Source organism: Paenibacillus sp. FSL R7-0198, assembly GCF_038000415.1.
Classification (GTDB): Bacteria; Bacillota; Bacilli; order Paenibacillales; family Paenibacillaceae; genus Paenibacillus.
The window spans coordinates 4,267,687-5,190,432 of record NZ_JBBOCB010000001.1 but is presented as its reverse complement, the minus strand read 5'-3'; the positions used below and the strand labels follow the sequence as shown (position 1 = coordinate 5,190,432).

The window sequence follows — 922,746 nt, the reverse complement described above, 5'->3', positions numbered from 1 at the left end:
AACACAAAACCTTTGGCCGACTCTGCCTTGGTCAGATATTGGTATACCGGGTCCGCCACAAAAAATCCTGCAATCAGTCCCAGCACAAAAATACTTAATACGTAGATCAGCCGCTTCCGCAGCTCACTCAGATGTTCCGTAATCGACATTTCTTCCATTTGCTGCGTCATGCCTGCCCCCCATTATTGCCAGCTTAAAATACAAAACCCTTCCGGCAGGAAGGGATTTCTCTTTCATTGCCGTCAAGATTATTCCGGCAGGCGTTTATCAGCAGGCTTGTCTGCAGGTGTGCTCTCAGCCGCCAGCGGTTTCGCCTTCTCCTGCTCTTTGCGATTGGACGAGTCATCCTCAGAGATAATCTCGCGAGCGCCCTCTTTGAATTCACGGAAGGTACGCCCAACTGCACGTCCCAGTTCCGGAAGTTTGTTGGGTCCAAACAACAACAATGCAATCACGGCCAGCAAAATAAAACCCGTTGGTCCAATGGAACTAAACATTGATATTCCTCCTCGTCTCAAGCTTCGAAGATGCGCATACTCGGCCAGATGTTCATAGATGTCTCTGCTGCGTTCTTAATTTAAGCCCATCATACCATAGATGTAACCACTTACATAACCCGCAAAATTCACAAATAAGAGATGTCACTAGAACAATCTAACAACAGTCATGGCGAATCGGATATCTTGCCCAGAGTCCATGCTCGATTATTGCTTGAACTGACCCGTAACCATCAGCAGCGCTTCCGGAAGCTGATCCATAATGGCAGCCAGATGTTCGTGCACACCCTTTGGCGTACCTGGCAGATTAACAATCAGCGTGCGTCCACGAATGCCACATACCCCACGGAACAGCATTGCAGAACGGTTTTTGCTCATTACACTGTACCGCATGGCCTCTGCCATCCCGGGAACTTCCCGCTCAATTACGCGCCGGGTCGCTTCCGGAGTAATATCACGAATGGCCAGCTCCGTGCCACCGGTAGTCAGCACCAGATCGGCGTGAAAATAATCCGTCATCTCAATCAAAGCCGCAATAATCTCATCGGGTTCATCCGGAACGATACGGTACTCCACGATTTGACCACCCAGCTCTTCTTCCACCAGCTCCCGAATGACTTGTGCACTCGTATCCTCACGTTCCCCGCGGGCTCCTTTGTCACTGGCTGTCAGGATTGCTGTTCTCCACACCATAAAGATCACCCTTCTCCTCTATGAAAATAAATATTGCCTATCGGCTGTAATCACCGTTTTTGCCACCACTCTTGGAATTCAGCATGGTTGGACCGATAATCATATCTTTTTGCATGGCCTTGCACATGTCATAGACCGTCAGTGCTGCAGCTGAGGCAGCCGTGAGCGCCTCCATCTCAACACCCGTTTTGCCTTCGGTTTTGACAGTGACTTCAATGTGTAATTCATCCACTCCGTTATCATGAAAACGAATATCCACACCCGTCAGTGCCAGCGGATGGCACATCGGAATCCAGTCCGACGTTTTCTTCGCGCCTTGAATCCCGGCAATCTGAGCCACAGCCAGAACATCACCTTTACCGATTCGGCCCTCCCGAATCGCTTCCAGTGTATCTGGATTCATCGTCACCTTGGTTACGGCCACAGCCGTACGTACGGTAATTTCCTTACCCGAAATATCAACCATCCGGGCCCGCCCCTGTTCATTAAAATGGGTCAGTTTGCCACCCGAAGACTGGCCGTTGTTCACTTCTGAACTCAATCACATCACAACCCTTTATTCGATATGTAATATACCTTCGGTTGTTATCAACAGATCAATCCGCAGATCGAGCAGGTCCATCGGGATCTCCTCTTGTAGCTGACCCGGCAATACCATCGCAGCCATCAACGGTTTCTTGCCCGTCATCACACATGTTGCTGCAAGCGTCTCGGCAAAACGATCATAATAACCGCCACCATAACCAATACGCCCGCCATGAAGATCATAACCAAGCCCCGGTACCAATACGAGATCGATATCAGGCCAATCTTCAGACGTCAGGACTTCACAGGAATCCTTAGGTTCGGGTATCCCCCATATGCCTGGCTCCAGATCCTGTTCTCCGGTCACTCGCCGTAGCTCCATTCGGGGTGGATTCGCCAATACTTTTGGTGCAAGCATCACATCTCCATGTTTCCAGCCCTCTTGAAACAGAAAAGCTGTAGATGCTTCGCTTCCATAGGACAAATAACTGAATATAACGAGTGGTCTGTTCACGACCTTACTCTTGGCCTGTCTAAGGCGCTCCAGCTCCCGCTTCACTCCAGCGTTAATCTTAGTCATTGCCTGCTGACGCATGCTTACATCCATCAAATCACGGCTCTGTCTCAGTCTGGATCGAAGCTGACTTTTCAGTTCCGCATGATCCTGCATATCCTTGAATAACCTCCTGTTGATAGGGAAGGTAGAAAAAAGCTCTCATTAAAAACAATTTATATGTTATGACCAGTTGTCATCTTGTTGAAATGGTTAAAATGATTCATTTTCTGCAAAATCCTCATGTAATAACATGCCTTCTTTCAGTTTATCATTGATTGATCAAAAAGACTACATGCCCCATGCGTTCCCAATCGGTGCAATTGCTCTGTATTTCATGTAAACTGGGATATAGTTGTCATATCAAGAACTGGACCTATGGAGGAACTTAATTTTATGCTGCTGCAAGTATCCGGAATTATCAAACGTTTTGGTGTCGATCCAATCCTGGACGGCGTGAACTTACAAATATTAGAACGCGAGCGCATCGGCCTCGTTGGTGTAAACGGTGCAGGAAAATCCACTTTGCTCAAAATTGTGGCGGGTGAAATGTCCTATGACGGGGGACAGATTTTCAAATCCAAAGAAACGACGCTCGGTTACCTGGCTCAGAACAGCGGGCTGCAATCCGACCGCACCATCTGGGAAGAAATGATGAACGTGTTTGCTCACCTGACACAGGCTGAAGCCGATTTACGTCAGATGGAACGCGACATTGCCGACCCTGCCCAGATGGATGACGAGAAAAAGTACGCGGACCTGCTGGAACGTTATGCGAAACGCTCCGACTGGTTCAAGGACCATGGCGGTTATGAGATGGAAACCCGCATTCGCAGCGTACTGCACGGGATGGGATTCGGCGAATTTTCGCCAGACACCCCCATAGCTACTCTGAGCGGCGGGCAGAAGACACGCCTTGCGCTAGCTCGTATTTTGCTTCAGGCACCTGATCTGCTCATGCTGGACGAGCCTACCAACTATCTCGATATCGCCACCCTTACTTGGTTGGAAGATTATCTAAGAGGTTATTCAGGCGCACTGCTCGTGGTATCCCATGACCGGTACTTCCTTGATCGACTCGTAACAACCATCGTTGAGATCGAACGGCACCGCTCCAAAAAATATACGGGCAATTACAGCCGTTATATGGAACTCAAAGCTGCCGAATATGAGACTCAGATGAAGCAATATGAGAAACAACAGGGCGAAATCTCGAAGATGGAAGATTTTGTTCAGAAAAATATCGTACGTGCTTCGACAACCAAACGGGCGCAAAGCCGCCGCAAAGCCCTCGACAAAATGGAGCGGCTTGATAAACCGATGGGAGATCTGAAAAAAGCCCATTTCTCCTTCGAAACCGCCGTTATGTCCGGCAAGGAAGTGCTTCGAGTGGATCAGCTGTCTGTCGCTTATGATGAGGCTTCTCCATTGTTCCGCAACGTCTCCTTCGATCTGCGGCGCGGGGAAACCGTTGCTCTGATTGGACCAAACGGTATTGGTAAATCCACCATGCTGAAGTGTCTGACCGGAAGTTTACGTCCGGTACATGGAGATATCCAATGGGGAACAAAAGTGCAGATTGGCTATTATGATCAGGAACAGACTGGCCTCAATCCGTCCAACACGGTTCTGGAAGAACTGTGGAGTGCCTATCCCGGGATGGAAGAAGCACGCATTCGGACCGTACTGGGGAACTTTTTGTTCAGCGGTGACGATGTACTCAAGAAGATCTCCTCCCTCAGCGGGGGTGAGAAGGCACGTGTGTCTCTCTCCAAGCTGATGCTGAAGGAAGCCAACATGCTCATTCTGGATGAGCCTACGAACCATCTCGACCTGTTTGCCAAAGAAGTGCTGGAAGCGGCATTAATGGATTATGAAGGCACCCTGCTGTTCATCTCCCATGACCGGTACTTCCTCAATAAAATGGCTGAACGGATAGTCGAGCTTCATCCAGGCGGCACGGAGCACTATCTCGGTAATTATGATGATTATGTGGAGAAAAAACAGGAGCTTGAGGACATCGCACGTGAAGCTGCTGAGGCACGTCAGGCTTCGGCCAAGAACTCGTCCAAATCCGATCTGAACACAGTCACAACCGAAAAATCCGGAGCGGCTTCATTCGAAGCGGAAAAACAGGCGAAGCGTGAAGAGCGTAACCGGCAACGCAAGCAAGAAGCTCTGGAACAACAGATTGCGGAGTTGGAAACGAAGATTACAGAGCTTGAGTCACAGATGGCTCTGCCTGAAATCTATCAGGATTACATGAAGCTGCAAGAACTCCAGCAACAATCGGAGGAACACAAAGCAGAACTCACCAAGGCATACGAGGACTGGGAAGAACTAGCTATGGAATAGTACGAATAGTACAGACTCAGACCATGGCTTGATCACTCCAATACAAGTATAGTTGTACCACCGGCTGATTCCTTATTGGGATCAGCTTTTTGTTTGTTGAGGACGAGTATTGAAGCCATGCACCTTATGTTCTGTATGTTCCTTGAGATTGAACTCTAACCTACGAAGGTTAGGAAGCTGTTTTGGCTTTTGTCAAATTTACTCGAATGAAGAGAAATATTTTTATCCCCCTTTTCCTCACACTTATCCACAAGAAAGCAAGATAGCAAGCACATTAATAAGCTTAATTATACAGCGGTAGAATAGCCTTTTACACACAAAAACCATATTTATCCACCAAGTTATCCACTTTATCCACAACTTTGTGGATAGTAAGGAGTCATTCTATCCCCTAAACCCTTTTCCTTTCGAAAACTATACTGGTTTGACTTTGCGGTAGTTACCCACAAATTACACTGGATATGTGGATAACTATAGTCACACCTTGACAAATGCATTCTCCTGCTACTCAATGCACCTCCATAATAAGACAAAAGCAGACCTTTGTTGTTCAAGGCCTGCCCGTCATTTATTTACTATATGCCATGCATATTTACATCGAATTGCAATTGCTACTATTGTCGCTGTAGATGCGATCTGGCAAAGATGTTTTACGCATGTGCTTCTTGTTCATGATGTTCGGAAGATTCCGCCTTCAGCCCAGCAGCATTACAAGCCGCTACATAAGCAAGACCGGCAGCCATGACGATATCATTATGTGTTGCCGTCCCCCGGAACTCACGCCCTGCACGCTCCACGGTAACTACAGCTTCTGCACTTGCACCTTCTCCCCCACTCAATGCATGCATCTCCATATCAACAAATGCAATATCATCGGAAATGCTCTGACCAATCGCACGAATGGTCGCATCCACGGGTCCACCGCCAACAGCGGAGTAAGATTGTTCTCCAGCGCTTGTGCGAATACGTACAGCGGCCATTCGATCCGTCATGCTGCCCGCCGTCACCTGCAATTCAACCAGTTCATAGTCCTGTGCAGGAATATTCATGGTCTGGCTAACCATCTGTAATAACTGGTCGTCACTGACCACTTTTTGCTGGTCTGCGGTTTCTTTGAACACCTCATACAATTGCTCCATCTGTTGCTCATCCGGCTCAAAACCATATTTGCGAACCCGATCCTTCAGGGCGTGACGACCGGAGTGTTTGCCCAAAATAATCATGCTGCGCGGAATACCCAGCGCTTCCGGGTCCATAATCTCATAGGTGTTCCGATTCTTCAGCAGACCATCCTGATGGATGCCAGATTCATGCTGGAACGCATTACGTCCCACCACTGGTTTGTTGTACGCAATCGGGAAGTGCATCGCCCGGCTAATCTGACGTGAAGTCTCATACAGCTGATTCAGCTTAATGTTCGTCGTTGCACCAATTGCGTCTCCCCGAGTCTCCAGCGCCATAATCAGCTCTTCCAGTGCACAGTTCCCCGTCCGTTCTCCGATACCATTGATGGTCACTTCAATCTGGGTAGCTCCATTGGCAATCGCAGCCAAGCTATTGGCTACGGCCAGGCCCAGATCATTGTGACAGTGGGCACTATAGCGAACCTGATCGCCACCTCTTGCACCCTCACGTACCCGGCGGAACATCTCGCCATACTCATGTGGCAGAGCATAACCAACGGTATCCGGCAGATTGATAATGGTGGCCCCTGCTTCAATGGCGACTTCAACCATTTCAATCAGATCATCCATCTTGGTGCGAGCAGCGTCCATGGCTGTGAACTCTACGATGTCCGTGAACTGTCGTGCATAAGACACCATCTCACGGGCCGTAGCCACTACTTCACTACGTGGACGACGCAGCTGATGCTCAATATGAATATCCGAAGAAGAGATAAACAGGTGAATTCGGCGCCGTGCTGCATCCGCTGTTGCTTGAACTGCAGCATCGATATCCCCTTTGACCGCCCGCGCGAATCCACAGATCTCCACGTTCTGCAACTGTCTCGAAATCGCCTGAACCGCCGCGAACTCACCTGGACTGGAGATCGGGAATCCAGGCTCAATGACGTCGATACCCAGAGAAGCCAGTTGGTGTGCCAGTTCAATCTTTTGCTCGGGTTGCAGACTTGCTCCTGGTGCCTGTTCTCCATCGCGCAGCGTTGTATCAAAAATCTCAATCATGCGTTTGTTATTAGTTGTTGTCATGTCCATCAACCTCCATCAAATTTTTATAAATATTTTCGTTACGATCCATGAGCCACAGAACACCCGCTAATCGCCGTCACTGTTGTTATATATTTTGTTTGTAAACGCGTATGTCGTTTGTAGCTTAGTCCTTGGTGATCACTAATGCCTGTTGAATATTTAGTGTCTATACTTGATGTTACATGTTCATTGCTCGTTCGATGCATATCCTGCTTACCCTCATGACAGGGTGTACGTCGACTTACACCCTGACCTTCTCACTTTTCAATCTCCATATGGTTCATTCCCATGCCCACCCTGCTGCCGGCAGCAAACACAAATAACCCGCCATCTCATATAAGAGACGGCGGGTTATTATCCCCTCCGCGGTACCACTCTTGCTTGATGGGCCAGGCTTGCGCCAGACTCCATCCACCTCGTCGTCTCCGAGATCCAATGGATTGTGCATGTGCACACGACACCACTGGAATTCGGAGAAACACCCTATAACGGGGGTTAACCGTTGCTATATAACACATGTTGTTGTCCATCAGGACAACTGGGCGATTGATATCGTCCCCACGCTTCCACAGCTCCGTTCCCGGGCGAGATTCGAATGATTCCAGCCACTGCGTCGCACCACCCCGCAGCTCTCTGAGCGCTTTATCGTTCTACTGCTCCCGTTCATCACATTTATAATATGACCTAACTTCATTCATCCTTATTTTGAAAATCAAAAAAAGCCTGCCACCTCATGCAATAATGCAAGAGACGACAGGCTGTTCACCTTCGCGGTACCACTCTTGTTGACTTCCTTCCTGTTCATTCAAGACAACCCCTGAATGCTTTCGCATATCCGGATCACTTGAAGCAGCCTGAAAGCCCCCTCAGTTATCGTCAGTTGATCCTTATAATACGGTCCTACCGACAACGGCCCATTCACGGAGGCAACCCGTAACCATGTACTTTGGGCCATAATCGGCCTTCGGATTCTCCCGGGGAGTCACCGTGTTCCATCGTTCCGCTTCCAGGTGAGTTTCAGGTTTCCTTCGACTGCGTTGCACCATACCGCAGCTCTCTAAGACCGGGATTGACCTTACTATTCCTGTTCATCGCGTTTATCAGTTCAGGAATCTGAATTCCTGTTTAAATTTGTAACTAAATATACATTCTTTACATCCCAGCTGTCAACTCTTAATCTCAAACTGCCTTACTATACAGATTGAACGGACCATTCCTCCAGAGAAAGTCCAGGATCAGCTTTGGCATCAAATTCAGCAATTTCTCCCCGCTGCCATTTCAGATACGCAGCCGCTCCAATCATGGCCGCATTATCTGTACAATATTCCATTGGCGGGATTAACAGTTCAAGCCCTTCCTTCGTACATCGCTCCTGTAATGCCGAGCGTAACCCCCGGTTAGCTGCAACACCACCGCATAATAACAGTTGACGTGAACCATACTCACGAACTGCTCTTACCGCTTTCTCCACCAGCACTTCTACGACAGATTCCTGGAAACCACGTGCAACCGCAGACGGCTCCAAGGTTTCTCCGCGCATTTTAGCCTGATTGAGCGCATTCAGTACAGCAGACTTCAGGCCACTGAGACTGAAATCATACGAACCTGCTTCCAGCCATACCCGTGGTAGTGGCACCACGTTCTCCGCTTCAGACGCCATCCGGTCCACATGCGGACCTCCCGGATAAGGACAACCCAGTGCACGTGCTACTTTGTCATACGCCTCACCTACGGCATCATCTCGCGTACGACCAATCAGTTTGAACTTGCCTTCGGATTCCATATGCACGAGTTCTGTATGTCCACCGGATACGACTAATGCCATCGCTGGATATTTCAGTTCATGAGTAAGTCGGTTGGCATAGATATGCCCGGCAATATGATGTGTACCAATAAGCGGTTTGCCCAGTGCCATCGCCAGCGTTTTGGCCGCAACGATGCCTACCAGCAATGCCCCAACCAGTCCCGGGCCTTGCGTCACAGCAATCGCACTCAGATCACGCGGACGAATGCCGGACTGCTCGATCGCCTGTTCCAGCATCAACGTAATGACTTCAACGTGTTTGCGTGAAGCCACTTCAGGTACAACGCCGCCGAATGCCTTGTGCGTCTCGATCTGACTTGAGATCAGATTGGACAGCACTTCCCGTCCGTCCTTAACTACAGCTACCGATGTCTCATCACAGCTTGTCTCCACCGCCAAAATGTATGATGGTGCAGAATTTATTTTTTCATTGAGTTCGTTCATGAATCCAGTACGCTTCCTTCCTCTTCGCCGCTCCGGCCTGCAGACGGCAAGTTCGCCCACATAATCATCGCATCTTCCCCATTATCGGAGTAATACCCTTTACGAAGACCTGCCGATTCAAACCCTTTTTTCTGATATAAACGCTGAGCTATGCTGTTCGAAACTCTGACCTCCAGCGTCATTCGTTCCATCCCGAGATAAGCCGCTGTACTCATTAATTCATCCAGTAACTTTTCACCAAGCTTGCGTCCACGATACGCGCCTCTGACTGCAATATTGGTAATATGGGCTTCATCCATAATCGTCCACATCCCGGCATAACCAATGGCTTTGCCTTCCAATTCCATCACCATATATTTAGCAAAATGATTGTGTGTCAATTCATTTTGAAATGCTTCTTCCGTCCAGGGCAGGGTAAAGGCCTCATGTTCAATCTCCATCACATCGGGAATATCCGCGAGTGTCATGAACCTGAACTGAAGCGTTGCTTCCTGCTTATTATTCGCCACGTTGTCCATCTGCTTTCCCCTCCCCCTTCAGCTTTTGCGCAGAAGATTGGCTTCCGCTTCAGAGAGCTGAGTGTAGTTCGGCACCAGCGCATGCACGTCATCACGCTGACCTGCAAGCAGCGCGGCGGCGCCAAGGCGCCCAACCCAGCGGCCTTCCAGCTCATAAGGTACGAGCTGGAGCGCCGTTCCTGCGGGGCAGCGAAGCTCCGCCGCTGCCACAGCATGAGGGCCCGTCTCGCCGACGATCCAGACGGCTGCGGGCCGCTCTTCCGGCGCCGCCTCCGCCATGCGGGCGGCGAGGGCTTCCAGCCATCCGTCCATCTTGCGGATGGCATCAGGCGCCAGACGCCGGGGCGCATCGCTCCCGGCGGAGGCAAACAGCGCGGTGCACGCTTGACCGCGCCGTGCATCCACAAGCGGAACGATCCAGTGGACAGGGGCAGCACCTGTGCTGCCCTGGTCCGCGGATGGCGTTCCGCCAGCCCCTGCTGCGGCATCCTCTGCCGCAGCTTCTGCCTTGGCGGCAAGGCCGCTGTGCCAGCCGCCCCAGGCGATGGCCTGAAGGCTGGACACCCCGGCTACGGGGATGTCCCATGCCCAGGCCAGTGTCTTCGCCGCGGTCACCGCAATGCGGATGCCCGTGTACGAGCCTGGGCCAACGCCAACGGCAATGCCGTCCAGTTGGCCAGGCTGTGTGTTGCTGGCGGCCAGCAGCTGCTCCATCACCGGTACAACATGTACCGAATGGTTGCGCTCAGCCCGTTCATTGCGCTCTTCCAGTAGCGCATGACCTTCCATCATCGCCGCTGCCATCACTGCGGTGGATGTATCCAACGCCAAAAACCGCTGACGCGGCTCTTTTTGTAAATCTTCCATCATCATTTGACTCCATTCTGTCTGAACTGTCGGCACATGGCTGCATAAGTCTCGCCGTACCCATCCAGTGTAATCGTTCGATCCTCCAGGCCCGTTGTTTCAATCTGCACATGCAAGTGCTCTTGCGGCAGCAATTCGGGAATGATACTTGACCACTCCACCAGACTGACTCCGGCTCCATAAAAATATTCATCAAGTCCAAGCTCATCCGCTTCTTCCAGCGAAATGCGATATACATCCATGTGATATAAAGGCAAACGCCCTTCGTACTCCTTGATTAACGTGAATGTGGGACTGCTTACCACATCACGCACACCCAAATGCCAGGCAAATTTCTGTGAAAATGCCGTTTTTCCCGCGCCCAAATCACCATCCAAAGCAATCACCATACCTTCGTTTGCCTGTCTGGCGAGTACGGAAGCAAGTGCTTCTGTATCTGCAATGCCATGGGATTGATACACCCACTGCTCGTGCGTCTGATTCAATATTCGCCCCACCTTTGGCGGTCCAGCCGCCTGAGTTCACTTTGAACCTTATTATATCGGTCCCTTTCTTCCCCCGCAACATCCAAGGAGGCAAGCCGAAATATAAACATGCATGATTAGACGTGTCTCAAAACTCCCTTTCTTCGAAGTTTTCAGACACCCACCAGGAAAAACCAAAAACCGGCACCTTTCGGTACCGGCCATGCAAGGCATATATTTCAGCTTTTATTCATTCTCCAAATCCTCAATCATGTTACCTCTATCTACTCCTCCAAACGATCCACACGTACCGTCTGGGTATTTCCCGGTCTGCTGCCAACCTGAACGGTTGCCATGCCATTCGCTTCATCCACATTCTCGATCCAGACTGGATCTCCCTCCAGCGTAACGGCAATGGTATCCTTCGAATCATATATCGCTTTGGCGCGCTTTGCATCCATCATCTTATTCATACTCCCCTTCCGGATCATCATGTGATTCTCGAACCATGCTATCTGTTGTACTTTCACCAATATATCCGTTATCTTCCGTAACCTGTCCCCCACCTAACCCTTCATTCACCATCCGGTCAATGTCAAGCATGAAGGACTCCCGATCAAGGGGCAATTCTTCAGAAGTGACCGCTTCCCAATTCACATCTGTTGCTGGTGTATAAAATTCTTCAGCGCTTTCGGCTTCCCCAAGAGGATACGGAGAAAATGCATGCTTGTGTGCTTCTTCCTCATCACGTCTGTTCTTCAATATTGCACCTCCCGGCATATGCCCTGCGAGAATAACTACCTATCCCATGCCCATCTTCCCGTAGGAATTCAAGCATGTTTCTGTTATCATCCCCGAGTCTCGCCGAACCATACGAATTCGTTCGTCCATTAGACGATTATCCCTTGCGCCAGATGCCCATACTATTAAATATAAATCCGTGTTCAAAAAGTCCGGTTTCAGTACCGAGAAGATGGAATTTTTGAACAACCTCTAAAAGGTACCTCAATGAAAGGAGCCGATCTATGCATACCGTCTGGAAAGGTGCAATCAGTTTTGGCCTTGTGCATGTCCCTGTCAAAATGTTCTCGGCTACCGAAGACAAAGACATCTCCATGCGATACATCCATAAAGTCTGCGGCAGCCCGCTCGCTTATGTTCGTCAATGTCCATCCTGTGAAGTGGACGTCAAGTGGGAAGAGATTACCAAAGGCTATGAATATGAAAAAGGAAAGTTTGTACTCTTCGAGAAAGATGAATTGGAAGCGTTAAATGATTCCACCAGCAAAACCATTACCATACTGGATTTTGTCGACTTGACTGAGATTGACCCGATCTATTTTCAGAAAACATATTACCTATCGCCCGATCAGGCTGGGGGAAATGCCTACCAACTGTTGATGAACGCGATGCGGGATACCGGTAAAATTGGCATCGCCAAAATCTCCATTCGCTCGAAGAGCAGTCTGGCTGCCATACGCGTGCTGGAAGATTGCCTCTCCATGGAGACAATTTTCTATCCGGACGAGATTCGTCCTGTCTCCCAGGTGCCCAACTTGCCGGAAGTGCAGAACGTGAATGAAAAGGAACTTACGATGGCAAAGTTGCTGATTGATCAATTGTCCACGCCTTTTGAACCCGGTAAATACACCGATGACTATCGCAGCAAACTGCTGGATCTTATCCAGCACAAAGTGGCAGGCGAAGAAATTAAGATTGCTCCAGCCAAACCTGAAGCCAATGTGATGGATTTGATGGCTGCCTTGCAGGCAAGCATCGAGGCCGTGAAGCCTATTCCGGCTGACCCTGGAACAACAACGGCCAAGCCTAAGAAACGTGCACCGCGAAAAACGCCTGCTCAAGCGGTTGCCGGAGGTGAATCCGATACACCTGCTGCACCAACCAAAAGAAAAAAGGCCACACCCAAACCAAAAGTTTGACTGTCGCCCAGGCAAGACCGATTCCGTTATATAACTCATGTCATGATGTTTACTCCGATCCGGCTTCACAGTCGGATTTTTTTGTTTTACAGAACTATCGAAGCAGTTCTTGTCAATACAACTACAGCTATAATTGCAAAATACGATTGACGAAAGCTGATTTATATTTTATATTAACTTATGAAAAGTAACTTATTTATGAATATACAGTCACCCTGTAATTCTGCTTCAACAGTATGCAATTAAATAATCCGTTTTCAACGCATATACACAATCAAACGAGAACCCATATTATCTATTCTCAGGAGGAAACAATCATGAATACAACGTATCAAATCCCTGCGACAACCCATCTGGGTGAAGTGAGTCTGCGAATTATGAACCTAGAGCGTTCAATTAAGTTCTATACCGATGTCGTTGGATTGAAATTACTGGACCGTAGTGGCAAAGTGGCCACGTTGACAGCCGACGGAAAACAGTCCCTGCTGCGATTGGAAGAGCTCACCGATGGAATTACCCTGCCGGAACGCTCACACGCTGGCTTGTATCATTTCGCCATCCTGCTGCCTGACCGCAAGTCCCTGGGTCTATCTCTTCGTAATCTGGCTGCATCCGGTATCGATATCGGCCAAGGCGATCACTTGGTCAGCGAAGCCTTCTATATCTCCGATCCCGATCAGAACGGGATTGAGATCTACGCTGACCGTGCACGTGATACGTGGAAACGGGATAGCGACAATAACTACGTGATGGCAAGTGATCCTGTTGATGTGGAAAGCTTGTTTGCCATATCGGAGAATGAACCTTGGCAGGGGCTGCCTGCTGGCACCGTTATTGGTCACGTACATTTCCACGTCCGCAGCCTGGAAGAAGCCCGCAACTATTACACCGGCATACTCGGTTTTGATATCGTGGGTAACTTCGCGAACATGTCAGCACTATTTGTATCCGCAGGCGGTTATCATCATCATCTGGGACTTAATATCTGGGCAGGAGTGAATGCACCTGTTAATCCAGATAACGCTACAGGAATTGACTACTTCACCATTGTGTACGCCACAAACGAACAATTGGATCAGGCACTTGAACAATTGCGCCAATCCGGTGCAGTCGTTACACAAGTGGAGGGTAAATGGTTTACGGTAGACCCACAAAATATTCGTATCCGTCTGACAACTGCGAACTGATTTTGTTTAGGCGTTACCATATGTTTGCTTAACCTCATTTTATTAAGCCCGGGTAACTGATTTCTCTACATCACAGAGAGATCGGTAGCACGGGCTTTTTGAGTTGGCTTTTATAAAACTGGCACAATTGGTGCATTCTAACCAATACATAGACAAGATATGTTAAGGAGATACCTCATGATCGAAAAGGGACGTTTGACTGTTAGACAGCTCGCTTCACTCATGTTCCTGTGCACAATTGGGGAGCAGATTCTGGTCTTCCCTTCCATGATCACATCCTACGCTCATCAGGATGCCTGGTTATCAGCCTTGTTGGGAGTCGCAGGGGGCCTTGGCATACTCTTCATTATGCTTGTTGCCTACAAACTGCATCCCCGGTTGAATCTGATTCAAAATGCCCTTCGAACACTGGGACCCTGGATCGGAACCTTGTTTGGCTCTTTTTATCTCTTTTATTTCCTGCTTAGTACCTCAACGTTCATTAGGGAGATTGGCGATTTTATGTCTACCCAGATCTTGCCGGAATCTCCATTACTGATTCTGCATTTGGTTTTTATGTGTGCGCTTGTCTGGGGGCTTCTGTCTGGTCTGGAGAGCATTGGTAAAACTGCTGAGGTCTTTCTTCCTCTGATCGTGTTGTTTCTGCTTATTCTGACGGTATGTCTAATCCCCCATGTACATTTGGCCAACATCCAACCTGTGCTTGCACAAGGATTTCTTGATCCATTCAAAGGTTTTGTTGCTGTACTCACATATCCCTACTGTGAACTATGCATCTTTATGATGCTTTTTCCCTACACAAAAAAAGAGCCCCATCTGGAGAAGGACATCCTGTTAGCAGGAATGATTGGCGGATTGTTACTCACACTGACGCTCAGTATGTGTCTGCTCGTTATGGGACCATGGATGACCCAGCATCACTGGTTCGCTTCATTCATTCTTTCACAGAAAATCAATATCGGAAACTTTATGCAACGCATCGAAGCCTTCATAGCATCGGTCTGGATTATCGCTGTTTTCTTCAAAGCCGCTCTGTTCTTCTATGGTTTTGTCCTGGGCGTCGCTCACCTGTTTCGCTTGTCCAGTCACCGTTCTCTGATCCTGCCGGGTGCCATGCTTATTCTCGCCATGTCTATTCTAATCTCTCCGAACGAGAACTTTTATCTCAAGGTCGTTATTCCCTATTGGATTGATTGGGATCTGACCTGTGGCATAGCACTTCCGTTACTTCTAATTCTGGTGCAACATATGAAGTCCCGCTTCAAAAAATATAGTAAAATTCCGAATTAACCTGCGCTAATTGGTGTACGAGAGAGGAGTTCCCCATGTTCAAACCGTTGATTCCGTTCGAACCTATCTCCAGAGATACTTTGCCCACAGGTCCGCAATGGATTGCCCAGGTTAAGTGGGATGGAGTCCGCATGCTTGCCTATGAGGACGGGCATGAGCTGCGCCTGGTGAATCGAAGATTACATGATCGAACCGCACAGTATCCCGAGCTGGTAACACCACGTAATTTATGTTCAGGCTCCTCTTACATCTTGGATGGAGAAGTTATTGCGCTGGACCCGGACACCGGAAAACCTTCGTTTTATCACGTTCTGCGGCGGGATCGGATGAGCAGACCCGAAGGCATCGCCCAAGCCATACATCAGATTCCAGTCACATATATGGTATTTGATATCCTGCTCTATGAGGGGAAATGGGTGACGGATCAGCCTTTGGCAGATCGACAGCGCCTGTTGCACGAGGTTCTTAACACCGCTCCCCATGTTCAGGAGGTCACCAATACGCTTGATGCTGCTTCCCTGCTTACGGTCATGAGACAACATCAGATGGAAGGCATTGTCTGCAAGGATCTCACCAGCAGTTATGGCATACAGGGCAAGGACCAGCGCTGGCAGAAGGTCAAAATTATGCATGATGTATATGCCATGATCGGGGGAGTCACGTACCGGAGCGGTATTGTAAATGCCGTCGCGGTTGGTGTATATGATGGGCCTGATTTTGTCTATATTGGTCATGTTGGGACTGGCAAACTGAACTCCAATACGTGGCGGGAACTCACACATCAAGTCGAGCCTCTGATCAGGCAGGACAGGCCGTTCCATAATGTACCCGAGCGCAGTGCAGAGACCACCTGGGTCGAACCACGAATAGGAGTCAAAGTGCAATATATGGAGCTAACTCATCATAATACTCTACGCCATCCCAGTATTCAGACCTTCGCGGATGTAACCCGTGAGGATTGTCTGGCGAACCAGCTTCTTCAATGAATCAGTCCAAGATTGATTACACGTATAGGAGGTATTCCATATGGCCCCCAAGATCCAGGGAACCATCATAATAGAAGGCATAGAACTGACGGTCACGAACCCAGACAAGCTGTTATGGCCGGATGCGGGTGTCACCAAAGCCATCTATCTGCAAAAGCTGGCCGCTCTGGCTCCTTATCTGCTCACGTATACGAGCAATCGACTTCTCACCACAATAAGGTATCCTCACGGTGCTGGAGGGACATTTTTCTATCAAAAGAATGCCCCTGAGCCTGTACCAGATTATGTGCGGACTGAAGTTCACGACGGCATCCGCTATGTAGTCATGAATGGACTTCCCGAATTGTTATGGCTTGGCAATCTGGCCGCACTTGAATTTCATCCTTCACTGCATGCTGTGGGGAGCCATCTTCCCAGTGAATGGATGATTGATCTGGACCCCTCTCAGGAACATGAACCCCGGATCATGCAAGCTGCACTCATCGTTGGCGAAACCCTGACTTCCCTTGGTCTGAGGTCGATTCCCAAAACTTCGGGCGCAACAGGCGTTCAGATCATTGTTCCGATTATTCAAGGTGTAACCTTTGATGAATTACGAGATATCGGTTATTTTGTGGGCAAATATGTCACTCAAAAGCACCCGGATCTGTTCACACTGGAACGACTTAAAAAGGACCGTGGAGACCGCATTTATTTTGACTACCTCCAGCATTACGGTGGCAAGACCCTTGCCGCTCCCTATACACCACGTGCCAAATCCGGCGCCACTGTCTCTACACCTCTTACCTGGGAAGAGGTTAGAAGTAACGTCTCCATCCAGGATTACCATCTGATGAACATTATTGAACGTTTGAACAAAACCGGTGATTTAATCGCAGCTGTTGAACCCCAACCGGTAGAGCTCATTCTCAAACATTTGAAGAAAAAATAGCCGACTCCCTCATCACAAGGGTGTCGGCTATTATCATTCATGCGTATATAATTCGCTAATGGATACCTTTTTTCTTGAAACGTCCGCCCTTCACGTCATGAATGTTACCGATAGCTACAAAGGCTTGCGGGTCCCAATCTTCAACGATGGTCTTCAGCTTCGCTTCTTCCAAACGGGTGATCACGACAAAAATGATCTTTTTCTCGTCCCCGCTGAATCCGCCCTCTCCATCCAGGAAAGTTACACCACGACCAAGACGGTCTGTCAAGGCTGAACCGATATCACGATATTTCTCACTAATGATCCATACCGATTTGGACTGGTCAAGTCCTTCATTCACAATATCAATCATCTTCATCGCAATATAATATGCAATCATGGAATACAGGGCATTCGGCCAGCCGAATACAAATCCTGCACCTGCGAAAATAAACACGTTAATGAACAATACGATCTGTCCTACAGACAAAGGTGACTTCTCACTAAGCAAGATGGCCACAATCTCCGTACCATCCAGTGAACCGCCAGACCGAATGACAAGTCCAACACCCACACCCAGGATCAATCCGCCAAATACAGCTCCGAGCAAAGGCTCCCCTGGTGTTAATGCAGGAACATGGTGCAATAATGATGTCCCGATGGACATGACCACAATCCCCAGCAGCGTGGATAACGCAAATGTTTTACCAATCTGCTTGTAACCCAGAATCAGGAAAGGCAAGTTGAGCAAGGTCAGGAATACTCCGAGTGGCAAATTTGTAAGTTCTGACACCATAATTGAAATCCCCGTAATCCCACCATCAATAACACCATTCGGTACGAGAAACACTTCAAGCGATACAGCCATTAGTGCAGCACCGATCAGAATCATCACAATACGTTGCAGCAGCTTTAATGTAAACACCGAGCTTTTGACCCCGCGGTCAGCTTGCTTGGCTGTTAGTTCTTTCACTGTTACATTGGACATGGTATCCCCCCCGTTAAATCAATGTGTGAATCCATTTTATAAATCATTTAAATACTCAGGGTGAATCTACATATGGAGAACAGCAAACTGCGTTCTATATGTACCCTGGCTATACAGCGCAAGCATCTAAAGGCGATATAAAATGGATTCAAAATGTTATTCATCCCGGTTTGCACTTTCAAAAGAGAGCAAAAGGGAGCCTGTTTTCCCGCAGACTCCCCTCCTTCGCCAAGACATGATTTATATATCTATTATATCATAAAAGATCAAATTTGCGCAAAATACTTAGCAAAAAGAAGATAAATTCACAAAAAGTGAACTTATCTTCAGAAATCTGCCCTAAATCGGCTAAAGAAGCGGTGAAAGCATCCGAGAAAGCATTTCTGCACCTTTTTGCCGTCGTGAACGCTTCTGAAATACCTCCCCATCGATCTGACTGCACTCCCCGAGATCACGTTCAAAGTCAGTGATCAAACGACGAATCGGAGAGGACTCGAACAGGACAGCCGTCAACTCAAAATTGCAAAAAAAACTGCGCATATCCATATTGGCCGTGCCTACCGTTGCAAGCAACTCATCCACAATCATCACTTTGGCATGTACAAAACCTTTGCGATATTGGAAAAACTCAACACCTGCTCGCAGTAACTCCTCTACGTATGAAAGGGACGCCAAATGAACAAGCTTTGAATCGGATTGATACGGAATGATAATTTTCACATCAACACCACTGACAGCAGCTGTTTTGAGTGCCTCATACAGGGCAGGATCAGGAATAAAATAAGGTGTGGTAATGTAAATCCGGTCACAGGCTACCGAAATGGCCCCAAAACACATTTCCTGAATGGCATCCCAGTCCTGATCCGGCCCACTGGCCAGAATCTGAATTCGTTCTTCCCCGCTACAGATATGAGGTGGAAACAATTCCGCAAGCTGGGGTTCGGTAATTCGCTCACCGGAAGCCAATTTCCAGTCGTTCAGGAACGTACTTTGCAGGAAGTACACGGCATCTCCCTCGATCTGCACATGTGTATCCCGCCAGAAACCCACCTCCGGATATTGTCCAAGGTAATCATCGCCTACATTAATGCCACCCACGAAGCCAACCTGTCCATCCACAACGACTATTTTACGGTGATTCCGGTAGTTGACTCTTCGGTCAATCGTGGCAATCAGTGGCGGTAGAAAATAATGAAACTCCACACCTGCATCCTGCAGTTTGCGGATAAAACTCCAGCTCATCTTGTGACTGCCGAGACCGTCACATATAAACCGAACCTTCACGCCCTCCTGTGCCTTGCGAATCATGACATCCTGAAACTTCGTACTGATCACATCATCACGGAAAATGTAAAATTCCACATGCAGATGGTGCTTTGCTTTTTCCATTTCCCTCAGCATTGCCGCAAATGCCTCTTCACCATTTGTGAGCACCGTACTGTGGTTACAACCTGTAATCGGGCTCTCCGACAGATGAGATAACAGGTTAAACAATCGATGCTGGTGACTGAAACGATCGCCCGGCATCTGTTCGACATCTCCAATGATTTGGGCTTGTTCCCAGATCGTTTCCTTCATTTCACGGAAGATGCGCGATCCACCCTTGCGGAGCTTTTTTCGTTTGTTATAATCCTGCGCTACGAAATAGTACACTACAAAACCGATCAAAGGCACGCAGAACAAAATAAACAGCCAAGCCACAGCTTTAGCCGGATTACGAAATTCCAGCAAAAGAATTGTGGCTGCCTGGAAAATAAATACGAGTAATATAATGACCAGCCAGAACATTCGGCTTCCTCCTCAAGTGGCAAGCTTCATGACCTTGCCTTTCTCTCACCTACACATCTTTGACGATTATGTATACAGCTAATCATAGATACCCAATGTACCCCCTATTCGTAACGTTTGCTTAGATAAAACTTTACATAAGCAGACGGAATACTTCATTCTGGAAATTCAAATTTCTACTTTGTTCATTGTATATTCTGACTGTGTTACCTTCTACATATCAGTTTAATGATGGAGCAGATTCGCATTGTGACGCCAATCTGCTCATTCCACCTTCCAGACTCTTCCTCATTTCTTTGTCTGGAGGTGGTCTTCTTACGTAAAATTAGATATAATAATCGTTAAAAACTTATTACTTAAAGGAGAACAGTAGTGAATGGACAGTGAGAGGTATGCGTTAAATTTAGTATTGGTTGCGATTTTGATAGGACTTTCGGCGTTTTTTGTCGCAGTGGAATTCGCTCTGGTACGGGTTAGACCGAGCCGGATCGACCAAATGATTGCAGAAGGAAACAAGCGTGCGCTGGCTGTTAAACAAGCCGTTGCCAATCTGGACGGATATTTGTCTGCCTGCCAGCTTGGAATCACGATCACATCTCTGGGACTGGGCTGGCTGGGAGAACCAACGGTAGAGAAGATTCTCCACCCTGTGTTCGAAAGCATGCAAATTCCTGAGGCGGTTTCTTCATTCTTATCGTTTGTTATTGCGTTTGCTTCCATCACGTATCTGCATGTTGTGGTTGGTGAACTCGCTCCAAAAACGATTGCAATCCGGAAAGCCGAGACTGTTGCACTGCTGACGTCTACACCTATCATCTGGTTTAACCGAATTATGTATCCTTTTATCTGGCTGTTAAACGGCTCAGCGAACCAACTGGTAAAACTGTTCGGAATCAAACCTGCTTCTGAACATGAAGATGCACACTCCGAAGAAGAGTTGCAGATCATCATTAATGAAAGCTTTGAAAGTGGTAAAATCAACCAAGCCGAGTTCGGTTATGTAAGCCGGATCTTTGCTTTTGATGAGATGTTAGCCAAAGAAATTATGGTACCCCGGACCGATATGGTCTGCCTTTATGTGAATAGAACAAACGAGGAAAACCTGGAGATCATTCGTGAAGAACAATATACACGTTTTCCAGTAGTGAATGAGAGTAAAGACGATATCATCGGTATCATTAATACGAAACAATTCTTCCTGGAACTATACGGAAACGATGAACCTGTCGATCTATCCTCCCTGATTCAGCCTGTATCGGCTGTTCACGAAACAACTCCTGTGAAGGACTTGCTCAAGAAAATGCAGAAGGATGGCGTACATATCGCCGTACTTGTCGACGAATATGGAGGAACTTCCGGAATTGTAACCATTGAGGATGTGCTTGAGCAGATTGTTGGTGAGATTCGCGACGAGTTCGACGCAGACGAAGTGGAAGATATTCAAGTCATCAATGAGAACTATGTCATTATGGATGGCAAGGTTTCCTTATCGAAGGTGAACGACATGTTTATGTCCAGCCTGGATGCAGATGAGTGGGACACCATTGGTGGATGGCTCTACAGCCATCGTCCCGAGATGAACGAACAGGAAGAATATGAGTTCGAGAATCTGATCTTTGTTTTGCTGGAAAAAGACAAGAATCGGTTCTACAAAGTGGCCGTTGTTCCCAAGGAACCACTGACCATGTCTGATTATACCGATGAAGACGAGAAAGAGTCCAATTGGTCTAAATAAAGCAACCTTAACAATAAAAAGAAGAGCACTTGCCTATAATGGTAAGTGCTCCTTTTCTTATCTCGCCCCATGTGTCACTTCCCCATGTTATCACTCAACCAAGATTGGAACTCCCGTTTTAGTTTGATTTTAATACCCACTTCGCAATATCATCGATAATGGCTTTGGAGACATTAGATGGCTCAGCGTACTCTTGACCGATTGAAAGTCCATCATAGCTGGATAACAGATGATTTACCTTTGGATAGCTATTGTACGTTACATTGGAATGACCTTGAAGAGACGATTTCCAGGTTTGGAATTGATTCATAGACACTTGCACATCGTTTTCGCCTTGTATAACAAGCATAGGTGTATTTTGTGTTTTAGCCAGTTCCGCAGGTACATAATCTCTCTGCTCAAACCACCAATAAGCAGGTTGAAGTGGAAACGCCTCAGGAAGATGATCTACAGAATATTTTGGATCTTTAACCATCGCAGCTACATTTTTATAAAAATCAGCTTGCCCTTGAATGACATCTGTGTCTAAACCAAGCTGCTTCATCCGCTCTACCAATTCGTCCTGCTGCTCGGTAAGCACATCCGCAAAGCTACTACTTGGTGCAGCAAGTAGAATACTTCCTGCAATATCATGTTGTTTATCCTCAGCAATGATTAACGGCATTGCAAACCCGCCTTGACTATGTCCAGCTACAAAAATCGCTGTAGAATCAATATGTGCATTCTTTTTAAGCAATTCCACTGCATCGTTTACCTGATCTACGCTCTCTTGTTTTAATGTGAATTTAGGCTGTGAAGCCACCTTATAGGTATGCTCATACGTAACCTTATCGTATCTTAATACGGCAACTCCTTGTGAAGCCAAACCTACCGCAAGATCGCGAAACGGTTTTGCACCACCAATGGCAGCATCTTGATTGCTAGGCCCAGATCCGTGTACCAGAATGACAACCGGGAAAGGTCCCTCTCCCTTGGGCAAAGTTAATGTCCCTGGCAAAGCTAAATCACCCTGACCAACCGTAATATCTTGTTCTGTATAGGCAGATGGGTCATCGTAACTTGGTTTTTGATACACATCTGGCGTAGCTGCGGCAATATGCAAATCATCCACAAGTCCGTTATGATTCATTCTGACCGTAATATTTAAACGAGTCAGCTCTGTTTTGAACGTATAGGTGACATTGCGATGCACTGTGTTATTTTCTACGTGTTTAGCTATGGCTTCACTTGTAATTTTGCCATTTTGTCCTTCTAAAGCTCCCCACAGCTGACTCAACAACGTGGGTGACAACACTCCCCACTCACAGAGGTATGAACATACTTGGCAGCCTCCTTGCCATCGCCCTCACTAATAAGGGAAATGAATATATCCTCAGGTTCTGCCTTCAGCGTCTCGGAAAGAAATGTCCCATCCATATAGGTAACTCCTTTCGTTAACTGAACAGGATTGTCTAAGGATATGGCTTGCCCATTCACCATCGCCTGTTTCTCTCCTACCTTAACTACAATCGTAAGCTCACTTTTTCGTATTGTGATTTCTCCTGTCTTTTGTTGCCAAGATACCTCTGCCCCATTCTTTTCTGCAATCTCACGAATAGGAACAAGATTTTCACTACCAGCGGATTTTTCAGCAGCTTCTGAGATGGATGTTACCGGAAGGATGAGACCTACGAAAGTAAGAGAAAGTAATAGCTTTTTCCAATTGTTCATTGTAATTAACTCCTCCTAATAATTAATTTCATCTATTATATGCATAGCATTATGAGCCTTTATTGGCTTAGGACTATGCTTATAACAACAATAGCAATGATGAATAACAGCAGGACCCAAGATAGTGGACGAGCGAAGTTAATCGTCCAGCCTATTCCATAACGCTTTTCTATGGTTAAAGAAGGATCATTGGCATTGAAGTAAATAAAACCAAGCTTCCAATGATCATCGTCATTCACAGGCTGTTCTTTGGATCGTTCGCGATCTTCCTGATGATTCCGAATTTTCCCGCCGCCTTGTCTGCCTGTGAGAGACAGCCATACAACACCTAACACGATCACCACAGGAGTGATGAAGCTAATAGCTGTTAACAAGACCAGATTAGAGACGAACATATTGATCTGAATGAAGGCAAATAAAATGGTAAGAAGTAAGCCTGTTACAAGCGTAAACAGGGACCATTTACGGCGGAATTGAATATTTTCAGCAGCAAATTGGCCCGGATTAGACGTAGTAAGCTGTTGTTTGCTTGATTTAATACTCCAGTTAACCAACATCATAAGTGCAATGATTCCTAGCTGTACAAGATTAATAGCCAGTACCGAGAGATAGGTTTTAGGCACACTGGAAGTGACATGGCCCTGAAGATCATATTTTATTGGAATGACGTTAGGGAGTGCCTTATAATTCAGGATCGAAATGATCGCAACGGCTGCAATAATAGCAATGTGAATGAGAAACCAATAGTTGGAATAGGTGAGTTTATTTTGGCGGAAGGTGGTATCGATTTTAACTCTTTGAGGTGCTTCTACAGTTGTAAGTGATCCTTTTATCTTTTTCATCTTGAAATGAAATAATATCTGTAGTGCTGCCCAGTACAGAATAAATATCATTGTGCTAACACCGGTAATTATTGCGGTAGAATCTTCATTAGCAGATCGGAGAAAATACAGACAGACAAGTATAATCATCCCGTTTCCGATCAGACTTACTGTAGCAAATGTACTCCTTAGCTTACGTAAGATGGGTGTGTAGTAATTATATTGACTTACCGTAACCCCAAAGCTAATGGTTTCCCTTGTCACATATGGTGCAAAGGATAGAAGTAAGGCTAATGGAGCAAAGATTAAAATGATAGGTAATATACTAAATAGTTGCATACATAACACACTCCCTTGATTCGTTATTCTCTGTTGTGACCCATCTTCACATCATCATACATTTGGTCTAACACCGCAGATAGTTCCTCTTTGGTCATTCCGCGACAGATCGCTTCGGCAATAATCGGTCTTAATTCGCTTTGCTGCTTTTTCAAAAAATCATCCGTTAAACCAGGCATTCCATCAGGGTTCACTACAACTCCCTTTTGTCTATGAACCAGGATGTATCCATCTTGCTTGAGTAATGTATAAGCCTTGTTGACGGTGTGAAGGTTAACACCGATATCTGCGGCCAAATTCCGAACTGAAGGTAACGCCTCACCTAGCTGTAACTCACCACTAGCAATGCCTTCAATAATTTGATAAACAAGTTGCGAATAGATAGGAAGTTCGGATTGCATATCCAGTTGAATAATCAAGAGTTCACCTTCTTTTTGTTATCTGTTATATATCAAGTATAACAGCTATAACATAAGTGAGCAATATGTATGAGAAAAAAGCCGCATAACAATGGCGAGGGCAAACTTACCTGACCCTTCACCATTGATATGCGGCTTATCCTGTTGAGCTTATCGATGTGATTCAAGAACAAATATTAGTAGTGGTACATGACAGCGTTGTATTTCAAATTCCATTTAAGTTTCAGTCTTATCTTCGACAATCCGATAATGGATTTTGCGAACTATAATTTTCAGAATCATATATAGGGGAATCACGATGATCATACCCAAGATATTTCCCAAGTCAGCACCCACGAGCAAAAGGATAACGGTAGTCAGTGGATGAATATCGAGCTGTTTGCCATAGACATAAGGTGAGATCAGGTTATCCTGAATTTGCTGTGCGATTACAATGATGACCAGTGACCAGATCGCCATCGAAGGTGATTCGATAAACGCAACAATGACAACCGGAATAGCTGCCAGCAAAGCACCCACATAAGGGATGAAGTTCAGAATAATCGATACAACAGTCAGCAGCAATGCGTAAGGCAAACCTAAAATGAGAAAACCGATGTACATCAGAATCCCCAAGGCTACATTAACAATAACCCGGCCAACAATATAGTTGCTTAGTGCTTCATCGATCTCATGGACGGTTTCTTCCCCATCCTTTCGATAATGCCTTGGCAACAATAAGGTCAGATTCGTTCCAAACTTGCTGCCTTCCTTGAGCATGTAATACAACATGATCGGGAACGTTGCCAGAATAATAACCAGATTGGATACCACGGAGAATAACCCGGAGACATAATTGGTTACTTGAGTGATCCCTTGGCTCAGAACATCGGATAATCGTGAGAATAGATTGGAATCATCAGGCAGGTATCTGGATACAACATTGCTCTTTTCAAGTGCATTCAACTGATCGCTGAGTGAAGTAACCAACGCTGGAGCATTCTCCACGAAATTCATTAATTGTTCACGCAGGGAAGGCCATACAAGCACACTAAAACCTGCAAGTATTAATGCAATTACGACGTAAATAATCAGAACTGATAATGCACGCTTGATCTTATGCCTTTCCATATAATCGACGAGCGGACGCAGCAGATAATAGAAGAAACCGGCAATCAGCAGCGGAATGATGATGATGTGAATCAGTGAGGTCAGGGGGCTGAAAATAAAGTTCACTTTTTCCCCCAGATACACGATGAGCAGCAGCAGAATAATCGCTGTGCATATGCGGTAGAACTTGTTATTTATCAAGAAACGTGATCCCTCCATGCGCTGCTCTGCCAAAGTGACTGCGGCGTTCATATGTATATCTAGTCATTTACTTATGATACTAAGTACCCTTAAATGACAGTCATGCCACAGGCGATGTTGAATATACCCTTTTTTCTTTCCAAAACAGCATTAGAGCAAAAAAAAGAAGCAGGCGTTAGCCTGCCACATCTCTTTTGCTGAATACAACCCAGGAAATCACCATGAAAATAACGTAATACACCGCCAGAACTGCAATAGAGAATCCCAGTGTCATTCCTGCACTTGGACCACCCATTAACGCAAAATCCGCCCCGGAGGTCATGTATTTGCTAAGATCCATGTTGTTGAATAGAACATACTTGGCCCACTCATAACGGACCGGATTGAATATGAGTGAGAAGATACTCTGTGAGAACATAATGAACAGGGACAATCCAATCGCAAGTGCACCTGAACGAAATACGGAGGACACCATAAAGGCAATCGCAAGCGTAATGAACAGATCAACGTACAAATATCCCCATAACGTCAGAGCATTCGTAGCCGGACTACTGCTTCCTCCCGGCGCATCATGCGAGAAAAGGATATAAGACGTTAGCATGGCCATCACGATGACCAGCAATGTACTGACAATACTGAAGCCAATGACGGTCAGATATTTGGAAGCGAGAACTTTGCTTCGTGACCATGGACGGATCAGCAATAGCTTAATGGTTCCCCAGGTAAATTCGCCCGCGACCGATTCCGCTGCAATCACGACACAGAAGATCGTGTTCAGGAAAAACGTAATCTGGATGGTCGTTACAGCCGCTTCCCAGTACAACACTTCATTGGACCCCATGCCTTCTCGCAGTAACACTGGCATTAATAGCGAGATCAGCGCCAGAATCGATAACATAATCCAGGTACGGGGACGACGGAAAATTTTCATATTCTCATTCAATATCAGATTACCAAAACTACCCAATGCCTCCACCCCCAGTGACTTGCAAGAATTGTTCTTCCAGGGTGTGAGTCACGTTACGAATACCGTATACCTGAAACCCTTCGCTAACCAGCTTGGCATTGATATCCGGAATCTGCTCACGAGACACCCGCATCACCAGGACATTGCCCTGTACGACAGCACCCTGAATCAGATCCGCAGCGCGGTCTGCATCATTCAGCTCAAAAGCAACTTCGATTAATGCATCCGAACCAGCTTCAGCCCGAAGGTTTCTTACATCAATCAACTTGCCATTCTGGATGATGGCCACCGTATCACACATCAGCTCCATCTCTGACAACAAATGACTGGATACAAAGACCGTAATACCTTCCTCTTGGGTGAGCTGACGCAAATAATCTCTCAGTTCCCGTATACCCTGTGGGTCCAGACCATTAGTCGGCTCATCCAGTACAAGCAGCTTCGGTTTATGTAATATCGCTTGCGCGACACCCAGACGCTGGCGCATGCCCAGTGAATAGGTTTTGACCTTATCGTGAATACGAGCCGTAAGCCCCACACGCTCAATCGTTTCCGCAATGCGTTCTTTTGTAACTCCCGGCGACATGCGGGCAAAGTGAACGAGATTCTGGTACCCGGTCAGAAACTTGTACATTTCCGGATTTTCCACAATAGCTCCTACCTGGGCTACCGCCTTCTCAAATTCATTCTTCACACTGTGTCCCGAGATGAAAATATCACCTTTACTGATGGACATCAGTCCAACCATCATCCGAATCGTTGTTGTTTTCCCCGCGCCATTAGGTCCTAAAAAACCAAAAACCTGCCCCGGAGAAATATCCAGAGTCAGGTCGCTGACCAATGATCGGGAGGATATGATTTTGCTGACGCCCTGAATCCGGACGACCGGCTCCTGCTGCATTCAATCCCCTCCTTCATGGACGAGCATATACTTCATGCCCGTTTCTCATATGCACATAGTGTATCATAATCTTTAGTATATTGTCCCGCAAACTGGGATTTCCCCTGACGTTTCGCTTCAACTACACACGCTTCACAGCATCCAAGCGGCATTTCACTCCGGTAGAATCCGGTGCGAAATACGTGATTGCCTCCATTGCCCTCTTCCTTCATTTCGACAGAGCTTCTAGCGACCGACACAATCATCCCACAACTGACACAGTAAAAGCGGCCCGTTTCGATCAATGATATTCCTTCCCCTCACAAGGAGCTTAGAAGTCCTTGTTATTTGTCGTTAGACGCTGAAAATTGATACATTTTGTATCTATCTCGTAATTTACTTGACACCGGGACTGTTGTCAAGGCTTTACAGGCATAAAAACAAGAAAAACACAAAAAAAGCTCCATAAATGCGACAAAAGTCTCGCATTTACAGAGCTTCATGTAAGGTAAATGATACAATTCGGTGCAACGTATGGGTTAATATTATTTCCTGATCAGTCACTATTGTCGACCTGCGAGGTATCCTCATTTTTCTGATTTGGATAATACCAGAGTAATGTCCACTCATCGCCATCCTCTACAAGATAACAGGTCTGCACAATATCGAATTGGCCAAAGGTACCTGAGTACTTCTGGGTGACCTGGATTCTGTAGGCTTCAGAAAATGGCTTAACGCCATCGATCACCGTTACATCAAACTCGCGCTCCGGCTTTTCCATCTCCAGCTCAAACGTTTCCACGCCAAAGTGCTGCATAAATATATGTGCTCTGTTCTGTACGTAAGCACTCTTGGGAAACCGCTCTTTCATTATGGGATGAAAGAGTTCCCACGAACTGCCGAAGTCACCCGTCTGCTCGTATTTGTAAAACTCTTCGGCAACAGCTGCAGCTTCATCCGGTGTATCTGCACGAAATAAATACGGAATGGTTCTGCCGATCAACCATAGTAATATTAGAATGATCGCGATGAAGCCAATCTTCTTGAGCAAAGCATTCCTGTTCCTTCTTCGCAGCATGTCTTCGCCCTCCTTGTCCTACTCCATACTTATGATGGTTGGAAGACAAGTAGAAGCAGGTTCTGAAGACAGCATTTCCTGGGAAATCACTTATCCTGAATTGAAGCACGCCTTTTCTTTAAGATCCTGCGGATAATGAACTGAAGTCCTGCATATATGGCAATTCCACAGCAACCGCCAAGCAAGTCCACACCAACATCACGTATTGTGCTTGTCCGGTTCGGGCTGAACTGCTGAATATACTCATCAATGGATGCGATGATAAGCACCATAGCGAGAGCAACAACAATACAAGTCATGATGCGGATTCTCCTGTATCGCAGCCCGCCATACACAAGCATGGCGAGCACAGCGTATACAAATAAGTGCGCACTCTTGCGAAAGATGAACTCAGCAAAATCATACGGTCGCTGCTTCAGGGAATACTCATACTCCCCATATGTGAATTGAATATCAGGAAGTACGAAGCCAATCTGCACTCTTTGGGACCATTTATGAAGCCAAGGCTGAATGTCCTGCTGCTGAGAAGATTGGGTAGACATCGACCAGATGACCAGAATCCAGATCACAATCAGTAACAGAGCTATAAGAAATCCGTACGTTCTTCGTACATGCTTTTGTCTCGTGCGCCCGGAGCCCTCCTCCATCATTTTGATCTTCACCACTTTCATATCTCTCTCGTTATTCTATGGATCCAACGTACATGCCTCTGCCATTTGTACCTACATATACCTGACCATAGATTTGGCGGTCTGCCGCCATAATTTGCGGTTCATTACCTAACCCGATTCCAGCCCCTAAAGGACCTATATTGTTCCAGGTGGCCCCCATATCATCTGAACGGAAGAATCCATGCACGTTATTTACGGTTCCATATACATAGACAGCTGGAACAAAATTACCAGGCTTAGCTTTTCCAAAAGCAAATAATTTGGAATTCTGCACACCCTGGACCTTGGAAAATGTATTTCCCGAGTTCGTCGATGCATATAATCCATCGGTTCCCAAACTTACCCATACGGCATTCGCTACGCCAGGTGCAGCCTCAACTTTAATAAAGCTCGTATTGATATCCGTATTATATGGAAGTCGAATTGCATTCGCTTTGGACCAGTTGGCCCCTGCATCTGTTGAGCGATATAGATAACCGGCAGCATACATATAAAATTTATATCCATTGATACGATCGGCAGCCAGTGGATGATTATAAGAGAAGACCATATTCCCCCCAATGGCCTGAAAAGGGGCACCATTCATATTTTGCCATGTTGCGCCACGATTCGTGCTTCTGACCGGATTACCCGTCTGAGGGTAATAGACAATTACATTCGGATTAATGGCCGAGTAAGCGACCCTCCCCAGGATGGAGCCAGCCGGAACATTCATTGGAGTTACGGTAACTCCGTTATTGGAAGAGACAAATAAGCGTGTGGTCGTACCATACCAGTCACTGCTTCCGAGAAATATCATGTAATTCGGATTTGCCTCATGATAGTCAATACTCACAATTTCTCGCATACCTGCGAGCGGAATTTTATTAAGAGGAACATTATTTACATTGTCATGTCTAAATCCAACCTGATCCGTTAGACCACTAAAGAATGAAACACCCTGAGGCGGTGTAGATGCAGTGAGTGCGACAACTTCTTCATGACCATCGGTAATGGCTTCCCAAGTACTCGCCGTATTACCAGTCAATCCATTGGTACCATTGATATTTTCCGTCTTGTACACGCCAAACCAGTCTGTAGCGTATACGGTGCCCGGGTTATGTGGATCGAACTTGATACTGGATGTTGCTGAGAAAAACATATTGGGTGTCCACCATGTCGGTTTGGATACCAGCGTTTTGCTCACTGTTGTCCAACTCTGTCCGCCATTAACGGAACGATACAGTGGCAGATTATCTCCGCCTGTTCGAACGGCTGCCAAGATATGATTATCGTTAGTGGGATCGATGGTGATCCCATAATAAGAAGAGTAACTGGAACTTGGCGTGATATTCGTCCACTGCACACCATTGAACTTGTAGACACCCTGATTATCAGTGGTGACATATAACGTTCCGTTCTTCGCCACAGTCATACGGGCAGGATATTCGGGACTTCTCCCGGTAAGCTGCCAAGTGGTTTGCCCATTGCTTCTTGGCGCTTTGCTATAGACACCAATCCCGCGAACCCCTGCATAGACAACCTGACCTTGCTTTGTCACGGGATTCAATCCATAGGCTACACTCCGTATACCCTCACCGGACAAACCATTCGGTACATCCCACACCTTGCTCCACGTGGCTGCACCGTCACTGGAGGTGTATAATCCATCATATCGTGTACCGACATGCAGATAATTAGAGTTCGTTGGGTTAACGGCGATGCTCTCTCCCATGGCTCGATGGATATTTCCATTCGATTCATTCCGAAGATTCAGTCCGGTTCGAATCCAGGTCTCTCCTCGATCTGTGGATTTCAGGATATCGCTTGGCCCCACATTCCCGTACTTACCTGCCGCGATATACACGACATTGGGATTTTGCTGATCCAGCGCAATGCCATCCACACCGTACAGATTGCTGTCCTCATCGTCAAAATGATCAAGTAGCGGGATCCAATCTCCTGAGGCTGCATCCAATCGGTAGGCTCCTCCAACGTCAGTTCGAGCGTAAACCAGATCAGGCTCAGTCGGATGAATGACCACGCCTGTAACGTACCCCCCACCACCAATGGGTATATTTTTCCATTGATAGTTTTGAGCTGATTGAACAACGTTTGTACTTGCGGGTATCATGAGCATATACATGAGTAGCACAATCAGGGATAATTTCAATAGCCTGGAGATACGCATCTGGTTCACCGCCCTATCTAATCATTTTAAATGTTCTTCAATCAACTGATGTATCCTGTCTCGTTCCGATTGTTCCACGATATAGTAGTACACTCCGTCTATTTTCTTGCCCGTGCCCTTGATCTCAACAGACTCAATATGATCCAGTACCGAGCGGTAATTGGAAAACATCTGCTTCATTTCATCAAAGGTAACGTCGGTTCTCACATGTGCACTGACTTCGTCCAGCAATGTCTCCAACTGCAACACGTTGGATACTTGAACCGTATTCTTCAGCACTTGTTTGATAATCTCCCGCTGACGGTCATTACGCCCGAGATCTCCCTTCGGATCATCATAACGCATTCGCGAAAATCCCAAAGCTGCTGCACCATCCAGATGAATATTTCCTTGCGCAAACTGATACCCCTCATAGTCGAATGCGAACGGATTATTCACATCCACTCCACCAACCATGTCAATGACCTGTGCAAAGCCCTCCATATTTACTTTCATGTAGTAATGTATGGGAACGCCAAGCAATTGTTCCACGGTTTGCACAGACATGTTAACGCCACCAAATGCATAAGCGTGGTTGATCTTATCCTCCGTACCATGCCCTACAATACTTGTTCTGGTATCTCGGGGGATGTTAAACATGAGGACAGAATGCTTTGCAGGGTTAACACTTAATACAATCATGGTGTCAGAGCGTCCCCGATCATTGGATCGTTCATCCACACCCAGAATCAAAGCATTGAAAGGTTCCTCATTCTCCATGTCCACAGGGAAATCTCCCCCGCCCCTCTGGTCAACAATAGATACCTGCTTGATGGGTTCCCGGGGTTCATACATTTGATCTGCCGCTGATTTAACATGCAGATACAGATACACAGAATATCCAATCATGACAACTGCAACAAGGGAAATGGCACCTAATGTTATTTTGATCCCGCGTCTCATGGTATAGGCCTCCGTTAGATGACTGCCGTTTTTCTTCCATCTATATTGGTTAAACCCGGACGACCAACGGAGTAGTATTGGAAGGACGTAGCTTGGATCTGATCTTCTCCGTAGATGTTTCTTCCATCAATCAGGATGGGTTGATTCATATGGGCTGCCAACTCGGTCAGATTGACCTCCATGAACTCTTTCCATTCGGTCAGAACACAGAGTGCATCTGCGCCTTCTGCCGCATTCAAGGCACGCTCTTCCCACGTTATGGATGGGGAATCCACCTCTTTGCGGAAGTTCTCGGTAGCAATGGGGTCATACGCACGAATCACTGCTCCCTGCTCAAGCAAACGCTGAATGATCTCAATGGCCGGAGCATCACGAACATCATCGGTATCCGGCTTGAAGGCGAGCCCCCAGATCGCAATCTCCTTGCCTTCGAGTGAGCCCAACGCGTCTTCCAGTTTGCGAATGACGTTGAAGCGTTGATCCTTGTTCACTTCCACTACGGATTTCAACAGTTTGAAGTCATAATCCACATTACCTGCAATTTGAATTAGAGCTTGTGTATCCTTAGGGAAACAGGATCCTCCATAACCAATGCCTGCCTTGAGGAAGGAAGCACCGATTCGTTTGTCATATCCCATCCCCTCAGCAACGCGGCTAACATCTGCGCCTACTTTTTCACAGATGTTAGAGATTTCGTTGATAAATGAGATCTTGGTTGCCAGGAACGCGTTGGATGCATATTTAATCATTTCTGCCGAGCGGATATCCGTAACGATAATCTGATCGGTTAATGGCTGGTGCAGCTCCTTCAGTGTGGCAACCGCCCGTTCGCTATGTGTGCCAATGACTATCCGGTCAGGATACAGTGTGTCCTGCACAGCAGTACCTTCCCGCAGGAACTCAGGTACCGATGCCATATCGAATGGATGATTCGTCAAACTGCTGATCCATTCCTGAATCCGATCGTTGGTTCCGACAGGAACAGTGCTTTTAGTCATTATTATTTTATAATTATCCATATAAGAACCAATTTCTCGCGCGACAAGCTCAATATAGCTCAAATTCGCTTCGCCATTCGGCAGGGACGGCGTTCCGACCGCGATGATAATAATATCCGAACGACTGATGGCATCCTGAATGTTGGTCGTGAAGGTCAGCCTTCCTGCTTTCATATTGGCATTCATAATGTCCTTCAGGCCTGGTTCATAGATCGGCACGTGACCATCCGTCAGCATATTCACTTTTTCCACATTATTGTCGACACAGATCACGTTATTTCCCAGTTCCGAAAAACATACGCCTGATACCAATCCCACATACCCTGTGCCAATCACCGTAATATTCATTCCATAATCTCCCCCATGTCCTAATGTGTTGGTTACGCGTGCTTCACATATGTCTGAACAATGTCCTGCCATTCGGTAGACACTCTAACGATATCTTCCTCGATCAGCTGGCTGCCGATCTGCACTTCGATGATGTCGAGCTCCGTAACGGCTCTGACGGAATGAAGCATACTGCGGTCAATGACGACCGTATCTCCCTGCCCGATCATTCGGCTCTGTCCATCCAGAATCAATTCCCCTGTTCCCGATACAACCGTCCATACCTCATTGCGGAGCAGGTGATATTGATAACTCAGGTTTTTCCCGGCACTGATGCAGATTCGTTTGGTGAGCACCTCGCCGCCGGCTTCGTTTCTTGTATAATCCAGAACTCGGTAGCACCCCCACCTACGCTCTTCATACATGGGACGTTGATCCTCGTTCTTCAAGATTTCCTTGATGCGTGGACTAGCCTCTTTGTCACTAACCAGAATGCCATCCGGACTTACGGCCACCACCACATCTGACAGGCCCAATATCGCGACCGGAATGTTCAATTCATTGACCAGGTGAGTATTCAGGGAATCTCCGGTGATCCAACCTTTTCCCACAACCGAGGTTCCCATCTCTTCCGTAAGTGTGTTCCATGTGCCCAGATCTTTCCAAAATCCGTCATAAGGAATGGCAATAATCTGATTCGCCTTCTCGACAACCTGGTAATCAAAGCTGATCTTATTCAACCTTCCGTATTGCTTCAACATCTCGTCATACTGGATCGGTAGTTCCATCTCAATCAGCAGATTGATCAAATAACCCAGCTTAAAAGCAAAAACCCCGCAATTCCATAATGCGGCCTGCTCCATCATGAGGACCGCATCGGATTCGCAGGGTTTCTCCTGGAACTTCGCTACATTCACGTATTCATTGTTATTTTCACTGGAAGTTTGGGATTGTGGGATGATGTATCCGTACTTCTCTGACGGATACGTCGGCACAACGCCCATTAAGGCCAGATCGGCACCTGACTTATCGAGCATCTCCGGCAAGGTTGCCAGCACTTCGAAGAATTCTTTTTCAACAAAGGGATCTACCGGCAACACTGCAATCGTCTCATTCAAACTCACACTCTCTACGGAATACAGATAGGAGGCTGCCAGTGCAATGGCAGGAAACGTATCTCTGCGCTCAGGCTCCACGACCAGTCTCACATCGTCTCCCAGCTGAGAAGTCAGAATCTCGACCTGTGGCAAACTGGTTGCAATCAGTGCCTCTGATGCAAGTCCCGCATGATTCAGCTGTCGCCATACCCGCTGTACCATGGATTCGGGACTTCCTTCTGGTCCATGAAGCACTTTGAGAAATTGCTTGGACCTGGAATCATTGGATAACGGCCAGAGACGCTTGCCAGAACCGCCGGATAACAGAATGCTTCTCATAAGGCTGCACCATCCGACAATACGACCTTGCTTGCTGCCTTGCCGGTCTCCGTTTGCTTGGTATAGGTGCTGGTCTGATTGGATTCGAGTTTGCCTGCTGGATTGCTCTTGGTCCAGGCTGCATAATAATTCGAGTTCTTGCCATATGAATTATCCAGCAGGATATTCGGTTGATCCAGAAGACAGGCCAGAATATGTCCATGCAGACGGGATGTTGTGATGGTTTGGTATTTATTGAATTCCTTAATGGCCGTATGTACCATCCGATCAGAGTATTTGTACCACAACCAGCGGGCGAAAGAGCTGCCTTTCCCTGACTTCAACCGGGATGTAATCATGCGAATGATCTTCCGGTCTACCCGGTTGTACAATGTCTCCCAGTCTTTAAACGTAGCCTTGGGTCCACTGACGGATTCGTAATGCACCTGATTCTGAGTCTTCTCAATGTCTTTACGGAAGAAATATAACATCTCCGCAGTAGGCTTGCTTTTGGACTTCAGAGGCCACAATTGATGCGCCATATCCGGGGATAGATACACATTGGTTTGTTGAAATTCTTTACTGGCTATCTCATAAGATAAGGTATCCCGGACAAAAAAGTGCACATCCTTATGACGGCTAAATACCTGGGCTGTCTTTTTCAATTCAATATCACTTTTATAAAACATCGTCTGAGGCAGAATCACAATCCGGTGATTTGGATGCTGGGCAATCATTCGTTCTCTCAGTTTCTGATGGGCAGGGTACAGATCACCAAAGTTACCTCCACCGTGCAACACAATTGTGATGCCTTCCGGAACCTTGAGAGACAAAGGGCAATCCAGAATGCTGTATCTGGCACGTACTTGAATATCATTGTCCCGGAAGAAAGCTTCAGTACCTTTCATAATCAACAAGTCGCCACCATTGCTATGCACCGGGTAATCCAGATAATAGATCTCGGTACGCGGTGGAATGACCTTCAAAATCTGACGTAAATGTCCCTTCAACTCTTCCATTGGATGAATAGTGTTAGTGCCCAGCATCTCCATCTCCTCCTTGGGTGACTCTTCTTCTTTTTTTGTTTAACCGTTCATAGAGAAACGGCAGATCTTCCTTGTCATAGAACATGGCGGCGAACTTCACCTTGAATACAATCTTCATCGCGGCCACAGTGACTACCATGCGTACAATGGACCCGATCAATAAAGCAATCGCAATTCCGTTAAGCCCCCATAGCGGGGTGAACACAAAGAACAAGGCCACCGTCACCGAGAGTGCAATGAGCTGTCTGATCATCACCAGCCCTGGCCGACCAAGTGCATTGAATGCAGATGCCAGAATCCATGAACCCCCACCAATAATGCATTCCACAGCCAAAATATAAAATGCGACACTCGCTTCCAGGAATTCGGAGCCAAACAGAAGACCCATCAGGTAGTTCCCCACAAACATGGTGGGTATCACAATGATCATCATGACCATAAGCGAGATGCGGAAGGCTCTGCCGACCGTTCGAATAATCTGCTCTTGGGGCAATCCGGTCACTTTCGGGAAAACCACATTGCTAATCGCTGTTTGAACAGCATTGTAGATTCTTGATAACGCAAATACGACGGAATACAATCCAAAATCACGCGGGGTGAGCAAAGCCAAAATAATGATTTTATCGAACTGGGTATACAGCGTTCCTAACAATTCAACACCATACACCTTGCTGCCATAACCAAAAAGCTTCTTGGCTGAACTCTTGTCCACCCGATCCTTGAACCATCTCAGTCTCAATTCATTGCGATTGGCATAGATAGCCCATGCCACCACGGAGAAGCTGGTTACAAAATAGATTGCAGCCGCGAGCTGAATGCTCAGCATGCCCAGGCCCCATAACACAAAAAGCCCGCCTACATTAAACAGGGGGATCATTAATCGAATGCCATTATAGACAGCGAATTTCTCCCGACTCTGCGAGAGAGCTGATATGAGGTTTATGACAATAAGAACCGGAACGGTAGCAATCGTATACCATCTGGAGATCTGCACAACCTCCGGCGGGAAGCTGGAGAGCCAGAAGGGTAAGCCAAACCAGGCCACGATACCAATGATGATGCACACCGGAACCTGAAAAAGAAAGCTTAACCGAACATACTGTGCACTCTTCTCGGTTGCGCTCTGTTTGATGTTATAAATGATAGACGTGGGTAGTCCGAAACCGACCAATCCGGTTAATAGCGCAGGCCAGAACAGGATGGCCGAGAATGCGCCCTTTCCCTCTACACCGAACATGCGTGACGTCAAAATGGAAGACAGCATCGTCAGTGTCATGACCAGCAGATTGGTTCCACTTGTCTGAAATATGGCACTCATTAAGCCGTTTCCTCTGAATACTTTGCGAAGTGCAACTTGCGCCATAGCGATCCTCATCCCTTACTGTTTTGACGAAGCGACCCGACGATCATGCCGTTTCGATAACATACTTTGGCGAGCTGACGTGTGAAGCGATCTGCATTATAAATGTAGATCAGCGCCGTAGTGATCCCTTGCGCCAGCTTAATGCCATGTTTGGCTGTCCGCACAACACCACGATCCTGATCACGAATGGCATCACTCACACCCTGCCAATAGATTCGGCGCAGAAACCAGTTCTTCGTCGTTCGCTCTTTGGCTACTTTATGTTGTACAGCGCCATACGGCGTGTAATATACCTTGAACTTTGTTCGGATTCTTGCAATTAACTCACTCTCTTCACTGGAGAGAAGATTGTTTCCCACTCTGCCAAGGTCTTCACGGAAGGGTGCCAATTGATCAAAGACGGATAAACGAAAAGCCACATTCGCACCAAATGGAATATACGGGCTTTTCATTTCAGTGACTTCATCTGCAAAATCCAGAATGGTGAACAGTGACCTGTTCTCAGGTGGAATCCACATCGGCTCAGGCACTTCCCAGATCGGATCAATCTTGCCACCGACACACCCGATATTTTCATTCATCTCAAATACGCTAACGATCTGGCGAATCCAGTCTCTGCAAGCAAAGGCATCGTCGTCAAGAAACAGGATATACTCGCCGCGTGCCTCGTGAATGGCCCGGTTACGGGCTACCGACAAGCCTTGCTTTTCTTCCAACACATACCGGATCGAATGGTTCTCATGCTGCAAGATGGTTTGCAGTACGATTTCCCGTGTGTTGTCTTTCGAATTGTTATCAATGAGTATGATCTCATAGTCGCTGCTTGCGTAATTCTGTTGTATTGCACTTCGTATCGCCTCTACCGCATCATATGCACGGTTATACGTACAGATCGCCACGGTTACCTTCATCATTTCATCCCCATATTTTTCAATTAGGTCCACCCTTTGATCTGCACTAACTGGAGTACAGGGTAAGTGTCCTTTGGGCAATCACTGGCCAATCCAACCGCTCTAACGCTTTGACAAAACCACTGCCTTCCTGAAACTCCGATTGTTTCAAACGAATCATATTCATTGCTTTAAGCAATCCATCCGGGTCCGAAGGTTCATAGAGTACTGCACAATCTTCGGGCAGGTATTCCTCCAACAAGCCAATCCGTGGTGCCACCACCGGTTTGCTGAAGGTCAATGCCAGAATGGCACTACCCGAAGTTGCAATTTGCTTGTATGGAAGAATGATCGAATCGACCGCATCAAAATAGTCCGAATATTCATCATCTTCAATAAAATGAAAATGGGTATGAATATGTCCGCTCTCGAGAAATTCTTCACCGAGATCGTAGTCCTTCACTTTTTTACCGGCAATCAACAGATGGGCCTGATCTGATTCCAGCTCCTTGAATGCCTCCAGCAAATCATCCACACCCTTGTACGGCGACACCTGACCGAAGAACGCATACACATAACTATCCTCCGGGATGCCAAACCGGGAGCGGATATTCACGCCTTTCCCCTGATACACACCCTTGTAATGCCCATGCGGAATAACCTCGATCCGGCTGGAATCAATCCCGAACGTTGAACAGATCTCAGAGATCAGGGGTTTGCCCATGACAATCAGCTTGGAGCAATTTCGGACCAGTATTTTTCTCATCCAGTAATCGAACCGCGTTTTACCGCTGTTGTGAGGCCAGATGTTGTGCACCGTCCAGAACAATTTGACCCCGCGCAAGCGTGCAAAGGCAATCATCAACACATATAAAATGGATTTGATTACGGTTGACAGCACGGATGAACCTCTGTAATAGAAGCTGGGCCAATGAAAATGCAGCACATCATTTTTTCTCAGTTTGAGCAGATCTTTTTTGGTAAACTGCTTTACTTCCCATCCCTTGTTCTCAATGGAATCGGATAACAGCTCATTGAATTTATTGTTCTCAATCATCTTGGGCAGCATATACACCGTCGGATTTTCCATCCAGGCACCTCTTACTTTAGTTTCATTCGCACAGGTTCCTCTGTATACGTTCCCACTGCGCGTCTTGCATGAAATCTCATTAGAAATCCTTGCATCATAATTTTGGTATTACGCTTGAACAGCACCCAATCTTTCCACCAGGGATACAGCGACAATGCTTTTTTCAGATAAACATTATTGCGAAGTGTATTTCTCGACCATTCGAGCATTCGATAATGGTGTAATTGACGGCGCTTCTGTTCCTTGGACATATCGTTGTAGTATTTCAAAATAATCTTGCGTTGGCCTTTGTACTTGGCTGTTGTAGAGGTTGAAATGCGCGGTCCACTATGGATATTGATATCCACCAGCGGTTCTTTCACATTCACGGCGATGTAGCCTCGCTTCAATATGCGCAGATAGAAGTCATAATCCTGGGCGGATGTCAGATTCTCGTCGAATCGAACTTCACGGGCAAGAGAAGTAAGCACCATGATTTTGGACGTTTCCCCGATCCAGTTGAATGTAAGCAGATCCTCATACCGCACAACATCTCGAGGTTCTACCGACAATTTGCGTTTGACCACCTGATGCTGCTCATTCGTATATGCGAGATACTTGCTGCAAAAGGTAAATGATTCCTTTGTTCGTTCTAGCACTTCCGCTTGGGTTTTGATTTTGTCGGCCATCCATTCATCGTCATCATCCAAGAATGCAATGTACTTGCCATTGGCATGGGATATCCCCACATTCCGTGCATGATTGGCTCCTTTCGGATACGGAACCCGGATGTACCTAATCCGCGAATCTTCCCGTGTCCAAGCCTGACAGATTTCCGGCGTCTGATCTTCTGAACCATCATCTACTATGAAAATTTCCAGATACGGATGTGTTTGCTCACGTACACTTCTCAACGCATTTTTCAATAACTCGGCCCGATTATGGGTCGTAATGATGCAAGATACCAAGGGGTTCATTTCATCACCTTTTCCTGTTCACTAGGATACCTTCACTTGAAGTGCATCATATATTCCTGACAATCTGCCTACGAGAAGATTCATATCGAACTTATCCGATATAATCTCTCTGTTATGTGAACCCATTCCCGCTCTAACCTCTTCATCCATGATGAGATATTCCAGCGCTGATGTCAGCCCGTGCACATCTCCCGGCTCGATTAACAGCCCATTATGACCGGATGTAATCACTTCGGGGATGCCTCCGACGGTGGTCGATATAATGGGCAAGCCACAATTCATTGCTTCAAGTATGGCCATAGGTAATCCCTCATGATAAGAAGGCAGGACCAGTAGATCCGCTTCCCGCATCAGCTTTTCCTTTTGCTCTCCGTTAATCCAGCCGAGTACATTGACACGATCCTCTATTCCATACTGCTGCACGATTGCTTTGACCTCTTCGACTTCACCATCCCCTGCCAGATTAAAGGTAGCTGTAACGCCCAGCGCCTTCAATTGCTGAATGGACTGAAGCAGATCGTAGACTCCTTTTCGCTCACCGAGTCTGCCCATGAAGAGAGCATTAACGGCTGCCTGTTGTTCTCTCACAAACGGTTCTTTGACAAAGACCCCGTTATAAAGAACCTCAATCGCTGTCTCCGGCACAATCGTAGCAAAGTATTCTTTCCACGTCTGGGACAAGACAATCAACTTATCTGCCTGATTCAGAATGTAGTGACAATACTTGCGCTGCAGAGCAAATTGATTGTAGAAATCATCAAAGCTGGCCGCATGAATATGCAGAATAACTGACTTTCGAAACAACTTTCGTGCCGTTAGCAGAAATAGAGACTTCCGATAAAAGCTCCCGTTGTTCGCCATATGAATATGCACGATATCCGGCTTAAACGTGTACAGCTTCATCCAGAATTGAATGAATCCCCGTATAAAAATAAGCAGCCTTGAGAATACGCTGCCCGTGATATACGTTTCGACCCGCTGCATAGCATACATTTCCGAGATCGAAGAATCCTCAATGTTTTTGATGACACTCACAATTCCGCCCATATCCTTCAAGGATGATCCAACAACCAATACTTTTGGTTTCATGATAGACTCCTTTTTTTCATGGTTAATCTTCATACCTCTTACAGACTGTTCACGTAATTTTTAATGGATGAGATCAGATCAGACTGTTTTCTCACATAGGGCTGGAACGTCAGCTCCTCTATGCAAGGAACCAAGTTTTGTAATTCAGCCTGACTCTCCGCGACGGCCACATAGCCGTTATCCTGAAAAACTTTGGAGATCTCAAGCTGATGGTCATCCACATGCTCGCCCCATTCTTTCCGGCGTGGAATGACAATAACCGGCTTGCCACGTTCAAGACAATTTGTAATGGAGCCAACACCCGCATGAGAGATAATGCATCTGCTGCGCTCCACATATTCATTCATCTCTTCCTGCGTGAGGAAAGGAATCACAGTGAAATTTCGCGGCTGATATTCGGTATATCCAGATTGGGCAATAACCTCTTCTTCAATAATTCCTGCCTCAATCGCCTTATCAATAAGCTCAAACATCCGATTGAAGGGAAAACGCTGGGTTCCAACGATAGCAAATATCAAAATAAAGCCCCCCTGTATTTCGCATTGGGATAGCTATCCTGCAACGTTTCCCATTGGATGAAGAACTCATCCGAGATTTTGTACATCAATCTCCCGGTTGCACTGGAGGAATAGATTTTGGCATAACTTTCGATATAAATCAGCTTGGCACCGAAGATTTTACCGATGAGGCAAAAAGGGTAGGTAGCTCCCGCCCCTGTTGTAATGATCACCTTTGGACGCTCGCGCAGATATAAAAAGAATGATTTGAAAATGTTAGCCATAAAAATCAGCAAAAACATCGCATTCTTACGCTCTTGCTGCATTAAAAAGTATACTTTACCCTGAGACGAATCTACTTTTCTGCTTTTGTTCTTCTCGGTAATCAGGAAATAATCATGTTCTTCAACCGCAGGAATAATTTTGGTTAATTCATCAAAATGACCGCCTGTAGAACTGATCAAACAGACCTTCATGTTCTAATCTCCTTTGAAAAGGATACGTCCTTGGCTCGCTGTATCTGTATATCCACTTCTGCTTCAGCCCCTGACTTGGAATGAACTCCATTTCCCGTAGCATATAACGCGTTCAGGAAGATACAGAATGGAGCAATCAGATGAACCGTGGACAGGGTATTGTCAAAAAAGGAATAGGTCAGGAAACCGATAATCATTCCGGCAAAATACAACCGGATCATGCCGCTCAACCGGAAGTACACGGCCCGGAACACCAGCAGCAGCGATAGAAACAACAGGATGGCTCCAACTAACCCGCCATCGTAATAAAAACGAATGTATTCATTATGCGGAACGACGAATCCAGAAAAGATACTTCCATCATTCGCTACGAGGGTTGAGCCGAGTCCGCGTCCAAATATCGGATACTCATTTGCTTTGCCAATAAAATAATTCCAGGCTACATCCCTTCCCGACAAGCCTTTGCTCTCTGACCTCATCTCATAATTGTCCCACTGCGCTATCACCATATAGGCCACAGCGACAACAAACAGAATGAGAGGAATAATGGCACTGACTCTGCCTTTGATGAAGGCTTTCAGTTGATCAAAAAGATAGACCAGTATAATCGGAATAAGCGCAATAAGCGGCCCCCTTGTTCCCGTCTGGACCAGAATGACCAGATGTGTCAAGGTAAGCATGTAATACAGAACAACCTGATGGCCTTGCTTGATCTGAATCAGACAGACGCAGATTGAGATAAAACACAACATGGCCAGATGCGCGGCGATGTTAGCTCCCTGTAACCGGGTTACACCCGACATCTCCAGGTTAGTAATGGACAATATGCCGGCGAGTTGCAGAATATAACCACCAGCAAGACTGAATAGTGGCAACCATGCGAGTACACGTATAATACGTTGACTGATCTCTCTTGAAAAATGGGGCATCAGCAACAAAAAAGGAACAATGACTCCCAGAAATGCCTTGAATGGATCGAGCGGACTAACCTTACTGGGCAGATCAGATAGAAAATAACTTTCCACAAATAAAAACCCAATCGCCAGTGCAGGATAGATCAGATCTTTGCGAATACCAAAGCGTAAAAAAAGAGAGACCACAAAACCCAGAATCGCCAGCTTGTAGAAGGACAGCGAATCCAGTCCTGCCAGATGAATGCTAAATATTTTATCAATGGACAATGAAAAACTTACAATGAGAATCATAAAAATCCAGCTGGGCTGTTTAATATAAACGCCCAGCAGAATCACAGCTATGAGTGCAACAACCGAGACTAGCGGAAGATAGATTGCTGCGAAGACAATTACCAGCGAAAAAAGAATGATATTAAACGACTTCATATTCAATGCAGCAAGTATACCGGTCTTTTGCATATCTGCTATGCCACCTCAAAGCCAGAATCGTGTTTCAAAACGCATCCTTCGAACCTATCAGCACCTTGAACGTTCTGAAGATAATTTTGATATCCACCATCATGCTGCGCTCACGGGCATACGTCAGATCCAGCTCCACCATTTCCTCAAAACCAACACTATTTCGACCGCTGACTTGCCATAATCCCGTACATCCCGGGATCATCTGAAGGCGTTGTCTGTCATAGGAAGTGTAGTTCTTCACTTCTCTGGGCAGAGCCGGTCTGGGTCCAACGAGACTCATCTCTCCTCTGAACACGTTCCACAACTGAGGCAGCTCATCCAGACTGGTTTTCCGAATGAACTTGCCAATTCGGGTAATGCGGGGATCATTTTTCATTTTGAACATATTCCCGTTCACTTCATTCTGATCAATCAGTTGTTCCAACAGATCTTCTGCATTCGCAACCATGGACCTGAATTTGTACATGTGAAACTCTTTTCCATTCTGTCCGACCCGTACCTGACGAAAAAAAACAGACCCCTGCGGGGCCTCGATTTTGATCAGTAATCCGATGACCGCAAACAAGGGGCACAAAATGATCAAACCTATGAAAGAACCCAGCAAATCGAGCATTCTTTTCATAAATAGATACACTTTATCCGCATTTTGTCCTGACATCGTTGATGCATTGTACCCCAGACTTGGGTCCATAACAATCTCCGCTTCCTTCGATTGGGGAGATGGACTCATTCAAACTCCCCCCCGGCTGCATGTTCTACCGACTCTTTTTCCAGAATCTGTTGCAGAGCTTGCAGCATTGGAATTCTAAGTTCCTGTTTTTGCAGAGCGAAGTCGATGGTTGTCAAAATGAATCCCAGTTTCTCGCCCACGTCATAACGCACTCCCTCGAAATCGTAAGCATACACTCCTTGTGTCTCATTTAAACGCTGAATCGCATCTGTTAATTGAATCTCTCCCCCTTGACCAATCTCTTGTTGCTCCAGATGTTCGAAAATCTCTGGACTCAGTACGTATCTCCCCATAATCGCCAGGTTGGAAGGCGCTGTGCCTTGGGCAGGTTTCTCTACGAACCTGAGAACCTCTGTCAAACGGCCATCCGATTGAAGCGGGTCCACAATGCCGTATCTGTCTGTTTGTTCAGCAAGTACGGTCTGTACGCCAACAATGGAATGTTGAACCTGATCATATTGATCAATCAATTGTTTGGTGCATGGAACTTCCGATACGACGATATCATCTCCGAGCAACACGGCAAAAGGTTCGTCACCGATAAAGTTACGTGCACACCAGACAGCATGACCAAGTCCTTTGGCCTCTTTTTGTCTTATGTAGTGGATATCCACGTTAGAGGATTTGCGAACCTCTTCAAGCAGGCCCAGTTTCCCTTTTTCCAGCAAGTTGTGCTCCAGTTCAAAAGCGTTGTCGAAATGATCTTCAATTGCCCGCTTCCCTTTACCGGTTACGATGATGATGTCTTCGATTCCAGAGGCAATGGCTTCCTCAACGATATATTGTATAGTTGGTTTGTCCACAATAGGGAGCATTTCTTTGGGCATCGCTTTTGTGGCTGGCAAAAATCGTGTACCTAGTCCAGCTGCAGGAATGATTGCTTTTCTCACTTTTTTCATAAATACCACCCTATCCTCTTTTTTTTTAGTTTGATAAAAGTTGAACCAGGGCATCTAACCCGTCCTCACGTCATACCTTCGACGATTAACGTCTAAGGTTCATTGAACCCACAGCATGACCGAGTGCCTACAGTGATAAAGGTGCAGTAGACATTACCTGTTTACTTGGGAGCATTGGATGGAAGGTTTACTTCTCTCCGTAACCCACCGGAACTGCAACGTTTTTGATATTGTTCAGGATTGCGCCCAGGATTCGTGCATTCACATGCTCCAGAGCAGCCTTGGTCTTCTTCACCAGTTCCTTCTTGACCTTGCCCGAGTTCACAACCAGCAGCACACCATCACACAGCGAACTCACAATGAGTGCATCCGTTACAGCGAGCACCGGCGGTGTATCAAACATGATGACATCATATTGATCCTCTAACTTCTCAATCAGCCTTTTCATCCGGTTGGAACCGATCATCTCGGAAGGGTTCGGCGGAATTGGGCCAGAAGTGAATAATTGGAGATTGTCGATGTAACTCTCTCTAAGCACGTCTTCCACACTGTACTGATTAGACAGCACACTGCTCAGACCGATATGATTCGGTACGGAAAACACCTGGTGCAAGGAAGGATTACGCAGATCCGCATCGATCAGCAGAACTTTCTTGCCTTCCTGGGCATAGGTTACCGCCAGGTTGCTAATGGTCGTTGTTTTGCCTTCGCCGGATTCAGCCGAAGCCACCATGATTTTTTTGATATGACTGTCGATTGAGGAGAACTGAATGTTCGTCCGTAATTTACGGTATCCCTCCGAGATCTGAGATTTGGAGTTAAAATAGGTCACCAGACTGTTATTTTCATTGGTTAGCCGCGACATATTTGCCATCCCCCACTTTCTGTTGAGATACGTAATTTTTCGTATTTTTCAGATCATCTTTTTTCATTTTGGATATCACTGTAAGCACAGGCAGGCCCAGCTCTTTTTCAAGTTCAGTTTCGGATTTGAATGTGTCATCCAGATAATCCATCAGGAATACAAGTGCAATCGCGAGCACAAGACCTGCGAACAGACTGACAATGATGCTTAATGTGGTTTTCATATTGATTGGAGATGCGTTACTATCCACTTTTGCTTCACTGAGGATAGCCACATTATCGATTTTCATGATTAGGGGGATTTGAGATTGGAACACGTTGGAGATGGCATTGACCGTTTTTGCGGCTTTTTCGTAGGTAGTCCCTTGTACAGTTATGCTCATCACTTGGGATTCGCTGGCTGTAGAGACGGAGGTGCTATTCATGAGCTGAGCAGAGGTTAAGCCTAGGTCTGGATACGTGGTAGCGACTTTATCCATAATGGCGGAAGATTTAATAATTTCTCTGTATGAGTTAATGAGTTTGATATTGGTTTGAATCATGCTGAAGTCCATCATCGCCTGGCCTTGAACGTTAGAGGTCTGGTTCACGATCAGTTTGGAACTTGCCTCATAGATGGGCTGGGTGAAGAAAATGCTTTTGACCCCTGCACCCACACCGGCTATCAAAGCAATTGCAACAATCAACCACAGTTTCTTTTGTAAGAGTCGAAAATATCCTTTCAGTTCCACTTTCATTCCTCCTATACGTTGTGATCTATCTATGTAACTACCAGATGGACAGCAGCCATTTGCGAGGTTTCCAGCGTTCTGTGACCAGACACGAATTCGATAGAATGTGCGACGCATTCTCTGCCAGCCTTTTAACGGCTTCGGCTCCAAATCGACGCTCGATGGCCCGCTCTCCTTCACTTATGGCAAATGTCCTTTTGCACGTATCATGTGCATCTGATGAAATGAAATGAAACCCGTTTTCTTTGCAAAAATGAAAACACCACTGCCGAACTTTCCATCCGAAAAGCCCAGTGAAAGATTGAGCTGTGAGCTGACATAGCCCGCCTTGACTCAAGTAATCAGCCAACAACTTTGGCTTCTTCAAAATGACACGATTGCGTTCCGGATGAGCAATAATAGGGGTAATTCCCGCTATTCGTAATTCATGCAGTATCCTGGGGAACTGTGAGGGAATATGACCAAAGGGCAGTTCCAGCAACATGTAACGACTTCCGGCGAGTGTGCAGCACTTTCCTGCATATAAGTCTCCAATCAGGTTGTCATGCACCCTGATTTCCTGTCCGGGACGGATCTCCAGGCGAATGTTGCGTTTGCGAAGTTCTGCATGGAGCAGGTTCACGGCCTGATTGACCACCATCGGTTCATTGTTGTATTGCCCGTTCAGGTGATGCGGAGTAGCAATAATGGAGGTAATTCCTGAGGCTGCCGCCTTCTCAGCCATCGCAACGGACTGCTCCATTCGAACAGGACCATCATCCAGGCCGGATAATATGTGGCAGTGCATTTCAACCATATCCAAACTTCCTGAAATAGTATGAGCCCCCTCGCCCCTTTATTCATTGCGCAAATGCTTTTGGTGTTAAAGAACTAATGCATAACGCTATGAAATATAGTAAAATGGCGTTAAGTACATGTTTTGTTCAGAAAATGTTAAGAATCGACTTGGAATTATATGGTGAAATCAATGTAATGATAGGGTTCCTGCTGAGTCTTTTGCTCTGTTGCCTTTTCATACTGAAAACGGGAAACCGCGGGAAACTGAACTTCAGTAAGCATTGTGTTTAACTGTCCAGTTATATATAGTTTCTGTTCGTGCTGAATATGCAAGTTTGAATGATACATTGTGAGCTCTCCGAAGGGCTGTTTCCATTGCAACCTTGCGTGAAGTCTTACACATACATGATGATCTTCAACATCCAAACCAATGAGCATTTCTGATGATACCGGCAAGTTCAGGTCGCTCAGGAAGGTGATTGCTTGAGTGTCCATTCCAAGTAACAGAACAGGGCGTCTTTTGCGGTCTACCATTTTCCCATGAAACTCCTGAATGTACATATGGACATTTAATTTCATATCAGCCCATTCCTGAATTATTGAATACATGGTTTCATTCCTTTAGAATGGATTAGCCTACATGGACTGCCTCTACTTCCTTCTCACAGGTATATGGTCCAGGCAACAAGGAGATACTTAAAATATTCCAAATGATACATTTTGTAACTCCATACGTCCAATTTACGATACAATACGTATCATGTCAAGCGGTATTTGGACATGGTTCTTTTGATTTACGACAATTTGAGATGTCCTTAGACAGACCTATTTACAAATGGAAATGGGTTAAAGGAAACACATGAGGAGTTACTCTTTTGCAGGAAAGCTGCCCTGATCAAACACTTGGCTCAGGATTGTTTCAATATATATTTGATGTCGTTCAGGGGGAAATAGCTTATGAGCTACGGAAATCGCATTGCTGAATTACGGGAACAGCGGGGACTTACTCAAGAAGAACTTGCGAGCTCCATTCATATCACCAGAGCTGCTCTCTCCCACTACGAAAAGAACCGTCGTAAACCGGATTTCGAAGTGTTAACGAGACTTGCTGACATCTTTGAGGTGTCTATTGATTATCTTATAGGACGTACGAAGCAAAGCGATGTCGTGATGGATGAAGACGTACGTGAATTCGTTGATACCTTGGAGTTATCGGATAAGGAAGTGTTGGAACGCTTCGATCTGATGATTGATGGGAAGTCCTTAACAGAAGAAGAGGCACGTCGTTTTATTGCGTTTGTCCGAATGGAACGCAGTATGGACTAAACCCGAAAAGAGGACCCAGTTCCCGAGAGATAACCTCTCTGGCTTCTGGGCTTTTTTTGTGTCTTAATTCCCTTTCATTCCATGCTTGTCTATTGTGTCAAGGACGCTTGTTGTTGACGGAGGATACGAAATGGGTCCAACGCTCCGGGTCGATTCCGCATTGCAGTAAAACTTTCATGATGTCCATCTGGGTTGCTTCGACTGGTTTACCTGTCGGCCTACGATCGTCCCTGTTTGGATGCTTCATATTCATTCCGCTAACCTCTCTTATCTTTATACTTTCCCTGCCCTCCAAAACTAGCCTTATTATACTTGAGAACGTTCTTCGATGTTGTCGTCTCATGGCGATAACGTTTTTTGAAGGGGTTCTAATTTTGTCGAAAGCAAAATAGGAGCAATATGGTGCCGGAATGGCAACCACATTGCTCCTATTATTCTTAATACAACCTGTTCATGCACTTATACCTTTGAACAAGGAAGTTATTAACCTCCAGTACGTGCAAGTTCGCGCATATTCGCTTCAAATGCTGCAAGCAGCGCTGCTTCTCCCGTCAAACCTGTTGCCTGAATCCGTTCGATCTGTTCTGTCATACGTTTGAAGTCCTTCGGAATAACCCGAACGAACTGATTCAGCGCATCTTGCCAGTTATCCAGAACGCGCTGACCGACAGCACTTCCTGTATTGGCAACATGACGTTGAATCATGCCTCGCAGATCTGCACTTTCGGCCACATCTTCGATACGCTCCAAAAGAACCATTTCCAGATTACAACGTTTCAGGAATGTGCCTTCCGGATCATACACATAGGCAATACCTCCGGACATCCCTGCTGCAAAGTTACGACCTGTATCGCCCAGTACAACGACACGTCCACCTGTCATATACTCACAACCATGGTCGCCTACACCTTCAACGACGACTTTGGCGCCCGAGTTACGTACAGCAAATCGCTCACCCGCAATACCACGGATATACGCTTCGCCGCTTGTTGCTCCGTAGAGAGCCGTGTTACCGATAATGATGTTATCTTCCGCCTCAAACGTTGCTTTCGGAGAAGGCATCACGATCAGTTTACCTCCGGACAGTCCTTTACCTACGTAGTCATTGGAATCCCCTTCAACGGTCAAGGTCATACCTTTAGGTACAAAGGCCCCAAAGCTTTGTCCGGCAGAGCCGACAAATTTGAATTTAACCGTATCTTCAGGCAATCCTGCGAGTCCATATTTACGTGTGATCTCACTACCCAAAATGGTACCTACTGCACGGTTAACGTTTGTAATTGGAAGTACCGCTTCAACCGGTTGACCCGATTCAATAGCAGACTGTGCCAGTGGCAGCAATTGCTGCATATCCAGCGTTTCTTCCAATTGGTGGTTCTGATGCTGTGTACGGTAACGTGCAGAACCTTCCGGCATTTCAGGCACGTGCAGCAATACAGACAGATCCACACCTTTTTTCTTCCAGTGATCTACGGCTTCTACCGTTTCGAGGCAATCTGTACGTCCGACCATCTCCTGAATAGTACGGAAACCAAGATCAGCCATGATCTCACGCACATCTTCAGCGACAAATCGCATGAAGTTAACCACATGAGCCGGATCACCCATATAATTTTTACGCAATTCCGGATTCTGTGTCGCTACACCCACTGGACAGGTATCCATTTGACAGACACGCATCATGATACAGCCAAGTGCAACGAGTGGTGCTGTAGAGAAACCATACTCTTCAGCTCCAAGCAAGGCTGCAATCACCAAGTCACGGCCGTTAAGCATTTTACCATCTGTTTCGAGGACGACACGATCACGCAGATTGTTCAGCATCAACGTTTGATGTGTCTCTGCAAGACCCAGTTCCCACGGCATACCCGCATGACGGATCGAACCTTGCGGTGATGCACCTGTACCACCGTCATAACCACTGACGAGAATAATATCGGCACGCCCTTTGGCTACACCTGCCGCAATGGTACCCACACCTACTTCCGATACAAGCTTCACGTTGATCTCAGCGCGCGGATTGGCATTTTTCAAGTCATAGATCAACTCTGCCAGATCTTCGATTGAGTAGATATCGTGATGCGGTGGTGGCGAGATCAGACCTACACCCGGTGTAGATCCACGAACTTCAGCAACCCAAGGATACACTTTACGCCCTGGCAGCTGTCCGCCTTCACCTGGTTTAGCTCCCTGAGCCATTTTGATCTGAATCTCGTCGGCATTAACCAAATAGTTGGATGTAACACCAAAACGTCCGGATGCTACCTGTTTAATCGCACTGCGACGGGAATCCCCGTTGCTATCTTTAATGAAGCGAGCCGGATCTTCTCCACCTTCACCGGTATTGGATTTACCTCCAACACGGTTCATAGCGATGGCAAGATCTTCATGCGCCTCTTTACTGATCGAACCGAAGGACATTGCACCTGTTTTGAAACGACGCATGATATCTTCTACGGATTCAACTTCTTCGAGTGGAATGGAAGCTCCAACCGGTTTCAGCTTCAGCATGGAGCGAATGGTCAACAATTGATCATTCTCACCTTGTACAAGTTTGGAATATTTTTTATACAGCTTGTAATCCCCAGTGCGTACCGCATGTTGCAGGGTATGAATGGTTTGCGGATTGAACAGATGCTCTTCTCCGTCGTTACGCCATTGATAATCCCCACCGGAATCCAATACTTTATCGTTACCGTCTTTTTCAGTAAAGGCACGGTTATGATGTGTCAGCGCTTCGGCTGCCACTTCTTCCAGCCCAATTCCACCGATACGGGAAGGTGTCCAGGTAAAGTAACGGTCAACGAAATCTGATTTCAGACCTACCGCTTCAAAGATTTGAGCTCCACGATACGATTGAATCGTAGAAATCCCCATTTTGGACAACACTTTAGTAACGCCTTTGGTAGCTGCTTTAATGTAGTTTTTCACTGCTTTCTCATGCGAGATACCACGCAGCAACCCTTGCTGAATCATGTCATCCAGCGTTTCAAAGGCCAGATAAGGGTTCACGGCACTTACACCGTAACCCAGCAGCAACGCGTAGTGGTGAATATCACGCGGTTCTGCCGATTCGAGCATAATGCTGACTTTTGTTCTGGTTCCCTGGCGAATCAGATGGTGATGCAGACCTGCTACAGCAAGCAATGCAGGAATGGCAGCATTCTCTGCGTCCACACCGCGGTCAGACAGGATCAGAATGTTATGACCTTTGTCGATGACACGATCTGCAGCTTCGAAGAGCAAATCCATCGCTTTGCGAAGTCCTTCTGCTCCTTCCGCAGCGGTGAAGAAGATTGGAATCGTCATGGAGCGGAAGCCTGGGCGGCGCACATGGCGAATCTTCGCAAAGTCTTCATTGGACAATACCGGTGTATCCAGACGGATCTGGCGACAGCTCTCCGGTTCTGGATTCAACAAGTTGCGCTCAGGTCCAATGGTTGTTGCCGTAGACGTTACAATCTCTTCACGGATTGCATCGATTGGCGGGTTGGTTACCTGGGCAAACATCTGTTTAAAGTAGTTGTACAGACGCTGCGGACGATCCGACAGCACAGCCAGCGGTGCATCATAACCCATCGAACCCGTAGCTTCCATACCTGTTGTTGCCATGGGCTCCAGGATTTTACGCAGTTCTTCAAATGTATAACCATATGCCAGCTGAAGCTGGGTCACGTTATCATGTTTTGGATCAGGAAGTTCCGGTGCTTCCGGCAACTCGCTCAGATCCATCAAATGCTCATCAAGCCAATCCTGATACGGATTCTCGGCTGCAATGATTGCTTTTACTTCCTCATCCGCGATGATGCGGCCTTCTTGTGTATCCACAAGCAACATCCGACCTGGACGCAGACGATCTTTGTACAGGATCTCTTCCGGTGCGATATCAAGTACCCCAACTTCGGAGGACAGGATAATACGGTCATCCTTGGTTACATAATAACGAGCTGGACGCAAACCGTTACGGTCGAGTGTTGCACCAATTTGCAAACCATCTGTGAAGGCCATTGCTGCTGGTCCATCCCAAGGCTCCATCATTGTGCTGTGATATTCATAAAATGCTTTTTTGGCAGGGTCCATGCCTTCATCTGTGCTCCAAGGTTCAGGAACCATCATCATGGCCACGTGTGGCAGAGAACGGCCGCTCAGATACAGGAACTCCAGTGTGTTATCAAACATGGCTGTATCCGAACCGTCCGGATTGATGACCGGTTTTACTTTCGCGATGTCGTCACCAAACAATTCACTCTCGAACAAGGACTGTCTAGCATGCATCCAGTTCACGTTACCACGCATCGTGTTGATCTCACCGTTGTGGATCATGAAGCGATACGGGTGGGCACGTTCCCAGCTTGGGAAGGTGTTTGTACTGAAACGGGAATGCACAAGTGCAATAGCCGATTCAACAAGGTCTTGCTGCAGATCCAGATAGAACTCTCCTACCTGTTCCGTTGTCAGCATGCCTTTATATACAATTTTGCGACAAGACAAGCTTGGAAGGTAGAATGAACCGCCTTCTGCTTCATCTGCCGAATAACGAATAGCCAGCTCAGCGCGTCTGCGAATAACATACAGCTTACGCTCGAATCCAAGCTCATCTTTCACATCTGCGGATCTTCCAATGAACACCTGACGTACATAAGGTTTCGCTGCAAGCGCAGAACGGCCAAGCATTTCATCAAAAGTAGGAACATCCCGGAAACCCAGGAACGTCTGTCCTTCTTCTTCAATAATCTTCTTAAGGCTCTCTTCATGTGCACTACGAATGGCAGGGTCTTGGGAAAGGAACAACATCCCTACGCCATAGAACCCCTGTTCTGGCAATTCAAAACCAAGACGTTCCGCTTCCTGTGCAAAATAGCGATGTGGAATCTGAATCAGGATACCTGCTCCGTCGCCGGAATTCGGTTCACTTCCCTGTCCTCCACGGTGCTCCATGTTACTGAGCATGGTGAGCGCCTGACTAACGATATCGTGTGAAGGTACTCCTTTGATGTTGGCAACAAAACCCATTCCGCATGCGTCTTTTTCGAACTGCGGGTCATACAGACCCTGTTTTGGAGGTAATCCGATGTGTCTCATGGAACGCAACCTTTCTATAATGAAGTATTTCGGAAAGATCAAGAACATAGGCAACAGGCAACAATGAAACGGGAGGAGCTGGCCTTTCGCTTGCGATAGAGCCTGCTAGATAGAAGAGGTGACAGTATGAGACTGTCAAAAATAATGCCTGCTATTGGGCAGAAGCCATTGAATGAGATGAGCTGATCCGGACGATCCGGCAAACAGCATGTATAAATCAACACGCAGCCGCTGGCACGGCTACTGAAATGGAGCGACGTTTTTTTGATATAGTTCTATTATTTTAACACCGACCTAACATCAGCGCAATTTAAACTTTTTAATACCTCTGATAAGAAATGTTTTGCAGTACAGCTTTACAGTAGTGACGTTTAAATTCATCTCTTTTTCGAATAATTATACACTTTTTATGCCAGAGTACAACTGAATTAAATTGCTGACAGAAGAAAATCGTTCCATGTGCGGCCTAGGTTTATCCATAATTCCACCAAATTTTCACTGCTTAAGCCAGCGAAAATTTACTTCTCTATGCATTTGTATACAAAATAGCCTGCAACCCCTTTTTGGGGCCACAGGCTATTTGCACTATTTGACTACTATATTGCATAATTTCACTACAAGAAAATAAAGTTTTTTTCAAAAATATGACCCTGCTGAAGATCAGGTTCGACTTATGCCGTCACAACTTGACCAGAATCAGCCTGTTCGACTTCTTTTTTCGGACGTCTGCCATTCCAGAGGAAGTAAGCAAGCGTCAGCAGAATGGATACACCTGCATAGATGCTAAGAATTCCTGCCTGATGCCACATCACATCCAGATTACCACTCGATACCACGGCTTTGAAGCCCATAATGCTGTGTGTCATTGGCAACCAAGGGCTAAATGCCTGAAGCCATGATGGAATCAGTTCTACCGGGAAGGTTCCTGCACTCGCCGCAAGTTGGAAGACCAGCAGCAGAATGACAACATACCGTCCAGGCAGATCCAGCCAGGTTACAAGTGCCTGAACAATCAACATGAAGGTCAGCCCCGTAATAATGGTAAACAGATAGAACAGCCCTACGCTGTGCGTCTCCAGTCCAAGACCATATAACATGAAGCTTGCCACGATAACCGATTGGAAAATGCTCACCGAGCCAAATACCAGTGTCCGGCTGACAAAACGATTCCAGCCTGTTGCACCAGGTACGGACGTTTCCCGCATTTTCAATACAATCGTGGAAATCAACGATCCTACAAACAGACCGATCGACAGGAAGAACGGTGTCAATCCTGTACCATAATTGCTTACGTTCTCTGCTGTGTTCTCCGAGGAGTTCACCGGTTCAGCGAACATGTTCACTACATCATCCGTTTTCTTAACTTCGGATGTTTTCTGTGCGGCATCATTCAGCTTGGTTTCAAGTTCACTTGAGCCATCTTTTAGTTCAGTAAGACCGTCAGCCAGTTTACCTGCTCCATCACCCAGTTGCTTGGAACCATCGGTTAGTGAACTAACGCCACCACTTAGTTTACCTACACCCGTTTGCAAAGCTGTTGTCCCTGAGCCCAGCTGCTTGGCACCATCTGCAAGCAATGTACCGCCACTTGCAGCATCGCCCAGCTTGCCGCTGAACTGCTTCAGGCCATCGGAGAGCTTCGCTCCTCCTTGACTAAGCTGTCCGGCACCAGCCAGCAATTGCTTCTGACCATCCACCAGTTGGTTCGCACCAGCAAGAAGTTGCTCCTGGCCTCCATGAAGCTCGACTGCACCCGCAGCCAGTTGCTGGTTGCCCTGATGCAGCTGATCTGCACCTTGCGCCAGCTTCTGCTCGCTCTCATGCAGTTGTGCACTGCCATCAGCGACAGCCTCACTTGCCGCAAGCAGCTTCTGTACATCCGCATTTTCGGCCAGTTCGGGGTTCGATGCAGCAAGCTGTTTCAATCCGGCGGCTACGCCCTGTGCACCATCAGCAACCTTGGAGCTGCCATCTACAGCCGATTGCAAGCCTGTTGCCAGTGTGCCGCTGCCCTGAACGGCACTTTGCAGACCATCCGACAGCTTCGCACTGCCCTGTTCTGACGATTTCAGGCCAGACTGCAACTTACTTGTGCCATCCAGTGAAGACTGGAGTCCGGTTTCCAACTTGGCGCTGCCATCCTTCAACTGATCTGCCCCGCTCTGAAGCTGGCTCGAAGCAGCTGCCTGAAGCTGTTGAAGACCGGATACAAGATTCGATGTTCCACTTTCAAGCTTGGTTGCCCCTGTGTGCAGCGCGTTAACACCATCACTTAACGGAGAAAGTCCTTCCTGAAGTTCAAGCGTTCCGGATGCAAGCTTCGCCAGGTTATCCTTGAGCTTAACAGCACCATCATCCAGTTTGCCTGCGCCGGTATTCAGTTCACCTGCCCCATCGCCTGCCTCAGCCAAGCCATCCGATACTTCGGAGAACTTGTCGAGCAATGTCTCTGCATAGGATTCCGTTACTTTGGCTGAGACTTTTGCTTTCAGGTCCTTAATAGCGGTCTTACCGATCTGTGCACCGACAAAGCTGTAATTGCCATTCGGTTCATAGATCAGATCAGCCGGCTCCGGCTTGTCATCGAGCAATGTTGTTGCTTGGGATGAGAAGTTCTCCGGAATCGTAATTTGCATATAATATTTGTCATTACTCATGCCTTCTTTGGCTTGGCTTGCACTGACAAAATCCCATTTGAAATCGGCATTTTTCTTCAGTTCATCCACCAGATCACTACCTACATGGAGGGATTTGCCCTCCAGCTCAGCACCTTTATCCAGATTGACAACGGCAACCGGCATCTCATCCACATGACCATACGGGTCCCAATATGCCGCCAGATAGATGCCACTATACAGGATCGGTATAAACATAATTGCAATAACAGGGATCAACACCTTCGGGTTTCTCACGGCCGATCCCACATCCTTGAAAAACACGGATAAAGATTTCATGTCATTTTCTCCCCTTAATCTCTCTGCTCCATGAGCAGGAATAACCATAATGAAATACAATGTCGCATTCCAGAAAACATACTGAAACACGAAGTGACTACTTTCCTCAAACGGTCACTTCAGGGCAAAAAAACAACCTGTCTTCCGACAAGCCTCCCTGCTTGATACGCATAAAAATCCTTATATTATAGTAGATTAAATTCGGATTACGTTACAGCAGCAATTCCTTCCATTAAGAAAAGGCGAAAGTAAGTCTTAATTTCCTCTTTGCTCAGCGGTTGATGTTGTTTGCTCCAGTCTGAGGTTAATGCAATATACAGGCGAATCATCATAAATGCGACGACTTGCGGATCACAATCTCGAATCTCTCCATTGTCTTTTGCTTTCTCAAGCTCCTTAGCCAGAAAGTCGGAGATTACTTTCTCCACCTTGTCCAAACCTTCCTTGGCCTGCAGCGTTCCAAAGTCCTTCAGCTCCTGAGATAACTTAACGAGCAGATCGTGATCACGACGAAACTCCAACAAGGCATCCAGTACTCGAAACAGATTATCGAAAAATGCACTTTCCTGATGCACTTCACGATGCGCGATGTTCTTCATTTCCTGAATCACTTCTACAAGGATCTGATCAAACAATTGTTCCTTATTGGTGAAAAACGTATAGATCGTTCCTTTGCCAACGTTCGCAATCTTGGCGACCTGATCCATCGTCGTTGCTTTGTATCCAAACATGGCAAACGACTGGGCTGCTGCATGAATAACCTGCTGTCTCCTGTCAATCGGAGCCATCTAATCCCTCCTTTAATCGCACTCATTGTTCAATCGCTCTACATAAATGACCAAAAATACAATTCAGTCATTCGGTCAAAAACTACAATACCACCTTCGAAAACAGATTGCAACCCTAACATTTTAAAAATTGTGTTAATATTTTTTAACCTAAATGCAGTGGAAACTCCTTCTGTCGTCGTCTATAGTGTAAGATGACTCAGATAATACGTATATATAATGAAGTTTAGGTTGTCTCATTGTAAGATATATGGTGTAAATATTCATAGAAGAAACATGATTTTGCGCTTCAATGTATATTCATGTAGTAACGCATTCCATAGCTAGAATAAACAATGAATATCTTCATTTTGAATTAAAACTTATGAATAAAGGTGAACTCATGCGAAAACCAAGAGTGCTCTTATTATCGGAAGGTTTCGGTACCGGTCACACTCAGGCCGCTCATGCGCTGGCACATGGCATCAAAAAAGTCAGTCCACATGTTCACAGTCGTGTCATTGAACTAGGCAAATTTTTGAACCCAACCGTAGCTCCACTAATTTTCTCTGCATATCGAAAGACACTATCGGTTCAACCCAAACTGGTCAGCCTGTTGTACCGCACACAGTACAACAAATCTTTAAATGGTTTTACCAAGCTGGCGTTGCACCGAATTTTCTATACACAGACGGCACAGGTCGTATCCCAACTGAAACCCGATGCGGTGATCTGTACCCATCCTTTTCCGAATGCTGTCATCTCCCGGCTCAAACGCCAGGGTCTGAATATCCCACTCTATACCGTTGTGACGGATTATGACGTGCACGGAACATGGATTAATCCGGAAGTGAACAAATATCTGGTCTCTACCCCTCAGGTCAAAGCTTTGCTTGAGATCCGTGGTGTCGATCCCTCCCATATTCAGATCACTGGAATCCCTGTGCATCCAGACTTCTGGGAAGCAGGAGATAAGGTGAAGCTACGGGAAGAGATGGGACTTCAGAACATGCCTACGGCGCTACTTATGGGTGGTGGATGGGGACTTTCGTTTGATGAGGATCATATGAAAGCTCTCACGTCCTGGGCAGATCGTGTTCAATTGGTCTTCTGTCTAGGAAGCAATGAAAAAATGATCGCAAAAATGAAGGAAATGCCTTGCTTCCATCATCCGAATATTCGTATTCTGGGATATACACGGGAAGTAAGCAAACTGATGGATGTATCCGATGTGCTGATCACCAAGCCAGGTGGCATGACATGCACTGAAGCGCTGGCCAAGGGTCTACCGATGTTGTTCATTCCTCCGATTGCAGGTCAAGAGGAAGAGAACTGTGAATACTTTGTACAAGCCGGATACGGCCAGGTCATTCACTCTGCCGACGTGATCACCAATCGTTTCAGACAACTAGTGGAACAGGCGTCTACTCAAACTGAAAGCCCGCTGAACGTAGCACATATTTCAGGTAACCATTCGGCCTATGATCCGAAGTGCTGTGCTCAAGCTGTTCATAACTTATTGTTCCCGACTACGGCAGAAGTCACAACAACCTCCGTGGAGCGCTTCACAGCCGGAATTGCTGCCACGTCCTTGTCAGGTACCAGAATACCATTCTGACGCCTCTATGGACCTATAGAACAGCTCTCACGAGGTGTTATAGGGGACAAGACAATTGCTCACGATGTACAAAGAAGGTTCCCTTCCGAATTTTTGGAAGGGAACCTTCTTTTATTTTCACTAATTCCACCGTATGATTTGGCAGAAAAAAGGGTAATTTAGAGTATAACAATATTTTAAATAACGAAATAAAACTACTTAAATAACGAAATAAAACTACGATTCAGGCTTTTTAAAGGGCCGTGTGATGCACACACAGTTAACTACCCTGCCTGTTTGCAGAATTTACGGGTCGATTACTTGTAAAAAGTATGATGACCGATCGTTTTTACTTTTTTCTGCGAGCGAGCAACTGTCAGATCGTCAGCAAGCGTCAATGATAAGAAATAATACGTATCATCGGCAACTTCCTTCTTCCCGTTCAACGCAGCATTCACTGCTTTGATGCTGTCCTCGTTGGGAACCACACGTTTCATACGTCCGTTCGCTACAGGACTAAACTGGGATTTCTGATAGATGACCTTGTAAATGGTATCGGGAAAATTGGCTGACCGCAGCCGGTTTAAGACAACATTGGCAACTGCCACTTTGCCTTCGTACGGTTCACCTTCCGCTTCTGCCATGACGATTTTTTGCAGCAGATGCAGTTCTTTATCGGACACACTGTATGACCAGGTTGCGAGTTTCGAGTCTTCCTGGTTCAGAAGTTTGGTCCGTGTAAAGTATAGTTTTTGGGGGGGAGTTGTTACAGCAGCGACTTCTTTGGCACGTTTCACTTTGGCCAATTTCAGTGCAGCTTCTTTTTTGGCTTTGACCGCAGCTACCGCTCTAGCTTTGTTCTTGGCCTTGGCTTCTTGCAGTTCCTGCTCTTCTTGAGCAGTCGTAAGCCAGTTCTTCGCTGGCAGAGATTCAGTCCACGCCACGGTTTGGGCAGACAGATTAGAAGACAGACTTGTCCCATCTTCCATCATGCGCCTCTCTTCTTGCGTAGATGTTTGGTTATTTTGCACAGAAGCCGCAAGTTCGGTCATCTGTTTACTATCACTAGCTTCATTCCACTTCCCCGTCGCCTGAACGACATTTACCCCCACTATACATACAAGCAGCACTGATAACATCGGTGCTACCCAACGATTTTTGCTTATAATGTTCATTCGAAGATTCCTCCTGTCGAAACAATTCCCTTAACTAAGTAACCCAAAAAAAAGAATTTGAATAACGATGGCTAATATTACATAGGGATAAACGTTATGTCAATGTGATTTTATGGCATAAAAATGATTATCAGGAAAAAGCGAACGTATCCACGACCTCATACATTGGCGATTGGCCCAGCCTTGTCACATAAAGTACAATGTCCTTCACCATCCATGAATTAGCACCTGTGGAATGTTCCGGAAGCACCCCAGATACCCCTTTATTTTCATTACCTGGAAGCTGTCCCAGATATTTTCTGGCAATGGTAATGTGGGGAGCATAAGGTCTTAATTCAGCTTCATACCCAAGGGGCGAAGTCGCCTGCACGATTTGTTTTTGCAATGAAAACAAGTGCTCTATCTCTCCGTTAACACCTTTCCAAAGCACCTTAGGTGCTTCTTCAAGTCCAAATGTGCCCCAATCGGAAAGCTGAAGTTCAAACCGCTGAAATCCGCTTGCTGCTGAGCGCAATGCTTTTCGCAGGTGCCCGATGTCACTAACTAACGTATCCCCCAGAAATTGCAAGGTTATATGATAATCTCTATGATCTGTCCATTTACGAAAATCTAGCTTGTTCTGTACAAGCCTTGCATCCATCTGAAGAGACTGCTGAACAGCAACAGGAAGACGAATTGCTACAAACAATCTTTCCCGTCGGGATGAATGATCCTGATGTGATTGGTTATTCATTGCATACACCTCTCTAAAGTTCGCTCTATTATTTCATGACTATACATATCGTTTCAAGTTGGGTAAGTATAGAGTGACACAAATATAACCATTTGCAAATAAGGCTAGATTCCTGCATTTCCCACCTTAATGCACATCCAACGCCAAATCTGATACACTTTAATTATCAAACTCATCAAACTATTTATCTCAGGAGGACCACACATTATGGGTAAAATTGTATGTTTTCCATCTCTATCCGAAGAACAGCAACAACGCATTCAGAATGCTGCACCGGGATACACCCTGAAATTCGGAAAAGCCAAGGAATTGGACCCTGCTGAGTTGAAAGAAGCTGAGATTATTCTCGGCTGGTCCCCACTCGTCACAGAACATGCATTGAAACAGAACAGCCTGTTGAAGTGGGTTCAGGTCTGGTCTGCCGGTGTGGACAATCTCCCCTTCGCAGATTTGCAACAAAAGAACGTTCAGGTCACCAGTGCAAATGGAGTTCACGCGATTCCAATCACCGAAATTATTCTGGGCATGATGTTATCCCACAGTCGCTGGCTGAGACAAGCTATGCTGCATCAACAGCAGGCCGAATGGAAAGCTCCTGCCAAACCACTGCCGGAACTGCATGGCAAAACAGCAGTCATCGTTGGTGTAGGTGAGATTGGCACAGAAACAGCCCGTATTCTCAAAGCCCTCGGCATGCGTACGATCGGAGTTCGCCGCTCAGGTAAGGATGTCCCCAATGTGGACCAAATGTACGACATGACCGGTTTACATGAAGCCTTGAGCCAGGGCGATTATGTAATTAACATTTTACCGCTAACTGATGAAACCAAACATATATATGATCAAACTGCATTTGAGCAGTTCCGATCCGGTGCCTGCTTCGTCAATGTCGGCCGTGGCCCCAGTGTGAATACGGAAGCGTTGCTGAATGCACTCCAAAGCGGCCAGGTTGCCTTCGCAGCACTGGACGTGTTCGAAGAAGAACCTCTTCCTGCAGACCACCCGCTATGGGGCATGGATAACGTGTTAATTACGCCTCATATCGCAGGAAGTACAGAGCAATACGCGGATCGAGCAGTCGATATTTTCGTCAAAAATCTGGAAGCTTACATCGCTGGCGATACCCTGCCGGTGAACCTCGTGGATTATAGTCATAAATATTAACACAAACACCCGTTCCCATGCAATATTGTGCAAATCAGATCAGCGATATCAATTGAACTAAAGAATATTTCTGTCCTCTACGTTCTCGTCTAAACAGTTAGTTCAATGGATATTGTAAGCAATAAAAAACTCTACCTCTGGAAATTTCCTCAGAGGTAGAGTTTTTGTTTTTTTGCGCTTATATACACAGCCAAATATGACGTATAAACGTGCCTTTGTTTACTGTTCGGTACTCTTTTACAGTCCATCCCGCTTCCAACAAGTGCTCTTCTACCCACTCTGTGGAAACAACCACTGCCCGTTTTGCCAATCTGCGCAAACTCTCCAGCATGGCTCGTTGCTCACCATCTGGAAGTACAGAGCAGAGATTATAAGGCATGTCCAGAATTGCTGCATCATACAGATCTTGCAGTTCATTCATATCCCCCAGTGTGATTCGATCCGAATCATATCCATAATGCGGTAGATTGATACGTGCACCTCGGACAGCCAGGGGATTCAGATCGTTACCTTTTGCATCAATTCCCATGGATAAAGCTTCAATGACAACCGTTCCCATACCACAGCATGGATCAAGTAACCGATGGTTTTCTACTCTCGGAACAGCAATATTAACCAGCGCTCTCGCAAGCGTGATGCCAAATCCAGTTGAGTAATTTTGCGGCTTCTGCCGATGAACCTGCCATGATCGATCAGCTTCTGTCCACTGGCCCAAGATCCATTTTTCTCCTGTTCGGATTAGGCCGAAAGTCACCTTAGGTTGCTTCATCTGTGCCTTGCCTTTAATGCACATACCAACTTCTTTTTCCAGTTGGCGAGACTGTTCATAATCAGGGGCATGATCGCCTTCTTTCAGACAAACTACCTTAAATGTCTCTTCTGGCAACAGATGAATCTCTTTGGCAAGAGGAAGCAGATCAGTCACGCTGCCCCCTTCGCCGATCACGTCCAGTCTGCCGTGAATAAAAGGGCTGCGTCCAGGTGGAATACATCGTTCAGACCACACATACGACCCCATATCCATACGGATCTCTGAACTCGGTTCAAGCAGCGTATTCAGCTCCAGCATGCATAATTCGCGCTCGTTCTCGTGGCAAGCAAAGGTGTAGAGGTGTTTCCCAGAAGTACCGTGTGTACCCAGTGTTTCATCAGGCAAAATCCTCCTCCCCTTCCTTCATTAATCACGTTTCTTCTATATAAATAGTAAGCTCATTGAAGACATATCAAATATCGGCTGTTACGAAAGCTTCAGGTAGTCATTGTATACAATGTTAGACCGCTAGACAACAAAAAATAAAAACACCCTCGTCCTGATCGGGACGAGAGTGCTCTTTAATTAGATCAAACCGGATATTTTCAATAAGCGTTCTACAATAGCTGCAACTTCGGCTCGTGTCATATTAGCTTTAGGTGCAAGCATAGCCTCGCTACGACCAGTAACAATTCCGGCATTCAGCACATTCTCGATGTCATCTGTTGCCCATGAAGAAGCTTTTACTGCATCTTCAAAAGCAAAGATTCCTCGTTTGGAACTATTCATAGCGAGCTTTTCATCCACCCCTGTGATCGTCATCGCTTTGGCGATGATCACCATCGCCTGCTCACGCGTAATTTTATCAGTGGGATGGAAGGTTCCATCTTTAAATCCATTAATCAGACCATAGTTGTACGCTGTTTGAATGGCAGAATTATACCAAGCCGCAGCACTTACATCGCTAAAGACTGTGCCACTGTCTTTCAGCTTCAAGCCAAGCCCCCTAACCATAACTGCTGCAAACTCAGCACGCGTAATGTCATCGTCAGGATTGAACAGCCCATTGCCTACTCCATTAATAACCAGTCGCGAGCCCATGTTATTCACTGAATCCTTGGCCCAATGCTTCGCTACATCTTCGAATTCAAGAGGGTTCCAGATGATGGAGTATGCACTGTTCGTTAAGCTGTTAATTGTGGCGTAATATTTCCCGTCATTTCGGATTACTTTCGTAGGAACATGGCGAACCGCTCCATCGGGCTCTACTACAATTCCGGTTGTAATCTGATTGGGATTAACTCCATCAGGTATGGCGATGGTACGTTCCACATAAGCATTAAAATGAGTTACAGGAATAACTTTATCACCATAAATTCCGCGTATTGAGAAATCAAGGGATGGAGCAACAAGCTTGAAGTTACCTTTATTGGCGGAACTTTGGACAACGTTCAACATATCGTCGTTCAAAGCACCCACTTCAACCTGGATTGTGACATCCTTGAGGTCGATCGTTTGACCGAGTTGCTTGGCAATCTCACCCACATTAATACGCAAAGCAGGAATGGTATAAGTTGCAAGCTCCGTTCTAATCTCAAGAATGGCTTGCTTTTCTTCCATACTTTTAATCATCTGTCCTGTCAACTCACCAATTATAATATCAGATTTATTCGAACTAAACGGAATCGTTATAACTGCCCCTTGGCCTTCACTGGCAAGTTTGCTTTCAAAGACAGACTGGTCAACCCTGATCGTTGTAACCTGTCGATTATTAACCGTCGTATCCGTAGCTACTCCGATTTTCTCCAAACGGCCGTTGATCCAAATATCCACACCCTTGCCGACTTCAGTTGGTGGGGTTGTTGAAGTTGGTTGCTGCGTCGTTGAATTCGATGGTACTGTTGATCCCCCTCCGCCACTGGAGGCAACAACGGGTATAACCGTATTTGAGTTAACCGAAGCTTCACTCGCTCCAACTGCATTTAATGCTTTTACAGTAAATCGATAGCCTGTTCCGTTCGTCAGGCCTGTTACCGTAATTGGACTGGATATCCCTGTTGCAACAATCTGACCAGATTGATCAAGGATTTGATACCCCGTAATCATACTTCCACCATTATTGGCAGGAGCAGTGAATGTGATAGTTGCTCTGCCATCTCCGGCTATAGCTGAAATATCCGTCGGTATTCCCGGTAACGTTTGTGGTGTTGCCTGCTTTTCATTAGAAAGCGCACTGTTCCCGCCCGCATAAACAGCTTTTATTACAAAATAATACGTTGTTCCGTTTGTTAAGCCTGTAACATCATATTCGAACACTGAATTACTCACGGAAGCAATTTCTGTTCCGTATGCGCCGGATTGAAGAGCTTGGTAGATTTTATAACCCGTTGCGCCATTTGAAGGGCTCCACTGCAAGCTGACTCGTGCATTTTGAACAACGGCCTCTGTTAAGAGGGGGGCTTCACCGATCGTCGGCGTGGAATCACTCACCGTCACAGTCAGCACTTGCGCCGCTCCTGCGCTAAAGTTGAACGTCAGGCTTGTTGTGCCCTCCGTTTGCTGCGCCAGATAGGCTTTGCTAATTGTCACCACGTTACCGGACAACGTGTAGTCTGTTCCAGCTGTCAGCGTTGTTGCTCCATTCGTGATGCTGCTCAGCGTGTTGCCGTTTAGCGTCAGAGTTACGCTCACATCTGCTTGCGCTGACGTTTCTTTATCAAAGCTTGCTGTTGTTTGGCTCAGACTGCTGTCTTCTGGTTCAGGTGGCGTGGAATCACTCACCGTCACGGTCAACACTTGCGAAGCTCCCGCGCTAAAGTTAAATGTCAGGCTTGTCGTGCCCTCCGTTTGTTGCGCCAGATAGGCTTGGCTGATCGTCACCACGTTACCAGACAACGTGTAGTCTGTTCCGGCTGTCAGCGTTGTTGCTCCATTCGTGATGCTGCTCAGCGTGTTGCCGTTCAGCGTCAGGGTCACACTCACATCTGCTTGCGCTGACGTTTCTTTATCAAAGTTCGCTGTTGTTTCGCTCAAACTGCTGTCTTCTGGTTCAGGTGGCGTGGAATCACTCACCGTCACAGTCAACACTTGCGCCGCTCCCGCGCTAAAGTTGAACGTCAGGCTTGTCGTGCCCACCGTCTGCTGTGCCAGATAGGCTTTGCTGATCGTCACCACGTTACCAGACAACGTGTAGTCTGTTCCGGCTGTCAGCGTTGTTGCTCCATTCGTGATGCTGCTCAGCGTGTTGCCGTTCAGCGTCAGGGTCACACTCACATCTGCTTGCGCTGACGTTTCTTTATCAAAGCTGGCTGTTGTTTCGCTCAGACTGCTGTCTTCTGGTGCAGCTGGCGTGGAATCGCTCACCGTCACGGTCAACACTTGCGCCGCTCCTGCGCTAAAGTTGAACGTCAGGCTTGTCGTGCCCTCCGTTTGCTGCGCCAGATAGGCTTTGCTAATTGTCACCACGTTACCGGACAACGTGTAGTCTGTTCCAGCTGTCAGCGTTGTTGCTCCATTCGTGATGCTGCTCAGCGTGTTGCCGTTTAGCGTCAGAGTTACGCTCACATCTGCTTGCGCTGACGTTTCTTTATCAAAGCTTGCTGTTGTTTGGCTCAGACTGCTGTCTTCTGGTTCAGGTGGCGTGGAATCACTCACCGTCACGGTCAACACTTGCGAAGCTCCCGCGCTAAAGTTAAATGTCAGGCTTGTCGTGCCCTCCGTTTGTTGCGCCAGATAGGCTTGGCTGATCGTCACCACGTTACCAGACAACGTGTAGTCTGTTCCGGCTGTCAGCGTTGTTGCTCCATTCGTGATGCTGCTCAGCGTGTTGCCGTTCAGCGTCAGGGTCACACTCACATCTGCTTGCGCTGACGTTTCTTTATCAAAGTTCGCTGTACCTGGACTGATCGCCGATGAAGAAGTTACCGATGTCGCCAAGACCAGTTTGTTCGGCCCGGATACAATAATCTCATCGTTTACACTCATTAACGCAGATGCTCCCAATGTGTTATCCAAACTAGATGAGGTATACCAAGTAACCCCGTCATCATTGGAATAATAAATATCATTGACCTCATAAGTGCTATTTGTAAGTAATGCATATAACGTGTTGTCTTTCTTCCCTATAAATGTTGATCCACCATACAACAAATATCCACCCGTGAACCGAGCAGAAGACCATGTCACCAGATCAGGGCTCGTACAAGTAATCACCTCGTAGGTTGATGAATCGTACCCTAGCAGGATATACTGACTTCCGTCATAAATAATATTCCCCATAAAATCGGTGGTATTTGGATAATCGCCCGAACGATCTGTCCAATGAATTCCATCTGGTGAAGTTAGAATAGCCACTTCACTAATATTTCCATTGGAGTTATAAGAATTGCCTAAAGCCACAAATTCATTGTTAATATAGGTAACAGAGGATAGATAATTCAATAAACTGGATGGAACTGTCTGACTGGTCCATGTTACACCATCCATAGAAGTCTCAATAACCGCCTGATTGGAGACTGCACCAACAGTAACGAAGAGCCCAGCCCCGTATGCAATATCGGTCAAATATTCCGTACCCATCAAGCTGCTCTGAAGCCCCCAGTTGGTACCATCAGAAGAAGTAGCCAAGCTTGTCTCTCCATGATACGGTCCAGCAACTGCTACATACTTACCATTCCCCTGAGCTACAGATGTAAACGCATCCGCTTGTCCGGACATCTCTACCTTCGTCCATGAAGACAAATCAGTCGAAATCCAGATCGTTCCTTCTTTCCCTAACTGTCCAGCCGCAATATACTTGCTGCCATCAAATATAATTTCGTTAAAATTACCGCCCCATTTATACTTCCAGTCGGAGCCCGTATCCGAGACGCTCAATCCCTCGTTACCAAGCAAAAAATATTTGCCGTTTATATACTCTGCTTGCTGATCAACAAATTCTCTCTCGTAAGGCTGCAACGTCCAATTGATTGCATCCGTTGATGTATAAACTGCCCCATACTTGCTTCCCTCGCTACCAAACAAATAATACGTAGTTCCATCATAAAAACCTTTTCGCATCTGGTTGGTTCCAGTTGAAAAAGTCTGTTTAAATGGAGGACCCATTAGGGTGAATGTCACGAGATCCGTAGAGGTCCAGATGAATCCACTAATATCGGCCATAAAATAACGATCATTCATCCATTTCAGGAAATTGGCTCCATTAGCTGGAATAGAATCCGGAGTGTATGGCTGGATTGAAGTCCAGTCGGTACCCGTAGTTGTCGAATAAATCTTTCCTTCTTCACTGGAAAATGCTAACCGAGTTCCGTTATTCCCCACCGTCACCTGTGTAAGTTGTTTATCAGCACCTATTCCCGTTGGGATAACGGTGGTCCAGTTCGTTCCATCCGTTGAAGTGAGATATCTACCTTTCGCAAGTGCATAAAAAGCCCCTGTACCGTTAAAGGTTAAAAATTCAATCCGGTATAACAGAAGATCCGTGCCCGACGCACGTTGCGTCCAATCCTCCCCGTTAGCAGAACTGAGGATAACCCCATCACTACCGACAGTGACAAAGGCGCCATTACCATAAGCAACACCATAAAAAGTAAAACTGGAGGGATCTGTTACCCCGGTATAATTAATGTCCGCAATTGTTTTTACATTCTCCCAATGATCAGCATCGGCAGATTGAATAATCGTTCCCTTTTCGCCAACAGCGATATAGCGTCCGTTACCATATGCTGCATCTGACATCGAACCGGTAGGTAGCGTCTCTTTACTCTTCGTTACAAAGGAGTGAGGCACAGCAGGAGCAGCGTAAATATAAGGCGCACCGGCTTGAATCATCGTTAGAAAAGCAAGTAATACCATTCCTGTTCGTGAAAAAATCGATGACTTAAACCTTCTTGTCATAGTTCTTTGCCTCCATAATCATACTTATCAAATTCATATCAAATTCCAATTACACACTTCCACTGTCTCTTTTCCGCTTTACCCCATTCCAGAGTTGAAGTGAACGTAGACCTCCTTCCACCGGTATTTTCCTCCCCCTGTTTCTTGCACTTTTCGAAACCTCATACAACAGGTAGAATGATACACTTTTAAATTCGATAAAATTTTTAAGAATTCCTTTTAAAAATATATCGAAATCATATTTTTTTTGCATTTTTTTGTCGAATTACGATATATAAGCTGTTAATATCTACTTAATTTACTCCAGATACTTATTAAATTGGTTATTAAGGCCTATTTATTATAAAATTTCAGTCTTACGTTTTCCCTTCTATCGAATCAACTGACGGAAACTAACAGTTCATCAAAAAAACAAGGCCTCCCCTGTATTTGGGAAAACCTTGTTTTTGGAAACGACTTTATGTTTCTTTTATTATAAGAAGAAAGTTATATTTTTAATTTTTCAATGGATGTAAGCAAATCTTCCGATAATTCTTTCAGACTTTGAATGTTGCCGCTAATCGTTTCCATGGAACTTACTTGCTCTTCCGCCGATGCAGAAACTTCTTCCACACTCGCTGCCGATTGTTCCGAAACAGCGGAAATCTGCTGACTGAAATCATTCATTCGTCCGCTTGCTTCCTGCATGCCTGCCAGTCCATCTGTCATCGTGCTGATGACACCAACCATGCCTTCTACCGATTCGTTAATTGTACGGAAGAGTTGACCTGAAGCAAGCACATGTTCCTGACCCAGTTCGGTCTCCTGAACGCCCGTACGTAATTCCGCAACCACCCCTTGTGACTCTTGCTGAATATCCTCGGTAATCACCGTGATCTCTTCAACCGAAGTCTGCACAGCCTCAGATAACTTCCGCACTTCTGATGCCACTACAGCAAATCCACGTCCACTCTCTCCCGCACGTGCTGCCTCAATAGATGCATTCAATGCAAGCAGATTGGTTTGGCGTGCAATGTCATGAATGACCTGAACCAGTTTGGAAATATCTTCATTTTTACGATTCAACCGTTCCATCTTGTTCATGGAAGCCGAGACCGAACCGGAAATCTGTTGCATCTGCTGCACCGACTGTTCCATCGCCTTGCGACCATTCAGCCCTTGTTCCAGTACAAGATCCGACATGACGCGCAGCTGGCTGCCTTGTTCCGTATGATTTTGAATGTGATCATTCAACGCTTCAACCGTCCGGGCTGATTCCACGGCTGTCTCTGCCTGGCTCTCTGCGGCCTTGGCTGACTCTTCCATGGTCACAGCAATTTGACGACTACCAATCTTAACCTCTTCTGAGGATATTGCCAGTTCCCCACTTTGCAGATTGACAGCTTCCGCAATTCGTCTGACGCTCAGAACCATGGAAGTCAGGTTACCTTTCATGTCATTCACCGCTTTGGCCAGAACACCGACTTCATCCTCATGTTTGGTATGTATGTCCTGAACATTCAATTGGCCTTCTGCAATCAGTTTCACCGCACTAATGACACGTAGCAGTGGTTTCACGACTTGTGAACGAATAATCGGAATGCTGATCGCTGTAATGACAATCATGACAAGAACACCGATAATGATGCTTAACCTACCATCCTGCACCGATCTGATCGTTTGGGCCGCCGCAAGATTGGACTGTTCCTGATTGTATTCCACGAGATAATCGAGATCGACTTGCATGGTGTCAAAGGAATCAGCACCTTTATCAGCTACTTCCTTCGCCAGCTGTGTCTGACCCTCATCACTCAGCTTAATCGATTGCGTATTAATCTTGAGATATGCTTCCCACTTGTTCTTGAACGCAGTCCAGTGTTCGAGCTCTTCCGGAGACTTCTCCTGCTGATCATAGATTTTAATCGCCTGCGTCGTTTCACGAATATACTTGGTACGCTCTTCTGACAAGGATGCCTTGTCTGTTTCTTCCGCGTCAAAGTGACGATAACTTAGTGACAGGACATGCTCTGTGGTATAATTTAACCGGTTAATTTGCTGGATTGATGGCATCCAATTGTTCGTAATTTCATTAGTGTTGGTTTCAATTGAATTCATCCGGGTGACAATCGTGACACTCAAAATAATTAAACAGAGGATTAACAAGTAGAACGCGATGCTGATACGCAGACCGATACTCTTGATCTTAAATCTGCTGAACATATGATTTCCCCCTTGACCTCTTCGGTCATCCCGAATTCAGGTGCTTTTGTCATTGTTTTCCCCTTCTTTTGACCTCTTGTCAAAAGAGCTTATCTATATTATATCGATAGGAAAATAGACGTAAAGTATTATAACATTATTTTGTCATTAAGATGCTTGGTTTTGTAAAAGATTGTTGAATCTTGACAAAGTCCAAACCGAAGAGCTGCAGCATACGGTAAAGTCCCGATCTGCAGCTCTTCGGTTTGTTCGGATTTCAACGGCTAACATCATAAAGCGATCAGCCTAGTTCAGTATTGCTGTCTTATGCTCAGCCAGCAATCGATATGAATCCAACCTGCGCTCATAATCTGGTCCTGCCGTAACCAGAAGCAACCTCTCCGAATCCAGCCTGCGACTCACCTGTTGCAATCGAGCCCATACCTGCTCAGGTGTACCTGCATAGTGCCGTACCGATTCATTTTGATCACTAACGGCTTCATCACTCGTGTTAGAGACCGCGATACCACTTGAATTCGGCTCCGTTGAACGTTCTTTCCCATCCAGCTTGCGCCTCTCCGCCATGTCACGACTCCAGTCCAAAGCATCCGTCTCTGACTCGGCACACAATACGCTCACTGCCACCATAACCTCAGGCACCTTCATCGTTGCACTGGGAATAAATCCTTCTCGGTATCTCCTTACAGCCTCTGTACCATCGGCATCACTCATGAATTGACCAAAGACATATCCCATGCCAAACCGTGCCGCAAATTCTGCACTCTTCACGTTAGTTCCCAACATCCAGAGTGATAACGGAAGCTTGGGAATCGGACGAGCTGTCACGGGATGATCATCGTACATGTAGCGGTCTTCGAGCAGTTCCGTGAGTGCTGCGAGCGATTCAGGCAGCTTGGACACATGCTGCAAGTAATTGCCACTGAGTGCCATCGTGGCATGAGGTCCACCGCCAGGAGCACGTCCGAGCCCAAGCTCAATGCGCCCCGGATAGAGCGCAGCCAGCAGGCGGAACGACTCCGCAACCTTGAGCGGGCTATAATGCGGCAACAAGACCGCACCAGAGCCAAGCTGGATCGTTGTTGTCCTTGCTCCGATGTGCGATAACAGTACTTCGGGAGAGGCCGATGCCAATTCAGCCATATCATGATGCTCTGACGTCCAGTATCGTACGTATCCCCAAACCTCGGCATGTTGCGCAAGTGTCACCGATTGTTGAAGCGCCTGTTCCGCTGTGGCATCGTTTAACCTTGGAACAAGGTCAAGTACGCCCAGACTGAACGTCTCACTCATTCGCTTAGCCACGCGTCTCATCTCCCTTTATATCGGTTAGTTTTAATCCAGATCGTAGATCGAACCCACCTTCAGACCGTAGAGTTCATTATATATTTTCTCGGCAAATGCATCCGTCATTCCTGCGATATAATCGATCACCATGTGCTCCCAAGTCCAGATCGGCTGGGCTTTGGCTTGATCCTTCTCATACCGCTGCAGCCAGTCGGATGGAATAATGGATTTGGACGTTTCCGGATCGAGGAATGCATCCCATAATCGCTTAATCATCCACTCACTGCGCTTCTGTAGCCGCTGTACACGCAGGTCACGAATCATGGTCACCCAGGCAAAACTCTTGAGCACACTCACCGTACGCAGCATATCAAGGTCTTCAGCCCCTTCACGGACAAAAGTTACCTTCTTCCAGTCGCCGTCGTCAATAACGCCCAGGCTGCCTACAAAAAAGCTCACCCAGTAGGCTTTCACTTCACGACGGGTACGCGAGTAATCATGTTCGCAGAAAGGCATCTTTTCATTCCAGATGCGCAGGAACGAAGCGAGTACCTCTTCTACCTTTTGTCCAATCGCTTCTCGGGTCCATCCGTTCCAGAACAGATCCTCCAGCGTTGTAATTTTATCCACAATCAGTCGATTCACATGCGGATCTTGCAGGAAATGCTCATGTACTTCAATTTTGCCTGCTTTGATGCCATCCTCCAGGTCATGTGAGGAGTACGCAATATCGTCGCAAAGGTCCATCAGCTGTGCTTCCAGCGTCTTCTTGCCTGCCGGCACGTTCCAGCGATCACGGATCTCCCGAATATATTGCCACTCATGATGATACATGCCTTTTTTGCTCTCTGTCCCAGGGTACGGATACTTGTTGATTCCTAGTAATACCGCATCAGACAGGTTTAGTCCGTCGATATCTTCACGCTTCTCCAAGTGCATAATGAGACGGAAGTTATGCGCATTGCCTTCAAAATGCTCGTATTTCCGTTTTAACTCGGCACGGACTTCAGACTCCACCTTGGGAACTTTGGCGCTGCGGCTTTTTTTCATGATTTTCTTAGCCTCGGTGTTAATGAGGTCATCCAGAATGCCATCCAATACTTCTTCACCTTTATGTCCAAACGGCGGGTGACCGAAGTCATGTGCGATTGCAGCGCACTCCACCACTTCTGAATCAATAATAAGGCCGGGGTTGTCCGCACGGTCCCAATCCACCTCGGGGAAACGGCGAATCAGACTGCGGGCAGCCTCGCGTGCAATCTGTGCCACCTCCAGGGAATGGGTCAAACGAGTACGATAATAATCACCCGTTCCTGCGCCAAACACCTGCGATTTGCCCTGTAACCGACGGAAGGTCGGTGAATGAATGAGTCTCGAATAGTCCCGTTCATACGCTGCACGAGATCCATCCAATTTGGTTAATTCGGGATATTGTCTATGTTCTCTCAGATCGTTCCATTGCATGGGGATCACTCCTAGCCGACTGTCTCTATTTTGAGTGATTATACACAACATCTGTGGTTTCGAAAAGTAAAACCTGTCTGCGATTGTCATCTCTTCTTACATCAACTTGTAATGAACAGTCATCTTCTCTTATTATACCCTGCCAGACTATCATCCGTGCATCTAAATGATAATGATTCATATTGAACTCATTATTCACATATGCTCGCTTCATAGCAGAACAACCATAAGTACTTACTGTGCTACCAGGTGGCCGTTCCGGTTACGGATCGTTCTTATGATCGCTGTTATTCCCAAATTTCTTTGATTCCCTTTTAAAAGGGAGAAATTAGGGAATAAAGGCGAACGCTTCGCTTCTTCAGAATCGATTCCGTCCCCTTCACTACTTTTGCTGTCCTTAAAATACATAATGGTATTCACCATTTAGCTCGCTAAAATCGATTGAAAATCAAATTCAATTTAGAATAATATCATCCATCACTAAAATTATAGTCTGCCTTCCCCGCGCCCTCCCCGTTGTGGGTAAAAAAAATAAAACCGACAGGACGGAAATGCCCTGTCGGATGAATGTGGTAGATGCGGCGAAGTAGTTCAACTTCTAGCCTTAATGCTCACACAACTTGACTCTTGAAGCTGCGAGAATTTTGCATCATGGATATTATCGCACGCTTGTACGAAAGATGTTACACCATAACCTTGCAGATATCGTTGGTGAACTCTACTGGATCTTGAATTGGCAGTCCCTCGATCAGCAATGCTTGATGATACAGCAGGCTAGTGTAGAGATTCAGCTTTTCCTGATCTTGCGCGAAAGCATCTTGCAGTGATTTGAAGACATCGTGGTTCACGTTGATTTCCAGCACTTTGTCGGCTTGTACGTTTTCGCTGTTTGGCATAGCTTTCAGGATTTTCTCCATTTCAATCGTCAGCTCACCTTCGGTGGACAAACATACCGGGTGGCTTCTGAGACGTTTGGAAGCTTTAACCGCTTTGACTTTACCCGCCAATTGAGCTTGCATCGCTTCAAAGAGCTCTTTGTTGTCGTTGTCCTGAGCGTCCGTTTCTTCTTTGTCCGCGCTATCTTCGATGCCCAAGTCACCACTGGAGATGGATTTGAATTCTTTCTCCTTGTAGTTCGTGATCATCTTGATTGCAAACTCGTCGATGTCATCGGTAAAGTACAATACTTCGTACCCTTTCTCAAGAACACCCTCGATCTGTGGCAGCTTCTCAATACGGCTAATGGATTCACCGGATGCATAGTAGATGTACTTCTGATCTTCCGGCATTCTGGAGACGTATTCGTCCAGGCTCACAAGTTTGCTCTCTTTGGAAGACGTGAACAACAGCAGATCCTGCAATGTATCCTTATTCACACCATAGTCGCTGTATACGCCATATTTCAACTGACGTCCAAACGCTTGGTAGAACTTCTCGTAGTTCTCACGCTCGTCCTTCAACAGGCTTTGCAGTTGGCTCTTGATTTTGTTCTTAATGTTCTTCGCGATCAGGCTAAGCTGACGGTCATGTTGCAACATCTCACGGGAGATGTTCAGGGACAGGTCTTCGGAATCCACCATACCTTTGACAAATCCGAAGTAATCTGGCAACAGATCCCCACATTTATCCATGATCAGTACACCGTTGGAGTAGAGTTCAAGGCCTTTTTCATACTCTTTCGTATAGTAGTCAAACGGCGTGTTCTCCGGAATAAACAGGATTGCATTGTATACCACTGCGCCATCTGCGCTGATATGCAGGTGTTTGAGCGGTTTGTCAAAACCGTAGCGTTTTTCCATATAGAAGTTATTGTAGTCTTCTTCAGTCAATTCGCTTTTATTTTTACGCCAGATCGGCACCATGCTGTTCACGGTTTGTTCTTCTTGGTATTCCTCGAACTCGTTCTCCGTGCCCTCTTTCGGACGTTGACCCGTTACATCCATCTTGATCGGGTAGCGAATGAAGTCGGAGTATTTCTTGATGATGGATCTCAGGCGGTACTCTTCCAAAAATTCATCATACGAATCTTCTTCGGTATTTTCTTTGATCGTCAGGACGATCTCTGTACCTACGGAATCTTTCTCAGCTGGTGTGATCGTGTAACCGTCCGCGCCTTCGGACTCCCATTTCCAAGCCTCGTCGCTGCCCAGCGTTTTACTTGTTACGGTCAGCTTGTCCGCCACCATAAATGCCGAGTAGAAACCAACCCCGAATTGTCCGATGATGTTGTGGCCGTCTTTTGCTTCATTTTCTTTCTTGAACGCCAGGGAACCACTCTTCGCGATAACCCCCAGGTTGTTCTCCAGCTCTTCCTGCGTCATCCCGATTCCGGTATCCGTCAGTGTGAGCGTGCGGTTTTCTTTATCGATTGTCAGCTTGATGAAGTAGTCCTCTTTGTTGAAAACGAGTGAATCGTCAGTTAGTGCTCTGTAATAAATTTTATCAATGGCGTCACTGGAGTTGGAGATCAATTCTCTCAAAAAGATTTCTCTTTGGGTGTAAATGGAGTTGATCATCATATCCAGCAAACGTTTGGATTCTGCCTGGAATTCTTTTTTAGCCATGAATGGTTGGACTCCTTTCAAATTGGGATATCGAATGATTGAGTTGAAAATAGGAAGTAACTGAGATAATCCTGCGGCCATTAGTAGACTCAAAAACCTTGATCGCTCTAGTCCACAGATATGTGATTCACTCTAATGGCTCATTATAAAAAATAAGTGCATGACGTTCTGCAATATAGCCGTTCCGATTACGAATCGTTTTTCGGATCGCTGTTATCCCCGTATTTCTTTAATTCCCTTTTTAAAAAGGGAGAAATCCGGTGATAAAGGCGAACGCTCTGCTTCCTCCAAATCGATTTCGTCCCCTGCACTATTTTTGCATCTGATCAGCGACTGATTTTTTAGGATAGAGAATATCAATGAAGTGATATCTCTTAAACGCGGAATGCCGCTTCAGGTCTGTTAAGTCCCTTCGGGCTTCGCATGTCCTACTCAGGCTCAATCTCATTTTCAAAAACAAAATCATTCCATATGTAGGCGTATACTAAAGAATCATTTATTAGCACTCTAATGATCGGAGTGCTAAACCCTTCCTTTTATATAACATATGGGAAAATTGGGTGTCAATACGCAGGCGGTTATTTTAACAAAAAGATTGAATACCCCTTCAACTTTTGCACATCACCAATCATTTTAACGTAATCCCACAGGTAAAACAAAAGCCGCCTCGAACCAAAGTTCGAACCGGCATGGGGAAAGACATTTACGATTAGAGTTTGAGCCTTCTACTTTTTCGCCATTTTCGGATCAAGGGTATCGCGTAGTCCATCACCCATCAGGTTGAAGCCGAGAACAGTCAACATGATGGAAACACCAGGGAAGATCAGTGTCCACGGTGCTTTTTGTATAAACTGACGGGAGTCCGACAGCATTTTTCCCCATTCCGGGTCGGGTGGTTGCGCGCCCATGCCCAGAAATCCAAGTGCAGCGGCCTCGATGATCGCCGTCCCAATTCCAAGTGTACCCTGCACGATCAGCGGAGTAAGGCTGTTGGGCAAGATGTGGCGAAACAAGATTCGCCCGTTGCCCGCTCCAAGTGTCCGCGCCGACGTAATGAATTCCTCCTGTCTCAAACTGAGTACCCGTGAACGTACCAATCTTCCGTAGGTCGGGATGTTCACGATGGCGATGGCGAGCAGTGCATTTTGCAACGACGGGCCCAATATCGCCACAATCGCGATGGCCAGTAATATCCCTGGAAAGGCGAGCAAGATATCAAATAAACGCGAGATGAGCATGTCCGCCCATTTTCCATAAAATCCGGCAATCAGACCAAGCAACGTACCCGCAATAATGGAACCAATGACGGAAAAGAAGCCCACCCACAGTGAAATACGCGCTCCATGAAGCACTCTGGAAAATACATCACGCCCCAGATCATCGGTACCAAACCAATGCTCTGCCGAAGGGGCCTGGAGCCGATCCACCAGCACCTGCTCCTTATAATCGTAAGGTGCGATGTATGGCGCGAGGAAGGCCAACAGAATAAAAAATACGATAATGATCAAGCCCGCAAGCGCAAGCCGATTTTTCCGGAATGTTCTCCACGCTTCCCGCCACGGACCGGCTGTGCTCGCTGTTGCAGCTTCAATGGATGGTCCGGTATTGGTCGATAATTTGGCCATGCGGCGTCTCCTTTCCTGGATATGATTGAATGATGAATTCCCTATTTATAACTAATCCGTGGATCAAATACGGCGTAGAGCAAGTCCACAATCAGGTTAATCACCACGAAAAAGAACGCCACGATCAGAATGCCACTCTGGATCACCGGATAGTCCCGCGAACTAATCGCTTCATATATATAACGTCCCACGCCCGGCCAGGCAAAGATCGTTTCGGTCAACACCGCACCCCCGAGCAACGATCCGGTCTGGATACCGATAACCGTGAGCACGGGAATAAACGCATTTTTAAGTGCATGTCCATATACGACAAAAAACGGACCCAGTCCCTTCGCCTTCGCTGTACGAATGTAATCGGAACTCATCACTTCCAGCATGCTGGAACGGGTCATCCGGGCAATAACGGCCATCGGAATTGTACCCAGTGCAACACTTGGCAGAATCAAATGTTTCGTTACGGTCCACAACTGATTCCATTGTCCGGCAATCATCGTATCCAGCACGTACAAGCCCGTAATGGCTTCCACTGGATCACGTGCATTCATGCGTCCAATGGACGGCAGCCACTGTAACTTGTTCGCAAACAGCCATTGTTCCATCAGACCTAGCCAAAAGATCGGCATCGATACCCCCACCAAAGCAATGACCATACAGCAATAATCAAACCAAGAGTTATGCTTCCATGCACTGACAATACCGGCATTCACCCCAATAATGACAGCAAACAACATACTTGCCATCGTTAATTCAAGGGTTGCTGTCAGATAAGGCACAATTTCCTGGGCAATAGGCACCTTGGTGCGGATGGATGTTCCCAGGTCACCTTTGAGTAAATCGCCCAAGTAGGCGAAATATTGCTGGAACCAGGGTTTATCCAGACCGAGCTGGTCACGAAGGGCCTGCTTGGATTGTTCGGTTGCCTTTTGCCCAAGTATGGTCTCAGCCGGGTCACCCGGAATGGCGTGGATGATGGAAAAGACAATCAGAGTCATGCCCAGCAGCACGGGCAGCAACACAAGCACACGTTTGACAATATAGCTGTTCAATCCTGTTCACCTGCCTTCGACATATCGTGCAAAAATAAAAAGCGCCGGCAGACGCGCATGCTTTGGATAGTTACGTCCGGATGTGGGTTCTGCCAAGCATTGCGTCTCACCAGCGCTTTGTAAGAAAGAATAATTAATGCGTTAGGTTCATATTCAGATACAGATACAGTTAGAGATAGAGATAGAGATAGAGATTCAGTTTACCTCTACGTTATTCGAAGTAAGCACCAGCATAAGATTCGCTGCCCAGCGGGGATGGTACGAAACCTTTCAGGTTCGATTTACCCGCCAGAATTGGCGTAGTGTGCACAAGTGGAATCCACGGTGCGTCTTCCTTGATAATCACCTGCGCTTGCTTGTATAACTCTGCACGTTTCTCCTGATCTGTTTCTTTCTGCGCATCCGTCAGCAGCACATGCAACTCTTCGTTAACATAGAAGCTTCGGTTGTTGCCCGGAATGGCGTCTTTGTCCAGCAACGTGTAGAGGAAGTTATCCGGGTCACCGTTATCACCCGTCCAGCCGAGCATGTAGATATCGTCTTTCTCACCGGCTTTGGCATCATCCAGATACGTCGCCCATTCTGGGGATTCAATGTTCGTGGTCACACCAATTTTCTCAAAATCAGCTTGGATTGCTTCCGCTACCTTCTTGCCATCAGGCATGTACGGACGGGATACCGGCATCGCATAGAAAGTTACCGGTTCAGGCAATCCATCAGGGAAGCCAGCTTCGGCCAGTAAAGCTTTTGCTTTTTCCAGATCATATGGGTAATCCTCAATGGTATCGTTGTACCCCCACAGCGTTGGCGGCATCGGGTTCACGGCAGGCTCAGCTTGTCCCGCAAAGAACGCATCAATGAGGGCCTGCTTGTTCACCGCATGATTGAGGGCTTGTCTGACTTTGACATTATCAAAGGGTTTCTTCTTGAAGTTAAAGCCGATATACGCCACGTTGAACGGTGGACGCTCGATCTTCTGCAACTCGCTGTTGCCTTCAAGGATGGACAGATCGTCCGGGTTCAGGTCTTCCATGACATCAATCTCGCCGTTTTGCAGGGCATTGAAGCGAGCGGTGTTATCCGGAATGGAACGCACGATCACTTTGTTCAGCTTCGGCAGTCCTTCTTTCCAGTAATCCACGTTTTTCTCCAGGGTGATGGAGTCGTTACGCTTCCACTCTTTGAATACAAATGGGCCCGTGCCCACAGGCTCGCTCTTGAAGTTTTCTTTTTTCTCCTGAATCGCGGTTGGGCTGGCAATGCCAAATGGCGTCATCGCAATATTTTGCAGGAAAGGCGCTTGTGGCTGGCTCAATGTGAACTCCACCGTAGTCTCGTCCGTCGCCGTCACTTCCTTGATCACACGTCCGTCCTCTGGACCAAACATGGAATCGTAATAATCGAAGGAATCACCCTCGAATTTATATTCACTCGCCGGATCACCCCAGCGGTTGAAGTTGAACACAACAGCCTCCGCATTGAAATCAGTTCCATCATGGAATTTCACACCAGACTTCAGCTTAAACACATACTTGAGTCCATCCGCCGAAATCTCCCAGCTCTCTGCTAGTCCAGGAACGACCTCTGTTCCGCCTTCCTTGTAATCCAGCAATGAATCAAACACCTGATGCCCAATCTTCAGCGACTCTCCATCGGTCACAATTGCCGGGTCGAGCGCAACGGAATCCCCACCACGCCCCATAATCATCGTATCCTGTGCTACCGTTTCGGTTGGAGGGTCGGTTCCTTCCGCCGGAGCAGGCGTAGTCTCTCCACTCTCATTACTGGAGCAACCGGACAACACCAATACGGTGCTCAAAGCCAGAGTCAAAAAACCGGACATCCATTTCTTTCTCATTCGCATACGTACAACACCCTTCCCTGTCTCATAATGTGTGTGATGCTGGCATGAAAGATCTCCAATGTTGGCAATCGGTTTGGTGCTATGTATCATATAAAAGGCTTTAGATGCCTGTGATACCTGAATTAATGTTCTGGGAAAAGTAAGCATGTATATGAAACGTAAAAAACTTATGGGAGAAAGATGAATAATGGATATAAGTAAAAGTCAGATCATCATGCACATGGATTAAGGATATGGACGATTACTTTTATAGAAAAAGAAAAAGGTTCAACAACGTATCTTGTGAGATGAGTCTATGAAATTAAATGAGATTGTTGCGATTTATTTGAACTAAGGTCAATAAGCAACAGCACATGGTTACGGACCGGTAAGAGCAAGTTCAAGTCAGTAGATTCGAAATACAGTTGGGCATATGGATACTACGCTGCTGGGTACGAATAAAGTCTGTTCCTTGACCGTGTCGTCTTGAGCATAGCGTGTGGGAATCGAATGAAGTATCGTTCGTTTACCATACGGATGAAAGAAACTCAACATAGGCTAGGTTGTTAGCTGTGTAAGTTGTTTATTAGAGTGGTTTTCTCTTGCAGATTGGATGTGTAAAATGTATGAACGAGTCATCTTGAGATGTTGGATTGTACAACAGGGAGACATTACAATAACTTCATATGTTATGGTTTTGTCATGATGAGGAGGATTGTGTAAATAAACTGTGGTGAAAAACAATTTCGTGTAACTTACTTTACATCACATTAATCAATTAGACAAGAGATTTACAGACATAAGTCTTCAACTTTATTATATGCGTTAATATTACTTACACAAAACACAAAAAAGGAACACAGTTCGACAAAAAACGTCTCGTGTTCCTTCTCCACTCAATCCACATTCAGATAAGATCAACATTTTAATTGGCTAAGAATCAGCTCACTTTTTAAACAAACCTCTGCGATGCATCACGGTAATAAAACGGTAAAAATCATAACTCGCCCCATTATCGATGCTGAACAATGGATTTTTGGTGTCATATGCTAGTGCTGCATCCACAGCTGCTTTTGCCCATACTGGAACTTCCATTTGCTGACGCGCCTGCAGTTTATCGACCTGGGATTTGAGCGCATCAAACGCTGCTTTCTCTTCGGCTGTCATCGGTTCGCCCCCTTTCGGTGGTACGGTTGGTGGATTCGGATTACTTGGATTCGTTGGATTGGATGGCTCCGGTGGTTTCGGAGTGGCAGCTGCGTACCTTGCTCTGAGCTGTGCCGCTGTTCCCTCGAATTCATTCATATCCACGTTGCCACTAATGCCATTCACCTTGCCTGAATCCGTATACTGCCAGAACGTCCAACGCTTCCATGCCGGCTGGTCATCCGGTACACGGGTGTTGCTGTAACGCGCGATCCACAGATCGTATGAGCTGAGTGATGTGTCAAAATTCCCGGCAAAAGAATTGCCCGTGTATATAATCGGTTTTACACCTGTGAGGCGTTGTAGTTCGGTTAAAAAAGCTTTGGCAACCGTATTCATCTGCGCTTTGCTCAGGTTGCCGGGGTTGTTCTCGTAGTCCATGACGGGTGGCAGCTGTAACGCTTTGGCGCCTCCAACTTTGTTAAGTGTATTGGCATAATGTACCGCTTCTGCCTTGGCACCATCGGTCGATGTCGCACGGAAGAAGTGATAGGTTCCGACCAGCATGCCCGCTGCCAGTGCGCCTGTTACATTTTTCTGATAATTGGGATCGGTATATGTCTGTCCCTCGGTTGCCTTGATGAACACAAATGTCATGCCACTTGCCTTCACTTTCGCCCAGTCAATATTGCCCTGATACCGGGAGACGTCAATGCCCTGTGTGTTGCCCGAACTTCTCGTTTGCATGTTTCTCACACCCTTTATGCGGCAATTTGCCGTTTGTATCAGCATTTTACATCATTCGATTCAAGCGTTCCCGGGTACAAGTATAGACAGACTAAAGCATTCTGATCTATACATTGCTGATTGGATGTCACTCTCTGGATTGATGCAAAATGCTCCTATAGTTAATGCGGTTGGATCAGGGGTTGCTTGTGTGCGTGTCCCTGATGTGTTTGAGTTATGTGTAGTTTCAAGTGCTAGCTTGCTATAGTCGCATTACTTCTTACTATCTCCAGCCTGTGAATCGATGTCATCCGGGTCTGCCTGTGAAAAAGAGTCTTTGGCACTTGGGGAGAAGTTACCGGGGAGTTCCCCTGTCCCCCCTTTACCCTTGAGCACTTCAATGGCTTGCCGAATCACCGGCGGAATGGGTGCGCCCAACTTGCCCCCGTTTTCGATAATGGACAACAACTCATTTGCGATATAAAAAAAGGCGACCGCATCCCTGAACAAATGTCCGTCTCCCAGAACACCGTCCACCAGATGAGCCACCGATACCATTGCAAATATAAATACCTTCCGCGCAATGCCGAACATGCCAACGTTACTTTCTAACTTGCCACTCATACCCGCTGCCGCGATACCAGTTAGGTAGTCGAGGATGACGAATACGAGCAATACGCCCAGCACGCCTGACCAACCTCCGAAGAAGTAGGTTACCGAGCTGCTCATGAGTGCAATTCCCCATTTCCATAGGGTATCCCATCGTTCCATGGTTTCACCTCCTTTAATTTTGTAATATCAGATGCTCCAGAAGGCATAAAAATAGCGCTCCATATTTGGAACACTTATTAAGTGATTTTTCCGTTTTGGTCCATATCTCCAACTCGCAGAGCTTCCGCCACTTTATCACGGCTTTGAACTGGTACAGACTCCAACTTGATCATTCCTTAATGAACCATCATTACCTATATAGCTAACATAGTCTCACCTCCCATCATGAATGCTACAGCCCATCAAATCCAGCAGCCAAGCAAGTTTATTCCGCATTAGGCATCTAACTAAGCAGCAACATGTGTAATCCCATGAGCGCCTATTTATTCGTGTTGTTTTCTTCCCGCAATCGCTGATTTTCTGCCGCCAATTCGGCAATTTGAGACGTTAATGAAATGGCAGGCGGTTGTGGTTCTTCATCGGGTTTTAGCGGGTAGTCAAAGAGTGGTTCCAATGTTTCCAAATCAACGCGTGTAATCATACCGCCCTCGGCACGGTCAAACATGATTCGCCATGTTCAAGCTGAATCATACCCATGCTATCGGGAACTTTATCGTCCAACGCTTTATACAACTTGAAATCCTGCTCCCGTGTCGTTTCGACGACGATCCCGGCGCTCTCTGGCGTAATCACGATTACGTTCCCGAATTGCAAGTCGCAGTAGACCTTCATACCGATTTTATTTTTCGGCTCTTGTTCGTTCATTTTTCCACTACCTTTCGTGTTTTTGATATGGAAAAAATGAGTATGCGGTATGAGCTTTCACGGCTCACAACGTCACACCCTTTCCCCCTTGTTTATCTCTCTATGATCACCCAAAAGCTTCCCAAACTACAGAGGAAAAAACCAATCCCTCTTAAGTGAAGTAGGTTTCTAACAAGGCACTATCAATCCACATACCGCCACCAGTAGCCGTGGTGGATGTACCTCTCATGTACAATCCAAAGGGCATGTTCAAGTTCAAGCCACTGGCCGCAAAATCTATCGTAGATAAGTTAGAAAAAACATACCCATCACTTTGTGAATTGATGGTGATTCCATTCATCTTCCCTTTCACAAAATCGACCATGAGCATAGACAAGCGATTAGGGTAAGGATGTACGTTCAACACAACTCCGCTATTCACGGAACCTGTTGTATTTCTTAATACTAATTGAGGCGTAGCATATACACTATCAAAACTCATGATAGGACCCAATTTCGAAAATGCGTTAAACATGCGAATCCCTAAAGGAATATCGAATAAGAAGACATCTCTTTTTGAGTTTGGAGATATTATGGTATACGGAACAGAAATTGTTCGCTCATTGATCGTAGCGGGAAATACCTTCGGCCCGTCAATCAAGTAATTGTCCAGCAAGTAATTATCAATTAACGGCATTTACTGCACCGCCTTTTCTAAAATCAACGTCACCCAACTATTTGTTCCAGTTGAAATAAAGTTGGTCGGCCTTCCCTTAGGTAAGAATACCTTAGGCAACGGAACAATAAGCGTGTCTCTTGCTTTAATGACTTTCTTACTTATCAAATACCAACCAGTATTCATAGACACCTCCGAGGATACGCTTCCGTGTCCATTACAAATGATAATAGAGCGAATGATAGAATCAAAGTCATTTGAAGGAATAGAGTCTGCACTGGTCGCTGTTACCTTTACGAAAGGATATCCTGCCGGTTCATAATTTCGTTCGAATCCAGTTAAAAATATGGACAATCCAGAAATGTTAGATGATATATAAATTTCTTCTCCTTGAATTATTGGAATATCTAATTCGGAAAGAACTAAAGTAGCGCCAGGCTTTATCACATGGTTTTGAGCGATACGAGATCCGCCGATAGTCAAAGTAAATAACGCGTCAGACGCACTGTAGTTGCAAATAATAGCTGACTTAACCACAGCATACTTATTCGTTGGGACGGTATATACCTTCGAAGACGTAGTAGGTACGTTACCTTCGAATAAATTTTTGATTGTATCTGCCATTATTCAATCGGCCCCCAAACGTTTCGTTTATTTTGTTGTTGCAGCAAAGTACGAACAGCCTCGTTAACCGCGGTCTCAACCACTGACACCGCCCCCGCGTTTTGACGCATGAGATCGTTCATATCCGTAAGCAATGCCTTTTCATTTTCGGCTATTGATCCGACGAATTGAGCAACCGGAGACGTGTCCAGCATAAAGTAAGTTACCGTGTACGTGGCTGACGGATCAAACGCATCTTTCACCAGATTCGCTCTTGCTGTTCCGTAAGCATCCATCACGTTTCTACCAATAGCCCATCGATCATCTTTAGCACCATTTTTATAAATCGCGAGAATATTCCTTGCTTTAGTTTTAAGCAATGAGTGCGGAACAGATGTATAGTTAATCTCACGTCTACCGACAATATTTACCGTATTTTCTGAGGCCGGCGTATATTCACGCAGCATGATGCCCGTGTCGACTTCAACTTGGTTATTACCTTCAACTAACGTCAATTTTCCTTCTGACGTGATTGCTTCGACAGTTGGCGTTGCAAGTTGATATACAAGCTGGTATGACGAAATTGTCCCATCTTTAATAGAGGGAGAACTCTCGTTTACTGGTACTGATGTTCTTAAATGTGCCCATGTGCTATTCCAGTTAGCTGGAGGTGAATATCCTATCGGCGTCCATGTTTTTTGAGCCGCGTTTGTCGGATCATTGTAAGCGCTGGCACTCATGTTACGCATTGTCCATCCCATGAAATATGCATACCGCTCTTCGACTGTTGGCGTGTATGAGTCTCCCCATCCACTGTCTGAGTTAGAAACGCTTATAGCAAAATTACTATTCATCCTATCAACTGCCCATCCATCTGCACTTGCTTCGTGTTGTCCCCAAGTTAAGATTTTCCCATTGTATTTAACAGCAACTGCTTCCCCTACAGAATCATAGTTATAATCGATTCCTGGTAATTTAGGATAGAGTGTTTTATATCCTGCTTTATTGCCAACTATTGAAGATGTAAGCTTGCTTCCATCCAAGACAACATTTTGCCACTTCTTTAATTTGAAATATTGACCGTCCTTCTCGAAAACTTCATCAGCATTAGTCTCGGTCAATGGATCAGCGTATAGATCCGTTTGCAATGCGAGCATAGCGTCTTCGCGTGGTTTAAATGGTTTTGGCATGTTGCCGAGCGTCAGCATTGGGTTAATGATTGTGTCAGCGCGGTCTCCCGTGCCGTTGACATAAACAGAAATTTGCGTAAAATTACCGCTATTGAACGTTCCGCCATTGTTACTGTAATTAAGTAGTAACGTCTGCTCGTCAACAGAAAAAACAGCTAACATACCCTTACCTTTTAAAGTTGAGAAAGATAAATGATAATCTGTTTGTGGACAGATAGTGACAAGGATGCGTGTCCATGGATCTGTAGATTCTGATGTTTGTTCATACACATATGGGCTGATTATCTTGGAATTTTTGGTAATTAACGCAGCTTCATAAAATGAAGGCAACAAGTTCTCTCCATAACGAATTACGTATGGATTCCGCACAGGTTGAACGCTATCGACGTATGGATATTTATCTGCTACCTGTTCCGGAGTCATGCTGTTCAATGCTGCGTATTCTGCTGCACTGACTTCGTAAAGGCGCACATTGTCCGCATTGAATACTTGCCCAGATTCCCCACCACCTACAACTGCAATCGCATGGGTTGAGGCTGTCGCCGTAAACCTAGCGAATGAGGTCCCAAACGTAGTTCCTGTTATTACATTCCCGTTAACTACAGTGGATATCGATACGAATGCGCTGCTAGTCGATACGTTTTTAACATCCGCTATCAGTATATATGTCTTACCGACTGACGTAGACACTGTCTTGCTTATGTTGCTGTTAGTGGAGGCCAGGGTTACTTTTAATGAACTCATACTACCTTGGGTATATACCGTAGTATCTAAAGTTGCTGACGCAGCGCCTATACCCCAGTTACTATATCCCTCAAAGCCTCCATCACGCCCCAACAAATTCACGAGCGTACGGCCCTTCAAACCTTCCAACTTAAATGCCGAGGCACGTTCAGCATTAATAACTTGCAACCCTGGCTCCAGTGTCACCAATCTTCGCTTCTCTATATCCAACCGTTCTTGAATACTACTCACCTGTGCCGCGGTTTCCTCAGCCTTTTCTTCCACTTGGCCTACACCCTCATCAACCTTCTCCCAGTTCTGATCCAAATACTTGTCCAGATCAAAATAGGTCGTCGATGGCGAGGAACGGTCAATCTTATTCAACCCCAAATTTGGTGTTTTTGGTTCATTCATTTATGCTCCACCTCCTGCAAATTTATCCTGTCGGGTCTGTTCAATCTCATCCAGCGGCATGCTTTCAACTTCCGAAATCGTCAAATACCGTAGACGGTATTCCACGGTCATATGTGCCGGTTTAATATCCTCAATCGCCGCCTTCAGATCGTCCAGATTGGGCGGCAAGCCCCATGTATCAATGAAGCGAATTCGGATCAAGTACTCCTCAGGCGAAACGGATACATCAATCCCGCCACTTTCGTAGGCCTGCGCCACGTTCTTGAGCATGGAGCCAGAGACTTTGCCGCTGCCGCGCATTTTGGAAATGATTACGGATCTCCGCTGGTCGTCTGGCTTGGCTTGATTTGTCGGAATCTGCAAATCCCGCTCATAACGTTCCAATGCCCAGGTCGCAGACTCCGGGTAGAATTGATCCAGCACACTTTCCAAACCTACCGTAAGCTTGTCCAGCTCAACACCTTCGGTCTCCGTAAGAAGCTGCATCTCCAGCACATTTTCATACAATGGGGGCAAAAGATTCATTAATGCCTCTGCTTTACTCATGTCACCTTCACCGTCCCAAGAACAGCTACTGCGCCGGGGGCGATCTCCAGATTGGACATACCACCGTTCACCAGCAGATCGCTATAATCGATCACGGGCGGAATATCTAGAATGACATTGGCAATACGTGTCCAACGAACCAAAGGATCTGCAAACGCCAGTTCTTTCAGATACGCCGTAACTCCCGTTTCAATCAGTGTCTTCACGCCCTCGTACGTTGAACCGGAAGCAAGCGTGACTTGTACCTCCACATCAATAGGTACCTCTTCCGCCCCCACCACTGTGACCACGGGTCCAATTGGAGCTGCGCCTTCGCCCATTCCATCCTGGGATGGATCGATATATTCCTGCACTGCCTCAATAACCGCATCAGCAGGTGTTTTCATTTCATTATTCAGCAATGCCACCTTGACTGTACCTGGCCCGTCCCACAGTGGAAAAGCCTTTGCTTTTCCAACCCCGGAGTTTTCCCGTGCCCATAGCTCATACTGATATTTGTTGGCACTCGTGACCGGACGGGAAACTTTATCCTGATAACGATCATATAAGGCCTCATCCGTTTCTTCGTCTTCGCCAGGAACCAGCAAATTTGTCAATTCAGCTGTCGTCAGGCCAGCAATATAATCGATGGGCAGCAGTGCCCCCGTATATTCATTACCTTCCGCTCCCGCGACCTCACATTCCAACACATATCCCCCTGCCGCGATGCGCTCTATAACAACATACACCCGATCACCCGTGGAAAAACGACTCTTTAAAGGAACCTCAACAGGCTTACCTTCGTTATCCCGAAAACTCCCAACCCAACGTGCCTTCGTGGCCGCTTTCCGACTAATGCCAGACCAAGCCACCGCGCGATCCAGATACTCCCCAGAAGCTGTATCTGCAAACTTCAGGTTGGCGTTCACATCCAGCTCGATATACATCTGAGCCATTTCCACAGCCGCTGGCGCAAGCGCATCATAGATAATGCTGCCTTCACGTTTATCCACACCATCCGGCACTCTGTCCAGCATTCGGTTTAAAATGACTTCAAACGTCTGCGCTTCATACATCCATGTTCACCTCCGTCTCCTCCCTGAAGCTGCCAAAATCTGTTTCCACGGTAAAAGACACCCGTACCCCATCCGCCTCGTGGAAAAAATCGAACTCGGTTACATCCGAAATGCGATCATCCGGAAGCAACGCTTCGCGAATCCAGCGTTCCAGTTCCGATTCAACCATGGATCGCCCGGCCATTCCTTCCCAGGACCATTCCATGCCGTAATCCGAAGAATAGATTAGATACTCGTAGCGGCGTGTGGACAACGCTTTATACACCGCCTGTTTTACCGCATCTTTTCCATCCAGTTGCAGCCTTCCAATTCGTTGTCCTGAAGCTTGAAACACATACGTCAGACTTGGAAGCACAGCAGCCTCTTCCTGATCTTCTGCGCTAATCTGCGCACCCTGTGGAATCATGGATTCACCAGCCGATCCAGCACGACAAAGCTGTCCCCACCTTGAACACGTAATAACAAAACATGGTCACCCACGGTCCAAGCTTTGTTCACTACGGATTCCGGCAGTACCAGAAAAGGCTCAGCCAATGCCAACCGTTGTTCAACGGTAATCTCCAGAGGCTGGGTGTTTGTCACGCTTCCGTACATTATCTGAACGGGAGACTTGGCATCTACAGCGGCCACCGCCGCCTTTTTAATCACGTCCAGCATCATTATCGTTACACCACCTTCAAATCCAGTGACATCGTGTGCACGCCACCTTGTACCTTATGCGTACATTCGTCTACCAGAAAATATTGATTAATCTTCAGTTCATCGATCTGGATGTTGACAAAACTACCTGCCCTTACCTTAAAATCACCAAGCGCATCCACTTTCAACGTCTGCGTCTCGCGGTTACGGAGGGTCATCAGGGTTTTCAGCATGGCATCAATCTGGCCTTCGTTCAGGCCATCATCCGCTTTTTGGTACAAAAAAAGCAGCCCCCATTGACGGATGCTGCCTGAATCCTGATGAACAAACGTTTCTCTTTTTCCCGTATCCTTGTTATCCCGGTACAGCTTGATCTTGTTATACGTCTGGTCGTCAATCGAACGCGTATAACTGTAATCCGTGAGCAGACTGTTATCTCCAATGACAAAGCCGTAAGGCATGTCTTCCACATCCCGAAGCACAAGTTTGCCGAAATCATCGTAGAAGATATAGTTTTTACCGCCATAGATCAGCGTTCGGTCCAACGCCTCACAGATCATGTCAATCAGCTTTTTGTTATCGAATAACATACGCGGAATAACATATTTCGGCTGAATCAGATCACCAGTCTTCAACAGGAAATCCTTTGAAATTCGTTTAATTACATCCGCAGCAGTGGCATTAACGAACTTGTACGTCTGATTCGCGGTTAGATAACGAGTCTGGTCGTAGGCCTTGATTTTGACACTTTCGTCCTTACCGCTATCCACCGAGAAGATATATCCGTAAAATATGCCTACCTCGTTGCTGATATATTTCACGACATATCCATTCTCATATGTGAATTTCTTATTCTGGTACAGACTGCCCTTGATCAACGTGAATTCCAGAGAGGAAGGTTTGCCGATGCGGGAGGTTTTGTACGTAATGTCACCGGCAATTTCGCTAATGTCCCAGATGTTGCCCTGCTTGTCATCCAGTAATAACCGTTCCTTCATGTTTGCCAGCTTATCATCCAGCCTGATCTGCTCTTGCATATTCCCTCTCCTTTCACGGAAGCTTGATCACAAGTCCAATCGGCAGCTTCTTCAGTTGTGCATCTTTGATGCTATTCAGCTTTTGCAACTCTTTCCAGCGAGATCCATCTCCCAGATGGGCTTTAGCTACAGACCACAAGGAGTCTCCGGCTTTGAGTGTGACGGTCTTTGGCTGAATTTTTTCATTGTGCCGAGAGGCTTTGGTTTTTGTTTTCGAAGCAGCCGTATCCTTGCTGTCCTTGAGTGGCACTACTTTTTTGGCGGCATAAAAAATGAACTGCTTCAGCTTGATATCATACTGGATATCCCCCACCGTACCCGCTGTCTCCTTCCAGTCGAAGCTCTCAATGGAAACCGCCATATTAATAGTGTACCTTGCACTGGAAAAGAACAGTCTGACGGGTCTGCCCGTCTGCATCCAGCGGATGATCTTTTTCACATATTCATAGGGATCACCGTAAAACTGCTTCTGAATTGCCGGATGTCTTGCATCGTAGTTCAGATGATACGGGCTGTAGTCTGCCGGAAAAATCCCGCTGAAACTGACTTCACGCAGCTTCGGCGACTTGATCACGTTAATTTCACCCAAAGCGCTCACGTTGAACGTACTACCGTCTCCCGAATCCGAAAACTCAATGCTCTCAGGTGTCACCGGGAAAAACATGTATTCAGAGCGGTTATTGAAGCTTAATTGAATATAATATTCCACTTATCCATACACCCCCTGGGCACTGGAGACGATCTGACTGTTCAGTCCATCGGTGATTTTGCTGATGATGCTGTCCACGTCATGTCCGCTGTTGATATCACCCGTCGTGACCTGAACGGTTGGCGTCAGACTGACAAATCGCTGAATCGCCTGCATCTCGGCAAGCTCACGCATCAGTTTCAAGTCCTCGCTGGTTACATCCACTGTGCCGTCCACGTCACCGATCTTGTCCACCTGTCCGATATTGTTGATTTTGTTGATGTTACTCATATTGTTGTTGGGAACAACGGTGGGAGCTGGTGCAGTTGGCATCGATGGCATAGAAGGGGTTTTGGGTATTTCAGGTGTGAAGTCCTTGCCAAAATTACCTGGTAGACCTTTATCCTTGGAGTCATCCTTCGGGTTGGAAGAGAACTTAGAAACCCACTCCTCAGCCTTTATCTGACCCTCCCCATATACACTGGGATTATATTCTCCGTCCATTCGCATAGACTCAAATACATTTTTATCGCTCTGTGGCTCCATAGACTTCAGAGTGTCCATCCAACTCTTAATGTTCTTGCTGCCAATGTTAATATCCGATTCGGACATCACACTCAGGTTCGTACCAAAGGTATCATTGATAAATGAAGCAACATCGCTAATGGCCCCTACAGCTCTTTTAAGAAAATCCTCGATACCTACCATAACATTGTAAAGAGTTTGTAAAACAAACATGCCTAGGTCATAGAACAACTTTTGAATTGCGTAGACAGGATCAATAAACAGGTTAATTAAGAAATCTGCCAATGAAGCAAATATGTTCCACACGGTAGCAATTACCACTCTGATGATCTCGCCAAGCATCATAAATGTACCAATAATAGCCCCGAGAATATCGGTACCGGTTGCTCCGAACATTTGGAAAATCATAATCATTGCAGCAATTGCTGCGATGATCAGCAATATAGGCCAGTTTACAGCCAACCATGCTACAGCAAGCAAAAACACTTCAGCGATCACAATGCCAAGTGAGATAATCATGTTGTAAAGCAGCACCATAGCAATAGCAGTCAAAATAGGTGCTATGATAGCCCAATTTTCTTGTACAACTGTAGCAAAATTGATGAACCCATCCACGATAAATGCCACCACTTGAGCAATAATTGCGAAGGCCCCACCAATCCATTCGATGAAAGCACTGAACTGACCTGAGCTTATGGCTTCGTTTAATCGGTCAAGCACAGGAGATAAAACTTCCAAAGCTCTTGTTCCGATTTCAGATAGTATTCCATTGAACTGATTCACGAGAGCCGTCCATTTTTGCATTGGAGAATCCAGCATCGTATCAAAGGCTTCTTGTGTGTAACCTTGCATTTCAATAACCGTCTGCAAACCTTGTATAAAACCGTCAAGGTCTTTAGTCTGTATAAATTCACCCAATCCAGCCCCGGTTAATGCACTTTCCGGTATGTTGAATTGACTCGCCAAATCAGTATTTTTTCCATTCATGGCACTAACAATAGCCTTGGATGCATCGGTCAAACTTTTATTATCCGGTGACAACATACTTAATCGTTGAGTCATTTCATTTAACTGATCTACCTGCCCTGTATTCTGTGCCAACGGCACAAACCCTAGAGAAGACTTGAGCGAATTATTGACCTCTTGACCACTCCTGGAGGCTTGATCTCGAAACTTATTATAGATGTTTTCCCCGAGCCCCGGATCTTCTGCGGCAACCATGTAACGATATTTGAAGTCTTCTTGTTCAGCAGCCGCTTTTAACACGACACTTCCAGCGGACTTTACCATTTGAACCCACTTGGAGAGTTTGCTCAGATTATCCCCCAAAGCATTGCTTGTATCATCAGCCGTATCCTCCAACTTTTCCATCAGATTAATCGTTACATTTAGTTGTTGATTTACTTCATTAAAATGGTTGGATATATTCGTCTGGTTGAATTGGTTCAGATTAATCCGGTTAATCTGGTTGAAATTATTAAGGATCTCGGTTGTTCTTACTTGAACCAGATTTAGATTATTGATCAGGGTATTCATGGACGGAGGATTAATTACATCGATACTTGTATCGGACATCTATTTCTCCCTCCTTTCCTTTTTATTTCTTCCGGGCGCGACTCTTGGACCGTTCTTTCTTCTCTTCCTCCACCCGGATGGAGATCATCGCATAGATCGCCGCTCGTTCTCGCATGGAGAAGGCCATTAGCTCATGCGGCAAAATGTTTAATTCATGGAGAGCGTAATAAGCCAGATTGGCTTCGGAATCGCCCTCTTTAATTAGTTTTTTACGTCATCCACCAGTTCGTTCATGTCCTGATTGAAGCCGTTCAGCTTCTGGACTTGTTCGCCAAGCGAAGCAAATTCCCCAGGCAACAGCATTTTCCGCAAAAGCGATTCCGCCCCCATCACGCCATATGAACGCTGGAGTTCTGCGTTTTTCAAATCGGGAAATACTACACTTGCGCTCATCAGGCGAGCCATGTAATCATTCGCATCGATGTCGGGTGTGTAAACACCGTTCTTGCCCTTAATTTTGCGGGTAGCTGCCTTGCGGCATTCCTGGTTTTCGTCCTCAGTCATGCTGCGCAGTTTCCAGGCAACGGGCTCACCTTTCTCATCTTTAAATCGGGGGGATACGGTAAACTCCTCCGTTGTATCTGTTGCTGCATTTTGGGCAAAAAACATACTCAGTCCACTCATGTATTGTTCCTCCTCTAAAGTTAGGTCCCCCGCCGCACGAAGCGGCGAAGAACAATATTTTGACACGCCAAATAGCCCGTAACACAGGCAAGTTGAACAGGTTTCTTTTACAAACCCGCTGTAAATTTATACTCTTTATAAATCTCAAATCATTATGCTTTCCACGTTACATTACTTCGGCAGATTGAACGATACAGGCATATCGACATCTTCAAAGGTAAAGCTCACTTCTTCCTCCAAAGCCTCCGCCTCGGTATCCAGGGATGCCATGATCACACTGTCGAGATTGACGCCTTTGAGGGTCACGGTCTGTTTGCCAATTGTAGAAGAAGGATCTTCGTTGGTCACTTCAATGTCGAAGTACGTGTCTACACCATTCTGCATGTACTGGAGCATCAGCTCGCGGAAACGGGATGTGGTATAAAAGATCGTCATGGAACCCGAACCGGACCAACCGGTTGCTTTGTGCTGTACGCCGCGGCGGCCCAAGGTTTTGACCTCTGCTTTTTGTTTCTCCACTGTTGCTTCCAGCGTCTTAACATAGAACATTTCTTCGGTCTGTCCGTTAATCGTTGCATATGCGCGGCCTTCCTGGCCGGAGATCGTGTCACTTGCTTTCAAAAATGCCATCTTAAACCACCTTCACTTTCATATATACTTTTTCAACGGAATCCACAGGTTGGACCTGAATCTCGATCAGAATACTGTCCGTTTCATTGCCCGGAGCAACAGTGATATCTGTTTTGGAATCAAAATTTTGAATGGCACCGATATCCTGAAGTTGCTTCAGATAAGTGACACATTGGGAACGGAACAGGCTGCGCCCGTCTTCGTTGTTGTTCACTTGGCCGATGTAATAGGACTCGAAAATCCGTTTCATATCATTAGCGATGCCATCGAGTACACGGACAACACGGTTTTTGGCAAAATGACGTGCCTTATCCGGTGTAACGGAACGGAATGTATTCACGTCCTGCTCTACCACTGCGCGGTTGCTGCTCGCCGTAAACACAAACTCGCCATTACGCAATGCTGCTTCTGTCTCGCTATGTGTCAGTCGTCCGTTCACATCCACGGCATCGTCATAAGCACGGAACGTCAGGGATTCATTCAGGTTAGCTCCCGCTGTTGCGCCGGCAGTCCATGCTACGGTTTGTTTCGGCGTAAGAACGGTACCGTCTGCGAGAACAACACCATTTTTGACACTGATAATGCCTTCATGGTCTGCAGCCGGATAATCGGACAGAACCAGTTGCACCTTCTTGCCCTCGGTATCACGCAAGCGCTTGATGTAAGCTGTGTAGACTGACTTGAGAGTGGCATCGTCTGAGACCAGACCGACCGTGTTAAAATCCAGCACCTCTAGCTTCGTCAGGAAATCGGAATGCTCCTGGTTCGTTGCTGTGCCATCTAATCCACCTGTTAGTGGAAGTGACGCTGTAGCTGTGAGTGCCCCTTCACCAGTAAATGTGACGTATGCGTTGGATTCCAGAGCTTCGATGGTGGACGAAGTTTGTTTGTCCACTTCTTTACCCGCAAGCAAAGTGGAGACATCCAATTGTTCTGGTTCATTGATATTGGCGGAGATTACAACAGCCAGATCATTACCACGTACACCACCGTGTTGGGCTGTCACTGTCAGTTTATCCAAAGTTGCTTTGGCTTTGGTACCAGCGTTGAGTCTGTAAAGAAGCAAGGTCTGCGCCCGTTTCAATGCCTCGCGGATCAGCAACAATTGCGGCGCTGTCCAGTCATAGCCCAATTTGGATTGTACATCTTCACCTGCTTGTACCGTCAGGATTGTGCCTGTTTGCCCCCATGACAATGGAAGTGCCAATGCCACCGTTCCTCGCTCTCCTACCGTACCCGGCAATGAGCCCTCTGATGCAAAATTCATATATACGCCGGGGCGTACCTTGTTTTGTGTCGTCCATGTTCCTCCAGCCATTATTGTGCCTCCCCATTCATGAATTGTTGGATGTGTTCTTGCGCTTCTTGCAATGTGTAAGTCTCTTGTTCCAGCAGCACCGCTCCCAAAATGTCTTTCTCGATCCGGCTAAGTTGCCGGGATTCGGCGAACTGTGATTTGCTGTATTTTTGGTTGTTTTTCTGTTGAGCTTCCGGTTTGTTAGGGTCCGGTTCTTTTTTCGTAAACATCGCCAATGCGCCTCCTATTCCTTTCATGCTGATCCCCTCATTTTAATTATTTAAGTTCAACCAAAGAATAGTTACATTTGCCACTCCGATGACAGAACAACCTTCCGATCGCTGTTATCCCCAGATTTTTTTGATTCCCTTTTTAAAGGGGAAAATCCGGGGATAAAGGCGCACGCTCCGCTTCTTCAGGTTATTTCTGTCCTCTCCGCTCCGTTTTCGTGTAAATGTTAGTTCAATTTATATAGTTATTCTTTAGCAGCTTTAAGTGCAGTAGAACGCTGTTCCAGTTGTTGCATGGTAGCGGCGGACTCCGACACTTTGGTGGTTCGCATGGTATAGTACACCAGCATTCGCGGTATGTCATTCTCCGTCTCCCAACGCAATTCCGTTGCACGATAGGGTGTGCCCTCCACGTCGATGGTTTCCAATGCTTCGAACAGCTCGTCCGGCAGAGTCGCCGGGATATCGTTAGGTTCGAGCCAGCGGATTTCAAACGCGTGAGATTGCACGAAGCGATCGCTGCGTTCCCGGGTAAGTTGAGCGGATAGCAGGCGGTAGGAGATGCCCGTGATGTCCGTGGTGGGGCTGGTGCCCGTTGACGGACGGATCGGGATGTTAGGGAAATTCTGTGTGAGAGTTGTAGCGATGGCAGTGGTTAGTTGATTTGTAGTCATGATTCACCTCCTTACATTCTATTGACTTGCACTATTTAGTCCGGCTTCTTTAAGTTAATTGTTCAATCATACTAGCAATTAGTAAAGAACTCCGCTTCTTTAAAATTTATCTTATTAGTCCACCTGAAAAGACTAATTGACTTGTTGACCCTGCTGGTTGTTGACCAGCTTTAACAATAAGAGCACCATCACCAGCATACAATCCTGTACTGTTATTACTACCAGAATTATTAATAGAGACAACTCTTGTTAATTTATTTGTCCAAATGGCACTACTTTTATTGGATATTGTGCAATTAGATATTTCAACGTTGTTAGTACCCACAATACTTACTCCAGTACCATTCGGAGCATTAGCAGTCATAACCACTCTCCAGATATCAACTCTATTAGCAAATTCAGAATAAATACAAGGATTTTGTAATTCTATTATAGTGATATTACTTATCCTTACTAAGGGTAATAAAATATCCTTTAATTCAATACGACCAGCTAATATAGCTGTGCCGGTTCCGTTTGGTCCTTCAATACTTAATTCTCCACCCCCAATTTTACGATTTAGAATTATATTTTCATTGTATGTTCCTGGAGCGATTGAAATTATAACATGATTATTAATAGTATGATTAAGTAAGGAGAGTGCTTTATTAATTGTCTTAAAAGCACTCGACTCAGATTGGCCTGAGTTACTATCATTCCCTCTAACTACGTCAATAAAGAAATAAATAACTTCAAAAGGAGTTTTAGAGATGACATTATTCACAGATTGAAAAAGCGCATCATAGTCCGTCTGTGTAGGCATTTGAACCAAAGTTGGTGTGAATTCTGCATCCTTCACCGTCGAGATCGGACCAGTATCAAACGTATACATACCGACCTGTCCCAATCTGAAGACAATACCTCTAGCTCCCATATTAGAATGCGTTTGTTTGAAATAATATTTATTGCTCGTAGGGTGAATATAGCAGTTATGGCCCATCAGGAAAAAGCCTGCAGTTCCTGAAGAGATAGTCCCCCACGAATTAACTGTAAGTGGACCTGAAATATCACCGCCCGTACGCGGAAGACTAGCATTCTTCGCATTCGTCTCAGCCGCAATCCTCGCATCCCTGACCGCCTTCTCCGTAGCAGCCAAATCTTCACGGCTCCCATCAACTGCGTTGGACAGTTGGACGATACCCTTATCTGTTAAGGATGCATCATTAATAACGATTTCTCCGAGTTTCTGATCGGTGTATACTTTTACCTCTTCAATCTCGTCCATTGTAGGTACTTTCTTCCATGGACCCCATCCGACATAGTAGTTCCTTTGAAAAACTTGTAGGTTATTCGGTTCAAAGGTTGTTAGAGTTTGGACCACACCAGCATGTCTTTCTATCGTCAAATGAAAGGCTACTCCTACTGGAGAATTAGCTAAAGTTCCTACTGTCGCATTCGTTGGGCAATAATATTCCCCTTCTGTAATATAGCTATTAAGATCAGATTCCGCAGGTATAAGGATGGATTCACGTGTCGCCACACCAGCATCAATCTTTTCAAAAATCCCGTTAATACTCTCCCGGGTCACATTCTCGTTCCCCAAGGGAAGAGGCAATTTTAGTCGATCTGTTTCTTTTGGCATTACGCCCACACCTCCAGTTCATTCCACGTCAAGGACGCGGCATCGAGTTCGTCCCATGTCATCTGTTTGTCGTCCAGATCATCCCAGACCAGATAGCGATATTTATATTCCACGGCCATGTGGGCCGGTTTCAATTCTTCAATTGCTCGCTTCATATCATCGATATTGGGCGGGGTGCCCATCGTATCCACAAAGCTCACCGTAAAACTCCACACTTCCGGCTGAAATGTTACATCTACTTTTCCCCCGGCATATGCCTCAGCCACATTAACAACTTGTCTCCCCGAAAACTTTCCGGCACCACGCAGCTTCGATTCCACTACGGCACGCCTCTGTTCCACAGGTTTGAGACGGTCCGTCTCAATACCTAGCTCCTGCTCCCAAAAGTCCAGCCCCCACGTCGCTGTACGGACAAAAAACTGCTCCAACGTCTCATCTAACGCCTGATACAGCAGATCCATCTCGATACCTTTGGCCTGCATATCGGCCTGCATCACTCGTGAAGTCTCATAATACCTGGGCAAATACGTGAACAACTCCCGGCCTTTCTCACTCGTCAGTCCAACATCTACAATAGAAGGAGCACTCATGCCCTGTCCCCTCCCTTCCTTTCACATCAACAGGGAGCTTTTCGATCACCAGATCCAACCCAGATCGACGTATTTCTCCCAATCTTCCTTGGTCTCCGCACTCCAAAACTACTTCCTCATCCACTATCTGCCCAACACTACTCATGCACATCCACCGTCCCAAGCACGGCCACCTGACTTGCAGTCATCTCAATATTCTGGTCGCTCACACCGTTCACGGTCAGCTCCGAATAGTCAATAATCGGCGGAATATCCAACAGAATCGCGGCAATGCGAGTGTAACGAACGAGCGGATCGGCAAAAGCCAACTGTTTCAGATACGCGGTCACCCCGCCCTCAATCAACGCCCTCACATCTGCCAGTGTGGCATCACTTGCCAGCGTCAGCTTCACCTGAATGTTCATCGGCACTTCCTCAGCTGGCATCACGGACACCACTGGCCCCGCGGGCGCAACACCTTCACCTTGCCCATCCTGCGTTGGATCTACGTACTTCTGTACGGCCGCCACCAGATCGGTACCCGCAGCACGTTTGTCCGTGTCCAGCAGATACAATCCCACCGTACCTGGTCCCTGCCATAACGGAATCACACGCGTTGCACCAACACCTGGCACTTCACTGGCCCATTGCACATATTGCGACTTGTTGCCGCTTGTCCCTTGGTTGCGGACTTTGGCATAAAAACGCTCCAGAAGCGCTGTATCTGCCTCAATATCCGCACCGCCTTTGATCACCTCAACGTTCGTGACAGAAGTCACGCCACTTACAGGTGTAGACAGCACCGTTACCGTGCCCGCAGGCACATTGCTCTCTTTTCCGGCAACAAGCGCTCGCACACCTACCACCCCGAAGCCCTCTGCATCCAGTTCCACACGGCCCACCGTCTCGTATTCGAGCGAAGCTTCAGCAGATACTTCATCCGCGAGCGTAGCCACGACTGTTCCCGCAGGCACCACTTTCCCAGGCGTCCCCGTAAACCTCACCGCACCTTGTGCCGCAACCGCAGCACGCCGTGTGATGCCGTGCTCTCCTGCCCGTAGATCCAGCTCTTCCGAACGAAAATTTGGATCACTGCTCGCAGCCGTACTCGCAAAGCCACGTCGCAATAATTCCTGCGCCCACAAAGCCGCTTCAGACAGCATAAACGCAACTGGAGCCTCCGCATCCCACAGGAACGAACCCTCCGACTTATCCAGATCCGCGGGCAGACGATCCAGCATACGCTGCATAATCTGTTCCTCCGTCTGGTCCTCCAAATAACGCGGAATCTCAGCCATCCCGTCAGATCACCTCACTTTCCAGAATAAACATCTCTTCCTGCACACTCGCCACCCGACACGAGAACATACACTGCTCCCGATTCCAATCAAACGTAAACTGGTCTACCGAATCCGTGCGTGGATCGGCCAGCAACGTCTCCGTCACCATCCGGGTAATCTCACTTTCCATCACGCCCCGGCTGTCACCCTGCCCCACCAGATCCTCCAGCTCCGAACCATAGTTTCGAGAATAGATCACATGTCTGTACCGCGGCGTCTTCACGGCCTTAATGCACCACTGCACCCAGGCTTCATGCCCACCAGCCGCAGCGACTTTACCACTTGGGGTCAATACAAAATCCCCTGCATCGTAATCAAATCGCCAGCTCCGTCCAAAGCGTACCTCTTCCGAATCCGCCCCCGACAGATCCTCCTCATCTCCCCAGACCACACCCGTTTCCGGAAACAAACTAGGCATGCGCACTCACCACCTTACACAACACCACAATGTCGTTGCCGCCATTCACCCGCATCGCCAGTACGCGATCTCCCGCTTTTAATCCTTTACCAAGAGACCACACCGCTTCTTCCACTTCCTCTTTTTGCAAAAGAAACCGTCCCGTGCCCGTCGTTCCGCCGTTTGCCACGTCAGTTATACCGGAAATCGCGCCAGCAGCCTCGCGCTCCGGTAGTCCAAGCGTGCCCGGCAACTCGGCCACGAGATAATCCTGCACTTCGTGCTTGAAATCATCCAGCTTCACACCGGACGATGTCATCGTCCCCAGTACTGCTCCCATCCCGCTCACGGCCTGACGGGAATGTGTACTCATCGCACCCCGCATGACGTCGGCAAAATGCCCATACGGATCATCTTTATTCAAGGTAATACCTCCTTTTCACCAGCTCAGCCGTCCCCAGTTCCAACGTCATCGTTCCAGGTCCGGCAGACAGATCACGGCTGACCGACATGACGATTAGCTTCAGTCCTTTCAACAACACCGCGTCCCCGGCGCGAATCGTGTTGATATCCGGAGCGGAGATTGTAAACGTCTCCTGAATACCTGTCAGCTTGCTTTTTGCCAGCTTCTTCGCGGCGGCGGCTGTTTTCACCTGATCATCCTCAATCAGTTTTTGCAACGTACCTAGCTGCTCCGTATCACTCTGCTCAATCGCCAGCACTTTCGAAGGTACCTCTTTGCCACTACCGCCGGACTCAGACGCTGCCATGACTTTAACTTTGGTGACCGCTCCTTCGAGCGTACGCATCTGGGTAAGATCAATCAGTCGATCAAGTTCATACACCTTTGCATTACTTCCAACTTGGAAGAGCTGCAACCCGCCGGGTGTCATCCGTGGATGGTACATTTCCCCGCCGGACTTCGCTGTTTCTTTCAGATCGGCAAACATCATCGAGAAGATCGTCTGTGACCGATACACGGCTTTGCCCAGCTTTGTCTTGGTTTCCGGCAGCGTAGCATATGGAATCTTCCACTCTTTGGCGTAGGTTTTAAGTCGTTGCGTAGCAGTCTGATCCTTCGGCAGCAGGAACTCGTCCTCCGATTTTTCCAGATAAATCATCCGGTCGTACACCGTGAGAGACAGCCGCTTGGTGCCGCTGTTCGAGCTTTCCACCTCCCAGATGACCGCAGGATGCAACAGATGAACCATGGATTTTTCGCCAAAAGGAACCCCGCTAATCCGCACTACCATGCCCGGTGAGATCGAAGGCAGACCGGAAGACGCAGACACCGCCAGCCGGATATTAGCCTGATACGCAATCTGGTCGAGCGAATCCTTCAGCGTAATCGTCTCCACCAGCTTGGTGATGTCATATTTGTCGTCGACAATGACCTTGTAGGTCATGGCATCACCAGCTTTTGCCCGGGCTTGATCCGGTTTGGATCACTCCCGATGATCTTTGCGTTAAGCTTGTAGATCTCGTTCCATTTGGAACTGCTGCCCAGCTCCAGCTTTGCTATTTTGGACAGGGAGTCACCAGATTTGACAGTGTAGGTCTTGCTGGTTTTTTTCAAATCGGTACGAGAACCTGACTTGCTCCCGGATGCCGCAGAGCCCACCTTTTCCACCTTGGAATCCCGCCATGTGCGTAGGGTCAGGTCGAAATAAATATCCCCTGTCTCCCCCCCACGAAAGCTCGAATTAAGCGAAACAATAAAAACAGGCACGTTCACGCCCGTCTCTGAAATGATGAAACGCAGCGGCTTTTTGGAGATCAGAAAGGTGTTCAGCACATTCATCGCCACACGTGGATCTAGAAAAGATTTTTCATCCATGCAATAGGACGGATCAAATCTTTTGGGAAAAAAAGAAGAGAAGGTGATCTCCTTCACCTTCTCCCCTTGTGCAAAATCAAACTCGCCATGCTCCAACATATTGACCGTTTCATATCCCTTAGACCTGGAAATATTAACTTCTTCAGGGTTCACTGGGAATTGAAATGGAGTGTTGCCGTCCTTCAACGTAAATGACATTTTGTTAGGACCAACTTTATCTTCAAGTACTGACATATCTGCGGCCTCCTTTCTGCTTAGGCCATAATTGTTTTGCGATTTTGCATCGCACGGCGGAACTCGTTAGAGATCCGTTGCCCCACCTGGTGAGAAACTGCGTCATAATCAATCGCATTTTCGCGCACGGTCACCTGCACCGCACCTGGTGGAATATTGATCGCAATCTGATTGGTAGTTTCGGTTTTGAAATCCTTCAAGTATCCGGACAGACTGCTCATCTGGTCTTCAGATATCTGTACCGTCATCGTGGACGATTTCCCATTCGTCTGCGCACCGTTACCAAGCGCCATCGCTTGGCTCTGCATCATGCTTGTTCCCATGAATCCAGCAGATGTAGGCTGACCGACTTTGCTGTTCATATAAGCCGTTGGGCCTGTCATGGTCAGTGTCGGTGGCATATAGGCAGGTGCCATCTGCGGGCCTGTTGCAACTGGAGACGGTGCAGCCACCGTTGCTGCCGAGACAGTCTTTTCTTCTTTTTTGGAACCAAATCCAAAGAAGCCGGATATGCCATCCGTGATTTTTTTTGTTTTCTCAGAAACATAATCAGCTGCACCCGACAATGCATCCCCTACACCCTCGGTAGCACTAGACATAAAGTTTCCAATATCCTTCGCTTTGTCTCCAATCCAGCCGCCTGCTGCACTTCCGGCCCAACCACCTACTGCACCACCAACCCATGTCCCGATGCCAGGCAAAAGAACGCTACCGATGGCGCTACCAATCGCAGTACCTGCTGTGCCGCCAATCATCGAACCCACAGCACGGCCACGCTCTTCCGGGGGTGCTGTCGCTACATTTGCCACATCAGCAAGCATGCTGATGGGTCCAAGCAACCTTTTTGCTCCTTTGGCAAAGCCACTACTTAAATTATCCATCAATCCATTACCAGCCAGCATGTCGGTTAAAGATCCCAATCCACCATCCGCAAATCCTAATCTACCGCTTCCTCGTATTCTTCTACCGCCTCCCCTATTACGGTTGCGATCGGCCGGAGGAGTTGGAGTATCAGGTACAGGATTGGGTACTGGTGATGGGCCCCGGTTCGAACGATTACTAGACCTTCTACCGCTTCGGTAATTTCGTCTTCCACGATCTGATCCACCACCATCCGCATTCGGTGAACGAACTCTACGGTTTTTGCCCATCTTTCCACCTGTGCAACAGCAGCATTTGGATGCTGGACTTCTGGTTGGATCTGATGCAGGACTTTCTTCTTTTTTCTTTTTGAACAAATTGATAATTTTACCAACTTTATCAATGATGTTATCAAAAATATCATTGAGGTTATTAAAAAATTCCATCCAAGTGTTAGCCTTATCAATCCAGCTATCTTCTTCTTTCGCATTGTTAGTGATATTTTTATTATTTTGAATCACGACAGCCATAGTTGGACCAGTTGGCCCACCTTTGCCCATCGCCACTTCGATCTTCTGCCGAACCTCAAGCGATACTGTGCCCGAAGCCGTAACCATCTGGTCCCTGAAACTGTTCAGTTTCGCCCATGCGCGATCCAACGCTGGACTGAGCTTATCAATCAACCCAATCGTCGGTGTGATTCGCAGCCTGCTGATTCGCACAGCCATACTATAAATATGCTCCAACCTGCGTCCAGTCGTTCTCAGCTCATTGTTCACCTTAATCAGACTCTGATAACGAACTCTGCCCAGACGCTCTGTCGAGCGCTGGATCTGATCCAGATAACGAAGGGTTGTCCGCATTTCCACATTGGACTTGGATAAACCTACAATCATTTCTGCCATTTTTTCACCTCCTGCCCTTTTTCGTTATCGATTCATTTGCGAGGTTATTGCTGCCATCTCTTCTTCCGAGAACGCAATCAACAGCGAGCGCTCCCCGCGTGGCAATGACCAGAACTCTCCGGGCCGGAGATGATGACGCACCCACATGTGATACAGGAACGTGGTCATCCCGCCGGAGTGAATCAGTTTTTTAGGTCTTCAATCTCCACACCAAAGCCGGACAGCTCCAGCACTTTATCACCTACAGCATCCAATTCACCCGCGAGCAGCATGCGGCGAACCGCCTGTTCTCCACCAGACAACTTCATGCGGCCGGTAATGCGAGTGTCTCCCCAGCCGGACAATTCCAGGCTGCGGACTTTTAATTTCACGGTTGCTTCAGAAATGAGCAGCGCGTTAAATGTTTCGGTGTCCACCTTTTCCTCGGTGCGGCCTTTGGTCGTTTTACGAATCGTACAGCGTTCACGAATGTGATCCACTTTGGAAGACGTCAGTCCACGCAAGGTCAACAGCAGATCCAGACGCTGAATGCGTACATTCTCCTCTGGCAAACGTTCTGCAGCTTCAAACAACTGATCCAAAATCTGTTCTTCGGACATATTTTCATTCATACTCATTGGGTGTTATCTCCTTCTTGTTCACATTTGGCAATCATAATGTTACACTAGCCACTCCGATGACAGAATAACCTTCCGATCGCTGTTATCCCCAGATTTTTTTGATTCCCCTCTTCAAGGGAAAATCCGGGGATAAAGGCGAACGCTCCGCTTCTTCACGTTATTTCTGTCCTCTCCGTTATCGTGCAGATACTAAATTTGCTTTAAGTAGACAACAAAGAGACCGAGATCATCTCGGCCTCCATTAAAGTCCTTTTTAGTTCGCCACGATCGGATTCAGCAATTCAAATCCTTCAAATGTAAAGCCCGTTTCCTCCGGTATTTCCTCACCCGCTGTCCAGTTGGCAAGCTGGATTTTATCCACCATGCAACCTCTCAGCAATACACTCTCATGTCCATACGATTCAGGGTCGTTCAGCTTGGAAATAATCTCGAATTTGGTGAAGCCGCGCTGGATCATATCCGAAGTGACTTTGTAGCCCGTCATCGTGCCTGTTCCTTTTTTCGCGCCATTCTTGTGCACCTTCCAGTCGTTACCAACCAGGTTCAGCTCACGCTTTTCAATCTCCACACTCGCTTCCAGCTTGTTAATGTTTGTCTGCCACACACCATCGATATGCAACTGACCATGGGTACCTAGAATTACTCTTGACGCATCCAACATATATTTTCCTCCTTGGGTTGGTTGAACTAATAAATATTACACGGTATAACTCCGCAGTCAGAACAATCTTCCGATCGCTGTTATCCCCAGATTTTTTTGATTCCTTTTCAAAAAGGGAAAATCCGGTGATAAAGGCGAGCGCTTCGCTTCTTCAGATTTTTTCTGCCCTCTCCGTTATCGTGTAAACCATCAGTTCAACATATAGTAATTATTCTAGAAACCTTATTGCACGTAAAATGTACCAAACAACTGCTCCATCACATCCGTCAGCTTCACATTCCATTGCAGGAATACTTGATCTGCTTCCGGTTTGAGAACTGGTGCCGCGCCATAATATGCCGGGTCAAGAATGACATCATAACCGTCAGCTTCAATCACATTGCTCTGTGCGAGCAGCGCCAAATAGGCCTTCATGGCACTAATCAGTGCCTGACGACCCTCTTCGGTATTGTTCACTTTACCGATATACGTATCTTCCGCAGAACGTTGCAGATCCGTGTTGATGGCATCCAACACACGAATGGAACGGATTTTTTTCCACGCATTATTCTGCCCAGCGGCCGGAGTTACCAGTGTATTTACACCGCGGAGGGCTTTCACCTGACGTCCATCATGGAAGAAAATAAATACACCATTCTGTACTGCCTGCTCCTGTTCTGCACGCGTCCAGCGACGTGTCACATCATCGAACGGAGTAGCTGCATAGGTTGTGGATTGGTTCAGACGTTGTCCGGCGATCAGACCTGCAACATAGGCGGACGTTTCCGCCGAGCTGTAGAATGCATCTCCAAGGCGAACGCCTGTACCAACATTAATCACACCTTCATGGTTCAGCGCAAGCGAACGTGCTGCCGCTTTTTGTGCTGCTGTAGCTGAGGTGTCGTCCGCTGCGGAACCGCCAAATACGGCCATCACCGGTTTGCCTTCACTACGTACACGTTTCACCCATGCCGCAAAACTCGCAAGCAGGGGTGCATCAGCCGCCTGATCCAAAGCCAAGACGTCGAATTGCTCCCCTTCCAGCGCACCCTGTACAGCAATGTACTCTGCATTGGTCAGGTCATCGTTGCCACTTACGCCACCTTTGAATGCCGCACCCGCAATTGTTGCAACTACACCTGCACCATCGCCAATCGCCTGAGCCGTTACCCAGACATTTTGTTCATCCGCGTTAATCTCTTTTGCCAGAGAAGCTGCTGTAATATCCGCTGTCAGGAGCGCATACAACATCCGGTTACCTTCAAAGAGACGCACTTCATGCTTCGTATTATCAATCACACCTGGCTGGATGGTGACGTAGAATCCATTTGCACGATCTCCCGGATACTTCGCATCCAGTTGCAGCACATTGGCATCACTGCTGTCCTTCAAAGTAAGCGTAGCTACTTTGGCCGCAGCACTTGCTACCCGATAAGCGAGTAACTTCTTCGGACCACCCAACAAGGCAAGTTTCAAGGACGTATAAGCCGTACCGTTGTCCAGCACATTCGCCGCATAGATACGTTCAATCGCCGCTTCACTCCCTACCTCAACAAAAGTCCCTACCGGACCCCAGTTGGCCTTGATTGGCACAACGACCGTCCCCCGCGTACCCGCTTGAATGGCCGAGGATGCTGCCGCCTGAAAATTCATATATAAGCCCGGAAGGACCGGACGATTCGTTTGCTCCCAAGTTCCACCTGCCATTATCCCTTCACCTTCGCTTTCATAAATTGGTTAATTCGTTCTTGCGTTTCTTCAATGGAAAACGTCTCTTGCGCCGCTTCGTACAGCGCACCGTACAGCACCTCTGCCTTAACGGCAAAGAGGGCTTCTGCATGATTCATCAGTTCTGCCCGTGTATACCGCGGGGCTGTCTGTTTGCTTTTTTTCACTGAGCTTGCCATTGCCATCTCACCTCATTTGTTGGACTACTGATTTCGTGAAACGATGATCTTTAAGCTTGACCTATGAATTTTTGATCCTATGAACCTATGAATTTGAAGCTATAATGTTGAAGCTAAAGCAATCATCTCAAAGCTATAATCTGGAACCACCTTTATATAGAAGGTTCCTCTCAATTAACGTTTACTCCATACCTTTGCTATGGTGAATCTCACGAATCAAAGGTACATTCGTACCCGGACGACGAATCCGCTGTTGCAACATCAGGCGAATCTGACCGTTCAGATAGACATCTGCCTGTAAATCTGCCGTGACTTCATCCACTGTGATATATCGCGTGTTACCATCGTGCTCTTCGCCACCCGTTTCATTGACGGCGAGACGAGCTTGGACCGCAAGTTGCTCTACCAACCGAGTAACGGTCTGGCGTGTTAACACCGAATGATCGGTGAGCACATGCCCAATCCACTGTTGTCGAACCTCCAATGCCGAAGTGCCCGCCACAGACGTGCTGCATCCGGCCAATCGCCATAACACAGACGGCATCTCATATCCTCCAGGCCAGACCTCACCATATACCGACCAGTTCGAGCCAAGCTCTTGCTGTGTCCAGTCTTGAAGCGCAGCTAGCCACGCGTCACCTGTTTCAGCGAGGACAGCTCCCGAGTCTTTGGGAACATACACCCCGAACCGCAGACTGCGCGTAAGCATACCAGACCCGGCATCCACCCGGTCAATATCTGAAGAACCCAGATAGATACAGGTGAATGCCCCATCTGCTTCATCCACCAGCCTTACCTGGTGTAACCCTTCGATTAGAAGGGCTGACCATGCTTCCACTTGTTCAGCGCCTCCATCTTCCGGACGAGCGTATGGTGAGATTTTGATGATCCGTCGATATCCCGCCCAAGCAGACTTCGGCACTTCTTCGGCAAACGCAACCACTGCACAAGGCCCGGTTAACACTGCGCCTGACGCAGGTACATCCAGTACACGACCGTCCCAATCTGGAACAAGTACCGCGAGTTTCTGTTTCAGCGTTTTTTTAATGAGCGTACTCATTTTACTGGTACTCACGGTAGTGCTAATTTCATTTCTCATAGACACATTCATTTCGCCCCCTTTGGCTGCAAGTTTGAGATCTGCCCACACCATGCAGCGTCAATGCAGCAGCAGTAGGCTCCCCCTTTTAACTCAGAGTCTGTATTCCGACCGAACCAGTACCGGGACTAATTCACCGCATCAAAAAGACCGGCCACTTGGCCGGTCTGTACATTAGCGTATGTGCTTTCGGTGCGTCCCTTGTTATTGATCCGATAATACAATCTTATACCCTTTTATTCCTAGCGCGGATGGTGTTCCGTACGACTTCGGTGCGATTAAGGGAGTTGTTCGGGTGGAAAAAAGACGATTCTGGAATCATCATTTTAACGAACAAATAAGTAAGCATTAAGTTCAATGAATTGATAAATTTATCCAAATATATTAATATTCCATTATCAAATTCGTTGTCGCTTACGTAAAAGAAGGAGAAATACCTATGAGTAAAACTTTCAAGATCACTTCACTTGTCATCTTATCATTTATACTCGGGATATCCTGCTGGGCTTACATCGGACTGCTTGGTAATCCGCTCAAGAAAAATGATGCTGAACAACAGGTAACCACTTACCTGATTGAACAGAAAGGTTACTCACCCGAACAGCTTATCGAAGTACAAGGTACTTACTCCTCAAAAAGTTCTGAAGCACCTTACGGTGCCTCAGTAACATTCGCGGATGAACTCGAAGCGAAGTATCAATATATCATTTTTAACAACGGAGAGATTAAGCAGTACAGTCATACCAGTGATGATCCCAAACATGAGGAGCCCATGGTGAGATAACCGTTTAGTTCAGCGTAACTTGCGGGTTCAACGTAATCTCAAATGCACGCCCCCAAATGAAATCGGGATTCGCATATTCCAGCAGCGCACTAGCATACGTCGCGTAGGACAATTCGTCATTACAGATCTGCTTAATCGCCACATTTCCTGTCTGGAAGGCTGTCTTATTCCCGAGTGCCGTTGTGTAAGTTTGCATCAAGTCACGGAGCAATGTTTGCAAATGGGCATAGTCTTCCTCTGAGTTGAACAGCAACATATTTTGATCCGAAAGTGTAGCCACGTTGGTATACAGCGCATGGGCTCGGGAATACGTGCGGATGTCCGCAATCGCTACCGCTTTGTAGTAATAATCCTTCAGGAATCGCTTAAACAACAGCGAGCCATGCGCATTCATAGCATCTCGCAACTTATGCTCATGCTTCTCTGTTGTGATTAACGCGTACCTCGACTGCCCCATACCTACAGCAATACCGATCTTGTTACCTGGTGTATTCCAGGCACTATAACCCAGAACCCGCCCGGTATATGGACTGTTTAGCAACGCTTCAGCAACATCAACATTGGCTGGTCCTTTACCCACAAAATCAATCAATACCGAAGGCAGACCTTGCTCACTATTCAGCGTCAGTTGCTCCAACGCAGCTTGCACCTGATCCAGAGCGGTAATGGCAATAATCTCGATGTCGATGCCCGTGTTCTCTCCGGAATTACCCGGGTGACCCTTCGTCATACGATCCAGTTCGGAGGCCATGTCAAACGGGACAACGTGATCGGCTGCTACAGCCACCAGCTGTTCATTTTCCAAGCCAGCACCCACATCCGTCACCACCTCAGGTTCAGGATATGCCGAATCCGCTACAAGCACACCACCTACAATATCCACATGACGAACCACATTCTCGTGTACATCCATGTATTCATACGTGTTGATGATGGTATTGCCGTGAGGACCAAAATATTTCACTGCGTAACGTGTCCTCGCCCCACCTCGGAACAACTGGTTAGCCATGCGAGCGACCAAAGCATGCCCCAAACCATCTGCATCCGGCAAGATTATAGCACGATCCGGATTTTGCCCATTGGTTCCACCCAGCCATTCATTGATCCGCGCTTCTACATATTTGATTTCATTGATCTGAACACCCTGCGTGTTTGCATCGTCGACGCCAACCGCAAGGAAATCGATATAACCTGTGCGAGCCAGCTGATCCAGAATGTACAGATTTGTTTTGAATTTATGTTGTCTTGTATTGTAATACTGTTCTTTATCAAAATAGGTCGTTGTCCCATATTCCACCCCATCTGGGGACAGGTTATAACCTTCGATAATATCCTCAAACTCAGTGTATGTCTGACGTGGCTGCTGCATCAACGCACGGGACTCATTATATGCATCGAGCGCCAAGCCATCTGCAAACGAGGTTGTAGCCAAACGCATGATGGTGTCCATTACAAATACGGGTTTGCGTGGATATTTCTGCTTGATCACGCGAATCACATCCAGCAAACGCGTGGTCTCATCATCGTATTCTGGATAGGCGCCTCCTCCATCTTCGCGGAGCTGACGACTGCCAATCAGACCGCCATAAGCGAGCATATCGGATGAGATAATGAATCCGTCGACCTTGGCAGCATGTTTCAGAATAAAGTCGTGAATCTTGGACGGTTTGCCATAAACCGGCGTGGAGGTGCCGAGCAGCGTTGTGCCATCTACGGTTTTCTCCGAGTCCAGACGATTCTTAATATCACTCAGGTTCGGTGTAACGATATGGATACCGGCTGCTTTCCCTTGCACAATCACATCATCCAGATTCGCTGGACGATCATCCAGTGGAACATACAATACTGTTTTCATATCACGTAGCCTCCTGTTATCTATATAAGTTGAACTACAGAATATTTACACTTGCCACTTCGATGACAGAACAACCTTCCGATCGCTGTTATCCCCGGATTTTCTTGATCCACTTATATAAAGGTAGAAATCCGTGGATAAAGGCGCAGTGTATGCTTCCGAAGTAGCTTTCTTGCAGAAAGCTTTTAGCTCCGCTTCTTCAGGTTATTTCTGTCCTCTTCGTTCTCGTGTAAATCGTTAGTTCAACTTATATATCTAGTCTTTAATACCCGATCAGGGCAAGGATGCAATCACCGAATTAAAAAACCGGCCCCATGGCCGGTCTGTACTTTAGCGTATGAGCTGTCAGTGTGTCTTCCTTGCTGCTGATCCGATAATACCATTTTACCGCCTTTGCCCACTCGCGCTGATGGTAATCGGGATGAATTACGCATGAATGTAGTCGTGTCCGGGGCGGACAATTGTCGGTTTCTCGCGAGAAAATCCTATCGACAATCCAACCAAACCCATCCTGATGATGTTTATATGACATAAGTAGCTTTCAAATCCTACGAACAATAAAGGATGGATATGACCATGAAAAAGAGGTATTTCTTCTATCTTTGGATTGCTGTCACCAGTTATATGGCGGGCCCCGCTATGTATGCGTTGGCGATGTACATCTTATATCAGGAAACAGATGTTATAACGACATCTCTCATTGGATGGACCGCGGCAACATTCTTATCCGTTGGTATCCTGTTTATCCTGATCACAGTCATCATGCTACGAGTGTTCAACATCTATTATTTCTGGCTGCAAACCCTGCTCTTCGAGTTGTTTTTCCTTGTCCTCGTCTATATGACCACTGTTCTTCTTGGGGCTGGCAACAGGGGACTGCCCAAGCTGTCCTTTCTATTTACACCCGAAGGCATCTCCTTATGGATGTTCTGGGGAAGTATTGCACTTATGAGTTCCTGGGGAATATGGGCAGCGCGTCAGCCCGTACGAAAATCACCATACATGCTGGTGTCCAGAGTCATGCTGATCCTTTTTATCCTTGAAATTTGGCCCCGTTAAAAAGGTGCAGGCTGCCCACGATTCGGTAAACTAGAATAATGCCTAAAGGGGTGTCCGTCATGACGGACACCCCTTTTGAAACGAATGTTTATCTCACGCGATGATATAACGAAAATTCTCCCATGTTTCCGGTACGGGCTCCCCGTTCTTGGCATGATGATAGAAGCTGAACGGGAATTTAAATACATGACCTCCGTTCCAGTCACGAGAACGTCTATCGGTGAGCCAGTATTCCAGTTCATGGGGGAGCGCCACTGATCGTTCCGCCCGTTCTAGTGGCAGCAGGTCTACGGGTGATTGCAATGTCGGCATCGCCTGTTCAATATCCACATCTCGGCTTAAACGTAGCGCCTTCACCATAGTAAGGAAAGGTGGAATGCCTTTATGGAATAATGCCGGATAACCCAATTCATATAATATGTTAAGCGCATGTCCGTAGGTGAGCATATGACCAATTAGGTCATGATGTGCTTCCGCGTGATATATGGTCTGGAACGCACCAAGCTCATCCAGAATCAGGCGTGACAACTGTGTTGGATCTTCGATCTCGGGGAAACCATCACTCTTTTCCAGCTTCAGATTGCGAATTTCTTTCACGGTTGTGTTCATCCAGGATCTTCCCGGGATGGTTCGATCGAAAGAATCAATCAGTTCAACCAACCGACCAATTTCCTCCGCAGTGCCCCATCCATCCAGTTCACGAATGGCTTTCAGGCTGATTGCCCCATAGATGGCCTGATGTCCAACCCAGTGCAGCTCTCCAATCGTTCGATCCAATGCGTCCGTAATACGCGCTTCAGCATCTTCCCTGGGCATCATTTCACCAATCGGATAGGTCTGACCAGGGTTGATTCCATGCTGGCGAAGCATGGCTTTTGCTTCGGCGGTAACACTGCCGGCGGCAAGGGCAGTGAGACGATTTTCCCTCACCCAAAAATATGCCGCAATCGCACCCGCCCCATAATGGGCGTGCCACAGATCTCCTGTACGTTCCCGACTGGAAACGATAATCGTTAGTCCCTCTTCCAACAACCGTCGATCCAAGCTTGCCACCACCCTTCATCATATGTAAGCCTGACAGAACAACCTTCCAATCACTGTTATCCCCAGATTTTTTTTCGATCCCCTTTCCTAAGGGAAAATCCGGTGATAAATGTGAGATTATGCTTACGAAGTAGCTTTCTTTCAGAAAGCTTTCAGCTTCGCTTTTTCAGGTTTTTTCTGTCCTCTCCGTTATCGTGTAAATTTAGTTCAACTTATATATCCTAATGAATAAATAAAGCGTTTACTTCTATAACATGATGGAAATGCTCCACATATGCCCGTTTTACCCCGGAATGCAAAGTTTAGCCAATTCGAAGCTTGCCCACGCCACGGATGGATACTTCCAGGGGATAGATCTCTGCTTTTTGCTTGGAGAAAAACCACGTCCGATCCTTCTTCACCACAATAAATAAACCATGTACATCTCCTACAGGAGCAAAGGTTTCACTAACCTCACCCCAGCGCGTGAGTCCAATCTGCTGAAGCTCATTCACCGTAGACAGAACATCCTCCGTCACCAGTCCAACTTCACACACCTGTAATATATCTTGAGTCGAGAAGTCATGGTCACTCTCGTTCTGAATACGATGATGAGCAATCAGCTCGATAATATTGCCTGCCGGATCTTCGAAATAGAGAGAATGAGAGTTCCAGTTAGCAGAGTACGTCTCATCCCGATTTCCTTCCCTGCTTAAAACTACACGTGATGCAGCCCACTGCTTTGCTTCCTTGAACCGATTTGTCGGAATCAACCAGGCCACATGATAAAAGGGCTCACGATCTGTTTCACACGGTTTGAAAATCATCTTTGTCCCTCCAACCTCCAGGTTGAAGGCCTGATCTGTCGCATTGGACACCTCCATTCCCAACGTATCACAATAAAAATGCTTGAGGTCCTCCAGCCGTGTTGTATATAACTGCAATTCTTCGATCATCATACGGCCTTCTCCTGCAACTCCTCCCACTGACTCCATGGCACCATGCCAAGCTCAGGCTTTGCTTCATCCGGGAGCATGGCGATGAATTCAAGCGAGTGACCATCCGGATCGTTAAAATACACAGATACCGCAGGCATCCAGCCAAATACGTACAGTTCACCGATATCATCATCCAGGAAGTTCTGTGTCTTGATTCCTTTGTTCTCCAAGTGAGCCACCGCATGTTTCATATCCTCCAGAGATACATGAAAAGCAAAGTGCTGACGCTTCACCTCGGAAGGATCCTTTTGCCACAATCCCAGCATGGCATTGCCTTTTCCACCAATCCAGTAGAAGGAGTTCCCACGTTCTTTCTGCCCATAAGCATGGGGTAAACCCAGGACCGTTTCATAGAAATGATGGGATCTCTCCAAATCCGTCACGTTTAGATGTGTTTCAAATATGCCTGTAATCATAATGCTCAACCTCTTTTCCTTTTCCCATTTTCATCTTCCTTGGTTCTCAACTCATCGTAGAATTCCGCGCATTCGTTAACGTCTGGGCAAGATTTAAAAACGATCCAATAACCCGCTGCACCCGTTCTTCTATATCCTGACTGCCTTCGTACTCTTCGTATCCGTCAAATGTCGCTTCGAATCGTCTGCGCTGCGCACCACCAATGGAGATCCACTCTTGGGCATTGATACCATGCAGATTGCGGACAATCGCTTGCAGTTGTAAAAGCGAACTTACCCCCACCGCTCCACCAGAGGAGCTGATGGATAGGACGGGCTTGCCGCTAAAATGAGCCTGACTCAGGTGATCCAGTGCATTTTTGAGCACACCGCTAATACTGCCGTGATACTCTGGTGTAGACAGGATGATTGCATCAGCCGCGAGCATACGTGTATTCAGGACTGCCAGATGTTCATGATCCGCTTGTTTTTCATCTGGCGCGTAGAATGGAAGTGGTGTCTGATACAGATCAAACAGGCTGGCCTGATGTCCCTGACCGCGAATAATCTCCACAGCATACTCTCCCAGACGTGTACTGGTTGCATTGTTCCGATTGCTTCCTGCCAAAATAACAATATTCATTCATGTCACTCTCCTTGGTTTTTTTATGTTTCAAACTCTAACGTTCCTTCAACCGATCCGTCTTTGGCTATCCTTATCTTACCTTTCTTTTGCATCCAAATCGTCAGCAGATAGACTTAACTTGAAATACCAAAAAACTCAACCTTTAGGTTGAGTTTATACGACTTAAGTATGAACATATGTCGGAATTGGTCAGACAACCCAGCCATTTCTTACGGCATGAAGAGCCGCTTGCGTCCGATCCGCCAGACCCAGTTTGTCCAGCAGATGACTGACATGGGTTTTGACCGTTTTTTCGGTGATGACCAATTGAACTGCAATTTCCTTGTTGCTCAATCCTTGAGCAATCAGCCCCAATACCTCTTGTTCACGGCGAGTGAGCATATCCGGACCACCAAGGGATGTTTCATTTGATTTTCCAACCTGCTTCAGCTCTTGAATTTGACTGTCTGCTGACTGATCTGTCGGTATATGCTGTGGTTGCTGTTCATTTATAGACCAATCGGATGAAGCCATCACATGCATCAATTGACCTGCTGCGGCGGGATGCAATTCTACCTGACCTGCATGCACATTGCGAATGGCCACAGCCAGATCCTCCGGTTCAATATCCTTGAGTAGATATCCTTTCACCCCTGCGCGCACAGCAGGAACGACATGATCCTGATCCGAAAACGATGTGAGCACAATAATTCGCGTTCCTGGCATTAATGCACGCAGCCGTCTGGCTGTTTCGATTCCGTCCATGACCGGCATATGCAGATCCATTAATACCACGTCAGGTTTTAACAATTCCGCCTGCGCCAGAGCTTCCTGCCCGTTCGATGCTTCACCAACAACTTCCATGTCTTGCTGTGTGGTCAAAAAAACGTGCAGCCCTCGTCTCACCATCGCATGATCATCTGCGAGCAAAATCGTAATCGGCATCTCTTCTTCCCCCTGACTTTATACAGATTCGAACGGAAGTGGAATGACTGCCGTTACTATTGTTCCCTTGCGGGGAGAACTCACTATTTCTAAGCTGCCCCCGAGCGATTGGGCCCGTTCCTTCATAATGGACAGGCCAAGCGAGCTTCCAGACGACACTTTTGGCCTGTTCGCACCACCTTTTCCCTGATCTGTGACGGTGAACACCACTTCATGATCACTTAACTTGAGGGTGACCTCAGCAGAAGAAACATCAGCGTGTTTCCGTACATTATTCAGTGCTTCCTGTCCGATTCGCCACAATGCTTCTTCTATATTACGCGGTAAAGACCGCGTTCCCGTCCGATTCATCACCACTTGAAGCCCCTGGCTGGTGCCGTATTCCTGTAGCGCATGGAGCAGCCCTGCTTCCAGTCCCGCGGGACGGAGCTGCATAATCAATGTGCGCATTTCCTTGAGAGCCTCCTGCGACAAAGCCTGAATATCCTTCATCGCTTCCGCTGCCGGGTGCAACTGTTCGGAGCCAGATAACATACTTTCTGCTCCCTTAGCAGTTAACGATAGTGAAAATAAAATCTGATTAACCGAATCATGCAGATCGCGAGCCAACCGGTTTCTCTCTTCCAGTCGTGCCAGTTCGCGGCGATTCTCCGCCAGCTTCAGACTCTCCCATGAGGCGGCAATATGCTCGGCCAATGCCTCCAGCACTTCACGGTCTGCCTGCGCAGGAAATGCTGTTCCTATTCCTATTCCGATTACCAGAATTCCCGTTTCCCCTGGCGTGTGGTACGGAAGGATGGCAGCAATTCCCGAGGCAATGGAATTCATAGTCTGGTCAGGCTCGCACAGGGTAAATATCTCAGCGATCTCTATTGCAGACAGAGATGTTACACGATGACTATTGATTACTCGGTTCATGTGGTTTGCCACTTCTGAAGATAACGGAGTACTCGATAACGTTCGAACCTTATCATCTGCATAGGCTGCCTGCAAGACGAACATTCCGTTTTTCTGCTGAATAATTGTAGCAAAAGGCCAATCATAATGCTGCCCAAGCAGCTGTACAACTTTTAAAGAAAAAGCATCAGAATTGCTGCATTCGTTCACTGCAAGACCCAAAGCCGTGCTGAACTCCCCCAGCTTGGCATACAGATCAGCTCGTCGCTGCTCCGCACGATACAATCTCATCCGCTCTAGCGCACTACCAATCTGGTACGCCACACTCTGTAACAGCGCCAGTTCACTGTCACTGAAATGTTCCTTGCCTGGCGCAGCCACGTTGAGCAGGCCGAGCATCTTCTCACCTGACCTTAACGGGACGGTTGCATGGTGGGTAATATCATGGGTATCTCCCCATTGGAATTCCACCGCATCCTCCAGCCGTTTACAGTTAATGATGTTGACCGCATGATTCAGACGACCGTCCTTGAAGCGGTTCACACACCAGCAGGTACCCGTTCGCATGGGCTCCTTATCTTTACGCAGCAATGCCGGGGGCAGATTGTAATCCGAAACACAGGTATAGTCTCCACGTTCATTAATCAGAAACATCCAACCTGCCGTTAATCCGGTCAACTCCAGTAATTTGCCGACAACGGTATCCAGCATTAAGTTCAGATCATTGGACGTATTGAGCGTTTCCGCGATTGTCTTCAACGTGACCATTTCCTGCATTCCGACTTCTTCCGACATGGCAGACTTCTCTCCTTTGGCTGTGCCAACTGTGGTTTGTTCAACTATTGTACCCAATCCACCTTGGATATTAAAGGATCAACTTCTTCAATCACTCACTCAGCCCAGCTTCTGTCGCTCTTTGCGGGACACAGATAAAGGCTCCATATTAATCAGACCTCGATCTGACAGAGCCAGTGCCATTTTGTAGAAAGCACGTGTACGTATCTTCGTGTACGTATCCTTGCTGACAGGTGGATCAAACACATGGTTATACACTTTATAGTCAAACACATCATCGTCTTTCAGATATCGTTCACAGACGAGTACACGTTCCTTTTCACTCAGTCGGGACACAACAAAATCAATCGTATCGCAATATGCCTGACGTGCGCGCTGCACGTCCACATTGTAGATCGCCGTTCTCGCCGTGGAATCCCCCGTCACATTGGTTGCACCGTGGAAACGCTCGGCATAACTTGCCGTCACCATAACCTCTCGTTCTTCAAATGCAATGGTTTTATAGATTCGGTATTTCTCCAGCGCAGCCTCAACAGCTGTTTGCGTTTTGCGTCGGTCCAATTCGGGCAGCATCAATTCCATATTTATCTTCCTCCTTTAGTGTTCTTTATATCACTCACTCTATCGTTCACGTCATGTTGTTTTGCAATCGTTCTTTGCTCGATGGCAAAACGCTCTTATTCATAGAGTTGTCCAGTTTCCTAAAAAAGTAACGACATTTTTTCAATTTTCCCCTGTTGCCTTTTGGAATCACTCCAAATCGGTATAATCCGGGGAATTACCTTCTTCAAAGAGTCACTTCTAAAATCCAACCTGTGTCATTGTTACATTTTGTTCGTATAGTGTTCGTATTTCTATTTGAGGATACCACTTTCTGGAGATCGGAGTAAACCTTCATTTTGGTTCGTTTTGACGATAAAATAAAACCTTCGCTCTCATTTCCTATGCCTTTTGGCATAATTGTTTCATATCTCTTTACCTAATGGTATATATACGTTATAGTACTGTTTAATTAATGAACTTCCGTACAAGTCATTTGATTTTTATAAGTTAAGATTTGGATTAGATATGCACGTTAACGGAGAGGACAGAAAGAACCTGAAGAAGCGAAGCGTTCGCCTTTATCACCGAAATTCCACCTATGAGGATATACATTCAGGAAATTCGGGGATAACAGCGATCGGAAGGTTGTTCTGTCATCGGAGTGATCTGTGCAGCACGAGCTCTCTTAATTTATAATTCAAGCACTTGTACGAATCGAAGGAGTTGGCATAATTGTGGAGCACGCTTTTGGTCCTTATATGAAACAAGTGCGCGAGCAACAGGGATACAGCATCAATCAGCTCGCCGAAGCAGCCGGAATAAGCAACTCACAGATTTCACGTATCGAAAATGGGGTCCGGGGTGTGCCAAAACCAGCGACCATCCGCAAGATTTCAGATGCACTCTCGGTGCCTTATACAGAGATGATGAAGCAGGCTGGTTATATTGAACCAGGGAGTGCTGCTGAACTTCAGGACGTACCGGAATGGGCTACATACAAAGACCGTCGTGATTTCAAAAAGATGCTGGAGGACGATGATGATCTGATGTTTGACGGCATTCCACTCGATGAAGAGGACAAGAAACGAATCAAGGATGTACTGACAGGTCTGTTCTGGGAAGCCAAACAGATGAACAAACGCAAAAAGACAGACGAATCGGACAATCGCCCATGAGGCATGACCCACTGAATTTAATGAGGCAGCAGGTGAGATCATATGGATGACATCGTAACAAAGCTGATTCGAAAACACCGGACCAACTGCCCTTTCAGCATTGCCCGCGCGGTTGGAATACAGATTCGTTTCACCAATTTGGGGAAGTCCACCAAGGGACTCTACTTTCGCAAGCTCCGGCGCAGGTTTATCGTCATACACAATGATTTGCCGCCGGAATGGCAAAGGTTCGTGTGCGCACATGAGCTTGGTCATGACCGGCTTCATAAAGGAATTAATCGATTCTTTCTGGAGGAACATTCCTATTTTGCTCCAGGCAAGCTGGAAAGACAGGCTAACCGTTTTGCCATTCAGTTGCTAACCTCCGGAGTGATGCCTGAACCGGATGAATCTTTGGAGAAATTTTGTTTACGTACCGGACTGCCGCGTGAAGCGCAGCATTTTTTTTACACCATTTAAGAACATACGTTCTTTCCGAAGATTATATTTTCCAACAGCAGATTTACATGTCACTTTCAGGTTACGTATTTTTACGTAATTCGCGAGATTTCCTAATAATAGTCTGTTAAAATACTACGTGAGCTGTGTAAACGCTCAAGTAGATTATTATTTTGGGAGGTTTCGGATTCATATGAAAATCTGGAAGAATTACGTTTCACTTCTGCTAACGGTCTGTTTGCTGTTTGGCAGTGTAGGTATTGCCGCAGCTGCAACGGATACCACTCCGGGCACAGGTAAACACATTACCATTCTACATACGAATGATACGCATGCCCGTGCAGTTGAATCTTCACCTGCTATGGGTTTTGCCAAAGTAGCTGGAATCGCTGACAAATATCGTAGCGAAAACCCGAACACACTCTTGCTTGATGCTGGAGATGCTGTACATGGTACAACTTTTGCCACTCTCGTGAATGGTGAGAGCATCGTGAAAGTCATGAATGAAATGGGATACCAAGCCATCGTACCCGGTAACCACGAATTCAACTATGGTTCAGATCGTCTGATCGAACTGGCGGACATGATGAACTTCCCTATGCTGAGTGCCAACGTGAAGAAAAAAGACGGAACACGTCTCTTCGATCCTTACCTCATTAAAGAGGTGGATGGTGTGAAGATTGGTATCATCGCTTTGACTACACCAGAAACGTTGTACAAAACGAATCCAAAAAACGTAGAAGGTCTTGATATTACAGATCCATCTGCGGAAGCCAAAGTTCTGGTAAACGAAATCCGCAGCAAAGTAGATGTTGTTGTTGTATTGGGACACCTTGGTCAAGATGCATCCAGCACGGATACTAGCTTTAAAGTTGTTAAAGAAGTCCCTGGCATCGACGTATTCATCGATGGTCACAGCCACACTGTACTGCAAGATGGCCTTGTATCCGATAATGGAACATTGATTGCAAGTGCAGGAGAATACACTAACTACGTTGGTGTCATCGATCTGTGGGTAGACGGTGGTAAAGTAACGAAGAAACAAGCAACATTAATTGATGAAACGGAAGCAAAAGACATCAAACCAAATGAGAAGGTTGCAACTCTCGTAAACTCCATTCAAAAAGAACAAGAACCTATCTTGAAAGAAGAAGTAGCCAATACAGCTATTCTGCTGGATGGTAAACGTGAACAGGTACGTGCAGGTGAAACTAACCTGGGTGACCTGCTTGCAGATGCCATTCGTGATGTCAGCAAAGCCGATATTGCATTGACTAACGGTGGTGGTATCCGTGCTTCCATCGAAAAAGGGATCGTAACCAAAGGTGATATCATCACAGTGCTTCCTTTTGGTAACCAAGTTGTAACGCTTGAAGTGAAAGGGTCCGATATTCTGGCAGCCCTTGAAGTCGGTGTAGCTTCCTACCCGGAACCAAGCGGTGGATTCCCACAAGTATCTGGTATCAAGTTCAAGATCGACACTTCCGCTGCTGAAGGTAGCCGTGTACATTCCGTAACCGTGGGCGATAAAGCCCTTGATCCGGAAGCAACATATACACTGGCAACCAATGATTTCACAGCTGTTGGTGGTGACGAATACACCATGTTCGCCAAATACCCAACTACGGGTATGTATGGCGCGCTGGACGAAGCATTGATCAATTACATGCAGAAGCTTGGCGCTGTAGACATCAAAACAGATGGTCGGATCAGTGAAGCGGTAAAACCTGCAGTAGAGCCGGAAACTCCGGCAACAGAAACACCAGCTCCAACCAAGCCAAAACCAGAAACACCAAAACCGGAAAAACCGTCTAAACCAACGCCAAGCAAACCAGCTCCAGCCAAACTGCATGTTGTGAAATCCGGAGACTCCCTGTACTCTATCTCCAAACAATACGGCACAACTTGGCAGGCATTGCAAAAGCTGAACAATATCAAAAATCCACACTGGATTTATCCAGGTCAACAATTGAAATTGCCTACAGCTTCTTAAGCTCAGCAAAGCAAAGTGCATATAGGCATGATCGCTTATAAGGCGCAACATCATAATGGATTAATCTTGTCTTAACCAAAAGGGTGTCCCCCAAGCCAGATTACTGGTTGAGGGGACACCCTTTTGTATCTCTGTTCTTTAACATCAATCCACATCAGATACTTGAACATTTCCTGTGGACATATCCTGCTAATCCTGACAATCATCTGAGGCAAAAATAAATCCCAGCCAGGCCTTTACGGACCAACTTTATCATGTGCCTTCGACACCGAACTATATAAAAACTCTCAGGAATGACCGTGTTCATGCGGTTATTGTACATTTAATTTCGACATCTCTATCTTCTCAAAATTGCATACTTGCACATAGATTCGCCTGAGTATGATCATCTTCAAATCCTTAATCATAAAATCATTTGTATACTAAATACAACTATCCAAATATAGTTATTTCGTATGATATCACTCATAGAACCCTACCAAATTGCATGCCTATAGCCCTCTTTTTCATGCTCACATTAGAATTTCAGCAATCAAAATCAGCTACCGCATTATATTCGGTACTATTATATGAACTCATATAATTAGCGAGTCCCCTGAATTTAGGAAGTGAGCTGTTCCTTCACATAAAGCACAGCCTCCTGTGCGGTCAAAGCGATTCGTTTCGATTCACCTGATGCTGCAAGTGCGTGTGATCCCAGTTCGACCTGTCCTTCTGCTGCTCCTCGGCCAATAACGATCTGCACAGGCAATCCGATCAGCTCTGCATCCTTGAATTTCACACCCGGACGTTCATCCCGGTCATCAACCAATACGGTGAAACCGCCATCGATTAATTGTTGTTCCAGTTCGAGGGTGAGCTGACGCTGCTGCTCATCCTTCCAACTTACTGTAATCAGATGCACATCATAAGGCGCAACAGCGGCAGGCCATCTTATGCCATCATCTCCTGCATACTGCTCAGCTATTGCGGCCATCAGGCGGGATACGCCAATGCCGTAACATCCCATGACTGGCGCGCACTGCCGACCATTACGATCCAGGAATGAAGCACCCATGGCATCACTATATTTTGTTCCCAATTTGAATATGTGTCCAACCTCAATACCTTTGGTAAACACAAGTGGTGATACACATGTTGGACAAGCATCCCCTTCAGCGGCAAAGCGGATTCGTTCTACTCGCTCCAATGCAAAATCAATGCCTGGGCGTACGCCGGAAACGTGCACATCCACTTCATTGGCTCCTGTAATTGCACTTTTCATCACTGCCACGTCAGCGTCCACCACCATCGGCAGATTTAGTCCAATTGGACCCAGGAATCCTACCTTCAGATTTGGATGTGCCGCAATGGCTGCATCGTCTGCAAGGATCAGTTCCTCTGCCCCCAACACCTGCTTCAATGCGATGTCATTCAATTCATGATCTCCACGCACAAGCGCAGCGACGAGCTGACCATCCGCCACATAAAGCAGCGTTTTGATCATATGTTCAGCACCTTTGCCCACAAAAGTGGTTAACTCTGCGATCGTACGAACGCCAGGTGTGGAGATGCGTACTACGTTTTCCGCTCCTGAATGTTCATCCGTTTGAAGCGCGGAGTCTGCACTTGCAGAATCGGCTGGAACATCCAAGTTTCCTTCTTTTTTCTCCATATCTCCAGAAGTCTGATAACCCGCTTTCTCCAGATTTGCAGCATATCCACAATGTTTGCAAGTTACAATTGTGTCCTCACCCACATCAGCAAGAGCCATGAACTCATGTGTTTCCCCTTGACCACCAATCGTTCCAGCGTCCGCCTCAACACGGATATAGTCCAGACCACAACGCTCCAAAATGCGACTATAAGCTGTGTTCATGGCCTGATAGGTCCGATCAAGTTCTTCCCAATCTGAAGCAAAAGAGTACGCATCTTTCATGATAAATTCACGTCCACGCAGCAATCCAAATCGAGGACGGCGTTCATCCCGGAACTTGGTTCCGATCTGGTACAGGGTGAATGGCAGCTTACGATACGAACTCACCTCGTCCCGCGCTAAAGCGGTTACGACTTCCTCATGTGTTGGTCCAAGAGCAAATTCCCGTGCATGACGATCCTTCAGACGCATTAATTCAGGACCATACTGTGTGTACCTTCCGGACTCTTCCCACAGTTCGGCTGGCTGCATAATTGGCAGCAACACTTCCTGACACCCGGCACGATCCATCTCTTCTCGAACGATTCGTTCAACATTTAACAATATACGTCGTCCAAGGGGCAGGTAACTGTAGATCCCTGCTGCCAGTTGGCGAATCATGCCGGAACGCAGTAACCAGCGATGTCCTGCTGCATCTGCCTCCGCTGGCGCTTCACGTAATGTTGGGACAAGCATTTCACTTTGACGCATCATAACACACTCCTAATCTTCCTTTTTGTTATCAAAATACGGCGCATAAACAGCAAAAAGACACATCCGTCAAGGGACGAATGTGTCGTGGTACCACCCTTATTTAACTGCAAATTAATCCGTTCGCAACCTATGCGATCTGTAACATGCAGTCCTACGGGGCATAACGGGCCCTGCCGGCGGAGGTTGCAACCCTGTATGGGCATTCTCTTCCGCAGCTCGCGAGGTAGGAATTTATGAAGCAGCTACAGGAACCTTGCACCACACTGTTCCCTCTCTGTTGAAGCTGGCTTGCACAATCATGTCCTCGTTATAACGCTGTTATCATTTTTGACCACATTAGTTCATTTACAAGTAATTGTCAACCAATTAGTCGAATACAACTCCAGAATAATACTCCACTACATCACGAATGAGCATAAACGCATCCCCATTGGTAAGATTGTTCTTGTCAGTAATGCCAGCAAGCGTGTCGGCACTTATAAAGTTTTGTGTTTGCAAATGAGTAAGTGCCTGTTCAAGTGAAGTTTCCATTTCTGAAGATCCCATTGCCAGACATAACATATACGCAGCCTGATCCAACGTTAAAGGTAGGGTTACGGCATTCTCCATATTTGCTAGAGCTTGGTCGGCACTGCCTGAGTAGGCTTCTGGAAACATCGCTTGCATTCTTTTCAATTTACTTAAAAATCGTTCTGGATTCATTCCTTTATCCAGTTCCCAACCATCGTTATCATAATTGCCTGAAGTCATATACATACTCGCTGCAGCCAATAATCCTTTGTAATCCTTATGCTCCATGTAATCAGGCTGCTCGAAACGATGTACTTTCAGATCCATACCCTGATTCTCCAGCATCTTACGCAGTTCAGATGCTCGCTCTTCGGAAGTTGAGAGTTCGCGGAAGGACTCCTTATGGATATATGCCAGCTTGACCGCCGCTCCTGCTGCTTCTCCCTCTGCCATTCCCAGTGGGACAACTCTTGCACTACCGTGTGGGATTGTATCAAAACTTGCTGCACGTCCAACGACGAGCAAACCATCGACCTTTAGCGGTACAAGCGAGCGAAAAGGTACACCATATTGAATCGGACTCAACATAATCGTGCCGGGATTTCCAACACTTGTGCTCTGAATATCAATATCGTATGAGCCGTATCCGATAGCATCCCAATGATCACGATTTTCCATGACATCAGCTAATGTTAATCGGTACTCGCCATAGATATGACGTGACTCCCTCACGTAAAGCTCGTCTGCTGTTCCAGCATATTCTAGCCCTGCAAATTCATCATAATTTTTCTTCAGAAAATCAACAATTAGTGGAGCTTCTTTACGACCAATTTCCAGACCTTTTTTCACAGATATCGGATCTAACGGATCTACCCCAAAGATTTGCATTGTATTAATCAAGATTGTATCATCATTTTGTCTTCCGATATTCAGACTGCGAATCTTAATATGTTGTGGATTGGAGGATTCATATTTTCTAGCATCACCGTACCCCCAAGCACTCATCTTATCAACCCCGGTTCCCTCTCTTTCCCTAAACTTTTGCCATACTTCATCAGTAACACCGCTTAGCTTGAATACAAGCGTAGAGACCATTTTGGATTTACCATCTCCAATATCTTGTCTACCTATGGAATATGGAACTCCTGCAGCGGCTGCAATATCCGCATCTTGCGTCGCATCAATGATGGAGCGGGTTGAGATCTGAACAGTTGTTCCATCTTCTTTAGTTATGCTCATACCCGTTATTGTCGTGTGATCTCCCGTAGATTGTTCAGTAAGGGGAACTAATTCCTTAGCATTCATCAACAGGTCAATATTAGGTTCAGAACGAACCATCCGATAGAAAATGTTAGCCGCTGTATTGGTATCAAATGAACTACCCTCGATCTGGTCGAACCATTCCTGGAAAATGCCCTTGTTCAAAAAGTCAGGCTGCCGTAAACTACTCAATAACTGCGGTTGTTCAGGGGAATAATTTAGATCCAGCGTATTAAGGCCTCCCTCGGTCAACAATCCTCCCAACATGTTGCGATCTCTTGCTTCCACCAGCAATACACGCATCCCATTACGAGCAGCTGATAAGGCAGCGGTAATACCTTCCGGATCCGTTCCAGCTACAATAACGTTATAGGAATCTTTCAGGTTTAGTGTAGATTGCACGTCCTCCAAAGGCTGCCATACATAATTATTATTAAATTTATAATTCTTGTTCCAAATATAGAATGCACCATATGCAGCGCTCATTAAAACAATAAACACACTGGCTGTAATTGCTGTTATTTTCAATTTTCTACTAATCAAAGAAACAAACCTCCATATGTACTTTAAATTCAATAATACTAACTCGTGAAGTAGTTTTCCTATGTTATACCAACAACCGACTAACTTTTTCTCCTTTCCTAACATGAGTATGCCATAAATAATAAAAAACTCCCCAACACTTCAAACGGTGTTAGGAAGTTTTGATAATAAGACGGAAAGTTCTACTTTTATGTTGCCATAGATACAAACAAAATATAGGAAAGTCCCTAACTTTCCTCATTATAACGACCACTTTTTGTGAAGTAAAGACTTACCAAAACCGGAAATGTATCAGAAAGATCATTAAACACTCAGACTGTCCGTTCATCCTGACTACAATGAATTCTCTAGCGATGGCTGACATGGCAGCACGTTCCCTGTAATATAGAGAAATAGAAATCTATCACAGGTATTAATCGATAAAGGAGTTTGTCCTATGCCATATATCATATATGATCTTGAATTCACGGTAAGCCGCAATACTCGCTATTCTTCTGAAATTATTGATATCGGTGCCGTCAAAGTTACGGAAAGTGCAGATGGATTGGTCGTAACGGATACGTTCCATACGTATGTTCGTCCTTCCAATAAGTCTGTTCTGTCCACTGACACGATTCAGTTTACAGGTATCACGCAGAAAGATATTGATGCAGCCCCTCTTTTTCCGGCAGCATTGAACCAATTCATTGCCTGGATGGGAAGTGACGCCTATTACATGTGTTCCTGGGGACCGGATGACCGCAGCAAACTGATCTCTCATTGTCGCACCCATCAACTTGATGTGGCCTGGATCACCAATCATAACGATCTCCAGCAACAATGGTCCCGCACCGTTCGTAAAGAAGGCAAGTTCCGTCAACTCGGACTCGCTCAGGCTCTTGAAATCTGCGGAATTGAATTTGATGGTACCCAGCACCGTGCCTTGGATGATGCCATCAATACAGCCAAGGTGTTTATGCATCAATTTGACCGTTTCACTCTGGAAAACAACTGTGCAGCCGATGATGAGGGCATTACTTCCAAGGTTGTCTATTCCAGCTCCACAGAAGATGAAGAAAAAGAATCTCCATTTGGCAATCTGGCAAGCCTTTTCAAAACCAAAGAGTAACCGTCCACAGCACAGTACTTAATCGTGTCTTGGCTTAGGATGGATGGCATTCTAATCTCAACTTTTATTGTACATTTGTTGCCAATAGTTTAGACGTTCTTTCATCTTGATGCGGCAGATCTCAGGTTCGAGAATTTCCGCATCAGGTCCATATTTAGATATCCATACGAGAAATTCGTCAACATCACTTAATATGGCTTCAAATAACAGGCTACCTTCCGGTTCAATGGTTAGGATGGGTCGCATAAAAAATTGCTCCTGCATCACACGCTCCACAGCATGGGGTGCAAATCGAATTTTGAACGCAGTCCACTCCGTACTTCCCTCGTATGCCCAAGGAATGCGGAAGTGGGATTGTATCAGATAATCCTCTTTGCGAAACGTGCGTGGCAATATCCGTATCTTTTGCAGCCGGCTCACCTGAAATATTCGAAGTTTCTCCGACAGGTGACAATACCCTAACAGCTCAAATCTGTATTCACGAGGGATAAGACAGTAAGGGTCTATACGTACGATCCCTTTTTTACCTTGAGACAGATACTCCCCTTCAATGATGTTCTGTGAAATGCCAGCCTGAAGCAGGGTAATCAGGGATTGATTCTGCGAATCGTTGTTTTCATTTTGCCATGCGGGCAATCCCGCTTTGAACAATCCACTAATTTGCTCCGACCATTCCACTCGTTCTGTTTTGTTTTTCTGACTCGAAGCAACCACTTTCTCATAAGCGCTCTCAAAAGCAGGTTTCAGCAAAGGACGAATGTTCTCCATAACTTCAGCAAGATGCATGAATGCTTGGGCTTCTTCATCAGACCAATTTAGCGGATACATGGCAAAATGGCTGATAAACATGTACCCTTGTCCGTGTCCCATATTGGCGATCGGGATATGCATTGCACTGAGGGCCTCCATGTCGCGGTATATCGTCCTTTCCGTTGTCTCGCATCGCTGGGCAAGCTCACGTGCCAGAATGCCCGGCTTGGCTTGCACTAGCGTGATAATGCGCATTAATCGGATTAGTCGGTCTGTCATTTTGCCGGACCCTCCACGATGTTGTTTCAATAAATTTGATACAACTCCATCCATAGTTTAATATGATATTGATACATACATTCGACCTTCTCCTAAACTTCACCTTCAAATATGTAGACTCTCTCTATACCGTTACCATCTGAAATCATCCCTATTCGCCTAATATCTTTTTTTCACGGTTATGATATCCGGTTGTAAACGTTATCTCATAGTGATAACGCAACTTTTCAACGATCTCGGCTTCCGCGTAATAGTCCAGATCTTGCTTCCGCGCAGCTTCAATTAACAACGCATCAGCATGGCGACGCAACATATTACTTCCCTCCTGAACCCGGCCTCTTTCGTAGGCGCGCAGGGCTTGTTTGATCAGGGGCACGGTTTCACTTAATTTGATCGTCTTCTCCACCTTGGGATCTTCCGGTTGTCGCAGCATGCCCAGATGACTGGTGTACTGAATATACAACTGTTCTCTTCGTAACAATACACGTTGACTTTGCTTCAACTTCCTTGTGCTCCAGTAGGCTGAACATACGGCAGCTTTTCCTGATACACGGGGTCCCATGACGAATTCAAGCAAAATTTGTTTACTCTCTCCCTTGTACATATCCCCAAGTCTCAATAACCAGCCAATATCCGTTTCTTTGGAACGACATCCATAGATGCCTTTTAGCTGTACTCCATATTCCGGTTTGAGCAAAAGTTCCAAATCTCTTGATACAATTTTGGGTGCTATTTTCCTAAGTCTTTTGGCAGGGGCACCGTTACGCCACTCTACCATCATATATACGGGGTCGGCTCCCCCTGTCGGTATGGCCTCTTTATTCCACGAATAAGATACTTCAAAGACTGAGTTCACTGGTAGTCTCTCCCCCGATTTATGTGTATTATCTTCTAAGTTATCAGGGTGAATGGACACTATATTGTCACGGAACACATGTTCTCATTAAATTTTTCCAATATATTAGTTTTATATCCCTAAATCCGTCTCAATACGACAATAAACGACGAAAAAGCCTGGCACTAGGCCAAGCTTATCAATCACTTATCTATGACAAGTCCCAAATTAAACAGTAGGATGATCGATTCCCATTTTGTGTAAATATTGTGCACCATCTGCTTCGGTTACCGGTGCATAGGTGACACTGTCAATGACCAGCTTACGCCCTACTGGCTCTCCATTAACAGTGATCATGATCGTTTTGGTTGATGTGTTTTGATCTGTTGTGTACATATGTTTCTACTCCTTCATGTTCACGATCTTATATTCAATCGGATATATTGGTATCGTTCATTAAATTGCGCATTTGTGAATAGCATGCACCCGGAACTGAAGTAAAAGATCTGTTAAAACGGTCCGGTGTGCTTGCCTATCATTCTATTACCCCACAGATTTGTAAGTTAAACAGCCCTGTTCCTAAATAATTTTAGATATTTCGGGTAATAAAACGATATCATCTTGAACCCATCGTCCCGGTTTTGACGTATAATGTAAGAGCCGTATTTCAACAATAGACGACGAATTCGGCGATGGATCTATCTAACCGAAGAAAGAGGTGTTAACGATGCCAAAATCCATTCAGGGTTATTTCATTCGGGTGTTATTCACCACATGCATTCTATTTACCGTTTCGATCGCTTCGACAGTAAGTGCAGCCAGTGCCAATATTTTTACGGATATATACAGCGGATGGGAGCGAGTCTCCGAACTGCCCGGAGAAGTGAATGCTCTGCAGGAAAGTTATAAACAAACGATGGAGCAATTAAATCAAACGTCTGCTCAGTTGGGACAAGCCCAGGCCAATGTCGAAGCATTTAAGACCCAGAACGAACAACTGCTGGCTCAGAACCAGAAACTCACTGAAATGGTAAGTAAATTACAGGACGACCAGAATGCCAAAGCAGCTACCACCAAACGAATTCAGACGACGATCATCACTGTCGTTTCTCTCATATTGGGTTACTTTGTTCTGATTCGTGTGATGCGCTGGGGAATGCGTCGCCGTTCCGGCCGAGTATAAAAGAACAGGAGCAACTGCATGAACATACACCTGAACAATGCTGAAGCAGGCGGAGCTGGACAAGTTGTCACATTTTCACTGATTAAAGATGACCGCCTTCATATTTTGCATCCGCAGCAAATTGTGGCCTTCCGCGGTCCAAGTGGGAGTCGCAATGATAAATTCATGAATATTACGGGCATATATCGCAAAAAAAAGCTGATTAAATCCGAAATCACCGGACCTTGCCAATTTGTGGCTGCCCTGCCTCCCGGATTCACGATGAAGGAAGTGGAGCTCACGGAGGACAGTGATCTGCTCTATGACTTCCGCCACCTGTTCTTCTACTCTGATGGTGTAACCATGCATACCAAAATTCAGAAAATCAAAAACATGCTGATCACCCGTGATGCAGTGAAAATGAAATTTTCCGGCAAAGGCAAAATCGGATTGCTCACTCAAGGCCAGGTCTGCCAACAGGAGCTTCACCCAACAGCGCCGCTCTATGTGGATGCTGGCAGCATTATTGCCTATCCCGAAAATGCACATTTGGAACTCACCGTATATGGTAACAACCTTGCCAGTCAGCATATGAATTATCATTGGAAGATGACAGGACATGGATCTGTACTCTTTCAGGCTGGACGTGAGAATCACCGCTTGGAACAGGATCTTAACGATGAGGGACTGTTCAAACGAATTTTGAAAGAAGTGATTCCTTTTGGCAATGTATTGATCAAATAAGCTGTTAGTTGATGAAACAGACCGACTAGTTGCCACTATGCTCCAGTGGGGTGGTCACCACGCGGTTTCATGTTATAATAGTTCAGACAATTGAAGAAGAAAATCCATGCCTGTGGCATGGGAGAGGTTCGCGAACTCCCTCTATAAGACTTGACCATGTGATGGTCAGTATAAGTCTTGCGTACACGTTACTTAACGGAATGTACGTAAAAAACTAAGGACACTTACTCTTACCTGCTTTTTTGAAGCGGTTATCGAGAAGGTGTGTTTTTTGATGGATGCCAGTTCATGAACTTCTCTGTTCTTCCGACACTCTATGCCTACGTGCATGGTTTGATCTCAAGAAGATAGAGAGGTTTTTTTATGTTGAACGAAGAAAAAGCAGTCGTTGTATTCAGCGGTGGTCAGGATAGCACCACGTGTCTGTTCTGGGCCAAACAACAGTTTGCCGAAGTCGAGGTAGTTACGTTTGATTACGGTCAGCGCCACAAGCAGGAGATTGAATGTGCAGCCGAGATTGCTCGTGATCTGGGTGTACAGCAAACGGTGCTCGATATGAGCCTGTTAAATCAGCTTGCCCCCAATGCGCTCACTCGCACGGATGTCGAGATTACGCATGAAGAAGGCGAACTGCCGAGTACATTTGTGGATGGACGGAATCTGCTGTTCCTCAGTTTTGCGGCCATTATGGCAAAGCAAAAAGGAGCACGTCACCTGGTTACAGGTGTATGCGAGACGGATTTCAGCGGATACCCGGATTGCCGGGATTCATTTGTGAAATCGATGAATGTGACGCTTAACCTGTCGATGGACTATCCATTTGTCATTCATACCCCGCTCATGTGGCTGGACAAAGCCCAAACGTGGAAGATGGCCGATGATCTCGGTGCCTTTGATTATGTACGCGAGCGTACCCTGACCTGTTACAACGGCGTGATCGGCGATGGATGCGGAGAATGCCCTGCTTGCAAACTGCGCAAAGCCGGACTGGATCGCTATGTACAGCAACGTTCTGCTGCTGAACCGGCGGGAGTGGATGTACGATGAGAGAACCTGGAACATTCCGTATTGTAGAGCATCTGCAACGCATCGGAGAAGATATTCTACCCACCCAGCTGCGCTATCACCGCAAACGTGTGCTTGTAAGCAAAGAATTTACCTTTGACGCAGCACATCACCTGCATTGTTATGAAGGCAAGTGCAAGAACCTGCACGGTCATACGTATAAAGTTATTTTTGGGATCAGCGGTTATCCGGGTGAAACCGGACTGACGGTTGATTTTGGACATATCAAAGATATATGGAAAACTCAGATTGAGGGATATCTGGATCATCAGTACCTTAACGAGACACTTCCTTTAATGAATACAACGGCTGAAAATATGGTCGTTTGGCTGTTCGAACAGATGGAACATGCGCTCCAGACAGAACCCTATGCCGGGCTGACCGATGGTGGTCGGACGGAGTTTGTCCGACTCTTCGAGACACCAACCAGTTACGCGGAAGCGAGACGGGAGTGGATGATCGATGAGTAGTGTGATACAGCAGGTGAATGAGACGGGAACTCGCAAAGAGGCCCGTATTCCCGTGATGGAGATTTTTGGTCCAACGGTTCAAGGCGAAGGCATGGTCATCGGGCAAAAAACGATGTTTGTTCGCACCGCGGGCTGCGATTATCGCTGCTCCTGGTGCGACTCGGCCTTTACCTGGGACGGCAGTGGCAAGGACCAGATTCGGATGATTACGCCAGAGGATGTATGGGAAGAATTGCGCCGCGTTGGCGGCACCCGTTTCTCCCATGTCACCATCTCCGGCGGTAATCCCGCCCTGCTCGCTTCGCTGGGCGGATTGGTTGCCCTGCTGCGGGAGAACGGCATCCGCACCGCGGTGGAGACGCAGGGCTCTCGCTGGCAGCCTTGGCTGGCGGACATTGACGAAGTCACTGTCTCGCCCAAGCCACCCAGCTCCGGCATGGACACCGATTGGGCCGTGCTGGATGATCTAATCGGACGGCTGGCCGCTGGCCCGGTAAAACGAAGTCATAGTCTGAAGATCGTGATCTTCGATGAGACAGACCTGGACTATGCCCGTCGTGTGCATGTACGGTATCCGGGCACGGATCTATTTTTACAAACCGGGAACCCGGATGTGACTTCCGCCGATACGCCAGATCTGGCGTCCTCACTGCTTGCTCGTTATGAGTGGCTGATCGACCAAGTCAGTGCCTCCGATGACCTGAATGATGTTCGTGTGCTTCCACAGCTTCATACGTTGGTATGGGGCAACAAACGCGGCGTGTGATGGGCAGAACTGGTGGAATGGGTAGCATAATGTAAGGATGAGGACGCAATGTCCTCAGAAAACAAAAGAATTAAACAGGCGAAATCGCCTATTCAAATATACTGCGAGGCTTCGGCTTTGACGGAAACAAGGAGCGTTTACGAACCGATGAGACAACCTGATGAGATGCAAGATGTGACGTTGCTGGGCAACCAGAACGTAAAATATACGTTTGAATATGATCCCGGCATTCTTGAGAATTTTGATAACAAACATCCGTACCGCGATTATTTTGTAAAATTTAACTGCCCGGAGTTCACCAGCCTGTGCCCGATTACGGGTCAGCCGGACTTTGCGACGATCTATATCAGTTACATTCCTGATATCAAAATGGTCGAGAGTAAATCACTCAAGCTGTACCTGTTTAGCTTCCGTAACCATGGTGATTTCCACGAGGATTGTGTGAATATCATCATGAACGACCTGATCAAGCTGATGGACCCACGCTACATCGAAGTATGGGGCAAATTCACACCGCGCGGCGGCATTTCCATTGACCCTTACACGAACTATGGTAAGCCAGGAACGAAGTATGAGCAAATGGCTGAGCACCGTATGATGAATCATGATATGTATCCGGAGACAATTGATAATCGTTAATTCGTCAGGTTCAAACATCCTGTATATAAAATAGAATCAAAGAATGCCAAAAGCCGAACTCTGCTATATAAGTTGAACTAAAGATTATTTACACTGACACTACGATGACAGAACAACCTTCCAATCGCTGTTATCCCCAGATTTTTTTCCATTCCCTTTTCTAAAGGGGAAAATCCGGGGATGGCGTATGCTTCCGATGCAGCTTTCTTTCAGAAAGCTTTTAGGCAAACGCTTCGCTTTTTCAGGTTTTTTCTGTCCTCTCCGTTATCGTGTAAATGATTAATTCAGCTTATATAGCTTAAAAAGTTCGGCTTTTTAGTATAAACCTGTAGAACCTCCGTGTATCAATCCTAAGCTTGGAGTCACTTTCAAGTAGATTGATCTTCCTTTAGTTCTTTGACTTTTTTAATGTAATGTCTCAACATAAGCACACCAATTGACTGAAAAATGATAAAGATGACGATAGCAGCAGATAGAGATTTCGGTGCAACATAGATAGCCTGAAACGTTATGACAGCCATATATAAAATGGTCATTACCAGCTCGCGTTTGGCGGATTCATAAGGTGATAAGGATTTCATATCCATCCCTCCTCTATCCTTTTTACACACAAATATGGATTTTCTTACATTAGATGCTAAAGTAATACGTTTCTTTTGTAAATGTAATGCTATAAATAAACACCTCAGAAATAGAGTTGAATTCATCAACGTTTTCCTTTGTTCCCCTTGTCGGTCCAATCAATCTATCCTATTATGTAACAATATGCTTACACGCATATAATACAACATCAGGCGCTGATCCCTCGTGACCGCGACCAAAGGAGAATTGTACATGTCTACACAAACCTCATTAACCAAGGACGCCACAGCGCGTTCGAAAAACCCACCCGGATTGGATGCCCAAAGCACCGTATACCGGATACTCATTGCAATAAGCCTGGTTCATCTGTTCAATGATTCGATCCAGTCGGTCATTCCCGCCATTTTTCCGATTCTGAAAGACTCTATGCATCTCACGTATACTCAGATCGGATGGATCTCATTTGCTATCAACTTTACCGCATCCATTATGCAGCCTGTCGTAGGCTGGTTTGCTGATAAAAAACCGACGCCATCCATTCTACCTATAGGCATGGGTTTTACATTTACCGGCATGTTGCTGTTGGCCTTCGCTGACAGTTATATGGCTGTCCTGATTTCCGTTATCTTTGTTGGTCTGGGTTCCGCTGCTTTCCATCCAGAAGGTTCGCGTGTATCACACATGGCTGCCGGTCAACGCCGTGGACTGGCACAGTCCATCTTCCAGGTCGGTGGTAACGCCGGACAATCCCTTGCCCCATTGCTCACACGCTGGATCTTTATCCCGTTTGGACTGTTCGGTGCCATTGGATTTACAGGCATTGCTGCCATGGGAATTGCAGTTCAAATCTACATAGCCCGTTGGTATGGACGCATGCTGCAATCGGGAGGATATCTGCGTAGACAGGCTGCTGCCCGTCGTGCACCCAATCCTGCTTTGCGCAAAAAGATTACTGCCGCCATTACGCTATTGATCTTGCTTGTCTTTGTTCGTTCCTGGTATATCGCTTCCATTGGCAGCTTCTATGCGTTTAATCTGAAAGATACCTTTGGATTGTCCACAGAGGACGCGCAGATCTATATCTTCTTGTTCCTTGCTGCCGGAGCACTTGGTACGTTCTTCGGAGGCCCACTGGCGGATCGATTTGGCAAACGTAATCTGATCTTCCTGTCCATGGCTGGAGCTGCTCCGCTGGCGCTGTTGCTGCCCTATGCGAATCTGTTCTGGACAGGCGTACTGCTAACCATTATTGGTTTTATCATGTTATCCAGCTTCTCGGTTACGGTTGTATATGCACAAATGCTGATTCCAGGCAAAATCGGAACGGTTTCCGGTCTAATTACTGGTCTTGCATTTGGTATGGGAGGTCTGGGTGCACTCGTGCTGGGCAACTGGATTGATGTCTTCGGTGTATCACCCGTGATGCAGATGTGCAGCTTCCTGCCATTGCTCGGGATCTTCACGTTCCTGCTTCCATCCGATAAATTGCTGAATATCTGGGCAAAAGAAAACGGTAGTGAAGAGTAAAAAATACATCAACAGGTGTCCATTTTTTATTCTATATTAGATCCAATCCTTACGTGGCAGCATCGCCCTTATAAGACGTTATCTTGCGCTAACGAACCTGAAAGCTTTTATTTGAACGAATACTGCCGGTTTCGCAATCTAAAGAATCTGAGCAACGCTATTCCCGAGAAAAAGGCCGACAACCTTGGAATGTGCGTGTGAAATGCAGAAAAAACGTGTCTGAGATTCTTTAGAAATCGGGATTAGTGAAATATCGCCGAATAACGTCTGCTGAGTTCGTTAGATTTCACTTTAGTCACCTGCATTTACAGTGAATAAAATGTTTGAACCAAAACAAAAGGGTTCTTGCCAACTCTGTATTCACAGACTGGCAGGAACCCTTTTTTGTATTGGTTGTTCTCGTATTTAGCTTCAACCGTTTATTCCACGTCACACATGACAACGTTGCTACCTTGAGCTGTAATTAGTTCCTTCACATCTTCAAATTCAAGGAATACCGTTGCCGTATTTTCCATCGGATGAATTCCGATTTTCTGACGAACTAGATCCTTGTCAAAAACTACGGTCACGTTTTTCTGTATGTTATTAAACACTCCCATAGGGTTCACGTGCCCTTTTTCCAATCCGAGTAACTCCAACAAATCCTTTTCACTGGCAAAACTTAATTTGCGGCTAGGTATCTTTTCGCTTAAACTTCTCAAATCAACGGACTTCGTTCCAGCAATCGTCACCAGATAATAGTTGCGCTTCTTATCATCACGCAGAAACAGATTTTTAACGATACGTTCTGTATGTGGAATCTGATAAGAGAATATTTCCTCCATCGTGTATACTGCGGGATGTTCAATACTTTCGTAAACGATATTATTTCGATCTAAAAGATCATAGAAACCCTGTTTGTTTAACATAACAAATTCATCTCTTTCAATATAAATATTCTTTTATAATACTACTTATTCTGTAACCTTATTTCAAACGCTGAAGGATCAGCCGTTTTTTGTACAGCATTTTACCTGCTTCGGCTACATCTCGAATTGTATTTTTGTTGCTCACTGAACCAAAGACCATGCCGGCAATAGGCACGAGTTGGAACAGTTTCTTCCAACCAAAGGATTCACTGTAGGAGTTAAAAACTTCCCGCCAGCCCTGCATCTGCGATACCACTTCAATGGGCTTGTCCGGATCGTCGTATGCTGCCAGTTCTTCAATAATCGCTTTCTTGCCTACAATATCAGCGGAAGAGAATTGCAGACATTTGACAATAAATATACGTTCCAGCGGTTCATCGGGATCATAGCCGTAACATAGTGCCATCTCCTGCAGCACCTTCAGAGAAAGCCCCATTACCATCGGAATATCTGCTGCAATGGTTACAATGCCACCAAAACCTGTAGCTGCTCCCTGAGCCGCAGCAAACTTGGTTCGACTCTCGGTAATGTTATCAGCAACCTGGTCCAGCACCTGAAGTGGCAGATTCTCCACACTATGAATTTTCGCTGTTCCCTCCGCTTCAGCTTCCTGCTCCAGACGATAGGTCGTGTCCATCATGGAATAACCGGACTTCTCTGCTTCCTCTTGCAGCAGCTTGGCTACTTTTTTCTTCTGTACGAGGAACTTGCCCCCATGCTGTACATACTGACCCACGTCGTTCAGGGAATCTCCAATCTTCTGTTTCAGCGCTTTAGGCATCACTCTATCCAACATCGCAAAGGGCAAACGCCCGATTTTATCCCATATAAACAAGTCCTTCTGTTGTTTTTCCCATTTCAAAATCTGTTCAAGTTCCTTATCCAACACCTCGCGTGAATCCATATGTGATCCTCCTAATAGGTTCTGCATCGTAATCTGTATCTTTCTCATACGCAGAAATCATCGTTGTGGTTGCTTTGTTTTGTGTCCAGGACACATATGTTCAGGCCACTCTATCTTATCGTTCACATACAGAAGAGCCCTTAATCAGCATCACTCGCTAACTAAGGACTCTCGTATGAAAGGTTAAACGATCTCTTATTTTGCTTCCGCTACTGCGCTGCCATCCGGTGCCGGAACACCGAAATCAGGTGTGCCATCTTCACGCCAACGAATCACTTGAGCACGGGCGTGACGGTTCGGATCATACAAAGGATCACCCTCGATGTCTTTGTAATTACGGGCATGATAAATCAGAATATCGGTCTTTCCATCCGGTGACACCGTAAAGCTGTTATGGCCCGGACCGTATTGACCGTTCGCTTCACAAGTCTGGAATACCGGCTCGGGTGATTTCACCCAGCTGGCTGGATCAAGCAAGTCGGCATTTTCATCTGCGGTGAGCAGACCCATACAATAATTGTAATCGGTCGCGCTCGCCGAGTATCCAATGAATAACCTTCCATTACGATGCATCACAGCCGGGCCTTCATTCACCTTAAAGCCGATGATTTCCCAATCGTACTCAGGCGTAGAGATCATGACCTGTTCGCCGCGTAGCGTCCAAGGGTTTTCCATTTCGGCAATGTACAGGTTCGAATTGCCCACAATATCCGGATCTTTTTGTGCCCAGACCAGATAGCGGATACCCTTATGTTCAAAGGTCGTTGCATCCAGTGCGAATGATTCCCATCTTGTGTGTATCTGTCCCTTTTCAACCCACTCTCCTTCGAGTGGATTCGCGGAATCGTTCTCCAGAACATACATCCGGTGATCGAACAGTCCTTCGTTGGTCTCACTGGTGTGAGCCGCAGCGTAATGTATGTACCATTTGCCATCAATAAAATGAATCTCCGGTGCCCAGATGTTGGCACTCATTGGCCCTGTGTCACGCTTCGTCCAAGCCGTTACTGGCTTGGCATCTCTTAACTCTTCCAAAGTCTCTGCTCGCCGGATCTCAATCCGGTCAAAGGCGGGTACGGAAGCGGAGAAGTAATAGTAACCGTCCGTATGACGGTACACCCACGGATCAGCGCGCTGCTCCAGAATGGGATTAGTAAATGTAATAGAATCAGTCATGGGAATGCTCCCCTTTCAAATGTTGTTTGGCTCGAAGTTTGGGGATGTAACCCAATTGCGCAAAAAACGAAAACCTTTTTGGGTTGTGCACAGCAGACGTTCGGGGGCGGTAGGGCCTTGGTGCTCTCTTGTCCTCCGATTTCTTTTCCTACCGCTCCTGGCGGTTGAAATCGGATGCCAAACTCGCTCCTGCGGCTCCTTCCTCCCCCTCTCTGCTTGTGCACCTTGGCGCAGCAGCTCGCTCTCACCGCGCTCGCTGGGTTACAACCTCACTTCGAGCCTTTTGTTGGCTCGGTCTTATGGGGTTGACCGCTTCGCACGGTCAACTCTCCCCATGTAATGCTTGGCTGGCCGCAGAGCTATAGGCCAGCTTTGTCGTGCACAGCGGACGTTCGGGGGTGGCAGGGCCTTGGTGCTCTCTTGTCCTCCGATTTCTTTTTCCACCACTCCTGGCGGTTGAAATCGGATGCCAAACTCACTCCTGCGGCTCCTTCCTCCCCCTCTCTGCTTGTGCACCATCGGAGCGGCAACTCGCTCTTACCGCGCCCGCTGGGTTACAACCTCACTCCGAGCCTTTTTGTTGGCTCGGCCTTATGGGGTTGACCGCTTCGCACAGTCGACTCTCCCCATGTAATGCAGGGCTAGCCGCAGAGCTATTGGCCAGCTTTGCCATGCACAGCAGACGTTCCGTGGCGGTAGGACCTTGGTGCTCTCTTGTCCTCCGATTTCTTTTTATCACCGCTCTCTGCGGTTGAAATCGGATGCCAAACTCGCTCCTGCGGCTCCTCCCTCCCCCTCACTGCTTGTGCACCTTCGGAGCGGACGCTCGCTCTTTTACTGCTCGCTGGTCGAACCTTACTCCTCGGCTGCGCTGATCTGCTTGCCCCAGACCGCGATGCCGCGGTCATTGAGACCTGTCACCACCAGCGCAGGTTGGCTTCGCTCCCAGTCCCAGGACGGCAGCAGTTGCAGCTCTTCCGTGGAAGCTCCGCCCCATGGGCTTTCTTTCCACTTCAACGTCAGTGTTTGTTTGTCATCAAACGTCCAGGTTCCTGAACCTTTTTCGCTTTGGATTTTTCCTTTGTCCGTTAGGGTATAAGGCACGGCCTGAATCTGCCCGTCTACGGACGGATCAAGCGCCATGCCTTCCCACTCCCCGGCAATCATGGACTTCGGAATGTCCTGTGCTGTCTCACCAGCGTACCGTTCAGGTGAAACCACAGGCCAGCCGTCCTTGGTCCATAACATTTTACGTACATGCAGATATGGCCAGTTTTTATCCGTCTCACCCCGTGCATGATGCACGATGTAATAATCGCTTCCGTCCTTCAACACAGAGTTATGTCCGGGCGCAACCCAGCCCTCGCCTTCCGTGAAGCGATACCCCCCGAGAATTTTGGTGCCGATCTCATATTGCGGCAGATACTCTGTATCCAGCATGTTATTGCCGTTTATGTCCGTGTACGGTCCTGTGATTGAATCAGCACGCGCAACCCGCACGTTATAGTCCTCGAATAAGGAATCATATGAGACGAACAGATAATATTTTTTGAACTCCGGGTTATACACAATGTATGGACCTTCCACTGCACCCTCTTCAGTTGCACGATCCCGAGCAGCAATACGAGTACCATAACCCTCGTCCTTGAATTTCCCGGTGTCGGGATCAAGTGGCGCAATGTAGATGCCGTCAAAGAATGAACCATATACCATCCACGAATTGCCCTCAGCATCCACAATGGGATTGGCATCAATGGCATTTAATTTGTCTTGTTCATTCGCAGAGGTTTTCACAACCAGTCCTTCATCTGTCCAAGGACCTTCGGGAGATGAGGATGTCTGAAGACCAATAGCCGACTGGGTACTGCCAAAAGAAGAAGCCGAATAATACATCCGATAGGTATCACCAGCCTGAATCACATCCGGTGCCCACAGATTGACCGCACCTGTCCAATCCAGCGCTTCTTGCGGAATGCCGGGCAGAGCCTGACCTACCCATGTCCAGTGGATCAGATCATCCGATTTGCGTACCATGACGCCTGGTTTCGCTTCTCCTGCTACACGAACGTCTGTGGAATAGACGTAGTATCCCTGATCTGTTTTGATAATGGCCGGATCATGCGCATTGTTCACCGTCCAGCGTGATTCATCTTCCAAAATGGAAGTGTCATACAACGAAGTATCTTGAGGAGCTTCAGGGAAGAGCGGACGGGACACCGTTTCTCCTGCTCCTTCTCCGGAACAACCTGTAGCTCCAACAATCAGCATCAGCAACATGGAAGCAACAACCCCTCTCTTCGAAAATGTCCACCGTCGGAATTTCTTCCGCTGGTTCATCCCTTCACTCCTGAAATCGCAACCGACTCAATAATCTGTTTCTGGAAGATCAGGAAGATGATTAATACAGGTAACAGAGCCACAATCGACGCCGCCATAATAAGTGGGTAATCGGTTTGAATTGCATACGTGGCATTAAAGTTTGCGATAACGAGCTGTAACGTCTGCTTCTCCGGTGAATTCAGATAGATAATCGGTGCCAGATAATCGTTCCAGATACCCATGAACCAGAGAATCAACTGTGCAGCAATCGCCGGTTTGATGAGTGGAAACGTAATACTGGAGTACAGCCGGAAGTAGGAACTTCCATCGATTTTGGCCGCCTCAATAATCGCATCAGGTACACTAAGCAGGTATTGGCGCAGGAAAAAGATCATGATTACGTTACCAAACAGGCCAGGAACAATCAGTGGCAATAGCGTATCCACCCAGCCCAGCTTCGCAAACATGATGAATTGTGGGATCATGACTGTTGGATAAGGAATCATCATGGATGCCAGCAACGCGAGAAACAGTTTATTTTTGTGTGGGAATCTTAATTTGGCAAAAGCAAAGGCTGCGATACTGGACGTAAACGTACCCACCACCGTTACACTCACCGCAACGATGAGGCTGTTTTTGATCCCGCTGAGCAGCGGACCTGCTTCCCAGATTTCTTTATACTTTCCAAATTGGAATACTTCAGGTATCCATACAGGCGGAAGCGCGAACACATCTTGCTTCTCCTTCAATGACGTGGACAACATCCAGATCAGTGGTGCAATCATTGCAATTGCCCCAATCGCAAGTACGATAAAAATGATCGAGTTTGTTAATTTCCTCTTTTGACTGTAAGACATCTCCGGTTCACTCCTTTCCTTGACAATCAATCCCCATCATAGGCTGATTTTTCGTTCATTTTGAATTGCACCAGGGTAATGACAAAAATGAAAATACCAAGAATCATGGCCATCGCTGAGGCATAACCCATCTGCAAGTTACTGAAGGCTTTCTGCCAGATGTAGAAGACGATTGATGCCGAAGAATATTCAGGACCACCAGTAGGCGTCATAATGTTCATTTCGGTGAAGATCTGGGAACCGCCAATGATATTTGTAACAATAAGGAAAAAGGTGACTGGCTTCACCATAGGCCAGGTGATGTTACGGAAGATTTGGAACCCATTCGCTCCATCCAGCTCAGCCGCTTCGTAGTATGTACGTGATACACTTTGCAGTGCCGCCAAGTACAATAACATCGTGTATCCGAGACCTTTCCACACCGTCATAATAATCAGAGCGGGTTTGACCGTGTCTTTGTTCGCGAGCCAGTTAGGACCTTTAATCCCAAACAGATCAAGGAACTGGTTCACTAGACCATAATCCCCGTTGTACGCCCAGTTCCACATAATGGACACCGCAGCGAGGGAAGAAATGACCGGAATGTAATAGATCACACGGAATGTCGTTGTGCCGGGAATTTTACGATTCAGACCCATCGCCAGCAACAATGCGAGCAACAATCCAATCGGAATACCAAGCATCAGGAAAAATGTATTAAACATCGCTTTGTAGAAGAGGTCATCCGTGAGCAAATCCTTGAAGTTGGCCAAACCGATAAAGTTCATCTGTCCCAGTCCGTCCCAATCCGTAAAGGAACCATAAAGGGAGTAGAGGAACGGGAACATGACAAAGATCAGCAATCCAAGAATCGGAGGTAAAATAAACAGATATCCGTACAGCATCTCTTTGCGATACAAACTCGATTTCGTAATCACGGCGTTCACCCCTGTTTCTAGTATCAGCATGTGGCATTCTTCGATTGAACCTTGCCGATCAACGAATGCCACATGCCCGTATGGAATCCAATAAGTTCCAATACGAATGATGCCAGCAGCATGATTGCAGGCTGCCGGCATCACCCTTTCCTATCTACTATTTCTGAGATTTCTTTTCTTGTTCAACCGCTTTGTCGAGCAGTTTTTGCATTTTCGGTTGTTGCTGCTTCACATAGTCTGCGGCTGTAATCTTGCCATCCAATACCGGCTGGATGTCCGTGAAGAACAGGTCATACCATTCCGCATTGTACGTGTAGTTACCTGGCAGAGCCCGGCCGTAATCCTCAACGATATCAATGAATTCCTGTTTGTTGGCTGGTTTCGTGGATGTATCTTTGGCCCACTCGTCTGCCATATCAAGCAAGTTCGGAATCTGTACCTTGGCATCTACCAGTTGCTGCATGCCTTCCTTCGAAGCCGTAAGGTAGTTCACCAATGCTGCTGCTTCTTCCGGATGTTTTGTCTTCGCCGATACTCCGATTCCCAGAGATCCGATCCACGTTGCCGACTTGCCAGTAGATCCCGCAGGGAATGGCAGCAAATCATAATCGAAAGGTAATTTCTCAAATGTACTCATATCCCATGGCCCTACAGGGAAGAAAGCCATTTCACCTTTCATCCAGCGTTGATACGTATCCAATGTTTGCGCTTCCTCAATGGAAGGTGTGATTTTGTATTTGTTTTGCATATCCGCGAAGAATTGCAGTGCTTCCGCGAATTTTGGATCATCAATCGTTACCTTAGTTTTGGTCTCATCCAACCAATCCCCACCGTTGCTCCATACAAAGGATTGCAGTGCCCACTGTACGTTGAATCCGGTACCGTACACATCCGGTTTACCGTCCCCATTGGTATCTTTGGTCGCTTGCTGGTTCACCTTGATGAACTCTTCCCATGTGTATGGTTTATCCTTGTCAGGGAGTGGGATGCCCTCTTTTTCAAACAACGTTTTGTTGTAGCCCAGTGCAAATGGCCCCAGATCCTTCGGCATACCGTAGATATCGCCCTGTCCTGCCATTTTTCCATCATAACGATACAGGTCCACGCCGTATTTCCAGATATTATCGAGATCCACATCCGGATTGTTTTCAATATACGAAGTGAGGTTCATCAGCACATTGCTGTTCACATACGCTTTCACGTCACCCGGATTGATATAAAATACGTCAGGCAAGCTGTTGCCTGTAATTGCCGCTCTCAGCTTGGTTGCATATTGATCCGCAGCCGTTACGATAATTTTGACTTTCACACCCGGATGATCTTCTTCGAATTTCTTGACCACCGCCTGGTATGCTTTCTGCTCGTCAGTACCGCCGCGGAACATAAACGTTAACTCCTTGTCCCCACTTGCACCGCTGCTTCCTCCGCATCCCGCGAGTACCAGCGCACTCACCAGCATAAGAAGCATAAATGTGACCCAACTCTTTTTCTTTACCATCTGAACCCCTCCTGATCTGGACTTGTAACCGTATTCAATTGGATGAAATAAGATTTCTGTTGTTAAATTTATCAAATCCAGATCACTTTAGTCAACACTTTTATAAAACATTTTATATTTATATAAAATAAAATCAGTATTTCGGCCAGCCATTCGAGTCCCAAAGCAAGTCATTAATCAGCAATTTCGGATTGCCATTATCCTCTGCATCATAGGCATGTCTTGCGATGACATTACCGTTGTACACGTCCTGACCACCTGGACCTTTCCATTTCACATTGCCTGTATCCAATATCGTTCCGCCACCATTCAGCATATTAACTCCGTTTTTGTCCACATAAGGGCCTGTTATACTGGTCGAACGTCCATAGACCATTTTGTAGGTACTGTTCACCCCTTGGCAGCAAGAATCGATGGAAGCAAACAGGTAATAGTAGCCGCCACGATATACAATACTTGGTCCTTCAATAGCCCCTCCGTTATTCGGGCGCGCAGCAATGGAAGTTATACTTCCCGTCGGTTTCATCGTATTTTTGTCCAGCTTGACAATCTTCAGACCGCTCCAGAAAGAACCGAAGGCTAGCCATGGATTGCCTGAAGCATCAATGACCAGATTCGGATCAATGGCATTATAATTATTGGCGGTCGTGGTTTGAAGCACCAATCCTTCGTCCTTCCATTGGCCTGCACCGATACTGTTCGCAGACGCAAGACCAATTGCAGACCGATTGGAACCAAAGGTGGAGATCGAATAATAGAGCCATACTTTTCCGTTGTACTGCTCTACGTCCGGTGCCCATACATCCAATCCGCTTTGTCCCGGAACGGCAGAAGCCCACCAGGATGGCTTACTTAAGAAGATTTGTGGAACACGATACCAGGACGATCCATTATCGGATTTCAATACTTGAATGCCCGGGCCGGTTGAAAAGGTGTACCAGGAACTGCCCTCTTTGATAATCGACGGATCATGAACAGCGGTATCTCCGGTCAGATTCCAGAACGCCGCCAAAGCTTTTGACTGACCTGCCAGCAGTAATACCATCACAAGTAATGCCGGTAACGCCATGCGTTTCCACTTAAACCTCTTCACATTGCTTAACTTTTCCAAACCAAACTCCACCTTTCCTGATCAAATGGTTAATTAGGTTCATGAAGTAATGAATCAATTTAGGTATAATAGGATTATAAAAGCGGTTACATTACATTTCAATGGTATATTTCAAATATATGTGAACTGATTAACACTTATTTTAACCGGAATAGTGAACAAAATATAGATTATATTTTCGTATTTGCGCTATACACAAGGGTTTTGGCTTCTATTTCTCCACCCTTCCCTTCCATGAGGGAATGATTTATAATTATCTGAAATAAAACATATAAATGTGCAAATGTCTGTGTCGAAGACTTTGTTCAGAACGGGGAAAGGAAATCCACCTATGATTTATATTAAAGATCTGATGTCGGGTGTGAATATCTTCAAAGCGCTCAGTTCGGAAATCCGGATTCAGATCATCGAGCTGCTGGCCAAGAACCAAAGCCTTAATCTCAATGATCTCGCAACCAAGCTAGGACTGAGCAATGGTGCCATCACAATGCATATCAAGAAGCTTGAAGAGAGCGGATTGATCGAGATCAACACCGCCGTTGGCAAACATGGAATTCAGAAGATATGTTATCTCAATGAGGAAAAATTGATGGTTGATCTGCGTTCACAGGAGATTAACAATCGTTATGAGGTGGAAATTCAGGTCGGTCATTACAGCGATTATCAGGCTGCACCTACATGTGGTCTCGCTACCCGGGACAGCATTGTTGGAGAGTTCGACGATCCGCGTTACTTTGCTGATCCACTGCGAATTGATGCGGAGATGATCTGGCTGGCTGAAGGTTATCTGGAATATCGGATTCCCAACTATCTCAAGCCTAATCAGTCGTTTAGCGAAATTCAGTTGTCGATGGAACTGGGATCGGAGGCCCCTGGCTTTTGTGACAATTACCCTTCGGATATTTATTTCTACATTAACGGTATTGAGATTGGCTGCTGGACTAGTCCGGGGGATTTTGGCAATACACGCGGTACCTTCAACCCGGAATGGTGGCCTCCGCACTTGAATCAGTACGGCATGCTGAAGCTGATCCGGATTACACAGGAAGGCAGCTATATCGACGGATGCCGCATCTCGGACGTGACGTTGGACCAGATTGGGCTGGATTACAAAAGCGATATTCACTTCCGCATTGCGGTTACGGACGAACCTTTGAACAAACGGGGCTTAACGATCTTTGGCAAAAACTTCGGTAACTATGGACAGAATCTGCTCGCTCGGGTTCTCTATAACGTGCAAGAAGAGTAGAGCCGGCTCTGACTATTCACTCGATATTAAGCCTCGACCGATTTGCTAACGTAACTGTTCAACACAACAACAGCAACAACAATGTGTCTTCAAAAGGGTGCTATCCAGCACTCTTTTTTTCATCTCGCCTAAGAACTTATTCAACCAAGTTGAAACAAACATACTGGATGATATGACTTCCTATAGACCCTTTGTGATCCTCCATGTTGTTCACCATGTCGTGATATAATAATGGCCTGTAATGACAAAATGGAATAACGGGCGGGGATACCTTTTGAAATTGGAGCGATTAATCTCAATCATATACAAATTGCTGAACCACGAAGTATTGTCTGCTTCCACCTTGGCGGAAGAGTTTCAGGTGTCCCCAAGAACGATCTATCGGGATATTGATGTAATCTGTGCCGCCGGCTTCCCGGTCGTCTCCCATCAGGGACTCAAAGGCGGCTACGGCATGATGGACGGATACAAAATGGATAAAAGCTTGCTTGGTTCTTATGATGTGGATTCCCTGATCACGGTCCTGAGCAGTCTCTCCACGGTCTTTGAAGATGCACGTGCACAGGGCACAATTGAACGTCTGCAGACGATTGGACCGGAGCATCAGAACTCAAGTCTGTCTGTGGATCTGGAGACTCGCCGAACGGAACCCGATGCCCTTCCTCATCTGCGTAAAGGTATTACAGAACATCAGGTTGTCCGTTTTGACTACATCAATACAAAAAATGAACATACACCCCGCCATCTGGAACCGGTAAGGCTGCAATTCAAATATCGTAATTGGTATGTGTATGGATTTTGCCAGACACGGCAGGATTATCGCGAGTTCCGACTGTCCCGGATGATGAACGTACAACTGACATCGGAACACTTCCCACCCCATCTTGAGATTCCTCAAGAGACGGTTGTATCAGATCCGTCATGGAAAGATCAGGTAAGTGATGTTGTATTTCGGGTGAACCCGGAAAGACTTGCGGAAGCCATGGATCATTTCCAACAGGCAGATAAGCAATTTCATGAGGGTGGAAGTATGACGATGCGGATCCAGGTTCATCAACCGTTACAAGCCAGATGGCTTTGGTCGTTTCTGCTTAGTTTGGGAAGTGGTGCTGAGGTGCTTGAACCGATTGAATTACGAGGCATCCTGAAAGAACAACTTCAAAATGCACTTAAGCTCTATGAAGAAGTATGACACGCTGTTGTCATACTTCTTTTTTTATAATCATCTCAGTAAGTTAACCCAATCTATCGCGAAATTAAAGGAGACGATTATCAATGAATCATCCGGAGCAAATGTATAATTACCACGCATGGGCCACTCAAACCATCCTGGGCAGAATCAAGGAACTGCCCTCTTCCGTACTGAGTCAGGAAGTGAACAGTTCCTTTCCAACCATTGCTCATGCACTCAGCCATATCTACGCCGTAGATAAAATGTGGTACGAGGTATTGAATGGCACTGGCATGCCCGAGGCACTGCAAGCATGTATACCACTCAATAGTGAAATTCACGGTTCTGTGGATGAGTACATCAAACGTTTTACCGACCTGTCGGCACAATACAGTGAGTGGTTACGAGGCCAAGCGGATCTGGAGCAAACCATTCTACTCGATAATCCATTTGCCGGCGTTCGCGAAACCAGCTTATCGGAAATCATATTCCATGCTGTTAACCACGGCACCTATCATCGAGGCAATGTTTCTACCATGCTGCGTCAATTAGGGCATGCCTCCATCATGAATGACTATTCACTCTTTTGGTATCAGGAACCGGCTCAAGTATAGTTGACAATCGGATGGAACATGTACATTGTATCCCCGTGACGTCGAGAAATGAATTGAGAAATTGGTTGCAGACGCATGGAAAAGTCGAAAAATATTGCTGGGTAATGATAAGCATAAAACCCGTGCCAAATACCCTGCTGTACTTGGACGTCGTTGAGGAGGCGTTGTGCTTTGGCTGGATCGATGGAGTCAAAAAGAAAATATCCGAGACTCAATTAGCACAGAGATTATCTCCTAGGAGTAAACGTAGCTCATGGACTGAATTGAACAAGGAACGTGTCCGCCGTCTTGAAAAGTTGGGCTTGATGCATGACGAGGGTAGACAGGTTCTTCCTGTTATGGAGCAGAATGCTTTCATTATTGATAATGTGATCGAACAAAAGCTGAAAGAAGACCATCAGGTTTATGCAAATTTCATGTCCTTTCCTACCCTGTATCAAAACGTTCGGATCGATACGATCCAAAGTGTTAAGAATCAGCCAGCATTATTCCAGAGCAGATTGGATAAGTTCATAACCAACACAAAGGAAAATAAAATGTACGGTCAATGGCATGACAACGGACGGCTTTTGGACTATTGAATTTTCCCTTTTCCCTGAGACAGCAGACAGGACCTCCCTATGAGGAGGCCCTGTTTTGCTTTTTTTATTCGGTCAGGTATTAATGATTCTGCCTGTATGTTTTGGGAGATTCGCCAAAAGCTTTCTTAAACTGGCGGGTGAAATAATTACTGTCGTTGAATCCACATTCATACGAAATTTCCGTGATGGATAGATTCCCGTTTTTCAACAAATGACATGCCTTCTCCAGACGCAACTTTTGCAGATAAGAGATCGGAGTCATCTGATAATAGGATCGAAAAATCCGGTTCAGATGCCTTATTGAGATATTCGACTTCCCCGCAATATCTTCTAGCGACAGTGGCTCCAGATAATGATCTTCAATATATGAAATGGCATTTGCCAGATGCATCAGATTATTACCCTCAATGCCCTTCTCTTGCGTATCATATTGCCTCGACAAATAAACAACCATCTCGGTAAGACGTGAGATCAACATCGTCTGATACCCTTGCTGTTTACTCTGATACTCCTCAATCATGAACGATATCAGTGATTCTACATACTCCAGACTGGAAATGGATAACGCCAATTTACTCGGAAACGAGTGAATATTACGATAAAACGGTTCCAAAACAAACAGCGCCTGGAAGCCGTTAGATTTTTTCAGATCGGGCCCAGCCGAAGCAAGCATCTCAGGACTGAACATAATGTTACAGATCCTAAAATCATGAGGGTCTTTATACGCATGATGGGTGTCGCCATTAATCACAAATGCGTTCCCTTTTTTAATAAAAAATTCCTCGGTGTTCACCACATGGGTTGCATGACCACTCAGAACAATGACAAGTTCCGTAAAGTCCACATGATTATGAAGTTCCATGTCTTGGTCGTGTCCACCATACTGAATGAAAAATGGAAACTGTTGATCTGAAGTAAACCATCTCAAATATGCATTACTCAAAAGCATTCCCCTCCGCAAACCATGTTGGGTTGAATGTCTATATCATGCTATTCGAGGACCGAAAAATCAAGGTTGGAAATGATTAAAGACGATATAATTCCCCTTGTAGCAAGGATACATTTCATACGTTCACGTTCAGATCCATATTAAACTCTCGAAATGAATAGGAGCATAAATGATGAAATATACCAATCCGGTGATTCCGGGGTTTTATCCAGATCCGAGTATCTGCCGTGTAGATGAAGACTATTATCTGGTAACCAGTACCTTTGAATATTTCCCTGGTGTGCCCATCTTCCACAGCAAAGACCTTGTGAACTGGCAACAGATCGGCCATGTCCTCACAACCACTGAGCAACTCCCTTTAGCGAACGCAGGCAGCTCTGGCGGCATTTTTGCCCCAACACTCCGGTACCATGATGGTTGGTTCTATATGACAACAACCAATGTCAGCGGCGGCGGAAATTTTTATGTACGTAGTGCCCAGCCCGAGGGACCATGGTCTGCTCCGATTTTTGTTGATCAGGGCGGCATTGATCCCTCTTTTCTCTTCGATGAAGATGGACATGTGTATTTTCAAACGGCCTGTAACGGCGATGAAGGTGAGGGCATCTATCAGTGCGAGATAGACATCACGACCGGAGCCAGACTAACCGATAGCCGATTGATCTGGACTGGAACCGGAGGAGCAGCCCCCGAAGCTCCCCACATGTATAAAATAAACGGCCTCTACTATCTGATGATCGCCGAAGGTGGAACCGAGTATGGTCATATGGAGACCATTGCTCGGAGCACAGAGCCATACGGACCATTTGATCCGTGTCCTCATAATCCGATTCTGTCCAATCGGAGCATGAAATCCAGCATTCATGCAACCGGTCATGCAGACCTTGTCCAGATCCAGGATGGAAGCTGGTGGGCCGTGTCTCTTGGCATTCGTCCAGCAGGTTACCCCATGCGGCACCATATGGGACGTGAAACGTTCCTGGCACCTGTCACTTGGACGGATACCGGTTGGCCGATGATCGGTGTGGACGGACATATTGAGCAGGAGATGACTGGGCCTTTGTTGGCTGAGCACCCTTGGTCACCTCAGGCTATTCGGGATGATTTTGACGAACCATCATTAGGCATGAACTGGATCTTCTTACGTAATCCAGTTCCGGGTAGTTGGACGCTCACTGAAAATCCCGGGCAACTCATCCTCCGAGGTCACTCGGTTTCACTGGATGATGGACAAAATCCAGCCTTTGTCGGGCGTCGATTGAGCCATTTCTTATGCAATATGGCAACCGAGCTACGTTATGAGCCAAATGTGAGCGGTGAGGAAGCTGGATTAACCTTATTTATGAATGATAAATATCATTACGATTTGGTTGTAACACGGATCGATGGGCAGAAGAAAATCATACTACGGCGAACCGTCGGCTCTCTGCGAACCGAGCAGGTGTTTGACTGTGACACGGGGCCGGTTGTATTACAAATCAAGGCTGACCGTAATCACTTCACGTTCCTCTACCAGCAAGGTTCATCCGATGCCATCGAAGTGGGTTCAGGGGAAACACATCTGTTATCTACCGAAGTAGCAAGTGGTTTCACAGGTGTGATGATCGCCATGTACGCTTATGCTCCATCGGGGGAGTGTACACCTGCAAGTTACGATTGGTTTGACTATGAACCTCTGGACGAATAATCGTTTTAACTCCTATATTCAGTAATAGAAAAATATAATATATGATCAGCTAAAATTATCCCCTTAAAGTAGATACTCTTTGAAAAGCCTTGTGTGGTAGCATAAGGAAATGAGTGAACTTTGAGGGGATTTTGCTATAGCTATATCTTTATTACGGATTGCACTTGAATTTATAAAAGAACCATTGCTTTATTAGAGAAGTTCTCCTAGTATTTTTAGAAGGAACACCCCAGCAGTTCCCATCTTGGCAATAACTTCACTGCCCATATGAGAGCGCTATCGCTGCAGCACGAAAGAAAAACGGGAGGTTGCAGATATGAAATGGAATCACTTCAAGTCCAAGCTTCTGTTTAAGTACACCCTATCCTATATCTCCATTTTCCTTATCCCTCTTGTTATTTTAACCATCATTATTTATCACAACGCTGTGGACACGCTCCGTTCAGAGATCGAGCAGACCAATGTTAATCAGCTCACTCAAGCCAAAACTGTCATTGATGATCGCATGAAGGAACTCCAAGACATCGCTTTTCGCATCGCCTACGATGAGCAGTTAACGCGGTATTGGACCCACCATCCGTACTATAGCCGGGAATCAATCGGCGCATTGGTCAAATACAAAGCCACCAGTTCCATTATCGATGAGTTATTCCTGTTCTTCCGCGGAGATGATAACATCTATTCTTCTCAAGGCTCTGAGAACCTGGATGTATTCACTGGCCGCTACAAATTTACTACGTGGAACAAAACAGACATGATCCGGGATTTGAATAACGTACAGTCTCCCACGATACGTCCAGCGGAACAGGTCGTCCAAGGAACCAGAATACCCAATTCCATGCTGGCCTACCTTGTACCGATTGCACCTAACAATACGCCCGCCCATGGAACCGTCATGTACCTGATTCACGAGTCCAATCTGACGGGCCTAATTGATTCCATCCTCAGCGACTATCACGGGATGACTTATATTTTCGATAATTACGGGCAAGTACTGGCAGCCAATTACAAGGGAGAAATCATATCCGAACAGGAAGTTAACGCTCTGTTTGCTCTTGAACCCGGAACGCACAGCATCTCCTTAAATCAAGAACCACATTCGGTTGTATCCGTTAAATCGGATGCGGGTTGGACTTATGTAACCGCTATGCCCAGCAACCAATTTTTTAGCCGAATCGTTCATATTCGCACCTTTGTTGTTCTCGTTTTCTCCTTCATGGTGGTGATGGGCACGTTCCTCGCCATTCTATTGGCTCGAAGACAATACCATCCGATTTCAGATCTAATGGAGTTCATTCGGATGAAGAATGTTCCTGATCCATCCTCCACCACTAACGAGCTGGAATGGATCAAGAAAACATTGCATGATTACAGTCAGCGCGTAGATCTTCAGGAGCCGTATGCTCGCAATCATATTTTGCTCATGTTGCTGAAGCACGGTCACACCGGAGATTTCCCATCTGAGTTTACGGATAAGCTTGGCATACGCTTTAACCGATCCCATTATTTTGTCATGATCATAGGCTGGGAAATGCATGCTTTTCCTATCGGTGATAACCCCGATCAACCTACTGTCATGCAGCTGATGAACGATGTGGAGCTGCCGGAGTTGTCTGCATATGCTTACGGCGTGGAGCTGCCACAGGCAGACCAATTGGCCCTTATCGTGGGATTCGATGCCGAAATAGAACATGAAGGTAGCCTGAATGCTCGTATGGAGCCTATTGTTGAAAAACTGCAATGGATGGTGACAGAACACACCGGGGTAGCGCCCGCAATCGGGATAGGCAATCGGTACATTTATCCGAAACAGCTGAATCAGTCCTACATTGAGGCCTCGACCGCTCTGGAAGCATCGATGCTGCATGGACAGGGCAGCAGTACATACTTTAACAACCTTTCCGGTTCCGATGTACAGGATTCTTCCTTCTGGGTCCCTAAGGATGTGTTATTAAAGCTGGTTCAGAGTTTAAAACAGGGCAGCTATGATGTGGCGGTTCAGATGGTGTCAACCGCGTTGAACAATTTGAAAGCTGAAATGCCATCTGTACCACTGCTGCGTTGCATCTGCTTTGATATTCTGAATACAATGCTCAAAACCGCCTCGGAGCTTGGCATCCATCATGTCGTTGATCAACTTCCAAGGATCACTTCCTACGACTCGTTGGAGGATTTGGAGAAAAAACTGAAAGGCCTTGCCGCCGAAATCTGTGCCCATGTCGAGGCGAAGAGTGAGACGGAAGAAAGCTCCCTGATGGATGAGATCGTTGCTTATATTGATGCCAATTTCTCGGACTATGACCTCAGTCTAGGTACGATTTCATCGAAATTCACGATCTCTTCATCCTATTTCAGTCGTTCTTTCAAAGAAAAGATCGGCATGAACTTTACCCAATATATCTGGCAGAAACGGATGGATGAGGTCATTCGACTACTGCTGCATACTACCGATCCGTTAAAAGATATCATCACGCGTGTCGGTTACCTGGATACACCAAACTTCATCCGCAAATTCAAAAAAGAGACGGGTTATACCCCAGGGCAATACCGTAAAATGCACCGTCCCAACGACTCCGCCGATTCCCCTGATGATGATGACGAGGAGTGTATCGGATAAGGGAGATATCGTCTCTATGATGGTTACATCTCAGAACAGTAAACAATGTATATGAGAGCGAGTAACCGTGCCTGATTCGTTAGACCAAAATAACGCTAACAAGGGTCCGTCCTATACGTCATGCTCATGACTATAGGACGGACCCTTCGTATGTTTTTAGTCCGTTTACACCATCTGACCCATTGGCTCCCTGAGGTGTTTATTCTATTTTTCCAGCAGAAAAATCTTGAAGCCCTTGATGCACTGCACCCAGCAAACGGTGAGTTGGATCACAGCCGTACTCCCAGAACATGATCCCGGCCAGACCTTGATCCTTTACGTATTCACATTTGCATTGAATCGATTCTTCATCATCATACGATATGAGGCTGGACCCATTAAACAGAAACGGTGCACAGGCTTCTTCATCCCAATAACGGGTGTACCCATCCTTGTTGATGTACTTCGCTTCCAGCTCGGCAAATGATGGTCCATATCCGCCTGTACTACCGGCCATTTGATGGAGTCCGTGGTTTCGGTCAGGAACCTCAGTCCAGATCCGTGAATAGAAGGCGGCACCGATCACAATTTTCTCCTTCGGAACGCCTGCGCGAACAAACAGGTTCACGGAAGCATCCGTACTGATTCGAAACAGATCTCCTGTTGGCGTGTACAGATTCGTATGATGTCCGGTCAGAACCTGAAAACCGCCGCGCATATCATAGGTCATCAACTGCACGTAGTCCAGGTACTGCTGCACCTCAACCATCTCTGTACCATCAACGTAGTATTGATCGGCCCCTGCCGCAATGGTGAGCAGATAATGACGACCATCCTCGGCTCCCTTGGCACTCAATGTCTCCCGGATCGTCTTGAGAAGCAAGGTGAAATTCCGTTTATCATCAGGGCTGGATGTAATATCGGCTTCACCGTAACAAGGATACTCCCAATCCAGATCGATCCCGTCAAAAGGATATTCCTCCAGCGCCCTAACCGCCGATGCAGCCATGCTCTCCCTCCCCGCCTGGGTTGAGGCGACTTCGGAAAAACCGCCAGCGCTCCATCCGCCTACAGACAACAGCACTGTAAGATTCGGATGCTCCCGCTTGATGTGCTGGATCACATGGCCGTTTTTTAAATGCTCGGTGGTGATTGCATCATTCTTGACATGTCCGAAGGCTACGTTCAGATGTGTTAACTTCAAGAGATCCTCATGTGTCATGTCGGGGAGAACTGAATCAACAGCATAACCGGCAGCAATATATTTGGTCACTCTCTTCACTCCGATCCGTTCGATGATTGAGATATCGCAGCAGCAATCTGCAAGGCTTCCTTCCCGGTACCAATCTTGTACCCGGAAGCCAAATAACGAACTTGATGCTGAGTATCCAGCACAAACAGATGTGGATAACCCGCTTCGTGAGTTGCAGGCTTCGAAATGAAGCCGGACAAGGAAGCATAACTGGAATCTCGTACAAAAACCGTGCGTACAGGCAGTTTTGGATAACCAGCAGGGTCAAAGGCAGCGTTCCATTCCATATCTCCGATCATGAGTACGATGGGTATACCCAGCTTATCCAGCGGCTCTGCCAGCTCACACAGTTCACGAATCAGATGTTTGGTCGGTTCCCGCTCCGGTTCAATCCAGGTAGCAATGGCACCCTCCGATCCCAGAAGTTCCTCCAGTTCTACCTCTGAACCATCCAGACGGGTCAGTATACTTCCTGGTGCAAGTTTACCCAGTACAGGAATATCAAACTCAGTCTCGCGATAAGACAATACAACTTCAGTTGTATCTCCGGCGTTCACGGTAAAGTAAACGAAGCGTACTTTTGCCGTTCCATCGTTCAGACGAACGCCTGTCGTTAAGCGATAAGCGCCTGGTTCAACCTCATATGGCTCGCTGTAGACATCTGTACTGCCATAAGGATAAATCAACGTCTTGTAGACGCCATCTTCCAGACGGGCAAACGTAAAGTTCTCGAAATAGGATGCTTCAGGTGTATCCTGCGAAGCTTTTATATCCCTATGAAGTTGGAGCATTCCCCAGCTTGTGCTCTCCTGAGTTTGAGGTAAGGCGAGACTAAACACTGCATCCTCCCAGCCTCTGTCACTTAGATACTGTGGTTTCTGTGCGCTCGGATGTAATCGGGCCGGAATACCCAAACTGCGACATACAGCCACAAACAAAATATCCAGCGACTGAGAGTCTCCCTTCATTAGACTAAACGTCCCTATCGGATTCCCTTTACCTTTTAGATTAGGAAGATCTTCATAGTATTCGTATTCCTGTTCCAGCATTCGGGCAAGCGTCGAAGGGTTCTTCCTAAATGCTGCTGCGTCGTCCGCCGAAAAGGCATTCTGGAATACACCTCGATAAGGAACCAGCATCTCATTGGAAATCCGCGGACACAGGATGTATCTTACAAACGTATCTTCCGCCCATGTTCCTTGCTGCGAGAGTGCACCAATCAGATGATCGTCCAGCGTCTGGCGAAAGGTATCAATTAAATCTTTTTCATTCATCGACTCCAGCAACCGGAGCGGCCACTCACCGTATGAATTGGAGCACTCCTCTAGGAAAGCTGCAATTTCACGGCTGTTCCCCCGTGCCTTTTGGAGAATTCCCCACACTCGCACCGAGGGTAGTTCAATCCCTTTAGCTAGCGAGACAGCTTCCTCCTCACGCAGGAAAGTGTCCTCGTACCCGCTACGGATCTGCGCTCCTTCCTCCAGCCGACGATTGTGAATCTGGATCTTCTCTTCCGGTAACACAATCACGGCCTCTCCCTCCCTTTCCGGAGGAGGAACCATATCGAAATCTACAATCCCTGTAGGCTGCTCTGATGAGTTCAGCACAAGCTCTATAGCCTTGTTTTCCTGAGCCTTAAATAGGATCTCACTCCACTTGCCGCCGCTGACCGCACGAATCAAAAGGTCACCACAGCCAGTCTTAAAGGTCGCTTCCCCTTGTGCATCCGTCCTAATCTCGGCAATTGGATAAAATTCAGCCGTATTGTACAGCTCAAAACGGACGCTCGCGCCGGGTACGGGCTCTCCCTGCTCATTTTTCACCTTCACATAGATGTTGCGTGTTGGCGCATAGTTTTCAAGCAAATTAATTTCCGTATATCCCTTTTCGGAAAGCGTAATATCCTCTGGTCCGGGATAGTCGGCATAGATTCTCGTATTAATCAGCATGGCCCTGCGGGCTGGTGGACTGAACCACCCTTGGTTCAGACGGGCTTCCGGCTCACATGCCCCGATGTAATACCATTGACCATCTGCCCAAGCTTCTACCCAAGCATGATTGCTGTCACAGTGAGCCCAGCGCGGCGTATAGACCTGGCGGGCAGGTATGCCGATGCTGCGAAGAGCGGCCACCGCCAGCGTGGATTCTTCGCCGCATCGACCACGAGCATTGCGGATCATCGTCAGCGGGGATATCGTGCGCAGATCGCTACCTATATAGGTCGCTTTTTCATGACACCAGTAATTCGTCTCCAAGATGGCATCTGCCATGGATAAGTTCGTAGTCCGCTCGGCTAATTCGTCATACAATAAGCCGCGGTAATCTTCAATATTTTCCGTATTTATGCGATAAGGCAGTACAAAATGAAGGAACAAATGATCAGGAACGCGTTCTCCCCAAGGCACACGTTTACGGGTGTCCAAAGCCTGGCGCACATGGCTCAAGAACAAGTCCCCGTTATAATCAGCCATGTCGTTTACCGGCATATAGGCATAGACATACTTCAACGCCCAAGTCTCTTCTTGCGTTAGCTCCTGCTGAAAAATATGAAACAACTCCGTTTTGCGGGCCTCTGCAAAACGTACCTTCTCCTGGAACTTTTGCTCGATCCTCTCCAATGACTGTGCATCAAGGGAAAATACCAAGGTTTGGCTGGTCATCGCGTTATCACTCCTTCCACAGCTTTCCGTCTTCCCGAATACAGATCAAGGCCGTTCCGTCCGAAGACGGCGCAGTAATCTGGAACAGGCTGCGAGTCGTTTCAATAATAGGCTTACAGCTCAACAATTCCTCACCCAAAAGCAACTTCATATCTTGGGTAAATTCACCATGCTTTTCATAATAATTACGTTCACGGTAATAAAGCTTGCGAAGCTCCCATTTGATTCGTTCGTCTTCAGACAACTCAAATGACTGATCCGTTCCGTCATCCGAGAATACAACATAACCCCATAACTCCGGGTAATGCATGTTGATAATGCCCATAGGTGACCACACCCAGTTGTCCTCGGGATAAGGTTTACCCGTCTCTGGATTCAATACCTTGCGGTACTCATCGTCCTGCACTTCCGTCTGCCACTCCACACGCGAGAAGTTGACACGCCAGAACTCACCCGGCGAAGGTGGACGGCTTCCCTCGGCACATTCCTTTAGACTGGCCCAGGGAATCGCAACTTCCACGCTCCATTTCCGGTTCTCTGCACCAGGTCTGTTCAGTTCCCCATCGATATATACGGCCGTCTTGAAACCCTTGATATCCCAACCGTTAACCGGAGGCCCACCATCCCGATACGGCTTCACTAATAACAGGTCCCATACCGTATTGAGTGCATTGATCTCGAACTCATAATATTGATGGGAATCCCCGTCGGGATCGATAAAAATTTCAAAGTCATTGTCATAAAAAATTACGGAATCACGCTCAGTCAGGGTAGCCCAGATCTGATCTTCAATCAGCTCGGCAGCAAAATAGAAATAGTCGTCATCCCACAGCATTTTTACCCGTGTCTGTTTCTCTGGCTTCGGACGAAGATCACCTTCGATATCAACAAATTCCTCCGTCCAATGAGCCGCATTCCAAAATGCCTTATCCACACGCCCATCTAACACCAGCGGTTCCTGCGCACGCTTGCATATATAATGTTTGGGAGCATACTCAATCCTGGGTTCAGGCACTCCACTTCGGTTCATATCACTCTCTCCAATTCGTAAGGGAGGGCATGCGTCTATCGGCACACGCCCTCCCCGTAATGGTTAGTTATGGGTGACAACGGCTCCAGAGCCGCCGTACATTTCCAGCTCCTCATTGAATTCGAGCTTAAGAACGGTCACCTGTTCATGTGTATCCTTCGAGGTCATCTTAATCCACGTTGTCCCAGGGATATTGAACCAAGGCACGCCCCCATGAATCTCATGATTAAGCTCTTTGCCCGAATGCAGCACGGTAATTTTCTTGATCGGATTGCAGAGCCCCTTGATGCACACATTCTCTTTTGGATCGTCATACACAAACAGGTAAAGCGTCTTTCGATCCTCGGATACGGTGCTTCCCCCCAGATAATAGCGAGGCATAATGCCTTCACCCGTTCCGAAGACGGCCTCTTCATGGGTTCGAATCCATGCTCCCAGCCCAAGCAGAATATCCTCCTGCCTCTGATCGATGGTGCCATCTTCACGCGGACCGATATCCAGCAACATATTACCGCCCATCGATATACAATCACAGAACATCCGAATGATCTGATTCAGGGATTTATATTTATGATCGGTTGGCACATAACCCCAAGATGTGTTAATCGTGGTACAGAACTCCCAGGGTCCCTCCGGTCTTGTAATCGGAATGCCCTGCTCCGGCGTTTTGTAATCCCCGTAACCTTGAAGGCGGGAGTTGATGATGATATCCGGGTTAAAAGATTGCAGATAATGCTTGAACTCCGGCAAATTCCACTGCTGTGCACTCCGTTCCCAGTCCCCATCAAACCACAGCAGATCCACCTTTCCGTAATTTGTTAAAATCTCTCTCAGTTGATGGTTATTGAATTGCAGGAACTTCTGCCACTTTGCCTGATCCTGAACGCCGTCCACAGGACTTGAATGCCGGTTGACACTACTGAGATCCTCCGGTACTTTTCCACCTTCATACACGCTAGGATAATCCGGGTGTGACCAATCAATGAGCGAGTAATACATCCCCAGATGCATGCCCTTTTCCCGAATCGCTTCCGCATATTCCTTCACAATGTCCCGATTGGCTGGTGTCTGTTTGACGACGTTGAGATCGCTATATTGCGTATCCCATAGAGCAACGCCATCATGATGCTTCGTTGTTAACACGGCATACCGGGCACCAGACTTCTCAATCAGGTCCGCCCACTTCTCTGCATTGAATTCCGATGCCGTAAAACCATCCAACTGTTTCATATATTCTTCATAGGATATCCTGCCATTATAGAAGGACCAGGATTCCGCTACCCCGTCCACCGCATAGATGCCATAGTGGATGAATATCCCCAGTTTGGCTTCTTCAAACCATTTCTGCATAACGGTTCACACCTCCCCCGAGAATTCTTATATGCGAAAAATTTAATAAAGCTAACCTTATTGAAGCTAACTGCTGTCTTTCTGCATAAGATGTACCTCGATAGGCTTTATTGCCCCGAATTCCAGCGGTCATATGCCCCCTGATACAGTTCGATGATACGGTCACTGCCCATTTTCTTCATCTGTGCAATGTACTTATCCCAGTTCTCAAGTGGTTCCTGGCCGGTCACAAACTTCGCTTCCATCTGTTTAACGTACGTATCCAGGTCAGACAATAGAGCGGTTGCTTCGCTTTGCTCTTCATTCGTCAAATAAACGTTAGGAAATGGTGCTTTTCCGATAGGTACCAACTTCTCTTGATTTTGCTGGTCAATCCACTCATCAAATTCGGTGCGAAGACCCTTCGCTACATCCGGATCATTAATACCCGGTGTCAAGATACCAAAGTTCGGCGTGATCTTACCGCGGTATTCTTCACGATCCCCGCCTCCAGGAACAGGTAGCCACTCTTTTACGTGATTTTCCTTGTCTTTGAATTGCCATAACACACCTTCGGGACCTTGATTGAACAGAGTCGCACCTTCATAGCTGTACAAGTAATCGATCCATCGCATCGTCGCCTCGGGTGACGGGTTGCTGCTCGTAATAGCAAAGGTACCGCGAGCCGACATGCCCGGGTGCTTGCCATATACCGGAGAGTCTGCCATCTCGCTCTTCACCGGTGTCATCAGTGGATGATCCGTGCTTGGTTCACCGCCGAGCGTGAAGTATGGATGGTAATCGTTGAACAGTGCAAGTTTGTTGCTTACACCTTTTGCTTTTTTCTGATCGCCTGTTTGAGAGAAGGTCTCATGATCCAGCAAGTCTTCCTTCCACAAGCGGTTCATGAATGTCAGATAACCTTTGTAACCTTCTTCTTGATAAGGGTAGTGAACTTTACCGTCCTTATCGGAATAGATGCCCTCGTTGTACATTCCCCAGAAGCCGAAGAAAAACATGCGAAGATCATCCAGTTTTACAGAAGTAAGCGGAATTTCATCTTGCTGGCCATTGCCATTAGGATCTTCTTCTTTTACACGCTTGAGATAGGTATACAATTCTTCGGTGGTCTTAGGCTCTTCTACGTTAAGTGCTTTTAGGAATTCCCCGTTGTACCACATTGGGCCTCTATACCACACGGCCGCTTTATCAATGAATGGGAGTGCATACATATGCCCATCTGGTGTTGTAAATGATTTGCGGACATCCGGATTCTCATCGAGAATCTTTTTGATATTTGGGGCGTAACCTTCGTCAATGTATTTTTCCAACGGGATCAATATGCCCTGACTGCCATATGTCACCTGCTCGGCTGGCTTGAGGTCCGCAGCATAGAACATATCGGGCAAGTCCCCGCTGGCAAATACCAAGTTTTTCTTCGTTTCAAAGCTGTCGATCGGTGATAGTTGGTATTCCAGCTTGATGCCCGACAGTTTCTCCATTTCTTGCAGCACAGGCATCGTGCTCCAGTCGGCTACGCCGGCATCCTGGGACATGACCTTCAAGGTTAACGTTTTGTCTACAATGGGGAAACCTTCTTTTTTGACCCCCTCAATTGTGGAGGTCGCACTTCCTTCTTCATTGGTTGAACCACAGGCTGCAAGCAATGTTGCGAATAAGGTGAGACAGAGTGTAATGGATGAAGCCTTGCGAAGCTTTTTCATAACAACAACTCCCCTTGTTTAATGTGGTATATGGATTAAGATCATCCCTTAACGGAACCGATCATAACACCCTGGACAAAGTAACGCTGAAGGAATGGATACACTGCAATGACTGGAAGGGTCGCAACAATAATGACAGCATATTTAACCAGCGCAGCAATCTCCGCTTTCGTATTCATCGCCGTTGCTGAAGAGGTATCAATGGCTCCTCCCCCTTGAGCCGCCATTTCCTGAAGCACGAGAATCTGTCGCAGAAAGAGCTGCAACGGGTACTTGGATGAATCGTTCAGATAAATCATGGCGCTGAAATAGCTGTTCCAGTGTCCGACTCCGTAGAAGAGTGCCATCACTGCAATGATTGGCATGGAGAGCGGAAGCACAATCTTGATGAACAACCGGGTGTTGGTACACCCATCAATATGCGCCGCTTCCTGCAGCTCCTTGGGAATCGTCGATTGGAAGAACGTACGGCATACGATAATATTCCAGATGGATGCAGCGCCAGGCAGAATAAGTGCCCACATGCTGTTCACCATACCAAGATCCTTGACCAGCAGGTAACTTGGGACAAGCCCTCCGCCGAAGAACATCGTTACCATAAACATCGCCATGAAGAATCCGCGCCCCACAAAATCCGAGCGGCTGAGCGCATAGGCTGCTGGTAACGTGACAATCAGGTTGACGATGGTACCTACGACAGTGTAGATAATTGTATTTTTGTACCCGATCCAGATGTTGGTGTTCTCAAACACTCGGGCATAGCCCTCAAATGTAATTCCTTTCGGAAGTAACCACATCTCCCCTGAGCTTACGTATTTGGGATCACTAATTGAGGCACTGATGATGTACAGTAGCGGATACAACACAATCACGAGTGCTACCGTCAGATAGATGTAATTGCACACTAAGAACACCTTATCGCTTCTGCTTTCTTTCACTGCGGATGACATGTGTATTCCCTCCTTTTACCACAGGCTGTTTTCACTGGTACGACGTGCAATCTGATTCACGGTAATGAGCAAAATCGCATTAACTATGGAGTTGAACAATCCTACCGCCGTAGAGAAACTGTACTGCGCATCAACCAGCCCCGACCGATAGACAAAGGTTGAGATGACATCGGACGAGCCCATGTTCAGCGGATTTTGCAGCAGCAGGATTTTCTCGAATCCGACGCCCAAAATACTGCCCATATTTAGAATTAACAAGATGGTGATCGTAGGGATAATCGCTGGTATGTTAATATGTAAAATCCGTTTAAATCGGCTCGCACCATCCACCACAGCCGCTTCATGCAGTTGCGGGTCTACGCCAGATAGGGCGGCGAGGTATATGATGGTGCCCCAACCTGCGCTTTGCCAGACTCCGGACAGCACGTACACTGTTTTGAACCACGCAGGGTCCGTCAGGAATTGAGGTGCCTGTAATCCAAGGGCCTCCACCAAATTGACAATCATGCCTGACGAGGGAGACAAAAAGGTAATGATCATGCCCGACATCACAACGACCGAAATAAAATGCGGTGCATACGTGACGGTCTGCACAGTACGCTTGAAGAAGGAATCCTTCACTTCATTGAACGCTAACGCCAGAATGATCGGCAGCGGAAAACCTATAGCCAACTCATACAAGCTGATGCTGAGGGTATTCCATAGCAAATCCCAGAAATAATAAGAATTGAAGAAACGGATGAAATGATCGAATCCGACCCATGGGCTTCCCGTGACACCAAGCGTTGGAATGAAGTTTTTGAATGCAATTTGTATGCCGTACATCGGACCATAATGGAAGATCAGAAAGTATAGAAAGGCTGGTGCGATAAACAGATACAACTCCCAGTTACGAATCATCCTTCTCCATAATTTATTTTTCTTACTGCTCGGATTCGTGTATACCGATAGGTTTTGCGACAAGGTGTGCTTCCCATCTGGTTGCATCAGTTGTTTCCTCCTTTTTGGTAACGCTTACATAGCGAGTTTATGGTTCATTTCCCAATCCGTAAATATGCCATTTCAACCTTTCCATCTAAAATCACCGAAAATACTGTTACAACGGGGGTTTACACTTTTGTTGCCAGCTTGTCATTGTCATTTTGGGGAAGTAAAACATGTAGAATTTGACCGTTTCCCTCCTTAAGTTGTCATTTAGGGTTTCATCACATGAACCTGGAAAGATGTCAGATCTAAATGGAGGATAGAAAACAGACCTTAAAATCAAAACCTACATATACGATCAGACATCGTGTTCATGTCTAAAAGCATTATGCTAAATTCTAAGGGTTACAGATTGCACCAATGCGAACCAATAAAATGTAATATTATCTATCATACATCTATCGCACATTATAAGCCTGTAATTGCTTGCCTTTATTCTATATTTCTCCTGTCTCTTTCGTATATATGTTGTTTTTATCTTTGCCTGCAGGATACAAAAACGCTTATAAACATTGGGATTATGGAGCCATATGTGTAGATTTTGCACAAGGTGTGGAATCTGATACCCATAGATATTTGGGAAAAGACCATTAAAAAAAGCCGATCCAGTAACACGAATTGGCTTTAGAGCCTAAGCAGATATTCATTTATTCGCTTTATGTGTCACTATAAATATCAATAAATGTAATATAAATGACCATATAAAGCCTATGTACAGTTTTAACTCAAATAAAAAACCACTCTCCATATATGTTTGGAGAGTGGTTTTGAGAATACACATTCGTTTTACCCATGATTCGTTTATAGGGTTTGCAGTGAATTTACTTGCCAGAAGGTTGAGCTTCTGCCGTATACCCTGTTGGGATATCCGTTTCTGCAGTCACATTCGTGATAACCATCGGATACATCATATCCGGGTCAGGTTGAATAATGGAATAGAGCACGATCGCGCGTCCATCCTTCTCCAATTTCACATCATCAATCTTCAATCCATAACCAGGGTGTGGCATTTCAGCACTGAGTTTAACTTTGTTTGTTTTGTCATCAACCTTCGTTGTTGTCACTTCAGGTACGATCGCTTGTTGGCCTTCACCTGGATTGGTTGGAGCTGGCTCTGTTGAGCCGCCATTGCCGTGTTTATCCACAAATTCGAGTGCATTGAAGATCATGCTTGCAGCCTCCATACGGGTAAGCGACTGATCTGGACGGAAGTTACCGTCCTTATCCAGTTCAATGATGTTCATGTTCAGCAAGTTCTGGACCGCAGATTTGGCGTCCTTACCGATTTTATTTTCGTCCTTGATATCATTATACTTCATGATGACCGGATAATTGCCGGTTGTGTTAATTCCTTCGAGAAGCAAAGTAACAAATAGCTCACGTGTCATCTTGCCTTGCGGATTCACTTCTACTGGAATAGACAATCCATTTTGGGTAGCGGCCTGTACAGCATCAGCATACCATGTGTCCGGACTAATTTTATCTTGTGCGGAAGACGTAGCGTATGCATTTTTCAGACCAAATGCATTCACAATCAGTTGAACACCCTGTGGCTCGGACAATGCGAGATCTGGACGGAACAGATCCGCTGTTACTCCGTTAACAATACCTTTTGATTTCAATGAATCCACAATCGACTTCTGCCCTTCATCCTTCACATCTGAGAAAGCGAATACCGATGCACCTCCTGCTGTCAAAGAAACGCAGAGTGCAAGCGTTGCAGCCAATCCTTTTTTATGTTTCATTTCCTGGCACCTCCATATGATTAGTAAAGCCTATTTTTTACCTCTTCATTCCTACAGACGGGGTACCCCTAGAAAATGTTTCAGTAATTTCGACATCTGGTGAATACAACACGGGAACACTGCATAGAACTCTTCTCCGACGCCGATAATCCGATTACCTGCTTTTTGCTAACTGGCTTCGTTGACATCCCATCGGATTAGCGCAAAAATAAGAATAGAGAAATCCATCGGATGACGGATAAACAGCGAACCGGATCGCATACAGTAAGAGGGCACGACGCGCTAATAACAGGTGTCGGCCCTTTTCTTGACTCCACCCGCTGAACTGACTTCACCTATAACAAAAGGAGAACAATGCTTATGTCCAAGAAAGGATTACTTCGCGGTTATGTTGTATCGAACTGGCCTGTCTATCTGGTTGCTGTTCTTCTGATTATTGCCTCCAATGTCGGGCAAGCATCCCTGCCCCGCATACTCGGCAGTTTCACGGATCAATTGATGCAGAACACGCTTCAGATGCAGACAATCGTAAGGTACAGCCTGTCTCTTTTGGCTATTGCTATCGGGTACAATGTGCTGTTCGGTACCGGACAGTTCATGATTATGAAGCTTGGTCGACGCTTCGAATTCATGACGCGTGAGCGTATATTCAGTAAGTTTTCCGAACTTAGCGAACATTATTTCTCCAAACAAGGAAACGGAAAACTGCTCAGTTATGTCATGAACGATGTTACTTCCGTACGTGAAGCGATATCCAATGGCGTGACGCTCATGACCAATGCCACCTTCCTGCTGTTGTCCTGCATTGTCATGATGCTGCTTAGCGGGATTCCGTTGACACTCATTCTAATCAGCGTTGTACCTTTGCTGGCGATTCCATTTCTGGTCGTATTTTTCGGTCCGCGGATTCGCAAGCGCTCTCGTGACGTACAGGAAGCCCTTGCAACCATGACGGAATCCGCAGAAGAGCAGCTGGGTGGCATTCGCGTAACCAAGACGTTTGCCATCGAAGACAGTGCTCGTGCACGTTTTGGAACTACCGTCGATGCAATCAAGAGCAAACAGCTTCGACTGGTTCGTCTGTCTTCGTTGTTTCAGGCTTTGCTACCACTGCTGGGAGCCATCTCATTGGTTGTTTCTCTGCTTGTAGGTGGTATTATGACCATGCAGAATTCTATTACACTCGGGAGTTTTGTCGCCTTAACCTTATATCTGCGCATTATCATGGGGCCACTTCAACAGATCGGCAATGTCATCAATACCGTTCAGCGCTCAGGCGCATCCCTGGAGCGGGTGAATGACCTGCTCAGCGAAGTAGCGGATGTGCGTGAACTTCCCGAAGCCACAGCGCTCCATACCGTACAAGATATCACCATGGAGAATCTAACCTTCTCCTATCCTGGCAGTTCATCTCCTGCTCTCAAAAACATTCAACTCCATATTCGTGCCGGGCGAACGGTAGGTATTGTAGGCAAGACCGGCTCAGGTAAAAGTACCCTCGTTAAGTTATTGCTGCGTACATATGAACCACCTGAAGGAACGATTCGCATCAATGGTACCGATATTCGGCAGCTGTCGCTGGAAAGTCTGAGATCACGCATCGCCTATGTCCCTCAGGATGGATTCCTGTTTAGTACCACCATCCGGGATAACATCGCATTCAGCGACCGGGAAGTATCACTGGATACTGTGGAACATAGTGCACGGCAAGCCATGATCTATGACAATATTGTCCGTTTTCCCGATCGCTTCGATACACGTCTTGGCGAACGTGGACTCACCCTGTCTGGTGGACAACGTCAGCGAACCAGCCTTGCAAGAGGACTGATCAAGCAAGCACAGTTACTAATTCTGGATGACAGCATGAGCGCGGTTGATGCCGTGACAGAGAGTGGTATTCTGCGCAGTTTGCGCGAAATCGGCAAGGGCAAGACCACATTGATCATCTCTCATCGCATCAGCGCAGTCCGGCATGCGGACGATATAATCGTTCTGGATGAAGGGCGAGTCGCCGAGCAGGGAACACATGCTCAGTTGATGGCTGCCAAGGGGTTATATGCGGCCACCTACCGTTTGCAGGAGGAGGGATTACATCATGTCTGACGCTAACGCTGAACTTCGACCAGATGCAGAAGAAGATCAGAGTAAACGAACTTCGTTTAAAGCGATGATGGCATATGCCAAACCGCATAAATGGGCCTTCGCCGGTATCTTCCTCTGCTCACTGCTTGGCATATCGGCAGATCTGCTGCAACCCTATCTGGTGAAGATCGCCATCGATGATCATCTGGCCATCGGCCAGACCAGTGTGGGCTTTCTCGTTCAGCTTGCAGCCATCTTTCTCGGGCTGGCTGTCATCAGTTTTATTTTTACCTATGTCCAGAATAATCTGTTGCAGCATGTGGGACAGAACATTGTATCCCGGATCCGAAAGGACCTGTTCAAACATATCTCCAAAATGTCCATGTCCTTCTTTGACCGTTTTCATATCGGGAGTCTGGTTACGAACGTATCCAGTGATACGGAGACCATCAGCAGCTTTTTCACCCAAGTACTGCTCAGTCTGATTCGAGATGGTATGATGCTGGTGCTCATTATCGTCTTTATGTTCCAACTTGATCCTGTGCTGGCGAGTTACTCCCTGATCGTCCTGCCTGTCATTGCAGTGGTTGCGGTATTATTCCGTAGTCGACTGCGGAAAGCTTATCAGAATGCCCGTACCCGTCTTTCCCGTTTGATCGCATTTACGGCGGAGAACCTGTCCGGCATGTTCCTGATTCAGGCCTTTCACCAGGAAGAAGAACAGAAGAAACGTTTCTCGGAACAAAATGCGCTCCATCTGAAAGCCAACATTGCTCAAGCCCGCTCCAATGTCATCTTCAACCGGACGTTTGATATCCTTGGCAATGCGGCACTGGTCATGATGGTCTGGCTTGGAGGTCGCGCCGTTCTGGGTGGGTCCCTGCAAGTCGGGGTATTGTATGCGTTTATCAGCTATATCCGCCAGTTCTTTCAACCGATTAACCAGATTACGATGCAATGGAATACATTCCAGTCCACGACTGTATCGATGGATCGCATTTGGAACATTCTGAATACACGGCCTGAAGTTGCCGATCCTGAGCCTACGCAGGCCTCTTCGCTGGAGCCTCGGAACGTGATGGGCCAGATTGATTTTAATGATGTGTCTTTTGGTTATCGGACAGATCGGCCCCTGATCCAGCATATGAACCTGCACCTCTATCCGGGTGAAATGGTAGGTATCGTGGGCACAACAGGTGCTGGCAAAAGCACCCTGATCTCCCTGCTCAATCGCTTCTATGATGTAGACGAGGGCAGTATCGAAATTGATGGTACCGATATTAGGCATCTGCCGCAGGCCAAACTTCATCGAATTGTGGGGCTGATTCAACAGGAACCATTCCTGTTCTCCGGTTCCATTATTGATAATGTGAGAATGTTTCGTGAGGATATTACGCGAGAGCAAGCGATTGAAGCCTGCCGTTTTGTCGGAGCACATGCCATGATTTCACGTTTGTCACAAGGATATGATACACATCTGTCCGAACGCGGAAGCGGGCTTTCCGCCGGGGAGCGGCAGTTGATTTCATTTGCCCGGATCGTGGTGTTCCAGCCCCGAGTGCTCATCCTGGATGAGGCAACCGCCAATCTGGACTCACACACGGAACAGCTTGTGCAGCAGGCGCTGGAATCGGTATCCCAGGGACGCACCACCATTGTCATTGCCCATCGTCTGTCCACGGTGATGCATGCCGATCGAATTCTGGTGATGGAGAATGGTGAGATTGTGGAGGAAGGCCCGCACCAGGAACTAATCGCAGCCAAAGGCGTATATGCAGACTTGTACACCCATGCGCGTGATGCAGGTAAAAATTCAGCTATATCAGGGTAATGAACCTGAGTTATAGTAAATACAGAACGTTGAACATGCCGCTCTGCTCATGCAGGCGGCACGTTTGGCATATCGTTCAGCATTGTTCATTAGGAGGAGCATCTATGCAACAACCCGAAACATCCAAGCGTGACCATCAGCAGATTCGTTACCGACGCAGCACAGCTTTGTGGAAAGGAAGTTTATGCTTCCTGTTCCTTCTCTTGTGCGTGAGCTTATTATGGATCATCGTGGACGGACAAGCCGAAAGACTGGAGACGATATACTATTCCATCGCAGCCGTGCTGGGTATGTGGTTGATCGGACCGCTATTTTTCATGTTCTTGTCACGACTAACCAGAACTCCCGCCGTGTTGTTATCCTGGGATGATGATGCGTTGAGCACGGGTAAACGGAAAATTCCATGGAGCCGGATTCGCAAAGTGGAACTCGCCTCACCTGCCCGCAGCAAGTGGCTTCTGTCTACTTCTCCCATGTTTGTCCTGTACTTGAAGGACGGCACGCGGTCTCATATTCAAACGGATCATCTACTCAGCAAAAAAGAGCTGAACCAGGCAGTGACTTTGCTTCAGGAGACTTTGCAGGAACAGCGGCAAAATGGTTGAGTATCGGGATGGATGAGGACAAGTTTCCCACACATCACTGTGATTTCTCCACACCTATGGACAGGCTAACTTTGTAATTGCCGTAAGGCAGCAATGCTTCCAGCAGTTGTCCAAGTTGCTCTGTGGTACTGGTCTGCACCCGCATCAGATAACAGCCTTCTCCGCTGACGCGATGGACTTCAACGATGTCCTCACGTTCAGCAATGAATGTACGAAAGGCAGCATGTCTGTCGCCGGAGTTCAAGAAAACTGTGACAAATGCTTGTAGGTCGAGGCCAAGGCGTTCCGGGTTCCATTTTACCGTATAACCTTCAATCACACCCAGATCTTGCAGCTTGCGCACTCTTGCACCAACGGCCTGTCCCGTGAGATGAACCTCTTCACCGATCTCTTTGTGAGAACGTTTGGCATCCTGAATCAGAATCTGCAAAATACGTATATCTGTATCATCTATGATTTCATTCATCTTGCTTCAGCAATCCTTTCACAGTGAAATTAGCGTGGCCTAATTCCATTCATCATGTTATGTACGCCGTTAAACGGGTTGTATACCATATAGGGTAATACTATTCAACAACTCGAAGGAGTGCAAATATAATGAAAATTCAATTGATTCGCAATGCTACACTGTGGCTGGAATACGGAGGGCTGAACATTCTCGTTGATCCGATGTTGATGGACGCCGAAGTCATGCCTGCATTCCCGAATACACCCAATGAGTTACGTAACCCAAGAGTGGCTCTGCCTGAAACCGAAACGGATTATATGAATCCGGATCTGTTGATTGTGACACACACCCATCTGGACCACTGGGATGAAGCAGCGGCGAAACAACTCCGCAAGGACATTCCTCTGATCTGCCAGCCTGGGGACGAGAATGTATTCCTGGGTGCCGGATTCACGAATGTAACAGCTGTAGATGAAAAACATGAGCATCACTCTGTCCGATTCGCCCGTACATCCGGGCATCATGGCACAGGTGAAATCGGTGAACGTATGGGCGACGTGTCCGGTTTCGTACTTGAATCAGATGCAGAACCTGTCACCTATATTGCGGGGGATACGATCTGGTGTGAAGAACCTGCCGAGGCCATCCGCCAATATGCCCCTGAAGTCATAGTTGTGAATGCCGGAGGTGCACGCTTCGTGGAGGGTAATCCCATTACAATGGACGGGCCAGACGTTGCCGCCGTGAAGCGCCATGCGCCATCTGCTCATGTCATCGCTGTGCACATGGATGCGATTAACCATTGTGTGGTATCACGCACGGATCTCGCCACTTATCTGGCATCCGAGCAGATGGATAGTCAGGTGCTCATTCCACGCGACGGCGAAAGTTTTGAATTTTGAAGCGGAAGCTACGCTGAATCAAAGCTGAGAAATAACCTTTTCACACAGGTGGGTGGATTGTAACGAACTCAGCACACGCTATTAGTCTGTTTTTGGATACTCTAATATTCTAACGAATCCTAGACACGTTATTTCCGCTCTGGGCTTGCTTTTCCCGAGATTTATCCATCTTTTTGCCAGGATAACGTGTCTCCGATTCGTTAAATTTCTACTATAACGATAATCGGCACAATAAGGTGTCCTAGGTTCGTTAGCGCGTATGACAGGACTGTGCACTTCATTTTCAACACACACCATTACCTAACTTATATGTTACCTTGTCTGCCACTTCATTACTCATGTCTCCCATGTCTTCCCTTTCCCTATAAAATATAACGAAAAAAGCTGGATGCGATGAACTCGCACCCAGCTTTTTTTGGCTTCAAGGAACACGCTGATCCTCTGAGCCGCTGGCTTCCCTCTTGGGCATCATTCCTGCAATTGCGCCCTCACGTGTCCTATCCCTTTACGCTTACGCTAATCCCCTACTGAACTTTCAAACGAATCACGTTCCATGATGCTTTCGCCAAGCTCGCCGTAATCAGGGTCTCAGATACAACTGCACCCCCACGATTATGAGGAGCAACACGGTTTGGTTGCGCCGCCGTATTCGATGCTTTGAGATCATCACTTTCCAGCACGATATGCTCGATCACGGTACACTTCCCGAAGCTGCGCAGGTCCACCTCGAGAGGAAGGGATTCTTCCAGATGACGGTTGACTGCGAATACAGTCACTTCACCCTGCTCTTCGTTATGAACCGCAATAGCTTCCAGATAAGGAACATCTGTGATTTGTTTTGTATCGTATTTTGGAGACTGAATCAATGGCACCAATGCTGTTCCGCGCCCGAAGAGAGACGTATGCATAAATGGATAGAAGATCGTCTGTCTCCATGAACCACCGCCCGTATCTGTCATGATCGGTGCAATCACGTTAACGAGTTGTGCCAAACATGCCATTTTAACCCGATCCGCATGTTTGAGCATACTGATCAACATACAACCAACAAGCAGTGCATCCTCGTGGTTATAGATATCCTCCAGCTGTGGTGGGGCAATCTGCCAAGGGTCCATCTTCGAATCATTTTCATTGGAGTGATACCATACATTCCACTCATCAAAGGACAGATACATCGTCTTTTTGCTGCGCTTCTTCGCTTTGATATAATCACAAGTCGCCTTCACGGTATCGATAAAACGATCCATTTCAAGCGATCGTGCCAGGAACGTTGGCGTATCTTGCTCTTGATTACCGTAGTATTGATGCAAGGACAGATACTCCACGTGATCATACGTATGATCCAGCACCGTTGCTTCCCATTCCGGGAATGATGGCATATTCAGGTTTGAACTTCCGCAGGCTACCAGTTCAATCGTCGGGTCCGTCCACTTCATGACTTTTGCCGCTTCAACGGCTGCACGTCCATACTCTTCTGCCGTTTTGTGACCGATTTGCCAAGGACCATCCATCTCGTTACCCAGACACCATGTTTTGATCGCATGGGGCTGCTTATATCCATGCTTGATGCGAAGATCACTATAATACGAACCTTCTGGATGGTTGCTGTACTCTACAATGTTACGTGCTGCATCGGCGCCCCGTGTTCCCAGATTAACAGCCATCATGACTTCAGAATTAGCCTGTTTCGCCCAGTCCACGAATTCGTTGAAGCCAAATTCATTGGTCTCAATCGTTCTCCAGGCCAGTTCCAGTCTGCGTTTGCGTTCTGACACAGGTCCAACCGAATCTTCCCAATTGTAACCGGATACAAAATTACCTCCAGGATAACGTACAATCGGTACATTCAACTCCTTGACCATCTCCAGCACATCCGTGCGGAAACCCTGTTCGTTCGCTGATGGATGCCCCGGCTCGTAAATCCCGTCATAGACTGCACGTCCCAGATGCTCAATAAATGATCCGTACAAGCGCTTATCCACTACACCAATAGTAAAATCTTTATCTACCGTCATTTTTGCTTTTTCCATAATGAATTTCAACTCCTTAAGATTAATATAAAAATTAATTGATATTCTATGGATCAACGTTCATATTTATATTAAAATCGATTATAGCCTTAATTTCAACCTGAATTTTGCAAAATGTTATTCTTTTTACTGAATTTATGTTTAACTTAATTCTATACAGAAAAAATGGAGGAACAACTGTGATCAGAGCAAATACCGATGCCGAATGGCTCCCCCTATATGAAGCACTTGCCAGTGAAGTCCGTCTACAGATCATCCGCCTTGTTGCAGAGACTCCGATGAATGTGAAAGACCTTGCTGCTTCACTGGGTCTAAGTAGTGCTATCGTGACCATGCATGTCCGCAAACTTCAGGATGTGGGCATTATTCAGTCCAAAATGATACGCAAAGACGGCGGCACACATAAAATGAACAGTCTTGCTGTAGACTGGATTGGCATCTCCATGCCGCAGGAAAGCGGGACAGCGCGCAAGCTGCACGAAGTTTCTGTACCTGTGGGACACTACACTCACTTTGACGTCTACCCGACATGTGGTCTGGCTACGTCCAATCATGTTATCGGACAGTATGATGATCCTCGTTATTTTCTCGACCCCGAGCGGATGCATGCGCATATTCTGTGGTTTGGTCGTGGATTTGTGGAGTACAAAATTCCAAACTATATCTTATCCGGACAGCAGATCAATGCCATTGAATTGTCCCTCGAGATCGGGTCAGAAGCCCCTTCGGTTAATCCGAATTGGCCCTCGGATATTACATTCATGCTGAATGGCATCCGATTAGGGGAATGGACAAGCCCTGGGGATTCAGGCAACGGACGTGGCATGTTCACCCCGGAATGGTGGAGTGACAGTGTCAATCAATACGGCATGCTCAAGGTACTCCGAATTACCAATGAGGGTACGTTTATTGATGGACAACATCTATCCGACATTACACTCGCAGATATCCCGGTTGAACGCAACCAATGGACTCTTCGTCTTTCGGTGGAGGAAGATGCTCAACATGTGGGCGGGCTTACCTTATATGGCGAGGGATTCGGTAACTACAACCAGGACATCCTGTTCCGACTGTACTATCACGATTGAGTTTTTCAAAATAATAAATAACACAAAAACACCTCCCACTCGCCTGTCAAAGGCAGAATGGAAGGTGTTTTGTATGCATACGAACATGCGTGGATTATTTAAGAAGGTTCTTGTTCTAACCTACAGCGCACTACCACCAAACAGGAAGCGGTACTCCCAGTGTTTGCCGGAGATATCACTAGTTGTTACACCACCGCCAGCGTTAGAATAGGTGTGTAATACTTTTCCGTCGCCCAGGTAAATCCCTGTGTGAGTAATTGTTGCGGTAGATTTATTCACGCCGGAATACGATGATGCAGAGCTGCCTTTATACGACATGAAATACATCAGATCTCCGCGTTTCAGGTTTTTCCAGTTGGTCTGAACTGTACCCTTGGCTTTTACATAAGCTCCCTGTTTGCGGGAATCCGCTGGAAGCTTGATGCCCAGCGCATCGATGAAAGCCTGACGTACAAAGCTGGAACAGTCAAAAGTCGCTGTGCTGTTACGACTGGCTCCGAACTCATAAGGTGTTCCCAAGTATTTCATTCCCGCTGCAATCACTTTTTCTACAGATGCATTGCCGGTCACCGATGTACCACTATTCGAACCCGATCCGCTTGTGCCGCCACTAATCGCTTGTGTGTATTTGGATGAAGAAGATATGTAGCCTGTCCGGTTAGCAGAATCCTTAATCTTATACCAATCCGAACCGGATTGCTGAAGCACCGTTACCGTTTCCCCTTTAGCAACCAAGCGAACAATCTTCGCAGAAGAAGAAGGTGTTGTGCGTAGGTTTACGCCCCAAATTACTTTTACTTGTGAATTGTCAACAGCAGCTGCCGATACCTGTGCCGTTAGTGCTCCTGTCGTCAGACTTCCCATCAGCATCGTTGCTGTGACACTTGCCGTAATAATCGTTTTCTTCCAGTTCATGATGTCGAGTTCCCCCTGATGTTACAGAATTTTAACCTGGCTTGGTTCTCCCGGGCTTGCCCCATTGTAAACGGGCTATCCATAACGTTCATCAGTCGAAAGTCCTGTATTGATATAGGCACATTTGAGCACTAAGTATCAGGTTCTGTCCATGATCTGCTGGAAAAATTCACTGCTGATCCCTTCTTTTTGAAAGGTTAAATTATTGTAACTATTTGATAGGCTTGATTTTTCCGCGATACAAGAGCTAGGTCGTTTCTCATTCAGGGCATATGCCATATGACCTAGATTTTAATGTTTAAAATCGCAAATATGGTAAACATTACTATGATTCATTTGCCGATTACCGTTGCCCGAATTCACATTTTTGCCTCCAGCCTCAATACGGATCGATTTATCAGCAGTGTCCGTTTGATTATTTCGTATTTCATTTTTGCTTTTCCATAAAAAAAGAAAAGCCAGGGATCTCTCCCCGGCTTAACCTGTATGATGAGTAACATCACTCTACAGCTAGTCGATCAACTCATTTAAGGTTCAATTCCCCATACCTTGGCGCCATCCTGATAAGCTGTCACTTTTGTCCAGGCACTGAAGGCCGTTTGAGTGGAATCAAAGGAATAATCATTCGTTTGATCAAAATTCGTCCAGTTATTTTTCGAGAAACGTCCCTGGATGACTCCAGTCTCGGCACCCGCGGCCAAACTGCCTGCACCCGCTTTGAATCCAATCTCCAGATACGTATCTGCCGTGCCCTTGGCCGGATCTATCGAAACAAAATGCCCTTCCACATTACCACTGCCAACCTGTGCATAATCACACCAGAAACTCAGATCAGCGGCACTATCCTTCGTGAAATAATACCGGACCTTCACTTTGCTCAAGTCGACAGCAGTTGTTCCTGTATTCTTCACATTGAACTGTGGAGTAATCGCATTGCCCGAAGTTCCTGAACTACCATTACGGTATTGTACTTCAAGCGTTCCCGTTGTGACTGGAGGTGCTAATGGGGTCAACACCAATACATTCGAATTCGTCTGACCACTCGTATTCATGGCTACGACTCTGTAATTATAAGCCGTACCATTCACCGCTGTAGCATCGGTATACGTCAGTGCAGTCAAACCAGTTGCCAGATCAGCATATGCTCCGGTGCCTACCGAACGTTGCACCTTATAACTTGCTGCACCAGTTGATGCTGTCCATGTCAGTACCGCCTGGGCATTGCCAGCCGTTCCAGTAAGGTTGAATACACCTGGCACTACGACACCTGCCAATGGTGTTGCAGATGCCTGTGTCGACGGTGCGGACTCACCTACGGCATTCACCGCAGTGATGACATAATAATACGTTGTGCCGTTGGTCAAACCCGTGTCTGTGAATGTCGATCCTGTGACTCCTGTCGCTACAGGCGTATAAGGACCACCGTTCACTGTTGCACGTTTCACAGTATACGAGGCTGCACCAGCAGCTGCGTTCCAATTCAGTACCACTTGCTCGCTTCCTCCAGTTGCTGTTACGCCAGCAGGAGCAGCGGGTACTTCCACTTCCGGACTATCAGAATCTCCGAGGAGACGATCATACTCGCCGTACGCTGTAGCCATATCCACCTGTGACCAGAACCGGTGATACGTAAAGGTAGGTGCACCGTTTTCCCACTGCTTCGTGGTCGGGTTATACGACGTTTTATACAGGTTATCCAGGTAAGCCCATGCCGGATCTTGCTTGATGGCCGGACGCAGATCGGAGTATCCAATGTATACGCCATTGCCGCCTTTCGCCGGATCGGAAGGTACACCTGCTGTACCTGGAATCGTGTTGCCTTGACCAAAGGTTCCTGACCAGTTCGCCGGGATATAGATCTCTTTGGCAAAGAAGCGGAAGTAGTCTTTACGCTCTTCTTCCGTAACGATCCCCACACCATCATTGTAATCCCAAGCTGTATCCAGCAGAGCCTCGGCCAAATCCTTGGCTTCTTGGCCTTCCGCGCTAAGTGTGCCGTTCTCTGCCTGTGTTCCCGCTGCGAAGAAGGTCAGAGCTTTAACGTAACTTCCCAGAACTCCTGTGTCCTGCACTGGATCTTTGGTCGTTACACGGAAGTTCGGATTTTCCGTAAACGAACTGAATCCGTTCCACTTGTCCGGTTGACCCTGCCATTCCTGACCACCCGGAATCCAGAACTCTCCCGGAGCCGGCGTTGTTGCTACCTGAACATTGGTTCCACCCACAATGCGCTGTCCAGCCGCATTCAGATAATAACCTTGCGCATCCGTCACCGGACGCTCACCTACAAATACATAATCCTTACTCCAGTCGATCCACTTCGTGATTACTTTTTTGGCCATCTGGAAGTTCTCAGAGGTCAAATCACCGCTCTCCGCAAGAATATAGTACATCTCGGCTACACGCTCCAGCGGCCATGCCTGGAATCCAAACCAGGTGTTGGAATCCGGGTCACGATACACTGGTGCTTCTTGATAGGCCATGTCATAGAATGTACTTACGCCTGCCGGATAGGCTTTGTATGAACCATCCAGACTGTTCGTTGCTCCCCCGCCGATAGCTCCTTCATGGGATTGTAGCCAAGTGTAGAATTCCAACTGACGTTTCAGCGTAGCATTCCAATCTGCCTTCGCTGTTGCTGATTCCGGAATCAAGCCGCCAGCCGGATCAGACAAGGCATAGGCTGCAACCGGGTTTTGATAAGCCTGATGGGTATGGCTCGCTCCAATGCGCCAAGCCCAATCCCCACCTTGACCCAAGCCACCTCCCCAAGACGTATACCATGCCATGAGATACATGTTGGAATCCTTGCCGGTACCCGGAGTTGGTGTACCGCTCTTTGCACTTCCAATTTTTTGGAAGTATTTATCATACATGCCATAGCGCAGATAGTCCCCCATCTTCTTCGCTTTATCCAGATATTCCGGATTGTTGTATCCCATCTCCTTCGCCCAATACAGCACCTGTACAGCACGTGCATCGGCATCCGTTGCGTTTGTGTAACGCCATTGCGCTGACGGTACCTGATTTTCCTTTGTGAACAAGCTCATGAAGCCTTCGTTTGCCTTACCAAAAGATTTATCATCCTGGGATGGATGCGGAATGGCTTCCCACACAGACTCCTGCTCCCCACGTTGGAACGTATTCACATAGGTAGCCGTATGTGATGGATTCAACAGGTTGCCATATCCATACCAGTTATCCACATCGACCAGCCAGTGCATGAGATAGGTCTGATTGTCACCATAGGTCGCCTTAAGTTCGGCATCAATCGGGTCTTTACCCGCTGCATATTGACCATTAAGTTGCGATGGATATTGATCAGGAAAAGGTTTTTCCGCTGCATACGTAGCAGGGCTGTTTGGGTTGTATGAGCTCATCGTAGGCTGCTCTTCCTTGCCGTCACCTTCGTTGACCGGGATAATGTATTTCTCCATACTGTCCCAAGCTGCTTCCAGTTGGGACCAGTCTCCCGTGTAGTGGCCATACATGGTTTCCAACCACAGCCAGTAACTGTATGCCTCTGACGTTGTCATATGACCATAATCCGGTGCCTCACTGAGCAGGGTCTCAATGGAATGATACGGTAGACCCTCTGGAGAAAAATATCCGTTCGCCGGATCTTTCAACTGATCATACAATTGCAAAAACCGGGCTTCATTAATGCTGTCTGCCTGAATCTCGATGGCCTGATCTGCGGCATGTGCTGTTTGCGGCCCTGCCCAGAGTCCGGTGTATCCGGTCAACATGACGGTTCCCGCCAGCATGGCTGTTAAACTTTTTTTCGCAGCTGATTTCAACATTAGTATATACCTCCCTGGAATAGTGGAAATTGAATATAAACGCTGTTGGTCTGCCCATGCTGATCTTCTTCTGACATTCAGTCAGTTACGGCTCCAAGCCCCATACTTTGGTGTTTCCCTGATACCCAGTTACCTTGTTCCATGCGGCAAAAGCCGTCTTGGAAGCATCATAGGAATAATCATTACTTTGATCGAAATTGCTCCAGTTATTTTTGGAAAAGCGTGCCTGAATCACGCCGGTCTCTGCTCCAGCGGCCAAACTGCCTGCTCCCGACTTGAAGCTAATCTCCAGATACGTATCTGCGGTACCCTTCGCCGGATTCACTACGACAAATGTACCTTCAACATTGGCCGTGCCCATTTCGGCATAATCACACCAGAAAGTCATTTGATCCGCACCATCCTTGGTGAAATAATATCGGATCTTTACGGTACTGAGATCAATCGCTTGTGTTCCGGTATTCTTCACGTTGAACTGCGGAGTCACCGCATTACTTGAATTCCCGGAACCTCCGCTGCGGTACTGCACTTCGAGTGTACCGGTCGTCACCGGAGGTGAAGTAGGTGTCAGTGCCAAGACATTGGACAGTGTCTGTCCGTTCGCATTCACAGCTGCAATCCGGTAATTGTACGTGGTACCATTCAGCGTTGTTGTATCGGTGTAAGTCAACACGGACAAACCGGTTGCCACATCTGCATATGTCCCGCCTGCCACCGAACGTTGTACCTTATAGCTAGTAGCGGCCGAGGCTGCTGTCCAGGTCAGGACCGACTGCGCATTGCCAGCTGTCCCACTTAAAGTCAGTGCTCCCGGCACCGTCGAAGCTACTTGCGGGGTAGCCGACACCTGTACAGAACCCGATGATTCCCCTGCTGAATTCACAGCAGTCACTACATAATAATAAGCCGTCCCGTTGGTCAGCCCCGTGTTTGTGTAGGTCAATCCATTAACCCCTGTCGCAACAGTTGTATATGGTCCTCCACTCACCTCGGAGCGCTTCACCGTATACGATTCAGCCCCGGATACAGCGGCCCAAGTCAGGTTAACCTGACTACTTCCCGCCACAGCCTGCACGCCAGCAGGTGCGCCTGGAACCGTGACTGGTGTAACACCAGGCTCCTGTCCATACACCTTCACCCCTGCATCATAGACTGGAAGGTATATGCTCTTCACAGGAGTGCCTGTGGTCAGCGTCTGGAACGAATGATCATTACTTGCATTCCATGCACCCTGTGGGCCTGTAATGCGGAACTGTACTTCTTTACGATAATTTCCTTCCCCACCTGGATAGATCTTGGTATTACCGAAGTTCGCCGTAATGGCATAGATATGCTGGGCTGCATTCACCACAATTGGTTGGGATATCGTCGCCCCCTCCGTGTAGGAGGTTGTCACTTGAACGTCCGATACAGTACGTCCAGCAGCATACACTTCACTCAAATCCAGGAAATACTTAAAAGAAAGTTGATCTCCCATTCGGGCAGGCCAAGCGGAACGATTATTCAGCTGTGCTCTGATTTCCGTATAATTGGCACCGGATGATTTGATGGCAGCCTCCACAAAGAACTCATCCCCCTTCACCTCAGGTGCAGGGAAGTTGGCAAGGGGCTGATGATTCTGACCAAACAGCAGATTCATCTTTGCCAGTGCGCCGGTAAAACCAGCATTGTAATCGGTTGCGACCTCATTACTCACGTAATCCCCGATATCATCGGTATATCCATCCGATGCATCCGGGCCACCGACCATGGCACCATACAGAATGTGGCGATGGTTAGCCGGGATATCTTCGTTATTCAGCCATGAACCGTGAGCGGTCCGATGATGCGGATGTTGAGGTGCATTTTGCCCATATCCGACCACATAACTGCTCTGACGTGGATTATCGCCCAGAATATAATTCATCTGTGAGACAGCAAAATCCTGATATCTTGACTTTTTCACAGGATCACTGACCCAGTCGGAGTATACAAAAGAAATAAAGGATGCATTCGCTGCATATCGGAGCGAGCCCCACTGATCCAGCCACGCCAGACCCCCTGGCGTATACTTGACTCGTGTCCCATTGACTCCAACCGTCCAATAATCCAGATTGCGCTCAGTCGACTGAATAAATCTCGTCGCCTCCGGCATGTTCAAACTGGACGTAATTCGGGCAAGCAGAATCTGGGCACCATAATTTTTGTTATCCCAGCCCTGTGTCCACGTATAGGGCCAGTTTGCAGAACCACCGCTGGCAGACCACCGATCCGAAGCCGCAATGGCCTTGGACAAGTAAGCGCTATCATTAGTAGCTAAATAAAGCCATGCGCCACCCCATGCCAATTCGTCTTCGTATCCTGACCACGAGTTATAAAACGCTGCAGCATCAGTGATACAATCGGTGTATTTCCCCCGATATGTATCTGCGAAGTTATACAGCTCTTTCGCATGTTGGAGCAGTCTGGCCGAATATGCCGGATCATCATCTGCAAATACAATCGATGACGCTGCCAGCGCTGCAGCCGTTTCTGCCGCCAGATCACTGCCCGGGCAGGAAGCATCGATCTTGAACGAGGGACGACTCATCTGCATGACTTCTGCGGGACCCCACCAGGCATGGTCGGTATTGCCTGCCCCCACTTGTCCCCATAATTCATTTGGTTTCGTATGCGCTTTCATAAAATAGTCGGTCGCCCATCGGATATTATCCTTGATCTCCTCCAGTTGTCCGGCCTGTTCATATCCGTCGCTGTATTCCACGACAGACCAGGCGAGCATCGTTGCGGAAGCAGCCATCGGAAAACCAAACTTCACGTGATCTCCGGCATCATACCATCCTCCGGTCAGATCAACGCCTACATCAGCTCCATCCTGCATGCCTGAATTACCACGCCATTCGACCCGATTACTCGCCGGCAATGGGCCCGAACGCTGTGCTTCATAGAAGTAAATGGCCTTTTGCAGTGCTTCAGCATAGTTTTGATTTCCGGCGGCCGCATCCGCCTTACGAATGCCTGTGCCCATCGATAAACTCCCTGCCAGTAGTCCTGCCGATAACGCGATCATGGCGACTCGTCTCCACCAGCTCCCTTTCATGTTCAACTATTCATCTCCTCTTCATAATGTTCCGTATGCATTACTCTGGACTACGAGTTTATATCGCTCCTCCCCATGGTGTATTTCAGTGTAACTTCCACCATTAATTACCATTATAGTCGTTTGTTTAACTTGCTATATAAGCGTTGGTGACTTCTAAAATAACATTGTTGTGACCTCCTCTTCGTCAAGCGACAAAAAAAGCTGTTTCTCTGACGCATATGCGCGTTAGAGAAACAGCTTCTCGCCCTTGCTTTGATCAACACCACAGATCAAATGGCACTCTGACCATCTCGTCTGTATGTATCTGTACACCTTAGGTATCAGAACATCTCTTTCTTTGGTTACACTTTGAACTTGTTAATTTGCTCCTGCAGTTCTTCGGCCATTTTGGATAATGAACCTGCGGATGATGCGATCTCTTCCATGGAAGCCAACTGCTGTTGAGTTGCGGCAGATACATTATGAACCCCGCCCGCTGCCTCTCCAGCAATGTTGGAGATCTGACTTACATATCCTACAACCTCAGTTGTACTCGCCGACATTTCCTCTGAACCTGCAGATACTTCCTGGATTTCACCCGCTACTTTGTTGACGGCATCCGAGATCTGCTCGAACGCTTGTCCTGCGGCAGTAACCATCTCGATTCCTGCTTCTGTCTCGCTGCTGTTTACTTTGACTGCCTGAACAGCATGATCCGTATCTTTCTGAATCAATTGAACGAGATCTGTAATTCTTTGCGCAGATGTAGAAGATTCCTCAGCCAACTTACGTACTTCTCCCGCAACTACAGCGAAACCACGTCCATGCTCTCCTGCTCGTGCGGCTTCAATGGCTGCATTCAGTGCAAGCAGATTGGTCTGCCGGGCAATGTTGTTGATTACCTCGGTAATGGTACCAATCTCTGCTGAACGTTCCCCCAGCCCTGTAACCAATTCTGTAAGCGAAGCAATGGAATTTCGAACAGAACCCATCTGTTCAACCGCTTGTTGAATAATCATGTTTCCTTCGGAAGATTGATTCGCCGCATCCACAGCAGATACGGACACACTTTGGGCAAGCTCAGCAATCTGCTCCGACCCGAGTGCCATCTCATTCATCGCCTGTGAAGAACGCTTCACAATATCAACTTGATCAGACGTACCTACAGCCAATTCCTCGACCGTTTGGGAGATCTGTTCCGAAGCTTGGGTATTCTGCTCGGCACTTGCAAGAAGTTCTTCCGATGAAGCAGCTACCTGTTCAGAAGTCATCGATACCGATTCAATCATGGAGCGCAAATTGCCACTCATGGTATTAAAGGAAGCTGCCAGCGTTCCCAATTCATCCTTGTTCTTAAGTACAATCGTCTCACCCGTCAGATCACCGTTGGCAATGGCCATGGCTGCTTCATTCATCTTTTTGATTGGACGTGAGATGATGCTTGCAATGAAGAAGGCAATAAATACAGCTGCCAGGAATGCAAAAATCGTCACTGCCAAAATCACATTAAATGTATTCTCAGCCAACTCGACAGAATCATTCGTTGCTGCATCCGATCCTTCATTGCCCAAGGTAATTAACTTGGCAAGGGTGTCGTTTGCTGTATACCACATTGGATAAGCCTCGGTATGAAGTCTGCTTGCTCCCGCATAATCGTTTTTCAGACCCAATTCGATGAATGCAGGCATTTTTGCGAGATAGGCTTCATAATTCGTACTGAAATCCTCATTATACAGCTTAAGTGCTTCTTCATTACTTCCAATGTACGTTTGCAGTTGTGCTCGTTCATCTTCAATCTTGTTGAGAAGTAGCTGCAACGCTTCATTCAGCTTAACCGATTCGTCTTCGTTCTGTTCAACGATGACTGCAAGCGCCAAACGCTCTACATCCGAAACATCGCCGTTCATCATACCCAGCAGGCTTACACTCGGCATCCAGGTCTGATCCACATCATTGGCTTTTCCAGACATATTATGGATCTGTATTAACGCATAAACGCTTACAACAACCAGCAGAGCCACGACGATTAAAAAACCAGTCAGTAACTTGCCTCGAATCGTTAACTTCAATATCCCCAACTTATTCCCCCGCGTGTCTTCCATGTGTCCCACTCCTCAAAATAATACATATTTATAATATATCGTCACCTATCGTCGTGAATTGTAGATGTTAGAATTCAATTTCTATAAATTTCATGTAACTTCGAACATAACACAAAAAAAGTCTCCCATCTTTGGCAGAACCAGAGATAAGAGACTTCTTTATTGAACAAAACTATTACGATTTCGCTCCATATTACGTTCAGACGTTAACGAAAAACACGTCGGTGTATGTTAATGAAAAAGTCGGGAATCGACTTGGTATAATTGCGGGTTGTAATCAAAACCACACTAAGCAGACTTCCGAGAATGAATCCTCCCAGAATATCTCCTGGATAATGCACACCAACATATACACGAGACACCCCTGTCAACACAGCGAGTAATAGCATCCATAACCCGAAGCGACGTCCAATGAAGAATGAAGCAGCCGCGAGAGCAAATACGAAGGAAGCATGTTTACTTGGAAAAGAAGGATCAGGTACATGGGCAACCAGCTGATGCACAGTCCCTTCTACAAAAGGTCTTGGATGACCTACTGCTGGTGATATCCCCCATTTGGCCAGAACTAGCGCTACAATGGAAGCCACACAGGCATAAAAAACAATTCGTTGTTTCGACGGATCGCCGAGAAACCATACGATAACGAGCAGTGCGATCATGACCCAAACCGCATACTCGGATGATGTGATCATAAACCAGTCCAGAAACGGTATTTGGTCTGCATACTGATTAATCCAATTAAATAGTGATTGATTCATAACTGGCTTTTAATACCCCCATTACACAAAACAAGATTAGTTTTTACATAATAAATATACACTAACTATTTGTCAAATAATCCTCACATTGACCGAAGTTACGAAATCAAAGAGGACATTTTACTTTCTTTTTGTTAAACTAGTTTGGGTTACATATCAGTTCAATCATAGAAAGGTGAAGATTATGCTTAAAAAATGGTTATGGGGTACAGCCCTGACCCTGGCACTTGCGATTACAGGTGTCGTTGTATATTACGGATATTCGATTGTTCATTTTGCCAATAGCATCTCCACGGCTTCCGGGACTTCATCCAACTCGTCCTCTTCCGGCACAGACAGCGATTCAGACACACCAACGACAACGATTCCCAGATGGGAGGGTCAGGAACGGGTGAACATTCTGCTCCTTGGTGGAGACTCAAGAGGTGACGATGCAGGACGCTCGGACTCGGTCATGGTCGCTTCCATTGATCCCGTCACCAAGAAAGCCCATCTATTCTCCGTACTGCGAGATACCTATGTAGCCATTCCAGGGCATGGCAAAAGCAGACTTAATGCAGCCTTTTCCTACGGGGGTGCGGAGCTGACCAAACAAACCGTCAGTGATCTGCTCGGTATTCCCATTCAGCATTATGTCTACACAGACTTTACAGGTTTCATGGCACTTGTTGATGCGGTAGGCGGTATTGAGATCGACGTGGAGAAAGACATGTATTACACCAGTAAAGCAGATAAACATATGTACGACATTGACTTAAAAAAAGGATTGCAGCATATGGACGGCAAGACCGCCCTGCAATATGTTCGGTTCCGGCATGATGCCACATCGGATTTCACCCGTACCGAACGGCAGCGGATCTTCATGACCGAGCTGGCCAAGAAAATGCAGAGTACCACGTCGCTCTTCAAAATCCCGGATATCCTGGAAGCCATCGCTCCATACATTGAGACAGACCTTAGTCCAACCCAGATGTTAAAACTCGCATCACTTGGCTTCGATATCCATGTGAACGATATCGTTCAGCAGCAGATTCCACCGAACAAACTACTCACCAATGAACTGGTCGGCTCAGCTCAGGTACTGGGTGTTGATGTAACCAAACTCCAGTCCTACATTCAGAAACTGTTTGAAGAAGATGCCGCGTCCTCAGAGACTCCATCATCAGAGGAACAGAACTAAAACAAGCATGAAATATATCAACAAAAAAGACGGCCAAAGTCGTCTTTTTTTGTACCTATTTTCTCCATTTAATGCAGCCTTAATGTTTAACGGGTACCCTTATATGATGAACTCCGGTTCCTGGAGGGAGGATTACAATGTGAAAAAACCACGAATAGCGGAATGGACCGAACTGCGGGGCATTGCCTTTCTGGCGATTGTCATGCAGCATAGTATCGCTGAGTATATCTATCGCGCCGATATTGAACAACCGGATTCCATTATGCTGACCATGATTTATCATCTGACCCGATTTGGTACGCCAACGTTTGTATTTCTATCAGGTGTAATGTTGTTTTACCATCACCGTAACACTAAACCGGATTATCCTCGCTTCATTCGAAAGCGATTTGGCGATATCTATATGCCGTTTGTCGTATGGACACTGATCTACTGGCTTTCTGTCCGTATCTTCACCCCCGCGTTCTGGCTTACAGGTATACCGGATTTTCGCAGTCTGATTCGTGAACTGTTTGTCCCGCAGACAGGATACCATCTCTGGTTTGTCATTATGGTGTTTCAGTTCTATATTCTGTTCCCCCTGTTCCTGGCGGGAGCGAAAGCCATTCAGAGACGTATCCAGAACGCCAAGCGTTTCACGCCCATGCAAGTCATGATGGGGCTAATTCTCTTTGCAGCAGCACTATATGCTCTGCTTATGCAATGGTCCTACTATAATATGGGGGGCTGGACAGAATCCATGTCCGAGCCTTGGTCAACGTTGCTGCAATATCGCTCCTATTCATGGGTGATGTACTGGTTCTACTTTTTACTGGGTGCCGTATGTGCCTGGTCAGTGGATAGCTGGAGGAGTTGGACCACCAAGGTGCTGCCATGGACGATCTGTCTGTTTATAGGGATGTATATATGGCTTGGTTACGATGTGCTGCGTGGGTCCGGGGATGTTGTTAATCTGAATATCTCCACCTATCTGAAACCAACCACATTCCTGATCATTATGGCTCAGATGTTTATGATGTATGGTTTCCTTGTACTGATGCGAGGCAAAGATACACGGTTTCAGCGCCTGTTATCCTGGATTGGCCGCTATTCATTTGGTGGATATCTGGTTCATGCACTGGTGATCTATGCGATCGCTTATGTAACCAGACCGCTTCAACTCAGTGGATGGCATCTGCCTGTAACGTTGCTATCGTTCCTTGTAACGGTTGTTATCGCTCTTGCAATCAGTTGGGCGCTGTCCAAGCTTCCTGGCTCACGTTTCACCGTAGGGTTAATGCGCAAACCACGTTTAACCCCCAATCCATCAGCTGCTGTGGGCAAAAAAAATTCACCTGAGCGAACTCCGTCACCCGGCCCAACTCGCAGTCCGGGAACGAGTGAGCCGTTTTAAAATAAAGAAGAGCGTCCCCTCACGGAGACGCTCTTCTTTATTTCACTTCACTCGAAGTTGATCGTCCAGGAACAGGTTCCTGGGGACCCGGGGCTGGATGCACGTTGCCCTTCTGATTCACAAATCTCTTCAGATCACCCGTTAATTGTTCCTTCAGCTTGTCCACCAGCTGCGTTTCACTAATGCCTTTTGCCTGAGCAATCTCAGCCAGAGATTTCCCTCCCTGAAGCTGCTCGTGAAGTTGAGCAGGGGTGACTCCAATAAACCGGGCAATTTCGCCCTTATCTACCATGGAACGTTTGCCATGGTGGGCAAACTCGCGCCGCAAATCACGAAGCGGAGTATTGATGACCTTTTTCAACTTGGTATCCATGTCCGCCTTCGTGGCTGCAGCTTGTTCCTTGGTGAGACAACCTTCGTCTACAGCTTGATCCAGACGCTGTGCCAGTGTAGGCTTCAACTTCTGCAATAACTGCTCCTCACTAAGTCCTTTACGCTCTTTCGCAATCTGGGACAACGTCTTGCCAAGTTCCATCTGTTCTTTCAGATCCCGAAGTCCAATGCCAAGCAAGTCTGCCGTCTCACCAATCATGAACAGACCGTGTCCTGCCTGCATGCACGGCTTCGCTGGTTTAGCAGAGGAAGAAGCTTTTGACGCATCTTCATGTTCCTCAACCCGAACCGTTGAATCAGCGAATGCTACATGTCCTGTTGCTGCTGTTATGACTACGGCTGCCAATCCGGCTGCCATCCATGTTTTCCATTTTAATTTCATTTTTCTGCCGCCTTTCCGATGTCGAAATCCTGTGCCTTCCTAGTTTGAGCCTAAAATCCACTTTTTTATGCCATAAAATACAAAAAGTCATCATTTTTCTCACAATTGATCACAAAAAATCCTATTTTTTTCAGTTTATTTCCGCTATACTAAGTGTAACTTCATGATCTATATCAGTTGAACTACATATTATTTACACTGACACTACGCTGACAGAACAACCTTCCAATCGCTGTTATCCCCAGATTTTTTTGATTCCCTTTTTTCAAGGGAAAATACGGGGATAGCATATGCTTCCGAAGTAGCTTTCTTTCAGAAAGCTTTTAGGCGAACGCTTCGCTTTTTCAGGTTTTTTCTGTCCTCTCCGTTATCGTGTAAATGATTATTTCAACTAATATAGTTTAACAGTCCTGGATTACCTTATCGCAGGAAGGACGATATGTAATAATGCGGAAAGATTGGTTAGATCCGTTTAGATCCGATCTGGAGGTCGTGTTTGCTTCAGCGGAAGAACTCGTACGGAAATATCCCGAACCCTTGTCAGGACATGCATTAGAGCAGCTTCGTTCGGTTAATCCGCTGTTACGAGATTCGGGGCACAGCTACATCGGGTACATCATTCCACTTTGGATGCAACACTCAGATAAACTACCCCCAGAGAAAGCACACCAATTAAGTACAGCCTGCCTCATCCATATGTTATATTTTCTGAATCAGGACGACGTGATGGATGAACAACCGGAGAATGCCACATTGAAGTTATCCCTGGGTAATCTATATTACATGGATGCACTTCAATCTTACTCGGTATTATTCAATCTTTCCTCCACGTTCTGGGTCTATTTCAGACAATATGTAGTGGATTGGGCCGTGAGTGTTACGGGTGAGCACTCCATTGATTATTTCCAACAGAATCCCTTGTTGATTGCGCAAAAGGCTGCCCCTCTGCTCATTGGAGCTACTGGTGCACTGCTTCTGCTGAATCAGTCCGACCGGATCATCCCGGTGTGTTCTGCTATCAACATTACACTCATGACACTTCAAATGACCGATGACTTCACAGACACGCAACAAGATGCTGTGCATGCAAACTACAACAGCTACCTCTCCCACATATCCGCAGCACTGAATCACAACTATCCAGTTTATCCTCTAAGCGAACGTATACATGACAATGTATACAATACACAACTCATGAACTCTTACGTAGACATTGCTTATCACTATAATCGTACACTAACATCGTCTAACTTAGGAACATCGCATCTTGAGGCGTTTAATTCTAATTTATGCAGCACTTTAGTACAAGCTGTTCAGGACATTACACAACGGAAGAAACGGCTCCTCCATGGCGGGTTTCATCACTGGATTAGCGAGCAACAGTTGGGATTCTGAACATAAGGATGAAGCTGATTCAGTTTAATTTTAAATATGAAGGGAATGTTGACGATGATGGTATCAGAGAAAACGTTGCATGAGGATATTATTGAAAAGGCTTGGACTGACGAGCACTTCAGACAACAATTGCACTCCAATCCGAAGCAGGCGCTTCGTGAAGCTTTCGGTATCATAATCCCGGAACACATTCAGGTGCGTACCGTTGAGGAGCAGCAGAATGACTATGTTCTTGTCATACCTCCAAATCCTTCCAAAGTAAATTATGATGTGAATTGCGGACCTTGGAGAAGTTAAACCGGGTGAGTTATTGGTAATGTAAGAAATTAGGGGTAGGAACAAAAAAGCCGCTGTATCCTTCTGTGAGTTCGTCAATCGACGAACTCGGCAAAAGATACAACCGCTTCTGTTCCTACCCCTTTGGTGCTTGTAAAGCTGATCTGTCCTTGCATCGCTTCAACAATTCGGAATGTCACCATCATGCCGAGGCCTGTGCCTTTGATTTTATTGGAGAAATAAGGCTCGCCCAACCGGGAAAGTGCTTCCTCGTCCATTCCTTCTCCGTTATCCCTGACATGCACCTTAATCATTCCGTCCTGCTTGTACGCCCAGATATCAATCTGGCCTTGTCCCTGCAGAGCTTCAATACTGTTCTTAATAATATTGATAAAAGCCTGCTTGAACTTCGAGGAATTGCCTCGAATATATAGATCTGGCGGAATGTCAGTGGTGATTTTACCACCTTCCAGATTAGCCATCGGTACAAGAATGCCTTCAATATGATTGAACTCATCCGAGATATTGAGCGAGATAATATGGTCAAACTCAGGTTTGGCAAAGGTAAGAAAATCCGTTATGATGCCCGAAGCCCGATCAAGTTCTTCCAGTGCAATTCGCACATACCCCTTATTTTTGTTGTCTTCCTGTTCCGTCATAAGTTGCAAGAACCCTCTTGTCACCTGAAGTGGATTACGTACTTCATGGGCAACGGAAGCGGCCAGTTCGCTAATAATCTCCATCTTTTCGGATCGCTGCAACTCATTGTTGAACAGCTCCAGTTCCTTGGAATACTCTAAAACTTTGGTATGTTTTTCGGCAAAACGACTTCCGAGAATGGCAATCAACGAGATCACAAATGCAACCATGGACCATTTCCACCATAACAGATGATACGTTCCACTCCGCTGATAATACCACAACAGTTCAGCCACACTGATCAAGGCAAATGTACCGAATCCCGTCGCAAGCAGCATAGCTTCCCTATTTCGTTGCAGCGCTTTGGCGATGGTACCCACCAACAGGATTGTCAGCAGAATGACCAGCACCATGCCAACCACACGCTGTACGAGCAGATTGTAGAGGATCTCCCATTGCCCACCTGAAGTAACATAGATAAATAGAGAGAACACAGCGATAACTGAATATATGAATAGTATTTTTCGCAGTTTGGTGAAGATCCCATGCAGTCCTGGTCCGATAATCTGTTCAAAAAAATAACATAGCGCTGGCATACCCAGCAGCATCGCCAGATCAAAGACTACGGAATACAGGTCACCATATACCTGATAGAACGTATACAAAAATTGCGAGTACGTAATGATCATCGTGCCGATGGAACCCATTACGATGCATAGCGAGATCCATAATCCCTTATGGAACTTGCCAAGGAAGAACGTACAACTCAGCATCGTAATCGCTGTGAAAACAAAGGTCGCGCCCAAAATTACATCAATAAGTCCGTTATGAATATATTTCTCCTGTAACGCGGCATAAGGTCCAACCTGAACAGTACCTTGTATCCCCAGACGGCCTTTCTCATTTTGCGACCATACATAGAGCGTGTCACCTGAATTTTCGCTGGATAAGGGCAGCAACACAGCATTATTATCATAATTGTAATGGTAGTTCTCGTAGACCTTGCGGTCTTCCAGATAGATGACAATATGATTGCCTTTAATGTTCTCAAATCGAATGGCTGAACTTTCCTCACTCAATTCAGGGATGGTCAGGCGTGTCCATAAGGAATTCGATCGATCCGTATTGCTATACTCTAACTTATCGCTGCCCTGCTTTTCCCATATCTCGTCTGCTCCCTTAACCTCACTGATGAACCCTTGATCGTCAACGTTCCCCCATTTTACTTCCCATCCTGTAATGGATACAGGTTGCTGAACCGCTCCTGTAGTTGCAAAGACTATCCCATGTGGCATGCCTAGAATAATCAATACACTCATCCATAAGATGACGATAGCTTTGGGCACATTTTTCATTCACAGCACCTCAAAGTTCTAATTTTCCCTATCTTAAATTCTCTCATTTATCATTCGCCACCGTTTGTCACGTCACCTTCTTGAGATAAAATGAAATTTCACATTTAAGTCGATTTATAGTCTTATTTCCATTTTATTGTTAAAGTTATCCGATTAATCACGCAGGTCTTCGAACTGGTTCACTATCATTTCCCGTTCTTTCTGTTCAACTTGACTGCGAAATTCAAGCCACTGCTCTGTCTCCTCATCATCATAGATGGTCCATATGTCTGAGAAAAGGAAATCTCGTAACTGTACAACTTGCCCGGACCATATACCGCCTACCCAAAACAAACCATCCGGACGACGGATGACGGTACGGGAGAACCCGGGTGTGGACGCCTTTTGTCCGATACGGATGCGTGTGATCATATTGCCCAGTGTAAACCAGTCCACATGAAATTCCTCCCTTACATATTCAAGCTTCATCATAACATAGGCAAAACAGGAAAAGCTGTAAAAACGGTGGCTGCGATTCAATCCTTTGTTCCGGGTGTAATGGTTTCTCAAAGCAAACAAACACGCTAAGGAGATGATTACAATGAATGAGCCCCATCGTACGGTTGAGGTGGAACATAAGGATGTTCAGCATAAATCGGATTCAAGTATGGTCGCTTCCACATTTATTAAATATGCCGCATATATCATTATCTTTTTCGGATTCTTATACTTCTTGGTTAAATATGTATTCCCCAAATTCTAAGGCATTCATATCGTAGTGAACACCCGGAGATAATAACCTGTGCAAGATTACAACACTAGCGCTTTGGGTAACTACGGGGTAAGAAACATTTGGGCAACCGACAACGAAAGGAAGTGTTACTCATGTCTGACAAACCAATTAGTAACGAAGAGAGCGACCGCTATTATGACCGTTATCAGAGGTCCCGCGATATTCCGCCAGAAACGGAAGTCCCGGAAGGCGATATGGATACCTTTGATGAAGTTTCCGGCAGACGGATTGTAACGGAAGATTCGGATCTGGCCCCCGTAGCCGCAACCGCTGTGGACGAGCCGGAATTGGATTCACGTTTGGCTGAGACACCGCTGGAATCTGTACCGGATGCAGATCTTCTGCAACCGAACAGTCCGGTTGATCCTGCTGCACCCGATCCGGATGCGCTGCATGGTACCGATCTGCTTAATGGTGCTGGTGCGGATGCCAAACCAGAGAACGACATTCCACCACGACATTAACAGCTGTTATGACATCCTGAATGAGGAGGTGCATACACGATGAAGGAAGATCGCCAAAAGCATGTGCATGAACCGGATAATCTCGTGACCGAACGGGATATTGACCCGAATTTCGGACTGTTCACTGAGGACTCCTTCCCCGAAGCGCTTGAGGATGAGGATCAACGTGATGCGGTCGAGCATGCCATTCCTAAAGAGAAGGCTTCTCGTAAGCCCTCTTCAGATGACCATTAAAGGCTCCCTATAAAAATTGAACTAAAGAGTTTTACACTTGCCACTCCGATGACAGAATAACCTTCTGATCGCTGTTATCCCCAGATTTTTTGATTCACTTTTCAAAGGTAATAATCCGGTGATAAAGGCGAGCACTCCGTTTCTTCAGATTATTTCTGCCCTCTACATTCTCGTGTAAAAGATTAGTTTAACTTATATAGATCCGTATTAGACTTAAAAAAGATGACGTCTGTAATTTCACAGCGTCATCTTTTTTCGTTTCGTTACTTGTAAGTTCAATTTCTCTTTACAACTCAGCTTCACTGTTTAGCAGAAACCTTACTTGCCACGGGCAGTTTGTGATCCAATCCAGACCACTTCGCTACAATCGCAGTGATGATCAGTGCAAGTCCATTAATGATAAAAATCCAGCGTATCGGCAGCCAGCCCCCAAGTACACCACCGATGATCGGTCCCGCCATCGTCCCGATCTGGGCAGCGGATTGATTCAGACTAAAGGCCCTTCCCCGGAAACTCGATGCGGTAGCCTGCACAATCATGGCGTTAATTGCCGGAAATACAGCCGCAAAGAATAAACCGTACACAAATCTTAAAATGCCGAATGCGATATAACCTGTTGTAAAGAACTGCAGAAGATTCCCTACAGCCCCACCAACCAGTCCAATGATCAACACTTTACCGTATCCAATCCTTGAACCAATCTTGCCCCACCGCGGCGCCATAATAACTGTTGCTACCCCCACCGCTGAGAAAATAATACCCGAGCTGAGTGAGGCACGATCCGGCTGAACGCCCATCTCCATCACATAGACCGTCAATAGTGGCTCCAGAATCATGACGGAGAATGTACATATGCCCATCATGCCAAGCACCGTCATAAACAAACGATTCGCTCTCGCTTCACGAATGTCATCCATGACGTGGGAACGAGCTTTGTTCCGGTTGAAGTTCTCTTCTTTTACCCAGAAGGTTGCGATGATTGCTGAGACTAACACAACAATAGCCGAAAACAAAAATGCATTCCGGTTGCCATAATAATGACTCACCACGCCACCAATTAACGGTCCGATAATACCACCAGTGGCTCCTGCAGTGGACATAATACCAAGTGCATAACCAGTCTTCTCTTCAGGTGTATTCGTACCTACCAGGGCAATCGCAGCTGGAACAAACCCTGCAAGCAGACCCTGAAACAATCGAACAACAATCAGCGAATACGGGTCCTGCACGAAATAATTGATTAAATACAAGACGGCAAGGCTGTATCCCGACCGGATCAGCATGGGCTTGCGTCCGTATTTGTCAGCCAGTGATCCCCAGAACGGAGACACGAGTGCACTCGCAAGAAACGTAATGCCAAATGCCAATCCTGACCATAATTCCAGGTGATCACGAACCCCCAAGTCAGCACTTAGAAACAGGGGCAGAAATGGAATCGAGATCGAATACGCGGTGCTGCAAAAAAATACACCAATCCACAATATGACCAGATTGCGCTTCCACGAGAAGTTCATATACCCGCACGCCCTTTCCGTTACTGACGCCGGGACTGCCGTGTGTTGGAGCGGACGGAACAGACCCGTACGTCCCCGATGCGGAAGCATTTTCCTTATTTTACACCCATCATTCCATGAAGGCCATCCCTTGTTCACCATAAACACATGTATTACATTGCCATCCTGTCCACAAAAACGGTATGATAGTTGGGTAAATATCCAAATATGATTTTGGAGCAAATATATAATGCAGAGATGCAAGGAGGAACGTTTTCATGTCTTTACGGTGGAAAAAAAACACAGTAGTTTCGTTGGTTCTCGCGATGCTGCTTATCGTCATTAGTGGTTGTGGACGCCCTTCAAGTGGCGCTACAGAAACACCAGCTCCAGTTGAACCAACGGGCCCCAATCCGGTAGCTACCATTGAAATGGCAGATGGACAGAAGATTGTCATTGAGCTATATCCCGAAATCGCCCCCAATACGGTGAACAACTTCATCTCACTGGCGAATAAAGGGTTCTATGACGGCCTGATCTTTCACCGGGTCATTCCGGGCTTCATGATTCAGGGTGGTGATCCAAATGGTAACGGTTCAGGCGGCCCAGGTTATACGATCAAAGGGGAATTTACATCCAATGGTCATAAAAACCATCTGAATCATACGCGTGGGGTTATCTCCATGGCGCGTACAAATGATTTGGACTCCGCAGGCTCCCAATTCTTCATCATGTTAGCAGATGCTGATTATTTGGATAATGCATATGCTACTTTTGGTAAAGTGACCGAAGGTATGGAAGTTGTTGATGGTATTGCAGCTCAGGAAATCGGCGAAGCTGACAAACCGGTTTCCGATCAAGTTATGAAAAAAGTTACGGTAGACACCCACGGTCTGGAATATCCAGAGCCGGTAAAAATGCCTTAATGAACTTCCATGCCAAACGGATGATAATCCATGGTTATGACTTGTTAATGAAATCTAAACAAACAAAAGCTCTGTCCTTTGCGAATCTCGCAAGGCAGAGCTTTATTTTTTGATTTTAATGACAGCGGTTACATCTATGACTTTATAAAAAATGACCTCTTCCGGCATCATCCTCAATACATCCATCCCATCAAACGTAACCAGCCGATAATCGCAATCCATAACGGGCAGCTAAAGGCAACGCCCCATGCAAGCCCTTTCAGTAAACCACGGTTTACTTCCACGAACAACGACTCCTTTCTCCAGGGAATAGTCGCAGTATCGGTAATAGTATATGATTTTATACCCGTTTTCATTCGTCACGCAACCCTCGTTTTCCTGCTTTTGTTCCGCAGATTCATGGAATGCTTTACGGGAACCTGATATACTATGACTACTGTACGTTAAATGGAACCTGATTCATGTTTGGAAAGGAGATTTTCCTATGGCAAAATCCAAAAAACGCACTCCTGCTCCCAAAGCAGCAGTAGCACAGGATAAACCCACAACACTGAAGGATCTGCTTAGCAGTGATGTGCTGGAGAAGCTGAAAGCTCAGGCGGATGAAGCCAAGGCTGCCGAAGCGGCTCTTAAAGAGCAGGAACGTCAGCAAGCAGAAGAAGCTCGCCAAGCGGAGCAGAAGCGCCGGGATAACGACTTCGAATATTTGCTTAATAACAGCGCTATGGACTGGAAGAAACATAAGTAAACCAGGGCATGACCTAAGGGTGTCTTCTCACACATGCCAAAATAATATTACAGCAGACAGATCATGAAGATGATCTGTTCAAAGAACAGGGCCGCATTGCGGTCCTGTTCTTTTTGATAATACACATATGATTCACGCATCTTGAGCCGGGTATGTTAGAAGTAGAGCGTACAACGATAATCTAACTCATGGAGGGATCAGAGATGACAGAACAACGTTTGGAAGGCAAAGTCGCGATTGTAACCGGAGGTGGATCGGGGATTGGTCAGGCTACCGCTATTCGTTTCGCCGAGCATGGGGCCAAAGTGTACATGCTGGATCGCACACCCGAAAATGCGGAGGAAACCAAGCAGACGATTGAAAAGGCTGGCGGAGAAGCGTATGTGATCGAATGTGATATCTCCAAACCGGACAATGTGCAAAAGGCGATCAATCAGGCTGCGGCTGAAGCGGGTAAACTGGATATCATATTTGCGAATGCCGGCATTAACGGAACGATGGCCCCGATTGAAACGATGGAAATCGAGGACTGGGACCAGACGATGGAGATCAATATGCGCGGAACCTTCGCAACCGTCAAATATGCCATCCCCCATCTGAAAGAACACGGCGGAAGCATCATTATCACCAGTTCTATCAACGGTAACCGGGTCTTCTCAGGGATCGGTTTCTCTGCATACGCTTCCAGCAAAGCGGGACAAACTGCGTTTACGAAGATGGCTGCACTGGAGCTGGCTCGTTATAAGATCCGTGTAAACGCCGTCTGCCCAGGAGCCATCGATACCAACATCGATGATAACACCTACCCGTCGGATGATCTGAAAGAAGTACAGATTCCTGTTGAATTCCCTGAGGGTCATGAACATCCGCTCAAGGGCGAACCTGGAACGTCGAAGCAAGTGGCAAACCTCGTTCTGTTCCTTGCTTCCGATGAAGCCTCTCATGTTACAGGTACACGAATCTATGTGGATGGTGCGGAATCTCTGCTCCGTGGATAAAATATAAATATAAGTTGGCCCCCTTTCAGGGACAACGCCCAAACATCCCGCAAGCGATCTGATCCAGTCAGATTACTGCGGGATGTTTTATTTATAAGAAGTTTATAATCCTGCGCAGTTGCAACTACAAGGATTATCACTACACCGCGGAACTTTTACCTTTTTTCACACGATGCTTCAACCGGTCTGGAATGGCAAAGAGCAAAATGTACATTAGTGAGAACAAAACAAGCGCAAGTATCTCTTCCCCAAGGATGTACATGGGATACGGACCTAACATATCAAGCACCGAGGGTGTACTCGGCTTGTGTCTCAAAAACATATAATTCGCGTCAAGCATGACATCTACAACATATACGATTAATGCTGCCACATTCACAAATATCATCGAACCTGCTACAGATCTCCAGCTAGGTCGCAGCTGTTCCACCCAGGTCATGTAGAGTAAAGCCAGAATGATGCAGGCATGAGCGACGAAAAATTGAATGAATCGAAAATGTGCATAACCATAACCCAGATTAGGAGTCAGGATCGCCATAAGGGCTCCAGCAATGCCTGCAAACAGCAGTGCAGAATGTAACAGTCGACTGCGTGTCAGTAGTAACAACGCCGATAATAGCAGAGACAGACTGCATAGTTCGAGTGGCAGTGACGTCTGCAGGCTCCATATCCCTCCGTACACATACCAGAGCTGCAGCATGATTTCGCAGGCAAACATGATGCAGGCCAGAACAATCCGCAGTATGCGGCGTGCCCTCTCTGACCATGATCGAAGATGGTGTCGAAGCAAAAACAGCAGTACAATCATTGCTGTAATTACGCTAATGGAAACGATATGTGAAGTGGAGAACAGAATAAACGGCTCTGCGTCATAAGGGTCCAGCCATGGTGGATACGCCATGCATCTCTTCTCTCCTTTACAAGCATCTCACCAACATTATCTCTCTTTAATGTTAACTTTTTCATTTTGCCATTGAATGAAATTACTGTCCAGTTGGAATTCTAAATAAGCATTGTAATTTAAATATCTTTATGTTAAGATAAATTCAGAAACAAAACAAACGAAAAGTTAGTAACTTTCTTAATCGAAATAATACAAATACAGCACTCAACAAATGTTCAACTAAACATTTACATGATAACGGAGAGGACAGAAAAAACCTGAAGAAGCGGAGCGTTCGCCTAAAAGCTTTCTGAAAGAAAGCTACATCGGAAGCATATGCTATCCCCGGATTTCCCCTTTTAAAAAGGATCAAAAAATCTGGGGATAACAGCGATCGGAAGGTTGTTCTGTCATCGGAGTGCCAGTGTAAATAATCCTTAGTTGAACGTATAACCTAATTAGGAGGAATTATTATGCAAATCAAAGGACTTCACCACGTATCAGCTCTAACAGCACATGCCGATCAGAACTATCGTTTCTACACTAATATCATGGGTCTGCGCCTCATTAAAAAAACGGTCAACCAGGACGACGTGTCCGTCTACCATCTCTTCTATGGCGATGAGAAAGGTAATCCGGGTACCGAACTTACCTTCTTCGAGATTCCGATGGCCGGACAGACTCGTGAAGGGGTGAACAGCATATCTGGAACGTCACTGCGCGTTCCAAGTGATGCGGCACTTACGTACTGGCAGCAACGTTTTGACGAATTCGAAGTCCCACATGGAGAGATTGTTGAACGGGGTGGCCGTGCCACGCTCTCGTTCACAGACTTTGAAGGACAACGTCTGATTCTGGTCTCGGATGAAAACAATACAGGTGTCGCTGGTGGTAAACCATGGGATCAGAGCCCTGTACCTGCCGAGTATGGCATTGTAGGCCTAGGCCCTATCCATCTTACGGTAAAAGATGCTTCCCTTACCGCTCCGGTTCTTACCGAACTGCTCGGTTTCAGAGCTAAAGGAAGTTACCCTGCCTTTACTCCAGGTCAGCCTGATGTACTCGTTTTTGAATCCGGCGAAGGTGGCAGCGGCTCCGAGGTTCATGTTGAGGAACGGAATGACCTTGCCCAAGAGCGTCCTGGACGTGGCAGCGTACACCATGTTGCGTTCCGTGTGGATAATGAGGAAGAACTCAAACAATGGGTGGAACGGGTTCATAACTTCCAATTCCCTAACTCAGGGTTTGTAGATCGCTTCTACTTCCGCTCCCTATATTTCCGTGAAGCAAATGGTATTTTGTTCGAACTTGCAACCGATGGTCCGGGATTTGATACAGACGAAGAATTGGAGCATCTGGGTGAATCACTGGCGCTGCCTCCGTTTCTAGAAGGACGCCGCGCTGAGATTGAAGCGAACCTGAAACCACTGGATACCATGATCCGCTAATATTCGTAACAAAACAAAAATAAAAACGATGTTCACCAGGCAACTCTGAATAACGGATACGGTTCAGAAATTGCCTAGTGAATCATCGTTTTTTATGTTTATGTTTGCCTTGCCCCTTCTGTAACGTGGCAAACTTGCAGATTGTGTTTTACTTCGTCAGATACGATGTTGTGAGCGGTACAAACAGAGCCGAACCCGGATCTTCAGATACAATCTCGACATAGACAGCGTCTGTACCTTTAACATCCACATCCAGACTCATCATACCGTTTTCTGGAGTGATATTGAACTTTTTGAGTGTCGCGAGATCCTGATCATAGATATGAATCTCCTGATTTCCTGTTAGCGCGGCAAGTTCCAAGTGCAGAGAAGAATACTTTTTACCCGTATTAATCTGGATATCATCCCCCTGTTTCGTAGGATCATTATGCAGATAAACATCCTTGTAATCCTTGCCTTTATATGTGGTATCCTTAGGATCTTTGGTGTGCCAAGCAGTAGATCCCAGTACGGATGTTCCAAGTGCACTCAGCGTTACTTTTCCGTTGGTTACGGGCGCAGATCCATTCGTTCCGCCAATCAGGACGGATGAAGTTGCACTGTCATAAGTGATCTCTGTCCCAAGCAATGATCCCACAGCACGCACAGGCAAATAAGTCGTTCCGTTGTAAGTGATAGGCAACACCGTTTTACCATTGGCATCTTTGGCTGTCACCGTGGCACCATTCATTTTCAGCGTAATCTTGCTGTTTAGATAGGCTTTAATCTGTTCCAACCCTGTTGCTGCGAGTGCACCCGTCCCGATCCCAAGAGTTAATGTGCCTACCATCAAACCCAGTACAACCTTTTTCTTCATCAAAATCCCTCCTGAATGTTAAAATGATTTGTCCTTTATACATTTAAACCACTAAAGTGATAATGTCAATTGTTTCCTACGCTTTTAGTACACATTGCCTATTTCCGAGCAGCACAAAACGAGGCTGTATGTCCCGATTTTTTTCAGCCTCGCCCTGTTCCTTACTGTCCGCAAAGATAGAAAGGAAGATATTCTTATCAGATGCTCACTAACCCCCACACTTTGAGAACTACTTCCAATCCCCGCTGCACTACGATTTCAACAGAATGATATCAATCAAAAGATTCATAATATTCTTCTTCATACACTTCCATGCTGTACTTCAAATCTACAGCCTTCCACTCGCCATCTTGATACTCATAAGCAAATGTCAGATCACCAGCATATAAAGCTGCACCATAAGATCCTGCTGCTGATACGACAAGTTGGCCATCCTCCACACTGTAATAGGTTACTCCACCAAATCCCAACTCTTCGTTATATACGCCGCCACTCGTATCTCCCTCGATCCGTAAAGGTTCTGCTTGGACGCCATCAACGGCGACATCAACATCCACGCGGTCTGATCTAACCGTAACTTTCGACTTCACATGCTGTTTTGCAATCTCATCCAGAGATTGCATCTTCATCTCTTCCAGCGTTACCGGATCAATGATACGTGCTTGTCCCAAATAAATACCTGTTCCATGACCTTCCGTGTACAAAACGATTATTTCTTTCTGGCCGTCTCCATTCAGATCCAGCTCGTGCACTTCGGGTTTGTAAGACCCGCCTTCTCCCTGCCAATCACTAAATTCTCTTGTCTTGCCGTCCACTTCCAAAATCATTCCGTTGTATATATATCCTGAACCTTCAACTTTCATAGGGTATAATCTGACGTTCTCATTCTCTGGAGCTACCGAAACGTATTCATCTTTCACAGGAATGGATTCCTGTGTTGTCTTCGCTGTGTCATGCAGTTTATCTATATTGGAAGCCTCGACCTCTGCGGTCTGGCTGGATTGATCATCTATATTAAGCTGTTTTTGCGATTCATTCATGGTTCTGGCAGCCGAAGTTGTACTAATCGTAGCTACCGCCAAAATAATCATCAGCAGGATACCTGTCCAAGTTTTCAATATACTGGGCTCCTTTATCTGTTGTGATAATCCTATTATATCTTCATTTATCGCCTGCAAGTTGCGAATTTGTTAATCTTTCATAAAATAATCTTTACAAATTTCCGTTTTCACGAAAGAACGTTCGGCTTTAACCAGAATAAGCAAATTATCATACCAAAACTGTTCTCCAAAAACAAAAAAAATCCCGAACACAGCTTAAGGCTGCATTCGGAATGCTTTGGTTTTGTCCAATAACCGATCGGTTAATTGTCTCAGTTCTTCCGCCGAGGATGAAATCTCCTCCATGATGGCTGTCTCTTCGTGTGCGGCATCCATAATTCGTCTCGCCTCATCCGAGAACGATCCGGCTTTCCCCTGGATCTTCTTCACATGACCGTGCGTTTGTTCCACGCGACCAGTCTGTTCTGCAATCTTGGAACCGATATCATGCGCACCCTTCATAAATACTTCCACCGTTCCTGTCAGTTCATGCAACGTCTGATCCACAGAGACGGTCCGCTCCGATTCATTAACCACGAGACCATGCTGCTCATGAGACAGTTGGGCTGTCTCCCTGATCCGCTGCTGCACACGACTAATCAGCTCATTAATACGGTGTACCGATTCCTTACTTTCGTCTGCCAGCTTGCGGATCTGCTGCGCCACGACTGCAAAACCAGAACCTTCTTCGCCAGCTCGTGCAGCCTCAATGGAAGCATTCAGGGCAAGTAACCCTGTTTCCTCAGCGATGTTTTTGACAGATTGGGTAATTACCTCGATATCGGAGGCTTCCTTCTCCAGCAACAGCATAATGTCGCGGGAACGATTGTGCGACTCGGCCAGCTCGTCCATCCCTTTCATCAACGATGAGAAAGTCTGTTTTGTATGATCCACCGATCGTTCCATCTGACCGGACATCTCTGTCATGTCCATGGACTGGCTATGCATACGCTGGAAATCGTTCAGCATCTCATCCGCAGTGATCAGAGATTGATGGGAAGTAACCTTCTGCTCTTCTACGCCTACCGCAATATGATCTACCGCATCCGACATCATCTCGATCTGTTCGGCGGCCTGGGTAATCGCTTCACTCAGAGACTGTGCGTTCTGTGAAGTCGTTCTTGTACTGTCTGCAATATCATTTACAATACTTCGAAGGTTAGAAACCATTGCGCGAAAAGCATCATATAATACGGTAAGTTCATCTTGCGTGCGTCGCTGCGGAATTTCGGTTGTCAGATCACCCGCTGAAACCTGTTGCGCAGCCCGGGACAGGTGGACGATTGGACGAGTCAGCCAGCGTGAAGCAAACCATCCCAGAATCCCGTTCCAGCATACTCCCATGATCAGGATAATCGATATGTATACCCAATTCGGAATATCTAACGTAATCCAGTCTTTGACAAAAAATATAAAAAAGCCGCTAGTTCCGTAGGTAATAATCGAAATCAGTACCAGACCTGCGACAGTCTTTGCTCCTAAAGTCCATTTCATGTGCACACCCCGTAGTCCTTTTTTCCTATTTTACCAATCATGTACCAAATTTCATGTGATATACATCACTGAAACCGTTCTATTTCCCCCATACTTGCCGTTCATGCATGACTTCTCTACCATAAAGCGCATAATGTATAAGACAAGCTTGGCCGCCCCTCCCTTTCTTAAAAATTGAATAATATTCCATTTAAAATCCCTAATTTTATTTATTATCGGCACAAGAGGCCAAATGATTTAGATTGGCATCCATTTTGCTTAAATGATATACTGAGTGCGCTTCAGCAACGCTGGAGCCGAACTATTTTTATTGATGCCACTGGAGGCGAACGAGATGTCTACTATGTCCACACGGACGGAGAAAGATTTTATCGGTGAAAAAGAAATCCCGGCTTATGCTTATTACGGAATTCAGACGGTACGGGCCGTGGAAAACTTCCCGATTACCGGCGTTCCGGTACACCGGGAGCTGATCACGGCTCTGGCTGCGGTGAAGAAGGCAGCAGCGATTACCAACATGGAGTTGAAGATGCTGCCAAGCAAGATTGGCGAGGTGATCGTCATGGCGGCTGAAGAAATGATGAAAGGCCATCATCTGGATCATTTTATTGTAGACTCCATTCAGGGCGGTGCAGGCACCTCCATGAATATGAATATGAACGAAATTTTGGCCAACCGCGGGCTGGAACTGTTAACCAAAAGCAAGGGAGACTACTTCCATTGCAATCCCAATAATCATGTGAACATGTCCCAATCTACTAATGACGTGGTTCCTACAGCACTGCGCATTGCAGCGTACCAACTGTCGGAGACGTTACTCGCTACCATGAGAAGACTACAGGATGCGTTCCGTAAAAAAGAAGTGGAATTCAACGATGTGGTCAAGGTTGGCCGTACCCATCTTCAGGATGCCGTACCTATTCGCCTTGGACAAGAATTCGGAGCTTATGCCCGTGTAATCGGACGGGATATTGAGCGTCTTGAATTCGCCAATCGCCGCCTGCTTACCATTAACATGGGTGCAACTGCGGTAGGTACTGGACTTAATGCCAAACCCGAATATATCGTTAAGGTTACGGAACACCTGTCTGATGTTACCGGATTGCCCCTGCAAACTGCTGAGGATCTCGTGGATGCAACACAGAACACGGATGCCTATCTGGAACTTTCAGCGGCGCTGAAGGTATGTGCAGTCAGCCTGTCCAAAATCTGTAATGATATTCGCATGATGGCTTCAGGTCCACGTGCAGGATTCAATGAACTGCGCCTGCCACCACGTCAGCCAGGTTCGTCCATTATGCCGGGCAAAGTCAACCCGGTTATGGCGGAAGTCATTAACCAGGTATCCTTCCAGGTGATGGGGAACGACCATACGATCTGTATGGCGTGTGAAGCCGGTCAATTCGAGCTGAATGTCATGGGCCCAGTTATTGCGTTCAACTTGCTGCAATCGCTGAAAATTATGAATAACGGCATCGATGTGTTCACACGTTATGCAGTTGAAGAGATGGAAGCTAACCGTGAACGCTGCGAATTAATCATGAAGCAAAGTTTCAGTGTGGTTACGGCGTTGAATCCGCACTTAGGTTATAATGTGGCAGCTTCCATCGTGAAGGAAGCGCTCAAGACTGGACTTTCCTTGCAAGAGATTATTCTCGAACGCGGATTGCTGACACCGGAAGAACTGGAAGAGATTCTTCATCCGGAACAGATGACTACACCAGGGATTGCCGGAGAACACTTCTTGCGTAATATGGAACGTTTGTAGGTAATCAGGAAAACTGATGCAGCAACCCAAACACGAACGAATAATTAACAAGAACCCTCGCAGACCATTCATCCGGTTTGCGGGGGTTCTTGTATTCAGAGATGATAAGACGCCAGCTATTCAATTAAATCCACCGTTTACGCTCAAGGGAAGGCAGAATCTGAAGTTCCTCCCTGTACTTGGCAACCGTTCTGCGGGAGATGACAATCCCCTCCTCGGCCAGCAGTGTGGCCAAATGACTATCCGAGTATGGACGCTGAGCCTGTTCCATGCGAATGATTTCTTTTAATCTGCGTTTTACCGCTGATGCCGATGTTTTATCCCCTGACGTTGTACTGATTCCCGAGGCAAAAAAAGCCCTGAGTTCATATACACCATGTGGGGTCTCAATGTATTTACCGTTCACCGCACGACTTACCGTTGATTCATGCATGCCAATCTTCTCTGCAATAACACCCAGATTAAGCGGTTTTAGCCCGGATGGGCCTTTGACCAAAAAGTGCTTCTGCTCTTCCATCACTACCGCCAGCACACGCACTAAAGTCCTGCGCCGCAAGTGTACACTCCGAATGATAGCCCTCGCCTCTGCCGCTCGGGTTGCCCAGATTTCGTCAGGAGCCTCTTCCCTGATCCAGCGGAAGCACACTTCATTCATCGATACACGAGGGTTACCTGCTGCATGCAAACTATAATGGACCTCACCGTTACGCACCCCAACAATGGCATCCGGAATAATGTAATGTGGCCGTTCTGTACATCCGATGGATCGACAGGGCTTGGGATCGAGACGTGCAATATAGTCATAGGCAGTCTGAGCCTCTTGCGAAGTCATGCCTAATCGACGTCCTGTTCTACCTGGGTGAAAAGGAACCAGTGCTTCCAATCCGGCTTCCACCATACGTTCAGCGTACTGAACAGCCAATGGATCACGTCTGATCTGGAGCAACAGACATTCTTGCAGATTCCGCGCCCCTACACCAGCAGGGTCCAGCGATTGGAGAAGCTCCAGTCCCGCTGCAATCTTGCCCATCGGAAGCTCAAGTGTTGCTTGCACCTCTGCCAGTTCAACCGTCAGATAACCATCATGATTAACGCACCCTGCCAAATATACTGCCATATTTTCCAATTCGTCTGGAATTGTCATCACTCGAATTTGCGTAATCAGCAATTGTTCCAGAGTAGGTTCAGCACCTTTGGCCTGAAGCAGCGGATCGTAGGAATCATACCTGCGCTGATCCATTCGCCGCGGAATCCGGGCGAGGGGCGCAGCTTGTTCTTCCAGTTCAAGTACTGGATTTTCCTCTGCTGCGTCCAGCAAGTAACGAGTCAGATCCTGGCCAGACATGGTTAGCAAATGAAAGGATTGTTTCATCTCCGGCGTGATGGACAGCCGAATACGTTGTTCCTGCACCAACTGAACACCTAACATCCGTTACCCTCCTTATGCCTTCGGCAATAAGCATCTATGTTTCTTATACGAACAAAAGGATTTGCAGGGATAATAGCATACTATTCAAGCAAATGTAAGAAGTTTTTAGTCGGATCATGGGTTTCTGTCTAGTATTTCTCCGATACCAGCTTTGCCTGGGTAAACAACAACAGATAGTCTCTTCCACCTGCCTTGGAATCCGTGCCTGACATGTTGAATCCGCCAAATGGATGTGTGCCTACCAGTGCTCCGGTACATTTCCGGTTGAAATACAGATTACCCGCAAAGTATTCGCGTCTTGCCTGTTCCAGATGTTCACGATTACGTGAAATCACCGCGCCGGTCAGACCATAGTCTGTATTATTGGCGATATCCAATGCATCCTGGAAAGATTCTGCTTTGATGAACGCAAGCACAGGTCCAAAAATCTCATCCTGAGCAATTCGGGCTTTCGGGTCCACATCGGCAATTATGGTTGGTTCAATGAAATAACCTTCAACGTTCCCTGTACCGCCACCGTGCACAAGACGCCCCTCACCCTTGCCAATTTCAATATATTCCGTGATCTTTGCATATGCCTTGTCATCGATAACCGGCCCAACCTGACTGCCAACTTCGAGTGGACTGCCCATCGTCAGTTTCTGTGTCCGTTCAATCACTTTTTGCAATACTTCATCATATACATCCTTATGAATAATGGCACGGGAACACGCCGAACATTTCTGTCCTGAGAAACCAAATGCCGAAGCGGTAATGGACTCTGCCGCGAGTTCCAGATCACTGTCACTGTCTACTACGATGGAATCCTTGCCGCCCATCTCTGCAATGACCCGTTTAATCCACTTCTGACCTGGTGCTGTACATGCTGCACGTTCATTAATTCTCAGTCCTACGTCTCTGGAACCGGTGAAACTGATAAACCGGGTGAGCGCATGATCCACGAGATAATCGCCCACTTCACTGCCTGGTCCTGGTAAAAAGTTCACGACGCCATCCGGCAGGCCAACTTCTGCGAGCAGCTCCATAAACTTCGCTGCAATCACCGGAGTTGTGCTGGCAGGCTTTAATACCACCGTGTTGCCGGAGACCAGTGCAGCAGAGGTCATGCCTGCCATAATCGCCAGCGGGAAGTTCCAAGGTGGAATAACAACACCAACGCCCAGCGGTATATAACTCAGTTCATTATCTTCCCCTGCAATCCGCACGAGGGGCTGCGGTTCACTCAGTCGCTGCATATCCCGTGCATAAAATTCCATAAAATCAATGGCTTCCGCTGTATCCGCATCGGCTTCAGGCCAAGTCTTGCCGGCTTCATAAACCATCCATGCGGAGAACTCATGCTTGCGACGACGCATAATGGCAGCGGCTTTGTATAGATAACGAGCCCGTTCATTCGGGTCAGTATGTTTCCATGTGTGGAATGTCTCCGCCGCTGTCTGAATGGCCTTTTCGGCCAATTCCTGATCTGCCTGATGGATCGTTCCGACAACTTGATTTTTGGCTGCGGGATTCACGGAAGTTAACGTGCGGCTGCTTGTTATTTTTTGCCCACCAATAATAATCGGGTATTCCTGCCCAAGTTCAGCTTCTACCTGACGAAGTGCGTCTTCAAATGCTTCCTGGTTCGCCTGGACTGCAAAGGGTGTGAATGGTTCGTTAACAAAAGGGATATTCATCAATGATTCCTCCTTCAGGATGTGGGGTTCGCTGGCTGCTCGCCTGAATTATTTTGCATGTTACTCATCACCAAATATATGTAGCAAAATCCGTGCCAACTCCGGTTGAGATTGAAATATTTTTCACTGAAAAATAAAAAACATTGAATCTTGCTGGTTCTGGCACGTTTCTTGCTTGAATTAAGGATGCACAATGCTGAAGGAGGAAACGAAGATGAGTGTGGGAACGGAAATATATCGCAAAACCTTATTAACCGTGGCAGGCAACAAAGCAGTAGAGAACCTGTCCATTAGATATGGTAAGAAGCTGGCAGGCAAATTTATTGCAGGAAACACCTTGGAAGAAGCTCTCCAAGAGATCCACATACTCAATAATAAAGGCATTATGGCTACGCTCGATCACTTGGGCGAAGGTATCACCCGCATGAGCGAAGCGGCATTATACAGGGATGAGTATGTACGACTGGTAGAAGGCATTGCACGTGAAGGAGCAGACTCCAACGTCTCGCTGAAACCAACCCAGATGGGCCTCGCACTCGACCCGGAAGAGGGTTATCGAAATATCCGTACCGTTGCCGCACAAGCCAAATTGCATGATCTATTTGTTCGAATTGATATGGAGGATAGTCCATTTACTCAAGCGACGCTGGATATGGTTCGAAGACTGCACTCGGAAGGACTGCATAATACAGGCACAGTATTGCAAGCCTACCTGCATCGCACCGAAGAAGATACACGTGATATGATTCGGGAAGGCATTCGGCTTCGTCTGGTTAAAGGTGCTTACAAAGAACCCGGATCAGTCGCCTATCAGAATGCTTCTGAAGTCATTCATCAATTCAAAACGATGATTCGTAATCACCTCGATCAGGGTGTGTACACTGCAGTTGCCTCGCATGATGATCACATCATTAACTGGACGAAACAATACGCCAAGGATCGGGGAATTTCGCCGGATGCCTTTGAATTTCAGATGTTATATGGTCTGCGCATGAGCGAACAGGAACGTCTCGCCAAAGAAGGCTATCGCATTCGTTGTTACGTACCTTATGGCACCATGTGGTATCCGTACTATACCCGTCGTTTGGCTGAAAAACCGGCTAATCTCTGGATGGTCGTTAAGAATATGTTCCGATAGTTATTTTCCAGCTGTATCAATATATAAATAAAAAACAGCAAAAATAAAACCATGCTGCCTCTTTCTTTCTGGGCACATGGTTTTTTCTGTACAAACACTTTACCAGATCATCCAACTTTCCTTTTCTCCGGTTCTTCTCTTAATGTCTAAAAAATTAGCATCCCCAATTTTAAATGTCTATTTTTTTGGACACACCCATTTATTAATCAAAATTACAAGCTCGAAAAGGCTAACTGCTTAACTGTTGAATAAGAATAGAAGCATTAACATTTGTCTGTGTTCCACCTGCTAGTGTTTGCAGACCAACAGCTGATGCGCTGGAATGATTCCGCAATGTCAGCACATCACCGGGAGCAGCCGTAATAATGACCATGCCTGGATTCGGTTGAGTGCCAGCTCCTGAACCATAGACACTGCCACCTACAGGGGCTCCGTTTTGATAAAGGGTGAATTGGTTTGCCTGCACACCTGCAACGTTGAAAAACACCGCATAGTCCCCGGCATTACCAATAATAATCGCAGCGGTATTGGCCGTGTGAATAATACCGGTAAGATTTGCGTTGCTGTCGAAGATTACATCCGCTTCAATAGCTACAGTTTGAGCTGATGTATTAAAAATATAAGCGTACGAGGACAACCCTTGCCCTGCTGTACCGGTTGCTCCAGTGACACCTGTCGTTCCGGTTACTCCGGTGACGCCTGTTGTTCCGGTAACCCCAGTGCTTCCTGTTACTCCCGTAACGCCAGTGCCTCCTGTTACTCCTGTAACGCCCGTGGCTCCTGTTACTCCGGTGGCACCGGTGCTTCCCGTGATGCCCGTGATGCCCGTGATGCCCGTGATGCCCGTCGCTCCTGTCACTCCAGTAACTCCTGTGGTCCCTGTCACACCCGTAACTCCTGTGACGCCCGTGGCCCCTGTCACACCCGTTGTGCTCAGCGTTTCTCCCAACAACTCCTGGGATACCAATCGGTGAGCCGCGACTAATTCGCCTTCGCCATCTTTACCCCATACGGATATTTGTGCTTCTGGAGCAGCCGTGTCTGAGGTTGAAAATACAAACTCAAAAGCATCAAAATTCCCATTATAAACTTTGGTGATGACCTGATTAGGTGATACATTGAGCAGTTCTTCTACATATAATGTTCTGACTCCATTAAGGTAATAGCCCCGAAGAAGCACCGTGAACATTTCTGTCGCATTCCGGTTATCGATTTTGACCGTAACGGATTGAGTCGGTCTGATCCCTGTTATCCCTGAAATATTATTCTCAATGGGCCCAGTTGATAGAATGGCCATTTCATCACCCTCCTTTATTCTTCTTCATGCGGATTGAGCCTTCATATAGCATTATTCAGAAGTTTCTTAATGGTGTGGACAATTCATGTTTTATATGAATAATTACTTCAACTGTCCGTGTAGCAGATTGAGAAATAACCGTTTAATCTGTTTTTTCAAATGTCAATTTTATTAACTCAACCCTTACCCATATCACTAAATGCTTCATATGAATTAGCATTAATTCCTTGAAATAATATTAAAAGGGAATAAAAGAAATGAAAATTCAACATTTATCTCTTCTGTGCGGATAACATGTATGCTTCATGTCAAAAAATATATACACACTACAACTGGAAAGTTATAATATGGGTAACCATCATTCTCCAGTCATTTCATATGTAGATTACTTTGTAAGTAACTCGTGTAAAAGAAGTTGTTTCCAAAAGTTATGTTCTAACTGAGGTGATATCGATGAAACATTTACTTCCAGAATTAATGTCTTTATTGCGTACGGATATGGATGTTCTGGATACAGACCTCCCCACACTTACCATTCCGTCATCAACATCGTTGATAGATGCCTTCTGCTTATTCGACACATCTTCTTATCTATTCATTCAGGATGATGGCCCCCTTTTGGGATATATCGCCGTATCCGATGTTTTGCATGCCATGATGCATGCCCATCGCTTAATAGAAGCTTATTTTGAGACCACACTGGAGACAGCGGGTTCAGCTCTGACATTAATTAATGAAGACGCCAAGGTGGCCTACTGGACAACTGGCGCGGAGCATGTTTTTTCGATCAGCAAAAAAGACATCATCGGACAACCCGCAGCGGACTTTTTTCCTCCAGATCGGCTACAATCTCTCAAGACGTTGTATACCGGTGAAACGGTCTACCGCAAACAGCATCAGCCAAGACCCGACTTGTTCGCCCTGATTAATGCTCGTCCTGTCCAACTGGATGGACATATTGTGGGTGCAGTTGCTGCTGAAGTGGATATAACAACCGAAATACGATTACATCAGGAACTATTACATATGACTTCCAAAGTCCAGCATCTGGAGAAAGCCGTTGCTCGGCTACGCCCCGAATTAGATCCATTCGCCAGAATCAAGGGCAGCAGCTTAGTCATCAAGCAGTGCTTGGAGACCATTCGCAAGATCAGTACCACCTCAGCAACCGTACTTATCCTCGGAGAGAGCGGCACAGGCAAGGAGTTATTCGCCAAAGCCATTCATGATCTTCGTGAATTGCAGACTGCACCGTTTATCGCTATTAACTGTGGGGCAATTCCTGCTTCATTGTTTGAAAGTGAATTATTCGGCTATGAGAAAGGCGCGTTCTCAGGCGCGGATCCCAAAGGCAAAAAGGGCAAGATTGAGCTTGCCGAAGGGGGGACTCTTTTTCTGGATGAGATCGGTGAGATGCCATTGGAATTGCAAGTGAAACTGCTTCGGGTGTTGCAGGAGAGGAGTTACTTTCCTGTGGGGGGAACGCGCATGAAACAGGCCAACTGCCGGATTATCGCTGCGACCAATCAGAATCTATTAAGTATGATTGCCCGCAATCAATTCCGGGAAGATCTCTACTATCGGCTGAATGTCATTAACCTTGTGATCCCTCCTTTGCGCATGCGCAAGGAAGATATATATGAATTAACCCAGACGTTCCTTCAAGAATTCTCATTGCTCTATAACCGTCATATTGAGTTGGTTCCACCTGAAGTGTTCAAGTTGCTGTTCCAGTATGATTGGCCAGGCAATGTACGTGAACTACGAAATGTGATCGAACGCCTGACCATTCTGACGACAGATGGTGAGGTGAAGCAGGAATACCTGCCTGATACCATTACCTCCCTCATCATGCAAGAACAGTCCGAAGTTCAACTGAATTCTGGCATTCATTCACATGCCTACAGCAAAAATCAACAACGTCAGGATTTGGCGGGAGCAGAACCAGAACAAGAACCTCGAACGGTTGCAAATGCGGACGAATTAGATCATTCAGATGATTCCGAACTTGTCTCCAACGTTACCTACCAGCAAAAATTGGATACTTATGAGGCGAAACTTCTAATTCAATATCTGAAAGCAGCAGGTGGCAACAAACGAACACTCGCCAAACAACTCGGCATCTCCAGAGCAACGCTCTATAATCGCATGAAGAGGCTTGGTCTATGACCAGCCTCTTCTTGTCGTTATGATCGGTATTATGAACGAATAGAACCCTACAAAATCCGCGCCAAGCGAGTCAGCGCTGTTCTGAGATGGCGATAGAATGTCGCCCGACTCATGGAACACGTCTGGGCTGCGGCAGTTGGATTGCCAGCATGCGTCCAGTAGGCCGCGTATAACAGCATCTGATCCTGTGGAGATAGGCCATGTACTCTGCCTTCCAACAGATCCATGACATACAGCTGTAACTGGATTCCATCCTTTACTCCTCTAACCCTGCCAGCATATTCATGCAATTCTCCCGGGGAACGAAGATCCCCCAACATCTTGCGAACATCCTGTTCAGTCCAGATTACACCATCCACTTCCGTTGTTTCCGGCTGTATACGATCTTCTGTTGATTCCGGATCAAGCAGAGACATGACCCACTCTCCGAATTGCCCACTACGCAAATCCAAATCAAGTACGTCCGCCCGGTCCTCGAATCTGTCAGAGACACGGGTGCGGGTTCTTCGCATCTGGAATCCAATGCTCTGCAAAAACAGTTTCAAATGAGGATTCGTTGCAACGAGTATCGCTCGCGCACCATCACCCAGTAGAGATAGTCGATCCAGTGCCATGTATCCCACCAGTTCTTCTCGTGTATAACCAGGCACATCATCTCTTGCCGCAGCCAGCAAAGCAAAGTGCGTATCACTCTGATCCGGGTCATTCTCAAGTTCCTGTGGTGTGAAACATTCATACATCTCATTTGGAAAATATTTTAGTAACAACTCACTACTCTCCCTATGTACAAGGATGGTAATGAACATGGCAATTGTCTCCCCAAGCTTGTCACGCATTAATACGATTCCTTCGGGATAACGATGTGCCAGTTCATCCAGGAAGGGACCATAGGATGCGGCTTGCCATGGTTCCACGCTGTACTCACACCATTGCTGTAACAGGCTGTGCAGAACGGGCAGATCCTCGCTTCTCATCGTTTCAAGAGGTGAGAACAAGGAATCACGGGACACATCTGCATACTTGCGGTATTGAAGCATGGATTCCTGACAGAGCAACAGCATCTTCCGGGCGATCTGGCGACGCTCATGTGGACCCGCCTGCTCATGCAGTGGTTTCAGCAGCTTCACAATCTTGATACGCATGGTCTGCAACCGATGAGGCTCACGCTGGCGAAAATCTCGTAGTAGATGTACTCTGGCCATATCATGCAGGGCAAGACCATCCGGGCCGGAACGGATAAACGACATCTGTCTCAGCATGTGGTACTCTTCTTTTGTCACGGTCATATCCAGTACTGATGATAATAATTCCTGATTGGCTGTCTCAAGCAGTGTTAGTACCTCCACTACGGGATGCAGACGGGGTGTCGTAAGTTCCAATAATAATCGAGCACTGATCATATGTGACAGTTCAGCCCATTCGGACTGCGGAAGATTCCTCCTCTGATCTGCAGCTTCTACAGCAAGGGCCAGCCCCAGCGGATGTCCATCGGTCATTCTCGTGATGGTACCTGCCATCCCTTGATTCAGAAAACCTGCCACCGTGATGTATTCCGTAATCTCATCAACTGTAAAATGTTGAAGCCGCATCTGTATAAATCTCTGATGTAATCGGGGATGTGTCCGCCAGGTGGATGCCAGTTCCGGGCGTGATGCAAGAATGACAAGTATCCCTCTTAACGGAAGTTTGGATACAAAGACTTCCATGAACCAGCTTTCTAACAGAGCGAGCTCTTCATAATTATCCACGGCCAGGACCAATCTCTTCTCAATCGATGAGTCTCTCAGCAGACTCAATGGCCGTGGGTATCCTTCACTATCCATTGTTTCCAATCCTAATGTAGAGGACAAATAATCCATAAAAACGGAAGGAGTCGCCCCACATGATCGACCATCCATCCAGATTGCCGTCGCACCTCGATCCCGAGAGACAGATAACATCTCTGAAAGCAAGGAAGATTTACCAATGCCTCCCATGCCCGTAATTGAAAATATGGTTAATGGGGCTTCCGGATGATTGAACCACCGCTCCAGTGTCTTCAGTTCCTTGGCTCGACCAATGAAACGTTTGCCATCCTCAACATATTTGTCGTATTGAGCCTCACTACTGTTTCCCATATATGTCCTCCGTACTAGATACTGGTACTTTTAATATACTTTATTTTCTCACAAAATTGAGACTATATTGAGACGCGCAATTGGGTGTGAAGTGATAGAATCTTGTTAAAAGCCAATTTATAGTAAATATTCAAAACAGCGGACATGGAAACGTTTAACACGGTATATAGACGCCTCCACGCTTTTTCTTAACTTAATGAATCATTCCGCCGATCAAGCACAGCCAACATGCATATGAGCATTTACTGATCTCGAATTCATGCTTCCCTTTCATACCCTACTACCAGCCCGATATTCCAGGAAAGGCGGATTTGTGTGAGAATAAACCTCGATATCTGTAATCTGAGCGGACAACTTGGAATCAATCCCAAACGACTTAATGAATGGCTGCACCAAAGTGGCATTTCAATGGAGGACAATGAAGCAGAACAGGAAGGACGTCCCGACCGGTCGTCACCCCCGTATCGGCTGGCTGCTCCTTCTTCATTATCACTGGCACCTTCCTCCGGTCAAACGAAGCTGTATCGGGGCCGACGCTCCACTTCCACCCTGCAACGCCTGCCTGCTTCATTACAACATACCCGGCGGATTAGTAAAAACTGCTAGACTGTGCACAAGGTAGTGTAAGATCGATGCACAGTCTGTGTTGCATCCCTTTCACCTCATCAAGAGGATTGCCACTGTCCATTCTCGATCATCGCGTGCGCGAGCAGCGCCATCTCCAGACAGATTCTTCTCCCTTGATCCATGTAACCTGGACCCATCAGTTCTTCCAGCTTCTCCAGTCTGTTGTACAACGTTTGCCGATGAATAAATAACTGGGCGGCCGCATCGCGCTTGGAACCAAAGTTCTGCAGGTAAGCATCCAAAGTCTCCACCAATCGCAGGTGATGCGTTTGGTCATGTTCAATCAACATACCCAGGTGATCCTGGACAAAGGGTTGCAGAAAGGATTGGGGTAACGCCTTTAACATTTGATATATACCCATACGTTCGTAAAAGTGAACATGTTCCATCGGATCTACCGATCTCGAAACTTCGATCACCTGATAGGCCTCCTGAAGGCTCTCCGGCAGGCTGGTCAAACGGCTGCGTAACTTGCCAAATCCCACATGGATCATAACCTGCTTCAAGTTACGACTGGCAAACCGTTTCACGTCCTGGGCAATCCCTTCCAGCAATCGCAGCAGTTGATGACGTGCAGCAGCCGATACCGCTTCCTTCGCACAGCACAGATATACCTGATTGTTCTTCAGTATAATCAGGCTAGGCAGATTGTTCATCTTGAGCAGGGAACGCAGCAGGACAAGAACATCCTGATGATTCGCTTCCATTCGCTCCCGGCCTGTACCCTTCAACCGATGCTCAATCTCTATAACCCCTCCAGCAAACCAATACTGTCCCTTCACCAGTAAACGAAGCCCCATTCGGGTCTGAGCCTGTTCCTCCTGATGGATGTTGCCATTCATCAGATCCTGGATCAGTTCATTCTGATTGCGGACCATCTTCTCTTCAAGAAACTGGGAACGAAGCGTGAGCGCTGCCGCCGCCTTTGCCGTATAATCGAGCAACAGCTTGAGATATTCCACTGGAGCTGCGGGATGCACAATCATGCCTACAGCCGAAAATACCTGGCCAAAACAGACGACCGGATGACACAACAGAGCCTTCTCTTCGTCCATGTGGAACCATAATTCGGTATCTGAATCATTCAAATCCAGATGTTCTACCTCTTGCTCATACCAGGTATAGATGGCCTGTTCCATCTCCGGAACAAGTTCGGGCACAAAACTGCCCGGCTCCATAGACGAAATGTACACCACCGGTTTGGCAGCGTACTCATGCAGCAGGTTCAGCACAGCAGACATATCCGTACTCTGTAATGTTCGTTGCTGAAGCTGACGGGAGTATGCTTCCAGGCTTTTCAGCAGTTGATGCTGATGATTAATGAGCAGAGAGTGAATATCCTGTGTGATCTCGACAAAGCGGACCGGTTGTTCAAACACGATCAGCGGAAACTGGTGTCTGTCCGCCAGTTCAATCAGTTCTTCCGGGATTCCGTATATGCTGGTACCAAACTCCACACATAGCCCCGCTGCCTCACTGCCAATGAGCTGAAGCAGATACTCTTCGCGCCCTTCTTCCGATTGAAGCCACAGTCCAGTGGATAAAATAAGATCATGAGGGCTTACGAATGGAGATACATTGGTAATCTCCAATACATGAACCCAGCCAACTTGACGGTTCACTCCATCCTTCCCTGCTGCTAGTCGTGCTCGGCCAAATACCGGACGTGCAAGGATATCTTTGATCGTAAACACACGGTCATTTTGCAATGGCGATCCCTCTTCGTGTTATTTTTTCTTACATTATAATCCATGGACAAATGTCCTGAACAGTCTTTTTCGACAATATGTTGAGTTCAATTTCTAAAGATTAGACATTAAGTAAGGTGCAAAACGATTATCCAAGTCATAAACTTGTAGTATAAGCTAACAACCAATAAATGGACGAGGTGCATGGTGATGAGAATCGGAATTCCCAAAGAAATCAAGAATAATGAGAATCGTGTAGCAATGACTCCGGCCGGGGCTGCTGATTTCATCAGAGCCGGTCACCAGGTACTGATTGAACAAGGCGCGGGGATCGGCAGTGGATTCACGGATCATGAATATCAAGCTGCGGGAGCCGAGATTCGGATGGATGCCAAGTCAGTGTGGACCGAGGCCGATATGATCATCAAGGTGAAAGAACCGCTTGCCAGTGAATATGGATATTTTCGTCCCGGACTGATTCTGTTCACCTACCTGCACCTCGCAGCAGAACCGGAGCTTGCCAAAGCCCTTATTAAAAGTCGGGTAACGGCTATTGCGTATGAGACGTTGGAGGTCAACAGTGCTCTCCCCCTGCTAACCCCCATGAGTGAAGTTGCAGGCCGTATGGCCTCCCAGATCGGAGCACAGCTACTGGAGAAAACAGAAGGTGGCAAGGGCATTCTCTTGTCAGGTGTACCAGGCGTCAGTCGGGGGAAAGTGGTCATTATTGGGGGGGGAACGGTGGGAACAAATGCAGCCAAAATTGCTATTGGTCTTGGCGCCGATGTGACCATCCTTGACCTGAATCTGAATCGTCTGCGTCAGTTGGATGATATCTTCGGCAATCAGATCCACACACTGGTATCCAGCCCGTCCAACATTGCAACAGCTGTTGCGGCGGCAGATCTGTTGATCTGTGCGGTGCTGATTCCGGGCGCCAAGGCGCCAACGCTTGTCAGCGAGCAAGTGGTGAAGACGATGGCACCGGGTTCGGTCATTGTGGATGTCGCGATTGATCAAGGCGGGATCGTTGAGACCATTGATCATATCACAACCCACGATGAACCGACCTATGTGAAACATGGCGTCGTGCATTACGCGGTGGCGAACATGCCGGGCGCCGTGCCGCGTACGTCCACGGTGGCGCTAACCAACGCCACCATGCCTTATGCGCTGCAGCTGGCCAACCATGGTGCAGCCGCCGCGATTCGCGGCAGTTCGTCCATTAGCAGCGCGGTCAACGCGCTGAATGGACACATCACGTATGAGGCGGTTGCCCGGGATCTCGGGCATGCCTATGTTCCTGCAGGTCAGGCGCTGGAGAATACCGCCGCTGTCCAGTAATCTTGATACGATCGTTCCACCCGGCGCCTTGTCGCCAGGTCTGTGGAACGTAATAGAAGCGCAAGTCGGGCAGATGATGTTCCCGGCTTGCGCTTCTTGTTTTTTTCACATATGAAATAACTCATTAGTTGGTATAAGGCCTTTAGGTTGCTCCGGTTTTGGCGCTTCAGACTGCTCGCTCACTGCAAACTTCGCGGAAGTTGCAATCCCGACAGGACCGGTGGGAAGGCATCGCTGTAAAGTAGGTGACGTCCTTTGGACGGTTATAGTATTCATCCTCAACACAGGATCGCATCTCCTCGATGTAACGACCCACGTTCTCCTCCACCTTCCGGATATCCTCTTCTGTGGCTGTAAACTCTCGGTGTTTTCCGGTTAACAGGTACTCCACTCGCAGCTCAATCTGTTCCAACGGAACCCGGTAGTGCTCTCTTACATAGGATGCGTACAACATTAGCTGATCGGAGAAGTCATCTTCCTTGCCGGTCTTCCAGTCCACAATGACAATATTGCCGTTACTGCGCCGATACAATAAATCCATCTTCACATACACGCGTGTATCGTGCAGCATCATGGTATCCCATTTCTCGATCTCCAGAATGTCTGTACTTGCCCGGGACAAGTCCTCCCACGTAAGCGTCTGGTACAGGTTACTGACACAGGCCGAAGCCCGCTCCTTAATCGTGGCGATCCGGTCATTCAACGTATCATCCCCGTAATAAATCTCGGACAGCATCGTGCGATTCTTGGGGTTCAGCCGCCACTGATCCGCGTCCATCGATTCCACATACGCCTGATTCAGCAGCTTGCGTATGGTCTGTTCCAGAAAGTGTTCACGCGGTTTATCTTTGCCCTCTTCTCTGCTGCGTACCGCCGACTCACACATCCGATGCGCGAGGTCTCCGAAGACAAGATACAGATTGCTGAGCTGCTTCAGACGGTACAGACGAACCTGCATCTCATCAGCAGAGTCTGTCTTCCAGCCGTTATGGGCACCGTAATAATGATAATAATATTTGCGCAGGCACTCATCGAACATACTCGCCCGCGACTGCGAATAAGACCACTGCGGGTATTGTGCCATAAGTAATCTGCCTTTCTGTATGCCGGATCTGTATGAGATCCCTTAATGCTCACAGTATAAAGCCCGGGCAACCTTGCCGCAAGCGCGCTTCCGTTATTTTCTTCTGACGCAACCGTTTCCGATTCGATCCGTATCGTTTATATAGTAACATCACCAAAAGATGAAATTGCGGAGCAGAACGCTTAATATACTTCATAGAGGGCAGCGAATCCGGGACCTGGATGCTGGTACGGGTCTAGCCCGGGGCCAGTGCGGGCCCGGCGCTAACGAATCTCACACACCTTATCACATGGATCATGAGGTTTTACGGAATCTAACGAACCCCAGACACGCTAATTAGTCTTATTTCGATTGTAGAACGTGTTTATTGCAAGCAAATGAGCCAATAGCGTGTCTCTGATTCGTTACATTTTCAGATCTGCCGATTTTCGTGAAATAAGACTTACTCCGTTCGTTAGAAAATGATTATATGAAAAAAAATTGTACAGGCATATCCTAAAAGGAGGCACCACCCATGAATCGACCGGATTGGTTCCAGGCGGAAGAAGCATTACAACAGATCCAAGTCATCGGAAGCGACCGGAATGAGCTCGTGAACATCATCGGCGATGTAGAAGGTTTAAATTGCATTGGCACAGGTACGGATGCGGCTGTATTTACGTATGACGGCTTGCCGCAGTATGCCTTGAAGATGTACTCGGATCATGCCTTGGACAAACTCGAAAATGAAAAGCAGGTATACGAGCAGCTCAAAGGTCTGCCATACTTCCCTACCTATTACGGCAGCGGCCGGAATGTACTTGTGATCAGTTTTGAACCCGGGGATACGCTGCTGGAATGTTTGGAAAAAGGAATCCCCGTCCCCGAGCAGGTCATGCTCGATGTGGACGCAGCGCGAGAAGCCGTTCGCAGCCGCGGGTTGAACCCTCGCGACATTCATCTGAAAAATGTAATTCTTCAGAACGGACGCGGGAAAGTAATTGACGTATCCGAGTATATTCAGGACGGCAATGACAATCGCTGGGAGCACCTTGTCTGGGCCTATCACAACATCTATCCGCGCATCAAAGGAACACCCATATCTCCACGCATGCTGCAAACGATCAAATGGGGATACAATCAGTTCGATCATGCCAACATCAAAATGGACGACCTCGCCAAGAAAGCCAATCGTCTGTTCTCCAGATTTATGAAATAAGCACGTTGTACACATAGATGATTGTCTTAATATTATTGAATCAAAACCACCCGGATAACAGCCTTGAAGAGGCCTTTATCCGGGTTATTCTTTGTATATGTGCGTATGCGTATGATTATTGTTACGGTAACCACTGCTGTGTGCTCTGCTTCTGCTTCTACTTCTACTTCTACTCACATTTGTGATTGCAAGTTACTTAGGGTCACAACCTTCGTTATGGACATTTTATTCGAGACTATTGCTAAACTGGTCGTGCTCAACCTTCTTTTCTTCCACGTCCCTGCGAGGGGGTCATACCCTTGTATTGTTTGTATAACTTCGTAAAATAGTTCGCATTGTCGCAGCCAACTCTGGCGGCGATCTCTGTAATGGTCAGGCTACTGCCTTGCAGCAGTTGCTCTGCCTCACTCATCCTGCAACCGTTCACGTATTCCACAAAAGTACGTCCGGTCAGCTTTTTGAACATTTTGCAGAAGTGATACGCATTCAATCCCACATGACTTGCCGCTTCCGTAACAGACATCTTACCTGTGGGATCCGCTTCAATCTGTGCAATCAACTTTTTGAAACGTTCGCGGTTGGGAAAATACGATCCGACCGTTTTATCCGGTAGCTGCTGCGGCATAAATGTTCGCGCAAGCAGGGTGAATAAGGCATGCAGCTTAGACTTCACCACGAGCTGATAAGCCGGGGGCTGTAACGCCATTTCCTCCACAGCTTCATTCAGCAAAGAATAATAGCCTGTGCAGGCTGTGTTTTCCTCTGCCGGTTTGACCGGAAATCTGACTCTTCCTTCCAAGTACGGCGCGACATATTGCTCATGCACAGGATCATGGGTGAAATCATGGAACAGTGCACGGTTAACTACAACGGAATCATAATGCACATCCCCCTCATCCAGAGCATATCCAACATGCAATGTGCCTCCAGGAATGATGATGACTTCACCTGCTCGAACTACATAAGGTTTGCTATCAATATGAAACAGCGCACTGCCCTTGCGCATAACAATCAGTTCAAAATGTTCATGCCAATGCAAATACAAAATGCATTCTTCAGCTTTCATATCTGAACACCGATTTTGGAACAGCTGAAATGGATGTGATTTATGGTCAATTCGGGTATTTTCGTGAAGCGCTTTCAGATCCAGCACGACTGCTTCCCCCTCTTCACAAGATCCGACTATTATTACACAAGATTGTTTAGAGCCATCCCGTTAATCCACGGCTATAATGAGTGTGTCACGAAGTACTATAAGCCAATATTGGAGTGAAATACAACCATGAATAAATCATTACGCATCGGTACCCTTGTAGGCGGGCAGGACGCCGTCCGCGTTATCCCGCAGATCATGCAACACGGCTTCGAATCATTTAACCTGACCTTCTGGCAAACAACTGGTGATCTGGACCTGGCAGAGACAGCCAAACGTGTCCGTGAAATCGTGGACGAACAAGGTATTGTCATCTCCGCGGTGAGTGTATTTGGTAACCCGCTCACAGGAGCCGGAGACAACGCCGATACATTGGCAAGTTGGGAGCGAGTGATCGATAATGCACAGCTCTTCGGTGCAGATATCGTCTCCGGGTTCACTGGAAGATTGACCGATCAACCCATTAACGAGTCCATCCCCCGGTTCAAGGAAGTATTTGGTGAACTGGCACGCCGGGCAGCAGACCGGGGTGTACGGATTGCTTTTGAAAACTGTGATATGGGAGGCACTTGGCAGACAGGCGACTGGAACATCGCACATAACCCAACGGCCTGGGAGATGATGTTTGATGCTGTTCCTGATGAAAATGTCGGCTTGGAGTGGGAGCCTTGCCATCAAATGTCCAGCCTGATTGATCCTATTCCACAGCTACGCAAATGGGCTCATAAAGTCTTCCACGTCCATGGCAAAGATGCCACGATTGCCTGGGATATTGTCAAGGAATACGGCGTGCACGGCCCACGGGAATTTGTCTGGCACCGCACTCCGGGCTTCGGGGATAACAACTGGGCAGACATAATCACCATTCTGCGCCAGAACGGTTATCAGGGCACGATTGATATTGAAGGCTGGCATGATCCCGTCTACAAAGACGAACTCGAAATGACCGGACAGGTGCATGCATTGCGATATTTGAAACAATGCCGCGGCGGCGATTTTGTGCCCAATCCGGTATAGGAAACCAAGCGAGCTGTATAACACAATCCATACGAAGGAGATGAGAACATGACTCATCCTTATCGGGTAATTATCGCTGGCTGCGGTGCTATGGCAAACACGTGGGCGGACTATGCCTTGCAAAGGCCGGATACAGAAATCGTCGGACTGGTCGATCTGTATGAACAGACAGCCATTACTTTTGCTACGAGACATGGCCTCACCTGCCCTACGTTCATCGATATCCGTGAAGGCATTCAATTTACTGGCGCGAATATCGTATTCGATGTCACGATTCCGGCGAGTCATTACGGCATTGCCATGACAGCCTTGAAGGAAGGATGTCATGTATTTGGCGAGAAACCACTAGCAGAGTCCTTCTCCGAATGCACAGACATTGTGCAAACCGCTCGCAGCACAGGACACATTCAAGCCGTCATGCAGAATCGTCGTTTCGATCCGCGTATCCGCGCCTACCAGCACCTCATTTCCGGCGGGGCTATAGGGCAGGTAGGTTACGCAGGAGCCGACTTCTTCCTCGGGCCACACTTCGGCGGATTCCGTGATCTGATGGATAGTCCGCTGCTGCTCGATATGGCGATACATACATTTGATCAGGCACGGTATATTCTCGGAGCCAACCCGATATCGGTATACTGCCATGAGTTCAATCCTCCAGGTTCCTGGTATCAGGGCAATGCGATGGCGTTATGTATATTTGAGATGTCTGACGGGTCCGTATTCAACTATCGCGGATCCTGGTGCGCAGAAGGTGTAGCCACATCATGGGAAGCAAGCTGGCGTGTAATCGGTGAAAAGGGAACCGCCATCTGGGATGGTCATGATGACATCTATGCTGAAGTAGTTGTTGCGCAAAACCTGGATGCTGACGGCAAACCATCCTTTTTCCAGCCGAGCGAGCGGATTGAAGCGGAACTGCCAATCATGGAGAAAACAGGACACCATGGCTGCCTAGAAGACATGTTCGCTGCACTGGAATCCGGCCGACTGCCTGAAACCGATTGCAGTGATAACCAGTTCAGCATGGCTATGGTCCTCGCATCCTTGGAAAGCGCACGCACAGGACAGAAAGTGTTCATCGCTGACCTGCTGAAAAACACATAGCAAAGCGCCTGTGTTTTTCAACTAAACAAAGCCCAAACTGCTGAACTTTGCAGTTTGGGCTTTGTTGTTTTTTTACCTACTCTCCTATTCTAAAAATGATATCGTTCAAAAACAGTCGTGCTCGATAGTAAAAGTAGTGCAGGGAACGAAATCGATTCTGAAGAAGCAAAGCGTTCGCCTAAAAGCTTTTTGAAAGAAAGCTGCATCGGAAGCATACGCTTATCCCCGGATTTCGACTTTACAAAAAGTCGAAATCCGGGGATAACAGCGATCAAAAGAACGATTCGTAACCGGAACGGCCACTTTGCAGGCATTGAGCAATTATTTTTTTGAACTACGTCACTTATAGAATTCCTTTTTTCATTGCCTTGTACACCAACTGCGAGAACAGGCTGTTGGACCAGGCAAACCATGGTCTGGTGAACGTGTTGGGATCATCGGCGTGGAAGCCTTCATGCATATATCCGGTACCCGCATCCGTACTTTCCAGCAATTCAATCATCGCCAGTATTTCCTCGTCATTGTCTGCGGTTAAGCCCTGCATGGATAACGCCATGTGCCAGATGTATCCCGGAGGGGTGTGGGGGCTGCCAATACCTTTGGCTACCTTCCCTTCATAATAGAACGGATTTTCCTTACTCAGAATAAATCGACGTGTGTTCTGATACACCCTGTCTTCAATCGAAGCATATTCCATATACGGTATAGACATGAGTCCAGGTGTGCCCGCATCATCCATTAGACAAAAGTTTCCGTAACCGTCCGTCTCATAGGCATAAATCTGCCCATACTCTGGATGACGATAAGTACCGTACAGAGAGATACCGTGTCGTATTTCTTCTTCCAAACGAGCCATCCGGCTTACCAGTTGTTCATCCCGGAACACCCACTTCGCGATCTCCCCCATCTGGCGCAAGGTTACCGCAGCGAACATATTCGCCGGAATATTATAATGAAAATCACAAGCATCATCACTCGGACGAAATCCGGACCAGATCATCCCCGTGTAATTTACGGGCATACCCAATCCTTCATTACGCAGCGTATCATGGGCTGGACAATTGCGACGCATGAACCGGTAAAGTGATTGCTCTGTGTGATGCTGTTCTGTCTCCCATAGTTGTACGATATTCTCCATCACTTTCTTGAAGCGCTCATCGAATATATCCGTAAGTTCCGTCTCCCGCCAATATGTATAAGCCAGCTTCATGGAGAAACAAAGGGAATCCAGCTCAAACTTCCGTTCCCATACCCAAGGTGACATCTCCGTCTCATCATTGGCATCCCAATGCCATCCATTCGCTGTTTCATTGAACGCATTGGCATAGATATCCTTATCAGCGTAGAACGTATGACGTTTGATCAGCCCTCCAATGATACGCTGCAACTTCTCATCATTCTTCGCAAGTGGAACATAGTGCATGACCTGCTCTACGGAATCCCTTAACCACATGGCGGGAATATCTCCTGTAATTACAAAGGTTGTTCCATCATCGAGCAGCTTTGTAGTCGTTTCCAGCGTATTGGGAAAACAATTGCGAAATTGAGCCAGCAACCTCGGTCGATGTTGCAAACGCTCGTCCGCTTCAGTCAGAATATCCTGCACAGCTTGCGGTAATTCCAGATGTGGCATAGGGATTTTCGGTAATCTGAACTGTTCCATGGATGTTGTCTCCTTTGAATTGAGGTTTTATGTATAAGTTGACAAAAGATTATTTACACTGGCACTACGATGACAGAACAACTCTCCAATCGCTGTTATCCCCAGATTTTTTCGATCCCCTTTCTCAAGGGGAAATCCGGTGATAAAGGCGAAGTTTATGCTTCCGATGCAGCTTTCTTGCCGAAAGCTTTTAGCTTCGCTTTTTCAGTTTTTTCTGCCCTCTCCGTTATCGTGTAAATGTTTAGATGAACATATATAGATTGGATCTAGCACTCCAATTTATATTGTTATTTTTGTTATGATAAATTATAATAACATTATTATTTGTAAGTGTACTGTGTCAGAAGATGATCGTCAAATGAAGGAGTAATGATATGTCACGTAAAGTATCCATTCAGACGCTGGCTGACCAGCTCGGATTATCCAAATATGCCGTCTCCCGCGCACTCAGTGGCAAGACGGGTGTCAGTGAAGCGACACGCGCACGGGTACTCGAACTCGCTCGGGCTTTAGGATATCGCCAAAGTACTCCTGGTGCTACCAACAGTCCTGCTGCCGCAAACCATGCGGATCCTTCCGATCCACCGTTTGCTCTCATATGCATGAATCAGATCAACCGCGGTGAACCTCACTACTGGCAACGTGTTCTGTCAGGCATGATCTCCGCCTGTAATGAGCGTGGTTGGCATCATGCCATTGTATCTCCCTCACTCGGAGTGACGGACGAGAACACCTCTCCCGAAAAAGCTATTGCTCCTCACTTGGACTGGGAACGTTGTGCCGGGATTATTGTCATGGGGGCTTTCCCGCATACGGTTCTGCAACGACTCTCTCAGACGGGTCGGCCTATTATTTTGGTAGATCATCAGGAACCCCTGCTGAATTGTGATACGATCAGCCATGATAATCTGGAAGCTGGCATCACTGTGGCTAGATATCTAATGTCTATGAATTGCCGACGGATTGGCCTCATCACAGATGATGGTCGTGCTGCCAGCTTTGCGCAGCGGAAGATCGGGATTGAGTTGGCCCTGAACCATTTCCATGTGGACACCAGTCATACGACCAGCTTCAGAGAATGGAATATTCCGTATGAGAACGGGGAATGGGTTAACCAATTGGCCACCAAAATTCAAAACATGCCAGATAACGAACGTCCTGACGCCTGGATCGGTGTTAATGATGATATCGCCTTGCAATGGATGCACAAACTACAGGAGATCGGTATCTCCACACCTAAAGATTGCCTTGTCATCGGTATCGACAATGTACATTCCGCAGTTACGTCTTCCCCGCCCCTAACCACGGTTAACCTGTGCAAAGAGGAACTTGGACAGCGAGCCGTAGAGGCTTTGCAACGCCGGATCGAACGCCCGGGGACACCGAAAGAAACGGTTATGTTATCAACTACGTTGATTCCAAGGGAATCGGCCTAATTCGGAAAGGGTAACCACTCTTTTGAAGATGGATTCGTTAGGTACATGCTGTCCCGGTAAATCTGGTGCATACGAAAAAGGCCCCGCATACCATTATGCAGGGCCTTTTCGTATATTAGGCTTATACGCTTATATGTCTCTATACATCCACACTTAAATCAGTTGATCAATCCTTATATCATCCATTCGAAGCTTCATTTACTGCATGGCTGAGTATAAAATGATATTAATAGTTACTTCAGCCAAGGCAGGCTACTGTACGATGGAAGGTCCACTTCCCAATTTACATCACGGAACTCTCGGTTAACTGCGGTTCGTTTCAAAGTGAATTTCGTTCCATTTTCTTTTTTAAAACCATGGATAATCAACCTGAGATCACCTACGATGTATTCTTCGTTTTTATTAGGCTGATCCGTAGTTCCCATCACTTCAACGGGATACTCCCTTCCTTCATGATCTATAGCCACCCATTGATCTCCATTAATATCATTTTGAAAAGTCCCTGAGCCCTCCAAAACAAGAGAAGAGGTCCCTTCAAAGTTTCTTTCAGGCAGCTTTAATGATTGCTGCACTGGCCAATAATTGTATTTGGAAAATAAAACTTCATCTCCAAACTGTTCAAACTGTAGTACGTAGGTGTAGTATTCAGCATTCTTACGCATCTTTTCCAAATCCACTTCCACGGACTTCTCCTCCCACACCGGGATGGTGTAGCCATCGAGGACAAAGCGAATCTTCTTCGCATCCACCGTAACATAAGCAGGGTCCCATGTCTCAGAAAACCTCATCTGACCATCATTATTCTCACTCAGTTTACTCATATCTCGGAACCGAAATTTGGCTTGACGGGCATTGGGTCTGTTCTCGTTAAAAATTCGATACTCATTCGTTTCTGGAATTTCGATATGATACATTAAATCCATATCGTCCGCCCAATTTTCTCCGACTTTGGCACGAAGTTGATCATCCAGACTGATGTTCATGTCAAGTCGGGTCCCATTTGGCGTACGTACAAGCTGTGTCATATCCAATTTCAAGCCATCAGGAGTGGTATAGGTGTTGTCCATGGGAGCTTCAACAGCCATTAATTTGGCTTTGGTCATATCGAAGTTGAATTGGAAGCTCCAATCCACCGTTGTATTACTTGGTGTAATTTTTCCAGTATCAAGATTATAATGATCAGGGATTTTTATATAACTTAATTCCCCCCGTACAAATACGTGATCTGGAATATCATCATTCAGTTGGAATACAAACCTTTGATACTTCCCACTGCTAAGTCTCGTATCTACAGCCATGGAAGCAACACTGTTCCCTTTTTCATCTGTAACATGAATTCTTCCCGCATCCAGATAAACAGCCGGTATCGCGCTGCCTTTAGGGTCGCTTTGTTCTGTTATAATAATAATTTGTGAACGATCCACTAGGACATCGCTAATCTTGAGCGTATACCCCTGATCTAGAATTTGAATATTCGGGTTAATTACAAGATCAAGTGGTTTCAGACGTTTGTAATCGTCCGTCAGATAAGCAGATCTTATCTCTTCTGGTACGGGTATGTCGGGAAGCCGCTGATCTACAGCATTTACCGTGGGTTGCGCCGGCTCTGCTGTACGGTCAAAAGCCAACCAGGCCCCTCCAGCAAGAATCACAACTGCCGCTGCAGCAATTCCCGTCCGGCGCATCCAATGCGCTCTCATGGATTTTTTCACGAATGGATACTGATCTTCGTCACGTTCCATGGACACGCCATCCAGCTTCTGCATGACCTTAAGCGTAAAATCCTCATCTGGCTCCTCACGGTATAGGTGCTCCTCCCACAACCGATCTTCATCCCTTGAAATAGGCTTCATACGTAGCTAAACCTCCTTTGCGTTCCATTTGCTTCCTCAGCGTTTTTTTTCCGCGATAAAGGGCGTTTCGTACTTTGGTTGAACTCATGCCTGTAATGTCTGCAATCTCTTCATAGCTCAACTCGTTTGTGTACTTCAGTAATAACACCAGGCGATACGATTCAGGTAACTGTTCGAGCTGTCGGTATATTTCACGCTGCATCTCTTTGTGTAGCACACGCTTTTCAGGTGTTTCATTACTGACAGGTTCGATCCCTTGATCGACCGGAGACATCACAGGTTTCTTTTCCCGTATAAAATCCCGCATCCGATTCACCGCAATGGTGTACACCCACGACGAGAAACTGCTTCCCTCCCGCCGCGACGGGAGATAACGATAGATGCGAATGAACGTATCCTGAGCGAGATCCTGTGCATCCGGATGACTCGCGCCCATTCCGCGCATGATGCCGTAGACTTTATTTTTATATCGATCCACAAGCACGGAGAATAACTGCTTATCCCCTGCAACAATGCGCTGAATAAGCTCCTCCTCCGGTATCTGTTGAGTCATGTAATCCCCCTTCTCTACAGCTTCCATGCATGGTTCTGTACTATATAGACGGAAGCCGTTCCCGAAACCTCTCACTTTATCCAAAAAAAAGAATTCGCCCTTATCGGCAAAGCCGACTGGGTGAACTCTGCTTACTTGCCTCTTAATCTTCCCTGTTCTTCTCCGTGACAAAATCAGCAAGCTGTGAATAGATCGCCACAATCTCATCCATCGACATGCGCACGAGTCCACTGGACGACGGAGCGACGAACTCCTGAATTTCATTGACGACCGGGTCGTCCTGGAATCCCCATTGCACTTTGGCGCGCTTGCTGTACTGGGTGTATACGCCTTTCCCGACAAAACAGGCGATGTCCGGTCGGTATTTCTCCAGCTTTTGCCGTAAAACCTGTCGTCCTTCTGCGTACTCCTCCTTCGTAATATCCTCCATACCTTTGGTGGGACGGGCCACAATATTCGTGAATCCATATCCCAGCTTCAGCAACTCTCCATCCTCTTGTGCATCATATAAACGCGGGGTTAATCCCGACCGTTCAAGGATGCGCCAGAACCGGTTTCCTTTGTAAGCATAATGATGACCCGTCTCTCCAGACGTAATGCTCGGATTGAAACCAATAAACAATATCGATAAACCAACATCCAGATGATCTGGAATCATGATGCAACCCCTCCTGATCTTTTTTAGCCAATTCACACATTCGGTTGTGTATAAAATGATATAATGAGCAAAGCATTTTCGAAATCGGATTGAAATTTTCATGAAAAAGGAAGCTGAACTAATGATTGCAGACATCATGCTTGAAGTCGTCCTGCCCGTCTTTCTCCTGATCGCCGTCGGGTCCTGGATGCAAAAGGTGTTCAAGCTGGACTTGTACACACTCGCCAAAATCAATTTCTATTGTATTACCCCCGCAGCCGTCTTTATGAGCATGTACCACTCGGATATGTCGGGCGAACTGCTTGGGACCGTGACACTCTTTTACGCGATATATGTATTGATTCTCTATATTGTAGGTTCTGTATTTGCGCGTTCACTTAAGATGAATAAAGGCATGAAGGCTGCCTTCAACAACAGCATTATGCTGGATAACGCAGGCAACTATGGACTGCCCATCAATGCACTGGTATTCCGCGGCGATCCACTCGCCTCTTCCATTCAGGCACTGGTCATGTCTTTGCAGGCATTACTGACATTCACCTATGGCGTGTTGTCCATTCAGGGCGCGAAGCTCAAAGGTAATTACCGTGCGGTGATTATTGGATTTCTTAAAATGCCTGTTCCATATGCGCTCTTGCTGGGGATTCTGTTCCACATGTGGAAGGTTCCCTTGCCTACATTCCTGTCCATGCCGCTGACCTATGCGCAGCAAAGTATGGTTGCCGTGGCGCTTCTGACACTCGGGGCACAGATTGTAAAATATCCAATTCAACTGTACCGTCTTGATGTGTATATTAGCACATTTTTGCGTCTCCTGATTGGCCCGGCTATCGGGATTTCAATTGTGCTACTGCTTGGGTTGGAAGGTATCGCTGCACAGGCACTCATTATCGCTTCGGGTATGCCAACCGGTGTCAACGCATCCATCCTGGCGGAAGAATACGATAACGAACCCGATTTTGCAGCCCAGACGGTGCTGATTTCAACGTTGCTTAATATCATCACAATTACGGCACTGATCTCTTATGCCAAAACGTTCTGAAATTTAGATATGTAACGAATATATACATCTTTCTTGGAAAGACCTGTCTTCACATTGTGGAGATGGGTCTTTTTTCATTCATTATATTAAGCAAATGCCACACCACCCTTTTTAGAATAGATAAATAGTCCCTTTATTCCCTGAAATAAGTATACGCTCGAAATTTATTATGCTAAGATTTAGGAGTTTCCAAAATTTGAATCTACATTTAGAAAGGAAGTCAGCATGAAAAAGCTAGTTATCATCATGTTCCTCTTGTCATCTCTCATCGCAGGCTCTACAGCTGCCAGTGCCAAAGGTTCCACCTTCAAGGATGTCACCCAAAACAAACACTCTTGGGCTATCGAATCCATTGAATTTATGAGTAAGAAGGGAATAATCAAAGGTTACCAAAATGGCACATTTAAACCCGATAATAGTGTGACCAAAGCAGAATTCATCACGATGTTTTCACAGTTATTTAATAAATACATAACGAACGATGACATGCCAACTCGAAAGTTTAAAGATGTTCCTGCTAGTCACTGGGCTTACAGTTCCACATCCAAAGCACTCTCACAGTTTACATATTCAACATATGCCATTAAGAAGGGAAACAACTACTTCTATCCTGATAACAAGCTCACTCGTATCGGAGTAGTAAACCTGCTACCTGTCTTATACGATGAGATTGATGACAGTCAAGAAGTCTACGACATTCTACACACGATGAAGGATATCCCCAAACGCGAGTATAGTGATGAACATTTGAAAGATGGACGCTTTAACTATGAAGTTGATGGGACCAATAAGGTCTACCCGTTACTTTTTGAAGGACTGGAACTTAGTGATGATCACTCAGCTTTGGTTGGTAGCAGTCTCGCAGCCTTACAAAAGAAAGGTATAATGACAGCAAATGAAGGCCTGTTTAATCCCAGAAAAACAATAACAAGAGCAGAAGCAGCAACTATTCTTCACAGGTTATATCTCGATTTACAAGCAGATGGTACACTTAAAAAATATTCAAGCAAATAGAACTTAAAAACACTCTGTATCCAGTCTACAACATGGGATACAGAGTGTTTTATTTTAACGAGTGTGTACTATGATTCAAACGTCGTTCGTTCCGGGAACTTGCCGCCTTCCCTGAATAAACATCGTACCAGTCGCTGCGCGGCTCGGTTAAAGAAAAAACTCGGGCTTACCCCATCCACCTGGACAGGTTCCAGTTCCCTCACACTTTCCTTGATCTTATTCATCTCAATGAGCCCCATCTTTCGCTCATTCGGTCCGAATCGATAAATAACCTTCTCATCGTCCTCCGTCTGTTTCACCAGCAGAATCACGGATGCCATACAGGTTACCCCCTATCGTTACGTTATGAGATTCCATTAATCACTTGCCTACTATAATTATTACCCAGATTCTAGGGGAAGGATATAGGACTTAAGTTAGTTATACCTAAATTAAATATCCTGATATAAAGATTCTCCGAAATGAGTCGTTAGGCTTACTAACACCGTGTTCACACTATCCTTATGGATAGTCACTGTCATGAAAGTGCGTACTGCACAAGTCGTTTTTCTCCGTTTATACTAACCTTATCTTGAATTTCAAAGGAGAGAAACTTATGACTACAGCTCAAATATATAGCCACGGTGTGCCCTGGGAAGAAGCATTTAGTGTTGCTCAGGGATACAGCATTAACGGTACGATCTACATTGCAGGACAATTTTCGCATGATATGGAGGGGACGTTTATTGGTGTCGATGATATTGAAGCACAAGTCCGCCAGACACTAGATAACTTGGATCGCGTGCTCGCAGGATTTAACGTGACCAAGTCGAACATTGCTGAACTGGAGATTTTTTTGGTTCACCCGCAGGAGCATCTTGAGCCATGTGTTGCCGTGTATAAAGAGTACATTGGTACGCATCGTCCAGCTGTTACGATGGTTGGGACATCTGGACTCGCCTTCCCTCATCAACTGATTGAGATTCGCGCCGTGGCTCATACCAACTAACTGATCCAGGTCATGTCAAAAGTTACAGCACACAGCAAACGGACTGATGAGATGCTCGCTTTATTGAATTTCATACCTAAAAAAAGCAGGTTGGGATTAGATCCCAACCTGCTGCTTTTTATGCTTTTTTATTCTTTCACCTTCACCGTCAGCGTATTACCAGATGAAGTGAGGGATGCCCCAAGCCCTTCTACCAAAACTCTGAGGGGAATGTACGTCGTTCCCTTAATTTCTTTGGGTGCTGCCTGTAGGGTGACTTCTTTCCCGTTAACCTTCACCTTTTTACTGCCCAAGGTAAAGATTAGCTTGTACTTGTCTTTGGTAATGGTAATGGTTTGAGTCTTACTGTCCCAAGACGTTTTGGCTTTCATTGCTTTGGCCATCTCACGCAGGGGTACGAGATTTGTGTTATTCATTACAATTGGAGATTCAGTGAAAATAACCTTGGAACCATTCACCTTCACCTGAACAGAAGACGTTATATATTCTGGTTTAGGAGTGGCTTTCTTTTTGGTTGTCGTTGAAGACTTGTTACTTTTCTTGGTACTTCCTGAACTGGATGAACTTGAAGATGAAGATTTGGAACTCGAAGAGGAACCTCCGTTGTGATAGTGATATTCCCCTTGTTTCAGCCCCCATTTTGCACAGTTGGTACGACAGGTGTGCCCTCCACTCGAATCTGTTCTTCCTGGATGAGCAGACGCAACAGTAGCAAAAATCATGAACATGGCAAGCAAACTGCTTATTACTTTGATACGCATACGGATAACCTCCAGCAATTAGTTTAGCCAGAGTATCATACCATAATTACCCATACAATATAGGTGAATAACAAAATTTATTTTCATATAACAGTTCACAAACGCGGGTATACTCACTCCGACTCCATTGATAGCGTTACCAACACACAACTTTCTTCCTCTTACCCCCGTTCGCCCCATACCTCTTGTAATGCCAAACGGAAAATCCGGTCCAATTCTTCAAATTGAATAATCTGTTCATTCTCCATCTGGCCAGCCAGTCGTTCAAAATGCTCGATCTTCTCCGCCAAAAAAGCCTGTATTGCGGGCAACTGCGGCTCCAGATCCAGTTCCTCGCCCGCCTTTTTCCGGCGCAGCAATTCATGAATCTCCGTATATAGCTGTGTATTTGCAGGTACAAGTTCTTGCACCAGCTCTTCAAATGCCATGGGTGGCATCGCATCATAACGTTCGATCCAGCCACAAGCCAGTAAGGGGCGAAGAACATAAAAATACTTTTTGATCCTCACCTGGTCCCCTTGTAAATAATCCCTGAAGTTCCCCTTTGCCATATTCAGATAATGATACATGCAGGACTTGGGCGAGAAGGTTAAAGGAGACAGTGCACGGATATGCTGTGCCACACTATACTGTTCATCATACTGAATGGGGGATTGCAGCCACTCCAGCAGTGGTGGATTTGATTTGCGAAACAGTTTCAACGCCTTGCGCAGATCCCAACCATTGATATCGAGCTGATCACTGATTGGACGTTCGATAACATCCCTTTTATCCTCAATCGACAAGTACCATTCCAGCGGTCTCACATACAGAAAACGCACATCATAATCGCTGTCCTGTGAAGGAAATCCCCACGCTCGACTGCCCGATTCACAGGCATAGATGATTCGTACCTGCTCCTCCTGTTCAATCTGCTTCAGCTGTTGTCTAATCGTATCTCTCATTTCTTCATGAATGTAGGTCATGGTCAGCCGCCTCCAAATTCCCTCAATTAAATCTCTATCTCTCTCACCCGGTTCGCGAGTGTATCATATCCTGCCACAGTCTCGGCAATATACGTCAATACTGTTTCACTCCAACCGTAGATGTAAAAGGTTTTGCCATCCCGTGGCGGTACCATTGCCTGCTGATAAGGTGCTATATCCACAATAAATGCCTTCAGCTCCGGATTCATCATCCGCCGATATCGCTCAAGCTCAGCATATAACGGGCTGCCTTCATTCTGCTGTTCATCGGTGATCATAATGATCTGATCCACTTTTTCTCCGATATCCCGAAGTTCCCGCACCGGCCGACCCGTGTCTGTTCCACCTTGTGCGCGAATACGGTGAGCTTGGGAAAGAATGCTCTCATTCATCTTCGGACGAGCATCTTCAACCATATGGTCGAATAACCAGAACAGCGCGTTACCTCGTGTTTGTTTATATAGTGCCAGTGCCAGCACCGAACCAATCCGCAAATAATCCCCTTGCATGGAACCGGAGCGATCCAGGAAAATAGCCGTTTTTCCCGGCAGTGTTGGCAGGTTGCCAATGGATAGTTCCACCGCTTGTCGCAACGCGTCCCGCAGTTCTTCCCTCGCAATCATTTCATACGCACTGGCAAATCGGAAAGGCAATATGCGCGATTTAACCAGGGCTTCTGCATCCGTAAGACGACGTGTAACATAATCGATATTTTTCGATTTTTCAAAAACACCTGCCCGATCCATTGCATTCAGATGGCGCAGCAACGCAAAGGTCGGCATCTGTGACATTAACACCTCCCACACCTTACGTGTCGGTTGCATGATCGATGTGACCACCGAATACGGCAGTTTGCCTTTTTCGATCAGATGCATCCGGCTTGCCGGGTTTGGGGTAGCTTTCAGCTTTTCAAGCGCCTGCAACTGCGGAAGTTCCGTAAGATCCACCTCATGCCCGCGCAAATAACGGAATAAAGCTTGCTGCTTCAGATCTATCGGCTTGGGATGTGCTGTAGCGATCATATCGCCCAGACTATATCCACGCCCACGTCCGTTGTATTTGATCGCCCAGTATTCGCTGATCCCGTTCAAAAAGAGACTCACCTGACGCTTCACCGCTCGGCCGCCCTGCCCCCGACCCAATCCTCTCAGAATAGTCAAAAAATCAGCCAAATCAGCCGGTGTCTGTACGACCTGGGAGAACACCTTTGCAAAATGATCCACATCCACTTTGGACAGCAGTGCCAGCCCGTATAGAGGCTGTAACCGCATCAAACCTTCATTACGAGCATAGACCAGCGCCCGCGCCATAAATCCTGCATCAACCTCAGCCATCTCCTGATGACTGACCATCGCATCGTCCATCAGTTGCTGGGTATCTGCATAGAACGTATTGTTCAATGTATTGGTCATCAACATCTGTATATATTGTTCCTCCACCAATCGCTCATAGGCTCCATAGCCCCCATGATTACGTGTCGTTGGCTGAGGTTGATTAAATAATTGTTTCGCTCTGCTCATCACTCATGACCTCCCGGTGTGAGTCTATTTACTGATATTCCATAATAAAATGTTCCGAGGAAAAAGGTGGGAAGGTATAATACCCGCTCTACCGCTGAGCTACACCGCCATGCACGGCGGCGATTGGATTCGAACCAACGACCTGGTCGATTAACAGTCGAAGTAACCCTCCCTGGCGCCTCGGAACCTTGATCCGTAGAGTTTGTTGCTGCCCCGCTTCACAACCTTATTATGCCTCACACATCTGCACGCGAACATGGCGAAAGTATGGCGACGAATCATTTTCTGAAATGAAGTCAATCTTCATAAGTTTAAAATGAAACCTGCCACTCTTCCTGCTACAATGAAGGGATAACAAGGAGTGAATGTTCATGGCAAGAGAGAGTTTTGACAAAGAAATTCAGTTCTTACGCATGTTATCCCTAACAAGCGGTGCGTATAACCGCAAACAATATGCCGAGCGGCTTGGCATATCCGTACATACCTTTGATAAAACCAATCGCAGATTAAAAGAAATCATGCAGACCGTTGCCGACCAACGCTCAGGTGCCGAAGCAGGCCGGGAAATGGCAGATCTCGTCCGCTTCCAATACGGGGAGTCAGCAGAGCCTATGTTGCTCTTCCTCTTCCGCGCCAAGTCGATGAAAGAGACTGAAGTTCAGCGGCTTTCTGTCCTTTTGCATACCTTACAACATAAAGCCTTAACCGCGATGGAACTGCTGGACGCTTGCTGTGCTGATCTGCCGGAAGATCTGGCGTTACCTGACGAGAAAACCATTCGCTCCGATCTGAAGTATCTGGAAGAGGTTGGGGTTATTCGAAAAGAGCCCGGTGGCAGGCCATATCAATATGCTTTACAGCAAGATGTCCTTACCCAATTAACAATAGAGGAACAGCTGGAGTTGTATGATTTTGTGGATATGATGGCGAACACCCAGGTTCCTTCCGTACAGGGGTACTTATTGCGGGACAGTTTGAAAAAAGCCATTACGGCAAGTTTTCCGCAAGAAGAAGCTACCGAACCCTATATCTATAAGTATCACTATTATTCTCGTATTCTGGACGAAGCTCATCTCTACACGCTGCTTAGTGCGATTCGTCAGCGCAAACGTGTGCAGTTCCTATACTATTCACCGAAAAAACCATCCAGCTACAGTTCACAGAATACGAATCCACGCTTTGAACGGGAAGCAGATGGTCGATCCAATCGGATCGTGCCCCTTGAAGTGATTTATGACCATCAGTATGGTCGTTGGTATGTAATTGGATATCAGGGGCGCCGCGGCTTTGTTAAATTCCGGATGGAAGGCATAACCCAACTGGAGGAACAGGATTCAGTAGAAGAGGAATACATGCTCGAATTGAAGCAGCAGTGGACCGACATTAGTCGCTACAGTTGGCTCGTGGATACGGGGAATACCGTGACGGTTCAAGCACGCTTTTTCCACCCGGAGCGTGGTCAGCGCAACTTCATTCTGGATCGGGTTCGTCTGCAAGGTCAATGGGGCAAGATTATACCCGAAACGGATCATACCTTTCTCTACGAAATCCAGGTCAACGGTACCACCGAGATCAAACCGTGGTTACGGAGTTTTGGCTCAAGCTGCGAAATAATCGCACCTCAGAGACTACGCCAGGAGATGATCAAGGAATGGAAGGAGATTGCGGAATATTATGAACCTGTTCGAGAAGATGTTCAATTACCAGATGATGACACGACTGAATGAAACCGGACTGTTCACCTGGACCTCACAGGAACGGGCCTGGCTTCGCATGATGCTGAATCACCCTGCTGCGAGAGAAGCACTGAGCGCTGTAACGTTGGATAAAATGTACAACATGCTGAATGGTGAGCAGGACCTGAACCTTCAAGATTACCTGACTGAAAAAGCCAAAAGCGAAGAAAACAATGTCTCTCACCCACTGCTTAGACAGTTACGGCTAATCATTCTGCATCATCAGGGATTTCGCATGACGGGTCGCGTCCGCAATGGACGCACGAGCCATGATGAATTTGGCTTCCCGTATAAACTGGAGTATTCCATGGTCAAAAAAGAATGGTACGTGCTCTGGTATGCTCCTCGCTTCGACAAGCTCATGTCCACCAAACTGCACAGCATCGTTACCGTGGAAGCCCAACCCGTTGAGCCGGATACCGCTTCGGGTTACACTGCCCGAATTGCTTCGATAACAGAGAAGCGTAAAACGACCATCACCATCGAGGTACTGCCCGAGTTCAATCAGGAACTGTCCCGAATCCTCTATGCCTTCTCCTGCTTTGAGAAACAGGTCGAGTACCTGGAAGCCGAGCAGACATATCGGATCGAGCTGACCGTTCCGCGCAATGAGATGGATTACGTCTTATCCAAGATGCGTTTTCTAGGCAAACGGGTTCGAATCGCTGACCACACGATGCTGCGGGAGCGGATGTCCGAAACAGCTGCCAAGGCATTGGCCCGTTATGTAGAAAAAGATCCTGATATGCATCCCGAACGCGCGAATGAAGTTCAGCACCGCCAACGTGAGGAAGGCTCTCTTGCGAAAGTCGATGGCCAATGATTTGGTCCCATATACAAAAAAAGGTCTGGATAACCTTATCCAAACCTTTTTTTGCTATACCTACTTGCTCGTAATGTCGTAAACTTATCAGCGGAAGTAATTCTACTCCATCCACTTACGTTGCTCCACCACTGCTGGCAGCTGAATTCCGCCTTTTGTTAATCGCATGCACGCCCATGACCACTGCAATTAATTCATACGTGTCCAGTTGTTCCGACTGGTTGTCTAATACAAATGCCCCAGAACTAAACCAGCCGCTGGTGCGACGAAAACTGGCCACGATGCGGCCGCCACTGCCACTTATATCATATTCCTGCGAAAATGCTGGAGCAGACACATCATACGTACCGCGTGATCCTGCATCATACTCATACTTTTTGCTGAAGAAACTAAATCTCGCTCGCAATACGCCCAGATGTCTCCCATCGGCTGCAGTGATATCCCAACGATTGGTTAACATGCGGAATTTGCCACTGCAAACCAATCCCGAGTTATCCGATACATCGAGCGAAGAGCCAAAAACACTTTTCAAATCGAGATGCCCGGCCTGTTCCTGATTTGGATTCATGATCTCGGTGTAACCCGCATTAAAAAAGTTATCCCTAAAGTATAGTTCCATAACGATTGCTCCTTTCCCTTACATATCCTTTTGTTCTGTTTAACCTAATCTCGCATCGAGCACACAATATATCTATATATACGTATAATTAATGGTAGTGGATTCAAAATATGGATTAACACTGGATGTAAAAAAAACGAGCAACCCTGGTTGCTCGCATCACGTTCAAGTTATCCTGTCATCAGACTTCAACTTTTTTGTTGTTCAGGTAAATGGTTGCCCACACCAAGATAACGGCTACGATCATTTCAAATACAATGCTTACCCACATGCCGTCCGACCATAATACGCCATTGGCTGTGATTGCAATACCTGTACTTTCTTCCGTATACCGGAACATCTCATTTGGACTGAAGCGTCCAGTCGTAATAATATTCTCCAACCAGCCAATCAGATTAACGAGGACAAAGAATGCAACGATTCCGATCCATGGTCCCGTTTTCCAGCGGAAGCTGCCTGCAATCGAGATCGAAAGGAAGATAATGACGGTCATGAATACCATAACCCATGCGCTAAACAGCAACAAACTAATATAATCCGAAACATGCAGACCCGAAAGATCAATATTGCTAGCCATGTTCATTCTTAGCTTCATTGAGATATAGATATAAGCATGAGTCGTAAATATAATGACTAATCCCAACCCACAAAGAGCTCCAAAGATCAAAGGAGACAACACATGTGACAGGCCCGTTACGGGCAAAAGACGGCGATTATAAGAGCGGATATTGGACGTGTATGTTTTAATCATTTTCACATAAATAGCCACACCAACTCCAACATAACCCATAATGCCAAGCACAATCCCTGTGACCTCAGACACGAAAAGGGAAAGCCCTACTTGAGCGATAATCAAAATAACTAGCCCAGCCAGCAGTGTATTCCAGTTCCTTCTAAAGTCATACTTCAATAATGTCATCATTCCGCATAGACCTCCTTGAACATCTCATCCACACTTTTCCCATATTTCAGACGGAGCGTTTCCACTTCTTCCCGCATCACCAGTTGACCTTCACGAATGAAGACCACTTCATCAAAAATCCGTTCGATATCATTCACCAGATGTGTGGAGATGATCAGACTGCTCTCTTCATCATAGAACTTGACGATCGCATCCAGAATCTTGCCACGCGCAACCGGATCTACTCCGCCAATCGGTTCATCCAGCAAATACAGACGAGCCTTACGAGAAAGTGCCAGTGTTAGTTGTAGTCGTTCATTCATCCCTTTTGACAGATGCCGTACCCGGTCACTCTCGACAAGATTCATGAAGTCCAGCATCTCCCGTGCCTTCTCCTCATCAAAATCAGCATAGAAATCGCGATAGTACGAAATCGCATCCCGCACTCTCATCCACTTTTCGGTTAATGGACGATCCGGCATAAATGAAACCATTGACTTCGTCTCCAGCCCCACAGGCTTACCTGTGACTTGAATCGTTCCACTGCTCGGATGCAGCAAACCTGCAACCAGCTTCATGAGCGTACTTTTGCCACTGCCGTTGCTACCCAGCAGACCTACGATTCTCCCTGGAGCAATATCCAAAGTAATATTACTGAGCGCTTTCTTATTGCCATATGTTTTATTGATCTGGTTCAGTTCAAGGATGTTACTCATGCGTTGTTCCTCCCTTTCCTTCCGCAACGGCATCGGCTACGATGGATAAGATATCCTGCTCTTCAATCCCCAGTTCCTGCATTCCGGTCAGAAAACGTTCCAGTAATTCACCGGCCATCTCTTTTTTGATCGTCATAATCTTCCGCTCCTCACTGGTCACATATCTGCCCAAGCCCCGTTTGGTTTCGACCACTTCTTCCCGCTCAAGCTCCTGAAATGTCCGTTGTACTGTATTTGGATTGATCTGTAGTTCGGCCGCCAGTTCACGAACCGAAGGAATTTTGTCACCTGCCTGAAGTGTCCCAGTTACAATCTGTCTTTTGATGTACTGCATGATCTGCAGATATATCGGTAAGTTGTTATCAAATTCTATAGTCACAAAGCTCTCGCTCCTCTCTGTACTGGTGTGTTAGTTACATAGTACACTAGTGAAATAGTGTTGTAAAGCCCATTTGTTATAAATATATAATCGCTCAGTTGATGAGCAAGCTTTGGTTATCCAAATACATACAAATAAAGAGCAGATCGTGAAGATCTGCTCTGCATAACTCATTAATCGTATTGTCATCTCATTCATATGCTTATCCGATAAAGTAGAACCAGCTACACGATATCTAAAGGAACCTTACCTTTAGGCGCAGGGAATGCCTCATCCAAACAGGTCCGTTCCTCTGGTGTCAAAACGATATTCACTGCTGCTGCATTGTCTGCCACATGATTCAGCTGTACCGCCTTGGGAATCGCCAGCACATCTCCGTCCCTGATCACCCAGGCTAATGCGATCTGCGAAGTTGTAACTCCTCGATCCTGCGCAATCTTCTGAATGACTGGATGCTCCAACAATTCACTGCGAAGTCTACCCCCCTGAGCCAGTGGACAATACGCCATAACAGGAACGTTACGTTCCCGCATCCAGGGAAGCAGATCATGTTCAATACCACGCGAAGCTGCATGGTAAAGCACCTGATTCACCATGCACCGAAACCCCTCCGGCAGACTCCATAATTCCTGCATATCCCTTGTATCCAGGTTTGAGACACCCCAACGCAAAATTTTACCGGATTGCTTCAATTGTTCCAATGCCTGAACCGTCTCTTCAAGTGGTACTCCTCCCCGCCAGTGGAGCAAATACAGATCCAGACGATCTGTACCAAGACGCGTGAGACTTCGCTCACAAGCGGTAATCATCTGCTTGCGATCTGCATGATGGGGATATACTTTGGATACGAGAAAAACGTCATCACGCAGGCCCGAGATGGCCTTTCCCGTAACGACTTCTGCCCCACCTTCTGCATACATCTCCGCTGTATCAATCACGGTCATTCCAAGTTCAATACCGGAACGTAGTGCCCGTACTTCTTCTTCCTGGCTGGATTGCTTCTCTCCCATGTGCCATGTGCCTTGTCCTATCGCAGGCAGGGCAGTTCCATCCGGAAGCAGAATCGTGCGTGTTTGATTACCATGCATCATCTATACTCCTCCATTCTGAAGACTTATGGACATTGTAACCTCTCTAACGACGATTATACGAATCATAAATCATGTTATCACTCACATGCCTCCAGTGGTTCATCATCATGATATACAACTGATCCAGTGACATTGTGAGGCTACTTTGGGCAACGCTGATGGTTGCATCGACCATATTGCTGTTGACCGTCATCAACTTGCGTTTCATCCCGTTCTGGCGATCCAGAAAGGCTTTCTCGTCCCGCAATTTGACCCCGATCATTTTCTGTCCCATCAATTCATACATAAAAATATTCTCAACATCTTTCCAGGCCACTGCTCCTCCTGCGGTATAAGAAGATGCATCCACAAACCCATCCTCATCGATTACAAAAGAAGGTTCCTTCTTAATCATCTTTACCAGACTGTAGCAAAAACATAGCCCAAAAAATAAAATGGAAAGAAGTCCAATCACATCCGAAAGGATGGAATCATTCGTAACTGAAGAACGATCAAAAATCAAAAAAAATCCGGCTGCCACAAAGAGTGCCGCCCCTGCCGTAAGCCACGCCATTCGTTTCCGGTTTGGATATTCTACATGCTGCTCATAGGATGTGCTCAACGTGACGTTCCTCCTCCATTGCGACTGAATCATACAAGTTCTATATAAACGAATGGTTATGAACCAAATACCTGAATGTTGAACAGGAATTGCATTGTACATTAAACCAAATTCACCAATGTTAAACATTAAATTAAGACCATTTTTCGTCATTTCTGCGCTTATTCAACATTAGGATTCGTCATCCTTCGAGCAAATCCTTTTAACACACCTATATGAATTGAACAAAGAATGTTTGCACTGACCACTCCGATGACAGAACAACCTTCCGATCGCTGTTATCCCCAGATTTTTCGATTCCACTTTTTCAAAGTGAAAATCCGGGGATAGCCTATGCTTCCGATGCAGCTTTCTTTCAAAAAGCTTTTAGGCGAACGCTCCGCTTCTTCAGGTTATTTCTGTCCCCTCCGTTGTCACCCTTATTGTCCTGCCCCTAGCTTTCCGTTAATATAAATGGAAAGGTTAGGAAATTAACCAATTCTAATTCATGGTGGGAGGACAAACAATGATGAGTCAGCGCGGCATAACATCGGAAGATCTTTATCAGATTACATGGGTTAACGATCCAACTCCGTCCCCTCAAGGCGGACAACTGGTATATGTAAGCCGGAAAACGAATGAAGCACGTGACGGTTATTGTTCTCACCTAAGACTGCTGCATCTGGGAAGTCAGAAGGACAGGCCTTTTACCTCTGGAAAGAAGGATCATTCCCCTGCCTGGTCGCCAGATGGGTCTCAACTTGCTTTTATACGAGAGGTTGACGGAAAATCCCAAGTGTGGATTATCGCAGCTGATGGCGGAGAAGCACAGCAAATCAGTCACTTGAAACATGGCGTCAGTTCCCTGCTCTGGTCACCAGATGGTCATACTTTACTTGTGAAATCATCCGTGGATATGAGCGGACAAGAAGAATTAGAACCTACAGATCCTATAAACGATAAACCCAAACTGCTGCAAGAACATGTTGTAGACCGGATTCGAATGAAATCAGATGCAGGAGGATTATGGAACGGAAGACGTTCCCATCTCTTCACCATCGTGCCGATTGACGCGTACGCGGAAGCAACCCCGGTAACTACAGGTCATTATGACGTTGGAGACTACGCCTGGTCCCCGGATGGAACATCCATCGTATGGATCACGCAAATGCCTGAAGAAGGCGAGGACCATAATGATTACACCCTGACTAATCATGTGTACCTTGCCAAAGCAGACGGATCGGATGTGCAGCAGTTAACCCCGGAAGGATATACGTTCAGCCGACTGGCCTTTGCACCGGATGGACAATCCATTGCACTGCTCGCCAGTGACCGTTCCTATGGAAATGCCACACTTGTGAAGCTGTACACCCTTCCAGTATCAGATGGTGAACTCGTATGTCTGAGCACGGATTGGGACGTACAGTTGAATCACAGCATTGTTGGCGACATGCGATCACATCTGACAACTACGGGGCCAGTATTCAGCAGGGATGGTTCTTCAATCTTCTGTCTGGCGACTATCCATGGCAGTGTACGCATCGCCAAATTCGCACGAGACGGCAGCAGTGCCGACTATATATGGCCTGACGAACGTGAGATTTATCAATTTGCCGAGTTGGAAAACGGGCAGATCGTTGCTGCTGTTGCCGATACACGAAATCCTGGTGATCTCTATATGTATGAACAACCGGAAGATTCCGGGGTAGAACCGATTCAACTCACCCGCAGCAATCCACAGCTTGAGGATGAGATCCACCTTAGTACACCGGAAACCTTCTGGTTTAATTCCTCAGATGGCCTGCGGCTGCAAGGATGGATCATGAAACCTCATGGCATGGTCGACGGGGTCAAAATCCCGACCATTCTGGAGATTCATGGCGGCCCGCACATGATGTATGGTTTTACATTTATGCACGAGTTCCAGATTCTCGCCGCACAAGGCTACGCTGTTGTGTACATCAATCCACGCGGTGGCCTCGGATACGGGCAGCAGTTTGTAAACGCCTGTCGCGGAGATTATGGTGGTGGCGATTATCGCGATCTCATGGAGAGCGTGGATTATGCCCTATCCCAATATGAGTTTATCGATGAATCCAGATTGGGCGTAACCGGAGGCAGTTATGGTGGCTTCATGACCAACTGGATTGTTGGACACACGGACCGCTTTAAGGCCGCTGTTACCCAACGTTCCATCTCCAACTGGTTATCTTTCTACGGCGTCAGTGACATTGGCTATTTCTTCACAGAGGATCAGATTGGTGGTAACGCGTGGGATGACACGGAAAAACTGTGGAAACATTCGCCACTCGCTTATGTCGGCAACGTGAGTACTCCGCTGCTCATTTTACATGGCGAACAGGATCTGCGGTGTCCGATTGAACAGGCTGAGCAATTATACATTGCGTTGAAACGGCGCAAACAGACCACTCGTCTTGTTCGTTTCCCAGGTGCCAACCACGAGTTATCTCGTGGAGGTCACCCCCACTTAAGAGTACGTCGTCTGGAGCATATTGCCGGTTGGTTTAACGAGTACTTGTAACGAACTAATATTTAGACTATTAATTACACTATTAATTTAGAGTATAGGACCAGATATAGATTAAACCCTAAAAGCCGTCCAATGAAATCTGTTATGATTTCAACGGACGGCTTTTGCTGTTCACCTTTTATAGAAGGAAAGATTACTCTTCGCCCCACACTACGGTGATTTCATTCAGATCCTTGTTGGTTGCAGACACCGAACCTGTGATCGTTACGGCATATTTGCCATCTTCACGACCCACGATGCTGAAGCCGTCTGCCTGGATATCCTGAGTGTTCTGGCTCAAGTTTTTGGTCTGGTAGTAGTCTTTGTAGGATGTTCCAACGGTTAGCAACGTTTCTTTGGTTGTGTAGGTGAGGACTACTTTTTTATCGTTGCCACCCACATTACTCTCAATCAAGCTCGTAGCCTTCGCATCCTTCGGTAATGGGAAATCTGCTGGCAGATACTTGGACTTCACACCTTGAGCCTGTGTGTTCGTGCCTGTGGATGGTGAAGTTGATCCGCTGTTGCCTGTGGTTGTTGACCCACCGGTGGAGCTTGAGGAACCGATGCTTACTTTATTGTTCTGGGAATCATACTTCACTTCGGTCTTCAACGCATCTGCAATCGAACGAACGGGGAGATATGTACTGCCTTGATATGTAATTGGCGCAAGTTTTTTGCCCTGGTCACCTGTCGGTGTAAATTTCTGTCCGTTCACTTCGATGGCGAGCCCATGGTTTAGATAAGCTTTGATCGTCTCCAGTTGTGTACCTGCATATACACCTGCCGATCCGGTTAACACCATGCCAAACACACCCGCAGCAATCAACCACTTTTTGCTTTTCATCCCTAAACGCCTCCTGAGTTCAAATGTCAGCCTTATGCATAATACGATTCAAGCGATCTCTCGATGTACGCGAAAGACTCATGTAGTTATGCTCATCATGTATGGGCACGAGCTTATTCGGATAACAGCCCGTTGTTCCACCAAATGTTAGCAATATAATAGCATCTAACAAGAGGTTGTAAACGATAAATGGACAAAACAGGACCAAGGGCGTACAAAAATAGTCTTTGTTGTATTCCCGCTGTACTCTCGCTCGTTAAGTTGTTCTTATATGAATAAAGTCCTGAATTCCGGACCATACATATGAAGCCAATCATACACGCACAACAGTTGCGAAATTAATCAATGTATTAGATAATTATTTGTCGATTTGTGGTCGAAGGAACGGAATTCAAGGGGGATTTATACGATGAACAATAACAGTACATTTGATCAGTCTATTAACCGGATCTCTACCGGATCAGAAAAATGGGATGCACTTGAGGATATCTTCGGCGTTGCTGATGCGCTTCCGATGTGGGTGGCCGATATGGATTTCGCTGCTCCACCATCCGTTATTCAGGCCCTGAAAACACGGATGGAGCACGGGATTTTTGGTTATACAGTGCGGACTGAGGCGTATCATACAGCTGTTGCAGGGTGGATGGAACGGCGCCACAACTGGAAAATTAACGATGACTGGATTGTATTCACTCCAGGTATTGTGCCTGCACTCAGCATTGCGGTACAACAATTCACTGATAAGGGAGATGCAGTGGTCATCCAGACTCCGGTGTATGCTCCCTTCTATGAAGTAGTACGTGGTCAAGGCCGTGAACTGATCACCAATCCTTTGGTAGAGAATAACGGTCATTACACGATGGATCTGGAACAACTGGAATCCAGCTTGCAGACCGGTCGGGTCAAAATGCTGATTCTGTGCAGTCCTCATAACCCGGTTGGACGGGTATGGACTCGTGAAGAGCTTGAAGGTCTTACGTCACTGTGTCTGCAATACAACGTACTGATGGTTTCAGATGAAATTCATGCCGATCTTGTTCATCAGCGCGGAACTCATACACCACTGACCCTGATCTCGGACGCCGTCTCTGATCTAAGTATCATCTGCACGGCTCCAAGCAAAACGTTCAACATTCCTGGCCTCTGTACATCCAACATCATCATCCCCAATGCCAAGTTGCGGGAATCGTTCGCGCAGGGTGTAAAAACGATGGGACTTGCCAATATCAGCACATTGGGGGCTGTTGCAACCGAAGCTGCTTACAATGATGCCGAGGAATGGCTGGATGAGTGCCTTGCCTATATCCGTGGAAATATGGAGTATGTACAGCAATATGTTGCGGAACATGTGCCTCAGATTAAAATGCTTCTGCCCGAAGCGACCTATCTGTTATGGATGGATTTCCGGGAGCTGAATATCCCACATGCACAACTATGCAACATGCTTCTTCATGAAGCAGGGCTTGCTTTCAATGACGGGAGTTTCTTTGGAACAGAGGGTACAGGGTTCATGCGTATTAATGTAGCCTGTCCACGTTCCACGGTTGAAGAGGCGATGCGCAGGTTATCTGCGTTGCTAAGCAATTTGTCGGGCAAATAAGCTGTCAGTTACATCAATGTACGTTGCGAACAGAACGTGTACTGTTCGTTAAATGGTGAATATTTGTCAATATAAAAAAAGGGGTGCCCCTTAGTCAAGTCCATGATTAACATTCATGGTCAATGACTTCACAAGGGGCACCCCTTTTGCATTCGATCATTTTATTTATTCGAACATAATTAAAATTACAGTCACATCGATATCGGCATCGGTGTAATTCTGTCGCACAACCTGTCCAACAAATCCCGATCATGGCTTATGATCAATAGCCCCAGATCACGTTGGCGAGCCACTTCCATCACGGTATGCCAGATCTGTGCCTGCGTGATTGCATCCAGCATCGTTGTCATCTCATCTGCGATCACATAACGTGTCGCTGTACCGAGTGCTCGCGCCACACAGAAACGTTGCAGTTCTCCACCGGATAATTCACTCGGCCTACGGTCCAGCCAGGTTTGCTGAATACCCAATGCTTCGAGCAACTGTTCATCATGCACAGACGCCTCTTGCAACACGCGGCGCATCCGCCAGCGTGGATTCACGGCCTTCTCCGGGTGCTGGAACACCAGCTGAACCGGACATACTCCTGTACGTGGGAGTGGTTTCCCATCCAAAAGGACTTGCCCTGCCACAGGTTCGGCATATCCTGCAAGAATGCGACCAAGGCTTGTTTTCCCACAGCCACTTGGTCCCCACAAGCCAACCACTTCTCCCCGTTGCACCTGCATGTTCATCTGCTGGAACACCCAAGACTTTTGATCGTAACGGTAACTTATACTCTTTGCTTCAAGTGACATGGAAACACCTCACCTCTCCGCCTCGTATCTTACGAAGCTGAGGACGTTCGCGGGTACATGCTGCGGTTGCTGCGCTACACCGGGGAGCAAATGAACATCCTGCTGCAATCTCTAGACCCGCCAATGGCTGGGAGCCAGGAAGTGGCTGAAATCCATTCTGTGGCAACGCATTCCAGAGGGCTTTCGTATATGGATGACGCAGACGTTCTCCAGTTCCCGTAAAATCATCTACCTGCGCCGTCTCTACATTGGTCCCCGCATAAAATACAGTGATGCGATCAGCTGCCGTCAGGGCTGTCGTGATATCATGGGTGATCCACAGGATACCTACGCCTTGATTTGCAAGCTTGCGAAATTGCTTCATCGTCTCGGCCAGTACTTCGGGATGAATGCCTGGTGTCGGCTCATCTGCAATGATCAGCTTGGCTTGACCCGTGGTCGCTGTCGCCATCAACACCCGCCTTGCCATCCCTCCGGACAACTCAAAAGGGTATTTCCCGACTGTTCCTTGAGGAAGATGATAACGATCCGTCAGCTCCTGCTCCGTCTTTTTCAAGTGGGATCGAGTCATCAATCTGCGCTTCCTTCCCACATCTCGGGTCACTGGCTGAACTTGCCTTCCCACCTTCATCAACGGGTCCAAATAACTGACGGATTGTGGAATCAACATCAGCTCCTCACCACGCAGATGAAGCTGCCGCTTTGGAGTCAAAGGCTTGCCACTATAGCTTATTCTCCCCTCCAACCTGGCATTGGCAGGCAGGATGCCCATAATGGCCTGCGCCAGCACACTTTTACCCGATCCACTTGCACCTACAACAGCCACGATCTCGCCCTCGTTTATGGAAAGATCCAGATTCTGAATAACGTAAGTCTGTTCGTGTCCAAACCAACCACGAGCACGCCGAAATGACACCGATACTCCCTCAATATCAAGAAGAGCCATATTTACCTCACCTCCCTTGAACTACCTGTCCCCGTCATTGTCTTCAGACTGTTGCCCAATACATCAAACGCACGAACAACCAACAACAATGCCAGTCCCGGGAAAAAGGCGAGCCACCACATGCCAGCAGATAAATATCTCATCGACTCTGATAAAATAATTCCAATTGCCGGTTGTTGCGGGGACAACCCAAGCCCCAGAAACGTAATGGCTGCCTCATGCAGAATCGCATGGGGAAAGATTAGCAGCACGCCCACGAAAAGTTGTGGAACCAGATGTGGCAGCATATGCTGCACCGCAATTTGTAACCGTGATTGACCTAACTTATGTGAAATCTGAATATATTCTGCGGATTTCAGTTGAATCATCTCTGCTCGTACAATCCGGGCCAGATTCGGCCAGTGAGTCAGCGCAATCGCTGCCGCCACTCCTGCCAAACCTCCACCAAATACAAAGGCCAGCATAACCAGCGATACCAGATGAGGTACACTCAGGAACAGGTCGATAATCCATGAGATCACCCGGTCAGCAGCCTTGCTTGAAGCGGCAGCCAAACCCAATAACATCGCGATAAATCCGCCACCACATGCAGCAAGTAATCCCACTTGAATGCTGGTTGCCAATCCTTTTAATGTGCGCATGAACATATCTCTTCCGAGCCAATCTGTGCCAAATGGATGCGCCCAGGTTGGAGCCAGATTCCGATCCATTAATGAGGTTAGGGTAGAACCAGCGGGAAGTAGTCTACCCGTCAACCACACAACGGCAATCCAGATCACCGCAAGGCTTCCCCAGATCACCGCTCTTTGGCGAGGATTGCGGAAATTTTGGTCTCTGGCACCCACATAACCTTTTCTCGTTTGGCGTGTTGTTCCTGTTCCTTTTCCAGTCTCAGCTTGTAGTAACCCCGGATTAATGTTGAACCTTACCTCTGGAGTCTCCGTTTTCACTATTTGTATTTGGGCTTTTTCTGCCGTCTGCTCAGAGGAGCGTTCTACCGTCTGCTTCATGACATCAGCTCCTCCTTCATCCGCGGGTCAATCATACGATACAGAATGTCTGCAACCATATTACCTGTAAAAACAAAAATTGCACTGCACATCACAAGTCCAAGCAGCAGTGGAACATCTCCACGCAACCCCGCCTGAACCGTTGCCTGACCAAGGCCGGGGTATGAAAATACCTGTTCTGCAAGCACAGCCCCACCAAACATTTCACTGAACGAAGCAAACTGTAGTGTTATGGCTGGCAAAACAACATGTCTGAACCCATGTCGACGGAACAGCTGAAATCCACGCTCACCCCGCGCTCTCGCAAACAGAATATAATCTGACTCGAGCACATCCGTAAGCTTCTGCCGGGTATGCAAAGCAATAGAAGCTACCCCAGTCAAGCTGAGAGTCAACGCTGGCAGAATCATATGAATAGCCCGATCTCCCCATGTGACCTGATCAGCCGATATCCCTGCGGGTACCCCAAGGCCAACTGGCAGCCATCCGAGCCACACCCCAAATACCATCAGCAGCAACAGCGCAATCCAGAATACCGGCGTGGAGGCCAGCGTATAACAATACCAGCAGATCAGGCGATCCAGCTTCGAATCCCGTCTCATGGCAGCAACTACACCAAGAGTGAAACCAATGATGCCGGATAACATCCAAGCTACAGCCATAAGCGCGACAGAATTCATGAACCGTTCCTGAATAATATCCGCTACAGGCTGTCTGTAGATCATCGAAGTTCCCAGATCTCCCTGAATCAGCGCTTGTCCCCAAGTCAGCAATCGTTCCATGGGAGATTCATTCAATCCCCAACGTTCTTCGATTAAACTGCGCTGTTCGGCACTTACCCTGATCATGTCTCCACCAATATAAGCTTCGATCGGGTCCACAGGAGAGAATTGCATTAATATAAAAGACAACACACTGACCCCAACCAACAGAGATACAAGTCGCAACAATTTAAAACCAACAAATCTAGCCCATCCATTCCTGCCCGTCATCCAATCTCTCCCCAATTCAGGCTAAAGCTACCGCTGAGCTTCTTATTTCGTGCTGTTATCCCAGGACCATTCCTCCAGATTGGATGTCACCGGCCAGCCGTGACCATGGGGGTGGATCTGTTGCTCGCCAATGTTCAGGCCGTTCTTAACAAGATACAGATGATCTATATTTACGAGCCATGCCCAAGGTGCATCCCCCTGATAACTGAAACCTGTTGTGCCATCCCATTCCGCTTTCTGCCAGAAAGGCAATGCCTCTTCCTCACTGGTTGCCTGAAGGGCCTTCTCCATCCATGAATCCACGACAGGATTACTGTACAGTCCTACATTGTAATATCCTTCTCCCTTGTGGGTACTGCTATAGAGGTTATACGTTTCCAAAGGATCATGACTGCCCCAACCAAATAATACAGCGTTGGAGTAAGCCATCTTTTTTGTCTCTTCACGGCTTTTGCCTTCAACATTGATCTTAATTCCCGCCTGGGCAACCATATCCGCAGTAGCTAACGCCAGAGATTGTCTTGTTAAATCACCTGCAAAATAAAGCAGATTGAACTCGGCCTTAACGCCGTTTTTCTCAACGATACCATCACCATCCGCATCCACCCAGCCACCAGATGCCAGAATGCGCTTTGCTTCTTCGAGATTGGCATCCGTAAATACAGCATCTGCATTGCTCCAAGGCAGATCATCACTGACGGAATACGCTGGACGACCGTACCCTTCCAGTACGCCCTCAACCAAAGCCTCACGATCAATCACAACGTTCACCGCTTGGCGAATCGCCAGATCAGATGTCACATCATTCCCTGCGGGAAGACCATCTCCCGACTTGGCACCAGCAGGTTGCATGGGGAACATGATGCCCCGGTTATCTACGGTTTTCATGGCCTCTAATGTCATGCCATTCACCTGTTGTTTGCTAAACGCTGCCGGGATAGCAGCGATATCCACCGTACCTGCCTGCGCAGCGGCGTAGGCCGCATCTTCATCCAGATAGAGGAAGGTGAGTTTGTGGAATGCAGACTTGTTACCATAATATTCTTCATTGGCTTCCACGATGGCCTGTTGTCCTTTGTCCCACTGTACCAGCTTGTACGGCCCTGATCCGACCGGATGTTCCGCATAATCAGCACCATAGGCGTGTTCAGGTACAATGCCAAGTGTCGTCAGCAGACTGATAAATGTAGACTGCGGCGACTTCAATGTGAATACAACCGTGCTATCGTCAGGTGCCTGCACATCAGCCATATTCGTCAAATCAATCACAGATCCACTTTGAGCAGCCGTATCAAACGTAAATTTCACATCCTCAGCCGTAAGCGGCTCCCCATCAGAGAATTTTACATCGTTACGGAGTGTAACCGTCCAGGTCAGCCCATCTTCACTAACTGAGTATGCCGTAGCCAGGTCGTTAACCAGTTGTAACTTGGCATCACGCTTCAGCAAGGTACTCTGGAAAAGTGGTGACCCATATTGCCCCCATCCGGTTGTTGGATCAAACCCACCTTCCGGTTCGGTGCCAACGGCCAGCACCAATTCATCTTTGGTTAAGGCTGTACCTGACTGTCCATTCTCTGCTGATGAAGCTGTTGGCGCTGTGCCCTGTGCACAACCAGATAAACCAATGGAACATACTAGCAAGATGCCTAATCCTGTTCTAACTTTTCGTTTTCCCCATTTCCATGAAAATCTGCCCATTCTGGTCGTTCCCCCTCTAAAGTTGTGCTGCACTCACTTATTTCGTGTTACTTTTTAGAGAAATTGTAGCACAAAACACAAATCATATGTCAACAAAGTTAACTTCACAATCCATATTTTTTCATATTTCAGAATTAATAATTAAAAAATTCTTTAACCGAGCATTTGTAGCGCTCTATAGAGTCAGGTATTATAACAAACAAAAAAAACAGACGGTTGGCATCTAACCAATAGTCTGTTTTTTCAGGTTCGCTTTATATTTAATTACACTCGTATTTGTCTTACTCCGTAGAGCGATGATGATGGTTGTGACCATGCTGCCCGGTACTTTGATTGTGATCCAGACTTTGATCCGGCTTGCCATCCTGATCATGACTCTGAGCATGAGCCAGTTTGTTGAGTTCATCCACATAAGTCACAGACAATTCTGCATACAATACCCCTTTTTGCACCTGGACCTGTTGATGCAGATGACGCAATCGCCCCAGATTCCCTCGTACGGCAATAACCTCCAGGCATTGGTCATGGTTCAGGTGTACGTGCATATTGGAAATGATGTCATGATGCGCCTCGTGCTGCAGCTCCATCAAACGATTGGGAAGATCACTGATATGGTGATCGTAGACCATCACAATGGTGCCGGCCACATCCTGGTCGGATTGCAGTACGGAAGGTTGAAGTAATGTTTTTCGCACAAGATCACGGAAAGCCTCTGATCGGTTTTTGTATCCCTGTTCCTCAATATACTGGTCAAACTGCTCAATCAGAGGTGTAGGAAATGCCACCCCGAACCGGGTCAAATCTTCTTTATCTGCCATGCTTCTCCTCCTGCGCCCTCATTTGCTTCGAGTGTACCACAGACTTGTCTGCTCATCGACTATACTGTTGCATGAATCGTACTGCCGAATGTATCGCCTGTTGCCCAGCCTCAGTCTCCATATCAAATTGATAATCATGTCCCAGCTTCTCTGGCGAGTTCGAGAAAAACAAGGTTTCCACCTCAACATCAAGTCGCTTCAAGACTTGTGCCAGTTCAATCGATTGACTGGTCAACGGGTCATCATTGCCTGAGGTAATAAATGCAGGCGGGTACGCTGCTGTGGCCTGAAGCACGGTCGACATTTCATGCAAACGTGGATAGTCTTCGAATGTTTTGACTCCGGTATATGACCAGAGAAATGTCCGTATGAGTGGAAAACCTGTATTGGCTACTGTACTTAGATTGTATGGACCACAGTATAGAAGAACCCCACGCAACTCTTCCGGCTGAGTGGCTGGTGTTATATTCATCAGCTTGGCGAGAGAAGGATTCGTCACCACTGCCGCGGTCTGACTTGCAATCTGGGCACCTGCTGAATTGCCTGCGAGAAATATGTTTTCCGGGTCACCCTGATACTCACTGACATGGTTCTTCACGTAAGTCAAAGCCTGATTCGTCTGGATCACGGGAATGGGATATTTCGTATCCGGTGCGAGCGCATAATTCATACTGACCACAACGTAACCCTGTTTGGCTAATTGTACGGCATAATCTGCGATATCCTTTTTGTCACCCAAGACCCATCCTCCGCCATGAATCCACAACACAACAGGCAAAGGTTCCGATGTTACGGAAGGATAATAGATATCCAGCGTACTGTCATTACGCCCTTCGTCTGCATAGGGTACATCCACAACACGAGTTACGCCTTCCGAGATCATACGGTCCTTGCTGCTCGTATCTGGATTAGTAGTTTCAATTAATGATTTTAATAAAAATACGGCTATTTTGGGTGTCCATTGTGTACCAATCCCGATAAAACCTATGATCAAAATTAGTACAACGCTGGGAATCCAGTAACGTTTACGTTTAAAACCTTTTCCCCCCGTACGTTTCGTTTCCAACTTGGACTGCAATAGTTCCACCTCGTTCCATCATCATCGAAGCGTCTTTACGTCTAAAGTTGTGTACGTTGCGGAGAGGACCGGGTTTCCTCTTATTTGGGTCTTTTGGCAATTTCCTGTCTGACTTTCACATATGTAGTGGATACTTTTTGCTCCAGTGTATGAATAATTTGTTTCGAGCCTGCCCACTTCTCTGCTGCAGAAGCCAATGTGTTCAATGAGCTGAGTACACGCGACGTTTGGCTTTGCTTTGTACTCTGTTTGAACTGTTGGAGAGCGTTGGAATATCGTTCTTTTGCCAGACTTGCCTGTTTTTTAGCCGTTTGAATCTGTTTCTTCGCGGAGTCAGCCCCTGCCAGCATAGCTCGTAAACGTTTTATTTCAGCGCTCTTCCATTTACGTGCTTCAGCAAGTTCCTTTTTCTTGATCCGGATGTCTTCTCTGGCAAGCTTCACAACGGGTCTCAACGTCTCTGCCTGAGTGCGGATTGCTGCACTCCATTCCTTATTTTTGATAGCTTTGGCTGCGTCCAACTGTCTATTGACAGAACTATAGAGGGCGAATAGCGGTTCGTATCGGGCTTGTGTTTGCTTTACCTTTTCAGCTAGAGCTGCGACCTTCGCAGCATCGGTTTGTCTTATTTCTACACGTAATCGCTCCAATTCCGCGGTATTGGCGGCATGAAGTGTCTTTATTTTTTGTTCCCAAGCCTGCTCTTGTGTTTTCCAGTTCCCCACTTTCTCGTATGCTTGCTTCAACGTTAACTTGGTTTGTGCATCGGCTTTGTTCAAAACGGAGTCCCAGGCTTTCTGCACGGTTACGCCAAGATCTACGCCCGCAGCCTCCACTGAAGAAGCAAAATAGATCGTGCCTGCGCTGAACAGAATTACAAGCCCTATAAGCAGGCGTGATCCGAAAATAAGATGAGCGAATGATGACAATTGACCACGCCGAACGTTACTTTGTTCCATCATGTGACTATGGCTACCTGCTATTGGAGAAGGGAATAGTATGTCACTCGTCTCCATTAAAGCTACATCTTCTGTAGCTATATCTTCTGTAGCTATATCTTCGATATGCTGTCGCCCCTTTTTTTCTTCCAATAGGCCGTCATGTTCTATGAAGTTATGTGAGTTTGTTCGTTCCAATAGGGAAGAACAACACTCCATTGCCTCCTGTTCATTTATCGTTTCCTTCCACGTTTCTGTTTGCATGCGTCTCTACACCCTTTCTTCTAAAATATTTAGCAGAATAGCCAACGAAATCAGCGAACGACAAAAAAGCACCCGCAAGTCAGGCATTTGCCTGCTCTTACGGGTGCTTCCCTCATAAGCCGTTCCATATGAGATTCGATTGAACGAGTCGCTCGAACCCTTCCTTTTTCTAATATATTCCATCCGTTGTATCTGGTCAAGTAGTGTTTATATAAATTGAACTAATGAATTTTTACACTGCACACTCCGATGACAGAACAACCTTCCGATCGCTGTTATCCCCAGATTTTTTTGATTCTTTATATAAAGGGTAAATCCGGGGATAGCGTATGCTTCCGATGTAGCTTTCTTACAGAAAGCTTGTAGGCGAACGCTCCGCTTCTTCAGGTTCTTTCTGTCCTCTACGTTTTGTGTAAATGTTTAGTTCAATTTTTATAGTTTTCCTGGTCTAATATCAACCCTTCGATCAACGGGAGAACCCTTCCCGCATTTAATCAACAACGTATACAGCTCAACTTATTGATTGACCAAAATAGCTTTCATTGCCTCGGTCAGATCCTCTTCTTTCAGCATCATGTAGATGTTCTCGCCACGAGTTACATTCAACTTGATCTGATAAATGGTATCTTTCTCTGTTAGATAACCAGACCGTTGACGTTTGAGCAAATCACTAATGATTTCTTTGTTTTTAGTCGCTATCTGTTTGTTACCACTTAGATTTCCATCGATATATTCTGGCTGCGGAGTAGTCCACTGAAGCGAACCCGAACTGTTAATCTCCTGTTTCGCAAACTGAGCGGAGACAATCTCATCTGCCTGGACAAGCAACTGGTCGTATAACTTGTTCTCCTTCAGCCAAGCCAATACCCGATCATAGCTAGGTTTGATCTCATAATTCCACATCTCCCTCGGTTGAAATGGATCTTTCGAAGTAGAGTCCTGATTCATCTCCGCGTAAGCAAACGACTGCCACGGGGAGCGCTGTTCTTCATAGGTCTGATCCAAAATGTCCTGCTTCAACAATGCTTTGAACTCACGGACTTGCTCCGGATTGCTAATATAAACCTTCCGGTATGAACTTATGGCAGAACGAATGCCGAAACTTAACGCATCTTCGTCCAGCTTATACGTTTCAAAGGCGACTCTTTTGTAATCCTGGGACTGTTTCAGAGCCTTTAATTCCTGATGGAATTCGGCTTCTGGAATGTAGTATTTACGTTTCATCACTTTGCCGTTATCCAGCTTGTAGTTAATTAATATAGACTCATCATTACGCATACCTGTATTAATCGGATCATCCAGTAAAGGAAGATCGGAATCCACAATTTTTTGATGAAGAGCGATAACTGCCCCCATGTATTCCGGATCATTAGAATAGAGGTGAGTATCGTCCTTTTTCTGACTGACACCGTTACTGTACGTATAACTCTCCCCACCAAGCTTGATGCTGTTCACCTTGCTCATTTCAGGCACTCGAGCGGCGTATCCATTCCAGTCGGCAATAGGTACGTACAGTATCAGACCAGCGATGATACCATATAGAATCAGCTTGGGTAGCAGCCTGCTGCTCCAGATCAGCCATGTTTTGCGAATAATCATCTCGGCAACGATATAACCTACAATTCCGCCGAGGATATATCCGAAGATTCCCCACCCAGCTGATCCTCTTGGAGCAATCATTGTAAAGTAACCTCCGCCAATCAGAACCAATGTAAACATCAATCCAAAGCGGAATATAGGTTTTATAAGTTTAAACGTAACTGCTTGAGTAGCAGATTCAACCTGTCTCTTCGCATAAAGTAAATAGGTTAGAGGAATAAACAGGATTGTAAATATAGCATAGATAATTAACTCCAGACGGATTACAGGGAGGTTACTGATCGAACCCACACGCAGGACAAGTGAGAGTTTCTCCGCATTAAAGCCCACTTCTTCAAAAGCATATCCGAGCAAATAATGCTGGAGATGAAGTGACATAATGAACCATACGACAACAGGTAACAAGACGAGTGCGTACACGGTGAGTCCCTGCAATACAGATTGACCAATACACATGCCGACCGCTACAGTTAGCATGAACATAAATAGCGAGTAGATACTCATGCTCAAGCCCCACATCCAGATTGTACTGCCATCGAACAAAAACGCAGGTTGATCCAGTACCGCCCATACCCAGCCGGTAATCGCAGTTGTAATCCAGATTGGAATCAGGATCATGGCATATCCGGTCAACAGATTAATCGTTAATAGATGTTTACGACGTAACGGCAAACTATGGAACAGATCCGAAGGTGCACCAGATTGAATGTACCGAAAAAGAAAGATTCCAGCCGCTACGGGCAGTGTGATAGCGAACAAAATCTGCACTTCACCATTGGCCTGAAACAAACTTGTAATCTGCTGTGGCACATCTCTGTACTCGGTAGCAATATATAAAGGTAACGAGAACAACAATGTGATGAGAAATAAAATGCCTATCCATCCATGCTGTCTGAAATTTTGGATCAGGATGCCCCGGTTACAGAACAATCGGTTGAATATCATACCCTGCGTCCTCCATTTCGTAAATAAAGATTTCTTCGAGCGTCAAAGGCAGTACATCCAGCAGATACGGATCATGTATACGGAATTGATCCGTTACCTGTTGTCGGTTGCCTTTGACAATGTACAGGGATACACTTCCCCGTTTCTCTTCATGTAAAATATCAATCTGCTCATCCATGGCTTTGGCATGGTCCGGGTGGCGGAAAGCGACTTGGATTTTATGCGTATCGGCCTTCAGATCATCAAGATCCTTCTCTACAATAATTCGGCCTTTGTGCATAATCGCCACATGGTCACATAGATCTTCGATCTCACGCAAGTTGTGGGACGAGATGACAATGGTCACCTGACGCTCAGCTGCTTCCTGGAACAGCAAGTTTTTGATCTGCTGACGCATGACCGGGTCAAGACCATCAATCGGCTCATCCATCAGCAGCACTTCAGGCATACAGCTAAGTCCCAGCCATACGGCTGCCTGACGGCGCATGCCTTTGGACATACGATGCAGCTTGCGTTTTACATCCAGTTTGAATACGGTGGCCAGTTGCTTGAACCGCTCCTCATTCCAGCGCGGGTAGACAGAACGATAAAATGCAGCCATTTGAGTTATTGAAGATTGCGGAAAAAAGTACGGCGAATCGGCCATAAAAATTGTGCGGCCTTTAAGATCCATATTTTCATAAATCTCAGTACCCTCGATACGAACAGTCCCGCTGTCCTGACGGTAAATGCCAGCCATCATTTTGAGCAGCGAAGTCTTGCCTGCCCCGTTGGAACCGAGCAAACCATAGATCGACCCCTTATGTATGTTCATCGTTACGCCATCCACTGCCTTTTCCTGTTCAAACGCTTTGACGACTTGATTCAGCTCAATCATGAGGCTCCTCCTTCTCTATACGGGCCATCGCTTCCTCAAACAAAAGCGTCATATCCGCTTTGGTCAAACCGGAATACGAAGCTTCTGCAATCAACTTCACCAGAGACTCTCTGATCTCATCTCTCATGGCTTCATTCGGATGTTCCACAGACGATGATACGAAGCTCCCTTTTCCCTTCAAAGAATAAATGTAACCTTCACGTTCAAGCTCGCGATACGCTTTCTGAATCGTATTTGGATTTACGGTCAGCTGCGTGGATAACGCACGAACGGAAGGAAGCTGCTCGTCGGGCTTTAGAATACCGTATACGATCATTTCTTTGACTTTGTCCACTAGTTGCTCGTAGATCGCCTTACGGCTGCGTACATCTAATTCGAACATCCCGCACCTCCTTTCTGTACATGTGTGAAATAACCTATCGGTTTTAAATGACTGTATCTGAGGTGTACGTGCAAATATCTAGGTGTAAAAAGGCGTTACCTAAGCTGTACAGCTGTAGTGCCGCACCATTCAACTCTTAGGTGTATCAACTGTACTACTATTATTAATACAGTTAAATCGAATTGTCAACCGTTGACTTTGACTTCTTGTTTTATTGGGAGTACGTTAATAAAGAGAGGTTATATGGTTTATTTGACATATATAATTTTGGAAAGCAGGTTCATTCCGGTTTAGGACGGTGATCGTATCAGGAGTGGCATTCACATGAGGTGAGGCAAAACGGCTATCTGAAGCGATGTGGCTAGATGTGACTAGATGTGGCTACTTGGAAGAAGTGATGCGGCCAGCTACCCAAAACCTTTGCTTTACCGCTTTGACAGAATTACATGTAAAAGGTTGTTCAGGTCTTTCCCCTTCCGTTATGATGGAGATGAAGTATTGTTCAATAATCACTGTATCTTGGTTACTTTTTTTGTGCGCATTTAATCTGATTGATTGTTAGGTCGGTTATGCGTTATATATGCTGTGTTGCGTTATAGATCTATTGTCTGCACAGTAGTTGGCTGTTCAGCAGGTAGCTAAATTAGAGTTAGCGAGACTATGTACTTGCTTTAAGTTCGGGTTTGCACAAATGAGCTACTATGTAGGGATCGGGTGTAGAGTCGGCCAGTTATTCATTTGGTTTGTGGTAAATAATTCGATGGGATATATGATTAACGTTGATTGGGTCGGGGCAGCCTTCAGCCTTTTCAATCGTTTATCTGACCTTTTGGAGCGCCAACTCGTGCTGTCCGCACTGAGCATACATATTGTAGATATGTCTTTCAAAGGGTGGACACAGACATGAGAAAGCACTCTGGAGTTTGATTTCTACATATAGATCATTTGTAATTTTACGTACAAAAAAAATCTATATGTAGTGTTTTATTTTAAAGGATGGATATAGTACCTTTTCAGAAAAAGTGTCCACTCTTTGAAAGACAAAATGAAGATAAATGTCCTTTTGTAGTGGACAAAACTATGTCCAAATTCCATTTATATAAGTTGAACTATACATGTACACGGAAATTAAGAAGTCAATAATATCCCTAAGAAGTGTAGTTAAAAGCTTGCTGTAAGAAAGATACTATGGAGGCATAGGTTACGCTTCGAATACCTCACAAGGAGAATCCGAGATGAATGAACATAGACAGGATAAAGAGCAGAATAATGAACCCAACGCATCATTCGAAAATAGTGGACACCACGGGGATTCAACTGGGGAAATAAACACTTCAGATATAAGTCCGGCACAAGCAAATTCATCACAACGTGTGTTAATTGTAACCGCGGTTGATGCGGAGAAAGATGCGGTCCTCCGTGGTTTGGGAGACACGGGCGCGGAACGATTTGACGTCATCGCAGCGGGCGTTGGCCCAGCCTCGGCCGCAGCAGGAACAGCCGCTACATTGGCCTATGCCGTAGCGGCTGCAAGCACTAGGGCGTTAGCGCAGGGTTCCACTGCGCCAAGCCCATCCGATGTGGCACAGGCATCTGCCACATCTTCAAGGCCGGGGCCCCTTGCCGGGACCGGATATTCACCAGCCTACATGCTGGTGATCAGTGCAGGCATTGGCGGCGGGTTCCCCGGCCGGGCAGACGTCGGCTCCCTCGTGGTAGCCGACGCCATGGTTGCTGCCGATCTGGGCTCGCAGACGCCAGATGGCTTCCTTAGTGTGGACGAGCTCGGGTTCGGCTCGTCCATTGTGGCGGCGGACGCGGAGCTTGCCGCTCGCCTGCGCCATGAGCTGCAGCGGGCTGGGCTCGCTGTCAGCGGAGGCACTGCGGTCACCGTGTCCACGGCGACCGGAACAGCGGAGACGGCAGCGGAACTGTTGCGCCGCGTGCCGGATGCCGCCGCCGAAGGTATGGAAGGCTTCGGCGTGGCAACAGCTGCCCAGCAGTTCGGCGTGCCAGCACTCGAACTGCGGGCCATATCCAACGCGGTCGGTCCACGCGACCGCGACGCTTGGCGCATCAAGGATGCCCTCGATGCGCTACAGACTGCAAGTTCCATTTTACGGGAGGTTATTACATCATGAAAATTGCATTTTCCCCTTGTCCAAATGATACATTTATCTTTCACGCGTGGGTGCATGGTTTGATCCCAGGCGCACCTGAGCTGGATGTCCGATATGCTGATATTGATATTACCAATGGTCTGGCAGCAAATCCGGATGGACCCGACACACCTGAAGTGATGAAAATATCTTATGCAGCACTGCCGTACGTATTATCTGACTATGCTCTGCTTCCTGCTGGAGGCGCACTCGGCAGAGGATGCGGTCCACTGGTTCTGACCGCAAACGGTACAACCGATCCAGCCTATCTGTCTGGACGACGAGTTGCTGTGCCAAGTGAACGCTCAACAGCATATTTACTATTCCGTCTGTGGGCAGCGCAAAATGTTCCGGGCGGTGTAGGCGAGATTGTGGTCATGCCATTCGACCAGATCATGCCTGCTGTGCGAGACGGCAAGATTGATGCCGGACTTGTCATCCATGAAGCACGTTTCACGTACCAGAACTATGATCTCAAACTGATGACGGATCTCGGGAACTGGTGGGAAAGCGACACAGGCCTTCCGATCCCGCTTGGAGCGATCATCGCACGTCGCAACATGGACGCTCATGCCCTCGCCGGATGGGCACGCGCCTCCGTTGAATATGCATGGGCGCACCCGGATGAGTCGAGAGCATACGTTATGGAACATGCCCAAGAAATGGACCCTGACGTAGCTGCACAGCATATCGGACTGTATGTTAATGAGTTCAGCGCAAACCTGGGTGATGATGGTTACGGTGCAATCACTGCACTGCTTGGTCGTGCCATGAACGAAGGACTCGTTCCCGAGTTCGACCTTGATCTGTTGCGAATCTAACTTTACTTTAATTTGAGTTAGCTTCTCTTTGCTCTATATCTAAAGAACACAGCACATCTTATTTAGCCGAATAACGTGGTATGAGAATTCTAAAGAATCTCAGACACCGTATTCGGCTAAAATTCGTTCATATCGTCGACCAACTCGCATAATTCGCACAATAACGCTTCTACGATTCGTTAGAAATTGGTGTGTGCGTTTTTTCAGCGAATAGCGTGTGCTCGGTTCGTTTGAGTCCGCCCCGAGGTGTTCTGAGGAGTAAGCTTGGTAGAAACCTATTCGGGGTTCATTCATGGATACAAACCACTTAGCCAACCAGGGTGATGGCGGCGTCCTTGCGTCTTGTTTTTTTAGAGCTTGGTTACTTCCGGTTAATAAAGTTCGTATTCAGGAGGACACGAATCGGATTCTGTCCTTTATACTCCCCCGCACTTATTTCGCTGAATCACTATTTTCCAGCAAGATTGTATAAGCCTTACCGGGTTTGTGGTTTGCGGTTTGTGGTTTGCGGTTTGCGGTTTGCGGTTTGCGGTTTGCGGTTTGGCGGTTTTAGAGTCTATTTTTAACTAGACGAGATACTTGCATCAAGATACTTACTGCAGACTAGTTGCCTCACTAATCATGTTGGACTACACATGACACACAAAATAGAAAGAGCTGTCCCCTAACGTCAGACTTATGACGATGGGACAGCTCTTTTTTCACTCTATGCTCAACTTCATATCTATCACTCTACTCACCCCAAGATTGAAGCAGACAGAAACCCATGCAACTCAACGCTCTCCACGTCATCCTGAACCCTACTGTAACCCATCATCCCACCCCACAGCTCTCCCTTTCACAACTGCGGTCTACGAGTCCAACCATCACCTACGTTCTGCTGCAACCGCAGCCTAACGATCCCAACCATCACCTACGAATCAGCCACAACCGCGCGAATCATGATCCGCAGCGCATCCAGCATCATGTGAGTAGATAGCGAAGGGACGGAAGGCTGCAACACAGCCATCTCTGTGGAGGCGGGAAAATGTACAAATCCGGCACGGATCGGAAGTTGCCCTGCTCGAATGTGATCCAGTACCCGGTACATCGTGTTGTTGCAGATATATGTACCTGCTGTATTGGACACGGCAGCGGGAATACCTGCGGCGGACATGTCATTCACCATGGCACGTATGGGCAACGTGGAGAACAAACCGTCTGGGCTGCCATCTACAATTGGCTCGTCCACAGGACGCTGGCCTTGGTTATCCGCGTAGGAGCCCGGCGGAATATCTTTGACATTCACGGCGATCCGCTCCGGTGTGATGGACGTTCTGCCCTTGGCCAGCCCACAGGCGATGACCACATCTGGCCGATAGGCTTCCATCTCTGCGATCAGCAGGTCTGCACATTCATCGAAGTGCACGGGCAACAGTACTGTTTTTAGCTCAGCACCCTCCATCACTTCGTTTGCAAGAGCTTCCATTAACGCTCCTGTTGGATTCACCGCATCCCCGCCAAACGGTTCAAACCCGGATATCAGAATCTTCACCATCACACGTCAGCTCCTGTCTGTTACTCCGATTTGTAACGCAATCCCCACTGGCCCCGAATGGTGTCCATCAGCTTCATGATTTCCAGAGATTCGTCCAGTTTAATGGTATTGCTCTCCGTGCGGCCTTCTAGGATACAACGTCCCGCTTCTTCTGCCTCAAAAGCATAACCAATGCACGTTCGATCATCCGTGAACTTCTCCGGCTCATCCTGACCATTCACATGCAGATAGGCTTCTTTGCCAGCCAGGAATAAAGGGAGACGAATCTTGCCTTCCGTACCGTATATGACCGCTTCATTGCTGAGGTTCAGACGAATGGCAGCACTCAGTGACGCAGAACGTCCCTCGGAATAGGACAATAATACGGAAAACTGCTCGTCCACACCCGTCTCACCGATATTGGCCGTACTCCATACATGCTGGGGCTGTTCACCAAAGATCATCGATGCAAAGGAGATCGGGTACACCCCTGCATCCAGCAATGCGCCTCCACCCAGATCCGGATTAAGCAACCTACCTTCCGGCTCCCAGCCAACACGGAATCCAAAGTCTGCCTGAAGCAAACGTACTTCACCGATTCGTCCTTCTGCGATCCATGCTCTGGCTTGAGCGATTGGTGGCAAAAAGCGTGTCCACATCCCTTCCATCAGGAAAAGGTTGCGTTCCCGTGCCGTCTCCACCAGTTGCTCCAACTGACGCGCATTCATCGTGAACGGTTTTTCACAGAGCACCGCCTTGCCCGCCTCCAGACAATCCAGTACATTCTCCTTATGCACAGGGTGAGGTGTTGCCACATAGATAATATCTACCTCAGGATCTTGAAGCATCTCATCATAAGAACCGTAAGCGCGTGCAAAACCATATTCAGCTGCAAACTTCTCCGCGCTTCCCGCTGTCCGTGAACCTACCGCTGCTTTCACTGCGTTCCCGGCATGCTCCAAATCCCTTGCAAACTGGGATGCAATCCATCCCGTGCCCATAATGCCCCAGCGTACTTTGTCCCGTCCCACTATTTCTGTCATATTAAAGCCTCCCTACTGCAATTTGAGTTGAAAAGGTTCATGATTCAGATCAGGCCAACATGTTATCCCCTTTATTTTACCAAAAAGAAACGCTTACGTCAGAAAACGATTTCGATTATGTGCTTTCAATAGAATTCAAGCTCATCAGGGCCTCGAACATATCTGTGTACATTTCAATTCTCCAGTAGATTTGCTAAGATTATCAGCAGACTAGGGCCAAGAAGTCTTGTCCCTAAACTACTTGTAACTAGCGACAATCTGGTTAAACTATCGATCACATCTGATAACGGGATCATACCCGTGTGCTATTCATAAAACCCTGACTATACTGCAAACGCGCTTTGGACAAGGCAGCCAGTAATCATAACATCATGCAAAACGCATCAATAGTTGTTCAAGAAAGACCTTCAGGTCCAAGAAAATATGGTACGTTCCAGATTCAATCATTATCTAACTGTTCAAAAGAGAGGAGGTCGCATAGCACCATGACTACCATTCCCGGTACCACCCACAGCGGCATGAATCCACACATGTTACATCAGCAGACAAGTCCCAATGCAGAAAAGGAATCCTCAACCCGGGCAGACCTGAATGCCTTCCTGAATGATACCCTGATTGAACTTCGTCAGGCAGAACATATTATAACCCGTGGGAAATGGCGCTGGTCCACAACTGAGCTAGCTCATCATACCTTCATATACATGCACAAATTCACAGGCCAACTGATCATGAATGGAATCAAATCTCACGTGGTTCGCAAATCAGCTTGTCTGTCCCTACCAGGAACTGCAATTGAACTGATTAGTGATGAAGACCATGATATTGAACTGTATATCATTCACTTTGATATGTATCGGGCTACGGAGAAAACAAAATCCAGACGAATCTACGAACGTGAGCTCAGTTCACCTGTTACAGGCTGGATTCAGGGCCCATTTTACGGTATACAGCGCATTGCCGCACAGCTTACACAACTGACCAACGAAGGTTTGGAAACAGGCCTGAAGGCACAGCTCTTCCTAACTGAACTGTTACATATGCTCTGGCCTCAAGAAGACCAGACTGACGTAGGGGCTGGGCAGGATGAACCCGAACAGTGGCTCAGGTCCACCCTGCAATACATGCGCGAAAACTACATGCACGAGATCAAACTGGAAAAGCTGGCTGAACTGGCTGATATGCATCCATCCTATTACTCGCAGCTATTCAAGAGCCGCATGCAGAAGAATCCGATTGAATACATCACTCATCTGCGTATGAACCGGGCCAAGGAATTGTTGCTCACTTCCGATCTGCGTATCCGTGATGTGGCTCGTGAAGTGGGTTACCGTGACGAATTCTATTTCAGCCGACGTTTCCGGAACCATGCTGGATATGCCCCCACTTCCTATGCGAAGCAGGTCCATCGGAATATCGTGTCGCTCTCCTATCCATACACGGATCACCTGATGACACTTGGCATCACGCCATGTGCAGCTCAGATTCAGGGCCACCTGCCTCATATGCCCAAATCGTTGGCGCTACCCTTCCACGCTTATGAACCGTGGGAACAGGGACGTCAGGCATTCCTGGATGTAAATCCTGAATTGATTCTGACCAAGGATAATGCAGCAGCAAAAGCCATGGAGCACATTGGCGATGTCGCCCCCATCATCACGATTCCCTGGAACCAGACAGACGTATTTGGTCATCTGCATCAGATTGCATCCATTGTGGATCGTACCCAAGCAGCGACAGATTGGCTGGATCGACATGAACGCAAGGCAGAGCGTGCACGCAAAAAAATCAAGGAATTCGTCGGGGACATCACCGTTGCCGTTGGCACGTTAACGCCTAAAGGTCCACGGATGTACAGCCATCGCAACTTCGGACATGTCTTTTATCGAACCTTGCAATTGGCCGCTCCTCAGCGGATTCAGACCGAACTGGCTGGCAAATCTCCCGGCGTTGGATTCAACTGGCTGCCCTTCACACCAGGGGAATGGGACGGACTGGAGGCAGATGTGCTAGTACTGGCGATTAATTCTATGCATGAAAAGGCAACACTGTTGAAAGAGATGGCTTCGAATCCACTGTGGAACAGCCATCCTGCGGTAAAAAACGGACGTGTACATCTCATCGACTGGAACTCATGGGTCGTATATGCTCCATATTCCATCAACATCCAGCTCGATGAAGCGCTCTCTATGTTGACGAACAAACCTTCACTTTTGTAATCTAAAAAATGTCCATCTCCAGAATCTTAATTTATGCCATGTACGGGCCTGAATTAAGATTCTATAATGATCACTAATTGATAATGATAATCAATAACAATGAAATGCGTTGTTGGTACCAAAGGAGTGACCCGTATTCAACATCCGGGACTGCCACATCGTCCGTCTAATTCAAAAAAATCTGCAGTGACCGTTGGGCTGACGTTTTTGTCTGCCATAGCCATACTGCCGCTAAGTATGTTTGTCGCAATCTCTTTAGGTGCCAAAGGGTTAACGCTGGAAACCGTATGGGCTGCCATATTTCAGTACAACCCAGCTTTGACACCACATCAGATTATTCATGAGCTGCGGCTGCCTCGTGTCCTTGCCGCGGTTATTATCGGCGCTGCCTTTGCCGTTGCAGGAGCTTTAATGCAAGGTATTACGCGTAATCCGCTGGCAGACACGGGCATTCTGGGCATCAATGCTGGAGCCACTTTTGTCGTAGCACTGAGCTTTGCCTTTTGGCCCGGACTGTCATATGGATGGATCATGGTTTTATCATTCGTGGGGGCTGTTCTGGGCACACTGCTAATCTTCCTGCTTGGAATGGCAGCACCGGGTGGTCTGAATTCCATCAGACTGACCGTTGCCGGGGCCGTTATTGCAGCCATGTTAACCTCGCTCAGCACAGGCGTTGCCATTTATTTTGACCTGAGTCAGGATCTGGCCTTCTGGTATGCCGGAGGTTTTGGCGGAATAGAATGGCGGCACCTCAAGCTGATTCTTCCCGTGCTGCTCGTGACGCTGGTGCTGATTATGCCACTCGCCCGGCGTATATCCCTTATGTCACTTGGTGAAGAAGTGGCGATTAATCTCGGGATCAACCTGCGCTGGACGAGGTTTCTCGCCCTCGCAGCGGTTGTTGTGCTGGCTGGTGTGTCCGTGTCGGCAGTAGGCTCGATTGGATTTGTCGGGCTCGTCATCCCCCATATCTCACGCAAACTGGTGGGTGTGGATTATCGACTCATCATTCCGATGTCTTCTCTGCTTGGAGCGATATTACTGGTGCTCGCTGATCTGGGCTCACGCATCGTGAACCCGCCCGAGGAGCTCGCGGTAGGCATTATGGTCGCTTTTGTCGGTGTACCGTTCTTCCTCTATCTGGCCCGTAAAGAAAGGAGGGCCTTATAGCGATGAATTTTAATACACCCTCACGAGGTAAACGTTCGATAGTTGTCAGTATTACGCTGCTCTGCATCGCCATTGCCGTTATTGTGATCAGCCTGAACACGGGAACCATTCGTCTCTCCCCAATGGCTGTGTTACAGACTTTGCTTGGTAATGGCAGTTCGGATGATCAGATTGTACTGTTTGATTACCGACTGCCTCGCATCCTGGTAACTGTACTTGCTGGAGCAGGACTTGGTATTGCTGGAGCGGCCTTGCAAGGGATCACCCGCAATCCACTGGCGGACCCGGGTATTCTGGGATTACATGCTGGGGCAGCATTTGGACTAATGGTGTTTGTTAGTCTCTCCTTTACAATGGATGGTTCTGTAGCCTTGTTAATTCCGTTGTTTGCTTTTGCAGGCAGTGTTGCCGCCGCCCTGATCATCATGCTGTTATCTTATGATCGGCACAACGGCGTATCACCCATTAAGCTGATTCTGGTGGGAATCGCGGTAGCGGCCGGGTTCCATGCGTTGACACTTTACCTATCCCTGCGTCTGGATGAAGACACCTATTCCTTTGCCGCTCGCTGGTTGGCAGGAAGCGTCTGGGGTCGGGATTGGATTCATGTGCAAGCACTGCTTCCTTGGGTGGTGTTATGTATCTCGTACATTTGGAGTCGATCCAAAACGCTTGATGCCTTCAATCTTGGAGATGCTGCAGCAACCAGTATCGGAACACCTGTCCGATCCCAGCGTGTTATTTTGCTGCTCTGTGCCGTGGCTTTGTCTGCCGTCAGTGTATCGATGGCTGGTGGGATCGGCTTTATCGGTCTGGCGGCACCACATCTGGCGCGCAGGCTTGTCGGTCCGATGCATCGGCATCTGATCCCTGCTGCCGGGCTCATCGGTATGGTTATTCTGGTGACCGCCGATACGATTGGACGAACGATCTTTCAGCCTAATGCCATTCCGGCAGGCGTGGTGGTTGCTGCGATTGGTGCACCTTACTTTTTGTACCTTTTAGTACGAAGCAAGTAATCTTTTTTTCAAAAAACAATAAAGACATCCAAGAGATGTTCAAGGAGAATGTGACTACCCATGTTAAAGAAAAATCTTATGCTTGTCATGAGTATCTGTCTGGTGCTTGTGCTCGCAGCCTGCGGAACGGCCAACAATTCATCATCTGCTTCTGGCGGTTCGTCCACGGATACTTCAAGCAACAATCAGGACAACAGTGCAAGTTCAGGAGAGCCACGTATTGCCTCCATGTCGATCCATCTGACCAATGATCTGCTGTCTCTCGGTATTACTCCGGTTGGTTCCGTTATTGGTGGCGAAGCCAAAGGCTTCCTGTCCCATGTTGCTGATCAGCTCAAAAATACAACGCCACTTGGTCCGGTTAAAGACCCTGATATGGAAGCTTTGCTTGCCCTGAAACCCGATGTGATCTATCTGGACGAAGAATTCTCCGGTGATGATATTGCCAAATTCGAAAAGATTGCTCCGGTGCATGTCTTCAATCTGGATGACGGTACATGGCGCGACCATCTGAAAGAGATTGGCAAACTCGTGAATCGCGAGAAGGAAGCCGAGCAATACATTCAGGACTACGCGACCGAAACGGAAGAAGTGAAATCTCTGATTCATGACACGATCGGTGATGGTACTGTGATGGCGATCCGTGTTACTGCCAAAGAATTACGTGTGTTCAGTACACGCCGTCCCATGGGTCCCATTTTGTATGAGGATCTCGGTCTGACTCCTGCCAAAGGGATCACAGATATCGATTCGACTAAACCGTATCAAGTCGTCTCTCGTGAAATACTGCCGGACTATGATGCAGATGCGATCTTTGTGGTTGTGAATTCGGATGATGAAGCCAAAGAAATGTTCAAGGAGCTGCAAAACAATCCGATCTGGCAAGGTCTGAAAGCAGTCAAAGCCGGTCACGTCTACCCGATTGGAGCACAACCTTGGCTCGATTACTCATCGATCGGTAATAAAATGGCCATGGATGAAGCCAAAGAAATGTTCTCCAAAAAATAAAGTGTCCCGTACATCTGATACCTATCATCTATAAAAAACAACAAAAAAACCTCACTTTGAGATCGGAACAGCGTTTGTATGAATCATACTTACACTCTATTCCCCTCAAAGCTGAGGTTTTTTGCTTTGGATCTGCCAACAAGCTGCATTCCATCCTCTTCCACCAAGTGCGCTCATAGTGTACAGATAATGATCTCAACATCCGTATCGGCAAAAGTTTTCTGGATAATCTGACTGACCTTCTCCCATTTCAGCCTGTCCAGCCCACATCCTATTCGGGGCATAGCCAGTTTCGTAATACCTTCCATCACACATACGTCCCGCATGGATTCTACCGCATTAGTCAACGATTGGTACGTCAGCTTATTGGAGAACTTGGCCTTGGTGACCAGATTCAGCGTCCGTCCTACCGGATAACATCGTCCAATCTCAAGTGGCTCTTGTTTGGCCTGTTCTTGAAGATTTTCCAAACCGAATCGCTCGCGAAACTGTACCGCAATGCCCTTGCCCATCCTTGCATCAGCTGATATGCAGTGTGCAAGCGTGTACTCATCCCCCAGTTCAAATAGATCCTGTTGTCTCTCATGGAACTGCATCGCTTTCCTCTCCTTTATCACGCGCTCTCATTTAATCTATATAAGTTGAACTAAAGATTATTTACACTGACACTACGATGACAGAATAACCTTCCAATCGCTGTTATCCCCAGATTTTTTTGATTCCTTTTTCTATGAAGGGAAAATCCGGGGATAGCGTATGCTTTCGATGCAGCTTTCTTTCAGAAAGCTTTTAGGCGAACGCTTTGCTTTTTCAGGTTTTTTCTGTCCTCTCCGTTATCGTGCAAATGATTAGTTCAAACTATGTAGATCCCCTACTTTTATTAGGCCTCTGCCAAAAAACGTTGAAATGCCTTTAAAGTTCTCTGACCTGCTGATCGATCATATACAGCAAATACAATTCGTTCAAAGGAGTCCTTAAATCCCTCTCCCACTAACACATCATGAAAATACTTCGCCACCACTGCCGGTTCATTACGAAATACTCCACAACCATATGCACCGAGAACAATCGTCCGATGACCATTCGTAACAGCCACGTCCAGAATATAACGGATACGTTCCTTCATCACGGACTCAATCTGTAGATCATCCGCTTCTCCACGCTCTTTCACCACACCCGCATTCACCGCTGGCGCAGTGATGAAGGATGATACATAATATTTGTCCAGCAGCCTGTCTTCATCATCACGAATCACCGGAACATCCGGTGAATAGATCATATAATTCGAATAGAAACCCGATCGCTGTTTGCGATTGTAATCGTACATTTCATCCATTTGGGCGATGCACGGGTATAGTCCTGTCGCTCGGGCCAGACTCTCTTCCTGTGCCTGACTTCCGCCAAGGAAACCGCCGCCAGGATTTTTCGCCGATGCAAAGTTCAAACAGACCACATCTTCTCTTCCTTCAGCTACCGTCAAACGTGAAGCCGCTCCAAGTGTAGTCTCGCCAGTAACTTCAATGCGACCCGGTGCAGCCTCAACTTCAGATGATGGGGCCGTGGGTTGAATTCCAACGTAAGCTTCTGTACGAAGCTTTTCTCTGAGCGCAGACAATTCTGCTGGACGGTATAACGCCGAATTTCGGATGGCTTGCTGCACATCGGTACCTATCTCAACCTTGCGATCATACCCATTTACGTACTGCCCTTCATCCAAAATAGCCAACGTCTGCTGTGCGATATTAGCCCGCATGGAACGTGAATTGGAGCCACCATTACCAGTTGATCTACCGAGTTTACTGTCGTGGCTATAACGCCCGTTGCTATTTTTGTTATTGCTGCTGTTGTTCTTATCCTGTTGTTGATCACTCATCTGAATCACTTCCTATATCTTCTCTTAGACGGGTCAGAATCTCACCCAGCCAGTTGGTTCCCCGCCATGTTCTTCGATTACGAATACGCGGGTCTTCCTCTGCCAGTCCCACACCCCAGATGCGATCATCCGGACTTGCTTCCACAAGGATCGTTCCACGAGTGGCACGCAGCACGGTTAGCAGTTCTTCGTTTTGTGTAAATTTGGCCAAATTTCCTTCGTAGACAATGCGCTGGCACTCAGCTTCCCATAAAGTCTGGTCGAAGCCTGCAACCTGTCTGCCCAGCTTTTTTTGTACCGAAGCAGAGCTTGCCTTCAGAATCTTGTCTGCAATGGTCTGATCCCCAAACAGCAGCGCTTTCTGGTACATCATGTATTGCTCCGCACTCGTGTAGTGAATCCCATTCACGGTAAAATCCGCCGGGTGCCACTGTGAGAACGGAGATGCAGTCCGCCAGAAAAACGTAAACTTTTCCATCCATATCCCCTCCTTACTTGCTCCTCATGTATGTAGCGATCCCGCCTTGGCTTGAATCACTTCGTCCGAGTTCATTGATTCTTACCGTTTCGTTTCTACGGTGTCTGCCTCTCTGGATTCAATCTGTACAAGCGGGATGGTCGATGACCGGCACTGCTCGCATACTCTCCCGTCTCAATGACCCAATCGGCGATTTTGCGCCGGAAAGCGGCAGCCAGAAGTTTTTTGCCACTGATGATCTCATGTACTTTCTGAAGTGCAGTCAGCGTAAATGTCTCCGGCATCAGATTAAATGCAATATCCGTGTACTCGATCTTGGATCGCAGACGCTCAAGCGCATAATGAATGATTTTGGCATGATCAAATGCAATCCCCTGTACCTCACCCAACGTCAAACGATGGTTCCGCACTTTTCCTTCTATCGTTTCTTTCGTCTCAACAATTGCCGACAACTCTTCCGTTCCATTGGTCAATATCAACTGCAGCCTGCGTTCTGTCACACGTCCACGCTCATGGATATGGCGTTTCTCTTCCAGAAGTCGCTGCTCCACCCGAAACCAATTGGCCTCACTGGCATCATCGCCAGCCCGAAGCTCCAACTCGCTGCTATCAACCAGCGCCATATAGGAACAGCTGATCACTCGCGTACGCGGATCTCGCTCCACATCTCCCCAGGTGTACAGTTGCTCCAGATAAATATCATCCAGCCCCGTCTCCGTCAGCAATTCCCGCCGAGCAGCATCTTCCAATGATTCCTGCATGGAGACAAATCCGCCCGGTAATGCCCACTGTCCCAGATAGGGATGACCGCCCCTCCGGATCAGCAGTAACTGGAGTTCGGGTTCCGCAAGCTTGCGATAGTTCTCCTGTGCCTCACTGCGGATCGTAAAGACCAACATGTCCACAGTGACGGAAGGACGTTCGTAATCACCAGCATTATACGTTTCGAGAAACTGTTGTTCACTGATATGTGCCTGATCCTGATGCTCCCGGTAATCGGGAGCTTTTCCTCCAGAGGAACCTTCATAAGTCATAATAAACGAACTCCATTCTGTTATTAACATTATGTTATTAACAATTAGATAATATCAATTTATCACATCATTTTATCTCAGGTCAATATTTCCAGTCCAAAATAAATGATCTGTATTCACTTGACGATGTGTCAAATCAAACTTAAGATTTAGTTAGTCGACTAACTAAATGTGCGTATTCAAAAAGTCTGGTATTCAGTATCGAGAAGATGGAATGAAGGTAGAAATGGAGTAGATGATATGAACCCAGTCCAAAACGATCGGTTAATGGGACAGCTGTCCGAACTCGTGAAACTGAAACGTTACAAGGTTCATGAGAAACTTGTGAACCACCCCGAGTTATACCCGGGGCAGCCCCCTTTGTTGTTCCAGCTTGAACGGGAAGATGGCCAATCCCAGAAAAATCTGGCCGAACAACTTCAGCGCAGTCCCGCAACGGTAACTGTCATGCTCAAGCGCATGGAGTCATCAGGTTATGTGAGACGCGAAGCAGACCCGAAGGATCTGCGCAGTCTGCGGGTCTATCTGACGGATCAGGGGCGCTCTGCGCTACAAGAATTGAGAGAAGTGATTCAGGAGTTGGAACAGCAGGCCCAGAAAGATTTTACACCAGAAGAATCCCGGATCATGTCTGCACTTGCACAGCGTATGCTCCAAAACCTGCGTGAATCCTGAGTTGATGCAGACTCGCGACATCGTTTAAAAGAAAATACTTATGCAATGAACATTGAGGTGATTCCCTATTGTGGACGTTAAAACGATTCTTGACCCCGTATAAGTCGGCAGCAATCATCGCCCCGCTGCTCATGGTACTTGAGGTAACCATGGACCTGCTCCAGCCCAAACTGATGTCCAGCATCGTGGATGATGGTGTGCTTGCAGGCAACCTTTCCCATATCATAACTACAGGTCTGATCATGTTACTTGTTGCGTTAATCGGCTGGGTTGGCGGCGCAGGCTGTACACTCTATTCAAGCAAAGCTGCCGTTGGATACGGCACAGATCTGCGCCAGGAACTGTTTGACCATATTCAGACCTTCTCTTTCCGTAATCTGGATACATTTCAGGAAGGATCTCTGATCACTCGTCTGACCAGTGACATTACGCAGATGCAGACCTTTGTACAGATGCTGCTGCGGATGTTTATCCGTTCGCCGATGCTGATCATCGGTAGTATCATCATGGCGTTTACAATCAGTGTGAAGCTGGCTTTGATTCTTATTGCGACTGTACCCGTACTGTTTATTATTTTATTTATTCTGATAAAAGCATCCTATCCGCTGTTCGCCAGTGTGCAGAGCAAGCTTGATCAGGTCAACGCTGTGCTTCAGGAGAATCTTGCCGGCATTCGTGTCGTCAAGGCGTTTGCACGTGCACGTCTGGAGAAAAAGCGCTTCAAGCAATCCAACGAAGATTACACTACAACCGCCGTCAAAGCCTGGCGTATTGTAACGCTGAATGCACCCGTGCTCAGCCTGATGCTGAACGCTACCATTGTAGCGGTGCTGTGGTTCGGAGGTTTCCAGGTAGTCGGAGGCTATATTGCTGCTGGAGATCTGATTGCTTTTATCAACTATGTCACGGTTGTACTCTCGTCCCTCACGTCCATCGGCATGATGATGATGAGTTTCTCCCGCGCCAAGGTATCTGCTGCACGGATCAACGAGGTGTTACATACACAGCCGGATATTCAATCGGGAACCGACAACTCCGGGAATGTGCAGTCACCCCCGACTACCCATGATCAATCCCAATACCAAACGTCTTCCCTTTCCTCACGCACAGACGGTCAAGTGGAGTTCAGAGACGTATCTTTCCGTTATGACGGAGATCATGCACTCACCGGCATTAACCTGAAGGCTCGCCCGGGTGAGAAAGTGGCTCTGATCGGTTCAACAGGTTCAGGCAAAACCTCGCTCGTGCAGCTGATTCCCCGTCTATACGATGCTTCGCAGGGTGAAGTGCTCGTGAATGGAGTGAACGTTCGCAACTGGGATCTTCAGGATCTTCGCAGCCGTGTATCCATTGTGCTACAGGAATCCATCCTCTTCAGCGGCAGCATCCGGGATAACATTTGCTTCGGCCGGCCCGGTGCAACGGATGCTGAATTGCGTGCTGCGGCACAAGCTGCGGCAGCGGATGATTTTATTATGAAACTGAAAGACGGGTATGACACGGAACTGGGGCAACGCGGCGTCAATCTGTCCGGTGGGCAGAAACAGCGTATATCCATTGCACGCGCCCTGCTCATGCAACCGGAAGTGCTCATTCTGGATGATAGCACCAGTGCTGTGGATCTGCGCACGGAAGCGAGTATTCAGAAGGCTTTGCAATCCTTGATGAAAGACAGCACGACCTTTTTGATTGCACAGCGGATCTCTTCCGTGAAGGATGCAGACTGTATATATGTCATTGATGAAGGACAGATCGTTGCCAGGGGCACACATGATGACCTTATGGCTCATTCATCACACTACCAAGCGATCTATTATTCGCAGCAACGGAAGGAGGATGTTCAATTTGGCTAAACCTGCATCTTCCTCCATTCAACAAACCGTCGTGCCTCCGATCGGAAGACCCGGACCAGCGGGAAGAGGACCTGTTCCCAAAGTCCGAGCCAAAAATGCTCGCCATGCTCTGATTCGGGTATGGTCGTACATGGGACGTCATCGCAAAGGAGTCATTGCTGCATTGGTTCTAACCGCTCTCGGCACACTGCTCAATCTGGCAGGGCCTTATCTTCTCGGCCGCGCCGTTAACGAACATATCGTTCCCAAAGTAACAGCGGGTTTACTGAAGGAATGTCTCCTCTTGCTGAGTGTTTATGTCTTTGGTTCGCTCCTGATGTGGGCTCAATCCTATGTCATGATTGGTGTGTCCCAACTGACCGTTAAAGATCTGCGTCATGCGTTGTTCTCCCGACTGCAAGAGCTGCCTGTCAGCTTTTTTGATAAAAATCAAAGCGGGGACCTGATGAGCCGGGCCACCAATGATATCGATAACGTATCTACAACGCTGAATCAAAGTGTAACCCAACTGATGTCCAGCGCCATTTTGCTCGTTGGCTCCTTGTCGATCATGTTTGCACTGGATGTTCGGCTTACCCTGCTCAGTCTAGTGACTGTACCCTTGATTACCATCGCCACTCGCCTGATCGCGTCAAGAACACGCAAACACTTCACCGCTCAACAGAAATTGCTTGGTGAGCTTAATGGGTATGCTCAGGAAACTATTGCTGGACAAAAAGTCGTAGCTGCTTATAATCGTCAGGATCAGGCACATCAACATTTTGAAAATCTGAACGAGAAACTTCGCACATCCAGCACACAAGCCCAGACCGTTTCGGGTCTGGTTGGACCTACAATGAACGTGATGAACAATATCGGGTTTGCCATACTGGCTTCTGTAGGTGGATGGATGGCTTATCATGATCTAACATCCATCGGACTGATCGTCAGCTTTCTCGCTTACTCCCGCCAGATTGAGCGGCCACTCAACGATCTAGCCAATCAGTATAATTTGATTCAGGCTGCAATTGCAGGTGCTGAACGTGTATTCCACATCATGGATACGCCTGGTGAATACGTGGAAGAACAGAAGAAACAACTGGATCAGATTCAAGGCAAAGTGGTATTTGAAGACGTCTCCTTCGGGTACAGTGCGGAGCGAGACATTCTGAAGAAGGTTAGTTTTACTGCAAAACCTGGTGAGATGATTGCACTTGTTGGACCCACCGGCGCAGGCAAAACGACCATTATCAACCTGTTGCCCCGTTTCTACGAGATTACAGGCGGAAGGATTACCATTGATGGATGTGACATCTCGGAACTGGAGAAGGATCAACTTCGTCGGCAACTCGGCATTGTACTTCAGGATGCCTACCTGTTCTCGGGTACCATTCGCGACAATCTCGCCTACGGCAAGCCCGACGCAACGGAAGAACAGATCAGGCAAGCGGCTGAGCTGGCGAATGCACATTCGTTCATCCGCAAACTGCCACAGGGTTACGATACCCCCATCATTTCCGGGGGAAGCAACCTGAGTCAGGGACAACGACAACTGCTGACCATTGCCCGGGCAATTCTGGCTGATCCGGCCATTCTTATTCTGGATGAAGCAACGAGCAGCATTGATACGCGTACAGAGATGAAGATCCAGGAAGCGATGCGCACTTTAATGAAAGACCGCACCAGCTTTGTCATCGCCCACAGACTGAGCACAATTCGTGAAGCCGATCAGATTCTCGTCATTGATGATGGACAGATCGCGGAACGTGGCAGCCATGACGAGTTGATGCAGCAACAAGGATTCTACTATCAGTTACATCAGGGACAGCTCAATAAGTCGAACTAATGATTGTTTACACAGACACTACGATGACAGAATAACCTTCCAATCGCTGTTATCCCCAGATTTTATCGATTCCCTTTTCACAAGGGGAAAATCCGGGGATAAAGGCGAGATGTATGCTTCCGAAGTAGCTTTCTTTCAGAAAGCTTTTAGCTCCGCTTTTTCAGTTTTTTTCTGTCCTCTCCGTTACGTGTAAATGATTAGTTCAACCCAATGTAGTCTGATCTGAACCGATGTGGCTTCTGCACATTCGTTTAATCAAAATACTAAACGCCGCATGGGGTTCATCAGGACCCATGCGGCGTTTTTATGATTTTATTTAATGACTATGTTGTTGCTGTCCCTGGGTCTGTAATACACGTTACGTCTCCATAGGCAGATGAAGCGTGAAGGTGGAACCGACCCCCATTTCGCTATGGACGGTAATTTTACCATTGTGATCCTGAACGATTTTCTGGCAGAGTGCAAGTCCCAGTCCCGTACCTTCTTCTTTGGTTGTATAAAAGGGATTAAAGATTGTAGATAGCGAATTTTCCGGAATGCCGCTTCCTGTATCTGTAATTGAAATGAGTACTGCGTCTCCGTCCTGCAACAAATCCATATGAACCTCACCAGGGTCTGTCATTGCTTCAAAAGCATTACGAATCAGATTGATCAATACCTGCACAATTTTATCTCGATCCATGATGATCACAACTGGCTCATTAGTCATTTCAAGCGTTATTCGATGCCCTCGGGATGCCGCATCTGACTCGGTCAAAGACATTACTCGTTCAAGGCAGTGCCCCAATTGTTCCGGCTTCATGTGATTGGCATGTGGTTTGGAAAACTGCAAAAATTCAGCCGTCAGATCGGTTACTCTCGTCACCTCACCCATGATCACTTCATACCATGGCGCGATATTAAACGCTTGTCCACGTGACAGCTGCAGGAATCCCCGAATTGCGGTAAGCGGGTTCCGAATTTCGTGGGCCATACCCGCGGCCAGTTCACCTACAGCCCTTAGTCTTTCAGAACGAAATACTTCTTCTTCATTTTTCAGCCATTTGCTGCGCTGTTGTTGAAGCAGCCTATCCTCGGCTACCGTCATAAAGTGCTGCAACGAATCTGACATTTCTGGGTACAGAGAGATGCTGTAGCTTACCTGGAGTCCTTGAAGCTGCACGGATAGCAGTGACGACATTCGTTCTTCCACATCCTGTATCTCCGGCAAAACGACCGCAAATCGGTCTCCTGCATACCGGGATACGCCATAGGCCTCGGTGAAATGATTGCTGATCATCTCGCCTGTACCTGTGATTACCGTACACCAAGGATCTTCTGAATCTTTTTTAAAACCGCTAAAGTTATTAACGTTCAAAAGAATAAGCAGAAAAGACCGACGCTCTTCTACTGTCTTATGCAGCACCTCCATGTAACCTTCGTAATTCAACAGTCCCGTAAGCGGATCATGAAGGGTCAGGAACCGATTTTTTTCCCGAAGCCTGCGCTTCTCGACCTCACTGTTGATTAAGGTATGATACAAAAAAATGATAACAACCGAGGTTAACAGGTCAAATAATGAAACCAGCAAAGCATATGTATCTACAGGCACATAAGAAAGCCGAATCACCGTATATTGCAGCATAAGCAGCAATGAAATCGGCAAGGTCTGCGCCAACCGTGGTTTGTCCTGGATCATTGAAATAATGAGCATATAATACAGCATATTACACCAGTTCAGTTGACTGTAATAATGGAATATCCCGAGAAAAATCCACTGAAACTTCCGCAGCACAGGATATCGTCTCTCCCCATAAATACTTGCTACCAATAATGTCGCTGAAAGCGACATTATTGCCATATGAGGGGTAAGCCTGAGAACATAAGAGGACAGAATGACAAGCAGACAACCTAGCGGGAATATCACCATTTTCATCGTGTAACTAAGCAAACAGCCTCGCCCCCTTTGACATAAAACTCACATCAAACAACTTATGTACATGTATTATATCGATTATGATTAGCTGATGTTGTCGATTAGTGGAGGCTCGTCAAATTCGCACGAATGTATAAATTATGAAGGCAATAGGACATATGATGTAATTGTAATCAACAAAAGTGAAACAATTCCTCTTCGCATATCATTATTGTGGTACAATACATTAATGGATTAATTTAGGATAAATTCTTAGTTATGGAGGACATCACATGACAACACAACGAAAACCACTGGGCCTTGGAACGCTTTCTCTACTCGTACTATTGATGGGTCTCGCCTTTAACTTTCCATGGGGCAAAGCAAATTTTATGATCAGCCATTACCTGTTCAACTTAATAAACATGCCTATCTATAGCAACGGAACTCAAGGACTTCACATTCCTTTTGTAGTAGCAGCCCTCTTCTGGATTCCGACCTTCTTGATCGCCAAAAAATATCGTGCGCATTTTGGCACAAGTGTTGCCCGTAATGTGGCCGCATTTATGCTGGTATTTTGTATTATTGGCCCTATAATTACTGTTGTAGATTGGTTTGTAAATGCATAACGCTTAAAGCCAGCTCTCTATATCCCGAGGGCTGGCTTCTTTGCTGCTTTTTCCATATAAGATGATTGGAATTTTCACACCATAACGTAGAGTGCAGAACCAATCTGAAGAAGCGATAGCGTTCGCATTTATCACCGGATTTTCCCCTATTAATATAGGGAATCAAGAAAATCAGGGGATAAGGGCGATCGGAAGATGGTACTGCACTCGGAGTACAACGGTGTAACCTTTCACGTTGATCTTATTTCTTCGCCATATACTTACGGATATCAAAAGCTACCGCAGCAACAATGATCAATCCTTTGATAATCAACTGCCAGTATGGACTTACACCGATAAACGTCAGACCATAGTTAATGACCCCAAAGATCAGCACACCCGCCATAACTCCAGGTACCGTTCCAATACCTCCCGCCGTTGATACGCCGCCTACTACACATGCGGCAATCGCATCCAGTTCATACATATTACCGTAATTGTTTGTTGCTCCACCTGTTCGTGCTGCCTCAAGCACACCACCCAGGCCATACAATGCACCCGCAATGGCATACAGGGCAACCAGGTTGCGTGCCACATGAATCCCGGATACATGCGCTGCCTGAATGTTGCCACCGATCGCATACATGTTTTTGCCGAGACGTGTTTTGTTAAAGATCACCCAGCAGATTAATGCCACCGCAATCGCAATCAGGACAATATACGGGATGGAATAACCCCCGCCTAGATCAATGTATCCAGAGCCAATAACGGTAAAATCGGGTCTCAATCCTCCGATCGGCTGTGACTGGTTGGGTTCCGTATCAAAATAAATGGAGTTCAGTCCGTACACGGCAACCATCGTACCCAGCGTTGCGATAAAAGGAGGCACATGTAATTTGGCGACAATGAGCCCATTTACCAATCCCACAAACAGACCCGCGGTAATCCCGACAAGGATCGGCAGACCCACCCATAAGTGGGGCAGATCGGGGAAGAAGCGGTTGGCATACTCGTCAATTTGCAGCATCGATGCTGATACAACCGCCGTCAGACCAACCACCCGTCCAGCGGACAGATCGACCCCGCCCGTGACAAGAATAAAGGCTGCACCAAGCGCAATAATGGCCCGTGTGGAGGACTGCTGTAAGATGTCCCGCAGTGTGGAGAAGGCAAGAAAATTCGGATCGGCAATAGCTATACCAATGATGAGCAGAATCAGTACGATAAAGATGGCGCGTTGTGTTACATATTGTTTCACTTGATTGATCATCTGTGTGTTCATCTGTTTCCCTCCTGACTAAGCCATCCGCTGCTGAGCGGCCAGCCTCATAATATCCTGCTCTGTTGCATCTGCTCCGTCCACGATTCCGGTGAGACGCCCTTCGCTCATCACCATTATGCGATCCGACATCCCCAGCAGTTCGGGCATCTCAGAGCTAATCATGATAATGCTTTTGCCCTGACGAGCCAGTTCCGTAATAATGGTGTAAATCTCGAACTTGGCCCCTACATCGATTCCACGTGTCGGTTCATCCAGCAGCAGAATCTCCGGGTCGGTCAGCAACCAGCGGGCCAGCAGAACCTTCTGTTGATTACCGCCAGAGAGGTTTCGAATCAGCGTGTTAACTGAAGGCGTTTTGGTTCTGAACTTCTGCGTCTGTTCCCGTGCCTCTTCCCGGCCCTTCTTCTCGTCCAGCAAGCCCACACGATTTCGATAGCGCCCCAGACTGGCAATGATCGTGTTCTCATACACCGACAACACGGGGAATATCCCTGTAACCCTTCGTTCTTCCGTGAGCAACGCAATGTTATGACGCTTCGCTGCTGCGGGGGAGTTAATTTTCACCTTGCGCCCATGAATCGAAATGGTACCTGAAGCGAGTCCGCGCAGTCCAAACAAGGACTCAATCAGTTCTGTCCGCTGTGCTCCAACCAAGCCGCCAATGCCGAGCACTTCACCTTTTCGCAGCTCAAAGGATACATCACAAAACGATTTGGACTGGTTTGATGTCAGACCCTCGGCTTTTAATATCACCTCACCGGGTACGTTCGTCCGTTCCGGGAAACGTTCGTCCAGATCACGGCCAACCATACGCGTAATGATCAGATCTGTCGTTAGATCAGCAGCATCCCATGTCCCGACAACAAAGCCATCACGCATGATGGTCACTTCATCCGAGATCGTCAGGATCTCCTCCATCTTGTGTGAAATATAGATAATGGATACGCCGCGACTGCGCAGTTCATTAATAATGGCAAAGAGCTGATCCACTTCCTTGCCTGTCAGGGAAGAAGTTGGCTCATCCATGACGATGACTTTGGATTGAAAAGAGACCGCCTTGGCAATTTCCATGGATTGAATCTTGGAGACAGACAGTGTTCCGGCCAGAGCCTTCGGATCAATATCCAGGTTCAAGTCCTTGAACAGGGCCAGCGTATCGGTATACATCCGTTTCTCGTCCACCAGTATTCCCCTCATCGGAAAACGACCCAGCCATATATTCTCCATCACCGGACGATGCGGGACCGGATTCAGCTCCTGATGAATCATGGATATCCCTTGCTGAAGTGCCGCTTTGGAATTCGGAATATCCACATCCTTTCCTTCGATGCGTATCGTTCCTTCATCCGGGTGATACATGCCGAATAGACATTTCATAAGTGTGGATTTCCCCGCTCCATTCTCTCCCATCAAGGCGTGAACCGTCCCCGGCTTCACTTTCAATGTGACCTGACTTAGTGCCTGCACGCCCGGAAATGCTTTCGAAACTCCATTCATCTCCAGCAGGTAAGGTGACTCCATCTTGGTTCCTCCCTTTCATATGACCGGCAAAAAAGGGACGCTACCCGAATGTCGGACGTCCCTGTCTCGTGCTGTTATTGGGCGTCGGCAATGTTGTCTTTTGTAATCTTTTTGTATGCAATCCAGACGTATTTACCATCTGTAATGTCGTATTTGGTATTTTCCTTCGTTGGTGTCTCACCTTTGGCAAGTACGGAAGCCAGTGCCACCGTGGCTGCACCCTGATTCTTGGCATCATTAAGCACCGTGCCCAGCATCGTGCCATCCTGTAGAGCCTGAATGGCTGGAGCTGTTGCATCCACACCTACAACCGGCATGGATTTGCCATCTTTGAAGTATCCGGCTGCTTTCAATGCCTCAATGGCCCCCAAGGCCATGTCATCATTGTTTGCGAGAACAGCTTCAATCTTGTCGCCATGGGAAGCCAGGAACGCCTGCATTTTCTCCTGCCCCTTCACGCGGTCCCACATTGCCGTGTCTTCCGCCAGTGCTTCCACTTCGATACCGGCATCCTGGATCGCCTGAACTGAATATTTGGTCCGAAGTTCTGCATCCTGGTGACCCGGTTCCCCTTTCAACATGACGTATTGCAGTTTGCCATCGCCGTTTTTGTCCGCTTCCGGATGTGCTTTCCAGTAATCTACAATCAACTGTCCGGAGATCGTACCGGACTCCTCCGCTTTTGCTCCTACGTAGTACACTTTATCCCACTTGTTCATATCTTCCGCCACTGGCTCACGGTTGAGGAATACCACTGGAATGTTCGCTGCCTTGGCCTTGTCAATGATGACACCTGCCGCCGTGCGGTCTACCGGATTCACAGCCATTGCATTATATTTCTTGGATACAAACAGATCGACTTTCTCATTCTGGGTCGGCTGTGCATTCTGGCTATCTACGATATCCAGGGTCGCAATGCCTTCCGCTGCTGCGGTCATCGCATTACGTACACCCGTCATGAATGTATCATCGAATTTGTAGATGGCAACACCAATCTTGGGCGTTTCCGTACCGGCTGCTGTCTGGCCTCCTGGATCCGTTCCCGTACTTCCACCTGCACTGTCTCCGCCACCGCTACAACCCGCCGCCACAACCATACATGCCGTAATTAACAGTGTCATCCATGTTTTCTTCATATCCTAATGACCTCCCCCAAGTTCATTCGGCTTTACCGATGTCTTTATTATGAAAGGGTTTACATTAAATTCGAATACAATATCTTCACCTGTTCTATCGAAATCTTCCTCAAGTTAACAAACACTTTAATTTCTTCATTCAGCATTCGTTCCAACATTCATTCATTGTACAAAAGGAAACAACAGCTTCTGGTTATCCATCCAGAACATATTGTCGGTACTAACCAGCTTGGTCTCAAGCAACACTCTCGCTTGCACCTGTTGATTGTTCAGCCGCGCAACGGCTTGATTCAATCCCAGATAACCTGCACTGTATCCATTCTGGACGATGAGATGATCAAAGACCCCTTCTTGCAATTGCTCCAGTTGCTGTTGTTCACTGCCGAATCCAACAATCCTCACCTTGTCCGTAGATTTGCGTCGATTCAGTTCATCTGCTGCTCCCAGAGAAGCAGGTTCCTGAAGAGTAATGAAGCCATCCACCTCCTGCTGGTCCAGCAATTGCTTTGCAGTCTGCCAACATCCATCTCGTGTATTACATATCGATTTGGGTTCCACCTGAATATCAGGATACTGTTCCAAGGCTTCCATAACCCCCTGCTCTCTCTGAATCAGACCAGAATTAAGAGGGTCCGGCCCCAATAAGGCAACATGCCCTTTCCCTTCCAACAGCTCCGCCATGGCCTGCCCTGCCTGCCGTCCAGCCTCCACATTATCCATGGAGATGACGCTGGTGATGCCTTTCACGGGAAATTCATCGTTAAGCACAATGACCGGAATGATGGCTCCATCCGAATTCATTGCCTGCGCCTCCTGAACAATGTCGCTAAGCGCCTTCTCGCTCAAAGGATCGACTAATAGAGCTGATGCTCCCTGCTTCAGAGCCAATGCCGCGGCTTCCACCTGAGCCTGCTCCCGCACACTGCGAGACAACGTTCCACGTCCCGCTTTGGCCTGCTTAACCTGTAACTGACTACCCACGGAGTCCGGAATGGCAGGTGTGTACATATGACCCTCGGAAGGGTATGCCTCCACGGTCATCAGTTCCGCTCCACTCTCTTTGGCAGCCGCTTCGGCGCCGAGCCGGATAGCTTCCGCAAGTTCCCCTGTCCCAGCTGGCGTAATCAGTGCGATACGTGGCGGTACTGCCGTAGCATCGGGACTCGATAAGCCACAGGCGCTGCATATGAGTAGACAGCAGCAGCTTGCAGCTGTCAGGGTTACTAACCGACGTTTCCGAATTCCACGGAAGCTCGCAGCAACCTCTTTCCAAAAAGTACGAATATTCAATCCTTTAACTCTATGGTCATCGTGCCTATTCACTTGGTTGTCTGCCATAAGGCTCGCCCTCCTTCTGCTGCAATTGAATGGGGATCCGAATCCAGACGGTGGTGCCTTCTTCCAGCTCACTTGCAAATTCAAGTCCGAAGCCCTCCCCATAATAGAGCCGGATTCGGTCATGGACGTTGCGCACCGCTACGCCGGAGCCTGCACCGCTTTTGACCACAGGACGACCACTTAGTAATCCCGACATCTGTTCTTCCGTCATGCCGACCCCATTATCTGTAATGCGAAATACCAGCTTGTTGTCCTCACGATAAACATCAACCTCAATACTTCCTTCGTCCATGTGGTACTCAATGCCATGAACAATGGCGTTCTCAATCAGGGGTTGCAGCACCAGTTTTAATGTAAGGCATTCCAGGAGCGTATCATCGGCCTTAATCGTAAAGTTGAATTTGCGCTTGAACCTCATCTGCTGAATCGTCAAATAATGCTGCGCATGCTCCAGCTCTTCCCTGATCGTGATAATCGTTTTACCTTGACTGAGACTGATGCGGAACAGGCGCGAAAGAGACGTGATCATCGTGATCACTTCCTCATTACGGCTCATACCTACCATGCGAACCACGGAATTCAGCGTATTGTATAGAAAATGTGGATTAATCTGGGCCTGCAAGGCTTCCAGCTCCAGACGCCGCTTCTGTTCCTGTTCGTGGATGATCTCATCCATCAGGGTTCGGATTTTATTGACCATCAGGTTGAAGCGACGGGATAAACGTTCCACTTCCAGTGGCCCTTCAATAGGCAACTCCACGTTGAAATCCCCGCGCTCTACGGCCTTCATCTTACGTTCCATTCGCCGAATCGGACGAGTCAGACTGGAGGATAAGAACAGCGAGACAAGAATGACCAGCACCAGTACAACGACCAATACACGAATGAGATATCCGTTCACTTCCTGACGCGTTGTCATAATCTCATCCAGATAAGCAACACCAACGATTTTCCAGCCGATATTGGCAACGGACTTTACGGTATTCAGTCTTTTCTGTCCATCTGCTTCATCTTCGTAACTACCGGAAGCCACTAAAGCCTGTTCGATATTCTCGCTTTTGAGTCCCATATACATCAATTGCTGCTGCGGATGGTACACGATATTGCCTGCACTCTCATCGATGATATACACGTATCCTCGTTGCCCCAGACTGACCCGACGGCTCAGTTCATCCATCTGTTTGAAATTGATATCGACCAGCAGGATAACCTGCCGATCCTGACCATTTTGCCGTATCGTTATGCCTTTGCTCATGGAAACGACCCATTTATATGGGCCTGTGTACATGTTCTGAATATGAGGTAACGAGAAACTCAGGTGATCCGGCACACGAAGCGCAGACTGAAACCACCCTTGCTGTGTCACATGGGCACTCGGTTTTAATTCGGCTGTAGGTCGGTTCTTGAGCAATTTCCCCGTGGAATCGAGCAGAGTAATCGAGATAATATCTTCACGACTGCTGAGCAGTGTGTCGAGCTGTTTGTCCACCAGTTCCCCTTCCCATGTCCCGTCACGCAGCATGTGTTCCTCAATGGCACGGTACAGATGAGACATACTGCGGACGTAATCCTCCAGGTTATAACTGACCTGATCCACAATCTGTCTCGTCGTCAGTTCCGCACTTCGCTCGGCAGCCTGCGTGAACTTGTCATGCAGAAGCATCGCCATGATGGTCAACACCAGAACGATGAAGACAGAGAAGGACCACGTAATAATAAACCGGATACTGCTGACTCTGGACGAACGCAGACGAGAGCGTAATTGAGGTCCCATGGACTTCACCCATCTGGACAAGAACTTCATCGGATCGAACCTTCACTTGCCGTCTGAGAAGCCTGTTTACGATATTCTTTGGGCGAGACGCCAATATGTTTTTTGAAACAAAAACTGAAGTAATTGGGTTCAGCAAAGCCAACCTGCTCCGCAATCTCAAATGACTTCAGCTCTGTCGAGCGAAGCAGTTCACGCGCTGCCTCCATCCGGATCTGCATCAGGTACTGCAGGAAGGTAAGTTGCACTTCTTTTTTGAAAATGCCACAAAAATAACCGGAGCTGATATGCAGATGTCCGCACACCTTCTGAATGGACAGGTCCGGGTCGGCATAATGCTCTTTGGTGAAGACTAATGCCTGCTCAACAATATCCTTGTATACATGCTGGCGACCGCTGGCAATGCGATGTTGTACGAGTAGACAGACCTCCCGTACCTTCTTCTGTGCCTCAGTAAGACCCGGCAGTCGGAACAAATCCGCATACAACTGGAACCCTGCACCAAAGATGTCTTCCATTTCTTCCCCTGATGCCTGTGCTGCCTTCCATACCGTTGTTAATACTTCAATTAAATAAAGCTGAATATCACTTCGCCCGTGCTCCACGGTAATTTCCCGGAAAATGATCGCAAGTGCTTCCTCCAGCTCTGCCTGCGTACCAGCCTTCAGACAACGTGTCAGCGTCTGCTGCTTCAACTCGTCGAACCGCAGTTTGCCCGCTGTCTGTCGCTCCACGTCCGCGATGTATATGATTGAATCCGTCCCGGGCACAAGCCGATAATCCAATGCCAGCAGGGCATCTTCATAGGCCTGATTCACATCCGCAAGGGTATCCACAATCTGACCAGATCCCACCGTAGCCGGGATACGTAAGTAGTGGTTGATGCTGCGCATCACATTTTCCAATGCCTTCTGTTGCCGCTTCGCTCCATCTGTACCGCCCGAACGATCCACATAGAGCAGGACAATCGTCTCCTGATGCATAAAGGCATGACCAGCCCCATGCTCCGCCCAGACTTCTGCCGCAATGTTAAGTGCAGCAAAGCGTTTCAGTTCAGCATCCTCAGATTGACGCAAGGAGACTCCGGGAACGAATATCTCAGACTGATCCGCTACCTCAGATGTAGTTTGATTATGTCGCTGTGATAGCTCGTTGAATACTCCCTCAGGTTTCTCCTGCTGCACATCTCCTTCCATATGCAGTGTCAATACGGACACACCATAACGTTCTCCTGTCAGATCCAATCCGCATTGTTTGGCTTTACTATGAATATATGTCGAAGATTTCTGCCGATGGAGCAAGGTCGCCATCAGATCTGCCTGCAGTAAGGGCAAGCTGGTATGATAGTGCTCACGCAGTTGCTGTACATCTTCACGCTCGGCTACTTCAGCCGCCATCTGGGCGCGCAGTCTTGTGAGCAATTCGGTGAGGTGTCCTGCCGAGAACGGCTTCAACAGATATTCATCCACACTTAACGAGATGGCTTGCCTCGCATAATCAAATTCATCATATCCAGTCAAAATGACCACCTTCACGAGTGGATTACGCTTCCTCAATCTTTGCGCGAGTTCCAGACCATTCATGAATGGCATGCTGATATCCGTCACCACAATATCCGGCTCTACCCGCTCCGCCATCTCCAATGCTTCCCGCCCATTCTCAGCCAAACCGACAATCCGCAGATCGAGCGCTTCCCAATCGACCTCTACAACAAGTCCTTCACGCACATCTTCTTCATCATCCACCAGCAGTACCCGGTACACGATTGGATTCCTCCCTTTTATGACGAGCCTTATGCCCTAGCAACGAATAATATATGTAGCATTGTGAATCATTTGATTTCTTATTACACACCGAATTAAAGCAAAATGCAAAGGGATCATGTTGATTTGTTCCAAGGTTGCCATCATAATATACAATATTATCAGGGATATGTAATCGCTTTCTTTAATAGAGGTAAGGCAACCCTGTCGGGCACTGCCTAAGTGAAATGGGTAGGATAGTATATGAATGCTAAGCGTAGGTTAAAGTAATACAAACACGGGAAATTTCGAAGTACTTCTAATAAGAGGTGTTTTGATTCTGACTATAATTCAGAGTCATCATTCTTGTTCTCTACGATGATTCGAACTTAATGCTTTAAAATAAATCATTGTTGTATCTGGGTTGGTGTGTCCCATTATCTCGGCCAAGCGGTGCAGTGGCGTATGCTCAGCCATGGCGTAGCCAAAACGATGACGCAGGTCGTGTGAACTCAGTCCTTCCAGCCCTGCTGCTATCATTACTTTTTTAATCAGGTGGCGCAATGCTCTCTCCGTTAAACGATCGTTTGTCTTCTCTGAAGGGAAAAGGTAAGCAGTATCGGTAGCTAGATCAGAAAAGTACTGATTCAACATTACAATACACTGCATATTCAAAGGGATCATACGTTGCACGTTGCGTTTATCGGCTCTAACTGTCAGGTGACCGCTTCGTCTACCTAGTTCGATATCATGAGGCTTGAGGTTGCATACCTCCATCGTTCGCAAGCCTGTGTGAAACATAAGGGTCAAGATGGTCTGATCACGAAGGGAGTTACCGTTCTCCACTGCCGCGAGGAATGCCTGCTCTTCTTCAGATGTCATTCGGCGTGGACTGACTTTGTCTTCCGGAATGAATTTTAATGGTTTGGAAGGGTCATGACTGAGCCTGGATTCCAAGACAGCCCATTTGAAAAAACGCTTCAGCGTAATCAACCTCCGGTTAATGGTGGCTGGCTTCAATAACATAACTTTGTGTGCATCTTCGCGATAGTTGACTAAAGTGGATGTATCTACGTCTTCGATTCGCAATGTCATTTCTTCGCTAAGCATGGTGCTTTCCTTGTACCATTCGATAAAGTGCTTCAGATCACTTGCATATTCCTTCACGGTTTTGGGATGCAATCCATCCTCATTGGTAAGCATATGAATGAATTCTTCTATCGTCGGTTCCCGCTGCACCGATATGCCTGATGACTGATTCATTAGAAAATACCTCCAAATCTTGACTTATATTAGCGGACATGGTATTATAATATTAATCGATACATTAGCGGACATCAAGTTCGTGGTTTAAATGCACCAGGTGAGTGTCAATTTTAAATTATACTCGTCATAATGATCGGCTAAAAACTTATTTTTTGGAGGAATCACATGCAAACAGGTACAGTGAAATGGTTCAACGCGGATAAAGGATTCGGCTTTATCGAAACTGAAGAAGGAACAGACGTATTCGTTCATTTCAGTGCAATTCAAGGTGAAGGTTACAAATCTTTGGACGAAGGTCAACGCGTTCAATTTGAAGTAACTCAAGGTAACCGTGGACCACAAGCTGAGAACGTTACTAAACTTTAATTATATGAAAGCTGCCTTATTAATAAGGCAGCTTTTTATTTACTCATAGGTGTCACAGCAAAGTTTCACATCCCAAGAATGAAAGCGAGGTATTCCCATGGATAAAGAACAATTGATCACAGAAGTAGCTAAGGCTGGCGGTTTCTCCAAGAAGAATGCTGAAAAAGCTGTAACCGTTGTACTGGATTCGATTCTCGAAGCTCTCAAAGAAGGTAAAGAAGTTCAAGTGGTTGGATTTGGGAAATTCGAAGTACAAAAGCGTGAGGCAAGAACGGGAAGAAGTCGGAGAACAGGCAAAGAAATTCAACTACCTGCAGGTAAAGTTCCTGTATTCACAGCAGGCTTAAGCATGAAAGAAGCTTTAAATTAAACCACGTAACAAACGTAACAACCCATTGAAAAGAGGTTTTTATTCAAACACACAATGATAATATGGATTTAAATGTCGTGTTTACTACCGTTGATGATATCATTAACTTTTATTCAGGCAAACAGACAAACTCGGATCATGCAGAAGCTCATACTCATTTAAAGCCCCCATCAGTACAGTCTGATTGCAACCTACGACCACCCACCCGCTAAATTAACATTTCATCTTGGACAACAAGAGGCCCTGATCCGCTCAAAACGGTCCAGGGCCTGATTTGCTTGGAAGCCGGCTCCGTCAGGAACCAGCTTTTTTGTCTTTTATACACAACCATCCTATTTGCTGTTCAGAAGTTCGCGCACGATCTGTAGATCATATGTAGAGACAAGGCGTTCCAAATGCGTATCCAGCCATTCCTCATCCTGATCCCACCACTTCAATTCCAGCAGCAGTGCAATCGTCTCTTCGTCAAAACGCTTTTTAACAGTCTTGGCTGGATTACCACCAACAATCGTATAGGGTTCAATGTCCTTAACAACGGTTGAATTGGAGGCAACGATTGCCCCGTCTCCAATCGTGATACCAGGCATGATCGTCACATGTTGTCCAAGCCATACATCGTTCCCCAGTACCGTGTCACCCTTATATGGAAGTTGTTCCAGTGTAGGTGTCACACGCTCCCATCCTCCACCAAAAATATTGAATGGATACGTGGTCATACCCTCCATCCGATGATTCGCGCCATTCATAATGAATGTCACACCTTCCGCAATTGCACAGAACTTGCCAATGACCAGGCGATCACCAATAAAGTCATAATGATGCTGTATCCGGTCATAGAATTGCTCTGGCGGATTTGTGTTATCGCTATAATACGTATAATCACCAATGTCCACGTTGGAACGCGGCGGCAGGTTTTGAATGTAACATACCGTACGGATATTCTCATTTGGGAAAAGTTTTGTTTTATCAGGGGCCATATTGTAGTCCCTCCTTTTCCCTATTGTAACAGATATTAAATCTTAAACGGACTAAGTGAGTTCTGGAGCTCTGTCGACACATCGGACAAAATAGCCGCAGATGCCTTGATCTGCTCTACTGACTGGAGCTGTTCATGAACAGATCTGGCAGCCTGCTGTGAATTGGTACTGGCCGTCTGCGCATGGCGAGCGATCTCATGCACAGAAGCTACGATCTGTTCAACGCCTGCGGACATCTCTTCACTCGTCGCAGCCATGTCCTCAATCTCTGTAGCAATACGCAGGTTTGTATCCCGGATCAGGCTGAAGTTTTGTTCCGTTTCCCGGGTCAAGCGCAGTCCTTCTTGCACTTCGTCCTTCACTCTCGACATGGCCGATAACGATTGCTGCATATCTTGCTCCATGGCTTCGACGAGTTCTTCAATACGATCTGAAGATTCTCCAGCTTGTTCAGCCAGTTTACGAACCTCGGTAGATACCACGGCAAATCCTCTGCCATGCTCCCCTGCTCTTGCCGCTTCAATGGATGCATTGAGGGCGAGCAGATTCGTTTGATTTGCAATCTCATGAATGGTGGAAACCATCTGACTAATCTGTGCCGACTTCCCTTCCAGCATACGAATGACTTCATCCGTTGTGGTAACGGAAGATTCAATCGTAGACATCTGCTGAACGGTAAGTTGCACCTCTTCACCTCCGGTTTCTGCCTGTTTGCGTGAATACAAAGCAGCGTCCGAGATGCTGGAGGCCTTGTCCGCCATACGTTGTACGCCTATCGCCACTTCTTCCATAGCCTGCAGATTTTCTTCCGTACTAATTGTCTGGCTCTCGGCTCCTTGTGCGACTTGTTCAACGGAGGATGCTATTTGCGATGATTCTTTGGCCGTTTGATCCGCAATCTTCAGTAGTAGCCCGGTCGAATGCTCTGCTTTCTCTGCAGCCTGAAGTCCACCCTGAATGATGACCTGCAGATTGCTTCTCATCTCATTGTATCCCGCACCCAGCATACCAATCTCGTCTTGGACGTTGTCCACAACCGGCTGTGTAAAATCGCCCGTCCCCGCACGTTTAATCGCCACAGAGACCCGTTCGATTCTTGCTCTCACCCTGCGAACGTACAGCAGGATCAGGGTAATTGCGACCAACATTGCAAGCAGGAATACGATCAGGAATGTCTTGAGGAACGAGGAGATAATCACATCAATTAATGATTGAGAAGCACCAACATAGAAAATTCCGATAATCTCTCCGGATGCGTTCTTGATTGGTTCATAGGCCGTCTGATATTTCTGACCCACAACCACGGCTTCACCAAAGTATTTTTCTCCTTGCTGCAAAACGGTCTGGGCGACCTCGTCTGATACCTTCGTGCCGACAGCACGCTCCCCGTCCACCATAACATTCGTAGCAACACGTTCGTCACCTCGGAAGATCGTTACCGTGTCCCCGGATGCTTCTCCAATCTCATCCACAAGTTCAAAGTTACCTTCCAGTGCGGTATCTCCTTTGAATAATTGTCCGTCCTTAATGGCCCAATCTCCTGGATGCTTATATGTAATGATACGATTCGCCATCTCCAAATCTCGCTTTGCCTTCTCTGTAGCAAACGTCGTGATCCCCTGCCTCATTTCCAGGATTACACTTACCGCCACGGCTGATGAGAAGACGATAAATATACTGATAACGATCAAACTGATTTTGGTACCGATGCTCATGCTTCGCATGTGTGTGAGCCACCCTTTTCCCTATGTAATTGTGGGGATATTCAAGCCAATTTCGATTCCGTTTCGAATATCACTATAGTCTTATCGGTAGGAGAGTTCACAATATTTATAATATTTCAGTGACATTTATCACAGTAATTGAAATTAAAAATCAAAGTTTTTCCTCTTTCTCCGTAATTATGTGAGAATGATCTGCTGTCTGGAAATTTAAACAATCTAGAAAGAGAAATTGGATATGTCTAAATTCATATAGAAGGTAGTACTAAAAATATTTCAGCTCATTTATGTTGCCAACCACATATTTAAGTGCCTGGGGGCAAACTGGTATCGTTAACTCAACTGCCTTCTGCCGAAAAAGCAGCGCAGTATGGCGTTACAGCCAAGTTTAATTCCAAATTCCCGACATCAGAGGATCTGTACACGATTGCTCAGCTAATCGCTAACGGTTCCCTCCGTCTAACCTGAAAAAGCAGAGCAAAAAGGGATTCGATCTGACCATCGAATCCCTTTTCTTATTCTCCATACAATAACGTTGTTCTACAGGAGATATTTCTTATTTGGATGTAAGGCTTACTTATGCAGCGGTTTGATCCCAGTCCACGGTAAGTCCCAGTCCTTCTGAGATGAAGCGTACAGGCACGAGTGTGCGACTGTTTTGAATGATCGCTGGTGCATCAATTTCGAGTGTCTCTCCATTTACGGTTGCGGTGCTGCTTCCGATCTTGAGCACAAGGGTCTGATCATTCAGAACTGCTGTTACCGTCTTCGCCGTTTTGTCCCAAGTCACTTCTGCACCCATCGCTTCGAGGATTGCGTTCACAGGCACCATCACTCGGCCACTTTGCTGCAGCGGGTCCTGATCCGGGAATGTGATCGATTTACCATCGAGTGTTACGGTAATGGTTTTGTCGTTTGTTCCGGATGAGGTATTCGAACCTGTCTCTTCCGAAGTCTCAGGCAGCGGTGTTACTTCACGTCCAAGTTGCTCTTGTAGGTTCGCAAGACGATTCAGGGCAAATGTCGTCAGTGATCCGGCTGCCATGGAGCCCATACCTCCGCCTCCAAAGTTACCGCCAGGGCGTGTCTGCGTATTATCTGTACCCGTTGTTGCATCTGTTGTACCGTTTCCAGTTGTAGCACCCGGCTGAGTCGGAGGTGTTGTCCCATCTGGAGGTGTCAGTCCTTCAAAACCTTCAGGCGGCGTCATGCCTTCCATACCCTCAGGTGGGGTCATTCCCTCAAATCCTTCTGGTGGAGTACCGCCCATACCACCTGCTGCATCTGCATTTGCAGAATAAGCAATGTTGGATTCAAATTGTTCTGTCGTATAGAATTTCGTAGGATCTGCTTCTACATAAGGACGAATCTCATTGGCAAGGCCAGTAATACGATCCTGAATGCCTTCCATATAGTCCGTCAGTTCATTGACGTAGCTCAAATATTTTTCTTTATACTCCGGCACAGCAAGCAGGTTATTAATCATCGGTACATTTTCCATGCTAATGCCCAGTACGGGCTCGTCCACAGATACGTTTGTTGCGTTGGTGTTGGTCGTGGTTGATCCGGTTGTTGTGCCACGTCCGCCTCCACCCGAGTACCCATTGAAGGACATGTTAAAGTCCCAAGGAACAACGGTGAACTTGCCATCGGCATCACTGTAGAGCATGTAGTTGTGTCCTTTGTCGCCGTTATAGCTGTCATAGTTGCCAAAAACCATGTTGCCTGCAATATATTGAAGTGCTGAATCTACGTCCAGCACACTTTCAATATCGCCTTTTTCACCTTCTGGCATCTCGTTCAGCGTTTGGATGAAGGTTTTGAGTTTGGCTTTGTCCTTATCCGTACCCAAGTCTTTGGTGATTGTACTGTAGTCACTGCCCTCTTCATATTGAAGATAACTCTTCTCATCCGTATCATAGAGGACGCCTTCTTCGTAATCCTCACCGTAATTGCGCTCCAGATAGCTATCATCCACTGCTTCAACGCCAGTATAGAAACCCACCAGCTCGCCATTAACATACAGATTAACATAGTTCGTCATCGGTACATCCATGCCAATGCTGCGCAGTGCTTCATAATGAAGAACTTCACGCATGTATGATGGATCGGCATAATTATTGTTCAGAACCATTTTATCCAGTCCAAGCAGGGTTTGTGTTTTATCGTATTTATCAAACTTCAGTCTGAAGCTGTAACGGTCCGAATCTTCCATTGAAGATACGGCTTTCAGGGTCAGATTACCCTTGGTGGAGAAACCAACGTTGTCCAGCTTGTTGCCATCCACTTCCACACTAACATTCTTGTAATCCTTATCCAGCGGACTTTCGAGCATACTCTTCCAGTCTGCATCATCAATTGTTACATTCACGTCAATGACGTTATCCGTCTGGAACAACGATTCATAAGCTTGCGTCACGCCTGCACTCGTAGTTGTCGCTGTACTTTCTGCAGCATATGCCGCATTCGGACTTGCAATCAGGCCAAAAGATGACGTTACCATGGTCACGGATAATGCCGTTACTGCAGCTTTTCGTAATAAAATATTCAAGTGATGAATCCTCCTTCTTGGTTTCTGTTAAGCAACTGTGGCTTATGTAAACATGTTAGGAGATGAACCTTTAGTGAATCTTAAACGCGATAAACCACAAAAATAAATAGTATGTATCACTATGAAATTTTCATGGATATACAAGAAACATAATGAAAAAAAGCGCAATTATAACCTTGGAACCGGTTCATAAGTCCTATTTTGTTGCAAATATCTAACATTAATATGCCTATATAACGATATATCTGAAGAGTAGAACTTACCTGGAGTTCATATACGTGAATAGCAAAACTCATTACGAAAAGCTTTTAGAGTCAAAAGAGAATTTGATCAGACAGTGTTTTAGGGACGATTTCACAGTTTTTAAGTCAACAATTACATAGCGTGTACAACACCCAGGATAAGTCCTTCGTCACAATCGTAGAAGGAGTGAACCATCTTGTTTAATAAGCTTCGCTGGAGTACCATGCCTTTCTTCATCAAAAATTTGGTGATTTCATTCGGCAGCATCATGTTGATCGGAGTAATCCTGATTACTGCCGCGTATCAATTGCAAAAAAACATCTTGGTTGAACAGTTGCACGACCAGGCTACCGTCATCACCCAGAAATGGTACGATGATCTCGACACTGCCAAAGTGGCAGAAGCGGCTAAGGAAAAAAGCTATTCCGGTCCTGTACAGCTGGAAATGAAAGCTTATCTCGATTCCATCCATGAATTCTATCCAAACATCGCGCAAGCGTACATTTTTGGTTCAGAACTTGAGCAAGGAAACGGAACGTCCATCATCGCGATTCCAACGAACCTGTTGCAACCATTCGAGGAAGGTAATCTGCCTGCAGGTGCCATGTACCCGCTGCCTCAGAATAACGTCGTAGTGCTGGAACAGATGAAAAAGGACGGAAAGCCTGCCTTCAGTGATTTCTACACGGATGAGTACGGAACCTGGACCACTCTGATCTATCCGATTAATAACGCAGATGGCTCCATGTACGCTGCTCTTTACTTCGATGTAGATGCAAGTGCCGTTCCAAAAGGTCTGAACAAACTGCTTACGTACGGTTTGATGTTCCTGATCGGTTTCCTGATCCTGTTCATGGTGTTACAATTCATTTTGCTGAAAAGAACGTTGCTTCCGATCCGCAATCTGATGAAAGGGATCGAAGAAGTCAGCACGGGTAATCTGGACGTAACCATCGATACCGGGCGAGATGATCTGGGTATCATCAACGAGAAGTTTAATGCGATGATCCATCGCTTCAATACAACCATCTATAAAGTACAGAATACTTCACATCACCTCTCGGAATCTTCCAAACAACTACTGGGCATTTCCGAGAAAAATAATGTGAACATTCAATCCATCAGCACCAATATTCGAGAAATATCTACTGGACTGGTGTCACAAGACAAAGCCACTGTGGAGAACGCACGTGCCATGACAGAGATGTCAACGGTAGTGCAGACGATCGCCAGCAGCTCAGCCGATGTGGCAGATGAAGCACTCAGCATGGAGCAGCGCTCCAGCACAGGTAATGTGGTGATGCAACAAGTCATTGAGCAGATGCGCCTGATCTCCGGTGCGGTGCAAAATACGTCAAACTCGATTCAGTCTTTGGAAAATAACTCGAACCAGATTAGCAACATTGTTAACGTGATTACGGAGATTGCCGGACAAACCAACTTGCTTGCACTTAACGCATCGATTGAGGCGGCCCGCGCAGGTGAAGAAGGAAGAGGTTTTGCCGTTGTTGCAGGCGAGGTACGTAACCTGGCAGAGCAATCTCAGGAATCAGCGAAGCAAATTCGACAGTTAATTGAAGAAATTCAGCGGGATATCATGCAGTCTTCGGAAGCGATGCAGTTGGGTTCCAAGGAAGTCACCAAAGGCTTGGAAGTTACCCAAGAGACTGGTGTATTCTTCGAGAATATTCTGACTGCTACGAATAAAGTTGCAAACCAGATTCAGGATATCTCCAGTTCTACTGAAGAAATCTCGGCAAGCACACAGGAAATGTCTGCCACGGCCGATGAACTGTCTGCCAATGTCAGTAAGGCAGCAAGCAGCAGTAAACAAATTGAGCAGTCAATTGATGAGCAGGAAGCCTCCATGGCAGCCATTGTGAGTGCCTCCGATGAGCTCTCGGTTGTATCCGAGCAACTTCAAGAACTGATCTCATTCTTTAAAGTACGCGCAGAATAGAATTAATAGGATACAGATAAAAGTAATAAGACACAGTAAAAAACCAAGGCTCATGAGTGACTAACTCGAAGCCTTGGTTTTTTGTTGTTATCAGGTGTTTTATTCCTTTTGATCAGCATCTACTTGTTTAAACAGTATGTCTTCCCCACTTATAATCATCTTTTTCTCGTCATTGTAGCCAGATTGTTCGGATCGAAATCCAGCATTAAGAATAAGATCGGCCTCACCATTCGATATATATTGAACCTGCTCCGGTGTAAGGATTATTTCAACTTCTTCTGAATACCAGCTATCTTTCTTTAATTCGGTTGCCAATTCTTCACTGGTACTTGACCTCGGCGGGAGAAGCGTCTTTCCATCCATTTGAAGATCAATATCGAAAAGCTGTTTCGAATGGAAAATCTCGTGGTTGGCATCTTGTCCCCTATACCTTATCCCCGGTTTAAAAGTGAAGTCGTGATCACCAAATTGTTGGACACTTAATCGGAGTTCATATTCACCCAATTGCCTGGTTGCCGTCATCGTCTGTCCTTCTCTTTGAATTCGGTCTGGTGCTGTGTCGTTGCTTTCCAATGATGAATCGGAACAACCCATTAGGACAAGACACATCATCAGGAGGTAGGAGAAATATTTCAAAGTAGACCTCCTCTCACTCTAATATAATCTGGCTCTTAGAGTTTGGACGCAGAATTGTACCATTAAGTTACATTATTAATAAAATATATAAGAAGTTCTCCACTTAAGAGAAAGCATATCTAAACAGCCCATAGTATAGAGGTCCAATCGCGATAACTAATGTTATCAACATCCAAACTCTCCTCGTCATAATTGGTAATCCATCCAAAATCTCTTCCCCTTCGTTATCCTTTAAAAGCATTGCGAATAATACATCCCATAACAGAGCTGTCACAGTAATAAATTTCCACAAAGAAGGATTTAAAATAGCTGTTTCCGTTACATATCCTAGCAACCCTATCCATGTAATAACGGATACGACAAAATCGATTTTGCTAAGTTTAGACTTATACTTTCCTTTAATAAGATACGAGAGTGATGCTGTGCCAAGCAATCCAAGATAGATCGTCCATAAAACGTGTTCCATACGTACTCCTCATTCTTTGCTGTATTTTAATATTTACTGTTTCTTCGCCACCCTTTGCTATTATAGCTATTCAACTCTATAACTGATATATATAGCACTTTTCCATATTATAGTAACTCCTCATCCATACTTTCCTCTACTCATTTATTGTTTTCCTCCCCCAGCCCACATTATGACAAAGCTCACATCCTTATTCCCTGTTTAAGTGCTACATTTGTTAACGACCAACTGACCGCAATAGTAAAACGGTCAATAAAGGGTTTACCTTACTATTATCCTTTCAATCTACAAGGAGGTGTATATGCGATGAAAACGATAGATCGAAGGCAACAGGTGATGGACTCTGCCGAGAAATCCTTTGCCTTGTTTGGCTATAAGGCCACAACGATGGAGCAGGTTGCGAGACTTGCCAATGTGGGCAAGGGAACGATCTATACTTTTTTCGAAAATAAAGAAGAACTGTTCAGCGAGATTCTGCGCTCGATCATTGCGGATATGAGACAGATTACAGAGCAGACGGTGAAGGAAGAGAACTCCTTTCTGGATAACGTGCATATGAGTATGGATTCTTTGCTGGAGTACCGGGAGGAACATGAGCTGTTGATCAAGCTCTTTCAGGAGGTCAACGAGTTCGGTACGCCGCAGGCCAAGGAAGGTCTGCAGAAAGTGGAGACAGCCATTCTTGAATATCTGGAGCGGCAGGTGAGCCGTGCCATGGAGTTGGAGCAGATTCGCAGGGACGATCCCAAGCTGGTTTCTTTTGTCCTGCTGAAGCTGTATGTCACCTTAACCTCAGATTGGAACAAAGCGCATCCTACGTTGCACAAAGATCAGATCAAGGATTTTGTGGGCCTCTTTCTCAAGAATGGCTTATCCCCCACCTCGAGAAAGGCATGCCACTAGATTCAACACATAATAGAGATAGAACAAACGGATTAGCGTAAGGATAGGGAGAGAACATGATGAAATCATTCCACGTATTTGGGCAGGATCTGAAGTCCGCCTTCAAGAAACCAAAAGTATTTATTCCGATTCTCGTTGTACTGTTCATTCCGGTACTGTATAGTGGCCTGTTCCTGAACGCATTCTGGGACCCCTATGGCAAAATGAATGAGTTACCTGTGGCCGTGGTCAACACGGATCAGGGTGCAGTCTACAACGACAAATCACTGGAGGTCGGTCAGAATCTGGTCGATGAATTGAAAAAAAGTAATGATTTCGACTGGCAATTCGTGACTCGTGAACAAGCAGAACAAGGTATGGAAGACGACAAGTATTACATGACCATCGTGATCCCAGAAGATTTTTCAGCAAAAGCTACAACTCTGATGGAAGATCACCCGCAACCGGCCGATCTGATCTATGAACCCAATGAAGGATACAACTTCCTCGCAGGTCAGATTGGCGGCACGGCGGTCAAACAAATTCGCTCCAAGGTCGCTGCCAAAGTCACAGAATCGTATACCGAAACGCTATTGGATCAGGTCGAAAAAATCTCTGGCGGTTTGGCGGATGCCGGGGATGGCGCAGGTCAGATTCATGATGGTGCGATCACGCTGGATGAGGGTGCTGCTACATTAAAAGAGAACCTGTCCAAACTGGCGGCAGGCACCGACAAGCTGGAAACGGGCGTAGTTCCGTTAAAAGAAGGTACGACTACGCTCGCCCATGGCATAGGTGATCTTCATACTGGCGCGAGTGCCCTGTCCGATGGATTGTCCCAATTGGCGGCAGCAGGCACGAAGCTTGGTAACGGTGCAACCAAGGCTGAAACAGGCGGCAAACAGCTACAGGCTGGCCTTCAATCTGCTCAGGAAGGCGCAGCCAAGCTGGATGCAGGACTGGCGGCTTCCGAGGAAGGCAGTGCAAAACTGACTGCTGGGCTGCAAAGTTCTGTTGAAGGCAGTGGCAAAGTTAGCGAGGGTGCCAAAGTGGTTGCGCAAGGGCTTGCCCAATTAGCTGAAGCCAGTCCGGAACTTGCCGCAAGTCCTACTGTGCAGCAGCTACTAGCAGCTAGTCAGGCCGTAGCGGCAGGCAGTGAACAGCTGTATCAGGGTGGACAGCAATTAGTGGTAGGCAGCCAAAACCTGTATGCTGCACAACAGCAACTACATCAAGGCAGCAGTCAGTTGGTACAGGGTGAACAACAATTGGTACAAGGAGCTACGCAGTTGTCTGCCGGACAAGAAAAGCTTGCAACGGGTCTACAACAATTCAATTCCAAATTATCCGAAGCAGCATCTGGGGGAGCCAAACTTGCGGATGGTTCAGGTCAATTGGATGCTGGTGCAGGCAAGTTGGTTGCCGGTGTAAGCCAGCTTACAGATGGCATCTCCACCCTTTCAGATGGTTCACATAAGCTGGATGACGGTGCTGGTCAATTGAAAGAAGGTACGCTTAAGCTAACAGACGGCTCTGGCGAACTTGCCACCAAGCTGAATGAAGCGGCTGAGCAGACGGGTAGTGTAAAAAAGACCGATGAACTGGTAACCATGTATGCAGAGCCTGTTCAGGTCGATGAGCATAAATATAATGAGGTACCTAACTATGGTACAGGGTTCTCGCCATACTTCCTTTCACTCGGACTGTTTGTCGGGGCATTGATTGCCACATTGGTAGTGCCAACACGAGGCAGCACGGTTAGTGAGGCAAGTGACTGGAATCGTTTTGTGAGTAAAACGCTGGCTTTCACGCTCATGAGTGCAGTGCAGTCCCTGCTTGCTTCATGGCTGGTCTTGTATGGCTTGGGTCTGAATGTTCAGAGCGTTCCATTGTTCCTCTTGTTCAGCTTTGTTACCAGTCTAAGCTTCATGTACATCATTCAGGCACTGGTGACATGGCTGGAGAATCCGGGTCGTTTCATTGCTATTCTGATGCTGATCTTCCAACTTACGACCAGCGCGGGCACCTTCCCGCTCGAACTGATTCCCAATTGGCTGAAAGTATTCAACCCTTGGCTGCCTATGACCTATTCGGTAACGGGTTATAAAGCAGTCATCTCAAGTGGACAGTTCGGCGTGGCTTGGGATCAGATCGGGATTCTGTGCATCTTTGCTGTGATTGGGCTTGGAGGAACCTTAACGTATTTCATGGTGCATCGCACCCGTGAGGTTGAGGACGTTAGCGGTGAGGTCGTACTTGACCTATAAAAAGTAAAATAAAAAGCAAAGGCGTGTACCTAAGCTCCACCCTCTTCTGGACAACAAGGGGTGTCGGCTAAGGTACGCCTTTGCTTTTTTTAGTTTTAGCTACAATCTAAGTTTGCTAACTTCATATTTCTAGTATGTAGAGTAAATTTCAGAACTTGAGATAGCGAAACTAAACAATAGCACGAGCAAAATAAGTAATACATACATCGCTGTACCGATGATTCCACAAACAAGTCCAGCAATGGCTAATCCTCTGCCTTGCTCCATGCGAACTCTGATCTCTTTGAAGGCTAAAGATGCAAATATAATCGCGACGATGCCGATTAAAATTCCCACGTAAGGAATCGTGACGGACAGAATCCCCAAAACTAGTGATACAATTGACTTACTATTGGTCTTTGGTACTACATAAGGCGGTGGTGGCAATGTGTCATTATAATAACGATCCACATCATTTTCGCGATGTTCCAAGGTAAATCCTCCCTATTCTTTAAGTATGTTCATTATAATTGATTAATAGGAAAAATAATATCCATATTGTGTTAATTATGAATTACCATTAGATTTATTTTATTTCCATCATCCCCGGACACGCATATATAAATCCATACGCTTATAGATTGTACTTCAAGGATATGAATTTAAGAACCGTTTATCCGTGTGATGATACAAATCAAGAATACCTCTAACATATAGATAGTATTATAGACGTAATACTTTTCTGAATATCTTTGGGGGATTACTCAGATGAAAATCGATAAAGTCATGAATATACTTATGATTTTGATACTTGTACTTATTGCTTTTTATCAAAATTATGTAGCTGTTTTATGTTTTAGTATTGTTTTGTTTGGAATCATGAGTTACACCACTTATCGAATTCGAACATATTGGAATGTAGTAACTTATATCGTGTTGACCCTGGTATTGATGATCTGGAACATATACCTGTGGACATAAGCTATTACTTTCAAAAAAAGAACGCAATCCCTTATTACTCATAGGATTGCGTTCTATCGACATTTATTAAATTTGAAGTTTCTTCTATCCTTCCACTTCCACCCGCTGTAAAAACGTCCGGGTACGTGCAAGCTTTGGATTGCCGAAGATCTGTTCTGGAGGCCCCGCCTCTGCGATCTCACCGTTATCCATGAAAAATACACGATCCGCAACGTCACGGGCAAAGCCCATCTCATGCGTGACAATCATCATCGTCATGTTTTCCTGTGCCAGTTGTTTGATTACGCGTAACACTTCCCCGGTCAGCTCCGGATCGAGTGCCGACGTAGGCTCATCGAACAGGAGGATATCCGGTTGCATCATGAGTGCGCGGGCAATAGCTACACGCTGTTTCTGTCCACCGGACAGATTGGCTGGATAGACATCGGCCTTGTCCGACAGCCCTACTTTGCCGAGTAATTCCAGACTGCGGTACCGAATGACGCTTGAATTTTCTTTTTTCAAAGTCTTCGGTGCGAGTTCCAGATTAGCCTGCACAGTCAGATGCGGGAACAAGTTAAAATGCTGAAACACCATGCCCATGCGATCCGTCATCTTGCGAATATCTGCGGCACCCGCGTAACGACCATTATCAACCAGCGTCTGATCCTGAATACGAATCGTTCCGCCCGAAATATCCTCCAGATGAATTAGGCTGCGCAGCATTGTACTTTTACCCGAACCCGAAGGTCCAATCACGGCAATTACTTCTCCTGGTTCCACGTTGAAAGATACCTGCTTCAGCACATCAAGTGTACCGAATGATTTTCTCAACTGATTTACTTCTATTATATGTGTCATATGCAGACAGTCCTTTGATTGATCAGATTTAATTTATTCAAATGAAAACCGCTTCTCAAGTAGCTTGAACAGCACGGTGAGTACGAGTGTCATGAGCAGATACATAACCGCCGCCACGAAGAAAGGGATCAGCTGCAAGTCGCGATTCACCGCCGCTTGTGCATAATACAACAGCTCTGGTACAGCAACAGCATAGAGCAGTGCCGTATCCTTGATGAGCGTAATGGACTCATTGGCCGTTGCGGGCAATACTATACGAATCATCTGAGGGATGATGACTTTGGTCATTGTCTGCCACTTCGTTAATCCCAGAACTTTCGCCGCTTCATGTTGCCCCTTATCAATGGAAAGCAGTCCGCCCCTGAAGATTTCCGCAAAGTAAGCCGCATAGTTCAGAATGAACGCAATCCCTGCCGCAACAAAACGATCAAACACCAAGTATTCCCCAATTACCGGAAGCAACGGTAACCCGAAGCAGAAGAATAGAATTTGGAGCAGCAGTGGTGTTCCTCGCATTACGTAGACGTAGGTATGGGCAATCCACGCCAGCGGTTTAATTTGGCTTCTCATCGCGAGCGTGACTGCAAATCCAAGCGGCACAGATAACACGATCGCCAGCAAGAACATTAAAATGGTGGTCTGTGCACCCTCTAACATCGGTTTTAAAATGGTCGATAGATAATCCCAACTCATTATTTTGTCTCCTCTAATCTGTTAACCCCGCATTCCTCCGAAGCATAAATCGCTCCAGCATGGAATACGGGGTCCGTTTTGTTTCTAACTATATATCAGGTGTGTAACCTGCCTATTTCAGAACCTTATCTTCACCCAACCATTGAGTGGAGATCTTAGCCGCTGTTCCGTCTGCATTCAACTCATCCAGCGCTTTTTGCAACTGATTCAGAAGCTCTTCATTGCCTTTTTTGATACCAATGCCATATTGTTCCGGTGCAAGAGATTCATCCATCAGTTTGAATGTTCCCTCTTCTTTGGACATGTAGTATCTCGCTACCACTTCATCAATGATGACCGCATCCAGACGTTTTGTCTTCAGATCAGTCAGTGCAAGCACGTTATCCTTGAATTCGGAAGCTTTCACTTTATCCTTCAGAGGACTGGCTGCCAGTGCATCTGCCGCGGAGGACAGTGCCTGCAATCCCACATTTTTGCCATCGAGTTCATCCAGCTTCGTAATTGGTGAGTCTGCCAAGGTAATGGCTACCTGACTATTTTCCAAATACGGCTTCGTGAAGAGCACTTTCTCTTTACGCTCATCCGTAATGGTGTACCCGTTCCAGATCATGTCGATACGACCACTGTTCAGCTCTGACTCTTTGGAAGACCAGTCGATTGGCTGGAATGTGATTTCTTTACCCATTTTCTCCGCTGCAGCTCTTGCGTAATCAATATCAAAACCAACAATTTCATTCTGCTCGTCCCGGAAACCCATTGGAGCAAACTTGTCATCAATTCCTACAACAATCGTGTTATCGTCTTTGCTTGCGGAACTGGAACAACCAGCCACAATCAATACACATATGCTAATGAATAATAGTAGAATCGCTTTTTTTCTCATCTCTCGAACCCCTCCATGTCTATAACCAAAACCCAAACGCTTTAGTTCGTTACCACGTTATCAGAGATTTATAATAACATAGCATGGGAGAAGAGTCGAGTCTCTTGCCTATTTCCTTCTATTTCATGCAGCTTAATTGTCAACAATCTGTGAAAAAACCTCTTTCACTTGTGCCGGTTCTACCAGCTTCTCGCATTGGAAATCCCAATTTTGTAGCCCCTTCAACTCCGTACCCACTCATTGATTAGCAACATTTCTCTCTCGCTTTTCGTCTGGAAAATATTAGGGAGGTGAATGAAATGAAATTCTTCAATACGATAAGAACATTGACCACATTGGTTTTTCTTTCAACTATGCTGATATTATCCGGCTGTAATCCTACTTCAAGTCATGGTACAAAGGAAGTCGAAATGGGATCAAAACAGGTTCATGAACCGGAACCCAACTTACCTCAGAAACTGCCTACGCCAACTATTCAGAGCGAAAGCGGCATCTCTATTCCTGCTATACAGGGCAGTTATTGCTGGGGAGGCACCTGCGCTGATTACGCTAGTCTAAATTTTGAAGACAACACTCCGGTCCAAGTTCTTGCCGGTGAGGATTTATCCATAGACATGGGCACAGATATCCCCCCGGATGAGATAAGTATTTCTGAATTTGTGGACAACCGCAATGCATACGTTACTTCTTCGGATGGGACCTTCCAACTTCCCAAGGAACCAGCGACACATTATTATGGAGCATTTGTCCGCTGGTCTTCCCCTCAAGATTCACAGATCAGCCTGGGAGATACTTCTTTTACATTTGTGGTTCGTGTCGTTGAGAAAAAATAGAATCAAACAGAGCCCCTCCAATACTGGAGAGGGCCCCGTCTACTCTTTATATTTCGTTGTTGTACATCCTGCCTTTATCTATTGCTGTACTTTCTCGCGATCTTTCCCTTTATCAGATTCACCCGCATTTTTGTTCGCAGCATCGCGATCCTGTTGCATCTCTTCCACCGTTTTCACTTTGAGACGAGCAGCGCCCTCATATTCCTTCGTTGGAATCAGATCACCTGCAGCAAGTCTTGCTTCTGCAGCTGCAATCGCATCTCCGTACTGCGGCAACCACTGGGCCTGTGCAACCAGCATCTCGTCGACCATCTGCCAGATTTCTTTTGGATTACACACGGCACCCACGAGCGGGTCCATCATGAACGCCTGACGAAGTAATTTGTCATCTCCGTTCACCGCGGCTTCAACCGCAAGACGTTGCACGGAAATGCTCACATTACATACCGCAGCCGGGCCAAGAGGCAGATCCCCTACATGCGGCATAGAGATACCGTTGCGATCCACATATCCCGGTGCCTCAATAATCGCATCATCCGGCAGGTTCGAGATTACTCCATGATTAACGGTATTGAAATGTCCACGATAGACACGTCCCGTCTCCAGCCCTTCAATAATGTACGAACCGTGCTCCTCGCCCCGTTTTTCCGGAATGAATTGCATCGGTTCATCCTTCATCCAGTTTGGAAAATCAGTCTCGAACCAGTTGCGCCCCTCGGTACATACCCGCAGATACCCACCTGTTTCTCCGTTAATCCAGTTGCCCAGGTCGATCCATTCGTTGATCTCTTCCGGACGTTTGCGGTACCACGGCACGTATTCACTCAGATGACCATTTGATTCTGTACTGTAATATCCGAAGCGGCGCAGCATATCGATCCGCACTTTCTCAGTACGGCTATACTCCGGATGTTTTTCGAAGGCTTCGAGCAGGTCACCTGTAAGGTCTTTACCTTCATGAGAAGCCTGAATATACCAGGTCTGATGGTTGATGCCGGCACAGACAATATCCACTTCACTCTTTTTCAAGCCAAAAGCTTCCGCAATCTGATGATGACCATGCTGTACGCCATGACACAGTCCGATCGTCCGCACACCGCCGTACTTGTTGCAAGCCCATGTGAGCATCGCCATCGGATTGGAATAGTTCAAGAGCAGCACGTCCGGTGCGCTCTGTTCACGAATATCTTTACAGATGTCCAGCATCTCGGCGATTCCCCGTTGTCCATACATAATGCCGCCTGCACACAGCGTATCGCCAACACATTGGTCTACCCCATATTTCAGTGGAATATCCACATCGGTTGCAAATGCTTCCAGTCCCCCGACACGAATCGTACACAGTACATACTTTGCATCTTTCAATGCTTCTTTACGATCTGTTGTCGGTTGAATCTGAATATTCAATCCATTCTCACGGATATCCCGCTGACACAGCTCAGTCACCATGTCCAGATTGTGCTGTTTAATATCGCAGAATGCAATTTCAATGTTGTTAAACTCTGGTACCGTGAGCAAATCCCTTAACAACCCCCGTGTAAATCCGATACTTCCTGCCCCGATAAACGCCACTTTAAACGACATGCCTATGTCCTCCCCTAATCCGAATCTTTCACTTCGGTTAATGACTCTCTTCATGAAATCATTGTACCAACGGCAAATAGGGAAGCGTTATCAAAATCATGACCTGTTCAAGATCTTGTTGTCAAAAATCCTAACTTTTATGCGTTAGATCCAATAATCCATTTGCATTCGAAATAAACAGCTATTGGCCTATTCATCCGGTGGGTACTGACTGACATGTCTTTCCATAGAGGAGCGAAACTCAACTGGCGTATGGCCTGTATATTTTTTGAATAACATATGAAAATACTGACGACTGCCTACTCCGACATAGTCAGAGATTTCCGAAATCGGGATATTCGTCTGCTGAAGCAGCATCTTGGCCTTCTCCATGCGAAGCATCGTCAGGTAGTCGGTAGGTGTCCGCTGCGTGTGCTGACGAAAAATGCGATGTAAATAGCCCGGATGCAGATTGACGGCTGCCGCGATATCCTTCATCTGAATGTTGCGATCCATATTGTGATGCATGAATTCAATGGTTCGTTTAACGTACAGTTCCGCCTGATCTGGCGCACTCCGGCTCATTTCTCCGCGCAGACGTGCAACACGGACCATCAACTGAATAAACAGTGTACGCACCAGCATACCCTGTTCCGGGGACGAGAGATTCCGGGCTTCACGGTGATGTGACCTTTCTTCTGGTGGAATGATCTTCATCGGCACAGTTGATCTTCCTTGCTCCAGTAGACCACGCTGATCGAGTTCCAACACCAGACTTTTCATAATGTGGTACACCTCTTCTGGATCAGGCAGTACCAGGTATGGCGAAGCATTGGTTAGTAAAGTATGGACTTCTTCCTCTTCCAACGCGAGCTGGCGGATGGATAACTGTCCGGGAGGTGAGCCTGAGAATCCAAACTCCACATTGAGCATCCGGCAAGGGACACCATCTTCCACCAGCAAACGGTGCGGGACACCTGCGTCGAGCATAATGAATTGCCCTTTTTTCAAAACGGTCTGCTCCGCACTCCCATCCGGCATCTGCACATCCACCCGGCACATTCCCGAAATAATATACATGATCTCCGTCGAATCATGATGGTGATAGGACATACGATAGTTGTCCCATTGCTTATAGTAGTACGCGTAAAAACGCGGTCCACAATCCTCTGTTCGCAACGCCTCCTGATACAGGCTTCCTGTCCAGCGATTCGTGATGCTCATATCCATACCTCCAGTCCTACAACGATCGATCCTCACTTTTCTCCATTGTAGCAATTCTATAGGTTGAATATAAACTGTCTTCATTAAAACCATCATTGCATTAGTTAATTAGATAAATATATAATTAGTATATTGTCTAATTCTTCATGTGAACTGTCTATACTTAAGGAGGTTTCCAATCATGAGTACCACCTTTCATTTGGTGCGACATGGTCTCAAAGAACGCCGAATTGGGGATGTCTCCCTCACTTCGGAAGGGGTTTTACAAGCCGAAGCCACAGCACTTCATTTTTCCAGAGCTGCCTTTCCCGTTACTAAAATCCTTACCAGTCCACTTCGACGAGCCCGAGAAACCGCAAGTATGATTGCCCGCCACACCCGTTCCCATATAACCGAAGATCCTCGCCTGCGCGAACGTGCCAATTGGGGCGATTGCCCGGATCAGTCATTCGAACAATTCATTGCGATGTGGGATCGATGTACGTCTGACCCAGATTACATTCCACCCGTGGGTGACTCGGCAAAACAGGCTGGTGAACGGCTGGCCTCCCTCCTAACCGAATTGGCTAATGAAGAGCCTGGGAAGAGCCGGAACAGTAACATGATTGTGGTTACACATGGTGGACTCATTACTGATTTTTTGGTGCAAACCTTTACCGAGCGCGAGCTTAACGTCTGGCATTCCGATTTTATAACTATGCAGAACCAACTTATCCCGGAGTGCTCCATCACCACATTGATCCATGATCAAGGAAACTACACTATTAAAGCGTTCGCTTCTACCAAGCATCTAGACTCCAACGATGTAAAAGAATGATGTAACACGGATGGCTGGGAACACGCCAAGCTCTGCCCGCAGATCCTTATGTAAAAAAGCTCTGAAACCTCCATGTGCCGAGACACATGGGGATTCCAGAGCTTCCAAGCTTCGAAGCCAACGCCTAAAACTAACGACGCTGCGTTACGTTACAGTCTGATCATGAACACATGTTTCGTTGCTATTGCTACCTATTATTACTCCGGCCTGCTTACTTTCCGCCCTTACCTGGCGTGTAGAACTTAGGCAGCGTTACTTTGGACCAGTCTATATCCGATGCCATGTAGAAGGACGGATAGGACGGCTGGTTGTATCCACTGTTCTGTCCGGCAATGCCCACACGATACATCGCATCATGCATCAGCGTGTACAGCTTGCGGTCTGTCTTCTCGGTACTCAGATAGATACGAATCGCTGAACTGTCCGTCGTTCTCACCAGCATCTCTTCCCGCCAATCCCCGAAGATATCAGCCACGAGAGAAGGCGTACCTTTGGTGTGATTGTTGGTCAATGTGCCTGTTGCCGTCAGCAATGTGCCACGATTCCAGTCTTTGATGGTTGGGGTAACATCAATCGCACCATCAACGATCTGTGTCGTCATGTCACCAGCCCAGCGGATATTCATATTTGTTCCCGGCATCTGATCACTGATTTTCTCACCCTTAGCTGTCCATAATCCTACAGCCCATGTCTCCAGCCCACGACGAGTCGGATCAACATCACCTACCATGCCGCGTCCGGTATCTTTCCCTGTGTACCCACCATAGATTACTTCTCCGGTCTTTGCATCCCTCAGGGAATAGCCGTATGGCGCCCAAGGGCCACCCTCGTGAACCATGAAAATCTCAAGTCCCGGACGATCCGGGTCAATATCTGCTACATGAAGTGCGTCCCCATGACCCAGACGGGCAATGGTTCCCGGTGCAGCACTCTCGGCAGGCATCAGGTCTGTGGAGCTGTACAGCACGCTGCCGTCATGATCAATCGTAGCCGAGCCATAGATAATCTCCTGTTTGCCATCTCCATCCACATCCGCCACGCTGAAATAGTGCGCACCTTGAGTAGTAATAGAGCCATACTGCGGATCCGTGCCATCCACACCATGTGGCCCATCATTAAACGGGTTCTTCATCGGTGTCCAGCCGCTGTCCACTTTCCATTCCTTTTTCAGCTTCTTGCCGTCCCAATTGTAGGCAACCATCGTTGAACGTGTATAATATCCGCGTGCAAAGATTGCAGACGGTTTCTTGCCGTCCAGATACGCCACGCCTGCCAGGAAACGGTCCACCCGATTCCCCGGTTCAATCCGTGCCATCGCATAATCGCCCCACATCAGACCATCATCATGACGCTCGGGTTCATATGGAATGGTCTCCAGCTCTTTGCCTGATTTACCTTCAAATACCGTAACATACTCCGGTCCATCCACAATAAAACCTTCGAACTTGCGCAGCTCATTGCGGTTACTGCGTTCTACTGCGTACACATCAATGAAATAGTCGGCCAGGCTCTCGGCATCCTGCTGAGATAATGGGTAGTTATATTTTTTCTCCATTCCAAAAGCCTCTTCCAATGTTGCAGGCCAGTTGCCCTTCACAACCTCGTCGTGTTTATGCCAGTTCCTGAACATATCCACCACGTAATCGTAGTAACCATCCGCACTTAAACGATAATCATCTTCGTTCGAGTACCCTGCCTTGCGATCCTGCTTCGGAAGCGTGATGTATTTCTCGGAGGTCACTTTTCCTTTTTTGTTATATTTGATAATCTTCGTGCCCGGAGCGGTCTTGAACATCATCTCAGCCTTGCCATCCCCGTCAAAATCGTAAACGAGCATCTGTGTATAATGAGCACCTGCACGAATGTTGACCCCAAGATCGATTCGGTACAACAACTGACCGTCCAGGGTATAAGCATCAATATAGGTTTTACCGGTGTATCCTTTTTGCGATACGTCCTTGGCGTTGGAAGGGTCCCATTTGACGAAAAACTCATATTGGCCATCCCCGTCCACATCCCCCACGCTCATGTCATTGGCGGAATACGTATAGGCTTCTCCCGCAGGCGTCACGCCATCGGCTGGTTTTTGCAGTGGAATATCCACATACCCATTCGCCCAAGGTTTGACGGATGCACTGCGTTTGCTCTCCTTGCCCTTCTTGTTCACCGCTGCCACTTCATAACGGGAAGACGATTTACCCGCGGAATCTACATAGTTGGTGCTGTCAGTGACCGTAGCGATCTTTTTGCCATCACGATAGACGTTAAAGTCCGTACCTGTCAGCCCTTTGTCGCTATACCCTGTGGCCTCGTCACCAAGCAATCTCCAACTGAGAAAAACACCTTCAGATGTCGATGCAGCCACCAGACCCCGATCCAGATATTCCAGTTGAATCTCTTTCACGTGACTGCTCCCCTTATTTGATTGCAGGCCAGCCTCCGTCGCCCCATTACCGTTGGAAGCTTCCGCTCCCGTAACGCCAGCTGTTCCTCCAATGAGCAAAGCTACGCTGAGTGCCGAAGAGAGCACCTTGGCTGCAAGTGGCATACTTGCCTTCCTGCGACCGGATTGCCGACCTGACACCGATCCCTTATGTACCGGCACTGTTGTTTCTGAGTTCATCCACCTTCACGCTCCTTGAGACAGAATAGGTGACGCATATACACAACGATGATGATTGGACGTTTGATAATCCACAAAGACCTTCTTCAACGAAAGATCCGAATCCACAATGATAACGCTTCCAATATTAAAAAAGAGAAATCAACTTACCCGACTATCGGAGTGCGGTCCCCCTTCCATTCTCATTCCAATCCGAGCGAGGTGATCCCGCCCATCGGGTTCTATTATAGACATCCTGCCTGCCAGACCCTAGGCAAATATCCGTCCAAAACGATCAATAATCAGTGTTTTTAGAGTCATTTGAGAAAAAGAACTTGCAGCTGTGAGGGATATCCGTTCCGGTTACGAATCGTTCTTATGATCGCTGTTATCCCCGGATTTTCTTCCATCCCCTTTCCAAGGGTAAAATCCGGTGATAAAGGCGAACACTTCGTTTCTTCAGAATCGATTTCGTCCCCTCCACTACGTTCCTCAGTTGATCAAGTACTTCAATCGAGAATGACTCTTTGTAATGCATAGCAAAAAACCGCGATCCTCTAAAACACTGAGGATCGCGGTTAAGACAGTTACAAGTAAAGTTTAAGGCTCAATGCCCCATACCAGGTTTCCACCTTGGTAGAGCGTTACCTTGTTCCAATCCTGGTAGGATGTTTTCGTTGGATCGAAAGAGTAGTCATTCGTCTCGTCAAAGTTGGACCAGTCTGTTTTGTACATGCGAAGCTGGATGTCTCCAGTCTGTCCACCAGCCTGAATGCTGCCAGCGCCAGATGTGAAGCTCAGCTCTACATACGAGTCTGTGAAGGTCCGCTGGATATTGGCTCCGCCAATTTGAGCGTAATCGATGGCAGAATCCATCGCAGCCGAGCCTTCTTTGGAGAAGTAATACCGGATCTTCAAATCACTCAGATTCACAGCAGTACTACCCAGATTTTTGATGTTGAAATACGGTTTGATCTGGCTATCTTGAGCATTGGTATCTCCAGCACGATATTGCACGACAAGATCACTCGTTGGTACAACGACACTTTGAGGTGTCGCGGAAGCTACAGCGGAATTGGCACTTTGCCCTGCTGTATTCACTGCACTTACCACATAATGATACGTTGTGCCGTTCGTGAGGGCAGTGTTCGTGTAGGACGTACCACTCACATTCGCCGCGATCGTTGTGAACGGACCTGTTGCACTCAGCGCGCGTTTCACATCATAACTTGTTGCACCTGTAGAAGCGGTCCACGTCAGGCTCACCTGTGCATTGCCTGCAGTTGCTGTGAGAGCAGTCGGTGCAGCTGGCGCCGTCACACCTGCAACGGGTGTAGCTGTCGCTGTTGCAGAGTTAACACTTTCACCTACTGTGTTTGTTGCCGTTACCACATAATAATAGGTTGTACCATTGATCAGGCCGGTGTTGCTGTAAGATGTTCCACTCACGTTAGCTGCAATTGTTGTGAATGGACCTGATGCACTCAGTGCCCGCTTCACACTATAACTCGTTGCACCTGTAGATGCAGTCCACGTCAAGGAGACTTGAGCATTACCGGCAGTAGCCGTCAATGCTGCTGGTGCTGCCGGAGCTGTTGTTCCGCCCGGAGGATTGCCTCCACCGTTACTGGCAGGCAGTACAGGGAATGCATTTTTCACCAGTGCCACGAATTGATCATGGAACCAGTGACCCGATACCGGAGCATTAGGCAACGCACCTGTTAATACACCATCCCGAGTTGTGAAGGTTGGATCACACATCCGGTCGAAACCTTTGCCTTCGTTATTCGGAATTTCGGAGCTGGAGCCATCGGATTCACCCGGAGGTTTCACCCATACATAAGCATCCAGATGCGCTGGTCCTGGTGCAGCCTTAGGTGCTTCACCAATACCTGCGCCACTGGCATTACACCAGTTCCCCCGATGCTCCCGGCGATCTACACGTCCGGAATTCACATAATCGTTGATGTTGCTGCCCGTAGCAGATGCTGGACGGTCTACCCCGCCCCACCCATTCCGGCTAGTATCAATCAGGAAACCTGTGCTGCTTGGCCAGCCAGCTTGTACGAAATCGGCATACAGCGCAGCAGTGAAATCGGTTTCGTCAAAATAAGGATTCCACTCATAAAACTTGGCCGATTTAATCGGTTGTCCACCGATATTGAGATCAGGGTTAGACAGGTTCGGCTCCCCCAGCGGTGTAGTGTTTGCTGTATTTGTAATGAAGCCATCTGCACTGCTCAGACCTGCGGCTGTTCCTTGCACAACACTTGTATACAGCGCGACTGCTGCAGAACGGTTGTTATCCCATCCAAGCCAGCCGGAGTGGCCGATGTCCAGATAGTTGTACACATTCGGAATGGCGTGCAGCTTGTCCAATGCATACTTCACACCCGCCTCATAGATACCTGTTGAGCTGGCTTGACCACAAGCTGGTGTACTCAGGTTGGTCACAAGGTTAGGCAGACTGTCCGGTTCAATGACAGCAATAATACGAATATCCTGATACTTCGGATCTGCGAAGATATCTGCTATGACATCAATATAATCCGTTTTATACGTCTGCAGTGCTGCCTGTGTTAGTGGAAGTTCACCATTCGATGCAAGTGCATGACAATCCCGTCCGGGCAGATTGTAAATAACAAATGAAGCCGTTATTGGCGTACCCGGTTTCTTTTGAGCAAGAACGGCATCAAGATGTTGCTCTACACTTTTGCGACCAGCGTTGTCCGAGCCGCCATAGATTGCAGCAATCCGGTCAATCCATACTGCGGTTGGATACGATTTGACTGTCTCCATCTTGGCCTTCAACGATGCATCGTTGGTCAGCGCAATGGACGTATCCACGAGAGCCGAGTAGTCCTGGTTCAGATAAGCGGTTGCCCCTACAAATGGATTATCCACATGTGCTTCAGCCGCCTGAGTCAAGCCTGGAGACAATCCAGGGAAAATCCCCGCAGCGAGCAGCGTTGCTGCCAACATTTGCTTTACACCTTTGCGCAGGATCTTCTTACCTCTCGATTTGGTTTTCAATTTAGTCTTCATAGTTCCACCTTTCCTTTAGTTAGATTGGGTTGTACTCATGTCTGATCCTCTGTGTCATTATGATGCTTAGCACGAAGAGAACGTTCGGATGAGTTGGTTGTATCACCTCCAAAAGAAATGGTTGTATGACTGGAATCTTGAGCAAACAAATGGTGTGTGAGGGCTAATCATGTGAATGAGTATAATATGGTGGGTGTGGTTGAACGTGTGTTAGACATGAAGAAGTGTGAACAATGACTTACGGGATGTCTGAATCCCAAATTGGGTAAGCGCTTTCTTTAAGCAGTTAAAAAAAAGGCCTTCGCCTATCCATCTACAAACATGATGTTCGGTGTCACCTCCTTATGTTCTGATTATACGACATGTAAATATTACTGTAAATTGAATTATATAAATTTAATTATATTTTTTTCCATAATTCAGGCAGGATTCTGGACATCCCTTGCTCCAAAAGACACACGAGGTCCATCCTGGCAATCTGCCACAATGAACCTCGTGTTTTTCAATGCCGAATTAACCTTCTCGTCTAGATCGTCATTACATATAATGCCTTGTTCTTATATTCCTACATCTAAGGCAGCACAACGACATCTCCCGGTTTCAACCCGCTAACCACCTCCGTCTTGTCCCCCGATTCCATTCCAGCCTGGATGGTCAGCGGCTCTGTCTGTCCATTGCCTTTGTCTAACAGTACGTAAGGCTCGGTCTGATCCCGCATGATCGCGAGGCTGGACACTACCGTCACTTTATCCTTCCGCATCGTCTCGATATCGCCTTCCAGACTCACGCCTCCATACATTCTGGCGTCCGGCTTCAGATCAATGACCACATCAAACTGGGAAGCTTGCTTGAGGTCCGTATCGGTACTCTTGCGGGCGAATTTGGATACCTTGCTCACCTTCCCGGTGAATTCCAGGTCTTTCTGCGCTGTCATTCGTACCTTAACCGGCATCCCCACCTTAAGCCTGAACATTTCTTCTTCACCAACAATCGTCATGAATTTCAGTTTGCTGATATTTGTAATGGACCCGATTAACTGTCCTTCCGTCACTGCACGTGTCTTGCTGTCCTCTTCATTCATCTGAAATATACCGGAAGCGGAAGCATACACAACAGACTTACTTATTACTGCCTGCTTTTTCTGTATCTCCTTCTCCTTGAGGACCAGCGCTTTTTGATTCAACTCATTCGTCAGGCGTTTACCTTCTCGATCTGCAAATGCTTTCTTGCGCTCCTCTTCCGTCACGCCAAGCGCCTCGCTCATATTCACCTGATCCAGGCTAACCTGATTCATCTTGTTTTCCAACTGGGCTTTCTCCAGATCACTCTGCAGTTGTTCTACTTCCGTTTGTAACGTGGAAGTATCGAGGGTAAACAGGATATCGCCTTTGCTCACCTGCTCACCACTTTTCACGTGCCACTGCTTGATGTTGGAAGCATACGGAGCGAAGATATCCGTCTGATCGGTGTATACGGATTTCCCCTTCACCTGAATAGTTTGCGTCATCGTTTCCTGTGTCACATCAAAGGTAATCGGGGGCGGAATCTCTATAGGCGCCTCCGGTTTTGGCTTGTACTTTTCATACAACCAGTACCCCACACCTGCCAAAAGTACAACGGTGATGATAATTTTAATCCATTTCTTCATGTGCCCAATTTCCCTTTCGCTGATAAAATTACATCGATTTGATCACAGTTAATGCATTGGTTCGGGATGCGCTAATTGCCGGATATATACCCGATACAATGCCAACCAGAACAGCAAAAACGATGCCAAGTGGCAGAGCCGACTGCTGAATAAAGACGCTCATCGGGCCATTCATCTGATCTGCCATCTGACTCGCCAGCAGACTGTTCACCCCGCCGAGGGCAGCAAAGGCAATCCCCACACCAGCCACGCCGCCCATCAATCCAAGCATCGCTGCTTCCGTAATAAACATCTGACGGATCTGCCACAGATTTGCGCCCAGCACCTTCATCACACCAATCTGTTTACGACGCTGATGCGTAGACATAATCATCGCTACAATAATGGATAATGAGGCCAGCAGCATGATAAAACCACCGATCCCCAATGCCGCTTTCTGGTACATCGCCAATTGACCTGCCATCGCTTCCTCCTGGAACAGATTACTCTGTGTGTTTAACGTCAGCTTTTTAATCTGTTCTTCCACCTGGGATACATAACGTTTGTCCTCAACCTTGACCAGAGCCGAGTTAAGATGTTTGGCTGCACTACTGTCAGCCTGCTGCAATCCAAGCTCATCCTGCAAGGCACGAGCTGTATCCAGCGGCAGATATACCTTTTTATCGTTTTGAGCACTCATTTCATCCGTGTTGGAAGGCTTCGTCAGTTCTCCAGACACGCGTATCGAGCCGCTCATTTTTGTTTTACTTGCATTGGTATAATCTTCATATCGAAACTGAATACTTTGCTGAACGAGCTGATCCTGCTTCGATGACATTTCCGTATACTGCTGCAAAAGCTCATTGTTATATGGATCAGCATTCAACTGCTCGAATAACTTCTGAGTTACTTTCGGGTCCACGAGTCCGAACGCGGCTCCATAACTGGTCACCGCCATACGACCATCTTCTGCCCCACGTCCCTCAGCATAGGTGTATCCAAAACCGTCAAGGGTCTCCAGCTGGGTCCCAATGACCTCAACATAAGTGCTGCGACCATCCGGAAGCACCATTTCGAGCGAATCCAGCTTTAACATGGGAGCCACGGCAACCACATGAGGAAGTCTTTGGATAATCTGAATTTTCTCCAACGTCAGCGCACCCCGTTCAAACTTCGATGTCTGACCACTCCCCTTGCCGTTGCCGGTACGAATGCCTTCATTAGGTGTAATCGTAATCTCATCCATCTTGTAATTGTCGTTTAATGTTTTCTCACTATAGGTCTGTACGGACTGCCCCACGCTAAGTGCAATGATCATGGCGGCAGAGCCGATGGACAGCCCCATCATGCACAACAGTGTGACCATTTTTCTGCGAATGATCTGTCCCCAGGCCATACGTGCTACATCCCGTATTCTCACATTTCTTCTCCTTTTGCCTCAAACTTCCCTTACAGCCTCTTCGACCAGTATGCCATGTTGCAGTGTCAGCACGACCTGCATCTGCTCCGCGACCTCTGCTTCATGTGTCACAATGACAAAGGTGGTATTCATATCCCGGTTAAGCTGCTGCAAAATCGCAATAATCTCTTCCTCCGTCTCGGTATCCAGATTCCCGGTAGGCTCATCTGCAAAGATCACCGAGGGTTCGGTAATGAGCGAGCGAGCAATACTGACACGTTGTTGTTGACCGCCCGACAACTGAGACGGGAACAAGTTTGCTTTTTCACTCAGTCCAACCTGTTCCAGTAGCTTTAATGCTTTTGCTTTGCGTTTCGAAGGGCTGATGCCCATGAACACCAAAGGTAACTCTACATTTTCACGGATCGTAAGATTAGACAGCAGCTCATAGGACTGGAAAATAAACCCGATGTGACTGCGCCTGAACTCAGCCAGGCGATTTTCACTGAAACGTACAATATCTTGTCCCGCAATTAGAATCTTGCCCTGATCCGGTTTCATCAGCCCCGCCATCAGATTCAGCAGCGTGGACTTACCCGAACCAGAACTGCCCAGCAGGGCTACCATCTTGCCTTCTTCAATCGTCAGGTTGATATCCTGAAGCACCGGCACGGTTCCCTGGCCATTGCGGAACGAGTGGGATAATTGTTCAACTTGAAGCATTACTACATTTCTTCCTTTCTACTTGCTAAATATGTACAGAGGTTGTTCAAAAAGCCCGCTTTTGATTACGAAGGATGTCTAATGACATCATCAACATCGAATATAGAATTCAGCCGAAATGTCCGTTGCTCACGTAGTTTTCCCTACGCTCTGCTACTCCATTTCTAGCTTCATCCCATCTTCTCGGTACTGAAAACCAGTTTTTTTGAACTTGTATGTATAGATTCGCGTAGCACATTCCCTTTTCATTATAGGGTGGAGATGTATCCGGGCTGGCCGGAGTTGTATCCAACTTGTAAAATGTCAAAACAAAAAGACCTTGTCCGCAGAGGAGATATCGCCAGCTCCACCAGACCAAGGTCTTATATTCGTATACCTTCCACAGCTTACCAGGCTCTGAAACTAAAGCGGTACAACTCACTTTTATCCATCGTACTGCCCACTGCAAATAGCTCATCGTTATTCCACTTCAGATTAGTAAAGTTATCAATATTGCGGTAGATCACCGTATCGGACGAAAGCTTGCTGTCATTCAGGTAAGCAACATGCAACTCACTCTTCTGATTCTGATTGTCCATCGGATAAAAGTACGCTATTCGCGATTCATCTGCATCCAGTTCGAAGTTCCAGATGGAACCTTTTAATACCAGATCATATTGCTCCTGTGCTGCACGATACCGATATAGTCCCTGTACCTTATTCATCGTTCCCTGGATGAGCATGTCACCATTTTTCAGCAACTTGAATTGTAGAATGTCTTCCATTGCAGCATACGCCTTCACTTCATGCCCATCCTCAAGCGATACACGATAGATGGCATACTTGTCTTTCAGCATCACCAGCATATAAAACTGCTTCAGATCTTCGCTGACCTGCAACACATCCATTACGATAAACGTATCATTCGAACTTTTCCCTTGTTTCGATCCTGTGAACATGTCCATCAGCTCTTCATGCGTGTAGATGATATGACTCGTCCCCTGGCTCAGATCAACTTGTTTAAATAACAGATCATCCTGACCAATGTAGGATTCGTTCCCTACAAACACTCGATAATACGAGTTGTCGTTCGGAAGCTTGCGACGTTTCCCATCCTCAATCACATACTCATACGATGTCTTCTGTGCCTGACCCGCCCGGTACTGGGAGTATATGATTTTCTTGTGATTTGGACTGATTGCAACGCCATAATCCGTATTACTCGCAATATTCTTAACTTCATTATCATCCAGATGCAGGAGAGACAGTTGAAGCCCTGAATAGGAAGGTTCCGATTGATTCAATATAATTGTGTTCCGGTCTACCACTTCAAAATCAAAGATCGCGAAGTCATTCGGAATCTTGGTCGCCGACTCGATCTGAATCGTACTGCTCGGTGGTGGCGCCAGACGACTGTTGAATTGCTCACTTGGCAAAATTACTGTTCTAGGCTTGAGATTTCCAATACTGAACAGGCTTCCAATCCCAAAAATCCCGCTGACAAATGTGATCAACAGCCCGGACAGCATCAATATGTCTCGGTGTTTACGCCAAAATCCAGGATGTCTCATGCGTTCATTTCCCCCGGAAGACTGATATTTACTTGTGTCCCTTGCCGCATGATGCTCTTCATCTCCACTGTTCCTCCATGACGCTCAACGATGTTCTTCACAATAGACAGACCCAGCCCGGCACTGCCTTTCTCGGCCCTGTTGATTCCTTTATCCTGGTAAAAGGGTTCAAATACATGCTGGAGCGCTTCAGCTCCGATTCCTTCCCCCTGATCACGAATTACAATCGCGATGGAATCACCTAACCGGAAGGATTGTACTTCAATGATTGAGTTTACATCACTGTACTTGACCGAGTTATCCAGAACGTTGAGGAAGACCTCCTTCAGCTTATCCCGATCTCCCTGAAGATACTGGTGTTCCTCCAGCTCATAATGAATCCCTATATTGTACTTACTGGCCTTAATCGACATATCCTCGCAAGCTTCACGGATAATATCCGATACATCGATACGTTCGAAACGGTACGCCTGAATGACCGCAGAGGAGACCGATACCTCCAGAATATCCGCAACCATCGTGTTGAGACGCTGGCTTTCCTTAATAATATAATTCATGCCTTTGTCAAAAAAGTCCTGATCGGTAAATCCGTTATCCCGCAAAATCTGGGCGTACCCCAGAATCGTTGTTAAGGGTGTCTTCAATTCATGCGTCACATTGTCAAAAAAGACTTTGCTTCGCGCCTGCACTTGTTTCACTTCGTCCCGCTCCTGCTCAATCACATCAATCTGCTCCCGTACCCGATTAATCATGACAGTGAAGCTTGAAGCCAATTCACCAATCTCATCCTTGGTCGTAATCTGAATGTCTGCATTCAGACTTCCCTGGGCCACTTCCGCAGAACGTTTCGTGAGTACACGGATAGGTTGTGTAATTTTCCGGGAAATAAAGATGGATGCGATAAATACAAATACGAAAATAACCGCTGCAAACAACTTGATCGTATTTTGGAACCGAAGATTGCGTTTGTACAGGTCCGTGTAATCCTTTTCCAACTGCACAATGCCAATCAATTGTTGTTCCATCTGAAGTGGGAAGGACAGACTGGAGATGACCCGACCTTTATCCACAACGGTGGTGTAAGCGATCCGGGATTGTATGGCTTGCTCCACATCAGGATGGTCAGAGCGCTTGGCAACGTTAACCTTGCTACTAGCAGATCCGTAGGGCGAAGCATCAGGACGGAATACCGTAATCTTTCCACCAACCGCTGAACCAATCTGCTCCGCGAGCTCGCGACTTCCGGCTTCGAGCGAGTCTCTGCTCATGCGTTTGTTATGAATCAGGAAGTACTGATTGAGCGCGATGTCCAGATTTCTTTTGGATTGCACCATATCCTCATGCACTTCCCGATACATATTCTCCTGTGCCACCTTATTGGACAGAATCAACAGAACGGAGAATCCGATAAAGACGATGACCGAGAATAACACCACCATTTTGAACTGGATCGTCCACTTCATGTCTGTACCTGAATATTCAGCTTGTACCCCACACCGAATACCGTTTCAATCATCGAAATGCCCTGCGCACCACTATCCAATTTCTTGCGAATCCGTTGCACATGAATGTCCACCGTTCGGGTATCCCCTGCAAAATCAAATCCCCATACTTTGTCCAGCAGTTCAGAACGTGTATGCACCTTGCGATGATGGGTCACGAGAAATAACAACAGGTCATATTCCTTATTGGTGAGTCCTGCGCGTTCCCCGTCTTTCCACACTTCCCGTTCATCCTTGCGAATCTCAATATGTTTGCCAAGCCTTACCACCTCATAGGATTGATTCTCCAGTGTCTCACTGATGAGATCAATCCGACGAAATATTGCCCGAATGCGCGCAACCACCTCACGGATATCAAAAGGCTTCGTGATATAGTCATCTGCCCCCAGCTCCATGCCAAGTACCTTGTCCAGCATGTCCGACTTCGCAGTAATCATGATGACAGGTATCTTGGAATTCACAGATAGTTGTCTGCACACATCAAAACCGCTCATATCTGGCAGCATCAGGTCCAACAGAATCAGATCCGGCTTCGAATCCCGAAGCAGATCCAGACCCTCTTTTCCCGTAGCTGCTTCCTTGATCTCAAATCCTTCCTTACGTAACGAATAGGACAAAATATCGCGAATGGACTCCTCGTCCTCAATAATTAAAATCTCTTTTTGTCTCATGATACCCTCGTAATCTCCCTGCTCTATGAATTTCATCTGCCTATATTTTGTATCCCAAGCCGTATACTTGAATAGAGGGAAGCACGAAATGTTACAACTCCGATACAACTCTGAACCTTTTGGAAACAAACTCCCGATATACTTGGATCATAAGAGACTCATACCAGACCGGACCCAAGCCTGATCTGTATCCAAGGGGGATTCACATCATATGAACAACACACAAATTAATGATGCTTATGTCAACTATAAATCAGAAATCACAAGGTATCTATCCCATATCGTCAAACAACCGCAAGACGCAGAAGATCTGGCACAGGATTGTTTCATTCGACTGATGAACGTTACCGGGGATATCCCTGAAGATCGGCTTCTCTATTATCTCAAACGCATTGCCCGTAACCTGGCGATGGACAGCTTCCGCAGGCGGACCCGTACACTCAGACGAGACAGTCGTCTGGAGGTACCTACCCATCACGTCGATACATCCCACCTTGAAATTAGCGAAGGTGTTCATGATCTTGTCTCCCATATTAACAACACCGAACATCGTAAAATATTAGAACTTCGCCTCATCCATGGATACTCCATTAAGGAAACGGCAGAGCTGGTGAATCGCAGTGAAGGCATGATTAAATCCTCTGTCTTCCATGCCGTCAATCGAATTCGGGCCAAAGTCATCTCATAGGAGATGGCTTTTTTTATGCCGAAATCAATATACGAGGGTAGATTGGATAAATAAAGACAGGATCGAATTACCTATGGATATGTCAAAAGACCCAATTTTACAAATATCGAGTTAATTTTTACAAATTGTTATGACTATGTGAGATTTTCATGTGGTAGAATATGGACGAACTCATGAATCAACTAATATTTGGGAGGGATTTGGTTGGGTAAATTAACAGGTATGCGAGGAGTATTTTTAAAATCACTCTTGGCATTGTCCATGGCTTTGCCGCTTCAGGTCGGATTATGGAACGGAGATGCATCGGTTAATGCGGAAGGACCGACAGACCCGGCACCGTTCATCCAGGCAAAGGTTGTGAATCAAAATGCAGGTAAAAAAGTATTGTTCGACAACTCTCACGGCCAAACGGCTGGAGCTGCAGACTGGGTCATTGATGGAGGTTTCTCCGACTTCGGGAATGCACTCGCGAATGATGGTTATTATGTCAAAGAACTTCGCAAGACAACTCCATTTACCTATGATGATCTGAAAGAGTATAACGTATTCGTTATTGCAGAGCCTCAAATTCCTTTCAAAACATCCGAACAAGCAGCACTCAAACAATATGTTGAAACGGGCGGCAGCATCTTCTTCGTTGGAGATCACTATAATGCCGACCGTAACAAAAACCGCTGGGATGGCTCTGAAGTCATCAACGGTTACCGTCGGGGAGCTTTTGAAGATCCGGCCAAAGGTATGAGCACCGATGAGCGTAACTCGGATGCCATGCAAAATGTAACTAGCACGGACTGGTTGTCCGATAACTTCGGCGTACGTTTCCGCTATAACGCACTTGGCGATATCAACGCCAATATCGTTGTACCGGCAGATCAAGCCTTCGGCATCACAGAAGGGGTATCGGCTGTAGCCATGCACGCCGGTTCAACACTTGCAATCACCGATCCAGAAAAGGCAAAAGGTATTGTGTACCTGCCAAAAACCAACGCAAAATGGAATAACGCGGTAGACCAAGGTGTCTACAACGGTGGCGGGATTGAAGAAGGTCCTTACGTGGCTGTATCCAAGCTGGGCGCAGGTAAAGCTGCCTTCATCGGTGACTCCTCTCCAGTAGAAGATGCATCACCAAAATATTTGCGTGAAGAGACAGGCACACGCAAAACAACTTATGACGGTTTTAAAGAAGCCGATGATGCCGTGTTGCTCGTGAACACCGTAAACTGGCTCGCTACACAAGAGAACTACACAAGCCTAACTGAAGTGAACGGACTTGAACTGGACACAGCTACAGCGCTGCTGCCATTTGAAGAGCCAGCTGCTTCCACAGAACCACAGGCTGAACCTTGGGCCGCACCTGCTGCCGGATACAAGTGGTACGATCGTTCCACGTTTAAGGCTGGTTCTTATGGCGGACCTGCATCCAGCGCAAACGCTGCTTACAGCTTCGTGAAGCAGGATACACTTCCAAATGCAGAAGACTTCCAGATTCGTGTAGTTGTGGAGAATATGGCTCCAAACACAACCGTATCCGGTTATAGTGCCGGTATCTATCTGACTGGCGGAACACAGGTCGCCATGATCCAGAATGAAAGTGGTACTTGGCCAACTTCGTACGGGTATAGCTCCACATTCAGTGTAACCTCGGACAGCCAAGGTCGCGGGATCAAAGACCTGAACGTCCGTATCAAACCGGGTACAACTGGTGCTGCGAGCTTGCGTCTGCGTCTGAATGGCAGCAACCTGATCACCAATGCCGTGACTGTTGGCAATGTGCCAGCAGAACAGCTTCCGGAAGAAGAAGGACCGATTCCAGCGGCTATCACCGTTGCTGAAGCACGCACCAAAGCAGTTGGTACGACCGTAACTATCGAAGGTGTTGTGACGACAGAACCGGGTGCATTTGGTGGACAAGCCTTCTATCTTCAAGATGAAACTGCCGGAATTTACGTATTCCAGCATACTAGCGGCTTCCATGCAGGTGACAAGGTGAAAGTAACGGCAGCAACAACCATCTATAACAGCGAGTTCGAGCTTACGGATATCGTGGCGATTGAGAAAACAGGTACGGCTTCCGTACCTGCGCCAATCGAAGTTACAGCAATTACAGATGCGAACCAGGGTCAACTGGTTCAATTGAAAGATGTAACGATCGAGAATATCATCAGTGCTACACCAGTTGGATCATTTGAATTCGACGCCGTAGCAGCAGATGGCACGAGCACACATATCCGTGTAGATACCCGTACAGGTGTGACGGAGACTGCCTTCCCTTATGTTGCTGGTGACAAAATCGATATCACAGGCGTTTCCGCTATTTTCAAAGATGTATATCAATTGAAACCTAGAAGCTTGAATGATTTTGTACCTGCGGAAAATCAAGGTGGAGGCGAAACACCTTCCACTCCAGCTGAAGGGGCACCGGGTAAACCGGTGCTTTCCTCTGATAATGGATATACCACTGGCCTGTTCGAAGGTTCGTACAACGTAAGCATGAACCTCTGGTGGGGCGAAAATGGTTCTGAGTACAAACTGTATGAGAACGGCGTTCTTGTGGATACCCAGAAGTTAACTGCAACTACACCGTCCGCCCAATTTGCCAAAACAGCAATTACAGGTAAAGCCAACGGCACGTATACCTACGTAGCTGAGCTGACCAATGACAAAGGCACAACACGCAGTGACGTGCTGACGGTACAAGTAACTAATGCTGCTCCCGGGAAAGCCAACTTGTCCCAAAACAACTGGGATGGTGACGGCAACTACAACGTATCTATGAACCTCTGGTGGGGTACAAACGCTACTGAATACCGTCTCTATGAAAATGATGTTCTGATTGATACACAAGCGTTGAAAGCTGCTACACCAGCTTCTCAAAGTGCTACAACTGAATTGTCCAATCGCTCTAACGGAACGTATACGTACCGTGCTGAGCTGATCAACGCCGCAGGCGTAACAAGCACCGAGACAATTACGGTTCAAGTTACTAAAGCATTGCCTTTGGCTAGTTAAGTGCCAGTAAAAAAGCCTAATGTTTGACCAAGCAACTAAAAAACCGAAACCAACATTGCCTGATTCACAGGGCAACCTGGTTCCGGTTTTTTTATATGGAAGGACATATGTCGGTAAAACAGTAAAGTGGTCACGTTTTCTTTGATGATCGTGCATGTAGAACCCTTGGCCAGAAAGTAGACACTCGTGGCACTTGTGGCATTTATTGCACTTTTTGCACTAGTCGCGCTAATGATAATTTTTCCGGCTTCAGCCTTTCCAAATTGCTGCACTCCCTAGGCGCTAACGAACCTGACAGATCTTATTCAGCCATTTGGGACGAATTTTAAAATCTAACGAACCTCAGCATCGCTATTGAACAACATTTCAGTTACCAAAGGATCAAATCGGACAAAATGCAACATATAGCGTCACTACGATTCGTTAGAATTCCAGTGGTGCCTTATGAGGCTAAATAGGGTCTCTCTGGTTCGTTAGCCCAGCTCCAGCAAGGCTACATTTTCTAAATACCTTAACGACCATACAGAACCCTGGTTCATTTCAAGCGTTCCGGCTCATATCCATTTCTAACAAATAGAATGCTGTTCCATACAGCAAAATAAGCGGCGATGGCGATGACACTAATGACAAAAATCAAGTTCATCTGTGTAAATGTATAACTGCTTCCCGTGAAAATAATCAGGATTGCACTGAGCCCAATATTTTCTTTGTTATGTTTTTTAAACTTCTGAAAGATCATTCTGTATAGTAGCAGGAGTACCATAAACCCAATCCATATAAAATAAAATATTTCCATAGGTCACCTTCCTTTAAAAACTCACTTCTTTTATTGGTATCTAGGAGGAGTATTGATTAATATCCTTAATTCCCTTTATATAGAAACCTATTAATCTTACATGTATTTGGAAAATAATTCAATCATCTTTAAACATATTCTTGGAAACCTCTTATTCCTCAAAAGTTAGCTGAGAAACAAAAACGCACCGTTGTTTATTCGCAGACACGAAAAAAGACTATCCCTGCCAATATTCTGGCACCGAATAGCCCTCTCTTCTTACGCTATCATCTAATCTTAATTTATCATCTAATATATTCGTAACTCCACATTAACACTACACCAGCTTCTTACGAATATAACCCGAGATCAGGTCAATAATCGTGATCATTACGATAATACCCAGCAGGATAATACCTACTCGCGGCCAGTTTCGGGTACTTAATGCAAAGATCAGCGGTGTACCAATCCCCCCTGCCCCAATTACACCCAGTATGGTCGCGGAACGTACATTAATCTCGAACCGATATAACGTATAGTTCAGGAATCCAGGCATAACCTGCGGCAGGATCGCGAACCACAACTGCTGCATGCGATTGGCTCCAGAGGCAAGCAGCGCCTCAGATGGGCCATAGTCAATATTTTCAACTTCATCCGCGTATAATTTGCCTAACATGCCGATGGAGTGCAATCCAAGGGCGAGTACCCCTGCAAACGATCCGGGACCTACTGCCTTAATGAACAACAAGGCCATGATAATCTCAGGGAACGTGCGGATAAAGCTGAGTACCATTTTGCCTGCACCCGAGATGGAACGATGCCCACTCATGTTACGGGCAGACCAGAAGGCAAACGGGATACAGAGCACAGCTGAGATCACGGTACCCAACACAGAGATTGCCAGCGTATCCAACAATCCTCGCAGCAAATCTTCTCCTTCAGGCAAATATACAAAATTCCAATCCGGTGAGAAAATCCCGGCTACAATGGCCTTCATAATCTGAGCGGCTGTTTCCTTGAAACCAGTAAATGGTACACCGGCAAGAGCCCAGACATACACAAGGATCAGCAGTAACACAATGACCCAGCGAAGCGGGTTCTTCCGTGGTTTAGGCCGGATGCGGCTTGTTTCATTTTTCATCATAGCAATTTCTCCCGCAACTTAGTACTTACATAATCAATGATCAGGACAATGACGAGGGTAAACAGAATGATTACGCTGGTCTTGTCATACTCCAGGAATCCAAGTGTAGCCTCATAGTAAAGTCCAATTCCTCCGGCTCCCACCAGTCCCAGAATGGCAGCAGCACGTATATTAATTTCGAAGGCATACAGCACATAGGATGTGAACTGGGCAGCCAGTTGCGGCACCACGCCATATACAATGAGCTGAATCCGGTTCATACCAACAGCCGTCATTGCTTCCAACGGCCCCTGATCAATGGTTTCCAGCGTCTCATAGGTCAACTTCGCAATCAGACCTATCGAGAACACAGCCAGTGCCAAGATTCCGGGGATTGGCCCCAAACCAAACACAGCAACGAACAAAGCAGCAAGCAACAGATCCGGCACGGTCCGAATCAGGTTCAGCAGAAAGCGCGCCGGATAGTAGATCCAGCGACTTGGCATCAGGTTACCGGCACAGATAATCGAGACCGGAATCGCAATAATCGCACCAATGGTTGTCCCAATCAGGGCCATTCGGATCGTTTCCAGCATGCCTTGCACGATATTATCAAAGTAACTCCACCGGGGTGGGAACATCTCCTTCAGCAGATCCAGCATGTTGGGAAAACCTTCAAACAACTCCGTGAAACTGGCATCCGTCTGTTTGGCACTGGCCCACAGAAGGAGCAGAATGATCACTAAAGTGAGCAGATGTTTCGTACGCCCAGGTGGTTTTGGGCGATTTACAACTTGAGCCGCGCTGGAACCAGGTCCCTTCCCTACTCCGCCTGAATTCTGAAGTGGAACGTTGGACTGCCCCTTCATACCACAACTTCTCCCTGCTCATGTACAGCCTGCTTGTCCAGCAATTCGTCAGCCAGAATTGGTCTGCCGTATATTTCTGCAAAGCGCTCATCCGTTGCCTCTTCCACCGGACCATCGAATACGACCTCACCTGCTCTCAATCCGACAATACGGGTCGCATACTCTCTCGCCAGATCAATAAAGTGAAGGTTGACGATGGTCGTAATCCCAAGGTCCTGATTGATGCGTTTCAGGTCATCCATAACCTGCTTTGTTGTAAGCGGGTCAAGTGAAGCAACTGGTTCGTCGGCCAGAATGATTTTTGCTTCCTGTGCCAGTACACGGGCAATAGCCACACGCTGTTGTTGTCCACCAGACAACTGATCTGCACGGGAATAAGCTTTCTCCGAGATATTCACACGATCCAGCGCAGTGAATGCCAGTTCAATATCCTCTTTTGGAAAACGTCCGAGAATGGTACGCATGGTGGAATGGTATCCAACGCGTCCAGCGAGTACATTACGTAGTACACTGGACCGTTTCACCAGATTGAAACTCTGGAAGATCATGCCGATGTCACGTCTGATCATGCGCAGCCGTTTGCCTTGTGCCTTCGTGATGGAACTTCCGTTAATCAGAATCTCGCCCTCACTAATGTCGTGCAGTCGGTTAATGGAGCGTAAGAGTGTTGATTTACCTGCACCGGACAGACCCACTACAGCAATGAATTCACCCTGCTCAAATTTCAGATTAATATTATCCAGGCCCTTGGTGCCGTTAGCGTAAGTTTTGGTAACGTTATGAAGCTCAATCATGACAATATCCTTCTTTCATTCATAATGATCAACCATACATGAGTCCTTGCTATAATGGCACAAGCCAGCGCAGCGTAGATCACGCTGAACTGGCCTGTCCATTGCTACGATTAAGCTGTTCCCCTCCAAGAAAGCGACTACAAAGTGAACAGATCCCGAACTACTTTTGGATCAGAATTATTCACCTTTCACTTTTTCACCATACTGGCGAACGATCTCAAACTTGCTATCATCGGACTCTACATAACCTTCATGCGTATAGATTTCTTTGATGATCTGGTGACCTTCAGTATCTTTACCGATATCGATGAAGGCTTGTTTGATCTTCGCAGTCCAATCTGCATTCATGTCTGTACGAACGGCAATGGTATCGTTAGGAATAGGCTCAGTGAACGCCAGTACACGTGTATCTTCAAATACAGTCGGATAGTCTTTAGCTACCGTGTTGCGGGCATCTTGGAAAATAGCTGCTGCATCAACGTCACCGTTCAATACAGCGATAACACCTTGGTCATGACCTTTCAACGTTACAGGTGTTACATCTTTTAATGGATCAATGCCTCTGTCCAGCAACAGACCTGCTGGCCATACATAACCTGCGGAAGACGTTACGTTTTGGTAAGCAACTTTTTTACCTTTAAGGTCCTCGATGGATTGAATCGGAGAATCTTTTTTTACAATGAACATGGATTTATAGGAATCCGCCAACTCTTCGGTTGGAGCACCTGTCTCATCATTTACACCGAAACGTTGTGCTTGCAAAATAACCTGCGCAGCGCCTTTTTCTTTAGCCAGTACATAAGCTGTCGGAGGCAAGAAACCTACGTCTACTTTGTTGGAAGCCATTGCTTCAATAATTGTGTTGTAGTCGGTGGATACGCTGACTTTTACCGGAATGCCCAGTTTGTCACCAAGCAACTTCTCCAGCGGTTTCGCTTTGGCTTCAAGCGTATCTGCGTTCTGGGAAGGAACAAATTGAACCGTCAGTTCAGTTGGCACATAACCTTCGACAGCTTTCTCTGTCTCTGCCGTAGACGTACCGGATGCATTGGAACTCGTATTATCCCCGTTAGCCGAACCTGTTGTACTACTGCTAGACCCACAAGCACTCAGAAACAGAACCAAAATCAACAATGGTAAAAATAAAGCAGACTTCTTCAAACGAACACCCTCCAAAGAGTTTCTATTTTTCAGTACTTATCTACTATAGTTGCCAAATATTAGCGCGATGTGAAACGAAATTTGGAGTTTTGTAAAGTTTCCTGTCAGGCTGTCAGCGCGACTTGTATCTGTTAGAATAGGCTCATTATGGTTGAAGATATAAGAAGAACATCGGAGATAACGGCGTATACTTCGGTTCTTCAGGCTATTCATTCTTCTCCGTTTTATGGTAATTCCATATATCTGAACTTATATATTAGAGGAGATTGTAAAATGACATCCACAAACCATACGGCAAGCTTCGATATTCTGTATACCAGTGATCTGCACGGTGCGATCCGTCCCATTCATTACAATACCAATGCCTACCGCCCGGCTGGGCTTGCCCTGCTGGCTTCCCTGATTCGTAAGGAACGTGAACGTTCACCTGAATTGATGCTGGTGGATAACGGGGATCTGCTGCAAGGATCACCCTTGGCCTCTTATGCAGCTTCACAGGTTTCCAAAAACGAAATGCATCCATTCATAACAGTATTGAATGAACTCGGTTATGATGCTGCGGTGATGGGCAATCACGAGTTTAACTATGGTCAGAATCTGTTGCGCGGAGCAGTTGAAGCTTCCAACTTCCCTTGGCTGTCTGCCAATATTGTAAAAGATGAGCAAACGGACGTACCTGCGTACGGCCCTCCGTATCTAATCAAAACCTTGTCTTCAGGCATCAAAGTAGCCCTGTTGGGCGCAACTACGCACTACATACCGAACTGGGAGCACCCGAAAAATATTGAGGGGTTACAGTTCCTGGATGCCTTGGAGACCATTCGTACATGGGTTAGCTATATCCATCAGCATGAACAACCAGATGTAATGGTTGTCAGTTATCATGGCGGATTTGAGAGTGATCTGGAGACAGGCGAGCCCACCGAACGGTTAACTGGAGAAAATCAAGGTTATGCCATCTGCCGGGACATCGAAGGCATCGATGTGTTGCTTACCGGACATCAGCATCGTCAGCTTACCGCTAATATTCATGGTGTAACCGTCGTTCAGCCGGGATTCAGTGGGAATGGTGCGGGGCATGTAACCGTTCAGTTGGAACAATCATCGGACGGGAAATGGCAGATTACAGATAAGCAGGCTCGGTTGTTACTTCTGGAAGAACATAGTGAAGTTGAGCCAGATGCAAACGTCATGCAACTGACAGAAGAGCTGGAAACTGAGGCTCAAGCATGGCTTGATCAACCCATTGGCGAAGTGACTGGGGATTTATCCATCACCAACGCTACGGCTCTGCGACTCAAGGCACATCCATTCATTGCTTTTGTACATCAAGTGCAGATGGAAGCGACTGGAGCGCAGCTCTCCAATACCGCCATGCTGAGTGAAGAAGCTCGCGGTTTCGGGAGTCACATCACCGTTCGGGACGTGTTATCCAACTTTATCTATCCTAATACACTGACGGTACTGGAGTTGAGTGGTCAGGATATCCGGGAGGCACTGGAACAAACGGCACGTTACTTTGAAGTGAATGCTTCTGGCGAGGTGGCAGTTAATCCGGCTTATATGGAGCCCAAACCCCAACATTATAATTACGATATGTGGGCTGGCATGGAATACGAGTTGGATATCTCCCAACCTGTGGGCAGTCGAGTTGTGAAATTGGAACGTGAAGGCAAGCCAATGGACATGAATGGCATGTACTCTGTGGTGATGAACAGCTACCGCGCTGCTGGCGGCGGGGATTATGCAATGTACCCGGGCAAAAAGGTACTGCACGAGGGTGCCACGGACATGGCCGCACTGGTGGAAGATTACATCCGCAGACATCAGCCGTTAACGGTGGAGCAAGCGGATAACTGGAAAGTTATTGGAAGTTAAATGAAAAAGAGCAGGTCCTGTGATCAGGATCTGCTCTTTTGTTTTCTACCTATAACTTCGTATAGAAACGTAATGTAGTTGATTTCAGTCTCATAATTTTAATACATATTGGAACTGAACTGACCATTAGCTTAAAGAAAAAACAACCAGTTGGTTGAACAGCTGCTTACTTGTTCTTGTTGAATTATCCTATCCTGTACTGTCCCGTTATCCGATATATTGAAGGATTAACTGATATAACGCTATTGAAAATCCTAAGATACTCGCTTTCATTTTAGATGGATGATTTCTTTCGCTGCGAATCAAATATAAGAAAACCACAATAAACCCTGCGGGGATCCATAGCTCAAAGACACCATTTGTTGTACTTTGAGAATAAATTGGCGTAATGAACGTACTAATCAAAAAGTAAAAGAAAACCGTAAAACGTCTTGTTTCTAACTGCTTGCTCCACCTTACTAGAATGAAAATAATAATGATTGCGATAATCGTAATGTGTAAAGGGGGAAAAAGAAGAGCAGCATTCCCAAATTTGAATTCCATTCCACATTGCCCTCCTCTCTTTTAATGCATCACATGACTGACTACAGGCATACGTGTAAAAATTCATTCTCATGCTTCAAAACCGCTGGCAACCTTCCAAAAACGGACCTATTCCAATATATCCTTATTTTAACATACAATCACAGTTCCATTTCCCACGTTTATTCAATAAAATATGCAAAAAGAGCAGAAGTGAGGAGCATCGTGCCCTCATCCCTGCTCTTTTTACATACCTACAAGTTTTTTTTCTAATACATGTCCCATATTATCCAAAATGACTATTGCGCCTTTTTACGCAGCTGACTGTAATACAGCTCGCTGTAGAAACCGCCTTGTTCCAGCAACGCATCATGCGATCCTTGCTCCAACAGATGCCCATCCTTCAGCACCAGAATCCGGTCGGCCTGACGGATCGTGTTCAGCCTGTGGGCAATAACAAAGCTGGTACGACCTTGCATCAGGCGTTGCAACCCTTCCTGGATTTTAATCTCCGTAACAGTATCAATACTGCTCGTCGCTTCGTCCAGTACGAGTATCGATGGATCTGCCAAGATTGCCCGGGCAATGGCGAGTAGTTGCTTCTGCCCCTGACTAATGCCGCTCCCGTCGGCTTGGAGCATTTTGTCGTACCCGTCCTTCATTCGCACAATGAAGGAATGGGCATTCGCCAGCCGGGAGGCTGCTTCCACCTCTTCATCCGTCGCATCGAGACGGCCAAATCGAATATTTTCCCGAATCGTGCCCTGAAACAGAAATGAATCTTGTAGTACAAATGCCATATGTGACCGCAGATTTTCACGTCGAATGGTGGTCATATCGCGACCATCTACCGTTAATGTGCCACCTGTCGGATCATAGAAACGGGATAATAGCTGAATTAATGTTGTTTTCCCCGCTCCGGTCGGACCCACAAGGGCAATCATCTCCCCCGGTTTGGCTTCAAAGCTGATGTCATGCAAAATATTACGTCCTTCATCGTATCCAAAGGATACTTTGTCGAAACGAACGGCTCCCTCCACCTTGTCCAGAGATACCGCTGCCCCTTCATCCTTCGCTTCCTCATCTTCGTCCAGCACCTCGAATACGCGCTCAGCCCCTGCAATTGCGGACAATAACGTATTCCACTGGTTCGCCAGATCATTCAGCGGACGGGTGAATTGACGAGCATATTCCACAAAGATAATAATTACCCCAACCGTAACGGAACCCTGAATCGCCAGTATACCACCGATGCCTGCAACAATCGCAAAGCTCAGGTTGTTCAATCCATTCATCAGTTTCGGGATAAAACCGGAGATCGTCTGTGCCCAGAAACCGGAAATCCGGATGCGGGTATTCCGTTCCTCAAAACCGCGAATCACCCGCTCCTCTTGCGAGAATGCCTTAATGATCCGCTGCCCGGATAACGTCTCTTCGATGTAACCGTTAAGTTCACCGAGATTGCGCTGCCGCTCCTTGAAGAGCGGTCCCGTTCTGCGCGTAATCCAACGCATGCCGATCGCCATCAAAGGCACAACGATAAAGGTAAGCAGGGTCAGTAGCGGACTAAGCCAGAGCATAACCCCAAACGTGCCAAGCAGCGTTAATACACTTGAGAAAATCTGGATCGCCGAGCTGTTCAACGTACCGCTGACATTCTCGATATCATTGGTCACCCGGCTCATAATCTCCCCCTGCTGGCGTTTACCGAAGAATGGAATCGGCAGCTTGTGCAGATGGGAGAACAAATCATACCGCATACGGAACACGGTTTCCTGTGCAATTTCGATCATCCATATATTTTGTAACCAGGATGTAAGAGAGAACAAGACATACACTGCGGTTAATCCAATCAGAAACCGAGTCCAGCTTGCGCCGGCTTCCCCCGCGATGTAATCATCCACGGCCACCCCCACCATGTAGGGGCCAAGCAAAGCGAGTGCGGAACTGGCAAACACCATCAACAGTACCATGGACAGCTTAACCTTGCGACGTGCCAGATAGGTCCAGATACGACCTAGCGTACCGGACCAGTTCTTCGCCCGTGCCTTGGGTTTGCGACCTCCGCCCGATCGTAATGTCTCCGAATCAATCGGTGGTGGCGGCTGACGGAAAGGCTCAATGAATGCTTTGAACATGCTGTGCACCCTCCCCGTATTGTGATTCATGAATTCGACGATACAGCTCTGACGATTCCATCAAATCTTCATGTTTTCCCTGTCCAATGAGTTGTCCATCATCAAGCAGCAGAATCAGGTCCGCCGAAGTGGTCGAACTAATCTTCTGCGTAATAATAAACGTGGTACACGACAATTCTTCGAGTGCATCCAGCAGTCTGCCTTCTGTGGCCACATCCAATGCGCTCGTGCTATCGTCCAGAATCAAAATTCTTGGTCTACGTACCAGTGCTCGTGCAATGGAAAGTCGCTGCTTCTGTCCACCGGAGAGATTAACTCCCCGTTGACCCAGCAATGTATCATAACCGTTTGGTAAATTCTCAATCGTTTCATGGATCTGCGCGCGCTTTGCGGCTTCCACGATCTCCTCCAAGGTAGCATCTTCCTGACCCCAGGCAATATTCTCCCGTATGGAACCGGTAAACAGGACAACCTCCTGAGGCACATAACCAATCGCACCACGCAGCATGGACAGATCCAGCTCTGATGCATCAGCACCATCAATCCGTACCTTTCCTTGATCCTCTGTGTATAACCGCGGAATAAGCTGTACGAGCGAAGATTTGCCTGAGCCTGTTGCTCCCATAATGGCAATACGCTCCCCCGCTTTTGCCGTGAATGTGATGTTATCCAGTACTGTAATTTCACTATTCGGATAACTGAAACCTACACTGCGGAATTCAACCGCTCCCTGCACAGCGCGCTGTTTCTTCGCCGGGTATACAGATTGCGGAAAATGTGAAGATTTCACAGATCCAGCAGATGGTATAGACGCTGATACTGCATTATTCTGTTCAGTCTCCGATGTATCCTCCGTATTAAACACTTCATTCAGTCGTTGCGCCGAAGCGCTTGCTCTTGAGAACGTCACCAGAATCCATGACAACGCAGACATGGCACCAATTGTGCGAAGCAGGTAGTTAATGACGGCGACCACTTCACCCACGGTTGCATTACCGGAGGCAATGTCGACTCGTCCAAACCATAACACGGCGATGATACAAACGTTCATCATCAGCAGCATGAACGGCATCGTAGTCTCCGTCAGGCGTAGCGCGGAGATTGTGCCTTTCATCAGCTTGCCGCTGAATCCGGCAAAGCGTTCAATCTCATGGCCCATCCGTACGAAGACACGGATCAGCCGAATGCCTGTCAGATTCTCCTGGATGACTCCATTGACGGCATCCAGTCTGCGCTGCACATTGCGGAACAGCAGCGCTGCCTTTTTGATCATCCACACTACAACAATGAGCAGTACAGGCACCATGACAACCAACAGCAGACCCAACCTCGGGTTCACGATCACTGCCATAATCATGCTACCAATCACCACCAGGGGCACACGTGTCATGAATCGCAGACTCATGAAGACGGTGTCCTGAACCTGGGTCACGTCCCCCGTTAATCGGGTAATCAGGGACGATGTCGCGAACCGGTTAAAGACAGCATAAGAGAACGTTTGCACTTTCTCATACAACTTCTCCCGCAGATCGTATCCGAACCCCAAGCTCGCATGGGATGCAAAGAACGAACTCGCAATTCCGGCAGCAAAAGCCACAACAGCACTGCCGACCAGCACGCCACCCCATAACCAGACGACAGACAAGTCTCCCTGTTGAATGCCGTTATCAATGATCTTGGAGATCAGATAAGGCTGAGCCAGCTCCACCGCAAGCTCAATTAACATCATGACCAGGGCTGCAATCGCGGCAACTCGGTACTTCTTCAAGTAGTACAACAGCTTGATCATAAGCATTCCTCCGGCTCGGAGCACCCTAAACCGATAACACGTTCCAGCTCAGAGCCTCCATTAGACATGTTGTTTTCTCCACAGCGTCCAATATGTAATCATTTCTATGTACACATATGGTTATTATAGCGTATTTTACAATGCCGCTTCTATTCTTATTACCCTACTTTTCCCAATACAATAAACTTCTCATCATTTTGGCAGTAAAAAAAGGAAGGTCTCCCTTCCCCACGCTAGTTAAGTGCTTACAGCTGACGTAGTTTTTCACTTAGATACTCCCGACGTTTCACCACATATTCGCGAATTCTTTCCGGTTCACCTGCAAATACATCCATGGGCCATTTCATGTAAGGATCTTTTTTGACATCTTCACGAATCTCATTGTGCAATAGATGGACTAGAGGCATAATTCGCTTCTCTGTAAAAGCATTCATCAGATGCTGGCGCATCAGCTTCTTATATTGTTGACGGAAACTGCGAAATGCCAGCAATCGTCCGGTAAGTCTGTTATACCCCTGAATACGAACAAGATTGGGGTCAACTCGTGTTCCATAACAGTTCCTCCCCCAAGTACCCTCATAATCCCAAGGCAGGATACCGTATTTCCCACTTTTGATTTTCTCATACCATGTGTAATTCTGATGAAATCCATCGAAGTTCCCTGTGAGCACAGCTCCGCTTAACCAGCGTAAATAATTGTCCGTATCCACCCTCGACTGTAAAAAACGAAACAATTCCAGCTTGGACTTTGTGTTCAACTGCTGAATAAAATTACGCAGTCTTGTGCGGTCCACATCTTTGCCCCGAATTAAGCTGTACCCAGATAATAGATCGGTACTTGTTGAAGAGGTATCCGAATTTATCGTAAAACCAGCATGATCATTCACTGCATAGAAGATACTGCGCACAGGGATTTTCCTTTGGCGAAAAAAGAAGGATTTCACCCCTTCAATCCGCAGGTATACACCCAAAAGCTGCCCGTTCAGATAGAGTACGCAGTGTTGTGTAGACGGTGCGGGTACACGAATCGACTCAAAAAACCGAAAAGAAAGTGCATTGCGCAGCAACGAAGGATCATCATACTCCGCATTAAAATGATACGTCCGGCTGGCTGTACGAATCTCAAATGATTTTTTGGGATAACCGCGTGTATGTCCTCCCCGGTATCGAAGCCGGATCGGAAACGGCTTGCCGTCCATCTGCATCGTGCTGTTTACAAACGTCTCTGACCATATATTGGACGTTAACTGTTGATATTCGGTTGGAGACAAGCTGATATGGTAGACAGGTAGAGCCATTTCCATCCGCCTTTCGAATACCTGTAAGATTCGCCCGTAGGCTCTTACACCATCCTATGCAGATGCACAGAAAGTCGTACGGGCGAATGCACACTCCTGATACTTATCACATCCGAATTCACTTGTCATAATGCGGAAAAACCGAGTTATTAATCTATAAATATACATAAATTCTAATAGATTATAGCCAAAATAATATAAATATAGTTAACTGGCTAGTCCCTCCAAGAGGCATGTCACATATGCTTAAACTACAGACAGACACGAATGACGAATGGAAGGGATCATAATTACATCCACCATTTTTGTCCATCTGAACTTATATCATGGAAGGGGTCAAACACAATGTCTATGAATGGTCAAGGAATGAGAGGTTTGTTGGGAAGAGAGATTAAGATTAACCGGGGAGGACCTGATTCAGTACAAGGTACACTTACCGACGTACGCTGGGACTACATGGCAATGAATTGCAAAGAAGGGATTGTCTACGTTAATGAATCACATGTAAAAAGTATAACAGATACAGGTCGTTCCGGTGGTAACCGAAATGCAGCCATGGGGAACCCAATTCCTTCCAATACGTTTCTGGGCGTAATGCAAGCACTCCGCTTCCGCCGTGTTCAGATTAACCGGGGAGGACCTGAAAAAGTCGAAGGCATCCTGGCCGATGCCAACCAGAACCAATTGATCATGGCTTTGAAAAATCAGGAGATTGTTCGTATTCCGATGCAACATGTGAAATCTGTATCCCTCGTACGTGGTGGTGGGAACAACAACAACAACAACAATAACAATAACAGTAGTAATACAAGTCAAGGGAACCAAGCAGCCCAAGGTAATCAGGCAGCTCAAGGCAACCAGTCGCGTGGCAACCGTTCTCAAGGGAACCAAGCAGCTCAAGGGAACCAATCCCAGGGTAATAAGTCCGGCGGCAACAAGTCACGGAACAACCAAGGCAATCGTTCTCAGGGGCAACGAGTTCAAGGCAACCAATCCCAAGGAAATAAATCTGGTGGTAACAAGTCGCGAGGCAATCAAGGCAACCAGTCCCGTGGCAACAAATCCGGCGGTAAAAAGAAGTAACTGAAATAAACTGAAAACTAAGTTATTTACTAGCTTAAAGGGGGGAATTATCATGTTGATCTTCGTCGCATTAGTCTTGATTGGTGTGCCTTTTTACTGGATCGTTGCACCGGGAAGGCCCACTCCATCCCATGAACATCTGCTTCAGGCTTCGTCAGGACTTCTCCCCCTGGGAGGTGAATCACAGTAAATGCCTGACTACCAGTTGTGGTTAACCTTCGGGGTCTTTATCATCACTGTCATTTTCCTGATGTGGCGTCCTGGCGGATTGAATGAATCTATACCCACCTCGCTTGGCGCCCTTCTTCTTATTTTAACTGGAGTGAGCAGCTATGCTCACATTGTTGGAATCTTCGGGATCGTATCTGGTGCAGCCGTAACAATTCTCTCTACCATAGTCATGTCGATTATTCTAGATAGCATCGGTTTTTTTCGCTGGATCGCTTTGAATATGATTGAGAAAGCGAGAGGTTCCGGCTTTCGATTGTTCTGGCTAATTCTATTACTTTGTTTTCTCATGACCATCTTCTTCAATAATGATGGCAGTATTCTGATCACAACTCCGATTATTATTCGAATCTGTTCTATACTTCGTCTGAAAATGCATCAACAGTTGCCCTACCTGATCTCCGGTGCTCTAATCGCTACGGCTTCCAGTGCGCCAATTGGACTTAGTAATCTGGCTAATCTGATTGCTCTGCAAATGGTTGGCTTAAATCTGAATACTTATACTCAGATGATGTTTGTGCCATCCATGCTTGCGATCATGGTGATGACTGTACTGCTATTCTATTATTTTCGCAGAAGTATTCCCAAAGTTATTCATCATTTCCCTATATCCCTGCAGTCTTCATCAGGTTCAGGATATCATCCGCTGCAGACAACTGAATCCGAGAATAAAGTAGACTGGTGGCTGTTCCGTGTCTGTATAGGTATCGTTGTATTTATCCGTGCAGGATATTTTCTAGCTGAGCAAGTCGGTATACGCATGGAGGTAGTTGCAATCACTGGTGTTATTCTCATGCTCGCTGTGCGTTGGTATCGCACCCGGACTGGACTCAAAGATGTGATAACACAAACGCCTTGGCACATTCTACTCTTTGCCTTCAGCATTTATGTTATTGTGGATAGTCTTCACCGCGCAGGCATGACCGCTTGGATCATTCAGTGGATGAAACCTATAATAGAAGGAGGAAATGCCAGCATCATTGCTGTGTCGGGGTTAATGCTCACTCTGCTTTCCAATCTATTCAATAATTTGCCCTCCGTCATGATTGGGACCTTTGCTGTTACAGATCTTCCACTAAGTGAATCTCAACTGCATCTTGCATATCTTGCGAACATTCTGGGAAGTGATATCGGAGCCTTGCTGACGCCTATTGGCACCTTGGCAACGTTAATTTGGATGTATATATTAAAGACCCATCATATTCGAATCTCCTGGAAACAGTATATGAAAGTTACCTTTATTGTGATACCAATCAGTCTAATTGTTAGCCTAATTTCACTATATATTTGGACATCTATTCTCTATTGAGAGGAGGAATACTGTGGAACTTCTTACGCATTGGCTGGGTAAATCCGTCGAATTGGAGCTATCTGGCTGTAAACTACCGATCCAGGGTGAGATCATTGATGTAGGCCAGGATCTGATTGTAGTCTACGGAAACCAGCGATTTGTCTATATTCCACTTCATCATGTTCAATCCATGCATGTCGGCACAGCAGATGATTCAAGTATGATTGTGCCAACACCTGACCCCGAGATGGATCACACCAACATCTCTTACCGCAAAATGCTGATGAACGCCCGTGGACGTTTCAGTGAAATCTCCATCGGAGGGAAAACATTGCATGGTTATATTACAAATATTATGAATGACTACTTCATGTTCTACTCTCCGTTATATCATTCTATCTATGTTTCCATTAATCATCTGAAGTATATTATTCCTTCCCCTACTAACAGCACACCCTACTCCCTTAGTAAGCAACATTTCCCTATGCAACCTTCGTCCATGTCACTCTCCCGTACACTCGATCAGCAACTTCATAAAATGATAGGTGAACTTGTTGTACTCAACCTCGGTTGCAAGCCTTACCGAGCAGGGTTATTGAAAAATGCAGACAGCCACTTGCTTGCGTTGGTAGAAGCGGATGGGACTTCTTTAATTATGCATACCGATCATATCCAAACCATTCATCTCCCTTGAGTATCAGAAGAACACAAAGGTTCATCTGCCTATGGCTGATGAACCTTTTTTTCAAGTTTACTTCCTACCATCTTCTGCCTCCACGGTCACCCCGGTAGTCATCATTCAACTCGCCCAGGCGATCGTACGTCTCCTTATATATCCGAATCACGGCCTGAACTTTGATAAAATCAGCATCCTCAGGTCCAAGTCCCTCCATAAACATTCTCTGAATAATCTGTTGGAAGAACTGCACTCTGGCCTCAATCTGTTCTTGCTCAAGCTGTAATATGTCTTCGAAACTGTGGTTCCCTATGTAATCCATCAACTCATCATCAGGACTGGAATAATCTGCGTTTCTTCGATCTGCAACCCATTCATCCGGCTCGTCGGATTGGAGATTAACACTCGTACGCAGCTGGGATAGGATAATTTTCTCTTTGGCCAACATGACATGAAAATCTTTGTTACGGAGCAGCTCCGATACAATCAGACTGCACATTTCACGATTTTGGATCAGTATGCCGTCAAAAGGATGTAGTGTCCAATTCCCGTTCGCATAATACAGGTTAAAGTTAAAGAACTCACTGCCATATTTGTATTGAATATTAATCTTGGTCTCATCAATAATCTCAAATGAAAAGTCCAGCATGTTCAGCAAGCTCCTTCGCACAACCCCAGATTTTAGCTTTATTCTATCAAATAAATGAAACAAAGAGACGCACTCAGCGTCCCTCGTAGAAAATAAAACCATGTAGTGATGTCCATGCCATATGCAGCGAGTCCCTACTCTATTAACTAATCCAGGAAAGATCCTAATGCACTGGAATCCGGTTTGTTTTTCTCCGGAATAGCAGCAGCCTTCGGCCCTTCCAGACCCAATCGATCGCTCATTTTGGCGTTAAGTGTTGTCATCTTGTTGGTATAGTCGTTACAGCTCTCGATGATCCGGCGATTGGACTGCTCAGACAGATCCAGCGCAGACATTAGATCACCCATCGCTTGATTGACCGCTTCAAGGGACATAGCCGGTTTGGACAACAGTTCATTCGTTTTCTCTGTTGTTGTCTTCAACAATCTGGCGTTCTCCTTGAATTGATCTTCAATCGTCTTATTCGTAGCTTCCACAGCGGAAATGACCTTCTCCTGATCATTAAGAGCCATCGCAATCATGGCCGAAACGGTGATCAGATTTGCTGTTTTATCAATGGCATTATTAACGGAATCAATCAGCTTGTCATTGTTATCATTAATGATGTCAGTAGCTGCGATTGCCTGATTGTACAGCATAATCATCTCTGTCATGGATTGGGTACGTGTTACCACTTTGCGCAATCCACGCTCCAGATGTGCTTTGCGATTCTCGTTCTCAGGCTTGGCAATCTCTGTTTCGAACAATGCTTTCAATTGATTACCAAAGGAGATTTTGGTCTGCAGATTGTATATCTCCTGAATCGAAGAACGTTTCAACTGACGCATGTTCACGATGCTTTCTTCCAGGTTGTCCTTGCCGTCCCGCAACCCGTTAATGATGGCATCAATGTTCGTGCGAACGGATTGATAACGGTATACGTAGTTTTTCAGCGGGCTTTTACGTAACAACTTCCCGACAAAACTCACATTTTTACTCTGCTGCAAACTCTCACATTCATCACGGAGCTTCAGGATCATGTTGGATACCTCTGCCCGATTCCCGGACATCAGTTCATTGACTGGACGATCAAGCAGCTTGAGGGTCTGTCCTGCTCTCTCTTGTGTTTTCACGCCCAACTTGCCGATATCATCCATTAAGGTATCCAGGTGAGCCGGATCACTTTGGGACACTTTCTGAATAAGCTGCGTTGCTTCCTGGTTAATCCGTTGCTCATCTTCCTGCTTCAACTGAGCCCATTCCGTTGCCATGCCAATCCCTCCTATAATTCAGAGCTGTTATACCGTTGATGTATTAGTTCCGCTTTGTTCTGAAGCTCCATTAAGTCTTTATGTTCAATCGTTGATACAATATCCGATATTTTGGAATCTACGTCTCGAAGACCATTCAGCAGCATACGCCGATTATTGCGTTTCGCTTCTCCACTTAAACGCAGAAATGGATTAATAAAACCGTTCAGGTCTTTCAAAATCAGTCTGCGCACCGTATGGTTAATATCCCCGTTGTTTAACTCCTGAAGGGAAGGAATCACACGCTGAAGACGGGCAAACAACGCCAATGATTTCTCCACGATCTCATTATCCAGCTCGTTCTTCTGACCTTCAGAGATGATCATATCCTCCAGAACTTCCAGGTATTCAATCACCGGATCAAATACAGGATCTGGTTCGGTCCGGGAAGACTTCGCTTGTTCTGTGCCCGCATGCTGTGCGGGAGTGGAGCTCGGTTGGGGCTCTGCCAGAGAAGCTTCTCGTGCCCCTGTTGGCACTGTGCTCGGTGCTTGTCCACCATTCAAGCGGGATGGTTCATTTCCGATATCTGTAATGGGTACAGGGGCTGATGACGAACCCTGGACCTGTGTACGTGGCGTGGAACGTGAAGGAATCAATCCCCCGACCACAGTTGCCAGTGCGGGAATTGCCCACGTGATGACATCCGGTAGAAAGGGACTCGAGATTGCCGCGAGACCATAACCGACCAATGCGCCTATACCTATCTTCGTTTTCCGTAACATTACTTGTCCTCCTGCCTTAACAACACATAAAGTGCATATTCAAAAAGTCTGATTTTCAGTACCGAGAAGATGGACTTTTTGAATAACCTCTCATCCGTATTGTAAAAAAACCATCCAGAAGGTGTCAATGTTGAGGAAAATTCTCAGCTAGACGTGGTGTACTCCGCTTACCTTCTGAACGTCGATTATAAATGGCTGTTCGATATGACTTCCCAGTATGCCAAACTTCGGATGAAGTGGTCCAATATCATGGCCAAGTGCAGACTTGACCGCCAGATACGGGAAGTTCACGCCCGACAGACAGGACATGTGCAACCCACCCGACATACGCGGATTGATCTCCAGCAGCTTCGGTGTATCCTTGCGATATTTCATCTGTATATTAAAATTATAAGGAATCCGATATACCTCTGCCACATTGCGGGCAATCGCCAGCAATTCCTCGTTTTCTTCAAGCAAACGCAAACGTCCTCTTTCTTTTCTACGCGGAATAGCCGTTAATAGTTTCCCATTGCGGTCCGAAAGACAATCAATGCTGTATTCATATCCTTCCAGTACCTCCATCACCATGACGTTGGGAAAGGACGGAGCAGAAGAGAAAGCGCGCAGGGCATCTTCATACGAAATGGAGTTAAGCGCATATCCGAACAACTCCTGCAAAGGATCACGCTCATTGTTGATCACCCGGAATCCCATGCCGCCCTCACCATTACATGGTTTGAAGCATACATCATGTCCACGTGCACGCAGCGCCTCATAGGCTTGCTGGAATTGTGCAGCATTACTGACCGTGAAATAATCCGGAATCTCCATAATGCCCTTCTCACGCACCGATTCATAGAAGCGGTCTTTCTCCATCAATTGTTCCAACAATTCCGTGTCCGAGCATACGATAACCCGTGTACCGATCTCTTCGAACAGGGAGATATGTCTGCTGATGTCCAGCATGTTCCAGCGTGGAATAAACACATCAATCTGATGACGACGGCAAAAGTCGAGGCAAAAATCAACATATTCCCGGCCCGTTACACGCGGTTCAACTTCTGCAACATCACAGCCCTGTAATGCCATGTGTCCCGGATCAGGATGAGTACCGTAGATCTCAAATTCCATGCCGTCCTCATTGTCCCGAATTGCATTCATATAATGATACGTTACAGAGAACCAACGGTTGAAGTAAATCTTCATTTTTTTCATTTATACGGTCTCCCTTATCTCGGCATGGTCTATCTGGGTCTGTTGATCGTTATGAATACGGTGGACGTAATCGAGAATCTCATCTGCTGCAAAAGCACCGAATTGATTCGTAAATTGATACGGCACCAGCTCAGGTGCACGCTGTCTCTCCACATGCAGCTCTCCGTGAGATGGAGCAATGGCATGCTGCGCAAAGTCCAGCAAACAGCGATCCAGCAAGGAATCGCCCGAAGCAATTACAGGCACATCGCCAATGCGTTGCCTAATGTGCTCCACTGCAGCTCGTTTGTTCACGGCCGAAGGCACCAGATAGAGCTTCCGACCCTGAATCGAACTCTCCCATCCAAGCGTCTCTAACACCCGAATCTTGTCCGCAATGCGCTCCATAGGAAGCTTGTCACGTTCGATCAGCAATGCAAAGAACAGCTCATCACACAATCGCTGATTAATCACCCATTCCGGGCTCAGTACATCGTCAAACAAATCCAGGATCTCTTCAGGAGTAGCTGCCTGCTGACGAAGCAAAGAACGAATATGCAGGTTCCATTCATCGTCTACCTGACCGTCAACAATGATGTTGCCACCATTACTCGTCACCGCATATTTCGGAATACATTCGGTCTGAAAAATATGAATGCGCCGGTACTGCTCCACGGTACGTGTCGTCACAGGCATAAATACAATGTCTTGTGGCAAAGACTGCAACCGCTCCAGTGCATATGCTGACATAAAAGCGGACAACTTGCCGTTAATCCACTCTGCGGGAACAAGTCCCGGTGTATCTTCGGGAATACGGAGCGCACGACGGGAGTACACCAGCGTCTGGTCCAGATCACTTGCGTAGATCATCATTCTCCTCCACCTCCCAGGAATTGAATAATGCCGCAACAGGAATAGGTTAGTCCGGGATATACCTCAACCGGCACATTTCTGTCTCTGGCGAGCATCATAATATGTTGCAAATCCGGATTATCCAGACGGTCCACAAGAATCTTCCAAGGGACACGGCGCAGTAACACCCGGGTTGTTTCTCCGATTCCAGGTTTGATCAGATTAATGTTCGTAATGCCAAAAGATTGCTGGATGGCCTCGATATCCTGCCAGCCTTTCCAGGTGATTTCCGAAGTATCGGTAGCATTGTCGTCCGAGCGAATCTCCACTTGGTCCATCATTTGCGGAAAATGCTGAGCAATAGTATCCACGTATTGGGTCGACACATCCGCAGAAGACCATTCACGATACCATTTGGCTCCGTGAAAATCTGCCGGCCCGATCAGATCATCGCGTAGTACGGTACGGCTCACCAGTCCCGATACCGTGGAATTCAGACAAGCACTAGGAATAAGATAATCTTCCCTTGTCCCAAAGGTGCCTGAGCATTGACCCGGATCGGCCAATACAGCAAGATCATCATCAAGACTTACACCATAAGTCCGTTCCATTTGGTCACAGGACTCTTTCAGCACTTTGCGAATAGCCCCTTTGCCTGTCCAACCGTCTACAAACTGAATGGCTGTTTCCAGCCCATGCTGCTGTAAAATATATAAAATTGCGTTCTCGTCCATACCCTTGCCACGAATAATTGAAATGCTATAATGCGGAATCGTCACTTTGTATTTCAATTCAATATAACGCTTGATCAGGATGCCTATAGGCGTTCCGGCTCGAGCCAGAGATACCAGCACCAGATTAAGTCCCCTGCGCTCTACAATCTTCTCAGCCACAATGGCGGTATGACGAGCGATTCTTGCAGAGGATTGTTCCAGCGTCTGATGGAACAGCTCGATGTATTCTTTTGTGGGCTGATATTCCACGGGCAGCATCTCCGAATAATGAACCCCGGATTGGATCGCTTGCTCCCGTTCACCCGTTCCCTTTTCCAGATCCACATGGCTGATATCCTTCAGTAGGAAAACAACGTCTGATGCAGCATAACTGCCCATCGGCTCGGGAGACGGAATCTCACGTTGTCTGATTAGCTCCAGTGTAGTTAAGTTCATTGCTCGTTGTCCCCTGTCTTCTCTGGCAAGCCGCAATACACAATATGAATGTGTCCGCATCCCAACTGCTCCAGTGCCTTCACCATCGGTTCCATTCGTTCTTCGGACATCTGTCTCTCCAGCAGAACAAAAATCTCATCATATTGTCCCGGGGCGATGTTATAGATAAAGTTACGAACAGATGCGTCTTCCGGTGAGGCATATCCGGCACCACTACGAACAGCATATCCTGGAGCCGGATGTGTATGGATTGGACTGCGGGTAGTCGATTGATACAACACGCCTTCTCCCATCTCGGCAGCAATACGCATTGGAATGTACATGAACTCCCCTGTTCCCATCACCAACGTCCGTTCTCCCTTACGCTGCGACTGAAGTCGTTCTGCAATCCGGCTAATCTCCTGACGCAATACGCCATTATGACGAGATTGTATACCAAACCTGCCCGTATGCTGGACGTAGCTCGCTGTGCTACGTTTACCTTCACCATCCTCGGAAGTAGCGTGCAGCTGATGGAAGGCATCTGCAACGGTAGAGGTCTGAATCGTCACGGCAGGATAGGATAGCTGCTCATCTTGCTGTGTTGCTTCCAACTGTGGAGTACCCACCACTTCAATACGGCCCTTCAACAGGCTTAACGGTGTAATGGTAATTCCCAATTCAGCTTCCAACTCGGCAAATCGATTCTCGTCCGCTTCCGTACGCCAGTCCAACAGCGAAGCAATCACATACTGCTTCCGGGGGTATCTAACCTGAATATCCCGAATGATATTCAACGTCGTTTTGCCCGTCGTAATCTCGTCGTCCACCAGAACAATCGGACCCTCTCCTGCAAAGGCTTCATGATCCAACGCGTAACAACGATGAGCCATCGCATGGGAATGTTCTTCTTCAAATTGAATATCTGGATGCATCGCTGGAACATATTCGCGAGTGGTGTGAATATAGGAAGCTTGATCAGCAAACATCTCGTACATGCTGTGGCCCAGCGCTGTTGCTGTCTCCGCAAAACCAACAAAACGAATCGTTTCCGGCAAACTCAATTTCTCTTGCAACAACATGCCGTACACTTGCCGAGCTTGCTTGGGATCAATCAAACCTTCGACCATTTCCCGTTTCCACTCGGTGATCTGATCTTTGATCTCTTCCGTCTCCTCAGTCAGGTGCTCATATAACAGAACAGCCAATGCCGCGCCACTCAGAAGCGAGGTATACGGGTTAACCGGTATGTGCTTGCCCAGCAGTCTGCTTACAAACAGAAATGAACGTTTCTTATTAATTCGTGCAGCCATGGAAAATAGAGATTCTAGTGGAAGTTGCAGCGGGTTATGTGTGACCTGAACGTTCAGACTGAATTGATCAAGAATTGGGAACGTAGTTGTGTTGTTGCTCATGCTTGGGCAAGAGCCCGACAAAATGCTGCTGTTCATGTAACACCCCATATATTTGTGATCGGATAAGAATTCGATTCGCCCAGCTCAAGTGTGGTTTAATCTCATTCATTTTGTTATAGTAATTACTTTTGAACACACCCAGGCTACCATCATTACGGGCGATGATGTCTTGTGCATCGGAATATTCCTCATGTGTAACAACGTACATCGCTTGTACAGGCTTAATATGAGAAGGATGAATGATCGTTTTGCCTACAATTCCATTTTCCTTGTCCATCATGACTTCACGCATCAATCCATCCATTGTGTTCGTAATATATTTCATTCTCAGATGCAGCCCTGACTTGCCCAGGGTTTCTTCGAATGGAGTCTGTCGTAATTGAGGTTTGAACACGCGCTCCCGCTGACTGAAATATTCCCAGACAGGACCTGAGATTACATACGGCTTGTCCATCCGTCCAAACAGATTGATAATATCCGAGATGCAGTCACGGATCGTGGCGATATCGTATATGGTCAATTCCGGGCTTCGGCGTAGTCCAAAAAGGCTGGAGAAATCGGTCGCGCCAATGCGTACATTGAGCACATATTCAACATTTTCATCCAGGATGTTTCGAAGGCCCAGTAAGGTCTCCCAACGTGTCTCCCGATATATAATTGAAGCCGTTTCCAATATAGGCATTCCATAGAGAACGGGATAATGATCCGGTTTCCGTTGATTATACTTGCGGATTTGGTCAAAATAGGCTCTTCCATTGCCCACACAAAACTTGGGCAAAGCCACGCCTGTTAGCATGGATACCAATTCTCCCAACGTATCAATGAGACGTTCCAACTGTTGTGGTGAACGCACACGAGCAAACAGAAGAGGCATTTGATCCTGACTCAGCATACCTGTCTCCATATAAGTCATCAGTTGAGTTAGATGCTGTACCAGACACTGCTCGGCAAACTCTACTTGGTCGTCACCCACAGCGTCCTCCAGATCAATAATAATGGTCGTCAGACCTTCATGTTTACCATTCATAATGTCGTCCGCGATATGTGTGCGCGTCGCGGGCATATATAAAGCAGCCCCAACAGCATATGCCAGTAGATCTTTGGAAGTCCGGTGATTGAACGAGACGGGTGAAGAGAAAAATAAAGTATCTTCTTCTTCCAGACTCAAAAAGTTAAAATATTTCAGGGGTGTCTCCTCCTCGCACCTTTGGCAATAGCCAATCTGCAATAGTTGATTCCAGCTGTCGGGGCATAAAAACCAATCCCTCCTAATCTGGAGGGATTGATGGTCTATTATCGAGGATAACGTTGGTCAACAGTATCCTTGCAATGGTGCTGACCGATACAGCGTTTATATATTGAATAAATACAAATGATTATTTTCTTCCCGCAACCCACTGCATTCCCCAATCATGAGCCTCGTCCAACGCCTGATGCCCATTATAGAACTGCACGATTCGTTCAATACTGAATGTCTCATTGTTCACATTGCGTAACATCGCGATGCCACACATGCCAAGCGGGCTCCCGTATTCATTCATTCGAACGATGATATCGGGACCGTCCTTCTGCTGAATGGTTACCACACCGTCTACTTGAGACCAGTTGGCCACACCACCATAAATATAGGTGAATACCAAGATGCGCTCAATTTCCGAGATACGGGCACCATTAATCCGCAGATTCTCTCCCGTCTTAACCGATCCCGTCCGGTCATCCCCATCCAGGGCAATATAAGGGAAACGGTTGAGTGAACCAAACGTCTGTCCCAAGGCCTGAATCACATCTCGTGTACCATCCTTCATCTCGAACAGGCAGCCCAAGTCCAGATCCACACTCTTGCTGCGACCAAATAACCCTTTGCTACCCTGTTGATTCCAGTTGAGGTTAATCAGGATTTCACCAAGTCCCCCCGCATTTTTCTTGAGGTTAATGGTGTCACCCTTCTTCTTCAATTCAATTTTGTTGAAATTGATCGAATTCACAGGAGCAGGCGTCGGCTCTGGTGCGGGTGCCGAGGGTGGCGGAGTCGGTACAGCTGTCGGAGGAACGGTTGAAGTCGTTGTTGCAGGGTCTGATCCACCATCCACATCCACACCAAAGTTAGCGCAGAGTGCATTCAAACCACCTGCAAAACCCGACCCTATTGCATTGAACTTCCATTCTCCGTTATGACGATACAATTCACCGATGACAATCGCGGTCTCCACTGTAAAACCGCTTCCCAGATCATATCTCATCACTTCCTGACCTGTAGCTGCATTGGCAAACCGTAGAAAACCATGCTGAACCTGTCCAAAATGATGGCGTCGTGCTTCACCGTCATGAATCGTCAGGCTGAAGGCGATTTTCTCAATTCGGGCAGGGATTTTGCCAAGATCAATGGCGAATTGTTTCTTCTCGCCACCAACCTGTCCACCATCCATGTACGTGATGAACGAGGTAGAGGGCTGATTATAAAAGATAAAATCCTCATCTCCAGCCACTTTATTGTCTGAACCCAGAAGGAATGCTGATGTGTCCAGCTCTACACCCGAGGCTGCCTCCCAACCAATGCCTACCGTTAGACGGGACAAGCCCGGATTGGTTTTGGTCAGATCACTCTTCTGGCCTTTCACGACAGAAATCGCCATAGCAGAATCACCTTTCTATGCCAAGTTATTGTGCATCCAGTCCGTAATTTTTGCATAAAGCAGATAGTCCACCTGTGAAGCCGCTGCCTACCGCCTGGAATTTCCAGTCCGCACCTGCACGGTAAAACTCACAGAATACCACAGCTGTTTCTGTAGAGTAGTCTTCTCCGAGGTCGAACCGAAGCACTTCCCGATCACTTGCAGCATCTACAACACGAACAAAAGCATTGGAGACTTGTCCAAAATTCTGCCCTCGTCCATCTCCATCGTAGATGGTTACTGTAATACCGATTCGGTGAATGTGCGCAGGGATTTTGCTGAAGTCAACGACAACTTGCTCATCATCGCCATCACCCTCACCCGTACGATTATCACCGGTATGTGTCACTGAACCCGCACCGCCGCTTGGATTGTTGTAAAAAATAAAGTCATCCGTACCTTTGGCTTTTCCATCTTCGTACAACAAAAAAGCCGAAGCGTCCAGGTCAAAATCGACTCCACCACTATATTTGTTTGTGTCCCAACCTAAACCAACTACCACACGGGTAAGGCCCGGATTCGTTTTGGTCAGGTCGATACGTTGTCCTTTGGCAAGACTGATCGTCATTTGTTTTTCCACCTTTCCAAGATATGTGATTAAATGAAAAGGAGAACCGTCCAGGAGACGGTTCTTCCCATCCTGTAAGTCGTTCTGTACGTCCTATTGCAAACCGTAATCGCGTGTCAATCCAACCAATCCATCCTGGTAACCACTACCGATGGCACTGAACTTCCACTCGCCGTTATGGCGATACAATTCACCAACAACTACACCCGTTTCAATGGAGAAGTCTTCTCCCAGGTCAAAACGAATCAGTTCTTCGCTGTTTGCTTCGTTAACGATTCGCACATAAGCACGGGAGACTTGTCCGAAGTTCTGGCTACGTTCTGTAGCTTCGTAGATCGTAATGGAGAATGCAATTTTCTCTACATTGGCGGGTACGTTAGGCAGGTCGATATTGATCTGCTCATCATCACCATCGCCATCTCCTGTACGGTTGTCACCTGTGTGAACAACAGAACCATTTTCATTTTGTGGATTGTTGAAGAAGATGAAGTTTTTCTCGCCTTCTACTTTACCGTTTGCATTGGCACAGAATACCGATACATCCAGGTCAAAGTCTTTTCCGCCATCATACTTATTGGTATCCCAGCCCAAACCTACTGTGATTTTTGTCAAACCTGGGTTCGTTTTAGTCAGATCGATTTTTTGACCTTTAGAGAGATTAATTGCCATCGTATGATCATCCTCGCTTATTTAAGTGTATTGTATTATCGTGACATATGAATATCAGGATTATTGTCGATTTAGGTTAAATCTTGTACTTAGGAGTACCTGCGAGCGAGTTCATTGATATGTACCGCATGGGAACCCTCTCCAATTGCCGAGAATTTCCATTCGCCTCCATGACGATACAATTCACCACAGATCAACGCTGTTGAACCTGTGTAGTTATCGGATAGATTGAACTTCACGAGCTCACTGGAATTTTTACCATCCAGAATACGAATATAAGCCTTCTCAATCATGCCAAAATCTTGCTTGCGATTGACACAATCGTAGATATTAACAACGATTAATACTTTATGAACATCAGCAGGAATACGGGACAGATCCATTTTGATCTGTTCGTCGTCACCGTCTCCCTGTCCTGTTAGATTGTCACCAGAATGGATAACCGAACGACATGCACTTTGCTTGTTGTGGAAGCAAACCAGGTTGGAGTCCTTGACCAACTTGCCTTCCTCATTCAACATGATCGCCGATGCATCACAATCGATATCCGCTTGTTTTTTTCTTCCAAAGAAACCTTTGGCAGTTACCGGGTCCCAACCGAGACCAGCAATCACCTCAGTAAGTCCTGCATTGCCTTTGGTTAAATCAATCTTCTGTCCTTTGACCAAATTAATGCTTGCCACTGATTTTCACCTCCCTTCATATGTAAAATAGCTACTTAGAGATTGAATTCACTCGGGTTCAGTCCAAGTACGATGCATATCTCGGCAACGACTCTTTTCTCCTGATCATCAAAGTTGCCGTCAGCTGAACCAATCGCACTGCATACGCCCACAATAACGCGTCCTACATCCGGCTTGGCTTTGAATTTCCCAATGGCTTTCAGCGCTTCCTGCTTCCCGATCTCTGGAGAGAACTCAAAGTTCGCGACATAATGATTAAAACGTGTAATCACTTCAGCCATATCGAATACTTTCAATTCCTGACTCAGGTTGATATAACCGGCCATCTTGTTCTTTTCCGCTTCGTCAATGGAACCATCTGCAAAAGCAACCAGTGCACACCCTGCAACCACGGCATCCATAAAATCTTTATTTTTAAACTTTTTGACTTGCTCTTCAAGTCCTTGTTTTGTTGAATTTAACCAGCTTTTAAATGAACTCATACTCAACCTCCAATAGTTTCAACCTGGTGTTCCGTACATTCTTTTCAAGATTTTTCAGTAACTTTCATGTCTACATCATGTTGAATATAAGTTAAATTATTCCTTAACTATACTCTGAAATACGGCAATATTCTACATTAAAAAACAATTAATACCTTATGATACGCATCGTTCTGGATATAGTTTCAAGCGGATTTCAAAAAATTGCTCGACACCTCTTTTCTTATTTCCACTCACACACACAACACATAGAACCCTGACCACCGATCGTCCCGGCAGTCAGGGTTCTATGAAATACCTCAGCATATATATATATATTTCGTTCAACTCATTCAAATTCTATTCAATATTACTATTCCTTTCCGTAAATCTCCTCTACACGTTCTTCCTCATTGGTAGACAACAGAACATTAAGCAACCCCATGGCATTATTGGCATCGGTTCTCGTCGTCTTATACATCTCGGTAAACGCCGCTTCATCCTGCTCCGGGTCCATCGCAGCAAGCTTGCCCCATGACGTGCGGGCTTTGTCGTATAACGTACTCAACGTAATATCACGCGGATGTTGTGCAACAGGTGCCATGGATTCAAATTTCGCTGTGACTCTGAAGAAATCCATCGAATCCTGGAACGATGTACTGCTATAATCCTTATTTTTCATCGCATCTTCGGTAATCAGCAGGCCTTCACGGGCGATAAACAGTGTTTTCACCATGGCACGCTCCAGATTGGTTGCTTCTTCCCAAGTTATATAAGATTCGTCAGGTGCTTGTACGGTTGTGAAAAATGGAAAGGCATCATCAATCAACCGCTGCGAATCGGAATGAATCGGCACCCCTGCATTCATGTCCACAACGGCATCGCTATAATTGGCTACATTAATATTTTTGGAACCTGCCTCACTGACCCGACGCACCGGATAATCATTCAGAGGGACACGGATATAACCAAGTTTATCCGCATACTGCTGCTTCAACTCTTCCAGTGTGGAGTCCTTTCCAATCTTGCCGTCGTCAGCTGAAGAAGATTCTTTTGCGGCTGAACCTGTCTCCTCACTCCCATTCGAACCGGTTGCTGCGGTTTCTGTTACGGCAGCATTCGTGCTGCTTGTTTCTGATGAAGCAACTTCTGTACCGGAAGCAGACTCCGGCGAAGACGTGTCTTTCGCTCCGCCACCACAAGCTGTCAGAATCGCTGCCAAACCAAGCATCACTGTGAACGTCTTTATCGTATAATTCCATTTCATCGTATAATCTTCCCCTATCGTATGTATATTCCTGAGAACCATTAACCTCTGCTCCAAGACTTGAACACTCACTTACAAAAATATCCTTTCATATAACATGCTTGATTCACACAATTGGACATGGTCTACATTCTATCATAAGTTAAAAATCGGTTGTATACGACGATATACCTGTGTCTAAAGCCTTTTACTATGCGCGCATTAACTACCACCGCAACACAAAAACACTGCCGTCCATATGGACAACAGTGTTCGTGAAACGTAATTATTTGATCCCTTTAGCCTTCTCCATATGCTCTGACCGAATCTGAGGATCGGTGGAATTGACCGAAGATAACAGAGCGTAGATCGCCTGGATATCCTTCTCTTGAAATACGGTTTCGGGAACCTCTGTCTCAAGTCGTTCTGTCTTGCGCTGAATCGTTTCCACCAATTCATGATCGTAGATGATCAGTTCGTCCGAATTCACATACCTCACAGCAGGATCAACACTGATGCGGCAACGGTTGGTAAAGGTCACCATGGAGACGAGGCGTACTCTTTTGTAGTCTCCGAGGTGTGCATGGATAGCTTCCACATGGGCACGATGCTGCATGAGTGGATTGTACATTTTGACCCGGCTGCTGCTGACCGACCAATTGGCCTCTCTTCTTCCACCGCGAATCTCACCTGTCGTCAGATTTCTGGTTTCGATCACAAAGATTGCCCGAGGGCCGATCACAACATGATCAATCTGCGAATAACCGGAGCGTGACTTCGGATTGGTAACGAGCAGGTCGTTCAGCACTTTATATTGACTTGGAAGACCTATCAGCTGATCTGCTGTACTAGGCTCCTCCGGCTGGCGTGTCCAATCCCCTTCCGCTTTTTTCTTGCGTTTACTTCGGACCATACGCGGGGGAATGGTTGTCGTCGCTGGTAACGCTGAAGCGGAGGCTGTAATCTGGTTCGCAAGCTCTGGTTGTGTCTTGAACAGAGACAGGATTTTCTTGAACATGGGCAAGCTCCGTTCTATTATAGTGTGGGTTACGGGTGACCATTACAGGAGGAATAACATCCTTTGACACATTCATTATGTAAACTTCTATTACTTATGTCGGATAAAGCGGGGTAAAAATAAAGGGTAAACGATCAAAATCTCTCCAATACGCATAGCACATATGAACATTTAACCAATTCCGTGACTTTAGACGCATAAATAAACCGCAAAATTGAAAAAAACAGCGCAACCCTTTCCTGAATAGAAAAAGAATACGCTGCTGTTCTCTTGGTTGTTAAGCCTGAAGATAATAGGTGTAGAGCACCTGAGTACCCTTCTCTTCCAGACCATTATTCGCTATTTCCTGATACAGAGATTCGGCCAGAGCCAGCCCAGGCGTTTTCATGCCCATCGCTTTTGCAGACTCCAGTGCAATTCCCATGTCTTTGATAAAATGTTTCACATAGAATCCAGGCTCATAATCGCCTGCGATCATGCGCGGACCGAGATTGCTGAGCGACCAGCTTCCGGCTGCACCGGTAGCAATACTCTTCAGCACGGTCTCCGCGTCCAGACCAGACGTCTTGGCATAGGCAAGTGCTTCGCATACGCCCATCATGCCAGAGGCAATGGCAATCTGGTTGCACATTTTGGTATGCTGTCCGGCTCCCGCCTTGCCTTGCAGCACAATGTTGGTGCCCATCTGCTCAAACAGCGGACGCACAGCTTCAAAGGCCTCCGAACTACCACCAACCATAATGGACAGCTTCGCATTCTGCGCTCCGATATCGCCGCCCGACACAGGCGCGTCCAGTGCATGCAATCCTTTGGCTTCCGCAGCTTCAAAGATTTGTGCAGCCAGTAACGGACTTGAGGTCGTCATATCAATCAGATATGAACCCGGTTTGGCATTCGCTACGAGTCCATCCTCACCGAGATAAATCTCCTCCACATCCTTCGGATACCCCACCATCGTGATGATGACATCACACGCAGCAGCCAGTTTGCCTGGTGTGTCATGCCATACGGCACCCTCTTTCACCAACGCTTCCGCTTTGGCAGCAGTTCGCGTGTACACATGCAGCGGATACCCTGCTCTCTTGATGTGCCCAGCCATGCTTTTACCCATCACGCCTGTACCAATAAAGCCAACTTTTGTCTCTCCAGGTGCCTTCGTTGTATTTGTCATCGTAGGTTTCCTCCCTATTTTCCCTATTTCTCTATGCTTCGCTCAGTGCTTGTCTTCGACATTGCTATATCTGTATGTTAAAGCTTTCTGCGTAGTCCGTCCATATTGCTTGCAGCTTTCTGTGAAAAAATCTGAAAAAGGAATCAACTTCCTGTATGCTGTACAACCTAACGGAAACTTCCTTCATTGGAAAGGAGGATTCCCATGAGTCGTGAAAAAGGTCAAATTACCATCTGGTTGTCCTTTTCCATTATTTTATTAAGTGCCGGACTGGTCTGCCATGTCTTGTCCATTCCAGCCATTCTCGAAGCAGCAGGCAGGGATGGATGGTTGTCTGTCGTGGCGGCTGCCCCTTTTTTCATGTTGTTTCTATGTATGATGTATATCATCATTCGGCGTGTACGTGGACAGCGGCTAACAGATTGGATTACGCGAGAATTCGGACCGATTCCTTCCTGGATCTTCCGAATCTCCGCTTCCATTCTGCTGTTCACGCTTGGTACACATACGCTGTATGAGACAACCAACTGGACGGTTTCCACTTATCTTCAATTCACACCTCCCTATGTTCTGGCAGGTGGCGGAGCACTGGTTGCTGCCTGGGCAGCGGCCAAGGGCATACGCTCCATTGCGATGACTTCCAGTTTGCTGCTGCCCTTTGTCATTTTGCTTGGTTATTTTGTAATGTCCGCCAATATGAAATACAAAGACTACAGTCTATTGTTCCCGATTATGGAGAACGGCATGGGTCCCGTGTGGCGGGGCATGATCTACTCTCTTGCCGGGCTTATGGAAATCTGGATTCTTATGTTGTTCCAACATGAAATCAAAGGCAAAATACGTTGGTGGTATGTTCTGATCCTCGGCATTTTTATGCTCAGTATGGCGATCGGACCAACCATCGGGGCCATCGTGGAATTTGGTCCTGAAGAAGCAGCCAAACAACGAAACAGTCCCTATGAGCAATGGAAACTTGTAAATATCGGCAAGCTGCTGCAACACGTTGATTTTTTGTCCATCTATCAGTGGCTTAGTGGTTCCTTTGCAAGGGTGGCCATATCCATGTATCTCATAGTGGATCTGCTGAATTTCCGCAGACCAAAGAAACGATATATCGCAATTCTCACCATTACCGTCATCATGAGCTTCATGGCGATGCAATGGTGGCGCATTGATTACGTGGATTATTATGTGGATCATATTCAGTTCCCGGTCATGCTCGCTTATGTATCCATCGTTACCGTAATATTGACCATTGCCGCATTAATCCATAAAAAGGACAAGGAGGCTCCCGATCATGCCGATCTCAACCCAGCCCAAGAATAATCCTGACGTTGAACCGTTCCGAATGAACGAGCATAACCTGAATACCTTTTTTGTCGGATCTGATGATGTCATCATCAATAGTCATATGATCGGAGAACCTCCGATGCAACTCCTTATGACCTATTGCAGCGGTATGGTAGATAGTGAAGCGATCTACGATATTATTCTCCCGGAACTCAAACGAACATATGAAAATACACACTTTATCCGTACATCCGACATTGAAAAGTGCATCAGCCTGGATTGGACCCGAATGGATCTGCAAGATCCGGCATTTGGAACTGAACTGATGTCTCTCCGTGTTTTTGAAGGCCATATGTTGATCTGTATTCCTTCCCTGCAAACCATGTGGAGTATTGATATATCTAACATCCCTACTCGAACACCGGAGGAATCGACCACCGAAGTTTCGATCCGCGGGGCAAGAGATGGATTCATTGAACCACTCGCCGTAAATGTTGCCTTGATACGCACCCGTCTGCGTACGAACCAACTGGCCTGTAATATCGAACTGATCGGTACACGTTCTGCAACCAAGGTGGCATTGATGTATATCAAAAATATCGCCAATCCGGAGCTGATCGAAGACGTCCAGGATCGGTTGCGTAAGATTGAGACCGAACGCATCTTGACCGCCAATGAACTGGAAGAATTGCTGTCGCCTTCGAAGATTACTTTGTTTCCCGTTACCCATTATACAGGTAGGCCTGACTTTGCTGCAGAATGTCTCCTGAACGGACGTTTTATCCTCATTGTAGACGGCAATCCCAGCGCCATTATTGGGCCAGTCAATCTGTTTCTTTTGCTCAAATCACCGGAGGATGCCAGCTTTCCCTTCTTGCCTGTGAACGTAGGACGGATGCTGCGCTTTCTTGGCCTGATGATCACCGTGTTCCTGCCCGGATTCTATATTGCGCTGACATCCTTTCATATGGATCAGATCCCCTTTCCTCTAGTTGCAACGATATCGGTTGGACGCATGGGACTTCCAATGGAATCGGGAGTGGAGATGTTTCTCATTATGCTGCTAATGGAGCTGTTCCGAGAGGCGGGGGTACGTTTACCAAGTGCCATCGGCCAGACACTAACTGTCGTTGGAGGGTTGATCATCGGGGATTCCGCCATTCGAGCCGGCATGGTCTCTCCCCTCATGATTGTCATCATTGCAGTTACCGTCGTAGCTGGTGCAACCATTGTGAATCAGGTCATGACCAGTTCTGTGCTGATCCTTCGGTTCCTTTGTTTTGTCCTGGGGGCATCCCTCGGCATCTATGGGTTCATCCTGTCGTTGATTCTGTTCCTCATCTACCTGACCGATCTCAAATCATTTGGCATTCCGTATCTCACGCCGTTAACACCGCTTCATTTCAAACAAGCGATAGCTTCATTATTCAAACTGCCAAAGGGGTTAGGTAAACGAAGACCCGTCTATCTTGAGACTCAAGAACCGCGTAAGAAAGGAAACGGACGATGAAACACTTGTTACAGCGATGTTTGCTGGGTCTGTTAAGCCTATTGATGTGCGTGATGACGAGTGGATGCTGGAGTGCCTTTGAAATCCAACAGGTGGACTACGCCAAAGCATTTGGGATTGATTATAAGGACGGCATGTATCACCTGTATGTTCAAACACTGGATTTTGCCAGTGTCGCCAAAAGTGAAAGTTCAACTAAAAGTGCAGATACACCGCCTGTATGGGTCGGACATGCCGAAGGGAAAACGATGAGTCTGGCGCTGAACGAACTGTTCCGTACGGCTCAATTACACATGGCTTGGGGGCATGTGACAGCCATCGTTATGGCCGAAGGTGTGCTCACCAGCAAACACATCAAAGAAGTGTTCGACATGCTGGGACGGTTTCCAGAATCCCGTTATACAACCTGGGTGTATGGAACACGCGAGCCTCTGGAGAAAATTCTGAGTGCAACGTCCATCTACAATATGTCGCCACTGGACAGTATTCTTCACAACCCGCTCCCGACGTACCTGGAAGAATCGTTGTATCCGCCTGTCCTTAGCTTCAAACTCATTGCAACACATAATGATCCGGCTACAACGACGTATCTGCCGAGTATTGCATTGAACGATACCCAGTGGGCAGAGAACGAGAAGAAACATGATTTGTTTCTGGTGGAAGGGGCCTTTTTCGAGAAGACTGGCTATGACTTTGAATACTTTCCACGCAGTCAGCTTCCCGGTTATCACTGGCTGATCAAGGACATGCGACGGGCCCCCTTACTAGTCCAGAAAGATGGAACGATCTACGGGGCGCTCAGTGTGGGGTTGCCAAAGATCAAAATTAAACCTGTCATTCAGGGTGAAGACGTTACGTTCAACATTGATGCCCACTACCTAACTGCCCTGTACGAATACCTGGTGCCCACTTCTTATGAAGAGATGATCCAGATCAGTGAAGTGAAGTTGCGGGAGCAGATCATGCAGACCTATCGTCACGGCCTTGAGCGTGGTGTGGATATTTACGGTCTTCAGGAGAAGCTGTATCGCAAAAATCCGAAACTCTGGCGTAAGTTATCCAACAATGGGAGTAAGATGATGCTTACGGAAGACTCGATTCAAGATCTGAAAATCCACCTCACCATCCCGTATACAGGGAAATATAAACGGAAAGTGTAGGAAACGCGTAAAACACCCCTTGTCCGTCTGGAGCCGGATAAGGGGTGTTTGTGTAGATGGATGTAGTTCGTTTGCAGTTCGGGTCATGCGGATCTATGACTGTGAAGTCTCCATTCCATTAGCCAGCCTATCAATATGGAGAAAGATAGGCAGAACAGTAGGATCGGCACGTTGTAAAACAGTGTGTTCGTGTATTGGTTCAGCCAGCCAAAACGGTACACTGCCGAATTCGGATCATTCGTAAATCCATTGAGTTGCATTCGTAAGTCATCGATAATACGTAACTCCAGAAAGACTGACAACACACACAGTAGGAGAGCAACCAGGGGTACACAGACATGTACCTTTCCTCCCCAGCGCTGACGCTGATCATATAACCACCATTTGGACAAAGTTGTCGTCCAAATACATAGAATCAGGAAGGTCAAAAGAGATGGAGCTAACACTAGAAGTCCCAGGTTACCGTTACCAGACACGCCTCTACCAGGCTCATGTTGGAAGGTTAATCCACGAACAGCGCCGATCATGAGTACATTCCATATGAGGAAGATGAAGTACGGCTTGTTGATTCTTTTTAAGCGACTCATATTTGCTTCCCCCTAATCCTTGTACGTTTGCCTATTCTAAATTGACTTTCACTTCTTATAATAATACATTACCCGCAACCGAGTAGTCAGAATTAATGTCTGGGGAATGAGCACAAAGACAATATATATAAGTACAATTAACCATAGATGTGCGGCAAAATGTTCTGCGCCGAACGATGGTTTCGGACGTTCAATCCAATACCACCAGCACGGGATGGCAATAAACCATGTCAATCCCGTCGAGAGGAACATGTCCTTTACATCGCTCCATAGAAAGCAGAACACCGCGACGAACAAAATAGGACCTGTCCAAGAATCCAATATCGGGCCCCAGCTCTGGAATACAAAGATAATGGCAGGATACAAAAGATTTATGGTCCAGCGCCATATGTTATTAGTATAAAGATTCATAAAGCTTCTCACCTCATTACATAACGTTGCAATTGTAACTTCACTTATTGGGGTCATTTGCTACACTACTATCACTTTGATTATCCGTAGCCAAAAGTATGTACGCTCCATTTATAAAGGATATTATGGGAAAGAAATGAAAAGATGAGGCATGATATTGGATATTATTGCTCATACTACCTTCAGGAAATTATCGAAGGAGTGACAGCATGAGGTTAAAAAGGTTCATCGCCGTTGGAGCTGTGTTAACTTGCTCAACTCTGTTATGGGGCTGTGGCAATGGTACTACGAATAATGCTTCCAAACAACAGAATGACACCGTTCGGTCGGAGAGTTGGAGCGATCCCAAACGACTGGAAGCTTCTCATCTTGAGGCACTTGAGCGCATGGAGAAGGATCACATCCACCGAATGGTTTCGCTTAGCGCAAGTACAGATGGAGACAAAGTGATGACCACACTTGAACGTTCGAGCCAAAAGTTGGAGGAAATGAGACCACTCGCCGAAATGCTCCAACATGAAGGACATCCGGCATTATTACAGCGAATTCAAGACATGTCCGGTGATATCCAAGGTTCCAAATCCGTCATTGCTGAGATGAAAAATTTGCCTCAGGACGGTAAAATTAAGATCCAGTCCGAGAATTCTGATTCCTTGCATCACATCAGCAGCTTCCGCGATTACCACCAGTATATCCAAGAGAAAATTCAAAATTTGAACAGGAACACTACTGATACACACTAATCAGTTATAGTACTGCTTACCCAAGGGAGTAAATAGTTAGGTGGGAGGATTACTTCCTATCTGACTATTTACTTGTGAGCAGATATAGACAATTACTGCATCCTGCTAAGATTTCTTTGATCTTCTCTGTCCGCTTCTTCCATCTTGCGAATGTATCGCTTCAATTCCTCTTTATGAGCTTCTAGTTCACTTAATCTCACAGCAGCTCCTTCAACAAAAGACTGCATCTTGAAAGTTAGCACCGATGCTGATGTCCCTACCCAATCCTGCTGCATCCTTCCATGAATCGTACGCATCTTCTGTTCCTGTTGTATAAGCCGTTGCTGCAATTGTTCGCATTGTTGAACGGCTCTTCGTAAATCCGACAGAGATACGGATATTCTGCCCATGTCCACTTTCCTCCTGTTAATCTATCTATATAAATCCCATTATTATTGTTGCTGATCAGCGATTACAAAATCTTCTCTCTTTCGTTCAATATAATCTGCAATCTCACTTATGGACTCTTGGTACCAACGGTTAATTTGTTGCAAAGTAGCTGTTGCATTATAAGCAATCGGTGTAAAAGACTGACTTTCGCTCGTTGCTATATGCGTCTGGAACATCTGAATAGAAGCTTGTGCATCGTTGGAAAATCCGCTCAAACTCAGTCTCATTTCCCGAGCAGACTGCGCTAATTCTTCCGGTGTTAATTGAATCTTACCGCCACCAGAACTACCTACTCCGGATATAAACGAAGCTACTGCACCAGACATCACATTAGAGAACACAGCCATTGCTTTCTGATGTGCAGTCCATCTTGGAGAAATATCAAGCGTCTCTCCCGTACTCCGATCGATTAACGGGCCAATTAAGTTGCCATCCTTATCAAACTCATATTGCTTCATGGAGTGGTACCCCTTGCCTTCGTCCTTCGAGAAGGAATCCAATAATCTAACGATATTTCCAATGTACAGCTTATCTAGATCTATATCTATTCCAACGTCATGAACCAACATCGGCGAGCCTGCACCGAGAGGTTGAAAAGGGACCTTTAACTGTAATTGAAACTTCCAGTTCTGATACATCGCATTAGCGGTGTCAAAATCCTGTCCCTTGTACACCGTAAGTCCAACGTGCCTGTCATATTCACTTACTCCGCCAGCTCCTACAGAATCACTCGGATGAACCACATTAACCATTTTGTTGTCAAAGTGACCTTCATTCACCTTAGCCAAACTTATATCATCCAGCAGATTCATTACACTTGGAGCACTGTACGTCATACCAGACACATCATGACGAGCAGCTACATATTGAGCCAAACCACCACCAAGAGAATGGCCTGTTAGCGAAATATCTGAATCAGGATAAGCCTTCTGTACAGCCTCATACAATTCTTCAGCTTGATGAAACTGATTGTTTTCCCAACTTGAATTATCCATCAAGAGTTTGAATGGACTATTTTTGAAGATATTATGACGCTCTGGGTCGGTTATGGAATCTTCAAGCCTTCTCGTTCTGCCCCCTACGACATCCAAAGCATCCGTCTCCCAGTCCGCGATTTTATCTGTCAACTTCCCTTCCGGTTCAGTCCCGCGATAACCGATGACAATCTGATCTGTAAGATCATTCTTTAAAACAACTGCGTCGAACCCAGACTTTCTATGCAATTTTGCTCCATCTGGCTCAATCACTTTCCAATTAGCCGAATCCAATGTATCAGGGTAATCTCCTTCATTCAAATTAAGATAGGCCAGTTCCGAAATTTCCTTATATGTTTTATCAGTTATATAGGTATCCATAAAAACTCCTCTCTGTTTACTGAACTAAAAAGTTAAAGTATATTTATAAAGTGTTAAGCTCACATATATAGGAGGTTGAAGAATATTTTTAAAAATATTCAATATGTATCTATTTCACTTATAATCTTAGCCCTTATATTGGGAGGTTGTAATTCTATGCCGAATCAAGACAAAATTATTGAAGAAGCAACTCAAGTGGGTCATCAATACTTTATTGATCACTATAATACTGAAGTGGAATTCACTGATCATAAATTTATGCCAAAAGATCTTAGTCACAATATCAGTTTGAGTGGACATGTTGAAAATAATAAAGAAACTGAAATCACCATCCTTATTGATTATGACACGTTCGAAGTTCAAACAGCCGTTGTACCGAAAGAGTTACTTGACAAAAAAATCAAGTAGGTTCCAGTAAGGAGTAGTGGTTATGCTCAATATTAAATTTCGTACACCTCTAACCCTATTAATAATGATTAGTTTAAGTATCACTGTATTTTACGGTTGCATATCGAACGAGCAAAAAGAAATTGTACAAAAAGCCGAAATCGCAAGCCTAGCTTATTTTAAAGAAACCTATGGAATTGATGTTGAGTTTACAGGCCACAAGTTCATTCCGTCTGACTTGTCTCATACGGTGTCACTGACAGGGTACGTAACAGGAAATAAGACCCAAGAAATATTTGCAATGGTGGATTATGATACTTATGAAGTCAAAACAGGCTCAGTGCCCGAAGACATCAAACCTCTTAAGTAGTTTATAAGAAATTTAACTTTTAAAACTTTAGGGCCTTGTACAGATACATGGCTCTTTCATATGTAATAATAGGGATTTCATAGCCTAATCTTATCCTCTTTTTTCCAAAGAAGTAGAATCATTATAGTCCATCTTCTGTGAATCGTGTATACGACATCTAAGAAATGAGCACAAAGTCTTTATAAATTTCAGGCATTAAATCTTACACATTATAAGTTATAGGACGTTGTTACCAGAATAATCTTAGCAATTTGCATAAATATGTGAAAGTAACGATTTATAACTTTGTCAGGCAGCGCCGCTCTATATACATCTTTACACTCGTCACTGCCTCTAGACTAACGTCGCTCCGGCTTCTCCCGTATTCTCTGCCTCACCTCTTCATTCCACCCACAACGATACCCAAATGAACACGCTAAATAACAAGACTGGTGCAAGTGCGCCTGTGGCTAATATGATCCAAAGTGTCGTGGGCTTGATCCTTTGGCAGTATGCATCGACCTTGCGCATCCGATCTTTACGCCATTTGACGAACCTGAGCTGTCTGACCATCCGACTCAGAACTATTTGCCGCTGCTCGCCCTCTTCGAATTCATCGATCGCACGCCGCAACTCCTCATATAATTGAGTCTCTTCCTGCCCAGTTACTGTAGGTGTAATCATCTGATCCTTCCTCCCCTTGAGAACATTATTGAGATACAGCCTCTCACCTATTCGAACCATCATTAATACGCCTGTATTCTAGTCACTACCCACCTAACTAAACCACTACTTAAATAACACATTACAGACCTTCAAGGTTTGAAGTTTTTTCAAAAAATGAACAACCCAAAAAGCCCGGGCATGGCCCGGACTTCGTTGAATCATGCTAGAACTATTTAACTGAGTGTTATTTAGCTCGCGTTAGGGATCAATGCATTCAGGCATACTGCACCCTGTGCACGCACATTAACGACAATAATCGGCGTATCCAACATGTCGTGCATCCAGGACATATACTCTTCTACTTTTTCGTTCGGAAGGATCGTCAGAATAACTCCTGCGAATCCACCACCATGAATACGACAAGCGCCATCACCCAGGTTTTGCAGATAATTCTCGGTCAGTGCCAGCGCGATGCCAATCTCCTGTTCCTTCACAGCACCACTCTGATATACATTCTGCAACCACTTCCATGACGAGTTACCAGACGCCGTAATCAGTTTCAAGAAATCAGCAAACCGTCCATCACGCAACGCCTGAACCTCACCATCGACACGATTATTTTCTTCCAGGAAATGAAGCGCACGCAGCACGGCACGATCCCCAGCCGCTTCACGAACCTTCTTGAGGTTGGCGTAGATTGCGTCTGCCGTAATTTCCCGAACATACTCACTGCCCAGAGCCTGAGCAACCGCTCTCATCTCATTGGGCACAGCCGCGTAATCTTCCGTCAGATCGGCGTGGTTGCCACCTGTATTCACAATGACCAATGAGTAACCGTTCTGTTGGAAATCCCATTGAACAGGCTCGATAACCGGCTGTGCAGGATTTTCAAAATCAATAGAAATCAGTCCGCCATATGCACAAGCCATCTGATCCAGCAGACCGGAAGGTTTGTTCCAATAATGATTCTCCGCATACTGACCGATTTTGGCCAAGGTTACAACATCCAGTGCTCCATCGTTATAGAAATGATTCAAAATCGTACAGATCAGCATCTCAAATGACGCCGAGGAACTCACCCCTGATGCCGAGAACACGTTACTTGAGAGATACGCCTGGAAACCGCCTACCTTATATCCGAACTCTCCAAATCCCGCAGCCATACCGCGAATCAATGCTGTTGTGCCATCGTCTTCGGTATTTGGCGTGAGATCCGTGAGATCAATTACATATTTCTTGTCATAACCTTCTGAATAAAAGGTAATAACCGAATCCGCAGTTGGTGCTGCCACTGCAATCGTATCCAGCGTAATGCTACCCGCCAGCACTTTACCATGGTTATGATCCGTGTGATTGCCGCCAATCTCGCTGCGTCCTGACGCGCTGAACAACTTGCTTCCTTCTTGTGCGCCAAAGTACTCTTCGAATGTTGCGTTCAGCTTCGTGTAACGTGCAGTCTGTTCCTCTACTTGTGATTGTCCATACATTTGGGCAAGCAGCGCTTGGCCCCTCGTGGATTGGATCAGATTCAATGGTTGTGTCGTCATTAATAATCCTCCTATGGATATGCAGCTTTTATTTTTAGACTATTGGTGAACATGGTTGTCGCGTCTGTTTCATGCCTTATTCCTATCCCATTATCTCAGCTTCGTAGCGGAAAAGGTAGGGTAGAATTGAAAGTTTGTAAGCGTTTTGTGAAGTTATTTCATGTAAAAATAGGATTGAAAACCATTTTGTAATAACTTAAATTTGGTATAAGTGAAAACACATTATTTCCCAACCTCGAAGTTGCTAGGTTTTATATCTTATTGCTGGAGGGAACGATGAAAATCAAGTCGAATTATACCAAGTTATTCGGTGCATTTTCGCTTACATTTTTGGGTGATGGACTTACACTGGCTGCGGTTCCTTGGCTCATATCAACCCTTACAAGCGATACGTTGTATGCCTCTGTCACCATGACGGCACTTCGTTTACCCTGGCTTCTCTTCAGTCTACCTGTAGGTGTCCTCATCGACCGTTACTCACGCAAACATATGCTGATTGGGGCAGGCTTTACGCGAATGATCCTACTGCTTGTCCTGACGTTATGTATCTGGGGAGGATGGGTGAGCATTCCGATTCTGGCACTGTTCATGTTTGGGATTGGCCTGAGCCGAGTTGTATTCGACAGCACGGTGCAGACGGTCATCCCACAACTGGTAGATGAGAGTAAATTGGAGAAAGCGAATGGGCAGTTCACCGCCGGACAGTTAATCACAAGTGATATTCTTGGCGTTGCTCTGGGAGGGTTCATCATAACCCTGCATATTGTTTTTCCTTTTGCCATAGACGCCGTAACAGCTGTTATTGCTCTGCTCTTTTTAATTAGTTTGAAGGGAAACTTCTATCCAGGGGATACGGAAACAACCAAGAGAGAAGTTCGCCCGATGAAGAATTGGAAACGCGAGATGTGGTCCGGTATTCAATATGTCTATCATGATCGTTTTCTCCGCGGATTAGCCATTCTATCTGTCACCATTACGCTGATGTATTCGATTATCCTGGCTACTCAGATCTTTTTTGTACGAGATGTGCTTCAGTTGGATGCTTTTGCATTCGGTATGCTCATCTCCATTGCAACAATCGGCAGCATTGTGGGGAGCCAGGCTGTTGCTTATATGCGCAAGAAATGGAGTACAAAACAATTGATTATCTCTTCCATTTTGTGCATGGGAATCATCTACGGTGTGGTGGGTTTAACCATGAATGCATATATGGTAGGCAGTCTGTACTTCTGTGCTGCATTTTTCATTATTGTCTACAATGTTACCCGTTCCTCCATCCTGCAACGTTCCGTTCCTAATGAGATGCTTGGCAGGGTTGGAAGTGTGTTTCGCTTTCTATCCTTTGGCATTAGTGCCATCGGTACGCTGCTCGGCGGATTATTGGTGCGGGTTAGTGAAACGACTTTTGATCGCGTATTCTCGCTCCAACTCCCTTATCTCTTGTTAAGCCTGATCTATATCCTGTCTGGTCTGGTGTTCGCAATGAAGATGAAGAATCATTCAGAGAGCCAGCAGCGTAACATCAACGCTTGACTGTTACGTTAGGTCATACTTGATAATGATCTCAAGCTTACATGAAGGAGAGATTAAGGATGAAGATTACCGCGTTACGCTCAGATCAAATCTATGAGGAGATCATCCAGGCTGCACCCGATGAGAAATTGGAGTTATACCGCGAGCGAATGATGAGTCCATTCATGAACAAATGGAACATTCAACAGATACCGTTTCGCTCTCAAGAGCCTCACGGCTTCGATGTGATCATGATGAATAACTTTATGAATATTGCTCCCGCAGATATCACACCTGAGATTAACGAATCTTTAGCAGCGATTTCGTCTGAAGCATTTTGGCAACAGTGTCATGAAGCTGTCCGTAGGAGTCTATCGACCTTTACAGATCACGGGATTGAGCTATCGGTCTCCGAGTATCTATATACGATTTTATTAGGCGATAAGAACAGCCCCTCACTCATGATGAACGAAGGTATTAGCGGAGATGGTGGAATCCCGGGTTATATTATTGCGAACCTGATCCCCAATGGGTATACTCTACCTCGTATGCAATCCGTGTTAGCCCATGAATGCAATCATAATGTGAGGTATCAACATATCCAGTGGAGTCCGCAGATTACGCTTGGCGAGATGGTTGTTAGCGAGGGGTTGGCTGAGAGCTTTGCGACATCCCTGTATGGAGAAGAGTTGTTAGGACCCTGGGTAGTCAAGACCGATATGGAAACATTGAATAAAGTTATCAAACCGAAGATGAAAGATCAGTTGCATGTCACTGGTTTTGACCAGATTAATCCGTATCTATACGGCGATGAACTTGCCAAACTGCAAAATTTCACGCCCGTAGGTATGCCCTATGCGGCTGGCTATGCCTGCGGTTATCACTTAATTCAATATTATCTGAACAAAACAGGTACACCGATTACCGAAGCCACCATCACTCCGGCAAGTGTCATCCTTGCTGAAACAAAGGAATTTTGGAATGAAGACACCCTATTTCACCGTTAAAGATATCATCCAGATTACAGGCGTCACCAAACGCGCATTACATTATTACGATAAAACGGATCTATTGAAACCGAGCAAAGTCGAGGACAATGGCTATCGGTATTACGATCAAGAGGCACTGGGGAATCTGCAAATGATTCTGTTGTTCAAAGAAATGAATTTCTCATTAAAAGACATTGCAGCCATGATGCAACTTTCCAAAGACGAACAGAAAGATATCCTGAGAGAGCATCGTAGTACACTCGTTCAACGCAAACAAAAGCTCGAAACCATCATCGACCAGTTGGACGAGTATGTGGATGGGAAAGATATTGTTCATCTTCATCTGTTTGACGACTCTTCCATTCTGCCCATCCAAGAACAATATGAATCCGAGGCGAAGTTCATCTACGGAGATACCGAGAAATATCAGGAATTCGAAGCTAATGTGAACCAACTGTCTGTGGAAGAACAAGAAAAAGCCTACCAGCATTTCTCGGTCAACATGGAGCAGGTATTTCGGGAATTGGCGAAACATCAGGATCTGTCCCCTACTTCTGTTGAGGTGCAAGCGTTAGTGCGTGAATGGAAGAGTTGTCTGGAGCAGTTCATGGTATGTGATGATGAGATTCTGAGATGTATTGCAGAAGCCTATACGACGGATCGTCGATATGTGGGTTATTTCGATCAGTTTGGTGATGAGGAATTTTTGAGCTTTTTGTATCAAGCGATTATGGTTTTTATACAATCGGCATCGAACAGATAAGCTTTCGAGTGAAAAGAAGTCCCCCATACTTCGCCACAGATGTGTCTCGATTCGTGGATTAACCTCACAGAGCGCCCGTAGTCCTTCCGGCTGTGTGATATACAGATAATCTCCTGCGAGCATTCGTACCTCTGCTCCACGTTCTGCTGCCCGTTTCAAATACGGAGCAAGCAGCTTCACACCAGACTGCATAATAAAGGAAGTCATAATATGAATCCCGGACGCATGCTGCATACGAGAAATGAGTTCGTCTGCCAAGTTATCTGTAATGAGTTTAACGTTAAGCTTCGTCGACATCGATCAGATACACCCGTTCCTGGAATCCACCGCGCTCCTCGGCCTTATCCGCCCGCAGCTTATCGAGTTGTGCCCCATTCGCCCCATGTACCTCCGCCAGGGCTCGGATTACCTCCAGCATGTCTGCCAATTCTTCCAGCGCTTCCTGATCGCTTGCTGCTTTTACATACTCATCCGATTCTTCTTGCAGCTTCGTTCTTAACTCTTGCTTATACTCCTCCAGGTCCAGAATGCGTGTGCGGCATTCCTTACCGCTGGATGTGATAATATCCGGAATCTTGTCCCTCACCAATTTGTTATATGTAGGCATGTGGTATAACATAATTTCTGTTCTTGAAGTCTCCTAGCATCAATCCAGAATCTCCTTTGTTGCCATTGTGGAGAGATGGGTTGATTTAATAGAAAATAATTAACAAACACACCAACGGGCACGTCGTCAACAATGCCGCTGTAAAACTGATCTGTGCCGCGACTCGTCCTCCGGTAAACTCTTGCCGTGAAAAGAACATCCAGATCGAGAGGTACGTAGCGCTTAGTGGGAATGAAATTATCCCGCTAAACGTACTCGGTTCCATATACCCAATCATCATGCTTTTACCAATTAGGATTAGAGTAACCAATTCCAATATAGATAATATGAAAAACACGGTAGCAATTACTCTTTTCAAAATGTACACCTACTTTCCAGATGCAAAGCAAAGAGTATCCTTTGTAATCTCTGCATCATATATCCTTTATTTGGATGATGTCATCTTGTAACCGTAACATAGATTAATCAAGCATTTAACCCTGAGAAGCCACTTAAAAAAATAAATTTTACTCTGATGAATTATTCATTAATCTTGCGTGTAACTCGTCCAATATCTCTTCTGTTCGTTGAAAAAGCTTTTCGATGTTGTCCAGTTCTATTGGCTGGTCATCTAGGTAATCCGCTAGGGATGACATATGTTGCATCGTGCCGATGAACAAGGCAATATCTAGTCCGGGTTCAGTCTCCGTATGCACTAATGGTAAGATTTCGTTCATCGTGAGTTCCTTAGGTGGATGTACTGAATGATACTTATGGATATAAAGCGCCTTAATCATGGAGGCTAGAGCCCAATCACATAGAATCAGGCAGGTTTTAAACTGATTGTGATTACACATGATAGCAGCAAGTTTGATGTGATACTGAGCATGTTGGTGATAGTCCATGATTGTAGTATGTAGCTTATGGTAAGCCAGTGTGTATCTGGACTTAGGTTGTATGGAGAAATCGCGGTCTTGTGAACGTGAGGTAAAATCTACTTGGTGATTACAATGTGCTTCGGTTATGGACCAATTTCTTGCCATTGTCATCCCTCCAAAGAGTTAATACCAATATTATACAACAAAATAAATACCCAAAGATATAATCATTAAAAATTATACGATCTAAATGGTCGTGTTTAGCCCCTATAATCTTGTCTACACTTTTACATATAGGGGGTGCATAGTTTGGAAGATAGAAAAATTTTAAAATTAGTCGGTGCACGAATTAAAGTTTTAAGGAAAGATAAGGGACTATCACAGGAGGCACTTGGAGAAAAAGGTGGATTCCATTTTACATACATTGGACAAGTTGAACGTGGAGAGAAGAACGTTTCTTTAATTAATCTTGGTAAAATTGCAGAGGCGTTGGATGTAAATGTTTCTCAACTTTTTGCTTATGTGAATGATGAAATTGAATTAACAGAGACGGATATCATGATTCAAGAAATAGTGGACATGTTGAGAGATGCATCTTTAGATAATATCCAATTATCTAGGAACATACTAAAAGAGATACTGAAGAGTTACAGGACAAATCAGAAATAAGGCAAAGCAACCGTTTAACCGGTTGCTTTGCCTTTGTTTTTACGTCATTTTGACATATTCAGATAGCTTTCGTTTTTCTACAAGTAGGGTAGCTGCTACATCCCCAATATTCCGCCCCAGCTTTATTCTTACGTTTAACCATTACAGCACCACAACTACATTTGATTTCTATGTATTTTTTTAATGTTCAAAGTTAAAGTCCCAACTAGATAAAGTCATCCCAACTATCTACAGGTTCGTACTCAATATGAATTTGTTTAGTTCTATACAAACGGCTATTTACCCATGAAGCCTTCTCTTGATTAAATAAACAATAATTTTTCCCATTTCCTAATGCACTACCGTATGCTAGACCTTCAAATTTAAGATGTTTTGCTAACTCAGCAACATATTGAGTAGGTATATAATTAAAATATTTTGTTTCTTCTTCTACAGGCTTAGAGAGTTCCATGTTTACTATATTAGTTAATGAATAAAGCTGATATTGCTTAAAAAGTGTCTTGCCATAGAATGTATTGTTGTTAAATGAAGAGATACGGATATTATCTTCAATTTTCACAGTAGCAACGGAAACTTCTTTTCCTTTATAAGGTCTTACTTCTGCAATTGCAGTTTCTAAGTTTTCGGCTAAATATAGATAGGGGATTCCCTTTGGATTGATTCTTCCCTCAGAAGCTAAGTGTTTGGGAGGATTCATGATTTGGTCGCCTTCATATGGTGCACTACCATACTCATTTACTGCCTTACCAAGTCTCGCACGAAAAAGGGTTTCTTCTCCGTTTAAATGCATTTCATTAGTTTGGAGTATTTCAATAAGAGATTCCTTTAATTTAGCGTCAATTCCGAAACCAAACCGATTACCATGTTTAATGTTTTCTTTAAATTTATTCCAAGTGCTAATTATATCGTCCTCTAACTTGACGCTAAATTTCCCATCCAGCAATTTTCTACCTATGGATTCACGAAATAATTTATATATTAGTTCTTTCGCAGCTGTTGGTGATATAGTTACACTTAATAGGTCGATTTGTTTGGTAAAGAACCTTTCTAGTTCAAAGCCTGAATCATTCGCTCTAAATTTATGAGCAAAAATGAACATATTTTCATCAAAAAAGCTATCTTGTACATCAAGTGTTCGAACGCCTTGAGATGTACAAAATGAACAGTTATTAATTATCCCTTTTTCTTGAATATGTTTTTTAAAGGGTTCATAGTTAAAACAATTTTCACAGCAAACTATCATCAAAATATTCCTCCTGCACAAGTAAATGGAATAACAACTAACAGGTTTATTATAACACATGGGTCAGCACTTCCCCCTGCTCATCCAGTTGCAATTCGTTGTGTTCTTCTTCCCCAAGCGCACCTTTCAGGGTAGCAATAATCTCATTACACGTTCGGATCTATGCCAACACTGCTGCCTTATCTTCTGTCTGTTCCCGTACAATCTTGAGCGCTCGTCGAGTCACCGCCGCCAAATATGTTTACAGCAGTTTACGTGCTTCTTCTGCGTCCAGCTTCTCAGTCCCAATGTTATACACATCCGGGTCCAGCGCCGAAATCTCATGTCTGGTGATTGTGTTGATAAGCTGTTCATATATGCCTTGTTTCATGAATGTACCTCGTGTGGGTGAGGATGGTTGTGGATATGTAGGTGACTTCATTACATGCTTGGTATTGGTAAATATGGTCTCTACTCTATTATCGTCCAGCATGGGAAAAAATTCATTAGTTGTTGTTTATATAAAAAAAGAGCACTCTCTACTGCCTATGAACGGCAGGAGCACTCTTCTTCATCATTCATACCTTGGATTCAAAGCATCTCTCCAAACGTCATCATCCACGAAATCAAGCTTTTTTTCACTAAAATAAGCTAGGGTCTCTTGCTCCAGATCATTCAAGATTTGGGGCCAATCCTTCTCGTTAGTTTCCTTGGATTCAAAATCCCCAACAATGTTCAGCCATCGATGATTTAACTGCTGATACTCCTCGATCCTGGTTTTGAGTTCAGGTGTTACAGGATACCTGGTTATGTCCAGTCTCTCGAACGTCATTCGCATGCGATGAAGTGTAGGTGGCATTACATCATCTTGACCTAGATCGTTTGTGAATAAAGATGCGGGTTTTACCAGCCAGTTAGCTTCTTCACTGAAATTTAGATTCATCAAGTTATACTTATCTATAATCTGCGTCATATTTGTAAAGTTGTAATAGAGCTGGCTAGCTTGTTCTCCATCCTCAACCATCTCGTTAGTTATTTTCACATTCTTAAGTATTCGGTCAAACAAAATATCATTATTTATAATCGCACTTTTCATATCAACCATATCTTGTCGTACATTCATCGTTAGATACTGTTCATACATTCTTTTTTCTTTATAAAAGCTATAGGTTAGAACAAGTAAAAATACAAAGCCAATGCAGCATCCAATCATTACAAATCGTTTCTTTAAAATCATGGCAATTTGTTCTCCTAAGATTTTATAGTAAGAAGCACCCCTACATTTGTCTGGTAGAAGTGCCTTTGAGTAGTATCATTATTTCATTTACCTGCTGCTTTTTTTAACTTGATAACTCCTTTTCAATATAGGGATGGTCAAGTAAAAGAAGAAGGCTTGGAGTTAGGTATTTAGTTTGATATTCATCCAACCGATTATTTACCGCCAACAGACCATTCTCCATTCTAAGTAGTTGAGTAGAGCCATTTTCTAGGAATAAAAGATTTCCACTAGTATTTCCTATAAGGTTTCCTATGATTTTAAATAAATGCTCAAGTCCTTCATAAAATGTATTATCAAATAACTGAACCCTAATGCACACATTAACATCTAAGTTGTAATAATTTCTAACAAAAGCTATGTCAGAAATATCTTCAATTTCAAGAGTCAACGTAAAAAAATTAGATCCAATTACTATTTCTTCATCGTTACTATTAAATGAAACTGATCCGTTAACAAATTCAATAGTATGTCTTTCTAACAGCTTCCCTAAATAATTAAGATCTAAATTAGCTCGTAGAAATAATTCGTAATCCATTTATTGATCCTCCTCTATTGGATGAGTAGAATCCTGTTGAATTATCTCCCTAAAAATCTTCTACATATCTTGATATTCTCTAGTTTCAATAAACCTTCTGTACTCTACTCGATCCCAAAAACCGTCTTCGTTATTAATTCTTAAAGTCCCATCAATTCTATAAAAACATTCATTATCATTAAGCAGAAACAAAAGGTTACTTTCCGTCGAATCGATTATTTCAAAGACAAGTACAAGAATGCGGATAATTGCCTCTATACTGTCCCAGTCATTATCTATTCGGAAATTTAAACTCTGATTATATTTAAAATCATTGGCAAGAAACTCTGAATCGTAACCAAATGGACTAGCTGAAGTATCAATTAAAGCAATTGAAAATCCAACTTCATTTACTGTTTCATCAATTTTAAATCCTTTGTCTAATTGAATTACTTCATCACAAATAATATTGATCTTAGTTAAGATCTCAATCAGAGTTTCTTTTGTCAACACAACTTCTTCACATTTCAAGGAGCAGTCAGTTGCCAATTAATCTCCTCCTACTATTACATACAAACCTCTACTATAATTTGGTAGGAGTGCTGTTTGTATGAATACAATTACATTAAATATGATCTACAGATTATTAATATCAATCGGATCTTTCTCCACAAATTTTTCATACCAATTGTTTAGTGGGAAATGTGAGACTTGTATAATTTCTAGAGAGAGTGGTTTGATGGTAAAAGAGCCGCCCCTTTCAAAAAGTTTAATTAACGGTTCATAAATGTCTAGATATTGACTAATGCCCGTGTTATTCTCTGCGTACTTCGCCAACTGTAAATAGTATTCAAATATTCTTTTCACATAGGAGTTTTGATTCAAATACGCAACAGCCTCTGAACTACAATAAGCTGAAATATCTAATTCCTCTCCCTGATCTCCTAGCAGTTTCGCCACATTTGTAAATGCAGGTGGCATAGGCTTCAGCTGCTCCGATTTATAAAACTGAGCCATTCTTCTGAGGAATTCATATCCGAGTTTAGTATCCTCCTCAGAGATAACAGTACCTACTAAGGCCCAATTTATATTATTTAGTTTAATTACTGCATTTTCCAATAACATTCTGTTTCACCTCAACATTTAGTAATCAATCTTATCATCGTAGTACTTACCAAAATCCTTACTAGGATCGTAACCTGGAAAAGGCGGAGGATTGGGAGCTGTTACAGCAGCTTTATCATGAGCATTTTTCTCTGTATCTATTTTAAATGTCTCTAATTCCGCGCTCCAAGTCGTCCGATCCCTCAGGGGCATTCCTTCACTCATTAACTCTTTTTCTCTCAATTCATGATTCGCTAATGTCTTAAACCAATCCTTCTCAGCTTCATTAAGATCACCGTTTTGAGCTTTCTTCCAAGCATATGCTATATCCCCGTCGGCTTGAAAGTAGTTTTCTTTATACGGTTTACCTTCTATGGACAAATTATAAGTGCTCAAGAATAGATGTCTTTTCATGTTAGTAACTTGCTCTTCTGTCAGCCCTGTATTTTTAGCAACAATAGGTACATCCTCAATTCCTTTTGTTCTAATTTCAATATAATTTCTTTCAAGATACGCCTGAAATCCATCTTTAGGAGGTGTAATATATTTCTTCATTTCTCCGGGGTCTGTAATAAACGTAAATTCTTTATTATGTGAGCCATTCTCCCCATGCCCCGACTTACCTCCACCCGATCCACCCAGATCGGTATGCTTATCATCCATTGAACGAAAGGCTTTGCCAAACAAAACGTACGCCAAAGCCTGACCTGTCATCGCTCCACCGTAATACCCTGCTCCACTCTCATCGATCTGCTTCTTCTGCTCTTCTACAAATTGTTCTATATCAGACCGCGCCGTTCCCGTGCCCCAGGCGGTGTCCCATGCAAACTGAATACCACGCCCAACGTCTACAACTTTGCCCACTGTCATGGCATATGCCACGCTGCTTAATGTACTGAATGGGTTCTCGAAGAAAGCTTCTGCCGTCTGGCCCATTCCCGTGATTGTTTCTCCTATGGATTTATCGAGCAGCCCTACAGCGAAATTTCGCTTTAGTTCCTCTGGAATGTACAGCGCAACCTCGCCTGAGCCGTCCGTTGTTTTGAAGTTCTTCGCGATAAACGTAAACTCTTTCTGGATTTCGTCCAACAGCCCGATTGTAGTCGGGAACACTTCTTTCACCTGCATAAAATCCCAGAAGAAACGCTCTCCTGTCACACCCGACCACTCGGATTGCAACATATAAATTGATTTCTCCAGTTCCCAGACCATTCGCTCCAGTTCCTGTTTCTTCTGCTGGACCAACCGGGCCTTTTCCTCCAATAGATCGGGATGTACCTCAATTCGCTGCATTTCCATATCACCCGCCAACCTGACCGTAGTTTATGTACCTAAATTTTAACAAGTTAGAAGGAGGATTGGAATCAAACGGAAGGATCATTTCTTCAGAGGTTATCCGGTAGTTGGGCAACATCCTTGGGTAACTATTTTTGCACATTAATGCATGGATGAATGCCGTTGAGCCGACTGGGTAACTTGTACAAAAAGAACGACTTCTATCACAGATAGAAGTCGCACAAGATAACGATACAGTAGGATTAAATCTTTTTAAGACACTACAAATTGTACAACAATTGGAGTTCCATCATTTAATGCATCTCCACCGGGAATTGTAATTGTAGTCGTCGTAGCCGAGGACGTATCTGCTGTCTGCATAAGGCCATTAATATAAAGATTGTAGTAGTTGTAGGTGCCTGGAAATGCGGTTGCAGCTACACCAGCGTCGTTTGTAAAGGCAGTCGCAGCAATGGCAAACGTTGCCCCAGTGCCGGTCCCATCACCAATGGTTGCAGCAAATCTCAAACTGTTCTGAAATGGTGTCACAAGTGGCATGTTTCTCACCTCCTACCTAACATAGTATATGTGGTAGGTTTGGGAGTAGTGAAGGCAAAGGAACCAGCAAATAAAACCAATTTTAACCATTTATTATATTGGCTGTTATTATAATTATCTCTATAGTGATAGGTGTCCCTGCAAAGATCACACCGTTTTGTGACGAAAAAAACAAACTCTCAGCACTTAGATCGTATGAGTTTCCTTGTTGGACGATCCCGTTGATATATAGATTGTTAAAACTGTTAAGTCCAATTCCGGCAAATTCGGTTATGCTGCCGCCATCGTCATTTGTGAATGCTGTGGCAGGAATTGTAACTGAGGCCGACAAATCCAGATCGGTGTCCGGAAAATAGAAATAACGGTTTGCCGTAGGAATGATTTCAATTCCGGGTACGGTGCCCGGTGGACCTTGCTCACCTGGGGGACCCGTTGGTCCTTGGACTCCTGGAGTTCCCGGTTGACCCGGCTCACCCTGCGGACCTGCGGGGCCCTGCGCTCCGGGAATTCCCGGTTGTCCCGGCTCACCCTGAGGGCCTGCGGGACCCTGTGCTCCGGGAAGCCCCGTTTGTCCCGGCTCACCCTGAGGGCCAGCGGGACCCTGCGCTCCGGGAACTCCCGATTGACCCGGCTCACCTTGAGGGCCTGCGGGCCCCTGTGCTCCGGGGAGCCCCGGTTGACCCGGCCCTCCTTGAGGACCAACTGGACCCTGCACTCCGGGAAGCCCCGGTTGACCCGGCTCACCGTGAGATCCGGCGGGACCCTGCGCTCCGGGAACCTCTTGTTGACCCGGCCCGCCGTGAGGGCCTGCGGGGCCTTGGGCACCTGCCACACCTTGCGTTCCAGGGAGACTCACCGTCTCCAATTCATGTTGTCTCAACGGAGCGAGCAGGGGGGCGGGCTCACAACATACCGGGTTGCTACCCATCCCTCTCGGTAATGAAATGACTTTTTTGTCACGGGCCATTTTCTGTGATCTTAATGGACGCTTCAGTGAGCAGCGTTTTCTCCGATAAGACCTACGGATAATATGGCATTTCTTTCGTTTTACCAAGTGTTTTTTTCTGCATTTCGACGTAGAACGACTGGGCCTTAATTTGTTGAGGGTGGCTGTCCTCTTGTTCAGATACTTCAAAATGGTCATCTCCTTAGGCCGATGCACATAGTGTGTATGCCCTATACTATGTCCTTAGCACATTCGGAGAGTGTGCGAATAACTATGAGGGAAGCCCAATAAAAAAGACAAGAGTCTTGCTATAGTTGTCCTTTGTCTTGCCAGCATGGCTTCATTGTCTCCCCAGTAGGACCTCACAGATCACATTTTATGTTTAACTCAGCGATCCATCGGGATCAGACTTCTTTTTAGTAGACTCTTACATCTTCTTAAAATGCTGAACGATCTCTTCCGGTTTCTGCGTCTCCAATGTGATCTGGCCTTTCTCGAATAGGATCATGTACGGATATGATTTCAGACCGAAAATCTTCTCATAATTAAACTTAATTTCATCACGGACATTATAAAAGGTTACGTTAGTTATTGGGCCTTCTGCCCTCAAATTCTCGTTATTCACTTCATTTAATTGCGTCTGTAATTCAACAATAAATGGCCGCTCCGAAGGTCGGTCGGTGAATACAATGAGTGATGCATCATTTCTTTGATTTTGCGTTAGATAATCAATAGCTTTCTCTCTATTGTTCAGACCACACCCTGTCACTAAAAGTATCAAAATACATAACACCCAAAGCCTCTTCATTTATATCACCACCCAAAATATGATATAATTGGTTATTAACCACTAAATTCACTTCATTAAAATCTTTTCGCTGAAAGGAAGATACACATTGAACAAAAGGAATATTATCATCTTTATCATGATTACTCTTATCATATTGATACTTCAACTTGTGCTTTATTTTTCTGTAACTAATAAAGAAGAATCCGCACTTCCCGATTCAAACATCCCATTTCAAACCAAAACAACAGAGACAACATTACTACATCACGACTATAACGAATGAGGTTCGTACTCTTCCGGAGTAGTTGGGTAAAGCCCGTTCAGATTTGGCAAGACAACACGATATCATCATCCATTTGAACTGGACCTAAAGAAAGTTCATTCATGACTTTCGTGAGTTACTCTTGTTAGTTATTTACACTATTACTCTACTCTCAAAGCCAAGTTCCTTGGCACATAAATACTCCTGTTCATAACTTCCTCTACCTTCTTCTCATTAGATGTCGATCCAACTGAGCTCTAAAGTATAATAAATGACATACTACTATATACACCTCTCGTTTTACAGGAGCAAATGATCCAATTCGAAGGAGGTTTATCCATGCAATTAGAACGACTTGACCATCTCGTGTTGACCGTAGAGAATCTGGAAGCAACCATTTCACTCTATACCAACATATTAGGCATGAAGGTAGTTGAATTCGGTCAAGGCCGAAAAGCATTACAGTTTGGACAGCAGAAGATCAATTTGCATGAACAGGGAAAAGAATTTGAACCGAAAGCTCACACCCCTACACCGGGTTCGGCAGATCTTTGTTTTCTGGTCAGCACACCGTTGGAAGAAGTGATTCTCCATCTCACGCAACATCATACGAAGATCGAAGAAGGTCCGGTGGAACGCACGGGAGCACTGGGTCCCATTCGTTCGGTGTATGTACGTGATCCTGACGGAAACCTGATTGAATTGTCCAATGCTGTGTACGGATAACCCCATTACTCCCCATCTTTTAAAATGCACAAAAAACCTGCACATCCTCAGCTTCGCAGGTTTTTTTGGATCTATTAAATTCATTAAGAGTTTGCATGTGGATACATCCCATTTAAAGCTTAGGCATCCAGAAGGGGTTCTCTTCCTTCTCACACCCTGTTAACACGTAAAAAATATGTCCCTGCTCACTCTTCATTGCCCTGATCCCTTTGCAGGTGTCGGTCTTCATTCCCTGTTTGGAGCCATAGGCATCCCTTGAGTTATCGTAAGTCGATTGAATAGCTGTACCATCATAGATCAATTCCTGGATAATGGGCCCACCTTCAATGGTATACATCGTCACACGAACCTGATCCTGCTGTTTTTTCTTCACATTTTTCATAAATGTGTCCCACTTATCCCCGTTCCGCATCCCTCCATGAAGCACAACCACATCCCCGCTTTGCTCCGCTTGCTCTGGATTATGGGGCTCAATAATTTCTGGGAATGATTTCGTCATTACTGGAAAATCCACTTTCTGATCATTTGCCTCACATGCTGTTAACACTATTAAAACTAACAAAACCGTAAGCAGCACTCTCTTCATCTAATCACCTCATCTTTATGACGCTAAAGACTACGTGCAGGTTACCTAATTTCTGTTAGGAAGACTGCAATAATACCTAACCCTCTTCAATATAAAGGAAATTTTATCACTTGTATGTAACTTCATCCCTTCATAGAGCGTTTAGAAAGAAAGGCAACATTCATGCCCAACTCATCCGAAAACGAGGCGATATCATGCAATCGGTAAACTCATCCGATCACATAGCAAAAGAAAAACGCTCCACTTCACGCTTGAATAATCGATCCAAGAGTAACGGTAAAAAGACTCGTCGATTCACCATTGCAATAGCTACAACATTAGTTGCGTCAAGCCTGATGATGGAGCTAGCTGCTGTGCTAACGACTCATGCAGCCACTAACATGTCCCCCTCCACTAGTAACACCTCTGTTCAACCGACTTCATCAAGCAGTGTAGAGAAGAAACTTTACTATACCGCTGTACAGGGTGCTTATTATTACACAGTCGCATTGAGAAGTGACGGTTCTGTATGGGCCTGGGGCCGTAATCTCTGGGGAGAACTTGGTGTGAGCGACAACGTTCGATATCGTCATACATTTAGTCCGATTCGTATTCCCAAACTATCCAATGTAACAGTTATTTCATCCTCCGGTGGTGGGAACAACGCAGCCATTCAAGCAGATGGAACCATCTGGGAGTGGGGTAACGGCAACATGCCACGTCAAGTGCCTAATATTACCTCTGCCACGAATGTTAGCATAGGGGCTTTCTCAACCATCGCCCTTCTCCAGGATGGAACCGTTCGGTCTTGGCAAAACCCGCCTCAAGCCGTAGCCCTGGAACAGACACGTAAGCTACAGACGATCAGTGGGTTAAAAGATATCATTCAAGTTGAATCCGCTGGCCTGCACGGCTATGCTCTGAAGAAAGATGGCTCCGTATGGACATGGAACGAGCCAAACGAACCCGGTAAAGCTCCTTCCAAACCAACCAAATTAAAAGATTTGGACAACATATCTTCGATCACCGGTGCAGATGCATCTCTACTTGCATTGGATAAGAAGGGAAAGGCTTGGCAGCTAGACCTGGAGGGCAAAGTCACCCCCTTTCATCACGAGCTCAAAGTGAAGAAGATGGATGCCAATACAAGTTATACGTTGTTACTTACGACTTCTGGTCAGGTGTATAGCTATGGAAGGACAGTGACCGGCAAAGAAGGAAAAGTAAACCATTTGTCTGGCATTACCGATGTTTCAGCGGGATATCACCATAGTCTTGCATTATCCTCCGAAGGGACTGTCTGGGGCTGGGGAAGTGATAAATATCAGGAAGCGGGAGCACCTGCAACATCTTCTGGAGGCATGGTCTACAGGCCGGTTCAGGCCAAGCTCGGCACAGATGTTTATCTGAATGGTGAGCTGTTCCAGTCGATGTATCCCGCGGTGGAAACGCCCAAGACCGTACAATTACCAATCAAAGCAATCGCCGCAGTACTCGGAGCAAAATTTGAGGTTCATAAGGCAGAAGGTAGCCTGAGTTACTATACGTTAAATTATAACAATCGAACAATTACGATCTACCCTAACGAAGCACATTATCAAATAACTTCCATGGATGAGTCTGGAGAGCAACTCATAGAGCTATCTGAACCCATCAATAACTACTCAGGAGCAACCACTGTACCTTTTGAAGTATTGCGTAGTTTGGGTTTGAACGTGTCCTGGGATCCAGAGAAGGCCAGGCTATCCATTGATGATGTGGACAAGTAAAAGTCAGGGCTCTAAACGAACGCTTTTACAACATCTGAATCCCCTTAACATATAAAAAATCCTCTTCAAGTAAACGGCTTGTTCGTAACGAACATCGTTTATTTGAAGAGGATTAATCTGTTTAACAACACACCGCTCAACGGAGCGATGGAGGATATTATTTTATTCCAAGTATGGTCTTATTTCTCGAATCGGAACCAGCCGAAGTCAAACTGACTGCCTGGCAGGAAGATAAAGCTTACTTTCTGCTCACCTGTCACCTGCTCAAGCTCAAACACCCGCTCCTCATATCCACCTGACTGGGTGAACTCAACCAGCTGGTTGCTCTGTCCGTCCGCACCTGCGAAGCGAATATGAATCGTATTTTTATCAATCGGTGAATGACCGTAGATCACGAGCTTGGATGTGCCTTCTGCCGTAAAGTCCATGTTTTCAAACTCCAGCGACACGTTGTTCCCGATGCCTTCAACACGATCATCTTCAATTTTGAACGTATCTCCATAGAGATGGTCACAGGATGCAGCCGCATTCTGTTCAAAAGCACGACTCTGACGCTCGAAGGAGAAGCCTTTAATATGAATCTTCTGTTTCAGTACAAAACAGATCGACGTGATCCCGCTAAGGCGTCTGGACAATTGGTACGTCTCTTCCTGGTATACATTCCAGATGGACTCTTTGTCATACACCACATCCGCGATCATCGTGCTTCCCTCTTCATCCGGCATACCTTCCCAGATCTGAATGAAGTACGCCTCACTAGATAGCGTGAAAATAGGAATCGTTATGGTATCGGAGCCGTACGGTCCGAAGTCAATATTACGGAAGCCTACGTGCGTCTCCCCGTCCCGACTTGTCGCTACCCCACGCTCATTACCGTTACCAACTTCACCTTTGGTGTAATCGTACAGTCCGCCCGTGATGAAGCCGTATGGATCTTTGTACGCTGTGCCGAGACCGTCCGCCTTGAATTCCAGCTGGGAGATGAGTTTCGTTTTATCCGTACCGTTGGTACTGGTTGCGCGAAGTCGGAACTCCCCGTCACCTATAGCCGATACCTTCACCGCATGTTGATGCTCGCCGTTGTCGCCCGTTTCCGCTTGAACGGCTTCTACTTTGGCTATGTTGGACTCAATCCCCGCATCATTCACAACAGCCCATTCGATGTCCCGGTAGGAGGTGTTCTCCGGATATAGCTTGGCGGTTACAATTAACTCCGGGTTGGACGGATCGAGCAACTGTCCTGCAGTACTGATGATCTCGATTTTGCGCAAAGGAATCTCCTGAGCGTTCCCAGTAAGCACCGGACGTTCTTCATTGTTCATGAAGACAGGTTGTACTTGTTTCTCATCAACCAGTTCCGCATCCACAATACGCGATTCAAACTCAGCTACAGCCCCTTCCAACCCTACAGAAGAAACTTCAATCCGTATTGTTCCAGCTTCATTTGTTGCTCCGATGATCGCCATCAGTTTGCCGCTGAATAGTCTTCTGCTCAATCCTTTGTATGGATCATAGTCCGTGCTATCTCCGTTATCCAGACCCAGCAATCGACCTGCACCAGTCACCTGAACTTGCACGCGGTTGTTCGCATTGTGCACCGGATTACCCGCTTCATCTTCCACATCAATTTCTACAAAAATCAGGTCTGTGCCATTCGCTTGCAACTGTTCCCGATCCGCTTGCAGACGGATTTTCTTCGCATCGGTATAGGATCTTTGCACATCGGTTGCAATGATCTGACCGTTCTCATCGTAAGCGATCGCTTTCAGCTCACCCTCTTCGTACGGCACTTTCCACCAGCCTGACAACTGTGTTCCATTGGCGTGATCGATATCGTACGTGCCAATGGTTTTGCCGTTGAGTTGCAGTTCAATCTTCGGCGCGTTGCTGCACACGCGTACATCAATAATCTGACCCGGGCTGAAATCCCAATAAGGGAACAGGTGAACCATCGGACTTTTCTTATAATCCGTCCAAGCCGCTTGGTAAATGTAATAAGAGTCTTTCGGGAACGTTGCGGTATCCAGCTGTCCAAAATACGAATTCTTCGTATGATACGGTGTCGGTTCTCCAATATAATCGAATCCAGTCCATAGGAATTGACCCAGCGAATAAGGTGTATCCCGCTCTGCCAGAATGCAGTATTCTGCCGACTTCGCGCCCCAGCTCGTCGTACTATTACCCAAAGCCGAGCACTGCTCGTCATCATCTGCCAGAATTGGCTGTTCGAACGGGAAGTGATAGATGCCACGACTCTGCACCACCGAAGACGTCTCACTACCATAGATGATCCAGTCTGGATGTTCTTCATGATGTTTGTCGTAGTATTTTTCCGCGTAGTTGTAACCTGCCAGCTTCACGATATCCGCGCATTTTTGTGCATTTTCCCATGGCATGTAGTTCGAACCAATCGTCACGCCAGCATTACCTTTTGGATCAAATTCCAGCACATAATCCATCAGCATCCGAGTGACTTCCTGTCCACGCTCATCCGCATGGGTATCGTAAATTTCGTTCCCGATACTCCACATGATCAGACTGGCATGGTTACGGTCACGCTTCACCCAACTCTTCACATCGGTGTGCACCCACTCCGGGAAAAATCTCGCATAGTCATATGGCGTTTTGGCACGTTCCCACATATCGAAGGCTTCAGACACAACCAGCATACCCATCTCATCCGCGAGTTCCATGAACTCTTTGGCAGGCATATTATGCGCGGTACGGATGGCGTTAACACCCATTTCTTTGAGCAAAACGAATCTTCTACGCAATGCCGTCAGGTTAAATGCCGCTCCCAGCGCCCCGAGATCGTGGTGTTCGCACACGCCGTTCAGCTTCGTGTGGACTCCATTCAGATAGAAACCTTCACTAGGATCCAGCTTAACGTCCTTAAATCCAATACGTTGGGTTACAGTTTCAATGATCTCCTCACTCTGATCATCCGAGATCAGTCTCAGTTCGGTGACCAGTTCATACAGATGCGGTGCATCCGGGCTCCACAGGTTTGGACTCTCCACAATAATCTGTTGGCTATCTGCCAATGCCACCGCATTCTCACCCACCGAAGTCGTAACATTCGCTTGGCTGGATGCCACCACCTGACCTTCATACAAGATCGTATGCACCAACTCTGCTTGCTGATTCTGATCCAGGTTCAGCTCCGTATCCACTTCCACCTGCCAGCCATCCGTCTGTTGCTTGATGGATACATAAGTCCCATCCGTAACAATATGGTTGCGGTCTCTCGTCTTCAGCCACACATGGCGATAGATTCCGGCCCCGGAATACCATCTGCTGTTCGGACTCTGATGTACCACTTTGACCACAATTTCATTGTCGCCTTCCACCAGTGCATTCGTGATCTCATGTTCAAAAGCAGAATAGCCATACTTCCACTCTCCAACCAGCTGCCCGTTCACATACACCGAAGAATCCATGTATACGCCATCAAAACAAAGCAAAAGCTGCTGCTCATCCTTCGTATAATGGAACGTCTTGCGGTACCATCCAATGCTGTCTTCATACAGTTCAAGCGTATTATATATCAGCCAATCATGGGGAAGCTCCACAGGTTCATACACCAGACCCGCAGGTTCCGTAACATCCAGCTTACTTTTCGCAAATTGCCATCCATCATTAAAAAGTCTCTTCTGATTCATGGTAGATTCTCACTTTCTTGAAGTAAATTATGATTGCGGTTACAACAACAGATATCACTTTTTTCGAAAACCTTTTCGGTAATACACAAGTATGACTATAACACATAACCCGATTATACCATCAGTCTCTTTCCTGTAACTCCTTTTCATAAGATTTTTTAGCCATAATGATGAATGTTTTATTCCCTCCAAGCATTGTACCTTTCGATGACAACAAACCAAAAAGGCAACCCGTCAATCGGGTCACCTTCTAGATCCATCCTATAGCACTCCACTTCTTCTCTATACACTCCTACACCAATACTACTCAACCTCTATCTCTTGTAAAAAGGGTTCCACCCTTTGCCTTTGCCCGATGGCATCGCGCCAGGCACTCCATCCGCTTCAAGCAGCGGACGGACAACTAACTTCACGGGCCACTCCTTGCTCTCGAATATCGCATGAGCAAGCGCGACCCGATCAGATTCGGGAAGCTGCACTTGGTGCAGCGCTTCCTTCCAAGCCTGCTCCGTGATCTCCCATAACTTCGTTTCCGGGATGTGATACACCTCGCTAAGTGCCTCCATGATCGCAGCCAGATTCACCTGCGTCCCCAAAGACTGCACATAGAAAATCAGCTTCTGAACCGTCTCATTATACAGGCTGTTCGAGTAGCCTGGGCGAATATGATAGGCAGGGTCTGCAATGCCATGCTTGTCCAGATAAGGCTGATGCAAACGCACGGAATCATGATCGCGGAACAAGAGACCTTTTACCTCATTATCCTTCAACACCAGACAGCAGTTCTGACCATGAATCTCGGGTACAACGCCCACCTTGAACAGACGCATCACGATATCATAAAACGTAGTAGCTACGCTGGTATAGAATTCGAGGACATCCGCGCTGCTCAGGTTATCCCCTAGAATCTCGGTTAATAGATGATGCCCTTCCAGATTCACACCCAGTGCGGCCATTGGGATTACTTTGTAATCATCATCCAACAACTCAGCGGGATACACACGAATCTGTGCAGCCAGATGGCGTGGATGATCATCGAACAGTCCCATGGATTCTGGCATGAAGCCCCACCAGTTCTGCTCTTCGCACATATACACCTTGTCCTTCAACGTCTCGTCACAGGCAACGGCCTGTCTTAACATCCGTTCTCCAGCAAGACCATTCAGCAACTTGACTACGGGAAGATAGCGAGCAGCTCCCAGTGACAGCACACTAACCGGTAGCTTGAGCATTAGGGTGGATTCAGTTGACGGAGCCATCGAGCGCAAAGAGGATGTGGCCTGTACGTCACCCACTTCTATGTCCAATACGACAATGCTGCCCTCTTCGATCTCCCCCGTGAAGCGAGGCAGTATCACATGTTCCAATTGCCACGGATGAACAGGCATGGGCAGATATTCGTCCAACGTGATCCCTTTTCGGGCAAACTCGGCTTCCACCACTCCGCGCTGAACATCGTCTAACACATCCAAAATGGACAGTCCATCTTCGCAACCTTGCTGCACAGCATCCAGCCGTATAGCCACCCAGCGTAGCGAAATCGCCTTCCCGAATTCCGCTACATACCGTGTGACATCTTCTGCATTGAATCCCACTTTGGCTTTGGATGATGGGTGAAATGGACGATCCCGCAATGCAGCAACACGTTCACCTTTGATAAACCACTCATAAGCAGATATCGGAACGTTGGCGGACAGATACTGGACTTGTTCCCAGCCCAGAGCATACTGCTCCACAGCAATGTCCAGACTAGCAAGAAACTCCGCCACTCCAGGCAGCGCATAGGCCTTATCCGACAAAGCCCTCTGTAACACCGCACGTCCAACTTCTGCCGGAGTATCAAGGAGAACCCAGCTTCCATCAGTTTTCTCCTCGTAGATCGGTGAACCCTGAACCCACTGAGTCCCCTGTCTTACTCCAGTTTCAACCAGACACAGTACCCCTTGAGTGTGCAATCTATAGCGAGACGCTACATTCTGATTGTGCTCTTCGCAATCATATCCCTTGTACAATCGACGGAACGGTGCAGGTGCTTCGGCAAAATCAATGAATGGGTGATCCTCCAGTGGGAATAATTGCTCCGACAAAAATGAATTCATCAGATCCGCCATAATCCGTTGTTCAGCGGCTTGTAGACTGGAACGCTTCATCAGTGTTGACATGATTATTGTCCTCCGTTAGATAATGGAATGCCGGGTGCGGGTGCCCCAGAAAATCATGATGCGAGATGGTCCAGCAATAAGCCCCAGACTTTTCAAATACAACAATGTCTCCTACCCGTAGAAGCGCTATCTGCGCATCGGAATGCATGCGATCTTTTGGTGTGCATAACTCACCTACGATATGGACTCGACGACCTCTTACCTCTGGCCGGGCAAATGAATGCTTCCAACGATCCGTCTCCATAATCTGAAACGGATGGTTATGCCCCCATGAAGCAGGCAGACGATTGTGGTGCGTACCTCCCCTTAACACGGCAAAATACTGATCATGAGAGGTTTTGATGTCCGTAACTTCTGCTGCGTAGTACCCATGGTCTGCCACCAGTAGTCGACCCGATTCAAAATACAGCTGACCTCCGCGTGAAGCAAGGCGCTCTCTGGCTTCACTTTGCTCCAGCAGGGAAGTGAACAAGGGCCAGTCGAATCCGGGGCTGCCATCATACGTAACACCGAACCCACCTCCTGCATTCACCACTTCCACAGGAAGATCATACTGCTGCTGCCACTGTTCCACCTTTTGCAAATACAACTCGATCATCTCGGCGTGCAGCCTTGCATCCATATTGTTGGACAAAGAGTGAAAATGGAAGCCGCTTAACCGAACCACACCCGCGCCTTCCACACGAATGAGTTCAATGGCTTCTTCCACCGCCTCTTCATCGATTCCAAAAGGACTCGGCCCACCGCCCATGACAATCTTCGTCCGAGGCAACGTACTGCTTCGCAGATTGATTCGGAGCAGAATGCGCACCTCCTGCGCTTGCTTCTGTTTTTGCTTCTGCTCTTGAATCAGTTCCTCGCCATACTCTCGCGCATATCTCTGCTCCGTCTTCAGTTCCCATTCTTGCTTCTGCCTGCTCCCCTGCTCCTGCTCCATCGCTCTCTCTTTCGCAATCGCAATGATCCGCCGCAGCTCCAGCAGACTCTCCACATGGATGTAACTCACGTCATGCTCGATCGCCAGCCTCAGTTCGCTCTCCTTTTTACCCGGACCTCCAAACAGAATCGGAACCTCGCGACTTACCGCTCTAACCTTAAGTAACTCTCCAATTGAAGCCACCTCAAAACCCTTCACCAATGGAAGCAACGCCTCAATGATTTGCCGATCAGGATTCGCCTTGATAGCGTAGAACAACTGTGTGTTGCCGGGCATGCTGCCCAGCATCTGACGTACCTGTTCCTGAATGCCAGCCAGATCGTAGACATACGCACATACCGGTTCTTCCATTCTGCGTTGCAGTTCATCCATCGCCTGCCATACACTAGGTTTCATATCTGCCCACCCGCATTCCTGTAGTCATTCCGTTTTTGGGCATACGCCCGAAACGCCGTATTCCGATCATCACCCAGCACGTATATATGTACTCCCCGCTCAACCCAGATCGACATGTCTCCCACGCCTCTCGTGACCGTTGCATAAGGTACTTCACACTGCTGCGCGGTAGCATGCAATTCATCCAGCGCATGTCTCACATCCGGGTGCTCGGTCTGCCATGGCACGCCGAGGGATTGCGACAGATCCGCTGCCCCTTCCAATACAAAACTCACCTGCGGGTGAGACAGAATCTGTGCACTTTGCCGCACGCCCTCCACACTTTCGATCATGGGAACAACCATCAATTGTTCGTTCGCTTCCCCAATGTATTCAGTGAGCGGATATTTCCCAAATACACCGGGACGACCACTATTCAAGCTGCGCATGCCAACCGGATGATAGTAGGCGTAACGAATCGCTTCCTCCACCTGCTCCAGTTGCTCGACATGTGGAATAACGATACCTTGGGCGCCACAGTCCAGCACTTTAAGAATCTCCGCTCGCTCCACTTTCGAAATCCGAACCAATGGGGTTAGGCCCACCAGTTCCGCCGCACGAACCAACTCTTCCACCGATTCCATCGATGTTGGGGCATGTTCCAGATCAATAATGACAAAATCATATTCCGCATGTCCGATCATCTCAATGATCACCGGGTGTGGGATGGATACAAAAAGACCATAGACAGGCTGTTTGCGTGCAATCTTTTCCTTCAGCGTGTTAACTTTCATTCGACGATTCCCTTTAATTCGGGCGTTCCCTTGGATTCAAGTGCATTCTTCGATACCTTGAGCGGATTACTCGCTTTGCGGAAATACAACTCCCCATCCCCATACAGACGGCGCTTGGTCATCTCTTCGATCAGTGCATCTTCGGCAAAAAGGTCAAATGCCACAAACCGTTTCGTATACTCCGGGTGCTCTCGCTGATAATCTACAATTACACCTGCGCACAGCTGCCAGAACGTTTCCTCTGACAAACCAAACTTCTCCAAAGCCAGCGCAATATCCGTCATGCAGATAAAGAAGAATGCGTCATACGTATAGTCACGGACTTCCGACACATCTCCGGCATAGATGAATGAATACCGATTGAACTTGCGGTGGGTTTCCGGCTCCGGGTTCAGCTTCGGTGCCCGTTCCGGGTGCAACAGTTGATCCGGTACATAGCGAACACCATCATGCAGATCCTTGATAAGGATTCGTTTTGGCAGATCATCTTCCAGTACCAAAATAATATTTTGAGCATGAGATTCCAGCGCAATCCCGTGTGCATAGAGCAAATGAATAATCGGCAGTGTAACTGTGCGAACCAGGGCCTCACTCCACTTTTCCACACCATGTCGTCCTACAGCATCCTGAATAAATGGAACACCATCCTGTTGTACCAACATCAGTGCATTCAGCGGCCACGCCGTCTCACCTTGCTTCAGGTGAACCGATACGTTCTCTCGCCAGATCGCACCGAGTGTGCCGTAGGCCCGTCCATATTGAGTTGCAGGTAACTGCTCATAACGGAACGACAGTCCCATAATTTCTTTTAAAATGCCAAACTGCGCCTGCTGCAACAGCTCATCTTCACGAACAAGTTCATTCAGCCAATCGCTGATCAATGGCGCGTTCTGGGTCGTATGCTGTGCCAGAATACGGGTGCTCGACGTGTTGGTAATGCTGAGGGCCAGTTTGATGTAAGGGGCTTCCGGGTTCACCCGATTCGACAGCGAACGGATCGACTGCTGCGCGCGATAGGGCGAAGACGATGGACCAAGATACACAATGTCCCCATCCATCAGCTGACGGGCATATACCGACTCCAACTGATGCTCCCACTGCCATGGATGAACCGGAATGAATACATATCGATCACCAATGTCAGAACCTATTCCTATACCAACCTTGCCGTCTTCCCTACCCGAGCTACGGACTGTTTCGCCTTTTTCACGAACTGCCTCATGAAGCTTCGCTTGGATTGTCTCTCCAACGCTTTCACCAACCTCGGCACTGCTTCCAAGCTGATCTGCACTCGTAGCATATGCGTTGACGTTCTCACCCATGTCCGTACGACCTTGTTGGTGCAGCATCTGATGGAATCGCTCTACGTCCTCCCCAGTCAGATGTTGCCCCACCAGTTCTTCAGAGCTATATCCCGCGGATATAGCGGTCTGAGCGAATTCTTTTTTCACAGCAACCCAGACTAATGCAACCTCTGAGTTAAACTCAGGGCCATAGGCCAGATTGTCTTTCAAAGAAAATCCCAACCTCGACTTATAACTCGGGTGGTACAGATGACCGTCAGTCATGTGACTTTCGAGCGCATCATAATGCCGATCTTCACTCGGAATGTTCAAGGGCAATATAGCCCGGCACTGGCTGTCCTTTGCCATCGTTTCGAGCAGTTCCTGGATAAAAGCCGTCACATTTGCACCCTTCAATGCGTTCAGCACGATTTCCTCCAAAAACAGATCCAGATCGGTGCAGAGTACGCCTTCCCTTTGAATCGAACCCTTCTTCACCTTCACCCGGCCAAATGAAAACTTTCGCTCCGCTTCACACGTGTACGCCACAGAATCGCCGGAAGATGTAAGTCCCTCGGTTCGCCATTCGCTCCCACTTACATGACTGTCCAGAATGCCTTCGAACCACATCGCCTCCAACGTCTGCCGCATAATCCGTTCCTGTACACCCACGTAGACTGCTTCTGTCCTGCCGCCTGCTTCAGCCCTGTATCCCACGACTCCCACGCATTTCACTCCCCATTCGTTTCATTACATTGCTCACCGGCACGTAGGCCGGGGTCTGGCTGATCCCCCTTAGACAACTCACCAAGTTTTGTTTGGCCAGAAATGCATCCGTTGTCAGCAGATGTTGCACATATGCATTGCCCGTTCGTTCCAGTTCCTCCACAAGTACCTCACGTACCTGCTTCCAGAAATGCTCCTCCGGGACGTTCACATCTCGCGCCAGGACATGAATCAGAGACCCGAGATGATTGACGATAAAGTAGTACGATGTCCGCGCCCAGGCTTTCTCTCGCGAATAAAATAATAAATCGGACGCAGCACGATCCTGCTCGCAGATAAGTTCCTCATCCACACTGACCCCTTCCAGATCGCGGACGATAAAATCCACAGGCATGCCATCCTTTAAGGTCACAAGGGTATTCTGCAAATGGGCTTCAAAATGAATACCTTTCTCTCCCGCCGCTCGTACAATCGGCAGCAGAGAACATTGCAGATATCGATCCAGCCAGTTCTCCGCTATGTCACGTCCACCACCCAGCATCGTCATCAGTCTCGACCGCATCCCAGGAAGCGGTGCTTCTACCAGACTGGATAAGACATACGTATTCTCAACATCAAACTCAATGGGTCGATACGCTATCGTAAACAGACTGGTTAACTCTTCATCTTCAAAAGCACAAGTGGCTACACCTGTCTCATACGCAATATGTGTGTTCGGTTCAGCAACGAAGCAGTCATGCTGCCTGACGTACTTGGAGGCATCCAGTGTTCTGCGCATCTGCTCGGCACTATTGGTGCGAATCATGTTGGTGATCTGCATATTCAGTGACAACTTGATATTGCAGTTCCATTCGGGAACATAAACTGTACGGACCGAAGAGGTTGGATAGACGGTTGGTCCCGCACTGCCGAGCAGAATTAATTTTTGATCTCGAATATAGTGCTGTATCTCGGTCAACCGTGATATGTACGCGTATTGCCATGGATGGACAGGCAGCAGCCCATACATTCCACTCTTTTCTTTTAAAATAGGCTCCACATGGCTCTGCAGGAGGTCATGCAAATCCATTGCCGCGTCGTCATCCACCCATTCCTGCATATAGACATCCTGTCTCACAGCGATATAACAGAGTTGAAATGATGTCCGTAACTCCGGGCTGTACTTCTGTACATCCTGCTTGCTGAAGCCTTTGGAGTTCTTCGGAAACGGATGGAAAGGGTGACCATACAACAGTGACTGTTCCGATGTGCGATAGTCGTGGATGTCGAGACCGGCCGCTTGTTCGATATACAATGTAAGGTTACCGACACTGTTATCTACCTTTTGTGCAAAATCTCTGGCATACGCCGCCTCTACGCGATTCGTATTCTCATCCCATGGATGTACATTCTCCAGCTCAAGTGAACTCTTCATCTCCATCACACTTTTCTTCATTCCATGTTTATCCCAACTCGCCCCCTGTTCCCCATTCCCGCTTAGCTCAGATGTGATCCAATGAACCAGGTCGCTATAATGCACCGCTTCCCCGCCAGATTCCATGCTGAGGTATTCATGCTCCCCCATGGCAGAGTAATAAGACAAGCGTCCTGTCACCTTCACCCTACTAGCTTGAAAAGCAACAGCGTACGTCAGCGTACTCGGATTGATACGAATATCGCTTTCCTTCTCTAGCGCAAGCTCACGGATGTAACAGTTCAACAGCAGCTTGCACGAATGTTCATGGGCCTGCTGCTCAGCTTCAGACCGGAGCTTGTTTTCCATCTCGAACAATGATGCCAACCTTCTTTCGGGTTATAAGTAAGACCAGGGGAAGTGTAAGCAGTATGGCGCAGCCAAGTCCGATACAGATCTCTTTGAGCGCTCCCCATTTTGCCATCTCCATGGACGTTCCTGCCCCGGCAAGCCATTGCCAACGCATATCGTAATACAGGGTCAAGCCCATCACCGCAAACGAAGAAGCCAGACGCTCAATCGTGGTTGATAACACCGACCCTTCGTGCATGTCTTCGTCCGGTAATGCTTGCAGACCAATCGCAGAGATGCTCATGCCTGACAGACCAACACCAATTCCACGGCACGCCATGAGCATACCGATGATCCAGATCGATGCTCCCGTGGGCATAACCGCAAACGACAAGATCGATATCGAAACCAGCAACGTGCCCCATGCGATAAAATGCATGGACCGACCGCGATCCAGCAAGCTGCCGCCAATCCACATGAATAGACTTGTACAGATCGATAAGGGAATGAACAGTGCACCGGACAGGGCCGGCGATAGGTGGAAAACGTCTTGGAACAATAACGGCAATGCAAAGATCACCCCAAACATGACACAATCCTGAATAGTCGAGATCAATACCGTCAGCGGAAAGACAGCATTACGCCGCAACAACTGGTACCGGATCAGTGGTTCCTTGCGACTGTTCTCGGTCTGGACAAAACGAATGAGCAGCAATACACCGATAGCAATCAATATCCAAGGTACCCATACCGCCACGACAGGACTCGCGTACAACTGTAACCCCAGACTAAGGGCACCTACCGAGCAGATCAGCAGCATGACACTGGATGGATGCCATTTTTTCCTGCGGGCAGGGATATAGGTCTGAATGACTCGACCGCACCCGATCAACGAGAATATAGCCAGTGGCACATTGAGCCAGAACAACATTTCAAGCCGTCCATACTGTATGATGAAGCCGCCCAGCGTTGGTCCGGCAGCCGGAGCCAGCATAAGCAGCAAGCCCCACGCTCCTGTAATTCGTCCCCTTACCTCCGGTCCGTAGACATCAAACAACAGCACAAGTGATAACGGAATCATCAGCCCCGCAGCAACCCCATGCATGAAACGGACCAGTAACAGTACCTCAATAGACTGATAAAACAACGCACCTGCCACCGAGAACACTCCATAGATGGCGATCCCCAGCATATACGTCTGCTTACGGCCCAGTCGGTCCACGATCAGGGAAGCCAGAGGCATTGTTAACGTCATAGCGAGCATGTACAGCGCGATAATCCATCCGCCTGCTGTCGTAGAGATCTGATAATATTGCACAAAATAAGGCAGCAGCAGGTTAAATGCACTGTTGGTCAACACCAGCGAAAAGGCACCGATCAGAATCGCGAGTAATACTGCATGCCTTTTCATCAGGGACAGCTTCAGCATGCGGCTGTTGCTAAGGCAATCGCTTCAGCTACCGATTTCTCAAAGATCGCAAGGATTGCACCCGATTCTTGCTCCGTAATATTCAGCGGCGGCAGAAAACGAACAACCGCTGAATGACGCCCGCCCAGTTCCACAATCAATCCATTCTTGAAACATTCATGCTGAATAGACTCAGCCAGCGCACCATTAGGCAGATAATGTCCCAGACGATCCTTGCTTCCTGCCGGATTAACCACCTCAACACCAATCATCAACCCTCTGCCACGCACATCACCAATCTCTGCATACTGCTCTTTCAATGCATTCAGTTGATTCATGAACTGCTCACTGCGCAGATGTACGTTGTGTAGAACATCCTGTTCCCGAATATAACGAAGTGTCGCAAGTCCCGCTGCCATGGCCAGCTGATTGCCACGGAACGTACCTGTGTGTGCACCAGGCTGCCACTGGTCCAGCTCTTCCCGGTAGATGACAACAGACATCGGCAAACTTCCGCCAACTGCTTTGGAGCAGATGATTACATCGGGTACAATTCCGGCATGTTCAAACGAAAACATTCGTCCTGTCCGTCCAATGCCTGTCTGCACTTCGTCGATAATAAGCGGAATGCTTCGCTCTGCCGTAATTCTGCGCAGCTCCCTCAGCCATTCGATATCTGCCGGAATGGCTCCACCTTCACCCTGCACCGTCTCCACAATGACCCCACACGGTGCCGCAATACCGCTCTCGCAATCATCGAGCAAGTTCTCGATATACTGTGCGCTTAACCGGGCCGTCATTCCTTCACCAACGCCAAATGGGCAGCGGTACTCATAAGGAAAAGGCAGGAAATGAACATCCGGCAGCAGGCTTTGCAGATGTTGTTTCTTGCTCAGGTTGCCACTCATCGACATCGTCGCTTGTGTTGAACCGTGATAACCTCCCTGAAAGGCAAGAATAGACTTGCCACCTGTTGCATGTTTGACCAGCTTAATGGCTGCTTCTACTGCATCCGCTCCGGTTGGACCACAGAACTGGATTTTGGCTTTGTCTCGCATCTCGGCCGGGAGAATGGAAAACAGTTCTTGCATATATGAAAGCTTCAGCGGTGTTGCCAGATCCAGTGTATGAAGCGGAATCTGCTGATCCAGAACATCGCGAATGGCGTTGACCACCGTGTCATGGTTATGCCCCAGCGCCAATGTTCCTGCACCAGCCAGGCAGTCGTAGAATACACGGCCTTCCGTATCGGTAATCTTCACCCCTTGGGCCTTGTTAATGACAAGCGGGAAATGTCTGGGGTACGATCTTGCATTGGATTCCTTCTCATTTTGCATCTTCAGATATTCCGTCTGCACCTCTACTGACATAGCCCTCTAACGCTCCTTATAATCGATTCAGGCTGAACCTGCTGCCTGTGATTCTTGTTCTACATTTATTTGTATGTGACATGGTACTGGTTCAAAATCATGTAAGGTCCGAATTATACATGATGGTATCCGTCATCTGTTATCCGTTATCCGTTATATATTGTCATCTATACGTTGTTATAAGCTATAAACCTTATATTCAAGTTGCTCCTGACACAGGTATTCCAGGTACAACCGAACCACATCACGAGTTGTTCCACCATGGGGAAAGACGTGGTGTGTCAGATCTGGCAAAGCGTTCACTTCCAGAATGCCCCCCTGTTCTCTGGAGATCGGCGTGCGGATATCACAACAACGAACATCAACCCCTGCCACATCAATCTGAAGAGTTTTGGCCGCTTGAATGATCATTCGCGCATTCTCGGGATGAATGATTCCGGTACAATCCTTGTAGAATTCACTGATTTTTCCGGCGGCTGAGTTACGGAGATCATATAGCTCGACTTCTTTACCAGCGGCAGGAACTTCATCCAGTGTTGTCCCTTGTGCACGTAATACCTCTAACAGACGTTCAGCTTCTGCATTAACCTTGGGAAACGCTTCATACTCGCCAATGGGCGTCATCTCGATTCGTTCCTGATTCAACTGCTCAATTAACGCCCGAACGGTTGAAGTTCCGTTTCCCTCGACATAGACAGGTCGATACTCATTCACAGCCGCCACTTCACCGTTAATAATCAGCACTCTGTAATCGATCCCGGTCACATATTGCTGCAACATAATACTGCTGCCATGGACACTCGCAAGATGAATGGCTGCCTCCAGTTCATCTGGGGTACGCACATCCAGCGTCACACCCATGCTGCTGCTCGCATCCAGCGGTTTCACTACAATGGAGCCATGCCTTTTCAGAAAATTTGCTGCATCGCTTCCCATCTCTGGGATTACGATAAATGATGGCACAGGCATTCCCTGTTCATGCAACAACATATTACATGCCTGCTTGTTCTTCGCGAGCAAACCGGCAATTAACGGCAGACGATGAGATCTGGTTTTGTTAATGATGATCTGATTATCCCCTAGAGACAGCTTCAGAAAATCTTCGCATCCCTCAAGAAGTGGCTCACAGGTGATACCCATTTCTCTCGCTTTGCTTATAATGAGTCGGTTTTGCAGATTATGAATCCCTTTCGGAAACACTGAAAATCCTCCTCGATCGAATGAAGGTACTCGCTCCTATATAAGTTGAAATAAAGATTATTTACACCGACACTACAATGACAGAACAACCTTCCAATCGCTGTTATCCCCAGATTTTTTTGATTCCCTTTTCTCAAGGGAAAAATCCGGGGATAAAGGCGAACGCTTCGCTTTTTCAGGTTTTTTCTGTCCTCTCCGTTGCATGTAAATGATTAATTCAACTTATATTGCTCATACGTTCATCATTTTTTTGTAATTATATATTGATAATGATTATCAATATCATATAAAATCTATTTTATGGCAATTCGAGCTGTATTGTCAATAATAAACTTTTAAGGGAAAATAAGTTGTAATTCGGTGTAGGTTTGAGTCGAAGTAGATATGCTCTTATCGAATAATAGGCACAACAAACCGGGCAAGCCTGGGACATGGTTTTACCAACGGCTTGCCTAATTTGTCATCTGTATGATCATACAATGGAGTTGAGTTGGAGTTTTGAATAACTATTGAACGAATCAAAAGCGGACTTTTTGATCCTCAAGCCAGCTGGGTGTAACGCTGTTTTCCATTCAACTGCCTTCCCCTTCCATGTGGAATACAGGTTGGTGTGCCGAACAGTGGATCGACCGCAATCTCACACTCCATCTGGAAAACCTTCCGGACCATCTCCTGTGTAACGATATCTTCCGGTTTACCTTCTGCGTAGATGGACTTGTTGTGAACAGCCACAATGTGATGCGCATAACGACATGCCAGATTCAGATCATGAAGTACCATAACAATCGTGCGTCCTTCTCGTTCATTTAACTCAAACAACAGATCGAGGATATCAATCTGATGTGTCATATCCAGATAGGTTGTAGGTTCATCCAATAGCAAGGTTTCAGTACCCTGCGCAAGTGTCATTGCAATCCAGGCACGCTGACGCTGTCCACCGGACAATGCATCCACAGGTCGATCCGCGAGTTCTGTCAGATGTGTGGATTCAAGTGCCAGCTTGACCATACGCTCATCCTCTCGGGACCATTGCTTCAGCCACGTTTGATGTGGATAACGTCCTTGCTTAACCAGTTGGTTCACCGTCAGGCCCTCCGGAGCGGTCGGGCCCTGTGGCAGGATGGACATGCGTCTTGAAATTTCCTTGGTTGGCAGCTTTGCAATCTCTTCGCCATCCAGCAGCACCGAACCGGAGCTGGATTTCAGCAACCGGGCCATCGTACGCAGCAGCGTAGATTTGCCACAGCCGTTGCTGCCAATCAGGACGGTAATCTGTCCCTTGGGAATGGTCAGGTTCAAATTTTCAATAATGGGATCTGCTCCATAGGAGATCGTAAGCTCCTTGGCTTCCAGAATACTCACAGCCCTCTCCTCCTCAAAACTGATTTCGATTCTTGAATAACAAATACAGGAAAAATGGTGCGCCTACACCTGCAGTGAATACCCCTGCGGGAACGTCAAGCGGTAGAAAGGCCGTACGGGCTATGAGATCTGCGGCAAATACAAGCAGAGCACCAACCAGTCCGGACACGATCAGCATACTGCCAAACATCCGGCCAACCAGCTTCCGGGCAATATGTGGAGCGATTAGACCAACAAAACCAATGGTTCCGGCAACCGCCACGGCAATTCCTGCCAGCAGTACACTGCATAACAGCAATGCAGAACGATGCCACTGTACCGTTACACCCAGCCCTGTGGCCAGATCGTCCCCGAATTCTTGTGCATTCAGGCTGCGGGCGAACCAGATCGCCAAAGGAACAACAATAATGATAACCGGGAGAATGGTTCGGACATCGGTCCAGGATGCTCCGTACACACTTCCAGTCAGCCAGATATAGGCTTGACCTGCCGTGTAGAACGGACTCAGGATCAACATAAAGGTTGTTCCAGCTCCGGTAATGGCTGACACTCCTATCCCGATCAGCACCAGACGGATCGGACTGACTCCTTTTTTCCAAGCAAGCACGTAGATGATCAATGCCGTCACAATTGCGCCAGCGATGGCGAACAATGGCAACAACTTGATGCTCACCGTTCCACCCAGCAATGTAACAAAACCTACAGCTGCAACGGCCGCACCGCCAGTAATACCGATGACATCCGGTGAGGCCAGCGGGTTACGGATAATACCTTGCAAGAGCGCACCTGACATGCCGAGGGCTGCTCCTACGAGCAGAGATAATAACACCCGTGGCAGTCTTAAGGTCAGCACGACGAAGTCATGCTCCCCTTCATTCAGACCAAATATCGTTCGAAGCACATCCAGCGGAGAAATAAAGTCACTGCCTACACTGGTACCAACCACTCCTGCCATCAGGAACAAGAGGATACATACACTGATGACAACCAATGATTTTCGTTCCATTTGCACCGAAACGGTGTCTTTTTTGTTGCGGAAAGTCAACATCTTCCTCATATCTTCGTCACCCCCTTGCGGGCAATATAGACGAAGAAGGGTCCGCCAATCAGTGCAGTCATGACACCAAGTGGAACTTCCTGCGGCATGATCACCAGCCGTGCAACCACATCCGCGGACAGCAGCAGAATTGCTCCCCCTACAATAGAGTAAGGAACGAGCCAGCGGTAATCATTGCCCACCAGTGCACGCATGATATGCGGGACAACCAGACCAACAAGACCGATTGAGCCGGCTACGGCAACTGAACCACCCGCCAGCAACACAGTAACAATTCCCATGAGTACTTTGACCAGTAGTACATTCTGTCCCATGCCTTTGGCGATATCGTCACCCGTCAAGAGTAGATTGATGGCTCTGCCCATGAACAGAGAGACAATAGCTGCACCTGTCATGTACGGCAACACAGGATATAACATATCCAACGTCCGACCACTTACTGAACCGGCAAGCCAGAACAGTACATCCTGCAATCCGGTTCCATCCAGCACCAGAATGGCCTGTGTGAACGAGGCAAACAATGCTGAGATGGCCGTCCCCGCCAGTACAATTTTGATCGGTGTCAGGCCATCACGACCGAGGGAACCCAGCGCATATACAATCGCCGCGGCAACCGCAGCTCCGGCAAAGCCAAACCACATCATGGTGGTGAGCGAGGATACGGACAATACAACGATGGCAATGACAATAAAAAAGATCGCACCTGCATTGATTCCAAACACACTCGGTGATGCAAGCGGATTACGTGTTAATGCCTGCATCAGTCCACCCGCCACGGCCAAACTTGCACCAACGACAGCAGCAATAACCGTGCGTGGCAACCGTTCCGTCAACAGAACCACATGTTCTACCGAGCTCTCATCATAGAATTGCAGCGCCTCCCATGCCATCTGAAACGTGATATGCGTGCGTCCCAGAATCATGCTGGCTAGGCAAACAAGTAGAAGTAATATGAATAAACCAGCCAGTCCATAGACTTTGGCACTTGCCTTCGTAAAAAGGGGAAACATATTCTCACTCTTTCATCTGTAAAATGATAAAAGACCTGCCTGCCCATACACTTCGTTAACGAATGTCCTGGTGCATGGCAGGTCCTGCTCCTGTTAGTTAGTTCAGGTTGAACTGCTTATATAGATCGTCCAGCATCATGTTGGCCGATGTGTATCCACCTGCCATGTTCCAGGCCACTTCATCGACCTGAACCAGTTGGTTGTTCTTGACTGCATCAAGATTTTTCCACAGTGGACTGCTGGTCCAATCATCATAATTTTTCTGAATGGCATCTGTTTCTGTGCCTGAGTTAAAGTTAAAGATCATGTCTGCATTCATGTCCGGAATGTTCTCTTTGGAAGTCAATTCAACTCCCCATGTGTCTGCGTCATGTCCGGCAGGTCTGGTGAACCCAAGTTCATTCAGAATCTTACCTGCGTATCCCATGTAGAAAATACGAACCTGATCGGCTCTAAAGTTCGTGATGGTTGCTTCAATTGGCAGACGATCGCCCATTTTCTCTTTGAAATCTGCTACACGGCCATCCCAATCAGACAACAGTTTATCCGATTGCTCAACCATATTCATCGCTTCCCCAACAGTTTTCACCGTTTCTTTCCAGTCAAACAGGGTCTCCGTCACTACCGTTGGTGCGATCTGGGACAATTGCTCATAGATCTCTTCATGTCTGATCTTCGTAGCAATAATCAAGTCGGGTTTCAACTTGTTGATCTCTTCCAGATTGGGCTGCGATTCCTGCCCTACTTGTGGAACTCCGTCCAGATCTGCTCTCAGATATTCATAGACTGGCTGCTGAACCCATGATTCAACCACACCTGTCGGTTTCACGCCCAGTGCAACGACAACATCATTAGCACCTTGGAACAGTGTAACAATCTTTTGCGGAGTTCCCTTGATTGTGGTTTCGCCCATAGCATGTTTGATCACTCGGGTCTGATCTTCAGTCGCACTTGCAGTTGTATCACTTTCATTATTGCTCTCATTGCTGCTTGCAGCTTGACTGGATGTATTCGTTGTCTCAACACTTCCACCCGAAGCACAGCCAGCAAGTAGTGAAATCATCAGAATAAGTGCTGCATAAATGTATAGCTTTTTCTTTACTTTATACATGAAATCCGTCTCCCCTTTTTTATCTAAATGATATTGAATCTCATTATCAATTGTATTGTAATGGAGATGAAATCATTATACAAGCATTTTATTTGGAAAAACTTCTCACTCCCTGTCGAACTCTGCAACTTCATAAAACAACATTAAATAAAGATATATTAACTAAATCAATACAATATATATCGATACAATACGCCTACACATAAACCATATATGTAATTTTTTTCTTACCTGCTAAATATACAAATCTCTCTTCTTACTTTTAGCTTCATCTAATACATGCCCTTTTTGCTGGTGGATCATTATTCAATCATATGCATTCAACCAAGATATTTACTGTAAAACAATTCCTGTAATTTCTTGTCGTACTATGTTAGATTATCCATTGGAATAAAATCACATCTATAGATAGGGGAAATTGGAACGTGAAAAAATCTTGGATTTTATCATTTATTATGAGTTTTGTCTTGCTTGGCGGGGTATTTGCACCTGCAGGGTCCTACGTCTCTGCTGCGGATGACTCAACCACTACATATTCGGAAGACGAATACTATGAAGAAGTTGACACGTCAGAACAAGAACCGATCCCTACAGTCGAAGAAGAAGATTTCCTCAACTACCTTGATCAGTTGGATATGGCATCGGTATATGAGGAGAAAGCCTTCAATGCTTTGGGAGGTGGATTTTACATTACATCCTCCAATCGCAAGTCCGTTTTCTTGAAACTGACCAACACAGCGATTCCTAACTACACCAAATATGTTTCCAAGCTGAAGCTGATTAAACCGCAAAATACAGAATTGCAAAAAATCCATGCCAACCTGATTAAAGGTAGCTATACACAGCTGGAAGGATTCCAACTCGCTAAAAAAGCGGTCTCCAAAACAACGGTAAACAGCGCTATCCTGAAACAATCCAATGCCAAAATTGCTGCCGGCAAGAAAAATATCGAAAAGTTTCACAAAGAATTCTCTGCATACGCCAATAAACTTGGATTTGATTTATAAAAAACAGTAATTGCAGATATGCGTCCTACATTTCGAATAAAAAAATTTGAAATTTAAGGAAAAAAAGTGTTTTCTTTTGCTGAGTTAGTTCGTATAATAGCACTATAATCAAAAGGCTATGCTGCCGAAAGGTACAACCTCGTGAACAATTGAGGTTGTGCCTTTTTTTGCGTTTATAGCCACTTTTATCTGAATTTCATCATCTGACGAGGAGTGATTCACATGATTCTTGAAGCCATTTACCATCGCCCCAAACTCAATTGGTCCTATGCTTATGACCGCTCGACCATGCATTTGCGACTTCGTTCAAAACGCGGTGATTTGGATGCGGTAATCGCTATTACCGGGGACAAATATGCCTGGGATCGGACGATTACACACATTCCCATGCACATCTTTGCCCGGGATGAAATGTTCGATTATTGGGAAGCCGAGACTTCACCTCCCTATCGCAGATTACGGTATGGCTTCCAACTGATTCAGGGAGAGGAATCGGTCTGGATGACAGAGCGCGGATTCGAGCAGGCGCTGCCTGATCATCCACTTGAATTCTTTGATTTTCCATTTATGAACCCGGTCGACATTTTTGAGCCGCCTGCTTGGGTTAAGGATGCTGTGTTTTATCAGATTTTCCCTGAACGTTATGCCAATGGCGATCCATCCATCAGTCCCAAAAATGCTGAATCCTGGGGAGGGGAACCTACACCGGTGAACTTCTTCGGTGGGGATCTCCAAGGTGTGCTTGATCATCTGGATCATATAAGCCAGCTTGGCATCAATGCCATCTACTTCTGTCCGCTGTTTGAGGCCACGACGAATCACAAATACAATACAGGCGATTATATGAAAGTTGATCCTCACTTTGGAACCAATGAACAGTTCAAAGCGTTTGTGGATGCCTGTCATCAGCGCGGCATACGCGTTGTTCTGGATGCGGTATTCAATCATTCCGGCAGAGAGTTTCCTCCTTTTGTCGATGTCATGAAGAATGGAGCCGCTTCCCCCTACGCAGACTGGTTCTATATCAAAGACTGGCCGCCACGTGTGGAGGATGGTATACCAACTTATGACACCTTTGCCTTTGAACCGCTTATGCCAAAGCTGAATACGGAACACCCTGAAGTGAAGGCATATTTGCTGGAGGTAGGACGTTTCTGGATTGAGGAGATGGACATTGACGGATGGCGGCTCGATGTGGCAAATGAGGTGGATCATCAGTTCTGGCGCGAATTCCGTCAGACGGTAAAAGCCATCAAGCCTGACGCCTATTTGCTTGGTGAGATCTGGCATGATTCGCTCATGTGGCTTCAGGGAGACCAGTTCGATGCCGTGATGAATTATCCGTTTACCAACTCGGTATTGGACTATACGGTGCACGGCAAGCTCGACGGCCTAGCATTTGCCAATGAGATCGGTAAACTGCTCGCAGCCTATTCACAGCCTGTAACAGAAGCGGCCTTCAATCTGCTTGGAAGTCATGATACACCCAGACTGCTGACTTTATGTGATGGAGACGAGCGCAAGATGAAACTTGCCGTTACGTTGTTGCTTACGTATCCAGGTGTGCCATGTATCTATTATGGAGACGAAGTGGGACTTGATGGAGGATATGATCCGGGTTGCCGCAAGTGTATGGAGTGGGATGAGACCAAGCAGAATCACGAGCTTCTGGAATTCTTCACCCGAACGATTGCCCTTCGCAAACAGCACCCTGCCCTGCGCAGCACAGAACTGAAGATCGTATATGCAAAAGCCGGAGACCCTTGTCTTGCCATCGAAAGATTAGATTCGCATACGGGTGAGCGTATGCTTCTTGTTCTTAATGCGGGTGATGAGCCGTGTACCCTCGAACTCCCCTTTGGAGATCGTAACATCTGGCGAAATCTGTTCACATCAAACACCGTGGAAGCTCAGCAAAATAAACTGACCCTCGATCTGGAAGCATACGGATTCTCCTTACTGCAAATGGAGATCAAACAACCAGCGAAAGCCTGATATAAATACGGCTAACAAGGGAAAATAACTTCAAAGAGGCTGTCCTCCAGGTCATATTGACGACCAAGGACAGCCTCTTCTGTATCTTATACGTCTTGTGCATCTCATACGTCATACCCTAACGAACCCAGCACACGTTATTTGCTTTATTATACGCGGGCTAAATGTCTAACGAATCAGAGAGAGACCTTATTTCGTCCAATAAGTCGATTTTCGAGAGCAGAAGCCGTGTTTTCGACGCAATAACGTTGCTGAGATTCGTTAGGTTTTACTTTTCTTGATTATCCTCTCAATAGGATGTTTGAGGTTCGTTAGCGATACCGATTCAAGCAAGGTGAAACTCTTCGATGCAGCACCTTTTCTGTTCCCTTTTGTGTTTCCAGATAGGTTAAAGTTCACTACTCTACTCTCCCGCCTGATACTCATTGATGGCAGCGACCTATTTCCCAGCCGAGGCGAAGGGTGCCGAAGTCATCGGTTTTCGTATTTTTTTCATTCTTGAACTTACGAGCGCTCCCTGTGTAATTACGATTTTCTGCGGAATCTTGTATGAAGGCAGCTTGTCCTGACAATATTCCCAGATGGATCGCCGCAGATCGGTGAGAGTACATTCTGTAGCCAGCCGGATAGTCACCTTCACCCTCTGACCCGTGATACCACTCTGTTCTCCCGAAACTACGGCCGCTTCAATACATTCCATCTCTTCCAGAACACCCTCGACCTCGGCAGGATACACTTTCCGTCCCCCTACGTTAATGATCTCGGAACGACGTCCCAGAATACGAATGTACCCCTGCTCCAGCACAGCTTCATCGCCAGTTCGCAGCCACCCATCCTCTGTAAAGGGTGATGGTGCATTCAAATATCCAATCATCGCGGTTTCCGTGTGAATCTGCAATTCTCCTTCCACCACCCGGTACTTGACCCCTTCATCTTGAATGGAGAACAGCAGAGAACCTGGCTCTTTGGAGCGGGTTGGCAGAATGCCAAGTTCAGACATGCCATAGGCTTGTATCGTCCTTAGTTGTGGAAATCTCCGGTTCCAGGCTGCCAGTACGGATTCAGGCATCACTTCCGATCCGTATGACACAACTTCGAGACTCGACAGATCATACCCCTCATCATTTCTGCCCAGCAGCAACAGATTCATGAATGTTGGAGAGACCGGAAGAGCCTGCACACGAAACTTCTCAATCGTTCGGCACACTTCTTCGGGAGATCGATCCGCAATGATACAAAGACAGCCCCCACTGGACAGGGATTGCAGCATTGTATTCACACCGCCGATATGATCAAACATCATAAATGGAATCGTTCGCAAGGGCCGAACCTGCCGCCGAAAACGATGTAACAGCCGATCTGCACGATGCACAGTCGCTTTACTCACTCCGGTTGATCCGGATGAAAAGAGTACTACGCCCCCTACGCCCTCCTGTGCCAGCGAGGATAACAACACGGGAACCTCTCCAGATAATTCACATGTTTGCCGAATGCACAACTTGCCTTCTTCAACGCCCAAACGCCATTTCACCTGTGCCAGTTCGATGTATTCCTGTCGTTTGGCTTCGACCAGGTACCGATCCATGGGAAGCACGATACACCCTTGTCCGAGCAAAGCAACCAATGCTGCCGCCGCATATGGGGAATAGTCTTCCTCCAGCGTTACAAGTTGCCCAGTCAGCCCTTCTGCTGTAATCCACTCACTCATGATGTCAACCTGTTCCAGCAGCCAACTGTAGCTGTACTCCCGATCCTTCCAGATCAGTGCAGGTTGCTGTCCCTGTTCCGCGAATCGTTCAAGCAAGAATTGGTTCAACATCTTGCATCCTCCTCACCGGCAGGCGCCCATTGCTGTGCGAGATAATCAACAAGTGAACCCACGGTCTGATACGGGCTTTCCGGCATAGAAGCAGCAGCCATCTCCGCCAGTGCGGCTCCCATCCCCGTCCCCCATCGATCTTCGATTCCCTGCTCTACCACTGCAAGCAAGGACACGAGTTCCAGCGAATCCAGTTGCCCATTTCGTCCATATAGCGGAGCGTTACCACCCTCACCAAGCGGAATCGATGTATTATGGTATGCATTTAACTCCCGGCAACTATCCAGCACGATACGAAGCAAAGCCTCCCTGTGTCGTTGTCCAATCCTTGGCACGGTCTGACGTTGAAAGCAATCTGCCCGAGGTATGGACTGTCGAAGTGATTCATACCAGTGCCATTCATCCGTGACCAACATTTTAATGACACCTGTTAGCTGTACTTTCCAGTGCTCACGGTTCTTCATCCGGCTTACCTGCAACATATTGTATGCCTTCTCCCACCGTGCAATGATGTCGCTGAATTCTCTTGCATATTGATCAAGTGGAGAACCGAGCCATAAGGCAGACTCCTGAAGAAGATCTCGAAGAAAATACCGACTCCATCGCATATCAAACAGCAGGCCAGATATCAACATTTCATTGGCTTGATCCTCATCATTCGCCCCATGCAATGCATCTAAGAGCCGCAGAGACACCGCATGTCCAAAATGAAAATTCCGCTCTCCTTGTGTAATCGTCCGGCCTGTCAGAAACTCTTCAATCTGCGTTGTTAACGCCTGGATCAACATCTCTCGGTACCCGGCAGAGTCAAGCTTTACAGTCGCCCGAATGTCCATGGTTCCATACGTTCGGAGTTCTTCTTTGCGCTTGGCCTGAGCAAGCTCGGGTATGCTTTGGTTCCCTTTCCAGAAGTCATGAAAGGCCCTTTGAGCAACCTTCCCCTTATACTTGGAGGGCACGGGATCGTAGACGTGAACATGCTCTTCTTCCAAACCATATACGGCAATCCAATGGTCTACCAGATGCAGTCGGGAGCCTTGCTTCACGTGTTTGCGAATGTACTCGGGATTCTGATAATCCTCACAATAAGGCAGATGATAACTGGTTCCTGTAGCCAAAAAAAGCCCACCTTCGCCGATATGCTGCCTGATCTGCGCCTTGCCCTCCTCGAAGCTGTCTAGCTGCCGCTGACCATACATCTCCCAGATCGGCTCTACATAATCCAGTTTGTGAAAATAAGGCTTCACCAGTCCGTTATCCCCGCACGAAGGAAGGCTGTACAACCGACTTGCCGCCAGCAGTGCAAGACTTGTGATAGATCCTTGTCGATGGAGCACTTCATGAATCAGAGGGAAATTGCAGGGATAATAATAGGGAATGTCCAGCACTGGAGCGAATGAAGGAATGATCATTTTGGGCCTCCTGTTCCCGTTTTGGCTGACGTACTGCCCCAGGATTGGATTAGGTAATGCACAGACATATCATCTGTCGCTCGAAATACCCGATTGGCAATAGGCTTGCCATCCACATCGGTCTCGAAACGACGGAAACCGCGAGTAAATCGGAAGGAGAACCCACTATCACGCGGGACTTGGTAACAACCCTGATATCGACCTTTACCGGAACGGACAAGCTTCATGCCCATCCCACCATATATCGTTTCCTCCGGCTCTTCCTCTGAGGTTACCTCCGCATGAATGCAGACCTCCACATGAGTGGACAATTCAGGAACAACCGTGTAGATGCGTGTAGTAGACAGTTCCCCCAAAGTTAGCGTGATGGATGCACTCCCAATACCAACAGGCACCAGCTCTCCACTCGAACGAACCTGGATGACACCCGGGTCACTTGAAGTATAATTGCCATGCAGCAGACTCTGAACCAATCCGCTCTCGTAGTGTATTTGCGCATTGATACACACGGTCATTCCACCCTGTAGTCCGATGGCATCCCTTCCAAGCAGTTTGAGCGAAGAGGGCTTACCCACGTGGCCGAACATGTATAGTAACGGGAGATGAACGCGTGCTCCCCAGTCACCTTCCTGATGACAGGCATCCTGCTGTTCCAGAAATGCCAATTCCTCATCCGATCCTACTCCGCGTTCAAGTAATTGATGAGCTACCCTTCTGACCTGGGAAGGCAGAAACAGACCTTCCGTATCTCCAATATCCATCCACATTCGAACGTCGGGTACCTCTTCTGGCAAGCGATACATGTTCTCTTCCAACAGTCCACTTTCCGATGTGTCGTCCAGCTGCACATCCACATAGAATGGCGACATCATGATCAGTTTTCCGAAAACATCCGGATTTCGCATCCCCATGTGCAATGTACAAAGCGCTGCGGCAGATGAACCCAACAGCCCGGTATTCGACTTGTCCGGCAGCGTCCGATAACGATGATCAATGATCGGCTTGAGTTCATGAATGATGAAATGCTCATAGGCGATGCCTGAGCAACCCACACTCACGGCCTCTCTCTCCGGAGCGATGAAGTGATAGAATTCGTTGTGTGTGACTGGACGGACATGCGTAATGCCGACAATAATCAGGGATTCAATCTGCCCGGAGGAAATAAGACCGTCTGCTGCCTGGTCCATATTCCATGTTTCATTGCCTGGCCCGGATGGACCAAAAGCCCGCTGCCCTGCATGAACGTACAGAACCGGGTATTGCCGGGCTGTCTGCTCATGATAACCAGGCGGGAGGTACACATAAATGTTGCGGATATTGCCCAGCCGTGACGCCTGAATGCCTTCCAAACATTCAATGGCAGAATGGGTACTCAACGATCATCAACCGCCTCTCTTCTCCCGATTCGACTGCATAATACAAACAAATAACCCCGCCTCAGAAGAGACGGGGTTGTCCCAGAACACACGTAAGTGTTCCGGGATACATAGCCCTTATATTGTGAATCTGCGAATAGTTTAAATCCCCGGACATGCTTTTGTAAACATAAAAATAGAAAATAAATGCTCTCAAAAAAGTTATTGACATAAGATCCAATATTTCTTACGATAACGTTGTGATCATAACTCGAGGGCCATGCTTTTAAACCTGAGCGGTTTAGGACAACCCCGGTAACTCCCGAAGGAGATGCCGGGGTTGTTAGCGTGTCAAAAGGAGGGAAGTCTTCTATCCACCGCGTAACACTCCGTTGTATTGAAAGCGCTATTATTCAAGAGCCAGGTTGGTTGTTTATCTAAACTACTACATTCACGAGAAGGGTGGATTACTATGTTTCAAATGGCCAAACGCGTACTCCTCAGCACAACACTGACACTCAGTTTACTTGCAGGGGGCGCACTTCCCTATCTGCCTGCTTCCGCGATCTATGCCGATGCGGATACCGCAGTTACCAACAAGCAGAACTTCAGTACAGACGTCATCTATCAGATCTTTACGGACCGCTTCCTGGACGGCAATCCTTCCAACAATCCCACCGGAGCTGCCTACGATGCCACATGTAGCAACCTGAAGCTGTATTGTGGCGGCGACTGGCAGGGTTTGATCAACAAAATCAACGATAACTATTTTAGCGATCTCGGCGTTACGGCACTTTGGATCTCCCAGCCGGTCGAAAACATCTTTGCCACGATCAACTACGGCGGCGTGATCAACACGGCGTATCATGGCTATTGGGCACGGGATTTCAAGAAGACCAATCCGTATTTCGGAACAATGGCCGACTTTCAAAATCTAATTTCCACCGCTCATGCCAAAGGTATCAAGATCGTCATTGACTTTGCACCGAACCATACGTCTCCTGCCATGGAAACCGATACGTCCTTTGCTGAGAATGGCAAGTTGTACGATAACGGTAATCTTGTTGGCGGATACACGAATGATACAAATGGATATTTCCATCACAACGGCGGCTCCGATTTTTCCTCCCTGGAGAATGGTATCTACAAAAACCTCTATGACCTCGCTGACCTGAACCACAATAACAGCACCATTGATCAATATTTCAAAGACGCGATCAAGCTATGGCTCGACATGGGCGTGGATGGCATTCGCGTTGATGCGGTGAAACATATGCCTCTCGGCTGGCAAAAGAGTTGGATGTCCTCCATCTATGCACATAAACCTGTATTCACCTTCGGTGAATGGTTCCTAGGATCTGCTGCACCCGATGCGGATAACACGGAATTTGCCAATGAATCCGGAATGAGCCTGCTTGATTTCCGCTTTAACTCTGCCGTACGTAACGTCTTCCGGGATAACACATCCAACATGTATGCCCTCGATTCGATGATCACAGGTACAGCAGCAGATTACAATCAGGTGAATGATCAAGTTACGTTCATCGACAACCATGATATGGATCGGTTCAAAACAAGTGCCGTGAACAATCGTCGTCTGGAACAGGCGCTTGCCTTCACGCTGACTTCACGCGGCGTACCTGCCATCTATTATGGTACCGAGCAATATCTGACTGGAAACGGAGACCCTGATAATCGGGCCAAAATGCCTTCTTTCTCCAAAACAACAACGGCTTTTAACGTAATCAGCAAGCTGGCCCCTCTGCGCAAATCCAATCCGGCAATTGCCTATGGCTCCACGCAGCAGCGCTGGATCAATAATGATGTGTATATCTATGAACGCAAATTCGGTAAAAGTGTAGCCGTTGTTGCGGTGAACCGTAATCTCTCCACACCAGCGAGCATTGCAAATCTAAGCACTTCACTGCCAACAGGCAACTACACCGATGTACTGGGCGGCACACTGAACGGTAATAACATCACTTCCACCAATGGTACCGTCTCTTCATTCACCCTGGCAGCCGGAGCAACCGCGGTCTGGCAGTATACAACGAGCGAAACAACACCAACGATCGGACATGTAGGTCCGGTGATGGGCAAACCGGGTAATGTCGTTACCATTAGCGGACGTGGATTTGGCTCCACCAAAGGTACCGTATACTTCGGTACAACTGCCGTTACCGGTGCTGCGATCACATCTTGGGAAGATACGCAGATCAAAGTTACCATTCCAGCTGTTGCCGCAGGCAATTATGCTGTGAAAGTAGCTGCGAACGGCGTTAACAGCAATGCGTATAACAACTTTACCATCCTTACGGGTGATCAGGTCACTGTACGATTTGTCATTAATAATGCGTCCACCACACTGGGTCAGAACATCTATCTGACAGGTAACGTGGCAGAACTGGGCAACTGGAGTACGGGTACAACAGCTATTGGACCTGCATTCAATCAAGTTATCCACGCCTACCCAACTTGGTACTATGATGTGAGCGTGCCAGCCGGGAAACAACTGGAGTTCAAATTCTTCAAGAAAAATGGTGCAACCATTACGTGGGAAGGTGGTTCCAACCACACGTTCACCACACCAACCAGCGGTACAGCCACAGTCAATGTAAACTGGCAATAAAATATTCAGTCCACAAGCTAACCCGGAGTTACGCTAACGCAGCGTTTGCTCCGGGTTTTGCTGTACCTAGCGAGGTTACTTAGATTGCTTCTATCCTCTCTCTGTTGAATGTATACATGTGGGTTCAACTCATTTCATTTTGATGTATCATAACATGTCATTGATAGGTTCGGATCGACTTCAATGTTGTAGCGGCTAGAATACCTGTCGCCAGCAACAATATGCCCACGCCTTGCAGCACAGAAGCTGCCCCCCACTGATCAGCCAATACAGAGATAACCGTCAATCCCATAATAGGCGCTGTACTGGTGATTGTTCCAACCACACCATAGACTCTTCCTTGCAGCTCGTCCGGAACGGCTGTCCTCAGCATAATCTGAGTGAGCATTGTACAGCAGGCAAACATCGCACCTCCGCCCACGATTAACGGCAACGCCATGATTGGCGAGGTTACATTCGCCAAAAGAATGTAGAGTGGTCCTAATACAATCAGACCGATAAATACCCAGCTCCCTCTTCGCTTCAATCGTTTCCCCGAAGCAATCAGAAGCGCAGAACCAATCATATATCCGAGTGGAATACAGGTCTCAATTAATCCAAACTGCACCGGATTAGCCTCCCACACCTTGACCGCCATCACTTGAACCAGCATCATCGCCGACATGAAAAATAAGATCAACACCGGATTGAGCAATACAATGGATCGGATCAAAGGATTCCGATAGATGTAGCCAAACGAACTGCGCCACTCCTGAGCAAACGTGGTCTGCTGACTACCGGATCGCTGTACCTCTGGAAAGCGGCCCGCCATCAGCACACAGACTGCGGACAACAGAAAGGTTGCCCCTGTAATTAATATGGCGACGAATCCGCCAAAAGCAGCAACAGCCACTCCCGCCGCCGCTAGTCCGCTGATTCGGGCAAGGTTATCCACCATATGAATGGTTCCGGTCGCTTGTTGAATATGCTCTCTTCCAACCATACTTGCTACAGAGGCGTGGAATGCAGGGGCCTGAAACAGACTTGAAAACATAGAGAGCGAGAGTAATAAGAGCACCACCGGGAACGGTGCATACCAACCGAATAAGCTAATCGCAATCAGTATAGCCATTACACCGCGAAATACATCCGAGGCCAGCATCAGCTTCCTGCGATCCAATCGGTCTGCAACCGTACCCGCCACCGATCCAAACAAAAAGCTGACAGCCATATTGCAGATCTGTACGGCCGCCATGCTCTTTGCACTGCCTGTGGTCTGTAACACCCACAGGCTAATCGCAATCCCATTGAAGCAATCCCCGAAGACCGAGATGCCGTAGCCGTATAATATCCTTCGAAAGGTAACATTACGCCAAAGTGTTGGCGGAGCCTTGGCACTCTGCAATGCAGCTTGTCCATCTTGGTACCCCGTAATCTCAGGCTCACTGGACGGGTTCATGCCCATACATCACGTTCCTCCCTAATCATGATTCGAGCCCATACAGAATCAGGCACTTCCGCAGCTCTGTCAGTCGACAAAGACATGACATTACGGAAGTGCCTGAGTTAAGTGAGTGTTACGCTAGCGAGGCTAATCATGCGGTCGTTAGCTTAGCTGATGATATTGTCCCTAGTCCTATAATGTTTCTTCCTGGAGTCTGCGTTTACCCTTTCGAAGCTCCTGCCGTCAGCCCTTGAACAAGGAATCGTTGCAGGAAAACAAACAGCAGGGTAATTGGGATAGCAATCAGTACCGCCCCCGCAGCAAACATCGTAAAGTTACTGTCCTGATACCGGTTGACCAGATCCCACATACCCACCGCAAGCGTCCAGTTCTCTTTCGTCCGCAGCACCAGCCGGGCGAAGATAAAGTCCATCCACGCACCCGTGAAGCTGGTTAAAGCCACATAAGTCAGCATCGGCTTGGATAACGGCAGGATGATGCTGGTGAATACCCGCAGGTGACTCGCACCATCCATACGCGCCGCTTCGTCCAGGCTGCGCGGGATGGTGTCAAAGAAACCTTTGACGATAAATCCGCCCAGTACCGCTCCTGATGAATAGACCAGAATGAGCGCAGCGTGGGTGTCGAGCAATTTAATTTGCAGCAAGATGATATAGATTGCAATCATGCTCATGAAGCTTGGGAACATGCCAAGGATCAGCATGGTGGAGAGAATGGTTTTACGTCCACGGAAGCGGAAGCGGGACAAGGCATACATCCCAAGCGTCACCATCAATGTGGAGAAGATCATCGTGAAAAAGGCAATTTTCAGCGTATTCATATACCATCTGCCGTACATAAAGGACGGGTTATTGAACAGCTCCCCGTAATGGGTCAGCGTGAAAGCTTCCGGCCACAACCGTTCACTGAACAATGCCGCACCAGGTCTCAGGGAAGAGAGAAAGATCCAGAGTACCGGGTAGATGGAGACAACGGCGATGACCAGCAACAGTACATAACTCAGGGCCAAACGCAGCGGATTATTACGTGTCTTCATTGAATCATGTCCTCCTCCTTGAATGATTTGGAGCGGCGGAAGTTCCAGATAGAGAATGAAGCGATAATGAGGAAGATGATAATACCTACCGCTGAAGCCATGTTGAATTTGTTATTGTCGAGTGTGAGCTTGTAGAGCCAGGTTACCAGCAGATCCGTTGCCCCTGCGTACTGGTAGTCTCCCCGCAATGGATTTCCGTTGGTCAGCAGGAAGATGACATTGAAGTTGTTGAAGTTTCCGGCAAATTGCATGATGAGTACCGGGGTCGTGGCAAAAAGAATGAACGGCATCGTAATAATCCGGAATTTCTGAAATGCGGATGCTCCGTCCACTTCAGCAGCCTCGTAGAGATCACGAGGGATGGCTGTCAATACACCCAGAATCAGCACCATACTGACTGGAATACCAATCCACATGTTGACAACAATGACGGTGACTTTGGCCCAGAATGGATCTGTAAGCCAGGGCAATCCCTCCAGCCCAAATGCTCTCATGTAGGTATTGATTGGACCAAATTGACCATTGAACAGATTACGCATGAGCAGCAAGGAAATAATCTGCGGGATGGCATAAGGCAGAATAAAAATCGTCCGCCACAGCTTCTTGAAGCGTATGCCCCGCTGTTCAATCAACAGTGCCACAAGTACGCCGCCAAAATAGGTGGTGACTGTCGCCAGGATGGCCCAGATGACCGTCCAAGTGAGCACGCCATAGAATGTCTGGCTCCAGGATTTGAGCTGAATCAGATCACTGAACGTCTTGAAGCCCACCCAGTCCACGAGTTTGGCTGGCGGAATATGATCCGGGGCCGAATAGTTGGTAAACGCGATCGTGATTGTAAACAGGATGGGCATAACAGTGAAGAAAAGAATACCCAGTGCCGGGATGGACAGGAACAGATACGGAAAGTTTTTGTCCATCATGTTCCGAAGCGTTGCCGCTGCGCCCAGGGTTTGCTTGCCTTCTTCCCGGGCGAGTCCCGTGACGTACGCATCCCGGATATTCAGGATATAGATCAGAATAAACACAAAAAACACCAGCAGTACGATAATGCCATCAAGCAGCAGAAAGATGGAATGGTCTCCCCTTTGAAGTACGGTGGACCCATTCACTTTGACAAAACGCTGTGTATTTTCCCCCAGTGTCCATATGCCCCATACAGCCTGTGACAGGCGAGGAAGCAGGTACGCAAGCCCTGCTCCCTCCAGTAATAGTAGACAAATTCCCTTAATCCACTGTCGATTGTACAGCTGTCCAAGACCTTGCAGTATGATGGAACATATGGCCGCTGTCATCCGGTGCTGCCTTTCCCTGTTCGGTCCAACGGGCACCGGGACATGCTGCTGTTGCATTCGCTCTCTCCTCCCCGCCTATTGCTAACCTGCATACATTGAACAAAATTGTACTTACACTGACCACTCCGATGACAGAACAAGCTTCCGATCGCTGTTATCCCCAGATTTTTTTCGATCCCTTTTCCAAAGGGGAAAATCCGGTGATAAAGGCGAGCGTATGCTTCCGAAGTAGCTTTCTTTCAGAAAGCTTTTAGTTTCACTTCTTCAGCTTCCTTCTGCCCTCTCCGTTTTTGTGTAAATATGAAGTTCAATTTATGCAGTTCTTATGCATATCTTCGCATTCGTCGTTCGTCCTTATTGGACGGTGGCAAGGCTTTCCTGGATCTGTTTCACGGCATTGTCCAGTGACGCCTTCACGTCCTTATCGGTATCCCATATATCCGTAATGGCCGACGTGATGGGTCCCCATACGCTGTCCATGGCAGGAAGCGAAGGCATTGGTGTCGAGTTGTTGAACTGTTCCAAAAACGCCTTATTGATCGGGTCCTCCTGCACCTTCGAATCAGCAGCCACGTTTTTGTTCGCAGGGAGTGTACCGTTTAGATCAAAGTTCTCCATCTGGGCCTCTTCATTGGAAAGGAACGCTGCCAAAAGCTTCGACGCATTCGGATATTGTGTAAATGCATTTACATAATAGGCTTTAACACCAGAGAAGGAGGTCATCGGTTTGCCATCAATTGCCGGAAGCGGAGCAACGCCAAAATCAATACCGGCATTGCGATAATCGGCAATGGTCCACGGACCGTTAATGTCCATAGCCAGCTTGCCGCTGGAGAATAATCCTTTTTTGATATCATAGTTCACGTCACCCATCTTGAGCGGCAGTACTTCCGACTTCAGCTTCTGCAAGAACTGTCCACCCTTCAGGGCTCCTTCGTTATTCAGACCGAGGTCCGCGCTATCCATCCCGTTGTCCCCAAAAATATAACCGCCCTGGGAAGCCAGGAATGCATAGTTATAGTAAAATTGCTGCAATTCCCACATCAGCGCATATTGATTGGACTTCACGTTATTGAACGTCTTGGCGAAGCTGATAATCTCATCAAAGTTTTTCGGAGCTTCTGGATACAATGCTTTGTTGTAAAAGAGAGCATAGGTCTCCACGCTGTACGGATAGCCGTACAAGATATCCTTGAACGTCACCGCCTTCAGTGCATTGTCGCTGGTGTTCTCTACGGTCTCTGCTTCGAATATGTCATTGGGCAGAATAAGTCCCGCCTCTGAAGCGCTACCAATCTTATCATGTGGGAAAACAACGACATCCGCCGCGAGACCCGCCGGGCCATCCGTCGTTAGTTTGGTTACCTGATCGGTTGGAGGTAATTCCTCCATTTTGACCGTTACCCCATACTTCTCTTCGAATTTTTTGGCTCTTTGCTCAATAAAACTGCTTTGATTTTTGTCCTCCCAGATTACCAGGGTTGCCCCTTCTTCCGGTTGAAGGTTCTCGGCTGTCAGCTCTACCACTTCCTCCGGATTCTCACCTGCCGTAGTTGGAGATGGACTTCCGCCTCCAGCCCCGCACGCAGCCAGTGTAAAAGCCATCATGACGGACAATGTTGCCCCTTGCCATTTTCTCATGTAAAATGTCCCCTTCCCTCTGCTTGGTCCAACAATGTTCGCGCTTTTCACCCTTTTGTCTGCGTATGTTGTCAGGTTTTGCATTCCATGTTCACTTTTGTACAAACGTTTGCTCAAATGGAAGACAAGATGACTCCTCCGTTCAATATGTAGGGGGAAACTAGTCAAGAAGTATGTAAATCCACAGATGTAAGCGCTACAATAACAATCACATCATACAATACCAAACTTTATTTGCACAAACGTTTGCACAAGCCATATTTGCTCAATTTTAACCAATTTTCCTCTTCTACCTACAGGAATTTCCTGTTTCCTTGTTCAGACTCTTTCTTCCTTTATTTTACTTCCTGTGCATCTCATACTTGGCAGTTAGCAATTGATTTATCGTATCCTTTGGATTACCATAGAGAATATTTATACGATTGTTCAGAAGGGATTTTTTACATGATTACGATCAAGGATATTGCCAAATTGGCGGGTGTTTCCCCTTCTACAGTGTCACGGGTGATTTCCAACCATCCCAGAATCAGCACCAAGACGTCTCTCAAAGTGAAGCAAATCATGAAAGAATTAAACTACCATCCCAACATCATGGCGAAGAGCCTGGTTTCCAAAACGACACATACCCTTGGCATTATGCTTCCGCGTCCTGCTGAAGAGTTGTTTCAAAATTACTTCTTCGGGGAATTGCTGCGAGGTATTATTACACATGCCACCCGTATGAATTATGAATTGCTGTTAACAACTGAAACTTCATCAGACAATGAACTGCACGCGATTTCCCGTCTTGTTCATGGTCGCAGAGTGGATGGAATTCTGTTGCTTGGGTCCAAACGAGACGATCCTATTATTTCATTTTTGGAAGCGGAAAAGTTTCCTTTTGTGTTAATCGGTCGCAGTGAAGCTCATCCCAATGCCCCCATGGTGGATAACGATAATGTACAGACTGCTTATGATGCTACACATCATCTGATCGCCCAAGGGCATACGCGAATCGGATTTGTCAGCGGCCCCCCGGACATTACGTTATCGCATGATCGCATGCTAGGATACCAAAAAGCGCTTGCCCAAGCCGGGCTGGATGCCGATAGTGACTGGATTGTGGAAGGCGAATTTCTACAGGAAAGTGGGTTCAGGGCGATGTCGCTGTTCATGTCCTTGCCGAACAGACCCACCGCAATCGTGGTCATTGATGACAATGTGGCCTTTGGGGTACTGAGAGCTCTTGCCGAGCTTCATTATCTGGTGCCTGAGGATATCAGCGTGGTCAGTTTTAACAATATTGCTTTATCGGAGCTGGCTTCACCACCCCTAAGCTCTATCGACATCGGGACTTATCAGCTTGGTTATACAGCCGTTCAGGTATTGTTAAAAATTCTTAGTGGGGAACCACAGCTTCATAATCCGGTCATTATCCCCCATCGTCTAATCGTGCGTGAATCCTCACTCTTTTCCAAGCCAAAGCCACCCTCAGATTGATTCATTCGGGTATCCGTGTAGTAATGCAAACGTTTGTCCTATACGGAATATGATGCTGATATCCACCGTACGTAAGGTGCATAGGTGCAAAAAAAGAAGCCGCATATACTTATGCGGCTTCCTTAATTCACACACTATTTCCGTACTCCATGCTCGACTGCACATGAGTGGATTAGTAAGAGCTCCAGCCAGCATCTGCTGTAACGACAGTTCCGTTCACGAAGCTGGACTCGTCAGATCCAAGGAACAGGGCCACTTTGGCGATCTCTTCGCTCGTCCCGATGCGTGGGTTGATTGCCATGCCCAGCTGTTGCCGCCCTGCACCGAAATGGCTAATACCTGTCATGGAGGAGCTGATATTGGTTGCCACAGCGCCTGGAGCGATCGCGTTACAGCGAATGCCTTGCTCAGCATACATATACCCTGTATTTTTGGTGAAGCCCACGACCGCATGTTTGGACGCCGTATAGGCTGCTCCTGCACGTCCGCCGTGTAGGCCCCCTGCCGAAGCAATGTTCACGATAACACCTTTTTGTTTTTCCAGGAAGATTGGCAATACTTTACGCGTTGTCCGCATCACACTGGTTGTGTTCACAGCAAACAATCTCTCCCACTTCTCATCCGTTATATCTGCTGCCGGCTCCATGCCATCCATAATTCCCGCATTGTTAATCAGAATATCTACTGTACCATATGTGCTCACCGTTGTATCGATCAGATTTTGCACATCATCTTCCTTGGCTACATTGGCCAGAACGACAATCGCTTCTCCGCCCTGGGCCTTAATATCATTAACTACCGCTTGTGCGGATTCTTCGTTAATATCCGATACGACGACTTTCGCGCCTTCTTGAGCATACAACGTGGCAATTGCTTTCCCCATACCTGAACCAGCACCTGTAACAACTGCAACTTTATCTTGAAGTTTCATTCCATGTATCCTCCTTTGTGTATTCGTTTACAATAAGTTAACAAACAATTGTTCATTAACTCCTCTCCTTAGTATAATAAGTCATAGCGTTTCACTTCAATCAGTAAAAGCTTGTCCAGTTGTACGTTAAACAACACTACTAAGCCCGAATGTACTTTAATTAATAAAGTGAACTCGCGAGGAGGAAAATAGATGTCTGAAACTCTGAATTCAATGGACCGAAGAATTAAAAAATCAAAAGCTGCACTGAAGGATGCACTCATCCATTTGATGCAAAAACATCCCTTTAAAGAAATATCGATTACGGATATTGTGCAGCGAGCCGACCTGAATCGGGGAACTTTCTACAGGCATTATCAGTACAAAGAAGACCTGTTCAACGAAATCATCGATGATGTGATTCAGGATCTGGTAACTTCTTTCCGCAAACCTTATCAGGATGAGGAAGAGTTCGAAGTCAATCTGATGCCCTCTTCGGCGATCACTATATTTGAGCATGTACACCAACATGCTCAATTCTACACACTCGTTGTGAAATCTGAGGCTTCATCCAACTTTCAGCGCATGATCTGTGATGTCCTTCGGGATCTCGCTTTACAGGATCTGAACCATATCTTCCCTGCGCACATCAACCATGAAATATTGGCAAGCTACCAATCTCATGCGATATTTGGCATGATCATGGAGTGGATCAGACAGGATTTCAAGCATAGCCCCGCCTACATGGCCGAAGAGTTGTTCAAGATCATTCATTACAAACCGGATAATGTCGTGTTGAAAAACTGAAATTTTGAATCATCTTACTCCCCTTTAGTAGGGTGATTGAGATTAATTTTAAGAACACTTCCCACCAAAATTATGTAAATACATTCCTGTAATTTCTGGTAATGATGTGTTAGGTTATCCAATGGAATATAAACAAAAGGAGGATGACATTACATTTGAAGAAGTCGTGGATTATATCATTAATTACCAGTTTTGTTTTGCTTGGCGGAGTGCTTCTCTCTCCAGCCACTTCTGCTGATGCAGCCAAAGTAGCAACCTCTACATATTCAGATTTAGATCAGAGTTATGCAGAATTTAAAGAGTACACTAATCAGTTATTCGCTCTTGAAACTTATGAGGCCAAAGCCTTTACCGCTTTGGAAAGTATCGACACCCAGGTAACTTCAACCAACCGCAAGTCCATGTATCTTAAACTTACGAATACGGTGATCCCCAATTATACGAAATTGGTATCCAAGGCAAAACAAATCAAGCCAACCAACCCGCAAATCAAGAAAATCCACGCCACATTTGTTAAGGCAAGTTACACTCAGCTCGAAGGGTACCTGTTGTACCAAAAGGCAGTATCCAAGAACAAAGTGAATTACACTCTACTAAAACAGGGGAATGCCAAAGTAAACACCGCTAGTGTTCTAATGGATCAATGCGAACAACAGTTATACGCTTATGCAAGAAGTTTGGGGTATGACAGTTAGTACCTATTCATAGAAGCCCAAAAAGCGACCATTCCCCATACTTAATGAGGAATGGTCGCTTTTCTAATTATAAAATAAGGTAACAATCTATTACGTAAAAATTTTATTTCTCTCTTCTGATTACAGCCCCAGCTTCTGCCCTTTCTCCAACCGCTGAATTTGCTGCTCCCCGGTATCCGCAAGTTCACGGAACTGGTTAATCGTATCGCGCATTCTTGGGAGTGCTTCCTGCTTATAAAGACTGATGGAGTCAAGCGCTGACAACACATCGGTGAACGCCTGTTTCATCGTATCCACGGAAATGCTGGCTTCATACGCCTGCTTCTGGATGGCAATGCCCTGATCCTTGAGCATCTTGGATGTTCCGGCGATCAGATCGTTGGTTGTCTGGTTCAGCAATTCAATCTTCTGCAATACAATCTTCTGATTATACAAAGCACTTGCTACCGTAACGGCAATTTTCAATGCCGAGATCGTTACATTCTTCGCACGGTCTACGCCTCGGATCAGTTCCTTGTTGTTGCGAATCACCACTTCAATCGCCATGATGCCCTGCTGATTCACCACTAACATCTGCTGTAGATCCATCACCCGCTGACGAAGCGGGAATAATACTTCTTCCGTAATAAAGCGGACTTTCTCGGGGTCTTCATTCCGAACCTTGGCGGCTTCAATCTGCGCGTCGATGGACTCATCCATGAGCACGCCAAGCTGAATTTCCTTTTGCAGTCGTTTGGTAAGTTCCCGCAGGTTCTGCTGTTCAATCTCCAGCGTTGTATTATCATTACGCAGGGTGGATCTGCCTTTATCCAAAGAGGTTACGATGTCAGCAATGACCGCGTCAGCCTTCTGATATTTCAGGAAATAGGCGCGAAGCGGATTGAACAATTTCCCGAGGAAACCGGTCTTCGCAAAGTCGACCACGCTTGGGTCGAGATCCTTCAATTGCATATGCAGCTCGGTCAAGCCTTTGGCGACCTGACCGCCCTCGTCTCCCGTCTTGGACAGATGTCCAACGGAGACCTGAAGCAAGGCGTTTTTCTCAGAAGAGGATCTCATCGTGTTCATGCCAAAGCCGTCAATGGATTGCAAAATCTCTTTGCGTTTCTCCAGGGACTCGAGATCCAGTGTCATGATCATCTCTACGTTGGCATTTGCCACTTGTTGAAGCTCCGCGACCTCGGCGGGCACGGGTTTCACTTCTTCTTCGATCACCTTCTGAATTTCCTTCTGGCTCGGTATTTCCATTGAAAATGACATCTACAGTTCCCCCTTTAGATTACATCTGTACGTTAAACAGGTTACCAATCTTGTACACGACATCGTCGGTATCGGCATTGATGCTTGCTGCTTCGTTAATACTGGAGATGCTCTCCAAAGCCTTGATGTCTGCGTTGTACCCAATCGTATAGATTGGTACTTTGTACGTTTCGACCAGATCCCGGATATCCTTCAGGGTATGACCTTCGTTGGTCTCGCCATCACTTAGGACAAAGATCAGCGGTTTCACATTCGGATTGGCAGCCATATAATCTTCCAGCATCTTCATCGCCACCACGATTCCATCAAAGGTCGCTGTACCACCGCCAGCTTGTAGACTATCAACTGTTCCAACAAACATGGACTGTTGGTTCGTATCATACTTGGCAATCGGCAGATTCACAGTTACCCCGCTGGAGTAAGAGACCAAGCCAATACTGTTCTCTGTACCCAGGTACTTCTGCCCTTTGCGCAGGGACTCCTTCAGTCGGTTAAGCGGTTCGCCGTCCATGCTTCCGGATACGTCTGTCACGAACACGGCGGCAATAGGTTTACTGCCATTTTTCTTCTCTTTCCAGACTTTCTGAGCAGACAACAACGTGCCGCCATCCACAGTAGCCAGTTCGGATTTGTAATCCTGCAACCCGTTGAAACCAAACTCTTCTGCCGATTGTTGGTACTTTGCTTGGGTTACGAATTCCGCAAACTTTTGGATGATTTCCTGTTTGTTCTGCGGCAATTGTCCCAATGCATACAACGGACTGTCATGTCTCACGCCAAATGGTGTAAAGACGTATCCACTCTTCAGATCTGCGGTATTCACATACGTCTGGTATTCGAGTACAAAGGCATCCAGTCTGCCTGACTTGGCAGCTTCCCGCATCTGAATGGTTGTTGAGGCCGTAAACGGTACATTCGTCTGGAATTTCTCAAATCCCTCAATAGCCTTCTCTCCCAGCGGATTGGCGCTATCATACGTATTCAGTGCAGTCACCAGAAAGTTTAGTCCTGTGGAGCTGGCAAATGGATCGGTATATCCCATCGCAAGTTCATTGTTGGCAATCGCTTCGGTTACGGTTTTTACATTAACAGAGCCGTACGTATCAACCAGTGCGTCATACTTAGCTTTAGAAATGACAATACCAGGAACATTCCCGACCAATCGTTTGCATACCATCTCTGTCTTCACCCCACTGGCCTCAACCATCTCGCCCCAAAGTTCATTGGAAGGTGTGAATGCATCCGGCATATACTTACCAGACTTGATATAATCGGTAGCCGTTCCGGAAGCAATGTTGCGGATTTTGACCGATACTTGTTTCCCACCAACGGTGATATTTGCTTTGTTGAACTCCTCGCCCACTTCGGTTAACCAGCCGTCTACCCCGCTGCCTGACTTCTCTGTGGAAGAGAAGATTTCGACGTAATCATTCGTTGTATTCTCTACGGCAATCGCAAATTTGGAGATATCCGGCAGTGATTCTGCCACATCGACCGGGTCGAGATCAATCTGTCCTTTGACCGGTTCCGCCGTCGCTGGCGCAATGTCCGCGTACAGTTTCCCCAGTTCCTTACCTGCATTCTCTGTGCTCACCTGTGTGGTTGACTTGCCAAAATTCGACGTCAGTGTAATCCCTGCATAGACCAGACCAAATACGAGTACCAGCATTACAATCGATATGAAAAAAAACTTACCTTTCTTCGCCATACGAGCAACCCCTCACTGTCTGTATAATTTGGTGTGCTTGATTAACTGATCAATCTCCTGCATACAAGGCATCTGTTCAATATCCCCGGCTTCGAAGCTGTCGAGGCGTGAGATCTCCAGTAACAACTGATCCAGCTTGAGCAGAATTTCCTCATTGGTGTGTAGTGCATTCTTCACATAAGACAGATAATCGTTGTATACCTTGGTTTTTTCCTGAAAAAGCTTCTGGGGAATGCTTTCGGATTTGGATTTCATCATGTTGGCATAGTCAGCTTCATCAAATACATTCAACCGGTTCAGCACACTGCGGATGTTCAGGTACAACAGCTTCTCCACTTCCATTGTGACCGAAGCAAATTTCTTGTAGCTCAGTTCCCCGGGATCAAATCGTTGATGGAGCACATTCAGGAGTGTTTCTTTCTTCTTTTTCATTCGGCTAAGTTGGGACAGCCCTAGCGTAATATCTTCTTCGAGGACTTTGATGCGTCTATAAAAAGATAAGGCTTCCACATAATCTTCATGTGTTTCGATATGCTTCACGGGCAGGACTACCGGTTGCCTGAACAGCAGGGTATAACTCCCATATAGGAGTGCCATTGCACTGCCGAACAACAGGGTAACGGATAACGCAGTTGTGAATGCACCCTCCCCGAAATTCAGTCCGATAAAGCCGGGTGAGAATGCCAGAACATTCACTGCCACAATACCGGTAATCAATCCCAACAATTTTATGTACTTGATCATGTTCAATCATCCGACCTCCTTTCATGTTATATATTGGTGCTTCATGTCGTAATTTTCCTGTTCAACTTATTCTTATTGTACATGATGTTAACGCTCTCAGGTGGATATGATTGGATATTTGGATACTCATAATATACGTGGTTTGGGCTTATCCCATTTCATATTTTCAGGGACAACGTGGAACTTGGCAGGAAATTTTGTGGTCTATCCATAAAAAGTGAGTTTTACGAGACAGCAGATTGTGGAGAAGAAATGTTATCAGGTAATACGTGGAAAATAGCTATGCGTGTCATTTTTTATATAAGACTTGTCTGAAAAAGGAGCACTGCAAAAAGGACAAATCGGAGATCATCCGCTTTCGTCCCTTATGCATTGGTTCTTCATTTTTGGTGTTCTTATTGAAATTTTGATGCCGTATTCTAAAGCTAACGAACTGAAGTGACGCTATTCGGTGCATTTCAACTCATCTGAAAATGTAACGAACCTGAGACACGTTATGTTCGTGTATTAGGTGTAAAAACGTTGTTTATCGCCTATTTCGAATGAAATAGCATCGCTGAGATTCGTTACATTTTCCACCACATCAATATTGCCCATATAAGACGTATGCAGTTCGTTAGAAATTAGAAAACAACCGCCTTATTACTTCTTCTGTAGCAGACAGGTTGATGCTTCGCACTACCTGAACTTGAACAGCGAATCCAACGGGATTACCAGTTCGGGATATATAACCGATTGAATCGTTTCCTGCTCTGTATACAGATGACGGGTCTGGTAACTGCCATCCTCCAGCGTGTACACATGGACGGTTTGATTGCCGGGGTCAACAATCCAGTATTCGTTCACACCATATTTCTGATACAAGTTAAATTTTTCGTTAAAATCCTTTAGCGCAGTCGAAGGTGATAACACCTCGATAATTAAAGAAGGTGTACCGTGACAGCCATTCTTAGATATCTGGTCTTTGGAGCAAACCACCGATAAATCAGGCTGTACAACTTGATCTGGCAGGTCATATTGTTCATTCTCGCTAAAATACACATCAAAAGGGGCAATAAACACAAAACATTTCCGATTCTGAAAAAAAGTCCGCAAAGAGAAGTGCAGCTCACCCACAATAAACTGGTGCGATGAAGTAGGTACTGGCGAGATATTAAAAGCTCTGCCGTTAATTAATTCCCATGATCCTTCCCATGTTAACCAATCCTGAAAGCTATAAGTACCTTTATTGTCGGGTTTTGCCACACTTCCATCCTCCTCTTCCAACTAACCGTATTTTTGTTTTCATTATAACATTGCGTTTTGCGACTTTTCACACCATGCCTCTTATCACGAAAAGATGGATTCCGGTTTGCTTCGCGTGGTGCGTACCTCTACAACTTTCCCGGCACAGCCATTTTCGCCTTTCGCCTGGAACATAACTATAACGCTATCTTTGCCTGATGTAACCGCCTCAGGAATATCGTAGGTCACATAGAACACGTCGCCAATTTTGTTCATATGAATTCGTTGCTCTCCGATGACGGTACCATCCACAGTGATGATGAATTGTCTATCATATAACGTACCCTCTCGTTCAAACGGGGAATGATCTCCGCCCCAATAGGCCACGCATAGATAATTGGTTACTTTACGATCCAATGCCAGTTGGTAACTGAAGTAAGCCCCACTGACGCCAAAAGCCTCTCGCCACATATGCAACTTCTTACGGCCATCTGTAGTTGAACCATTGTGGTGCTCACCACGGCAGTTGCTATCCAGTTGATGTCCAATCTCATCCTGCTGACCATCAGCTTGAACCCTGTCGATCGTGATATCGTTCAATTCTTTCTCCAGCGCATCCCCTTCATCGTTAAACGGCCAGTACACAGTATAAAATTCATGATGCACATCATAGAACGGAATGAGCTTCACGGCTTCGCCTGTGGAAGTAACATCCTCGCTAAGTTCAAATGTTAACGTATCTGCATCTACAACCTTGATCCACTCTCGTACATCCTCCTGCTCCGTCCAGATCACAGGTACAGGTGCAGTCTTGGGATTCAGCGCTGTTTCGTCCACAATCGTATCCTCGGGAAGACCCTCGTTTCCTAGTGCACCAGCGAGTACAATTGGGCCGTACAAGAAGGCTACTTTGTGGGCATCATCCCGGGAAGTGTACTGGCGGAGTGACATCGGCAGTGTGATTGTGATGACATCGCCCGTTGTCCATGTGCGGTCGATGGAAAGATAACCGGGTTCCATCTGTGTATACGGATGTTCCGTATCCCCGTTAACTGTTGCCGTCATTGGCTGTTGCAGCCATGAGGGCACGCGTAATCTTAGATGAGCCGAGGCGTTGCCTCCGGTGATCGTCAGGGTTACCTTTTCCGAATAAGGAAAGTTGGTTTCAAGCTTCAGAGATAATCCTTGTGAAGTCCAGTCCAGCTGGGAAGCGATATACAGGTTGACGTACAGGTCCTGTTCATCCTCAAAATAGATGGCCTCGGCATATTTGCCCGGGTTCTCCATGCCTGATCCTGTGCAGCACCACCAAGCGGTATCGTGAGTACCATAGATTTTGTAGTGGCCTTGCAGCGTTGATGCAAAATACGTTTTGTTCCCCGTATCCGGGTCCTGCGTGCCAAGGATGTGATTATAGATGGCGTTTTCATAATAGTCCATGTAGGCGCTATCGTGATTCCAGGCAAAGAGTTGCTTCGTTAGATGTAACATGTTGTGGGTGCAACAGCTCTCTCCTGTTTTGATGCCAAGACTCTCCATGCCCTTTGCTTCGTAATGCTCCGAAATGCTCGTCGCACCAAATACGTAAGAGCGATGATGCACTGTGGTGTTCCAGAAAAACTCTGCCGCTGTCCGATAACTCTCATGGGTATGGTCCTGATTGTAGATTTCGGCTGCACCGATCACTTTGGGAATCTGCGTATTGGCGTGTTTGCCTTGAAGATCGTCCTGTTTGTGTTCCAAGGGTCTCAGGATCAATTGATGGGTAAACTTATTGGCGATCTCAAGGTATAAGGCTTTGCCCGTAATCCCATACAAGTGTGCAAATACTTCATTCATGCCCCCGTGTTCACTTTGAAGCATCGTCTGCATCTGTTCTTCTGTCATCGGGAGCAAACCTTCTACCGCCCAGTCTGCAAATCGAGTAACCACTTCAAGTGCCTGTCTATTGCCAGTGAGTTTATACGCATCAATCAGGCCACGATAGATTTTGTGCACACTGTACCAGGGAACCCAGTATTCACCGATATTGAATCCACCGATATTCTCTGCTCGAAAAGCCATGTGGAAAGGTTCTTCGGACAAACCACCGATATATCCGCTCCCTGTGGTCTGCTGGATTCTCTCCAGTTCGGTAACCGCATAATCCAATCTTTCTTTTAACGTGATATTCCCGGTTGCCTGATACGTCACAGCCAGGGCAGACAGATAATGTCCAAGGGAATGTCCGCTGATGGTACGTGCCTCCCAACCCGCGTAGCGCTCTTTTCGGGCAGGTAAACCATGAGCTTCGAAGCATGGAGCCAGGAATCGATCAATATCCAGCGATAACAGGTAACGCTCCCCCACCTCTTGTGATGTTTGGAACACACCATTTAACAGATCTACATGTTCCGGTCCCAGAAATCCTTTTTTCGTATCAATCATGACACTCACTCCTTCTCGGGATGTAATAGATAAGTTGAACTAAAGATTATTTACACTGACACTACGATGACAGAATAACCTTCCAATCGCTGTTACCCCCAGATTTTTTTGATCCCCTTTCCGAAGGGGAAAATCCGGTGATAAAGGCGAACGCTCCGCTTTTTCAGGTTTTTTCTGTCCTCTCCGTTATCATGTAAATGATTAGTTCAACTTATATAGCTATCGATTCATTCTTGAGGGGTAAAATCCGTGTTCTGTTCCATATGACTAATACTCATCAATCTACTGTAGAGCTTGAATATCCCCATACTATCAAATAAAATACAATTACATCAGACTCATAATCCAAGAAAAGGTGGATAAATCCGTCCTATGCAAAAGCCACTGGAACACTACCTGTGCGGCAAGTTCATATCCGAAGGCAACTGGAGCCACATGAGACGCAGCATGCCCGTTCATGAGATCATTTTGATGCTGGAAGGTGAGATGTACATCGCGGAAGAAGAGGAACAATATGTAGTTCGTGCCAACGATCTGTTGTTTCTGCGCGCTGGCCGCACCCACTATGGCTACCAGATCAGCGACGCCCCCGTGAGCTTCTACTGGGTGCACTATGATGCCATGTCGGCAGAATTTAACCGGTTTAGGACACATGCCACCATTCAGGTACCTTCCATGGCCAATCAGTTATTCAAGCAATTGCTGCATGTGTCATCCTTCTCACCAGAAGAAGCCGACGCTGCTTTGTTACTGTTGTTCAGAGAACTGGAGCGGAATATAGAGACGGATTATCGCCCGCACAATGCAATTGTGGACCATATCTGCAAGTGGGTCGATATTCATCTGCATACAAACATCACAGTGAGTCAGATTGCAGAAAATTTTAATTTTAACAAAGACTATATCTCCAAAATGGTGAAACGCGAGAAAGGTACTGGACTCAAAACCTATATCCTCACAGAACGTATTCGCCGGGCAAAAAAATTGCTGCTGAACACCAATGCCAGTGTAAAAGAAATTGCCGGACAGTGCGGCTTCTCCGACTACAAGCTGTTCCTGCGCATGTTCAAGCAATACGAAGGCAATACGCCAACCGAATATCGCAATCATCTGTATTCCACACAGCTCAATCGCTGATATGCTTTGATCTATAGAAATGACTGAGTTAACTATAGAAAATTTGAATGAATCGGATTGAATCCGTTATGGTAAAATGCAAGAAAACTGTATTCCACACTTAACCCATAAGAGAAGGGGAATTATAAGATGACAACGGCTGCCGTTACGATTCATCCTGCCACAGAAGCAGACCATCCAGAGATTGTAGACATCCTTGTTGCAAGTTATGCCGAGTATCGGGAGACTTTTGAGCAAAATGAACGATGGGAGGCCTACCTAAAAGATATTCGAGAGTCTGTGGTTAATCCGTACCTGACACAATTATGGATCGCAAAGATTGATGATCAGATTGTCGGTACAGTTCAATTATTCGAAACAGCACGCAAGGCTTATCCAAACTTTGAATTGCCAATCGATTATCCGTTTATTCGGCTCCTGGGTGTTGATCCAAAATGGAGAGGTCACGGGATTGCCAGAGTATTGCTCCAGCAATGCGTAGATTCTGCCAAAGAAATGGGCAAAAATACGGTGTATTTATATACGGGCGGTCAGATGGTCAATGCCATCCGTTTATATGAGCGTTTCGGATTTACAGAGGATAAGGAATTCAGCTCCGAGAGCAGCGGAGGTAAGGCGATCTGCTACCGTTATGATTCCTAGTGTTGGGTAACAGCAACACGGGATCAGGGAACAGAGATTGAAATGGAAAAACAGACCGATCATCTTCATGAACGGTCTGTTTTACGTTTATAAATGATCAATCAGCATTTGAAATGATACATCGCTCTTGATTTTTTAGCCGCCAATCTCCACCAAAATCTTCGCATGACTCTTGTCGCTCATTAACAGCTCAAGCCCTTCCTGAACGATGTCGTCCAGTTTGATTTTCTTGGTGATGACTTGTTTCACATCGAGCGACCCTTCTGCAATCAATGAAATCACTTCAGGGAAAATGTGGCGATATGCCAGCGTTGCCGTTAGATTCGCTTCTTTGACCAGAAGATCGAAGAAGTTCACTTGAAGCGGGTTCGGAATGGCTGCGATGACAACAACTTCTCCACCTTTTTTGACAACCGCAATGGCGCTATCCATCGTTGGTTGCACACCTGCTGCTTCATAAGCCACATCAATGCCACCCGATTGTTGCAAGATCACCTCTGTTGCATTGACTTTAGCACTGTTCACCGGAATCGCTCCCAGCTTGGCTGCCAAGTCCAAACGTTCCTCAAATACATCAACTGCATAGATCTCAGAGGCTCCTGCAGCTTTGGCAGACAGGATGGTCAATAATCCAATTGGACCTGCTCCATATACGGCTACTTTGTTCCCCACTTTCAGCTTGCTGTGACGAACCGCGTGAAAGGCTACTGCCGTAGGCTCTACGAGCGCACCTTCTTCGAAAGATACGTTATCCGGTATGGGATGAACCATGTATGCTTCAACAACAACATACTCCGCAAAACCACCATCACCATTCAGTCCAACGAATCCAAATTGAGTACATTGGTTATAGCGCCCCTGGATACAGTACTCGCATTTTCCACAATGGTACAATGGCTCTACCACAACTCGATCCCCTACACTGATACCGCTTACATTACTTCCCAATTCACTCACGGTTCCTGCAAATTCATGACCCAATGTCAACGGTGCTTTCTGTCCTGAGAGCGGATGATTCTCGCCTTCTTGAATCCCCACACCATGATGATAGGCATGCAAGTCACTGCCGCAGATCCCCGCATATTCCACTTTGATTTTGACCTGACCCGCTTGAGCAACCGGAACCTCCCGCTCTTCCACACGCACGTCTTTATGGGCATACCATACTGCTGCTTTCATGAAGTTCATCCCCTTTGTATGATTGTCTATATATTATATCGCTGTTCATGTATTATTCATATTTATAGATACTAATGTTAACATTAGTTGTATTAATGCTAAACGGAGATGAAATCATGAATCTGGAACAGCTCGAATATGTCGTAGAAATTGCGAAAACACAATCATTCTCCGCCGCCTCGGAGCATCTGCATGTCACACAATCGGCGATCAGCCAATCGGTTCATCGTCTGGAGAAAGAATTGGGTATCATCCTGTTCGAACGCTCGCGGCAGGGTACTCATCCCACTCCCGAAGGCAAACAATTCATTGCCAAGGCACTGGACATTTTACAGCGGATTGATGAATTAAAATCCCTGAACGCAGAAGCCTCCTCTCTTAGCGGAGAGCTTCATGTGGCTACTTTTCCAAGTGTCATGCCCTATCTTGTCCAGTCTGCTGCGGATATGAAGCGTGAGCACCCGCAACTTAACATCTCCATTGAAGAGAAAGGGTCCATGGAAATTATCGAGGATATTCGCAATAACAAGACCCATCTGGGCTTTATCGCGATCTACGCCAAACAGCTGCGGGAATTCGATGGACTTCACTTCAGTCCCATGTACTCGGGTAAGCTAGTAGTCGGTACGCATCACCTGTCTGAACTTGCCAAGCACCCCCGTGTTTCACCTGATCAATTAAAAGAACACAAGCTGGCACTCTATCGAGATGGTTTCATCGAAGACTTCATCAAGGAATTCACCTATGATCATGGATCTCTGTCCATTCTGTTTAAAACAAATAATTCAGAAGCCATCAATATGGTATTACGAAATGATATTGCCGCCACGATTGGTCACGACTTTTCCTTTCACCAAAATCAATTATGGAAAGAAGGTCTGGTGAAGATGGTTGAGATCGCTGGAATTGATCAACCGAAAATGCAAATTGGCTTCGTGCAGACAGAGTCCAAGGAGTCCGCCGTAGCTGCAGAACGATTCGCCCAACGCTTCAGACAGGCGATAGAGCTGGATCATTTAAAAGTTTAAATCTAAAAAAAGTGCTCCACCCTTTGAAGGAAGTTTGGGATGAACACCAACTTCTCCAAGAGCGGAACACTTTTCTAACTACCTCTTGCGTTACTATTACTACACCTTACTCAAACTATACTTTAACTTTACGTACAGCTTCACTCATCTCGTTCGTCTGCTGCTCCAGCATGGTGGAGGTCTGCGCCACCCTGTTGAACATGGCCGACTGTTCACGCATTAAGCGATAGATCTCATCCGAATGATCCGATACCCCGGCTGATATCTGCGAGATCGTATTGACCGAGGCTGCAGCCTCTTCCGATCCTGCCGAGATTTCCTCTGCCGCAGCGGAGACTTCCTGAATGCGGCTGGTCACCAGTTGGAACGCATCAACTACATGAGCGAAAGCTTGCTCCGCTTCTGCGGTAATTGTAACACCTTGTCCAATCTCGGTTGCAGTAACCCCCATCTGTGAGCCAATCAGCTGTGATTCTTGTTGAATACGAAGCAACAAGTCGGAGATCCGTTCCATGGATGTGCTTGAGGCCTCAGCAAGCTTCCGAACTTCATCCGCCACAACCGCAAAACCTTTGCCGTGTTCTCCTGCATGTGCTGCCTCTATGGATGCATTAAGCGCAAGCAGCTTGGTCTGACTCGCAAAATCACGAACCGTGTGCAGGGCACCACCAATTTCCTGGGAGTAATTGTTTAGCACCTGGACCATCGCTACAACTTCACTTGAGACATTTGAGATGCTCTCCATCTGTGTTTTCATCAGTGTCATGCTCTGTTTACCGGACTCCGCCGTAGAAAGCGCACTTGTTGCTGCATCCGATACAACCATCGAGGATTCGGAAATATCCGTTATGCCTTTTGCAATCTCTTCCATCGCGTGCGCGCTATCGCTTGCACCCTGCTTCTGCGTATGTGCACCTTGCCTAATCTGTTCGACAGATTGATCAACCGTCTTGCCCATCTCAAGCATCTCTTCGGTACTGCGATTAAATTCCTTCGTTGATTCGGATAAAATATCTGTGGTTACTGCTACGCCTTCAACCATGTTACTCACAATCTTATTCAAGTTCCCGGACATATGTATCATGGCTTGGTATGTGGTTCCAATCTCATCTTCACTCCGCAAACGATACGACGTCAAAATTCGGTTAGCTTCTGCAAGCTCACCCTGTGCCATTTTTTCCACACTCGCCTTCAGCGGTTGAAGTGGTCGCAGTCCCCTTACGATAAACCACATGACAACAGCAATGCCTATAAGTGTAATTAGTAGCAATAAGGCATAGAAGGGAATACTCGATTTCATAATATCCGATTCAATGCTTCCGATGACCGATACCGCCGTATCGATACCAATTACACCTGTTACAGCGCCATTACTATCCAGCATGGGAGCGTAAGAGGAAATATAGTCGCCGTACTCCTCATTGTTAATGATTGAAGAACTGGCTGTTTGCCCCTGCAACAGCTTCTGCACAGCCTCCTGAGGGACATCCGTTACTTCATTAATCGGCGAGGCTTTATCTGTATCCTTCATGCCATCCACCATAATAAGTGGCGTACCTTTGTCGTCTATTTTGACGAAATACACATACATTGCACCAATGCTTACGCGAAAGTCATCCAGTTCATCACGAATCTTCAAGAATTCGTCATTCTCCTTGGGGTCCTTGGCAAACTCGGCATAAGATGCTGTATCCAGCTGATTCACATAACTCTGAGCAATCTGGATGTTGTAACTCGAAATGGCCTCCTGCGCAGCTAGTTTCATATTGGCCACCTGTAACAGCATGCTTCCAACGGCTATAATCGTAATGACCAGTGTAACTACTGCAACAATGCGCACAACCAAACGTTTTCTAAAAAAACCAATCATCCGCTCCTCTTCCTCTCCCGTGAACCCAAGCCTTTTTGACTAGGCGCTACCCAAAAAACGCATGCTTGAAGCACTATGTATGGGAAAATAGTAAACGAATATGTCGAATTAGGCAAGAAAATATTGGGTTTACATAAAAACGCTATCATGGCCGTGGTAGCTTTGTTGGATGGAACTACATTCAGCCTTGATTTCGGAAAAATCGTTTCAGTTTCCTGTAGCGAAAAATGATAGAAAAAAACACCCCGGCGCAAGCGCCAAGATGTCATGTTGTTCTATATTTGCATACTACCCATCCATACTAAACTGTTCGTCCATTCGTCCTCCTGAATCGAATCAGGGACCAGATAATTAGCAACGCGAGTACGGCAAGACAGATGCTAATGCTGAACCGATTACCTTCATCAAACACAAACATCACCGCAATCACACTGAGACATAGTACCACGACTCCGGTTATGTAAGGGAATCCCCAAACTTTGAAGGTCGGTTGAACCGGATATCTCTTCCGCAATTTCAACTGTGAGGAGGCAATACAGATCCACACAAGGATTACGACAAACCCCGGAACGGCGAGCAATACGCGGAACAGTTGATCCTGCGCGAACAGGCCAAGCATGGAACCTCCGAGCAATACAACCGCGCATACCAGCAAGGTATTTACCGGGCTACCGCTGCGATTTGTCTTTGACAATGCCTTCGGAGCTTCCCCGCCCACTGCCATGGAGTGCATCATCCGGGATGCACCATAGATCCCTGAATTCGCAGCAGACAGAACTGCCGTCACCAAAATAAAGTTCATTATGTGTGCTGCTCCCGGCAGTCCCGTGGAGGCAAGCACTTGTACAAACGGACTGCTTTCCGGCCCAATCTCATTCCACGGGATAAGACCACAGATGATGAGAATCGGCAAGGTGAAGAACAGAATAATTCTGAGCATGAAATTGCCCACGATTTTGGGCATCACTTTTTCTGCATTTTCCGTCTCGGTCAGGGTCAGACCAATCAGCTCCGATCCCCCATAAGAGAACATGACCACAAGCAGTGCCGAGAAGATCGATGACCAACCGTTCGGGAAGAACCCTCCCGCTTGCGTGTAATTTTGCAGATATGGCGTGTTGTCACTTGGGATAATGCCAAAGATCAACCCTGCACCCAGGAAGATAAAAATAATGATCATGGCAATTTTGATCCCGGCCAGCCAAAACTCAAATTCCCCGAACACACCTACACTGAGCAGGTTAACCAGTATAATGAACGCCGCACAAGCCAGACTCAGCATCCACAGCGGTACTTCTGTGAACCAATACTGCAAAAAGCTCCCGGCAGCAATCACCTCAATGACACATACCGATAACCATAGAAAGCAATACATCCATCCCATAACAAAGGATACTCGGCTACCGAATGCTTCCTGCACGAAGTCTTTCATATTTTTGTTCTTGTACACCGTAGCCATCTCCGCCATCGCGGCCATAACAACCAGCAGCAATAATCCGGCAAAAATGTACGTGACAATAACGCCCGGACCTGCGAGTCCGATCGTCTCTGCACTGCCTTTGAAAATTCCTGTTCCAATGACACCACCCATAGCCATAAAACTGATGTGTCTTGGTTTAAGCTTCTTCTGTAGTGTTCCTTCTGTCTGAGCCAATTCAAGTCCTCCTGATGTAAAAAACGTCTGTAATGCTGTCTTGTTTCATAGACATAATGTCCAGTATACCCTATTGTCCATCAATCAGCCCAGAAGTTCCTTATGGCCAATTCATCCCAAACATTTATGAACATAACCTATGTTTTATACCCCACAATGGCACGGAGCAATCTGTGTACAATACAGGTTAGCAAACTGTACATTGCCCCATAAATAAACCAAGCCCCTATGTTACTACCCATTGTTGAAAGATCACTCGCGATATACAACAAAGGCAGCATAAAAGATATAACCAGCGCTCCCAAGAGTCTAAACCAATTGGCAAAATAACTGCATACTCCAAGCACCACAGCAATTATTGGACATAACACCAAGACAGCAAACAGCGGATTCATATGATCGAACCACCAATATATCATGCACGACTCCCTCCACATTCTTCGTCACAAACCACGTTGCTTTAATGCTGTATTATTGAGTTTATTCTACTCTTTTTCCAACTTTTAAAATGTACGATATGATGCAAAATAAAAAAACCAGCATCCTGTAAAAAAACAGAATTCTGGTTTCTCATTCTATTCCACTTAGATTGTTTTTGTCATAAACGTGCTGTTCGGGTCCAATATATAATCTGCGAATGGTTCGCAATATTCGAATCCGAAGTCTTCGTACAGCTTCCGTGCCGGGATAAACGAATCCATCGAGCCCGTCTCCAGACTGATTCGCTTATAACCACGATCTACTGCAACGTCCATAATATGAGCCAAAATTTTTCTCGCTACGCCTTTTCTCAGATGAGCCGAAGCGGTACGCATCGATTTCAACTCTGCATGCTCTGGATCAAGTTCTTTGATGGCCCCGCAGCCGAGCAAGTCGTCTCCTTCCCAAGCACACCAGAATGTAATTTCGGGCTTCTTGAGTCCATCCAGATTCAACGCATGAATACTCTCTGGAGGCGAATCGGCTGCCATCCCTTGCAAGTGCTCAGCGATTAATGCCTTAACCTGTACTCCACTCAAATCATCCACTTTAATCTCCAAAACGTACCACTCCCGCCGACATTTTTATTGGTTCTATCACTGAATGTATATCAATCATTTCATCTTACTACCGTGTCAGGTTTTATGACAAGAGGTTACTTTTATCCACTAAAATACGCTATTGTGATTCACCTGTAATTTCCAGTATGATGAGGCTATCATATGCCAAAGGGGCGAGGTCTATTGCGAAATATACATAGAGTTAAACGTGGAACTAAGGTGAAGCAAGCTTAACTTAATTTAAAGGAGACCCCTATGACACTAACAACGGACAACCTGTTTTATAGCAAACGATTAAAGATGACGCCACCACGCTCTGAAGACGTGCAGACCATGCTGCAATGGAACGAAGACCCGGAGTACCTTCGGAATGTGGATACTGATCTGGCCATTCCCTATTCAGAGAGACAGTTGGAAGATGAGGGCGAAACGAAGAACAAGGAAGTTTACTTCAGACTTCGCACGCATGAAGAGGATATGCTGATTGGTTTTGTCGTCATTCATGGCATTGAATGGAACAACCGTTGCGGACAGCTTGCCATTGGCATCGGACTTGCCAAACATCGCAACAAGGGATATGGCACGGAAGCGTTGAATCTTATTTTACGATATGCATTCCATGAAATGAATCTGGACCGAGTTGGTCTCGATGTCATCGCCTACAATGCCAAAGCAATCCGTTCCTATGAGAAGGTTGGTTTTCAGTTGGAAGGTCGGGCACGCTCAGCTGTATTTCGTGATGGTAAGCGTTACGACCGCTTAATGATGGGAATCCTAAGACCAGAATGGGAAACACACAATCAGATCCATACGGAGGGTGAACAAGTATGACCAAGAATGCAGAAGTTACTGCGTTTATTGAACAGATTCAGATCCCCTGGCAAATACAAGTCTCTGAACAATTGCGCGAGTTAGTGCATGATACCATCCCTGATGTAGAAGAACGCGTGCAATACAAGAAACCTCATTTTTTGAAAAACGGAAAGTATGCTGCGGTCATCTCGCCATCCAAACAGGCCGTGTCTTTCACCATCTTCCATGCAACTGGACTCGATCTCCCCGATGGGATATTTGAAGGCCCGGAGGAACGTAAAACGATCAAGCTCAAGGAAAAAGATACACCCGATTATGAATGGTTGGCTGGTTTGTTAAAGCAGGCATCTGCGGAATTGTAGACGGATGTAGTGAAGAGGCACATACGCCCCAGTAGTAACTTAGGTGGTAATGTGCGAAACGTATGGTGTGGGCCGTAATGTGCGGTTGGTATGTATGGGGTGAGTTTAGGGTTAGGGTTAGGTTTGTGGCAAGCGCTAACGAATCGGACACACCTTATGTCGCAGTTAAACTGGCATATGAAATTCTAACGAATCTCAGCAGTCTTATTACAGAAATCCCCTTCGATTTTCTTCGAAAAACCATGACAATTGGAGAAATAGAGTGGCTATGATTCGTTAGAATTCTATACTGCTTCAAAATCGCCCAATAAGACGTGCCAGGTTCGTTAGACTGTGTGAGTACGACAAGCGGCCTCTGCACGTAGAAAAAACAACCCATTCTCACTCTGGCGGCTAAATAAATAGCATAAACGACTGGCTGTAGCAAAAATATCTCACATCCATCCTGCGCAGGGCAAAGGGGCATCCCATGAAGTTCCAAGAACTTCGGGATGCCCCTTTGTTATAGTCTGTCTACTACTGTCATTCCAACCTTAACAGCGGTGTAATCTTATAATAAGATGACTACTTATAATTGCTTATAATGTTTTATACTCGCTTCCACCCATCAAGATTGCTGGTATGATACGGCGGTCATCTGACACGGCTCACATATGAACATATAATACATACCCTCACCATATTCCTCAACCTCGCCCCAATCCAGTTGTGCGACAGCCTTCATTTTCGCGGAACAGCGTGGACATGGTGGGTACTCCGCATCTTGAACCCATCCTGGATGGCCGCCGAACTGAGATAGCGATGGCTCCATCGCCCACTCACTGGCATGGAATGCATGACGCGATGCATTCGCAATCCGAAACTGCCGGCCAACATCCGGTGCAAATTTACCATAGTCGTCCAGGTCAATCTCGTCCATTCCCGCAGGCATGACGTTATGTGAACTCCATAACGGTTCCCCTGCTGCGTCCAGCTCCATGTAAACCACACCGTAACTGCTGCATATCACGCATGTCTGTATCTGAAGTCTCTGGGCATGCCAAGACACGTCTTTCAGAGCGGGATGCGTAACATCCAGACTAATTAAAGTGGTTAACGCATTGCCACACCATGGACAGCAATTGGTGCTTGAGGTCAGCATCGAGAGTGATCCTCCAGTTAACTCCACGTTAGGCCCTTCATTCTCTTTTACTTTATAGAGTGAATAACTTGGGGTGGTGAATAATTCTCTGCGCTGCCCGTCTTTCGTAAGCTCCCAGCCAGCATCAGTGGTGTAATGCTCAGGTGCCACGTACAATTCACTCGCCCAAGATGGCGGAGACTGTCTCCATTGTCGGAACTGCTGCACGACAACATCATCCCCGATATGGGCCAGCATGAGCAATATGTGATTCCGATTTTCATCATCGGTGTTCACCTGCTGCAAGAGACGATCACGAACCTCCCCCGAGGCACTTTTATACAAAATAGCAGGATAATAGATCTCCTGTTCCAGCAGCTCTGGAATTTCGGCAGTCAACGATATATCATGGTAGCAGACCAGATATACCAGAATGTCTTTGCCCGTATCTTCATCACCTGTACGAATCCGTTGCATCGCGTAATCCTTCATCTGATCTTGTTGCTCTACAGACAAGGATAGATATACTTGTTCCTCGGATTGTTCATAGGGTGTATAACGAATTAGTGGATCGCGAACCTGAGGTTTGTGCATGATTTTCAAAACTTCGACCGGGTCTGTGATACCTGCATACAAGTTCACGTCACGTCGATTCGCTTCAATGTATCTCTGGCGCTCCTCGCGTTCCATCTCCTGCTTGCAAGGCATGCAATACCCACCTGTTCTGGCAGCCGTTGCTGGCAAAATGGTATTTGCACACCCCTCCCGTATACACGGAATTCGTTCTGTCATCTATAGGTACCCCCTCTGCATGTAGTGGCTATCATTGGAGTATATCATAGTAGGAATTGGCCTCCATTTAGAGAACGGATAGTCAATTAGGATGTTATCCGTTCCTGAGTTGCTTCCGTCGTCCCTTTCCCTATAAAACAGGCTGCCGTCAGCCCGATTACCAAGACAAAAGCAAGCATCAGAAACGTGAGCAGATAACTGCCGCTTCGCATGAATTGAATGGAGAGGATTGGTGCAATACTTGTACCGGCAAACAGAATAAACGTATACACTGAAACCGCAATTCCCCGTGACTTACCTCCAAGCTCACCCACCAAAGCTACCAAAGAAGGAACCGACACAGCGATCCCGGTCACAAAAAGTAAACTCATTAGGATAAGCAAAGATAAGTTGGTGAAGAAGCCCATACATGCGAGTCCAACCACCGCCATTGTAAGTCCTAATCGTAGAACCGAACGTACACCGAGTCGCTGAGTTAATTTCCCTGCAAAAGGCGAAACAAGCATGCCCAGTATACCTGCTGCACGAACGTACAAAATCTGCTGCGCACTTAATCCAAATTCAGGCCCGCTCAAATAACTACCAAGGACACTATACATGCTGACAAAGGACATCAGCAGAACCAGAGCCACCACGTAGCTCAACCGTAATTTGGGCTGTTTCAGTACAGTGCCGATCTGTAGAAGAGATTCCCAGATCGAAGTGTCTTTTCCTCGTTTGATCTCATCTCGCGGCAACAGTAACCAGACTACCAATGAAGTAATCAAGTACACAACAGCCAGCAAAACAAATAGTGTGCTCCACCCGTATTGCTGACTTATTATGCTGCTAATGATTTGGCCTACAATGCCAGCTACCAGAAATCCGGTACTGATGAATCCGATCGCCGTCACTCTACGATTCGCCGGATACATCTCCACAGCATACGCCAATGCAACCGGAGAAAAAGTGGCCGCAGCTGCCCCCTGTATTCCCCTCAACACAATAATCCAGGCAAAAGAATGTACCAGACCCAGCATGAATGAAACGAACGATAATATGAGCATGCCGATCAAAATCACTCTTTTACATCCATACTTGTCAGATATCGCGCCATACATTAAACACCCTACTGCAAACCCTAGCGAAAATATACTGCCCGCGCCCGAAGCCTGGGTTGGTGTTATTCCAAATTGATCAGCAAACACGGGGATGAGCGGAACTGTAACATATAGACTGGACATGACGACCAGACCAGACCAACATAAAATAATAGTCATGATGAGATAATTTCTGGAGATAGCTCCAGTTTGCATTAATTTCGACATCGTACACCTCTATAAACTTTAGTATCAATCATTTTAGTTAGATAATCTAATTATATATCCAAAAAAAATTATCTCCCCATACCCAGCCTCTTCTCTATGTTTGTATTTAATTTTAATAAAACCTTCTCCAATACGTCCCTTTCATCCGGCTCCAGGTCCTCCACGAGGGATTCACAGGTGGACCAGAACGAAGGTAACACTTTTTCTACCAAGTCCCTACCTTCTGGTGAGATGCGTACATGAACACTACGACGATCCCGGGCACTTGATTCCCGAATAATCCAGTTCCTTTTTTCCAACCAATCCAGCAATGCTGTGACAGATGCCCTGCGAATACCGAGACGTTCTGCCAATGTCGATGGCGTCACTTGCGTGTTCCCCTCATGCAGGGTTAAGAGTAGTAACAGATCAAACTTGCTCTCGGTAATATCATACTGATCCAGATTCAGATCCATGACATCCAGTATGTTATCGCCAAACCAAAGTGAGAGCAAACCTATATAGGCTAACTTTTGATCCGTACCTTTCGTTGCCGTCTTTTGCATCAGTTCTACATAGGGTTCAGGCCCCAACTTAGGGAGTGGTTCTGTTGTATGTTCCCTGTTATTTTTTCCTTTCATCGTGACCTCCGCCAATACTCGTTATATAATTAGATTATCTAACTAAATGTGATTTTATCTCAAATTACGAGAATTTACAAGTTCAAAATAGATCAGTTCATAAAAACACATCTATCCACTGCAAAAAAAGCACGCCACATCGTGACGTACTTGAATTTAAATTTGCAAACATTCGCTATCTCTAGCCGAGAAGTTGTACATCAGTGATGTCCCAACTGGTCCTTGGTGAATTCGTAAAAAGCAAGCGCATCTTCACTGCTGGAAAAGCCTGCCTGAGCCATCTTTTCACTGCCGCCACCTTTGCCATTGTAGGCTCCAAGATTGCCTTTGAAGAAAGGTCCACAAGCCCATTCGGGCGGTTGTCCGTTCTGTGCCAAAACAACTTTGGCCTCTGAGATACTGGCAAAGAGTACAAGCCCCTCATGGTCTGCCGTTAGCTTGGTAGCCAGGCTCTGCATATCCTTGAGCGATTTGTTTTCAAAGACCTGAGCAATCACCAGCCCCTGCCGAGCGGCAAGAAGTTCCTCCGCATAATAGGCATCATTGGTTGTTTTTACTGCATTAAGCTCAGTTTGTAGCTGTTTTTGCTCCAGTTCCATTTTCTCAATGCGCTCCAACAATTCGTCCTTGCTGGTCTTTAATTTAACCATGATGCTGTTGAGCACGTTTTGTGTGGATGTGAATTCATTCAGAGCTCTTGTTCCACATTTGAAATAAATGCGGGTGCCACCCTTCACTTTTTCGGTTTTCAACAGTTTGATGATGCCGATCTCACCTGTCGCCGACACATGCGTTCCACCGCAGGCGTTATACTCCACACCCTCGATCTCGACGATGCGAATGTCCTCCGTTACCGTAGGTTGCTTCACCAGTGGCAATTGTGCGGCCTCTGCTGCTGTAACCCAAGAAGTGTTGATACGAGCGTTACGATAGATCTGACGATTCACTTCTTGTTCAATCGCGGTCAATTGATTCGCGCCCAGCTCAGGCGCAGCCACATCAATCGTGTCATACTCCGTTCCAAGATGGAAACTGAGCGTCATCGCTTCAGCCAGCTTCAGAGTGATTGCCGATAACAAATGCTGACCCGTATGCTGCTGCATATGATCGAATCTTCGCTCCCAATCCAGCTCACAATGTACCTCGTTCTGTTCAGGGGTGCGTTCCACCTTATGCCATACTTCACCATCTTCGATGTTCACATCCAGAACAGTGATGCCGCCAATTTGTCCCAGATCACAAGGTTGTCCGCCCCCATGCGGGTAAAAAGCAGTCTCCGCCAGCGTGACATATACGCCGTCTTCCTTGTCCAATTTGCCTGTAATCGTTGTATGCCACTCTCTTGTATAAGCAGAGTCATAATAGATTTTTTGCGTCATTGAATCATCCAGATCCCTTCTCGTTCATATAGATACCAATTCTGTTGCCGTTTGACATGTAGCATTACACTTCAAGAGTATCCTTATATCCGCTCTCAAGCTTACACTATTTTACATTATCAAGCCAATAGCACTAGAGTAACAGTGTGATAGAGCTCAAACGCCTACTCAGTATGCTGAGCGCGTTGTTCTATCCATTGTCTAAAATCCTCTTTAGATCAAAGGAAGTGCAGTCTTAGGGTTGGAAGCGGGCTATAATCCGTTTATTAAACATGGTTATGTATCGGTGATTCAAGCGTGCAGAGAACAAGACATTCGGAAGGAAATTGGAGGCTCATTAGTTGATGCGAAGGGGAGCTAAGTCCGCTTTCTCTGGCTTCCCCCCTTTAGATGCAGCTAATAAATCGCTATCTGTGGAGTGTCAACATTAAATCAGACAACTTTTTTAAAGGCTTTTGGTTTACTAAATACGCGTCACAGATCCCTATAACTCATACCTTTATACATTATAGATAATAATGACTCAGGAGCTTTTCATTGATCTCCACACTTTCCAACTTTGAAATTAAGTCGCTTAATGCATTCTCTTCTAGATTTTTGATTTTTTTCATTTTTTCCATTATAGAAGTTACAGTAGTGGAGTTTTCATTTTTGTTATATATTATAGCCAAATTTCTTAAAATTTTTAAATCCGATTCAATTTCTGAATATATTTTTATAAGCTCGTCAGCATCGTCCAAATAATGATGTTCTTTCAGGTAATTTAATCTATTCAACATCACAAGCTTATGCTCCCACAATGTATGAAAGATTCGAATGTCAATCTTTTCCCTTAATGTACTAACTTGATTACTTAAATATTCAATAATATGATCATAGATAGATAATCCAAAGATCCAACCAGAAGGAGTGCTCATAGAACGATAATGATAAGATGAATTGAGACTGAATCTAAGCTCCTTCAAAGATCTAATAATTAATTTTAGATCAAAGTGATAGCTATGCTCTTCGTTATAAGATAATAAAGATACATATTCTCTATTTTTAGTTTTATCACAATTGTTAAAAGCTACTAGTAACTCTTCAAAGCCTACCTCATATTCTCCGAATATAACATTTGAATCATAGCCTGATACATAAAATTTTAATGTCTCTTTGTTATAGCCGAAAATTAACATTTCATGGGGCAAAGCATATTTTTTATACGCCTTTTTATGGGCAATATAACTTTCATCCACATACAAATGAATATATTGATTTTGATCAATAGAATCACAAATAAAGCTGATGATCCCCCCCATATATTTTTCCAAGAAGCGTTGATTGATCTTTTGATAAGTAATGAGAGGACAACTCATAAAGAAATCATACCAAGGCAAGTTAGATGTATAAAACGAAAAGAATTTCCCTTCTGGAAAGTTCCCAGCACAAATTAGTTGAATATAATTACTGTAAAACCAATCTTCAGATTGTTTATGCTGCATTACAATTGAGAGTGGATAGGCATTACATAGGTAGCCATGCACAGAAGGTCTTATCATTGGCAGTTTTATATCACTCATAACTTCTACCTCCGTATTATTTTTCAAAAGCATAACATTCATAGAGATCCTTGAATCGTTATAGAATTCCTCCACTACGAGTGCTTGCAGGCAGAACATTAAATTTTTCACTATAGTCTACGTCCACGCACTCCGTATAAGCATTCTAAGATTCTTCCGCCAGATACGCTTGTGAGAAATCTGATCGCTTGTGCAGACTCTTTACTCCTATAAGTATATGAATTTTCACCTGTAATTTCCATATAGAGTTTATTATAGAAGTTTTCGATAAGTGTATTTAAGTTGACAATTGTTTGTTCAGAATCAGGTTCCATAACTTGAATAATAAGATCAGCTGTCTTCAGTAAGTTATTATGTATCTCAAATAAACAAATCAAATACAACAAAATGCAGTATCACTATGTGATACTGCATTTTGTAGAGAAGACACTCTATAATTTTACAGTTACGAGTTTGCCGGCAACTTTACTTCATGGACTCGGACAACTCTGTGAAAATAACACCCAGCGCATACGCGCCTGCATCAGGGTAGCCCAGACTACGATCGCCGACGGTACCTGCGCGGCCCATACGTGCCACGATATCTTCGGTTTTCTTCGCGCCTTCAACGGCTGCTGCTGCACCTTTGGCAAATGCTGTTTTGAAGTCATCGCCAGACTCCGCACTTTGTGTCCAGGAATCCGCACACGGCACGAGCGCATCAATCAAGGTTTTATCACCTACAACGGCACCACGTCCGAAGGAACGCTCTCCAGTAGACTGAATCCCTTGCACAGCTGCATGCATCATCTCAGCAAATTCGGCAACGTTTAATTGCTGTTTATCCCCTACAGCTTTGCCAGCCGCACGGAATGCTGAACCCCAGATCGGGCCAGATGCGCCGCCACAATATTCCATAATGACCAAGGAACATGCATCCAGGAACGATCCGATGTCTTTTTTATCTTCGTTAATGATGTGATTCCATTCGCGTTTCAACTGGCGGAAGCCTTTTGCCACACTCATACCGAAATCGCCATCACCGGCATGGGAATCCAGTTCACAGAACGGTACCTCGTTCTTGATGATGATCTCACCCATTTTATCGATCAGATAGACGACATTGTCCAGTGAAAATTGATTGCCTTCGATTACCGCAGCTGATGCATCCGTCTCCACTTCATAAGATACGGGAGCGTCTTCACCCACAACAGCTTCCAGTGCTTCGGAATACGCCACTTGTGCTACTGGAGGGCCAGACACTTTAAATGCAGGTGTATCACTTTCCTTGAACAACAGCGTTTTTAGTTCCTCATCCAGTTTCAGGATCGTAACCGATGCACCCGCCATATCGATACTTGTCATGTAGTTGCCTACAAACGTAGTAGCGACCTTCAGACCTGCATGTCCTGCAAGCTCACGCTGAACGGAATTGTTGAGCAGGTACAGTTCTTGCAGTGGCGTTGCACCAAAACCATTCACGAGCACCGCAATCTCAGCGGATGCATCCTTATCCAACTTCATATCTGCGAGCAATGCTTCGACCATACGTCCTGCCAATTCATCAGCCGATACGATTTTCTCCCGGCGAATCCCTGGCTCACCATGAATCCCTACGCCGAATTCCATCTCATCTTCAGCAATTTCGAATGTAGGCGTGCCTTTGGCGGGCACGGTACAGGATGTGAATCCAAAACCAATACTACGAACGTTCTGAGCTGCTTTCTCGGCAACGGATTTCACATCTGCCAGACTGCGACCTTCTTCTGCTGCTGCTCCAGCAATCTTATGAACCAGTACAGTTCCCGCAACGCCGCGACGTCCAACGGTATACAAGCTGTCTTGTACAGCGATGTCATCCTCAACACGCACATATTGTACGTCGATGCCATCTTCTTCAGCGAGATGTGCTGCATTCTTGAAGTTCATCATGTCGCCGCTGTAGTTTTTGATGATCAGAAGTGTACCCTTGTTGCTGGCTGTTGCTTTAATCGCTTGATACACCTGGATTTGGGAAGGAGATGCGAATACATCTCCACATACCGCTGCATCCAGCATGCCTTTACCGACATAACCAGCATGAGCTGGTTCATGTCCGCTGCCACCGCCACTGATCAGGCTGACTTTATCAGCCTGAATCTCTCTGCGTTTGATGACTTTATATTTTTTCAGAAATTCAAGCTCCGGGTGTGCAAGCGCAATCCCGTTACACATTTCCATAACAACATGTTCGGCTTGGTTAATAATTTTCTTCATTATTTGGCCTCCCGGCGTGCTGCTTTGTACTCACGGCCCATGCGGTCAGCCGCTGCAATGGCAGCAGCTACTTCAGGAACGGTGATTGGGAACGGCATGGCGTGAATGGATTCTTCCGGAATACAAGCGATCTCTGCAACTTTCAACAACTCTTCCTGACTAATCGTATCTACACCGATGTCCGCCAAGCTGATTGGCAGTCCCACTTCGAGACAGAAGTCCATGACTTCGTGCAGCTCTTCAGTAGGTGCATTTTCAAGAACGAGTTGTGCAATCGTACCGAAAGATACTTTTTCTCCGTGGAAGAAGTGATGTGTGCCTTCCAGAACAGTCAAGCCGTTGTGAATCGCATGTGCTGCGGCCAGACCGCCACTTTCAAATCCAAGACCAGACAACAGAATGTTCGTCTCAACGATGTTTTCCAGTGCTTGAGTCACAACGTTGCTGTCACTGGCTACTTTTGCTTTTGCACCGTCAGTCAGCAGCATTTCATAACACAATTTTGCCAATGCGAGTGCCGCATTGGTACCTACTGCAGATGGGGTATATCCTTCGCGGGAACCCATTGGCAGACTTGCGTTTACACGGGAATAGGATTTCGCTGTTGCTCTTGCTTCGAAGTATGTAGAGAGCGCATCTCCCATACCGGATACGAGGAAACGTGTTGGTGCATTGGCAATTACCGTTGTATCAACGAGTACCACACTTGGGCTTTGTTTGAAGTAAGCATAGTCATCAAAAGCACCTTCTGGTGTGTACAATACAGCGGAGTGACTTGTCGGTGCGTCTGTTGCCGCAATCGTTGGGCAGATAATCAGTGCCTCGCCTTCTGCTACACATTTGGCCGCATCAATGGCTTTACCACCACCAAGACCGATGGTAGAGTCACATCCTTTTTCCTTCGCGATCGCTTGCAGACGAGCAACTTCCTCACGGGAACATTCCCCTTTAAAACCGCTTTCAACAAACGTAATGTTGAATTTCTCTGCTGTTGCATCCAGCTTTGCTTTGACACGCTGAACATCATCCGGATGTGCGATTAACAAGGCAGATTCTCCGAAGGATTTAACAAAATACCCCAGGTTCAACAACTCGTCTTCGCCTTGTACATATTTGGTTGGGCTGATAAATGCTTTTCTCATAATAATATATGCCTCCTAAGGATATGAAATAGTGTATTGATTACATCAAATTTTAATTTCTTACAATTGACCTTAATATAACGCATGAGCAGCAGGTTTACAGTGGACTTTGATAACAAATTATTATAATTTACAATCGTAATTTTTTGCTTTTTGGCACAATCATGGTATCTTATTGTCATGAGATGGTTGAATTTTGACCTCCCATTATACATTACCCGTCATCATTACATCTTAATATGTACAACTTGCTAACTTTTAACGGCCTAAATTATGATTCAGGTTAGCCTATGGAGGTTGCACCAATGATTAAAGAATATCTGCATATCAACAAAATTCTCGACCTTAATAAATGGAAGCGTCTACAAGATTCTCTCGCAACAGTAACCAAACTGGCGATCCTCACCGTTGATTATAAAGGCATTCCCGTAACCAGTCACAGCAGCTGTCAGGCCTTCTGCCAGAATGTGCGTAAAGACCCTGAGCTTCTCCCCTATTGTCAAAAATGTGATTCACGCGGTGGTCTGGAAGCCGTTCGGTTGAATGAGCCTTATGTATATCTATGCCATTTCAATATTATTGATATCGCGATTCCGATCACGATTGATGGCAAATATATCGGCGCCGTCATGGCAGGACAAGTGAAACTCGCCGATCCGGAAAAGGGTAGCGAATTGGAGCAAATTGTCACGTCCAAAAACGTACCCATGCATGCAGCCAAGCTGGAGGAATTAAAAGATGATTACGCCCAGCTGCCTGTAATGACCTATGAAGAGATTGTGAAAATCTCCAACATGTTATCCCTGCTCTGCAACTACATTGTGGAAGAAGCGCTTAATAAAAATCTGTTAGTTGAAATGTTTGAGAAAGCTTCAGGCAATCAGGAGTCTCTAAACCTCTCCACCATTCTGCCCGGGTACTCCATTCGCAATATCGAGTCAATCAAAAAAGAGATGACCAATGCCATTGCGGATGCTTATCTGAAGAACAGCCCAAGTGATGCGGAAAGCTCCAGCCCGGTGCTCCAGCCTGCTTTTGAGTACATTCACAGTCACAAAAGCGAACAAGTTTCACTCAAACAAATGGCCGATCTATGCCACCTGAGTCCGAGTTATTTCAGCAGACTGTTTGCCAAGGAAACCGGTGAGAACTTCACAACCTACTTGGCAAAACTCAAGATTAAGTGGGCTAAACAATTGCTAGAGGTCACCGACATGCCTGTGTCACAGATCAGTGATGAGCTGGGATTTAATGAATCGGGATATTTTATCAAAATATTCAAAAAGTTCGAGGAAATTACGCCCGCTCTCTATCGCAAATATCTCCAGGAGAAAATGTAGATTCACTGATACTTTTTTCGTATCAAAGATGAGGTTAAAAGATATTTCACCTATTAATCTGCCATTGTTACAATGGAGTCCAGATGACTTAGGGAGGCAACATGAATGGAATATCGCAAATTAGGAAACAGTGGATTAACCGTCAGTGAGATTTCACTCGGTAACTGGATTACGCATGGAGCGCAAGTCGAGGATGGAATAGCAGAAGCTTGTGTGCGAACCGCATTGGATGCAGGTATTACCACATTTGATACGGCAGACGTGTACTCGAATACCAAGGCAGAAACTGTCTTGGGACAGGCTCTCAAAGATATACGAAGAGAGAGTATTGAACTGTGCACCAAAGTCTGTCACCCTACTGGCTCAGGTCATAATGACCGCGGACTTTCACGTAAACACATCATGGAAGCCTGCAATGGTTCATTACGGCGGTTACAGACTGATTATATCGATGTCTATTACGCTCACCGTTATGATTACAATACTCCGCTGGAAGAGACGTTTCTGGCATTCTCCGATCTGGTGCGTCAGGGCAAAGTTCACTACATTGGCATAAGTGAATGGAACGCGGATCAGATTGCACGAGGAGCCGCTTTGGCGAGGGAACTTCATGTACCCTTTATTGCAAGTCAGCCCCAATATTCAATGTTATGGCGTGTGATTGAGCAAGAAGTGGTGCCTGCAAGCGACCAAGCAGGACTTGGGCAGATTACATGGTCTCCTCTGGCTCAGGGTATACTATCGGGCAAATATGCGCCTAACGAAGCGTTGCCCACCGGTTCACGTGCAGCTGCTGAGGCAGGAGCACCCTTTTTCAATAAACTGGCTGGTCAGTGGTTACGTGAAGATGTTCTTACCGCTGTGCAACAACTTGTTCCACTCGCTAAAGAGATTGGTCTAACTCTTCCTCAACTCGCTGTGGCTTGGGTTCTACAACATTCGTATGTCAGTTCCGTCATTATCGGTGCATCCCGGCCAGAGCAGGTATTGGAAAATGTAAAAGCTTCTGGTGTGAAACTGGACTCTGCGATCATGTCTCGTATTGATGAAATATTGAATCCGTGGATTGAGCGTGATCCAACCAAGACGGGATAGTTTCTTTTTTACTACTCAGACCATACTAAGTTGAACTAATCATTTACACGATAACGGAGAGGACAGAAAAAACCTGCAAAAAGCGGAGCTAAAAGCTTTCTGAAAGAAAGCTACATCGGAAGCATACACCTCGCCTTTATCACCAGATTTTCCCCTTGAGAAAAGGGATTGAAAAAATCTGGGGATAACTGCGGTTGGAAGGTTGTTCTGTCATCGCAGTGTAAGTGTAAATAACCTTTAGTGCAACTCATATTCCCCCTCAACAAAGTTCATAAAACGGGATACCACTTCCTGATTCATATCCGTCCGCCATGCCGTGTACAACGGTACGGAGGGCGGATTTTCTTCTAATGGAAGAAAGACCACACCCTTTCGCTGGAACACATCCACCGATGACGGAACAATAGAAATGCCCATGCCCGCCGCAACGAGATTTACAATCGTATACATCTGAATCGCTTCCTGCGTAATTCGAGGGTCTACGCCATGCTCCCTACAATAATCCAGAACGAGACGATGGAACGGAGAACCCAGATGCCGTGGGAATAAAATAAAATCTTCATCGGCCAGTTCTCGAATCGAAACTTGAGTCTGAGAAGCCAACGGGTGATGATCTGGCAACACGGCAATCAACGTTTCCATCTGACAGGGACGGAACGAGACATGCCGGGTATCTTCCTGATACCGCAGAAATCCGATATGGATCTGTCCGTCTTCCAGTGCCTGCAATTGCTGGGACGAAGTCATCTCACGCAGCGTCAATTCAATCTGCGGATACGCAGCACGAAATTTCCTAAGAACATCTACCATAATGCTCCCCGAAGCCGAATCCACAAAGGCTACGGATATATGCCCGATGATGCCCTGATCTGCCTTTTGTGTAAGCTGAATGGATCGTTCGAGTTGGGCCATGATCAGTCTTGCCTGTTCCAAAAATACGGCACCTGCCGGGGTGAGACGAACCATTTTCCTCGTACGTTCCAATAACTTTACGCCAAGCTCTTCCTCTAAATTCTGAATCTGCTGGCTCAGCGGTGGTTGCGTCATATTTAATTTCTCCGCTGCACGGTGGAAATGAAGTTCTTCTGCCACGGTGATAAAGTATCTTAACTTCCGAATATCCATAAGCCGATTGCGCATCCTTCCGTCTACCTTGTTAATTCATCTGTTCCTGAACCCAGATTGCCGACTCAGCCAGCATCGTCATCAATTCATTAAAGTCCACAGCAATTTCCCGCAGAGGAGTTTCCCCTGCATCGTGTCTCAACATCAGCACCTTGCCTGAACTTTGATCCAGTATAGCCATACTACCTTCGCCAAAACCACCAATCGGGAACGGTTGTAGGTCAGCTGGCAACTCATACTCTTCCTCATATTCACGGTAGACTTCCAAAAATTCAGGATAAGCCCAGCTCAGTTCTTTCACCGAATACAAGGCAGGATCGCCGAAATTACATGCACCGAATTCAAGCAAAAGTGCACGATACGCTGCGGGCAGTTTCACGTTATGCTTTTGCTCAAAATCCTCAATGCTCTGTTGCGTCTCAGGAGTACACCCTTCTCCCATTGTTGTATCGTAGGCCTTTACCAAAAGATCACGAATCGGTTCCAATTCTATTGACGTCACATGAACTCCCCCTTAAGGTACTTTTCCTCACTGATCAGCCGTTGTGAATACAATAGTTCTGCTTGAAGCACAACACCTTACCCAAAAAAGAGTCGAACATTAAAATCAACTTTTTATCTCACTTGTTTACGCAACTCTTGATCCAGCCATTCCAGTGCTGCACGCAGTTTATCCTGGGGAATTTTCTCATAACGATCACCCGTAGACAATTCAAAGGCACAGCTGTTCCCACTCGTTTTGTTCAGATATGAAGTCATTCCTATGCCATACTGCTGAGCCATTTGCACAAGTATCGGTTCAACTTCGGCGGCAGCGAGCGCAAAGTGTACATGGAACATATTTGATACTGGTACCTCGGGTAAGGTTTGTATCCCGTGACACGCATTCAGTAGGGAGGCGAGTTCTTGAGCCTGCTCGTAATACAACTCCATTTTGCCAATCCGTTCATCGTAATAATACTGAGAACTCAGAATATACGGATACAGGCCGATCAGATCACCGCCGTGCCGCCGTTTCCATACTTTCGATTCCTGCATCACATCGAGATCTCCCGCCAATATGGCTCCCGCAATGCCTCCAATTCCTTTGTAAAAGGAAACATACACCGTATCAAACAGACTGCAAATCTCCGCAGGCGTTTTCTCATAATAGGGAGTGATCTCAAACAGGCGTGCCCCGTCCAGATGCAGCTTAATCCCGCGTTCACGGCAATAGGCCGAGATCGCTTCCAGTTCTTCATATGCTGGCAATTGCCCACCAATCTCGCGTTGCGGCAGTTCCAACAGCAGGCAGGCAATGTCCTGGTCAAGCGCTTGTACATCTTCCAAACGAATCAAACGATCCTTGTCCGCCAGCAAAATCGATTCAATCTGGTGTAACTCTTTCAATCCGTCTTCCTCATGGATTTCCAGATGACACAGAGGGTGGTAAGCTACTCGCTTTATCCCTTTGCGGTCACACCAGATCCGTAATGCAATCTGCTGCGCCATCGTTCCACTTGGGAAAAACACCGCCGATTCCTTGCCGAGAACGTCAGCCATCTGTTGCTGAAATTCTTCGATGATGGACCCGTTGCCATAGTGGTCACTAAACAACTCCCCATCAATCTGCTCCAGTACGTTCTGAAGCACCTTCACTTGGCGACTGCCGTGACCGCCTACAATAAAGTCTGCCTGATTAAATGCATCAGCCAACGTTAACTGAGTTTCTTTCAAGATCACTCACTCCTTTATAGTGCATGTTCATAAACGGACTTTTTGAACAACCTCTTATAGTTCTGGTTCTGTAATAATCTCAACCAAAGCGTTAAGCGCACTAGATATATGTTCACCACGTGAATACACAAATCCTACTTCCAACCGACAATAGGGATCAGGCAAAGACATCACCGCGATCTCGCCTCTTATTTCTGCTTTGGTAACCGAAGAACGTGGCAGCAATGATACGCCGAGCCCGGCAGATACCCCATTCAGAATCGTGTCCAGTGTTCCATATTCCATGATGTTAAGCGTGTGGATACCCTGATCTTTCAAAAAGAATTCCGCCTGATCGCGATGTGTGCATCCGATCTCAAAAAACAACATCGGCCTGGACAATAACGTGTACATCTCATGTACTCCAGGTTCAGCGATCAATACCAATTCCTCGTCATACATCTTCATATAGTTCAGCTCAGAATGATCAATCGGGCCATATATTAAGGCTCCATGCAATTCATGTTGGATGACCTTCTGGTTCAGTTCATGGGTTCCACCCGTGACAAGCGAATGTTGTACTTCCGGGTAGCATGAAGTATATTCAGCCAAGAGCGGCGTCAGAAAAGTGGAAGCTGCTGTCTCTATGGCACCTAGACGAAGCATGCCAGCTGGTGGGTTACCCACTTGCGTGGCTTGCTCTGCTTCATATAATAATTCCAATATTCTATCCGCATACCCAAGCAGGTTCTCGCCTGCTGGTGTAAGCGACATCCCCCGATTGGAACGATGAAATAGCGGTACTTGCAGTTGAGTCTCCAACTGTTTAATCCGTGTTGTTACATTGGACTGCACATAATTAAGTGAGAGCGCAGCTTTACTGATACTACCTTCGCGGGCAACCGCCTGAAATATTTTCAAATCACCTGCATCCATACCCTGATCACCTGCTCGTCGTTATATCGGCATTCTGCATCATCCGATTCATGCAAAGTGCTTATCTATTATTTTCAATGATACTGACAATCATTTTTGTTCATTTTACGTGAATCTGCCCCGTCTGTACAATGAGGCTCAGTAGTGAATTCTGGCTACACAGACAGGAGGAATATTGAACATGAAAGCTATTATCCATTCGGGCCAGAGCGGCCTTGCAGGTCTTCAATATACAGATTCAATCTCTCGGGCACCAAAAGCCGGGGAAGTGCAGATTCAATTAAAATCCGCTGGAATCAACCATCGGGATCTATTCATCATGGCAGAACGCGAAACCCAGGACATCCCGCTTATTCCCGGTTCCGATGGAGCAGGTATTATCGTAGCGATTGGCGAAAGCGTAAGAGGGTTCGCGATAGGAGATAAAGTCATTATCCATCCTACACTCGGTTGGGAACATGCATCTGAAGTGCCAACTGTACCCGATATTGTTGGTGGCCCTACGGATGGAACACTCGCTCAATATATAACGTTGCCTGCTGAAAATGCCCTGCCTAAGCCAGCCCATCTATCCTGGGAGGAAGCAGGCGTGCTGCCCCTTTCAGCGCTGACGGCCTATCGCGCCTTATTCACTCGCGGCGCATTAAAGCAAGGTGAACATGCGCTCATTCCCGGCATTGGCGGTGGTGTAGCAACTTACGCCCTGCTCATGGCAGTAGCGGCTGGTGCCAAAGTGACCGTCACCTCCAGAAGTGAAGCCAAAAGAAATGAGGCACTGCGCTTGGGTGCTACCCATGCATTGGATAGTCATGCCGATTGGCGTTTGCAGAACGATCTGGAACCTGTGGACATCATCTTGGATAGCATCGGACAAGCCATGTTCCCAAAATATTTTGATATAATCAGACCAGGTGGACGTATCGTGATGTATGGTGCAAGTTCCGGGGATGATCTGACCGTACCCATTCGCTCTATCTTCTTCCCGCAGATCAGTCTGATCGGCACCTCTATGGGCAGCCGTGAGGAGTTTATCCAGATGCTGCAATACGTAGAGCAACATGACATACATCCTGTAATCGATAGCGTATATCCGTTGCAAGACGTAGTGAAAGCATTCGAACGTATGGAAAAAGGCGAGCAGTTTGGTAATCTGGCTATCCTTATGGAGTGACATCTATTTTGAGATGGGCCTTCATGAATTGGTGAAAATTGATTTACGATAATGGGGTGAATCCATCTGACCCGTCTCGCTAAACGTATACTAATTGTTCTTATTGCTACTATCATTGTGGCCCAAATTCCTATGTTAAAAGAGACCTTAGCCCGAGGAGTTACTACGTTATATGTGAAGATAAAGTATCCCGAACAATCCTTTCAATTCCAAGACTTCATCTACGAGTCTCATTTCGGGAACTATTTCATTTCTTTTACTGATCAAGACGAACAGCTCATTAGTCTGATGCTTGAGCCCAAATTTTTTCCGGTGCTCATCACGTATGATCCATTGAATCAGCCCATGAAAGACTAGTTGGTTCACACTATGAATCATTCAGGAGGTATCGATATGGACAATCGATTACATTTGGTAGAATTGGTTCGCAAACTGATGGATGCCGAAGGAACGGAAGCCGAGTTGGATGACATGTTAACGGAGCTACAGCAGCAGGTTCCACATGCGGAGATCAGCAATTTGATTTTCTGGGATGATCGAGACCTGACGCCTGAACAGATTGTGGAAGAAGCCTTGGCTGCCCGTCCCATCCTGCTTCCACCCCAATCTTAATATTCTTCAGGAGGTGAACAATAGGATATGTCTGACATGTCTGATTTAAATCATAATAACAACAATGAACACCCTGATATTAACGAAATTCGCGGAGAAGAAAAACTACAAGCACTTCGTGATCTAATCGAACTAACCGATGATCACCTGACTCAGCAAGTTCTCGCTATTGGCATGGATACACATGAAGAAGATCTCATCCGTATCGAAGCATGGCGAGCTTTAGGCATGGCAGGCTCCTCTGCTCTTCTGGGTGAAATCCTTCATGCTGCCGCGCAACTTGTTCGTGACTCAGAAGAAGATGAGGATGTACAGAATTACGTCTTGCAAACTCTCGCTCTATTGCCCATCACAGAAGCCGAGATCCAATTGGCTCAGGAAGTTCTGGAGGGAAATGCCTACATCTTAGTCAAAGGAGCAGCCTTTGCTATTCTTGTTGCACATCAACAAGTTAATGGTGCAGCATCCGCGTTAGAATCACTTCAATCCGATCCTGATTTTGGCTCTTCTGCAATACGGGTACTACATTCGAAACAAGGAAGTAATAATCAATAAACCAAGTTTACCCTCCCCAATTTCCATAATTTCGTTATAATGGTAAGCAAGACACCATGCTATTGGAGGAGAATTATGGAAACGGAAGCTTTACGCAACGTGGAACAACTAGCTTTGAAGAAACACAAGATTTACAAACAAAGCTTAATTAGGTACCTCGCACGCTCCATGCTGGCCAGTATGTTTATCGGATTCGGCGTCATCGTGGCGTTTAAGACAGGTAACTTCTTTTATATGGAGCAGTCCCCATTTACCTATCCTATGGCGGCAATTACGTTTGGGGCGGCCATCATTCTGATCGCCTATGGCGGGGGTGACCTGTTCACGGGCAATACGTTTTATTACACGTATGCGGCGCTGCGCAAGAAACTGCGCTGGTTCGAAGTGATCAAGCTGTGGATTGCGAGTTATAGCGGTAACCTGATGGGCGCAGCTGTGTTTGCCCTGTTAATCTATCTGACGGGATTGTTCGACTCGTCCCAGGTGAACGGTTTTCTGCTAAGCGTGGTGGAGCATAAGATGGAAGTTCCGACCATGCAGCTCTTTTTCCGGGGAATTCTGTGTAACTGGCTTGTATGTATGGCGTTCTTTGTCCCGATGTTCATGAAGGAGAATGGAGCCAAAATGTTCGCCATGATGCTCTTTGTGTTCTGCTTCTTCATCTCGGGATACGAGCACAGCATCGCCAATATGTGTACATTCGCGATTGCACTTGTGCTGAACCATCCGGGAACGATCTCATTTGAAGGTGTGCTTCACAACCTGGTTCCCGTGACCTTGGGTAATCTGGTGGGTGGTGTGCTGCTGATGGGCTTTATGTATTATGCGGTAAACAAACCGTTTCTGGATGAAGAGACACATTAATCTCTGGCAAAAAAAGAGTCCCTTCCAGCCTGTCCCCCGTCAATTTTACATTAAATAATATCCTATTTTACTTTTACAATTAGTGACACCAAGAGCCTATCCAATAAAGGATAGGCTCTTGGTGTCACATAATAAAGGCATACCCTACATCACCTGACACATCTACAGTACAAGAGAGATCCTCAGCTCCTGCCACCCTTGGTTTGACGATGGAAGGTAGGTCCTTTAGATGTTCTCCACGTACCTGTACTGCCGCATCAATGTCTGTATCTTTCTGAACTCTAACAGTCACTAAGCAGTCTATGTCCCGGTAGCCTAATGCCCTAACGAAGACGGAACTTTTGATCTCGTGTTCTCCGCCGTACCTGACCCCAACGGAAGAAGGGATATCCGAATCCAGCCATGCACGAACGGTTACGCCGGATGGCAAGTTAGACGCGATTTCAACTTCTACGTTGGATGGGATATCCGAAGCAGTCAATACACGCGGGATAACCGATCCATCTAAGTCATAGAATTGTTCATTTCTGATGGCCACGGATGAGGGAAGATCACTATCCTTCGGAACCCTTGTAGTAACACTACTATCCAAATCTGTTTTGTCTAATAAACGTGGAAAAACGGATGACAGCATGTCTACCACATCGGACTGTCTAACAATGACTACTGAGTTAATGATCTCTGAGTTTACGAAGACGCTTGAAGACAACCAGTCATTGCCCAAAATCCGTGAAGTAACACTACCATCCAAGTCAGTGTACGACCTTACATAGACCGATCCTTCTCTCTCAGGGACGCATACAATGACTGAGCCAGATAATTCATCGTACTCTTCTGGACGAATTGTTACAGTGGCACCGAGGTCGCTGTATGGCCTTATGTAAACAATACCTTCTCGCTTAGAGGCATTGACGATGACCGCTCCGTATAAGTCGTCCTCATTCTCCCCTTTGACAACTACAGTAGAGTCCAGGTCCTCATGAGGCTTAACGTATAATTCGCCATCAATATAAAGTCTATTCACAATGACGGATGAAACGAGATCATCTCCGTCTCCAACACGAGCGGATACGGAAGCATGGATCTCCTTCTCCCCAACCTCCATGACGAATACTGACGACGGAAGGTAGTCCCTTTTGACGGCCACCGATGAAGGCATCTCATGCCTAACTGGAGTCTTCGGATCTCTGACAGTTACGCTGGCGTTAAGATAGCACTCCCCTACATATCCTGCAACGACTACTGAGGACACGAGGTCGTAGTGTTTCAAACCGACAACGTATACACTGCTTCGCAGTTCACTTCGGTTGTAGCTGTACACCGTTGGATCGAAGTATGTAATTTCCAGCACTGGTGTTAGGTCGCTCTCGCGGGTTCCATACTGCTTGAAACGTCCAGGCATTGCTTCGCTGAGTGCTCTTAAAGAAAAGCCGTTATGTTGACGCTTGCCTTCATACCATTCGGTCACATAGGACAGGAGATCCACATCCGTTTCACCTGCATATGTCCCTCCGTCATAAGTCTTAATGAGATCACCCACTGCTGGTTGGTTATCCCATGTCAGTCCATACTCGTTCCACTTTTCCCCCTTAGCCACATCATACATGGCTATCGGAATAGCAGGTAGCGAGTTGAGAAGGTGCAGCTTCAACGTCACGCTCTTGATCTTCTTATCCTTCGGAATCGAACTAATGTCGTACCTCATGAAGGTCCGATATAGCTGGCCGTTTGATCTCACGCCTACGAACGTATCGTGATCATATCCGTAGTTCAGCTTAGGCATGTCCTGCCTGGCGTATGTATCCTCAATCGGTGATAATCTTACCGTAATTGAAGGAGGTTCTACGATTTCCAAGAGACCTGACATCTTGTTATGAGCTCTAACCTTCACAGAGGATAGCAACTCATTGTGGATTCGAGGTTGTACTAGTGAAGGCATGTCATCATTCGTGTTCCCGATAACGAGTACCTGTCCGGTCATTTTGTTATAAGTTCGGACTGAAACACTGGAGAGCAACTCGTTGTATATTCGAGGTTGTACTAGTGAAGGCATGTCATCATTCGTGTTCCCGATAACGAGTACCTGTCCGGTCATTTTGTTATAAGTTCGGACTGAAACGCTGGAGAGCAACTCGTTGTATATTCGTGGGAATACGCTTGAATCAAGGTCATCATTTTTACGTACATTGAGGACGACCTTACCCTTCATTCTATTCCTTGCCATTGATACCACGACCATTCCATTGTATTGGAATCAAGATTATCATGCCGGATCACCCTTAACAAAGATGTCGAACTCCCCGTATCCGGTTCGTGCTGTATGAGCCGTTACGATTCGAGTAAAAAACGGCACAGCTTCATCGTAATTCAGCATCTCAGTGTAAAAGAGTGAATCCTGTGGAGTGAAGGGATCTTCTATCTTGCTTATCTCCAGATTCACCCCCTCCGGCAGAGTTTTGTTGTTCGGTGTCAGGAGCAGATTCGTTAGTGCATTAGATGTCTTGTTAGTAAGCCGTATAGGATATGTCTGCGAAATCTGACCAACAATCAGGACACCTACGTCCAAGTACCTAAGCACATCTCCAAAGTCATCGGAGTAATATTCTCCATTGACATCCGAAAACATGAGTCCCGCATACTTTCCTACAAATGTAAACGATCTGACACTTTGATCACCATAGGAGTCGATGGCTGTTACCTCTACAACATTATCCGCGTCAATATTTACCTGAGTGCTCAAGTACTGCTTCTCCCATACGATTGGAGTCTCCTTCATTTCTGCGAATGGAGGGACATACTCGAATCTGATCGCATCAGCTATAACGTAGCCATTAGCGCCATCTGAACGAATCGTTACGCTTCCTGCTGTTCCTACGCCAAATGTATAAGTTCCTAGTAGGTGCCACACCCCCCCGTTCACCTGCTGGTTAACGGCCAACGTCTCCTTGCCGCCCACAGAGCTAATATCAAGAGGAGTATTCGTAGCGCGATTATAATGACTTGGCCACATCATGTACACTTTGTATTGACCGAACACTGGGATCTCAGGGACATATGTCGCACTGGCTCCGGTGTCTTTGGCAGCGTAATGGAAGGATGCGCCACTGAAAGGTGATTGTCCTTCCGCCCACCCTGAGGTTCTAGTCCAAGAATTTACTAAAGAAAAACCTTCAACACTATCGTTTTCTATGATAATATCCTGCGGAACAATCCCCACATACGGGTATTCCTGTACTCCATTTACTGACACTCGGTACTTTACCTTATCACGGTCATTGAGGATAACTCTGACTTGGAGACCTTGTTCTTGGATCTCAATGGTGGGAAGGTCGTTGATTACATTGATCGGGGAGAACAAATAACCTGTCCTCCCATCCACTGACTCCGCGAATACCTCTACGATGTTCCCATTGCCAACCTGGTACTTCTCAGCATCGTAGAAGATGGTCTCATTTAAAGTGGAAGGATTACGGTATGCCGACCAGTCTACATCGACGCTGTTAAGAAGGACCTTGTACCGAATTGGGGAGTTATCTGGAATATCTCCGGTGATCGTGATGTCCTCCCCGCTAATAGTCGTAGGAGAGATGGTCAAGCCGTCAAGGTACAGACTGCTCCCTGTGATTCCTGCAACGTCACGTAACCGAACAATATAACTCTTACCAGATCCACCAGCACCAGAGTAATAAATTTTCCCTGGGTATCCAATATTCGATGCTCTAACTCCACCAGTGACTTCCATTGATGGGGTGTCGCCGCTCTCCTTGATGACCACTATAGTCCCGCCCGCACCTCCAGCCCCTGCTCCCGACTCACTCAATGCTGTGATACCGTCTTCTCCGTTGGCGATGAGTTTACCATCAGCTCCCACGTTCAGTTGCTTAGTAAGGATAACAATGACACCACCACCGTTCCCTCCTTTGCCGGAACTGCTACGGCCATTGTCAGATCCACCTGCACCGCCACCGCCACCAAAAGGAGCACGATACGCGCTCAGGCTTGGGTAAGCTGTACCGCCGGCACCGCCAGTAGTTCCTGCACCACCAGCGGTAGCATTCGCGCCACCTCCGCCAGGTGTACCTACGATGTATCCGTCATTGTAGTTGTTCCTACCTCCACCTCCGCCATTACCTTGCTGCGCTGTGCTTCGGGAGTTCCATCCTCCTGCGTAATACTCGCCACGCATACCGACCTGAGATAAAGCAGTGGCTGCCGCTCCCCCCCGATAACCTTTCCCCGTTACGTTGATAACGCCATCAAGATTGAGTTCTTCGCAAATAATGGGGATAATTCCTCCGGCAGCCCCCCCGACAAGATTATTACTTGTAAGAATACTACCCTTGGTGATATTAACCTGTTTGTCACTAATACATGCATGAATGGATACGGAGGTGGCATTCAAAATGTGCCCACTCTGCACAGAGACTGGAGGACGAAGCAACGTCAACTTCGTGTCATCCTCTACGTCTGTGATGTACACCAAATCGTAAAGACCCGCTTCCGTAACCGCTCCATAACGGACATGTATTAATGCCCAAGTGTTAGGATGGATAGCTACTTCACCAGTCGCAGCGACGAGAGTGATTATATTCCCCTCAATAGCCGATACCCACCGCTTCCAGTAGTTATCGTCGTACACAAAATTTCCAGAGATGTCCATTACACTGCCACCTTCCTTTAATAGTCAACTGCTATTTCAAACTCCCCAACGCCCGTATCTTCTCCTTCTCCTGCAATCATCCTGACGTAGAACGTTACAACGTCTTCTTGAGACAAGGCTTCTGAGTAAGAGATGGACGTGGAAGGTGTAAATGGTTCATTGCTTAGGGAGAACTCGATTGCTGCATCAGCGGGTAGTTCGTCCATATTCGACGTGAGAGCGAATCCCCCCAGCACGGTTCCCGTCCGGTTAATGACATTTATTGCATGTACTGCCGACGTCTCTCCGAAGGCCAGCCATCCGATGTTTAGGTAGCTAAGTACATTGCCAAGGTCATCCGAATAGAAGACTCCATTTTCATCCGAGAACATAACTCCTGAGTAGGAGCCTGTAAATGGCAGAGTAACACTCGTCTGTGCCCCATACGAATCCATAGCAAGGACCTCAACCGTATTATCCGCACCAATTACAACCTCGTTACTGTACAGCGTTCTGCCGTATACTAGTGGGGATTCAGTAAGTTCGGTGTACCCTTCATGCTCAGGATAGATGCTAACCCCATTTAGAATCACTTGGATTCTAACTCTATCCATCTCAGGATCTTCGACAACAACATCCAGTCGCATCCCTATCATTGAAGCTGTAATACTTGGCTCCACGCTTTCTAGAGCGACAGTGTACACGTACACTGACACTTTGCCGTTGCTGTTTCTTACAAACAATCTGACCGTATTCGTCCCATAACGGAGTAAGCTATTCGCTATGTCATACCTAACAGGCAGATCTCTTGGGGCTAAGTCCGTGAATCCACTTTGAGGAAATACTTGGTCATCGTTTACAGTGATTCGGTACTGTACATCCAGTCCCATGGTGTCATTAATGATTCCTGAAAGAAGTACGTCATTAGTGTGTGTAGATGTTACGTCCAGACCACCATCAAATCTTGTTGTATTCTCCATGAGAGAGAAGGTAATCGCCCCTGCTCCACCTGTACTACCAGCAGTAGCCCCTGCTCCCCCGTTAGCATTTGTGGTTCCCCTGTTAACCAGGGTTGTGTAGAAGACGTTGATCGAGCCACCTCCTGACGAACCACCGCCCCCGTTACCGCCAGCACCTCCGACCGATCCTATAGAAGAAACGGTGCCTGTATTATCAAAAATAGTTGCGTAGATGATTAGGAGACCTCCCGTCCCTGCTCCACCTACTAAACCGCCGAGAGCTGTGCCTCCTCCGTTACCTGCTCCGCCACCAACAGGACGAGAAGTTCCGTAGGTTGATGCAGCGTTACCGCCAGCACCGCCTATGTCTGAACCCGCTCCTGCCCAAGCGTTGCCACTGTAACACCATGCTCCACCGCCACCTGCTCCACCGGAATAGGATGTTCCAGTACCGCCCCTGCCTGTAATGAAAGTACCTGTATGTGGGTTTGACATTCCTCCACCACCAGATCCCCCACCGCCGGTTCTTCTTGCCGTGCCCGCTACACCTGTCCGGCCAGCGTTAGTAACCGATTGTGCTCCACCTGTAACGCTCGTACCGCCGACAGCCCCCATAGCTGGAACGTACTCAAATGACCCGTCATTGTTCTGATAAAGGTAGACGTTCTGTCCGGTTGCTATAGCTCCCTTGGCCGTCATACTTATCGTCCCTTTGTTGGTTAGCTTGCCTCCTACGTAAACGGTCATGCCCTTCTTTCTAACCCTCGGTATGAGGGTAGCGCCAGTATTGACCGTTAGGTTTTTATGGAACTTAAGCACGAGCATTTTAGAGTCAAGGGTCTCATCTCCAAATGAGTCAATCAGTTGCATAGCACCAATGGTCAGGAAATTGGTATCCCCGTTGTTGGCTGTCACATTGAGCCTATACATTTTATACAGCCCGATATTTTGAACAGGTACAGCGAAACCCTTCCAAGTATTGTCCACCCAACCTGTAACATGTTCACGGGTGTCTATCACAGTCCATTTCTCCCCATCGTCAGATGCTTCAAATGTCCAGTTTTTAGGACTACCCAGGGGTCTACCTGTCTGCCCACACAGATAGTAGAGAGACACACGTCTAGCTGTAACCATGGTCATTTGAAGCCAGCCCGTAGTATTGAACTGCGCGGTAGCCCAACAGAGTGTCCCATTAACACCGTTAACGAATGCTCTCCATGCTAGGTAGCCAGGGGATACGGTATATTCTGAACTTGCAGATGCCTTGAAGTTTACGTTGGCAGTGTTGCTGGTTAGCACGGGTACGATGTTTTCGACCCCCTGAGTATCTACTTCAAAGTCATCCAAGTAGTTGCACATCTCAATGTCTATATTCACGCCATTGACTTCAAGTACATGAGTACCATTTGGGATGTCTTCCCCCACCAAGTAGTCGTGGAGTGTAGACTTACCTGAGTAAATAGCCATTCGTTACCACCTCACATACCACATGACTTGCCCTCCCATACCCTTTCTCAGGGGAGCATCGAACTCAGCGACCTGCGTTCCGTTACGCTTAATCACCAACCTACCGTCAAGATCCGTGTCGGCTACAATCCTTACCGTCAAATTAATTGGTACGTTGTTGCACGGGACACTAATAATGGCCTTAAAGTTGAAGTTGATCCCATCAATTTTAAGGCTCTTTTTGTATCCAGTGTTGAAAGCAGTAACCCTGCTTGGGAAATTCGTATTATCTCGCTGATTAAAATTCGCCCACGCTTCCGCATCCTTGTACGTAATGATATCGTTATAAAGCTGGCTTTGACCTGTCAGGTAGTATTCTTTATCGCCTACCTTGTAGACAATCTCGTAAATCTGACCTCTTAGATGGAAGAAACCGCCAAGCACTTCGTGATAAAGTCTCATGCCGTTTCCGATAAGACCGAAGCGAATGAGCGACTCCTTTCTAATCGTGTTGAAATCTCCTCGTTTTTTCGTTTGATAGTGGTACTCAGAAAGGTGAGTACCATCGGAATACTCACCCATCCAAATATAGTCTTGATCCACAAAAGAGTATGGATTAATTTTTGTCAGCATAGGGTAACCTCCATTGCATTGGATGTTTTCTTACACGTACTGGTAAGTTATCCGAGTACGAAAATTAATTAGACCAGCCGAAGCATTACCTGGAATTCGGCAGAGGAGTTGCACTTTGACGTAGTTACCTTTGGCGTTGATTAGATCTCCGTCATTCTTGACTCCGAGCAAGCTGACTTCACCGCTCGTTGTTGTGTGTGAACCGACATTAGGTGTAAACGTACCGTCCACATTTGTCGTGCTACCGGTGGTCTTAATTGGCCGAGAAACTGCAACGTTTTCGATGGAGTCCCACCCAATTTTGTTGAATCCAGTATCTATCTCGTCAACTCTGACTTCGATCCACTGACCTTCTACCAATTCTCCGGTATTTCCGCCATTCGAGTCTTTCGTCATGATTGCCGCATTCTGCATGTCCGGTACATCTTCGAGACCCTTACGGTTGTTAAAGATCAAGAAAGTGTCAATCTCAGATGCTTGGGAAGCATCTACAACGCCAATATCCCAACGGGTAAGCTGATCTTCATCACCGTTGGTCGGCTTGTACCACGATGCCAATGGCACTGGCACTTTAACGTCAGCCATTACAATCACTCCTTATATTTGTTTGTTGACCACTTGGACTGTCCACCAGTCCACCTCAAATCCAATTGAGATAACATTCACTCGGAAGTAGTCACAATGATCACAGGTGCTATGGATGTCCTTCTCAACGTGATCACCTTTCTGAACATAGAAACACCTACTAAACTACCTCTCAATATAAGGAGTTACGGAGTGTTTTTAACACTAGCAGAGGACAGCAACGGAAAATAATTTGTCGTACCTGCTTTCGGGCGAACTTAACTCTGGTATTTCTCGCATTTTCAGGAATGTAGATCTGTCCTCCGTCGCGTAAATGAATCCAGTCGCCGCAGTTGTAAGGCAAGTGTCTACTATACTCTTGTAAACTGCATCAACCATCCGTATAGAATGATGAACGCGTTATTGTCCGGATCAGACCGCTCTATCCCCGCCAGGCAGTCCTACCTTATTAAGCTGATCCACGTTGTTCAGTTCATCAAGTCTGTCGCTGACCTGTCCGCATCATATCACCGCTGTAGAACATGCCCTCAGCAAGAATAATCTTTGTCTGCTGCAAGTCCTCAGCTACTTGATACATAGACTTGTCCAGTGTACTGAACCACTTGGGAACCATCTCGTTTGAAGGGGGGGATCCATAACCTGGTTCCTGTGACGCTCGGTAATCTGGTAGGTGGTGTGCTGCTGATGGGCTTTATGTATTATGCGGTGAACAAACCGTTTCTGGATGGAGAGACACATTAATCTCTGGCAAAAAAAGACTCCCTTCCGGCCCGTCCTTCGACCGTGGCTAATCGGTAAGGAAAACACAAAACACCCCGGCAACCTTCCCATCTCAGGGAGAAGGTCGCCGGGGTGTTTTTCTATAGGCAGGCTCACGGATAAGCCGCCTGCCCTCCACACGCATAGCCATGTGATACACAACCACATGGCTCCATGCGGTGGGTCGGCAAGCAGGCCGCAATCAGGTAGCCCTGTGTTGCCCGCTTGCCGACCCCATCCGTGGCTTAGAAGTAATCCCGCCACGGCGTATATTCAATATCGTTGTCGCCACGCGTGACCACGATCATATTTTCCATTTTGCCCGTTTCCTTATTGGTACGGTAGATCATCGTACGTGTCTCGCCTTCCTCCGGCACGGAGAACAGGAATTTGTCCGCGACGAAGGATGAACCTAGTCCTGTCGCATGTTCCGTGAAGGCAGAGCCCGTCTTGCTTGTGAGCAGCAGACCAATCCCGTAGGCTGTAGCCGTTTGTGCTGCTTTGCCAAAGAGATGCTCGCCTTGACTGGTGGTGTGCGTTTGCTCCGAATACTTATACTTTTCCGTATCTTTGGTATAGTCCACCACATTGCCCTGTTTATCCAGACTGATGGTGGTCGTTTCGCCCTTGTCGCTTTTCACCTGATACGTACCTACGATGGAATCCTCGGTAATTTTCACCGTCTTGCCCGTATTGGGGTCAGTCTGATAGATTACATCTTCATACTGAAGCCGAATGATGTTCATGCTGGCCTGAATCTGCTGCGCCAGTTCTTCGTCCCCCATCTCTTTGGCTTTCTTCAGCATTTCCTCATAGTTCTGGTATTTCTCAGCATCCTTCTCAGCCCATTCATCCATGTTCTTTGGTGGACCTGGCGTTTTGTTCAGATCATCGCCTTTATTTTTGCCCATGGTTGATAGCGCCCGCGCTGCGGTCAGCGCCGTCATAATTGCCTGGCTCACCGCCTCTTCATCTGTCGTGCGGAAACGCTCGGCAATCTTCTTAAGCTCCGATTGAATGGACAGAACCAGTTCCAGAACAGATTTCATCGTGCCTTGAGCGGTTGAATAATCGTTATAGAAGCGTTCCCGTTCCATCCCATCCCAGTTGCTCCGCATGACACTCATCTTGCCGTCCAATGTGGACATGAAGCCCGATAATTGCTGATGTGCCTGAGCGAACTGCCCACTGACCGTCTCCAGTTGTTCCGGTGTCACCTTGATCTGTGTCATCCTGCACACTCCTCATCCTGGTCATTTATATCACGTGGTCTATCCATTACGACAATCTCTCGGCCTGTTCCTGTTTGATCTCCAGATGCAACAGCGGGAACGGATTACCGGAACTATCCATTTCGGATCGTCCTGTCTGTACAAATCCCATCTTTTCATAGAATCGGGCTGCCCCAGTATTCTGCTCATTAACATCCACCTTGAGGTGACGGCCTTTGATTTTGAAGGTATGGTTTATTAGCAGACGTCCCAGACCCTGTCCGTGTTGGCTCGGATCTACAAATAACATCTCGATAAAGTTATCATCCAGACCAATAAAACCCACGGGTTGTTGCTCCGTATTCAGCGCTTCCCAAACCTCGACTTGCCTTTGTTGCAACACATCACTCACCACTTGTTTATAGAACTGAATGTGATGCTCTTCCAAAAACGTATGGGTTGCCCGCACAGCACTCTCCCAGATTCCAACCAACTTGTCATGATCCTGTTCCCGATATGCAACGACTAACATGTCCAACGTAAGCTCCTTTCTATAAAAAGTAAAAGTTATGTAAAAGCCCGATCCTGGGATCGGACTTGTTTAATACATCAAATTTGAAATAACTCTACGTTTATTTTACCATGTCCATCATTCAATCTGTACCCATAATTTCCAATCTTGAGTCAACGTTCTACCTCCGTTTTTGGCTTCCAACGGAAGGTTGCTGCCGATTGGGATGGCAGTATATATCGAAATAAATCTCCATCTATGACTACACCAAAGGAAACTTCTGCCTCGCCCGTGTTAGCTGCAACTAGCACCATCGTTCCATCCGGATTGCGGAAGGTTACGTTCTCGAGCTGGCCCTGTTCTTGCGTAGAAGCAACTCTTACGGCTCCCGGACGTACATAACGGCTGATGTGGCCTAACGCATAATACTCGACATTTCTAGTGATTTCATCACGCTCCGGGTCAATCGTCACAACCCCACGACAGTTCTCACAGCCACCGTTCGTGGGTCCACCTTGCGGATCGAGTGCGATGTTCCAGAGCAGTACATTTTTCGCCCAGTTGCGAGGTGCACCAATGATGAGATTGGACATCTGCCAGCTCAGATTCTCGCCAAAATCAGGACTCCACTCCCCACCACTACATTCGGTAAAATAGATGTTTTTGTCTGGGAAGCGCTCATGCACTTCCGACATGGCAGATGGATCACCTGCATAACAGTGAAAAGCAGATCCATCGATATAGGCAGCAGCCTGCTCATCATCAAGCACCTTACCGGTATATTCAACCGCATGATCCCAGTTATGATCATACGCGATGATTCGCGTGTCCAGTTCTGCATCCTGTAGCGCCGGGCCGAGATAATCCCGAATGAACATCGCTTGTTCTTCAGCTCCCATACTCATACTCGGATATTTATCCGAGGTGAACTCCGGTTCATTTTGCAACGTGATCCCGTAGATGGGAATGCCCTTTGTCTGATAAGCTTTGATATATTTCACAAAATATCTTGCGTACGCTTCGTACACCTGAGGATCGTTGTAATCCAGATACCAACCGTTCGTGGTCTTCTCCCCATACTTCATCCAGGCAGGGGCCGTCCACGGTGTGCCCAGTACGTTAAGATCCGGTTTCAAACCAGCTACACGCTCCAGCATATTCACGACTTCCTGATCCATTTCGATCGAAAAGTGTTCCATCTCATAGTCCGTGCCGGACTCGATATCATCATAGGTATGACTTGAAGCCGCACCTGATTCATCTACCGAATAATCGGAAGCACCAATCGTATGACGCACCATATCCATGTTCAGCCCTTCCGTCGTAAACAGTTCCTTCAGCAGTTGCTCTTGTTGTTCCTCTGGAAGCTCGTTGATCAGATGTGCCGATGAACCTGTCATCGCTGCGCCAAATCCATCCATAGTCTGATACGTCTTGTCCGGGTCAATCTGTATGGTGAACACCGAGGAAGACGTGTCTGACTCCTGCGTTGAAGAAACGGAAGAGCTTGTGTCTGCATCATGGTGATCGGTAATTGGAATGGGCTTCTGTGGTGTAAGCAGATTTTGCTGATCTCCCGTGGTTAACCAGACTTCGACCACTCTCTGCTTGTCCGCAACCGGTGGCGGTACGGGGTGTTCACCTCGGTTGAAGATAAGCCAGATTCCTATACCAACACTACAAACAGCTGCGATCAACAGGATCATCCATCGTTTGGGATGCTCTCGCCAGCGTATGTTCATCACGCTTCACTCTCCTTCCATTGTGGAAAAAGCCGCGGCCACTAGGCCACGACTCATTTTCCTAATCTATATGAATTAAAACAAACTGCATTTGACACAGATGAATTCAACGGGGAGAACAACCTTCCGAACTCCCTTATTGCACTTTTATTTACCGGACTTGCTTCCGATATTCACACTACCTGTCAGACGAATATCATCGGATGCACTACCAACATACACTTGAACCTTACCCTTAGGCATTAACCATTCATGCGATGTTTCATCCCAATAGGACAATGCGCTGCGATCCAGTTGAATGTTGACCCGTTGCTGCTTGCCTGCTTTCAGATCTACCTTCGCCCAACCAGCAAGCTGCTTCTCTGGAGTTTCAACTTTAGTTGGCAGATTGCCAACATAGACCTGTACAACTTCTGCACCGGAAACTTTACCGGTGTTACGTAAGTTCAGGGATACTTCTACGGTTGCTTTGTCGCCTTTGCCTGTGTTTTTCACATGCAGATTACGATAATTAAAATCGGTATAAGACAGTCCGTGTCCAAAGGCAAACGCCGGTGTCATGCCTTCTTTGTCATATCCTTTATACCCTACAAAGATACCCTCGGAATAGTTGCCCACCCCATTCACACCCGGGAATTGTTCCGCAGTGGATACCGGAGTTTGGGAATCATCTGATGGGAACGTCACCGGCAACTTACCGGATGGATTCACATCGCCGAACAGAACACGTGCCACTGCATTACCTTGTTCCTGACCTGCATACCAAGCCTGAACGATGGATGGCACTTCTTTTTGCCAGGAATCCATTTCAACAGCGCGACCACTCATTTGCACCACGATCGTTTTTGGATTGGCTGCTGCTACCTTGCGGATCAGCTGCTCCTGGTTATTCGGCAGCTCCAGGTCGGAACGGTCGACGTAACCTTCACTGTCATACGTACGAGTTACCACGACGGCAACATCGGATTTTTTCGCCAGATCAACTGCTTTTTGCATTTTGATATCCACAGCGTCTTCTGGAGCTTCCCAGCCAAAACGAACCTGTGCACCCATATCATGATTGGTCTGTACCGGGAAATCCGTACGATACTCAATTCGAATATTGTGGGACTCGCCTTCTTTGAATGTGATTTCTTTCTTTGTTGTACTCAGTGTTTCACCTTGATTGTCTACGAGTAACTTATCATCCACATACAGTTTCGCAGAACCTAGACTGGTCAGGGACAGTTTATATTCACCCGTTTGAGGTGCTGTGATCGCCCCTGTCCAACGAGCAGACATTTTGGCATTGAATTTCGTTGGTGTCACTGGAAGCTTGGAAGATTGTGCGTTAAAACCTTCATAGTTGTAAAATCCAAGATTCATGTTGACCTGATTATCTGTACGGACCAGAGAAGGGTTACCCTCCATATCTTTATTCGTCCAGTATTCAGCACGCAGACCATATTCCGCACGATCTGTACCATAGTCTCTTTCACTTTCCTGAGCATCCGCTGGTGATAAAAGAGTAGAAGGTACGGCGGATGGTCCATTAAATGCATCTCCTGCGGAGATAGGATCGGTTCCGGCAGCATATTTTACATCCACACCGTTACCAGCACGGTTACGAATGCCTTGAAGCGGACTTACAGTATACGTCGGATTAACCAGACTGCTACCTCCACCAGCAGCAGATGCGTTATCTGCATCCGGTCCGATGACAGCGATGGATTTCACGTTATTCTTGGACAGCGGCAGTACATTATCGTTGTTTTGCAAAAGAACCATGCTCTCTTCTGCAATTTCACGTGCCTGTTTGCCGTCTTTCTTGGCATTGATTTGTGTATTCGTTACAGGGTTATCGAACAGCCCTTTATCGAACATTTGAAGCAAAATGCGTCTAACCTTCTCATCAATGGTTTGCTCGCTGACTTCGCCATTGTTCACGGCTTCCAGCAATTTGTCTCCCCATTTGCCATACGGCTCTCCAGGTGTCTCCAGATCCAGACCCGCATTGGCGGATTTGGCTGTGCTGAAGTTTGCACCGTAGTCACTCATAACAAACCCTTCGAAGCCAAACTGATCCCGAAGGACATCGGTCAGCATCTCCTTGTTCTCACAAGCATATGTACCGTTCACCTGGTTAAATGAACACATTGCCGAACCGAGATCCGCTTTTTCAACCATCGCTTGGAATGGACGTGCATAGACTTCCTGAATGGCACGTTCGCTGGCTGTTGCATTGGTGGTGAAACGCTCCGTCTCCTGGTTGTTCAGGATGTAGTGCTTCGCTGTAGCGATAACCGGATTGCTTTGAATCCCGTTCACATACGCTGCACCCATGCCGGAAGCCAGCAATGGATCTTCCCCGAGCGATTCAAAGTTCCGGGAACCCCATGGTGTACGTGCAATATCAAGCCCAGGACCAAGCACTACATTATGTGTTGTATCATGTGCTTCCTGACCGATCAGATCGCCATATTTCTTGGCCAGATTGGTATCCCAGGAAGCGGCAAGCGCGATGGGTGCAGGCAGTGCCGTGGACTTTTTGTCCTGCACATCCGGGTTAGCCACACGTACCCCTGCAGGTCCGTCTGCCATCTGTAATGCCGGAATGCCGAGGCGCTCCAATCCATCATTATAGAAACCATAATAGTTATTTACTTTACCGGTTACGAATCCAACTTTCTCCTCCAGCGTCATCTCCTTGAGCAGCAGCTCGGTGCGTTCCTCCGCAGACAAGGATTTGTTCATCCAAGGACGATTGGCCCCAGATTCCGCCTCCGCGGCGAAGGCGTGCAGCGGCATAGCCGCAACCGCCACGATGATTAATAACATAAACCATCGTTTGAGGAAAATCAGATTGAGTCTTCTGTTCATGTTGTAAGCTCTCCTTCTCTCTTGATCATTTTTCTTGTGCACATATTGAATACATGTATACAAGGGAATGCAAACTGGCTTGATCCCAGTCTTTCAAGCATTCAGGTTGTCCTGCACATGGCTTCTGAAACTGCAGCCTGCAAGCAAGTCAGCAGATTTCGCTTCCTAACGATAGCCGACATGATCATGAATTACATCCCCTTAAATTTGGTAAATGACCGATTAGAACAAGCCTAGTTCTTTGGAATCACCATATTGACAATTCAGATAACAAAACAAGAAAACGAATTATTTACATTTCCGTAACTACTTTCGAACAAATTCTTTACTTTTAAAAACAGTCGGTTCGACCCACTCCCGATCAACCAATTAATGCAATTAATTATCAGATTAAGGAATATGTCGACACACTCTGGGTCCTAAGTCTATTTGAAAACGGAACCAATCCGGTCCATTGAAATATCCAAAAATATAAAAGCAACTGAGGTCCCTTTTAACAGGTTCTTCAGCTGCCTTTATGTTGGAATTGCTCCATATTGTCCACTTTCCGTCCATGATTCTTGTTCTACACTCGTTATATTGAGATTCGAAGTTACATTAAAATCGGAGTAGCAAATAAAAAACCGCCCCAAGAGGGGCGGCTCACTTCTGTTCAATCACTTCTAGTTCTGTAATTGTGCAAGAATCTGCGGGTCCTTGATCTTTTTATCTTCGGCGAGCAACATCACCTTGGACAAAATCTCAGCTGTTCTCGGATCTTCATCCAGGAATGGCAGGAAGATTCGACCCCGATGCTGACTGTGCACCGGAACAATATGAAGTGCACCTGTAGCTTGTTTGAACACATTACCACTCCCCAGATGAACAGCATACTCACCCAATTCACCATCAATTCGTGCGTAATTCCCGTCCAAACGTACATTGTCGATCTTCAGCAGACGCAACGACTCGTTCACAATGACGTGACGCATCTCGATTGTTGTCAGGCTGGCTTCCGGATCTACGCCTCCCACATGTGCAACGCTGACCACCAGATCGATATCACGCATAACTTCCGAGAAGAACGTCAGCGGCACATCTTGCAGCGCTACAGGTTTGTAGCTCTTACGATCGTAGAACTGCACCGTCTCCAAGGTAGGTGCCTCCGTATCTGCTGGTGAGAACCAATCTGCCATGGCATAGAGATTCGCAATCAGATTGTGCTCGTAACTTACCTTCTGCAGACCTTCTTCATAACTGACAGTCCATTGGCGTCCTTTAAGCAGAGCTACTGCTTTTTTCGGTTGAATCTGATACCCGGCGTATCGACGAGACACCGTACCATTAGCCAATTCGTCCTCGTTAGGAAGATACAGCTCACGGAATACCTGCTTGAACGGCTGACGCTCCTGACGGGTGAACAGATCCCGCTGGAATTCACTCCAGCTTCCGCTCTGATACAGATGAAGCGGATGAGCAATCAACAGTTGATCCTGTTCCGATAGTGTATGGTTCGTACCCTCCGGCCCTGGAGCAATCAAACCATTGGATGATACATCGAATCGTCCCGTCTTGTCACCTGACTGGAATATAAGCGTTCTTACCAGCGGATGTATAACCGGATTTTGCATCAGACTGGCAATTTCCTCACGTGTAAAGGATGTTCCAGCAGTCATCGAACGTTCCAGCTCCTGTCGTGCCCGGCGATACTGATCCACCAGATCCGATTTGAGCTCTTTCAGTTCAGCGATATATCCATCTTTTTTGAACCGGGCAGGTACAGATTTGAGTGTCTTGCCTTTGCTAACGATAACCATCTCAGGTTGGCCTTCCTCATCAATGACCAATTGTGCTGTCGTGTCAGCATCCAATGCATGAGGTTCAAAGAAAGATTTCATCTCATCCAACTTACGTGCTTCCATGTCCCACATCAGCCGCGTAACATCGGCATAACCTGCATTACGAGCAAGATTGCCCAGTGCAATCTGTGATGCCACACCTTCACTGGCACGGCGTTGTGCACCGAATTGTTTGCTCTGCATCAGGAACTTCTGAATGAAGTCGTATCGCTCACGCAGATCCTGTTCGCGATTTACAGCGAATGGAATCAAACTGTAGGTTAACAAATGATCCTTGTTTCGCTTGTCTGACACGGACTCACGCATATCGTCCAGTCGAAGCTTACCCAGTGCAGCATCTGCGAACAATTGGGATCTGCGGTGGTTGGATCCCCCGGAAATGTACTTGGCGCAATCGTATAACAGATTGAACCGTTCCTCACCGACAGCAGCATAGGCTTCTTCGAACCACGCGATATCAAACGCACCTTCATTGAAGTCTTGTGGTGAGATTGGAGAATAGTGGGCCACGATGGTTTCTTTCTCCGCAGTAAAGCGTTCATTGATATGAGCATGGAAGTACCAAGCTGCACTGCGAAGACCTTCCCATCCCAGATGTTTTGCAACAATCTCCATCCACTGTGGTGCATACATGGCTGCTTCCAGCAATTTTTTCTCATTCACCGGATACTTCTGGAGCAATTCCCCAAGACGCTTCTCATCTTCTCCATCCCGTGGATGACAATTCTGAATTAGATAGCTAAACGTCTCTTTACGTGTTGTGTTGTCCCCATAACTGTAGATATATCCACGGACAAATGTATCCTGATCCATCGCCGAGACCAGATGTACCCAGTGTTCCATGCCTTCAATTCGTTCCAGTTTCATGGCAAGTGTACTTACTTCTGTAGAGAGTTCTCCCCGGGTCAGCTCGATCTCCAGAATCCGATTAACGACCGTATCCCGTAAATGAATCAGCTTGGGATCACTTGCGATCACTTCTGTACGAGTGGATGTTAAGTCCCGAATAAACATCAGACGATTCCCACCGACCAGAACCTGTCGATATATCTCCTGTTCATCAATCAGGTTCAGCTGGTACGCGCGCAGGAAATCTTCAAGTGACAGCAAGGACAACGGTTGACTATTTTCTACAAGACTGGCGAACTGGTAGGCTGTCTGGAAGAAACGTTTGAAGCTGTTATCGTCATGGATTTTGCCACGAACCACATAATTCCAAGGTCCAGTCAGAATATGAAGCATGCCTGACTCTTTCTCGAGTCGATCAGCAGGCATACTCGCGATGATGGAGGCCCAGGTTTTCTCAGCTATTTCAAACGTGTCGATCGGATCGCTATCCAGAAATGCCGCCGATATCAGTGCCACTACCTGATCCTTATACGTTAACGAATCCAGCATCTGCTGTAGCTTTTCGATGTCATCCAGAGGATAGATCTGGTCGGCAAACGACTTGCGCCAGCCTTCCAATAATGGAATCTTTTGCAGTTCATCATAGCCATACTGATCATGGAAGTAACTGTAATGGTCACTCAATTTGCCATTGAAATCCCGGAGCTGTATAACCATGTATAGCTGCATCAGTTCCACACTGCTAAACCCAGCATGTTGAATAAAGTTTTCCCATATCTCATGTAGCGGGAACTGTTCCATCTGCTTCATTTCATTCCGCTCTCCATACGGAACCTTGGAGCGAAGACTCGCTCCGACTAACAACGTGTCTTTGTAGCCAGCATAGTACTCCACTTCATACTCATGATCCCTGTGTTCATGCACTAATTCATCGAGCCCCTGCAGGAATGGTCTGGTCTTATCCAGAGAAAGTGTAAAGATATCCTTCGGACTGTGGCCTTTGAGGTCACGCTTCTCATCCAGCAATGGCTCACGTCGCTTCGGATCGAATAAATTAAACCCATTAGCGGCCGTATAGCGACTCCCCTGATCCGTCAGCTTGTCGAGCAACTTCTGTTCCTTCGCGGTTGGCGTCTCAATCAGCTGTGCCAATGGCTGCAATTGCTCCTGCTGATCTGCCCGATCCGGATCTGCCGCAATCTCGGTCAACAATTCGAGCGCGCCTAGACGCTGCAACTCACTCTTGGCCTGCAAAAGTCGCTTCAGTGAAACCGTCAATTGGTCCACGGGTTGTAGTAACAATACATGGATGACCTTCTGACGAAGTGAGCCTGTCTTGAGCTTCATCAGCGCCTCCATCTGTTTCATCTCTTCAACCGTCAACGTGAGCTGCTTCGCCTTGGAGAGCGCACTTTCCCTATTACTGATGCTTTTATCAGACAAACTCTCAAACACAAACTGTCTTTGCACCTCATTATCGGGATGCTGAACAAACTGGGACAACAGTTCCCCGCGCAGTTCTGGGCTCAAACGGTCCTTGATTGCGATGACTTCGCCGATCCATTCCGGGTCCATATCATAAGCGGCCAGATATAACATTTTCTTCACTACATCATCTGTATCAATCCGGTAGTGAACATACTCAAGTACACCCGATGGTCCACCTGATCCGCCTTTTGGAATGACAGCCAACATCTGTTTGAATTGATCAAAGTCCTGACGTCTCAATGCCTTATCTTCAAGCGCAGGCAATGGCCACACGTAGACACTACGCTGATTCTCTCCATTCTCGAAACTCCAGTTGTACATATACATGGCATCATAGTTGGTCACAATCCAGTGCATCAACTCGGTATCCTGCGCCTCCAGATAACGACGTGCAATGTGCAAACGAAGCTCTCTGTTCTGGCTGTTAGCCAGTACGTATTGGGCAACAATCTTCTGATATAATTGGCCTTGATCCATAATCTCGATGATCTTGCTCGTCAGTTCATTCTCTTCAATGACCGCTGTCGCCCACAGGCTGATAAAGAGCTTGTTGGCGTTCGCTTCCTGCTGCCAGGATTCGCGCACTTCTGGTTGCACAAGCGCCTCATACGCCTGTTCAATCAGCTGTGCAGCAACACGCTGATTGGCTGCTTCTATGCCAATTCCCGTCCATACGGCGAGTGCTCTTACCACCGAACTGAAACGGATCAGGTTGTTGTCGATGATGATTTTTAATATGTAAATATAGGCTTCCAGTGTTCCTTCATCCATCCGCTCCACAATGCTTTGGCGCAGCCCTTCCTGCAACCTTGCTGCAACGAGCAACTCACCCACCATCTGATAGGCATCTGCCTGATCGCTCATGAATATACCTTTGATCATTTCATGGGTTAACAACGCCGTCTGATTGTCACCATAGATAATATCGTGCAGTGCCTGCTTCATATCTCCACCCTGATGATCCAGTTCATAAGCGATACAATCGGCCAGGACCCAACGGATCTCATGCAGATAATCCAGCTTGTACTCACGTAGTGACACATATTCTTCCAAGGAGAAATTTTTCATTTCCATACGGAACAATCCCATCAGTTTACGGATGACTTGTTCTACATGCTGCTCCGGATCGGATGTGCGGAAAGGCCGGCGTTCATAGTTGTTACTGTATGGGAAACGAGTCGCACGCTCTGCGATATAACGGAATCGTGCAACCAATGACTCGCTCGCCAGATGCTCGAGTACATCCAATAGTGGCTGGAATAATGGTTTCTGCGTTTCTGCAGCCAGCCTTCCAAGCAGCTTATCAGTATTCAAAAACATCTTTTCATCTCCACGCAAATAGGTAGACCCGGCGATCTCCACAACATAGCCTGCCAGCTCAAGCTGTACCCCTGTTAATGACTTGGCTCTTTCCTGCAATTCATCCATATACACCTGTACTTGATCTTCCTGATTCATCCTGTTCTCCTCCTTCATCGCTCTCTACCACAGACGTCCGGCAAGCATTGTAAAACGAATAAATACCACGTTATCTCCGTCTTTTACAACAAGTGACTCATCCAGCTCCTGCAATTCATCATCGTTGAGAAATACTTTATATAACCCATCCTCATAGGCGGTTATAGCTGTCTCCATCGCAACATTCAGATCAGGAACACCCTCATTGTATACTGCGCCAAATCCGACTTTCCCCGCCGCTCCTTGCGCCTTAATATCATCCGGCATCAGGTAGGCGAGCAATTCTGCCTGTTGCTTCTTGTCCTGAAGGACTTTCACTTGCAGAGCCACCATGTTCTCAATGAGCTGCCTTAACGTATGAGTTGTTTCCGGAAGTTCGGCAGCTTGCTTGGCAAGTACCGGCTTGCGCTTACCCAGACTCTTTACTGTTATCCATACGTTCACTGTCTTGCCCCCTCTGGTCCTGCCCTATTTGAAGAAGCTTCCATAAGCCCCGATATCTATACCACGATGCGTAATAACCTAAACTCGGAATGACGATCTGTCTCAAAATAAAATCAAAAATACGTACATATGTACCCCTAATGAACATCATAACTAAAATTCAAGCCATATTCATGAGCCAATCCTCATGTTTACGTGGAACCACGGAACTATGACCTACTTGCGTACATATACGCAAAAAAAGCCGCCCGGTCTCATATAACTATGGGACTGGGTGGCTGCTTAGCTACCATTAGAACAGCTTATAACACCTGGAAACCTGTAATCTGAAACCTGTCTGAATCATCTGACCAATCGCAACGGTCGAATGTTTACTGCCGTCGTCTTGAATCCAGGCATACGGCAGAACGGATCTAGCTCTGGTCTGGTGGCCCGGTTCACATTCTGAATGCCGCCCCAATGCATTGGCACAAACAAGGTATCCTCCCGAATCGAATCTTTGATGCGCGAACGAACCGTGAAGCTTCCGTACACCGATTGAATCTCGACCCACTCTCCATCGTGAATACGATAACGGGCAGCGGTAGTCGGGTGAAGTTCAACAAAGTTCTCCAACTCACGGGCTGCAAGAGCCGGGCTGCGATGTGTCTGCACCCCTGTAAGATAATGAGGAAGCACACGGCCATTGGTCAGAATTATAGGGAATTCCGGTGATACATCATTCCAGCCCGGGCTGGATTCGAATGTGAATGCCGCTTTACCGTCCGGGTGAGCGAATCGTTCACCGAACAGCAGTCCTTCTCCCTGCTCCTCCAGGGCAGGACACGGCCAGTATACCCCTTTTTCGTCACGCAAACGCTCATAGGTAATGCCATAGTAATCAGCCACTCCGCCACGACTCGCCACCCGAAGCTCATTAAAGATATCCTCAGCAGTGTCATATTCAAAATAAGAAGCTTTACCCAATTGTGCGGCAATCCGGCATAATATATCCCAATCATCGAGCGTTTCTCCCGGCGCAGGCCGCCCCTGTTCGCGGAGCAGAACACGCCCCTCCAGATTGGTCAGTGTACCTTCATTCTCCATATAAGATGTAACCGGGAGAACCAGATCAGCCATTCGCGCTGTCTCGGACAGAAACATGTCTGCCACGATCAGAAAGTCCAGCTTGCGCAGACCTTCTTCCACCAAACGCACATTGGGATTGGATACGACCGGGTTGGAGCCCATTACAAGCAACGCCCGAATCTCCTGATCATGGACCTTCTCCATCATCTCGTAGGCGGATACCCCTTTGCCTGGCAAACTTGCAGGGTCCACACCCCAGACGGATGCCACATAGGCACGATCGGCTTCATTTTCAATCGATCGATAACCCGGCAGCTGGTCAGCCTTCTGCCCATGCTCCCGTCCACCTTGCCCGTTCCCCTGACCTGTGATGGCACCGTATCCACAGCCTACTCGGCCAATTTTGCCAGTCGCTAATACCAGGTTGAGAAAGTGCCTGACGGCCATATGCCCATCCGTCTGCTGCTCCACACCACGCGCTGTCATGATCATACCTGTCTCTGCCTCACCATAGGTTATCGCCGCCTGACGAATCAGGGCCAGATCAACCCCACATGCTTGTGCCGCCTGTTCGAGCTGCAGATCAGCCAATCCTTGCATTAATTGCTCGTATCCATGCGTTCGTTCGCCTATAAATTGAGGGGCCACCAATCCGGCATCCATAATCACCTTCAACAGGGTATCCGCCAACAAGGCATCCATGCCAGGTTTCACCTGCAAGTGAAGATCTGCAATGGCTGCGGTTGCCGTCTTACGTGGATCAATAACGATAATGAATGCTCCGTTCTCCTTGGCCTGATTGAAGTAGGGCAACAGGGTAGGTTGGCATTCCGCAATATTGGTACCTGCGAGTATTATGCAACCTGCCTTGGGAATATCGGACAGACGGAACGTCAATCCACGGTCCATCCCAAACACTTTGCTGCCAGCTGAGGCTGCGGCTGACATGCAGAACCGTCCATTATAGTCGATATACTTCGTCCCCAAAGCAACCCTGGCGAATTTGCCGAGCAGATAGGCTGTCTCATTGGTCAAAGATCCGCCTCCGTATACTCCGACCGTATCTGCTCCGTAAGAATCTTTCAAGATCTGAAACCGCTCTGCGATGGTCTGAATGGCCTCTTCCCAGGAACAGGGTTCAAGCTCGCCATTGCGCCGAATCAGCGGATGCATTAACCGTTGACCACTGAGCGCATGTTGATGAGCATTCATCCCCTTGACACACAACCTGCCCTGAGAGGCTTCATTGGGAACACCCTGAACCGTATACTCACCACGACGCTGGCCCGCAACAGGTGCAGCCAGTTCTTCAACAGTCATCTTGCATTGCACACTGCAATACGGACACTGGGTTTCCTTTACATAGAGCTTGGAGGCTGTTGGTTCTGAACTCACGGATAATCCCATCTTTCCATCCCCGCCTTTCATCTATATATCAGCTTGAAGTGTAGCTGCAAGTTCCTTCTGTAACTGGTCATCCAGCAGCGTTTCCCGAATCGTCATGAACCCCAAACGCTCCGTCCATGCCCATAACGGCTCATCATACCAGGCCGTTTGGCGATACCATTGAAGGCAGGCTGATGCGAGTGTGGCCGCTTGCACCTCTGTTTCAGCCACCCCGAGCAAGCCACCTTGCTTGACCGGATGTTCTGCGTGACCGCCTGCGTATATCTCCCATCCAGCCGGTGAAGCCAGCAAGCCGATGTCCTGCACCAGTGCGCTCACCAATGACCCGGTTCCTGGTGCGACTCCCATATTCACCGGCGACGGCATCGCTGCGTCGATCCAACGCGCACGAAGCTGTGCAGCCAACCCCCTGGCATCTCTTGCATAGGATAACTGTGGAATACGATCATCCCAGCGCACCTGAATCTCTGAGTGACCTTCGATCTCTCTGTCATTAATTGTTCCACCGGATACCTGTAAGTAATAATGAATTACCGGGCGACATACCCAGCAACCATGTTCCGAACCCCAACCCAGCTTCTGCAAGATCAAAGATATGTCTGGTAGCACTGTCTCCCGATCAACGATGTCAGCCAGTATTTCCTTCAGTTCTGCATGCCCAAGCTCCGTACAACTGCATACAGGCATTGGAGCAGGTTTATCCGGTGTGGCGACCACGCCAGTACCCCCGTTATTTTTCAGATTATGTGTATGTTTCAACAGAGCAGCCACCATCGGGCGACAGCCACCGCATGAACCCGACGCTTTGGTCTGCTCCTTCACCTGATCTGCCGTCTCGAGACCCTGTTCCTGAATAGCTTTCATAATGGCCGCCTTGGTGACATTGTTGCAGGCACATACGGTCTCCTGAGCCGGCAATGCCGCAGCAGCCATCTCAGCCGGGTCTGGGGCCCCTTCACGCGGAGCCAATTCCGCCACATCTGCACCTCGTTGCACCAGTCCAAGCAATGCCGTTCCTTCGGCTGTATCTCCAAATAAAATGGCTCCGCGCACTTTGCCATCCCGCATCAGCACTTTTTTATATGTGCCTTGAATGCCATCCAGTTGTTGAATTGCGGTCTGCATGCCTTCACCACTAATCTCGCCGGCCGAGAAAACATCAACTCCCGATACCTTCAACTGTGAGTAGGGAATAGTTCCTTTGTATTCAGGCGTTTCCTGTCCACAGAGCGTACGTGCGAGTACTTTCCCTTGCTCATACAAAGGGGCCACCAGACCATAACTGATTCCCCGATGTTCGGCACATTCCCCAACTGCATATATATCCGGTACACTGGTGCGCATATAGTCATCTACCATAATTGCCCGATTCGTAGCGATTCCACTTCGTCTAGCCAGATCCACATTAGGCCGAATTCCTACAGCGACAATGACAACCTGAGCTTCAAGCTTGGAACCATCTGTGAACAGCAGTCCCTGCGCCTGCGATCGTCCGGTAATTTTCTGCGTGTTCTTGGACAAAAGAAAAGACATGCCCTGGTCTTCAAGCTCCTCCTGAAGCATCGCGGCCGCTTTCTGATCCAATTGTCGGTTCATAATGTAAGGTGCATTATGGACCACCACAGCTTCCATACCCAGATGCAGCAACCCGCGTGCAGCCTCCAGTCCAAGCAATCCACCACCAATAACGGCGGCCTTTCGATATTCTCTGGAATAGTCAGACATCCGCGTACAATCATCAATGGTCCGGAAGGACATGACCCGCTCTTTATCCATTCCTGGAATCGGTGGGATAAACGGTGAAGACCCTGTTGCCAGAATCAGGACATCATATGTTTCTCTTAGGCCGGATTCAGTCTCTATATATTTTCCACGGGTATCAATTCGGCGCACCGTTTCACCTGCGCATAGCCGGATTTGATGCTCGGCATACCAGCTCCAATCATTGATTATGATATCCTGTAACGAATGCTCACCCTGCAATACTTTCGATAACATGATCCGATTGTAATTGGGACGCGGTTCATTGCCGTAGATGACAATCTCATACGTATCAGGCTCCAGTGCGATGATCTCTTCAACACACTTCACTCCAGCCATGCCATTCCCGATAATCACCAGTTTCCTTCTGCTCATGGGCTGCCCCCTATCTCTCTCACCTGAAAATAAACAGAAAAATCCCTTCTCCATAAATCGGAAAAGGGCACCGTTGCCTCCGGAATCCACACGCCTTTGTGTGGATTCATATTAGATTCAGATTAAGGGAATCTCAATTTAATGTCAACTAAATTAACATTAAAAATGCGAATAACGATTCAAAAATGAATTATTCAAAATTTCATGTAATTTTTATTGACATACACATTTTTTCTTGATTATAATTTGAATCAAAATCACAGTGCTGTGATCAACTCAGATGCGGGAACACAATGACGTGTACCGCCTGTCGGCAACGGGGCCGCAAATCGTTCATATCTGGACGAATTGCGGCCTTTTTCTGCCTTAACAAGCACATAGACAAATCTCGAAGATCTCAATTGGATGAGGAGCGATGATGGATGATGGAGAGCAAAAGTTTTTGGAAAAGCGGGCATAAGCCCACCCTCTTCGGGGCGTTTATGTATTTTGACATCAGTTTTATGATATGGGGGATGCTGGGTCCCCTCGCAGTTGTCATTGCATTGGACTATCCGATGACTCCACTGGAAAAGGCCAATCTGGTCGCATTGCCTATTCTTGGTGGCTCCATCCTGCGGCTTGTGCTTGGCTTCATGTCTGATTATATCGGTCCGAAACTGACCGCACAGATCGGGATGCTCGTCACCTTAGTTCCTTTATTACTCGGCTGGTTATGGGTTGACTCCTTAAGCCAACTGTACGTGGTCGCACTCTTGCTCGGTGTCGCAGGCGCCTCCTTTGCTGCTGCGCTACCGCTGGCGGGCCAATGGTATGGCAAAGAGCATCAGGGTCTGGCGATGGGTATTGCCGGGGCGGGCAACAGCGGAACCGTACTCGCGACGTTGTTTGCCAATCGCTTGGCTACGCATTTTGGCAGCTGGGAAGTTGTGTTCGGACTTGCGATTATACCGATCGCTCTTGTATTTATTCTCTTTTCTCTCTTTGCCAAAAATAGCCCTAACCGGCCTGAACCCAAGAAATTGTCCCAATATGGAAGTCTGCTTAAACAAAAAGATGCTTGGGTCTTCTGTGCCTTCTATTGTGTGACCTTTGGTGGCTTCGTTGGATTATGTAACTATCTCACCATCTTCTTCAACACCCAGTATGGACTTTCTCCTGTTCGAGCCGCAGACATTACCACCTTCTGTGTAATCGCAGGCAGTTTCTTCCGGCCTGTAGGGGGTTATCTGGCGGACAAAATTGGTGGAACCCGCATGCTGACTTTCCTGTACACAGGAGCCTGCATCATGTTGATCGGAGTATCCTTCATGCCACCGCTTCCGGTTGTAGTAGTTATGCTGTTCCTCGGTATGATGTGTCTGGGAGCCGGAAATGGCTCCGTGTTCCAACTGGTTCCGCAACGTTTCGGCAACGAGATTGGTCTCATGACAGGTATTGTAGGTGCCGCAGGTGGATTGGGCGGATATGCACTGCCGCTGATTCTCGGTCAACTGTATAGCAGCTATCAATCCTACACGCCAGGTTTTGTCATTCTTAGCCTGATTGCAGCAGCTTCCCTGTTCCTGGTTATCTTCATGCAATCCCGCTGGCGTGTGAGCTGGTTGAATCGGGGCAGCAAAGGCAGGGCGGAATCAACCTCCCTCTCTTCCTGAGGCGTACAACCACTTGGCCGTTAACCAATGGTACGGTGTATGTTGATGACCCTGGATTAACCCAAGAACAGCGCGGCCCGATGAGGCTACGCTGTTCTTTCTGCTTAAGACTTCTTTTTTCTACTTAAGATGAATACTTTTGAAGAACAATAACCGCATTATGACCGCCAAAACCAAAGGAATTAGACATCCCAATCCGCAGCTCCGCTCTTCTTGCCTCGTTTGGTACATAATCCAGATCACATTCAAGGTCACTCTGCTCCTGATTGATTGTTGGAGGAATGATGCCATGCCGCAGACTTTGGATAAGTGAGATCGCCTCCGCACCACCTGCTGCACCAAGCATATGTCCCGTCATGGACTTATTCGCTGTGACCGGAATATCATAGGCACCTGTCCCAAAAAGTTGCTTAATCGCTCTCGTCTCAGACAGATCACCTGCCTCCGTACTGGTGGCATGAGCGTTAATCACATCAATGTCTTCAGGCTCAATCTGAGCTTCTTTCAGTGCTGCTTTCATCGCCAGATATGCCCCCCGTCCTTCCGGGTGGGTAGCTACCATATGATACGCATCTGAACTGGCACCATATCCAATCACTTCGGCAAGAATATTCGCCCCTCTTCCCAGTGCATGAGATAGTGACTCAACAACCAGGATTCCAGCGCCCTCCGCCATGACAAAACCGTCTCTTCCCGCATCAAATGGACGACTTGCTGCTTGGGACGCTTCATTTCTTGTTGACAACGCTGTCGCATTACCGAAGCTTGCCAGCGACACTTCGGTTACAGCCGCTTCTGTCCCGCCAGCAATAATGACATCAGCTCCGCCATGACGAATTACCCGGAAAGCCTCTCCGATAGCTGTATTGCCAATGGAACAAGCTGTTACTGGCGACAATGTCGGTCCCCAGCAACCAAACCTCATACTGACCATAGCCGCAGCCATATTGGATATCATCATAGGTACCAGTGTTGGGCTGACTCGCGCAGGTCCCCGATCGGACAGGACCTTGCCTTGTTCCATCAATGTCTGGATGCCACCTATGCCTGAACCAATATATACACCTACCCGTTCACGGTCCAATTCATCCATCACAAGACCCGATTGTGATACAGCCTGATCCGCAGCAGCAACAGCAAATTGAACGAATCGATCCATACGCCTTGCTTCCTTGCGTCCAAAACGCTCTTCACCATCAAAATCACGGACTACACCAGCGATTCTGGTTTTGTACAAAGCTGTATCAAAATGTTCTATAGGCGATACACCTGATCTACCTTCAATTAATCCATTCCAGAATGTATGTACATCATTTCCCAAAGGAGAGATGACTCCCATACCTGTAATCACGACTCGTTCCATGTCCATCCTCCTTCAGCGCTGTTGTCCACCTTATTCTTACGCTCTGCCACTAATAGTGCACTTTTGAATATCCTATTACAAGTTGTCAATTATAATAGTATAATGACTACCATGATAACGAGGATTGAAGGTGATGGAGTGAACTACGATGTCAGGTTACAGGCATTGTCCACTTTTCTGAAAACACAGCGTTCCAAAATTTCTCCCGAATCGGTCGGTTTACCCACTGGAAGTCGGAGAAGAACGCCTGGGCTGAGAAGAGAAGAGGTTTCCCAACTGGCAGGAGTGAGTACAACATGGTATACCTGGCTTGAACAAGGTCGGGATATTCAGGTATCCCATTCCGTGTTGGATAACATTGCTTCGGCACTGAGGCTTACTGCAGATGAACGAAAGTATCTATTTTCGCTCGCCATGGACCATCATACGGAGCTGCCCACACTGGAAGAAGAACCGGTTCAACTTCACCCTTCCTTGCAGAAAATTTTACAAGAGCTTCACCACTGCCCTACCGTGATCTCGGATCGGCGTTGTTACATTGTCGGCTGGAATGATGCAGCCCGGCATGTTTTTATGGATTTTGAACAGATTGCCCCCGAACAGCGGAATATGATCAGTCTGTTATTTGATCGAAAGGAGTTTCGCAGGCTCGCGGTGAACTGGGAGGATTTTGTTAGCGGATTTCTGGCGATTTTTCGTGCTTACTATGGCCAGTACGTTGATGATGAATGGTATAATTTATTTCTGGATGACATGATGAACAGACATCCTGATTTTCATACCCTTTGGAAACAAAGCAGCGTCAGCAGTGCCCCGGACGTATTAATCGAATTTAGACATTCCAAAGCAGGCAAAATGTTGTTTGATCTGACTTCGTTGCAGGTTCAGGGTAGTTCCGATCTTCGTTGCAGTGTCTACACCCCTGCGCCAGAGAGCGCTACCGAGCGCAAACTGATGCGCCTGATCGAGCGTGAAACTGATCCACATCTTGGCAAGCATTAAATCGGAGTCTCTCAACTTCTTGGAGTCATGTTAGAGTCTTGACTTCCTCATGTTGCATGTTTTAAATATCAGGTATATTAAGTAATTCATGGATCTTAGTCCTTCTACAAGAAGGGGGTTCAGAAAGGAATATCATGACGAAAGTGCTTATCATAGAGGACGACAACATGTTAGGCGATACATTATCCTTGTATTTGCAAGGTGAAGGGTATGATGTTATCCGTGTCGATAACGCAAGAGATGGTCTTCTACAGCTTCAAGCGCGGCCTGATATCCTGCTTCTTGACTTGATGCTCCCTGATTCGGGTAATAAGAATCCTTGTTCTCTCATGCGCCAGCATACGGCAATCCCCATTATTGTCATCTCTTCGTTAACCGAGGTTTCTGAGCGGATTCGATCATTAACAGATGGTGCTGATGACTATGTATGTAAACCTTTCAGCATGCAGGAGCTGAAGGCACGTATTGAGGCCGTATTGCGCCGCTACTCCATATTGAACAGCTCTGTTGTCACTGAACAGGAATCCGGAATATCTCTCGATCTGGCCCGAAGAACTGTTCTGTTGAATAACCAGCGCGTAGAGATGACGTTTTCCGAATTTGAGATCATGAAGCTGTTTATTCTCAATCCTGGCAAGGTCTACAGTAGGTATGCCCTGATTGAAGCCATTCGTGGTATTGATGCGTACATTAATGATCGCACCATCGATGTGCACATTACCAAGCTTCGTAAAAAAATTGAGGACAATCCAAAAAACCCCCAATACATTCAAACCATCTGGGGGGTCGGATATAAGTTCACACCTTAAAACAAACACAGCTTCATTCCGATCACCATGGCAGGGACTCGGTGATTTTATCAATTTCCTGTTGTACCTTCTCCAATACTGAACGCAGTTCATCTTCTTTAAATAACGGACGGGACAAGAGCGATTCCAATTGGAGAACCGCACACATCAGGTCCACTGCATGCAGATTCGCAGCTACGCCTCGAAGAGAATGAACACTACGAATGACATCAGCAATCTGCTGTTGCTGAAGTTGAATCGCCAGTTTTTTCTGAAACGAGCCATACTCCATTCTGAATTTCGTAAGCGCATATTGCAGAATATGCGGCTTGCCGTCCATCTGTCTGATCGCCTTATCTGCATCAATTCCATTGATCTCCCTTATGCCTTTTAGATCAATCCATATTTCCAAAATGTCTGCGATCTGTTGTTCATGTATGGGCTTAGTCAATATGGCATTCATGCCTACTTCAAGATATAATTCATGGTCGCTTTTTAAACTATTCGCTGTAAGCGCGATAATGGGTGTACGATCATATTTCCTCATCTTGCGAATGTGTCGCGTTGCATCAATTCCGTTCATATCTGGCATATAGAGGTCCATCAGGATCAGTTCCCATGTATGTTCGTCCAATTTCTTCAAAACCTCTGTGCCACTGTCTGCCAGCGTCACCTTGAATCCGGTATGTTCCAGCATGGCCCGAATGACCAGTTGATTGATTTCATGATCTTCAGCGATTAGAATGTGCCCTTTGGATTTAAGCAAATAAGATTCATCGCCTTCTATCATCCGCTTTTTCTCCAATGGCCCTTCACCCTGAAGTGCAAGTAACACTTCGAACAATCCCAGACGAGTAATCGGTTTGATCATCATGAGATCCGGGCGAAAGGATTTCTCCGCACTCCACAGGGCATTTTCACTAAAAGCATGGGTATAACCCACCATTTGAAATTTGGTTCGATTCAATCGCTTCATGAAGCTGTCCCATGACGAATCGTGGACGGTGTCCTCTGCATCCATATCCATCATCATCAACATGGAACTTGCCCCATCTACATGAGGAACATACCAATCACTTTTCATCATATGGTTCAACGAAGGATACAGCTTCGGCTTCATTCCGAATGAGTAGAGTAACTGCTTCAGATTTTCGGCCATTCGTTCATCTTCTTCAACGATAACCACATCATCGGCAGAATATAGAAGAGGGTATGTTTGCAGGAAGGAACTTTCTTCTTCCGAATCTGCGAGTTCAAATATCAAGTCAAATGAAAACAGACTGTACTCTCCGAGCACACTATCCACCCGCAAGCTTCCTCCCAAAGAGGTGACCAGAAGGTAACAGATGACCAGCCCAAGACCAGAGCCACCATATGTTCGATACGTCGAGGGTTCCGCTTGAGTAAACGGGACAAAGAGCCGTTCCAATTGTTCGGGTGACATTCCGATTCCCGTGTCCTCTACCTCAAAACGGACATGAACTCGCTCCGTCTCCAATGAAAGAACCTCTGCCTGCAACGTTACATATCCATGCTCCGTAAATTTAATCGCATTACTCAGAAGATTCAATAACACCTGTTCAAGTCGGAATGGATCACCAATTACCGTTAACGGCAGATCGGGATCGGTTGTAAAGATCACTTCGATATCTTTGTGCCCAATAGCCACACCGATCTGATCTGCCACACGTTTGATCACTTCCTCTGGTGAAAAAGAGACCTTCTCCAACATCAGCTTGCCTGCCTCTATTTTTGAAAAATCAAGAATATCATTTACGAGGGCAAGCAAGGTTTGGGAGGACGCGTTGATTTTACTCAAATAATCCTTTTGTTGTGGAGATAGATCCGTTCGTTGAAGCAACACCGAAAAGTTGATAATACCGCTCAGTGGGGTACGAATCTCGTGGCTCATGAATGCGAGAAACTCACTCTTCGCCTGGCTTGCTTTGTCGGCCTTAACACGTCTATAGTGATCCGAAATGTCATGAATGACTGCCTTAATTTTCTCACTCGAGTTTAATACTTTAACAGGGTATAGGTGAACCCGAACCTGCTGCTCATGACCTTCTCCAACAATGAAACTCAGTTCCGTATCCTGTGTTATATTGTGATGTAAGGCTTTTTGGAAAACGAACAACCAGTTTTCCAGCTGCTCAATGAACAACAATTCTTCAAGCTGACGCCCAATCACTTCCTGCCTGCCGAGACCGAGAACATCCAGAAATTTCTGATTAACCGACACAATACATCTGTTGTTATCCAATCCGACAAACCAGTCTGCCGACACTCGCTCAAGTGTTCGATATCGCTCTTCACTTTCTTGAATCCTTCGTTTAACCGCTCTGTGTTCCGTAATATCAAGTCCATATCCCACGACATATTTCACCACGCCCTCTTCTCGCAGAGGGCGAACGTTCACTAACGAATAGTAACCTCCATGCTCAATCTCGTAAAAAAAAGATTCCCCTTCCCATGCCCGGTTAAACTGCTTTCGCAGAAATTCTACCTTTTCCTGAGGTAAAATATCCAGTGTGCCCAGTTTGTAATCTTGCTTCAGACTACTCATATCCAAGCCCAGTCGGGAGAGCATCTCTCCCTCAAGCACAAGATACTCGAATTTTCCGTTCTGTTTTCGGATTTTGAAAGTAAAACCCGGCTGCATCCGAAGCATCTCCAGCATTTCCTGATCCCTCTGAATGACCAATCTCCTATATCGTTGATTTTGGTTCAGATAATACAGGAATAATATAACGGACAGCAGGCAGATACATTGAAAAAAGAGAATCTGCCCCATCGTTAGCAGAGAAGGAGAATTTGTCTTTAGTACAGAAAGTTCATACACAGTAATCAGCAGCAACGCTCCGGACAACCACTTCTGCATAAATCCCCTGATATACTTAAAGATCAGACATATGGCTACAACAAATAACAACTCTGTCAACGCATACTGCCAGTTCTCCAACAAGGGATTACGCCCCATATTAATCCGAAAAATCCACATGAATGCAAAAGTAACGAACGCAGAGCCACTCCCACCAAAATAAGCAGCAAGCAGATACACACTGGCCCGGAAATTCAACAATGTACCATCCTCAAGCACAATAGAGAAATAATAGAGCGCCGTGCCCAACATGCTCAGCGTAATACCAATAATGATCCGAGTCGTGATGGATGTTGAACGGGTAGCATTTGTATGGTTCAGATAGTGATGAATTAGGAAAACAAAGATCAAAATTAGCGTGAAATTTAATACAAGATCGCGTAGCAAATGGTCACCGTCCACATTACGACTTCAGGATTTCATGCATTCAATGAATGTTGTCCGATTCATGGTCGCAGTTCCTCAGTACACAAATCATAGTATGCCAGGCTCCCTTATTCAATTGACGATATTGACCATTTTCTTGAAAATAATTACTAATTTCAGCTAACATACCCTTATCACCAAACAACGATTTTTTTTCATGAAAATTCATCATTAAATATGCTGATATAAAAAAGAGAATCATCCAAATGAACCGATGTAATCGTAACTTGGGCTTCCCACACTTCCTGATCAGCCTTCATCAGTTTGGCTACGCCCGACCAGGTCTGATTGCCTCTCCAGTGGGTATCCATTAGCAATCGGGCAGGCTGACCTATGGTGCTCTCCCGTGAGAATCCTGTTTTGGTTACATAAACGGAATTCACATCCAGAATCACACCCTCCTCATCCGTAATCATGACCGCATCCGTTAGCAGTAAGAAGGCTTTGAGTTCCAGTTGCATGGTTGTCCACTCCCTCTAATGAAACATGATGTGATGCTGTCCCTGTGTGATACTCCCTTCTACGATCCCGTTTAATACTTAAACTGTCTAATCAGGCGCTGCAGCTCTTCAGCCAGGGTAGATAAGCCACGAGCCGAGGCAGAAATCTGCTCCATTGCTGCCAGTTGCTCCTCTGAGGAAGCGGCCACTTCTTCGGAAGTTGCGGCGTTGCCTGACGCAATGCCTGCCAACTCATTGGATACAGCAGATACTTCCTGTACACCTGCTGTGATCTCTTGCGACGTGGCAGCAATCTCTTCAATCTGAGGTGTCGTTTCCCGCATGCTATCCAGAATACGTTCAAACTTCCGAATCGCTTCTGTAGAGATGTCCATACCCTCTCCAACCTCTGAAGTCACCTTCTCCATCATGCGAACGGAAGCAGCCATATCTTCCTGTACTGCCGTAGTCAGCACGGTGATTTCATTGACGGACTGCCCGGATTGCTCTGCCAACTTGCGAACCTCTGCTGCTACAACGGCGAATCCATTGCCATGTGTACCTGCACGAGCAGCTTCAATGGATGCGTTCAGCGCGAGCAGGTTTGTCTGTTTGGCTATATTTCCGATTAACTCCGTGATCGCTGAAATTTGGTGTGATCGTTCATATAACGCCTGAATCAACTGGTTTGTCTGTTCTACCGTCTCTTGAATCGATTGCATCTGACTCACCGTCTGCTTGACGGTGTTACCGCCTTCTTCTGCTTGTACGGTTGTATGTTTCGCCAAATCAGCGACATGTATGGAACGTTCGGCGATTCTTGTAATACCAATCGTAATTTCATTCATGGCCTGATGGTTATGTTCGATACCCTGAGTCTGTTTCTCCGCACCACTCGCAATTTCCTGAATGGCTCGCGCTACCTGCTCACTGGCTGCACTGGTTGATTCTGCGCTCTGAGTCATTTCATCCGATGAAATGACTACCTGACTGGCGCTGTTCTCCACATTTTGAATCAACACACGCAGATTGTGCTGCATTTTGCCAAAGGCATCACTCAGTTCACCTATTTCATCATGACTTGTGCTTGTAATGGTCTGGGTTAGATCCCCTTCGCTCACCTGAATCGCCTGATCCTTCAATTGACGGATCGGTTTAACAATCGATCGCATCACCAGCCAGATGATCAAAATCCCGATGACAAGACAAGAAACGATGACCATAATCGTTCGATTCAGAATAGGTGCAGCGGCATCCTCTACTTCAGAGGAGAACATGGTGCCAGCGACCTTCCATCCCGTGGATGCATTCGTGGCGTAATACATGACCTTATCAACCTGATCAAAGGTATAGTTGAAGTTGCCCGATTCATTCGCATACACCGGTTTCCAAAAATCCTCTGTTGCATCTGTTCCGGGTTCTACCGTGGGATGGTAGATATACTTTTCGCTGGCATCCAATAGAATCAGATATCCCTGTTCTCCCACGTTAATTCCACTCACCAAGGTGCTGATATTCGACAGATTCAGATCCAGCTGGACTACACCAGATTGGTCATTCAATACCTTGGCGATGGTGATGGTGATCTCGTTTGTCTCGGCAGAAATATAAGGGTCTGTAACAATGACCTGCTCTGGATTTCCCATTGCTTCGGTATACCATGGTCTTACTCGGGGATCGTAATCCTTGGGCATCTCTGCATCAGAGGACATCAGATACACACCGGCTTCTGTTCCCACACCTATGGTGATGATATCGGTGTTCTGCGCAGCGTACCCCTTCAATTCGTTCACAACCCGAACTTCGGCATCTTCTTGTCGTAATTGCTCTGCAAGTGTATTCGCATAGTATTCAATATGATTCCGCTTGGCATTGATCGAAAGATCAATCGTAGCACTGGCAAGGTTCACGTTTTCCATCGCACTATGTAAAATTTGCTTCTCCACTTCATCTTTTGCACTGTTATACGATAAAACTCCAATACTGAACGATGGAATGGCCAGGAAAGCAATAAAGGACACAATCAACTTCGTCTTAAAGTTATTATGCATCTTATTGAACCAATTCGATTTGCTATTTTTTTGGGACAAATTTCTCTACCTCTTCCAGATTAATTTTAGATTTACTTGATCTAACTCTTGTAAAGCTCTCATAGATTGTAAACCATCTTTCTAAAAACTAGGTCTCCATTCTTGTAAAAAACACTTTTTACACTAAAAAACTCGAACAAATCTCTTAATTTATAATTCAAAAGAACTATTTTCAAACAAATTATACGAAAAAACTATTAAATAAAGTGTTCCGGGGATATGACCAAATTGTTAACTTTCTAAATACTTGTTAATAAGCACGCAGATGACAAAAAAAAGATCCAAGCGTTATCGCTCAGATCTAAAGGCTATTAGTATTGGACCAACGTATTCTCTATTTAAATGCCGGGATCGCAATATCGGCGTATTTCTCTTCAAAGAAGGCTTTGACCTCTGGACCCGCCATGCGTTTAGCCAACTTCTGGATCGCTTCGGAGTCCTTATTATCCTCACGAGCAACCAGGGTAATCGCAAAATGGGAATCATCCTTCTCGGTTAACAATGCATCCTTTTTCGGTGTAAGACCGAGCGGACTGGCATATGCAGGTGTCATGGCTACCAGATCAGCATCATCCATCATGCGAGCCAGCATCAACAAGTCCACTTCCTCAAACTTGAAGTTCTTTGTATTCTCGGTGATGTCTGCCTGTGTGGCGTTAAAACCTACGCCCTCTTTCAGCTTAATCAACCCGTTCTGCTCCAGCATCACAAGAGAGCGACCAATGTTGGAAGGATCGTTTGCAATTGCAATCGTTGCACCTTCTGGCAATTCCTCAATCGTTTTGTACTTTTTGGAGTAGCCCCCATAGATGGCATTATAGATAGGCTGCACGGCCACCAGGTTCGTATTGTTCGCTTCATTATACTGAGTCATGTAAGGCACGTGTTGGAAGAAGTTTGCATCCACTTCCTTATTCGCGAGTGCCGTATTTGGTTGAACGTTATCGGACAGTACAACAACTTCCAGGTTGACGCCATCTTCCTTCAATAGCGGTTTAACAATATCCAGTACGTCTGTCATCGGCGGAATCAATGTGGCCACTTTCAGCGTAACTTCTTGTGCAGCTTGTGTGTCTTCCTTCGTTCCTTCAGCCGCAGGTGTTTCTTCTTTTTTGCCACAAGCAGCTACAACCAGCATTACTGCAAGCAACATAAGCATCATTTTTGCTTTCATTTCATGTCTACCCCTCATCGTATAATCTGTATTGGTTATTCGTGATAATGCGCGGTCCAACCGTTCAGGATCTGCGATCCAGCCAGTGGGACAGTCTGCTGCCTGTGAATTGGATCATCTGTACCAGGATAATCATAATGATGATCGTAAATACCATAATCTCCGTTTCGAAGCGCTGATAACCGTAGCGAATGGCAAAATCGCCAACCCCTCCGCCACCTACAATGCCCATCACCGTCGAGTAGGAGATGAAGCTAATCGTAGCTGTCGTGAGTCCCAGTACAAGGCCAGATCGTGCCTCCACGTACAAGAATTTCACCACAAGTTGCATCGTCGATGCCCCCATGGAAGCAGCAGCTTCAACCACTCCCCTAGGTACATCCAGCAACGCTTGTTCCACCAGTCTGGCGTAGTAGGCAATTGCAATGACCGAGAGTGGCACGGTTGCCGCCAGCGTACCTATGGACGTTCCCACGACAATCCGTGTGAATGGAATCATGAATACAACCAGCAGTAAGAACGGAAACGAACGAACGATGTTGACGACACTGCCGAGTACAAAAGACAGCGTTTGATTCTGATACCGTTGTCCTCTCCGGAATAAGTACAGCAGTGTACCCAGAGGTAACCCGATCAGAACAGCTGCCGCAATGGAGATGCCCACCATGACAAAAGTCTCTCCGATCGCCTGCCATATCTCATGCTGATACTTCAGCACAGACTCAGGTAACCTCATGACTTGTCCTCCTGTTCTGCCTGACGGAACAAAGACGAACCTGTCATCCCGTATTCGTCACCCGCAAGCAAGGAGGTCAGCAGATCAGGCTGTGGAGCGGGGATACTGCTCACTTCCACTTTAGACAACGTACGAACGAGTCGCCCATCCTTCATGACGGATATCCTGTGACATAGTCTGCGAGCCACTTCCATCTCATGCGTCACTACAACAATGGTCACGCCCAGCGTTTCATTGACATGACGCAGCACGTCCAGGATACCGCTTGTGGTCTGTGGATCAAGCGAAGAGGTCGGTTCATCACAGAGCAGCACATCCGGACGACTGGCGAGCGCCCGTGCAATCGCCACACGCTGCTTCTGTCCTCCGCTAAGCTGAGCAGGATATTGATCTGCCTTGTCTTCCAGTCCAACAAACCGCAGTACCTCAAGTCCACGTTTAACTCGCTGCGCACGAGATATACCCGCCAGTTCCAGCGGCATGCAGACATTGCCACTCACCGTTCGGTTACTGACCAGATTGAAGTGTTGAAAGATCATGCCAATGGATCTTCGTGCCTGACGCAGACTCTGTTCATTCATCTGGGTCAGGTGCTGCCCATTCACAACAACCTCACCATCATCCGGCTTTTCCAATCCGTTGAGCATTCGCAGAAGCGTGGATTTACCCGCACCACTCGATCCGATGATGCCATGTATTTCGCCTTGTCCCACTTCGAGGGACACCGAGCTTAATGCTTCGAATCCCTGATCTGCACGGGAACCGCGCTCGTTATAACGTTTGCTTACACCATATAATGAGATCATGGAGAGTCCTCCCGTGAATGATCATGCATGGTTCTTCAAGAACACATGAAGAAAGCCCGCACAGCCGATAACCGGAGCGCGAGCAATCCTGTTCATCTATAATAAATCAACATCCCTGATGAGACAAGCTTTTAAGGTGAGATTGCCTCGTGCAGGCGGCTGGCTTCATATACACGAAAACGTCCGTTGGACGAACCCACGTACACATCATTGCCGATCCGGTTGATCGTTCCATTCTTCGCATCCCGGTCGCGATGCTCCGGGTTTCCCATCACAACATCATGTACACGACCTAACAGTGCTCCATTCTTTTTGTTCATTACGAGCAAATTCTCGTCCATGGGCAACAGCAAATGATCATCAATGACCAGATAACTTCCCTGATTCGTCGGATGCCTTAGTGTTGCAATCGTATCTTTGGCATTCCAACGCGTCTCCCCCGTTTTATAATCCACAGCCGCCGGGTAGCCATTCTTAATCACATACAACTGATTCTCTTCCACCAGTCCTCGTTCAATCTTGCCCTTGAGCGTCCAGCGGGTTTTGCCTGTCTTGGTATCATACAGGCTAGTTGTAAAATCTTCATATTCTCCGTAATGATCGCCGTTTTTGTTCTCACGGATCAACAACATGCCATCATTCAGCTCCTCAAATCGCTGTCCTACCCGAGCAGGGAATTGGGCAAGCTTTTTCCCCGTCTTCAGATCAAGCAGAAACCACTGATTATCTAGTGATAGCCATCTTTCAGCATTCGTGGTTGCAAAGGGATCAAGACGTTCAATTCCACCAGTATATGGATCATTCCAAAATTGTTCTATGGTGGATCGTTTGCCCTTTAAGCTCCATACGGTTCGCCCTGATTGCGGATCGACTGCAACCAGCTTATTCTTTTCCCAATACAACACATAGGGGTCATCTGCACTCTTGTTCAACAATTCATAACCCGTAGCCAGTTTTCGCGTCCACAATGTTTTTCCGTTTGCACTGTCCAGAACCGTTAACCAACTGTTGCTTGAGCTCTCAACAACCGGGTTATCCACAACCACAACGTTCTTCGCAGCGGTGATACCATTTAGTCTAAAATTTTGCTTAGGGGTGTACGTCCACGTGACCTTTCCGTTCTTCAAGTTCAGATGACGAATACGATCCACGTATTTTTTCTTTTCCGGGTCATAATCGGTGTAGATTGTAACGTATTTGCGCTCTGCATCCACCTCTGCCTGCTGTCTTCCAAAGCCCCCATTAATCCCCCATAATTTCTGGCCTGTATGTCGGTCAAGAGCATATATGGAGCCTTCGTAGTAACCTCCGCTAAATCCACCGTCATCGCCTTTCATCAGGAGCACATCATCCGTGGCTGCTTGTAAAAAAGTGTAGTTAATATCTCCCTGGTTCGTCCATACCGGTTTCCAAGGTATTGTCGTCGGCAGCGTTGTGCCATAGATTTTTGTCGTGAACCCATATTCATCCGCCCGACTGATGTTCCAATCGGAAACGACAGTATTTCGATTATCCTGTGCTAAATTCCAGCGTGTTCTGACCAGTCTGCCATTCTTGTTGAACGTGACCAGAAATTGCGCATCTTCCCGCTCATATCTCCAGGTCTGCCCAATACTCATTGCATAACCGGTATCATTCAAATTGCTTGAACTCTCTTTCCAATCCGGTTCGCCTAACCACCAAGCCACTTGTTTGGAGATGGTTGCCTTGTTCAGCTTCATATCTGTCAGATGGCGTATAACCGAAGTTGGCAGCGATGCCTCCTGATTGAACCAACCCTCAGCCACATTCATCCGCTGTTCTATAGCCTGTGCCTTGATCCAGAAGAGTCCTGGCCGATACGTGAAGGACTCTGTATTCCAGACTCGTGGGGCAATGGAGACCCCATACCATCCTTTCCACTTTGCAACAATAAGAGCCTTACCTGTCAGCGCTTTCTCAAAAGACCAGGTTGTAGCACTGTCTGGAGCCAGATACAGCTTGCTGCCGGATTGGAGCGTGAAGCTTTGGGGAGCTGTTTCCGTCATGCTTCTGCTCTCCTTCAATGCATACCAACTCGGCAGCCAGAAGTCTCCATGATCGGTTGACTTAAGCTGCATCCACTCGCCTCGAACCGAGGCCAACGTATATTTTTCGTTTTTTGTTGTATAATATTCAATTCCCATTTGGTCAGCAGCCACACTGCCGTCCCTCCTGTTTTTGAACAGAGGGATGTCATTCATGAGTGTAATGATATCTCCTTGTTTGTAGGCTAACTGTGATGATAAAGCTTGAGGGCTTGCCCCCAAGGCTTGCGGTGTCGTAACCGAAGCTTGTCCTCCAAGCACAACCATTTTGGAATCCAGGAGCATCCATCCCGTCAACAGCATAGCTGATAATCCAGTCATGGTAATCCATTTGTACCCCGTTCTCTGCCAGTCAGGACCCGTCTTCACTTTCGTTCATCCCCATCCATTAGAAGTTATTTCCATATAGACGCCGTAAACAGGAAAAAGTTACCGGTTACCTCAATATATTTCTCTCTATCTCCCCGTATTACCTTACATCCACCATCGTAGCATGATAAGGAAAGGTAATCCCGATGTAATAAGCCGCTGTTAAGGTGAGGATATAATAAAATACAAACCACAGATCAGCTCGCGAATAGCCAATCTGAATGTAATACGTGCGGCTCGCGCCATCTATGAACCCTTTCGCTTCCATCGCTACCGCCATTCGCTGTGCACGGCGAATGCTCTGTGCCAGCAGCGGAATAGCGTAACGCTTGAGTGTACCATACACGTTCCAGCGAGAGCCACGTTGCCGTGTTCCACGTATACGAATAGCGTAACGGAGCGTCTGGAATTCATCCAGCAAAATCGGGATCATACGCATCGCGGCCAGAAAGCTATAGGCATATTTTGCAGGAAGCTTCCATTGCTGCATCAGGGAATAAAACAGCCGTACCGGCTTGGTCGTGAGACCAAAGAATAACCCAGCCGCTGCCATGCTCAGCGAGCGAAAACCCAAGTGTAGACCGCGATAGAAGCTCTCTTCGGTTATGTGAATCAGTCCCCATTTATACCATGTGGTCTCGCCCTTACCAAACATCATCATACCTGTAGACGTGGAAATAAACACCAGAATGAATGGGGACGCGTACAGGATCAATCTATACCACGGATGACCTGTCCAGCACAGTAATAACATCATCGCCACAGCAACATTGGCCATTACATTCAGATTGTGGATAAGGATAACGATAACAAACATCATCGTCAGAATGATCATCTTTAATCCCGGATTGACGTTATGAAGCCAGGTTTCACGGTGAGGAAACGACAATTGCATCAGTTAACCTCCCCTCATCTACCGTCCAGATTCGGGTGCAATATCTTTTTACAATTTCACGATCATGGGTAACCATAACAATAGCTGTTCCCTCTCTCCGCAATTGCTCCAGTTGTGCTAACATGGCAAACGTATTGCGGGCATCCTGTCCAAAAGTAGGTTCATCCAACAGCAGTATTCGCTGCTCTCTCACCAGTGCAGAGGCAACGCTCAAGCGTCGTTTCTGCCCCATCGATAATTGGTAGGGATGACGCTCGGACAGGTCGATTAATCCAAATTGATTCAACATATGATCAGTCCTGACAAGTCTTTCTTCCGTTGTAAGCCTGCCCCCCAGCAATGAGAATTCCACTTCTTCCGCGACGGTGTTGGTCACAAATTGAAACTCCGGGTTCTGAAATACAAACGCGATTTGATCTGCAAGCTGCTCCGTTTTGCCAGAAGGCTGGCCTACAACCTCATAATGACCTGTTGTTTTCAGGATATTCATCAGAGATAACAACAATGAACTCTTTCCAGCTCCATTAGCTCCGACAATACCAATCCAGTCTCCATGCCATACTTTGGCCTGCTCGACCTGAATGAAGGGTGTTTTCCCACGCCATCCGGTGAACTGCTTCAAGTCCAGTGCAGGCTGATAGGTGGGTGATACAGGTGATAAGGATGAACCATGAGATATGGGAAATAGGCCCGGTGTATCTGGTAAACCCGACGATTGCTGTGCTTCCAAGCTTGAGATGTTCTGATCCACACACACTTGAAGCTCTCCAGAATTACTTCCCTCTTCCTCCTTAGCTGCCTGCTCGTGCTCATCCCACACACCCGGATACCAGATTCCATAAGCCTTCAGCTTGCCCCGTTCATGCGTAAACACCTGCTGTGCTGGCCCATCCGCCACGATCTTTCCTTCAGGTGATAACACAATGATGCGGTCGACCATATCCACAATCTTGTTTATTTTGTGTTCAACGATGATGATTGTTTTGTCACTGGCGATCCGTTTAACGGTATCCCACACCTGGGAAGTACCCTCATCATCCAGCAGTGCAGTGGGTTCATCCAAAAACAATACCTCCGGGTCCATGGCAAGCATTGAAGCAATCGCAAGACGCTGCTTCATCCCCTGAGACATGGACTGGATTAATACACGATTCTGTTCAAAGGATAACCCCACTTGTTTCAGATAATATTCAATCAGAGCCGGCATCTTTTCACGTGGAATATTTCGGTTTTCCAGCACAAATGCGATCTCTTCATCCGTAAAGGACATACAGAACTGGGTATCCGGATCTTGAAAGACCACTCCTGCTTTGGCGGAAACCTGAATATCATCACATTTCATTGGAATCTCAACCGAACGTGGTATCAGACCGCTCAGAATTTGCAATAACGTTGATTTACCGGAGCCACTCGGGCCAAGCAACAGCACTTTCTCTCCTTGACGCACAGAAAGAGACAAGCCTTGAAATACCAAGGCTTTCTCTCCCGGGAACTTGCATCTTAGATTTGTCACACTTACCGCTTGCGAATTCCCCTCTCCGCTCATCTAATCCAACGCCTCATAATCCTGTTTGGATACCGGTCTGAGTGAGCGTGTCACACCGGTCAGTTCCAATGCTTTGGCGAGATAATAAGCAAACACTCCGGCAATCAAGATGCTTCCGATGAAGCGGAATCCGATAAATAACGTATAATTCCAAGCCGAGAGTGAATCAATATACCCGTATTGATAATCCAGCAAAAGCGAAGCCGCTGCAGCTCCTATGGCTGCAAGACAAGTGACAAACAGATTGGTTTTTCGATACAAAAATGCGGCGAAGAATATCTCGGCTCCCAACCCTTGCAACAAACCATACACAAGTGTGGACATGCCCCATTCACTGCCCAGAAAGGCACTTACCGTTGAAGCCGCAACTTCGGCAAGAATAGCCACGCCTGGTTTACGAATGATAACAAAAGCAAACGTGCCCGCCATAAACCACATGCCGTAGATCATCTGCTCCGCATGAACGCCAAATGGTTTCATCAAGTCATATGTAGGTCCCCATATCTTGTAAATCACCCCAAATACCACTGCGATCACGATGGTTACCAGAATATCCGTTAGTTTCAATCGCTTGTTGCCTGCTGTTGTTGCCATGTTCTCTACGTCCTTCCTCTGTTCCCTGTGAGGGTTATCAAAATAAACGAAAAAAGCCTCCCCGGTTCCGGGCAGGCCTTACGTACAGTGTACAATCCTCACAATGATGTAATGGATGGATGTCGAAAATACGGAATATCAACCAGCACCCCTCCGCCCTGGCAGCTACATCACCACAGTTCAAAGAGTCAGATGTTCATCCACGTTCATTCCCCACAATTCACCCTTACATATCGCAAATCCATGTTCTCTACGCTGGCATTACCCAGATCAGATGTACGGTCAGCGGCACAAGGCCACTCTCTCAGCCCAACTTCATTGAGCTCCCGGTTCACTTATTTCATTGCTTCTAATGTACATCAGATGGGTATTTGTGGCAATCCCTAGAAAAAGCTTTATTTGGGGTAACAGGGAACAGGACATCGGATGGTTCACTTTCCATAATATGAAACATTTAGGTTATGTAGTCCGTCTTAAACATTAGAAGGGAGATGGATAGTGATGAAAGATTACAACTCTGTTTGGCAGCTTAAAACATGGAAAATGGTCCTTGCCGCTTCGATACTCACCGCAGGCACGGCACCTGCCTTACTCTCATCCACTGTGGCGGAAGCCGCAGCAACTAAACCTCATCCGACAGCTTATATTAACAATGTTCAAGCTCAATATGATGTTGTCATACGGCAGGGTATTACGTACGTGGCATTGACGGAGCTTCAATTCCTCGGCAACTATACGTTTGGTTACAATAACAAAACAAAAGAGATCAGCATTAATACAGGCAGCGATAAGTATGTCCTTACACCTAACAGCAAAACAATGAAGAAAAACGGTCAGAATGCGACATTATCCTCAGCGCCGATTCTGGTGAATGGTAAAGCGATGCTTCCGCTCCGTGCCATCGGTGAAGCTTTTGGTGCCAAGGTGCAGTGGAACCAGAAGGCCAAGGAAGCCTACATTTACACTACCGATGCTACGATTGTAAAAGAATATAACAGTTCCGATCTGACTGTGGCGCGTGAAGCCGCACTGCATCTGCCCCGCTTTTCTGAACTGGGACAAGCACGTCTGGACATTCGCAACCCTTTGGGTCCAGTGGATTCATCCATTGAATACATTTTTGAACAAGGCAAAAAAGATCGTTTCTTCGTTGTTGAGGATAACGATCTGATCAGTTATTATATCCTCAAAAATGGAAGTGCCCTACTACAATGGCAGGCCAACATCAGCAAAAGTGCTGGAACCATCGGTGACCTGTTCTTTATTAAAACCAAAGCCGTTGCTGAAGCAGGGACTCGTCCTTCCGTAGCAGGTCAAACACTCGTATCATTCAAGTACTCTCGCATGCTTGAAGAAACCTCTTACGAGATCATGAACAAATTGGGCTCTATTGATACCGGTTCTGTTACCCCCGAGAAAGGCAAAATCATCGTTGAAGTTCTGGGAGAAAAATAATATGAGCCTCCGCTATAAAACATTGCTCAGGAGAACTATAAGAACTATACTATGACATCTGCATTACAAAAAGCGTCCCTCAAAGTCAGTGTGGCAATGACCTTGGAACGCTCTTTTTGGCGTTATATTTTAACTTCAAATCACAAGTGGAGCTTAAACTTTTACCAACTCCAGCGATTCAATCTCCTGTTTAATATTGCGTATTGCCGGATTGACTGGTCTTACCTGAAGCAAACCCCTTGAACAACGTTGGTACTTTGGAATAACGGGTATTCGTAATTTTGCCTTGTGATGTACTGCTGTCTGTACGCATAATCGAATCTTTCACATTGGAAATGTTTGAGTTATCCAGCGTCATATTAACTGCGAAGGAAGTTCCACCATTTTGGCGAACCAGTTTGCCAATATCATCTGCACGGAAATTTTTGATGTTAATCGTTCCAGCTGCATTCATCTGGAACACTTTATCATAAGCCTTGTACGCTGCCCCACCGGTAATATTAACCGTTCCAGCCGACTTCAATGTCAGAGCATCCTCGCCTACGTCCTCCCAGACTACATTCGATATATTACAGTTACCATAACAGTGAACACCATCGGCAGCAGGTGATCCGATATTTACATTTTTGAGCGTGGCCCCTGCCTCCAGACGGAAGACTGGCTTCTGGCCCTCTGCTTGAGACCCATCACCCAGTGTGGAAGGATTGGCTACAAATGTTTTGCCTTGACCGTCATAGGTCGTGCCCTTTGGAACAACAATCGTTGAATTAACAACTGTAGGTGCAGCAGCAACCGGAACTGCACCAAATATGGAAGCAACCAAACCAGCGGACAACAACAACGTCAATATTTTTTTCATAATTTTATTCCTCCCTTATTCTCTCGTTATTTGGTAGTGTACAAGCCTAAGCTTGTCCTGGAAGTTCGTCAGAGGTGCACCTCTGTCCGATCCACAACCTAATCCTACCAAATAAGGAAGGTAACTAGAATAATCATTAGATCACGTTTGTATTTTCCAGCATTGAGCCTGATGTTTCAGCATGCTTTGAGGTATCATGTCTACTTGTTATGTACCGATATCAACTTCGGATATGCTCTATTTAAGCAACCAAAAGTTTCCGACAAAAAAAAGAAACCCTTAGTCTTTTTATAGACAGGGTTTCTACATGATACATTTAAAACTAATCTAAGTACTCTCTTTATTCTAGAGTTTCCAATTCATCTTCGTTAATTTCATCCGATGGTTGAAGTGAAGTGAGTGGATCAACATTAGTAAATTGATTTACTGTTTCATAAGTAACCACACCTTCTTCAGAAACGATCATTCTGAGAACAACCCAGTATCTTTCATTACCACTGGCATCTGCGACAGTATACGTTGCACTTGGAGTGGCTACAGCACCACGGAACACGTCAATTTTGGCACCAGATTTCTTGATTGTGCTTGATCCAGAAAAATGATGAACATAGAATGTATACGTTCCAGGAAGTAAATGACGAATGGTTGTTGTTTCAGGTCCGTAAGACGTTACATCATCCAAATCCAAATCAACCATAAGTTCACCATTATTATAATATTGTTTATCAGAGTAGTACGTATGGAACATTCCCTCATCACCTGCTGGACCTACGAGGTGTGAATCCAGATCCACTGGATCTTTACCCCAAGTTAACACGAAGCGTGTTTCATCTTGTGTAGGTATTTCTATAGCAGTTTGATTCTCACGTTTATTCTCCACATTTACTGCCGAGACACCAATGAGATAAGTTGTAATATATTTTGTATCTCCACCTCCAAGTTCACCTGTGTAGATGCCTGGGGGAAGATTGATATAGTAGTTTCCTTGAGTATTCGTTTTGACAGTACCAACAATTTCACCTGTTTTGTTGTCCAGGCCTCTTCTAAAAGAAATACTTAAATTGGCAACCGGTGCTCCAGCTACATCCTTGATGTGACCACCGAATCCAGTAAGTTTGATTGCACCACTTTGGCTTCCTGCAAAATGTGTTTTATTAACATCTGACTCCACAGTGATGTACAATGTGGCTCCATAGCTATCAATAGCATCAAAAGTAAATTCGCCATTGCGGTACTGCAAGTTATTCAATTGTTGTTCCGCCCCATCAAAATAGGCACGAACTACGAAATCATTTGCAGCCAGTTCGGAAGGTTCCAAACCCTCAGTAAAATTCAACTTTACACTTCCATTTGTAACTTGAATCCCTTTGAGTGTCGGATAGACTGTTCCTTCGTTATAGACTGCAACGGTTACCGGAACATTGATTTCGAAATCTCCATATTTAGCTTTTACCACTGTCGTACCATTGCCTTTAGCTTGAATCTTGCCTGAGTCAACAATGGCAATGGTGCTATCCTCGACATTCCATTCTGCAATGGAAGTGATATCTTTGATCGCTGAGGTAGCGATACCCGTGAATACGATCTGACGGGTCGAATCAATTGCTGAAAACTCTGTTTCTTGAGGTGAATAAACTATACTAGTCACTGTAGGATCTACCTCAATAGCTGGGGGGTGATTAAGTTGACTAAAATCAATACCTTCTACATTGACCAGAGCTGAAGATAATGTTCCCGCTCCAGAAAATTGTACGATTGCATTTAATATAGCCCGACTCACTACAGCACCATGGTTAATTTTAAACACTGTGTTCAATGCTTCTTGGAACACCTCAAGATTTTCAATGGTGGAATTATCTCCGAACTCCACTGAAACTTGTTCTGCATGAACCATTACAGAGTCGAAGCTTCCACTGAGCACTACCGAAGAATTATGGGGAATCGACTCTGCTATTTCAATCGGTCCGACATCACCCGTGGAGACATTCTGTACGATTGCACCAGATCTAATTTCAATCTGCTGAACATTACTTCCACCTTCAAGGACCAAACGAACACTGCCGTCCGCTTTGTCAACAATCACTGTTGCAAGAACCGAGTCCACTGCATGAATACTATTTGGTCCTCCGCCTTGAATCTCAGTCGTTCCCGTGACACTAACATTATCAAGAGTCACGTCACCGTTTCCTACGGACTCAAGTATCTTCAGCCTACCATTTATTTTGGTATTTTTTAGAACGACACCTTGAGAACTAATAGTTATATTTCCAGTTACATTACCAAGAGTATATGTACCTGGAGCAGAGAGATTATTACTAGGGGTTTGTTCCCCGCCTCCACTATTTCCACCATTGTTACTTCCGTTCCCTTTATCTCCGGAGCTGCTACCGCTATTTCCCTTACTGTTACCTTCAGAAGGTTTTGCTGTTTCAGGTTTTGCTTCATTTGAATCTTCAGTATCAATCTCTGTCTTGGCAGGAGCCATGTAACTATCATATGTAGACTTATTTGTCACAAACTCATATGCAAGTCTCGCTAGCGCCTGTCGATCTGCTACGCCTGATGGATTAAATTTTACTGTTCCATCTTTTTGAACTAATCCTTTGATAAAACCAGATTGATAGGCTAGTGTTACAGAATCTTTCGCCCAGTTAGATACTTGACCCAAATCTGAGAGTTGTGGTTTGAATGTTTGACTCGTTACATCTTGAATGTCCCAACCAAAGGCTCTAACAAAAAATACAGCCAACTCTTCTCTTGTCACATTTTTATTAGGCGAAAAGCTATCTTTGGAGGTACCTTGAGCAATTCCAGATTTGACAAGTGCACCTACATATCCGGCATACCATTGATCTTCCTTTACATCTCTGAATTGACTTACTTCGACATTATCAGGCTTTAAATTAAGCGCACCGACCATAATTTTTGCTAATTGAGCTCGTGTTACCGAATCGGAAGGTTTAAATGTCCCATCAGTAAATCCTGTGAGTATTCCTTGTTCTACTAATTTGGTTATTTCCGTTTTGGCATACGAATTATCAATGTCATTAAAAGAAGTTTTAGATGTAGCCACTTCTGCAGATACAGATAAATTGATAGATAACATAGAAACAATCAGCGACGTAGAAAGCATTAACGATAGTTTGTGATTAAACTTTTTCCATTTTGAATTCAAAACTAAAACACACTCCTCAGTAAGCTTCTGGTAGGCAAATCCAATAATATATGAATCTTTAGAACTAATTCACCTCCTAATCAATAGGATAATAATACCATGCAAATTCATAAAAACAAGATTAATAGACTATGATTTTACAAAAAAGTTGTTATCCTGAATTGATTTCAATTCTTATTATCTAAATAATTTCGCAATAAAGACAAAACGAACCTACCGAAACAAATATTTTCGGTAGGTTCGTTTTTAACTAAATTTATATATTCTAGGCTCCGAATCTCTGACGATAACCGCACTTTCGACACAACTCTTCCACAGCTTCCCGCTTGGAGAAACCATATACCAGATTGTTCGCTCGTTCACCCTCAATAATCTCCGAGAATGACTTCTCGTGCACATTACCCAAGTTAATTACACCCTCGCCATCGAGACAGCATGGAACTACCGTTCCATCTACAAGCACAGCTGCCTGCCCACGCAATGCATGGCAGAAGCCTTTGCCGTCATCTTCAGGTGCATCCAGACTTGGCCACTGGAACTCATGGTCCTGATTCAGATATACATTCGGGGCAATTTTGACCCCACTGCCTGGAACTACTTTTTCCTCAATGCGGAAGTCCAGATTGAACTCACGTTCCAATACTTCAAGAGTCTCCCGATTTCGATTCATCTGAGCATTTGTGAAGTTATCCTGTGTCAGATTCCACAGCCGGAATGAGATGATGACATTGTGCTTAACGGCCTCGTGTACAAAGGACAAAATATGACGCAGGTAACCGTCACGATCTGTTGAACCTTCATGCCCATCGAAGCTGTGCAGGGAGAAATTCATCTGTCGCAGCGCCGGTTTGCCAAGCAATTTATGCTGAGTCTTGGGCAGCAGTGTACCATTCGTTGTAATGTTCACCTTGAGTCCCTTCTCATGTGCGGAATCGAGCAACAAATCTATTTTGGGATGCAACAAGGGTTCGCCTTTGACATGTAGATAAATATGATTGGTGTGTGGTTTAACTTGATCCAGTATATTGTTGAAGACTTCAGGGTCAATGAATCCTTTGGCACGCTGTGTCTGCGGACAGAAGCTGCATGCCAGATTGCAGATACTCGTGATCTCAATATATACTTTTTTGAACGTTTTCAACTCGGGTCCCCATTCTGCTTCGGAGGGAGAACAATCCCGCCTGCATTTGTGATCCGGCCAATATGCGCCACCACTATTATATCGGGTTAGGGAGCCCAGGTAAATTGTTCAGTTGTTCGGGTCTGACTCCAAGTTCATCTCAACAATTCCATCATGCTGCCTCTTTACAGTTCATGTTCAAGTGATATATGCTGAACAGACAACTGCATATCTTGAACTTTTGCACTAGGGGAGCCTTGCGGCTGAGACGAATATGACTATTCGGACCCTTTGAACCTGATCTGGATCATACCAGCGGAGGGAAGTGGAGCGGCCTTTTAGTAAGCGGAATTTTTTCATGTATGTGAAGATAAATTGCGGATTTAACTTACAGACCCACTCATTTCTCCGGAAATGGGTGGGTCTTTTTTGTTCCTTTTGCAGAGTATAGGATGCCGTTGTTATTGCAGTAGTCTGACATCAAGGGGGTGAGGATCAGATGGATAACCATGTAACCATTCACAACGTAAGCTTTGCTTTTTCCGAAAAAAAGGATTCCCCTGTGCTCTCCAATGTGTCGCTTCAGGTTCAACAAGGAGAATTTGTCTCGCTCATTGGCTCCAGCGGATCAGGTAAAAGCACGCTCTTCAAGCTGCTCGCAGGCTTGCATGAGCCAACCGTCGGCACCATCGATATTGCTGACGTACCGCAAGGACAACGGCTCGGACGAGTCGCCTATATGCCGCAGAAAGACCTGCTGTTATCCTGGCGTACCGTCATGGAGAACTGCCTGCTGCCTGCCGAGCTGGCACCAGGCCGACAGGACAAGGACAAACTACGAGCCGATATCATCGCTGGATTGGCAAGGTTTGGCTTGTCCGGTTATGAGCAGGCCTATCCGGATGAGTTATCCGGCGGCATGCGGCAGCGGGTGGCATTGCTGCGTACCTTGCTTACAGGCGGGCAGCTCATGTTGCTGGATGAACCCTTCGGTGCACTCGACGCTTTAACCAAACGAGAAATGCATCGCTGGTTGTTGGAGCTGTGGAAAGACTTTGGACAAACCGTGCTGTTCATTACACATGACATCGAAGAAGCCCTGCTGTTAAGTGACCGTATCATTCTGTTAACTCCAGGAGGGCAAGGTCAGCAGTTGCGGGAGATGATGGTTCCTTTACCACGCCCAAGGCATTCGGACATGATCTACGAACCAGTTCTCGTGCAGATGAGGAAACAACTGGAGGAACAATTACATGCAAAATGATAGAACTGAGGTTAGCGTTTGGACGTGGTGTTCAAAGTGGCTCTCGAAGTGGTTTTCCCAATATGGTTTGTTTATTGTGCTCATGCTCTCTTTACTGGCGATCTGGGAAACGATTGTGCGTATGGGATGGGTTCCCTCCTTCATCATTCCTGCACCCACGGCCATCATAGGTTCACTGGTTGAGCACCGTCGTCTGCTGTTGACCATCCATCTGCCTGCTACCTTTATGGAGGTTGTTGTTGGTTTTGTCTTGTCCATAGTGACTGGAATTACGCTAGCAACAGGCATGCATATGAACCGATCGATTGAAAAGGCCTTGTATCCCTTCATCGTGATCAGTCAGACCATCCCGCTGATTGCCTTGTCTCCCGTATTTATCTTGTGGTTTGGTTACACGTTGTGGAGCAAAGTCGCCGTGGTGTTCCTAATCGCATTCTTCCCCATTGTGGTCAGTACCTACGATGGACTCCGCCAAGGCGATCCGGAGCAGCGTGAACTGCTGCTCACCATGGGCGCCAGCAAATGGGATATTTTTTGCAAACTCCAGGTTCCGCTGGCACTTCCCTCTTTTTTCTCGGGGTTAAAGATGTCCGTGGTGTACTGCGTGGTTGGGGCAACGATTGGCGAATGGCTTGGTGGCAGCAAAGGTCTCGGCTACTTCAGCCGCCGCATGTCCAGCAACATGAACACGGATGCGATGTTTGCCGCTATTGTGCTGTTATCCCTGCTTGGGATCGTTTTGTTTGTACTGATTGCCTGGCTGGAGAAACGGTTTAGCATACGGCGGCATGGACATGGAGGCAAAAGAAAAGTTGGATAATACTTAGACAGAAATTAGATGTAAATACAGAAGTTACAATCTTCAGAACATACCTTATGCACAAATTCAGCAGCATCTTCAATCAGTTCACTGTCACGTTGTCGTTAACATGCTGCTGTCCATTTTCTACAAATCAAAACGATGAAATGAGGACCTTCATTTATGAATAACAAAGGTATATACTCCCTGCTTCCCATCATGCTCATTAGCCTTTTGCTGATCGTTAGCGGATGCAGCACCACGAATACCAGCAAAAACACGCCAACAACAGACGCTGCAACCAATGCACAACAAACAGGCAAGTCTGCAACCGAAACAGCATCTGACACCAAAGATAAACTGTCCATTATGCTCGACTGGTACCCGAATGCAGTACACTCCTTCATCTACGTTGCTCAAGAAAAAGGATACTTTGCAGATCAAGGTCTCGATGTCGAAATTCAGATGCCTGCGGATACCAATGATTCACTCAAACTTGTTGCTGCTGGAAAAATTGATCTGGCTCTAAGCTACCAGCCCCAAATTTTGCTCGCTCGTGGTGAGAACATTCCTGTACGTTCCATTGCTGCTGTTGTTCGCCACCCGCTTGTGCATCTGTTGACCGAAGCAAATGGCAACGTGAGCTCACCCAAAGACCTTGAAGGAAAGACTGTTGGTTATTCCTCAATTCCCCTGTATGAAGCGATGGTGCGTACGATGATCAGCCACGATGGTGGCAATCCCGACAACATGAATCTGGTCGACGTTGGGTTCGATCTGATTCCTTCGCTGGCTTCTGGACAGGCGGATGCAATTATGGGTGGTTTTATTAACCATGAGCAACTGATTCTGGAGAAAGAAGGACATGCCATGAAATCCATTAACCCCGTCGATTATGGTGTGCCTGATTATTATGAATTGGTCCTGACCGCGAGTGAAGCTGGCATTGAAGCAAAAAAAGACCAACTTACCCGGTTCGTCAAAGCGGTCCAGGAAGGACAGAAACATGTAACGGAGCATCCAGATGAAGCCTTGAATATTCTGCTCGCTCATGAGAATGAAACGTCTCCGCTTGACCCGGAGATTGAAACCAAAAGTCTGGCTATTTTACTGCCATTTATGAATGAAGATGGTCAGATGTTTGGTCGGCAGGAAATGGAGTCCTGGGAGAATGTACGCGCATGGCTCGTTGAACAGGATTTGATTCCTGAATCGGTGAAAGCCGAGGATGCTTTTATTAATCTGCAAGGAGAGTAAGTAAAAGAGAGCAAAGTGAATGAAGGAAAAGTGAATGAACGCAAGGGGATTGAAAGCAAAGTTAGCAAAAACGTGAGGATCGGATGCATGAAGGTTTGCGAAATGGAATTGGCCTGTAGCAAGCATCCGAGGATCAGAATTTATAACAATCCTAAGTGGCTTGATGTGCATCTGGGCAGCTTGATATGCGTTTTGGTGGCTTGATATGCGTTTGGGTAGCTTGTTGATATGTATTTGGTAATGTAAATTTGCGCCTATCTTCAAGCCTACCATGAGCTGAATCGCGCCCTAATATGCCCAGAGTAGAACATGGAGCGAGCGCTAACGAATCTGAGGCGCCCTATTCAAGGATTTGGAGCGGTTGAAGAAATCTAAGGAACCTGAGACATATTATATCGGAAAAAATAGCAATTTATAGTGTTTCGGTCAGGGGAATTTGGGAAATAACGTGTCCTGTGTTCCTTACATTTCATAAGGAGGATCTGACAGCCATATAAGACGTCCTGTGTTCTTTAGAAACATCGTGTGACCTTCGCGCCCCGATCAGTCGGGTATCGACATCCTGGGCTTTAGGACTCTCTTTGAACGCTAACGTCCATCACCGTATCGCTTGCCTGAGTTTGCAGACATACCATGGCTCCACTTTCTTTATTCTGTCTTTTATACTGTTTCGTTTTTTACTGTTTCGTATTTGTACTGTTGCTTTTCGCGAATTTACATTTTATACGGATCCACCTTTTAGCTGTTTCAATCAAGGCTGGATATAGATCAAAATGATTCAATTTGTCTATATCCATTTACAAAAATCCATTTTTAGGGAGTTATGAAATTGTTTTAGATTTTACGTTTCTGCTTTTCCCGTATTAATGCATCTGGCTGTAGTTATACTTGCGCCCCTACTCAACAAGGAGACTCATATCCTATTATTCTGCTGAGTTACTCCAGATATCGGACTTCTGCCGATGGGGTTAATTCAAAACAAGGAGGAAATTATATGTCTTATCTGGAACGTGTTCGTACGCAAAATCCGCTGGTACACAATATCACCAACCTTGTCGTGGCTCCCTTCACAGCCAATGGCCTGCTTGCACTAGGTGCGTCCCCGTTTATGGCCTATGCTCATGAAGAAGTCGCTGATGTCGCCAAGATGTCAGGAGCTGTAGTACTCAACATTGGTACTCTCGATGACAAAGTCGTTCAGGCGATCCGTCTGGCAGGCCAATCGGCTAATGCGCATCACGTGCCTGTGGTGCTTGATCCGGTTGGAGCTGGCGCAACCACCTATCGCACGGAAACCGTGCAGATGCTCATTCGTGAACTTCGTCTCACAGTACTGCGCGGCAATGTGGCGGAGGTCGCCAATGTCATCGGTGAGAGTTGGAGTATCAAAGGTGTGGATGCAGGATCAGGTGAGGGCGACCGAATCGGCATTGCGGAGCGGGCAGCGCAACAACTTGGCAGTGTCGTGGTCATTACCGGAAAAGAAGATATCATTACTGATGGACAATCCACATTCCTCACAAGTAATGGACATGCCCTGCTCACTCAGGTCACGGGTGCAGGTTGTCTGCTAAGTTCGGTGATTGGTGCTTATACAGCCATAGCGGAATCGGAAGCCGATCTTCTAGGCAGTGTTGTTGAAGCGCTTGCGTTTTATGGTATAGCAGCTGAACTGGCGGCAGAGCGGACAGCTCATCAGGGGCCGGGCAGCTTTCAGATTGAATTGTTGAATCAACTGGCACAAGTAACACCCGACCTTTTGGCAGAACGCGCACAGATCCGTCAGATCCGTGGAGGTGCAATATGAGCATTGCTCAAGCGCTAACCATTGCAGGTTCTGATAACGGGGGCGGCGCAGGAATTCAGGCCGATCTGAAAACGTTCCAGGAGCTTGGCGTATACGGCATGACCGTTATTACCGCTATTGCTGCCCAAAATACAACAGGAGTGCAGGGTGTCTTTCCCATTCCTTACGATGGTATCGCTCAACAGTTGGACTCGACCGGGGAGGACTTTCAACCAACCGCAACGAAGACCGGGATGTTATATAGTGCTGAGATTATTCGTCTAGTGGCTGAGAAATGGCAGCAATACCGTTGGTCAAATCTGGTCATCGACCCCGTGATGGTAGCCAAAGGTGGCGCCCCCCTTCTCCAGCAGGAAGCTGTACAGGCGTTGGTTACGGAGCTGTTGCCCCATGCCCTGATCACAACACCCAATATTCCGGAAGCAGAACTGCTAACCGGGATGTCTATCACGAATCTGAATCAGCGGGAAGAAGCCGCAAGACAGATTGTACAGATGGGCTCAACGTATGCTTTGGTCAAAGGTGGTCATGATGAAGGAAGTGGCATGATCGTGGATGTGCTTTACGATGGGCAGTCTTTTCATTATCTGGAGAATGTTCGTGTGGTAACACGTCATACACACGGAACGGGATGTACATACTCTGCTGCGATCACCGCAGAGTTAGCCAAGGGTTCACCTGTTCTGGCTGCCGTTACGACTGCGCGAGCATTCATTCAGGCGGCCATCGAAGATGAGCTGGGGATTGGGGCCGGACATGGGCCGACAAATCATTTTGCGTATCAGCGCAGACAGCGGGGTGAGCAGTGATGCGCCCTTGGGATGCAGAAGCAGTACGACGCGCGATGCAGGTGTATTTGGTGATGGGCAGCGTTAATACAACGCAAGACCCTGTGGAAGTGCTGCGCCAGGCCATTGCTGGCGGCATTACGCTGTTCCAGTTCCGTGAAAAGGGAACTGGTGCCCTGGCTGGCGAAGCTCGCATCACACTTGCGATGCGGCTTCGCGAGGTGTGCAGCCAGCACGGGGTCCCGTTCATCGTGAACGATGATGTGGAGATGGCTGTAGCGGTGGAGGCCGACGGCGTGCATGTCGGCCAAGATGATGCGGACGCGGCGCTGGTACGCGCCCGCATTGGAGATGGGCGGATGCTTGGCGTATCCGCCCACTCTGTGGAAGAGGCGCGCCGTGCCGTGCAGGCGGGCGCCGACTATCTTGGCGTCGGGCCCATGTACCCGACGCGCTCCAAAGCGGATGCCCACGCTGTGCTGGGCCCCGCAGGGGTGGCAGAACTGCGCGCCGCAGGCATCGCAGTTCCGGTTGTGGGTATCGGCGGCATTACGCCCGATACCACGGCCGCCGTGATGGCGGCTGGAGCCGACGGCGTAGCCGTCATCTCCGCCATCGCGGGCACGGCCGATGTGCGCGCAGCGGCTGCGCAGTTCGCTGCGGCAGTGCGCGGGATGCAGGCGTAGCCCTGCTCTCCCTGCACTGCCAGCCCCGTGGGCTGCACCGCATACATGGTGCAGCCCACCAACCGCTCACGCTCCTCTCCATAACAGAGGAGCCTCCAAACACCTGCGGCGCGGCAACAACCCATGTCTTCGACATAGAAGCACAGCCGCTCCCCTACAGTGACTGAATTTTACAATAATTTCATCACATCTATTCACATCTATTCACCAATCCATAATCAAGATGCAGCCTCCATGCTTGCATCTTGTTTTTTCATTTTCAACGGTTGACTCTCACGTAACGTGACACTGTACAATCGGTGTTGTAAGGAGGTTTCACACATGACCATGAAGGTAAAAGAAGTTGCCGAACTTGCCTCGATCAGTGTGCGCACACTGCATCACTATGATGAGATCGGACTATTAACCCCAGACGAAGTAACTGCTGCCGGGTATCGATTATATTCAGATGCCAACCTGGAACGGTTGCAGCAGATTTTGTTTTTCAAGGAACTCGACTTCTCTCTGAAGGAGATCAAAAACATTATCACCAACCCCTCCTTCGATCCAGAAGAAGCACTAAATATGCACCGACTTATTTTGCTGGAGAAGCGCCAACGCTTGGACCAGATGATTGCTACTATTGATAGAACAGTTCTACACGTGAGAGGAGAAATTAAAATGACAGCCAAAGAACAATTCGAAGGATTTGATTTTAGCCAGAATCCGTATGAACAGGAAGCGCGTGAACGGTGGGGAGACCAAGCCGTAGATCAGGCAAACCAGAAGCTGCACAGTAAATCAACCACGGATCAGAAAGCTCTATCCGATCAAATGAACGAAATCTACAAACATCTGGCTTCACTTCGTCACACAGAACCAGCATCTGCGGAGGCACAGGCAGGCATCAAAGAGTGGTACACTTGGCTAAACCAAATGGGAAGCTACTCACCTGAGGCCTTTAGAGGACTTGGTCAGATGTACGTAGACGATGAACGCTTCACTCGTAATATTGATCAGTTTGGCGATGGATTGGCAGTATTCATGCGAGATGCCATGGCTGTATTCGCTGACCAAAACAAATAATATAGCCCTGTCTTCAACTTCATACAGTATTATTCAACTCTCATTGCCGTAAGATATGCGCTTTAAACGATAATCTGGAACTTAGAGCTCTGTCCTCTAGTGGTAAAAGTAATCTCTCATCATCAGCTTTATCGCTGTAAATGACCATCAGAATATTTGAACCTACCTCCTGGGGTGAACATATCTTTCTTGTAATTAACCTTATGAACATGCTGGATATATACTAGGGTTACGTCGTGGTAAGTAATTTTAATCGATCCGAGTTATTACATCGGTTATGAGCCATTTCCCGCCTACTGCCCAGTGGATACACAAAAGGGACGTACACCCTAAGGCGTATCGTCCCTTTTATGTATGCAAGTAACTCAGCCGCAATGTGAACATGCCTAACTGCTGCTCACTCTGAGTACTTTATAAATATCTTTTAAAGCAGATGCTCTATACTACGTTTTTCTTCTGCTACCAGTCCTTCGATATAACCTTTTCACAAGTGCTTAGGATGATGAGCATTAAGTTTCTTCTATCAAACGTTCTTCATTTTACTGCCAAGCGTCCACCGTCCATCCGATTAAGCTCTTGGCGCGTGATCCGATGAAGATGCATCCGTAGCTAAACTGGTTCTCGCCATCCGGCCAGGAATCTGCCATGCAGATACAATTGCAAGCACGATGAATAACAAATCAATCGGTTGACTGAAGTAGTCCTGGAAGGTTTCCACAAACGCACTGATCATCTCGCTATCAAACACGAGTTCCATCACGCCTACATCACCAAACAGTTCGGAAGTAAAATAAACCACCGTCAGATATTTCCCCAGCAGAATGCCGACGAGCGCAAAAAGTACGGCAATGACTTTATGCACCGTCGCAATTCGTTTATTGGAGAACAACACAACTGCGTAGCCCGTGAGCGCCCCAATCAAAATCGCAATTAATCCCACCTCATACTCGGTCATTGCGGCAATAGCTGCCCATACGATGCCTCCCAGAATGGCTGCAATTAAGCCACCAATGATCGGCATACCGATTTTAACTCCTTGTTTCTCTTCCACGTTGTCTTTCCCTCCTGAGTCATGCATATGCTTCTTTTCCAGAATTCACCTTTCCTATGAAACCACAAAAAGACCTATTATTCAACATTTTTCTACTTTTGGTGACCATGTATTTATATAATAGAAAAGATATATTAAGAATCCATTTCCTTATACGCTCGAATATATCCTTTTAGTTTTGTCCACAAACATCTCATAATCATTCCCTTGGCACATAAAAAAACATCCCTTCAACAGCATAATAGCCGTAGAAGGGACGTTGTCCGTATCTATATCATAGATATAACCTCTGTAATCCAGAAAACTATATTGGAAAACTCGCTCTATCTTATCTTTGCACTTCCTTGGAAGGCTGAATGACAGCTGCAATCTGTGCCAAAATGGCATCCACCGATGCCGGATCATGCACATCATACTCATCAATGTTCAGACGCAGCACAGGGCAAGCCGTAAATTGATCAATCCACACGGAATAGCGCTCGTGCATGTGCTCCCAGTACGAACGGTCCGTTTGGATTTCCATCTCGCGTCCACGTTCCGTAATACGGTTTAAAATCGAAGGCAGACTGCCTTCCAGATAGATCAGCACGTCTGGATGTGGGAAATACGGTGTCATTACCATCGCTTCAAACAAACTGCTGTATGTCTCGAAATCTGTAGCAGACATGGTTCCTTGATCTGCATGCATTTGTGCAAAAATGCCCGTATCTTCATAGATGGAACGATCCTGTACGAATCCCCCACCTAGTTCAAAAATCTTTTTCTGTTCCTTGAAGCGCTCTGCCAGGAAATAAATCTGCAGATGGAAGCTCCAACGCTCAAAGTCATGATAGAACTTCTCCAAATATGGATTATGATCAACTTGCTCCAGAGAAGTCTTGAAATTCAAACGCTGTGCAAGCGCAGCTGTTAACGTGGATTTACCCACTCCAACCGTACCTGCTACCGTAATTAATGCATTCGTTGGAATGCCATAGTTATTCATATGATATACTCCTTTACCTGATTAACAATTTGCCTGAAGTGTTCAGGATGTTCCACAAAGTCGAGTTGCTCTGCATTAACCTTAATGATTACTGGTGGATTTGAGCTATTCGCCAGATAATCCATGCCTGTTTTGTAATCAGCGATCAATTGTTCCATATATGCCGGGTCCATATCCTGCTCAAATGAGCGCCCACGCTTGTTAATGCGGTACATCAACGTATCGAGTTCAGCTTCAATATAGAGCACCAGATTGGGCTTTGGCAGATCATCTGTTAACAGATGATAAATTTGACGATATTTATCCCGTTTCGTTCCCTTTAAGGTACGATCGGCAAAGATCATGTTTTTATAGATATGATAGTCTGAAATAACTGGGGTATTCTGCTCTACATAATGAGCGCCCGTGTCTTCCAGCTGTTTAAACCGATTACACAGAAAAAACATTTCTAATTGGAAACTCCACTCGTCGATATCCTGATAAAAGGAAGCCAGAAATGGATTCTCTTCTACGATTTCTTTAACTAACGGAAGATTCAATTCATGGGAAAGCATCGTTGCCAGCGTTGTTTTCCCCGCTCCGATCGGACCTTCCACGGCAATAAACGGGGCTGATTTCATCGTGTTCACTGTTCCTCCTCGTACTTATGCGTGTTTCCGTTTTCTATATAGACCTCACCTATTGTATCACAGCTTTAAGGATTGGAACGCCAGTATTTTATGTATATAACAAGTCAAATCAGAACTAATGAATTACATAAAATGAATTACATTGAAATAAAAAAGACACACTCGATATCATCAAGTGTGTCTTCCTGTTGCTTGGCGGCGTCCTACTCTCCCAGGACCCTGCGGTCCAAGTACCATCGGCGCTAGAGGGCTTAACGGTCGTGTTCGGGATGGGTACGTGTGGAACCCCTCCGCCATCGCCACCAAACGCGTAGCTTACATTTCAGAGTGTTGTTCTCTGAAAACTAGATTCGAAACGAAACATGCGAATTATCACTTGCTAATTGGATAAGCCCTCGACCGATTAGTACTGGTCAGCTCCATGCATTGCTGCACTTCCACCCCCAGCCTATCTACCTCGTCGTCTTCAAGGGGTCTTACATACTGGGAAATCTCATCTTGAGGGGGGCTTCACGCTTAGATGCTTTCAGCGTTTATCCCGTCCGTACATAGCTACCCAGCGGTGCTCCTGGCGGAACAACTGGTACACCAGCGGTACGTCCATCCCGGTCCTCTCGTACTAAGGACAGCTCCTCTCAAATTTCCTACGCCCACGACAGATAGGGACCGAACTGTCTCACGACGTTCTGAACCCAGCTCGCGTACCGCTTTAATGGGCGAACAGCCCAACCCTTGGGACCTACTTCAGCCCCAGGATGCGATGAGCCGACATCGAGGTGCCAAACCTCCCCGTCGATGTGGACTCTTGGGGGAGATAAGCCTGTTATCCCCAGGGTAGCTTTTATCCGTTGAGCGATGGCCCTTCCATGCGGTACCACCGGATCACTAAGCCCGACTTTCGTCCCTGCTCGACTTGTAGGTCTCGCAGTCAAGCTCCCTTATGCCTTTGCACTCTTCGAATGATTTCCAACCATTCTGAGGGAACCTTTGGGCGCCTCCGTTACTCTTTAGGAGGCGACCGCCCCAGTCAAACTGCCCACCTGACACTGTCCCCGCACCGGATTACGGTACCAGGTTAGAACCTAGATACGATCAGGGTGGTATCCCAACGTTGCCTCCACGCAAGCTGGCGCTCACGTTTCAAAGGCTCCCACCTATCCTGTACAGATCGTACCCAAATTCAATATCAAGCTGCAGTAAAGCTCCATGGGGTCTTTCCGTCTTGTCGCGGGTAACCTGCATCTTCACAGGTATTAAAATTTCACCGGATCTCTCGTTGAGACAGCGCCCAAGTCGTTACGCCATTCGTGCGGGTCAGAATTTACCTGACAAGGAATTTCGCTACCTTAGGACCGTTATAGTTACGGCCGCCGTTTACTGGGGCTTCGGTTCACAGCTTCGGGATTACTCCCTAACCACTCCCCTTAACCTTCCAGCACCGGGCAGGCGTCAGCCCGTATACTTCGCCTTACGGCTTCGCACAGACCTGTGTTTTTGCTAAACAGTCGCTTGGGCCTTTTCACTGCGGCCCCCTCGTGCTATTCACACTACCGGGGCACCCCTTCTCCCGAAGTTACGGGGTCATTTTGCCGAGTTCCTTAACGAGAGTTCTTCCGCGCGCCTTAGAATACTCTTCTCGCCTACCTGTGTCGGTTTGCGGTACGGGCACCTTCACCTGGCTAGAGGCTTTTCTTGGCAGTGTGAGATCATGACCTTCGCTACTATAATTTTCGCTCCCCATCACAGCTCAGCCTTACAATGTGCGGATTTGCCTACACATCAGCCTTACTGCTTAGACGGACATCCATCAGTCCGCGTCACTACCCTACTGCGTCCCCCCATTGCTCATAACGGCTTACGGTGGTACAGGAATTTCGACCTGTTGTCCTTCGACTACGCCTTTCGGCCTCGCCTTAGGTCCCGACTTACCCTGAGCGGACGAGCCTTCCTCAGGAACCCTTAGGCTTTCGGCGGATCAGATTCTCACTGATCTTTTCGTTACTCATACCGGCATTCTCACTTGTATAATGTCCAGCGCTCCTTACGGTACACCTTCAACCCTTATACAACGCTCCCCTACCCCTGATGCAAAGCATCAAGCCATAGCTTCGGTGGTGTGTTTAGCCCCGTTACATTTTCGGCGCAGAGTCACTCGACCAGTGAGCTATTACGCACTCTTTCAATGGTGGCTGCTTCTAAGCCAACATCCTGGTTGTCTGTGCAACTCCACATCCTTTCCCACTTAACACACACTTGGGGACCTTAGCTGATGGTCTGGGCTGTTTCCCTTTTGACAATGGATCTTAGCACTCACTGTCTGACTCCCGGAAGTAAGTCTATGGCATTCGGAGTTTGACTGAGCTTGGTAACCCTTGCGGGCCCCGCACCCAATCAGTGCTCTACCTCCACGACTCTGTTTTCCGAGGCTAGCCCTAAAGCTATTTCGGGGAGAACCAGCTATCTCCGAGTTCGATTGGAATTTCTCCGCTACCCCCACCTCATCCCCGCATTTTTCAACATGCGTGGGTTCGGGCCTCCAGTGCGTGTTACCGCACCTTCACCCTGGACAGGGGTAGATCACCCGGTTTCGGGTCTACGTCCACGTACTAAGTCGCCCTATTCAGACTCGCTTTCGCTGCGGCTCCGGCTCTTCACCTTAACCTTGCACGGGAACGTAACTCGCCGGTTCATTCTACAAAAGGCACGCCATCACCCCTAAAACGGGCTCTGACTTTTTGTAAGCACACGGTTTCAGGTTCTATTTCACTCCCCTTCCGGGGTGCTTTTCACCTTTCCCTCACGGTACTGCTTCACTATCGGTCGCTAGGAAGTATTTAGCCTTGGCAGATGGTCCTGCCGGATTCATACGGGGTTTCACGTGCCCCGCACTACTCGGGATCCGTCTCGGAGGGAACAGACTTTCAACTACAGGGCTTTTACCTTCTTTGGCGGGCCTTTCCAGACCTCTTCGCTTAACCGGTTCCTTTGTAACTCCATGTGAGACGTCCCACAACCCCAAAGAGCAAGCTCTCTGGTTTGGGCTTCTCCGCGTTCGCTCGCCGCTACTGACGGAATCACTATTGTTTTCTCTTCCTCAGGGTACTTAGATGTTTCAGTTCCCCTGGTATGCCTCACACTAACCTATGTATTCAGTTAGGTGTAACTGGAAATTACCCCAGCTGGGTTTCCCCATTCGGACACCCCCGGATCAAAGCTTGCTTACAGCTCCCCGAGGCAGTTTCGTTGTTCGCCACGTCCTTCATCGGCTCCTAGCGCCTAGGCATCCTCCGTGTGCTCTTAGTAGCTTAACCATTTTGTTCCGGTTTCGGTCGCTCGCTTCCCTTGTTTTGCTTACGCAAAGCCAAAAGTCACTCTCACCCGATACCATCACAAAAGCAATTTGACTACCGTTTTTATTGAAACTTGTTTACACAAGTTCAGCTAAAAAGGAATGTTCTAATTCGCGTTTGTTTCGTTTCGATATCTAGTTTTCAAAGAACAAGCTCCATGCAAAAGCAAGCTGTTTGAGAGTTTGAGCTCTCAAAACTGAGCAACGAGTGAGTAACTAGCCGACCTGGCTAGATTTTATATTTGAATGTTTCCGTTGCAGGAAACGATTCTCCATAGAAAGGAGGTGATCCAGCCGCACCTTCCGATACGGCTACCTTGTTACGACTTCACCCCAATCATCTATCCCACCTTCGGCGGCTGGCTCCTTGCGGTTACCCCACCGACTTCGGGTGTTATAAACTCTCGTGGTGTGACGGGCGGTGTGTACAAGACCCGGGAACGTATTCACCGCGGCATGCTGATCCGCGATTACTAGCAATTCCGACTTCATGCAGGCGAGTTGCAGCCTGCAATCCGAACTGAGACCGGCTTTGTTGGGATTGGCTCCATCTCGCGATTTCGCAGCCCGTTGTACCGGCCATTGTAGTACGTGTGTAGCCCAGGTCATAAGGGGCATGATGATTTGACGTCATCCCCACCTTCCTCCGGTTTGTCACCGGCAGTCTATCTAGAGTGCCCACCCGAAGTGCTGGCAACTAAATATAAGGGTTGCGCTCGTTGCGGGACTTAACCCAACATCTCACGACACGAGCTGACGACAACCATGCACCACCTGTCTTGAATGTTCCGAAGAAAAGGTACATCTCTGCACCGGTCATTCAGATGTCAAGACCTGGTAAGGTTCTTCGCGTTGCTTCGAATTAAACCACATACTCCACTGCTTGTGCGGGTCCCCGTCAATTCCTTTGAGTTTCAGTCTTGCGACCGTACTCCCCAGGCGGAGTGCTTAATGTGTTAACTTCGGCACCAAGGGTATCGAAACCCCTAACACCTAGCACTCATCGTTTACGGCGTGGACTACCAGGGTATCTAATCCTGTTTGCTCCCCACGCTTTCGCGCCTCAGCGTCAGTTACAGCCCAGAGAGTCGCCTTCGCCACTGGTGTTCCTCCACATATCTACGCATTTCACCGCTACACGTGGAATTCCACTCTCCTCTTCTGCACTCAAGTCACCCAGTTTCCAGTGCGATCCGGGGTTGAGCCCCGGGATTAAACACCAGACTTAAATGACCGCCTGCGCGCGCTTTACGCCCAATAATTCCGGACAACGCTTGCCCCCTACGTATTACCGCGGCTGCTGGCACGTAGTTAGCCGGGGCTTTCTTCTCAGGTACCGTCACCTTGAGAGCAGTTACTCTCCCAAGCGTTCTTCCCTGGCAACAGAGCTTTACGATCCGAAAACCTTCATCACTCACGCGGCATTGCTCCGTCAGGCTTTCGCCCATTGCGGAAGATTCCCTACTGCTGCCTCCCGTAGGAGTCTGGGCCGTGTCTCAGTCCCAGTGTGGCCGATCACCCTCTCAGGTCGGCTACGCATCGTCGCCTTGGTGAGCCGTTACCCCACCAACTAGCTAATGCGCCGCAGGCCCATCCCCAAGTGACAGATTGCTCCGTCTTTCCAGTTTCCTTCAGGCGAAGAAAACAACTATTCGGTATTAGCTACCGTTTCCGGTAGTTGTCCCAAACTTGAGGGCAGGTTGCCTACGTGTTACTCACCCGTCCGCCGCTAACCATCAGAGAAGCAAGCTTCTCTTCAAGTCCGCTCGACTTGCATGTATTAGGCATGCCGCCAGCGTTCGTCCTGAGCCAGGATCAAACTCTCCAATAAAGTATTGAAAAGAGCGATAAGCTCATTTTGAATCTGACGAGATTAAAAATCTCATTTGTGCTCCAGTCGATTCAAACCAAGGCTTGTTTCAAACTTTCGCGTTCATTCTGCAAGCAGAATGTTTACTCACTCGTTGTTCAGTTTTCAAAGATCAAACTTGTTTCGTTACCGAATGTTGTTCTCTTCAGCAACTCTTATATAATATCATGTCCGAACCAACTTTGCAAGCTCTTTTTTTAAGTTTCTTTCGAAGCTTATGTCATTTGCTTGCCGCACCAGTGTTAAACCGTGTTTTCTTGGCCGGATTAATAATATATCACGTATAGATATTAATTACAATACTTAATTTAATAAAATTCATTTACCACAAATCAACCACCTTTACTGTGTTGCTCTCCTCTATCCCAGTTGCATCGTTTTTATATCCTAAAATCCATTCATACAACGCAATACATGTCTAATTGTTTTTAGAATTAATAGGGCTAAATCTTCTCTAATATATTTTAGCTTCATTAATATGCTTAATTATACTTATCCCTCATATCAACGTCTTTCAAGATTACTGGGGTGACTGTAAGTTACCACGAGTATAAGTAGAGGTATTATAGAAGATACACAAAAAAAGTGATGCACGCATATAACTATACGTGAACCACTTTCTTGTGTGTTATTACATTATATATAGAAGGAAACTCTTAATGTTGTGCCTGCGCTGATGCTGGAGGCGTCATCGTCAACTGTCCATTACCTGCTTTTTGCATGCCAACTCGCAGCAACGTAATTCCCCACGTAATAATGGAGATCAACAGAAGATGAACCATGTATCCACCTACTGCCTCTCCACTATAGATCAAACGCATAAATCCCTGTACCCCATTTGAAGCGGGCAGAAAGTTACCGATATAACGGTAGAATGGCGCCAGCATCTCGGCTGGAATGATATTTCCTGCTGTCATCAACTGGAGTGGAACCATCGCAACATTAAATAGAGGGCCTGCATTGCCAAACAGGGCAAAACTCATCTGTGTAAAACAGATACACGCCAGACTCACCAGCACATGATACAGATACAACGCGCCGAAGGAGCTCGCCACATCCGTGAACAGAAGAGCAACTGTATCCACTATTAGAGGAACGATCACTGCTATACACAATAACAGCATTTGCCGTCCCCAGAAGATTTCCCATTTGGAATGGGTACGCTTCATCATATTCGACGTAATATTAAACTGAATGTTCATAGTCATCGCAGCAATGTAGGTGATAAAACCCAGAATCATGGGAAGCATCGATGTAGCAAAATCACTCACACTGTTCGTTTTATTAATTTCAGCCTTCACAGGCCCTTCATTCATCTTTGCCATCGCTTGTCCAATGGCTGCACTCAGTTCATCGCTGTTTGTACTATCGTCATTGAGTGTCACTTGAACCTTGGACTCCAAAATCCCTTGTCCCATTTGTGCAGTCATTCCAGTCGCCGCGTGTTCCACAATGGATTTGGCTACATCAGCATTTCCCTGATTAATATAGAAGGACAAACTCGTCTCTCTACCGCCTTCAATCCGGTCAGTGAATCCTTCCGGAATAACAATAACCATCGCATAGTTACCTGCATTCATCTGTTTCTCGGCTTCCTGGGCAGAATCCAGTACATTGACATGGAAAGGCGCGAGCGTTTCAATCTGCTTCTGCACCTCTGTTCCCTGTGTCCCGTCTTCGTTCACCAGCGCTACTTGAAGTTGATCCACTCTCTCCGTGGCTTGATGATAACCCGTCATCCAGATCACAACAAATAACAGTGGAACAATCAATGCAAAAACCAACCCTATTTTTGTCTGTGGCACTTTAAGAAAATCTTTGAAGCTTTTCATTCGTTCACGACTCCCATTAGTTAAAATTAAAATAATTGCACTACATATATATGCACATGCACATATTAGACCAAAAAAATTTATTTCATCTTTTCGTAGATCCGATTCATCACATTCATAAATGCTTCAAGCTCTTCAGGGGAACAATCGGCGAGTGCCTCTTGCTCTTGCTTTTTTGACTTAGGTGTCAGAACGTTATTCATTTCCAGTCCTTCCGCCGTTAAACAAAGCAAAACCGCTCTGCGGTCCTGTGGATCTTCTTCTCTTGTCACCAGACCTTTGCGAATCAACTTGTCTATAATTTTGCCTACAGTTGTCTGGTCCCGCACTGTTAATTCAGCCAGTTTTTTCTGTGATATATGGCTTCCAGCCTTGCTCAATTCATTCAGAACTGCAAATTGTTCCGGCGTAATATCCTGTTCACTCAGATTTCTGGTTGTTGTTTTTTTGTATGCCAGATACGTCCGTGACAGAATCAGTCCAAGTGGATTTTCATCCATATTAACAGGCATGCTGATGCTCCTTTCTCTATATAGTAGCACTACCATCTAATTTGCGTAAGCTCTATATTATTACCATATCTACAATACTGTCAATTTAATTTTTTTATCTTTTCAAGCAAAAAGAGACCCACCCGATAGTCAGGCAGCTCTCTCCTCTGGCATCGTCAAGCCACACTTACTCGGGCTTGCCACTTGAAGTTTCGGTATCGTCCTTCTTCTTTGTACCTTTACTTTTATAAGGCTTCGGGGCACTTTTCGCCCGGTTAGCAGCGGCTTGCCAACGGTTCCAGCCTTTTTTACCCGTACCACGGCCGGTGCCGCCTTTTCCTTTTGCATTGCTCATGTTATCACTCCAATAATCCTGTATATGCTTAAAAATGACCGTCCTCGGTAACTTATCATGCAACCCAGCCCATCTAATTCACTTCCAGCATTTCTTATTATACCAAAAATCCACGCCTTTACGTCCATTTCCATAAATCATTGTATTGTTATTCTGTTATGAAAGCGGTATAGTGGACATAATTGAAAGAGGAAGCTGCGTCTTCTTCGGGATTGTTACTGGTAAGCAGGCGATACCCAAACCAAGGCTGTCTATTAAGCCTTAGTTTGGGTTTTTTGTTATTATTACGACCAATTGAGGTGAAACACATATATGATCATCCGTCAGATTTTTAACAACAATGTCATCCGGGCTGAGAACCAGGTTGGTCACGAATTTGTTGTGATTGGCAACGGTCTTGGCTTCAAAAAGAAAAACGGACAGCCCGTGGATGAGGATAAAATCGAAAAAACCTTTGTGCTGAAATCGGATAAAATACCACAAAAGTTAATCGATCTGATTGGGGAAACATCGGTCGAATATTTGAAGTTAGCGGACGAAATTGTGGGCCATGCCAAAAAGGAAATGGGCGATATTTTTAGTGATAATATCTATATATCATTGATCGATCATATTCAGTTTGCCATTACCCGGTACCGTAAATCCGTCGGGCTGAAGAATTCTCTTTTGTGGCAGATTAAGAAGTTTTACAAAAAGGAATTTGGGATTGGCATGAACGCTGTGGAGCTGATCCAGGAACAATTCGGCATCCAGATGGATGAACATGAGGCCAGCTTTATTGCGATGCATTTTGTTAACGCTCGTCAAGATGCTCAAGGCATGAAACAAACCGTTGAAATCACTGAAGTAATTGATGATATCTTCAACATTGTGACCAACCATTACCACATTGCCCTGGATGAAAATTCATTTAATTATTCCCGGTTTATTACCCATCTGCAATACTTTGTGCAGAGAATGTTGAGTAATGAACAGGAGCAATTTGCTTCAGGAGATAACTTTCTGTATGAGCAGGTGAAGGACAAATATAGCAAGGCTTTTGAGTGCACACAACGGATCAATCAGTACCTTGAAGATAAGTTTGAAAGTGCCATGTCCATTGATGAAAAGGTGTATTTGACGATCCATATTCAACGTGTCACTTCCCGTAACGATTTGCTTGACGTGGAATAAAAAAAGCTTGCAAACGATTTCGGCGTCAGATATAGTAGGTCTCACAACTTAACGACAAGGATTGTTACTGCTCACGCAGGCGATACCTAAATGATTGGCAACAGGTCATCTTTCCGATGATCATAGCCATTCGTTTAGGTATTTTTTTGTTTTCAGGCAATCTTAACAACAAAGGAGAATGAACATGGATCATAAAAAAATGGGGGATGACATCGTTCGTCTCGTCGGCGGAGAAGCCAATATCAATGGTCTTGTCCACTGTGCGACCCGGCTGAGATTCGACCTGAAAGATTCGAAAAAGGCTGAACGTGAAACGCTTGAGAAACACGATGGCATTATTACCGTTGTAGAAAGCGGAGGCCAGTTCCAGGTTGTCATCGGTAGTAACGTGGCTCATGTATATGCGGAGATTATGAAAAACCGGGATTTCGGAGGAGACTCCTCCTCATCGGGTGAGTCCACAGGGGAAAAAACCTCGCTATTATCCAAAGTTTTTGAAATAATATCCGGAAGTTTCTCACCGTTAATCCCGGCTATGGCAGGATCAGGTATGCTAAAAGCTTTGCTGACTGTCTTGACCATGCTCGGATGGATGTCGGATACAAGTGACACATACCTGATTCTATCTGCTGCCGGCAACGCTGTATTTTATTTCTTGCCCATTTTCCTCGGCATCACACTGGGTATGAAGCTGAAAGCTAATCCTTATGTAGCTGGCGTAATTGGTGCCGCTCTGATGGAACCGAGCTTCACCGGGCTGATGGATAAGGGCTCAGATGTATCGTTCCTGGGTATACCGGTTGTGATGATGAATTATTCAGCCAGCGTATTCCCAATCTTCATATCGATTAGTATCTACGCTGTTCTCGATAAGTTACTCAAGAAAATCATTTTGAAAGACCTGCAATTGTTCCTTGTACCGATGATTGCTCTGATGATTATGGTTCCGCTGTCCGCAATGGCCTTTGGACCATTCGGCACTACGGTAGGTGACTGGATCTCCTCCGGCGTAACTTGGCTCATTGGCGTCAGCGGTATATTATCAGGGGTTGTACTGGGTGGATTCATGACCTTCATGGTTGTGTTCGGACTCCACTGGGGCTTTACTCCAATCACGATACAAAATATCGGGGTTGGCGGCGATCCAATTGAGGCCATGGCTGCTGCAGCTGTATTTGCACAAATCGGTGTAGCGTTCGGTATTTTCCTGAAAGCCAAAAAGAACAAAACCCTGCGAACCCTTGCTGGCTCGACCAGCCTTACCGGTTTACTTGCAGGTGTCACTGAACCAATCGTATACGGCCTGATCCTGCGTTATAAACGTGTGATTCCTATCGTGGTCATCGCGGGTGCGATCGGCGGTGCCATTAATGGTCACTTTGGTGTTAAAATGACTGCTTATGTGTTCCACAATATATTTGCCATTCCCGTCTATACACCAACGGTAGTCTACGTAATTGCGATTGCCTGCTCCTTTGCGGTAGCAGCGGTATTAACCGTGATGTTTGGTTACGAAAGCAAAACCAAAGATACAGTTTCCGGGACAAATGAATCTGTCTCCAACACATCGGCTCAAAGTACACCAGCAGAACTTCCTGAAGTACCTGAGACCAAAACAACGGAGATCAAGAAAGAACAAATCTATAGCCCACTTACAGGTAAAGCCGTAGCACTGAGTACTATTAATGACCCCGCCTTTTCGACTGGTGCTATGGGCAAAGGTTTGGCGATTGTCCCTGAGATTGGTGAAGTTGTCGCTCCGGTAGACGGTGTTGTCACTTCCCTCTTCCCAACTGGACATGCCATTGGACTAACCACCAACGCAGGAACGGAAATCCTGATTCATATTGGCATCAACACAGTAGCACTGAAAGGAAAACACTTCTCTCCTGTCGTTCAGGAAGGGGATATCGTCAGACAGGGCGATCTGTTGATCCAGTTTGACATCGATAAGATCAAGGAAGCCGGATACGAAACCGTAACACCTGTCATTGTGACCCTAACGCAGCAAGAAGTAGATGTGTTCGAAACGACTCAGGAACAGGTACAGAAAAATGATGTCCTGCTGACTCTCGTTGTCTGACCCAACTTATATATTATGAATTCAACTTAGGAGGAACTAACCATGAAACATACTCAACTGAAACCATTTCCTAAAGATTTCTTCTGGGGAGGTTCAACCTCTGCCTATCAGATCGAGGGAGCCTGGAATGAAGATGGCAAAGGCCCTTCTGTCATCGACATGGGCAATCATGTGGAAGGCGTAACCGACTTCAAGGTAACCAGTGATCACTATCATATGTACAAAGAAGATGTGGCGTTGCTCGCCGAAATGGGCTTTAAAGCCTACCGCTTCTCCATCGCATGGACACGCATCTATCCGCAAGGAGCGGGTGAAGTGAATCCGAAGGGGCTCGCCTTTTACGATTCTCTCATTAATGAGTTAATTAAATACGGTATTGAACCCATTGTGACGATGTATCACTTCGATCTTCCTTATGCACTTGAAGAAAAAGGTGGCTGGTCCAACCGTGCAACGATTGATGCTTTTGAACAATATGCCAAGACCCTTTATGAGAACTACGGAGATCGGGTCAAATATTGGTTGACCATTAACGAACAAAATATGCTGATCCTGCATCCTGGCTCTCTGGGTACACTGGATACAACACTTGTTGATCCGCAAAAAACACTGTATCAGCAAAATCACCACATGCTGGTTGCTCAAGCTAAAGCCATGGTCCTATGTCATGATATGCTGCCTGAAGCCAAAATTGGCCCAGCTCCTAATATCGGTGTAATTTACCCGGCGAGCTCCAAACCAGAAGACACACTCGCGGCTGATAACTATGCTGCCATTCGTAACTGGCTCTATCTCGATATGGCGGTATATGGACGTTATAATCATATTGCCTGGAGTTATCTCGAAGAGAAAGGATATACGCCTGTCATTGAAGACGGAGATATGGACATCTTAGCGCAAGGAAACCCTGACTTTATTGCTTTTAACTACTATACTTCTCAAACGGTTGGTGAAAGTCTGAACGATGGTAATGACTTCTCCCATACAGGAGATCAGCATGAAATCGTAGGTGAACCGGGTGCATATAGAGGATCTGTGAATCCCAATCTGCAAAAAACGGAGTTTGGCTGGGAAATTGATCCGGTGGGCTTCCGCTCTACCCTTCGCCAGATCTACTCCCGTTACCACCTGCCATTGATTGTTACGGAAAATGGTCTGGGTGCCTTTGATAAACTGGAGGAAGGCGACGTGGTTAACGATCCGTATCGTATTCAGTTCTTCAAGAAACATATCGATCAGATTCAACTGGCGATCACGGACGGCGTGGATGTATTTGGCTTCTGCCCTTGGTCTGCGATCGATCTGGTTAGCACACATCAAGGATCAAGCAAACGTTATGGATTCATCTATGTGGATCGTGAGGAATTCGATATCAAGGAATTGAGACGTATCCGCAAACAGAGTTTCCACTGGTATCAAAAACTGATTGAAACGAATGGAGAAATCCGTTAATACTGTAATCCTTTAATATCATAATAAAAAACAGTCGACCACACGTTAGGTGTGATCGACTGTTTTTTCGTATTAAAGTACTTCTTTTCAAATTATAGAATTACATTTCAGCCTTCGGTTGCTTTACCGCTTTGGCCCCTCTGAGTACCCGCAGGGATAACAGGAAACAGATCGCCAGAACGGCTGCTGCTGAAACATAAGGATAGTTAATATTCACATCGAACAGTGCTCCAGCTACGATTGGACCTGCGATATTCCCCAAACTGGTATACGCCGAGTTCAGTCCGGCTACAAAGCCCTGTTGTTCTTGTGCCAGTTTGGACATCTGTGTACTGATCGCCGGACGTAAAATATCCATACCCAGAAAGACGATAAACGTTACAACAAGAATGAGCCAGTACGTATGCACAAACAAGGTCAACAGTACAAATACGGCTACAAATAACAGACAGACCGAAATGACCATCTTTTCACCAAACCGATTGAGCAACCAACCGATCAGGGATACTTGCACAACCGCACCCGCGATGGAACCAAATGTAATGATAAATGCAATGTCTTTGGTCGTGAAGCCAAACTTGTGATCCACAAACAGTGAAAATACCGTCTCATAGTTCGCCAGACCAAATGCCATAACAAACACGATGATCAAACTGAAAAAGTATGGTTCACGGTATGAATTCAGCAATTGGGATACCATACCTGGAGCTTTGACCTTCGTTAAGCCAGGGATAGGTTTACTTTGTTCTCCTGTGCTTCGCGTAGATTCAGGCAAGATAATCAATGTAATGATGGATGCCAGCAACCCGGCAACCCCAGCGGCGTAAAACGGAATTCGAATGCCAAAGTCCGCAATGTACCCACCAATTCCCGGACCGATAATAAATCCGGTTGTAATCGCTGCATTAATCAATCCCATACCTTTGCCGCGTTCTTCCTCTGTTGTAATATCCGCGGTGTATGCCATAACTGCCGGGAAGATCATCGCCGCACCAATACCGCCTAACATCCGGGCTGCGAATAGCAAGACTGGTGCATTGACCGCACCAAACATAAACTCCGATACGGCAAAGATCAGCATGCCGCCAACGATAATTTTCTTACGTCCCCACGTATCCGACCATCTACCCGCAAGCGGGGAGAACAGGAACTGTGTGAAGGAAAATGCCGCTACCAGCAATCCAACCGTGAATCCGGTGATATGCAGTAGATCCATATACGCAGGCATGATCGGCACAACCAGACCAATACCCGTAAAAACAAGAAAAATATTAAACATTAACAGCAGCAGTGCGCCCCTGTTCCGTGTAAGTAATGCCATGATTCCATCCTCCGTAGTTGTCAAAATGTTGCTTAATCTTTATCTTTTGCAATCCCATGTAAGAATACACTGGCGGCCTGGCGGTATAACGCAAGAGCCTGATCTGGCTCCATGCCCCGTGACATCTGACTAAGACCAATAATGGTACTTTCCAATATGAGTGCGAGATTATCTACATTGTCTGCTTTGAACTCACCGCTCTCAATGCCTTGCTCTATCATTTGTTTATTAAATTGAATATGCCGCTCAAACATTAAGGAGATCCGCTCCTCAATATCATTTTCTTTCTTTTCCCCTGTGAAGAACTCATCAGCTGCCTTCGTCAGCGGGTGATTCATATCATCCAGAACTAATTGTTCCGCCAAACCATAAACCTTTTCCGTGGAGGTGCGATAGAGATGTTCTTTGGCCGCCCAGCTCTCTTCCCACTCCCGGTCCCACTCATCGATTAGATAGAGGAACAGACCTTCCTTACTTTTAAAATGGTAATATATATTGCCTTTGCTGCTGCCCGTCGCAGCTACAATATCCTCAATGGACGTTGCTTTATAACCTTTTTGTACAAAAAGGGCTTTGGAAGCATCCGCAAGTTTTTTCTTGGTCTGCTCGGTTTGAAGTTGCTTTTTATTCATATTCATTCCATTTCACTCCGTCCCATACATACTGAACATTCGTTCTGTATTTTAACAGATACATCGAATATAAGCAATCAAAAAGGAGACTTGGCATATAGGCCAACTCTCCCTCCACAATCATTTCACTTTTTTACCTTTACCATGCAATATTTTCAGTTGACCATTCTCATAACCCAACTGATACTCGACCCGATATTGCGATAGTATATATTCCCCATCCTTGCGTTCATTTGCTGTAATCATTGCCTTCACTTCCATCTCGTCATCGCCTTTATTGACTGAGGACACCTCACTGATGGTCACTTCACTTGTATTCAGATATCCTTCTCTGAACTTGGCATATGTTGTAGCACTCTGCCACTCGCTTCCGAGCAGTGCATAAGCAGTGACATAATCACTCAGATTAAGGCTTGTATAAAAGTCCGTTACAATTCCTTCTGCTTGCAATGTCTTAGTGGCTGAACCCAAGTGAGTATCTCCAGCCGTCCGTACCGACGTTGTGCCAGAAGGATTTTTGGACCACGCCTGTACCTGCTTGAGCACACTAGTCATAGGGATACTGAATCCTATTCCCCCTTCCTGTTCCACGACCGCCGAATTAATGCCGATCACTTCACCAGTCTCCGCACTAATGAGTGGTCCACCACTGTTGCCATGTGTTATTGGTGCAGAAATCTGATAGAGGTTACTATAGATGTAAGGCGCTATTTCAAAGCTACGCCCCAATCCACTGATGATTCCGGTTGTTACGGTGTTCTCTAGCCCAAGTGGACTACCCAATGCCAGAATCTCGTCTCCGGTCTCAGCTTTGGATTTGGCGATGATTAACGGCTTAATTTTTTTCAAATCAGGAACCCTGACTACAGCTACGTCTGTTTCATCCCCAATACCAATAACCGTCCCCTTGTATTCCTCATGGTTCAAGGTCCGAATAGTTACTTCATTCGCCCCCTCCACCACATGCGCATTGGTCACGACATCTCCCTGATCATTGTAGAGAAAACCGGAGCCCAATCCGCTGCTACTCTCGATCGTTACCACTTTCTTCTGGCTTTCTTCTATAATCTGTTTGCGTGTCTTCTTCACAGGTTGCTTGGAGGCAGTCGTCGCTGCCGCATTTTCCGTTTCCTTCGCGGCAACAACTGCCAGTCTGGGCCCATCCTGCAACTGATCTGCTGAATGCTGGTGTATCCAGAACACGCCTCCTGCTCCAGCACCAATGATAATAGCACTGGATATGATCGTACTCCATGTTCGTTTGGCCATTCCAACCTGTCCCCCTATTCGAGATACCACGTTGCATTCACAACAGAGATTTCCGCTTCCTCGTACACACCATAATAATAGGTTTCAAAAAAACCTTCTTCCCCCACATCCAGCCAGCTTGGATACACATCTGCATAAGTTTGGCCCAGGTATACACCGTCTATATCATAAATATCAATCAAAACTGTAACGGAAGAGATCGGTCGAGTTGCATTATTGATCAATGAACCGCTAATATAAAGATCCCCGTACATATCAAGCGTCGCATCAACGTTCACGACACTTACTGCCGCCGTTCGATTCATCAGATCTTCTTCTGCAGCCTGTTGCTCCGCCAGTTGAATGCGATCCGCTTCCGCTTTTTCAAATGCCTTTTTTTCACTGAGCACCCGTTCACGATACGAAGTCAGTTTTTCATTTTCCGGAGCATAGGACAATCCCTGGTCGACCGTTTGTAAAGCATTTGTGAAATTCTTTTGCTTTACTTGCTGTTCCGCCTCTTTATAACTTATGCTTGCGAGCTTGTCGACAATTTGCTTCTCTACCGTCTCAGCTTCCTTGCCTTTCAAGTTTGATACGGTATCCAGCTTCTCAGCTAGTGCCTCAATTGTTGTCAAACTGTCGATTTCCTTTTTCACCTTCAATACGGCCAGCGTTACCTTTCTGTTGTTGAATGCGGCACGCACTTTGGCAAAAACAGGTTCTTCCCGCTCCATCAACGCTTTGGCTACAGCCTGAATGGTCTTGTCTCCTGCGGACAGCTTTCCTGTCTTCAGACTTGTGGATGCCTCATCCAACTGATTCATCAGATTGAACGCTTTCGCCGTAATTTGCCGATCCTGTATAAGTGCATCATAGTTCGGTCGTTTCGTTAGAGCGCTGTCCAGCAGCTGAAGAGCCTCTTTATATTTCCCCTCTAGTGCAGCTTGTTCCGCCTGTTGATGCAGAGTTTTCACCTCCGCATTAATACTCATCTCCTGCTTGTAGTAGAACGTTAGTAAAGCCCCCATCACGGCTGCAAGTAGCAGTGGAATGATCCAACTAAATGCGCGGCCTTGACTGGTGTTGCTCTGTCTGGGTGCAGGCTGTTGCTGCCGGGATAATAATTCGGCTGTTTCTTCTGTTCTTTTTTCCAAACCCACGGCTGTTTCCGCCCAGATCTGTTCCTCTGTGGAGCTTGCATCTTTCAGTTTTGTGTTACACTTTCTGCAAGTACTATCCCCAGGACTACTTTTGGTCCCACATATGTGACAATACATCCTAATCCCTCCATCAAAAAGAAACGTATGTATACTTACCTTCTAACTTTTTAGTACATCAGCTTTAGGCATCTTTCGATACTTAGTGTCAACAGGAATCGACACTTATCATATAGCAAAAAGGTAAAATACACCATATGTAATCCGGATAAATTCTGTGCGTGTTTCCATAAACGAAAAAGGAGATACCGACACGCGGTATCTCCTCCTGTTCAGCCCTGCTGTCCTGCGCGCACCCGGATGTTGCCCAGTTCGTTGGCATTGATCGCGAATGCATTACCGCCCTGTCCAACCGAAGCTTTGGCTGACTGTCGTGCCTGGAATTTCAAACGGCTTTTGTCCACGTCCACCCGGTTAACTTGTTTTGCTTTCTTTTTGCGTGTACTCATTATTCATCCCCCTCCCTACTTCTCTTCTCTGCTGCCAGACTAACGTCTGCGAGAAGAACGGCGACCTTTCTGTTTCAGAATCTGCACGTTAACTGCATTACTTGCAAGTACGTTACCTGAGTCAGCATAGCCCTTCGCCGTTTGGTGAATCTGGATTACGATATATTGCTTTTTACCAATACGATAGCGATAACTTTTCACGTTTGAACGAATCATGGTCATCTCCCTGTGATCGTTTTTAACAAGCTCGGGTTATCCTATTCATGTCCATGTCCATGGGGATGTGTGAATGCATACTTCCGATAATAAATGGATGAAGAAAAGATGCAAAAAACCTTCCTATTATACTATAGGAAGGTTCTACTTATTTTCATTTTGTCACGCCGAAGGAAAAGCGCTTAGATCCATATAGGAGACTTCCCACAGATGATCATCCAGATCCTGAAAACTCCATCCATACATGAATCCATGATCCTGTGGTTCGTTGGATGGCTTCGCTCCTGCATCAAGGGCAGCTTGTACAATCGAATCTACCTGCTCACGGCTATCTACAGACAGGGCAACGATGACTTCGGTTGTATCAGCAGCATTGGAGATTTTTTTCGAGATGAAGGATTGGAAACGTTCCTCCACCAAAAGCATGGCATAAATATTTTCCCCAATGATCATACAAGTAGCAGACTCGTCCGTAAAATTGGCGTCAAACTCAAACCCCACCTTGGTAAAAAACTCAACCGATTTCTTCAAATCTTGAACAGGTAAATTGACAAAAATCTGCTTAGCACGAATAGCCACCATCGATCACCTCGAACTCATAGAATAGATTTCACCTCAAAATAACACCTCGCGTATACGCTGTCAATTGAATATAATGGAGACATTCCAACTTGTGAGGTGACCCGGATGTTGCTCCGTATTGTTCGAAGTAATTAGTCGTCGGGCTGGGTCAAAACGCGTACCAGCTATCAAGGGATACGTCTGCCCATTTGATCCTATTCGACCATTTACACTAGAACGATTTGGCACAACTCTCTTGTCCTGTTCAAACAAACTCACATTGGAGGAATATGAAAATGAAAAACAAAATAGATTACGCTGACTTTTATGAACGAGTAGGCCGGACGAATGGCTGGAACTTCAGCTCCATGAACGTTGTCTCGGAGAAAATCGGATGGAACTTCTATAAGGAAGTTGTTCGCCATACACGACCGTCCGATCTGTTGCTAGATATCGGAACAGGTGGCGGAGAAGCTATTCTGTCCATTGCGGAAGAAGCCTTATTACTGGTGGGAATTGATCTCGCTCAAGGAATGATTGAGACCGCACAGCATAATCTTCAGGCTACGGGCGGTCATTCCAATGTACGCTTTCTTCATATGGACGCAGAAAAACTGGCTTTTCCAGATTGCTTCTTTAATGTGGTATCTTCCAGACACTCCGGATTCTCTGCTTCAGAAGTATTCAGGGTTCTTGCTGATGGCGGGATATTTCTAACCCAGCAGGTCAGCGAACACGATAAATCCAACATTTCAGAAGCTTTTGGCCGTGGACAGAGCCTTGGCATTCAACCTGGTACATTGATGGAACGGTACAAACATGAACTTCAAAAAGCAGGTTTCCATGACATTCAGGCCCGTGAATATAATGTGGTGGAGCATTACGCTACACCCGAAGATTTGATGTTTCTCCTAACCCATGCACCCATCATTCCTGATTTCGGAAAGGTAGACACTGACTTCGAGCGATTCCAGCAGTTTGTGAAAGAAAATCACGACGAGAAGGGTATTCGTACCAACTCGGCACGCTTCATGATCACTGCAAGGAAATAAATGATTCCATATTGAATAAAATAAAAAAGGCCCGGTCACATGTGAGAACCATAACATGGTGACCGGGCTATTTAAAATGCTTGCGAAGCTATATATTAAATCGGAGTTACTGCGTAATCTCCAACTTTTCCAAAAAAGGCTTTAATTTATCCACGACATAGTGGCTTCCACCTCGGCCGTTCACCTCTTCAATTACAGCTGATAACAGGAAGATCGGAGAATCGGTATCAAATACTACGAAAAATCCGTTTTCCTGCCCCTTCTCTCCCTTCTTCGCTTTCAGCTCCGCTGTTCCCGTCTTGCCCGCGAGTCCTCCAGGAACTGAATTCAAGGTGTGGGCGGTGCCTCCCTGCCGGGAAACAACTTCTCCCAAAGCATCCTTAACCGTATTTGCGGCTTCCGGAGTAATAATTACCTCAGGGTTAGTGCTTTCTTTTCCCTCGATCAGAACAGGTTTCACCAGCTTCCCTTCATTAATAAAAGGTGTAAATGACGCTGCAAGATGAATCGGGGACATTAACATCTCCCCTTGCCCGTAAGACGTATCCGCGAGTAATACCTCAGACGACAGATCCAGATGTGCTTCATTGGCATATTGGCTTGGCTTCAGATACATTTCATCCAGTCCAAAGTTATCACCAAAACCAAACTTCTGAATCCCATCAATAAACTTGGCGCTGCCCATCTCAATCGCTTCCATGGCAAAGTAAATATTATCCGAGTATACCAGTGCATCAACCATGTTAACCGGAGATAAACTCTTCACACGCTTGACATAATAACCGCCCCAACTATCGTCTTTACGCCATTGCAAGCCAGAGATATCATGTGTTTTGTCCGCTGTAGTCACCTTCTCCATCAGTCCCGCTGCGGCTGTAATCGCTTTGAAGGTTGATCCTGGTGCATACCGGGTAGTGACTCTGTTGATAAAAGGAAGCTTCTCATTCGCCGAATAAGCATCCCACTCTGCCTGTGTAAGTCCTGTGACCATTTTGTTCGGGTTATAGGAAGGTGCACTGACCAACGCCAGCAGATTGCCGTCCGTCGGATTCATTAGAACCATTGCACCGGCGTCTCCACCACTGGATAATGTCTGATATAATTTCTTTTGCTGTTTGGATCTAATCGTCAGCTGAACATTCTGTCCATCTACAGCATCCTTGCGAATAAGCTCAGAACGGGAGTTACCGGATTCATCCGTGATTTCAATCAGACCACCACGTTCACCACGCAGCTGTTTCTCCATGGACTGCTCCAAACCCGCTTTACCAATCCAATCTTCTGCGCGATAATACCCTTCCGTATCCTTATCCAGATCTTCCTTGGTGGCTTTGCGCACGTAACCAATCAGGTGCGCAGCTGCCTCACCAAGTGGATAATAGCGGATTTCCTTGCTTTGCATCGTAACCCCGCTTAAAGATTCTGGTACGTCAAACTCCTCCGTTGAACCAATCGGGACAAAATACTCCGGCTTCACCCATGTCTGCGCAAGCGCCTTATGAATGGCATCTTCCGAAACCTGATAATGGCTCGCGATTCGAGCAATCATCTGGTCCGGGTTATCACCAAGTTTCTCAGGTACAATTCCCCATTCATTCATCGTGCCCTTGGTAGCGAGTGGCAAACCATCACGATCTACAATGTCTCCACGATCCGGGAACAGCGTCCTCACTCGTACCTTACTGCCCTTAACCATGTCATTCAGGATCAGCGAAGGCTGCCAGTTTATTTGCCAGTTTTTGCCTCCGTCCTCAAGCTCTTGCCGGACCAGTTTCAATGTATGCGTCTCACTGACTTCTCCCAAAAAAGTTGTCAGTTGCAGATTATAATCCACCTCGTACGTATCCGGGTTTTGTTTCTCTGCATCGGTCTTACTGCCATCGGAAGCCGTTTCGGCAACATCCATAGGCTTAACCTCCGCTTTGACGGTGGATACTTCCATACCCGAATAGATCGCATTGTATTTCTCAACAAATTGTTCCTTGTTCATGCCCGACTCTTGCAGCGAAGCAGGTGTCATCAAGGTGTACAACTGGTCAAATTCTTTTTTTTGCAGATGCTCTATGTATTGATTCACGGTAGTCTGGGGTTTGGCCTCTGCTTCTTTGTTATTCTGCATGTATAGATACATTCCGATTCCACCTGCAAACAAGATGGGCAGCAGTCCGTACATTAATTTACGTTTGGATTTCATGGTTACATCACCTCTAATATACACTATAGATTTCCAGAGCCATTTAAACAATGAAACAAATCTGACGAATTTATCATTAAAAATAGCCGAAAGCTCACATAATATGTTTAAATAAGAAGAGTGAGATTACATACTAAAGCTTTTTTGCTATGCAAAAGGCTGAAAAGGAGCCCGATGATGGAAATCAGCTATTTTTTACTCCCCAAAGCCGAAGTGGCCTATATCAAGTCTACCGCTTCCATGAAAGATGCTATTGAGCAATTGGAATCGCAACACTACACCGCCATTCCCGTGATTGACCAGGATGGAAAATATGTTGCTACCCTGTCCGAAGGCGATTTGTTATGGAAAATGCGAAATACACCCGGATTGACTTTTGATACGATGGATCAGGTTCAAGTCCATGAGATTAACAATCGGGTATATAATGAATGTGTATTCATTGAGGCTGAAATGGAGGATATGCTGACACTTGCAGCAGACCAAAATTTTGTGCCCGTGGTGGATGTCGATCGTGTCTTCCTCGGTATTATCCGTCGTAAGGATATTATTGAATACTATACGCGTAACATTTCGGATTAGATGAAGTGGAACATCCTGTAATAAGTAATAAACGAATATTCAACTCGAAAGGGTACTCCTGTGGTCATGTTTGGCCAAACCGGGGTACCCTTTTTGTTTCATGGTATGGTCGGAATCACTCTAGGTACGCTTGGCGCGCTCTTCCTTATAATAGTTCAACAGGTCCCTCGGGCTTCCCTGAAATGCACGCTCTCTGCCGAACTCATACGCCTGATGCAGATACGAATACGCCTCGTCATGCTGTTCAAGTCTCATGCAGATCATGCCGAGATCGATCAACGGACTCGTACTTCTATCTGAACTCCGCGCACTTAACGATATCTCAGCCCATGGCTTCGCCAGTTCATATTGCTTCAGATCTATATGTGCATTTGCGTGGCAGGATGCGATCCAGCTTGCAATCTCCCATTCCATCTTAGGCTCGGGCAACATGCCCCATGCCTGATCATAATAGATAAGTGCTTGTTCATGTTGTTGCGTCTCATCCAGCACATTACCGGCTTCTACCGTTTCTACAATTTGTCGCTCCAGTTCGGCATGTTCCGGTGTCAGATCTTTCATTGCACCGTCTCCTCCTCCAGGACGAAATACCACTCCAGAAAAGCATTGAAATCAGCCCACTGTGGCTCACTCTCGCCATTAAGAAACCGTTCAATCGATTCGCCCAGTTCCACCAGCACCACTTCTCCCGTCTGACGGTTGTAGAAAAATCCACCTTCACCTTCAAAACTGTCCAGTGGAATATACGCCTCGGGAAGTCCCAGTGTAAGCTGTGCTACATTCATGTCTTCCATATATACGGTGTTCTCCATAAACCAGCAGATCTGATACAACTCCTGATGCCTGCTGTAAAAAGTCGGTCCATCCTCTGCATGTAAATAAAATTGTGCGAAATCCGACTGAAGATCGATCTCAAGCTTCCGCAATGCTTCTTCGTATGCTGCTGGAACATCTTCATGCCACCAGCCTTGCTCCTGGCAATGATCAATTACTTTATTGGATAACATCGTAGACCTCCTAATTCAATTTTGCTCACACAGATTTTACAGGTATCCAGACTTGGGGAGGTGTGCCGTGACCTCTATACACTTCAAGTTCCGGAATCCCTGCATGCTTATATGAAGTGGAAGGAAACCACTCTGTCATAATATGGTGCCACAAGCGTTGTATCGCCTCCGGCTCTAATTCATCGGCCTCAAATACAACCCAATGGGACGCGGGAAGTTCGATGGACACCAAACCTTCAGGCACTTCACCTGAGTGAGAGGTAGCAATCCAATACTCCATTTGATTGTCCTGCAGCTCTCGCTGATCTACACAGATGCCCACCAGACCGGGAATAGCTCCGTTATTGAACCCGTTTAAACGTCCCTCAATTCCGTCTGCCAATGCATCCTGCCACATCTTAGGAATTTCTCTTAGATTCTCACCATCCACACAAGAGAACGTTCGTTTGACGCCCACAAAGGTAAGGGACTGTTGTTCGATCACATGTTCATTCACATTCATTAGATGGACTCCTCTCCGAGAGCGATACGGGGTACGGTTCTCCATGACCCATTCATGAAAACATTGTTCCATATATGGTATATACCTCCGATATGTCCTACAGTTACTGTATCAAAAGAGTAAGTAGATTGGAAATAGTGCCAGTACTCCTGTTCATATGAAAGTAGCAGGAACAGAAGTAGACGTGCGATTCATGACTTAAAAGAATACTTGCCTACCATTCGTTCCTGCTCGATGTTTTGGGAGATAAACATACTGGGTTCTTCCCGTCCTTCATTTCCTTATTCTGGTGCAACTTTATTCTTACTCGTTCGTCTAACTACTGACCAACAACTAAGGAGATGACTATGCGAATAACTTGCAGCCCCGGTTTCCCAGGAAGCATGATTGGATCGATTGATCTTCAGCCATCGAAGTATTACACCCCACCTTCCAGTAACAGCCAGATTACAGATCATGTTGATCCTGAACTCGTTACCATTCCCTATGTGGAAGATCCGGAATTCGGATCACACTTTGACAACATGAAGGTCATGAACGGATCTTATAAAGATGAAATGCATGTGAGCTATGATGTGGAGTTTACGATTGATGTGGACAAAAAAGGTTATATTACGCAATTTGAACATACGTTCCAGCTGGAACGTTATTTGGATCTGGTTCGCACACAGTCCTATAAAGTGATCAAGACAAACTGGCGTGGACAAACATTTCACGTGATGACGTATAGTTACCTGGAGGAAGTCATTCATCCGAAAAATGTTCTTTTTAAATGTAACCTCGCAGAAGACGTTTTTGTGGTAGCTGAACTTGTTTCCAATCGCTCAGATGAAAGTGCAACTGAGCACGGTATCAGGGATCTGCATTTCCGTGCATTAATCTCGGCACGAGATGATCTGTACCCATTAGATTATATGTGTGAGCCTGATTTCGACCTGAGTCTCGACTAAAAAGTAGATACATATGTAGAAAGAGCATAAGCTGTCCCGAATCAGCGGGGTAGCCTGTGCTCTTTTTTTCACAAATGAATCACCAACTGCCTAATTTAAACTCCCTCCTTCATGCGCTCGGCCTTATGCTCCCCATGCCTGGCTCTAAGCAAAACAAGCTGTAATGTCGATGAATATACCATAATGCTGTACATGCATATGTTCTTCGTACGTTCAGATATGAGAGGGGTTGGAAACATGGTTTACCGGAAAAATAAAATGCGTTCGCTGTTCGCTCTGCCCTTGGCAGGCCTGCTGTTTCTGTTATGGGGTGCTCAAGCTGCACACGCGGAACAGGTCGACAGTTTGTTGCCTGAGCGAAGTCAGCAGGAGATCGTTCAAAAGTGGAATCAGTGGATGAATGGCAATGATACATCTCCCCTGTATACAGAGACACCTTTGACAAGTGCTCCCTACTCTGCTGGTGTGGTAAGTGATGCCTATCTGGAACAAGGGCTGAACGCAGCCAACTTTTATCGTTTTATCACGGGGCTACAGGGCGATCTTGTCCTTGATCCTACCTTGAATCGTCAAGCCCAGCATGGGGCTGTTGTGGTCTCCACGGGTGGATACCTGTCCCATTATCCAGAGCAGCCAGGAGATATGCCAAAGGATTTCTTTGACACCGGTTCAAAGTCTGCCAGCAGCTCCAATCTGTACGTTACCAGCAGTGCCAAGAATAACGTCCTGACAAAAAGCATACAGGCCTACATGAATGATTCAGACGCCTCCAATATTGATCGACTCGGTCATCGGCGCTGGATTTTGAGTCCACAACTGCAACGAATCGGATTTGGACTCGCCACTCGTAGTGAAGCAGGCAAGACATATGATCAGTACTATAGTGCCATGCAGGTATTTGATAAAAGCAGAACTGGGGGAACTTCGTTCAACTACAGCCTGTTCCCGAATCAGGGCGCATTTCCAATCGAAGCCTTTGGCAGTACACAGGCCTGGTCTGTTCAACTGAATACAGATGTATTCGCGAAACCATCACTATCTGAGGTACAGGTCGAGATGACTCGGACTTCCGATCAACGTACGTGGACCTTTAATGCCAAGAATCAGAACAGTGGCTTTCCAACCGGTTATTACAACGTGGACCCTGCGGATAAACAATGGTTTAATCAAGCCTATTTCAATGTAGAGACAGGTGGATATGGATATGGCTACGCCATCATCTTCCGTCCGGACGATGTGCAATTGTTAAAGAACGGCGATACGTTCGACATTCGAATTACAGGTCTGCAAAAGAAAAATGGTACAGCAGCGGAGATCTCATACTCCACACGTTTCTTCCATGTTGACGGTGTTCAAGATGCCACTCTTACCCGTATAACGCCAGGACAACCAAACCTGAACGTCCGAGCAGGAGAACAGATTGATCTGCCTTCAATCACTGCAGTGAATGATAACGGAACATCCTATGTTCCACAATCTAACGTTTCCTTCACCACGACGTCAGATCGCATTGCCATCAAGAATGGAAAAATAGTCGGACTTCAGGCCGGTAAAGCCGAAATCCGGATTCGTTTTGAAGGGAAAGAAGCGGTTGTCTCTGTTACGGTAACGGGAATTCCCCAATTAAGTGATATCCGCACACATTGGGCGAAAGACGCCATTCAATGGGCCGTTCAACAGGAGATGGTCAGTGGATACGAGGATGGAACGTTCAAACCCAACAATCAGGTGAGTGAAGCCGAATTCCTCTCCATGTTGTTTAAGCTGTATGCGAATTCCCATGTCATTCAGAGCATCGATGCTGCAGAGGGACAAGCTATCAAAGGAAACATCTGGAGTGATCGTTATTATACCTATGCTTCCGCGTTGAATCTGAATCTGGATGCCAGCAAACAGAATCCGAAGATACGCAATCATGCCTTGAACCGAACAGAAGTAGCCGTAATCGTGGCGGGGCTTGGCGGTAAAAAATATACCCAGGATGACGATGCCATCCGGTATCTGCTGAACATGGGATACTCTTCAGGCAAAACAGCAGCTACGGTGCAAGGTTATGCGGGACAAGAATCCTTGACCCGGGCAGAAGCCGTTGTTTTTCTCCAGAACCTGAAAGAAAAAGGCTTCGAACTATGGAGCAGACCAAAGAATGCCAATGAAGCTACCGAGAATGAAAAGAACGGCAGATTACCGGATCAGACCATGAAAGCTGTATATTCTGCAGATCACACGCTGGTCCTTCAAGGTACGTTCCCGGCGTATGCCAACCAGACGATGCCGATCAAAATCCATGGTCCTTCGCCTGCTGTAGAGCATATCCAAACGCAGCAGGTTACAACAGATGCTTATGGCAATTTTAAACTCACGGTAAGTAACCTTGATGCGAAGGAACTTAACCTCTATGTGGACGTACGCGAAGATTATTCCTACTGGATCAGTGTAGAGGCGGGGCGAACTGCGACAAGTGATTATACCGAGTAACATGTAAAAACCAGCTTAGGAATTCTACATTGAATTCCCAGCTGGTTTGTTTGTTATGAGGACTGATTTTGATATGAGACATGACATACGTTCAATGTTCAGTGTTCAATTATTGGTGGATATAACTTTTTAAGTGTAGACTTTAAATCGGATGACCAAATTGCTCTGCCTTTTCATTCATAATCCTCGCTAACCTCGCTCTTAATCCACTCATCCACTCCGGCTCATATGACCACTGCTCTGCAACAGATTGAAGCATACGCACATAGCCATACAAGTTGGCAAAACGGCGACAAGCGGGGAACATACTCTCCAGATCATAACGTTCTCCTGCCTCGGACCAGTAACCACTCAGGAACAATTGCTTCTTCTGCTCCCATTGTTCAGGCTCGATCTCCTCACGTAAACTATCCAGACTCTGTTCCACGTCCATCGCGTACCAGTGATACATCGAGTCATCAAAATCAATGGCATAACAAGACTGGCTACCTTCATCATAGAAGACATTATCCAGTTCAAAATCGTAGTGAATGAGTCCGAAATTTTGCTGGGTCATCGGTAAAGTCGCAAAATACGTTCGAAGAAACTCCACCTCGTTCAGAGCAGCCGTTTCACAAGGAAAACCCTTTAGGATCTCCTGCATCCAATTCAATACATCCGTATAGGTCCAGCGCCGTTTCTCCTTCTGCTCAGGCATGAATACGCGCGATAGATGATGCAGCTCACCCAACGCCTGACCATAGCTGTACAGGATGGAGTCATTCAAATCAATGCTTCCTAATTGCGATCCGGGTACTCGCTTGAATACGGAAGCAAAGTACGTTCCCCATGGCGTGTGAGCCTCTACGAGTTCTGCCCCTGAATGGGCAGGTACAGGCTCCATGGCTCCATACTGTTTCGTTCGAAGATAACGGAGGAACTCCAGTTCAGCGCTAAGGTTACTTCGATTTTTTTCCTCTACCGGGGCAAATCGAAGCAATCGCACTTCCCCCTGATCTCTAAACGGATACACGGCATTGGAGGATATGCGATAATACTGAAACATGTCCAGCGACTCGGGATCATAACTCCAATTCTTCAGAATCATCTCGGCAAGGTCGTTATTTTGAAATAAATATTTTAATGTTAACATGGGCATTTCTCCTTTTTAATCATTGCATGTGGATTGCTCGTAGCCAACGAATGCCTATTTTTGCGCGCAAAAAGCCGCAGGCTATGCCTGCGGCTTTTAAAATTCTGAGTGTATGAGAAATTTGCACAAGCAAATAAATCTCGCATACGCCAGAAAAAATGAGAGCAGTTATATCCCTATATATCGGCAGATCTCAGATCGGAATGGGAAACTGGATGTGTCCCACACTGTATCTGAATGGTCTGCCGGAATTATTCAATTTATGCTTACCTTCATTGTAGTGATAGAACATACCATCTTAGACCGTCGTTTCATGACGCTCACTCCCTTCAAAAAACCAGTTGTTTCCATAATAGCCGATAAGCCAAATGTAAGCAATTACAAAATGACGATAATCCCATCATTTTTTACTGGACAACCATCACCCGTTCCACCGTCTCGGTGTTGTCCTTATACCACACCATCACGATGTTTTCTTTTTGAAGATCAGACACTTGAATGGACGAATTCGCACGTGAGCTGGAACTGCCCGAGCGCGGCGTCCCCATGCCTTCCGTGATAGCAACATCATCACTTATATTTAATTTCATCTCCATTCCGGTATCCTTCCATTCCATGCCTGGGGATGAGGTGTCCTGCACCTCAAGTAACGCTAACGTGACTGTGTTTCCATTCACAGAAATGACTCTACCTATCATGTCGGCATTCATCATCCCCTGCGTCATGTCCGGACTGCCTGTACGGTCATTCATACCCGTGCCGCCCCTTCCACCTCTCGGTGTCCCTCCATTCATGCCCAGGCCACCACCATTCGGTATGCCGAATCCATTCATGCCTTGCACAGAACCGGTGTTGGTAATATTCTGGGCGGTTATAACATCGCAGGCCGTCAGCATAACCAAACATCCCATCAGCAGGAGTGACGTAACCGATGTGAAATATTTATTTTTTCGCATATGCTCACCTTTTTCTCAGGGAATATTGCTCCAAGGTACCTTTACGATGGAATATGAAGTCATACGTATCTTTGAACCCCATATAGGACAGAACAACCAACAGCGGATATACAGGATAGATGTATCTGGACTTAATCTCCCACAGAATATAAAACCCGATGAATCCGAGAATAACCAGGATCAATGAAACTTCGTCATACCGTTTACGACGAATTCCACCGACCAACCGGATGAAAATAAAACAGTACATCAAGAAATTCATCACATATACGATCCAGAGTAACCCCGTCCGATAAGCCGAATCCCCCTGCAACAGTTCTGTTATCACATTCGTGTAACTATAGGAGCCTGCGATTCCGCCTCCCCTTCCTCTTCCGGCACCCATGGAACTTTCATTGCCGATTCCGTATCGATCCATCTGGTATGTCCCTTCGGTCCAGGTCCATATGATCTTTTTGTAATACATCTGCACCAAGTCACTCGTACTTGCTTCAGACAGCTTGTGGCCAATCTCTTGTTTGAACAATGTTGCGCTCTCAGCCTTATTGTAGTTGGCCTGCCTCTGATAGATCTGATAACTCTCCATATTGTCCCAGAAGCCAAAACGCTCCAGATTAATCCCCATATTCAGCCACATATAGACCGGTGCAGAGTTCTCTCCAACAGGTTCGCTCACAGCTCCAGAGGATTGAAGAACCGCGTTCTGAGTCCAGTTTGGGACATTAAACAACATACCCAACACACCGATGGAAATGATGACTTTCTTCATTCCGATGTTCCTCATGTTCAGCAGGATAGTTATGATGGCAGCGATTAGCACGATCACACCAATGCTTCGGAAGTAATTGCCCATCGCGAGAAACACGGCGGCAATGACGATTGTTTTCCAAGACTTTTCACGCACAAAACGAATGATAAAGTATAGACACGATGTCAGAAATGCTGTGGCAATCACATCGTTATAGATCAGGTTGTTCAGGAACAAGGCAGGCAGGTACGTTGCTGCAAAGATCAACACACCGTAATCACGTTCCGTAGATCTGTCATTCACTTGTTTATAAATAAGATAAATCATGAACGTTGTTAACGTTGAAAACAAAATATTAAATAGTTTGATGACCAGATAGTTATCCGGGAACAGGTACAGCAACGTCTTCAAGTACAACACGATCGAGTAGTTAAACGGGAACATGTGCAGATAACCACCCGTTTCAAACGAGGAGTAGTCTTGGTCATACAGCATGTTCATGGCCAGTGAAAGAACGGTCTGCGAATCATCGGTAGGCACTCTCGGAAATACAAAAATGATGATGATCTGAATGACCAGAGAACATAACAGCACAATCGGAATAACAACCTTCGGGCTGTATTTGTTCAGTTTCAGACACAGAGCATATAACCCGACACCTGAACCAAGAAGCAAAAGAATGACCGGGAGAAAAACACTCCACTGCTGCATGCCCAAAATGGGATTGTCCCCATACAAGGCGTAGTTGTACTGTGCCCTCACCAATAAGGACGAAGCAATAAACACCGCAACAAACACGAGCAAAATGAGATAAAACGACTTATGCAGCACCTTAGACATGCGAAAACTCCTTTACGATTACAGGATTCCGTGAGTATTATAATGGCTCTGGCTGAAAAATCGCTGAATTCGAATAAACAATTGCATTCATAAAACTAACGAATTATACCTTTAATGTCGATAATATACATCGAATACATAATAATATTTTTTTACTAGAAGGAGATTAGAACATGTTTATTCAAAAAAGGTACATCCGCTCGTTACTCTCTCTTCCTCTGGCAGGCCTGTTATTCATGCTACTGGGGACCCAGCAGATCGCTGCTGCCCCTGTCGACAGTCTGCTGCCTGAGCGAAGTGAGCAAGAAATCAGTCAGAAATGGACGCAATGGATGAGTGTCAAGGACCAAACTGCTACATTCACTCAGAATCCCTCGACCAAGGCACCTTATGTCGCTGGTGTAGTAAGTGATTCCACATTAGAGCAGGCCCTAGGTGCAGCCAACTTCTATCGTTATCTCTCCGGTTTGGATGGAGATCTCGTTCTCGATGCTGCTCTCAATCGTCAAGCCCAACATGGAGCAGTCGTTGTTTCTACCGGAGAATTGACTCACTTCCCGGCTCGTCCTGCAGATATGCCAAAAGACTTTTTTGATCTGGGAGCCAAATCGGCTTCAAGCTCCAACCTGTACGCTTCCTATGGTGCTCAAGGAAACCTTGCAGTCAAAAGCGTAGAAGCTTATATGGATGATTCGGATGCCAGTAACATTGCTGCACTCGGCCATCGTCGCTGGATTTTGAGTCCGCAACTGAAGAAAGTTGGTTTCGGGATTGCATCCCGGGACAACAAAAACTATGCGAGCCACTTCAGCACCATGCAAGTGATGGATACAAGCCGTTCAGGAAAACTCAATTACAATTACAACTTGTATCCTAACAAAGGGGCATTCCCGATTGAGGCATTCAATGTGTCACAAGCTTGGTCTGCACAGCTGAATCCGGACGTCTTCGCGAAGCCTTCCAAATCGGAGGTACAGGTGGAGATCGTGCGTTCATCGGATCAGAAAACTTGGGTACTGGGAGCAAAAACCCCGGTTAGCAGTGATCCTGCAAAGGCCTATTTCAATGTAAATTCCGATGGTTATGGGTATAACTATGCTGTTATTTTCCGCCCAGATAATTTGAAATCCTTGAAGGCAGGCGACACGTTCAACGTTCGCATTACCGGTTTGAAAAAGAAAGACGGGTCCAAAGCAGAAATTTCATATCAGACACGTTTCTTCTCGGTTATCAATCCTTCACAAGAGCCTGTAACCGATCCACAGAATCCTGGGACAGAACCACAAGACCCTGGAACAGAGCCCCAGGACCCGGATACGGGGAACGAGGATTACCTGGATAACCATCTAATGCAGTTCGAATATACAGCGGATCGTACGCTGAAAGTACGAGGTACACTCACGGCTTATGCAGGCAAAACATTCTCATTCCAGATCCACGGTCCTTCACCTGACGAAAAACATATTCGCACTGAAACGGTGAAGCTGGACGCTAACGGTCGATTCAGTCTGACTGTCCCTAATCTGGGTGTTTCCGACCTGACCATCTACTTGCAAGTGGACCCAAGCTTTATGTATCTGATTCCTACAGCAAGTAATTCAGACGTTACGTATTCCTTTGAATAGAAGCGAAGCAAGAGCATAGGAATAAACTAAAGTAAAATGAAGTACGACCAGAGTAAAACCTAGAATCTAAAAACAAAAACAGTCGGAATGCATAGGCATCCGACTGTTTTTTTATAGTTTATGATACGAGCTTTTGTGATAGGAGCTTTAATTACTTCGGTGCTCCTTTTTTGCGTTTCTTTTCCAACGCGATCTCCACATTTTCTTTTACCCGATACTCCACAATCCGGCGGATGAGATCCTCGGGCAATGGCTGATCCAGTGGAAACTGGACAGATCCCTTTCCCCCTTTATACTTGGAGAGTTCCTCCTGGAAAGCTTGAATTCCCCTGGGAGCTGGGTAAAACCCAATATGATGCTGGTATGCGGCAAAATGAACCAAATTCCCATGCTGTGCATACGTAGGCATCTTGTAACTGATCTTCTCTTCGGCGTTCGGAGCCGCTTCACGAATAATCTGTCTTATTGCCTGTAATCTCACCTGTACATCAGGTGCAAACTCCGAGATATATTCATCTACCAGCACCGAATAATGGTTACTCTCAGCCATCTTGGACTCCTTCCACCACGGATACATCAATGGATCCGTGGTACGGGCATATTTGCTTATATTGTACTTCAAATGGACAAGCGGAACAGCTAATTTCCTGCAACTTGGAATGTTAAATTTGATTTTTAAGTGAACTAAGCCTTATAATACGTTTAAACAATTAAACATTATAACGGAGTGAGCCATGAACGAGTCGATGGGTAACCAAAAAGTTATTGATATTTTCGAGAATCTAAGTCCTTATCTTCAAGGTTTGGGAGATCCCGTTCGCCAGCGAATCATATCGCTGCTCATTGATCAAGAGAGCATGAACGTATCACAGATTGCAGAGCATGTCCCCATGTCACGCCCTACGGTCTCTCATCACTTGAAAATATTGCGTCAATCCGGGCTGTTATCGGTTCAGAAAAAAGGTACGGAGATGTATTACAAGCTGGAGTTCAACGATGCGATTGAATTACTCAAACAGCTCGTTCATCTCGTGGAAGTGGAATGTCAGAGCTAGCGCATACCGCGCTGGTGTACTGCATTCCTTTTCTTCACTCTTTTATGTTTAATAGTTTAAACATATAAGTGCATAAACATATCAACGGAGGTTTATCGAATGAATAGAAAAAGAGTTCTTATCGCTGGAGGTTATGGTGCTGTAGGTGCACAGCTTGCCCGCATTTTGCATGACAGGCATCCTGATCTGGAATTGGTACTGGGAGGCCGTTCTGCGGGTAAAGCAGCACCTTTTCCATCCAATCGTGTCCAAACGGTTGTTGTTGATACCAATGCAGACGATCCACTGATTCACGCAGGAGAGAATATATCGTTAATCATTAATGCAGTGAACGATCTGAATGATCGGCTACTGGTATCGGCAGTGCGGAGAAAAATTCCACTTATCGATGTAACACGCTGGACTGAGGTGTTCAATCAAGCGATCCGTTCAGTAGAGCAGGAGGAACTTCATGCCCCTGTAGTGCTATCCTCTGGATGGATGGCAGGAACAGCTTCTTTATTTGCCATGATACTCTCTAACTCGCTGCAACATGTCGAAGTAAACATTCATGCCCTATGGTCGCTGCGGGATAAGGCCGGCCCTGATTCGGCAGCCTTCATGGACCGGATGAGTATTCCTTTTCAGATAACCGAATCCAATACACATCGACTCGTCTATCCCATGACAGATCCGATCAAAGTTCATTTCCCGAACGGGTATACGACCCCATGTTACAGACTGGACACACCCGATCACGTCACTTTGCCTCATACCAGCCATATCGATTCCGCCAGTTTCCGTATTTCATTCGATAGTAAAGTATCTACCTATGCACTCGCCGGATTGGTCAAAACCGGAGTATGGAGGATGATCAGTGGTGAACGTTTCCAGCCATTCCGGCGAAAATTGCTCTATAATCCGGGAACCGGGAGTGCACATCATCTCGTCATTCAATTGAAAGGGCTGGATGCGAAAGGGAACAAGGTTGAGCAAACGATGACAGTCTCTGACCCACTCGGTCAAACTCATATGACTGCACTCGGCGCTGCGGTGCAAGCCGAGAAGATACTGTTGATGCCAACGGACAAGCCTATGGCTCCAGGCATCTATTATCCTGAGCATCTGTTCGATGACCGAATGGACATGGATGCAGTTACTCATTTTTTCACACAATACGGCGTTCAATTATCTTATTCCTAATATCCAGACACAACAAAAGTCCGCGAAGCCACTCACTGCAAACAGTGGAAACTTCGCGGATTTTACAGATGATATCGGATCGGTATGGCGCGTCCAAGTGAAGGCTTAAGCTTGTTATTATAGTGTCATGGCTCGACCATTGCGCATCAGGTAATCTTCTTTTGTTTTGTAATCCGGCATGATGCTGCCGATCCGTCGCCAGAAAGAGCGATCATGATTCATGTGGTGAATATGGCAAAGTTCATGAATGATGACATAATCTATCACTTCCAGTGGCGCCATCGCCAGGCGATAATTGAACGTCAGCTTTTTGTCCCAGCTACAACTGCCCCACTTGGTGGGAGAATCTACGATCTCTACTGACTTCGGCTTCACCTTCAACTCTTGCTGGTAGCGACCGATGCGCTCCCCAATCATGCGTTTACACTCTGCAAAATAAAACTTCTTCAGATTCGCTCGCAGCTCCTCTTCTGTAAGCCCCTCTACAGGAATTAATTCATGCAGTGCATGTTCCTTGCCAAAAAGCAGGAACTTCCCCTTGCCCTCATCTTCATATTCCTTGGCTTGAGGACCGTCGAGCGCTTGCTGCATCAGAGCGGATTTCTTCAAGATCACATCCCCATGCTGCTCCACAAGTTGCCGGATCATGTCTTCACTGGTACCATTCGGTGCCTTGATCGTTACCATGTAAGGCAAGTCCATCGTGATGGAAACTTTCTTGCGTTTGCCGTATTCGATATGACAGTTAATGCTGTGATTATTTAATTCTATAGTTAACATAATGCTCTCCGCTTCTGAAGTTATTCAACCAAATCAAATTGTATACCATCTCCGGCTATAATGCATACTGTTCGGCGATATATCTGTTTTTGTTGTATTTTTATACATTATTATGTATTATTATGTATTATTATTTAATCATAAAATCGGAGGTTGGATATGACGCATACAATAGATACAGAACACAAAACCATTGAAGAACTATCGCTTAATCACTGGCAGCCCTTGTCCACCTTACTGTATGACGGCTGGGTACTGCGTTTTGCCAAAGGATATACCAAACGTGCCAACTCCATTCAACCGATCCACTACTCCACTCTGGATGTGCATGAAAAGATTGAGGAATGTGAGCGTATCTATGCTTCCAATCAATTAAGTACCATATTTAAGATCACGCCGTTTGTTCAGCCGGATCATCTCGACCAGCTTTTGCAAGACAAAGGGTATGGCGTTGTTGATCTGACCCGTATCCAAACTCGGAGTCTGGAAGAGATCAAAGAGCCTGTGCACCAAGCTGTACAGATCGACGAACAGTTGACCACAGCGTGGCTGGATCACTTTTGCCGACTGAACAAGGTGAATGATCTGCAACGGGAAACGACGGAATTAATGTTGGACAATATCCGGACAAAGGTAGGTTTCATCTCGCTGTTGATCGATGGGCAAGTCGTCGCTTGTGGGTTTGGTGTCATCGAACGTGGCTACATTGGATTGTATGACATCATTACAGACGCTAACTTCCGGAATCAGGGACTTGCTGAACAGATGATCCTACATCTATTGCATTGGGCAAAAAAACAAGGTGCTACGTCTAGTTATCTGCAAGTCGTTGCGAATAATGCGCCTGCCTTGAAGCTCTACGCCAAGCTGGGTTATTCAGAGATTTATAGCTATTGGTACAGAGTCAAAGAATGGAATGAGTCCTGACTATGCTGAAACCAAAAACTGCCCTCCTCATATAAAGGAAAGGCAGTTTTTAATTCGGCTTCGTGATCGTCCAAAACTCTTCACATCGTTCAGCAGTACTCCTTGCGCTTTTCTACAATGGCAACTTCACCAGCACCTCATATTTCATACCGGCTTGTATGTTCTTGATGATGTCACCTGCAATCCGTTGACCGTCAACATGCACCTCAATCTGCTCGACAGAAGCATCCTTCTTCATGTTTACATTCAGCTCAGCTCCGCGGAACAAACGTGTGACCGATACCTCGTTCCAGTCTTCAGGTAGTTGCGGACTCACTTGAAGTCCTTGTGCATGACCTTGCAGTCCAAACAATCCGTCGATCAGGCAACGATACACCCACGGCACCGTGCCGGTGTTGAACAGATGACTGGAGCGCCCGGCTGTACGTGGGAATTGACGATAAGCTCCGCGATAATAATTCGGAATAAATACGGGGAGCTGACCCCTCTGGAGGATATCCTCGGCATCGGGGCCAGGAATCATTTTACGCAACAGACGATACGCCTTCTCCTTCTCGCCCACCAGATACAACGCATAAATATAGAACGCCGCCGCGTGATTGTACACGGCACCATTCTCCGCACTTCCCGGATGTTTTTGCGTGACACGACCTACATCTTCCCGCATAGCTGTGAAAGACGGCGCGAGCTTCTCGACACCATATGGTGTCTCCAATTGCTCCTCTACCGCACGAATCAACTTCTCCTGTTTATCCTGATCCGCAGCACCGCTCATAAGTGCCCAGCTCTGAGGATTGATATAGATGCGTCCTTCCACGTCTTTGCTTATGCCAAACACTACGTTATCATCCGTAATTCCGCGGGCATACCAGTCCCCATCCCACAGATACTCATTGGCTACCGCATTGGTCTGGTCGGCTTCCTGACGGAATTCCGCTGCAACCTCGGCATGCCCTGCCTGTTCACCAATATCTGCCCACACATTGAACGCATATGCCGTCGCAATGGTCAGCCAGCCGGATACGCCTTTGCCTTTGTATCCCACCATGTTCATTGGATCACACCAGTCACCCTGATTGATATAGTTCAACCCACGCGCATCCCGCTCATGGATCAACCAGCGCATCGCAAGATTCATATGTTCCAATACCGAAACCTTCTGTTCACTGTCTCTAAAAGGAACCTGTTCCTCCAAAATGCTATAGTCATTCGTTTCATCCAAATAAGTCTTCATACAGACAGGGAGCCAGATACAGTGATCGGTATGAGGAACCTGATTAATATATTTCAGTTCTGCGTCCGGATGCAAAATAATGCCGTCTGGCATCGCACCGCTTATATGCTGCTGAGACAAAGCGGTTAAGAACGCAGCTCGTGCAATCTGCGGCTGAATGTAACTCATGCCCATGTTGTCCTGCAAATAATTCCGCGTCTGCGGATCGGTTGTCAGACGATTGGTTTTGCCATGATAGTACATCTGGCGAGGTAGCCAGTGATTCACGACATTATCTAGCCAGCTGTCCGGTGTCTCGATCTGGATGTTTCCTTGCCCTTCCGCAATATACTCAGCATACTCCTGCTCGGCTGCGGTGAAACCATCCTGTCCTGCCTCATTCTGCTTCACAAAATAATGCTGACGAATGCCTTCAATCTCTGTTTCATCATGAGCCGGACCAAAGATAAATCGGTACGCCTGCTCAGCTCCAGCCTCCAGCTCTACTCTATATTGCAATACAGCTACAGGTGTCTCGTACCGTGCATCTCCACCTGCGAGCGTCTCCGATTGAAGGGCGGAAGGATTATGAAGTCCGCCTTCGCCCTCAAAGCTTAAATGATTCACTTCCCAGGCGGCCGGTTGGTGATCTGCAAGCAGATAGGTTTTGTCGCTGTAGTTTTTGATTTTGCTATAATCCTGATATTTCTGATACGGCGTAATTGCCGAGCAGACAATGCCCTGCAAATCTTCCACATATGAACCGGATTGGTTCATCCATGACATATAGCCGACTGTATAATACGGGTAGATACTAAGCTTGCGTTTTCTCGAAGACAGATTGGTTACCTTCACACGCCACAGCTCCATAACATCTTCCTTCGGTAAACGCAGGGACATCTCGATGCATATATCGTCCTGAATCACTTTCCAGTGAATATCGTGTTTACCGACAGCGAACGTATAACTTTCCGCTTGCTTGCGAACCGGTTCATACGGGGCTGAGAAGATTTCGCCACTTACTTCATCTTTAATATAGACAAACCGTCCCGGATGATGGGCATAATATGGCTGCTCCGGTTGCATAAACGTCTTGGCTTCCAGGTTGGGCGCATACGAGTATTTAGCAGGTTCGGGCTGCATGAATTGGGCCACAGCGTATCCCCTGCAATTCACATGAATCATCATCTTTTCATTCCAAAGGAATCCGGATGCCTTCGGTAAACTTGTCGGGCTTGTTAGTTCAACATATTGATTATCTTCCGTTGCTTTAATCATCACTGAACCTCACTTTCAGATAATGGAGTCAAAAGACAGAAAACGTTTTATGTAACTTGTATACAACTTTGTTCATTATAACACGGTAACGCTTACAAAGAACTGAAAACTAAAAAAGAGCTAAGAAACTCAGCTCCGATTACGTTCCAATTGTTTTTCGATGCCCAACCTGTCGATCTGTATCCAATACTCTGCAATTTGTTCGTTTTCCACTCGGTATACCGCACTGGCAATTTCAATCACCGGGAGGTTCGTTGGGCAGTATCCGTCCACTTCGCCAATATGGGTACCCGTTTGTCTCCAGCGCACATAAACTTTATCACCTTGCGTCAGCAACTCCAGAATTTCGAGTGAAAATTCCCCGTATGCTTCAATCATCTCTCGCACATGATCCGCATAATTGGAAGGTGTTCGGGTGACCGTGACCTCTTCTTCAGATATCACTTGATGGGCCAGTACTTGTTCTGCCATCACGATGCTTGCATAATCAGGATTCCGACCTGATCGGACTTCTTCAAAAAAGGTTCTGACAATCTGTTCTGCTGTCATACGGCACCCCATTCTATTCAAATTATTCTGTTATATATTTAAATATGTAGTAACTCTTGTATTTTAACATGGTCCCCTCGCTACGGAATTACAACTGTTCTATTGTTCTACAGGACTTATATCCTATCCTCTCACCTTGACAATGCGTCAATATGACCATAAACTAGCAAAGGATATCAGGAAATTAATAGGAGGTTTAGATGTTAAGAGGTTCACATATGGGTTTTAACCATATTTGATAATCTTTCGGTGTGTAGCAACGTAGCTATTAGAGCAACTCAGAAAAACAAGAAAGCGGTGTATCATGAAACGTCTATTTTTCATTATGTTTGCGCTCACCCTGTTACTGGCTGGATGCCAGAGTAATGAACAGGAAAGCAGTCCGTCCGAGAATAATCCTACCGAAGTAGTAGAAGGTTCTACCATTTTAAGTTTGAAGCAAAAATACGGCTCCGAATCGGAACAAGCAATTATGCCGATGTACAACGTAGCTCAAGATGAAGAATTTACGTTCAAGTTTAAAGCAGATTTACGGAAGAATAACCTGTCAGCTATTGACATTATAAGTGTACATACCGATATTAAAGCACTCAAAGCAAGCGATGTACATGCCCTTCGCGATACCAATGGCAACAACGTTTCCATTAGGCCTCTTGGGTGGGGCGTTTTAACCTCAGATTCCATGAAGAACAAGGATCACGGCTCTTGGGGCGGTGCCCCCATTTATTACATTCGTCTGAATTATGATCCGGATGCGGAAAATCTAACACTGCTCGATCAACCCATCATTATTCCGTTTACAGTGAAATCGGAGTTGCCTGTGCCCAACCTAAGATACGAGATTGATAAAGACAGACGGTTATCGTTGGTCTGGGACAAGGTTGAGGGTGCCACCGAATATAAAATTTATGAACGTTCTGACCTAACCAAATTCGATACAAATGTACCTCTAACTGGCGCAGAAGACGCTTTCAGTAATAGTCTGCCTTTAGATATTGCGGTAACGACAGAGACGTCTTTCAATGATTTTATGAAAGACGGAAGAGGCGGGCTGGGCACTTATAGTGAACTGATAACTACTCATCAGAACCATGGTTTACGAGGAGAATATTACGTCACTGCAATCGGTGGAGGCAAAGAATCCAATTTTAGCAGAGGTGTCCCTACAGCTCCGCTTGCTTCCCAGTTACCAACATCTCTGAAAGAACAATTGTATAGGGAGAAATTAAAGAATATAGATGTACTTCCTCAGAAAGCAACAGTTGAGTACAATGACGGATCTCTAGCCCGTGAAACCATTGTTTATGATACCGAAAGCGTAGAGATTTCGGAGTTCAATGAAACGAATATTCCTTTTCATGTTAAAGGAACGGCTCTGAAAAGCTACGTGCGCGTAGAGAATGTAACTCAAGCAGATTTGGAAAAACTTGCTCAGCAAACCGTAGCCGAGTCCAGCAACGGACTGGTGGAACCGAAGAATGATACACCTTACGTCCCTGCACCTGATGTGCCAACGATCATCAACAATCATGATGCACCTGAGTCTGCAACGGAAACAGAAGAAGCACCAGCTTCGGAAACTCCAACTACAGAGTCCACAACCGATACGGGAACGTCAGAAGATGTAACTGATCCTCTATCTACTGAGGCTTCTAATGATACTTCTGATAATTCTTCAGATATGGCTTCTGAAGAAACTTCCACCGAAACACCTGCTCCAGCTCCCGAAGCTGAAGAAGACAATCTGGTAGATGAGCAGAAATCGAATACACAGCAAAATGTAGAACAAGGTAATCAGGAAACCGTGCCTCAGCCTGCTACAGGCGATGCAATGATCAATGCAGATTCCGCATTGGAAGAAGTTTTAGCCAAAAACATGATTGCGGCACAAGATAAAATTTCGTTAAAAGCTTTCCCCGAAGCTCAAAATTTCACGACACTCTCGGATGTTGTTCTGAAAGTGATGTACCAGAATCCCTTGATTCTTGGTGTGGAAGGTTTTGAATACAACTATGGTACGCTTACCCTTTCGATTCATTATAATGAATCGGCTAGTGGTATCCAGAAGAAGCAAGATGAGATTATTGCCAAAGCAAACGAAGTGGTGGCTTCCATTATCAAGGATGGCATGAACGAAGACGAGAAACGAAAAGCCATCTACGATTATCTGAACGATAACGCGAAGTATGATGATGCAGCGCTGGAAAATGCGGAGCTGAACAACTTTAAAAATGTCGATCCACAGTTCAATGACTCGTTCACCACATACGGTATTCTGGTCAAAGGTGTTGGGGTATGTGCCAGCTATGCCTCCGTCTACAAATTGCTCTCCGATCTCTCGGGACTGGAAAGCATCGTTGTAACGGGCGCTTCCAGCGGTGTACCACATGCATGGAACAAGGTCAAAATCGGGAACGAATGGTTCCATGTGGATGCCACCAACAACCTGACAAACTCCGGCATCCCCTACTTCTTGTACAATGCCAACGATGAGACTGCTGCAAGTCAGAAAACAATAGCGGATAAGGATTACTGGCTTGATTCCGAGCTCGCGATGTTTAATGGCGAGAGCGATGCCAATGATTATTATGTGCAGAATGATCTCGAAGTCGTATCCCTTAATGAGTACAAAACCAAGGCTGAGAGTGAACTTAAAAAGGGAGAGAACCGGATCATTCTCCGTTTTGCCTCACCTGTTGACTCTGATGAGCTGATGACAGCTGCCGGCGAAGCCCTCGCTGCAGTGGATGAAGCGCTTCTGAATACAGCACAATTAGCCACGCTAGGAAGTTATGCCATTCTGGACCCGAAACCAGAGCAGAAGTAACTTTATAATTTTTTAAAAATAGCATAACAACAAAGAACACCTTTCACCTGCACAGGGAATGGTGTTCTTTGTTTAACTGGCCTATGATCACTGACCTAGGATTCATAGGCCTTTTATATCCAACGTTTACGGACTAACCGTACCACCATTCGCATTCAATGTCTCGCCGCTCACATAACTGGATTCCTGGCTTGCCAGGAACACAAATGCCGGAGCCATCTCGGCAGGTTGTCCTGCTCGACCAAGCGGTGTGTTGGAGCCAAAATCAGCCAGCTTCTCGACTGGTTGTCCACCCACGACCTGAAGTGGTGTCCATACCGGTCCTGGTGCAACAACATTGACACGAATCCCTTTGCTACCCACCTGTTGTGCTAGCGCTTTGCTGAACGTGTTAATGGATGCCTTCGTTGTCGCATAATCCAGCAGGATTGGCGAAGGTTTATACGCCTGAATCGATGATGTGTTGATAATGGAGCTGCCCGGCTTCATGTGTTTCACAGCTGCTTTGCAGAGCCAGAACATGGAATAGACATTTGTTTTGAACGTAGCATCGAATTGCTCGGTGGTCAGATCTGCAATCTGCTCTACAAACTGCTGCTTACCTGCCACGTTAGCTAGTATATCAATACCACCAAGCTCTTTTACAGCAGATTCAATGAGTTCCTCACAGTATTTCTCATCCTTCAAGTCACCTGGCATTGTGATTGCTTTGCGACCGGCTTCCTCAATCAGCTTCACAACTTCCTGCGCATCTGCTTCCTCTTCCGGCAGATAAGACAGAACGACATCTGCGCCTTCACGGGCAAACGCAATCGCTGCCGCCCGGCCAATTCCACTGTCAGCTCCGGTCACAACTGCTTTGCGTCCCGTTAAACGTCCGCTGCCTTTATAACTTTTCTCACCCGCATCAGGAACAGGAGTCATCTCACGCTGAAGTCCCGGCTCATCCTGCTGCTGTTTCCACTCCGGTGTAGCCTTCGGATATTGTGTCGTTGGATCTTGCATGGTGTGCTGATCTTGATTAGCCATGTTCAATTCCCTCCTTGGTTATCTACATTGATCACTACGATCACAGAATAACCTTCCGATCGCTCTTATCCCCAGATTTTTTTCTCTCCCTTATATAAGGTGAAAATCCGGTGATAAAGGCGAACACTCCGTTTCTTCAGGTTATTTCTGTGCTCTTCGTTATCATGTAAATGTTAAATTTATGTTCAGAAGTTGTTTTCTTAAAAGTTGCGCTCTTTCCTTTGTAACCGAGTTGGGCGTTATTTAAACTAAGCTAACCGGATTCCCAGACAACTGTCACATATTGAATCTCCCCTAACTGGAGATTGTATAATAGAACATGAGGTGATCTCGTTGAACCCAAATATAGAACCCTATTCCATTGGTGAAGCAGCCAAACTGATCGGCTCCACGGTGAAAACGATCCGTTATTACGATGAGATTGAACTGTTACAGCCCTCCAGTCATACGGAAGGTGGGCATCGACTCTATACAACGCAAGACCTGTGGCAACTCGAACTCATTACAACACTTCGTTATCTGAATTTCAGCATACCGGATATTCGAAAGCTCATGTCGGGTGAAGTGGCGGTAGCACAGGCGTTGGATCTGCAGATTGAAGCGTTGGAAACCCAGATCGGCACGATGAATTCCATGCTCTCCATTTTGCAGCAAGCGAAGCAGCATGAAGAAGACACTTCACTGCGCTCGGAACAGTCTCTCACGTATATCTCCAGTCTGGTAGAATCGCTATCGGCCAATGCAAGCAGGCGAAAACAATTTGTTGCTGCCAAGGTGGATGAATCCCATCTGCTGGACAGCATTCCGCAGGATTGGAGAGTGTCGTTTCTGCACTTTTTCGATAAATACATGATGAAAGATACCAAACTGACGGCTCAGCAAACACTGGCCTGGAAGGAAATTCAGGAACTGATCAATGATCCGGCCTATTGGGCTGATCTGGCTAAGTTGGAGGTTCCCTTCTTCATTATGGCGAATCAGCCACAAGTCGAAGCGGATGTCTGGGTGAAAAAAATGGAGGCTATTCGCATTCGCACTACTGAAGCTCTGGACAAGCGTTGGGCAATCGATAGCCCTGCTGTACAAAGCATGGTGTGGGACTTTGTGTTGATGTATGCAAGTGTCGAGCATGCCGAAACACCTGAAGTATTTTTTCGCAATCAGGCCCGATATATGCTGGACTCCGTGACTGAACGTATTCTGCGTTTTAACAAGCTATGCAAGGTGATGAATCCCGAATGGAGCCAGATTGTAGATGGCATTAACCTGCTGCAGGAGGGCATGCGGTTACGTTTAAAACAAATGGAAGAAGACTGAACTTCAGTCTCCTTCCATTTTTATGTTCAGCCTTTTTTCAACGAATAGGATTCATGTTCTCCCACTTCCTTGTCCATATGGAGCGGTTGCCCTTTCAAGTAGTGGTTGAAGAAATCAATCGTTGTATCGTTGATCAACTGTTGTGTCCCACGCGTATCTACACCCTGTGTCCATTCGAGCAGTGGAGAGATCAGGTAGAGGTCGGAGAAACTCAAATGTTTGGTGTTGGTCAGCTCCATCCAGAAGTTCCCTCCTGCGGTTACCGGTTCATAGCGCTCATACACTTCCTCGTAATATTTCTCGGCTTCCGGACGGGTCGTGCCCATCGCAGCAATTTCCTCGTCACTCATCACACTTGTGCCTGCAACGGTTGAGTCTGCACTCATCATTAGAAACGGCTTGCCCACACCTTCCGCAGGTATACGTTTCTCGCCAAACAATACACCGTCCATATTCATGCCTGCTTTCACACGCGGATCATCCATTAACATCTGTACTGTCGTTGCTCCGCCAAATGAATGCCCAAACATGCCGATGTTGTCCAGATCCATATGTCCTGTAAAGCGTCCGCTCGGATCTCTCGTACCCAACTTCTCTACCTCATCCAGTACAAACTGTGCGTCCTTCACCCATGTCTCATTCAACTTGTCCATGTAACTGAATTGCAGCTGCTCAAAGCCTTCTTTCCCTTCCGATTCAAACTGCGCCACACGTCCATCCGGGAATACAGACACCAGACTGCTATACGTGTGATTGATACCCACAACAATGTAACCTTGACTGACCAGCTGCTCGACCTGGAACGTATTCTGATTTTCATAGCCATGTAGACCATGAGAGAACAGAACAACCGGATACTTGGCTTCGGCATCTGATAATTGAGCTTCCTGAATCGCATGTGTTTTGACCTGACTCAGACTGGAAAATAAAAGCTTTGGCAGTTTCAGCACTTCATTGAAGGCTGTCGCATAGATATCCGGCTTACTAACATAAGGAGCTGTTGCACCCTCTTCCTCTGGATTCGTTGGATACCAGATCTGTACCATCAGCTCCCTTTGGTCACCGGTAGTACTCGTCAGAAGTTCATCCCGACTGCTATCTGTCCAATCGTAGTATACCGTTCCGATTCCATAAGGACCTGCTGGCTTGGCAAACGAAAACACCGGGAACAGCAGTGGCAAGCCAATGCTCACAACAGCGTATAGCAACACCAGGAAAGACGTTGCGATGATTCGAACACGTCCGAATTTCCCCGCCACAGGTGATTTCGAAGCAGATGCCCCGGAACCTTTGCTGTTCAGCGAGGTTACACCAGACTGTTGCTGGCGTCTTGCCTTTGTAAATAACACAACCAGTGGAACTAACGTGAGCAGATACGCCGGAATCATCGACCAACGTAGTCCTTCGACCACACCATGGATAATCAGCAGCACACCCGATATGGCAAATCCGCCCCATACCATTTTCCGAAAATGTTGACTCTGTCTCCCAATCCCGATTACCCCCACTAATATAAGCAGGTTGAAAATAAGATAAATCCATTCTACTGTCCTCATAAGATGTATGCCCCCTTGTCTGCCTCCAATCTTAAAACCTCCAGTTACAGGAGATTCAAGCATGATTTTTGCGGATAAAAAAATGCACTCCCTGAATGTCGCTGAATCACCCGCAGGTTCTTCAATCATTTCAAGGAATGCATGTATGATATTACGATATAAGTTGATTTTTGAATATTAGACTAGCGATCTTCGCCGCCATTTATCCGTTGTCTTTTTCCGATGCCAAATGCAAAATATCCAGCCACCACGATGGCCATAAACGTAGCACCAACAATCAGGGGCAAGCGCGTATCCGGGTTAAACGCCATACCGATAATGACGAGAATCAGATACACAATAATAATGTAATTGCTGATCGGGAACCATTTGGACTTAAAGTTATGATCCGCCATTTCGTTACCCCAACGCTTTCTGAATCGGAATTGGCTGAACGCCAGCGCGAACCATGGAACCATACCCGGAAGAACACTTGCACTGTAGATGTACAGGAACAATTTGGAGTCCGGCATCAGGTAGTTCAGCACAACCCCAATCAGCAGCAAGGAGATTGTGATGACGATACTATTGCGGGGAACCCCGCCTTTGGACAGCTTTTTGAAAAAGGCAGGTGCCTGCCCATTCTCAGCCAGCGTGTATAACATCCGTCCTGCACTGTAGATCCCGCTGTTGCATCCCGACATGGCTGCCGTCAGCACCACAAAGTTGATGATTCCCGCAGCAGCAACAATGCCGACCTTGGCAAAGGTGAGCACAAACGGGCTGCCCGTCTCGCCTACTTCGTTCCAAGGGTACAAGGTTACAATAACAAATATGGCACCAACGTAGAAAATAAGAATACGCCACACGATATTTTTGATCGCTTTACGCAAGGTATATTTCGGATTCTCCGCTTCGCCTGCTGTAATACCGACCATCTCCACCCCTTGATACGCAGCCGTTACGATACACAGTGCAAAGAGGAAACCTTTGATCCCTCCAGGGAAGAATCCGCCATGACTAAACAGATTCGACAGCCCGATTGGCTGTCCTCCGTTCCCCCAGCCGAAGAAGATGAGCCCGGTTCCGATCACGATCATGGCTACAATAGCCGTCACTTTAATCATCGCAAACCAGAATTCAAATTCCCCATAAAACTTCACGGCCGCCAGATTTGCCGCCGCAATGATGAGCACCCCAGCAAGTGCTGGTAGCCACTGTGGAATATCCGGGAACCAATACCCGACATAGATACCAATCGCCGTAACTTCCGCCATACCAACCGTAACCCACAAGAACCAATAGCTCCAGGCGGTCAGGAATCCGGCAAGCGGACTAATATATTTGTGAGCAAATGTAGCAAACGAACCTGTGACCGGCTCCTGAATCAACATTTCCCCCATAATTCGCATGACAAAAAAGATAACGATACCGGCCAATAAATAGGCCAGTAGCACGGATGGTCCTGCCCATTTGATCGTACTCGCCGATCCCATGAACAAACCAACGCCGATTGTACCTCCGAGTGCAATCAGCTCTACATGGCGGGGCTTTAGCCCTCTAGATAGTTGCTTTGATTCCAAACGATTCTCCCCTTTTCTTGTGTACAGATTCCTGATGTAATTTTAATTTTCACATTCACATTAACGCAATGCAGAATTACTTCACCAAATTGTACGAGATGTGCCGCAGAAATACAACAAGGAATGTGAGGAAACGGATTCACTACACATATAGGTATAGGATAACCGCTTAATGAATATGGCAGACAGTTCAATAAACAATTCACTGCAGCGTTGTGTAAACAAAGTGACAGAGACTTTCTAATACATGACTCGACAGGGAGGTTGCTGGAACCCCCAAAGGACAACTCACGTATTGTATATGTGGGTGCAATACCGTAAGTGACTTGTTCGCTATTGACCTGCTTGTATAAAATTAAACAATGGGAGACTTTGCATGCCTGACTTTTTACTGGTTTTATTTTTGTTTAACCTGTCTCTCTTTCTGCTTCACGAAATGGATGCCATCAGGCGGTCCGAGTGGAAATTGTTTATAGTGTTAAAAGATATGGAAGATGATAAAGCCTATAGGTATTTCACTTGGATTCACCTGCCAATGTATACCATCATTCTCTCTCTGCTTTTTAGCTCATATCAGACCATTACATTCTGGGTGATGGATATCTTTTTCATCATACATACCGTATTACACTTCTTTTTCGAAAAACATCCTCGAAATGAATTTAAAAACGGGTTCTCCAGATCATTGATCTACCCTATGGGAATAATTGCTTTAATTCATTTAATATTCCTAATCATCTAATCTGTTTACATAGACGGAATGAAGGAAGCTGGAAGGGTATTGTTGAATAACAGTGAATATGGAGGTGTGCCTATGCAACAACATCATGCAGAACGAGTTGAATTATTCGTTTCCAACACTCAGATCATCAAGAAGTCGTTCAAATGGCAACATGGGATGATTCATCGTCTGGCCGCCTTGCTCTATGCAGCAGAGAATAAAGTTGCTGATGCGGAAGCCATTCGCCTAAGCCAAGAGTTGATTAAACAAAACACAAAACTCTTCTCTGCATTCAGAGGTAATTCGGCCATTAGCATTGCTGCCATGCTCTCCCTTACAACAGATGAAGAGACGAGATTGGTAGATACCCTGCATGTCTATGACTTGATGAAAGAGATCAAATTCCGCAACTCTGATTATCTGGTTATTGCCGCCTATCAGATCGCTACTCAGACATCACCTGACCAGTTTCAACCTACGGTGGAGCGGGCCAAATTATTTTATGATGGCATGAAAGCAGAGCATCGTTTCCTCACTGGACAGGATGACTACATTTTTGCTGCCATGTTAGCCCTTTCCGATCTCAACGTGGATACTGGTGTGGCACGTATGGAACAACTCTATAGGGAATTAAAACCAGAGTTTTCTTCCAGAAACAGTGTGCAGGCGTTAACACAGGTACTGGTTCTTGGAGAGGATAACCCGGATGCAGGTGCTCGTGTGATTGCCTTAAATGAAGCTTTTCGTAAAAGGGATCTCCGAATGGACAAAACATACACATTACCCTCTCTCGGGATACTTTCCCTACTGCCTTCGGACAGAGACGCTTTAGTGGATGAAGTCGCGGAAACAAATGACTGGTTACGGACTCAAAAAGGCTTCGGGGCTTGGTCGATCGATAAACAGGAGTTGCTCCTGTTCTCATCCGCGTTGATAGCCATTCAACATGTGGAGAATCTGCGAAACGGTGTGCTTACGACAACGATCTCAACAAGTATCACGAATATTATTATCGCTCAACAAGCAGCCATGGGCGCAGCTGCCGCAGCATCGGCTGCTGCCGCTTCTTCATCATCATCCAACTAATAAGTGACCCTGTTACCTTCAATATAAGATGAAAAAGACCCTCCCGAGTTTAAGTTGACTCGGAAGGGTCTTAAAACATTCAAACCTACACCTAAATAATGTTCATCATTTGCTAGGATATAATCCCCGTATCCCGGAATTCTTCCACGAAACTGTCCAGCCAATCCGAACCATAGTCCAGCGCACCCGTATCACTCTCAATAAAAGCAACATCCAGACCCATCACCCAGAATCGGCGAGCAATAATAAAGAGATCAACCGCCTGCTCATCTTCGGCAGAGAAGCTTCTGACTGAACGATATCCTGCCATTAGCGCATCCCATAATGCTGCTTTTCGCTCATCAGACTGCCTTTTTCGCACCTTCACTTGAGCCAGATCGTAGGCACGCCAGCTTTTGGCTGCCCACTCGAAGTCATAGTGGATGAACTGATGCTCCTGTTGAAACGCATTGTTATTCCCATGCATATCGCCATGGCACAGACCAAAGTCCAGATCTTGTCTGGAAGCGGCAACGATGCGTTCTTTTAACGTTGTGGCAAACGTATAGAGAAATGCTGCTGCTTCATTGTTCTCACCGATATAGTGGATGATTCGCTTAAGGGGTTCATCGATAAGAAATTTCAAATCAAGCTCATATCGTGGCAGCTCCACGTTCACCTGATCCATAGCCTTATGCAATTCAGCGGCAGATTGACCAAAGGCGTAACAAGACTCCTCATCCTCCAGATTGTTCTCCGTACCCTCAATATACCGAAACATCACAGCAACCCGCTTGCCTTCCGCAGCTTCCAACACCGTATATCCCGTGTGATCTTTCTTCTCGATGTATTCTCCAATGTCGGTGTGTTCCGCAGAACCTAGAACATTCTTCAGTTGAGACAATAACGATAGTTCGTAGTGAACATCTTTCTCCGAAATTTCAGTGCGGTAGATACGGAGAATATACATGCCACTGGATGTACGAACCCGGTAGGTATCATTCAATCCCCTAAGCCAAAACAAACATTCTTCCCATGTTCCAATGTCATACTCATCCCTCAATGCAGACTCGAGGTATCTGGGGTTAAGCACTGAACGTAAAGCAGTCGGTTGAATGGACATATGGTTGCTCCTTCGGTTTAATATGATTATTTCTCATCAGATTAACGATGTAATCCTTTTCACCTATCAACCTATAACATAGTATATTTTTTATTTATTTTCCAGAATATATATTTTGATGAGTAAATACTCTTTAGACTCCTATAGTTCCATCTCGCATCAGCGGGATTAGATAGGGCTATTTGCATTGGCCCGCTTTCCAGATTTAAGCAGGTTATTACGCGCTGGATCGCCGCCAGTGCTCGACAATGCAGCACATTCACGGAAGGCAAAATGTTTGCACCCCTTACATTTCTGAACATCCAGATGCTGCAATGCATAATTGATAGCTTCACCCGTGTGCTCAAACATATGATCCGAACCAATCCGTTCAATCAAACCTGTTCTCTTCAGCATTTCCAACGGTTGCTCCTGAATGCCTGAAAGTAAAACTCTGCCCCCGGATCTCTCCATATGTTTGACAACACGGGCCAGATTGGATTCACCTGTTGTATCCATAAAAGGAACCTTGCCCATGCGCAACAGCAGAGTGCCTGGTCGCCGATGAATCGAATCCAGGACCGACTTCTCGAACATATCCGCTGCCCCGAAAAAAAGTGGCCCTTCAATTGTATATAGGCTTATTTGCGGACAGTCATGTCCTTCCCGAACCATGTGGGCCATGACTTTCTCATGTTTATGCTCGGGATCGGGCAGTACTTTGGCAACCTTTAACATCTCACTCATGCGTTTAACAAATAAAAGAACAGCCAGAATCAACCCAACCTCTACAGCCGTTGTTAAACTTGTAAATACGGTCAGCAAAAAGGTAATCAGCAAAACGAGTGAATCGCTCGTTTTGGTTTTCATGACATGCATGAAGGATCTTCGTTCACTCATATTCCAGGCAACCAGCATGAGAACGGGAGCCATACTGGCAAGAGGAATGTGGGATGCATATGGCGCAAAGAGAACAAGTACCAGCAAAACCACTACACCGTGAATCACACCAGACCATGGCGATACTGCGCCGGATTTAATATTCGTTGCCGTACGTGCAATCGCTCCTGTTGCAGGAATACCCCCGAATAGCGGCGTCACTATATTAGCAATCCCCTGCCCAATCAACTCTCGATTGCTGTTATGCCGACTTCCGGTCATGCCATCGGCAACAACAGCCGACAGCAGCGATTCAATTCCACCCAGCATGGCAATGACAAAAGCGGGTTGCAGCAAGTTCACAATACGCTCCCAAGTGATCTCAGGCATATGAAACTGAGGCAAAGAGTTAGGTATGGCGCCAAAGGACGAACCGATCGTAGCCACCTGCCCTTCAAAAAAGAACGCTGCGACTACCGTCGAAAGAACCAGCCCCACCAGTGATGCAGGCACCTTTGGTGCAAACCTGGGCACAAGCAGAAGAACAGCCAGACAGATTCCAGCTGTAAGCACACTGTATATATTAATCGTTGAGATATGCATCCCGATTTCTTTCATATTGGACCAGAAATCCTCGTGTTTCTCGATGCCCCGAAGTCCCAGAAAGTTCGTTATTTGTCCGCTAAAAATAATGACGGCGATCCCCGCAGTGAACCCGATCGTCACCGGCCTAGGAATAAACTTAATGAATGCCCCAAGCTTGAATACGCCCATAAGTACAAGCATCAAACCGGCCATCATTCCGGCAATCAGCAGATTCTCATATCCATACTGCATCACAATGGCAAAGAGAATCGGAATGAATGCCCCCGTTGGCCCGCCAATCTGGAACTTGGACCCACCCAGTAAGGAAATGAGAATCCCTGCGATTACTGTGGTATACAATCCATACTCCGGTTTGACCCCTGAAGCGATGGCAAAGGCCATACCGAGTGGAATCGCAATAATACCTACAATCAGCCCCGATAACAGATCCTTGCGAAAAGCCGCAGCATTGTAACCTGCATATCTCCCCATCCATCTCATGTACAAAAACCTTCTTTTCTTCATATATTTAAATATTTGAATATATACCAAAGACTACTCCCCTGCTCTCCTCCTGTCAATCGGATTGCACACAATTCCAGCAGGAAACCAACACAAAAAAACAAGAACCTCCGGTCATTACACCCCGTTGCTCTTGTTTATTGTGTCAGGACTCTTTACGAATGTCTTCCAACATGGAAATGGCATCAACCAGGTGATTGTCAAAAATCTGTTTGGTGACTGCCAGCAGGTCCTTAATCAGCGGATCACGCAGCGAATAGGTGACGGTTGTCCCTTCTTTGATTCCCTGAACAACATTTTTGCTGCGCAATACAGCCAGTTGCTGTGAAACGGCAGAACCTTCCGATCCCAGAATGCTTTGCAGTTCATTCACGTTTTTGGCTCCTTCACTCAGCAGTTCCAGAATCTGAATCCGCATCGGGTGTGCCAATGCTTTGAAAAAATCCGCTTTAAACTGTTGTATGCTCTGATTCATACGCTATGCCCCTTCAATCGAACTTTTGAAGATGCAAATATCATAACATAGAACGGGTACCATGCTTTACTCTAACCATAACGGTTTGATGGAAAAATTAAGATTGACCTTGAAGTACACTTCAACCTTTATACTTTACTTATAGTCTCCACAGACCGTATATCTGAACTCCATCAGGAAGGGTGATTCCTCAATGAACATGTATATCCATAATCACAAACGCTCGTTGACGAGCTTTCTATTCGAGAAATATATCGGAACGTTAGATACCAAGAAATTTTTTTCAACACGAGAGCTTACCCGCAAACACCTGGATCATATGGGCTTGGAAAACATTAAACCTTATACCTTGGGTAAAACAAAACTGTCATCTTCCATCAAAGAGCGCTCCCATGAAGACATGCAGGTGTTCACCTTAAACGATCAGCATTCACGTGAACAGAGGGTCATTCTCTACATTCATGGCGGGGCGCACACACACCAGCCGCTGTCTTTACACTGGAAATTCATGGACCGCATAGCTCAGGCTCTGAATGCCAAAGTTGTTGCTCCCATCTATCCAAAGGTTCCGCATTTTAATTATCAACACACATATCCGAAATTGCTCAATCTATATCGGGATCTCCTTGCCTCCATGAACGACTCGGCACAACTCACCATTATGGGCGATTCCGCAGGCGGGAACATCTCCCTTGCCTTGGCCCATTATCTGAAGATGCATGATCTCCCGCAGCCCAAAGATATCATCTTGTTATCACCTTGTGTGGATATGGTGTTGGACAATCCGGTCATATTCGATTACGAGACCCGCGACCCTATGCTCGCTGTGGAAGGGTATGATGTCATCCGGCGGATCTGGGCAGCTGACAAACCGTTGAACGATCCGTTAATCAGTCCAATCTACGGAGATTTCGCCGGTCTGGGCAAAATCAGCATCTTTATCGGGACTCACGAGGGCTTGTTTCCTGATAATATGAAGCTCGACAAACTGCTGACGGATCAAAGAATCGATCACCAAACGTACGTTTACCCCAAAATGAACCATGTCTTTGTCCTCTATCCAATTCCGGAGGCCAAGGATGCTCAGCGTAAAATAGTTAACATCATTAAAAACTCAACATATGAAACTAATCAATAAGCTGTAACGCGTCCCCTACTCTCCCACAGTTTTCCCTTTAGCAAAAAAAAACGAAAAAAAGCTCAATCCCTGGAATACCGCCACTGGATTGAGCTTTCTTTCTGTTATTCTGTCATCTAAATATTATTTATATGAACCATATTCAAACCAGTCAAAGTCAGCCACCTGATCAGATGAAGTACCGTTGCTGCTGCTAAACATTCCGATACAGCAGCCAACAAAACCACCAGCTACTTCAGTGCTCAAGCTGCTTGTATCCACCTGTTCCGCCACCACATGATACTGACTTCCATCCGTGCTGTAGTAGAAGCTTAGTTGCTGACCTGTCGCGGCCATTTTGATATACACTCGCGATACTTCATCATCCAGCGCGACTTGCGCAATGTGAGTATCCTGACCATCTATAACGGTCACCACACGCAGCACTTGCTGGTTCTTGGTCAGAGCACGCTCAATCCGTATGTGATACAGATCGTTCTGAATGACGACAAGACCAGCCGTTTCGTTTGCATTCCCGGGCACAAATTCCATCGCTGTAGCTGCAACATAATCCATATGCCTTTGACGCAGACAAACAAAGCTGGAGTTTTCTTTTTCCTTCAATGTTTGCGGTTTCAGCTTCAGCCGCAAGTATCCTTTGCGTTCGGTTAATGAATAGAGATCCTCCTGAGGATTGCGCAGGAACATCCATTGCAAGCCCAGTTTATCACTGTCAAAATGGTCAAAACGCAGTTGCGGCTCTACCGGAACAGGCTTCAAATCCAACGTGCCCTGCTCCTCCAGGATTCCGCGGCCCTCATTGACAACGGGCCATCCGTCCTCCCAAACGACAGAAGCAAGGAACGTCTCCCGCCCCATGTTGCTATAGCTCCCTCCATATGGACGCGAAGCAAGCATGACCATGAACCACTGACCGTTCGCAGCCTGCACCAAGTCGGCATGTCCGACATTAACAACAGGGTAACGTTTACCTAAATGCCGATGTGTAATGATTGGATTATTCGGATTCCCGACGTATCCTTCGGTCAAACTTTTGCTACGAGCAATGGTCACGGCATGGTTTGGTCCTGTGCCTCCCTCTGCAATCAATAAATAGTAATATTCATCGATCTTATACAGATGCGGGCCTTCCGGCCAGATGACATCCACCATCGCCCCGCGCCACAGAACGTAACTGTCTCCCACCAGCTTCATACTGCCCAGATCCAACTCCCGCAGCCACACTTCCCAGTTGCCATTGTAACGAACTCCCTCAGAGCAAGGACGTGTACCAAGGTAATACGCTTTGCCGTCATCAAAGAAAATCGTAGGGTCTATGCCTTCTGCGCCTTCAATAAAATAAGGATCTGACCATGGCCCAGCAGGGTCGGTAGCGGTTACAACAAAATTACCGCCATGTGATACATTGGTTGTAATCATATAGAAAGTGCCTTCATGATACCGAAGCGTTGGAGCGAATATCCCCTGTGAATGGCCTGCTCCCTGAAGATTTAATTGCGAAGGACGGTCCAGCACATTGCCAATCTGTTTCCAATTCACTAGATCACGGCTCTGAAAGATCGGAACGCCAGGAAAATAGGCAAATGTTGATGTCACCAGATAAAAATCTTCACCCACCCGGCATACGGACGGATCTGGATAAAACCCGGGCATAATCGGATTGTTAAACGTGCATTGTTCGCTTTGATTTGCATTTTTCATTCTTTTACCCCTCCAATGGTTAGTCCAGTCACAAAGTATTTTTGCAAGAACGGATACAGTAAAACAATCGGCATTGCCGTCACAACCGTGATTGCTGCCCGAATGGACACAGGCGTCACCATGTTGGTTACATTTTTGAATGAATCCACGTTGACGGTTCCCCCCTGTGAGGTCGCAGAGGATAACAATTTCATCAGTTCATACTGCAAGGTGGTCAAATTACGATTTCCCGCCGTGTACAACATGGAGTCAAACCAGGAGTTCCACTGACCTACAGCAATAAACAGTGCAACCGTAGCCAGAACCGGCTTGGATAAGGGAAGCACGATACGCATGAAAATCCGAAAATCTCCGGCTCCATCCATCTTCGCGGATTCAATCAATCCCTCCGACAGTCCCTGAATGTAGGTACGAATGACGATCATGTTAAACACTCCGATCAAGCCGGGAATAATGTATACCCAGAAGCTGTTCAGCAGCCCCACTTGTTTGATCAGCATGTATCCCGGAATTAAGCCGCCGCTGAAATACATCGTCATGACGAACAGCGTCGTGACCAATTTGTTAAACATATACTCCTTGCGGCTCAGCACATAGGCCAACATGGCTGTACAGAACAGCTGTACAACCGTTCCTACCACAGTTCTGGCAACCGAAATAAATGCGGCTTGTGTCAGATTCGGATTCTGGAATACGGAGACGTAATTTTGCAGCGTCCATTCCCTCGGCCAGAGATAGATCCCCCCGCGGATCGTATCCAGCCCGTTATTGAAAGATACGGCAATAGTGTTTAAAAAAGGATATAACGTAACAACCATGACAAGCAACATAAATATGCCATTGGTGATGGAAAAAATAGAATCTCCCAAGTTTCGTTTTCTACTAAATCGCTTCACAGCTCTGCCCCCTTATCATATCAATCGCTCTTCACCAAGAGACTTGGCAATCCCGTTGGCGATAAATATGAGCACCAGACTGACCACACTTTTGAAAATGCCTGCTGCGGTGGCAAGTGAGTAGTTACCGAGATTAATCCCGTATTTCAAAACAAAAATGTCGATTGTCTCGGATACATCCTGCACAAGTCCGTTCCCCAGCAAGTATTGAATCTCAAAACCTGCGTTCAGTACGTTACCAACGTTGATGATAAGCAGGATAATAATCGTTGGTTTGATGCTTGGAAGCGTGACATTGAACATTTTGCGAAAGCGGCCGGCTCCGTCGATGGAAGCTGCCTCGTACAAGCTTGGATTAATCGACGCCATGGCCGCCAGATAAATAATCGTTCCCCAGCCAATTTCCTTCCACATACTGGACAGACCCACAATCCCCCAGAAGTATTTTGGTTCAGCAAAAAAATTAATCGGTGCATCAATCAGGCCCAATTTCGTCAGCAGTACATTCACAATTCCTGTTTCCGTTGATAATACATTCGCAACAATACCTGTTACGATGATCCACGACAGGAAATGTGGAAGGTAGGAAACCGTCTGTACCACGCGTTTGAACAATACCATTCTCAGCTCATTTAATAACAGCGCCAGACCAATCGAGCCGACAAATCCCAGAAACAGACTGATCAGGCTCATCGCCAGCGTATTGCGAATGACACGTAAAAATGTAGGGTCCGTGAATAACGTTCGAAAATGATCCAGCCCCACCCAATCCTGCTCCATAAAACCAATGCCCGGTCTATAATTCTGAAACGCCATCAACCAGCCCCATAATGGTCCATACGCAAAAATAGCGATAAACGCAATAAACGGAAATGACATCCACATTAATTGTCGCTGACTTTTCATTCTGGACAGGTTGTACCCGATCCAGCTTGTTCCCGCTGGGATATGGCTGGTTTTTAACGAAGGCTGCAACTCCTTTTTGGCCATGTTTTTTCTCTCCTTGCTTACGAGTTTATCTATATCACCCAGTCTGGGTGAATCGATTCCATTCCTATCCAATCTCCAAATCTAGCGTGTAAGAAAGGCTACGGGGTTCCCCATAGCCATTCTGTGTGACAGGACTTTACCCCCACAGTTCCATACGTCTGCGGACTTCTTCCGTCAGCGCATCTTCATACGCTTTAATATCTGCACTTTCCTTGAGTGTGGCTTGATACTCTTCCCAGGCTTTATCAAATTCGGCTGGTGAAGTCATAATCACTTTTGGCAGCCATTTGCGTTTTACATCGTCCATCTTCTGTCTGGCGATGGTCTCCGGTTTATTTGGTTCGAAATTATAGGTATAGATTGGGAACCACGGTTCATTTTCCTCCGCAGGCTCAAGGAAGTCCGTAAACTTCGTATATCCATAAGCCTTCAGCACTTTTTTGTCGATGTCATTCAATGTGGCAAGATACTCCTCCGGCTGCTCCTTAGGGTCAAGTGCATTCTTCCCGTCAGCGGTCATGCCCTCATGATGCGGGAAATAGACCAATGGGCTTCCCGTGTTCGCCAGTACCCAGTCCGGATCTTTGGAATTCGCACGTTGCTCCTCATTTCTGGAGAACACGCCTTTGTCATCGACTTGATAATCCACGCCTTCCTGTCCCCAGGTTCTCAATACTTCCATCTCAGGGTCCAACAAATCATTAATATATTGAAGTGCTCCCTCGATATCCTCGCAGCTCTTTGTAATGGCCAAGCCGCCATTTACGTTAAGGATTGGATTGTTCTGATAGCGCCCTTTAACATCCTCGGAGAGTGTAATGGACAACGGTACATAGGTTTTGTCATACAATTTTTGTTTCACGAGTGATGCCTCGGCGTCAAGGAACTGCCATCCTTGGTCCACCATGCCCAGCACACGTCCGGTTGAAATTTTGGAGATATATTGATCATAGTTTGCTGTAAAGGTTTCGTTATCGACCAGGCCTTGATGATATACCTCATTGATCTTCTTGAAATATGCTTTCGCTTCAGGAATGGTATTGTAGTTTTTAGCCGTCAGCGTTTCTTTATCAACGATGGCTGCGCCTTCGTTCGGATAACCAGCCATGAAGAGCGGAGGGTTCTCCAGTGCGAAATAACGCCAGTCATAGGAGATAATTTCAAATCCAATTGTGGGCTGACCATCAACGGTCGGGTGAGCTGCTTTATACCGTTCAATCAAGTCGAAGTATTGGTCAAGCGTTTTAATTGTCGGATAATTATCCCACTCCAGTACGGCCTTCTGAATCCAGAATGCTTCTCCGTCATGGGATACTTTCATCGATTTCTCTTGTATATTGCCGAATTGAGGAATGAAGTAGATATGTCCATCCGTCGTATTTTTCATCTTCTTCCAGTCTTCGCCCAGGTAATTTTTGATGTTTGGATATTTATCGATGTAATCCTCAAGTGGTACTAACGCTCCTGCTGCTACCAGTTGCTGAGTACCATCACTCCCATCGATAAAATCGGGATATTCGCCGCCTGCAATGAGTACACCAATCCGCTCTTTGGCTGTTTGGCCCGTAAGCCAGTCCATCGTGACTCTGACGCCTGTTTTCTCCTCAATAGCCTTTAACACCCGATTATCGTCAGGCGCAATTTTTCCCGGTACGGCAAAAAATGCGGAAAATTGTTTCAATTCCCTTCCATCTGCTGTCTTTTCCCCTTTCGAGGACGATCCCGGTGTACATCCAGCGAGTGCGATGACCAGTATTAAAGCGAGCAGAGCACTATACTTGATTCTTTTTCTAACATCCTTTTTCATCATGACCCCTCCATCGATTATATTGACAGAAGCTTTTTGGAAAGCGCTTTCCAAAGGCTGACTTAAAATTATCATGCTTCCATGCCCCTCTCAACGGGATAAACTATAGATGGAATCCCACTAATTCCAGTATCTGCGAAAAAAAATATCCCGCCGCTCCGTCAAGGAGTGCAGGATGTTAATCAAGAGAGTACGCAGCATGGGCACTTTTACGATATTGTGCAGGAGTCTCCCCCATGAGTTTCTCGAACCGGCTAATAAAGTAATCGGAATCCCGATATCCCACCATTGTTGCGATTTCGTATACTCTTTGATCTGTTCTGCGCAACAGCCGGGCGGCTTCCTCAATACGCAATTGATTCAAATAATCACTGAAGCTGATCGAGAAATGCTTTTTGAAAATCTGACCCAGATATGCACTATTCATGTAAAACTGCTCCCCGAGCAATTTCAGGCTGATATTTTCTCTGTAATGCTCGTGAATGAAAGCCTCAATTTTGGCTAATACGCCCATTGCATTCGACTTTTGCTGCTCCTTCAGTTTCTCTGCGCACATGAGCGAAAATTCGCATAAATGTTCAATATTTTCCTCCATGGATAACATCGCGTAGTTCACCTTCAGAAAAGTCGATTCCATCAACCCCGAATCTGGAGTAACCGTATCGTTATTCACGAGATCCAGCAATGTGTATGCCAAATAATGCAAGTGGATGCGGACAATACCAGGCTCGATTCGCTCATCCAGAAAAAATTGAAAAATGGCCTTTGCATGACTGTATAACTCATCCGTCTGCTGTTCCTCAATAGACTTGACTAGCCCATCAAATAATTGTTTTTCGAACTGTCCCGGCCGATTAACAAATAAAGTCGTATCCATAAGTTCGAAGTAATAAATGGGCCTGCAAGTGGTGAAGAAACGTAAGCTTTTCATTATGCCGCAGGATTGATAAGACTCGTGCAGCGCCTCCAACTCATGTACTTCCTTCCCGACATAACAAGCAATAGCCGCCTCTTGACCATGGCTCAGATCGGCATGTAACCGGGTCAAATATTGCTCCAAGGTCACTGCCTCACGGCTCACCATCAGGTCTGTAACAATGAGCAGAACCGCATTTTTATCACCTGTGAAGGGCTTCAAAATTTGTCCCGGAAAGGGCTTGCCCACCCATGCCTCAACCCGAGCACACCAATCCGTTCCCTGTTCTGGACCAGCTTCCGCCTCAATCAGGATGCAACGCAGTATGCCGGCATCTTGATAGTGGGGCTGCAGACTCGTAACAGCATCCTCCTCAGCCACCCCAAGCAAGATTGACTGCATATGTTGAGCCATAATAATCCGATCTTTTTTTTGCTGATATCGCTTCTCTTCCGTCCGCGCATTAAATGCGACCCTGAACTCCTCAAGCACCTGAACCAGTTCGGTCTTCACAATAGGCTTGAGAATATAGTCATCTACCTGGTATTTAATTGCCTGCTTGGCATATCCGAACTCATAGAATCCACTTAGAAGAATCAGCTTGATGTCACCTCTATATTGCTCGTACAAGGTTTGCGCAAGCTGCAATCCGTCCATTTCCGGCATCTTAATGTCGGAAATCACCAGATCGGGCTGCATAGCGCGAATGCACTCCAATGCCTGCATGCCATTGGAAGCCTGACCGCAAATCTGAAATCCGTAAGACTCCCAATCAATTAACAATAGAAGTCCTTGGCGAATAAATGGCTCATCGTCCACAATCAGCACGTTGATCATATCCTCGCTCCTTATTCTTGAGATGCCTGCATAAGAGGAATTTGAATGCCAATCGTTGTTCCTTTCCCCTTTTCACTGAATATGTGCACCTGAACGAAATCATCAAAATACATCCGCAGCCGAATATATGCATTCATCATACCAATGCTGCTAAGCTCGCTCATCCGATCCATACTCGGGTCTTGCATCATTTTGCGGAGCGAGGCCAGCTTGTCCTGATCCATACCGACTCCGGTATCTCGAATGGAAATGTACAGATCCTTGCTTCGAATTTCGAATAATACCTCCACGACCCCATCATTCGACGTCCCCTCAATACCATGGATACAAGCATTCTCCACAAAGGTGAGAACGGTTAGTTTGGGTATTATCATGGCAGCAATGGATTCGTCTGTGATCCGGATTGCGAATTGCAACTTTTCGCCAAAGCGATACTGCTGGATACTCAGATAACTCTCCACAAAATTGATTTCCTCTGCAATTGTAATCAGATCATCGCCCCAATTGATCGTCTGACGTAACAGCAGTGCCAGTTTATGAATGACATCGGAGGTTTCAAGCTCGTCCTTGATCAAACTCCTCATACGGATCGTTTCAAGCGTGTTGAACATGAAATGGGGATTCACCTGACTCTGAAGGGCTTTCAGCTCCGCCTGCTTTTTGGAGAGCTCAAGGGCTTGCCGCTCCACCTGGCCCTTAAACACAATCTCAATCAGGTTCTTGATCTTGATGACCATCATGTTATAACTATGGGTCAGGCTGCCGATCTCGTCCTTGCCCACAGGTCCCGATATCACCTCAAATTTCTCATGCTTCACTTGATCCAGGTGCTTGGCTATCCGATCAACTCTGATGACCAGTGATCTGGATATCAACCAGATTAGCAGTGTCGGCACCAACAGATTAAAAATGATTAGTAGAGTCAAATTAATCTTTGAATTAACAATCTCCGACAGAACGTCCAGTTTCTCCGTACTGACAATAATCTGCCAATCCTCGGATACGACGGGAATCGATTGCATGGATTGAACAGGGTCAATTGGACTGTTTGCAATCAGATTAAATGGCTTGCGCATCTGATTCATTTTTGAATCGTTCGAGAAAATGACCCTGCCATCTGAAACGACATACACCTTCCCATTTGCTCCCTCATTTTTAAGCGATTTGTTGATGAAAGCGTAGTCCAGATCAACCTTTAACACCTTTTCAACCTGCTGCTCCCCAAAGTAATCCAGCTTACGAATAATGCTTACTTTGCGTCCTCCCTGACTTTGCGACATCTCCGCCTGCTGTTTGTCAAAATACGAATAGATCATGATATGGTCGCTTGTGTTCATCAACGCTTGATACCAATCACTTTTTTTCACCTCATCATCCAGCTTAATGAAGTTTCCTCCATTGACGAAGGTATCATTGCCAACATAAAACGTAATTTGATTCACCTGCTGGTAGCTGTAGTAGTACCTGACCAGATTGTTGTTGCTAAGCATATCATAGTAGGCAGAGTAATAGTCTTCCTGATCGCGATACTTGAACTCCATGAACCGGTTCAGCGTTCCATCGGTATAGAGAAAATTGGACACATACAAGCTATTGTCTATACTGTTCCGCAGGTTGAACTTGATCCTTTGCTGCATTTCATTGAATCGGCTATGCTCCTTCTCTTCAATGTTACCTTTGATACTTTGGTAAAACACGGTATTTGTGACCAGGACCGGGACCAGCACACAAAAAATGAACAATATGTACAACTTGGTTTTGAGACTCCAATCTTCCATAAACTGAATGCGCTTACAGTATGTCTTGCGGCTCATGTTTTATCCTTGTCTCCTCTAACCATTACATAACATCAACGTTATTACTCAAAGTCATATTGATTACATAACAAGAGCTCCAGATATTTGGGGTTGAGCAATGAACGTCCCCCTTCATCTGTCCACCTATAACATAGTATATTTTTAATTTATTTTCCAGAATACAAATTGGATGAATTGAAATACTACAGCCGAACTCATGAAGGTTTATTTCCCGACAACACGAAGCTCTACAAACGGCTTGCCAACCAGAGCATTGATCATACCACCTATGTTTATCCCAAAAAATCCTATAATCCACTTGTAAATTATATTATTCCGGGTATAATACTCGGTATATAGAAAAGTGAAGCTGACTGGAGTGAATAACGCCATGAGTTCTTGGACACAAGCTTGGGTTAACGATTATTTGGATTTATATAATTATGCCCGTACCATCGGAGACTCGGAATGGGCTGAAGATATTCTCGAAAAGCTTCAAGAGCAGAAGGATGAATTGCTGCAGAAAGAACGAAAGGTTATTATGCTGCGTGAATTGCTTGCCAACTATGACCGGATTAACAACCAGATATTGGAAATTTTTAATAAACTGCGGGTTGCTTCCGAAGGTTCTCAGACCGATTCCCTACAGGAGCAATGGTTCAAATTAAAGCTTATGCGTATCGATGTGTCGAGGAAGATTCTTCAATATAAATAAAGAAAAAGCCGGTCTGCAGTTTGTCTGCTTAACCCGCCTTGATTAAGGCTTACTATGCTTTTGTTGTGATGCGTACAGTCAACTGTTCCCGCACCTATGTAAAGCCCGCCAGCTTTACATTAAATAAATAATTGATAATTACATGGATGCTTTCTTCATGTTGCTCATCATGCCCATCATAGTGGTCATCATTTCGTCGCACTCTTGCATACAGGACATCATTTTATTCATGTCCATGCCTTCCATCATGCTTTTGTCTTCCATGCATTCCATCATCATCTTCATGGATTTCATCTTGCACATCATTTCTTCCATACACATGTTCATCATCATGTTCATCATCATCATATTTTCCATCATTCATACCTCCTATTAAAATGTAGTAGACTTCCTTTTTTTAGAATAAACGATAGCCTACGTAAAAGCAATCTTTTTCCTCTTGCATTTCCATAAAATTTCTTGTATAATACGCATTTAACTTATCAATCCAGTCGGGAATACAGGCTTTAAGAGATACTGAATACAACAAAAGCTCAAGCTTTGGCTGATAGCCGCTGACTTGAGCTTTTTTCGTTATGAAATAGAAGCCATATCCGTTCCTACACTGATTTGATTAAGCCAATATTCGTGATTACCGTATCATACGGATCTAATTCCACAGTATGTTTGTCATACTCGGTATCAATCGTCGTCGTTTGAACTTGATCACTATTGTTAATGACGACCAGTATTTTACTCTCCGGATAATAAGTACACTCTGTAAATAAGTTATCCGTAATGTATTTTGTTTCCTGGGATTCCTGGCCCGCAAAACGAATCAGATTCTGTAGTAATCTCGTATTTTCCCAGTTAAATTCGAATGAAGACAGATAGATCCCTTTTCCTTTTCCAAAAGCATGTGTGGACAACGTAATGTTACCGTCAGTCTCGTGCAATACCTTGGCTGTCCCATCCGTTAGATAAATGTTCCCATTACGATTTGAAGATAGATTAGCCTCTACTGGCACCAGCCCGTGTTCATCGTGAGCCTCAACCGACCATCTTCCATGAACAACTCTTGCACCTGTATCCTCATCTACCCCAAGCACATGCGCCATTCTAAAAAAGGTGTCGTACCCGTGGACCGCTGAAGGCTGGTTGATCCCCATAAAGGTACCGCCTTCGTGCACCCACTGCGTCAGGATGTCTACACATTGGTGGTCATTCCAGTGTGCTCCGCCACTCCAAGCAGAACCAGCGGAACCCGCATTAATGACGACATCCACATCTTTCAATACGCCTTGACGAATATCTTCAAAATCAATGAATTGGACCTCAATCGGCAACCCGGATAAGGCCTCATTCACATGGATCAGATCATGCATATGTGTTTCATGAAAATGACCGGACAAGGTCCACGATCTTAACTTGCCCCAGCTATGCAGCACGGCTACCTTTGTCTTGATCTGATATGGTTTTCCAGCCTGATGCAGCTCTTTCATTTCCCTGAATTCATGGGCAATCTTCTCGATATAATCCACAAAATCCGGGTAAGGCTCAACCAGATGCAAATATCCACCCAGTCCAATCCGGTCAATCGACTCACGCAGCAGCGCACGCCGGATATTAATCCAATATTTCTTCGCATCCAGGGTAGGATCTCCGCCCTCCTTGAAGGTAGGAAGCCCACCTAAGCCAACTGGGAACAAGTAGGGATGCAAGCGAATCTCATGGGTATCAGCCTTAACACCTGAGCACATTCTAGCCTCATAACCGGAGAACACACATTTGATCATGCCGTCGAATCCAAATTCCTCAAAGCGATCATTGTACGGCTCCATGCCTACCCAGCTGTCATCATAGAAGACATACGCCAGCTTGTTATGTTTGTGCACAATATCAATCAACTTTTTACCGAATTCAATGACAAAATCATTGATAAATGCCATCCAGTCCAGTTTGCGCTGATCCGCAGGCATATGAGTGACCTGATATTTACCGCCATTCACAAAGTCTTCGGCGGAGAGTGAATACCCATATTTTTGAGCAAACAGATCCAGCGCTCTCGAACTTACTGTGAAATCGTATGAACCCCAATCCGAGAACAGATGGCGATTCCGCTCATCACTGCCCCAGATCCAGGCGAAGTTATAAAATAGGGACGTAAAACGTACAACCGTTGTTTCCGGGTGTTCTTGGCACCACTTTTCCATCCAATCCAGCAGATAGGTTTGTGTGTCCGTATAGATCGGGTCAATCTGCATCAGATGCTCTTTGTCCCAATTATTCGTCGTGTGATTGTACATGGAGATCTCTTCCCAGATCCGATAAACCATGAAACTCACCGTGTATTTATGCCAAGGAGCAACGCCAGTAATCACTACATTGCCGGATTCCCGTTCATAATTCCACTGTCCTCTAGGAACTTCTTCCCCAGTCGTTCGATCATATACCTGCCAATACTTAAACGCTTCTTTGGAATAATTCACCCTGAATTGTTCAGCGAAGAAATCCTCCATCAGATAGATGGATACATAATCTTGTACAGCGACCTTCGGATTCGTAATGAGAAAACATTGCTGCAGTTTATCCAGATTACGGGATGCCCACTCATTATGATCCCGAATAATGCAAATGGTTGAATAGATGCCATATCCGGCATTGATAATCTCATCGGACAACTTTGTACCGTCACTGTCTCGAATCACATCTGCACCCCAGCGATCGGCAAGTTCCAGCGTCAGTGCTTCATAACCGGATTCTCCCGGTAGTGTAAAGGAGCCTTTGGTTAATTTGGACAATTGGGTTCCCTCCCTATCTCAACATATCGGACAGAAAAGCGAGTGCCAGGCCCTGACCCCAGCCCTGAATCCAGTCTTTTGGAATATTGCGATAACCATCCCGATCTTTCATCACCGCCGTACCGCCAGAGACACCAAGCACGCGTCCATCTTCGCTAATATTGTTCAGGATGCCCTCCAGTGCCTTTTGCACGTATTTGGTATGCAGTGGATTGCCGTTATTGATCATGGCTGCGGCAATACCCGCGGAAGCCGACACCTCTTCATATGATTCTTCGTCATCCAAAACCGTACGCCACAAGCCATTCTCGGTCTGCACCAGCTTGAGAGCCGCCAACTGATCACGAAGTGCACATTCTACATCCATACACTGCGGATACAGATACCAGTCTTTCAATTGCGGTTTCACTTGAGACATCGTATAGGCTCCCCAAGCGTTCGCTCTTCCCCAGTAAAATCCGGACATGTGGTCCTTGTTGATATTATTATAGCCGTGATACCAAAGACTGCTGGTCGGATCTTGAAGATATTTGATATGCCAGTAATACTGATTCAGCGCATCCTGAATCATGGCCTCATCTTTTAATTTGCTACCTACGCGGAGCAGGAAAAAAGCCGCCATAAACAAGGTGTCCGCCCAAGCTTGTTCCGGAAAATCATTGGAAACGGATACCGTATGCTGAAGCACATTGTCTCCAAAGCGAAGCGCATGGTTCTGGAGATAATCGACTTTGCTGAGGACAATATCCCAATATTTCTGCTCCCCGGTTTCTTCATATAAAGTGATGAGCACATGGCCCATTGCACATGTATTTACCGTCCAGCTTGGCAGACCCAGCTCGATATATTCGTCCGCCCATTTCACCAGCCTGTCCAGAATCTCTTGGTTGCCTGTTGTTTGATAGGCTCTGGATACGCCATAATAAGCCACTCCACCGGGCCAATCCCATGTCAGATCCATATCCAGTGTTTTCTTGGTAACGCTGTCGATTACGTTTAGAATCTGTTCCCTGTCATATTTCACTTGAAGCATTGTTATTCCCCTCTCCCTTCGCACACGCCCCCCAAGTGCGCCCTGAGAGGTGTCCGTCCATTTTTGTAAACGCTTTACTTATTCCATTGTACGCAGTAAAATAGTCTCAATCTAAGCATATTCATAACAAAACTGCGCAATTTCAATCATTTATACATAGGAGTCCTCGAACATGCCCAAACCGAAGAAACCTGTCATTGAATATCGTCACTATAGCCTGCCCATTGATTTCCCTGTCCTGTTGCTCAGTGGAGACCGCTGGAGAATATCCGATATCAAGAGTGAGCATCTTCATTTCCATAACCACATGGAGATTGGCATCTGTTATTCAGATGGAGGCATCATGGAGATTAAGGGAGAATCTGTGCCTTTTCGGGCAGGAGACATCACGTTCATTCCCCGATACCTTCCGCATACCACATACAGTTCACCTAATAACGCCAGCCTGTGGGCTTATATCTTTTTTTCACCGGAAGAACTATTCCGTCATTCGCTCAAAACAGCCCAAACTCACATTGAACCCAATCTATGGGCGATTCAGGGAACCAATTGCATTCTGAATAAGGAACAGCATCCCAAAATTCACACACTCGCAACATCAGTGGTAGAAGAGATTAAGCAGCAGTCCCCCTATTATCGGGAGAGCGCGTACGGCTTGTTGATGTCTCTATATATCGAACTGCTTCGAATTCATGCGAGTAGCGAGCGCTTGTCATCCCAGGATCAGGAACGGGAACGAGACCTCCAAGGTGACTTGGTCATCTCACCCGTGCTGGAGTTTATCACCAAAAATTATATGATGCCCGTGACCATCGATTACCTCGCTGAACTGTGTCATCTGAGTACAACGCATTTTCGCCGCAAGTTCCATGAAATTATGGGAACCACACCGCTTGATTTTCTGAACAGTACCCGGATTGAAGAGGCATGCAAGCGATTAAAAAGTACGGAGGCCTCCATCCTGTCCATCTCCGAGCAAGTTGGCTTCCGATCCATCTCCAGCTTTAACCGCTGCTTCGCCAAACTGATGGGCGAATCACCTAAAGCCTGGCGCAAAGGGGCTCATACGGAAGCACAGTCTGCAAAAGCGTCGATATTGGAATTTACGGGGTGGGTATGAATGTACGTTAGTATATTGAGATAACCCTGCTCATAAAAAAGATACAAAAAAGCCCGAAAGTCGCAATGACTTCGGGCTTTTCCAGTTCAAATCAACAACTTCATGTTTACAGCAAATCCAGTTCCACAAGCAATCTGCGGACAAGCGTCGCCATCTCGGCACGAGTTACCGGAGCTTTTGGCTCAAGTGTCGTTGCCGATTTGCCTTGAATCAGACCCAGTTTTACCGCTTGCGCGGCACTGTCTTTGGCCCAATCAGACAACGTTGATGCATCAGTATAACCGTCAAGGCTATTAGCTGCACTACTCACAGCTGGTGCAGTATGTCCTGCCATCTCGTATGCACGGATCAGCATGACCATCACTTGCTCACGTGTCATGGCATCCTGTGGTCCGAAACGATTACCACTGTAGCCCGTCATGAGGCCATAGGCAGTTGCCGTTTGCACCACATCGTTGTACCAATCCGCTGCTTTAACATCTGCGAATGGTGAACTTGCGCCTGTGTCTGGTTTCAGGCCAAAGGCCCTCACCATCAGTGCAGCAAGCTCTGCCCGAGTCATGCTACGCGAAGGCTCATAGCGAGCAGACGACACGCCATTCACAACCAGACGTGATGCCAGATCATGAACCGCTTCGCTTGCCCAGTGACTCTTCATGTCGCTAAACGCAGTGTCATATCGGATCGGCAAGTACACGCTGTTGGTCATGCTGCTTGCGATGGCAACCATCCGGCCGTCCCGCACTTCGAAGCGAGTAGGCACATGCCGCAAGCTGCCATCAGACTCAAGAACGACCACGGTTGATACGGAACGCTCGTCCTCTCCAACCGGGAGGTACAGTTCTTTGGTTGTCATTTTCAAAAGTTTATCAATCTCGATTGACTTGCTTCCGTCACTTGCCGTCATGTTGAAGGTAACCGGGGTTCCTCTCGGAATCGTACGTCCCTCACTAGTAAGCTTCGCAGCAAGTCGTTCGTATGCCTGATCCGGTTTGCCCACATTCAGGCTTACTTTGATATCCTCGGCCTTTTTCGCCGGGAAAGCTGCTTCGAGTGCTTTCAGATCTATAGCATTCCAATCCAAACGGTAGCTGCCCCAATCGCTTTCCAGATCCATCGAAATGTCTTTGGCAGCGAGTTGTTTAATCAGATCCGCATCCAGCTCGAAGCGTAACTGCTCCAGTTGGCCCGCAACGTGCAAACGAATTCGCTGTCCTTGCTTGGCTGCATCAAGCAACGCTTCTCGCACAGGATGAGCAACCACAGTTGGGCCACTTACGCCTGGCGTTACATCGACCAGCAACAATCCATCCTTCTGCACTGCATCCAGTTCCAGAGGTATCTTCATGTTTTTACCTCCAACGGCACTATCGATGGCTACGCCACCCACCGTTAACGGACCAACAGGCACATTCGATGCCGGTGGTTTGCTGCCACCCGAGCTTGGCGCGCTTGGCTCCACATTGGAAGAGATCCGCTCATTTACTTTCACCGCACTAGAAGATGCTGTTGCGAGTTTCGGCTCACTCGTTGTTCGTTTGGCGATAACAACCCACTCGCCTGGTTTTGCTTTGATGACTTTATCGGAAGGCAGCGTATTCCATCCGCTGATATCCTGTTCGAACGTTGGCAGCATCACTTGCGATTGGTCCGTGAAAATACGGTATGCCAGTTCACTGCCAACCATGTTGCCTTTGTGTCCGGCAGCGCTGATCGAGACACGTGTCTCTCCCTTTTTGCCCGTTCCGATCGTGGATGCTTTAATCGTATCCATGTAATCCGGTGGTGCAGCTCCCGTCTTCGGTGCAACAACGGATACAATATCCGTCGTGCTAAGCTCTGTACCTTGCCATGTATAATCTGCCTGGATTAGAGCAGCTCCAACACGTTTTCCGTCGAGAAGACCATCATCCTGAACGGCTGCATTCGCTTCACCCATAACCACACTGTAGGTGATGCTATCGTTATCTGCGAGTTCACGAGTCCCATCCGTATACTCCACATAAGTCTGAACCGCAGCTTGTTCTCCACCAGCAACAAGTTCATCCGGCATAACCAGTTTCAGTCTGCGCGGCAGCTTGAAGTCGCCGTTCAGCACCTCAACAACGGCAGAGTTCACATTGCCTGCCGCGTCCTCGGTTTTAATGCGGAGACGGGTCTTCATGCGATTCACATCAATCGGCACCTCATGTTTAAAGACTCCATTCTCGTCCGGTTTGAACTGTGCCAATTCTTGATCACTATCGGCATCCGTAACTGTCACTTGGGCGTCGGTCATCGTTGTACCCTGTACGAGCGCAACGCCTCCCTGTACCCGTTCGCCTTGTGAAGGCGAATCCAGATAGATCATCGGCGCCGTCGTATCCATTGTCACGTACAGCATCGTAACTGACGTATCCCCTGTGCTGGTATTGCGAGCTTTGAGCTGGACTGCGTATACACCATCTACCTCAAAGTTGAACTTCAGCTTGTCTGTTGATGCAAGGTTAGTGGTGCCGAGCGAACCATCGTCCGTTGAAGCCTCTACAACAACGTTCGACTGATTCGAAGCCACGTTCACGGTCACCTGCTTCGAACTTGTAACCACCTCGTATTTGTTGTTGACCACTTGTTTGTTATCGAGCGAAAGCACTGGCCCTGTAGGGGCAGGAAGCAGCTTCGACCCGCTATACGTCGTTGTGGATAAACGAAGATTCGCTTGATCGTCCGATGCCGGTTTGCGTGCGACCGTAACGCCCATACGATACGATTTGCCCGGCTCCAGTCCGGAATGGCGTACCTCTTTATCCTCCATGGCAATGGTGCCGTCTGCATTGCGCTGCACTTTGCCGTCAGCACCCAGCTTAGGTGTTCCTAGTGCATTCCATCCGCCCACGGTCACATGATACTTGCCATCCTTGAGCGTAGCTTTCAAGTCGGATTCACTGTATCCTTCTTCGCCAAACGGATCATACAGATGTCCTTGCTCATCCGATGCGGTCAGGATGTAAGTGAACTCCTCGGCTTCTTCTTCAGCCGTTTTGGTGATCGCCGGGAAAGAGACCTCGAACTGCCCGTTACCAATGCTTCTCGTTTCCACTTCTGGCACGGCGTTCGGAGCAAACCGATCTACGAGCGTATACCCTTCTTGTGAAGATAAGACAGAGAATGCCATGTCCGTTTTCAGTTCCGTACGCAGATAATATGTCCCTTGTTGCAGCAAACCACGAAGGTCTGCTCCGTCGAGGTACGCAATTTGCTTCACGTCAAAGGTCATCTGGCCGGATGCACGACCGTCAGCACCAATATCGGCACTTGCAATCTCGATGCCTTTGGCAATCATGATCCCTGGATCAATGGATTCGTCCGGTGTAGGTGTGGCCTGCAAACGGTCCGAAGACAGATACAGATCAACCGTATCTCCCGGTGAAGCGTTGTCCACGGTCCAAGTTGCTGTGAATTGGTCCGCATCCTGTGTATCTACTTCAAGTTCCGTCGAAGACAGTTCCGGAAGTACCGGAATGTTCATCAGCTTGGACTTGACCGATTGACTGGACGTCAGCGTCCAGCTTCCCGTTTTTGCGTCTTCCTGTGGAATTGCTACATAGATCCGACGGATATCGGTGCCCTGAAGCTCTTCTTTTTTGGTCACTGTTGTACCGTCACTCTTCAGATCGCCCTCTTTAGGTGCTTTGATAATCTGTTCAAACGCCGTTGCGTTCCGATCGGTTGCTTCTCCGTACACGATATCGTATGTGCTTCCGTCGTCACGCTTCAGAGTCAGGGTGGGTCTGGTTGTTGTAAAATACTCTAATTCAAGGAGCGCATCCCCTGTCACTCCGCTCATCGGGATCACATGTGTTTTCCCTCCATTGGACGTACGAATGCCGCCAATGCCGAGATTTTGCGAGCTATCCTCGATCATATCGATGCCGTCTCCAACGGCGGTGTACCGAATCTCGTAACGCTCAGGCTCCTCATTCTCCCATGAGGTCGCAAGCGTCTCAATTCCCGTTCCGATCTGTAACAGGCGTGGACCCTGTTCTGGATCATTAATCGACAGGTGTGCGAGTGCCTCGTTATCCAATGCCGATCCATCGGTCATGAATGAGATGCCGCCGCCCCAGTAATATTTGATGCCCAGGGTGAGGAATAACAAGGAAATCCCTGCCCACAGTTCATCGTTATTAACGCCTGCACGAGTTCCAAATCCTAAACCGCCGACAACCGGCACTGAACTTGGTATTTGTATTTTGGAGCTGACCATGCCTTCAAAATCAACTCGTCCCTTCTCCAGGTTCTCACCAATAAACAAACTGGCACTGCCCACAATGATATCCCAACCACCAACATCAATCTGTGCCCGTGCACGGATAAACATTGGACTGGCCCATTGAGTTTGAACCAGTGCTTCCGTCAGCATCGGGATGACTTTGCTGCCTTCACCAAAGCCGAGTTTGCCCACCACTTTGAATCCGGTAGCTTTGAGCGTAAGGTCTACACTACCTGAGAAAACAGCCGGTTTCTGACCCAGCTCCATGTCGATACCTGCCTCCAGCGTCAGTGGCAAGCGCTCGGTACCACCCGCAATTGTCATCGCAAGTTCACGGATTGCGCCGCGAATACTTGAGATTTTGGTAGCTGGATTGATCATGATGCCCGGATCAGGAAGGTCTGATCCAAAAGCAATGACGTCGGGAATAATCCGTCCGTCGGGCACCCGTTTAAAGGCAAGTTCCGCACTAATGGAGAACAAGTTTTCCAGTTTCGCCTCGAAGTTAACGCCGTACGAATTCATGACACCGTATTTGTTCGGGTCTTTATAGTGTGTAACATTGATGCCACCTTTTACGCTATCCTCGGAGTCCGGTTTGAACAAACCGATTCTATTATCCAGTTCAAACGCCAGTGAGGAATCGATGCCTACGAATCCCGATTGGTTGAACATCACATTGCTTACTTCCCCATTTACAATAAACATCTTCATTGCACCACCGAAGGACACACCATCCTGCCGCAGCACAAAGTCATTGAGTTTCAACCCAAAGCCATTCAGCGAGAAGGTAGGTGTTGAAAACAACGTGTGTTTATTAAAGTACACATAGGAGACAAGCAGATTGCGGTATGGATTGAGCGCATCGCCCAGCATACCGTTAGCCCAAGTCAAGGTTCCGTTCAGGGTAGGGTCTTCCGGATTGCGTCCTTCCTCCCATGCCTGCTCTTCATCCGTCAGCTTTGATTCCGTTCCGAGTGACTTATCGAATCCGTTGTAGAAATCAACGGTCCATTCGCCGGAATGGAATACGAACCCGCTGTTTGCCACACTTAGGGTACCGTCGCCACCCACAAAGAGGGTTTGCAAGAACGGCGTGTCCGTATTTGCTCTCAAATCTTTGGCGAGCGGGAAATTCCCTGTTGAAATGGTGAGGTCTTTCCCGCTGTAAGCTACACTCTTGTTGAGAATCGCAGGTTCTGTATCCGATTGAACCGTGTATTGGGCGTTTGCCCCCGTACCGGACTGCACGATCTTACCGCGCACTTCCAGAACAACCTCCTGCTCGGTATCATCATCAAGTCCTTTTTCGAATGTTTCGAATGCTGCTTCATTTTCGAACGTCTGGACCGCATATACCGGCGAAGCCGATACATCGATGGCTCCAGCTACATCCAGAGCAGGGTCCAGCTTGCGTGAAGCTGCTACCATTTCCTGCTTGGCAGCAGTCAGTCTCGCTCGATCCTGATCCAGCTTTGTTTTGAACTGCGCGTCCGTCAGGTTACCGTACGTCCATGGCAGCACGCTCGCAAACGTCGCTTTCTCACCAGCACCTGCGTTTAGGTCCAGTTTGGTTTTATATACAGCGAGAATACCGGCTTTGCGAACCCGGTTCTCTTCGTTCTCGGTTATGGCAAAAGTCTGGTCGGTCTTGAAGCTCAGCGCTTCGGCCAGCTCGGGAATTGACTTGTCCCGATAGTCCACTTGCACGGCATATTCTCCAAGCGGCAAGAACGCATCGTTCAGCACTTCAAGCGTTGTGCCATCCGCCTTCACCTTTTCCCCGCCACGATACACCAGCTTCAAATCTCCCGCGAACCCGTTTCCAAGCGGCTGGGATGTTACAGATCGGGTCACTGGCACTTTGTAACGATCCCCGTTCTTCACGTTCACCAGATACATGTCAAAGTTGGCAGCAGTAGATGTAGCTTCATTACCAACATTGTAGGCAGCGATATTGGACACGTTCAGCGTGATGTACTTCTCGTCCTTGCTGTACGCTTCCTCCGGTGACATGGCGTAGACCAAAGTCTCTCTTAATTCGCCAACCGGTGGCAGGAAAATAAAACCTGCTCTTGACGATTCATAGATTGCGCGAATTTCCGATTCCGGCAGCCCCTCGCTCTCTTGAGCAGCCGTCTCCAGCTTTTTCTCTGTCTCCGGGCTGCTCACCGTCACCATATATTGGCGCGTTGAAGGCCAAGCTTTACCTGTACCCTTCACTCGCCATTTGGCTGCGACGACCTCGCCCGGTTTATACGGAATGAATTCAATGCCCTGTGCAGCTTGTTCTGGCGGAACATCCTTGCGGAAGGTAAGCTTCTGGCTTGTTGCATTGAGTTCCTTCCCGTTCTCATCCACAAAGCTCAGACCTTTCTCCAGTGTCAGAGTCACATCAATCTGGCTATGGTTTGTGTTGAACATCTCCAGGTTCTCGATCTCCGTGTTCACTTCGAACACGCCGTCATTCACGTAACCCGTCTCTTCTTCATTCGTCTCCAGCTTTTGCGTTGGATCAAGGAAACGAACATCGAATACCTTCTCGGGGGAAACAATCTCCCCCAAGCCGTATACCAGTTCATACGAGTGCTGGTCGCCAGCTTGAACCGTATCAGGCTCCCAATAGAAAGCCACGGCCGTATCGGCTGTACCGTAGTCATTTGTATCCTGCGTAAAATCAACATTCTCGTCCGGTTCATATTCCCACTTCGTTCCGGCGAGATTGGCCCAATGCCCTACCACCATTTCATCAACGATGTTAATACCGCCCTCGAACAAGTTGTTGAATCCATAGGCAATGACATTTGTCGCCAGCGGATTGCTCAGATCAAGCTTGTCCCGCATTACCCAGTAAGGTGGCAGCTTATGCAGATTGTACGCCTGCTCGTCCACGTTTTTGTCATAACCGAGCTTCTCTGGTTCGTGAACCAGTTTGCGCTCCACCGTAAGTGGAACGGAATAATTCTGCCCGATCTGGAAGGCCGGGCCGTCATTGCCACCGACCGACGTGTCCAGCAATACACGTGACCCAATCTCTACCTTGGCATTTGTCGTATTCTCCACTACATATTGAACACGCGCATTCCCCCCCTGATCCTTGTCTTCCTTCAACAGCAAAGTGATCACTTGGCTAATGCGAATACCTTGAATGGTCCATACGGTCACGAGACTCTGGGTACCGTCATTTCCCGTAACGACCTTTGGAGGTGTAACCTCCGAGGTCCAGTTCGGTGCCATTTTATACGGATTACCAAAGATCAGATCCGTTCCGTTGATGCGGAATGTCGTGAACGACGTCTCCGGGTTATCTCCACCAAAGATCATATCCACGCCGTTATCCTTTTTGCGGATTGGCTGGCCGTCTTCTGTACGAATGCTGAAGCGTCCACTTGCATTGTCCACTGTTACCTTGATAAACCCGTTCTTAATGGATGTCGTTCCCGCTGAGGAAACGGCCGCTGCCGCGATGTGAAGTGGCAAGACGCTGATCAGCATGACCATGGCCATCAACGTTGCGATTATCCGAATAATTTTGTTCCGTCGCATGGGTGAACCCCTTCCGTTTCTCTAATTGGCCCGATTAACAAGCAGCGTGGAGTATACACGTTCGCGCTCCTGATTTTGCACAATGATGGTGTACCATCCTGCTTTGGGCAGTGTAATCTTGAAGTCTTTGCTGATCAGTTCCTTATAGGTCACTCGGGTAGCGATATATTTCATCTGTCCTTCGCGCACCAGACCCGGGAAATAATAAATATCGTACGTGCCAAGTTCGTTCTCCAGCTTGGTTCCCCCAGCAGTCTCGATCGTGCGGAAGTTGTTCACATTGAACGTGACCGTACCTGTATTCACGATTGCTGTTTCGGATTCGGTATCCGACAACGGAATGCCATTGGCCGTAACAAACATGCCATCTGTCGAACGAACAAATACCGTTTGCAGGGCGTAGCCTGCATTGCCGAGCTGATCCTTCGCCGTGTAACGAATCGTGTGTTTGCCCGTCACCGTGAGATTCAGTGGTTTCTCCACGTATTGTCCGCCTTCCAGCACGTATTCCGCAGCCGTCACCTGAATCTGCTCCGCAGATGTGAGATTATCGCTCACTGTGTATCCGCCCAGATCGGTGGCCAGATCGAAGCCTGGTTTATTTTGCAGAACCGTTGTGGAAGCTTTGTTCAGACGGATCGTTGGTGCCGTATTATCGAGACCCGCAATCGTAAAGTTAACCTGTTTCTTGTTACCAAGTACGTCTGAAAGTAAAATCGAATGCTCGCCATTGCTGGCGTAGTCGGCGCTAAAACTCGCTACCGGGGTTGCTCCGGCATAGATCGTATTGCCTTCTACTACAGATGATGGCATTACAAAGCCAACACGCACTTTGCCTTTGGAGTAAGCCTGATCCCCAATCTGCACCAGCTTGCTGTCATCGATGATCTGTCCGTCGTTGTCTACTCGAACCATCGTGATCTCTTCTACTGCGGGAATCGATCCAACGAGTGTTGTAATCGCTTCGGATTCCAGCTTCGCATTATTCCCTGCGGCATCTGCCAGCGAAAAGCGTGCTTTACTGCCTGAAGTCATGACCAATGAGGATTGGTTCGTCCCTGAGCTATTGGAGACCACCTGGTAATCCTGAACTTGTCCCTGTTTCGGCAGCACTTGCGCCACGATCAGATTAGACGCGATCACATTACCTGTTGTCGGTGCTGCGAAATGAGTAAATTCTCCATTTGCATTGTACCCATCACCCGCGCTATCCACGACAGCAGTACCACTACCGTAACGGATCAACGCTTTGAGATCGGGATGGTTGTAGTGCATGACAATATCTGCTTCCGGCGGCGTGGTATCGATGTTGCTCACTGTTGCTGTCACACTGCCTGTAAAGCCAACCGCATCTTCGTACTCAAACGTGAATTCTCCGTTCTCGCGGAACGTTTTGGACGACTTCGGCAGATTGGTGATGCGGATCGGTTCACTCGATTGCAGACTTACTTTAACCGTGCCATTCGTTGCCGCAATCGTGGAATACTTCACGTTTACCATTGGCGGCGTATCATCGAAGTTGGAGACCACGATGAACACGGTTGCTGTATTGCTGCCATCCTTCACGGTGAAGGAGTAGCTTCCGTTGCGGTATATTTTGAACCGTTTGTTCGCCTCCAGCGTTTCCGGCATTTCCGGGTTGCTGTTTGTTGGTTTCACGGTTTTGCCATCAACGAGGTCGAACAGGATCTCTTGTCCTTCGTTCTGCCCACCATCTTGCACCTTCTCGCCTCCGCGAACCGGCATGATCTGCTCTAGTGAAGCAAGTCCATAGGCAGGGGCATCCTGAAGCTCGATCTCAGGTGTTACGATATCGCTGATATTGTCGTAGTAACCTTTGAATTTGACCCGAACCTGTGACTTGAGTTGTCCCGAATCGTTCGTATCAACAGGAACGCCGACATAGTTCGTATACGGCAGCCAAGTGCTCCAATTGTCTCCGCCGTTGGTGGAAACGGAATAGAAGTAACCTTCTTGTGCTGGCACATCAACCGTCAGTTCCATAATGGCAGTGTACCCGTCATCTCCTGGACCTTCTGTCCGAATCAAACGCGCGCTACCAACAGGTGGTTCACTGCTCAGATAAAACACGGAGAACAGCCCACTTGTGTGGTAAAGCTTACTGTTACCCAAGCTATCGCTGGCATGGACGTATAGACGGTAATTACCGTTGTCCTTTTTGTTGTCTACCTGCAAAGTGATCACACGATCCGCAGGCGACACACTCCAGCCCTTACCTTCCGGATCTGGCTCTTGTTCGTCTTGCTCGTCAACCACTTTGATCCATTGGTACCGAATGTTCTTGGCCGCAACACCGTTAAAATCCACCAACGTATCAGACACATCAATCTGTACCGTCTGCTCTGGCATCGGATACAGGTATCCCTGCGAACCAAATTTCGTAACAGGTGGCAGATGGTCGAATTTGTACTCCTGATTATAGTAGTAAAAACGTCCGGTATCCTGCTGCTTGATGCGCACATGGGCGTACCAGGTCCCGTTCAACGTTTTGTCGGCAGGGAAGCTGTAGCGCTCGGCGGGAACATCCCCCAGCTTTGTATCCTTCGGTTCATCCTCAAAAGCAACCCATTTGCTGTTGCCCACAGGACGTTCAGAGCTTTCACTGTATTGATATTCAATCGTATCGATCGGTACACCGGCTACGGTGAAGTCGGGTCCGTCATTGATCGCATAAGTGCCCGGATAGGCTTTGAACTTGGTTGAGATGACAAGCACATCGACTGCTTTGGGATCGGCAGTAGCTGAATGGCCTGCCACATCCTCGGCTTTGGTATGCAGCTCGTATTGTCCACCTTTGGAGATTGCTGGATCATTCAATGTTGATATCTCAGCTTCACCTTGTGCGTTCAGCTCGGCATCCTGCCACCCGGAAGCGACAGGGCTCTTGCCCACTGCCACGAACTGGTATTGCACCTTGTTATTTTTAATAGAAGAAGTCGGATCAGAGGCCTTAACCGTAATCTTCACATTGTCGGAGTTATTGTCCACGATGTTCGCAACTTCGACGGTTGGATCGTCATTGTCAATCTTCAACAGGCCGACATGGTACGACCAATTGGAATCATCCTGTTTGAAATCGGCCAAAGGCCACTGCACTGTATTGCCGTAATCAGACAGATTCGGCAGAATGCTTGAGCGATAATATTCCTCCAGCTCGGCAGGTGTCGCATCCGGATGTTGGGCAAGGTAAGCTGCACGTTCGTTGCTGCCTTTGTCGTATTGCATCCGTTGACGAGCCGAGTCCCAACTCATGTCGGCAGTCCATGTATGCAAATACCAGTTCCCGTTCAAACCTGTGCCGTCATCCGGCAGTTCTACTTTCACGCCATTCTGTCCAGTCGACAGTACAACATCCTGGAAACCAGATGCATACAATTCTTCAGAAGGCTGCTTCTGCGTCAGGGAATACCGCTTCACTGCGGCATAGTTGTCGTTTTGCCCAGCGAAGGGATCATTCGCACTCTGGTTCAGTACATAATACACGAGCCCTGAACCACTGCCTGGACGGAACAATCCTTTGCTCGTCTGACCGTTCAAGTCCGGATCGAATGCATTGATCGTGAATGATCCATTTCCTACGTATTGTCCTTCAGGAATAATTTCTCCGTCCTGATTCTCATAGACAAAATTCACTTCAGGTGCCGTATTGTCCACAGACAATCCAGCCCAATCAATCTTCTTGACTGGCTCGGTGAGCACGTTACCGGCGTAGTCCGTCAGAGCCTTCCCGTCCCCAGGATTGCTGGCATGCTCCAAAGCAGCTGTCTCCAGCAATGACGTTTCGATACTCTTGCCGTCTGGCACTGTCATACGGAACGTCCATGTATTCGTGTTCTGGCCACCAACATATGCGGCGGTCAAGCCGTTGGCAAACTTGAGTCGTGTATCCTCCGTCGGGGTAAACGCGCTGATCACCTGTTCGTTGAGGTACACGGTAAAATCAACAACGTCGCCCTTGTTCAGCACAAGTCCCGTTAATACTTCAGGCTGCACGCCGTTGCGGGATGCTGAGTACTGAGGTACACGCGCGTCGATAATGGTACGGAACGTACCGCCCGGGTTTGCGTTATCTGCAAAAGGAACTGTTCCAATGCCGTTAAAAGCTGCAACGGGATTACCCGCACCATCGATGAAACCAGCCTCATTCATCCGTTCGAGTAATGTAGGACGGTCCTCCTCGAAGGGCGCGATTAGGCGTTTCGGATCAATAGGAATGTTGCCTGTGCTATCATTTAACGCAGCCTGATAACGAAAGTTAAAGGTGGAGCGTGCATGACTGTTCCGATCCAGTCCCCCCTGCGCAAAGTCACTGTATCCGCTATCTGCGCTCGTTAGATAATAAACAGACGGATCGAAGCCGTCTCCACCCGGATTACTGAACAGTTCGGTACGCATGAAGCTGAATTTGCCATCAATCCGGTCAGAGGCATTCTCTGCAGTCGACGGAAATACCGGCTCACTGAAATTCAGCGCCAAGTTAAGGCTACTTCCCTGCTTCAGGAACAATTCATTCTTTTGTACTGCCGGATCGCCATTGAATCGCACTACCCCGGTATGGGTCAGTGTATTGCCGTTGTATGTAGGAGGTGTGATGTCGGCGAAATAGAGCTCAATGTCACTGGCGCTTTTGAAAAAACCAAACAATGTGATTTCGATCGTATCATTGGGTCCAAATGCGATCCATGACGAATTAGCCGATTTATCATGATTGAACTGATTGAACTTCTCTTTGCCGTTAACATCGACTCGGACGTTCATACCACCGATAAAAACGTCAATCGATCCAATCTTAAGGAGCATTCTGGCGTCTCCACCTTCAGCCAATCGTCTTAATGATGGATTGTTCGCCACCGAAATCTTGGCTTTGAATGAACCTGCTCCCTTCGTTCTAACATGACTTGCACTTACGGTTTCAATATCTTCCCTCTGCATTGATGTACCCGGCGCTCCGGCAGCAAAAATACCAAAGCTGTTCGCCTCGAACTTTTTAATATTATTGTTCCAGGAAGACATGTCTTCCCGATTGATGATTTTACCGCCGCCATTCGGAATATAAATATCCGTGTACTCCGCAGCTGCGGAAACGGTCGGCAGGTGTGGCCAGCTCACAGACGTCAACGTCAGCAAGGCAGCAAGCAGGCAGATTGATAACTTTTTGAACATGCGAGATTCCCCTTTTTCCCGTTATGTATGCGACTTCTTCATCAGCTTGCGAATATCTTCGATCGTTACACAGATATGAATGCCATTCATTGTCCGGAACGAACCGGAGATCAATCCGATCACGCGACCCTCTTCATTTAACAAAGGACCACCCGACATGCCCGCAGACACCTGCGCGGAAGTCAGCAAGCGAACGACATCGTTCACCTCAGCGGTTGGTGCATTCACGATGCCCTCCGTAATGATCTTGCCATCCTTCAGCGGGTATCCGATGGCGAACGATCGTTGCCCATATCTTGCAGACTGCTTGTCCCCTGACAGGGTAAGTACCGGACGTTTTTTGCTATTCTGCACAGACAGCATAGCTACATCGGTATCCGTGTCAGTGCTCAGAACCGTTGTCTTTTGGATGGAACCATCTTCAAATACCGCCTCGAAAGATATCCCGTCCTTCACAACATGGGCTGCTGTAAGTGCTCTACCATCATTGATCAGAAAACCGGTACCTACCGTCTTGAGCGTTCCGTCCTTGCGATACGCTTTCAAGTAAAAGACAGCTTGCGCCGCGGACTGATACACTTTTTCAGCTCCCGATACGGCCACTTGTCCGGTCCCAGCCGCTTTTGCGACAGATGAACCCGTATACCCATTCAGACATACCACAGCAATCAGTACAGCCAAAATGCCAATCATCCGCGGCCGCAAACGCCAAGATGTGATGCTTCTCTCCATTTTCTCAACTCCATCAGCCCATAGTCGCGCAAAGATAGGTCTTTCGATGCTTTTTCTGCGTCCGTTCGACATATCTTGCTTCCGCATTATAATGGATCACAATAAACAAATAATAAACAGAAAAAAATGTCGAAATGTGATTGCGCCCCCCAGAGATATTCGCTACAATGCCGATAGAATACAAGAGATTTTGTCCGAAGCTACCAAAGGATTGAACAATCTCTAAAGGAGCAGCATTTCGTGTTATTAAAAATTTCAGGCGTTGTCCTGACTGTTGTACTCGCTATTACCGTACTGCTGCTGTCAACGATCAGAGAACCACAATCTGCTGCGCTTCATGCCCGTCAAGGTGTTCTGGACCTCTCGGCCTGGAATCCTGAACAAGACGAGCGGATCAAGTTGGACGGGGAGTGGGAATTTTACTGGGAGCGATTGCTTCCTGACGAATCTGCCACATCGAATCAGGCTAGTCCAGCGAAAGCACCCGACACCTACGCAACCGTTCCCGGCTCCTGGAATCGACTTAAAGTGGATGGCGAACGACTGCCAACCCACGGCTTCGCCACGTATCGACTGGTGCTACGTAACGCACCTGTTGAAGGAACGCTGGCAATCAAAAAAATGAACATTCGTTTTGCCAGCGAGATCTACATCAATGGCAACAAGCTGCTGGAAGACGGGCATGCTGTGGCAAAATCAGCAGGTTACCGACCAGGCAACTCCCCCCAGATTGGCTTTTTCCCCTATCATGGCGGTGACATTGAGATTTTGATTCGGGTGGCTAATTACGATTACACGGACTCTGGTATTCCGGGTCCACTATTTTTCGGCGAACAAGCAGCCATGCTGAAAAAACATCAATTCAACACAGCTATCGAATTCGGCACGCTCGCTGTACTGGCTACCATTTCGATCATATTCCTCGTCAGTTACGTGGGGTCTGCACTCTACCGAAACAGGGACGATTCCCTACTGCTGATTGGTCTAATCTGTCTGTTATATGCACTCTATAACGGCATGATAAGCGAACGTGTGTTATCCATGGCGGGCACGGAAATTCCCTTTAGCACGCTCTATAAATTAAAAGATTTCTGCTCTGTCGCATGTCTGGGTCTGTTGACCTTTTACTTCTACCGATTCAAAACAGGCATCCTGTCCGGTATGCTCACAACGGTGATCCTGATCATTTTCGGAGCTTATTTATGCATGGTCGCGCTTCTGCCTATTTCCGTCTATGGGCTTGCTGCGCCTTACGTCGTCGTTATGTACACGTTGCTGCTATTGTGGTTGCTGTATCAATGCGCATCACAGTTTCTGACCAGTGAGAAGGGCGAACGGCTCTCTACTTTCTTGTGGTATGCGGCTCTCTTAAGCATCGTGCTGTACTGTCTGGACATTAATCTCTTCTCGATCTCACTCAAGGAAAATATGAATATCGGGCAGGCTTCCATCGTCCTGTTCAGCATCCTGATGCTGTTTCTAGCGGTGCTTCGGTTCTTCGAGGCTTATCGTACGGTCCGCACTCTCAAAGATCAGTTGCTCTTGCTGGACAAGGTGAAGGACGACTTCCTGTCCAATACTTCGCATGAGCTCAAAACACCGCTGAACGCGATTGTAAATATCAGTGAAAGCCTGCTCAAAGGCGCCGAGGGCCCGCTTACCGACGAACAGGCGCACAATCTGGCGATCGTGACAGGAAGCGGCCGACGATTAACCTATCTGGTGGATGAATTGCTGGATTATTCGAAAATGAAACATGGCGACATCCCGCTCCACCGGTCTTCGACCGATCTGTACTCGTTTGTCGAATCGGTCTTGCGGATGCACTCCTTCCTGCTTGGCGCGAAAAAGGTGGAGCTTATCAACCGCATCCCGGCACATTTCCCGCCGATCTATGCAGACGGCAATCGACTGATTCAAATTTTGCATAATCTGATCGGTAATGCAGTTAAATTCACGGAACGTGGCACGGTAAGCATCCAAGCTGCGGTCGTGCAAGGCAAAGCGGAAATACGCATTGTGGATACGGGTCGTGGTATCGGCAAGGACAAGCTGGAGCACATCTTCCTGCCATTCGAGCAGGAAGCAGATACCGGTCCAGCCGTTGCTGGAGGCACCGGTCTTGGACTAAGCATTACGCGCAAGTTGGTCGAACTGCATGGAGGAACTATTCATGCGGAATCGGCACCCGGTAAGGGGGCCACGTTCATCTTGACCTTTCCTCTCGCAGATGGCAAAGGAGAGAAACGATCTAACGCCATGCCACTTACCATAGCTCCTACAAGTCATGGTAATCAGCTACTAAGGTTCGAAGAACCAACGATTGTGGAAGGGCATCTCAACGAATGGATCATCGTTGTGGATGATGACTCGGCTAATTTGCAGACAATCGTGAATCTCTTGAAGCTGGAAGGGTACAGTTATGCGGTAACCGCACGTTCCCCTTCTGTACTGGAACTGCTCGACCAGCTCCCAGCTGTACATCTGGTCATTGCCGACATCATGATGCCGGACATGTCGGGTTACGAATTGCTGGAACGAATCAGGGAGCGCTTCTCTCCTTCCGAGTTGCCTGTACTCATGCTGACGGCGAGTAATAAAGCTAATCAATTGAAGCTGGCCTTGGAAAAAGGCGCCAATGATTTCGTATCAAAGCCGTTCGAATCGGAGGAACTGCTGGCACGGATCGGCGGTTTGACTCGGATGAAAACATCCGTGCAAGCTGCGCGAGATGCGGAAATATCTTTTTTGCGGTCTCAGATGAACCCGCACTTTCTATATAACGCTCTGAACGCTATTGCCGAATTGTGCGTGGATGCGCCGAATCGGGCAGAACAATTGATTTTGCAATTATCGAGTTACTTACGGCGGAGTGTGCACTTTAAACATCTGGACTCAAAGACTAGCCTGATGAACGAACTGGAGATGATCGAGGCATACGTAGCGATTGAGCAAGCCCGCTTTGGCTCAAGGTTGGAGGTCATTATCGATGTGGATGCGGATGTGAACCGGAACATGGACATTCCTCCGCTCACGTTACAGCCCCTGATTGAAAACGCGATTCGGCATGGGCTGATGTCCAGTATTCGCGGTGGTCGCGTCATGTTGTCTATCCGCAATCTGAATGATACAGAAACACGCTTCACCATCGAGGACAACGGAATTGGCATAACCAAGCAACGGATGGATGAGATTCGGCAATCCACGGACGGCAGTAACGGCGTTGGACTATGGAATATCTCCAGTCGGTTGAACCTGCTGTATGGCAGACACCTTCAGATGGAAAGTCTGGACGGCGAGGGAACGCGGATTACATTTGATCTTCCAAATCAACGTCTAAGCACAGATGGGAACGGGGGTATGAAACATGATGAAAGTCATCATCGTGGATGATGAAGATTTGTCGCTGAAGCGACTGAATCGCATTTTGACAGAAAGCGGAGAAGTTGAGGTATCTCGTGCGTTTCATGACCCGGAGGAAGCCTGTGAATATGCAGCAGAGAATAGCTTCGATGCGGCATTTCTGGACATTACGATGCCTCGCATCTCGGGTATGCAACTCATTGGTGAATTGCGTAAACATCAACCTTCGCTCCCCATCGTGCTGGTGACCGGTTATGAGGAGTATGCGGTGCAGGCTTTCGACAAAGAGGTGATCGATTACGTCATCAAGCCTGTCACCGCAGAGCGACTGAACCGCAGCATCAAGCGGTTACAGGAAAAGCTTCACAAGTCCGTCGCTCCTGCCGAATCGACGATTCCTGCACCCAAGCTGAACGTTCGCCTGTTCGGTGAATTCACCGTGTTTGGCGGTGCCGGAGCAGACAATCCCATCAAACTTAGAACGCCCAAGACGGAAGAATTGCTGGCATTCTTGCTGTATACCAAATCGACTACCCGCGATGCATTAGCCGATACGTTGTGGAAGGACCTCAGTCCGCAGAAGGCCTGGACGAACATCAATTCAACACTGTACTACGTACGACGTGCCATCGGGGACAACAGTGACGTGCCAATTATTCTCAAGGACCGAAATGGCATCCGTATCGACCGGGAAGCGATCAACTGTGATCTGTACGAGTTCGAGACTTTGTTCCGGCAGATGCGTCAGGCATCGGCACATCGCCCCGAGCTCTTCGAGCGGATGGACACGTTGTATACGGGTGAACTTCTGAAAGGAAGGCATTATGAGTGGGCTTTCGCGTGGTCCAGACAGCTGGAACTGGATTTCATCATGACTATGGAAACTGCTGCCCACTATCACGCGAAGGCAGGCGAGCCGTTACGGGCGCTGTATTATTTTGAACGGATCCTCCAGATTGATTCGATTCGGGAAGATATTCATCGCGAGATCATCCTCTTGTATCTGTCGCTTGGACGAAGAACCGAAGCGCAGCGACAGTATCTGGTGCTGGAGGAATTGCTCAAAGAGGAGCTTGGCTCCAGTCCGGCAGCGGATATCAAACAACTACTGCGGCAGTCATGAAAAAGCAAAAAAGCCCATGCCTTGGCGATAATGCCTCAGGATGGGCTTTTTGCAATAGATGGACGTTCATTCGTACTTGTCCGATGATTTTACTTCATCATGGTCTACAATCAATCCTCATTTATAAGTTTTTCGGTATTAAGCGTAAATCCTTCAATCACAACATCTTCGTCCACTTCAATCATGATGCAACGTCTGCCTTGATAGTTCACCTGTTTCACATATCTCAAGTCTTGCGGGCTAACCGAAATCGTAGCAACCTTGGTCTCAATCTTAATGGACTTGGACGTAAACTTCGGCATAACACTTGTCGCCTTCATCTCATAGTTCTTGTTATCAACGATCGTTTCGAAGGCACGTTCTACTTTCTCCGTTGTCAGATCCTCTATACCACTTGCGGTCAGTACACGTTCCAGATCTTTGTAATCCAGCTTCGGAGGTTCTTCCTCATGGGACTCTTCGTTAATCTCGATGACTCGGTTAATCTCCTCATATACATGTGCAATGGTCGCTGAATCGAGCTGTTCACCCGCCACTTCCTTCACGATATCTTCGAAGATCGCCCGTTCTTCCAGTGCGGTTACGGATCTTTCTCCATTCAATACATTTTCAACAAAATGCGGGTCCGGGAAATTGGATTTCCCTGTGCAATAGAGTACACGATTCACATCGGAGTAGTTGTCCGTTACGCTAGGATACAGGAACCCTTGCTCTGGCGTGCTTAATTTGATAATCGGATCGACAATAATGTTATATTTGAATTCTCTCTCCACGTAATCAAACAAGAGTGTTTTCCGCTGCTTCTCCGTGGAATTCACGCTGCACAGAATGAACGGATGGGCGAACACCTCATTCTTCTCACTCTCTTCCGTGGCTTCGTTTCTAGCTTTGGTCGGGAGATAATACTGTCCACGCACGAACGTAGCTACCATATCTCGCTCAAACTTCGTATCCACCAACATCCGATCCACGAGCAGCAGCATCAGATCCTGCCATTCATCCGGATCACCTGTTACCAGAGCCTGGTGAAGCAATACCTGTGCTGGATCCTCCGCCGCTTCCTGGAACTTCAATTCGAATAACTTCTGATCCAAATCACCTGTCAGCAATTTTTTGAAATTGCCCATGTACAGCTCCTGCTTCTCTCTGTCCACCAGTTCGAACGGGTGACGCTCCCAGTGATAGACCTCATTGGTTTCCTTCGTAATATACACGTTGAGAATATCGTAAATATTCAGTAGATCGTGATCGAGTTTAAACTGCTTTCGTATATGCGCGACTTCTTTTTTATTCATGATTCGTTAGACAACTCCTCAAGTAAATTGGCCTTACAAGTATAAACGATATAAAAAACCTTCGCTATATAAGTTCAACTAAAGAATATTTCCACTGGTACTCCGATGACAGAACAACCTTCCGATCGCTGTTATCCCCTGATTTTTTTGATTTCTTTTTTATATGGTAAAATCCGAGGATAAAGGCGAACGCTTCGCTTCTTCAGATTATTTCTGTCCTCTCCGTTATCTTGTAAATGTTTAATTGAACTTATATAAAAGGATCTTTATCGTTAAATATCATCTGCAGTAATAATAAAAGAAAGACGCAACAGGAATGACTCCCGTGCGTCTTTTTTCGTTGTTTAACGATTCTTAAATAATTAATTACTGCTCGGCAATATATCCGTATTCAACAGGGGTGCTCTGCTGGAAGAAACTTTCCTTGTTTCCCGCAGAAACAGTAATCCCACGAACAAGGACACTCCGCCAATAATAATCAGCAGTGCCCCCAATTCCTGACTGTAGGCAGTCAGTGCCCCGTCCCGAAACGCCATTCCACGAATTAGACGGTTAAGCCAGTTCATCGGTAATGCCCATGCGAACATTTGGAACGGTTCTGGAAACGCCAGCGGTGTTAATTGAATTCCCGTAGCCAAAAAGGAGGGATACAATACAAAGCTGGTTCGTAGGCTTACTTTCGACATGTATTTGGCAGTGTATCCGATCAGTATACCCATGAGTGACAAGGCAAAAGCATAAACAACCAATGGAATGATGAAAAGATAAGGCTCTGCTTCAAATCGCATTCCCCCCACCTGCTTTAACAATCCATAGGATAGAAGCAGCGAAAGGGAACTCAACACAGTGTAAGGTACACTCCGAACCCATAGCTGAAAAGGTGACCTTCCGTTGGCAAACAGTCTCCCTTCCTGACGAAGCCGGGGTACAATTGAGCCCGCTGCACTTGTTGTAATCATCAATACTACGATATTCACAAATCCAAGCACCATAAAACCGACATAACTGGAGGTTGGATTAAACAGCATCCGCTGCTGAAGGGATAACGGTGATACGATTCCTTTAGCTGTCTCGGCATCCATCCCTTTTTGGACCAGACGTGTAATGGATAGGGTCATATTTTCTGTCTGGATGATTTCCTGAATCGCAGTGCGAATACCGGTTAACCCCGAGGGCATCGTGTTATCCATCAATATGCCGATATTCGTCGATTTCCCTTGTTGTTGACGCAATCCCAACTGATTGGGAAGCATAATGACCGCTACAGCCTGCTCGTTAGCAAGTAAAGTTTCTGGGCTCATTCGGCTTGCATATACGCTTTTGACGCTCATGTATTGAGACGCATTTATTTTGGAGATCAATTGTCGTGAATATTCGCTATGATCCTCATCAATGACCACAACTGGTGATTTACTGAGTTGATTCTGCGAGAACATTAAGCCGAAAAATAAGGCTGCAATCATTGGCCCAATAAAAATTAGTCGTATATACTTACTGCCTACGACGTACTTCCACTCGTCAATCAGTGATTTCATCAAGTTTCACCTCTGCCGTCATCCCCGGAAGCAAATCGGTATTTGAATCCATCGAAATTCGGACCAAAAACATACTTAAATCCGCTTGCCCTTTTTCACGAGACATCCGCAAGGTTGCAAACTGAGGAGCAGTTGAGATGGAAGTAACGCTCCCCTTCACCTGCGTTGGCTGATCCACATACGGGAAATGAACATCAATGCTTTGATTCACTTCAAGCTGTTGAATTTCACTTTCCTGTATGTAAAGGTCGGTGTAATACGTATTCTTTTGTACAACTGCCAGCGGGACTCCTGCTTGAACTTGATCTCCCTGCTTTACAGCAACTCGGTCAACCAACCCGTCATACGGTGCGAGTACATCCACATCTCCCTCCCCGGCTGATTTCACTTTGAAAAGTACTTCTCCCTCTTTCACGGAGTCACCTGCAGACGCACCAACCTCTGCAATTGCTCCGGGGCTATTCTGATAAATTAAAGTCGTTTGCTCTGCCTCAAGTATGCCTTGTTTCCGGCTCTCGGCCTGACTAACAGCATCCTTCCCTTTAACCGCAAGAAGTGAACCTCCAATAATAAACACCATCGCAATCCCGATATACAAACCTGCTTTTAACTTCATCTTTTTATCTCTCCCATTCCCAGTCCTCGTGTATGGTTAAATTTACTGACTATTTTGCTTTTTCATTTTGGTGACTGCGTTCTCGGCTGCCTCCATGATCACTTCTCCCAAAGTCGGATGAGGATGAATCGTCATGGCCAGATCTTCCACGGTTGCCCCCATCTCAATGGCGAGTGCGAGCTCCGATATCAGTGTAGATGCCTCCACGCCAACGATTTGCGCGCCAATGACAATTCCTGATGTCGGGTCAGCCACTATTTTCACAAAACCTTCGGTTTCCCTTAACGCCAACGCTCTTCCGTTGATTCCGAAAGAAGATTTCCCAATAACCACCGGAATGGCCTGTGCTTTGGCTTCCGTCTCATTTACCCCAACACTGGATATCTCCGGATCAGAAAACACGACAAGCGGAATCACCTTGTAATCCACTTTGGAGGTAAGACCCGCAATGGCTTCTGCGGCTACTTTGGCTTCATAGGATGCCTTGTGGGCAAGTGCCGGACCGGCTGTAATATCTCCAATGGCATAAATGTGCGGGATAACCGTTCTGCACTGTTCATCCGTCTCAACCAGTCCTTTGTTCGTTACGGGCAAACCTATGCGTTCCAATCCTAACGGTCCGTCTGTATTGGGTTTCCTTCCGATCGTGACCAATACATATTCTGCCGTAACTTGTTGCTGCTCCTTGTTTTTCGAATAATGCAGTGTAATGGAATCCGCATTCTGCTCCACCTTTTCAGCAATCGCTCCGGTTACGATGTTGATGTCATCCGCCTTCAATTGTTTGACTACAGGGGCTGCAAGTTCCGCCTCGAATCCGGGCAACACTTGTGCGCCACCCTCAAGAATCGTTACCTTTGTTCCGAATTTGGCATACGTCTGTCCAAGCTCCACCCCAATATAACCTCCGCCGATCACAATCAGACTACTCGGAACCTCCTGTAGAGTTAATGCTTCAGTGGAAGATAAGATACGACCTCCAACTGGAAATACTGGAAATTCAATTGGACGAGACCCCGTTGCCAGTATGAGATTTTTAAAAGAAATGCTTTGCTCCTGTCCAGTTTGCCGGATCATCGCTGTGTGCTCATCCAACAGACTAGCCTCGCCTTCAAGAATGGTCACACCCGCAGTCTTTAACAAATATTGGACACCACCTGCCTGTTTATTCACAACCCCCTGTTTAAAATCCTGAGCATTTTTAAATGTCGCTGCCGCGTCAGCTTGATTAAACTGTCTGAACCAATCATAACGATGCGATTCCGCAATTAAGGCTTTGGATGGTATGCAACCCACATGTGTACAGACCCCGCCAAGCTGTTTACGTTCAACAATCGCCGTCTTCATCCCCAACTGCGAAGAACGAAGCGCCGCCACATATCCCCCTGGACCTGATCCAATAACTAACGTATCCACAGATTCAAGCTTGCCCATATTCTGATACCTCCCGATTTGAAGTCAATTTAAAATATGATGATCGTAATATATTATAACCATCATATTTTAAGACCGTCAACAATCGTATTTGGCCCTTTTGAAAATGAACAGACATCCAGTTACCAAATTGACAGGCTTTATTATGATGACTATAATATTTTGAAAGTATAGAAATTGAACTATAAATTTACACGAGAACGGAGAGGACAGAAATAACCTGAGGAAGCGAAGCGCTCGCCTTTATCACCGGATTTTCCCTTTTGGAAAAGGGAATCACAAAAATCTGGGGATAACAGCGATCAGAAGGTTGTTCTGTCATCGGAGTGGAAGGTGTAAATATTCTTTAGTTCAATTTCTATAGAATGATGAAATTATGGAGTGAATGATCATGCCCTATCCCAAAGGACATAAAATAAAAGTACGAGGTAAGATTGTTGAGAGTGCGGCTCGAGCTTTTCGCACCAATGGTATCCAGGAGGTGAGTGTCCCGTTTATTATGAAGGGAGCTGGATTAACTCACGGAGGGTTCTATTCACACTTTGACAACAAGGAACAATTGGTAGCCGAAGCCTGTGAATATGCCATTAGTGATACCATTACACTTCTACAGAACGTGGCTGATCAGGAAGAGCAGAATTCCAAAATTAATAAAGTAATCGATTATTATTTGAGTCCGTATCACCGCGACCAAACGGAAATGAGCTGTATTTTCCCCGCCCTTTCCAGCGAAATATCCCGTTCGTCAGAAGAGGTTCGGCAGGTGTTCACCCATGAATTGGAGCGGATGATCTCTTTTATCTCCAATCTGGCTGAGATCGATGTGTCCAGCGGTCGTGCACTGTTCAGTACAATGGTTGGCTCGCTTGTACTTGCACGCTCTGTTAGTGATCCTGAGCTTAGCGACAGCTTTCTCTCAGCGGGCAGGCAGCAAGCCAAAGAAATGGTTAAAAGGAACGATATGTAGCCTTGATGTTGCTATATGCTGATTATCTACCTATCAACAAAAAACACGCCTATAAATGGCGTGTTTTCTCTTATCTGTTTACAACTTAATAAATTCCATACTAGCCACCGTAACGCTCTTATCGCATATAAAGTACGAGGTCATTAACATTCCCAAACTTTTATAAAAACGAATTATTGTTCATCTATTAGCTCCAAGAAAAATATGGTATACTCACAGAGCAATGGAAAGGCTTATATGGGCGGTCGGCTAATCTCCCGGAAGGGAGGTGATGCCTTGTGACAGTATTTGAAGCGATTATGCTAATGCTTACCTTCGGTTTGCTGATTGTAGCGCTGCTGTCCAATAAAGACAAATAGACCGCCCTCTGGCTAAGGGATGCGGTCTATTTAGTCGGTACCCTGCTTGTTAAGCCCACCGCCCTTAAAAGCGGCTATTGCATCAGAGAGTCGTGTTAGCGCACGGCTCTCTTTGCATTATAAGCTGTTTCTGTCCTCATTATAACACGGAGATTGTGGATTTCAATCCCAAGATAACCATATGTTCCGTATGTTAAAACTGACGATACGGCAAAAATTTCAGCATCTTACATATTTACGCTTGAACCCCGTCCGCCCTTTATCCACTGCCTTTTGGATATTCTCAGAGGCATTCAGCAGCTTGCTCTTGGGCATGTCCTTGTTCACTTCGACAGGTCCCACAGCCTTGGCTATCTCCACTGCCTGATCGTGCAACGGTTGATAGGATGTTGCAACGGTATACAGGAAGTTGTTCATCGAATATTTCGTTCGTTCCGGAGATTCGTGAATCGTCTTTTTCACCTGTTCCAGCATCTCCATCAGTTTATTCTCCGAAAATTCAGCATCCTTTCGACTACCGAGCAACCAGCAGTAACAGCTCCATCCTGCTGACATTTTCAGCTCATCTCCGCTCGCGATCCACTTATCCGAAACTGCTTGAGCAATATCCGTCTCCGCCAACGTGACGGCAACGATGAAGTCAGAGATCATGTAAAAATAAGCAGCATCGATCCAACGGTCAAAATCAGCTTCTGTCATCGCTTGAGGATCGGCTATCACGCCTGCAAAGTACATCGCATCATAATTCCCCGTCGCATATAGTTGCTCTGCCAAAGGTTGATCCTTTTTGATCCGCTTTGCCATTGGTTTCATCGCTCCGGTTGCCACGCCAAATAGCGGTTCATGCGCACCATTGGAAATATAGATTTTTTTCGTTCGTTCTTTGCCCAGCGCCTCTAACTCTTGCATCACTTCACCTAGATTCATTTGGCAACACTCCCTATCCTATAAATTTTATATCTGATCATATCAAACGGACACTTATGTTTAACAAAAAACCGATGGAAAATCGCACATTAACCAATTGGAACCCTTCTGCCATATGCATAATCGTCCCGGCGGGATTGTTACCATTCGTATGAGGGATTCCCCACTGGGGTATTTTTCCTGAAAGAACTGAATACTATTCAGATTTCCCTGTTGCTCTGACATCCTGTTCGAGCATTATCACCGATCATAACATCTATACCATTGTTTCGCACAGATCCCTGAAAAGATAGATATAACTTCTTCGCAGACAGACATTTTTCCTTTCTTATGCTTCTACCGGCAACTTCTGAATACCTGCTGAGAGCCTGATTGGAAGAGCTAATTCTCCCAGCACAGCAGAGCAACATATGTCCATATCCAAGCAACGTTAAGCTATGGCAGGAAACGTCGCTCATCGTTTATGTTCAGTTTAGTATTGTTAACAAAACCGAGATGAGGAAGGATGCGTGAGCATGAGCAACAATCAAGTGTTAGGCTTTGCCCCTGCCCTGGGCTGGAATTCGTGGAATACCTTTACGTGGGATATTAACGAACAATTAATTCGGGATGTCGCTGATGTGTTTGTGTCGGAAGGTTATCTGGCCGCTGGTTACGAGTACATTGTCATTGATGATTGCTGGAGCCTGAAGGAACGTGATGCGAGCGGCAATCTGGTGGCTGACCCGGAGAAATTCCCGAGCGGAATGAGAGCGCTTTCCGATTATATCCATAGCAAAGGACTAAAGTTCGGAATGTATTCATGCGTGGGTACGCATACATGTGCCGGGTATCCAGGCAGCTTTGAGCATGAATTCCAGGATGCTGCCCTTTTTGCCGAATGGGGCGTTGATTATTTGAAGTATGATTACTGCTTCAAGCCGCGTCATATCTCAGGAGAGCTACTGTACAAACGGATGAGCCTTGCGCTCAAAAACTGCGGACGCGATATCCTGTTCTCCGCCTGCAACTGGGGAGCTGACGACGTATACGATTGGATTCGGGAATCGGGGGCTCATATGTACCGCTCTACCGGCGATATCCGTGACAATTGGGATTCAGTGAAGGAACTTGCCTTGTCTCAATTGGGCAAACAAAGCTACACCGGCTCCTTCTGTCATAACGACATGGATATGCTAATCGTTGGTATGTACGGTGGAAGCAACAATGATTATATTGGCAGCATCGGTGGATGCAACGACATCGAATATAAAACCCACTTCTCACTCTGGTCCATGATGGGTTCCCCATTAATGATCGGATGTGACGTGCGCAAGGCTAACCAGATCACCAAAGATATTCTCCTGAATCCGGACCTGCTTGCCATCAATCAGGATGTAGAAGCGCGCGGAGCTTACCGCATTAAACCAGAGCCTCAATGGTTTCACACAGACGATGTATTTATGCTGGTGAAGGTACTCACAGATGGTGATCTAGCTATTGGTTTCTTCAACCTGAGCGACAGCCAGCGGGAATTGTCTTTGCAATTTTGGGATATGGGTCTGCCTTACGCTGCCGGTTATGCGCTGTCCCTGTATGACTGCTGGGAACATAAAGAGCTTGGCGTATTCCGCGAACGCTTCGCTCCCGTTGTCGCAGCACATGATTGTTTAATTGTGCGTGCCAAACTGGTGAAATAGATGGCTCAACATCGCCTGTGCACCTGGTGTCAGGTTCCGCTCTCTTCAGATGATGTGGGCATCTACCTCAAATTGATCTCGCGCTCTGCCCAGCAATTTCTGTGCATCGATTGTATAGGAGTTAAGCTGAACTGTGGACGCGAGCCTATTGAGAAGCTGATCCGTTATTTTCGAGAGTCCGGGAACTGCGCCCTGTTCCGTTAACGTTATGCCTTCGTCCGATGCAGCATCATGTACGATGTTGGCGTGTGTGAAGTTGCTTTCTTGAATACTTTGGAAAAATATAACGGATCATTGTAGCCGACAGAATAGGCTACCGATTGAATCGGTAGACCCGACGTCTTCAGCAGTTCACAGGCGCGCCCGATTCGGCAGGATGTAATATACTCCAAAACAGACTTGCCGGTTGTTGCCTTAAACAGACGAAACAAATAACTGCGCTCCAGATTAACTGCCTTTACGATCTCCGTGACGGTCAATGTCGGCTTCCAGTAGTTCTGCTCGATGTACTTTTTCGCCAGCCAGACATAATCCTTGGTGTCCACCTGCGGCTCTTTCGGATAATGTTCCATATAGTAGGAAAGCAGCAGACGCAAACGGGCATCCGCCCGCAGTAATTCATAGGATGATGCACCGGCGTTCCAGGCAAGATGGAAAAAAGGCTGCAGTGTCTCCGGCGAGACCGACACCACGGGTTGTACCTCTGAAAGCTGCGTCAGCCCCAGCAACCGCCCGGCGTCCTCACCGCTAAACTCCACCCAGACGTACTCCCATGGATCTTGCGGGTCTGGATAATAGTAAATCTCCTTTTGCGGAAATATGATAAAGCTTTCCCCCGTAACTAGCCGAAAAACGCGGCCGCCCGTCTCCAGCGTCCCTTGACCGCGGATAATATAGTGCAGCGCATAAACGTCACGCACGCCTGGCCCCCATTGGTGAGCGTTGGCCGGCTTGTGACCACCGCTGATAAAATACAAATTACTGGCTCTACTGCTCTCATGCCAAATCGGATTCAACCTTGATTCCCCCTTTCTATTGCCACGTTGATCAGATGTTCGGTAACGCTTACAAGCTAAATCCAGAGAGGAGAATGTTGTATGCTTAGAATGGTTACGGTAGAAAACGGACAAGTGCAAGGACTGCCCGCGGCGGACCCGCGAATTACCAGCTTCAAGGGAGTTCCTTTTGCCGCACCTCCTGTAGGTGAGAACCGCTGGCGAGCTCCGCAGCCGCAGTCGAACTGGGAAGGTGTACTGCAAGCTTTTGATTTTGCCCCCATCTCCATGCAAGCCCCAACAGTCATCGATGATAACAATATCTATACCCGCGAATGGGCCGTTGATCCCGACCTGCCCATGGATGAGGATTGTCTGTATCTGAATGTCTGGACACCAGCCAAACGCACGGACGAGAAGCTGCCTGTTTTTGTCTGGTATTTTGGCGGGGGCCTGCAAGTCGGCCATACGGCCGAAATGGAATTTGATGGCGAGCGAATCGCTCGTAGAGGTATCATCGTCGTGACGATTAATTATCGGCTGAATGCCTTCGGTTTCCTGTGCCATCCTGAGATTAGTGCCGAATCCCCCCATACACCCGCCAACTTTGGTCATCTTGATCAGCAAGCAGGTACCCAGTGGGTCAAACGCAACATTGCCGCCTTTGGCGGTGATCCAGACCAGATCACCATCGGCGGACAGTCGGCAGGCGGAGGAAGTGTACTCAGCCAGATGACCTCTCCGCAAAATAAAGGCTTGTTCCAGCGAGCCGTCATCATGAGTGGTATAGCTACCGAGTTGTACCCAAAGGTCCGCGTGCCTTCTGTCCGTTCCACACTGCGAGATGCAGAGCAAGCAGGGGTTGAATTTTTCAGCTTCCTGGGCGTATCTTCCCTGGCTGAGGCGAGACAACTGGATGCTGAATATCTCCGTGACAAAGCACTCGAATACAAAAGCTTCTGGGGAACCGTCATCGACGAACAATTCTGCGCAGGCGATCCGTTTACTCGTTTTGTTCAGCAGGAGCGCGAAGCGATACCCGTAATGCTGGGGCATACGTCTTCCGAATTTTGGACCCGTCCCGCCGCAGCCAATCTGGAAGAACTGAAGCAGATGGCTGTGGAGTTGTTTGGCGAGAATGCTCCTGCCTTTTTGCAGCTATGTGAGGCAGATACCGGCCAAATCGAACATGCTCTGCAACAAGCATCGGTCCGCATGATCCAACATGCCATTCTGCTCGCCATCCGCGCGAACAGCGGTCATCCGTCTGAAACGCCTCTCTACTATTATAACTTCGACGCCGAGATTCCGGGCTGGGATCAGCCAGGCACTTTTCACTCCGTCGATCTGTGGTTTTTCTTCGAAACACTCGCCAAATGCTGGCGGCCATTCACAGGCAAGCATTATGATCTGGCCCGCCAGATGTGCAATTATTTATCCAACTTTATTGCTACAGGTGACCCAAACGGCTCGGACTCCACCGGAAAGCTGATGCCTCATTGGACTCCTTGTACTACGGAACAGCCGTATCTCATGGAATTTGGCGATCAGGCTCAATTACAGAAGGCTGAGCCAGGACCAATGCTCTCGTTTCTAATTAATCAATATTTCAAGAAACAGAATGCACCTGTTGTTTAAAACATGAGGTTTGCCCTCTCACGATATATGTAAGAGCCATGCTGTCGCATGGCTCTTTTTGTATAGTGTGAATGGCAGAGCGATGTTCATTCGCCTATGCCTATTTAGCGCATCATTTCAAGAGATCTGTTTCTGTTGCACGCAATAATCATAACGTCTCTCTCCCTTCCATTATATATGAGTCTGAGTTGGTTTGTTGATGATGACAGGTAGCTTAATCTGTAGTGAAAAGATATCTTCTTCCTGCGACACCGTCAACGTCCCGTTATGCTGCTGAATCATTTTCTGACAACTAACGAGCCCGATTTCGTTGCTATCTTTCTTTTTGCCAACATGTTTAATCTTATTCTCCACCCCAAGAATCACCCATTGTTGCTTCAAAGAAATCTGGATATGAACGGGATACCCTGGATCGGCGTATTTTCGAATATTTGAAAATATGTTATCCATTACGCGACGCATGGCGACCAGATTGATTTCCAGCAAAAACTCCTCGTGATGCGCATCTGTCTGAACCTGCACGTCTATATCGTCCAAAACCACTAATTGCTCATCTATGAGTTGATCGATAAGCGCTCTACCCTCATACATTTCAAATTCTACTTCCTCTTCTTCAGCGGCAGAGGATACCGTAAAATATTCGAATAGTTTGTCCGACAGCACTTTGATCTGATAGGCCTTCTCCCGGCTATTATGAATATACTGCAACAGATCCTCATGTGTCTTATATTTGTTGAGCTCTATGATATCCATATATCCTAATAGAATCGTGAGTGGCGTTCGCAAATCATGGGAAATCGCCGTGATCAATTCACGGTTGGCCATCCTGACCCTCTCCTCGCTGCCCAGACGCTCCACAAATGATTTCCTCATCTCATCAATACTCTGAGCCAGAGATGACAGTTCATCCTTTCCCGATATCGTAATCGAATAATCCAAATTTCCACCTTCGAGTATTTTGATCTCTTGTTCAAGCACGCCAATATAAGATGTTTTCTTATTAATCATCAGTAGAAAGGAAACAATGAACACAATGGCCGCTATGAAAACACCAATAATCAGAATGAGGTTGTAATATTGATACTCATAAAAGCTAACCAAGTATATCTGGGCATCCTGATCCGCAAAATGGATGGTGGTGATGGGTATTTTTGAGGGCACGATTTGAGTTAACAACTCTTCATTAATGGCAGGATCAATTTCCGTGTTGGAGGAAAATATCAATTTGTCTTTTGCAAAAATATACAGATTTAAGTAGCGCTCATGTCTTATCCAAGCAGACAATTGCTCATGATCACGGGTTGACACGTTCTGGTTATCCACAAATGCTTCGAATCGATCAAGCGCATCTTGCTGCCTGTTCTCTACAAAAGTGGATTTGCTTAAATAACTATCCAATACAGTCTCGCCAACAACTTGTAAAATAACGAGTGCACTTATGGAAATGACCAAAGAAATGACAACCGCCAGAACCAGTTTTATCTTCAGCTTTTTTCCGATTAATAATCTATTCAATTTTGTACCCCTTCCCCCAAACGGTCTTCACATATTTAGGGTTCTGCGGGTCATCCTCCAGTTTGCCTCTCAAATTACGAATATGAACCATCACCGTGTTATTACACGTATAAAAATAGGGTTGCCCCCAAACACTCTCATATATATTTTCTGCCGAAAATACCTTTCGTCGCTTCTTAGCCAACAGCAGCAATATCTGGTATTCAATTTCAGTTAGAGCAATCTCCTTCTCCCCAACAAACACGGCTTTTGAATCCTGATGGACGGTAAGATCCTTAACGATAATCTGGTCCTGTTCTTCGGTCTTCTCCTTGCCCCGATATACATAATACCTCCGCAGTAAAGCCTTCACCCGCGAAACGAGTTCTGTATAGGAAAAGGGTTTGGACAAAAAGTCATCACTGCCTGAGGAAAAGGCCAATTGTTTGTCAGAATCCTGCGTTTTCGCCGTGAGAAACAGGATCGGTGCACTTGTTTTTTCACGAATCTCCAGACAAGCCTTCAGCCCCGATTTATTGGGCATCATCATATCCAAAATAATAAGATCCGTCTCTTCGTTCACTTTATCAATCGCATCTTGGCCATCTATCGCTTCAATCACTTCATAATTTTCACTCTCTAACAGAATCCTTACAATTTCACGAATTTCACTGTTATCATCAGCAATTAGAATTTTCTTGCTCATCTGATCCCTCCGTCTAATTTCAGTATAATATGCGCTATTAGCGACTACCAGCAAATACAATCGACTTAAGAATTCTTCAGAAGTTATGTAGGTATCTCTTAATAATTTCGTCTTATACTGTAAATATGTAGAAGTTATTACACAAAGGGGTCGTCAGGAATGCCACAAACTTCGAAAAAAGTAATGATTAACATATTGTTGGGTCTGTTCATCATGTTGTCCATTGGTCTACTGGTGTATTATTCTCCTGCCATTATTAAAATCATGTCTTCCATGGACAACTTCAGAGCGTATATTCACTCAACAGGCCATTGGGGTCCGGTCATGTTTATTTTATTCCAGATTCTTCAGATCGTGGTTGCACCTATTCCAGGAGAAGTGGTACAGGTTGCAGGCGGTTATATCTATGGGGTTACACTTGGGTCCTTATATACTACAATAGGCTTGATTATAGGCTCAGCGATCGCCTTTTATTTCACCCGTTATATCGGTCGCGCCTATATTTCACGACTAATGCAAAAGAAAAATAATAAGTGGATGTCGTTAATTCATGATGAGAAGAAGTTCTCCGCTTTTTTATTTATCTTTTTCGTGATTCCCGGCTTGCCCAAAGACATGCTTGTATTTGTCGCCGCACTTACATCGATTAGTTCGTTTAGGTTCTTCACGATCCTTATCGTCGGTCGTCTGCCGTGGATCATCGCATCTACCGTTATAGGGTCCACGATTCATATGCAACAATACAACATCGCCATTATTATTTCTGTTATCGCTGTGATCGGGTTTGTACTCGGTTATATCTATAGGGAGAAATTGGTGGGATTGTTCTCCCGGTCAGACAGTACCAAAGCCAAACCCAAGGCCATACCGAGTTATAGTAAGAATAGGGAGTCTCGTAAAATAAAAAGAGATACAACATGAACAAAGCCAATCTATTGATATGAAAACCGGAGGTATATCATCTTATGCAAATACTTAAAACCAATCGATTAATCCTGCGAAATTTCACCGTAACGGACGCAGCCGGACTGTTGGAATACACCGCAAATCCCAGAGTGAATTGTTTTATGGAGCAACGAATTTCAACGTTGGAAGACGCGGTGGCAGAGGTTGCAAAAAGAAGCAGTGACGATTCCCACATCGCGGTTTGCCTAAAAGACAGTAACGAGCTGATCGGTGAGCTGTTTGGTATGAGGGAAGATCGGGATTCCGATACGGATAAGGATTCGAATTCAGATACATATAGTATTGGTTGGAATTTTAATGGCAGATTTGAAGGAAAAGGGTACGCCAGTGAGAGCGCCAATGCTTTCATCGAGCATCTCTTTATGGAACAGGGAATAAGAAGACTGTACGCCTATGTCGAGGATGATAACTTCCGTTCTCAGAAACTGTGTGAGAAGCTGGGCATGCGTCGGGAAGGTCTTTTTATGGAGTTCATTTCATTTGTCAAAAATGAGGACGGCACACCGAAATACGAGAATACGTATCAATATGCTTTGTTGAAAAAGGAATGGCTGGCACAGCGTGAATCGCAGAAATAAAGAATGACATGCCTGCCTCATCATTAGTTAAAAAAAGTTATAGAAATGAGCACGTACCCATGTGTACGTTCCACAACAAATACGGCGGCTTCTCCCTGGATAGATTCCAGAGGAAAAGTCGCCGTTTCATTATTGCACAGAACACTATTGATCGAGCAATGTGTTTATAAGGTCACAATACATTCAGCTTAAATCCTAGACGGTGCTGCCCCAATATTGCTTTGCAATCTTCTGCCCTTGATCGATCTTCGCCCATTGCTGAGCTTCGCTTAATTCGTTACCACCATCACAGGATGCAAATCCGCATTGGTGAGATAACAGCAGCCGATCCTTATCGATGATTTTGGAAGCTTCGTCCAGCAAACGGACAACACGTGCTTCATCATCGAGTGTACTCGTTTTGGATGACAACAGACCCAGTACAATTTCCGTTTCAGGTCTGTCCTTGAACACTTCCAGAGCTTCAATTGAACCCGCACGATCATCATCCCACTCCAGGAAGAAACGGTCATATTTCAATTGCTTCAGGAACAGATTCGCAATTTTGGCATACGATCCACCACCCATGTTGCGGGAATCATAATTGCCGCGGCAGTTATGTGTCCACATTTTCAAGCCAAGGCTATGACCAAAGTCAATCACGGTATTATTAATATCAATGAATTCGGTAGCGAGACCCTTTACTTCATCTTGATTAATATTTTCCCCTGTAAAAGGAGAGTTCGGGTTGTCGTCTGCAAACAGTTCCCACAAGCAATCATCGAATTGCAAAATTTTACCGCCCACTGCAGCGAATTCCTCCACGAATTCTTTATACGCGATCACAAGACCCTCTTTGAGCTCCTGTATGTTTTGATATACAGAATCCGTTCCACCAATGTTATCCGACCAGGAAAGCTCACCGAAGATATGGGAAGGAGACGGTACGCAAAGTTTCGTTTGTTGCTCGCCAGCCGTGTCTTGCAGTTGTTGGAACAGTTGAATGAAATGATGGTTCTTTCCACTCAATTTATCAGTGATGCGCAGTCCAATATCTTTGCGTGTTTCATATTTCGAAGTTCCGTCCACATCTCTGAAAAAATAGCCGTGATCCGCGATGTAACGCTTCACTCCGCCAAATCCCCATACAAAGTCCAGATGCCACATCGATTTGGAGAATTCGCCATCGGTAACCACGGACAAGTTATGTTCGATTTCCTTTGCGACAACTTGTTTGATTGCCTCTGTCTCACACTTCTCATATCCTTCGTAGTTTTCATAGAACGGATATTGGATATCATCATTATGTTCAATTTGCGTTTTATATTTCAGCAGCTCATCCGGCCGCAATAAACTTCCTACGATCTGGAACTTATCAGTCATGTAAAAAACCCCCTCGTTGTATACAATGATCATATCACGCTGAGAGCAGTTAGAAGGGATACTAAAAAACCATAACTGGTTATAGTTAAAAGCTATATCAAAAGTTATTCAATTTCACACCGTACGACGACGCAGTTCATAAAAATATTGTACCGCTGGATGCTTTAATTTGACCTGCTCCGACATGTTTAGAATTCTCTTTTTGCCAACTCGTCTGTCCATTAAAGCCAGAATATTAAACAAGATATCCTTGCTCTCCAGATTATCCTCTATAGAAGTGGATAAATACGTCGTAGCTGCAACAGTAAAATTTGATTTACTGAGTGCGGTCTGAGCCAACAAAAGCTCTTTGGCATGTACGGAGATTTTTCTGCTTCTTGCCATGATATGAAGACGATCCTCGGGAATGGGTCCTTTGGAATCTTTTCTGATAGCTTCAATCTCTTCATCGCTCACAGGAATCATGATTTCCGGGTCGCTCTTGATCTCCTGCTCTGTCTGATACCATCGGATTGGGGTTGTTGTATCACTCATGTTGAGTACATTCTTTTTATCTACAGTAATATAACAATTGCCTGATTTATCAGGTGAATAGCGATAGCTGGTAGCACGGTACTCCACCCTTCCTACTAACGCAGGACTAAGAAAACTCTCCAGTTGTTGCTTCAATTTACTCCAGGACATATATCCTCCTATTATCAAAAGCCTACCGCATTGAATTGCGGCGATCATTCAAATATTTTTCAATCCGTCTCCAGTATCAACATTCATCTAAATTATAACATAGCAAACCAAATTGACGATGGAAGAAACCCAGTTATTGGTTTTGAATTCCCCTATGTGATAAAATTGCAGAAAATTATCTACTTACTATTAAATCGTCATAACCTACCATTGGAACTTACGTTGTTATTCACAAAGGAGAGGAAGAGTGTAATGGCTACGAAGAAAGCAACCTTACCTGCTCATATGGAAAAACTCGTTAAAGATAATGATATCGCAACCGTAAAAGAAATTTTCGAGCAATGCGAATGGGATGCACGTGGGGGCTACAGCAAAGGTACGGCCCTCAGCTTTCGGCATATTTCGGATGAATTGGTCCGCTGGCTCATAGAGCAAGGGGCAGATATTAATGCACGTGACAAATATCAACGCACGCCTCTACATGCTCATGCCTCACACTGGTCAGGAAATGTACCCCTGTTCCTTGAATTAGGTGCGGATCTGGACGCTGTGGATTACCAAAATGAAACACCGTTACATGCAGCGGTCAGTGGGTATCGAACCAAAGTGGTTCAAGAGTTGGTAAACCAGGGCGCTACGATTAACGTAGAAAATAAACAGGGTAATACGCCATTAGCTAAGGGGTTAGTCAATTGTAGGAATAGCGATATAGTTAATCTGGCAGAGATTGCCGCAATTCTTCTGGATGCCGGAGCATCGGTCACCCCGGATATGAAAGAATCGGTGAAGCGGATCGGTAAGGATTTTGAATTCGTCCGTGAGAAGTTCAATAAGGACAAGGTCGATGGAGTTTCAGACGCGCTGATCAAACTGTACCGGCTATTTGATGTCGAGCCGGTAGCGAATCGGATCATGCACGATGGAACTGCACCCATTCAGGTAAAGGCAACCACCTGGCCCAAGCAGCACCAAGAGCTGTGGGAATATCTCATCCCGGCTCAGGGCCACGCTCAAACGGTGCAGGGAGAGGTCATCCGCATCACAGGACGTGTGTCCCATGAAGTATTAGATAATGGCGGAGGAAACTGGGATGCGGAGTATCGCAAGATGCTAGATGCGCTAATTCGTTATCTGGGCACTGGAGCGCCACTCGCCCCCGCACTTCTCCAAGAGGCAGCAGACTTGGCCAGCAAGCTTCATAACGGATACGATTTTGATGCGCCTGCCAGATTATCCGAGTTGGCTGTGTTATGGGTGCTTGCCAATCCTCAAGCGGTCGCTATGGAAAAGCCTGCGTATACGCGTTAAACAGCAAAGCAAAAAAAAGAAGCGGAAAAGTTACCGCTTCTTTTTTTCTATTTAATCTACCTGGATCATACTCCGTATCCATGATTACGTCTTACTCTACTCCACCTGTTCATTACTTTCAAACTCAATGAGCAATTCGCGTACTTTAGAAGTGGTTTTGGCGTTCATCAAGCTGTTTCTGAGCTCACTAGCACCGCGGAAGCCTCGAACATAGATTTTGAAAAAACGGGCCAGCGGGCTGAACGAACGCGGTTCAAGCTCAGAATATTGATCATGGAGATCCAAATGCAGCCGTAGCAGATCAAGCAATTCCTTACTGCTGTGTTCCTTCGGCTCCTTCTCAAAAGCAAACGGATTCTGGAAAATACCGCGTCCAATCATAATACCATCCACACCATATTGCTCCACGAGTCTCAGGCCTGTCTCACGGTCAGGAATATCCCCATTAATCGTCAGCAGTGTATTAGGAGCTATCTCATCACGAAGTTTTTTAATCTCCGGAATCAGTTCCCAGTGAGCGTCTACTTTGCTCATTTCCTCTCTCGTACGCAGGTGAATAGACAGATTCACGATGTCCTGTTTCAAAATATGAGTCAACCAGTCGCGCCATTCATCGACCTCAGTAAATCCGAGACGCGTTTTCACACTGACCGGCAGCCCTCCGGCTTTCGCCGCCTGAATAATCTCCGCCGCAAGGGCTGGGCGGCAGATCAAGCCACTTCCTTTTCCATTCTCCGCAACATTCGCTACAGGACAGCCCATATTGATATCGATGCCTTTAAATCCTTCTTTCGCCATACCGATACTCATCTCACGAAAGAATTCCGGTTTATCTCCCCAGATATGAGCCACAATCGGCTGTTCATCCGCTGTAAACGTCAACCGTCCACGCACACTATGGTGCCCCTCCGGGTGACAATAACTCTCTGTGTTCGCAAACTCCGTAAAAAACACATCCGGTCTGCCCGCTTCACTTACGACATGCCGAAACACAACATCGGTCACATCTTCCATAGGTGCCAGTATAAAAAATGGTCGTGGCAATTCACGCCAAAAGTTTTCCTTTGTCATCTCAAAAGCTCCTCTATACATTCCAGGACAGTTTTTGTCCTCATTAATAGTTAAAATAGTAAAACTCGTAACTCATTCATCTGCTTGCCTATCATTTACATGATCATTCGCAGTTTCGTTGCAATTCACATTATGGTGTCCTAGCTTCTTCACTTATACCATGCAAATGAACTTCCTTCAAACAACAGTATCTGTTATTACTTCCATTAGACCTTCAGATATTAAAAGTTCGATAATCTCGAAATTGCTCTTTCCCGATTTTATCACGTCTTTATTAGATTTTCAGCCCGATTGCACTTGCCGAACTGGAAAAGCTCCTCTAAAATGAAGCTCGACAGGCTTTTAACCTGCAAATCGAGATTTTAAGGAGGCCTGAATGATATATGGAAATTTCACTGGATATGATCATAGACAAAGTCGAATGCTTGCAGGCTTATGACTTCCGTGAACTCGAACGAGCGATCGAAGAGCGAATCGGAATGAACAAAGCATTAATGCTGCGCGTGAAGCAAGTTCAGCATCAAGTAACGTTTGACCCTTTTCGCAACAAGATGTTATATAGTGCAATCGTGCATTTTGCCGTAGATTAATGGACCAAGATTTTCAATAGTGAAAAACAGTTCACTGACGCAATTGCATTTAAGCATATCCTATAAAGCATGCAAAAAAGAAGACGCGAATTCGCTCGCGTCTCTTTCCATAGCAAACTCCACTTTCTCTTGTTACAACTCCTGCTTAACTAACAACAACTTATAAGCAGAATTGTCACCTGTAATCATATTTTACATAGTTAAATACGGGATCGTACCACTATACAAGCAGTCACTTTTGAGGATTAAGGGGAGAATACCATGCAAGAATTGATATTTATGAAGAATTATAAAAACAATGAAGTACTGCGCAAGAGTTTTTTCGAGCTTGCTGTCAACACGTTTGAGATCAAGTTTGAAGATTGGTCTCAACAAGGATACTGGGGCGAGCGTTACATTCCTTATTCATATGTCGATGGAGACCAGGTTATTGCCAACGTTTCTGTTAACATCCTTGAGCTCATCATTCACGGTGAGAAGAAAAAAGCGATTCAAATCGGCACGGTGATGACACATCCTGATTATCGGGGGAAAGGACTCTCTACACGTTTAATGAACAAAGTTTTAGAGGAATACGAGAACAAGTACGATTATATGTACCTTTTTGCCAATGAATCTGTGCTCGATTTTTACCCCAAGTTTGGGTTTAAGCCTGTGGAAGAACATCTTTTTTCAATGAATTATACGGCAAAAAAATCACCCGAGCCTGCGAACATCCGAAAACTAAATGTAACTAACGCGGAGGATTTACGTCTTATTCAAAAATTGGCATCGGAAAGATTGCCTGTTTCTCAGCATTTCGCAACCCATCATTCTCAAGGCATACTCATGTTTTATTGCCTGAATGTCTTTAGTGATGATATTTATTACTTGGAAAACGAAAACGTCATTGTTATTTATCAGGAAGAAGACAATCATATTGAGCTCTTCGACGTTGTTAGCTTAAACGAAATGAATATGAAAGATATCTTGGATAAGATTGCAGATGAAGATACAGAGAAAGTAACCTTTCATTTCACTCCAGATGCAACAGATGATATCGTTCTAAAAAGTTCGATCACCAATGAAGGTTTATTTGTAAGAACCCATGGTGAACATCTCTACCCTCTGCACGTTAAACATCCGATTACATCTATTGCTTGATGATTTATTTAATAAGACCTACCACCTGACCATATTAAAAAAAGATCAAAAAGGAGCAGGATTTCCCTGCTCCTTCGTTATGTGAAACTTCTTTCTCTCATCAAACGTAAATTCACAAGGTATAATGAAATCAGATGACCGTTCAGCATGATCTTATGACCATCATAATGAAGGAGGGGACATTCGTGGCGTTTATCCCGCTAAACTGCCCCAATTGCAACGGAAAAATTGAATACAAGAAGGATGAGGTTTTAAAGTGTCCCTATTGTGAAACAGAACTTTTATTGAAGCAAAATCATGTCTATTACGTAGACCAGACTATTAATCATTACCATGGAACGCCCCCTAAAGTACCACTGAAGCAGACTGCCTCCGTAAAGGTAATGCTGATACTGATGTTAGTCCTAGCTGGCGCCATCGGTACATATTTTTATTATAGCAATAGCTCCACCTATCCAAAAACAGAAGCCAATCTGCCTGTACGAAAGATGCCTGAAAGCGAGGTTCTGCTCTCATTTTTGCGAGATATCTTCGATAAAGGGTCTGCCTTGCCAACAGAGGAGGAATTGGCTCATATTCGCTATTTAACCGTAGAGCATTCGGAGAATGATCAGTGGATGTTTACATATAGCCTCTCCGATCCCTTCAGCGATGAACAGGCCGAGAAGATCACTTATGTTACTCAAGACAAGAAATTGAATAGCCAGCGGATTGATCAGCGAGATTTTGAAGCTTTTACGGGACTGACGGCATTGGACCTGACAAATACCTATGAAATATCCCAGACGGACCAAACTACTTTGGCCCATATGCCTGGATTAAAAAGTTATGGAGGCGCTTTTAACGAATCCTTCAGTACATTTTCGGGCTACTTTGGCGACAAGTCTAAAATCACGGAGCTTACCACTCAGCTTCGCAGCAATCAGGAATTGGCCCTGCTGCTGGAATTCCCCAATCTGAACTCTTTATCCATTACCTATGTGGATGAGTCCGTAACAGATTTTCACTTGTTAAACAAATTGCCAATCAAGTCCCTGTCGCTCACCTTTGTCGATGAACTCGGATGGTTGTCGTCCATGACCGGGTTATCATCCTTGTCTATACAGTACAGTGAAACCACAGACCTGCAGCCGCTGTATGCCTTGACCCAGCTTCAGGAGCTTCAGTTGTCCTATTTAACGAACGTAAAGTCCATCGACTTTGTACAAAATATGCCTGCTTTACAAACGTTAGATATCGAAAATGTAAACATCTCGAGCCTGGAGCGCTTGGCTGGTAAAAACTCCATTACTACACTACGCCTGGCTTCTCTAAGTCAGCTTGGTTCGGTAAAAGCCATAAACAGTCTGCCCTCTCTGCGGGAATTAACGTTGTCCGGCTACTACGAGAATGCAGAAGCGCTGACACTGCCTAAAGTAGAGCGAGTGGAAATTCCAAGCTCCTTTCTCCCCGGGCTAAAGGCCCCGACTACAACCAGTCTGACGCTCCGTGGCGGAAGTGGGGAATTGAACTTGGCTGCGCTGGGGAAATTCCCGAAACTGGAGCAACTCTCGCTCTGGGAGATCAGTGAAATAACCCATCTTGGCACCCTAGACGGTTTGCCTCGTCTAGAGACTCTAAACATTTACGACTCGTCACTATATAAGGAGAGCGATGCTTTATTTCGTTTGAAGCAGGTGAAATCTCTGATGTGCTCCGAGTGCAGGCTGAACTTTGAGCAAAAATCGGCCGCAGATAAAGGCGTGCTTGAACATTTGACCTTAGAGCAACCATATTTCAGCATCAACAATACCTCTGTTACTGAAGTTGACCAAATGATGCCTTACTTTGCCAAAATGTCCGCTCTGCGTTCCTTTACTCTGCAAGACAGCAATTTGACTTCTCTCGAATTCATGAGTAACTGGCAGGCCATAGAAGAGCTTCATCTCGAGAACAATGCCATTTCCAATATCGAGACCCTAAGCCAGCTGCCTGATCTGCAAAAGGTATATCTATCCGGTAATTCCGTACAAAACAAGTCCGTGCTTGGTACGGATGTGCACATATATTAATTACCGATTGGGATGATGGGAGTTTTAGACTACTGTAGTTAGTGGATGGTATCGGAACAAAGAAAAAGGGGCTCCCCTTATGCAGTTCTTCCTGCATGGGGGAACCCTTTTGGTGCTTTAAATCAAGTCCGAAGCCTTCAATATTCTTTGGACGATAGCTGCAACCTCAGCACGGGTGATGTTGGCTTTCGAAGCCAGTTCATGTGCTCCTCTGCCGCTAATCACACCTGCCTCAATACTTGCAGCAACAGTGGAATGATACCAAGCGGAAGCATCCACATCTGCAAAAGGCGCGCCTTGCCATCAACTGGATTCAGTCCCAAACCTTTCATCATAATCGCTGCGAATTCAGCACGTGTCATATCCGTATTTGGATTGTATAGATCGTTACCAATGCCATTCACAATGAGGCGAGAGCCCATATCATTGACAGCATCCTTAGCCCAATGATTTTCTACATCTTTGAACATCAACGGGTGCCATACCACTGAATACAGATTGTTCGTTAAGATGTTAGACGAAACAAACAAGCGGTTGCCTGATCGGCAACCGCTTTATCGGACATGCTTATTAAATGTCGTAGTTATTCGAAGGACCGTGATCGATAACGGATTGCACGACTCGTTTAACCACGGATTTCGCGGCATCCTGGGTGGACATTCCGCCGATCTCGTCCGCGTTAACTTCGATAAATCCTTTGCCCCCGATGATCTCTCGAGCTGTCTCAAGTTCGCCCGCACTGATAGAATCATGGGATACCAGTGAGATCAGGCCGGCGTCGTTCAACACCTTTGCCATCTCCGCCGTACCGCGGAGCGTTTCTCCACTGACGCTCTCAAGCAGCATCGTATGGTAACCGGATGACATTAGTCGCTTCTCCACTTCCTTGGCGAGAGCTACCGTATCCGATCCAGCAAACCAGACCGTGAGCGGAGATTGTCCTTTCTGCTGGGCGCGAATATCTCTCGTGATCCCCGTATCCAGCGTGGCAAATCGGCTTTCTCCCTTCAGAGCTTGATCGATGACTCCGCAAGCAGACGTCATGTTGGTGACACGATCAATGAGGATAAAACCTCCGATGCTCTTATTGTGTTCAAAGGAATCGAAGACGATCTGATCCGACAGCGTGAATTCACACTTGGCCAATTCGTTCTTAACAATTTGATCGGCCGGAACGGTATGACCCGTGTTAATGTCAATTTTATGGGTAATCGCAGTTACAGTGCCTGGAAGAGTCTTCGTTCCGACCTTTACCCAATAATGCTTGCCCGGAGTCAGGACGGAATCGTCCATCCACAGGATCGTAGAAGCGAAGCTGTCAGCTTCTTGGACTTGATTGTCTATCGTGAGCACGCAGCCCCGCGAGACATCAACTTCGCGGTCCAGTTGTATCGTAACCGGTTGGCCAGCATAAGCCGAATCCTTAGCTTGGTCCGTCACCAAAATCTGCTTAACCTTGGCTTTCTCCCGACTTGGCAGAGTCATGAGTTCGTCTCCGACCGAAATCTTTCCAGCCTCGATCTGGCCCTGGAACCCACGGAACGTATGGTCCGGTCTGCTTACACGCTGAACCGGCATCATGAAAGGCTTCGTATCATCGGTAGTATGAACATCTATACTTTCCAAATACGGCAATAAAGCTAACCCCTCGTACCAGGGAGCATTCGGCGACTGGGTTGTAATGTTGTCCCCTTCCGTAGCGGACACGGGAATGACCTGAATGCTCTTGATTTGAAATTCAGCCGTCGTTTGGATGAACTCTTCCTTGATCGCCTCGAACGTCCTCTGATCGAAGCCGACCAGATCCATCTTGTTCACAGCCAATACGAGATGCTTGATCCCCATCAGGGCGCAGATCCGGGCATGGCGTTTGGTCTGGGTAATGATGCCTTTGGTAGCGTCCACCAGAATGATGGCTAGATCGGCAAAGGAAGCGCCTACAGCCATGTTGCGCGTATACTCTTCGTGTCCCGGTGTGTCCGCCACGATGAAGGAACGATGAGACGTCGTAAAATAACGATAAGCCACATCAATGGTAATCCCTTGTTCGCGTTCAGCCAGCAAACCATCGAGGAGCAGCGAGTAGTCGATTTTGCCGCCTCGGCTTCCCAATCGACTATCGAGCTCAAGCGCGCGTTCTTGATCGGCAAACAGCAGCTTGGCCTCATAGAGCATATGTCCGATCAGCGTGGACTTGCCATCATCCACACTTCCGCAGGTAATGAATTTAAGTAGACTCTTCATGTTAGAAATAGCCCTCCCGTTTGCGTCGTTCCATGCTTCCCGCCGCTTCTTGATCGATAACCCGACTGGTCCGTTCGGAAGATAACGCACCCAATGTCTCCTCAATGATCTCATCCAGCGTAACGGCATCGGACTCGACTCCGCCCGTGAGCGGGTAACAACCCAACGTGCGGAAGCGAATCTTCTTCATCTCTACCTTCTCGCCAGGCTCAAGCTTTATCCGCTCGTCATCCACCATGATGATATGCCCGTCACGATTAACGATCGGTCTTACGTCCGCGGAGTAAAGCGGAACGATATCAATGTTCTCCCGACGAATGTATTGCCAGATATCCTTCTCAGTCCAGTTGGACAGCGGAAAGACTCGAATGCTCTCTCCCTTGTTGATTCGCGTGTTGAACAGCTTCCACATCTCCGGACGCTGGTTCTTCGGGTCCCACGAGTGATTCTTGTTCCGGAACGAGAAAATCCGCTCCTTCGCACGCGACTTCTCCTCATCACGTCTTCCGCCACCGAACGCAACCGTAAATCCGTATTTATCCAATCCCTGCTTCAGGGCTGTGGTTTTCATAATGTCGGTATATGCGGAACCATGGTCGAAGGGATTGATTCCTTGCTGAATAGCCTCTTCATTAGAGTGCACGATCATCTCGATACCAAATTCCTTCGCCTTTCGGTCGCGGAACTCAATCATCTCCTTGAATTTCCAGGTTGTATCGATATGCATGAATGGGAACGGCGGCTTCTCGGGGTAGAAAGCCTTTAGGGCCAAGTGCAGCATGACCGAGCTGTCCTTGCCGATGGAATACAACATGACCGGTTTCTCGCACTCCGCTGCTACTTCTCTGATAATGTATATCGCTTCAGCCTCAAGTTGATCCAGATGTGTTAATTCTTGCATGGCAAGGCGGCCTCCTTTTTAATCCTCACTAAAACCATCGTATTTATAAACTTATCCTATCAGATTCCATCTTTATTGCAAAGTGGAAAAAAGTAAAATTTATGATGTCTATGTATTGGATCGACAATATTCAGCATTGAGTAGCGGTTCCCTCCTATAATAAAATCGCCTGAACGAATGATTTGTGCTGAGCTACAAATGGAATCGGTTGGTTAACGATCTCTATTACAATTATGATTGAGGGCCATGGAATTTGAAAAAGCTGCCGCCTGTAAAGTACAGACAGCAGCTTCAGCGCGGGTCAATGATTCAGCTGGTGCGATTTTGCCACCTTTTCCGTTGACGATTCCGCTTCCTACAAGGGAAGTTACACTATCCACAGCGTAAGTGGAAATGGTTGCAGCATCGGAATAAGGAGCCAGATTCCCGCTGCCGGCAGATGGATTACCTGCTGCTTTCAGGGCTTTCGCCGTTAGAACCATCATGTCTTGACGGGAAATGCTGCTGGGTTTGAACGTGTTGTCTTCGAATCCATAGGCGATCCCCAGCTCCTTTGAAATGGCCACAGCCTGCGCATAGTAAGCAGTAGGCTGTACATCGCTGAAGGCTGCCGTGTTCGTGCCCGGGCCCTTCAATTCAAGTGCTCTCACCAGCAAGGTGATAAAGTCAGCTCTCGTGATGGAAGCTCACCATAAAAGGTGTTTGATACTCCTTCTATAGCAAGTTTTCAAATATAGTGGGCGCTAGCCCCCGAAATAACTGGGCTATGCTGATTTACTCAGCTTCGTTCAGATGAGTGTAGCGCACTTATTTTTTTGTAAGTAGAACTAGCTGTAGTTATACCCCTGCATGTAAAATTCCCTTTTCTCTATCTGTTCAAGCTCTTCCTGCAATTGTATGGCTAAGCAATACTCCTTATCTGTAAGCCCATGGTATTATACCTTCGAGATAAACATCCTTTTTTTACCTAATACGACATTAGCTTTAGAATTAAAACATCTAACTAAGTGATCTTGATATGAAAAAGAACGCCTTAAGGACGCCCTCTTAAAATCAATACTATTTTAGACTATTTTCACTAGCCCCTGACATGTCTACACACTCGACCTCAAAACCAAGGTCAAGCACGACCGAAACCTCGATTTTGTCCTTCAGCACCTTATTTTTGAAATCAGGGCCATCATTCGTAAAAGTCGTAAACGGCGCAAAGTGTTGAAAACAAAGGATTTCTAGGTATCTTTGCGTTGCATTCCTATTACTACCTCCACATGCACCGTGTGTGGGAACATGTCCACCGGCGTGACCTCAACCGTGCGATACCCACCATCCTCAAGCACACGAAGATCACGTGCCAACGTACTCGGATTACAGCTCACATACACCACGCGCTCCGGCTTCATCTCCAAGATCGTTTTCGATATGGGTGATTTGCTGTTGATAACTTACTCCTCAATGCACATGAGGTATTATGACCTCAAAATGCAAACGCTATCATTTTGTGATTTTCTAAGTACTCGTTGCTTAGCCCGAGCAATATATTGTCGCACATGATTCTGAGGAATCCCTAGTACCTCTTCAATTTCCTTGTCTCTCAATCCCATATTGTATTTATAATACAATAATCTTCTATCCCTTTCTGATAGTTGAAGCATTATTTTCTTTAATTCGTCTATTCTCTCGTTTCTTACATAGTTTTCTTCTATTTTAACCATTAAATCTGGAATCTGGACCGCAAAATCTTCTTCTGGTCCAACAAAATAATGTTTGTTACGACATGCCTCTTTACGAATATAATCAAAACAAACATGTTTTGCTGTATTAGTAACATACGCTGTTATTCTGTAACGATCTAAGGTGCGTAAAAGAGAAGCTTTCGGTATTAATTTAAGCAGGGCCTCTTGAGTTAAGTCATTCACAACATCACAGTCTCCAACTGTATCGTAAACTTTGTATTTAATTAGTGGATGATATTTTATATATAGTTCCAACATAAAGCTCTTATCTTCATCTTCTAGGCTAAAATATATCGGCTTCATTGAGTTTCCTCCTATTAATTTAGTTTCTAGTGAATTATTTAATCGCCATCGTAAAACATTTTTGATTAGTGTTGTATTTCGAAACATTTAAGTTACATACCAAATTATCACAATTCAATCATAATCAAATTTGAACTCACACTCAAAGGAAAATTACATAACCAGTTCTCCGATGGTATTCGAATTTCTCTCTATTTATACAGACATGGTATTCCGCTTTGGGTAATAACCTCTTTTAGAAAACTATATAAAAAAAGAGCGCCCAGTTAAGGAAACTCTTGAATTAATTTATATAATTCCTAATATTATACATTATTTTCTCGATGAAGTCGTTGAATTTAGTAGACATCAATGATGGTAATAAAGTCATCATACTCTTCTTTTGAAATTACACTAATAGGATCACGTCGTAGATTAGATTTTTCTTCTTGATTAATCTTATTTAAAGGGACTGTTGATTCTAACTGAATCCCTGTATATTTTATGGGGTTATTTAGATCGATTTTATTAAACAAGTCTATATTCTTCCCAAGGGAATATTCTTTAGTTTTACCTTTCAATTTGTATTTAGAATCAAAATACTCACTATCAATACTTAACTTCAAATAATAAGTATCTCCTTCAACATACTTATCTAGTATGGAAAATTCAGCCAATGAAAAATAAGTAACCATGTTGTTTGAGTAGTAGTTCCTATCATTCCAATAGCTAATGAATTTTGGTACAAATACAACGAGTAAAAGGATTATCACAAGAGTACCAATAAAAATTCTTTTCTTGCTCATCACTGATTTCAACCCCTTTCTTGAATATATGTATATGCCCCTATTTATAATGTTACAACCTCTAAGGTAATCCAGAAATAATGAGGCTAATCGGTAATTTCAAATTAGCCCCATTTTAAGAAGCTAAAAATCAGAAAACCAGATTATACACATTCGTATTATAACCTACGTTACTAGAAGAGGGGGTCACTGAAATATAAGCAGGACCATAACCAATAGAATAACCGAAGGTACCTCCAGATGAAGTGTCATGCACATAAGATATGGCGATTTTTTTCACCGGGTTTGTTTTATCGATATCTACCCTAAAAGAAAAATTCCCTTTAATATAGATAGGAAAATCAGGCGTTCCCAAGCTACTACCAGAATGTTCGTAACCCGTCAGGCTACTTCCAGTATACGTTGCGGCACCAGCACTAGTCCAATTATCTCCAGAGTTAAGTTTGTACCAAATCAAGTTGCTACGAGTATTGGCAACAACACTAAAGTCACTGTGAGTAGAATACCCGAAGTAGTCTTTACCTTTAGGTTTTACAGGTTTTAGCCACTCATATATTGGATAAATATCTGCTTTACCATTTCCTACTGAGAAAGCCAAAACTTCAATTTTTAAATCCGAGGATGGTATTGAATAACCGGAGGCAAACAGTTGTGGGACAACTTCTTGTTGAACTTCGATAAATTTCAATTCTGGGCTAGAGCCAGAATTTTCATAAATCATTTGTTTTAGTTCATCATCCAATCCGCTAATTATATTCTCCGGAGTTCCACTGTCCCTTAGGATCTGATCAATATCAGATAACGTAACTTGTTTTACATCTGCTCCTGCCACTGCCTGTAAAGTAAAGAATAAAGCAACTGTTAACAAAATACTTAGTACTCTCTTCATTTTGTAAACCTCCCAGTTTTTTTTATTATTTCAATATATAAGACGAAATAACAAGAATTTTGTAACAGGTGTTCAAAAAGAAATAACGCTATACTTTTTAATATATGAGTATTTTCAGTAGATAAACTGGCGCTAGACTCGAAAAAAACGCTAAGCTATCAAAACTTCTCCCTACTATATTCTTTCATTTCTCGACTTCTTTATCGGAACTTTGATAAAAAGAAAAGACAGCCATTGGGCTGTCTTCAAGTTTGGATTTTGAATTAAAAATATAAACTACGCTTTAGTTTGCTACCTTAGACCTACGTATCGTTTCTCACCAACATCGCTACACTTTCCACATGCACCGTATGCGGGAACATATCCACCGGCGTTACCTCAACCGTGCGATACCCGCCATCCTCCAGCACACGAAGATCACGTGCCAACGTGCTCGGATTACAGCTCACATACACCACTCGCTCCGGCTTCATCTCCAGGATCGTTTCCAGCAAACGTGGATCACAGCCCTTCCGCGGTGGATCGACGACGATGACATCAGCTTCAATACCTTGTTCTTTCCAGCGTGGAATAACGTCCTCTGAGGCACCAACTTCGAACTTCACGTTCTTCATGTCGTTCAAGAGCGCATTGCTACGCGCATCTTCGATGGCTTCAGGCACGATTTCTACTCCATACACCTGATCCGCATGTTGCGCGAGGAAAAGAGAGATTGTACCGATGCCACAATAGGCATCAATCACGGTCTCTTTGCCGCTCAGTCCTGCGTACTCTACCGTTTTGCCATACAGTACTTCCGTCTGCACTGGATTCACCTGATAGAACGAACGCGCTGAGATCGCAAATTGCACATCACCGATATAATCATAGATTACATCACGGCCCCACAGGACACGGGTTTCATCGCCGAAAATGACGTTGGTCTGTTTTTTGTTCACGTTCTGGCAGATACTCGCTACATGCGGAATCGCTTCACGGATACTGCCAATCCATTCGTCTTTGTACGGAATGTCTCGACCATTCGTAACCAGAACAAGCATCATCTCGCCTGTACGGAATGCCTTCTTCACGACCACGTGACGCAACAAGCCGCGACCTGTCTCTTCGTTATAGGCGCTAATTCCAAAATGACTGCCAATCTCCTTAACCTTTGCAACCATTTCGTCATTGTGCTCATGCTGAATGAGGCAACTTTCCATATCGATGATCCGGTGACTTCCTTTAGCGTAAAAACCACCTACCAGGCCACCCTCGGCAGCTCCAATCGGCACCTGTGCCTTATTCCGATAGCGCCATGGCTCGTCCATGCCCATCGTAGGCAGTACGCGGATGCCTTGCTCCGTATCCTCTTCGTTCATGACACCTTCAAGGCGAAGGCGAATACGATTGCTGCCGATCATTTGTACTTCAGAAGTAGCCAGTTCAGTTGTCTGATTCGCATCACCAACTGAAGCGTCATCCTGCACACGCTGTTCAGCGCCCTCTTTATCATCCTGCGTATTGGATGCCAACGTCTCCGCATCCTCCACCATCACGTTCAGCTTGCCAATCCGTTGCAAATTATCGATCACCAACTGGCGTTTCCACGCAAGCTGTCCGGTATAGCTCATATGCTGGATCTGGCAGCCGCCGCACTGATCGTAGATCGGGCATGGCGCGGACACTCGATCCGGGCTCGCCTTCACGATCTCCAGCAGTTTGGCGTAGCCGTACTGCTTCTTGGTTTTCATCACACGCACACGCACGGTTTCACCTGGAAGCGCCCCCTGTACAAAGAGCGTGTATCCATTCGCACGACCTACACCCTCACCGTCATGGTTCATGCCAATGATGTCGATGACGGTCTCTTCATTTTTGCTAACGGGCAGTCCTTCGATTGATGCAGATTCACGCGCTCTCCCCTTTGGACGAACGGCAGAAAGAGATGCGCCTTGTGGCCGCACCTCTTTTCCCTGCTGACGTGTAGATTGACGAGATGATTGACCTGGCTGACGGGACGCTGAAGCGTTCCCTTGCCCCTGAGAGGCAGCCGAATTCCGGCGGTTTTTTCCACGACCGCTGCGGTTCGTATTAGACAACGTACATTCACTTCTTTCTTCTTATATAATACCCGCCTGTGCAGGCGAGGGAGAAATCTCTATTTTTCAATTTGTTCCCGATTGTAACGAACATGGCGCACCTTATTCACATCAAAAATAACGTTCCGAATTTCAAATGAACTTCAGAAACGTTATATCATCTTCGGATAGTGTTTTCCGACCTCTTTCGGTCATTTTCTCCAAAAGAACGACGCTGAAATTCGTTAGATTCGCAGCTTCGACGATTTCGCCACATTAAGGCTTTCTGAGTTTGTTAAGCTCAACGCATAGTGACCACATGAGATTATACGCGATCCAACTGTACACAGCAACTGGAAAATATACTACCATCACGCCTTACGGCAGAGCTGAATCCAACTCTCCTCATCACTTGTGCGATTGCTATACAACCACTTCTCATGCATCACTGCTTTCCCCAAGCGACCACATTCTGCGCCAAGTGCCAAGTTTAACGATACAACATCAGATGATGACGCAAATTCGTAAATGTAGCTGGCAGCGTGCCGCCTAACTCTCCATCAAGGTTCAGTTGGACATATCCCGGTGACGTAACTTCCATATGACTCGTCTGGAAATGAACCACTTTCTTGTCGTTCAGATGTTCCCCACGCAGCGCAAGCGTTACGAGGCGGATCATATCAGCCAAATTACATTTCCTCACGCAAATGACATCGAACAAACCATCATCAATGGTTGCACCTGGAGCCAACTTCTCAAATCCCCCGACCGAATTGGTATTGGCGATGAGGAATAACATGAATTCATCATGGATCTCTTCCTGACCGTCGGCGCGAATAATCAGCTCCTGAGGAGACAGGCTCGCCATTTTCTCAATACCCTTCATATAATAGGCCAGTTGCCCAATCATCGTTTTCAGACGACTCGGTACTTCATAGGTCAGTTCAGTCAATGAGCCACCACCAGCGATGTTGATAAAATACTTATCATTTGCTTTGCCCAGATCGAGCGGACGAAGCTGCTGGTTAATGACCAGATCCACGTAATCTTCCCACTGTCTCGGAATGCCGAGTGCACGTGCAAAATCATTCGTTGTACCCAAAGGAAACACACCCAGCGGAGGACGGTTCTCCCGCTCGGCCATACCGTTAATCACTTCGTACAACGTGCCATCGCCACCAGCAGCAATAATCATGTCATATCCGCGTTCAATCGCAAGTTCAGCTTCCCGGGTTGCGTCACCTTCACCCGTTGTTGCGTGACATGAAGCTTCGATACCACCTTGATCCAAACGCTGCAAAATATCAGCCAGACGTTTCTTCATTTCTTCCCGGCCTGAGGTCGGATTATATATTAAGCGAGCTTTTTTCATCTCATACGCCACCTATTCCACATTATCCATGAGTCTAAACGACCTCATATTCTTACGTTGCATCAGTCCACAAAAGGGCATATTTTTTACACAATAATGAATCTGTGTTCATTCTGCTCAATCTTTCGTCTTACCTATATCTATGCATCAGGAATTCCGTCTCATTCCAAAGCCTTTAACTCCTATCATATCATCAAATGTAAAGATGTCCTAGCCTGTAATCTATAAGTATATTTTTTCATATATGTATCCACTAATCCATCCATTACCCAATAAACCTCACGCACCGCTCCTGAATCTTCCCCACTACCTTTTATGTAAAATAGTCTCATTAATCAACCATTCTGCCCGCTTGGACAGGAATTAGTCTTCAATTTCGATACCTTCATATGATTATGACATAGATATGCTACAAATTTACAATTCTTAAGATGAAAAGATAAATAATATAAACCTTTTTCCACTATAGTTTTAGTGCACCCTCAACTTAACACCACATCATACCCGTGAAGGAGAATTGTGAATGAAAAAAATCGTGTTAATGCTCATGGTTTCGCTTATGGCATGTATTCCTTGGGTCACCGTTGTTGAAGCAGCAGAAATTAACCATGATCAGGTTGTCGGATTTCAGGAAGTCTCACCAGTCACCGTGACACAACAAACGGCCAAGCGTTTTCAGCCATTTCTAAAAGTCTATCATGGATGCGTGCCTTTTCCCGCAGTAGATCAACAGGGCAATACCAGTGCTGGCTTGAATACATCCGGGTCATCGAATGGAAACTGTAGTTCAAGTACAGGCCAGATTTACTCCCGCTCCGCCTGGCACAATGGGGTATGGGCTATCATGTATTCGTGGTATTTCCCCAAAGACTCCCCTTCCTCTGGACTCGGCCATCGTCATGATTGGGAAGGTATCGTCGTGTGGGTAGACAATCCGGCAGCTGCCAATTCCAAAATCCTCTCTATCGCATATTCCGGTCACGGCCAGTTCACCAAAGTTACACCGAGCAATAACAATACACAAGGTAACCATCCGTTGATTTCCTATAATAGTACCTGGCCGCTGAACCATGAGCTTGGCGTTACTAATGCTGTGGGTGGAACACAACCTTTAATCGGATGGGACGACCTGACTTCTGCCGCACGAAATGCGCTCAATACGACGAACTTTGGCAGTGCCAACGTGCCTTTCAACGATAACAATTTCACCAACAATTTAAATAAAGCCTGGTTCAGATAAGAAAAAAAAGAAAATCCCCTTCAAGTGAACAGCTCATTTGAGGGGGATTTCGTTATGAAGTTATCGTAGTATCCCGGAACCTGTTTCACTTCTTCAGCCAATCTCAAAATCCGATTTTTCTGCCTGCACGCAGCTGTTTGTACCAGAAATACACCGTGCAACCCACACAATAACCCAGCAGAGCCGCGCTTGCAGCCGCGAGAAGCATAACGGAGAATACATAACCTGCGGCTACCCAGCCAAGCGAGAACGAGATGAGTGCCAGAGACAGGAAGAGCACAGCCAGAATATTGTTGAATCGCTGCAGCTCCACCGCCTGCGTCTCTGTCCCTTTACCAGTTAACACAGCTTTCCCAATCTGCTTAAACAGATTAAGCTTTCCACCAGAAGCCAGACCAGCCACCTGAATGACCCACAGCACGCCCAGAACTACAATTGGATTGAACACAAACGAGAGTAAAACAAACAATACAATACCGACCTGATTTGCTTTCACATAGCGCATGGGCACTTCCCGCATCTGTATATCTCCTTATCCCCATTTTATTAGTTGGTTTTATTGTAGTCGGTATGCAGGGAATGAGCAACACTTCATTTAAGGATAGTATAATCTCTTTTCAGCACGTCCCAATGGGGAGTCCGGATACCTGTTGTCTTTTTCCAATCGGTAAATGCATTATTCAACGCTTCAATCTCTCCAAAAGAACCCGCAATCAGCTTATGAATTGGAAGCACACTGTATATCTTCAACAGAAGGTACAGCATCCGTTGATGCCTGCGAATCATTTTAGCCTGAATCTCCGGTATAATCGTTATGCCCATAGCTTCAAGTACGCTAAAGCCTTCATCCATCGCCCTAATCATATGTTGGATTTGCTTTCTATTCCCGTCCAACTTGATCAACTCACGCTCCTCATTAAAACTCACCGCATTAAGCATCAGAATGGGGATGATATGGCTTTTCAGCCAGGCATCAATATCGCTCAGAACATTTAACTTGTATTTCACATGTTGGAAAGCTTGGTCCAGCAAAGGTTTAAAGCCTATCTCTCCGTCCAGACTGCCAATTACCATTTGTCCGCTGCCTCCACCGACCGATAACATGCGGTCCTTTTCCCGCTTCCCTGCACTCACATGGAATCCAAACGCGACCTGTTTTGCTACCCTGCTGTTTTCCTCCAAAAAGTTTTGCATGCTCCGTGCATCTGCGTTGTTTCCCACAATCACAATATTGCTGCTCTGATTCTCTGCCAGGATAGGTAACACTGAAGGGAAATCGTTATATTTCATGACAACAAAAATCAGATCATATTGGTCATCCACTTCCAACGTTCTGACTACCCGAACCGGATCAACTGTCGTTTTGAATTGAAAAACATGCCGGATGACGACCCCATCCTTCTCCAGCTCCTCTGCCCGCTTCCCTCTAGCCAGAACAGTGACATCATTGCCACCGCGCACCAGAATGTGCGCCAGCTGACTGCCCAAAACGCCTGCCCCATACACTAATATCTTCATTGGTTACCCCTCTATTTCATATTTTATCAATATTCGTTGCTTTATGAACATTTGTTGATAAAATAAGAGTATCAAAGCACCTACTGTGCTTCAATCGTTAAAATATCCGTTTTTGTTGAATAATCAACGAATGATTCCTTATTGTTGAAAACCATCATAGGAGGGGCCATGGACAGACGAGTACTCAAGACACGAAAGGCGATAATTGAAGCTTTTGTTGGGTTACTGGAGGAACAGGATTTTGAGCAAATTACGATAAACGATATTGCTGATCGGGCTAATGTAAACCGAGGAACCATCTATTTGCATTACGCTGACAAGTTCGATCTGTTGGATCAATGCATTGAGACCTATTTGCAGCAGTTGTTGGATGCCTGTATGATCGAAAGCTCTACTACAACACCCGTTACAGCCAAGGATGCGCTGCTCAGAACTTTCCGTTATCTGGAACAACATGCCTCTACCTATACTACACTTCTAACCAAAAAAGGTATTCCGGCATTCCGTAGTAAGTTGATGGGATTGTTGGTCCAGGGAGTGGAGGAACAGATGGATGCCTGTGGCATCCAGGAAGGTATGAAAAAAGAGATCACCATACAGTTTCTTGCTTCCGCTGCTGTGGGCCTCCTGGAGTGGTGGATTATGAATTCCATGCCTTATCCGGCCGAGGAGATCGTTGACCAATTAATAAGTTTACTGGAGCTACATCTGCAATTGCACGCTCCCATTAATGGATAAATTAATCCTCGCTCAAGTGATCTACAACAAACAAAAACCACGTCCTTCGACGTGGTTTGATTGTTTATGAAGCTATGGAGTTGAACTCAATTGATACTGCATCATTACGAGCGATGTGATTACACACCTATGCCAAAGCAATCATTTCAAGAAGAAACTTTAACTTCATTACATCTCTCCAGCAAAATCTGGATTTGGCGCTCCAGCCACTGCACAAGCAATGGATGTGGCAACAGTGTCTCACCGCTGTACACATAGTTCAGTTCCTGCAGCCGATCCGGAATAACGTTCCTCGTGAAATAACCGGCACTCAAAAACAGCGGCGCCACAATGACTCGGTTCCCCCGCTCTTCGCTCCAGTACTTCACTTTGTCGTACACACTCTCCGGATTCAGCAATGCACAATCCGTATGGGCTACACCACTAACTTCCTGCACATGCTCTGCAAGGGAAGAAATTCCGGCTTCCCAACGCTCGCGAAAACCATCATGAATACTCCCATGTCCTACAAGCAGAATCGTTTCCTCCTCCGGTTGCTGCGATAGCAATCGGACTTTGTCCCACACCATCACGGCAATATCCGGATCGTTATCCACCGGATAACCGAAGTGAACCCGAGCCTTCACATCGAACGGTTCCAGATCCGTTTCGCGATCAGGTGTTTCCTTTGCACCAATGGCATATTCAATCTCATCCACATGTGTACTCCCGGACGAAACAAATAGAGGTACGACTAGAATATCGGTTACGCCTTGTGCTTCCAGTCGGTCGATACCGTCCTGGATTAGGCGTCCTTCCACAAGTTCAAGAAAACCGGCTTCTACCGGTAATGGAACAGGCAGATTCAACCGGGAGATCGCGTCATCGACGGATTCCACCCAGGTCTGCTCCTGTGAACCGTGACTGATGATGAGTACACCCGGCTTCTTCATGTTAGCGTCCCAGGCGTTCCAGCGTCATTTTATAACCATCATTGCCGTAATTCAGGCAGCGTTTCACACGTGAAATTGTAGCTGTACTCGCACCTGTCTCTGCTTCAATCTGGTTATACGTATTGCCTTTACCCAACATACGAGCCACTTCCAGCCGCTGGGACATGGATTGGATCTCGTTTACTGTGCAGAGGTCATCAAAGAAAACATAACACTCTTCAATATCTTTTAGCGTCAAAATAGCCTCAAATAGTTGTTCAATGCTTTTATCATTTAGCTTTTTCAGCTGCATTTCATCATCATCCCCTAGCGGTTACTGTGTACCTACATTGTACTCACCCTGAGTTGGTATTTCAAGCGTTACCGATTTCACGCACTACAGAATAAAAATACATGTTACCGCTTACAAAAGGTACTAATGTCCTCCCCTCACGCACATCAGGCGGAATTACCGCACTTTTTCCCAGTTTTCACCTGTATATATCCGATTACTTATGTAGGATTTCAATCCTCCTAAATGTTACAATTTTGTGTCTAAACTGCATTTTACTCTTCGTGAACCTGCCATCATACATGCGCCCAAATCCGCAAATATCCCGTTTTCCGGGATACCCGCCTACGCCGTCTCTCCGCGAATGACATACAGTATAACAAAAGGGAGTTCCACTACCGTATATGATATACATCTGTCAGGAAACTTGTGGAACGCAATTCCGAAATCCAATATAGAAGGAACGTGATCGTTCATGCCACAGCATTATTATCACCGCCAGCCAGCACAAGGGCAACGTCCGTCTTCTCATGCTCATCGGCAGGCACGTACTTCTGCCTATATGCCTCCCGGTGTGGTTCCGCGGTCTTTGAATGAAACTCAGATTCAACCGATGTACCCTGGAGTAGAGCCCCATTACCCGGGCTTCGGTGAAGTCGAAGCATCTGCAATCGTACCGTATGGGCAAGGTGCTCCAGGCGGGAACTTTTATGGAGGTGCAGCTCAGGTGGTTCCCCCTGCTCCGGTACAGGCGCCTGCTGCTACAGGCAGTTCCGGGTTTTCGTTAGCCAACATCGGTGAGTTAAAAGGAATGATCGACCGCTTCGGCGGTATTGATGGGATCATGAGTGGAATAGGCAAAATGCAGAAGGTCGTCGGTGGTATCCAACAGATGGCTCCGATGATGAAACTTGTTATGGGCATTCTGCCTTTTGGAAAAGGAAAATCGAATAACAGCGCAGCTGATGCAGACTATGAAGAATATACGCCGCCCCGGAAACGTAAAAGCAAACGTCGGAACAAAACAACGAATGCTACACGTCGCCGCAATACAACTCCAGTCCGCCGCAAATCCAATACCACCAAGCGCCGTCCCAAAAGTCGCAAAGGTTAAATTCATCCAGGCACCCCCTTACAGAAGGTGGGTGCCTTAACACCGTTCATTAATATATCAAAAATTTCAGGAACTTATGTTCTTATTTCTGTAATTTGAGGTATACTTGATAATAACTAAAGGAGGCGGACCATGGAACTTATCAAAGACAAATACACTCCCGCATTAATCGATCGGACCGGCGAACAGTTGCGTCAATTCTACCCTAAGCTGGATACACAGCAATTTCATGAATTGGTTTTTGCTGAAGGCTGGGAACAGTTGGAATTCAAAGCGCGCATTCGCCGAATCACACTGGCCTTGACTTCAGTACTGCCCGACAATTATGAAGAAGCATTACATATTATTGAACAAGCCGCTCCGAATATGAGAGGCGTTGAATATCTCTTTGTACCGGATTTTATCGAAGTGAACGGACTTGACCCAGAGGATTACGAGTTATCCATGAAGTATCTGACCCTCTTCACACCTTATTCCAGCTCCGAGTTCGCGGTACGCCCGTTTATTAAACATTATCCAATCCAAACGATGAAACATATGATGGCGTGGGCAGAGAGCAACAACGAGCATATCCGCAGACTTGCCAGTGAAGGCAGCCGGCCACGTTTGCCATGGGGTGCCAAACTCCAGAACTTTATCACTGATCCAACACCTGTACTTCCGATTCTGCATGCATTGAAACAGGACGAGTCCCTCTATGTTCGCAAAAGTGTCGCCAATCATCTGAATGACATCTCCAAGGACCACCCTGAACTGGTTATGGATCTGGCCACGACCTGGTACGGACAACATGTACACACCGACTGGATTGTCCGGCATGCCAGCAGGTCATTACTGAAGAAAGGACATAGCAAAGCACTAAGTCTTTTTGGTTATAACGAGCAGGATTCGATTCACATTGAGCAGCTTCAGCTTGTCCAGGATACGATTAGCATTGGCGAGGATCTTCATTTTTCGTTTGATGTCGTTAATGAGAGCGGCGAGTCACAGATGCTGCGAATTGAATATGAGATGGGTTATATGAAGGCAAACGGCAAGCAGGCTCCCAAACGATTCAAATGCTCCGATAAAATGTACCCGACAGGCAGAACCAAGGTAGCCACCAAACAATCTTTCAAAATCATCACAACAAGAAAATACTATGCTGGACTGCATACGCTAACAATTGTTGTGAATGGTAAAGAGACGGCAACGACTTCTTTTGTCCTTGAAGTGGGGTAACAGGAAGACATCGTAAGTTATACACAGCTTATTGCTGCGGAATAGTTATTCACATGTGGATACATTTATTTTCAAAACTTCCAATAGAAGAATCAGAAAGGCCACCTGGCAATCATCTTCCGACAGGTTATTCCATTCCTGCCTGAGATCCTTGTCCAGTGGCCCTTTTCATATGTAACAAACGTTGCTTCAACTATGCAATCTTCTTCTGATGATCTGCTCGTAATAGCGTGCGCTTATCACCGAAAGATGGAACTGCATTTAGAGCAGTAAAGTATCACATTTTCTACTTGAACCATCCACGCTTCACAAACCAGGCCACCATGCTACCTCCAAGTACAAACATTAACAATAACACAGCCCCATACCCAAACTTCCATTGAAGCTCAGGCATATAGGCAAAGTTCATACCATATATACCCGCAATCAGTGTGAGAGGCATAAATACGGTCGTAATCACCGTGAGTGTCTTCATGATCTGGTTCATCCGGTTGGAGTTCAGGGAAATATAACTGTCACGTAGGTCGGCCGTCATCTCCCGATCGGCTTCAATCATATCCGTCAGTTTCAATAAATGGTCATAGATATCGGTAAAATAAGCCGTATGTTCGCCTGTTCGCTGCACATGCTGGGAATTGACCACCCGATAGAGCAGATCCCGCATCGGTACTACCGTTCGTCTGAGCTTCAGCAATCGAGTCCGCAGATCAAACACCTGGTTCATCAAGTCCTCAACTGACTCTTGTCCACCCCGGTTCTCCAGTTCAGCCAGTTCATCCTCAATCGCAAATAAAGACGGAAAATAATGATCGACCAGCTTGTCCATCACCGTATAGGCTGCTGCCACTGGACCTCGCGCCCAGATGGTTCGTTCATGTGCATGGTGCAACAAGCGTTCCCACGCTTCATCCACTTCCTCCAATACACCATGATGAAAAGACACTAGGAAGTTTGACTCGAGAAATAAGTCAACCTCCTCGGCTTCCAGTGTGGTCGGGTTCAGTGCATGCAGCACAAGAAACTGCAGATTATCATAATAATCGAGCTTGGGCCGCTGCAACACATGCAGACAATCCTCTATGGCTAATGGATGAAAATGAAAATATGTATCCAGCAAACGGCTTTCCTCTTCCGTTGGCTGGTTAAAATCCGCCCATACCCAGGCGTAATCGTTCAGATCCAACTGTGTAAGTGGTACGTTAACGGAGACTTGATGTTCTCGTGTAATGGCGAGTGTACGAATCATAAATCAGATCACATCCTTGTCCTGTATCTATACGTTATTGTACACAGGTACCTTCAAACTCGACAACAAAAAAAGCCAACCCTGTTGGCTTCTCTCATTTCCCTATCCACAGTTCCCTGTATCCACAGGAATATCTTCTTTTGGTTTATCATTCCACGGATGGCTATCCACATATCCAGCCTGTCCACACGTTCATGCACAGGCGTCTCTTGATTTTGGTTGTATATTTATCCACATATCCCGATATTCACACAGTTATGAACAGTTTGTCTGGTAATCCAGAATTCGTTCGGGATAACTTTCTCTCTTTAGAAAATGATCCAGTACAACAATCCTGCCAGTCCCGCAGTAATCGGAATCGTAATGAACCACGTAATAATGATACGTCCAGCAAGTCCCCATTTCACAGCAGAGAAACGTTTTGCGGAACCCACACCCAGAATAGCTGATGTGATCGCGTGCGTTGTACTAACTGGAAGGTGAAGCAACGTTGCTGTGAAAATAACGGAAGCAGCTGACAGATCGGCGGCGAATCCGTTAATCGGTTCAATTTTAAAGATTTTGGTACCCATCGTTTTGATGATTTTCCAACCACCAATGGATGTACCCAGAGCCATCGCGGTTGCTGCTGAGATTTTAACCCACAGCGGCACTTCCAGATGATCTTGCACACCTGCTGCAACCAAAGCAAACGTAATAATACCCATCGCTTTCTGTGCATCATTTGTACCATGTGTGAATGCTTGCAGTGCAGCCGTGAAAATCTGTACCGTACGGAAACCTTTATTCACGTTATGCGGACTGCGTTTGGCAAAAATGTATTTGAGAATCGTCATGACCACATAACCGATAGCAAATGCGATCAGAGGTGATAATAGCAAACCTCCAACGATATCAATGAATCCGCTCCACTTCACTTTGTCAGCTCCTGCGCCAACAAGCACGGCACCTGCAAGGGCTCCGATAAGTGCATGTGATGAGGAAGACGGAATACCAAACCACCATGTAACCAGGTTCCAGATAATCGCTGCGATCAAGGTGACTATGACGACCTCGATCCCGTTATCCAGCGTGGTGGGGTCGGTCACACTCCCCCCAATCGTCTTCGCAACGCCTGTAAACATCATCGCACCGACAAAGTTCATCACCGCTGCCAAAAGGATCGCGCGACGTGGCGTTAGTGCCCGTGTTGATACCGAAGTAGCAATGGCATTCGCAGTGTCGTGAAAACCGTTGATGAAGTCAAACGCCAGTGCAAGGAAGACGACTATACCTAATACCCAAATCGTTGTTTCCATTATTCTCTGGCTCCTTAAGAATTACGCATAATGATGGATTCGAGCACATTCGCCACGTCTTCACAAGCATCCGTTGTTGTCTCAAGACGTTCGTAAATTTCCTTACGCTTGATCAGTTCAATCGGATCAGACACGGTAGCGAAGAGATGTTTGATACACATGCGCAGCACTTCGTCGCCCTGGTTTTCCAGATCATTCAAACGAATGGTGTATTCACGGATGGCCAGCAATTTTTTCTGTGACAGCAGATGAATCGCCTTCTGAATTTCGTAAGCCGATTGGCGCAGAATTTCAGAGAACTGAACGATAAATTCGTCCGGATCCGTCAGTTGGTACATATAGAAACGGGAAGCCGTTGCTTCGAGTCCGTCCAATACGTCATCAAGTGTTGTTGTCAGCTCCATAATATCATCGCGTTCGATCGGCGTGATAAATGTTTTGTTGAGTTCTGTAATGATCGTATGCACGTAATCATCACATTTCGACTCGTACTTCTTCATTTCATTGGCAAAAAGAGTCACATCCTGAAGGTTGGAAACATGCTGGGAGAAATAATCTGCCGCTTGAACAACCGTATCTGCCATATTCTCCAGTGTCTCAAAAAATATATCCTTCTTCTTCTTAAGCTTCATAGCTCTATCCCCTTTACGAGAAAAATTGCCGATAACCGATGAAACATGAAATGACAACCTTTGATATCTTATCATATTTGTTTCATGGTTTGTACAAAAGGTGTGATCCTTTTTTATATTCTTATCACATTAATCTGAAATGAATCTTAATTATTTGGAATAATGGTAAATTCAAGTCAAGATTTTACACTGCGTTTACAATTCGACATCAAATTTCAAAATCGACACGATTCTACTTTTCACGCCAAGGTACAATATCATGCCTTTTCGACGACAAAATGGATACATGTTTCATCGTTTTCTTTCATTACATCCTTTTATTGCTGCACAGCCAGCTTCACATGACTAGAAAATTCCGGTTGATTGGGAACAATGCTGATAAAGGTTTTGCCAGGCACAAGAGCCACTTCACTGCCACCCTGAACAAACCGTATAATATCCCCTTGCTTCTTCACCCACTGCCCACGAATCATCTTGCCCTTCTGAAACAACATGGCTTCCCCGCCCTGTTCCAAATTAACGGACAACCGACCTACACTATCAAGCACCTTGTGATCTGCACCTGCCACAATGATGTTCGCTGCGCCAAGTTGTGTCCCGTTATCCAGATCCTGATCTGCCTTACCATTCACCATTCTCATATATCGTCCGCTAACTTCATCATAATCATACGTTACCCGGTAACTATCCAATAAATAATGGATATCGAATTGCTTCACTGCCTCTCCTGCGGATGTCGCGCCTTCTTCGTTGTAGATGTATACGGGAGACTTGAAATCATGGCTATAACCCTTGATATCTGCTCCTTCTCTCAGCTTGTCCGCTGAAGTATACAGATTATGTGGGGCTTTACGATCCGAGGAACGCCAGAAGTAAGGTCCACCATTCGAGATTTCATCCATATGCTGTTTCTGCTGCCTTTGCAAAATGGAATACGCCTCCGGACTGCCTCCGGCATGAACAAGTACCCCGTCATAACTCTCGCCGAGCTCAATCAGATATGGACGTATACTACGAACGGGTCCAACCGTTTCCGCACCGCCTTCACTCTGGAAGATAGCTATGAAACGGGTAATGCCTCCCTCAGCGAGAACTTCAAGAATGATATCGGCTGAACTTAGACCCGATTGGGGCCGAGCCGCTGGTGCATTATTAATCATTACGGCGAGTGGTCGACGCGTAATCGCTTCATCTACAGGCAGACCCGTCAAAGGTGCTGTATAGAGAGATGTATTGGACTCTTCCACAGTCTGTTCTTCTTGTACAGGTGCAGGTGTCGGTTCTGGCTGAACTGGCATCTGCGCCACCTCCTGGTTTTGGCAGGCAACAAGACTTAATGAGAGAATAAACAGAGATGCAGCCGATGCTGCTTTGTTCCATTTAAAAAGCTTCAATATAGGACCTCCTGAACGATATGGCCTGGTTCTAAGTTGTGATATATGTCTCACGTGGGCAACCATTTCACGTATTTCTTTCCATTTAATCACACCCCATCCGATTTGTCTGCGCCCAGAAGGCCTTGATACAGCGTGAAATTTACATTTGAAACAGCGAATCGCGAGAAAAATATGTCCTAAATGTGAACTTCTCAAACCTTACTTAAAATTTGAACTAGATTGTGATTTTAATCACAAACAAAACGACTTTTGAACTATACAATAAAGACATCAAAGGTGATCACTTAGAAAAAACAAAAACAACACACACTAGATTCCATGAAGGAGTGGTTCATATGTTCAGCTTCAACCAATGGCTTAGAGAAAACAAAGTAGCAATGTGGATTTTAACAGTACTTCGGGTGTATATCGGTTATGATTGGATGACTCACGGATGGAGCAAATTGACTGGCGGATTCGAAGCTGGCGGGTTCCTTGCAGGAGCACTGGAAAAAACAACGGGTGACCATCCAGCAGTTCAAGCATGGTGGGGAACGTTCCTTGAGAAATTCGCAGTACCAAACGCAGGACTGTTCGACTTCGTTATCCCTTTAGGTGAATTCCTTGTAGGTTTAGGTCTCATCCTTGGCTGCTTCACTACACTGGCAGCACTGATGGCTATGGTCATGAACTTCGCGTTCCTCTTCTCGGGAACAGTAAGCACGAATGCTCAACTGGTTGTAATGGAAATCTTCCTTGTTGTTGCTGGTGCAAATGCAGGTAAAATCGGTCTGGACAACTGGGTACTGCCTTACCTTCGCGGATTGATCACTCGCAATAAAGGCAATCATCCTAAAGACACACCAACGATTAGCCCGACTCAAAAAACAGCTTAAGCAATCATTCATAGAATTCTCGGCCCTGCTCCCAATCCCCCTGGAGAGCAGGGCTTTTTACTTTTCAAGATCAGCCTGAATGCCCTCACTGACTTGCCCATCCACAGAAAACCGTATTATGATGAACATAAAGTTGAACTTCAAAGGAGTACACGATAATGCCGACCCAGCGCCGTCTTGAGACTGATGCGGACTTCCAGGAAGCCATGAATATGAAGTATAAGGTTCGAGTTTTTAAAGATAATCACCAGATTGACTCCGGTGGCATCATTATCCGTTTTGACAGCAACACCGTGGTGGTCCAATCCAGTGTCAGTGAACTCGCTTATCATTCGCGTACAGACTGTGAATTGTTTGAAATCCGCAAATAAAGATCTATTTCATGAAAATAAGTCCTCGTATTGAAAGAAGGTTCCTTTAACCCATCAAGGGTGTACAGGAACCTTCTTTTGTTTATATATTGAAATTGTATACATTAACACACGTTATCCGTACCCACCTGGCTTCAAACACCACAATCAGGCTGTTGTCTGTTCCAAGTTACACGCCGTCTCCAAACTGCCAGCAGTTCAAGCTGAGCGTTCCATAAGGGTAGGACTGGAATAAACGCTTCGCTGATCGGGACATATCCGCTGTACCCATGGCGTAGAACAAAGGTGCAAGGTGTTCTGTACCATACGACGGAACTGCCGTGCGTGCATGAGGGGCTTTTTTCTCATATTGAAACAGTTCTCTTGTGTTCCACTGCTGCAAGCGGTCACCGATCCAGTTATCAAATTCCACCGCCCACGCTTGCGGTTCATCCGTATTGCCCAGTAATCTTAAATTGTGAACCGTTCCACCACTGCCAATGATCAGCACATCATCATGACGCAGCTGTTCCAGCATTCGGCCAATATCATACTGTTCCTGCGGCGTACGCAGCGAGTCTACCGATACAGCAATCACAGGGATATTAGCCTCGGGATACATATGGAGCAACGGTACCCATACGCCATGATCCAGCCCTCGGCCACGAATCGGCTGATGTGCCAGATTGCTGCGGGTGAACAAAGCACATATCTCGTTCGCTAGATCTGACTGCCCAGATGCAGGGTATTCCATCGTATACATCGTAGAAGGAAATCCATAAAAATCATGCAAGGTCTGATGTGTATCATCCATCGTCACGGACGGTTCAGGACAATCCCAATGCGCCGTAAATACAACAATGGCTTTCGGAGCCGGCAGCCTGTCTCCAAGCTGGTTCAAGAAGTGAGTGTAGTCATTGCTCTCCACCGCCAGAGCGGGAGAACCATGCGCAATGAAAAGTGCGGGTAATGTCATTGCTGCCAACCTCCAGACACGGATAGAATGCTTACTCTTCTATTTTACCCTTAAGAAGGCGCTTTTCCAAGCTGACATACCCAAACAGTTGTAATCCTGCCACTTATATCATCCAGTGCTGCCAATCCTGCTCGATCTTCTGACGTTCGCCCAGCCACTCTCTCGTACGCGTAATGAGCTGTTCCCGCTCTTTACCTGAAGAGAAGGTGTGATCGCCCTGGAAGATGATTTCCTTGTCGCAACGGCCTTCCTGACGCATCCAGAATACCTTTTGATACAGGAATGCGTAGTCTACAGGGATAATCTCATCTGATGTACCATGCACGACGAGAACATCACCGCTAAACTTAACTGCTTCCTGGAATGGCTGTTGTTCAGCAAGAGACTCAAAGAAGGTTGGTGTGAATTTGTATCCAAGATAATCAGCCGCTCCCAGTTTCACGCCTTCATCGTATACTTCCCGTCCCGTAATCTTCACGATATCATTGAATGGATAACCCACGGAGGACCACATCACCAGGTTCTTAACACGTTTGTCGCGCACAGCAGTTAGCAATGCAACGGCACCACCCAGACTATGACCAATCAGCGTAACACGCGTAGGATCTACATCACTGCAATTCACCGCGTAATCCAGCACCGAACGGGTCTGCAGCACCATGGACTCCAGTCCCTCCGCTCCATACTCCCCACTGCTCTCTCCGCAACCGATATAATCGAAACGCAGGACCAGATAACCGTCTTCAGCCAGCTCCCGTGCAGTCTTTACAAACAAACGGTCCACGCCGATCCGACTACCAACGAAGCCGTGGCAGATGACTGCCAGAGGTACGCGCTGCTGACTCTTCTCCTCCTTGATATCTTTCACAACCGGATAATGAATCGTGGCTGTTAATTCTTCCTGTCCATGACGGATACTGATCTGACGTTCCATACCGATTTCCCCTTTCCACGCTTAGCCTGTTGAGTTCCATTTATTAAATATATATAATCCGATAAGTTTAGTGTGTATTAAGATGTTATTCATATATTATCATCCCGTACCCTGCAAGTCAACGTAAGTAAGAACCCTTTCTACGTTGACTGCTAATCTACATTTTATCGGTTGATAAGCGCAAAAAAATGAGCCAAGCTGGTGACAGCTGGCCCGGATATCATTTGGAATTCAAACCAAGTGTTGCAGGATCGTTATTCGTAGCTTCTACGGAACATCTCGTGGGTCTCCACCCGTCCATTCCACTCATGCTCATGACCCGAATCACTATTGTCCCAGAAACTTCTTCCCCTCAGATTGCCATCTGTCAGTTCTTCTGCATACTCCGTATCTTCAAGGTTCTCTTCAAAGGATACAACCTCGTCCACGACTCCACGGGAGTTGCTGTTCATTAGCAGCTTCCGCGTCAATTCTGTTTGTTTATCCATAACAAGCACACTCCAATCTTGGATTTCTGTTGGAAATGCTACTATTGTGATGGAATCGGCTGCTCTTTATGCATACTTCACACAATCGTTAGATCTGGGAGGCGTGAGGGATTATTTTCACATGAACGGGGGAAAATAAACGAACAATCATTGGCAGCATATGCCTCGGAGTCCTTATGCCGAAAGGAATGAATTCATGGAACATCTACTGGAATGGATTCAACATCACGGTAAACTGGTGCTGTTATGCACCTGCGTTATACTGGCCTGTGTATGGATATGGGTCCACCATGAGCAGCTTTTTTATAAGGAATGACTTTGCGAAACGAGAGCCCTTCCCGTATACTAAAATACCGTCAGGGTCTTCAGTCAATTGGAAGATCAGAATGTGTGTAGACAGGGGGAGCAATCATTGGGGATTTCCTATAAGAAGCTTAAAGAAATACAGAATCGGCAAATAACTGAGATGAGTAGAATGACACCTGAACATGTGAAATTGTATGACGAGATCAGCACAATTGCGCGTCATGCGCCAGCGGACGAGAGAACACAGGAAGAATGGATTCTCTCCGCAGGAAAAGCGATCGTACAGGCTCAGCGGGATAACAAACCCGCTCGCGAGTTATACGGACCTGATCTGGAACAAGACATCCATGCACAGCTCGGGATAACAAATACAGCACCGGAGAAGACAGATGCCGTTGAGGTGGGTAAATCCAGCCCAACCCGTGGTAATAGTCCATCAGCTTCATTGAAAAAGAAAGCCAACGCTGTAGAACCACAGTCAACGGAGAATCCAGAGCCTGTGAAACGGACACCAAAGTGGTATGCCATGATTGCTTGGGCGGCTTTGTCTTTTGTCATGTTGATTCAAGGATGTGTGGGATTGTTCGTGGGTTGGACTGGCGGAGATACGGAGCCGTTCCAACACATCAGTCTGTTCTCTCTAATCGTTGCGGCAGTTGGCGGTATTGCATTAGTGGAGATGCTTCGCCGTCTTGCTGAGCGACCGGACGATGAAGGAGCGGACAAGAACACCGTACCTAAGGTTAACCTTAAGGGCATCATCATCTACATCGTCATCGTGGTACTTGTGCTGTTTGTGGGGTATCCACTTCGTGATAAGCTTCCGGTATTTGCACTGGCTCCGTGGGTGAGTGCAGTGATCGGAGTTGTGGGACTTGCAACGGTAAGGCCTCTATTTGGACAAAAGAAAACAGCATAACATGTTATATAAGCTATTAAGGGACTTCACGAACTCGTGAGGTCTTTTTCCATTTGGAGCCGGTTCCTATGCTTGATTCCTTTTCCCGGTGTCTCTCCAAACTCCCGCTTGAACATCCGGATAAAATAGTTCACTTCCATGCCTACGGTCTCTGCCGCCTCTCGTACACTTGCTCGTGGGTGCTTGTCCAGCCATTCCGAAGCCTTCTGCAAACGCAATCGCTGCATATATTGATGTCCTGTCACGCCATAATGATGATGAAATAATCGGTTGAGATGTTGCACCGAATAACCCACTGCGTCAGCGATGTGCTTCAATAACAGATCGTCCTGATAATGAGTATGCATCAAAGCTACGGCTCGGGTAAGTGCATCCAGTGCATCCTTGCTCGGATCTGACTCCCGATTAGAACGTGTTACAGTACCGTCATGTGCCATCGATGATTCATCACCTCCAATACCTACAACAGATGGAATTTTCGATTGTGCTATATCCAAAATGAGCTGGTAGATCAGGGTTGATGTGTTCCACATCTCCATTGCTCCTTGATCCAGCGCATGCCAGAGATTGGTCATGCGGGACCAGATGATTTCAAAACCGGAGATAGGGTACGGCTCGTTCTGAAGCAAACCTGCGCTTTGAAGTACCGATCCAGCCGATGCACCGCCAAAACCGATATAACCAAGTTCTCCTTTGGATTTGGAATGAGGCACATACTCATGCGCAATCCCAGGTTCCACGATGAATACCTGCCCTGCTCCCATCGTCCATGTCCCTTTTCCGAAAACCTGAACTGCCCTTCACCGCCGCCTGACAAAAACAACTGATACACCGGAAATCCATCCGGTCTATGCAGAACTTTCTCTTCCTGCGTGCCCACACAATACAGGTACAGCGGCAACCGGGAATCCGGCAGGCCCGTCAAACGAAATGCAAGCATTCCATCATTCCTTTCGGCTCATAGGCTTCTACATAAAGTGAACTAAAGATATTTACACTAGCCACTCCGTTTCGTGTAAATGTCTAGTTCGATCTATATAGCCAACTTCCCTTTACCTTTATTATCAATGATTTGTTTCCAATGTAACAATGGTCTAAGGAACCTTTTTGGCGACAAGATTTTCAAAAAGCAAGTTTGAGATTCACGCCAAACGATTATTGTTCATACATAATGAAAACACCCTTTCCGGATGGGAAGGGTGTTCGAGTTTGTTTCAGTGTAAATTTTTACTTCAGCCCTGTGGAGATGTTTGCCCCTCACTTGCTGCTGGATTGGTAGCAGGCGCAGGCTCCTGTGTAGGCGTAGACTGAGCCTTCTCAAGCTTAAATGTATCCGATGGGCCTGAAAGTGTATGTTTATTCGTTGTTGTATTTGCAGCAACTGAAAGAATATACACCTTGTACTCGCCTCCTTCCACCAGATTGGCTCCAGTTGAATCTATAGCTGTTTTCGTTAAAGTAACTTCAACCGCTGCAGGATTTCCAATTGGGTAACTAGTGTTAGAGCTTGCTGTAGTAATATCCAAATTATCTGTTCCTTTAACAATAAAGAGTCGGTATGCAGAAATCCCCGTTTCAGCAGTTGGTTTAGTAAAGGTAAGCTTATAACTCGCTTCGGTTACAGTACTTGTATTTTGAAGGGCTGTTATAGTAGCAGTTTGAACCACATTTGCTTGTGCAAAGATATTAAACTCATTGGAAGCAGAGGACAGATTGGAAGCACGTGATGTACTGTCCGAAACGGACAAGACAAACACTTTGTATTTCTGTCCAGCTACAAGGACACTACCATTAATATCTCGATGTCCACCGTTTAGTACTACCGGACTGCCCGCATTGTTTTTGTTGATTTCAATAAAAGAATTAATTCCAAGAGCAGAACTTGTATTGAATCCACTCACTTGGTTAGCAGGCACAATCAAGATACGATAATTGGAGATATTGGTCTCGCTAATTGCCTTATTGAAGGTTATTGTTACATCCGAAGGCGTTCCAGACTGTCCTTGATCTTTAACGGTTACATTCACATTGCTCGCCACTGCTACAGCGACATTTGAAGTCAGTGTGATTATACCGGAGGCTGACGATATTGCATTTGTTAAAGACGCGTTATTGTTCACAGCCATTACATAAACTCGATAGCCTACATCGTTACGGATCAAGTCACCATCCGTTGTTCTCGAACCATTAGATAAAGTAATCGTCTGATTATTTCCCGTTCTACTTACATACGTATAATTCGAGCTATTCACCGTGTTGGCTACGTTCAGATTGAAGCTGCCTGCATTTGCATTTTTCACTACAAACACCCTGTAATGATTCACATTTGTCTCATCCGCGGATTTATTAAACGTCACACGCAGATCACGTCCATCTCCGTTATCCCCAATATCAGATGGCACCACATTGCTCGGAGCCGTTATAGCCGCATTCTGTGTCAGCGTAATTTGGGAAGAGTAACCAGACAAAGCATTTTGACTGGAGTTTCCGTTGTTATTCACCGACAGCACAAATACTCGATAAGCAACGTTATTCGTAATGGTGTAACCATTGGTATCTACCGCATAGTTCGGAAGCGTTACTGACAGGTTACCACCCGTTTTGTTCACCTGTGTATAGTTGCTCGACGCATTAGCTGCGCTCAACGTGAAGCTGCCCACATTAGCGGAACGAACAACATATACACGGTAGGCAGAGATTCTGGATTCATCCGCAGCTTTGTTGAAAGAAACCCGCAGATCACGGCCATCACCGTAGTCACCAATATCCGCAACAGCCAGGTTGCTAATAACTCCCGCGTTACCGTTCGTTGTCAGTCTCAGAGCTGTGGAGGAAGCTGACAGCGCATTGGTGTATCCATTTTGCTGATTTCCCACCGCCATCACAAAGATGCGATAATCTTGCAGATTCGTTACATTATAACCACTTGTGTCCTTCATGGATGAAGGCAAAGTCGTTGTAATGTTGTTGCCTGTTTTATTCACCGTATAGTACAGACTGGAGGACAGATTACTTGCCGTCGTCAGATTGAAGTTGCTGGCAACCGAGTTACGCACCACAAAGACGCGATAATTCGCCACCTTGGACTCATCCGATGATCGGTTGAAGCTCACCTGGATATCACGACCATCTCCATAATCCGAGTTGTCTCTCACCTGCGTAATTACAGGAGATGTTGCTGTGTTCACGGACAGTGTAAGTGAAGATGATGCTGCGGACAGCTTGCTGTCTGTTGTTGTATTTGTGCTTACGGACAAGATGTATACCACATACGCTGTGCCGCTTTTAATCAATTCACCGGACGTATCCCGTGTCGAAGAAGTCAGCTGGCTTTTCACTGCGGTACTGTTTCCTTTGTATATAATCGTGGAGTTAGAACTGGATACTTTGTTCGCTGCAGCCAGATTGAACGCAGAAGAGTCCTTCGCTTTAACAACAAAAGCACGATAATACGTAATGTTCGATGTTGTGCTCGGCTGCGTGAAGTTAATCTCCAGATCGCGACCATCGCCATAGTCGCTAATATCTGTAGCACGCAGGCTTGTAACCGCCTGTACTGTGGATTTCACATTATTAAGCTTCAATGCTTGGGAAGACCAGTTCAATGCATTTTTATAATTGTTGCTGCTGTTACCAACAGTCAGTACATACAGGCGATACGTTTCATTGCTATTGAGCAGATCCCCGTTTACGTCACGCGTCTGTGCATTAAGCGTCAGTTTCGGGTTGCTGCCATTTGGTGTAATGGATGTATAGTTCGCAGCAGGTACGGCAGTTGCTGAGGACTCCGTGAAGCTATTCACATCGCGAGTTTTCACCAGCATAATCCGGTAAGCAGACACTGCACTCTCTGAAGTTGGACGTGTGAAGCTCACGGTCAGGTCACGACCATCTCCGTTACTTCCGGATACCGAACCATAGATGTTCCATGCAGCATATTGTGTCTCATCCACTGGTGGCGTTGCCGTTGTCTTGATATCTACACGTTGATTGCGTGAGTTCCAGAATACTTTTTCCCCAAAAGCTTCACTAACAAAACGAATGGGAACCATCGTGTTACCCTTAATCGTGTTGGCAGGTACATCCAGCGATATCGCTTCCCCGTTGATGTATGCCGTTTTGGAACCGAGTGTCAAAGTAACTTCCTGATCATCGCGAGTTGCAACAATCGTTTTGGTTCTGTTGGTGTACTGTACCTTCGCATCCAATCCTTCAAAAATCGACCGAAGCGGAACCAGTACGCGTCCACCTTTCATCACAGGTGCCTGAGCAGATGATAACTCCGCATCATTAATATATATGCTGATCCTCGCAGCTGCATCCATAACCGACGTTGGAAGTGCGGACATCAGCATGGCCGATACAGCCAGCGCTGACATTACCTTCTTCACTTGTTTTCCTCCCGCTTTCCTCATATCCCATATCCCCATTCTCGCATGTAGTTAACATCGAAATAGATTCGTTGTTATTTTCAATAATTCCTGTATTTACCTATGCACAACTAAGACGTTCCGATCAGCTCAAAAGTTTCCAGTTGTACAAAAAATATTTTCTCAGAAATCTTCCTCTATCTTCCACCCTCCAAAAGTTAAAAATAACAGAAGAATTTGTCACCATTCCGCAACCATATCCTGCCCCAATTGCGTTAATGTATAGTGACTAGTGAACAACGCCTATCATTTTCTTAACTACGGGAGGTTCATATCCATGACATCATCGTTCCAATCTGCCACACGTAAAAGCATGCGCACCTTCATTACAGCCACCGCCATCCTCATGCTGCTCCAAACGGCTATCGCTCCATTATCTGGAGTCGCTGCTGCCGCATCTTCCAGTACAGATACCAACAAAGTCACGACTGCCAGTTCAACAACCATATATAAAACATTTCAGTCCATGCTCTACAAAAAGAACGGCTTGCCTGCCGCGGATACTTATCTCGAATCTCATATCAAAAAAGTAACAAAGCATCACGCCACCCTGATGGTGCTTCAATTGGAGAATGCTCGCCTGAAGGCGCTAAGTGCCATGACGGACCGCCTGCTCGTTCCTAACGTTCAGGACAAGATGATCAAGGCTTACAAATTGAACGATAGCTTCACCAAACTTATGGAGCGTACCCAGGACTCCGATCTGCGTGCACTGTTAAAAGAAGCCCGTGACAGCGGCTACCGCCTCGTCATGCTCGAAGGCTCCCTCTATCCCATAATGAATTATGCGGCATTCGTGAAATATACCTCTGTAATTAAAGAGGATATCTCAAGCTACATCCATATCATGACAAAGGAAACGAAAAACTTGCCTGCGGATGACGGTGCTCTGGTCATTGGTTATCAGGAAATTCTCCTTCGAGCACTCAGCCAGGAAAGATTCCTGGAGCTGCATCCAAAATCAAATCGGGCCAAGCAGGTGCATAATCTGTTAAACAGTTATACCCTGTATACCTTTTATGGGCTGAACAATACACCGCTGTTTGATTATGACACGAACAAAATGATTGCGAACGCCCAAAGAGGCTACAACGGCGTCTTGCAGCGTCTTGCATCCGTCGATAGTGAATTCCTCACCAAGCTGGATGCCTTTATGGACGTGGTTAAGGAATCGAAGTATGCAAAAACGGCTGCTGTCGAGAAATGGCTGGAGCAGAATGTGCCGGTCAGCGACTATGCGAATTATTAAGTAATCTGTTCCCCAGGTTAACATCCGTTTCAAATTCATGCTAAATTCCAACAGTTAACCACAACAAAAACCGCCACAGAATTCGCTCCTGGGGCGGTTTTCTTCATGCTTCTATAGTCAAAACTGACTAACCGTCAGCGCTCTGTACTATTGAATCGGTTTGACCATATGATTATACTCATGTCCTGCGATGACAATCACGTCATCTTTGACATATCCCTGCCGTTCGTACAGCATTAGCGCACGGCCATTGTCCCGTTCTACAATCAGGGATACCTGCGAGTGACCCAGATCTCTGCCTTGCTCCTCAAAAGCAGCCATCAGTGCGCGGCCGATGCCCTGCCCCTGATAAGCTTCACTTACCGAGAGAGTATCCAGATAATACTCACCCGGGCGGGTTTCTTTAACCAAAGCATACTTCTTATCCTGACTTCGTCCAGGGCGATTCAGAATCGGCTGGTCCAGATGATCCGCTTCACCGCCATCATAGGCTACGAGAATTCCCGCCACAAGTCCATCATGCTCCATCACTGTCACATGACGATAGCTAATCCGATTGTCTTCCTGTACATAGAAATCCTGCAAAATCTGCATCGCCTTCTCATGATCCGCCTCACCTGCAAGTGCGTATGCAATGTCTCCTATCGCCTGGTACAGCAAAGGAATAACCTGATCAGCATCTTCTTTCTGCGCAGGTCTTAACCGAGGAGTTGTCTCCATGTTGTCTGACGGCATACCTGACTGCCCTGTCGAATGATTCATCAGATTAACATGTTGAACAGATTCAGATTTTTGTTCAGCTCGGTATAGGCGATACCTTTGCGGTTCATACGTTCAATGAGTGGTTGGTAATCTTCCTTGTACATCAGCTCGATGCCCACCAAGGCAGGACCATTTTCCTTATCATGCTTTTTCGTATATTCAAATCGGGTGATATCATCATTCTTCCCTAGAACTTCCTCCAGGAATTCACGTAAAGCTCCTGCACGCTGCGGGAAATTAACCATGAAATAATACTTCAGACCTTCATAGATGAGGGAACGTTCCTTGATCTCCTGCATCCGGTCAATATCATTGTTCCCGCCACTAATTACGCAAACCACTGTCTTGCCCACAATTTGCTCACGATACTGCTCCAGCGCCGCAACAGCCAAGGAACCGGCAGGCTCAACCACGATCGCATTTTCATTATAGAGCTCCAGAATAGTTGTGCAGGCTTTGCCTTCGGGCACTTTCACAATGTCATCAAGTATACTGCTGCAGATGTCATAGGTCAGATCGCCAACCCGTTTCACCGCTGCGCCATCCACGAATTTATCAATATCATCCAACGTCACAACCTGTTTGCGGAACATCGCCTCACTCATGGAAGCTGCACCAAGTGGCTCAACTCCAATGATGCGTGTCTCCGGACTCACGGTCTTCATGTAGGTTCCCACGCCGGCTGCCAACCCTCCGCCACCAATCGTCACGAATACATAGTCGGCATTCTCATCGAGACTTTCCATGATTTCCATCGCTACCGTACCATTACCTGCAATAATCTTTGGTTGATCAAACGGATGGATAAACGTCATGCCCTGTTCGTCACATGCACGCATTGCTTCTGCGTATGCATCGTCATACGTATCTCCGATCAGCACCACTTCAACGTTGCTGCCGCCAAAACGTCTCACCTGCTTCACCTTCTGGTTCGGCGTTGTACTCGGCATGAAGATTTTGCCGTTAATTCCAAGGGCATTACAGCTAAAAGCGACACCCTGAGCATGGTTGCCCGCACTCGCACAGACAATCCCTTTCTCCATCTCGGCTGGCGTCAGACTGCGAATCATATTGTAGGCGCCTCGGATTTTGAACGAACGCACCACTTGAAGGTCTTCCCTTTTCAGATACACATTACAGTTATATTTGGCCGATAATACAGCATCCCGCTGTAACGGCGTTCTTACAATGACCTCACGCAGCACATGATGTGCGCGCACGATATCTTCCATGCCAACACTGGCACGACCGGGACTTGTGGTTCCCGTTGGTTCTTGTTCAACTGGTTTCATGTTGTTCTCCACACTCCGCTTTTATGGTCTATATAAGTTGAACTACAGTTCATTTACACTGACACTACGATGACAGAATAACCCTCCAATCGCTGTTATCCCCAGATTTTTTTGATTCCCTTTTTCCAAGGGAAAAATCCGTTGATAGCGTATGCTTCCGACGCAGCTTTCTTTCAGAAAGCTTTTAGACGAACGCTTCGCTTTTTCAGGTTCTTTCTGTCCTCTCCGTTATCGTGTAAATCATTAATTCAACTTATTTAGCAATGTCGCGCACTGCTTTTCTTTGTATTGTATCACTTTTGTTCTGTTCTTGCGCCTGAGCTCACTTCATTTATCATTCGTACTATTTCATCAATAATGACCTGAGGGTCTGTATACATAACCATATGTCCCGATTGATCCGCCCCAATCCATCTCGCATTGGATAGCTTGCTCACTGTCTGGCGATGCGCCGTGATGAGGGCAGGTCTGATTTTCCCCTCTCCCTTGCCCGGTTTCGTACCCGAGATCACGCTAACTTCCAGATCACCCAGAGCCGGAGGATGTTCCAGCAGTGCTGCCATGTCATCCGAAAATGTTTTACCTTCCGCAAGCATCGTGCTGGCTGCCCGTACAGTGAAATCCTCCTTGAGGTGATCCGCTGCCACATCGTCAGGCTGAACACTTCCAGCTTTGCTGCCAAGCATCTTATATAAGCCAGTCCGCGCCATGATTGGAATAATGAAACCATTGATGGCAAAGCTCTTTTTAGTAAGCTTGGAAAAATACATTTCGCAATGCTCGTCTGATGGATCTACCAGGATAATGCCACGTAATCGAGATAGATGTGCAGCTGCCGCAGCCCGTACAATCGGACCTCCCCAGCTATGTCCAACCAGAATGAATGGGCCCTGGCCCAGAGCGGTCAGCAGTTCTCCAAGATCCCCTGCAATGCGTTCAAGGCTGCGGGGAGCCGAGTCGACATCACTTCGTCCTGCCCCTGCCCTGTCATACACGACTGCACGTGCATGCTCAGCAATGGCTGGTGCAACCAGTCCCCAGTTCGATCTGGAAGCGCCCATACCGGACTCAAACACCACCGTAAGTTCCCCTGTTCCTCTGGACATATAATGTAATTTGCGACCATCGCGGGTCTGAACAAACGCACTTGAGCCAAACGTATGTGAGCTAGAGTTAGGATTCATGTTCCCCTCCTGATTACATGTATGGTCATCTTTCACCGATTCTAATTGAAAATGATTATCAATTACTTCATTATAGATTAATCCATGCTTTACCACAACCATGTTGCTCAGCAAGTTACAGCCGTCCTGTCGCTTTCTTCCACGTTGCATGGATCACCCCGCATCCCACCGTTCCATTCCCCTCCTTTTCCTTTATGCAAAAAGAAAACCCGATCCATGATCGGATCGGGTAACTGTACCAGCCACTATCGGCTGGCTCTCATATATACATTCTTACTGCTTCGTGTGCAGTTTCTGCACGATCGCATAATCGTAATCGCTTAATCCAAGGATGGGCGCCTACTCGGTTTAAGACCGCAGCCCCTTATCCCCGAATACCATGATCCTTGCTGTTCAACTGCTCCAGAAGTTCATTCATCGCTTCTTCCGTCATGGCCCCGCCGCTAAACGCAACCAGTGCACGCAGCGGCATATATTTCATCATCGCATCCATCATATCTGCGTGATCACCAGCATCATCACCGCCAAACCCGCTGGCCTCCTGAAATTGTTGCAAAGCCTGGTCCAGCAGCTTTTTATGGGCCGGATCACGCTGGATATCACCCAATGTACTATTACGCGTATAAGTTGGAAGGAATGTCGCTGTAGACTCTACGTTCACACGTGTATGCACATGAATGTCCCGTGAGGAACTGCCTACCTGTATCTCGAACTCTCCGGTCTCCACATGCCAGTCCTTCATATCCACGTTGTAATAGGCGAATGAACGCTTGTTTAGTGTGAAGCTCACCACTTTTGACTCTCCAGGTTCAAGGGCCACCTTGGCAAAAGCCTTCAGTTCTTTGACTGGACGAATAACTATGCTCTCTACGTCGCTGACATACAGCTGTACAATCTCCTTGCCCGCTCTGTCTCCGGTATTGGTGACCCTAACTTGCACGTTCACCTCATCCTGATCCGTCAATTCTGTGCGATCTACCTTCAGATCAGCATATTCAAATGTCGTATAACTCAGTCCATAGCCAAACGGGAACAGTGGCTCCAGTTCTTTTTTATCATAATAGCGGTACCCAACAAAGATGCCTTCCCGGTAATCGACACGATCTCCTTCGCCCGGGAAATTCAGATAAGATGGATTATGGCTGAGCTTGGCAGGAAATGTCTCTGCCAGTTTACCGGACGGATTTACCTCTCCATACAACAAATCAGCTATCGCTCCACCAACAGCCTGTCCACCAAGATAAGCTTCGAGCACGGCTTGTACCTGAGGCAGCCAAGGCATCTCCACTGGTGATCCGTTGCTCAGCACAACGACCACACGTGATTGAACCTTCGCAATCTCTTCGATCAGCCGAATATGATTTTCAGGCAGACGCAGATGGGCACGATCATACCCTTCGGATTCATAACGATCTGGCAATCCAACAAACACAATAGCGGTATCCGCCGACTGTGCTGCCTGTACAGCCTCATGCATTAATGTCTCATCCACATCATCCGCTTCAATCCGATAACCCGGGGCATACGAGAAGGTTACACCTTCGCCAGCCACTTGGGTCATCTCTTCTACAATATCATCCACTTTGGTCGGATTAATATGGGAACTGCCGCCGCCCTGGAAGCGAGGTTTGCGCGCAAATGCCCCGATTAACGCCACTTCGCCTTCACGTCCCAGCGGCAGGATACTCTCTTCATTTTTCAGCAAAACCATACTCTCGGCTGCCACCTTGCGTGCAAGTTGGTGGTGCTCATCCTTGTTATAGGTTGCCCCTTCTTGCTTTTGATCAACGGAATTAAAGATCAGCGTAAGCAGACGCTCCACCGCCCGATCCAGCTTGTCCAGCGGCAGTTGTCCGCTCTCTACAGCATCAATCACTTTACGCTCACCGATTCCACCACTTGTAGGCATCTCCAGTTCCAGTCCTGCTGCAAGGGCGTCTGCACGTTCATTGACCGCGCCCCAGTCTGACACCACAAGACCTTCGTGTCCCCATTCGTCTTTCAGGATATCCGTAAGTAACCATTCATTCTCACCTGCGTACGTACCGTTCACCTTATTGTAAGAACACATCACCGTCCACGGCTGTCCATCCTTCACCGCACCTTCGAAACTTGCCAGATAAATCTCACGCAGTGTCCGTTCATCCACCACCGCATCAATCGACATGCGCCGTTCTTCCTGATTATTAACTGCAAAGTGTTTGAGAGACGTACCCACACCTTGGCTCTGTACACCCTGAATATGACCGGTAGCCATCTGCGTAGATAACAACGGATCTTCGGAAAAGTATTCAAAATTACGCCCGCCCAGCGGGGAACGTTTAATATTCACACCCGGACCAAGCAGTACCGCTACATCCTCGGCCTGACATTCCTCACCCAGGGCCACCCCGACCTGACGCGCCAGCTCCTTGTCCCATGAACTAGCCAGTCCTGCCGCAGACGGGAAACAGGTCGCAGGAACGCTCGACGTCATACCTAGATGATCTGCACTTCCATCCTGCTTGCGCAGCCCGTGAGGTCCGTCCGTCACCATGATGGATGGAATGCCAAGACGCTCCACCCCTTTCAGATGCCAAAAGTCCAGTCCCGAGCACATGCCCGCTTTTTCTTCCAGTGTCATCCGCTGTACCAGTTCCTTGATGTTACGTTCCACATTAACCCCTCCAGTTCATGATGTTGATACATAGCTATATCACTAAGCATACAAGGTTATCTACCACACATTCAAATGTTTACCCGGTTAGAAACGGTTACATAACACCAGTCCATCATTTCTTCTTCCTGACGATGATCAAAATAAAAAGAGAAAACAGCCCGATCTTCACGATCAGGCTGTCTCTATACGTTTCATAACCGTCTATCCACCCAATTTACGCCTGTGTCTTAAACCAAGCTGCGGCGGCTTCTGCTTCGGTACGAGTCAATTGATGACCCTGACGCTCCCAATGTGTGTTTACATCGGCACCTGCACCGCTGAGTAGCGAAGCAAGTTCCTCCGTTTCACGTCTTGGTACAATCGGATCGTTCTCGCCCGCACCAATGAACACAGGCAGACCTTTCAGATCCGGCAGTTCCAGTCCGCGCAGCGGTACCATCGGGTGATGGAGAATTGCACCTTTGAATACATCTGCTTGATGGAAGATCAAGCTTGCCGCAATGTTGGCACCGTTAGAGTAACCCAGTGCATACACGTTGGACCGATCGAACCCATATTCCACCGCAGCTGCATCTACAAAAGATCCCAACTCCGCCGTACGAGCAATCAGATCTTCTTCGTCAAAAATGCCTTCGGCCAAGCGGCGGAAGAAACGGGGCATCCCGTTCTCCGATACGTTCCCCCGCACCCCAAGTATGCCAGCTCCTGGTGCGATCATCTCCGCCAGAGCGATCAGATCATTCTCGGTTCCGCCTGTGCCATGAAGCAACAGGATTGTTGGCGCATCCGGCTGAGCACCTGCTTTATAGATATGTTTCATTGTATTGGTTGTAGTCATGATTTGGACTCTCCTTTCCATTCACGTACTTCAATTCGTGGCAACAATTGTTCAATCTGCTCACGCTGTGGTTCATACCATTCAGGCAACATCAGTTTCTCACCCATGCTCTCTGCTGGTTCATCCCGTGCAAATCCCGGAGGATCCGTAGCCAGTTCGAACAGTATACCACCCGGCTCCCGGAAATACACAGCGTTGAAGTATTGACGGTCAATGACTGGCGTTGGATGATATCCGGATTGTTCAAGATCCTGCTGAATTTGTTCATGCTCCACGTAATCTTTGGCACGCCATGCAATATGGTGGACCGTACCGGCTCCACCAATCCCGCGTTGGATGCCTGTGGACTGAATATCGATGATCTGACCGATATCGCCGCTTGCCTGAAGACGAAGGAGTCCGTTCTCTTCACCGACTTGCTCCAGACCCAGTTTGCTCACCAAGACGTCCATGGTTTTCTCAGGAACGTGGCTGAACAATACGGCTCCGCCAAATCCTTTGATGGCATGCTCCGGTGTCACACCGTTGAAACTCCAGTTGCTTGGCTGACCACCTTCACGCTCAACCAGTTCAAGCAGCAGACCGCCTTTGTCGAAGAAACGAATGTACTGCTCACCAAATCTGGTTTTATTTTCATATGGAATATCGAAGGAAGCAAGACGTTCTTTCCAGAAAGGCAGGCTTCCTACAGGAACCGCATATACGGTAACTCCAGTCTGACCGGAACCAATGACACCTCTTCTTGAATTTTGCTGTGGGAAAAAGGTAATGATTGTGCCCGGTGCACCCTGTTCATTCCCGTAATACAAGTGATACACGTCCGGTGCATCAAAGTTAATTGTTTTTTTCACCAGTCTGAGCGCCAACACACCTGCATAAAAATCAACATTTTTCTGCGCATCGTCAACAAAAGCTGTAATATGATGAATTCCTGAAGTTCTGAACATAATCTTCACTCCCTTGGTTTTAGTTGTATCATAGGTTGTTTTTGCTTCTTTTATTTATTGCTTTTCGTTATTTATCTTTAAATTAAGATTCTTTAAATTTATATTAATCCATTGTACCTCAATATGCAAGCTTTTATTTTAAAATTAAGATTTAATACAAAAAGCAGGCCCCGATCACTCCGGGAACCTGCTTAGCGTTATAACGATTGATTAGTTGTTTCGTATTCCTGTATCAATTTTGTATTACTGCTTCTTAAACCAGTTTCATTCTTTTTGGTGGATTCACCAAATCTTTATGCTCGTATTCATCCTTGATGTCTCCGACAATCTCTTCAAGGATATCCTCCATCGTAACCATACCTACCGTAGCACCTGCCTCGTTTTTCACGGTAGCAATGTGTACACGGCTTTGCTGCATCTGGATCAGCACATCCTTGATTGGAGAACGCTCGGAGAAACTCGGCGTGTTATGGACAAATGTCTCCATATTAAAGTCTCTGCCCGCAGCTACACTCGTCAACATTTCTTTTGTGTTAATAAAGCCCACAAAGTGCGCCTGATCCCCATTCGCAATAACAGGGTATCTGGTGTACTCGTGTCGATTCAGCGTTTCAATGATCTGATCAAGCGGCATTTCCTTATTCAACGTAACAATTTTATCTCGTGGAATCATGATCTCCTGAAGCAAACGTTCATCAAAAGCAAAAATATTTTTCAGATAGTCCAGCTCTGTCTGGTTGATCTCGCCACTCTCATAGCTCTGTGCCATAATCAGCTTCAGCTCTTCTTCGGAGTGAACGGTATCATGCCCGGCAGGTTTTACACCAAAGATACCAAGCAACAGACGAGCAGCTCCATTCAGCGCATAGATGAACGGATTCATGATTTTACCGAACCAGTACAGTGGTGGTGCCAACAACAGCGTCATTCTCTCTGCAAACTGAATCGCCAGCGTTTTCGGTGCCAATTCACCAATAACCACGTGCAGGAAGGTAATGATCGCCAGAGCAATACCATAGGAAAGCACGGTAGACAATGCCGCCGGCACTTCCATGCGCTCAAAGAGCGGATGAAGCATTTTCTCAACGGTAGGTTCACCCAAGGCTCCCAATACCAGCGCCGTGATGGTAATCCCCAATTGACATGCTGACAGATAATAATCCAGGTTGTGCGCCACTTTTTTGGCCAGTACTGCCTTTTTGTTCCCTTCCGAGATCAATTGATCGATTCGGGACATCCGTACTTTAAGAATTGCAAATTCGGCTCCAACGAAAAAGGCTGTCAGACCTATAAATACGGCTACTAAAAATAAATTCAAGGCTATTATTCCGTCCAATGATTTCCCTCAGGTTGAGGGATTCACCTCCATTAAATTTTTAAAATAAGGTTGCACGAGTGACGTTCCGGTGACGGCTCGTTCTTCCGATCGCCATTGCCTCCAAATTTTCCTGATTGTTGTTTTCAAAGGTTTAAAATTGGTTTGCAAACGCGAACGCTACGCTTCTTCAGAATCGATTCCGTCCCCTACACTGCTACGATGCCAAAACGTTTTAAATTCTGAGGGCAGTAGCCAAATAGGCAGTCAAACCCTAGATTACAGTCATGATCGAACCAACCAAGATCAAGCCAGGTCGCTAGTAGCTTCCTCAACCTGCGCGCCGTTTACCCGCTCCAGAAGAACTTGCTTGATGTGATAATTTTCGGTATCCACAACGGTCCAGACATAATCGCCATGTTCTACCGTGTCGCCTTTTTCCACACCTACACCCTTCTGGTATTGAATCCATCCAGCAACGGTATCCATCTCTTCATTACCTTCAAAGCTAAGCCCGAACTGTCGCTCCACTTCATCCAAAAGTACCCGGCCATTGATGAGATATTGATTCTCTCCGGTCTCTTGGATATCGGCCACCTCATCGGCATCGAATTCATCGCGAATCTCACCGACCAGCTCCTCCAGGATATCCTCCATCGTAATGATTCCCGAAGTACCGCCATATTCATCCACGACCACGGCCATGTGTACACGTTCCTGCTGCATTTTAATCATCGCATCCTGGATAGACGTAACTTCGGACACGAATGGGATCTCACGAACGAACTCGCTTAGTTGATACGATCTTGCGGCAACCATGTCGGGCAAAATCTTTTTCACATTCACAACGCCAATAATGCGGTCCTTGTCCCCATCCTCGATGACAGGGTAACGTGAATAGTTATGTTCATCCAGTATAGGAATAATATCGTCATAGGTCATTTCCTGATCTAATGTCACCAGTTCCGTACGTGGCACCATGATGTCTTTGGCATCACGTTCGTCGAACACAAATACATTTTCCAGATATGAAAGCTTGGTCTTGTTGTTCTCGTCACCTTCATAACTCTGGTTCATGATGATCTTGATCTCGTCCTCCGAGTAGGCTTGATCATGTTTGGCAGGCTTCACACCGAATCCTCGCAGAAGAACACGAGAGGTTCCATTAAGCGCCCAGATGAACGGATACATGATTTTACCAAACCAGTATAGTGATGGGGCAAGCATTAATGTCAGTTTTTCTGAAAATTGAATCGCCAGCGTTTTCGGTGCCATCTCACCAACAACCACATGCAAAAACGTGACGAGGATAAAGGCAATCGCATAGGAAGCAATTGATGAGATCGAAGCAGGTACGTCTAAATAATTGAATACCGGGTATAACAATCTCTCAACCGTCGGTTTTCCGAGCGCTCCCAGTCCTAGAGCAGTGACCGTAATACCGAGCTGACAGGCTGATAGATAATAATCCAGGTCCGAGACAACTTTTTTGGCGAGTACAGCCTTTTTATTGCCTTCCGCAACCAGTTGATCCACTCTTGATGTACGAATTTTGACTACAGCGAACTCCGATGCTACGAAAAATGCAGTCAATGCAATCAAGATAATAAGTAAAACGATATTCAATATGGTAATTATGTCCAATGATTTCCCCGGTTCTCAGGGATTCACCTCCAGAGATAGTTACAGCGTGATCCGTTAACTACGTTAACCATTCATCTGCTGTTTGTCGTTCATCATGGCGTATGCCTTATATGAAATCGAATAAATGATCATATTTGTATATGTCGTACGTGTTTGACCTTGTAAAACCAAAACAGGAATTCAAGATGAAGTCAATGACATGCAGAAACTTCTTCATTCAAATCGGGTTACCCCTCATGCTGTCAATTGTTCCTCGCTTAACTCCACCTAGATTCGCCATTTGGACAATTTACAATATCGCCTACCCAATAGATATCCACCTCCCCTCGTACTCATTCCTGTTTCCGAAAAGTATACCATGTTTCCCGCTCAACCATCCAGTTGCACGTTATGGTTTGGCACAAGCTTACAGTATAATGTTCACAAATTAGTCTCTATGTATGTTACGTACTTTATATAATATGATTGATATCACCTCATAATGTGATATTGTTCACATGATTAGTATAGTCCAATTTATAAAAATACTACCCTGTACTTTAGGGTATTAAACAACATGCCTAAACACCCAGATTATATCCTGTTTCGTATCTTTCCCATGTCTTTCCCTTATGGACAAGTTTGGCCGTTTGCACAAGATACATCTATATACGCAGCAAAGAGCCCGCAGGATGCAAATACCTTTCCGGTACACATCTATACGGGCTCTTGTATTCATTCTATACCAGTGCTTTGGCAGCTATATCCGTCCGCTGATGTTTGCCATCAAAATGGATAAGCTCCGCCTGTTCATAGGCTTTGTTTCTAGCTTCGGCAATATCCGCACCAAGGCCAACTACGCCCAGGATTCGTCCACCATTCGTGACCCAGTCTCCTGCTTCACTACGCGCAGTACCTGCGTGGAATACCACGGCATTATCTACTTGATCCAGACCTTCAATGACTACGCCTTTGGCATAAGGACCCGGATAACCTCCTGAAGCAAGTACCACACATACTGCGGCTTCATCGCTCCATTCTATCTCAATATCTGCCAGCTTGCCATGAACGGTTGCCCAGAAGATATCAAACAAGTCACTCTTCAGGCGTGGCAGTACGACCTGTGTTTCGGGATCACCAAACCGTGCGTTGAACTCAATCGTTTTGGGTTTACCATCTGGTGAAATCATCAGTCCGGCAAACAATACACCCTGGAATGGACGTCCCTCGGACACCATCGCTTTAGCCGTTGGTTTAATGATCGTCTCCACGGCTTCCTCAATAATAGAAGCAGGAATATGTGGCAAAGGTGAATATGTACCCATACCGCCTGTGTTTGGCCCCTGGTCATTATCGAATACAGGTTTGTGATCCTGTGCTGCCGCCATCGGACGAACCGTCTCCCCATCGACAAAAGCCAGAATGGACATTTCCTGCCCTGCGAGGAATTCCTCGATGATCACTTTGGCTCCCGCTTCACCAAATACTTTGTCCACCATGATGCTGCGAAGTGCCTGATCAGCCTCTTCACGCGAATAAGCTACCGTCACACCTTTGCCCGCTGCCAGTCCATCTGCCTTGATGACAACTGGGATTGCTTGCTCATTCAGGTATGCTTGAGCCTGTTCGTAGTTGTCGAATTTTTCATAGGCTGCGGTTGGAATGTTGTATTTGTGCAGCAGATCCTTCATGAACGTTTTACTTCCTTCGATCTCTGCTGCATTACGACGGGGTCCGAATACCGGAATACCTGTCACGTCAAATGCATCCACGATCCCATCCGCCAGCGGATCATCCGGACCAATAACCACTAAACCCACTTTAAGCTCTACAGCAAGAGCCGTTAGTTTATCGAATTCATTTACCGCAATGGCATGACACTCAGCGAGCTGAGCAATACCTGCATTTCCCGGTGCACAGTGAATCTTGTCTACCTTTGGACTCTTCGCCAGAGCCCAAATGATTGCATGCTCCCGGCCACCGCCGCCTACTACCAGAATATCCATTCGCTCTGTTCCCCCTCCGTGCATAACTCGATTTGTTACGCTACTGCGTATTGAACAACCTAAAAAAGAGGGGGTGTACCATAAGTCATAAGTATGACTGGCGACACCCCTTATTAAATCTTTTTTGCTCTAGTGTTTGAAGTGACGAACGCCTGTGAAGACCATGGCAATTCCGTATTCATTGGCTACTTTGATGGATTCTTCGTCTTTGATCGAACCACCAGGTTGAATTACCGCTGTAATTCCGGCTTTTGCTGCCAGTTCCAGCGTATCACCCATTGGGAAGAACGCATCGGATGCCAGAATAGCACCTTTTGCTTGCTCGCCAGCTTGCTCAATCGCAATTTTGGCTGCACCCACACGATTCATTTGTCCAGCGCCCACACCTACCGTCATATCATTCGCTGCAAGTACAATCGCGTTGGATTTCACATGTTTAACTACTTTCCAGCCAAACAACAGCTGTTTCAGTTCTTCTTCCGAAGGCGCACGATCCGTTACCACGTTCAGCTCGCTCGCTTCGATGGAGTGTACATCGGACTGTTGTACGATCATACCACCGTCGATAGACGTTACCACGAATTGGCTCTCCCGTTTACGAGCAGCATTCAATTCACCCGTTTTCAGCAAACGAATGTTTTTCTTCTTCGTCAAGATATCGAGAGCTTCTTGTGTAAAGTCAGGAGCAAGTATAATTTCCAGGAAAATCTCGCTCAATTTGCCTGCTGTATCACTATCGATAATGCGGTTTGCTGCCACAATGCCACCAAAGATAGACGTTGGATCTGCAGCATATGCCTTGCTGTAAGCTTCATAGATACTTGCACCAATACCCACGCCGCATGGGTTCATATGTTTAACCGCAACAACCGCCGGTTCTTCAAATTCTTTGACAATCTGCAATGCTGCGTTCGCATCGTTGATGTTATTGTAAGACAACTCTTTGCCATGCAATTGCTCGGCTGTTGTCAACGTATCTTGAGCAGCCAGCGGTTTGCGGTAGAATGCCGCCTGCTGGTGTGGATTTTCGCCGTAACGCAAATCCTGGAGTTTTTCGTAAGTAACCGTCAGACGCTCTGGTAGTGGATCACCGTTCAGGTTGGAGAGATAGTCAGAAATAACTGCATCGTAAGCCGCTGTATGGCGGAACACTTTTGCCGCAAGCCGTTTGCGTGTTTCGAGTGTGGTATCTCCATTACTGCGAACTTCTTCAAGCACCTTGCCGTAATCCGCTGTGTCAACAACAACACTGACAAAGGCATGGTTTTTGGCAGCAGAACGAAGCATGGTTGGACCACCGATATCGATGTTCTCGATTGCGTCTTCGTACGTCACATCCGGTTTGGCGATAGTATCTTGGAAGGGGTAGAGGTTTACGACAACGAGGTCAATATAACCCAATCCGTTCTCTTCCATCTGGCGCTTATGCTCTTCGCTGTCACGAACAGCCAGCAACCCACCATGAACTGCCGGGTGCAATGTTTTAACACGTCCGTCCATGATTTCCGGGAACCCGGTCACATCCGAAATTCCGATGACAGGTACGCCTTCCTTCGACAATAGGCTGCTTGTACCTCCTGTCGAAATAATCTCCACACCCATTTGCGACAGCTCGCGGCAAAAGTCCACGATGCCTGTTTTATCCCATACGCTGACCAGCGCTCTTTTGATACTCACAATATGCTCCTCCTTTAATGTCCCATGGCTTCGCGTTTCCTGACGAAACACAGCCGATTTATTTCCCGAGAAATATCACAAAATGCGTACCAATATTCGACTTCTGTTATATAAGTGGAACTAAGATGTTTACACGGGACACTCCGATGACAGAACAACCTTCTAATCGCTGTTATCCCCAGATTTTTTGATTCCCTTTTCTTAAAGGGAAAATCCGGTGATAAAGGCGACCGCTTTGCTTTTTCAGGTTTTTTCTGTCCTCTCCGTTAATGTGTAAAAAAATTTCAACTTATATTAAACCGGTTTGTTAACAGTCACGTGACGTCCGTCTAATTGAACCAGACCTTGAGCGAACCAGGATACCACTTCAGGGTAAAGTTGCTGTTCAGCTGCATGGATGGAACGGCTGATTGACTCAGGCGTATCCTCTGGCAAAATGGGAACGGGATGCTGGGCAATAATCGGCCCTGTATCCATGCCACCGTCCACAAAGTGCACCGTCACGCCTGTAACTTTCACGCCATATTCGAGAGCCTGTCCAATCGCATCCTTGCCTGCAAATGCTGGTAGCAAGGACGGATGAATATTAATCAACCGCCCTGCGTAACGATCCACCACAACCGAAGTCAACAATCTCATATATCCTGCAAGAACAACCAAGTCGATTTTTTTGGATTCAAGCACTTCCACGATCTCTGCCTCATAGGCTTCACGGGAAGCATAATTTTTTGGAGTAAACAGATGACAATCCACGCCTGCGTCCTGTGCCCGCTGCACAACGCGTGCAGCGGGTTTATCACACACGAGCAGATCTACGGATGCATTCAGCCCACCGTTCCGTACTGCATCGACCAATGACTGAAAGTTAGTCCCTTCACCCGAGGCAAATACAGCTATGCGGTAGTTCGCCATTAAACATCCGCTCCCGTGAAGGTTACTCGCGCATCTCCCTCAGTAACACGTCCAATGATGTACGCTTCTTCACCAGATGCTTTCAGTTGTTCCAGCGCTTCCGTTGCATCTGCTTCATTAACCACCAGTACAAGCCCAACACCCATGTTAAATGTGGTGAACATGTCACGGTTCGAGACAGCACCCTTTTCCTGTAACAGGTTGAAGATCGGCAGGATCGGCCAAGAGCCGTAGTCAATATCCACATTCACGTTGTTTGGCAACATACGTGGGATATTCTCGATGAAGCCGCCACCTGTAATGTGTGCCATGCCTTTCACTTTCACCTTTTCCAGCAATGATAACAGAGGTTTAACGTAGATCTTCGTAGGTTCCAGCAGGGAATCACCCAGCTTACCGCCCAGTTCCGCGACTTCATCATGCAGATCAAGTCCCGCATCTTCCAACAAAAGTCTGCGTACCAGCGAGAATCCGTTACTATGCACACCGCTGGAGGCCAGTCCAATCACTGTGTCACCAGGGGCAATGGTTGTACCGTTGATGATCTTTGCTTTGTCCACGATGCCCACCGTGAATCCGGCAATATCGTATTCGCCTTCACTGTACATGCCCGGCATCTCCGCCGTCTCGCCACCGATGAGCGCACAACCAGATTGATGACAGCCTTCAGCGATACCCGCAACAATAGCTTCGATCTTCTCAGGAATGACTTTGTCACATGCCAGATAGTCAAGGAAGAAGAGTGGTTCTGCACCCTGTACCACAATGTCGTTCACACACATCGCTACCGCGTCGATTCCGATGGTATCGTGACGGTCCATGGCAAATGCAATTTTCAGTTTGGTGCCTACGCCATCCGTACCGGATACAAGCACAGGCTCATCGTATTTATCTTTGTTCAAACCGAACAGGGCACCGAATCCACCCAGATCCGTCATCACTTCCGGACGGAAGGTACGTTTCACGTGTTTTTTCATCCGTTCAACCGCTTCATTACCTGCCGCGATATCGACGCCGGCCTTTTTATATGCTTCAGACAAGTGGAATCATCTCCTTTTTTTTCGCCCCACCTAAATCCTCCCGCCCGGGAGGACCCCATAGGACCTTGGCAGGCCCTCTGGACACCCGCCAAAAAAGCGGTGCAGAGGTGGCTGGTGTGATCTTGCTATGGTTGATTCGTACGTGATCTCGCGGGATTGTTCGCCGATTCCGTTGGCTGCAAGCCATCGGTCGGCGAACCCCGCTCAGCTACGCTGCGGGGCAAGCCCGCTGGGCAGCTGCTTTGCTTGGCTGCCTAGCCCCTGTTGCTCCGCAAAGCGGGGCTTGAGGGCGCGGGCTAGGCCCGGGGGCAGCTGCTTCGCTCGGCTGCCTGGCCCCTGTTGCTCCGCAAGGCGGGGCTTGAGGGCGCGGGCTAGGCCCGGGGGCAGCTGCTTCGCTCGGCTGCCCTGGCCCCTGTTGCTCCGCAAGGCGGGGCTTAAGGGCGCGGGTTGCGTCCGGGGGCAGCTGCTTCGCCTAGCTGCCCTGGCCCCTGTTGCTCCGCAAGGCGGGGCTTAAGGGCGCGGGCTGCGTCCAGGGGCAGCTGCTTCGTCTGGCTGCCCTGGCCCCTGTTGCTCCGCAAAGCGGGGCTGAGGGCGCGGGCTATGCCTGGGGCGGCGAGATACGTTTGTCTCGCCACATAACAGCTAGCAACTGCAGCCGAATTTTTCTTCGCCGCCAAAGTCGAGGCGGGTTGGGTAATCATGATCAAAACATGCGAGACATAGTCCGCCTTTAGGATCATCCTGATTATCTCCCTGAATCGATGCAATCAGTCCATCGGGACTGAGGAACTCCAGGGAATCTGCATTAATTTCACGGCAAATTTCTTCAACCGACAACTGAGAAGCAATTAATTCACGGCTGTCAGGCGTATCAATACCGTAGAAACATGGGTTTTTGAAAGGTGGTGATGTAATCCGTACATGTACTTCCGTTGCTCCTGCATCACGCAGCATGTTCACGATCCGACGGGAGGTTGTTCCCCGTACAATGGAGTCGTCAATCATAACCACACGTTTTCCTTCCACAACGCGACGCACAGCGCTCAGCTTCATCTTCACGCCCTGCTCCCGCAATTCCTGGCTTGGCTGGATAAACGTACGTCCGGTGTATTTATTTTTGATCATACCCATCTCATACGGAATGCCTGTCTGTTCAGCGTATCCAATCGCCGCCGAGATGCTGGAATCTGGTACCCCCGTAACCAAGTCCGCATCCACAAACGACTCAATCGCCATCCGGCTTCCCATCCGTTTACGGGCAGCATGCTGATTCGCACCATTCATATCACTATCGGGACGAGCAAAATATATATATTCCATCGCACATAATGCCTTGCGGTGTTTGTGATGATCAAAGCGATCCTCGTGCAGACCATCTGCATCAAGCACGAGCAGCTCACCTGGTTCAATATCACGAATTAACTCTGCGCCAATTGTCTCCAGTGCACACGTCTCGGATGCAAACAGATACGCATCTCCCAGCTTACCCATCGTCAGCGGACGAAGTCCGTGCGGATCGGAAGCCACAAGCAGCTTGTCATTGGTCATGATCAGAAATGCATAACCGCCCACAATGCGCTGGAATGCCTCTTTTGCCGCTTCCACAAGCCCTTTGGAGGATCGTGCAATCAGATGCGCAATGACCTCGGTATCACTCGTTGTTTGGAAAATGGAACCGCTCTGCTCCAGCTCACGCCGGATCGTTGGTGCATTCACAATGTTTCCGTTGGTTGCTACTGCCAAATCGCCATCACGGTATTTGAATACCAATGGCTGAGCGTTCGTCAGTTTACTGTCACCACTTGTTGAATAACGGACATGTCCAATGGAAATATCCCCGGTTAACGTCTGCATCAGGTCTTTGGTGAACACTTCTTTCACCAGACCCATGCCGCGATGATAGTTAAACTGGCTTCCATCACTCACACACATGCCTGCACTTTCTTCGCCCCGATGTTGCAACGCATGCAGTCCATAATAGGAGAGCGAAGCCGCGTCAGGGTGTCTGAACACCCCGAACACACCGCATTCTTCCTTCAATTTGTCGAGTCCTTCCTTGCCGGACCCTTCATTATAATAATCGCCTGTCCACAACGGTCCTGTCGTCAGTTCATGAGACATGGAATCGCATCCTCCCAGACCTGAGCCAAACCTCCTACAGGTTCGCTCACGGCTGATGTTCCGTTCAATTCAATCGTCAGGTTACTTCCTTCTACACGGCCAATCACAGCTACAGGTACACCGCGCTCACGTATAAATGCTTCAAGTTTACCCGCTTGCTCTGGCGTAGCCGACAACAAGATACGGGATTGACTCTCACTGAACAGGGCGTGATCTGCACGCAGTGCAGTCTCCACATTCACCTGTGCTCCTACGTTACCGCTGATACAAGACTCTGCGAGTGCAACAGCCAAGCCGCCTTCAGACAAGTCATGTGCAGAGCGAACGAGACCGGATTGAATAGCTTCCAGCACCGTGCTGAGCAACGCTTTTTCCGTTTGCAAATTCAGTTCTGGCGGACGACCTTCCGTCTGACCATGAACCGCATATTGCAGCTCGCTGCCACCCAGTTCAGCTTTTGTTTCACCGAGGAGGATGATAACATCACCTTCGGATTTGAATGCTTGTGTCGTGATATGATCCGTATCATGAACGAGACCTACCATACCGACAACTGGCGTTGGATAGATGGAGCCTTTGGCGTTTTCATTATACAGACTTACATTACCACCGATGACCGGCGTATCCAGCACACGGCAAGCTTCTGCCATACCGTCTACCGCTTTCTCCATTTGCCAGAAAATATCCGGCTTCTCCGGGTTACCGAAGTTCAGGTTGTCCGTGATCGCCAGCGGCTCAGCACCAGAACATACAATGTTACGCGCTGCTTCACTTACAGCAATCCGTCCACCAACTTCAGGATCAAGGTACACATAACGTCCATTACAGTCCGTTGTCATCGCGAGACCTTTGCGTGTGCCACGAATCGTAACTACAGCTGCATCCGAACCAGGACGAACGGCAGTGCTTGTACGCACCATGTAATCGTATTGATCATACACCCATTTTTTACTCGCTACGGTTGGTGAAGCCAGCACTTGTTTCAGCGCTCCGCCGAGATCCGACACTTCGTCGTAACGAAGCGTGTCGATGGAAGCACTTTGCTCGTAGTATGCAGGTACAGAAGAAGGTTTGTCATAGACTGGACATTCGTCAACCAGTGCCGTTACTGGCATATCTCCAACCACTTCGCCGTGGTGAATCAATTTCAGACGACCATCATCCGTTACTTTACCAACTTTGGCACAGATTACGCCCCAACGTTCAAAGATTTCCATCGCCTGTGCCTCATCCTTCGGCTCAACGACGAACAACATGCGTTCTTGGGACTCAGACAACATCATCTCGTAAGGCGTCATGCCTTCTTCACGTTGTGGTACCTGATCCAGATACAATTCCAGACCGTTACCCGCTTTACTTGCCATCTCTGCACTCGAACATGTCAGACCCGCAGCACCCATATCTTGAATTCCGAGCACGATGCCCGTGTCGATCAATTCCAGACAAGATTCCATTACCAGTTTCTCCATAAACGGGTCACCGACCTGAACCGCTGTCCGTTGGGACTCGGATTCTTCCGTCAGTTCAACCGATGCAAAGGTTGCTCCATGAATACCATCACGGCCTGTCGGTGGCCCAACATAATACACTGGGTTTCCCACACCTTTAGCTACACCGCGCTGAATCTTGTCATGATCAATCAGACCCACACACATCGCGTTAACCAGCGGATTGCCTTCATAGCTCTCATCAAACATCACTTCGCCCGCAACCGTAGGAATACCGATACAGTTACCGTATCCAGCAATACCCGCTACAACATGTTCGAACAAATATTTAACGCGATCACTCTCCAGCTTGCCAAAACGAAGGGAGTTCAGCAATGCAACCGGTCTTGCACCCATGGAGAAAATATCACGGATAATGCCGCCCACACCTGTTGCTGCACCTTGATAAGGCTCAACCGCGGAAGGATGGTTATGGCTTTCAATTTTGAATACAACAGCCTGGTTATCACCGATATCCACGATACCGGCACCTTCACCAGGTCCCATCAGGACACGTGGTCCAGTGGTTGGGAAACGGCGCAGCAATGGCTTGGAGTTTTTATAAGCACAATGCTCGGACCACATTACACTGAACACACCAATTTCCGTGTAGTTTGGCTTGCGCCCCATGAACTCACAGATCAGCTCATACTCGCTGTCAGATACGCCCATTTGTGCGTAAAGTTTATGTTCTGCGACCTGTTCTGCTGTCGGTTCCTTAGCGGATAGCTGCTGCGTCATGCCGATCCCTCCATGCTTTCAAAATAGATGTAAACATACGTTTGCCGTCTTCCGAACCAAACAGTGAATCCACTGCACGCTCTGGATGCGGCATCATGCCGACCACGTTTCCAGCCTCGTTACAGACTCCTGCAATATCACCTAGGGAACCGTTCGGGTTGGTACCATACGTAAATACGATCTGGTTGTTCGCTTGCAGACTCGCTAGCGTCTCTTCGTCGCAATAATAGTTTCCTTCACCGTGAGCAATCGGGATGATAATCTCTTCACCGGGTGCATAGTCACGTGTAAATGGCGTATCTGCATTCGCCACTTTCAGTACCGTATCGTGACAACGGAATTTCAGGGAAGTGTTGCGGATCAATGCACCTGGAAGCAATCCAGCTTCGGTCAGGATCTGGAAGCCGTTGCAAATACCCAAAATATATTTACCTTGTTCAGCAGCTTTCGCTACCTCGTTCATTACCGGTGCAAAGCGGGAAATCGCTCCACAGCGCAAGTAGTCACCATAAGAGAAACCACCTGGAACTAAAATACAATCATAAGCCGAAAGATCTGTAGCCGTGTGCCATACATAATCAACCTCTTGTCCAATCGCATCTTCCACTGCCTTGTAACAGTCGATGTCGCAGTTGGAGCCAGGGAACACAAGAACTGCAAATTTCATGAGATTAACCCTCCAATTCGTAGCGGTAATCTTCAACAACGGTGTTGGCCAGCAGCTTTTCACACATGACTTTCAATCGTTTCTCCGCTTCCGCACGATCTGTTGTATTCAGGTTCAATTCCATGACTTTACCGATCCGTACACTTTCCACTTCATTGAATCCCATGGAATGCAGGGCTCCTTGAACAGCTACGCCTTGCGGGTCGAGTACGCTTTGCTTAATAGTGACATATACGGTTGCTTTGATCATGATCCTTATGTTCCTCCTCAGTAATGAACGGGATAAATGCTTTATGCTGTTAAAAATGGGGTGTGGAGCTTGCTCCGGGGCGGATTGTTCTTTCCGGTCGCTTGTTGTCCCCAGGTTTTTTGTATTGTTTTGGCCCGCTCTGCGGTCAAAACCCGGGGACAAAGGCGAACGCTATCGCTCCTTTAAGAACAATTCCGCCCCTCCGCTAGTCCATGCGACGTTTTTTAAAGTCCTAAACCTTTTAAGTTGCACGGTGTGTAATGGTTGAGACTGACCATTACGTGAAAACAATGAATGGTCTTTAAGTTACTTTAGTAACCTTATTATTTTTATATTTGTAGACTTCCTGTTTAATAGAAGTCTTTGGTCTTAATTGCCTCACCCACCAGTTTGTCACTGGCGGAGGGAAAGATTTGAGCTGGAGAAGCGGAGCGTTCGCCTTTGCAACCGGAATGTTTCCTTTTGAAAAAAGGATTCCAATCAAAACATTCCGGGGGCAACAGCGATCGAAAGCCAAACTTTCCCGTAGCTCACTCAAACGTTAAACTTTATTATTTCGTTAAACGGTTATAAATATCGACGTATCTTGCGGTTGTTGCTTCAACTACCGCTTGTGGGAGGGGATCAGGTTTACTGTTCTTGTCCCAATCGGTTCCGGCAAGGTAGGTGCGCACTGGCTCTTTATCCATGCTGTCGATCTCGATGTCGAGTTCATAATTCTCTTTGGCCCAGAAACGTGAAGCATCTGGAGTGAAGATTTCGTCAATCAGGATGACCTTGCCATCCACGATGCCGAACTCGAATTTGCAGTCTGCCAGAATGATGCCACGCTGATCACAGTAATCACGGGCGAATTCGTACAAGCGCAAGCTTTTTTCTTGAAGCTCCACTGCAAGTGCGTCTCCTACCAGTTCTTTCATGCGATCCATTGGGATGTCTTCATCATGACCAACATCGTTTTTGGCTGCTGGGGTGAAAATGGGAACTTCGAGCTTGGCGTTTTTGCGCAGTCCGTCAGGCAGTTTAATGCCATTCACTTCACCACTCGTCTCGTATTGTCTCCATCCCCCACCAGTGATGTATCCACGCACGACACATTCAATATCAATGCGTTCTGCTTTACGGGTTACCATGATGCGGTCTTTGAGCAATTCAGGGTCTGTGATGAGGTCACCCAGTTGATTCACATCGGTATGAACGACGTGGTTCTCCATCATGTCACCTGTAAGTTCAAACCAGAAACTGCTGAGTTTGTTCAGTACGTTTCCTTTCTCAGGAACTGCCGGGTCCAGCACGTAATCAAATGCCGAGATTCGGTCGGTAACCACGATTAGAAAATGTTCACCCAGATCGTACAATTCACGTACTTTTCCTTTATATAACAGAGGTGCTTTAACGAGATCTGCCGCAGTGGACAGTGCCATGGGCTCACCTTCTTTCAGGAGATGTAAAGTATACGTCCAATTCCCCTCTTCACGCGGGGCCACTACGAATGCAGAACAACCTTCCGATCGCTGTTATCCCCAGATTTTTTGATTCCACTTTTGCAAAGTGAAAATCCGAGGATAAAGGCGAGCGCTTTGCTTCTTCAGTTTTTTTCTGCCTTCTCCGTTCCAGCGTGAACACATAATCAACCTATACTTTTAGAGAGTAGAATAATTCAAAACCTTAATATATTAGTCGTTCAAACCGAGCTTTTTAAAGATGGTGTCTACGTGCTTCAGGTGCCATGACGGGTTGAACGCATCTGCGATTTCCTCTTCGTTCAGTACTTCCGTGATTTCCGGTGTGGATTTCACGATATCCTGGAACTGGCGTTGTTCTTCCCATGCTTGCATCGCACGTGGTTGAACCGTATCGTATGCTTGCTCGCGGCTGAAACCTTTGTCGATCAGCTTGGTCATGATGCGACCGGAGAATGGTACCCCGTAGGTGCGCTCCATGTTGCGTTTCATGTTCTCAGGGAATACCGTCAGGTTCTTCACGATGTTGCCAAAACGGTTCAGCATGTAGTTCAGCAGCATCGTTGCATCTGGCAGAATGATACGTTCTACGGAAGAATGCGAGATGTCGCGCTCATGCCAGAGTGTTACATTCTCGTATGCCGATACCATATGCCCGCGAATGACGCGGGACAGGCCGGAGATGTTTTCGCTACCGATCGGGTTACGCTTGTGCGGCATCGCGGAAGATCCTTTTTGACCTTTAGCAAAAGCCTCTTCCACTTCACGGAACTCACTCTTCTGCAGTGCACGTACCTCTGTAGCAAACTTGTCCAGGGACGTTGCGATCAACGCCAATGTAGCCATATACTCCGCGTGACGGTCACGTTGCAATGTTTGAGTCGAGATTGGCGCAGGTTTCGTGCCCAACTTCTCGCAGACAAACTCTTCAACAAACGGATCGATGTTCGCGTATGTTCCTACTGCGCCTGAGATTTTGCCGTATTGTACATTGTCTGCTGCATGACGGAAACGCTCCAGGTTCCGTTTCATCTCTTCATGCCACAACGCCATTTTCAGTCCAAATGTTGTTGGCTCCGCATGCACGCCGTGCGTACGTCCCATCATTGGCGTGTGCTGATAAGCCAGTGCTTTTTCACGCAGAATTTCAATGAAATTCACGATATCCTTTTCCAGAATCTCATTCGCTTGACGCAGTACATAACCGAGAGCCGTATCCACGACATCTGTGGAAGTCAGTCCGTAGTGCACCCATTTCCGCTCTGCACCCAGACTTTCAGATACTGTACGTGTAAATGCAATAACGTCATGACGTGTTTCCTTTTCAATCTCATAGATGCGGTCGATGTCAAAAGATGCGTTCTGACGAAGCAATGCTGCTTCTTCCTTAGGGATAACACCCAGTTCTGCCCACGCCTCACATGCACAAATTTCAACTTCCAGCCACGATTGGAATTTGTTTTCTTCGGTCCAGATGGCTCTCATTTCGGGTCTGCTATAACGTTCAATCATGAATTTGTATTCCTCCAGAGATTAGTTTGTTCAATCCATTGCAATCCTTCTTCAACATCCTGACAGAGCAGATTCACATGCCCCATCTTCCGTCCTGTTTTTGCTTCGGTTTTACCATATATGTGAAGCTTGGGAATCACACCGAGTTCTATCGCTTCTGCATCAGGTTGCCCTGTTCTTGCGATAATACCTTCCAGATGTTCTCCAAGCACATTGACCATAACAACCGGACTCAATAACGAAGTGTCTCCAAGTGGTAATCCGCAGATCGCACGGATATGTTGTTCGAACTGAGAAGTCACACAAGCTTCCATCGTATAGTGACCAGAATTATGCGGTCTTGGTGCCAGTTCGTTGACGTACAGTCTTCCATCCGCCGCTACAAACAGTTCCACAGCCAGCAGCCCAACAGCTTTCATCGATTCTGCCACCGCCGCTGCCAGTTTCTGTGCTTCAATCTGGATGTCTGCCGCAACTCTAGCCGGTACAATTGAAGCATGCAAAATGTTATTTACATGAATGTTCTCCGCTGGCGGAAACGTTTTAATCTCCCCATTTGTACTGCGCGCTACAACGACCGATATCTCGCATTCAAACTTGATGAATTGTTCCAGCACCAGTTCCGCACCTGTAGCTGCAAGTTCTTCGTACGCAGCCACAGCCTCATTCGCTTCCCGAATTACACGCTGGCCTTTGCCATCGTAACCTCCAGTCACCGTCTTCAGTACACATGGCACTCCAAGTTCGCTTACAGCAGCAAGCATCGTATCCGCACTTGTGATCTCACGATAAGGCGCAACTCTTACTCCAGCAGCTTCAATTGCTCGTTTTTCACGTAACCGATGTTGTGTGGTGTACAGTAACGCACTTCCTTGCGGAACGTATGACTCACGCTCGAGCAGCCCAGCGACTTCTGCATCCACATTTTCAAATTCATACGTAATGACATCGCATTGCCGAGCCAGTTCAAGTGCAGCTTTGGCATCGTCATAACCAGCTTGAATCTGACGAGCAACTTGTCCACAAGGTGCATCCGCAGCGGGATCAAGAGTAACGAATCGATACCCCATTGCCGTTCCTGCGAGCGTCATCATACGTCCGAGCTGTCCGCCTCCAAGAATGCCGATGGTTGTTTTCCCGGGCAGCAGGACATTTTTCAGTTCTCCTGCTATACCGGATTGGTTCCCGGCTCTATTCATAGTTCTTCACTGCTTTCGAGTACTTCTTGTTTGATGCGCTCTCTGCGAGCTTCAGAGCGACGTTGGACATCCGGGTCAAAAGCACCGATCATCTGAGCTGCCAGCAATCCTGCATTCGTTGCCCCTGCCTTGCCAATCGCCACAGTTGCGACGGGAATACCACCAGGCATCTGAACAATGGACAACAAGGAATCGAGACCGTTCAATGCTTTGGATTGAACCGGTACGCCAATGACTGGAAGCATCGTTTTGGCGGCAACCATACCGGGTAGATGTGCTGCCCCGCCTGCCCCTGCAATGATCACCTTGAATCCTCGATCAATTGCTTGCTCTGCGTATTCAAACATCAGATCCGGTGTACGATGGGCGGAGACCACCTTTTTCTCATACCCAATCTCCAGCTCGTCCAGCACCTCGCACGCATGTTTCATCGTTTCCCAATCCGACTTGCTGCCCATAATTACAGCGACTTGCAGTGACATGAATACATCCAACTCCCGTCTGCGCTTTTTTGATTACATCTGACTATTAAGGAACTCTTATTACGTGTGAAATGAAAAAATCCGCTACCCGCGAAAACATCACATTTTCTCCGGACACCGGACTCCAAGAAATACGTATCCCTCATTTGGGCATGCCAAAAGGGGGCTTGCTGTCCGCATCTGGTTGCATGCGACTCTCAGCCGTATCTCCTCGTAGTCCGGAAATTTACGGTTCCCGGGTAGATACTTCCGGGCCCTATCCCCGGCGTTATACGAGCAAATATCTATCAAACTATCTTCGTTCATTTTGGTAATCTCTTATTACATATTTCGTTCCTACTCGACCTTATTCTTACCTGATCGACACATCTAACATTCTAACAATCCCCTACAGCTAATGTCAACTTAAAGACGAACATTTAACATATTGACAAATATAATGTTCGGGAATTGCTTCATTAAATTCGGTTAGCCATCCATTTCATCCCATAAAAGAAAGCCGGCTCCTCTTCAATCTCTCGAAGACAACCGGCTTCCTGCTTTTCAGTGCGTACACACTTCATCCATTATTTTACGATCAGTACTGGAACCTGAGCATGCTGTACCACATTGTGACTGACACTACCCAGGACAAATTCCCGAATTCCACCGAGTCCGCGGCTACCAATAATAATGATATCAGAATCATTTTCTTTGGCAAAATCAAGCAGTACTTCCGCAGCCGCTCCTTGAATCAGATCCACATTGGCCGTTACACCAGCAGCCTGAATTCGCTCTTTTGCTTCATCTGTCGTCTGTACCGCCAGATTGTAGTAGTCATTATTAAGTGAAGGTGGCAGTGGAGCCAACCCCTCACCGATGAATACACGCGGGAAATCAAAAGCATGAATGACATCCAGTACTGCATTTGGGGACACTTTAGCTAGCTCAATCGCACGATCAAGTGCTTTATTTGAAGCTTTCGAACCATCATAAGCCACTAATATTTTGGAAAATAACATGTGAATCCCGTCCCTTCCTTTATATGTAGAGCACGCGAAGCAAGCTTCGGTCTGACATGTAATAAACTAACAGAACCATATAACTCCTTAAACGTTCCGCAGCCACTATGAACCATTTATACGAATGAATTTACATATGAAACCCTACTATGAACGGTTACGCATGTGTTCCATGTATTCATTGAATAAAGTAACCATAGATTACCGCATTCAAGAATAACAACAATGGAATGCCAATGGTGAAGCTCGGATGTTTGGTTTTATGCCTTTTCCGATACATCGCGATCCAGACTCCCAAAGCACCGCCTATAAATGCTAATAAGAATAACGTCCGTTCGGGTGTACGGTCACGACGCTGTTGTGCACGCCTCTTATCGTCCGACATCACCAGATAACCAACTACATTAATAAATAAAAACCACAATATAAGTCCGGTTTGCATATAATTCTAGCGATCCCCCTGTCCCGGGACATCTCCCTGTCTCCATTATAGTCCTCATCAGAGACATGTTCAACGCACCGGGTAGGGAACCGCAATTTTGTGTAATAACGCTAACCTCGCTCTGACTTAGGATTCCTGCTTTGGAATACCGTTCAGGCTTGGTGCTCTTTTGGCTGCTTTGTCCGGGCGCACAGCGATACTCTCTTCCCGAATACTGTCTTTGTTTTGCTGGTTATGGATTTTCTCTGGTTTGTTATGCGGCATATAGGTATCACCTCCTTGGCTTACGTTGCCTGAAAACGGAGGATCTTATACTACCTCAACTACCCTCAAGCGTGTTACTCTCCCTTTTTCTCCATAGCCGCCTTCAGCAGTTCACCCAGATTGGAACCGATGGACTCCTGCTTAGCATATTGTTTCACCAGCTTTTGCTGATCGCGTTTGTTCACATGCTGTTTATCCTTATCCAACGTTTCAGTAATACCACAAGGTAGACATTGTACGTATAACCCCGCCTTGCCTTCTTTGATTTCCATCTTTTTGTGGCACTGCGCACAACGACGATTGGACAATCTTTTTTCTGCCGAACGACGATACCCGCAGTCCTCGGTAGGACATACAAGAAACTTGCCGCGCTTGCCTTTCTTCTCCAACAACCGTGCGTTACAATCCGGGCAATGGCTATTGGACACATTATGCGGCTTGTACTCTGCTTTGCTGCCTTTTACCGTAGACACCAGCTCTTTCGCCATGGATCGGATACTATCCAGAAACGGCCCCGGTTTCCCTTGCCCACGAGCGATGCGTTCCAGTTCAGCTTCCCAGCGAGCAGTCAGATCCGGTGTACGAAGCTGCGGAGCAGCCAGTTCAATCAACTGTTTTCCTTTGCCAGTCGGGTGCATGCTGTTGCCTTGACGATCTATTGTATCGGAACTGACCAGCTTCTCGATAATATCCGCCCGCGTAGCCGGAGTCCCGAGTCCATGCTTTTCCATCTGAGAAAGCAAAGCAGCTTCGGTATACCGTTTGGGCGGCATCGTCCGTCCACTTTTAATGTGACAACGCTGAACCGTCACGGACTGTCCTTGCTGCACATCTGGCAAAAGCGCACGCTCATGGTCTGTTGCATCATCAGCACGGTCATCGTCATCATCGCTGTAATCACCGCCGTATACTTCACGCCATCCACTTTCTTTCACTGTTGTTCCTTTGACATGGAAGGAGTCATTCCCCACTTGAACCGTGATCGCAACCGAATCGTACTTCGCTGCCGGATAAAACAGGCTGATAAATCGACGTACAATTAGATCGTACAATTTGCGTTCCTCCGGATTCAGTTGATTCAGAAGCACCGTCTGCTCCGTGGGGATAATCGCATGGTGATCGGTAACTTTACTGTCATCCACAATACGTTTGGTGATATTCAGATTTTTGCGCAGCAAAGGACGTGCCAGAGACGCATAAGGTCCAATGGCTACACTGTCCAGCCGTTCTTTCAACGTAGCTGTCATGTCCGAAGTGAGGTATCGGCTGTCCGTACGTGGGTACGTTACGAGCTTGTGCTGTTCATACAGACGCTGCAGGACGTTTGATGTTTGCTTTGCAGAGAAACCATACTTCCGGTTGGCATCCCGTTGCAATTCCGTCAGGTCATATGCAAGTGGATGAGGCTCTACCTTCTCGCTTTTTTTCACTTGAGCAATCGTGCCCTTGCGCCCATCTACCCGTTTCTTCAATTCTTGCGTTTCTTGAGGGTCGAAAATTCGTGAATCTCCTCCAGCTGCCCGCCACACAGCCTGAAAACCACCCAAATCTGCCGTTATCGTCTCATACTCCTGCGAGCGGAAACCATTAATTTCATTTTCTCTATCCATAATCATGCCCAAGGTCGGCGTTTGGACCCGTCCAGCAGACAACTGCGCATTGAAACGAACGGTTAGTGCACGGGTCACGTTAAGTCCAATCATCCAGTCGGCTTCCGCACGGCAACGTGCAGATTCATAGAGACGGTCGAACTGACTGCCTGGCTTCAGCGAAGCAAATCCGTCTTTGATCGCCTTATCTGTCTGGGATGAAATCCACAGACGTTTAAAAGGTTTTTTCCACCCCGCCATCTGCATGATCCAACGGGCCAGCAATTCTCCCTCACGTGCTGCATCCGTCGCAATAACCAGCTCCCCCACATCCTGACGCTTCATCAACTGCTGCACGGCTTTATATTGATGGTTGGTCTCTTTAAGTACCTTCAGTTTCGTACGCTCTGGCAGAATGGGCAGGTCCTCCAGATTCCATGTTGCATACTTTTTATCGTAATCCTCGGGTTCAGCTAATCCAACCAGATGTCCAAGCGCCCAGGTAACGATATATTTCGGGCCTTCCATGTAACTTTTATGTTTATCACGCGCACCCATAACTCTGGCTATTTCGCGTGCTACAGATGGTTTTTCTGCGAGTACCAATGTCTTCACTTCATATCTCTTCCTCTCTGGTAGAACGTTATGTCTCTTTTATTCCTATCTTTTCATTATATCATTTCACACTATAGGTATGCTCTGTCATCTCTACTTCCTAATCTACTCGTATCCTGTAACCTCATGTTTAATCAACATATCGATTACATGTTATATTTCTTCACATTGAAATGTGTAATAGTTTTTCTGAGTACATGTAAACAGAAGCATGAATAAGTATTAACACTGTAAAGTATTGATGTATACGTTTTTTTGGATAAATATAAACCTTGTAAGATTACCTAACATGACTATACAATGTGTCAAAAGCATAGAAACAGAATCGCTGCTACACACATCAATGAGACACAGGAAGGGAGCGTGGATGCATGACTTATCATGGATCTGTATTGAAAAAAAGTGGGGCTTTGTTACTGGCGGGAGCTGTTGTTGCCACAACATGGGGAGGAACGTTACCTTCGGCATCAGCTGCAACGGCAACGCCTACGAGTAAAACAACAGTAGCTGCTGTATCCAAAGGAAAAGCGCCTGCTACTCCGGCAGCATTTGTTCAGGCCATGGAAGAAGCGGCAACACTTGCAGGTGTTCCTTTTACCATGGACAAGCTATCCGGCACAACCGTACAACGTAAAGATGCTGCGGTCGCCTTGCAACAATGGCTCAAGCTGGAATCGACTACCGAATCATTCAAGGATGTCCCGGATGAAGCCACTTTCGCAGGTGCTGTTGGTGCACTGAACACTGCGGGGTTGATGAAAGGTTATACGGAATCCCTCTTCCTTCCAAACGCTGTACTTACCGAGAATGATCTATCTGTATTGAAAGACCGCATTTATAACTACATAAAACCGTTTGTGCTGGAGGAAGCAACCATTATGGATCTCCAGACTGCAATGACGCAAGGAAAACTGACATCAAAAGAGTTGGTTCAGAAATATCTGGACCGCATTGAAAAATACGATGATCAAGGTGTAAGCATCAACGCTGTATTAACCCTGAACCCGGATGCGCTCCAAATTGCGGAGCAATTGGATGAAGAACGTGCAGCTCAAGGTGCTCGTGGACCTCTGCATGGCGTTCCGATTCTGGTGAAAGACAATTTCGATACCAATGATATGCCGACAACCGCAGGCTGTATCTGTCTGAAAGATTCCATTCCTGCTCACGATGCTGAACAAGTGAAGAAACTCAAAGCAGCTGGGGCCATTATTTTGGGCAAAACAAACCTGCATGAATTCGCATTTGGCATCACGACATCCAGCTCATTGGGTGGACAAACACTGAACCCTTACGCCCTGGACCACTATCCAGGTGGCTCAAGCGGTGGAACAGGTGCTGCCATTGCGTCTAACTTTGCCGCAGCCGGCATGGGTACAGACACTGGTGGCTCAATCCGAATCCCATCCAGCTTCAACAGCCTTGTGGGTATCCGCCCAACCATTGGACTGTCCAGCCGTGAAGGCATTATCCCATTGGCTTTGACACAGGATGTCGGTGGACCTATGGCTCGTACCGTAAGTGATGCCGCAATCATGCTCGATGCTACAGCCGGCTATGACAAGAAAGATGTCGCTACAGCTTACGCGGTTGGAAAAATTCCTTCCAGCTACACTGATTTCTTGGATGTAAACGGACTGAAAGGTGCACGCATCGGTGTGGCCACAGAACTCATCCCAAGTACCAAAGCTGAAGAAAAAGCCGTTGCTGACGTCATCAACAAAGCTGTAGAAGAACTGAAGTCACTTGGCGCTACCGCAGTTCCAATTTCTATCCCGAACTTGGCTGAGATCAACAAATACCCAAGCCTTAGTGGATATGAATTCAAGTTCCAGCTGAATGACTATCTGGAGTCATTGGGTGCAGATGCTCCATATCACAGTCTGTCCGAGATCATCGCTTCCGGAGAGTTTGATAAGTCACAAGAACAATCCATGAAGACTCGGGATGCACGCCAAACATTGGAGACTACCGAATACAAGGACATCGTCCTGAAACGTACCCAAGTTACACGTGAGTCCCTGCTGAAAGTTATGGCAGACAATAACCTGGATGCCATCATCTATCCTACGTCCACACAAGCCGCTGGTGTTATTGGCGAAGGACAAAACTCCGGTGGTAACAACCGTCTGAGTCCATTCTCCGGCTTCCCAGCGATCACGGTCCCTGCTGGTTTCACAACTGATGGTTTGCCTGTAGGCATGGAATTCCTGGGTCGTGCCTTTGATGAAGGTACCTTGATCAAGCTGGCTTACAGCTACGAACAAGGTACACATCACCGCCAAGCGCCTAAGCTTACGCCGTAAAATATTTATGGGATTAAGCAATTCCAGTAAACACAAAAAATAGATGCAATCATATCACTTTTTTGAAACGAGTTAACCCACTAAAGAGACCACCCTCTTCATGACTGCATGAAGTTTGGGTGGTCTCTTTTTTTCTCTATTTATCTGTGTGTTGCATACCGTCGTATGTTACTCATTCCTGAATCTTGTCCGGCACGCCCCATTTCAGTACCAGACCTGCGTACGTCAGACCACCACCAAAGCCAAAGAGAGCTACGCTCTGTCCTTCTTTCAATTTCCCTTCATCCACTGCAAGCTGTAAAGCAAGCGGAATGGAAGCAGCAGAGGTGTTCCCACGATACTCCACACTGGTTAAAGTACGTTCCAAAGGAATCGGACCACGCTCGCAAACAGCCTCAATCATTCTCATATTGGCACTATGCGGGACAAACCAGTCAATCTGCTCAGGTCTTAATCCAGCTTTAGTTATAAGATTACTTAATTGCTCTGGGATCGTCCGTACAGCCCACTTATAAATCTCTCGCCCATTCTGAACAAGGCATCCCTCACCCTGCAAAGGCATACCATTCATCTCCGAAGACAGACCACTCTTATAGAGATGTACACCGCCTTCTCCATGTGTACCTGATATGGCTGCCATAAAGTCACCTTCAGCACCCGATGATCTCTCGACCAAGAAGGCCCCCGCTCCATCACCAAACAGTACACAAGTCGTGCGGTCTGTGTAATCCGTAATTTTGGATAACGTCTCTGCTCCAATAACCAGTACTTTGCGGTACATTCCACTGGTCACCAGACTGTCAGCAAGCTGTAGCCCGTAGGTAAAACCTGCGCATGCAGCATTTAAATCCAGTACGCCCGTGTGTGGGATCTTAAGGTTAGCCTGTACTCTGGATGCGGTACTTGGGAAAGCATATTCAGGTGTACTTGTAGCCACAAGGATCATATCCACATCTTCTACACTTACATCATAACGATGTATCATATCTTCTACAGCCTTCGTAGCCAGATCAGATACAAATTGATCTTCAGCTGCAATTCGCCGTTCTCTCATGCCTGTACGTTGCACAATCCATTCGTCACTTGTCTCGACCAATTTCTCCAGATCAGCATTCGTTAATATTCGATCCGGTACATACGTCCCCATTGCCGTAATGGTTGCCTTTGATTGATGATTCATACCGGTAGTCACCTCACTTGTTTTTTTACCATTATAGCACTTAGTCTTAGTACTTGGTACTAATTTTATAAAATATTTATTATGATTCTTTCGTTAGTTGTCTATTTTAAGTGATCTCTTCATTCTATTACCCAGAGTAATACAAACGATGGCATGCATTTTTGATGAAGAATTGTGGATAGCGCCTGACTAACATGAAGAATGCCTTAATTAAATGCGTTTTCTATAGACAGCTCATTCCATCAGGAGGAAAATAAACAAATTGCCCTACATTACTAAAGAATAGAGATGATCTACGCTCATGAAAAAAGAATTAAATATCCTTGCCATTTCCGGAAGTCTCCGCAATCAGTCCTCCAATACGTTACTAATGCACGCCATGATTAAGCTGGCTACGCCTAACCTTAAGTTTCAAATCTATGATGGATTAAATGATCTACCGCATTTTAACCCTGACATCGATGTCGCGGAGGGCCCAGTGTCCGTACAGAACTTGAGAGCCCAACTTAAGCATTCGGACGGTGTCCTAATCTGCACGCCAGAGTATGGAAATGGCGTTCCTGGGGTCTTAAAAAACGCACTAGATTGGATTGTATCTTCTGGAGAATGGTTCAATAAACCCACCATTGTCATTGCTGCTTCCCCAAGCCCCATGGGAGGTGACAAAGCCCATGCTTCCTTATTGCTTACACTAAACATGATTAATGCACAGGTCTTACAAGAGGGCTGCTTAACTATTCCTCATATTACATTGAAAATGAACAAACAAGGCGTCATCATTGATTCGGAAACCCAGCGTGCATTGCAGAACTCCCTTACAATCCTTGCGGAGGCTTGCGACCAAATAAAGGGCTAGACAGATGTTGTACTTAAATCGATGATAGAGAAATGAACCATTTAAAGTTATTTAATATTCTCATAAATATTGAAATAAAAAAACAGCCCTGGTAAATAACCAAGGCTGTTAAGGTTTATATAAGCAGTTAAGGAAAATATAAAAAACACACTCGAAATCATTCAAGTGTGTCTTCCTGTTGCTTGGCGGCGTCCTACTCTCCCAGGACCCTGCGGTCCAAGTACCATCGGCGCTAGAGGGCTTAACGGTCGTGTTCGGGATGGGTACGTGTGGAACCCCTCCGCCATCGCCACCAAACGCATAGCTTACATTTCAGAGATCATTCTCTGAAAACTAGATTCGAAACGAAACATGCGAATTATCACTTGCTAATTGGATAAGCCCTCGACCGATTAGTACTGGTCAGCTCCATGCATTGCTGCACTTCCACCCCCAGCCTATCTACCTCGTCGTCTTCAAGGGGTCTTACATACTGGGAAATCTCATCTTGAGGGGGGCTTCACGCTTAGATGCTTTCAGCGTTTATCCCGTCCGTACATAGCTACCCAGCGGTGCTCCTGGCGGAACAACTGGTACACCAGCGGTACGTCCATCCCGGTCCTCTCGTACTAAGGACAGCTCCTCTCAAATTTCCTACGCCCACGACAGATAGGGACCGAACTGTCTCACGACGTTCTGAACCCAGCTCGCGTACCGCTTTAATGGGCGAACAGCCCAACCCTTGGGACCTACTTCAGCCCCAGGATGCGATGAGCCGACATCGAGGTGCCAAACCTCCCCGTCGATGTGGACTCTTGGGGGAGATAAGCCTGTTATCCCCAGGGTAGCTTTTATCCGTTGAGCGATGGCCCTTCCATGCGGTACCACCGGATCACTAAGCCCGACTTTCGTCCCTGCTCGACTTGTAGGTCTCGCAGTCAAGCTCCCTTATGCCTTTGCACTCTTCGAATGATTTCCAACCATTCTGAGGGAACCTTTGGGCGCCTCCGTTACTCTTTAGGAGGCGACCGCCCCAGTCAAACTGCCCACCTGACACTGTCCCCGCACCGGATTACGGTACCAGGTTAGAACCTAGATACGATCAGGGTGGTATCCCAACGTTGCCTCCACGCAAGCTGGCGCTCACGCTTCAAAGGCTCCCACCTATCCTGTACAGATCGTACCCAAATTCAATATCAAGCTGCAGTAAAGCTCCATGGGGTCTTTCCGTCTTGTCGCGGGTAACCTGCATCTTCACAGGTATTAAAATTTCACCGGATCTCTCGTTGAGACAGCGCCCAAGTCGTTACGCCATTCGTGCGGGTCAGAATTTACCTGACAAGGAATTTCGCTACCTTAGGACCGTTATAGTTACGGCCGCCGTTTACTGGGGCTTCGGTTCACAGCTTCGGATTGCTCCTAACCACTCCCCTTAACCTTCCAGCACCGGGCAGGCGTCAGCCCGTATACTTCGCCTTACGGCTTCGCACAGACCTGTGTTTTTGCTAAACAGTCGCTTGGGCCTTTTCACTGCGGCCCCCTCGTGCTATTCACACTACCGGGGCACCCCTTCTCCCGAAGTTACGGGGTCATTTTGCCGAGTTCCTTAACGAGAGTTCTTCCGCGCGCCTTAGAATACTCTTCTCGCCTACCTGTGTCGGTTTGCGGTACGGGCACCTTCACCTGGCTAGAGGCTTTTCTTGGCAGTGTGAGATCATGACCTTCGCTACTACAATTTTCGCTCCCCATCACAGCTCAGCCTTACAATGTGCGGATTTGCCTACACATCAGCCTTACTGCTTAGACGGACATCCATCAGTCCGCGTCACTACCCTACTGCGTCCCCCCATTGCTCATAACGGCTTACGGTGGTACAGGAATTTCGACCTGTTGTCCTTCGACTACGCCTTTCGGCCTCGCCTTAGGTCCCGACTTACCCTGAGCGGACGAGCCTTCCTCAGGAACCCTTAGGCTTTCGGCGGATCAGATTCTCACTGATCTTTTCGTTACTCATACCGGCATTCTCACTTGTATAATGTCCAGCGCTCCTTACGGTACACCTTCAACCCTTATACAACGCTCCCCTACCCCTGATGCAAAGCATCAAGCCATAGCTTCGGTGGTGTGTTTAGCCCCGTTACATTTTCGGCGCAGAGTCACTCGACCAGTGAGCTATTACGCACTCTTTCAATGGTGGCTGCTTCTAAGCCAACATCCTGGTTGTCTGTGCAACTCCACATCCTTTCCCACTTAACACACACTTGGGGACCTTAGCTGATGGTCTGGGCTGTTTCCCTTTTGACAATGGATCTTAGCACTCACTGTCTGACTCCCGGAAGTAAGTCTATGGCATTCGGAGTTTGACTGAGCTTGGTAACCCTTGCGGGCCCCGCACCCAATCAGTGCTCTACCTCCACGACTCTGTTTTCCGAGGCTAGCCCTAAAGCTATTTCGGGGAGAACCAGCTATCTCCGAGTTCGATTGGAATTTCTCCGCTACCCCCACCTCATCCCCGCATTTTTCAACATGCGTGGGTTCGGGCCTCCAGTGCGTGTTACCGCACCTTCACCCTGGACAGGGGTAGATCACCCGGTTTCGGGTCTACGTCCACGTACTAAGTCGCCCTATTCAGACTCGCTTTCGCTGCGGCTCCGGCTCTTCACCTTAACCTTGCACGGGAACGTAACTCGCCGGTTCATTCTACAAAAGGCACGCCATCACCCCTAAAACGGGCTCTGACTTTTTGTAAGCACACGGTTTCAGGTTCTATTTCACTCCCCTTCCGGGGTGCTTTTCACCTTTCCCTCACGGTACTGCTTCACTATCGGTCGCTAGGAAGTATTTAGCCTTGGCAGATGGTCCTGCCGGATTCATACGGGGTTTCACGTGCCCCGCACTACTCGGGATCCGTCTCGGAGGGAACAGACTTTCAACTACAGGGCTTTTACCTTCTTTGGCGGGCCTTTCCAGACCTCTTCGCTTAACCGGTTCCTTTGTAACTCCATGTGAGACGTCCCACAACCCCAAAGAGCAAGCTCTCTGGTTTGGGCTTCTCCGCGTTCGCTCGCCGCTACTGACGGAATCACTATTGTTTTCTCTTCCTCAGGGTACTTAGATGTTTCAGTTCCCCTGGTATGCCTCACACTAACCTATGTATTCAGTTAGGTGTAACTGGAAATTACCCCAGCTGGGTTTCCCCATTCGGACACCCCCGGATCAAAGCTTGCTTACAGCTCCCCGAGGCAGTTTCGTTGTTCGCCACGTCCTTCATCGGCTCCTAGCGCCTAGGCATCCTCCGTGTGCTCTTAGTAGCTTAACCATTTTGTTCCGGTTTCGGTCGCTCGCTTCCCTTGGTTTGCTTGCGCAAAGCCAAAAGTCGCTCTCACCCGATACCATCACAAAAGCAATTTGACTACCGTTTTTATTGAAACTTGTTTAACACAAGTTCAGCTAAAAAGGAATGTTCTAATTCGCGTTTGTTTCGTTTCGATATCTAGTTTTCAAAGAACAAGCTCCATGCAAAAGCAAGCTGTTTGAGAGTTTGAGCTCTCAAAACTGAGCAACGAGTGAGTAGTTTGTGCAGCTAAGCTGCGTATTTGAATGTTTCCGTTGCAGGAAACGATTCTCCATAGAAAGGAGGTGATCCAGCCGCACCTTCCGATACGGCTACCTTGTTACGACTTCACCCCAATCATCTATCCCACCTTCGGCGGCTGGCTCCTTGCGGTTACCCCACCGACTTCGGGTGTTATAAACTCTCGTGGTGTGACGGGCGGTGTGTACAAGACCCGGGAACGTATTCACCGCGGCATGCTGATCCGCGATTACTAGCAATTCCGACTTCATGCAGGCGAGTTGCAGCCTGCAATCCGAACTGAGACCGGCTTTGTTGGGATTGGCTCCATCTCGCGATTTCGCAGCCCGTTGTACCGGCCATTGTAGTACGTGTGTAGCCCAGGTCATAAGGGGCATGATGATTTGACGTCATCCCCACCTTCCTCCGGTTTGTCACCGGCAGTCTATCTAGAGTGCCCATCCGAAATGCTGGCAACTAAATATAAGGGTTGCGCTCGTTGCGGGACTTAACCCAACATCTCACGACACGAGCTGACGACAACCATGCACCACCTGTCTTGAATGTTCCGAAGAAAAGGTACATCTCTGCACCGGTCATTCAGATGTCAAGACCTGGTAAGGTTCTTCGCGTTGCTTCGAATTAAACCACATACTCCACTGCTTGTGCGGGTCCCCGTCAATTCCTTTGAGTTTCAGTCTTGCGACCGTACTCCCCAGGCGGAGTGCTTAATGTGTTAACTTCGGCACCAAGGGTATCGAAACCCCTAACACCTAGCACTCATCGTTTACGGCGTGGACTACCAGGGTATCTAATCCTGTTTGCTCCCCACGCTTTCGCGCCTCAGCGTCAGTTACAGCCCAGAGAGTCGCCTTCGCCACTGGTGTTCCTCCACATATCTACGCATTTCACCGCTACACGTGGAATTCCACTCTCCTCTTCTGCACTCAAGTCACCCAGTTTCCAGTGCGATCCGGGGTTGAGCCCCGGGATTAAACACCAGACTTAAATGACCGCCTGCGCGCGCTTTACGCCCAATAATTCCGGACAACGCTTGCCCCCTACGTATTACCGCGGCTGCTGGCACGTAGTTAGCCGGGGCTTTCTTCTCAGGTACCGTCACCTTGAGAGCAGTTACTCTCCCAAGCGTTCTTCCCTGGCAACAGAGCTTTACGATCCGAAAACCTTCATCACTCACGCGGCATTGCTCCGTCAGGCTTTCGCCCATTGCGGAAGATTCCCTACTGCTGCCTCCCGTAGGAGTCTGGGCCGTGTCTCAGTCCCAGTGTGGCCGATCACCCTCTCAGGTCGGCTACGCATCGTCGCCTTGGTGAGCCGTTACCCCACCAACTAGCTAATGCGCCGCAGGCCCATCCCCAAGTGACAGATTGCTCCGTCTTTCCAGTTTCCTTCAGGCGAAGAAAACAACTATTCGGTATTAGCTACCGTTTCCGGTAGTTGTCCCAAACTTGAGGGCAGGTTGCCTACGTGTTACTCACCCGTCCGCCGCTAACCATCAGAGAAGCAAGCTTCTCTTCAAGTCCGCTCGACTTGCATGTATTAGGCATGCCGCCAGCGTTCGTCCTGAGCCAGGATCAAACTCTCCAATAAAGTATTGAAAAGAGCGATAAGCTCATTTTGAATCTGACGAGATTAAAAATCTCATTTGTGCTCCAGCCGATCCAAGCCAAGGCTTGTCTCAAACTTTCGCGTTCATTCTGCAAGCAGAATGTTTACTCACTCGTTGTTCAGTTTTCAAAGATCAAACTTGTTTCGTTACCGAATGTCGTTCTCTTCAGCAACTCTTATATAATATCATGTCCGAACCAACTTTGCAAGCTCTTTTTTTAAGTTTCTTTCGAAGCTTATTTCATTTGCTTGCCGCACCGTGTATCTCGTGTTTTTTTGGCCGGAAATAGAATATACCATGTACAATTATGGAACGCAAGTCTTTTTTTCGATAAACATTAAATTCTTATAAAATGAGTACTCTGTAGACCTTTTAACAAGTATCTCCTTATAACCGGCTAAATGATACATCTGCGCACTAACTTTAATGATCGGAGTAATTAACTTATATACGCAAAAAGTTTTTCACATGATCCCTAATCCAATTATAGAGAAACTCATCTTGTATACAGTATAGACTCATCACGTTATAGAAACATATTAACCGATGATTTCATTGGATAAACAACCAACAGATCATAGAACATTATACTCATTCCTTCTATATAGAAGGAAAACATTTTTAAAATTCATTTTTCCCAAGAAAAGAATACAAAAAAAGCGAAAGCTCCGGGTTTAAATCCCGTGGCTTTCGCTTCTTTCTCATATATAAGGTAACAAACTTATCTCCGTATTCTTCATTAAAACTAATGTACGCTTATTCCCCGCCAATAAATACGTATCGGCAGACTACAATGATCGCCAAGATCCACATGAGCCAGTGAATTTTCACTTTACGCTCTGTAACCAAGTTACTGAACACCGCCAGAATCACATAAGATACGATACCTGCGGAGATCCCGTTTGCGATTCCGCCTGTGAAAGGCATCAATACAATTGTAAGGAACGCGGGGAAAGCTTGCAGGAAATCATCCCACTCAATGCTGCGCACTTGACTCATCATAAGCACACCCACGATGATCAATGCCGGAGCCGTCGCAGCGGATGGAACAACAAGCGCAAGCGGTGCGATAAACAGGGCCAAAATGAACAACAAACCTGTTGTTACCGAAGTCAGTCCTGTACGTCCACCCGCCTCAACACCTGAAGCACTTTCAACGTATGCTGTAATGGTACTTGTACCCAGTGCAGCACCTGCGCTGACACCAACTGCATCGACGAGCATCGCTTTACCGATCGTTTTCTCGCCTTTTTTCTTATCTTTCATAATCCCCATACGTGTTGCAGTACCTACCATCGTACCAAACGTGTCGAACAATTCAACGAAGGTAAAGATGAAGATGATCTCGAACAATCCGAGACTGATGGCACCTTTCAAATCCAGCTGTCCAACCGCCAGATCACTGAAGTTAGGCAACCAGCTTGCGCCTGAAAGACCACTCAGATTCGTAACGCCCATCGGAATACCAATCAGCGTTGTTGCTACGATCCCGATCAGCAGAGCGCCTTTGACGCGCATAACCATCAGAATAGCAATAAGGAGCAAACCAATCAGGGCCAGCAATGCATCGTGATGTGTTATAAAGTTACCCAGCGACAGATTAAAACTGCTACCTGGAATCGGCTGACTCAGATCTGCGTCTGGTGCAACATTAACTGTTACAGCCACGAGATTAGCAAGTTTGAAACCAATAATGGTAATAAAGAGACCGATACCAACCGTAATGGCCATTTTGATCGATTGTGGAACTGCAACAAGCAGCATTTGACGAATCTTCGTCACGGTCAAAATAATGAACACGATACCGGAAAGGAATACCGCTCCGAGAGCCGCTTGCCAAGTAATCGCTCCATTCGAACTTAGAACGACAGTCATGAAGTACGCATTCAGCCCCATACCTGGTGCAAGTGCGATCGGAATATTCACGAACAATCCCATAATAATAGTCATTAATCCGGCGCCGACGGCTGTTGCAAAGAATACTGCATTATCCGACATCCCCGCACCGGCTTGTCCCAAGAACAACGTATTTACAAAAAGAATGTAAGCCATTGTCATAAACGTAGTGAGACCCGCAACAATCTCCGTTCTAACGTTTGTTCCGTTTTCTTTTAATTTAAAGAAACGATCCATAATTACTAACTCCCCCTTAGAGATGTTGAAGCCATATTGAAAAACGACAAATGACCCTGATGAAAATTCTTCACCCAGGGTTCAACTGACAAGGAGTGGCACGATGCCTTTACTAAGAACAAAAAAAATTCTAATGTGCGTGATGTCCCCGCAATCATGTAGAATTCATGTGCTTAGCCTTCTCCTCTTCGTAGCCAGATCATTAGGGTGATCTCGTAGAGACTCCCGGGCCAATCCCCAGGATTATACGAATAAGTATGCGCTATTTGTTTGTTTCCCATCACTATTTTAGGAGGGCAGTATGTTTTTGTCAATGAGAAAAACGAATATTAATATCACCCTTTTATAATATCGTTCGTATTATTTAACAGATTGAACCAGTTCAGCGGTTTACAACCCAATTGAATGCGCTTTTTTTGGAGAAATTGCAATGGATTATGTCCATTCTTTCATGGCGAAAGTTCCGCAGGATAACATAAAAAAGCTAACCTGATCCAAGGGCGAGAAGCGCTCTAATCAGGCTAGCTTTTGTTTCTGATGCGTTTTAGCAATCAGGTGAGTAATGATTTAGGAATAACGATGTCTCGTATTCAGAAGGCTTATACTCATTAGGTATATGGAGCAATTTGCGACATGTTCCGGGGCTATTTTTTACCGGATCAGTCCTATGTTAATTATATCTCTGCCTGCGGAGTATCTTGTACCTCTTGTTGTTCCTGATTTGCGTTCGTTGTTGAGTCAGAGGATAATTCCTGGTTTCTGGTCTGATCGGAAGAAGCATCCGTTGCCTCTAAGTTCACAAATGGAAAGTCCCCCGAACCGGAAGCCAGATCTTGCATACCTGAACCGCATCCTGCCAGCATCACCATCAGAAACGCACTTCCAATGCCCATCTTCCATTTGCTCATATAGTCGGTTTTACGCATACATTCAATTCTCCCTTCAGTAGCCATATTGCCTTTAGTATGTACTTATTGTACAGGCCGGACCTGAATGGATCATGAAGTGAACTTTAAAATGGAATTAATTTTGAGAGTTTATTACTTGTAAAAAAAGTACCCCAATAAATTTAATCACAATATTCCCTTTATAAAAAAATGCTCTTTTATTTGCGAAATACCGCAGATAAAAGAGCATTTTTTTATAATCTATCGTTAAGAGTCTATACCCTATTCCCACTCAATCGTTGCAGGTGGTTTGGAAGTTACGTCATAGACGATACGGTTTACGTTATCGACTTCGTTAACGATCCGTACGGAGATTTTCTCCAACACATCCCAAGGGATACGTGCCCAGTCCGCAGTCATACCGTCTATGGATGTTACAGCACGGATACCTACTGTGTAGGAATACGTACGCGCATCACCCATAACGCCGACACTCTTCATGTTCGGCAGGGCTGTGAAGTACTGCCAGATTTCGCGGTCGAGACCGGCTTTGGCAATCTCTTCACGCAGGATGTAGTCTGAATCACGAACGATGGTAAGTTTCTCTTCAGTAACCTCACCAAGAACACGGATCGCAAGACCCGGACCAGGGAACGGCTGACGGTGTACAATTTCGTCCGGCAGGCCACACTCGGTACCGACTTTACGTACTTCATCCTTGAACAGCGTGCTCAGCGGTTCGATCAGTTTGAAGTTCATGTCTTCAGGCAGACCGCCCACGTTGTGGTGAGATTTGATGGTCTGTGCAGTCGCTGTACCACTTTCCACGATGTCTGTGTACAGTGTACCTTGCGCGAGGAATGCAAAATCATCGAACTGCTTGGACTCTTCGTCAAATACGTAAATAAACTCATTACCGATGATTTTACGTTTTTGTTCTGGATCATCCACGCCAGCCAGTTTGGACATGAAGCGCTCTTGTGCATCAATTTTGACAACTTTCATGTCGAATTTGCCGACAAACGTCTCCATTACACTTTCAGCTTCGCCTTTGCGCAGCAGACCGTGGTCGATAAACATACATGTCAGTTGATCACCAATGGCTTTGTGAAGCAATGCAGCTACAACGGAAGAATCTACACCGCCGCTAAGCGCACATAGTACTTTACTGTCGCCAACTTTTTCACGAATGTCTTTGATGGTGTCATCGATGAATGTTTCCATCGTCCAGTTGCCTTCGCAACCACAGATTTCGAACAGGAAGTTACGAATCATGTCGTTACCGCGAACAGAGTGACGTACCTCCGGATGGAACTGAACAGCATACAGTTTACGCTCATCGTCGCTCATGGCAGCGATTGGCGCACTTTCCGTACCTGCATCCAGTTTGAAACCTGGAGGAAGTGTAACCACGTGGTCACCGTGACTCATCCATACTGTATGTTCGCCTTCGATACCTTTTGCCAGTGTAGATCCAGCGGCAAACTCAAGGTCTGCTTTACCGTATTCTCGTTTCTCGGAACGTTCTACTTTACCTTCGAGCTGTTGTGCCATAAGCTGCATTCCGTAGCAGATACCGAAGATTGGCAAGCCTAGGTCATAAACACCTGGGTCCACGTGTGGAGCATTCTCAGCGTATACGCTGGACGGCCCACCTGAAAATACGATTCCTTTTGGTGCCATTTCTGCGATCTTTTCCGCCGGTGTGTTATACGGCAAAAGCTCGCTGTATACGCCAAGATCCCGGATTCTTCTGGCGATTAACTGGTTGTATTGCCCCCCAAAGTCAAGGACAACCACAATCTCATTCTGCTTATTCATAACCGTGCCTCCCTCAATTCAATGAAACTAATTATACGCAACGACAAAACATACCGTCAAGGAAAGGCGAAACTCCTTTTTTCGACATATCAAAACAGGATTACCAAATGCCTTTAAATATGAAATTCCGAATAGAATAGCTTGGCAGCAAGATGCTGGTTCAAGTGTATGATCGTGGAAAGACGCCTCGTTCGCAGCGTAGCGCGAAAGGCGTCTTATGTGTGGCATGCAGCGATGAACCAAACGCTGCACTTAAATAACAATGCGCCAGCCAATGGCGATCTTCATCTGCCCACAAGTGGCCAAGCTCTATTGGTAAGTGATAGCGATTGTATGGCAGCAGCTTCGCATCTTTGGTGTAACGTTGTAACATCCTTGTGTTACAACGTCTGCAACCGCCGGGCCAAACGAAGTGCCCGGCGCAGGAAGTCCAGACTGTCCGCGCGCAGCGGACGATCTGGCCCGTACAGCAGCCGTTCCCAGTCGGCTGCAAACCGCGCGATGTCCGCGCCGTCCGCGCCTGCGGCCAAAGCCGGTGACGCTGCATATTCACGCAGCGTCATACCCGGCGGCCGCGGGCCGTACTTGCGCGCGAGCGCAGCCCAGACCGGAGCGGCGGCACCCAGCAGCCGCTCGCGGTCCGGGAAGCTGCTGCGCGGCCACGCCAGCAGCAGCCTAATCCGCAGCGCGGGGCGTAGCCGCCGCATGCGGACCAGAGCAGCGGCGCCCAGCAGGGCCGCTGCCACAAGGGCTGCCGCGAGCCATGGCTCCGCGGCAATGGCCCGTGCGCGGGCGAGCAGCCATGCGCCCGCGTTAGCCAATCCGCCGCTCATATACGGCGGAGTCTCCGCAACAGGCTGCGCCCCGGCAAGCGCTGCGACACCTTCGCCCGCGCCTTGCGCCATGGTGAAGCCTGGCGTGGCCTCAAACGGCATCCAGCCTGCACCCGGAAAATACACCTCTACCCAGGAATGTGCATCTCCCTGTGAAATCACATACTGACTGGGCACATTCGGGTCAGCAACTCCGGGGCCAAAACCTTTAACCCAGCGTGCGGGGATGCCCTCTGCACGCAGCAACACAATCATGGCTGTGGAGAAATGATTGCAATACCCCTGCCGGGTGACGAATAAAAAATCGTCCACAAAATCGGTTCCTCGCGGTGGCATACGGGTATCCAACGTATACTCGGCATGAGCAGCCAGATAAGTCTTTACAGCTTGCACAGCGTCATACCGGGTCTCACTGCCTTTAATAATTTCCTTGGCGAGCGTCTGCACTCGACCAGGGAGTGATGCAGGCAATTGCAGATAGTCCCTCCGAATGGCTGCCGGATCTTTCCCTTTATTCGTTTCCTCAAGCAGACGTAACTGTTCAGGTGTTGCGACAGGAACCATGACGTCTGCCGAATAATGTTTAACTATCTTATCGTCCCCTGAGCTCGCGAGCCACAACGTTGCCGAATCGCGATTAGACAGCAAAGAAAACATGTTTTCCTGATTATCCTTGTTCTTATCCTGGAACGATACGTTAACCGGTATCCCCCCGGTAAAGAGAGGATTTGGTCCTTTCCACTCTCGCTGCATCGTGACGGTTTGGCGAATGCGACTCCAATAGGTTGGATTCTCCCAACCATCAGCACGCAGCATTCCGGATGGACTTGCCGTTTCGAAGCTTTGACCCGGATCACTCCAAGTACTACCGTTATAATATGAACGGGTCTCCCCTCGCCAATACGTCACTTTTGGACTCTTTGCTATAAAAAAGATGGAGTTCCCTTGCACCAACGGTGCTCCCATAGGCGCGTCCGCTGTGCTATATCCCGTGACTGCCGTTGCAGCAGGGATACTAACGTGCTGTGTATAACCTGCCCAGCGAGCTATGCGTTCACCCATCTGTTCCAGAGATATGCGTTCCGGCTGAGGAATGGAAGCAAACTGGCCAGGTAACGCGGAGAGAAGCACCATACCTGCGGAAGCAACGATAGTTACTGCACTCCAACGGCCATAGGGGCTGCCGCGATAACTCGGAGTAGTGACTCCTGCATTGAGACGTAATAGCTGGAGCAGAGCCTGAATAAGAAAAGTCCATAGGACAGACCGTATTACAGAAGCATACACATCCAGCCCCGCAAAGGATTCAAGCAAAAGCAAATAGAGCAGTGTTGCACTGCCAAACAGCATAACGCTTCGACGTAACAATACGAGGGATTGCACAGAAGCCATGAGCATGCTCCAGCCGCACATCATGAACAAACCTCTCGTTTCTGTACTAATCGAGTGAAATCTCCAGTTATTTATAAAAGTGTCCATATCCGCTGAAAATATTCCCGGATAAGCGACCGCCCAACGGACAGGTTCACTTCCTCCGTACATCAGACATAGCGCAGCGAGTGCAATGAATAATCGGATCAGTACTCCGGTGATCCATCCTGTACGAATTAACCCCGCGAGCAACAATGCTCCCGTTAATCCCGCCATTACGGACAAGAACCGTTCACTGCCCTGCTGATCTGATGATGTAACTGGATATATCCACTCCAGAGACAGTATAAGTAAAATGGCCGAAATAACAATTTTGTACAGGATAGGTACGCTCACATATCCCTCATCCTTTATATCCTTCACAGAATTCTGGTTCACAACTTTATATACGGAATGGGCCGATTCCATTCTCGTACGGTCCGTAGACTCTAAGTCGGCCACAGTGGGATTGGGTTGCTGGTTACCATTAAGCTCCCACATCCGTTACCTCCACCTTTCCCAATGAAGATAACGCAACGTCTGTAACCGCATGGATCGGCACCCCGCTGTGACGAAGCCGCTCCAAACTTAAGCTGTCATATCCCAATCCATTCATCAATCTATCCGTTGATCCTAATTGGTCCTGGTTTGCTTCAGTCAATTGCACCTCTACACGATAACCCGACCCGATTGCAGTTAAGATCCATTCGGCCAGAACCTGATCCATCTTACCGGTGAGAACCACAATTCGCGACCCACTCGTCAGTCCATCCAGCATCTCCGTTCGGAGTGAAACAGAGCCTGATTGTGCTTTGGATATTTGTGCCCCCGCTAACTTGTCCAGTCCATGATTCTCATCATCTGCATGGAACGGCCCATGCTGCCATTGATCTTGTGCATCATAGCTCTTATCGCCGCCTTCCATCCACAGGTGATAAGGAATGTCATCCCGCTCAGCGGTATGAATCCAGCGGGCAGCTGCACGAACCACTCGTTCAAAAGCAGGTGCATCCATGTTCTCCTGTTGTTTTACGTCATAACCCGACGCGCCTTCATACACAAGGATGCCGAGCGAAGCCAGATCCGTGGTATCAGGCAGAAAGGTCTGAAGTTTACCCGTTTTGGCTGTACTTTTCCAATGAACTCTTCCCAGTGGGTCACCCTGCTGATATTCACGGAATTCAGGGCTACGGTTTCCCTGGCTATTTCTTCGCTCCGACAGAGTCCCTTCGATCATCGCTGCGAATTCTACCGAATCACCCTTCCCCCAAGCCGTTGCTTGAGGAACAACAATCAGGGGTGTACCTCCTTCGGTCTCTGCGGAGAGGGTATTCCAGCCAAACATATCACCCCAGTACAATCTGCCTGTATCCCATCTGTAGATTCCTCTGCGTAACCCGGAACATTCATATTGATAGGAAAATTGTCGCCGTGTTCCCGGGAAAATTAATTTGCGATGAACACCTGCAGGTGTGTTCTCACACAGAACGATCCATAACAATGGAATACGGCATTTGAATTCCAGTTCGACCAGAACCCGTACCTGCTCGCCTGCCTCAATCCGGTTCGTGTGTATTTTCCGACGGATGTGAATACGCCGTGGTCTGAACCAATGGAGAAGCAGACCTCCTGTGAACATCAAGAAAGTTATAACGGATAGAAACAACGCCGCTTTGCCCCCATGCCACTGATACAAGGAAACAAAAGCCACCACCAAGACAGCACTCACAATCCGTTGTCCCAGCGCAGTCATTGCCTCCGTCCCCTTCCCTGTGATGCCATCTGTACAGGTACCGGGACCGATGACAATGCTTCTTCAATGACTTGTACTTGCCCCCAAACCTCCGCTCTGTTCTGGGCCTTCAATTGAATACGGTGGGAAAGGACAGGCACAGCTACCTCTTTCACATCATCCGGAATGACATAACTGCGCCCTTGAAGATAGGCAAATGACTGCGCAGCAGCCATCCAGGCCAGTGTTCCACGCGGACTGATGCCCAATCTGACCGCCGGAAGGCTGCGAGAGGCTACAGCAACGGCCACCAGATACTGTTTGACGACCGGATCAACATGTACCTGTTTGACTTCACGCTGCATGGCTACGACTTCTTCAGCAAGCAGGACAGGGCGAAGTTCATCAAGCGCTTCTCTACCTTGCATGCGGGTTAACAATTCCAATTCCTGTTCCGGATCGGGATACCCCAGTCCAATTCTCATCATAAATCGATCCAGCTGCGCTTCAGGCAGACGGTACGTACCCTCGAACTGTAACGGATTCTGTGTCGCCAGCAGAAAGAACGGGCGTGGCAAGGCATAGGTTGTGCCATCAACCGTAATACGTCGTTCCTCCATTGCCTCCAGCAGGGCAGACTGAGTGCGTGGTGAAGCGCGATTTATTTCATCAGCCAGGACAATGTTGGACATGACAGGTCCGGGCCGAAACTTGAATTCAGCTGTATGTGGATGATAGATCGAAGTGCCCGTAACATCTGCTGGCATGACATCGGACGTGAATTGAATCCGGCCCATGGAGCAGTCCAGTGCAGAAGCAACGGCACGAACCAGCATCGTTTTCCCGGTACCCGGCACATCTTCCAGAAGTACATGACCTCCACTGAGCATTGCAGTGAGGACATAACGAATCTCTGTTTTTTTGCCAATAATCACACTCTCAACACGCTTCATGACCCTGTTTAACAATTCAACAGCATGTTCATGTTCCATTCGGATATAAGACATTTATCTGATCTCCTTCCGTTCATCAGCATTCTTGAACCATAGTAATCTATGATTCAGTGTTGCCCGGAAGTAGAGAGAATAGTCCTGCAAGAATGACTTTCTTCAGATCATTTTATACTTAAATATGCTGTTCATTGCCGAAATGGATCTGGAAGTGCCCGCCTTTACCGTCCACTCTGCTTCATTACTGGTTAAGGAATTCACCCTCAACCCCATCTGCTCCAGTAACTCACGTAACGGAACCCAGATGGTTCCCCCCAGACTCTGTACTGCTCCCGTTTCAATTGCCCCGGTTGTTGTCAGTGTTCCGCTCACACTGTCTGCATGAATCGTTCTTTCCTTCCATACTGCTATGGCCGTCCTTGTTTCAGAGTCCCAACGAGTGCTACCCCCGAATTTTTTCATAAAAGTACGCAAAGGCACCATGATTCGTTGCCCCTCCATGCGGAACTCACCCGGTTGCAAGGTAGCCGCAGCCAATCCCACCTCTACCTTCAGCTTCTTGGTTGCAAGCCATAACGTCGCGTTCGCTTCTACATGCTCTTCGATCCAGGCCTTTCCCGGCGCCTTGCGGGCTTTATACTTACCATCTGGATGTACACGGAATTGAACTGGTTGATCCGTACTCTTTATGGTGTCAAAACGATATCCATGATCACGATAATATTTGATAATACCCGGAAGTGCTTTTACCGTTTCAGCATGTGCACCACCGTCATGCATCAGGACAATGACCGAACGTGCCCCCGCAGGTACTTTGGTCGAATTGCTGAGGATCTCTTTGGCCGGAACACCTTTACGCTTGGAATCTCCACTATCGACGTTCCAGTCCATGACGGTGTATCCACCCAGTTGGAGCAAATCAAAATAACTCTGGTCAAAATGCCCGTAGGTACCGCCTGGTGCTCGCACCAGATTCGGACGGAAACCGGTGATACGCTCCAGCACTTCCTCTGTTTGCTTGATCTGTTTCCAGAACACTTTAAAATCACTGTACAGCTGTTCGTATTGATGATTAAACGTATGATTGCCCAAAGCATGTCCATCCTCCACAAGCGTCCGGATTAACTCGGGATAACGTTCTGCCTGCTCACCCAGCACAAAAAATGTAGCCAAAACCTTCTCCTTACGCAAAATATCCAATACTTCACGGGTATGGTTCCCCGGTCCATCGTCAAAACTCAGATAGACTACCTTGTCTTGAGTATTCTTATCTTCCGAAATTGGATCACCTGAGCCGGAAGCAGAAGATGCATAAGCCGTGCCTGCATATACAGCGAATGCACATAGCAATATCGCAATTCGCACGAGAATGACAGACCATTGTCCAGATAAAAACATATGTATGGTTGTTGCAGAGTTTCCCCCATTTTCCTTGCTTCTCAATTCCGGTCTCTGTACCATTTACGAATCGACCTCCACCGTCTCTAGTAATTTGCTGATAGACTTCAGCAGATTTGTTAGAATTATATGGAGGCTTCATTGAAAAAAGACGTGATTTTGTTTAATATTTTTTCACAATTTGCTATCTAGCCTGATTGATTCTTCGCTTCAGATTATGTAGCATAATGAAAAGGCAGAACACCTTAAAACACCTTGGAGAGTATTCATGCTCCCACCCCGTATTCAGGAGAGTGAAATCTATTGGAATTGCTTGAGAAGATCCAACATCTGTTTGGGTCCTACGGATACAGCGTTTTGTTTTTTGGCTTGTTGCTTGAATTCATCGCACTTCCCTTTCCTGGTGAAACAACGATGGCTTACGCAGGGTTTCTCTCCTACAAGGGGCATCTCGACTTTGGAATCCTCACCATACTGGCTTTTCTGGGGACAACGATTGGCATGACCATCACTTATTTTATTGGAGCCAAAGCAGGACTGCCCTTTATAACACGATACGGAAAATGGTTTCTGCTGAAGCAGGACAAGCTCGATAAAACGCAAAAGTGGTTTGCCAAGTATGGTAATGCCTTAATCTTCATCGGTTATTTCATTCCGGGTGTAAGGCATTTCACCGGGTATTTCGCGGGCATAGCCGCTGTTCCTTTTCGCAAATTCGCTCTCTACGCCTATTCAGGCGCACTGTTCTGGGTTGTATTGTTTCTGGGCATTGGCAAAATATTTGGCCCTCAGTGGAACGCCGTATTCCATCTGGCTCATCAATATGCAGCATATATCGTGGGAGGAATCGGCCTATTGCTCATCGTAGCCGTGCTCTATCGTTACCGCAAAGCATGGACAGCAAGATCCACCGTATCCAAGCCAGCCCCTGTTCGACAAAGACAAAAGTAAACCCGGACAAAAGTCCATATATAATAAGCAGACAAGGAGTTGCGAGTAATCGCAGCTCCTTTTTTTTGTGATAATCCGAATTCATCCAGGTCATACTAACTTGAAAATATAGGGTGTATAGGGAGGTGAAAGCATGAGTAAAACGTCGCCGGAACGCCAAGATCAGAGGCCAATCTCTCCGGATCTAGGCGAAAATATGGATTACTGCAAGCAAGTGATGGGGAACAGCAACGACTTGATGATGCGCCCTCTCCAGTGTTTACATAAATGGCCTGCAGTTATGTTGTACATCGATGGATTAGTGGATGTGCAGATTCTGAATCATTCCATCCTGGAATCTCTATTAAAGACACATGAACTTCCGGAATTCTCGGCAGATGATGAGCATCTTAGCTACCTCCAGAATGATATTCTGGCTGCGAGCAATGTAGTATTCGTGGATGACATGGAAGATGTGCTTAATGCTCTCCTGTCCGGATCGGCCATCCTGCTGATCGAAGGCTGTGTACGAGGATTGAAAATTGCCGCAGCCGGTTGGGAAGACCGTGCTGTTGGTGAACCCATCTCACAGACCGTTGTTCGGGGTCCTATGGAGGGATTTAATGAAAATTTGCGTACAAATACTTCCTTGATTCGCAAACGGATTCGTGACCCTCATCTCTGGATCGAAGAAAAGGAGATTGGTCGTATCACCAAAACAAGGGTTGCGGTCTTATATCTGAAGCATACCGTTGATCCAGAAGTGGTAGAGGAACTAAGGCGCAGGCTCGATGAGATCGACATTGACGGGATTCTGGAGAGCGGGTACATCGAGGAACTTGTACAAGACGAAACCAGAACGTTATTCCCCACGGTTTACAATAGTGAACGTCCAGATACGGTTTGTGCTGCCTTACTTGAGGGCAGAGTAGCCATCATCGTGGACGGTACGCCTTTTGTGCTGCTGGTTCCCGCCTTGTTCGTGCATTTCTTCCAATCGCCGGAGGATTACTATCAACGGGCCGATATCAGCACATTGATTCGCTTGATTCGTTATCTGTCCTTTTTTATCGCTTTACTAGCTCCATCCTTCTATATTGCCATTACCACCTTTCACCAGGAAATGTTACCCACCAATATGCTCATTAGTCTGGCAGCTCAACGTGAAGGCGTTCCTTTTCCCGCATTCATTGAAGCCATACTGATGGAACTGACCTATGAAATTTTGCGAGAAGCAGGTATACGTATTCCGAAAACGGTCGGTCAGGCCGTTTCCATTGTCGGAACACTGGTAATTGGCCAAGCAGCCGTAGATGCAGGAGTTGTCTCCGCCGCAATGGTTATTATCGTTTCCATAACGGCCATATCCAGTTATGTCATTCCAGAGAATGGACTTTCTATCTCTGTCCGAATTTTGCGATTTGTATTGATGATACTCGCGGCAGCTTTTGGTTTCTACGGTATTCTAATTGTTCTGCTCATTACAGTTACACACCTGTGCAGCTTGCGTTCTTTTGGCGTACCGTATATGTCCCCCTTTGCACCTCTAATTCAGAAAGATCTGAAAGATACGCTGTTTCGTGTACCCTGGTCCCATATGAAAACACGTCCATTCTCTACGGGTACCCCGAACAAAATCCGACAAGCCAGCAAAAAAATGAAGCGTTAATTCGGTAAGGAGAACAACGTATGAACAAGTGCTTCCGATTAATTGTATGCATTGTATGCCTGCTCCCTCTCCTTACCGGATGCTGGGATCGCCAGGAATTGAATGAACTTGGCATTATGCTGGGTCTTGGTGTAGACAAGGATGGCGATTTGATTAAAGTGAGTGCTCAGGTCGTCGTGCCGAATGAAGTATCCTCCAAATCAGGGGGAGGCAATGGTACTCCTGTCACGCTGTACGAAGCGTCCGCGCCCACGCTGTTTGAAGCAATTCAAAAGCTGACCGAGACAAGCCCACGCCGTATATTCATGGCACATATCCGTGTATTGGTGTTCGGAGAAGAATATGCACGTAAAGAGGGCATCTACGATGTCATGGAAGCGTTAATGCGAGAACCTACTGCTAGACCCGATTATTACGTCATGGTTGCACGAAATACAACGGCTTCCAAAGTACTGAACGTGCTTACCCCACTTGAGAATATCCCTGCGGAGAAGATGTTTAATTCTCTGGACGTATCTGCCAAAACCTGGTCTCCCACTACTACGGTAACTGGTGATCAGTTAATGGAATACATGCTAACTCCCGGAATACAGCCTGTCATCACCGGAGTAGAGATTGTTGGCAGTTCAGCGATAAGTGGCAGCAAAGATAATATTGCGACAATCAAATCTCCGGCCAATCTGAATTCTACGGGATTAAGCATCTTCAAAAAGGACAAACTGATCGGCTGGTTAACGGAAGATGAATCGAAAGGATACAACTACATCCGCGACAATGTGGTGTCTACCATCAGTCACATGCCTTGCCGAAAAGGAGGAAATGTGACGTTCAAAGCTCTCCGCACCAAGACCCAACGAAAAGCAAAGGTCATTAACGACCAGCCTGTGATCCACATCAAACTCAAAAATGTGTCTTCCATTGGTGCAGTAGAGTGCGGAATCAGAATTGGTTCAATGAAAACGCTCAAAGAGTTGGAAAAGGACAGTGAGGATCGACTGATAGATCTAATGGAAAACTCCGTGAATTCAGTGCGGCGAAAGTTCCATATTGACATTTTTGGATTTGGTCAGGAAGTGTATCATGCTGATCCTAAATTTTTTAAAAAAATTGAGAAGGATTGGGATCAATATTTTGAAAATCTGGATGTTAAGTATGAAGCCAATGTACAGATCAAACGTGTAGGTACACTGGATGATTCATTCAAGGAGGATTTGAAGGAGTGAGACCGGATGTTGATTACAATTACTGTCATTGTCATAGGGGGCCTCGTAGGCTTGGTTGATCTTCCAGGTCTCATCCGTCGCAAGGAATGGAGGGAAACAGCGGTGTACAGCGGAATGCTCGTCATAGCCACAGGGTTCAGTGTGATTGCAGCCAACCTGTGGGATTTCCCCAGTCCGCTCTATATCATCATGTGGATCTATGAACCTGTTAATCAATTTTTGGCACGTCTGACGGGAACCTAGAAAAAGGAGAGGACCATTATGCTGGAACAGGGGCGCCTAGGAACAAGACAATTGACCACTCTCACTTTTATGATGGTGGTCGGGGATATGATGCTGATCTACCCCTCAGTCATCACGTCCTATGCGAAACAAGACTCCTGGATTTGTGCTTTTATAGGCGTTCCTCTGGGGATGGCACTGATGGCCATGATCCTGAAGTTATGTAGTATGCATCCAGAAAAAAATCTGGTGCAGATGGCACGAAGCATTCTAGGGTTCTGGCCAGGTACTTTCTTTTCCTGCTTTTACCTGTTCTTTTTCATTATTGGTGCTTCCACGCATACGAGAGAAGTCGGCGATTTCATGACCACTCAAATCTTCCCGTACACTCCCATTCGCATCATCATTCTGATGTTTGTCATCGTGATCGCGTGGGGAGTGTCTCACGGATTAGAGGCGATGGGACGAAGTAGTGAACTACTGATGCCTGTCGTTATTGTGTTTATTGTCGTCCTTGCAGTCTGCCTGCTTCCTCAGATTGATACCAGAAATTTGAAGCCAGTAAGTGATACGAGTGTTGTCTCTATCTCGCAGGGCATTCTGGTAAGCATTATATATCCCATCGGTGAAGTCGTTCCCATCATGATGATACTGCCCTATGTTGCCAAGCAGGCTCATCGAACACGGGACGTAATTATTGCAGCTGGTTTAGGCAGCTTGGTATTGGCAACGCTTGTTACCATATCGTTGCTGGTCTTGGGTGCCTTTCTTACGCAACATAACATATATGCTTCTTTTGTTTTGTCCCAGAAAATCAGTATTGGGGGCTTTTTTGAACGTATTGAAGCGATTATGGCTTCTTCCTGGCTGATCTCTACGTACTTTAAAGCGATGATATACTTATACGCCTTTATTGTTGGTTGTGCAGAACTGTTCAAGCTTAAGCAGTATCAGATACTAGTACTCCCTGCATCTTTACTCATTTTCGGATTAGCCAATCTGATCTCACCAAGCATTACTTTTATCGTGATCACCATTGTTCCATATTGGGTAGATTGGGATACCACACTGGGGATCATTCTGCCGGGTTGTCTCCTGCTGATACAATTGCTTAAGTCTTACAGAACATCATCGGTTACTCCAAACAATTCCTCACAGGAATGAGTACTATTTTTTTTGGGGAAGGAGCCGGGTATAGATGGAAAAATGGTTCCTTCATGAATTTCATCCATGCTGAATATAGAGAAGGAGAACGGTGTCTATGCTAATTAAGGAGAAAATCACCATTAGGCAATTTGCAGTCCTTACCTTTCTCGTCATGATTGGGGACATGATTCTACTCTATCCCTCCGTGGTTACTGCTTCGGGTCAACAGGATGCATGGATCTGTTCTCTTATCGGTCAACCGATCGGCATACTCATCATGTGGGTGCTATACAAACTTCATCAGACACACCCTGATCTTTCCCTTATTGAAATCTGCCAAAAAATACTTGGCCGGTGGGCAGGGTCTGTTTTGGCAGCTGCATATCTATTTTATTTCGCCATAGGCGCTGTCATATGTATCCGTGAAGTCGGTGACTTTATGACCACACAGATCTACCTTCAGACCCCCATCCGGGTCATTCTAATTATCCTTATGTGCGCTCTGGTCTGGGGGCTTATGCATGGCTTGCATACAATAGGAAGTAGCAGTGAACTGCTGACCCCCATCGTTGTTGCCTTTATGATTTTGTTGTTTCTGGGGCTGATGCCCAAAGTAAACAGTTCACATCTGCAACCTTACTTGAACATCCCTTGGCTCCATCTGGTTCATTCCATCATTCGGGGAGCATTTACTTCCTTTGGTGAACTCATCGTAATCACCATGGTTCTTCCTTATGTGATGTCCGGGCCTCATATCAAACGTGACATGTTACTCGCCACCTTATGTGGAGGGTTACTGCTAACTACACTTTTGCTCATTTCGCTCATGGTTTTTGGACCCTTTCTTACCCAACATGAGATCTATATCTCCTATACCCTGTCCCAGAAAATTAATATCGGCAACTTTTTCGAACGAATTGAGGCGTTCATGGCGACTGCTTGGTTAATTGCTACCTATTTCAAAAGCCTGCTGTATATGTTCTCGTTTGTCGTTGGAACAGCTCAGCTATTTCGGTTAAAGACATACAAACCGCTCATCCTGCCATCAGCGATGTTATTATTCGCGTTAGCTGTACTGATTTCTCCCAATGTCATTTTCTACACCAATACGATCATGCCCGCTTGGGTGGATTGGGATATCACGGTAAGTTTTATTATTCCGCTATTCCTTCTGCTCGTGCATCGGCTTCGTTCTGGCAAGAGCAAGAACAATTCATCCAATCAAAAACGATTGCCCACCTAAAAAGGCTGTGTTCACGGTTAATTCCGCGAAACACAGCCTTTAATGATGAAACGGTTAAGATGTATTTATTCACACATGTCTAAATCATTAATTACAATGTGTTCAAAGCCTCAAGCGCAGACTCGATATGTCCTTTGACCCGAACTTTGGACCAGTCCTTGATCAATTTCCCCTCTTCATCAATCAGAAAAGTGGAGCGAACCATACCCATGTACTCCTTGCCATACATTTTCTTCAGCTGCCATACCCCGTATTGCTCAGCTACGACATGCTCTTCATCCGATAACAATGTGAACGGCAGACCATACTTGGCAATAAACTTGTCATGTTGTTTCATCGGATCGGTGCTGATTCCGAGAATGACTGTGTTCAGCCCTTCAAATTCAGCATGTCGATCCCGGAAATCACAAGCCTGTTGCGTACAGGACGAAGTCATATCCTTGGGGTAAAAATAAAGCAGTACCCGCTGTCCGCGGTAATCCGAAAGCTTTACCGATTCTCCCGTACTGGACGGAAGTTCAAAATCCGGTGCCAATTCGCCTACATTTAACGTCATGTCAGTTCCTCCCTAATCTCCCCCATGAATTGCTATAGGGCGTTATTATGAACCTGCTCCGCGATACCGCTTCACACCATAATTCCAAAGAAGCAAGCCCATGGAACCAAACACCAGTCCCATCACAGGTGTGAGGAGCGCCATACGATGCATCTCGGACCTTTCCAGGAACAATGCTGCGGGATAGATCCCCACGAAGGCAAACGGAATGATCCAGGTTAACAGCACCTGAATGGCACGGTTATAGATCGTTACCGGGTAGCGTCCATATCCTTGAATGTTATACATCAACGGCAGGATACCTGTTGGCGCGTCCGAATAAAAGGATAGTGAAGTCAATGTGGTATAGATGCCTGCATAGATCATGACTGAGCTGAGTGCCAATATAATTAAGGCAGGGATATGCCACCACTCCAGCATCAGACCCATCTCTGCTCCGCTGAAGATCATGATGATCAAGCCGATAAACGAGCCCACGAGTGCAGGCGGGTCCACATTTTCAAGCAATATCTGGAACAGGTTATGTGCAGGGCGTGTCAGGATCCGATCCATCTCACCTTTGACGATGTACCGCTCGCTGAATCCCCACAGATTGATAAAACAACTGAAGATGCCATAGGGCACCATAAAATATCCATAAACAAAGAGCACTTCACTCTCACTCCAACCGCCCAGGTTATCCGTGTGGCGGAAGACCACAAAGATAAAGATCAGGTTGGTTGCCTGGAACAGCAGATCCGATAGGATCTCCACCCAGAAATCGGCACGGTACGTGAGTCGTGTTTTCATGTAGTTCTTCAAATATTCCCAGATCAGACCCATATAGTACATTCCGTTATCCCCCTTGCACGAACAGACGCTTGCGCGCCTTACGCCAGATCAATACCATCGGGAGCAGTAACACGGCAAACCAGAACACCTGAATACCGAGTACATTCCAGATGGCGGTACCTTCCACTCTTCCAGTGAAAACGGAACCGGGCAGATACGTAATGGCTTGAAAAGGCAATACCTTCATCACCGCAGACATCCAGCCTGGATACAGGCTGATCGGGATGATTAGACCAGAGAACAGATCAACTACGACGCGTTTCATACGCATCATGCCTTCATTGTTTTCCACAAAGAAAGCTGCCAGTCCCGTTATCACATTAATCTGGGAATTAATGAGGAAACTGAAGAACAGCATGACGAGAAAGCCAATCCACGCCGATGGCGCCGTAGGCAATTCAACCGGGAACAGCAGAATGGCGATGAGCATCCCTGGAATCATGAGGAGCAGGAAGCGGAAAATGCCTTCACCAAGACCCTGCATCATTTTGACCATAACGTAATTGATCGGCCTGATGAATTGAATCGCAATGGAGCCATCCCGTATGTCTGCGGCAATCTCCCGGTCCAGATTGTTAAAGTAAAAAGCACGTGCCATCCAGGATACAGCGATGTAAGTGGTCATCTGCGCTGCCGTGAAACCGCCGAGTTCACCACTGCTACCGTAAATGGCTTGCCAGGTAAAGTAATACACGCCGATATTCAGCGTATATATCAAAATGCCGGAGTAATAATTCACCCGGTATGCCAGCATCGTTAGAAAACGGATGCGCATAAAATCAATAAATGCACTATTCATCTCAGGATACACCCACCGCTTCTTTCCCTGCTCCCACAATCTCGGGACGCTCGGCGGAACCGGATTGGTAAATACTGCGCACAATCTCATCCGTGTTGATCTCGATAATCTGAATATCGGTAATATCAGCCTGTCCAACGACACGTCCGAGTACATCCGAAACATTCAGGTCCAGCGGAATCCATACAGATGCGGACAATTCATTCTCTACTGTCCAACGCACAGGCAACGCAGCAGTCCATTCCTGCATCTGACTGATGTTGTGAGCTGAGCCAAACTTGAAGCGGATCTCCCGCTCCTTGCCCCACTGGGACTTCAGATGATCCAGACCACCATCATAGATGATGTTGCCCGCATCAAGCATGATCACCCGGGAACACAGGGCCTCAATGTCCTGCAAATCGTGGGTTGTGAGCAGGATGGTCGTTCCATGCTCCTTGTTCATATCTTTCAAGAAATCCCGAATTTCCGACTTCACCACAATATCCAAACCAATAGTTGGCTCATCCAGGAAAACAATACTCGGATTATGCAACAAGGCTGCCACTAACTCGCAGCGCATACGCTGACCAAGACTGAGCTTCCGCACCGGACGGCTTAACAGGTCCTGAAGCTGCAATCGCTCAACCAGTTCATCCAGACGTTTCCGGAAATCGACCTCTCCTACACGATATACTTTGCGCAATAAATGGAAGGATTCGATAACGCCAATATCCCACCACAATTGACTGCGCTGACCAAAAACAACACCAATATTCTGTACAAACTTCTCCCGTTCCTGATACGGAACATATCCACCAACCGATATTTGCCCTGAAGTTGGCACCAAAATGCCGGTCAACATCTTGATCGTTGTTGATTTACCGGCACCGTTCTCCCCAATATATCCGCAAATTTCGCCCTGCGGAATCTGAAATGAAATATCATTTACAGCCAATACCTCCTGGTATTGACGTGCAAACAGGTCTTGGAATGCGCCCTTCAGCCCACCTCGGCTTTTCTGGACGCTAAACGACTTGCGCAAATCTTTGACATCAATCGCCAGCATGATTATACCTCACTTGGATTTTGTTGAAATTGCTTGTAGCCCAAAAAGAAATTATAATGGTATCAGTCAAAATTCAGCAAGCTTTAAAATAGTCTGGAGCCGCGTCCTGCCCTTATGTTGGGAAAAGACGTGTACGGAAAGCTTCGACTAGATCTTACTTGAATACTCGAACTCGTTTTTTTATTTCATCTCAAATACAAAGGAGAGCTAGCATGACCAGAAAGACGAAGAGAACCATATGGATTTCTCTTGCCGCCTTCGTGTTAATTATCGGAGGAGCAGCGGCATATTATTTCGGTTCTATTCTCAATCAGTTGGACGGTTTGGCAAAAGACGGCGACGAATCACCATTCGCAGGTATCGAGAATGTGGAGAAAGTAAATACTCCTGACCCTCCAAAATGGGAAGGCACAGAAACGGTAAATATTCTCGTTATGGGTGTCGATGCGCGCGGATTGAAAAAAGGTGAAGTTCCCCGCTCCGACAGCATGATGGTTGTATCGCTCGACCCACTTACCAAAAAAATCAATCTGTTCTCCATTCTGCGCGACACTTACGTCAATATTGACGGATATGGCAAAGAACGGATCAACACTGCCATCACCCATGGTCCTAATGCAGCGATGCAAGCTGCCGGCGACCTGCTCGGCATTCCTGTACAATATTATGTGTATACGGATTTCCAGGGATTCATCAAATTGGTGGATGCCGTTGGCGGTGTTGATTTTGATGTGGAGAAAGACATGCACTATACAAGTAAAGCAGACAATAACGAATACGATATTGATCTCAAAAAAGGATATCAGCATCTGGATGGCGAAACAGCCCTCATGTACGTTCGTTTCCGCCATGATGCGATGTCGGATTTCGCTCGTTCCGAGCGTCAGCGTGAGTTGCTGAAAGCTGTGACGGCAAAAATGCAGTCAACAACAACCATTGCCAAGCTGCCTTCCATTCTGGAACAGGTTAATCCTTATGTGGATACGAATCTGACACTCTCCGATATGTGGAAACTGGGTGGCCTCGGTTACCAGAGCAGCATGAATGGCAGTGAGCAGATCCCGCCAATGAACCTGCTGAAAGAAGAACGTACAGCAGGCGGTGCGCAAGTATTGACGGTTACCAATGAAGAGAAATTGAAGCAGCATATTCAGGATATTATTCACCCGCCTGCTACAACGGATGATAGTACAACCAGCACCGAAGATAAAACAGCCAGTGGTGACGATCAAAAGTCAGAGCAACCGGCTCAGTAATCTAAACATGCAGAGGGCAGCCATTACGCTGCCCTCTCGTTGTGCCCGGCTATACTATTATGAGAAAATCATCATATCTTTCTGTAGCTTGTACCTTTATCATATTTTGCATTACGAAAGGAAGTTATCTTATGAATACATCACGTTCCCGTTCCGAACTTCTATACGCAGAAGCACTTGAACATATTGTAGGAGGTGTTAACAGCCCATCACGCTCGTTCAAAGCCGTTGGTGGCGGTGCACCTGTATTTATGAAAAAAGCCCAAGGCGCCCACTTCTGGGATGTCGATGACAACCGTTATATTGACTATCTGGCCGCTTACGGTCCAATTGTTACAGGACATGCCCACCCTCATATTACGCAGGCCATTACGGAAGCTGCAGCAAATGGTGTGCTGTACGGTACCCCGACTGAACTTGAGATCAAGCTCGCCAAAATGCTGAAGGAAGCCATTCCTTCCATGGATAAAGTTCGTTTTGTAAACTCCGGTACGGAGGCGGTCATGACTACGATTCGGGTCGCTCGTGCCTACACAAAACGTAACAAGATCGTAAAATTCGCCGGATGTTACCACGGTCACTCGGATCTGGTGCTTGTGGCTGCGGGTTCTGGGCCGTCCACGCTCGGAATTCCTGACAGTGCGGGAGTTCCAGCCAGTATTGCACAAGAAGTCATTACTGTGCCCTACAATGATCTGGAAGCCCTGAAGGATGCTTTGGAGCACTGGGGTGACGATGTTGCTGCGGTCATGGTTGAACCGATCGTTGGGAATTTCGGAATGGTTATGCCGGAACCTGGCTTCCTGGAAGGTCTCTGTGCCATGACACGCGCCAACGGCTCACTGGTTATCTATGACGAGGTTATTACGGCTTTCCGTTTCCATTACGGTTCTACACAGACGTATGCCGGACTCGATAATCATGCGGAGATTGAACCCGATCTGACGGCTCTTGGTAAAATTATTGGTGGCGGCCTGCCAATCGGTGCTTACGGCGGACGCAAACATGTTATGGAGCAGGTTGCCCCACTCGGCCCTGCTTATCAAGCAGGAACGATGGCTGGTAACCCTGCATCCATCTCGGCTGGTATCGCATGTCTGGAGGTCCTGCAAGGCGCAGGTGTATACGAAGAGATGGAACGCCTTGCTATCGACCTGACAGCAGGTTTGCAAGCTTCTGCTGACCGTCATGGGATTGCACTGACAATCAACCGGATCCGCGGTGCGTTCTCCACCCATTTCTGTGACCATCCGGTTACGAATTATGATCATGCTCAAGACACGGATGGAGAGCTGTTTGCTTCCTTCTTCCGTCACATGCTGAACCGTGGCATTAACCTGGCTCCATCCAAATATGAGGCTTGGTTCCTGACCACGGCCCATACAGACGAGGATGTTCAGGCTACATTGGAAGCCGCAGAAGCTTCCTTCAAGGCGATGGCTCAGGAATAAAACGGATTATTTCCATCTACAATATAGCGTACAAGCTGTATGGTCGGTGGAAAACAATTCATGGAAAAGGCGTCCAACAAGTGATCAACTTGTGTGGACGCCTTTTGTTATATACGGACAACACTCCGATTCTTCACGTTATTTCTGCCTGATCTGAAGTTTCAAAATTTCCTCCCGGATCACCTGCATCCCTTCTTCGATTCTCTGCTTCGGCACATTGGAGATGTTCAATCGCAGCATTTGATCCTCATGCACCTGATATGTTCCCTCCGGATAATATCGTTCTGTTGTATCAACGATGACACCACGCTTTTGAAGCCGGGACAGCAGAACACGAAGTGGGATATCACCCGCCAAAGGCAATACGGTATGCTCCCCTCCTGTTCGAGGAGCGTCCATAAACGGAGCAAATTCTGGATATGTGTCCAGTTGCTCATGTACTGTGTTCATCCGGGCAGCATAGCGGTTACGAATCACTTTCCTGTGATGAGCAAACATTCCGCTGTGGACATAGATCTCCAGAGCAGCTTGAGACAGGACGGAAGTGTCGATATCGAGCATTTTTTTGTATGCACCAAACGATTCAATTAGAGGCGAAGGCAGAACAGCTACACCAATGCGCAAGCCTGGAAACAAAATTTTGGAGTAACTCTTCAGATAGATAACCCGGCCTTCCGTATCATATGACCATAGCGGGTCCTGTTTCGTATTGTCCTCCAGATCAGCCAGATAATCGTCCTCCACCAGATAGACATCGTACCGCTGAGCAAGCCGGATCAATCTCTTCTTCTCCGCAACAGTTAACGATGTGCCAATTGGATTGTGAAAGCGCGGCATGACATAGAAAAACTTGATATCTCCCTCAGCGAACTGACGTTCAAGCGATGCCCAGTCCATCCCATCCAGGGTACGTCTCACACCGGCAATCGGCACATTCAATCCACTCAGTAGCGAGGGCATATTATGATAGGTCGGTAGTTCAAGCAGTACTTTTCTCTTTCCATTGGGAAAAGGCATCAATGCAAGTACAGCCAGTGCCTGTTGCACACCTGACGTGATAAAGAACTGCTCTGTTCTCGCAAACACCTGATAATCCGAAAACTGCTTCTGCAACAGCAGAATTAGCGAAGGTAATCCCTGATCCGTGCCATACATAAATAACTCTGCCTGCTTCTTCTCCATCGCCTGATCCACACAGTGACGAAAGTCTGCATAAGGGAACACCCTTGGATCGGGAGCAGCTGAAGCAAAGTCCAACGCTCCCTGCCAGTCCATGTCCTGAGCACCTGTCCCGTTCTGTACAGCATAATAACCGGATTGAGGTATGGCGTACACCAAATGCCGCTGTTCCAGCCACTCATATGCTCGAATTGCTGTACTTACACTGCATTGATATTTTTCTGCTACAACTCGAACTGCTGGCAGTCGAATGCCCTTATCCGCCCACTGGCGACGATCCTGCTGCTGCATCTGTTCCTGAATCCATTGCTTTAACGCTTCGGCAATCACTTCGTATTTTCTCAATGCACCCATCCCTCTCCAACAACTGTACCGATACAGTTCAACCTTTTATCTATTGTAGCACGATGCACCCGGCAGTATATTGAATAAGGCCAGCACATGCCTCGAACCTGACATAATTCAGGATAATGAAAGATAAAACGCTATGACTACTGTATTGGAGGAGCATTCATGAACACAACACACACTCGGGTATATGCTTATATCGCAGCTATACTGTACGCAGCTATTATAGGTCTATCTTTTCTATTTGTTAAAATGACCGTCACTGTTGCACATCCGATTGATGTGCTTGCCCACCGATTCGCGCTGTCGTTGATCGTTGTCAGCATTCCTATCATTTTTGGCTGGATCAAAATTCGACTTAGCCTTCGTGATCTGTGGAGAATTATTCCGCTAGGGCTACTATCTCCCGTTTTATTTTTTGCCTTTCAAGCCTTTGGACTTGTATCTTCCAACTCATCGGAAGCTGGTATTATTCAAGCTATGGCTCCTGTATTCACACTCGTTCTCGCTTCAGTTTTCCTGAAGGAACGCACATCCACGATGCAGAAGATGTTCCTGCTTCTGTCTGTCGCTGGAGTAGTTTTTATCTTCATAATGCAAGGAAGCGGCATGTCTATAGGTAACCTGAAAGGCATTGCATTATTGCTGTTATCCACAGTCTGTTTTGCAGGGTATGGTGTGCTTGCAAGACCATTAACCCAGAAGTACAAACCAATGGAACTAACATGGGTCACATTAATGGTTGGCTGTATTGTATTTAACGCCGCTTCCCTGATCCGTCATGCTTCCAGCGGTTCCATGATGGACTACATCAAACCACTTGGAGATACATCCTATCTGGGTGCGCTCGCTTATCTGGCAATTCTCTCCACCATGATCTCCACCCTGCTCGCGAGCTATGCTCTGACCCATCTGGAGGCTTCGCAAATGAGTGTATTCAGCAATCTGTCCACGCTCATCTCCATCGTAGGAGGTGCATGGATACTGCATGAACCAGTGGGTAGCTACCACTATATTGGTGCATTGTTGATTATCGCTGGTGTGCTTGGCACCAATATGAGTGGTCGCAAACATAGGCTGGTCAGTGGAATCAAGTCAGATTCCTTACATTGAGACAGCGCAGAAGTTGGTTCGCCGGTTCAACGAGTTATACGCTCCCCTCCTCCCCGAACCCCGCATTTTGACTGGAAAGCGGCCCGGGAAACGATGTTAGAGGTAAGAGAAGCCATGGGTATTTGTTATTTTGACTGACAGTATGAAGCGCTCCAATCCCGTTAACACTGCTGAGGACAGTCTATCGGGAAAAGGAGACCCCTCAGCATGAAACGAACACAACCTTCTTTTTTACAAGCTATGATGTTGATCATGTTGTCCGTTGGCTTGATCAGCCATGTTCTGATTATTCCTGCCCTTTTGGCTGCGGCCAAAAGGGATTCTTGGATTTCCGTCCTGTTATCAGCCGGACCATTTCTGATATTTGCGCTAATGCTCGCTTATGTCTCTCGTTTCCTCCAGCATCAAACCTTGCATGAATGGTTAACATCCCGTCTCGGCAAGCCCATTGGCATGTTATTTCGAGTTGGGAACAGTCTCTTTTTTCTGAGCGCAATCTATTTCACCCTGCACGATACCACCACTTGGGCCAAAACAAATTATCTGACAGAAACGCCAATTCTGGTAACCAGTATTGCCATCATGTCTCTCTGTGCCTATGGGGCATATAAAGGCATACGCTCACTGGCATTTACGGCAGGATTGATCCTTCCACTAGTGGTACTGCTGGGCTTCTATGTTGCAATTGTCAACACTCAATACAAGGATTATAGCCGTCTCCTGCCTGTGTTAGAACATGGCTGGCATCCGGTGCTGAATGGCATGATTTACAGTCTTGCAGGCATGTTTGAACTGGTGTTCATCTGGTATATCCAGCCTCATCTCTCCAAACGTATACGTGTATGGCAGTATCTGATGCTCGCACTCATTCTTGTGGGACTGACTGTCGGCCCACTCATCGGGGCGATTGTGGAATTCGATCCTTTTGAGGCTGCCAAAATGAGATATCCCGCCTTTGAAGAATGGCGAATTGCCTCCTTGGGCAAATACATCGCCCAAACCGACTTCTTTTCCATCTACCAATGGCTCGCAGGCTCGTTCACCCGGATTAGTCTCGCCATGTATATTGTAGTAGAAATATGGAATATTAAGAGCTCTACCAGAAGGCTTATCAGTTGTATCTCGTTAGGTGTCTTCTTTATTCTAACCATGTTGTATCCTCTGGATGATATGACCTTCGAAAAGCTTCTGGTCGAATACATATTTCCGTTCAATCTCTTGTATCTGAGCGGACTTGCGATTATCGCGACGACGGTTGCCTTTATCCATTCACGCCATCAGAGGAGGAAACATCATGGAGCATCAAGCGATTGACACCACGTCCCATGAAACACTGCTTGCCTCTTTGAAAGAGCAGTTCAATCCATGCGCAGATGTTGTTATTCAGACCTTTCCTGTCAAAGATGAATCCGATCAGCCAGTCATTTTGCTCTATTGCGAAGGACTGGTCGACGGCAAACAAATCAATCAATTTATTATTCCCCGTCTGGAACAACACTCCCTGATCATTGAGGAATCACATCCCCACGAACTGGGATTAACCTTAAATCCGATTGAGGATCTCACTGATTCCAAGAAACTTAATCTGTTGATTTTTAGTGGACAACTACTGATCATTTTTGGTAATGGTGTGCAGGCCTGCAGTCTGGATATCGCTGATATCCCGGGACGCAGTCCAGAAGAATCAGCCATTGAAACATCTGTTAAAGGCCCGCGCGATGGATTCACCGAAGAACTCACTACCAACGTGGCCCTTATTCGCAAACGAATGAAAACATCTTCGATGTGTTATGAGAAATATGTCAAAGGTGGTCGTACCCAAACTGCCATTGGACTTCTATATGTAAAAGATATTATTAATCCAGACATTCTGAAAGAAGCACAACACAATCTGGATCAGATTGAGATTGACGGCATTCTGGGTACCTCAATCATGGAGCGAGCTGTCATGGGAGGGATTCGGAGTATTTTTCCACTCACAGATAATACTGAACGTCCTGATTTTGTCGTCGATTCCCTGTTAAATGGACGTTTTGCCGTTCTCATTGAAGGTTCTCCTGTGGCGGTCATCGCACCAACTACACTTTTCAATCAGTTGAAGTCCCCGGAAGACAAAAGCACACCTTTTTTCATCGTTACCTTCGAACGGATTTTGCGTATTTCCGGTCTGCTGATTGCCTGTTTCTTCCCAGCCTTCTACATCGGCCTGACCAGTTTCAATGTGGAACAAATTCCGCTACCTCTCTTGGCTACAATTGCTGGTACTAGAATGGGCCTGCCCATGCCGGTGACGCTGGAAGCCTTTTTAATGATTTTTATGTTCGAGCTATTTAACGAAGCCGGTCGGCGGTTACCACGTGCGTTAGGGCAGACGGTCAGCGTGGTCGGCGGACTTATCATCGGGGATGCAGCCATTCGTGCCGGGATTACATCGCCCACCATCATAGTTACGGTAGCGATCTCAGTCATCTCCAGCTATATTCTCGTGAATACCGTGCTCAGCGGGGCTACTGCACAAATTCGTATCGGAATGCTTATTATTTCTTCGATCCTTGGATTATTTGGATTTATGATCGGACTGTTCGCTCTGTTGGTACACCTCGTATCGTTGGAGTGTTATGGCGTATCCTATCTGTCACCCGTATCTCCCTACATTCCAGGAGACTTCACTCAGGCCGTATCCATGCCCCCTTCCATGAAAAAAAACAAGCGTCCAGAAGCACTTCACACCCAAGATTCCACTCGCTGGAGAAAACGGTCATGACCAGATGGATGTCCATGAGTGGCCTACTTGCGGGGTGCTTGATCCTGCTAACGGGATGCTGGGATTCCAAAGAGGTGCAAAGTATTAACTTCATCACGGCCATTGGAATAGACTATGTGGACAACCAATATATTGCGTATGCCCAGTTGATTGACTTCTCCAGTATTGCAAAACAGGAAACGCCAACTTCCCGGGAAACAAGGGATATCTGGATTGGACGGGGCGAAGGTTCAACACTGAGCATGGCTATTAACGACTTGTATGAAACATCACAGCAGCAAACGCTCTGGACTCATGTTAAAGCCATTGTTTTATCGAAAAATGCTCTGGAAGGGAAGCTGGAGGATATATTTAATACGTTGCTACATTCAGGTCAACTGAGATATACACCCTGGATTTACGCGACAGAGCAGAACATTCCGGATGTGCTCTCCCCATCTGCGCTGCTGAACCAATCTGCCCAGACGATTGAGTTATTCGAGCCCATGAGGCTATACAAACAGCATTCCGGTTTCGAACCTATCCGGCTCCATCAGCTTCTCGATGGACTGCGTGAGCCGGCTTCCGTCGTTCTTTTACCCTCGGTATCAACGAGGAACGAGACCTGGTTCAACGGCGATAAAACGCCACCCCTTGTTAGAATGGATGGGTTTTATGTCATTTCCAAAGGCACAAGTCAGGGTAGAGTTGCAGGAGCAGATGCAGATGGTACACGTTACGTAAATTATGAGCGCGTACATCAGTACCCACTATACGTATATGGGAATGGTGGGAAAACTCCTGATTTAACCTTGATGCTTCGCCATCCCAAGACGAGAATCACGGCGAGAAAACAAGGAGATGGCGTCACATTTGATCTAGTTACCTCGGTCAAAAGCTCCATCACCGAAGATCACGGGGCTCCTCGGTCTCCACATGCCATGGAACAGGAAGCGGAGAAACAAATCGAATCCCAAATCCGAGATACGTTCGAAAAAACCAAGTCACGCAAGATCGATTCATACGGTCTCGTGGAACACCTCTATCGCCACAATCTGCCCTTATGGCAACAAGTGGTCTCCCAACGTGCTGACCCCCTGGAGCGTTTCAAGCTCGGCAAAGTAGAGGTCCATGTGGATATCCTTAATGCGAGCACGTATAAATACAGCGATTAAGTGAAGAAAAAGAAGCCCCGTGCCTGCATTGGATGCAAGGTTACGGGGCTTCTTACCATCTCCAACTATGTTGTCGATTAGGGAAGTTATCCTGATGGATACGCCATGACACTCATCAAAGCCAATTCAGGCTGGGTCGTGTCCAAACGACTGTACTGGATGATAACGGGGATGTTGCTCGAAACCGTAATTGCATAAGGTACGCCCATAGGAATAGTCTGCTCCCCGGATCGTAGCGATGCAGTGCGAATATGCTTCGTCCTTCTTGCTGGCACTTCAGCGACAATACCTTCGAGTGGTTCTCTATCTTCAAAGTAAATCGTGATGTGCAGCTCCGCATCCGTTGCACTGGTGTTCAGTACACAGATGCTTTCGTGACTCTCCAGTGTGCCGCTGCTCTCCGGCGGGATGTAGCCATCCGGAATGACCCAGTAGGTGTGACCTGTCGCTGCTGAAACATTCTTACGGGCAGATGTGCCTGATTCTGTCTGGTCAGGTGTCATTGAAATACATCCTCCTCTTTTGCGATTGCAATATTTAGTTAAAAATCTGCGGGCTCGCGGGGCAGCCGCTTCGGCGGACGGATCGGGCTACAGGCCGCTGTTGGCTCGGGATTTCTATTCATTCCCCCTCAGCAGGGGAAATCCCGCTCCAAAGGCGGACGCTTTGCTCCCTCTACCCGATTCCGCCCTTCTTCGCTGCTACGCTCGCCTGTTTTTTAAAAGTTTATTGCCTTCGCTATTCGCTGGGCAACTTTTACTGGCTCGTTACTTCGTTTAACTCGCTACAGCTTTTAAACCCTGAATAGCTGCGGGCATTCGCTTCGGTGGGCAGATCGGGCTGCTGTTGGCTCGGGATTTCTATCCATTCCCCCTCAGCAGGGGAAATTCCGCTCCAAAGGCGGACGCTTTGCTCCCTCTACCCGATTCCGCCCTCCTCCGCTGCTACGCTCGCCTGTTTTTTTAAAGATTATTGCCTTCGCTCTTTCGCTGGGCAACTTTTGCTGGCTCGTTACTTCGTTTAACTTGCTACAGCTTTTAAACCCCTGAATAACTCGCGGGGCAGTCGCTTTGGTGGGCAGATCGGGCTGCGGGCCGCTGTTGGCTCGGGATTTCTATTCATCCCCCCTCAGCAGGGGTAATCCCGCTCCAAAGGCGGACGCTTTGCTCCCTCTACCCGATTCCGCCCTCCTCCGCTGCTACGCTCGCTTGTTTTTTAAAAGTTTATTGCCTTCGCTATTGGCTGGGCAACTTTACTGGCTCGTTACTTCGTTTAACTCGCTTCGCGTAAATACAGACGCACAGGACTTAAAATCCTGCGGGAACTTATCTCCTAGAGTAGTAAAATCAAGTTCTCTACAACTGCTACGATTACTCACCTATCGCAGATACATCTGCAACGGTTGCAATTGCAACTCGCGGATGGCTTCTGCCACCTGCTGGGCAAGGCGGCGGGCGCCTCGTTCCTGAAAATGCGTGTTATCCTCCACGCCTGAGGGGAAGTTCACATACTCGCCTGGCAGTACCCACATAAAGTCGTCCTTGGTGCCTTCAACGCCCGCCTGCTCGAACAGAAGACGGCTGCGCTCAGCCAGATCGATCAGTGGAACATTTTCCTCTTCCGCCAGCTCACGCATGGCGACGATATAATCGCCATGCGTATCGGTCAAAGTGCCATCATCCGCAAAATAGCGACGATGCACCGGGGTTATGAGTACCGGACGAGCCTTGGCTTCGCGTGCAGCGTCGATATACTTTTTCAAATATTCCTTATATGTTGTGAATGGGTCCGTCCCACGTTCGGGGTCAGGCTTCTCATCGTTATGTCCAAATTGAATAAACAGAAAATCTTCAGGCTTGATTCGCTCCAGAATGGCGCTGAGTCTGCCTTCATTAATAAAACTGCGGGAACTGCGCCCTGACTGGGCGTGATTATCTACTGCCACATCATGTTTGAACTGCGCTGGCAATAACTGGCCCCAACCGCAATACGGATATCCACTTTCCTGCTGATCCGTTACGGTAGAATCCCCGGCAAGAAATACAGTCATGGTCTGATTCGCAAGAGTAATCTCTAACGCATTGATTCTCGGTGCAGGACCAGAGAATGACAGACGAAATCTGCCGCCGCGAACAACGACCGAGAATCGCACCTCTGCACATTGTCCGGGAAGTGTGCGAATGGTTGGCAGTACAAGCCTGCCCTCACCAGCTTTCACGCGGGTCACTGTCTCAGCCAATTCATCACCTGCAACGAGTAATACTTGGTAGGTTCCGTCGGGAACATCCACGATGAACGATGCTTTGAGCGGAATACAGAAGCCTGAACGCAATCGGGCAGACATGGTTGTCTGCCCCGGATTGTTATAATGATGTTTCGTAGGATCCGACACATCGTCATCACGAATGCGTTGTTTCTCATACACCAGAGATCCTGCCTCGAATCCGTATCCTCCGCGTTCCTCATATGCGGTTGTTGCAGTTACTTTCAGATAATCCCCTGTCTCATCTGCTCTTCCCGAGTCTGGTCCAAAGTTAAACTTCCAGCTGGTCACGGACACTGCCTGGCCCTCTGCCGCTGCCTCCATGGCAACGGCCTGACTACCCTGAGCTTTATTCAAAAGCGATAACCTCCTTGGTTAACTTTCGTAAACGTTCATTCGGGCGAAGATACGAAGATACAGTGAGTCTGGCTTATCCTTTCAATCCGCTGGTGCTCATCCCTTGAACAATTTGTTTTTGGAAGATGAAGAACACAGCTACAACCGGAACCAGACTGACGATGGACATGGCGAACATTGCACCCCAGTTGGAAGCAGATTCGCTATCTAGGAACATTTTCAGCGCCATGGATACGGTATATTTTTCAGGCGAGTTCAGGTACAATACCGGACCGAGCAGATCCTCCCATCTCCAGTAGAAGGAGAAAATCGCTGCAGTCGCCAGAGAAGACTTGATCAGAGGCATAATGATCTGAATATACAGCCTGAATTTGTTACATCCATCGATGGTTGCAGCCTCATCCAGCTCCTTCGGAATCGTTCGAATGAACTGTACCATCAGGAAAATGAAGAACGGCATTCCGAAGAATGTAGGTACAACGATTGGAAGAATTGTATTCAGCCAACCCAGCTTCGTGAAGATGATGTACTGAGGAACCAATACCACGTCATGTGGCAACATCAGTGTTAACATCATCAAGGAGAACCAGAACGTACGTCCCTTGAAATTCAGTCTGGCAAAACCGAAAGCGATCAGCGATGACGATATTACCGCACCAATGGTGGAAATCACCACGATTACAAGTGAGTTAGTGATGTAATCCATAAACGGTCTTCCAGCTGTGCCTTTCCAGCCATCCACATAGTTGCTCCAGATCCACTCCGCAGGAAACAGGGTATCCGCTGTGACGAAAATCGTACGGCTTTCCTTGAATGAACTGAATAGCATCCATAGGACGGGATAGAGCATCAGGAGGGCAAGAGCTGCAACGAACAGGTGATAAATGGGCCATTTCACATTTCTCCAAACCATCGTTACTTCCCTCCTTCAGATTCGTAGAACACCCAGTACTTGGATGTCAGGAATACAGCTACCGTGAGTATACCGATCATGATGAGCATGATCCAGGCCATGGCCGAAGCATAACCCATGTTGTTAAACATAAATGCCTGACGGAACAGATACAGAGAGTACAACATCGTACCATCCATTGGACCGCCCTCTCCTTTGGAGATAATGTAGGCAGGTACAAACGTCATGAATGCACCAATCGTTTGCATAATCATATTGAATAGAACGATTGGGCTAAGGAGCGGCAAGGTAATGCTGAAAAATTTCCGAATAGGATTTGCACCATCTACACCTGCTGCCTCGTACATCTCAGTGGGGATATTTTTGAGACCAGCCAGGAAGATCAGCATGGACGAACCGAACTGCCACACAGACAGTGAGATAAGCATAACGAGGGACGCATTCGGGTCACCAAACCAGCTGATTGGCCCAATCCCAATTGCCGTTAGAGCACTGTTGATAACACCTTCATTACTGAAGAGGTTACGCCACATGATGGATACAGCCACACTACCACCGATAATGGATGGCAGGTAATACAGCGTCCGGTACGTTCCAATCATACGAGAGCCAGTGTTCAGGACCATCGCTACGAAGAGGGCAAAGATCAACCTTAACGGTACCCCAATGAATACATACAGAAACGTCACTTTGACCGAGTTCCAATATTTCGGATCATCAAAAAACATTTTGGTGTAGTTATCGAGCCCAATCCACCGCGGAGAAGTGAACAAGTTATAACTCGTAAACGACATATATAAGGACACAAACATGGGGATCAGTGTGAAGCCCAGGAATCCAATAATAAACGGGCTTATGAACGCATATCCGGTTAAGTTTCTACGTAACGACGAATACTGCCTCAATGGAACGAACCTCCTTCATGGATCAGCTTGCTCCCTCATCCTTGCTTCGGTCATCTGGACGGGGAAAGGCCCTCGCATTCGCGAGTAGCCCCATTCCCGACCATCCCTGAAGTGGGACGAGCAAGCCATCATTCAACTGTTATTTATTGTTCGCAAGTACAGATTCGGCGTTCTTGCGGAATGTTTCTGCTGCCTGTTCAGGTGTAATTTTGCCAAAGTTCAACTCTTCAACCACATCTGCCAGAGCAGAGATTACTTCCGGTGAACCAACCGGTGGCGGAGAACTCATTGGTGAAGCTTTTGGCTCCATGGCTGCTACGAATTCAAAGACCTGTTTCGTTGCGTCACTCAGCTCAGGTGCGATAGCTTCTTTGATTGCTCCTGAAATTGGCACACCGCGCTCACCTTTGATCAGTTTGTTGGCTTCCACGTCATTCACCCAGAAATCAATGAATTTAGCCGCTTCTTCCTTCACTTTGGAGTTGGACGTCACACCCCAGTACATACTTGGCTGCATATAAAGTCCTTTTTCCATATCCGGTCCTGGCATTGGAGCAATTTCGAGCGGACGGTTCGCTACCTGTTGCAAGGCTACGAACTGGTTGGACCATTGCCATACGCCGATTCCTTTTTCCTTCACGAGATCCGATTCCTCAATAATGCCTTTGGTTTGGTTGGCTACATCCGGTGTAGGTGCTGCGCCCTGCTCAATCATGCGGCGCATAAGTCCGAAGAATTCCACAAACAATTGGTCATCATCATAACCAAGACCAGTTCCTTCTGCATTGTAGAGGGAATGTCCTTTGGTACGCAGGAAGTAATGGAAGAAGATATCCGGAGCTACGCCTCCATCCAAATACAGGCCTTTTTCTGCGGCTTGTTTACCCAGTGCTTCGTATGATTCCCATGTCATATTTTCAGGCATAGCTTCCGCTCCCGCTTTTTGAAGCAAAGCAGGGTCGTATTGGAAGCCCAGAACGTTTACACCGGCAGGTACACCATATTGTTTACCGTTAATTACACCTGTGCTAATAACGTTCTCGGACACATCGTCCACTTTGATTTGGTTGCCCAGATATGGAGCAAGATCCTCAAGCTGACCATTCTGTGCATATTGGCTGATGTAGGAAATATCCATCTGAACGATGTCAGGCAACTGATTTGCAGCTGCTTGTGGTGCGAGCTTTTTCCAGTAGTCATCAAATGAAGCATATTCCACATCGATTTTGACATTCGGGTTTTTCGATTTGTATAGGTCGATGACCTTCTGTGTATATTCATGCCTTGCATCCGAGCCCCACCAAGCGATCCGCAGGGTAACCGAGTCGTCCCCAGACGCTCCTTCAGTTCCTCCACCTGAGCTACATGCCGCTGTAAACACGAGCAAAGCAGCCATCATCAGGAATATTGCCTTTTTCACCATGCCAATCTCCCCTTTTATGTTGATATGGTTGTGTGAAGGAGTTATCTTTTTATTTCTGATAACGCTTTCACAAACTTATTAATGTCATTTTCGCAAATGTACGACCAGAGTTGAATACACAAAACCGTCTTGTTGGTTCAAAAAACAGAGGAGGACAACAGTCCCCCTCTCGGCGCTGTTCGTCCTCCCCAGACAAGAATCACATGATTGGTAGCCCATTGTTATATGCCGATCCTGCGGAATTCCGTAGGTGTCATCCCCGTCCATTTTTTGAACACCTGACTGAAATACTGTGAATTACCGCCGAATCCGAATAATTCCGCAAGCTCGAATACCTTCACATCCCCGCCTCTGCGAATATGATCACATGCTCGTTCAATGCGCAGACGATTCACGTAGTTGGAGAAATTCTCTCCCGTGACTTTTTTGAAAATTTTACCGAGGTAATCCGGATTCATATATAACATCTGATGGGCGACTCCATTGAGTGAAAGATCTGCCTCTCCATAATGACGATCCACGATGTCCATCATCTTCTCCACGGCTGAAGACTGGCGACTTATATGATTTTTATAATAACCAGAGGTTAACCGGGCTGCACTGCTCGCTACAAAAGACTTCAAAGCAGATAACGTGTCCATATGGGGCAACTCTGCCATACGTTGAGTAAATTCTGTTGCCTCTTCAGGCGGACAGACATGAATCATCGCCGAGTACAGCTGCACTACATACGAACGTGTCACCTCAATCTCCAACTGCTGACCCGATAATAGATCGAAAAGACGATCCACCTCTGCGGCTGTTTCCTCGCTATTGCCCGATTTGATCAACTGACACAACTGCTCGGCATCCTGTTCTACATGCAACCCGTCGCATTCTCCGGCCAGAACCAGATCATTCTTCGTAATCAACTTGCCTTCACCAATAAAGAAGCGATGATTCAAATATTGTAATGCCTCACGGAATAATCGCCGAGATTGGATCATTCGATCTGCTTCGCTCAGTGCAGCGGTCACTTCCAATTTATATAGTCTGGTAAATGCAGCCCGAACTTCTTCAATATTCTCGTTCAGTCCAGCCGGATCAGCTGAATCTGCAAGCAGGATCAAGAGTCTACCTTCAATGGTTGTACTTAACAGTACATGTGGGAGCAGATCACTGGCGATATTTTTGATGGCAAATAAATGACTGTAATCATGTTCATCTGCAATTCGGAACAGTAGTAACCGAACTTCTGTATCTTCAAGTTCCAGATCAAACAGCTCCTGGTAATATTCCAGATCAACCGGCCCATAGGTTCGGTTCGTCATGAACTCCAGCAAAAATTGTTCCTTTACATGGGGAAGGACCCGTTGCAAACGCTGTTTCATCTCACCAGCGACATGCTCCTTCACCTGCGCATCCTGATGTTCCTGCAACAGTTCAGTTAACGCATCATGGATCTGATTCTCGTTGCAAGGCTTGAGCAAATAATGCTTCACACCATACTGCATCGCTCTACGGGCGTATTCGAACTCTTTATAACCAGATAACATAATGAACCGTACTCCCGGGTATGCTTCGGATGCTTTCTCTATGAGTCCCAGACCATCCAGACCCGGCATGGAAATATCCGTAATGATAATATCGGGTTTCGACTGCCCGATTTTGTCCAGCGCTTCAATCCCATTCCGCGCCGTACCCACTAATTCCGTACCTGCTGCGGCCCAATCGACCACTTGGGATATTCCCTCCAGAATGACACGTTCATCATCTACGAGCATCACTTTGTACATCGTCATCGTCCTCTCTAATCCAAGGTATGCTGATCGATACTACAGTTCCTGATCCGGGCTTGCTGCTCATCACCATTCTGCCTTCTTCGCCAAAGGTCAGCCTGATTCGTTCCTGGATGTTAGATAACCCAATGCCCTGTCCTCTTGTCTGTATGCGTCCTTCTTGTAATTGTTCGAGGAATTCCGGTGTCATCCCTGGACCATCGTCCTCGACTTCAATAATGACTTGTTCTCCCTCTGCTCTCGCCCTTATTCGAATTCGGCAAGGATCAATGCTTGGTTCGAGTGCATAGTGTATGGCGTTCTCTACCAGCGGTTGCAATGTTAACTTGGGAATTCGTGCTGATCCCACCTCAGGTGCAATCTCCATATCAAAATCCAGTCTCTCTTCAAAACGGGTGCGCTGAATTGTAACGTAGCTGCGGACAATGTCCAGCTCTCTTTCCAGCGTGATCCACTTCTCCGTCATATTCACAGAGCTGCGCAGCAGGAATCCAAGCGCCTCAACCATTTCCGAGATCTGACGTTGTTTCTGTACTTTGGCCATCCAGTTAATGGATTCAAGCGTGTTGTATAGGAAATGAGGATTAATCTGTGCTTGAAGCGCTTTCAACTCAGTTTCACGAATCACCAGTTGCTTCGCATAATTCTCATCAATTAATTCACGAATCCGCTGAAGCATCATCTTGAATGTACGATGCAGCAGCCCAACCTCATTCTGTGGAGACATCGGAACGTTACCTAAGGCAGCTTCCTCCAATTTATCCAGATCACCTTTTTCGATATTACGCATCTTTTTGATCAGCTGCGCAATCGGATGGGTAATACTGCGGGAGAACTTTGCTCCAATTATGAGTGCCCCCAGAAAAATCATGATAAAAATAACCGTGACCAACTGTTTAACAAACTGAATTTTTTTAAACATCTGGTCAAAAGGAGTGGTGTACAGGTACGTCCAGTCTGTGTAGGAAGAATTGGCACGGGCCACAAAGTGTCTCCCCTGCTCAAACATGGCAATTCCATAGGGTTGGGTACGCTTCAGTTCCGATTCAATCTCAGCTTCACTTACCGAAGATTCGGTTGGATAGATTACTTCTTTTCCATCCGAAATCAATAACTGTGAGTCCTCTGCGGGTTCCTGCATCTGATCCTGTACGATTCGGTCCAGACGCACTCGGATAATTAGAGTCCCGAGCTTATCCAGTGTAAATGCGCCCCCAGTAAAAGATTTCACCTGTCGTACAGATAAAAGCCTGGCTTGTTTATCCCCGCTAGTGTGCCAGACATTGGAGCCTGTATATTGATCTCCCAGCGATACCAGTTCCCTTTGCTTCGACTCCGAAATCCCTTCCCGGTTCCCTGCAGCCATGACGTTATTATCATTATCGATAAATAGCATGGAATAGACGTATTTCTCAGAACCCGCATAAGCAACCAATCGGTTGGTAATTTTCTTGCGCAGACCATTTCTCTCATATCCCGTCTCGGCCTTTTCAAGTTGAAGCAAATATTGTTGAAGCGGCTCGTCTGACATCACCTTGAAGGAGAGATTGGAAACTTCACGTAGTTGATTCTCAATACCTACCGAGGACATATTGAGGACCTGCGAGGATTTCTCATAGATCTGACGGTCATAGATACTGAACACATATCGGAGTACGGACGCATAAAACGTAAAGCTGATTAACATCAAGAGTCCGATGAGAAGAATCGTTTTGTGATGAATCGGCAGTGTTGTGAAAGCGTTCTTAATTTTGTTCATCCTAAGCGCTCCTTTGGCTTGCGAGGGGTGCCTGTCATGCTATAGGTTAGTGGTTTTATTGTAAGTTATTTTCATATTTACACATCCATTGGTCATCTGACAAGATATATTTATGCAACATTTTAGGTCATTAGAGAAGGTATACATGTGTAAATGTATCTTGAGAAAGCAAAAAGCAGCCTACTCATTCAAAGAGCAGACTGCTTTTTGCTTTCTCAATTAAACCTGGGTTTTATTTTTTCACAAGTAATCATTAACCTGTATAATCATTAATTGATTAGTTGAGCAAAGCGCATAAATCTCATTAACATCACCGTACTCTGTGCTCGCGTTGCATTCTCCTGAGGCGCGAAGGTTCCCCCATTCATTCCCTTAACGATCCCTGTCTCTACCAGTCGAGCTACGGCGTCAGAAGACCAGTTCGAGATATTTGATGCATCTGTAAATGAAGGAGTGGTACCTGTCAGTTGGTCATTAGGAATCTTCATCAAATTCAATGCCCTATCCAGCATCGTAGCCATCTGTTCCCGAGTAATCTGACCATCCGGGTGGAATGACCCATCTGCGAAACCATTAACCAACCCCTTACTTCCTGCCGTTATGAGTGCATTGGCATACCATTGTTCCGAATCCACATCATTAAAAGCGGAAGGCAATTCGGTTTTTACGCTACCTCCGGATAATCCCATGGCACGTACAAGCATGGCTGTGAATTCAGCACGAGTAATCGGTTGTTCAGGTGCAAAGCTTCCATCAGGCCGCCCATCAACAATCAGCTTGTTGGCCATCTGCTGAATGTCTTCGCCAGCCCAGTGTTGCTGCACATCGTTGAATACCTTATTCATACTAATAATCGTATACTCACCGCCCTGAGTAGACAATATCTCAGCTTGTGTGGCGGTAAAAACAGCAGGTACGAAATGAAGTTGCCCATTCGCATCAATTCTAACGACTGTGATCTGGTCTGGATTAAACCCAGCAGGGATCACGATAGACTTATGCAAGTAATCGTTCGAACCATCCTCTGTATCTTGCCCATTGATATCAACAGACAACGTGACTGGTTGTTTCAATACGACTCGTGCATCCATCGTTTGTGCCACACGTTCTACACGTGCCTGCGCCTCTTTGGAACCTTCCACGATGGAAATGGTCAACGCAGAGTCTGACTGCCGATCAGCCAGACTATTTAATGGAATAGATACACTATTACCATTCACTGTTATCTGGAGTTTAGCATTGGCATCAGCTTTAACCTTTACCTGTAACGGCTGCATGGGAATCTCCAGCTTGACCGCTGTCCCTAATCCGTCGATGACTATCTTTGCTTCCGAAGCGTTAGTATTCATCACATTCGTTAATCCTTGAGCCGTTAAGATCAACCGAACGACAGGCTGACCATTAGCTAACGTTTCATCTACTCTGCGTGTGGATACTGCCTGACCGTTAATTAGCACGGTGGATTGACTCTGTTGCCCATTGGAAGGGACAACCACCGGTACAGAAGGTGCTGATGGAACAGAAGGTGAAGGAGTCGGTGGCTGTGGCGTAATTTTGACTGTCCAGTGTGCGTACAGCGTTACATCCCCCTCCACCACATCACTTGCAAAGTTCCATTTGAAGGTTGGATCTGTTGCATCCGTGTACCACCCTGCAAAGGTATAGCCTTCTCGCGTTGGGGCCGGGTTTGGCTCACTCGCTTTCGCTCCGTACGCCACTGTCTCTGTGGTCGCGGTTCCCGCTCCGCTGTAGTTCGCGTCATACGTCACGGTGGAATTGTTCACCGTCCAATGTGCGTACAACGTCACATTGCCCGCCACCGTATTACTCGAAAAGTTCCACTGGGTTGCTGGATCTGTTGCATCCGTGTACCACCCTGCAAAGGTATAGCCTTCTCGCGTTGGGGCTGGGTTTGGCTCACTCGCTTTCGCTCCGTACGCCACTGTCTCTGTGGTCGCGGTTCCAGCTCCGCTGTAGTTCGCATCATACGTTACGGTGTAATTGTTCACCTTCCAGTGTGCAAACAACGCCATATTTCGCGCCACCGTATTACTCCCAAAGTTCCATTTGGTGGTTGGATCTGTCTGATCTGTGTACCACCCTGCAAAGGTATAGCCTTCTCGCGTTGGGGCCGGGTTTGGCTCACTCGCTTTCGCTCCGTACGCAACTGACTCTGTGGTCGCGGTTCCCGCTCCGCTGTAATTCGCATCATACGTTACGGTGTAATTGTTCACCGTCCAATGTGCGTACAACGTCACATTGCCCGCCACCGTATTACTGGAAAAGTTCCACTGGGTTGCTGGATCTGTCGCATCCGTGTACCACCCTGCAAAGGTATAGCCTTCTCGCGTTGGGGCTGGGTTTGGCTCACTCGCTTTCGCTCCGTACGCCACTGTCTCTGTGGTCGCGGTTCCCGCTCCGCTGTAGTTCGCGTCATACGTTACGGTGGAATTGTTCACCGTCCAATGTGCGTACAACGTCACATTGCCCGCCACCGTATTACTGGAAAAGTTCCACTGGGTTGCTGGATCTGTCGCATCCGTGTACCACCCTGCAAAGGTATAGCCTTCTCGCGTTGGGGCTGGGTTTGGCTCACTCGCTTTCGCTCCGTACGCCACTGTCTCTGTGGTCGCGGTTCCAGCTCCGCTGTAGTTCGCATCATACGTTACGGTGTAATTGTTCACCGTCCAGTGTGCAAACAACGCCATATTTCGCGCCACCGTATTACTCCCAAAGTTCCATTTGGTGGTTGGATCTGTCTGATCTGTGTACCATCCTACAAAGGTATGACCTGGTCGCGTTGGGCTTGGGTTCGGTTCTTGAGCGAGTCCACCATCCCTCACGATATTTTTCGAAAAAACGTTACCCTGTCCATCCATAAAATTGACCCTGTATGCCACCTCAATAGTAACCGGCTTGGATGTATTCATTTTGAACTCACTGCCCAATTTTGGGATATAATCTGCTGTAAATGTATGCACACCGAGTCCTAGAGTAGAAGAGTCTAATGAATACTCCGCTTTGCCGTCAGCAAGTTCTACCTGTGTCAACGTTGAGCCGCTTGATTTAAACACGATATCCCCGTCCAAATCCTCTATGGGACTCCTCATGTTTACAATCAAGTTAACCGTTTCATTCATCCCAACCTTACTATCAGTAACGCTGAGATCCACTCCGGGAGTATAGGTAATTTCTTTTAGCTGGTCAAAAGTCACTTGTACGATTTGGTTACCTTGCCCTTTTAAGGTAACTCGCTCACTACTGCCATCCACTGTGATTTCTTTAATATAGCGAGCGCCTGAGAAGATTTTATGATTAATCAAGGCCCCTTTTTGGTTATACACTGCAACATAAAATACAAAGTTATTATCTTTATCGCTGTATATCCAATAAGTGAGGTCGCCCCATTTAATTACTGGACAACTTGGTGAACTTGCTTCGGTAGTAGGATCTGAACAAACGACCTTCGCTACATCAGGTTTTACCAGTTGGTTGCCTTCTGTTTCTGGACGCATTTCAACTGAAGGTACACCTTCAAACACCATTTGTCCCGCCGCATGTATGGGCAGAACTGGCCAAGTAAAACACAGTAGAATGAATGCCATCATGCTTAGCATCAATTTCTTAATAACGCGCATGTTTCTCCTCTTCTCTCGTAAATTTTTCATGTAACCCCATCAAATATGTCTAAACTATGATTTTTACACAATAATAAGGCTTTTCCTCCTCTTATACTAGCTACATTATAGGATCGCTCTGAACAACTTCTGAACAAAAAGGACAACCCGTTGAGTCAGCCAGTGAAACATCCGATATCCTTTTTGCCCTCTCATCTTCACGGGCCATTTTACTCGATAATTTTCAGAAAGATGCAAAAAAGACAACCTGCTTTATAAAAAAGCAGATTGTCCTTCATTCCATTCATATTCGTATATTACGGGTTAACAAAAACAGTTTTCAGCTTCGCTACATACTGCACATCAAAGCCAAGACCTTCAGCCACCATGGCAAGTGGTACATATGTTTTGGACTCTTTGCCTACCTTATTCAGGAATGCAGGTGTATCCACGGTAACCGATGCTCCATTTACCTTCACAGCATTGGCACCAATCTTCACAGCAACCTTTCGGTCTCCATATGTAATGGTTGCGGTTGAAGTTTTGTTATCCCACACCGTAGTAGCACCTACAGCGTTTACGATGTCTTGAATCGCCACAAAGTTTTTGCCGTTACGGATAATCGGTTTGTACGGTGTATTTAATGTTTTGCCACTCACGATAATATTCATTGGTTCACCTGTGGCAGGTGCAGTCAGCTTGGTGTAATCTCCCCAGATCGTTTTGGCAAATACTTCGGCAATGGCCGCATATCCAAATTGATTTGGGTGGAAATCACGATCTTTGATCATATGTGTCATCGTGCCTTCACCACCAACAAACTCCTTGGCGACGTGTGCGACTTTGACATCGGTACCCTGAGCAGTAAATTGTGCTGCAATGCCATCAATAGTCTGTGTGAAGCCTTGCGATGCCTCCATCAGTTTGGCATAGAGTGCCTTGCCTGCTACTTCTGGCATCGGTTGATACTGGTCGGCGATGACAATTTTAGCTGTCGGGTTAATTTCATGGATATCATTAATCGCTGCACTAACATTAGCTGTATATGTTGCGAGTAATTCTTTTACCTTCGCTTGCAGTTCCTGATCACTCAGTTTGTCTGCTGTACCGAGAAGCTCAGATACATCATTTCCCCCAATGGTAATTGCAACCAGATTGGCCTGTGCTACACTCTCACGGATTGCAGCAGTATTGGCTCCGATCTGTCCCGCTCTTGGATCAGGAAGACTTGGTTGAATGGCTTCAGAAGTCAGTGTTTTGCCATCCTTAATTGCGGTAGTGAAGTTTTTCAGGCCACTGGTTTTCAATCCGGCAATCCCGTAGTTGTCCACCTGTGTACGTCCATGCAGCAAACCCTGCTCATGCAAACGTTCTACATAACCATAAGGCAATTCTTTTGTGTTGGGCTCATAACCTACCGTTATGGAATCTCCCAATGTGACGATGCGGAACTCCTTGGTTACGGCTACTGCATCTTTCTTCGCAGTCAGCGAAGTCTCGTTTGTACCTGCTGGCAATACACCGGTTTTGGTGTCAGCCGCGTGTGCAGGCAATGCAGATGATGTAAAGAGCAGCATTCCTGCCAACATGCTTACCGTTATACCGGCAGCTGTATTTTCCCATATACGTTTACGCTTCATTCAAGTAACACTCCTTTTCGCGAATCTATAATAATTTCACACTAAATGTACGTGTTCAAAAAGGGCGGTTTTCAGTACCGAGAAGATGGGATGAAGCTAGAAATGGAGTAGCGGAGCGTAGGGAAAACTACGTGAGCAACGGACATTTCGGCTGAATTCCATATTCGATGCTGATGATGCCTCATAGGCATCCTTGGTAATCAAAAGCGGACTTTTTGAACTACCTCCCTAATATATAGTACATCGGTCATTCCAATGATATAAGTCGTGTTACTCTATTCTATCATTTTAAAGTAGGCGTTGTCCTCTCTGCTGAGAGCACACATGAAGTAACAGGCTCCCTGATGGGGAGCCTGTTATTGGTGAAGCACAGCTATAACGTTCAGTGATTAGTTAAGATTGCGGCTTATTCCAGTCCTCAGAATTCGAATGACCCTTGTCGCTCGCCGGTTTGTTCCCAGTAGCTCGCTCCAGATACTGATCATAACGATCATCCACTTCGCGTGCCATCTTCCGGTATTTTAACGTTTCCTCGACAATTGGATCACGTTCCGTCTGGATTCGCACTTCATACTTGGGAGGAATCAGCTGGCGTTCACGCTGATCGGTGTCGCCGGACTCTTCCATGTCCCCTTCCGTCAGCATATCACTGAGCCGTCGTTCCAGTTCTTTGGATTCATCCATTGTTTTCGCTCCTTTAATTAAAGTCATACATGCGTTAATTATTACTATTGTACTTTCACTTCGTGTACAGAACCGTCTTCCGATCGCTGTTATCCCCAGATTTCTTTGATTCCCTTTTCCAAGGTAGAAATCCGGTGATAAAGGCGAGCGCTCCGCTTCTTCAGATGCCTTCTGTCCCCTCCGTTAATGTACAATTAAAAGTAATTAAAGCATCGATGAGTTGAATAGACTCACTCCAGACCAGTAGCTTTCGCTTCCTTCAGCACATCCGTCAGTGCATCATGGATTTTGCCATTGCTGGCCACGACATGATTCACAGACAGTTGATAAGGTGTTCCGATGGTATCCGTCACCTTGCCGCCTGATTCTTCAACCAGCAGCGCACCTGCGGCAATATCCCACGGTTTCAATCCAACTTCGGTATAGGCGCTGAGACGTCCTGCTGCAACATATGCCAGATGGAGGGCGGCAGATCCGCCTGCACGCAAGTTACGAACTTGCGGAGCAAGAGCCTGCACAGCGGCCATATTCAGTGGCAACGTAAAGGTTGTGTCTGCCGGGAATCCAACCGCAATCAGGCTTTGAGCCAATTCCTTTTCACCAGATACCAGCATCCGGTTTCCATGAACGTAAGCTCCTTTCCCTTTTTCCGCAACAAACATTTCATCACGGGAAGGGTCGTAGATCACGCCGACAATGACTTCACCATTGTGAGCCAATGCGATGGACACCGAATAAAACGGGAATCCGTGTACAAAGTTCGTCGTTCCATCCACAGGATCAACAATCCACAGGAACTCTTCTTCCTCTGCTTCTTTCAGTGCTTTTGCCGAAGCTTCCGGTCCCGGTTCGACGCCTTCTTCACCCAGAATGGCATGGTGGGGAAAATGCGTAAGAATCAGGCGGCGGATCATCTGCTCCGCTCCTTTATCCACTTCGGTCACCAGATCTTGGGGTGAATATTTGGTGCCAAGTTCAGCTACCGTCCCAAGACGGCTTTTGATCCATTCGCCAGCTTTGGAAGCTGCATTAATGGCAACGGCAGTATAGCTTTTGCTTGTCACGACATAAGGTGTCTTTTCCTTCTCATTCAAAGCGTTCACTCTACTTTCTATATCAATCTACGAAAAGTTGAAATACTTGTTAAAAGTATACGCCCCACAGGTCGTAAAGTTTCTCGTTGCCCAGGCCCCTTTTGGCACTACGGATGAATGATGACGGTAGACTCGTCCACCCACTCCACACCCTCTTCGTGATAGAATGCCAGCTTCTGCATCAGTTGCACAAGGGCCTCATCCTTGCGTTTCGCCTCAATCATCACGTCAAGCCTTGGGGTGTCTGCTGCGATATGACGCAAGAAGTCGAGCACAGGCTCTACCTCCACACCATCGGCATGACCTCGCAGATCCTTCTCACTCTTCGGACTAGAGACGTGGATTTTGGGTGGCAATGGCTGATCAGCCGGTGAATCTGCCTGAGCAAGCGGCGACTGCCAAGTCTTTAAAATATCAGGCCACAGATCCCATGCCTGTTCTCCTTCGTTGTTCACCCACTGGTGATGGATATCCAGTACCATGGGCAATCCCAAGCGCTGGCACACGGCTAGTGTCTCAGGCGCATTGAACGTTTTGTCATCATTTTCGAGTGTGAGCCGCTCCTGGATGTCCCGATCCAGCTTCAAAAAGTTTTCTTCAAAACGAAGCGCCGCCGAAGGCTTGTCCCCGTATGCACCACCAATATGTATATTGTTCTTGGCAGTGGCATTCAGCCCCATGGCATCCAGCATCCGAACATGATGACGAAGGTCGCGAATCGAGTTGTGCAGAACTTGCTCGCGTGGGGTACTAAGTACGGTAAAATGATCCGGATGAAAGGACACACGCATACGATTTTCCTTCACAAAATCACCAATGGCCGCAAAGTCCTGCTTCAGTGCCGGGAACGGGTCCCAGTCATTCAGGTCCTCGTGTGTTGCCAGTGGAATCAATTTGGAAGAGAAGCGATATACATGAATATGGCTACCCTTGTTGTGCCTGAGCAAACGTAATGTATTGTGCAGGTTCTCGGCTGCAATCCGTTCGAGCTTGCGGATCGCTGCTTCCCTGTCATCGATTTTGTTAAAACTCGACATGGTCATGGTCCGGGAAGGCGAGGCGTTCTCTATAAGCACGGACATTGCCACGTAACCAAAGCGTACGAGCATGAATCTCTTCCTCTCTATTAGGGCGGAAAACCCGCACGGCATATTCAGCCGTCAGGATGTACCGTCACTGTATATAACCAAGTTTTACCCTAAAAGAGTGACCATAATCGTATTCTGGCAAATCAGTCCTTCCGACTCGCACTTACAGTCAACAACTACTCCTGTGCTTGCTCTCCAAAAAACATCTCATCCGCAAGGGCAGTCTGGATGCGTGATTCTTCCTCAGTCAATTTGCGGACGAGTAGCATCTCCACCTCGGTTACCTCTTGCCCCTGGAAGTTGATCTCTGCAATGGAAACCACGATCTTGACGATGGCTACAGCCACGTTATCCGGTGTGTATGCAATCACTTTCTGGCCGGTAGGAAATACCCGGAAACCCTGTTTGACCATTTTGCCGCGTCCGTATTCAAGCAGTTCGAACAGCTCCTGCTCATTCTTGAACTTGCATACGGAATTGAATTCAGTCTGAAATCCCATGCATATCCCTCCTGATCTTGTGGTCGCAGGCTACGCCTGGACGCCGTTCTCGTAATTCAGTGCCTGCTTGCGGTTGTAACGCTCCAGTGCCAGCTCAATCATGCGATCCAGCAGTTCGGCATACGATACACCTGTCTCACGCCAAAGAAGTGGATACATGCTGTATGGTGTGAAACCAGGCATGGTGTTGACTTCATTAATAAGCAAAGCGCCGTCATTTTTCCGAATGAAGAAGTCCGCACGTGAAATACCGTTACCTTCAATCGCACGGAACGCCTGCAAAGCAGCCTCGCGAATGCGATCTGCGGCCTCTGGGTCCAGTGGAGCTGGAATCAGCATCTGTGATTGACCATCAATATACTTGGCTGCATAGTCATAATACTCACCGGAGGATACGATCTCACCTGGAACGGAAGCCATGGGCTCGTCATTGCCGAGGACGCTGACCTCAACTTCGCGGGCTTCAACAAACTCCTCAATGACAACCTTCGTATCATAACGAAGTGCGAACTCAACAGCTGTCTTCAGCTCATCGCGGTTACGCGCTTTGGAGATGCCCACACTGGAGCCCAGATTTGCCGGTTTGATAAAACAAGGATACCCCAGCTGATCTTCGACCTGTACGATCATTTCGTGCTCTGTCTGCTTCCATTGTGTAGCATTAAAATACGTAAAGGCACATTGGTCGATGCCAGCCTGTGCAAACAGCTTTTTCATGACCACTTTGTCCATGCCGCCAGCCGAAGCCAGTACACCTGCACCTACATATGGCATATCCGCCATCTCGAACATGCCCTGAATGGTGCCATCCTCTCCAAACGTACCATGCAGCAGAGGGAACATCACGTCCAGCGCTTCTTCTCCGCCATACAAACGGCCAAACAGTGCGTTCAGCGCATCTTGTGTTCCACCCGCCGATTGCTCCAGCTTCAGATCTTCAATCTGCGCGAACGGCGCATGCATGACAGGTCCTTTTTTCCACGTCCCCTGCTTGGAAATATAAAAAGGAACCAGTTCATACTTTTCATAATCAAATGCGTTTGTTACAGCAAACGCCGTTTGCAGCGACACCTCATGCTCGCCTGATTTTCCGCCATAAACGACGCCTACTTTTAATTTATCCATACTCATGTGTACCCTCCGATTATCTGTGCCTGATGCTGTCATCCTTGCATGCTCAGCACCCTTGTTATTCTGCTTGCGTTATCTGATCTTATTTTACACGGAACTGGATGTCTGCGTCACCGCATCCCGAAAATCTTTCGTCATCAAAACTCATCTGCAATATGAAAAAGCCGGTATACCGTCCGCTCCGTCCAAGCGTAAGAATCCCGGTAATCCCAAAATCGGTGACGGCTGCTAACCGTATGTGCGTTAACAAGCGGCATACCACCCGCATCAAACGCGGTCACAACGGTGCTGTGCTGAAATCGCCCATCTCCATCCCAATCGTAGAGAATAACATCGCCGAGCATCAGCTGCTCAGGACGCTCCACTTCTGTCGCGGTCAGACCCCAACTGCTGCCTGACAAATAACGCTCCAGACTGTTGGAAACTGCCCAACTGTAACTCCACATTTCGGAGCCGTTCACATACCCTTTATACCACCAGCCAGCTTCTCTTCTACCAGTATAGTGGATGGGTGCGCCCCCTGCAAAGAGACATTGGGACACGTAATTGGTGCAATCTACATCAAATTCCTCAAATGCCGGATTCCCCGCATTCCACCACCGATCTGCATAGGCAACTGCCAGATCTCTGCGATATGACTGTTGCCGTGAGCTTCTTCCTTGACCCAGCACTTCCCGATTCAGCAGCGGCCGATTCATCGCCTGTACAAAATCAGCTTGTTGAAACGGACGTCCTTCCCCAGCAGGGCGACGCTCCGGCACTTCTCGCTCTACCCGTCCAATGATCCATCCACCACTCTGCCGCAGAAAGGTTAACCGCTCCCGCTCAATCCGGTCCTCCCGGTGGGTGATCCCGCTCTTCTCGTAGAACAGTCTGCTGTACAATTGTACATCCACCACCGCTTCTTCCTGGCCATCCATAAGCGTGCGCACAAGCTTGGCGCTGGTCTCGCTGCGAAGAGGCACGGCGCGCCGCTTACGATACCATTCGTCCAGCCTTGCCATACGCTCTCCCCGTTCCACCACGAAGTCAGGATCGGTAACGATCCGTTCGCTGGTCTGTGGACGGTAGTCGATCTCACAGCGATTGTACTGGTTCACGTAAGTATATAAGGCACTCTTCCATTCCCGTTCCAAGCCTATGTCCCCCTTTGGCATGAGTTCTGTCTGGAATATTTCATTGCGTATATAAACTCCTACTATTCATATGAAAGGGTCCTCGGTTGTATGTACACGGCTCGGGAAGGAGATCCAAAATTCGGCAAATACAGGTACATGAGATATCTTATTCCTGCCTGCTTCACGAAAACGCCTTCATTGGTGCAAAAGCTTGCTTGATCAGGCAAAAAGACCTTTACGTACGGAAGTGAAAACGGTATACTTAAAACTAAAGTCATGATTATGAAATTACGTTTCATCTGATGAAACTAACGAACAAGAACACGGAACGATGAAGGCCTGTTCTTCACCTAAATGAACGTTTTCTTCATCTCACCGACACATCCCAAGGAGGTACATGTATGTCAGCAAAGAATCATTTCTCCGCCGCTCGCAGTCTTGAGGTTGGAGGCAAGTCTTACCGCTACTACAGTCTCGATGCTCTTCAGGAAAACGGCCACGGCGATCTTTCCAGGCTTCCTTTCTCCATTAAAGTGTTGCTTGAAGCAGCAATTCGTCAATTCGACGGACGTGCCATTACCGAAGAACATGTAAAACAACTGACCGGCTGGGCAGATGGCCGTGATAATAACAAGGAAATCCCATTCATCCCTGCACGTATCGTACTGCAGGATTTCACCGGTGTACCGGTTGTCGTTGACCTTGCTGCAATGCGTGATACTGTGAAAAAAGCAGGTGGCGATCCAAAACAGATCAACCCACTCGTACCGGTCGATCTCGTTATTGACCACTCCGTCATGGTTGATGCTTTTGGTACCAACGATGCACTTGATTACAATATCAAAGTTGAGTTCGAGCGTAATGAAGAGCGTTACCGCTTCTTGCGTTGGGCGCAAACGGCATTCAACAACTTCCGTGCAGTTCCACCATCCACAGGGATCGTTCACCAGGTTAACCTGGAGTATCTGGCTTCCGTGGCAGCAACAAAAACCGTTGACGGCGAGACCGTTGTATTCCCGGATTCCCTCGTAGGTACAGACTCCCACACCACCATGATCAACGGACTTGGCGTTGTTGGTTGGGGTGTTGGTGGAATCGAGGCCGAAGCTGGTATGCTGGGCCAACCGCTTTATTTTGTAACACCGGACGTTATCGGTTTCAAACTGACAGGCAGCCTGAGTGAAGGCGCAACAGCAACGGATCTGGCACTGACCGTTACCCAATTGCTTCGTAAAAAAGGCGTTGTTGGTAAATTCGTTGAGTTCTACGGCCCAGGTCTTGCCAACATCGGTCTGGCTGACCGTGCAACAGTAGCCAACATGGCACCAGAGTACGGCGCAACGATCGGTTTCTTCCCTGTTGATAGTGAAACGTTGAACTATCTGCGCAGCACTGGCCGTCCTGACGAGCAAGTAGAATTGGTTGAAGCTTATTACAAAGCTCAAGGCATGTTCCGTACTTCCAGCACCGTTGACCCTGAATTCACAGATGTGATTGAACTGGATCTCGGCTCTGTTGTACCAAGTCTTGCAGGACCAAAACGTCCACAGGATCGCATCGAGCTGACACAAATGAAAGAAAGCTTCAACAGCATCATCCGTACACCTGTAGATAAAGGCGGATACGGGCTGAGTGATGAGAAAATCGAACAAACCGTACCTGTGAAACACCCGAACGGTTCCACCAGTGAACTGAAAGCAGGCGCTGTTGTGATCGCAGCGATCACAAGTTGTACGAACACTTCGAATCCAAGTGTTATGGTCGGAGCGGGACTGCTGGCGAAAAAAGCAGTTGAACGCGGCCTGACCAAACCAGGATATGTGAAAAGCAGTCTGACACCAGGTTCCCTTGTTGTTACCGAGTACCTGGAAAAAGCAGGCCTGATCACGTACCTCGACCAACTCGGATTCAACGTTGCCGGCTACGGTTGTGCAACATGCATCGGTAACTCCGGCCCACTGCCGGATGAAGTGAGCGAAGCTATTGCTGAGAACGATATGACCGTAGCGGCTGTATTGTCCGGTAACCGTAACTTCGAAGGCCGTGTACACGCACAGGTTAAAGCCAACTATCTGGCATCACCACCACTCGTTGTGGCATATGCACTTGCAGGTACTGTGAATATTGACTTTGAAACCGATCCAATCGGTTATGATACGAACAATGAGCCTGTATTCCTGAAAGACCTCTGGCCTAGCTCCGAGGAAATCAAGGATACCATCGCTAGTTCCCTGAACGCTCAGATGTTCCGCAACAAGTATGAGAACGTATTTACAGCCAACGAGCGTTGGAATGCGATCTCTGTACCGGAAGGCGAATTGTACGAGTGGGACCCGAACTCCACGTACATTCAGAATCCTCCGTTCTTCCAGGAGCTTGGCGACAAGTTGAACGATATCGCAGATATCCGTTCTGCACGCGTTATGGCATTGCTTGCGGATTCCGTAACAACGGATCACATCTCGCCAGCAGGTAATATTGCACCATCCAGCCCGGCTGGACTGTACTTGAAAGAGCATGGCGTAGAGCGCAAAGACTTCAACTCCTACGGTTCACGTCGTGGTAACCATGAAGTCATGATGCGTGGTACGTTTGCCAACATTCGTATTCGTAACCAGGTAGCTCCGGGTACTGAGGGCGGTATCACGAAGTACCTGCCAACGGACGAAGAAATGTCCATCTACGATGCTTCCATGAAGTATCAGGATGAAGGACAGAACCTGATCGTTATCGCTGGTAAAGAGTATGGTACAGGAAGCTCCCGTGACTGGGCGGCAAAAGGAACATTCTTGCTCGGCGTCAAAGCCGTTATCGCAGAAAGCTTCGAGCGTATCCACCGCAGCAACCTGGTGGGCATGGGTGTAATGCCACTGCAATTCCAGGAAGGTCATGGCTGGTCCAGCCTTGGTCTGAACGGACGTGAAACGTATGACATTACTGGCCTCAGCAATGATGTGAAGCCAGGACAAGAGTTAAAAGTTACCGTAACTCGTGAAGACGGTACACAGTTTGACTTCCCTGTTATCGCTCGTCTGGACAGCATGGTTGACGTGGATTACTACCATAACGGCGGTATCCTGCAAACTGTATTGCGTCAAATGATGAAAAAAGCTTAATTACATCAATATTTAATGTGATGAAGTTATACCAAAAAGCTCCCCATCACGTGCGATCTGCACGTGGTGGGGAGCTTTTTATTTAACTGTCGATATGCATCATCAATTTAATTATGAGTAGGTTCTTATCACTTAAAACTCAAAATTTAATCCAACTTCTGAATCATCAGGTGGTTCAGGAATACGATATACACCTCTGCAATTTAATTTCTCCACGTTGATCCAGTCCACAAAATCATCCGCCCCGTAACTACGAATAAAGTGAGCATATTCCGTATTTCCCTCATGATCAATAGACTCGATATACAGGGTGAATGGGTGCTTATACTCTAGGCTCTGCAAAAAATCGATAAATTCTCCTCTCCACTCGCCAATTTTTCCTGCATATTGATTGGGAACGTAATAGTAGAACACATCGAAATGATATACAACAATTCTCATTAACATTTACAAGCCTCCTAGAACTTACAGATCACAGTTTAGAGTTTTAAGATCTTCATACCTTCTCTCAGTTGTTCCGACACAGCGGTATAGTACTCAATGCTATCCGCAAGTTCGCGTTCAGTCTTATGTATAAGATAATAGGAATATTTCTGCATCAACTCATGCTCGTGTAACTCAACAGGGAGATAAATAATCTCAACATCATTCGAATCGAAATAATGACGATATCCTCTCTCCGATTGTCCCACTTTCATGACTGTTTTTATCACCAGCAACTCGTCACGTGTACAAGCTCTTATCAGATCAGTTCTTTTCTGTTCTAAATCACGCACTACTACTTCATCGTAGTGATCCATCTTAGCTTCAGCAATTTCGGTTTCAATTTGCATAATGGCTCTCATGCTTCCTGCTAGTTCTTTAGCTAATGAATACAATGTATGTCCTCCTTTTTTTGTAAGGAATAGGCACTAACGCATCATCTCTACTCTACCTCATTTGCGATGTTACTCGCAAAGTTCACTGGTCCTATGCTAAATTCGATACCTTATGAAACAACAAAAAACTCCCCGTAACGTGCAATCTGCACAGTGATGGAGAGCCTTTGGTTTCAGTATGTGTGTTCTCCGTTGCTTCAAGGCCAACTGCCTTCTAATGCCCAATGTGATGTGAGGCTTGATCTAACAGTTGAATCGTGCCCATGATCAGAAACAGACACGACAGAGCAATTACGAGCCTCCGACCCATCTAGACATGGTCACTCGCTCCGTAATCTGTTTTTCCGAAGCATACGTTACCTTGTGTGGATACACGAGAAACGTTAGCCCTGCGCTAATGAACAGTACAGCCATTATAATCAAGTCCTTCTCCTCCTTACACGTGACTTTCCTTAGAATTTAACTTTTTCGTCGTCACGCGGGATTCTCCTCCCACCAACACCTTTTTCAGGCCGATGACCATGGTGAAAATGATATATCCAATCAAGCCGCCGAGTGTATTAAGCATCAGATCATCCACATCGAATATGCCCATGCCAGTCACTAACTGTGTCACTTCATAGCCCAGACTGAGCAGCAGAGACAGCAAGAGTACCTTTACTCCAGAGAATAACTTGTTGCCCGTCAACACAGGAATGAAGATGCCCAGTGGGATAAAGGCCAGTATATTGCCTACCAGATGGATTGCTGTACCTGGACGATGTAACGACAGGCTGTTCCAGTCTCGTGAGATTTCCTGAAATGGTGTCAGGTTGACGGTTCGCGTATGGACCAGATCCGGTTGTTGCAAGAACGCCATCAGTCGATCCTTCACGATGCCAAAATCGACCGAGCTTCCTTTGAACAGGATCAGCTTCGTCAGCAGATATAAATAGATAATGAAAACGGCAATCCAAAGGATGTAATGTTTGCTTTTCTTCTGGTTGTTGTGCTTCATGTTGTTTTGCCTCCCTTGTGTTGCCCTGTTATTTCTTTACGGTGACGATGACGCCATCCATGTTATCACCCGATATTTCAGTTTGTCCTTGCTCAGGTATGTAAACGGTTGTGTCTCGGGTGGCTCGATAATAGCGGATATGATACTCCTCACCCTCTACTTCCACAGTAATGTTCTCTTTCTCTTTAAGCATATCGAGATACTCTTCAAGTACCAGATTATTCTTATACATGACAGCACTGTGCGGCAGCCCTACATATCGAAAGTGCCATGGTTCATACTGAATACCGGTGATGCGCACTTTATCCTTTGGGTAACGTAAAATAAATCCGTATTTCCATGCATTCTTCTCCAGCCATGCACCCTCTGGTGCTTCATTCATGGCACCCAGGCTGGAGCCAATATCCAGGGATAACCCGAGATTGTGCTCACTGTGACCCGCAGGAAGTGCATAGTCTGAACCCTTTTCCCGATATAACTCGTCCTGCTTTTCAAAGTCCCTGTACCCACTGCTGACGAGAAAATATCGGACTCCCTCTTCGCCTGCTGCTTCAACCATCCTCTGAAACTCCTGGGCCACCTGTCGTGATAACATGATTTTCTGATCCAGTATTCCATATCCACGAAGCAGATCATCCTCATGTGCCACATATACAATATCGGATTTAACCCCTTCCGGGTGAACGGGGTATTGCTTATCTACCAGTAACAAGTTGCCCTTATGTACCTGATCCTGAATGTTTCCGGTGACGGATACGGTATAACCTGCTGGATTTTCACGCGTATTCTGAATCTCGATGGGCAACTCATCCTTCTGCTGAATCCAACCCGGTGATTGCGTAACAATATATCCGATCAAAATAATACATATCAAAAAGCCCCACTTTTTCATGCTTGTTCCTCCTTTTACCTCATACATCAAGGATAGACAACACAAGTTAAAGAAAAAGCAGGGCAATTTTAAAGTTTTTCTTAAATTTGACGTCAATCTTATTGGAATACGGGCAAACGAACTTCGAATAACGTCCGTACCACGTCGCTCTGGGCCGAGATTGTACCGTCATGCTGCTCTACAATATTGCGAGCGATAAACAAGCCAAGGCCTGTCCCACCCTCTTGAGGGGTTCTGGCACGATCTCCGGTGTAATACATATCGAAGATATGTGGCAATTCCTCCGGACGAATATGTCCACCATAGTTAATTACCTGAATGATGACCTGTTCTGCATCCCGATATCCATTAATATCTACGTACATGCCATCCTTGCCGTGCCGTGCAGCGTTAATCAGCAGGTTCTCGAACACACGAGCCAGCAACTCGCCATCACCGGAGACCGTAAGGTCAGTGTCTATTTTCAGTCGGGCGACTAGTTGGTTCTTTTCAAATACAGGATAGAGTTCTTCGTTCATCTGCTTCAGCAGTTCGCTAAGATCCAGCTGTGTCTTGTTTATAGGCAACATGCCATAATTCATACGGGTAATTTCGAACAAATCATCAATCAGCTTCTCCAGACGCTGTGATTTGGTGAATGCAATCGCCGTAAAGTGCCGTACCTGCTCCTCCGTTAGCTGATCATCCTTCATGAGCAGATCCAAATATCCAAGCACAGACGTCAGTGGTGTTCGCAGGTCATGCGCCAGATTGACGACAAGCTGGTCCTTACTATTTTCAGCAAAATCCCCTCGTTCTACCGCTTCCTTTAACTTCTCACTTGCCAGGTTCACATCCTCCGCAATCGTACCTAACTCGTCCTTCGAGGAGATCTGCACACGATGCTGAAAGTCTCCATTGGCCAAATGCCTGATCCCTGAGGAAATGTCCTTGAAATACGTCGCATAGGGCTTGGTAAACCAGAAGAAAAATAGAATGGCCAGTGGGATAAATAAAATCAGGAAGAAATAGATATCCCCGATACTTCTCATAAAATGACGATATTCAGCGAGCTGATCTTCTGCACGGACACCCGAATAATAGGCTTGCATAAGCTTATAAATCCCATAGGTAATTGCACCAGAGGCAAGCATGCTTAACCCTAGCAACATAATCATGGTTGTGCGAAAACTTCTTCGTTTAGTCATTAAACGTGTACCCCACACCCCAGATGGTTTTAATAAACTTGTTCTTGTTCACATCTTCCCCCAGCTTTTTGCGCAGGGTCCGAATATGGACCATCACGGTATTCCCACTCTCGTAATAGGCTTCTCCCCACACCTGTTCAAAAATGTTTTCTGCACTGAACACCTGCTTGGGGTGGCTCGCGAGCAGATACAAAATGTCGAATTCCTTCGGTGTTAGTTCCACTGGTTTGCCGTAGAGTGTAACACGATGTTGATCTGGCGTGATGATGAGCCCCCCCTTCTCCAGAATGGACCTCTGCACAGGCACAGACTGGCTGAATTGGAGAGAACGACGTAACTGGGAGTTAACCCGGGCAACAAGCTCCATCGGATTAAACGGTTTGGTCATATAATCGTCCGCACCCATCACAAGTCCCGTAATTTTGTCCATATCTGACGTTTTGGCACTCAGAAAAATGATCGGTAAATGATGCTGTTCCCGAATTTTACGGGTCACCTCATACCCATCCATGCCAGGCATCATAATGTCCAGAATCGCCAAATCTATCGCTTGAGTCTGAACAGCTTGAACCGCCGCCTTCCCGTCAAAGGCCTTGATGGTGTGATATCCTTCTTTTTGTAAATGTAAAGCAACCAGATCAGCGATCTCAACTTCATCGTCTGCGATCAGAATCGTAATTCGCTTCATTGCTTATTCCACTCCTATGTGTGATGCTGGGCATTATAACATATTTGAATCCAACAGATAAACCAATGAAAGGAATCCATACATATGAAACTGGAGCGTTTATTAGCCATCGTAGTGCTGCTAATCAATCGTGGACGGGTACAAGCCAAAGACTTGGCAGATATGTTCGAAGTATCAATCCGGACCATCTATCGAGATATCGATACATTGGGTCAAGCAGGTATCCCTGTGGTGACGTATCAGGGGACAAGTGGCGGGATTGATCTGGCAGAGGGCTACCGTCTGGATCGAAACGTATTAACAGACAAGGACCTCGCTTCCATCGTCACTGCACTGCGCAGTGTATCCACTTCCCATGCCAATGCGGCGCGTGAGCTTCTGGTCGAAAAACTCAGCAGTATCGTACCTGAATCCAAAAATGACGATTTTCAGGCCAATACCAATCGATTCATCGTGGATTATTCAACCTGGACGCATCCCGAAGCGCTGAAAATCAAGCTTGAACTTATCGAACAGGGTATGGATCAATTACGACCCGTAACCTTTACCTACTGCAGTGCGGAAGGTATCCATACTCACCGAACTGCCGACCCTCATACCATCGTACTCAAGAAGCATTCCTGGTATCTGTATGCTTTTTGCCACGAGCGGAATCAATTTCGCATGTTCAAGCTTGTGCGCATGCAAGATGTCACACTTGCTAATGAGCACTTCGATCGTAAAGTCATCAACCCACAGGACAGACCCTGGCAGCAGGAATGGAGCCGTCCGGACAATCAGGCTAGGTTAACCTTGAAATTCCATCCTCGCGTCCGTCATATTGCGGAAGAATGGTTTGGGATCGAGAACGTCATGCCTGATGGGACTGGGTATTATATTAGCCAGGTTGCTTTTCCCGAGGATGGCTGGTTATATGGGTTCATTCTGGGCTTCGGCGCGGACGTTGAAGTATTGGAACCTCAGCATATTCGGGACGAGATCTGCCGTATCGCTGAGCAAATTGTACAAAATTATACACCTCCGACTCAAACCTGACAGACAGCTGTCCAGTTCCTACCCGTATACTTCAGATATATTCAATCTGTACATATATGAGGAGGAACTAATCATGAACGTCACTGTATGTCAAAGCTGCGGTATGCCGCTCACCACCCCTGCCCAATTCGGAACGGAAGCAGATGGAAGCACAACCCGTGAGTACTGTATTTATTGTTACAAAGAGGGCAAGTTTGAGCAGCCCGGTATGTCCCTTGAAGGCATGACGGAGATGTGCACTGCCATTCTGAAGGACGAAGGCATGGATGAGGAATCCGCTCGTTCGATGCTGCGTAACCAGCTTCCTTTTTTGAAGCGTTGGCGCACGAATACAACGGATCAACATGCAGAATCACTCGCTGAAAACCCTACTGCTTCTGCTAATCTTGGTCAGGTAACAACAGATCATTCGTTCTCTGCCCAGCCCGTTCGTTATGTCACTCTTCCTGGCAAACGCATTGCCGGCGTATCCGCCCGCACAACCAACGCCATTGAGATCAGTGGCAAAGGCTGTATTCAGGGACTCTGGAACAATTATTTTGTCTCAGAGCACCTCCCTGCACCTGAAGTTGTTCGCTATGGTTGTTACACGGATTACACCGATGGGATAACCGGAGAATACACCATACTGGTAGGGCATGAGGTCAGTCCGAACGAATCATTGCCTGAAGGATTGGATGACACTTCACTCCCTCCTGCAACTTACGCCGTATTCACTTCCAGAAAAGGACCGATGGCAGAAGTTGTTGGCGAAGCCTGGGGAGCCATATGGGCATGGGACAAACAAAGCGATCGTACGTTCACCGGGGATTTTGAATTATATGATGAACGCAGCCTGAATCCCGAGAGTGTACAAGTGGATATATACATCGCTGTTCGCCAAAGTAGATAAAGCCCAACACGATACCACCTCACACAGGATCAAAGTTTCCCTGGCATCCTTCTGTATATCATGCAAGCTGCCGAGTTCGCTCGGCAGTTTTTTTGTTATATACGGAACTACATCACCCCCTAAACAACCCGACCATGGTACCAAGTTAGTTAGCATGCTTTGCATCATTTAACCAGACAATATGCCTCATAAGCGGGTACCATTGACTTCCTTAAAATTGGGACTATTCACATAACAACCGATTCGATCCTCCCATATCAAACCTTTCATATCAGGTCCTTTACTCCTGAATTTCCCTAAAAACGTTTACATCTTCTTAAAACCGGGTAAAATCACTTCAATCCAATTGGAATTACATTCTAAAGTCATCTATTTCGTCTAACAAGTCACATGTACCTATATGCGCACCTGGCATGGTAACCAGTCGAAATACATAATTCGAAAAAACGCATCAAAGGAGGAACCAAGATGATCCGCATGCCTATTCAGCAAATGATCCCGTACCATCACCAATATCCGCGCAACACGGCGACCACTGCTCCTAAAAAGGAGAATGAGAACACTCAAGGTCTATCCTTTCATGAAATTCTACAGCAAAAAATGGCGAAGAAAAATGCTTCTCCTTCCCTTAGATAAAAATGGACACCGGACCCTATTCGAGTCAGGTTATCGACCGTCTTTCCGCAGCTTGGCGGAAGGGCGGTTATTGGCGTTGAGCCATAAACGACTGTACAGTTCTAAGGCATGTTTCTATAATGGTTTAAATATCTACAATCATTTCCATGACATGACATATACGAACTGTAAAAGGGGACTTAGCACATGATCACCATTGGTTGTTTTCACGCTCATTATTCCAACATCGCCTTAATTGAAGAGACGCTTGCTCCTTATGAAGTTGAATTGGTCCATTACGTCGATCCAGGTCTGGACCGTCTTAAACATGACGCTGACTTTTCCGAGGTCGTTATTCACGAGAAGGTAGCCCAGACGCTCCAATGGATCGCTGAGTGTCATGCAGATGCCATTCTGGTCACGTGTACCCTGTTTGCGACAGTACTGGAGCAGGAAGCCACACAGGTCCCTGTGCCCGTGATCGGCATAGATGATCCGTTATTGCAGGAGATGCGGCGAGTAGCAGGAGATTACATCATAGCATTCACCAACCCTGCAACCATTGAAGGCACGATGGCACGGGTGAACCAGGCTTTACAGCAAGAGGATGAGAATGGGCAACTACACGTTGCCAAGACATATCAGACGGAAGCGGTATGCATCCCTGGGACATTTGAGTTGATTATGCGTGGAGATCAGCAAGGGTATCTCGAAGCGGTACGTGAAGGATTACAGCAGATTGCTGAGCAGTATTCGGGTAAAACGGTAGTGGCAGCCCAACTGTCTATGGCTCCCGCAGCTGCCCAGGTTACAGTAGATAGCGGGATTCCGATCCATAGCCCGCTGGCATTGCTTGCCGCGTATTTGGAGAAGAATTTGGGCCTGGCTCGATAGTAGTAGCGGGTTTGGAGTGAAATATTACAATCGCTAAAATCATGTGAAAACTACTATATTGCTTCCTTTTGCAAAATAAAAATGCTCTCGAACAAGAGCATTTCAAATGGTATAATCACTTTGTACAGCCAATTTGTGGTGGGAAATAGGCTTGCCTCCAGTGGGAGGTGATCCTATGAACTTCTCTTTTAACGACGTAATCGTGTTCGCGATGTTAATTATTGCGCTCCTGACATACATCGATCGTAAAAAGAAGTGACCCGCCACAGGTTGACGGCCTGACGGGTCACTTCATCTGAACTTGCTGCACTCGGAGGAATACCCACCGCAAATGCTGTGCAGGAGTAGCCATTGGCCTGGCTACTCTTATTGGTGTTTACTTACATTCATTTTATTAAACATCTGCTAGACAATCAACCATAATGCTGATAAAAAGTATCAGGAAGCTGATCAGTAAGATGAAGCAGACGACATAATAGCAGTATTCTCACCTACAAACGATGTCAGACTGCCCAGCTTGCGCTGTACCCGCTCCTAGGAACGTGTCCGATATTCCTCGGCCTTTTCCTGCATGCCCGCTGCTACAGCCTCATTCTCGGACAATCCTTTGTCCGCCGCAAAGGTACGAATGTCCTGCGTAATGCGCATGCTACAGAACTTCGGACCGCACATCGAGCAGAAATGAGCTTCCTTAGCCCCTTCTGCTGGCAGCGTCTCATCATGGTAGGACAGCGCACGTTCAGGGTCTAGCGACAGGTTGAACTGGTCCCTCCAGCGGAACTCGAAGCGCGCTTTGGACAATGCATCATCCCGGCGCTGGGCACGTGGATGGCCTTTTGCCAGATCGGCGGCATGAGCTGCGATCTTGTAGGCGATAACCCCTTCCCGCACATCATCCTTGTTAGGCAGGCCCAGATGTTCTTTTGGCGTAACATAACAGAGCATGGACGTGCCGAACCAACCAATCATGGCCGCACCAATGGCGGATGTGATGTGATCGTAACCCGGGGCAATGTCGGTCGTCAGCGGCCCAAGTGTGTAGAACGGTGCTTCTTTACAGATCTCCATCTGCAAGTCCACATTCTCCTTGATCTTATGCATCGGCACATGACCCGGGCCTTCGATCATCACCTGCACATCATGCTTCCATGCGATCTGCGTCAGTTCCCCAAGCGTAGCCAGTTCCGCCATCTGAGCTTCGTCATTGGCATCGTAGATACTGCCTGGACGAAGTCCATCTCCCAACGAAAACGCCACATCATACCTTTTCATAATCTCGCAGATTTCTTCAAAATGGGTGTACAAAAAATTCTCCTGATGATGTGCCAGACACCATGCTGCCATAATGGACCCACCGCGAGACACAATGCCTGTCATTCGCTTGGCGGTCATCGGGATATAACGCAGCAGTACACCTGCATGAATCGTAAAGTAGTCCACGCCCTGCTCTGCCTGCTCTATGAGTGTGTCACGGTACAACTCCCAGGTCAGCGCTTCCGCTTCGCCATTCACCTTCTCCAGCGCCTGATACAGCGGCACCGTACCAATCGGCACAGGTGAATTGCGGATGATCCATTCCCGGGTGGTATGAATGTTTTTGCCTGTGGACAGATCCATCACCGTATCCGATCCCCATCGTACCGCCCAGGTCATCTTCTCGACCTCTTCCTCGATGGAGGAAGATACTGCAGAGTTGCCGATGTTGGCATTGATTTTCACGTGAAAATGACGACCGATCAACATCGGCTCACTCTCCGGGTGATTGATGTTGGATGGCAGAATGGCCCGTCCACTCGCCAGCTCCTGCCGCACAAATTCCGGTTCCACGCCTTCACGAATGGCGGCAAACTCCATCTCTGCCGTAATGACTCCCTGCCTCGCGTAGTGCATCTGGGTCACACAGCGTCCTGTCTGTGCCCGTAGCGGTTTTCCACGCAATCCAGGGTACTCTTCGGCTCCCGCTCTCTTCCCTCCGTGCTTCAGTCCGTTATCCTCCGGTTTAACCGTACGGCCCTGATAAGCTTCAACATCGCCGCGCTCTGTGATCCATCGGGTGCGCAGGGCTGGCAGACCTGCACGGATATCCGCATGAAATGCGGGATCGGTCATCGGGCCGCTCGTATCGTAGACACGCAGCGGTTCGTTATGCTCCACCCCTTGGGGAGTATTCGTGTCATGAAGGGCTATCTCACGCTCCGGTACAGCAATGTCCGGCCGTGAGCCCTGAATGTAGACTTTGCGGCTGCCCGGAAAAGGCTGAACCCGTCCGGCCGCTCCTGTTTCTTTTCCCACCTGCTGACCGTTATGTTCCTGTTCCATCGCTTGTTGTCCCGTTTGGTTTCCTGTACTCATGTTCGCTTGTCTCCTCCTCAGTGTTCGTTCACTTGGTTTCATTGGTATCGTCATCAGCTCACTTACGCACCTGTCCCAAATCATCCAGAGCACAGAGAAGAAAGAGCGATCCTACACCAGACCAGAGGAGACATTATTTATGTACAGTTCACAACAGACGGAGGCTGCCACAGATCATCGATCTATAAGACTTCCCTCCTCATCCAAGCCCACTTCCGCAGGTTATCGAAAAAGAAGCCCATAAAATCCGCGCTATATCGCCCGTTCCCTGTATATAAAAAAGCCGGTCCCCGAAGGAACCGACTTTTATGTCCATCACCAATAATGCACCTTCAATCAGCTCCTTAACGGAGACTACAAGGGTCACATCATGAGGTGGTTGAGGTCATATCGCCGATTACTTCCCTACGCTGGTATGATCCAGATCAGGTGCAAAGGGTCCGGAATCTCATGCGATTCCGTCTCAGTCCGGACAATTCGGACTCCCCCAGTAACGTTAGTAAGTTGCGGCTTACATAAGCCGCCGTTCATATTCAATGAAGCTGGCTCCGTTGGGCCGTCCATTACAGAGTAGCGCAACCGGAACATAAAAACAACCTTTATATTCCAGAACACTAACTCAATTGGAGAAAAAACCTCACCTCAACATCAGGATAACATGAGCCCCATCTGCGTAGCAGCATCCTTCAACACAGGTGCGTATTCATGCAATGTCTCCTGCGAGAGTCGGCTGACAGGCCCTGAGACCGAGAGCGCAGCTGCAATATTGCCTCTGCGATCCATAATCGGTACAGATACCGCGGCAGCTCCCGGCTCACGTTCCTCATAACTCGTCGCATATCCGTTATCCCGGATATCTCCCATTTGCGCTAAATACACCGCGGGATCAATAAACACCGGCCATTCCGGGCCGTTCATCAGTTCTTCACGATCCTCGTCCGTGGCAAACGCCATCAAAACTTTGCTGGAAGCGCCCACAGACAGCGGGAGTCTAACACCAACGGGGGCGACTCGGCGAATCGCCTGATCACTTTGCACAGCCTGAATCCGTATCCGTTCACTCCCATCACGCAGGTACAGACTCACGGTCTCTCCCAATCGATCTCTCAGTCGCTCCATCGCAGGCAGCAGCAGAATAGCGGGATCATCACTGCGGGACATATGAGCTGACAGCTCCCAGATTCGGATGCCAAGTCGGTACTTCTCTGTTGCTGCATCACGGATCACGAACCCTCGATCCTCCAGCGTAGCCATCAAACGGTGCACTGTACTTTTGTGCAAGCCGATCTGGCTGGCAATTTCGGTGAGTCCCAGATCACTGCGTGTGGTAAAACATAATAATATATCCAGCGCCCGTTCCACAGCCCGGACGGTTAACTTGCGATCTTCCATGGCATAATGCCCTCCTCATGTTTCATCACATGAAACTTGGTTACATAAATTATATGAGAAACGGTCTCATCTGTAAACCAAAAAGAGCCAAAATCAAAATAGGCTAACCTGTAAATTTTTCCTTTTTATAAGACTTAATCCCCTGTAATTTACACACTAAGGTAATGTTACCCATATATCTTAAGAACTATATAACAATTGCGTAACAAATGCCCTCAATCAATTGACTTTGACTATACTGGAACATACGATAAAGATATATTACATTAAGATATCGCTCTGAAGCAGGCTCTGAAATAAACGCAATTCTCTTTTCATGTCGTTGTTATCTTCAACTGAACTTCAAAGGAGGGGCATTCATGTATCCAACATCCCAGAGCGAAGCCCCGCTGCATACAAAAGTGTCCGATCTGCCCTCTTCCCTATCACCGAGGCTGATTCGGTTCAAACATATTATCGTAGCGTTGCTGCTCTCCGTTGTATTTTTTCTACTGTTTTGTTTTATCGCACTGCATGGTTATATCGCATGGGTATTATCCAATCCTACTGTAGCACCGGTCTTCTCCAATCCAATGCAGGCCAAGAACATGAAGTATGAAGACATCACGTTCCCGGCAGCAGATGGCAGCCGGACGATGCAGGGATGGTATATACCTGCTGACAATGCTGCAAGCAAAACGATTATTTTCAGTCACGGCTATGGTGCCAATCGTGAAGAAACATGGGTACCCATGTATGACCTGGCACACTATGCCCATCAACTTGGGTTCAACGTGGTCATGTTCGATTATGGCTTCGCCTCACAGGTGAACAAAGCTGTAGCCACAGGTGGCAAAGCTGAGTCACAGCAATTGCTCGGTGCGATCCAGTTCGCCAAGCAACGTGGTGCGCAGGAACTGGTTGTCTGGGGCTTCTCGATGGGTGCCGGTACAGCGCTTCAGACTGGGCTGATTACACAGGAAGTGGATGCAATGATTCTGGACAGTACGTTCCTGCTTGAGCCGGATACGCTGTACCACAACATTCATAACCAGATCGATCTCCCGCGTCAGCCCACACTCGAGATCATGAATCTGTTGTTCCCTGTTCTGAATGGTACCGGATTGCAACAGATCCCGTATCAGGAAGTGAAAAAGGAAGATTATCCGTTCCCGATTTTCTTCATCCATGGTACAGAGGACGAGAAGGCGCCTTATCCAATTGCGGAGCAGCTCGCCGCCAACCAGACTAATCCGTATTCGGATGTATGGATTGTACAGGACGCGCATCATGAACTTATTTTCCGGGAGCATCCGAAAGAATATCTGCGCCGTGTCTCAACTTTCCTGAGTCATGTAACGAAGACAAGCAGTGACGATGTGCAAAACACGAATAGTGGAGAATAACCAAATTTCAATCATCGAATTTTTTCCAGAGCCCTCAGGGGCTCTTTTTTTTTGCAATCATAGGACAACAAGCTCGCGGAATATACTCTTGGGACGCATGAACAGATGGTCTGCATGTAATGAATTTCATCTGAAGGAGGTTCAACATAGATGAACTGGTATGGATATGGTCACCTACTGCCTCTGCGGACATTGGAGGAAATCCGTTTCTGGAAAGAGCAGGAGAAAGAACATACACTCGTCATTCGTGCCCTGGTTCCTGATCTGGAGCCCCCATACGTCAAGCTACTGGAGGAATGGGAGGCTACCTTTGCAAACAGTGAGCGAGTAGCCAATCAGCTTTTAAAACAACTATTGCCCGCAACCCACCCACCTGCTCCCTACATGGTTCGTTGTATCGATCAACTTGTGTTGGCAGCTCGGCAGCAATCGAGAGAGTTCATCAGACAGCTGTATGTTCTTCTGGAACAAAGTGCTGCTGTGCAAGCTGTTCCGCTTGCCAAAGTACTCATTCTGCATTTTATCCGCGAATCGGAATATTTTCTGGGCGTATTGGATACGCTTGGCCAACCTGGCATCTTGCGCGAAACGGATTCGGAGCCGTCACTTTTTCTGGAAAATGCGTTGCATACGTCAGAGTCAGGAAGCATCCATCGCCAAGCTTCAGAAGCTCCAACTTCTCCAGAGGGAAATGTAAATGCACCTGCCGCTTCAGCTCAGATCCAATCCGCAACCATTCAACCGCCTTCTACCGGAACAACACAAGCCACACCAAGCTCTACAGCACCTCCCGTAAAAGAGAAGCCGGTTCCCATCGGAGGACACACACTGCCGCCTCTCCCCTATGCGTACAATGCGCTGGAGCCACATATTGATGAGCTGACGATGCGTATCCATCATGACAAACACCATCAATCTTATGTGGACGGACTAAATGTAGCAGAGAAAAAGCTGGCGGAATCGCGAAAAAAGAATAACTTTGAACTCATCAAACATTGGGAACGTGAACTCGCCTTCAACGGGGCAGGCCACTACCTGCATACGATTTTCTGGACGATTATGAATCCTGCTGGCGGCGGCAAACCTTCCGGCATGCTTGCAGAGCAGATCAAGCGAGATTTCGGGAGTTATGAAGCGTTTAAGAATCAATTCACAGAAGCCGCGAACAAGGTGGAAGGCAGTGGCTGGGCGATGCTTGTCTGGAGCCCGAGAGCACATCGTTTGGAGATTTTGCAGGCGGAAAAACACCAGAACCTGTCCCAGTCCGATATCGTACCGCTCCTGCCACTGGATGTGTGGGAACATGCCTACTATCTGAAACATCAAAACGAACGCAAAAAGTATATCGAGGATTGGTGGAATGTTGTCTACTGGCCCGCTGTTGCCGAGCGTTACGAAACAGCACGCAAGTTGTTGTGGCCGCCTTATTAAGCTTGGGGTTAGATGGATTAGAGAAAAAAGAGATATCTCCAGCCGAATGACTGAAAGATATCTCTTTTGGGTGTATACAAAAAAGCAAGCCTCCTGTAAAAAGAGACTTGCTTGTATTTTGAGAGACTTCCTATTTCTAAATGTTCACTTAAGAAGCACAGCCCTCGCACGCCACATAGTTGTCGCCAACCTGTTTGCTAATGGAGATCAGATCGCCCAGCTTGATATCAGACTCATCTGTAAACTCCAGATCGGCTATACGTGCAACGATCAGTGCAGCAGCCTCTTCCTTGCTTGTTGCCATTTGGCTAAACTCGGATTTTTCGCCTGTTGATACAACCTCATATAAATACGTATATCTCAATGTGTCCATCCTAACACTCTCCTTCCGAAATCACATCATATCATCTCTATTAACCAATTCCAAGCCCTAGTAAAAAGTGTTAATCGTAGCGCAGCTTCATCTGCTCAGCTGTCAGGCGTACTTCTTCAGAGCCAACGCTAAGCACCCTGCTGGTCTCCGCCTGTGGATAGCGATCGCGCAGTGTTCGAACCAAAGCAGCAGTATATGCCGCAGCTGAAGGTACACCTGCCAATTCTTTCAGACTTGCCATCGTGCCGGGCTGAACATCAGGATACCCTTCACTCGCCCCACCTGCTGCATGCTGATAGAATTGTCGAACGTCCGCTGCCAGTTGATCTCCCTGACCTTCCACGATGATAAAAGCAGTAATAATATACGCCTTTGCCTGCCTGCGCTGGGCAATACCACAGAATTTTAGGCCACCTACACTGACATCATAATCTCCCGGGCAAAAAGCACCCTGAACCTCACCAGTTTGCGCCTGATTCGACCACGGCGTTAGCGACTCGGCAATAATCGAAGCCATCTCCCGGAAATCATCATGAATATTGATGGCATGTCCGGGATTAGGCAGAATCAGTGACACATTAACTACCCCTGGATTCAACGGTACTGCCGCTCCACCGGAAGGCCGAACACAGACCGCTGTCCCTTGGCTTCCTATCCGTTCCATCGCTTCTACAGCCTGTGGCAACCTGCGGTCACGCAGACCCGCTACAAAGGCATCTGGGTGCCTCCATATATGTGCAACAGGCAGATGTCCTGCCCCAACCCGCCTGCACATAACTTCTTCCCAAGCAAAAGCTTCGAGTACACTGCTACCATGTCGCTTGAGTGGTGTCTCCCAGATTTGCAGACGCAATGTAGCATGTTTATCCGCTTGTATTCCCTGTTCCGGCTGAACCGGGTGTTCTGAATGGGAAGGTGCACTCATCGTTCCATTACCTCCGGCTTAACGAATTCATATGTATTCAGTATTTATAGGTATGACAACGCCATATATAAATAAGCCGGTTCCCCTGGGAACACGGCTTATTTATATCATATCCTGCGGCTTCAGAAGCTCCTGCTTCCAAAACCACAAGGACCTACTCATCCGGCTTGTCCAACAAATGGACATACCTGATCTTAATCTTTCACCAGAGACAAGAATTCTGCACGTTGTGCCGGATTCTCACGGAAAGAACCACGTACAGCAGACGTTACCGTCTTGCTTCCCGGTTTCTTCACGCCGCGGGAACACATGCACAAGTGCTCGCCTTCCACAACGACCATAACTCCATGAGGTTCAACGGCCTCTGTCAGAATGTCAGCGATCTGTGAAGTAATACGTTCCTGAACTTGAAGGCGACGTGTTACTGCTTCGACCAGACGAGCCATTTTGCTCAGACCAACGATCTTGCCACTTGGTACATACCCAATGTGCACCTTGCCGAAGAACGGCGCCATGTGGTGCTCACATTGACTGTAGTAGACAATATCCTTGACGATAACCAGTTCTTCATGATTCTCGTCAAACGTGACACCGAGCACATCGCGCGGGTCTACTTCATATCCGCCAAAAATCTCTTCATACATTCGGGTCACACGTGCAGGCGTTTCAAGCAGCCCTTCACGTGTACTATCTTCTCCGATCAATTTCAGGATCTGCTCTACATGATATTCGATCTTTTCCCGATTGTCGGATACTTTTGAATTCAAATAATCTTTAACGCCAGCCACTGCCAAACGCCTCCTTTCGAACCACATACTTTAAGAGGTTGTTCAAAAAGTCCGCTTTTAGGTACTGAAAACCCAACTTTTTGAACACGCACTTTAAGCAGTTATTCCCTGCTATTATTTTCGGCGGCCCGAACTTTTACGCGCAGGATGCTGTTGCGGCTGAGGCATTTTCGCTCCTGGCTGCTGATTCTTCATCATCTGCTGGGCACGCTGCATTTGCTTGCCATTCAGGTTGTAGCCCATTTGCTTCGCCATTTTCTGAAGCATGTCCGGATTGCTTTGCATTTTCTCAAGTTGTTTACGCAAGTAGAACACCCCGATGAAAAATCCCCCGACCAGACCAACAATCAATGTGATAATCGGTATAACAATATCCATCTCTTAGACACCTCTGTATGCATTCTAAAAAGCCTGATAATCCGTGTCACTTCATGATGTTCAACACATAAGTTGCAAACCTGACACAGACCGGATTTCCTGAAAGTATCATAGCATTTCCGCACGCCTTGAGCAAACGGATTTTCCAGTTGAACCGCACACAAGCTACGTCATGACAGCTTCAATGAAAACGGTTGTATGCTGAGCCAGATCAATTTCAACCACATCCAGAGAATAACGCGTACTTCCGCGCGCCACCCTGATTACAGGTCTGCCGGGCAATCCCCGATGTTGACGCACAATGACTCCGGTCTCCTTGGTGGACAGTCGTACCGCTGTACCATTGGGATACACGGATACACTCTTATTGAACTCAATCAGAATGTCCCGATCCAGCTTTGTACCAGACAACGCCATCATCTCTTCACAGGCCTCATGTGGCATCAAACTGTCCTTGGATAAACCATTAATGAGATTATCATAGATATTAGCCACACTAACGATTCTCGCAAACAGATGAATGTCACTCCCCTTGATCCCTCTCGGCATGCCTGTACCATCTACATGCTCATGATGTTGCAGGGCTGTATGGGCGACCAACAGACTGAACTCCCGTTTGTTCTTAATTACTTCGAATCCACGCCATGTATGGTGCAGCGAAGAATTCGCAGCAGAGCCACTGCCCGGAGGTTCCCCCACTTTGCCAATATCATGCAATAATGCCCCCACGGCAAGGTCCTTCAGTTGATTATAATTGAGTCCCATATTCAGTCCGATGACCGAAGACAACAAACATACATTCATCGCATGAACATACTGTTCATTGTCTTTGGTACGAATATCGGTGAGCTGCACAAGCATTTCACGCCCGTTCAGTACATCATTCAGCAACTTCTCTATACTGAGGGCAACCTTTCTCGGGCTCCAGTCTTTCCCGGAGCGAATGGATTCGAGTGTGACACTCATTTCGTTAATTATTGCCCGTTTCGTGGTTTCATCCAGAATGTCTTCTGCATCCACATCTTTATACGCTTCATCCTGGATGTATAACATGGTCACGCCAATACGCTTCAGCGTATTGACCATGTATACGGTGAGCTGGACTCCGGCAGACAGCAGTACCGTGCCGTTACTGGAATATACCGTCTTGCCCAGAAGCTCCCCCGCTTCCACGCTCTCCACGTTTACATACTTCATGAACGTCCCCCGCTCTTACGATAGCTGCTCCAATGCGAGCAATTGCTCCTTGGTTTGCAGACCGCCTACATAACCCACCAGGGTACCGTCTTTACCACTGATACGGTGACAGGGAATAATAATCGGAATCGGATTCTTGCTAATGGCGTCCAGAACTGCACGAACAGCCTTGGGTCTGCCGATGATTTCCGCAACCTGTTGGTGTGATGAGGCCTCTCCATAAGATATATCGGACAGAACTTGCCATACTTGTAGCTGGAAGGGTGTTCCAAGCCGATCAAGCTGCAAGTCGAACGTTTTTCTCTCCCCTGCAAAATACTGCTTTAACTGCTTAGCAGCTTCGCTAAGCTTCTCTTCATTCTTCTCATATCGATACTCGCCAATCCAGGTGCGGGCCCATTGTTGCAGATGAGCCTCGCGTACGTGAAAGGCGCCAAAATCTATGTGACACAGCCCTTCATCCGTCGCGCATAACGTAAGAGTACCAATCGGTGTCAGTATCTCATCGTAGTATACGGGCTTGCCATGAAGACCCGTAACGGCTGAAGGTTTCCACGCTGCGGCTTCCGGTTTGGCAGGCTGTGCAGACTGCTCACTACCCGGTTCAATCCCAGCTTCCATTTTCAAGTCCTGTTGTAACGCACGCAAGGCATTGTTCTCGTTGTTCTGTTCCTCTGGCTGCTTCTTACTCACTTGCCCAGCCTGTGGCTGTTTGGGTAAGGTCTCGGACGAACTCAGTCGCTCCTCGGCCTTCTGCAGCATGCTTAGTACGTTCCCATCTTGTTCGTTAGCGGCAGCTTCCCCAATTGCTCTCATGGCGTCTTCTCCTCCAATTCTGCTTAACGCCCAGGCTGCGGTTCCCCGCAACTCGGGGCGCGGATCACGTTTTAATACTTCTGTAAGTTTGGGTACAGCACTTTTATCTTTGAAATTGCCCAGGGCAATAACGGCGTTGCGTTGAATCGGCTTCTTGCCCCGCCAAGCGGCGGAACTCTGACCGAAACGTTCCTTGAATTCCCGGTTACCAATATCCAGTAACGGTAGCAGGAGTGGCTTCACAATCTCCGGATCGGGGTGAAACTCGGGATGGTGATCCCAGTTCTTGCCCCGATTCTTCGGACAGACAATCTGACACGTGTCACAACCGTACAGACGGTTGCCTATTTTCAGCATAAATTCTTCGTCCACGAACCCTTTCGTCTGGGTTACAAAAGAAATACAACGCTGTGAATTCAACTGCCCCGGCCCCACCAATGCTCCTGTAGGACAGGCATCGATACATTTTGTACATTCACCGCAGTCTTCGGTCACAGGTGTGTCTGGTTGAAAAGGAATATTCGTCACCAGTTCCCCGAGAAAAATCCATGAACCGAATTTGGGTGATATAATGGCACAGTTTTTGGCGCTAAAACCAATCCCCGCACGCTGGGACACCGCACGATCCACCAATGCTCCGGTGTCTACCATGCTTTCGATCATGGCCTCAGGTACACGTTCACGTATAAAGTTTACCAGCTTGTCCATCGCTGCTCGCAGGACCTGATGATAATCCTGACCCCAAGCCGAACGGGCAAAAATACCTCGATACGCACCAGGCTCCGATTTCGGCGGATTCACCATTTTGGATGGGTATGCCACGGCTATTGCAATAAGTGAAGCGGGCTCGCCATCTTTTAAGGCGGGGTGCACTCTTTTTTCAATATCCGGCTCTTCAAAACCTGAAGCATACCCCTTATCCCGCGACTGCTCCAGCAGCGACTTCAGGGAAACAAAGGGATCAGCCGAAGCAAATCCGATATCATCAATGCCCAGTCCGGGGCCAGCTGCCTTGATCTCCTGTTTTAACTTCTCCCATACGGAGGCATCCTGTGCTGCCCCGGTCTGTACGCTCGTCATTTCTCTTCCCTCTCTTCTTCCGATACTTATTCCGTAAATAGTGAACGCCCGCCTCACGGTAAGAGGACAGGCGTTAATTTCTATATATGCCTTGCATACTTGAATTCAAACGGAACAAGTCTATATGGTTTAACGCAAAATGCAGTCTGAAGTTGTTGTCCTGTCAGCATTTTACAATTTCTTCAATTCAGAAAACGGCCAGAAAATAAATTCAGCCTTGCCTACAATCTGGTCGGATGTAATACTGCCAAACACTCGGCTATCCTTACTTTTGCCTTCATGACGATTATCCCCCATCACGAAGAAATGATCCGGCTCCAGTGTGATTGGGCCAAAATCCGGGTCCTGCACCTCAATATCGGTGTACGTTTCCGCTTGTTGCTCGCCGTTCACATATAGATGGTGATCCCTGACTTCAATTGTATCTCCCGGAAGTCCAACGATCCGTTTCACCAGAAAATCCTTCTTCTCCACGCCTTCGCTTGGATCACGAAGTACGATCACATCTGATCGGGAAGGAGTACCCAGATGGTATACAATTTTGTTGACGAAAAGGCGATCTCGCTCAACCAGTGTCGGCTGCATGGACTGTCCCTTGACCATCGACAGATTGAACACAAACAGGTTCAGCAGCATCATGATTACAAAAGCAACAACAATCGTTTTGACCCAGTCCCACAGCTCGACAACCCAGGATTTGCCCGGTTGTTCAGGCTTTGACGGTTCATTTCGTTGCTCGGAAGTCACATGTTCCATTGAATGGTTATTGGAATTCAAAGGGACACCTCATTTATTAAATAGTTGAATTAAACTTGTAACATAGTGACCATACTCCCCTTCAGTCTACTCCATTTGGGAGAGTGAAACAATTGGTTATGAGCACCAATACCTTGGTTATCGTCAATTCAGCCGGGATAGTCGCGGTGATTTAAATAAAATTCGGAGACACCGAAGCATGTTCAGTAAATGAGGAAACCAGAAGAATATGACGTGAAGAACACTCATATAAATAGAAAGGCACATCCCTCACGTTATTACACGTTAAAGAGATATGCCTAATATGAAATGAGAATCTTTTTTTATTTCTTTTTAAACATGCAAACTAAGCTTTAGACAAAATACTAAGAGTCTGGAAAGCGCTCATAATCTGATTGGCACCGTAACCCATTGCTTCATATAGAGGCATGGCTACTTTGTTGTGCTCATCACCCGCCACCCATACCTGGCTGACTTTACGCTGCTGGAACCGCTGTTCCATAGCCTCGACAAGTGTTTTGCCGACTCCACGGCGACGATAGTCTGGATGTACCGCAATACGGTAGATGCAACCTTGGTTGTGATCAATCGTACCGATCAAAGCGCCTACGAGGTCTCCCTCTTCTTCCGCAACCATGATCAGGTCAGAATCCCATGACAATTGACGGGCAAACGGGCCCATCGTGTTCTCATAACACTCTTCCGATAGTGCAACCTGGAGAAGCTCCGTCATCTGGCTTGCATCACTCAACTGAAAGGAACGAACGTGCATGTCTTAAATCTCCCTTTTCGTTAGCTTAGATGAGGTTTTTTACAAAAAGGGAATCCCTTTTTACCAAAAACCCAATGTTCATATAATGACAAAAAACGAGAAAATACCGCTTCTTCGTCAATTAAACCATACTTTTCTCCATAAAACACGCATTTTCTTTTGAAAGCGCTTAATTGTAACCGTTTACATACGAATATTAAACTTTTCCTCCATTTAAACGCCTGAAAACACATAAATAGTTGAATAAAGGGTAAAATATGTTTGTTATCTCTGGCCCTTCATTAGATCAACGCCTCGGGGGACTTAATAAACAAAAATGTTGCTTAATTAGCTCGAATGCGGTTTAATATTAGTGGCAAGGGTATTATTACATATGTACCTGTTTTCAAAAAAACCTAAAATCTCAGGAGGTATTTCATTATGACTTTTCAATTACCAGCACTTCCTTACGCTAACGACGCACTGGAACCACATATCGATGCAAAAACGATGGAAATCCACCACGATCGCCATCACAATACTTATGTAACCAACTTGAACGCAGCTCTGGAAAGCGCTCCTGAACTGCAAGAAAAAAGCTTGGAAGATCTGATTGCTAACCTTGACAGCGTACCTGAAGGCATCCGCACAGCGGTTCGCAACAATGGTGGTGGACATGCTAACCACAGCCTGTTCTGGGAAATCATCGGACCTAACGGCGGCGGCGCTCCTACAGGCGATATCGCAGCAGCTATCGATAGCGAACTGGGTGGCTTTGACAAATTCAAAGAAGATTTCGCTAAAGCAGCTACAACTCGCTTCGGTTCCGGCTGGGCTTGGCTCGTAGTTGGTAAAGATGGCAAGTTGTCCATCACTAGCACACCTAACCAAGACAGCCCTCTCTTCGAAGGTCTGACTCCGGTTCTGGGTCTGGATGTATGGGAGCACGCTTACTACCTGAACTACCAAAACAAACGTCCTGACTACATCGCTGCTTTCTGGAATGTAATCAACTGGGATGAAGTGAACAAACGCTACGCTTCTGCAAAATAAGACTGTTAGCATGCAACAGTTAACATAAAAGAGAGCCTGATTCGGTCATCATGACCGTGATCAGGCTCTCTTTTTGCTATCACTATAGTTATAGTTAATGGGTGTTTTGTTTCTAACGAACCCAGGAGTCGCTATTGCACCATATTTCATCGTATCGCGAACCTAACGAATCTCAGAGTAGCTATTTCCCCAAATACGGGCTTTGATGCTCGCTTTTGGGTTGATTTGGCTATGATAACGTCACTCAGGTTCGTTAGAATTTACAATTGTGGTTTATCCATATGATAAGACCTCTGGAGTTCGTTAGCTCTCCCATTTAATCATTCACTTGATCATACGCACCAGCAAAATAACTGCTGATCAGCTTCAGGAAGATATTCGGGAATGCCATCTTGTCCATATCTTCCGGACCGATCCAGCGGTAGGTCAAGCCATCGCCTTTACCTGTCAGTGTCGGCGTGCTCAGCGCTAGGTCACTAACATCAGATGGTGCCAACATCTCTCCATCGTTAAGTGATGTTGCGATGTTCTGCGCATTAGCCGTGCCTGGCTCAGGTGACACAGCTGATGATGAGGCTGTGCCCTCCCTTGTTGCCGCCTGTGCATCGTAGGCGGCTCTGGCTTCCGCTGCGATCAGCGGAAGCTCACTGCTCTGGTCCTGCTCGGTACACTTGTACACCTGCAGGCTCCAGACAATGTGGCTGAACACATGCTCCGCATGGGTAGCCAGCCCTTCCGGGCGGGCAGCGAAGCCTTCCGCCCATAGACTGCCGGCCAGCAATGCCATGGCCGGCTCATCCGCCAGCGGCGCCGCCTTCTTGCTGGCTGCGGCGGGCGCCGCGAGCACATGCGGCAGCTCCCACATGCGGGCCAATAGGCCCGTGTCTGGGCGCTGGCGCACAAGCACTTGGCCGCGATGAGCACCGCGGCCCTCCACAATCGCGACCAGCCGCTGCTCAGGGCGCGGCGGCTTCGCCTTGGTCTTAACCGGCAGCGTAAGCTCTCTTCCGGCGATACGGCCGGAACATTGCTCCATGACCGGGCAAGTCAGGCAGTGCGGCGCTTTGGGTGTACACACCAGCGCGCCAAGTTCCATCAGCGCCTGATTGAAATCACGCGCCCGCCCTTCCGGAATGAGCTCTCCTGCGAGCTCTTCCATCAACACCCGGGTGCTGCCCTTCATAATGTCCTCATCGATGAGGAAGTATCGGGACAGTACCCGCATGACATTGCCATCTACCGCAGGCTGCGGCTGGTTGAAGGCAATGCTGAGAATGGCCCCGGCAGTATACGGGCCCACCCCTTTTAATGCAAAGACAGCCTGCTTGTCCTGCGGCATCTCGCCTCCGTGCAGTTCCATGACTTGTCTGGCGGCTGCCTGAAGATTACGTGCACGCGAGTAATAACCGAGTCCCTCCCAATTTTTTAACACATCCTCTTCGGGTGCTTCCGCCAACGCCTGCACGGTCGGGAAATTCCCGATAAAACGATTGAAATACGGAATTACCGTATCGACCCGAGTCTGCTGAAGCATAATCTCCGATACCCATGTGAAATACGGATTGTTGTGGCGACGCCACGGCAAATCCCGTCGGTTGACCATATACCAGTCCAGCAAATTCACGCTAAAATGTTGTTTCTGTTCCTGTAAACCCATATTTCCGTCCTCTCCTATTGCCAAGCTAGCTACTTTTCCATCTGTTCTACGATCGCAAAGGCCGCTGCCAATTCCGTCTGATGCGTAATACTCAAATGAATGTCATATTGCTTATCGTATGGCAGCTGCAGACGTTCCCAGGCTTGACTGGACAGCGAGGCCACGGGACGTCCTGTCCCATCCGGCAGCACCTCAATGTCAGTGAAGCCCATGACACCACCAATACCGCAGCCAAATGCCTTGGACACCGCTTCTTTCGCTGCAAATCGACCGGATACAAACTCCGTCATCCGCTTCCCTCGACGAACTGCGATCTCCCGCTCTGCTGGCGTTAAAATTCGTTTCAGAAATGCTTCCGCATGGCGACCGGACAATAACTTCCGCATACGTCCAATCTCCAGCACATCATTACCTATGCCATATATCATCAACGCTTCACCCGCTTAATCTTTTATACTGTAAGAGGTTGTTCAAAAGTTCCATTTTCTCGGTACTGAAAACCGCTCTTTTTGAACATGCATTGTAAAAGATCTCCATTCAATCACATGATCCGTAACTCTCCGAACACGTATTCTATTGTAGCAGGAGGGGCGATCAGAAGCGAGTACCTATCCGCATTACCATATATGCTAAAATATGAATCAGGAATCGTCTGAAATTCTTAGGAGGTCTGAATAATGCCCATAACTTTTGAATTGCCCACTGACGTAGATGCGATCATTCGCGGAGACTTTTTTCCTGCACAACAACCCGCTCAAGGTGTTATCATTCTGTCTCACGGATACAAAGGCTTCAAAGACTGGGGCATGTTCCCCTATGCAGCTGCACAGCTAAGCCAGACGCATCATGTGCTGACCTTTAATTTCTCTCACAACGGTATCGGCGAATATCTGGAGCAATTCTCTGAACTTGAAAAGTTCGCAGTGAATACCTACAGCCGGGAGCTTGCCGATCTGGCCCTGGTACTGGAACATGTGGCTACACAACCTGAACTCACAGGACTTCCTGTATACCTGGTTGGTCATAGCCGCGGTGCGGGCGTAAGTCTCGTCTATGCACTGGATCATCCCGAGCAGGTGGCAGGTGTCATCTCCTGGAATGGCGTAACCAATCTGGATCTCTTCACAGCGGAGCAAAAAGAAGAGATGCGTACACATGGCCGCAGCCATGTCGTTAACGGACGAACAGGCCAGCAGATGCCACTGGACGTGTCTATACTGGAAGACCTGGACAAGCATCACGAACGATATGCTATTATTGACCGCTTGGGTGCTTCAACGTTGCGAGTCGCACTCATTCAGGGAACAGAAGATCCCCAGCGTCTGCGTGACGGTTCTGCCGCACTTGTGCAAGCCCGCCCTGATATCCAATGGCACCAGATTAATGAGGGCAACCACACTTTCAATACTGTACATCCATTTAAAGAAACCACTCCACAACTGGAGCAAGCCATCACCCAAACCCTGCAACAGATCAAAGACTGGAATAACTAACTCATCTTTAATATAGTAGTCACCTGGATTTTTGCGGTTTCTCGTTCCACATAACAAAAAGAGTCACTGTGTGAACAGTGACTCTTTTTGCATTCCCTAAGAGGGACGGTATTCAATGTTGGTGTTAACAGCTTATAACGATCATGCTCATCCATCCGTATTAGATACCAGGAATGGCATTGCGTTTGTGATGTGTGCGCGTATAGAACGCTTCGAGGCGCTCTTGTGCAGCCGGATCGATCTGTTTGCCTTCGAGATAGTCGCTGTTTGCTTCATACGAAATTCCCAGCTCATCTTCGTCCGTCTGACCTTCCCACAATCCTGCAGATGGTGCCTTGTCCAAAATAGCCTGTGGCACGTTCAGATATGCTGCCAGCTGGCGTACCTGACGTTTGTTCAGGGTGCTCAGTGGTGTGATATCCACAGCACCGTCGCCCCATTTGGTATAGAAACCTGTAATAGCTTCGGACGCATGATCCGTCCCTACAACAAGCAGGTTCTCTTCAAACGAAAGCGCATATTGCATAACCATACGAGTTCTCGCCTTAACATTACCTTTGCCTTGGTGAGTCATATGGCGTGGGCTGCCCAAGGATTTGAAACCTTGCTCCACTTCGAGCGCAATCTCGTTAACTGCATCTTCGATATTGGTTTCCACGACATGCTTCAGATCGTATGCTTTGGCTACAGCGTAGCTGTGGTCGATATCTGATTGTTCACCATAAGGTTGGAACACACCAAGCGTTTTGTACTCTTGGTTGTTCTCTTGCGTAAGCTCGTCCGTCGCTTTTTTGCAAAGCGCCGTAGCCACTGCACTGTCAATACCGCCGCTGATCGCAATCAGCAACCCCTTGGCACCCGCATTTTTCACATACGTCTTCAGAAAATCAACACGCTTGCGTACTTCCTCTTCTTCATTAATGCTTGGTTTAACCTTCAATTCAGCGATGATCTGTTCTTGCAAACTCATCGTTCACACACCCCGTTTCTCAATGAATGAAATTTGATGTCCAGCTTGAAAGGTCCGAATGGTTCAATAACCTTATCTATCCAAAATGAAACGCCCCGGCATCGGTGATCCGAAGGGCGGGGCGTTCTATTGGAGCGAATTAACGGCAGTAACGGTCAAATGCACTTTTGAGATCAGCCGCAATATCCTCTGCAGAACGGTCTTCCACTTGATGACGCTCGATAAAGTGAACGAGTTCTCCGTCTTTCATCAGAGCGATGGACGGTGAAGATGGAGGATACGGTGCAAAGAATTCACGTGCTTTTGCAGTTGCTTCTTTGTCCTGACCAGCAAATACAGTGTACAGGTGATCCGGTGTAATATCGTGCTGAAGTGCTTGGGACACACCTGGACGACATTGACCTGCGGCACATCCGCAGACAGAGTTAATGACAACCAGCGCTGTTCCTTTTGCATCCGGAAGACTTGCTTCCACTTCTTCAGGAGTACGCAACTCCTGGATTCCTAGACGAGTTAACTCATCCCGCATGGGTTGAACCATATCTTTCATGTATTGATCAAATGACATCGACATTCGGTTTCACTCCTTATAAATGGTTGTTCTATGATCTCGATAGAATTAAAGGCGAATAACTCTCCAAAACAACGTTACATTCATATCGAACATTATGGATGTAATGATGTGCTATTCCTATTATACATCCATAAGCAATGAAAGCAAGATTCAGAAACCGCCTGCGGAAAGGCCTCTTCCATAATATTATGTCTCAATGTCTGGCAAAATATGCTGAATGACTAACGTTCAAATGCCACTTTGAAGGTGGTGCCCTGGCCTTCCTCCGATTCCACAGTAATGGTTCCGTTATGTCGTTCCACAATACTCAGGCACATGGACAATCCAAGTCCGGTTCCCTTGGCTTTTGTCGTATAGAAAGGTTCAAATAGCTTTTCCTTCTTCACTCTGGGTAGACCAGGTCCTGTGTCACGTACACACAGTTCCACCTTATCATCCACTATCCGTGTCTCCAGCGTAAGCACACCCTTCTCATTCATGGCTTCCATCCCGTTACGGGCCAGGTTCAACACCACCTGTTTGATTTCCTTAGAATTGAGATTCAGCTTCGGCACATTATGGGCCAACATGAGTTCTATACTCTGACCACGCAGGTTCGCATCCGCCCATAACAATGGACTGAGTTCATGTATGATATCGTGTAACTGGGATTCTTCTTTCTCGGCAACACGATTCTGAGCCAAAGACAAGAAATCATTAATGATACTGTTGGCCCGGTCCAGCTCTTCCAGAACGATCCGGTAATAGTGATCGAGGGAGTCAGGACTCTTTTCCTGCATAAGCTGAAGAAAACCCCGCACAACCGCCATTGGATTACGCACCTCATGCGTAATGCTTGCAGCCATCTGCCCCACCAGACTGAGACGATCCACATTATCCAGTTCACTTCGCAACATCTCAAGCTCCGTGATATCCTGAATGATCAGCATGGCTCCTGTAACTTCTCTCGCAGGCTCTGTTGAAAAGGCATAGATCGGTACAGTTCGGGACTGAAATACGTGCGCACCGTAACGAACGGTCAACCCACTAATCTCACCATGAACGATAGCTCTGCGAATGCTTTTATCCATCTTGTCCGCCTGACCTTGTTCAACAAATTGACTGGCAGGCTGTCCAATGAGATCAGGCGTGGAGGTGCAAGGTAGCTGCTCCCTTGCGGTTTGCTCCATCATCTCATTGACAAACATCACTGTGCCTTGTTTATCTACGGTAGCAATGGAGAGAGGCACTGCGTTCAGAATCTGATGAAGTTTCTCCGTTTCGGCTATGTATCGGTGGTGGACTTCCGAGAGATGCTGCTCCAGCCCGCGATAGTGCTTCATCCGTTCCAGCCATAGCAGACTCAGACTGCCCGCAACAATGGCTCCAGCCGTATATCCAAGTGCTGTAAGTATCATGTAGGTCGCAGAGTGTGTGGATTCATTCTGGAGGGATGCGATCCATAACAGACTCGTTACAACCAGTTCCATTGTAATCAGGATGATGAGGATCGCCATTTTGCGCGAAGGTGTATTATGCTTGAATCGTTTGGCAGACAACCATACAATAGGATAGAGAAGAATGCCCGTATGAAGGAGAAATCCGTACAGATCATAGGGATGCGCAAAAAGAAAATAGAAGAGAATATGTAGAATGGACAGCGTTATGCCTATAACGGACTTACAATACAAAATAACAAGTATCACTGGTACGATGCTTAATGATATGGGTACGGTCACAGGGCTTGTATCGAGCGCAAACACCATACACAATAACATGCTCGCGACACTTGTCACAGCAAAACTGGTATCAACGGTTCCGGCATGTTCCATTCTGGCAATAGCCCGCTTGGAGAGTACCAGACGGAATAAGGGAATCAGAAATACCGCCGACCCTGCCAGCAGTACTTGTAAAAGCATGTCCTTTAACGCAACCACAATGCCATCTCCTCCTCTGCCTGCACATTCCCTCATGTATTTCTGATTAAAACATAGGCGACAGTATATTACAATATATCCCTTAAGACTGCACAATAGAACTGCTCATAACTCCATTATATTTCAGAAAAAGCCAGGAGTAGACACATTTTACGTAAAACAGACAAAATCAATGAAAAAAGAGGGTAATAACATATGTATGATGTCATTGTAATTGGTGGTGGATCTGCGGGCCTGATGGCTTGCGTTGCTGCTGCCGAGCATGGAGCCTCCGTGCTTCTGCTGGATAAAGGAGATCAACTGGGTCGTAAACTCGGCATCTCTGGCGGAGGTCGATGCAATGTAACCAATGCCAAGGAAACGGATGAACTCATCCGACATATTCCGGGTAATGGACGCTTTTTATATAGTTCGTTTCAAAATCTGGACAACCAGGGAATCATGCGTTTCTTCGAGAATCTCGGAATTGCCCTGAAAGAAGAAGACAACGGCAGAATGTTCCCTGTAACCGATAAAGCAAAAACAGTTGTGGATGCGCTGGTAGGAAAGATTGTCTCCCTCGGCGTTGAGATTCGCACCAAAGAACCGGTCAAGGAAATTATTCAGAACGGTCAACAGGTACAGGGTGTTAAATTGATATCCGGTAAAACCATTCTTGGGCGATCTGTCATCATCGCTACCGGCGGCAAATCCGTACCCCAAACCGGATCAACCGGAGACGGTTATCCTTGGGCTGAGGCTGCGGGCCACACGATAACGGAGTTATATCCGACCGAAGTGCCCATTGTGTCTGGAGAGAGTTGGATTCAGTCCAAAGAACTGCAAGGTTTGTCTTTGAGGGATATCGCTCTATCCGTAGTGGATGCCAAAGGAAAAACAGTCATCTCCCATCGCGGGGATATGATCTTCACGCATTTTGGGGTGTCCGGACCCGTCGCACTGCGTTGCAGCCAATTTATCCGCAAGGTTCAGATGAAGTCTGGAAACCCACAGGTCATTATGAGTATTGATCTGTTCCCGGAGCTGTCCCCAGGTGCATTGGAAGTACAGGTGCAACAGGTATTGGAACAAGAATCCCGCAAGGCTGTCAAAAACATCTTAAAAACATGGGTTCCTGAACGTATGATTCCCTTAATGATGAAACGGGCAGAGATCAGCGATGACCTCACGTTCCACCATTTCCCTAAAGGTATGTTAAGCAACTTGTGTGGGCTAATGAAAGCTTTTACCTTCCGTGCAGACGGAACGAGATCGCTCAAAGAAGCCTTTGTTACTGGGGGAGGAATCCACTTAAAGGAGATATACCCAAAAACAATGGAATCCAAGCTGCTGCCTGGACTATTCTTTTGCGGTGAAGTTTTGGATATTCACGGTTACACCGGAGGGTATAATATCACCGCTGCATTCTCCACCGGATATACGGCTGGCATGCATGCGGCAGAATATAAACACGCTAATCTATAATAGGTATTACACACTTTAACCCTATTATGAATTAGCTCTAATACCAAAAACCCCGATATCCACATCTGTGGACGATCGGGGTTTTTGGGCATTGTTCCATTTTAGAAAAATTGGCTCGAACTGCTCTTAGCTTGTGATGCTTCTATGCTTTCACACTGCCTGAGAATCCATCAGCCGAATCATCGTATGTCGGGTCATCGCTATAGTTATGTCTGCCTTGCTCCGTCTGACTTCCTTGGTTTCCGCTCGCATAACCCTCATGCCAGTCTTCATTCACGAGATGAGCCGGAATCGATATATTCTGAAACTGATCCAGCTCTTCCGTTTGCGAGGCAAATACGGCACTTCCTCCATGAGATTGTACAATCTCTACGGCAGACTGAGGATCTTGGCGATCTGTAGGGATGTACAATTCCAGCGGGCCGGACTGATACGGCTTATATCCCAACTCCTCCAAGGTTGCCCTGGCGGCATTCAACGCTGAATCGTCTGAAAAATGCACCTGTAGTTCGCTATTATCCATCATCGTCTCTTCCTCCTTGCTACAGCTAATCTCTCATCATCCATAGATGAGATTCTTCTTCTATAGCATGGGCAGATATAGCGCACGATATGCTCCGAATTAGAAAGGAATTCCTTTAGGGCGTGTCTGAAAACTCCGAAGGAAGCAGATTTTGCCGAATTTTCGTTCCAAGCAAGGAAGTTTTCCGCAGGCGTGCCGGGGCACGTCAAGGGAAAGTGACACAGCATGGGGCGAAAAGGCGGTAAAAGATGAACTTCAGCGAGTTTTTGAGACACGTCCTAAGCCCGGGTCAGCCGAACCCATCCGGCAATAGATAAGACACAGAGTCCAAAAGCCACCGCACCTGCCGCTGTTAGAATACCCACGATCCAGCCGAGCCAAGCCAATCCCAGCGTGAATCCCATAAGAATACCAATCGGGACAAACAACATCCGAACCATCACTGAACCTGCAAGATGCAGCGCCTCCGAGTCATATGTTATAAGCTGAACATAGTCGGACGTGGCAAAAACGTCCCAAGAACGATAAAACATCACCGTCAACATGATGATTAATAACGCACACACGATGATATTGACCGGAAAAGGTGGCAATGCCACCGCTGCAATGGATAGTCCACCAAGCTGTAAATATAATTTCATCGTGGCCGAGTTCCGAAAAAATGCCTTGAATGCAATCTCCGCTGTCCGATTCGCGATGGAACGATTGCGTAACAGTTTACGCGGTTTGCGGAAGATGATGGACCGTGTTCGTGGGGCTTTCGGCTTGCTCACCGCCCGGCTTAACATTAGAGCTGTAAGCTGCAGCCTGCTCCGCAGATCCTCCCGTACATCCCCTTCAAACGTTCCCTTCATCAACAGCCTCATCTGTCCGACTGTAAGCAGAAAAAGCATGATAATTACGATTCCAAATATGATTTTCCACGTCTGTCCATGCATCCATGATGTCACATTAATGGTCATATAACCTATGCCTATGACGAGAGGGATCATCTGAATCCAGCGTCGCCATCCTGTATGTCGAACCTTTGTCATATGTAGTGTTATGGCTTGGAATGAAGCTACTGCACCAAACCAGACAGCCATAAGTGCAATCTGGAGATTCGACATCTCATAGACACGGGACCATAGCGGAGCAGTCAGCGCTGTAATCATGATCATTTTGCCCAGATGTTGCAGACAGGACCGGTAGAGCCCTTGCCTCATTAACGTGCGCATCCACAACGGCCTTGATTTCAGAAACAATACATCCGCTTCCTCCACAAATATCAACACACCACCGGTAAGCATAACGACGTCAATCAGCCCAGTCAGTACGGGAAGCGGTAATCCAGTCGCCCATGCAGGCAGAGGTTTGGTCCACAGACTGGTGTACCATCCAATCAGATAGAGCAGACCCGGCACAAGCAGGTATACCCACACCGTCCAATCCACGACGAGTCTGAGATTTTTCATCTGTTCCCTGAAATGCTCTTTGCATCTTCGTCTGTATAAACGAAGTGGTGTATAACGCTGGGAAGTTCCCATCCTCTCTCACCCTCTCTCTATCTAAGACGTCAGTATATCAAAACAGTCAAACAAAGAGGCTTCCGGCAATCCTGCCGCTTCACGGATCTCATCCAATGTTCCCTCGGCAGCAGATCTGCCCGAAGCAATCAGAATAAACCGGTCGCAGATTCGTTCAGCGGTATCCAGCACATGCGTAGACATGAGCACACCCGCACCGCGGCGACGTTCGTCATCGAGCAATTTTAGAAAATCCTTGGTTGCACGAGGGTCCAGTCCGATGAAAGGCTCGTCCACAATATAGATATCCGGCGAAGACAGAAATCCAATCATCAGCATCATTTTCTGCCGCATGCCCTTTGAGAAACTGGCTGGAAGATCATTTCGAACGTGGTCCATACCGAAACGAATCAACAGCTCCTCCGCTCTGGCAACAAAAGCTTCTTCCTCCATTTCATACGCCGCTGCAGCCAGATCAAGATGTTCCCATAGCGTCATATATTCATAAAAAACCGGTTGCTCCGGGATATAGGCATAACGACCATCTCCTCCAATCGTCACTTCATAGTTCGCATGTTCCAGCAGACCAAGCAGCGTTTTGATGGTGGTACTTTTGCCCGCACCATTTGGTCCGATAATGCCTACCAGCTCTCCTCGCGCCACATTCATTCGAATATTGCGTATGGTCGATTGTCCCGGCTCGTATCCTGCCTCGGTAATATGTACGTCCAATATGGACTCCTGTACTTCCGTGCTTTTATATTCCGTTCCCATATCATTCACTCCCTGTTCTAATCAGGCGTTTATTTCATTCTTTATGTTTTATTGTAATCGAGTTACGGGCTGTGTGTTTGATCATTTTGAGCATTTTGAAGTACAAACCATGTTATAATGTTATTACATACTAACATTATTACATACAAATGTATTACTTTCATAAGTTAGATCATACTATAGGAGGAATATATCATGAATGGTGGGGCTCAGATGAAAGAGGAGCATTCCAAAAGAAAAATTCTTTCTCGCAAAATAGGCAAGATGGGAAACAGCTTGGGCATTAGCTTGCCTAAGGTTTTGATTGATAAGCTCCATGTTTCTCAGGGCGATGAGATTGAATTTATTGAAAATAGTCAGGGAGAAATTGTACTAAAAAAGGTTAAACAAATGAAAATACCCGAACATGTAAGACCCGAAGTACTGGAAGCTTTCTTCGACGTTTTCGAAGAAGATGAGGATATCCTAAATGATTTAAGGGATCGTTAAGATGACCATATTCCTTTCCATTGAAGAAGTAGTAGCCGCTCACCATTTTATGATGAAGAAGATGAATGATACAGCACAAGCTGGGGTTAAGGATTCTGCTTTGTTGGATTCTGCGATAAATAGACCTCTCCAAAGTTTGTTTGGAGAGGATGCCTACCCTTCCATATTTGATAAAGCTACTGCCTTATTAGAGTCATTGGTTAAAAACCACTGTTTCTATAACGGAAATAAACGTACAGCTTATCTTGTAACCAAGTCCTTTCTGCGAGTGAATGGCTACCATTTGCAGATGGAACGTAAATATGCCGTAGAATTTATGGTCAACATTGCCGAAGGCGAGTATACATTTGAAAAGATAGTACACTTATTAGAAGAACATTCAGAAGAACGCTAACTCATATGTCTTATAAATGCAAAAAAGAAGCAGGGGTTCCGGAGCCCCTGCTTCTTCATATTACAGTGAAAATCTCATATTACCGATTTGTCTCCACCACAGATGTAGTTTCACTCTCTGCATCCGCATCCACGTTCAGACCCAGATCCAGTGCTCCGCGGCTTTCGCTCGCATAGCTGCTGCTGTTGGTACGCTCACGGTCATTCACGCTGTTATTGCGCTCGGATTGAGCCATCGTTACACTCTCTCCTTCGGCTTTTGCGTTCAGACCCAGATCCAGTGCGCCGCGGCTTTCGTTTGCATAGTTACTGCTCACGGTACGCTCGGTGTCTTTCACGCTGTTGTTGCGTTCAGTTTGAGCTACTGTAGCACTCTCACCTTCTGCTTTCGCGTTCAGACCCAGATCCAGTGCTCCGCGGCTTTCGCTTGCATAGCTGCTGTTCACGGTACGCTCATTGTCTTTCACGCTACTGTTGCGTTCAGATTGAGTCCATGTTGCACTCTCTCCTTCGGCATTCACGTTCAGACCCAGATCCAGTGCGCCACGGCTTTCGTTTGCGTAGTTGCTGTTTACGTTACGCTCACGGTCATTCACGCTATTGTTGCGTTCGGATTGAGTCCATGTTGCACTCTCTCCTTCAGCTTTTGCGTTCAGACCCAGATCCAGTGCTCCACGGCTTTCGCTCGCAGTGCTACTGTTTACGTTACGCTCACGGTCATTCACGCTATTGTTGCGTTCGGATTGAGCCATCGTTGCACTCTCTCCTTCGGCTTTCGCGTTCAGACCCAGATCCAAGCTTCCACGACTTTCATTCGCGAAATTACTGCTCACGTTACGCTTGGTGTCTTTCACGCTGTTGTTGCGTTCAGTTTGAGCCATCGTTGCACTCTCTCCTTCGGCTTTCACGTTCAGACCCAGATCCAAAGCGCCACGGCTTTCGCTCGCAACGTTTTTGCTCACGTTACGTTCGCTGGCTTTCGCGCTGTTGCTGCGTTCGGATTGAGTCCACGTCGCACTCTCTCCTTCGGCATTCATGTTCAGACCAAGCCCCAGCGCTCCACGACTTTCACTCGCATAGCTGCTGTTTACGTTCCAATCATCGCCGCCTCGTGAATAATCGCTCATCGTTGTACCTTCTCCCGACACATTGGCATTTAAGCCAAGGCCCAGCTTGCCAGAACTACTACGCTCCGCAGTGTGGTCGGAAGAACGATCATTGTATCGGTTCGTGCTCTCTGAGGATAAGCCGGCATTGAGTCCAAGATCCAAATTCAATGCTCCGCTTGAACTGGATGAACCTCCATAACTACCATAGTTACCGTAACCCGCGTCACGGTGTCCTGACAGAAGAGATCCCAACTCCAGACGCAAACCTGCATTCAGATCCAGATTGCCACTGCTGTTATTGCTATAACTATCTGCGTAAGTCGCCTGCGAAGCTCCCAGCAATCCAGCCACCAACGTACCCGACAATACCGACAATTTTACCCAACGATTCACTTTTTTCATGATGATATACACTCCTTCTCAATTTTGGTTGAATTAACGCCATTGTTGCCTAAGAGAAAGAGGTATATTGCGGCGGCCGCCCAGGCGGTGCCTGTGACCATTGACTGAATCCATCGAGCCGTTCCATTCGGAAAGCAAAATCGTAATCTGGCGTAACCAGACCCGTTGTTGCTCCCGGAAGTGCAGCGGCTGGAGCGGTTGCTCCACCTCCAGTTACACCGGACGAACCGGAGCTTGTCCCGGCGGAAGCATTAGCTGCTCCGGGAGAAGTTGCTGCAACAGACCAACTGGTTGGTCGTTCTGTGCGAGGCTGCAATGGAGATGCTGCATCAGCATCATCTTGTTTCAGAATGGCTTCCTGGTTACTCTGCACTTGTTCAGTGACAGTTGGTTTAGCAGATGACTGATCTACGAGGAATAACTCGTTATCGGGCAAACCTGCATTAACATCGGAATCCGGCGTCAGATCGGTCCCTTCTACAGGCAATGCCTGCGTGACAACAGGTTGTTCTGGACGTACTTCTGGTTCCGGGGTGACCTTAATCACTTTGCCCGTAACCTGTACTGCGTCCAGTCCTTCCTCGTTGTTCTGAGATGAGACAGGATTTGAGAGTGCACTCGTATTGGAAGTTTCAACATTCGGTGTTTTGACAACCGTCGGCTTTTCCGGAGTGACTACAGGCGGTTCCGGCTTCACACTCGGAATCTCCACCTTTTCCTGATCAGGATTGAGTTCAGCGGATACGTCTGCAACTGGAACTTCTGCTCTCACAGAAGGGAGCTGGACATTTCCCTTACTCAGATCCACTCGGGATGAAGAGATATTGACCGAAGTAACCTCGGGTACATCCACCTTCACGGAAGGTAATTCAACCTTACCCTGTCGAAGGTCTGTTTTCACAGCAGACGTCTCTGCCTTGATCACTTTGGGTACCTCTGCGGTAACGCCAGGCAAGGAAGCTGTACCTTCGTTGAGGTTCACCTGACTGCTTGATACATCGGCTTTGATCACCGGTGTATCCGCCTGTACAGACGGCAGTTCGACGTTTCCCTTCTTCGCATCAATCCCAATCTCTGATGTTCCGGCCGATCCAAGCGGTGTATCTACTTTCAGCTCAGATACACTCAGCTTACCTGTGGATTCGTTCGCTTTGATCGACGGAACTTCAACATCCAGTAGTGGTGTGGATACCGATACCGACGGAGTCAGATTCAACCCGCCATCCGAATCACGTGAAAACAAATTTAGCGACAATCCGCTGGACGGTTTTTCAGAAGATACCTGAGCATCATCGGCGTATACATGTGACGATCCAACTCCCAGAAGCAAAGTCCCGGCAAGTATAGCCAGTGGTATGCTTCCAAGACGTACTATGGATTTTGGTAACTTTACATTCAAGTTGCTTCACCCCCTTTCCGCTAATGCGTTGGTGGGACAAGGCATATGAGTTTTCCCCTAGGAATAATTTGAATACAGGGATTTATGCCTGTTCCTCATTAAACGTGAAGGCGTTTACTCAAACGCTTTTTAATCATAAACTTAAAATTTGAAGTAAATTCAAACCTTCATTTCAACTGTTCTAACCTGAGCAGATTCGGCCTGTTTTCAGTCGCCTGCAACCATGGTCTTGGCTGCAATGGAGCCATTCAGATCGGCTTTTTCCCCGCTACGTTTCATCAAATAAATCAACCCAAGCAGGGTGAGCAAAATGCCTGAACAGACAAAAGCCGGCACTACACCAAATGAGGTGACCATGAATCCGCCTACCACCGGGCCCATAATATTACTGGCTGTCATTACGCTGCCTACCGTTCCAAATACCCTGCCTGTCATTGCCTCAGGTGTCTGTTCCTGCAACAGGATCTGAAAGGGTACAATCGCAAACCCAATTCCGACACCTGCCAGGGCAAAAAGGGATACTAACAACAGATTGGCACCTAGCCCGGCATGCGGCCAAATCCCAACAATAACTCCGGCTCCGCCGATAACCAGACCCATGAGTATGGTACCCAGACCCATTTTCAAAACATGCCCTGCATGCTTCCACTTCCGCACACTCATCGCCGCAATTAATGTGCCTACGCCACTGGCTGCCACGCACCATCCCAGCAGATCACTTGAAATTCCGGGAAGTTGTCTGAATAACACCACAGTCTGTGAATCGGCAAATTGCAGAAAAAGTATGGCTGAAGCAAGCAAAATCAGAGACGTTCCTACATGAGGGAGAGATGCGAGCATACGGATGCCCTCCTGTGTTTCTTTCCAAAAAGAGTCTTTTGGGCGGTTGCGAACATCCCCTGCTGTCTCTTCCTCTACTTCTGTTACGTTATGAATTGCAGATTGGATCACCCGAGTTCCAGGAATCCACAATAAAATGATGCCGGAGATCAGAAAAGAGGCTGAATCGAGAACAAAACACCAGGTGATGCCAAAAGCGGCTACCAGCAGTCCACCAAGCGCTGGACCGATAATTTTGGACATCTGTTCGATCACCGAGCTGATGGATACAGCTTGCGCAAGCTGTTCGCGAGGTACAATTTCCTTCAGCTTTCCGTTTTTGGCCGGAGAGAAGATTACATCAAACAGGGATTTGAGGACAAGCAGTATGTACACGTGCCAGATCTGGTCAGCAAAAATTAATGCACCCACAATGATGATCCGTGCACCATCAGCTACAATCATCAGCCATTTTCGGTTCAGGCGATCTGCAAGCGTGCCTGCGAATGGCCCTGTCAACAGAATAGGCAGTGCTGCGGAAAGTGTGACAAATGTAATCTCCCATGGCGTTGCATTCCAGCGGATACCCACGAGGGTCAGGATTGCGAGCAGATGCAGCCAATCACCCAGATTGGAAATGGCCTGTGCCACCATCAATGTTACAAAAGATCGGTTATTTTTCAGCGGTCGTTGTCCTGCAAACGTTAAATCACTTGTCATCCTTCTTCTCCTCCATTATATTCCAATTCATAGTATGAACTCATTATATAGAGCAGCCCTTGACTCGACCTCCTGCCAGAGGCGGAGAAAACGCGATATCTGAAGGATGATTTTTTCAGCATAATGAATGATCAAATTTTAAATGCTAAAAATGCAAATCTTGTGACATATCGCATGTTTTTCGTAGAAATAGAAGTTTACAATTAAACCATGGCGACAACCTGAATCGTCAAACATAACTAACCAACTCATATAAGTTGAAATACTCTTTTACATGAACAGCATAACGGAGAGGACCCCTCTTCCTCATTTCAACTTATAAAACTAATCTGAAAAGGCGGGATCAGCATGCTGGAATTACAAGAAATCGGAACCGAACGTTCACTTCATCTGTACCGCACCTTGGCCCAGACATTCAAGAGCGTGAATGAACACGCTGTATCCGGAAGCAAAGTGCATGGCTTCAACCCCACCGCATACGGGGTGCTCGAAGTGTTATATATGAAAGGAGCTCAGCCGATTCAACAGGTTGGCGCACAACTTCTGCTGCAAAGTGGTAATGTGACCTATGTGATCGATAAGCTCGAGCAAAAAGGATTGTTACACCGCAAACATTGTCCGCAAGACAGACGTATCATCTTTGTGGAACTGACCGAAGAAGGACAGCGTACCATGGATGACATCTATCCAGGCTATGCGTTGAAGATTGATCGGGCGGTAAGTGGACTGAGCGAGGAAGACAAGGAATTGCTATCCGAACTCTTGGGAAGGCTTGCACATTCTGCAGACCGTTTATCAGCAAGCAGCTAGAGTGTATCTTCAAACCTGCCGAAAGCGGGAGCGTAACAGAATGTACTGGAGAAGATATGGAGCGGGAGCGCTAACGAACCTGTGACGTCTTATTCAGGGGTTTGAAGCGCTCGCAGCATTTTAAGGAATCTGACACACGCTATCTTTGAATAAACAGCCGTTTACAACGTGTTTTTCAGGTGATTTCGGGAAATAAGGTGTCTCATGTTCCTTACAATTTAGAAAGAGGAGCAGAAGGTCTAATAAGACGTCCTCAGTTCCTAAGAAATTCATCTGGACGATTCACCAGGATCAGCCAGCCTGTACTTCAAAATGCTTTAGACCCGGGCATCCCCCAACGTATCACTTGCCTGAGTTTGAAGTTACACTCTAGTCCACTGCACATGTGCCATCAACAAAAATAACCGGATTTGCCTCACATCGGCGAATCCGGTTTTTCATATGTTTTTCGTATATATCTTCTTTACTTTGAGCCTTGTGGCTGCGGGGGAGCATCTGCATCTTCGGGTACAATTAAACGTTTGCGTAGAGCAAGCGTCGTTACCCACGAGACCAGTGCAATGACAAACATAATCACAAACAGGGAATGCAAGCTTCCTTCCAGCACGTTACGCAGCAGCGCCCATTTATCATCTGATAGTGCTGCATCCGTATGTGGTGCGAGCAGTTCATTCAGATCATTCTCCGAAATTCCAGCCTCCGCCAGATTCTGCTCACTCGATAACGTTGAGATCCGATAGTTCAACCAGGTGCCAAAAGCCGCTGCACCAATCGTCTGTCCCAATGTACGCATGAACGTGTGCAGTGCCGTAGAGGAGCCACGCTCCTTATACCCTACGGAGGACTGCGCAATAATGGTGAAGATCGTGAATGCAAACCCGAAGCCGAGACCATAAATAAAGGTCAATATAAATAGCACAGCCTGCGGGGATGTCCCGCCCACCAGAAAGAGTCCACCCGATCCGATCGCAATTCCCGTTAATCCAATCAATGCGGTCAACCGTGATCCAATTTTCATCAACAGGCGGCCTGCCAACACACTACCAATGAGCCAACCTACCGACATCGGCGCGAGCAGCAATCCGGATTCCGTCGCATTACCTCCCCGAACCCCCTGCACCCAGAGCGGCAAATAACTGGTCAGGCCGATCATCAAAGTACTGGTCAGGAGTCCAGCGATATTCGCCACACGGATATCACGAATTCGGAACAAATGTAGTGGAACCATTGGGGCCTGAGCTTTTTTTTCCACCACAAAAAATAAAATAATAAACAGAGCGGCAACCACACTCAGTCCTACAATCAACGGAGAGCTCCAGGCATAATACTGCCCACCCGCCGACAGGACAAATAACAATGCGGTAATGCCCACCGTGAAGGTCAGCGCACCGACATAGTCAATTTTGGCTGTACGTGGAGAGATATCTTCCTTCAGATAACGAAATACAAACCACATCGCGAGCAGACCAAACGGCACATTAAAACCAAAGATCCACTGCCAGCCCAGATTATCTACAAAATAACCGCCAAGCAGCGGTCCCGCCAGAGAGGAAATGCCCCACACGGAGCTGATCCAGCCCTGAATTTTGCCACGTTCTTCAATGGCGTAGATGTCCCCAATAATCGTAAATGTAACAGGAACTACCGCACCTGCACCAATCCCCTGTATAGCACGGAAAATAATCAACTGCTCCATATTCTGCGACAGACAGCACAAGAGGGAACCCAGTAAAAATAAGGCACAGCCAATCAGAAATACAGGCTTTCGTCCGTACAGGTCACTGATTTTACCGAAAATGGGCGTACTCACAGCCATCGTTAACAGGTATGCGGTGAAAATCCAGCTCAGCAGCTGTACACTCCCCAGCTCACTGACAATGGTCGGCCCTGCCGGACCAATTACGGTGCCTTCAATCGCTGACAGAAATGTCGCGAGCAACAGCCCGGTCAAGATGAAACTGCGCTTCAAACCTCCAGTTGCATTCACACAAACCCTTCTCTCTTTGTTCTCTATATAATTGTACGTTAATTTACACATCTACTACGAACCAGAACAAGCTTCCGATCGCTGTTATCCCCAGATTTTTTCTTCTCCTCTCTAAACGAGAAATCCGGTGATAAAGGCGAACGCTTCGCTTCTCCAGCTTTGTTCTGTTTCTCCGTTTACGTGTAAATTAAAAAAAAATTATATATTTTTTCTTTTATTTACTTTTCTTACGAAGAAACTCATCATACAGCATCGAATACATCACCATATCCTTGTATCCGGTGGACGTATGTTGTACTTGTCGCAGCAGCCCTTCTCGCGTGAAGCCGCGGTTTGTCAGGAACTCGCCGGAAGCCAGATTACGCGGATCAACCAGCGCTTCAATCCGATTAAGACCCATGGTCTCATATCCAAAAGGCAGCAATGCAGAGAAAGCCTCCGTCATATAACCGTGGCGCCAATAATCACGTCCCAGCTCATAACCAATCTCACCCCGGAATGCGCCTTCAAGCTGCCATGTGTTAAATCCACAGCTTCCGATGAGCTTGCCTGTTTCTTTGAGTTCAATCCCCCAGCGGATCGCATCCTCTTCCCCTGCCATTTGGTTGAGCAGTGCGATCATGTCCGCCGCTTCGCTTGTCCCAATCATGGGTGCAAGATTCATGTAACGGGTCACCTCGCGATCTGACCAGCATGCGAACATCTGGGCCGCATCCCGGCGACGCATTTTACGCAGACGAAGCCGCGCAGTCTCCATTTCGGGAATTCTTCCTTTGCATTTATACATATAAAGACACTCCGATCCGATCTATCTCCGCAGACCATAATATTCACTAGTCATCTAATCATAACCTGCGCTGAATGGCAACTGTTCAGTCATGGACACACGTCAAAAAACCGGGCCAATGTCGCTCCCGGTCTTGTTGTACGTATGGATCCATTCAAGTTTGAGTGAATTACGGAATCATGGCTTGTCCAAATGAATTTTAAGCTTTGGACGTTTTCTTGCCCTTCCCCAGTAATTCATCGCTAACCCGGCCAAACACAGCCGTGATTTCCTTGAATTCTTCGATGCCAGTCCCGGTTAGGCTCCATTGGTCCCCGTGGGCGGTCAGGAAATTCTCCTGTGTCAGGTGTTCAAGCTCCTGCTTGATCTCCCGCTCTCCAACGCGATATCCCCGTTCTTCCAATAGGGGCAGTGCCTCGCTAACGTTCAAATCCTGATTTTGCGCGAAATATAGTAGATGAATCCGTACAAAAAGATTCTGTACCTCTGCATGCATAAGCCAAGCTCCTTCCCGGGTTATAGCCCTCCGTGGTTGCTAAGTAATTACCCCACGCAAGAAGCTGAGAAACAGGAGGATTCTTCAGGTATTCCCTTCCCTTTCCGAAATCCTCCGCTTGACTAACCGCATCCTCTGCACTATCTTGAAAATAAGTACCATTTTGCTCGGGAGGGTGATTTACCATGTTTCAAGCTGTTTCCTATGAAGGAACACGAAGTGAGCAGCACACCGCCGTCCTGGGACAGTTAAGTGCTCTGATCCGCGATGAACCTAGTGCGATTGCCAATCTGGCGAACGCTGCTGCGCTGCTCAATGTATTTCTGACCGACACCAATTGGGTCGGCTTCTATCTGTATGATGGAAAAGAACTGGTCCTCGGGCCATTCCAAGGACTGCCTGCCTGTATCCGAATTCCATTGGGACGTGGTGTATGCGGCACATCTGCTGCAGAAAAACGTACCCTGGTGGTTGACGATGTTCATGCCTTCCCAGGCCATATTGCCTGTGATGCAGCATCGAACAGTGAGATTGTCGTACCTATTATCAAAAACGGCGAACTGTACGGGGTGCTGGATATCGACAGCCCGATCAAAAACCGTTTTGACGACGAAGACCGCGTCTTCCTGGAGAAAGCCGTAAGCCTGCTCACAGAGCAGTTGGAGGCAACGATACCCCTTTAGGAAATGATGAACAAGATGATCGGAGTCTCATCACACACGATGATGAAGAACCGGTAATAACAAAGAGCGCAGTCCTCTCAGAGGTCTGCGCTCTTTGTTATCCATTATGATTTACACCCATGTTCTTGCTCGCCCATGTTACTTTATGCATCTAGGATAAATCATGTTCCGCTTTAATCATCATCCCATCCCGCAGGAATTCAGCCAGCCTCGGGTGGTAACCATCATACATCTGACGGAAATTTTTATGCTCCACATACAGATTGGCCAAATCCCGATAGATCTCAGCGGTGGGTGTATAATAACCTTTGATCCATTCAAGATGCCTGCCAATAATCCGTTGTACTTTTGCACTACCGGGTTCCAAGCCATCCTCAATGGCCTGTTGCAAGTCCAGATGAACTTGATCAATTTTCGCCTGGGAATCCAGATAATCTTCTTTTGACTTCAACTCCTGCTTTTCAGGCAATGTGGATGAATTGGAAGATTGGATGTCGGAACTCTGAACACCCTCTGTCTGCACATGGCTCATATCATTAGTGACTACAGGGTCAGAACCCGATTCATTCAGCAACTGGTGACGCCCCTTATTTACAAAACCGAAATAAAGCTCATGTTCATCAATTTCCTTTTCACCTTGCAAATGAGAGATCGTTTTGTCCAGTGTCTGAATCAATCCATGCAGACGGAGTGCCTTCTCCAGAATATCAATGCGGTGCTGCTTCATGATGCGTATGACATCCTGAGGATTATCCCGGAGCATCGGTCCAATCTCATTCTCCTTCATACCTACTTCCTTACAGAAAAGGATTTGCTGGAGTCTCAACAATTCTTGCTTTTCATAATAGATGTCCTCATCTACATCCCCAAAAGCCGGATTAAGAAGACCTGTCTCTGCATACTGACTCAGTTCGTTCAGACTTACGCCTGACATTCCCGATACGTCAACCATGGAATACGCCATTTGAATACACCTCCTGCCTGTCCTGCAACTCCAGAGTTCAGGCTTAATTCATACTGCATTGTATTTGAATAATGAGAGAATATAAGACTTTCGGCAATGCTGTACCGCTTCATTCCGCTCGTGCTCTGGATGGGTACATCATGCTTCGGTGATATGAGCGGCGTTTGGTCAGTTATGTTGCGGTATGTTAACTATGTTATACCCGTCTCATCAGATGTGAACCCGCAGTCAGCGAAGAATCCATATGTATTTTTGAAACTTTTTCCATGATCTTCATATAAAAAAACCTGTGCCATTATTCTGGCACAGGAGTGTGTGGTTATGTTTTCATTGGCATACGGTATATTGAGTAAAAGAATGGAAGAGAATCACCCTTTGTTAAACATAACAAACTTCAATTCCGTCATTTCCTCTACAGCATATTTTACACCTTCACGCCCAATCCCACTTTGTTTCACCCCACCATAGGGCATGTGATCCACTCGGAACGTCGGAATATCATTAATCATAACTCCGCCTGCTTCGATCTGATCGACAGCACGGAGGGCGGTATGAATATCATTTGTAAATACGCCTGCCTGAAGCCCGTATATCGAGTCGTTAACATGTTCAATACCCTCTTCAACGGAATCTACCGTATTGATCACAACGATGGGTGCAAACACTTCCTGACAGGATACCTTGGCATCACGCGGAACGTTAATCAGTACCGTTGGACGCAGAACGCCTCCTTCAGCTTGACCGCCTGCTGCCACTTCAGCCCCTGCCTGTTTAGCTTCTTCAATCCAGTCGAGTGTACGCTGTACATCCTTGGAGGTAATCAGCGCAGAGACCACCGTATCCGGGCTCAGCGGGTCTCCGACCACCACTTGTTTGGCCGCTTCAGCAAAACGCCGGATGAATTCTTCCGAGATGTCACGATGCACGTAGATTCGCTGAAGTGAGATACATACCTGTCCCTGATACGTGAAAGCACCAGTCACACATCGAGGAACCACTTTGTCCAGATCTGCGTCCTTATCCACAATCACCGCCGCATTCGACCCAAGCTCCAGTGTCACGCGTTTGAGTCCTGCTTTGCTACGAATGCTCGTGCCTACCGCTGGACTGCCTGTAAACGTAATGTGAGCAACATGGGGGTGCTCCACAAGCACATCACCAATGGTTTTGCCATCACCGCTCACCACATTCAGTGCACCATCCGGCAGTCCGGCTTCCTGCAGCAAATTAGCGATGTAATAGGAAGACAGCGGCGTCTGCTCCGCAGGTTTGAGTACGATCGTATTGCCTGCTGCGAGCGCTGGACCTACCTTGTGAGCTACCAGGTTCATTGGAAAATTAAACGGCGTGATGGCTCCAATAACGCCTAGAGGTTGCCGCATCGTATAGCCGATACGCCCTTCTCCACCTTTGGCTGCATCCATCGGAACCGTCTCTCCGGTCAGCCGCTTGGCTTCTTCGGCGGCAAAACGATACGTTTCCACCGTCCGGTCAACCTCGGCCAGTGCTGCCGTAATTGGCTTCGCCGCTTCAAGCGCTATGATTCGCGCTGCTTCTTCTTTGCGTTCTTCAAGCATGGAGGACAACTTGTACAGAATATCTGCACGCTGATGTGCAGGCATCTGGCGCATTGCCTTCCCGGCTTGAACCGCAGCTACAACAGCAGCCTCCGCTTCCTCGGCTGAAGCCGAAGAGACTTCTGCCAGCGTTTCCCCGGAGTATGGTGCTTGAAGTTCTTTATAATCTACGGATTCGGTCAGTTTGCCACCGATAAACAGATGTTGTTTTTTCATATGCTGCATCCTCCATCCTTTTAGAACCTATTGAACTAAAGAATGTTACACTGCCACTTCGATGACAGAACAACAACAATACAATCGCTGTCTCATGTAAAAGTTCAGTTCAATTTATATAATCTATTTATACACTATTTCCGTGCCATCAACCCACTACGGTATTCGGTAATCATAGCTTGTAACGTACCTGATGAGCCATTGTGGCGATCTTGAGCTATTGCATTATAAAGGATTTCACAACCTATTTAACCGTCAGGACGGGGCATTCTGCATGTTTTAACACGCCATGGCTGACACTGCCCACGATCATCTCTGCGAGCATGCCTTTCCCGCCGGTACCCATCACGATCATTCCACAATCTCGTTCTCGCGCTACACGGCAGATCTCATGAACGGGATCACCCGCAATCAGCAGTGTCTCATATGCTACGTCTCGTCCAGACAGCTGTCTGGTCACTGGTTCTATAATATGTTGCCCTTCTTCGGCAATCCGTGCTTCCAGATCAACACCCAATGCAGGTTCATTAATGGAGATGGCAGGATTAACATGCACGATCAACAGACTTGCGGGATGTTTCATATCTTCAGCCAGGATCAATGCTTGCTCCAAAGCTTTGTGCGCATGATCCGAACCATCAACAGCAACCAATATATGTTTCAGCATTGCAATTCCTCCTCCAGTGAATTAATGAGATGTAATGGCGGAATCAATATCCCGCAGATGATGACGGCGTACCAGCAGTACCACGACACCAATCAGAACCATTAATGCGCCAAAATAAAACGGCGTTTCCGGCAGGAACCACTCGGACAATTTACCTGCAAGCCATGGAGCAAGTGCACCACCCAGGAAACGAACGAAGCTGTATGCAGCAGAAGCAACAGAACGCTCCACAGGTGCAGCTTCCATAACAGCCGTTGTAATTAACGTGTTGTTAATCCCAAGGAAAATCCCCGCTACAATGACCGCCACAATAACGGTAGTTGGTGAACCCATCACCGTACCTACTGCCATAACAACCAGATCAATCGCGAACAATGTAAGCATGACACTCATGGACGGAACCGATCCGAATCGGCGTTGTAATCTTGGTGCGACGAATACAGACGTAATCGCCAGCATCAGTCCCCAGCCAAAGAATACGTAACCCAGGCCGTGCTCATCCAGATTCATTACATAAGGTGAATAAGCCATCAAGGTAAAGAAACCAAAGTTATAAAGGAAGGCGGTAATCGCCAATGTTTTCAATGAAGGATAACTTAATGCTTTGAATGGATCGGACAAAGAACTTCGTGTTTTCGGTTTAGCCATTTTGGGCAGCATAAATGTAATGCTTATAAAGGCAATCGCCATCAGAACAGCCACCCCATAGAACGGGCCACGCCAAGAGATGGAACCCAGCTCACCACCAAGCAGCGGACCAACCGCAATCCCGAGACCAAGCGCTGCTTCGTACAAAATAATTGCCTTGGCTGTCCCCGACGTGGACAGTCCAACAATGGCAGATAACGCCGTTGCGATGAACAAGGCATTACCTAGTCCCCAACCGCCACGGTAACCAACCAGTGCACCTACGGTGTCTGAGGTACCGCCGAGGAACGAGAAGATAATAATCAGCAATATACCGCTGAGCAACGTCCACTTCACACCAATCCGGCTGGATACGACACCTGTAATCAGCATCGCTACCCCGGTTACAGCGTTATAACTGGTAAATAGCAGCGACACCTGGCTTTTCGAAGCATGCAGCTGATCTGCAATCGCGGGCAGGATCGGGTCAACCAGCCCCAGACCCATAAAGGATATGATACATGCAAAGGCAACCGCCCATACCGCTCGCGGTTGGGATAACAAGCCCCCACGTGATGACGGCAATTCGTCCGGTAATGATGGCTCTCTTTTCATACGTAATTCCTCCTGTGAATAATTTATGTGATGAAACTTTTATTTGAAAATGACTATGAAAATAATGAAAACATTCTATACATTTTCAGAATTAGAGGTAACAAAACGGCACAAATGACACCGAAACATCCGGTGTTTGTACAGGATCGCCACAGGTACTATGGTGCTCACTCCATGTAGCGATTATGTGTATACAGTTTTGTTTATTAAATATTAGATGCTAATTGGGTTAGCCGTCTTCATCACCCTGCGGATCATGTGCCTGTAACTTCTGAATACCGCTCCGAACGCGTTCACGCAGCTCTTCCAGTTCAGTCTTTACGGCATGTATGCTCTGAAGTTTCTGCTCAATCAGTTGCAGCTGACCATCCAGCGTTGTTTCCATCGTGGTGAGCTTCTCGATCCGTTCTCTCACTTCAATCGTCTGTTGGTAGTCAAAACGTTGTTCGTTCAAGGCATCTGCTGTTGCCACATAGGTATGTAACTCCTGAAGGGAGAATCCAAGTACCTCTTTGGCGCGAACCACCTTTTTCAGATAATCGATATCCTCCCGAGTGTACAATCGCGTCCCGCCATCTGTCCGCTGAGGTGAAGGCATGACACCAATCTCTTCATAATACCGAATGGTTCGCTTGGTCAAACCGCATTCCTTGGCTACGTCGTCGATTTTATATAAACTCATTTCCCTCACCTCTTCCATATGTCTGTAATGTTATGTACATAATTATATATAATTTTAACGTTAACGTCAACGTTAGATTTCAAACATAAAGCCTTAGCGAGTTCAACATCGCCTTCCATTCTCTATCTTCAACAAAAAAAGACCCGCTTCACACGCGAGTCTTCCTCTGTAAACTATTCATTCACTTTACCTTAAACGTTCTGCTCATTCTGTTGCTGTTGCTGTTGAGCACGTTGCATTTGCTTCAACCGGCCTTCAACTCTGGTAAATAGTCTGATCGTATAAAATCCTGTAGCAACCAGACTGAGCACCAAAGCTCGTACATCTGTAAGCCAGAAACCGATAATGCCGAATACCGTAATAATCACACCAAATTGCATCATCAGATTGGCGCTATAACTTTGCGCTTCGTCCCACAACTCGGGATTACTCATTGCACGCGGAGTTCGATAACCATATATTCCGTTAATCATTTTCGGTGGTTTTTTGAACACCATCAACCCCAGAATGAAATAACACACTCCAATGATGATCCCAACTATTGCTCCTGTCAAAACGTTCTCCCCTTCACTGTTGTCTTCCATGGACCTGCTTACACTGACACTCCGATGACAGAATAACCTGCCGATGTAGCTTCGCTTCTTCAGGTTATTTGTGTCCTCTCCGTTCTCGTGTAAATGTCTAGTTAGACTTATCTACATAAAAAATATAAAAACGGCTCTACGTATATACGAAGAGCCGCCTGGATCGTTTCGTAAACTTAGATATTCTTCACACGAAGTACACGCATGGCGTTCAGAACAGCCAGCACCGTGACACCGACATCCGAGAATACCGCTTCCCACATGGTAGCTATGCCGAACACACCGAGTAGCAGGAAGATCGCTTTAACCCCCAGAGCAAACGCGATATTTTGCCACACAATCATTCGTGTACGCTTTGCAATGCGTATTGCACTCGCTAGTTTCGACGGTTCATCGGTCATGATGACCACATCAGCGGCTTCAATCGCGGCATCTGAACCAAGTCCACCCATGGCCACGCCCACATCGGCGCGCGCCAGTACAGGTGTATCGTTGATTCCGTCACCGACAAACACCATTTTTTCCTTCGGAGATTTGGCAGCTTCCAGTTGCTCCAGTCGTTCGACTTTGTCCTGTGGCAGCAATTCAGCATAGACCTCATCCACACCCAGCTCACGTCCTACCGCTTCACCTACGGCTTTGGCATCTCCTGTCAGCATGACCGTTTTGCGGATGCCGAGCTTCTTCAGCGCCTGAATCGCAGCAGCTGCATCGTCCTTCACTTCATCGGCGATGATCAGATGACCAACATACTTGCCAGCTTCAGCCACGTGGACTATCGTTCCGGCCGTCTCTGGTGTGGTATAGGATATACCTGCCCGCTTCATTAATTTGGCGTTGCCTGCCAGCACTTCCTGACCATCCACACTCACCTTGATCCCGTGTCCGGCAACTTCATCATAACCTTCTACACCTTGCGTAGGAATAGCTTTGGCCCAAGCTGCGCGAATGGATTCGGCAATCGGATGATTGGAATTGGCTTCGGCAATGGCTGCCAGCTTCATCAATTCTTCTTCCGTGCGTCCGCCTACGGGACGAATGGCTGTTACTTTGAATACACCTTTGGTTAGTGTACCCGTTTTATCAAAAACAACAACTTTCACATCGTTCAACGCTTCAAGGTAGTTACTACCTTTGACAAGAATCCCGTTCCGTGAAGCTGCTCCAATACCACCAAAGAATCCAAGTGGAATAGAGACCACCAGCGCACAAGGGCATGAGATAACCAGGAAGACCAATGCACGGTAGATCCAGTCAGCAAATGTTGCACCACTAAGTATCAACGGCGGAACAAATGCAATCAAGGCCGCAAGGATAACAACAACCGGTGTGTAATAACGAGCAAATTTACTAATAAAATGCTCTGTTTTCGCTTTCCGACTGCTCGCGTTCTGCACCAGATCCAAAATCTTGGATACCGTTGATTCACCAAACGTTTTGGTCACTTCAATCGTCAACATACCATTTTTGTTCACAAATCCACTCAGTACATCACTTCCGGACTCCAGCTCACGAGGTACCGATTCCCCTGTCAGAGCAGAAGTGTCCACCATGGAACGTCCAGCTCTAACGATACCATCCAGCGGTACTCGCTCTCCTGCTTTCACGACAATACGATCACCAATCCGTACGTCTTCCGGAGATACACGACGGGTCTCGTCACCCGAACCCGTAAGGATATTCGCGTAGTCCGGGCGAATGTCCATCAGTGACTGAATCGACTTGCGTGACCGATTAACCGCCATGCCCTGAAACAGCTCCCCGAGCTGATAAAAGAGCATGACCGCTACCCCTTCGGGATATTCTCCAATCGCAAAGGCACCCAAGGTAGCGACGGACATCAGGAAGTATTCATCGAACACCTGACCGCGGATGATGTTTTTGGACGCCTGGAGCACGATGTCTCCCCCGGCAATCAGATAGGCGAGCGCATATAGCGTAAGCTGTGCCCAGCCCTCCAGCGGCGACCAGATCGCAGCTGCGAGCAGCACAGAACCTGCAGCAAGACGAGCAAGCAACACTTTTGTCTGTCCTGCACCATGTTCATGCGAGTGGCCTGCATGGGCATCATCATGGGTATGGCTGTGATCATGTCCAGCATGACTTCCGTGCTCATGCACATGACCATGTGCGTGGCCCTGCGAATGTCCATGATCATGAGTATGCGAGTGTTTGCCATGTGAATGTGAATGTCCATGATCATGTCCAGTATGGTCATGACTGTGGTTATTTGCACTACCTGCACTCCCTGTATGGGTGTGCACATGTCCGTTCACATGTTTTCCTTTTTCCGAAATGCGAATATGCGGCTCCAGCCGAAGCACTTTGCGTTTTGCTTCTTCCACTACCTGTTCATCCATGTCGGAAGTGGTGTGTAGCGATAATGTTTTGGTAACAAAATTGACAGAGCATTCGTTAATGCCCTTAATTTTTTTGACGCCATTCTCGATCTTTAATGCGCAGTTCGCACAATCCAGTCCATCAAGCAGCAGTTCCCTTTTCACCTGTTCCTGTCCGGTTCCCATGTGAATTCTCCCCTTTGCAGTACAAAAACGATGTTATATTTCAATTGTGTTCAATATATGAGCATTCATTCATATGTTTGGTTACCCCTATTATATGCACGCCTAAACATGAGTGTCAACAATCGTTGTTGATTTTTCATACAGATTATGCTAATAGTAATCATTTCGCTTTAGGCGGGTTTTGGATATAATAGAGCTATAGTTAAACTTTTGCATAAATCCGAACCAGTGAATTCCAATCACAACAATTAGATCGAAATGGTTTTATTCGTCTAGTTGTTGTACTTACCAAATGGTTAAATCGAATTATGCAAATGTTGAGTTAACATAGGTGGTGATAGGAAATGGAACAACCGGTTAAAGCACCAAGCGAATGTGATGCAGCCTGCTCAGGTACTGAAGCGGACGTGCAGACGATTCGCACTTCACTCATAGATCGGGAGACCTCTTCCGAGATGGCAGATTGGTTCAAAGCATTCAGCGACCCCACACGTCTACGTATTATTGATGCGCTGTTACAGAAGGAATTATGTGTTCATGACCTGACGGTTCTGCTCGACATGGGACAGTCGGCCATTTCACATCAGCTGCGTTCTCTCCGCAACATGCGGATCGTCAAGCGGCGCAAGGAAGGCAAGACGGTGTACTACTCTCTGGATGATACTCATATTGAGCAGATTTTCCTGCAAACGCTCCAGCATATTAAGCACAGCTAGGCAGCAGCCAAGCTTGTTCATGCAGAAGAACCCCCGCCTCTCGGCTATATACCGATAGACGGGGGTTCTTCTTGGTAAGGGCACCGTTTTATACAAAATACAAAGTGACTAAATCTTCAGATTAACTATCCATTGGAACTTGCCACTTTGGTTATAAAAGATTGTTCTTGTTTGGATCGTAAAGGCCCGATCTGTCCTTGAACCAGTTGAAGATATGCGATACACATACTTTCAGCACCGCGTATCCTGGAACAGCGAGCAGAATGCCCACGACTCCAAACAGATTACCCGAAGTCAGAATGACAAAGATAATCGTGATCGGATGGATTTTCAGCGTTTTACCCATGATCTGTGGTGAGATGAATTTACCTTCAATTAACTGTACGATCGTCCATACGGCAACCATTTTCAGCAGCATCACCGGGGAAGTGACGAGTGCCACGATCAATGCTGGTGTAATCGCAATTGCAGGTCCCAGATACGGAACAACACTTGTGAACGATGCGATAATTGCAAGAATCAGTGCATAATCCAGACCAATGACCATATAACCGATGTAGAGCAGAATACCGATGCAAAAGCTGACGATAATCTGTCCACGAATGAATGAACTGATCTGGTGATTGATATCTTCCAGCACATGCATTGCGCCCGTACGGCTCTTGATCGGCAGGAAAGACAGAATTTTCGCTGGCAGCTTCTTGCCGTCTTTTAGCAGATAGAACAGAATGAACGGAACCGTTACGATGGACAGCACGGTCTCCGTGAAAGCTCCGAGGAATCCACCCAATTTGGTCCAGGTCGAGTTCAGAATTTCAGTAGCCTTTTGGGAGATTGTTCCCCACCAGTCCTGCGAATTCAGATTCACCGTTTCCTGGAACTGACCGAACAATTTACTGCCCGTAAGCTCCTCAAACTGCTGTTTTACCGTCTCACTGTACGTTGGGAAATTTTCAATCAGCCCCACAATCTGGTTACGCACAACCGGAATGACCGCCAATACTACGACTGTCAGAATGCCTCCAATCGCAAGATACAGGATCAGAATGGACCAGCCGCGCTTGATTTTCCACCTCTCCATCACATCCACAATCGGATTCAGCAGATAGTAGAGTATGCCTGACAGAATAATAGGTAACACAATGGTTTTGATGAGTACTGCGAGCGGATGAAGAACAAAGGATACTTTGGTCAGAACCATGACATTCAGTCCCACCAACAGCAGAATTAGCAGAAATAGCACAAACTTGTTGTTAAGAAAAAATCGCTTGAACCGCTCCGGCCAAACGCGGGGTTGCTCAGGTTGCTCCATAGGCGTGTCGTCCTCTCTCATGTATCCTTAATTAAAAATTCAAACTGTAAATCTAGATAAACGCCCCTTACACACGAATAAAATAAAGTACCTTGTACAAGCCAACATATGTATAACACTCTGGATTTATACGTATGGTGCTGATTAACCGTTTCAAATTAAACCGGTAAAGTCATTTTACCCCAAAATGAGTCTTCTGCCCCACACGAAACATTTGCAAATTCTCCCTATTCAAAAACGGCCCGCCTCATTGGGAGACGAACCGTAAAATTGTATCTATAACTTACCTTTAAGCAGCTTTTATGCTGAAAAATTTAAGATCAGGCTTTTCCCGCCAATTGTGCGATTAACTCATAGGAATGCAGACGTGCCTTATGATCATAGATCATCGACGTAATAATCAGCTCATCTGCCTGCGTCTGCCGAATGAAGGATCCCAACTGTCCACGTACGGTTTCTGGCGAACCATTAACAGCTGCCTTCAGCGTCTGCTCCACACCAGCTTTCTCACGATCCGTCCATTTGCCTTCCATCTCTGCCGGAGGCTGTACCAATCCCGTTGTGCCGCGAATAATGTTTAGGAACTGCTGTTGCATCGTTGTACCCAGCCATGCGGCTTCCTCGTCTGTATCTGCAACAACAGCGTTAACACCAACAATCACATGTGGCTCCTTCAAGCTATCAGATGGTTGGAAATTATTTCGATACGTCTCTAGTGCAATCCGGGTGTAATCGGGCGAGAAGTGGCTGGCAAAAGCAAACGGCAATCCCAGCTGACCTGCCAGACGTGCACTGAAATCACTGGACCCCAAGAGATAAATTGGAATATTCAATCCTTCTCCAGGAACTGCGCGAACAGGCGCATGATAAGATGTCGCCGAAGCATCAAAGTATGCTCTAAGTTCTGCCAAAAGCTCAGGGAAATCTTCCCCACTGTTCAGATCTTTGCGTAGTGCAAGCGATGTACGGCGGTCACTACCTGGTGCGCGACCCAGTCCCAGGTCAATTCTGCCAGGATACAAGGATTCCAGTGTGCCGAACTGCTCAGCGATGACAAGCGGTGCATGGTTAGGTAACATGATGCCTCCTGAACCCAGACGAATCGTTTTGGTTCCACCAGCCAGATATCCAATAACGACCGAAGTTGCGGAAGAAGCAATACCCGGCATGTTGTGATGTTCAGCTACCCAGTAACGGTGATATCCCCAACGCTCAGCATGCTGTGCCAGATCCAGGCTGTTGCGCAAAGCATCAGCAGGTGTTGCACCCACTACAACAGGAGCCAAATCCAGGATGGAAAGCTTAACGTCATTAATATGTTCTTTATGGGATGAAGCTGTATTTTCTGTAGTCATTATCGTTTAATCTCCTCGATGATTATATTTTTGTATATCCAGATATATAGATTAATTAAATCACAACTGAATATGGTGATGTGATGATAAAACTAGCCGTTTACATCCGGACGGAATCCCTGCCTGCATGTGCATCCTAGCTTCCGTTCCGGCATCCGGCTTATAACTCGTTCTGCACGTACTCGGCAAACTGACGAATCGTCTCTTCGTTGCGCCGATAATACGTCCATTGTCCTCTTCGCTCGGAGAGCAGCAACCCTGCCTTGAGCATGGTCAGCAGATAACTGGATATAACCGACTGAGCCAGTCCAGCCTTCACTTGAATCGTGCCAACACAGATTCCGTTCTTGCCACCATCCGGATGCTGAGATAGTTCCAGCGGTGGAAAGTGTTGCTCCGGGTTTTTGAGCCACAACAAGATTTGTCTACGTGTCTCGTTCGATAATGCTTTGAATATAAGTATAGGTTCCATGGGTACGATTATACCCCCTTTCAACCATTTTGCAAACACATGAACAAACAAACCGACTCATGATCGAGTCGGTCTGGTATCATATGGAATCCGTATTTGGAATCAACATCCATATTAGAATTTGGTTGTAACCGTTTGTTTAACCTGATCCAACATGGCTTGATATGCGGGTGCATCCAGGTATCCAATACTTCCAAAGAGCAGATGATCTACGGCTTCAATGCCTACAAAATCGAAGATACCTACGTCTGAGGTAACTTTCAACCCAGCAGTCATACCAATCTGATCATAAATTTCACTTGGTGTACCATGTGTGTTGATGATGAGTCCTTTTTTGCCTGTCAGCAATTTCTCGATTCCCGCTTCACCCGCTGCATACGCAAAACCATAGGCGAATACACGGTCAACATATCCTTTGATAATGGCAGGAAGACCTGTCCACCAGATCGGATAGATGAATGTAATGGCTTCTGCATCTGTAACAAACTGTTGCTCTGTAGCGATATCCTGTGGTGTCTGTCCTGCTCGCATGGAAGCTGTATCGGCTTCAGTCAGTACGGGTTGGAATCCAAGCTTATACAAGTCACGAACTACCACTTCATGGCCTTGAGCTTCGAGAGCTTCTACAGCAGTATTGAGGATTGCGTTATTAAGGCTGTCTGTGTGCGGGTGAGCATATACGATAAGATGTTTCATAGTGTGAATCCCTCCAGGTTTGGTTTGAGTTAGCTTGCGAAAATGGGGTTACATTGATACGTTCCACATACATAGATATCTATGTATGTGGTTAAAAAAATATTCGGGCTCCTCTGCCTCCACCCATTCAAATCTGGAAGGGTTGCAGACAGAAGAGTTCATTAATTATAACTTTCGGACAATAATGGATAGCAAACTCTCCAATTGCTCTGACTGTTCATCGGACAAGCCACTATAGATGATGTCATTAATCTGCTCTGATACCTGATGAAAGATCGGTTCGAGTCGCTTCCCCTGTTCGGTTAGGCGAATCATCGTCACTCGGCTATCTTCGGCACTCTTGCTGCGTTCAACATAGCCAAGCTTCTCTAGCTTGTTGACCAGTACCGTTACCGTTGGTTGCGTGCGTTGAACACGTTCAGCCAACATCTTGATCGACAGCGTCTCTTCCCGGTACAAGAACATCAATACATCCCCATGAGAAGGAACAATCCCTGTTACCTCATGCTGTTCCAATTCGTGTACAATCCGTTTGTTGACATGGTCCCTGATTCTTGCAATCAGTGCAATTGCGTTGTATTTTAGCATGACCTCATTATACATAGACATCTATGTATTTTCAAGTTCTTTTTTATAAAAAGAAAAACAGCCCTTTCCACCCTTTTCTAGCATGTGGAAAATATCGGGCTGTTTCGAGTATGCTTTGATCCTGATCTATAATGTGAGATCTTAGATCATCATTTTTGGATTCAAGTTGAATCCATGCTGAATTCAGTTAATCCATTGCGTGATTTTCTCAACGGATTGTCGGGACTTCTCACGCTGGGGCTCCTCTACCCGATAACCGAAGGCTGCCATCATAGAGACGCCCCATGCGCCATTTTCCAGCAAGCCTTCTTCTTCCATAATACGGTGTACGTCCTCACGGCTGAAACCTTCGATTGGACAAGAATCAATCTCGATCTGAGCTGCCGCCGTCATCATGTTGCCAAGTGCAATATAAGTCTGTTTAGATGCCCAGTCAAATAATGATCGTGGATTATCCAGAATTTTCTGGTTATTTTGGAACTTTCCATAAGCCTCACTTGTTAGCTCAAATACGTTATTTGGCATTCCCTTTGTTTCCTTCAACATGTACTCCGCATAAGGAGAATTATAACTGGCATCTGATCGGGCCAAAATAACAACAAAATGGCTTGCTGTAGCCAATTGCTTTTGAGCGCCGGAAGAGACTTCGGACAGACGCTTACGCAGGTTCGGATTTTGTACAATCAGAAACTTCCACGGTTCAAGGCCAATGGAACTTGGAGATAATCTGCCTGTTTCCAATATAAATTGGAAATCCTCATCCGAGATTTTGCGGGTATCGTCAAATATCTTTGTTGCATGCCGGAAATGATATGCCTTTAAGATGTCTTCCTTTGTCTTTGACTTTGCTGTAACTTCCATGAAACTCCACGTCCTTTTTATAGATTTTTTATGTTGAACAATAATGTTTAAGTGGTTTCATCTCAAGTATTAGTTTAGGTCCTATGCATATAAATTAAAAGTACGCACATTATTGTTTCTTGGTTTATAAAAGTAAGTATTGGAGAAATACAGCGATAATCCACCAGGACGCTTACATGGTCCTAGTAGATTATCTATGACTCTTTTCCTTTTAAATCTTGAAATCTTGAACCAGCTTATCCAGATTTAATGCACTATCCTTGACTTGATCAGATTGTTTAACTACTTCCACAGATTGCGCAGCAGAGGCGACCATATGTCCTGCGATTTCCTGACTGGATGCGGCGGATTGTTCACTGGCTGATGCAATCTCGTGAATGGAGCCCACTAGTATTTTGATATTCGCAGTCACTTGTTGTGAGGTTGCATTGAGATCTTTAACTGCATTGGCATGATCAAGGGAATCGACATAATACTGTTCAGCTGTATCCTCCAATAATTTATAATCTTTGCCAACCTGATTGAACATAAAGGATAGCAACTCTTTGGCATTCGAGGACAGATTGGTTACAGACTGCATAACCTCTTCCGTGACTTGCTGAATCTGATCAGCAGCCTGTCTGGAATCATCAGCCAACTTTCGAATCTCGCTTGCAACAACCGCAAAACCTCTGCCTGCTTCTCCAGCCCTTGCAGCTTCAATGGATGCATTGAGTGCAAGCAGATTGGTCTGTGCCGTAACATCCAAAATAGACTGAGATAATATACCAATCTGATCTACAGCTGTTGCACGTTCCAGCGCTTCTGACATCTTCTTACTCGTATGATCATACATGTCTATGGCTGCTCGACTAGATTCGCGGGCTTCCTGCTTCAACTTTCCAGCCTTCGTGCTGGTCACATAGGCGGACTCTGCTTGTTTAGATGTCCGTTCCGATATATATTCAGCTGCTTGTTGCATCTCATTAGCTGAATGATTCATATTTTCCGTATGGGCTGAAGCCTCTTCCATTGCAGCAGAGAGTTCTTCAACTGTAGCTGATACTTCACGAATTCGTTCATTCAGACCAGCCATGTTCTGGTTGGTAAGATCGCTAACCTGGTTGATATGATGAGATTCCTGAATTACACCACGAATGACGTTTGTTGTGGAATCAGTCATTGTACGAATAGCTCGTGCGATGACACTTATCTCATTATTTCCCTGTGTTAGATGCGGGTCTAAGGATGCCGTTAAGTTACCTTGCGTTATTTCTTCACAATAACGGGTGATTGCTTTCATTCGTTGACGTATACTGCGAATCATTACAAATGAAATAAGAATGAGTGCTGCAAGTGAAAGCAAAAGTACCGAACCGAGCACCAAGGCTCGCTGCTGAATCACTTCCTGTGTATCCGCATAGAGCTTGGCTGACTCTTCTTCGTTATGCGCACTCAAAAGGGTGATCGTCTCCACAATCGCTGTACTGCTTTTGTTAATTCTTCCTCTTTCTTCACTATCGTAGGTGCCCGACATCTTTTTGGTATCCATGATTTGCTCAATATCCTGATAATATGTATCCATCTTTGCTACCAAATCTGCAAATATCTCTTTTTCTTTGGTATCCAATGTTCTTGCTGAAAATTCATTCAAGCCATCTGTGATACTCTTCTTACCTTTCTGAACCTGATCGTACTGTTTGTCGGTATACTCTGCATTATCAAGAACCTTTGTATAATTGGCACGCATATTATAGAAATTACTTTTCAATTCAAGAACATTGGTTTGATGCTGAAAGCGGTCATTGTAGAGGATACCTTGTCCCATTTTTGCTTCGTTCATTCCGAAAATCCCAATCAGAAAGACAGTAAACAAGCCGATTAGACTAATTACAGTCATGATGATCATCGTTGTTGTTAATTTTATATTTTTGAGTTTATTTCCTTTCTTATATTTTGACTTAGACTGAATTGACATGAGTATTCCCCCGCTTATGTAGTTGATATCCATATATATCTTATATATTTATCGTATGTATACATACTGTTTGTTAGCATTTCAGGAAAATCGACTTTATTCTTTTAATGAGAAAAGTAATGGGAGACAGCAGAAAAGCCGCCAGGATATAATCCAGCGGCTTTTCTGTGAATATGAAACGATATCTGTGCGACCTATAGTTGCTCCATCCATTCATTCTCAGAAATGACGGTATATCCTTCTTGTCGCAGCAATGCTGAGGTGACACCTTCTCCAGTTACCTTGTGATTGGCAAAATTCCCATCATAGATCATCTGTGTACCACAGGACGGACTGAACTCCTTCAATACCACACACGATACATTCAATTCTCGCGCCCATTCGAGCGTCTGATAGGCTCCCTTAATATACAGCTCTGTGACGTCCTTGCCACTTTTCTCGATCACTTTTGCAGTGCCTGCCAGTACGTCCTTACCCGTGCCACCAATAATTTCAGCCGGTTCCCGTGGAGTGGAGAATCCGCCAAGCAGCTCCGGACATACCATCTTAGCCTGCCCCTGCTCCACAAGCTCCTGAATCTTCTCATCCAGGCTCGCTGTTCCATTGTAACGGCAAGCTACCCCTGCCAGACATGAACTCACCAAATATTTCATCGTTATCTCCTTATACCCATTCCATCTGTGAAGTAAATTGTAACATATAAGGTCAGCCCTATAACTCGCCTCTGGTGATCATCTTGATCCGTCCATCTTCCCTATATTCAACCTGAAAAACATCCTTGCTCGACTCCAGTTCAAATGTGACCATGCCTGGATGGTCAGGATTACGGTGAAGTTTATACGCTTGAAGATCTATTTTAAATATTTTATTAATTATAGGTTCTACTTCTCCTCTAAGAAGAGACTCCTGTATGTTATATAATTCCTGATAATAAGTCTCTATTTCTTCCCAGTCTGCAAAGTCTTGCTCATAGTGATTAGCATCCCCAACCGTATAACCCAAGCCCGCTTTTCCTTCGGTCATCTGGACAAAGTAGTTATCTTTAAAGGAAAAGGAGACTGTATCCTTGCCGAGTTCATCATCTTTGCTTCGGCTTGCTCTTACCAGATCAAGATTGGCTTTACCAGACAGAGCCTCAATCGCGTTTCTGGCATCCGCCAGCGCCACCTGGGATACCTGATCAGGACTAAGGTCGCCTGTGATCGATACAGCCTCGTCCTGTTGCCATACAATCTCCCCATAACCATCGCCAGTCTCATTTTCTAACCATAATGTCGTATGTGATATCGGCTCCAATTCCCCTTGCTTCATACTTACAAAACGTTGGACTGATGCAGGTTTAAGCGTTGGAGTACTGCCTATACTTTGCAAAAGCGATGGAACTTGACGCAGATAACGATGCTCCAACTCGCTTGGCTGCATTTCACGTCTCATTCCTACTTCACGCAGATTGCCTGTTGCCGCATCGAGCCATATCTGCGCGTACTCCTTCTCACTTTCTTTTCCAGCCTCTACATATATTCTGCCGGACACAGGCAAGTCTTCCACTTTTGTGACCCGCAGCTGCTTACCCAGATCGTCTCGCATCGTAGTCGCAACATTTCTTTTCATTTTGTCGGTTAGCAGATTCGTGTTCAAATCATCGGATAACTGTAACGCTGCTGTCGGATAGACCTGCTCGATTACGGGTTTCACCAGCTGTCCATCATCCCAGATCCATAGGAACAATCCCGCAGCAATAACCAATGCACCCATACCTGCAACAAGAGGCCCTCTTCTAGTGCGACGTTTGTGTGAAGCGTTGACTACTTGCTGTCTAAACGGCCTGGATGACCTGGAACTGTCCTCTGACCTATCTCCCTTGCTTCCCTCTTCCGACTTCTTCCTCCACTCCACCTGTTGAAGCACATTCCGCTTGTGATCCTCTGTAAAAGGAGACGACGCAAACGGTCCCTTCCGGATCTCCTTTTCCCATTGCTCATCCTTGTGTCTCATTCGCTTCGCTCCTCCCATTGTTTCCGTACCTTATCCTTACCTCGGGATAGTCTGGACTTTACTGTGCCTAAGCTGATTTTCAACATCTCAGCAATCTCACTCGTCGTAAGCTCATATTTCAGATTCAGTAAAAGAATCTCCCGGAACTTCTTTGGCAACGCCAGAACAATATCCCAGATTTCATGGATATGCTCCTTACGCATCACTTCCATCTCGGCCGAAGGATGTGCAGGCTGCTCTGCAATCATGACTCTTTGGCCCGAACCCCCACGCTCTGTCTCAATGGGTAACGTCTCTCCCCACAGACTGCTACGAAAGAATCTGGATTTTCGATATGTAAAAGTCGTGTTTCTAGTAATCGTCAACAGCCATGTTTTCAGTGAGCAATCTCCACGATAATGAGCGATCCCCGAGTACGCTCGAATAAATACCTCCTGCGACAATTCATCTGCCTGTTCGGCACTTTTTGTCAGAAAATAAGCGTAATTCCACACGTCATTTCCGTAGTCATCCATTATGCTGCTAAGTGTGTAATTGTCTATGGTCTGAGCCTGTGCCAGTAATTGATCATCCAACTGTTGTTCACCTCACTTAATATGACTGAGTCTACTGTGGTTTGGTTCCCTGTTCTGGACATTATTTCTTATTATTGTAGCAAAATAAAAAAACAGCATGTTCAACATCTCTGAACACGCTGATTCCTTCAAGTTTGCTTAGTTAGAAATCTCTATCAGAAAGCTTTTATGCGAACGCTCCACTTCCTCAGTTTCTTTCTGCCCTCTAGTCTAACGAATCACTTTCTACATCATACTTTAACCGCAGCAATCATCAGAAACATCGGTCTCCGATTCTCGTCTCGCATGCCAGGAACCTGTTCAATCATATCCGGTGATGGTTTGGATTCAGCCACCTTTTGAATGGCAAACCCGGCCTTAATGAGTTCATTCATATGTGTTGCCAGTGTACGATGATATTTAACCACATCCTGATTCAAAAAGTTCGCCACACGTTTCCCTTCATCGTGGTAATCATCCACGGGCCAGTGCAGGATCTCACCTTCGGGTCCGTAATGCCAATCCTGCGCAGCACGAGCGGTGAAGATGGGATGTTCGGAAGATAGTACAAGTGTGCCCCCTTCTACGAGACAATCATTGATCTTAGCATACACCGTGTCTAACCGCTCAATATAATGCAAGGCAAGTGAACTAATGACAACATCAAATTGTCCAGCTGCAAAATCAATATCTTCAATCGCCAGCTGCTTGTACTCGATCTGCCGATCGTCCGTCATTTCACGAGCACGCTGAAGCATATTTTCAGACAGATCTACACCGATCACTGAACTCGCTTGTTGCTCTCGCGCATACCGGCAGTGCCAACCAAAACCACATCCCAAATCCAGCACACGTTTGTCTTTCAACTCAGGCAAAAGGGTCTGCAATTCATGCCATTCCCCAGCTGCATCCAGCCCTTGAACAGAACGAGCCATCTTAATGTAGTTATCAAAAAACTCAACTTCATCGTATTTATTTTGTTTCATTAAGCGATTCCTCCCGCCTTATAAATATCCACCTACTCTACCACATAAACGATATTTAAACGCAAAAGTTGCCAAGAGAATTCAAGCCGTGTTATCATACAGAACGAACGTTCAGTATTATTTAATACAGAATGAACATTCAGTTTATTAACGGAGGTTAATATGAATACGAAATGGACGCATCCACTGGAAGGGCAATCTGTAGGTAAAGCTTTTATAAGCTACCTCGTGCCTTCTGTATTGGGGATGCTGGTAGTTGCTTTTAATTTTATTATCGACGGCATTATGGTTGGACACAAACTGGGCTCTACCGCGATGGCCGGGATCGGCATTGCCTCTCCTGTCTACACGCTTTTTGTTGCCATGTCACTGTGGATTGGTATGGGCGGGGCAACCTTGTACTCCAACGCGATGGGTAGAAAAGATATCACATCAGCCAAACAAATTTTCACCAAATCTATTATGCTCATTATGTTAGTTACGATAGCCATTGGATATACTGCATTTACGTTCAAAGACAAGCTGGTATACTCCCTCGGTGCTAACGCCGAGACCTTCCCGTTTGCTTCGGACTATATGAATATCATGTTACTGTTCGGGTTTGTTTTCACCATTGAGAATGCACTCTCTGTCTTTGTACGAAACGATGGGAATCCCAACACATCAATGTACGCTCAGATTACGTTTGCTGTGGCCAATATCATCATCAATTATGTAACATTGTATGTACTCGAATGGGGTGTACGCGGTGTGGCCCTCGGTACAATTGTATCGGCGTCTCTTGCGCTACTTGTTCTGTTCACTCACTTTTTCAAAAAAACAAATAATCTCACGTTTACCCGGTTCAAATGGAACAACAAACTGCTGGCTTCCCTTCTACTCATTGGTTTCCCCAGCTTTCTGGCTGAACTTGGCATGTCGGTCTTCTCAGTCTCCCATAACATCTCGATGGACCGCATTGCGGGTACGGATGGCGTAGCATCCTTTACCGTGTTGAACTATATTCATGGTGTTGTATTGTTGGCTTTCCTGGGTCTTGCATCCGCTGCCCAACCTCTGATCAGCTATTACCACGGTGCCAATCAGATTAAACGGGTACAACAAACGATACGTTTAGCCACTAAAACAGCTCTGGCATGCGGATTATTGTTACTGATTGTTGTTCAGATCGGTGCACCTTATTTCGTGCAAATCTTTGGAAACTTCAGCAGCGGCGTAACGGATAATGCCATTTACGGATTACGTATATTTACATTTGCCTATGTGTTTATGGGTGTTAACTTTGTCATGAGTACCTATTTCCAATCTGTAGGTAATGCCAAAATGGCCATCTGGATTACAGCTGCGCGTGAAATGATTATCATGATAGCGTTGATTGCGATTCTGCCTTCATTCTTTGGTGTCACGGGTGTATGGCTTGCCGTACCGCTATCCGAAATGCTGGTTCTTGCAACCATAGCCCTGTACTATAGAAAACGATCCCTTACGGATCGAATACACGCGTTGCAGTCTGAATAACGGTAACAGATAATATAGCGGCATCAGATAGAAGATACATGATACGAAGGTAGCATGTAGGTAGACCTCATCAATAATTTAACAGACAAATAAACAAAGCCCTGCACGATTAATATAGATCGGTCAGGGCTTTGTTTTATCCTACATTAGATGTAAGCAACTAGATACGTATATCAAATCGGCCATTACTATCTGTTGTTGCATTAGCAATTTCCTTTGGGGTAGCTACACCCTTTCCATTGGATGGAGGTTGGGCAGGTGGCGCCTCCTTAGCAACGGTTGTACCGGCTCCTTGAGAGCTTTGCTGTGCAATCTGTGCCTCAATCTGTTTGATCTGTTGTTCAAGCTGTTTGGTCTTTGTATCCTTCGTCTTCTCATCGTCCTTGCTGGATTGTACTTTCTCCAGTTGAGCCTCAAGCTTCGACTTTTGTTTCTCCAAGCTACTTGAATTGTCGGAGCTCGAAGATGTCGATATGTATGATGTTGTGGAGCTGGCTGTAGAAGATATATTCATTATAGTTCTCCTCCTCTTTACTTGGCTTCACTATACCCTATTCCATTGAAACGTACGTTAAATCCAACTGAAAGGTTGCTGAACGAGCTAAGAGTCAGAAGTTGATCAGATGGAAGTATGTATATCAGCATTAATCCGTAGTCCAATTATTAATACAGAGAGTCTTCATATAAATGAAATATTAATGCTGTCTTATCTATATAGTTAGTGCTTCTCGGTAGAAAATAGTAACACAAAAAGACACACTCGATATCATCAAGTGTGTCTTCTATTGCTTGGCGGCGTCCTACTCTCCCAGGACCCTGCGGTCCAAGTACCATCGGCGCTAGAGGGCTTAACGGTCGTGTTCGGGATGGGTACGTGTGGAACCCCTCCGCCATCGCCACCAAACGCGTAGCTTACATTTCAGAGTGTTGTTCTCTGAAAACTAGATTCGAAACGAAACACGCGAATTATCACTTGCTATTGGATAAGCCCTCGACCGATTAGTACTGGTCAGCTCCATGCATTGCTGCACTTCCACCCCCAGCCTATCTACCTCGTCGTCTTCAAGGGGTCTTACATACTGGGAAATCTCATCTTGAGGGGGGCTTCACGCTTAGATGCTTTCAGCGTTTATCCCGTCCGTACATAGCTACCCAGCGGTGCTCCTGGCGGAACAACTGGTACACCAGCGGTACGTCCATCCCGGTCCTCTCGTACTAAGGACAGCTCCTCTCAAATTTCCTACGCCCACGACAGATAGGGACCGAACTGTCTCACGACGTTCTGAACCCAGCTCGCGTACCGCTTTAATGGGCGAACAGCCCAACCCTTGGGACCTACTTCAGCCCCAGGATGCGATGAGCCGACATCGAGGTGCCAAACCTCCCCGTCGATGTGGACTCTTGGGGGAGATAAGCCTGTTATCCCCAGGGTAGCTTTTATCCGTTGAGCGATGGCCCTTCCATGCGGTACCACCGGATCACTAAGCCCGACTTTCGTCCCTGCTCGACTTGTAGGTCTCGCAGTCAAGCTCCCTTATGCCTTTGCACTCTTCGAATGATTTCCAACCATTCTGAGGGAACCTTTGGGCGCCTCCGTTACTCTTTAGGAGGCGACCGCCCCAGTCAAACTGCCCACCTGACACTGTCCCCGCACCGGATTACGGTACCAGGTTAGAACCTAGATACGATCAGGGTGGTATCCCAACGTTGCCTCCACGCAAGCTGGCGCTCACGTTTCAAAGGCTCCCACCTATCCTGTACAGATCGTACCCAAATTCAATATCAAGCTGCAGTAAAGCTCCATGGGGTCTTTCCGTCTTGTCGCGGGTAACCTGCATCTTCACAGGTATTAAAATTTCACCGGATCTCTCGTTGAGACAGCGCCCAAGTCGTTACGCCATTCGTGCGGGTCAGAATTTACCTGACAAGGAATTTCGCTACCTTAGGACCGTTATAGTTACGGCCGCCGTTTACTGGGGCTTCGGTTCACAGCTTCGGGATTACTCCCTAACCACTCCCCTTAACCTTCCAGCACCGGGCAGGCGTCAGCCCGTATACTTCGCCTTACGGCTTCGCACAGACCTGTGTTTTTGCTAAACAGTCGCTTGGGCCTTTTCACTGCGGCCCCCTCGTGCTATTCACACTACCGGGGCACCCCTTCTCCCGAAGTTACGGGGTCATTTTGCCGAGTTCCTTAACGAGAGTTCTTCCGCGCGCCTTAGAATACTCTTCTCGCCTACCTGTGTCGGTTTGCGGTACGGGCACCTTCACCTGGCTAGAGGCTTTTCTTGGCAGTGTGAGATCATGACCTTCGCTACTATAATTTTCGCTCCCCATCACAGCTCAGCCTTACAATGTGCGGATTTGCCTACACATCAGCCTTACTGCTTAGACGGACATCCATCAGTCCGCGTCACTACCCTACTGCGTCCCCCCATTGCTCATAACGGCTTACGGTGGTACAGGAATTTCGACCTGTTGTCCTTCGACTACGCCTTTCGGCCTCGCCTTAGGTCCCGACTTACCCTGAGCGGACGAGCCTTCCTCAGGAACCCTTAGGCTTTCGGCGGATCAGATTCTCACTGATCTTTTCGTTACTCATACCGGCATTCTCACTTGTATAATGTCCAGCGCTCCTTACGGTACACCTTCAACCCTTATACAACGCTCCCCTACCCCTGATGCAAAGCATCAAGCCATAGCTTCGGTGGTGTGTTTAGCCCCGTTACATTTTCGGCGCAGAGTCACTCGACCAGTGAGCTATTACGCACTCTTTCAATGGTGGCTGCTTCTAAGCCAACATCCTGGTTGTCTGTGCAACTCCACATCCTTTCCCACTTAACACACACTTGGGGACCTTAGCTGATGGTCTGGGCTGTTTCCCTTTTGACAATGGATCTTAGCACTCACTGTCTGACTCCCGGAAGTAAGTCTATGGCATTCGGAGTTTGACTGAGCTTGGTAACCCTTGCGGGCCCCGCACCCAATCAGTGCTCTACCTCCACGACTCTGTTTTCCGAGGCTAGCCCTAAAGCTATTTCGGGGAGAACCAGCTATCTCCGAGTTCGATTGGAATTTCTCCGCTACCCCCACCTCATCCCCGCATTTTTCAACATGCGTGGGTTCGGGCCTCCAGTGCGTGTTACCGCACCTTCACCCTGGACAGGGGTAGATCACCCGGTTTCGGGTCTACGTCCACGTACTAAGTCGCCCTATTCAGACTCGCTTTCGCTGCGGCTCCGGCTCTTCACCTTAACCTTGCACGGGAACGTAACTCGCCGGTTCATTCTACAAAAGGCACGCCATCACCCCTAAAACGGGCTCTGACTTTTTGTAAGCACACGGTTTCAGGTTCTATTTCACTCCCCTTCCGGGGTGCTTTTCACCTTTCCCTCACGGTACTGCTTCACTATCGGTCGCTAGGAAGTATTTAGCCTTGGCAGATGGTCCTGCCGGATTCATACGGGGTTTCACGTGCCCCGCACTACTCGGGATCCGTCTCGGAGGGAACAGACTTTCAACTACAGGGCTTTTACCTTCTTTGGCGGGCCTTTCCAGACCTCTTCGCTTAACCGGTTCCTTTGTAACTCCATGTGAGACGTCCCACAACCCCAAAGAGCAAGCTCTCTGGTTTGGGCTTCTCCGCGTTCGCTCGCCGCTACTGACGGAATCACTATTGTTTTCTCTTCCTCAGGGTACTTAGATGTTTCAGTTCCCCTGGTATGCCTCTACACAACCTATGTATTCAGTTGTGAGTAACTGGAAATTACCCCAGCTGGGTTTCCCCATTCGGACACCCCCGGATCAAAGCTTGCTTACAGCTCCCCGAGGCAGTTTCGTTGTTCGCCACGTCCTTCATCGGCTCCTAGCGCCTAGGCATCCTCCGTGTGCTCTTAGTAGCTTAACCATTTTGTTCCGGTTTCGGTCGCTCGCTTCCCTTGTTTTGCTTACGCAAAGCCAAAAGTCACTCTCACCCGATACCATCACAAAAGCAATTTGACTACCGTTTTTATTGAAACTTGTTTACACAAGTTCAGCTAAAAAGGAATGTTCTAATTCGCGTTTGTTTCGTTTCGATATCTAGTTTTCAAAGAACAAGCTCCATGCAAAAGCAAGCTGTTTGAGAGTTTGAGCTCTCAAAACTGAGCAACGAGTGAGTAGTTTGTGCAGATCTAGTCTGCTATTTGAATGTTTCCACTCGGGAAACGATTCTCCATAGAAAGGAGGTGATCCAGCCGCACCTTCCGATACGGCTACCTTGTTACGACTTCACCCCAATCATCTATCCCACCTTCGGCGGCTGGCTCCTTGCGGTTACCCCACCGACTTCGGGTGTTATAAACTCTCGTGGTGTGACGGGCGGTGTGTACAAGACCCGGGAACGTATTCACCGCGGCATGCTGATCCGCGATTACTAGCAATTCCGACTTCATGCAGGCGAGTTGCAGCCTGCAATCCGAACTGAGACCGGCTTTGTTGGGATTGGCTCCATCTCGCGATTTCGCAGCCCGTTGTACCGGCCATTGTAGTACGTGTGTAGCCCAGGTCATAAGGGGCATGATGATTTGACGTCATCCCCACCTTCCTCCGGTTTGTCACCGGCAGTCTATCTAGAGTGCCCATCCGAAATGCTGGCAACTAAATATAAGGGTTGCGCTCGTTGCGGGACTTAACCCAACATCTCACGACACGAGCTGACGACAACCATGCACCACCTGTCTTGAATGTTCCGAAGAAAAGGTACATCTCTGCACCGGTCATTCAGATGTCAAGACCTGGTAAGGTTCTTCGCGTTGCTTCGAATTAAACCACATACTCCACTGCTTGTGCGGGTCCCCGTCAATTCCTTTGAGTTTCAGTCTTGCGACCGTACTCCCCAGGCGGAGTGCTTAATGTGTTAACTTCGGCACCAAGGGTATCGAAACCCCTAACACCTAGCACTCATCGTTTACGGCGTGGACTACCAGGGTATCTAATCCTGTTTGCTCCCCACGCTTTCGCGCCTCAGCGTCAGTTACAGCCCAGAGAGTCGCCTTCGCCACTGGTGTTCCTCCACATATCTACGCATTTCACCGCTACACGTGGAATTCCACTCTCCTCTTCTGCACTCAAGTCACCCAGTTTCCAGTGCGATCCGGGGTTGAGCCCCGGGATTAAACACCAGACTTAAATGACCGCCTGCGCGCGCTTTACGCCCAATAATTCCGGACAACGCTTGCCCCCTACGTATTACCGCGGCTGCTGGCACGTAGTTAGCCGGGGCTTTCTTCTCAGGTACCGTCACCTTGAGAGCAGTTACTCTCCCAAGCGTTCTTCCCTGGCAACAGAGCTTTACGATCCGAAAACCTTCATCACTCACGCGGCATTGCTCCGTCAGGCTTTCGCCCATTGCGGAAGATTCCCTACTGCTGCCTCCCGTAGGAGTCTGGGCCGTGTCTCAGTCCCAGTGTGGCCGATCACCCTCTCAGGTCGGCTACGCATCGTCGCCTTGGTGAGCCGTTACCCCACCAACTAGCTAATGCGCCGCAGGCCCATCCCCAAGTGACAGATTGCTCCGTCTTTCCAGTTTCCTTCAGGCGAAGAAAACAATTATTCGGTATTAGCTACCGTTTCCGGTAGTTGTCCCAAACTTGAGGGCAGGTTGCCTACGTGTTACTCACCCGTCCGCCGCTAACCATCAGAGAAGCAAGCTTCTCTTCAAGTCCGCTCGACTTGCATGTATTAGGCATGCCGCCAGCGTTCGTCCTGAGCCAGGATCAAACTCTCCAATAAAGTATTGAAAAGAGCGATAAGCTCATTTTGAATCTGACGAGATTAAAAATCTCATTTATGCTCCAGTCGATTCAAGCCAAGGCTCATCTCAACTTTCGCGTTCATTCTGCAAGCAGAATGTTTACTCACTCGTTGTTCAGTTTTCAAAGATCAAACTTGTTTCGTTACCGAATGTCGTTCTCTTCAGCAACTCTTATATAATATCATGTCCGAACCAACTTTGCAAGCTTTTTTTTCAAGTTTTTTTTCAAAGCTTAATTCATTTGCTTGCCGCACCGTGTATCTCGTGTTTTTTTGGCCGGAAATAGAATATACCATGCGACACACACACTTGTAAAGAGTTAATTTCAAAACATATCAAATCCTCAATCTAACCATATTAAGGGCCATGAATCTACAATGAACTCCTAGGTTCAATTCTATTATCCTGCAGCTGATCTTCTCTATTTAATCTGTCTTTCTTCTATATATAAGAAGGTAACCCTCTCAACTCTCTTATTCGAGACGATAGGGTTACCTTCTATAGTAATCTATATTTATTTACGTTCTACTTTATATCCTTTATCCTCAAGTAGTTTCACGATGCCGTGATCGCCCAAGTAGTGCGCCGCGCCAACAACAATGAAATACTCCTCGCCTTTGCCGTTTTTCAAGTAACCATCGATTTTGTCAGCCATACCAATGTTACGATCAACCAGCATTGCTTTGTTGTACTCCTCGTTAGTGGAGAAGCTGTTTGTCAGTTCAAGTAATTGCTCGTCATTACCCGTTTTCCACATCTCAGCCATTTCATTTACACTGTTATCCAACACGTCGAAGTTTTCGATTGTCGCTTTCAGTGTTTCCTCTTGTGTTTCTTTGGAAAAGTCGTTAAACATGCCAAGTTGAGATTGATAACTCTCCAACTCAATAACTGGAACTTTGCGCTCGATCGCTTTCTGGATGAAATACAGATCCACTCCTGCAGATGCTTCGTATCCAGCCGTTGAGGACTTCAAACTTGCGAGTGTGCTCTCCACTACCCAAGGCTTAAATGCATCCAAAGCATTAGGCTCTAGACCATTTTTCTTCAATACATCGCCCAGCTTAGTATACGTTTCACTGGAAATGTGATCTTTCAGTGTTGTGCCATCCTGATACGAACCCAGACTTAGAACCAGCTTTTGCTGCTCTTCATCAGCGGCTTTGCTAATATCAATCTCTACCCCGAGATAGTCGGCTTCCGCAAAGGCTTCTTCGAACTCCGGACGCAATGGATAGAAGCTCTCATCAGCAATATGCATAGACCCTACCAGATAGACCGTGTTGCCATTGCTTTCAACTTCCCACATGAAGCCGCGTCCACCGGTTTGAGCAGTTTCGGTTGCTCCGCCCTTGGATACCAACAGTACTGTGCGCGTTGCAGCATCCCAGCGAACTTCATAACCCGCAGCATCACCGACGATGCGGATTGGCGCATACGTTACACCGTTGATACGTGTAAGCTTGCTTTTGAGTGTAATCGTTTTGCCATCTACCACAGCCGTGATCGTATCATCTGTCGCAGTTGTTAGCTTCACATCCATAGCATCCAGCGTAGTCCGCAGTGGAACCAATGTCGTACCTTTATCCAAGATTGGTGCTCCTGTAGCATATTTCACAGCCTGGTCATTGACCTTGACGGAAGTTCCTTGTGGAGCAGCCATAGCCGGCACTGCAGATGCGAGCAAACCTGCCGAGATGGTAAGAGATAAGAGCATGCGTTTCCAATTTTTCATATTATGTATTCTCCTTTATTGAATATAGTTGCCAATCCAATTTTTAATAGAATAGACATACTTAGATACTACGGATAAAAGTGGGAATTGGTGCCACTCCACAAACGGAGCAGCACTTATCCAATCCCTCCCCTTCAAACACTCAATTTAGATCTTATATGCCTTCATGGCCTTAAACAATTCCTTGAAGGTTGGACGTTTACCGTACATCAACACACCTGTGCGATAGATTTTCGCTGCAAGCCATCCGAAGATGATAATGGATACGATCAGAATCGCTAATGAAGTTAGAATCTCCCAGGTTGGTGCAACCCCTGCACCAATCCGTACCAGAATCGCGGTCGGCGATGTGAATGGAATGAAGCTTGCAATTTTCAACAACAGAATGTTCGGCGTAGAAATACTGAAGATCGCAATATAGAAGGATACAAGTGACAACATCGTAATCGGCAGAACAGCCTGACCGAGTTCCTCAGTACGGCTTACCATTGAACCAATGGCAGCGAACAACACGGCATACAGGAAGTAACCCAGAATGTAGAATATAAGTCCGTACACAATAACTGCACTATTCACATCACTCAGACTCATATTGAAGTCACCTAATACTGCACGGTTATGCGGCAGCAAGATATTTCCGGCAACCACCGCTCCGAAGATCCCGATTTGCAGCATCCCCACCATGAAGATCCCGATGATTTTACCAAACATCTGACTGAGCGGTGATACACTCGTAATCAAAATCTCCATAATACGTGAGCTCTTCTCCGCCGTGATCTCGGAGGCAATCATGTTGCCTGTCATCATCGTCGAGGTAAACAGCAGGATGATCAGCAAGTACACTACAATATAGTTAATCGGACTCATTTTACCTTCAGACTCAGTACCTGCTCCGCTCTCATCTGTACTCAAACTTTGCTCGGTGAGCTTCACAGGTGTTGTAATCAGTTCCTTCTGCTCCGCTGTGAGTACATCCTTCACAACCACATCCAGCTTCACACTCTGTAATGCCGCTTCAATGGATGCAATGATCTGAGGTGATACGTCTTCTGCTGAATATAGAATGGGCTGCGGGAACTCTTGCCCGGAAACAGCCTCAAACTTCAGATAACCATCGGTAAGCCCTGCTTCCACATCCGCCGCAAGGGCCGCCTCATCTTTGTCTCCGCTGGCAATGAATCGATAGGCCTGATCCCCTTGAGCCGCAGAGAAGCTCTCCAGTTTCTCGGAAACTTCAGGCTGCCCTGTACTCAGAAGACCAATATTTACAGGATTACTGCTTGAAGCTCCACCAATGGAACCTCCATTAAATAAGGTAATGAAATACGGGACATTGAGTCCGATTGAAATTAAAAGTGCAAGTACAATGGTCGTTACCATGAATGATTTCGTTTTAACTTTGTTTTTAAATGTAAAACCCGTAATCGTTCCCATTTTATTCATTCGACTCACCTACCTCACGAATAAAGATTTGGTTAAGCGTTGGTTCCTTCAGTTCAAAGTGTTCCACTGTCGTCTGAGTCATGGCTGTTCTCAGAATCTCTTGAGCCGCTTCCACCTGACTAATATGTATCAGGTACCCGCGCTCATTCCGCTCGACTTTCGTCACACCAGACAACTGTTCGAGTCCTTCCACACTACCAATCGTACCCAGGAATACCTGTTCACGCGGATACCGGCTCTTGATCTCCTTGATCTCTCCTTGTACCACAGTGTTGGAACGATGCAGAATGGTGATCTGACGACACAACTCTTCAACGTGCTCCATACGGTGTGTTGAGAACAGAATGGCCGTGCCTTCGTCACGCAATTCTTTGACGGTGGACTTGAGCAATTCCACGTTCACAGGATCCAGCCCACTGAACGCTTCATCCAGGATGAGAATCTGCGGTCTATGCACTACAGCCGCGATGAAGCCCATTTTCTGCTGATTACCTTTGGATAACTCCTCGATCTTTTTATCGTAATACTCAGGTACCTCAAACCGATTCAGCCAGTACTTGAGGCTCTGATCTGCGTCCTTACCATTCATGCCACGAAGTCGTGCCAGGTAATTAATCTGTTCGCTGACTTTCACCTTCGGGTACAATCCGCGCTCTTCCGGAAGATAACCCATAATCTGTTGCAGCTCCGTATTATAGGGCTTGCCGTTGTAAAGGATATTCCCTCCGTCAGGGTGAATCAGTCCAAGCACCATGCGCATTGTTGTTGTTTTACCCGCACCATTGGCTCCGAGCAGTCCGTAAATCTCCCCCTCTTTTACATTGAGCGTGACTCCATTAACGGCTGTTTTGTCTGCATATTGCTTGACGACTTGCTTCAATTCCAATCGGTTCATTATTTATCGTCTCCCTTCGGTTATTTCCACTGTACGGGTGCATACCCGGCAATCCAGAATGCCAGCACTTCATCCAATTCCAAGTTACGGATTTTCAATACCCGGTTATTGGACAGCTCCAGCCTCTCCTGCGCCTCGCTGACCCGGGTTGTAATTACGCGAACAAGACCTCGCTCTTCCAAAGAAGATTCCACAACACCAGGAATACTTTCTGGCCTTAAATCTCCTTCATACCAGACTTCTTTCCACTGATCGAGCACCATATCTTTCTCGGCCATCCCCAGTGACTGACCACGGTGCATCAATACGATGTAATCCGCAAGCCTTTTGACTTCGTCTGCAATATGTGTGGCAATTAGAATCGTGGTGTCTCCCCCCGCCATGAAGGTACGGAACTGCTCAACCATCACTTTCCAGGCAAAGGGGTCCAGTCCGGATGAAGGCTCATCCAAAAGCAATAGTCTTGGGCGAGCTGCAATTGCAGCTGCAATCTCAAATTTTCGCCTTTCTCCCTTGGACATCTTGTTCAGCTTCACATCAACAGGTACTTCCATATCATGAATCAGTTGGTCGAACAACTTCATATCCCAACGTGGATACCAGTACGCCCGGAAATGGGCTGCTTCCTGTGCTGTTATCCGGTTCTCTTCTGAACCAGCGTTATCTGCCACAAAACCAATCTGTTGTCTCAGTTCAATAGGAAGTGGCCCTTCATGTTCCTGACCAAACCATATAATCTGCCCAGCATCTGGCAGCACCACTTGCTGCAGCATGTTAAGAAGGGTGCTTTTGCCTGAACCGTTGTGACCGAGAATAGCGACTATATACCCTTCCGGGATGGTCAGATCAATTGGGCCAATAACTCTGCGTTTTCGCATTTTGGATACGCCGTTCAACTGGATTGCTATCGGTTCCACGTATGAATCACTCCCTTACTTCGCGTAAATAGCCTTCAGGACTTCCCGGAACAGGCTCTCCATCTCTTCTTCCGTACAGCCTACCGATTTCCCGGACTGCACCGCTGCTTGCATCGCTTCCTGTGCGGCCTTTAATCTATAATTCTCTCTGTCGCCGGCTTCTACCTGGGCCACAAATGTACCTGTCCCCTGCTTCGTACGAAGCAAGCCTTCATTCTCCAGATCCTGATAGACCCGTCTAACCGTAATAACACTGCAATTCAGTGCTCCGGCGAACTCACGAATGGACGGCAAATGTGTTCCCTCCCCCAACTGACCCGTAATAATTAACGATCTTAACTGATTTTCAATTTGGTGGTATAAAGGTTCAGCGCTATTTTCATTAATTTGAATGGGTATTTTCACATCTTGCACCTCGCCCTCCGGTACACTCCAGTCTGTTACCTGACCGTGCCGGTTTCATCCTGTATTCGTACATAAGCTCAATTCTCATTTTAATTCAAATCCCGTTGAACCAGCTTCTTCAGCGTCAAGCGACTAAACAGCCATAGTCCCGCTACGCCAGCCACCAGAGCAATCCACATGATCGGGGAAAGTAGCCCCCATGATTTACTTTCATCCAGTACAAGCCGTAATCCGTAACTGCCTGACATTCGAATCAGTAAGGACATGCCAATGGCGATTGGTACAAAAAGCATACTGAGAAGCAAATATTTCTTGCCACTGTTCAGAAACTCTCCGTAAATATACAATCCTGTTACCACAAGTCCATAACCTGTACAGGTAAGGCTAAAGGCCAGATATTGATCCCATCGGAATCCTTCGGAATGAAGGTTAACCACATATAACGATCCGTAGAAAAAGATACCGTTGTAAGCAAACGCCATTAGAGACTGCTGTAACCTGGACCACATCACCGCTTGTTCAGGGATAGGAATTCTGCGATAGTAGGCCAGCATCTGCGTATAGGAATCCTCATGTATGTAACGGAAGGAGCGCCTGCAGAACATAAACCCTTGAAATGGCAACATAAGTAAAAAGAACGCATCCACCACCGGATTAATGAAATCTGTCTGTTGTTGTCCTACTAACATCACACCGCTCATGCTGCCAGTGTATATCATGAATATTGCAGACCATAGCCATTGGAGCTTATCCTTACTCATCTGGCTGCGGGTCAGCCACCACGCCTGCTTCCATTCGTTCATATGCCTGCCTGCCTTTCACCTGTCATTCACTCACTCATCTTGCTTACTGTGTTCACTGTGTTCACTGTGTTTACTGTATATATCAATATACACAGTATACAGACCAAATTCTCATCCCGTCAACCCTTAAATTTCCTGAATCAGGAAGACGGGATGGGACACAGTACGAATTTACGTTAAAATAAATTATAGTAATGAATCAAAGAAAGGAAGGTTACAGCTATGGATTGGCTGGTAGAGATCGGTTTTGTCCTCCTTTTCCTTATCGTCGTAATATGGTTGGTCCTCCGGGATGAGCCTCATCGTCATTCTGCCAAAAAAGGGAGACACCGCATCCGTCGTAACAACGGTTATACCGACTCTGCTTCGGGATATCCGGTCATTACAGGAGATGACTCCTACGATCGACATTCCAGACACACACCGGATCACAAACATCATGAGTCGGATTATTCATCAGACACACATTCTCATCACAACAGCGATAGTGGTAGCAGCAGCGACAGTGGTGGGGATAGTGGCGGCGGCGACAGTGGGGGTGGCGGGGATTAAACATCTTTTCCCAATCACAAAAGAAGGGCTGTACCCGTTATTGTGTAAACACAATTCGGGTACAGCCCTTTGCCGCTCTCTAGCACCTGTTAGAAGAAGAGGCCTTACGATTAAACGAGGTTATAGCCACTAGGCAGACTGCGGTTGGCGCGGATCGCACGAATCTCGGCCAGAGTCAACCGCTGATTCGTAGAGATCAGGGATTCCACGTCATTGCCACGGATCAGATCATCCAAATCTCTCAAGTTGGTGTTGCCACGGAAGACACGGAATCCACCTTGAAAGTTAGGACGCGTAAACACAACCAGCGTTGCATTCGAACTTGTTGAGAAAAAGCGTAGGCTCTCCACCCCATCCAAAATATTGTCCAGGTTGCGGAGCCCCGTATTGCCACGATAAATGCGGCTTCTCCCTCTGTAGTTCTCTTCAGAATACACCGTGAGACGTGGATACGTTTGACTGACATTGACTGTTTTTTTCATTTACTTTCCCCCTCTCAAACTCATTCTATGAATGAATGAGAAAGGGAGCGTGGACGAATCGTCTACTAGATTCGTCTATTTTCATAGTTTCAGAAGGTCATAGTGACACACGCCCAAGTAGCCAGAGGTTATACCTATACTTTTATACGCCGAGGATAACTTCCCATACCGGACGTGTATGACCACCAGGATATAAGAGATATAGAAGAACATACACGACAACACCTGTTAGCGCTGATCCGAACCAGATCATGGACGTGAACTTGCCCCAGCGGCGATGTGTTCCGAACTTCTTTTTGAACCCCAGGACCAGTGTGGAGATGCCGAATATCGCTGCCACGGTAGCGAGGATAATATGAAAGATCAGAAATATCCGATAAAAGATCTCCAGATCCGGGTCCCCGCCCCAAGCCGTATTACCCACGAACACTGTACGAGACATATAGATCACAAAGAAGATTAGAGCTGCAATCGCACCTGCTACCATGGCGGACTGATGAGCCTCACGTTTACCCCGAATAATCAGTACCCATCCAATCCCCACCAGTACTGCACTAATCACAATGAAAGAAGTACTGATCGTGGGTAGCCAAAAATACATATCCATCGTGTGTTCCCCCTCTTGTCAGAACATTGACTTAATTATTTGGCAGCCGGATTGAGTGGCCCCCCTGCGCCCCCTGCAGGATACGAATCATCGTCGTCTTCCTGCTTCTCTTTCCGATACCATTGAAAAAAGACATAAGCCAGCATGGAGGCGAAGATCCCTTCCTGAATAAACTTCATTACAATGCCACCAACCTGCTGATCTTCCTTCGCGGAAGACAGAAAGTTGAAGAAGGCTGGCCCACCGAATGAGCGAAGTAACGCCGTAGAATCTCCAGACACACAATACCGCATGGCTTCAGCCCATACTGCCGGGTTGCTGTACGTCTGATACAACGGCTCTGATGCAAAGATAATCAAGCCACAGGCAGGCGTGAGCAGTACCATATTCAGAAAAATAAAACCAATCTTGGATAACCCCGACGCTTGTCTACCCTCTGGCAACGGATTCAGCAATGTCCACCACATGAGCATCGAGGTGATGAACAGTGCAATATAATACAACCGGTGAACGGTAAAATTCAGCATGACATAATCATGTACAATCGGTAGGTGATACAGCGAGAAAAGCCCGTTAAAGATCACAGCCGCAACGATCGGATGAGCCAGGAACGATAGCTGGCGCGTTGGCAACCAGCGTACGATTCTGCGCCATACCCAGATCGGCAAACCTTTCATCATCAGCGGCGGCGCTACCAGATAGGATAACGCCATGCTCACCATGTGGAAGCTAAACATTACGTGACCAAGCAGATTAAATGGGCCAGCTTGAGCCAGATACAGGACAAACAACCCTGTAATAAACATGATTTTCTGTGCAACAGTCGCAGGTTCTGCATCCTTTATTTGCTCGCTTAACGGTCCCACAAGCACCAGATAAGCCGCAGCAATGATCAGAAATAAAGCCAATATAAGCGGACTCCATAAGTCGTTGAAGCTAAAATATTGCAACCCGAGCATACGGGAAACCTCCCCGTGACCTGATTTGGTTGTTGCCTTCATTACTTTGTGAAGATTCATTCGCCAAAAAGGGGAAAAGACGGCGGCAATGCGCCGCCGCCATCTCTTTTACCACCAGACCCAATAGAGTGCCATAATGATGCACGTAAAGGCTACGAAAAAGCCAAAGGCCATGAACAGAATCGGCATCAAGTGCCCTTTGTCCTTCAAGTGCATCCAATAACCCAATTGAACGAATACTTGAAGAATAGCCATGACGAGCAAAATAATAATGATAAAGGTTGTGTTGACCCCTCCGGCAGAAGCAGCCGCAAACGCAATCAGCGTAAGAATAATGGAGAAGATAAACACCACGACGTGTTTCTGTGGCCCTTCCGTCCGGTGACGGTGTTTCACAGGCTGTTGATCTGTCTTATCCTGTGCCGACATGTGCTACCCCACCTTTCCGAGCAGGTACACGACCGTAAAGATGAACACCCAGACCACGTCAATAAAGTGCCAGTACATTGCGGAGACGTATACTTTAGGTGCGGTTACGACCGTCAATCCTTTTTTGAACAGCTGACCGATAATGATTCCGATCCACACAATACCAAAAGCAACGTGGGCTCCGTGGAACCCGACCAATGTATAGAATGCTGAACTGAATGCACTCGTGGTCATGCCAAACTCTTTATGTTTCACATACTCGTAGAACTCGTAAATTTCCAGTGCGAGAAATCCCATACCCAGCACTACCGTGATGCCAAGCCACAACGCCAGTGCATCTCGCTTGCCCTTATGCATGGCCTGAATCGCAAATACACTCGTCAAACTACTGACCAGGAGAATGAACGTTGCAGCGGCCACAAGTGGCAGGTGGAACAGTTCATTCGCCGTAGGTCCATCATTGGTTTGGCCACGAAGAGCCAGGAAGGTAGCAAAGAGTGTACCGAACAGTACCGTCTCGCCGCCAAGGAACAACCAGAAGGCGATAAGTTTGTTACGGCCTTCCAGCGTTGCTTTCTCCGGTTCATGCGGCAATTTGTCGTTCACCGGTTCGGCATGTGAGGTTGTCATGTTCTAGCCCCCTTCTCATCCTGATCCTCCGGTTCAATATGCCAGCCATGATCATCATAAAGTGAACGAAGTGCCATTGCGCCAAATGTGATTACGAGACCGATAATAACTACAATATAATTGTTAAAAATGACATTCATAAATGCATTACCAAATTCGTCCTTGCTGAACATCAAGCCAAGACCGGCGATAAAGATACCTACTGACATTACAAATGGCAACGGTGTTGCTGAAGGCATATGAATCGAACCTACAGGTTCTGCCGGTGTCATCTCCGTATGTCCTGCCATTTTTTCCTTCCAATATGCATCAATTCCGCGTACCAGCGGCGTCTGCTTGAAGTTATATTCCGGCGGCGGAGATGGAATAGACCATTCCAGTGTACGGCCGTCTTCCCACGGATCGTTTGGCGCGCCAGCTGGTTTTCTCGTTGTGATCACGATATTCACGAGGAACATGATAACCCCAACACCCATCAGAAACGCACCGACGGAGCTGACCAGATTGAGCAGGTCAAAGTCCTGATTCGGCAAGTATGTAACGATCCGGCGCTGCATCCCCATCAGACCGAGGAAATGCTGTACAAAGAACGTTAATTGGAAACCGATCATAAATGTCCAGAACGTCCATTTGCCCAGTGTTTCGCTGAGAATACGTCCGAACATCTTCGGCCACCAGTAATGCAGTCCCGAGAACAATCCAAGTACGAGTCCCCCTACAATAACGTAGTGGAAGTGGGCTACAACAAAGTACGTATCATGGAACTGGAAGTCTGCCGGAGCAGATGCCAGCATAACGCCTGTAACGCCACCCATAACGAAGGTTGGGACGAATCCAACAGCAAACAGATTTGCCGCTGTAAAGCGGATCTGTCCACCCCACATCGTAAAGAGCCAGTTAAAGATTTTGATCCCGGTAGGTACGGCAATCAACATCGTGGAGATGGAGAAAAGCGCGTTGGCTACATTACCCAGACCTGTTGTAAACATGTGATGCGCCCAAACCATGAAGCCCAGGAAGGCAATCAGGATGGTGGCAAATACCATGGAGCTGTATCCAAACAACCGTTTACGCGAGAAGGTCGGAATAACCTCCGAGATAATCCCAAATGCGGGCAAAATCAGAATGTATACTTCCGGGTGCCCGAAGATCCAGAAGATGTGCTGCCAGAGTACGGGGTTACCGCCACCTGCGACATCGAAGAAATTCGCTCCCAGTATACGGTCAAACGTCAAAAGTACAAGCCCTACCGTGATGGCAGGAAAAGCAAAAAGGATAATGGCGGATGTAATAAATGTCGTCCATGTAAACATCGGCATCCGCATGTAGGACATGCCTGGAGCACGCATTGTAATAATCGTTGCGAGAAAGTTAATGCCCCCGATGAGCGTTCCCAGACCCGCGATCTGAAGGCCGATGGTGTAGAAATCCACACCATGCGTTCCACTGTACTCACTGCCCGAAAGCGGCGTATATGAGGTCCAGCCCGCATCCGGTGCTCCGCCCATAACCCAGCTCAGGTTCAGCAACAATCCACCAAACAGGAATGTCCAGAAACCCAGCGCGTTAAGAAACGGGAAAGCAACGTCCCGTGCCCCGATCTGCAAAGGCACTACAGCATTCATAATGGCAAAAATAAGTGGCATGACACCAAGGAAAATCATTGTTGTTCCATGCATTGTAATCAATTCGTTGAAGACCTGTGCCGATACAAAATCATTCATAGGCTTCATCAGTTGAATCCGAATCAAAATGGCTTCAATGCCGCCGATTCCAAAGAAAAATCCACCCGCAACCAAATAGAGAATGGCGATTTTTTTGTGATCGACGGTGGTGATCCAATCCATCAAGCCCCTGTACCTCTTGACGCTATGCGCATGAGCCAAGGTTGTGTACCCCCTTCTTCGTCCTTGCTGTTCTATTCATAGTCCAATTTGTAGTTGGCCAGATATTCGGCAATTCCGTCGATTTCTTCATCCGTCAACCCAAGATCTTTGGGATTCGGCATGGTATTGCCCGGCTTCACGGATTGTGGATCATGGAGCCATTCTTTCATGTTATCCAGTACCGGGCTACCTTCTTCCTGTCCCTCACGAGAATTCAGCAAAATGCCTGCGACAGATTCCTTGCCGCCGATTCCCGTCAGATTAGGTGCAACCGGTCCACCTTGATCACCAACAGCGTGGCAAGAAAGGCAGTTTGTTTTGAACTTTTCGGCCAATTGAGTGTCTTCAGGAAGGACTGCGGGTGCTTTCATCTGGTTCACCCATCTGTCAAAGGATTCCTGACTCACTGCTTTTACCTTAAACTCCATGAAAGCATGCGATCTGCCACATAATTCGGCACATTTACCGCGGTAAACGCCTTCATTCGGTGCAGAGAAACTGAACTTGTTAAGTGTTCCATCCGGGTTTGTGTCCATTTTGCCCGCAAGTGACGGCACCCAGAAGGAGTGAAGCACGTCAGCGGTTTTTAATTCGAATGCGATTTTTGTTCCGGTCGGGATGATGAGATCTTGAGCGGTGGTTACGTCATATTGAGGATAAGTGAATTCCCACCAGTACTGATGCGAGGTGACTTGGACCTTAAGTGCGTTTTTGTCATTGGACAGATCTTCGCCTTGGGCAAAAATCGTTTGGACCGTCGGTACTGCCAGAACAATAACCAGCAATAACGGAATGGCTGTCCATATTACTTCCAGCTTGAAATTACCTTCAACCTGTTCGGGCATCTCAGTCTGCCCGGCTCGTCTACGAAACCGGATCAGAACATAGGCAGCTATGGCGAATACAATGATGAGCACCACGATCATAATCGCGATGGATAACTTCATCAGATCATATTGGCCTTGCGCTACAGGACCCTGAGGTTTCATTACCGACAAGTCTTCCCGCCCGCATGCGGATAGCAGCAAAGAGAACACCGCCAGCAAGGGGAGAATTCGCTTTGCAACCTGCCACTGTTTCATCATTGATCTACCCCACTTTTTTACGTTTTCGTAGATTACCGTTGTCGTTCGGTAGAAAGGCAACAAAAGGTACGTTTCAGCACGATACGCATAATCCTCTTCATCATACAGAACGCTTACAAAAATAACGCTTCCAGTACTCCCGTGATTTCCTGCTCAGGGCATGTCTGCGCATTCTTCCAATTCATTCTATATGCTTCAATCACTTATTAAATATAAGTTGAGGGTATGATTTTGTCAATCTTTGGACACATGTTCACAAATTGTTCACTTTATGTAAAAAACCGCTCTACAACTTGATTTGCAAACGATTTCAGTTAAAAGTATTACACTCTACATTTGAAAATTTTTGCCAAATTTCGGTGATAAATCTCGATTTATTGGCGATTTTTCTCACATTGAAAACATGTGCTATTATGCAAAAGAAAGATCAGAATTTATGGAAAACCTCTTCCATATCCATTCCAAAGACATGCCTATCGCTCCATACCGCTATTTTCAAGCTCAAAACAGCATGGAGCATTTCGGAGAAAGTTCAACTCAGGTCCTCTTCTTCACTGAATTCATCTCACGTGCCATCGGTCAGAATCAAGGGGCCATTCCCAGTAATCGCAACCGTATGCTCATATTGGACCCCCCAGCTGCCATCTACGGTCCTTACCGTCCATCCATCTTCATCCCACACAACGGCCCCGGAACTGCCTTTTGTAAAGATTGGTTCAATCGTAATAACCATGCCCTCGGTGAGCATCGTGCCCGTTCTGCGTTTGCCATAAGGCAGAACGTTTGGGGGTTCATGAATATATTGACCAATCCCATGACCGATGAGAGGCTTCACAATCCCGTACCGATACAATCTGGCTGTTCGTTCAATGGCACTTCCAATATCTCCGAGTGTATTCCCCGGAACTGCCTGGGCAATCGCCCGCTCAAGTGCCTTCTCCGTGCGTCTCATCAGCTTGCGAATGGATCTGCTTGTTTCACCAATTCCATATGTCCAGGCCGAGTCAGCAAGCCAGCCGTCCTTGTTCACGACCATATCGATGGTCACTACATCCCCGCTTGCCAGCTCCTCTTCCCCAGGAAATCCGTGGCAGACTACTTCATTAACAGAGGCACACGTCGCGTACGGATATCCTTTATACCCTTTTTGCTCAGGTGTGGCTCCTCGTGCTGCCAGAAACTCTTCCACCCGCTCATTAATCTCTGCTGTCGTGATACCGGGGATCATCCACTGCTCAATATGCTGGTGACAACTTCGCAAAATTCGTCCAGCTTCCCGCATGTAGCCAATCTCTTCTTTGGTTTTCAAAATAGGGTCCACATGCATTCATCCTTCCCGCTGTAGGTGTACTCCCATATATATGCAGCAGGAACGCAAAAAAAACCGCCTGCCGGAGCTTATCGCCCGGGAGACGGTTCTATTCATTATCGGAACAGTATAATCAGAGTTGTGTGTTGTTTCAGGACACGGAAGAATCCATCTTGACAAGCTCATGCTCAACCACAGAAGTCAATTCTTCCTCGTATCCACCCGTAATCCGGTATTTTCTCACGTACTCCTTCACGAATTTTTTTGGATCTTTAGGACGGAAAATCCGAGTCATTTCCCTCAAACTTTCTTTGACCTCATTGTGACCTTTCGTTGCCATTGTAATTCCCTCCCAAAACGTTGAAAGTGAATGCTCCGTTTAGAGAATGCCGAATAAGTCTTAAATGCCATCCATGAAGTTGTGTGCGCGGCTTAAAGCAAGCTTTAGGTCGGGAACCTCGCTAGAAAGCAAGTACCTGACACTATAAATACCCGATATGATTCGGAATGAATCATAATCTTATTGTAGCATATTCGGAAGTATCTTACGACTTGACGATTTCCTCTAATAAATATAACGGTTTTCATGCCCAAAAAGTTTAATTCCGAATCATATGTTACGATTGCCACCATTCTATACGGAATTAATATATCCAGCATAACACTGAACTATTCGGGGGATATTATCACGGACAACCCATACAGTTAAATTACTGGTATCCAAAGGAGGCGCCGTTTCATGGAACGCAAAGAACAGGATATGCTGCCCCTCTCACATGAAAAGGTGGAAGTCGACGGAGTATATATCAACGAAGCCGGACGTGAGGAACATTTGCACCGCGGGCAACACTTCCCGGCTGATCCCGTTCTCGGCAAGTCAGAATGGAAACTGACCGAATATGCATATGATAATCATCACGAAGGACGAACCGATGAGCGGTTGGTTCCCAAAGAAAACGACACCGATAAAATGGGCAAGATTACAAACCCTCGCAGACAGATCGAGGGCGGATAACGATTTCGTTCTTGCAACGTTTAATCGTAACGACAACAGGGGCAGAGCAAGCTGTACAATGGCTTGCTCTGCCCCTGTTTGCTTTTTCCTATGTGTTGATTCCCATCCGTTCACAGGCAAATAAATTCATCGGTTCAGTTCTGTCCATCTCTCTCATAACCTAGTTAAAAAGGACAAAGGAGGCTGGACCGGATGTCCCCCATGAAATCGTCTAGCGGTCTGGATGAAAATATTGCTGGCATGCTTTGTTATCTGTTTACCTTTATAGGCGGGATTGTCTTTCTCGCTGTGGAGAAGCGGAGTCGGTTCGTGTTATTTCATGCGCTGCAATCTGTAACGGTCTTTGGCATCATTATGGTCGGGCATGTATTATCGGCTTTCCTTCCGTTGTTTGGACCACTGGTGGCATCGCTGTTATCCCTGCTTGGTGTGGTGGTCTGGCTTATTATGGTCGTCACCAGTCTACAGGGGAAGTGGCTGAAGCTGCCGTGGGTTGGCGATTTTGCAGAGAAACAGATGCGTCATCTGTAATTTGAGGAAGACATGATTCAAAAGAAAAGACGATCCATCCCCTTTCAAACGGGGTTTGGATCGTCTTTTGATTATATGTCCCACTTCAACGGATCTTCGGTGTTTCACATATAAAGAGGGCTTGTTCATGCGCTTGAACATTCATAGCATAAACGATGTATGTCATAAACCATTCATGCTGTATATCTTCATGATTAATCTGATTCATTATTCATCTTGTGAATCATCTATCTATAACAGTTAACATAACAATCCTGCTGGATGATAATCCTAGCCTACTTCGGCTAATTTAAGCTGACTTGCCCGTCTCTCCAAGGATGGCATCTGCTTGTTGTTCAGCCATCTTGGCAGCCGTTTCCTTGGTACCAAGACCATTGAACAGCAGGTTCATGAAGATCGCCGTGAAGCTACCTGCAATGATACCATTACCGAGCATAATCTGAGCCCAGGCCGGTGCACCTGCGAACAACTCAGGTACAACGGTAACCCCAAGCCCCATACCTACAGAACAAGCGATGACAAACAGATTCTCATGTCGGTTCAGATCGACCTGACTGCCGATAATCCGAATGCCTGATGATACCACCATGCCAAACAAGGCCACCATCGCTCCGCCAAGTACTGCCCCTGGAACGAGCTGTGCAAGGGCTGCAATTTTTGGTACAAATCCAATGACCACAAGGATTCCACCAGCCACCACAATGACATCACGTGTCTTCACACGTGTCATCTGTACCAGTCCTACATTTTGCGAATACGTTGTATACGGGAACGAGTTGAAAATACCACCTAATACAATGGCTAGACCCTCCGCACGATAACCACGGGCAAGATCCTTGGAAGACAGGTCCTTGTCCAGTATTTTGCCCAGAGCCATAAATACACCTGTGGACTCGGCCACGCTGACAATCGCCACCAGAATCATCGTCAGAATAGGTACAATCTCAAACGTAGGTCTGCCGAAGTAAAACGGCTGAACAACGTGGAACCAACTTGCATCGCGAATAGGGGCAAAGTTCACTTCACCCATAAACCCTGCTGCCACTGTACCTACCAGCAGACCAATCAGTACCGAGATGGAACGGATAAAACCTGTAGTGAATCGAGTCATTAAAATGATAAAGAGCAGCACGCCGAAACCGAGTAACAAGTTCACTCCGCTGCCAAAATCTTCTGACCCCTGACCGCCGCCCAGATCGTGGAAAGCAACCGGAATCAAGGTTAAACCGATGATCGTAACCACCGAACCCGTAACCACTGGCGGAAAGAGCCGAATAAGCTTCCCGAAGATTCCGGAGAATATCAATACGAACAGCCCTGAGGCAATAATTGCTCCGTAAATGGCAGATACCCCACTGTTCATCCCGATTAGGATCATCGGAGACACAGCCTGGAATGCACAGCCGAGCATGACAGGCAGCCCTACGCCGAAATATTTATTTCCCCATACCTGAAGCAGTGTAGCCACACCACATGCGAGCAGGTCAATGGCAATCAGATAGGTTAGTTGTTCCTGTGTAAAACCCAATGCGTTACTAACGATCAATGGGACAACGACGGCTCCTGCATACATAGCAAGCACGTGCTGTAGTCCGAGGGAGAACGTTTTGATTGGATGCCGATGCCGTTGAAAAATACGTTCGCGTGCCATATTAGTTCGTGCCCTCCTCGTCCGCAAATGTAACCTGTCCATCCGACAGTGCCCCGATGCGAACCAGCGATTCCACACGGTATCCTGCTTCTTTCAGCAAGCGACCTCCCGGCTGGAATGCTTTTTCAATAACAATACCGATACCCACCACTTCGGCTCCAACTTGCTCCACAATGCGAGCTAGACCAAATGCTGCTTCACCATTCGCCAGAAAATCATCAATGATCAGCACGCGATCACCAGGCTTCATGAATTTCTTGGCAACGGTGATTTCATTGGTCTCCTGCTTCGTGAAGGAGTAGACCTTCTCTACCAGAATGTCTTCCGTCAGTGTGAGCGACTTCTGCTTCCGTGCAAAGATCAGCGGCACGTTCAGCTCCAACGCGGTCATGATGCCCGGTGCGATCCCTGACGACTCAATTGTCAGCACACGTGTGATATTCTCACCTTCAAAGCGGCGAATGAATTCTTTACCTACTTCCTTCATCAGAACCGGGTCCATCTGGTGGTTCAGGAATGAATCCACTTTGAGTACTTGCTCGGACAGGACGATACCTTCCTGTCTTACCTTGTCTTTTAACAATTGCATTGTAATTCTTCCCCCTGAATGCCCTCCGCACAGAATCCCACATGCTCTTCCAATCGCATGGTAAAAAAGCAAAAAGCCCGCCTTTTCACACGCTGCGGAATAACCGGAGACGGGAAAGACGGACTTGTACGTATATGGACAAGCCGTATGGATACTACAAGTGTAATGGATGGACAGAATGACAGGAGTTCAGTCCTGTTGTGAGAAACTCTAAACAGTGTAATCAGAAACAGATAAAAGCCACTTGAACCTGCTCTTCAGTCAAACTGCCTGAGAATGATCTCATGCCAACCATACAAAACATTGCAACATCTTTCCCGTAGTCCGATCATTCCGGTGATCAGGTAGAGACATGCAGGCCTATTCCTGCACATATACGAGTAACGGCATATTTAATTTTTTGGCTCCATGATTCGTTACAATGTATGATCGCGAACCTGAATGTAAAAGGTTAAACATAACTGACAATGTTAGAAGTATACCGAATCGACGGCATGAAATAAAGAAGTATTTTCATGGAAGTTGCGGAAACTTGTCTTAATTTGCAAACAGGGGGTGATTGGAATCTATTTTTTATGTACAATATGAGAACGGAAGCGCGGATCTGAACGGAGAATAGATGGAAACGCGACCTATATTTTGAATCGAATGATCAAAGGAGATATGCAAACATGAAAGGCGTACTTAAAGAATTCAAGGAATTTGCCGTCCGCGGCAACGTCATCGATCTGGCGGTCGGTGTCATTATTGGGGCTGCTTTTGGTAAAATCGTCACGTCCCTTGTGAATGATATCATCATGCCTCCGGTTGGAAAACTGCTGGGTGGAATCGACTTCAGTCAGAAAATCATCAACCTGGATAGAGACATGAAAACAGCAAACGGACAGGAGATCACCACACTTGCTCAAGCCAACGAAGCCGGGGCTACCGTGATTGCTTATGGTCAGTTCATCAACGTCATGATTGATTTTCTTATCGTTGCGTTCTGTATCTTCATGCTTGTGAAGGGCATCAACTATCTCAAAAGCAAAGAACACAAAAAGCCCGAGCCGCAAAAAACGACCAAGGCTTGCAAGTATTGCCTATCAGAAATTCCAGCCGCAGCTACCCGCTGCTCGCACTGTACTTCAGAACTTGAAGCAGAAGGAACCGGCGCTCTAGCATAATCACAATGAACGTATAAAGACGCACCGAGTTGAATTACGGATATAAAACCTGATGCGGGGGACAACCTCTTACTTGCTAGGGTGTATGTATGAAAAGCTAGCCATATGGGCTTCATTAACAATGGTTGCGTAGCTTAAAGGTTTGATGGTTCCACCGTAAAGGTGGGGCCTTTTTTCGTGCCTAACATACATGTGTTACACGTGCTCCCCCATGAATGTCATTTGCGGCCATGCTCATGAATTAGAAGCGGCGTGGCAGCAAATGCTCCAGGATCGACTTCAGATCCTTATCTTCTTTGTAAACTTCTTCTCCAGTATCAAGCTCTGTCACACGAATATATTCAAAGTTTGCCGAAGCATCCACTGGCTTGAACAACAATTGGGCCTCATCTTCCAAACGTACATTAAATCCCATATCCTTAAACATGCTGCTTAACTGACTGTTAGCCGGTTCCTGACCTTGCCCTACAAAAATAAGTCCTCTAAGATTTTTACGTTCCTGAGGTTGCGGATAAATCACCTGAAAGTGTACAATGCATTCCATACGATCGTTCCCCTTTCGTTTAAAACATACTTTGTGAAATTTTGAACTTTAAAATCTGCTATATAAGGAGATACGTTTCATGACCCCAGAACGTTTCGACATTTATGACGATCAGCAAAATTGGATCGGCACTTCATTACGCAGCGAGGTCCATGCCAAAGGATATTGGCACCGTTCATTCCACTGCTGGATTGTGCGCGACAACGGCGAACAACGACAGGTCCTTTTTCAGCGGCGGCGTGATATTAAGGATACCTTTCCCGGATGTTACGACATTACAGCAGCAGGCCATCTTACCGCAGGTGAACAACTGCAAGACGCCAGTCGTGAGCTGGAGGAAGAACTGGGTGTTTATACTCCATTCGAGGCACTAACCTATCTACTCACGGCTACACAGCAGCTCCAAGGAGAGGTGCGTGGTGTCCCATTCATAGATCGGGAATTCAGCGCCGTCTATGGACTATGTCTGAACCAGCCGCTCGAAGCCTACGTTCTGCAGCCCAGCGAGGTGGATAGCCTGTATGAAGTGCCGCTGGATGATCTACTCGCTATGTTCCGTGGCGAGATCGACGTCATCCAAGCTACTGGAGTTCAGACTCAGCCATTGAAATCACCACCACATTCCATCGGTCATAAGGACCCGTTAAGCGATCAGGCAGCTGATGAACCGGAACGTATCGTTCGCGAGATTCGGGCAACGGAATTTGTACCCCATGGTACAGCATATTATACGGATGTGCTTGAAGCTCTATATCACGTGCCCAAAGAGTGATCATGTACGATCCTGTTCAACCCGATCCAGTTCAATCGAATGTTCATAGCTTCATTTTCTCAAAAATAGCATAACTTCATACCTTTACTATCGACTTGACTGGAAACAGATGCTGTGACGAACATCACTGTCATATCTCAAACCAACACAAACAGGCGTCTGCCTTCGGGCAGCGCCTGCTTTATGTACACACGCATTCGTTTCATCAAGATAGATACCTTTGTGCTGGCATGTTCACTCCATCAGAAGTGAATTAGTCGCCGATCTGTCTAGCTCTGGTCACCCTCTCCTGAAGGAGAAGACCAGTAACGCGCAGAGAGTTCTTCGTACCGGTGCCCATATCGGGACTCCAGTTCCTCCCCCATATCCTGTTCCAGTTCGTACAACACCAGCTCTTGAGCAAAATGATTCAGCAGCAGTCCGGTCATTACCGGATGCTCCGTAACTACTGCCTGTGTGGCGCATGATTCCCCGCGCATGCCCAGCATGCACCAGCGGCGATCTACCACCAGGGAAAATTTCCGACCATTACCTGTGCCGTACAAAGGTAATCCCGGTAAAGGGTCAGGCTGATCGAGCATGCCTTCGCCACCATCACACGACCATAACAGCCGCACACCCCGAGCTTCAGCCTGCTGTAAGTCATTACGCAGCAGTTCTGCCTCTTCACGCCAAACGTCCACAACAATCTCATGCTGAGCCTCGGCCAATTCACGGCTCAGATTCTCAAACACATTTTTGTCCCCTTCGACGTTATAGAAGACCGGCTTCTCCGGTTCACTCTTGGGCATGCTGCTCTGAACATAATCCAGAGAGGTACGCATTTGATCGGAGATCATACGTGTCATCTCCTCCGGCTTCAGCACACTATACTTCGCGGGTTCCCCCGGACTACACCGCAAGAACCCACGCTGTTCCAGCCGTTGCAGGGTCGCATATACATTGGAACGGGACACGCCCAGCCGCTTCGCAACCTCATATCCTGAGGCTGATCCCTGACGAGCGAGTTCCACCATAATTTTAGATTCCATCTCGGTAAACCCGAGATGACGCAAATGATGCAGCAGTTGGTCCATATTCCCGTCCCCCCATGCTGTCAGCAACCCGCACTGCCTCACACTGATGCGGCAGTGCTTCTACTGCATCAGATCAGATCTGTTCGGCACCACAGCGCGGGCACCACTTCGACCCTTTGGGCAGCTCGGCTGCACAAATCTGACAATTCACCATTTCACGTGATACTTCGGTCTGTACGTCCACCGTGTTCACGATCGGGTTGTTTTCTTTCCAGTAGCGGATGCGTTCGTCCAGTTCCTGCTGACGCTCACGTTCCCGTTGCATCTCTTCATCTCTGCGACGTTCCCACTCCGCATCGAACGCTTCCTTTTCTTCCTGGGTAAATTCCGTACTGTTATATTCCGATTCCGTTTCCAGATCCGCTATGGACGGAATGACCGTATGATACGGCTCGTCTTCCTCCAGTTCCAACTCAGGTGGCGCATCGTAGAAGTCCGGCTCTTCAGTTGGGGTCTGAGCTACAGCTGCCTCCTGTCTTGCGGCTGTGGTGGCTCCTGCGACTCCTGCTGCTCCTACTTTGGGCGCTGCTGTCTTGAGTTCACCCAACTTGCGTCCGCATTTAGGGCAGAAGTTGGCATCCAGGGAAGCGACGTGTCCACACTCGCACAACCGTTCGTTCTTAAGTTGTGCAATCTTGTTGCGCAGACCATCAATCTCGTCCTGCAATTCGTCGCAGAGCTGCGACAGATCCACCATTTCTTTTTCCGCACGCGTCATATCCTGTGCCCGATAACCCTCATAGAAGATGCGACCCATATCTGTAAAATGGACTTCCTGTTCCTGTTGCAAGCCCACAATCTGGTTGTTCAGTTTCCCAATCTCAACGGCGTGTTGGGCACGCTCTGTTGCTTTGTTCGCTCCGTCTTTGATGCGCTGAAGCAGTTTCATGACCATTCCTCCTCTGTCCCGTCAAAACCAATATTATCATTTCTATTTAGTAGTAAATTAGCATATTACATCCTTCATGCAAAATGCTCAGGCATATAACTTATACGATATCATGCCAAAAAGTTGCGTAATCTCGTGCAGGTGCCCGTTTTATACCGATACTGGATGAAATCGGGGGCTTTCGTCAAGACCATATGTTCGGGTATAATGAAGCTTTGACCATACTTAACCGCCTGATTAGGCGACTAACTCTATCATACCAATTTACAATGTGATTGTGAAAAGGGCAAATGGTTTACTTTTAGCCGGGATAGTCCTATCCCTGAATGCATACAGAGGTGGATGAAACATGTTAAGTCCGAACTCAACGTTCTACCCCCGTCCGCTCGGGGTTACCCCGGCGGCGTCCCTGCCCCAGTCCCCGTCTGCTCCGCTGGAGACCAGTCGGCAACTCGTGGGTAATGAGCAACAGGATGCCTTTTATTTTCGTTCTCTGGAAGAGGCAGGTATCAAGTTAAATGCACCACAAATCTCTGCAGTCCGTCACGGCAGAGGACCGATTCTGACGCTTGCCGGAGCTGGTTGTGGCAAAACCACTGTGCTGGCTGCAAGAGCCGGTTACCTCATAGAGGTCAGCGGCGTACATGCAGGCAGTATCCTGCTGGTGACGTTCACGAACAAAGCCGCCACCGAGATGAAAGACCGGATCGCGGCTTTGCCAGGTATACGCCCGGCAGCCGCGAGAGCCGTGCAGGCTCGTACCTTTCACTCTTTTGCCCTGACATTATTGCGTCATTACGGTGTACAGGAAGAGATCTTTGGCGAGTCGCGGGCTCAGCACACGGTGCTGAAGATGCTTCTTCGCCAAAATGGCATGAGTGAAGCCTTCCAGCCTGAAAGTCTGCTGGCCATGCTGTCCGCATGGAAGATGCAAGGATCGGAAACAACCGACCTGCCTGAAAAATCGCAGGAAGAACGCGATGCCAAGCGTGTTCTGCTTGGTTACGAAGCCTGGAAACAGGATCGGGGCAAAATGGACTTTGACGATATTTTACTGCGGGCAGCCGCCCTGCTTCGTGACCCTGCTGTTCTGGGGCCGCTTCAGAAGCGTTTTCAGTACATTATGGTCGATGAGTTCCAGGATACCAACCACCTACAGTATGAAATTGTGCAAAAACTGGCTTCCGCTCACCGCAACCTGATGGTTGTGGGAGACGATGACCAGACGATCTATACCTTTAATGGCGCACGCCAGGAATCGATTTTGGAATTCGATAAAGTATACCCCGGTGCACGCATTGTGACGCTGGATATCAATTATCGCAGTGATGCACGCATTCTGGGACTCGGAAGTGAACTGGTCGCCCGCAATAAACGCAGACGTGACAAACGGCTACGTGCCGCCGGAAACCGTGGAGATGCGCCCCGTTTCGCTACACCTTCCAATGCAGAGGAAGAAGCGGCGTGGGTTGTAAACCAGCTGTGCCAGCAGGTTGAAGAAGGACAACACACCTATCGTGATATTGCGATTCTTCACCGGACAGCAAGCAGCAGCCGGGCTGTATTTGAGCAACTTGTGTTGAAAGATGTACCTTTTGTACAGCATGGTGCTTCACCGGTGTTCTATGACCAGTCTCTCATCAGACCCCTGATGGATCATCTGCGTCTGTCCCTTGATCCACGTGCCATGGATGCTCTCCCCAGTGCATTGGGACCGCTCTATGTATCACGTGATGCGGGTCTGGAGTGGATTCAGCGCTGTGAACAACAACAGGCGAAGAAATATCCGCTTATTCATTTGGTAAAATGGGACAAGCTGAAACCGTTCCAGCAGGAACAGGTCAAGGAACGCATCAAACTGATCAAATCACTGCACAAACTAAAACCCATCATCGCCATTCAGGAGATGCGCAGGCAGTTCTACGACAAGTATATGGAAAGTGGTGATCCCAGCATCTTCACCCATTATAAGGAAACGATGCTGGAAACTCTGGATGAATTCGAAGCTGCCGTCAAAAAATTCGAAACCGTGGAAGAGTTCATCCAATTCGCGGATGAGCTCTCCCGCAGACACCGGGAGATGGAATCTCTGCGCCGTGCACAGGACAGTGACGCAGTGCAGCTGATGACCATTCATCGGGCCAAAGGACTGGAGTTCCCTTGTGTATACTGGATCGGAGCCAGTGAAGGCATTGTGCCTCACAGTACAGCACTGCGCCAGGATATCCCCGAGGATCAAAAGGCTGCGCTTGCTGTGCAACAGACAGACGCCGAACTGGACATGGCACTGGAGGAAGAACGCAGGCTCGCCTATGTTGCCATCACACGGGCCAAGCAGTACTTGTACGTTACCTCACCGGCGAGCCATCACGGAAAACCAGCGGATGTGTCCCGCTTCCTGCTTGAAGCCTTCGGCATGGAAGTTCCGGACAAACGTAAACCTCGTGAGGAGAGCCGGACGAGCAGTCAGGCTTCATATGGTAAAGGTAATGGACAGTATGCCCGCTCGGGCTCAGGTGCCCGTTCCGAGGGTCGGGATGTGGCACAGCGTCGCGCCATCAGCCACAGTGACCGTCGTGACTATGAGGTTCACAACGAACGTGATGAGGATCGCTTCGGTGAACGGCGTGGCAGTGGTGAAATTCGCAACCATAAGGCGTTCAGCACCACTGGTGTGAGACCGACAGCTGCGAGTTCCTCCAGTTCACAGTCGTACACTTCAGGTTCAGGTAATGCTGAGCGTACGGAGACCGTTGCGGTCTGGAAGTGCAGTTCATCCACCTGTAAAGCGTGGCTAAGACAGAAGCCGGCTGTGCCTTCAAAAGCAACCAAGAAGGCATCCACGGGCCCTCCCTCCTGTCCCCTGTGTTCAGGATCGATGGAGGCCGGCACCCGCCAGGTGCCCGTAACGGGGAGATTTGGGAAATAACTCAAAGGAAGAGGTCCCTTATGGAGTTAGACATGATTATTAAAGAGCGGATTCAAGAAAGATTCGACACCCTACAGGAATTGTACGATATGTGGTTTACCGAAAATCCGGCTTATATCGCTCCCAAAGAAAAACTTTTTCCACAAGCACATATTGAAAGACTTAGAACCATTACTTATCTATTAGATAAAGGGTTCATAGTGGTTCATCCCGTTAAAGATGAACCATCACTCGTGTCAGTTAGCATCACAGTAGATGGAATTGATTTTTTTGAACAAAGTCGATTAGAAGGTAAAGGCAATGGCTGGTCATATGTGACTGAACATATTGATGAGTAATTAATACGAGCATACAAGCTCGTTTCAGGGCGCTTTTTGCTGTTTATTAACAGTAGAAGCGTCTTTTTTCCATTTCAGAATGGGGGTTGGATTATGCAGGACGACAAACAACATCTGTATGTATCGGTAACTCATAACCTGATTGAACGAACAAAGAACGAATTTACACCCTTTGAAGTGTTGGTGGATGACGGGCAGTTGGGCCGATTGAAAGATCTGATGAAGGTGCTGGAGGATGACGATGCATATACTTTGCAACGGGCTCCCGTACCCTACAAGTCGGCAGACCACGATGAGGCAACAGAGCAATTTTCAGATGGTATGACCTTGCTGTATACCTTTCTGTATGACCATGGCACGCCGGATACCCGGCAGGCAATTGAGAGCATGAACGTTCTTCCAAGGCTGCAGGATACGGATTATGATGACCCTGGGTACGAGAATTCACCACTGAATAAATGACCTGATGCCAAAAAGCATGCGTAACCGCAGATCACGCGGAAGACGCATGCTTTTTAAATATGATGAAGGACAACTGCCATGTGTAAAATGAACTCAATCCAGACGAATCTCCTGCCCTTTCTCAGCGGATTCGTAGATTCCGCACAACATGCGCGTGGAAGCCACACCATCCGCAATTGGGCTGATCGGCTCTGTACCGTTCAGGCAGCAATCCACAAAGTGATCAATCTGGTTCTGGAATGCACTATGAATATGAAGACCCGTATTGTCCGTCTGGGGTTCAATATTCAGGATGGTATTATTTTTCTCCGTGACGATCAGTGTCTCTGGCTCCAGTTCGAACCCACCACGCTCGCCGTATAATTTCACCGAAGATTCATCTCCGCGTGCATGCAGGGTAAAGCTTACATCCACCGCCAGCGAAGCCCCGTTTTCAAATCGAATGAGCGCATTCGCCATATCCTCTACGTCATTTACAGCTGCGCTGTAGTCGGCCGCTTTGTAAAAAGAAAGATGTTCGATATGGGCACGATTGCCCAACTTCCGATACGTATTACCACTGACCGAAACAGGTTTCGGCCTGCCCATGAGGTACCAGCATTGGTCGATAATATGTACGCCGAGATCAATCAGGGGGCCACCGCCGGAACGGCTTTTATCAGCAAACCAACCGCCTGGATTGCCGTGACGCCGCAGAATGGAGGCTTTGGCATAATACAGTTCACCAAACTCCCCGGCATCAATGAATCTGCGCATCATTTGCATATTGTTATCATACCGACGCACAAATCCAACAATAAAGGTACGTCCGCTCTTCTTCACCGCTTCTTCAATCCGTAGTGCATCTTCCACATTGGTTGCTACTGGTTTCTCCAACAATACATGCTTGCCTGCCTCCAGTGCAGCAATGGCAAATTCGGCGTGTGTATTGTTCCAGGTACAGATACTGACAGCATCCACATGCGGGTCCTCCAGCATCTCCCGATAATCGGTGTACACGGATTGGGCATCATACTTTTGCGCAGCAGCCCTAGCCCGTTCTTCGTTCAGATCGCAAATGGCATAGATGACGGCATCCTCGTTTTTGGCATAACACCTCATATGAAGATCCGAGATTGATCCTGTACCAATCATTCCGATGTGCAACATTTGTTTCGTGCTCATCATCGTCCTCCCTTCCTTTTCCACAGCTTCCACAACATCATTATCGTCTAGTCTGCCCGCAGCATGCCTTCGTAAATACCCGGCGTTGAATTTTCAATCTTCACGGCACCCAGCGTCCGGGCATAGAAATCCACAGGTCCCGCTGATCCGATAATCGCATAACCGTAACCGTCCGCCTTCATTGCATGCATACACGCCAGTAACAAGGCTGTGCCTACACCTTTGCCCCGTGCATCCTGGCTCACACCTGTCGGTCCGAAGAAGTTGCGACATGTCGCTTCGTAACAGGCAAATCCAATCATTTTCCCATGCTCAACCGCAATATAACAGGACACCGGCTGACGTGCAAAAGCAACTTCACATTCATCCACCCAAGCCTGGCTAAAATGTGACCTCACCCAATCCAATACAAGTTGTTTCTCTGGGGCAATGGCTCTTCGAATCACAATAGAGGATTCCTCCAACGCTCTCAGTCCACTCTCTTGCTCCGGTAAACGATAGAGCGCTACCAACATATCACTCATCTAATCCGTTCCTCCTCGTACTTGAATGTGAAATAGGACAAAGGTTTGGCCACTTACCTGAAATTAACCTGATCCTGCTGCGGATAACCTGCAATACAAGCGATATTTCTAATTTAAACTAATCTATCGCTTACATTCATTACATTTCAACTGCAACACTTAGACGATTTGTCCCGTCTATTAACTTGAAGCGCGGCCCTAAGGAAGATTTTACCGCGTCAGTACACAGATTAGAAGGGATGAATATTGATGAACAACAACATGAAAAAAGTAAGTGCACTGATGGCCCTATCCATGGCATTGGGTGGTGGAGCCGCTTATGCAGCAACACTGGACAACACAAAACCAGTCCATCAAACATCCGTTTCAGCAGATAGTAACGCAGTGAGTGTAGTAAACGTATCCGTGAATGGTGCATCCATCTCCGATGGTTATTGGAACAAGGATGGCAAAGTAGCCATGATCCCGCTGCGTGATCTTACCGACGCACTGGGTATTGAACTTGAATGGAATAAAGAAACTAAAACTGCAGAGCTGACTCGGGGTGCTCTGTGGACACAGGTAATTACAGGCAAGGACCAATATTCCGTAAATAAAATGCTGCTCACGCTGGGCACAGCGCCTGAAATCACAGGCGGCACTTTGTATGTACCTGCTTCTTTTGCCGAAAAGGTACTGCATGGACAAGTGAACACAACGGGGAATCAAGTGACTATCTCCAGTGAAGAGGACGTGAAGACGGTTACTGAACGTGGTGTAATTACCAGAATCTCGAACCAAGATAAATATAAGTCCATCCAGATTGGCGGTGCAGGTACGGATGGTATTGTGCTCAATCTGAGCGATGAGACGAAATTCATCTCAGTTGAGGGGAAAGAGATTGCACTGACTGATCTGGTCATTGGCATGAACGTGGAAGCTGAGCATTCCCTGATCACCACCCGCAGTCTGCCACCACAAACGCCGACCTATACAGTCACTGTACTGGATGACGCTGCGGAATCACAATTGAAAGACGTTCTGGGGACAGCGGGTACAATTGAAAATGTAACAACAGCTGAAGGCAGTATCTCACAGATTGAGATTACAGGTACACGCTTAACAGAAACAGCCCCTGACCATGTCGTGCTGAACATTGCTAAAGACACAATGATCGTGAACCACGAAGGTGAAACAGTGAAAGCTGAAGAACTGACCAAAGGAACTAAAGTCATTGGATTCTACAGCCCTGTGTTGACACGCAGCCTGCCTCCAATCGGAACAGCTTGGAAAGTGGTTGTTGAAACACCTGCAGCAGAGCTGGAAGCGAAATAATACGGTTAGAAAAACGTCTGGCTGAAACACATGTTATATGTTGTTGCAGACGACCGTGTGCATCGCTTAACGCGGGGTCATGAGTGTGGAGCATCATAATGACCAGCCATCCGCATGTAGCTCCTGGCGCGCGGTGTCATGAGTTTGGCGCATCAAGAGTTCAGCCGTGCGGCCAGGCGGCGAAGTCAATTCAAAATAACCTTATCCTCTTGTCTTTTGACAGGCACGGGTAAGGTTATTTTTTTGGTTTGTTGGTTTTTAGTTTTTAGTTTTTAGTCTTTTAGTCTTTTAGTCTTTTAGTCTTTTAGTCTTTTAGATCGTGTCTTCAAACTTGCTCAAAGCGAAGCGTACCCGAAACTTGTCCGGAGCAGACACGTGCGATGTGCGCTGCATACGAAATACGTTGCATACGAAATACGTTGCATACTGAATGTAAGAGCAAGCGGAGTTAACGCTAACGAATCTGAGGTGTCTTATTCAAGGATTTGAAGCACCCGCAGGAATCTAAGGAATCTCAGGCACGCTAATTTGAATAAATAGCTGTTTATAGCATTTTTATCAGAGTAATTTGGGAAATAACGTGTCTGATGTTCCTTACATTTTAGAAAGAGGACCTGATCGCCAAATAAGACGTCCTGGGTTCCTTAGAAATCATCCGGATAACCGTCAGAATCAATCGGCTGTGACTTCATCTTCAACAATCGCTTCCACTTCAATCTCAACCATCAACAAGGGATCAATGAGTGCGCTAACTTCAACCATGGTGGCTACAGGCTGGATCTGTCCAAAAAATTCACCGTGCGCCTTGCCAACTTCCTCCCATCTGGAGATATCGGTCACAAACATCCGGGTTCTCACCACATGCGACATGTCCGCCCCCAGTTCTTTCAGTGCATTCTCGATCGTCTGCAAAACGAACCTTGTCTGTGCATACGGATCACCTGCTCCAACAACTACACCATCTTGCATCGCGGTTGTACCTGCCACTTCTATTCGGTTACCTACACGGATGGCACGGCAATATCCCACTAACGGTTCCCATGGGGAGCCGGTAAATACCTGCTGTCTGCTCATTCTCTTGTCCCTCGCTTTGGTTGAATTTGTTTCTTCGGATTAAACATGAATTATATCAGTCTCCCATCATCTCGGACAATGGAATCAAGTTTAATTCTATCTTAACTCCATTAACATTTTTGCACAGAAAAAAATCCCCTAAATGACTGCCCATTGGTTAGATCAAGGACGGTTCATTCGGGGATTTATGAGAATTAGTATCTTTTCTTTTTCTTTAAGGATGAAACATCCAAATTACAACTTGATATTAGCCTCATCGAAGTATTCTTCCAGAGTTAACCCACTCTTCGCCACATCCGGTGCCAAATCGGTACCGATGTACCGAATATGCCAAGGCTCATAGACGTAACCTGTGGTATCTTCTTCACCTTTCAGATAACGGATGACATATCCGTATTCTGCAGCGTGTTCAGCCAGCCACTGACCTTCCTTCGATGTGCCAAATACCTCTTCCAGCACATTGCCCACACTCGGGCTGGATACATCAATGGCAAGACCCGTCTGATGTTCGCTTCGGCCTGGCACAGAGCTCACGCGATCCGTGTATTCTTGACCTTTGGTTTTGACATTATTGTTATAGATGGATACCTGACGCTGATATGAACGATAACCGGACACCGCACGAAGCTCAATGCCATCCGCTTTTGCACCTGCAAACAACTTCTCCAGTGCCTCGGCTGCTTCCTTGCGCATATGCCGCTTCTCGTGTGGTTCGTCGAAGGAGAACGGTACATTCGGCTCTACCAGATCGTCCGGCTCGTAACCGTCAGGCAGACTCCGTTGTTTGTTCACAATAACGGTCATAGACTCGGCATTGGTCACCACGGATTTTGCATCAATTGTCGTTTGCAGTGCGCTGATACTGCGTTTCTCCAGCAATGGATCTTCCGCTGTCGCCCCGTTACCATTGTCCGAAGAGCCCTGCCCTTCGCCCGCTGAAGCATTTCCAGACTCGCTATCCGTGCCTTCACCGCTGTTGCCAGAAGATGATGTGTCATCTCCGCCAGCATTGTCGCCATCCGTTCCTTTATCCTCCGTAAAATGAACCGTTGTGCCGTCCGTCTCCTGTTGTGTGTTACCTGTTCCATTCGGATTCTGGCTCTCCTCTGTGCCTGAACCGTTCTGGCACGCGGCAAGCAATGCTCCGCATATCATCAATGAGGACAGCATAACCACCATACGGCGCTGTCTTCCTGTAGTTGATTTCATGTAAAAACTCCTATCGCAATAAAATAAATGTTATATAGTTCTCTTGCGTGCAGTGTTCCCTGCGACAGTATACCTTAATTGGGAGCGAAGCTCCACCGGTAAAGACCTCCTTTAGAAGAGATCAGAACGAACATATACGGGCTGTACAGCCTGTATGATCGTTTTTTGGACTTTTAGAGCAACATCCCCGTGCTGTACACAATAAAAGTGAAATGGGAATATGCCTTCATATATCCATTATGCAAAAAATGATAATACCGAGATGCACTTTACTAACTAATGAGCATTATCAATCAAGACAAAGAGCGTCTTGTACCGGGAAATGAATTAAATCGAATAATGCAACATGCTGCAATAAAAACAAGCAGGGGTGATCTGAGATCTCCCCCGCTCTGATGGGTGCATCATTTGGTTGCCGGGCTGTCCGTCTTTTTCTGGACAGCCTGCCACATCCGCGCGGCTACACGCTCGCGGATCAAATCCAGCCCTGCGGTGGCCGGCACGCCCGGCAGCAGCGCTGTCAGCTCCGGCAAGGCCGGCGGCTTGCCCGGCTGCGTGAGGCGCACCTCAACGGCGCCAAAACCCGGCCCCGGCTGGTGCATGGCGCCGTCCGCGGCGGCCTCGGCGATCCACTCGCCGACGGCCGCGCCGCCTTCGCCGCCCCGCACTTGCGGGCGGCCAGCCGTTTCCGCTGCGCGGCCGGGGCCGCTGGGATCATGGGCGAGTTCCTCCGCCCATGCCCCCAGCACGCCGGCGAGCAGCGCTTCGCGCGGCAGGCCGGCGTGCGCCAGCTGCAGCAGCGGCTCGGCCGCGAGGCGCGCGGCTACGGCGCGCTCAGCGGCCGCGGCATGCGCGCAGCCAGTGCGGCCGCAGGTGCACGCCACGGCCGCGCTGGCCGTTGCTGCGCCTGGCGAGCCATCGGGCGCTTGCGCAGCCGGCAGCAGCCCGGCGAGCTCCTCGGGCGCCGGGCCGCCGCGCAGCAGGGCGTACAGCGTCAGCGGGCGCTTGCGCAGCTGAGCCAGTACAGCCTCGCGCTGGGCTTCGCTCAGTCGCGCGGGCGTTCCCGTGACCGTGAACATGCCTGCGGCTGATCCGGTCTTGCCCTCAGCAGCGGAAGCGGAAACGGAAACTTCCTGGTCCGCTTCCGCTGCTGTATTTACTTCTGCTGTCCATCCACCGGGGGACATATGCAGCTCGATCTTCCATTTTTCGCTCACAATAATCCCCCTTTCTCAACATCTATATTCCTCTGAAAGTTCAAGGTCACAGCCACGTCTCACCCTGAAGAGAGATCAGACCACGCAGCTCATCATCCGACATCTCGGTCAGCCAATTCTCACCCGAACCAACGACCTGCTCGGACAGTGCCTTCTTGCTCTCAATCAGCTCATCAATCCGTTCTTCCAGTGTTCCCTGACAGATCAACTTATGCACCTGCACGTTGCGATTCTGTCCGATTCGGAATACACGGTCCGTCGCCTGATTCTCAACCGCGGGATTCCACCACCGATCATAGTGAACGACATGACTCGCCCGTGTCAGATTCAGACCCACACCTCCGGCACGAAGAGATAGAACAAACATGGACGGCCCCTCTCCTTTTTGGAAAGTCTCCACCATATCATCTCTTTGCGCCTTCGACACACCACCATGCAGGAAATAAGGTTCTTCCTCATATCGCTGTTTCAACCTCGATACCAGCAGATCTCCCATAGCAACATACTGCGTGAAGATCAGAGCCGATTCCCCGTTATCACGGATGGCGTCCAGCAGTTCAAGCAATCGCTCCATCTTACCAGATGCCTCAGCCTTGCCGTGGTCTTTCCGATTACTGTCCGCCAGCACTGGATGATCACAGATCTGCTTGAGCTTGGTCAAGGAGGAAAGAACAATCCCCTTCCGGGCAATGCCATTTCTGCCGTCCAGACCACCCATCAGATCATCCACTACACGTTGGTACAACACCGTCTGCTCCGGCGTCAGGGAACAATAGGATTTCAGTTCAAGCTTCTCTGGCAGATCCTTGCGAATATCCGGATCACTTTTCAGCCTGCGCAGCATGAATGGAGATACCAGTCGATGAAGCTCACGCAAGGATGCTGCATTTTCTTCGGATGGCCCCAGTCCCGTATACCGCTGACGGAACGATGAAGCTGTGCCCAGATACCCCGGATTGAGAAACTGGAAAATTGACCAAAGTTCGCTCAATCGGTTCTCTACAGGTGTTCCCGTCATCGCAATACGATGAAGTGTAGACAGGCGCATTACGCTTTGCGCTTGTTTGGTACGATAGTTCTTAATATATTGAGCCTCATCCAGCACAATGGTGGACCAGTGCAGCGAAGCCAGATCCGGGCCATCTCTGCCTGCCAGATGATAGGTCGTCAGTACAATGTCATGTGTCTGCGCTTCTGCCTGAAAATCATTCCCGTGCAACCGTTGTCCGCCATGATGAATATACAGCGACAGATCCGGGGCAAATCGCTTCAGCTCACGCTGCCAGTTTCCGAGCAGCGAGGTAGGACACACAATAAGTGCAGGCAGATGAACAGGCTGCTCATTCGTGTGCTGATCCGCCGAGAAAGAATCATCTGATCCATTCAGCAGCTCATTCTCACGTGCTTCCTCTTCAGCCGCCTGGCGTTCCTCGTGTTTGCGGTCCAGCAGACAGGTAATTACCTGAATGGTCTTCCCAAGTCCCATATCGTCCGCAAGACATACGCCAAAGCCCAGCTCACGCATCGCGGATAACCATTGGTAACCTCGTTCCTGATAAGGTCTTAGTTCACCATGCAATTCTGCCGGAACCTGACGAGGCTCAATGCTGCGAAGCACCTGTCCATCGAGCAGGAAAGCGAGCATCCCATCGGATTCGGCGCCAAAGACGGAAAGACCCTTCCATGCGGAATCCTCCCCTTCATCCGCTGCCAGATGCAGCCATTCGGAGAGAGGCATATATTGTTCTTCTTCTTTTTTCATATAACGCAGGACTTGGCGAATCTCTTTTGTATCCACTTCAATCCATTCACCGCGGAACATAACATACGGAACTGTGGATTCAGCGAGCGCTGCCAGTTCCTCCGCCGTGACCGGTTTACCATCCAGCATAGGCTCCGCCTTGAAAGCAACCAATTGCTCCATGCCCAGTGCCGATGTGGCTCCAGGCAACCGCTCTGTTCCCCGATTCAACATCTGCAGACGGAGTCCCGCACGACGTTTCCCGGCACGACTCCACCTTGAAGGCATGAGAACGGTTATCCCAGCCTTCTGCAAACGTGGAACCGCATGCGTGAGAAATTCGAAGAAACCCTGCTGCTCCAGCTTAATTTCCTCTGGGCGAGCGGTAAGCAGCGCCGTCTCCAATTCAGGTGCCAATTCTGCTGCATGCCCGAGTGCCATCAATAATTGCTCTGCCGCCGAGGTATATAACACCTTACCTCGGTCCAGATCTCGCTCCGGATGTGCCCAGATGGTCCGTGCAGGCAACCTCAGGCTTGGTTCCTGCTCACTGTCCACCCAAAAGCTTATTCCCCAGATCGTTTCATGTTCGCCCAGTGGAGGCTCCAAGCGGAGCACCAGCTTCAATTGGCCTTCAGCAGGCGCCATCTCTTCTGCTCCCACGATTGGCATTGACGTTCCACCAACTTCTTGCAGCGTATGAATAAACGCTGTCATATCGTCCGTCGGCCCTTGCACCGTCACAGGACGGAACATCGAGATCAGACTGTTCCACCAGAGTTCGGCTACTGGCGAAGATCCGCGTCGATATGGGGTGCGGTAACGGGACAGTTCACTGTCCATGCCCTCCAGTTCACTTGTCACTACAGCATGAATCATGCCACTCATGAATGAAAATAATACCGCAGCCCCTGCTTCTTCACGCGTTTCCGGTTCCAATGAAGCGTAAGCTCCAGGAGCAGCCAATCCAATCGGAGGCATCGCTTCAGCAAGATCGCGGAAGCGTTCAATGTCCTCCTCCTGCTGCAAGCGTGGCCGCCATACGCCTGTTAATGTCTCTTGCCCGGTCCGTCGCCGTGCTCCGGTCTTTGCTGCGAATTCAGCCGATGGAGCAATTGCTCCCCGCAACAGCAGCTCCTGTGTGAACTGCGCTGCCTTGATCCAGTAACGCATCTCTTCTCCAACCTGAATTCCGGCTGCATTTAACAAACGGTCATCCCATTGCAGCAGCAACCTGAAGGCATCCTTAGGCGAGACTGCCAATCCTTCCAATGTGCGCCCCAGCAGCTGACGCCGCTTCGTGTTCTTGGCTTCAGCCGTGTTCCTGAGCGGATTTGGCCAGCGCAGCTCCGCAAGACGCAGAGCGGCAGGCTGAAACAGACGACCCCCGTCGCCAAAATTCAACCTTCTTACCACGTGGCTCCATGCATCCACACGTGGTTCCGATGTTTCACCGGAAAAACAAAAAAATACGTCACCAAGCCATACTCCATACAGCGATTGCATCATTAAAGTCTCCCGTCATCCCTTCGCATTGTTACTCTCCATCATATACGAAAATGACCGGATTTAAAAACCTTTGCCCATAAAAAGTGGTTATTTCGATGCTTTGCAGCACAAAAAAATGTCCCTTCTCCCGAAAAGCGGATGAGGAACATTTGGGTAAACCGAAGGATAATACTGAAAATTGAAAGAATAACGGATCGTTATACTACTATGATCTGATCAAGCTGCCCAGTAATACATCCAGGTTCAAAATGCCTGCACGGTGATCTGCACAGAACCCGATTTTGTCAAAAACGCCAAGCATGAAACGGCGGTGTTCCTCAGCAGGTTCCTCGAAACGATCGTAACTTACGACAGAATCAACCATATCGACGATTAGAGGTACAAATCCTCCTTTGTAAGGCACCACAATAATACGTGTAGAAGAGGTATCCTCCTGGTCCGGCATGCCTAACAATACTCGAAGACTCACTACCGAAACGACCTTACCGTACAACGAAGCAAAACCTCTGATCTCCGGACTTCCAAACGGGACCGTAGTCACCTGCACCATTCTGATGATCTCATGAACTTCATCAATTCGTAGTGCAAAAATCTGGTCTCCTACCGAAAAATTAATATATTGCATTCCCTCGTCCATAGTTATCCCCATACCCTCTCATTCCGTATAATCAGACTACTTTCGTCCTATTAGATGTTACTTTGGTGTATCGGTTATTTTTGATCAAATGTTTAGGCTTCAGATCAATTTTGCCAACTTCAACAGACGTTGCATTACGGTTGCTGTCTCGGCTCTGCTCATTTGCCCTGTTGTGGGGGGTGGTGGAAGTCAGTCGTTTTAATATTGAGAGTAAGTAACCTGACATTGGATTGAAAAAATATATTCAAAAAAAGACCAAAGATCAGCTTTATGCCGATTTTTGGTCTTTTTTATCCCCATATATTATGGATCTGTTTCTATGTTTTCAAATACTTGGAACAAAAAAGCGATATTCCTGTGGATAACTTGTTTCATTACTCCAAAACGACTGTTTTATCGGATGAAAACACGAGTTATACCTGATTTGTGGATAAGTTGTGCACATATTGCACACATGCTGTGGATATCTTTGGCGTTTCATGTGGATATTCATTAATTTAATGTGGACATGTTGTGTATTTGTTTGTAAATCTAACGTAAAATCTAAATTTCCGCTTCAGTTATCCCTTACTGTGGACACGTTGTGGACATGCCTAATTTCCTTCACTGTAGTTATTCGACCAATTCACCCTGACGCATGATCAGCTTGTCATCGATGTACACGTCCGGCTTTTGTACAACTGCATCAATATGAACACCCGCGGCAATCGTTCCACCAAATGTGTTATTGCTGCCAAAGGCCACATGAATTGTGCCGTACACCTTCTCATCTTCCAGCACAACACCCGTGATTCGTGCCTTGTTATTGGTACCAATACCGAATTCGCCGAGAAAACGACCATCGCCCTCACCAAGCGTTTCCAGTAATTGAGCCCCATCTGGTCCCTCAGCTGACACCAACCGTCCTTCATTAACGGTCAATAGCATCGGTTCACGGAGTGCCCCAATTCCAGCAATGGAACCATCTACAACAATACTGCCCTCGCCCTTGCCCTCAACGGGAGCAATATAGGCTTCCCCTGACGGCAAGTTGCCCGATTCACCAGGGTTCAAATACATACCTGTGCTTGGTACACCGTCACGATCTTCAATGGAAAAGGAAAGACTATGGCCCTGCTTCTCTATTCGCACATGGCGACCTGCGGTTAATAGAGCCGTTACCTTCTCTGTCAACGCCTTTACTTGCGAATATTCAGCTGTAATGGCTCCGTTCACAAACATATCCTCTGTCATGCCAGGCATGGTTGCCACTCGGGTCCCTGAAGCAGCGGCTTTTTTGCGTGCCTGGGTATGTGTTAATGAATATCGCGTTACACACACAGCTACATCTGCTCGAATCATGGCCTCTGCAATCGGCGCAGGTGGCTCTTCTCCAGATCTGCTGCGTTCCTCCATAATTAACAGGACCGACTCAGCACCAAGTGCTTTGCCTGCCTCATAGATGGATTCAGCCAGATCCCGTTTCATATCGTCTGCGATAACTACCAGATTCTCACCGCTGCGCAGTCCGAGACATTCCGTTAGCACATTTTTACTGATTTCCACACGTTGCTTGCTCATACATTCATCTCTCCTGTCTTTGGTTCAACTCTCAAAAGTCGACTTGACCCTTTCGACAATTGGCACGGGATTCCTGCATGTCCAAACCTGAACTCACCTCAAGGTATCGGCCCATTCGGCGAGGATTGCGGCTGTTTCCTTATACTGAAACGTCGGAAAGTAATGTCCATAGGGTACATCTATCCGTTTGACCTTTGAGTTCATATCCTGGGGATAGTGATATTCCCGATCTTGATTGGCCCATACAACTAATGCATTCTTGGCATAATGCTGACTTTCCATTTTCGCCCACAACGTTGATCTGGCGCCTTTCCTCTGACCCGAGTGAATCCAGCGCAACAAGTCTGCATGTGCTCCTGCAATGCGAGGGGATTGGAGACTGGAACGTATTTTCTTGCCCATGGTATGGGCCATAACACTGCTGTCGCCTACGCCGCTATGTGAACTGAACATTTGATTCCAACTTTTCTCCGATCGTCCACGCAGCAGGGAGCGCATCACCCCTCTTGGCAAACGGGAAACCCATCTTAGCACATTCGGATTCGAATTGTTGGCAACTGGCTGAAGCAAACCTAACCGAATGTCTGTCCGCCCGCTACGCATCTGTGCCGCAGCTGCAATAGCAGCCCCTATTGAATGGCCCACCAGCTTCACCGGACCTTCAAACTCACCAAGAGCCGTAAGCAGTGCATCCACCTGACCTTCAAATGCTTCATCCCCCTGATGCACCGGGGACCGTCCGAATCCAGCGAGATCGATTAACCATACCGGGTTCCCGGTCCGGTCCCTAAGCTGTTTTCCTAACGGTAACATCTCATCCGCAGATTGAAGCAGACCATGTACAATAATCCAAGGCTCTCCCTCACCCTCCCAACCAAGCATAGCCATATTTCCGCTCCGTGACCGAATATAATCTGTCGGAAAACCCTCAGGTAACGGCGTATACCGCAGACGATAGTCCAGATCAGCTGTAACCAGCGGAAGCTGTTCCCGGATGTCCGGCCACGATTGCCCCATACGTGTGAACAGAGCCTCCGTCTCTTCAACCGGGAATGACCTGTTGGTAATAAAAGCAACCGACTCCGCTGGAACACCACTGATGCGTGAACCACCTGATTTCATGATCCATTGAATCCATGGTAGTGGCACAGCCCCTTTGGGCTTGGGTACGTCCAATTGCTGCGCCAAGAGTTGCAGCAGTTCCTTCATATTGGGACTGTCCTCCTTCCGCGCCAACAGTGGATAAGTTCCTCCGACTGGAGCAGCTTCCCTGGATAGAAAAACAAGCGTCTGTGCAACAATGTCATTCTCCACAAGCGGTAACCAATAGGATGAACCTCCCGGCACTACCGGCATAAGCCCTTTCTGAATCGCCTGAATGAGCAGTCCAATCCCACCCGTTTGCTCGGTTTCACCTGTCGGACGTGGTCCAACCACTGTACTCGGATTTACAACGGATAAGGGATAGTGATGCTGTTCTGCATGCTCGCGAATGTGCAGATCGGCATGGAACTTCATCTCTTCATATGCACTTTCATTGTTATCCACATGCTCAACCTGTAGATAATTCCCCTGTTCATTCCGTTCTCCATAAGGACTCATATAACCAACAACGTGGATAAAGTGTCTCAATCCATGAGTACGGTGGATTTCCTGTGCTAGCTGTGCCACTTCTCTGGCCCCGTTCATGAATATCTGCTCGGCTACTTTTCGTTCCAAAGTGACGTCCATCGTTCCACCCGCATGAATGATCACATTCGCTTCAAGAGCACGCTCCCGGTCCGTTGCGGTAAGGCCAAGACCCGACATGGACAAATCACCTGTAATAAAGGTAATTCGGTCGAAATCCTTCACTCCATAAGCCTTCAGCACAGTTCTGGCTCGCTGTTCCGAACGAACCAGCAAGAGCAATTGTGCGTCTCCCTGTGTGAGCTGTTTGACCGTTTCTTTGCCGATAAAACCTGTGCTTCCTGTCATAAAAATGGTCGTGGCTGCAATATCAGACTTGCTTATTACCTGATTCATCTTTGTTGAATTTGCTGCTGTGTTTACTTCATTGGATACACGGTTAGTATGTACAATCATTCTGTTACGGCCCCTTTTAGTACTATATAGTACTAGTTATATTCAAAAAAAGAGCTTCGATTAACGAAGCATCTGACAAAAAGTACGCGCCGATTGTTCTATAATCCCTACATCACGCGCAGTTCCCGCGAGGATCAGAGAACCTTCCAATGCTGCAATAAACAACAACGCAGCCGGTCCCGGTTCAATTTCTTTGCGAAATTCACCACGATCCAAACCTTGCTGAAACAACTTCTCCACCATAGGTCTAAGCTCACGAAAGAATCTGGATATGCTTTCCTTCACTTGGGGTGCACTGTCAGGTGTCTGCATATATAACGTAACAAAAGGACAGCTCCCTTCGTAATTTCGGCCCTCAATACCTGCCGACAGCAATGCCATGAATGAGTAGATACGCTCCTCCACTCCTCGCTCACGCTGACTGAGCAGCAGGTACAGCTCCGACTCATACTGGGCAATCCAGTATTGTACCACGGCCTGGAGCAGTTCCTCCTTGTTTTTAAAATGATAATAAATATTCGACTTCGATACCCCACTCACTCGCACGACTTCATCCATGCTGACGTAGCTGTACCCCTGACGCAGAAATAATTGTGCCGCCACTTCAACTGCCTTGGTCCGGTTCACCGGATTGGAACTCTTGGATTTGGCAGGTCTCGTGTTCATTTTTTGATTTGTCATATTTAGAACTATACAGTACTAGTAAGTTGAAAACAAGTATTTCTGTTAACAAAAGAGGATTTCCTACTCCAAGTACTCCATACTTGTCCACATTTAGAGTGTTATACACACAGGATATCCACATATAGTATTAACTCTGTGTTAAATACGTCATGAGATCGTTAAACTGCTTTTGGGTTATCCACATGTATTCCAGTGAATAAAACAAAAAAAGGCCAACCAGAACGCACCCGGCTGACCCTTCGTACAATTCATTTTCCAACTGTTACTTTTGTTTCCCTGCTTCAAACCGAAGGTTTACTGTCCCCAGCAATAATCGGTTCGGTACCTTGAAGCGGCAATCTGTTCTCCAATCGGATGGCGACAAACAGGATTATCGTCACCGTAACACCGAGTGTTCCTAACAGTACGCCTGTATTCTCCTGCCCCATCAGGGACAACGGAAGTGCCAACACCAATGGGACAACTGATCTTGTAAATTGAGTGGCGAACGTTGATCTCCCCGACCACTTCATGGTCTCTTCGCGGCTGCGTAAGTTATCAAACATGACAGACCTTTGCATAATACGAGTCCGGTTAAACACAAACCCAAGCATGAATCCACAGATTAACGACACCGCAAACACCTGTACCGTGCCAATGATGATATCGATCACGCCGATCAGTATAAATAGATACATTGGAATTCGGTGTTCCCACTTACGAATCAGCGTTGCAAGAAAGGCACCTAGCCCCATCGCTGCTCCGATGGCCCCGTAACGGGATGAGTCCCAATTGAAGATATCGTGGAACAAAATCGGTACGATAAAATTAATTGCTCCCAATTGCACGGTTAATACAACTACCGCCAATATGGTCATGTTCAGTACTTTTTTTCGCACGGCGTCGGAGTATGTAATCTGCGGAGCCTCCGTTTTTTCTTTCTGTATGTTCTGCTCAGCCTGACCGGATCGGGACAGAATCGGAATGAGCCATGGAGCCATCATACCGACAGCCAGCGTCACCATGAGTACGGTCGAGATCATTGGCAATCCGCCTATACTGAGTAGAACTCCGGTTATTGCGCTTCCTCCAAAGGCACCAATTTGAATCGCAGTCTGCAAGTCATGTGAGGCCTTGTGTGATTTGATTTTCCCATCCAGCACCATCTGGGACATGTAGATCTCCAGGCTCTGATTGGTCAGAAAGAGAATCACGGAGAATACGCCACCAATCAGATATAAGCCATACACATTGGTGTTGCCCGCAAATTGAATTAAAAACACAAGCAGAAACACAATACCCAGGATGCGGGCCAAGCTGAAAATCAGCAAGGGTCGTTCTTTAAGCGCAGTTTTGAGAAAAAAGCTATATTTTTGCAATAAAATAGGTACCAAACTCATGATCGTAATAATAATACTCAGATGAGTAATAGATCCGCCCTGCTCCAGTACAGACCAGATCAGAGTAATATTTAGAATCGTATCTCCACATAGGGTAATCGACAGAAATAGTATGAACAAAATAGTCTGTATCATTGAAGCTGTCTCACCTCAGCAACTTGCAAATCCAGCTTTTGTTCCAGAGATCTTGCGACTTGTTTTACCGACTCGATGTCCTCAGGTCCCTCATATTGGGTACGCACAGACAGCAGACCTGTAATATCGAATCCTTTCGGAGCAGAATGGACCACTCTACCTTTGGCAGCCACTGGATAATAAGCCCGGTACCTGACATCATTTGCTGCCTCACCGCTGGCATTATTCAACACCTTGCCATCACGGTATACAAATTTGATACAGGTAGCACACTTGGGAGCCGTTCTTTTCGCAAAATGGACAGCCAACGTTTCCTCGCCCTGAAGACCATAAGCATGAGCGGTCACCAGATCAGTCCCATACACATCACGTATATTGCGATAGACATGCCCACCACTGATACGACAGCTGAACTCCACCACTTTATACTCATCATTGGCGTTTTGTCTGGCTTCAACGTTAAACAGACCATTTTCAAGTTTCAGACCTGTACATATTTGCTGAGCCATCTCGCAAAGTTCTTGTTCCACATTGGATTCTCCCTGAAAAGGTAGCGTATATTCATCCTCTTCAAAGTAAGGACCTGGCATTCTGAGCTTGTTATGTACTCCTCCCAGATAAAACAGGCCATTCACAACTACGCCATCCAGCGTAATCTCTTCCCCGGGCAAGAACTCTTCAATCAGCGCTATTGCAGGACATTCCTCGTCAAAATATAGCCCGGACTGCGAAATGGCCAGTTGCGATATGCTATCGAAGGCCTCCTTCAATTCGGCAGGCGAATGAACGAGCGCAACATGGCTACTGGATGCGGCCAGTGTGGGTTTAATAATAACCGGATAGCCTACACTTGCTGCGGCTGTAACAGCCTCATCCAACGTATTTACGGCATAAAATTCAGGACAGGCCACGTACTCTTGCTTCAGGAACTGACGCTGTCTGGACTTGTCTCTGGCAATTTCGGCCGCTTGGACAGGAATATCCTGTCTTCCCAATCCTTCATTTAATCTCGCATTTAGTACAATATCCGTCTCCTGCCAGGTAATGAAAAACGGAACGCCTATTTGTCTCGCCTGCACGATCATTTCTTCCACATTCTCATTCTTGGGAATATGCTGAACAGAACGAAAGCGAGGATCTTGTTCAAATCCAGAAACAGAGGTCCATAAATGGACCTCTTCGAAAATTCTTCCCAGAGCTTCAATATGATCCCCGTGCAGTGATAAGCCTTTTCTCATGAGCAAACCAACGGAGGAACGAGTCATGCCAGAACCTCTTCTTTCGGCTGCTCCACAAACTCCAAAGCGATAATATACAACGTTCCCTTCTCCCCGGCTTTGGAGGAGTGCACCGTATTAGCCGGAAGCAAAATGCGGTCACCTGGCGTGCAATGCAGTTCTCCTTCTTCTGTGAAGAAGGTAATATCTCCATTGATAATCAGAAGTGTCTCGTCTGTAGGATGGGTGTGAGATTTGTGCTCCCTGAATGGTGTATCTCTTTGAACCTCTACCGAACCGGTTACAGGCAGCAACTGCATTACAGCTTCTTCAAGTGTTATGTCAGACCCTTTAATATATTGAACTGAACTCATACTATTCCTCCTCATATGATGAAATGGGCATTGCGCTGTAGCAGAAACTTCATTGGTATCTGGAATAAAATATTGCAGCCACTCTCGATTATTCGGATTCCCATAGATCCCTAGATGCGGGAATGGATCAATGGCATCGTATTGCCGAAGCAAGCTTCGCACCAAATCCTTGGATTTATCTCCTTTTGGTGTTCCCAAGCCAATCGATTCAAAGACCCATCGTGGTTGAAAGGTAATCATGTATGTATTGGCATGTCTGCTCCTTCTCACCTCATGTGCTGGTGTATTACAAACGACAAAAATGGGTTCCCCATGAAAGCAAAATTCCCACAAAGGATCATTCTCTTCATTCGGTATGAATTCTGGCCATTCTTTCAAGTCGATGGTGTGCAGCCGGGTCAGGATGGACCAAAACTTATGCTGATATTCATGGATGGATAGATCCTTATCAATATTAAAAAATGTAACCATGGAGGTGTAGTTTCCGAAGCTCCTTGCCTGTTCCACATATTCTCTCAATGCCTTTGCAAGCTCTTCTATGGAATGGTCTTCTACATCATCCAAAAAGGAGAACCGCAGCTCATTGCGGTTAAGCCCCATGGCACCGAAAATGCAGGGAAACCGAGGGCTGTCACCGGTCATATCCTTTTCAAAATGCTCAAATTCCTGCTTTCTCCAATCATGACTATCCAATCTCTTCACATCAGCGTTATCTAGCAACAACCCAAAGCCCTCCTAGAATGGTTTAATGGTGAACCAGGACAAACTTGTCATGTAATTCTAGAAGTTGTTTTCTAACGAATTCAATATCCGGGCCTTCCACAATGGCAAATCCGGATCTGGACATCGTATCTCGACCACCTGAAATGGACTGGCCTGATGTATAGTTAATTCGAATATCAATGAGTCCTTCCATCGATTTGAAATCTTCTGCGGATGAGATGCTTTCGATCTTGCCTACAGCAGATGGAAAATTAACCGCACCGGTGTACTTGCCTGTATTAACCGAGGTTGGCGCTTCATATATTCCAAGTTCCGTTTGAATGGCTGCATCAAACAAGTTAACCTGATGGGAATTCAACACCATAGGTGGAATGATGACAATCCCTCCAATTCTTGCTCCAATCTCTCCAAAACAGATCTCCCCATTCGGCAAAAGAAATACCTCTGCATGGAACACACTGTTACGTATCCCCAGTGTCCGTATGATCTCTTCATTAAACGACTGCATCCGTTCTACATATTCATAATGTGTATTAGCGGGATAACAGATCGTACCGGAAGGGCGATCATTTTGGACAATCTCAAGACAATTAAACAAATATTCAGAGACGGAGGAAAATACAAGCTCACCTTCGGAAACGATGGAGTCAATATGAAACTCCCTACCCGTAATAAATTCCTCAATGAGCACTGATTCCCGATTCCAGGAATGGTTGATATAATGCTCAAGTTCCTCTTGATTATTGAGCTTGTACGTCATGATCGTCGCCCACCCACTAATCGGTTTGATAATGATGGGAAAACCAATGCCTGCGACAATCTTTCTGATCTGTACTGCATTGGACGCAATACGTGTCTGTGACGTGTGGATTCCCGCCTGCCGCAATGTCTCCTTCATGATCCATTTGTTACGTACCGTCTCAGCCTGATTCTTTTGAATACCAGGGATACCAAAACGTGTTCTGAGATACCCGCCTGTCTCCACCACATTTTCAGTCGGGGCAATGATGCGCTCCACATCATATTCATCCAAAATGCGCTCAAAAACCTCTTCCACCTGGTCAATCTGAGTAATATCACCCACTTCGAACACTGCACTGAACAGCCCTTCTGGTAATGTAGCAAACTGTTCATAGCCCTGTTCCACCAGCAAAATGTTGGTTGTGTCCGAAATTTTGGACAAGGCTTCGAGAAACCCTGTTTTGGTGTTAATCCGCTTGTCACACAGGAATACAATATCCCTCATAAAGAACTTCACCTCCGATTCAAATATCTTTACTTTCTGCTATATTTTTCTATAATATGGATATCACATGGAACTGTCAATCTAAAAATTACAAATATTTAAAGTTTGGCTATTTCTTGCCATAATGTGTACTAACAACAGGTTGTAAACATCATACAAACACCCGACCATCTGTATTAGTCGATATTTGGGTTCATATTTGCACTTTTTAACTGGAAATTTTCTCATTAAAAAAAGGCGACTCCAATTAATCTGGAGTCACCTTTTTATATGTTTTTACTTATCCACACCTTCATTCATTGAAGGGGAAGCCGTTATTTTTTCAGACTATCCCAGTTCTGTTGCAATGCGTCGAGCAATCCGGCTTTATCCGATTTGCCTGCAACGTAAGCCTGAATTGTGCTGCCATACTCTTGTGGAACCCCCTCAGGGAAGCGGTTGAAGTTCCAGCTGAGTGTTTTATTTTCCTGGCTATACTTCATGATCTCTGTGGCGAGGTCACCCAGATCCTCTTCGGATGCTGTGATGGAACTGAACGCCGGGATGAATTTGAATTCTTTTGTCATGTATTGTTTCCCGATATCCGAAGTTACGAGCCATTCCAAAAACTCTTTTGCTTCCGGTTTCACTTGGGAATTCTTGTTCACAACCCAATAGTTCGGCACGCCGACAAACAATTTGTCATTGGGTTCATTGTTAATTGGCATCGGCAGAATACCCAGATTCAGATCCGGATCGATTCCATCGATCTGTACTTGAGTCCAGTTCCCTTGCTGCATCATCGCCGCTTCTCCACTCGCAAACAACGTAACTTGCGTATTGTAGTCGGTTGTCAGCGGGTTTTTGTTGCTGTATTTCAACGTTAAGTCGAGCAAGTTAATCCAGTCGTTGAACACCTGGTTGCCAGGGATTTTCTCCGTACTTTCGTTGAGTCCTTGGATGAATTTCACCGGATCTGCCTGATTTGCAAAGGCCACGTTTACATTATGGTTGCCCAGCACCCACCACTCCTGATATCCGTTCGAGAATGGGGTAATGCCTGCAGCTTGAAGTTTCTGTGCAGCTTGATCCAATTGTTCCAGTGTTGTTGGAATTTCGGTAATACCTGCTTTTTGGAAGAGGTCTTTGTTATAAATGAAACCATAACCCTCCAGCGCGAGCGGCTGTCCATAGAGCTTGCCGTCTTTGGTCATTGGCTCTTTGGCTACTTCGAGTGCATCCTTGGCCCATGATTCTCCAGACAGGTCTTCCAGATATTCAAGCCATGTATCCAATTCACGATAACCACCTACGTTGAAAATGTCCGGTTGTTCGCCTGCGGCAAACTTGGCTTTCAATGCAGCGCCGTAGTCACTACCACCACCTACGGTTTGAATGTCCAGTTTGACGCCTGGATGGGAGGATTCATATTCCGCTTTGAGACGATTGAGCGCTTCCGCAATTTCGACTTTGAATTGGAAGATTTTAATGGTTTTGTCCCCGGCAGCAGCCTCGCCGCCACCTTGAGTATCCGTGTTGACCGGACTGCCGCTCTTGTCCCCATTGCCACAACCCGCAAGCATTACCGAAAAAGCAATCAGCATAAGCAACGTCAACTTTGTCATTCTTTTCATACATACACTCTCCCTATAGTAGTTTCAGTAAAACAGTTCCACTAATGAATAATTAAACTGGCACTCCGATGACAGAATAACCTTCCCTTGAAGCGTGTTTTCATTCTAACGAACCGAGCGCACGTTATTCGCTCCTATTTGCGCAAATCTCCAGCCTAACGAATCACAGAGACGCTATTTCGTCGATTTGGTCGATTTTCAAGGCTCTGACGCCTTTTTTCACCGGAATAAGGTTACTGAGATTCGTTATAATTTCCTATTCCTTGATTATCCAACTATTAAGATGCGGTGGGTTCGTTAGCGCTTTGAACAGGGAGCATACCATCACTCTGTAAAAGAAGTTCCTGGCTATACAAGCGTCTTTCTTGGTCTTTTCTCTTGACTAATCTTTTCCCCAGGAGTTATGCCCAAGCTATACGGGCATGACTCCCTTTGCACACCTCCATGCGAGGTGGGAGCAAAGGGATCAGGATGCGATGTAGGAGCGGAGCGCTCGCCTTTGATACTCGGTGGCTTCCTTGCCCTAATACATTCAGGCCACCGAGGAGCAACAGCGACCGAAAGCGCAACTTGATCCCGCAGCGACCTTGTACTCGCACTCCCCACTTGAGCCCGTCAGCGACCTTGCCTCGCACTCCCCACTTGAACCCGCAGCGACCTCCCCATACACACTCACCTTCTGCATTATCGAACCTGGTCTTTAAATCTTTTTTTCTTGGTCTTTTCTCTTTATTGGTCTTTTTCTCTTATTGCTCTTTTCCCCAGGAGTCATGCCCAAGCTATGCGGGCATGACTCCCTTTGCACACCTCCATGCGAGGTGGGAGCAAAGGGATCAGGATGCGATGTAGGAGCGGAGCGTTCGCCTTTGATACTCGGTGGCTTCCTTGCCCTAATCCATTCAGGCCACCGAGGAGCAACAGCGACCGAAAGCGCAACTTGATCCCGCAGCGACCTGCACTCGCACTCCACGCTTGATCCCACCAGCGACCCTTTCACTCGCACTTACCCTTTAACTGATCCAGCGGTAATTCCCTGAATGATGTACTTCTGCATCAGCAGGAAGAAAATAATGATCGGCATGATGCCGAGCACAAGTGCCGGCAAGGCCAGATCCCATTGCTTCGTGTATTGACCGAAGAGTGCAAAGGTCGCAATCGGGATCGTACGCAGGTTGGAGCTTTGCAGGATCAGGGATGGGAGCAGATAATCATTCCAGATCCAGAGTGTGTTCAGAATGATGACGGTTACATACATCGGTTTCATGAGTGGAAATACGATCCGGAAGAACACCCCGTAGGCAGAGCTTCCATCTACCCGTGCCGCTTCCTCAATCTCCAGTGGGACGGATTTTACGAATCCGTGGAACAGGAAGACAGACATCGGTGCCCCGAAACCGAGATAACAGATAATGAGTCCGCCAAGGCTGTCGATCAATCCCAGATTACTGGTTACAGTAACGAGTGGAATCATGATAGACTGGAACGGAATCACCATAGCGGCAATGAACATGCCGAACAAAATCCGGTTGAACCGGGTATCACTGCGGACCATTCGGTACGCGGCCATGGAACTGATCAGCACAAGCAACAGATTGCTGACCACCGTAACGATAAGCGAGTTCATCAGCGCGGACGGGAAGTTAATTTTCTCCCAAGCGTTCGCATAGTTGCCCCACTGGAACACTTCCGGCCATGCAGCCGAATTGGTTAGCAGATCACCGAAGGTTTTGACCGAATTCACAAACAGGAAGTAAAACGGAACCAGGAATAAAAGTCCAAGGAGTACCATGACAATCTCGGTTAAAATGGTACTGAAGCGGTAATTTTTCGTCGTCTCCATTAGGCTTCTACCTCCTTGCTCTTCGTCAGACGTACCTGAATCATGGTGATGATGGCAACGATCACGAAGAACACGAGCGCTTTGGCGGTTCCGATGCCATATCTGTTATTCACAAAGGCTTCATTGTAAATATTAAGTGCAACCGACTCTGTTGATCCGAACGGTCCACCTTTGGTCAGCGACAGATTGAGATCGAACATTTTGAACGACCAGGAGATCGCCAGGAACAAACAGATCGTTACACCCGGCATAATGAGCGGAAGAATGATGCTCCGCAGTACCTGCCAGCGGCTTGCGCCATCAATCTCTGCAGCTTCCAGCAGATCGGGGGATACATTTGTCAGAGATGAGATGTAGATGACCATCAGATATCCTGCGGTCTGCCATACAAACACAATCACGATTCCCCAGAAAGCGGTTGGTTCGTCTCCCAGCCAAGGAAGGTTGAAGAAGGACCAGCCGGTTACATCGCCTACTGCTGAAAACCCTTTCACAAATATGAACTGCCAGATAAAGCCGAGCAACAACCCACCGATCACGTTAGGCATAAAAAAGATCGTACGCAGAATGTTTCTCGTCTTGAGCGGTTTGGTCAGGAAATACGCCAGGAAAAAGCCAATCACATTGGTCAGTACCACACCAACCACGGTGAAGCGCACCGTAAACCAAAACGCCGTTTGGAACTTGGGATCATTCGCAAAAACATGCACGAAGTTATCGAACCCTACCCAATTAATGTTCTCGGATACCCCGTTCCAATCCGTGAAGGAATACACCATGCCAAGCAGGAAAGGGACCACGATGATGAGAATAAAAAACACGATGGAGGGACCCACGAACACAAGCTGCTGTAACAGCTGTGAAGATTTGCGATGCTTCATATCGTTCTCCCCTTCTATAGATGGATGAAATTGGTCTCTTTTTCTATTAAACCCCATTATCGTCGAGGGAAACACCGACCCTTGTGAACAGTTGGGGGTAAAATATTGTCCTCTCTTAACCTGCAACCAGAAGGGGTGTTCCGATGTCCAAATACTACAGTATACGCACCAAATTGATTGCCTTTATGCTCATCGCTACCACACTTCCACTGCTCGCTTCGATCAGCATGACGTTTATTCAGACCAAGACAGCCTTGCGGGAACAGGCTGTTGAAGAGAACAAACGCCTGATCTACCAAGCGTCCACCAATCTCAACAACTATGTGGATAACGTGGCCAGAGCGTCGCTGGCTGTGTATAATGACCCGAACTTTCTGCGCAACTTGGCAAAAATTCCTGGTGATTATCGTGCGGTTGCCGAGGTGTACACCACTTTGCAGACGATACGCGCGGCTGTGCCGGATGTATTCCAGCTGTATTTGCACTCTTTTGCCGCCAATCAATCCACCTTAATTACAAATCCCTTTCCGAAGCGGGAGGAACGCAAACAGGCCTATTCTGGCTCGCTCCATGGAAAAACAGGCGGTGACAGCCCGGATATCTGGGTGGAATCGGCCCATATGAGTCACACGTACGGATTCAAGGCTGCCTCCCCCGATGATCCTGAAAGAACGGTCATTACCCTGCATCGGGTGATCAAGGATATTCCGTCCACAGAGCGTCTGGGTGTACTCGCCATTGATCTGAATATGAATACCATTGCAGCAATCTGTGGCAGACTGTATGATCCGGCTAAGGAACAGATCTATGTTGTGGATGGTCAGAATCAGATCATTTACCAGGGACGTTCCGAGGCCAATCATACGGATGCACTGCGAGAGGAAACGGCCAGTGAACTGAATATCGCGCGAACTGGCGCTGGTACAGCCCAGAATGTCGCAGGACATTTTGAACAGGATCGTTCCATGTATGTATACCAGCAGCTTGGCAGCACGTACGCCGACTGGACCATTGTCAAACAGATTCCGAATGAGACGTTATACGCCAGAGCGACCACACTTACGTGGAATAACGCGATGATTGCCATTGCGGCACTTGTATTGGTCATTGTTGCAACCTTGTTCATCTCCATCCGAATCACCGGTCCACTCAAGCAACTCATGCGATATATGAACCAGATCCAAGCCGGGCGTTTGCATGTGGATATCCATCTATCCAGCCGAGATGAATTCGGGGTGCTCGCTCGTCATTTCCGAGATATGATGGATACGGTAAATAATCTTATTTTGCGGGAATATCGACTCGAAATCGCCAATAAAACAAATCAGCTCAAAGCGTTGCAAGCGCAGATTCATCCGCATTTTCTGTATAATACACTGCAATCGATCGGTACACTTGCCCTTCAACAGCAAGGACAACGGGCGTATACACTACTCTCTTCCCTGTCCAAAATGCTGCGCTACAGCATGCGGGATCAGACCTCCGTGACCTTACGCGAAGAGGCGGAGCATGCCCGGTTATATCTGGAACTGCAGCAGGAGCGGTTCGGTGACCGCCTTGAGGTGGACTTGGATTTTGCCGAAGATACCTTGTCTGTCGAAATGCCAAGAATGACGTTACAACCTTTAATTGAGAACTACTTTAAACATGGAGCAGATATTCAGCCTGGCAAAGGTCACATATCCCTATCCAGCCGCCGGATCAACGATCATTGGATTGAAATAGAACTGAATAATAACGGACCTTCCATACCAGAAGATAAATTACTGGAGATCCGCGGATGGCTACATCAAAGTCATACAACAACCGGGTTATCCACACAAGAATCCGACGAGTCTGAATCCATCGGTCTACGAAATGTAATACGCCGACTTCAATTGAACTCACATCCCGGTCACTCAGCCAGGCTTGAGATCAACAATCGGGAACCCAATGGTGTGAAGATCAGGGTTAAACTATACGCGGGAGAGTGAACAACATGAAGGCACTGCTTGTAGATGATGAAAAACATGTCCGCGATGCCATAAGGTTGCTTGGTCATTGGGAAGAGTTTGGCATTGATACGTTAATCGAAGCGGCAGACGGGGATGAAGCCATCGCCGCCATCACGGCACATCAACCTCAAATCATACTCAGTGACATGCGTATGCCAGGCAAGGACGGTATGGCATTACTTGAATGGATATCGACTCATACCCCACACAGCAAGGTGCTTGTCATTAGTGGATATGATGATTTTGAACTCGTGAGGCATGCAATCAGACATGGTGGCATGGACTACCTCCTGAAACCTGTGGAAGCAGATGAGCTGAATGCCTCTCTATTAAAGGCCGTTACAGCTTGGGGAGAGGAAGACGCCATTCGGATACAATCCACCAGGCAATCCATTGTTGTTAATCGAATGCGCCCCCACTACCAGGATCGTCTGCTCACTGAACTTGCCGTCGGCAGAGGCAGCAGTTCATCACACATGCAGCGATTGCAGGATGAGTTGAATCTCCCCAGTGTTATCCCTGTCTGTAGTGTCGCTGTCACCAGCCTGTCCCATCTGGATGCAGATTGTCTGGCAAAATACCGCAGTCAACCAGATCTGCTTGTGTTCTCGGTGCTCAATATCTGTGCCGAGATGTTATCCACACCAGACGAAGGCGTAATGTTTCGGCAGTTGGATCAACCGGACGAGATTGTTCTGCTGCATTGGGGCCCATCCACTTCATTGGAACATATTCTCGACAAGGTTAATCAGGGATTGGAGCAGACAATTCAGCGCCGGCTTCATTATGGTATCTCCACCTGTGAGTCCTACCCTGGCGGAATATCAGCAGCCTATCTGGAAGCAAGTTCAAGACTGTGGAGACGTAACGCTGTGCAAATTAAACAGCGAATCCATGCGTCAGTGGAATCATCATATGGGAAGAAAATCAGGCGCTTAAACGCCCATGAAGAACCCCTGCGTATGGCAGCCATGAGCTGCCGGTCTTCCAGTGTATCTGCTGCGGTCGCCGAATGGCTTGACCCGATTACTGATCTTGAAGTTGTCAGTGCTGAGCAGATTCAGCAATGGATCGACGAGCTGGAATGGATGCTGAGCCGCTGGCTTGATGATACGGCAGGTTCGTCACCCAAAGAGGAAGAAGTAACGGAGGAACAGTCTATTCCCTTTGCCGAGTTACCTTTGGACGCTGAAGGACTGTTATCCTTCCCCCTGCTTCGTTCATTATTGGAACAACGACTTCTTGCCGCAGGAAAGGCGCTCACCGCTCATCACCACGCCAATCCCGATCCCATGAGTGAGATTGCACGTTATATGGACGCCCATTATCAGGAGGACCTGTCCTTGCAGCAGATTGCCGCGCGTTTCTACCTGAGCCGGGAGTATATTTCCCGTAAATTCAAACAGCAATTTGGCCTGAACTGGTCGGAATATTTGGGCAAACTGCGAATCAATAACGCCAAGCTGCTACTGCAAAACCCTTCCCTGCGAGTTGCCAAAATCTCGGAGATGGTTGGATTCCAGGATGAAAAGTATTTCAGCAAAGTGTTCAAAAAAATGGAGGGCATCACGCCAGCGGAATATCGTAAAACATTATTGGAGGCTGGTACGTAACGAGTACCTGATCCGAATTAAAAAGAGTACTCCCGGCATGGCCCATCGGAAGTACTCTTTTTAATTTTACTTTTACAGATAATAGCCTATATCATGATGACCTGTTGGCTCTTTCTTTTCTCAGATAGGATACGATCCGAGATATTGTCCCGATTAAAATCACAGCCATAAATCCATAAGCCATATTATTTCCTGTCTTATGAGCCACTACGGGGAAATAGATGAGGCTGAACAGTAATAGGACAATATCCAGGTAGAACATAATCTTCCGATAAATAGGGATTCTCACCTCCCTTTTATTTACCAAAAATGGTTTTATTAATTATATTAAATCATAACATAGATACGTCCTAGTCCGCTCACCGATCCCGCAAAATCACCGCAGGTACAAGTCGAATGTAGATTAGCTCCCCAGCCAGCTCCACTATCGTCTGTGTAACGATGACTGCCGCAGCTATAGTTGCCCATTGTGGAGGGAGTGCCAGCGCCAGTGGCAGAACAACCAGCGAATTCCGTGTGGCTGAACTGAATATCAACGCCCGCCCTGCACCCGGATTCAATCCAAACCAAGTAGCAATGAGCCGAGATATCCAAGGCATAAGGATTAGAAAAGCAACATAGATCGGAATCACGTTCACGATGATCGCCATATCATTGTAGACTTTGCCAATCTGGGAAGCGACAACCACGATCAGCGCAAGCGCCATCATCGGAACCGGGAGCCATGCCGTCGCATTCATGACCCGTTCGCCGCTCGCTTTACCTCTGGAGAGAACTTGTGTAACAACAGCGAGCAGCAGTGGAATAACGATCAGGAACAGAAAAGCCTCCACAAACGGCCCTACCTGCATGACCTGCGCCACCTCAGCACCCATTAATACCCATAAATAAAACGGCAACAGAATCATTTGTATAACAAATAAAAGGGGGGTTGCGGCCAGCATCAATTTCTCATTGCCCCTGCCGAGCTGTGTGAACACAATGACGTAATCAATACAGGGCGTTAGCAGTACCAGATAGACTCCAATCAGAACGCCTGGTGATTGTGGAAAGACCAGTGTAAGCAACCATACGACCACAGGTACAACGATAAAATTAGCCACCAGTAACGCGCCCATAAATCGAAGATTCGACCAGGACTCTTTTAACTGTAAAAAGGGAATCTGTACAAACATGCTATATAACAGAACGGCAAGAACCGGGGACACGGTGTAGTGTAAAACATTCCCCCATACCGGATTACTCAGCCCGATCACTGCTCCTAAGAACAGTGCAGCTACATAGAACCAAGTCTGCTGTTTCTCCATCGTTTCTCTTGTGAGCATTCTCTGCCTCCTCTTCTAATGGGACATCGTGGGCATGGACATATTTCTGCATCGTTTCGCGTACATTGGGACAGAGTACCGTTCCAACATAGCGGCAGAGCGCAAGGATCTGAAAGATCAACTTGTGAATTTTTTGCGGCTGTTATTAGAATGTGCAAGAACTGGGTATATTCATTGTAGACTGACCCGTGGTTCATTCATTCGTTAAACCAAGGAGGAAACACAATGTCACGTAACAATCCGTACAAGTGGTTAAACGCCATTGGTTTTATCGCTGTAATTATCGTGAACTACCTTTCCAACGCTCTGCCGATCGGGGGCAGAACCAATAAGGAAGTATCGGATATGTACCCTGTGCTGCTCACACCTTCTGGCTATGCCTTCTCTATATGGGGTCTGATCTACCTGCTGTTAGCAGGGTTTGTGATCTATCAGTTCGTGCCCGCTTCCTGGAAAAGGGATTCGATTACCCGTCTTGGGTATTGGTTTCTGGCAAGCTGTGCTTTCAACGTAGCCTGGATTTTTGCTTTTCAAAACTTGCAGACCGGTCTCGCTTTACTAATCATTGTACTGCTTCTGTTGTCTCTGATCGTTCTGTATGTAAAAACACGTACCATTACGGTTCCGACCACTGCTGAGATCTGGCTTGTGAAGCTGCCATTCAGCATTTATCTTGGATGGATTAGCGTGGCAACCATTGTCAATGCAGCTGTACTGTTATATAAAATAGGCTGGGATGGTTTTGGTATCAGCGAACCAACCTGGACGATCATTATGCTGATTGTGGGTATGGTGCTGGCTGTACTCGTTAGCTTCCGTTATCGCGATAGCATATACCCACTTGTGTTCACATGGGCGTATATCGCCATTGCACTTAAACAAAAGGATGTCACTTCCGTATATTATACGGCAATCATCATTGCGATCGTACTGGCCATCTATGCGGTATGGCTGTTCTTCGCCCGTAATCAGGATCGTGATTGAGTAGTTTCCATCATATACAACGCTTAAATATAACGAAAAAACGTAACGCAAACAGCCGATTCTGGTCTTCGACCTGAAATCGGCTGTTTATGTATAAAAGAACGAATAAGGTTGTCCTATTTCAGGGCAATAACTTCAATCTCCACCAGTGCATCTTTTGGCAAACGAGCAACTTCCACTGCACTGCGTGCAGGATACGGCTGTTCGAAGAACGTGCTATACACTTCATTCACAGGAACAAAATCGTTCATGTCTTTCAGGAACACCGTCGTTTTCACGATTTTATCCATACTTGTGCCTGCTGCTTCAAGGATAGCCTTTACATTGCTCAGGGACAGACGTGTCTGCTCCTGTACATCTGCGCCGAACTCTCCCGTTTGAGGATTCAGGCCAAGTTGCCCGGAAGTGTAGATGAAATCGCCTGCATCAACGGCTTGACTGTATGGACCAATGGCGCCTGGCGCCTGATCGGTAGAGATTGGTTTTTTCATGGACGAGTTCTCCTTCATGTTCGTTATCCTGCTGCCGCATGGAGTCAGGGTTCGAACTCATTTTTGTTGCCTATTATACCACGATCTACCTCAAGCGAGAAACGCTTCTCACTAGCCACATGAAGCAAACAGCTCGTTCAAAGGTTTCTTAGCCCCCGTCCACACCAAGGACATGAATGACATCATTCGGATACACATGGTTTCCCTTGGTTTGCACCAGCGCAATATTCGTCATGGCCTGTGCAATGGTCGCAGCATGGACCGCCCGGTATTTGTCCACTCTGCCTTTCATCCAGCGATCCAGAAGCTTCATCGCATGAGCAGCCATCTGTTCACCGAACCGCTTCTCGTTTCGATCTCCCAGAATTAAGGAAGGGCGGAAGATATGCAATGACGGAAAACCGATATCGGACAATGCATCCTCCATTTCCCCTTTGGTCCGACTGTAAAAGACCCTGGAACCAGCACTCGCTCCCATGGAGGAGATTACCAGCATCTGTGATACACCATGTTGCTTCGCCAAAGTAGCTGCACGAACCGGGTAATGATAATCCACCTGACGGAAATTGTCCTGACTGCCTGCTTTTTTGATCGTTGTACCCAAACAACAATACAGGTCATCGATTCCATCGAATAAGTGGCCTTGGTTCTCCAGCTGTTCCCAGTCCACCACATGTTGTTCCAGTTTGGGATGTTGCAGCTCAAGCGGACGTCTAACCAGAACCCGAACCAGGCTGTATGCCGAGTGCTCCAGCAGATTATGAACCAGTAATTCGCCTACAAGCCCCGTGGCTCCAATCACCATGGCTTTCCGTTCGAGACGATTCAATTACATCCCTCCACTTCGCCATCTTTTTTTTGAAGTCATACCAGATATATAGGATCAATCTAAACATTTACAAGGTTGTTCTGTCATCGAAGTGCCAGTGTAAATATTCAATATCTATTTTAACAGTACACGACGTCCAAGGGTAAATGTAAGAAGCAACATCACGACACCAACCCCCACCTGAAATCCATAGGCTGAGATCCAGGCCAGCGCATCGGACCAAGTCTCCATCTTTTCATACAACCAGCCACCCAACAACGGCCCGAGAAACGAAGTTACTCCGGTCAGAGCCGAATACACCGCGACAAACATCGGTCTTTCACTTTTGGGTGTGTCTCCGATGGTAAAGTTAAACGCCAGCTGATTGAATCCACCTACACCAATCCCAAGGAAGATATGCGATAAAAATAGTGCGATCAATACAGGCATGAACGACATTAACCCCCACGACAGACAGGAGAGCGCAATGACTGGCAATGTCCAAAATAGGAGCGTTTTGTTGCTGAATCTGGCATTCAGATTGCCCCAGACATAGAAACCGGCCATCATAACCAGCGTCTGGACTACCGTGATCAGGGATACAGTTTGATAATTAATATTCAATAAATCGAGCATAACATAGGAATAGAGCGGAACAATCAAGGTCTGGATCAATAACCAGACAGCCAGGAACAGCGTTGCTTTCAGAAAAGAACGATCCTGGAACGGCTTGATGAACATGCGCCAGAAAACCTTTTCGGTAGAACGTTCAAATGGCACGTCCGGATAGAAGAAATAAATGACTGTGTTGGCAATAGCACAGATCCAAACCGGAATAAACAGAATCAGAAAGCCCATTTCTCCGGGGTAACGGTCCAAAACAATACCACCAGCGAATAAGCATACGCTTCCAAGAGCATTCAGAATCGTATTTCGAATTCCAAAATAACGCCCTCTCACCTTGGCAGGTACGATATCGCCAATCAGTGAAGTCCAGATCATGCCGCCGATGGTATTTGATATAAAAGCAACCGTATACACGCCAATATATACGCTTACCCACCACTCTTTGGGAAATATAAACGGGATCAGTCCCGTCGCACTCCACAAGATACGATGTGTGCCCACAAATAGTAGCAACATGCGTTTTCGGCTGCGAATACGCTGCATCCAGTAAGCTGCTCCGATCTGGGCAATGTTTACGAACGTTGTAATCGCGAGCACAAAGCCGATATGTCTCGACCCGGCCCCAAGGTACAGCAGAAATCCGGTTAAAAACGGGCCTCCCAGCAAGGTCTGTAAAATAATTGCCGGTACACCCTCCCATGTTGCAATCGATAAATTCATGCGTTGTGTCGAACCCTTGCGCCGTGGTTTGCTTGCTGACGGGGGAGGGTTAACGTTGACCGTCTTCTGTATGGGGATACACTCCTTAGACCGGGTCTCAAAAGCCGGTCGATGCTAGTTGTCATCCCAAATTCTACTCACAGCGCGAAGGTTGTCAACTCATTTTTTCACGGTCCAACGGAAGATGGAGATGGAAGGTGCTTCCTTTACCTTCAGTGCTCTCCAGTTCAATCGATCCCCCCAGTAATCTCGCTAAATCCCGACTGATCGACAGGCCTAGTCCGGTACCGCCAAATTTTCGACTAATCGACCCGTCAGCCTGCTGAAATGCTTCAAATATGGAATGATGCTTGTCCTCAGAAATGCCAATACCTGTGTCCTGAACGGAGAAAATAAGCCATCGATTCTGAATACCTGCATTCTTAATCTGTTTGGTGCTTACGGTCAGCGTGACCTTCCCCCGGTGAGTGAACTTGATGGCATTGGACATCAGATTCCGTAAAATCTGTTGAACCCGCTGGGGATCAGACCAGAGCGTATCAGGCAGTCCCGTTTTCTTATCCAGAACCAACTGAATACCTTTTTTCTCGGCAACGAGCTGAAAGTGGCTCATGGCATCTTCTGTAAGTTGTGCGACACTGATATCCTCCAGTACAATATCCAGCCGCCCAGCTTCTACTTTGGAAAGATCCAGAATATCGTTAATGAGCGTGAGCAGTTCCTGCCCGGAGTGGTCGATCATATTGGCAAAACGTACAATATCCTCCTGATCCATCGTGTCGGCATTCTCGCTGATCATCTGGGCAAAGTTAATGACACTATTGAGCGGTGTACGCAGTTCATGGGACATATTGGCGAGAAATTCCGATTTGTACTGTGAGGCAATCATCAATTGTTTCGCTCGATCCTCCAGTACAATCTGGGCTTTCTGTAACTCTTCCTTCTGCACAGACAATAGCCGGTTTGTACTCTGGATCAGCAAAATACGATTCTGTTCATTCTGAAAATCACGTAAAATAAATGCAAAAATAAGGCTTAGCAAAATGCCTGTAGGGAGTGTATAAGGCATAATATGTGAAAAGAAGTATGTAGCCGGGATCACACCAACGATAGCGATGTTTATACTGTTGACCACATTGACGATAACTGTAACAAGGATTCCTTTAATAATCAGCCTGTAGTTGCTGCGTCTCATCCATATATTCAAACCTGCACATATCACGCCCAAAACAGACATGTTAAGTACTGCCGCCAATGTAGCATCCGTGATGCCAAAAGTTAGCCTCGATAGCCCAATCCCAATACCCACGATAATTACGCTATAGGGTTGTCTATACGTTAGAACGGCAACAATTAAAGGAACATAACGAAGGTCAAAGACCACTTCATCGGTGAGTTGAAACCCAAAAACCGTACTGATCCAACCTGCAAATATAAGGACAAGCACTGAACTGATCTGCTTCACTCGGGAAGAGGTACGTATTACGACATATTTATAGAACACACTAGCAAGATATGCAATGGTAATAAGCATCCCCATATTCAATACGAACATTTTTGAAAATTGCATTCACTCACTCCTGTTGTACCGACTTTACTGGCCAAAGTGCCTTCGTCCGTATGTGTCTCTATCATATCATGCCCATTGAAGCTTCGGCATTCCTTCTTCGTCAAAAAAATACACAAAAATACACAAATCAGGATTCAATTTGTGCGCTGGTCGTAGTAGAATATATTGTTGTTTAAATTTAAACTACTATATAGATTGAACTAAAGAATAATTACACTGGCCACTCCGTTGACAGAACAACCTTCTGATCGCTGTTATCCCCAGATTTTTTCGATTCCCTTTTCTGAAAGGGAAAATTCGTGGATAAAGGCGAAGCGTATGCTTTCGATGCAGCTTTCTTTCAGAAAGCTTTTAGCTCCGCTTCTTCAGGGTATTTCTGTCCTCTGCGTTCTCGTGTAAATGAATGTATAGTGCAACTTATATAGTTATTTGCTGGGGTCATGCTCCTAGGGAGCATGAATGAAAGGAGTAAGGTGTTGTGCAATTGTTAAAAAGCAAATCCTATTGGCTGTCATTGAGTTTAATGCTGTCTTTGGCCGTCATGGGGCTCTTCTATGATATTCTTAATAGTCCGGAACGCGGGTTCGTAGTTCTTGATTCACCGCTCGACCGGATCATTCCCTACGTGCCTGGCATGTCCATTCCATATTTGGGCTGGTACCCGTTTGTATTCGGTGTGCTCGCTTACCTATGTGCCAAGGATCGCCTGACGTATTACCGTGTCTTGTTATCCATGAATATCTGTGTCTGGATATGTTATCTGATCTACTTCAACTTTCAGACCATGGTACCGCGCCCGGAACTGACGGGTACAGGCCTGGGAGCATCTGTTCTCGGATGGCTCTATAGCCAGGATCGTCCTTATAATTGTTTTCCAAGTATTCATTCTCTTCACTCTTATCTGGTTATGCGTGCCGTTCTCTCGGTTCCAAGCATCCGCAAACCCATCAAGATTTTGGTGGCCGCCGGGGCAGCAACCATTATCGTATCCACGCTAATGATCAAACAACATGTGATCTATGATGCCTTGGGTGCAGTCATACTCGGCGAATGTGTTCTCACCATCATAACAGGCCTCGCTCTACACCGGAGACGCAGAAAAGAATCGAAGTGGACAGAGGGGATCAACTGATCCCTCACTTCGATGGTTTCTGAAGATGATGTTGTCGTCTCCATTCATCAATAAACAAACCTGCAAAATAGGGGTCCCATTGGGTCCCTTTTCCTTCTTCCAAAATCGTTAGCGCTTTCTCGTGACTCATCCCATTCCGATATGGTCGATCTGACGTCATGGCATCAAAGGCATCCGCTACTGCAATGATGCGGCCAAAAAGGGGAATATCATCACCAGCCATCCCATCCGGGTATCCTTTGCCATCATATCTCTCATGGTGAGATCGTACACCTGGCAGAAAGTCGGCCATGGCATCAATAGGCTCTATCTGTAACAAAATACTCTCTCCCTGCACGGGATGTGTGCGAATAATGGCGAATTCCTCATCGCTTAGTTTTCCATCCTTCAACAGTACCTCATCAGGTATGCCGATTTTCCCGATATCATGAAGCAGGGCTGATTTGTACAATAAATCCGCCTGTTCCTCATTCATTCCGCTCAGCTTGCCAATCATCAGCGAATACTCTGCCACACGCATGGAATGTCCTGCCGTGTACTTATCTCGGGCGTCCAAAGCAGCAGCCAGTGTAGAAAAATAACTTTGCAACAGCTGTCGATTGCGTTCCTGTCTCATCTCCAGCCGATTAATCATCATATTGAAGCCGGAGATCAGTGCCGAAAACTCATCCGCATATAGATCCGGAGCTCGTCTGCCAAGATCTCCCCCCTGAATTCGGTTCATCTCATGCGTCAGTTCAGCAACTGGATCACGAACATCACGAATCAACAGCCAGCTTCCTACCAGCGCAAACCCCGCGCCCAGAACAACGATGAGAATTCCCCACAGAATGTACTCTTTCGCAAATTCACTGTCCATATACTGAAGTCTGATATATGTAGCCAGGAAAAATAGAAATAGAGGAAATAAGCCAATCAGTGCCGTACTTAGCTGAAATTTACGCTGGATCGATACGAGAATGCGTCCTCCCAGTGAAGGTTCCATCCCGTATTGGACTTTGCCTCGATGACGAATCTCAAGTAACAGGGGTCTAATCGCCCGCACCGTCAGGTAATACTCTATCAGCGCATGCATGATGGCAATCAGAAAGGCACATGCAGCGGCCACGACAATATACAAGTAAGGGAATTCAAGCCACCCTGTGGATATCATCCATATTGTTAATCCGGCTGCCGGAAGTGAAAAACCAAGCATGTGCGGACCCATGATCCGATATATGGTCTGTCCCGGAAAACGATGAATTTTCTCATACATGTGGTTCAGTTCGTCTCTCTCATGATGCTCGGAAGTGAAAAATTGTCTTATGGGGCCAAGCTGCACCCACAGCGTAATTAATTCTGCAACCAGCATGAACAAGAGTGAAATCAGTACAATGAAGATGAGTCGAACAAATTGAATATTGGGTATTTGCAGAGTAGATACCATAACTACTGTACCGACAACAAAAACAGCTACCAGTGAACCGATCAGATAATTGCGTATCAGGCGAAAGATAAATGAACGGTATGCTTCCAACTGAACCCCTCACTCTCTATGTGCAACCAGTTCTCCCTTGAGACACAGGGAGATTAAGGGTATTGCCTTCTATTTGTTTATCGGTTGCTTCGACTAAAAAAATTAATAAAATCCAATGGGTGGGCATCAGAACTGGAAAACACAAAAAGGCTGCTCCACGACGGAGCAGCCTTTAGTGATATATCCTATATTTATCCTTTAATCTTGGCAGCCAGAATCATTGTGCCACGCGGCTCATCTCCCATTGCATCCGGTTCAAGCGTGATGGCAACCGTATCATAGTCGTTGGCCGAATCCAATGTGTAATATACTGCTCCCGTTCCGTCACGACTAAGGAACGTACCGGCATTCTGAGGGGTATCTCCTTTGATCAACCAGACCTGAAAAGCCTCGTTGCCTTCCAGGTTCGGCAGGTTCTCAGCCTGCACAACCAGGTGAGTGCCTTTGCTGTCAATAACGATGGTTGCGAGACCCTGAGCTACAATGTCCTGCGTTGCAGGATTCAGCTTCACTGCCTCGCCAGTCTGCATGCCCTGTGCAGGTTCCAGAGCTGATGCCAGCTGCTCTTGCAGCTGCGCATTCTGCGCCTGTGCCTGCACCAGTTGCTCTTGCGTAGCCGACGAGCCCGCCGCTTGCTGCGTCAGCGAGTCGATCTGGCTCCGCAGCTGCGCCGTGTACACGCCCAGTAACAGTGCCGCGGCCGCAAGGCCGGCACTGGCTATGCGCCAGGCGCTGCTGCTGCGCGCACGCGCGCGCGCTTGTGGCTGCCATGGCTGTGCCTGGGCAGCCTCTTCCACCCGGGCCGCAGGCACCGCCGTTGCCGGCGGCAAGCCTGGCCCGGGCTGCGCCGCACGTTCGTGCTGCGGCGCAAGATCCTCCTGAAGCACCACCGGTGCTTCAGGCTCTGCAGGAGCAGCCGCTGGCTTCGCCTCGGCGCTCTCCTGCACATGTCCGAGCACGTTGCCCAGCACACGTGCTCGCATGCCTGGCGGCGGTGCTACAGGTTCCGCCGCAAGTGGCAGGAAGCCAGTCACTTCCTGCAATTCCCTCACCTCCTGGCGGCAAGGTTCGCAAGTTGCCATATGCGCTTCAAACGCCGCCACTTCCTCTGCTTCCAGTCCGCCCAGCACATACATCGGTGCCAGATCAGACCACTCCTCATGTCGTTCTATCATGGATGTATGCCCTCCCTTCCCGCGTCCGGATGCAATTCAGCATCGGCCAGCAACTTTTGGAGCTGTCGCATGGCAAGCCTGACACGGCTCTTTACTGTACCCAGCGGAATCCCGAATCGGCTGGATACTTCCTGCTGGGTTAATCCCGCATAATATATCGATTCTATAACTTGTTGCTGATCACCGTTCAATTGGGACAACGCCTCTTTAATCCGGGTACCTTCCCATTTACGCTGCACTTCTTCTTCCGTGTTCGTATGCTCATCGGCATAGGCTGCCAGTGTCTCGTGTTCAACTGAAGTAGCCGCTGCCCCTTTTGATTTCCGCCTCAGCATGTCCACTGCAATGTTACGCGTAATGGCAAACATCCATGTGGTCAGCTTCCCCTGTGAGGCATCGTAACGTTCAGCATTATTCCAGACCCGCATAAAAAGTTCCTGAACGGTCTCTTCTGCCGTCATAGGATCACCAACGATCCGATAGGCAAAAGAATACACCGCTCGCTCATAACGGTCATATAAAAGCTCCAGTGCGGAGGCATCACGTTCCGCGATCTGTCGCATTAACCTGCTGTCCTCCATCGATTCAGTCATGCGAGGGCCCCTTTCTGTTTCTTCCCTCTTATTATAACCTACGCAGAATCTTTTGAAGAGGATTACCCCTATGAAGAAATAGTTTGAAAAATTTTCTGTATCTTTTCAAAACAATCTTTCACTTTCTAACTTAAAAACAGTCCGAAAACATGTTGCTCTGGTCGCGCTTTCCTTTTTATTGCAGAAAATTACAACCTGTGGTATACTATAAAAGTTGTATTAAACAACCTCATATGATTTCTGTCTTCTTTAAACCCCGGAATATTTTCTTCATGCTGCGACCGCAGCGAATTTTTAAGCACAATTAACCTATGAAGATTGAAGAACCTGAATCACAATAACCCGGTAGTACAGAGTTTCACAAGATGTTCCCATTCACACTGGCGCGGTCATCGGAGCCGCAAGGACAAAAGAGAGGTAGGGCTTTTGTTGTTTTGGATATCACTTATTCTTGAGAAGATTGAAAACATACACAAAGCACCCGGAATTGGGTTCCGGGTGTTTATCCATGTCTACATATCCAATTTAGCAACATCTACAGACAAGCGCTGCCCCCACCATTGAGTAAAGTCCTCCTTTCACTTATCAGACTAACCAGATAAATTCGTCTCTGCTTTTAAAACTTTTCCATTCTCCCACTGACTACACTCCTAACTTCCTAACTTCTCCAATTGTGCAAATAACCCGGGCTTATAAAGTAAATGTTTACGCTCACCAGACGCTAACGAATCCTGCACACCTTATATTAGGGATTTCTATGCTATGTAAAATCTAAGGAATCTCAGCCACGTTAATCCATGTCACTTCATGAATATAGGCTCCAAACATGCCCAGATTGAGGAAATAAGACGTCTACGATTCGTTAAACTTGTGAAATGGCAAAAATGCATGGAATAGAGGCTGTGGAGTTCGTTAAAGAAAGTAATCCCAACGCTCCTTCACTTAATTCTGATAAAAAAGGGACACCGCAGGATGAAATCCTACGCTGTCCCTTTCTAAACCATAGGTACGTTATGCCTCTACATGGAACTCAAACTCGGAGTTTATTTAGAGCACCTATCGCAACGATCCACGATCAGCAAAGTCTCCTTGCACCCACAAATTCTTAGATAAACATCGTTTTAGAGATAATGACCAGCAAGATGAACAGTACGAGGATCGTACCCATCGAACCCCAGCTTCCGCCGCCGTGACCATAGGATACTCCACAACCCTGTTGATAACCGTGCATCATTGGAGCCTGATTGGCATGGTGTCCGTATCCATAGCCATATCCCATTGGCATTGTTCCACAACCATATCCATACCCATGCATTTCATGACCTGTGTATTGGTATCCTTGCATATGCTCATAACCTCCCATATGTCCGTATACGTGTCCCTGTCCGTTCGGTGAATTCGGTTTTACTTCGCTCATTGTTCATTCCTCCTTAACATTTGCCTACACCCCTAAGCTATGTATTCAGCCTACCTCTGGACCGGGCTATCGCCCTCATTTTGACAAAATGGGCGTTTAGCCATTAGTTACCTTTCCCATTTTCGAGAAACATACGCCGTCCTTCCATTACTTGAATTCCACCAATTCTTCCGTTTAACCACAAGCTATCTTAGCTTCCTGGCTCTCCACCATGCTTGTCCTGTAGAAAAAAACCCCACCGGTTGCCCGGCAGAGCTCGCCATATTATACCCAGAAAGATTTAGTGATGATTACGAGAAGAATGAACAGAACCAGGATTGCTCCAGTCGATGTCCAGCCGCCGTATCCTACGCCTTCAACTACGTTGCTCATGCAGAACCCTCCTTTACAAATATATTAGGGTCCAAGCGGTTTATTAGATCAAGAATGCTTTAGAGATGATGACCAACAAGATAAAGAGAACCAAGATCGCGCCAGTCGATGTCCATGCGCCGCCGTATCCACCTACTACTCCACTCATGTAAACCCCTCCTTTGATTTGAGGTACAGTTCACTATATGCACCAATCACACATGGGACCGGGCTCAGGTCGAAAATGGGCTCACGGTTATATCAATCAAATGTATGTACTATCGTTCAAAATGAATACCCATACGGTCCATTATTAGCTTTTAACTTGTTAAATACAGATAAATTACCTTTTTAGTAATTATGAATACTGAAATCTTTATTTATGTTATTATTTTACTAATAAAAGCAGAAAGGAGTTTCTATCCCCACCACCTAAACTAGATTATCCCAAACGAAATGATGACCTTAGAAAAAATCCCAACCGATGGGAAGCACATTAGGAGAAATTAGACATAATGAAGAAACTTATTACGATTTTGGCATTAGCCACATTGCTTAGTGCTTGTAGTAATTCAGAAACAAACACAACAACCAATAGCCCCACGACCGAAGCATCCAAGGCAACTGAAACTGTCTCAACAGAAGCAAAAGCTACGAAATACACTACATATAGTGGAGAAGGATTTTCTTTTGCATATCCTGAATCCTGGAAAAGCGTAGATACAAGTCAAATGAATGCTCCATCCATTAAAGCTGCTTTTTCAGACCAATCTTCATCAGTCACATTTGCAGATAATATGAATCTGACGATTGAGGCCAGTTCAACCGGTTCAATTAATCCTGAAGAATACGCCAATAATATAGTGGATTATTACACACAAAGCGGTTCAAGCATCGGCATTTCCGATTATAAAAAAACCAGCTATACAAACAAGCCTTATAAAGAATATAGCGCTGGTGTCTTGGAAGGAGCCTATAAGCATTCCTCGGGTACAGATGTTATCCTTGTGCAGTATCTGATTCCGACCAATACAGAACTCTATACCATGACGTTAACCTACGCCAAGGATACTTATAATCAGGATGAGATCAAAGATATCCTTGATTCCCTAAGCATTACTGCTTCTCTGGAGCAAACAGCACCAACTGCAACGACTGGAAATTCATCTGTTACGGCATCAGCTGCGGATTTCTTTAATGAGTTAACTCCGTACATTACAGAAGACACAGCCTTTATGGAGCAGGCATCTTATGATTTCTTTGGTAAACATAACGATGTATTCCCTGCCATTACGGCAGAATTAAGCAAAAAGGTACAGGGGCTCGTTGACTCCAATGTAACGACCCGTCATCTGAATAAAAATGTAGCCAACTATTACAATACTTTCGTACAAGTTAACGGGGAAGTCATTTCCGTTGAAGAAGATAGCTCTCTCGGAGCAACTTTCTCTATCGTTCATGTCATGGATGAGAACGGAAACGATATTATAGCGCTATATCCTGCAACGACCGGAGATTTGCTTGATGGTGATTATGCCACGGTTATCGGTGCGCCAATTACCAACTTCTCTTTTGAAAATGTTGGCGGTGGTTACACCAACGCCACTTTGATTGGAGCCTCATTGGTAGTTGCAGATTAATTAAAATGTTAAATGAGTATACAAAAAGACCAGCTTAATGAACGTTAAGCTGGTCTTTTTGTCTTTCTGTTTATAGATGTCAGAAATTCACGTTAACTACACATACAGACACAATCTAACCTTTAATTAATGACTTATAACATACCGAATAACCGTATATACGGATGTTTATACTAAACCATTAATTAGGTCTTGCCTGAAGTGACGAAAGTTTATCCTGAACCGATTGTAACTTCTGTATACTTGAGGCATCCGGTTTATCACGACGGTCGTCAATTTTGACGGATGTGGAAACGCGCTGAGCTCCTGACAAAAACGGTGCTTCATGCAGAGCCGCAATTGCTGTAAAGATCTCGTTAAGCGGTCCCTCAATAATGGTGCTCATGGAAGTTAACTGATATGTAATGCCCCGTTGATGTTCCAATACCTTTTGCATGTCCGCCACATAACTGCTTAGACTGGTTGTACCCGTTCCGATTGGAATTACAGTCACTTCTGCTATTGCCATTTTGCTCCGCCTCCTCTGGGCCCCGTGAACAACCGCTGCCGCTAATTTTAGTCGATTTTTGACTATTTTTATTCTACCAGTTGAATACGTTACAATTCAAACTGACGTGAAGACGTCATTCAAATTGGTCAAAAATTTTTTTTGATAAATCTTCAAATCTTCCAGTCCTTTTCCTTTGCGGATTCCTGGCTTAAATGGTATACTCGGAATTACGTTTTACTGTATCGGCCCACTTTACAAACACAATATGTTGGGTTACAGTATGTTGACAGCTACAAAATGTAGTAACACTAGATTTCTCCGCTTCTATTAGTCACCTTCTGCATTCTCGCGAAAAACAGGATGAAATCACCTCCAAAGGCACGTCCCTGTAGGTGTAAATCGCTTTCTCGAAACAGAGTTGACATGGAGGTTAACGGGGCTGTTTGGACTGCATCCGGTATCCTCAAACTACAGGCACATCTGCAATAGACCAAAGCTTACATAAGCACCCTTTTCTGTCGATATCCAGAACTTCTAAGACAGTAAGGAAGCCAGAGCATCCATGGGCATTTTCAGCCGCGAGGCGGGAGAATGCTTTTTATATGAGCATGTTCTGAATTGTGCTGTTTTGTGCTCCTCAAGTTGAGCGATTTAAGACATGAACTTGTCACCGCCGTTTCAGTCTGCCAAAAGCGCAACCTTTACCTTTTTCTCACCGTAAGACAACACTCAATTCTTTATATAAAGAATTTCTCCAATTTATCTCTTAAACATGCGAAAGCGAGGAATATTCATGCCACAAGTTGTGACCAAGCCGAACAACCGCCAGCTTGCCTTTGATGATATGCGCATCTCGGTATATGCCGACCGTACTCTGGAAGGACTGGAAATGCTGGACAAGGAACGTCTGGTACGTGGGGTAAACAGCAAGCTCCGCCGTGATGAAGTTACCGGAGACGAAATCAGCAACGCTTTTATCATGAGCGCACTGGAACTGGTAACCAAAGAGGAGCCTAATTGGAAATTTGCAGCGGCACGCTCCCTGCTCACTTCCCTGTACAAAAAAGCGGCTACCAACCGCAGATACAAGTCTTACCCGGACGAGCCTTATGGCGCATTCCACCCTCTTCTTGTAGATCTCGTGAAAAAAGGGATCTACCGCGAAGAATTGCTGGAATGTTACACCAAAGAACAGATCGACGAACTTGCTGAGTGCATTGACTACCGCAACGATCTGCTCTTCGATTACATCGGCTTGCTCACACTGGCAGAACGTTACCTCGCTCACGATTTTGATGGAAAAGTAATGGAATTGCCGCAAGAGCGTTATATGGTTATCGCCATGTTCCTAATGCACCAAGAGCCTGCCGAGAAACGTATGGATCTCGTCAAGGAAGCATACTGGGCAATGAGCAACATGTACATGACCGCAGCTACTCCTACGATGTCCAATGCAGGTAAAAAAGTAGCCGGTCAGCTCTCCAGCTGCTTCATTGATACGGTGGACGACTCACTCGAAGGTATCTTCGATTCCAACACGGATGTAGCTCGTCTGAGCAAAATGGGTGGCGGCATCGGCGTTTACCTCGGCAAAGTCAGAGCTCGTGGTTCGGATATCCGTGGTCACCAAAATACAAGTTCCGGTGTAATCCCTTGGATTCGCCAACTGAATAATACAGCGGTCAGCGTAGACCAGCTCGGTACGCGTAAAGGGGCCATTGCCGTCTACCTGGATGTTTTCCACAAAGACATTCTGGCCTTCCTCGATCTGAAGCTGAACAACGGTGACGAGCGTATGCGTGCGCATGACGTATTCCACGGCATCTGTCTGCCTGACTTGTTCATGGAGCGGGTATCCACTCGCGGCGAATGGAGCCTGTTCTGTCCGCACGAAACAAAGAAAGTAATGGGCTGGAAGGACGAGAATGGTCGTGCACTCGGACTGGAAGATTTCTATGATGAGTCCTTTGGCGAAGGTGCGTTCCGTGATAAATACGAAGAAGCAGTGAATCACCCACTGCTGTCCCGGATTACAGTACAGGCGATTGACATCATGAAGCGTGTACTTAAATCCCAACTGGAGACAGGTACGCCATACATGTTCTACCGGGATACGGTTAACCGCTCGAATCCTAACCGTGCACACGGTATGGTATACTCCTCCAACCTGTGTACCGAAATTATGCAGAACCAGTCTGCCACTGTGATTGAAAAGGAAGAACTCGTAACCAAGGATGGACAAACTCGCATCGTGATTTCCAAAGTGCCTGGCGACTTTGTTGTCTGCAACCTGAACTCCATCCATCTGGCACGTGCTATACCTCATAATGTATTGGAGCGTCTCGTTCCAATTCAGGTGCGCATGCTGGACAACGTTATCGACATTAACAACATTGAAGTGTTGCAAGCCCAATATACCAACAGCCAATATCGCGCAGTCGGTCTGGGAACGTTTGGACTTCACCACCTGCTTGCTCTCGAAGGCATTCATTGGGAGTCTGAAGAAGCGGTAACGTATAACGATAATCTGTATGAAAAAATTAACTACCTGCTCGTGAAATCCAGTATGGAGCTGTCCAAGGAAAAAGGACATTATCCGAAATTCAAAGGTTCCGATTGGGAAAGCGGTCATTACTTCGACCAACGCGAGTACACTTCAGGTGAGCGCGTAGGCGAGTTCGTGACAACCGAACAGTGGAAAGAACTGCAAGCCGAAGTACGACAAAACGGTGTACGTAATGCTTGGTTGTTCGCCATTGCACCTAACGGTTCCACGTCCATTATTGCGGGTTCTACAGCTAGTATTGATCCGCTCTATGAGCTGTTATCTTATGAAGAGAAAACAACTTACAAAATTGCCAACCCGGCTCCGGATCTGTCCGAAAAAACAAGCCCTTATTACCAAACGGCGTTCCAGGTGGACCAACATGCTTCCATTAATATGGCGGCTGCCCGTCAGCGCCACGTCGATCAGGGACAAAGTTTCAACTTCTACGTTCGACCAGATATTAAAGCAACAGAATTCCTGGAATTGCATCTGCACGCCTGGAGAGCCGGCATGAAATCAACTTATTATGTTCGTAGCCGGGCATTAACGATTGAAGAATCTTGATTTTTGCGCAAGTTGCGTTTCATCCATGATAGAGAAGATTTACTAGATTCAAGGTGACCACCAGGGCATCCTGTTTTGATTGCAAAATGGCGCTGCCCTGGTTCTTTTTTGCCTAAAACATGATCACAGCATCGCAAGATGTTGATATAGATGATTTCCCAAAGTTCTGTCGGCAGAACATTATGAAATTTCAAGGAGTGAACGGAACAATGCAAGTACAGAAAATTTTCAACACCGAAGCCCCTAACCAATCAACCCGTATTATTGAAGGTGAATGCTCCGGTATCCTGAACTGGAACGACATTCGCATGCCTCATATGTACAAATTGTACAAAGTACTATTGCTTAACCACTGGATCGCAGACGAGATTCCAATGTCCAAAGATGCTTCCCAGTTTGCTCAACTGGATGAGGAAGAGCAACGTACGTTCAAAATCAACATCTCCCTGCTCGCGGTACTCGATTCCATGCAGACGATGTTTGTTGGTGATGTAAAACGTTACTTTACCGATTCTTCACTTGAGGCGATCTCGGCCATTATCGGACAACAGGAAGTCGTTCATAACCAATCGTACTCCTACGTTCTGTCTTCGATCGTATCGGATCGGGAGCAAAAGGAAATTTTTGAATACTGGAAACATGATCCAGTCCTGCTTGACCGTAACCGTTTCATCGCAGACATCTACCAAACATTCCGGGACGAGCCGTCTCCACAGACGTTCTTCCAAGCGATGGTAGCCGATCTGGTACTCGAAGGTATCTTCTTCTATAGTACGTTTGCCTTCTTCTACAATCTGGCCCGTGACCAGAAAATGATGGCAACCAGCCAGATGATCTCGTATATCCAGCGGGATGAAAACCAACACTGTTACTTCTTCGCTGAAGTGTACAAACAGTTGCTGGTGGACTTCCCTGAACTGAACACACCTGAGAACATGGACTACGTATACACAACCATCCATCGTGCTGTTGAGCTTGAAACCAACTGGGCACATTACACACTCAGCAACGTGCGCGGTATTGACCTGAACGAGTTGGAAGATTACATCAAGTACATCGCCAACAAACGTCTGCGTCTGATGGGTATGGAAAAAGCATATGAAGGTGTGGATGTAAACTGCATGCCTTGGATTAAACCATTCTCCGATGAAGCACTGAATGCAACCAAAACCGACTTCTTCGAAGCTAAATCCCGTAACTACGGTAAAGTCGGCGACGATAACGGATTTGACGATTTGTAATAAAGATTCCTCATATCGAATTAAACTGAAAATTATTTACACTGACACTACGATGACAGAACAACTTTCCAATCGCTGTTATCCCCAGATTTTTTTTGATTCCCTTTCTCAAGGGAAAATCCGGTGATAAAGGCGAACGCTTCGCTTTTTCAAGTTCTTTCTGTCCTCTCCGTTGTTGTGTAAATGATTAGTTCAATTCATATCGTTTTAATCACATACACTATAAATAAAAACAACACTCCCTGAACTGTGGCTACTACGCCTAAGTTCAGGGAGTGTTGTTTAATTCGTATGTACAATCTCATATCAGTATTGAACTATTATAATTTAATAGAGATATTTCTTTTCAAGATAATATCTGAAAAATCATTCTCAATAAAACGAAAATTACTTTTCGGTATCTTTAAAGCCAAGACGCTGCCTCCCCAAATGGTGTTCCAAACTTGTGCATCGGTTTCTTCTTCAGGTGTTAAGTTCAATTTAGTTCCGAGTGTCCGTTCGAATTCCCCTTTGTATTTATCTTCGTATAAGGCAATTTGCCCTGTGTGGTAATCCAGGTCACTGACTCCTATTGTTGATTGGCGTTCTGCCTCTTCCTTTTTCCACATAGTCACAATCTCTTTAATCGTCGTTCTCTTACCTGATCCACACACATATGTAGTATCGTCTGGGATGAGATTATGTTTGTTGGACCCGGCTCTTTGAACTCCCATAAAACGGCCTTGATCAATCCAGTTGAAAATCGTCGTAATACTTACTCCAAAAAATACAGATAATTCTTTAGGAGTATAAGAACGTACAGCTTCAATAGAAGGAACACCACTGTCTCTAATCCCTGTCGGTACATCCACTGCTTGACTTAACGGATGTTTGAGAAGAGTAACATACTTTTCTCTAAAAATATCAGAATCTTCAAAGATAGATTCATCCAGGCTACGAAGAGGTTGATTTATACATTCTCCAACCAACCTACACTTATTATATAATGAAAGAGATTCATACCCCTCCTACGGAAGTGAGGTCTATTCATGGAAAGAGAACTGCTGGAACAAATCAACTTATGGCATGAGCAGGACCAATTCAGACTCATTATTGAACGTATTGAACGTATCCCCGTCTCAGAGCGGGATTATGAGCTGATTGGTCAACTCGCCAGAGCCTATAATAATGACGCACGTTACCGCGAAGCTATTCAACATTTGTTGTCTGTCGAGGAGCAAGGGGTAAACGACCCGCTCTGGCAATATCGCTTGGGTTACGCATACTGTTACATCGCAAGTTATGAACAGGCACTACTCGCTTTTGAGAGAGCTGACGAACTTCTGCCCCATGATGAATCTACCCTTGAATTCCTTCGCGAGATTCGTCCCCAAGCGGAGAAGATGCGGATGGATCGTCAACGTCATGAAGAGAATATCGCAGTATTGGAACAGAGCGGTACACAGAACCATCTAAGAGCCGCTTCAGGGACTTATGATCCCGCAACGTTCTGGGTACAGAGTGATTATGCGCAGGACAACCATGTATCAGAACCTTTTGATGAAGAAGAGATTTTGACTATTGAGAAAGAATTGGGTTACAAGCTGCCCGCTTCCTATATCCAACTGATGAATACGCAAAACGGCGGTATCCCTGCGCTCACTGTATTTCCCACCAAAGAAGCGACTTCCTGGGCTGAGGATCACATTGCCATTTCAAGCATTATGGGAATCGGACACGATAAAATATACGCACTCGCTGGTGAGCTGGGAAGTCGGTTCATGATCGAAGATTGGGGATACCCCGATCTGGGGATTGTGATCTGTGATTGTCCATCCGCTGGTCATGATGTTGTTATGCTGGATTATCGCTTCTGTGGCCCTGAAGGTGAACCCTGTGTAGTTCATGTGGATCAGGAAAATGATTATGAGATTACATATCTTGCGCCGAATTTTGAAGCTTTCATCCGTGGATTGGTCGATGAGGATACGTATGACCTGTCTGACGAAGTTAATGAGGACTAACACCCAGGAGGGTCCGGCCATATGACAACCCGTATATATTTTGGTTCCAATCAACTTGGCGAAGTGGCCGCAGTTTCATTGCAGGATGTGCTTAATGAGCTTGACCTGGGAACCCTAGAAGATTATCGCCGAACGGATAAAGGTGTTATGGGTCAGACACTGCTCATTCGCTCTTCCCGTGGAGAGTATATTCTGAAAGGCAATCCTTTATATGCAGGACAGTTACAGGAAGAAAAGTTCTTTGTAGAACAACTGGCAAAACAAACGTCCATCCCTGTCCCTGATCCATATTTATTACATGAAGATACCCATCTGTTAGGCTGGAGTTATGCCATAATGCCGCGCCTGCCCGGGAATCACCTGTATGATCCAGCATTCCAGGCTTCATTGTCACAGCAAGATCAGGAAGAGATCGCCTGTATGTTTGCTCATACTTTGGCTGAGCTGCACCGCTGGAAGGTGCCTGATGCCGGGGAATATGATCCTGTAGCGCAGCAGATTGTTTCCTTTGCAGGCGATTATCTGGACTGGTTGTACGGAACCATTCGTCACTGGTTACATGATGCTGAACAGTACTCGGTGATTACGGATGAAGATGTTCAGTGGGTGGACGAGCAATTCAAGAATGCTGAACCAGCATTTCGTTCCAAAGCTGTTCCGGTTTTTGTCATGGGAGACTTCAAGGTCGAAAATATTTTGATTCAAAATCTGGACGGCCGTTCTTCAGGATGGCAGATTAGTGGTCTGTTCGATTTTACAACCGCCTATTTCGGAGATGGTACAGCCGACCTAACCAAAATATCCACCAGGTATGTTCGTGAGGGTCAACCAGAGCTGGCCGCACAGTTCCTTCGCTGCTACAGGGATCTGGTCTGTGCAGCAGATGAGGAGAAATGCCAACACTTCCGCACACGTCTCAGCATGCATCTGCTCTATCAACGTATCTTGTGGTGGGGGGAAGCCAAAGCGACAGGACAAGTGACGTGGGCAGCCGATCTGCCTTTTGCACAGTGGGCGCAGCAGTCCATTAATTCGATTGTCGCATTGCTAGATTAGTAGATTAGTTATTAGATTTGGGCAGGTCGCTCAATGGATAGCGGCCTTCCAAACTAATGTATGTATCGTTCCATATATGTCGCCCAACATGCGGGCGCACGCATAAAACCGCCAGAGATCATCCTTGATCTTTGGCGGTTTTCCTCATCTCACTGTATTTCAGTCAACGATGGAATCTCTCAACTTAAGCTTGTGCGACGGGTGACTCCTGATGTTTCTGCAAAAACTCCAGCATCTTGCGGTATACGAGAATCTCGTTAGTCTTTCTGGAGAAGCCATGTCCCTCATCATCCAGAACGATGTATTCCACATCAAGTCCCTTCGACTGGAGCGCAGCCACGATCTGATCGGATTCGGCCTTCACGACCCTTGGATCATTGGCACCCTGAATGACCAGCATGGGGTTAACCATCTGATCGAGATACGTAATTGGTGAATCCTTCGTTAAACGTTCGCGGTCACGGACCGGATCACCCAACCAGTTATCCATCATCGGCTTCCAGTCTTCCGGTACGGATTCCAGGAATGTGAACAGGTTACTTGGCCCAAAAATATCGACCGCAGCCCGGAACAGCTCCGGATGGCGACCTGCCAATAACAGGGTCATATATCCTCCATAACTTCCCCCTACTACAAACAACCGCTCTGGCGAGGTGATTCCCTGATCAAACAACCAGTTGATCCCGGCAACACAGTCCAGCCTTGGACCCTCACCCCAATCACGCTCAACCATCTTGACGAATTCCGCACCATATCCGGTACTGCCCCGGAAATTCGGTGCAAAGACATGATAGCCCTGAGCGAGCATCATCTGGAACATCGGCCGAAAAAACTTCGCTTCCGATGCCTGTGGCCCGCCATGGGGCCAAAATACGGTGTAACCATTGGCTTGCTCTGGCTTTGCTTTGAACAAAAGAGCTTCGATCTCCAGTCCGTCGTAAGAGTTATAGCGAATAACGTCAGGATACACGAGATCACTTGGGTCAAGTCCGGTTACCCGATTGGCGGTCAGCGGCTCCCAGGACTCAGCACCTGCCATTTTGCGATAGATGTTATGCGGTTGGATCGCTCCACGTCCGAGGATATACACATTACCAGCCTTCGTAACGTTCACCTGCTCTATCGTATCCAGCGGCATATCTATGCGCCGAGGCTCATCGGCATTTTTGCCCAATACGTACATACGATTCTCAGGCCCTGTAAGTGTCCAGAAATATAAGGTCTCGGAAGCCTGATGCCAGCGGATAAACTCCACATCTTCCCCTTCGATTTTGCACAATAAACGGAATTCGCGGGTATCGATACGGTACTCAGCCACATAGGCGTATGCGGAGTCATCATTGGTAATGAACAGAAGACGATTATCATCTGCAAAAATCAGATCGGATACCTGACTATGGCGTTCTGAAGCTGGCAGAATCACCATTTCTTCATTATTACGATACAGATGCGCCGTCTGATACGTATTGGAGTACATTTTTAAAATAACATAACTCTTCTCGTCAGGACTTACTGCAAACAGACTGCTCGTAACCTCTTCTCCACTGTATAACAGTTCATCTTCCCCTGTCTCCAGATCGATGCGACGTGAATTCAGATAATTCGGATTACCCGCGCTGGTGACATAATAGAGACGCTGTCCATCCTCGGACAACTCAGAGAAATAACAGCGATCATTTGGTTCTGCCGGAACCACAGGCAGTGGAACACCACCCTCGGGTGGAAGTGCATACAGATGATAGTTCTCATCTCCATCTCGATCAAATGCGGTAAGAAGATGACGTCCTTGCGGGTCTGCTTTGATAAATTGACTGCTCTGATTCAAGTACGTTAAAGGATACGGATATCCTCCAGGCAAATCCATCGCCCAAATATTCGGCTGACCGTTCAGATTACTGTCCATGAACAAACGTTTCTCGTCTGCCGATACGGCAAAATGCGAAATACGGTACGTCTGAAAATATTGCTCGACATCCGGTTTAGGGAACTGAATCATGACAAACCTCCTTGGAATTGAACCAACGAATTTAACATTGGTAAATTAAGGTACCATTTGTCCATATTATAGGTAATGCCAATGTTTAGACAATAGATATGTGAGTTATAATTCCAGATTTTCTCGATTTGCACATGAACTCACGGATAAAAGGTCATATGCGCTTTGTCTTCGCGATAATAATCCAGCCTTTGCTTCATCGTACCTGTATGCAGTTCAAACAAATGACCATCCGGATCAGTAAAATAAACAGATAATGCATCCCGCGGATCTCTTGCCCTTCCGGGAAGAATGTCCGCCCCGGCTGCTCGCAGCTGCTGCACAGACGCGTCGAACTCCTCTTCTGTAACGGTAAATGCAATATGGGTATAGGTTCGTTCCGTATAGTTGCGAATAACATCCTCCTGATTCAGGGCAATCCACAGACCGGCAAGCTCAAAATAAGCCAGTTTGCGTCCTTTCACCTGAATTCGGGCACCGAGAGCCTGCTCATAAAAGGTAATAGCCCGCTCCAGATTGGATACGGAAAAGCACAAATGATTAATTCCTTGAATATTCATGTGGCTCCTGACACCTCCATCGATTTAAGGATCTATCCTTATTATGGTATATTCTGCGCAAAAAACAACTGCTCTGCTGCTTCCTCCCGCACCTTCTTCTGGGCGAATGCATAGGTTATCCGTATCAATGAACGTTCGAGGAGGATGTAAAGCGAATGAATCCTGTCTATCCTTTTTATGGTGAGAAAACGGTGTGCAAGGAGCAAAAGCTGGCATTTCCACCCCAGCATCAGGACCAGCAACCCGGTCTGGAAACCCTGATGGTGCCTGAACCGATTAGTGAAGATCCTGCTTACATCGGCAGCTGCAAACTCCAAGGCAAAGTTGCCATTATTACGGGTGGTGATAGTGGAATCGGACGGGCGGCCGCCATCGCTTTTGCCAAGGAAGGTGCAGATATCGTCATCGCTTATCTATATGAACGGACAGATGCAGAAAGGACTCGTGAACGGATCGAAGAATTGGGACAGCGCTGTCTCTTAATCGAGATTGACCTCCGCTTAAAGAAAAACTGCGAAACCGTCATACGCACAACGATGGAAACCTACGGGAAGATCGATATTCTGGTCAACAATCATGGCGTACAGTATGTTCAACCAAGCATTGTTGATATTACGGAAGAGCAGTTGTACCACACCTTTCAAACAAATGTATTCGCCTATTTCTTTCTGATCCAGGCCGCTCTCCCCCATCTGTGCAAAGGTGCCTCTATCATTAATACGGCTTCCATTACGGCATACAAAGGAAATACCCAACTGATCGACTACTCTTCTACCAAAGGAGCCGTCGTATCGCTGACTCGGGTACTCGCCCAATCGCTTGCTGCACAGGGAATTCGCGTGAACTCCGTCGCCCCCGGCCCGATCTGGACACCGCTCATTCCTTCCAGCTTCTCAGCGGAGGATGTGCAAGTATTTGGAACGGAGACGCCTATGGGTCGGGCTGGTCAGCCTTACGAACTGGCGGCAGCCTACGTTTATCTCGCTTCCCGCGATTCATCCTACGTCACAGGTGAATGCATTCATGTAAATGGCGGCGATATGGTGACGACATAGGCTGATGTCAGGTTGGATTTGGCAGGTGTGGCAGGATATCGGTTGTCCGGTTGCGAAGAGGGTTAGGAGTATGATCCGGTTATGCCGGAGCCTGACATCTAGCGACAAGGAGCTGAACAACCTGATGAACTTCGATCCACTCTACCAACCGTACCCCTCTTACCGCGTGCCTGTGTATGCGAAACAAGGCATGGTCGCCACGTCACAGCCACTGGCTGCACAAGCCGGTCTGGATGTTTTGAAAAAAGGCGGCAATGCCATCGATGCCGCCATTGCAACTGCGGCAGCACTCACGGTGCTGGAGCCTACGTCCAATGGCATTGGCGGCGATGCTTTTGCCCTCGTCTGGACCGAGGGCAAACTGCATGGCCTGAATGCCAGCGGCCCTGCGCCTCAGGGCATATCCATTGAGGCGCTTCAAGCGGCAGGCTATACGGAGATGCCGAAGCTTGGGGTTGTTCCGGTGACGGTGCCTGGCGCACCGGCGGGCTGGGCTGAGCTGAGCCGCCGTTTTGGGCGGCTCACGCTGGCGGAAGCGCTGGAACCGGCCATCCGCTACGCGGAGGAAGGTTACCCGCTTGCGCCTGGGCTGGCCCGCCACTGGGCAAGGGCAGCCGAGATCTATGCACGCCAGGGTGATGCGGAAGCAGGGCGTGCGTGGTTTGAGACATTTGCTCCAGGCGGGCGTGTTCCCGCAGCTGGAGAGATGTGGCGCTCGCCGGATCATGCGGCGACTTTGCGCCAGATTGGCGAGAGCGAAGCGCGAGACTTTTACGAAGGAGAACTGGCAGAACGCATTCATTCCTTTATGGCAGAGCACGGTGGTTATCTGACTCGCGAAGATTTGAAGGCTTTCCAGCCGGAGTGGGTTGATCCCATCTCCGTCTCCTATCGCGGATACGATGTGTGGGAGATTCCGCCGAATGGACAAGGATTGATTGCTCTGGCGGCGCTTAATCTGCTGAAAGGACATGAATTTGAAGAGAAAGAATCGGTTCAGGCGTATCATCAGCAGCTCGAAGCCATGAAGCTGGCATTTGCCGATGGGGAGAAATATATTACCGAAGAACGCAAAATGGGCGTGACGGTGGAGGAATTGCTATCCGAGGCCTACGCGGAAGAACGGCGCAAACTCATTGGTGATACCGCACGTGCACCTGAGGCAGGTGATCCACGAGCAAGTGGAACGGTTTATCTGGCTACAGCGGATAGTGAAGGCAACATGGTCTCCTTTATCCAAAGTAACTACATGGGCTTTGGGTCCGGACTTGTTGTTCCGGGGACAGGCATTGCTCTGCAAAACCGCGGACATAATTTCTCACTGGACCCGAATCATGCCAACGCCCTGGAGCCGGGTAAACGGACGTATCACACCATCATTCCGGGGTTCCTCACCCGCGGGAGCGAAGCGGTCGGGCCATTCGGTGTCATGGGTGGTTTCATGCAGCCGCAGGGTCATGTACAGGTGGTCATGAATACGATTGATTATCAGCTGAACCCACAGGCCGCACTGGATTCTCCACGCTGGCAGTGGACGAAGGGCAAAACAATTCTCGTGGAACCGGGTTTCCCGCAGCACATTGCACAGGCACTCGCCCGCAAGGGACATGATATTAAAGTGGCACTCGATCCATCCCAGTTTGGACGCGGTCAGATCATCTGGCGCAACCCGGACAATGGCGTATTATGCGGGGGGACGGAAACCCGAGCGGATGGCTCGATTGCGGCTTGGTAAAACTCGCGTAATTTTTATCATATGATGATCACCTTATCATCCGTATAGGGTGCTATTCTATGGCACAAGAGAGATGATTCATGTCACCTCTCTTGTGCCTTTTTTGGACTTATAACGTCAGTAAACAACATACTGTAGATATTTATGTACCCTTTTAACCAGAGAAATGTAAAAATACTGTATAATTCATGAAAAATATTTATTTTTTCGTAAATTTTCACTACATACCATAAATCACAGTGCCTTTCTGACCGATATAGATAAAGGGAAATCCTCGCCATACGTGTCATCATGTACACGTCATTCCCTGGAGCTAAGGAACCATGCAAAACAGAAAAATGCGACTACAGAAATGAGGGTACCACACATGAAAACAAACAAGAACAGACGCGCAGGTCTAGGTCTCACCATAATGATGATCCTGACGGTACTGATCCTGGGAGCATGTTCAGCCAATAATACAACAACGGCAACAGACACAAGAACAAAGGTAGGGATCGTGCTTACGGAAGTGGGTCTGGGTGACCGTTCTTTTAATGATGCTGCTTTTGATGGACTGGTTCAGGCCAGAAATGAGAAAAGCATTGTCTTCGACTATCGTGAACCGGGCGATAATTTAACTGCCGAAGCTGCATTTGAGGAGTTTGCAGAAGCCAAATTCGATCTGATTATCGGCCTGAGTGATACGGTCCAAGCAGATATGGAGAAAGTTGCAGCCAAATATCCTGATCAGCAGTTCCTCATGATTGACAGTAAGTCTGAACTACCCAACATTGCCTCCATTTCATTCCGGGCGGAAGAAGGAAGTTATCTGGCAGGTGTTATTGCCGCTATGGCTTCAACGGAAGATCATGTCGGTTTCCTTGGTGGGATGGAGATACCGGTCCTTCGTGATTTCGAGCAGGGTTTTAAGCAAGGTGTTCTGGCTATCAAGCCGGATGCAACCGTTGATGCGGTCTACGCAGGGGACTTCGGTAATGCCGAGCTCGGTGAACAACTGGCTGCACAGATGATTCAGGAAAAGGGCGCTGACGTGATCTACGTAGCTGCTGGTCTCACAGGCGTGGGCGCACTGACGGAGATTCAGAAATTAGGGAAATACGCCATCGGTGTAGATACCGATCAATTCTTTTTGTCGGAAAAAGCCATTCTTACGTCCATGCTGAAAAATGTGGATGTCTCTATCTATAATGCCGTTAACACGTTTATTAAAAACAATCATACCTTCCCTCAAAAGGAAATCGTGGAGGGGCTGGCGGAGAACGCCGTGGGTCTGACTGCTCTACATAATATCACGCTCAGTGATGAACAACAGCAAACCTTCGAAGATCTGAAGGCAAAGATCTCTTCCGGTCAAATCAAAATTACGCTTGATCAATAACCCATCGGATACGAGGAGGTACGCACATGAAACTACAGGGAAAACTGATACTTAATGCTCTAATTTCACTACTTCTATGCCTTGTGCTAGTCGCTTATATCATCATGCAATTGCTCGGTATGAATGCCAAAAATCAAAATCTGGTACCTGCCATGCTCAAGGTGAGTGAACTGAACGCCAATCAGATTCAAACCCAGCAAGCGCTGGATGTCTATTCGTTCTCCATGACAGCAGGAAACCAGGACGCCGTACTTCGCTTGCTGGATGAAGGTCAAACGATGATTCAGGAGCTTACGGACGGATTGCTCGAAACAGATCAGCAGTTACAGCTTATTCAGTCCATCGAGACAAAATTACAAGCTCTCAACCAGGGAGCCACCGAAGCGATGAGCGCAATGAACAGTGCGGAAGCGAAACGGTACAGCACTCGGGTTCGGGGCATACAGAATGATATCTATTCATTAGATGAGATGACTCGGGATCGTTATGATCAATATACCGTCGATTTGGAACATGACATTCAGCAAACGTGGCAAGCCGCTCTGGTAGGAGCCATCGTATTGCTCGTCGCCGTAATGCTGTTTAATATGTATACTTCACGTCAGATCGCCAAACGTATTCGAACACTCAAAGACGCCGCGGGACAAATTGCGGACGGTGACCTGACCGGACAATTACCGGAAGCTCGGGGCAAAGATGAACTCGATGACCTGAGTCGCTCCTTCGGGATCATGACCCATAATATCCGCGGCATTATTCAGTCGATTGGTGAAGCGGGGCATCGTGTCGATCTGATGGCGCAAGATATTGACCGTGGCAATGATACAGCCCAAGCGATTGTGCAGCAAGTATCCCGCACCACGGAGGAACTGTCGATTGGCAGTCAAAAGATTGCCGAGGATCTGAGTGAAACGGTGATGGTTGTGGACAAAATGCAGTCTACCTTCAATAACAATCTGGAGGCCACTTCCCAATCGGTGATCGATGGACGTGAAGTATTAACCACCGTTGAGGAAGGCAATAAGGCTGTAGCAGAGCAACTCCGCCTGGCCGAAGTGAATCGCATGGCGATGTCAGAGGTGGAACAAACGGTGCTGGAACTGGAAGAAAGCGCGGTTCGAATCACTACGATGACGGCATATGTATCGGAGATTGCCAAACAAACGACCATGCTCTCGTTAAATGCCTCCATAGAAGCTGCTCGCGCTGGAGAAGCCGGACGTGGCTTCGCTGTTGTTGCGGGCGAGGTGAACAAACTCGCCGAACAATCTGCGCAATCGGTCAAGCATATCTATGCGGCTGTGGGTGAGATCACATCCTCCATGGACAAGGTGAAGAACTCTGTAGCACAGAGCATGCAGCTATTTGGCGAACAGGAACAAGCCACTGGCCAGACTCGTGAATCCTTCTCCGCCATTCGTGAAAGTGTGGAGCGCATTAGTACGGGGATCCACCAGCTTGCGGAGGACATGCAACACTCCAATGAACTCAGTACACAGGTGCAACAGGCCATCGAAAATATCAGTGCCATCACCGAGCAGTCAGCTGCCAGCAGTGAAGAGATTACCGCCTCCACGTCGGAACAACAACGCTCCTTCGCTGATGCAAGTATCAAGGTGAAGTCATTGCGTGATATCAGTGCGGAGATGCATCAGGAACTGCTGCGATTCCGGTTGTAAGCAGGATACCGGGAGAATTCGGGACGGACGTAGGCCGGAAGTAGTTTAGATGCAGGTTAGATGCAAATTTCAGGCAGATTATAGGCTGGTTAGATCCGAGCCAGGATCAGGTAGCGTGAACATACAAATAAATAAAGGGGAGCCTCCGTCATGAATCATGACAAGGCTCCCCTTTTCAGTAACTAATCGTTGTTCCATCTGAAAATTAATCGTTTCAAAGATATGAAAGTATATAAATTGAACTAAACATTTACACAAAACAGAGAGGACAGAAAGAACCTGAAGAAGCGGAACTACAAGCTATCTGAAAGAAAGCTGCCTCGGAAACATATGCTTCGCCTAAAAGCTTTTTGAAACAAAGCTGCTTCGGTAGCATACGCTTCGCCTAAGAGCTTTTTGAAAGAAAGCCGCCTCGGAAGCATACACTTCGCCTAAGAGCTTTTTGAAAGAAAGCTGCTTCGGAAGCATACGCTATCCCGGATTTCCTAATTTATAAAAAAACTGGGGATAACAGCGATCGGAAGGTTGCTCTGTCACCGGAGTGTCCAGTGTAAATATTCTTTAGATCAACTTATATAGATTAGATAACAGGGCAGCAGCGTTTCATATCCAAACGTTTAACGAACCCTGCAAACCTTATTGGGCCATTAATTGCAGATTATAAAATCTAACGAATCTCAGGCACTCTATTCCATAATTTAGACTGGTTTTTCAGGTGTTTTCTCTGAAATACACAGAAATAACGTGGATGAGATTCGTTAGCTTTTGTTCCTCAATGTAAACCGTTGTATAAGGTGTATCAGGTTCGTTAGGGCAATGAGCACTGGGCATTGGTATTGAGCATTGAGTACTGAGCAATGGACGATGGGCATCGGGCAATGGGCATTTAGCATTGAGCAATGGACAACGTGCACTCATCTACTTTTGGTGCGCTGGTTCGTTGGGTCACTTGCAGTTTGAAAATGAATCGTCATAGGCGTAGCTCAAAACCGCGAGTTTGTCCCACACCTGTCCCATCCTCACAGTGCATCGATGATATCTCCGGCCAGCAGGGACGATGGGTCACTTGCAGTTTAGAAATGATTAGTCATAGACAGTAACCCAAAACCGCGAGCTTGTCTCGCACCTGCCCCATCCTCACAGTGCGTCGATGATGTCTCCGGCCAGTAGGGACGACGGGTCAACGCGCAGCAGGGCTGCTCGTTCGGCGGCCTGTCCGTGGAGATATACGCCGAACGTGGCGGCTTGCTCCGCGCTGAGCCCTTGGGCAAGCAGACCGGCGATGATGCCGGTCAATACGTCCCCGGCACCGCCAGTCGCCATGCCGGCGTTCCCGGTGGTGTTGATGTACGCCTCGCCGGTTGGCGTTGCGATGACCGTTCGTGCTCCTTTGAGCACAAGGGTCACGCCCTGCTCGCGGGCGTATTTTGCAGCGTGTCCAATGCGGTCACGCTGCACCTCTTGGGTCGACATGCCCAGCAGTCGACCCATCTCGCCAGGGTGCGGCGTCAGGATTGTCGCCGCACTTCGCTGGCCCCAGTCGCGAGGCCCATGTGGGCCAGCGTCTGCCAGCATGTTGAGGGCGTCCGCGTCGATGACGAGCGGACGATCCGTTTGTTGCCACAGACGGCGCAGCCAGTCTGTGTCGCCCTTGAAGCGGCCGAGGCCGGGGCCGGTCGCGAGCACGTCGCGGCTCTCCGCGAGACGCAGCACGGCGTCGGCGGAAGCCGCGTTCCATTCGCCGCTGTCGCCATCGGAGGCGGCAGCGAGCATGAACTCGGGCACGGTGCCGATGACATGCGGCAGCAGTGCCGCGGGCAGCGCCCATGTGGCGAGCCCGCAGCCTGCGCGCAGCGCGGCCTTGGCCGAGAGCAGGCCAGCGCCGCTCATCGGCAGACTTCCTGCGGCCAGCAACACGTGGCCGTAGGTGCCCTTGTGGCCGTCCGGTGCCCGTAGACGGCCTGTATCCACGCGCAGCGCACCGCGCAGCACCTCGTCCGTCAGCAGACGGACCGAGGGGCCATGCTGTGGCGCAAGCCGCGCGGGAATGCCGATGGCGCGCACCACAATGCGCCCCGCGGCAGAAGCGCCCGGGTACTGCACCAGCCCGCGCTTGAGCAGCGCGAGACATACAGTCACCCGGGCTTGAATGCAGGGCTCGTACACCTCTCCGGTGTCGGCGTCCAGCCCGCTTGGCACATCGGCAGACACGACCGGCTTGCCGCTATCGTTCGCCGCCTCAATCAGCGCCGCGTAAGCTCCGCGCGGCGCCCCCCGCGACCCGGTGCCCAGCAGCGCATCCACGATGCCTGTGCACCGGCTGAAGTCCACGGCTTCGCGCCCGTGGACAAGAGCGGGGATGCCAAGCTTCGCAGCGGCATCCCGTTGCACTGCAGCTTCGCCCTGCAGTGCATCAGGGGCATCGGCGT

General features: G+C 46.9%; 768 protein-coding genes, 9 rRNA genes, 4 pseudogenes, 5 riboswitches and 1 other annotated feature (2 of these 787 cut by a window edge). Of the genes and pseudogenes, 220 read left to right on the top strand and 561 right to left on the bottom strand.

The genetic code is table 11. The features are described 5' to 3' along the window. The 5 genes from tatC to MKY87_RS22475 form a co-directional block, all read right to left on the bottom strand. Positions 1-170, bottom strand: the 5' portion of a protein-coding gene (gene tatC / locus MKY87_RS22495; RefSeq protein ID WP_192133095.1) for a twin-arginine translocase subunit TatC. Its footprint begins 613 nt before the window's first position; the window shows 170 of its 783 coding nt (coding positions 1-170); its start codon is at positions 168-170; its stop codon lies off the left edge, out of view. A 78-nt stretch (positions 171-248) separates the two neighbouring features. Further along, positions 249-497, bottom strand: coding sequence for a twin-arginine translocase TatA/TatE family subunit (gene tatA, locus MKY87_RS22490; protein WP_036668966.1), 249 nt, complete (start codon positions 495-497; stop codon positions 249-251). A 207-nt stretch (positions 498-704) separates the two neighbouring features. Next, positions 705-1,190: a MogA/MoaB family molybdenum cofactor biosynthesis protein gene (locus MKY87_RS22485; protein WP_017690080.1), complete on the bottom strand. Its 486-nt coding sequence runs from the start codon at positions 1,188-1,190 to the stop codon at positions 705-707. Positions 1,191-1,227: 37 nt separating this feature from the next. Further along, the gene (gene moaC / locus MKY87_RS22480; RefSeq protein ID WP_280530852.1) at positions 1,228-1,731 is read right to left on the bottom strand and encodes a cyclic pyranopterin monophosphate synthase MoaC; all 504 of its coding nucleotides are present in this window, start codon (positions 1,729-1,731) and stop codon (positions 1,228-1,230) included. Between the two features lie 15 nt (positions 1,732-1,746). After that, the gene (locus MKY87_RS22475; protein WP_340966286.1) at positions 1,747-2,385 is read right to left on the bottom strand and encodes a 5-formyltetrahydrofolate cyclo-ligase; all 639 of its coding nucleotides are present in this window, start codon (positions 2,383-2,385) and stop codon (positions 1,747-1,749) included. Between the two features lie 279 nt (positions 2,386-2,664). On the opposite strand from MKY87_RS22475, the gene MKY87_RS22470 reads away from it, so the two are divergent. After that, complete coding sequence (locus tag MKY87_RS22470; RefSeq protein WP_338592023.1) at positions 2,665-4,623, top strand: ABC-F family ATP-binding cassette domain-containing protein; 1,959 nt, start codon at positions 2,665-2,667, stop codon at positions 4,621-4,623. 650 nt (positions 4,624-5,273) lie between these two features. Here MKY87_RS22470 and MKY87_RS22465 read toward each other — a convergent pair. From MKY87_RS22465 to MKY87_RS22435, 7 genes are all read right to left on the bottom strand, one after another. Further along, on the bottom strand, positions 5,274-6,833 hold the full coding sequence (locus tag MKY87_RS22465) for a 2-isopropylmalate synthase (RefSeq protein ID WP_339785643.1): 1,560 nt from the start codon (positions 6,831-6,833) through the stop codon (positions 5,274-5,276). A gap of 336 nt (positions 6,834-7,169) precedes the next feature. Beyond that, positions 7,170-7,509: a binding site (T-box leader), on the bottom strand. A gap of 516 nt (positions 7,510-8,025) precedes the next feature. Then, the gene (tsaD, locus tag MKY87_RS22460; RefSeq protein ID WP_338592017.1) at positions 8,026-9,081 is read right to left on the bottom strand and encodes a tRNA (adenosine(37)-N6)-threonylcarbamoyltransferase complex transferase subunit TsaD; all 1,056 of its coding nucleotides are present in this window, start codon (positions 9,079-9,081) and stop codon (positions 8,026-8,028) included. Next, positions 9,078-9,599 (bottom strand): ribosomal protein S18-alanine N-acetyltransferase, encoded by a 522-nt coding sequence (gene rimI, locus MKY87_RS22455; RefSeq protein WP_036668955.1) that lies wholly within the window; start codon positions 9,597-9,599, stop codon positions 9,078-9,080. Before rimI ends, tsaD begins: the two co-directional genes overlap by 4 nt. Positions 9,600-9,617: 18 nt before the next feature. After that, a complete protein-coding gene (gene tsaB, locus MKY87_RS22450) occupies positions 9,618-10,466 on the bottom strand; it encodes a tRNA (adenosine(37)-N6)-threonylcarbamoyltransferase complex dimerization subunit type 1 TsaB (protein WP_340967526.1) in 849 nt (282 codons plus the stop codon). Positions 10,467-10,468: 2 nt separating this feature from the next. Next, positions 10,469-10,951: a tRNA (adenosine(37)-N6)-threonylcarbamoyltransferase complex ATPase subunit type 1 TsaE gene (gene tsaE / locus MKY87_RS22445; protein ID WP_340966284.1), complete on the bottom strand. Its 483-nt coding sequence runs from the start codon at positions 10,949-10,951 to the stop codon at positions 10,469-10,471. Positions 10,952-11,214: 263 nt separating this feature from the next. Then, positions 11,215-11,391 (bottom strand): H-type small acid-soluble spore protein, encoded by a 177-nt coding sequence (locus tag MKY87_RS22440; RefSeq protein ID WP_026081228.1) that lies wholly within the window; start codon positions 11,389-11,391, stop codon positions 11,215-11,217. A gap of 4 nt (positions 11,392-11,395) precedes the next feature. Then, positions 11,396-11,692 (bottom strand): hypothetical protein, encoded by a 297-nt coding sequence (locus MKY87_RS22435; RefSeq protein WP_338592010.1) that lies wholly within the window; start codon positions 11,690-11,692, stop codon positions 11,396-11,398. Between the two features lie 263 nt (positions 11,693-11,955). Between MKY87_RS22435 and ku the strand changes: the two genes are divergently transcribed. The 5 genes from ku to ligD all read left to right on the top strand — a co-directional run bounded on the left by ku (position 11,956) and on the right by ligD (position 17,264). Continuing rightward, the gene (gene ku, locus MKY87_RS22430) at positions 11,956-12,870 is read left to right on the top strand and encodes a non-homologous end joining protein Ku (RefSeq protein ID WP_339785647.1); all 915 of its coding nucleotides are present in this window, start codon (positions 11,956-11,958) and stop codon (positions 12,868-12,870) included. A 317-nt stretch (positions 12,871-13,187) separates the two neighbouring features. Next, positions 13,188-14,057, top strand: coding sequence for a VOC family protein (locus MKY87_RS22425; protein ID WP_339785650.1), 870 nt, complete (start codon positions 13,188-13,190; stop codon positions 14,055-14,057). Between the two features lie 177 nt (positions 14,058-14,234). Beyond that, entirely contained in the window at positions 14,235-15,347 is a 1,113-nt protein-coding gene (locus tag MKY87_RS22420) for a GerAB/ArcD/ProY family transporter (RefSeq protein ID WP_340909429.1), read from the top strand. Positions 15,348-15,382: 35 nt separating this feature from the next. Further along, a complete protein-coding gene (locus MKY87_RS22415) occupies positions 15,383-16,333 on the top strand; it encodes an ATP-dependent DNA ligase (RefSeq protein WP_133386730.1) in 951 nt (316 codons plus the stop codon). 40 nt (positions 16,334-16,373) lie between these two features. After that, a complete protein-coding gene (gene ligD, locus MKY87_RS22410; RefSeq protein WP_133386729.1) occupies positions 16,374-17,264 on the top strand; it encodes a non-homologous end-joining DNA ligase in 891 nt (296 codons plus the stop codon). Positions 17,265-17,319: 55 nt separating this feature from the next. Here ligD and MKY87_RS22405 read toward each other — a convergent pair whose 3' ends face one another. After that, the gene (locus MKY87_RS22405; RefSeq protein ID WP_036611290.1) at positions 17,320-18,231 is read right to left on the bottom strand and encodes a YitT family protein; all 912 of its coding nucleotides are present in this window, start codon (positions 18,229-18,231) and stop codon (positions 17,320-17,322) included. 348 nt (positions 18,232-18,579) lie between these two features. Then, positions 18,580-20,019 carry a cardiolipin synthase gene (gene cls, locus MKY87_RS22400; protein WP_340966280.1) on the bottom strand — a complete coding sequence of 480 codons (1,440 nt, stop codon included), beginning with the start codon at positions 20,017-20,019 and terminating at the stop codon, positions 18,580-18,582. 376 nt (positions 20,020-20,395) lie between these two features. Between cls and MKY87_RS22395 the strand changes: the two genes are divergently transcribed. Further along, on the top strand, positions 20,396-21,754 hold the full coding sequence (locus MKY87_RS22395) for a hemolysin family protein (protein WP_091033797.1): 1,359 nt from the start codon (positions 20,396-20,398) through the stop codon (positions 21,752-21,754). A gap of 118 nt (positions 21,755-21,872) precedes the next feature. Here MKY87_RS22395 and MKY87_RS22390 read toward each other — a convergent pair whose 3' ends face one another. The 29 genes from MKY87_RS22390 to MKY87_RS22250 all read right to left on the bottom strand — a co-directional run bounded on the left by MKY87_RS22390 (position 21,873) and on the right by MKY87_RS22250 (position 49,144). Continuing rightward, complete coding sequence (locus MKY87_RS22390; protein ID WP_340966277.1) at positions 21,873-23,030, bottom strand: alpha/beta hydrolase family protein; 1,158 nt, start codon at positions 23,028-23,030, stop codon at positions 21,873-21,875. Continuing rightward, a complete protein-coding gene (locus MKY87_RS22385; RefSeq protein ID WP_340966275.1) occupies positions 23,027-23,464 on the bottom strand; it encodes a copper amine oxidase N-terminal domain-containing protein in 438 nt (145 codons plus the stop codon). The genes MKY87_RS22390 and MKY87_RS22385 overlap by 4 nt, the downstream gene beginning before the upstream one ends. Positions 23,465-23,523: 59 nt before the next feature. Beyond that, complete coding sequence (locus MKY87_RS22380) at positions 23,524-24,306, bottom strand: DUF1648 domain-containing protein (RefSeq protein ID WP_340966274.1); 783 nt, start codon at positions 24,304-24,306, stop codon at positions 23,524-23,526. A 341-nt stretch (positions 24,307-24,647) separates the two neighbouring features. Then, positions 24,648-25,043 (bottom strand): GntR family transcriptional regulator, encoded by a 396-nt coding sequence (locus MKY87_RS22375; protein ID WP_264931832.1) that lies wholly within the window; start codon positions 25,041-25,043, stop codon positions 24,648-24,650. A gap of 216 nt (positions 25,044-25,259) precedes the next feature. After that, the gene (locus MKY87_RS22370; protein ID WP_081745953.1) at positions 25,260-26,333 is read right to left on the bottom strand and encodes an AI-2E family transporter; all 1,074 of its coding nucleotides are present in this window, start codon (positions 26,331-26,333) and stop codon (positions 25,260-25,262) included. A gap of 175 nt (positions 26,334-26,508) precedes the next feature. Then, entirely contained in the window at positions 26,509-27,300 is a 792-nt protein-coding gene (locus tag MKY87_RS22365) for an ABC transporter permease (protein WP_338591987.1), read from the bottom strand. Beyond that, on the bottom strand, positions 27,293-28,201 hold the full coding sequence (locus MKY87_RS22360; RefSeq protein ID WP_047841976.1) for an ABC transporter ATP-binding protein: 909 nt from the start codon (positions 28,199-28,201) through the stop codon (positions 27,293-27,295). The genes MKY87_RS22365 and MKY87_RS22360 overlap by 8 nt, the downstream gene beginning before the upstream one ends. Positions 28,202-28,233: 32 nt before the next feature. Next, positions 28,234-28,485, bottom strand: a complete 252-nt coding sequence (locus MKY87_RS22355) for a hypothetical protein (protein ID WP_143023589.1) — start codon at positions 28,483-28,485, stop codon at positions 28,234-28,236. 251 nt (positions 28,486-28,736) lie between these two features. Further along, positions 28,737-29,258, bottom strand: a complete 522-nt coding sequence (locus tag MKY87_RS22350) for a hypothetical protein (RefSeq protein ID WP_340966272.1) — start codon at positions 29,256-29,258, stop codon at positions 28,737-28,739. An 86-nt stretch (positions 29,259-29,344) separates the two neighbouring features. Next, on the bottom strand, positions 29,345-29,929 hold the full coding sequence (locus tag MKY87_RS22345; RefSeq protein ID WP_340966271.1) for a VanZ family protein: 585 nt from the start codon (positions 29,927-29,929) through the stop codon (positions 29,345-29,347). 10 nt (positions 29,930-29,939) lie between these two features. Further along, a complete protein-coding gene (locus tag MKY87_RS22340) occupies positions 29,940-32,081 on the bottom strand; it encodes a WD40/YVTN/BNR-like repeat-containing protein (protein WP_340966270.1) in 2,142 nt (713 codons plus the stop codon). A gap of 39 nt (positions 32,082-32,120) precedes the next feature. Beyond that, positions 32,121-33,041 (bottom strand): LCP family glycopolymer transferase, encoded by a 921-nt coding sequence (locus MKY87_RS22335; protein WP_340966268.1) that lies wholly within the window; start codon positions 33,039-33,041, stop codon positions 32,121-32,123. 14 nt (positions 33,042-33,055) lie between these two features. Further along, entirely contained in the window at positions 33,056-34,387 is a 1,332-nt protein-coding gene (locus tag MKY87_RS22330; protein WP_340966267.1) for a UDP-glucose dehydrogenase family protein, read from the bottom strand. 32 nt (positions 34,388-34,419) lie between these two features. Further along, entirely contained in the window at positions 34,420-35,802 is a 1,383-nt protein-coding gene (locus tag MKY87_RS22325) for a sugar phosphate nucleotidyltransferase (RefSeq protein ID WP_340966266.1), read from the bottom strand. Next, a complete protein-coding gene (locus MKY87_RS22320; RefSeq protein WP_340966265.1) occupies positions 35,799-36,827 on the bottom strand; it encodes a polysaccharide pyruvyl transferase family protein in 1,029 nt (342 codons plus the stop codon). Before MKY87_RS22320 ends, MKY87_RS22325 begins: the two co-directional genes overlap by 4 nt. Beyond that, the gene (locus MKY87_RS22315) at positions 36,814-38,190 is read right to left on the bottom strand and encodes a lipopolysaccharide biosynthesis protein (protein ID WP_340966263.1); all 1,377 of its coding nucleotides are present in this window, start codon (positions 38,188-38,190) and stop codon (positions 36,814-36,816) included. Before MKY87_RS22315 ends, MKY87_RS22320 begins: the two co-directional genes overlap by 14 nt. A gap of 8 nt (positions 38,191-38,198) precedes the next feature. Next, positions 38,199-39,104: a glycosyltransferase gene (locus tag MKY87_RS22310; protein WP_340966261.1), complete on the bottom strand. Its 906-nt coding sequence runs from the start codon at positions 39,102-39,104 to the stop codon at positions 38,199-38,201. Positions 39,105-39,147: 43 nt separating this feature from the next. Further along, entirely contained in the window at positions 39,148-40,170 is a 1,023-nt protein-coding gene (locus MKY87_RS22305; protein ID WP_340966260.1) for a glycosyltransferase, read from the bottom strand. A gap of 11 nt (positions 40,171-40,181) precedes the next feature. Next, positions 40,182-41,126, bottom strand: coding sequence for a glycosyltransferase family 2 protein (locus MKY87_RS22300; RefSeq protein ID WP_340966258.1), 945 nt, complete (start codon positions 41,124-41,126; stop codon positions 40,182-40,184). A gap of 21 nt (positions 41,127-41,147) precedes the next feature. Then, the gene (locus MKY87_RS22295) at positions 41,148-42,215 is read right to left on the bottom strand and encodes a glycosyltransferase family 4 protein (protein ID WP_133386716.1); all 1,068 of its coding nucleotides are present in this window, start codon (positions 42,213-42,215) and stop codon (positions 41,148-41,150) included. Between the two features lie 38 nt (positions 42,216-42,253). Next, on the bottom strand, positions 42,254-42,733 hold the full coding sequence (gene pssE, locus MKY87_RS22290; protein WP_340966253.1) for a PssE/Cps14G family polysaccharide biosynthesis glycosyltransferase: 480 nt from the start codon (positions 42,731-42,733) through the stop codon (positions 42,254-42,256). After that, positions 42,730-43,188 (bottom strand): PssD/Cps14F family polysaccharide biosynthesis glycosyltransferase, encoded by a 459-nt coding sequence (pssD, locus tag MKY87_RS22285; RefSeq protein WP_249911547.1) that lies wholly within the window; start codon positions 43,186-43,188, stop codon positions 42,730-42,732. The genes pssE and pssD overlap by 4 nt, the downstream gene beginning before the upstream one ends. Next, positions 43,185-44,561 (bottom strand): O-antigen ligase family protein, encoded by a 1,377-nt coding sequence (locus MKY87_RS22280; RefSeq protein WP_091033850.1) that lies wholly within the window; start codon positions 44,559-44,561, stop codon positions 43,185-43,187. Before MKY87_RS22280 ends, pssD begins: the two co-directional genes overlap by 4 nt. Before the next feature lie 34 nt (positions 44,562-44,595). After that, positions 44,596-45,294: a sugar transferase gene (locus MKY87_RS22275; RefSeq protein ID WP_091033853.1), complete on the bottom strand. Its 699-nt coding sequence runs from the start codon at positions 45,292-45,294 to the stop codon at positions 44,596-44,598. After that, positions 45,291-46,193 carry a UTP--glucose-1-phosphate uridylyltransferase GalU gene (gene galU / locus MKY87_RS22270; protein WP_091035105.1) on the bottom strand — a complete coding sequence of 301 codons (903 nt, stop codon included), beginning with the start codon at positions 46,191-46,193 and terminating at the stop codon, positions 45,291-45,293. The genes MKY87_RS22275 and galU overlap by 4 nt, the downstream gene beginning before the upstream one ends. A gap of 187 nt (positions 46,194-46,380) precedes the next feature. Then, on the bottom strand, positions 46,381-47,058 hold the full coding sequence (locus MKY87_RS22265) for a CpsD/CapB family tyrosine-protein kinase (RefSeq protein WP_091033856.1): 678 nt from the start codon (positions 47,056-47,058) through the stop codon (positions 46,381-46,383). Next, positions 47,039-47,794 (bottom strand): YveK family protein, encoded by a 756-nt coding sequence (locus MKY87_RS22260; RefSeq protein ID WP_235193748.1) that lies wholly within the window; start codon positions 47,792-47,794, stop codon positions 47,039-47,041. Before MKY87_RS22260 ends, MKY87_RS22265 begins: the two co-directional genes overlap by 20 nt. A gap of 31 nt (positions 47,795-47,825) precedes the next feature. Continuing rightward, positions 47,826-48,584: a tyrosine-protein phosphatase gene (locus MKY87_RS22255; RefSeq protein WP_133386712.1), complete on the bottom strand. Its 759-nt coding sequence runs from the start codon at positions 48,582-48,584 to the stop codon at positions 47,826-47,828. 155 nt (positions 48,585-48,739) lie between these two features. Continuing rightward, positions 48,740-49,144 carry a hypothetical protein gene (locus MKY87_RS22250; protein ID WP_338591932.1) on the bottom strand — a complete coding sequence of 135 codons (405 nt, stop codon included), beginning with the start codon at positions 49,142-49,144 and terminating at the stop codon, positions 48,740-48,742. Between the two features lie 378 nt (positions 49,145-49,522). On the opposite strand from MKY87_RS22250, the gene MKY87_RS22245 reads away from it, so the two are divergent. Then, on the top strand, positions 49,523-49,891 hold the full coding sequence (locus MKY87_RS22245) for a helix-turn-helix domain-containing protein (RefSeq protein ID WP_017690127.1): 369 nt from the start codon (positions 49,523-49,525) through the stop codon (positions 49,889-49,891). A 97-nt stretch (positions 49,892-49,988) separates the two neighbouring features. Here MKY87_RS22245 and MKY87_RS22240 read toward each other — a convergent pair whose 3' ends face one another. The 4 genes from MKY87_RS22240 to MKY87_RS22225 form a co-directional block, all read right to left on the bottom strand. After that, positions 49,989-50,144: a hypothetical protein gene (locus MKY87_RS22240; RefSeq protein WP_221819112.1), complete on the bottom strand. Its 156-nt coding sequence runs from the start codon at positions 50,142-50,144 to the stop codon at positions 49,989-49,991. A gap of 230 nt (positions 50,145-50,374) precedes the next feature. After that, complete coding sequence (gene gltB, locus MKY87_RS22235; protein WP_340966246.1) at positions 50,375-54,973, bottom strand: glutamate synthase large subunit; 4,599 nt, start codon at positions 54,971-54,973, stop codon at positions 50,375-50,377. Between the two features lie 671 nt (positions 54,974-55,644). Further along, entirely contained in the window at positions 55,645-57,927 is a 2,283-nt protein-coding gene (locus MKY87_RS22230) for a YhgE/Pip domain-containing protein (RefSeq protein WP_339785687.1), read from the bottom strand. Between the two features lie 206 nt (positions 57,928-58,133). After that, the gene (locus MKY87_RS22225; protein WP_036611349.1) at positions 58,134-58,715 is read right to left on the bottom strand and encodes a TetR/AcrR family transcriptional regulator; all 582 of its coding nucleotides are present in this window, start codon (positions 58,713-58,715) and stop codon (positions 58,134-58,136) included. Positions 58,716-59,097: 382 nt separating this feature from the next. Here MKY87_RS22225 and MKY87_RS22220 point away from each other — a divergent pair, with 382 nt between their 5' ends. Then, on the top strand, positions 59,098-60,312 hold the full coding sequence (locus MKY87_RS22220; RefSeq protein ID WP_339785689.1) for an MGDG synthase family glycosyltransferase: 1,215 nt from the start codon (positions 59,098-59,100) through the stop codon (positions 60,310-60,312). A 296-nt stretch (positions 60,313-60,608) separates the two neighbouring features. Here the strand turns inward: MKY87_RS22220 and MKY87_RS22215 are convergent, their stop codons facing one another. Next, on the bottom strand, positions 60,609-61,466 hold the full coding sequence (locus tag MKY87_RS22215; protein ID WP_340966244.1) for a cell wall hydrolase: 858 nt from the start codon (positions 61,464-61,466) through the stop codon (positions 60,609-60,611). A 130-nt stretch (positions 61,467-61,596) separates the two neighbouring features. Further along, complete coding sequence (gene thpR, locus MKY87_RS22210; RefSeq protein ID WP_340966241.1) at positions 61,597-62,199, bottom strand: RNA 2',3'-cyclic phosphodiesterase; 603 nt, start codon at positions 62,197-62,199, stop codon at positions 61,597-61,599. 207 nt (positions 62,200-62,406) lie between these two features. Here thpR and MKY87_RS22205 point away from each other — a divergent pair, with 207 nt between their 5' ends. Next, positions 62,407-63,363: a D-2-hydroxyacid dehydrogenase gene (locus tag MKY87_RS22205; RefSeq protein WP_340966239.1), complete on the top strand. Its 957-nt coding sequence runs from the start codon at positions 62,407-62,409 to the stop codon at positions 63,361-63,363. Between the two features lie 178 nt (positions 63,364-63,541). On the opposite strand, the gene MKY87_RS22200 is transcribed toward MKY87_RS22205, so the two are convergent. The 42 genes from MKY87_RS22200 to MKY87_RS21995 form a co-directional block, all read right to left on the bottom strand. Continuing rightward, positions 63,542-64,519, bottom strand: a complete 978-nt coding sequence (locus MKY87_RS22200; RefSeq protein ID WP_340966237.1) for a TRM11 family SAM-dependent methyltransferase — start codon at positions 64,517-64,519, stop codon at positions 63,542-63,544. Positions 64,520-64,699: 180 nt separating this feature from the next. Next, positions 64,700-70,009 (bottom strand): X2-like carbohydrate binding domain-containing protein, encoded by a 5,310-nt coding sequence (locus MKY87_RS22195; protein ID WP_340966235.1) that lies wholly within the window; start codon positions 70,007-70,009, stop codon positions 64,700-64,702. 486 nt (positions 70,010-70,495) lie between these two features. Beyond that, entirely contained in the window at positions 70,496-72,208 is a 1,713-nt protein-coding gene (locus MKY87_RS22190) for a HAMP domain-containing methyl-accepting chemotaxis protein (RefSeq protein WP_340966233.1), read from the bottom strand. A gap of 285 nt (positions 72,209-72,493) precedes the next feature. Then, positions 72,494-73,498, bottom strand: coding sequence for an MsnO8 family LLM class oxidoreductase (locus MKY87_RS22185; protein ID WP_340966231.1), 1,005 nt, complete (start codon positions 73,496-73,498; stop codon positions 72,494-72,496). Positions 73,499-73,540: 42 nt separating this feature from the next. Next, positions 73,541-74,956 carry a deoxyguanosinetriphosphate triphosphohydrolase family protein gene (locus tag MKY87_RS22180; RefSeq protein WP_076209597.1) on the bottom strand — a complete coding sequence of 472 codons (1,416 nt, stop codon included), beginning with the start codon at positions 74,954-74,956 and terminating at the stop codon, positions 73,541-73,543. 683 nt (positions 74,957-75,639) lie between these two features. Continuing rightward, positions 75,640-77,520 (bottom strand): molecular chaperone HtpG, encoded by a 1,881-nt coding sequence (htpG, locus tag MKY87_RS22175; protein ID WP_340966230.1) that lies wholly within the window; start codon positions 77,518-77,520, stop codon positions 75,640-75,642. A 725-nt stretch (positions 77,521-78,245) separates the two neighbouring features. Next, the gene (gene nikC / locus MKY87_RS22170) at positions 78,246-79,145 is read right to left on the bottom strand and encodes a nickel transporter permease (RefSeq protein WP_145146408.1); all 900 of its coding nucleotides are present in this window, start codon (positions 79,143-79,145) and stop codon (positions 78,246-78,248) included. A gap of 41 nt (positions 79,146-79,186) precedes the next feature. Then, positions 79,187-80,191: an ABC transporter permease gene (locus MKY87_RS22165; RefSeq protein ID WP_017690144.1), complete on the bottom strand. Its 1,005-nt coding sequence runs from the start codon at positions 80,189-80,191 to the stop codon at positions 79,187-79,189. A gap of 211 nt (positions 80,192-80,402) precedes the next feature. Continuing rightward, complete coding sequence (locus tag MKY87_RS22160; protein WP_340966227.1) at positions 80,403-82,049, bottom strand: ABC transporter substrate-binding protein; 1,647 nt, start codon at positions 82,047-82,049, stop codon at positions 80,403-80,405. 930 nt (positions 82,050-82,979) lie between these two features. Next, positions 82,980-83,927: a glycoside hydrolase family 25 protein gene (locus MKY87_RS22155; protein ID WP_133386700.1), complete on the bottom strand. Its 948-nt coding sequence runs from the start codon at positions 83,925-83,927 to the stop codon at positions 82,980-82,982. A gap of 252 nt (positions 83,928-84,179) precedes the next feature. After that, positions 84,180-84,677, bottom strand: coding sequence for a phage holin family protein (locus MKY87_RS22150; RefSeq protein WP_221819101.1), 498 nt, complete (start codon positions 84,675-84,677; stop codon positions 84,180-84,182). 319 nt (positions 84,678-84,996) lie between these two features. After that, entirely contained in the window at positions 84,997-85,158 is a 162-nt protein-coding gene (locus tag MKY87_RS22145) for a hypothetical protein (RefSeq protein ID WP_162158977.1), read from the bottom strand. Next, positions 85,155-85,382, bottom strand: a complete 228-nt coding sequence (locus tag MKY87_RS22140; protein ID WP_340966224.1) for a hypothetical protein — start codon at positions 85,380-85,382, stop codon at positions 85,155-85,157. The genes MKY87_RS22145 and MKY87_RS22140 overlap by 4 nt, the downstream gene beginning before the upstream one ends. A gap of 151 nt (positions 85,383-85,533) precedes the next feature. After that, the gene (locus MKY87_RS22135) at positions 85,534-86,058 is read right to left on the bottom strand and encodes a hypothetical protein (protein WP_036611373.1); all 525 of its coding nucleotides are present in this window, start codon (positions 86,056-86,058) and stop codon (positions 85,534-85,536) included. Next, positions 86,059-86,661, bottom strand: coding sequence for a hypothetical protein (locus MKY87_RS22130; RefSeq protein WP_036611375.1), 603 nt, complete (start codon positions 86,659-86,661; stop codon positions 86,059-86,061). Beyond that, complete coding sequence (locus MKY87_RS22125; protein ID WP_340966219.1) at positions 86,661-88,967, bottom strand: hypothetical protein; 2,307 nt, start codon at positions 88,965-88,967, stop codon at positions 86,661-86,663. Before MKY87_RS22125 ends, MKY87_RS22130 begins: the two co-directional genes overlap by 1 nt. Continuing rightward, positions 88,968-89,513 carry a putative phage tail protein gene (locus MKY87_RS22120; RefSeq protein ID WP_340966218.1) on the bottom strand — a complete coding sequence of 182 codons (546 nt, stop codon included), beginning with the start codon at positions 89,511-89,513 and terminating at the stop codon, positions 88,968-88,970. After that, entirely contained in the window at positions 89,510-90,568 is a 1,059-nt protein-coding gene (locus MKY87_RS22115; protein ID WP_340966216.1) for a baseplate J/gp47 family protein, read from the bottom strand. Before MKY87_RS22115 ends, MKY87_RS22120 begins: the two co-directional genes overlap by 4 nt. Continuing rightward, positions 90,561-90,974 (bottom strand): DUF2634 domain-containing protein, encoded by a 414-nt coding sequence (locus MKY87_RS22110; RefSeq protein WP_340966214.1) that lies wholly within the window; start codon positions 90,972-90,974, stop codon positions 90,561-90,563. Before MKY87_RS22110 ends, MKY87_RS22115 begins: the two co-directional genes overlap by 8 nt. Then, complete coding sequence (locus MKY87_RS22105) at positions 90,971-91,228, bottom strand: DUF2577 family protein (protein ID WP_051447218.1); 258 nt, start codon at positions 91,226-91,228, stop codon at positions 90,971-90,973. The genes MKY87_RS22110 and MKY87_RS22105 overlap by 4 nt, the downstream gene beginning before the upstream one ends. A 5-nt stretch (positions 91,229-91,233) precedes the next feature. After that, the gene (locus MKY87_RS22100) at positions 91,234-92,244 is read right to left on the bottom strand and encodes an XkdQ/YqbQ family protein (protein WP_340966213.1); all 1,011 of its coding nucleotides are present in this window, start codon (positions 92,242-92,244) and stop codon (positions 91,234-91,236) included. A gap of 13 nt (positions 92,245-92,257) precedes the next feature. Next, positions 92,258-92,953 (bottom strand): LysM peptidoglycan-binding domain-containing protein, encoded by a 696-nt coding sequence (locus tag MKY87_RS22095; RefSeq protein WP_340966212.1) that lies wholly within the window; start codon positions 92,951-92,953, stop codon positions 92,258-92,260. After that, on the bottom strand, positions 92,954-95,032 hold the full coding sequence (locus MKY87_RS22090) for a hypothetical protein (RefSeq protein ID WP_340966210.1): 2,079 nt from the start codon (positions 95,030-95,032) through the stop codon (positions 92,954-92,956). It abuts the gene before it with no gap. Positions 95,033-95,233: 201 nt separating this feature from the next. Then, positions 95,234-95,656: a phage tail assembly chaperone gene (locus tag MKY87_RS22085; RefSeq protein WP_105600712.1), complete on the bottom strand. Its 423-nt coding sequence runs from the start codon at positions 95,654-95,656 to the stop codon at positions 95,234-95,236. 171 nt (positions 95,657-95,827) lie between these two features. Beyond that, a complete protein-coding gene (locus MKY87_RS22080; protein WP_017690162.1) occupies positions 95,828-96,286 on the bottom strand; it encodes a phage tail tube protein in 459 nt (152 codons plus the stop codon). 1 nt (position 96,287) lies between these two features. After that, positions 96,288-97,604: a phage tail sheath family protein gene (locus MKY87_RS22075; RefSeq protein WP_340966209.1), complete on the bottom strand. Its 1,317-nt coding sequence runs from the start codon at positions 97,602-97,604 to the stop codon at positions 96,288-96,290. After that, positions 97,604-97,813 (bottom strand): hypothetical protein, encoded by a 210-nt coding sequence (locus tag MKY87_RS22070; RefSeq protein ID WP_340966208.1) that lies wholly within the window; start codon positions 97,811-97,813, stop codon positions 97,604-97,606. The genes MKY87_RS22075 and MKY87_RS22070 overlap by 1 nt, the downstream gene beginning before the upstream one ends. A gap of 245 nt (positions 97,814-98,058) precedes the next feature. Next, positions 98,059-98,487, bottom strand: a complete 429-nt coding sequence (locus MKY87_RS22065) for a phage tail terminator family protein (RefSeq protein ID WP_340966207.1) — start codon at positions 98,485-98,487, stop codon at positions 98,059-98,061. A 106-nt stretch (positions 98,488-98,593) separates the two neighbouring features. Continuing rightward, positions 98,594-100,108: a tail fiber protein gene (locus MKY87_RS22060; protein WP_340966206.1), complete on the bottom strand. Its 1,515-nt coding sequence runs from the start codon at positions 100,106-100,108 to the stop codon at positions 98,594-98,596. Beyond that, positions 100,108-100,698 (bottom strand): YmfQ family protein, encoded by a 591-nt coding sequence (locus MKY87_RS22055; protein ID WP_340966204.1) that lies wholly within the window; start codon positions 100,696-100,698, stop codon positions 100,108-100,110. Before MKY87_RS22055 ends, MKY87_RS22060 begins: the two co-directional genes overlap by 1 nt. 137 nt (positions 100,699-100,835) lie before the next feature. Further along, positions 100,836-101,975, bottom strand: a complete 1,140-nt coding sequence (locus tag MKY87_RS22050; protein ID WP_340966203.1) for a baseplate J/gp47 family protein — start codon at positions 101,973-101,975, stop codon at positions 100,836-100,838. A gap of 4 nt (positions 101,976-101,979) precedes the next feature. After that, the gene (locus MKY87_RS22045) at positions 101,980-102,435 is read right to left on the bottom strand and encodes a DUF2634 domain-containing protein (RefSeq protein WP_340966202.1); all 456 of its coding nucleotides are present in this window, start codon (positions 102,433-102,435) and stop codon (positions 101,980-101,982) included. Beyond that, positions 102,428-102,838 carry a hypothetical protein gene (locus MKY87_RS22040; RefSeq protein WP_340966200.1) on the bottom strand — a complete coding sequence of 137 codons (411 nt, stop codon included), beginning with the start codon at positions 102,836-102,838 and terminating at the stop codon, positions 102,428-102,430. Before MKY87_RS22040 ends, MKY87_RS22045 begins: the two co-directional genes overlap by 8 nt. After that, a complete protein-coding gene (locus MKY87_RS22035) occupies positions 102,831-103,820 on the bottom strand; it encodes an XkdQ/YqbQ family protein (RefSeq protein ID WP_340966199.1) in 990 nt (329 codons plus the stop codon). Before MKY87_RS22035 ends, MKY87_RS22040 begins: the two co-directional genes overlap by 8 nt. Further along, positions 103,817-104,449: a LysM peptidoglycan-binding domain-containing protein gene (locus MKY87_RS22030; RefSeq protein WP_253509411.1), complete on the bottom strand. Its 633-nt coding sequence runs from the start codon at positions 104,447-104,449 to the stop codon at positions 103,817-103,819. Before MKY87_RS22030 ends, MKY87_RS22035 begins: the two co-directional genes overlap by 4 nt. Positions 104,450-104,505: 56 nt before the next feature. After that, on the bottom strand, positions 104,506-106,251 hold the full coding sequence (locus MKY87_RS22025; protein ID WP_340966198.1) for a hypothetical protein: 1,746 nt from the start codon (positions 106,249-106,251) through the stop codon (positions 104,506-104,508). 24 nt (positions 106,252-106,275) lie between these two features. Continuing rightward, the gene (locus tag MKY87_RS22020) at positions 106,276-106,398 is read right to left on the bottom strand and encodes a hypothetical protein (protein ID WP_256337973.1); all 123 of its coding nucleotides are present in this window, start codon (positions 106,396-106,398) and stop codon (positions 106,276-106,278) included. 35 nt (positions 106,399-106,433) lie between these two features. After that, on the bottom strand, positions 106,434-106,868 hold the full coding sequence (locus tag MKY87_RS22015) for a phage tail assembly chaperone (RefSeq protein WP_017690174.1): 435 nt from the start codon (positions 106,866-106,868) through the stop codon (positions 106,434-106,436). A gap of 256 nt (positions 106,869-107,124) precedes the next feature. Then, complete coding sequence (locus MKY87_RS22010; RefSeq protein ID WP_339785721.1) at positions 107,125-107,532, bottom strand: phage tail tube protein; 408 nt, start codon at positions 107,530-107,532, stop codon at positions 107,125-107,127. Between the two features lie 222 nt (positions 107,533-107,754). Further along, complete coding sequence (locus MKY87_RS22005; RefSeq protein WP_340966196.1) at positions 107,755-109,218, bottom strand: phage tail sheath subtilisin-like domain-containing protein; 1,464 nt, start codon at positions 109,216-109,218, stop codon at positions 107,755-107,757. Beyond that, a complete protein-coding gene (locus MKY87_RS22000) occupies positions 109,218-109,406 on the bottom strand; it encodes a hypothetical protein (protein WP_249911568.1) in 189 nt (62 codons plus the stop codon). The genes MKY87_RS22005 and MKY87_RS22000 overlap by 1 nt, the downstream gene beginning before the upstream one ends. 193 nt (positions 109,407-109,599) lie before the next feature. Further along, positions 109,600-110,493, bottom strand: a complete 894-nt coding sequence (locus tag MKY87_RS21995) for a hypothetical protein (RefSeq protein WP_340966194.1) — start codon at positions 110,491-110,493, stop codon at positions 109,600-109,602. Positions 110,494-110,956: 463 nt separating this feature from the next. Between MKY87_RS21995 and MKY87_RS21990 the strand changes: the two genes are divergently transcribed. Further along, positions 110,957-111,301 (top strand): YfjL-like protein, encoded by a 345-nt coding sequence (locus tag MKY87_RS21990; RefSeq protein ID WP_340909576.1) that lies wholly within the window; start codon positions 110,957-110,959, stop codon positions 111,299-111,301. 4 nt (positions 111,302-111,305) lie between these two features. On the opposite strand, the gene MKY87_RS21985 is transcribed toward MKY87_RS21990, so the two are convergent. Further along, positions 111,306-113,156, bottom strand: coding sequence for a DUF4127 family protein (locus MKY87_RS21985; protein WP_340966193.1), 1,851 nt, complete (start codon positions 113,154-113,156; stop codon positions 111,306-111,308). 576 nt (positions 113,157-113,732) lie between these two features. Between MKY87_RS21985 and MKY87_RS21980 the strand changes: the two genes are divergently transcribed. Next, positions 113,733-114,215, top strand: coding sequence for a hypothetical protein (locus MKY87_RS21980; RefSeq protein WP_091015510.1), 483 nt, complete (start codon positions 113,733-113,735; stop codon positions 114,213-114,215). Positions 114,216-114,308: 93 nt separating this feature from the next. Here the strand turns inward: MKY87_RS21980 and MKY87_RS21975 are convergent, their stop codons facing one another. The 7 genes from MKY87_RS21975 to MKY87_RS21945 all read right to left on the bottom strand — a co-directional run bounded on the left by MKY87_RS21975 (position 114,309) and on the right by MKY87_RS21945 (position 120,475). Next, positions 114,309-115,268 carry a hypothetical protein gene (locus MKY87_RS21975; RefSeq protein WP_445669462.1) on the bottom strand — a complete coding sequence of 320 codons (960 nt, stop codon included), beginning with the start codon at positions 115,266-115,268 and terminating at the stop codon, positions 114,309-114,311. A 293-nt stretch (positions 115,269-115,561) separates the two neighbouring features. Continuing rightward, complete coding sequence (locus tag MKY87_RS21970) at positions 115,562-116,197, bottom strand: VOC family protein (RefSeq protein ID WP_340966190.1); 636 nt, start codon at positions 116,195-116,197, stop codon at positions 115,562-115,564. Beyond that, the gene (locus MKY87_RS21965; protein WP_338591805.1) at positions 116,194-116,652 is read right to left on the bottom strand and encodes a VOC family protein; all 459 of its coding nucleotides are present in this window, start codon (positions 116,650-116,652) and stop codon (positions 116,194-116,196) included. Before MKY87_RS21965 ends, MKY87_RS21970 begins: the two co-directional genes overlap by 4 nt. 46 nt (positions 116,653-116,698) lie before the next feature. After that, positions 116,699-117,274 (bottom strand): NADPH-dependent FMN reductase, encoded by a 576-nt coding sequence (locus MKY87_RS21960; RefSeq protein WP_340966189.1) that lies wholly within the window; start codon positions 117,272-117,274, stop codon positions 116,699-116,701. Positions 117,275-117,466: 192 nt separating this feature from the next. After that, positions 117,467-118,201 carry a response regulator transcription factor gene (locus tag MKY87_RS21955; RefSeq protein ID WP_340966187.1) on the bottom strand — a complete coding sequence of 245 codons (735 nt, stop codon included), beginning with the start codon at positions 118,199-118,201 and terminating at the stop codon, positions 117,467-117,469. Between the two features lie 18 nt (positions 118,202-118,219). After that, positions 118,220-119,950, bottom strand: coding sequence for a GAF domain-containing sensor histidine kinase (locus MKY87_RS21950; protein WP_340966184.1), 1,731 nt, complete (start codon positions 119,948-119,950; stop codon positions 118,220-118,222). 42 nt (positions 119,951-119,992) lie between these two features. Beyond that, entirely contained in the window at positions 119,993-120,475 is a 483-nt protein-coding gene (locus MKY87_RS21945) for an ArpU family phage packaging/lysis transcriptional regulator (protein WP_017690187.1), read from the bottom strand. Positions 120,476-121,167: 692 nt separating this feature from the next. On the opposite strand from MKY87_RS21945, the gene MKY87_RS21940 reads away from it, so the two are divergent. The 3 genes from MKY87_RS21940 (at position 121,168) to MKY87_RS21930 (ending at position 124,042) form a co-directional block, all read left to right on the top strand. Further along, positions 121,168-121,611 carry a helix-turn-helix domain-containing protein gene (locus tag MKY87_RS21940; protein WP_340967524.1) on the top strand — a complete coding sequence of 148 codons (444 nt, stop codon included), beginning with the start codon at positions 121,168-121,170 and terminating at the stop codon, positions 121,609-121,611. Positions 121,612-121,653: 42 nt separating this feature from the next. Continuing rightward, a complete protein-coding gene (locus MKY87_RS21935; RefSeq protein WP_101314157.1) occupies positions 121,654-122,070 on the top strand; it encodes an ImmA/IrrE family metallo-endopeptidase in 417 nt (138 codons plus the stop codon). Positions 122,071-122,242: 172 nt separating this feature from the next. Continuing rightward, the gene (locus MKY87_RS21930) at positions 122,243-124,042 is read left to right on the top strand and encodes a 5'-nucleotidase C-terminal domain-containing protein (RefSeq protein ID WP_340966182.1); all 1,800 of its coding nucleotides are present in this window, start codon (positions 122,243-122,245) and stop codon (positions 124,040-124,042) included. A gap of 601 nt (positions 124,043-124,643) precedes the next feature. On the opposite strand, the gene MKY87_RS21925 is transcribed toward MKY87_RS21930, so the two are convergent. Next, complete coding sequence (locus MKY87_RS21925) at positions 124,644-126,428, bottom strand: proline--tRNA ligase (RefSeq protein ID WP_340967523.1); 1,785 nt, start codon at positions 126,426-126,428, stop codon at positions 124,644-124,646. Positions 126,429-126,797: 369 nt separating this feature from the next. Continuing rightward, positions 126,798-128,849: an FAD-dependent oxidoreductase gene (locus MKY87_RS21920; protein WP_340966180.1), complete on the bottom strand. Its 2,052-nt coding sequence runs from the start codon at positions 128,847-128,849 to the stop codon at positions 126,798-126,800. Between the two features lie 331 nt (positions 128,850-129,180). Between MKY87_RS21920 and MKY87_RS21915 the strand changes: the two genes are divergently transcribed. Then, the gene (locus MKY87_RS21915; protein ID WP_339785750.1) at positions 129,181-129,852 is read left to right on the top strand and encodes a 3'-5' exonuclease; all 672 of its coding nucleotides are present in this window, start codon (positions 129,181-129,183) and stop codon (positions 129,850-129,852) included. Between the two features lie 57 nt (positions 129,853-129,909). Here MKY87_RS21915 and MKY87_RS21910 read toward each other — a convergent pair whose 3' ends face one another. The 3 genes from MKY87_RS21910 to MKY87_RS21900 all read right to left on the bottom strand — a co-directional run bounded on the left by MKY87_RS21910 (position 129,910) and on the right by MKY87_RS21900 (position 132,112). Continuing rightward, on the bottom strand, positions 129,910-130,881 hold the full coding sequence (locus tag MKY87_RS21910; RefSeq protein WP_340966178.1) for a helix-turn-helix transcriptional regulator: 972 nt from the start codon (positions 130,879-130,881) through the stop codon (positions 129,910-129,912). Positions 130,882-131,032: 151 nt separating this feature from the next. Then, entirely contained in the window at positions 131,033-131,737 is a 705-nt protein-coding gene (locus MKY87_RS21905) for a hypothetical protein (RefSeq protein WP_339785754.1), read from the bottom strand. Positions 131,738-131,944: 207 nt separating this feature from the next. Continuing rightward, on the bottom strand, positions 131,945-132,112 hold the full coding sequence (locus tag MKY87_RS21900) for a hypothetical protein (RefSeq protein ID WP_167544395.1): 168 nt from the start codon (positions 132,110-132,112) through the stop codon (positions 131,945-131,947). A gap of 331 nt (positions 132,113-132,443) precedes the next feature. On the opposite strand from MKY87_RS21900, the gene MKY87_RS21895 reads away from it, so the two are divergent. The 6 genes from MKY87_RS21895 (at position 132,444) to queF (ending at position 136,562) form a co-directional block, all read left to right on the top strand. Continuing rightward, positions 132,444-132,899: a hypothetical protein gene (locus MKY87_RS21895; RefSeq protein WP_036611459.1), complete on the top strand. Its 456-nt coding sequence runs from the start codon at positions 132,444-132,446 to the stop codon at positions 132,897-132,899. 18 nt (positions 132,900-132,917) lie between these two features. Beyond that, complete coding sequence (locus MKY87_RS21890) at positions 132,918-133,622, top strand: AIM24 family protein (protein ID WP_036668803.1); 705 nt, start codon at positions 132,918-132,920, stop codon at positions 133,620-133,622. Positions 133,623-133,988: 366 nt separating this feature from the next. Then, on the top strand, positions 133,989-134,669 hold the full coding sequence (queC, locus tag MKY87_RS21885) for a 7-cyano-7-deazaguanine synthase QueC (RefSeq protein ID WP_340967522.1): 681 nt from the start codon (positions 133,989-133,991) through the stop codon (positions 134,667-134,669). Continuing rightward, positions 134,666-135,157, top strand: a complete 492-nt coding sequence (gene queD, locus MKY87_RS21880; RefSeq protein WP_036611465.1) for a 6-carboxytetrahydropterin synthase QueD — start codon at positions 134,666-134,668, stop codon at positions 135,155-135,157. The genes queC and queD overlap by 4 nt, the downstream gene beginning before the upstream one ends. Then, the gene (gene queE / locus MKY87_RS21875; RefSeq protein ID WP_340966176.1) at positions 135,150-135,923 is read left to right on the top strand and encodes a 7-carboxy-7-deazaguanine synthase QueE; all 774 of its coding nucleotides are present in this window, start codon (positions 135,150-135,152) and stop codon (positions 135,921-135,923) included. Before queD ends, queE begins: the two co-directional genes overlap by 8 nt. A 147-nt stretch (positions 135,924-136,070) precedes the next feature. Beyond that, the gene (queF, locus tag MKY87_RS21870; RefSeq protein WP_340966174.1) at positions 136,071-136,562 is read left to right on the top strand and encodes a preQ(1) synthase; all 492 of its coding nucleotides are present in this window, start codon (positions 136,071-136,073) and stop codon (positions 136,560-136,562) included. A 368-nt stretch (positions 136,563-136,930) separates the two neighbouring features. Here the strand turns inward: queF and MKY87_RS21865 are convergent, their stop codons facing one another. Next, complete coding sequence (locus tag MKY87_RS21865; RefSeq protein ID WP_340966173.1) at positions 136,931-137,143, bottom strand: hypothetical protein; 213 nt, start codon at positions 137,141-137,143, stop codon at positions 136,931-136,933. A 253-nt stretch (positions 137,144-137,396) separates the two neighbouring features. Here MKY87_RS21865 and MKY87_RS21860 point away from each other — a divergent pair, with 253 nt between their 5' ends. After that, a complete protein-coding gene (locus tag MKY87_RS21860; RefSeq protein ID WP_076319042.1) occupies positions 137,397-138,671 on the top strand; it encodes an MFS transporter in 1,275 nt (424 codons plus the stop codon). Between the two features lie 419 nt (positions 138,672-139,090). Here MKY87_RS21860 and MKY87_RS21855 read toward each other — a convergent pair whose 3' ends face one another. The 8 genes from MKY87_RS21855 to MKY87_RS21820 form a co-directional block, all read right to left on the bottom strand. Next, positions 139,091-139,579, bottom strand: coding sequence for a YbaK/EbsC family protein (locus tag MKY87_RS21855; protein ID WP_340966172.1), 489 nt, complete (start codon positions 139,577-139,579; stop codon positions 139,091-139,093). A 58-nt stretch (positions 139,580-139,637) separates the two neighbouring features. Further along, positions 139,638-140,483 (bottom strand): EcsC family protein, encoded by an 846-nt coding sequence (locus MKY87_RS21850; RefSeq protein WP_340966171.1) that lies wholly within the window; start codon positions 140,481-140,483, stop codon positions 139,638-139,640. A 195-nt stretch (positions 140,484-140,678) separates the two neighbouring features. Continuing rightward, entirely contained in the window at positions 140,679-141,659 is a 981-nt protein-coding gene (locus MKY87_RS21845; protein WP_340966169.1) for a glycoside hydrolase family 43 protein, read from the bottom strand. An 855-nt stretch (positions 141,660-142,514) separates the two neighbouring features. Further along, entirely contained in the window at positions 142,515-143,936 is a 1,422-nt protein-coding gene (locus MKY87_RS21840) for an arabinan endo-1,5-alpha-L-arabinosidase (protein WP_340967521.1), read from the bottom strand. Between the two features lie 56 nt (positions 143,937-143,992). Beyond that, positions 143,993-144,835 (bottom strand): carbohydrate ABC transporter permease, encoded by an 843-nt coding sequence (locus MKY87_RS21835; protein ID WP_036611483.1) that lies wholly within the window; start codon positions 144,833-144,835, stop codon positions 143,993-143,995. A 26-nt stretch (positions 144,836-144,861) separates the two neighbouring features. After that, positions 144,862-145,752, bottom strand: coding sequence for a carbohydrate ABC transporter permease (locus MKY87_RS21830; protein ID WP_036611613.1), 891 nt, complete (start codon positions 145,750-145,752; stop codon positions 144,862-144,864). Between the two features lie 157 nt (positions 145,753-145,909). Beyond that, a complete protein-coding gene (locus MKY87_RS21825; protein ID WP_091033985.1) occupies positions 145,910-147,250 on the bottom strand; it encodes an ABC transporter substrate-binding protein in 1,341 nt (446 codons plus the stop codon). A gap of 133 nt (positions 147,251-147,383) precedes the next feature. Continuing rightward, entirely contained in the window at positions 147,384-148,319 is a 936-nt protein-coding gene (locus MKY87_RS21820; protein WP_433583924.1) for a glycoside hydrolase family 43 protein, read from the bottom strand. Between the two features lie 373 nt (positions 148,320-148,692). Between MKY87_RS21820 and MKY87_RS21815 the strand changes: the two genes are divergently transcribed. From MKY87_RS21815 to MKY87_RS21800, 4 genes are all read left to right on the top strand, one after another. Further along, positions 148,693-149,610: an ArsR/SmtB family transcription factor gene (locus MKY87_RS21815; protein WP_091033990.1), complete on the top strand. Its 918-nt coding sequence runs from the start codon at positions 148,693-148,695 to the stop codon at positions 149,608-149,610. Positions 149,611-149,884: 274 nt separating this feature from the next. Next, complete coding sequence (locus MKY87_RS21810; RefSeq protein WP_340966167.1) at positions 149,885-150,802, top strand: helix-turn-helix transcriptional regulator; 918 nt, start codon at positions 149,885-149,887, stop codon at positions 150,800-150,802. Between the two features lie 83 nt (positions 150,803-150,885). Next, entirely contained in the window at positions 150,886-151,395 is a 510-nt protein-coding gene (locus MKY87_RS21805; protein ID WP_340966165.1) for a DinB family protein, read from the top strand. An 11-nt stretch (positions 151,396-151,406) separates the two neighbouring features. Further along, positions 151,407-151,976, top strand: a complete 570-nt coding sequence (locus MKY87_RS21800; protein ID WP_340966164.1) for a YdeI/OmpD-associated family protein — start codon at positions 151,407-151,409, stop codon at positions 151,974-151,976. Between the two features lie 79 nt (positions 151,977-152,055). Here MKY87_RS21800 and MKY87_RS21795 read toward each other — a convergent pair whose 3' ends face one another. Next, positions 152,056-152,925 (bottom strand): helix-turn-helix domain-containing protein, encoded by an 870-nt coding sequence (locus tag MKY87_RS21795; protein WP_445669429.1) that lies wholly within the window; start codon positions 152,923-152,925, stop codon positions 152,056-152,058. A 172-nt stretch (positions 152,926-153,097) separates the two neighbouring features. On the opposite strand from MKY87_RS21795, the gene MKY87_RS21790 reads away from it, so the two are divergent. Together MKY87_RS21790 and MKY87_RS21785 are read left to right on the top strand one after the other, a co-directional pair. Continuing rightward, positions 153,098-154,612, top strand: a complete 1,515-nt coding sequence (locus MKY87_RS21790; protein ID WP_339790783.1) for a glycoside hydrolase family 43 protein — start codon at positions 153,098-153,100, stop codon at positions 154,610-154,612. 316 nt (positions 154,613-154,928) lie between these two features. After that, positions 154,929-157,229: an AraC family transcriptional regulator gene (locus tag MKY87_RS21785; RefSeq protein ID WP_339785781.1), complete on the top strand. Its 2,301-nt coding sequence runs from the start codon at positions 154,929-154,931 to the stop codon at positions 157,227-157,229. Between the two features lie 199 nt (positions 157,230-157,428). Here MKY87_RS21785 and MKY87_RS21780 read toward each other — a convergent pair whose 3' ends face one another. The 8 genes from MKY87_RS21780 to MKY87_RS21745 form a co-directional block, all read right to left on the bottom strand. Next, entirely contained in the window at positions 157,429-158,481 is a 1,053-nt protein-coding gene (locus tag MKY87_RS21780; protein WP_340967520.1) for a glycoside hydrolase family 18 protein, read from the bottom strand. Positions 158,482-158,486: 5 nt separating this feature from the next. Then, positions 158,487-161,120: a transglutaminase domain-containing protein gene (locus tag MKY87_RS21775; protein WP_339785787.1), complete on the bottom strand. Its 2,634-nt coding sequence runs from the start codon at positions 161,118-161,120 to the stop codon at positions 158,487-158,489. 7 nt (positions 161,121-161,127) lie between these two features. Then, the gene (locus MKY87_RS21770; protein WP_340966161.1) at positions 161,128-162,150 is read right to left on the bottom strand and encodes a carbohydrate-binding family 9-like protein; all 1,023 of its coding nucleotides are present in this window, start codon (positions 162,148-162,150) and stop codon (positions 161,128-161,130) included. 63 nt (positions 162,151-162,213) lie between these two features. After that, a complete protein-coding gene (locus MKY87_RS21765; protein ID WP_340966160.1) occupies positions 162,214-163,500 on the bottom strand; it encodes an alpha-L-fucosidase in 1,287 nt (428 codons plus the stop codon). Positions 163,501-163,607: 107 nt separating this feature from the next. After that, positions 163,608-165,203, bottom strand: coding sequence for an extracellular solute-binding protein (locus MKY87_RS21760; protein ID WP_340966159.1), 1,596 nt, complete (start codon positions 165,201-165,203; stop codon positions 163,608-163,610). 41 nt (positions 165,204-165,244) lie between these two features. Further along, positions 165,245-166,153: a carbohydrate ABC transporter permease gene (locus MKY87_RS21755; protein WP_105600785.1), complete on the bottom strand. Its 909-nt coding sequence runs from the start codon at positions 166,151-166,153 to the stop codon at positions 165,245-165,247. Positions 166,154-166,168: 15 nt separating this feature from the next. After that, positions 166,169-167,140, bottom strand: coding sequence for an ABC transporter permease (locus tag MKY87_RS21750; protein WP_253431288.1), 972 nt, complete (start codon positions 167,138-167,140; stop codon positions 166,169-166,171). Between the two features lie 818 nt (positions 167,141-167,958). Continuing rightward, positions 167,959-168,882 (bottom strand): S-layer homology domain-containing protein, encoded by a 924-nt coding sequence (locus tag MKY87_RS21745; RefSeq protein ID WP_253431285.1) that lies wholly within the window; start codon positions 168,880-168,882, stop codon positions 167,959-167,961. A gap of 360 nt (positions 168,883-169,242) precedes the next feature. Here MKY87_RS21745 and MKY87_RS21740 point away from each other — a divergent pair, with 360 nt between their 5' ends. From MKY87_RS21740 to MKY87_RS21730, 3 genes are all read left to right on the top strand, one after another. After that, positions 169,243-170,985 carry an ABC transporter ATP-binding protein gene (locus MKY87_RS21740; RefSeq protein ID WP_340966158.1) on the top strand — a complete coding sequence of 581 codons (1,743 nt, stop codon included), beginning with the start codon at positions 169,243-169,245 and terminating at the stop codon, positions 170,983-170,985. Then, positions 170,978-172,795: an ABC transporter ATP-binding protein gene (locus MKY87_RS21735; protein ID WP_340966157.1), complete on the top strand. Its 1,818-nt coding sequence runs from the start codon at positions 170,978-170,980 to the stop codon at positions 172,793-172,795. Before MKY87_RS21740 ends, MKY87_RS21735 begins: the two co-directional genes overlap by 8 nt. A 104-nt stretch (positions 172,796-172,899) precedes the next feature. Next, positions 172,900-173,400, top strand: a complete 501-nt coding sequence (locus tag MKY87_RS21730; RefSeq protein WP_340966156.1) for a hypothetical protein — start codon at positions 172,900-172,902, stop codon at positions 173,398-173,400. Positions 173,401-173,434: 34 nt separating this feature from the next. Here MKY87_RS21730 and MKY87_RS21725 read toward each other — a convergent pair whose 3' ends face one another. Further along, a complete protein-coding gene (locus MKY87_RS21725) occupies positions 173,435-173,866 on the bottom strand; it encodes an Lrp/AsnC family transcriptional regulator (protein WP_340966155.1) in 432 nt (143 codons plus the stop codon). A 131-nt stretch (positions 173,867-173,997) separates the two neighbouring features. On the opposite strand from MKY87_RS21725, the gene MKY87_RS21720 reads away from it, so the two are divergent. After that, complete coding sequence (locus MKY87_RS21720) at positions 173,998-174,750, top strand: MBL fold metallo-hydrolase (RefSeq protein WP_340966153.1); 753 nt, start codon at positions 173,998-174,000, stop codon at positions 174,748-174,750. 524 nt (positions 174,751-175,274) lie between these two features. On the opposite strand, the gene arfA is transcribed toward MKY87_RS21720, so the two are convergent. Beyond that, positions 175,275-176,780 carry an arabinosylfuranosidase ArfA gene (gene arfA / locus MKY87_RS21715; RefSeq protein WP_340966152.1) on the bottom strand — a complete coding sequence of 502 codons (1,506 nt, stop codon included), beginning with the start codon at positions 176,778-176,780 and terminating at the stop codon, positions 175,275-175,277. Between the two features lie 182 nt (positions 176,781-176,962). Between arfA and MKY87_RS21710 the strand changes: the two genes are divergently transcribed. After that, entirely contained in the window at positions 176,963-177,868 is a 906-nt protein-coding gene (locus tag MKY87_RS21710; protein WP_047844139.1) for an ArsR/SmtB family transcription factor, read from the top strand. A 120-nt stretch (positions 177,869-177,988) separates the two neighbouring features. Here MKY87_RS21710 and MKY87_RS21705 read toward each other — a convergent pair whose 3' ends face one another. The 5 genes from MKY87_RS21705 to MKY87_RS21685 all read right to left on the bottom strand — a co-directional run bounded on the left by MKY87_RS21705 (position 177,989) and on the right by MKY87_RS21685 (position 188,507). Continuing rightward, a complete protein-coding gene (locus MKY87_RS21705) occupies positions 177,989-178,783 on the bottom strand; it encodes a C40 family peptidase (RefSeq protein ID WP_074093837.1) in 795 nt (264 codons plus the stop codon). A gap of 527 nt (positions 178,784-179,310) precedes the next feature. Further along, positions 179,311-182,586, bottom strand: a complete 3,276-nt coding sequence (locus MKY87_RS21700) for a glycoside hydrolase family 48 protein (RefSeq protein ID WP_338591712.1) — start codon at positions 182,584-182,586, stop codon at positions 179,311-179,313. Positions 182,587-182,671: 85 nt separating this feature from the next. After that, positions 182,672-185,665, bottom strand: coding sequence for a glycoside hydrolase family 9 protein (locus tag MKY87_RS21695; RefSeq protein WP_340967519.1), 2,994 nt, complete (start codon positions 185,663-185,665; stop codon positions 182,672-182,674). Positions 185,666-186,009: 344 nt separating this feature from the next. Further along, on the bottom strand, positions 186,010-187,749 hold the full coding sequence (locus MKY87_RS21690; protein WP_340966151.1) for a methyl-accepting chemotaxis protein: 1,740 nt from the start codon (positions 187,747-187,749) through the stop codon (positions 186,010-186,012). Between the two features lie 206 nt (positions 187,750-187,955). Further along, on the bottom strand, positions 187,956-188,507 hold the full coding sequence (locus MKY87_RS21685) for an undecaprenyl-diphosphatase (protein WP_340909682.1): 552 nt from the start codon (positions 188,505-188,507) through the stop codon (positions 187,956-187,958). Positions 188,508-188,691: 184 nt separating this feature from the next. Here MKY87_RS21685 and MKY87_RS21680 point away from each other — a divergent pair, with 184 nt between their 5' ends. Next, complete coding sequence (locus tag MKY87_RS21680; RefSeq protein WP_340966149.1) at positions 188,692-189,687, top strand: LCP family protein; 996 nt, start codon at positions 188,692-188,694, stop codon at positions 189,685-189,687. A gap of 139 nt (positions 189,688-189,826) precedes the next feature. Next, the gene (locus MKY87_RS21675) at positions 189,827-191,080 is read left to right on the top strand and encodes an acyltransferase (RefSeq protein ID WP_340966147.1); all 1,254 of its coding nucleotides are present in this window, start codon (positions 189,827-189,829) and stop codon (positions 191,078-191,080) included. Between the two features lie 37 nt (positions 191,081-191,117). Here the strand turns inward: MKY87_RS21675 and MKY87_RS21670 are convergent, their stop codons facing one another. Continuing rightward, entirely contained in the window at positions 191,118-191,855 is a 738-nt protein-coding gene (locus MKY87_RS21670) for a hypothetical protein (protein ID WP_340966146.1), read from the bottom strand. A gap of 447 nt (positions 191,856-192,302) precedes the next feature. Here MKY87_RS21670 and MKY87_RS21665 point away from each other — a divergent pair, with 447 nt between their 5' ends. Both MKY87_RS21665 and MKY87_RS21660 read left to right on the top strand, forming a co-directional pair. After that, entirely contained in the window at positions 192,303-193,250 is a 948-nt protein-coding gene (locus MKY87_RS21665; protein ID WP_339785842.1) for a hypothetical protein, read from the top strand. A gap of 45 nt (positions 193,251-193,295) precedes the next feature. Next, the gene (locus tag MKY87_RS21660) at positions 193,296-193,547 is read left to right on the top strand and encodes an NHLP leader peptide family RiPP precursor (RefSeq protein WP_340966144.1); all 252 of its coding nucleotides are present in this window, start codon (positions 193,296-193,298) and stop codon (positions 193,545-193,547) included. Between the two features lie 74 nt (positions 193,548-193,621). Here the strand turns inward: MKY87_RS21660 and MKY87_RS21655 are convergent, their stop codons facing one another. After that, positions 193,622-195,484 (bottom strand): HAMP domain-containing sensor histidine kinase, encoded by a 1,863-nt coding sequence (locus MKY87_RS21655; RefSeq protein ID WP_340966142.1) that lies wholly within the window; start codon positions 195,482-195,484, stop codon positions 193,622-193,624. A gap of 189 nt (positions 195,485-195,673) precedes the next feature. Further along, complete coding sequence (locus MKY87_RS21650) at positions 195,674-195,955, bottom strand: hypothetical protein (protein ID WP_017690238.1); 282 nt, start codon at positions 195,953-195,955, stop codon at positions 195,674-195,676. Positions 195,956-196,100: 145 nt separating this feature from the next. Here MKY87_RS21650 and MKY87_RS21645 point away from each other — a divergent pair, with 145 nt between their 5' ends. The 3 genes from MKY87_RS21645 (at position 196,101) to MKY87_RS21635 (ending at position 196,990) form a co-directional block, all read left to right on the top strand. Further along, the gene (locus MKY87_RS21645) at positions 196,101-196,262 is read left to right on the top strand and encodes a hypothetical protein (protein ID WP_017690239.1); all 162 of its coding nucleotides are present in this window, start codon (positions 196,101-196,103) and stop codon (positions 196,260-196,262) included. A gap of 122 nt (positions 196,263-196,384) precedes the next feature. Continuing rightward, positions 196,385-196,756, top strand: coding sequence for a hypothetical protein (locus tag MKY87_RS21640; protein WP_036611534.1), 372 nt, complete (start codon positions 196,385-196,387; stop codon positions 196,754-196,756). Between the two features lie 39 nt (positions 196,757-196,795). Further along, positions 196,796-196,990: a hypothetical protein gene (locus tag MKY87_RS21635; protein WP_340966141.1), complete on the top strand. Its 195-nt coding sequence runs from the start codon at positions 196,796-196,798 to the stop codon at positions 196,988-196,990. Between the two features lie 299 nt (positions 196,991-197,289). Here MKY87_RS21635 and MKY87_RS21630 read toward each other — a convergent pair whose 3' ends face one another. Continuing rightward, a complete protein-coding gene (locus tag MKY87_RS21630) occupies positions 197,290-198,504 on the bottom strand; it encodes an MFS transporter (protein WP_340915294.1) in 1,215 nt (404 codons plus the stop codon). 257 nt (positions 198,505-198,761) lie between these two features. Here MKY87_RS21630 and MKY87_RS21625 point away from each other — a divergent pair, with 257 nt between their 5' ends. The 3 genes from MKY87_RS21625 to MKY87_RS21615 all read left to right on the top strand — a co-directional run bounded on the left by MKY87_RS21625 (position 198,762) and on the right by MKY87_RS21615 (position 201,155). Further along, complete coding sequence (locus MKY87_RS21625; RefSeq protein WP_339785854.1) at positions 198,762-199,409, top strand: peptidylprolyl isomerase; 648 nt, start codon at positions 198,762-198,764, stop codon at positions 199,407-199,409. Between the two features lie 484 nt (positions 199,410-199,893). Next, positions 199,894-200,157 (top strand): YqkE family protein, encoded by a 264-nt coding sequence (locus MKY87_RS21620; protein WP_036612099.1) that lies wholly within the window; start codon positions 199,894-199,896, stop codon positions 200,155-200,157. A 203-nt stretch (positions 200,158-200,360) separates the two neighbouring features. Next, a complete protein-coding gene (locus MKY87_RS21615; RefSeq protein ID WP_036612094.1) occupies positions 200,361-201,155 on the top strand; it encodes an SDR family oxidoreductase in 795 nt (264 codons plus the stop codon). 139 nt (positions 201,156-201,294) lie between these two features. On the opposite strand, the gene MKY87_RS21610 is transcribed toward MKY87_RS21615, so the two are convergent. Beyond that, entirely contained in the window at positions 201,295-202,056 is a 762-nt protein-coding gene (locus MKY87_RS21610) for a YwaF family protein (protein WP_339785857.1), read from the bottom strand. 455 nt (positions 202,057-202,511) lie between these two features. Here MKY87_RS21610 and MKY87_RS21605 point away from each other — a divergent pair, with 455 nt between their 5' ends. Next, on the top strand, positions 202,512-203,486 hold the full coding sequence (locus MKY87_RS21605; protein WP_074093825.1) for a ring-cleaving dioxygenase: 975 nt from the start codon (positions 202,512-202,514) through the stop codon (positions 203,484-203,486). Positions 203,487-203,634: 148 nt separating this feature from the next. On the opposite strand, the gene MKY87_RS21600 is transcribed toward MKY87_RS21605, so the two are convergent. The 3 genes from MKY87_RS21600 to MKY87_RS21590 all read right to left on the bottom strand — a co-directional run bounded on the left by MKY87_RS21600 (position 203,635) and on the right by MKY87_RS21590 (position 206,936). Next, positions 203,635-204,342, bottom strand: a complete 708-nt coding sequence (locus MKY87_RS21600) for a stalk domain-containing protein (protein ID WP_339785859.1) — start codon at positions 204,340-204,342, stop codon at positions 203,635-203,637. A gap of 272 nt (positions 204,343-204,614) precedes the next feature. Further along, a complete protein-coding gene (locus tag MKY87_RS21595; RefSeq protein ID WP_339785861.1) occupies positions 204,615-205,460 on the bottom strand; it encodes a hypothetical protein in 846 nt (281 codons plus the stop codon). Between the two features lie 198 nt (positions 205,461-205,658). Further along, positions 205,659-206,936 (bottom strand): methyl-accepting chemotaxis protein, encoded by a 1,278-nt coding sequence (locus tag MKY87_RS21590; RefSeq protein ID WP_017690252.1) that lies wholly within the window; start codon positions 206,934-206,936, stop codon positions 205,659-205,661. A 334-nt stretch (positions 206,937-207,270) separates the two neighbouring features. Between MKY87_RS21590 and MKY87_RS21585 the strand changes: the two genes are divergently transcribed. Beyond that, positions 207,271-208,704, top strand: a complete 1,434-nt coding sequence (locus MKY87_RS21585; protein ID WP_339785864.1) for an aspartate ammonia-lyase — start codon at positions 207,271-207,273, stop codon at positions 208,702-208,704. 124 nt (positions 208,705-208,828) lie between these two features. Here MKY87_RS21585 and rpoN read toward each other — a convergent pair whose 3' ends face one another. After that, on the bottom strand, positions 208,829-210,133 hold the full coding sequence (gene rpoN / locus MKY87_RS21580; protein WP_339785867.1) for an RNA polymerase factor sigma-54: 1,305 nt from the start codon (positions 210,131-210,133) through the stop codon (positions 208,829-208,831). Between the two features lie 128 nt (positions 210,134-210,261). Next, a complete protein-coding gene (gene pruA, locus MKY87_RS21575) occupies positions 210,262-211,809 on the bottom strand; it encodes an L-glutamate gamma-semialdehyde dehydrogenase (RefSeq protein WP_339785868.1) in 1,548 nt (515 codons plus the stop codon). 214 nt (positions 211,810-212,023) lie between these two features. Here pruA and MKY87_RS21570 point away from each other — a divergent pair, with 214 nt between their 5' ends. Continuing rightward, a complete protein-coding gene (locus MKY87_RS21570) occupies positions 212,024-212,947 on the top strand; it encodes a proline dehydrogenase family protein (RefSeq protein WP_339785869.1) in 924 nt (307 codons plus the stop codon). A gap of 229 nt (positions 212,948-213,176) precedes the next feature. Here MKY87_RS21570 and MKY87_RS21565 read toward each other — a convergent pair whose 3' ends face one another. Beyond that, positions 213,177-214,244 (bottom strand): hypothetical protein, encoded by a 1,068-nt coding sequence (locus MKY87_RS21565; RefSeq protein WP_340966139.1) that lies wholly within the window; start codon positions 214,242-214,244, stop codon positions 213,177-213,179. 453 nt (positions 214,245-214,697) lie between these two features. Between MKY87_RS21565 and MKY87_RS21560 the strand changes: the two genes are divergently transcribed. Next, positions 214,698-216,413, top strand: coding sequence for a sigma-54 interaction domain-containing protein (locus MKY87_RS21560; protein ID WP_340966137.1), 1,716 nt, complete (start codon positions 214,698-214,700; stop codon positions 216,411-216,413). 47 nt (positions 216,414-216,460) lie between these two features. On the opposite strand, the gene MKY87_RS21555 is transcribed toward MKY87_RS21560, so the two are convergent. Continuing rightward, the gene (locus MKY87_RS21555) at positions 216,461-218,530 is read right to left on the bottom strand and encodes an nSTAND1 domain-containing NTPase (RefSeq protein ID WP_340966135.1); all 2,070 of its coding nucleotides are present in this window, start codon (positions 218,528-218,530) and stop codon (positions 216,461-216,463) included. A 315-nt stretch (positions 218,531-218,845) separates the two neighbouring features. Between MKY87_RS21555 and MKY87_RS21550 the strand changes: the two genes are divergently transcribed. Next, positions 218,846-219,136, top strand: a complete 291-nt coding sequence (locus MKY87_RS21550; RefSeq protein WP_338591651.1) for a hypothetical protein — start codon at positions 218,846-218,848, stop codon at positions 219,134-219,136. Positions 219,137-219,195: 59 nt separating this feature from the next. On the opposite strand, the gene MKY87_RS21545 is transcribed toward MKY87_RS21550, so the two are convergent. Next, the gene (locus MKY87_RS21545; protein WP_340966134.1) at positions 219,196-220,866 is read right to left on the bottom strand and encodes a PucR family transcriptional regulator; all 1,671 of its coding nucleotides are present in this window, start codon (positions 220,864-220,866) and stop codon (positions 219,196-219,198) included. 189 nt (positions 220,867-221,055) lie between these two features. Between MKY87_RS21545 and ald the strand changes: the two genes are divergently transcribed. Next, positions 221,056-222,189, top strand: coding sequence for an alanine dehydrogenase (gene ald / locus MKY87_RS21540; protein ID WP_340966133.1), 1,134 nt, complete (start codon positions 221,056-221,058; stop codon positions 222,187-222,189). A gap of 166 nt (positions 222,190-222,355) precedes the next feature. On the opposite strand, the gene MKY87_RS21535 is transcribed toward ald, so the two are convergent. After that, positions 222,356-223,273 carry a PD-(D/E)XK nuclease family protein gene (locus MKY87_RS21535; protein WP_036606467.1) on the bottom strand — a complete coding sequence of 306 codons (918 nt, stop codon included), beginning with the start codon at positions 223,271-223,273 and terminating at the stop codon, positions 222,356-222,358. Positions 223,274-223,787: 514 nt separating this feature from the next. On the opposite strand from MKY87_RS21535, the gene MKY87_RS21530 reads away from it, so the two are divergent. Further along, positions 223,788-224,471 carry a serine/threonine protein kinase gene (locus MKY87_RS21530; protein ID WP_340966132.1) on the top strand — a complete coding sequence of 228 codons (684 nt, stop codon included), beginning with the start codon at positions 223,788-223,790 and terminating at the stop codon, positions 224,469-224,471. Between the two features lie 256 nt (positions 224,472-224,727). On the opposite strand, the gene MKY87_RS21525 is transcribed toward MKY87_RS21530, so the two are convergent. Beyond that, a complete protein-coding gene (locus tag MKY87_RS21525; protein WP_340966129.1) occupies positions 224,728-225,624 on the bottom strand; it encodes an AraC family transcriptional regulator in 897 nt (298 codons plus the stop codon). A 129-nt stretch (positions 225,625-225,753) separates the two neighbouring features. Between MKY87_RS21525 and MKY87_RS21520 the strand changes: the two genes are divergently transcribed. Both MKY87_RS21520 and MKY87_RS21515 read left to right on the top strand, forming a co-directional pair. Beyond that, positions 225,754-226,641, top strand: coding sequence for a sugar phosphate isomerase/epimerase family protein (locus MKY87_RS21520; RefSeq protein WP_289391380.1), 888 nt, complete (start codon positions 225,754-225,756; stop codon positions 226,639-226,641). Between the two features lie 48 nt (positions 226,642-226,689). Then, positions 226,690-227,745, top strand: a complete 1,056-nt coding sequence (locus MKY87_RS21515) for a Gfo/Idh/MocA family protein (RefSeq protein WP_340966127.1) — start codon at positions 226,690-226,692, stop codon at positions 227,743-227,745. 343 nt (positions 227,746-228,088) lie between these two features. Here MKY87_RS21515 and MKY87_RS21510 read toward each other — a convergent pair whose 3' ends face one another. After that, positions 228,089-229,408 (bottom strand): glycoside hydrolase family 125 protein, encoded by a 1,320-nt coding sequence (locus tag MKY87_RS21510; protein WP_340966125.1) that lies wholly within the window; start codon positions 229,406-229,408, stop codon positions 228,089-228,091. A 69-nt stretch (positions 229,409-229,477) separates the two neighbouring features. Between MKY87_RS21510 and MKY87_RS21505 the strand changes: the two genes are divergently transcribed. Together MKY87_RS21505 and MKY87_RS21500 are read left to right on the top strand one after the other, a co-directional pair. Further along, complete coding sequence (locus MKY87_RS21505; protein ID WP_157116059.1) at positions 229,478-229,645, top strand: hypothetical protein; 168 nt, start codon at positions 229,478-229,480, stop codon at positions 229,643-229,645. Between the two features lie 137 nt (positions 229,646-229,782). Then, positions 229,783-230,844, top strand: coding sequence for a LacI family DNA-binding transcriptional regulator (locus tag MKY87_RS21500; RefSeq protein WP_340966123.1), 1,062 nt, complete (start codon positions 229,783-229,785; stop codon positions 230,842-230,844). A gap of 233 nt (positions 230,845-231,077) precedes the next feature. Here the strand turns inward: MKY87_RS21500 and MKY87_RS21495 are convergent, their stop codons facing one another. The 3 genes from MKY87_RS21495 to MKY87_RS21485 form a co-directional block, all read right to left on the bottom strand. Then, positions 231,078-232,697, bottom strand: coding sequence for a hypothetical protein (locus MKY87_RS21495; protein WP_340966121.1), 1,620 nt, complete (start codon positions 232,695-232,697; stop codon positions 231,078-231,080). After that, positions 232,675-233,250 (bottom strand): RNA polymerase sigma factor, encoded by a 576-nt coding sequence (locus tag MKY87_RS21490; RefSeq protein ID WP_062832928.1) that lies wholly within the window; start codon positions 233,248-233,250, stop codon positions 232,675-232,677. Before MKY87_RS21490 ends, MKY87_RS21495 begins: the two co-directional genes overlap by 23 nt. A gap of 142 nt (positions 233,251-233,392) precedes the next feature. After that, positions 233,393-233,908: a mismatch-specific DNA-glycosylase gene (locus MKY87_RS21485; RefSeq protein WP_340966120.1), complete on the bottom strand. Its 516-nt coding sequence runs from the start codon at positions 233,906-233,908 to the stop codon at positions 233,393-233,395. 121 nt (positions 233,909-234,029) lie between these two features. Here MKY87_RS21485 and MKY87_RS21480 point away from each other — a divergent pair, with 121 nt between their 5' ends. Next, on the top strand, positions 234,030-234,950 hold the full coding sequence (locus tag MKY87_RS21480; RefSeq protein WP_339301704.1) for an AEC family transporter: 921 nt from the start codon (positions 234,030-234,032) through the stop codon (positions 234,948-234,950). 225 nt (positions 234,951-235,175) lie between these two features. Continuing rightward, the gene (locus MKY87_RS21475; RefSeq protein ID WP_047841869.1) at positions 235,176-235,964 is read left to right on the top strand and encodes an S-layer homology domain-containing protein; all 789 of its coding nucleotides are present in this window, start codon (positions 235,176-235,178) and stop codon (positions 235,962-235,964) included. A 68-nt stretch (positions 235,965-236,032) separates the two neighbouring features. Here the strand turns inward: MKY87_RS21475 and MKY87_RS21470 are convergent, their stop codons facing one another. Then, entirely contained in the window at positions 236,033-236,284 is a 252-nt protein-coding gene (locus tag MKY87_RS21470; protein WP_047841868.1) for a hypothetical protein, read from the bottom strand. 275 nt (positions 236,285-236,559) lie between these two features. On the opposite strand from MKY87_RS21470, the gene MKY87_RS21465 reads away from it, so the two are divergent. Beyond that, positions 236,560-236,952: a RidA family protein gene (locus MKY87_RS21465; protein WP_340966119.1), complete on the top strand. Its 393-nt coding sequence runs from the start codon at positions 236,560-236,562 to the stop codon at positions 236,950-236,952. A gap of 128 nt (positions 236,953-237,080) precedes the next feature. Here the strand turns inward: MKY87_RS21465 and MKY87_RS21460 are convergent, their stop codons facing one another. The 3 genes from MKY87_RS21460 to MKY87_RS21450 all read right to left on the bottom strand — a co-directional run bounded on the left by MKY87_RS21460 (position 237,081) and on the right by MKY87_RS21450 (position 240,198). Continuing rightward, positions 237,081-237,713 carry a copper amine oxidase N-terminal domain-containing protein gene (locus MKY87_RS21460; protein WP_339785901.1) on the bottom strand — a complete coding sequence of 211 codons (633 nt, stop codon included), beginning with the start codon at positions 237,711-237,713 and terminating at the stop codon, positions 237,081-237,083. A 161-nt stretch (positions 237,714-237,874) separates the two neighbouring features. Beyond that, positions 237,875-238,678: a nucleotidyltransferase domain-containing protein gene (locus tag MKY87_RS21455; protein ID WP_340966117.1), complete on the bottom strand. Its 804-nt coding sequence runs from the start codon at positions 238,676-238,678 to the stop codon at positions 237,875-237,877. A gap of 26 nt (positions 238,679-238,704) precedes the next feature. Further along, positions 238,705-240,198, bottom strand: a complete 1,494-nt coding sequence (locus tag MKY87_RS21450; protein ID WP_340966115.1) for a TROVE domain-containing protein — start codon at positions 240,196-240,198, stop codon at positions 238,705-238,707. A gap of 371 nt (positions 240,199-240,569) precedes the next feature. On the opposite strand from MKY87_RS21450, the gene MKY87_RS21445 reads away from it, so the two are divergent. Continuing rightward, positions 240,570-241,925 (top strand): helix-turn-helix transcriptional regulator, encoded by a 1,356-nt coding sequence (locus tag MKY87_RS21445; protein ID WP_340966113.1) that lies wholly within the window; start codon positions 240,570-240,572, stop codon positions 241,923-241,925. Further along, on the top strand, positions 241,873-242,757 hold the full coding sequence (locus MKY87_RS21440; protein WP_340966111.1) for a WYL domain-containing protein: 885 nt from the start codon (positions 241,873-241,875) through the stop codon (positions 242,755-242,757). The genes MKY87_RS21445 and MKY87_RS21440 overlap by 53 nt, the downstream gene beginning before the upstream one ends. Positions 242,758-242,872: 115 nt before the next feature. Here MKY87_RS21440 and MKY87_RS21435 read toward each other — a convergent pair whose 3' ends face one another. The 6 genes from MKY87_RS21435 to MKY87_RS21410 all read right to left on the bottom strand — a co-directional run bounded on the left by MKY87_RS21435 (position 242,873) and on the right by MKY87_RS21410 (position 247,064). Continuing rightward, positions 242,873-243,376: a hypothetical protein gene (locus tag MKY87_RS21435; RefSeq protein ID WP_091034173.1), complete on the bottom strand. Its 504-nt coding sequence runs from the start codon at positions 243,374-243,376 to the stop codon at positions 242,873-242,875. 181 nt (positions 243,377-243,557) lie between these two features. Further along, positions 243,558-244,298 (bottom strand): hypothetical protein, encoded by a 741-nt coding sequence (locus MKY87_RS21430; RefSeq protein ID WP_340966110.1) that lies wholly within the window; start codon positions 244,296-244,298, stop codon positions 243,558-243,560. Continuing rightward, positions 244,295-244,993, bottom strand: a complete 699-nt coding sequence (locus tag MKY87_RS21425) for an ABC transporter ATP-binding protein (RefSeq protein WP_339785916.1) — start codon at positions 244,991-244,993, stop codon at positions 244,295-244,297. Before MKY87_RS21425 ends, MKY87_RS21430 begins: the two co-directional genes overlap by 4 nt. Beyond that, a complete protein-coding gene (locus tag MKY87_RS21420; protein ID WP_036606428.1) occupies positions 244,986-245,372 on the bottom strand; it encodes a GntR family transcriptional regulator in 387 nt (128 codons plus the stop codon). Before MKY87_RS21420 ends, MKY87_RS21425 begins: the two co-directional genes overlap by 8 nt. A 224-nt stretch (positions 245,373-245,596) precedes the next feature. Beyond that, the gene (locus tag MKY87_RS21415) at positions 245,597-246,463 is read right to left on the bottom strand and encodes an aldo/keto reductase (protein WP_340966107.1); all 867 of its coding nucleotides are present in this window, start codon (positions 246,461-246,463) and stop codon (positions 245,597-245,599) included. A gap of 43 nt (positions 246,464-246,506) precedes the next feature. Further along, the gene (locus tag MKY87_RS21410; protein ID WP_339785922.1) at positions 246,507-247,064 is read right to left on the bottom strand and encodes an STM3941 family protein; all 558 of its coding nucleotides are present in this window, start codon (positions 247,062-247,064) and stop codon (positions 246,507-246,509) included. 505 nt (positions 247,065-247,569) lie between these two features. Here MKY87_RS21410 and MKY87_RS21405 point away from each other — a divergent pair. Next, the gene (locus MKY87_RS21405) at positions 247,570-249,585 is read left to right on the top strand and encodes a S9 family peptidase (protein WP_340966105.1); all 2,016 of its coding nucleotides are present in this window, start codon (positions 247,570-247,572) and stop codon (positions 249,583-249,585) included. Positions 249,586-249,727: 142 nt separating this feature from the next. On the opposite strand, the gene MKY87_RS21400 is transcribed toward MKY87_RS21405, so the two are convergent. Next, positions 249,728-250,420, bottom strand: a complete 693-nt coding sequence (locus MKY87_RS21400) for a stalk domain-containing protein (RefSeq protein ID WP_338591586.1) — start codon at positions 250,418-250,420, stop codon at positions 249,728-249,730. 409 nt (positions 250,421-250,829) lie between these two features. Here MKY87_RS21400 and MKY87_RS21395 point away from each other — a divergent pair, with 409 nt between their 5' ends. Next, a complete protein-coding gene (locus tag MKY87_RS21395) occupies positions 250,830-252,020 on the top strand; it encodes a MalY/PatB family protein (RefSeq protein WP_340966104.1) in 1,191 nt (396 codons plus the stop codon). A 191-nt stretch (positions 252,021-252,211) separates the two neighbouring features. On the opposite strand, the gene MKY87_RS21390 is transcribed toward MKY87_RS21395, so the two are convergent. From MKY87_RS21390 to MKY87_RS21340, 11 genes are all read right to left on the bottom strand, one after another. Further along, entirely contained in the window at positions 252,212-252,817 is a 606-nt protein-coding gene (locus MKY87_RS21390; RefSeq protein WP_340966103.1) for an ABC transporter ATP-binding protein, read from the bottom strand. Continuing rightward, the gene (locus MKY87_RS21385; RefSeq protein ID WP_340966102.1) at positions 252,807-253,763 is read right to left on the bottom strand and encodes an ABC transporter ATP-binding protein; all 957 of its coding nucleotides are present in this window, start codon (positions 253,761-253,763) and stop codon (positions 252,807-252,809) included. The genes MKY87_RS21390 and MKY87_RS21385 overlap by 11 nt, the downstream gene beginning before the upstream one ends. Before the next feature lie 2 nt (positions 253,764-253,765). Beyond that, complete coding sequence (locus MKY87_RS21380) at positions 253,766-254,773, bottom strand: ABC transporter permease (protein ID WP_339785939.1); 1,008 nt, start codon at positions 254,771-254,773, stop codon at positions 253,766-253,768. Then, a complete protein-coding gene (locus tag MKY87_RS21375) occupies positions 254,770-255,765 on the bottom strand; it encodes an ABC transporter permease (protein ID WP_339785942.1) in 996 nt (331 codons plus the stop codon). The genes MKY87_RS21380 and MKY87_RS21375 overlap by 4 nt, the downstream gene beginning before the upstream one ends. A 42-nt stretch (positions 255,766-255,807) precedes the next feature. Then, positions 255,808-257,466, bottom strand: a complete 1,659-nt coding sequence (locus MKY87_RS21370) for an ABC transporter substrate-binding protein (protein WP_340966100.1) — start codon at positions 257,464-257,466, stop codon at positions 255,808-255,810. 281 nt (positions 257,467-257,747) lie between these two features. Further along, on the bottom strand, positions 257,748-258,284 hold the full coding sequence (gene nikR / locus MKY87_RS21365) for a nickel-responsive transcriptional regulator NikR (RefSeq protein WP_340966097.1): 537 nt from the start codon (positions 258,282-258,284) through the stop codon (positions 257,748-257,750). 52 nt (positions 258,285-258,336) lie between these two features. Beyond that, on the bottom strand, positions 258,337-259,350 hold the full coding sequence (locus MKY87_RS21360) for an alpha/beta hydrolase (protein ID WP_340966095.1): 1,014 nt from the start codon (positions 259,348-259,350) through the stop codon (positions 258,337-258,339). 92 nt (positions 259,351-259,442) lie between these two features. Next, positions 259,443-260,564 carry a hypothetical protein gene (locus MKY87_RS21355; protein ID WP_340966093.1) on the bottom strand — a complete coding sequence of 374 codons (1,122 nt, stop codon included), beginning with the start codon at positions 260,562-260,564 and terminating at the stop codon, positions 259,443-259,445. Positions 260,565-261,080: 516 nt separating this feature from the next. After that, entirely contained in the window at positions 261,081-263,108 is a 2,028-nt protein-coding gene (locus MKY87_RS21350) for a hypothetical protein (RefSeq protein ID WP_340966091.1), read from the bottom strand. Further along, the gene (locus MKY87_RS21345; RefSeq protein WP_091034215.1) at positions 263,083-263,985 is read right to left on the bottom strand and encodes an ABC transporter ATP-binding protein; all 903 of its coding nucleotides are present in this window, start codon (positions 263,983-263,985) and stop codon (positions 263,083-263,085) included. The genes MKY87_RS21350 and MKY87_RS21345 overlap by 26 nt, the downstream gene beginning before the upstream one ends. Continuing rightward, complete coding sequence (locus tag MKY87_RS21340; RefSeq protein ID WP_091034217.1) at positions 263,978-264,367, bottom strand: GntR family transcriptional regulator; 390 nt, start codon at positions 264,365-264,367, stop codon at positions 263,978-263,980. Before MKY87_RS21340 ends, MKY87_RS21345 begins: the two co-directional genes overlap by 8 nt. 1,235 nt (positions 264,368-265,602) lie before the next feature. Here MKY87_RS21340 and MKY87_RS21335 point away from each other — a divergent pair. Next, positions 265,603-266,508: a futalosine hydrolase gene (locus MKY87_RS21335; RefSeq protein WP_445669428.1), complete on the top strand. Its 906-nt coding sequence runs from the start codon at positions 265,603-265,605 to the stop codon at positions 266,506-266,508. Then, positions 266,505-267,347 carry a 1,4-dihydroxy-6-naphthoate synthase gene (locus MKY87_RS21330; RefSeq protein WP_339785961.1) on the top strand — a complete coding sequence of 281 codons (843 nt, stop codon included), beginning with the start codon at positions 266,505-266,507 and terminating at the stop codon, positions 267,345-267,347. The genes MKY87_RS21335 and MKY87_RS21330 overlap by 4 nt, the downstream gene beginning before the upstream one ends. Positions 267,348-268,260: 913 nt before the next feature. On the opposite strand, the gene pcp is transcribed toward MKY87_RS21330, so the two are convergent. Further along, positions 268,261-268,884 (bottom strand): pyroglutamyl-peptidase I, encoded by a 624-nt coding sequence (pcp, locus tag MKY87_RS21325; RefSeq protein WP_340966089.1) that lies wholly within the window; start codon positions 268,882-268,884, stop codon positions 268,261-268,263. 20 nt (positions 268,885-268,904) lie between these two features. After that, a complete protein-coding gene (locus tag MKY87_RS21320; RefSeq protein ID WP_340966087.1) occupies positions 268,905-269,906 on the bottom strand; it encodes a Gfo/Idh/MocA family protein in 1,002 nt (333 codons plus the stop codon). 485 nt (positions 269,907-270,391) lie between these two features. On the opposite strand from MKY87_RS21320, the gene MKY87_RS21315 reads away from it, so the two are divergent. From MKY87_RS21315 to MKY87_RS21300, 4 genes are all read left to right on the top strand, one after another. Beyond that, entirely contained in the window at positions 270,392-272,122 is a 1,731-nt protein-coding gene (locus tag MKY87_RS21315; protein ID WP_340966086.1) for an AraC family transcriptional regulator, read from the top strand. 237 nt (positions 272,123-272,359) lie between these two features. Then, entirely contained in the window at positions 272,360-273,295 is a 936-nt protein-coding gene (locus MKY87_RS21310; protein ID WP_340967516.1) for a FecCD family ABC transporter permease, read from the top strand. A 2-nt stretch (positions 273,296-273,297) separates the two neighbouring features. Beyond that, complete coding sequence (locus MKY87_RS21305; protein ID WP_315937973.1) at positions 273,298-274,314, top strand: FecCD family ABC transporter permease; 1,017 nt, start codon at positions 273,298-273,300, stop codon at positions 274,312-274,314. A 60-nt stretch (positions 274,315-274,374) separates the two neighbouring features. Next, positions 274,375-275,322, top strand: coding sequence for an iron-hydroxamate ABC transporter substrate-binding protein (locus MKY87_RS21300; RefSeq protein ID WP_340966084.1), 948 nt, complete (start codon positions 274,375-274,377; stop codon positions 275,320-275,322). A gap of 173 nt (positions 275,323-275,495) precedes the next feature. Here the strand turns inward: MKY87_RS21300 and MKY87_RS21295 are convergent, their stop codons facing one another. From MKY87_RS21295 to MKY87_RS21280, 4 genes are all read right to left on the bottom strand, one after another. After that, complete coding sequence (locus MKY87_RS21295) at positions 275,496-275,918, bottom strand: macro domain-containing protein (protein WP_340966081.1); 423 nt, start codon at positions 275,916-275,918, stop codon at positions 275,496-275,498. Between the two features lie 284 nt (positions 275,919-276,202). After that, positions 276,203-277,075 carry a TIGR02452 family protein gene (locus MKY87_RS21290; RefSeq protein WP_340967514.1) on the bottom strand — a complete coding sequence of 291 codons (873 nt, stop codon included), beginning with the start codon at positions 277,073-277,075 and terminating at the stop codon, positions 276,203-276,205. 112 nt (positions 277,076-277,187) lie between these two features. Beyond that, positions 277,188-277,673, bottom strand: a complete 486-nt coding sequence (locus MKY87_RS21285; RefSeq protein WP_340966079.1) for an NADAR family protein — start codon at positions 277,671-277,673, stop codon at positions 277,188-277,190. A gap of 95 nt (positions 277,674-277,768) precedes the next feature. Then, positions 277,769-278,707, bottom strand: coding sequence for an NUDIX hydrolase (locus MKY87_RS21280; RefSeq protein WP_340966076.1), 939 nt, complete (start codon positions 278,705-278,707; stop codon positions 277,769-277,771). A 240-nt stretch (positions 278,708-278,947) separates the two neighbouring features. Between MKY87_RS21280 and MKY87_RS21275 the strand changes: the two genes are divergently transcribed. The 3 genes from MKY87_RS21275 (at position 278,948) to MKY87_RS21265 (ending at position 283,060) form a co-directional block, all read left to right on the top strand. Continuing rightward, entirely contained in the window at positions 278,948-279,382 is a 435-nt protein-coding gene (locus MKY87_RS21275) for a MarR family winged helix-turn-helix transcriptional regulator (RefSeq protein ID WP_017690321.1), read from the top strand. 68 nt (positions 279,383-279,450) lie between these two features. Beyond that, positions 279,451-281,235, top strand: a complete 1,785-nt coding sequence (locus MKY87_RS21270; RefSeq protein ID WP_340966074.1) for an ABC transporter ATP-binding protein — start codon at positions 279,451-279,453, stop codon at positions 281,233-281,235. Continuing rightward, complete coding sequence (locus MKY87_RS21265) at positions 281,228-283,060, top strand: ABC transporter ATP-binding protein (RefSeq protein WP_340966073.1); 1,833 nt, start codon at positions 281,228-281,230, stop codon at positions 283,058-283,060. The genes MKY87_RS21270 and MKY87_RS21265 overlap by 8 nt, the downstream gene beginning before the upstream one ends. Positions 283,061-283,418: 358 nt before the next feature. Here the strand turns inward: MKY87_RS21265 and MKY87_RS21260 are convergent, their stop codons facing one another. Then, complete coding sequence (locus MKY87_RS21260; protein WP_340966071.1) at positions 283,419-284,990, bottom strand: ATP-binding protein; 1,572 nt, start codon at positions 284,988-284,990, stop codon at positions 283,419-283,421. 257 nt (positions 284,991-285,247) lie between these two features. On the opposite strand from MKY87_RS21260, the gene MKY87_RS21255 reads away from it, so the two are divergent. Then, positions 285,248-285,583 carry a hypothetical protein gene (locus MKY87_RS21255; protein ID WP_338591518.1) on the top strand — a complete coding sequence of 112 codons (336 nt, stop codon included), beginning with the start codon at positions 285,248-285,250 and terminating at the stop codon, positions 285,581-285,583. A gap of 241 nt (positions 285,584-285,824) precedes the next feature. Here MKY87_RS21255 and mglC read toward each other — a convergent pair whose 3' ends face one another. The 7 genes from mglC to MKY87_RS21220 form a co-directional block, all read right to left on the bottom strand. Beyond that, positions 285,825-286,844, bottom strand: a complete 1,020-nt coding sequence (gene mglC, locus MKY87_RS21250) for a galactose/methyl galactoside ABC transporter permease MglC (RefSeq protein WP_017690326.1) — start codon at positions 286,842-286,844, stop codon at positions 285,825-285,827. Between the two features lie 15 nt (positions 286,845-286,859). Then, positions 286,860-288,365, bottom strand: coding sequence for a sugar ABC transporter ATP-binding protein (locus MKY87_RS21245; protein WP_340966069.1), 1,506 nt, complete (start codon positions 288,363-288,365; stop codon positions 286,860-286,862). Between the two features lie 74 nt (positions 288,366-288,439). Then, a complete protein-coding gene (locus MKY87_RS21240) occupies positions 288,440-289,501 on the bottom strand; it encodes a galactose ABC transporter substrate-binding protein (protein WP_340966067.1) in 1,062 nt (353 codons plus the stop codon). A 162-nt stretch (positions 289,502-289,663) separates the two neighbouring features. Continuing rightward, positions 289,664-290,839, bottom strand: coding sequence for a substrate-binding domain-containing protein (locus tag MKY87_RS21235; protein ID WP_340966064.1), 1,176 nt, complete (start codon positions 290,837-290,839; stop codon positions 289,664-289,666). Continuing rightward, on the bottom strand, positions 290,817-292,613 hold the full coding sequence (locus MKY87_RS21230; protein ID WP_340966061.1) for a sensor histidine kinase: 1,797 nt from the start codon (positions 292,611-292,613) through the stop codon (positions 290,817-290,819). Before MKY87_RS21230 ends, MKY87_RS21235 begins: the two co-directional genes overlap by 23 nt. Positions 292,614-292,639: 26 nt before the next feature. Beyond that, positions 292,640-294,373 carry a response regulator gene (locus tag MKY87_RS21225; protein WP_340966059.1) on the bottom strand — a complete coding sequence of 578 codons (1,734 nt, stop codon included), beginning with the start codon at positions 294,371-294,373 and terminating at the stop codon, positions 292,640-292,642. Between the two features lie 339 nt (positions 294,374-294,712). Further along, complete coding sequence (locus MKY87_RS21220) at positions 294,713-295,615, bottom strand: tyrosine-type recombinase/integrase (protein ID WP_340966058.1); 903 nt, start codon at positions 295,613-295,615, stop codon at positions 294,713-294,715. A gap of 168 nt (positions 295,616-295,783) precedes the next feature. Between MKY87_RS21220 and MKY87_RS21215 the strand changes: the two genes are divergently transcribed. Further along, positions 295,784-295,984, top strand: a complete 201-nt coding sequence (locus tag MKY87_RS21215; RefSeq protein WP_017690333.1) for a cold-shock protein — start codon at positions 295,784-295,786, stop codon at positions 295,982-295,984. Between the two features lie 97 nt (positions 295,985-296,081). After that, positions 296,082-296,354 carry an HU family DNA-binding protein gene (locus tag MKY87_RS21210; protein ID WP_124117202.1) on the top strand — a complete coding sequence of 91 codons (273 nt, stop codon included), beginning with the start codon at positions 296,082-296,084 and terminating at the stop codon, positions 296,352-296,354. A 332-nt stretch (positions 296,355-296,686) separates the two neighbouring features. Here MKY87_RS21210 and MKY87_RS21205 read toward each other — a convergent pair whose 3' ends face one another. After that, entirely contained in the window at positions 296,687-297,331 is a 645-nt protein-coding gene (locus MKY87_RS21205; RefSeq protein WP_340909824.1) for a Vat family streptogramin A O-acetyltransferase, read from the bottom strand. Positions 297,332-297,366: 35 nt separating this feature from the next. Beyond that, positions 297,367-299,055 carry a methyl-accepting chemotaxis protein gene (locus MKY87_RS21200; protein WP_340966056.1) on the bottom strand — a complete coding sequence of 563 codons (1,689 nt, stop codon included), beginning with the start codon at positions 299,053-299,055 and terminating at the stop codon, positions 297,367-297,369. Positions 299,056-299,361: 306 nt separating this feature from the next. Here MKY87_RS21200 and MKY87_RS21195 point away from each other — a divergent pair, with 306 nt between their 5' ends. Further along, complete coding sequence (locus MKY87_RS21195) at positions 299,362-299,520, top strand: hypothetical protein (RefSeq protein ID WP_340909828.1); 159 nt, start codon at positions 299,362-299,364, stop codon at positions 299,518-299,520. 109 nt (positions 299,521-299,629) lie between these two features. Here the strand turns inward: MKY87_RS21195 and MKY87_RS21190 are convergent, their stop codons facing one another. Further along, positions 299,630-301,603, bottom strand: a complete 1,974-nt coding sequence (locus tag MKY87_RS21190; RefSeq protein WP_340966054.1) for a CotH kinase family protein — start codon at positions 301,601-301,603, stop codon at positions 299,630-299,632. A 466-nt stretch (positions 301,604-302,069) separates the two neighbouring features. On the opposite strand from MKY87_RS21190, the gene MKY87_RS21185 reads away from it, so the two are divergent. After that, positions 302,070-303,806, top strand: a complete 1,737-nt coding sequence (locus MKY87_RS21185) for a methyl-accepting chemotaxis protein (RefSeq protein ID WP_340967512.1) — start codon at positions 302,070-302,072, stop codon at positions 303,804-303,806. Positions 303,807-303,905: 99 nt separating this feature from the next. Here the strand turns inward: MKY87_RS21185 and MKY87_RS21180 are convergent, their stop codons facing one another. Next, positions 303,906-304,442, bottom strand: coding sequence for a hypothetical protein (locus MKY87_RS21180; RefSeq protein WP_338591490.1), 537 nt, complete (start codon positions 304,440-304,442; stop codon positions 303,906-303,908). Positions 304,443-304,545: 103 nt separating this feature from the next. Then, on the bottom strand, positions 304,546-304,908 hold the full coding sequence (locus tag MKY87_RS21175) for a hypothetical protein (protein WP_036606359.1): 363 nt from the start codon (positions 304,906-304,908) through the stop codon (positions 304,546-304,548). A 306-nt stretch (positions 304,909-305,214) separates the two neighbouring features. Here MKY87_RS21175 and MKY87_RS21170 point away from each other — a divergent pair, with 306 nt between their 5' ends. Beyond that, on the top strand, positions 305,215-305,811 hold the full coding sequence (locus tag MKY87_RS21170) for a TetR/AcrR family transcriptional regulator (RefSeq protein WP_105600910.1): 597 nt from the start codon (positions 305,215-305,217) through the stop codon (positions 305,809-305,811). 59 nt (positions 305,812-305,870) lie between these two features. After that, a complete protein-coding gene (locus MKY87_RS21165) occupies positions 305,871-308,057 on the top strand; it encodes a YhgE/Pip domain-containing protein (protein ID WP_340967511.1) in 2,187 nt (728 codons plus the stop codon). A 129-nt stretch (positions 308,058-308,186) separates the two neighbouring features. Here MKY87_RS21165 and MKY87_RS21160 read toward each other — a convergent pair whose 3' ends face one another. From MKY87_RS21160 to MKY87_RS21145, 4 genes are all read right to left on the bottom strand, one after another. Next, positions 308,187-308,528 (bottom strand): DUF4190 domain-containing protein, encoded by a 342-nt coding sequence (locus MKY87_RS21160; RefSeq protein WP_221818952.1) that lies wholly within the window; start codon positions 308,526-308,528, stop codon positions 308,187-308,189. Between the two features lie 573 nt (positions 308,529-309,101). Then, positions 309,102-309,857, bottom strand: a complete 756-nt coding sequence (locus MKY87_RS21155) for an amino acid ABC transporter ATP-binding protein (RefSeq protein WP_340966050.1) — start codon at positions 309,855-309,857, stop codon at positions 309,102-309,104. 33 nt (positions 309,858-309,890) lie between these two features. Beyond that, the gene (locus MKY87_RS21150; protein WP_340966049.1) at positions 309,891-310,550 is read right to left on the bottom strand and encodes an amino acid ABC transporter permease; all 660 of its coding nucleotides are present in this window, start codon (positions 310,548-310,550) and stop codon (positions 309,891-309,893) included. A gap of 112 nt (positions 310,551-310,662) precedes the next feature. Then, a complete protein-coding gene (locus MKY87_RS21145; protein ID WP_036606344.1) occupies positions 310,663-311,433 on the bottom strand; it encodes an amino acid ABC transporter substrate-binding protein in 771 nt (256 codons plus the stop codon). Between the two features lie 299 nt (positions 311,434-311,732). On the opposite strand from MKY87_RS21145, the gene MKY87_RS21140 reads away from it, so the two are divergent. Continuing rightward, on the top strand, positions 311,733-312,266 hold the full coding sequence (locus MKY87_RS21140) for a hypothetical protein (RefSeq protein ID WP_340966047.1): 534 nt from the start codon (positions 311,733-311,735) through the stop codon (positions 312,264-312,266). A 78-nt stretch (positions 312,267-312,344) separates the two neighbouring features. Here MKY87_RS21140 and MKY87_RS21135 read toward each other — a convergent pair whose 3' ends face one another. Both MKY87_RS21135 and MKY87_RS21130 read right to left on the bottom strand, forming a co-directional pair. Next, positions 312,345-313,850, bottom strand: coding sequence for an alpha-glucosidase/alpha-galactosidase (locus MKY87_RS21135; protein ID WP_340966046.1), 1,506 nt, complete (start codon positions 313,848-313,850; stop codon positions 312,345-312,347). A 189-nt stretch (positions 313,851-314,039) separates the two neighbouring features. Then, complete coding sequence (locus tag MKY87_RS21130) at positions 314,040-315,053, bottom strand: AraC family transcriptional regulator (protein ID WP_340966044.1); 1,014 nt, start codon at positions 315,051-315,053, stop codon at positions 314,040-314,042. 181 nt (positions 315,054-315,234) lie between these two features. Between MKY87_RS21130 and MKY87_RS21125 the strand changes: the two genes are divergently transcribed. Beyond that, positions 315,235-315,870: a histidine phosphatase family protein gene (locus MKY87_RS21125; RefSeq protein ID WP_340966042.1), complete on the top strand. Its 636-nt coding sequence runs from the start codon at positions 315,235-315,237 to the stop codon at positions 315,868-315,870. A 211-nt stretch (positions 315,871-316,081) separates the two neighbouring features. Here MKY87_RS21125 and MKY87_RS21120 read toward each other — a convergent pair whose 3' ends face one another. The 8 genes from MKY87_RS21120 to MKY87_RS21085 all read right to left on the bottom strand — a co-directional run bounded on the left by MKY87_RS21120 (position 316,082) and on the right by MKY87_RS21085 (position 328,989). Then, positions 316,082-318,418 (bottom strand): rhamnogalacturonan lyase, encoded by a 2,337-nt coding sequence (locus MKY87_RS21120; RefSeq protein ID WP_340967510.1) that lies wholly within the window; start codon positions 318,416-318,418, stop codon positions 316,082-316,084. 654 nt (positions 318,419-319,072) lie between these two features. Beyond that, a complete protein-coding gene (locus MKY87_RS21115; RefSeq protein WP_340966040.1) occupies positions 319,073-321,517 on the bottom strand; it encodes a glycoside hydrolase family 6 protein in 2,445 nt (814 codons plus the stop codon). Between the two features lie 571 nt (positions 321,518-322,088). Beyond that, positions 322,089-323,165 (bottom strand): efflux RND transporter periplasmic adaptor subunit, encoded by a 1,077-nt coding sequence (locus tag MKY87_RS21110; protein ID WP_340966039.1) that lies wholly within the window; start codon positions 323,163-323,165, stop codon positions 322,089-322,091. 28 nt (positions 323,166-323,193) lie between these two features. After that, the gene (locus MKY87_RS21105; RefSeq protein WP_340966037.1) at positions 323,194-324,564 is read right to left on the bottom strand and encodes an ABC transporter permease; all 1,371 of its coding nucleotides are present in this window, start codon (positions 324,562-324,564) and stop codon (positions 323,194-323,196) included. Positions 324,565-324,582: 18 nt separating this feature from the next. Next, positions 324,583-325,266, bottom strand: a complete 684-nt coding sequence (locus MKY87_RS21100; protein ID WP_338591454.1) for an ABC transporter ATP-binding protein — start codon at positions 325,264-325,266, stop codon at positions 324,583-324,585. 386 nt (positions 325,267-325,652) lie between these two features. After that, positions 325,653-326,816 carry a hypothetical protein gene (locus tag MKY87_RS21095; protein WP_340966035.1) on the bottom strand — a complete coding sequence of 388 codons (1,164 nt, stop codon included), beginning with the start codon at positions 326,814-326,816 and terminating at the stop codon, positions 325,653-325,655. Then, a complete protein-coding gene (locus MKY87_RS21090; protein ID WP_340966033.1) occupies positions 326,813-328,279 on the bottom strand; it encodes a sensor histidine kinase in 1,467 nt (488 codons plus the stop codon). Before MKY87_RS21090 ends, MKY87_RS21095 begins: the two co-directional genes overlap by 4 nt. After that, positions 328,276-328,989, bottom strand: a complete 714-nt coding sequence (locus MKY87_RS21085; RefSeq protein ID WP_210109649.1) for a response regulator transcription factor — start codon at positions 328,987-328,989, stop codon at positions 328,276-328,278. Before MKY87_RS21085 ends, MKY87_RS21090 begins: the two co-directional genes overlap by 4 nt. Before the next feature lie 211 nt (positions 328,990-329,200). On the opposite strand from MKY87_RS21085, the gene MKY87_RS21080 reads away from it, so the two are divergent. Both MKY87_RS21080 and MKY87_RS21075 read left to right on the top strand, forming a co-directional pair. After that, positions 329,201-329,677 carry an RNA polymerase sigma factor gene (locus tag MKY87_RS21080; RefSeq protein WP_340966031.1) on the top strand — a complete coding sequence of 159 codons (477 nt, stop codon included), beginning with the start codon at positions 329,201-329,203 and terminating at the stop codon, positions 329,675-329,677. A gap of 222 nt (positions 329,678-329,899) precedes the next feature. After that, complete coding sequence (locus MKY87_RS21075; RefSeq protein ID WP_445669461.1) at positions 329,900-332,686, top strand: DUF5689 domain-containing protein; 2,787 nt, start codon at positions 329,900-329,902, stop codon at positions 332,684-332,686. A gap of 535 nt (positions 332,687-333,221) precedes the next feature. Here MKY87_RS21075 and MKY87_RS21070 read toward each other — a convergent pair. The 5 genes from MKY87_RS21070 to MKY87_RS21050 form a co-directional block, all read right to left on the bottom strand. Further along, positions 333,222-333,482, bottom strand: coding sequence for a hypothetical protein (locus tag MKY87_RS21070; RefSeq protein ID WP_340966030.1), 261 nt, complete (start codon positions 333,480-333,482; stop codon positions 333,222-333,224). Positions 333,483-333,798: 316 nt separating this feature from the next. Continuing rightward, on the bottom strand, positions 333,799-334,605 hold the full coding sequence (gene phnE / locus MKY87_RS21065; protein WP_282319249.1) for a phosphonate ABC transporter, permease protein PhnE: 807 nt from the start codon (positions 334,603-334,605) through the stop codon (positions 333,799-333,801). Continuing rightward, positions 334,602-335,453 carry a phosphonate ABC transporter, permease protein PhnE gene (phnE, locus tag MKY87_RS21060; protein WP_340909880.1) on the bottom strand — a complete coding sequence of 284 codons (852 nt, stop codon included), beginning with the start codon at positions 335,451-335,453 and terminating at the stop codon, positions 334,602-334,604. Before phnE (MKY87_RS21060) ends, phnE (MKY87_RS21065) begins: the two co-directional genes overlap by 4 nt. After that, positions 335,450-336,247: a phosphonate ABC transporter ATP-binding protein gene (phnC, locus tag MKY87_RS21055; protein ID WP_062837418.1), complete on the bottom strand. Its 798-nt coding sequence runs from the start codon at positions 336,245-336,247 to the stop codon at positions 335,450-335,452. The genes phnE (MKY87_RS21060) and phnC overlap by 4 nt, the downstream gene beginning before the upstream one ends. Before the next feature lie 177 nt (positions 336,248-336,424). Continuing rightward, positions 336,425-337,423: a phosphate/phosphite/phosphonate ABC transporter substrate-binding protein gene (locus tag MKY87_RS21050; RefSeq protein WP_445669427.1), complete on the bottom strand. Its 999-nt coding sequence runs from the start codon at positions 337,421-337,423 to the stop codon at positions 336,425-336,427. Between the two features lie 258 nt (positions 337,424-337,681). Here MKY87_RS21050 and MKY87_RS21045 point away from each other — a divergent pair, with 258 nt between their 5' ends. Next, positions 337,682-339,286: a bifunctional metallophosphatase/5'-nucleotidase gene (locus tag MKY87_RS21045; protein ID WP_340966028.1), complete on the top strand. Its 1,605-nt coding sequence runs from the start codon at positions 337,682-337,684 to the stop codon at positions 339,284-339,286. 207 nt (positions 339,287-339,493) lie between these two features. On the opposite strand, the gene MKY87_RS21040 is transcribed toward MKY87_RS21045, so the two are convergent. The 4 genes from MKY87_RS21040 to MKY87_RS21025 all read right to left on the bottom strand — a co-directional run bounded on the left by MKY87_RS21040 (position 339,494) and on the right by MKY87_RS21025 (position 345,006). Further along, entirely contained in the window at positions 339,494-339,829 is a 336-nt protein-coding gene (locus MKY87_RS21040) for a hypothetical protein (protein ID WP_340909889.1), read from the bottom strand. Between the two features lie 278 nt (positions 339,830-340,107). Next, positions 340,108-341,946, bottom strand: a complete 1,839-nt coding sequence (locus MKY87_RS21035) for an ABC transporter ATP-binding protein (RefSeq protein ID WP_340966027.1) — start codon at positions 341,944-341,946, stop codon at positions 340,108-340,110. Continuing rightward, positions 341,927-343,735, bottom strand: a complete 1,809-nt coding sequence (locus tag MKY87_RS21030) for an ABC transporter ATP-binding protein (protein WP_340966025.1) — start codon at positions 343,733-343,735, stop codon at positions 341,927-341,929. Before MKY87_RS21030 ends, MKY87_RS21035 begins: the two co-directional genes overlap by 20 nt. 245 nt (positions 343,736-343,980) lie before the next feature. Continuing rightward, positions 343,981-345,006, bottom strand: a complete 1,026-nt coding sequence (locus MKY87_RS21025; protein ID WP_340966023.1) for a CotH kinase family protein — start codon at positions 345,004-345,006, stop codon at positions 343,981-343,983. Positions 345,007-345,378: 372 nt separating this feature from the next. Between MKY87_RS21025 and MKY87_RS21020 the strand changes: the two genes are divergently transcribed. From MKY87_RS21020 to MKY87_RS21005, 4 genes are read left to right on the top strand one after another with little or no spacing between them, the layout of a single operon-like run. After that, positions 345,379-346,116, top strand: a complete 738-nt coding sequence (locus MKY87_RS21020) for a hypothetical protein (protein WP_091034368.1) — start codon at positions 345,379-345,381, stop codon at positions 346,114-346,116. A gap of 52 nt (positions 346,117-346,168) precedes the next feature. Further along, positions 346,169-346,306 carry a hypothetical protein gene (locus MKY87_RS21015; protein ID WP_161799422.1) on the top strand — a complete coding sequence of 46 codons (138 nt, stop codon included), beginning with the start codon at positions 346,169-346,171 and terminating at the stop codon, positions 346,304-346,306. After that, complete coding sequence (locus MKY87_RS21010; protein ID WP_253505941.1) at positions 346,307-347,653, top strand: arsenic transporter; 1,347 nt, start codon at positions 346,307-346,309, stop codon at positions 347,651-347,653. A 13-nt stretch (positions 347,654-347,666) separates the two neighbouring features. Next, the gene (locus tag MKY87_RS21005) at positions 347,667-348,329 is read left to right on the top strand and encodes a DUF2642 domain-containing protein (RefSeq protein WP_338591410.1); all 663 of its coding nucleotides are present in this window, start codon (positions 347,667-347,669) and stop codon (positions 348,327-348,329) included. A gap of 64 nt (positions 348,330-348,393) precedes the next feature. Here MKY87_RS21005 and MKY87_RS21000 read toward each other — a convergent pair whose 3' ends face one another. The 16 genes from MKY87_RS21000 to MKY87_RS20925 all read right to left on the bottom strand — a co-directional run bounded on the left by MKY87_RS21000 (position 348,394) and on the right by MKY87_RS20925 (position 364,053). Beyond that, complete coding sequence (locus MKY87_RS21000) at positions 348,394-348,960, bottom strand: hypothetical protein (RefSeq protein WP_340966022.1); 567 nt, start codon at positions 348,958-348,960, stop codon at positions 348,394-348,396. A 146-nt stretch (positions 348,961-349,106) separates the two neighbouring features. Continuing rightward, the gene (locus MKY87_RS20995; protein ID WP_036606281.1) at positions 349,107-350,210 is read right to left on the bottom strand and encodes a toxic anion resistance protein; all 1,104 of its coding nucleotides are present in this window, start codon (positions 350,208-350,210) and stop codon (positions 349,107-349,109) included. Between the two features lie 11 nt (positions 350,211-350,221). Beyond that, positions 350,222-350,974 carry a hypothetical protein gene (locus MKY87_RS20990; protein WP_338591402.1) on the bottom strand — a complete coding sequence of 251 codons (753 nt, stop codon included), beginning with the start codon at positions 350,972-350,974 and terminating at the stop codon, positions 350,222-350,224. A 147-nt stretch (positions 350,975-351,121) separates the two neighbouring features. Beyond that, on the bottom strand, positions 351,122-352,171 hold the full coding sequence (locus MKY87_RS20985) for an ATP-grasp domain-containing protein (protein WP_124117250.1): 1,050 nt from the start codon (positions 352,169-352,171) through the stop codon (positions 351,122-351,124). Continuing rightward, on the bottom strand, positions 352,172-353,020 hold the full coding sequence (locus MKY87_RS20980; protein WP_340967507.1) for a hydrolase: 849 nt from the start codon (positions 353,018-353,020) through the stop codon (positions 352,172-352,174). Next, positions 353,020-354,171, bottom strand: a complete 1,152-nt coding sequence (locus MKY87_RS20975; protein WP_340966020.1) for a cysteine protease StiP family protein — start codon at positions 354,169-354,171, stop codon at positions 353,020-353,022. The genes MKY87_RS20980 and MKY87_RS20975 overlap by 1 nt, the downstream gene beginning before the upstream one ends. After that, entirely contained in the window at positions 354,168-355,463 is a 1,296-nt protein-coding gene (locus MKY87_RS20970; RefSeq protein ID WP_340967505.1) for a phosphoribosyltransferase family protein, read from the bottom strand. The genes MKY87_RS20975 and MKY87_RS20970 overlap by 4 nt, the downstream gene beginning before the upstream one ends. 67 nt (positions 355,464-355,530) lie before the next feature. After that, complete coding sequence (locus tag MKY87_RS20965; RefSeq protein WP_051449850.1) at positions 355,531-356,733, bottom strand: HpcH/HpaI aldolase/citrate lyase family protein; 1,203 nt, start codon at positions 356,731-356,733, stop codon at positions 355,531-355,533. A 208-nt stretch (positions 356,734-356,941) separates the two neighbouring features. Beyond that, the gene (locus MKY87_RS20960; protein WP_340966018.1) at positions 356,942-358,198 is read right to left on the bottom strand and encodes a TerD family protein; all 1,257 of its coding nucleotides are present in this window, start codon (positions 358,196-358,198) and stop codon (positions 356,942-356,944) included. 25 nt (positions 358,199-358,223) lie between these two features. Beyond that, positions 358,224-358,805 carry a TerD family protein gene (locus MKY87_RS20955; RefSeq protein WP_340966017.1) on the bottom strand — a complete coding sequence of 194 codons (582 nt, stop codon included), beginning with the start codon at positions 358,803-358,805 and terminating at the stop codon, positions 358,224-358,226. 93 nt (positions 358,806-358,898) lie between these two features. Next, complete coding sequence (locus MKY87_RS20950) at positions 358,899-359,474, bottom strand: TerD family protein (protein ID WP_062837432.1); 576 nt, start codon at positions 359,472-359,474, stop codon at positions 358,899-358,901. 89 nt (positions 359,475-359,563) lie between these two features. Then, positions 359,564-360,157 carry a TerD family protein gene (locus MKY87_RS20945; RefSeq protein WP_062837433.1) on the bottom strand — a complete coding sequence of 198 codons (594 nt, stop codon included), beginning with the start codon at positions 360,155-360,157 and terminating at the stop codon, positions 359,564-359,566. A 35-nt stretch (positions 360,158-360,192) separates the two neighbouring features. Continuing rightward, the gene (locus tag MKY87_RS20940) at positions 360,193-360,639 is read right to left on the bottom strand and encodes a tellurite resistance TerB family protein (RefSeq protein WP_036606259.1); all 447 of its coding nucleotides are present in this window, start codon (positions 360,637-360,639) and stop codon (positions 360,193-360,195) included. A gap of 352 nt (positions 360,640-360,991) precedes the next feature. Continuing rightward, positions 360,992-361,885: a hypothetical protein gene (locus MKY87_RS20935; RefSeq protein WP_340966015.1), complete on the bottom strand. Its 894-nt coding sequence runs from the start codon at positions 361,883-361,885 to the stop codon at positions 360,992-360,994. 265 nt (positions 361,886-362,150) lie between these two features. Beyond that, complete coding sequence (locus tag MKY87_RS20930; RefSeq protein ID WP_253430802.1) at positions 362,151-362,882, bottom strand: nuclease-related domain-containing protein; 732 nt, start codon at positions 362,880-362,882, stop codon at positions 362,151-362,153. A gap of 277 nt (positions 362,883-363,159) precedes the next feature. Next, on the bottom strand, positions 363,160-364,053 hold the full coding sequence (locus MKY87_RS20925) for an NAD(P)-dependent oxidoreductase (protein ID WP_340966013.1): 894 nt from the start codon (positions 364,051-364,053) through the stop codon (positions 363,160-363,162). A gap of 204 nt (positions 364,054-364,257) precedes the next feature. On the opposite strand from MKY87_RS20925, the gene MKY87_RS20920 reads away from it, so the two are divergent. The 3 genes from MKY87_RS20920 to MKY87_RS20910 are packed head-to-tail and all read left to right on the top strand — an operon-like array spanning position 364,258 to position 368,013. After that, the gene (locus MKY87_RS20920) at positions 364,258-365,379 is read left to right on the top strand and encodes a GerAB/ArcD/ProY family transporter (RefSeq protein ID WP_340966009.1); all 1,122 of its coding nucleotides are present in this window, start codon (positions 364,258-364,260) and stop codon (positions 365,377-365,379) included. After that, positions 365,351-366,853, top strand: coding sequence for a spore germination protein (locus tag MKY87_RS20915; protein WP_340966008.1), 1,503 nt, complete (start codon positions 365,351-365,353; stop codon positions 366,851-366,853). The genes MKY87_RS20920 and MKY87_RS20915 overlap by 29 nt, the downstream gene beginning before the upstream one ends. Beyond that, positions 366,850-368,013 carry a Ger(x)C family spore germination protein gene (locus tag MKY87_RS20910; protein ID WP_340966005.1) on the top strand — a complete coding sequence of 388 codons (1,164 nt, stop codon included), beginning with the start codon at positions 366,850-366,852 and terminating at the stop codon, positions 368,011-368,013. Before MKY87_RS20915 ends, MKY87_RS20910 begins: the two co-directional genes overlap by 4 nt. Before the next feature lie 83 nt (positions 368,014-368,096). Here MKY87_RS20910 and MKY87_RS20905 read toward each other — a convergent pair whose 3' ends face one another. Together MKY87_RS20905 and MKY87_RS20900 are read right to left on the bottom strand one after the other, a co-directional pair. Continuing rightward, a complete protein-coding gene (locus MKY87_RS20905) occupies positions 368,097-368,600 on the bottom strand; it encodes a hypothetical protein (protein WP_340966004.1) in 504 nt (167 codons plus the stop codon). 48 nt (positions 368,601-368,648) lie between these two features. Beyond that, complete coding sequence (locus MKY87_RS20900; RefSeq protein ID WP_340966002.1) at positions 368,649-369,011, bottom strand: hypothetical protein; 363 nt, start codon at positions 369,009-369,011, stop codon at positions 368,649-368,651. A 209-nt stretch (positions 369,012-369,220) separates the two neighbouring features. Here MKY87_RS20900 and MKY87_RS20895 point away from each other — a divergent pair, with 209 nt between their 5' ends. Beyond that, a complete protein-coding gene (locus MKY87_RS20895) occupies positions 369,221-369,754 on the top strand; it encodes a hypothetical protein (RefSeq protein ID WP_340965999.1) in 534 nt (177 codons plus the stop codon). A 92-nt stretch (positions 369,755-369,846) separates the two neighbouring features. Here MKY87_RS20895 and MKY87_RS20890 read toward each other — a convergent pair whose 3' ends face one another. Together MKY87_RS20890 and MKY87_RS20885 are read right to left on the bottom strand one after the other, a co-directional pair. After that, positions 369,847-370,143, bottom strand: coding sequence for a WXG100 family type VII secretion target (locus tag MKY87_RS20890; RefSeq protein WP_340965998.1), 297 nt, complete (start codon positions 370,141-370,143; stop codon positions 369,847-369,849). Positions 370,144-370,185: 42 nt separating this feature from the next. Next, positions 370,186-371,538, bottom strand: a complete 1,353-nt coding sequence (locus MKY87_RS20885; protein ID WP_340965997.1) for a lipase family protein — start codon at positions 371,536-371,538, stop codon at positions 370,186-370,188. Between the two features lie 156 nt (positions 371,539-371,694). Between MKY87_RS20885 and MKY87_RS20880 the strand changes: the two genes are divergently transcribed. Together MKY87_RS20880 and MKY87_RS20875 are read left to right on the top strand one after the other, a co-directional pair. Next, positions 371,695-371,946: a hypothetical protein gene (locus MKY87_RS20880; RefSeq protein ID WP_249911712.1), complete on the top strand. Its 252-nt coding sequence runs from the start codon at positions 371,695-371,697 to the stop codon at positions 371,944-371,946. Between the two features lie 22 nt (positions 371,947-371,968). After that, entirely contained in the window at positions 371,969-372,295 is a 327-nt protein-coding gene (locus MKY87_RS20875) for a DUF1433 domain-containing protein (RefSeq protein WP_340965996.1), read from the top strand. Positions 372,296-372,676: 381 nt separating this feature from the next. Here MKY87_RS20875 and MKY87_RS20870 read toward each other — a convergent pair whose 3' ends face one another. Together MKY87_RS20870 and MKY87_RS20865 are read right to left on the bottom strand one after the other, a co-directional pair. Continuing rightward, positions 372,677-372,958 (bottom strand): hypothetical protein, encoded by a 282-nt coding sequence (locus tag MKY87_RS20870; protein WP_340965995.1) that lies wholly within the window; start codon positions 372,956-372,958, stop codon positions 372,677-372,679. A gap of 230 nt (positions 372,959-373,188) precedes the next feature. Next, positions 373,189-374,487: a galactokinase gene (locus tag MKY87_RS20865; RefSeq protein WP_340965993.1), complete on the bottom strand. Its 1,299-nt coding sequence runs from the start codon at positions 374,485-374,487 to the stop codon at positions 373,189-373,191. Between the two features lie 276 nt (positions 374,488-374,763). On the opposite strand from MKY87_RS20865, the gene MKY87_RS20860 reads away from it, so the two are divergent. Genes MKY87_RS20860 through MKY87_RS20850 form a run of 3 tightly spaced genes read left to right on the top strand, consistent with a single transcriptional unit; the run spans position 374,764 to position 377,751 of the window. After that, positions 374,764-376,020: an MFS transporter gene (locus MKY87_RS20860; RefSeq protein ID WP_340965991.1), complete on the top strand. Its 1,257-nt coding sequence runs from the start codon at positions 374,764-374,766 to the stop codon at positions 376,018-376,020. A gap of 59 nt (positions 376,021-376,079) precedes the next feature. Beyond that, positions 376,080-377,006, top strand: coding sequence for a DUF2268 domain-containing protein (locus MKY87_RS20855; protein WP_340965988.1), 927 nt, complete (start codon positions 376,080-376,082; stop codon positions 377,004-377,006). Continuing rightward, positions 376,981-377,751 (top strand): MerR family transcriptional regulator, encoded by a 771-nt coding sequence (locus MKY87_RS20850; RefSeq protein ID WP_340965986.1) that lies wholly within the window; start codon positions 376,981-376,983, stop codon positions 377,749-377,751. Before MKY87_RS20855 ends, MKY87_RS20850 begins: the two co-directional genes overlap by 26 nt. 280 nt (positions 377,752-378,031) lie before the next feature. Here the strand turns inward: MKY87_RS20850 and MKY87_RS20845 are convergent, their stop codons facing one another. Then, entirely contained in the window at positions 378,032-378,358 is a 327-nt protein-coding gene (locus tag MKY87_RS20845) for a nucleoside triphosphate pyrophosphohydrolase (protein WP_340967504.1), read from the bottom strand. 506 nt (positions 378,359-378,864) lie between these two features. After that, positions 378,865-379,380 carry a HEPN domain-containing protein gene (locus MKY87_RS20840; RefSeq protein WP_340965983.1) on the bottom strand — a complete coding sequence of 172 codons (516 nt, stop codon included), beginning with the start codon at positions 379,378-379,380 and terminating at the stop codon, positions 378,865-378,867. A gap of 144 nt (positions 379,381-379,524) precedes the next feature. Between MKY87_RS20840 and MKY87_RS20835 the strand changes: the two genes are divergently transcribed. After that, complete coding sequence (locus tag MKY87_RS20835; protein ID WP_253505875.1) at positions 379,525-379,884, top strand: helix-turn-helix domain-containing protein; 360 nt, start codon at positions 379,525-379,527, stop codon at positions 379,882-379,884. A 58-nt stretch (positions 379,885-379,942) separates the two neighbouring features. Here the strand turns inward: MKY87_RS20835 and MKY87_RS20830 are convergent, their stop codons facing one another. The 12 genes and pseudogenes from MKY87_RS20830 to MKY87_RS20775 all read right to left on the bottom strand — a co-directional run bounded on the left by MKY87_RS20830 (position 379,943) and on the right by MKY87_RS20775 (position 387,738). Continuing rightward, positions 379,943-380,050, bottom strand: a complete 108-nt coding sequence (locus MKY87_RS20830; RefSeq protein WP_340967503.1) for a topoisomerase DNA-binding C4 zinc finger domain-containing protein — start codon at positions 380,048-380,050, stop codon at positions 379,943-379,945. Between the two features lie 39 nt (positions 380,051-380,089). Beyond that, the gene (locus MKY87_RS20825; RefSeq protein WP_340967502.1) at positions 380,090-381,127 is read right to left on the bottom strand and encodes an RES family NAD+ phosphorylase; all 1,038 of its coding nucleotides are present in this window, start codon (positions 381,125-381,127) and stop codon (positions 380,090-380,092) included. Between the two features lie 55 nt (positions 381,128-381,182). Then, positions 381,183-381,497 (bottom strand): annotated as a pseudogene (locus tag MKY87_RS20820) (NgoFVII family restriction endonuclease); the annotation flags it as partial. 183 nt (positions 381,498-381,680) lie between these two features. Then, positions 381,681-382,343 (bottom strand): hypothetical protein, encoded by a 663-nt coding sequence (locus MKY87_RS20815; protein WP_340965978.1) that lies wholly within the window; start codon positions 382,341-382,343, stop codon positions 381,681-381,683. A gap of 103 nt (positions 382,344-382,446) precedes the next feature. Further along, positions 382,447-382,920 carry a hypothetical protein gene (locus MKY87_RS20810; RefSeq protein WP_340965977.1) on the bottom strand — a complete coding sequence of 158 codons (474 nt, stop codon included), beginning with the start codon at positions 382,918-382,920 and terminating at the stop codon, positions 382,447-382,449. Positions 382,921-382,980: 60 nt separating this feature from the next. After that, positions 382,981-383,448, bottom strand: a complete 468-nt coding sequence (locus MKY87_RS20805) for a SitI3 family protein (RefSeq protein WP_340965976.1) — start codon at positions 383,446-383,448, stop codon at positions 382,981-382,983. 87 nt (positions 383,449-383,535) lie between these two features. Next, positions 383,536-384,024 (bottom strand): hypothetical protein, encoded by a 489-nt coding sequence (locus MKY87_RS20800; RefSeq protein ID WP_340965975.1) that lies wholly within the window; start codon positions 384,022-384,024, stop codon positions 383,536-383,538. A gap of 18 nt (positions 384,025-384,042) precedes the next feature. Further along, entirely contained in the window at positions 384,043-385,296 is a 1,254-nt protein-coding gene (locus MKY87_RS20795; protein ID WP_340965973.1) for a WXG100 family type VII secretion target, read from the bottom strand. A gap of 255 nt (positions 385,297-385,551) precedes the next feature. Beyond that, on the bottom strand, positions 385,552-385,836 hold the full coding sequence (locus tag MKY87_RS20790) for a DUF4183 domain-containing protein (protein ID WP_091034485.1): 285 nt from the start codon (positions 385,834-385,836) through the stop codon (positions 385,552-385,554). A gap of 82 nt (positions 385,837-385,918) precedes the next feature. Continuing rightward, positions 385,919-386,803 (bottom strand): DUF4183 domain-containing protein, encoded by an 885-nt coding sequence (locus MKY87_RS20785; RefSeq protein WP_340965972.1) that lies wholly within the window; start codon positions 386,801-386,803, stop codon positions 385,919-385,921. Between the two features lie 406 nt (positions 386,804-387,209). Then, positions 387,210-387,563: a hypothetical protein gene (locus MKY87_RS20780; RefSeq protein WP_340965971.1), complete on the bottom strand. Its 354-nt coding sequence runs from the start codon at positions 387,561-387,563 to the stop codon at positions 387,210-387,212. After that, the gene (locus MKY87_RS20775; protein WP_340965970.1) at positions 387,526-387,738 is read right to left on the bottom strand and encodes a hypothetical protein; all 213 of its coding nucleotides are present in this window, start codon (positions 387,736-387,738) and stop codon (positions 387,526-387,528) included. The genes MKY87_RS20780 and MKY87_RS20775 overlap by 38 nt, the downstream gene beginning before the upstream one ends. Before the next feature lie 435 nt (positions 387,739-388,173). Between MKY87_RS20775 and MKY87_RS20770 the strand changes: the two genes are divergently transcribed. Further along, entirely contained in the window at positions 388,174-388,560 is a 387-nt protein-coding gene (locus MKY87_RS20770) for a VOC family protein (protein ID WP_340965968.1), read from the top strand. Between the two features lie 112 nt (positions 388,561-388,672). Here MKY87_RS20770 and MKY87_RS20765 read toward each other — a convergent pair whose 3' ends face one another. Beyond that, positions 388,673-389,059: a DUF4362 domain-containing protein gene (locus tag MKY87_RS20765; RefSeq protein WP_340965967.1), complete on the bottom strand. Its 387-nt coding sequence runs from the start codon at positions 389,057-389,059 to the stop codon at positions 388,673-388,675. Between the two features lie 281 nt (positions 389,060-389,340). Between MKY87_RS20765 and MKY87_RS20760 the strand changes: the two genes are divergently transcribed. Further along, positions 389,341-390,894: a stalk domain-containing protein gene (locus MKY87_RS20760; RefSeq protein ID WP_340965966.1), complete on the top strand. Its 1,554-nt coding sequence runs from the start codon at positions 389,341-389,343 to the stop codon at positions 390,892-390,894. 179 nt (positions 390,895-391,073) lie between these two features. On the opposite strand, the gene MKY87_RS20755 is transcribed toward MKY87_RS20760, so the two are convergent. The 13 genes from MKY87_RS20755 to MKY87_RS20695 form a co-directional block, all read right to left on the bottom strand. Next, positions 391,074-394,556 (bottom strand): glycoside hydrolase family 2 TIM barrel-domain containing protein, encoded by a 3,483-nt coding sequence (locus MKY87_RS20755; RefSeq protein ID WP_340965965.1) that lies wholly within the window; start codon positions 394,554-394,556, stop codon positions 391,074-391,076. 314 nt (positions 394,557-394,870) lie between these two features. Continuing rightward, positions 394,871-396,718: an IucA/IucC family protein gene (locus MKY87_RS20750; protein WP_340965964.1), complete on the bottom strand. Its 1,848-nt coding sequence runs from the start codon at positions 396,716-396,718 to the stop codon at positions 394,871-394,873. After that, entirely contained in the window at positions 396,678-398,051 is a 1,374-nt protein-coding gene (locus MKY87_RS20745; protein ID WP_340965963.1) for a type III PLP-dependent enzyme, read from the bottom strand. The genes MKY87_RS20750 and MKY87_RS20745 overlap by 41 nt, the downstream gene beginning before the upstream one ends. Beyond that, a complete protein-coding gene (locus MKY87_RS20740; protein WP_340965962.1) occupies positions 398,048-398,824 on the bottom strand; it encodes an HpcH/HpaI aldolase family protein in 777 nt (258 codons plus the stop codon). The genes MKY87_RS20745 and MKY87_RS20740 overlap by 4 nt, the downstream gene beginning before the upstream one ends. Next, positions 398,821-400,833 (bottom strand): IucA/IucC family protein, encoded by a 2,013-nt coding sequence (locus tag MKY87_RS20735; RefSeq protein WP_340965961.1) that lies wholly within the window; start codon positions 400,831-400,833, stop codon positions 398,821-398,823. Before MKY87_RS20735 ends, MKY87_RS20740 begins: the two co-directional genes overlap by 4 nt. Beyond that, entirely contained in the window at positions 400,808-402,595 is a 1,788-nt protein-coding gene (locus tag MKY87_RS20730; protein WP_340965960.1) for an IucA/IucC family protein, read from the bottom strand. The genes MKY87_RS20735 and MKY87_RS20730 overlap by 26 nt, the downstream gene beginning before the upstream one ends. Further along, on the bottom strand, positions 402,573-403,988 hold the full coding sequence (locus tag MKY87_RS20725) for an MFS transporter (RefSeq protein ID WP_340965959.1): 1,416 nt from the start codon (positions 403,986-403,988) through the stop codon (positions 402,573-402,575). The genes MKY87_RS20730 and MKY87_RS20725 overlap by 23 nt, the downstream gene beginning before the upstream one ends. An 11-nt stretch (positions 403,989-403,999) precedes the next feature. After that, entirely contained in the window at positions 404,000-405,355 is a 1,356-nt protein-coding gene (locus MKY87_RS20720; RefSeq protein ID WP_340965958.1) for a diaminobutyrate--2-oxoglutarate transaminase, read from the bottom strand. A gap of 177 nt (positions 405,356-405,532) precedes the next feature. Further along, positions 405,533-406,555, bottom strand: a complete 1,023-nt coding sequence (locus MKY87_RS20715; protein ID WP_340965957.1) for a hypothetical protein — start codon at positions 406,553-406,555, stop codon at positions 405,533-405,535. 540 nt (positions 406,556-407,095) lie between these two features. Continuing rightward, a complete protein-coding gene (locus tag MKY87_RS20710; protein ID WP_340965956.1) occupies positions 407,096-407,917 on the bottom strand; it encodes an ABC transporter ATP-binding protein in 822 nt (273 codons plus the stop codon). A 13-nt stretch (positions 407,918-407,930) separates the two neighbouring features. After that, positions 407,931-408,974, bottom strand: a complete 1,044-nt coding sequence (locus MKY87_RS20705; RefSeq protein WP_340965954.1) for a FecCD family ABC transporter permease — start codon at positions 408,972-408,974, stop codon at positions 407,931-407,933. Next, positions 408,971-409,984, bottom strand: coding sequence for a FecCD family ABC transporter permease (locus MKY87_RS20700; RefSeq protein WP_339785998.1), 1,014 nt, complete (start codon positions 409,982-409,984; stop codon positions 408,971-408,973). The genes MKY87_RS20705 and MKY87_RS20700 overlap by 4 nt, the downstream gene beginning before the upstream one ends. Positions 409,985-410,081: 97 nt before the next feature. Continuing rightward, positions 410,082-411,095, bottom strand: a complete 1,014-nt coding sequence (locus MKY87_RS20695) for an ABC transporter substrate-binding protein (protein ID WP_340965952.1) — start codon at positions 411,093-411,095, stop codon at positions 410,082-410,084. 425 nt (positions 411,096-411,520) lie between these two features. Between MKY87_RS20695 and MKY87_RS20690 the strand changes: the two genes are divergently transcribed. Beyond that, positions 411,521-412,102, top strand: a complete 582-nt coding sequence (locus tag MKY87_RS20690) for a hypothetical protein (RefSeq protein ID WP_340965950.1) — start codon at positions 411,521-411,523, stop codon at positions 412,100-412,102. Positions 412,103-412,324: 222 nt separating this feature from the next. Further along, entirely contained in the window at positions 412,325-414,097 is a 1,773-nt protein-coding gene (locus MKY87_RS20685; RefSeq protein ID WP_340965947.1) for an alpha-glycosidase, read from the top strand. Positions 414,098-414,536: 439 nt separating this feature from the next. On the opposite strand, the gene MKY87_RS20680 is transcribed toward MKY87_RS20685, so the two are convergent. Genes MKY87_RS20680 through MKY87_RS20670 form a run of 3 tightly spaced genes read right to left on the bottom strand, consistent with a single transcriptional unit; the run spans position 414,537 to position 418,704 of the window. Then, entirely contained in the window at positions 414,537-415,916 is a 1,380-nt protein-coding gene (locus MKY87_RS20680; protein WP_340965945.1) for an ANL family adenylate-forming protein, read from the bottom strand. After that, a complete protein-coding gene (locus MKY87_RS20675; protein WP_339312305.1) occupies positions 415,910-417,328 on the bottom strand; it encodes a hypothetical protein in 1,419 nt (472 codons plus the stop codon). Before MKY87_RS20675 ends, MKY87_RS20680 begins: the two co-directional genes overlap by 7 nt. Further along, complete coding sequence (locus tag MKY87_RS20670) at positions 417,325-418,704, bottom strand: alpha/beta hydrolase (protein ID WP_340965944.1); 1,380 nt, start codon at positions 418,702-418,704, stop codon at positions 417,325-417,327. Before MKY87_RS20670 ends, MKY87_RS20675 begins: the two co-directional genes overlap by 4 nt. Before the next feature lie 451 nt (positions 418,705-419,155). On the opposite strand from MKY87_RS20670, the gene MKY87_RS20665 reads away from it, so the two are divergent. Further along, complete coding sequence (locus MKY87_RS20665) at positions 419,156-421,312, top strand: alpha-amylase family glycosyl hydrolase (protein WP_339786014.1); 2,157 nt, start codon at positions 419,156-419,158, stop codon at positions 421,310-421,312. A 157-nt stretch (positions 421,313-421,469) separates the two neighbouring features. Here the strand turns inward: MKY87_RS20665 and MKY87_RS20660 are convergent, their stop codons facing one another. The 4 genes from MKY87_RS20660 to MKY87_RS20645 form a co-directional block, all read right to left on the bottom strand. Next, positions 421,470-422,756: an MFS transporter gene (locus MKY87_RS20660; RefSeq protein WP_340965942.1), complete on the bottom strand. Its 1,287-nt coding sequence runs from the start codon at positions 422,754-422,756 to the stop codon at positions 421,470-421,472. Between the two features lie 199 nt (positions 422,757-422,955). After that, positions 422,956-423,792 (bottom strand): sugar ABC transporter permease, encoded by an 837-nt coding sequence (locus MKY87_RS20655; protein WP_339786019.1) that lies wholly within the window; start codon positions 423,790-423,792, stop codon positions 422,956-422,958. Then, on the bottom strand, positions 423,789-425,144 hold the full coding sequence (locus MKY87_RS20650) for a sugar ABC transporter permease (protein WP_340965941.1): 1,356 nt from the start codon (positions 425,142-425,144) through the stop codon (positions 423,789-423,791). Before MKY87_RS20650 ends, MKY87_RS20655 begins: the two co-directional genes overlap by 4 nt. Before the next feature lie 297 nt (positions 425,145-425,441). Continuing rightward, positions 425,442-426,728, bottom strand: a complete 1,287-nt coding sequence (locus tag MKY87_RS20645; RefSeq protein WP_091015892.1) for a sugar ABC transporter substrate-binding protein — start codon at positions 426,726-426,728, stop codon at positions 425,442-425,444. Between the two features lie 444 nt (positions 426,729-427,172). Between MKY87_RS20645 and MKY87_RS20640 the strand changes: the two genes are divergently transcribed. Then, on the top strand, positions 427,173-428,207 hold the full coding sequence (locus tag MKY87_RS20640) for a LacI family DNA-binding transcriptional regulator (RefSeq protein ID WP_340965940.1): 1,035 nt from the start codon (positions 427,173-427,175) through the stop codon (positions 428,205-428,207). A 172-nt stretch (positions 428,208-428,379) separates the two neighbouring features. Here the strand turns inward: MKY87_RS20640 and MKY87_RS20635 are convergent, their stop codons facing one another. Beyond that, positions 428,380-429,138 carry an SDR family oxidoreductase gene (locus MKY87_RS20635; protein ID WP_133386501.1) on the bottom strand — a complete coding sequence of 253 codons (759 nt, stop codon included), beginning with the start codon at positions 429,136-429,138 and terminating at the stop codon, positions 428,380-428,382. A gap of 192 nt (positions 429,139-429,330) precedes the next feature. On the opposite strand from MKY87_RS20635, the gene MKY87_RS20630 reads away from it, so the two are divergent. Both MKY87_RS20630 and MKY87_RS20625 read left to right on the top strand, forming a co-directional pair. After that, positions 429,331-429,924, top strand: coding sequence for a TetR/AcrR family transcriptional regulator (locus tag MKY87_RS20630; RefSeq protein WP_340965937.1), 594 nt, complete (start codon positions 429,331-429,333; stop codon positions 429,922-429,924). A gap of 155 nt (positions 429,925-430,079) precedes the next feature. Beyond that, positions 430,080-430,619 (top strand): hypothetical protein, encoded by a 540-nt coding sequence (locus MKY87_RS20625; RefSeq protein WP_036672613.1) that lies wholly within the window; start codon positions 430,080-430,082, stop codon positions 430,617-430,619. Between the two features lie 120 nt (positions 430,620-430,739). Here MKY87_RS20625 and MKY87_RS20620 read toward each other — a convergent pair whose 3' ends face one another. The 5 genes from MKY87_RS20620 to MKY87_RS20600 all read right to left on the bottom strand — a co-directional run bounded on the left by MKY87_RS20620 (position 430,740) and on the right by MKY87_RS20600 (position 437,982). Continuing rightward, entirely contained in the window at positions 430,740-431,879 is a 1,140-nt protein-coding gene (locus MKY87_RS20620) for a toxic anion resistance protein (protein ID WP_340965936.1), read from the bottom strand. Between the two features lie 19 nt (positions 431,880-431,898). Continuing rightward, complete coding sequence (locus MKY87_RS20615) at positions 431,899-433,587, bottom strand: vWA domain-containing protein (protein ID WP_340965935.1); 1,689 nt, start codon at positions 433,585-433,587, stop codon at positions 431,899-431,901. Positions 433,588-433,599: 12 nt separating this feature from the next. Further along, entirely contained in the window at positions 433,600-434,331 is a 732-nt protein-coding gene (locus tag MKY87_RS20610) for a hypothetical protein (RefSeq protein WP_340965934.1), read from the bottom strand. A gap of 678 nt (positions 434,332-435,009) precedes the next feature. Then, positions 435,010-435,576 carry a Uma2 family endonuclease gene (locus MKY87_RS20605; RefSeq protein WP_340965933.1) on the bottom strand — a complete coding sequence of 189 codons (567 nt, stop codon included), beginning with the start codon at positions 435,574-435,576 and terminating at the stop codon, positions 435,010-435,012. A gap of 84 nt (positions 435,577-435,660) precedes the next feature. After that, positions 435,661-437,982, bottom strand: a complete 2,322-nt coding sequence (locus tag MKY87_RS20600) for a beta-L-arabinofuranosidase domain-containing protein (RefSeq protein ID WP_340965932.1) — start codon at positions 437,980-437,982, stop codon at positions 435,661-435,663. Positions 437,983-438,354: 372 nt separating this feature from the next. On the opposite strand from MKY87_RS20600, the gene MKY87_RS20595 reads away from it, so the two are divergent. Beyond that, entirely contained in the window at positions 438,355-439,119 is a 765-nt protein-coding gene (locus MKY87_RS20595) for a helix-turn-helix transcriptional regulator (RefSeq protein WP_340965930.1), read from the top strand. 129 nt (positions 439,120-439,248) lie between these two features. Next, positions 439,249-439,761 carry a GNAT family N-acetyltransferase gene (locus MKY87_RS20590; protein WP_340965929.1) on the top strand — a complete coding sequence of 171 codons (513 nt, stop codon included), beginning with the start codon at positions 439,249-439,251 and terminating at the stop codon, positions 439,759-439,761. A gap of 135 nt (positions 439,762-439,896) precedes the next feature. Here MKY87_RS20590 and MKY87_RS20585 read toward each other — a convergent pair whose 3' ends face one another. Next, positions 439,897-440,940, bottom strand: a complete 1,044-nt coding sequence (locus MKY87_RS20585) for a 2,3-butanediol dehydrogenase (RefSeq protein WP_310337782.1) — start codon at positions 440,938-440,940, stop codon at positions 439,897-439,899. A gap of 116 nt (positions 440,941-441,056) precedes the next feature. Between MKY87_RS20585 and MKY87_RS20580 the strand changes: the two genes are divergently transcribed. Next, positions 441,057-441,968 carry a LysR family transcriptional regulator gene (locus tag MKY87_RS20580; protein ID WP_340965928.1) on the top strand — a complete coding sequence of 304 codons (912 nt, stop codon included), beginning with the start codon at positions 441,057-441,059 and terminating at the stop codon, positions 441,966-441,968. Between the two features lie 115 nt (positions 441,969-442,083). Here the strand turns inward: MKY87_RS20580 and MKY87_RS20575 are convergent, their stop codons facing one another. The 4 genes from MKY87_RS20575 to MKY87_RS20560 all read right to left on the bottom strand — a co-directional run bounded on the left by MKY87_RS20575 (position 442,084) and on the right by MKY87_RS20560 (position 446,532). Next, positions 442,084-443,838: a methyl-accepting chemotaxis protein gene (locus MKY87_RS20575; protein ID WP_340965926.1), complete on the bottom strand. Its 1,755-nt coding sequence runs from the start codon at positions 443,836-443,838 to the stop codon at positions 442,084-442,086. Positions 443,839-444,139: 301 nt separating this feature from the next. Further along, positions 444,140-445,492 (bottom strand): amino acid permease, encoded by a 1,353-nt coding sequence (locus tag MKY87_RS20570; RefSeq protein ID WP_283945629.1) that lies wholly within the window; start codon positions 445,490-445,492, stop codon positions 444,140-444,142. A gap of 137 nt (positions 445,493-445,629) precedes the next feature. Next, a complete protein-coding gene (locus tag MKY87_RS20565) occupies positions 445,630-445,911 on the bottom strand; it encodes a hypothetical protein (RefSeq protein ID WP_340965925.1) in 282 nt (93 codons plus the stop codon). Positions 445,912-446,076: 165 nt separating this feature from the next. After that, the gene (locus MKY87_RS20560; protein WP_338591164.1) at positions 446,077-446,532 is read right to left on the bottom strand and encodes a GNAT family N-acetyltransferase; all 456 of its coding nucleotides are present in this window, start codon (positions 446,530-446,532) and stop codon (positions 446,077-446,079) included. A 255-nt stretch (positions 446,533-446,787) separates the two neighbouring features. Between MKY87_RS20560 and MKY87_RS20555 the strand changes: the two genes are divergently transcribed. Then, entirely contained in the window at positions 446,788-447,363 is a 576-nt protein-coding gene (locus MKY87_RS20555; RefSeq protein WP_340965923.1) for a GNAT family N-acetyltransferase, read from the top strand. Beyond that, complete coding sequence (locus MKY87_RS20550) at positions 447,360-447,707, top strand: DUF1801 domain-containing protein (RefSeq protein ID WP_340965922.1); 348 nt, start codon at positions 447,360-447,362, stop codon at positions 447,705-447,707. The genes MKY87_RS20555 and MKY87_RS20550 overlap by 4 nt, the downstream gene beginning before the upstream one ends. A 607-nt stretch (positions 447,708-448,314) precedes the next feature. Here the strand turns inward: MKY87_RS20550 and MKY87_RS20545 are convergent. From MKY87_RS20545 to MKY87_RS20515, 7 genes are all read right to left on the bottom strand, one after another. Continuing rightward, positions 448,315-449,619: a DUF1963 domain-containing protein gene (locus MKY87_RS20545; protein WP_340965921.1), complete on the bottom strand. Its 1,305-nt coding sequence runs from the start codon at positions 449,617-449,619 to the stop codon at positions 448,315-448,317. 86 nt (positions 449,620-449,705) lie between these two features. Beyond that, positions 449,706-450,878 (bottom strand): MFS transporter, encoded by a 1,173-nt coding sequence (locus MKY87_RS20540; protein ID WP_340965919.1) that lies wholly within the window; start codon positions 450,876-450,878, stop codon positions 449,706-449,708. A 116-nt stretch (positions 450,879-450,994) separates the two neighbouring features. Beyond that, positions 450,995-451,546 carry a MarR family winged helix-turn-helix transcriptional regulator gene (locus MKY87_RS20535; RefSeq protein ID WP_133386488.1) on the bottom strand — a complete coding sequence of 184 codons (552 nt, stop codon included), beginning with the start codon at positions 451,544-451,546 and terminating at the stop codon, positions 450,995-450,997. A 200-nt stretch (positions 451,547-451,746) separates the two neighbouring features. Further along, positions 451,747-452,925, bottom strand: coding sequence for an alanyl-tRNA editing protein (locus MKY87_RS20530; RefSeq protein WP_340965917.1), 1,179 nt, complete (start codon positions 452,923-452,925; stop codon positions 451,747-451,749). 506 nt (positions 452,926-453,431) lie between these two features. Then, on the bottom strand, positions 453,432-454,487 hold the full coding sequence (locus MKY87_RS20525; protein WP_340965915.1) for a hypothetical protein: 1,056 nt from the start codon (positions 454,485-454,487) through the stop codon (positions 453,432-453,434). Between the two features lie 465 nt (positions 454,488-454,952). Further along, the gene (gene dhaK, locus MKY87_RS20520; protein ID WP_339786074.1) at positions 454,953-456,722 is read right to left on the bottom strand and encodes a dihydroxyacetone kinase subunit DhaK; all 1,770 of its coding nucleotides are present in this window, start codon (positions 456,720-456,722) and stop codon (positions 454,953-454,955) included. Continuing rightward, positions 456,722-457,864 (bottom strand): glycerol dehydrogenase, encoded by a 1,143-nt coding sequence (locus MKY87_RS20515; RefSeq protein WP_340965912.1) that lies wholly within the window; start codon positions 457,862-457,864, stop codon positions 456,722-456,724. Before MKY87_RS20515 ends, dhaK begins: the two co-directional genes overlap by 1 nt. Before the next feature lie 305 nt (positions 457,865-458,169). Between MKY87_RS20515 and MKY87_RS20510 the strand changes: the two genes are divergently transcribed. Together MKY87_RS20510 and MKY87_RS20505 are read left to right on the top strand one after the other, a co-directional pair. After that, a complete protein-coding gene (locus MKY87_RS20510) occupies positions 458,170-459,204 on the top strand; it encodes a PocR ligand-binding domain-containing protein (protein WP_091034613.1) in 1,035 nt (344 codons plus the stop codon). A gap of 105 nt (positions 459,205-459,309) precedes the next feature. Continuing rightward, positions 459,310-460,299, top strand: coding sequence for an aldo/keto reductase family protein (locus MKY87_RS20505; RefSeq protein ID WP_340965910.1), 990 nt, complete (start codon positions 459,310-459,312; stop codon positions 460,297-460,299). Positions 460,300-460,536: 237 nt separating this feature from the next. On the opposite strand, the gene MKY87_RS20500 is transcribed toward MKY87_RS20505, so the two are convergent. The 4 genes from MKY87_RS20500 to MKY87_RS20485 form a co-directional block, all read right to left on the bottom strand. Then, a complete protein-coding gene (locus MKY87_RS20500; RefSeq protein WP_340965909.1) occupies positions 460,537-461,424 on the bottom strand; it encodes a LysR family transcriptional regulator in 888 nt (295 codons plus the stop codon). 31 nt (positions 461,425-461,455) lie between these two features. Next, positions 461,456-461,926: an SMI1/KNR4 family protein gene (locus MKY87_RS20495; protein ID WP_340965908.1), complete on the bottom strand. Its 471-nt coding sequence runs from the start codon at positions 461,924-461,926 to the stop codon at positions 461,456-461,458. A 113-nt stretch (positions 461,927-462,039) separates the two neighbouring features. After that, entirely contained in the window at positions 462,040-463,140 is a 1,101-nt protein-coding gene (locus tag MKY87_RS20490; protein ID WP_340965907.1) for a threonine aldolase family protein, read from the bottom strand. Between the two features lie 54 nt (positions 463,141-463,194). Continuing rightward, a complete protein-coding gene (locus MKY87_RS20485) occupies positions 463,195-464,055 on the bottom strand; it encodes a LysR family transcriptional regulator (protein WP_340965905.1) in 861 nt (286 codons plus the stop codon). Between the two features lie 181 nt (positions 464,056-464,236). Here MKY87_RS20485 and MKY87_RS20480 point away from each other — a divergent pair, with 181 nt between their 5' ends. From MKY87_RS20480 to MKY87_RS20465, 4 genes are all read left to right on the top strand, one after another. Then, entirely contained in the window at positions 464,237-465,226 is a 990-nt protein-coding gene (locus MKY87_RS20480; RefSeq protein WP_339786091.1) for a quinone oxidoreductase family protein, read from the top strand. A 393-nt stretch (positions 465,227-465,619) separates the two neighbouring features. Further along, the gene (locus MKY87_RS20475; RefSeq protein ID WP_339786093.1) at positions 465,620-465,838 is read left to right on the top strand and encodes a hypothetical protein; all 219 of its coding nucleotides are present in this window, start codon (positions 465,620-465,622) and stop codon (positions 465,836-465,838) included. A gap of 36 nt (positions 465,839-465,874) precedes the next feature. After that, positions 465,875-466,393 carry a hypothetical protein gene (locus MKY87_RS20470; RefSeq protein ID WP_340965904.1) on the top strand — a complete coding sequence of 173 codons (519 nt, stop codon included), beginning with the start codon at positions 465,875-465,877 and terminating at the stop codon, positions 466,391-466,393. Between the two features lie 75 nt (positions 466,394-466,468). Next, a complete protein-coding gene (locus MKY87_RS20465) occupies positions 466,469-467,257 on the top strand; it encodes a formate/nitrite transporter family protein (RefSeq protein WP_017690511.1) in 789 nt (262 codons plus the stop codon). Positions 467,258-467,381: 124 nt separating this feature from the next. Here the strand turns inward: MKY87_RS20465 and MKY87_RS20460 are convergent, their stop codons facing one another. The 6 genes from MKY87_RS20460 to MKY87_RS20435 form a co-directional block, all read right to left on the bottom strand. After that, entirely contained in the window at positions 467,382-469,310 is a 1,929-nt protein-coding gene (locus tag MKY87_RS20460; protein ID WP_340965903.1) for a DNRLRE domain-containing protein, read from the bottom strand. 210 nt (positions 469,311-469,520) lie between these two features. Beyond that, entirely contained in the window at positions 469,521-471,917 is a 2,397-nt protein-coding gene (locus MKY87_RS20455; protein ID WP_339786097.1) for a golvesin C-terminal-like domain-containing protein, read from the bottom strand. A 17-nt stretch (positions 471,918-471,934) separates the two neighbouring features. Beyond that, positions 471,935-474,214: a discoidin domain-containing protein gene (locus tag MKY87_RS20450; protein WP_340965902.1), complete on the bottom strand. Its 2,280-nt coding sequence runs from the start codon at positions 474,212-474,214 to the stop codon at positions 471,935-471,937. Positions 474,215-474,325: 111 nt separating this feature from the next. Next, positions 474,326-474,934, bottom strand: a complete 609-nt coding sequence (locus MKY87_RS20445) for a hypothetical protein (RefSeq protein WP_047841718.1) — start codon at positions 474,932-474,934, stop codon at positions 474,326-474,328. A 30-nt stretch (positions 474,935-474,964) separates the two neighbouring features. Continuing rightward, the gene (locus MKY87_RS20440) at positions 474,965-475,519 is read right to left on the bottom strand and encodes a hypothetical protein (RefSeq protein ID WP_053061450.1); all 555 of its coding nucleotides are present in this window, start codon (positions 475,517-475,519) and stop codon (positions 474,965-474,967) included. A 475-nt stretch (positions 475,520-475,994) separates the two neighbouring features. Beyond that, entirely contained in the window at positions 475,995-476,132 is a 138-nt protein-coding gene (locus MKY87_RS20435) for a hypothetical protein (RefSeq protein ID WP_340967580.1), read from the bottom strand. Between MKY87_RS20435 and MKY87_RS20430 the strand changes: the two are divergent. Beyond that, a pseudogene (locus MKY87_RS20430) lies at positions 476,101-476,260 on the top strand (formate/nitrite transporter family protein); the annotation flags it as partial. The gene MKY87_RS20435 and the pseudogene MKY87_RS20430 overlap by 32 nt on opposite strands. A 263-nt stretch (positions 476,261-476,523) precedes the next feature. Here MKY87_RS20430 and MKY87_RS20425 read toward each other — a convergent pair. The 8 genes from MKY87_RS20425 to nirB all read right to left on the bottom strand — a co-directional run bounded on the left by MKY87_RS20425 (position 476,524) and on the right by nirB (position 493,289). Beyond that, entirely contained in the window at positions 476,524-477,510 is a 987-nt protein-coding gene (locus tag MKY87_RS20425) for a WXG100 family type VII secretion target (protein ID WP_339786102.1), read from the bottom strand. 46 nt (positions 477,511-477,556) lie between these two features. Then, a complete protein-coding gene (locus tag MKY87_RS20420) occupies positions 477,557-478,021 on the bottom strand; it encodes an acetyltransferase (protein WP_445259850.1) in 465 nt (154 codons plus the stop codon). A 152-nt stretch (positions 478,022-478,173) separates the two neighbouring features. Next, complete coding sequence (locus MKY87_RS20415; protein ID WP_339790799.1) at positions 478,174-479,742, bottom strand: glycoside hydrolase family 30 protein; 1,569 nt, start codon at positions 479,740-479,742, stop codon at positions 478,174-478,176. Between the two features lie 147 nt (positions 479,743-479,889). Continuing rightward, complete coding sequence (locus tag MKY87_RS20410; protein ID WP_340965900.1) at positions 479,890-482,601, bottom strand: glycoside hydrolase family 3 C-terminal domain-containing protein; 2,712 nt, start codon at positions 482,599-482,601, stop codon at positions 479,890-479,892. Positions 482,602-483,263: 662 nt separating this feature from the next. Then, complete coding sequence (locus tag MKY87_RS20405) at positions 483,264-488,234, bottom strand: DUF4132 domain-containing protein (protein ID WP_340965899.1); 4,971 nt, start codon at positions 488,232-488,234, stop codon at positions 483,264-483,266. Positions 488,235-488,258: 24 nt separating this feature from the next. Further along, positions 488,259-488,678, bottom strand: a complete 420-nt coding sequence (locus tag MKY87_RS20400) for a hypothetical protein (RefSeq protein ID WP_340910162.1) — start codon at positions 488,676-488,678, stop codon at positions 488,259-488,261. 342 nt (positions 488,679-489,020) lie between these two features. Beyond that, positions 489,021-491,153, bottom strand: a complete 2,133-nt coding sequence (gene nasC / locus MKY87_RS20395) for an assimilatory nitrate reductase catalytic subunit NasC (protein WP_340967501.1) — start codon at positions 491,151-491,153, stop codon at positions 489,021-489,023. A gap of 21 nt (positions 491,154-491,174) precedes the next feature. After that, entirely contained in the window at positions 491,175-493,289 is a 2,115-nt protein-coding gene (gene nirB, locus MKY87_RS20390) for a nitrite reductase large subunit NirB (protein WP_340965898.1), read from the bottom strand. Between the two features lie 425 nt (positions 493,290-493,714). Here nirB and MKY87_RS20385 point away from each other — a divergent pair, with 425 nt between their 5' ends. Next, positions 493,715-494,944, top strand: a complete 1,230-nt coding sequence (locus MKY87_RS20385; RefSeq protein WP_340967499.1) for a nitrate/nitrite transporter — start codon at positions 493,715-493,717, stop codon at positions 494,942-494,944. Between the two features lie 124 nt (positions 494,945-495,068). On the opposite strand, the gene fabF is transcribed toward MKY87_RS20385, so the two are convergent. Then, positions 495,069-496,307 (bottom strand): beta-ketoacyl-ACP synthase II, encoded by a 1,239-nt coding sequence (gene fabF / locus MKY87_RS20380; protein WP_340965896.1) that lies wholly within the window; start codon positions 496,305-496,307, stop codon positions 495,069-495,071. A gap of 138 nt (positions 496,308-496,445) precedes the next feature. Here fabF and MKY87_RS20375 point away from each other — a divergent pair, with 138 nt between their 5' ends. Further along, positions 496,446-497,309 carry a helix-turn-helix transcriptional regulator gene (locus tag MKY87_RS20375; RefSeq protein ID WP_340967498.1) on the top strand — a complete coding sequence of 288 codons (864 nt, stop codon included), beginning with the start codon at positions 496,446-496,448 and terminating at the stop codon, positions 497,307-497,309. Positions 497,310-497,443: 134 nt separating this feature from the next. Then, positions 497,444-498,118 carry a response regulator transcription factor gene (locus tag MKY87_RS20370; RefSeq protein WP_091034665.1) on the top strand — a complete coding sequence of 225 codons (675 nt, stop codon included), beginning with the start codon at positions 497,444-497,446 and terminating at the stop codon, positions 498,116-498,118. A 22-nt stretch (positions 498,119-498,140) separates the two neighbouring features. Here the strand turns inward: MKY87_RS20370 and MKY87_RS20365 are convergent, their stop codons facing one another. The 10 genes from MKY87_RS20365 to MKY87_RS20320 all read right to left on the bottom strand — a co-directional run bounded on the left by MKY87_RS20365 (position 498,141) and on the right by MKY87_RS20320 (position 512,120). Then, positions 498,141-501,380, bottom strand: coding sequence for a hybrid sensor histidine kinase/response regulator (locus MKY87_RS20365; RefSeq protein WP_340965894.1), 3,240 nt, complete (start codon positions 501,378-501,380; stop codon positions 498,141-498,143). 179 nt (positions 501,381-501,559) lie between these two features. Then, positions 501,560-501,865, bottom strand: a complete 306-nt coding sequence (locus MKY87_RS20360) for a PAS domain-containing protein (protein ID WP_036672654.1) — start codon at positions 501,863-501,865, stop codon at positions 501,560-501,562. Between the two features lie 71 nt (positions 501,866-501,936). Continuing rightward, positions 501,937-503,895: a methyl-accepting chemotaxis protein gene (locus MKY87_RS20355; RefSeq protein ID WP_340967497.1), complete on the bottom strand. Its 1,959-nt coding sequence runs from the start codon at positions 503,893-503,895 to the stop codon at positions 501,937-501,939. Between the two features lie 373 nt (positions 503,896-504,268). After that, a complete protein-coding gene (locus MKY87_RS20350; protein ID WP_340965892.1) occupies positions 504,269-505,126 on the bottom strand; it encodes a MetQ/NlpA family ABC transporter substrate-binding protein in 858 nt (285 codons plus the stop codon). Between the two features lie 46 nt (positions 505,127-505,172). Then, positions 505,173-505,844 (bottom strand): methionine ABC transporter permease, encoded by a 672-nt coding sequence (locus MKY87_RS20345; RefSeq protein WP_047841707.1) that lies wholly within the window; start codon positions 505,842-505,844, stop codon positions 505,173-505,175. Then, the gene (locus MKY87_RS20340) at positions 505,841-506,650 is read right to left on the bottom strand and encodes a methionine ABC transporter ATP-binding protein (RefSeq protein ID WP_340965891.1); all 810 of its coding nucleotides are present in this window, start codon (positions 506,648-506,650) and stop codon (positions 505,841-505,843) included. The genes MKY87_RS20345 and MKY87_RS20340 overlap by 4 nt, the downstream gene beginning before the upstream one ends. Positions 506,651-506,781: 131 nt before the next feature. Further along, on the bottom strand, positions 506,782-509,085 hold the full coding sequence (locus tag MKY87_RS20335) for an outer membrane protein assembly factor BamB family protein (protein ID WP_340965890.1): 2,304 nt from the start codon (positions 509,083-509,085) through the stop codon (positions 506,782-506,784). 100 nt (positions 509,086-509,185) lie between these two features. Then, positions 509,186-509,980 carry an energy-coupling factor transporter transmembrane component T family protein gene (locus MKY87_RS20330; protein WP_340965889.1) on the bottom strand — a complete coding sequence of 265 codons (795 nt, stop codon included), beginning with the start codon at positions 509,978-509,980 and terminating at the stop codon, positions 509,186-509,188. Further along, positions 509,955-511,526, bottom strand: a complete 1,572-nt coding sequence (locus MKY87_RS20325) for an ABC transporter ATP-binding protein (protein WP_340965888.1) — start codon at positions 511,524-511,526, stop codon at positions 509,955-509,957. The genes MKY87_RS20330 and MKY87_RS20325 overlap by 26 nt, the downstream gene beginning before the upstream one ends. Further along, on the bottom strand, positions 511,527-512,120 hold the full coding sequence (locus tag MKY87_RS20320; RefSeq protein ID WP_036672660.1) for an ECF transporter S component: 594 nt from the start codon (positions 512,118-512,120) through the stop codon (positions 511,527-511,529). 501 nt (positions 512,121-512,621) lie between these two features. On the opposite strand from MKY87_RS20320, the gene MKY87_RS20315 reads away from it, so the two are divergent. After that, positions 512,622-513,575, top strand: a complete 954-nt coding sequence (locus tag MKY87_RS20315; protein ID WP_340965887.1) for a copper amine oxidase N-terminal domain-containing protein — start codon at positions 512,622-512,624, stop codon at positions 513,573-513,575. A gap of 190 nt (positions 513,576-513,765) precedes the next feature. Here the strand turns inward: MKY87_RS20315 and MKY87_RS20310 are convergent, their stop codons facing one another. The 3 genes from MKY87_RS20310 to MKY87_RS20300 all read right to left on the bottom strand — a co-directional run bounded on the left by MKY87_RS20310 (position 513,766) and on the right by MKY87_RS20300 (position 518,750). Continuing rightward, positions 513,766-514,434: a pectate lyase gene (locus tag MKY87_RS20310; RefSeq protein ID WP_289391203.1), complete on the bottom strand. Its 669-nt coding sequence runs from the start codon at positions 514,432-514,434 to the stop codon at positions 513,766-513,768. 340 nt (positions 514,435-514,774) lie between these two features. Beyond that, positions 514,775-517,609, bottom strand: a complete 2,835-nt coding sequence (locus tag MKY87_RS20305; RefSeq protein WP_340965885.1) for an S-layer homology domain-containing protein — start codon at positions 517,607-517,609, stop codon at positions 514,775-514,777. A 265-nt stretch (positions 517,610-517,874) separates the two neighbouring features. Then, the gene (locus tag MKY87_RS20300; RefSeq protein WP_036606150.1) at positions 517,875-518,750 is read right to left on the bottom strand and encodes a radical SAM/SPASM domain-containing protein; all 876 of its coding nucleotides are present in this window, start codon (positions 518,748-518,750) and stop codon (positions 517,875-517,877) included. 217 nt (positions 518,751-518,967) lie between these two features. Next, a riboswitch (TPP riboswitch) is annotated at positions 518,968-519,070 on the top strand. 158 nt (positions 519,071-519,228) lie between these two features. Here MKY87_RS20300 and MKY87_RS20295 point away from each other — a divergent pair. The 7 genes from MKY87_RS20295 to MKY87_RS20265 all read left to right on the top strand — a co-directional run bounded on the left by MKY87_RS20295 (position 519,229) and on the right by MKY87_RS20265 (position 526,395). After that, positions 519,229-519,993, top strand: coding sequence for an ABC transporter ATP-binding protein (locus MKY87_RS20295; RefSeq protein WP_340965884.1), 765 nt, complete (start codon positions 519,229-519,231; stop codon positions 519,991-519,993). Continuing rightward, on the top strand, positions 519,983-520,813 hold the full coding sequence (locus MKY87_RS20290) for an ABC transporter permease (RefSeq protein WP_340965882.1): 831 nt from the start codon (positions 519,983-519,985) through the stop codon (positions 520,811-520,813). Before MKY87_RS20295 ends, MKY87_RS20290 begins: the two co-directional genes overlap by 11 nt. A 162-nt stretch (positions 520,814-520,975) precedes the next feature. Then, a complete protein-coding gene (locus tag MKY87_RS20285) occupies positions 520,976-522,049 on the top strand; it encodes an ABC transporter substrate-binding protein (protein WP_339786150.1) in 1,074 nt (357 codons plus the stop codon). Positions 522,050-523,043: 994 nt separating this feature from the next. After that, a complete protein-coding gene (gene thiM / locus MKY87_RS20280; RefSeq protein ID WP_340965881.1) occupies positions 523,044-523,856 on the top strand; it encodes a hydroxyethylthiazole kinase in 813 nt (270 codons plus the stop codon). After that, positions 523,853-524,665 carry a bifunctional hydroxymethylpyrimidine kinase/phosphomethylpyrimidine kinase gene (gene thiD, locus MKY87_RS20275; RefSeq protein WP_340965879.1) on the top strand — a complete coding sequence of 271 codons (813 nt, stop codon included), beginning with the start codon at positions 523,853-523,855 and terminating at the stop codon, positions 524,663-524,665. Before thiM ends, thiD begins: the two co-directional genes overlap by 4 nt. Continuing rightward, entirely contained in the window at positions 524,665-525,330 is a 666-nt protein-coding gene (gene thiE / locus MKY87_RS20270) for a thiamine phosphate synthase (protein ID WP_340965878.1), read from the top strand. Before thiD ends, thiE begins: the two co-directional genes overlap by 1 nt. 321 nt (positions 525,331-525,651) lie before the next feature. Next, positions 525,652-526,395: a MerR family transcriptional regulator gene (locus MKY87_RS20265; RefSeq protein ID WP_340965877.1), complete on the top strand. Its 744-nt coding sequence runs from the start codon at positions 525,652-525,654 to the stop codon at positions 526,393-526,395. A 568-nt stretch (positions 526,396-526,963) separates the two neighbouring features. On the opposite strand, the gene MKY87_RS20260 is transcribed toward MKY87_RS20265, so the two are convergent. From MKY87_RS20260 to MKY87_RS20220, 9 genes are all read right to left on the bottom strand, one after another. Next, positions 526,964-527,446 carry a hypothetical protein gene (locus MKY87_RS20260; RefSeq protein WP_339786159.1) on the bottom strand — a complete coding sequence of 161 codons (483 nt, stop codon included), beginning with the start codon at positions 527,444-527,446 and terminating at the stop codon, positions 526,964-526,966. A 328-nt stretch (positions 527,447-527,774) separates the two neighbouring features. After that, positions 527,775-528,431, bottom strand: coding sequence for a deoxynucleoside kinase (locus tag MKY87_RS20255; protein WP_036672670.1), 657 nt, complete (start codon positions 528,429-528,431; stop codon positions 527,775-527,777). Next, entirely contained in the window at positions 528,428-529,051 is a 624-nt protein-coding gene (locus tag MKY87_RS20250) for a deoxynucleoside kinase (protein WP_017690540.1), read from the bottom strand. The genes MKY87_RS20255 and MKY87_RS20250 overlap by 4 nt, the downstream gene beginning before the upstream one ends. 199 nt (positions 529,052-529,250) lie before the next feature. Beyond that, positions 529,251-529,367 (bottom strand): 5S ribosomal RNA (rrf, locus tag MKY87_RS20245). A gap of 76 nt (positions 529,368-529,443) precedes the next feature. Then, positions 529,444-532,371 (bottom strand): 23S ribosomal RNA (locus tag MKY87_RS20240). A gap of 316 nt (positions 532,372-532,687) precedes the next feature. Beyond that, positions 532,688-534,240: ribosomal RNA gene (locus tag MKY87_RS20235) — 16S ribosomal RNA — on the bottom strand. The 16S, 23S and 5S rRNA genes sit together here, the layout of an rRNA operon. 695 nt (positions 534,241-534,935) lie before the next feature. Further along, a complete protein-coding gene (locus MKY87_RS20230) occupies positions 534,936-536,111 on the bottom strand; it encodes a YhgE/Pip domain-containing protein (RefSeq protein WP_340965876.1) in 1,176 nt (391 codons plus the stop codon). An 80-nt stretch (positions 536,112-536,191) separates the two neighbouring features. Continuing rightward, positions 536,192-536,623 (bottom strand): MarR family winged helix-turn-helix transcriptional regulator, encoded by a 432-nt coding sequence (locus MKY87_RS20225; RefSeq protein ID WP_074093609.1) that lies wholly within the window; start codon positions 536,621-536,623, stop codon positions 536,192-536,194. 166 nt (positions 536,624-536,789) lie between these two features. Beyond that, on the bottom strand, positions 536,790-536,957 hold the full coding sequence (locus MKY87_RS20220; RefSeq protein ID WP_074093608.1) for a DUF3934 family protein: 168 nt from the start codon (positions 536,955-536,957) through the stop codon (positions 536,790-536,792). A gap of 312 nt (positions 536,958-537,269) precedes the next feature. Between MKY87_RS20220 and licT the strand changes: the two genes are divergently transcribed. The 3 genes from licT to MKY87_RS20205 all read left to right on the top strand — a co-directional run bounded on the left by licT (position 537,270) and on the right by MKY87_RS20205 (position 541,665). Beyond that, entirely contained in the window at positions 537,270-538,130 is an 861-nt protein-coding gene (gene licT, locus MKY87_RS20215) for a BglG family transcription antiterminator LicT (protein ID WP_340965875.1), read from the top strand. A gap of 184 nt (positions 538,131-538,314) precedes the next feature. Next, on the top strand, positions 538,315-540,213 hold the full coding sequence (locus MKY87_RS20210; protein WP_340965873.1) for a beta-glucoside-specific PTS transporter subunit IIABC: 1,899 nt from the start codon (positions 538,315-538,317) through the stop codon (positions 540,211-540,213). 42 nt (positions 540,214-540,255) lie between these two features. Then, on the top strand, positions 540,256-541,665 hold the full coding sequence (locus MKY87_RS20205; protein WP_340965871.1) for a glycoside hydrolase family 1 protein: 1,410 nt from the start codon (positions 540,256-540,258) through the stop codon (positions 541,663-541,665). Between the two features lie 100 nt (positions 541,666-541,765). Here MKY87_RS20205 and MKY87_RS20200 read toward each other — a convergent pair whose 3' ends face one another. The 7 genes from MKY87_RS20200 to MKY87_RS20170 all read right to left on the bottom strand — a co-directional run bounded on the left by MKY87_RS20200 (position 541,766) and on the right by MKY87_RS20170 (position 547,330). After that, positions 541,766-542,986, bottom strand: coding sequence for an MFS transporter (locus MKY87_RS20200; RefSeq protein WP_340910222.1), 1,221 nt, complete (start codon positions 542,984-542,986; stop codon positions 541,766-541,768). A gap of 32 nt (positions 542,987-543,018) precedes the next feature. After that, positions 543,019-543,618: a TetR/AcrR family transcriptional regulator gene (locus tag MKY87_RS20195; RefSeq protein ID WP_338594833.1), complete on the bottom strand. Its 600-nt coding sequence runs from the start codon at positions 543,616-543,618 to the stop codon at positions 543,019-543,021. A 120-nt stretch (positions 543,619-543,738) separates the two neighbouring features. Further along, positions 543,739-544,887, bottom strand: coding sequence for a S1C family serine protease (locus MKY87_RS20190; RefSeq protein WP_340965870.1), 1,149 nt, complete (start codon positions 544,885-544,887; stop codon positions 543,739-543,741). A 14-nt stretch (positions 544,888-544,901) separates the two neighbouring features. Then, positions 544,902-546,023: an FxLYD domain-containing protein gene (locus MKY87_RS20185; protein WP_340965869.1), complete on the bottom strand. Its 1,122-nt coding sequence runs from the start codon at positions 546,021-546,023 to the stop codon at positions 544,902-544,904. A gap of 335 nt (positions 546,024-546,358) precedes the next feature. Then, on the bottom strand, positions 546,359-546,535 hold the full coding sequence (locus MKY87_RS20180; RefSeq protein WP_190945045.1) for a hypothetical protein: 177 nt from the start codon (positions 546,533-546,535) through the stop codon (positions 546,359-546,361). Positions 546,536-546,574: 39 nt separating this feature from the next. Further along, complete coding sequence (locus MKY87_RS20175) at positions 546,575-546,736, bottom strand: hypothetical protein (protein ID WP_340965868.1); 162 nt, start codon at positions 546,734-546,736, stop codon at positions 546,575-546,577. 177 nt (positions 546,737-546,913) lie between these two features. Then, positions 546,914-547,330: a VOC family protein gene (locus MKY87_RS20170; protein WP_091038947.1), complete on the bottom strand. Its 417-nt coding sequence runs from the start codon at positions 547,328-547,330 to the stop codon at positions 546,914-546,916. 278 nt (positions 547,331-547,608) lie between these two features. Between MKY87_RS20170 and MKY87_RS20165 the strand changes: the two genes are divergently transcribed. Continuing rightward, the gene (locus tag MKY87_RS20165) at positions 547,609-548,364 is read left to right on the top strand and encodes a class I SAM-dependent methyltransferase (RefSeq protein ID WP_340965867.1); all 756 of its coding nucleotides are present in this window, start codon (positions 547,609-547,611) and stop codon (positions 548,362-548,364) included. 106 nt (positions 548,365-548,470) lie between these two features. Here MKY87_RS20165 and pbp4 read toward each other — a convergent pair whose 3' ends face one another. Then, positions 548,471-550,558, bottom strand: coding sequence for a penicillin-binding protein PBP4(5) (gene pbp4, locus MKY87_RS20160; RefSeq protein ID WP_340965866.1), 2,088 nt, complete (start codon positions 550,556-550,558; stop codon positions 548,471-548,473). A 177-nt stretch (positions 550,559-550,735) separates the two neighbouring features. Between pbp4 and MKY87_RS20155 the strand changes: the two genes are divergently transcribed. After that, the gene (locus MKY87_RS20155) at positions 550,736-551,140 is read left to right on the top strand and encodes a CBS domain-containing protein (protein ID WP_047840578.1); all 405 of its coding nucleotides are present in this window, start codon (positions 550,736-550,738) and stop codon (positions 551,138-551,140) included. A gap of 120 nt (positions 551,141-551,260) precedes the next feature. Here MKY87_RS20155 and MKY87_RS20150 read toward each other — a convergent pair whose 3' ends face one another. From MKY87_RS20150 to MKY87_RS20140, 3 genes are read right to left on the bottom strand one after another with little or no spacing between them, the layout of a single operon-like run. After that, positions 551,261-551,701, bottom strand: a complete 441-nt coding sequence (locus MKY87_RS20150) for a hypothetical protein (RefSeq protein ID WP_340965865.1) — start codon at positions 551,699-551,701, stop codon at positions 551,261-551,263. Continuing rightward, positions 551,698-552,147, bottom strand: coding sequence for a hypothetical protein (locus MKY87_RS20145; RefSeq protein ID WP_249913495.1), 450 nt, complete (start codon positions 552,145-552,147; stop codon positions 551,698-551,700). The genes MKY87_RS20150 and MKY87_RS20145 overlap by 4 nt, the downstream gene beginning before the upstream one ends. A 25-nt stretch (positions 552,148-552,172) precedes the next feature. Further along, on the bottom strand, positions 552,173-552,649 hold the full coding sequence (locus MKY87_RS20140; RefSeq protein ID WP_340965864.1) for a GyrI-like domain-containing protein: 477 nt from the start codon (positions 552,647-552,649) through the stop codon (positions 552,173-552,175). Between the two features lie 347 nt (positions 552,650-552,996). On the opposite strand from MKY87_RS20140, the gene MKY87_RS20135 reads away from it, so the two are divergent. Beyond that, entirely contained in the window at positions 552,997-553,599 is a 603-nt protein-coding gene (locus MKY87_RS20135; protein ID WP_338590984.1) for a hypothetical protein, read from the top strand. Between the two features lie 237 nt (positions 553,600-553,836). After that, positions 553,837-556,077, top strand: coding sequence for an S-layer homology domain-containing protein (locus MKY87_RS20130; RefSeq protein WP_340965860.1), 2,241 nt, complete (start codon positions 553,837-553,839; stop codon positions 556,075-556,077). A gap of 142 nt (positions 556,078-556,219) precedes the next feature. Here the strand turns inward: MKY87_RS20130 and MKY87_RS20125 are convergent, their stop codons facing one another. The 3 genes from MKY87_RS20125 to MKY87_RS20115 all read right to left on the bottom strand — a co-directional run bounded on the left by MKY87_RS20125 (position 556,220) and on the right by MKY87_RS20115 (position 559,753). Then, positions 556,220-557,209: a phosphotransferase enzyme family protein gene (locus MKY87_RS20125; protein ID WP_340965859.1), complete on the bottom strand. Its 990-nt coding sequence runs from the start codon at positions 557,207-557,209 to the stop codon at positions 556,220-556,222. 407 nt (positions 557,210-557,616) lie between these two features. Beyond that, positions 557,617-558,165, bottom strand: coding sequence for a hypothetical protein (locus tag MKY87_RS20120; RefSeq protein WP_340965857.1), 549 nt, complete (start codon positions 558,163-558,165; stop codon positions 557,617-557,619). Between the two features lie 4 nt (positions 558,166-558,169). Further along, a complete protein-coding gene (locus tag MKY87_RS20115) occupies positions 558,170-559,753 on the bottom strand; it encodes a glycosyltransferase family 39 protein (protein ID WP_340965856.1) in 1,584 nt (527 codons plus the stop codon). Positions 559,754-559,926: 173 nt separating this feature from the next. Here MKY87_RS20115 and MKY87_RS20110 point away from each other — a divergent pair, with 173 nt between their 5' ends. Further along, the gene (locus tag MKY87_RS20110) at positions 559,927-561,378 is read left to right on the top strand and encodes a CAP domain-containing protein (protein WP_340965855.1); all 1,452 of its coding nucleotides are present in this window, start codon (positions 559,927-559,929) and stop codon (positions 561,376-561,378) included. A 151-nt stretch (positions 561,379-561,529) separates the two neighbouring features. Here MKY87_RS20110 and MKY87_RS20105 read toward each other — a convergent pair whose 3' ends face one another. After that, positions 561,530-561,928 carry an iron chaperone gene (locus MKY87_RS20105; RefSeq protein ID WP_091038905.1) on the bottom strand — a complete coding sequence of 133 codons (399 nt, stop codon included), beginning with the start codon at positions 561,926-561,928 and terminating at the stop codon, positions 561,530-561,532. A 184-nt stretch (positions 561,929-562,112) separates the two neighbouring features. On the opposite strand from MKY87_RS20105, the gene MKY87_RS20100 reads away from it, so the two are divergent. Together MKY87_RS20100 and MKY87_RS20095 are read left to right on the top strand one after the other, a co-directional pair. Further along, positions 562,113-562,433: an ArsR/SmtB family transcription factor gene (locus MKY87_RS20100; protein ID WP_017690570.1), complete on the top strand. Its 321-nt coding sequence runs from the start codon at positions 562,113-562,115 to the stop codon at positions 562,431-562,433. Positions 562,434-562,532: 99 nt separating this feature from the next. Beyond that, positions 562,533-563,615 carry a saccharopine dehydrogenase gene (locus tag MKY87_RS20095; protein ID WP_340965853.1) on the top strand — a complete coding sequence of 361 codons (1,083 nt, stop codon included), beginning with the start codon at positions 562,533-562,535 and terminating at the stop codon, positions 563,613-563,615. A gap of 117 nt (positions 563,616-563,732) precedes the next feature. On the opposite strand, the gene MKY87_RS20090 is transcribed toward MKY87_RS20095, so the two are convergent. Further along, positions 563,733-564,395, bottom strand: coding sequence for a M48 family metallopeptidase (locus MKY87_RS20090; RefSeq protein WP_289391178.1), 663 nt, complete (start codon positions 564,393-564,395; stop codon positions 563,733-563,735). Positions 564,396-564,554: 159 nt separating this feature from the next. Here MKY87_RS20090 and MKY87_RS20085 point away from each other — a divergent pair, with 159 nt between their 5' ends. After that, on the top strand, positions 564,555-565,322 hold the full coding sequence (locus MKY87_RS20085; RefSeq protein WP_339786209.1) for a GNAT family N-acetyltransferase: 768 nt from the start codon (positions 564,555-564,557) through the stop codon (positions 565,320-565,322). Between the two features lie 112 nt (positions 565,323-565,434). Here the strand turns inward: MKY87_RS20085 and MKY87_RS20080 are convergent, their stop codons facing one another. Then, the gene (locus tag MKY87_RS20080) at positions 565,435-567,813 is read right to left on the bottom strand and encodes a GH36-type glycosyl hydrolase domain-containing protein (protein ID WP_340965851.1); all 2,379 of its coding nucleotides are present in this window, start codon (positions 567,811-567,813) and stop codon (positions 565,435-565,437) included. Between the two features lie 129 nt (positions 567,814-567,942). After that, the gene (locus MKY87_RS20075; protein ID WP_340965850.1) at positions 567,943-568,362 is read right to left on the bottom strand and encodes an ester cyclase; all 420 of its coding nucleotides are present in this window, start codon (positions 568,360-568,362) and stop codon (positions 567,943-567,945) included. Between the two features lie 304 nt (positions 568,363-568,666). On the opposite strand from MKY87_RS20075, the gene MKY87_RS20070 reads away from it, so the two are divergent. Next, positions 568,667-571,189: a transglutaminase domain-containing protein gene (locus tag MKY87_RS20070; protein ID WP_340965848.1), complete on the top strand. Its 2,523-nt coding sequence runs from the start codon at positions 568,667-568,669 to the stop codon at positions 571,187-571,189. A gap of 126 nt (positions 571,190-571,315) precedes the next feature. Here MKY87_RS20070 and MKY87_RS20065 read toward each other — a convergent pair whose 3' ends face one another. After that, positions 571,316-572,218, bottom strand: coding sequence for an SDR family oxidoreductase (locus MKY87_RS20065; RefSeq protein WP_339786222.1), 903 nt, complete (start codon positions 572,216-572,218; stop codon positions 571,316-571,318). 333 nt (positions 572,219-572,551) lie between these two features. On the opposite strand from MKY87_RS20065, the gene MKY87_RS20060 reads away from it, so the two are divergent. Then, positions 572,552-573,535, top strand: a complete 984-nt coding sequence (locus tag MKY87_RS20060; RefSeq protein WP_340965847.1) for a MerR family transcriptional regulator — start codon at positions 572,552-572,554, stop codon at positions 573,533-573,535. A gap of 26 nt (positions 573,536-573,561) precedes the next feature. Here MKY87_RS20060 and MKY87_RS20055 read toward each other — a convergent pair whose 3' ends face one another. Continuing rightward, positions 573,562-575,091: an alpha/beta hydrolase family protein gene (locus MKY87_RS20055; RefSeq protein WP_340965846.1), complete on the bottom strand. Its 1,530-nt coding sequence runs from the start codon at positions 575,089-575,091 to the stop codon at positions 573,562-573,564. Positions 575,092-575,273: 182 nt separating this feature from the next. Continuing rightward, positions 575,274-576,653, bottom strand: a complete 1,380-nt coding sequence (locus MKY87_RS20050; protein WP_133387334.1) for an amino acid permease — start codon at positions 576,651-576,653, stop codon at positions 575,274-575,276. A 376-nt stretch (positions 576,654-577,029) separates the two neighbouring features. Here MKY87_RS20050 and MKY87_RS20045 point away from each other — a divergent pair, with 376 nt between their 5' ends. Continuing rightward, positions 577,030-577,395 (top strand): DUF6713 family protein, encoded by a 366-nt coding sequence (locus MKY87_RS20045; RefSeq protein ID WP_340965845.1) that lies wholly within the window; start codon positions 577,030-577,032, stop codon positions 577,393-577,395. 72 nt (positions 577,396-577,467) lie between these two features. Beyond that, on the top strand, positions 577,468-578,460 hold the full coding sequence (locus MKY87_RS20040) for a DUF4003 family protein (RefSeq protein WP_340965844.1): 993 nt from the start codon (positions 577,468-577,470) through the stop codon (positions 578,458-578,460). Positions 578,461-578,572: 112 nt separating this feature from the next. Here the strand turns inward: MKY87_RS20040 and MKY87_RS20035 are convergent, their stop codons facing one another. From MKY87_RS20035 to MKY87_RS20025, 3 genes are all read right to left on the bottom strand, one after another. Then, positions 578,573-579,562: a phosphotransferase gene (locus MKY87_RS20035; protein ID WP_340965843.1), complete on the bottom strand. Its 990-nt coding sequence runs from the start codon at positions 579,560-579,562 to the stop codon at positions 578,573-578,575. Between the two features lie 168 nt (positions 579,563-579,730). Then, positions 579,731-581,506, bottom strand: coding sequence for a SulP family inorganic anion transporter (locus tag MKY87_RS20030; RefSeq protein ID WP_340965842.1), 1,776 nt, complete (start codon positions 581,504-581,506; stop codon positions 579,731-579,733). Between the two features lie 166 nt (positions 581,507-581,672). Beyond that, positions 581,673-582,002 (bottom strand): ArsR/SmtB family transcription factor, encoded by a 330-nt coding sequence (locus MKY87_RS20025; protein WP_091038881.1) that lies wholly within the window; start codon positions 582,000-582,002, stop codon positions 581,673-581,675. A gap of 193 nt (positions 582,003-582,195) precedes the next feature. Here MKY87_RS20025 and MKY87_RS20020 point away from each other — a divergent pair, with 193 nt between their 5' ends. After that, positions 582,196-583,140, top strand: coding sequence for an alpha/beta hydrolase (locus MKY87_RS20020; RefSeq protein WP_340965840.1), 945 nt, complete (start codon positions 582,196-582,198; stop codon positions 583,138-583,140). A gap of 123 nt (positions 583,141-583,263) precedes the next feature. Here MKY87_RS20020 and MKY87_RS20015 read toward each other — a convergent pair whose 3' ends face one another. The 6 genes from MKY87_RS20015 to MKY87_RS19990 all read right to left on the bottom strand — a co-directional run bounded on the left by MKY87_RS20015 (position 583,264) and on the right by MKY87_RS19990 (position 592,101). Next, entirely contained in the window at positions 583,264-584,841 is a 1,578-nt protein-coding gene (locus tag MKY87_RS20015) for a glycoside hydrolase family 43 protein (protein WP_340965839.1), read from the bottom strand. After that, the gene (locus tag MKY87_RS20010) at positions 584,838-585,737 is read right to left on the bottom strand and encodes a carbohydrate ABC transporter permease (protein ID WP_338590933.1); all 900 of its coding nucleotides are present in this window, start codon (positions 585,735-585,737) and stop codon (positions 584,838-584,840) included. Before MKY87_RS20010 ends, MKY87_RS20015 begins: the two co-directional genes overlap by 4 nt. Positions 585,738-585,752: 15 nt before the next feature. Further along, positions 585,753-586,727: an ABC transporter permease gene (locus MKY87_RS20005; RefSeq protein ID WP_249913521.1), complete on the bottom strand. Its 975-nt coding sequence runs from the start codon at positions 586,725-586,727 to the stop codon at positions 585,753-585,755. Positions 586,728-586,863: 136 nt separating this feature from the next. Beyond that, on the bottom strand, positions 586,864-588,537 hold the full coding sequence (locus MKY87_RS20000; RefSeq protein WP_249913522.1) for an extracellular solute-binding protein: 1,674 nt from the start codon (positions 588,535-588,537) through the stop codon (positions 586,864-586,866). 175 nt (positions 588,538-588,712) lie between these two features. Further along, positions 588,713-590,287, bottom strand: coding sequence for a response regulator (locus tag MKY87_RS19995; protein ID WP_340965838.1), 1,575 nt, complete (start codon positions 590,285-590,287; stop codon positions 588,713-588,715). Positions 590,288-590,298: 11 nt separating this feature from the next. Then, a complete protein-coding gene (locus MKY87_RS19990; protein WP_340965837.1) occupies positions 590,299-592,101 on the bottom strand; it encodes a cache domain-containing sensor histidine kinase in 1,803 nt (600 codons plus the stop codon). 373 nt (positions 592,102-592,474) lie between these two features. On the opposite strand from MKY87_RS19990, the gene MKY87_RS19985 reads away from it, so the two are divergent. After that, positions 592,475-592,798 carry a hypothetical protein gene (locus MKY87_RS19985; protein WP_339786257.1) on the top strand — a complete coding sequence of 108 codons (324 nt, stop codon included), beginning with the start codon at positions 592,475-592,477 and terminating at the stop codon, positions 592,796-592,798. A gap of 138 nt (positions 592,799-592,936) precedes the next feature. Here MKY87_RS19985 and MKY87_RS19980 read toward each other — a convergent pair whose 3' ends face one another. The 3 genes from MKY87_RS19980 to MKY87_RS19970 form a co-directional block, all read right to left on the bottom strand. Then, entirely contained in the window at positions 592,937-593,158 is a 222-nt protein-coding gene (locus MKY87_RS19980; RefSeq protein WP_249913525.1) for a hypothetical protein, read from the bottom strand. A 239-nt stretch (positions 593,159-593,397) separates the two neighbouring features. Beyond that, positions 593,398-595,578, bottom strand: a complete 2,181-nt coding sequence (gene gnpA, locus MKY87_RS19975) for a 1,3-beta-galactosyl-N-acetylhexosamine phosphorylase (protein ID WP_340965836.1) — start codon at positions 595,576-595,578, stop codon at positions 593,398-593,400. A gap of 13 nt (positions 595,579-595,591) precedes the next feature. Continuing rightward, positions 595,592-596,611, bottom strand: coding sequence for a glycoside hydrolase family 88/105 protein (locus tag MKY87_RS19970; RefSeq protein ID WP_340965835.1), 1,020 nt, complete (start codon positions 596,609-596,611; stop codon positions 595,592-595,594). A gap of 172 nt (positions 596,612-596,783) precedes the next feature. Between MKY87_RS19970 and MKY87_RS19965 the strand changes: the two genes are divergently transcribed. After that, positions 596,784-597,731: an AraC family transcriptional regulator gene (locus tag MKY87_RS19965; RefSeq protein WP_340965834.1), complete on the top strand. Its 948-nt coding sequence runs from the start codon at positions 596,784-596,786 to the stop codon at positions 597,729-597,731. A 106-nt stretch (positions 597,732-597,837) separates the two neighbouring features. Here the strand turns inward: MKY87_RS19965 and MKY87_RS19960 are convergent, their stop codons facing one another. The 3 genes from MKY87_RS19960 to MKY87_RS19950 are packed head-to-tail and all read right to left on the bottom strand — an operon-like array spanning position 597,838 to position 611,445. Next, on the bottom strand, positions 597,838-605,529 hold the full coding sequence (locus MKY87_RS19960; RefSeq protein WP_340965833.1) for an S-layer homology domain-containing protein: 7,692 nt from the start codon (positions 605,527-605,529) through the stop codon (positions 597,838-597,840). A gap of 21 nt (positions 605,530-605,550) precedes the next feature. Next, positions 605,551-610,713 carry a hypothetical protein gene (locus MKY87_RS19955; protein ID WP_340965831.1) on the bottom strand — a complete coding sequence of 1,721 codons (5,163 nt, stop codon included), beginning with the start codon at positions 610,711-610,713 and terminating at the stop codon, positions 605,551-605,553. A gap of 21 nt (positions 610,714-610,734) precedes the next feature. Further along, positions 610,735-611,445, bottom strand: coding sequence for a S1 family peptidase (locus MKY87_RS19950; RefSeq protein ID WP_340965830.1), 711 nt, complete (start codon positions 611,443-611,445; stop codon positions 610,735-610,737). Between the two features lie 240 nt (positions 611,446-611,685). On the opposite strand from MKY87_RS19950, the gene MKY87_RS19945 reads away from it, so the two are divergent. Next, complete coding sequence (locus MKY87_RS19945; RefSeq protein ID WP_340965829.1) at positions 611,686-614,838, top strand: ATP-binding protein; 3,153 nt, start codon at positions 611,686-611,688, stop codon at positions 614,836-614,838. Further along, on the top strand, positions 614,813-615,931 hold the full coding sequence (locus tag MKY87_RS19940) for a response regulator (protein WP_340965827.1): 1,119 nt from the start codon (positions 614,813-614,815) through the stop codon (positions 615,929-615,931). Before MKY87_RS19945 ends, MKY87_RS19940 begins: the two co-directional genes overlap by 26 nt. A 110-nt stretch (positions 615,932-616,041) precedes the next feature. Here the strand turns inward: MKY87_RS19940 and MKY87_RS19935 are convergent, their stop codons facing one another. The 4 genes from MKY87_RS19935 to lpdA form a co-directional block, all read right to left on the bottom strand. Further along, entirely contained in the window at positions 616,042-617,226 is a 1,185-nt protein-coding gene (locus MKY87_RS19935; protein ID WP_091038856.1) for a DUF4317 domain-containing protein, read from the bottom strand. 362 nt (positions 617,227-617,588) lie between these two features. After that, positions 617,589-618,761 carry an ABC transporter permease gene (locus MKY87_RS19930; RefSeq protein ID WP_340965825.1) on the bottom strand — a complete coding sequence of 391 codons (1,173 nt, stop codon included), beginning with the start codon at positions 618,759-618,761 and terminating at the stop codon, positions 617,589-617,591. Continuing rightward, a complete protein-coding gene (locus MKY87_RS19925; protein WP_340910350.1) occupies positions 618,745-619,377 on the bottom strand; it encodes an HlyD family efflux transporter periplasmic adaptor subunit in 633 nt (210 codons plus the stop codon). The genes MKY87_RS19930 and MKY87_RS19925 overlap by 17 nt, the downstream gene beginning before the upstream one ends. A gap of 42 nt (positions 619,378-619,419) precedes the next feature. Then, entirely contained in the window at positions 619,420-620,811 is a 1,392-nt protein-coding gene (gene lpdA, locus MKY87_RS19920; RefSeq protein WP_340965824.1) for a dihydrolipoyl dehydrogenase, read from the bottom strand. 391 nt (positions 620,812-621,202) lie between these two features. Here lpdA and MKY87_RS19915 point away from each other — a divergent pair, with 391 nt between their 5' ends. Both MKY87_RS19915 and MKY87_RS30760 read left to right on the top strand, forming a co-directional pair. Beyond that, complete coding sequence (locus tag MKY87_RS19915; RefSeq protein ID WP_340910356.1) at positions 621,203-621,778, top strand: TetR/AcrR family transcriptional regulator; 576 nt, start codon at positions 621,203-621,205, stop codon at positions 621,776-621,778. A 278-nt stretch (positions 621,779-622,056) separates the two neighbouring features. Then, positions 622,057-622,137: a putative holin-like toxin gene (locus MKY87_RS30760; RefSeq protein ID WP_370739116.1), complete on the top strand. Its 81-nt coding sequence runs from the start codon at positions 622,057-622,059 to the stop codon at positions 622,135-622,137. Positions 622,138-622,356: 219 nt separating this feature from the next. On the opposite strand, the gene MKY87_RS19910 is transcribed toward MKY87_RS30760, so the two are convergent. Next, positions 622,357-623,064 (bottom strand): DNA alkylation repair protein, encoded by a 708-nt coding sequence (locus MKY87_RS19910; protein ID WP_340965823.1) that lies wholly within the window; start codon positions 623,062-623,064, stop codon positions 622,357-622,359. Positions 623,065-623,579: 515 nt separating this feature from the next. On the opposite strand from MKY87_RS19910, the gene MKY87_RS19905 reads away from it, so the two are divergent. Next, positions 623,580-624,743: a glycoside hydrolase family 27 protein gene (locus tag MKY87_RS19905; protein WP_340965822.1), complete on the top strand. Its 1,164-nt coding sequence runs from the start codon at positions 623,580-623,582 to the stop codon at positions 624,741-624,743. Next, positions 624,744-624,947 (top strand): hypothetical protein, encoded by a 204-nt coding sequence (locus MKY87_RS19900; protein ID WP_340965821.1) that lies wholly within the window; start codon positions 624,744-624,746, stop codon positions 624,945-624,947. It abuts the gene before it with no gap. Between the two features lie 2 nt (positions 624,948-624,949). Here the strand turns inward: MKY87_RS19900 and MKY87_RS19895 are convergent, their stop codons facing one another. After that, positions 624,950-625,759 (bottom strand): helix-turn-helix domain-containing protein, encoded by an 810-nt coding sequence (locus tag MKY87_RS19895; protein WP_340965819.1) that lies wholly within the window; start codon positions 625,757-625,759, stop codon positions 624,950-624,952. Positions 625,760-625,840: 81 nt separating this feature from the next. Between MKY87_RS19895 and MKY87_RS19890 the strand changes: the two genes are divergently transcribed. Next, positions 625,841-627,376, top strand: a complete 1,536-nt coding sequence (locus MKY87_RS19890) for a carboxylesterase/lipase family protein (protein WP_340965818.1) — start codon at positions 625,841-625,843, stop codon at positions 627,374-627,376. Positions 627,377-627,547: 171 nt separating this feature from the next. On the opposite strand, the gene MKY87_RS19885 is transcribed toward MKY87_RS19890, so the two are convergent. Beyond that, positions 627,548-628,891, bottom strand: coding sequence for a sensor histidine kinase (locus MKY87_RS19885; protein ID WP_340965817.1), 1,344 nt, complete (start codon positions 628,889-628,891; stop codon positions 627,548-627,550). Further along, positions 628,884-629,576, bottom strand: coding sequence for a response regulator transcription factor (locus MKY87_RS19880; protein WP_017690627.1), 693 nt, complete (start codon positions 629,574-629,576; stop codon positions 628,884-628,886). The genes MKY87_RS19885 and MKY87_RS19880 overlap by 8 nt, the downstream gene beginning before the upstream one ends. Before the next feature lie 159 nt (positions 629,577-629,735). Between MKY87_RS19880 and MKY87_RS19875 the strand changes: the two genes are divergently transcribed. After that, positions 629,736-630,497 (top strand): TVP38/TMEM64 family protein, encoded by a 762-nt coding sequence (locus tag MKY87_RS19875; protein WP_340910372.1) that lies wholly within the window; start codon positions 629,736-629,738, stop codon positions 630,495-630,497. Between the two features lie 44 nt (positions 630,498-630,541). Further along, positions 630,542-631,120 (top strand): GNAT family N-acetyltransferase, encoded by a 579-nt coding sequence (locus MKY87_RS19870; protein ID WP_340965815.1) that lies wholly within the window; start codon positions 630,542-630,544, stop codon positions 631,118-631,120. 195 nt (positions 631,121-631,315) lie between these two features. Here MKY87_RS19870 and MKY87_RS19865 read toward each other — a convergent pair whose 3' ends face one another. Together MKY87_RS19865 and MKY87_RS19860 are read right to left on the bottom strand one after the other, a co-directional pair. After that, positions 631,316-632,482 carry a cobalamin-independent methionine synthase II family protein gene (locus MKY87_RS19865; protein ID WP_074093534.1) on the bottom strand — a complete coding sequence of 389 codons (1,167 nt, stop codon included), beginning with the start codon at positions 632,480-632,482 and terminating at the stop codon, positions 631,316-631,318. Between the two features lie 114 nt (positions 632,483-632,596). Further along, complete coding sequence (locus MKY87_RS19860; protein ID WP_340965814.1) at positions 632,597-633,166, bottom strand: SF0329 family protein; 570 nt, start codon at positions 633,164-633,166, stop codon at positions 632,597-632,599. A gap of 252 nt (positions 633,167-633,418) precedes the next feature. Here MKY87_RS19860 and MKY87_RS19855 point away from each other — a divergent pair, with 252 nt between their 5' ends. Beyond that, entirely contained in the window at positions 633,419-634,474 is a 1,056-nt protein-coding gene (locus MKY87_RS19855) for an ankyrin repeat domain-containing protein (protein ID WP_340965813.1), read from the top strand. Positions 634,475-634,570: 96 nt separating this feature from the next. On the opposite strand, the gene MKY87_RS19850 is transcribed toward MKY87_RS19855, so the two are convergent. Further along, positions 634,571-635,545: a tRNA dihydrouridine synthase gene (locus MKY87_RS19850; RefSeq protein WP_340965812.1), complete on the bottom strand. Its 975-nt coding sequence runs from the start codon at positions 635,543-635,545 to the stop codon at positions 634,571-634,573. Between the two features lie 383 nt (positions 635,546-635,928). Here MKY87_RS19850 and MKY87_RS19845 point away from each other — a divergent pair, with 383 nt between their 5' ends. The 3 genes from MKY87_RS19845 (at position 635,929) to MKY87_RS19835 (ending at position 639,329) form a co-directional block, all read left to right on the top strand. Continuing rightward, positions 635,929-636,135, top strand: coding sequence for a DUF2536 family protein (locus MKY87_RS19845; RefSeq protein ID WP_340965811.1), 207 nt, complete (start codon positions 635,929-635,931; stop codon positions 636,133-636,135). A gap of 261 nt (positions 636,136-636,396) precedes the next feature. After that, a complete protein-coding gene (locus MKY87_RS19840) occupies positions 636,397-637,278 on the top strand; it encodes a GNAT family N-acetyltransferase (RefSeq protein ID WP_340965809.1) in 882 nt (293 codons plus the stop codon). Between the two features lie 383 nt (positions 637,279-637,661). Then, entirely contained in the window at positions 637,662-639,329 is a 1,668-nt protein-coding gene (locus MKY87_RS19835) for a leucine-rich repeat domain-containing protein (RefSeq protein ID WP_340965808.1), read from the top strand. A 117-nt stretch (positions 639,330-639,446) separates the two neighbouring features. Here MKY87_RS19835 and MKY87_RS19830 read toward each other — a convergent pair whose 3' ends face one another. The 11 genes and pseudogenes from MKY87_RS19830 to MKY87_RS19780 all read right to left on the bottom strand — a co-directional run bounded on the left by MKY87_RS19830 (position 639,447) and on the right by MKY87_RS19780 (position 649,613). Then, positions 639,447-639,608, bottom strand: coding sequence for an S-layer homology domain-containing protein (locus tag MKY87_RS19830; protein ID WP_340965806.1), 162 nt, complete (start codon positions 639,606-639,608; stop codon positions 639,447-639,449). Then, positions 639,551-639,799, bottom strand: a complete 249-nt coding sequence (locus MKY87_RS19825; RefSeq protein WP_445669426.1) for an S-layer homology domain-containing protein — start codon at positions 639,797-639,799, stop codon at positions 639,551-639,553. Before MKY87_RS19825 ends, MKY87_RS19830 begins: the two co-directional genes overlap by 58 nt. A 100-nt stretch (positions 639,800-639,899) precedes the next feature. Beyond that, positions 639,900-641,573: a GTP-binding protein gene (locus MKY87_RS19820; RefSeq protein WP_340965802.1), complete on the bottom strand. Its 1,674-nt coding sequence runs from the start codon at positions 641,571-641,573 to the stop codon at positions 639,900-639,902. Between the two features lies 1 nt (position 641,574). Beyond that, positions 641,575-642,474: a sulfate adenylyltransferase subunit CysD gene (gene cysD / locus MKY87_RS19815; protein ID WP_076333411.1), complete on the bottom strand. Its 900-nt coding sequence runs from the start codon at positions 642,472-642,474 to the stop codon at positions 641,575-641,577. A gap of 212 nt (positions 642,475-642,686) precedes the next feature. Continuing rightward, positions 642,687-643,124 (bottom strand): S-layer homology domain-containing protein, encoded by a 438-nt coding sequence (locus MKY87_RS19810; RefSeq protein WP_340967495.1) that lies wholly within the window; start codon positions 643,122-643,124, stop codon positions 642,687-642,689. A gap of 579 nt (positions 643,125-643,703) precedes the next feature. After that, positions 643,704-643,886 (bottom strand): annotated as a pseudogene (locus MKY87_RS19805) (23S rRNA (uracil(1939)-C(5))-methyltransferase RlmD); the annotation flags it as partial. 54 nt (positions 643,887-643,940) lie between these two features. Beyond that, a complete protein-coding gene (locus MKY87_RS19800; protein WP_340965801.1) occupies positions 643,941-644,510 on the bottom strand; it encodes an RNA polymerase sigma factor in 570 nt (189 codons plus the stop codon). A 338-nt stretch (positions 644,511-644,848) separates the two neighbouring features. Beyond that, positions 644,849-645,298, bottom strand: a complete 450-nt coding sequence (locus MKY87_RS19795; protein ID WP_339786332.1) for a hypothetical protein — start codon at positions 645,296-645,298, stop codon at positions 644,849-644,851. A gap of 127 nt (positions 645,299-645,425) precedes the next feature. Next, a complete protein-coding gene (locus MKY87_RS19790) occupies positions 645,426-646,184 on the bottom strand; it encodes a hypothetical protein (RefSeq protein ID WP_339786334.1) in 759 nt (252 codons plus the stop codon). A gap of 302 nt (positions 646,185-646,486) precedes the next feature. After that, positions 646,487-648,262, bottom strand: a complete 1,776-nt coding sequence (gene rlmD / locus MKY87_RS19785; RefSeq protein ID WP_340965800.1) for a 23S rRNA (uracil(1939)-C(5))-methyltransferase RlmD — start codon at positions 648,260-648,262, stop codon at positions 646,487-646,489. Positions 648,263-648,731: 469 nt separating this feature from the next. Further along, on the bottom strand, positions 648,732-649,613 hold the full coding sequence (locus MKY87_RS19780; RefSeq protein ID WP_047840512.1) for a diacylglycerol kinase: 882 nt from the start codon (positions 649,611-649,613) through the stop codon (positions 648,732-648,734). 523 nt (positions 649,614-650,136) lie between these two features. Here MKY87_RS19780 and MKY87_RS19775 point away from each other — a divergent pair. Further along, on the top strand, positions 650,137-650,853 hold the full coding sequence (locus tag MKY87_RS19775) for an NPP1 family protein (RefSeq protein ID WP_340965799.1): 717 nt from the start codon (positions 650,137-650,139) through the stop codon (positions 650,851-650,853). A gap of 103 nt (positions 650,854-650,956) precedes the next feature. Here the strand turns inward: MKY87_RS19775 and MKY87_RS19770 are convergent, their stop codons facing one another. Together MKY87_RS19770 and MKY87_RS19765 are read right to left on the bottom strand one after the other, a co-directional pair. Next, positions 650,957-651,373, bottom strand: a complete 417-nt coding sequence (locus MKY87_RS19770; RefSeq protein WP_340965797.1) for a DUF4395 domain-containing protein — start codon at positions 651,371-651,373, stop codon at positions 650,957-650,959. A gap of 71 nt (positions 651,374-651,444) precedes the next feature. Further along, entirely contained in the window at positions 651,445-652,371 is a 927-nt protein-coding gene (locus MKY87_RS19765) for a ketopantoate reductase family protein (protein ID WP_340965795.1), read from the bottom strand. Between the two features lie 168 nt (positions 652,372-652,539). Here MKY87_RS19765 and MKY87_RS19760 point away from each other — a divergent pair, with 168 nt between their 5' ends. Then, complete coding sequence (locus MKY87_RS19760) at positions 652,540-653,109, top strand: TetR/AcrR family transcriptional regulator (protein ID WP_091038820.1); 570 nt, start codon at positions 652,540-652,542, stop codon at positions 653,107-653,109. A 146-nt stretch (positions 653,110-653,255) separates the two neighbouring features. On the opposite strand, the gene MKY87_RS19755 is transcribed toward MKY87_RS19760, so the two are convergent. Then, a complete protein-coding gene (locus MKY87_RS19755; protein WP_340965794.1) occupies positions 653,256-654,041 on the bottom strand; it encodes a sirohydrochlorin chelatase in 786 nt (261 codons plus the stop codon). Position 654,042: 1 nt separating this feature from the next. Continuing rightward, positions 654,043-654,333, bottom strand: a complete 291-nt coding sequence (locus MKY87_RS19750) for a YerC/YecD family TrpR-related protein (protein ID WP_017690665.1) — start codon at positions 654,331-654,333, stop codon at positions 654,043-654,045. 454 nt (positions 654,334-654,787) lie between these two features. On the opposite strand from MKY87_RS19750, the gene MKY87_RS19745 reads away from it, so the two are divergent. Continuing rightward, complete coding sequence (locus MKY87_RS19745; protein WP_339786352.1) at positions 654,788-655,426, top strand: tyrosine protein kinase; 639 nt, start codon at positions 654,788-654,790, stop codon at positions 655,424-655,426. A gap of 132 nt (positions 655,427-655,558) precedes the next feature. Then, on the top strand, positions 655,559-656,647 hold the full coding sequence (locus MKY87_RS19740) for a DNA alkylation repair protein (RefSeq protein WP_339786353.1): 1,089 nt from the start codon (positions 655,559-655,561) through the stop codon (positions 656,645-656,647). 286 nt (positions 656,648-656,933) lie between these two features. On the opposite strand, the gene corA is transcribed toward MKY87_RS19740, so the two are convergent. The 4 genes from corA to MKY87_RS19720 all read right to left on the bottom strand — a co-directional run bounded on the left by corA (position 656,934) and on the right by MKY87_RS19720 (position 661,217). After that, complete coding sequence (corA, locus tag MKY87_RS19735; RefSeq protein WP_340965793.1) at positions 656,934-657,893, bottom strand: magnesium/cobalt transporter CorA; 960 nt, start codon at positions 657,891-657,893, stop codon at positions 656,934-656,936. 308 nt (positions 657,894-658,201) lie between these two features. Beyond that, positions 658,202-659,191 (bottom strand): inorganic phosphate transporter, encoded by a 990-nt coding sequence (locus MKY87_RS19730; protein ID WP_124118567.1) that lies wholly within the window; start codon positions 659,189-659,191, stop codon positions 658,202-658,204. A gap of 14 nt (positions 659,192-659,205) precedes the next feature. Beyond that, complete coding sequence (locus MKY87_RS19725) at positions 659,206-659,823, bottom strand: DUF47 domain-containing protein (RefSeq protein WP_076215091.1); 618 nt, start codon at positions 659,821-659,823, stop codon at positions 659,206-659,208. A 317-nt stretch (positions 659,824-660,140) separates the two neighbouring features. Then, positions 660,141-661,217, bottom strand: coding sequence for a DUF3048 domain-containing protein (locus MKY87_RS19720; protein WP_340965792.1), 1,077 nt, complete (start codon positions 661,215-661,217; stop codon positions 660,141-660,143). A 338-nt stretch (positions 661,218-661,555) separates the two neighbouring features. Here MKY87_RS19720 and MKY87_RS19715 point away from each other — a divergent pair, with 338 nt between their 5' ends. Both MKY87_RS19715 and MKY87_RS19710 read left to right on the top strand, forming a co-directional pair. After that, positions 661,556-662,095: a DoxX family protein gene (locus MKY87_RS19715; RefSeq protein ID WP_340965791.1), complete on the top strand. Its 540-nt coding sequence runs from the start codon at positions 661,556-661,558 to the stop codon at positions 662,093-662,095. Positions 662,096-662,253: 158 nt separating this feature from the next. Continuing rightward, entirely contained in the window at positions 662,254-662,466 is a 213-nt protein-coding gene (locus MKY87_RS19710; RefSeq protein ID WP_017690673.1) for a hypothetical protein, read from the top strand. 169 nt (positions 662,467-662,635) lie between these two features. On the opposite strand, the gene MKY87_RS19705 is transcribed toward MKY87_RS19710, so the two are convergent. From MKY87_RS19705 to MKY87_RS19695, 3 genes are all read right to left on the bottom strand, one after another. Next, entirely contained in the window at positions 662,636-663,421 is a 786-nt protein-coding gene (locus tag MKY87_RS19705; RefSeq protein WP_340965789.1) for a DODA-type extradiol aromatic ring-opening family dioxygenase, read from the bottom strand. 103 nt (positions 663,422-663,524) lie between these two features. Next, positions 663,525-664,355 (bottom strand): alpha/beta hydrolase, encoded by an 831-nt coding sequence (locus MKY87_RS19700; RefSeq protein ID WP_036606057.1) that lies wholly within the window; start codon positions 664,353-664,355, stop codon positions 663,525-663,527. 254 nt (positions 664,356-664,609) lie between these two features. Beyond that, positions 664,610-664,843, bottom strand: coding sequence for a hypothetical protein (locus MKY87_RS19695; RefSeq protein WP_091038808.1), 234 nt, complete (start codon positions 664,841-664,843; stop codon positions 664,610-664,612). A gap of 466 nt (positions 664,844-665,309) precedes the next feature. Here MKY87_RS19695 and MKY87_RS19690 point away from each other — a divergent pair, with 466 nt between their 5' ends. Next, positions 665,310-666,068, top strand: a complete 759-nt coding sequence (locus MKY87_RS19690) for a DUF1129 family protein (RefSeq protein WP_339786364.1) — start codon at positions 665,310-665,312, stop codon at positions 666,066-666,068. Between the two features lie 26 nt (positions 666,069-666,094). On the opposite strand, the gene MKY87_RS19685 is transcribed toward MKY87_RS19690, so the two are convergent. The 3 genes and pseudogenes from MKY87_RS19685 to MKY87_RS19675 form a co-directional block, all read right to left on the bottom strand. Next, entirely contained in the window at positions 666,095-666,415 is a 321-nt protein-coding gene (locus tag MKY87_RS19685; RefSeq protein WP_340967494.1) for a helix-turn-helix domain-containing protein, read from the bottom strand. Between the two features lie 210 nt (positions 666,416-666,625). Next, positions 666,626-666,841, bottom strand: a pseudogene (locus tag MKY87_RS19680) (AraC family ligand binding domain-containing protein); the annotation flags it as partial. A 459-nt stretch (positions 666,842-667,300) separates the two neighbouring features. Beyond that, the gene (locus MKY87_RS19675; RefSeq protein WP_340965788.1) at positions 667,301-670,459 is read right to left on the bottom strand and encodes a copper amine oxidase N-terminal domain-containing protein; all 3,159 of its coding nucleotides are present in this window, start codon (positions 670,457-670,459) and stop codon (positions 667,301-667,303) included. Between the two features lie 316 nt (positions 670,460-670,775). On the opposite strand from MKY87_RS19675, the gene MKY87_RS19670 reads away from it, so the two are divergent. Continuing rightward, the gene (locus MKY87_RS19670; RefSeq protein ID WP_340965786.1) at positions 670,776-671,747 is read left to right on the top strand and encodes a hypothetical protein; all 972 of its coding nucleotides are present in this window, start codon (positions 670,776-670,778) and stop codon (positions 671,745-671,747) included. A gap of 147 nt (positions 671,748-671,894) precedes the next feature. Here MKY87_RS19670 and MKY87_RS19665 read toward each other — a convergent pair whose 3' ends face one another. From MKY87_RS19665 to MKY87_RS19550, 24 genes are all read right to left on the bottom strand, one after another. After that, the gene (locus MKY87_RS19665; protein ID WP_340965785.1) at positions 671,895-672,509 is read right to left on the bottom strand and encodes a GNAT family N-acetyltransferase; all 615 of its coding nucleotides are present in this window, start codon (positions 672,507-672,509) and stop codon (positions 671,895-671,897) included. Further along, positions 672,509-673,801, bottom strand: a complete 1,293-nt coding sequence (gene ilvA, locus MKY87_RS19660) for a threonine ammonia-lyase IlvA (protein WP_339312124.1) — start codon at positions 673,799-673,801, stop codon at positions 672,509-672,511. The genes MKY87_RS19665 and ilvA overlap by 1 nt, the downstream gene beginning before the upstream one ends. Before the next feature lie 293 nt (positions 673,802-674,094). Next, positions 674,095-675,135, bottom strand: coding sequence for an alpha/beta fold hydrolase (locus MKY87_RS19655; RefSeq protein WP_340965784.1), 1,041 nt, complete (start codon positions 675,133-675,135; stop codon positions 674,095-674,097). A 214-nt stretch (positions 675,136-675,349) separates the two neighbouring features. Beyond that, complete coding sequence (locus MKY87_RS19650) at positions 675,350-677,641, bottom strand: beta-glucosidase family protein (protein WP_340965782.1); 2,292 nt, start codon at positions 677,639-677,641, stop codon at positions 675,350-675,352. A gap of 217 nt (positions 677,642-677,858) precedes the next feature. Then, positions 677,859-678,464 carry an alpha/beta hydrolase gene (locus MKY87_RS19645; RefSeq protein ID WP_340967493.1) on the bottom strand — a complete coding sequence of 202 codons (606 nt, stop codon included), beginning with the start codon at positions 678,462-678,464 and terminating at the stop codon, positions 677,859-677,861. A 14-nt stretch (positions 678,465-678,478) separates the two neighbouring features. Further along, positions 678,479-679,429 (bottom strand): ring-cleaving dioxygenase, encoded by a 951-nt coding sequence (locus MKY87_RS19640; protein WP_074093485.1) that lies wholly within the window; start codon positions 679,427-679,429, stop codon positions 678,479-678,481. A gap of 253 nt (positions 679,430-679,682) precedes the next feature. Continuing rightward, positions 679,683-680,765, bottom strand: coding sequence for a hemolysin family protein (locus MKY87_RS19635; RefSeq protein ID WP_124118555.1), 1,083 nt, complete (start codon positions 680,763-680,765; stop codon positions 679,683-679,685). A 285-nt stretch (positions 680,766-681,050) separates the two neighbouring features. Then, positions 681,051-682,388 carry a hemolysin family protein gene (locus MKY87_RS19630; protein WP_340965781.1) on the bottom strand — a complete coding sequence of 446 codons (1,338 nt, stop codon included), beginning with the start codon at positions 682,386-682,388 and terminating at the stop codon, positions 681,051-681,053. Positions 682,389-683,107: 719 nt separating this feature from the next. Further along, positions 683,108-684,373 (bottom strand): phosphoribosylamine--glycine ligase, encoded by a 1,266-nt coding sequence (gene purD / locus MKY87_RS19625; RefSeq protein WP_340965779.1) that lies wholly within the window; start codon positions 684,371-684,373, stop codon positions 683,108-683,110. Positions 684,374-684,502: 129 nt separating this feature from the next. Continuing rightward, entirely contained in the window at positions 684,503-686,050 is a 1,548-nt protein-coding gene (gene purH / locus MKY87_RS19620) for a bifunctional phosphoribosylaminoimidazolecarboxamide formyltransferase/IMP cyclohydrolase (RefSeq protein ID WP_133387391.1), read from the bottom strand. A gap of 294 nt (positions 686,051-686,344) precedes the next feature. Continuing rightward, positions 686,345-686,962, bottom strand: coding sequence for a phosphoribosylglycinamide formyltransferase (gene purN, locus MKY87_RS19615; RefSeq protein ID WP_338590815.1), 618 nt, complete (start codon positions 686,960-686,962; stop codon positions 686,345-686,347). Continuing rightward, a complete protein-coding gene (gene purM, locus MKY87_RS19610) occupies positions 686,962-688,002 on the bottom strand; it encodes a phosphoribosylformylglycinamidine cyclo-ligase (RefSeq protein ID WP_339786394.1) in 1,041 nt (346 codons plus the stop codon). Before purM ends, purN begins: the two co-directional genes overlap by 1 nt. A gap of 642 nt (positions 688,003-688,644) precedes the next feature. Next, positions 688,645-690,123, bottom strand: coding sequence for an amidophosphoribosyltransferase (gene purF / locus MKY87_RS19605; RefSeq protein ID WP_249913554.1), 1,479 nt, complete (start codon positions 690,121-690,123; stop codon positions 688,645-688,647). Then, on the bottom strand, positions 690,108-692,351 hold the full coding sequence (gene purL, locus MKY87_RS19600) for a phosphoribosylformylglycinamidine synthase subunit PurL (protein ID WP_340965777.1): 2,244 nt from the start codon (positions 692,349-692,351) through the stop codon (positions 690,108-690,110). Before purL ends, purF begins: the two co-directional genes overlap by 16 nt. After that, positions 692,329-693,018 (bottom strand): phosphoribosylformylglycinamidine synthase subunit PurQ, encoded by a 690-nt coding sequence (purQ, locus tag MKY87_RS19595; RefSeq protein ID WP_036606071.1) that lies wholly within the window; start codon positions 693,016-693,018, stop codon positions 692,329-692,331. Before purQ ends, purL begins: the two co-directional genes overlap by 23 nt. 4 nt (positions 693,019-693,022) lie before the next feature. Beyond that, the gene (purS, locus tag MKY87_RS19590) at positions 693,023-693,268 is read right to left on the bottom strand and encodes a phosphoribosylformylglycinamidine synthase subunit PurS (RefSeq protein WP_340965775.1); all 246 of its coding nucleotides are present in this window, start codon (positions 693,266-693,268) and stop codon (positions 693,023-693,025) included. 551 nt (positions 693,269-693,819) lie between these two features. Continuing rightward, the gene (locus tag MKY87_RS19585; protein ID WP_105405779.1) at positions 693,820-694,692 is read right to left on the bottom strand and encodes a phosphoribosylaminoimidazolesuccinocarboxamide synthase; all 873 of its coding nucleotides are present in this window, start codon (positions 694,690-694,692) and stop codon (positions 693,820-693,822) included. A 252-nt stretch (positions 694,693-694,944) separates the two neighbouring features. Next, on the bottom strand, positions 694,945-696,243 hold the full coding sequence (gene purB, locus MKY87_RS19580) for an adenylosuccinate lyase (protein ID WP_036668399.1): 1,299 nt from the start codon (positions 696,241-696,243) through the stop codon (positions 694,945-694,947). Further along, positions 696,240-697,442 (bottom strand): 5-(carboxyamino)imidazole ribonucleotide synthase, encoded by a 1,203-nt coding sequence (purK, locus tag MKY87_RS19575; RefSeq protein WP_340965773.1) that lies wholly within the window; start codon positions 697,440-697,442, stop codon positions 696,240-696,242. Before purK ends, purB begins: the two co-directional genes overlap by 4 nt. Continuing rightward, on the bottom strand, positions 697,439-697,924 hold the full coding sequence (purE, locus tag MKY87_RS19570) for a 5-(carboxyamino)imidazole ribonucleotide mutase (RefSeq protein WP_017690699.1): 486 nt from the start codon (positions 697,922-697,924) through the stop codon (positions 697,439-697,441). Before purE ends, purK begins: the two co-directional genes overlap by 4 nt. Positions 697,925-698,118: 194 nt before the next feature. Continuing rightward, positions 698,119-698,220, bottom strand: a riboswitch (purine riboswitch). A gap of 270 nt (positions 698,221-698,490) precedes the next feature. Then, on the bottom strand, positions 698,491-698,925 hold the full coding sequence (locus MKY87_RS19565; protein ID WP_047840488.1) for a universal stress protein: 435 nt from the start codon (positions 698,923-698,925) through the stop codon (positions 698,491-698,493). A 178-nt stretch (positions 698,926-699,103) separates the two neighbouring features. Then, positions 699,104-699,367 (bottom strand): DUF1294 domain-containing protein, encoded by a 264-nt coding sequence (locus tag MKY87_RS19560; RefSeq protein ID WP_017690702.1) that lies wholly within the window; start codon positions 699,365-699,367, stop codon positions 699,104-699,106. Positions 699,368-699,493: 126 nt separating this feature from the next. Beyond that, positions 699,494-699,631, bottom strand: a complete 138-nt coding sequence (locus MKY87_RS19555; RefSeq protein WP_017690703.1) for a hypothetical protein — start codon at positions 699,629-699,631, stop codon at positions 699,494-699,496. 74 nt (positions 699,632-699,705) lie between these two features. Continuing rightward, positions 699,706-701,835: a DNA topoisomerase III gene (locus tag MKY87_RS19550; protein WP_340965772.1), complete on the bottom strand. Its 2,130-nt coding sequence runs from the start codon at positions 701,833-701,835 to the stop codon at positions 699,706-699,708. Positions 701,836-702,206: 371 nt separating this feature from the next. Here MKY87_RS19550 and MKY87_RS19545 point away from each other — a divergent pair, with 371 nt between their 5' ends. Next, positions 702,207-704,141, top strand: coding sequence for an amidase family protein (locus MKY87_RS19545; RefSeq protein ID WP_340965771.1), 1,935 nt, complete (start codon positions 702,207-702,209; stop codon positions 704,139-704,141). A gap of 172 nt (positions 704,142-704,313) precedes the next feature. Here MKY87_RS19545 and MKY87_RS19540 read toward each other — a convergent pair whose 3' ends face one another. Then, entirely contained in the window at positions 704,314-705,321 is a 1,008-nt protein-coding gene (locus MKY87_RS19540) for a ketoacyl-ACP synthase III (RefSeq protein WP_340965770.1), read from the bottom strand. A gap of 301 nt (positions 705,322-705,622) precedes the next feature. Between MKY87_RS19540 and MKY87_RS19535 the strand changes: the two genes are divergently transcribed. Further along, complete coding sequence (locus MKY87_RS19535) at positions 705,623-706,177, top strand: NADPH-dependent FMN reductase (RefSeq protein ID WP_340965769.1); 555 nt, start codon at positions 705,623-705,625, stop codon at positions 706,175-706,177. A gap of 180 nt (positions 706,178-706,357) precedes the next feature. Here MKY87_RS19535 and rrf (MKY87_RS19530) read toward each other — a convergent pair. From rrf (MKY87_RS19530) to MKY87_RS19485, 10 genes are all read right to left on the bottom strand, one after another. Then, a 5S ribosomal RNA gene (rrf, locus tag MKY87_RS19530) occupies positions 706,358-706,474 on the bottom strand. 75 nt (positions 706,475-706,549) lie between these two features. Next, a 23S ribosomal RNA gene (locus tag MKY87_RS19525) occupies positions 706,550-709,475 on the bottom strand. Positions 709,476-709,788: 313 nt separating this feature from the next. Beyond that, positions 709,789-711,341 (bottom strand): 16S ribosomal RNA (locus tag MKY87_RS19520). Between the two features lie 775 nt (positions 711,342-712,116). Continuing rightward, positions 712,117-713,493, bottom strand: coding sequence for an NCS2 family permease (locus MKY87_RS19515; RefSeq protein ID WP_091039082.1), 1,377 nt, complete (start codon positions 713,491-713,493; stop codon positions 712,117-712,119). A gap of 171 nt (positions 713,494-713,664) precedes the next feature. Then, positions 713,665-713,764, bottom strand: a riboswitch (purine riboswitch). A gap of 403 nt (positions 713,765-714,167) precedes the next feature. Beyond that, a complete protein-coding gene (locus tag MKY87_RS19510) occupies positions 714,168-714,419 on the bottom strand; it encodes a hypothetical protein (protein WP_339786414.1) in 252 nt (83 codons plus the stop codon). 243 nt (positions 714,420-714,662) lie between these two features. Beyond that, the gene (gene guaA / locus MKY87_RS19505; protein WP_062837579.1) at positions 714,663-716,201 is read right to left on the bottom strand and encodes a glutamine-hydrolyzing GMP synthase; all 1,539 of its coding nucleotides are present in this window, start codon (positions 716,199-716,201) and stop codon (positions 714,663-714,665) included. A 380-nt stretch (positions 716,202-716,581) separates the two neighbouring features. Further along, positions 716,582-718,945, bottom strand: coding sequence for a transglutaminase-like domain-containing protein (locus MKY87_RS19500; RefSeq protein ID WP_340965767.1), 2,364 nt, complete (start codon positions 718,943-718,945; stop codon positions 716,582-716,584). Next, a complete protein-coding gene (locus MKY87_RS19495; RefSeq protein ID WP_340965766.1) occupies positions 718,932-720,197 on the bottom strand; it encodes a DUF58 domain-containing protein in 1,266 nt (421 codons plus the stop codon). The genes MKY87_RS19500 and MKY87_RS19495 overlap by 14 nt, the downstream gene beginning before the upstream one ends. Further along, positions 720,194-721,168: an AAA family ATPase gene (locus MKY87_RS19490; RefSeq protein WP_340965764.1), complete on the bottom strand. Its 975-nt coding sequence runs from the start codon at positions 721,166-721,168 to the stop codon at positions 720,194-720,196. Before MKY87_RS19490 ends, MKY87_RS19495 begins: the two co-directional genes overlap by 4 nt. A gap of 117 nt (positions 721,169-721,285) precedes the next feature. After that, positions 721,286-722,587 (bottom strand): polysaccharide deacetylase, encoded by a 1,302-nt coding sequence (locus MKY87_RS19485; protein ID WP_340965763.1) that lies wholly within the window; start codon positions 722,585-722,587, stop codon positions 721,286-721,288. A 240-nt stretch (positions 722,588-722,827) separates the two neighbouring features. On the opposite strand from MKY87_RS19485, the gene MKY87_RS19480 reads away from it, so the two are divergent. From MKY87_RS19480 to MKY87_RS19455, 6 genes are all read left to right on the top strand, one after another. Continuing rightward, positions 722,828-723,475, top strand: a complete 648-nt coding sequence (locus MKY87_RS19480) for a DedA family protein (protein ID WP_017690726.1) — start codon at positions 722,828-722,830, stop codon at positions 723,473-723,475. Positions 723,476-723,608: 133 nt separating this feature from the next. Continuing rightward, on the top strand, positions 723,609-725,123 hold the full coding sequence (locus MKY87_RS19475; protein WP_340965762.1) for a spore germination protein: 1,515 nt from the start codon (positions 723,609-723,611) through the stop codon (positions 725,121-725,123). A gap of 20 nt (positions 725,124-725,143) precedes the next feature. Beyond that, positions 725,144-726,346 carry a Ger(x)C family spore germination protein gene (locus MKY87_RS19470; RefSeq protein ID WP_340965761.1) on the top strand — a complete coding sequence of 401 codons (1,203 nt, stop codon included), beginning with the start codon at positions 725,144-725,146 and terminating at the stop codon, positions 726,344-726,346. A gap of 6 nt (positions 726,347-726,352) precedes the next feature. Further along, entirely contained in the window at positions 726,353-726,589 is a 237-nt protein-coding gene (locus MKY87_RS19465) for a hypothetical protein (protein WP_338590761.1), read from the top strand. Between the two features lie 18 nt (positions 726,590-726,607). After that, entirely contained in the window at positions 726,608-727,732 is a 1,125-nt protein-coding gene (locus MKY87_RS19460) for a GerAB/ArcD/ProY family transporter (protein ID WP_340965760.1), read from the top strand. Between the two features lie 97 nt (positions 727,733-727,829). Next, complete coding sequence (locus MKY87_RS19455) at positions 727,830-728,957, top strand: GerAB/ArcD/ProY family transporter (RefSeq protein WP_340965758.1); 1,128 nt, start codon at positions 727,830-727,832, stop codon at positions 728,955-728,957. A gap of 91 nt (positions 728,958-729,048) precedes the next feature. On the opposite strand, the gene bcp is transcribed toward MKY87_RS19455, so the two are convergent. Genes bcp through MKY87_RS19435 form a run of 4 tightly spaced genes read right to left on the bottom strand, consistent with a single transcriptional unit; the run spans position 729,049 to position 732,191 of the window. Beyond that, positions 729,049-729,513 (bottom strand): thioredoxin-dependent thiol peroxidase, encoded by a 465-nt coding sequence (gene bcp / locus MKY87_RS19450; RefSeq protein ID WP_091039060.1) that lies wholly within the window; start codon positions 729,511-729,513, stop codon positions 729,049-729,051. Positions 729,514-729,558: 45 nt separating this feature from the next. Beyond that, positions 729,559-730,344 carry an ABC transporter permease gene (locus MKY87_RS19445; RefSeq protein ID WP_076333833.1) on the bottom strand — a complete coding sequence of 262 codons (786 nt, stop codon included), beginning with the start codon at positions 730,342-730,344 and terminating at the stop codon, positions 729,559-729,561. 4 nt (positions 730,345-730,348) lie between these two features. Then, complete coding sequence (locus MKY87_RS19440) at positions 730,349-731,143, bottom strand: ABC transporter permease (RefSeq protein WP_062837592.1); 795 nt, start codon at positions 731,141-731,143, stop codon at positions 730,349-730,351. Between the two features lies 1 nt (position 731,144). Then, positions 731,145-732,191 (bottom strand): ABC transporter ATP-binding protein, encoded by a 1,047-nt coding sequence (locus MKY87_RS19435; protein WP_249913780.1) that lies wholly within the window; start codon positions 732,189-732,191, stop codon positions 731,145-731,147. A gap of 212 nt (positions 732,192-732,403) precedes the next feature. Here MKY87_RS19435 and MKY87_RS19430 point away from each other — a divergent pair, with 212 nt between their 5' ends. Further along, on the top strand, positions 732,404-733,447 hold the full coding sequence (locus MKY87_RS19430) for an LCP family protein (RefSeq protein WP_091018703.1): 1,044 nt from the start codon (positions 732,404-732,406) through the stop codon (positions 733,445-733,447). A gap of 131 nt (positions 733,448-733,578) precedes the next feature. Continuing rightward, a complete protein-coding gene (locus MKY87_RS19425) occupies positions 733,579-734,898 on the top strand; it encodes a glutamate-1-semialdehyde 2,1-aminomutase (RefSeq protein ID WP_249913781.1) in 1,320 nt (439 codons plus the stop codon). 138 nt (positions 734,899-735,036) lie between these two features. On the opposite strand, the gene MKY87_RS19420 is transcribed toward MKY87_RS19425, so the two are convergent. Further along, positions 735,037-736,431, bottom strand: a complete 1,395-nt coding sequence (locus MKY87_RS19420) for an aminotransferase-like domain-containing protein (protein ID WP_249913782.1) — start codon at positions 736,429-736,431, stop codon at positions 735,037-735,039. A 159-nt stretch (positions 736,432-736,590) separates the two neighbouring features. Here MKY87_RS19420 and MKY87_RS19415 point away from each other — a divergent pair, with 159 nt between their 5' ends. From MKY87_RS19415 to MKY87_RS19400, 4 genes are all read left to right on the top strand, one after another. Then, on the top strand, positions 736,591-737,538 hold the full coding sequence (locus tag MKY87_RS19415; protein ID WP_339786452.1) for a DMT family transporter: 948 nt from the start codon (positions 736,591-736,593) through the stop codon (positions 737,536-737,538). 207 nt (positions 737,539-737,745) lie between these two features. After that, positions 737,746-738,852, top strand: a complete 1,107-nt coding sequence (locus tag MKY87_RS19410) for a GerAB/ArcD/ProY family transporter (protein WP_339786455.1) — start codon at positions 737,746-737,748, stop codon at positions 738,850-738,852. Beyond that, a complete protein-coding gene (locus MKY87_RS19405) occupies positions 738,833-740,302 on the top strand; it encodes a spore germination protein (RefSeq protein WP_289391102.1) in 1,470 nt (489 codons plus the stop codon). The genes MKY87_RS19410 and MKY87_RS19405 overlap by 20 nt, the downstream gene beginning before the upstream one ends. Then, positions 740,299-741,456 carry a Ger(x)C family spore germination protein gene (locus MKY87_RS19400; RefSeq protein ID WP_340965756.1) on the top strand — a complete coding sequence of 386 codons (1,158 nt, stop codon included), beginning with the start codon at positions 740,299-740,301 and terminating at the stop codon, positions 741,454-741,456. The genes MKY87_RS19405 and MKY87_RS19400 overlap by 4 nt, the downstream gene beginning before the upstream one ends. Before the next feature lie 86 nt (positions 741,457-741,542). Here MKY87_RS19400 and MKY87_RS19395 read toward each other — a convergent pair whose 3' ends face one another. From MKY87_RS19395 to MKY87_RS19325, 15 genes are all read right to left on the bottom strand, one after another. After that, positions 741,543-741,959: a sensory rhodopsin transducer gene (locus MKY87_RS19395; RefSeq protein WP_340965755.1), complete on the bottom strand. Its 417-nt coding sequence runs from the start codon at positions 741,957-741,959 to the stop codon at positions 741,543-741,545. 875 nt (positions 741,960-742,834) lie between these two features. Beyond that, on the bottom strand, positions 742,835-744,043 hold the full coding sequence (locus MKY87_RS19390; RefSeq protein ID WP_445669460.1) for a rhamnogalacturonan acetylesterase: 1,209 nt from the start codon (positions 744,041-744,043) through the stop codon (positions 742,835-742,837). Between the two features lie 106 nt (positions 744,044-744,149). Then, positions 744,150-744,989 (bottom strand): carbohydrate ABC transporter permease, encoded by an 840-nt coding sequence (locus MKY87_RS19385; protein WP_338590729.1) that lies wholly within the window; start codon positions 744,987-744,989, stop codon positions 744,150-744,152. 2 nt (positions 744,990-744,991) lie between these two features. Next, complete coding sequence (locus MKY87_RS19380; protein ID WP_047841423.1) at positions 744,992-745,894, bottom strand: carbohydrate ABC transporter permease; 903 nt, start codon at positions 745,892-745,894, stop codon at positions 744,992-744,994. 139 nt (positions 745,895-746,033) lie between these two features. Further along, positions 746,034-747,317, bottom strand: coding sequence for an ABC transporter substrate-binding protein (locus MKY87_RS19375; protein WP_221818698.1), 1,284 nt, complete (start codon positions 747,315-747,317; stop codon positions 746,034-746,036). A 221-nt stretch (positions 747,318-747,538) separates the two neighbouring features. After that, positions 747,539-749,092, bottom strand: coding sequence for a response regulator (locus MKY87_RS19370; protein WP_338590724.1), 1,554 nt, complete (start codon positions 749,090-749,092; stop codon positions 747,539-747,541). Then, the gene (locus MKY87_RS19365; protein ID WP_338590722.1) at positions 749,067-750,854 is read right to left on the bottom strand and encodes a sensor histidine kinase; all 1,788 of its coding nucleotides are present in this window, start codon (positions 750,852-750,854) and stop codon (positions 749,067-749,069) included. The genes MKY87_RS19370 and MKY87_RS19365 overlap by 26 nt, the downstream gene beginning before the upstream one ends. A gap of 269 nt (positions 750,855-751,123) precedes the next feature. Continuing rightward, a complete protein-coding gene (locus MKY87_RS19360; RefSeq protein WP_340965753.1) occupies positions 751,124-754,492 on the bottom strand; it encodes an InlB B-repeat-containing protein in 3,369 nt (1,122 codons plus the stop codon). A 296-nt stretch (positions 754,493-754,788) separates the two neighbouring features. Beyond that, on the bottom strand, positions 754,789-756,111 hold the full coding sequence (locus tag MKY87_RS19355) for a stalk domain-containing protein (protein ID WP_340965751.1): 1,323 nt from the start codon (positions 756,109-756,111) through the stop codon (positions 754,789-754,791). 393 nt (positions 756,112-756,504) lie between these two features. Then, entirely contained in the window at positions 756,505-756,795 is a 291-nt protein-coding gene (locus tag MKY87_RS19350) for a hypothetical protein (RefSeq protein WP_340965749.1), read from the bottom strand. Between the two features lie 230 nt (positions 756,796-757,025). Then, positions 757,026-757,889, bottom strand: coding sequence for an inositol monophosphatase family protein (locus tag MKY87_RS19345; protein WP_445669425.1), 864 nt, complete (start codon positions 757,887-757,889; stop codon positions 757,026-757,028). Positions 757,890-757,996: 107 nt separating this feature from the next. Next, positions 757,997-758,998, bottom strand: a complete 1,002-nt coding sequence (gene uvsE, locus MKY87_RS19340) for a UV DNA damage repair endonuclease UvsE (protein WP_338590714.1) — start codon at positions 758,996-758,998, stop codon at positions 757,997-757,999. A 155-nt stretch (positions 758,999-759,153) separates the two neighbouring features. Beyond that, a complete protein-coding gene (locus MKY87_RS19335; RefSeq protein WP_338590712.1) occupies positions 759,154-759,477 on the bottom strand; it encodes a hypothetical protein in 324 nt (107 codons plus the stop codon). Between the two features lie 30 nt (positions 759,478-759,507). Continuing rightward, positions 759,508-760,608 (bottom strand): D-alanine--D-alanine ligase, encoded by a 1,101-nt coding sequence (locus tag MKY87_RS19330; RefSeq protein ID WP_340965747.1) that lies wholly within the window; start codon positions 760,606-760,608, stop codon positions 759,508-759,510. Positions 760,609-760,745: 137 nt separating this feature from the next. Next, on the bottom strand, positions 760,746-761,765 hold the full coding sequence (locus tag MKY87_RS19325) for an amidase domain-containing protein (protein ID WP_197997991.1): 1,020 nt from the start codon (positions 761,763-761,765) through the stop codon (positions 760,746-760,748). 362 nt (positions 761,766-762,127) lie between these two features. Here MKY87_RS19325 and acnA point away from each other — a divergent pair, with 362 nt between their 5' ends. Then, complete coding sequence (gene acnA, locus MKY87_RS19320) at positions 762,128-764,842, top strand: aconitate hydratase AcnA (protein WP_340965746.1); 2,715 nt, start codon at positions 762,128-762,130, stop codon at positions 764,840-764,842. A gap of 132 nt (positions 764,843-764,974) precedes the next feature. Here the strand turns inward: acnA and MKY87_RS19315 are convergent, their stop codons facing one another. The 7 genes from MKY87_RS19315 to MKY87_RS19285 all read right to left on the bottom strand — a co-directional run bounded on the left by MKY87_RS19315 (position 764,975) and on the right by MKY87_RS19285 (position 769,484). After that, entirely contained in the window at positions 764,975-765,289 is a 315-nt protein-coding gene (locus MKY87_RS19315; protein WP_338590706.1) for a hypothetical protein, read from the bottom strand. A 32-nt stretch (positions 765,290-765,321) separates the two neighbouring features. Continuing rightward, positions 765,322-765,720 carry a hypothetical protein gene (locus tag MKY87_RS19310; RefSeq protein WP_340965744.1) on the bottom strand — a complete coding sequence of 133 codons (399 nt, stop codon included), beginning with the start codon at positions 765,718-765,720 and terminating at the stop codon, positions 765,322-765,324. Between the two features lie 291 nt (positions 765,721-766,011). After that, a complete protein-coding gene (locus tag MKY87_RS19305) occupies positions 766,012-766,143 on the bottom strand; it encodes a hypothetical protein (protein ID WP_340965743.1) in 132 nt (43 codons plus the stop codon). Between the two features lie 13 nt (positions 766,144-766,156). Beyond that, the gene (locus MKY87_RS19300) at positions 766,157-766,717 is read right to left on the bottom strand and encodes a VanZ family protein (protein ID WP_340965742.1); all 561 of its coding nucleotides are present in this window, start codon (positions 766,715-766,717) and stop codon (positions 766,157-766,159) included. A 28-nt stretch (positions 766,718-766,745) separates the two neighbouring features. Further along, positions 766,746-767,609, bottom strand: a complete 864-nt coding sequence (locus tag MKY87_RS19295; protein WP_340965740.1) for a M15 family metallopeptidase — start codon at positions 767,607-767,609, stop codon at positions 766,746-766,748. Positions 767,610-767,707: 98 nt separating this feature from the next. Further along, positions 767,708-768,796 carry a HAMP domain-containing sensor histidine kinase gene (locus tag MKY87_RS19290; protein ID WP_340965739.1) on the bottom strand — a complete coding sequence of 363 codons (1,089 nt, stop codon included), beginning with the start codon at positions 768,794-768,796 and terminating at the stop codon, positions 767,708-767,710. Next, positions 768,789-769,484 (bottom strand): response regulator transcription factor, encoded by a 696-nt coding sequence (locus tag MKY87_RS19285; RefSeq protein WP_211085189.1) that lies wholly within the window; start codon positions 769,482-769,484, stop codon positions 768,789-768,791. Before MKY87_RS19285 ends, MKY87_RS19290 begins: the two co-directional genes overlap by 8 nt. 84 nt (positions 769,485-769,568) lie before the next feature. On the opposite strand from MKY87_RS19285, the gene MKY87_RS19280 reads away from it, so the two are divergent. From MKY87_RS19280 to MKY87_RS19265, 4 genes are all read left to right on the top strand, one after another. Then, positions 769,569-770,519, top strand: a complete 951-nt coding sequence (locus MKY87_RS19280; RefSeq protein WP_340965738.1) for a helix-turn-helix transcriptional regulator — start codon at positions 769,569-769,571, stop codon at positions 770,517-770,519. 73 nt (positions 770,520-770,592) lie between these two features. Next, a complete protein-coding gene (locus tag MKY87_RS19275; protein WP_340965737.1) occupies positions 770,593-771,411 on the top strand; it encodes a zinc ribbon domain-containing protein in 819 nt (272 codons plus the stop codon). Between the two features lie 468 nt (positions 771,412-771,879). Then, entirely contained in the window at positions 771,880-772,047 is a 168-nt protein-coding gene (locus MKY87_RS19270) for a hypothetical protein (RefSeq protein ID WP_017690769.1), read from the top strand. A 186-nt stretch (positions 772,048-772,233) separates the two neighbouring features. Next, the gene (locus MKY87_RS19265; protein ID WP_340965736.1) at positions 772,234-772,920 is read left to right on the top strand and encodes a hypothetical protein; all 687 of its coding nucleotides are present in this window, start codon (positions 772,234-772,236) and stop codon (positions 772,918-772,920) included. Positions 772,921-773,454: 534 nt separating this feature from the next. On the opposite strand, the gene thiC is transcribed toward MKY87_RS19265, so the two are convergent. After that, positions 773,455-775,239, bottom strand: coding sequence for a phosphomethylpyrimidine synthase ThiC (gene thiC / locus MKY87_RS19260; protein ID WP_340967491.1), 1,785 nt, complete (start codon positions 775,237-775,239; stop codon positions 773,455-773,457). Positions 775,240-775,657: 418 nt separating this feature from the next. Beyond that, a riboswitch (TPP riboswitch) is annotated at positions 775,658-775,771 on the bottom strand. A 149-nt stretch (positions 775,772-775,920) separates the two neighbouring features. After that, on the bottom strand, positions 775,921-776,664 hold the full coding sequence (locus tag MKY87_RS19255) for an IclR family transcriptional regulator (RefSeq protein WP_017690772.1): 744 nt from the start codon (positions 776,662-776,664) through the stop codon (positions 775,921-775,923). 359 nt (positions 776,665-777,023) lie between these two features. On the opposite strand from MKY87_RS19255, the gene MKY87_RS19250 reads away from it, so the two are divergent. Continuing rightward, the gene (locus MKY87_RS19250) at positions 777,024-778,049 is read left to right on the top strand and encodes an alpha/beta hydrolase (RefSeq protein ID WP_339786495.1); all 1,026 of its coding nucleotides are present in this window, start codon (positions 777,024-777,026) and stop codon (positions 778,047-778,049) included. Between the two features lie 150 nt (positions 778,050-778,199). Beyond that, the gene (locus tag MKY87_RS19245; RefSeq protein ID WP_339786498.1) at positions 778,200-779,480 is read left to right on the top strand and encodes a Fe-Mn family superoxide dismutase; all 1,281 of its coding nucleotides are present in this window, start codon (positions 778,200-778,202) and stop codon (positions 779,478-779,480) included. 148 nt (positions 779,481-779,628) lie between these two features. Here the strand turns inward: MKY87_RS19245 and MKY87_RS19240 are convergent, their stop codons facing one another. From MKY87_RS19240 to MKY87_RS19205, 8 genes are all read right to left on the bottom strand, one after another. Beyond that, positions 779,629-779,853 carry a hypothetical protein gene (locus tag MKY87_RS19240; protein ID WP_036614132.1) on the bottom strand — a complete coding sequence of 75 codons (225 nt, stop codon included), beginning with the start codon at positions 779,851-779,853 and terminating at the stop codon, positions 779,629-779,631. 70 nt (positions 779,854-779,923) lie between these two features. Then, positions 779,924-780,778: a lipoate--protein ligase family protein gene (locus tag MKY87_RS19235; RefSeq protein WP_339786500.1), complete on the bottom strand. Its 855-nt coding sequence runs from the start codon at positions 780,776-780,778 to the stop codon at positions 779,924-779,926. A gap of 194 nt (positions 780,779-780,972) precedes the next feature. Then, a complete protein-coding gene (gene folE / locus MKY87_RS19230) occupies positions 780,973-781,566 on the bottom strand; it encodes a GTP cyclohydrolase I FolE (RefSeq protein WP_036668229.1) in 594 nt (197 codons plus the stop codon). A 114-nt stretch (positions 781,567-781,680) separates the two neighbouring features. Continuing rightward, positions 781,681-781,944, bottom strand: coding sequence for a YneF family protein (locus MKY87_RS19225; protein WP_017690778.1), 264 nt, complete (start codon positions 781,942-781,944; stop codon positions 781,681-781,683). Between the two features lie 165 nt (positions 781,945-782,109). Beyond that, the gene (locus MKY87_RS19220) at positions 782,110-783,141 is read right to left on the bottom strand and encodes an HD-GYP domain-containing protein (protein WP_339786503.1); all 1,032 of its coding nucleotides are present in this window, start codon (positions 783,139-783,141) and stop codon (positions 782,110-782,112) included. A 15-nt stretch (positions 783,142-783,156) separates the two neighbouring features. Beyond that, positions 783,157-785,037 (bottom strand): tRNA epoxyqueuosine(34) reductase QueG, encoded by a 1,881-nt coding sequence (gene queG, locus MKY87_RS19215; RefSeq protein WP_339786506.1) that lies wholly within the window; start codon positions 785,035-785,037, stop codon positions 783,157-783,159. A gap of 171 nt (positions 785,038-785,208) precedes the next feature. Then, on the bottom strand, positions 785,209-785,793 hold the full coding sequence (gene lepB / locus MKY87_RS19210; RefSeq protein WP_074096722.1) for a signal peptidase I: 585 nt from the start codon (positions 785,791-785,793) through the stop codon (positions 785,209-785,211). 346 nt (positions 785,794-786,139) lie between these two features. Beyond that, the gene (locus MKY87_RS19205) at positions 786,140-786,565 is read right to left on the bottom strand and encodes a GNAT family N-acetyltransferase (protein ID WP_017690782.1); all 426 of its coding nucleotides are present in this window, start codon (positions 786,563-786,565) and stop codon (positions 786,140-786,142) included. Positions 786,566-786,985: 420 nt separating this feature from the next. Here MKY87_RS19205 and MKY87_RS19200 point away from each other — a divergent pair, with 420 nt between their 5' ends. Beyond that, the gene (locus tag MKY87_RS19200; RefSeq protein ID WP_036614138.1) at positions 786,986-787,597 is read left to right on the top strand and encodes a superoxide dismutase; all 612 of its coding nucleotides are present in this window, start codon (positions 786,986-786,988) and stop codon (positions 787,595-787,597) included. Between the two features lie 316 nt (positions 787,598-787,913). Here MKY87_RS19200 and mutY read toward each other — a convergent pair whose 3' ends face one another. Continuing rightward, positions 787,914-789,254 (bottom strand): A/G-specific adenine glycosylase, encoded by a 1,341-nt coding sequence (gene mutY / locus MKY87_RS19195; RefSeq protein WP_340965735.1) that lies wholly within the window; start codon positions 789,252-789,254, stop codon positions 787,914-787,916. A gap of 29 nt (positions 789,255-789,283) precedes the next feature. Continuing rightward, positions 789,284-789,682 (bottom strand): holo-ACP synthase, encoded by a 399-nt coding sequence (acpS, locus tag MKY87_RS19190; protein WP_076216711.1) that lies wholly within the window; start codon positions 789,680-789,682, stop codon positions 789,284-789,286. Between the two features lie 249 nt (positions 789,683-789,931). On the opposite strand from acpS, the gene MKY87_RS19185 reads away from it, so the two are divergent. After that, positions 789,932-790,747, top strand: coding sequence for an alpha/beta hydrolase family protein (locus tag MKY87_RS19185; RefSeq protein WP_340910602.1), 816 nt, complete (start codon positions 789,932-789,934; stop codon positions 790,745-790,747). 160 nt (positions 790,748-790,907) lie between these two features. On the opposite strand, the gene nadE is transcribed toward MKY87_RS19185, so the two are convergent. The 3 genes from nadE to MKY87_RS19170 form a co-directional block, all read right to left on the bottom strand. After that, positions 790,908-791,717, bottom strand: a complete 810-nt coding sequence (nadE, locus tag MKY87_RS19180; protein WP_338590668.1) for an ammonia-dependent NAD(+) synthetase — start codon at positions 791,715-791,717, stop codon at positions 790,908-790,910. A gap of 139 nt (positions 791,718-791,856) precedes the next feature. Next, a complete protein-coding gene (locus tag MKY87_RS19175; protein WP_091038991.1) occupies positions 791,857-792,291 on the bottom strand; it encodes a BrxA/BrxB family bacilliredoxin in 435 nt (144 codons plus the stop codon). A gap of 221 nt (positions 792,292-792,512) precedes the next feature. Next, positions 792,513-794,207 (bottom strand): two-component system sensor histidine kinase NtrB, encoded by a 1,695-nt coding sequence (locus MKY87_RS19170; RefSeq protein WP_338590665.1) that lies wholly within the window; start codon positions 794,205-794,207, stop codon positions 792,513-792,515. A 195-nt stretch (positions 794,208-794,402) separates the two neighbouring features. Between MKY87_RS19170 and MKY87_RS19165 the strand changes: the two genes are divergently transcribed. After that, positions 794,403-795,671: a BaiN/RdsA family NAD(P)/FAD-dependent oxidoreductase gene (locus MKY87_RS19165; RefSeq protein ID WP_340965733.1), complete on the top strand. Its 1,269-nt coding sequence runs from the start codon at positions 794,403-794,405 to the stop codon at positions 795,669-795,671. Positions 795,672-795,813: 142 nt separating this feature from the next. Here MKY87_RS19165 and MKY87_RS19160 read toward each other — a convergent pair whose 3' ends face one another. From MKY87_RS19160 to MKY87_RS19150, 3 genes are all read right to left on the bottom strand, one after another. Further along, on the bottom strand, positions 795,814-796,197 hold the full coding sequence (locus MKY87_RS19160) for a hypothetical protein (protein ID WP_339786530.1): 384 nt from the start codon (positions 796,195-796,197) through the stop codon (positions 795,814-795,816). Positions 796,198-796,472: 275 nt separating this feature from the next. Next, positions 796,473-797,720, bottom strand: coding sequence for an ABC transporter permease (locus tag MKY87_RS19155; RefSeq protein ID WP_340965732.1), 1,248 nt, complete (start codon positions 797,718-797,720; stop codon positions 796,473-796,475). Positions 797,721-797,741: 21 nt separating this feature from the next. Further along, positions 797,742-798,473, bottom strand: a complete 732-nt coding sequence (locus MKY87_RS19150; protein WP_340965730.1) for an ABC transporter ATP-binding protein — start codon at positions 798,471-798,473, stop codon at positions 797,742-797,744. A gap of 195 nt (positions 798,474-798,668) precedes the next feature. On the opposite strand from MKY87_RS19150, the gene MKY87_RS19145 reads away from it, so the two are divergent. Both MKY87_RS19145 and MKY87_RS19140 read left to right on the top strand, forming a co-directional pair. Further along, positions 798,669-798,962, top strand: a complete 294-nt coding sequence (locus tag MKY87_RS19145) for an AbrB/MazE/SpoVT family DNA-binding domain-containing protein (protein WP_176873173.1) — start codon at positions 798,669-798,671, stop codon at positions 798,960-798,962. Position 798,963: 1 nt separating this feature from the next. Continuing rightward, positions 798,964-799,356, top strand: a complete 393-nt coding sequence (locus MKY87_RS19140) for a type II toxin-antitoxin system death-on-curing family toxin (RefSeq protein ID WP_091038981.1) — start codon at positions 798,964-798,966, stop codon at positions 799,354-799,356. A 79-nt stretch (positions 799,357-799,435) separates the two neighbouring features. Here MKY87_RS19140 and MKY87_RS19135 read toward each other — a convergent pair whose 3' ends face one another. From MKY87_RS19135 to MKY87_RS19125, 3 genes are all read right to left on the bottom strand, one after another. Continuing rightward, positions 799,436-800,866 (bottom strand): hypothetical protein, encoded by a 1,431-nt coding sequence (locus tag MKY87_RS19135; protein ID WP_340965729.1) that lies wholly within the window; start codon positions 800,864-800,866, stop codon positions 799,436-799,438. 49 nt (positions 800,867-800,915) lie between these two features. Then, positions 800,916-802,265, bottom strand: a complete 1,350-nt coding sequence (locus MKY87_RS19130) for a hypothetical protein (protein ID WP_340965727.1) — start codon at positions 802,263-802,265, stop codon at positions 800,916-800,918. Positions 802,266-802,472: 207 nt separating this feature from the next. Further along, positions 802,473-803,804: an MFS transporter gene (locus MKY87_RS19125; RefSeq protein WP_339786549.1), complete on the bottom strand. Its 1,332-nt coding sequence runs from the start codon at positions 803,802-803,804 to the stop codon at positions 802,473-802,475. Positions 803,805-804,152: 348 nt separating this feature from the next. On the opposite strand from MKY87_RS19125, the gene MKY87_RS19120 reads away from it, so the two are divergent. After that, the gene (locus MKY87_RS19120; RefSeq protein WP_017690799.1) at positions 804,153-804,614 is read left to right on the top strand and encodes a MarR family winged helix-turn-helix transcriptional regulator; all 462 of its coding nucleotides are present in this window, start codon (positions 804,153-804,155) and stop codon (positions 804,612-804,614) included. A gap of 463 nt (positions 804,615-805,077) precedes the next feature. On the opposite strand, the gene MKY87_RS19115 is transcribed toward MKY87_RS19120, so the two are convergent. From MKY87_RS19115 to MKY87_RS19105, 3 genes are all read right to left on the bottom strand, one after another. Further along, on the bottom strand, positions 805,078-806,583 hold the full coding sequence (locus MKY87_RS19115) for an MDR family MFS transporter (protein ID WP_256332459.1): 1,506 nt from the start codon (positions 806,581-806,583) through the stop codon (positions 805,078-805,080). A 232-nt stretch (positions 806,584-806,815) separates the two neighbouring features. After that, on the bottom strand, positions 806,816-807,388 hold the full coding sequence (locus MKY87_RS19110) for a GNAT family N-acetyltransferase (RefSeq protein WP_289391065.1): 573 nt from the start codon (positions 807,386-807,388) through the stop codon (positions 806,816-806,818). Between the two features lie 199 nt (positions 807,389-807,587). Continuing rightward, positions 807,588-807,884 (bottom strand): hypothetical protein, encoded by a 297-nt coding sequence (locus MKY87_RS19105; RefSeq protein ID WP_036614170.1) that lies wholly within the window; start codon positions 807,882-807,884, stop codon positions 807,588-807,590. 185 nt (positions 807,885-808,069) lie between these two features. On the opposite strand from MKY87_RS19105, the gene MKY87_RS19100 reads away from it, so the two are divergent. After that, positions 808,070-808,567: a GAF domain-containing protein gene (locus MKY87_RS19100; protein ID WP_340910619.1), complete on the top strand. Its 498-nt coding sequence runs from the start codon at positions 808,070-808,072 to the stop codon at positions 808,565-808,567. 151 nt (positions 808,568-808,718) lie between these two features. Here the strand turns inward: MKY87_RS19100 and MKY87_RS19095 are convergent, their stop codons facing one another. From MKY87_RS19095 to MKY87_RS19065, 7 genes are all read right to left on the bottom strand, one after another. Beyond that, the gene (locus tag MKY87_RS19095) at positions 808,719-809,531 is read right to left on the bottom strand and encodes a MerR family transcriptional regulator (protein WP_340965726.1); all 813 of its coding nucleotides are present in this window, start codon (positions 809,529-809,531) and stop codon (positions 808,719-808,721) included. Positions 809,532-809,899: 368 nt separating this feature from the next. Continuing rightward, positions 809,900-811,324: an aldehyde dehydrogenase family protein gene (locus MKY87_RS19090; protein WP_249913866.1), complete on the bottom strand. Its 1,425-nt coding sequence runs from the start codon at positions 811,322-811,324 to the stop codon at positions 809,900-809,902. Positions 811,325-811,568: 244 nt separating this feature from the next. Further along, positions 811,569-811,991: a universal stress protein gene (locus MKY87_RS19085; RefSeq protein WP_340965724.1), complete on the bottom strand. Its 423-nt coding sequence runs from the start codon at positions 811,989-811,991 to the stop codon at positions 811,569-811,571. A 21-nt stretch (positions 811,992-812,012) separates the two neighbouring features. Further along, positions 812,013-813,233 carry an MFS transporter gene (locus MKY87_RS19080; RefSeq protein WP_062837652.1) on the bottom strand — a complete coding sequence of 407 codons (1,221 nt, stop codon included), beginning with the start codon at positions 813,231-813,233 and terminating at the stop codon, positions 812,013-812,015. A gap of 229 nt (positions 813,234-813,462) precedes the next feature. Further along, positions 813,463-813,915: a MerR family transcriptional regulator gene (locus MKY87_RS19075; RefSeq protein ID WP_340965723.1), complete on the bottom strand. Its 453-nt coding sequence runs from the start codon at positions 813,913-813,915 to the stop codon at positions 813,463-813,465. Between the two features lie 191 nt (positions 813,916-814,106). Next, positions 814,107-814,469: an SdpI family protein gene (locus MKY87_RS19070; RefSeq protein ID WP_340965721.1), complete on the bottom strand. Its 363-nt coding sequence runs from the start codon at positions 814,467-814,469 to the stop codon at positions 814,107-814,109. A gap of 206 nt (positions 814,470-814,675) precedes the next feature. After that, a complete protein-coding gene (locus tag MKY87_RS19065; RefSeq protein ID WP_340965719.1) occupies positions 814,676-817,024 on the bottom strand; it encodes a heavy metal translocating P-type ATPase in 2,349 nt (782 codons plus the stop codon). Positions 817,025-817,368: 344 nt separating this feature from the next. On the opposite strand from MKY87_RS19065, the gene MKY87_RS19060 reads away from it, so the two are divergent. Continuing rightward, positions 817,369-817,740, top strand: coding sequence for an ArsR/SmtB family transcription factor (locus MKY87_RS19060; RefSeq protein ID WP_100526808.1), 372 nt, complete (start codon positions 817,369-817,371; stop codon positions 817,738-817,740). 151 nt (positions 817,741-817,891) lie between these two features. Here MKY87_RS19060 and MKY87_RS19055 read toward each other — a convergent pair whose 3' ends face one another. The 11 genes from MKY87_RS19055 to MKY87_RS19005 all read right to left on the bottom strand — a co-directional run bounded on the left by MKY87_RS19055 (position 817,892) and on the right by MKY87_RS19005 (position 828,516). After that, the gene (locus MKY87_RS19055) at positions 817,892-819,052 is read right to left on the bottom strand and encodes an AI-2E family transporter (protein WP_036614215.1); all 1,161 of its coding nucleotides are present in this window, start codon (positions 819,050-819,052) and stop codon (positions 817,892-817,894) included. Positions 819,053-819,372: 320 nt separating this feature from the next. Then, on the bottom strand, positions 819,373-820,407 hold the full coding sequence (locus MKY87_RS19050) for an LLM class flavin-dependent oxidoreductase (protein WP_340965718.1): 1,035 nt from the start codon (positions 820,405-820,407) through the stop codon (positions 819,373-819,375). 160 nt (positions 820,408-820,567) lie between these two features. Then, positions 820,568-820,879: an ArsR/SmtB family transcription factor gene (locus MKY87_RS19045; RefSeq protein ID WP_036668255.1), complete on the bottom strand. Its 312-nt coding sequence runs from the start codon at positions 820,877-820,879 to the stop codon at positions 820,568-820,570. A gap of 114 nt (positions 820,880-820,993) precedes the next feature. Next, positions 820,994-821,575 (bottom strand): NAD(P)H-dependent oxidoreductase, encoded by a 582-nt coding sequence (locus MKY87_RS19040; RefSeq protein WP_340965717.1) that lies wholly within the window; start codon positions 821,573-821,575, stop codon positions 820,994-820,996. Positions 821,576-821,740: 165 nt separating this feature from the next. After that, a complete protein-coding gene (locus MKY87_RS19035) occupies positions 821,741-822,163 on the bottom strand; it encodes a MarR family winged helix-turn-helix transcriptional regulator (protein WP_340965716.1) in 423 nt (140 codons plus the stop codon). A 183-nt stretch (positions 822,164-822,346) separates the two neighbouring features. After that, the gene (locus tag MKY87_RS19030; RefSeq protein ID WP_249913872.1) at positions 822,347-823,024 is read right to left on the bottom strand and encodes an NAD(P)H-dependent oxidoreductase; all 678 of its coding nucleotides are present in this window, start codon (positions 823,022-823,024) and stop codon (positions 822,347-822,349) included. A gap of 211 nt (positions 823,025-823,235) precedes the next feature. After that, the gene (locus MKY87_RS19025) at positions 823,236-824,981 is read right to left on the bottom strand and encodes a methyl-accepting chemotaxis protein (RefSeq protein ID WP_340965715.1); all 1,746 of its coding nucleotides are present in this window, start codon (positions 824,979-824,981) and stop codon (positions 823,236-823,238) included. A 194-nt stretch (positions 824,982-825,175) separates the two neighbouring features. Then, positions 825,176-825,634 carry a DUF523 domain-containing protein gene (locus MKY87_RS19020; protein WP_340965714.1) on the bottom strand — a complete coding sequence of 153 codons (459 nt, stop codon included), beginning with the start codon at positions 825,632-825,634 and terminating at the stop codon, positions 825,176-825,178. Positions 825,635-825,692: 58 nt separating this feature from the next. Then, complete coding sequence (locus MKY87_RS19015; protein ID WP_340965713.1) at positions 825,693-826,976, bottom strand: hypothetical protein; 1,284 nt, start codon at positions 826,974-826,976, stop codon at positions 825,693-825,695. Then, positions 826,973-827,551 (bottom strand): RNA polymerase sigma factor, encoded by a 579-nt coding sequence (locus MKY87_RS19010; RefSeq protein WP_289391060.1) that lies wholly within the window; start codon positions 827,549-827,551, stop codon positions 826,973-826,975. The genes MKY87_RS19015 and MKY87_RS19010 overlap by 4 nt, the downstream gene beginning before the upstream one ends. Before the next feature lie 230 nt (positions 827,552-827,781). Further along, the gene (locus MKY87_RS19005; protein ID WP_340965712.1) at positions 827,782-828,516 is read right to left on the bottom strand and encodes a class I SAM-dependent methyltransferase; all 735 of its coding nucleotides are present in this window, start codon (positions 828,514-828,516) and stop codon (positions 827,782-827,784) included. A gap of 162 nt (positions 828,517-828,678) precedes the next feature. Here MKY87_RS19005 and MKY87_RS19000 point away from each other — a divergent pair, with 162 nt between their 5' ends. Further along, positions 828,679-830,034, top strand: a complete 1,356-nt coding sequence (locus MKY87_RS19000) for an MATE family efflux transporter (protein ID WP_340965710.1) — start codon at positions 828,679-828,681, stop codon at positions 830,032-830,034. A gap of 160 nt (positions 830,035-830,194) precedes the next feature. Here MKY87_RS19000 and MKY87_RS18995 read toward each other — a convergent pair whose 3' ends face one another. From MKY87_RS18995 to MKY87_RS18950, 10 genes are all read right to left on the bottom strand, one after another. Next, positions 830,195-830,548: a FlxA-like family protein gene (locus tag MKY87_RS18995; RefSeq protein ID WP_091038950.1), complete on the bottom strand. Its 354-nt coding sequence runs from the start codon at positions 830,546-830,548 to the stop codon at positions 830,195-830,197. A gap of 273 nt (positions 830,549-830,821) precedes the next feature. Continuing rightward, a 5S ribosomal RNA gene (gene rrf, locus MKY87_RS18990) occupies positions 830,822-830,938 on the bottom strand. Between the two features lie 75 nt (positions 830,939-831,013). Further along, a 23S ribosomal RNA gene (locus MKY87_RS18985) occupies positions 831,014-833,941 on the bottom strand. A gap of 312 nt (positions 833,942-834,253) precedes the next feature. Further along, positions 834,254-835,806 (bottom strand): 16S ribosomal RNA (locus MKY87_RS18980). A 536-nt stretch (positions 835,807-836,342) separates the two neighbouring features. Beyond that, a complete protein-coding gene (locus MKY87_RS18975; protein WP_340965708.1) occupies positions 836,343-837,563 on the bottom strand; it encodes a TraB/GumN family protein in 1,221 nt (406 codons plus the stop codon). A 147-nt stretch (positions 837,564-837,710) separates the two neighbouring features. Then, positions 837,711-839,006, bottom strand: coding sequence for an ABC transporter permease (locus MKY87_RS18970; RefSeq protein WP_340965706.1), 1,296 nt, complete (start codon positions 839,004-839,006; stop codon positions 837,711-837,713). After that, positions 838,999-839,901, bottom strand: a complete 903-nt coding sequence (locus tag MKY87_RS18965; RefSeq protein WP_338594826.1) for an ABC transporter ATP-binding protein — start codon at positions 839,899-839,901, stop codon at positions 838,999-839,001. Before MKY87_RS18965 ends, MKY87_RS18970 begins: the two co-directional genes overlap by 8 nt. A 20-nt stretch (positions 839,902-839,921) precedes the next feature. Beyond that, positions 839,922-840,818, bottom strand: coding sequence for an ABC transporter ATP-binding protein (locus MKY87_RS18960; protein WP_340965705.1), 897 nt, complete (start codon positions 840,816-840,818; stop codon positions 839,922-839,924). A gap of 15 nt (positions 840,819-840,833) precedes the next feature. Beyond that, positions 840,834-841,223: a GntR family transcriptional regulator gene (locus MKY87_RS18955; protein ID WP_091038380.1), complete on the bottom strand. Its 390-nt coding sequence runs from the start codon at positions 841,221-841,223 to the stop codon at positions 840,834-840,836. Between the two features lie 89 nt (positions 841,224-841,312). Continuing rightward, positions 841,313-842,026, bottom strand: coding sequence for a hypothetical protein (locus MKY87_RS18950; RefSeq protein ID WP_340965704.1), 714 nt, complete (start codon positions 842,024-842,026; stop codon positions 841,313-841,315). 222 nt (positions 842,027-842,248) lie between these two features. Between MKY87_RS18950 and MKY87_RS18945 the strand changes: the two genes are divergently transcribed. After that, on the top strand, positions 842,249-842,578 hold the full coding sequence (locus tag MKY87_RS18945) for a hypothetical protein (RefSeq protein WP_339312009.1): 330 nt from the start codon (positions 842,249-842,251) through the stop codon (positions 842,576-842,578). Positions 842,579-842,688: 110 nt separating this feature from the next. On the opposite strand, the gene MKY87_RS18940 is transcribed toward MKY87_RS18945, so the two are convergent. From MKY87_RS18940 to MKY87_RS18900, 9 genes are all read right to left on the bottom strand, one after another. Continuing rightward, positions 842,689-843,060 (bottom strand): hypothetical protein, encoded by a 372-nt coding sequence (locus MKY87_RS18940; protein ID WP_074093350.1) that lies wholly within the window; start codon positions 843,058-843,060, stop codon positions 842,689-842,691. A gap of 142 nt (positions 843,061-843,202) precedes the next feature. Then, positions 843,203-843,667, bottom strand: coding sequence for a DUF420 domain-containing protein (locus MKY87_RS18935; RefSeq protein ID WP_036613174.1), 465 nt, complete (start codon positions 843,665-843,667; stop codon positions 843,203-843,205). Between the two features lie 35 nt (positions 843,668-843,702). Then, on the bottom strand, positions 843,703-844,626 hold the full coding sequence (gene ctaG, locus MKY87_RS18930; RefSeq protein ID WP_340967490.1) for a cytochrome c oxidase assembly factor CtaG: 924 nt from the start codon (positions 844,624-844,626) through the stop codon (positions 843,703-843,705). Positions 844,627-844,734: 108 nt separating this feature from the next. Continuing rightward, complete coding sequence (locus tag MKY87_RS18925) at positions 844,735-845,055, bottom strand: cytochrome C oxidase subunit IV family protein (RefSeq protein ID WP_036613178.1); 321 nt, start codon at positions 845,053-845,055, stop codon at positions 844,735-844,737. Between the two features lie 3 nt (positions 845,056-845,058). Further along, positions 845,059-845,685 (bottom strand): cytochrome c oxidase subunit 3, encoded by a 627-nt coding sequence (locus MKY87_RS18920; protein ID WP_047840264.1) that lies wholly within the window; start codon positions 845,683-845,685, stop codon positions 845,059-845,061. Further along, positions 845,682-847,532 (bottom strand): cytochrome c oxidase subunit I, encoded by a 1,851-nt coding sequence (ctaD, locus tag MKY87_RS18915; protein ID WP_422395265.1) that lies wholly within the window; start codon positions 847,530-847,532, stop codon positions 845,682-845,684. The genes MKY87_RS18920 and ctaD overlap by 4 nt, the downstream gene beginning before the upstream one ends. A 71-nt stretch (positions 847,533-847,603) precedes the next feature. Further along, complete coding sequence (gene coxB / locus MKY87_RS18910; protein WP_047840266.1) at positions 847,604-848,656, bottom strand: cytochrome c oxidase subunit II; 1,053 nt, start codon at positions 848,654-848,656, stop codon at positions 847,604-847,606. 565 nt (positions 848,657-849,221) lie between these two features. Further along, positions 849,222-849,983, bottom strand: a complete 762-nt coding sequence (map, locus tag MKY87_RS18905; RefSeq protein WP_091038334.1) for a type I methionyl aminopeptidase — start codon at positions 849,981-849,983, stop codon at positions 849,222-849,224. Positions 849,984-850,116: 133 nt separating this feature from the next. Then, positions 850,117-850,305 (bottom strand): hypothetical protein, encoded by a 189-nt coding sequence (locus MKY87_RS18900; RefSeq protein WP_017690840.1) that lies wholly within the window; start codon positions 850,303-850,305, stop codon positions 850,117-850,119. 399 nt (positions 850,306-850,704) lie between these two features. Here MKY87_RS18900 and MKY87_RS18895 point away from each other — a divergent pair, with 399 nt between their 5' ends. The 3 genes from MKY87_RS18895 to MKY87_RS18885 are packed head-to-tail and all read left to right on the top strand — an operon-like array spanning position 850,705 to position 851,511. After that, positions 850,705-850,980, top strand: a complete 276-nt coding sequence (locus MKY87_RS18895; RefSeq protein WP_338590579.1) for a transposase — start codon at positions 850,705-850,707, stop codon at positions 850,978-850,980. A gap of 11 nt (positions 850,981-850,991) precedes the next feature. After that, the gene (locus MKY87_RS18890) at positions 850,992-851,144 is read left to right on the top strand and encodes a hypothetical protein (RefSeq protein WP_338590577.1); all 153 of its coding nucleotides are present in this window, start codon (positions 850,992-850,994) and stop codon (positions 851,142-851,144) included. A 28-nt stretch (positions 851,145-851,172) separates the two neighbouring features. Further along, positions 851,173-851,511, top strand: a complete 339-nt coding sequence (locus MKY87_RS18885) for a DUF4870 domain-containing protein (RefSeq protein ID WP_338590575.1) — start codon at positions 851,173-851,175, stop codon at positions 851,509-851,511. Between the two features lie 289 nt (positions 851,512-851,800). Here MKY87_RS18885 and MKY87_RS18880 read toward each other — a convergent pair whose 3' ends face one another. Then, entirely contained in the window at positions 851,801-853,162 is a 1,362-nt protein-coding gene (locus MKY87_RS18880) for a nucleobase:cation symporter-2 family protein (RefSeq protein ID WP_289391047.1), read from the bottom strand. A gap of 1 nt (position 853,163) precedes the next feature. Beyond that, positions 853,164-853,751 (bottom strand): xanthine phosphoribosyltransferase, encoded by a 588-nt coding sequence (locus MKY87_RS18875; protein ID WP_036613196.1) that lies wholly within the window; start codon positions 853,749-853,751, stop codon positions 853,164-853,166. A gap of 300 nt (positions 853,752-854,051) precedes the next feature. Then, positions 854,052-854,151: riboswitch (purine riboswitch) on the bottom strand. A 271-nt stretch (positions 854,152-854,422) separates the two neighbouring features. Here MKY87_RS18875 and mscL point away from each other — a divergent pair. Further along, a complete protein-coding gene (mscL, locus tag MKY87_RS18870) occupies positions 854,423-854,917 on the top strand; it encodes a large conductance mechanosensitive channel protein MscL (RefSeq protein WP_249913043.1) in 495 nt (164 codons plus the stop codon). A gap of 241 nt (positions 854,918-855,158) precedes the next feature. Here the strand turns inward: mscL and MKY87_RS18865 are convergent, their stop codons facing one another. Further along, positions 855,159-855,461, bottom strand: coding sequence for a hypothetical protein (locus MKY87_RS18865; RefSeq protein ID WP_339786601.1), 303 nt, complete (start codon positions 855,459-855,461; stop codon positions 855,159-855,161). A gap of 79 nt (positions 855,462-855,540) precedes the next feature. Here MKY87_RS18865 and MKY87_RS18860 point away from each other — a divergent pair, with 79 nt between their 5' ends. Then, positions 855,541-856,233 carry an NUDIX hydrolase gene (locus tag MKY87_RS18860; protein WP_340965703.1) on the top strand — a complete coding sequence of 231 codons (693 nt, stop codon included), beginning with the start codon at positions 855,541-855,543 and terminating at the stop codon, positions 856,231-856,233. Between the two features lie 269 nt (positions 856,234-856,502). On the opposite strand, the gene MKY87_RS18855 is transcribed toward MKY87_RS18860, so the two are convergent. Both MKY87_RS18855 and MKY87_RS18850 read right to left on the bottom strand, forming a co-directional pair. Then, positions 856,503-857,309 (bottom strand): TrmB family transcriptional regulator, encoded by an 807-nt coding sequence (locus tag MKY87_RS18855; protein WP_340965702.1) that lies wholly within the window; start codon positions 857,307-857,309, stop codon positions 856,503-856,505. A 73-nt stretch (positions 857,310-857,382) separates the two neighbouring features. Beyond that, positions 857,383-858,198, bottom strand: coding sequence for a zinc ribbon domain-containing protein (locus MKY87_RS18850; RefSeq protein ID WP_315939146.1), 816 nt, complete (start codon positions 858,196-858,198; stop codon positions 857,383-857,385). A 349-nt stretch (positions 858,199-858,547) separates the two neighbouring features. Between MKY87_RS18850 and MKY87_RS18845 the strand changes: the two genes are divergently transcribed. The 3 genes from MKY87_RS18845 to MKY87_RS18835 all read left to right on the top strand — a co-directional run bounded on the left by MKY87_RS18845 (position 858,548) and on the right by MKY87_RS18835 (position 861,927). Then, complete coding sequence (locus MKY87_RS18845; RefSeq protein WP_340965701.1) at positions 858,548-861,127, top strand: UvrD-helicase domain-containing protein; 2,580 nt, start codon at positions 858,548-858,550, stop codon at positions 861,125-861,127. Between the two features lie 32 nt (positions 861,128-861,159). Next, complete coding sequence (locus MKY87_RS18840) at positions 861,160-861,465, top strand: hypothetical protein (RefSeq protein ID WP_340965700.1); 306 nt, start codon at positions 861,160-861,162, stop codon at positions 861,463-861,465. Positions 861,466-861,558: 93 nt separating this feature from the next. Then, entirely contained in the window at positions 861,559-861,927 is a 369-nt protein-coding gene (locus tag MKY87_RS18835; protein ID WP_340965699.1) for a hypothetical protein, read from the top strand. A gap of 93 nt (positions 861,928-862,020) precedes the next feature. Here MKY87_RS18835 and MKY87_RS18830 read toward each other — a convergent pair whose 3' ends face one another. Both MKY87_RS18830 and MKY87_RS18825 read right to left on the bottom strand, forming a co-directional pair. Then, positions 862,021-863,091 (bottom strand): Gfo/Idh/MocA family protein, encoded by a 1,071-nt coding sequence (locus tag MKY87_RS18830; protein WP_340967489.1) that lies wholly within the window; start codon positions 863,089-863,091, stop codon positions 862,021-862,023. A 47-nt stretch (positions 863,092-863,138) separates the two neighbouring features. Beyond that, entirely contained in the window at positions 863,139-863,615 is a 477-nt protein-coding gene (locus MKY87_RS18825) for a GNAT family N-acetyltransferase (protein ID WP_017690853.1), read from the bottom strand. Positions 863,616-863,864: 249 nt separating this feature from the next. Between MKY87_RS18825 and MKY87_RS18820 the strand changes: the two genes are divergently transcribed. After that, positions 863,865-864,929 carry a copper amine oxidase N-terminal domain-containing protein gene (locus MKY87_RS18820; RefSeq protein ID WP_340965698.1) on the top strand — a complete coding sequence of 355 codons (1,065 nt, stop codon included), beginning with the start codon at positions 863,865-863,867 and terminating at the stop codon, positions 864,927-864,929. A gap of 672 nt (positions 864,930-865,601) precedes the next feature. Here MKY87_RS18820 and MKY87_RS18815 read toward each other — a convergent pair. The 15 genes from MKY87_RS18815 to MKY87_RS18745 form a co-directional block, all read right to left on the bottom strand. Next, positions 865,602-866,003 carry a RidA family protein gene (locus MKY87_RS18815; RefSeq protein WP_074093334.1) on the bottom strand — a complete coding sequence of 134 codons (402 nt, stop codon included), beginning with the start codon at positions 866,001-866,003 and terminating at the stop codon, positions 865,602-865,604. 234 nt (positions 866,004-866,237) lie between these two features. Then, positions 866,238-867,212: a M15 family metallopeptidase gene (locus MKY87_RS18810; RefSeq protein ID WP_289391040.1), complete on the bottom strand. Its 975-nt coding sequence runs from the start codon at positions 867,210-867,212 to the stop codon at positions 866,238-866,240. Positions 867,213-867,616: 404 nt separating this feature from the next. Beyond that, entirely contained in the window at positions 867,617-868,429 is an 813-nt protein-coding gene (locus tag MKY87_RS18805) for a hypothetical protein (protein ID WP_340965697.1), read from the bottom strand. Between the two features lie 46 nt (positions 868,430-868,475). Then, entirely contained in the window at positions 868,476-871,679 is a 3,204-nt protein-coding gene (locus tag MKY87_RS18800; RefSeq protein ID WP_339786624.1) for a DEAD/DEAH box helicase, read from the bottom strand. A gap of 205 nt (positions 871,680-871,884) precedes the next feature. Next, a complete protein-coding gene (locus MKY87_RS18795; protein ID WP_249913036.1) occupies positions 871,885-872,304 on the bottom strand; it encodes a chemotaxis protein CheW in 420 nt (139 codons plus the stop codon). Positions 872,305-872,928: 624 nt separating this feature from the next. Further along, the gene (locus MKY87_RS18790) at positions 872,929-873,876 is read right to left on the bottom strand and encodes an aminopeptidase (protein WP_340965696.1); all 948 of its coding nucleotides are present in this window, start codon (positions 873,874-873,876) and stop codon (positions 872,929-872,931) included. Positions 873,877-873,969: 93 nt separating this feature from the next. Further along, positions 873,970-875,961 carry an alpha/beta fold hydrolase gene (locus MKY87_RS18785; protein ID WP_340965695.1) on the bottom strand — a complete coding sequence of 664 codons (1,992 nt, stop codon included), beginning with the start codon at positions 875,959-875,961 and terminating at the stop codon, positions 873,970-873,972. Positions 875,962-876,021: 60 nt separating this feature from the next. Next, entirely contained in the window at positions 876,022-876,588 is a 567-nt protein-coding gene (locus tag MKY87_RS18780; RefSeq protein WP_036607516.1) for a TetR/AcrR family transcriptional regulator, read from the bottom strand. A 338-nt stretch (positions 876,589-876,926) separates the two neighbouring features. After that, positions 876,927-878,159 (bottom strand): MFS transporter, encoded by a 1,233-nt coding sequence (locus MKY87_RS18775; RefSeq protein WP_339786629.1) that lies wholly within the window; start codon positions 878,157-878,159, stop codon positions 876,927-876,929. Next, entirely contained in the window at positions 878,156-879,424 is a 1,269-nt protein-coding gene (locus MKY87_RS18770; protein ID WP_340965694.1) for an ATP-grasp domain-containing protein, read from the bottom strand. The genes MKY87_RS18775 and MKY87_RS18770 overlap by 4 nt, the downstream gene beginning before the upstream one ends. Next, positions 879,421-880,473, bottom strand: a complete 1,053-nt coding sequence (locus MKY87_RS18765) for a YqcI/YcgG family protein (protein ID WP_340965693.1) — start codon at positions 880,471-880,473, stop codon at positions 879,421-879,423. Before MKY87_RS18765 ends, MKY87_RS18770 begins: the two co-directional genes overlap by 4 nt. 22 nt (positions 880,474-880,495) lie before the next feature. Beyond that, positions 880,496-881,719 carry an ATP-grasp domain-containing protein gene (locus tag MKY87_RS18760; RefSeq protein ID WP_340965692.1) on the bottom strand — a complete coding sequence of 408 codons (1,224 nt, stop codon included), beginning with the start codon at positions 881,717-881,719 and terminating at the stop codon, positions 880,496-880,498. Between the two features lie 314 nt (positions 881,720-882,033). Next, positions 882,034-883,332 carry an ABC transporter substrate-binding protein gene (locus MKY87_RS18755; protein ID WP_339786641.1) on the bottom strand — a complete coding sequence of 433 codons (1,299 nt, stop codon included), beginning with the start codon at positions 883,330-883,332 and terminating at the stop codon, positions 882,034-882,036. A 1,003-nt stretch (positions 883,333-884,335) separates the two neighbouring features. Then, entirely contained in the window at positions 884,336-885,172 is an 837-nt protein-coding gene (locus MKY87_RS18750) for a carbohydrate ABC transporter permease (protein ID WP_091038297.1), read from the bottom strand. Then, positions 885,172-886,053, bottom strand: a complete 882-nt coding sequence (locus MKY87_RS18745) for a carbohydrate ABC transporter permease (RefSeq protein WP_036607341.1) — start codon at positions 886,051-886,053, stop codon at positions 885,172-885,174. The genes MKY87_RS18750 and MKY87_RS18745 overlap by 1 nt, the downstream gene beginning before the upstream one ends. Before the next feature lie 143 nt (positions 886,054-886,196). Here MKY87_RS18745 and MKY87_RS18740 point away from each other — a divergent pair, with 143 nt between their 5' ends. Together MKY87_RS18740 and MKY87_RS18735 are read left to right on the top strand one after the other, a co-directional pair. Then, complete coding sequence (locus tag MKY87_RS18740; protein WP_340965690.1) at positions 886,197-888,026, top strand: cache domain-containing sensor histidine kinase; 1,830 nt, start codon at positions 886,197-886,199, stop codon at positions 888,024-888,026. A 5-nt stretch (positions 888,027-888,031) separates the two neighbouring features. Next, positions 888,032-889,660, top strand: a complete 1,629-nt coding sequence (locus MKY87_RS18735) for a response regulator transcription factor (RefSeq protein ID WP_340965688.1) — start codon at positions 888,032-888,034, stop codon at positions 889,658-889,660. A 359-nt stretch (positions 889,661-890,019) separates the two neighbouring features. On the opposite strand, the gene MKY87_RS18730 is transcribed toward MKY87_RS18735, so the two are convergent. Beyond that, positions 890,020-890,985, bottom strand: coding sequence for an arsenic resistance protein (locus MKY87_RS18730; protein WP_340965686.1), 966 nt, complete (start codon positions 890,983-890,985; stop codon positions 890,020-890,022). Positions 890,986-891,210: 225 nt separating this feature from the next. On the opposite strand from MKY87_RS18730, the gene MKY87_RS18725 reads away from it, so the two are divergent. Continuing rightward, positions 891,211-891,969: a tryptophan-rich sensory protein gene (locus MKY87_RS18725; protein WP_340910714.1), complete on the top strand. Its 759-nt coding sequence runs from the start codon at positions 891,211-891,213 to the stop codon at positions 891,967-891,969. A 116-nt stretch (positions 891,970-892,085) separates the two neighbouring features. On the opposite strand, the gene MKY87_RS18720 is transcribed toward MKY87_RS18725, so the two are convergent. From MKY87_RS18720 to MKY87_RS18705, 4 genes are all read right to left on the bottom strand, one after another. Beyond that, complete coding sequence (locus MKY87_RS18720; RefSeq protein ID WP_017690870.1) at positions 892,086-892,460, bottom strand: RidA family protein; 375 nt, start codon at positions 892,458-892,460, stop codon at positions 892,086-892,088. A gap of 148 nt (positions 892,461-892,608) precedes the next feature. Next, positions 892,609-893,265 (bottom strand): oxidoreductase, encoded by a 657-nt coding sequence (locus MKY87_RS18715; protein ID WP_340967487.1) that lies wholly within the window; start codon positions 893,263-893,265, stop codon positions 892,609-892,611. 138 nt (positions 893,266-893,403) lie between these two features. Next, the gene (locus tag MKY87_RS18710; protein ID WP_340965685.1) at positions 893,404-894,615 is read right to left on the bottom strand and encodes an MFS transporter; all 1,212 of its coding nucleotides are present in this window, start codon (positions 894,613-894,615) and stop codon (positions 893,404-893,406) included. Between the two features lie 154 nt (positions 894,616-894,769). Next, positions 894,770-896,185 carry a sensor histidine kinase gene (locus MKY87_RS18705; protein WP_339786661.1) on the bottom strand — a complete coding sequence of 472 codons (1,416 nt, stop codon included), beginning with the start codon at positions 896,183-896,185 and terminating at the stop codon, positions 894,770-894,772. Positions 896,186-896,663: 478 nt separating this feature from the next. On the opposite strand from MKY87_RS18705, the gene MKY87_RS18700 reads away from it, so the two are divergent. Then, the gene (locus MKY87_RS18700; protein ID WP_083657323.1) at positions 896,664-897,317 is read left to right on the top strand and encodes a phosphatase PAP2 family protein; all 654 of its coding nucleotides are present in this window, start codon (positions 896,664-896,666) and stop codon (positions 897,315-897,317) included. A gap of 4 nt (positions 897,318-897,321) precedes the next feature. Here the strand turns inward: MKY87_RS18700 and MKY87_RS18695 are convergent, their stop codons facing one another. The 6 genes from MKY87_RS18695 to MKY87_RS18670 form a co-directional block, all read right to left on the bottom strand. Further along, positions 897,322-898,833, bottom strand: coding sequence for an HD domain-containing phosphohydrolase (locus MKY87_RS18695; protein WP_340965683.1), 1,512 nt, complete (start codon positions 898,831-898,833; stop codon positions 897,322-897,324). Positions 898,834-899,024: 191 nt separating this feature from the next. After that, entirely contained in the window at positions 899,025-900,008 is a 984-nt protein-coding gene (locus MKY87_RS18690) for an anti-sigma factor (protein ID WP_340965681.1), read from the bottom strand. Further along, positions 900,005-900,601 carry an RNA polymerase sigma factor gene (locus MKY87_RS18685; protein ID WP_076215584.1) on the bottom strand — a complete coding sequence of 199 codons (597 nt, stop codon included), beginning with the start codon at positions 900,599-900,601 and terminating at the stop codon, positions 900,005-900,007. Before MKY87_RS18685 ends, MKY87_RS18690 begins: the two co-directional genes overlap by 4 nt. Positions 900,602-901,706: 1,105 nt before the next feature. Further along, positions 901,707-902,018 carry a hypothetical protein gene (locus MKY87_RS18680; protein WP_017690878.1) on the bottom strand — a complete coding sequence of 104 codons (312 nt, stop codon included), beginning with the start codon at positions 902,016-902,018 and terminating at the stop codon, positions 901,707-901,709. Positions 902,019-902,282: 264 nt separating this feature from the next. Then, complete coding sequence (locus MKY87_RS18675) at positions 902,283-902,390, bottom strand: hypothetical protein (protein ID WP_017690879.1); 108 nt, start codon at positions 902,388-902,390, stop codon at positions 902,283-902,285. A gap of 43 nt (positions 902,391-902,433) precedes the next feature. After that, positions 902,434-902,538 carry a hypothetical protein gene (locus MKY87_RS18670; protein ID WP_017690880.1) on the bottom strand — a complete coding sequence of 35 codons (105 nt, stop codon included), beginning with the start codon at positions 902,536-902,538 and terminating at the stop codon, positions 902,434-902,436. Between the two features lie 346 nt (positions 902,539-902,884). Here MKY87_RS18670 and MKY87_RS18665 point away from each other — a divergent pair, with 346 nt between their 5' ends. Next, the gene (locus MKY87_RS18665) at positions 902,885-904,009 is read left to right on the top strand and encodes a PsbP-related protein (RefSeq protein WP_338590505.1); all 1,125 of its coding nucleotides are present in this window, start codon (positions 902,885-902,887) and stop codon (positions 904,007-904,009) included. A gap of 181 nt (positions 904,010-904,190) precedes the next feature. Here the strand turns inward: MKY87_RS18665 and MKY87_RS18660 are convergent, their stop codons facing one another. Then, positions 904,191-904,517, bottom strand: coding sequence for an MTH1187 family thiamine-binding protein (locus tag MKY87_RS18660; protein ID WP_339786675.1), 327 nt, complete (start codon positions 904,515-904,517; stop codon positions 904,191-904,193). Positions 904,518-905,292: 775 nt separating this feature from the next. On the opposite strand from MKY87_RS18660, the gene MKY87_RS18655 reads away from it, so the two are divergent. Together MKY87_RS18655 and MKY87_RS18650 are read left to right on the top strand one after the other, a co-directional pair. Then, a complete protein-coding gene (locus MKY87_RS18655; RefSeq protein WP_047840293.1) occupies positions 905,293-907,611 on the top strand; it encodes a ribonucleoside-diphosphate reductase subunit alpha in 2,319 nt (772 codons plus the stop codon). Between the two features lie 209 nt (positions 907,612-907,820). Next, a complete protein-coding gene (locus tag MKY87_RS18650) occupies positions 907,821-908,852 on the top strand; it encodes a ribonucleotide-diphosphate reductase subunit beta (RefSeq protein WP_036607380.1) in 1,032 nt (343 codons plus the stop codon). 320 nt (positions 908,853-909,172) lie between these two features. On the opposite strand, the gene MKY87_RS18645 is transcribed toward MKY87_RS18650, so the two are convergent. After that, the gene (locus tag MKY87_RS18645) at positions 909,173-909,820 is read right to left on the bottom strand and encodes a hypothetical protein (protein WP_340965680.1); all 648 of its coding nucleotides are present in this window, start codon (positions 909,818-909,820) and stop codon (positions 909,173-909,175) included. Positions 909,821-909,880: 60 nt separating this feature from the next. Here MKY87_RS18645 and MKY87_RS18640 point away from each other — a divergent pair, with 60 nt between their 5' ends. Further along, positions 909,881-910,855, top strand: coding sequence for an SMI1/KNR4 family protein (locus MKY87_RS18640; RefSeq protein WP_340965679.1), 975 nt, complete (start codon positions 909,881-909,883; stop codon positions 910,853-910,855). 21 nt (positions 910,856-910,876) lie between these two features. Continuing rightward, a complete protein-coding gene (locus tag MKY87_RS18635; RefSeq protein ID WP_340965677.1) occupies positions 910,877-911,911 on the top strand; it encodes a phosphotransferase family protein in 1,035 nt (344 codons plus the stop codon). Between the two features lie 184 nt (positions 911,912-912,095). Here the strand turns inward: MKY87_RS18635 and MKY87_RS18630 are convergent, their stop codons facing one another. Next, positions 912,096-913,907 carry a S9 family peptidase gene (locus MKY87_RS18630; protein ID WP_338590491.1) on the bottom strand — a complete coding sequence of 604 codons (1,812 nt, stop codon included), beginning with the start codon at positions 913,905-913,907 and terminating at the stop codon, positions 912,096-912,098. 140 nt (positions 913,908-914,047) lie between these two features. Further along, positions 914,048-914,467 carry a metallothiol transferase FosB gene (fosB, locus tag MKY87_RS18625; RefSeq protein WP_340965676.1) on the bottom strand — a complete coding sequence of 140 codons (420 nt, stop codon included), beginning with the start codon at positions 914,465-914,467 and terminating at the stop codon, positions 914,048-914,050. Positions 914,468-914,622: 155 nt separating this feature from the next. Here fosB and MKY87_RS18620 point away from each other — a divergent pair, with 155 nt between their 5' ends. From MKY87_RS18620 to MKY87_RS18605, 4 genes are all read left to right on the top strand, one after another. Next, a complete protein-coding gene (locus MKY87_RS18620) occupies positions 914,623-915,522 on the top strand; it encodes a glucose 1-dehydrogenase (protein ID WP_340965675.1) in 900 nt (299 codons plus the stop codon). Positions 915,523-915,646: 124 nt separating this feature from the next. Beyond that, positions 915,647-917,257 carry a gamma-glutamyltransferase family protein gene (locus MKY87_RS18615; protein WP_340967486.1) on the top strand — a complete coding sequence of 537 codons (1,611 nt, stop codon included), beginning with the start codon at positions 915,647-915,649 and terminating at the stop codon, positions 917,255-917,257. 367 nt (positions 917,258-917,624) lie between these two features. Further along, on the top strand, positions 917,625-918,638 hold the full coding sequence (locus MKY87_RS18610) for a BMP family lipoprotein (RefSeq protein ID WP_340965674.1): 1,014 nt from the start codon (positions 917,625-917,627) through the stop codon (positions 918,636-918,638). A gap of 26 nt (positions 918,639-918,664) precedes the next feature. Beyond that, positions 918,665-920,317: a methyl-accepting chemotaxis protein gene (locus MKY87_RS18605; RefSeq protein WP_340965673.1), complete on the top strand. Its 1,653-nt coding sequence runs from the start codon at positions 918,665-918,667 to the stop codon at positions 920,315-920,317. Between the two features lie 1,137 nt (positions 920,318-921,454). Here MKY87_RS18605 and MKY87_RS18600 read toward each other — a convergent pair. Continuing rightward, positions 921,455-922,746 carry the 3' portion of an NAD(P)H-hydrate dehydratase gene (locus MKY87_RS18600; RefSeq protein ID WP_340965672.1) on the bottom strand. Its footprint extends 388 nt past the window's final position, so only the last 1,292 of its 1,680 coding nucleotides appear in the window; the start codon falls outside the window, past its right edge; it ends in the stop codon at positions 921,455-921,457.

Bases quoted from the DNA above. Each gene is read 5' to 3' on its own strand.
- MKY87_RS19045 (WP_036668255.1), bottom strand. From the start codon at position 820,879: ATGGAACCTATACTTATATTCAAAGCATTATCGAACGAGACACGTAGA.
- MKY87_RS20225 (WP_074093609.1), bottom strand. From the start codon at position 536,623: ATGCCTGTTAATATGGATGAAAATCCACTTGGACTGATTCTGTCACGG.
- MKY87_RS21435 (WP_091034173.1), bottom strand. From the start codon at position 243,376: ATGGAACTATACTTTAGGGATAACTTTTTTAATGCGGGTTACACCGAG.
- acnA (WP_340965746.1), top strand. From the start codon at position 762,128: ATGTCAGCAAAGAATCATTTCTCCGCCGCTCGCAGTCTTGAGGTTGGA.
- ligD (WP_133386729.1), top strand. From the start codon at position 16,374: ATGGCCCCCAAGATCCAGGGAACCATCATAATAGAAGGCATAGAACTG.
- MKY87_RS20125 (WP_340965859.1), bottom strand. From the start codon at position 557,209: ATGTTAACATTAAAATATTTATTTCAAAATAACGACCTTGCCGAGATG.
- MKY87_RS20055 (WP_340965846.1), bottom strand. From the start codon at position 575,091: ATGAGGACAGTAGAATGGATTTATCTTATTTTCAACCTGCTTATATTA.
- MKY87_RS21440 (WP_340966111.1), top strand. From the start codon at position 241,873: ATGAACCTGTTCGAGAAGATGTTCAATTACCAGATGATGACACGACTG.
- MKY87_RS21175 (WP_036606359.1), bottom strand. From the start codon at position 304,908: ATGGAACACGTTTTATGGACGATCTATCTTGGATTGCTTGGCACAGCA.
- MKY87_RS19955 (WP_340965831.1), bottom strand. From the start codon at position 610,713: ATGTTCAAAAAGTTATCAATCTGCCTGCTTGCTGCCTTGCTGACGTTG.
- MKY87_RS21390 (WP_340966103.1), bottom strand. From the start codon at position 252,817: ATGTCACTTGAAGCAAAGAGTATAAGTTACCGTTACGATCAAAAGTCT.
- MKY87_RS19645 (WP_340967493.1), bottom strand. From the start codon at position 678,464: ATGAAACATATCTATAAAGCAGGTGCTCAGCCGGATGCGCCAACAATC.
- MKY87_RS18750 (WP_091038297.1), bottom strand. From the start codon at position 885,172: ATGGAGACGACGAAAAATTACCGCTTCAGTACCATTTTAACCGAGATT.
- MKY87_RS22145 (WP_162158977.1), bottom strand. From the start codon at position 85,158: ATGATTACACGCGTTGATTTGGAAACATTGGAACCACTCTTTGACTAC.
- MKY87_RS20585 (WP_310337782.1), bottom strand. From the start codon at position 440,940: ATGAAAGCAGCAGTATGGTATGCCCATAAAGACGTGCGTGTGGAAGAG.
- MKY87_RS20285 (WP_339786150.1), top strand. From the start codon at position 520,976: ATGAATAACAAAGGTATATACTCCCTGCTTCCCATCATGCTCATTAGC.
- MKY87_RS21495 (WP_340966121.1), bottom strand. From the start codon at position 232,697: ATGAAGCCTATTTCAAGGGATGAAGATCGGTTGTGGGAGGAGCACCTA.
- MKY87_RS20255 (WP_036672670.1), bottom strand. From the start codon at position 528,431: ATGAATAACTATGGCATTCCAACGAATGCATTAATTACGGTAGCAGGT.
- MKY87_RS20885 (WP_340965997.1), bottom strand. From the start codon at position 371,538: ATGGATACCTATATAACTGATAAAACATATAAGGAAATTTCGGAACTG.
- MKY87_RS18875 (WP_036613196.1), bottom strand. From the start codon at position 853,751: ATGCAATTGTTAAAAGACAAGGTAAGACAGGAAGGTATCGTCCTGTCC.
- MKY87_RS20955 (WP_340966017.1), bottom strand. From the start codon at position 358,805: ATGACGATCAGTCTTGCCAAAGGACAACGTATCGACCTGACCAAAACG.
- MKY87_RS18745 (WP_036607341.1), bottom strand. From the start codon at position 886,053: ATGAAGCATCGCAAATCTTCACAGCTGTTACAGCAGCTTGTGTTCGTG.
- MKY87_RS20095 (WP_340965853.1), top strand. From the start codon at position 562,533: ATGAATAGAAAAAGAGTTCTTATCGCTGGAGGTTATGGTGCTGTAGGT.
- licT (WP_340965875.1), top strand. From the start codon at position 537,270: ATGATCATCCGTCAGATTTTTAACAACAATGTCATCCGGGCTGAGAAC.
- MKY87_RS21955 (WP_340966187.1), bottom strand. From the start codon at position 118,201: ATGCCGATTACGATTTTGCTCGCAGATGATCATGCGATGGTGAGACGA.
- MKY87_RS19985 (WP_339786257.1), top strand. From the start codon at position 592,475: ATGAGTTCTTGGACACAAGCTTGGGTTAACGATTATTTGGATTTATAT.
- MKY87_RS19690 (WP_339786364.1), top strand. From the start codon at position 665,310: ATGAGTAGAATGACACCTGAACATGTGAAATTGTATGACGAGATCAGC.
- MKY87_RS20135 (WP_338590984.1), top strand. From the start codon at position 552,997: ATGCGAATAACTTGCAGCCCCGGTTTCCCAGGAAGCATGATTGGATCG.
- fosB (WP_340965676.1), bottom strand. From the start codon at position 914,467: ATGAATATTCAAGGAATTAATCATTTGTGCTTTTCCGTATCCAATCTG.
- MKY87_RS21460 (WP_339785901.1), bottom strand. From the start codon at position 237,713: ATGCGTATCAAAGTAATAAGCAGTTTGCTTGCCATGTTCATGATTTTT.
- MKY87_RS22015 (WP_017690174.1), bottom strand. From the start codon at position 106,868: ATGAGTATGAATGAAAATATGTCCGAAGAACAGATTTTGGATCAGTTG.
- thiC (WP_340967491.1), bottom strand. From the start codon at position 775,239: ATGGAACAGGAACATAACGGTCAGCAGGTGGGAAAAGAAACAGGAGCG.
- MKY87_RS20575 (WP_340965926.1), bottom strand. From the start codon at position 443,838: ATGATTGGTTTTTTTAGAAAACGTTTGGTTGTGCGCATTGTTGCAGTA.
- MKY87_RS18675 (WP_017690879.1), bottom strand. From the start codon at position 902,390: ATGAGCAACGTAGTTGAAGGCGTAGGATACGGCGGCTGGACATCGACT.
- MKY87_RS19760 (WP_091038820.1), top strand. From the start codon at position 652,540: ATGGACAGACGAGTACTCAAGACACGAAAGGCGATAATTGAAGCTTTT.
- MKY87_RS18835 (WP_340965699.1), top strand. From the start codon at position 861,559: ATGCAGGACGACAAACAACATCTGTATGTATCGGTAACTCATAACCTG.
- MKY87_RS20165 (WP_340965867.1), top strand. From the start codon at position 547,609: ATGAAAAACAAAATAGATTACGCTGACTTTTATGAACGAGTAGGCCGG.
- ctaD (WP_422395265.1), bottom strand. From the start codon at position 847,532: ATGGATTGGATCACCACCGTCGATCACAAAAAAATCGCCATTCTCTAT.
- MKY87_RS20100 (WP_017690570.1), top strand. From the start codon at position 562,113: ATGAACGAGTCGATGGGTAACCAAAAAGTTATTGATATTTTCGAGAAT.
- MKY87_RS21605 (WP_074093825.1), top strand. From the start codon at position 202,512: ATGCAAATCAAAGGACTTCACCACGTATCAGCTCTAACAGCACATGCC.
- MKY87_RS20000 (WP_249913522.1), bottom strand. From the start codon at position 588,537: ATGATGAAAAAGGATGTTAGAAAAAGAATCAAGTATAGTGCTCTGCTC.
- MKY87_RS20530 (WP_340965917.1), bottom strand. From the start codon at position 452,925: ATGACGCAAAAAATCTATTATGACTCTGCTTATACAAGAGAGTGGCAT.
- MKY87_RS21720 (WP_340966153.1), top strand. From the start codon at position 173,998: ATGAAAATTCAATTGATTCGCAATGCTACACTGTGGCTGGAATACGGA.
- MKY87_RS21860 (WP_076319042.1), top strand. From the start codon at position 137,397: ATGTCTACACAAACCTCATTAACCAAGGACGCCACAGCGCGTTCGAAA.
- MKY87_RS20005 (WP_249913521.1), bottom strand. From the start codon at position 586,727: ATGGCCAAAAAGGAGTTGCAGCCTTCGTTAAAAACCAGCCATATCCCA.
- MKY87_RS21210 (WP_124117202.1), top strand. From the start codon at position 296,082: ATGGATAAAGAACAATTGATCACAGAAGTAGCTAAGGCTGGCGGTTTC.
- MKY87_RS21500 (WP_340966123.1), top strand. From the start codon at position 229,783: ATGTCACGTAAAGTATCCATTCAGACGCTGGCTGACCAGCTCGGATTA.
- MKY87_RS20740 (WP_340965962.1), bottom strand. From the start codon at position 398,824: ATGAAAGTTAACACGCTGAAGGAAAAGATTGCACGCAAACAGCCTGTC.
- MKY87_RS20680 (WP_340965945.1), bottom strand. From the start codon at position 415,916: ATGTTGAACCAATTCTTGCTTGAACGATTCGCGGAACAGGGACAGCAA.
- MKY87_RS21085 (WP_210109649.1), bottom strand. From the start codon at position 328,989: ATGAGACAAAAAGAGATTTTAATTATTGAGGACGAGGAGTCCATTCGC.
- MKY87_RS20845 (WP_340967504.1), bottom strand. From the start codon at position 378,358: ATGCCTACATATAACAAATTGGTGAGGGACAAGATTCCGGATATTATC.
- MKY87_RS20695 (WP_340965952.1), bottom strand. From the start codon at position 411,095: ATGTATAAAGTAAAGAAAAAGCTATACATTTATGCAGCACTTATTCTG.
- MKY87_RS22220 (WP_339785689.1), top strand. From the start codon at position 59,098: ATGCGAAAACCAAGAGTGCTCTTATTATCGGAAGGTTTCGGTACCGGT.
- MKY87_RS18920 (WP_047840264.1), bottom strand. From the start codon at position 845,685: ATGACAACCTCACATGCCGAACCGGTGAACGACAAATTGCCGCATGAA.
- MKY87_RS20950 (WP_062837432.1), bottom strand. From the start codon at position 359,474: ATGGCAATTAATCTCTCTAAAGGTCAAAAAATCGATCTGACTAAAACG.
- MKY87_RS19025 (WP_340965715.1), bottom strand. From the start codon at position 824,981: ATGTCAATTCAGTCTAAGTCAAAATATAAGAAAGGAAATAAACTCAAA.
- MKY87_RS20600 (WP_340965932.1), bottom strand. From the start codon at position 437,982: ATGATTGATACGAAAAAAGGATTTCTGGGACCGGAACATGTAGATCTG.
- MKY87_RS19790 (WP_339786334.1), bottom strand. From the start codon at position 646,184: ATGAAGAGAGTACTAAGTATTTTGTTAACAGTTGCTTTATTCTTTACT.
- MKY87_RS19880 (WP_017690627.1), bottom strand. From the start codon at position 629,576: ATGAGCAAGAAAATTCTAATTGCTGATGATAACAGTGAAATTCGTGAA.
- MKY87_RS21455 (WP_340966117.1), bottom strand. From the start codon at position 238,678: ATGACCTACATTCATGAAGAAATGAGAGATACGATTAGACAACAGCTG.
- MKY87_RS21375 (WP_339785942.1), bottom strand. From the start codon at position 255,765: ATGACGGGCAGGAATGGATGGGCTAGATTTGTTGGTTTTAAATTGTTG.
- MKY87_RS21960 (WP_340966189.1), bottom strand. From the start codon at position 117,274: ATGAATATTGTTATTTTGGCAGGAAGCAATCGGAACAATGCAACCAGT.
- MKY87_RS20875 (WP_340965996.1), top strand. From the start codon at position 371,969: ATGCTCAATATTAAATTTCGTACACCTCTAACCCTATTAATAATGATT.
- MKY87_RS21640 (WP_036611534.1), top strand. From the start codon at position 196,385: ATGTCTGACAAACCAATTAGTAACGAAGAGAGCGACCGCTATTATGAC.
- MKY87_RS18885 (WP_338590575.1), top strand. From the start codon at position 851,173: ATGTCCCCCATGAAATCGTCTAGCGGTCTGGATGAAAATATTGCTGGC.
- MKY87_RS19840 (WP_340965809.1), top strand. From the start codon at position 636,397: ATGCAAGAATTGATATTTATGAAGAATTATAAAAACAATGAAGTACTG.
- MKY87_RS20090 (WP_289391178.1), bottom strand. From the start codon at position 564,395: ATGTTAACTATAGAATTAAATAATCACAGCATTAACTGTCATATCGAA.
- MKY87_RS20890 (WP_340965998.1), bottom strand. From the start codon at position 370,143: ATGGGCAGAATATCCGTATCTCTGTCGGATTTACGAAGAGCCGTTCAA.
- MKY87_RS21740 (WP_340966158.1), top strand. From the start codon at position 169,243: ATGTCCAAGAAAGGATTACTTCGCGGTTATGTTGTATCGAACTGGCCT.
- MKY87_RS21670 (WP_340966146.1), bottom strand. From the start codon at position 191,855: ATGAAATTAAAATGGAAAACATGGATGGCAGCCGGATTGGCAGCCGTA.
- MKY87_RS19150 (WP_340965730.1), bottom strand. From the start codon at position 798,473: ATGGGAACGGAATATAAAAGCACGGAAGTACAGGAGTCCATATTGGAC.
- MKY87_RS21400 (WP_338591586.1), bottom strand. From the start codon at position 250,420: ATGAAAAGCAAAAAGTGGTTGATTGCTGCGGGTGTGTTTGGCATGGTG.
- MKY87_RS21985 (WP_340966193.1), bottom strand. From the start codon at position 113,156: ATGAAAACAGTATTGTATGTTCCACTGGATGATCGTCCAGCGAATCTG.
- MKY87_RS20860 (WP_340965991.1), top strand. From the start codon at position 374,764: ATGAAAATCAAGTCGAATTATACCAAGTTATTCGGTGCATTTTCGCTT.
- MKY87_RS21585 (WP_339785864.1), top strand. From the start codon at position 207,271: ATGTCTACTATGTCCACACGGACGGAGAAAGATTTTATCGGTGAAAAA.
- MKY87_RS22225 (WP_036611349.1), bottom strand. From the start codon at position 58,715: ATGGCTCCGATTGACAGGAGACAGCAGGTTATTCATGCAGCAGCCCAG.
- MKY87_RS20870 (WP_340965995.1), bottom strand. From the start codon at position 372,958: ATGATTACACCTACAGTAACTGGGCAGGAAGAGACTCAATTATATGAG.
- MKY87_RS20180 (WP_190945045.1), bottom strand. From the start codon at position 546,535: ATGAGTACACGCAAAAAGAAAGCAAAACAAGTTAACCGGGTGGACGTG.
- purF (WP_249913554.1), bottom strand. From the start codon at position 690,123: ATGTCTCATGAACTGACGACAGGACCGTTGTGGACAGGCGATTATTAT.
- MKY87_RS19715 (WP_340965791.1), top strand. From the start codon at position 661,556: ATGTTCAGCTTCAACCAATGGCTTAGAGAAAACAAAGTAGCAATGTGG.
- MKY87_RS21965 (WP_338591805.1), bottom strand. From the start codon at position 116,652: ATGATTACAGGCATATTTGAAACACATCTAAACGTGACGGATTTGGAG.
- MKY87_RS19360 (WP_340965753.1), bottom strand. From the start codon at position 754,492: ATGCGCGTTATTAAGAAATTGATGCTAAGCATGATGGCATTCATTCTA.
- MKY87_RS22205 (WP_340966239.1), top strand. From the start codon at position 62,407: ATGGGTAAAATTGTATGTTTTCCATCTCTATCCGAAGAACAGCAACAA.
- MKY87_RS20550 (WP_340965922.1), top strand. From the start codon at position 447,360: ATGACCAAGAATGCAGAAGTTACTGCGTTTATTGAACAGATTCAGATC.
- MKY87_RS21560 (WP_340966137.1), top strand. From the start codon at position 214,698: ATGAAACATTTACTTCCAGAATTAATGTCTTTATTGCGTACGGATATG.
- MKY87_RS21765 (WP_340966160.1), bottom strand. From the start codon at position 163,500: ATGCAGAAATGGTTTGAAGAAGCCAAACTGGGGATATTCATCCACTAT.
- MKY87_RS19475 (WP_340965762.1), top strand. From the start codon at position 723,609: ATGAGTAAAACGTCGCCGGAACGCCAAGATCAGAGGCCAATCTCTCCG.
- MKY87_RS19915 (WP_340910356.1), top strand. From the start codon at position 621,203: ATGCCCTATCCCAAAGGACATAAAATAAAAGTACGAGGTAAGATTGTT.
- phnE (WP_340909880.1), bottom strand. From the start codon at position 335,453: ATGAAGGGGCAGTCCAACGTTCCACTTCAGAATTCAGGCGGAGTAGGG.
- MKY87_RS21370 (WP_340966100.1), bottom strand. From the start codon at position 257,466: ATGGGCAGATTTTCATGGAAATGGGGAAAACGAAAAGTTAGAACAGGA.
- MKY87_RS21630 (WP_340915294.1), bottom strand. From the start codon at position 198,504: ATGAACTTCTCGTGGAAGCGCAATCTGGTCATATTGTGGATTGGTGTA.
- MKY87_RS19060 (WP_100526808.1), top strand. From the start codon at position 817,369: ATGGAACAACCGGTTAAAGCACCAAGCGAATGTGATGCAGCCTGCTCA.
- MKY87_RS20410 (WP_340965900.1), bottom strand. From the start codon at position 482,601: ATGAACAGAAGACTCAATCTGATTTTCCTCAAACGATGGTTTATGTTA.
- MKY87_RS18825 (WP_017690853.1), bottom strand. From the start codon at position 863,615: ATGAGTGATATGTTGGTAGCGCTCTATCGTTTACCGGAGCAAGAGAGT.
- MKY87_RS19545 (WP_340965771.1), top strand. From the start codon at position 702,207: ATGACTTATCATGGATCTGTATTGAAAAAAAGTGGGGCTTTGTTACTG.
- MKY87_RS18790 (WP_340965696.1), bottom strand. From the start codon at position 873,876: ATGAGCAAGCAACGTGTGGAAATCAGTAAAAATGTGCTAACGGAATGT.
- MKY87_RS21030 (WP_340966025.1), bottom strand. From the start codon at position 343,735: ATGATCAAGCTGTTGTACTACTTGAAGAAGTACCGAGTTGCCGCGATT.
- MKY87_RS21865 (WP_340966173.1), bottom strand. From the start codon at position 137,143: ATGAAATCCTTATCACCTTATGAATCCGCCAAACGCGAGCTGGTAATG.
- pcp (WP_340966089.1), bottom strand. From the start codon at position 268,884: ATGGTGAAGATTCTGATATCCGGGTTTGAACCGTTTGGCGGGGATGCG.
- MKY87_RS19120 (WP_017690799.1), top strand. From the start codon at position 804,153: ATGCTGGAATTACAAGAAATCGGAACCGAACGTTCACTTCATCTGTAC.
- MKY87_RS20105 (WP_091038905.1), bottom strand. From the start codon at position 561,928: ATGGCTGAGAGTAACCATTATTCGGTGCTGGTAGATGAATATATCTCG.
- MKY87_RS21240 (WP_340966067.1), bottom strand. From the start codon at position 289,501: ATGAAGAAAACATGGATGACACTGTTAATTACGGCATGTATGGTTGTG.
- MKY87_RS21615 (WP_036612094.1), top strand. From the start codon at position 200,361: ATGACAGAACAACGTTTGGAAGGCAAAGTCGCGATTGTAACCGGAGGT.
- MKY87_RS18620 (WP_340965675.1), top strand. From the start codon at position 914,623: ATGAATCCTGTCTATCCTTTTTATGGTGAGAAAACGGTGTGCAAGGAG.
- MKY87_RS20030 (WP_340965842.1), bottom strand. From the start codon at position 581,506: ATGAGATGGATGGGGAGATATGCAGGTTACAATGCTGCGGCTTTTCGC.
- cls (WP_340966280.1), bottom strand. From the start codon at position 20,019: ATGTTCTGGCTGGTCATTATATTACTCGTATTTATTTTCCAGGCAGCC.
- MKY87_RS19825 (WP_445669426.1), bottom strand. From the start codon at position 639,799: ATGTTCAAAGATGTAGAAAATCATTGGGCTAAGGATGCTGTCAATGAT.
- MKY87_RS20905 (WP_340966004.1), bottom strand. From the start codon at position 368,600: ATGAGTCGCTTAAAAAGAATCAACAAGCCGTACTTCATCTTCCTCATA.
- MKY87_RS19845 (WP_340965811.1), top strand. From the start codon at position 635,929: ATGGAAATTTCACTGGATATGATCATAGACAAAGTCGAATGCTTGCAG.
- MKY87_RS20075 (WP_340965850.1), bottom strand. From the start codon at position 568,362: ATGACAGCAGAACAGATTGTCAGAACCTTTTTTGAAGAAGTCCGATCA.
- MKY87_RS18850 (WP_315939146.1), bottom strand. From the start codon at position 858,198: ATGAAACTGCTTCAGCGCATCAAAGACGGAGCGAACAAAGCAACAGAG.
- MKY87_RS21490 (WP_062832928.1), bottom strand. From the start codon at position 233,250: ATGACTCAACAGATACCGGAGGAGGAGCTTATTCAGCGCATTGTTGCA.
- MKY87_RS20325 (WP_340965888.1), bottom strand. From the start codon at position 511,526: ATGAGCGGAGAGGGGAATTCGCAAGCGGTAAGTGTGACAAATCTAAGA.
- MKY87_RS19370 (WP_338590724.1), bottom strand. From the start codon at position 749,092: ATGTACAAAGTGATGCTCGTAGATGATGAACGTGTCATTCTGGAGGGA.
- MKY87_RS22475 (WP_340966286.1), bottom strand. From the start codon at position 2,385: ATGCAGGATCATGCGGAACTGAAAAGTCAGCTTCGATCCAGACTGAGA.
- MKY87_RS20360 (WP_036672654.1), bottom strand. From the start codon at position 501,865: ATGCAACTGGAACTCAAAGCCTTCTTACTGCTAACGGATGCGGTCATG.
- MKY87_RS22020 (WP_256337973.1), bottom strand. From the start codon at position 106,398: ATGTGGGTGCGTCATCATCTCCGGCCCGGAGAGTTCTGGTCATTGCCA.
- MKY87_RS19445 (WP_076333833.1), bottom strand. From the start codon at position 730,344: ATGTACTATATGGGTCTGATCTGGGAATATTTGAAGAACTACATGAAA.
- MKY87_RS19905 (WP_340965822.1), top strand. From the start codon at position 623,580: ATGAGCAACAATCAAGTGTTAGGCTTTGCCCCTGCCCTGGGCTGGAAT.
- MKY87_RS19350 (WP_340965749.1), bottom strand. From the start codon at position 756,795: ATGGATGAATCCAAAGAACTGGAACGACGGCTCAGTGATATGCTGACG.
- MKY87_RS22025 (WP_340966198.1), bottom strand. From the start codon at position 106,251: ATGGCAGAAATGATTGTAGGTTTATCCAAGTCCAATGTGGAAATGCGG.
- MKY87_RS21165 (WP_340967511.1), top strand. From the start codon at position 305,871: ATGAAATCATTCCACGTATTTGGGCAGGATCTGAAGTCCGCCTTCAAG.
- MKY87_RS20445 (WP_047841718.1), bottom strand. From the start codon at position 474,934: ATGCTGACAAAAATTAATCCATACTCTTTTGTGGATCAAGACTATATT.
- MKY87_RS21330 (WP_339785961.1), top strand. From the start codon at position 266,505: ATGAAAATTGCATTTTCCCCTTGTCCAAATGATACATTTATCTTTCAC.
- MKY87_RS19420 (WP_249913782.1), bottom strand. From the start codon at position 736,431: ATGGGTGCATTGAGAAAATACGAAGTGATTGCCGAAGCGTTAAAGCAA.
- MKY87_RS19280 (WP_340965738.1), top strand. From the start codon at position 769,569: ATGAAACTGGAGCGTTTATTAGCCATCGTAGTGCTGCTAATCAATCGT.
- MKY87_RS22090 (WP_340966210.1), bottom strand. From the start codon at position 95,032: ATGTCCGATACAAGTATCGATGTAATTAATCCTCCGTCCATGAATACC.
- MKY87_RS19110 (WP_289391065.1), bottom strand. From the start codon at position 807,388: ATGTATAAATGCAAAGGAAGAATTCCCGAAATGGAGACTGCGCGGCTT.
- MKY87_RS19640 (WP_074093485.1), bottom strand. From the start codon at position 679,429: ATGTTCAGAACTTCAGGAATTCATCATATTACAGCTTTTGTTGACGAT.
- ku (WP_339785647.1), top strand. From the start codon at position 11,956: ATGCATACCGTCTGGAAAGGTGCAATCAGTTTTGGCCTTGTGCATGTC.
- MKY87_RS19005 (WP_340965712.1), bottom strand. From the start codon at position 828,516: ATGAAACAAAATAAATACGATGAAGTTGAGTTTTTTGATAACTACATT.
- mscL (WP_249913043.1), top strand. From the start codon at position 854,423: ATGAAAGGCGTACTTAAAGAATTCAAGGAATTTGCCGTCCGCGGCAAC.
- MKY87_RS21730 (WP_340966156.1), top strand. From the start codon at position 172,900: ATGCAACAACCCGAAACATCCAAGCGTGACCATCAGCAGATTCGTTAC.
- MKY87_RS21155 (WP_340966050.1), bottom strand. From the start codon at position 309,857: ATGACACATATAATAGAAGTAAATCAGTTGAGAAAATCATTCGGTACA.
- MKY87_RS21660 (WP_340966144.1), top strand. From the start codon at position 193,296: ATGTTGACGATGATGGTATCAGAGAAAACGTTGCATGAGGATATTATT.
- MKY87_RS21220 (WP_340966058.1), bottom strand. From the start codon at position 295,615: ATGAATCAGTCATCAGGCATATCGGTGCAGCGGGAACCGACGATAGAA.
- MKY87_RS21305 (WP_315937973.1), top strand. From the start codon at position 273,298: ATGAATTTTAATACACCCTCACGAGGTAAACGTTCGATAGTTGTCAGT.
- MKY87_RS19365 (WP_338590722.1), bottom strand. From the start codon at position 750,854: ATGAACAAAATTAAGAACGCTTTCACAACACTGCCGATTCATCACAAA.
- MKY87_RS19040 (WP_340965717.1), bottom strand. From the start codon at position 821,575: ATGAAACATCTTATCGTATATGCTCACCCGCACACAGACAGCCTTAAT.
- MKY87_RS20345 (WP_047841707.1), bottom strand. From the start codon at position 505,844: ATGAGGTTACCTGAGTCTGTGCTGAAGTATCAGCATGAGATATGGCAG.
- queD (WP_036611465.1), top strand. From the start codon at position 134,666: ATGAGAGAACCTGGAACATTCCGTATTGTAGAGCATCTGCAACGCATC.
- MKY87_RS22180 (WP_076209597.1), bottom strand. From the start codon at position 74,956: ATGCAATGGAACGATCTGAGAGAACATAGACAATATCCCGAATTAACC.
- MKY87_RS18725 (WP_340910714.1), top strand. From the start codon at position 891,211: ATGTCACGTAACAATCCGTACAAGTGGTTAAACGCCATTGGTTTTATC.
- MKY87_RS21480 (WP_339301704.1), top strand. From the start codon at position 234,030: ATGATTGCAGACATCATGCTTGAAGTCGTCCTGCCCGTCTTTCTCCTG.
- MKY87_RS20980 (WP_340967507.1), bottom strand. From the start codon at position 353,020: ATGATCTACGCAAGTGATCTGGACCAGACGCTGGTGTACTCCCGTCGT.
- MKY87_RS18730 (WP_340965686.1), bottom strand. From the start codon at position 890,985: ATGCTCACAAGAGAAACGATGGAGAAACAGCAGACTTGGTTCTATGTA.
- MKY87_RS20615 (WP_340965935.1), bottom strand. From the start codon at position 433,587: ATGGCGAAGAAAGGTAAGTTTTTTTTCATATCGATTGTAATGCTGGTA.
- MKY87_RS20900 (WP_340966002.1), bottom strand. From the start codon at position 369,011: ATGAATCTTTATACTAATAACATATGGCGCTGGACCATAAATCTTTTG.
- MKY87_RS18975 (WP_340965708.1), bottom strand. From the start codon at position 837,563: ATGAAAAATTGGAAACGCATGCTCTTATCTCTTACCATCTCGGCAGGT.
- MKY87_RS18840 (WP_340965700.1), top strand. From the start codon at position 861,160: ATGATTATTAAAGAGCGGATTCAAGAAAGATTCGACACCCTACAGGAA.
- MKY87_RS19990 (WP_340965837.1), bottom strand. From the start codon at position 592,101: ATGAGCCGCAAGACATACTGTAAGCGCATTCAGTTTATGGAAGATTGG.
- MKY87_RS19930 (WP_340965825.1), bottom strand. From the start codon at position 618,761: ATGAAATCACTGATTGACGAGTGGAAGTACGTCGTAGGCAGTAAGTAT.
- MKY87_RS20080 (WP_340965851.1), bottom strand. From the start codon at position 567,813: ATGATTAAAGCAACGGAAGATAATCAATATGTTGAACTAACAAGCCCG.
- MKY87_RS20515 (WP_340965912.1), bottom strand. From the start codon at position 457,864: ATGAGAAAAGCATTTATCAGCCCAACCAAATATGTACAAGGCGAAGAC.
- MKY87_RS19700 (WP_036606057.1), bottom strand. From the start codon at position 664,355: ATGGAACGTCAGATCAGTATCCGTCATGGACAGGAAGAATTAACAGCC.
- MKY87_RS19225 (WP_017690778.1), bottom strand. From the start codon at position 781,944: ATGGATATTGTTATACCGATTATCACATTGATTGTTGGTCTGGTCGGG.
- MKY87_RS20415 (WP_339790799.1), bottom strand. From the start codon at position 479,742: ATGAACATACGCTGGCGAGAGCATCCCAAACGATGGATGATCCTGTTG.
- MKY87_RS22155 (WP_133386700.1), bottom strand. From the start codon at position 83,927: ATGCAAACGAGAAGTTCGGGCAACACACAGGGCATTGACGTCTCCCGG.
- MKY87_RS21805 (WP_340966165.1), top strand. From the start codon at position 150,886: ATGAATCATCCGGAGCAAATGTATAATTACCACGCATGGGCCACTCAA.
- MKY87_RS19295 (WP_340965740.1), bottom strand. From the start codon at position 767,609: ATGAAAAAGTGGGGCTTTTTGATATGTATTATTTTGATCGGATATATT.
- MKY87_RS22415 (WP_133386730.1), top strand. From the start codon at position 15,383: ATGTTCAAACCGTTGATTCCGTTCGAACCTATCTCCAGAGATACTTTG.
- MKY87_RS20855 (WP_340965988.1), top strand. From the start codon at position 376,080: ATGAAGATTACCGCGTTACGCTCAGATCAAATCTATGAGGAGATCATC.
- MKY87_RS21245 (WP_340966069.1), bottom strand. From the start codon at position 288,365: ATGGAGTCACCTTACCTGCTGGAGATGAATGGAGTTTCGAAAGCATTT.
- MKY87_RS21095 (WP_340966035.1), bottom strand. From the start codon at position 326,816: ATGAGACATCCTGGATTTTGGCGTAAACACCGAGACATATTGATGCTG.
- MKY87_RS19065 (WP_340965719.1), bottom strand. From the start codon at position 817,024: ATGGGAACCGGACAGGAACAGGTGAAAAGGGAACTGCTGCTTGATGGA.
- MKY87_RS20460 (WP_340965903.1), bottom strand. From the start codon at position 469,310: ATGCCTTCACTAGTACAACCTCGAATATACAACGAGTTGCTCTCCAGT.
- MKY87_RS18865 (WP_339786601.1), bottom strand. From the start codon at position 855,461: ATGGAATGCATTGTACACTTTCAGGTGATTTATCCGCAACCTCAGGAA.
- MKY87_RS19235 (WP_339786500.1), bottom strand. From the start codon at position 780,778: ATGAGTGCACCTTCCCATTCAGAACACCCGGTTCAGCCGGAACAGGGA.
- MKY87_RS19000 (WP_340965710.1), top strand. From the start codon at position 828,679: ATGAATACGAAATGGACGCATCCACTGGAAGGGCAATCTGTAGGTAAA.
- MKY87_RS20755 (WP_340965965.1), bottom strand. From the start codon at position 394,556: ATGAATCAGAAGAGACTTTTTAATGATGGATGGCAATTTGCGAAAAGT.
- MKY87_RS19965 (WP_340965834.1), top strand. From the start codon at position 596,784: ATGCCCAAACCGAAGAAACCTGTCATTGAATATCGTCACTATAGCCTG.
- ctaG (WP_340967490.1), bottom strand. From the start codon at position 844,626: ATGCTCGGGTTGCAATATTTTAGCTTCAACGACTTATGGAGTCCGCTT.
- MKY87_RS19145 (WP_176873173.1), top strand. From the start codon at position 798,669: ATGAATGGTGGGGCTCAGATGAAAGAGGAGCATTCCAAAAGAAAAATT.
- MKY87_RS21840 (WP_340967521.1), bottom strand. From the start codon at position 143,936: ATGTTGCTGATGCTGATTGTTGGAGCTACAGGTTGTTCCGGAGAAGGA.
- MKY87_RS21590 (WP_017690252.1), bottom strand. From the start codon at position 206,936: ATGAAATGGACTTTAGGAGCAAAGACTGTCGCAGGTCTGGTACTGATT.
- MKY87_RS21335 (WP_445669428.1), top strand. From the start codon at position 265,603: ATGAATGAACATAGACAGGATAAAGAGCAGAATAATGAACCCAACGCA.
- MKY87_RS22100 (WP_340966213.1), bottom strand. From the start codon at position 92,244: ATGCAAGAGCAGATCAGGCTGGATGATAAGCTGGCAAACATGAAGGAA.
- MKY87_RS19220 (WP_339786503.1), bottom strand. From the start codon at position 783,141: ATGAAGTATGTAAACGTGGAGAGCGTGGAAGCGGGGGAGCTTCTGGGC.
- MKY87_RS21750 (WP_253431288.1), bottom strand. From the start codon at position 167,140: ATGCAACCAGATGGGAAGCACACCTTGTCGCAAAACCTATCGGTATAC.
- MKY87_RS21635 (WP_340966141.1), top strand. From the start codon at position 196,796: ATGAAGGAAGATCGCCAAAAGCATGTGCATGAACCGGATAATCTCGTG.
- MKY87_RS18705 (WP_339786661.1), bottom strand. From the start codon at position 896,185: ATGCAATTTTCAAAAATGTTCGTATTGAATATGGGGATGCTTATTACC.
- MKY87_RS18610 (WP_340965674.1), top strand. From the start codon at position 917,625: ATGAAAACAAACAAGAACAGACGCGCAGGTCTAGGTCTCACCATAATG.
- MKY87_RS21465 (WP_340966119.1), top strand. From the start codon at position 236,560: ATGACTACAGCTCAAATATATAGCCACGGTGTGCCCTGGGAAGAAGCA.
- MKY87_RS19425 (WP_249913781.1), top strand. From the start codon at position 733,579: ATGAATACATCACGTTCCCGTTCCGAACTTCTATACGCAGAAGCACTT.
- MKY87_RS20385 (WP_340967499.1), top strand. From the start codon at position 493,715: ATGGAGAGCAAAAGTTTTTGGAAAAGCGGGCATAAGCCCACCCTCTTC.
- MKY87_RS20800 (WP_340965975.1), bottom strand. From the start codon at position 384,024: ATGTTATTGGAAAATGCAGTAATTAAACTAAATAATATAAATTGGGCC.
- MKY87_RS22320 (WP_340966265.1), bottom strand. From the start codon at position 36,827: ATGCTGGGCACTAACACTATTCATCCAATGGAAGAGTTGAAGGGACAT.
- MKY87_RS20290 (WP_340965882.1), top strand. From the start codon at position 519,983: ATGCAAAATGATAGAACTGAGGTTAGCGTTTGGACGTGGTGTTCAAAG.
- MKY87_RS19400 (WP_340965756.1), top strand. From the start codon at position 740,299: ATGACCAGATGGATGTCCATGAGTGGCCTACTTGCGGGGTGCTTGATC.
- MKY87_RS21910 (WP_340966178.1), bottom strand. From the start codon at position 130,881: ATGACAGACCGACTAATCCGATTAATGCGCATTATCACGCTAGTGCAA.
- MKY87_RS19135 (WP_340965729.1), bottom strand. From the start codon at position 800,866: ATGAAAAAAGTGAATCGTTGGGTAAAATTGTCGGTATTGTCGGGTACG.
- MKY87_RS20505 (WP_340965910.1), top strand. From the start codon at position 459,310: ATGGAATATCGCAAATTAGGAAACAGTGGATTAACCGTCAGTGAGATT.
- MKY87_RS18810 (WP_289391040.1), bottom strand. From the start codon at position 867,212: ATGAAATCAACTACAGGAAGACAGCGCCGTATGGTGGTTATGCTGTCC.
- MKY87_RS20040 (WP_340965844.1), top strand. From the start codon at position 577,468: ATGCAACAACATCATGCAGAACGAGTTGAATTATTCGTTTCCAACACT.
- MKY87_RS21755 (WP_105600785.1), bottom strand. From the start codon at position 166,153: ATGTCATCCGCAGTGAAAGAAAGCAGAAGCGATAAGGTGTTCTTAGTG.
- MKY87_RS20065 (WP_339786222.1), bottom strand. From the start codon at position 572,218: ATGGCTAATCAAGATCAGCACACCATGCAAGATCCAACGACACAATAT.
- MKY87_RS20510 (WP_091034613.1), top strand. From the start codon at position 458,170: ATGATTAAAGAATATCTGCATATCAACAAAATTCTCGACCTTAATAAA.
- MKY87_RS18665 (WP_338590505.1), top strand. From the start codon at position 902,885: ATGAAGAAACTTATTACGATTTTGGCATTAGCCACATTGCTTAGTGCT.
- MKY87_RS22325 (WP_340966266.1), bottom strand. From the start codon at position 35,802: ATGAGAAGCATTCTGTTATCCGGCGGTTCTGGCAAGCGTCTCTGGCCG.
- MKY87_RS18680 (WP_017690878.1), bottom strand. From the start codon at position 902,018: ATGAGCGAAGTAAAACCGAATTCACCGAACGGACAGGGACACGTATAC.
- phnE (WP_282319249.1), bottom strand. From the start codon at position 334,605: ATGATGAAAAATGAAACAAGCCGCATCCGGCCTAAACCACGGAAGAAC.
- MKY87_RS19205 (WP_017690782.1), bottom strand. From the start codon at position 786,565: ATGCACGTTCGTTCCTTTCAGTTGAGTGATGCAAGCCAGATGACGGAG.
- MKY87_RS19510 (WP_339786414.1), bottom strand. From the start codon at position 714,419: ATGCGTAAAACCGACTATATGAGCAAATGGAAGATGGGCATTGGAAGT.
- MKY87_RS21760 (WP_340966159.1), bottom strand. From the start codon at position 165,203: ATGAAAAAGCTTCGCAAGGCTTCATCCATTACACTCTGTCTCACCTTA.
- MKY87_RS18605 (WP_340965673.1), top strand. From the start codon at position 918,665: ATGAAACTACAGGGAAAACTGATACTTAATGCTCTAATTTCACTACTT.
- MKY87_RS18965 (WP_338594826.1), bottom strand. From the start codon at position 839,901: ATGAACCGATTGGAATTGAAGCAAGTCGTCAAGCAATATGCAGACAAA.
- MKY87_RS21890 (WP_036668803.1), top strand. From the start codon at position 132,918: ATGAACATACACCTGAACAATGCTGAAGCAGGCGGAGCTGGACAAGTT.
- bcp (WP_091039060.1), bottom strand. From the start codon at position 729,513: ATGACGTTAAATGTAGGCGAATTGGCACCGGATTTTGAACTTCCGTCC.
- MKY87_RS19385 (WP_338590729.1), bottom strand. From the start codon at position 744,989: ATGGTTTGGAGAAATGTGAAATGGCCCATTTATCACCTGTTCGTTGCA.
- MKY87_RS20825 (WP_340967502.1), bottom strand. From the start codon at position 381,127: ATGATAGTTTGCTGTGAAAATTGTTTTAACTATGAACCCTTTAAAAAA.
- MKY87_RS22350 (WP_340966272.1), bottom strand. From the start codon at position 29,258: ATGCTGCGAAGAAGGAACAGGAATGCTTTGCTCAAGAAGATTGGCTTC.
- MKY87_RS22230 (WP_339785687.1), bottom strand. From the start codon at position 57,927: ATGAAATCTTTATCCGTGTTTTTCAAGGATGTGGGATCGGCCGTGAGA.
- map (WP_091038334.1), bottom strand. From the start codon at position 849,983: ATGCATGTGGACCCTATTTTGAAAACCAAAGAAGAGATTGGCTACATG.
- MKY87_RS18770 (WP_340965694.1), bottom strand. From the start codon at position 879,424: ATGACTCGTTCCTCCGTTGGTTTGCTCATGAGAAAAGGCTTATCACTG.
- thiE (WP_340965878.1), top strand. From the start codon at position 524,665: ATGCGCCCTTGGGATGCAGAAGCAGTACGACGCGCGATGCAGGTGTAT.
- MKY87_RS20110 (WP_340965855.1), top strand. From the start codon at position 559,927: ATGTTTATTCAAAAAAGGTACATCCGCTCGTTACTCTCTCTTCCTCTG.
- MKY87_RS21685 (WP_340909682.1), bottom strand. From the start codon at position 188,507: ATGAATCAATCACTATTTAATTGGATTAATCAGTATGCAGACCAAATA.
- MKY87_RS20450 (WP_340965902.1), bottom strand. From the start codon at position 474,214: ATGTGCAACTACTTGGATGACTTTGAAGTAGATACTCAGGGGGTCGAA.
- MKY87_RS20150 (WP_340965865.1), bottom strand. From the start codon at position 551,701: ATGAAAGATCTGACACCGGAACATGCCGAACTGGAGCGACAAATTGTA.
- MKY87_RS19925 (WP_340910350.1), bottom strand. From the start codon at position 619,377: ATGAAGTTAAAAGCAGGTTTGTATATCGGGATTGCGATGGTGTTTATT.
- MKY87_RS21555 (WP_340966135.1), bottom strand. From the start codon at position 218,530: ATGGGAAACAGTAGTGAGGCTCAATACGACAAATATGTTGAGGATGGC.
- MKY87_RS20770 (WP_340965968.1), top strand. From the start codon at position 388,174: ATGCAATTAGAACGACTTGACCATCTCGTGTTGACCGTAGAGAATCTG.
- MKY87_RS20675 (WP_339312305.1), bottom strand. From the start codon at position 417,328: ATGATCATTCCTTCATTCGCTCCAGTGCTGGACATTCCCTATTATTAT.
- MKY87_RS19875 (WP_340910372.1), top strand. From the start codon at position 629,736: ATGCCACAAACTTCGAAAAAAGTAATGATTAACATATTGTTGGGTCTG.
- MKY87_RS20210 (WP_340965873.1), top strand. From the start codon at position 538,315: ATGGATCATAAAAAAATGGGGGATGACATCGTTCGTCTCGTCGGCGGA.
- MKY87_RS20070 (WP_340965848.1), top strand. From the start codon at position 568,667: ATGAAACGTCTATTTTTCATTATGTTTGCGCTCACCCTGTTACTGGCT.
- MKY87_RS22140 (WP_340966224.1), bottom strand. From the start codon at position 85,382: ATGAACGAACAAGAGCCGAAAAATAAAATCGGTATGAAGGTCTACTGC.
- MKY87_RS21795 (WP_445669429.1), bottom strand. From the start codon at position 152,925: ATGCTTTTGAGTAATGCATATTTGAGATGGTTTACTTCAGATCAACAG.
- MKY87_RS19560 (WP_017690702.1), bottom strand. From the start codon at position 699,367: ATGCAAACCGGACTTATATTGTGGTTTTTATTTATTAATGTAGTTGGT.
- MKY87_RS20970 (WP_340967505.1), bottom strand. From the start codon at position 355,463: ATGGCTGCACGAATTAATAAGAAACGTTCATTTCTGTTTGTAAGCAGA.
- MKY87_RS19460 (WP_340965760.1), top strand. From the start codon at position 726,608: ATGCTGGAACAGGGGCGCCTAGGAACAAGACAATTGACCACTCTCACT.
- ilvA (WP_339312124.1), bottom strand. From the start codon at position 673,801: ATGAAACCAGTTGAACAAGAACCAACGGGAACCACAAGTCCCGGTCGT.
- MKY87_RS20850 (WP_340965986.1), top strand. From the start codon at position 376,981: ATGAAGACACCCTATTTCACCGTTAAAGATATCATCCAGATTACAGGC.
- mglC (WP_017690326.1), bottom strand. From the start codon at position 286,844: ATGAACACACAGATGATCAATCAAGTGAAACAATATGTAACACAACGC.
- MKY87_RS19770 (WP_340965797.1), bottom strand. From the start codon at position 651,373: ATGCGGGAAGTGCCCATGCGCTATGTGAAAGCAAATCAGGTCGGTATT.
- galU (WP_091035105.1), bottom strand. From the start codon at position 46,193: ATGAAAAAAGTGAGAAAAGCAATCATTCCTGCAGCTGGACTAGGTACA.
- MKY87_RS20960 (WP_340966018.1), bottom strand. From the start codon at position 358,198: ATGGCGATTTCTGTCGTGAAAGGCCAGAAGAGTGATCTGACCAAAACC.
- MKY87_RS20130 (WP_340965860.1), top strand. From the start codon at position 553,837: ATGGTTTACCGGAAAAATAAAATGCGTTCGCTGTTCGCTCTGCCCTTG.
- MKY87_RS18615 (WP_340967486.1), top strand. From the start codon at position 915,647: ATGAACTTCGATCCACTCTACCAACCGTACCCCTCTTACCGCGTGCCT.
- MKY87_RS20035 (WP_340965843.1), bottom strand. From the start codon at position 579,562: ATGTCCATTCAACCGACTGCTTTACGTTCAGTGCTTAACCCCAGATAC.
- MKY87_RS21285 (WP_340966079.1), bottom strand. From the start codon at position 277,673: ATGGAAAAGTTTACGTTTTTCTGGCGGACTGCATCTCCGTTCTCACAG.
- MKY87_RS21100 (WP_338591454.1), bottom strand. From the start codon at position 325,266: ATGCTTCAAGTTGAACAATTATCCCACTCGTTCCGCAATGGCCAGGGA.
- MKY87_RS18710 (WP_340965685.1), bottom strand. From the start codon at position 894,615: ATGAATTTATCGATTGCAACATGGGAGGGTGTACCGGCAATTATTTTA.
- MKY87_RS20085 (WP_339786209.1), top strand. From the start codon at position 564,555: ATGACGCATACAATAGATACAGAACACAAAACCATTGAAGAACTATCG.
- cysD (WP_076333411.1), bottom strand. From the start codon at position 642,474: ATGCAAGAATTAACACATCTGGATCAACTTGAGGCTGAAGCGATATAC.
- MKY87_RS18655 (WP_047840293.1), top strand. From the start codon at position 905,293: ATGCCACAAGTTGTGACCAAGCCGAACAACCGCCAGCTTGCCTTTGAT.
- MKY87_RS22255 (WP_133386712.1), bottom strand. From the start codon at position 48,584: ATGGTTGAAATGCACTGCCACATATTATCCGGCCTGGATGATGGTCCT.
- MKY87_RS20660 (WP_340965942.1), bottom strand. From the start codon at position 422,756: ATGGGCATGAACCCGTCCAGTGAGCCTGAGATTACGGGGTACCAAGAT.
- MKY87_RS19080 (WP_062837652.1), bottom strand. From the start codon at position 813,233: ATGAAAAGAGAGCCATCATTACCGGACGAATTGCCGTCATCACGTGGG.
- MKY87_RS21505 (WP_157116059.1), top strand. From the start codon at position 229,478: ATGACAGAACAACTCTCCAATCGCTGTTATCCCCAGATTTTTTCGATC.
- MKY87_RS22030 (WP_253509411.1), bottom strand. From the start codon at position 104,449: ATGTCATTTACGTTGAAGGACGGCAACACTCCATTTCAATTCCCAGTG.
- MKY87_RS19665 (WP_340965785.1), bottom strand. From the start codon at position 672,509: ATGAATCATTCGACAGGGCAGTCAGGTATGCCGTCAGACAACATGGAG.
- MKY87_RS22130 (WP_036611375.1), bottom strand. From the start codon at position 86,661: ATGGCAGATACAATCAAAAATTTATTCGAAGGTAACGTACCTACTACG.
- MKY87_RS19695 (WP_091038808.1), bottom strand. From the start codon at position 664,843: ATGGATAAACAAACAGAATTGACGCGGAAGCTGCTAATGAACAGCAAC.
- MKY87_RS18845 (WP_340965701.1), top strand. From the start codon at position 858,548: ATGTTAAGTCCGAACTCAACGTTCTACCCCCGTCCGCTCGGGGTTACC.
- MKY87_RS20330 (WP_340965889.1), bottom strand. From the start codon at position 509,980: ATGCAATTGTCGTTTCCTCACCGTGAAACCTGGCTTCATAACGTCAAT.
- MKY87_RS22105 (WP_051447218.1), bottom strand. From the start codon at position 91,228: ATGATGCTGGACGTGATTAAAAAGGCGGCGGTGGCCGCTGTAGATGCC.
- MKY87_RS21200 (WP_340966056.1), bottom strand. From the start codon at position 299,055: ATGCGAAGCATGAGCATCGGTACCAAAATCAGTTTGATCGTTATCAGT.
- MKY87_RS19325 (WP_197997991.1), bottom strand. From the start codon at position 761,765: ATGCCAAAGGGGGACATAGGCTTGGAACGGGAATGGAAGAGTGCCTTA.
- MKY87_RS20500 (WP_340965909.1), bottom strand. From the start codon at position 461,424: ATGGATATTCGGAAGTTAAGATACTTTATCACCGTGGCAGAAGAACTT.
- MKY87_RS20535 (WP_133386488.1), bottom strand. From the start codon at position 451,546: ATGAAAGGAAAAAATAACAGGGAACATACAACAGAACCACTCCCTAAG.
- MKY87_RS21235 (WP_340966064.1), bottom strand. From the start codon at position 290,839: ATGGCAGACAACCAAGTGAATAGGCACGATGACCATAGAGTTAAAGGA.
- MKY87_RS21520 (WP_289391380.1), top strand. From the start codon at position 225,754: ATGAATAAATCATTACGCATCGGTACCCTTGTAGGCGGGCAGGACGCC.
- MKY87_RS21185 (WP_340967512.1), top strand. From the start codon at position 302,070: ATGCCTTTCTTCATCAAAAATTTGGTGATTTCATTCGGCAGCATCATG.
- MKY87_RS19910 (WP_340965823.1), bottom strand. From the start codon at position 623,064: ATGAATCTAGGTGAAGTGATGCAAGAGTTAGAGGCGCTGGGCAAAGAA.
- MKY87_RS20155 (WP_047840578.1), top strand. From the start codon at position 550,736: ATGGAAATCAGCTATTTTTTACTCCCCAAAGCCGAAGTGGCCTATATC.
- MKY87_RS21345 (WP_091034215.1), bottom strand. From the start codon at position 263,985: ATGATTGAGCTGAATCAAGTCGTCAAAGCGTTTGAACAGGAAAAGGCA.
- MKY87_RS22150 (WP_221819101.1), bottom strand. From the start codon at position 84,677: ATGGAACGATGGGATACCCTATGGAAATGGGGAATTGCACTCATGAGC.
- queG (WP_339786506.1), bottom strand. From the start codon at position 785,037: ATGACGAGCGTACAGACCGGGGCAGCACAGGATGCCTCCGTATGGGAG.
- MKY87_RS20140 (WP_340965864.1), bottom strand. From the start codon at position 552,649: ATGAATGTGAATGAACATGTGATCGAACAACAGTCCCTTACCTTTGTG.
- MKY87_RS19970 (WP_340965835.1), bottom strand. From the start codon at position 596,611: ATGCTTCAAGTGAAATATGACAGGGAACAGATTCTAAACGTAATCGAC.
- MKY87_RS19780 (WP_047840512.1), bottom strand. From the start codon at position 649,613: ATGAAAAAAGCTCGCTTAATATATAATCCGACCTCAGGCCGGGAAGAA.
- MKY87_RS18820 (WP_340965698.1), top strand. From the start codon at position 863,865: ATGAACAACAACATGAAAAAAGTAAGTGCACTGATGGCCCTATCCATG.
- MKY87_RS21280 (WP_340966076.1), bottom strand. From the start codon at position 278,707: ATGACTTATGAAGGTTCCTCTGGAGGAAAAGCTCCCGATTACCGGGAG.
- MKY87_RS19020 (WP_340965714.1), bottom strand. From the start codon at position 825,634: ATGAAATATTTGGTGAGTTCATGTCTGGCAGGGGTAGCTTGCCGTTAC.
- MKY87_RS20435 (WP_340967580.1), bottom strand. From the start codon at position 476,132: ATGGTTCCCAAGTGGTTCAGTACACTGGACAAGTCTATGTATCAAGTA.
- MKY87_RS22315 (WP_340966263.1), bottom strand. From the start codon at position 38,190: ATGGCGCAAGTTGCACTTCGCAAAGTATTCAGAGGAAACGGCTTAATG.
- MKY87_RS19250 (WP_339786495.1), top strand. From the start codon at position 777,024: ATGTATCCAACATCCCAGAGCGAAGCCCCGCTGCATACAAAAGTGTCC.
- MKY87_RS20920 (WP_340966009.1), top strand. From the start codon at position 364,258: ATGAGTCGTGAAAAAGGTCAAATTACCATCTGGTTGTCCTTTTCCATT.
- MKY87_RS20815 (WP_340965978.1), bottom strand. From the start codon at position 382,343: ATGATTTTAAAGAAACGATTTGTAATGATTGGATGCTGCATTGGCTTT.
- MKY87_RS21935 (WP_101314157.1), top strand. From the start codon at position 121,654: ATGGATGACATCGTAACAAAGCTGATTCGAAAACACCGGACCAACTGC.
- MKY87_RS22470 (WP_338592023.1), top strand. From the start codon at position 2,665: ATGCTGCTGCAAGTATCCGGAATTATCAAACGTTTTGGTGTCGATCCA.
- MKY87_RS22305 (WP_340966260.1), bottom strand. From the start codon at position 40,170: ATGGAAAATCCGACGGTGTATATGCTGCCCAAGATGATTGAGAACAAT.
- MKY87_RS20420 (WP_445259850.1), bottom strand. From the start codon at position 478,021: ATGTTAGTCGTTGCATATCGGGAACAGGATCATGACAAGTTGGTTGGA.
- MKY87_RS20015 (WP_340965839.1), bottom strand. From the start codon at position 584,841: ATGAAAAATGCAAATCAAAGCGAACAATGCACGTTTAACAATCCGATT.
- MKY87_RS21255 (WP_338591518.1), top strand. From the start codon at position 285,248: ATGACAACACAACGAAAACCACTGGGCCTTGGAACGCTTTCTCTACTC.
- MKY87_RS22380 (WP_340966274.1), bottom strand. From the start codon at position 24,306: ATGAAAAAGATAAAAGGATCACTTACAACTGTAGAAGCACCTCAAAGA.
- MKY87_RS20795 (WP_340965973.1), bottom strand. From the start codon at position 385,296: ATGCAGCGAATTGAGGTACATCCCGATCTATTGGAGGAAAAGGCCCGG.
- MKY87_RS21355 (WP_340966093.1), bottom strand. From the start codon at position 260,564: ATGCAAACAGAAACGTGGAAGGAAACGATAAATGAACAGGAGGCAATG.
- MKY87_RS21770 (WP_340966161.1), bottom strand. From the start codon at position 162,150: ATGAACCGAAGTGGAGTGCCTGAACCCAGGATTGAGTATGCTCCCAAA.
- MKY87_RS22080 (WP_017690162.1), bottom strand. From the start codon at position 96,286: ATGGCATTTTTGAAAGCAAGTGACACGATCTCCGGCCAGGAAGGCCGC.
- MKY87_RS18760 (WP_340965692.1), bottom strand. From the start codon at position 881,719: ATGAGGGATATTGTATTCCTGTGTGACAAGCGGATTAACACCAAAACA.
- MKY87_RS19755 (WP_340965794.1), bottom strand. From the start codon at position 654,041: ATGAAGAAGCCGGGTGTACTCATCATCAGTCACGGTTCACAGGAGCAG.
- MKY87_RS20810 (WP_340965977.1), bottom strand. From the start codon at position 382,920: ATGGATTACGAATTATTTCTACGAGCTAATTTAGATCTTAATTATTTA.
- MKY87_RS20340 (WP_340965891.1), bottom strand. From the start codon at position 506,650: ATGATCTCATTATATGGTGTAAGCAAACGTTATAACGAGCGCGGTTCC.
- MKY87_RS18720 (WP_017690870.1), bottom strand. From the start codon at position 892,460: ATGAAAAAACCAATCTCTACCGATCAGGCGCCAGGCGCCATTGGTCCA.
- MKY87_RS22335 (WP_340966268.1), bottom strand. From the start codon at position 33,041: ATGAGACGCGGGATCAAAATAACATTAGGTGCCATTTCCCTTGTTGCA.
- MKY87_RS19565 (WP_047840488.1), bottom strand. From the start codon at position 698,925: ATGTTATTTTCCAAAATATTAGTGGCTTATGATGGTTCGAAAGCTTCA.
- MKY87_RS22250 (WP_338591932.1), bottom strand. From the start codon at position 49,144: ATGAAATTAAATGTCCATATGTACATTCAGGAGTTTCATGGGAAAATG.
- MKY87_RS18855 (WP_340965702.1), bottom strand. From the start codon at position 857,309: ATGGACCAACTGCTGCATCATTTGCGTCATCTCGGGTTTACCGAGATG.
- MKY87_RS19240 (WP_036614132.1), bottom strand. From the start codon at position 779,853: ATGGACACATTGAGATATACGTATTTATATGAGGTTGTATCAACAGGC.
- MKY87_RS20840 (WP_340965983.1), bottom strand. From the start codon at position 379,380: ATGGCAAGAAATTGGTCCATAACCGAAGCACATTGTAATCACCAAGTA.
- MKY87_RS20580 (WP_340965928.1), top strand. From the start codon at position 441,057: ATGAATCTGGAACAGCTCGAATATGTCGTAGAAATTGCGAAAACACAA.
- MKY87_RS19900 (WP_340965821.1), top strand. From the start codon at position 624,744: ATGGCTCAACATCGCCTGTGCACCTGGTGTCAGGTTCCGCTCTCTTCA.
- MKY87_RS21485 (WP_340966120.1), bottom strand. From the start codon at position 233,908: ATGATTCCAGATCATCTGGATGTTGGTTTATCGATATTGTTTATTGGT.
- MKY87_RS20895 (WP_340965999.1), top strand. From the start codon at position 369,221: ATGAGGTTAAAAAGGTTCATCGCCGTTGGAGCTGTGTTAACTTGCTCA.
- MKY87_RS20705 (WP_340965954.1), bottom strand. From the start codon at position 408,974: ATGAGGAAGATGTTGACTTTCCGCAACAAAAAAGACACCGTTTCGGTG.
- MKY87_RS21135 (WP_340966046.1), bottom strand. From the start codon at position 313,850: ATGTCGTTTAAAGTGGCGTTTATCGGGGCAGGAAGTATCGGATTTACA.
- MKY87_RS21620 (WP_036612099.1), top strand. From the start codon at position 199,894: ATGGCAAAATCCAAAAAACGCACTCCTGCTCCCAAAGCAGCAGTAGCA.
- MKY87_RS19935 (WP_091038856.1), bottom strand. From the start codon at position 617,226: ATGAATAAAAAAGAAGTCGCGCATATACGAAAGCAGTTTAAACTCGAT.
- queF (WP_340966174.1), top strand. From the start codon at position 136,071: ATGAGACAACCTGATGAGATGCAAGATGTGACGTTGCTGGGCAACCAG.
- MKY87_RS21275 (WP_017690321.1), top strand. From the start codon at position 278,948: ATGAACCCAGTCCAAAACGATCGGTTAATGGGACAGCTGTCCGAACTC.
- MKY87_RS20455 (WP_339786097.1), bottom strand. From the start codon at position 471,917: ATGGACATCTCTGGAAATTTTGTGTACGACGATAACTACTGGAAGCGG.
- MKY87_RS18775 (WP_339786629.1), bottom strand. From the start codon at position 878,159: ATGATACAGACTATTTTGTTCATACTATTTCTGTCGATTACCCTATGT.
- MKY87_RS20930 (WP_253430802.1), bottom strand. From the start codon at position 362,882: ATGTTCAAGAAAATCCTGTCTCTGTTCAAGACACAACCAGAGCTTGCG.
- MKY87_RS22265 (WP_091033856.1), bottom strand. From the start codon at position 47,058: ATGTCGCGGCTAACCAATGAAAATAACAGTCTGGTGACCTATTTTAAC.
- MKY87_RS19655 (WP_340965784.1), bottom strand. From the start codon at position 675,135: ATGCAACGTGGAAGAAAGCGACAGGACGGCTGTAACTTGCTGAGCAAC.
- MKY87_RS20720 (WP_340965958.1), bottom strand. From the start codon at position 405,355: ATGTCAGTAGAGGTGCAGACGGAATATCTGAAGATGCAAAATGAGAAG.
- MKY87_RS20195 (WP_338594833.1), bottom strand. From the start codon at position 543,618: ATGAATAAAAAGCAACTTCAAACCGAGCAGACCAAGAAAAAACTTGCG.
- MKY87_RS21920 (WP_340966180.1), bottom strand. From the start codon at position 128,849: ATGTTAGGAAAGGAGAAAAAGTTAGTCGGTTGTTGGTATAACATAGGA.
- MKY87_RS22300 (WP_340966258.1), bottom strand. From the start codon at position 41,126: ATGAACCCCTTGGTATCTTGCATCATTACGACCCATAATCGGGCCGAG.
- MKY87_RS20120 (WP_340965857.1), bottom strand. From the start codon at position 558,165: ATGCGAAAAAATAAATATTTCACATCGGTTACGTCACTCCTGCTGATG.
- dhaK (WP_339786074.1), bottom strand. From the start codon at position 456,722: ATGAAGAAAATTATTAACCAAGCCGAACATGTTGTTATGGAAATGTGT.
- MKY87_RS19740 (WP_339786353.1), top strand. From the start codon at position 655,559: ATGGAACTTATCAAAGACAAATACACTCCCGCATTAATCGATCGGACC.
- MKY87_RS18640 (WP_340965679.1), top strand. From the start codon at position 909,881: ATGGAAAGAGAACTGCTGGAACAAATCAACTTATGGCATGAGCAGGAC.
- MKY87_RS22280 (WP_091033850.1), bottom strand. From the start codon at position 44,561: ATGCAAAAGACCGGTATACTTGCTGCATTGAATATGAAGTCGTTTAAT.
- MKY87_RS19960 (WP_340965833.1), bottom strand. From the start codon at position 605,529: ATGCGACGGAACAAAATTATTCGGATAATCGCAACGTTGATGGCCATG.
- MKY87_RS22420 (WP_340909429.1), top strand. From the start codon at position 14,235: ATGATCGAAAAGGGACGTTTGACTGTTAGACAGCTCGCTTCACTCATG.
- MKY87_RS19415 (WP_339786452.1), top strand. From the start codon at position 736,591: ATGAACACAACACACACTCGGGTATATGCTTATATCGCAGCTATACTG.
- MKY87_RS22310 (WP_340966261.1), bottom strand. From the start codon at position 39,104: ATGATGAAGGTAACCGTGGCGATCTGTACGTATAACCGTGCATATGAT.
- MKY87_RS20555 (WP_340965923.1), top strand. From the start codon at position 446,788: ATGACACTAACAACGGACAACCTGTTTTATAGCAAACGATTAAAGATG.
- MKY87_RS20910 (WP_340966005.1), top strand. From the start codon at position 366,850: ATGAAACACTTGTTACAGCGATGTTTGCTGGGTCTGTTAAGCCTATTG.
- MKY87_RS21125 (WP_340966042.1), top strand. From the start codon at position 315,235: ATGAGTACCACCTTTCATTTGGTGCGACATGGTCTCAAAGAACGCCGA.
- MKY87_RS21925 (WP_340967523.1), bottom strand. From the start codon at position 126,428: ATGCGTCAAAGTGAAATGCTTGTCCCAACATTACGTGAAGCGCCAGCG.
- MKY87_RS19275 (WP_340965737.1), top strand. From the start codon at position 770,593: ATGAACGTCACTGTATGTCAAAGCTGCGGTATGCCGCTCACCACCCCT.
- MKY87_RS21625 (WP_339785854.1), top strand. From the start codon at position 198,762: ATGTCTTTACGGTGGAAAAAAAACACAGTAGTTTCGTTGGTTCTCGCG.
- MKY87_RS19685 (WP_340967494.1), bottom strand. From the start codon at position 666,415: ATGCATACTCATTATCAGGACGATCTGTTATTGAAGCACATCGCTGAC.
- MKY87_RS21775 (WP_339785787.1), bottom strand. From the start codon at position 161,120: ATGACCAGCCAAACCTTGGTATTTTCCCTTGATGCACAGTCATTGGAG.
- MKY87_RS21790 (WP_339790783.1), top strand. From the start codon at position 153,098: ATGAAATATACCAATCCGGTGATTCCGGGGTTTTATCCAGATCCGAGT.
- purB (WP_036668399.1), bottom strand. From the start codon at position 696,243: ATGATTGAACGTTATAGCAGACCCGAAATGAGAGCCATCTGGACCGAA.
- MKY87_RS22065 (WP_340966207.1), bottom strand. From the start codon at position 98,487: ATGACTACAAATCAACTAACCACTGCCATCGCTACAACTCTCACACAG.
- MKY87_RS21090 (WP_340966033.1), bottom strand. From the start codon at position 328,279: ATGAAGTGGACGATCCAGTTCAAAATGGTGGTGTTATTCTCGGTCATC.
- MKY87_RS21300 (WP_340966084.1), top strand. From the start codon at position 274,375: ATGTTAAAGAAAAATCTTATGCTTGTCATGAGTATCTGTCTGGTGCTT.
- MKY87_RS20525 (WP_340965915.1), bottom strand. From the start codon at position 454,487: ATGAGTGATATAAAACTGCCAATGATAAGACCTTCTGTGCATGGCTAC.
- MKY87_RS19750 (WP_017690665.1), bottom strand. From the start codon at position 654,333: ATGCAGCTGAAAAAGCTAAATGATAAAAGCATTGAACAACTATTTGAG.
- MKY87_RS20610 (WP_340965934.1), bottom strand. From the start codon at position 434,331: ATGATCAAGTACATAAAATTGTTGGGATTGATTACCGGTATTGTGGCA.
- MKY87_RS21120 (WP_340967510.1), bottom strand. From the start codon at position 318,418: ATGCCACTTGCAGCCAAGGTGCTCTCTTCGGCACTCAGCGTAGCTTTG.
- MKY87_RS20545 (WP_340965921.1), bottom strand. From the start codon at position 449,619: ATGACAGAACGAATTCCGTGTATACGGGAGGGGTGTGCAAATACCATT.
- MKY87_RS21115 (WP_340966040.1), bottom strand. From the start codon at position 321,517: ATGAAGACTAAATTGAAAACCAAATCGAGAGGTAAGAAGATCCTGCGC.
- MKY87_RS19500 (WP_340965767.1), bottom strand. From the start codon at position 718,945: ATGTGGGAGCTTAATGGTAACCAGCAACCCAATCCCACTGTGGCCGAC.
- MKY87_RS19410 (WP_339786455.1), top strand. From the start codon at position 737,746: ATGAAACGAACACAACCTTCTTTTTTACAAGCTATGATGTTGATCATG.
- acpS (WP_076216711.1), bottom strand. From the start codon at position 789,682: ATGATATATGGCATAGGTAATGATGTGCTGGAGATTGGACGTATGCGG.
- MKY87_RS21815 (WP_091033990.1), top strand. From the start codon at position 148,693: ATGATTTATATTAAAGATCTGATGTCGGGTGTGAATATCTTCAAAGCG.
- MKY87_RS19030 (WP_249913872.1), bottom strand. From the start codon at position 823,024: ATGGAAGTTACAGCAAAGTCAAAGACAAAGGAAGACATCTTAAAGGCA.
- MKY87_RS21655 (WP_340966142.1), bottom strand. From the start codon at position 195,484: ATGAGTGTATTGATTATTCTAGGCATGCCACATGGGATAGTCTTTGCA.
- MKY87_RS22245 (WP_017690127.1), top strand. From the start codon at position 49,523: ATGAGCTACGGAAATCGCATTGCTGAATTACGGGAACAGCGGGGACTT.
- nirB (WP_340965898.1), bottom strand. From the start codon at position 493,289: ATGAGCAGAAGGAAACTGGTGATTATCGGGAATGGCATGGCTGGAGTG.
- MKY87_RS19855 (WP_340965813.1), top strand. From the start codon at position 633,419: ATGGCTACGAAGAAAGCAACCTTACCTGCTCATATGGAAAAACTCGTT.
- MKY87_RS20765 (WP_340965967.1), bottom strand. From the start codon at position 389,059: ATGACGAAATCATTCCCAGAAATTATTGAGCCCCATAATCCAGAGCAA.
- MKY87_RS20940 (WP_036606259.1), bottom strand. From the start codon at position 360,639: ATGAGTTCATTTAAAAGCTGGTTAAATTCAACAAAACAAGGACTTGAA.
- MKY87_RS22055 (WP_340966204.1), bottom strand. From the start codon at position 100,698: ATGAGTGCTCCTTCTATTGTAGATGTTGGACTGACGAGTGAGAAAGGC.
- MKY87_RS21295 (WP_340966081.1), bottom strand. From the start codon at position 275,918: ATGCAGTTCCATGAGAGACAACAGGATCTATTTGAACTGGGGGATGAG.
- MKY87_RS22405 (WP_036611290.1), bottom strand. From the start codon at position 18,231: ATGTCCAATGTAACAGTGAAAGAACTAACAGCCAAGCAAGCTGACCGC.
- fabF (WP_340965896.1), bottom strand. From the start codon at position 496,307: ATGGAACGAGTCGTGATTACAGGTATGGGAGTCATCTCTCCTTTGGGA.
- MKY87_RS21350 (WP_340966091.1), bottom strand. From the start codon at position 263,108: ATGATATTCAACCGATTGTTCTGTAACCGGGGCATCCTGATCCAAAAT.
- MKY87_RS19515 (WP_091039082.1), bottom strand. From the start codon at position 713,493: ATGGATCGTTTCTTTAAATTAAAAGAAAACGGAACAAACGTTAGAACG.
- MKY87_RS21290 (WP_340967514.1), bottom strand. From the start codon at position 277,075: ATGCGGGCTAATATCGCACAGCAGACGTTGGCTATTTTGGATGAAGGG.
- MKY87_RS21385 (WP_340966102.1), bottom strand. From the start codon at position 253,763: ATGGCTCTTCTTGATATTGAGGGAGTATCGGTGTCATTTCGGCGTGCT.
- MKY87_RS18950 (WP_340965704.1), bottom strand. From the start codon at position 842,026: ATGAACGAATGGAAGCAGGCGTGGTGGCTGACCCGCAGCCAGATGAGT.
- MKY87_RS21110 (WP_340966039.1), bottom strand. From the start codon at position 323,165: ATGAAGAAATGGATTAAAATTATCATCACCGTTGTACTTTTGGCAGGT.
- coxB (WP_047840266.1), bottom strand. From the start codon at position 848,656: ATGATGAAACAGTGGCAGGTTGCAAAGCGAATTCTCCCCTTGCTGGCG.
- MKY87_RS20475 (WP_339786093.1), top strand. From the start codon at position 465,620: ATGGACAATCGATTACATTTGGTAGAATTGGTTCGCAAACTGATGGAT.
- MKY87_RS19390 (WP_445669460.1), bottom strand. From the start codon at position 744,043: ATGGAGGCAGCGGCAGAGGGCCAGGCAGTGTCCGTGACCAGCTGGAAG.
- MKY87_RS21945 (WP_017690187.1), bottom strand. From the start codon at position 120,475: ATGGAATTGATGCTGCCCGAATTGGACCGACGCAAAACGCAAACAGCT.
- MKY87_RS21015 (WP_161799422.1), top strand. From the start codon at position 346,169: ATGTTGATCTTCGTCGCATTAGTCTTGATTGGTGTGCCTTTTTACTGG.
- MKY87_RS19125 (WP_339786549.1), bottom strand. From the start codon at position 803,804: ATGACAAGTGATTTAACGTTTGCAGGACAACGACCGCTGAAAAATAAC.
- MKY87_RS18715 (WP_340967487.1), bottom strand. From the start codon at position 893,265: ATGGTGATTGGAGCCACGGGGCTTGTAGGCGAATTACTGGTTCATAAT.
- MKY87_RS22440 (WP_026081228.1), bottom strand. From the start codon at position 11,391: ATGGATGCAAAGCGCGCCAAAGCGATATATGATTCGAAGGATACCATT.
- MKY87_RS21900 (WP_167544395.1), bottom strand. From the start codon at position 132,112: ATGTACACAACAGATCAAAACACATCAACCAAAACGATCATGATCACT.
- MKY87_RS20725 (WP_340965959.1), bottom strand. From the start codon at position 403,988: ATGAAAAGGCATGCAGTATTACTCGCGATTCTGATCGGTGCCTTTTCG.
- MKY87_RS21415 (WP_340966107.1), bottom strand. From the start codon at position 246,463: ATGATGCATGGTAATCAAACACGCACGATTCTGCTTCCGGATGGAACT.
- MKY87_RS22240 (WP_221819112.1), bottom strand. From the start codon at position 50,144: ATGAATATGAAGCATCCAAACAGGGACGATCGTAGGCCGACAGGTAAA.
- MKY87_RS19995 (WP_340965838.1), bottom strand. From the start codon at position 590,287: ATGATCAACGTGCTGATTGTGGACGATGAGCCATTTATTCGCCAAGGA.
- MKY87_RS22035 (WP_340966199.1), bottom strand. From the start codon at position 103,820: ATGACCTACAAGGTCATTGTCGACGACAAATATGACATCACCAAGCTG.
- MKY87_RS19835 (WP_340965808.1), top strand. From the start codon at position 637,662: ATGCTGATACTGATGTTAGTCCTAGCTGGCGCCATCGGTACATATTTT.
- MKY87_RS19200 (WP_036614138.1), top strand. From the start codon at position 786,986: ATGACTTTTCAATTACCAGCACTTCCTTACGCTAACGACGCACTGGAA.
- MKY87_RS21970 (WP_340966190.1), bottom strand. From the start codon at position 116,197: ATGATGATCGAAGAATTGCAGTTATATACAACACGGCTGGAGGACCTC.
- MKY87_RS21845 (WP_340966169.1), bottom strand. From the start codon at position 141,659: ATGACTGATTCTATTACATTTACTAATCCCATTCTGGAGCAGCGCGCT.
- MKY87_RS19035 (WP_340965716.1), bottom strand. From the start codon at position 822,163: ATGCTAAAATACAACGCAATTGCACTGATTGCAAGAATCAGGGACCAT.
- MKY87_RS20465 (WP_017690511.1), top strand. From the start codon at position 466,469: ATGGAAACGGAAGCTTTACGCAACGTGGAACAACTAGCTTTGAAGAAA.
- MKY87_RS22395 (WP_091033797.1), top strand. From the start codon at position 20,396: ATGGACAGTGAGAGGTATGCGTTAAATTTAGTATTGGTTGCGATTTTG.
- MKY87_RS19440 (WP_062837592.1), bottom strand. From the start codon at position 731,143: ATGAATAGTGCATTTATTGATTTTATGCGCATCCGTTTTCTAACGATG.
- MKY87_RS19725 (WP_076215091.1), bottom strand. From the start codon at position 659,823: ATGAAGCTTAAGAAGAAGAAGGATATATTTTTTGAGACACTGGAGAAT.
- MKY87_RS20230 (WP_340965876.1), bottom strand. From the start codon at position 536,111: ATGAAAAGCTTCAAAGATTTTCTTAAAGTGCCACAGACAAAAATAGGG.
- MKY87_RS19940 (WP_340965827.1), top strand. From the start codon at position 614,813: ATGATGAAAGTCATCATCGTGGATGATGAAGATTTGTCGCTGAAGCGA.
- queE (WP_340966176.1), top strand. From the start codon at position 135,150: ATGAGTAGTGTGATACAGCAGGTGAATGAGACGGGAACTCGCAAAGAG.
- MKY87_RS20635 (WP_133386501.1), bottom strand. From the start codon at position 429,138: ATGAAACTTCAAGATAAAGTTGCAGTTGTTACAGGTGCTGGTTCAGGT.
- MKY87_RS22215 (WP_340966244.1), bottom strand. From the start codon at position 61,466: ATGAACATTATAAGCAAAAATCGTTGGGTAGCACCGATGTTATCAGTG.
- MKY87_RS19085 (WP_340965724.1), bottom strand. From the start codon at position 811,991: ATGCTGAAACATATATTGGTTGCTGTTGATGGTTCGGATCATGCGCAC.
- MKY87_RS19670 (WP_340965786.1), top strand. From the start codon at position 670,776: ATGACATCATCGTTCCAATCTGCCACACGTAAAAGCATGCGCACCTTC.
- MKY87_RS21895 (WP_036611459.1), top strand. From the start codon at position 132,444: ATGCCAAAATCCATTCAGGGTTATTTCATTCGGGTGTTATTCACCACA.
- MKY87_RS21035 (WP_340966027.1), bottom strand. From the start codon at position 341,946: ATGTTCAAAGCATTCATTGAGCCTTTCCGTCAGCCGCCACCACCGATT.
- MKY87_RS20995 (WP_036606281.1), bottom strand. From the start codon at position 350,210: ATGGCAACGGAATGGGCTCAGTTGAAGCAGGAAGATGAGCAACGGATT.
- MKY87_RS19095 (WP_340965726.1), bottom strand. From the start codon at position 809,531: ATGGCGTATTCCATGGTTGACGTATCGGGAATGTCAGGCGTAAGTCTG.
- MKY87_RS21855 (WP_340966172.1), bottom strand. From the start codon at position 139,579: ATGTTAAACAAACAGGGTTTCTATGATCTTTTAGATCGAAATAATATC.
- MKY87_RS19495 (WP_340965766.1), bottom strand. From the start codon at position 720,197: ATGACTGCGCTGGGACAACGGATTGTGAGTGCTGTCTTGGTGGTGGCT.
- MKY87_RS21785 (WP_339785781.1), top strand. From the start codon at position 154,929: ATGAAATGGAATCACTTCAAGTCCAAGCTTCTGTTTAAGTACACCCTA.
- MKY87_RS20645 (WP_091015892.1), bottom strand. From the start codon at position 426,728: ATGAGAAAATGGCAAGGGGCAACATTGTCCGTCATGATGGCTTTTACA.
- MKY87_RS19485 (WP_340965763.1), bottom strand. From the start codon at position 722,587: ATGGTACAGAGACCGGAATTGAGAAGCAAGGAAAATGGGGGAAACTCT.
- MKY87_RS19555 (WP_017690703.1), bottom strand. From the start codon at position 699,631: ATGCCGCATAACAAACCAGAGAAAATCCATAACCAGCAAAACAAAGAC.
- htpG (WP_340966230.1), bottom strand. From the start codon at position 77,520: ATGGCTAAAAAAGAATTCCAGGCAGAATCCAAACGTTTGCTGGATATG.
- MKY87_RS19890 (WP_340965818.1), top strand. From the start codon at position 625,841: ATGCTTAGAATGGTTACGGTAGAAAACGGACAAGTGCAAGGACTGCCC.
- MKY87_RS18735 (WP_340965688.1), top strand. From the start codon at position 888,032: ATGAAGGCACTGCTTGTAGATGATGAAAAACATGTCCGCGATGCCATA.
- MKY87_RS21695 (WP_340967519.1), bottom strand. From the start codon at position 185,665: ATGAAAGGGAGCTGGTGGAGACGAGTCGCCATGATCGCGTTATCGGCA.
- MKY87_RS20485 (WP_340965905.1), bottom strand. From the start codon at position 464,055: ATGGATGCAGGTGATTTGAAAATATTTCAGGCGGTTGCCCGCGAAGGT.
- MKY87_RS21425 (WP_339785916.1), bottom strand. From the start codon at position 244,993: ATGAGTAACATCCTTGAACTGAACCAGATCAATAAAACATATGGCAAT.
- MKY87_RS21150 (WP_340966049.1), bottom strand. From the start codon at position 310,550: ATGAGTTGGGATTATCTATCGACCATTTTAAAACCGATGTTAGAGGGT.
- MKY87_RS22485 (WP_017690080.1), bottom strand. From the start codon at position 1,190: ATGGTGTGGAGAACAGCAATCCTGACAGCCAGTGACAAAGGAGCCCGC.
- MKY87_RS20975 (WP_340966020.1), bottom strand. From the start codon at position 354,171: ATGAACTTAACTACACTGGAGCTAATCAGACAACGTGAGATTCCGTCT.
- MKY87_RS20405 (WP_340965899.1), bottom strand. From the start codon at position 488,234: ATGAATCAGGAAGATCAAGTACAGGTGTATATGGATGAATTGCAGGAA.
- MKY87_RS20865 (WP_340965993.1), bottom strand. From the start codon at position 374,487: ATGACGACACAACCATTGAATCTGATCCAATCCACGAGGGGCCAAGCG.
- MKY87_RS21130 (WP_340966044.1), bottom strand. From the start codon at position 315,053: ATGAGCATCACGAATCGCTGGACAGGAAGCCTGTATCAGGAGGCGTTG.
- MKY87_RS21170 (WP_105600910.1), top strand. From the start codon at position 305,215: ATGAAAACGATAGATCGAAGGCAACAGGTGATGGACTCTGCCGAGAAA.
- MKY87_RS21450 (WP_340966115.1), bottom strand. From the start codon at position 240,198: ATGAGCAGAGCGAAACAATTATTTAATCAACCTCAGCCAACGACACGT.
- MKY87_RS21470 (WP_047841868.1), bottom strand. From the start codon at position 236,284: ATGGCATCCGTGATTCTGCTGGTGAAACAGACGGAGGACGATGAGAAG.
- MKY87_RS19185 (WP_340910602.1), top strand. From the start codon at position 789,932: ATGCCCATAACTTTTGAATTGCCCACTGACGTAGATGCGATCATTCGC.
- MKY87_RS18685 (WP_076215584.1), bottom strand. From the start codon at position 900,601: ATGACTGAATCGATGGAGGACAGCAGGTTAATGCGACAGATCGCGGAA.
- rpoN (WP_339785867.1), bottom strand. From the start codon at position 210,133: ATGTTAGGTGTTCAGTTGGTGCAGGAACAACGTATTCGGCTGTCCATC.
- MKY87_RS22110 (WP_340966214.1), bottom strand. From the start codon at position 90,974: ATGATTCCACAGGGTGCGCAGATTAGCGCAGAAGATCAGGAAGAGGCT.
- MKY87_RS18650 (WP_036607380.1), top strand. From the start codon at position 907,821: ATGCAAGTACAGAAAATTTTCAACACCGAAGCCCCTAACCAATCAACC.
- MKY87_RS22005 (WP_340966196.1), bottom strand. From the start codon at position 109,218: ATGGCAGGTGGAACTTGGGAGCAAACGAATCGTCCGGTCCTTCCGGGC.
- MKY87_RS20935 (WP_340966015.1), bottom strand. From the start codon at position 361,885: ATGAAATGGAATTATACGATAAAGACGTTCACAGTGATGCTTGGTTTG.
- MKY87_RS19050 (WP_340965718.1), bottom strand. From the start codon at position 820,407: ATGACTACAGAAAATACAGCTTCATCCCATAAAGAACATATTAATGAC.
- MKY87_RS21915 (WP_339785750.1), top strand. From the start codon at position 129,181: ATGCCATATATCATATATGATCTTGAATTCACGGTAAGCCGCAATACT.
- MKY87_RS21600 (WP_339785859.1), bottom strand. From the start codon at position 204,342: ATGAAGAAAAAGGTTGTACTGGGTTTGATGGTAGGCACATTAACTCTT.
- MKY87_RS20925 (WP_340966013.1), bottom strand. From the start codon at position 364,053: ATGACAAATACAACGAAGGCACCTGGAGAGACAAAAGTTGGCTTTATT.
- MKY87_RS21515 (WP_340966127.1), top strand. From the start codon at position 226,690: ATGACTCATCCTTATCGGGTAATTATCGCTGGCTGCGGTGCTATGGCA.
- purD (WP_340965779.1), bottom strand. From the start codon at position 684,373: ATGGATATTCTGGTAGTAGGCGGCGGTGGCCGGGAGCATGCAATCATT.
- MKY87_RS20115 (WP_340965856.1), bottom strand. From the start codon at position 559,753: ATGTCTAAGGTGCTGCATAAGTCGTTTTATCTCATTTTGCTCGTGTTT.
- MKY87_RS19265 (WP_340965736.1), top strand. From the start codon at position 772,234: ATGATCACCATTGGTTGTTTTCACGCTCATTATTCCAACATCGCCTTA.
- nikC (WP_145146408.1), bottom strand. From the start codon at position 79,145: ATGGCCAAATTATCGACCAATACCGGACCATCCATTGAAGCTGCAACA.
- MKY87_RS19860 (WP_340965814.1), bottom strand. From the start codon at position 633,166: ATGTCCTGGAGTAAATTGAAGCAACAACTGGAGAGTTTTCTTAGTCCT.
- thiD (WP_340965879.1), top strand. From the start codon at position 523,853: ATGAGCATTGCTCAAGCGCTAACCATTGCAGGTTCTGATAACGGGGGC.
- MKY87_RS20685 (WP_340965947.1), top strand. From the start codon at position 412,325: ATGATTCTTGAAGCCATTTACCATCGCCCCAAACTCAATTGGTCCTAT.
- MKY87_RS19455 (WP_340965758.1), top strand. From the start codon at position 727,830: ATGCTAATTAAGGAGAAAATCACCATTAGGCAATTTGCAGTCCTTACC.
- MKY87_RS21835 (WP_036611483.1), bottom strand. From the start codon at position 144,835: ATGTCTTACAGTCAAAAGAGGAAATTAACAAACTCGATCATTTTTATC.
- MKY87_RS19395 (WP_340965755.1), bottom strand. From the start codon at position 741,959: ATGACACCTGACCAGACAGAATCAGGCACATCTGCCCGTAAGAATGTT.
- MKY87_RS21040 (WP_340909889.1), bottom strand. From the start codon at position 339,829: ATGGAATTCAAATTTGGGAATGCTGCTCTTCTTTTTCCCCCTTTACAC.
- MKY87_RS20425 (WP_339786102.1), bottom strand. From the start codon at position 477,510: ATGACACAGATCAAGGTGACACCGGAACAACTGGAGACGGTCAGTGGG.
- MKY87_RS19155 (WP_340965732.1), bottom strand. From the start codon at position 797,720: ATGGGAACTTCCCAGCGTTATACACCACTTCGTTTATACAGACGAAGA.
- MKY87_RS21380 (WP_339785939.1), bottom strand. From the start codon at position 254,773: ATGAAGCAGACGGTAGAACGCTCCTCTGAGCAGACGGCAGAAAAAGCC.
- MKY87_RS18970 (WP_340965706.1), bottom strand. From the start codon at position 839,006: ATGAATAAAATGGGAACGATTACGGGTTTTACATTTAAAAACAAAGTT.
- guaA (WP_062837579.1), bottom strand. From the start codon at position 716,201: ATGAATAAGCAGAATGAGATTGTGGTTGTCCTTGACTTTGGGGGGCAA.
- tsaD (WP_338592017.1), bottom strand. From the start codon at position 9,081: ATGAACGAACTCAATGAAAAAATAAATTCTGCACCATCATACATTTTG.
- MKY87_RS21930 (WP_340966182.1), top strand. From the start codon at position 122,243: ATGAAAATCTGGAAGAATTACGTTTCACTTCTGCTAACGGTCTGTTTG.
- MKY87_RS19490 (WP_340965764.1), bottom strand. From the start codon at position 721,168: ATGGAACATGAACATGCTGTTGAATTGTTAAACAGGGTCATGAAGCGT.
- MKY87_RS19355 (WP_340965751.1), bottom strand. From the start codon at position 756,111: ATGAAGCGTAAACGTATATGGGAAAATACAGCTGCCGGTATAACGGTA.
- MKY87_RS21340 (WP_091034217.1), bottom strand. From the start codon at position 264,367: ATGTTCGAATTAGATGTACGCAGCCGTAAGGCGATCTACGAGCAACTA.
- MKY87_RS21565 (WP_340966139.1), bottom strand. From the start codon at position 214,244: ATGGCCATTCTATCAACTGGGCCCATTGAGAATAATATTTCAGGGATA.
- MKY87_RS20320 (WP_036672660.1), bottom strand. From the start codon at position 512,120: ATGGCAACAACAGCAGGCAACAAGCGATTGAAACTAACGGATATTCTG.
- MKY87_RS20370 (WP_091034665.1), top strand. From the start codon at position 497,444: ATGACGAAAGTGCTTATCATAGAGGACGACAACATGTTAGGCGATACA.
- MKY87_RS20785 (WP_340965972.1), bottom strand. From the start codon at position 386,803: ATGGCCCGTGACAAAAAAGTCATTTCATTACCGAGAGGGATGGGTAGC.
- MKY87_RS21395 (WP_340966104.1), top strand. From the start codon at position 250,830: ATGAACAATAACAGTACATTTGATCAGTCTATTAACCGGATCTCTACC.
- MKY87_RS21705 (WP_074093837.1), bottom strand. From the start codon at position 178,783: ATGAACTGGAAGAAAACGATTATTACGGCAAGTGTCACAGCAACGATG.
- MKY87_RS20025 (WP_091038881.1), bottom strand. From the start codon at position 582,002: ATGAATCAGAGCATACAACAGTTTAAAGCGGATTTTTTCAAAGCATTG.
- MKY87_RS21215 (WP_017690333.1), top strand. From the start codon at position 295,784: ATGCAAACAGGTACAGTGAAATGGTTCAACGCGGATAAAGGATTCGGC.
- MKY87_RS22295 (WP_133386716.1), bottom strand. From the start codon at position 42,215: ATGAAACCAAAAGTATTGGTTGTTGGATCATCCTTGAAGGATATGGGC.
- MKY87_RS20265 (WP_340965877.1), top strand. From the start codon at position 525,652: ATGACCATGAAGGTAAAAGAAGTTGCCGAACTTGCCTCGATCAGTGTG.
- MKY87_RS21665 (WP_339785842.1), top strand. From the start codon at position 192,303: ATGCGGAAAGATTGGTTAGATCCGTTTAGATCCGATCTGGAGGTCGTG.
- MKY87_RS19175 (WP_091038991.1), bottom strand. From the start codon at position 792,291: ATGTCGATGTCATTTGATCAATACATGAAAGATATGGTTCAACCCATG.
- phnC (WP_062837418.1), bottom strand. From the start codon at position 336,247: ATGATTGAGCTTCATAACGTTACCAAAACTTACGCTAACGGCACCAAG.
- MKY87_RS18690 (WP_340965681.1), bottom strand. From the start codon at position 900,008: ATGATAGAACGACATGAGGAGTGGTCTGATCTGGCACCGATGTATGTG.
- MKY87_RS20480 (WP_339786091.1), top strand. From the start codon at position 464,237: ATGAAAGCTATTATCCATTCGGGCCAGAGCGGCCTTGCAGGTCTTCAA.
- MKY87_RS22160 (WP_340966227.1), bottom strand. From the start codon at position 82,049: ATGAGAAAGAAATGGATGTCCGGTTTTTTGACTCTGGCTTTGAGCACC.
- MKY87_RS19090 (WP_249913866.1), bottom strand. From the start codon at position 811,324: ATGAAAAAACAACATCTGTTTATCGGTGGCAAACTGACCGAATCCGTA.
- nikR (WP_340966097.1), bottom strand. From the start codon at position 258,284: ATGGCAGATAAAGAAGATTTGACCCGGTTCGGGGTGGCATTTCCTACA.
- pruA (WP_339785868.1), bottom strand. From the start codon at position 211,809: ATGAATATCCCTTTTGTTAACGAACCATTCACACCCTTTGCAGTCCAG.
- MKY87_RS20990 (WP_338591402.1), bottom strand. From the start codon at position 350,974: ATGTTACGGAAAACGAAGATAGGTATAGGCGCATTGGTCGGTTATGGT.
- MKY87_RS22275 (WP_091033853.1), bottom strand. From the start codon at position 45,294: ATGAGTCCATCTCCCCAATCGAAGGAAGCGGAGATTGTTATGGACCCA.
- MKY87_RS22360 (WP_047841976.1), bottom strand. From the start codon at position 28,201: ATGCAGCAGGAGCCGGTCGTCCGGATTCAGGGCGTCAGCAAAATCATA.
- MKY87_RS20145 (WP_249913495.1), bottom strand. From the start codon at position 552,147: ATGTTATCCAATAAAGTAATTGATCATTGCCAGGAGCAAGGCTGGTGG.
- MKY87_RS18925 (WP_036613178.1), bottom strand. From the start codon at position 845,055: ATGTCGGCACAGGATAAGACAGATCAACAGCCTGTGAAACACCGTCAC.
- tatA (WP_036668966.1), bottom strand. From the start codon at position 497: ATGTTTAGTTCCATTGGACCAACGGGTTTTATTTTGCTGGCCGTGATT.
- MKY87_RS22115 (WP_340966216.1), bottom strand. From the start codon at position 90,568: ATGTATGAAGCGCAGACGTTTGAAGTCATTTTAAACCGAATGCTGGAC.
- MKY87_RS19705 (WP_340965789.1), bottom strand. From the start codon at position 663,421: ATGACATTACCCGCACTTTTCATTGCGCATGGTTCTCCCGCTCTGGCG.
- MKY87_RS21080 (WP_340966031.1), top strand. From the start codon at position 329,201: ATGAACAACACACAAATTAATGATGCTTATGTCAACTATAAATCAGAA.
- MKY87_RS22060 (WP_340966206.1), bottom strand. From the start codon at position 100,108: ATGCCAAAAGAAACAGATCGACTAAAATTGCCTCTTCCCTTGGGGAAC.
- MKY87_RS18895 (WP_338590579.1), top strand. From the start codon at position 850,705: ATGGAACGCAAAGAACAGGATATGCTGCCCCTCTCACATGAAAAGGTG.
- MKY87_RS20200 (WP_340910222.1), bottom strand. From the start codon at position 542,986: ATGGCATTACTTACACGGAACAGGGGCGCACTGCTGCTGTTAATGTTT.
- MKY87_RS21800 (WP_340966164.1), top strand. From the start codon at position 151,407: ATGGAACATGTACATTGTATCCCCGTGACGTCGAGAAATGAATTGAGA.
- MKY87_RS21570 (WP_339785869.1), top strand. From the start codon at position 212,024: ATGAGTGTGGGAACGGAAATATATCGCAAAACCTTATTAACCGTGGCA.
- MKY87_RS19140 (WP_091038981.1), top strand. From the start codon at position 798,964: ATGACCATATTCCTTTCCATTGAAGAAGTAGTAGCCGCTCACCATTTT.
- MKY87_RS21320 (WP_340966087.1), bottom strand. From the start codon at position 269,906: ATGACAGAAATAGTGGGACGGGACAAAGTACGCTGGGGCATTATGGGC.
- MKY87_RS20750 (WP_340965964.1), bottom strand. From the start codon at position 396,718: ATGTCAACACTGATGAAGCGTTCCAGTCTACAAGCCGCTGAACAACGG.
- MKY87_RS19375 (WP_221818698.1), bottom strand. From the start codon at position 747,317: ATGGTGAAAAAGGCAATATTCCTGATGATGGCTGCTTTGCTCGTGTTT.
- MKY87_RS20205 (WP_340965871.1), top strand. From the start codon at position 540,256: ATGAAACATACTCAACTGAAACCATTTCCTAAAGATTTCTTCTGGGGA.
- MKY87_RS21725 (WP_340966155.1), bottom strand. From the start codon at position 173,866: ATGAATGAAATCATAGATGATACAGATATACGTATTTTGCAGATTCTG.
- MKY87_RS21680 (WP_340966149.1), top strand. From the start codon at position 188,692: ATGCTTAAAAAATGGTTATGGGGTACAGCCCTGACCCTGGCACTTGCG.
- MKY87_RS21020 (WP_091034368.1), top strand. From the start codon at position 345,379: ATGTCTATGAATGGTCAAGGAATGAGAGGTTTGTTGGGAAGAGAGATT.
- MKY87_RS18660 (WP_339786675.1), bottom strand. From the start codon at position 904,517: ATGGCAATAGCAGAAGTGACTGTAATTCCAATCGGAACGGGTACAACC.
- MKY87_RS18785 (WP_340965695.1), bottom strand. From the start codon at position 875,961: ATGATTGTACATACTAACCGTGTATCCAATGAAGTAAACACAGCAGCA.
- MKY87_RS19470 (WP_340965761.1), top strand. From the start codon at position 725,144: ATGAACAAGTGCTTCCGATTAATTGTATGCATTGTATGCCTGCTCCCT.
- MKY87_RS21145 (WP_036606344.1), bottom strand. From the start codon at position 311,433: ATGAGAAAAAAAGCGATTCTACTATTATTCATTAGCATATGTGTATTG.
- MKY87_RS21070 (WP_340966030.1), bottom strand. From the start codon at position 333,482: ATGGAAATATTTTATTTTATATGGATTGGGTTTATGGTACTCCTGCTA.
- MKY87_RS21820 (WP_433583924.1), bottom strand. From the start codon at position 148,319: ATGGCGTTACCGGCATTACTTGTGATGGTATTACTGCTGGCAGGTCAG.
- MKY87_RS20700 (WP_339785998.1), bottom strand. From the start codon at position 409,984: ATGTTTCCCCTTTTTACGAAGGCAAGTGCCAAAGTCTATGGACTGGCT.
- MKY87_RS19105 (WP_036614170.1), bottom strand. From the start codon at position 807,884: ATGCATGCAGAGGTACAGAATCTTTTTGTACGGATTCATCTACTATAT.
- pssD (WP_249911547.1), bottom strand. From the start codon at position 43,188: ATGAAGGTCTGTTTGATCAGTTCTACAGGCGGTCATTTTGATGAATTA.
- MKY87_RS22075 (WP_340966209.1), bottom strand. From the start codon at position 97,604: ATGGCTGGAGGAACATGGACGACACAAAACAAGGTACGCCCCGGCGTA.
- MKY87_RS19765 (WP_340965795.1), bottom strand. From the start codon at position 652,371: ATGAAGATATTAGTGTATGGGGCAGGCGTTTTGGGCAGTCAGCTGGCG.
- MKY87_RS22385 (WP_340966275.1), bottom strand. From the start codon at position 23,464: ATGAACAATTGGAAAAAGCTATTACTTTCTCTTACTTTCGTAGGTCTC.
- MKY87_RS22260 (WP_235193748.1), bottom strand. From the start codon at position 47,794: ATGAAAGTGGAACTGAAAGGATATTTTCGACTCTTACAAAAGAAACTG.
- MKY87_RS22135 (WP_036611373.1), bottom strand. From the start codon at position 86,058: ATGCCGTTAATTGATAATTACTTGCTGGACAATTACTTGATTGACGGG.
- MKY87_RS20020 (WP_340965840.1), top strand. From the start codon at position 582,196: ATGAACATGTATATCCATAATCACAAACGCTCGTTGACGAGCTTTCTA.
- MKY87_RS21010 (WP_253505941.1), top strand. From the start codon at position 346,307: ATGCCTGACTACCAGTTGTGGTTAACCTTCGGGGTCTTTATCATCACT.
- MKY87_RS19315 (WP_338590706.1), bottom strand. From the start codon at position 765,289: ATGTTAATGAGAATTGTTGTATATCATTTCGATGTGTTCTACTATTAC.
- MKY87_RS21405 (WP_340966105.1), top strand. From the start codon at position 247,570: ATGATGAGTCAGCGCGGCATAACATCGGAAGATCTTTATCAGATTACA.
- MKY87_RS21430 (WP_340966110.1), bottom strand. From the start codon at position 244,298: ATGATGACATTATTGAAGTATGACTTTAGAAGGAACTGGAATACACTG.
- MKY87_RS20915 (WP_340966008.1), top strand. From the start codon at position 365,351: ATGCCGATCTCAACCCAGCCCAAGAATAATCCTGACGTTGAACCGTTC.
- MKY87_RS19800 (WP_340965801.1), bottom strand. From the start codon at position 644,510: ATGAAGCCGATATATTTTAGCCTAGAAGATGAAGATAAGAGCTTTATG.
- MKY87_RS20190 (WP_340965870.1), bottom strand. From the start codon at position 544,887: ATGGCCAAACGAACATGGAGTACGATCATATCCAGTGCTATTATCATT.
- gltB (WP_340966246.1), bottom strand. From the start codon at position 54,973: ATGAGACACATCGGATTACCTCCAAAACAGGGTCTGTATGACCCGCAG.
- MKY87_RS22010 (WP_339785721.1), bottom strand. From the start codon at position 107,532: ATGTTGGATGCGTCAAGAGTAATTCTAGGTACCCATGGTCAGTTGCAT.
- MKY87_RS22085 (WP_105600712.1), bottom strand. From the start codon at position 95,656: ATGAGTGGACTGAGTATGTTTTTTGCCCAAAATGCAGCAACAGATACA.
- MKY87_RS18900 (WP_017690840.1), bottom strand. From the start codon at position 850,305: ATGGCAACGAAAGGTCACAATGAGGTCAAAGAAAGTTTGAGGGAAATG.
- MKY87_RS19290 (WP_340965739.1), bottom strand. From the start codon at position 768,796: ATGACTAAACGAAGAAGTTTTCGCACAACCATGATTATGTTGCTAGGG.
- MKY87_RS18880 (WP_289391047.1), bottom strand. From the start codon at position 853,162: ATGGCACGCGAACGTATTTTTCAACGGCATCGGCATCCAATCAAAACG.
- MKY87_RS19055 (WP_036614215.1), bottom strand. From the start codon at position 819,052: ATGGAGCAACCTGAGCAACCCCGCGTTTGGCCGGAGCGGTTCAAGCGA.
- MKY87_RS20745 (WP_340965963.1), bottom strand. From the start codon at position 398,051: ATGAAACCTAGTGTATGGCAGGCGATGGATGAACTGCAACGCAGAATG.
- MKY87_RS19015 (WP_340965713.1), bottom strand. From the start codon at position 826,976: ATGAGACACAAGGATGAGCAATGGGAAAAGGAGATCCGGAAGGGACCG.
- MKY87_RS19540 (WP_340965770.1), bottom strand. From the start codon at position 705,321: ATGAATCATCAATCAAAGGCAACCATTACGGCAATGGGGACGTATGTA.
- MKY87_RS21075 (WP_445669461.1), top strand. From the start codon at position 329,900: ATGCGAGGAGTATTTTTAAAATCACTCTTGGCATTGTCCATGGCTTTG.
- thpR (WP_340966241.1), bottom strand. From the start codon at position 62,199: ATGAATAACCAATCACATCAGGATCATTCATCCCGACGGGAAAGATTG.
- MKY87_RS19465 (WP_338590761.1), top strand. From the start codon at position 726,353: ATGTTGATTACAATTACTGTCATTGTCATAGGGGGCCTCGTAGGCTTG.
- MKY87_RS20315 (WP_340965887.1), top strand. From the start codon at position 512,622: ATGAAAGATTACAACTCTGTTTGGCAGCTTAAAACATGGAAAATGGTC.
- MKY87_RS20250 (WP_017690540.1), bottom strand. From the start codon at position 529,051: ATGAAATCAGCCCCGTTTATTGCCGTGGAAGGTCCGATCGGAGCGGGG.
- MKY87_RS21535 (WP_036606467.1), bottom strand. From the start codon at position 223,273: ATGGCACAATACCCGCAGTGGTCTTATTCGCAGTCGCGGGCGAGTATG.
- MKY87_RS20655 (WP_339786019.1), bottom strand. From the start codon at position 423,792: ATGAAGACACGTAATAATCCGCTGCGTTTGGCCCTGAGTTATGTACTG.
- lpdA (WP_340965824.1), bottom strand. From the start codon at position 620,811: ATGGGCAAGCTTGAATCTGTGGATACGTTAGTTATTGGATCAGGTCCA.
- MKY87_RS21700 (WP_338591712.1), bottom strand. From the start codon at position 182,586: ATGTTGAAATCAGCTGCGAAAAAAAGTTTAACAGCCATGCTGGCGGGA.
- MKY87_RS20880 (WP_249911712.1), top strand. From the start codon at position 371,695: ATGCCGAATCAAGACAAAATTATTGAAGAAGCAACTCAAGTGGGTCAT.
- purK (WP_340965773.1), bottom strand. From the start codon at position 697,442: ATGAATAGAGCCGGGAACCAATCCGGTATAGCAGGAGAACTGAAAAAT.
- MKY87_RS19745 (WP_339786352.1), top strand. From the start codon at position 654,788: ATGCCACAGCATTATTATCACCGCCAGCCAGCACAAGGGCAACGTCCG.
- MKY87_RS22190 (WP_340966233.1), bottom strand. From the start codon at position 72,208: ATGTTCAGCAGATTTAAGATCAAGAGTATCGGTCTGCGTATCAGCATC.
- MKY87_RS19865 (WP_074093534.1), bottom strand. From the start codon at position 632,482: ATGACTGATAAGTTCCAGATCGTAGGAAGTTTATTGCGGCCGGATGAG.
- MKY87_RS19245 (WP_339786498.1), top strand. From the start codon at position 778,200: ATGAACTGGTATGGATATGGTCACCTACTGCCTCTGCGGACATTGGAG.
- tsaB (WP_340967526.1), bottom strand. From the start codon at position 10,466: ATGGAAGATTTACAAAAAGAGCCGCGTCAGCGGTTTTTGGCGTTGGAT.
- MKY87_RS19075 (WP_340965723.1), bottom strand. From the start codon at position 813,915: ATGAGTTTATATAAAATCGACGACGTAGCCAAGGAATGCGGTTTGACC.
- MKY87_RS20540 (WP_340965919.1), bottom strand. From the start codon at position 450,878: ATGACTATTATTTTATGTTGGTCTGGTCTGGTCGTCATGTCCAGTCTA.
- ald (WP_340966133.1), top strand. From the start codon at position 221,056: ATGAGAATCGGAATTCCCAAAGAAATCAAGAATAATGAGAATCGTGTA.
- MKY87_RS18945 (WP_339312009.1), top strand. From the start codon at position 842,249: ATGGATTGGCTGGTAGAGATCGGTTTTGTCCTCCTTTTCCTTATCGTC.
- MKY87_RS21990 (WP_340909576.1), top strand. From the start codon at position 110,957: ATGAGTAAAACTTTCAAGATCACTTCACTTGTCATCTTATCATTTATA.
- MKY87_RS20790 (WP_091034485.1), bottom strand. From the start codon at position 385,836: ATGCCACTTGTGACACCATTTCAGAACAGTTTGAGATTTGCTGCAACC.
- MKY87_RS19255 (WP_017690772.1), bottom strand. From the start codon at position 776,664: ATGGAAGATCGCAAGTTAACCGTCCGGGCTGTGGAACGGGCGCTGGAT.
- MKY87_RS18630 (WP_338590491.1), bottom strand. From the start codon at position 913,907: ATGATTCAGTTCCCTAAACCGGATGTCGAGCAATATTTTCAGACGTAC.
- MKY87_RS19820 (WP_340965802.1), bottom strand. From the start codon at position 641,573: ATGAAGAGTCTACTTAAATTCATTACCTGCGGAAGTGTGGATGATGGC.
- pbp4 (WP_340965866.1), bottom strand. From the start codon at position 550,558: ATGAAATCCAAACGTAAATTAATGTACGGACTGCTGCCCATCTTGTTT.
- MKY87_RS19160 (WP_339786530.1), bottom strand. From the start codon at position 796,197: ATGATGGATAATAGCGAACTACAGGTGCATTTTTCAGACGATTCAGCG.
- MKY87_RS19330 (WP_340965747.1), bottom strand. From the start codon at position 760,608: ATGAGTATGGATAAATTAAAAGTAGGCGTCGTTTATGGCGGAAAATCA.
- MKY87_RS20355 (WP_340967497.1), bottom strand. From the start codon at position 503,895: ATGCATAATAACTTTAAGACGAAGTTGATTGTGTCCTTTATTGCTTTC.
- MKY87_RS21315 (WP_340966086.1), top strand. From the start codon at position 270,392: ATGACTACCATTCCCGGTACCACCCACAGCGGCATGAATCCACACATG.
- MKY87_RS21735 (WP_340966157.1), top strand. From the start codon at position 170,978: ATGTCTGACGCTAACGCTGAACTTCGACCAGATGCAGAAGAAGATCAG.
- MKY87_RS21690 (WP_340966151.1), bottom strand. From the start codon at position 187,749: ATGGAAGACACGCGGGGGAATAAGTTGGGGATATTGAAGTTAACGATT.
- MKY87_RS21610 (WP_339785857.1), bottom strand. From the start codon at position 202,056: ATGGCGTATCCACCATGGCTGGACCCTTATGACGCAGAGCCGTTTATT.
- purL (WP_340965777.1), bottom strand. From the start codon at position 692,351: ATGACGCAGCAGCTATCCGCTAAGGAACCGACAGCAGAACAGGTCGCA.
- MKY87_RS19435 (WP_249913780.1), bottom strand. From the start codon at position 732,191: ATGCTGGCGATTGATGTCAAAGATTTGCGCAAGTCGTTTAGCGTCCAG.
- MKY87_RS22330 (WP_340966267.1), bottom strand. From the start codon at position 34,387: ATGAATATTACGGTGATTGGCACAGGGTATGTGGGATTGGTATCAGGC.
- MKY87_RS20620 (WP_340965936.1), bottom strand. From the start codon at position 431,879: ATGTCATTTTCAATGGAAATACCGAGCCAGAAGGAAATTCAGAAGGTG.
- MKY87_RS21745 (WP_253431285.1), bottom strand. From the start codon at position 168,882: ATGAAACATAAAAAAGGATTGGCTGCAACGCTTGCACTCTGCGTTTCT.
- MKY87_RS20595 (WP_340965930.1), top strand. From the start codon at position 438,355: ATGCAAAAGCCACTGGAACACTACCTGTGCGGCAAGTTCATATCCGAA.
- MKY87_RS20440 (WP_053061450.1), bottom strand. From the start codon at position 475,519: ATGGCTGACGTTAAAGTGCCAGTGCCATTGGCATCGTGGTACAAGCCG.
- MKY87_RS20665 (WP_339786014.1), top strand. From the start codon at position 419,156: ATGTTTCAAATGGCCAAACGCGTACTCCTCAGCACAACACTGACACTC.
- MKY87_RS18800 (WP_339786624.1), bottom strand. From the start codon at position 871,679: ATGATGCAATCGCTGTATGGAGTATGGCTTGGTGACGTATTTTTTTGT.
- MKY87_RS19430 (WP_091018703.1), top strand. From the start codon at position 732,404: ATGACCAGAAAGACGAAGAGAACCATATGGATTTCTCTTGCCGCCTTC.
- MKY87_RS18995 (WP_091038950.1), bottom strand. From the start codon at position 830,548: ATGAATATATCTTCTACAGCCAGCTCCACAACATCATACATATCGACA.
- MKY87_RS20310 (WP_289391203.1), bottom strand. From the start codon at position 514,434: ATGAAAAAAATATTGACGTTGTTGTTGTCCGCTGGTTTGGTTGCTTCC.
- MKY87_RS21045 (WP_340966028.1), top strand. From the start codon at position 337,682: ATGACATCCACAAACCATACGGCAAGCTTCGATATTCTGTATACCAGT.
- MKY87_RS20295 (WP_340965884.1), top strand. From the start codon at position 519,229: ATGGATAACCATGTAACCATTCACAACGTAAGCTTTGCTTTTTCCGAA.
- MKY87_RS18815 (WP_074093334.1), bottom strand. From the start codon at position 866,003: ATGAGCAGACAGCAGGTATTTACCGGCTCCCCATGGGAACCGTTAGTG.
- MKY87_RS21445 (WP_340966113.1), top strand. From the start codon at position 240,570: ATGGCAAGAGAGAGTTTTGACAAAGAAATTCAGTTCTTACGCATGTTA.
- uvsE (WP_338590714.1), bottom strand. From the start codon at position 758,998: ATGCTCGTACGCTTTGGTTACGTGGCAATGTCCGTGCTTATAGAGAAC.
- MKY87_RS19980 (WP_249913525.1), bottom strand. From the start codon at position 593,158: ATGATGGAAAATATGATGATGATGAACATGATGATGAACATGTGTATG.
- MKY87_RS19950 (WP_340965830.1), bottom strand. From the start codon at position 611,445: ATGGAGAGAAGCATCACATCTTGGCGTTTGCGGCCGCGGATGATTGGC.
- thiM (WP_340965881.1), top strand. From the start codon at position 523,044: ATGTCTTATCTGGAACGTGTTCGTACGCAAAATCCGCTGGTACACAAT.
- purN (WP_338590815.1), bottom strand. From the start codon at position 686,962: ATGGCGAACTACCGCATAGCTGTATTTGCCTCGGGTGAAGGGACTAAC.
- purS (WP_340965775.1), bottom strand. From the start codon at position 693,268: ATGATCAAAGCAACCGTATATGTCACTATTAAGCAAAGCGTACTCGAC.
- MKY87_RS21140 (WP_340966047.1), top strand. From the start codon at position 311,733: ATGAAATTCTTCAATACGATAAGAACATTGACCACATTGGTTTTTCTT.
- MKY87_RS19710 (WP_017690673.1), top strand. From the start codon at position 662,254: ATGCCGACCCAGCGCCGTCTTGAGACTGATGCGGACTTCCAGGAAGCC.
- MKY87_RS20350 (WP_340965892.1), bottom strand. From the start codon at position 505,126: ATGAGGGGTAGACATGAAATGAAAGCAAAAATGATGCTTATGTTGCTT.
- MKY87_RS22070 (WP_340966208.1), bottom strand. From the start codon at position 97,813: ATGTTTACGAAAAAAGAACCGGACCCTAACAAACCGGAAGCTCAACAG.
- MKY87_RS19165 (WP_340965733.1), top strand. From the start codon at position 794,403: ATGTATGATGTCATTGTAATTGGTGGTGGATCTGCGGGCCTGATGGCT.
- MKY87_RS19270 (WP_017690769.1), top strand. From the start codon at position 771,880: ATGATCCGCATGCCTATTCAGCAAATGATCCCGTACCATCACCAATAT.
- MKY87_RS21530 (WP_340966132.1), top strand. From the start codon at position 223,788: ATGAATCGACCGGATTGGTTCCAGGCGGAAGAAGCATTACAACAGATC.
- MKY87_RS18795 (WP_249913036.1), bottom strand. From the start codon at position 872,304: ATGCAATATATTAATTTTTCGGTAGGAGACCAGATTTTTGCACTACGA.
- MKY87_RS19335 (WP_338590712.1), bottom strand. From the start codon at position 759,477: ATGGGATTTCAGACTGAATTCAATTCCGTATGCAAGTTCAAGAATGAG.
- MKY87_RS19775 (WP_340965799.1), top strand. From the start codon at position 650,137: ATGAAAAAAATCGTGTTAATGCTCATGGTTTCGCTTATGGCATGTATT.
- MKY87_RS19870 (WP_340965815.1), top strand. From the start codon at position 630,542: ATGCAAATACTTAAAACCAATCGATTAATCCTGCGAAATTTCACCGTA.
- lepB (WP_074096722.1), bottom strand. From the start codon at position 785,793: ATGGAACATGTGACTTCCGAGCAACGAAATGAACCGTCAAAGCCTGAA.
- MKY87_RS19405 (WP_289391102.1), top strand. From the start codon at position 738,833: ATGGAGCATCAAGCGATTGACACCACGTCCCATGAAACACTGCTTGCC.
- MKY87_RS21825 (WP_091033985.1), bottom strand. From the start codon at position 147,250: ATGGTAAAGAAAAAGAGTTGGGTCACATTTATGCTTCTTATGCTGGTG.
- purQ (WP_036606071.1), bottom strand. From the start codon at position 693,018: ATGAAATTTGCAGTTCTTGTGTTCCCTGGCTCCAACTGCGACATCGAC.
- MKY87_RS20565 (WP_340965925.1), bottom strand. From the start codon at position 445,911: ATGATATATTGGTGGTTCGATCATATGAATCCGCTGTTTGCTGTCTTG.
- arfA (WP_340966152.1), bottom strand. From the start codon at position 176,780: ATGGAAAAAGCAAAAATGACGGTAGATAAAGATTTTACTATTGGTGTA.
- MKY87_RS19535 (WP_340965769.1), top strand. From the start codon at position 705,623: ATGAAAAAAGAATTAAATATCCTTGCCATTTCCGGAAGTCTCCGCAAT.
- MKY87_RS22045 (WP_340966202.1), bottom strand. From the start codon at position 102,435: ATGCCTAGTTTGTTTCCGGAAACGGGTGTGGTCTGGGGAGATGAGGAG.
- MKY87_RS21205 (WP_340909824.1), bottom strand. From the start codon at position 297,331: ATGGCCCCTGATAAAACAAAACTTTTCCCAAATGAGAATATCCGTACG.
- MKY87_RS20640 (WP_340965940.1), top strand. From the start codon at position 427,173: ATGATTACGATCAAGGATATTGCCAAATTGGCGGGTGTTTCCCCTTCT.
- MKY87_RS22195 (WP_340966235.1), bottom strand. From the start codon at position 70,009: ATGACAAGAAGGTTTAAGTCATCGATTTTTTCACGAACAGGAATGGTA.
- MKY87_RS18635 (WP_340965677.1), top strand. From the start codon at position 910,877: ATGACAACCCGTATATATTTTGGTTCCAATCAACTTGGCGAAGTGGCC.
- MKY87_RS18755 (WP_339786641.1), bottom strand. From the start codon at position 883,332: ATGAAAAGAATGACAAAGTTGACGTTGCTTATGCTGATTGCTTTTTCG.
- MKY87_RS18830 (WP_340967489.1), bottom strand. From the start codon at position 863,091: ATGAGCACGAAACAAATGTTGCACATCGGAATGATTGGTACAGGATCA.
- corA (WP_340965793.1), bottom strand. From the start codon at position 657,893: ATGATTCGTACACTCGCCATTACACGAGAACATCAAGTCTCCGTTAAC.
- MKY87_RS21475 (WP_047841869.1), top strand. From the start codon at position 235,176: ATGAAAAAGCTAGTTATCATCATGTTCCTCTTGTCATCTCTCATCGCA.
- MKY87_RS20630 (WP_340965937.1), top strand. From the start codon at position 429,331: ATGTCTGAAACTCTGAATTCAATGGACCGAAGAATTAAAAAATCAAAA.
- MKY87_RS18670 (WP_017690880.1), bottom strand. From the start codon at position 902,538: ATGAGTGGAGTAGTAGGTGGATACGGCGGCGCATGGACATCGACTGGC.
- MKY87_RS22465 (WP_339785643.1), bottom strand. From the start codon at position 6,833: ATGACAACAACTAATAACAAACGCATGATTGAGATTTTTGATACAACG.
- purE (WP_017690699.1), bottom strand. From the start codon at position 697,924: ATGTCACTGCAAGTCGCTGTAATTATGGGCAGCAAGTCGGATTGGGAA.
- MKY87_RS22185 (WP_340966231.1), bottom strand. From the start codon at position 73,498: ATGAGTGAGACGTTCAGTCTGGGCGTACTTGACCTTGTTCCAAGGTTA.
- MKY87_RS21645 (WP_017690239.1), top strand. From the start codon at position 196,101: ATGAATGAGCCCCATCGTACGGTTGAGGTGGAACATAAGGATGTTCAG.
- MKY87_RS20470 (WP_340965904.1), top strand. From the start codon at position 465,875: ATGTCTGATTTAAATCATAATAACAACAATGAACACCCTGATATTAAC.
- MKY87_RS20760 (WP_340965966.1), top strand. From the start codon at position 389,341: ATGCAATCGGTAAACTCATCCGATCACATAGCAAAAGAAAAACGCTCC.
- MKY87_RS19300 (WP_340965742.1), bottom strand. From the start codon at position 766,717: ATGAAGCACAACAACCAGAAGAAAAGCAAACATTACATCCTTTGGATT.
- nasC (WP_340967501.1), bottom strand. From the start codon at position 491,153: ATGGGATTATCCGTGAGTTCAGAACCAACAGCCTCCAAGCTCTATGTA.
- MKY87_RS19850 (WP_340965812.1), bottom strand. From the start codon at position 635,545: ATGACAAAGGAAAACTTTTGGCGTGAATTGCCACGACCATTTTTTATA.
- MKY87_RS20650 (WP_340965941.1), bottom strand. From the start codon at position 425,144: ATGCAACAGCAGCATGTCCCGGTGCCCGTTGGACCGAACAGGGAAAGG.
- MKY87_RS19285 (WP_211085189.1), bottom strand. From the start codon at position 769,484: ATGAAGCGAATTACGATTCTGATCGCAGACGATGAAGTTGAGATCGCT.
- MKY87_RS22425 (WP_339785650.1), top strand. From the start codon at position 13,188: ATGAATACAACGTATCAAATCCCTGCGACAACCCATCTGGGTGAAGTG.
- rimI (WP_036668955.1), bottom strand. From the start codon at position 9,599: ATGGACAACGTGGCGAATAATAAGCAGGAAGCAACGCTTCAGTTCAGG.
- MKY87_RS20220 (WP_074093608.1), bottom strand. From the start codon at position 536,957: ATGAGCAATGCAAAAGGAAAAGGCGGCACCGGCCGTGGTACGGGTAAA.
- MKY87_RS18860 (WP_340965703.1), top strand. From the start codon at position 855,541: ATGACCCCAGAACGTTTCGACATTTATGACGATCAGCAAAATTGGATC.
- MKY87_RS21230 (WP_340966061.1), bottom strand. From the start codon at position 292,613: ATGGGACCTCAATTACGCTCTCGTCTGCGTTCGTCCAGAGTCAGCAGT.
- MKY87_RS21980 (WP_091015510.1), top strand. From the start codon at position 113,733: ATGAAAAAGAGGTATTTCTTCTATCTTTGGATTGCTGTCACCAGTTAT.
- MKY87_RS20730 (WP_340965960.1), bottom strand. From the start codon at position 402,595: ATGGAAAACAAGCTCCGGTCTGAAGCTGAGCAGCAGGCCCATGAACAT.
- MKY87_RS18935 (WP_036613174.1), bottom strand. From the start codon at position 843,667: ATGGATATGTATTTTTGGCTACCCACGATCAGTACTTCTTTCATTGTG.
- MKY87_RS22345 (WP_340966271.1), bottom strand. From the start codon at position 29,929: ATGAAAGTGGTGAAGATCAAAATGATGGAGGAGGGCTCCGGGCGCACG.
- MKY87_RS22050 (WP_340966203.1), bottom strand. From the start codon at position 101,975: ATGGCTGAGATTCCGCGTTATTTGGAGGACCAGACGGAGGAACAGATT.
- mutY (WP_340965735.1), bottom strand. From the start codon at position 789,254: ATGGGTTTACAGGAACAGAAACAACATTTTAGCGTGAATTTGCTGGAC.
- MKY87_RS21000 (WP_340966022.1), bottom strand. From the start codon at position 348,960: ATGCTGGACTTTTCATTTGAGATTATTGATGAGACCAAGATTAATATT.
- MKY87_RS18940 (WP_074093350.1), bottom strand. From the start codon at position 843,060: ATGAAAAAAACAGTCAATGTCAGTCAAACGTATCCACGTCTCACGGTG.
- nadE (WP_338590668.1), bottom strand. From the start codon at position 791,717: ATGAGTTTGCAAGAACAGATCATCGCTGAATTGAAGGTTAAACCAAGC.
- MKY87_RS22120 (WP_340966218.1), bottom strand. From the start codon at position 89,513: ATGAGTAAAGCAGAGGCATTAATGAATCTTTTGCCCCCATTGTATGAA.
- MKY87_RS21510 (WP_340966125.1), bottom strand. From the start codon at position 229,408: ATGGAACAGTTCAGATTACCGAAAATCCCTATGCCACATCTGGAATTA.
- MKY87_RS19585 (WP_105405779.1), bottom strand. From the start codon at position 694,692: ATGGCACTGTCCACTGCGGCAGATCTCGTTAAAGCACCTCTGTTATAT.
- MKY87_RS20045 (WP_340965845.1), top strand. From the start codon at position 577,030: ATGCCTGACTTTTTACTGGTTTTATTTTTGTTTAACCTGTCTCTCTTT.
- MKY87_RS20590 (WP_340965929.1), top strand. From the start codon at position 439,249: ATGACAACGGCTGCCGTTACGATTCATCCTGCCACAGAAGCAGACCAT.
- MKY87_RS21850 (WP_340966171.1), bottom strand. From the start codon at position 140,483: ATGGATTCACGCGAGGTGTTGGATAAGGAACTTGAACAGATTTTGAAA.
- MKY87_RS19100 (WP_340910619.1), top strand. From the start codon at position 808,070: ATGTTTCAAGCTGTTTCCTATGAAGGAACACGAAGTGAGCAGCACACC.
- MKY87_RS19730 (WP_124118567.1), bottom strand. From the start codon at position 659,191: ATGGAAACAACGATTTGGGTATTAGGTATAGTCGTCTTCCTTGCACTG.
- MKY87_RS21310 (WP_340967516.1), top strand. From the start codon at position 272,360: ATGTTTGTCGCAATCTCTTTAGGTGCCAAAGGGTTAACGCTGGAAACC.
- MKY87_RS18740 (WP_340965690.1), top strand. From the start codon at position 886,197: ATGTCCAAATACTACAGTATACGCACCAAATTGATTGCCTTTATGCTC.
- MKY87_RS20985 (WP_124117250.1), bottom strand. From the start codon at position 352,171: ATGAAAAAAATGAAGATTTACTTCAACCGTTGGTTCTCTGTAACGTAT.
- MKY87_RS22125 (WP_340966219.1), bottom strand. From the start codon at position 88,967: ATGAATGAACCAAAAACACCAAATTTGGGGTTGAATAAGATTGACCGT.